This is a genomic window from Methyloversatilis discipulorum (assembly GCF_000385375.1).
Classification (GTDB): domain Bacteria; phylum Pseudomonadota; class Gammaproteobacteria; order Burkholderiales; family Rhodocyclaceae; genus Methyloversatilis; species Methyloversatilis discipulorum_A.
Genome location: NZ_ARVV01000001.1, coordinates 1169919 through 2073146 on the forward strand (window position 1 = coordinate 1169919; position 903228 = coordinate 2073146).

The following is a 903228-nucleotide window of genomic DNA, read 5'->3' on the forward strand; positions in this document are numbered from 1 at the left end:
CTGAGCGGCGCGGTCGCCGTACTGGTAGTAGCGCAGCCACTTCGGCTCGAACTCCGGGGCGGCTGCGCGCGCGGCCGTGACCAGCGCTGCAGGCGACTGCATCGGCGACGCCTCGCCCGATGCATCTGCACCGGTGGACACCCGCGTCGCACGCCGGATCTCGAGCGGCAGTTCGCCGCCGAACACCGGCACGTTCATCAGCGCGATCAGCACTGCCGACAGGCACAGCAGCGCACCGCTGATCGCGAACACGATATGGAAAGGCAGGCTGCAGACACCGATCGCGTTGTGCGCGTCCTGCCAGAAGCGCTTCAGGTTGCGGCCCGGACGCAGTGCGAACAGGTCGCGCAACAGCAGTGGCAGGTGGATGAGCACGCCCGACACCAGTGCCACGCCGTACATCATCGATACGATGCCCATCACGTAGATGCCGGCGACCGGCAGCCCGAGCGAGAAATGCAGGCTGTTGATCAGATCCGCCAGGCCCGAATGCGGCACTTCGTCTTCCAGTCCGGCGGCGACGCGCAGCGGCGCGTGCGTCCATTCGCCGTCCTCCTTCCAGTAGGCGACCGGCGACGGCGCGCTGGGCGACGGCAGTTGTACGAAGAAGTCGGCGGCCGCCTGCGGATGCTTGCGCACCATGCCGTCGATCAGGGCGGGCAATTCGTCCGTCGTGACCGCCTGCGCGGTATGGCGGTGCTCCGGACTCTGCCAGTGGTGCAGGTCCTCATGGAACACCGTGATGGCGCCGCAGTAGAAGGCGACGAACAGCGCGAAGCCGGCGATCAGGCCGGTCCACGTGTGCAGGGCGGAGAAATGGCGGAGGGTGGATGACTTCACAGCGCGCCTCCAAGTCGTACGATGGTCAGCAGACCTGCGGCCGCGATGTTCAGGGACAGCATGCGCAGCCAGGCACTGCGGGTGTCGGCGAACAGCACGGCGGCGCAGGCGATGGCGGTCCACAGCGGGAAGAACAGTTGCAGCGACGGCACCAGTACGTCCTGCCAACGCCCGGGCCAACCCCAGGCGATCAGCCCGGTCAGTGCGGCGGCGAGCGGAATGCCGAGCAGCGCGCCGGCGGCAAAACGACCCCACATCACGATGGCTCCCGTGCGGACTGTCCGGGCAGCAGCGCCCAGGGCAGCGTGGCGAGCATCAGCATCCAGGCGACCAGTCCGGCACAGGGGCCGGCGACCGGGCCGAGCGCCTCGGCCCATGCCCACAGCGACAGTGCACCGGGCACGATGCAGGCGGCAAGTCGCCAGGACAGAGGAGGGCGGCGGTGCAGCAGCACCTGCCGCGGGCTGCAGATGTAACAGGCGACGGCACACAGCGCGCACGTCAACATGGCGAGAATAATCATGATTGCGGACCAGCCACTCGATTGCTTGGCCCGGAATTAGACACCATGTAACTGCGTATGTGAACAGGAATGATTCGTATTAATAGCCTTGGCTGAAGAAGGGTGTTCGGCGCGCAGGCGTTCTCCGCGCGCGCTTACTCGTTCAGTCGGTCGCGATCATCGCCTCGAAGGCCAGCGCGGCCGGGCTGAGCGGGCGGCGCGGCAGGCGCAGGCGGTAGAGTTGGCGCGTCAGTTGCACACCGGGCAGCGTCAGTGTGGCGACCTTGCCGAGCGCGATCTGGTCGGCCGAGCTGACGCGCGGCACCATCGACACGCCGCCGCCGGCAGCGACGGTCTGGATGACCGCCTCGGTACTGCCGGCTTCTATCGTGCGAGCCGGCACGATGCCCAGCTTGTCCAGCCAGCGGTTCATCACTTCGCGGGTGCCGGAGCCGTGCTCGCGCACCACCCAGGTGACGGCGCTCAGGTCGGCGGCGCTGACCGTGCCGGCCTTGGCCAGCGCGCTGTCGGGCGGCGCGACGATGAGCAGGGTTTCGTCGCGCCAAGGGCGGGATTCGATCCGCTCGTCCTCGACCGGGCCCTCGACCAGCGCGATGTCGACTTCGCAGGCGAGCAGCCGGTCAGCCACCGTCTGCGTGTTGGCGCTGGTCAGGCTCAGCGTGATGCCCGGATGCGCCTGGGCGAAATCGGCGACGTAGCCGGGCAGCCAGTAACCGGCCACCGTCATGCTGGCGCCGATGCGCAGTCGACCGCGCTCCAGGTTGGAATAGGCCTGCAGCGCTTCGAGCGCGGCGCGCTCCATCGCGAAGATGCCGCCTGCGTACTCGAACAGCACCTGCCCCGCCTCGGTCAGCGACACGATGCGCGCGCCGCGCTCGATCAGCACCACGTCGAGCTGGTCTTCCAGTTCGCGCAGCGCCTTCGATACGGCGGGCTGGCTGATGCCAAGGTGCTCGGCGGCGCGCGAGAAGCTCGCGTGTTCGCCGACGGTATGGAAGATGCGGAGCAGGTGCAGGTTCATCGCGGTGTTCGGGTGCGGGGAGGCCGCATTGTTTCACATCGGGCCAAATGAAAAGGCCCGCGCGGGGCGGGCCTTGACGACGGGCAGGGCGGGGATCAGCCGGCCATCTGGACCGGAATGTGACCACGCTGGTTCACGATGTTGTTCTTGCCATCGACGTACACCAGCTTGGGCTCGTAGCGGGCCAGTTCCAGCTCGGTGTATTGGGCGTAGCAGGCGATGATGAGCAGGTCGCCAGCGGCAGCCTTGCGCGCGGCGGCGCCATTGACCGAAATGATGCCGGATCCGCGCTCGGCGCTGATCGCGTAGGTCGAGAATCGCTCGCCGTTGGTCACGTTGTAGATGTCGATCGCCTGATACTCGCGGATGTCCGCGGCGTCGAGCAGATTCTGGTCGATCGCACAGGAGCCCTCGTAGTGCAGCTCGGAATGCGTCGTCGTGACCCGGTGAAGCTTGGACTGAAGCATGGTGCGTTGCATATGGGCGCTCCTTCGATATCGCGCTGTTCAGACAACACGCGCACGCAAAGGCGTGCGCGACAGTGCGCTACTGGAACGCCACCGGCTTGAGCGCATCGTGGCGACCTACACTTCCAGATTGTCGATCAGGCGCGTCGTCCCGAGCAGGGCGGCGGCCACGATCACCAGACTGGATTCGTGAGCGGCCGGCGATTGTAAGTCGGCTTGTCGTCGCACCGCAATATATTGTGGAGACCAGCCACGGGCCTGGAGAAATGCCATGGCGTCGGCCTCGATCCGCGTGTAGTCACGGTTTCCGGCGCGCAATGCGTCGCGTGCGGCCACCAGAGCCTGATACAGCTGCACTGCCTGCGATCTTTCGGTCGCCGACAGGTAGCCGTTGCGCGAAGACAGCGCCAGACCGTCGTCGGCCCGCAGTGTTTCACCACCGACGATGGCGATTGGCAGTGCCATCTGCTGCACCAGCTGGCGGATCACCATCAGCTGCTGATAGTCCTTCTTGCCGAACAGGGCCACCTGCGGCTGCACGATGTTAAACAGCTTGGCCACCACGGTCGCCACGCCGGTGAAGAAACCGGGCCGGAAAGCGCCTTCGAGGATGTCGGCCAGCACCGGGTCCGGCACTACGCGCATCGTCTGTGGCTGCGGGTAGAGCTCGCTCTCCGACGGTGCGAACACGTGCGCCACCCCCGCCTCCTGCATGCGCGCGCAGTCGGCTTCCATCGTGCGCGGGTAGCGGTCGAAGTCCTCGTTCGGGCCGAACTGAAGCCGGTTTACGAACACGCTGGCCACCACCACGTCGGCGTGGTCGCGGCCCTGACGCATCAGCGAGGCGTGGCCCTCGTGCAGATTGCCCATGGTGGGCACGAAGGCGATACGCGTGCCACGTGCGCGTTCTGCATCGAGCGCGGCGCGCAGGCCGGCGATGGTCGGGTGAATCTGCATCGGGGAGGCTCGCTGGATCAGTAGCAGTGTTCGGGGCCGGGGAAGCTGCGGTCCTTTACCGCGGCGACGTAACGGCTCAGTGCGTCATGTACGTCGTCGGCACCCGGCATGAAGTTGCGCACGAAGCGCGGGCGGCGGCCCGGGAACAGGCCGAGCACGTCGTGCAGCACCAGTACCTGGCCGCTGCAGTCGACGCCGGCACCGATGCCTATCGTGATCAGCTGCGTGCTCGTGGTCACTTCGGCGGCAAGGCGGGCCGGCACCATTTCGAGCACCATCATCGTCGCGCCCGCCTGTTCCAGTTCCTTTGCGTCCTGCAGCAGCCGGGCGGCGGCGGTGTCGGTCACACCCTGGGCGCGGTAGCCACCGAGCTGATGCACCGACTGCGGCGTCAGGCCGAGGTGGGCGCATACCGGCACGCCACGCTCGACCAGGAAACGCACGGTGTCGGCCATGTGGGCGCCGCCTTCGAGCTTCACCATCTGCGCGCCGGCGGTCATCAGCTGCACCGACGAGCGCATCGCCTGTTCGCGCGTCTCCTGATAGCTGCCGAAGGGCAGGTCGGTGATCAGGAAAGCACGGCCACCGACGTTGGCGAGGCCACGGGCGACGCAGCCGGTGTGATAGGCCATGTCGTTCAGCGTGACCGGCAGCGTCGTGTCGTGACCCTGCAGCACGTTGCCGAGCGAGTCGCCGACCAGCAGCACTTCGGCGCCGGCGGCATCGCACACGGCGGCGAAGGTCGAGTCGTAGCAGGTGAGCATGGCGATCGGCTCGGCGTTCGCACGCATGCGCAGCAGGGTGTTCAGCGTGACCGGGCGGCGCGCCGGGTCGGTGTCGCGCATATAGGTCATGAGGCGTATCCGAAAAATTCGCGGAAGGAGCGCATCTGGCCGAGCCGCTCGACCAGCAGCGCGAAGTCGTCGTCGCTGTCGACCGGGTTCAGTTCCTCGGCGTTGACGATGAACAGCGGACTGGCGTCGTACTGATAGAAGAAGCGCGCGTAGCGCTCGACCACGCGGGCCAGATAGCTTTCGCTGATGCGCCGTTCCGCGTCGAGGCCACGCCTGCGCACGCGCTCGGCCAGCGTGTCGGCGTCGGCCTGCAGGTAGATGACCAGGTCGGGCGCCGGCGCCTGCAGCTTCAGCGAGGCGTAGATCTGCCGGTACAGCGCGTATTCGTCGTCGGTCAGGTTCATCGACGCGAACAGCGGGTCCTTGTCGATCAGGAAGTCGGCTACCAGACGGCCGGAGAACAGGTCGTCCTGCATCACCTCGCGCAGCTGTTCCATGCGCTGGAACAGGAAGAACAGCTGGGTCTGCAGCGCGTAGCGCTCCATGTTCTGGTAGAAGCGGCCGAGGAAGGGATTCTCTTCCGGCTTCTCGAACAGCGTCGGCGCCTGCAGGTGGTCCGCCAGCCGCCGGGCCAGCGAGGTCTTGCCCACACCTATGGGCCCTTCGACGACGATGTAGCGTGCCTTGTCCAGCATCGATGGGGAATTCCGGTCGGGGAAGCGGATCGGGAGATCAGCGGAAGATGAAATACACCGCGCCCAGCATACACAGCGCGGCCCACAGATAGTCAAGCTTGAGCGGTTCGTTCATGTAGAACACGGCGAAGGGCACGAACACGCTCAGCGTGATCACCTCCTGCATGATCTTGAGCTGGCCGAGTGACAGCTGCGTGTGGCCGATGCGGTTGGCCGGCACCTGCAGCAGGTACTCGAACAGTGCAATGCCCCAGGAGAACAGCGCGGCGTACCACCACGGGCGGTGGTTCAGGTCGCGCAGGTGGGCATACCAAGCGAAGGTCATGAACACGTTCGACGCGACGAGCAGGCCGGCCGCCTGCGTCCACGCCGGCAACTGCGGCAGCATCACTCGGCCGCGGCCGCGCCGGCCGTCGGTTTGCGCCGCGGGCGGCGGCGCTTCTTCGGCGCTTCTTCCGGGCGCAGCATCGATTCGCGCGTCGGGCCGTCGGCGGCGGCGAAGTCGGTCCACCAGTCGGCCAGTTCCTGTTCGACCTCTCCGCTGCCCGCCCGCAGCAGCAGGAAGTCGTAGGCGGCGCGGAAGCGCGGCAGTTCGAGCAGGCGGTAGGGGCGCTTGCCGGCCCGCTGTTCGAAGCGTGGCTGCAGCAGCCAGATGTCCTTGATGTCGGTGGCGATGCGCCGCGTGATGGCGAGCTTCTCCGCCTGCTGGTCGAGCACTGCGCTCATCGCCTCGAACATCGCCGGGATCGACGGTTCGCCCGCCTGCTTGCGCTTCTCCCAGTCGGCCAGCACTTCGTGCCAGAGCAGCGTCGCGAACAGGAAGCCCGGCGAAATCGATTTGCCTTCGCGGACGCGCTCGTCGGTGCGCTCCAGCGACAGCATGACGAAGCGCTCGCCCATCGGCTGTTCGAGGATGACGTCGAGCAGCGGCAGCAGGCCGTGGTGCAGGCCGTCCTCGCGCAGCTGGCGCACGCAGCGCACCGCGTGGCCGCTGGTCAGCAGCTTCAGCATTTCGTCGAACAGGCGGGCCGGCGGCACGTTTTCGAGCAGGCTGGCCATCGACCGTATCGGCTCGCGCGCGTCGGGGTCGATCACCAGACCGAGCTTGGCCGCCAGGCGCACCGCACGCAGCATGCGCACCGGGTCTTCGCGGTAGCGGCGCGGCGCGTCGCCGATCATGCGCAGCGTCTTCTGCTTCAGATCGGCCACGCCGTGGTGGAAGTCGACGACGGTTTCGGTCGCCGGGTCGTAGTACAGCGCGTTGACCGTGAAGTCGCGGCGCGCGGCATCCTCTTCCATCGTGCCGAACACGTTGTCGTGCAGGATGCGGCCATGTTCGTCGGTCACCGCGTCGGAGTCGCCGCGGAAGGTGGTCACCTCGATCGTGTCGCGGCCGAACATGACATGCACGATCTTGAAGCGGCGGCCGATCATGCGTGCGCGGCGGAACACCGCGGTCACCTGTTCCGGCGTGGCGCTGGTGGCGACGTCGAAGTCTTTCGGTTCGATGCCGGCGATCAGGTCGCGTACCGCGCCGCCGACCACATAGGCCTGGTAGCCCTCGGCCTGCAGCGAATCGCACACCTTGCGCGCCGCCGGCAGCAGCTGTTCGCGCGCGATGCCGTGCTGTGCGCGCGGAATATGGACAGGGCCGCTGCTCGCGGCCTGCGTGCGGGCGTTGTCTTCGGGGCGACGGAATATCCGGCGCAGCAACTTTCGGATCATCAGTAAGGGGACTTTCTGGCGTGACTCGGACCAGGGCGCGGCAGCGCCGGACGCGACATGTTAACGCATGCAGCGTGCGCCGGCCGCCTGTGTTGCACGGCAGGGCGCTCGCGGGCTACCATCCGCGCCCATGTCGCCCGCCCGCCCCCGTTTCCGCCTCGCCCTGATGCTCGCGCTGTTCGCTGTGTGCGCGCAGGCGCTGCTGCCCACGCTGATGCGCTGGCAGCAGTCGGCCGATCCGACCGGCATGGCGCAGATCTGTACCGCTTTCGGCATCGGATCGGCATCGGCCGCGGAACAGGGTGACGACGAAGGCGGCAAGGTCGGTCATTGCCCCTGGTGCGTCGCGCAATCGCTGCCGGTGCTGCCGACGCAAGCGGCGCATGCAGTGTTCGCGCTGCATGCCGAGCGGCAGGCGCCGCCGCCGGCGCTCTCTGCTGCCGTCACCGCCGCCACGCTGCTGGCGCCTTCCCCACGCGCTCCGCCTGCGCTCGCCTGATTCCCTCGCCTTCGTCCGCGTGACGGCCTGACCGCCGTCGCGCGTTCCGTGTCGCCGTCCTGCGCCCGCGCGCGGCGCGACGCACTCCATTCGAAAGTACCGTCATGTTTCCGTCGTCCCATGCGACCGCGCCTGCGCGCGCGCGTCTCAAACGCATTCCGCTCGCCCTCGCCCTCGCCGCGCTGGCGGCCGCACCGGCTGTCTTCGCCGACAGCGCGCTGCAGTTGCCCGCCGTGCGCGTCGAGGCACGACGCATCGACACCCCTACGCTGCCCGGCATCGACGAAGCGCGCGCCACGCTGGCGCTGACACCGGGCGGCGCCGCCGTGATCGACGCCGCCAGCTTCCGCGACGCCCGTGTATCCACATTGCAGGACGCGCTCGGCTACAGCGCCGGCGTATTCGTGCAGCCGCGCTTCGGCTCCGAGGAATCGCGGCTGTCGATCCGCGGTTCCGGACTGCAGCGCACCTTCCACCTGCGCGGCATCAAGCTGATGCAGGACGGCGTGCCGATCAATCTGGCCGACGGCGGTGGCGATTTCCAGGTGCTGGAGCCGCTGGCCACGCGCTACATCGAAGTGTGGCGCGGCGCCAATGCACTGCAGTACGGATCGAGCACGCTGGGCGGGGCGATCAACTACGTGTCGCCGACCGGCCACGATGCGCCGGCACTGACCCTGCGCGCCGAGACCGGCGCCTTCGGCTACCTGCGCAGCCAGCTGGCTGGTGGCTTCGCGGCCGGGCGCGTCGACGGCTATTTCAGCGCGACGAGCTTCGCCCAGGACGGCTTCCGCGATCACGCCAGGCAGGACACGCAGCGCCTGGTCGGCAATATCGGCGTGCTGCTCGCGCCGTCGCTGGAGACGCGCTTCTTCGTGCAGGCCGCGCAGAGCGACTCGGAACTGCCGGGCAACCTGACGCGCCAGCAACTGCGTGACAATCCGCGCCAGGCGGCCGCCGGCAATGTCACCGGCAACCAGAAGCGCGACATCGATCTGTGGCGCGTGTCCAATCGCACCGTCTGGCAGGCGGCCGACGGTCTGCGTTTCGAGCTGTCGGCCTACTACGCCGACAAGGACCTGTTCCACCCGATCTTCCAGGTGCTCGACCAGCGCAGCAAGGACTTCGGTGCCGAACTGCGCATGGTGTCCGACGGTACGCTGGCCGGCCGGCCGAACCGCCTGGTCGCCGGCGTGGCGAGTTCGCGCGGCGACACCGACGACGACCGCTGGACAAACATCGGCGGCACGCGCGGCGCCCGCACCAACAAGCTCGACACGTCGGCACGCAATGTCGAGGCCTATGTCGAGGATCAGTTCACCTTCGTTCCAGGCTGGACCGCGGTAGTCGGGACGCAGTACACCAATGCGCGGCGACGCAGCCGCGACCTGTGCTTCACCGGCGGCCCGCTGGTCTGTGGCGGTGCCGACGAGAGCTTCAGCCGCTCCTACGAAGGCTGGAGTCCGAAGTTCGGCATCCGTCACGATCTGTCGCCGGCGGTGCAGCTGTTCGGCAACGTGTCGCGCAGTTTCGAGCCGCCGTCCTTCGGCGAACTGACCGGCGGCGCCGCGGTGATCGAATCCTTGCGCGCGCAGCGTGCGACCACGTGGGAAGTGGGCGGCCGCGGCAGCTTCGGCTGGGGCGCGGTCGATCTGGCGCTCTACCGCGCCAAGGTGACCGACGAGCTGCTGGCCTACTCGCTGAACCTCGGTGGCACGCCGGTCAACACCACACTGAATGTGCCGCGCACGCTGCATCGTGGTATCGAGTTCGCCGCCAACGGCCAGTTCGGCGGCGGCTTCGAGTGGCGTCAGGCATTGCTCTACAACGACTTCCGCTTCGACGGCGACGCGCTGTTCGGCGACAACCGCCTGCCCGGCGTGCCGCGCACGCTGTTCCGCGGCGAACTGGGCTACCGCTTCTCGGCAGCGCCGGGCGGTCCGCTGAAGATCGCGGCCAGCGCCGAATGGTCGCCGCAGCGCTATGCGGTCGATATGGCGAATACCGAGTTCGCCGACGACTACGCCATCTTCGGCCTGCGCCTGCAGCAGCAGGTCGGCCGCCAGCTGTCGTGGTTCATCGAAGGACGCAACCTTGGTGACCGCCGCTACGCCGCCACCACGAATGTGGTGCGCGATTTCAGCGCGCTGGCCGCCGCCGCGCGCAACGTCTACCTGCCGGGGGACGGCCGTGCCGTCTATGCCGGCATCGAATGGAGGATGTAAGCATGAAGATCAGGATCTGCGCACTGGCGCTGCTGGCCGCACCCATCGTCGCCAGCGCACACGTCGTGCTCGAACAGCAGGTCGCGACGGCCGGCAGCTACTACAAGGGCGTGTTCCGCGTCGGCCACGGCTGCGAAGGTTCGGCCACCGTCGCGCTGACGGTGACGCTGCCCGAGCCGATGGCCAGCGTGAAACCGATGGTGAAACCGGGCTGGACGGTCAGCACGCGCAGCGAGAAGCTTGCGCAGCCGCTGATGAATCACGGCAAGCCGGTCACCGAGGCCGTGGTCGAAGTGAGCTGGCGCGGCGGCCCGCTGGCCGACGCACACTACGACGAGTTCGCGCTGATGATGAAGCTGCCCGACGCGGCGGGACGGCGCTGGTTCAAGGTGATGCAGGTGTGCGAACAGGGCGTGAACGACTGGTCGCAGATTCCCGCCGAGGGGCAGACCACGCGCGATCTGAAGATGCCGGCTGCGGCGCTCGACATCCAGCCCGCCGCCGGTCACGTCCATCACTGATGTGCAGGCGGAAGGGCCGACGCGCGGCCCTTCGCGTCAGGCCTTGACCGGGCGCTTCAGCAGCTTGCGCTGCAGCGTCCGGCGATGCATTTTCAATGCGCGTGCGGTGGCGGAAATGTTGCCGTCGTGTTCCTTCAGCACGCGCTGGATGTGCTCCCACTCCAGGCGTCCGACCGACAGCGGCTCGGCATCGAGCATGTCATCGGCAGGTGCGCTGACCACGCAGTCGAAGGCCGACAGGATGGCGTCGACCTCGACCGGCTTGGCCAGATACTGGAAGGCGCCCAGCTTGATCGCATCGACCGCGGTGGCGATGCTCGCGTAACCGGTGAGCACGACGATGCGCAGTTCGGGGAGTGCATCGAGCAGCGGCCGGACGAGGGACAGGCCGGACGTGCCGTTCAGGTTCAGGTCGAGCACGACGCGGGCGGGTTTCTGCCGCGCGGCCACGGAAAGCGCAGTGGCGGGGTCGGTGCACCCGTGGGCGTCCAGCCCGCGCCGGCGCAGTGCATTCACCAGCACGGCGTTGAAGGTTTCGTCATCGTCGATGACCAGTATCGATTCAGACATGTAGGCCTATGCGTGCGAGAGGCAGCCGGATCGTCGCCCGCGCGCCACCGGTCCAGGGGTTGTCCAGTTCGAGCTTGCCGCCCATCCGCTCCAGGCTGGCAGTGGTCAACAGCAAGCCGATGCCGCTGCCCTGGGCAGCGTCACCGAAGGGCTGGCGTCCGGCCTTGCGCAGCACGTCGTCGGAGAAGCCTGGACCGCTGTCGCGCACCTCGATGCGCACTTCTTCGGCATTCCAGTCGAGTGCCAGGTCGACCGGCGCGCCGGCGCGCAACGCGTTGTCGAGCACACTCACCACGCTTTGACCCAGTGTCGGCTCGACCACGATGAGCGGCGGCTCGCCGCTGCCGAGCAGCGTGAAGGTGGTGTCGCATCCACCGCGCAGGCTGCGCCATGCGGCGTGCAGACCTTCCAGCCAGGCGTCGCAGCGCATCGACTCGGCGCCTTCGCTGCGCTGGTCGCCAGCCTGCTCGGTCAGGCGCGTGATGATGCGCTTGCAGTAGGCGATCTGTTCGCGCATCAGTTTCAGGTCGGCCGCTGCGGTCGTCTCCGCCGGTGTGTCGCGTTCCATCTCGCCGACCAGTACGGCCAGCGTGGCCAGCGGCGAACCGAGCTCGTGTGCGGCGCCCGCCGCCAGCGCGCCGAGTGCCAGCACGCGTTCGTCGCGATAGGTCTGTTCGCGTGCGCGCGCCAGTTCCGCGTCACGTCGACGCAGTGCATCGGTCGTGCGCATCACGAACCAGGCCAGCATGGCGGCCGACACGACGAAGGTGAGCCACATGCCGGACAGGTGCAGCGCAGTCGCCCGCCGGGCGTCGCCCAGCTCGAGCGGGATGAACTGCACCATCAGTAGCGAGTAGAGCAGGATGGCCAGTGCGGCGATCGCCAGCACCGCGCCACGCGACAGCAGCAGCGCCGACAGCACCACCGGAAGCAGCAGCATGAACACCAGCGGATTGGTGGCGCCGCCGCTGAAATAGAGCAGCGAGGCGAAGGCGAGCAGGTCGATGCACAACTGCAGCAGACAGCCGGTTGCGTCCGGTGCACCGGCGCTTCGGTGCAACTGCCAGTGCATGAGGCCGTTCCACAGGCCCACCGCGGCGAGAATGGCCAGCATCGGCATCTGCGGCAGCGGCAGATCGAGCAGTCCGGGGGCGATGGCCAACAGTAACAGCAGCGCGCCCAGTGCCCACCAGCGTGCCCTGATCAAGCTCGGAAGCAGCCGGTCGAGTGATCGAGCAGGTGTTTTCGCGAGCAGCGGTGCGGATGGCAAGGCAGTGCTGTGCTGGTTGGGCATGCGTTCAGTCTAGGGATTCGATGCGGGCGCTTCAATCGATGCACGTGCCCGCGTTGACGGCGTCTGGTGCACACTCACCGCTTTCGACACGCCACGCTCCTGGATCGCGCACCGCATGAAGCCCGCCCTGATTCGACAGTCGTTGCCGCATGTGCTGATCGTGGCGCTGTTGATCGGCATCGTGATCGTCGGCAGCCGGCGCGATTTCGTGGATGCCGCCGCGCCGCGCGTGCTCGCGTCGCCGCCCTGCCGGCTGGATAGCGGCCCCTGCCGCGTGGCGCTCGACCGCGGAGGCTGGCTGGAGCTGACGGTGACGCCGCGTCCGGTCCCGGCCGGTACGCCCTTCGTCGCGTCGCTGGCGCTGAGTGATGTGGATGTCCGCCAGGCCGAGCTCGAGTTCGAGGGCGCGGACATGAATATGGGACTGTTCAGGCAGGTGCTGGCGCCACGACCGAGCGGCGGCTTCGAGGCGAGCGTCACCCTGCCCATCTGCGCCACCGGCGCGATGCGCTGGCGCACCCGCCTGGTGGTGCGTACAGCGGGCGAGACGCTGATCGCGCCCTTCGACCTCACCACCGGCGAGCCGTCGCGCGCCGGTGGTTGACGGGGCGTCTGGTCAGCATCCGCTGCGACGGCGGACGGCGAGGCCGAGCAGCCCGAGACCGGACAGCAGCAGCGCATAGGTTTCGGGTTCGGGTACGGCGGCGACCGCAAGCGTGGCCGTCATGCCGTAGGTCGGGCGCATCGCGTCCAGTTGCGACACGTAGTTCACGCCGCCGACGAAGATGCTGTAGTCGCCGGCACCCAGTTCGAAACTGCCGGTCACGAAGCCATCGAGATCGCTGTCGGCTGCATAGCCGCGGAAGGTAAACACCGACAGCGGGTCGCCGGCGTCATTGCCGATCTTCCAGTCGTTCAATGCGCGGAATGCGCCTTCCTTCGGGGCGCCATCGAGCGACGACAGATAGGCCACGGTGGCCGCCGCACCGTCGTGGTCCGCGCCTAACGGTGCCAGGTGGGCCAGTCCCTGGTAGATCGAGAAGCCGGGCAGCAGTCCGCCGACCGAGGTGGCGGTCGCGCCCGCGTTCGCGGCAACGCTGAAGGTGACGGTAGTGGTCGTGCTCAGCGAGAAGCGGAAGGCGCGCAGCCGGTGTGAGTCGCCGAAGTCGGCGTCGAGGCCGTCGGCCCAGCCGTAATTGCCGGACACGGTCTGATTGGCGATGGTGACGCTGCCTCCGGCGGCATCGAAGCTTCCGAAATCACGGCCTCCGTAGCCGATATGTGCCTCGGCGGCGAGTGGCAGTGCGAGGGTGAACGCGACGGCGAACGTCAGGGATTGCGGGCGGACCATGTCATGTCTCCTTTTTGTCATGAGCGCGGATGCGACTCGGTGGCGCGCATTAGAGCGAACTCGACACGCCGGCGGAATGCGGCAAATCGTCGCGCCGGCGTCCGCTGCGACTAGAAACTCAGGTTGAGCGCGACATTCAGCGATCGCGCCCGGCCGGGAACCGACATGCCCCAGGGGATGCCAGCGGTGGTCATCGAATTGCCCTGGCCGAGATAGGCGCCGCCCAGCGGCAGCAGGTAGAACTTGTTCAGCGCGTTCTCCAGCGCGAGGTCGAGGCGGCCGTTCTTCCACGCGAAGCTGCTGCGCAGATTGAGCAGCGTATAGCCAGGGGTCCGCACCTCGTTCCGGACGCGCGACACCTCGTCCTTGGCTGAAACCGAATGCACTTCGAAGGTGTTCGTCCACTGCTGCGAGCGATGCTCCAGCGCGATCTTCGCGTTCAGCGGCATGATGTGATAGAGCCTGTCGCCGGTGCTCAGGTTACGGCCGTCGACGTAGCTCGCCATGCCGTTCAGGTAGAGCTTGCCGATGTCTGCATGCCGTGCGATCAGCGTCGAACCGGACACGTCGACGCCTTGCAGCATCGCCCGCTGATTCACGTACTGCAGGATGACGTAGCGGTCGTCGGCGCTGCTGTTGAGCGCATTGCATTGCGCGCTGAGCGCACGCGGGCAGCGCTGCGCGTCGATGTAGTCGTCGACATAGGTGGCGTGACCGGACAGCTTGAGGTCCCAACGCTCCTTGCCTTCGTCGTGCCAGTACGCGCTCGCACTCGCGGTGTAGGCGACTTCGGGTTTCAGGCCGGGGTTGCCGAGGTAGGCGTTGCCGTCGCCGACGAAGTTGTTCATCAGGGCGGCCATCGGAAAGCTGGACCACGGGTAAAGCTCGTACAGGCTGGGCGAGCGCGTCTTGCGCGCGAGGCCTGCCTCGTAGTTCTGTCGTGCATCGGGCGTGTAACGCACAAGCGCGGTCAGGTCGAGATGGGTGTCGTTCCGGCTGCGATCGCGCTGGTTGAAGCGGGCGGCGTCGGCCGCATAGACATTGCTGTAGCCCTGCACGCTGTCTGCGTCCGCATGCACCAGACCGCCGCGGATGCCGAGCAAACTGAGCCAGGCAGCGTTCCATCCAGTTTCCAGTTCGGTGAATACACCGATGCGGTCGCGCTTGCCGTTGCGGATGTTCTGGAAATCGTCGCAGCACATCGCGCCCGGCGCGATGCCGATCGGCGGCCACCAGTCGTCGAGCCGATACCGCTGGAAGTCGGTGCCGACGCGCAGCAGATGTTCCGGGCTCAACGGAATGCTCGCCTTCAGCAGGCCACCCAGCGTGCTCGCGTCCGACTTCATCGGCATGAACATGCCGAAGAATCGGTCCTGGTTCAGATCCATGTGGTGCGCCACGGTCTGCCGGAACAGGCGCGCTTCGAGTTCGCCCCAGGCGTGCTGTCCGAGGTAGCGCAGGTTGAGGGTCCGGTTCGCGTTCGACGGCGTGTTCTCCGCAATGACGTAATTGCCCGGATTGGCTGGATCCGGCCGGCTGAAGATCATGTCCATGCGCTGATTCGGAAAGCCCTGGTAGTCGAGCTTCTGTTCGCTGTAGGTCAGGTGAAGGACACTGTTTGACGACCACGCGAGGCCCAGCCCGACCTCTTTGTTCTTCGATCCGCGATAGCCGCTCGATGCGACCTCGCGCTCCGCGACCGGGCGCTGACCGAGCTGCTTCCAGAAGCCTTCCTTCTTGAAATCACCCGCCGTCCGGTAGTTGTCGGACTCGCTGGCGGATTCGCTGTAGTGCACGCTCAGCTGTGTGCTGGCAATCGACAGGTCCACGCTGTGGCCGCGGGCGGTGCCGTTGCTGCGGAAGAAGGTGCCGACCTTCGCTTCGGTCAGTACATCGTTGTCGGACGCGGCGAATTTCGGCCGTGCGGACCTGATCTGTATCGCGCCGCCTATGCTGTCGCCGCCTTCGCTGACCGGCGTGATGCCGGCGTAGACGGCCACCGTCTCGACCTTGCTCGGGTCTATCAGCGACAGCGCCGGATTCATGTGGTTGGGGCAGGCGGACATCAAATCCATGCCATCGACGGTGATCTTCAGACGCTCGTCGGCCAGACCTCGAATCGACGGCAGGCTGGAAATGCCGCCCGCGCCGTAGGTCGACACGCCTGGAATGCCCTCCAGCAGCCGCGCCGTGTCGCTGCTGATCGCGCGCAGCGCATCCAGTGTGGAGGAGGGCAGCGTCGTCGCGCCGACCGGACGTTCGTCGCGCCCACCCTCGACCCGGATCGGGGCAAGCGGGGTCGGCGCCGACACGGTTTCGGACTGAGCGTAGGCGCTGATCGAGAGCAGGGCGGGGCCGGAGCCCAGGAACAGGATTGCGAGGCGCGAACGCGGTCGCGAACAGGAAGAGGTCATGTGCGGAGAAATGGCAGAAAGGCGGCGAGGTGGGCGCCTCGCCGCCTTCCGGGGGCCGGGTCGTCGGTCGACGACGTCGTCAGATCGTCCGGCGTCGACGCGCGGTGGCGCCGATCACTGTCAGGCCGGCCAGCATCAGGCCCCAGGTTTCGGGTTCCGGCACTGCGGCGGTAATGGTCTGCGAAAGCGGGTATCCGCTCATCGTGCCCTCTGCGCCGTATCCGGCCACGCTGGTGCCGGTCATGCACACGGCACCCATCATGCCGCCGGCGGCGCAGTCGGCGTAGGCCAGCTTGTCGATCTGCGCCTGGGTCAGTGCGGCGAGCGGATCATCGGGAATGAAGATGAGCGCGTAGGCATTGCCCGGATTGGTGCGGGTGGCGGGAAAGCCGTAGTGGACGCCGCCGGCCGCGATACCCGACGCCGGCGACCAACCGTTGCCACCGGCGCCGGTCCAGAAGGTGTTGGTGCTGGCGTTCCTGAACGCGGCGGCGAAGGTGCCGCCGAGCGCCGCGTCGTACCACGACACCAGCTGATGATCGAGCGCCAGCCAGGTCATTCCGCCGCCCATCATGCCGGTCATCGATTCGCTCAACTGACCTTGCAGATTCGTGACCGTGCGCGTCGCGGCGTCGTAGTCGAAGCTGCCGGTGAAAATGGTGTTGTTCGGCTGCGTGTCGGGTTCGTACCACGTGGTGACCACGTCGTAGCTGCTTGCGGCGTGGGCGACGGTCATGCCGGCCGACAGCGCGAGCGCGACGCCGAAATTCAGAAAGCGGTTCATGCTTCTCGTCCTCGTAGATGTCTGCAGTCGAAGCGAATGCAGGCGGATTTCAGGCGACGAGGGTCACTCAGGCATCGCAACGCGGACCTCGCGAGGTCACGCGCGTCGCCTCAGCTACGCAACGTCCGGGACGGGATTGTGCTGCATCGAAACCGCGGAATTTCAGGGTGCGACACTATGCCGCAGCGCTCCCGTCGCAACGGGACGGGGATGACTTCCGCATGAAATGAGAGGTGCGGAGATGCTCGACGGGCTGCGTAAGAAGTCCTTCGCAGCGACCATCGTCAATCTGTTGGGGAGGGCGCGCGAAGTGCGCTCAGCGCAGGCCTTCGAGCAGTTCGGCGACGCGTTCGAATTCGCTCGACTTGTCGAGGAAGTGATGAGCGCCCAACGCCAGACTGCGCGCGCGCATCGCCGCGGTGTTGCTGTTGGTCAGCACGATGGCGAGAAGGTCGGGGTGATTCAGCTTCAGGTGCTGCAGCACGCCGAAGCCGCTGCCTTCGCGCAACTGCAGGTCGACCACCACCGCGTCGAAGCGGCCGACACGCAAGGCGGTCAGCGCGTCGGCTTCGGTATCGACCTCGCCACAGACGACGACGCCCTCGCTGTCCTCGAGCAATGACACCAGGTGCTTGCGGATCAGCAGCGAGTCCTCGACCAGCAGCACGCGCAGCGGGCGTGAGCGGGCGAGCGGAGGAGTGGCGGACGACGGATGCGGTTGCACGGCTCTGTGCGCTTCGTAGTCGGTGGAGCGATAGGGATTGGATTGCGTGCCAAGTATCTCACCGCCTTGCGGCGCCGGATGTAGGTGCGAGCCGACAGACGTACTCATTCGATCAAACCATTCTTCAGCGCGTAGTAGGTCAGTTCCGCATTGCTCTTCAGGTTCAGCTTGGTGAGCAGACGGCTGCGGTAGGTGCTGACGCTCTTCACGCTGATGAACAGTTCGTCGGCAATTTCGGTGACCGACTTGCCGGTCGCCAGCTTGTGCAGCACCTGGAACTCGCGTTCCGACAGCTGCTGGTGGGCCGGAGCGTCGGCGTCGCCGCTCAGGCGCTGCGTCAGCAGGTCGGCGACAGTGTCGCTCACGTAGCGGCGGCCGCGCAGCACGGTGCGGATGGCGGTCAGGATGTCGTCGACGTCGGCATCCTTGCGGATGTAGCCGTTGGCGCCGGCGCGCAGCATGTTCAGCGCGTACTGTTCTTCGGCGTAGGCACTGATGATGAGCACCGGCAGATCGGCGCGGTGCGTGCGCAGCAGTCGCAGCGTGTCCATGCCGTCGCGGTCTGGCATCGAAATGTCGAGCAGCAGCACGTCGAAGTCCTGCTGGCGCAGCAGGGTGAGCGTTTCGGCACTGGTCGACGCTTCGGCGCCGACTTCGAGGTCGGCTTCGGCATTGATCAGCTGGCGCAGGCCGTTGCGCACGATCTGGTGGTCGTCAGCGAGAAGTACGCGTTTCTTTTGCATGATGGCGTGGTCGTCGTGGAAGCTGAGCGGATTATCCGCCTCAGCGCTTGAACAGTCCCACCACGAAGGAGGCGATTGTCAGCGCGAGGAAAACGAAGAACAGGATCTTGGCGATGCCGGCCGCGCTTGCGGCGAGGCCGCCGAAGCCGAACAATGCCGCGATCAGCGCAACGATGAAGAAGATAAGGGCATAGTGAAGCATGACAGCCTCCTTGATGAACAGGAACAGGGCCGGCACGGGCGGCGATGCCAGCGTGCGTGATCGAATCCTAGGCGGGGCGGCCAATGCGGGCTGTCGTCCGCGCCATGGCGGGGGCGTCGGACATGTCTGACGCGGAACGCTCGGTGAAGGCGGCGGCGCGGCATCGCGCCATCGTCGAAGGGTTGTCGCGCGCGGCGCGCAAAGCCGGTTCGGCGACCGACGGCGCGGAACGTCTGACCGACAGCGTGCTGATGCGGCTTGCGCGCTTCCGCTGGGGGGCGTTGCTGGTGGTGCTGATCGGAGTGGCTTTCGCCGCGGTGTCCGAAACCACCTTCCAGGGCATGCAGCGCGAACGCGAGGAAATCGACGCTTCGCGCCTGTCGCTGGCGGCGCTGAACAATCTGGTCTACGACAATGCGCAGGCGACGGCTACCGAGGCCCGTTACACCGAGGAGCCATCGCCCGATCATCTTGCGCAGCATCTGGCTACGGTGCAGCGTCTCGCCGAGGCGGGCACCCACGTGCTCGGCTGGGCGGCGCGCCGGGGCATAGACGAGGAGCGCGTCGCCGTCGTCAAGCGCCTGACCGCGGCGGAATCCGAGGAGCTGAAGCGGCTTCGGGCGCTGCCGCAGAACGCGAGCCCGGTCGAAGTGATGGACGCCTTCCTGCCGCCGGTGGTCGACCAGAACGAACTGCGCGAAGCGCTCGAACCGCTGGTGCGTACCGAGCGCGCCTATCTGGAGGAGCAGATGACGCTGCTGGGCGAGGAAATCGAACGCCAGCGCGCGGCGGCCATCGTCGTCATCGCCATCGGCGTGCTGATGCTCATCCTGCTGTTGCGTGCCTATGCGATGCGCAGCCAGGCCGAAGCGCAGATCGCCGACCGCCTGCGCGCGGCGCGCGACGAGCTCGACGCGCTGGTGCGGGTGCGTACCGAAGAGCTGTCGGAACTGGCCAGCCACCTGCAGACCGAAGCCGAGCGGCAGAAATCGGCGCTGGCGCGCGAACTGCACGACGAGCTCGGTTCGATATTGACCGCCAGCCGCATGGAGGCTTCGATGCTGCTGCGCCGGGCGCGCAAGCAGGACAGTCCGGACGTCGAGTCGCTGTCGCGCGTCTGCGAAATCCTGGAGCAGGGCGTGCAGATCAAGCGGCGTGTGATCGAAGGGCTGGTGCCGACCGTGCTGACCCATCTGGGTCTGTTGCCTGCGCTCGAATCGCTGGCCGAGGAGACGCGGGCGTCGGCGCCGTTCGCGGTCGACCTGGTACTGCCGGAGGCGCTGGAGCTCGATCGGGACAGGGCGATCGCGATCTACCGCGTCGCGCAGGAAGCGCTGACAAACATCCGGAAGCACGCGCAGGCGACCGAAGTGCGCATCGCATTGACGGTCGAGGGGCCGACCGTCAGGCTGGAAATCCGCGACAACGGTGTCGGCATCGCCGCCGGCGCGCGCGGCAAGACCGGTTCGCATGGCCTGCTCGGCATGAAGTATCGCGCCGATGCGCTGGGCGGCCGCTTTGCCATCGGTCCGGCACCGGAGCACGGCACCTTGCTGGAATTCGCGCTGCCGCTGGCGTGAAGCCGACGCACCCCTGCGGGTGCGTCAGGCGAGGACCATATTGTCGCGGTGTATCAGTTCCGGTTCGTCGACGTAACCGAGCAGTGCCTCGATGTCGGCAGACGGGCGACGCGCGATGCGCCGGGTTTCCGACGCCGAGTAGTTGATCAGGCCGCGCGCCAGTTCCTTGCCCGCACTGTCGCGGCAGGCGACGACCGCGCCGCGTTCGAACTGTCCCTGCACCTCGGTCACACCGATAGGCAGCAGGCTGCGACCCTCGCCGAGCGCCTTCACGGCACCTTCGTCGAGTATCAGCGTGCCGGCGAGCTGCAGGTGATCGGCCAGCCACTGCTTGCGCGCAGCCAGCGGCGTGTTGCCTGCTTTCAGGAAGGAGCCGAGTGCTTCGCCGCGCACCAGACGCAGCAGAACGTCGGGTTCGCGACCGCTGGCGATGACCGTGTCGGCACCGCTGCGCGCGGCGCGGCGGGCAGCGCGCACCTTGGTGATCATGCCGCCGCGAGAAATGCCGGTGCCGGCACCGCCGGCCATCGACTCGAAGCGCGGGTCGTCGGCTTCGCCTTCGCTGATCAGCGTGGCGGCCGGATCCTTGCGCGGGTCGGCGGTGTAGAGGCCGCTCTGGTCGGTCAGGATGACCAGGCAGTCCGCTTCGGTCAGGTTGGCGACCAGCGCACCCAGCGTGTCGTTGTCGCCGAACTTGATCTCTTCGTAGACGACGGTGTCGTTCTCGTTGATCACCGGCACCACGCCGAGCTCCATCAGCGTGGACAGCGTCGAGCGGGCATTCAGGTAACGGGTGCGATCGGCCAGGTCCTCGTGCGTCAGCAGGATCTGCGCGCTGGCCAGACCGTACTGCGAGAAGGCGCCTTCGTAGGCCTGAGCCAGACCCATCTGACCGACGGCGGCAGCGGCCTGCAGTTCGTGCATCGCGCTCGGCCGGGTGCTCCAGCCCAGGCGCTGCATGCCGGCCGCAATGGCACCCGACGACACCAGCAGCACTTCGCGCCCCTCGGCGCGCAATGCGGCGATCTGGCGCGCCCATTCCTGCAGCGCGCCGAGGTCCAGCCCGGCGCCGTTATTGGTGACCAGCGCGCTGCCGACCTTGACGATCAGCCGCTTCGCATTCTCAAGGCGCGTTCTCATCGTCCGCTCCATCGCCCGGTTCGCTGGCGTCCAGATTGCGCACGTCCGGCTCCGGCTCGGGCGGCGGACGGGTCGCTTCCACGTGATCCATGATGGCGTAGCACAGCGCATCGCAGCCCTGACGTGTCATCGCCGAAATGCTGAACGCACGTTCGGCGCCGAAGGCCTCGACGAAATCACGCACACGCTGTTCGCGCTCTTCCTCGGGAATCAGGTCGATCTTGTTCAGCACCAGCCAGCGCGGCTTCTGGTACAGCGATTCATCGTAGCGACGGAGCTCCTCGACGATGGCGCGCGCGTCGTGCAGCGGATCGGCTTCCGGATCGAAGGGGGCCAGATCGACCAGATGCAGCAGCAGACGGGTGCGCTGCAGGTGGCGCAGGAACTGGTGGCCGAGACCGGCACCTTCGGCCGCACCTTCGATCAGGCCCGGAATGTCGGCGATGACGAAGCTGCGCGAGTCGTCGACCCGCACGACGCCGAGGTTGGGCGCGAGCGTGGTGAAGGGGTAGTCGGCGACCTTGGGGCGCGCGGCGGACACGGCGCGGATGAAAGTGGACTTGCCGGCATTCGGCATGCCGAGCAGGCCGACGTCGGCCAGCACCTTCAGTTCGAGCTTCAGTTCGCGTCGCTCGCCGGCTTCGCCAGGCGTGGTCTGGCGCGGCGCGCGGTTGGTACTCGACTTGAAATGCAGGTTGCCCAAACCGCCGCGGCCGCCTCTGGCGATCAGCGCGCGGGCACCGTCGTGGTCGAGGTCGGCGATCACTTCGCCGGTTGCCAGATCGGTGATCGTGGTGCCGACCGGCATGCGCAGTTCGCGATCGTCGCCGCCCTTGCCGTAGCAATCGGCGCCGCGACCGTTCTCGCCGCTTGCGGCGCGGAACATGCGCGTATAGCGGAAATCGATCAGCGTATTCAGGTTGCGGTCGGCGACCGCCCAGATGCTGCCGCCGCGGCCGCCGTCACCACCGTCCGGACCGCCGAACGGAATGAATTTTTCGCGGCGGAACGAGGCCGAGCCATTGCCGCCATCGCCGGCGATGACCTCTATCTTCGCTTCGTCAAAGAATTTCATTTCGCTTCACGCGTGCCTGGAGTGACTGGAGTATCGAATACGAGCCGGATGCCGCCGTGTACGCAGGCGGCAGAAACGAAAAGCCCTGCCTCGCGGGCAGGGCTTCGGTTCAGGCGAGCCGGAATCAGGCTGCAGCCGGAACGATGGTGACCACGCGACGGCGGTTTGCACCCTTGACGACGAACTGCACAACGCCGTCAATCTTGGCGAACAGCGTGTGGTCCTTGCCCATGCCGACGTTGTCGCCGGGGTGGAACTCGGTGCCGCGCTGACGCACGATGATGCTGCCTGCCGAAATCAGCTGACCGCCATAGCTCTTGACGCCAAGGCGCTTCGATTCTGAGTCGCGGCCGTTACGCGTACTGCCGCCGCCTTTTTTGTGTGCCATTTGATGCTCTCCTGGATACGCTCAGCCCTGCTCAGCGCATTTTTCAACATTCTCAGCCGTTGATGGCTTCGATGCGCAGTTCGGTGTAGTTCTGACGATGACCTTGATGCTTCTGGTAGTGCTTGCGACGGCGCATCTTGAAAATCGTCACTTTCTTGTGGCGCCCTTGAGTGAGCACCGTTGCACGAACGCTGGCACCGGCAACCAGGGGCGCACCGATCTTGACCGATTCGCCCTCACCGACCATCAGAATCTGGTCGATCACGATTTCCGAGCCCACATCCGCAGGTATCTGTTCTACCTTGATTTTTTCGCCAGCGGCAACGCGATACTGCTTGCCACCGGTTTTTATGACCGCGTACATGTGTAACCCCAGTAAGGTTTAAGGGAATCCACAACTATATCCGAGAGGCTGGCTTTTTGTCAAAGGCTGCGAAACATCAACGGCTTGACGGGTTTTCGCGCGCTGCTACCATCCGCGTTTTTCCGCGTCCGGCAGCACTTCCTTGTCTTCAATGAACCGTCTTTACAGCCTGATTGCGGACGACATGCGCGCGCTGGATGGCGTCATCCGCGAGCGCCTGCACTCGGACGTCGTGCTGGTGCGCCAGGTGGCCGAGTACATCATCGGTGCCGGCGGCAAGCGGCTGCGTCCTGCGCTGGTGCTGCTGACCTCGGGCGCCTGCGGCTATTCGGGGGCACATCGCACCGAGCTGGCCGCCGTGGTCGAGTTCATCCATACCGCGACGCTGCTGCACGACGACGTGGTGGATGAATCGGAACTGCGCCGCGGCGCCAAGACCGCCAACGCGCTGTTCGGCAACGCGGCCTCGGTGCTGGTCGGCGACTTCCTCTACTCGCGCGCCTTCCAGATGATGGTGTCGGTCGGCAGCATGCGCGTGCAGGCCGTGCTGGCCGAGGCGACCAACATCATTGCCGAGGGCGAGGTGCTGCAGCTGCTGAACTGCCACGATGCGGATGTCGACGAAGACCGCTATCTGCAGGTCATCCGTTACAAGACCGCCAAGCTGTTCGAGGCGGCCAGCCGCCTCGGCGCCATGCTGGCCGGCGTCGATGCCGACGTCGAGGAGCGCTTCGCACGTTTCGGCATGCACCTGGGCACAGCCTTCCAGCTGGTCGACGACATCCTCGATTACTCGGGCGACGAAGGTTCGATCGGCAAGAACCTCGGCGACGACCTGGCCGAGGGCAAGCCGACGCTGCCGCTGATCCACGTGATGAAGAACGGTACGCCCGAGCAGGTTGCCGTCGTCCGGCATGCGATCGAGGAGGGCGGGCGCGACGACTGGGCTGACGTGCTGAAGGCGGTGGTGGACAGCGGCGCACTCGAGATCGCCCGCGTTCGCGCGCGCGAGGAAGCCGAGCTTGCCCGTGCGGAACTGGCCGGACTGCAGGCGAATGAATACCTGCAGAGCCTGCTCGATCTCGCAACGTTTGCAGTCGAGAGAAAGTTCTAGTAAAGTGCGCGCCTCGTTGCTTACGGCAACGGGCACGACGAGCTGCCTCGGTAGTTTGCTGTGAGGTTCGGGGAATAGCTCAGCCTGGTAGAGCACTGCGTTCGGGACGCAGGGGCCGGAGGTTCGAATCCTCTTTCCCCGACCAAGAATCCCGCAAAAAAGCCGCCCCTCGGGGTGGCTTTTTTGTTTTCCGGACCCGCGCGTGCGGCAAGCCTTCTGTGGCTAACGCCGGAGTGCCGCCATTCGGCGAAACTCGCGCGCGCAGGATCCCTTCCTCGAGGGGGAGGGCCGCGCGGTCGGGCATCATGCAATTCTCCGCGGTCGGGCCCTGTGCAATGCACGCTCACAGCTGTCGCTTTGTCGGACCCTTCTCGGGTCCAATGCGCCGCAACGCTCAGCCCAGGTCGAAAAACCGCCCTGTTCGATGTAGCCTTGGCGACCCGGAACCAAACAGCCCTGCTCACTGCAATGCCGCATCCCTATACCGATCTGCCGGACACCGCCTTCTGGTCGCGCACCGCTGGCGTTCCCGGGTTCGACATGAGGCAGGTTTCGGCCGGAAATGACGGCTTCGTGATTCACGCGACGGACAGGATCGTGTCGGCGGGCAGTTGCTTTGCGCAGCACCTGGCTCGCCTCCTGCCGACGCGGGGCTTCAACTATCTGGTGACTGAAACCGGACCGGCAGACCGCCAGTTCGGCGTCTACCCGGCACGTTTCGGCAACATCTATACCGTTCGGCAGCTGCTTCAGCTGTTCGAGCGCGCCTACGGACTGTTCGCGCCTCGCGAGCACGTCTGGCGCTGGTGTGATGCCTACGTCGATCCGTTCCGGCCCAATGTCGAGCCGAATGGCTTTGCCACGCTCGATGATCTGCTTGCGGACCGTGTATCGCACCTGGCGGCGGTACGCCGGATGTTCGAGCAGTGCAATGTGTTCGTGTTCACGCTGGGGATGACCGAAGCATGGATATCCGATGTCGATGGCGCCGTATTTCCACTGGCGCCCGGCGTGCACGGTGGGCCGGAAGGCGAATCGGACTGCCGCTTCCACAATTTTTCGGTACCGGAGATGGTGGATGACCTGCGGCGCCTGATCGGCAATCTGCGCCTGCTGAATCCATCGGTGAAACTGGTGCTGAGTGTGTCGCCGGTGTCCATTGCGGCCACCTACGAACCGCGTCATGTGCTGGTATCCAACAGCTACACCAAGGCGGCACTGCGCGTGGTGGCGGACATGGTGACGCGAGATGACGATCTGACTTCGTACTTTCCGTCCTACGAGTGCGTTGCCGGCCATCACACGATGGGGCGCTACTTTCAGGCAGACATGCGTCACGTGACCGCTGAGGGTGTGCGCGACGTGGTCGATTACTTCACCGGGCTTTACCTGGCCCAGGGCCCGGCCACCGAGATACCGGCGCGCGTATCGCCGGCCGCGCAGACCACCCGGTCGGAGCGTGACCAGTGGTACGAGGTGTGGTGTGACGAAGAGCAGCTGACTGCACCATGAGATTCGGCATCGTCGGCAATTGCCAGTCGCGCGGCCTGCTCGACTGCCTCGAGGCGCTTGCACCCGATCATCTGTTCGATGCGATACAGGTCGAGCAGCTAGAGGACGGTGACGAGGCGACGCTGGCGGCCGTGATGGCTCTGGCGAACGAGGTGGATGTGCTGTTCGCGCACCTGCCGGAGTATGCCGTTGCCAGCGCGGGGCCTCAGCAGGCCTTGCGGAACGCCTTGTCGCTGGCGCGTCCGCGTTCGGTGATCGCCATTCCCACGGTGGTGTTCGGCGGGTTTCATCCGGACAGCTGCGTGCTCCGCTGCAACGGCACCTATGTGCAGACTGTCGCTGCCCACTATCACTCGGCCATCATCGCCGGTGCCTACCTCTGCAAGCTGCCCGCAACGCGCGTGCCTGCACTGTTCAATCGCTTTGTCTACGCCGGCCTCGGTTATGTGAGCGACTTCGCGCACCACAGACAGGCCTTGCTGGATAGTTTCTCGAATCTGGGGTTCGACGCCCGCTACATTTTTGCTGCCCGCCGCACCTTCATGCACTGCCCGAACCACCCGGCCGTGTCCGTCCTGTTCGAACTGGCAAAGCAGATGCTGGCCCGGGTGAACGTCGAACCTCTGGCGGTGCCGCCGCCGGAGGACTGGCTGCTGAAGTACTCCCTGCTGTGGCCGGTCTATCCTGGCTTGCCCGGATCCACGCATGGCGAGTGTGACGAAGTGAGGCCCGCCGAAGCGCTGCGGCTTATCCATGGCGAGCGGGTGATCTCCTGGGGGGAGCTGATTGAAAGCAGCTACGCGTGCTACGCCGAAAATCGCCTGGAAAGTGCCGACTGGGTCTCCCCGGCCATCGAGCGGGCGGCACGATTCCTCAGTGAGCACGCCCGCCCGTGAACAATGCGCCGGCCACTGACCGATTGCGCCGGTGAGGGCAGGACCTCGATGCGCCCGCCCTCCGGATACTCGACGACACACGCATGAACATCTATCACGCGGACATCCAGATCGCCGCCGCCCGCTATCTGGGATGGATGCCGGATTACATCGCCGTCACGGACGACGACATCACGGTATCCGGATGGGCGCTGTCGATCTGGAACGAACCGGCGCAGCTGCGCTTCCTGATCAACGGTGCCGATTTCGATCAGGTCGATCGCGCGCTTGCATCGCCGGACCTGCTGGCACCGTTCGCGCACATCCCGCATGCGGTGAACTCGCGCTTCTTCTGCAGGCATCGCCGCGACGGCAGGCCGGACCTGTTTGCCGACGGCTTCATCCGCCTGAACGTGACCGGCCCGTTCGGCGAACACCGGCTGTCGTACCGCACCGCGTGGTATCTGGCCGACCCCGCGCGCGAGCCCGACATGCCGTCGCCAGCGCAGATTGAACGCGTCATCGGCACGGGCAACTTGCAGATATTCCGGCTGGGCGGCGCCACCATCGCCAAGCACGTCGAGCAACTGCTGCTTGAGCGTTTCGACCGCTCCATCGGCTCCTTCCAGGCCATCCTCGACTGGGGGTGTGGCGCGGGACGGCTGAGCCGCTACCTGTCGCTGCTGTCGCCGTCGGTGACCGGCATAGACATCGATGCCGACAACGTTGCATGCTGTGACCGCACGCTGCCCGGTGCCCGCTTCGTCCACATCGACCTGATGCCGCCCACGCCCTTTGCGGATGGCGCGTTCGATCTGGTGATCGGGCTGTCGGTGCTTACCCACCTCGACGAGCCGGTGCAGGACGCCTGGCTGGCGGAGCTGCGTCGCATCACGCGTCCCGGCGCGCTGCTCCTGCTGTCGGTCCAGGGGCTGGCGCAGATGGTGTTCTTCGATACGCCGCCCACGCTGAATCTCGAAGCGCATCGCAGAGGCATACTGGATACCGGTGCCAACGACCAGTTGCAGGCCGTGCTCGACCATCCTTCGTACTACCGCAACGTGATGCATTCGCCCGACTACATCATGACCCGGTGGTCGCGCTGGTTCGATGTGCTGGACATCATTCCCGCCATGGCCGGCACACAGGACCTCGTGCTGCTCCGGCGACGCGCGGACTGAAAGGAAAGTACATGCATCCGAGCGCGATGGAGAACGGCAGGCTGTTCTTTGAGACCTATGTCGACGCCAGCGCACCGGCGCTGGTACTCGACATCGGTTCGCAGGACGTCAACGGCTCGCTGCGACAGCTGGCGCCGCCCGGCGCACGCTATGTGGGGCTGGACTTCGCCGCCGGTCGCGGGGTGGACGTGGTACTCGACGACCCCTATCGGCTGCCGTTCGACGACGGCGTCGCAGACGTGGTGGTGAGCAGTTCGTGTTTCGAACATGTCGACATGTTCTGGCTCACTTTCAACGAAGTGCTGCGCGTGCTCAAACCGGATGGGCTGTTCTACCTGAACGCACCGTCGAACGGCGAATTCCACCGCTATCCGGTCGACTGTTGGCGCTTCTATCCGGATGCAGGCGACGCGCTCGTACGCTGGGGGACACGGTCAGGCTATCGACCGGCACTGCTGGAATCGTTCACCACCTATCAGCATCTCGATATCTGGAATGACTTCGTCGCCATCTTCGTCAAGGATGCTGACTGTGCGACGCATCATGCGGACCGCATGCTCGATCGCATCGAGCGCTACATGAATGGCCGCCGCTACGGCATCGAAGGCATCCTGAATCCCCAGGCGGCGACCGAAGACGGAGCCCGCCTGCACGCCCTCACCGGTCACGCCAAGCCGCAGCAGTGACGCTCAGCCCACCTTGCGCAGCCACAGGCTGGCGCCGGTGTTGCGCAGGCACAAGGGCATCCGGGTTTCGAAGAAGCTGCGGTGGAAGTGCGACATGAAGGTGTTCATCAGCAGCACCTGGAAACGGTCGTTGTGCTGCAGGAAGGCGCGCACCATGTAGGCCTCGTTCCAGGCAATGCCGTCGTAGATCCATTCCTTCGGATACTCGAAGGGATAGAAGATGTCGTGCAGATGGATCACGACACCCGGCGCCAGCGCCGGAAAGATTTCGAACAGCAGGCGATTGACGTCGCTGCCAACCTTGCCGACATGCGTCGAGTCGATGAACAGCACGTCGTTCTCTTCCAGCTGCCTGAACACGTCGATATCGACCTCCTGCAGCGGGCGGGCAATGATCGTGGAACGGGCCGCATCGTCGGGGCTGATCAGGGACTGCAGCAATTGCGGGAAGGGATCGATGAAGGTGGTGTGCAGCGTGCGACCCAGAAAGTACTGGTTCGTATCGAGCGTCACGCACGACGAGTAGCCGGAGCCGACTTCGATCAGCCGTCGCGGCGCCAGCGTGCGCAGCATGCAATGCAGCATGATCGCGTCGGAATGGCCGTAGGCGGGATTCAGGTAGTGATAGCGCAGTCCGGGCGTGGGCTGGTCGGCGAACGGGAGGGTGGAGTACAGCAGCGCGAAGCGCTCCAGCAGGGCCAGCTGCGCGGTCTCACGCATGTCGATGCCGGGCAGTTCGCGCGGCACGGTACCGAACAGGCGGTCCTCGTTGCGCCGCAGCTCCTGCGGATCGGGGTAGGGCGAATAGAAGTGCCCGGACGGAAACAACTCGGGGACGACAACGGGGGGCTGCTTCATCGCGTGATTTTCGACTTGAATGGACCGGTTGCGCCGCGCGGCCGTGTCAAACTCGCCCTTGGCCGGCATGCGTCCGCCCGCGTTGCTGCCGGATTATTGCATGCCGGTTTGCAACGGCATTTTCCGAACACTTCAGCCATAACCTCCCGTGTCGCAAAGCCCCTCCGTACCCGACATCGACCTTGAACTCGCCAGCCGCCTTGATGCGGCCTGGGGAGATCCCGCTGCCTGGGTCGCGCATGGCCTGCACTGGACCCACCTTCCGGCGGTCAAGGCGCGCCTGCACGAGCAGGTCACCGGCGACGCATCGGTCGAGCCGCTCGAGTGGTTCTTCAGCGTCGTCGCAGCCCATCAACCCCTGCCGCTCCGGCGGGTGCTCTTCCTCGGCTGCGGTCAGGGCAGGGACGAGCGCCTGGTTGCCCGATCAGCTTGGGCAGACGAGATCGTGGCTATCGACCTGTCCGCCAAGGCGCTGGATCTCGCGCGCGAACAGGCGAAAGCCGCCGGCGCGCGCATCCGTTACGTGCAGGCGGACATGAACAGCCTGCCAGTGGGGCAGAGCGGTTTCGAGCCCGGCAGCTTCGATGCCGTGCTGGGTATTTCCAGCGTGCACCATTGCGCCAATCTCGAAGACCTGTATGCGGGCGTGGCCCAGCTGCTGGCACCGGCAGGCTGGTTCTACCTCGACGAATACGTGGGCCCCGACCGCTTCCAGTGCGCGAACTCACAATTGCGTTTCATGAACCAGCTGGTCGATATGCTGCCGCACCACCTTCGCACGACGGGCGACGGACAGCTCAAAGGCAATCTGTGGCGGCCTTCGGTGGATGAGGTTGTTGCCGTGGATCCCACCGAAGCGGTCCGCTCGTCGGAAGTGCTGCCGCTGCTCGACCACCACTTCGACGTGTTCGAGCATCGACCTTATGGCGGCGCACTGATGCGCGTGGTGCTGGCCGCAATCGCGCAGAACTTCATGAGCGCCGAGGCCGAGCCCTGGCTGCATGCACTGTTGCGCGCCGAGGATGATCTTTTCCGGTCCGGGCGCGTGCAGCCGGACCTCGCGTGTGTCATCGCCCGCGTGCGGACTGCAACCACTGCGCCACCCAGTCCGTATCGTTGATGCCGAGCGAAAACACGGCGTGCGGCGTCGCCACCGCGTGCTCAGGCGGCAGCGCCGCGTAGGACTGACGGATCAGCGGCAGACGGTCGCTCAGCACGCGGTTTCCGGGGTCTAGCCCGGTGATCACCGTCAGGCCGGTCGGTGCGGTCGGCAGCGTAATGACGTGCAGGTCAGGACGCAGGCTCCGCAGACAGGGCACGATCTTCCAGCCGTCGCCGGTGTAGAACCCGGTCCGGCGCTCGCGCGCGGCGGTGAGCGCGTTGAGTGGCAGCGTGTCGTGCAGCAGCACGACCGCTCCGGGCGCGGCGTGGCGCTCGATGGCGATGAAGTCGTCCAGCACGGTTTCGAAGTGGTGATCGCCGTCGATGAAGGCGAGGTCGAAACCGTCGGGCACCAGCCCGCTGTCCGCCGGCACGGCGGCGAAGAAGTCGGCGCTGGTCTGGCGGTACAGGCGCGCATTCGCACGGCAGTGCTGCAGCGGGTCACCGAGCGGCGCGGGGTCCACGCCCACCACCCGCGTCGGTGGCTGGGCCAGCGCCAGCGATTCGCCCTTCTCGACGCCGATTTCCAGATACAGCCGCGGTGTCAGCTGTGCGTGGAACCAGGCCAGCCAGAAACGGTAGTCGGGCCCCGGCCAGCGCAGCCGCGCCAGCGCGACGTGCACGCCGGGCAGATTGGGCTCACGTACCAGTGCATCGAGCAGACAATCGCGCGCGGCGTCGGTCAGTCCGTGCGCCATCAGATGTCGGAAGCGCCGCAGCGTGGGCTCTTCCAGCGGATGACGGGCGCTCATCGCGGTGCCTCCGACAGCGCGTCGCGCAGGATGTGGCCGAAGCGCTCCGGGCTGTAGCGGGCATCGCACTGATCCCACGCAGCGCGTTGCTGCCGGGCCCACAGTTCATCGTCATGCAGCAGGCGTGCGATGCCGCGGGCAAAGGCGTCGGCATCGCGGGCGGACTGGATGTCGATGCCCGCGCTCCAGTCCAGCTGCCGCACCAGCACGGCGGAGGCCACGACCGGCAAACCGTTGGCGGCCGCCTCGATCACCTTGGCGGGCACGCCGCCGGCGAACCGTACCGGCGCGACGAACACGCGTGCGCGGTCGTACAGCGGCTCCAGGCTGTCCACCGGACCGATCAGCTGCACGTCGTCGCCGGCAAGATCGCTCACCCGATGCGAGCGGTTGATGCCGACGACGGACAGCACCGGCGCATGCGGCAGCAGGTCGCGCAGCCGCGGCATGACTTCGGTGATGAACCAGACCAGACCGTCCTCGTTCGGCGTGTCCGGATGCAGCGCGCCGACGAACAGCAGACCGCTGCGATGCTGCGGCCCCGGCGCCGCGCGGCGGGTCGATATCGCGTGACTCAGTATCCGGACCTGATGGCCGGCGGCGCGGAACAGGCGGGCATCGCGTTGCGACACCACCCACACCTGATCGGCCCCTCTGGCCAGCCCGATCTCGGCGGCCAGACGGGTCTTTGCCGCCGCCCGCGTCAGCGGGCGTCCCTTGACCGCCGCTTCCGGAATCTCGCGCAACGCGAACAGCGCTTCCGCGTCGTAGATCATGCGCATGCCGGCGAACAGTTCCGGCCTGCGCCGGAACAGCGGCGACAGCGCCTGAAGATTTGGCGGGCGGCTCACCACGAGCACGTCATAGATACCGCGACGCTGGTCGAGAAAGGTTTCGAGCCGGCCCATGCCGTGGCCGAGCGCCACTTCCGTAGTCGCGGGCAGCGACGCGTACACATCACGCCAGTCATCATCCTCCTGCCACAGCGGAAAGAAGGTGACCGGCCAGTCGCTCAATGCCTGCAGCATCAGGCGGGCGCGTGGCAGACCGCCGCCCTTCACCATGTGCGGCACCTCGTTGTCGAGGATGAGCACGCGCGGGCGGCGCGGGTGGTCCTCGGGCGAGCGCCAGCGATCGCCCGACAGCGGCTGTGGCGCGGGTGCCGGCTGGCCCTTCAGCCATTCGCCATGGCGGTCCACGAAGCGCTGCCGGTTCTCGCGCATCTGCCGGGGCGCTTCGTCGCCGGTGGCACTGCCCCATTCCAGGTGTTCGACCAGCACCGCCGGCTCATACACCACGCGGAAACCGGCGCGCCAGGCGCGCAGGCAGAAATCCGTGTCCTCGTAATAGGCCGGCGCGAAGCGCTCGTCGAAGCCGCCCAGCATCCGCCACAGAGGCGTGCGCACCGCCATGAACACGCCGGACACGTAATCGGTCGCCCGGCTCGCCATCGCCGCCGGGCAGAAGGGGTCTTCGCCGCGGCCGATGCCCAGCGACGAGCCGTCGCGGAAGATCGTGTTGCCCGCTTCCTGCAATCCGCCCGCCGTCAGCACGATGCGGCCGCCGAGCACCCCGATCGCCGGCTCGGCGTCGAGCCGGGTGAGCGCCGCTGCCAGCGCGCCCTGCTGCAGGATGGCGTCACTGTTCAGGAACACCAGATGACGTCCGCGTGCCAGCGCCGCTGCCTGATTGGCGGCACGCAGGAAACCGGCGTTCTCCGCGTTGCGCACGATGCACGCACCGCGCACGCGTTGCAGCAGCGAGTCCGTTTCATCGTCCGACGCGTTGTCCACGATGATGGTCTCGAACACCGCACCCCGCTGGTCGGCCAGCGCCTGCAGCGTCGTGCGTGTCAGTCCGGCCTGCTTGTAGAGGACCACGATCACCGACAGATCAGGCGTCGCGCTTGCCGGAAGCGCCGGCAGTTCGAGGGCCGTCGACTTGTCCAGCCAGACCTGGAGCGCACGACGCGCCCGGGCGCGGATCTGGGCCTTCGGGTCCTCTTCGGCGGCGTCTGCGGCAACGAGATCGAGCAGGCGCTCGCATGCCTGCTCGATCTGGCGTGCCACGCGGCGTCCATCGAGCAGAGGTGATTCGTACATGCGTCGGCGCAGCGTGGTGCGATGGTGTCGCAGCGTATCTACGTCGGCGGCCAGTGCGGTCGCGGTGTCGACATAGGTGGCCGCGCTGTCGGCCACCCAGGCGTCCAGTCCGAGCGAGGCGAGCACCGAAAGCCCCTGGCGCGCGCCGGCCCAGCCGCCCGCGCGGCTGATCACCGGCACGCCCATCCACAGCGGCTCGAACAGGCTCAGTCCACCGTTGCCCGGAAAGCTGTCGAGTACCAGATCGATCTGCTGCAGCCATTCGAACAGCCCGACGTGGCTGCGCGGCGGGTCGAACGCTACGCGTGCGCCGTCGATGCCGTGGGCGTCCAGCACGGCCAGGATGTGCGTGCGCTGCGGCCAGTCGCCGGCCACTTCACCGATGAAGCGGATGCGCGATCGCGGGGTTGCCGCGACCACCCGGGCCCATGTTTCGAGGCAGGTGCGGGTCATGCGCAGCCCGCGCGCGGTGACGCCGAAGGTGACGACGCCGTTGCGCAGCAGCGGCGGCGGCAACGGCTCCGGCGCGTGAACCGGCGGGTCCCAGCACCACTGGCCGCCGTCGATCCGCCACAGCGCCTCTTCGTGAAATGTCTCGTGCGCGACCGGCACGGCGTGAGCGTCGGTCAGCAGCACGTCGAACAGCCCTCCGGCCGTGACCGGGCAACCGAGCCAGCCCACCTGCAACGGCGCGACGCGGCGGGCGTAGGCTTCCAGCAGTTCGAACTGGCCCTCGAACGGATGCAGCCCGCCGGCATCGATCACCACGTCGATGCGGTTCGCCGCACACGATGCGGCCAGTCCGGCGGGCACGAGCGGCTCGCAGTGGATGTGCGGCGGCAGGTCCGGCAGTGGACGGTTGCTGAACAGGAATACGTCGGTCTGTTCGGCGTCGTGATTGGCGAGCACCCGGCGCAGCAGGCTCTGGTGCAGCTGCCCCGCGACGTAGGCGATGCGCAGGCGGGCGCCGTGCCGGCGCAGTGCGGGAGGGCGCGGCGTTCGATTCAGTCCTGCCCGCAGCTTGAGTGCCCGGTACAGGTCGCGCGCGGCCCGCGCGAGATCGGACGGCGTCGACGCGTCGGACAGCGTCGCGCCATACAGCGCCGCGCTGGCGATCCACGGATCGGGCGGACAGTCCTCTGCGGCAGCGGTGAGCAGACGGTCGAGACAGTCATGACCATGGCGCGCGCTGGCGACGGTCAGCGCGTCGCGCAGCGCGGCCCGCCGTTCCGGTAGCGCAGCCTGCTTCAGTGCTGCGCGCGCCCCCGGAGTGGCGAGGCCGACCAGACGTGCCAGCACGGCGGTCGCACCGGCCACGTTCTGGCGCTCGCTCGATAGCCGACGACACAGATCCAGCGCGCGCACCGAACCGTCCGGCTGCGGGTCGCCGCTCTCGGTCAGCAGGCGGGCCTTCATCAGCATGGCCTGGGCATGACGGGGTTGCCGGCCGAGTACGTCGTCGACCGCGTCCAGACCGCGGCTGAAATCGCCGCTGCGCAGACAGGCCTCGGCCAGCTCCAGCAGGGGCAGCACATCGTCCGGCTGCAGCGCGCGCAGCCGCAGGAAGGCCAGCTGCGCCTGGCCCGGGCGCTGGTCAGCGAGCAGTATCCAGCCCAGTTGCCGCAGGCTGTCGCCACGATCCGGCTGCAGCAGCAGGGCGGTTTCGATGGCGGTTTCGGCTTCGCTGAGCCGGTGCTGCCGCAGCCGCACTTCGGCCAACGCTCGCCAGGCATCGACCTGCTGCGGGTCGTGCGCGACCGCCGCCTGCGCGAGTTCCGCGGCCAGCGTCAGCTCGTCGCTGGCGGCGAACACGAAGGCGGCCTGTACCCTCGTGTCCTGATCGTCCGGGTGGAGCGCGAGCGCCCGCCGCACGGCGTCCTTCGCCACCGGCAGCTCGCCCTGCTCGAGCGCCAGCCAGCCCAGCACGCGCAGCGCGGCCGCGTTGTCCGCGTCGAGGCGCAGGGCACGCGCGAGCGCGCGTCGCGCAAGGCCACCGCGGCCGCGCTGGCAATGCACCGCAGCCAGCAGGCGCCAGAGCTCGCTTTCGCCCGGTGCTGCGCGCAGCAGTGGCCAGAGCTGACGGCGCGCTTCGGCGGTCCGCTTCAGGTCGAGCAGCGCCTGCACCTTCAGTGCCTGCGCCGGCAAGGACTGCGCTTGTTGCTGCAGCACGAGTTCCAGCAGCCACAGTGCCGCTTCGGCGCGACCCCAGCGTGACTGGATCTGCGCGCGACGCAGCAGCGCATCGGCGTTCGTCGGGTCGCGCTGCTGGACTTCGGCGTAGCAATGCTCAGCCGCTTCGAGATCATCCGAGCGGTGTTGCAGCACGCCAAGCAGGTACCAGGCGTCCGCCCGTTCCGGATGGGTGTCGGTCTGGCTGCGCGCCAGTGCGATCGCGTGTGCGCGCCGGCCCTGATCCCACTCGTGGCAGGCCTGTTCCGTCAGCAACTCGGCGTCGAAGGGCAGATGTTCGAGTCCGCGAGAAAGTGCCTGGCCGGCCAGATCGGGGCGGTGCAGGGCCGCATGGCATTGCGCGAGGTGGCGGTGCAGTGTGCGCTGCTCCGGCGCGCCATGAGGAAAAGCCGCGATGGCTTCCTCGTACAGCTCGATCGCCTCACGCAGCATTCCCTGCCGCTGCAGCAGCCATGCCGATTGCAGCAGGCGCTGCGGCTGACGGGAGGCCTGCAAGGCCTTCCCTGCCCAGAGCGCGGCCTCGGCGACCTGATCGACGTCCTGCAGCAGCCAGGCCAGCGTGAAGGCGGCTTCATCCAGACGGGCATCCAGCAGACAGGCACGGCGCAGGGCCTCGATCGCCGGCGCGACGTCGCCGCGGCGCTGGTGCAGCAGGCCGGCATACCAGTGCAACGGTGCGTAGTGGGAAGCGCGGGCCAGTGCTGGCAACAGGATGTCCGCGGCCGCATCCATCCGACCGGCATCGAGCAGGAAGTAGCCCAGCGCAGCGGCGACCGACGGCCCGCCATCGGTGGCATGTGCCTGCTGCGCGCAGTGCATGGCCGCTGCCTTGTCGCCGTCGGCGAAATGCCGCCAGGCCTGCCGGATTAGCTCCGTCGCATTCACGGCGCGTGCGTCGTCAAGGCAGCGCGCGGTCGCCGCTCGCTACCGGCCGCCGGGCCACGACCGTGAACATCGCCACCTCCCGGTTCTCGGCCGGCTGCCTCTGTTTGTGGATGCTGACCGTGCACTCGGTGAAACCCATTACGCCCAGCGCCGATACGAAGAACTGCGGCGTGAACTGCCACCAGGTGTGCACCTGGGGCACACCGGTGTGCGGCAGCAGCCAGCATGCAGGCGCGTCGCCCAGCGCCGGGTCGTATGCTTCGGTGACCACCATCGTGTGCCGGACACGTTCGGCGACGCTCTGCAGCAGGTCGAAGGGACGGCGGCAGTGCAGCAGCACCGACGCCAGAACGCCGATGTCGAAAGGGCCGAAGCCGGGCGGGAGCTCATAGGGATCACCTTCGAACACCCTGACCCGTGAGTCGTGCTGTCGATGCAGGTACCAGAATGAATTGCGCACCATCTCGATCTGTTCGCTGAAGGTTTCGCGCCAGCCCGGCGTGTCGAAGCCTTCGAGGGGCACGATGTCCCACAGATGCGACATCGGCGGCTCCACGCAGGTGACGGTCGCACCGGCCATCTCCATGCAGAAGGACAGAAAGCCGCTCGCCGGACCGATCTCCAGCACCGATTGACCGGTCACGCAGATGTCGCCCAGATAGCCGAACGGATCGGGTCGCAGATCCCATTCGCCGATCACCTCTTCGCCGTCTGCCAGATCGCAGGAATGATAGAAGCGGCAGTCTTCGCGCCGCGGTGAGCGTGGCGCGACCTCGCGCAGGGCAGCGGGGAGCGAACCGGGCGCAGCCGCGGTGACGCTGCTGTCGAGCGTCGGGCCTGTTCTGTCGCTGTCGTCGATCAGCGACTGACTGGCGTGCACGGCCAGCAGGCTCAGCAGTTCTCCGACGATGAGCGGCGTGGACACCACATGGGCCGCGGCCTGACGCAGCGCCGCTTCTCTGTGTCGGGCGCTGAGCACCGGATCGTAAAGCTGTCGCAGCGCCTGCGCCCAGTCGTCGATCGCCGCTTCGGGGGCGAGCACGAAACCGCCGTCGCCGACCAGATCGGGCAGCGCGCCGCGCGTGCTGGCCAGCACCGGCAGGCCATTGATCTGGGCCTCGATCACGGTGCGGCCAAAGGATTCCTCCCATACCGAGGGCATCAGCAGCACCCGCGTGCGGGCGAACACCTCGCGCATGTCGCGCGTCGGGCCACACCATTCGATATTGCCCAGCCGTGCCGCCCGGTCGAGGCAGTAGGCGCGCCAGTGCGGGTCGATGTGCCAGCTTTCCACCACGAGGAAGGGCAGTTCCGGGCAGGCCGCGGCCAGCGAGAACATGATTTCGACGCCCTTGATCGGCGTCGGATTGACGAACAGCACCTTGTCGCCGGTCTGCCCGCTCGCATAGGACTCGGCCGCTACGACCGGCGGGATCACCGCACAGTCGATGCCGTACAGCGTGCGCCAGCGCTGTGCGGTGAACGCCGAATTGGCGAGGAACAGCAGCGACGGATGCGGTGCAAGATGACCGGCGAGCTGGTGCGTCTCCACGTTGTGCAGATAGACCGCCGTCGGGCGTCCGGTCGTCAGACTGGCCAGCACCATCGGTGCCAGCGCCAAACCATTCTGCACGACGATGACATCGGCGCCCCAGGCGGCAGCGGCCATCGGCAGCGCCTTTTCCGGCGCATCGGCGCGCAGCACGAGGTAACCCAGGCTCTCGTCACCGCTCGCCGGCTGTTCGGCGGCAGAAGGGTCAGTCCGCAGACGACCGCACAGAACCGCCGCATCGGCGCCCATCGCCTTGATGGCCAGGCAGAGGTCGTGCGTGGTGGTCTGCAGCCCGCCGGTGAGGTCGGGCAGATGGGCATAGTTGGAAACAAACAGGACGCGCATGGCCTACCCGTGTTGTGAAGGCGGCGGGAGCGTCTGTCGCAGGGCGACCCGGATCGGTCACCCGCCCCGCTCCCGCAAGGCGCGTGCTCAGGAAGCGTTGTTGAGCTGGCCGACCGAAAGGAGGTTGCGCAAGGTCTGCGACGGGTTGCTTCCGACAGTGTTGTCGACGACGCTCTTCAGTCTGTCGTTGGCCAACGTACCACCCGGGTTGTTGGCGCCGCCAGGCGTATTTCCGGTGCTGATCAGCTGGCCGGCGGGGGCAGGCGAAGGATTGGGGTTGCCCTGGTTGATGCTGTTCGGCCGGGTTTCCAGCTGCTGCAACAGCGAGGTGAGCTGTTGCGGTTGGGTGCGTGACGGTGGCGAAACGCCCTGGGAACCGATGGTGCTGCCAAAGCCCGGACGCGTAATGGTCTGGGTGTTGCCGTTGTTGTCAGTCGCCCGCATCTGCTGGCCGAAAAGGAAGGTGGCGCTCGTGCCATTCGGGCGGGACTCGATGACGGAGATGCCGCCGCGGATCTCCACCTTGCCCTGCGATGTGGCGATTTCGGTCGCAGTGGTCTTGCTGATGTGTCCGCCGACCACGCGCAGCAGACCCTGGTTCAGGCGCAGCCGGATCTGGCCCTGCCGGGTGGCCGGGTCGTAGTTGAAGGTGTCGATGACCAGCTCGGAATCGGCGCCCAGCGTGACGGCCGACTGGTCAAGGAAAAGAACGTGCAGTTGTCCGTCCGGTCCGGTGCGCAGCGTTTCGCCGGGCACGACGTTGTCGCCGACCACCACGGTCTTCTGGTTTGAGGAAGAGGGCGCGCTGGCGGTGATCGCGGACACGACGCCCGCGCGGGGCGTCGGTGCAGTCTGCGCAAAGGCGGTCGGCAGTGCGGCGCTGGTCAGGGCAGCGGCAATCCACCAGTCCTTGGAAATCGGCGGGGTCATTGCGTGTTCCTCGTGCAATCGTGGCGGTTCAATGTCAGGTGCATGGCTGTGCGCGCGTCAGAAGCGATAGGCCGCTGCACCGAACAAGGAAGAATTCTTGTTGCGGAAGTTGGGCAGGTTGGCGTCGGTGTCCATGTGCTCGACCTGGATCAGCAACGACCAGGCGGTCGACAGTGCCACGGTGTTGCCGATACCGATGCGCCACTCGGTATCCCGGCGCTTCCTGGTCGGATCGACGGACGGATCGGCGGCCTGGTAGTGGCGCTGATGCACGCCGCCCCAGATCGACGTCGTCCAGGCACCGCCATTGGCGACGAACGGGTTGGCGTAGCTGAACGCATAGGTCAGCCGCCCTTCGTAGCCGTCGTAGTCGTAATAATCGCGGTCGGTGCGATGGAAGCGGGCGCGCAGTTCGCCGCTCAGCGCTGTGCCCGGGCTCAGTTCCCGGGTCAGACGCACGCGGAACAGGTTGTCCGGGCCACCGAGCAGGTTGGCGTTCGGCACGTCGATGCGCGAGGCGTAGTCGAAATTGCGGTACTCGTAACCGGCGTCGATCACCGTGCGCTCGTTGATGAGATAGCCCGCGTCGAGGCCGACGCCGTAGCTGTCGAGGTATTTGTGTCCCTGTGCGCTCAGCGTGCCGACGATGAGGTGCGGACGCAGGGTCAGGCCGGGCGCGCCGGTGGCGGAAGGCTTGAAGCGTATGCCGCTGGTCACCTCGACCAGCGCGAGGTTGTACGGATCCGCCTGACTGGCCGACAGCCGTGAGCCGGAGGACGAGCTGTATTTGATCACCTGGGCCACCAGCGAACTGACGACGGCCGCCTCGTTCTGGGTGCCGAGGTCATAGCGGTGGTCCAGACGCAGCGTCGCCTGCAGGTCGGTGTCCGACTTCGGTTTGAACGGTGCGGCAACCGCCAGCGGCAGGCCACCGGACAGAACCGTGTCGCGGTCGGAGCGTGCTGCGGGGTTGGTCTGCGCCCGCACACCGAACACCAGCACACCGTCAAACTGCGACACCTGATTGCGTTTGCTGACGTCGCGCAGCAGATTTTCCGCAGCGGTCCTTTGCTCACCCGTCAGGCGGTTGTCGTCTAGCGCCTGCCGCAGCAGGGCTTCCGACATGCTGTAGGACGCCAGGCGGTAGTACAGCACGGCCAGTTCCACGCGCACGGCCGGGTGAGCGGCCGGATCGAGCAGCAGGCGTTCCATGGCGGCGATCCCGCCCTCGTAATTGCCGTCCTGCACGAGCAGGCGGGCATAGTTCAAGCCGGCTTCCATGTCGGCCGGCGCGCGCATGACCTGCTGGAAAGCCTCGTCGACCTGACGGTCGAGCGGCCAGTTTCCCGGGGTCTGTGCATTTGCCGAGGCACACAGAAATGCACCTGCGGAAATGATCGCGAACGGCAGCGGCCGGAAAACTCGATGGTCAGTCAGACGCCTCAATTGGGGTTCCTCGGCTTTGGACAGTCGTACATATACGGCCGGAATGTAACAGAACTGTACGCCCGAGACCTCTGATAATCGCCCGCCGTGTCTGTGGACGCGCGCACCCCGGACGCAGGCGCCGGAGCTTCGAATCATTGCGTCGAATCCTGGCTCAGTATCGTCTCTCCCCGACCAGGAATCCCGCGAAAAAGCCCGCTTCCGAGGTGGCTCTCCTGTTTTCTGCGCCGGCTGCCCGGCCAAGCTGGTACGCTGCCTTTCCTCCGCATTCCGCCCGCTGTCGCCCGAGATGTCCCGCATCCTGTTTTTTGTGCTCCTGGCCTTCCTGGCCTGGCTGTGGTTCTTCAAGAAGCCTGCGCGCTCGAAGTCCGACAAGAGCAAGCCTGCCGAGCCGGTGGCCGAGCGCATCGTGCAGTGTGCCGAGTGCGGTCTGCGCATTCCCGAGGGCGAGGCCGTGTTCACCGATGCGCAGTACTTCTGCTGCCCCGAGCATCGCGATGCTCACAACGGCCGGGTCTGACGGCGCTGCCGCCGCGCTGCCGGTGGCGCGGGTGAGTTCGCTGCGCTACTTCAATCTGTATCGCCTGCTGATCGCCTCAGTGCTGGTCGCGCTGGTATTCGGCGTGCCGGGCGAAATCAGCTTTGCCGATTACCGCGGCGCGCTGTTCGCCAGCGCTGCGCGCGGTTACTGGGTGTTCGCCGTCTGCGTCATGCTCGGCGCCGACCGCCTGCTGCGGACCGACGACGCGCGACTGACCGCAGGCGTGCTCGCCGACATCTTCTTCCTCACGCTGCTCACCTACGCCGGCGGCGGGCTCAGCACCGGTCTGCCCTTCATGCACGTGGTCGTGCTGGCCTTCGCCGCGCTGGTCGGGCAGGGCCGGCTGGCGGTGTTCTACGCGGCGGTGGCCAGCCTGGCCATGCTGTTCCAGCAGGCGATGCAGTGGGTCACGCTGGGTTCCGACGCCGGTGGCTTCGTGCATGTCGGTTCGATCAGCATCGGTTTCTTCGCCACCGCGATCGCGGTACGCCTGCTGGCGCGGCGCGTCATCGCCAACGAGTCGCTGGCGCGCGAGCGTGGCCGCGACCTGGCCGAGCAGGTGCGGGTGAACGAGCGGGTGATCCGCGACATGGACGACGGCGTGCTGGTCGTCGACACGCTCGGCCACGTGCGGCAGGCCAACCCGCAGGCGCGTCGCCTGCTCGATCCGCTGATGCCGCGCCCGGTCATGCTGGCCGACTATTCGCCGGCGCTTGCCGCGGCGATGGCGGCGCAGGCCGACCCCGAGCGCGAGCGCGTGTTCGTGCTCGACCTGCCGTCGCGCCCCGCTGCGCTGCGCGTGCGCTGCGTGCCGGCCGGCGGCGCTGGCGGGCATCTGGTGTTCATCGAGGATCTGGCGCGGCTGCGCGAGCAGGCGCGGCAGATCAAGCTCGCTGCGCTCGGCCGGCTGACCGCCAGCATGGCGCATGAGATACGCAATCCGCTGGCGGCCATCAGCCAGGCGGCCGAACTGCTGCAGGAAGAGCGGCGTGCCGAAACCCAGGCACGGCTTACCCGCATCATCGGCGACAACGCGCAGCGGCTGGACCGCATGGTCAGCGACGTGCTGGAACTGGGGCGTCGTGATCGCGCCGAGCCGGAACTGCTCGAACTGGGCAGCTATGTGCGCACCTTCGTCGACGAATTCGCGATGCGCGAGCCCGGCGTGCGAGCGCGCGTGCACATCGAAACCGGGGCGCCGGCGCGCATCTGGTTCGATCGCGGCCATCTGCATCAGGTGCTGTGGAACCTGCTCGGCAATGCACTGCGCTTCGCCGGCCCGGACGACGGCGCGGTGCGCCTGACGGTCAGCGCGACCGAAGACGCGACGCTGCTCGACATCGTCGACAACGGCCCCGGCGTTTCCGACAGCGCCCGCGCGCACCTGTTCGAACCTTTCTTCACCACGCACAGCCGCGGCACCGGGCTGGGCCTCTACATCGCGCGCGAACTCAGCGACGCCAACGGGGCCGCGCTCGACTTCGTGGATAATTCGCCAGGTGCGCACTTTCGCCTGCGCGGCCTGAACAGGAGCTTGGACGAATCATGGAACGGCGGCGGACTGAGCGGGAGCTGAAGGTGCTGGTCGTCGACGACGAAGACGACCTGCGCGAACTGCTCGACATGTCGCTGGCGCGCATGGGCCTGCACGCGTCGCTCGCCGGTTCGGTCGGCGAAGCGCGCGAACTGCTGGGCAAGGAACGCTTCGCGCTGTGCCTGACCGATATGCGCCTGCCCGACGGCGAGGGCATGGAACTGGTGCGCCACATCGCCGAACACCACCGCGACCTGCCGGTGGCCGTCATCACCGCCTTCGGCAGCATGGACAACGCGGTCGCCGCACTGAAGGCGGGCGCCTTCGACTACCTCGCCAAGCCGGTATCGATCGAGCAGCTGCGCGCGCTGGTGCGTTCGGCGCTCGACCTGCCGACGCGCGGCGGCGAGGTGCGGCCGGCCGGCACCGACGCGCTGGTCGGCGACGCGCCGGCCATGACGCAGGTGCGCGAAACAATCGCCAAGCTCGCGCGCAGTGGCGCGCCGGTGCATATCCACGGCGAATCCGGCAGCGGCAAGGAACGTGCGGCGCGGCTCATCCACGAGCTGGGTGCGCGGCGCGAAGGGCCCTTCGTCGCAGTCAATTGCGGTGCCATTCCGGAGAACCTGGTCGAGTCCGAATTCTTCGGTTATGCAAAAGGCGCTTTCACCGGCGCCGACACCGACCGCGAAGGCTATTTCCAGGCGGCCCGCGGCGGCACGCTTTTCCTCGACGAAGTGGGCGACCTGCCGCTGGCGATGCAGGTGAAGCTGCTGCGCGCGATACAGGAAAAGTCGGTGCGCCGCGTCGGTGCGCGCACCGAAGAGGCGACCGACGTGCGCCTGATCAGCGCCACCCACCGCAACCTGCGGCAGATGGTGGAGGAGGGCCGTTTCCGGCAGGACCTTTTCTACCGGCTCAACGTGCTCGAACTGCGCATGCCCAGCCTGCGCGAGTGCCGCGAATCGATTCCGCAACTGGCGCAGACCCTGCTCGAACGCATCGCCGCAGCCGACGGCAAGAAGCCCGAACTGACGCGCGCGGCGGTCGATGCGCTGTGCGCCTATCCCTTCCCGGGCAATGTGCGCGAACTGGAGAACGTGCTCGAGCGCGCCTACGCGCTCAGTTCGGGCGAGCGCATCGACGCAGTCGACCTCGGCCTGATGCCGGTCGACGACGAGGTGCCCGACATGCCGGCCGGCGAACTGCCGCTGCAGGACTATCTCGACCGCATGGAGCGCGCGGCCATCGAGGACGCGCTGCGCAAGACGCGCTACAACCGCACCGCCGCCGCACGCCTGCTCGGCGTCACCTTCCGCTCGCTGCGCTACCGCCTGCAGCGGCTGGGCATCAATGACTGAGTGCGTACGTCGGGAGGCTGACCGCCTGTACGCGCAGTGCCTGTGCACGGGAGCGCGCGGTGTCGCCTGATCTCCACATCGACGCTGACGGCTGGTGCACCGCCGCCCGCCGCATCGAATCGCCCAATTCCGACCCGCGCCCCGAGGGCGAGCCGGTGTCGCTGGTAGTCATGCACTGCATCAGCCTGCCGCCGGGCGAGTTTGGCGGCCTCTATATAGAAGAGCTGTTCCTGAACCGGCTCGACCCGGCGGCCCACCCGTATTTCGTCGACGTCGCGCCGCTGCGCGTGTCGGCGCATTTCGTGGTGCGGCGCAACGGCGAACTGCTGCAGTTCGTGCCGACCACGCGCCGGGCGTGGCACGCCGGGCGTTCGAGCTGGGGCGGGCGGGAAGGCTGCAACGACTTCTCGGTCGGCATAGAGCTTGAAGGCTGCAACGTGCTGCCCTTCGAGGACGCACAGTACCGGTGCGCCGCAGCGCTGATTGATGCGCTGCGCAAACGGCATCCGGTGGCGGACGTCGTAGGTCATTCGGATATCGCACCGGGAAGAAAGATTGATCCCGGTGCCTGCTTCGACTGGAAACGCTTGCCCGGCGTCACTCGGCCGGACTGATTCCCGCCGTACCGGCGTTTGCGCCGGATTCCACCTCGCCAGCCCTTGCCCGGTGCCAATCCCCTGCGCGACGTAGGGTAATTTTCGGGCCGCCGGGACGCTGCCTAGCAGAAAAATCGCGCTTGCGGGTGCCGGAAGGGGTCACTAGAATTAGTAGCTCATCGAGCTTCAACCACTACCTATAGTGGTCAGTTAGCGAAATCCCATCAAAAACCGCTCTCCGTCGCGCTCGCGACGGCCTCACAGGGAGACGTCCGCATGCAATTGACCGCCGAACACACGAGCCCCCGTACGCAGTCCCCCAGCCCCGACCAGATCAGCATCGACGAGCTGCCGAACACGGCCGCCCTGCACGCTGACTACAAGGTGATCCGCCGCAACGGTGCGGTGGTGAACTTCGAGCCGGCCAAGATTTCGATCGCGGTGACCAAGGCTTTCCTGGCGGTGAATGGCGGGCAGGGTGCCGCGTCGGCGCGCGTGCGCGAACAGGTGGGTGGCATCACCACCCAGGTGGTGCAGGCACTGGTGCGCCGCCAGCCGCACGGCGGCACCTTCCACATCGAAGACATCCAGGACCAGGTCGAACTGGCGCTGATGCGCTCGGCCGAGCACGACGTGGCCCGCGCCTATGTGCTGTACCGCGAGAAGCGCGCCGCCGAGCGTGCGCAGAAGCAGCACGCGGTCGAGGCCGCGGCTGACCAGCCGGTGCTGCACGTGGTCGACGGTAACCGTCGCATGCCGCTGGACCACGCCGCGCTGCGTGGTCTGATCGAAGCCTCGTGCGAGGCGCTGGGCGACGTGGTGTCGGTCGACGCCATCCTGAACGCCACGCTGTCCAATCTGTACGACGGCGTACCGGTCGAGGAAGTGCGCAAGTCCGCCATCATGGCCGCCCGCTCGCTGCTGGAGCAGGACCCGGCCTACGGCTACGTCACCGCCCGCCTGCTGCTGCACACCATCCGCAACGAAGTGCTGGGCGAGGAGACGTCGCAGGCCGCCATGGCCACCGCCTACGCCGAGTACTTCCCGCGCTACATCAAGCTGGGCATCGAAGCCGAACTGCTCGATTCCAAGCTGGCCCAGTTCGACCTCGCCAAGCTGGGCGCCGCACTGGACCACCGCAACGACTTGCGCTTCAACTACCTCGGCCTGCAGACGCTGTACGACCGCTACTTCCTGCACATCCGCGACCGCCGCATCGAACTGCCGCAGGTGTTCTTCATGCGCGTCGCCATGGGTCTGGCGCTGAACGAAATCAACCGCGAAGAGCGCGCGATCGAGTTCTACAAGCTGCTGTCCAGCTTCGACTTCATGAGCTCGACGCCGACGCTGTTCAACAGCGGCACGCTGCGCCCGCAGCTGTCGTCCTGCTACCTCACCACGGTGGCCGACGATCTCGATGGCATTTTCGAGGCGATCAAGGAAAACGCGCTGCTGGCCAAGTTCGCCGGCGGTCTGGGCAACGACTGGACGCCGGTGCGTGCGCTGGGCTCGCACATCAAGGGCACCAACGGCAAGTCGCAGGGCGTGGTCCCCTTCCTGAAGGTGGTCAATGACACCGCGGTCGCGGTGAACCAGGGTGGCAAGCGCAAGGGCGCCGTCTGCGCCTACCTGGAAAGCTGGCACCTCGACATCGAGGAATTCCTCGACCTGCGCAAGAACACTGGCGACGACCGCCGCCGCACGCACGACATGAACACGGCCAACTGGATTCCCGACCTGTTCATGCGCCGCGTGATGGAGAACGGCGAATGGACGCTGTTCTCGCCGGCCGACTGCCCGGACCTGCACGACCTCTACGGCAGCGCCTTCGAGCAGGCCTACACCCGCTACGAAGAGAAGGCCGCGCGCGGTGAGATCCGTCTGTTCAAGAAGACGCAGGCGGTCGCGCTGTGGCGCAAGATGCTGTCGATGCTGTTCGAAACCGGCCACCCGTGGATCACCTTCAAGGATCCGTGCAACCTGCGTTCGCCGCAGCAGCATGTCGGTGTCGTTCATTCCAGCAACCTGTGCACCGAAATCACGCTGAACACCTCGGACACCGAAATCGCCGTGTGCAATCTCGGGTCGGTAAATCTGGTCGCCCACCTGAAGGACGACGGCAACGGCGGCAAGGCGCTCGACCACGACAAGCTGCGCAAGACCATCCGCACTGCGATGCGCATGCTCGACAACGTGATCGACATCAACTACTACTCGGTCGGCAAGGCGCGCAACGCCAACCTGAAGCACCGCCCGGTCGGCATGGGCCTGATGGGCTTCCAGGAAGCGCTGCACGAACTGCGCACGCCGTACGCCTCCGACGCGGCGGTCGAGTTCGCCGACCGTTCGATGGAAGCGGTGGCCTACTACGCCTACTGGGCCTCGACCGAACTGGCCGAAGAGCGCGGCCGCTATTCCAGCTACAAGGGCAGCCTGTGGGACCGCGGCATCCTGCCGCACGACTCGCTGGACATCCTGGCCGAGCAGCGCGGCGGCTACCTCGAAGTCGACCGTTCGGTCACGATGGACTGGGACGCGCTGCGCAACCGCATCGCCAACTACGGCATGCGCAATTCGAACTGCCTGGCGATCGCACCGACCGCCACCATTTCGAACATCATCGGCGTCGATGCCAGCATCGAGCCGACCTACCAGAACCTGTTCGTCAAATCGAACCTGTCGGGCGAATTCACCGTGGTGAACGAGCACCTGGTGCGCGACCTGAAGAAGCTGGGTCTGTGGGACGAAGTGATGGTCGCCGACCTGAAGTATTTCGACGGCTCGCTGTCGCGCATCGACCGCATCCCGGCCGACATCCGCGCGCTCTACGCGACCGCCTTCGAGGTCGAGCCGAAGTGGCTGGTCGAAGCCGCGTCGCGCCGCCAGAAGTGGATCGACCAGGCGCAGAGCCTGAACATCTACATGGCTGGCGCCTCGGGCAAGAAGCTGGACGAAACCTACAAGCTGGCCTGGCTGCGCGGCCTGAAGACCACGTACTACCTGCGCGCCATGGGCGCCACCCACGCCGAGAAATCCACCGGCCGCGGCGGCGAACTGAACGCGGTGCCCAGCCAGTCCGAAGAGCCGGCGCCCAAGTTCTGCGCCATCGACGACCCGACCTGCGAAGCCTGCCAGTGAGGACTTTCCACCCTTGTCTGCTTCTGCAGGCAAGGGTGGGGGCTAGAGGCTGGGGGCCAGGGGCGAGCGGAGCGTGCTCCGCGCATCGCCCCACCTGACTAAAGCAATACCCGGCGCGCCGCGCGCGCCGACTGAAGGAGAGAACAACAATGCTGAGTTTCGAAGACGACCTGCCGATGACCGCAACGCAACCCGGCCTGGCGCTGCGCACTCCGATGCCTGACTCGCGCGAACTGCCGATGTCGCCGCCGGCCACGCCGGCCGCCCAGGGTGACGCGCGCATGCGCCGCATCCGCGCCGAAGACAAGCGCGTCATCAACGGCGGCACCGACGTGAACCAGCTCGTGCCCTTCAAGTACAAGTGGGCCTGGGAAAAGTACCTCGCCGGCTGCGCCAACCACTGGATGCCGCAGGAAGTGAACATGCAGCGCGACATCGAACTGTGGAAGTCGCCGAACGGCCTGACCGACGACGAACGCCGTCTGGTCAAGCGCAACCTCGGCTTCTTCGTCACCGCCGATTCGCTGGCCGCCAACAACATCGTGCTCGGCACCTACCGCCACATCACCGCGCCCGAGTGCCGCCAGTACCTGCTGCGCCAAGCCTTCGAAGAGGCCATCCACACCCACGCCTACCAGTACATCGTCGAGTCGCTGGGCCTGGACGAAGGCGAGGTGTTCAACGCCTATCACGAAGTGCAGTCCATCCGTGACAAGGACGAGTTCCTCATCCCCTTCATCGACGTGCTGACCGACCCGGCCTTCAAGACCGGCACGCCCGAAGCCGACCAGCAACTGCTGAAGAGCCTCATCGTGTTTGCCTGCCTGATGGAAGGCCTGTTCTTCTACGTCGGCTTCGTGCAGATCCTCGCCCTCGGTCGCCAGAACAAGATGACCGGCGCCGCCGAGCAGTACCAGTACATCCTGCGCGACGAGTCCATGCACTGCAATTTCGGCATCGACCTGATCAACCAGATCAAGCTCGAAAACCCGCACCTCTGGACCCCGGAATTCCGCGAAGAGTTGAAGGCGCTGTTCCGCAAGGCCGTCGAGCTGGAATACCGCTACGCCGAAGACACCATGCCGCGCGGCGTGCTCGGCCTGAACTCCAACATGTTCAAGGAATACCTGCGCTTCATCGCCAACCGCCGCGCCCAGCAGATCGGTCTGGATGTGCTGTACCCGGGCGCCGAGAACCCCTTCCCGTGGATGAGCGAAATGATCGACCTGAAGAAGGAACGCAACTTCTTCGAAACCCGGGTGATCGAGTATCAGACGGGTGGGGCGTTGAGTTGGGATTGATGGATGGTCGTAGATTCTCATTAGAGACGATAACGTCTCATTCGCGACAGTAACGCACGCCTCAGGGCGCCCTCGGGCGCCCTTTTTCTTGTTCATGTTGGATTGGAGAGCGGTCTGGTGCGCGCGAGTGTTGCGTGCTCTCGGCCCCAAAAGACCTTGCTGTCCTCTCTCTTACGCATCCGAGACAAACAATCTCTCGTTAGAGAGGAGAGTAGTAGGTCTCTCCCGGCCTGCACGACTTGTGATCTCGACTATATGCAGCCCATTGAAACTGACTTTACCCTGGGCCGCTTAATGATTGGGACAGGAGTGGGGTCAAATTAATGACAAGAGTGGCGGTGCACGAGGTTGTCCAGCGGGTAGAGATGAGCGATGCCGCGCAGAAGTGCATACGTCGCCTCGGCGCATGAACTTGGGGCTTCGCGCTCTCGGAGGAGAATGCGTGTTTGGCACTGTTCACTACCATCCGGTACTGGGCCGCTTCGTTAGCCGGGATCTGTAGCCCTTGATCGAGGGGTCAAGCTCAAGAAGCAGGCACATGTCTGCTGCAAGCCGGCCCCCAACAGGGATCACTCGCTGGTTCTTCTCGGAGGGGAACTGGACGATGTGGGCGCCAGGCAGGCCACGGCCAATCTTTCGGGACGGAGTGGTCGACGTTGACTTGTGCGCGGCGTTCGAGAGCCTGTCTGAATTAGCAGGATGAGAATTATGCCTTTCCAATATTAAGGAAACGCATTGACGACCTTGAGCGCCCGTCGTTTGAGGCATCCGCTCGAAGGAGACTGTCCAATTCGGGGCTGTTCAGCTGGCTACTACTCTTGTCGGAAGCGTTTGCCCGCCACGCCTCTGTCCGAGTTACCTGGCGTCAGAGGCTTGGACTTGCCCCGACAACCGTGCGATCAACAATATCTGTTTCGCCCTTCTTGCCGTCTCGAAACACCTGAGTGCATCGCTGCTTACTTTGGACTGATCCGATAGACGCAACGGTGGCCGCCTGCTTGAAGGTGCTCAATGCGCCGAATGAATGCTGACGGTCCAAGTACCTCCTGAAAGACTTGTAACTCCGAACTGCAAAACCCCTGACAGGCACTTGCGGCGGCGCAAATGGGGCAATGGTCTTCGATAAGCAGAAGATCTTGGCCGTCAGTCTCTACTCTGGCCATATACCCTTCAGCTGTTCGAGCCTCTGCGAGCCGGTGCAGGCGCGTTTTGGTGTCCGTAGCTTCACCGCAGGCGCGCCTGTACTCACGCAGACTTTCCTCGTCGCGACGTGCCAAGAGCAGCTCTAGGCCATCGTCACCGAAGGCCACTCGAACACTGGAGAGTAGTTGCACAGCTAGTTGCGAGTGGGCGTCAGGAAAACGGCTGAAGCCGGCGGCAGTTAGCGCCCAAACTTGCCTAGGACGGCCGGCTGAAGCCCTGCACTCTGGCCGACCATCAATTAAACCTTCTGAAACAAGCTTTTGGACCTGCTGGCGGGCCGCTTCTGGCGTGATCCCAAGTTGTCTCGCGAGCGAGGCCGTGGAGGCCGGCCCCTTCGTCTTGATCATGAAAAGTATGCGGTCACCCGCCTTTGAAGAAGAAATATCCAAGTAAATCCTTGCTAAATTAAACGGCGCTGCTAATATGCAAGAAATAACTTGCTTATCGTACAGGAAGCCGAACAAGTGACCTCACGCAATCCGACGACGCCAGCAAGTGCAACATGGCGTGGACTCTTCTGTAAGGGATCTGCATCGAAGACCATCGTTCTTGCTGCTGGCGTGGCTCTGCATGCAGTCAATGTTTATATTGTTACAACGATCCTTCCATCGGTCGTCAAGGACATCGGGGGCCTCCCATACTACGCTTGGAACACGACGCTATTCGTTGTTGCAGCGATCATTGGATCGGCAATAGCGGCTGAACTTGAGCTGCGATCCGGACCTAAGGCGTCTTACTGGCTTGCGCTCGGCGCCTTCTCCGTGGGGTCGGCGATCTGCGCGCTCGCTCCGCTCATGGCCTGGCTGCTGATCGGACGCTTCATCCAGGGCCTCGGTGGCGGCCTCCTGTTCGCTCTGAGCTACTCGCTGATTCGCACGTTGTTTCCACCTTCACTATGGACGCGCGCTATGGCGCTTGTATCGGGAATGTGGGGCGGTGCGACATTGTGCGGTCCTGCCATTGGAGGAGTCCTGGCGCAGGTCGGAAGTTGGCGGCACGCGTTTTGGGTGCTTCTGCCTGCCTGCGCTCTTCTTGCGATCTTAGCGGGCAATTGCTTACCGAAAGGAGCGGCTGAAGTGCGTAGGAAACAAGGGTTTCCGCTTGTTCAGTTAATGACATTAGTCACGTCTGTCGGACTCATAAGTGTCGCAGGTGTCATTGAACAAACATCTTGGAAAATTCCAATTCTCGTGTGTGGCATGTTGCTTATCGTACCGTTGCCGAAAATGGATAAACGCCCGGCGCAAAGACTGCTACCAGAGGGCGCTTATACGATGAACCGTGCGCTTGGTCAGATATATATGTGCATAGCTCTGCTCATGATCGCGCTGAGCGCCGAAATCTTCGTTCCTTACTTTCTGCAATCCATCCAAGGGCACTCGGCCTTATTGTCAGGTTATCTGACAGCAAGCATGGCGGCAGGCTGGACAATCGCTTCATTAATCAGCTCTTCCGCAAACGAAATATGGGCCAAGCGAGCTGTGCGAACAGGGCCTCTCATTGTTACAGCTGCTTCAATCTCTCTCGCCGTTCTACTGCCGAAGGAGTCGGCTGCGTTTGGTTACGACTTCTGGATCACATGCCTTGCGTTGCTCGCCACAGGATTTGGAGTGGGAATGGGATGGCCTCATCTTCTTGCGCGAATCCTTGACGAAGCACCGGCCGGACAAGAAAATCTCGCTGCTGCGTCAATTACAACAGTGCAGCTATACGCGACTGCTTTAGGCGCGGCGATTGCTGGATTAATTGCGAACGCTGCCGGTTTGGCTGACCCTGGCGGTAAGGAGGGCGCAACGTTGGCCGCCTTCTGGCTGTTTCTATTGCTTTCGTTGCCCGCACTTGTTGCGGGGTGGATAGCGAATAAACTGTCTCGCCGGCCTATTCACATTGAGGCGGCGATGAAGGAACACGGCGCTTAACTCGTCGAGGAAGAGAAGCGCGAGCGTATGGGGCGTCACACTCCCTGCTGTAGAGAAGTAAGTTGAGGGGACGCCTTAGGCAAGGAGCGGGGACTAAATTTCTGTTTGGTTAATAAACAACCTTTCCCGATCCAATGAATCGGGAAAGGTTGAAAAGACTTTAGCAGGTACTAGAGGTTCAATTGGAGCATTAACTGCGGATGGCTTTCGTCGGTGGTTGTACCGTATTTGTTGCGATAGTACTGGTACTCAATCCCGCCATAGAGGGATCTTGGTGCGGCGCCGACAAACCGAGAAATATCAAGCAATAGACGCGGCTGTGTCAAGAATTGAGTTTTTGAGCCTTCGAAAGCGGGGCCAATTGCTTTCCAGTACCCCTCGAGTTTTCCTTCAATTCCGCCGAAGGTGAAAGGAATTAGAAAGCAATGTGCGATACGATACGTGTCGCGCGATTGAACTTCGCCGAAGGCATTGCGACTATCATCGAAGTAGCCGGAGAAGGAAATGTTCTGATAGCCTCCTGCGGGAGACGGAAGGGTGAATTCAATTCCAGTCACCCAAGCGCGCGTGTCTGGTCTAAACTCACTGGTCTTTGAGCCCGCCGAGATTCCCGCTAGCCAGCCCACATCCCGAATCCATCCGACTTGCATTGGACGCTTAAGAACTTTGCTCAGACTGAGAGTGTGATACCACTCGCCAAAGAAGTCTGTGGGACCTTCTTTTTGTCCCGATATGGCGCCGATTTCCTCCTTTTCTGATCGTGCAATATCAATATATGCATAATTGCTCCCCAAAGAATAAGCGTTGGCGTACTCAATTGTTACAGTCTGTTTGGCGATTCGTTCGTTGTTGAACGGCTCCTTGTATCTGCTGCTGTACAGATACTGGATATTTAGGTTTGACCACTCCGCTGTATAAGCAAGGCTCGGTGAAGTGATCGTGATGGCAGCTAACGTCAGTTGGTGTAATTTTTTCATTTTCTCCTCCTTGGGGCGAGTTTATCCCTCGCCGATAACCAGCGATTGAAGAAAAACAGAAAGGGATTAAGGGTTTCGCCGGTGGCGATTTGGTGGTGGTAGGCCGGCCAGCTTAAACGCTCGACTCATCGCACCATGGCCTGAAAATCCGGTCATTTCTGCAATGGCGTCGAGCGGCTGGGTGCTCTCCGTAATTAGCGTTCGTGCTTTTGCAATTCGTTGTTGGACAAGGTATTGGTGTGGCGGAATTCCGAATGACTCCTTGAAGGCGCGGACAAAGTAATGTTGGCTAAGACCGGCAAGTCTCGCCATCATTTCTACGGTAATCCGCTTCTCCAAATTGAAGTGTAAGAATTCGATTATTCTTCTCTTGTTTCCAGGCGACAAACCGCCTCGTGATTTTCTAGAAAGGCGTACAGAGCAGCTTGCCATCTCTGCCACTATCATCGGCGCGGCCGCACCGAGATAGTGGTAGGGGTCAACATAGCCGGAAAGCATCCCGTACCAAAGCTGTGTCAACATCGATGCGAGGAACGGATCGCTTAGCTTGTGTTCATGCAGTGTCCCAAAGTCAAGTTCAGGGTAACCAAAGGCCGATGAGAGTTGCAAGATCTCCTCGGTCATAGGCAGACTAACGAGAAGAAAACGATGTGTATGATCGAACTGATAAAATGAGGAGACATTCGGCTTTCGTACGAGTATGTCACCGGGTTCGATCATTGCGGAACGCGGTCCGGAACCCAAGTCAAAAACTGCATTTCCTCGCCCCGAGACTTGCAGCCCTACCCATAACTCAGGCGTTGCTTCGTGCGGATATACACCAGCGGGTTGTGCTGCGAGAACAAGACTTGGCTCGGATTTTCCGTACTCCCTAAAATCCTCTACGAATTTGCAGTAGGCGCTATCGGAGTAGATTCGTATAGCATTCGACTGTGCCCTAGTTCGCGATTCGTGCATCGTCTTCTCCCTCGCTCAAGAACTTCTAGTTTTTTACCCGGGGGTTTGCCAACTCTTCAATATAGCCAACAAGAGCCGACCGTACCTCTCGGTCCTCGAGGGTGACGACCATTGTGGTACCCGGGACGAGTGCTGGGGGGTTCATTAGATAGGCATCCAGACTCTTGCTGTCCCATATAATCCCTGATTCCCGCAGAGCCGCGGAGCCTGTAGGTGAGCCCGCTTTTCTTCCAATCAGGCCAGCCAAACTCGGTCCAACTTTTGTTACGTTGGGCTCGATAGAGTGGCAGCCCATACAGATGGCCTTGTACGCTCGTTGTCCCAAAGTGCCTGTGGATGGTGTTGCCTGCGCATAGGCGTTACTCTCAACGCCTAATGCAACGATCAACGAGGCAAATGCGCCAGCTACACGTATTGTCTTCACTTGTAGTACCTCGCGTAGGGGGTCTTTGAGCAATCATCACCTTTTAGGTAGTTGTTGTATTCAGCGGGATCAAGATCACCTGCTTTGGGAATCATAATGAAGCGGAAGCCGTCAGGATCCTTAAAGCTTATGCTGCAGTAGCTGTCCCACCATGGGTTATGGGCCTTTACGGGCTTGTATCCGAGTTTAATGAGTCTGTCGGAGATCTTCTCGATCTCCTTCCAGTTGGGTGCGTAAAAGACGAAGTTCGTGTCGTCGTTTCCTACTTGGCCGGGGCTTCCCTTTGTCTCGGTAGTAAACTCAAGGTTCAAAGCCTCGGGGTGCAGTCCAAGCGCCTCTCCAACACCGAGAATGACACCGGAGAACCCTTCGTGTTCTTCAAATGACTGAATCACGGGGAAGCCAACGCCTTCGCTGTAGAATCGAGTGTTCTCCTTTAACTTGTCGGTAGGACGCCCTATTCGAATTACGGAGACTCCCCATTTGTACATTACCGGATTCGCAGTGTTTACACCTTTCGGCTTTTCTACGGCATGCGCTTGCGTCATCGCTGCACACGAGATTGCAATTGCGGCGGCAATACTCAGTTGTTTCACTTTTATCTCCTCGTTATCTTCACGTCCCGTGGGTCAGGGACACCTTGAGCTTAGCCATTGCGAGTGCATGTAGCGAGGCGTAGGTCGAGGTGTCGTGTGGGCGAAGCCGTCATTTATGATCAATTTATGATCACTAGGGCAACTTTTGCTATATCGATGTTCGCATAGGTAGGCATTATCACAACGCAGGTCGATATGGCTTCCTTAAGCCTGCGTTGAGCACTTCCAAGACTTTTCGTATTGCCGCTCCGTTCGTTGCTTTGGAAAGGTTCTAGTCGAGGGGTGAATGCGCTTCTTTGGGGTGATGCTACTGGCGTTTAGTGCATGGAAATGAGAGTGAGTTGAATGATGGATCTCGATCGGTTGCGCGACCTTTTTGTCGCAGTAAATTTATTTGGGTATGCGCTATGGATGTCGGTGGCGTCGCTTAACAATGTAATTGGTTGGAGTGGCTCGTTAGATGCGATACGTCGATTGTTTTCTATGGAGGCCTTGTTTGAGCGGCCTTCGGTCTTGACGCCGCTTTTATCGAGGCGGCAGTTGCATCCTCGCGTGCATATCTTTGTCCTTGTTTATACCTTCACGTTGCAGTTCTCTGGCGCGACGCTTCTTTGGATTTCCTTCTTTGCTCGGTTGTTCGTTAATGGGGAGGGGCAATGGGAGGGGTTTGCACTTGTGGGGTTGTTAGTTTGCGCTATTTGCTGGGTCTCTATGCTGGTCGGCGGTTTGTGGTTTGCGTACTGGATTCGTCAAGAGGGTCTTCAGATTGCGCAACTTTGTCTGTTGATTTGGACGATTGTGTTGTTCCTCTGCTTAGGGTGTGCTAGACAGACACAGAATGTCATGGTTGGTCCCTTTCATGAGTGTCCTGCGGAAAGTCAGATCTACTCGTAATGATGAAGGTTGCCTTAATGGGTTACTCCTTGCGGAGCCTGCCGTACGATATCGATGCTCTTTCACCATTTATGACCGCGCGAGCGATTTCAATTCATTATGCTCGGCATCGTCATTCTTAGATAAACGGGGGCAGCCCGTTCCTAGTGCCACAAGGATTTCAAGAACGTATTTGGTCCTGATGCTGGCGCTTATTAGCAACAGGCACGCGAAATGCGCCTCGTGTTGCACTGCGGGCGTCGGGACGGTCTGGCCGGTGCTACCATGGTGCTACCCATATTCAGGAGGCTGCGATGACCGCTACGACCACGCTGAAACTTCCGGACGAACTGAAGGCGCGCATCGCTGCGGTGGCGCAGCAGTCCGGCAAAAGTGCGCACGCTTTCATGGTCGAGGCGCTGGAACTGCAGACCGAACTGGCCGAACGTCGCACAGCCTTCGTGACCGATGCGCTGCTGGCGCGCGAAGAGGTTGCGCGTTACGGATTGGTGGTGGATGCCGACGAGGTGTTCGATTACCTGAAGGCGCGCGCCGAAGGAAGAGGCGCCCGCAAGCCCGATCCGTCGTCGATCTAAGCAGCGGGCCTCATTGTGACTACCCGTGTAGTGCTGGCGCCGCGCGCGCTGGCAGATCTGGAACGTCTGACCGATTTCCTGCTGCAGGCAGATGCGCCTGCAACTGCTGCCGAGACGCTGCCCATCCTGCAATCCGGCTTCGCGGTGCTGCGCGAGCATCCTTTGATCGGACGCAAGGTCGAGCACGACCTCCGGGAGTTGGTCATTTCACGCGGCCGAACCGGTTACGTGGCCCTGTATGACTACGACGCCGGTCGCGATGTCGTCATCGTGCTTGCCGTACGGCATCAGCGGGAGGGTGGGTACGGCGCTTGAACCCTGCGCGGTGACCTCCAATGGCGACGCTTGCAGTCCCGACCCCCTCAGGATCACCATGTTGGCGGGTTGAATACGTTCCCGGATCTGCTTGACCATTGGAGGCTCACGACAATGAAAGGCACCAGACTTCGTATTTCCGCGCCGGCATTTCTTTTCGCTGTTTCACTCCCGACGCTGGCGGCCACCAGCACCTTCGACACGGATGCCGAAGGCTGGAGCGCCCAGGGTGACATCGAGGGGCCGCTGACCTGGAGTGCCACCGGCGGCAATCCAGGCGGCAATGTGTTCATCGACGACCTGACCACCGGCGGCGTCACCTACTTCGTCGCGCCCTCGCTGTTCCTCGGCAACTTCGCCGGCGCCTTCGGCTCGCAGCTGACCTTTGACCTGATGCAGCGCTATCCGGGCGGGCCGAATCAGTTCGACGCGGAGGACGTGATCCTGTCGGGCGGCGGCCTCACCGTCGTGTATGACACGGCGAACAATCCGGTCAACAACGGCTGGACGTCGTATTCGGTTCCGCTGTCGGCGGCCGGCTGGCGACTGAACACCCTGTCGGGCATCGCGCCGACGGAGGAGCAGTTTCTTGCCGTACTGTCGAACCTGAGTTCGCTGAGAATTCGGGCGGAATATCAGACGGGGGCCGACGTCGGTTATCTGGACAACGTCGCCCTCGTGCCAGAGCCGACCACCGTCTTGATGCTGCTGTCCGGCATCGGCTGCGTCGCGTTCGCTGCACGCCGGAAGCGGCGCGCGGTGGATTGAGGCGAGGACGCGTTTCGAGCCTTCATGCGACGTGGGCGGAACTGTCCCCCGCCGATCCTTCGGCGCGGGCGGCCGGTTATGAAATGCGTGCTCGCAGTGCCCGTTCGTCGGCCTGGATCGCCGCCTTGCGCGGTTACGCCGCAGTCGATGAATGCCGTTGCAGGAAGGGTCTGGCTCGGGACCTGCTCATTTTTCTGCGAAGGCTGTGGGCGCGGTGTTGACGGGCAGGCACAGCGCCGCGGTCAGCAGTGCAAGGCTCATGTGGCATAGATAGACAGCATCGAAATCGCCACGATGCAGCGTTGCACCGCCCAGCAGCAGCACGGTGAGGGCGACACCCATGACCGAGCCGATTTGCCGTATCGCCTGGTTGACCGCGCTGCCGACGGCGTAGTGGGCGGGCGGCAGACGGCTGACCGCGGCGCCTGACAGTGAAGGCAGGACCATGCCCACGCCAGTACCGCTCAACAACATGCCCGGCAGCCAATGCGTCAGATATGCGGGCTCGATACCGGGCACCAGCAGGAACCACAGCGCGCTGGCCGCGTAGATCAGACAACCCGCGATCAGCACGGGGCGGTGACCGTGCCGACCGGCCAGGCGACCCGACAGCGCCGCCACCGGAACCACCAGCAGCGGCCCGGGTGCCATCGCCAGGCCGGCCAGTGGGAGCGGATAGCGCCAGATCGAATTCATGTAGAAGAAGAATGCGAAGAACATCATCGAGAACGCGGTGCCGAAGCTCAGCGTTGCGAGATTGACGTAGCGGTATGTGGGGTTGCGAAACAGCTTGAGGTCCACCAGCGGCGCCTCCGCAAACCGCGCCCAGGCGACGAATCCGAGGATGCTCGCCATGCCGGCGCCGGCCGTCGCCAGCAGTTCATGACGTGACCAGGCAGGCGAGTCGGCCTGCACGATGGACAGCGCCAGCGCGCCGATGCCGACGACCAGCACGCTCATTCCCACCAGATCGAGCGGACGTCCCCGTGTCGGCTGCTTTGCTTCGGTCAGCAGCGTTGCACCACGCCAGATGGCCAGGATGCCCAAAGGCACGTTCAGGTAGAAAGCCCATTGCCAGCCGAACGAAGCCACCACGAACGCCCCCAGGCTGGGGCCCACCGCCGCGGCCAGTCCGCCGACCGCGCCCCACAGACTGACGGCCACAGCGCGCTTGTCTGTCGGGAACGCTGCCAGTACGAGCGAGAGCGAGGCCGGCGTCAGCATCGCAGCACCGAGAGCCTGCAGCACTCTTGCCGCGACCAGCCACTCCACGCTGACCGCCAGGCCACAGGCGGCGGATGCCGCCAGAAACAGCGCAACACCGACGAGAAACACCCGCTTGCGCCCGTGTCGGTCTGCCAATCCGCCGGACGGGATCAGCATTGCGGCATAGACCACCGTGTAGGCATTGAGCACCCACGAAAGGTCTGCCGCAGTGGCGTCGGGAAAGCCGGCCCGCAAGGCGCTGAAGGCCGCGAACAGCATGGTGCCGTCCATGGAGACAAGAAACACCGCCAGGCTGGCCACCCAGAACACCGGCCATGGAGAGGCGGTGTTGGGGGGCGAGCCGGGGAGTGCCGCTGCCGCGATGGCAGGCGACGGTGTGATCGTCGGGCTTTTCGGGACCGTCATGGGGCGCTCTCAGTCATGTGGCGATCCCCGATGGCCGTGCGTCTGCAGTTCTTGCACGGGCCGGAAGATCGGGGCCGATTCAGGCGAGCCCGAACGTCTTGCGCAGGCCCTTCTCGACCGGGCCAGCGGGCATGAAGCGGCGCAGCTTGGCCAGCAGCGAGGCTTCGCCTTTCGGGGTGTGGCGCATCTTCCATGCCCCCAGCGCGGCGTCGACGATCACCGCCGCGACCCCGTCGGGCTGGGGCGCCTTCTGGACATTTCTCCGGATGGCCTGCGAAACGGTGCCGAGTTCCTTTTCGTAGTCGGGAATCCTGGACGCTGCCTGCGGCGCGTTGAGATCCAGATTGGTCCGGGTAAAGGAGGGTTCGACAAGCGCCACACGGATGCCGAACTGGCGGACCTCGTGATCCAGCGTTTCGGACAGGCCTTCGACGGCATGCTTGGATGCCGCATAGAGCGCCATGTAAGGCGCCGGCAGGAAGCCCAGCACCGAACTGACATTGACGATGCGACCGGACCCCTGTTTGCGCATGTGGGGCAGCACGGCCTTGATCGTACGCAGCAGGCCGAAGAGGTTGGTGTCGAACAGTGTCTGGGCTTCGGAGATCGACGTCTCCTCCGCTGCGCCCAGCAGGGTCACGCCGGCACTGTTGACCAGCACGTCGATGCGTGCGGCCTGCGTGATGACGGTCCGGATTCCGCGCTCGATCGACGCTTGGTCACGGACGTCCATCTCGATGAGTGAAACGCCGGGTATCGGCGCTGCCTGCGCGGCGTTGCGCACGGTACCGAACACCCGGCAACCCAGCGCGGCCAGCCTGATGGCGGCGGCGCGTCCGATGCCCGATGACACGCCGGTGACGATGACGACTTCGGAGTGCGACATGGCAGTTCCTTTCTCTTTCTATATGAGGCGAGTGGGGTGATGACTGATCAGCTTTGCGCCGGCGCTGGCCTGATCCTGAACCAGATGGAATACATGGCCGGCAGGAACACCAGTGTCAGCACCGTGCCGGCGAAGGTGCCGCCGATCAGGGTGTAGGCGAGCGTTCCCCAGAACACCGACTGGGTGAGCGGAATGAAGGCCAGGATGGCGGCGAGGGCGGTCAGGATGACCGGACGCGCGCGCTGCACGGTGGCTTCCACCACCGCATCGAAGGGGCCCAGCCCCGCCTTCTCGTTGTCGTGGATCTGGCCGATCAGGATGAGCGTGTTGCGCATCAGGATGCCCGCCAGCGCAATCAGGCCGACCAGCGCGTTGATGCCGAAGGGCTGGTTGAACAGCAGCAGGGTGGGCACGACACCGATCAGGCCCAGCGGCGCAGTGGCGAACACCATCGTCATCGCCGAGATCGAGCGGACCTGGAAGATGATGGTGATCAGCGTCAGCGCGATCATGATGGGGAAGACCGGCAGCAAGGCGCTGTTGGCCTTGGCGGATTCCTCGATCGAGCCGGCCAGTTCGATTCGGTAGCCGGCCGGCAGCTTGGCGATGATGGGCTGAAGATCCTGCCAGACGGCGGTGGACACATCCGGCGGCTGCAGGCCCTCGGCGATGTCGCCGCGTACGGTGATGGTCGGCGTGCGGTCGCGGCGACGCAGGATCGGGTCTTCCATCTGGACCTCCACGGCGCCCACCTGCGACAGCGGAATCCGTTCGCCGGTCGCGCCGACCAGCGTGAAATCGCCGATCCGGGCCGGATCGAGCCGGGTGTGCCCGGCCGAACGGGCAGCGACCTGCACCGAACGGATGTCTTCGCGCACCTCGGTAATGGGGATGCCGCTCAACAGGAACTGAAGCTGCTGCGCCACGTCGCTGGAGGTGAGGCCGAGGCTCTGCAGCCGGTCCTGGTCGAGCGAGAAGCGCAGCGTGGGCACGCGCTCTCCCCAGTCGGTATTGACCGTGCGCATCTGCGGCGAAGCCTGCATTACGGCACGCACCTCTGCAGCGATCTCGCGCAGCGTGTCGGCATCCGGCCCCATTACGCGGAAGGCCACCGGGAAGGGCGAGGGCGGGCCGAACACCAGTTGGGTCGCCCGCACGCGCGCCTCCGGCACCAGACCGTCGGCCACCGCCTGCCGCAGCTTCAGCTTGAGTGCTTCGCGCGCAGCCTGGTCGTCGGTCAGGACGACGATCTTCGAGAAGGACGGATCGGGCATCTCCGGCGACATCGCCAGGTAGAAGCGCGGTGCCCCCTGGCCGATGTAGGCGGTCACGATCTTCGCTTCCGGCTGCGCGGCCAGCCACGCCTCGACCTTGGCGACCGCCGCACTCGTCTGCTGGATCGCGGTGCCATAGGGCATCTGTACTTCGATCAGCACCTCGGGCCGGTCCGAAGTCGGAAAGAACTGCTTGTTGACCACGCCCATGCCCAGCACGGCGATGGCGAAGGTGCCGATCACGCTCGCCGCCACCAGCCATTTGCGCTGGATCACCGATCCCAGCAGGCGGCGGAAGCGCTGGTAGTTCGGCGTCGCGTAGATCGCACCGTGCCCGCCCTCGCGCGGCGTGTAATCGGGCAGCAGCTTGACCCCGAGGTAGGGCGTGAACACCACGGCGACGATCCAGGATGCGATCAGGGCAATGCCGACCACCCAGAACATATTGCTGGTGTATTCGCCAGCCGTCGATTTGGCGAAGCCGTTCGGCATGAAGCCGATCGCCGTCACCAGTGTCCCGGACAGCATGGGCGCCGCGGTGTGGCTCCACGCGTAGGCGGCTGCGCGGATGCGGTCGTAGCCTTCCTCCATCTTCACCACCATCATCTCGATGGCGATGATCGCGTCGTCGACCAGAAGACCCAGGGCCAGAATCAGGGAACCCAGGGTGATGCGGTCAAAGTTCTTGCCGGTGGCGGCCATGACGACGAAGACTGCGGCCAGGGTCAGCGGCACTGCGGCCGAGACCACGATGCCGGCACGCCAGCCCATGCTGAGGAAGCCCACCAGCATCACCACGCCGAGCGCGGCAATGAACTTGAGCATGAACTCGTCGACCGCCGAACTGATGTTGACCGACTGGTCCGTGACCTTGGAGAGGCTTATGCCCAGCGGGAGCTCGGCGTTGATCGCAGCGGCTTCCGCCTCCAGCGCGCGGCCAAGATCGAGGCCGTTCCAGCCCTCGCGCATCACGACCTCGAGCAGCAGGGCCGGCTCGCCGTTGTTGCGGATGAGGAAGCTCGCCGGGTCTTCGTAGCCGCGCTTCACTTCGGCGACGTCGCCGAGCTTGAGCGTACGTCCGCGCGCGGCGACGGGCGTGTTGCGGATCGCTTCCAGATCGTCGATCGCTCCGTCCAGCCGGATGAACACCTGCGGTCCCTTGGCTTCGATCGAGCCGGCGGGCGTCATGACGTTGCGCCCGTTCAGCGCCGCGAAGAGGGCTTGCGGGGAGACGCCGAGGGTCGCGAGGCGGTCATGGGAGAACTCGACGAAGATCCGTTCGGCCTGCTCGCCGATGATGTTTACCTTGTTGACGCCGGGTACGTGCAGCAGGCGCTGACGCAGGGTCTCGGCGTCGCGGATCAGGTGCCGGTGCGCAGCCCCGTGCGCCTTCAAGGCGTAGAGCGCGAAGGTCACGTCGGCGTATTCGTCGTTGACCATCGGGCCGATGACGCCACGCGGCAGCGTGAGTGCCTCGTCGCTGAGCTTCTTGCGCGCCTGATAGAACTCTTCGGGTACTTCAGCTGGCGGCGCGCTGTCGAGCAGGTTCAGCGTGGTGAAGGCCAGGCCCGGTCGCGTATAGGTCTCCGCCCGGTCATACCAGCGCAGTTCCTGCAGGCGCTTTTCCAGCGGCTCGGCCACGAGCTCTTCCATTTCCTTCGCGGTGGCCCCGGGCCACGCGGTGACCACGGTCATCTGCTTGATCGTGAAGGCCGGGTCTTCCGCCCGGCCCAGCGTCATGAATGCCACCGCACCAGCAATGAAGATCACGATCATCAAGAACAGGGTGACCGACCGCTCACGTACGGCAAGGGCCGACAGGTTGAAGGCGCTCGTCGAATCAACCGCCTCATGGCGGGAGGGGCGTGCGCCTTCGGTCGAGTGCGTCGGAGCGCTCATTGCCGCTCTCCGCCGGACGTCGCCACACGTGCCGGGTTATTGCTGTCGGCCACGCGCACCTGCTCGCCTTCCTGCAACAGGTGGGCACCGAGCACGACGATGCGATCGCCCGCGGAGACGCCACCGATGACCGCAGCGGTTTCCTCACCGAGGCCGGTCACCTGCACCGCGCGCCAGGTGACCCGGGTTCCTTGTTCTTGGCTTCCCCCTTGGTCCTGGTGTCCGTCTTCCTCGATCACCCATACGCCGGGCCCTTTGCCCGGGTCGAAGATCGCACCGATCGGTACCTGCAGCGTGGGGTCAGAGCGGTTGCGGGAGATCTGGATCGAGACGGTCGAGCCCAGAGGCGCTTCGGCCAGGCGACCCTCCAGCACGTAGCGGGCCTCGAAGGTGCGCGTGAGGGGATTGGCTGCATCCGACAGCTGGCGCAGGCGAGCCGGGCCGGTGAGCCCGCCGCCATAAAGGGTCGCGATTCCTGCGGAACCGACTGCCGGGCGCAAGGTTTCGGGGAGATCGACGACCGCTTCCCGGCGGCCGACATGGGCCACGCGGACGACCACCTGCCCGGCGCCGACCACCTGGCCCGGCTCGACCAGGGTGTCGACCACGACGCCATCCGCGTCGGCGAGCAGAACTGCGTAGCCGGTTTCGTTGCGGGCCATGTCGGCCTGGGCTTTGGCCGCTTCCAGTTCCGCCCGCGCCGCGTCGGCGGCGGACTTGATCTGGTCGTAGGCAGAGGCGGACACCGCCCCCGTCGCGACGAGATCGCGGTATCGCGCTTCGTCGTCCGCGGTCTGGCGCGCCCGCGCCGTGGCAGCGGTAACCGCCTCGTCACGTGCGCGCGTGGCAAGCCGCAAATCGGTGGGGTCGATGCGCATGAGCGGCTGGCCGCGTTTGACGGTCTGGCCGGTGTCGACCAGGCGCTCCACGATCTTGCCCGGAACGCGGAAACCCAGATCGCTCTGCACCCGCGCCGCAACGACACCGGTGAAGGACCGGTCAGCCTGTGTGGCGACCTCGATTGCCCCGACCCGTACCAGGGGAATCTGGGTGCGCGGGTCGATCGAAGACGTGGCTTCGCCGCACGCGGCCAGAGCCAAAGGCAGCAGACCGACGACGGCGAGGAAGGAAATAGTGCGGCGCTGAACCATGGCGACCTCCGGGAACGAAGGCCTCCATCTTCATTCGAGTGACTAATATTGTCAATAGTCACTCATCGCATTTGTTCAGCGCTCTACGGTGCCAAGCTGCGCAGCACCAGATTGGAAAGCTGCGTCGGTGCCTCGTCGGCCACATCCAGGTTGTACTGGAGCAACAGCGGATTGACGTAGGGCTGCATGACCAGATCGATCGCCTGCACCGTCTCGTCGAGCGGGGTCTTGCGCTCGAACTCGCCGCTCTCCCGACCTTCGCGGACGATCTCCGTCAGGATCTGCCGGATGCGCTCGCAGTAGGCGCGTGCAGAAGGCCAGCCCTCGCCGGCGGAATGCGCGGCGATGTCATACAGCTTGCGGTCGTTGAAGAACAGGCCCACGCCCGTCGACACCAAGGCCTTGAACATTCTGCGGAATTTCTCCGTAGGCGTGGGCGCGCTGGCCACCGCTTCCTCGACCGCAAGAATGATGGCGCTCAGAGACTGGGCGCAGATGGCCTCGCCGATCGCCTGCTTGGAGTCGAAGAACTTGTAGATGTAGGCCTTGGAAAAGCCGATTGCCTTGGCCAGATCCGAAACCGTGGTCTTTTCGTAGCCGTAGTGGCTGAAGTGTTCTCCGGCCGCCGCCACGATCTGCTCTCGAACGCTGTGGTCGACGGGGCCGCGCGAGTGGGGTGTAGAAGTGTCGATTTCGCTCATGGAAAAACAATACCGCGTCGATGATGGCTTGACAATGAGTGACCACTACGGATTATAGTCACCGCGTGGACTCAACTTTCCGGGAGACTTTAATGTTCGCCTATCCCCGCTCTCTCGTCCTACTTCTGAGCGCCGGTGTCTTGACGGGCTGCGCCGTGGGTCCTGAGTATCGGCAGCCTGAGATCGCGCTTTCGCCGGTATTCATCGGTCAGGAAGCTGTCGAGCGCCGACAGGTACGGCAGCAGGCGGACCTCACGATCTGGTGGGCCGCCTTCAATGATCCGCAGCTTGAGCGCTTCGTGGCCCTGGCGCAGGAGCAGAACCTGGACATCGCGCAAGCGGCGGCCCGTGTCGCCCAGTCGCGCGCCGGCCTTGGCGCGGCCAACGCCGCACTGCTGCCCTCGGGCCATGTCGCCGCTGAAGCGGCGAGGGCGTACCACTCCGTCGAGACCCCCTTGGGGCAGGTCCTCAACTCTGCGCCCGGTTTCGACCGTTACGGCCGTGCCTACGAGACCAATGTCGCCGCGAGCTGGGAGCTGGACGTGTTCGGTGGTCTGCGCCGCGGACGGGAGGCGGCATGGGCCGAATACCAGGCTTCGGAAGCGGGCGCGGTCGCGACGCGTCTGGCGGTAACGGCACAGACAGCCGACATCTACATCACCATCCGCGGATTGCAGGCCCGTCTGGACGTCGCTCGCCGACAGGTCAGGACGCAGCAGGACCTGCTCGCAACCATCAAACTTTTGCATGGAAAGGGGCTCGCTGCCGAACTTCAAGTGAGGCAGGCCGAGGGTGCGCTTGCCCAGGCTCAGGCCTCGGTGCCGGTGCTTGAGGCGGGTCTGGACGCCGCCATGAATGCTCTGGACGTGATGCTGGGTTCTCCGCCGGGCACGCATCGGGCAGAATTGGCCGCCCCCCGTGATATTCCGGCAGCCCCGCAGATCGCGGCCATGGGGGCGCCGGCCGAACTGCTTCGCCGGCGGCCGGATCTGATCGCGGCCGAACGTCGCCTCGCCGCATCCAGCGCGCGTATTGGCGGCGCTATCGCCGAGTACTACCCGAAACTCTCTCTGAGCGGACTGATAGGCAGCGCGACATCGGTCGCGAGCGGCAATCTGTTCACCAGCGGTGCCGGTCAGGCCGCAGGCGTGCTCGGCCTGCGCTGGCGTCTGTTCGACTTTGGCCGCATCGACGCGCAGATCGATCTGGCGAAGGGGCAGGAAGCGGAACTGCTCTCTGCATATCGGCTTGCTGCCTTACGGGCAACCGAAGACGTCGAGAACGCGTTGTCGTCGTTAGTCAGACGCGAAGAGCAGGCCGCTGTGCTGACTCAAGGCGTGGACTCCTTCGGTCGCGCACGTGACGCCTCGTTTGCGGCGTATCAAAAGGGTGTCGTCAGCCTGATTGAAGTCCTGCAGGCCGACGAGAACCTGTTGCGTGCCTCCGACGCGCGCGTTCAGGCACAAACTGAATCCGTACGCGCAGCAGTCGCTGCCTTCAAGGCGCTGGGTGGCGGTTGGCACGCACGCGAACCGGACGCGCTGGCAGTCAGGTAGTCGCCGGGAGGCTCGCCGCGCCCGGGTCTTCGCTCGTTGTGTCTGCTGACGCGCACAAGCGCGTCACGAAGTGCATCGCCGTCACTCTGACAGGTTGCGTGCATCACCCCGGGTTTTGCGGACGCTCGTCTCCACTGCCCGCCGCACGTGACCGCGACCGCACGCCCCGCGCCGTCACCCCGCGCTCGCGGCGCAGCAGTTTGCGCAGCATCGACGGGTCGGCGTAGCCGACCTGGGCGGCCACCGATTCCAGCGAGGCGTGGCCGGTTTCGAGCAACTGGGTGGCACGCTCGACGCGCAGTTTCTGCACGTACTGGATGGGCGACATGCCGACCGCCGACGCGAAGTGCCGGCTCAGCGTGCGCGGCGTCATGTGCAGCGCGTCGGCCAGCATGGCGAGCGTGACGGGTTCGCCGAGGCGGGTCTGCAGCCAGCGGTCGGCGCGCTGCAGCGTCGGTGTCTGCCGTGCCAGATGCGAGGCGATGGCGTACTGACTTTGCGATACGCGGTGGTCCAGCATCAGGAAGCGCGCGCAACTGCGCGCCAGTTCCTCCGAGCCGTGGCGCGCCACCAGCGCGAGCATCAGGTCGGCCTGGGCCAGCGCGGCGCCGGCGGTGCTGATCGGGCCGTCGCTGACCACCATGCGCGTCATGTCGAGATCGACCTGCGGATAGCGTTCGCGGAACAAGGGCGCCAGCCACCAGCTGGTGGTGGCGACGCGCCGGTCGAGCAGGCCGGCCTGCGCCAGCGCGAAGGTGCTGACGCAGGATGCGGCGACGACGGCGCCCCCTTCCAGCCAGTGGCCCACACGCGCCATCGCCTTCACCACGTCGCGCGTCGCCAGCCATTCTTCCAGCGCTTCGCGATGGGCGCGATTGGCGCCCGGCAGCAGCACCAGATCGGGCGGCGGCAGATCAGCCATGCGCGCGAGCGGGCCGACTTCGAGCCCGGAACCGCTGCGCTCGCGCCGCCGCCCGGTGCCGGCCAGCGTCACCTCGAACAGCGGCGGTCGCTCGGCCTGGAGACACAGGCGGTTGGCGGTGTTCATCACGTCCAGCGTGATGCCCAGGCTGATGTCGAGCACGCCGGGCAGGACCAGTACGATGGTTTTCATGATGTCCATATTAGCCCGATTGATGTCGATCCAGACACTCGATCGGAAGGCTCCTCGACCGCAGCATGGATACCCGGACATCCAAGGCCCCACCTCAACAGTGGCGGCGGGTGTCCGCCCGACGATCACCGAGGAGCCTCACGTGAATACCCCTTACGAACGCTTCCTGCGTGCCGGCACTTCCCGGCTGGCGCACACCACCGGCGGACTGGACTACCTGCACGACAGCGCGGGCGCGCCGTTCAACTACATGTACCCGCCGCCCGACGGCGAGCCGTGGGAGAACTGCAGCTACCGTACGCACGTGGTCGACATCGTCGACGCCCGCCCGGGCGCGCAGCACTTCCTGCTCCATCGTCACGGCTTCGAACTGCGCGAGGCGCCGAGCTGCCTCGATGATGTCGACGACGACGCGCAGATCCGCGCCCGCTACTACCCGGAGGTCGAGGCCATCGCCTGCGAGGCCGCCGGCGGCAGGCGCGCGCTGTGCTTCGATCACCAGATCCGCCGGCGCAGCCGCGACGAACAGCACCTCACCTTCGGCCGGCAGAACGCCCAGGCCTCGGCGGTGGGGCGCGTTCACAACGACTATTCGGAGGCGAGCGGTCTGGCGCGGCTCGGCCTGGTGTTACGCGACGATGGGGCGCAAGCGCGCGTCCGTCGTTATGCCGTGGTGAACGTGTGGCGTCCGCTGATCGAGCCGGTGATTGACGCGCCGCTGGCGCTGTGCGACGCGCGCTCGGTGATGGCGCAGGACCTGGTTGCGGCGGAAATCCGCTATCCCGGCCGCAGCGGCGAAATCTACGTGCTGAAGCACTCGCCGCTGCACCGCTGGCACTACTTCCCGCACATGACGAAGCGCGAGGTGCTGGTGTTCAAGCAGTACGACGCGCAGGCGAGCGGGGTGTCGCGCTTCACGCCGCACGCGGCCTTTCTCGACCCGGCCGCACCGGCCGACGCGCCGCTGCGCGCCAGCATCGAGGCGCGCTGCCTCGTGCTGTTCGACTGAGGCGCGCCATGAACGACCCGGTCATCGAATACTGGTTCGACTTCGCCAGCCCCTACAGTTATCTGAGCACGGCGCACATCGACACGCTGGCCCGGCTGCGCGGCGTGCGCGTGCTGTGGCGCCCGCTGCTGCTCGGCCCGATCTTCCGCGCCGCCGGCTGGCAGGCTTCACCCTTCCTGCAGCAGCCGGCCAAGTTCGCCTGGATGTGGACCGACCTCGCGCGCCAGTGCGCGCGGCACGCGCTGCCCTGGCGCAAGCCGTCGCAGTTTCCGCGCAATGGCGTGCTGCCCGCGCGCGTCGCGCTCGCGCACGCGGACGCGCCGTGGATCGCCACCTTCTGCACCCGCGTGTTCGAACTGAACTTCGTTGATGACGCGGACATCGACGACGTCGATGCGATGCGTCGCCTGCTCGCCGAGCTGGGCCAGCCGGCCGATGCCGTGATCGCGCAGGCACAGTCGCCGGAGGTGAAGCAGGCGCTGCGCGCGCAGACAGAGCAGGCCGCGCAGCGCGGGCTGTTCGGCGCGCCGAGCTTCTTCGTCGGCGATGCGCTGTACTGGGGCAACGAACAGCTGGAGGACGCGCTCGATGCTGCCGCCCAAAGTCGATGAGCACAGCGCCGCACCGGAGGGCTTCATGCCGCGCGTGCTGCGCGGCCCCTTCTTCGGCGGTCGCACGGTGTTCACCGGCGGTGTCCTCACGGATCTGTTCGCGGCACGCATCACAGGCGACGACTGCAACGGGCTTGGCATCACGCACGGCGGTGTCATCGCCACGCTGTCCGACATCTTCCTGGTCGGCTTCGTCGCCGCGCAGTTGCCGGCGCACGCGCGGCTGGTGACCGCCAGTCTGTCGGTCGACTACCTCGGTTCGAGTCGCGCGGGTGACTGGCTGCTTGGCCGCATTCATGCGCACCGCATCGGTCGGCGTCAGTGTGTCGCGTCCGGCGAGTTCCGCGTCGGCGAGCGCACGGTTGCGCTGATCAAGGCGAGCTGCGCCATCCTTGCTGATAGCGGAACGCCGCAATGAGGAATCCCTGCTTTGCCGATACCCCCGAACCGCCTTACTACGTGGTGATCTTCTCGGCGCAGCGCACGCCGGGCGACAACGGCTATGCCGATATGGCCGAGCGCATGGTCGAGCTGGCCGCGCGGCAACCGGGCTTTCTCGGCATCGAGCGCGCCCGCAACCCGGATGGCTTCGGCCTCAATGTGTCCTACTGGGTCAGCGAGGAGGCGATCGCAGCGTGGCGCAATCACGCCGAGCACGCACTCGCGCGACAGACCGGCCGCGAGCGCTGGTACACGCAGTTCTCGCTGCGCGTGGCACGGGTCGAGCGCGCGTACGGGGCGACGCTGCGGAAATGACGTCGCCCATCGTTGTTTCGCCGTTCACGTCACAGGAGTCCGCCATGTCGATACCCCCGCGCCCGATTGCCGTGTGCGCCGCGGACGTAGCCCCGCGCGACCGTCCGTCCGCCTACCCGGAACCGTTCGCGTCGCGCATGCGCGGTCGTACCAAGCACGTGCTGGGTGACCTGTTCGGCCTGCAGAATTTCGGCGTGAACCTGACGCGGCTCGAACCCGGCGCAGTGTCTGCGCTGCGCCACGCGCACAGCCGGCAGGACGAATTCATCTACGTGCTGGAGGGCGAGCCGGCGCTGCACACCGACGAAGGACTGACGCGTCTTTCGCCCGGCATGTGCGCCGGCTTTGCGGCGGGCCGCGACAACGCCCATCGTCTGGTCAATGACACGACCGATGTCGTGGTCTATCTGGAGATCGGCGACCGCAGCAGCGGTGACGAAGCGAGCTACCCGGACGACGACCTGCGGGCGGAACTGATCGACGGGCACTGGGTGTTCAGCCATAAGGACGGGCGACCGTACTGAGGGGGCGACGGGTCGGCACACGGTGCGGTGGGCCTGGGATGGAACGGAATGAACGGGCCGGTATTCGCCATCGGCGTGGCCTGAAGGGGCGCCAGGCTGCCGCCCCTTCATCCGTCACGCCTGCATCAGCCGGCGACCGCTTCCGCCGCTCGACGCAGGGCGGCCTCTTCCTGCTCGATCCACTGCTTCAGCTTTTCGACGTGTTCCGCTTCTTCGCGCACGAACTCCTTCGCCACCTTGCGGATGTTCGCGTCGCGCGTGGTGTTGGCAATCGCGTAGTAGAACTCGTAGCCACGGCGTTCGCCCTGCAGCGCGGCCTTGAGCGCACCGAGACGCGTCAGGGCGGGATCGCCTGCCCACAGTGCGGTCTTCTCCGGGGTGGTGTTGTCGGGCCAGGCCGAGCTGGCCGGCAGGCTTTCCACCACTTCATACTTCACGCACCTGGCCTTGGCTTCTTGCAGATGCAGGCGCGAATAGCTGCCGAGCTGCGCGAACAGCGCAGCCACGTCGCTGTTGCCGCACGCGTTCATGCGCTCCGCAAGTTCTTCGAAGTGCACGGCAGCGTCTTCTTCGACCTTGACCGCATAGTTCAGGAACTGGTCGAGCGTCTGGATGCCGACACCGCCCTTGTAGATCGCGGCGGCGATCGATAGCGCCGGTCCCTTCACCGGCTTGGTCACATCGCCTTCGAACACGACGGCGATATCTTCGTCGCGAACGAAGCACTGGCAGGCCAGCCGGTGACGCGGCGGCATGTCATTCACTTCGGCGTCCATGATTTCCTGCTTGGTGATCTTGCCGAGCTGACGCAGGATCTCCTTTTCCTTTTCAGTCAGGGCGATGCCATAGCGCACGGTCGGGCTGTAGTGCACGACCTCCACCAGGCATGAGCCGCATTCACCGTCCTGACAGTCGAACGGAATCGGGATGTTGTTGGCTTTGGCGAGGGCGAGCAGAGTGCCGCGTTCACCGGCCACCGCATAGACCGTGAGATCGCGCGGCATCAACGGAGAAGAGAAGGTTACGTTAGCCATTTCGGGGCTCCAGGTTGTGTCCGGATCGGACCCGGTCTGACTGCAAGTTGCATGCCGCGTGAATGGCGCCTCCGTGTAACCTTCATGACATGAGTGCATGTCAGTACGTCATTGATCCACATCATGAAGTCGCGGTTTATCCGGCTTTCAAGAAGGTGGATGAACGACGGGTTTGATCTGCTTCAAGGCGGTCTGGAAGTGCTGTGCTAGCGCCTGCGCTGCAGGGGCGTGGCGCCTTGTGGACAGACCTGTCGGCTACGCAGTGTTTGCGACACGGACTGCATCGCCGAATACCGCGTGCAGTTCAACTTCCGTCCTGGCCGTCGTCCTTCAGGCCGGCGACGATGGCGTCGAACACCAGGCGCACCCGCGCCGGCACCGGGCCGCGCTGCGGGCGATACACGATGACGTCCCACGGCGGCGGTGCGTCCTTTTCCAGCACCTCGACCAGTCGCCCAGCGCGCACGTGCGTGCGCGCGAGATAGTCGGGCAGCTGCGCAAACGCGATGCCGGCAAGCACGGCTTCGCATTCGGCCGCCGGGTCGTCGGTGAAGAAGGCGGGCTGCTGCGGCAGCAGCGTACGTTCGCGGCTGAAGAACCAGTGCCACGGACGGTTGGTGTTGCGGTTGATCAGCGCGCTGGTGGGCAGCGCGTGCAGCGCATCGACCGACGGCGGCACGCCGACGCGCTCGATCAGCGCCGGGCTCGCATGCACGCCGAAAGCCACCTTGCCGACACGGCGCATCACGGAGCGCGCGTGGCTCAGCACGCCCATGCGCACGCCGATGTCGATCTGTTCGTCCACGGCGTCGCTCAGTTCGTCCGACAGCCGGATGTCGATGGCAATGCCGGGGTGCTCAACCGCGAGCCGGGTCAGCACGGGCAGTACGAGCAGACGACCAAGCGCGCGTGGCGCCGTGATGCGCACGCGCCCGGCCATCGCCGCGGCCGCCCGCTTCTCGGCGGGCCGCAGCACCTCGTCGAGCTGCGACAGCGTCGCTGCGGCTTCGGCCGCCTTGGCGGTGCCGAACTCGGTGATGCGGGTCTGCCGCGTCGTGCGGTGGAACAGCGTTTCGCCGAAGTGATCTTCGAGACGGCGGATGGCCCGGGTGACAGCCTGCGGCGACAGGCCCAGCCGGGTGGCGGCCTCGCGGAAGTTCTTCGCGTCGGCGGCGGCGACGAAGATGCGCAGCGCGTCCTGCAGTGAATTCATGGTCTGCCTGAAAGTGGAATACTGAAATCCAGATCATTCCATTTATTTCCACTCTCCGCATCCCGATACTGGCTACATCACCCATTCAACAGAGGATGCAGTCATGAAAGCCCTTCACACTTCCATCGTCGCTTCTTTCGCAGTGCTGGCCGGTCTGGCCGCCACGCCGGCCTTCGCTTCGCCGCAGGGCGCGGACAGCAAGGCGGTCGCCGCCGAGTGCGCGGCACTGCCCGGCCATGCCGAACTGCGCGATGCGCTCACCCGCGCCCGGCGCGCCGACAACGGCGGCTTCGATCTCGACATGTGGGGCACCGTCGTGAGCCGCAGCGGCACGGTGTGCGCGGTCGCCTTCACCGGCGAAAGCAACGCCAGCCAGTGGCCGGGCAGCCGGGCCATTTCGGCGCAGAAGGCGAACACCGCCAATGCCTTCAGCCTGCCCACGCTGGCACTGGCCACCGCCAATCTGTACAGCGCCACGCAGCCGGGCGGCAGCCTGTTCGGTCTGCAGGAAAGCAATCCGGTCAATGCCGCGCTGGCGTATGCCGGACCTGCAACGGCCTGGGGGCAGGCGAACGATCCGCTGGTGGGCCAGCGCATGGGCGGCGTCAATGTGTTTGGCGGCGGGCTGGCGCTGTACAGCGCACAGGGCGAACTGCTGGGCGCGCTCGGCGTGTCGGGCGACAGCTCCTGCGCCGATCACGCCATCGCCTGGCGTACGCGCAACCTGCTGCGGCTCGACTACGTGCCGGCGGGCGTCGGCCCGGATGGCGTCGATCAGATCAGCTTCGACGGCGACTGGAAGCAGCCGCACTGCGTCAATGCCGCGACCGAAGATGCGGTGGTGAAGGCCCTGCCGCCCACCCGCCGCCGCGACGGTCTGGCTGCGACGACGCAGGACTGAGCGGCAATGAGGGCGCCCCTGGTGGCGCCCTCTGTCCGCACCGGGTCGGCAGCGGAGCGATCTATCCTCGACGGCTCATCGCCAGCAGCCCGCTGGTCTGGTCGGTGATCGCCATCACCACGTCGCGCTGCAGTCGGCTCAGCCAGCGCTGCGGCAGAGCGCGCGCGCCGCAGCGGGCGCCGGCCAGCATGCCGACCAGGGCGCCGGTGGTGTCGGCGTCGTCGCCCATGTTCACGGTGGCGACCAGCGCCGTTTCGAAATCGGCGTGGCTGACGAAGTGGTACAGCACGGTCTGCACGGTATCGACGACATAGGCAGTGGCGCGGCCGGGGTAGGGCTGGAAGGCGAAGGCCGGGTGGGTTTGCACCCAATCCGCCACCCAGGCTGCGCCATCGTCGTGCGATGCGCCAGACAGCAGACGGGCGAGCAGCTGCGCGAAGCCCACCGTGGCGGCATCGGACAGCGGGTGGTGGTGGGTGATGCGCGCCTGCGCCAGACTCACGCGCTCCAGCGCGGCGGTGTCGTGCCACAGCGCCAGCACCGTGGGCAGGTTGCGCATCAGCGCGCCATTGCCGCCATCGCGCTCGTTCTGCGGGCCGCTCAGGCTGCCGTCGGCGAGGTAGCGCTGCAGGCCGCGGCGGCAGGTGTTGCCACAATCCACTGGCTTGCTGCGCAGCCAGCCGACGAAGGCGTCGGCAATCGTGCGCGTCGCCGCCGTCATGTGCTCGTCGCCGGTGAGGCGCGCGCCGCCCACCTCCAGCAGCGCATCGCCCAGCGCCAGGCACATCGTCGTGTCGTCGGTCACCTGTCCGCGCGCCAGCCTGAGCCAGCCGCCGCCGACGATGTCGCGATGCTCGCCGTACTGCGCGCGGATTTCGCGCGGGCGCATGAATTCGACCGTGGCGCCCAGTGCGTCGCCGATGGCCAGCCCGAGGTAGGCGCCGAGGGCGCGGTCGTACAGCGTGTCGAAGTCGTCAGTCATATGCGGTTCAGAAAACGGATTCATTGGCAGCTTGCCTGTGCCGGGTAGTCGCCGCCCAGGGCAAGCACTTCCTGTTCGCCGTGCAGCACCGGGCCGGGCAGCAGACCGGGCCACACCAGCAGCTTGCAGCGCGGCACCTGCAGTTCGAACACCCAGTCGCCGAAGCAGCCCGCTTCGTCACGCGACAGCGAGAACGACGCGATGCTGTTCAGGCGCACCGTGCATTGGCGGTCCTGCAGCCGGCCGGCGACCAGCTGCTCTTCGGCGCGCGTGCTGCCGCGCCACAGGCGCACATGACTGCCCGGCGGCTGCTGCGGCAGGCCGAAACGGTCGAGCGCCCACTGGCTGAATTCGTACAGCAGGTCGAGCTGCTGGTGGATGCAGTTGCCGTGGTAGCGGCTGGCGGCCTTCTCTTCGAGATAGCTCACCCAGGCGGGTGACGGGAAGCGCTCCAGCCGTGCCTTGTGGAACATGGGCACCAGACCGAAGCGACTTTCGACCCAGCCTTTCAGAACGGCGCCGGCCGGGCCGTTGGCGTCGCCTCCCCAGCCCTGCAGCAGCCGGCGCCAGCTGCAGCGCCAGCGTCTCGCCTCGGCGCTGTCGCGCGGCGCGTCGGCCGGTTGCAGGCCGAAGGCGATGGCGACGTAGTGCTCGAACACGTCGCGCGCTTCGGGCAGATCGGCGCAGCGATCGAGCAACGCGAACAGGCCGCGGTGCGCCTCGCGCGTGCCAGCAATGTGCAGCGGCAAGGGGTGTTCGTTGAACAGCCGGCTGGCCAGCACCGGCGCCGGCACGCCGACCAGATTGGTGCTGTACCAGCGGTGCGGCTGAGCGTCCGCAGTCCCGCCCGTGTCAGGCGAGACGGCGGACGCATCCGGCGCGCGAGCGGGCGACGACAGGACTCCGGGACGCGCGCGTTTTGGCCCGGTGCCATGAGGAAGGGCGGATTCGATCGGCATCCGGCCAGTATTCGAGGCCTTTTCACCGCCCGTCAAGCACGGTGGTCAAGGATGATGCAGATCGCTGCCGGGGGGGGCCGGACGCGCCTCAGGGCGCGCTCTGCTGGCTTTCCGGATAGGCGGTGTCAGTGCTGTCGTGCGTGCGTTCCCAGTCGCCGACCGGGTCGGCCGGTGTCTTCCTGCGGTGGGCGAACGCATATCCGAGTGCAAGGGCGAGTGAGGCGGCAATCAGCTTGATCATCGATGTTTCCTCCAGGTGCGGGGTCGCCGGGCGCGGCGACCTGTCCGTTCAGTGTGGGCCGGGGCGGCAGCGCTCGCTGTAGGCCAGCGACACCGCTGCCCGTAGGACGGGCGCTGCGCCATTCCGGGCCGGTGGTTTGCGCAACGCGGCGCCGATGCTCACCATCCGCACCGGCCCGCCCACCGCTGCAGCGATGTTCAGCGTCGCAGCAAACCGCGCGCCCGCCGTCGATGGCCGGCCATCAGGCCTCGTGTATCGTCTGCCCCGACCACGCGCTGCCCGCACGTCGCACCGCGCCCGACCCTTCCTGCGCAACCGGAGACCGAGCCCTCATGCCGAAATTCGTCGATACCTCGCCGCCCGGCGTCTGCATCTTCTGTCGCATCGTCGCTGGCGAACTGCCCGCCGCGCGCGTGTTCGAGGACGATCTGACGCTGGCATTCATGGACCTCGGCCAGGTCAATCCGGGTCACGTGCTGGTCGCGACCAAGCGGCACGCCGCGACGCTGTTCGACATCACGCCGGAGGAGGGCGCCGCGGTGATGAACACCGCGCAGCGCGTGGCCGCCGCCATCCGCGAAACCTTCGACCCGCCGGGGCTGAATCTGCTGCAGGCCAACGGCAAGGAAGGCGAACAGACGGTGTTCCACTTCCACATGCACGTGCTGCCGCGCCACGCGAACGACGGCGTCGGCCTGATCTGGCCGCGCAAGGAACCGGGTGCGGAGGTGCTGCGCGGGTACGCGGCGCAGCTTGCGGATGTGCTGACGCGCGACTGAGGCAGGCTCGCCGGGCAAACCACAGCCCGGCGGCGATCAGCGCATCTCGAACAGTTCCTGATGGAAACGGTCGGGCGGCAGGCCGTGGGCGACGAAGTCCGCGCGCAGCGCCTCACCGAAGCGCGGCGGGCCGCAGAACCAGATGCTGGCAGACGCCCAGTCGGGCACCGCGGCGCGGATGCGTTCGCCATTCAGGCGTCCGTCCCGGGCGTCGACCAGCAGGTGCAGTCGCACGCCGGCCGCTTCGGCATCCGCGGTGAGATGGTCGATGGCGCTCTGATCGAACTCGGCCGTCGGATGAAAGAGATCGATCGCCCGCGCGTCGGGTGTGGCGGCGCGCTGCTTCATGCGGGCGATGAAGGGCGTGATGCCGATGCCGGCCCCGACCCAGATCTGCCGTGACTGCGCATCCTCGAAGTCGAAATAGCCGTAGGGCCCCTCCACCGTCACCGGCATGCCGATATTCAATGTCTCGCGCAGGCGGCGGGTGTGGTCGCCCAGTGCCTTGGCGATGAATACGAGCCGGCGGTCAGCCGCATTCCACGCCGACGCGATCGTGTAAGGGTGAGCGCCTTCGCGCGTGTCCGACGTGACGAAGGCGAACTGCCCCGGCGCGTGTCCGCGCCAGCCATCCTCCAGCTGTATGGCCGCTTCGAGGACTTGCACGCCGGGGTATTCGGTCAGCGCCGCGATGTGGCCCTGCACCTTGTGACCGGCCCCGATCCGCCCGCCCAGGCTCAGCAGCGCGGCCAAGCAGCCGCCGATCAGCAAGGCCGCCACCAGCCAGCCGACCGGCTGCGACCAGTACGCGAACTTGGTGAGCACCACCGTGTGATAGGCCAGCGCGAGGTAGGCGAGCGCAATCCATCTGTGCGTCCTGGCGAACCAGTGGTAGGGAAAGCGCTTCACCAGCGCCAGCACGATCAGCACCACCGCCGCATAGAACGCCCACTCGCCGACGGCTTCGGCCATCCCCCGCTGGCTGCGCAGCCAGCCCTCGACCGCACCCAGCGTTTCGCCGGCCACCGGCTTGCGTGCCGGCCGCACCAGCCAGCCCCAGCCCACCATCCACTTGGTGCCGGTCGCCCACCACCAGTGAAGGACGCCCACCACCAGCGCCGCGACGCCCAGCCACTTGTGCAGCCGATACATTCTGTCCAGCCCGCCCAGCAGCGACTCCAGCCATTTCGAACGCAAGGCCAGCAGCATCGCCACGCTCATCACGGCGATCGCGATCACCCCGCTGTACTGCATGAACACCGAGCGGAACGAGAAATAGGTGAACGGCTCGGGCAGCAGCGTGTCGGCGGCGAACCAGAGCAGGGTTGGCAGCAGCAGCGTTGCGAGGAAGGCGAGGCGGAGGCGTTTCATTGAGTGGCTTGGACAATCTTGAGTGTCGCCTCAGCGTTTGAGCTCAGCTCGGGCTGAGGGCTCGCGGCTGCATTGAGAGGCCAGGCACCAAAGTGACCGCGGGCCTCGTTTGTACTCGTCGAAGTGCATCGCACCAGATTTCGCCAGAAACTGGGAACACCTGAGTGCGTCGGTTACTGAATGGCAAACGATTCCCTTCAGGATGACGTGGCACGCTGCGCCGATGTTGTTCCAAGACAAAAACTGAGCTCTGTTCGGGAGAGAAGGATGTCGGGTGGACAGCAACCCACTTGCGTGGTCATGGGAATACCTCACCCTCGAGTGGCCTGGCGCTGACGTCGATGCTTCCCGCTGCCGCCCTCGGCGCCCGGACGGGCGAGTCAAACATCGTCAAATCAACTCGAACCTTCATCGCTTCCTGCCGACGCAAGCGCTTCGAGAGCTTGGATGTGAGGCCACACACGAGGATGCTCCTGCACCCATTGCTTGCCCAGAAACTCAGAGACGGAACCGGACGCCACGACGCATGCGATCGATCCACCCTTCGCTGCTCGGAGCAAGGCGTGCGCTGAGTGCATGACCTCTTCGCTGATGACAGCCGATGGTTCTCCGGTCTCTGCGCCCCACTCGTGCTGGATCGCAGAGATGAGCTGGCCGGCGGCAGCTTCGAGCGGTGTGCGGTGGTGTGACATGCGATGCCTGACGTCCGAATTCACCAGCCTGTTAGGCGTCACTTCGCGGCGGCTCGCGGTTTAAAGTGAGTCAAGCCAATCTTTCAGACCTGAAACCGCATTCCACCAACCTTCGACTGTTGCCTGACCTGCTATTTGCAGATTGCCGCTGTCATCCCTGTACTCAAGCATGCCGCGATGTGCGATCTTGTTGCGGCACCGGAATAGCAGGTCGATCATTTGGTAGTTTCCCGAGTGCTCCCTCTTGAAGCTTCGACCAAATGCCTCGGTCGCGACAACATCCAGCAGTTCAAGTACTCGCACCGACACCTTTGCCTTGTCTTCCAGGTAGTCGAACGCCGCGCCAGCTGGTGACGAAGCGGCGAAGAACTTCCGCTTGACCATCACCTCGCAGCAAATCGCCAGCTCAAGCACGGATCGGCGCAAGTTCCGCTCGTGCCACGCTGTCTTGGCGTCGGCCAGAAGCGTGAGTGCAAGCGTGGGTTCCGCGGGAGAAGCCAGGAACGCCTCCAGATCAGGCAGATCGGACGGCTTGAACCGCTTGGTGCCCAACTCGCCGCGCGCTCCGGGGACAGGATGCGCGACGGCTGTTCGTGTCCCACCACGAAGTTCTTTACCTTCGCTGTCAAACCACGTGGGGTTGTGGAGACTGTGCTCCCATCTCGGCACCAACTGAACTTGCGGCGTGCCAAGGTGGTAACGGAAGAACAGCAAAAATCGGTTGGTGACCGTGTAGGCAATCTCCTGGAATGCCGGCAGACGCTCACGCAGGTAGGCCCCTTGAAAGGTCAGATCAGTCATTCCGTCCGGAGTTTGGACTGGAGGCGGGGGGTGATCGGCTTCCTCCCGCGTGACCACGACAGTCAGCGAGTCCACAGATGTGGTCTCGTCGGTCTCGTCTGCGCCCCGGGTACTCCAGCCCTCGGATGGGTGAACCGTCACCCGAACGTCGAAGCTTGCGATCTTGGCATTCAGGCGGGCCGCTTGTCCGCGTGGCCAAGTGATGAGGCAAGGTGAGTAGGTCTCTACTCGGAACATTGCGGAGAGGTGGGGCATGTGACGCCTAACGACGCTGTAGAAATACCCCATCTCGGGGCAAGCGCTTGCACCCGGCCTTCGCCGGATCGAAGTCGTTCATCCTCATTTCAGCCTTCCAACCTTCGCTTCATCGCCGTCCCCTGACGTGTGCCGTGGCTGATGCCGGACGCCCGTGCAGCGGGCGCCATTCGGCCCGCTAGCTTACCTAATTCGCGTATCCGTGGCGCCCGAGCTTTTCGATGTTGTGCACCTCGCAATACAGCTTCCACTGTCCATCGACCTTCTCGCGCCCGCGCAGCGTGAAGCGGGCGAGCCGCTTGTTGTGCCGCGGGTTGCCGAACACCGGCTCGACGGTGGCGAAGCGCGCGGCGATCGTCCGTTTGCCCTCAGTGGAACCGCTGCGCCGCTTCATCCGCTCGGTGTGTGATTCGGTGTGGCCTTGCTTGCCGCGGAACACGAGACAGGTCGCCCTTCATGGCCAACCGGGTCACCCCCACGTGGACGAATGCCGATAACCCTTCCGGCAGCAGCACGTGTGCCGCTTGTATCGATTGGCGCTCCCCGCGCAGATTCCATGTCAGCACGGGTCACTCTGAACCCGAAACAGATGCCGGATATACGACTGCAAGTGATCTGTCCGGGAAAACCAGACCATCAGTCAGTCTTGATTTTGGGGGAAGTCCATATACGAATGGTCAGCCGCCTACGCGCCATTCTTTCTATATGTGATCACCTTACCGACAATGCCGATAAAGGCATCAATGTGCTCATGTGGAGCCTTATCGTTGCAGAGAGGGCATCCATCGTGCTGCGTGAGGTCTAGGCCAACGCCACAAGGATCCGTGGTCTTCTCAATAGTTAGTATTCGTTTCGATTTTTCTTTTGATGTCTCCGTTATGCGCAGGCGCTGCCAGTAACTTTCAAGCTCGTCATCCTTTAGGATCTCAAGATCGGTCATCACCCTCGAGCACTTCTTCGCACATACGTCCTTTAGCTCCGACTGGAGATATCCAGCGACAGGTTCTAGAATGATTTTTCGCATTTCCGGCGTGTATGATCTGCCATCAACGTCGTCCCATACAGAGGCAAGCAAATTACCTACCGCTTCTTCGCCAAAGCGGTCCAATGAGGCAAGCAGGAGATAAGAGATCGCGCGGATAATTGGCTCTTGCCGGTACCCTCTCTCACTTGCCCTGAGAACCAAATAGAAGAAGTTAATCAAGCCATTGCATAGAGCTGCGGCCAGTACGTTGTCCGGAACGATTGCCGCCCACGCTCGGGAATTTAGATCACCATTCGCAAGTTCTGATGCTGCCAGTGCAAACAGGGCCTGCTCATCAACCTCTATTGAACTTCTCTCGCGCCAAAGCCTTTCAAGTGCCGGCTCATCAGTGAATGTTGCGTAGTCCCACAGTCTTGACTTAGCAACCTCAAGGCGACCCTGGGGGCTCAAGGCCTTTGAATACAGGCGCACTACCGCCAGAGGATTCTTTGAGCACAGGTTTTCCAACTCCGTGCGTTCCCAAAGCTTTACGACGGGTCTCCTGTTGGTCCGTTGCCACTCTTTAACCCAATCTCTAGTCGGATTGGAGAAGTTCGAATTCGTCGCGACTACCAATACTTCTACGTCTGCCTTCCCCGCAGCGTTTAGAACTGCGTCCCGCACAGCTGACGGTTCGACTGTTCCAGATCGCCCCTTTGCCTCAACCCACCACACCTGTTTTGATAGCGTGCCATCGGGCGATGGCGTAAAGAAGACAAGTTCTAGATCTCTCCCCTGATCTGAAGTGCCCGCTCCCTTTCCGCCAATACGCCACTCCAATTCCTTTGCGCCCATCGATTCAAAGAGCCAATACAAGAGCTCTTCAAGGCTGGAACCCTTAATGTCTGCCCACGGTATTTCCGAGGGCAGGATTAGTGGATGTGCCATAACTCTTCCTTAGGCGGCTAATTTCTGAATTCACCGGCCTGCGCGGCATTTTGCGAAGGTCCGGTGGAGTGATAGGTTAGGGATATGTCCGACATCGAATTTCAGGTGGCTAGATGAGCGATCGAAGCGCCTTGTACTCACGGCGGATCAGCCGATGAATAATCAGTCGTGTGGGTTTTGGGCGCGAAAGACGTTCTGAGCGAACGGGGTCACTGTATAGATGATCGATCTCATTCTGACATCCATTCTGTTTGAAGTAATCTCTAGTGTTGATTGAGGAAATTGGAGCGAATGCTCCCGATTCTTTATTGAACATCACACCCTTTACAGGATAGTGTTCCAACAGTTCCCGCAAACCAGCGTCAAAGGTAAGAAACATGGGAATGAAGTATCTTCCTTCCCCGCCAGCAACGATAAGCTTCTCCATGAACCTCGGAGCCGCCATGTCCCAGGCAATGTTGTCTAGCTTCTTCAGAAGTCCCTTTTTCCCACATCCTTTCTTGATTTTCTCCAGGGTGGCCATGGTGTTGCGGTTGTTGAAGTATTTATGGGCGATTATGGCTTCGCGGTCGAAATAGGCGCCGACGACCTCATGAATGAATTTGAAGTATTCGCCCATTTTGTATCTCGCGCTTTTGCCGGATGACAGTTGTATCCGCACCATGCCAATTAGCTGTAGAAGAATCATCTTTTGTACAAGCACAAAATTGAGGATGTGGTCTCTCCCAATCTCGGATGCATAGAAGTCATAGGTAAAGTCAATTGCGTGGCGAGCCGCCTGCCGGTAAGTGAACTGGGGGCGCGGGTTGGAAGTCCTTCTGTACTCCTTACAGTCAATGCTTCTGAATACCTGCAAACTGACCAGATTTTGTCGGAAGCCCTTTGCTAAAGATCTCCAGAATGCTCTCTTTGATGTAGCGTTCCGCTCAATCTGCGGAAAAACGTTTTTTACGTTTTCGGCCATGTAGAAGAGGTGATCGAAATTGAGATCGTCGTGCAGGATGTTATCGACGAGCGCTACTAGTCTGGGCTGAATATTGCCGAGTGGTTCTCCGCGCACAAGTTTGTTTACATACGTTGCAATGTTCGTATCAAACATCAATGTGTAATCAATGCGGAACTTGAAATCCTCGCCGGACGAAAACATCTCGAAAAGAAGCTCATCATCCAAAAAGTACATCTTCTCGGTCGAGAAATATGGCACCAGAAAATTGTTTGGTTTAGCGCTGTATTTCTTTAGCCACGGAGGCAATACGACCTTATCGTAGTTACTTAGCGAAACCATCGCAGAAAGGCGAGGATGCTTCCTTTGCAAGAGAGTCCAAGCCGAGACCGCCGCGGACGGATCGTCAGCCTTTGAAAGCATGTACATACATGCTTTAACTTCCTCTTGATCAAATTCATTCATTGGCTAGTCCTACGAGCAGCGCCCGCAATATCCCCAACTTTGTTTTCCGGCGCAGTTTTGCCCCATAACTACGGATGCTGCCGGGTTAACATGCCGCGATGATCGTTCTGAAACGCGCTCCAATTTGGCGTTTCGGTCCGTCATTCTGTATGTCCATACAGCATTAAACAACGACAAGAAGCTCCACCTCTTGCTTGCCGTCTTTGAACCCCATCCGCCCGCCTGATTGCGGGCGCAAAAGTACGTCATGTGCATCACACCATATGAATGGGATCTCTCCGTGGCGACGGGGCGGGCGGGTGGATCGGGCGCGTGCGCCGCGTCCTGCGTCGGTCGCAACGCGGGCGGGGAGAAGTTTGCGTTTCTTGCGCAGGGGCGAGGGGCGAGAACGGCATGTCCGTGCCCCGCGGATCACGCGATGCGATCGGGTACAGGGCTGCGCGCAGCCCTGCCTCCTCACCCCTGCCGCAATTCCTGACTCAGCTGATACACCGCCATCGCATAGAAGTACGAGCGGTTGTAGCGGGTGATCGCGTAGAAGTTGCGGAAGCCGAGCCAGTATTCGGTCTGGGCGTCGGGGGTGACGAGGTCGACCAGGGTGGCGGGTTTGGCGATCAGGTCGCCGCCGCGCAGCGGGCGGGCGCCGGCGGTGTCGAGGGTGGCGGTGTCGATCGATGGTTCGACGCCGGCGGCGACGAGCGGGGCGGCGGCTTCGTCGGTGATGCGGATGCGCTGGGCCACCGGTTCGCCGCTTTCCCAGCCGTGCGCGGCGAGGTAGGCGGCGACGCTGCCGATGGCATCCACCGGGCTGTTCATCAGGTCGGTGCGGCCGTCGCCGTCGAAGTCGACGGCGTAGCGGCGCCAGCTGCTGGGCAGGAACTGCGGGTAGCCGAGTGCGCCGGCGTAGGAGCCGCGGAAGTCGGTGACGTCGCGGCCCTGCTCACGGGCGAGCAGGAACAGTTCGCCCAGTTCGCGGCGGAACAGTTCGGCGCGCGGCGGGTAGGTGAAGCCCAGCGTCGACAGCGCGCTCAGCAGTTCGAAGTCGCCGGTCTGGCGGCCATAGATGGTTTCGACGCCGATGATGGCGGCGACCACTTCGCGCGGCACGCCGAAGGTCTGTTCGGCGCGCTCGAAGGTGGCGGCGTGTTCGGCCAGGAAGTCGCGGCCGGCGCGGATGCGCAGCGGTTCGACGAAGCGGCTGCGGTAGCGCGTCCACGATTTCACTGCCGGGCTCGACGGCGGACGGATGAGCTGGATCACGCGCGGCAGCAGCCGTGCTTCGGCGAAGCGCGCCAGCAGCTGCGCTTCGTCGAAGCCGTGCGCGGCGGCCAGTTCGGCGCAGAAGGCGCGCACGTCGTCGCGCTCGGCGAAGTTGTCCGGCGTGGTGCTGATCTGTGCCGGCAGCTGCGGCGACAGCAGCAGGGCGCCGGCACCGGTCAGGAAGTGACGGCGGGATGCGGAGTGAGCAGTGAAGCGGGCGGTCATGTTCGGGGCGGTGTGCGGTGGCGGCGCAGCGCGCGGGCGTGCGTCCGGAGTGCGCGCACGGCCGGCGCATGGGCGGCGCGGCCGTAGCGGGCGTCTGCGTAAAGTGTACACGCTGTGCGCAATTCTGCTGCCAGATCGGGGCGCAGCGCGGCGATGCGGTCGGCGTAATCGAGTGGCCCTTCCCACGCGTCGCGGCCCAGGCCGGCCGGACGCAGCGCGCGGTCGATGCCGGCCCAGGCGCGCGCCAGCGCGTCGGCGGCGATCTGGCGGCGCAGCGCCCACAGCGTCAGCGCGATGGCGATGACGGCGCACAGCGAGGCCATCCAAGCGGTCATCGTGCGCCAGTCCGGCTGCGCCATGCCGAGGCGCGCCAGCAGTTCGCGCTGCTTCTGCTGGTCGTAGGACAGCACCCACTGGTTCCACGCATTGTTGGCGGCTTCCCAGCGGTGGCGCAGATCGCGCAGCCAGCCGAGGTCGGCACGGGCGACGAAGGGCACCGGCTCGCCGGCCGGCAGGTCAGCCAGACCGCGTTCGACGCGCGACGGCAGGATGGCAGCGGTCGGGTCGACCCGGCGCCAGCCTTCGCCGTCCAGCCACACTTCGGCCCAGGCGTGCGCGTCGGACTGGCGCACGACGACGAAGCCATCGACCTCGTTGCGCTCGCCGCCCTGGTAGCCGGTCACGACGCGCGCCGGCAGGCCGGCGGCGCGCATCAGGAATACGAAGGCGCCGGCGTAGTGCTCGCAGAAGCCGCGCCGGCTGTCGAACAGGAACTGGTCTATGCCGTCCTCGCCGAGCAGCGGCGGCGTCAGCGTGTAGACGAAGGCTTCGCGGCGGAACAGGCGCAGCGCGGCGTCCACCGTTTCGGCGTCGCTGCCGGCGTCGAGATGCATCTGGCGGGCCAGCGCACGGGCGCGCGGGTTGCCGCCCGGCGGCAGGCGGCGCGCGGCGTCGAGATAGGCGCTCCATTCCTCGCGGCCGGGGCGCGCCGTCGGCACCGACTCGAAACGGTCGCGTCGGCGCGCGCGCACGACTTCGCTGCCGAGCACCTGCCAGTCATCGGAGACGCGCGCGCCGAGTGGCAGGCCGGCCACCGTTTCGAGCGCGAACAGCCAGTTCTTGCCGTGCGGTTCAAGCGTCACTTCGTAGCTGGTGCGCGGGCCGACGACTGCGTGCGGCGTGCTGTCGTTGAGACGGCGCGCGGCTTCGCCCTGACGCCAGGTGCGGCCGTCGAAGGTGCTCAGCACCGGGCCGCGCCAGTACAGCTCGCGCGACGGCGGTGGTGCGTCGTCGAAGCGGGCGCGGAACGCGATTTCGCCGGACAGGCTCAGTTGCGAAATGTCGCCCGGCGACATGCTGTCGGACAGCCCGGAGCGCGCGCCGAAGGCATCCAGCGGCAGCCCCCACAGCGGACCGGGTACGCGTGGGAACAGCACGAACAGCACCAGCATGAAGGGCAGAGCCTGGGCCAGCATCCACGCCGACTGGCGCAGCAGTGCGCGCACCGGCGCCGGCGGGCCGGTCAGCGCGATCAGCGCGGCGGTGATCACCACCATCGAGCCGAACAGCACGGCCGCCACGGCCGGCGTCTGCGAATAGAGAAAGGCGGCCAGCAGCATGAAGTAGCCGAGCAGCACGACGGTGTGGCCGTCGCGCACGCTCTTCAGCTCGTGCAGCTTGAGCACCAGCAGCAGCGTGAGCAGCGCGACGCCGGGCTCGCGGCCGAACAGGCGGCCGAAGGTAAGCGTGACGCCAGCGCAGCAGGCGATCACCACCAGCGCCTTGACCACACTGCTGGCGCCGGCCCAGCCCAGCTTCCACTGCGCCAGCCGCCAGGTGAACAGCAGCAGCGCCACCGCGTTGAGCCAGGCCGGCAGGTGGTCGGCGTGCGGCAGCAGCGCGCAGGCGGCGACCGCCATCAGCCAGCCGATGCGGGTGTTGGTCAGCGGTGCGGCCGGCATGGCGGGCGCCGGAGGGGAGCGCTTGCGACGGAACATCATGCGGGCAATCCGTGCAGGGCCAGCGCGCGCAGCACGCGCTCGCGGTGGCCCGGGCCGTTGCCCGGTGCGATGCGCGCGTCGGGCAGCGCCAGGCCGTAGCGCAGACCGGCCGCGTCGGCGTCGAGCGCCCAGCCGGTCAGCCGCGCGAGTCGGGCTTCGAGCGACAGGGCGGCCGGCAGTTGCGCAAGATCCAGCCACAGTTCGCCGCCGTCCTGGCCGTCGAACTGCTTGGTCAGCAGCGGCAGGTCGGGCGCGCGTGCCCAGGCTTTCCAGGCGACGTGGCGCGGCGAGTCGGCGGCGCGGTGGTCGCGCAGGCTGGCGAATTCCTCGGTGCCGTCGCCCTGCGGCCGCAGGCCGGCGCGGCCCGCGTCGCTGGCCGGCAGTGGCGGGCGGCCGGCTTCGGGCTGCACGTAGACGAGGCAGCGCTGCTGTGGTTGCGCGTAGCTCCAGGCGCGGATCAGGCCCAGCGGGTAACGGGTGCTCAGCGTGACCCGGCCCGGCGTCAGCCAGCCGCGGCGGGTGGTCGGCAGTGACAGCGTCACCGCGCAGCGGCCGTTTGCGTCGACCGCGGCGTCCGCCGGTTCGGCGCCCGCCATCGCCAGCTGCAGCGCCGGGCGCGGGCGCGGTGCTTCATTGTCCAGCCACAGCGTGAAGCGCGCCGGCTGGCCGGCGAACACCGGCGTCGGGGGCGTTTCGCGAAGATGCAGCGCGAGCAGGTTGCGGAAGGTGTGCAGCAGCGCGACCTGACCCAGACCGGCCAGCATGAATACCAGCGCGAAGCCCAGGCTCAGCGTGTAGTTGATCGCGGTCAGCAGCATGGCGATCAGCGCCACGCCCCATACCAGCCCGACGCGGGTCGGCAGCACGAAGATGCGCCGGCGGTCCAGCGTCAGCGGCAGCGCGGGCGAACCACCGAGCGTGGCCAGCCAGCGGCGGAGTGCGTCGCGCATCAGGCCGGCAGCGCCACCGCCTGCAGCAGCGCGCGCGCCGCGTCGTCCGGACTGCCCTGTTCGAGCGCCGGCAGGCGGTGCAGCGCGACGGAGGGCAGCACCGCCTGCACGTCTTCCGGCAGCACGTGGGCGCGGTCGAACACCCGCGCGTGGGCGCGGGCGGCGGCCAGCAGCGCGAGACCGGCGCGCGGGCTCAGGCCGAGCCGCCAGGCGCCGCTGCTGCGGGTGTGCGCGATCAGCGCCTGCACATAGTCGATCAGCGCGTCGGCCACGTGCAGCGACTCGGCTTCGGCGCGCCATTGCGTCAGCGTCGCGGCGTCGGCCACCGGCGCCAGATCGGCCAGCAGGCTGCGCCGGTCGCGGCCGGTCAGCAGCGCGCGTTCGGCCGCCGGGTCGGGGTAGCCCATGGTGATGCGCATCATGAAGCGGTCGAGCTGCGATTCGGGCAGCGGGTAGGTGCCGATCTGGCTGGCCGGGTTCTGCGTCGCGATGACGAAGAAGGGCTCGGGCAGGCGGCGGGTTTCGCCCTCGACGCTGACCTGGTGCTCTTCCATCGCCTCCAGCAGCGCGCTCTGCGTGCGCGGCGTGGCGCGGTTCACCTCGTCGGCCAGCAGCACCTGCGTGAACACCGGCCCCGGGTGGAAGCGGAAAGCGCCGGTTTCGCGCTCGAACACCGATACGCCGAGGATGTCGGCTGGCAGCAGATCGCTGGTGAATTGCACGCGGCGAAAGTCGAGGCCGAACAGCTGGGCCATCACGTGCGCCAGCGTGGTCTTGCCGGTGCCCGGCACGTCCTCGATCAGCAGGTGGCCGCCGGCGATCAGGCAGGTCAGCGCCAGTTCGAGCCGGCTGCGCTTGCCGAGAATGAGGGTGGAGGCGGCTTCGACGACGGCGCGGGGAGCGAGGGTGGGCATGGCTTGAGCTACGTTAAGTTGTGGCGGGATGATCGGCGCGATACTGTAGAAACATGACGGCAGTACATGCCCGGCCCTGAAGCCGCGCGGTCCTGCCTGTGACACAGAGCCGGAACGGCCGGTTGCATCGATAACTGCAGGAATCCGGAGGAGAGGCGGTGACGACCGCATACATTACACACCGCGACTGTGCCCTGCATGACATGGGGCCGCACCATCCTGAATGCCCCGACCGCTTGGCCGCGATACAGGACCGCCTGATCGCCAGCGGTCTCGACGCCTACCTGCAGCACCACGACGCGCCGGCGGCCGACATCGACATGCTGGCGCGCGCGCACTCGCCGGAGTATCTGCGGCAGATCTTCGACGCGGTGCCGGGCAGCGGCATTGTCCATCTCGACCCGGATACCGCGATGTGCCCGAATTCGCTGCGCGCCGCACTGCGCGCGGCCGGCGCCGGCGTTCATGCGACCGATCTGGTGATGTCGGGCGCCGCGGTGAATGCCTTCTGCGCGGTGCGCCCGCCCGGCCATCACGCCGAATACGCCCGCGCGATGGGTTTCTGCTTCTTCAACAACGTCGTGGTCGCGGCGCGCCACGCGCTGGAAAAGCACGGGCTTGAGCGCGTTGCCATCATCGATTTCGACGTGCACCACGGCAATGGCACCGAAAACATCGTCGCCCACGACAATCGCATCCTGATGGTGAGCATTTTCCAGCACCCCTTCTACCCGTACTCGGGTGCGGAGCCGCTGGCCGACAACCTGTGCAACGTGCCGCTGCCGGCCGGCACCCGCGGCGACGGCTTCCGCGAGGCGGTGACGACGAAGTGGCTGCCGCGACTCGACGCCTTCGCGCCGCAGATGATTTTCATCTCGGCCGGTTTCGACGCGCACTACGAGGACGACATGGCGTCGCTCGGGCTGGTCGAGGCCGATTACGCGTGGGTCAGCACCGAGCTGATGAAGATCGCGAAGAAGCACGGCAAGGGTCGCATCGTGTCGATGCTTGAAGGCGGCTACGCGCTGTCGGCGCTGGGGCGCAGCGCGGTCGAGCACATCCGGGCGCTGGCCGAGCTGTGAGTGACCGGGAGCTGTTACAGACTGATCCAGTTGCCACTGTTGGGCTTGCACCCGCGCTCCGGTAGAATGGCGCGTTTCCTGCCGAAGCCACTGTTTCGCACATGATTACCGGATCGCTCGTCGCCATCGTCACTCCCATGAACGAGGATGGCAGTCTCGACTACGCCAGCCTGCGTCGCCTGATTGATTTCCACGTCGCCGAAGGTACCGACGGCATCGTCATCGTCGGCACCACCGGCGAGTCGCCCACCGTCGATTTCGACGAGCACTGCGAACTGATCCGTTTCACGGTCGAGCACACCGCCGGCCGTATCCCGGTCATCGCCGGCACCGGCGCCAACTCGACGCGCGAGGCGATCGAACTGGCGCAGCATGCGAAGTCGGTCGGCGTCGATGCCTGCCTGACCGTCGTGCCGTACTACAACAAGCCGACGCAGGAAGGCCTGTACCGTCACTTCCGCGCCCAGGCCGAAGCGGTCGATGTGCCCTTCATCCTGTACAACGTGCCCGGCCGCACGGTGGCCGATCTGGCCAACGACACGACCATCCGCCTGTCGGAAATTCCGAACATCGTCGGCATCAAGGACGCCACCGGCAATCTCGACCGCGCTGGCGAACTGATCAACCGCGCACCCGAGGGCTTCGCTCTGTACAGCGGCGACGACGCCTCGACCGCCGCCTTCATCCTGATGGGCGGCCACGGCTCGATCTCGGTCACCGCCAACGTCGCACCGCGCCTGATGCACGAAATGAACGCCGCCGCGCTGGCCGCCGACGCGGTCAAGGCGCGCGCGATCAACGCGAAGCTGATCGGCCTGCACCGTCAGCTTTTCTGTGAAGCCAACCCGATTCCGGTCAAGTGGGCCGTGCAGCAGATGGGCCTGTGCGGCCCGACGCTGCGTCTGCCGCTGACCGAATTGCAGCCGCAATTCCACGAGCAGGTCCGCGCCGCGATGAAGCAGGCCGGCGTGCTTGCCTGATCGTCCTCTGGTATCCCGTTCGATGAATCTGCTGAAGTTTTCCGCGCTGTGCGTGGCACTGGTGAGCGCGCTCACCGGCTGCTCGATGTTCGACAAGGTCATGGATTCAGGCAAGGTCGATTACAAGGCCCAGGCCAAGCGCACGCCGCGCCTCGACCTGCCGCCCGACCTGACGCTGCCGCAGCAGACCGACCGCTTCGCGGTGCCGGATTCCGGCGGCAAGGGTACGGCGACCATGTCGGCCTACAACGCCGACCGCACGAACACCGGCGGTGTGGTGCAGCCGCAGTCGTCGGGCGTGCTGCCGCAGGTCGACAAGATGCGCATCGAGCGCGCCGGCAGCCAGCGCTGGCTGGTGGTCAATGCCAGCCCTGACGATCTGTGGCCGCAGGTGAAGGAGTTCTGGCAGGAAACCGGTTTCCTGATCGACATCGAACAGCCGGAAGCCGGCGTGATGGAAACGGACTGGAACGAGAACCGCGCCAAGCTCCCGAACGACATCATCCGCAACACCATCGGGCGCCTGATCGACCAGCTCTACTCGACGCCCGAGCGCGACAAGTTCCGCACCCGCCTGGAGCCGGGCGCCGAGCCGGGCACCACCGAAATCTACGTCAGCCACCGCGGCGTGGTCGAGGTCTATACCAACGAGCGCAGCGACAACACCGTCTGGCAGCCGCGTCCGGCCGACCCCGAGCTGGAAGCCGAAATGCTGCGTCGCCTGATGGTGCGTCTGGGCGCCGACAACGAGCGCGCCAAGGTGCTGCTGGCCGCACAACCGGTGGCCGAGCGCGCGCAACTGGTGTCGGCCGACAAGGGCAGCACGCTGCAGGTGTACGAAGGTTTCGACCGCGCCTGGCGCCGCGTCGGCCTGGCGCTGGACCGCGTCGGCTTCACCGTCGAGGACCGCGACCGTTCGCAGGGTGTGTACTTCGTGCGCTACGTCGACCCGGAAGTCGACGCCACCGGCAAGAAGGATGGCGGCATCCTGTCCAAGCTGCTGTTCTTCATGCCGGACGACAAGCCGGACCCGAAGGCCGGCCAGAGCCAGTACCGCATCCTGGTCAAGGGCGAGGGCAAGCAAAGTTCGGTTCAGGTGCTCACCCGCGAAGGCGGCCTCGACGACACCCGCACCGCGAAGCGCATCCTGTCGCTGCTGCACGAGCAGCTGAAGTAAGCAGCGCGGCAATGCTCTGCCCCGTGCAGGAACAAAAGGCGCCCTCGGCGCCTTTTGTTTTTGTGCTCACCGTAACGGCCGCGTCGCGGCCAAGGCCGCTTCCACAGGGGGCCTTCACCCGAGCCTGCGCCGAAAACTGTGGGAGCGAGCTTGCTCGCGATTGCGACCTTGATCGAGGTCAGCGGCCAGCAACAGCCGCGTCGCGGCCAAGGCCGCTCCCACAGGGATAGAGCCCGATCCGCGGCCGCGGTCGGAGCGGGGTTCTGTGGGAGGGGTCTTCTGACCCCGACAGCAGCGGTGGGCAGTGCGCGGCGCCGCGTCAAGGACCGGTCGGCAGCGTTCAGGCCCGCATCGACAGCGCTTCAGCCTGTTCCGCGACTTCGGCCAGATTGACCACTTCGCCGATCACGACGATGGCCGGGCTGCCCAGCTTTGCGTCGGCGACGGCCTGCGGCAGGTCGCGCAGCGTGGAGACGACGGCACGCTGGCTGTCGCGGGTGCCGTTCTGGATCGCACAGGCCGGGGTGTCGGCGGCGAGACCGCCGACGTGCAGCGCCTCGGCGATGGACGCCAGCTTGCGCATGCCCATGTAGATGACCAGTGTCGTGCCGCAGCGGGCCAGTGCCGCCCAGTCGGGCTCGCGGCCCGGCTGGCCGTCTTCGCGTGCGTGGCCGGTGACGAAGGTGACGCCGCAGGCCATGTCGCGGTGGGTGACCGGCACGCCCAGCGTGGCCGGTACCGCGATGCCGGCCGACAGGCCGCTGACCACCTCGCATTCGATGCCGGCCCGGCGCAGCGTCTGCATTTCCTCGCCGCCGCGGCCGAACACGAAGGGGTCGCCGCCCTTGACCCGGCCGACCGTGAAGCCGGCGCGCGCATAGCGCAGCATCAGGCGTTCGATGAAGGCCTGCGGCGTGCTGCGACAGCCGCCACGCTTGCCGACGCGCACGATGCGGGCGTCGCTGCGCGCGTGTTCGAGCACGGCGGTGTCGGCCAGGTCGTCGACCAGCAGCACGTCGCAGCGGCCGAGCGCGCGCACGGCCTTCAGCGTCAGCAGTTCGGGGTCGCCGGGGCCGGCGCCTATCAGGTAGACCTTTCCGGTCCGGGGTGCGTAAGTCGTCATGACGAGTACCTTGCAAGTCCGGTGCCAGCCCCGGATACGTCGCGCCGACGCCGCGATTTCACCCGTCGCGGGCGTTGCGGCCGTCTGCCATGCCCGCGACGGGTGCATAGGCGCACCGTCGCTGTGCGGCCGGTGCTACAGTCAGACTGTGTCCCAGCAAATGACGCGCCGTGCCGAACGAAACCCTGAAATCCGACCGAACTGCCGAGGCGCGCACGCGCGGCGATGCCAAGGAACGCATTTTCGCGGCGGCCGAGAAGCTATTTACCGAGCAGGGCTACGCGGCGACCTCGATGCGCATGATCGCGTCGGCGGCCGGCGTCCCGCTGGCGTCGATCAATTACCACTTCGGGTCCAAGCGCGACCTGATGGAGAGCGTGTATCAGCGCGTGCTCGGGGCGGACGGCACACGCTCGGGCTACCTCGCCAAGCTCGAACGCGAGGCGGTCGAGGCGCCGTTGAGCGTCACCCGCATCGTCGAAACCTTCGTCGAGTCGACGCTGCGCCTGTCGCGCAAGGACACGGTGTCCGGCGCCGTGTTCAAGCAGCTGATCGGCCGCGCCTACTTCGAACCGGGCGACGATTTCATCCCCGAAGAGTACGTCCGCATCATGGACTGGTACCGCAAGGCGCTGATGCGCGCGCTGCCGGCGCTGCCCGAGGACGAACTGCTGCGCCGGATGTACTTCTTCGTCGGCATCGTGGCCTACGTGATGGCCGGGCGCGACGTGATGCACCTGCTCGGCCGCTGTTCACCGGCCTCCCGCAACGACCCTGAAAGCCTGCTGCGTGCGCTGGTGCCTTTCATCGTCGGAGGTCTCGAAGCGCCGCCGTCGGCGTGAGGCGGCCGATGCTTGGCGCGCGAATTGCTCGTGTCGTGTCATGAGCACACGCCTGTCCGTCCTATTCACCCGGGATCGCCCGCCTTGCTGAGTGTGCCCCTCGTCATGGTGCTGCTGGCGCTGGCCATCGCGCTGGCGCTGGTGTTCATGCGCCCGGAGCGCGTCAGCGACAGCTCGCCGGGGGGCGACGCGCAGCGCGCCTTCGGCGATTGCGAGCGGCTGCTGCAACTTGTCCATTCGCTGCAGCAGCACCGCGGCATGAGTACCGCCTGGCTGGCCGGCGACGCCCTGTTCGAATCGCCGATGCGCGCCCGGCGGCGCGCCGTGCAGCATGACATCGAAGCGCTGGAGACGACCGCACGCGCCGAGATGGCGCTGGAGGGGCCGTGCATCACGCGGTACGAACTGGCGCTGCTCGACGCGCAGTGGAAGGAACTGTGTGCCGCGCTGGACGGCAGCCCGGCAGCGATCGGCGCCGACGACAATCTGACGCGGCACAGCCTGCTGGTGTCGCACGTGCTGGGCTGGCTGGCGGCCGTCGGCAATCGCCGGATTGCGCCGGTCGCCGCATCGTCAGGCAGCGGCCTGCTGCGCACCTGGATCAGCACGCTGCCGGCGCTGGGCGAGCAGCTGGGGCAGGCGAGGGCGGTCGGCAGTGCGGCCGCCGCACGCGGGGTCTGTACGGCGGCCGAGCGCATGCGTCTGATGTATCTGGCGTCGCGCGCAGAGTCGCTGATGCATCAGGCGATCGCCGACACACCCCGTCTGCCGGGCGCCCTGCCGGCCACCGAGCGCATCGTCCGTCTGCTTGGCCTGCTGCGCAGCGACCTGCTCGGGGCGACCGACCGGATGACGGCGGAACTGTATTTCGCCGAAGCCACCGCGGCGATCGACGCCATTTACGCCTGGATGACCAGCTGCGAAGACGCGCTGCGCGGCGTGCTCGCGCAGCAGGTCGCGTCAGCCGGCTGAACTTTCCGCGACGCGCCGGCTGATGTGGGCCAGCGCCTCTTCGACCTGATCGATCAGGATCAGACACAGGTCGCCGCTTTGCAGCCGTTCCAGCGCGTGGTCGATGGCGACGAATTCGCCATTGATGTCGCACACCTCGCGCGTGCGGCTCGCGCCCTCCAGACCTTCACGCAGCAGCGCGATCACCTCGCCGTCCTTGCGCCCGCGCTGGCACTGGTCCTGGTAGAGCACCACGCTGTCGAAGGCGGCACCCAGGATCTGCGTCTGCTTGCGGATGTCCTCGTCGCGCCGGTCGCCGGCACCGCTGATGACCACGCTGCGGCGTTTCGCCGGCAGCGCGTCGATGGCCTGCACCAGCGCGCTGATGGCGTCCGGGTTGTGGCCGTAGTCGGCGATCAGCGTCGCGCCCTTGTAGTCGAACACATTGAAGCGGCCGGGCGCGGTCGCCGCGTCGGATACGAAGCTGGCAAGTGCTGCGCGGATGGACGACCAGTCGAAGCCGAGCGCCCAGGCGGCGCCGAGCGCTGCCATCGCGTTCTCGACCTGGAAACCCAGCTTGCCGCCACGGGTCAGCGGCACCTGCGACAGCGGAATGCGCACCGCGCTGCTGCCTTCGGCGGCCACCAGCGCGCCGTCGTCGACGTAGATGACGCGGCGGCCGCGGGCGCGGTGGGTGGCGATGACCGGGTGGGTACGGTCCTGCGCGAAGAAGGTGATCGAGCCGGGGCAGTGTTCGGCCATCGCCGCCACCACCGGGTCGGCGGCGTTCAGCACCGCCATGCCCTTGGGCGCGACGTTCTGCACGATCACCCGCTTCACCACCGCCAGGTCCTCGACGGTATTTATATAGGCGAGGCCGAGGTGGTCGCCGCTGCCGATATTGGTGACCACCGCCACCTGGCAGCGGTCGAAGCCCAGACCTTCACGCAGCACGCCGCCGCGCGCGGTTTCGAGCACCGCGCCGTCGACGTCCGGGTGGGCCAGCACGTTGCGCGCGCTCTTCGGGCCGCTGCAGTCGCCGGTATCGATGCATTCGTTGCCGACGAACACGCCGTCGGTCGTGGTCATGCCGACGCGCAGGCCGGTCTGTGCCATCAGGTGGGCGATCAGCCGCACCGTCGTCGTCTTGCCGTTGGTGCCGGCGACGGCGACCAGCGGAATGCGTGCGTCGTCACCGGGGCCGAACATGGTCGACACGATGGCTTCGCCGACCGCGCGTCCCTTGCCGAATGAGGGCGTCAGGTGCATGCGCAGGCCGGGTGCGGCGTTGACTTCGACGATGCCGCCGCCCTGTTCCTCCAGCGGCTTGAGCACGGTGCGGCAGACGATGTCGACACCGGCGATGTCCAGCCCTATGGTGCGCGCCGCCTCCACTGCGCGCGCCGCCAGTTCCGGGTGTACGTCGTCGGTCACGTCGGTGGCGCTGCCGCCGGTCGACAGGTTGGCGTTGTTGCGCAGCACGACGCGTTCGCCCAGCGCCGGCACGCTGTCCGGTGAGTGGCCCTGGACGGCCAGGCGAGCGAGCGCGATGTCGTCGATGCGCATCTTGGTCAGCGAAGTGGCGTGGCCGTCGCCGCGGCGCGGATCGGCGTTCACCTCATCGACCAGTTCGCGCACGGTGCGGCTGCCGTCGCCGATCACCTGCGGCGGTTCGCGGCGGGCGGCGGCGATGACGCGGTCACCGACCACCAGGAAGCGGTAGTCGGCGCCCGGAATGAAGCGCTCGACCATCACATCGCGGCTGATTTCGTAGGCCGCGTTGAACGCGATGCCCATGTGTTCGCGGCTGACGATGTTTACCGTCACGCCCTTGCCCTGGTTGCCGTCGCGCGGCTTGACCACCACCGGCAGACCGACTTCGAGCGCGGCGGCCCACGCCTCGTCGACGTCGCTCACCGTGCGGCCGCGCGGCACCGGCACGCCGGCGGCGTGCAGCAGCGCCTTGGTCAGTTCCTTGTCCTGGGCGATCGATTCGGCGACCGCGCTGGTGCGGTCGGTTTCGGCCGCCTGGATGCGACGCTGCCGGCTGCCCCAGCCGAGCTGCACCAGCGAGCCGTCGGTGAGCCGGCGGAACGGGATGCCGCGCGCGACGGCGGCTTCGACGATGGCGCCGGTGCTCGGGCCGAGGCGGATGTCCTCGTCCAGTTCGCGCAGCTGCTGCAGCGCCGCGGCGAGGTCGAAGCTGCCGCCTCCGGCGGCGGCGCGACAGAGCTGTTCGGCCAGTTCGAAGGCGAGGCGGCCGACCGCCTCTTCGGTGTATTCGACGACGACCTGATAGACGCCGGCGTCCACGGTCTGCATCGTGCAGCTGAAGGTAACCGGACAGCCGGCGCTGGCCTGCAGGCCGAGCGCGGCGAGTTCCAGCGCGTCGGCCATGGCCAGCGGCCCGCTGCGTGCGGTCGGGCGCAGCGGCCGGATGCCGGGGAAGAGGGCGCGCAGACGCTCGGCGAAACCGGGCATCGCGTCCAGCGAACAGTGTTCGCCGGTGCACGACACGATGGCTTCGATACAGGTGTGGCGGCTCCACAGATTGGGGCCGCGGAGGGCGCGCAGGCGGGTGATGTCCATGAAAGCGTTCAGGCGGTGTTTCAGGCCGGTACCGCGACGGGCACCGGGGGATCGAAGGTTTCGGCGCCGGTGCGCAACGCCGCCGGCGACAGGCCGAGCGACCAGGCGGCCGCCAGCGCGGCGAGCAGGTTCTCGGTCGCGTGCAGCGGTTCGCCGTCGGTCAGCGGCAGGCTGGCGAGCGGGCACAGCACTTCGGTGCGCTCGGCTTCGAGCAGACGGATCTGGCCGTCGCGCACGATGACTGCGCGGCCGCCGGACTGCACGTGGCTGCCGACGATGCCGTTGTCGGCGTGCGTGCTGTACCAGATCACCTCGCCGTCGCACAGCTCGGCCATCTCGGCCTGCAGCGGATCGTCGGCGTTCAGCACGCCGGTGCCACGGCGCAGTACCACGTCGATCTGGCTGCGCAGCACGTTGAACACGCGGTCGGACGAGTCGATGTAGTAGTCGCCGAAATGCGCTTCCGGATCGATGCGCGTGAGCACGCCGACCTGGCAGCGGTCGTAGGCCAGGCCTTCCTTCAGTATCGTTTCGAAGCTGTTCTCGATCACCGCCACTTCGGCGCCGGGATTCATCAGCACGCGCTGCGACGGCTCGAAGCGGGCGGCGTCGCCGTCTTCGAGGCGGCGGCTGTCGAGGTAGAGGCCGTCGCTGCAGGCGAGGCCGACGCGCTGGCCGGAAAAGCGCATCAGGTGCGCGATCAGCCGGGCGACCGTGGTCTTGCCGCGGGTGCCGCTGACGCCGATGACCGGAATGCGGCCGTCGTCGGCGGTCGCGAACAGGTGGTCGACGATGGCGCGACCAACCGGACGCGGCGTGCCGATGGCCGGCTTCAGATGCATCAGCAGGCCGGGGCCGGCGTTCACTTCGACGATGGCGCCGCCCTGTTCGCGCAGCGGGCGGCGGATGTCCTCGACCACCAGATCGATGCCGGCGATGTCGAGGCCGACCACGCGGGCGGCCAGCGCCACCAGGCGGGCGGTGTCCGGATGGACCTGGTCGGTCACGTCGTAGGCGATGTTGCCGTTGCGCTGCACCAGCACGCGGGCGCTTTCGGCCGGCACCGAGTCGGCGCTGTAGCCCTGGCGCTCCAGTTCGAAGCGCAGCTTGGCGTCGCGTTCGGGAATCAGCAGGTCGAGCGGGAATTCCTGCTCCGGTCCGCGGCGCGGATCGATATTGATCTGGCTGTCGAGCAGCTGGCGGACGGTGGATCGCCCGTCGCCGGTGATCCAGACGGTTTCGCCGGCAACCGCCGCGACCATCTGCTTGCCGACCACCAGCAGGCGGTGCTCGTTGCCCGGGATGAAGCGCTCGACCAGCACGTACTTGCTGTAGCGGCGCGCCAGTTCGTAGGCGGTGGCGACTTCTTCGCGCTTGGTCAGTTCGGCCGACACGCCGCGGCCGTGATTGGCGTTGGCCGGCTTGACGACCACTGGCACGCCGATGTCCTCGGCCGCAGCCCAGGCGTCGTCGGCGTCGCTGACTTCGCGGCCTTCCGGCACCGGCACGCCGCAGCCGGCGAGCAGGCGCTTGGTCAGGTCCTTGTCGCGCGAAATGCCTTCGGCGATCGCGGCGGTGCGGTCGGTTTCGGCGGTCCAGATGCGGCGCAGCTTGCGGCCGTAGCCCAGCTGCACCAGATTGCCGTCGTTCAGGCGGATGGACGGGATGCGACGGTCCTGTGCCGCCTCGACGATGCAGCCGGTGCTCGGACCCAGGCAGTGTTCGTCGACCAGGTCGCGCAGTTCCGAAACGGCTGCCTTGACGTCGAACGCGCGGTCGTCCATCGCCGACAGCACCAGTTCGCGTGCGGCGAGTATCGCGGCACGGCTGACGATGTGATTGCCGGAGATGACCACCACCTTGTAGACACCACGCTCGGACGTTTCGCGCGCCTTGCCGAAGTTGCCCTTCATGCCGGCCTGGTTCTGCAGTTCCAGCGTCACGTGTTCGAGTATGTGGCCGGGCCAGGTGCCTTCGCGCAGCCGGCGCACGAAACCGCCGCGCTCTTCGTAGCTGCACGTGTGTTCGTGCAGGGCGGGCAGCCAGTCGATCAGCCGATCGACGAAGCCGGGAATGGTGTTCGAGGGGGAGTCTTCGAGTTCGCCGATGTCTATCCAGACTTCGAGCGCTGGAACATAGGTCCAGATATTGGGGCCGCGCAGTTCGAGGGTGCGCAGGATTTCGATCGAGCGTTTACTCATCGTGCGGGGTCGGTGGTGGTCCGGAGCCCCGAGGTTGTTGAAAACATCGGCTTAACGGCGTCTTTGCGCTTTGGTTGACAGCTTTTTCATCTATTTTTGAACCTGCGTCGGGGACGTGTTCCGGCCCTGTCGCCGGCGCTATACTCCGCCGCCTCGCCGGGCTCCGTGTCGTCGAGCGCGTGCTCGTCGCCGGCCCCGCTTCATGCGTACCTTTCCGCACTCTTGCCGCCCGAAACCGCCCCGATGACCCGCGCCACCGAAGACCGCCTGCTCCCCGACGACCTGCCGCAGGCGTGGCGCAGCGGGCTGGCGGCGCAATTGCAGCCGGGCGAGGCGGTTCAGGTCTGGCTGCAGACCGATCTCGACGACACGCTTCATTTCGCAACGAATCTGCTGGTGCTGACCGACCGCCGGCTGCTGGCCTGTGCCGGTGAGCAGTGGCGCAACTGGCCGCTGGCCGCCGGCCAGCACTTCCAGCACCACGACCACGCCGGCGTCGGCACGCTGGCGCTGCACGACAGCGAACGCCGCCTCGCCGGCTGGCGCTACACGCTGGCGCTGAACACCGAAGCACTGCGGCTGGCCGACCAGCACACGCGACAGATCGAGCGGCTGACCCATCCCGACCACGTGGTCGAGGACGAGGACGGCCTGTGCCCGCGCTGCAAGGCGCCGCTGCCGCCGGACGACGACGAGTGCCCGCTGTGCGAACGCAGCACGACGCGCCCACCGTCCACCTGGGCGCTGCTGCGGCTGTGGCGTTTCGCCCGGCCATACCGCGGGCGTCTGTTCGCCGGCTTTCTGCTGACGCTGGCGTCGACCGCGGCCAATCTGGTGCCGCCCTACCTGACCATCCCGCTGATGGACAAGGTGCTCATTCCGCACCAGACCGGTACGCCGATCACGGTGGCGGCAGTGTGGCCCTATCTGGCCGGTCTGCTCGGCGCCGCACTGCTGGGCTGGGCGCTGGGCTGGGCGCGCACATATATATTGGCGCGCGTGTCGGAGCGCATCGGCGCCGACCTGCGCACCACCACCTTCGACCACCTGATGGGCCAGTCGCTGGAGTATTTCGGCGGCAAGCGCACCGGCGACCTGATGGCGCGCATCGGCGCCGAGACCGACCGCATCAACGTGTTCCTGTCGCTGCACCTGCTCGATTTCGCGACCGACGTGCTGATGCTGTTCATGACCGCGGTGGTGCTGTTCTCGATCAACCCGTGGCTGGCGCTGGTGACCCTGCTGCCGCTGCCGGTGATCGCCTGGATGATCCACACGGTGCGCGACCGGCTGCGCACCGGCTTCGAGAAGGTGGACCGCATCTGGGGCGAGGTGACCAATGTGCTGGCCGACACCATTCCGGGCATCCGCGTGGTGAAGGCTTTCGCGCAGGAGAAGCGCGAGTCGGCCCGCTTCGCTGCCGCCAATCGCCGCAACCTCGAAACCAACGATCGGGTGAACCGCGTGTGGTCGTTGTTTGGCCCGACGGTGACGCTGCTGACCGAGGTCGGCCTGCTGTTCGTCTGGGGCTTCGGCATCTGGCAGGTCGGCCGCGACCACATCACGGTGGGCGTGCTGACCGCCTTCATCGCCTACATCAGCCGCTTCTACCTGCGCCTGGATTCGATGAGCCGCATCGTGTCGGTGACGCAGAAGGCGGCAGCCGGTGCCAAGCGCATCTTCGACATCCTGGACCACGGTTCCAGCGTGCCGGAGCCGGCGCGGCCGGTGCATCTGGCGCGGGTCGAAGGCCGCATCGAACTGCGCGGCGTGGCTTTCCGCTACGGCAACCGCGCGGTGCTGCGCGGCGTCGATCTCGACATCGCGCCGGGTGAATTCATCGGCCTGGTCGGCCACAGCGGCTCCGGCAAGAGCACGCTGGTGAACCTGATCAACCGCTTCTACGACGTGTCCGGCGGCAGCATACGGATAGACGGCACCGACATCCGCGCGCTGCCGGTGGCCGAGTACCGGCGCCACATCGGCCTGGTGCTGCAGGAGCCTTTCCTGTTCTTCGGCACCATCGCCGACAACATCGCCTACGGCAAGCCTGAGGCCACGCGTGCCGAGATCATCGCGGCGGCGCGGGCAGCGCACGCGCATGAATTCATCCTGCGTCTGCCGCACGGCTACGACTCGATGGTGGGTGAGCGTGGCCAGACCCTGTCGGGCGGCGAGCGCCAGCGCATCTCGATCGCCCGTGCGCTGCTGATCGATCCGCGCATCCTGATACTCGACGAGGCGACCTCATCGGTCGATACCGCGACCGAGAAGGAAATCCAGCGCGCGCTCGACAACCTGGTCGAGGGCCGTACCACGCTGGCCATCGCCCACCGCCTGAGTACCTTGCGCAAGGCCGACCGGCTGGTCGTGCTCGACCGCGGCCAGATCGTCGAGGTCGGCCCGCACGACGAACTGATGGCGCGCGAAGGTCACTATTACCGGCTCTACATGGCGCAGCAGCGGCTGGCCGAAGCCGATGCCGCCGAAGGAGCGCTGGCATGACGATTTCGCTCGAACGCGACGCGCACGGCCTGCTGGTTTTCGTCGACGCCGCAGGCGAGCGCCACGCCGGCGTGCAGCCGGTGCGCGCCTTCCCGCTGTCGGCGCCGGGCGAGGGCGTGGCGCTGATGTCGGCCGACGGCCACGAACTGGCCTGGTTCGACGCCCCGGACGCGCTCGACGCCGCCAGCCGCGCATTGCTCGACGAGGAACTGTCGCGCCGCGAATTCATGCCGCGCATCCGCAGTATCGCCGGCGTATCGAGCTTTTCCACGCCCTGCGACTGGGACATCGTGACCGACCGCGGCGCCACCCGCTTCACGCTGCGCAGCGAAGACGACATCCGCCGCCTCGGCGGCGCACGGCTGCTGATCACCGACAGCCACGGCATCCACTACGAAGTCGCCGACATGAAGGCGCTCGACCGGCCCAGCAGGCGCATCCTCGACCGCTTCCTGTGATCGATCCGCGGGCATCGCCGCGGGTGCCCCGCAAGCGCAGAATCGCCTTTCCTCCCATTCGCATGTCGTGACGCGAGGCCGTCGTTCGTCGAGAGCGTAATGAAAGTTTTTTTCATTGGAGTGGTTTAAACATACACGAATGTATGTTTATAATCGGCCCGGTATCTGCGTGGTCGGTCCACGCATCGATCATTGCCAAGCGCGGCGCCGACTGCGCGTTACTCCGGGATAAGCGATGAAAAAGGAAACGGATTTCTTTCGGGCCGTGGGCCTGCTGGGTGCAGGTCTGCTGGCGCTTGCGCTGGCCGGCTGCGGTCAGGACAAGGGTGGCGAGCACGCCAATGGCGGCATGCCGCCGGCTGCGGTGAAGGTGCTCACCGTGACGCCGCAGGAAGTGCCGGTGCATTACGACTACGTCGGCCAGGTGGCCGGTTCGCGCGAGATCGAGGTGCGGGCGCGGGTGACCGGCATCGTCGAGAAGCGGCTGTACGAGGAAGGCCAGCGCATCAAGGAAGGGCAGGTGATGTTCCGGCTCGACGCCGCGCCATATCGTGCGCGCGTCGCTGCAGCAGATGCCCAGCTCGATCAGGCGAAGGCGCAGCTGGCGCAGGCCGAGCGCGAGTACGCGCGGGTGAAGCCGCTGGCGGATGCCGAGGCGGCCAGCCGCAAGGAAGCCGACGACGCGCAATCGACGCGCGATCTGGCGCGTGCTGCGGTCAAGGCGGCCGAGGCGCAACTGCAGCAGGCGCAGATCGATCTGGGCTACACCGACGTGCGCGCGCCGCTGGGCGGCGTCGCCGGTCGCGCGCTGAAGGTCGAGGGCAGTCTCGCCGTGGCCGGGGGCGACAGCCTGCTGACCACGCTGGCGCAGACCGACCCTGCTTATGTGAACTTCGGCGTCGGCGAAGTGGAATACCTGCGCACCCGCGACGAAGTCGCGCGCGGCGCGCTGAAGCTCGATCCGCAAGGCTTCCTGGTCAAGCTCAAGGGCTCGGATGGCGCCGAATTCCCGCGTAGCGGCCGGCTCGGCTTCCAGGACTACAAGGCGGATACCAGCACCGGTGCCTTCGCGCTGCGTGCCACCTTCGAAAACAAGGACGGCAAGCTGTCGCCGGGCCAGTTCGTGCGCGTGCTGCTGTCCGGCGCCACCCGCCCGGACGCGATCGCGGTGCCACAGCGCGCCGTGCTCGACAGCCCGAACGGCAAGTTCGTGTACGTGATCGCCGAAGCCGACGGCAAGACGCTGGCGCAGCCGCGTCCGGTCAAGCTCGGCGAATGGGCGCAGCTCGGCGGCGAACTGGGCAATGCCTGGGTGATTCGCGAGGGCCTGAAGGCGGGCGAGCGCGTCATCGTCGATGGCATGGCGCGCATCTTCGTGCCTGGCTCGCCGGTGCGCATTGACGACGGCTCCGCGCCGGCACAGCCGCCGGCAGGTGCTGCGGCACCGGCCGCGCAGTAAGGAGCCGCCATGTTTTCGCGCTTCTTCATAGACAGGCCGATCTTCGCCTTCGTCATTTCGATATTGCTGGTGCTGGCGGGTCTTGCCGCCATGCGCACGCTGCCGATCGCGCAGTACCCGGAAATCGCGCCGCCCGAAGTGATGGTGCGCGCGGTCTATCCGGGCGCTTCCGCCGAAACCATCGCGCAGACCGTGGCCGCACCGCTGGAAAGCGTCATCACCGGCGTCGAAGGCATGATGTACATGCGCTCGACCTCGACCTCGAATGGCGTGGTCGAAATCTACGCCACCTTCGAAATCGGCACCGACCCCGACAAGGCGGCGGTGAACGTGAATAACCGGGTCAAGCAGGCCGACGCCCGTCTGCCCGAAGAGGTTCGCCGGCAGGGCGTGGTGGTCGAGAAGGGCTCGTCCGCCTTCCTGGCGGTGATGGCTTTCTACTCGCCGGATGGCACGCACGAACAGCTCTACACGTCGAACTACGTGACGCTGAACGTGCTGGACAACATCAAGAAGATTCCGGGCACGACCAACGTGCAGATCTTCGGTGCCAAGGACTACGCCATGCGCATCTGGGTACGCCCGGACCGCATGACGCAGCTCGGCGTCACCGTGCCCGAGATCGCCGCTGCGCTGCGCGAGCAGAACGCGCAGTTCGCCGCCGGCAAGATCGGCCAGTCGCCGACCGGCGGCGACCAGGACATGGTCTACACCATCACCACCAAGGGCCGGCTGTCCACGGTCGAGGAATTCGAGAACATCATCCTGCGCTCGAATGCCGATGGCACGAAGCTGCGCCTGCGCGACGTCGCGCGCGTCGAACTGGGTTCCAAGGACAACGACTTCAACGGCACCTACAACGGCAAGCCGGCGGTGCTGATGGGCGTGTTCCTGCAGCCGGGCGCCAACGCGCTGGACGTGGCCAAGGAAGTGAAGGGTGCGGTGGCCGAGATGGCGACCCGCTTCCCGCCGGGCATGACCTATGCCATTCCGTACGACACCACGCGCTTCGTCGAGGTGTCGATCAAGGAAGTGGTGAAGACGCTGGGCGAGGCGATGATCCTGGTGTTCATCGTCGTGTTCGTGTTCCTGCAGAACATCCGCGCCACGCTGATCCCGGTGCTGGCGGTGCCGGTGTCGCTGCTCGGCACCTTCGCCGGCCTGCACGTGCTCGGCTACTCGATCAACACACTGACGCTGTTCGGCATGGTGCTGGCCATCGGCATCGTGGTCGATGACGCCATCGTGGTGCTGGAGAACGTCGAGCGCATCATGCACGAGCAGAGGCTGAGCGCTCGCGAGGCTGCGCTGAAGGCGATGCACGAGGTGACCGGACCGGTCATCGCCATCGTGCTCGTGCTGACCGCGGTGTTCGTGCCGATCGCCTTCCTTGGCGGCCTGACCGGCGAGCTGTATCGCCAGTTCGCGGTGACGATCTCGATCGCCGTCGTGCTGTCCGGCCTGGTCGCGCTGACGATGACGCCGGCGCTGTGCGTGGCGCTGCTGAAGAACGAGCACAAGAGCACGGCGCGCATCTTCGTCTGGTTCAACGACTGGTTCGCCCGCGTCACCCACCGCTACACCGGTGCCGTGACCTGGATGATCCGTCGCTCGGCGGTCGGCGTCGTGCTGTTCATCGGCATGGTGGTGATCACCGCCGGTCTGTGGAGCAAGACACCGGGTTCGCTGGTGCCGGACGAGGACCAGGGCTATTACATCGCCGCCATCTTCCTGCCGGACGGCGCCACGCTGGAGCGCACCGACAAGGTGGTGGACGAGGTGATGAAGGCGATCCAGTCCAACCCGGCCAACGAGCACGTGATGGCCTTCGCCGGCATGGACTTCATCGGCGGTGGCTTCAAGAACAGCGCGGCCACCATCTTCGTCAGCCAGAAGCACTGGGACGAGCGGACGATGAGCACGCAGCAGCTGGTGGGCGAACTGTTCGGCAAGACCGCGGGCATCAAGGAGGCGCTGGTGCTGGCCTTCAACCCGCCGGCCATCTTCGGTCTGGGCAACACCGGCGGCTTCGAGTTCTATCTGCAGAACCGCGGCGACGGCGGCACCAAGCGCCTGGTCGAGAACATGGGCGCGCTGGTTGGCGCCTCGCACCAGAGCACGGTGCTGGCCGGCGGCCTGCAGACCCTGTGGCGGCCGAACGCACCGCAGCTCTATGTCGACGTCGACCGCGAACGCGCGAAGTCGCTGGGCATTCCGCTCGACGACGCGTTCACCACGCTGGCCGGCACGCTGGGTACCTTCTACGTGAACGACTTCAACAAGTTCGGTCGCGTCTGGCAGGTGCTGATGTCGGCCGAGAGTCAGTACCGCCGCACGCCGGAGGACATTGGCCGCCTGTACGTGAAGAACACGGCCGGCGACATGGTGCCGGTGTCGGCCTTCGCCAAGGTCGAGTACAGCTCGGGCCCGGACACGGTGGACCGCTACAACAACCTGCCGGCGGTGAAGCTGATGGGCCAGGCCGCACCGGGCTATTCGTCCGGCCAGGCCATCGCCGAGGTCGAGCGGCTGGTGAAGGATCTGCCGGGCGACATGAGCTACGAATGGACCGGCGCCGCCTTCCAGGAAAAGCGCGTGTCGAGTGCGGCCGCGCTGGCGCTGATCATGGCGGCGGTGATGGTGTTCCTGATTCTCGCCGCCCAGTACGAGAAGTGGTCGCTGCCGTTCTCGGTGCTGCTGGCCATGCCCTTCGGCATCTTCGGTGCGCTGGCGGCGGTGTGGCTGCGCGGCATGACCAATGACGTGTATTTCCAGATCGGTCTGGTGACGCTGCTCGGCCTGTCGGCCAAGAACGCCATCCTGATCGTCGAGTACGCGGTGCTGAAGCATCACGAAGGCTATCCGGTCGCCGCCGCGGCGATCGAGGCGGCGCGCCTGCGCCTGCGCCCCATCGTGATGACCTCGCTCGCCTTCATCCTCGGCGTGCTGCCGCTGGCCATCTCGACCGGCGCCGGCGCCGGCGCGCGGGTGTCGGTGGGTACCGGCGTCATCGGCGGCATGCTGGCCGCGACCTTCCTTGCCATCTTTTTCGTGCCGCTCTTCTACAAGCTCATCGTCGATCGCCGCCTGGCGACGCCGGAAGAAGAGCTGAAGGTGCACAAGCCGGAGACGCCCCATGTCCACGCACATCATTGATCCGGCGCGCCGCACGCTGCTGTCGGCCGCCGTGGCCGCGGCCCTGCTGTCGGCCTGCGCACTGAACCCGAAGCCGACGCCGGAACTCGACCTGCCGGCGGTGACCGCGACCACGCCGGTCGAGATCGACCGCTGGTGGGAAAGCTTCCGCGACCCGGTGCTGGACGGCCTGATCGCCGAGGCGCTCGAACGCAACGACGATGTCGTGATCGCGGTGCAGCGCGTGCAGTCGTCGCGCGCCGCGCTCGACCTGGTGCGCATCAACCGCCTGCCGGACGCCAGCCTGTCGCTGTCGGGCTCGCGTCAGCAGTACAGCAACGAGCGGCCGATCCCGGGCCGCTCGCGCCAGTACAACACGGTGATCGGCGGCATTTCGGCGTCCTACGAGCTGGATCTGTTCGGTCGCCTGTCCGGTCAGCGCGACGTCGCGCGCCAGCAGCTCGCGGCCAGCCGCTACGCGCTCGAAGGCCTGCGCGCGTCGGTCACCGCTCAGGTGGCGCGCGCCTATTTCAGCCTGCGTGCGCTCGACGCCGACGAGGCGCTGCTGTCGCAGACGCTGGCCACGCGCGACGCCGCACTGGCGCTGCGCGAAAAGCAGTTTGCCGGCGGCACCATCGGCCGCTACGACCTGGAAATTTCGCGCTCGGAACGCGCCAGCGTGGCGGCAGCACTCGCCACCACGCGCAGCGGTCGCGAACAGGCGGAAACCGCACTGGCCGTGCTGCTCGGCCGCTCGCCGCGCGAGCTGGTCGAGCGCATTCCGGACCGCGGTCTGGCGCTGTCGACGCTGGCAGTGCAGCCGGAAATCCCGGCCGGTCTCAGTTCCGACCTGCTGGCGCGACGCGCCGACGTGCGCGCGGCAGAGGCCAATCTGGCCGCGGCCAGTCTGAGCGTCGAAGTGGCGCGCACGCAGTGGTTCCCGACCATATCGCTGACTGCCGGCCTGGGCGGCGAAAGTGCGGCACTGGGCAGCCTGCTGTCGTCGTCGGCCCGCACCTGGAACATCGGTGCGGCGATCGCGCAGCCGCTGGTCGGCCTGCTCAGCACGCGCGCCATCGTCGCGCAGTCGGAAGCCGAACGTGCGCAGATCGCACAGACCTACCAGCAGGCCGCCCGCCAGGCCTACGCCGACGCGCTGAGCGCACTGTCCGCCGCCCGCGGTGCGCGCGAGGCGATGGAAGAAACCGCCACGCTGTTCGACGCCACCTCGAAGGCGCGCGATCTTGCCGAGAAGAGCTACGAAGCCGGGCGTGCCAGCCGCATCGTGCTGCTCGACGCCGAACGCGAAAAGCTGTCAGCCGAACGCCAGCTCATTTCCACCCGCCTCGATCGCGTGACCGCACTGGTGAACACCTACCAGGCGCTGGGCGGCGGCTGGTCGGGTCGCATCGAGACCGGTGGCGACGACGAAAAGCTGGAGAACGCGCCGACCGCGTCACGCTGAAGATTTCCTTTCCTCCTCCAAGGAACTTGAGCGCGGGCTTGTCCCGCGCTTTTTTTTTCGCCGCTCAGGTTGAGAGCGTTTCAGGCTGCCATCACCGTCTGCACCGGTGGTTCGCTGACCGATTCCACCGCCGCCAGAAATTCCGCACCCCAGCGCACGATGTCGTTGTGCTGGACGATGGCGAACAGTTCGCGCAATCGTGACTCGGCTTCGGCGCGGTGGATGTTCAGCGCGTACAGGCATTTGTCGCGCAGGTCGTTGCGGTCGTGCGGGTTGGTCAGCACCGCGCCGTGCAGCTCGGCCGCCGCGCCAGCGAACTCCGACAGCACCAGCACGCCACCGCCCTGCATCAGCCCCTGGGTGGCGACATACTCCTTGGACACGAGATTGAGCCCGTCGCGCAGCGGCGTGATCCACATGACGTCGGCGATGGCGTAGTAGGCCACCAGTTCGGCGAACGGGATGGGGCGGAAGAAGAACTGCACCGGCGTCCAGCCGACGCGCGAGAAGCGGCCGTTGATGCGGCCGACCGCCTGTTCGATCTGCGTCTGCAGCGTGTCGTAGATGGTCATTTCGCTCGCTGCGGGCACGCATACGGCGATCAGCGTCACTTTCTGCCGCAGCTCCTCGTTCTGTTCGAGCAGCTGTTCGAAGGCGAGCAGCTTTTCCAGCGTGCCCTTGGTGTAGTCCAGCCGCTCGACCGACAGGATGACGCGTTGCCCCGTCATTTCGCGTCGTAGCCGGTCCATCAGACGGGCGCTCTGCGTGTCGGCGAGAATGCGGCCGATGCGGCCGACATCGAGCCCGACCGGGTGAGCGCCGATGCCGATGCGCCGGCCATGCACCTCGATCCCCGTCGTCATCTCGTCCAGCCCGACCGCGCAGCCGTAGGTGAGGAAGCGTGGTGCGCAGTTCCTCGTTTCGAGCACGCGCAGCGGCGCCACGCCGCGCGCGACGTCGACGAAGTTCTCGGCCTGGCGCGGAATGTGGAAACCGATGTAGTCGCACTGCAGCAGGCTGCCGACGATGTCGCGCCGCCACGGCATCACGTTGAACACGTCGGCCGACGGGAAATAGGTGTGGTGGAAGAAGGCGATCTTCAGATCGGGTCGCAGCTCGCGCAGCGCTGCCGGCACCATCCACAGGTTGTAGTCGTGCAGCCATACCGTGGCGCCGTGCGCCGCCTCGGCGGCGGTGCGTTCGGCGAACAGCCGGTTCACCTTCAGGAACACCTGCCAGTCGTCCTCGCGGAACTGCGCGCGCTCCCAGAAAGTGTGCAAGGTCGGCCAGAACGCCTCCTTCGAGAAGCGCTTGTAGAAGATGTCCACGTCCTGCGTCGTCAGCTCGACGCGGGCACAGCGCAGGCCGGGGTACTGCTCGCGGTCGACCGTGGTGTGCGTTTCGAAGCGGGCGTCGCCGGCGTGCGCGCTCGACCAGGCGATCCACGAACCTTTGCGCCCATCGGCGAAGAAGCTCAGCAGGGTCGGGATGATGCCGTTCGGCGAGCGGTGCGGCCGGCGCAGGATGGTGCCGTCGTCGTCGATCGCTTCCTCGTAGGGCAGGCGGTGATAGACGATGACCAGTTCCGACTTGCCGCAGGGCGCCATGGTTTCGCTGCCGGGCGGCAGCAGCAGCGTGCGGTCGATGAAGCGGAAGAAGTCGAGTGCTTCGAGGATGCCGGCACAGCCGACGCGGCGCGAATGCAGCACGCGCGTGCGGTCGGCGGTGGCGGCCAGCAACGCTGCTTCCGATTCGCCGACGCAGACGCCGCGGAAGCCCTGCTCGAACATCGACAGGTCGTTCAGCGTATCGCCCGCCACCAGTACGTGGTTCATGTCGATACCGAGGTCATGCACCAGCCGGCGCAGCGTGCTGCCCTTGTTCACGCCGCGCGGCAGGAAATCGAGATAGCGGTCGGCCGAGTACAGCAGGTCGCAGTTCTGTTCGTTGGCGATGCGGTATAGCTCGTCGGTCACCGCGTCGCTGTCGCAGAAATAGGAGCAGCGTCGCTGTTGCGGCACCTCCTGTCGCTGCAGGCCGGGAATGCCCTGCAGCGCCTCGCTCACTGCGCGCTCGCCCGGCCACAGCGCATCGATGTCGGCCTGCAGCGGCTGCACAGCCTGTCGGGTGCGTCCATCGACCACGGTGGCACCGACGTCGGCGATGACGTAGTGCGGCACCGGGATGGCTGCATCGGACAGGATGGGCAGCACGGCTTCGAGGCCGCGGCCGGTCACGAACACCAGCGTGATGTCCGGATCGTTGCTGATCAGTTGATAGAGCTGCTGGCGTGCGTCGGTGTCGCCGGCGAGAAAGGTGCCGTCCAGATCGGGGGCGATGAGCATGTCGTACTCCCTGTGGAAAGGTTGGCGGTCGGGGTGAAGGTCAGCGGGTCTCCGTGGTGGATGTGTCGGGATCGGGGCGGGCGGTGCCAGCCAGTTCGAAGGCGGTCGAGGTGGTGCGCACCATGGGCAGGAAGCGCGTCTGCAGCGCGACCTGCGCCGGCATGCGGCGCAGCAGCGAGGAGGCAAGCAGCGCCAGCACGCCCTGGGTCAGCGCGAACCACATTGGCAGCGCGTCGGGCCCCAGCGCGGCCATCGCGAGGCCGGCGGCCAGCGGGCCGAGTGCGGCGCCTATGCCGTGCACCAGCAGCAGTCCGCTGCTGCCGGCCAGCACTTCGTGCGGGTCGAGCCGGTCTATCAGGCGCGCCATCGCCATCGGGTAGAGCGCGAACGCGAAGCCGCCGTAGAGCAGCCCGGCGGTCGCCGTCGCGTCGGCGCCGAAGGGCAGCGCGAACATCGGCAGCAGCGCCAGCAGCGCGGCGGCAAAAGCCACCAGCGTGATGACGCGGCCGCGGTCGTGACGGTCGGACAGCATGCCCAGCGGCCACTGGAACAGCGCGCCGCCGACGATGGTTGCGCTCATGAATGCGGCCACGCCCGAGCTGCCCAGTCCGCTGCGGTCGGCCCACACCGCGCCCAGACCCCAGAAGGCGCCCATCGCGAGGCCGGAGGCGAAGGCCGCATCGAAGGCGATCGGTGCCTTTCGGTACAGGCTGCGCAGCGCCGGTGCCGCGGCATTGTCGATCTGCGGCTGGCTCAGTCGCGTCGCCGCCACCGGCATCACCGCTGCGCACACCAGCAGCGCGGCCAGCACGAACAGCGTGTGCGTGCCGGCGTCGCCGACCTGCAGCAGCTGCTGGGCCAGCGCCAGTGCGCCGAGATTCACGCCCATATAGGTCGCGAACACGCGGGCCCGTTGCGCCGGCGCGGCCTGGCTGTTGAGCCAGCTTTCGACGATGGCGTACAGCCCGACCATCGCGATGCCGGTGATCAGGCGCACCGGCGCCCACACCCAGGGCGACACCCACATTTCGTGCAGCAGCACGCTGCAGGCCACGGCCGAGGTGAAGAAGGCGAACGCGCGCACGTGGCCGACGCGGCGGATCAGCGTCGGCGCGACCCGGGTGCCGATCAGGAAGCCGGCGAAGAACAGCGAGCCGAGCAGACCCATGAAAGGGCTGCCATATCCTTCGATGCCGCCGCGCACGGCGAGCAGCGTGGTGAGCAGGCCGCTGCCGAGCAGCAGCAGGGCGACGCCGCCGAGCAGGGCGGCGAGCGGTGCAAGATGGACGAACAAGGCTTCGACTCCGCTTGATTGGAGGGGAAGCGACCGGACGCTGGGTGATGCGGGGCGACGGGCGTGAGGCCCGCCTGTCACGAAAGGCCGCGCTGAAGAAGTACTGGCACTGGCTGCTTGGGAGCCCACGAGGATAGCCGCGGGGCGATCGCAGGTCTGTAGGAACTCGCCGACCCGTCGCACGCTCCACTGACCCGCAGTCGCAGCTTTGCCGTCGCCGTTTACACTGCATTCACCTGCCGGCGGCTCAGGCAGCGTTTCGATTAACAGGCACCCACAATAATGATCGGGTCTCGACCGTCGGTCGCACCCAACAACGCCCTTCCATCCAGATGACCACACACGGACACGATGCCGCTCCGGCCACGCGCAAACCGCGCTGGCCCTGGATCATGATGCTGCTTCTGCTGGCCGGCCTGACCGCCGGCTGGTTCTACGCCAACGAACGCACCAAGCCGGCCGACGGTGAGGGCGGACCACCCGGGATGAGGGCCGGCGGCCCGCCGGGCGGTCCTCCGGGTGGCGCACGCCGCTTCGGCGGCGATACGCGAGTCGGCAGTGCGGTCGCGCAGCGCACCGACCTGCCGGTGCATCTGGCGGCGCTGGGTACGGTGACGCCGATCGAGAGCGTGGTGGTGCGCAGCCGGGTCGAGGGCGAACTGCAGTCGCTGCATTTCACCGAAGGTCAGCGGGTGAAGAAGGGCGACCTGCTGGCGCAGATCGATCCGCGCGCGTTCCAGGTCGAACTGGCGCAGGGCGAAGCGGCGAAGGCGCGCAATGCGGCGCTGCTGGCCAACGCGAAGGAGGACCTGACGCGTTACGAAACGCTGCTGGCGCAGGATTCGATCGCCGCGCAGCAGGTGACCAACCAGCGCTCGCTGGTGCGCCAGTACGAAGCCGCAGTGCTGGCCGACGACGCCACCATCGCCAGCGCTCGGCTGTCGCTGCAGTACGCCCGCATCACGGCGCCGATCAGCGGCCGCGTCGGCCTGCGCCTGGCCACGCCCGGCAATATCGTGCGCAGCTCGGACGCCGACGGCCTGCTCACCATCACGCAGGATGCGCCGATCTCGGTCGTGTTCGCGCTGCCCGAGCCGCAACTGGTCGCGGTGCGCAGTGCCATTGCGCGCGGCGGCCTGCCGGTCGAGGCGCGTGACCGCGATAACCGCACCGTGCTGGCGACCGGCACGCTGCGCATCCTGGACAACCAGATCGACGTCGCCACCGGCACCGTGAAAGCCAAGGCCATGTTCGATAACCGCGACGGCGCGCTGTTTCCGAACCAGTTCGTCAACGTGAAGCTGCGCGTCGACACCATCGCCGACGCCATCGTCGTGCCGGTGTCGGCGATACAGCGCGGCGCCAGCGGACCTTTCGTATACGTGGTCGGCGACGACCTGACCGCTGTCATGCGGCCGGTGAAGACCGGTGTGCTCGAAGGCGAACTGCAGCAGGTGACCGAAGGCCTGCAGCCGGGCGAGCGCGTCGTGACCGACGGTGTGGACCGCCTGCGCGAAGGCGACAAGGTGAAGCTCGACGACACTCCATCCGCGCCGCGTGTCGGCAATGGCAGCGCGCCGGGTCGTCGTGGCCCGCCGCCGGCGCAGTGAAGCGGCAGCGATGAATCCGTCCCGCCTGTTCATCCTGCGGCCGGTGGCCACCTCGCTGCTGATGGTGGCGCTGCTGGTCGCCGGCTTTCTCGCCTACCGTCTGCTGCCGGTATCGGCGCTGCCCCAGGTCGACTATCCGACCATGCAGGTGGTCACCTTCTATCCGGGCGCCAGTCCGGAACTGACCACCTCGCTGATCACAGCGCCGCTTGAGCGCCAGTTCGGCCAGATGCCCGGCCTGGTGCAGATGAATTCGCTCAGTTCGGCCGGCGCTTCGGTGGTGACGCTGCGCTTCGGTCTCGACATATCGCTCGACACCGCGCAGCAGGAAGTGCAGGCGGCGATCAATGCCGCGAGCACGCTGCTGCCCAACGAACTGCCGGCGCCGCCGATCTACAGCAAGGTCAATCCGGCCGACGCGCCGGTCATGACGCTGGCGGTCAGTTCGAAGGCGGTGCCGCTGCACCTGCTCGAAGAGGCGGTGAGCAGCCGGCTGGCGCAGAAGATTTCGCAGCAGTCCGGCGTCGGTCTGGTCAGCATTTCCGGCGGCCAGCGCCGTGCCGTGCGGGTGCGCGTGAATCCGTCGGCGGTCGCCGCCTACGGTCTGAGCCTCGAACAGCTGCGCGCCGCGGTGGTCGCCACCAGTTCCAACCAGGCCAAGGGCAGTTTCGACGGCCCGACGCGCGCCACCACACTGGACGCCAACGACCAGCTGCGCTCGGCCGACGAGTACCGGCGCAGCGTGATCGCCTGGAAGAACGGTGCGCCGATCCGGCTGCAGGACGTTGCCGAAGTCGTGGACGGCCCGGAGAACCGGCTGCTCGCTGCCTGGGCCAACGAGACGCCGTCGCTCATCCTGAACATCCAGCGCCAGCCTGGCGCCAACGTGATCGACGTGGTCAGCCGGATCAATGCACTGCTGCCCGAACTGCAGGCCTCGTTGCCGGACGCGGTCGACGTGCAGGTGCTGACCGACCGCACCGAGTCGATCCGCACCTCGGTGCGCGACGTGCAGATCGAACTGGTGATGGCGGTGCTGCTGGTCGTCGCCGTCATCTTCGTGTTCCTGCGCAACGCGCGCGCCACCGTCATTCCGGCGATCGCGGTGCCGCTGTCGCTGATCGGCAGCTTCGCCATCATGTATCTGGCCGGCTTCTCGGTGAACAACCTGACGTTGATGGCGATGGTGATCGCCGCCGGTTTCGTCGTCGATGACGCCATCGTGATGACCGAGAACATCGCCCGTCACCTGGAGATGGGCAAGGGCGCGATGCAGGCCGCGCTCGACGGCGCGAAGGAGATCGGCTTCACCATCATTTCGCTGACCGTGTCTCTGGTGGCGGTGCTGATTCCGCTGCTGTTCATGCAGGACGTGGTCGGCCGGCTGTTCCGCGAATTCGCGCTGACGCTCACCATCGCCATCCTGCTGTCGGCGGTGGTGTCGCTGACGCTGACGCCGATGATGGCCGGGCGGCTGCTGAAGGCCGAGGGCGAGCACGCGCACGAGGGCTGGTACGCCCGCCTGCTGGCCGGCTACGCGCGCACGCTGCGCTGGGTGCTGGATCACCAGCCGCTCACGCTGGTCGCGGCAGTCGCCACCTTCGTGCTGACCGCGCTGCTCTATCTGGCGGTGCCCAAGGGCTTCTTCCCGGTGCAGGACACCGGGCTGATACAGGGCATGTCGGAAGCGGAACCGACCATTTCCTTCTCGGCGATGAGCGCGCGCCAGCAGGCGCTGGCCGAGGTCATCCTGCGTGACCCGGACGTCGACAGCGTCAGTTCATTCATCGGCGTCGATGGCCAGAATCCGACACTGAACACCGGCCGCATGCAGATCAGGCTGAAGCCGCTGGCCGAACGCAGCGACCGCGCGCCGGAGATCGCACGCCGGCTCGAAGCGGCGGCGCGCGAGGTGCCGGGCGTCGCGCTCTATCTGCAGCCGGTGCAGGACCTGACCATCGAGGACCGCGTCAGCCGCGCCCAGTACCCCTTCGTCGTGCAGGCCACCAACCACGAAGATCTGCTGGAATGGGTGCCCCGGCTCGCAGCCGCGCTGCAGCAGTCGGACCGGCTCACCCAGGTCACGACCGATCTGGCCACCGGCGGCCTGCAGGCCTATGTGGACATCGACCGGGCGGCGGCGGCCCGCGTCGGCGTCACCGTCGCCGACATCGACGCGGCGCTGTACAACGCCTTCGGCCAGCGGCTGATCTCGACCATCTTCACCCAGTCCAGCCAGTACCGCGTCGTGCTCGACGTGCAGTCGCAGTTCCAGATCGGCCCGGAGGCGATCGCGCAACTGCACGTGATGTCGGCCGATGGCCTGCAGGTGCCGCTGGGCACGCTGGTGCGCGTCGAAGAACGTCCGGCACGGCTGGCCATGGGCCGCCAGGGCCAGTTTCCGTCGGCCACGCTGTCCTTCAACCTGCCGGACGGCGTATCGCTCGGCGAAGCGGTGGACGCGGTCGAGTCGGTGCGCGCGCAGCTGGGCATGCCGGCGACGATGACGCTGAAGTGGGAAGGCGCGGCCGAGGCCTTCCGCGCCTCGCTGAGCGACACGCTGTGGCTCATCCTGGCCGCGGTGGTGACCATGTACATCGTGCTCGGCGTGCTGTACGAAAGCTACGTGCATCCGCTGACCATACTGAGCACGCTGCCGTCGGCCGCCATCGGCGCGCTGCTGGCGCTGCTGCTGGCCGGTCACGCGCTCGACATGATTGCGGTGATCGGCATCATCCTGCTGATCGGCATCGTCAAGAAGAACGCCATCATGATGATCGACTTCGCGCTCGAAGCCGAACGCAACGAGGGCATGGCGCCGCGCGATGCGATCTTCCAGGCCTGCCAGCTCAGGCTGCGACCCATCCTGATGACCACTGCCGCGGCGCTGCTCGGCGCGCTGCCGCTGGTGTTCGGCGGCGGCATGGGCTCGGAGCTGCGTTTCCCGCTCGGCCTCACGATGGTGGGCGGCCTGCTGGTGAGTCAGGTGCTGACGCTGTACACGACGCCGGTGATCTATCTGGCTTTCGGGCGGCTGTTCAAGCTGCGCCACGCGGCCATCGACGCGACGGAGGGCGGTCGCGCATGAGTGCCTGGGCGATGCCCATCCGCCGTCCGGTCGGCACCGCGCTGCTGACCGCGGCGATCGCGCTGGCCGGTGCGCTGGCGTTCCGGCTGCTGCCGGTGTCGGCGCTGCCGCAGGTCGATTTCCCGACCATATCGGTCAGCGCCGCGCTGCCCGGCGCCAGCCCCGAGGTGATGGCGGCGACCGTGGCGACGCCGCTGGAGCGCACGCTGGGCCGCATCGCCGGCGTCACCGAAATGACGTCGAGCAGTTCGCAGGGCAATACGCGGGTGACGCTGCAGTTCGACCTCGACCGTGACGTCGAGGGCGCGGCGCGCGACGTGCAGGCGGCGATCAACGCCGCGCGCGCCAGCCTGCCAACCAGCCTGCCGTCCAACCCGAGCTACCGCAAGGTGAATCCGGCCGACGCGCCCATCATGATCCTGGCGATCACGTCGGAAACGGTGCCCATTCCGCGGCTGTACGACGTGGCCTCGACCGTGCTGGCGCAGAAGCTGGCGCAGATTCCGGGCGTCGGTGAAGTGACCGTCGGCGGCGGTGCGCTGCCGGCCATCCGCGTGCAGGTCAATCCGGAAGCGCTGCACCAGAGCGGCCTGACGCTGGCCGACGTGCGCAACCGCATCACCGAGTCGAACGTGAACCGGCCCAAGGGCTTCGTCGAGGACGGCGAGCGCTACTGGCAGATCGAGGCGAACGACCAGGCGCGCCGCGCCGGGGACTACGTGCCGCTCATCCTGCGCCACACCTCGGGTGCCGTGCTGCGCCTGGGCGACGTGGCGCGGGTCGAGGATTCGGTGCAGGACGTGCGCAACCTCGGCCTGACCAACGGCAAGCCGACGGTGCTGCTGGTGCTGACCAAGCGACCGGGCAGCAACGTGATCGAGACCGTCGAGCGGGTGCGCGAACTGCTGCCGGAGCTGGGCGCCAGCCTGCCGGCGGCGGCGCGCATGGAAGTGGCGATGGACAGTTCGGTCACCATACGCAGCGCGCTGCACGAGGTGGAGATCGCGCTGGTCATATCGATCGCGCTGGTCATCCTGGTGGTGTTCCTGTTCCTGCGCAACGCACGGGCGACGCTGATTCCGGCGGTCGTGGTGCCGGTGTCACTGGCCGGCAGCTTTGCCGTCATGTACCTGCTCGGCTTCAGCCTGAACAATCTGTCGCTGATGGCGCTCACCATCGCCACCGGCTTCGTCGTCGACGACGCGGTGGTGGTGATCGAGAACATCGCCCGCCACATCGAGCGCGGACTCAAGCCCTTCGAGGCAGCGGTGGCCGGCGTGCGCGAGGTCGGCTTCACGGTGGTGGCGATCAGCCTGTCGCTGGTCGCGGTATTCATCCCCATCCTGCTGATGGGTGGCGTGGTCGGCCGCCTGTTCCGCGAATTCGCGCTGACCATGTCGGTGGCGGTGCTGGTGTCCATGGTGGTATCGCTGACCGCGGCGCCTATGCTCGCAGCGCGCCTGCTGCGACACAGCCCGGTCGAGCAGGAGGCGCGCTGGCAGCGTGCCCTCGGCCGCGTGTTCGACGACCTGCAGATCGCCTACGCGCACAGCCTGGACTGGGCGTTGCGCCACACGCGCATCGTCATGCTCATCTTTCTCGGCGCCATCGCGCTGAATTTCTGGCTGTTTTCCATCGTGCCCAAGGGCTTCTTCCCGAATCAGGACACCGGCCGCCTGTTCGGCAGCCTGCGCGCCGATCAGAGCACCTCCTACCAGGCGATGACGAAGAAGATGGAGCAGGCGGTGGAGGCGATCCGCAGCGACCCGGCGGTCGACAACGTGAGCGCCTTCACCGGCGGCGGTCGCGGCGGTGGCGCCAACAACGCGAGCTTCTTCGTCAATCTGAAGCCGCTGAAGGAACGCGGCGTGTCGGCCGAGCAGGTGATCGGCCGGCTGCGCGGCAAGCTGGCGCGCATCGAAGGCGTGCAGCTCTTCCTGGTGGCGGCGCAGGACCTGCGCGTCGGCGGCCTGCGCTCGTCCTCGCAGTACCAGTTCACGCTGACTGCCGACAGCCTGCGCGCGTTGCGCGAATGGGTGCCCAAGGTGCGCGACGCGATGCGCGACCTGCCGCAGCTGGTCGATGTCGGCACCGATCAGGAAGACCGCGCTTCGCAGACGCGGCTGGTCTATGACCGCGACACGCTGGCCCGTCTCGGCCTGACGCCCGGCACCGTCAATCAGGAGCTTTACGACGGCTTCGGCCAGCGTCAGGTGAGCACGCTGTACGAGCCACTGAACCAGTACAAGGTGGTGCTCGAAGTGGCGCCCGAGCGCGCGCAGGACCTGTCGGCGCTGGATTCGGTGCGCATCGCCACCGCCGACGGCGGGCTGGCGCCGCTGGACAGTTTCGCGCGGGTGGAGCAGGGCGTCATGCCGCTGTCGATCGCCCACCTCGACGGTCGCGTGTCGACCACCGTGTCCTTCGGCACCGCCGAGGGCGTCACGCTGGCCCAGGCGATGGACGCGGTGCGCGCGGCGATGGCCGACATCGGCGTGCCAGCCAGCATCAACGCCGGCTTCCAGGGCTCGGCGCGCGCCTTCCAGCAGTCGCTGGACAACCAGCCGCTGCTGATACTGGGCGCCATCATCGCGGTCTATCTGGTGCTCGGCATCCTGTACGAGAGCCTGATCCACCCGCTGACCATCCTGTCCACGCTGCCGTCGGCCGGCATCGGCGCCATCCTCGCGCTGATGGCCTTCAACATCGAGTTCGGTCTGATCGCGGTGATCGGCGTGCTGCTGCTGATCGGCATCGTCAAGAAGAACGCCATCATGATGATCGACTTCGCGCTCGACGCCGAACGCACGCGCGGCCTGGAGCCGCGGGCGGCGATCCGCGAAGCCTGCCTGCTGCGCCTGCGTCCCATCCTGATGACCACGCTGGCCGCCATGGTCGGCGCGCTGCCGCTGGCCATCGGCTTCGGTGAAGGTTCGGAACTGCGCCAGCCGCTGGGCATCGCGGTGGTGGGCGGTCTGGTGGTGAGCCAGCTGCTGACGCTGTACACGACGCCGGTCACCTATCTTTACCTCGAACGCTTCAGCCGCTTCTGCGGCCGCCTCATCGCGCGCACGCCGCGCCCGGTCTCGCCATGAACAAGATACTGCCGCTCCTTTTCGCCGCGCTGTTCGCCGGCTGCACCACGATAGGCCCGGACCACCAGCGGCCGGCCTTCGACCTGCCGCAGGACTACCGTGCCGCCGACGGCTGGAAGCCGGCCGAGCCGGCCGATCACCTGCCGCGCGGCGACTGGTGGCGGGCTTACGGCGACCCTGTGCTCGACGATCTGATCGCCCGCGCCGACAGCGCCAACCAGGATCTGCGCGTGGCGCTCGGCAATTACCGTCAGGCACGCGCCGCGGCGCAGCAGGCGCGCGCTGGTTTCCTGCCTGAGGTCGGGCTCAGCGCCTCCGCGCAGCGCAGCCGCAGCGCGGCGATCCAGGGGCGCTCGGCCAATCAGTCGAACACCACTCAGCTTGGCCTCGACGCCAGCTGGGAAGCCGACCTGTGGGGCCGCATCGGCCGCGAGGTCGAAGCGGCCGGTGCCGAACTGCAGGGCAGCGCCGCCGATCTCGCGTCGGTACGTCTGTCGCTGCAGGCCGAACTGGTGCAGAACTACTTCCAGCTGCGTGCCGCCGACAGCCAGCGCGCGCTTTATGCGCGCACGGTCGCCGCCTACGAGAAGGCGCTGGAGGTGGCGCGCAATCGGGTCGCCGCCGGCGTCGCCACGCGCGGCGACGAGGCGAGCGCACTGGCCCAGCTTCGCGCAGCGCAGGCGCAGGCGGTCGATCTCGACCTGACGCGAACCCAGCTTGCCAACGCGATCGCCGTGCTGGTCGGCGAGCCGGCTTCCAGCTTCTCGCTGGCCGAGGCTGACTGGCAGGGCGCGCCGCCGGCAACCCCGGTCGGCCTGCCGTCGACACTGCTCGAACGCCGCCCCGATATCGCCGCCGCCGAGCGCCGCGTCGCCGCGGCCAATGCGCGCATCGGCGTCGCCCAGGCGGCGTGGTTTCCGTCGCTGACGCTGAACGCCTCGACCGGCTACGCCGGCAACAACTTCGCGCAGTGGTTCAACGCGTCGAACCTGGTGTGGTCCTTCGGCCTGTCGCTGGCGCAGGCGGTATACGACGGCGGCCGGCGCGACGCGCAGATCGAATCCGCCCGCGGCGCGCACGACGTGACCGTGGCCCAGTACCGGCAGACCGTGCTCGGTGCGCTGCAGGAGGTCGAGGACAACCTGAGCGCCTTGCGTCTGCTCGCCGACGAGGCCGCACTGCGTGAACAGGCCCTCGCCGCTGCGCGCGAAGCCGAGACGCTGGCGCTGAACCGCTACCGCGCCGGCACCGCGAGCTACACCGAAGTGGTCACCGCGCAGACCGCTGCGCTCGACAACGAACGCAGCCTGATGCAGCTGCGCGGCCGCCAGTTCTCGGCCAGTGCGCTGCTGAACAAGGCGGTGGGTGGCGGGTGGGACCCTTCTGCCGTCGCCGGCACCGCCGGCGGCCCGTCGGCCGAAAACACTCGCTGAGCTCGGTCACCGGCTGCCTTTCGCGACAGCCGAAACAGGTGCATGCTGGTGCGCATGTTCCGGCGGCCACCGGAACAGGTTCACGCGGCGCTGCAGTTGAAAGTGAAATGCATAGCGTGTGAGCATAGAATCCTGAAATTGCCTTTCGGGAGAATGCGTTGCTGCCTCACCCTCTCGCCTTTTCCGTGCGCCGTGCGCTCCTTTCGGGTGTCGTATTGCTTTGCGGCACGCCGGCGCTGGCCGCGGATTTCGCCTACGAGGTGCGTCCTGGCGACAATCCCTGGAATCTGACCCAGCGCTACCTGAAGGACATTTCCTACTGGCCGCGTATCCAGCAGTACAACCGGATCAGCGAACCGCGCCGGATGGTGCCGGGCAGCCGGCTGCTGATTCCCGAACAGTGGCTGCGCCTGCAGACGCGCGAGGTGCGCATCGATGCGGTGCGCGGCGATGTGACCATTGCGGTTGCCGACGGCTCCTCCCGTCCTGCTCAGGCCGGCGACAGGCTGGAGCCGGGTTCGCGGCTGGTGACCGGCGAGGCGGGCAGCGCCGCGCTGGCCTTTGCCGACGGCAGCCGCGTCCAGCTGCGCCCGCGCAGCGAACTGGGCGTGCAGCAGTCGGCCGATTTCGCCGCTGGAGCGGGGTCCTGGGTCAGGCTTGAACTGCTGCGCGGCTCGGTCGACAGTCTGGTGGCGCCGCGCAGCGGGCCGGCTGGTCGCTTCGAAATCCAGACGCCGGCCGCGGTGGCGGCGGTGCGCGGCACGCAGTTCCGCGTCCATGCCGACGAACGCAGCGCGCGCAGTGAAGTGCTCGAAGGCCGCGTTGCCTTCGGCAATGAGGCGGGCAGTCAGGCGCTCGACGCAGGGCAGGGGGCGTCGGCGCAGGCGGGTGGCGGGGTGACGCCGCCGCGCGCCCTGTTGCCGGCGCCGGTGGCGCAGCCGTTGTTCGCCGACCGCCTGCCGGTCAATCTGCCGTTCCCGCCGCTCGACGGCGCCCGCGCCTACCGTGTGCAGGTGACGGCCGACGGCCGTTTCGACACCGTCGTGTCCGACCGCACCGGCGATCGCCCGGCCGTCGTCGCGGCCGATCTCCCGGACGGTGACTACCATGTGCGCGTGCGCGGCATCGACGCCGACGGCTTCGAAGGACGCGACGGCGAATGGGCGCTCAAAGTGGATGCGCGGCCCGAGCCGCCGGTACTGGTCGAACCGGCGCCCGCGGCGCGCGTAAGCGACGAACGGCCGCAGCTGCGATGGAGCCGCGCCCGCCCCGATGAAAGCTGGCGTCTGCAGATCGCCGACAATCCGAAGTTCGACGCGCCGCGCATTGATCGCAGCGATCTGAGCGAACCGGCCTTTCGCCCGGACGACGCGCTGCCGCCAGGCGTCTATCACTGGCGCATCGCCAGCCGCAATCCGGACGAGGGCGTCGGTCCGTTCAGCGACGCGCAGACCTTCCGCCGGCCGCCGCCGGGCCCGGCGATGGAGCCGCCGCAGGCCGGACCCGAGGGGCTGGCCCTGCGCTGGCGCGATGCCGGCGAGGGCATGCGCTACCAGATCCAGATCGCCCGCAGCGAGGATTTCGCCGCGCCCGCCGTCGATGCGCAGACCGATAGCCCGTCCTGGCTCTTGCGTGACGCGCAGCCCGGCACCTGGTACCTGCGCGTGCGCAGCCTCGCGGCCGACGGATTCGAGGGCGACTGGGCGCCGACCCAGGCGATCACGGTGCCGGAGCCCGAGCCGGCCTTCCGTGTCTGGTGGCTGCTGCCTTTGCTGCTGCTGATCTGAGCGCGCCGACCATGACCGGGCCCTTCGTCGTTTTGACACCTTTGACGGACGCCCGGGCATGAGCACCGGACAACGTCTTCTCAACGCGCTGGGCGACCGCTACCGGCTGCCCTGGCTGTTTGCGCTGCTGGTGATCGCGGCGCTGTACGTGAAGACGCCGCTGTCGGTAGCCCGGTTCGACCTGCTGCTGCACGACCTGTTTAGCGTCGAATTGCTGGCCGGGCCGCCGAACGGCGGCAGCGTCGACACCCAGGCGCCGCTGGTGATCGCCATCGACGACGCCAGTCTGGCGGCGCGCGGTCCCTGGCCCTGGCCGCGCGAACGCCATGCCGAACTGGTGGACCGGCTGTCGAGCGCCGGTGTGTCGGGCATCGGCTACGCGATCATGTTTGCCGAGCCGTCTGCCGACGATCAGGGCGATGCGGCGCTGATCGACGCGGTGAGGCGTGCCGGCAACGTCGTGCTGCCGGTGGCGCCAGTGGCGTCGGCCGGTGGCGGCGTCGGCACGCTGCAGCCCTGGCCGGCGCTGGCCGATGCGGCAGCACGGCTGGCGCACGTCGATGTCGAGGTCGATGCCGATGCGCTGTCGCGCCGGCTCTTTCTGGAAGCGGGTGCCGGCAGTCCGCAGTGGCCGGCGCTGGCCTGGGCGCTGATCGACGTGTCGCGCAAGTCGCGGCCGCTGTCCGGCATAGGCGGTCGGCGCGGAGCGGCGGAACCGGCGGCGGGGTCGTGGGTGCGCGATCACGAGGTCATCGTGCTGCCCGGCGGCGCCTGGCCGGTCGCTCATCTGTCGGCCACCGACGTGCTGGCCGGCGCGATATCGCCCAATCTGCTGCGCGGACGCAGCGTGCTGGTCGGCGTCACCTACACCGGCTCGGGCAACTCGCTGGCCACGCCGGCCTCGGCCTTGGCGGCGCCGATGCCGGCTGTCGATTTTCATGCGCGCGCCTACTCGGCGCTGCGCAGCGACCGCTACTCGACGCAGCTGGCACCGGTGTGGAGCCTGCCGGCGGCGCTGGGCGTACTCGCCTTGCTGTGGCTGCGTCGCCCGCATGCGCGGCTGCGCGACATGGTGCTGGTGGCCGGTGCGCTGACCGTGCCACTGCTCATCAGCGTCGTGCTGCTTGCGCTTGCACGGCTGTGGCTGGCGCCGGCCGCGGTGATGATCGGCCTGTCGGTTGGTGCGCTGATGTGGGTGTCGATCCGCACCATCGATCTGGCGCAGCGCCTGAAGCAGGCCAACGCGCGGGCGCACGCGACGCTGTATGCGATTTCCGATGCCGTGCTGCAGTTCGACGGCGCGTTGCGGCTGCGCTACCTGAATCGCAAGGCGGAAGAGCTGTGCGCCTGTCGGCTCGCCGAGGTGCGCGATCGGGGCATGGAGGGGCTGCCCGCCATCGAGGGCGCGTTGCGCGACCTGCTGCAGGATCTACTGTGCCGCTGCCGTGACGAGGCACGAGCGCAGATGATGCCCGGGCACGTGCTGATGCCTGCCGGCCGCTTTGGCCCGGCCCGCGCCTTGCGCCCGAGTGCCAGTCCGCTGTTCGGCGTGACGGGGCGGGTTGATGGCGTGGTGCTGGTGCTCAACGATGTCAGCGATACGGTGGCGGCGGCCGACAAGCTGGCGCATCAGGCCACGCACGACGCGCTGACCGGCCTGCCGAACCGCGTGCTGCTGCGCGACCGCCTGCGACAGGCGCTGGCGCAGCGCGACGCCGGCATGGTTGCCGTGCTGTTCGTAGACCTCGACCGCTTCAAGCGCATCAATGACAGCCTCGGCCACCAGCAGGGCGACAAGGTGCTCACCACGCTGGCCAGCCGGCTGCGCACCGTGTGCCGGGTCGGCGACACGGTGGCGCGCTGGGGCGGCGACGAATTCATGATCATCCTGCAGGGGCTGGCCGACCGCGACGCAGTAGCGCGGGTCGCGGCCAAGGTGATGCAGGCGGTCGGTCAGATCATCACGCTGGACGACGTCGATTTCCGCTTCTCGTGCAGCATAGGCATCGCCATCGCGCACGAGGACAGCGACGACGCCGACGTGCTGTTCGCGATGGCCGATACCGCGATGTATCGCAGCAAGTCGCAGTCGGGCGCGGCCATCCACTTCTACGCGCACGACATGAGCGCCGGCACGCGCGACTGGATCGAGCTGGAATCAGACCTGCGCCACGGCCTCGACGAGGGGCGCTTCGAAGTGCACTACCAGCCGCAGTACGAACTGGCGAGCGGCAAGCTGGCTGCCTTCGAGGCGCTGCTGCGTTTCCGTCGCCGCGACGGCCAGCTGCTGTCGCCCGGCGACTTCATCGCGGTGGCCGAAGAGTCGGGTCTGATCGAGGGCATAGGCGAATGGGTGCTGCTGCAGGTGACGCAGCAGATCGCCGACTGGTCGAAGCAGGGGCTGGCGGTGGTGCCGGTGGCGGTCAATGTGTCGGCACGCCAGTGCCTCGGGCGCTCGCTGGTGCGGCGGGTCGAGAACGCGTTGCGCCAGTCGCGCATCGCGCCGTCGCTGCTGCGGCTGGAACTGACCGAAAGCACCGCGATGGGTGACGTCGACCACGTCGCCACGCTGCTGGCCGACATCCGCGCGCTGGGCGTGCACCTGTCGGTGGACGACTTCGGCACCGGCTATTCGTCTCTGTCTTATCTGAAGCGCTTCCCGATCGACGAACTGAAGGTGGACCGCTCCTTCGTGCGCGATCTGGTGGGGGATGCCGACGACGCGGCCATCGTGCGCGCGACGATCGCGCTGGCGCACGGGCTGGGCATGCGTGTGGTGGCCGAAGGCGTCGAGAACGTCGAACAGCTCAACATGCTGGCCGCCCAGCAGTGCGATCTGGTGCAGGGCTACCTGTTCTCGCAGCCGGTGCCCGCCGAGCTGGTGGTCAGCGAGGGGCTGCTCGGCGCGCCCGAGGGGCAGGGACGCACGCTGCGGCTGATCCGCTCATGAGGCGCTGATCAGCCGCAGCGGCGGGCATCAGGCCGACGGCTTCTTGCTGCGCGAGGTTGCCGGCTTGGCAGCGGATTTTGCGGCCGGCTTGGCGGCTGGTTTTGCCGCCGTTTTCGAAGCCGCTTTCGGTGCCGCTGCCTTCGGGGCGCTCGCCGGCTTCGCGGCCGGAGCCGCTGCCGCTGCGGCCGCAGCCGGTGCCTTGGCGGCCTGGCTGGCAGCGGTGCCAAACTGCTGGAAGGCGGTGCGCGCGACAGTGCTGATCTGTTCGAAGGCCTGACGCGCCTTGTCCATCGCGTCCTGCATGGTGCCCATCGACTGCTGGCTGCTGATCGGCATGCCGGCCAGCATCTTGCGCAGGCTGTCCATCAGGTCCGAGCCACCGCTGTTCAGCTGTTCCCCGACCAGGCGGCCGAACTCGGCCTGGGTTTCGGCGGTGATTTCGGCGATCTGGCGCGCGCAGCCGAGCATTTTCTCGGTGGTGTTGCGCGCCAGCCGGGCGCGCAGCTCGACCTGTGCCGCCGGCTCACGCGTTTCCGTCACGGCGCGGGCGTTGTTGACGCTTTCCTCGAACAGAGCGCGGGCGGTATCCACCTGCAGCTGCATGATGCGCTGCGAGTTGTCCATCGAAAGCTGCGCCAGACGCATGGCCGCCTCGATGTTCTTCTTCTGCAGTTCCGACATCTGTTCAGTTTTGTTCATCGCGAGACTCCTCGGTGGGGGAAACAGGATTGTGCCGCCACAGCCCGGACAGTGCCATGACACGGTCGGCAAAAATGGCAGGGTGCATGGTGCGCAGCGCCGGTGACACCTGCGGCGTGAAGTCCATGTGGGCGAGCACGTCGCGCGCCGGGTCGATGCCAGGTGCGACCTCGATCAGTTCGATGCCGTCGTCGGCCAGCCTGAACACAGCGCGTTCGGTCACGTAGAGCACCTGCTGTCCGCGTCGCCGCGCCTCGCGGCCGCTGAAGGTGCGGTGCTCGACCGCCTGCACGAACTTGCGGCTGTTGCCTTCGGCATCGATCACCAGGGCGCCGTCGCGTACCGCGATGTCGGCGGCGCCGGCGGTGAAGCTGCCGACGAAAACGAGCCGGCGCGCGTTCTGCGAAATGTTGATGAAGCCACCGGCGCCGGCCAGCCGGTGACCGAAGCGCGACACGTTCACATTGCCTTCGGCGTCGGTCTGCGCCATGCCGAGGAAGGCGACGTCCAGCCCGCCGCCGTCGTAGAAGTCGAACTGGTAGGGCTGGTCGATGACCGCCTGGGTGTTCACCGCCGCGCCGAAGTCGAGGCCGCCGGCCGGTATGCCGCCGATCACGCCGGGCTCGGCGGTCAGCGTGACGGCGTCGATCAGGCCTTCTTCGGCCACCACCGACGCGACGCCTTCCGGCATGCCTATGCCCAGATTGACCACATTGCCCGGCTGCAGCTCGAAGGCGGCGCGGCGGGCGATCACCTTGCGGATGTCCAGCGCCATCGCCGGCAGCGCGTCGGCGGCCAGCCGCGACTCGCCGGAATAGGCCGGGCTGTAGGCGGTGGCGAAGGTCTGGTGGTGGTGTTCGGGTGGCGATACGACGACGCAATCGACCAGCACGCCCGGCACCTTGACCTGGCGTGGGTTCAGTTCGCCGCGTTCGACGGTGCGTTCGACCTGCACGATGACCAGGCCGCCCGAGTTGTGCGCCGCCATCGCGACCGCCAGCGCTTCCTGCGTCAGCGCCTCGCGTTCCATCGTCACGTTGCCATCCGGGTCGGCGGTGGTGCCGCGCACGAGGGCGACATGGATCGGGAACGCCTTGTAATAGAGGAAGTCCTCGCCGTCGATCTGCATGCGGCGCACCAGATCGGTGGTGGTGGCCGCATTGATCTTGCCGCCGCCGTGCAGCGGATCGACGAAGGTGTCCAGTCCGACCCGCGTGAGCTGGCCCGGACGGTGCGCGGCGATGTCGCGGAACAGCTGCGAAATGACGCCCTGCGGCAGGTTCCAGGCTTCGATCTGATTGCTCACCGCCAGCGCCTGCAGCCGCGGCACCAGGCCCCAGTGGCCGCCGATCACGCGTCTTACCAGGCCGGCGTGACCGAAGTGGTTCAGACCGCGGTGCCGTCCGTCGCCCTGGCCAGCGGCGTAGACCAGGGTGAGGTCGCGCGGCGCGCCGCTGTCGAGGAAGCGCTGTTCGACCGCGATGGCGAGGTGCTCGGCGAAGCCGATACCGACGAAGCCGGTGGTGGCCAGCGTGGCGCCGTCCGCGATGCGCGCCACGGCGTCGGCTGCGCTCATGATCTTGCTGCGGGTGTGCGGCATGTGGGACGACTCGGGCATCGGAAGCTTGTGGCGTGCGATGACGTCACTTTACCGGACGTGGAGGCCGTATTTGACCCGCATCAAGCGTTTGCCGGTTGAAAAGCGGATCGTTCGCCCCAGATAGCGTCCAGACAAAGTTCACGGAGGCGTTCATGCGTTTCGACAAGCTCACCACCAAATTCCAGCAAGCGCTGGCCGATGCCCAGAGTCTGGCGGTCGGTCGCGACCATCAGTACATCGAGCCGGCCCACCTGATGCTGGCGCTGCTCAACCAGGACGACGGCGCCACTGCGTCGCTGTTGCAACGCGCCGGCGTCAATGTCGCGCCGCTGAAGAAGGCGGTCGAGGACGCGCTGTCGCGCATCGCGACGGTCGAGGGACACGGTGGCGAGGTGCAGATCGGCCGCGATCTGACCAATCTGCTCAACGTCGCGGACCGCGAGGCGCAGAAGCGCGGCGACCAGTTCATCGCCTCCGAAATGTTCCTGCTCGCAGCCACCGCCGACAAGGGCGACCTGGGCCGCCTGCTGAAGCAGGCCGGGCTGGAGCGTGCCGCGCTGGAAAAGGCGGTCGAACAGGTGCGCGGCGGCTCGTCGGTGGGTTCGGCCGAAGCCGAAGGATCGCGTGAGGCGCTGAAGAAGTACTGCATAGACCTGACCGAACGGGCCGCTGCCGGCAAGCTCGATCCGGTGATCGGCCGCGACGACGAAATCCGCCGCGCCATCCAGATCCTCCAGCGGCGCACCAAGAACAATCCGGTGCTGATCGGCGAGCCGGGTGTGGGCAAGACCGCCATCGTCGAGGGGCTGGCGCAGCGCATCGTCAATGAGGAAGTGCCGGAAACGCTGAAGGGCAAGCGCGTGCTGGTGCTGGACATGGCCGGCCTGCTGGCCGGTGCCAAGTACCGCGGTGAATTCGAGGAGCGTCTGAAGAGCGTGCTCAATGAGGTGGCCAAGGACGAAGGCCGCATCATCCTGTTCATCGACGAAATCCACACCATGGTGGGCGCCGGCAAGGCCGAGGGCGCGATCGATGCCGGCAACATGCTGAAGCCGGCGCTGGCGCGCGGCGAACTGCACTGCATCGGCGCCACCACGCTGGACGAGTACCGCAAGTACATCGAGAAGGACGCCGCGCTGGAGCGCCGCTTCCAGAAGGTGCTGGTGGACGAGCCGACGGTGGAGGCGACCATCGCCATCCTGCGCGGCCTGCAGGAGAAGTACGAACTGCACCACGGCGTCGACATCACCGACCCGGCCATCGTCGCCGCGGCCGAGTTGAGCCACCGCTACATCACTGACCGCTTCCTGCCGGACAAGGCGATCGACCTGATCGACGAGGCCGCTGCGCGCATCAAGATGGAGATCGATTCCAAGCCGGAGTCGATGGACAGGCTCGAACGCCGCATGATCCAGCTGAAGATCGAGCGCGAGGCGGTGAAGAAGGAGAAGGACGAGGCGTCCATCCGCCGGCTCGGCCTGATCGAGGACGAACTGGTCAAGCTGCAGCGCGAATTCAACGACCTTGAAGAGATCTGGAAGGCCGAAAAGGCCCAGGTCATGGGCAGCGCCCACATCAAGGAAGAGATCGAGAAGGTGCGCGTGCAGATGGCCGACCTGCAGCGCAAGGGCCAGTTCGACAAGCTGGCCGAACTGCAGTACGGCACGCTGCCGCAGCTCGAGGCGCAACTGAAGCAGGCCGAGAAGGGGGGCGAAGCCAAGCTGCCCAACAAGCTGCTGCGCACCGAAGTCGGCGCCGAGGAAATCGCCGAGGTGGTGTCACGCGCGACCGGCATTCCGGTCAGCAAGATGATGCAGGGCGAGCGCGAAAAGCTGCTGAAGATGGAAGACCGTCTGCACCAGCGCGTGATCGGTCAGGACGAGGCGGTACGCCTCGTGTCGGACGCGATCCGCCGTTCGCGCGCAGGCCTCAGCGATGAGAACCGCCCGTATGGCAGCTTCCTCTTCCTCGGCCCGACTGGCGTCGGCAAGACCGAACTGTGCAAGACGCTGGCCGAATTCCTGTTCGATTCGGAAGACCACCTGATCCGCATCGACATGAGCGAGTTCATGGAGAAGCATTCGGTGAGCCGGCTGATCGGCGCGCCGCCGGGCTATGTCGGCTACGACGAGGGCGGTTATCTGACCGAGGCGGTGCGGCGCAAGCCCTACAGCGTCATCCTGTTCGACGAGGTCGAGAAGGCGCATCCGGACGTGTTCAACGTGCTGCTGCAGGTACTGGACGACGGTCGCATGACCGACGGTCAGGGCCGCACGGTGGATTTCAAGAACACGGTCATCGTGATGACCAGCAACCTCGGCAGCCAGATGATCCAGCAGATGGCGGGCTCCGATTACGGCGTGGTGAAGCTGGCGGTGATGAGCGAGGTGAAAACCTTCTTCCGGCCGGAATTCATCAACCGGATCGACGAGGTGGTGGTGTTCCACGCGCTGGACGAACGCAATATCCAGAGCATTGCGAAGATACAGCTCGCCTACCTGGAAAAGCGCCTGGCCAAGCTGGACATGGGCCTGCAGGTGTCGGACGCGGCGCTGGCCGAGATCGGCAAGGCCGGCTTCGACCCGGTGTTCGGTGCGCGGCCGCTGAAGCGTGCGATCCAGGAGCACATCGAGAACCCGCTGTCGAAGAAGATCCTCGATGGCAGCTTCGGGCCGAAGGACGTGATCGTGGTCGATGCCGACGCGGCAGGTCACTTCAGCTTCCACAAACCGAGCTGATTCTTACGTTGTTCGGGACGGGGGCAGGTCGCAAGGCCTGCCCCCGTCTGCGTTCACGCCCTCAGTTTCAGTATCCGCAGCGCACCACTGGCCACCAGCAGAGCGATCGCAGTGCCGATCGCGAGATCGGGCCAGCGGGTGCCGGTGGCCGCCACCAGTCCGCCGGCAATGATGACGCCGACGTTGGCCAGCGCATCGTTGGTCGAGAAGATCCAGCTCGCCTTCATGTGCGCGCCGCCGTCACGGTGACGCGCCATCAGCAGCAGGCAGGCGAGGTTGGCCGCCAGCGCCAGCAGTGCGACGCCGCTCATCCACAGCGGCTCCGGCTCGCTGCCGGATACGGCGCGCCGCACCACCTCGGCCAGTGCGCCGCCGGCCAGCAGCAGCTGCAACCAGCCCGACAGGTGGGCCACGCGCAGCTTGCCGGCCGCGCTGCGCCCCACCGCGTACAGGCCCAGGCCGTAGACCGACGCATCGGCCAGCATGTCCAGCGCGTCGGCGATCAGGCCGGTCGACTGCGCCCACAGACCGCTTGTCAGCTCGAACACGAACATCGCCGCGTTGATCGCCAGCAGCGTGCGCAGCACGCCGGCTTCGTCGCGGTCGGTAGCCGAGTCCGGCGGTGCGGCGCCCGATTCCGTGACAAGCAGTTCGGCGCCGAAGCCGAGCGCCGCGAGCTTCGTCTGCAGTGGCGCCAGCGGGCCGACGTGGTGCAGCGTCACGGTGCGCGCGGCGAAATCGATGCCGATGCCGTGCAGTCCGTCGGCGCCATCGAGTGCCATGCGGATCAGCCGCTCTTCCGACGGGCAATCCATGCCCGGTACGCGGAAGGTACTTCGTCGCCCGCCCGCTGCAGCTTCGTCGGGAAGAAGTGGCGACGGCGCGGCGGCGCAATGGCCGCTGCAGGCGCAGCCGCCGGAGCTGTCTGCTGAGGTATTCAAGGTGTGCCCGTTCAAGTGCGGGATAATCCCGCTTCGTTTTTCATCGTCGCATCCAATGTCCCCTGACGACCCGGCCCGCGTCAATACGCCGGCGCCCGCCATGCCCCGCCTGCTGCTCGCGCCGATGGAAGGTCTGCTCGACGCACGTCTGCGCGCAGTGGTGACGCAGGCGGCGCACTACGACTGGTGCGTCACCGAATTCGTGCGCGTGACCGACAGCGTGCTGCCGCCGCGCAGTTACCAGCGCGTGGCGCCCGAACTGAAAACCAGCTCGCGTACCGCCAGCGGGGTGCCGGTTCGCGTGCAACTGCTCGGCTCGGATCCGGCGCGGCTGGCCGACAACGCCGATCAGCTGGCGCGGCTGAATCCGGCCGGCATCGACCTCAACTTCGGTTGTCCGGCGCCGACCGTGAATCGCCATCGCGGCGGTGCGGTATTGCTGGACGAGCCTGAACTGCTGCACGACATCGTCAGCGCCGTGGGCCGTGCGGTGGCCGGGCGCGTGCCCTTCACCGCGAAGATGCGCCTGGGCGTGCGCGACACCTCGCGCGCCATCGAGGCGGCGCAGGCACTGGCCGAGGGCGGCGCGGAAATGATCGTCGTGCATGCGCGCACCAAGGCGGACGGCTACAAACCGCCGGCGCACTGGCCGTGGATCGCCCGCATCGCCGAAGCGGTGCGCGTGCCGGTGGTCGCCAATGGCGAAATCTGGTCGGTGGATGACTACCTGCGCTGCCGCAGCGAAAGCGGGCTGGCCGACGTGATGATGGGCCGCGGTGCGGTGGCCGATCCGCTGCTGGTCGAGCGCATCCGTGCGCGGCTGCGCGGCGATGACGCCATCGACCCGGCGCTGGACTGGCCGCGTATCGCACCGCTGCTCGGTGACTACTGGCAGCTCGTGCTCGGACATGTCGAGGCGCGTCACGCGGCGGGGCGGCTCAAGCAGTGGTTGAACCTGCTGCGCCGCGTCTACCCGCAGGCCGAACTGCTGTACCAGGCGATGCGCCCGGTGCGCGACAACGCACGTATCGGTGAACTGCTGGCGGCGGCGCTGCCGCGTCAGGCGGTTGCTGCGCTCTCCTGCACGCTCGGCGCAGCGGCCTGAACCCGCGCCAGATACTCCGACAGCACCCGCTGTTCGATACGCAGCCGCTCCTCGACCCGGCACGGAAAGGCCGCCACCAGCTGCGCGCCCTTGTCGCTCGCCAGATCGATGAACACGCGCGGGCGGGCCGAGGGCAGGCGGCTCCAGTGCGCGGCTTCGAGGTCGAGCAGGCCGCGCTCGGCTTCCTCGATCCATGGTTCGCATACCTCCAGCGCCGCCGCTTCGAGCAGCGCGCGTCTGTCCAGACAGGCGACCGGGTCGCCGACGAATACGCGCAGCGTCGTCAGCATGAAGTGTTCGTGCGGCGTGACGCGCAGTGTGCTGGTGATGACCGCGCTGTGCTGCAGCAGCACGCGGCTGCCATTGATCAGGTCAGCGTCGCCGCTGGCGTCGAGCAGGGTGCTGAGAAAGCGGATGTCAGCGACGCGCCCGCGCACGCTGCCAACCTCGATGAAATCGCCGACCTGGTAGGTCCGCGTCAGGAACAGTACGGTGCCGCCCATCGCTGAAATCAGGATGTCCTTGGACACGATGAGCGAGGCGCCGGCGACGGCCGCCAGCGGCAGCGAGGACTGGTCGCCGCCCAGTGTCCAGGTCAGACCGAGCAGCGCCAGGCAGATCAGCAGCGCGATATTGCGTATGGTGACCCAGGCCTGCTTGCGCTGTGACGGATCGTCAAAGCGCGCCGCGGCCACGCGGCGGGCGGTGCGGGTGATCAGCACGGCCAGCGCGACGATGACCAGCGAAACCAGCAGTTTGGTGAGCAGCGAGGGGTCGTACATCAGCGGAATCCGGACAGACAGGCCCGCCATTATCGCCGCCGGGCGCGGGAGGCGCTCAGTGCGACCGCATCAGGTGGTCGACCATGTTGATGATGGTGCGCATCTGCGGCGCTTCCCGCGTCGCGTAGCCGTACAGATCGCCCGGCGTGGTGTAACCCCACCAGTCCCAGCAGCCCATCGGGTTGCCGACGCTGTCCCAAAGCCCGCGCTCGAATGGTTCGATCGCGCCGACACGCGGGAACAGCAGCACCAGCTTCAACGGACCGGCCCAGCGGACGTAACCGGCGCCGTCGGTGAAGGCGCGGTAGGAGGCGTCACTCATCCCTTGCTTGCAGCCGTGCAGTGCGACGTGGATCTGGCAGCTTTCGCTGCCGCAGCGCTGGGGCACATAGACGCGCGCTTCCTCTGCGAGGCCCAGCGCGCGACGCCGGGTCTGCGCATCGCCGGGGCCGGCCGGCACGAATTCGGCCTGCTTGAGCACGTACCAGCGACCGTTACCCGCATTCGGGCGCGCGTCGGGCCGACGGCGCAGATGACGCAGCAGTTCGCCGGCGGCATCGAAGTCACAGCCGCTGACGTAGTCCTCGTCACGGGTATCGCAACTGCCCTGGGCAGGATCGCTGGTCGGCATGGTGTGCGGCGTCGACCGCGGCTCGCCCCGTTTTGGCACGGCGCCGAAGGCGCGGAAGTAGGCGTGCTGGGCGGCTGATGCCTTGGCGCCGACCACACGATCATCCTGTCCGCGGTATTCCCAGATCTGCTGCGAAGCGAGGCCGTCGACCGGATCGATCCGCCGCTGTCGCGCCAGCTTGTGTGTATCGCTCACCAGATCGTCCACGTCGATGTCGCGTTCGCCGGAACTGAACAGGGACAGCCCGAACAAGGGCCCGAACAGCTCGCGCAGGCGGTCGCGGCCGAGCACAAGGCAGTCGTTGGTGGCCCGCGTCACGAAGCCCTGTGCGCACAGATAGGGCGGCCCCGACACGATGCCGATCCCGCGCACCCGCGACGAATGTGCGACGCCCAGCTGGACCGCCATGGCGGCGCCGGACGACAGGCCGGACACGGTGAAGTCCGTGCGTTCGATCCGGTCGAGCACCGGTGGCGCTTCGGCCATCGCGGTGCGGATGGAGAATGTGGCAAGGAGCAGGGCAGCGAAAACGGCGTGGAGAGGACCGCGCAGGCGCATGAGGGTCGTCCGGGAGTATCGATGACGATTCAGTATGCGCAGCTGAATGCTGCATTGCAACAGTGTGGCGTGGACGCGGAGCCGCGTCAGGACGAACGGTAACGGCGATACTGTCCGCGGCCGGCGCGCTTCGCGTCGTACATCGCCTCGTCTGCGCAGTCGATCAGGCCGGCCGCGTTGTCGGCGTCGTCGGGATAGAGCGCGATGCCTATGCTGGCACCGATGTGCAGCGTGTGGCCGCTCACCTCGAACGCGGTGCCGAGCGCTCCGACGATGCGCGCCGCAAGCTGGGTGCAGGGCTGGGACTCGTTATCCAGCAAAGGCATCAGCACGACGAACTCGTCGCCGCCAAGCCGCGCGACGGTGTCCTCGCTGCGCAGCTCACATTGCATCCGATCGGCGACCTCCTTCAGCAGCAGATCGCCCACTGCGTGCCCGTGCTCGTCGTTCACCTCCTTGAAACGGTCGAGATCGACGAACAGCAGGCCGACCCGCGCCGTGCGCCGCTGCGCCTGCTTGAGCGCCTGTGCCAGGCGTTCCAGCAGCAGGGCGCGGTTGGGCAGGCCGGTCAGGGTGTCGTGACTGGCGCGCCGCATCAGCGCCTCGTCGGCGAGCCGCTTCTCCGTCACGTCGACAAAGAAGCCCGCCAGACAGCGGCGGCCATCGATTTCGATCAGGTTGTGCGTGATGTCGGCATGGAAGAGCACGCCATCCTTGCGACGCATCAACGCGCCCTCGAGGCGGCCGCTCTCGATACCGGCGCAGCGCGCGAACTGTTCCACGTTGGCGGGATACAGTTCGGGCGGCTGCAGGTCGCGCCACTCGAGTGCGCGCATCTCGTCGCGCGAGTAGCCCAGCATGGCGCACAGCGCCGGATTGGCGTCGACACAACGACGGCTCGCCACGTCGACGATCAGGATGCCCTCTGCCGACGTGGCAAACAGGATTTCCGAGCGGCGCAGCGATTCGCGCAGCTGGCGCGCAGCCTCAGCAGCGCGCAGCACGAAGCGGATGCGATGTGGCAGCAGGGTCCAGCTGATCGGTTTGGTCAGGAAGTCGCTCGCGCCGACGGCAAAGGCACGTTGCACCGATGCGGCATCGTCGCTCGCCGTCATGATGATGATGGGGCAGGTATCTTCGCCGCCCAGTTCACGCATGCGGGCGCAGGTTTCGTAACCGTCGGCACCCGGCATGTGCACGTCCAGCAGCGCCAGATCGGGCGGTGCCTGGCGGAATGCCTCGATTGCGGCGAGGCCGTCGGCCACGGCGTGCATTCTCATGCCGCGTGTCGACAGCACCTTGCTCACCATCAGCGGGATGATGGGATCGTCGTCGGCAACAAGGATGAGCGGCGACTCGTCGTCCGTCTTTTCGCGGTCAATGTCGGGGTTGTGTTGCTCGCCGTGCATTCCGGGCGCTCTCCGCATATCGGTTCCAGGGTCTGGAAGAAGCCCGCACGCTGACCGGGCTGCACGTGCGGGCGGCGCGTCACCGGCAGGCTTCATCGCCGGCGGCATATTCCGCTCCAGGGTGGATATTCGGCCGGAAGGCCGGGCGGCGCAACCGTGCGAGGACTCCGGATGATGCGAAGTGCACATCGGAAGAGCTTCCGGGCGGCGGTCCCGGACGGTGCAGCAAGCAAGGGCGTCGGGCGCCGCTCGCGGAGACGAACGCCGTCGGCGCGACCCGATCACGATGCGATCAGGCAGGAAAAAGGGCCCGTGTGCCGTTACCCGAAAAGTGACCTGCGGCTAAAACATAACCTGTCCGTTTTCAAGCGGTTACGCGTTCGGTCACCTACACGGATAATGCATATTCTGTCCAATCGGCAGAAAATAAGGCATAACCTTTCCGAACAGAATTCCCTTTATAAACAAAGGTTAGGTTTGTTTTGATGATGGGTGTGGACCTACCAGTAGCCCGGTGGCCGCTTTGGTTCAGGTGCGTCCAGGATGGGGTCGGAGACGAGCACGAGCGGATCCAGCCAGTCGGCCTTTGCGCGCGCCCAAGCGAGCCAAGCCTCAACTTCCCCGCTGATTGGTGCTTGCGCTTTTTCCCGCTGCTCCACGAGGTCGGCGTAGGCGCGTAACCTTGCCGCTCGCTCCCAGTTGGATACCTCTGCCTCAAGTTGCTCAAAACGCCGTATTTCATCTGCACGACGCTTCGTCAGAAACTCGTACTGGGCTACCGCACGACGGTGCGCTTCCTTCCGACGCGCTTCTTCCTGCTCCCTGGCGTGGGTTTCCTGTGCCAGCTTCACGATGCCGCCGGCTACCTCACCCAAGCGTAGTTCAAGCTGCGTTTTGGGCGTGTCTTTCCATGATCTGGACGGCCAGCGGCCAACTTGGATGGTCAAGATCCCGGTCGGTCTGAAGTCATACTGCGGGATTTTTGGATAGCTGATCGAGCTGTCCAGCCGCGATCGATTCCAGTATCGCTTCTGCGCCCGCTCCTCGGCGGGCGTCAATACATGCTGAGCCCTCGGCACGTATTCAGTGAGTGAAAACGCCATCGTCGTGCCTGTTTCAAGCGACTTGATCAGGGTTAGACCGTTCTCCGCATCGATTTCAAACGCGAATCCGTGTTTGATCAGCACTTTGACAAGCGAATCTGCAATGGCAAGTGCCCGGTCTAGCGTCCCTATGGTCACCGACAGGTGCAGCACTTCCTTCGGGGCGGAACGCAGCGGAGGGTCTTCTGGCCAGCCATCGCGTCTGCGCAGGCGCCTGGATGCGGCGAGCACGAGAGGATGTGGGGCCGATGCGTCCTCCGGCAGAGACAAGGACGCAGTGTCTTTACGCACCCGTGCGGCGGTCTTGCTGGCTGCCTCGCGTCCAGTCAGTTGTTCCATCGGCAGCTTGACCAGACCTGTCGGCACAGACCCTGAGCTTTTCAGCTCGGGAAGCGGCACCCGCCGCATGATTCGTCCGGCTTTGACTTTGGCCCAGTAGCCCCGGCTGGGAATGGGAATAGCCAGTGACCTGCAGATTTTCGCCAGTCCGACATCAGAGAGACCATAGCGAGGCGCAACCACCACCATAGGCTCGGTCCAGACTTCGTTGTAGAGCGTTTCCCGGTCAACCGGCTTCTCGGTCTCTGACATTACCGTTTCCAGCCTGCCTGACCTGCTCCCGACTTTTCGGACCGTTTGAAACTTGAGAGGATGGCTTCCAGAGAGCCGTCCGGGCTTTCGCGGAGACTCGTGCGGTTAAGTCAGGCGGCCACCACGGAAACCTGGCAGATAAGTTACGGACAATAGTTCGCCTCGGACCCTGCGAGCGGAATGTAGTCGGTAGGTTCCTGCAGGCAGAGGGGGAGTCGCGTTTGTCGCCGGAATTAGGCATATGCGCCCGTGACGTTGTGAGAGAGCAATTCGGACAAGAGCTGCAGTCCTGTGGACGTGTGGAGAAACTCCAATGCCAGCCTGCCGCCGAGCGCAGGCTGAGGTGCCATTAGCCAGTTGCCTGTCCACGCTGCTGCATCAAAGTTCGAAGGATCACCACACTCTTCCACCATCTTTTGTACCTGGCCAACTATGCGCTGCAGGCCCAGCACACGTTCGCCCTGATCCGCGGGCAGAGCGTCCCCGTTCTTAGCTTTGCGGCGGATCGTTGTGGGAGGCACGCCCAGCGCACGTGACAGGTTAACAATAGGCAAGCCGAGCAAGGCAGCCAGTTCTTCGAGTTCCATGGCCGGAACCCCCTGGCGAATGGCGGCTTCACGCTCTCCCAAACTCACCGAATTCAACTCGTGAAAACGCCGGATCGCTTGCTCCTTGTCCCCAGTACTCAACACATTGCGCGTCATCGCGTCCTCTCCCAACACAACACTCGTCGCTGCAGCCCTGCTGACTCCTCCAGCCTACGAGCCCGCCACTTAGCAAAGCCCTCTGCGGGCTCTGCGGCGATGCTACGCATCGTCGATCTCAGCGACATAGAAGTGCGAGCTTATCTCGCAACTCAACCTGTGCCGATGCTGCGCCGAGTCCAAGTAGCGAGTCTGTAAGGACCAAGTTTGAGCGGTGCTCATCCGACCAACCAATACCGTCATCGTCAACCGCTAGCCAACGCTCGTGACGGTGCCTAGCAACGTTCCGCTGAATCTGCTCGTACCTAGTCAGTTTCTCCCACCCGCGCGGCACCGTCTCATGCCAAGTCGCGCCGACCACACGGCGCTGTAATGAATCGGGCAAGTACGCTCGGGCGACATCGAATCCAAGCTGCCGTACCCAGCTCGTCGCGAGGACAATCTGCAGCGCTGGATAGGGCTCCAACAGCTCGTCGAGGACTTCCGACCACTCAAACAAACTGAAACCGTCCATACGCAGAACGATCCGCTCGCCGACTCGATAGACTTCGTCGGGGTGTAGTACTCCGTCAAAGTCAAGAAACAGCGTAGGGAGCTTTGGCTCTCGCTGCCTGATACCGGTGACCACTGTTATGCACTCCCCATTCGCCAGTTCGGTGGAGAGTATGCGTCAGGGCCAAGGCCGCGTGGCGGACGGTGGGGGATTGCGGCTTTATGGAGTGCCGGTGCAGCGCGCGTCTGTTGGGGCCGACCAAATGGAGGCTACCGGCCGAAATCGTCGTCCGAGGGAGCACAGCAGGTCGGCGAGCTCGGTCGGCTGAATCCAATTCACCCTGCAACGCCGGCGTCGAGTGACATTACATACCTGATCACGTCGTCAACACGTCCTTTCGCCACAAGACGCTCAGCAGTCTCGTGACCGAATGGCACCAAAGGCTCATTGCGGAACCAGACGACCGTCCGCTCAATGTCGCCGTTCAGATCGCTGGCAGCGTGCAGAACACGCAGGGTGGCGCGTATGAAGCACTGCACGCGCTCCCAAGCTAGACGCGGATCTATGCGAATGCGTGATTAGCCGTATGGTCCATCGTCGTTCTCCTGAGCCGGAATGCGATATTTTCAGAAGTGCCAGCGGGGTGCGAAAGCTGCTCTCGAAAATCCAGACGATTCGCTCTCTCTCCACGCTAGATCTTGAGCCACTCGCTCCGGCGCAAGACGCTATTGCCCGGCTCGCAGCCCAGAAACTCTTTCAACAGATCGAGCAGAATGCACCCCGACATCATTGAGCAGTTCATGGCCGGTAGGCAGCCACGGCGGCTGACACTGATGTGGTTCCAGCGAAACCGACTGATGGTTGACTGGCAGGCACAGCGCCAGCTCATGGCCAGTTTTGAGGAGGGCGTATGAGCAAGAAACATCGTGGCCACGCCAAGGGTGACCCAGTGATGTATCAGACGCCGCTGCCCGCTGGCGGTGTGCAGATGGTGACATTCCTACCCTGGACGCTGGTGCGCCGGGGCCTGAAAAAGCAGGTCATCACGCCATTGGACGCGCCGCAGGAATTCCTGGACGAGGCTCAACGTGAGCGGCAGGTGCGTGAGATGGCGCAGGACACCCCTTTGCTGCGGGCGCTCGGCCTCGCACACCACTGGCAGCGCCTGTTGGACGAAGGACGGTTCAGTTCGATGACCGAGATCGCGGCGGCCGAGGGTATCGACCTCGGCCAAGCCAGCAAGATGAGCCGACTGGCGCAATTGGCACCCGACCTGATCGAAGCTATGGCCCTTGGACACCTCGAGGTGGGCATCAGCCAGTTGCTTCGCGGCAAGTTGTCGGCTTCCTGGCTGGCGCAACGTGAGGCCTTGGTGGCAGGCTCGCGCTGACATCTGTGCCACAGCGACACGCCGCCGCAAGGCGGTTTTTTTGTGCCTTTCGCTGTCTCGGTCGCGCGCTCTCGAGCAAGCGAAGATGCAAACTGACGCCCTGCAAACCCGCGCCAGTCCACGACTTCGGGCCTTGAATGCTCAAGAGGGCAGCAGAGAACGGAGAGAGAAAAACGGCGGAATGCACGCCGAAAAAGGCAACTTCGGGAGGGGCGTGCTCAAGAGGCCAAGGCCGGAAACCGCGCCAACACTGGCGTTTCGGGCAAAAAAATCCCAACCGATAAGGGTTGGGATTTTGGGTAGTGGTGGTGGGCCTTTAACCCGCGCCAAACCTAGATAACTCAGCGCCCTACAGCCGGTGCAAACCGCTGCGGAACGGTGCGGATCAGCCCCTTTTCCGTGCTGAATCGTAGCAGCTTGACCCGATCTCTGCCGCGATGCCCGCCGCCAGGATCGCCGCCAGTTCGATTCCGTGTTTCTCAATCGAACCCGCGTCCGCAAAGGGCGCTTATTCAGCTTTCTGCAATGAATCAAAACAACGCTTCGCGTTTCCACCAAACACTGCGGCCGGATCCAAACCGTCAGGAAGCGCCGCCAAGATATCGTACGGGTAACGGTCCCAGCGGCGCTCTTGCGAGAGCATCAGCCAGTCGCTTCCATACATCACCCGTTCTGCAACGACCGGGTACTCCTTCACGGCTTTGGCAAGTTTCTGTCGGGCAGAACAGCTCGCCAAGCCTTTCCGGCAACGCATCTCATCCCAATACCCGAGGTCCCCATACAGCCCAGTCCCCTGGGGGGTTGCCATCATGCCTGCGAGAGCGGCATTCCAATCGTCGTGCGATGAGTCGCCGCCGAAGTGACCGAGGTTGACTTTGGCCGGATGGGCCGATCCTCTCGCTGTGATCAAAGCTTGCCATCCGATGGGGCCCGCAGCTTCGTTGTGTGCGTCATCACTCCCCATGCTGTTTCCAGTGTGGGCCATCACAGGGACGTTTCGCTTGCTGCACTCTTCCCATAATCGAAGCAGTACCCGATCCAGGTCAGCTGCTGAGGGCATACCCGGCGTTGTGGGGATGCCGGGGGGATGGGCGTTCCCAAAAGGCCTGAATCCGTTGGGCGGATAGATCTTTACGCCCACGAACCCACGCCGGTCAAGGGCGTCGAGCACACGGGCCAAGGTCTTTCCGTTGTCCAGCACGTCGCTCCATGGGTTGTAGGCGACCAGCGGCCGCATGTAGCCGCCAGACAGTTGCGAAAGCAACTGGTGCAGCTTGATCTGGTCTTCATGCGCCGTGCGAGGAAGTGGCGTGAGCCAATGGTCAAAATCAACGAGAGCGCCAAGGACTTGGTCCACGCCAAACGCCGAGTCGCCGGTGCTGTAGGCGCGTTGGTAGGCCACCAAATTCATCCAGCGATAGCTCAGCATGTATCCGACAAAGGCCAATACGCCGTCGGCGTAAGGTGGTGGCTCTTCCGCTCCGTACAGCTCCACATCGGGCGCTTGCGACTGAAGATCGCGTTGCATTGCGTTGAGCAATGAATTCTCGTTCAACGATGGCGCATCCACCCCTTGAATCCGAAAACGGGAACGTGCTACGCCCTGAGCTTCGTTGTAGATGCGAACGAAATCAGGAACCACTTTCAATTGTTCATACAATCGGCCAGAAAGCTCCCGCAAATATTTCTCGCGCCTTTGATCAAGGATGCGAAATCTGTCATCTTCACTCATCACAGTGAAAGATGAGCCACCGGCAAGCGTCAACAGTTCATTGAATTCGTCAGAGGCGCGCGGTGCCGTGTTGCCTATCCACTCAGCGATGGGTGCAAGTGCTTTCAATAGTTCGCCAACAACTCCACCCTTCGAATGTGCCACAGGGCCTGCAAGATAACCTCGAATGGGAACGTCTCTGGCATTGAAGAAATGTGCGTGTACGTCGATGACATGCGTAGGAGCACCAACTGCTCTTCTAATCTTTGAGGGTTGAAAAACTGCATTCAATCCTGGTGGCAGCTCCGTCAATACCTCCTGCTTACTGCACGGCCAAAACGAAGCGCAACCGTGAAAGCCGAGCACAGGGACAGTCGCAATTAATCGCAGCAAAGATCTGCGACTAAACTCTTTTACGTGGGAAATCATCATTAATCTTCCACAATAATCAGAATTGCAATCAACGGCAGCGCTGAAGCTCTGTTCCGCACCTCGAGTGAATCTCATATCCGGCCGCTGGCGCGGCAGCCGGGACCGCAAAATACGTGGCAGGAACAATTAACGCGGCGTTCGCTGCACCATCAACTGCAGCACGTGCTCCCGAAAAGCTTTCCGCAAAACCATTTGGTAGAGTGCTTCGTGAAATGTACTCACGCATCCAATCGTGCGGGCCAGCATATGCCTCAATCATAGTATCCGAGAATGATCCCGCAGAATAAGGAGTCGCCCAGTCACCAGATAAAACCTGTCCAGGACCTGCTTGCCATCCACCAAACGCACAACTTGCACCGCAAGGCTGAGTAGGGTCAATATTTATTTCATAGCGTCCACCACCCAGCTTTACACCGTCCCCCATAAATCCTTTGCTATATCCTGGCTCTCCGATGTTATCAACTTGCTTGCCTCCAGCAATCTTCCCAACCCCTTTAGACTTCTCGATTTGATCATCCCGCATTGCGCGGTTTGCCCAGCTTAGGGCCGAAACAATCGCAGCAAACTTGAAACCATCTTCAAACTTCTGCCCCCTCAGAACAGAACCCAGCCCGCCATTTGCGCCCTCGTAAAAAACGCGCTGAAATGAATAAGATGCACCAAACTTATTCGCGATGCCGCCTGTAATAGCCCCAGTAATCGCACCGATCGCAGCACCTTTTAGCACATCATCTATACTGCCTCCATACAGAATTGGGCCCAAGGCACCAACTGCAGCGCCAGATATCACCCCCCCCATTATGAGCCCATATGCCGACACCGCCATAGGTCCGAGCACGACGGCCGCAGCAATGATTGCAACGGTCCTCCAATTTTGTTGGAGCCAATTGCCCACTTTATGAAGTTGATCGCCAATCCAACTAAGTGGCTTTCCAACTACAGCGTCAAGTACGTCCCCAACAGCTCCGCCAATAGCATTAAAGGCTCCCCCAACAGCATTACCAAGGTCTCTTAAAGCCCCCCCAAGAGACCAATATCCAGTTGGGTCAATTAAGCTCAGCGGATTGTTCAACACATAGCTATAGCGGTTGTGAGACTGTGAATATCCAGCGAATTGAATGAATGGATCAGGGCTGACAAATCTGGCAAGTGAAGGGCTGTAGACTCGCCCCCCCATGTGCACCAGATCCAGGTTGTCCAGATGCTCGTGCCCTGTGAATCCTTGGCGTACTGAGAAATAGGCACCTTGGTCTACTTGCCGGCGCTTTCCCCAAGGGTCGTAGTCAAACCGTTCAAGCACATCGCCGCGGTCGTTGAGCGTCGCCCGCAGCGAGCCCAATTGATCCTTGACGAAGTAGGTCATCCCAGTGCTGACCTCACTCGAGCGTAGCGGGTTATCCATGACCAGCATGCTGTACATGGGCGCGGCATGCCGGAAGGGAAAATGCCAATACGTGGTTTCGAAGAATCCCAGTGTTCCGGTCGGTGCAGAGATGAAGTGCCGCACACGGGTGCGCTCAGGCGTTGGGTTGAACGGAGGGGCATAGGCCTCTCTCACGATTTCGGTGTCCCCGAGGTAGGTCACCTCAAACCGTGTCTCCCCAGAGCGAGACTGCTGCGTAATCAACTCTCCATCTGCGCCGTAGCGGAAACTCGACTGATTGCGCTGCCCGTTAGAGATGCTGGTAACCCGTCCCTCAGCATCGTAGGCAAGCTTCTTGTCGCCAAGCTGAACCATGTTCCCGGAGGCATCATAAGAAAACGCCGACTGGGCACCGTTTGAGTCCCGCAAGCCGCATAGCGTTCTGGTTCTCTCGCTGTCGCAGTACTGGTAGGTACCGGTGTTTGACTTTTGAAGGATGTTTCCAAGCGGGTCGTAGCTGACCATGACGCGCTCACCGCCCAGGACGTGCGCAGCACTTGTGATGCGGTTCAGCGTGTCGTACTCGAAGCGCTCCGTCTTTTTGTTCGCGCGGTCTGCACGCTGCAAGACATTGCCCACCAGGTCGTAATCCAGCGTGAAGTCCTGAATGGCGGTTCCGGTCGGGCTGCGTGCAACCGATGCCGTCAAACGTCCTGAGTCAACATCAAACGTCTGCGTATTGACGACGCCGTTGCCCAAGCGCTCCTCGGTGACTCTGCCAAGTGCATCCACATTGAGAGACTCCCATGCGGTCTTCGCTTGGGCCGACCCGGAAATGAGCACGCGGCGCCAGAATCCGCCATTGTCATAGGCGTTCGCCACGATCAAGCCAGACGAATATTTGCGCTCTAGCGGTCGGCTTAGATCGTCATAGCTTTGCTCGATGCGCGAACGGTCCGTCCCCACTTGGAGATCAACAGAGCCCACTCGCCCATAGCGATCGTAATTGATGGCCCGCGTCGCTCCCTGTGAGGATTTGACTGCCACCAGGCGACCGATGGCGCTCGGGCCTTGGTCGAATTCGTAGTTGGCGACGTCTGTCTTGGAGCGACGTTCAACCAAACGTCCGAGCCCGTCGTACTTGAGATTGACCACTTCCCCACGGGCATCGGTTTGTTCAACGAGCTCCCCAAAGCCGTTGTACTTGTAGATCCATCGGCCGAGAGTCGGATCATCCAGCGCGATGCGTTGACCAGCGAGGTTGTATTCCGCTGTCGAAACGTGGCCAAGGGCATTGACGATGCGCGTCGCTTTGCCTGAAGCATCGAATTCGAACTGGGTGCGCCCCTTCAATGGGTCGACCGTGAGCGCGGTTCTCCCTCGCGCATCCTTCTCGATCACGGTCTCACGCTTGAGCGGATCGATAGCGATGGTCTTCAGTCCCTCATAGCGCGTGGACAAGATGACGCCATCCGGTCGACGCTCTTCGATCTGACGATCCAGCTCGTCATACCGCCGCACTGTTGATCGCGCTTGGTCCCCTTTAAATCTTGGGATGGTCGAACGGACAAGGCGACCCAAGGCGTCATAGCCGAACTCTACGATCACCGCCTTGCCTTCGAAGCCAGTTGAGGACTGCCAGCGCGGGCGCCCAGCCGCATCATGGGCGGATACGGTGGGAGGAAGCGTTCCGACCTGCTTGGTTACTGTGAATGCCAATTCACCGGAGCTGGAGAAATCAGTCTGCGTTGCCGTTACGACGCCGGTTGCATCTATCTCCTGACGGACACGCTGCAGCGAGTCGTAGCGAACGATTTGGTAAAGTCCGTTCGGATCAATCCTCTTGGTGATCGCGCCTGAAACCTCATCAAACTCCGCTCGGGATGTGTGGCCTAGGTTATTCGTGGTGGAAATAGGGAAGCGCCCCAGTGTGTCGTATTTCACTCGGGACGTACGCGCTGCTTCGCCAGTCTTGACGGAGGTGCGAGACGCCACCTTGTTGCCGAAGACATCGCGCTCGTACTCGATGACTGACTCTGATGGCGAACCTACGAGAGACACCTCTTTTACCAGTTGGCCAGTCTTGAGCGAGTACGAGAACGCGGCGCGCCTGGTCTGAGAGGGCTTGCCTGGCGAAAATTGTGTGACAGACGAACCAGTGAGTCTGGCCAGATGCCAGTCCACCAAGTTGTCGTCATACCGGTTAGTGGTTTCAGACCCTGACCCATCGGCGAATGTCGTCTTGATCTTGGTTGGGTTGCCGTTGTCGTCGTATGTGAATTCATCGACCTGACTGCTCAGCCCCATGCCCTTCAAATCAGCGTTGACACTCTCAGTGCGATCAAGCTTGACGCGTAGGATTTCGGGCGAAAAGCCGTCATCGATAGGCGCGCCATTCCTGCGAGAAAGCGAGAAAGCGGATACCGACCGCGATATCTCGACCTCTTTGCCACCTCGCAATCCCTGCACCACTCGCGTGGAGGCGATGTTGCCAACAAGACCGTCTTTCTGAACGAACTCGATAACCGTCCTTCGATTGCGCTCCTGGTCAGTTATCTCCTGGGTCGAGAACCCGTAAGATTTGCCCGTGCTCGTATCGACGCGATAGCCTTTGTACTTATAGGACGACGTGCGCTGAGGAATCCCGGGACCCACCACCTTCAAATCTGTAGCGACGTATCCAGGCATCGGCGGATCGAGAACAGGATACTCTGGACTCCTCTCGTCTTTCTGGCCTTCCCTTGTTCCCAAATACGCCTTGGGCGCCGCGCCTTCTTGATCAAACGCTATCCCGATGTAGGAGCGGTAGGTCAAAATGGATTGACGTCCGAGGCCATCTACTACCTCCGCTAGGAGATCGGTCTTGTAGGGGCGACTATCAGGTGCAGCGAATGGCTCGTTGATCCAGATGGCGGATGTGGTTTCAGACGCGCTTCGCTTGTAGATCTGCACTAGGTCAACGATGCCATCTCCGTTCAGATCCAGTGGACGTACACCGAGGTCCCCCCGGCCTTCTTCAGCGAAGGGCAGAGGTGGGGCATAGGCATCGAGATCTGCGTCCGGCTGACTGGGTTTGCTGATCCAGCCAACACCAGAGTTCAAGTAGACACCTTTCTCGTGCACCCCGTTGGCCAATACGCGGTGGTACACGACATCAACCAAACCATCTGCGTTGACATCTAGCAGCCTGTAGCCTTGGTCGCCCTTGGTATTCTTCATCAAGGCATCAACCGGCAGATCGTAGGCTTTCTCGTATTCCCAACCGGCCCCTGTGTTCAGGTAAGTCATATTGACCGCCTGGGAGCAAGAGCCTTCACAACGCTCTGCGTAAATCAGATCAGGAAGTCCGTCACCGTTAACGTCCTGGAAACTAACTTGGGGCGCCGATATTGCACTAGAAGCCGCATCGCTATCGTCAGAGTCGATGCGATGTAAAGGGGTATAGGTCGGTGAGAAAATCCACTTCCCATTTCGATTCAAATATGCGCCTTGAATCCACTTCTCCTCAAAAGGAAGTGGGCGGCCATCCGCGATCCTTTGCTGCCTTTCTTCATCCGTCTCGCTCTTCGGAACCGCCGAGCGGAATCGATAGACGAAATCCGGAAGACGATCTCCGTCAAGATCAATCAGTTCAACACGATTGTCCCTAACAGATGAAAGGGGACTTCCGGACTCACCGAGATCTTTCCGATACGGACGAACAAAGGGAACGGGAGGCAAGACATCGGCTCCCTTCGATTCAACCCATCTACCGACCCGTTGACCGGACGCAGTAGTCTCGATGCTATTTAGGAAGAGTTTTTGAACAAGGTGTGGAATTCCCTGCGCATCATCCTCCTCCCTTGATACGACGAGATCAGTTAATCCATCTCCGTTGATATCGACCGCTCGCACTCCCAACGACCCGACGCCCTCTTTAGCAAACGGCACTGGTGGAACATAGCCAGCGTAGCGTCCTTTGAAAATTGGATCAGTGACACTCTTCCAATAGCCCCCCTCCTGATCAACTGGAACGCTGCTCTTGCATTCCCGCATTAAGCTGCAATTTACATAAGCCTCAAGTACAGGCGGTTTGGATAAATCTGCAGGTTGATACGCATACAACAGATCAGTTAATCCATCCCCATTGATATCGACAAGAAAGACACCCGTATCTTTTAGATCTTCGGAGAATGTTGGCCGCGGAATTTTGTATCGAACGTCCGGCTTCCACGGATCCTGCTCTCCTGGCCGAAAAAGGTATGCAACTTTGATCAGCTTCCCATCCGCAGTCTTCTTTGTATATGCGATGTCAGCAAACCCATCGCCATTGAGATCCGGGAATCGAACACCGAGATCGGCCTTGTCAAATTGAGCGATCGTTTCTGGCGGGGTCAGCTGTGCATCAAGGCGCCAGCGCCCACCAGAATAAGAGTAGATGCTTGGGCGACCTTGATCCTTGAAGAATGCAAGCTGAGTCTTGCCCTTACCGAGAAGCTGAACTGCAGCAAAAGAAGATTGTCTGCCCGCAACGCTGTTGGGCAAAGGCTCCGGGGGAATATACGAATTCTCGGAGACCCATTCGTTCGAGGCAATTCTGTAAGCACCTGATTTCTGACCAGAAGACGTTCGGCCTTCACGCCAAAATATAAATTGAACTCCGTCCCCCCGAAGATCACCCATCTCAGCAAGCAGTTGCCCCGCACTTGAGCCGGTCTTGCTATAAAAGTAGGTATCGGGGAGAGGACGCGGGTCGAGTTGAAAGCCCTTGCTGGTCGCAAGCCATGCCTGCTGAACAGACCGACTGCCGACCTTGTAGGCAATGACGACGTCTTTGCATGTGTCGCCATTGAGGTCTGCCAGCTTTAGCGCTGCGTTATGCGGCACGGGGTCAAACGGCACCAACGTTTGGATGTCTTTGAGCGGTTCCCAACCTTTCTGTGTTGACCGGAACGCACTCCGAACAGCCGTACCGTCGACCTTTAGAAAGTTGTAAACGAGCTCGAGGCCCCCGTCGCAGTCCACGTCTAGCGCATAAACACCATTCAGTTGACCATCGGCATCAGTTGAGAACGGCAGTGGAGGCGCGAACTCTGGAAGCTGAACCCATTGGTTCCCAACTAGGCGGGCTGCACCGGACTTCGGGGCCTGATTCGGCGATGACCAAAGTAGAACGGGCTGCTTCTTAGCTTGAAGGTCGATCCACGTGCGCAAATAGCGGCCATCACGAGAAATCTTGAAACCCAACCCCGCGTTCGTGATCTTCTGCCAGCCCTTTGCCTGATCGGATATGTAGGTGAAGTCGTCCGTCAAGATGTCGTCAAAGCCATCACCGTCGAGATCAGCGACCAGATATGATTTACCAACCAAGTCAACGGGCGGATTCCACTTCACGTCGAGCTTTGACGGATGCCCGCTGGTCTCGTACTCGAAAGCGCCACTGACACTCTGGCCAGCTGCAGTAAAGCGATAGAACAGCTCAAGACCGTTCTTGCCCTGGATGTTGGCGAATTCAAAATTCTGCTTGCCAGTGACGTTCACAACGTCATCTGGAAGAGTTTTCTCGATTGCTTTCCATCCTCCCGTAGCACTGGCGTACACAAATTGAAGTGGCCGATACGAGAGCCCATCAGAACCGGACTCGGTCAGCGATATCAACTTTTGCGCTGGCCGGAATTTATCGATCGCTTCGAAGGTCGGTTTGTATTCCCGAAGTACCTTGCCTCGATATGAACTCACGATACGCTTCAGCAGTGTCTTTTGTGTCACCCTGCTTCCCAGCACGTACCTGAGATCGTACGGGTTTATTGGGGAGTATTCAAAAACCACCTTTGCGTAAGGTTGTAGTTTTGCTTGATCGTTGCCTGTATACGAGACCTCCAGGAGCCTATGATCGAGTCCATCGATAACATAGGAGAAGGTCATGTAGTTTCCAACACTGTCTTCGATTCGGTCGCATAGCCACGTCAATACCGGCCCGTTTGGATCCTGACTCACTCTCGAAGAGCTTGCACTGCCGAAGAAGAGCTTGAGGCCAGCCCTCGTGTTAACCACGATCCTTTGTGGACCTCGATCATTCCAGTCATAGGCACGGATTCGCGAATAGTTGTCGACTCTTGTTCGAAACTCTCGCGATCCATCTGTGTTCACCGAGACCTGCACCAACTTCTCGCCGTCCAGATAAAGGGCGTCTCGTTGTTCGAGGTACACGCCACGAACAGTTCCGTCCTCAGGGATGTTCCGCGGGCCTCGCTGAACGGAGGAAATACCCCCTACCGCCCAACCGAACCCATACGCCGATGGACCACCCCTGCTGTTGTAGGCGAGGACGAGTTTGGGCTCAATTCCGGCAGTGCCTGGCGGGACCCGAATGGGGATTGAATAACCTACGCTACCGTCAGGACCCACGTTTACCTGACCATCTGTTGTGCCTGGTGTGACGCCAACTGATGCCGCTCCAACGGAGAAGCAGAAAGACAGGCTGAACGCGAATATCACAAGTCTTAGTACCTGGAGCACCTTGGATATTTGATCCAGACGTGAATGAGTGGGACGTATATCCATCAGCGGAACTCCCAGACATAATTTATGCCGACAGTTGCCCCGCTCGGCCTACTTTGCAGGGTGCCCTGGCTTAGGCTTGATTCGATATACCCCACGTGGTAGTGCAAGCTTCGATTCGCATCGAGCTGCGAACGCCCCATCAGGCGCATTGACCACCCGTCCGTCTTTAGAACGTCCGTTCTCCAGCTATTGGCACTTGCACGGAGATCAATCTGATAAATGCCCCTCTGCCACAGCACTTGTGACGCGCCAATCGAGACCAACCGGCATGTTCCAGAAAGGTCGTTTTGGACTGTTAAATCGAGCTTTGTGGAAGAAAGACTATTTGAACTTGCGGTTAGGCTCGCGGCAGTGCAACCGCTGGAGTAACTCCCATCAATTCGAGCATGCACAATTCCTATATGCAGGTCCGCGTAAGGCAGCTTGTGGCTGTAAGTCGCCAGCAACTCGTAGGCGCGAGGTTCCGAAGATTGAGCGGACTGATTCAGCGCACCTGACAGTGACCAACCTCGATAAGTTGCCGTGCCTGCCAAGCGTGCAGATACTGACTTCTGCAGGATGAGGTCTCTGAATTCAGTCGTTGAACCAAAACCGGGCGCGACAACAAAGTGCGGTCCGAGGTCCTGATAGTCGTGAGGAGGAGCATCAGCCTGGGCCTCAGCCTGAGATGACCCGAGCAGGAAAAGCGCAAGCGCGAGACGCGGGGGCCACCACAGCGAGCCGGCACCTGGCGCCCCGTCCGTGTAGCGTCGTAAGTGCGTCTTCTGCTTCAATGACTCGCGCGCTGCGACGGCCATGCGTCTCCCCCTTCAGATCGTTGTTACATTTCTGATTTGCTCTTCTGATACTTGTTCCGCTTCGTGAAATTGTAAACAGGAAGTGATCCTTGTTCCTTGATCTTGAGCCACTCGCTCCGGTGCAAGACGCTATTGCCCGGTTCGCAGCCCAGAAACTGTTTCAACAGATCGAGCAGAACGCAGGGCAACTCAGCTGGCTTTGCGCCACGACCGTTTGCCCCTTTGGTAGCCGAATCCGGAATCGAATCCGCATGGCGGTTCAAACGGAGGGCTCGGCGGCTGCGTCATTTTCGGCGGCGGGGTCGGTGAGCCTGCGAATCGTCAGTGCGCAGCGTTGTTCAATCAAGGTATTGATTTGCTCAACCACGGCATTGCCAGCAAAGCTGTGTCCGGGGTCAGACTGGAGCTTTCGCGCCGTGGCTGGCAGTAACTTTGCCAATTCCAGAATTCGCCGTTTGGCCTGAGCCTTGGTAAAGCCTACGCCTTGGGCGAACTGCTCCCAGTGATGCGCCTGGACTTCGCTGAACTTGTACTTGCTGCCGATTTTCATCGCCATCTTCTGCGTCAGTGTTGGATACACCGCCGTCGAGAGCGTGTCGTAAAGCGGTGCCAGAACGGGAGCTTTGCCTGAGTAAAGCAGCGAGAAATTCTTGGCGTGCGCATCATGATTGCCAATCAGCGCATTGAAGATCACATAGTCGAGCAGTCGCAGGACCTGCGGCGCACTGGGGCGCGTCGCACTGCGCACTAGATCAAAACACTGCGCCAGGTCCGGACCACCTTCATTCTGGTACTTCATTTCGGGCACCACGCCCAGTGCCTGGCAAAAGTCCTCTTGATGAAGCCGTTGCCGGTGCCCCTGGGCATCGATCAGTCGGTCGTAGCGCTCAACCAGCAGAAACGAGCGATCCAACACCCAGTGAACTTTTGATTTTGCTGGCTTGAGCTGCATGGCCTCAGCCAGTGCCATGCAAAATCCTTCGTTGATCACGCTGTCGTCGACGGCGTGGATGGCCGGTTTCAGGATGTGCGAGCTCGGCGTGCCGTTGAGGGGCAGCCCGATGCGCGCACCATCGAAAACCACTGGCAACTTGTCTTGGGCGCCGGCCAAGGAAAGCCGCAAGCCGTCTTTGCCTGCGAGCATGGGACGACGCGGCAGTTCATCCAGGATGGCCACGACTTCCTCATCGCTCAGCCATTGAACGTCATCGCGGCGGTTCGGCACAGGCAAAGCCTGACCCGGCTCAAGGAACGTCACTGCTCCGGCACATTCGCCGCCGATGTGGTCCAGCAGCGCAAAGTCGTTCTGGCCAGACACCTGAAACTGCTGCGCAATCAGGCGGCGCATCTGCCCTTCGGGCAGTAGACCCGCAAAGAACGGGCGCGTTTTGCGATCGTCAAATGGCTCCGCTTGCAGAGGGAGCGAGGTGGACAAGGCAACGGTATCTTTGTGTGACAGCCAACCGGGTGCGTAGCAAAAGTTTAGCCGCCCATCGATCAGCGCCAACGTGCCGACACGATCTGCGAAAAGCCAGACTTCCAGCTCATGAGCCATGGCCGTCATCCTCTCGTTGATCGTCGGAGGCAACTGACGGCAATCCGCTCAAATGGATTTCACCGCCCAGGGCATCAATGACCCGCAACACGTTTTCCAGTCGCAAGGTGGGCTTGCCTGCTTCAAGGTCGACAATGAAGCGCACACCCACCCCAGCCGCCAGCGCCAGCTGGGGCTGGGTCAGCCCCAGCTGCTTGCGAGCGGCACGTAGTGCATCGCCGAGTTGTTGAGGTGATCGAATGGATGTCATGGCTTGCTAAGTTTCCCGTTCGGGAAATTATCAGCCACAACCGAACTAAGTGCAAGCGACATTTCCCGATCGGGAATGTTCTGTGGGGTTGGGCATGACCCGGCTTCTTATTTCCCGATCGGGAAACAAAAAGCTGCTCTCAATTCCAAATTGACACCCATTCACATCAAATGTGGCGATATTTTCAGAAGTGTCCTCAGTCCGGAAGTAACGTTCCTCCCACATGGTCTTCGTCGAAGACCTACCTGGTGGCACTAAGGCAACTGCGGACCAAACTACCCAAATCCGTGGAGAGCCTTGCCTCCAGAGCCTGTTCGTTCTACGCGTGGTAAAGAGCTATCGACATACGTTTGTGTATTTACATACAAACATGATATGCTTGCAAACATGATGACGAGTGCCTTTACTTATGTTCTTCCGGCGATCCGTGGGGTGCAGGCGGGGCGCGAATACTACGTCTCGATGTGCCCGTTACAGTTACTGCGTAGATTCTTCATTTTTGACGACGAAGAGCTCATGCCAGAGCTTCGCGCACAGCGAACACTGAATAAGGCACGCGTTCCTGAAATTGCGCGCTACATCGTTGAGAATCTCGATAGCTACACCTTCTCTGCGATAACAGTATCAGTAGATGGTGAAGTGAAGTTTGATCCAATTGGTGAGGACGGGCCGGCCAGTTTTCGTATGGGATCACTTACCGTCTCGATGCACGCTAAGTTCGTCGTTAATGACGGCCAACATCGTCGCGCTGCAATTCTGCAGGCACTCGATGCGGCTCCCGAACTTGGAGAAGAGACCATCGCCGTGGTGTTTTTCGTCGATCGGGGACTTGAGCGCTGCCAACAGATGTTTGCTGATCTCAATCGCCACGCCGTGAAGCCGTCCGCGTCTCTCGGTATCTTGTACGACCATCGTAGCGCTGCGGCCAATCTCGCGCGACACCTAAGTTTGACTTCAAACGTTTTCAAGGGATTGATTGAGGCCGAGCGCTCTTCGCTATCGCCGAGGTCGAGAAGTTTGTTCACCTTGAGCGCCGTGCATTTTGCGACAACCGAATTCCTCTCGGAGAAGGAACTGGAAGATTTCCAGTCAGCTAGTCAAAGGTGTTTGGAGTTTTGGGAGATGGTCGGCGAGCAAATTCCTGAATGGACTTATGTGCGCGAATCAAAAATGACGTCCGGTGATGTACGTAGAGATTTCATTCATTCACATGCCATCGTGCTTCAAGCGCTTGGACGAGCGGGGCGTGCGCTGTATCAACTGCCTGCACTAGAGCGGGCTGAACGTGTTAAGCGCCTTCGCACGGTGGACTGGTCTCGCAAGAATGCCAAGACTTGGGAAGGTCGCGCCATGGTCGGAGGTGCTATGGCGAAGTCCGGACAGAACATTACCCTCACTTGTAACGAGATCAAGCGCGTGCTTGGCCTGAAACTCACACCCGAAGAAGGAAGCGCCGAGGCGGCCTGGGCCGCGTCACGTATGCCGCAAGGGCGGGCTGCGAGAAGGAGAAAGAAGTGAGCATCGACGTTGATCAGATCATCCAAGAGATTCAGGAGATCTACTGTTCTGATCCTATGCCTTGGATCGTTGGCTATAGCGGAGGCAAGGACTCTACCGCATGTTTGCAGTTGATTTGGATGGCGATCGTACGTTTGCCTGCCGAGCAGCGAACTAAGCCCATTCATGTCATTAGTACCGATACTCTGGTGGAAAATCCAGTGATTGCCGCTTGGGTAGAGGCTTCGCTTCTCCGAATTGGCATCTCTGCTCGGCAGCAAGGGCTCGAGATTTATCCGCATCGTTTGACACCCGCGATGGAGAACCGTTTCTGGGTCAACTTGATTGGAAAAGGGTACCCAGCACCGCGACCAAAATTCCGCTGGTGCACCGACCGCCTAAAGATCAGCGCCTCAACCAAATTTATCCAAGAACTTTCCGAGTCGAATGGTGAGGCGATTTTGGTGCTTGGACAGCGGCGAGGCGAGAGCCAAGCGCGCGATAGGGTCATGGAGAACTACAAGGGCAGTACCCGTGATCGTTTGAGCAAGAACAAGGACCCCCGCTTGTCGCGAGTTTGGGTCTATCCCCCAATCGAAAGCTGGACGAGCGACACGGTCTGGGAATTTCTGATTACCAATCCCAACCCGTGGGGCATCGATAATCAAGAGCTGTTCGGAATCTATAGGGGGGCAACGCCGGACGCCGAGTGCCCGATTGTTGTGGATACCTCGACGCCTAGTTGCGGTGATAGTCGTTTCGGTTGTTACGTGTGCACCATGGTCTCGCAGGACAAATCCATGCAAGCCATGATTCAGAACGACGAACAGAAACAATGGATGCAACCAATCCTGGATTTTCGCGACAAGCATCTGGCTGTAGAAGATCGGTCAAATCGTGATTTTCGACGCATGAATGGTCGTCTAACGGTGTTCCGTGATGAGCTCGTTCACGGCCCTTACACCCAAGCGCATCGTGCGAAGTTACTTAAGGAGCTTCTCACAACCCAGCGAATGGTCCGAAACGCAGATCAGAAGCAAGGTACTCAACTGATCGAGTTGATCTCGATCGACGAGTTGGACGAGATTCGACGTATATGGGTCGAGGGCAAGGGAGAGATTGAAGACCTTGTGCCCCAGATCTACACGGAGGTCTTCGAGACTGCGTATCCAGGCCGAGAGCTCGAGCAGGTGCCGCTAGACCGTTCCGATCTGGAAATGCTGGAGAATGTGGCATCCGAGGTGGATCCAGAACCCGAAGCCGCGCGTGAGCTATACAAGCTGACTCGCAGCCTTTTGGCAGTGCAATTCCAATCGATTGAGGCCCATAAGCGATCCAAACATTTGGATCGGCTGGAAGGAGTGCTCAGGCACTATGCCTTCCGTAATGAAAACGAAGCACTTGAGTTTGCATTGTCCAGCCCCACTGATGAATCGGATGGGGAGGCATCGGACGCAGCCTCATTGATAGTTTAACCCATGGCAAAGATAACAATTACAAACGTTTCCATCGAGAACCTTGGGCCATTTCGCGAACGACAAACGATTGACTTAGGCGTTGGCTCTGGCAGGCCCGTTATTCTCGTGAAAGCGCTTAACGGCAGCGGAAAAACGACGCTGCTAACTGCTTTACAGATCGGACTCTACGGCCAGAAGGCGTTACCGGGGCTAAGACGATCTGAGTACGAGCAATTGCTGCTTGGCCTGCAGCGCCGTGACGCACAAGGTCATAGTATTGTAGAAATTGGTGTCTTGATCGAGGTCAGTGGTGCTCGTCGCCAGTTGAATGTAAGGCGAGAGTGGCCTGCTAAGGCCGACGGATTGCACGAGAGCATTTCCGTATTCGAGGATGGCAGCCTCGATATTGACTTCTCTCAGACTTGGGATGAATTTATCGGGTCCATCTTGCCCGCTGAACTCGTGCAACTGTTCTTGTTCGATGGCGAGAAGATCGAGGCGCTGGCCAATCCCGAACGCCTACCTGATCTGCTCAAACGAGCCACTGAGGTGTTTCTTGGCATCGGCGGAATCGAAGCGCTCGGTAACGATCTGAAGGCATTTGAGCGACGTGCGACCTTAAAGAACAAGAATGCCTCAGAGGTATTTGAAGCGGCTCGCGCCAATGTGACCACCTGGCACAGTCAGGCGAAGGAGCTGGAAGCCCGTATTCAGCGTCTGACTCAGGAGCTGGCCTCTGCTCGAAACGCTGCAGACCAGGCTCAAAATGCGTTGGATCGCTATACGGTTGAGGCGCAGCGCAAGGGGCTCGTGGCATATGAGCAAGCCGCGGCAATTCGGAACTCCGTCGAGGTGGCCCGCAAGGCTGTCAGCGTAGCGCGTTCCGATCTGGCTGACGCAATGTCAGATCCGATATTGCCGCTTGCTTGGCTGACATCTCTCTGGCCAAGCTACGTTGATGCTTGGGGGCGGGATCAGCATGCACGACACTCAAAGTTGCTTGGGCAGGAGTTCAAGAAGCGAGATGAGCGGGTGCTGTCGGCATTGCCGGCCAATCTGTCCAAATCTGCTATCGACGCACTTAGGAATGCTCTGGCGCAGGACCTCAAGGCATACTCGGCGAATCGTGACAAGGGCGCGGTGCGTTTGCACGATGCGCCCCCCAAAGACGTTGAACGTCAGTTGACGTCGAGTCGAAGCCAGGTTCGGCGTGAGTTGGACGCGCTGAATGCTGCGCAGGCCCAATTGGACAGGGCCGAGCAGCGTATTGGGGAGATTCCGGCGGAGGAGCAAATTAGCGACATCCTGTCTGCACTCAGCGAGCGAAGCAAAGTGACTGCGGCAGCAGAGGCTCAACTTACCGCATTGACTCAGCAGTTGGAGGAGGCACAGAGCAACCTCGCCCATGTTCGTACGCGGCTGAATGCTGCCCAGGCACGCTTGGGAACCGAGTTCCGCGATCGATCCATGGAGGCGAAAAGCTTGGAAGCGTCGTCCAGGACTCGCAAGGTGCTAACCATCTTCAAAGATCGACTGTTGGCATCGAAGGCCCAGTGGCTTTCCGACGTGATTACCGGTGAGTTTCGGAATCTGATGCGGAAAAAGAATCTGATCGCGAGCGTTGTAGTCGACCCCACGAGTTATCAAGTGTCAATCAAGGACAGCAAGCAACAAGAGCTGCCCATGGATCGCTTGTCGGCCGGAGAGCGGCAGCTATTGGCGATCTCGGTCCTCAGCGCATTGATCAAGGAACGCAAAGGACGCTTCCCGGTGGTAGTGGATACACCGCTGGCCCGGTTGGATCAGCAACACCGCTCGGCAATGATCAAGCGATTCTTTGCAACCGTCTCGCACCAGGTCGTTGTGCTATCGACGGACCAAGAGGTTGAAGGTTCCGCCTACGATGCCCTCAAACCTTTCACCAATGCCGAGTACTCGCTGGACTTCGACGATGGCGAGGGGCGCACAACAGTGAATTTCCTGGCCAAGGAGGTGTGTTGATGGAACGCGTCAAACTTACCTCTGCCGCACGTAACCAGCTCGCTACGATAAAGCGCCGCACTGGTATCGAGCACAACAATGCGATCTGCAGGCACGCGCTGTGCATTTCGTTGGCAAACCCATCCGTGCCACCGAACGAAAATTTTTCATTTTCTGGTGGACTGGAGATCGACTGGCGCACGCTGACGGGGGGGCTGGAAGATCTCTACACCAATCTGCTAATCGTTCGATTGCTCAACGAAGGAAAACGAGTTTCCGAAGAATCAATCAGGCAGACTTTCCTTCTGCATGTTCATCGCGGTTTGTCGTATCTCGTTAGTCGCCGAGAAGATGACTTGCTTGCCGAGCTTGCCGCTTCCATTAGTGAGCAACTGGCCTTGAGCAACGACTGATTAGAGAACAGTCGTTTGCTCGATTCTGTAAATTAGTTTCTTCCTATTTGGTGACGCCTCTATTTCCGGGGGGGGCGTCGCACTATCCGTTTTGTTTGGGCAGGTGTTCTGGTTGGGGGCGTTTCAGTGTCGTCGTTGAGAAGCAGCGCATATCTAGCGGTCAGCTTCTTAACGCGAGCAGGTTCTTGAACGCGGCCAAGAAAATAAAGAAGAAGTTCGCGAGTCAGAGCGCGATTCTTGATGTTCATTGTAGCGGTCGCTGAATCCCAGAGAATCCCAACATACGGCGGTGCTGACAACTCAGTAGGCAGCACACTAAGTTCGGCGACGCTTTCTTCTAGGCTTAGAGAATCGGTTCGCATCAATGTGGCGGCTATTTCGGTGTAAAGCAGAAGCCCAATAGGGCGAAATAGTATGTGTCCGCCTTTGTCATGCCGGTGCTTTTCGATTTCATTCTTAGGTTCATCTGATGTGAAGCATTGCTTGAGCTCAGGAGATATTTCGTCCAAAAGAGTGAAATACTTGCTTGCGAGCTTGAAGTAGCCATCCAATTCCACATCGGATGGCCTACGACGCTTGAGGTCAACAGGCTTGGTGGTTTTCCGACCTTTGACGAAAAGAATCTCAAGTATGTCATACAGGTTAATCAGAGTGATTAAGTGTTCCCTGTCAGACTTGGGTAGACTCGGCTGCTTTCTCTTGATGTGGACAAGCTTATCGCTAAACCGTGGATCATTTTCTACTAGGTGCCGCGCAGTGATTGCCATTGCATCCGCTTCATCCAAAGCAATGATTTCACTCTTAGAAACTGGTTTCGCTGTCTTGTTCAGCGTCGTGAATAGCTTTCGCGTACGCTTCTGCCCATTAATGTCTGTGTGATGTGCAACAATAATGACCGAAAGCTCATCCTCGCCGATATCACTATTTTGAGCTAGAGCGCTGCGGATACCCGCCAAACGGTGTTGACCATCGAGGGCAAAAAGCTTTTCCGTTCCAGAAAGGCTTAAGTACCCAACGCTATATCGACTGTTGTAGTCGATATCGTCAAGTTTAATGTCACCACTTACCGGCTTGAGGTTCTGGAATTCATGCCATTCTGGATCGCCGTCGTAAACGGCAACAACCAGTGAGTTGAAAAATCGGTCTTCGTTCGTCAGAAGATAATTACCAATCTCGCCAGCTCGGCTCTTGTCATCCAATTCGCGTTGAATTAAATCGGACAGCTTGGCACTACTATGAATCTCTTTTGCATAGTTCACCTTGCTTGCAATTTGGTTGAGAGTCATTAGTACTGAATAAAAGGCCCAATCGCCGACTCGGCCGCGGAGCGCAGGGAAATATTCTCGCTTATTCATTCGATAGCCTTTACAAGTTGTCGAATCTCCGCAGTAAAGTCTTTTACAACCACGGGTGGAATGATTGCATCATTAAGGTCAAGTTCAAGTGCTTCGAGATTAAACGTCGGATCAGGGAAGGCGGCGTAAGCGAACTGGAGATCGTCTGTATATTTGTTGAGCATATAGTGGATCTTTGGCCGCTTATGCTTTTTCTGCTCCATTAAATAATCGCCATAGCGATTTCTGAGTGTCCGCCCGTTACCGTTCTGGCCTGTGATCCCGATGTACATGATGAACCCGTGATCGGGGAAGTGATTGTTTGAGTGGCGAACGATGAAGGCATAGACACCAGCTTCCTCTGGTACGAGGTTTCTGTTGGTGTCCGTGAATGTTATATATGTCCAATTAATTGGCGTTGTTACGCGACTGGTTCTCCAGCGTTGCGGGCTAAGTATGAATCGCCTAATATCTGCGCGCATTGCATCGACTTTTGTAACGAAATCATGGGCCATGGAAAGCTCTAAACTAATGATAGGTACGTAGCGCAGCTATTATGCAACAGACTACTCGCTCACGGCTTTCATCATCTTCTGATACCGCGCGACCTGATGCGCGATGCGATCAAGAATGGGGGTGAGATGTTCCTGTTGCGAGAGTAGGGTATCTACCTTTAAGTCTTGAAGAGCCTTCAGCAACGAAGTGAGGGCATCAATCGGTGTTCTCTGTGTCTTGTGCTGGAGGAATTCAGCCTCGATCACTCCGATGGGCCTCGCTTCGTCGGGCGAGTTGACATCGAGCTGCTTGGCGAAGTTTGTGCCGCACTTGCCATCGTAGGTTGCCATCTGGTTCCAGAGGCGCACGCTTTCGGCCTTGTAGAAGATGTTCTCGTTGTCCTCTTCCTTGCCGGAGCGTGGCTTCGAAAACGCCCACTGAAATAGGACCTCTTCCGATTCTTTTGGGAGACGCAGGGAGTCCTTGTTCACGTTGAACTGTTCCTTCGGGTATGCGTTCTGAAGAATCAGCTCAAAGAAGTAGTGGTCTTCATCGGACAACGCTTCGCCCTCAGGCAACCGATCTTCATAGTCGCGTTTGAAGTGAGTGAACGCAGAGGCGGCTTGAATGTTCCGCCGGGCCCTGGTGCCACCAAGTGACACCATGGATGCGACCTCGTTTACCAAATCGTCTTCAAGGCGCAAAGCAACCTTGTCTCCATGCCGGGCGCGGAACAGGCGTTCGTACAAGGACAGGATGTAGAGGTTCGTTGCATAGGGTTTCCATTCGCGAGCATGGCTGATGTGTCGTACGCCGAGCAAACGAGGCAGAATTGCTTGGAGTTCATCGACGGATTTTGCGGCTACAGGGAAGACGCGTAGCTGGTCGGTTTGGCTGGCAATGTTCTCGAGTCGATCAACCAGGTCCTGCTGAACGCGCAATTCCTCTTCGAAGCGGCTTGGAGCTTTCTTCAGCTTCTCTAGCTTCTTCCGCTCACGTTCCAGGCGGCTACCACGCAGTGTGCGTAGTGCCACTGTCCGTGTGTTCCCTTCAACTACGATGTAATGCCCTGGGCGATGCGAATGCTCCCATACGATGATCGAGTCTATGGGAACCCAGCCATGCGCAAGGATTGAGTCCTCCAGATTCGCAACGTCGTAGACTGCGCGAACTCGCTCTTCCAGCGACTGCTGAAGATCCTCGGCGAACAGGGCGTTATCATCAAGATAGCCGGGTGGGCTCTCAGGAGCGATGCGTGGATTGTTGGGATCCAGGTGAATCTTATCGAAAGGAACCAACTTGGCATCTTGCAAGTCGTTGATGGGGGTGCGATGGTTATTCATTGTTGTGTTCCTTTGCAGAGTCGAGATTAGGGGTTTCGGTGAGTGCCAAGACGCGCGCTGCTCGCGCTGTCGGGTCGACCAAAAATTCGCTTCGGTGCAGCAATCGCGCCGGGATTTGCAGTTGGCTTGAGCTGGCCAGGTATGAAGCAAGTGCGCCGAACTGTTCTGCCGGAGCGGCTTGGGCAAGTTGTTGCCTGAGGTTGTTTAGCCCGACAGTCAGTTCGCTCGTCGCGCTCGCGTTGAGCAGAAATGCTTCCGATCCTGCCAAGGGCAACGGTACCTTGACCGCTGTTGCATATTGCAGCGGCGTTTCGAGATAGATGGCCTCGATTTGTGCGGCGTTGTGGCAATCGCGAAGGAACTCACTGAGGGCGGGAGGAACGGCAGGTCGGAAGGTAAAGGAAACATACCTAAGCCAGGTTGTTGCTCCATGGGGCTTGAAGGGCCGGCTTCCCATGGTCTCGATCGGAGAGGGGCCGTGTACTTCGCGCTTGGCAAAGTACGATGCGGTCAGCAACCCAGTGAGTTCCAACCAGCGACTGCCGGCACTAAGGTCTTTTGCTAGACCGTAAGCGGTGCCGTCTCGTAGAAGGAAATCAGAGGGGTCTGACAGATCTGCGCCCAGCGAACAGAAAGCGTTGAATACGCCGCGCAGCATCGCCGATGTATCTGAGGTTTCCAGAGAAACGCCCCAACTCGATTCCGTCTCAAACTGATCGGCGGAGCCGAAGTAGGGGAGTCCATAAAGGAAGAGCCGGCAGGTTTCGCCTGGCATCAATGTCTTGATGCGGGCGAGCGAACGCTGTGCTTGCTTTTCCTCGACGCGGTGCTGCTCTAGCAAGAGCTTTGCCTTCTCATAAAGATCGCCGTGACTCACATACTCAATATCGACGAGTTGTGGCCGCAAGAAATCGTCGATCTCCTGATAAAGCCACCTCTGGTCGAAGTGATAGGCGATCGAGTCGTTTCTGGCTTGAACCACATAGGCCGCCCGCTTGTCGGGAGCATATCGCACGCATCTGCCTGCGGCTTGCATCAAGCGGATGACACTGGTTGACGGATAGGTGAGTACGACCGCGTTGATGCTCGGATCGTCAAAACCCTCCAGTAGCAACTGAGCCGAGATCAGTACAGCGCGTGGCTTGTTGCCGAAGCGGGCGAGGAAGTCCTCGTTGTCGATGCCAAGAGAGTTGGCTGCCCCGTGGATAAAACCGATATCTTCGACCTCTAGCGGGTGATCGTCAGGCAACCGGTCAAGCAGCGCCATGTAAAACTCTTCGACCCGATCGATACGGGGCGCGAGCACCAATACCTTGGTGAAATCCGTTGAGGTTCGATCGACGATGTAGTCCGCTAAATCGTCTATGGCCTCGGGGGACCAGTCGAAATTCTCGACAGGGAAGTCCAGGAACTTCGGCGTGAGAACGGCTCGACGTTCAGCAAGCTCACGGTACGTGATCGTGAAGGCGATCTCATCGATGCCGATAGGCAGACGGTCGCTTCGGTTAGGTGTGGCGGTGAGCAGCAGCACCGGGGCGGCCCAGGGGTTAGCGAAAACGGGCTGGTATGAAGGTGCGGCAGCGTGGTGCGCTTCATCGACGATGATCAGCGCCGGTCGGGTTGCAGCGCCTTCGAGCAGCGGTGTTAGGTCGCCGACCATGACGAACTTGATCCGGCGCGCGAGTTCAGACAGTCTCTCCCCGTCCCGGAAACGCTCTTGCGCGGCGATGAGCCGTTGCAGTTCTCGGTAAGCCTGCTCACGAAGATTGCGTCGATGCGTGACCCAATAGGCTGGTGCTTCGATGTCGAGATTCTTTTCAAGCATCGTCAAGACTATGCGTAACGCCGTACGAGTCTTGCCCGCGCCGGTCGGCAGTACAAGACCGACACGGCCAGCGGGACGTCGACTAAATGCGTCCACACATCTCGCCACAGCCGTATCTTGGTAGCTCCAGTCTGGAGGCTCATGCTGAAGAGGGGTTGTCCCCGCCGAGCCACGAGCTCCAAACGCCTTTGCGCCGGCTAAGCTAGGGGCTTCATCAAGCAGTCGAGCGGCAAGCGCCGGAGGAATGGATAGTCGTTCTGCGACCTCGTCCAACGAGCTGGCAGAGAACGCACGCAGCTCTCGGGCGTCCGCCTGTAAAGACTTGAACGCGATTGCAGCCTGTTCGGCGATCGTTCGGTCACTCTCAAGTGCTGCGCGAGCTGCTTGCTCGATCATGCCGACTGTCGCTTCGTTAAGCGATCTGGTCGCGTCGTTCGATAGCAATGTGTGCAATCGATTGGGGTGCAACCTGCTCTGAGTCCCTGTGTTTAGCAGCTTTTCATTGAGCAGTTTGGTAAGCGCTCCGACAGTCCCTGTAGCCAACAGCAAGGGCAGGACTTGAGTGTCCACCAAGTGTTTGACCTGTTCGCTTTGAATGCTTAATCGTGCCACGTTGGTTGCTCCGCGTTTTCTTAACCATAGTCTCTTATAATGGAATTTGAAAGAAAAGTTCCAAAATAATGAAATTATGCTAAAGGGGTAAGCGGGCGGCGGTGGAGCGTCTATGATTGCCATAGTCCGACGACTGAAGTAACGTTCTAAACAAGCATTGCTGCGCGATGCGTCATTGCAGCCATTTGAAATGGCTTGCAGGCTGACTTAGATGGTGCATTGCGGTTTGTGTCCGCTGGCGAGAGGCAGGGCGGTCTCCATTTTGTGAACGAACAAACTGGAGAAAGTCTTGCGAAACAGCGGGTTTGCTGCAAATTCCCTACTGCAGGCGAATAGCAATCTTCCAGAGAGTCGCTTTTCACTTCGGCTTCATGTCGGCCGCTCTTGGCAGGATCAAGACGCCTTTTTCCATCGCCACCAGACATGCGAGCAGGAAGGCGGCCGAAAAACGCCTCCGGTTCACCTTGCGGTTGAGCTGGTCCGGCAATTCATCCAGTCCGAGTGCTTCCAGCCTCCGGGACAACTCCTTGTAGTTGATCTTCTTCTCGCGCATCTCACTCTTCAGGAGATCGAAGGCGAGTTTTTCCCAGCGTGCGTGCGGGTTATCGCTCACGGCTACGCGGGCGGGCTTCTGCGGCATCAAAGGTTTCCCAGGCGGTTACGAAAAAGGGCAGACGCGACGACTGAACGCGCTCCATGCGCTGAAATCGGTCGTATACGACTGAATCGTCATTCTCGGCCAAATCAGGTTCCTAGACGTGGACATCTGGAACTGATTTGACGACGCGATGCTGGATACCACACACCTCACAGAACTGTTCGACCGTCTCGGCACGCCCGATGCGGGGCGAAAACTTGTCCTCAAAGCGCGCATTGAGGCACCGGTACGACCGGTCAAGTCCCGGGGCGGCAACGTCATCACCGTGCTTGCAAGCCGCAAAATGGGTTGCGAGATCAGCACGGAGAGCCGGCACGTCGAGTTTGCCGCAGCCGTGGACCATGAATTCGATCCGCGGGTCCTCGAGTACTACGCTCAGCCCTGCGAACTGCGTCTTGAACTGTTCGATCCGGCCTCAGGAGACCTCCGCACTATCCGGCATTACCCGGACTTCCTTGTGCTCCGCGAAGACGGAATCACGCTTGAAGAGTGGAAGTCGGTCCAGAAACTGACCCGCCTTGCGGAAAAGCACCCATATCGGTACGAGCGAGACGCCGACGGACGCTGGTTGGCCCCTCAGATCGAGCGCGCATTGGCGGAGTTGGGGATCATTTACCGGATCTACAGTGAAGAGGCCATTCCCCGCCGGCGCGTCGAGAATCTTCTTCATCTTTCGGATTACTACCACCCGGCCGCAGAGCCCTGTTTGCAGAGCGATGTTGAGCGGCTGACCGCCGTCCTTGCTGAGCACGGCAGCTGTACGCTCGACTTTCTGATGGCGGCCCCCCAGGCGTTTTCGGCCGATGTGCTGCTCAAGGCGATTGCTGATCACCTGGTTGTCGCTGATCTGGATAGGGACTTGCTGTCGGACACGCGGCGTGCGCGCCTTTACCGCGATGAAACGCTGCGCGATTTCATGGCGGGTGAGACGCATGTTGGTGCCGTGCCAGGACAGGAGCGCTTTGTCTTTGACATCGCCGAGGGGGTGCGTTTCTCCTACGAGTCGCAGGAACTGACCATCTCGCTGATGGGCGAAAGGGACGTCGTCTGCACCCGGAGAAACGGCGAGACGGTCAATCTGAGCAGGGCCTGGATCGAGGATGCCCTTGAGCGCGGTTTGATTACCGGCGTGGCCGGTACAAGCCCGCTCGTGCTGGATCTCGCACGCCATACCAAAGCGGATCTCGATATCGCCTTGCAGCGCAAAGCGATCCTCGAATCGGATACCCCTGTTAAGGGCGTCAGCGATCGCACGAAGAGACGCTTGCGTGCGCGTCAGAAGGCCGCTCAGGCGAACGGAGCTCACGGAGTACTGGCGCTGGTGCCGCGTACAAGCGCCCGTGGCAACCGTTCCTCCCGGCTGACCGATCGGCAGGAAGAGATCCTGCAGAAGATCACTACCACCAAATGGCGAAGCCACGAGGCGATCAACTTCAAAGCCTGCTATCGCTGGCTTGTCCTTGCATGTGACGAGGCCGGGGTGACGGCGCCGTCCTACCCGACCTTGATTGCGCGGCTGAAGAATGCGGAGACCGCCAACGAAGTGCGTCTTCGCCACGGCAAGCGCATGGCCTATCAGCAAGGTGAGTTTGTCGAGGTGCTTTATGCCGACACACCGGCGCACGGCAGTCGACCTTTCCAGTATGTACATATCGACCACACTCAACTCGATATCGAACTGGTCTCGAGCCGATCAGGCAAACCGTTGGGACGTCCTTGGCTGTCCCTGGCAGTCGATGCGTGGTCGCGTCGGGTTGTTGCGCTGCATTTGACCTTTGATCCTCCGTCGTACCACTCGGTCATGATGGTGATGCGCGACATGGTGCGACGCTTCGGGCGCTTGCCGGAATTCGTCGTTGTCGACAACGGGCGGGATTTCATGTCTGACGCCTTCGAGAGCTTTCTGCAGGTGATGGGCGTGCATCTGCGTTTTCGGCCCGCAGGGCAGCCCAGACACGGCGCAGTACTTGAGCGGCTGTTCGGACGTGCGCACAGCGAATACATCCACAACCTGTCGGGGAACACGAAGGCGACCAAGAATGTGCGGATGGTCACCGGCAAGCATCTGCCCGTGAATTTTGCCGAATGGACGCTGGAGGCCATGTACTTCGGCCTTGAGTACTGGGCAACCGAGTATTACGACCAGGAGCGACACGGTGCGCTCGACTGCAGCCCGCGCGAAGCGTTTCAGCGGGGTCTGCGGGAAAGCGGCGCCCGTCCGCAGCGGCTGATTCAGTTCAATCGGGATTTTCTGATTGCCACATGTCCACCGGTCGACCGCGAGGGCGTTCGCCTCGTGAATCCCCAGCGTGGCGTCAAGGTGTCCGAACTGTTCTACTGGAACTCCGACTTCCGGGATTCCCGCATCGCCGGTCAGCGCCTCCCCGTGCGTTATGACCCGTGGGATGCATCCTCGGTGTATGTCCGCGTCAAGGACCGTTGGCTACAGGCCACCTGCCGCAACCTGATGGGTTTGGGGCAATTGACGGAAATTGAGCGGCGGTCACTTACAGAGGAATACACCCGCAGGACAGGCACCGCTCCTAATGATGAGCGCAGCGCGCAGCGTCTTCGCGAATTCATGCAGGTCTTTTCGCCCGATGGGGCACTAGCCGTTGCCCGCGATCGCCAGCAAGAGAACAAAAGCCTCCATAACAGGCTGCAGCTGGGCTGCATCACCCCGGTTGCTCCCGCTCAGCAGCACCGCCTCTCTCAGGACATCTCACAGGCTGCCGCGCCCTCGGCAGGTATCAGGCCATCAAACGCTACCCCGTCCGCTCGCCCGCCGGAGGCCGATGCGCCGGACGACCTTCCCGACTTCGATACCTTCTGAGGCGCACCATGAACGAACAATCAAACACTTCCGTAAGTGCCGTACCTGTCTCCGCACAAAGCCTGCGTTCGCTGCGCATCAAGCACACCCGAATCGCACAGGTCATGAGCGAGCTTGACACACTGATCTATCCGGGTAGCCAGGACAGCATTCTTCTGGTCTGTGGGCCCACAGGCGTTGGCAAGAGCACGCTTGCGCTTCAACTTGTCCAGATGGCGCTGGCAGGGGCCTCGGCACAGATGGAAGCCAATGCAGGCTTGATCCCTGCCGTGTATGTGCAGGCCCCCGCGTCGGGCGAGAACGACTTCTCATGGACTTCGTTTTACCAGCGCATCCTCGACCAGCTTTCGGGTGACCTCGATCTGCCCAAGGTGGCCTATGGGGTCGATGCGAATACTGGGCGCGCGGTATGGCCCAAGGGTGCGTCTCGCAACACACTGGCAGCGCTGCGCACGGCAGTGGAACGGGGTCTGCGGGAGCGAGGTACGCGCTTCCTCGTCATCGACGAGGCCGCCCACATCATTCGCCAGACCCGCCGCAACCGTCTGGAGATCCAACTCGACACGCTGAAATCACTCGCAAACGAGTGTGGGACGCAGATGGTGCTGATCGGCTCATATGACCTGTACCAACTGGTTTCGCTTTCTGGGCAACTGGCCCGGCGCACACACGTGCTGCACTTCGAGCGCTACCGTCAGGATCAGGACGCCGACCTGCGTGCATTCCGCGCCTGCGTGTTGAAGTTTCAAGCTGCGTTGCCTGAGCTATGGGGCGATCAGTTGCTGCCGCACGCTGAGGTTCTTCAGGAGAACACTTTGGGTTGCGTAGGTACCCTGAGCTCGGTGCTGATGCGCGCGGCCATGCTGGCACAACAGACCGGGGGCTGGTCGGTGGATGCATTGCAGCGGGCGCTACTCACGGATGCCCAGCGGCAGCGGATTCTTGAGGAGATCCTGGAAGGGGAGGCGGCGATCAATGCAGGTCTGACGCGTCACATACTCAAGGTGCCGGCCTCGCGTTCGCGGGTGCAGAAGCGGGGGATCGCATGAATCACGTCGTGCGCAATCCGCGTTCCGTCCTGCATGCGCTCGATCCGCGTGGCTGGAATACGCCGGACGTCGAGAGCCTGCTCAGCTACTTCTGCCGATTGGCGTTGTCCCATAGCGTCTCGGTGACGTCGCTTTCTCGTATCGTGGTCAGAGAGATGGGGAGCGAGTTGCGAGAAGGGTTCGACTGGCATGAGCGCAACCTCAGCGGCCTCGGTGAAGCGGCAGAGGCGTGGGCGGGGGCATTGGCGGCCCTCACGAGCGTCGGCCATCTTGACCGTTTGACATTGCTGCCATGGCGACAGGTCATTGCCCAGCGCGGATTGGCAGCGAAAGGTGGGCGGTGGTGTCCGGAGTGCCTCGAGGAGGATAGGAGCAGCGGCGCCTCTCCGTACTTCCGTTTGTCCTGGGACATTGCAGCGGTGACAACCTGCCACAAGCACCACGCTTCACTCGTGGATGTCTGTCCGGATTGCGGGCGGCCTGGCGCCCGTCATCGGGCGACGTATGTGGTGCCGGGTTGGTGCACCCATTGCGGAGGCTTTCTCGGCCGCAGAGCATCCCAGCCGCAAGCAACAGTGTCGCCCGAAGCGATGTGGACGGCTCGCCAGGTTGGACTGCTGCTGAGCGCCCAGTGCGACTCAACGATAGAGCCGACCCGGGAAGGGCTGCGTAGCGCAATCGGCGAACTGGTCGCCCGTCTCGATCAGGGCAAGAGCGCCTCTTTCGCTCGTCGCGTCGGGCTAGGGAAAGGCACGGTGCATCACTGGGTAAAGGTTGGAGGTGTCCCAACGCTGGACGCGAGTCTCCGCATCGCGCTTCACGCTGGCTTGCCCTTACCGAAGCTGCTGGCAGGAGACCTTGGCGAGTGGTCGGTACCTTCGGCGATTGCTCAAAGAGAACTCGACTTGGGCTCAGTCGGGGTCAGAAGAGCACCCCGGGATTTGGACTGGGAGAGCATGCGGGCAGAACTGGCCCGACTTGCTGCCTTACCCGTGCCGATCAGCGTCGCACAGGCCGCGCAGCGCTTGAGCGTGGATCGGCGTCACCTCTACCTGCAGGCGAACAAGGAGGCGCGGATACTGGGCGAACGCTGGAAACGCTATGTGCGCAGCCGCGGGGCAGAGGTGAGGGCTCGGGCACGCCCATACATCGACGCGGCGTGCCGAGCGTTGATCCAGGAGGGTAGGGCGATTACCCTGCGGGAACTGGAGGCGCGCGTACCGCACGACATCCTGTCCTCAGTCGAACATCCGTTCGATATGCTCCAGAACATCAAACAGGAACTCGACGCGAACTGACGCGAAAGTCTCGAATGAGAAAAGCCGGCCATGAGCCGGCTTTTCTTCGTCCAGACATAAGCCCACGTTTCGGCCGGGCTGGTTCTCGTTCGGATGCCTAATCGCCTACCACAAAAAGACGAAAAAGCAAAATGTGGCCTATCGGGAAATTAAGCATAAAGTGACCAGGTGGCCACTTTATGCTTAACGGCACAGCCCGGAACGAGATCCGAGCCCTGATATGGTGGTGGAGGCGGCGGGAATCGAACCCGCGTCCGCAAGCCCTACACAGACAGTTCTACATACTTAGCCTGGCCATTTGATTTAGCCCGTCACCCGCCGACCCGGCAGGCTGATGAAAGGCGATCCGCTTGATTTTCGTGATGCACCACGCGGCGGAGTGCATCCTTACTTTAGCTGTTAATGGCGCTGCGACCGGTTGCCCGGCCCGACCCGCTAATCAGTCGGTGCAGCGTCCGGCCTTAGGCGGCCAGAGCGTAAGATTCGTCGTTGGCGACTATCTAATTTTCGGTTGGATTTACGAGGTACTCCGACCCTCGGTATGCCCTGCGCTGCTTCGCGACCCACGTCGAGACCAGGTCGCCCCCAGTGAGCGATAGATGGTACCACCTCGACCGATTACAAGAGGGGCAGAAGTTCGAGCGGGTGGTGGATGGTGTGGTCGGCGCCCCATTCGCTGTGGTGGCGGGCGCAGCCCAGATAGCCGAAGGCCGCGGTGACCGAGCGCATGCCAGCGGCGCGCGCCGCCTGGATGTCGCGTTCGTCGTCGCCGACGTAGATGCAGTCCCCGACCTCGACGCCCAGTTCGCTCGCTGCCAGGCGCAAACCTGCCGGATCGGGTTTGGGCACCGGCACGCTGTCGCCGCTGACGATGCTCGCGGCACGCTCGTGCAGGCCGAGTTCGCGCATCAGCGGCACGGTGAAGCGAGCGGCCTTGTTGGTCACCACGCCCCACGGGATGGCGGCCTGCTCTAACCGGGTCAGCACTTCGCCCATGCCGTCGAACAGCCGGGTATGGACGCAGATCGCGGCCGCGTAGAGCGTCAGGAATCGGTCCGCCAGTTCTGTGTAGCCAGCATCTTCCGGCGTCACGCCGAAACCTGCGCCGATCAGGCCGCGGGCACCCGCCGAGGTATGCGGGCGCAGGGTGTCGGCAGGAAGCTCGGGCAGGCCCCGTTCGATGCGCAGGCGGTTCAGCGCGCCGCCGAGATCGGGCGCGGTATCGGCCAGCGTGCCGTCCAGATCGAACAGCACGCCGCGTGCGCGCGGCTCATTCATCGCGTACGCACCGCATCAGGTAATTGACCGCGGTGTCCTTGCCGAGCGAGTAGACCTTGGTGAACGGGTTGTAGCTCATGCCCATCAGTTCAGCTTCGCGCAGGCCGGCGTCGCGCGCGTCGCGCGCCAGTTCCGACGGCTTGATCATCTTTTCGTATTCATGGGTGCCGCGCGGCAGCAGGCGCAGCACGTACTCGGCGCCGATAACCGCGAACAGCCACGATTTGGGATTGCGGTTCAGCGTCGAGAAGAACACGGTGCCGCCGGGCCGAACGAGGGTCGCGCAGGCGCGCACGATGCTGGCAGGATCGGGCACGTGTTCGAGCATTTCCATGCAGGTCACCACGTCGTACTGGCCGGCGCGCGCCCGGGCGTGGTCCTCGGCGGATTCGAGCAGGTACTCGACGCGGTTTCCGCTTTCCAGCAGGTGCAGGCGTGCGACCGACAGTGCCTTCTCGCCGAGGTCGATGCCGGTCACGCTGGCGCCGCGCACCGCCATGCTCTCGGCGAGGATGCCGCCACCGCAGCCGACGTCAAGCACACGCTTGCCGGTCAGGCCGACGCAGCGGTCTATCCAGTCCAGACGCAAGGGATTGATGTCGTGCAGTGGCTTGAACTCGGATTCCGGATCCCACCAGCGATGGGCGAGTTCGGAAAATTTCTCCAGTTCGAGCGGGTCGGCATTCTGATGTGTCGTCATGAGCGAAAGGACAGTCTGGCGTGCGCGAGGTTTCACGACCGGGGTAGCGATAGTAATGCCGCGATCCGGTTGGCGACGGGCGAAAAAAAGCCCTGCACGAATGCAGGGCTTTTGACGAGATCGGGAACCCGATTACTTCTGGGTACCGATGATCTCGATTTCAACGCGACGATCCGGCTGCAGGCAGTCCACCAGCTTCTTGTTGCTGCGGTGTTCCTTGCCCATCTTCATGCAGCTGTCGCCGGTCACCGGCTGGGCTTCGCCCTTGCCTTCGGTGTAGACGCGGTTGGCTTCAACGCCCTTGCTCACCAGGTAGTCCTTGACGGCAGCAGCGCGCTTTTCCGACAGGGTCTGGTTGTACTTTTCCTTGCCGATGCGGTCGGCGTGACCAACGGCGATGATGACTTCCAGGTCGATCGAGCTCAGCTTGCTGACGGCGTCGTCGATCTTGGCCTTGCCTTCCGGACGCAGCGTGGCCTTGTCGAAATCGAACAGGGCGTCAGCCGACAGGGTGACCTTCTGGGCAGCGGGCTTCGGAGCCGGAGCGGGGGCCGGAGCCGGCTCGGCAGCCTTCGGCGCCGGTGCGGCGACAGGAGCCGGCTTCTCGCAGACGTCCTTCGGCAGCAGATCCTTGTCGCAGGCGCAGCCGACTTCCGGGATCGAGGCAGCGTAGGCCGGCGTCCAGTAGCCGGTTCTCCAGCACAGGCCGTTGGCGCTGCGGGCGACGACGCCACGGGCGTCGATCACGTAGGGAATGTGGGCCTTCATTGCCGGGTCGACCTTGATGTCTTCCATGGCCGACACGTTGGAGGCGAAACCGGCCGTGGCGGCCAGCAGGGCGATGAGCAGCGGTTTTTGCGTCAGTTGTTTGAGCATGATCCCCTCTTATAAAACTTGAAGCGGTTGTCAACCGGCCTGCCCGCCTGTCTTGGACCTGACAGGCAAAACTGGCGGCAAACCCACGTACAACTGTGGTGTTGCCGGGCAGCGATGCATGAAAACAAGGCCGCAAGCCGTTATAGAGCCACCTGATTTTGCCACAGGCGCGCGCGTGCCTTCAAATCGTTGTTGTGCAGGTGCAACAAGCTTCCATTCTCCACGCGCGCTTCCCCTGCGACCCATACATCGGTCACGTGTTCCCGGCCCGCAGCATAGACAAGATGCGACACGGGTGAATAGCACGGGCGCGTCGCCGCATCGTCGAGACTAACTGCACACAGGTCTGCACTCTTGCCGGTGGCGATGGAACCCGTTTCTGCATCGAGGCCCAGCGCGCGCGCGCCGCCAAGTGTTGCCATGTGCAACAGGTGGCCGGCGGCAAGGGCGGCGGCGTCGCCAGAGCTTAGCTTCGCCAGCAGGCCGGCGTGGCGCATCTCCTGGAACATGTCCAGCCGGTTGTTGCTGGCGGCGCCGTCGGTGCCCAGCCCGATATTGACACCGGCCACAGCAAGCGCGGCGGTCGGGCTTGCGCCGCTGGCCAGCTTCATGTTCGACGTCGGGCAGTGCGCCACGCTGGCGCCTTCGCGGGCGAGCAGGGCGATGTCGTCGTCGGTCAGGTGTACGGAATGGACGGCGATCAGGTTGGGGCCGACGAGGCCGAGCCGGCGCAGCCGCTCGAGCGGACGCACGCCGTGTTGCGCAATGCCCTGTTCGATCTCGTCAGCAGTTTCGTGGATGTGCATATGGACCGGCAGATCCAGTTGCTCGGCCAGTGTGCGGACGCGTTCGAAAGTAGCGTCTGAAACCGTGTAGGGCGCGTGCGGCGCCAGCGTGAAGTGGAGCAGCGCCTCGTGCTTGAAGCGATCGCGCACGGCGAGGCCCTTGCTGAGGTACTGGTCTGCATCGGCCGCCCAGGCGCTGGGGAATTCCAGTACGACGATGCCCAGCGCCGCGCGCATGCCAGCCTCGAGCACTGCTTCGGCCGCAGCATCCGGGAAGAAATACATGTCGCTGAAGGTGGTGACGCCGCCGCGGAGCATTTCGGCGCAGGCGAGCAGGGTGCCGTCGCGCACGAATTCGTGGCTCACATGCTTCTGTTCGGCCGGCCAGATGTGCTCGGTCAGCCAGCGCATCAGTGGCTGGTCGTCGGCGTAGCCACGCAGCAGGTTCATCGCGGCGTGAGCGTGCAGGTTGATCAGACCGGGGATGAGCACGTGATCACCCAAGGTGCGCAGCGTGCGCGGACGGTAGCGGCGGCGCGCTTCGTCCGACGGCAGCAGATCGGCGATACGCCCGTCCTGCACCGCAACGGCGTGATGTTCGAGTACCACGCCGGCCGGCTCGACCGGGATGACCCAGCGGGCCTCGATGAGCAGGTCGATATCGGTCTGGGCTTCGTGGCTCTGCATGGCGGACGGATTCGGCTGTCTGGATTCAGGTGGCGCAGTGTAGTCCGGCGGCTGCCCGCTGCGGGGCCCTGAGGTCAATGCAAGCGCATGTTAAACTTGCGGTTTGGCTGAACAAACTGGCGGTTTTAAACGCGCCGGGTTCATTTCAACAAGCAGCCGACGTCCGCCCGATCCCCCGATGACCACATCTTTTGCCAAGGAAACGCTGCCCATTTCGCTCGAAGACGAAATGCGGCACTCCTATCTCGATTACGCGATGAGCGTGATCGTCGGCCGCGCGCTGCCCGATGTGCGCGACGGCCTGAAACCCGTGCATCGACGCGTGCTGTTCGCGATGCACGAAGCGAACATCACGCACAGCCGCCCGTATGTGAAGTGCGCGCGCGTGGTTGGTGACGTGATGGGTAAATATCACCCGCACGGCGATTCGGCGATCTACGACACGCTGGTCCGTATGGCGCAGGACTTCTCGCTGCGCTACACGCTGATCGACGGTCAGGGTAACTTCGGTTCGGTCGATGGCGACAACGCGGCGGCCATGCGTTACACCGAGTGCCGTCTCGACAAGATCGCGGCCGAACTGCTGGCTGACATCGACAAGGAAACCGTCGATTTCGGGCCGAACTACGATGGCAAGGAGCAGGAGCCGCTGGTTCTGCCCAGCCGCATCCCCAATCTGCTGATCAACGGCAGTGCCGGCATCGCCGTCGGCATGGCGACCAACATCCCGCCGCACAACCTTGGCGAGGTGCTCGATGCCTGCCAGTTGCTGCTGAAAGAGCCGGAAACGACGATCGAACAGCTGATCGACATCGTGCAGGCGCCCGATTTCCCGACCAGCGGCCTGATTTACGGGCTGTCGGGCGTGCGCGAGGGCTATCTGACCGGTCGCGGCCGTGTCGTGATGCGCGCACGCACCCACTTCGAGGACATCGACCGGGGCAACCGTCAGGCCATCATCGTCGACGAGCTGCCGTACCAGGTGAACAAGAAGACCCTGCTCGAGCGCATCGCCGAGCTGGTGAACGAAAAGAAGGTCGAAGGCATTTCCGACATCCGCGACGAGTCGGACAAGTCCGGCATGCGCGTGGTGATCGAGCTGAAGCGCGGCGAGGTGCCGGAAGTCATCCTGAACAACCTGTACAAGCTGACCCAGCTGCAGGACACCTTCGGCATGAATATGGTGGCGCTGGTCGATGGTCGCCCGCGCCTGCTGAACCTGCGCGACATGCTGGACTGCTTCCTGTCGCACCGGCGCGAGGTGATCACCCGCCGCACCGTGTTCGAGCTGCGCAAAGCGCGCGAACGCGGCCACGTGCTGGAAGGTCTGGCCGTTGCGCTGTCCAACATCGACGAAATCATCGCGCTGATCAAGGCCTCGGCTTCGCGCGCCGAAGCGCAGGTGGCGCTGATGGAGCGTGCCTGGAAGTCGCCGCTGGTCGACGAAATGCTGGCCCGCGCCGGCGCTGAATCCTTCCGTCCGGACGGGCTGGATGCCGCATTCGGCTCCTTCGCCGACGGCTACCGCATGTCGGACGCGCAGGCCAAGGCCATTCTCGACATGCAGCTGGCTCGCCTGACCGGGCTGGAGCAGGAAAAGATCATGTCGGAGTACAAGGAGGTGATCGAACAGATCATCGACCTGCTCGACATACTGGCCCGCCCGGAGCGGATCAACTGGATCATTTCCGACGAAATGCGCCAGATCCGCGAACAGTTCGCGGACGGTCGCAAGTCGGAAATCATCGTGCACACGCAGGATCTCGGCATCGAGGACCTGATCGCGCAGCAGGACATGGTGGTCACGCTGTCGCATGGCGGCTACTTCAAGCGCCAGCCGCTGGCCGATTACCGTTCGCAGAAGCGTGGCGGGCGCGGCAAGCAGGCGGCGGCGGTGAAGGAAGACGATTTCGTCGACCAGCTCTTCGTCGCCAACACGCACGACTACATCCTGTGTTTCTCGAACCGGGGCCGTGTCTATTGGCTGAAGGTGTACGAGGTGCCGGAGGGCTCGCGCAATTCGCGCGGCAAGCCCATCGTGAACCTGTTCCCGCTGTTCGAGGGCGAGAAGATCACCGCGGTACTGCCGGTCAAGGAGTTCGACGAAGATCACTACATCTTCATGGCCACCGGTCGCGGTACCGTGAAGAAGACGCCGCTCGCCGACTTCGGCAACCCGCGCAAGGCGGGCATCATCGCCGTCGACCTCGACGAGGGCGACGCGCTGATCGGCGTGGCGATTACCGATGGTTCGGACGACATCATGCTGTTCTCCGATGCCGGCAAGGCGGTGCGCTTCGCCGAAGCCGACGTGCGCCCGATGGGGCGTACCGCGCGCGGCGTGCGCGGCATGATGCTCGAGGACGGTCAGAGCGTGATCTGCATGTTGGTGTCGAAGAACGACGAACTGAGCGTGCTGACCGCGACCGAGAACGGCTACGGCAAGCGCACCCGCGTCACCGAATATCCCAAGCATGGCCGCGGCACCAAGGGCGTCATCGCGATCCAGACCAGCGAGCGCAATGGCGGCGTGGTCGGTGCGGTGCTGGTCGAGCCGACCGACGAAATAATGCTGATCTCGACCGGTGGCGTGCTCATCCGCACCAAGGTGGTGGACATCCGTGAAATGGGACGCTCGACCCAGGGCGTCACGCTGATCAATCTCGACGACGGCACCCTGCTGGCCGGTCTGGAGAAGGTGATCGAGAGCGACAGCGAGCAGGACGCCGAAGCGGATGCCGACGCCGATAACGACGCTGACGCCGCAGCCGGCGAGGGCGAGGAATAGGAAGGGCGATGCGTGCGCGCGCGTACAACTTCGGAGCCGGTCCGGCCATGATGCCGGACGCGGTGATCGAACGTATCGCGCGCGAGTGGCAGAACTTCCGCGGCGAGGGCTACTCCGCGATGGAGCTGGGTCATCGCAGCGAGCACTTCGCCGACATTCACGCCCGCGCCAAGGCCGATCTGCGTGCGTTGCTCGGAGTGCCGGAGTCGCACCACATCCTGTTCCTGCACGGCGGTGCCACACCGCATTTCGCGATGGTGCCGCTGAACCTTGCCCAACCGGGTCAGAGCGCGGATTACATCCACACAGGTTATTGGTCGGACAAGGCGATGGCCGAGGCGACCTCGCTGGTGAATGTGCGCATCGCGGCGAGTGCCGCGGCCAGCGAATTCGATCGCGTGCCTGAGCGCGCCGGCTGGCAGCTCGACCCGGCGGCTGCCTATGTGCACATCTGCGCCAATGAAACGATAGGCGGCGTCGAGTTCGCCGACTATCCGGACACCGGCGGCGTGCCGCTGGTGGCCGACATGTCGTCCAACATCCTGTCGCAGCCGCTCGACGTCGCGCGTTTCGGCCTGATCTACGCGGGCGCGCAGAAGAACATCGGCCCGGCGGGTCTCGCCATCGTCATCATCCGCGACGACCTGCTCGGTCGCGTGCGCAGTGGCGTACCGTCGGTGATGAACTACGCGCGTCACGTCGAATGGGATTCGATGTACAACACGCCCGCTGCCTTTGCCATCTGGGTCGCTGGGCTGGTGTTCGAATACGTGAAGAAGGAGGGCGGCGTGGTCGAGATGGCGCGCCGCAGCGCAGCCAAGGCGAAGTGCATCTACGATGTGCTGAATGCCTCGCAGTTGTATACGAACCGTATACAGCCGGCTTCGCGCTCGCGCATGAACGTGCCCTTCTTCCTGCGCGAGCCGCGGCTGGAGACACGTTTTCTCGATGGCGCGCGTCGACGCGGACTGCTGAATTTGAAGGGCCACCGCGCGACCGGCGGCATCCGCGCCTCGCTCTATAACGCGATGCCGCTCGAGGGCGCGCACGAGCTGGCCGAATACATGACTGAATTTGAACGCAGACACGGTTGAATGATGGCCTCCGATCCGAGCTCGAACGACGAACTACTTAAACTGCGCGACGCCATCGATGCGATCGATACCCAGGTGCTGCAGCTCATTTCCGAGCGCGCACGACACGCGCACCGCATCGGCGAGATCAAGCACGGCAACATCTACCGTCCGGAGCGCGAGGCGCAGGTGCTGCGCCGGCTGGCCGACGACAACCCGGGCCCCTTGCCGCCGCAGGCGGTGAAGACGGTATTCCGCGAAATCATGTCGGTCTGTCTGGCGCTGGAACAGCCGCTGACCGTCGCCTTTCTCGGACCGGTCGGCACCTTCTCGGAGAGCGCGGCGCGCCGGCACTTCGGTTCCGCGCCGACCTTCCTGCCGCTCGCCACGATCGATGACGTGTTCCGCGCGGTCGAGTCGGGCAACGCGTCCTACGGTGTCGTGCCGGTCGAGAACTCGACCGAGGGCGCGGTCGGTCGCACGCTGGACATGCTGCTCAGCACGACGCAGATGGTGTGCGGCGAGGTGATGCTGCGTGTCGAGCAGAACCTGATGACCCGCGACACGCCGCTGAAGGACATCCGCTGCGTCTATTCGCACGCGCAGTCGCTGGCGCAGTGCCACGAGTGGCTGAACCGCAACCTGCCGGGCGTACCGGTCATCGCGGTGGCCAGCAACGCCGAGGCTGCGATCCGTGCGTCAGAGGAAGAGCGTGCCGCGGCGATCGCCGGTGAAGCGGCTGCGGCTGCATATGGCCTGAAGATACTGGCGGCGAACATCGAGGACGATCCCGCCAATACGACCCGCTTCCTGGTGATCGGCGAACACGATGCCGGCCCGTCGGGTCGTGACAAGACCTCGATGATCTTCACCGTGCAGAACAAGTCGGGCGCGGTCGTGCGCCTGCTGCAACCGCTGGCCGAGCAGGGCGTCAGCATGACCAAGCTGCAGTCGCGCCCGGTGCGGGGCTTCGGCAACGGCGGCTGGCAGTACGTCTTCTATGTCGATATCGAAGGTCACCAGAGCGAACCTGCGGTGAGCGAAGCACTCTCACGCATCCGTGCCGAGGCCGGATCGTTGAAGGTACTCGGTTCCTACCCCGTTTCCGTGAGCAGTTCATGAGCGTCTTCGACCGCGCTGCGGCGCACATCCGTTCGATTTCCCCTTACCAGCCGGGCAAGCCGATTTCCGAACTGGCCCGCGAAATGGGGCTGGACGAGGCAGGCATCGTCAAGCTGGCGTCCAACGAGAATCCGCTGGGCATGAGCGACAAGGCTCGGGCGGCCGCGCTGGCGGCGATTGCCGACGTGCCGCGCTACCCGGACGGCAACGGTTTCGACCTGAAGCAGGCGGTTTCCCGGCATCACGATGTCGCGATGAACCAGATCGTGCTTGGCAACGGTTCGAACGACATTCTGGAAATGGTCGCCCGCGCGGTGCTCGGCCCAGGCAGCAGCGCCGTCTATTCGAAGCACGCCTTTGCCGTCTATCCGCTGGCGACGCTGGCGGCGGGCGCCATTGGCATCGAGGTGCCGGCGCTCGACTATGGTTGTGACCTCGACGCAATGCGCGCGGCAATCCGCGACGACACGCGCGTCGTGTTCATCGCCAACCCGAACAATCCGACCGGCACCTTCATCGAGGCCGGTGCGCTGGAGCGTTTCGTCGCCGCCGTACCGCGCGACGTGCTGGTCGTGCTGGACGAGGCCTACAGTGAGTACCTGCCCTCACATCTCGCCTACGACAGCGCGCGCTGGCTGGAGCGATATCCGAACCTGCTGGTGTCGCGCACCTTCTCCAAGGCCTATGGCCTGGCGGGTCTGCGCGTCGGCTATGGCATCGGTCAGCCGGACGTGATCGATCTGCTCAATCGCGTGCGTCAGCCGTTCAACGTCACCAATGTCGGTCTGGCGGCAGCCGTCGCCGCATTGGCAGACCAGGACTTCGTCCGCCGTTCGGCCGAGCTGAACGCGGCCGGCCTGAAGCAGATGGAAACCTTCTTCGATGGGGCTGGGATCGGCTACATCCGTTCCTACGGCAACTTCATCGCCTTCCGCGCCGGTGACGGTGCGGCAGTCAATCGTCGGTTGCTCGAGCAGGGCGTCATCGTGCGGCCGATTGCCGGCTACGCGATGCCCGAGTGGCTGCGCGTCTCGATCGGCCTGGAAACCGAGAACGCACGCTTCATCGACGCGCTGAAGAAGGCGCTGGCGTGAGCGCACCGCTGATCGGACGTCTGGTCGTCGTCGGTGTCGGCCTGATCGGCGGCTCCTTCGCCGCCGCGCTGCGTCGTGCCGGTCAGGTGGGCGAGATTGTCGGCGTCGGCCGCAGTGCAGACAGCAAGCGCGAAGCACTCGAACTCGGGCTGATCGATCGTGCTGAATCCGACTGGGCCGCTGCGCTCGCGGGCGCCGACCTGGTACTGCTGGCGATGCCGGTCGGCCAGATGGAGGCCGTCATGTCGGCGATGCTGCCCCACCTGCCGGCGCATACCGTAGTGACCGACGCCGGAAGCACCAAGGGCGACGTCGTGGCGGCGGCCCGTAGCTGCTTTGGCGAGCGCGTGGGGCAGTTCGTACCGGGGCATCCGATCGCCGGTGCCGAGAAGAGCGGACCGCAGGCGGCGCGCGCCGATCTGTACGAAAGACGCCGCGTGGTGCTGACACCGCTCGCCGAGAATGGCGGCGCGGCCATCGAACTGGTGCGCCAGGCCTGGCTGGCCTGCGGCGCGCTGCTGACGGTCACCACGCCCGAGCACCACGATCGCTGGCTGGCGTCGGTCAGCCATCTGCCGCACCTGCTGTCCTTCGCGCTGGTTTCGGAACTGGCGGCGCGTCCGAATGCCGAGGAGATCTTCAATCTGGCCGGCGGCGGTTTCCGCGATTTCACGCGCATCGCGGCCAGTCATCCGGAGATGTGGCGCGACATCTTCTTTGCCAATCGTGAGGCGCTGCTGACCGAACTGAGCGCCTACGAAACCGAACTTGCACGCTATCGCGCGCTGATCGAATCCGGCGACGCGGCCCGACTCGAGGCGCTGATCGGTACCGCGCGCGAAGCACGCACCGCCTGGGCGCAACGCCAGGGCTGAACACAACATGAGGCGCCCCGGCGCCGTTCGAACACGATGAAGACCGAATTCCTTGATCTCCCCCCCGCATCGTCCGCCCGCGGCACGCTGCGGCTTCCGGGCTCCAAGAGCATTTCCAACCGCGCTTTGTTGCTGGCCGCGCTGGCCGAGGGCGATACGCTGCTGCACGACCTGCTGTCGTCGGACGATGTCGACCGCATGCTCGACGCGCTGCGCACGCTGGCCGTCGACTGGCGCCACGCCGGTGGCGACGACTACGTCATCAGCGGCACCGGTGGGCGCTTCCCGGTCAAGAAGGCAGACCTTTTCCTCGGCAATGCCGGTACCGCCTTCCGTCCGCTCACCGCCGTGCTGGCGCTGATGGGCGGCGAGTACCGCCTGCATGGCGTGCCGCGCATGCACGAGCGGCCGATCGGCGATCTGGTCGACGCGCTGCGCCAGGTCGGTGCGCGCATCGACTACGAGGGCAACGACGGCTTTCCGCCCTTGCGCATCCATCCGGCGCAGATCAACGAAGTGCCGGTGGTGCGCGTGCGCGGCGACGTGTCCAGCCAGTTCCTGACCGGACTGCTGATGGCTTTGCCGCTGACCGGGCGCGCACTGCGCATCGAGGTCGAGGGCGAGCTGATTTCCAAGCCCTACGTCGACATCACGCTGGCGTTGATGCGCCAGTTCGGCGTCAACGCCGAACGCGAAGGCTGGGCGGCGATCAATCTGCCGGCTGATGCGCGCTACGTGTCGCCCGGCGAGTGCTTCGTCGAGGGTGACGCGTCGTCGGCGTCCTATTTCCTGGCCGCAGGCGCCATCGGCGGTGGGCCGGTGCGGGTTGAAGGCGTCGGCCGCGACTCGGTGCAGGGCGATGTCGCCTTCGCGCAGGCGCTCGAACAGCTGGGCGCCGTGGTGGCGATGGGACCGAACTGGATCGAGGCGCGCGCGCCCGAGGGCGGGCGACTGCGCGCATTCGACCTCGACCTGAACCACATTCCGGATGCCGCGATGACGCTGGCCATCTGCGCGCTGTTCGCCGATGGCCCGAGCCGGCTGCGCAATATCGCCAGCTGGCGGGTCAAGGAAACCGACCGCATTTCCGCGATGGCGATCGAACTGCGCAAGCTCGGCGCCACGGTCGAGGAGGGCGCCGATTATCTTGCCATCACGCCGCCTTCGACCCTGACGCCGGGTGCTGCCATCGACACCTACGATGATCACCGGATGGCGATGTGCTTCTCGCTTGCCACGCTGGGCGGCGTACCGGTGCGCATCATGGATCCCGGCTGCGTGGCCAAGACCTTCCCCGAGTACTTCAGACGCTGGTCGGAGGTGGCGGCATGAACGACGTTCCAGTCATTGCAATAGACGGCCCGTCGGCCTCCGGCAAAGGTACGGTCGCCGCGCGTGTGGCGGCGGCTTTGGGCTTTCACCTGCTCGACAGCGGCGCCCTCTATCGCCTCACCGCGGTGGCGGCGATGCGTGCTGGCGTTGCGCTCGACGATGAGCCGGCGCTCGGAAAGCTCGCTGCAGCGCTCGATGTACGCTTCGCCGACGGCTCGACCTGGCTGGCCGGGGACGAGGTGTCGGACGCCATGCGCAGCGAGGCGGCCTCGGTCGGCGCGTCGAAAGTGGCGGTCCACGGTGCGGTGCGTGCGGCGCTGCTTGAGCGTCAGCGCGCCTTCCGGCAGGCGCCCGGGCTGGTCGGCGACGGCCGCGATATGGGTTCGGTGGTGTTTCCGGACGCGCGCCTGAAGGTGTTCCTGACCGCCAGCGTCGAGATTCGCGCCGAACGCCGATATAAGCAGTTGATCGAAAAAGGTGTTTCTGCTAGTCTGGAAAGTCTTTCGCAAGATTTGCGGGAACGGGACGAGCGGGATCGCAACCGGACACATGCGCCACTGGTGCAATTGCCGGACGCCATTCTGCTCGATACCAGTTCAATGACCGCAGATGCCGCCGTCCAGTTCGTGCTGGATGCGTGGGAAAAAGTGAAAGCGGGCTGAATGGCGTGTTCGCTTCCGGATGGTTCCGGATGCACGTCGGCAGCCCAAGGCGCACGGGGCGAGCAAGTCGCTCCCTGCTTTGTTCATACCTAACCCGTTGCCGCGCAAGCGGCTTTTGCCAATGTCCCAAGTTGCCCAGTCGTCCGACTCCATGGAAAGTTTTGCCGCGCTGTTCGAGGAAAGCCTCACGCGCCAGGAAATGCGCGCCGGTGAAGTCATCACCGCCGAAGTCATGCGCGTGGATCAGAATTTCGTCGTCGTCAATGCCGGCCTGAAGTCGGAAAGCTATATCTCGATCGACGAATTCCGCACCGATCGCGGTGAACTGACGGTCGCCCCCGGCGATTACGTCAGCGTTGCAATCGAAATGCTCGAGGACGGCTACGGTGAAACCCGCCTGTCCCGCGACAAGGCCAAGCGCATCGCCGCATGGAACGAACTGGAAAAGGCACTGGGCGATGGCTCCATCGTCAAGGGTCTGGTGTCGGGCAAGGTCAAGGGTGGCCTGACCGTCATGACCAACGGCATCCGCGCCTTCCTGCCGGGTTCGCTGGTCGACCTGCGTCCGGTCAAGGACACCACGCCGTACGAAAACAAGGAATTCGAATTCAAGGTCATCAAGCTCGACCGCAAGCGCAACAACGTCGTTGTGTCGCGTCGCGCCGTGCTCGAACTGACCGCCGGTGAAGAGCGCGAAAAGCTGCTCGAGAACCTCAAGGAAGGCACCGTCGTCAAGGGTATCGTCAAGAACATCACCGACTACGGCGCGTTCGTCGACCTCGGTGGCATCGACGGCCTGCTGCACATCACCGATCTGGCCTGGCGCCGCGTGCGTCACCCGTCGGAAGTTCTGGCGGTCGGTGACGAAGTCGAAGCCAAGGTGCTCAAGTTCGACGCCGAGAAGAACCGCGTGTCGCTGGGCCTCAAGCAGCTGGGCGAAGACCCGTGGGTCGGCATCTCGCGCCGCTACCCGCAGGGCACCCGCCTGTTCGGCAAGGTGACCAACCTGACCGATTACGGCGCATTCGTCGAAATCGAGCAGGGCATCGAAGGTCTGGTCCACGTGTCCGAAATGGACTGGACCAACAAGAACATCCACCCGACCAAGGTTGTCCAGCTGGGCGACGAGGTCGAAGTGATGATTCTGGAAATCGACGAAGACCGTCGCCGGATTTCGCTGGGCATGAAGCAGTGCATGCCGAATCCGTGGGAAGACTTCTCGATGAACCACAAGAAGGGCGACAAGGTCCGTGGCCAGATCAAGTCGATCACCGACTTTGGCGTGTTCATCGGTCTGACCGGCGCCATCGATGGCCTGGTTCACCTGTCCGACCTGTCGTGGTCGCTGCCCGGCGAAGAAGCCGTGCGCAACTACAAGAAGGGTGACGAAGTCGAGGCCGTCGTGCTGTCGATCGATGTCGAGCGCGAGCGCATCTCGCTCGGCGTCAAGCAGATGGATGGAGACCCCTTCACCAACTTCATCGCCACCCACGACAAGAACAGCGTCGTGCGCGGCACCGTGAAGACGGTGGATGCCAAGGGCGCCGTGATCGCGCTGAACGAAGATGTCGAGGGCTACCTGCGTGCTTCGGAAGCTTCGCGTGACCGCGTCGAAGACCTGACGACCATCCTCAACGTCGGCGACGAAGTCGAGGCGATGATCGTCAATCTGGACCGCAAGACCCGTTCGATCACGCTGTCGGTGCGTGCGAAGGATCAGGCTGAACAGAACGACGCCATCCAGAAGATCCAGGCTGAAGGCACCTCCGCCAGCAGCGGTACGACCAATCTGGGCGCGCTGCTGAAGGCAAAGCTGAAGAACTCCTGATCGTTTCGCACGATCGGTGTTCAAGTGACAACGCCGCCTGCGGGCGGCGTTGTCTTGTCATCACCCGGCAAGGTTGAAATCGCTCATCTGATACGTCATGACCAAATCCGAACTGATCACCCGGTTGGCCACCCGCTTCCCGCAACTGGTCGCCAAGGACGCCGATTACGCCGTGAAGATGATCCTCGATGAAATGACTGCGGCGCTGGTCCGCGGTGATCGCATCGAAATCCGCGGTTTCGGCAGCTTTTCGCTGAACCATCGTCCGCCGCGCGTGGGCCGTAACCCGAAGTCGGGCGAGAAGGTCATGGTGCCCGAGAAGCGGGTACCGCATTTCAAGGCGGGCAAGGAACTGCGCGAGCGCGTCGACAACGCGCTGAACACTGCAGGCCTCGTGGCCTGACATCCGCCGCAATGGCGATACTTAACTGGCTGCTGCGCATCGTCGTTTTCCTGTTGCTGCTCGGCCTCGCGGCCCGCAACAGTGATCCGGTGACGGTGCGCTTCTTCTTCGGACACGAGTGGCGCGTAGAGTTGTCCCTCGTACTGCTCGCTCTGTTCTTCTTCGGCGCTCTGCTGGGCGCATTGGCCGGGTGGTCGCTGGCGCGCAGTCGCGCCGCGCACGACGGACAATCGCCGACCGCCGACTGACCCCCCTTCCCACATGGAAATCGAACTCTGGTGGCTCCTGGCCCTGCCGCTCTTCTTCGGGCTGGGCTGGCTTGCCGCGCGCATCGACATCCGGCATCTGGTGCGCGAGTCGCGCGCGCTGCCGCGCTCCTACTTCGCCGGCCTGAATTTTCTGCTGAACGAACAGCCGGACCGCGCGATCGACTCCTTCATCGAGGCGACAAGCAAGGATCCGCAGACGGTGGAGCTCCAGTTTGCGCTGGGCAATCTGTTCCGTCGTCGCGGTGAAACCGATCGCGCGATCCAGATCCATCAGGCGCTCGCCGCCCGTGAGGACGTGCGTGCCGAACAGCGGCTGAATGCGCGCCTCGAACTGGGTCTCGACTTCCTCAAGGCCGGCCTGCTCGATCGTGCAGAGGAGACATTCGTCGGCCTGCGTGGCAGTGCGGTCGATATCGAGGCGCTGCATCACCTGCTGGATATCTACCAGCAGGAAAAGGAATGGCACAAGGCGATAGACATCGCCCGCGCACTGCCGGAAAACGAATCGCACCGCGCGCAGAAGGATATCGCGCAGTTCCTGTGCGAACTCGCCACACAGGCGCTAGCGCAGTCCCGCATGGGCGACGCGAGAAGCCTGCTCGGCGAGGCACTGGCCACGCATCGCAAGTGCGTGCGCGCATTGATGCTGCTCGGTGACGCCGCCGCCGCCGAGCAGAAGTGGGAAGAGGCAATCGAGCACTGGCAGCGCATCGAGCAGCAGAATCCGGTCTATCTGGCGCTGGTGGCCTCGCGCATGGCCGATGCCTACCGCAAGCTCGGACGCGAACGTCAGGGCATCACGCTGCTGAAGAGCTATCTCGAACGGCACGCCTCGCTCGATCTGCTCGACGTCGTGTTCAAGGAGGAGCTCGACACCGAAGGCCCCACGGGCGCGCTGACACTGGTACGTGAGGAGCTGCGCCGCAATCCGACCCTGCTCGGTCTGGACAAGCTGCTGGAGGCGCAGATGCAGACGCTGCCGCCCGAGGCGCGCACCGATTCCGATCTGATGAAGAACATCATTCACGCGCACACGCGGCGCGTCGCGCGCTACCGTTGCGACAGCTGCGGCTTCAAGGCGCGCCAGTTCCACTGGCGCTGCCCGGCCTGCGGCGGCTGGGAAACCTATCCGCCGAAGCGCACCGAAGAATTCGACCTGACACCCTGATCAACGCACCGAGCACCGCATGAGCCTGACGCTTCCCGATACCCGCAACGCGCGCATCCTGGTCGCCGGCGACGTGATGCTGGACCGCTACTGGTTCGGCGACGTGCAGCGCATCTCTCCCGAAGCGCCGGTGCCGGTGGTCAAGATCGACCGCGTCGAGGAAAGACCGGGCGGCGCCGCCAACGTGGCGCGCAACTGCGCGGCCCTCGGTGCAAAGGTAAGCCTGCTGTCAGTGGTCGGCGCCGACGACGCCGGTCGCACCTTGCGCGCGCAGATGAAGGCCGCCCACATCGCTGCCAGCCTGCACGAAGACCCGCAGCTCGACACCACGATCAAACTGCGCGTGATCGGCCGCCAGCAGCAATTGCTGCGCATCGATTTCGAGAGCGCTCCGGCGCGCGAGGTGCTGTGTGCCAAACTCGACGAGTTCGCGCGCCGCGTGAAGGACGTCGACGTGGTCATCCTGTCCGACTACGGCAAGGGCGCGCTGGCGGACATCCGCGACATGATGGACATCGCGCGTGCGGCCGGAAAGCCGGTGCTGGTCGATCCCAAGGGCGACGACTACACCCGTTACGCTGGTGCCACGCTGCTCAAGCCCAACCGCAGCGAGCTGCGTGAAGTGGTCGGCAGCTGGACCGACGACGACGATCTGGCGCGCCGCGCCACCGCATTGCGCGACGAACTGGGGCTGGGTGCGCTGCTGCTCACCCGCTCGGACGCAGGCATGAGCCTCTACGCATCCGATGGCGTGACGCACGAGCGCGCGCTGGCGCGCGAGGTGTACGACGTCAGCGGTGCCGGCGACACCGTGATTGCCGCCATGGCGGTCATGATGGCCAGCGGCTGTTCGCAGGTCGATGCAATGCGACTGGCCAATCGCGCCGCCGGCATTGTGGTCGGCAAGCTGGGCACCGCCGTGTGCGCGCTCGACGAACTCGCCGCCGACCTGCGCCACGGTGCCGCCTGAGCGGTATCCTTCCACGGTCATCCTTCCGGGAGTCGTCATGCGTCGCCTGTTCTGCATGCTGCTGTGCCTGCTTGCTGCGCCCGCCTTCGCAGTACTCGACCTGAACAGTGCCACGGAAGCCGAACTCGACGCATTGCCCGGCGTCGGGCCGAGCCGCGCGCAGGCCATCATCGAACACCGGACGAAGAACGGGCCTTTCACCTCGGTTGACGAACTGCGCAGCGTGAAGGGTATCGGTGACAAGACCTTTGCCGAACTGAAGCCGCTGCTGGTCGTCGGCGCGGGCGCGCCGGCATCCGTCGCGCCGCGGGCCGACTTGCCCGCAGCTCCGGAAGCCGCGCCGGCGTCGTCCGGCGGTTTCCCTTGGTGGATCGTGGCAGTCGTTGCCGTCGGCGCAGCGATCGCTTTCGTACTGATGCGTCGGCGCGGCACGGCGCAGGCGCCCGCGCAAGCCCCGGTGCCGGTACCCGAAGCACCTGTGCCGCCCGCCAGGCCTGCTGCCGCCAGCGCACCGAAACCCGCAGCGTCCTCGCCGCCGCCGCGTCCGGCAGGCGGCGCAGCGCACGCTACATCGGGTGCCGCATCCGCACCGCCGGCACGACCGGCGGGCGCGCCGCCCCGGCCGGCGGGCAGCAGTGCGCCCGCCCAGTCGTCTGCCGCACCGGCCGATACTGCAGCCGACGCTCCATCGTCCGCGCCGCCAAAGCCGGCGGGCGCGCCTCCGAAACCGGCCGGCTCGCGCTGAGACGGCTTCACCGAACCCAAGGCAGCCATGCAATACAAGACTCTCGAAGATTTCGTCGGCAACACGCCGCTGGTCCGTCTGCAGCGTATTCCGGGGGCCGACAACGACCGCCGTGGCAACGTCATCCTGGCCAAGCTGGAAGGCAACAACCCGGCCGGTTCGGTCAAGGACAGACCTGCACTGTCCATGATCAAGCGCGCTGAAGAGCGCGGCGACATCAAGCCGGGCGACACGCTGATCGAGGCGACCAGCGGCAACACCGGTATCGCGCTGGCGATGGTGGCGGCCATGCGCGGCTACAAGATGATTCTGGTGATGCCCGAGAACCAGAGCATCGAGCGCCGGCAGAGCATGGCCGCCTACGGCGCGGAACTGGTGCTGACCGCGAAGGAAGGCAGCATGGAACTGGCGCGCGATACGGCCGAGAAACTGCGCGACGAAGGCCGCGGCGTCATCCTCGACCAGTTCGGCAACAGTGACAATCCGCGCGCCCATATCGAAGGAACAGGGCCGGAGATCTGGCGCGACACCGACGGGCGTGTCACCCACTTCGTCAGTTCGATGGGCACCACGGGCACCATCATGGGCACCTCGACCTATCTGAAGTCGCAGAATCCGGCGATCCAGATCATCGGCTGCCAGCCGGAAGAGGGTGCGCAGATTCCGGGCATCCGCAAGTGGCCCGAGGCCTATCTGCCGAAGATCTACGACCGTAGCCGTGTCGATCGGCTGGAGTACGTCGGCCAGCACGACGCCGAGGAAATGACCCGCCGCCTGGCGCGCGAGGAGGGTATCTGCGCCGGCATCAGCTCGGGCGGCGCGCTGGTCGTCGCGCTGCGCATCGCGGCCGAGGTCGAGAACGCGACCATCGTCAGCATCGTGTGCGACCGCGGCGACCGCTACCTCTCCACGGGTGTTTTCCCTTCCTGATCGCCTGCGGGGCTTCCTTCTTGCGCTGACGCTGGCGGCGATGCCGCTCGCCGCCGATGCCGCGTTCGAGCTTCGCTTCGACCGACTGTCGGCGTCGGCCATCACGCTGGATGACGTGCACGTCGAGGCCACGGCGCTGGGCGGTGGCCGTGCCCGCGTCCGTGCGGCGCGTGCGTTGATTGCCGGGCACACGCTGCAGCAGGTGCAGCTCGACTGCGCGGATTTTTCCGCCTTGCCCGAACAGCGCTGTCGCGGTGGGGTGCTGCGCGCGCGCGGCTACGGACCGTGGCCGCTCGAGTTTTCGGTGCGCGGTGCGCAGCGGGTGCTCGACGCGAATGTCCGGTTCTTGCCGGACCTGCGTGTCACTGTCGGCGGCACGCTGGCTGGCGCGCGCCCGCATCTGGCGCTGCAGGCCAAGGCGGTCGACATCGCCCGCCTGCTCGCGCTCGAGCCCGCGCTGCAGTCCTTGCTGAAGGACTACGCGCCTGCAGGGCGCGCCGACGTCGAAGCCGTGCTGAAGGATTTCGGCGCCGCCCGATCGCCGTATGTCGAGGCGCGACTGCTGCTGACCGATGCACGATTCGCGTCGGCTGACGGTCTGCGTGCCGCCGAGGGTATTTCGCTCGCGCTCGCCCTCGATGCCACCCGGCAGGGCGAAGACTGGCTGGGCCGTGCCTCGGTGGACTGGAAGACCGGCGAACTGCTGTGGGACAGCATCTATTTGAAGGGCGGCGGGACGACGCTGGCGAGCGATTTTGTGCTGACTGCCGGCGGCCTTGAACTGCGCGCCGGCACGCTGGATCTGGCCGATGTGGGGCGGCTGAACCTGGAGGCGCGCTTCGCGCGGTCGCCGGCAACGCTGACGCGCGCGCGCGTCGAGGGTCGTTCGTTCGATCTCGACGCGCTGAACACGCGCTTCGTCGAACCGCTGTTCGCTGCGCGCGGCTGGCCGACCTTCGCATTGTCCGGCCGCGCCGATCTTGTCGCCGAGTTCGACGCACAGGGAGCGACGGCCGCGACGCTGCATCTGGCCAATGCAGCGGTCGCCGACAAGTCGGGGCGCTGGTCGCTCGACGGCGTAAGCGCGGTTCTTCCGTGGCAGCGCGATGCGCAGACCGAGCCGCACGCAGCGATCACCTCAGCGCACTTCGACCGCTTGCCCTTCGGCGCGTTCGAACTGAAAGCAAGCCTGGCGGCCGACCGGGTGTCGCTCGAACCGGTGCGCATACCGGTGCTCGATGCCGGGCTGCGACTCAATCTGCTCGATTTCCGAAGGGCCGACGGCCGCTGGCGCGGCGATCTGTCCTTTGATCTGGAACCGGTGTCGATGCCGGAACTGAGCGAAGCGCTGGGCCTGCCGCGCATGGCCGGCAGCCTGGGTGCCAGCGTGCCGCACGTCAGCTGGCGTGACGGCGTGCTCTCACTGGATGGTCAGTTGCTGATCCGCGTGTTCGACGGCTATGTTGCCGCCACCGGGCTGCGCGTCATTGAACCCCTCGGAACGACGCCGCGTGTTCTTGCCGACCTCCAGATGCGTTACATCGATCTGGAGGCGCTGACCGACACCGTCAAGTTTGGCCGCATCACCGGTCGACTCGATGGTGACGTGAAGGGGCTGGAACTGCTGCGCTGGCGGCCTGTGGCCTTCGACGCGCACATACGGTCGAGTGAGGGTGACTATCCGCGCGTGATCAGCCAGCGCGCGGTGCAGAACATCACCGCGCTCGGCGGACCGGGTGCGGCGGCGGCGATACAGCGCAGCTTCCTCGGTTTCTTCGAGCGCTTCGGTTATCGCCGCATCGGCCTGTCCTGCGTGCTGCGTGGCGACGTATGCGCAATGGACGGTCTGGCGAGCAAGGGCGGCGGATTCGTGTTGATCGAAGGCGGTGGCGTCCCGGCGCTCAGCGTGGTTGGCTACAATCGACGCGTCGATTGGCCGGAGCTGATCGAGCGACTGCGGCGGGGTGACTGACGCGAAGCCGGTCGTCAAATGAATGGAGACACGATGACGAATGCGATGACCAGGACGATCTGCCTGATGCTGACGGGTGCTGCGCTGTCGGCAGCGTGCGTCACCATCAATATCTATTTCCCCGCCGCTGCCGCAGAGAAGGCAGCCGACCGCATCATCGACGAGGTGTGGCAGCTGAAGAAGGAACAGGACAGCAAGGCCCAGCCGGAAGGAAGCCAGCAATGAACACACTGAAACGCATGGTCCTGCTCGGTGCGATGTGGGCGACGATGGCATGGGCGCAGGGCAATATCGAGATCAACACGCCGGCGATCAGCCAGATCAAGTCAAGCATGCAGGCAAGGCACACGCAGCTTGCACCGCATTACGCCTCCGGTGCAGTCGGTCTGGGGGCCGACGGCAACGTCGTGCTGCGCGATGCCAATGCAGTGCCGTTGGCGCAACGACAGGCGGTACAGGGCCTTGTCGCGCAGGAGAACACGGATCGCGCCGCGCTCTACCGCGAGATCGCCCGCGCCAACGGTCACCCGGAATGGGAGGCGGACATCCGCTCGACGTTTGCCCAGCGCTGGATCGAACGCGCGCAGTCGGGCTGGTACATCCAGTCCGGCGCTCAGTGGTCGCGCAAGTAAGCAAATTCGAACAACAACACAAAGTCATCACGGGATTTTCATGGCCGCCGTACTCGTATTCGATATCGAAAGCATTCCGGACATCGCCGGCATCCGCACGCTCAACAACCTGCCGGATGAGCTGTCCGACGCCGAGGTGGCGGAGTTCGCCTTCCAGCAGCGTCGTGCCGCGGTCGGTCACGACTTCCTGCCGCTGCACCTGCAGCGCGTGGTGGTGATCTCGTGTGCGCTGCGCGACGCGAAATCGTTGAAGGTGTGGTCGCTGTCCGAGCCGGAGAACGGCGAGGGCCAGATCATCCAGCGCTTCTACGAGGGCATCGAGAAGCTGACGCCGCAGATCGTGTCGTGGAACGGCGCCGGCTTCGACCTGCCGGTGCTGCACTACCGCGGCCTGATCCACGGCGTGACCGCACCGCGCTATTGGGAAATGGGCGAGGGCGACGGTCCGGACGCGCGCGAGTTCAAGTGGAACAACTACATCAGCCGCTATCACTCGCGCCATCTGGACCTGATGGATCTGCTCGCGCTGTATCAGGGCCGCGGCAATGCGCCGCTCGACGATCTGGCGAAGCTGATCGGTTTCCCAGGCAAGCTGGGCATGGATGGCTCGGCTGTATGGGGCGCCTGGCAGCGCGGCGAGATCGCTGGCATCCGCGATTACTGCGAAACGGACGTACTGAATACCTTCCTCGTGTTCCAGCGTTTCCAGCTGATGCGCGGCGTACTTGACCGCGCGCAGTACGACGCCGAGATCGCCTTCGTGCGCGAGTGGCTGGCGACCCAGCCGGGTGATCACTGGAAGGAATATCTGGCGGCGTGGAAAGCAGCCTGACTCGACTGGCGTGAAAAAATGTCTTGAACGGGGGCGAGATTTCGCTATACTTGCGCCCTCTCTTCAGGCGCGTAGCTCAGCTGGTTAGAGCACCACCTTGACATGGTGGGGGTCGTTGGTTCGAGTCCAATCGCGCCTACCAACACACACTGCAGGGCTTGAAAGGCAGCGTTATGACACCGCGAACTCGTTTCACCCCGGTATCGATCACTGCCTGAGGCCTGCAGCCAAAGACGCACGTTCTGACGTGCGCAGACAGAAAAGTGCGGCCCAGGCCGCACTTTTTTTTCGTCTGCAGATTCCATTACATCCCCGTTACCGATTTCCGGAGCAAGACCATGGTCAACATCACCCTGCCTGATGGTTCGGTCCGCAGTTTCGAATCCGCCGTGACCGTGCGCGACGTCGCCGCGTCCATCGGCGCAGGTCTTGCAAAGGCGGCTCTGGCCGGCCGCGTGGACGGCAAGCTCGTCGATACCTCCTTTGTCATCGAGAACGACGCGCAGCTGGCCATCGTGACCGACAAGGACGCCGACGGACTCGACATGATCCGCCACTCAACTGCTCACCTGCTGGCGTATGCGGTGAAGGAGCTGTTCCCGGACGCGCAAGTGACCATCGGCCCGGTGATCGACAACGGCTTCTATTACGACTTCTCGTACAAGCGCCCGTTCACGCCGGAAGATCTGGTGGCGATCGAGCAGCGCATGGCCGAACTGGCGAAGAAGGACATTCCGGTGTCGCGCGAGGTTTGGCAGCGTGACAAGGCGGTCGAGTTCTTCAAGTCCATCGGCGAGCACTACAAGGCGGAAATCATCGCGTCGATTCCGGCCGACCAGGACGTGTCGCTGTACCGCGAAGGCGATTTCATCGACCTGTGCCGCGGCCCGCACGTACCGTCCACTGGCAAGCTCAAGGTGTTCAAGCTGATGAAGGTGGCCGGCGCCTACTGGCGCGGTGACGCGAAGAACGAAATGCTCCAGCGCATCTACGGCACGGCCTGGGCGAAGAAGGATGAGCAGGACGCCTATCTGAACATGCTGGAAGAGGCGGAAAAGCGCGATCACCGTCGTCTGGCCAAGCAGCTCGACCTCTTCCACATGCAGGAAGAGGCGCCGGGCATGGTGTTCTGGCACCCGAAGGGCTGGGTGGTGTGGCAGCAGATCGAGCAGTACATGCGCCATGCGCTCGACCGCGCTGGCTACCGCGAAGTGAAGACGCCGCTGATGATGGACCGTGTGCTGTGGGAGAAGTCCGGCCACTGGGAGAACTACCGCGAGAACATGTTCACCACCGAGTCGGAGAAGCGTGACTACGCGGTGAAGCCGATGAACTGCCCGGGTCACGTGCAGATCTTCAACAACTCGCTGCATTCCTACCGCGACCTGCCGCTGCGCATCGCCGAATTCGGTTCCTGCCACCGCAACGAGCCGTCCGGCGCGCTGCATGGCCTGATGCGCGTGCGCGGTTTTGTGCAGGACGACGCGCACATCTTCTGTACCGAGGGCCAGATCACGTCGGAGGTGATCGCCTTCAACGAACTTCTGCAGACCGTGTATCGCGATTTCGGTTTCACCGACGTCGCGGTCAAGCTGTCGCTGCGTCCGCCGAAGCGGGCCGGTTCCGACGACGTGTGGGATCGCGCCGAAGCTGGCTTGCGCGACGCGCTGTCGGCGTCCGGCATGCAGTGGGAAGAACTGCCGGGCGAGGGCGCCTTCTATGGTCCGAAGATCGAGTACCACATCAAGGACGCGATCGGTCGCTCGTGGCAGTGCGGCACGCTGCAGCTCGATTTCGTGCTGCCTGAGCGTCTGTACGCCGAGTATGTGGCCGAGGACAACTCGCGTCAGCGTCCGGTCATGCTGCACCGCGCCGTGCTCGGTTCGCTCGAGCGTTTCATCGGCATCCTGATCGAAAACCACGCCGGAAACTTCCCTTTGTGGCTCGCGCCGGTGCAGGCGGTCGTGATGAGCATCACCGAAGCTCAGGCCGATTACGCTCAAACCGTTGCAAATGCGCTACGCGACGCCGGTCTGCGCGTCGAATGCGATTTGCGCGGAGAGAAAATAAACTATAAAATCCGCGAACATAGCTTGCAAAAGCTGCCTTACCAGATTGTCGTAGGCGACAAGGAGAAGGCAGCGAACGTGGTGGCCGTGCGTGCCCGCGGAAATATCGATCTCGGGCAGATGCCTTTGAGCGACCTGATTCAGCGTTTCGCTGATGAAATCGCTTCCCGGGGCATCGATCGCACGGCTTGATTTTTTTCGTCTCGGGAGTACGAGCATCAGTCAGCAAAAATCGCAGCGCACCAATTCGGAGATCAACGCCCCTGAAATCCGCCTCGTAGGCGACGAGGGCGAACAGCTTGGAATCATGTCTTCACGCCAGGCATTGGCCATGGCGGAAGAGGCTGGCCTTGATCTGGTCGAAATTGCGCCGCTTGCCAAGCCGCCGGTCTGTCGTCTGATGGACTTCGGCAAGTTCAAGTACCAGGAAGCCAAGCGCGCTGCCGAGGCGAAAGCCAAGCAGAAGCAGATCCAGGTCAAGGAAGTCAAGTTCCGTCCGGGTACGGACGAGGGTGACTACCAGATCAAGCTGCGCAACCTGACGCGCTTCCTTCAGGACGGCGACAAGGCGAAGGTCACCCTTCGTTTCCGCGGTCGTGAAATGGCGCACCAGGAGTTCGGTATCCGCCTGCTTGAGCGCGTGAAGACGGATCTCGAAGCACTGGCTGTGGTCGAGCAGTTTCCGAAGCTTGAAGGGCGACAGTTGATCATGGTGCTGGCTCCCCAGAAGAAGAAGGTCTGACCGACGCTTCTCAGGAATCTGCCGGGGTGATACCCGGCGATGCGCGAGGCAAAAGCCTCGCGTCGCCGACACATCAGTGTCGGCAAAACAAGTATTCACGGGTCTGAAAGTGCAGCGAGGGGTTCGCGGCCACCTGTGAAGATGACATAAATGGAGTTTTTGTCATGCCCAAGATGAAGACCAAGAAGGGCGCTGCAAAGCGCTTCAAGGTCCGGGCGAGCGGCAGCATCAAGCGTTCGCAGGCGTTCAAGCGCCACATCCTCACCAAGAAGACCACCAAGTCGAAGCGTCAGCTTCGCGGTACGACGGCGGTGCACGCCACGGACGACGCACGCGTCCGCAACATGTTGCCCTACGCATAAGGAGGCCGAACCATGCCGAGAGTGAAACGTGGCGTGACGGCACGTGCCCGTCATAAGAAAGTTCTTGACCAGGCCAAGGGTTACCGCGGCCGTCGCAACAGTGTCTACCGGATCGCCAAAGAAGCGGTGATGAAGGCGGGGCAGTATGCCTACCGCGACCGTCGTCAACGCAAGCGTCAGTTCCGTTCGCTGTGGATCGTGCGTATCAACGCCGCCGCACGTGAGCTGGGCATGACCTACTCCACGCTGATCAACGGCCTGAACAAGGCGTCGATCCAGGTGGACCGCAAGGTGCTGGCTGACCTCGCCGTGTTCGACAAGGCTGCGTTTGCCGCCATTGCGAACCAGGCCAAGGCCAAGCTCGCCGCCTGAGCGTCCCGTACGCAAAAAAAGGAGGCCAGGCCTCCTTTTTTTGTCCCTGAAATACCCGGGTAGAAGTCGATGAGTGATCTGGAAGCCCTTGTTTCTCAAGCTGAATCCGATTTTTCTGCCGCGGCCGACGCGGTCGTGCTCGAGCAGGTCAAGGCGCGCTACCTCGGCAAGTCGGGCAGCCTGACCGAACTGCTCAAGGGGCTGGGCAAGCTCGATCCCGAAGCGCGCAAGGAAGCGGGTGCGGCGATCAACGTCGCCAAGCAGAAGGTCGAGGCGGCACTGGAGGCGCGTCGCGACGCGCTGCGCCGTGCCGCACTGGAAGCGCGGCTCGCGGAAGAAGCGCTGGACGTCACGCTGCCCGGCCGTGGCCGCAGTCGCGGCGGTCTGCATCCGGTATCGCGCACGCTGGAGCGCATCGAAACGCTGTTCCGCGGCATCGGCTTCGACGTCGCGGATGGCCCGGAGATCGAAACCGACTTCCATAACTTCACCGCGTTGAACACGCCGGAAAATCACCCCGCGCGTTCGATGCACGACACCTTCTATCTGGAAGGTGCCAGCGACGTCATGCTGCGCACCCATACGAGCCCGATCCAGGTGCGCTACATGCAGGCGCACGTGGCGCGTCATGCGGGCGCCGACGTGATGCCGGAAATCCGCATCATCGCGCCGGGCCGTGTCTATCGCGTCGATTCCGATGCCACGCATTCGCCGATGTTCCATCAGGTCGAAGGCCTGTGGGTCGGTGAATCGGTCAGCTTCGCCGACCTGAAGGGTGTGGTGAGCGACTTCCTGCACCGCTTCTTCGAAACCGATCAGCTGGACGTGCGCTTCCGTCCGTCCTTTTTCCCGTTTACCGAGCCGTCGGCGGAAATCGATGTCGCCTTCATGAGCGGGCCGCTGGCCGGGCGCTGGCTGGAGATCGCCGGCTGCGGCATGGTGCATCCGAACGTGCTCGGCCACTGCGGCATCGACGCCGAACGCTACACCGGTTTCGCCTTTGGCTTCGGCCCGGATCGCCTGACCATGCTGCGTTATGGCATCAATGACCTGCGCCTGTTCTATGACGGTGACGTGCGCTTCCTGAGCCAGTTCCGCTGAGGTTTCACTGACATGCAATTTTCCGAAAAGTGGTTGCGCAGCTTTGTCGATCCAGAGATCGACACCGCCGCGCTGTCTCACCTGCTGACGATGGCCGGCCTCGAAGTCGAGGAACTGGATCCGGCAGCGGCGGCCTTCACCAGCGTCGTGGTTGCGGAAGTGCTGTCGGTGGCACCGCACCCGGACGCGGATCGCCTGCGCGTCTGCCAGGTCAATGCCGGCGGCGAGCCGTTGCAGATCGTCTGTGGCGCGCCGAACGTCGCCGCAGGCATGAAGGTGCCCTGCGCCATCGTGGGTGCGAAATTGCCGGGCATCGACATCAAGCGCGCCAAGCTGCGCGGTGTCGAAAGCAGCGGCATGCTGTGTTCGGCACGGGAACTGGGCATCTCGGAAGAGGCCTCCGGTCTGCTCGCGCTGCCGGCCGATGCGCCGGTGGGCACCAGCATCCGTGAATACCTCGATCTCGATGACAATGTGTTCGTCATCAAGCTCACGCCCAACCGGGCGGACTGCTTCGGCATGACCGGCATCGCCCGCGAGGTCGCAGCGCTGACCGGTGCGCCGCTGAGCCTGCCGACAGTTGCCTCCGCACCGGTGAGCATCGCCGACGTGCTGCCGGTGAAGGTCGAGCACGCCGATCTGTGTGGTCGCTTTTCAGGCCGCGTCATCCGAGGCGTCAACGCCCGTGCGGCGACGCCGGATTGGATGAAGCGCCGCCTGGAGCGTGCCGGCATGCGCTCGATTTCGGTGCTGGTCGACATTTCCAATTACGTCATGCTGGAAATGAACCGCCCGAACCACGTGTTCGATCTTGATCGCGTGCAGGGCGGCCTGCATGTGCGCTGGGCGAAGGCGGGCGAAAAGCTGGTGCTGCTGAATGAACAGACCATCGAACTCACCACCGATTGCGGCGTGATCGCCGACGACGCCGGTGTCGAAAGCTTTGCCGGCATCATGGGCGGCGCGTCGACCTCGTGCACCGACGACACGCGCAATGTCTATGTCGAGGCCGCCTTCTGGCTGCCCGATGCGATCCAGGGCCGTGCCCGTCGTTACGCCTTCTCCAGCGAAGCGGCACACCGCTTCGAGCGTGGCGTCGACTTCGCCGACACGGTGGCCGGCGTCGAGCGCGTCAGTCAGCTCATCCTTGAGTTGTGTGGCGGCCAGGCTGGTCCGGTCGATGACCAGATCACCGCACTGCCGTCGCGCGATCCGGTGCGCCTGCGTCCGGCCCGCGCGGCGCGTGTGCTTGGCATCCGTTTCAGCGAGGACCAGATCGCTGCGCTGCTCGGCCGCCTCGGCCTTGCATTCACGCGCGACGGTGCTGATTTCATCGTGCAGCCGCCGAGCTGGCGCTTCGATCTGCGCATCGAGGAAGACCTGATCGAGGAACTGGCGCGTCTGCACGGCTACGACAACATTCCGACCGTGCCGCCGGTGGGTCGCCTGGCGATGCCGGTGCTGCCGGAAGCGCAACGCGGCGCGTTTGCGCTGCGTCACCTGCTGGCTGACCGCGATTACCAGGAGGTGATCAATTTCGCCTTCGTCGAACGTCGCTGGGAAAGCGACTTCGCAGGCAACGATGCGCCGGTCGTGCTCGCCAATCCGATCGCCAGCCAGATGTCGGTCATGCGCTCGACGCTGATTGGTGGGTTGGTCGACAACGTCGCCACCAACCGCCGTCGTCAGACCGAGCGCGTGCGGGTGTTCGAGATCGGCCGCTGTTTCGCGAAGGATGCCGGTGCCCAGCCGGTTGCCGGCTATGCACAGACGCTGCGTATCGCGGCGCTGGCCTGGGGCGGTGACAGTGCCGAACAGTGGGGCGTCGCTACGCGCGCGGTCGACTTCTTCGACGTGAAGGCCGATGTCGAAGCGCTGCTGTGGCCGCGTCAGGCGACCTTCGCGGTGGCGCGACATCCGGCGTTGCATCCGGGGCGATCTGCGTCGGTCAGCCTCGACGGACAGGTCATCGGCTGCATCGGAGAGCTGCACCCGGAACTGGTCCAGCGTTACGAGCTGGGTTCGGCGCCGGTGCTGTTCGAACTCGATCTCGAACCGCTGCTCGAAGTGCCGATGCCGGCACATCGCACGCTGTCGCGTCAGCCCTCGGTGCGTCGCGATATCGCGCTGCTGCTGCCGCGGACGACCGCCGCATCGGCTGTGCTCGACGGTCTGCGCAGCGTCGCGCCAGGCATCGTGCAGGAGATCGCACTGTTCGACCTGTATCAGGGCAAAGGCATTGCAGATACGGAAAAAAGCTTTGCTTTCCGTATACTTATGCAAGATACTGAACGTACTTTGGCGGACGCGGAAGTCGACGCGGCCGTGCAGGAACTGGTGAGCTATGCACAGCGTGAGTTCGGGGCAAGGCTGCGCGCCTGAGGCGGCAGGGCGACAGGAGTTGAAGGGAGCCGCATGACCACACTGACCAAGGCCGAACTGGCGGAGATGCTGTTCGAACAAGTAGGGCTGAACAAGCGCGAAGCCAAAGATATGGTCGAAGCATTTTTTGACGAGATCCGCGACGCGCTTGAAAGCGGCGACGGCGTGAAGCTGTCGGGCTTCGGCAATTTCCAGCTGCGCGACAAGCCGCAGCGGCCCGGCCGCAACCCGAAAACCGGCGAAGAGATTCCGATTACGGCGCGGCGCGTCGTCACCTTTCATGCCAGTCAGAAACTGAAGTCGGCAGTCGAGGGCATCGCCTACGATGGAAACGACGAATAAGGAATCGCAGGCGCTGCCTGCAATTCCTGCCAAGCGCTATTTCACGATCGGCGAGGTCAGCGAACTGTGCGGCGTGAAGCCGCACGTGCTGCGCTACTGGGAACAGGAATTCACCCAGCTCAAGCCGGTGAAGCGGCGCGGCAACCGGCGCTACTACCAGCACCACGAAGTGCTGCTGGTGCGCCGTATCCGCCAGTTGCTGTACGAGGAAGGCTTCACCATCAGCGGTGCGCGCAACCGGCTCGACGATTCCGATCCCCGCGCGGCGGCAGCCGACGCTGCATCGACCGGCGGAATCGACGTCGCGGCGCTGCGCAGCGAACTCGAAGCGCTGCGCGATCTGTTGAGCTGAACGTATTCATTTTTAGTGCATCGCGGCCCCGCAAGCGGCAGTCCGCTGTTATACTTGCAGGCTGAGTCGGGGCGTAGCGCAGCCTGGTAGCGCACTTGCATGGGGTGCAAGGGGTCGCGAGTTCGAATCCCGCCGCCCCGACCATTTGTTTGTTTCCGGCAGTGCTGATGCGCTGGCCGATCTGCTCAAGCCGTTCCGTTCAGGAACGGCTTTTTGCTTTCTGGCGGTCACTGCGGCAGAGCGTTGTCGGCCACGCCGTCGTACCGCTCGGCACGGAGGAAGTCCATGCGCATGTCCGCGCAGATGACCGGCGGCGTTGTGGGGACGTTGATCGCGCTGGCGGTCTATGTCCTGGGTCCGGCCGGTGACACGCTGCGCGCCGGTCTGGCCATCTTCGTGTTCATCGGCGCACTGTGGCTGACCCAGGCGCTGCCGCTGACTCTCACCGCACTGCTTGTGCCGGTGTGCGCTGTGCTGTCGGGCCTGATGAGTGTGCAGCAGGCGCTCGCGCCCTTTGCCCATCCCATCATTTTCCTGTTCCTCGGTGGCTTCGCGCTCGCCGCCGCATTGTCGCGGCATGGCCTCGATCGACTGCTCGCACGTCGCGTAATGGCGCTCGCCGGCGGACGTCGTCTGCGCGCGCATTTGCTGCTGTTCGGGCTCGTTGCTGCGCTGTCGATGTGGATCAGCAACACGGCGGCGGCCGTCATGGCGCTGCCGCTCGCGCTCGGACTGCTGCCCGCCACGGCGGATGCGCGCGAGCGCACCTTCGTGCTTCTCGGGGTCGCCTACAGCGCCAGCATAGGCGGCATCGGCACCCTGGTAGGCAGCCCGCCGAACGCCATCGCGGCGGCGCAGGCCGGAATCGGCTTCGCCGAGTGGATGCGCTTCGGCATTCCCGCGGTGTTGCTGCTGATGCCGCTGATGGTCGGTGTGCTGTGGTTGCTGTTGCGGCCACCTGTCGACGGCGACGCGCCCTTGCTAACAGAGGAGCATTACGCGTGGACACCGGGCGCGCTTCTGACGCTCGTCGTGTTTGCCTGCGCGGTGCTGGCCTGGGTGTTCGGCGCACCGCTGGGTCGCCTGCTCGGCGTGGCCGGCGACATCGATGCGCTGATCGCGTTGATCGTGCTGAGTGCACTCGTGGCGGGCCGGGCGGTCGAGTGGAAGGACGTCGAGCGGCAGACCGAGTGGGGCGTGCTGCTGCTGTTCGGCGGCGGGCTTGCACTTGGTGCCGTGCTCGGAAGCAGCGGTGCAAGCAGCTATCTGTCCGACCGTCTGCTGAGCGTGATGGCCGACGCGCCGGGCTGGCTGATCGTGCTCGGCGTGGTGGCCTTCGTGGTCATGTTGACGGAGCTGGTGAGCAATACCGCTACTGCGGCGCTGCTGGTGCCCTTGCTCGTTGCGCTGGCACCCGATGTCGGCCTCGATCCGCGGGGACTGGCGGTGGCCGCGGCGATTTCGGCGTCCTGTGCCTTCATGCTGCCGGTCGCAACGCCGCCGAACGCTCTGGTGTTCGGCACCGGCGCCGTCGCGGCGCGCGACATGATGCGGTGCGGGCTGCTGCTCAACCTGGTCTGCATCCTGGTGATCTCCGCTCTCGTCGGCGTACTCTGAACGCGTCCGGACGGCTGTGCGCGGCGCCGTGCTATAGTCCGCGGCTGATTTCGCGGGGCTCCGGCAGGGCGTGCGGCGGTGTGCCGGCAAGCCCGACGGCAAGGCCTCGCGCCGTTTTCCCATGTGCGTCGCCGACATCCGGACCGCAATCCGGCCGCAGCTCCGGCGCACTCGACCGGCACCCAGGCGTCCGGTCGCAACCTTCGTTCCGCAGCCTTTCATGCGCATCCTGTTGTCCAACGACGACGGCTACTTTGCCCCCGGCCTCGAGGCGCTTGCCCGTGCGCTGACAGAGGTCGGTGATGTGACCGTCGTGGCCCCCGAGGCCGACCGCAGCGGCGCCAGCAATTCCCTTACGCTGGACCGCCCCCTCATCCTGCGCCGCGCGCGCAACGGTTTCTATTATGTCAATGGCACGCCGTCGGACTGCGTGCATCTGGCCGTGACCGGCATGCTCGACCATCTGCCGGACATCGTCGTGTCCGGCATCAACGACGGCGCGAACATGGGCGACGACACGATCTACTCGGGCACCGTCGCCGCCGCCACCGAGGGCTTTCTGCTGGGCGTGCCGGCCATCGCGATGTCGATGACACGCAAGGGCAGTGCGCACTACGAAACCGCTGCCCGCATCGCCTGCGACCTGGTGCGCCGCCTGACCGAGCGACCCTTTGCGGCGCCGGTGCTGCTCAATGTGAACGTGCCCGACCTGTCGACCGAGGAACTGAAGGGGATACAGATCACCCGCCTGGGTCGGCGCCACAAGGCGGAACCGGTGGTGCGCACGATCAACCCGCGCAACGAGACTGTTTACTGGGTCGGCGCCGCAGGTGCCGCGCAGGACGCTGGCGACGGCACCGACTTCCACGCAACGGCGAACGGCTTTGCGTCGATCACGCCGCTGCAGATCGACCTCACGCACGTGGCCCAGATGGGGCAGGTCCGGGACTGGCTGGGCGCATGACGTCGAAGGACGAGAGCCTCGCGCTGACGCGCGCACGGGCGCGCATGGTCGATCGACTGCGTGCGTCAGGCATCCGCGACGAGGGCGTGCTGGCGGCAATGCAGGCCATTCCGCGCCATCAGTTCGTCGAAGAGGCGCTGCGCAGCCGTGCCTACGAAGATACAGCGCTGCCGCTCGGTTATCAGCAGACCATTTCGCAGCCCTTCATCGTCGCGCGCATGATTGAACTTCTGCGCGTCGGCGGACGTCCTCTCGGCAAGACGCTGGAGGTCGGTGCGGGTTGCGGCTATCAGGCCGCCGTATTGTCGAAGCTGGCAAAGGACGTCTACGCGGTCGAGCGCATCGCGCCGCTGCTCGAACTGGCCAAGCGCAATCTGCGTCCGCTGCGTCTGCCCAATGTGCGCTTGAAACATGCGGATGGCACGGTCGGTCTGGCCGCCGAAGCGCCCTTCGATACAATCATCGTCGCCGCGGCGGCCACCACCGTTCCGATGCCGCTGCTCGAGCAGCTGGCCGAAGGCGGCCGCCTCATCCTGCCGGTGGGCGCCGGCGACCAGACGCTGCGCATGATCGAGCATCAGCCGCAGCATCGCTTTGTCGAATCGAAACTGGATGCGGTGCGCTTCGTACCGCTCCTACCGGGGGTTGAATGAATAGAAGGCTGTGTGCGCTGTCCGTCGTGAGCCTGCTGCTGGCCGCGTGCGCCGGCACGCGTCCGGCTCCGGTGGAGGACCGCACTTCGGCGCCGGCAGCCGCACCGACGGCTGCGCCTGCGGTGACCGCAGCGCCGGCCACACGTGCCGGCTTCCACATCGTGTCCAAGGGCGAGACGCTCTACAGCATTGCGCTGGAGCATGGTCAGGACTGGCGTGATCTGGTCATCTGGAACCGCATCGAGAATCCCAATCTGATCCGCGTCGGACAGGAACTGCGCGTTGCGCCGCCTGAGGGCGCGGTCGAAATACGTCCCATCGTGACGCCGGGAGCGGTCGAGTCCCGACCGCTCGAGCCGGCGCCGCAGCAAGCGGCGGCAACTGCTGCAGCGACCGCGGAACCGGCCAACAGCACCGTGCTGAAGCGTGAGCCGCGCGGTGGCGTCGAAGCCTATTCGGAAGAGGCGCTGGCGCGCATGAAGGGGGCGCCACTGGCAGCCGCCACCGTGGCACCGACACCGGCTGCTGCAGCGGCCGCGACGACGCCGGCAACGCCCGTCGTCGCGCCCGAGTCGTCCCGCTCGGAGGACGGTATCGAATGGAGCTGGCCGGCACAGGGCCGCATCATCGGCCGCTTCGGGGAAGGATCGAGCAAGGGCGTGGACGTCAGCGGCAAGCTTGGTGATCCGGTGCTCGCCGCGGCCGGCGGACGTGTCGTGTATGCGGGCGAGGCGATGCGCGGTTATGGCAAACTGGTCATCATCAAGCATGACAACACCTATCTGTCCGCGTACGCGCACAACAGCAGAATCCTGGTTCAGGAACGCGATACGGTGAAACGCGGACAAAGGATAGCCGAGCTCGGTGACACCGATACCGAAGCCGGCAAGCCCCGGCTGCACTTCGAAATACGGCGCCAGGGCAAGCCCGTCGATCCGCTGAAGTATCTGCCACCGAGATAGCCGCCATGTCCGATCTGTCGCTGCCTGATGATGCCGAACCCGTCGAGCCCATCGAGGACGACGCGGCGATCAGCGACATCGATACACCGGAAGCGGTGGTCGAGGCGGTCGAGCCCGCCGAGGCGGAGTTCTTCGGCGACGCGACCCAGCTCTACCTGAACGAGATCGGCGCCAACCCGCTGCTGACGCCGGAAGAGGAGCTGTCGCTGTCGCGCCGCGTGCGCCTCGGCGACTTCGAGGCGCGGCAGATCATGATCGAGCGCAACCTGCGCCTGGTCGTCAATATCGCCAAGCATTACCTGAACCGCGGCATGCCGCTGCTCGATCTGGTCGAGGAGGGCAATCTCGGCCTGATCCACGCTCTGGAGAAATTCGATCCCGAGCGCGGTTTCCGCTTCTCGACCTACGCCACCTGGTGGATACGGCAGAACATCGAGCGCGCGATCATGAACCAGTCGCGCACGATACGGCTGCCGGTACATGTGGTGAAGGAGCTGAACCAGGTGCTGCGCGCAATGCGCAGCCTGGAGTCGCGCAGCGGCGGCGACTGCTGCGCCGAGGACATCGCTCAGCTGCTGGCCAAGCCGGTCGAGGACGTCCGGCACATCCTGTCGTTGAACGAACACACCGCCTCGCTCGACGCGCCGCTGGACATCGACCCTTCGCTGTCCATCGGCGAATCGCTGGCCGATGACGAGCAGGACGGGCCGGACGTGCAGATCCAGAACGCGGAAATCGGCTCACTCGTACACACCTGGATTTCGCAGCTCGGTGACAAGCAGCGCACGGTGATCGAGTACCGCTACGGCATCAATGGCTGCGAGATCGCGACGCTGGAAGAGCTGGCCGAACGGCTGGGGCTGACGCGGGAGCGGGTGCGCCAGATCCAGCTCGAAGCGCTGGCGCAGCTGCGCAAGATATTGCGGCGGGCGGGGGTGTCGAGGGACGTGTTGTTGTAGATTCCTGAGTGGCTCTCCCGCGCTTGCGGGCGCTTCGTGCTCAGTGATGCGACGGCGTCTCTTCTGACCGCGACGCGGCGGGTGATGCCGCATCGTGTCGGGTTCAAGCGACACCCGCGTTGAGTCGGCAAGGATGGCGCGCGAAGCCCCATTTGAAGGAGTGCCGGCCTTGCATGGCCGGCCCGTTCAGCGGGCGCGATCACGGGGATGCCTTCTGATGATGTCCGCGCCGATCAACCAACCCAGGGCCGGCTTTGCACAGCCGGCCCGTTCGTCAGGCGCGATCACGGGCATGCCTTCTGCGTATGCCCGCGCTGATCGACGACCCCAGGGCTGGCCCTGCATGGCCAGCCCGTTCAGCGGGCGCGGCGCAGTGCGCCGCGAAACCCCCGCTTCACCCCATCGCCAATTGCGCTACGGTGCGCAGGCCGTAGTCGAACAGTTGCTGTAGCGCCGGGGCGAAGAAGGGCATCGACAGCAGCAGCATGACGAAGCCGGCGATCAGCGTGACCGGGAAGCCGATCGCGAACAGGTTCAGCGTCGGTGCAGCGCGGGTCAGCACGGCCAGTGCGATGTTCACCACCAGCAGCGCCGCGATCACCGGCAGTGCGAGCATCACGCCGGCCGAGAAGATGGTGCTTCCCCAGCGTGCGATCGCCATCCAGCCGTTGGCCGGGAACAGGTCGGCGCCGACCGGCCACCACTCGAAGCTGTTGCCGATCACCGCCAGCAACATCAGGTGGCCGTTGATCGACAGGAAGATGAGCATCGCGAGCAGGCCGAGAAACTCCGAAATCACCGGCGACTGCGCGGCGTTGTCCGGGTCGTAGAACATCGCGAAGCCCAGACCCATCTGCAGACCGATCAGTTCGCCTGCCAGATCGATCGCGGTAAACACGACGCGCATCGAGAAGCCGAGCGCGATGCCGATCAGCATCTGCTGCAGCAATGCGAGCAGACCCGGCCACGAGCCGACGATCAGTCCCGAGGGCGGCAGCGCCGGGATCAGCGCCAGCGTCATCGCCGCGCCGAAACCCATGCGGATGCGTGCCGGAATCGCGCGGTTGCTCAGGATGGGGGCGGTCGCGATCAGCCCCAGGATGCGGGCCAGCGGAAACAGGAAGCCCGCCATCCACAGGTCGAGCTGGGCGGCGGACAGATTGATCACGTCAGCCGATCAGCGACGGAATGGACGTGTAGAGCCGGCGGATATAGTCGGTCATCAGCGTGATCATCCACGGACCGGCCAGCACGATGACCAGGAACACCGCGATCAGCTTCGGGATGAAGGAAAGCGTCATTTCGTTTACCTGGGTCGCCGCCTGGAAGATGCTGACGAGCAGGCCGGTCACCAGCGCGGCGCCCAGCATCGGCGCAGAGATGATGAGCAGGATTTCGACCGCGTGGCGGCCGATGTCGACGACGGTGGTCGGGGTCATGGGATGAGCTCCTTCAGATCTGGCCGAAGCTGGACACCAGCGTGCCGAGTATCAGATTCCAGCCATCGACCAGCACGAACAGCATCAGCTTGAACGGCAGCGACACGATGACCGGCGACATCATCATCATGCCCATCGACATCAGCACCGACGCGACCACCATGTCGATGATGATGAACGGGATGAATACGATGAAGCCGATCTGGAACGCGGTCTTCAGCTCCGACGTGACGTAGGCGGGCACGACGACGCGCATCGGCAGTTCTTCCTGGCTGGCCACCTTGGGCGTGTTCGACAAACGCATGAACAGCTCGACATCGGGCTCGCGCACCTGCTTCAGCATGAAGGCCTTCAGCGGCTTCGAGCCGATGTCCAGCGCCTGTTCGAAGGTGATGCGGTTCTCCGACAGCGGCTGGTAGGCATTGGCATAGATCTGCTCGCCGACCGGCGCCATGATGAAGAAGGTGAGGAACATCGCCAGCCCGATCAGCACCTGGTTGGGCGGGCTGCTCTGCGTGCCGATGGCCTGGCGCATCAGCGACAGCACGATGATGATGCGGGTGAAGCTGGTCATCATCAGCAGCACCGCCGGCAGGAAGGACAGACTGGTCAGCAGCAGCAGCGTCTGTATCGACAGCGACCAGTTGGTACCGCCGCCGGGCGCCGGCGTGCTGGTCAGCGCCGGCATCGACTGCGCCAGCGCCTCCGGGGCGAGCGCGGCGGCAATCACGCCGACGCCAAACAGCGGATGCAGGCGGCGCGTCATGAGCGGGGCGCCTTCAGCCGGGCGAGCAGCGCGCCAAAATCCGGGGCGGCCGGCTGTGCGCTGTCCTGCTGCAATTCACCGCGCGGCAGCGTGGCGATGCCGGTGACCGAACCCGGGGCGACGCCGACCACCAGCCAGTGCTCGCCGATTTCGAGCAGCAGCACGCGCTCGCGCGAGCCGACCGCGATGCCGCCGACCGTGCGTATCGGTGCTGGCCCGGCCAGCTTGCCGCCGGAAATGCGGCGCAGCAGCCACAGCACCGCGAACAGCGCCGCCAGCACGAGGCCGAGCGCGCCCAGCATCTGGATCACCGCGCCGGCGCCACTTGGCGGCGTCGCGGGGGCAGCCGCGTCGGCGGCGTGCAATGCGCCACTCGATGCGAGCAACAGGAAAGCCATGCGTATCTTCATGGCCGCAGGTTAACGCGCGGGCCGCCATGGTCAGACCGGGAATAGACCCGGTTTCGGGCGGCAATTTCTGCCGCCATGGCGCGAGGGCACGGACGCGCCTGTGGTACTTGAATCCGCTGCGCTCAGCCCTCGGCCGCCAGCGCCGTCAGTGCTTCGCGCTCGCGTACCTCGATGCGTCCGCGCGTCATCGCGATCCAGTTGCGCCGCTCCCACTGCTTCAGGATGCGGCCTACCGGTTCGCGCGTGCTGCCGAGGTCGGTGGCGATGCGGCTCTGCGTGTCTTCGAGCGCTGCGCCGTCGGTCGTGCGCGCGAGCAGCAGGTCGGCCAGGCGGGCGTCGAGGCGGCGGAATTTCAGTTCGTCGAGCAGGGCGATCATGTCCGACAGCAGCCGGCCGTAGTGTTCGAACACGAACTGGCGGAACACGTCCGAGGTGTTCAGCAGCTTGCGGAAGGTGGCGCCGGCGATCGCCACCTCGCGCAGGTCGGTTTCCGCCGTGCTGGCCGCCGGGTAGCGCGCCACGCCGAGCAGGCAGGAGGTGGTGAGCACGCAGGAGTCACCCGGACCGACGCGGTACAGCAGCACTTCGCGGCCATTGGCCGACAGCCGCTGTATGCGTGACCAGCCTTCGATGCGCAGGATGAAGTTGTTGCAGGCGTCGCCCTCGCGGTAGCCGGTCTCGCCCGCCGACAGCCGCACCTCTAAGCTGTTGGCGAGCAGTTCCTCGCGTGCCGCCGGTTCGAGGTCGGCGAGCCGCGGGAAGTGCGTAATCCAGTCGCGCCACTGGCCGGGCGCGCCGACGTATCGGCTCATGACTCCTCCGTCCATCTTTGTTGTTGTCGAGGGATGCTATCCCGTCGGTGCGCAGCGAATGTGACTAAGTCGCAGATCGCCGGCACGGCGGCGCGTTCAATCGCAGGCAAACGACAACGGAGGAGACCGCCATGTCCCTGAATTCCTTGCGCGCACTGTTGTGCGCCTGCGCAGCGCTGTGGCTGCTGCCGGCCGGTGCGGCCGACGAGCCTTCGTCCGATACCGAAGTCTGGCAGGGCGTGCGGGCCACGGTGTTTGCCGGGCGCGAAATCGTCGAATCGAACGAGGTGATCGAGATCGAGGCGCCCTTCCGTGCCGAGGACGCCGCGGTGGTGCCGGTGGCGCTGCGTGCGCGGATCGACCAGACGCCCGAGCGGCACATCCGCAAGCTGTGGCTCATCATCGACGGCAACCCGACGCCGGTGGCCGCAGCGATCACGCTGAGCCCGGAGGCGGGGCGCGCCGACATCGAAACCCGCGTCCGCGTCGAGCAATACACCTGGATGCGCGCGGTGGCCGAAACCAGCGACGGCAAGCTGCACGCGTCGAGCAAGTTCGTGCGCGCCTCCGGCGGCTGTTCGGCGCCGGCCGGCAAGGACTTCGAGGAAGCGATGGCGCGGCTGGGCAGGATGAAGCTCAAGGTCGAGAACGACGCCGGAAGTGCCGCGGCCGCGACGCTGATGGTGAGCCATCCCAACCTGAATGGCATGCAGATGGACCAGGTCACCCGCCACTTCACGCCGGCTCACTTCGTGCGCCGCATCGAAGTGAGCTACGCCGGCCGCACGCTGCTGACCGCCGACGTCGACTTCGCCTTGAGCGAGAACCCGCAGCTGCGCTTCCAGTTCAAGCCACAGGAAGGTGGCGAACTGCAGGCGAGGGTGATCGATTCGAAGGACCTCACCTTCACCCAGACCGTCGCCGTGAAGGGCAGCGCGCTCGCCAGTTCGAAGTAAGTCGGGCGCTCAGCGCCGGCTGAGCGCTTCCTCGATCTTCTTCTCGGTCTTGTACTGGCTCAGCGCATAGACCGCCCACAGCGCGGCCGGAATCCAGCCCAGCAGCGTGAGCTGCAGGATGAGACAGATGATGCCGGCCACCGGGCGGCCGATGGTGAAGAACACCATGAAGGGCAGGAAGATTGCGAGCAGCAGTCGCATGACGGACTCCCGGTTGAGCGAAGTGCGCTCAACGGTACAAGATTAAGCGGTCGAGTTGAAGCCCGCGTAAGCGCCCGGAACTGGCGATGCTGCTCCGCCGCAAGCGGCCTGTCAGCTAATCCGGGATAATCGCGGCATGGTATCCGTCGTTCATTCCCTCTCCAGCGCCGACGCGGCGCGCACCACACTCGAATTGCTGACCGACGGTCTGGGCGACGCCGAAGCGGACACGCTGCGCCGCGCCCACGACATGGTGACGCCGCTGTATGCCGAGCGCTGGCTCGGCACCGGCGAGCCGATGCACGAGCACGTGGTCGGCCAGGCGCTGATCTGCGCCTCGCTGCGGCTCGACCTCGAAACCCGGCTGGCGGCCTTGCTGTTTCCGCTGCACGAGGTGCAGGACGACGCCGGCGAACACATCGCGGCACATTACGGCCCGGCGGTCGCCGAACTGGTCGCCGGCCTGCAGCGTCTCGACAACCTGCGCCTGATCACCCGCGCCCACGCTTCGCAGAGCGTGACCGGCAACGACGCCGGCGGCGATCAGGCCGAGGTGCTGCGCAAGATGGTGCTGGCCATGGTGGCCGACGTGCGCGTGGTCATGCTGCGCCTCGCTTCGCGCGTGCAGAGCCTGCGCTGGCTCACCGCGCACCCGAACGACGACCGCCTCGACATGGCGCGCGAATCGCTCGACATCTATGCGCCGCTGGCCAACCGGCTGGGCGTCTGGCAGCTCAAGTGGGAACTGGAAGACCTGTCCTTCCGCTTCCTCGAACCCGACACCTACAAGCGCATCGCCAAGCAGCTCGACGAGAAGCGGGTCGAGCGCGAGGCCTTCATCGCCGACGCCATGGTGAAGCTGAAGGCCGAGCTGGAAGCGGCCGGCATCAAGGCCGAAATCCAGGGGCGGCCGAAGCACATCTACAGCATCTGGAACAAGATGCGGGCGAAGAAGCTGGAGTTTTCCGAGGTGTACGACGTGCGCGCGCTGCGCGTGCTGGTCGATTCGGTGCGCGACTGCTACGGCGCGCTCGGCATCGTGCACCAGCTCTGGCATCCGCTGCCGCGCGAATTCGACGATTACATCGCGCAGCCCAAGGGCAACAACTACCAGTCGCTGCACACCGCGGTGATCGCGCCGGATGGCCGTTCGCTCGAAGTGCAGATCCGCACCTGGGACATGCACCGCCACGCCGAGATGGGCGTGGCCGCGCACTGGCGCTACAAGGAAGGGTCAGGCCAGGACAAGGACTACGACGACAAGATCGCCTGGCTGCGGCAGCTGCTGTCCTGGCGCGACGAAATCGCCGATCACTCCGAGTGGGTGGAGCAGTTCAAGCGCGCCGCGCTCGACGACACCATCTACGTGCTGACGCCGCAGGGCAAGGTGATCGACCTGCCGCAGGGCGCGACCCCGGTCGACTTCGCCTACCGCCTGCACACCGACCTCGGCCACCGCTGCCGCGGTGCCCGCGTGAACGGCCAGCTGGTGCCACTGAACACGCCGCTCGACAACGGTCAGCGGGTCGAGATCATCGCCGCCAAGCAGGGCGGGCCGTCGCGCGACTGGCTGGTGCCGCAGCAGGGCTACATCACCACGCACAACGCGCGGGTGAAGGTGCGCCGCTGGTTCGCCCAGATCGAGGAAGGCGAAACGCTGGCCCAGGGCCGCGCATGGCTGGCGCGCGAACTGGCGCGCGAGGGCGCGTCGCAGACCAGCCTGGAAGAGCTGTCGAACAAGCTGGGCTACAACAGCGTCGATGCGATGCACATCGCCTGCGCGCACGGCGAGGTCGGTCCGCGCGCCATCCATGTCGCGCTGAAGGGCGAGGAGCCGCCGCCGGACGAGCCGGAAATCAAGCCGCGCGCGCCGCGCGCCACCGGCGAACGCGGTGTGCTGGTCGAGGGCGTCGGCAAGCTGCTGACCCAGCTCGGCCGCTGCTGCAAGCCGGCGCCGCCGGACCCGATCTCCGGCTTCGTCACCCGCGGCCGCGGCGTGGCCATCCACCGCAGCGACTGCCCGAACTACATCAATATGGTGGCGCGCAACCCGGAGCGGGTGATCGACGCGCAATGGGGCGAAGTGGCCGGCCGCGATCCGGACGCGCGCTTCGCCGCCGACATCCACGTCGAGGCGCACGACCGTCAGGGCCTGCTGCGCGACATTTCCGAAGTGCTGTCGCGCGAGAAGATCAACGTCACTGCGGTCAGCACGCAGTCCAAGGCGGGCATGGCGCGCATGAGCTTCACCGTCGAGATCGCCGGCGTCGGACAGATCCAGAAGGTGCTCGGACTGATCCGCGACGTCGACGGCGTGGTCGAGACGCGGCGCGGCTGATCGCCGGCGCGCCGACGACCCGTGCCCTAGAACAGTTCGACCTCGCCGGTGCTCATCGTGCCGCGCGGCCCGGATTGCAGGGTCATCGACCGCGCGGCCTCGCGCGCATCGGCCAGCAGGCGTGACAGCACCTCGTTGCGTTTCTCGACCCGGGCGATGCCGTCGCGCTGTTCGCGGTCGCGGTGCGCATCGAACACGCCATTCACGTAACGCGCCATCAGTTCGGTCTGCTCGCCGACCTTTGCCAGCAGCTGGCTCACCATGTCCTCAAACTGCATAGACACCATGCCCTGCATGACGGCCTCGTGGATCGCGGCCGACAGGCGGTTGATGCGGTCCGCCTGCTCTGCCGCGTGGCGGTTGATGTCCGACATCTGCTGCCACAGCTGGGCCGCGTGTGCTTCGGATTCGCGTGCCGCGCCGATGTCCGTGCTTGCCGACGCCGACACCGCGGCACCTGCTTCGCTGATTGCCTCGTGCACATCACTCAGCAGAGTGCTGATTTCCTCGCTGAACTGTTCGGTCCGCTGAGCGAGCTTACGCACCTCGTCGGCGACGACGGCGAACCCCCGTCCTGCTTCGCCGGCCCGGGCGGCTTCGATCGCCGCGTTCAGCGCCAGCAGTTCGGTCTGGCGGTTGATCTGGTTGACCTGGCCGATCAGGCCACGCACTTCGTCGAGCTTGCCGCGCACGCCATCGAAACGCGCCGAGATCGCGGCGCTGCCTGCGCTGAGCGCCTCGACCGTCTGTACGAATCCGGACAGCGCCTCCTGCGTCTGCGCGGCGAACCGTCCGATCTCCTCGCGCCGGCTTGCCTGTTCCTCGTCCGTCGCGAGGAGGCGCAGTTCCTCGACCATGTCCCGAAGTTTCGAGCGGCCGTTGGTTTCCCGCAGGTTGGCCGCTGCACCGGCCACCACGTCCTGCGAGCGCGCCAGGGCCTCTCGCAGTCGCTCGAACTGCTCCTGGCTGCCGCCGGCGAGGGCCGCGCACAGGTCGTCGTACTGACTCACATTCCTGTCGATCTCCGCCATGCGCGCGCGCTGGTTTGCCGCAAAGCGCGCCCGCGCTCTGCTGCTCATCACCCGTGATGCGGCCAGGCTGGCAATCACCACGCCGATCAGTGCCGGGATCGTCCAGCCGGGGGGCTGGCTGAAGCTCAGGGCGGCGCAGCCCGCGCTGGCTGCGATCGCAATCCATGTCGCGATGTCGTCACCTCTCACACCCGTGTTCCTGCTCATTTCGCGCTTCCTTTCCGCATGATTTCTTGTTGTCCGATCTACGACCAAAGTGATATCGGAAAAGCCCCTCTGGCCTTTACGGTCTTTGTGTGAATTTTTCCCGGGAATGGTTCGGTACGGAGACCGGGAAGGAAAGCGTCGAGGGGAGCGAAAGGAGGGCGGGTCTTGCGGAGCGGGAGGAGGGCTGGCGGCCCCAACAGGAATCGAACCTGTACCTACCCCTTAGGAGGGGGTTGTTGTATCCATTCAACTATGGAGCCGCAGGGGCGCGATTGTAACCGCGCGCCGCGTCAGCGGACGAGGGTGTAGCGGTATTCGATCGGCGGGTGGCCGGGGTGGGCGTGGCGATAGCGCAGGCGGAGCAGGGCATAGTCGCCCGTGCCGGCGCGGTCGAACATCGCACGGCCCGCTTCGCCGCGGCCGATCAGCAAGTGCGCCCCCGGCTGCACCTGCGGCGCGGGTGCGTCGTCCTTCCAGACGACGACCTGCGCCTGCGGAAAGCGCACGCGCAGCACGCCGCCGAGCACCGGGTCGTGGGTGACGATGGGCGCGCGGCCGTCGTAGCTGGCGGTGCGCAGCGCAAGCGCCAGTTCGGCCGCGGGTTCGTTCAGTTCGTCCGGCCGGTTGCGCCAGCCGTCGAATACCGGCCGCATGCTGGCCATGAAGAGGTAGAGCAGCGCGAACACGATGAGCGTGCCGCGCAGCCAGTAAAGCCGCGAGTGCGTGCTCAGCTGCGGTCGGCAGCAGAAGAAGGCCAGCGGCGCCATGAACAGCAGCGGCTGCAGCCAGCGACCCTTGAAATGGGTGGCGCCGCCGACCACCACCAGCGCCAGCATCAGCAGTGCCAGCAGACCCAGGTAGCGGCCCCACAGGCGGCAGTGTGGCGATGCGGCGGTGGGCGCCCACGCGGCGCGGCCGAAGATCGCGGCGAAGGCAAGAGCGAGTGCGGCCAGTGTGGCCAGCGTGGCGCCGAGCAGGCTGCTCAGGCCGCGCACGACGCCGCCCGCCACGCCGCCCGCCACGCCGGGCACGGCGTCCAGCTTTTCCAGCGTGCGGGCGCTGGCCAGCTGCCAGTTGTCGAGCAGCCACAGCGCGTGCGGCGCGAGCACGACGAGCGCCAGCAGCGCCGCCGCGATCAGCCACGGGCTGCGCAGCATGGGCCGCGTGTCGCGCGACAGCAGTACCGCCAAGCCGAGTGCGGCCAGATAGACCGCGAAACTGTACTTGGACAGCAGGCCGAGCGCCGCGCACAGGCCGAGCGCGAGGTAGAGCAGCGGGCGCGGCTTCTCGATCAGTCGCACGACGACATAGAGCGTGGCGGCGGCGACGGCGGTGGCCAGCACCGAATGCGTCAGGTCGCGCTGCGATTCCCAGCCGATCTGCGGAATCAGCAGCATGGACGCCGCGGCGAGCAGCGCCAGCGGCGGCGCCATCAGCCGGCGCGCGGCCAGCCAGACGAAGGCGTAGGTCGATGCGAGCAGCGTGTTCTTCAGCAGCGACAGCGACAGCACCGACACGCCCGCCACCTGGAACACCGCCCACTGCAGCCATGTGTAGAGCGGCGGCTGCGTGCCATAGCCGGCGGCCAGCTGCTGGGTCCACAGCGCCTGCTCGGCCTCGTCCAGTTCGAGCGCGTCCGACACCAGCGTGCGAGCCACGATGTGGGCGCCGAAATAGAGCAGGAGCAGCAGCCACGGGGCGCGGTGCGACGGGGTGGAAGCAGGGGCGTTCATGGCGTCGCAGTGTCGCCGCACATCTTTAATTTGGCGTTAACCGCGGCGCTGCACGATGACGGCTCTTCATGCCGGATCGTCCGCCCATGCCCCAGGTTCTCGAATTCGCCCAGCCGGAGTTGCCGGCGCGCGCCACCGCCGAGGCGCCGGAGGTGTCCGTCGTCGTGCCGGTGTTCAACGAATTCGACAACCTCGGCGATCTGGTCGATCGCATCCACGCCGCACTCGCCCCGACCGGCCGCCGCTTCGAGCTGATCGTCGTCGACGACGGCTCGCGCGACGGCAGCGGCGCGCTGCTGACGCGGCTGGTGGCCGAACGCCCGTGGCTGCGGCCGGTGCTTCTGGTGCGCAACTACGGTCAGTCGAGCGCGCTGCAGGCCGGCTTCGACCGTGTGCGCGGTCGCTACGTCGTCACGCTCGACGGCGATCTGCAGAACGACCCGCTCGACATTCCGGCGATGCTCGACCGCCTCGACACGGATCCCGACGTCGACATGATTTCCGGCTGGCGCCAGCAGCGGCAGGACAAGGCGCTGTCGCGCCGCCTGCCGTCGCTCATCGCCAACAAGCTCATTTCCGCCTCGACCGGCGTGCATCTGCACGACTACGGCTGTGCGCTGAAGGCCTACCGGCGGGACATCATCGACCGCATCCGGCTGTACGGCGAACTGCACCGCTTCATCCCGTCGCTGGCGCGCGACGCCGGTGCGCGCATCGCCGAAGTGCCGGTGCGTCACCACGCGCGCACGCGCGGCGTGTCGAAGTACGGCATCGACCGCACCTTCCGCGTCATCCTCGACCTGGTGCTGATCGTCTTTTTCATGCGCTACCGCCAGCGTCCGCTGCACGCATTTGGGGCGCTCGGCCTGTGGCTCGCCATACCCGGTGCCGCCGTCCTCGGCTGGATGGGGCTGCTCAAGCTGTTCGGCCACGACATCGCCGGCCGGCCGCTGCTGATGGCCGGCGTTATGCTGCTGCTGATGGGCGTGCAGCTCATCGTTGCCGGCCTGATCGGCGAACTGCTCATCCGCATCTATCACGAAGGCCGCGGCCGGCCGCAGTACCACGCGCAGGAGCCGGAGGCGCGATGACGCGCGGCGCCGCGCTGCGCCTCGCCGCAGCCGGCGCGCTGCTGGCTGCGGTCATCCACGTGGCGGAACCCGCTGCGCTGATCGCGACGCTGCGGCAAACCGACCGCGACTGGCTGCTGCTCGGCCTGGTCGCGGCGCTGCTGTCGAACGTCGCCTCCGCGCTGCGCTGGCGTGCGCTCACGGCCTGGCTCGGTGCGGCCGTCAGCCCCTCGTTCGCGCTGCTCGCCTACTTCCGTGCAATGGCGCTGAACGCACTGCTGCCGGGGGCCGTCGTCGGCGGCGATCTGTATCGCGCGCTGGCGCTGCGTCAGGCCGGTCTGCCGACACTCGACGCCGGCCTGTCGGTGCTGCTGGACCGCGGCAGCGGCCTGTGGGTGCTGCTCGCACTCGGTGCCGGCGCATTGCCGTTCGCTGCATCCTCCATCGCACTCCCATTGCCGCTGCCGGCTGTCTGGATCGACCTGTCGTGCGCGGTGGCGGCCGTGCTGCTGCTGACTGCGCCACTGCTGCTGATCGCGCTGCCGATCAACGACGGTCGCACATTTGCCGTGCTGGCGCGCGTGCAGTCGCGATTGCGGCGTCCGCGGGTGCTGCCGCAGTACGCGCTGCAGATGGGCGCTTCGCTCGTCGTGCAGGCGCTGTCCATCGCGGCGCTCGCCTGCGGCGGCCGGGCGCTCGGGCTCGACCTGTCGCCGGCCGTGTGGGCGACGGTGGCGGCGCCGATCTTCCTGATGGCGGCGTTGCCGGTCAGCGTCGGCGGCTGGGGTACGCGCGAAGCGGCGGCGGCGGCGGTGCTCGCGGCCTTCGGCGTGCCGGCCGCGCAGGCGGTCGCCGTGGCGCTGATCTACGGCGTGTTCGGTCTGCTGCAGGCGGCACTCGGTGGCCTGCTGTTCGCCTGCCGGCCGCAAGCGGTGGCGCGCGCCGGCTGAGTCGCCGCCAGGGCAGGGCGTATACTGCGCGCCCGCCTCCGAACCGCCCCGCACGCCGCCCACCATGCCGCTGATCACCCTCGACAATGCCTGCCTCGCCTTCGGCGACCTGCCGCTGCTGGACCACACCGCGCTGGTGGTCGAACCGGGCGAGCGGCTGGCGCTGATCGGTCGCAACGGCACCGGCAAGTCCAGCCTGCTCAAGATTCTCGCTGGCGACGCGGCGCTGGACGACGGCACGGTCTGGCGCCAGCCCGGCACGAAGATCGCCTACGTCGCGCAGGAGCCCCAGTTCGCTGCCGGCGCCCGCGTGTTCGACGCGATCGCGCAGGGTCTGGGCGAACTGTCACAACTGCTGATCGATTACCACGACGTGGCCGAAGCGGTCGCCCACGGCGACGAGAGCAAGCTCGACCGCATGGCCGAACTGCAGGACGCGCTGGAACATCACCAGGCCTGGCGTTTCGAGCAGCGCATCGAACAGGCGCTGGTCCGGCTCAACCTGCCGGGCGACGCCACCGTCGAATCGCTGTCGGGCGGCATGCTCAAACGGGTGGCGCTGGCGCGCGCACTGGTCGCAGAGCCGGACATGCTGCTGCTGGACGAACCGACCAACCATCTCGACCTCGACGGCATCGCGTGGCTGGAAGCGTTGCTCAACGACTTCCGCGGCGCCAGCCTGGTCATCACCCACGACCGCCGCTTCCTCGACAGCTTCGCCACCCGCATCATCGAACTGGACCGCGGCCTGCTGCGCAGCTACCCCGGCCGCTACGCGCAGTACGTGGCGCGCAAGGCCGACGAACTGGCGGCCGAGGCGCTGGAATCGGCGCGCGCCGACAAGCTGCTGGCGCAGGAGGAGGTGTGGATACGCAAGGGCGTCGAGGCGCGGCGTACGCGCGCGCAGTTCCGTGTAAAGCGGCTCGACGAACTGCGCGCCCGGCGCGAGGCGCGGCGTGAGCAGATGGGCCGCGCCCGGATCGGACTGGACCGCGGCGAAGCGTCCGGTGAACTGGTGGCGGAACTGGAGGGCGTCAGCAAGCGCTTCGGCGACCGCCCCATCGTGCGCGACTTCTCGACCCGCATCGTGCGCGGCGACAAGGTGGGCCTGATCGGCCCCAATGGCGCCGGCAAGACCACGCTGCTCAAGCTCATCCTCGGCCAGCTGGAGCCGGACGAAGGCCGCGTGCGTACCGGCAGCCGCATCCAGGTCGCCTACTTCGACCAGTTCCGCACCCAGCTCGACGAGTCGGCCACGCTGGCCGAGGTGATCAGTCCGGGTTCGGACTTCGTCGAGATCGGTGGCAAGCGCACGCACGTGATCGGCTATCTCGGCGACTTCCTGTTCCCGCCGCAGCGCGCGCGCGCAAAGGTCGAGTCGCTGTCGGGCGGCGAGCGCAACCGGCTGCTGCTGGCCCGTCTGTTCGCGCGCCCGGCCAACGTGCTGGTGCTGGACGAACCGACCAACGACCTCGACATGGAAACGCTGGACCTGCTCGAACAGCTGCTGCAGGACTACGACGGCACCGTGCTGCTGGTGTCGCACGACCGCGCCTTCCTCGATGCGGTGGTGACGCAGACCATCGCCTACGAAGGCGATGGCCGCTGGCGCGAATACGTTGGCGGCTACAGCGACTGGATCGCCCAGCGTCCGGCCGCTCCGGCGTCGCCGGCGGCTGCGCCGGCGAAATCAGCTCCGGTTGCTCCGGCGGCTGCGCCGGTCAAGGCCGACAGGCCGGCCGCCGCGCCGAAGAGCAAGCTCAGCTTCAAGGAGCAGAAGGAACTGGACAGCCTGCCCGACCGCATCGCTGCGCTGGAGGACGAACAGAGCACACTGACTGCAAGGCTGTCGAGCGGCGCGCTGGCTGGCCCCGAAGCGGCGGCCGTGTCGACCCGCCTGGGCGCTCTGGCGGCCGAAATCGACGCCGCCATGCTGCGCTGGGAAGAACTGGAATCGCGGCGCTGAGCCCGAATTCTGTCGGATTTATTTACAGCGCCAGGGCCGGCGAACGGTGCTATCCGGGATAGGTAAAAAACCTCATATATTTCAGTTTTGTGTAACCCCCTGTTTTTCTGGAATGTGACTTGCTACACGGCGGATGACAACTCGGGAAGATTTCCCTTGTGTCGTGACAAGAACCCAGGAGACAGATCATGGCTACCCCCTTCTGCAAGAAGGTTCGTCGCGCCGCACTTGCTGCGGTCCTTGCCGGCATGAGTGCCGCACACGCTGCTCCCACCGTCGATCTCGAGAACGTCGGTTGGGTCACCTACGGCGATGCCCGTTCATATTCGCTGCCGATTTCCGGTCTTGAAGTGATGGCCGGGCCGGGCCAGATCGACATCTTTACCAAGCTCGGTCTGGGCGCCAACGGCCAGACAAGCAATGGTACGCCCGGTGTCGACGACGCCTTCGATACCCCGCAGGCGAACACCACCGAAGGCTTTCGCACCACGGTCGCAAACGAACCCAACAGCCTGGCAGGTGTGCTCGACGGCAGCTGGGACCGTTCCGGCTGGTGGGATGCCAGCCTGTCGGCGCTCAATGCCGAACTGAACTTCGACGAGAACTCGATCGTGTTCTTCTTCGCCAACAACGAAATCGGCTCCGGCGAGGATCGCGCCAGTCTGGCGGCGTGGATGCGCGTCGAGGTGTCGCAGATCAGCACCGGCACCATCCTCGGTCGCTTCGACCTGAGCAATGACTTCGACCAGGACGGCGTGTCGGTCTACGGCGGTCTGCCCACCTTCGACGGCTCGGGTGGCTCCGGCATCATTCTCGGCGGCTCAGATCTGTACACCGCGCCCGGCGCGCTGACCGAAGCAGGTCGTGTCGAACCGGTGCTCGCCGATTTCGTGCGCTCCGGCGGTCCGGTCTGTCTGGCAACGGTGCCGGGCGGTGAAGTCATCGTCGATTGCGCCGGCCCCTACGACCGCAAGGTCGAGCACAACCTGGGCGGTGATCGCGCTGCCTACGCCATCGTGATGACCGAGCTCGACGCACTGATCGCCAGCCTGCTCGGCGGCGACCTGAGCGACTACGCGATCCATGTCGACTATCGCCTCGGCTGTGGCAGCGAGGACGGCTTCGGTACCGTGCGGGAAGCGCCGCGTCAGAACCAGGACGTCGGCAACTGTTTCGACCGGTACGCGCTGAACGGCGGTGACGAGAAGCTGTTCATCGGCACCCAGGCGCGTACGGACATCAATGTGCCCGAGCCCGGTTCGCTGGCGCTGATCGCCACGGCGCTGGCCGGGGTCGGCGCGCTGCGCCGCCGTCGCGGCTGATCGCGGCTTCTGCGGCACGCCGCACGTGAACGACAAAGGCCACCCGCGGGTGGCCTTTGTCGTTGTGGAGGCTTCAGGCGGGGCGTCAGTCTGCGTCCGGCGCGGCGTGATCGGGGAGCGTCGGCGGCGGCGAGCCGTCCATCGGCAGACCCAGGCGGCCGAGCAGCGTTTCGTGGCTGATCCGCAACAGCTCCTCGATGTCCTTGAAATCGTCCGGCAACGCCGGGTCGTCCCAGCCCTTGGCGCTGTGACGGGCCAGATTGACCGCGTACTGCACGTTGCGCACGCGCGGCGACGGGTGGGCGGAACCACCCATCAGTTCGACCAGCAGGGCGGGCAGTCGCCAGCTCTTGGCCAGCGCCACTTGCAGATCGTGCGAAGTGACGTTGAACACCACCTTCTGCGCGGCCGCCGTACGCATCGTCGGATTGGCGCGCAGCAGGTCGCGCAGCTTCAGCGACAGCTTCGGCGCGAACACCCAGCAGAGGATTTCCGCCACGTCGTGCAGCAGCGTGGCGACGGTGATCTCGTCGACGTCGATGTCGTGGCGCATCAGTGCCCACTCGCGCGCCCAGCCCGACGCCTTGCGCGCCCGCGCGATCACGCGCATGACGCCGAGCAGTGCCTGCTGATGATCGCGCAGGTGCTCTTCCAGCGTGGGCATCGACTCGAAATGATTGAAGAAGGGTGTGATGCCTATCATCATCAGTGCCCGCTCAATGGTCGTGATGTCGGTATGCTGGCTGCGGCCGCGCTTCGCTTCGATGAAGGCGAGCACGCGCAGCGTCATCAGCGGGTCATGCAGGATGACCTGGGCGATGGTGCGGGCACTGACCGTGTTTTCGGCCTCCCGCAACAGAGCCAGTTCGCGGGTGGTGCGGGCAAGTACCGGCAGGGGCTTGTCGCTCATGAAAGCGACCCAGCCCTCCAGGGTGGCGTTCGACGCGTCGCGCATGTGTCAGGTCCTGTGGACGATGACCTGTTAACGGCTCCGCACGCCGCCTACTGAAGAGGTGGCGCCATGAAGCTTGTGTCTGTCTGCAAGCTGCGCAGAGCGCTCATCGGCGAGCCTCAGCTCCCGTCGTCGTCCTCGTCGCCGTCGGCGTCCTGCCAGCTGTCGTTGTCGGCGTCACCATCGGCCTCGGCCACCATCGTCATCGCGTTGATCTGCGCGATTTGGTCAAGCAGGCTCGGCATGGCCGGAATGCGCTCGTCGGACTTCAGCGGACGGCGATGATGGCGAAAACCCAGTGTTTCGGACGTCGGGCGCGGCATGGACATGACGGGACTCCTGATACTGTTTGACGGTGGTTGATCGCTGCTGCTCTGCTGATTACGACGTTTGACTCGCGGACTTGAAGGCATGTCGCACCCTCTTTGTGAAGATTCCTCAACGATGCAGCACCTGCCACGCCCGGATTGCGATCTGTTCTGCCGCGTCGTCGACAACTTCGGCGATGCCGGCGTGTGCTGGCGCCTCGCTCGCACGCTGGCGCGCGAGCACGGCTGGACGGTAAGGCTTTGGATGGACGCGCCACAGGCGCTGGCGCGGATCAAGCCGCAGGGCGCCGACGAGCCGGGCGTCGAGGTGAGGCACTGGACCGATGAGCTGCCCGACTGCGAACCCGCACATTGCGTCATCGAAGCCTTCGCCTGCCATCTGCCGCCGGCCTTTGTCGCGGCGATGGCGGCGTTGGCGGCGCCGCCGCGCTGGATCAATCTCGAATACCTGACCGCCGAGGAATGGGCGGACGGCTGTCACGGCCTCGCCTCGCAGGACCCGGCGACCGGCCTGACCAAGCACTTTTTCTTCCCCGGTTTCAGCGCGCGCACCGGCGGCCTGTTGCGCGAGCGCGACCTGTTCGCCCGACGCGACGCGTGGCGCGCGGATGCCGCGCTGCAGCAGGCGACCTGGGCGCGTGTCGGCATGCGGCCACAGCCCGGAGCGCTTCAGGTGTCGCTGTTCAGCTATGAAAGCCCGTCGATGTCGCCCCTGGTCGACGCGCTGGCTGCACGCGCTCAGCCGACCCAGCTCTGGGTGCCTGAGGGCAGGGCGCTGATCGCGCTGGCCGGCGTGCTGGCGCGGCCGCTGGTCGCTGGCGACGAAGTGCGACGCGGCGCGCTGCGGATCTGCGCGCTGCCTTTCATGGACCAGGACGACTACGACGCACTGCTCTGGCACTGCGATCTGAACATCGTGCGCGGCGAGGATTCATTCGTCCGCGCGCAGTGGGCGGCCCGTCCGCTGCTGTGGCACATCTATCCGCAGGACGAGGGGGCGCATCTGACCAAGCTCGATGCCTTTCTCGACCGCTATTCGGCCGGCCTCGACCCGGCGCCGGCAGCACGCTTGCGCGCGCTGCATCACGGCTGGAGCGGCGGGGCGGTGATCGCACCGGCAGACTGGCTGGCGGCGCTTGCCGACCTGCCGCTGCTGACCGCGCACGCACGGGACTGGGCGACCCGGCTAGCGGCCGCAAGCGACCTCGCAACCCAGCTTGTGTTGTTTAATCAGACACCTATATAATGCCGGGTTTGCCGCGACGGGCGTTGCAACAGGGGTTGCAAAGGTTCGACTGGCGGCCTCAACCCCACAGGAACACTGCATGAAAACCGCTCAGGAACTGCGCGCCGGCAACGTCGTGAAAATTGGCAACGACGCCATGGTCGTACTCAAGGCCGAATACAACAAGTCGGGCCGCAACGCCGCCGTCGTCAAGATGAAGATGAAGAACCTGCTGACCGGCTCCGGTCAGGAGACGGTCTACAAGGCCGACGACAAGTTCGACGTGGTCATCCTGGAGCGTCGCGAAGTCACCTACTCGTACTTCGCCGATCCGCTCTACACCTTCATGGATGCCGACTACAACCAGTACGAAGTCGAAGCCGAGAACATGGGCGACGCGCTGAACTACATCGAAGACGGCATGGCCTGCGAAGTCGTGTTCTACGAAGGTCGCGCCATTTCGGTCGAACTGCCGAACTCGGTCGTGCGTGAAATCATTTACACCGAGCCGGGCGTCAAGGGCGACACCTCGGGCAAGGTGCTCAAGCCGGCCAAGATCAACACCGGCTACGAAGTGGCGGTGCCGCTGTTCTGCGATATCGGCGACAAGATCGAAATCGACACCCGCACCGGCGAGTACAAGAACCGCGTGAAGTAAGCAGCCCGATCCGACCGCGCGCTCGGGCGGTCGGCGGACGAAAGAGGCCCTGCCATCGTGCAGGGCTTTTTTTTTGCCCGGCGTCGCTGTCTTGCATGAGCGGGTCGGCGACCGCGACAGCGGCCTGACTTCAAGCCCGCAGGCCGCAGCCGCCGCGGCCGGGCTTTTGTGGGAGCGAGCTTGCTCGCGATGGCGGCCTGAAGCGAAGCCCGCGGACAGCAGAGGCCGCGTCGCGGCCAAGGCCGCTCCCACAGGGGGCGCGTGCGACCTGCGGGCGGAACCGGGTTCTGTGGGAGGGGTCTTCTGACCCCGACAGCTGCCTTGATCGAAGCCTGCGGACCGCAGCGGCCGCGTCGCGGCCAAGGCCGCGCCCCACAGGGAGCGCCCCGGATCTGCAGCCGGCAGCGCGCAGTCCCGGGACCGGTTCCCGCAATCGACGTTTTCGTTGCACTGCGACAGGAAATCCTCGCGTCGACTTCCTAGACTGAAATCTTTCCGTCAAGCAGCCGTGTCATGCTGCCTGCATTGTTGGAGTTCAGACATCCACAACGAGGGGGATGGTCCATGTCACATATCGCCGATCTGCCGTTTCTGCCGAACGCGCTCGAATCCGAATTCATTCCGCCGCTCGAACTGATCGAGCACGGGCAGTTCTACCTCATCTCGTGGGAAACGCAGCTCGCCGCGGCCGTCGCCTGGCAGGCGGCCGGCGGCAATGCGGACAACGATGGTGCGACGCTGCAGGCGGTGCCGCCGCGCGTCGAGCGGCGTCGGCGGGCCGAGGTGATTGCCTTCCCCGACCGCCGCGCCGCCTGAGTCAGACCTCGACCGGCTGCGCCGGGTCTTCGTCTACCTCGGCGTCCACCTCGGCACCGAGGAAACCGCCGCTCTGGTGTGCCCACAGCCGGGCGTACAGCCCGCCGTACGCGAGCAGGCTGCGGTGGTCGCCTTCTTCGACGACGCGACCGCGGTCCATCACGATCAGCCTGTCCATCGCCGCGATGGTCGACAGCCGGTGGGCGATCGCCACCACGGTCTTGCCTTCCATCAGCCGGTAAAGACTGGTCTGGATGGCCGCCTCGACCTCGGAGTCGAGCGCGCTGGTCGCTTCGTCGAGCAGCAGGATGGGCGCGTCCTTCAGCATCACGCGGGCGATGGCGATGCGCTGCCGCTGACCGCCGGACAGCTTGACGCCGCGTTCGCCGACGTGGGCGTCGTAACCGCGGCGGCCCTTCGGGTCGACCAGACCCATGATGAAGTCGTGCGCCTCGGCGCGCCTGGCGGCCGCGATCATGTCGGCGTCGGTCGCGTCCGGCCGGCCGTACAGGATGTTGTCGCGCACTGAGCGGTGCAGCAGCGAAGTGTCCTGGGTCACCATGCCGATCTGCGCGCGCAGGCTGTCCTGGGTGGCGTTCGCGATGTCCTGCCCGTCGATCAGGATGCGGCCGGACGGCAGGTCGTGGAAGCGCAGCAGCAGGTTGATCAGCGTGGTCTTGCCGGCACCCGAGCGGCCGACCACGCCTATCTTTTCGCCCGGGCGGATGTGCAGCGTGAGCCGGTCGATGACCGCGCCGCCGTCCTGGCCGCGCGGCTTTTCGTAGTTGAAGGTGACGTCCTCGATGCGGATGTCGCCGCGCGTCACGTGCAGCGGCTGCGCGTCGTGCCGGTCCACCACCGACTGCGCGCGCGACAGCGTATTGATGCCGTCGCGCACGGTGCCCACCTGTTCGAACAGCGACGCCAGTTCCCACATCACCCAGTGCGAAATGCCGTTCAGCCGCAGCGCCATCGCGGTCGCGGCCGCCACCGCGCCGACGCCGACCTGACCCTGCATCCACAGCCACAGGGTCATGCCGGCGGTCGATGCGATCAGCGCCATGCTCAGGATGTGATTCACCACCTCGAAACCGGTGACCAGCCTGAACTGCGCATTGACCGGGCGCATGAATTCGCGCATCGCCTCGCGTGCGTAATCCGACTCGCGGTCGGTATGCGAGAACAGCTTCACCGTCGCGATATTGGTGTAGGCGTCGGTGATGCGACCGGTCATCAGCGAGCGCGCGTCGGCCTGCGACTGCGCCACCTTGCCCAGACGCGGCACGAAATACACCATCGCGCCCACATACAGCGCGAGCCAGCCGCCGAAAGGCAGCAGCAGCGTGAGGTCGAAGCCGCCCACCACGGTCACCATGGTGACGAAGTAGATGATGATGAACACCAGGATGTCGGCCACGATCATCCAGGTGTCGCGCACCGCCAGCGCGGTCTGCATCACCTTGGCGGCGACGCGGCCGGCGAATTCGTCCTGGTAGAAGCTCATGCTCTGGCCGAGCATGTGGCGGTGGAAATTCCAGCGCAGCCGCATCGGGAAACTGCCGGCCAGCGCCTGGTGCTTGATCAGGGTCTGCAGCGCAATCACCAGCGGGCTGGCGATCAGGATGCCGGCGAGCAGCAGCAGCGTGTCGCCCTCCTGCGCCCACAGCCGGGCCGGTTCCGTTTTGCCCAGCCAGTCGACGATGTCGCCCAGCATGGCGAACAGCATTGCTTCGAACACGCCGATCAGCGCAGTGCACACCGTCATCGCCGCGATATAGCCGCGCATGCCCTGCGTGCATGACCAGAGGAAGGCGAACAGGTCGTGCGGTGGCGTCGGCGGCTGGCCGGCGGGGTAGGGATCGATCCGTGTTTCGAAAAACTTCAGCAAGACGCTCTCCGCGTTGGGGCCCCGTGACAGCGGCCCCGGACCTTACAGGACAAGAACGCGGTCCGGCAGTTCGTTCTTCTTTGCGCCCGTGCCCGGAAAGTGCTGCGCCAGCGTCGTGGTGATCGCCTGCACGCAGTGCAGTGCGCCGTCGTGGAATTCGCCGCGGCGGAAACGCGTCTCCAGTTCGGAGCACAAGGCCGTCCAGTGCGCGTCCGGCACGCGGGCGCGCACGCCGCGATCGACCACGATTTCGATGTCGTGATCGGCCATCAACAGATAGATGAGCACGCCGCTGTTGTGTTCGGTGTCCCAGACGCGCAGTGCCGAGAACACCTCGATCGCGCGCTCGCGCCCGCTCTGGCCACGCAGCACCGCGAGCGGGTGCAGTGCGTTCTCGACGACGAAGCGCAGTTCACCGGCATGGCGCGCTTCGCTTGCCTCGATCGCCAGCTCTATCGCCTCCAGCGTACGCGCCGGCAAGGCGCGGCGCAGCGCCCAGGGGAGGGCGAACAGATGTCTGAAGAAACGTCCGATCATGTCACCACCGTCCCGAGGCGCCGCCGCCTCCGAATCCACCACCTCCGCCGCCGAAGCCGCCTCCGCCGCCGTGACCGAAACCACCGCCGCCACCGAAGCCGCCGATGCCGCGACCGCCGCCGAACAGCGTGATCAGCAGCGCGGCGATGCCGGCGACGATGGCGATCGGCAGCAGCCCGACCACGATCCAGGCGATGAAGCCGACCACACCGCCGGTCGCCAGTGCGCCCGGCAGCCGACCCAGCATGGCGCGCAGGACGCCGCCAAGGCCTAGGGCGACGATGAAAAGCATGGGCGCGTACTGTTCGATCCCGCCGTCCCCGCCCGCCGCGGCGCGCGACGGTTCGGGCAACGGCTCACCGTCGATGACGCCTATCATGCGATCCACGCCGGCGCGGATGCCGCCGGCGAAATCGCCCTGGCGGAAGTGGGGCACGATCACATCGGACACGATGCGCTTGGCCGCGATGTCGGTCAGCGCGCCCTCCAGCCCGTAGCCGACCTCGATGCGCAGTGCCCGGTCGTCCTTGGCCACCAGCAGCAGGGCGCCGTCATCGACGCCCTTGCGCCCGAGCTTCCACGTCTCGGCCACGCGCAGCGCGTACTGCTCGACCGTCTCCGGCGCCGTGCTCGGCACGACCAGCACGGCGATCTGGCTGCCCTTGCGCTGTTCGAAGTCCTGCAGCGTGCGCTCCAGCGCGGCGATGTCGGCACCGCTCAGCGTCGCCGTCTGGTCGCTCACGCGGGCGACCGGCGGCACCGCGAGCTGCGCGAAAGCGCTGGTGGCGACGAGGAACAGCGCGCCGAGGCCGGCGCGCAGGGCACGCATCCAGTTCATCTATTTATTGCGCCGGCTTCGGTGCGGCGCCGCCGAAATCGACCGTGGGCGGACGCGATATCGCGGCCTCGTTCTCGACCGTGAAACCCGGCTTCACCTGATGACCGAACATCATCGCGGTCAGGTTGCTCGGGAAGGAGCGCACCGTCACGTTGTACTCCTGCACCGCCTTGATGTAGCGGTTGCGGGCGACCGCGATGCGGTTCTCGGTGCCTTCGAGCTGCGCCTGCAGATCGCGGAAATTGGCGTCGGACTTCAGATCCGGGTAGTTCTCGGTCACCACCAGCAGGCGCGACAGCGCGCCCGACAATTCGCCCTGGGCGGCCTGGAATCTTTCGAAGGCCTGCGGATCGTTCAGCAGTTCGGGGGTCGCCTGGATGGCGCCGACGCGCGAGCGCGCCTCGGTCACGCGGGTGAGCACTTCCTTCTCCTGCTCGGCGAAACCCTTGACCGTATTGACCAGATTGGGAATCAGGTCGGCACGGCGCTGGTACTGGTTTAGCACCTCGGCCCAGGCGGCCTTGACCTGTTCGTCACCCGACTGCAGCGTGTTGTAGCCGCAGCCGGACAGCAGCGTGACGGTGATAACGGCGAGCAACGACATCCACACCTTGCGCATTTCCTGCCTCCATTGACCGATGACCGGTTCGACCCGGTCGAACATGGGGGCGGTCGCCCCCGGATGCAAGAAGGATACAGGCGGGATGTGACGCTGCGGCCGTCCGGCCGCAGCGAGCGGATCAATCCACCGCGGTCAGTGCGGTCTGGCTGAAGCCGGCGTCTACATATGTGATTTCGCCGGTCACGCCGCTGGCGAGGTCGGACAGCAGGAAGGCGGCTACGTTGCCCACTTCCTGGATGGTCACGTTGCGGCGCAGCGGCGCGTTCTTTTCGTTATAGGCCAGCAGCTTGCCGAAGTTGCCGATGCCGGAGGCGGCCAGCGTCTTGATCGGACCCGCCGACACCGCGTTGGCACGGATGCCCTGCGGGCCGAGGCTGGCCGCGAGGTAGCGCACCGACGCCTCCAGGCTGGCCTTGGCCAGACCCATCACGTTGTAGTTGGGCAGTGCGCGCACCGCGCCCAGGTAGGACAGCGTCAGCACCGAGCCATTGCGGCCCTGCATCATCGGGCGCGCGGCCTTGGCCAGCGCCGGGAAGCTGTAGGCGCTCACTTCGTGCGCGGTGCGGAAGGCTTCGCGCGACAGACCGTCGAGGAAGTCGCCGTCCAGCGCTTCGCCCGGTGCGAAAGCGATCGAGTGCACGAGGCCGTCCAGCCCGTCCCACTTCTTCGCCAGTTCGTCGAACAGGCCGGTGATCTGCGCGTCGTCACTGACGTCACAGGGCAGCACGATGTCGGAACCGAACTCCGCGGCCATCTTGGCCACGCGGTCGACGAAGCGGTCGCTCACGTAGGTGAAGGCCAGTTCAGCGCCTTCACGGTGACAGGCCTGGGCGATGCCGTAGGCGATCGAACGGTTGGACAGCAGTCCGGTGATCAGAATTTTCTTGCCGGCGAGAAAGCCCATGTGCGTCTCCAGAATTCCGGCATCCGGCCGGTTGGGGGAGGGCGGATTATAGGGGAAGCCGGCCCGGTCGCCACGCAGCTGCATGGACCTGCGCCGCACGTGGCAACATCGGGCTTTGCACTGCCCCGCCACACCGTGTCCTCACCCCCCGATCCGCACGCCGGACAAGCCGATGCCGACCTCTGGCAACTGTGGTTCGACGGCTGCGCGCTGCCGAATCCGGGCCGCCTCGGCCTGGGTGCGCTCATCATCGCGCCCGACGGCCGGCGGATCGAACTGTCCCGACCCGGCAGCCGCCACGGCTGCAGCAACGAAGCCGAACTCGAGGCGCTGCGCGTGGCGCTCGACCGCGCCCACGCCGAAGGCGCCCGCCGGCTGCTCGTCACTGGCGACAGCGACTTCGTCGTGCGCCACCTGAAAGGCGAGAAACAGACGGCGGTCGATGTCCTGCGTGACCGGCTCCAGGGTGTCGACGCCGTGCTGGCGAGCTTCGACGCGGTCGAACTCAGATGGGTGCCGCGCCACCGCAATCGCGACGCGGACCGACTGTCGCGTGCGGCACTCGGCCTGCCGGACAAGCCGGCGCCCGTGCCCGGTCGCGGGCGTCGGCGCTGAGCCGCGCCGCTCCCTTACGGCGCACTCTCCTGCACGCCAAGTTGTGCGGAGACGTGGTCGATGAAGGCGCGCAGCCGCGTCAGATGACGCAGGTCACGGTGATAGCCGATGAAGACGTCACGGCCCGGTGGAGTTTCGCCCAGATCGATGCGACGCAGGTGGGCTACGCGATCGCCGAGCAGGCAGGGCAGCACCGCGATACCGGCGCCCGCAGCGCACTGCGTGGCCTGCGCTTCCCTGCTGTTGCTGGCAAAACCGATGCGGGCGCGGGGCAGCTGCCGGCGCAGCCACAGCGCGTCAGGAATGTCGGCGAAGGCGCTGTCCATCGTGATCAGCACGCAGCCGGAACCATCGCCGGCCACCGGCACCGGCACCTGCGGCGCGGCATAGACCGCGTAGTCGAGGCGCATCAGCCGGCGCTGGACGATGTCGGGCTCGTCGAACGGCGTGATGCGGAACACCAGATCGGCTTCCCGTCGGGCGAGGCTGAACAGGCGGCTGTCGGTGACCAGTTCGACCGAAACGCCCGGATGCGTCTGACGGAAGCTCGCAATGAGCGGACTCAGCACATGCGCGCCGAACCAGTCCGACGACGAAATCCGCAGCAGACCTTCCAGCACGCCGGCGCTACCGGCCAGCGCACGCTCCAGTGCGAGCATGTCCTCTTCCACCCGGACCGCATGACTCAGCACCGTTGACCCGGCATCGGTGAGCACCAGGCCGTCGCTGGTGCGCTGGAACAGCGTGTGGCCGACAGCGGTTTCGAACGCCCGCAGGCGCCGGCCCATCGTCGGCTGCGTCTGCCCGGTCAGGCGCGCGGCGCCGCCGAGCGTTCCGGCCCGGGCGATGGCGAGGAATATCTTCAGGTCGCTCCACTCCATGTCGGCTACTGCCCATGCAATTCTGAATGGAAGATGTTCATTTTATTGAATGTACATGCGTCGGTGCATGGAAAAGAATGGGCCACTTTCAACGACCGCGGAGCGAACGCCATGTACGCCCACACCCCCACCATGCAGGTTCTCACGGTCGAAGCCATCGATGGCCCCTTCGTTCGTCGCCAGCAGCTACGGCCGCAGCTGGCGCCCGGCGAGGTGCTGGTGAAGATCGCCGCCAGCGGCGTCAATCCGCTCGACACCAAGATACGTGCCGGCAAGGCGGCGCACGCGCGACATCCGCTGCCGGCCGTTCTGGGCATGGACATGGCCGGCACCGTGCTGGCCGTGGGTGAGGGCGTGACGCGCTTCCGCCCGGGCGATGCGGTGTTCGGCATGACCGGCGGTGTCGGCGGCGTGCCCGGCACGCTGGCCGAGTATCAGGCCGTCGACGCCGATCTGCTGGCGCTCAAGCCGGCGGCGCTGTCGATGGCGGATGCGGCGGCGCTGCCGCTGGTCTTCATCACCGCGTGGGAGGGGCTGGTTGACCGCGCCCGGGTGAAGCGGGATGACCGCGTGCTGATTCATGGCGGTGCGGGCGGCGTCGGTCACGTGGCGGTGCAGATCGCCGTTGCGCGCGGCGCGCGCGTCCATGCAACGGTGTCGGCACGCGACATGGAAGCGACGCGGCGCCTGGGTGCCGTGCCCATCGACTACCGCCACAGTGCGGTCGCCGACTATGTGGGCGAACACACGGCAGGCGAAGGGTTCGACGTCGTGTACGACACGGTTGGCGGCGCGACGCTGGATGCCTCGTTCGCGGCAGTGCGCACCTATGGCGGACACGTGGTGAGCTGCCTGGGCTGGGGCACGCACGCGCTGGCGCCACTTTCCTTCCGCGCGGCCACCTATTCGGGCGTGTTCACGCTGCTGCCGCTGCTGACCGGCAAAGGGCGCGCCCACCATGGCGCCATCCTCGCCGAGGCGGCGCGCATGGCCGCTGCCGGCGAACTGCGTGTGCGGCGTGACGACCGCCGCTTCACGCTGGGCGACGTCGAGGCCGCGCATGCGCGGCTGCGTTCGGGCGAGGCGCGCGGCAAGATCGTGATCGAACTCGAATGAGACGGCGCCGCTGCGCGCTTACGCCGCAGCCCGCGTGCCGCGCCGCACGGCCGCCGGCGGCACGCCGAAACCGCGCATGAAGGCTTCGCGCATGTGGCGGCGGTCGCGGAAACCGGTTTCGCGCGCAATCACGTCCAGCGGGTGGCGGCTCTGTTCGATCATCAGGCGCGCTGCCTCCAGCCGCAGTCCTTCGACCGCCTTCGCCGGCGACTGACCGGTTTCGGCCGTGAATACGCGGCTGAACTGGCGCGGGCTCAGGTGCACTGCCTCGGCCAGTTCCTCGACCGAAAGAGGGCGGCTCAGGTTGCGGCGCGCGTAGTCGAGCGCGCTCTGGATGCGGTCGGACTTGGGCGCCAGATCGAGCATTTCCGAGTGCTGGGTCTGGCCGCCCGAACGGCGCTGATGCATCACCAGCTTGTGCGCAACCGAGCGCGCCACCTCTTCGCCGAGGTCCTTCTCGACCATGGCCAGCGCCAGATCGAGGCCGGCGGTCATGCCGGCCGAGGTCCATACCGGACCGTCGATGACGAAGATGCGGTCGTCCTCCATCCGGATGTCGGGGAAGCGCTTCTGCATCTCGCGCGCGAAGGCCCAGTGCGTGGTGGCGCGCCGGCCGTCGAGCAGGCCGGCCTCGGCCAGCACGAAGGCGCCGGTGCACACGCCGGCGACGCGCCGTGCGTGACGGCCGGCGCCGCGCACGAAGTCGCGCAGCGCTGCCGGCACAGGCTGGTCGAGCGGGTTGATGACGCCCGACAGCATCCAGGTGTCGGCGCGGCTGTCCGCATCGAGCGCGCGGGTCGCCACCTGCAGTCCGCCGGACGAACGCACGTTGCCGCCGGTGACCGAGTAGTTCTCCAGCGCGTAGAAGGGCTCGCCGGTCACGATGTTGGCGAACTCGAACACGGTCTGGGTGGCCAGCGACATGAGCTGGAAGCCTTCGGTCAGCACGAATCCGATCTGGTGCATGGCGGTTTTCCGACGGTGTCTTAAAAACTAACCATAATCGTCATTTGAGACATACGCAAGCGGCCCTAGCATGACCTCACCTTCACACCACACAGGAGAACCGTCATGTCCCGCATCCATCAAGGCACTGCTCTCGTCACCGGCGCTTCGTCCGGCATCGGCGCCCTCTATGCCGACCGCCTCGCCCGTCGTGGCTACGACCTCATCCTGGTCGCCCGCAATCGCGAGCGGCTCAACGCGCTGGCCGGCCGCATTACCCGCGAAACGCAGCGCGTGGTCGAAGTGATCGTCGCCGATCTGAACGACCGCACCGGCCTGCGCGAGGTCGAACAGACGCTGCGCCAGGACGCAAGCATCACGCTACTGGTGAACAATGCCGGCGTCGGCACCCACACGCCGCTGCTGGAAAGCAATGTCGACGACATGGAGCGCCTGATCGATCTCAACGTGACCGCGCTCACCCGCCTCACCTATGCCGCCGTACCCGGCTTCGTCGCCCGCGCCCGCGGCGCCATCATCAATATTTCGTCCGTCGTCGGCATCGCGCCGGAGACGCTGAACGGCGTGTATGGCGCGAGCAAGGCCTATGTGACCGCACTGACCCAGTCCTTGCACCACGAGCTGGCCGACACGGGCGTCCGCGTGCAGGCGGTGCTGCCGGGTGCGACCGCGACCGATTTCTGGGCCACCGGCGGTCTGCCGGTCGAGCACCTGCCGAGCGAAATCGTCATGCGTGCGGATGATCTGGTCGATGCCGCGCTGGTGGGCTTCGACCGCGGTGAGCTGATCACCATTCCGCCGCTGCACGCACTCGATCTGTGGGAGCGCTACGAGTCGGCGCGCCAGGCGATGAGGCCGCAGCTGTCGACCAATGTGCCGGCTGCACGTTACCGCGTCACGGCCTGAGGTCGGTGCCCGGTCCGCGGTGCTGCAGGTGCCGCTCGGTCCGGGTGTGTTCAGTGCGTCGGCGCTGGGCGGCCTTGAGTACTCGGCCGCGAGGCGCTGGCGCCGGTTGGGCGAGGTGCCTATCCGATGAAGAACAGCGCGATGCAGCAGCCCAGTCCGAGCACCCACAGCAGCGAACGCAGGTTCGCGCGATCGGCAAGATAGGCACCGATATAGGCGACCCGCGCGGCGATGAAGGCCATCGCCAGGCCGTCTATCGTGCCCTGCGCGGCCTGCATGCGCTCGGCGACCAGCACGCCGGCGATGAAAATGGGCAGCGCCTCGAAGCTGTTCATCTGCGCCGCATGCGCCCGCGCCGGCAAGCCCTGCAGGTTGGCCAGCCACTGCCGCGGGTTGTGGTTGTCGAATCCGCCCTCGCGGCGCGGTTTGCCGAAGCCCTTCTGCTTGGCGATCCAGGCGCAGACGATGGGCAGCAGGCAGGCGATCAGGATGCAGAGTTCCGCGATGGTCATGGTGGGTTCTTGGTCCAGGGCAGGGGTGCAGTTCAGGGGCGGGCGGCAAGGCGGGCGGCATTGTCGCGCAGTCGTGCCGAGGCCGCGATAGCGGGCGTTTCCTGGCCGCTGCGGCGCCGCTGTAGGCGATTTCCGACAGCGCTTACGACACGGGAACCCGATTGGGGGTGTCCGGCTCTACAAAACGCTTCGTGCGCTCACGAAGTCGCGCCCGGTCTTCGACGCTGACGGTCGGGTGTGCAGGGAGGATAGACAACAACACCGGCACCGCCGGAATTCAATCCATCTATCCACAGGAGCGTCAGTCCCATGATGAAGAAGCTTGCAGTCTCCGCCGCGCTCGCGGCACTCGCCGCAGCACCGCTGTCCGCATCCGCCAACACTCCGATCTCGCCTGTCGGTCCCACCGTCACCGTACTGACCGCGACCCCCACGCTGGTCGGCGCCGGTGTCGGCGTCAGCGCGCTGGGCACCGGTTCGCTCAGTTTCGACGCCTCGGGCAATGCGGTCGGACTGTTCCCGATCACCGGCGGTTTCCTCGACCCGGATCTGTCCAACGCCAAGATCGAGCATGTCGGCAGCGGTCTGCGTCTGTCGCGCAGCGGCGTCGATGTCGATCTCGAGAACTTCCTGATCGACACCACGCTGGCGCAGGACACCATCTTCGGACAGGTGACGGTGGGCAGCACCGTGCTGAACGACGTTCCGCTGTTCACGCTGAGCGGCCTCAACCTGTTCCTGTCGGACACCGCCGGTGCCGCGCTGAACAGTTTCCTCGGCATTCCCAATCTCGCCGGTGCCCAGCTCGGCTTCGCGCTGACCAGCCCGGTCGCGGCCGTGCCCGAGCCCGAGACCTACGCGATGATGATCGCCGGCCTGGGCGCCATCGCGGTGATGGCGCGTCGCCGGCAGCAGGCACTGAAGGTCTGACGCACGCATGCTGAACTCGGGAAGGGCTGCGCAACGCGGCCCTTCCCGGCAAAGCAGTCCCCTGCAACCCCTGAAGTTTCGCGGCCTGCAACAGCGGCCGCGCAAATCGGCACGAAACGCCCGTCGACGGTCCGCGCGCGCGGTCCGGTACGTGCCGCCGGCCGGCAAAACCCTGTGCCGGCACACTGTGCCGATCTTCAGATGCACACAGTTGTCGCCATGGTGCGCGCCGCATTCGTCCTGAGCGACGCAAGGCGCCGCTGCGCAGTTCCGCCGCCCGACGCGGATTTCAGCTGCCCCTCACCTAATCCGCAGGCATATCGATGAGCCGATCGGCCTAGCCATCGCACGCCATGGAGTCATTGCACAGTCATCCGTGCTTTTGAGAATCGTTTAGCGGCATAGCCGACGCCAACCGCATTCCCCAAAAACAGATTCCTGGAGCACTCATGTCAACGTTGAAACTCACCGTGTCCGCGCTCGTCTCGGCCGGCCTGCTGACGCTGGGCGGGCCGGCCCATGCGCTGTCCAGCTTCGGCCTCGCCGTCCTGCCCGACACCCAGTTCTATTCCCGCTACGCGACACCCGCCGAGGGCAGCCAGTTCTCGAACCGCTACGGCAGCGAACCCTATATGGCGCAGACGCAATGGCTGGCGCAGCACGCGCGTGCGCTGGGCATTCCGTTCGTCGTGCATCTGGGCGACGTGGTTGACCAGCAGGACAAGCCGGCACAGTGGGGCGTGGCCGACAACGCGATGAAGGTGCTGGAGCAGGCCGGTCTGCCGTATTCCATCTTGGCCGGCAACCACGACGTGACCAATGGCTGCGGCTACAACGGCAGCCAGAGCGACTGCACCGACGCCCAGCGCAACCTGGCGAACGAGCCCTATCTGCGCTGGTTCCCGACCACCCGCGCGCAGCAGAACGCCACCTTCGGCGGTCGCGACGCGAGCGGCTTTCACGAGTACCACGTGTTCGAGGCGCAAGGTCAGCGCTTCATGGTGCTGGCGCTGTCGTGGCGCGTATCGGACGCCGGTTTCGCCTGGGCGCGCGAAGTGATGCGCGCCAACCCGACGTTGCCGGTCATCGTCACCACGCACGATGCGCTCGCCATCGAGAGCGACGGCAAGACCGCGAAGCAGACGCCCTACAGCGAACTGCTGTGGGAACGCCTGATCCGCGACAACGACCAGATCTTCATGGTGATCAACGGCCACAACCACGGCGCGGCCCGCACCACGCGCGTGAATGACTTCGGCAACAAGGTCGAGCAGTTCGTCGTCGATTACCAGATGGCCTATCAGGGCGGCAATGGCTACATGCGCGTGTACGAATTGGACCTCGGCGCCAACCAGATCAGGGCGCTGTCCTTCTCGCCCTGGGTACCGCAGAAGCCGCAGAACACGCTGAACCAGTTCGACGTCGCGGTGCTGACCGACGAGAACAACGAGTTCTCGATTCCGATGAATTTCGCCGAGCGCTTCCGCCGCTTCAACCCGCAGTTCGCGGCCGGTCAGGACAACCGCGAGGAGCCGTTGGTCGAGACCGTGCGCGAACTGATCCTGGCCGAGTACGACGACATCGAGCCGACCGTGCCGGTCGAGCCCTTCGACGCCGACGACTATGCCCGCGCCCAGAACACGCTGGCCCACTGGCGCTTCACCGGCACGCCGGGTACGCCGGTCGCGGACGGAGGCCGGGTCGAGGATCTGACCGGTCGTAACCCGCTGGTGCGTGTGCCGCTCGAACGCGGCGCGCTGCTGGCTGACGCGAAGTGGTCGGACGACCACCACGCGCTGTCTGCCGCCAAGGGCAGCGTGTGCTTCGACGCCAACTCGAACCAGGGCGTGCGCCAGAGCTTCTTCCAGACGCTGCAGGGCGCGCCGCTGAACGACGACATGCTGCGCAAGGGCTATACCGTCGAAGCCATCGTCAAGTTCTCGAAGGACTGGACCGCCGCCAATAACCAGTGGATGACCGTGATGTCGCGCTTCGGTACGCGCGGCGACCTGCAGGGTTTCCTCGGCGGCTGGAAGGGCTCGTCCACGCTGCAGTTCGCGGTGTCCAACCTGCGCGAATTCCAGTGGGAGCCCACCATCTTCACCGGCGGCGCCGCATGGGTGAGCTGCGCCAGCGAAAACCAGACCTGCTCCTTCCCGGGCACGGCGCAGGTGCGCTACGGCGCCAACGGCCGCTTCAACACCCGCACCGCCACCGGCAGCATCCAGTGCAGCAACGCGGTGTTCGGCGATCCGATCTCCGGCACCGCCAAGTCGTGCGCCTACCTGACCGAGAACACCTACAACTCGAAGACCAACTGGTCCGGCGAAATCATGCTGGATACCTGGCAGCACGTCGCCATCGTCAATGACCCGGTCAGCCGTGACACCACGATGTACGTGGCCGGTGCGCCGGTGCTGCGCAACGTGCAGGCGGCCGACGGTGTGGCGGGCTTTGCCGGCACGCCCTGGCTGATCGGCGGTCACGCCACGGCCGGCGGCAGCGCCAACGGCTTCCTCGGCTGCATCAACGAAGTGCGCATCACCGAAGGCGCGCTGACGCCGGAGCAGTGGCTCACCGCGCGCAAGACCCGCGTCAGCGGCACCGGCGGCCGCCAGGCCATCACTGGCACTGACGGCGACGACCTCATCGTCGGCAACGCCGCGGCTGACACCATCACCGGCAAGGGCGGCGCCGACACCTTCGTCTATCGCTCGCTGCGCGACGGCATGGACACCATCACCGACTTCGTGCCGGGCGAGGACAGGCTGAACCTGCGCGGCGTGCTCGCTTCGGTCGGCTACGCCGGTGCCGACGCGCTGGCCGATGGCCGGGTGCGCGTGATCGACAGCGCCGCTGGCGCGGTCGTGCAGGTCGACGCCGGAGCGGGCGCCTTCCGCAACCTGGTCGTGCTGCGCGGCATCAGTGCCGCCCAGGCCGCCGCGGCCGCGAACTTCGCCTACTGAGTGACCCGCGCACGAAACGCACTGCACTGAGCTGAAAGAGGGCGGGCCACCCGGGTGCCACCGCGGGCCCGCCCGACAAACCGACTGACCAAGGACCGAATCATGAAACTGAAAGCACTGATCCCCGCGCTCGCACTGTCATTTGCAGCGCCGTTTGCCTCCGCCGCCACCTTCAGCGACACCTTCGACACCGGCCTGTCCGGCTGGACGGCGCTGGGCGATGTCGCCCTCGTCAATGGCACGGTCGCACTGACCACCGCCAGCGCGACCTTCGAAGACGACATCGGTCTCGCGCTGAACCTGTCGGGCCACGATCCGCTGGCCGTCGGCATGCCCGATGGCCTGGAACAGGGCCTGAGCCTGCCGCTTGGCGCACTCGACGGCGACGCGCTGTCGCAGGCCACCGAAGGTTCGGCGCTGGTGCGCACCTTCAGCGTGACCGCCGGCGATCGCCTGCGCTTCGACTGGATGCTGTCGACCGTCGATACCGCCGAAACGGGTTTCGGTCTGGACTACGCCTTCGTCGTGATCGACGGCCAGCGCATCGATCTGGGCACCGCCGCCTTGGCCACCCAGTCCGGTAACACGCCGTACGCCGCCCATACCGGCTGGTCGACCTTCGAATACGTGTTCACCGGCAGCGGCTCGGTCACGCTGGGCGTCGGCGTGGTCGACGTGCTCGACTACACGGCCAGCAGCCAGCTGCAGCTCGACAACTTCTCGATCGCCGCCGTGCCCGAACCCGAAACCTACGCGATGCTCATCGCCGGCCTCGGCCTGATCGGTGCCATCGCCCGTCGTCGCGCACGTGTCTGATTCCGGGGATGTGACGCAGTGAAGAAGGGCTGGCGGAGCGTGTGTTCCGCCAGCCTTTATTCCGGGAGCCGGAACCGTGCGTCGGACGAGGAAGGGCTCGCCCGGTCGCGGCGTGCGGCCCGAATGCTGCTCAGGAACTTCCGGCCGCTCGCGGCACGTAGCAGTCCCTCACTCGAATCGGCATTGCCGGAGCTGATCGTCATATGCACCGCCAGCATCCAGGCACCGGTCCATGTCGGCCGCTTCAGAAAATTCTCCCCAAGCTGCCCACGCGGCCGTCACCAGCGTTATCCAGAACAGGATGCTGACAACCGCTACGCGCATGCCGTCCGGATCGACGTCCTTGCTGAACAGCCGGCAGATGAGATAGCCCGGCCCTTTGACGATGACTTCCGCGACGAGGTCGATCAGAACCTGTCCAACGAAGCGGAAGGCGCTGCTGAGGACTTCGCTGGCGATTTCTCCGAGGGGCATGGGGAACTGATCGCGAGAGGATGAGAAAACGGGGCCCGTCTCCTATGACGTTCGCAGGATAGGCCTACAGAGCAATGCGGGCAGGATCCCTTAATGTTGCGCGTCGGCCTTTCAGCTCGTAGGGGTTAGTCGTCATCGTCATACTTCTCTCTGAGACTTTGAATGTGTTCCACGTCGGTCTTGCGAGTGACCGCAAGGCGCTCAGTCTCAAGCCGACCCACACAGAACTGCACCCGATTGATCGACATCACTTCATCGGAGTGCCCACGCACGTACCCGATAAACTCGGGAATTCGAAATACTCCGCGGGGGATTGCAGTCTTGAACTGGGCATCGCCGGCGAAGACAACAGCCGACTTGATGGCGTCGGGAGGCAAGAAATTAAGTAGCTGTTGCACCGCCAAGACGTGCCAGCGATTCTGAACTATCGGGTTCTGAAACCTAAACCTCCAATGGAACAGTACCTGGGTCCACTTTGCCTGATCTTCATTGGCGAAAAGCCATCCCTTGTAATCCTTCGTCTCGATAACGAAGACGCCAAACTTGGAGACAAGGGTGTGATCAATCTGAGTGGTTCTGCCATTCACCCGGAGAGTGATGTGATTCATCAGATGGTAATCGGGTGGAGAAAAGTTCGATAGCGCAAAGCGGGACAGCAGTACTTCGCCACGATTCTGAAATGAAGGTGTGGCCGATCCTCGATTGCTTCTTATTCGGCCGATGGCGAATCCGACGAGAAGTGCGAGGAAGACATAGATCAGCGTCCTCTGGTCTAGCTTCCAATCAAGCAGAAGCTGCGAAAGCCGTCGGACTATTTCGTTCAGTGACAAAGCCAAGTCCTATGCGCGAGGGGATGGGCTAGATATCTGTCGCTGCGTGTCCGCGTCGAAGACTTCTTGGGCCGTGGCATAAATGAGGTCTGTCCCCTATAACACTAAAAAGTGTGCAGCGGGTCAAACGTCGATTGCAGCCTGTTGTTAGTTCTCGAATTACAAGAGTTCAGACTCATATTTTCTTATCAGGTTGTCACGATATTCAGAGCTCCATTGCTCTGACTTGTACGCCCTGGCCGCGCCATGCTTGTTAATGGAAGCATCCTCCACCGCCTGCAGCTCGTGCTCAAGATGTGGGCGAAGCGGATCAAGCCCTCCTGCAAGCTGACAGGCCACAGCCAGCTCGATCGTTAGCCGCAGGCCGGCATCTGCGGAAAGCATCATGGTCTCCGAGCGCTCTTCCTTGTTAACCCAAGATTTCATATACCGATCTATGTAGTAAAGGTCCCAAGTCATGTTACGGAGCATGGACAGCTTCTCCGCTCGCAGCATTTGGGGCTTGTACTTCATCATCTTCTTGGCAGGGAACTTTCCGAACAGAGCTGCTGCGTACACAAGCGCAGATAGGGAGATTCGAAATTCTGAAATACACCAGTTAACAAATTTTAGAGTTTTCTTTGACCTCGGTACGGAGGGGTCGGTTGCCACATTGGTTATTGCAAGTATGCATAGGTACAGCGAATCCCAATCGGTTAACCTTCGATACTGTAGCAACCGTTTACGCAAGCTTTCCCGGTTATCTGAAATGACCGGTCTAACGCTGAGTTGATGTTCGTAACCCAGGGCATACGCTGCTAACTCCTCTAGCGAGTGGTTATCTATCCCTCGAAACAGCTCAAGATTTGAAATCGCTTCGTCCGCACGATCATCCGAGTAGTTTATTTTTTCGTAAATTGCGTACGTTGGATCAAGCTCAATATCGGCTATCTGAAAAAACGTGAGGTATGCCGCTGTAACCCTTGATAGTTCGTGTGCCTTCGGTCTTCGTACTATGTTCAGAAGGTATTGTAGGCAATTCATATCAACTATCACTCTATAGTTGATGCCTTCCACGTGGTGATTGTGCTGATAATCAACGGCGTTGTAGATATCGACAGCTTCGCCGCTGAAATTGTGAATCAGCCAATTGGCCTTGCGCACAATGCTGACAACCTCGGGGTAATATTGAGGAACCCACATTGACGTTTGCACAGAGCTTTCCACGAGACCTAATGTTCGAATTTACCGGCCGCCGGAGGCGGTCCGATGCAATGATTGGTTGGGCAGCATGTGTGCTACGCAATGAGCAACTTCATGTCAGTGAAGAACGCATCGGCGTTCTTCCATCCTAGTAGCCCGATGATCTCAAATGCTAAGCTTCTAACTTTGAACTCCCCAAATATTGGGTCGACGTTTGTGGCTAATTTTTCAAAGCACTTGGTCGTTGGCTCGTGAAAAGAACCATCCTCCCAATGGAGAGCTTGGTTGCGAGCCTGCCAGATGATTTCATTTAACGGAATGCCAGCAACAATCCGTCCGTCTGGGCATCCGGTGCGCTTCTTTCCGTAGTGAAGTGAAATGCCCTGCTTGCCGTACTGGAGGAGACTACCGCTAAGAGCGGCAACGGAGAATTGGCGCGCAGCAACTCGCTGGGCAACATCCTCGTATTCAGCCTTCTTGTAATAGCGATCCTTATCGACGCCGAAGTAGGTGTCCCAATGGATTGCAGTTCCAAGCCCGTCGTCATCGAGATCGGGGTTCATCGCCAAAAACTCTGAGCGACGATATCCGTCAGCAGTTGCGGCGGTCAACGCCGCAAGTTCGGCGCGAGTCTTGATCAAGGCATCTTGCTCGCGATAGATCTCTTCGACCACTGTTTCTACCGCGTGGTGAATTTCGATCAGGTAGTCGGGAATCTTCATAGTTCGATGCTCTTGGATGATGCGGTCCGACTTTGATTTCTGGCGCAGTCTTGCACCATAAAACTATGGACGGTGCCGGATAAACCGGCAGCTTTGACCGGTCTGAAACGCTTGTGGCGGGCTTCGTTCTGGGAGTTTTTACTGTTCATTTATGCACTATTAAATGAATGAGAAAAACCTCACCCCTTGATGCCATCTGATCTTTGATCACTGTACCGGAACATGCATCCGCCATCTATGCGGTCTTCGGCTTCACGTACCGGGGACCGACCGGGCTCGTCGCGCGATTGGCGAGATCGTCCCGTCCGGTCCTCGGAGCCGGCCGGATCAGAGGTAAATGCCGCCCGCTACCTCGATCCGCTGACCGTTGATCCAGCGCCCGCCGTCCGACAGCAGGGCGGCGACGGCGGCGCCGATGTCGTCCGGCAGGCCGACGCGGCCGAGGGCGGTCTGGTCGGCGATGGCGCTGTTCATCTGCGGGGTGTCGCGCACCATGCCACCGGCGAAGTCGGTTTCGATGGCACCCGGTGCCAGCGTGTTGACCGTGATGCGGCGCTCGCCCAGTTCGCGCGCCATGAAGCGCGTCAGCACCTCGACGCCGCCCTTCATCGCGGCGTAGGCGGCGAAGCCGGGGAGGCTGAAGCGGGCCAGGCCTGAGGACACATTCAGGATGCGGCCGCCGTCGGCGATCAGCGGCAGCAGCGCCTGGGTCAGGAAGAAGGGCGCTTTCAGGTGGATGCGGAACAGTTCGTCGAACTGCGCTTCGGTGGTGTCGGCGAACGCGGCATGGATGCCGATGCCGGCGTTGTTCACCAGATAGTCGAAACGTTCGCGTTGCCACTGCTGGCCGAGCGCCGACTTCAGCGCGTCGGCAAAGCCGGCGAAGCCCGCGCTGTCGGCGACGTCCAGCTGCAGCACGAGGGCGCGTGCGCCTTCGGCGATCACTTCGGCGGCAGCGGCTTCCGCCTCGTCGCGATGGCTGCGGTAGGTGATGACGACATCCACGCCCTGGCGGGCGAGGTGCAGCGCCATATTGCGGCCGAGGCCACGGCTGCTGCCGGTGATGAGGGCGATCTTGCGGTCTGCGTTCGTGCTCATGGATATCTCCTGGTATCGAGGTCGGAAGGTGTGCGACGGGTAGGTCGCCAGCACGGATGCAGTCTATTGATCAGGTTTGTTGAGATAAACTCAGCTGGCTTTGTTACTCTGTCCATAATATTTGGACAATAAGGCTGCTCATGGACCAGATCGAAGCGATGCGCATCTATTCCCGAGTCGCCGAACTGGGCAGTTTCACCGCCACCGCAGAGAACCTGGGACTGCTCAAATCGACGGTATCGAATGCGGTGCAGCAGCTGGAGAGCGCGCTCGGTACGAGACTGTTTCACCGCACCACGCGCAAGGTGCAGCTCACCCAGGACGGCCAGGCCTATTACGAGCGCTGTCGCGACCTGATTGCCGACTTCGACGAACTGAATGCGCTGTTTGCCGCCGGCGGACAGGCGGATCTGCGGGGCCGGCTGCGCGTCGATCTGCCGCTCGCGTTCGCGCGCGATCTGGTCATTCCACGCCTGCCGGAATTCCTGGCGCGTCACCCGCAGCTGGAAATCGAGGTGAGCAGCACCGACCGCCGGGTCGATCTGGTGCGCGAGGGTTTCGACTGCGTGCTGCGCGTCGGCGCGGTCGGCGACCACAGCCTGATCGCGGTGCCGCTCGGGCGCTTCGAACAGTTCAACTGCGCCAGCCGCGCCTACCTTGAACAGCATGGCACGCCGCGCACGCTGGCCGACCTGTCGATGCACAGGCTGGTCCATTACGCGCAGACGCTGGGCGCGCGTCCGTCCGGCTTCGAATATGTGTCGCCGGACAGTGGCGAGGTGGTGAGCGTGCCGATGCAGGGCGTCATCACGGTCAACAACTCCGACGCCTACCGCGAAGCCTGCCGCGCCGGACTCGGGATCATCCAGGCGCCGCGCGTCGGCCGCTATCTGAACGACGACACGCTGGTTGAAATCCTGCCCGACTACCGTGCCCCTTCCTTGCCGATCAGCCTGGTCTATGCCAACCGCCGCCATCTGCCGCTGCGGGTGAAGGCCTTCATCGAGTGGATGAAGGCAGTGATGTCCGAAAGGATGTGAGGCCGGCCGCACGGATGTCGGCTGCAATCGCGAGCAAGCTCGCTTCCACAGTTATCCGCAAAGGAACGAGCGAGGGACCGCTGTGGGAAGCAGCCGATGTTGCCGACTGGGCTCTGACCCGGCGGCGCGCACTGCCCACTGCCGCTGTCGGGGTCAGAAGACCCCTCTCACAGAATCCCTGCTCCGGCCTCGGGTCGGGTGTGCCCCTTGTGTGAGCGGCCTTTGCCGTCCACAGGCTTCGATACAGGCCGCTGTCGGGGTCAGAAGACCCCTCCCACAGAACCGCAGCTCCGGGCTGGGCCGCAGGCCACAGGCGCAACCTCTGTGGGAGCGGTCTTCTGACCGCGACACGGCTGTTGCTCGCCGCCGGCTTCGATCCCCGCAGCAATCGCGAGCAAGCTCGCTCCCACAATCTTCGCTGCAGGCCTGAGCGGGGGCTCTGTGGGAGGCGGCCTTTGCTGCTGATTCGGCAATGACCCGGCGCCGGGCACTGCCCGCCGCAGTCGGGGTCACGACCCCTCCCACAGAAACCCCGCGCCGGCCTCGGATCGGGCGCGCCCCTTGTGGGAGCGGCCTTGGCCGCGATGCGGCCGGTGCACACCGCTGGCGTCCGTTGCGGAACGCCAGCGGGACACGCTTTCAGTAGGCGGTCTCGACCGCTCGCAGGTCGAACACCAGCACTTCGGCGTCCTTGCCCGCAGCGAGCGTGACCGCCTCGGCGTGGCGCAGCTTGAGGCCATCACCGGCGCCGAGTGTCAGGCCATTGACCACGATCTCGCCGCGGGCGACATGCACATAGGCGTGTCGATCTCCGCGCAGCGGCAGCGTGGCCTCCTCGTCGCCATCGAACAGGCCGGCATAGACCCGAGCGTCCTGACGGATGCGGATGCTGCCCTCGGCGCCGTCCGGTGTGACGATGGGGCGCAGACGGCCGCGCTTCTCTTCGGCGGCGAAGTGGATCTGCTGGTAGCCCGGCGGCGTGCCGTGCTCGTCCGGCAGGATCCAGATCTGCAGGAACTTCACCTGCTCGGTCTGCGAGCCATTGAATTCGCTGTGCGCGATGCCGCGGCCGGCGCTGATCATCTGCACGTCGCCCGGGCGGATCTGCGAGCCGTTGCCCACGGTGTCCTTGTGCTCCAGCACGCCGTCGAGCACGTAGGAAAAGATTTCCATGTCGCGGTGCGGGTGCATGCCGAAGCCGGCGCCGGGGGCGACGGTGTCGTCGTTGATCACCAGCAGGTCGGAAAAGCCGCGCTGCTTCGGGTCGTCGTAGTGGGCGAACGAGAAGGTGTGGCGCGAACTGAGCCAGCCGTGTTCGGCGACGCCGCGCTGGTCGGCGGGGCGGATTTCGATGCTCGGGCGGGCGCTGAGGATGGGGGTGTTCATGGCGATCTCCGTCGTAGCGGGGTGCCGCGCGGCGGCACCCCTGCGTTCATGTGGGACTCGGGTTCAGGCGTTGCGGCGGGCGTCGAGCGACAGGGCGCCGCCACCGAAGGCGACGATCTGCAGCAGGCCGCCGGCGATGGCGACGTTCTTGAAGAAGTGGATGAACTGGTTCTGGTCGGCCAGGTTGAAGTGGAAGCCGAAGGCGGTGACCAGGCTGAAGGCGGCGATCGCGGCGGCGACCCAGCGGGTGCGGTAGCCGACGACGAGGGCTGCGGCCAGACCGATTTCGACGAACAGCGCGCCGGCGTAGGCCAGTTCCGGGAAGGGCAGGCCGACCGAGGCGATGTAGCCGATTGTGCCTTCCGCCTGCGTGAGCTTGCTGAAGCCGGCGAGCAGGAAGAGGGCGGCCAGCAGTACGCGGCCGGCAGCGGCGGCGATCTGTTGGACGTCGATGCTGCGAGCGGCCTGTTGGGCGTAGGAGGCCTGGATCGTCGAGGTGTTCATGGTCTGTCCTTTCGAGGGTGTCTGGGGTTGTCTGCCGGTGCGCTGTCCTGCTGCCGCAACCGATGGCTGAACTGTACTGTCGCGAATTCGATTGATAAATTGGCTCTGTGTGGAAACACTGTCGCAATTGAGTTGACAGTAGGTGTAGAGGCAACGATGAGCCAGCTTGAGGACATGCAGATTTTCGTCAGCACGGTGGATGCGCAGAGCTTCACCGCCGCGGCCGACCGGCTCGGGCTGTCGAAGCAGCTGATCAGCCGCCGCATCATGGCGCTCGAAGAGCGGCTGGGCGCACGCCTGCTCGTGCGCACCACACGCCGGCTCAGCATCACCGACACCGGACGCGGCTTCTACGAGCGCGCGGTGAAAATCCTGCAGGACGTCGATGAGGCGGAACAGCTCGTTGCCAATCAGAACGCGGCGCCGCGCGGCACGCTGCGGCTGTCGGCGCCGATGTCCTTCGGCACGCTGCACCTGGGGCCGGCGATCGCGCGCTTCATGGCGACCTGGCCGGAAGTGACGATGGAACTCGATCTGAGCGACCGCTTCGTCGACGTCGTGGGCGAGGGCTACGACATGGCGGTGCGCATCGGCCAGCTCGACGATTCTTCGCTGATCGCCCGCGCCATCGCACCGACCCAGCTGGTGGCCTGCGCCAGCCCGGCCTATCTCGAACAGCACGGCCGGCCGCAGACGCCGGCCGAGCTGAAGGACCACCAGTGCCTGCTGTACGGACATTCGCGCAGCGTCGAATGGCCCTTTCTCGACAAGGGCCGGCCGTTCGCACTGCCGGTCAGCGGCCGGCTGCGTGCGAACAACGGTGAACTGGCATGCGATGCGGCCATCGCAGGTCTGGGCATTGCGCTGCTGCCCACCTTCATCGTCGGCGAGGCGCTGCGCGCCGGCAGTCTAATCAGCGTGCTCGACGAATACGCGCCGGCGCCGCTGACCATCTATGCGGTGTATCCGCAGCACCGCCAGCAGTCGCGCACGGTCAAGGTGTTCACCGAGTTCCTGCGCAACACCTTCGGCAAGACCAGCTTTTCCTGAGCAGCCGACGGTTTCCGGGCGATCAGCGCGGGCGCTTCGAAATTTTCCTTGAAAAAAGCACGACCGTTCGTATTATTGTCGTATGGGCAAGGGAGAACACACACGCACGGTCATTCTCGAAGCGGCGCTGGCGCAGGCCAGCGAGAGCGGTTTCGAGTCGCTGACCATAGGTTCGCTGGCCGAACGCACCGGGCTGTCGAAAAGCGGGCTGTTCGCGCATTTCGGCTCGCGCGAGGACCTGCAATGCGCGGCCATCGATGCGGCGGCGCAGCTGTTTGCCGACACGGTGATGAAGCCGGCCTTCGCCGCACCGCGCGGGGTGCCGCGGCTGTGGGCGATGTTCGACGGCTGGCTGGGCTGGACGCGGCGCGGCGGTCTGGCGCATGGCTGTCCTATCCACGCCGCGTCGGTCGAGTACGACGACCGGCCGGGGCCGATGCGCGACCGGCTGGTCGGCCACTACCGCGCGCTGCAGCAGGCGCTGGACAAGGCGGTGCGCATCGCCATCGACGCCGGTCACCTGCGCGCCGATCTCGACATCGAGCAGTTTGCCTTCGACATGTTCGCCATCGTGCTCGGCTACTACCACGCCGCCCGACTGATGGACGACGCACGCGCCGGCGAGCGCGCGCGCGCCGCCTTTGCCCGCCTGCTCGCCGATTTCGCCGTTCCGGGAGCACTGCCATGAGTTCGATCGCCCTCCATCCGCCCCTGCGTGCGCGCCGCACGACCGGTTCGTCGCTGGCGCCGGTGCTGCGCCACTACTTCCGCTTCGCCAGCCGCGTGGCCCCCGAACTGGCGCGCCGGCAGGCCGAGCGCCTGTTCACGACGCCGCCGCGGCCGCGCAGCGTGGCGCCTGCCGCATCACCCGCCCGGCGCGAAACGGTGAGCGCCGGCCGGCACGACCTGGCGGTATGGAGCGCCGGTCCGGCCGGCGCACCGGCGGTGTTGCTGGCCCACGGCTGGGGCGGGCGCGGCGCGCAGATGGGCGCTCTGGCGACCTCGCTGCTGGCGGCCGGGCGGCGCGTCGTGTGGTTCGACCAGCCGGGCCATGGCGACAGCGGCCGCGCCCGCGTCGGCCTGCCGGATTTCGTGCAGGCGCTGCACGCGCTGACCGCCACGCATGGCCCTTTCGATACGGCGGTCGGCCACTCGCTGGGCGGCGCGGCCATCGGTCTGGCACTGCGCGAGCGGGCCGATTTCGGGCGCGCGGTGTTCATCGGCGCGCCGGCTTCGATGCGCGAGCACACGCTGCGCTTTTCGGCGCTGATCGGCATTTCGCCGCGCGTGCGTGAGGCGATGCGCCGCCGCATCGAGCACCGCTACAACGTCCGTTTCGACGACATCGACCGCATCGACGCGCTGGGCGAGGTGAGCGTGCCAGCGCTGTTCGTGCACGACGTCGACGACGCGCAGGTGCCGTTCGAGCACGCGCTGCGCCTGTCGGCCGCGATGCCGCAGGCGCGGCTGCTGCGCACCTGGGGCCTGGGTCACAACCGGGTGCTGAAGGACGCCGCCACCGTGGCCGCGATCACTCATTTCATCTGCGGCGACGCGGCGCTGCCCGAGGTGCTGCCGGCCCTGCCGCAGCCTGCACCGATCTACTGAACAGGCGACGTTTCCGCGGTGCGTCTCTTTATGTGAATCAAAGTTGTATCATGTGAAACTTGTGCCCGCGTGCTTGCCGCACCGGGCGCTTTCACACAGCACAACCAAGGAGACACAACATGTCGGAACGCATCGTCTTTCGCAGCGGTGAAGCACTGGTCGCGGGCGGCCCCCCGGGCACCGCGGCCGAGCCCGAAGTCATCATCGGCGAACTGGACGGCCCGGTCGGTACCGCGCTGGCAACGCTGACCGGTGACCAGGTGAAGGGCCACACCCGCGTGTTCGCCATCCTGAACACCGACATCCAGGTGCGTCCGCTGACGCTGATGGTGAGCAAGGTGACGGTCAAGGACGAGCGCTACACCAACATCCTGATGGGCACGGTGCAGGCCGCCATCGCCAACGGCGTGCTCGACGCCGTGCGCGCCGGCGACATCCCGAAGGAAAAGGCCAACGACCTGGGCATCATCGTGTCGGTGTGGCTGAACCCGATGGTGTCGACCGCCAAGGATCTCGACCACAAGATCCTGTTCGACATCCACCGCCAGGCCATGGCCAAGGCGATCAAGAAGGCGATGAACAATCAGCCGGACATCGACTGGCTGCTCGAGAACCAGGACAAGATCACCCACAAGTACTACCAGATGGGTCTGGACGGGAAGATCTGATCCGTATCGGGCGGCGCCTCTGAGGGTGCCGCGCCGGTTTCCGTCTCACGTGGCGACCGTCTTGTCCTTGAAGCGGCAGATATCGACGATGCCGCACTGGCCGCACAGCGGCTTGCGTGCGGTGCAGGTGTAACGGCCGTGCAGGATGAGCCAGTGGTGGGCGTGCTGCATGAACTCCGCCGGCACCACCTTGAGCAGCGCGTGTTCGACCGCCAGCACGTCCTTGCCGGGCGCCAGCCCGATGCGGTTCGAAATGCGGAAGATGTGGGTGTCGACCGCCATGGTCGGCGCGCCGAATACGATGTTCAGCACCACGTTGGCGGTCTTGCGGCCGACGCCGGGCAGCGCTTCGAGTGCGGCGCGGTCGTTCGGCACTTCGCCGCCGTGCTTCTCCAGCAACTGGTGCGACAGCGCCACCACGTTCTTCGCCTTGGCGCGGAACAGGCCGATGGTCTTGATGTAGTCCTCGACGCCTTCGACACCGAGGCTGACCATGGCTTCCGGCGTCGGTGCCACCGGAAACAGCTTGCGCGTCGCTACGTTCACGCCCTTGTCGGTCGCCTGCGCCGACAGCACGACCGCGACCAGCAGCTGGAAGGGCGAGCCGTACTCGAGGTCGCTCTTCGGGTACGGATTCGCGGCGCGCCAGCGCTCGAACATGGTCTGGATTTCGGCCCGCGAGAGCCGGCTTGCGCGGCCCGCCATCAGGCCGACGCAGCTTCCACCGGCGTGTGCGGCGCGGCAGCGCGCGCCTGCACCCGCGCCACCCAGGCGTTGCGCGCGGCGATCAGCAGACCGAGGAAGATGAAGGCGCCGGGCGGCAGGATGGCCATCAGCAGGCCGCGGTACTCGTCGCCGAACACGCGGATCTCGTGGGCGCCCGGGACGATCATGTCGATGCCGGAGAACAGCGTGCCAGCACCGATCAGTTCACGCGCGCCGCCGAGCAGCGCCAGCACCCACAGCAGGCCCACGCCCATCGCCGCCCCGTCCCAGGCGGCGGCCAGCGGCGAGTTCTTGGCGGCGAAGGCTTCGACCCGCGCCAGCACGATGCAGTTGGTGACGATGAGCGGAATGAAGATGCCCAGCACCAGGTAGAGGTCGTGCAGCCAGGCGTTGAAAGCCAGATCGAGGCAGGTGACCAGCGCGGCGATGATCAGGATGAACACCGGAATGCGGATTTCGTGCGGGATCAGCGTGCGCAGCGCGGCTACCGCGCCGCTGGCCAGCGCCATCACCAGCACGGTCGCCAGCGACAGGCTCACTGCATTGACCAGCGTACTGCTGACCGCCAGCAGCGGACACAGGCCGAGCAGCTGCACCAGCGCGGTGTTGTTCTCCCACAGGCCCTTGCGGCCGATGTCGCCAAAAACGGCGCGTTCTTCAGCGTTCATGCCGGTATCCCCGATGTGTTGGCCGCGCCGAGACGGTGGCGGCGATGTCCGGTCGCGTGCGGCTTCGATGCAGGCCGGCATCGCGAGCAAGCTCGCTCCCACAAGGGCGGGCAGGCGCCGAAGGTGTGGGAGCGACCTGCGGTCGCGATGTGGCGCCCGATCATTCGAACACCTTATCTGCCGAGGCGCCGGCCGGCAGTGCGAACAGCGCGTCGCGTGCCGGTGCAATGACGGCGGCGGCGCGGCCGGCGGCGCGGACGACGGCGCGCGGCGAAATGGTGGCGCCTGTCATGTAGGTGAAGTCGCCACCGTCCTTGCGCACCGTCCAGCTGGCCGCCTGCGCGGTGTCGCGGCCGGCGAACTGGCTGATCCATTTCGGCGACGCGCGGTCCTTGGCCGGATCGATGTAGTCGCCCAGCCCCGGTGTTTCCTTGTGCGCGACCACGCGCACGCCGCCCAGCGTGCCGTCGGCGCGCACCGCCATCAGCAGCCGGATGGCGCCGCTGTAACCGTCCGGCGCCTGCGCCTCGAACACCAGGGCGACTGGCTCGTTGCCGCGACGTGCGCGATGCAGCGTCACCGGGCCGTCGATGCCGAGTGCGGGCAGGGCGGACAGCTGCACGGTGTCTTCGAGCAGCGCGTTGTCGTAGTCGGCGCGCGGCAGCACCTGGGCGATCAGCTCCAGCCGGCGCGCCTCGACCGACGCCTGTATAGGCGCCTCGGTGGCGTCGTGGGTCAGCGCCATCAGTGCGGTGAAGGCGAGCGTGAATACGGCCAGCAGTGCGGCCGAGCGCATCGCGCTGCCGGCCGCGGTCGGTGCCGGCGGTTCCGGCGCCAGTTCGGCGGCGGCCAGCGCCTCGTCGACCACCGGCGTCTGCGCCTCGTCGCTCATGGCGCGCCTCCGTTCTTGTGGCCGAACACCGGCGGCTGCGTCTTCATGTCGATCAGCGGCACGCAGATGTTCATCAGCAGCACGGCGAAGGCGATGCCGTCCGGGTAGGCGCCGAAGGCGCGGATGAGCCAGGCGATCAGCGCGATGCCGGCGGCGAAGATGAGCTTGCCGCGCGGCGTGGTCGCGCCCGACACTGGGTCGGTGGCGATGAAGAAGGCGCCCATCATCGTGCCGCCGGCCAGCAGGTGGAAGGCCGGGCTGGCGTAGTGCGCCGGATCGATCAGCGAGGCGATACCCGATACCAGCGAAATCACCGCCAGGAAGGCGACCGGTACGTGCCAGGTGATGATGCGCAGCGCCAGCAGCAGCAGGCCGCCAGCGCCCCAGGCCAGCGCCACCCACTCCCAGCCGGCGCCGGCGACGTGACCGAAGGCGGTCGAGCGCATCACGGCGGCGGTGTCGCCGCCGGTCATCAGACCGGTGCGCAGTGCGTCCATCGGCGTCGCGCCGGTGACGCCGTCGAGCGCGCGGGCGCCGCCGAACACCCAGTCCATCTGCGTCGCGAAGTCGCCGACATTGAGGCCTGGCCACTGCGACATCAGCGCCGGGAAACTGACGATCAGCAGCGCGTAGGCCAGCATGGCCGGGTTGAACGGGTTCTGCCCGAGGCCGCCGTACAGGTGCTTGCCGATGATGAGCGCGAAGGCGGTACCGAGCACGGTGGTCCACCAGGGCAGCAGCGGCGGCAGGCAGACGGCGATCAGCCAGGCGGTGACCAGTGCGCTCATGTCGGTCAGTGCCGGCGCCACCGGGCGGCCGCGCAGCGCCAGCATCAGGGCTTCACAGGCGAGCGCGGTGGCGCTGGCCAGCGCGATCTGCACCAGCAGCGCGGCGCCGAACAGCCAGCTCTGCACCGCGATCGCCGGCAGCATGGCGACCAGCACCGTGGTCATCACGCGGCGCACGCTGGTGTTCTGGCGGAGGTAGGGTGAGTTGTACATCGTGTTCCGTCGTGATGAAGCGCGCGACAGGCGCGCCCCGGTGTCATTCCGTCGGCTTGTCGGCCGTCGCGGTTTCGCTCGTCGTTTCGCCGCTGCCGGTGGCCACCATGTCGGCGGCCAGCTTGCGCCGCGCCTCTGCGGCCTCGACCTGTGCCTGCTGGGCCGGCGTCAGCGTGTCGGTGTTCTTCGCTGCAACGGCTTCCTTCTGCGCCTTGGCACGTGCCATCGCCGCTTCGATCAGGGCCTTCTTCGGGTCCTCGGCGGGCGTGGCGGCTGCTTCACCCTCGGCCGGCGACTTGTCGGTGGCGGCGGGCTTCGCCGCCGGCTTGGCTGCGCTGCGTGCCGCCAGCTTGGCCGCCTTCTCTTCCTTCTCGCGTTCGGCGCGCCAGTTGCGGAACTCGAAGCGTTCGCGCGCCGAATCGGCGGCGTCCTTGTCGCGCTCGCGCGCCCAGATCTCGCTCTTCGCGTAGCGGTAGTAGTCGACCAGCGGAATGTGCGACGGGCAGACGTAGGCGCAGCAGCCGCACTCGATGCAGTCGAACAGGTGGTATTCCTGCGCGCGGCCGAAGTTGCGCGCGCGCGAGTGCCAGTACAGCTCGAACGGCTGCAGATCGGCCGGGCAGGCGCGCGCGCATTCGCCGCAGCGGATGCAGGGCAGTTCCGGCTCGGGCGGCGGGAACAGCACCGGCGACGAGGCGAGCAGACAGTTGGTGGCCTTCACCACCGGCGCTTCGACGCCCGGCAGCGGGATGCCCATCATCGGGCCGCCCATGATGAGCTTGTCGGTGTCCGGCTTCAGGCCGGCATGCTCGAACACGAAGCCGATCGGTGTGCCGATGGCGACGTCGAAATTGCGTGGACGGTCCACATTGCCGGCGACGGTGACGATGCGGCGGGTCAGCGGTTCGCCATGTTCGAGCGCGTTCCAGACGGCGAGCGCGGTCGCCACGTTGAAGCACTGCACGCCGAAGTCGGTCGAGCGGCTGCCGTGCGGTACCTCGATGCCGGTCAGCACGCGGATCAGCTGCTTGGCGCCGCCGGCCGGGTAGCGCGTCGGCACGACGACGACGTCGAGCGAGGCGTGACCGAGCGCCGCGGCGGCGGCCTTCAGTGCGGCGGCGGCCTCAGGCTTGTTGTCCTCGACGCCGACCAACACCTGCTTCGCCGCCAGCATCTTCTGCATCACCAGCGCGCCGCGCAGGATGTCCTCGGCCTCGCTGCGCATCAGCATGTCGTCGCAGGTGATGAAGGGTTCGCACTCGGCGCCGTTCAGCACCAGCGTGTCGGTGCCGCCGGCCTTGCCCGGAGACAGTTTCAGATGGCTGGGGAACACCGCGCCACCGAGCCCGACCACGCCGGCGTCGCGCAGGTAGTCGCGTACCTCGCCCGGTGTCGCCGCGTGCCAGTCGAAGGGCTCGCGCTCGATACGCTGGTCCTGCCCGTCAGGTTCGATCACCACGGCCATCGAAGACAGGCCCGAGGCGTGCGGCATCAGCCGCGGCTCGATCGCCACCACCGTGCCCGAGGTCGGCGCGTGCACCGCACTCGACACATTGCCGTCGGCGGCACCGATGCGCTGGCCGTGCAGCACCCGGTCGCCCACCTTGACCAGCGGACGCGGCGTGCCGCCGATGTGCTGGTGCAGCGGAATGATCAGCTGCGGCGGCAGCGGCAGTCGGGCGATCGGTTCGCGCGTCGATGCGCCCTTGTTCGGGTCCGGCTTGACGCCGCCGTTGAACGAAAACAGCTTGCGCAGCATCAGGCGGCTTCCTTTGCTGCGGTTTCGGTCGATACCGGCTTCAGGTCGAACACCGGGTAGCGCCATTTCCAGGTTTCCACCGTTTCGGCCACCGGCACCATGTCGATGCAGTCGGCCGGGCAGGGCGGTACGCACAGTTCGCAGCCGGTACAGAGGTCGGTGACGATGGTGTGCATCTGCTTGGCAGCGCCGACGATGGCGTCCACCGGACACGCCTGTATGCACAGCGTGCAGCCGATGCAGGTCGCTTCGTCGATCACCGCCACCGACTTCGGCTTCTCGACGCCGTGCTCGGCATTCAGCGGCTTGTATTCGCGGCCCAGTAGGTCGGCCAGCTTGCGCACGCCTTCGTCGCCGCCGGGCGGGCACTGGTTGATGTCCGCCTCACCGCCGGCGATTGCGGTGGCGTAGGGCTTGCAGCCGGGGTAGCCGCACTGGCCGCACTGCGTCTGCGGCAGGATGGCGTCGATCTTGTCGACCAGCGGGTCGCCCTGGGTCTTGAACAGCACCGACGCGGCGCCGAGCGCGGCACCGAGCGCCAGCGCAAGACCGGTCATCACGAGCAGTGCGGAAATCATGAGTCGAGTCCGGCGAAGCCCATGAAGGCCAGGCTCATCAGGCCGGCGGTGATCATGGCGATGGCGTTGCCGCGGAAGGGCGCGGGGATGTCGGCGCCGTCCAGCCGCTCGCGGATGCTGGCGAACAGCACCAGCGCCAGCACGAAGCCGGCGGCCGAGCCGAAGCCGAACAGCAGCGACTGCAGCAGGTTGTGGCGCGCCGCCTGGTTCAGCAGCGGTACGCCCAGCACGGCGCAGTTGGTGGTGATCAGCGGCAGGTAGATGCCCAGCACCTGGTGCAGCAGCGGGCTGGTCTTCTGGATCACCAGTTCGGTCAGCTGCACGATGGCGGCGATGACCACGATGAAGCTCAGCGTCGACAGATAGCCCAGGCCGAAGGGCTTGAGCAGGAAGGTGTCGATCAGATAGCTGGAGCCGCAGGCCAGCGTCAGCACGAACATGGTCGCCAGACCCATGCCGATCGCGGTTTCGAGCTTTTTCGACACGCCCATGAAGGGGCACAGGCCGAGGATGCGCACGAACACCACGTTATTGACCAGCGCGGTGCCAAGCAGGATGAACAGGTAACTCGTCATGACGGGGCGAGGGTTCGCCGGATGTTTTCCGCAGGCCGCGGCGCAGGATGCACCGCGTAACCGGCGGATTATCCGGCACTGCAGCGCAGCACTCAAGCTGCCGCAGGCGTCGGCGGCCGGTTATGTGCACAGAACCGCGGCCGGGGCGGCCGTCCGGCCGCGCTCAGACCAGTGCCGGCGCGGCGGCGATGCTGTCCGGCAGCTGTTCCACCGGCAGCGGTCTGCTCAGCAGATAGCCCTGGAAGGCGTCGCAGCCGTGCGCCGACAGGAAGGCCATCTGGGCCTCGGTTTCGACGCCCTCGGCCACCACGTTGAGCCCGAGATTGCCGGCCAGCGACAGGATGGTGCGCACGATGGCGGCCGAGTGCGGGTCGCTCAGCACCTCGTCGACGAAGCTCTTGTCTATCTTGAGCTGGTCCAGCGGCAGCTTCTTCAGGTAGGCGAGCGAGGAGTAGCCGGTGCCGAAGTCGTCCAGCGCGAAGCGCACGCCGCGCTGCTGCAGCGTGCGCATCGTCGCCAGCGTCATGTCGAGGTCGCGGTGCAGCATGCTTTCGGTCAATTCGAGGCGCAGCCGGCGCGGATCGGCGCCGCTGTCGGCCAGTGCCTGCTCGACCCGCCCGACGAAGCCGGATTCGTGGAACTGCCGCTCGCTCACGTTCACCGCGATCGTCCACTGCGCCCGCAGCGGGTCGTCGGCCCAGGCGCGCAGCTGGGCACAGGCGGTGTCCAGCACCCACTGGCCGATCGGCAGGATGTGGTTGCTCTGTTCGGCCAGCGGGATGAAGGCCGCCGGCGACACCATGCCGCGCACCGGGTGTTCCCAGCGCACCAGCGCCTCGACGCCGGTGATGCGCCGCTCGACGTCGGTCACCGGCTGGTAGTGCAGCCGCAGTTCGCCGCGCTCGAGAGCGCCGCGCAGGTCACGCAGCAGCCTGGCGCGGGCGGTGGTGTTCTCCTGCAGCGCCGGGTCGAAAAAGCTGAGCCGGTTGCGACCGCTTTCCTTCGCCTTGTACAGCGCCATATCGGCCTGCTTCAGCAGTTCGTCGGCGCGGTCTTCGGCGCAGTTGAACAGCACGGCGCCAATGCTGGCGGTGGAGCTGACCATCTGCCCGCCGAGGTCGCATTCGGCCGCCAGTGCTTCGCGCAGCTTGTCGCCGATCTCGCCGACGCGCAGCGAGGCAGTCTGCAGATCGATGCCCAGATTGCCCAGGATGACGACGAACTCGTCGCCGCCCAGTCTCGCCACGGTGTCGGTGTCGCGCACACAGCTGCGCAGTCGCGCCGACATCTGCTGCAGCAGCGCGTCACCCTGGGCGTGGCCCAGCGTGTCGTTGATTTCCTTGAAGTTGTCCAGATCCATCAGCAGCAGCGCGCCGTGCTGCCCGTCGCGCACGGCACCGGCGATGGCCTGGTCGAGCCGGCTGTTCATCAGACGGCGGTTGGGCAGGCCGGTCAGTTCGTCGTGAAAGGCCAGCCGTTGCGCCTCCTGCTCGGCCTTCTTGCGCGTCGTGATGTCGGCGCGTATCGCGATGTAGCGCTGCGGCACGCCATCGGCGTCGACCAGCGGCACGATGGTGGTGTGCACCCAGTACAGCGAGCCGTCCTTGGCCCGGTTGCAGATGTCGCCGTGCCACACCAGCCCTCTTGAAATGGTCTTCCACATGTCGGCGAAGAACCCGGGCGCGTGCGTGCCCGAGTTGACGACGCGGTGACTGCGGCCGACCAGTTCTTCACGCGCGTACTGCGAAATCTCGCAGAACTTGTCGTTCACGCGGGTGATGACGCCGCGAGCATCGGTTTCCGCGACGATGGCGTGCGCGTCCAGCGCCGCCTTCAGCTCGCCAACCTCGCGCAGCGAGTCGAGCACGCGGCGCTGCGCACGCTCGCGCTCGGTGGTGTCGTTGAGGATCAGCACCACGCTGTCGATGCCGCCGTCGGCGCTGCGTTCCGGCACCAAGGTCGATGACAGGTGGACGGCGTTGCCGTCGTTTCCCGTGAAATGGCAGTCGAACTCCACGCGCCGCCCCTGCAGGGCCTCGGCCAGCCGTGGCCGCATCTGTCCGGCCAGCTGCGGCGGCATCACCTCGTCCACCGTGCGGCCGACGATGTCGCTGGCGGTCCGGCCCAGGTGCAGCTCGTGCATCGGGTTCACGTAGCGGAAACGCAGGTCGCGGTCGATGCGCGCGATGTCGGCCGGCACGTTGGACAGTATCGTGTCCAGCTCGCGCTCGCGCTCGCGCAGCGACTGTTCCGAGCGCTGCAGCAGTTCGTAGGGCTCGCGCAGGCCGATGACGAAGGTCGCGCGATAGACGAAGGCGTAGGCGGCAATCTTGTACAGATGGCCGAACATGTTCATGAAATCCGACGCCGTCGTGTAATTGGTGAACGCCAGTTCGCCGATGCCCATCACGAAACAGGCGCAGGCAAGGTAGCGGGTGCGCTGGTCGGGCGTGACCCGGTTCTGCCAGAACAGCCAGCCGGCCACCGCCAGATTGCCGATGCACAGCACGTACTCGAAGCCAGCCTTGAACGCCGTCACGCCGACGCCGGGCACGAAAGTCATCGGAAAGAGGTCGAGAAACCAGGTGCCAGCGACGAACAGCGCACCGGTGCCAAGCAGGCCGAGTGTCAGCCAGCTGCCACGTGACCCGGGCAGCGCGATGCGTGCCGCCACCAGCGCGACAGTCAGCAGTTCGAACGAGCGGCCGGCCAGCCAGAAGAAGATGGCTTTCGCGGTGCTGCTCTCGGTCAGCAGGGCCGGCATGCCGGCGTAACTCAGTGCGTGGATCAGGTCGCTGCCGGCAACCACCGAAAAACCGAAGATGAGCGTGTTGGAGGCGTAGTCGCCGGACTGGTCGAAACGGTGCCAGGCCATGATGACGACCAGCGCCGACACCACGACCGAGAAGGTTTCGAGCAGAAGATGAAAGGCTAGCATCGCGCCATGCCGGCCCTCGAACAGCGGAATCGGCGGCAGCAGCGCCGCAACCAACATCAGCAGCAGGGCGATCAGGCAGACGACAGCCGGCGAACGCAGGCCGGCGGCACCGTCGACGGGTTCGGCATTTCGTGTGGGCATGTCGGTGACCGGGCCGGCTTCGCGTTGATCCAGGGTAAACGGCCGCCGCAGGCGGGGCCTTAAGCACGGATCGCACGCTATTGCTTATGTTGCAGCCGGTCAAGCTGCCCGGCCACCCCGGCAGATCATGCTGGCGGGGTGGCAGTCGAACGGGGGGCGAGCCTTAGAAATCGACCGTGGCGCTGAGCATGGCGGTACGCGGCGCGCCCTGCACCAGATAGCTGGAGCCGGGGTAGCCGCCGGCCGCCGCCCAGTAGGCGCGGTCGCTCACGTTGTCGACGCGGGCGCGGAAGGTGACGTCCTTGCCGGCGACTCGCGTGATGTAGCGCGCGCCGAGGTCGAAGCGCGTCCAGCTCGGGATGGACGCGGCGTTTTGCGCATCGAAGTACTGTGACGCGGTGTAGATGGTGCGTGCGTCCAGGCTCAGGCCGCGCAGCAGCGGCACATCCCACTCGACACCGAAAGTGTATTGGGCGGACGGTACGCCGATCGCACGGTTGCCGTCGTTGCTGCCGCCGGCCGTGCGCTCCAGTTCGGCGTCGATCCAGGTGGCGCCACCGAGCAGGCGCAGGCCCTGCAGCGGTTCGCCGTACAGCGTCAGCTCAATGCCGGTGTTCTGCTGCTCGCCGCTGGCGCGGAACACGTTGTCGGCGCCGACGAAAGCACTCGGCAACTCGATCGAGAACACCGCCAGACCGGCGCCGAAGCGCTTGTCCTCGTACTTCACGCCGGCTTCCGTCTGCTTCGACACGAAGGGCGACAGGCGCTCGTTGGCATTGACCGCGGTGTTCGGCGCGGTGCCGCCACGGGTCAGTGCCTCGGCGTAGTTGGCGTACAACGACATTTCCTGCGTGAGCTTATATACCGCACCGACCGCCGGTGTGAGCTTGGTCTTGTCATAGGAGGTGCCGAATACCGCGTAGTCGTTGTAGGGAACGTCGATGATCTTCTGCAGCCGCGCGCCGAGTGTGAGCAGCAGTCGGTCGTTGGCAAAGGCCATCGTGTCGGCGAGGGCCAGACTGAAGCTGCGGGTCTTCTGCTGTGTCTGCGGCGAGTTCAGCTCGGGATTGGCGGCACCGCCCGGTCGTGCAACCGGTTGCGGGTCGTAGAGGTTATCGACGAAGGCGGCGCCGAACTCGTTCTCGTTCTTCTCGGTGCGCCAGTGGCCGGCTATCGACGCCGTCAGGCGGTGCTGGACCGCTCCTGTCGTCACCTGGGTACGGATACCGGCCTCGCCCGTTACCACCGTCTCGTCGCGATAGTTGTCGAAGCGGCTGGAGTTGATCGTGCCGTTCGAGTCCAGGAAGTGGAAGGGCAGTGAGTTGCGTTCCTTGCCACGGCGCGCGCCCACCGCCACCCAGGTGGTGGTGACGTCGCTCAGATCGAACTCTGCACGCACCGTGCCGAACACGGTCTGGTCGCCGGAGTAGATCCACGGCTGCGAATAGTTCGACGACGCGCTCGGCGGACGCGGGACGAATGTGAGACCGCCGCCGCGCAAGAGGCTTGGACGGCCCTCGATCAGGTTCTGGTCCTGCATGCCGACGTCCGCCGACAGCCGGAAGTCGCGGCCGCGGTAATCCGCGCCCAGCGAGAACATTTCGAAGTCCTTGCGTTCGTTGTCGATGCCGGTGCCGCCGACGCGTCGGGCTGCGTTCACGCGCAGGCCCAGTTCCTTGTTTTCGCCGAAGCGGCGCGCCACATCGGCTGCGAGGTAGTCCTGACCGCCGGTCTGCAGACCGTAGGTCAGGCGTGTCAGGTCCTCGTTCGGTGCGCGCTTGGGCACCAGATTGATCGAGCCGCCGATGCCGCTGCCTGCTGTGCCGCCCGGTGCGGCGCCGTTGACGAAGGTGTTGGCGCCGCGCAGCACCTCGACGCGTTCGAGGAACTCGGTTGCCACGTACTGCCGTGGCAGCACGCCATACAGGCCGTTGTAGGCCATGTCGTCGGAGAACAGCGGGAAGCCGCGGATGACGTACAGCTCCTGGAAGTTGCCGAAGCCGCGCGAAATGCGCACGGTCGGGTCATTGCGCAGCACTTCGGCGACGCCCGAGGCCTGCTGGTCCTCGATCAGCTGACTCGTATAGGCGGTAGTGCTGAACGGGGTGTCCAGCGTGCTCTGGTTGCCGAGTATGCCGATACGCGCCCCCTTCGCCACCTGTCCGCCGGCGAAGGCGGGCGGCAGGCCGGCGGCCGACGCGTCGGCGCTGGCTTCGACCACCACCGGTGCGAGCGTGATCGGCGCCGACGGATCTTCGGTCTGCTGGGCGTGAGCAACGGTGCTGGCGAGCGCCGCCATGATGGCGAGCGCAAGGGGAGGGCGCGGGAAAGAAGGGGCGTTCTTCATTGCAGGGGAGGGCACGGGGGTGAGGTAGAATCGTGAGTAACGAATCGTATTACGAATCGTTCTTGTTTTTGTATTGTTTGCGACTTTTTGCACACCGTCGCGGCGTGCTGTCGTATCCCTGCTACCCCGAGTCCGGCCCCGTCCATCGATGAAATCCGCTACGCCCGACACCGCCACGGCTTCCTGTACGTCCGCCGTACGCCCCCGCGCCACCTCGCTGCAGCGATGGGTGTGGGTGCACAAATGGTCCAGTCTGGTGTGCACGCTGTTCATGCTGCTGCTGTGTCTGACCGGTCTGCCGCTGGTTTTCTATCATGAGATCGACCACGCTCTCGGCAAGCACATCGAGGCGCCGGAAATGGCTGTCGGCACCGCGCATCTGCCGGTCGACCGCATCGTCGAGTCGGCGCGCCTCCACCATCCCGATCTGGTGCCGCTCTACCTGTTCAAGGAAGAGGACGAGCCGGACATGTGGGTGGTCAAGATGGACACCCGGCCCGACACCGACGAGACGCAGGCGAAGTTTTCGGTGGTCGACGCGCGCACCGGCGACGTCCTTGGCGAGCCCCGTTTCGACGAAGGTTTCATGCACCTGATGTACCGGCTGCATGTCGATCTGTTCGCCGGTCTGGCCGGCCGGCTGTTCCTCGGCTTCATGGGCCTGTTGCTGGTGGTCGCGCTGGTCAGTGGCGTCGTGCTGTACGCCCCTTTCATGCGCAAGCTTGATTTCGGCGAGGTGCGTCGCAGCCGCTCGACCAAGCTGTGGTGGCTGGACATGCACAACATGCTGGGCATCGTCACCGTCACCTGGGCGCTGGTCGTGGGTGGAACCGGCGTCATCAACACCTGGGCAGACCTGATCCTGAAGGCCTGGCAGGCGGAACAGGTTGCCGCGCTGAAGACCGCCGGAGCCGGTGCCGCGCAGGGCGGCAGCGCGGCGCCGCTGCAGTCGCTGGTCGACGCTGCACTGGCCGCCGAGCCGGGCATGGCCGTTGCCACCGTCGCCTTTCCCGGCACGCTGCTATCGACGCCGTCGCACTACGCCGTCTTCCTGCACGGCGACACGCCGCTCACTGCCAAGCTGTTGAAGGCCACGCTGGTGGACCCGGTCAGTGCGGCGGTGATCGAAACGAAACCGCGCCCCTGGTACGCCACCGCGCTGCTGCTGTCGCAGCCGCTGCACTTCGGCGACTACGGCGGCCTGCCGCTCAAAATCCTGTGGGCGCTGCTCGACCTGGTCACCCTCGTCGTGCTGTGGAGCGGGCTCGTGCTGTGGTGGCGCAAGCACAGGCATGCCGCTGCGGCTCCCGTCAGCGTCGGGCATGGCACGACCACCGCGCGAGGTGGCGCATGAAGGGCGCGAAATCGAATGTCGCCATCTTCCGCTGGCCGCTGCTGATCGCCGTACTCACCGCCGCCGGCCTGCTGTCGGCCCTGGTCGGCGACGAAGCCTGGGACGCCTTGTCGTGGGCGCTGCTCGCGGTGCCGGTGGGGCTGTGCGGGTATTTCAGTTTCGCCAGGCGATGAGCTGACGGCGTTGCGGGGGATGGCGGCGGATGCGGCGCCTCACTCGTCTATACGGCGCACTGTCAGCGTGAGGCCCTGCGTCTCGCAGTACGCACCAGATTGACTAAGGCGATCAGCAGGCAACCCAGCGCCGGCAGGCACCACACGAAGGCCGCGTCGGTGTGCACTGTCTGCGTCGCCGCGTCGTAGTGGCGGCCAAGTTCATTGAAGTCGATCCTGAGGTAACGCGAGTACCAGAGCCAGAAGAACGGCAGCGATGCCACGAGCGGCAGAACGACCCCGGGGGAGGGAATCCGCCTCGACAGCGGTCGGTACTTACGCGTCATGCTTGATCCGAGCGGTGCATCGATAAGATGTGCGTGGCCGTGCTCATTCCTGGCGCAGTTCGGATCGCATCAGCGACCTCGGGCAGGCCGCACGGCAGGACATCTTATCGGTCCTGTCAGATGCGATCTGTATTGCGTCGGCCGAGCGCTTCGCCTTCGGGGTGTCGGACATTTACGAGATTGGTCCGCGGGGGGGGGCGATTCAACCCCATGATTGTTGACGCAAACAACGATGACGGTTGCGCCCAAGTGGAACCTCGGGCGCAATCGTTTGGAACGCCACTTCGGCGCGGGGGCTGGCTCAGATGTCCTGCCGCGGACCTCTGCGGGCGGAGAGCAGCGACAACACGCCAAGTCCGATCATGAACATTGCGTATGTCGACGGTTCGGGTACCGGCGCTAAAGCGAGCGAAAAACGGACTTCAGCTTGCCCTGTGCTGAAAATGATGGCGCCGGGATCGGGAATCCCTGCATGAAGGTTGAGCGGCATCAGAGAAAGGTAAGAGAAGGATCCATGATCAAAACTAGCGGCATAACTGTAATAGCCCGTACGCAACGCGTCGGTCGCGTAAGTGACCGTCTTGTTCATCGAACCGAAGATCATCCCCGCCGGTGCGCCAAGCCCATCAATCAGTACTTCGCCTGTCAGGGTCGGGGACGTCCAGGCACCGGCTTCGACGAAAGGCAGGTTTCCGACAAATACCGATACTTCCCCGGTGAATCTGAAACCTTCGTTCGCAAAAACACTGAAGCTGACCAAGCCGAACTCTTGATTGGAGCCCGAACTGTCGGCGACAAAATCGGGAGGGATGTTCCAACCGAATTCAATGTGATCTTCGTCCGAGAAGGTGAAATCGAGACCATTGCCCAGCGCGACATCTGAGTAGGCGAGAGTGAATTTCTCAAAGCTCACCGTTTGCCACGCCGCGACAGCATTGGGAGTTGAGGAGAGGGCCAGAGAAAAGAGAAGAGCAGCTGATGCGCGAATTTTCATCAATGAAACCTTCAGGATTGACTCAGTTTGCCCCTCTTAGCAAGAACTGATCCAATGCTGATTACGCGTACGTCTTGAGGTTCCTGGGTCCCAGAGCATCGCATGGGTTGTAAGGATTTCTGACACGCGTAGAGGAATCGACTCTGCGTCGCAACGCACTGGCGAACACCGGGAGTTTTCTGTTGTGTGCATCAGCCGCGATCATCGCGTGCGTCCAGTCTGCTGACCAGCGGACTCGCTCTGCGATCAAATCACGGTGATCAGACCCGATGTCTCCGCGGCTATCGTATTGCTCGTGCCATCCGCGCGGCATGAGGCGCGCTGAGCTCACATGTGGCGTCTGATACAGGCGCCGCACGCATTGGGTGCCTTACGACTTCAGCAATCCACCCAGCACCCCCATCGCCGCCTGCAGCGCATCTCCTTCGGGCGCCTTGCCGTCGGGCGACAGCTTGTCGATCAGCTGCGGCAGCAGGCCGGCGAGACCGGAGGATACTTCCTGCGAGGACATGCCGACCTGCTGGGCGACACCGCCGATCTGTTCGGCGCCGAATACGGCCTTGATCTGGTCGCCGGAGATCGGCAGGTTGGGGCCGGAACCCAGCCACGAGGCGATGACGTCGCCCAGGCCGCCCTGCTGGAACTTCGCGATCAGCCCCTGCAGGCCACCGATCTGCGGACTGTTGATCAGGCTCATCGCGGCCTGGATCAGTGCGGCGTTGCCGCCGGCGCCGGATTGTCCGCCGAGCGCGCCGGCAACCTGTCCGGCGATCGAGTCGAAAAGTCCCATGACGTTCTCCTTCAGTGAATGAAAGGGCAGATTACGCCAGCCGCGTGACGAGTGGGAGGCAAGGCTTTCAGCCTATGAGTGGCCGCGTGTGCAGCCGGGTGTTCAGCGTATCAACCGTTTCCGCCCAGTCGGCGTCCTGGGCCACGGCGTCGCGCAGGAAGGCGGCCTGGGCGGGATTCCAGAAGCGGGCTTCGTGCAGCGGGACGCCATTGTCGAGATGGCCACAAGTGGCGATGAAGCGCTCGATCGACCGCGCGTCGTTCGGCAGACCGAGCTGGGCGAACAGGGTTTCCATCGAATGCGGGCTGATGTCCATGACGTTCTCCTGACTGAGTGGGTACTTCAGGTACGAATGCGTGATGCGTGCGAAGTTCATTGCGTGCCCGACGCGCGTTCGCCCACCATTGCGCTGGGCGTCACCCACAGGTCGAACTGCTCGCCGCTCACGTCGCCCGAGGCAAGCGCCGCCTCGCGCAAGGTCAGGCCTTCGCGGTGGGCGCGGGCGGCGATCTTCGCTGCGCGGTCGTAGCCGATGTGCGGCACCAGCGCGGTCACCAGCATCAACGACTGCTGCATCAGCGTGGCGATGCGATCGCGCCGCGCTTCGATGCCGGCGACGCAGTGGGCGTCGAAGCTGCGCATGCCGTCGGCGAGCAGGCGGATGCTCTGCAGCACGGCGCCGGCGATCAGCGGCTTGTAGACGTTCAGTTCAAAGTTGCCGGAGGCGCCGCCCATCGTGACGGCGACGTCGTTGCCGATGACCTGGGCGCACAGCATCGTGAGCGCTTCGCACTGGGTCGGGTTCACCTTGCCCGGCATGATGGAACTGCCGGGCTCGTTCTCCGGCAGCGCCAGTTCGCCCAGACCACTGCGTGGGCCGGAGGCGAGCCAGCGGATGTCGTTGGCGATCTTGCTCAGCGCGACGGCCAGCGTTTTCAGCGCACCATGCAGCGCAACCAACGGCTCGTGCCCGGCCAGCGCGGCGAACGGGTTGTCGGCGCAGACGAAGGGCAGGCCGGTGCCGTCGGCCAGCTTGTTCGCCACCCGGGTGCCGAATTCCGGATGGGTGTTCAGGCCGGTGCCAACCGCGGTGCCGCCGATCGCCAGCGCATGTACTGCCGGCAGTGCTGCAACGATGGCCGAGCGGGCCAGCGCGAGCTGGGCGGCGTAGCCGGAGAATTCCTGGCCCAGCGTCAGCGGTGTGGCGTCCTGCAGATGGGTGCGGCCGATCTTGACGATGTCGGCAAAGGCGACCGCCTTGTCGGCCAGCTGCGCGTGCAGCGCGTCGAGTGCCGGCATCAGCGCGCGCCGGACGGCGTAGGCGGCGGCCACGTGCATGGCCGTCGGGAACACGTCGTTCGACGACTGGCCCATGTTCACGTCGTCGTTCGGGTGCAGCGTGCGCGCCTCGCCGCAGTCGCCGCCCATCAGCTGCGAGCCGCGGTTGGCCAGCACCTCGTTCATATTCATATTGGTCTGCGTGCCGGAGCCGGTCTGCCACAGCGACAGCGGAAACTCGTCGTCATGCTGGCCAGCGAGCACCTCGTCAGCGGCAGCGACGATAGCGGTCATGCGCTCGGCCGGCAGTTTGCCCAGCCGGCCATTGGCCAGCGCCGCCGCGCGCTTGACCGCGGCCAGCGCGTGTATCAGTTCGCGCGGCATGCGCTCGGTCGAGATCGCGAAGTGCTGCAGCGAGCGCTGCGTCTGCGCGCCCCACAGGCGGTCTGCCGGCACCTCGATCGGGCCGAAGGAATCGTGTTCGGTGCGGGTGACGTTGGGCGGCTGCGTGGCGGTATCCATGGCGGTCTCTCTTCGAAGCCAGTTTTCAGGATAGGACATGACGACGCCACGGTCCGGCCGCCGGTGTGATGACGACGGTGCTGCGGTACACTCCGGGCCGGTTTCAGCCGTCTTCCGCACTTCATCCCTCTCCGTGTCCGACATTCCCGCCACCTTTGCACCCGACGGCCCGCTGGCCCGCGCCATCCCCGGTTTTACGCCGCGCACGCAGCAGACCGAAATGGCCGAACGCGTGGCCCAGGCCATCGCCGACCGCAGCGTGCTGGTGGTCGAGGCAGGCACCGGCACCGGCAAGACTTACGCCTATCTGGTGCCGGCGCTGCTGTCCGGCGCCAAGGTGATCGTGTCTACCGGCACCAAGACGCTGCAGGACCAGCTCTACGGCCGCGATCTGCCGACCGTGCGCGGTGCGCTCGGCGTGCCGGTCAGCATCGCGCTGCTCAAGGGACGCGCCAACTACCTGTGCCATTACCACCTCGAACGTTCGCTGCAGGAGGGCCGTTTCGGCTCGCGTGAAGACGCCTCTCACCTGCAGGCCATTGCCCGCTGGGCCAAGGTGACCAGCACCGGCGACAAGGCGCAGTGCAGCGAGGTGCCGGAAGAGTCGGGTGCCTGGTCGCATGCGACCTCTACGCGCGACAACTGCCTCGGCCAGGACTGTCCGAACGCCAAGGAATGCTTCGTCACCGCCGCGCGCCGCGAGGCGATGGAGGCTGACGTGGTGGTGGTGAACCATCATCTGTTCTTCGCCGACCTGATGCTGCGCGACGAGGGCGTGGCCGAACTGCTGCCGGCCTGCAACGCCGTCGTGTTCGACGAAGCGCACCAGCTCGCCGAGACCGCCAGCCTGTTTTTCGGCGAATCGGTATCGACCTCGCAGATGCTCGAGCTGGCGCGCGACACGCGGGCCGAGGCGCTGGTCGGCGCCAAGGACTTCAAGCAGCTGCCGGAATCGGCCGAGCGCATGGTGAAGGCGGTGCGCGACCTGCGGCTGGTATTCCGCGAGGAGAACGTGCGGCTGTCGGCGGCACAGATCGACGAGCGCCCGGCGTTCGCACCGGCGCTGGCCACCGTGCTGGAGGCGCTGAACGAACTGGCCGGTCTGCTGGAAACGCAGGCGGCGCGCAGCGAGGGGCTGGAGAAGTGCTGGCAGCGCGCGCTCGACCTGATCGCCCGCGTCGAGCGCTGGCAGGCGGGCGAGAAAGCGGGCGAGCAGTCGGACCGCGTGCGCTGGGCCGAGGTCTATACGCAGGCGCTGGCGCTCAACGCCACGCCGCTGTCGGTGGCCGACATCTTCCGCCGGCAGATGGAAGACAACCCGCGTGCCTGGATCTTCACCTCGGCCACGTTGTCGGTGGGCAACGATTTCGGCCACTACTGCGGCGAACTGGGGCTGCACAACGCCGAAACCGCGCAGTGGGGCAGCCCCTTCGCCTACGAACAGCAGGCGCTGCTGTACGCCCCGGAAAACATGCCGGAGCCGTCGGCGCCGACCTATGCCGAAGCCGTGGCGCGTGCCGCCTGGCCGCTGATCAAGGCCTGCCGCGGCGGCGTATTCGTGCTGTGCACATCGCTGCGCGCGATGAAGCGCATCCACGAGCTGATCGAGGACAAGCTGTCGGCTTACGATCCGGAGCGGCCGCTGCTGATGCAGGGCCAGGCCACGCGCAGCGAACTGCTGGACCGCCACCGCGCCGCCGGCAACGCCGTGCTGGTCGCCAGCCAGAGCTTCTGGGAAGGCGTGGATGTGCGCGGCGACGCGCTGCAGCTGGTCATCATCGACAAGCTGCCGTTTGCGCCGCCGGACGACCCGGTGCTGTCGGCGCGCATCGAACACCTGAAGAAACAGGGGCGCAACGCCTTTTCCGAATACCAGCTGCCGCACGCGGTGATCAGCATGAAGCAGGGCGCCGGCCGCCTCATCCGCGACGAGCGCGACCACGGCGTGCTGATGGTGTGCGACCCGCGGCTGGTCGAGAAGCACTACGGCAAGGTGATCTGGCGCAGTCTGCCGCCGATGCGCCGCACCCGCAGCGCCGACGTCGCTGTGCAGTTTCTTGAAAGTCTTGCCGGCTGAAAGCTGGCGGGAGTCGAAGCCGGCGGTCCGCGGCGGCCGCGTCGCGGCCAAGGCCGCTCCCACGGGGTCGGCGCCTGAACGGCGGCTGGAGCTCGGGATCGGGGCTCTGTGGGAGGGGGCTTCGGACCCCGACGGCAGCTTGCGTCGAAGCTGGCGGTCCGCAGCGGCCGTGTCGCGGCCAAGGCCGCTCCCACGGGTCGGCGCCCGAACGGCGGCTGGAGCCCGGGAGCGGGGTCTGTGGGAGGGGTCTTCTGACCCCGACAGCGGCCTGAACCGAAGCCCGCGGCTGCTGCTTACTGCCGGTACCGCTCCGGCGATGCCGGGCGCTTGCTTCACGTCATGAACGCAGGCGTCTTGGCGTGCCACACTGCGCGGCGTGTGATCGGGAGGCGGTGTGTTCGCAATCGAAATCTGTCTGCTGCTGCTGGCGCTCGGCGTCAGCGCACTCATGCGGCCCTGGCGCATGTTGGCCGGGCCGCTCGGGGCGCCGTGGGCGGCTTCGCTGGTGGTGCTGTCGCTGCTGTGGGTGCTGCCGCAGATGCTGCCCAGCGGCATCTCGATCCAGCTTTCGGGCGCCTGCCTGCTGGTGCTCATGTTCGGCTGGCCGCTGGCGGTGATCGAACTGGTGCTGGTCGCGCTGGCGGTGTGGCTGCTCGGCGATCTCGGTTTCGCCGCGGTGCTGTCGCAGCTGGTGTGGATAGGTCTGGTGCCGGCCACGCTGGCACTGGCGCTGGGCGAAGCCTTGCGCCGCGGCCTGCCGGCGCATCCCTTCATCTATGTGCTGGGTCGCGGCTTCATCGGTACCGCGATGAGCATTTTTGCGGCCGGTGCGGCCTACGAGTTCATCCACCACCTGCTTGGCGGCGTCGCCGTCGAGCACGCACTGGTCGCGCGCTGGCTGATGGCCTGGGGCGACGCCTTCCTGACCGGCATGCTGGTGGCGGTCTTCGTCGCCTTCGTGCCCGAGTGGCTGGCCACCTGGTCGGACCAGCGCTACCTCGGGTCGCCGCCCCCGCCGCCACCTTCGTCCTGAGCGCGCTCAGGCACTGCGCACGCGCGGCGCGTCCGGCTCCGGTTTCGCGAAGGCGCGCTCGGCGCGCAGGGCTTCGGCCAGCGCACGCTGACCGTCGCGTTGCGCCGCCTCGATCAGCGTCAGATCGATGATGTCGCGCTGCGCGTGGCTGCCGCCGAAGCGGTGCGACACGTGGCGGATCGGCCGCAGCAGGCGCACGGTGCTCGCGTAGTCGCCCTCGCCAAAGGCGGCGATGCCGCGCGTGGCGGCACGGCCGACTTCGGCGATGAAGCCGGCGTTGTCGCCTTCGCCTGCCAGCGCCATTTCCTGTGCGTCGATCAGGCTGCGCATCTGCGCGGTGCGGCCGGTGGCAGCGAACGCCATCATCGCGTGCATGTCGCTGAAGGCGTAGAGGCTGCGCGCGGCCATCGGTGCCCAGCGATCGGCCACGGCCTGCCAGCGTTCGCCGACATCGATGCCGCGCAGATGCAGCCGCCACAGCAGCGCCGACATGTCGATGAAGTCGAATACGAGGCCCGGTGCGCGGCCGAATACGGCCTCGTCGAACAGCGCGAGCACTTCGTCGATTTCGCCGACGCCGAGATGGAACAGCGCCAGATGCCAGTGGTTGTGCACGGCGAGGAAGCTGTCCTGTGCCCATGCCTGAGGTGCGGCGCGCATCCAGGCGATGCCGTCACGGCGACGGCCCTGCATTTCCATCACGTGCGCGACCGCGTGCTGCGCCCAGCCGTCACGCGGCTGGATCTCGACCGCCTGCCGGCCGTAGCGCTCTGCACGCAGGTAGTCGCCGGTCTCTTCCAGTCCGAAAGCCAGCATGCCGGCCACCGCGTGCCAGGCCGGCATGTCCATGCTCCAGGCTGGAAGGGCGCGGGCGATGCGGTCGCGCAGCATGCGCGAGTCGCCGAGCAGGAAGTCGCATTGCTGGCCGGCCTGCAGCGCCAGCACGTCGAGCGGGTGATCGATCGCGATGTCTTCGAGCACGCGCGCAGCGGCTCGCCAGCGGCCCGCGGTCATCAGCGCGACCGCACGCAGGTGGCGGCTTTCGCGTTCGTTCGCCGGCAGCTTCGCCGCCGTGGCGTGGGCGGCGGCGGCGACCGGAATGCCGGCCGGCTCGGTGCCGAGCAGGTGCAGATAGGCACGCAGCACGTGGCCCATCACCATGTCCGGCGCCTCGGTGAGCGCGCGGTCGACGGTGGCGACCGGGTCGCCGATGAAACAGCGCAGTTCGTGCTCGGCCTGTTCCAGCAGTTCGATGCTGCGGGCGGTCGCACCGGTGAGCGCGAGGCCGGCGGGGTTGTTCAGGGACATCGTTTCACTCCTGTGGTGGTTGAACACAGGCGTATCTACGTACTCCGCTGCGGACTGGAGACAGGCGGGGCGTGACCGGTGTCACGCCCGGTCTTCATTGTTGATAGGCCAGTTCGAGGTCGGTGTCGAGTTCGATCACGCAGTCGAGCACGCGGCTGGTCAGGGTCTCGTCGTCGTCGGTCCACATCGAATCGGGTTCGTCGTCGCGGGTGGACAGCGGTGCGATGTCGAAATCGACGAACTGGTCGCCGATCTTCAGCACCGTCATGCCGGAAGCGTGGTCGGCCAGGGTCCAGTCGTCCGGCACCTGCAGCTCGGCGGTCACGCGTACGGTCAGTGTCTTCATTGCAGTCTCCTATGGAAGTGCAGCACTGTACCGCGCATGCGTCCGCTCACACAGCGTTGTCGACACGCGCCCGGCTGAGCATCTGAAGTGCCTGCAGTACGGCCTTGACCTTGAACGGGCGCAGCAACACATGATCGATGCCCAGATCGCGCAGGCGTTGTACGTCCTCCACGCCACAACTGCTCATCGTTACCGCCAGCGGCGTACGTGCGCTGCATAGCGTCCTGCCACTCCGCAACTGCTCGATCAGGGCGTAACCCCGGTCGTCGATACAGACCAGAACGCCATCGTAGGAAGCAGTGGCGAGCAGCGATGCTGCGGCGTCGCTGCCACTCGTTTCGTGGACGTCGGCGATGTCGAGGTCGCGGGCCACCAGTGCGATGGTGCGCCGGACCATGAAATCCGGCTCGATCACGAGCAGCAGCGGGCGTCGTGTGCGGTGCGCGCTTCTCTCCACGTCAGGCGCCTCCTGCGCCGCGCGGACGCGCGGTCAGTTCCTCGACGACCAGCGCACGCAGGCTGCCCAGTATGCCCAGATCCATTTCATCGAGCCTGCGAGGTGCTTGGTCTATCAGACACAGCGTGCCGACGACCAGGCCGGACGCCAGACGCAACTGGGCGCCGGCGTAGAAGCGTATGTGCGGTGGGCCGGTTACCAGCGGGTTGTCGGCGAAGCGCTCGTCGAGCAGCGCATCCTCGATCACCAATGGCACATCCATGCTCAGCGCATGGCCGCAGAAGGACACTTCGCGCGATGTTTCGCAGGCGTCCAGACCGACGCGGGACTTGAACCACTGACGGTTCTCGTCGACCAGAGAGATGAGCGCGATCGGCACGTCGAACTCGCGCGCCGCGAACTGCACGATGCGGTCGAAGCGCTCTTCCGGCGGTGTGTCGAGCAGAAGCAGCGCGCGCAGCGCGCCAAGTCGTTCGCTTTCGTTCTCGGGGATCGGGGGCTGCTTCATGGTCAACTCGACTGGACAGACAGTTGAGGGGCGGAAGGAGGCGCCTTCCGGTTGCACATCCGTCGGCCGCACCGTACCGTGTCGCCCGGACTTTTCGCAAGGCCTCGTGGGAATGACCGTCAATCTGATCGAACTCGAAAGCGGCGATGCGCCGATCGCCACCGTCATCGTGCTGCACGGTCTTGGCGCCGACGGCAACGACTTCGTGCCGGTGTGCCGGCGGCTGGATCTCGATGCCGTCGGCCCGGTGCGCTTCGTGCTGCCGGACGCACCGGAACGCCCGGTCACGCGCAACGGCGGCTACATCATGCGCGCCTGGTTCGACCTCTACGCGCCAGGCGCCGGGCAGGAAGCCGAGGCCGACGTGCGCGCGTCGCAGGCGCTGGTCGATGCGCTGATCGCACGCGAGGTCGAACGTGGCGTGCCGGCGTCGCGCATCGTGCTGATGGGGTTCTCGCAGGGCTGCGCGATGGCGCTGTTCGCCGGGCTGCGGCACGCCGAGCGGCTGGCCGGCATCGTCGGGCTTTCCGGCTATCTGCCGCTGGCGGCCGCGACCGCCGATGAGCGCAGCGAAGCGAACGCCGACGTGCCGGTCTTCCTGGCGCACGGCACGCAGGACGGCGTGGTCACGATCGACCGCGCGCTGGCCACGCGCGAGGTGCTCGACGCGCTGGCCGTGCCCTACGAGTGGCACGACTACGACATCGACCACGAAGTGAGCATCGAGGAAATCCGCGACATCAACCGCTGGCTGCTGCGCGTGCTGGCCTGACGGCGTTGCCTTCCGCGCAGGCGCCTCTGCGAACGCGATGCTCGCATCGTTGAGGTGCTTGACCCGGGGCGGTGTCCGATCAGGGGCACTGTCGCGGTCGGAAGATCGCTCCTGCAGCGGCTGGGCTCTTCAGTTCAGTCCACCCAGCCTATCCGCCCCTGTCCGGCGTCGTTGAGGCGGGCGATGAACGATGCCGCGTCGGGCTCCGGCAGGCTGATCGTCATCGTGACCACCGAGTCGTGGGTGACGTCGACCAGCGTGGCGCGAGCGGCGTCGATCTCTCGCCGCACCGTACCTTCGAGCGCATAGGGCAGGGTGCAGCGGAGCATGCGCAGCTTGGTCAGTGGCACCTTGACCGCACCGGTCAGCGCCGACGCGACCGCGTCGGTGTAGGCACGCACCAGACCTCCAGCGCCGAGATTGATGCCGCCGTAGTAGCGCACGACGGTGGCCAGCACGCCCTCCAGATCCTGATGGCGCAGCACTTCCAGCATCGGCCGGCCGGCCGTGCCGCTGGGCTCGCCGTCATCGACCGCCGCCGACTGACCGCCGGCCAGCAGCGCCCAGCACACGTGGGTCGCACCCGGGTGCTGGCGCCACAGTTCGAGCACGCGCGCCTGCGCCGAAGCGCGGTCGCGCATCGGCTCGACGCAGCCGATGAAGCGGCTCTTCTTGATCGTGAGGTCGCTGTGGACCGCGCTGGCGAGGGTGTTCGGCATGGGGCGGCAAGCTTAGCGCAGTGCGCCCCCGGCCGGGTTTCAATGCGTCAGAGCATGGCCTCCTGCTCGCCCCTCTCGTCGTGTTCCAGCATCCAGTGCGCCAGCTCAAGCCGTTCCGGCGGCAGCCCGGCGTCGAGCCGCGGCATCGCCGCCTGCAGCGCGATCGCGATGCCATCTGGTTCGCAGGCGATGCGCCGCCGCGGCTGTACGGGGCGAACGCCCTTGCGTATGCTCCGCGCGTGGCCAACGCGCGGTTGGCGATGCTCCGGGGGAGAGCGGAATGCGTGGCATGTTCGTATTGATGGCGGTCTGCGGCGCGCTGAGTGGCGCGGCGCAGGCGCAGACTGACTGGCTGTCGGGCATGCCGACGGTGAAGCAGGTTGAGTCGGCGGTGCAGGGACGCAGCGAGCGCGACACTGCGGCGCAGACCAGTGCCGTGCTGCAGATCATGGACGGCGTGGTGCAGAGCCTGTCGCCCAAGCCCTTCGATGCGGACCGGCTGGCGCCGGACGTGAAGCGCCGCCTCGGCGAATACCGCGCTGCACGCGAGCGCATCGACGCACGCGAGACGGCGAAGTTCTCCGGCAGCAGCTGCGAGGGCGATCACTGCGAGAAATATCTTTATCCGCGTTGCCAGCAGAAGTACGTGTTCTCGGCCGAGTTCTACCGCGTGGTCATGGATCGTCACTTCGCGCCCGAATGGCAGCGCAGCTGGGTGCCCAAGGTGCATGGCACCTTGTGGCAGCGGGCGCTGAAGCTGCCCGCCGGCACGCCGCTGCCGGCCGGCTTCGGTGATGGCCCGCCATGCTCCGGTCGGGTGGCCGGCGCCGACTACAGCGAACCCGGCATACTCGATTACGCCACCGCCGGTACCGACATCGGCCTCGACCTCGTTGCCAGTCTGCTGGTGGGCGACGTGCGCACCTACCGCAAGCCACGCGAGCTGCTCGACGACGTGATGCCCGGGCTGCTGCTGGCCGCTGGCGCTGCGATGATGCTCATCGTGCTGGCGCTGCGCCAGACCTTGCGCGACGTGTCGCTGGACCGCGGCAATGCGCGCAAGCTGGTGTCGTCGGCGCCTTACGAACTGGATATGTTCGCCGGCGACATCCAGGGTTACAGCCGCGGCATCGAGACGATCACCACGGTCAGTGGCGGACAGAACAACACGCCGGTCACCAGTTCGTCGCGCAGCGTACTGCACGAGCGCTTCTTCCTGGTCGGGCCGGTCGGCGGTGAGGTCGAAGTGAAACTGACCGACGCCGACTCGGGTGCGCGCGACGGCCACCGGATGACCGCAGCGTGGATACAGAAGCCGGGTAAGACCGGCGGACCGTGGCTGTTCATGCGCAACCACACGATGCGCACCACGATGTGGTTCGGCAACAACGCGAAGAAGCCTTACGGACTGCGCAGTTGGCCGGTGTGGGCGCTGGCCGCGCTGTTCGTCGGCACCTGCATCTGGATCGGCGTGCGCGCCGATGCACTGCGCGTCGTCAAGGACGGCTGGGACGTGACCGGCCATCTGCTCGTATGGTTCGGTCTGCCGGCGCTGCTGGTGGTCGCCTCGCTCTTCATGTGGATCTACGCGGTGCGCGGCCGCAGGCTTTCGCGCTTCCGCCGCGAGGTGGACGAACGACTGATACCTGAACTCGATCGCGCTGCCGGCCTCTGAGCTGCCGCAGTCGCCCGCCTTTTTTTGCTTACTGGACCTTTTCGATGTCTGCCGATGCCCGCCGTTTTCTTTTCTTCGCAGCGCTGACCGGCGCACTCGCCGTGATGCTCGGCGCCTTCGGCGCGCACGCGCTGAAGGCGCGGCTGGACGAGAACATGCTTGCGGTGTGGCAGACCGCGGTGCAGTACCACTTCTGGCACGCGCTGGCGCTCGGGCTGGTCGGCCTGCTGGCCATTCACCTGCGTGATTCAGGGGCGCTGCGCGTTGCCGGCTGGTTGATGCTGCTGGGCATCGTCGTGTTCAGCGGCAGTCTTTACGCGATGGCCTTGAGCGGTGTGCGCGCACTTGGGATGGTGACGCCGCTGGGCGGACTTGCCTTCATCGCCGGCTGGCTGGTGCTGGCAATCGCCGTCAGGCGCTGAGACGGCGAGGGCACCACCTCCCGCCCGGCCGAGAGACGACCGCTTCCGGAAGGGGCCGCGCCGTGCGCTCAGTGCAGTTCGGGCCGGTGCACCGCGCAGAAGCGCTCGACCGCTGCCTTGGTGCGTGCCCGCTGCTCCATGTCGAGGCGCTGCGAGGCCTGCTTTTCCGCGTCCTGCAGGATGCGCAGCATCAGGTCGGCGCCGCCGTCGCTCTGCAGCATGGCGCCCGCCAGCGTGGCGGCCAGCATGGTCGGCAGGCCGGTGTAGTCGGCGAGCACGTCGACTTCCAGTTCGCTCAGATTGCTGTGATCGAGACAGTCGCGCAGTGACAACATGACGTTCGCGTGAAAGGTGTGGGGCCTGGGCACTATACCGCCCCGGACGGCGGTCGCTGTTAGAATTTTGCGTTGCAATGTGACGACGGCTGCCGGATGCGGGGCCGCTCACATCCGTTCCATCAGCCACAGGTTTCCTTTCATGCTAGACGCCCAACTGCTGCGCAGCCAGCTTGCTTTCGTTCAGGAACGACTCGCCCTGCGTGGCTACACGCTCGACGTCGCCCGCTTCCAGTCGCTGGAGGAAGAGCGCAAGCGCATCCAGACCGACACCCAGGACCTGCAGGCAAAGCGCAACGCCGCATCGAAGCAGATCGGTCAGCTCAAGGCCAAGAGCGAGGACACGTCGGCGGTGATGGCCGAGGTGGCCGGGCTGGGCGACGCGCTGAAGGCCGGTGAAGAGCGCCTCGCCGCGCTGCTGGCCGACATCCAGGCCTTCGTCGCCTCGCTGCCCAATCTGCCGCACGAGTCGGTGCCGGTGGGCAAGTCCGAGGCGGACAACGTCGAGGTGCTGCGCTGGGGCACGCCGCGCAGCTTCGATTTCGAGGTGAAGGACCACGTGGACGTCGGCACTGCACTCGGCGGCCTCGACTTCGAAACCGCGACCAAGATCAGCGGCGCGCGCTTCACGCTGCTGCGCGCCGGCATCGCCCGCATGCACCGCGCGCTCGCCCAGTTCATGCTCGATACGCACACCACCGAACACGGCTACACCGAGCTGTACGCGCCCTATATGGTCAACGCCGACAGCATGTTCGGGACCGGCCAGCTGCCGAAGTTCGAGCAGGACCTGTTCAAGATCCCGTTCGGCCTCGAAGACCCCCCGGCTCAGGAGTTGAGGGATGTTGAGGCGTCAGGTAGATCGGACTCCATCGGGCGTCCGAAGGACCGTTTTTTCTACTTGATACCAACGGCCGAGGTGCCAGTTACAAATATTGTCAGAGATACCATCCAGAAGGCGAATGATCTGCCACTGAAGTTCGTCTGCCACACGCCGTGCTTTCGTTCGGAAGCGGGTTCCTACGGCCGCGACACGCGCGGCATGATCCGCCAGCACCAGTTCGACAAGGTCGAACTGGTGCAGATCGTGACGCCGGACCGCTCGTGGGACGCGCTGGAGGAACTGACCGGCCACGCCGAAACCATCCTGCGCCGGCTCGAACTGCCTTACCGCAAGGTGGCGCTCTGCACCGGCGACATGGGTTTCGGCGCCGCCAAGACCTACGACCTCGAAGTGTGGCTGCCGGCGCAGAACACCTACCGCGAAATCTCGTCCTGCTCGAACTTCGAAACCTTCCAGGCCCGCCGCATGCAGGCGCGCTTCAAGAACGAACAGGGTAAGAACGAAATCCTGCACACGCTGAACGGCTCCGGCCTCGCGGTCGGTCGCACGCTGGTGGCGATCCTGGAGAACTACCAGCAGGCCGACGGTTCGGTCGTCGTGCCGGAAGCGCTGCGCCCGTGGATGGGCGGCGTCGAGCGCCTCGGCGCCTGACACGCAAAAATCGCGCCGACGCTTTCCGCCGGCGCGACCCCTGTGCTACACTGCGCGCCGCTTCGCGACCACGAAGTTCGCAGTAACCCGGAGAGGTGGCAGAGTGGTCGAATGTACCTGACTCGAAATCAGGCGTAGGCGCAAGTCTACCGTGGGTTCGAATCCCACCCTCTCCGCCAGACACCACACAAAAAAGCGCCTCTCGGGGCGCTTTTTTGTTGCCCTCTCGGCACGTTGTCCGGCAGCCGCAACGCGGAGTCGTTGCTCACTGCGCGACGGCCGAAAGCAGTTCTTCCTTGCGCTGTTTCATCTGCTCGCCCAGTTCCGAAAGGTCGAGATCGGTGTCCTTCACCTTCGGGAACATTTCGTTCTGTTCTTCTTTCACGTGATGCTTCACGTACTCGGAGAGCACTTTCACCTTTGCGTCGTACATTTCGCCGTCCGGTTCGACGTCCTTGATCTGCGCGATCAGGTCTTTCAATGACGCGTGCTCGACGGTCGCCTCGGGTACCAGTTCCTTGTCCTTCAGTGCAGCTTTTACAGCCGGATAGAAGATTTCTTCTTCAATCTGGGCGTGCACGTCGAGCTCCGTACAGATTTCATGCACGAGTTTCTTCTTCTGAGCGCTTGTGCGGGCGGCCTCGTACTGCTCGAACAGTTCGCTGACGTGCTTGTGGTCGGCGCGAAGAAGGGTCAGCGCCTCCTGCGATTTGCGCGGGGATGAGTTTGACGAATCGGCCTTCATGTCGGGAATCTCCGGTCAGTAGATGGGATGTGTGCGAGGAGCCTTGGCGGCGCCCGCCGGCACTCGCTAGCAAAGCGGGTGCCCTGCGGGCCGCGTGCGGGTCACATCCCCTTGATCGGGCGCGGGGCCGGTCGTACGCGCCTAGGTCGCGTCGTTGCACGGCCCGGGGGCGTACTCGACCCGGTTGCGGCCGCCGCTCTTGGCGCGATAGAGCGCTTCGTCGGCCTTGCGCAGCAGGGCCGAAAAATCGAGGCAGTCGGGCATCAGTTCGCCGATGCCTATGCTCAGCGTGTAGTGCGCCGGCTGGCCGTCGAATTCGGGCGGGTTTTCGGCGACACGCTCCATCAGGCGCTCGGCGAAGGCGCGCGCGCCGTCCAGTGCGGTGTGCGGAAGCAATACGGCAAATTCCTCGCCGCCGAGACGACCTGCGCTGTCCGAATCGCGCAGCAGGCTGGACAGGATGATGGCGAAACTGCACAGCACGGCGTCGCCGCCCGCGTGGCCGAAATGGTCGTTGATGCGCTTGAAGTGGTCGAGGTCGGCCATCAGCACGGTGAGCGGCGTTCCATAGCGGCGGGCGCGCACGAACTCCTCCTCGGCGACTTCGAAGAAATGGCGGCGGTTGGCGAGGCCGGTCAGTGCGTCGGTGTTGGCCAGGATGCGTACCGCCTCTTCGGCCAGCTTGATGCGCGTGATGTTCTCGTGGCTGAGCAGCACGCGTTCGCGCGCCGCGTCCATCGGCGTCACCTTCAGGCTGAACCACTGCCGCTCGTGCGGCGCGTGGCAGGCGTACTCCATCTGGAACAGCGCCGACCGGCCGAGCATGACCGACAGGATGCCTTCGCACGCGGCCTCTGCATGGGGGGCTTCGTCGCGGTCGCAGCGGGCGAGGGCGTCGAGGTAGTTCACGCCGACGAAGGTCATGTTGCCGGTGTAGCCGCCGCGCTCGGCAAAGGCGCGCCAGCTGGAATTCGTCTCGACGATGACGCCGCGCTTGTCGAGCACGGCGACGTGGGCGGTGATGGCGTTCAGCGCTGCGGTCTTGAGCTGACGGTCGGCATCGCGCTCGGCCTCGAGCCGGCTGCGGTCGGTGATGTCGACGAACATGACGACGATGTGTCGCAGACGATGCTGGGTGTCGAACTCGGGGTAGGCGTGGACCAGCACCCACAGCGTATCCGCGTCGTCGTGACGGACGCCGACCACGACGTCGTTCATTTCCTGGCCCGACACGAGCACGCGGCGCACCAGATCGCGTTCCGGTGCCAGCGCCTCGCCGCTCTGGTCGATGAAGCGGCAGCCAAGCTGGGCGATCGTCCGGCCGGCGAGCAGCGCCGAATCCATGCGCAGGATGCGGCAGGCTTCCGGATTGCCGTACAGGATGCGGGCGTCGGGCGCGCAGACCAGCACGGCCGCGTGCAGGTTGTGCATCAGCAGGCGGTGGCGCAGTTCGCTGTCGGCCAGCGCGGTCTGCGCCAGATGGCGGTCGTGGACGTCCTCGATCACGGCGATGAAGTGCGAGGGGGCGCCCATCTCATCGAGCAGCAGAGAGATCGTCAGGCGCGCCCAGGTGGCGGTACCGCTCTTGTGCAGCAGGCGCTTCTCGATCGAGTAGGTGGTCTGTTCGCCACTGCGCACGCAGCGCAGCGGGTGAATGTCCAGCGAGATGTCTTCCGGATGGGTGATGGCCTCCATCGTCAGCGTGCGCAGTTCGCTGGCGCGAAAGCCGAGGATGTCGCACAGCTTCGGGTTGACGCGCAGGAAGCGGCCTTCGAGGTCCATCAGTGCAATGCCGACGGCGGCCTGGTCGAAGGTGCCGCGGAAGCGCTGTTCGCTCTCGCGCAATGCGTGTTCGGCGAGCTTGCGGCCCGACATGTCGCGCACGATGCCGAGCACGCAGCGCTGGCCGTCGAACACGACGCGGCTCGCGTTCAGTTCGATCGGCAGTTCGCGCCGGCCGCCCTTCATGCGGAAGCGCAGTTCGTAGCGCCCGGGCGGTTCTTCGCCGTCGCCGGTCCGTTGCCGGAAGCGCTGCACCCACAGTTCGAGGAAGTCCGGCGCCACCACCGCGTCGAAACCCAGTCCGACGAAGTCGTCGTGCTCGTAACCGAGCATGCGCGGCAGCGCGGCGTTGGCAAAGATGAAGCGGTAGTCGCGGGCGATGAACACGCCGTCGGTCATGCGGTCGAGCAGGGTGCGGAAAACCGCACCGTCGGCACCGGTACCCTGACCGATGACGGTTTCCGTGCCCGTAATGTTCAGCCCCGGATTGCTGTCCACGCCGTCCGCACCTCCATCCGCAGCATGCAGCGCCTCAGGGCGCCGACCCGCCGGCCGCCTATGGTGCGCTTGTCATGCGCGCCATGACAAGCGCTCGGTCCCGCTCACGCGGACTTGCTCTGCGCCAGCTCCTGCAGCGCATACGCATACGCCTCGGGAAAATCGATCAGCGCTGGCGACGAGCCGGTCTGAATAGAGCGGTAGAGACCGAACTGCGTCTTGTATTTCAGGCTGCCGATGGCCAGCGGGCCGATGCTGAGGAAGCGGGCCGGGCCGACTTCGACCGGAATCGCACGATCGTTCACGCCTATGCCTTCGATGCCGGACGGCGGCACGGCGTTGGTGTCGGCACAGGCGATCAGCTTGCCGCCGGCCTCCAGCACTTCGGCATCGAGGATGCGGATGCCGGCCTTGGCGGCGCTGACGGCGATTTCGCTGTCAGCGATCACATTGACCTTGTCGCGGTGGGTTTCAGCGGACACCCATTCGACCTTGGCGTTGTAGCGCTCGCAGAAGCGCAGCGCCGCCTTGGAGTCGTCGTCGGCCGTGAGCTGGCACAGCCGCGCCTTCGCGCCCTGTCGTGCGGCAAGGATGGCGGTGCACAGGCCGACCGGGCCGGTGCCGAACACCGATACCGTGCGCCCGGCCAGACCGGAGCCGGTGCTCGCATTGACCGCCTTCTCGACCAGCGCGACCACGGCGGCCGAGGTGGTGTAGGCGCCGTTCGGGTCGGCGAACACGCCGACCTGGAAGTCGCCGACCATGGCGCTCTTGGCGGACTGGAACATGTCGGTCGCCATATGTACGTCACGGCCACCGATGAAAATGCCGGTGTCGTTGAAGCGATTGGGCGGGCGACAGAAGATGGCGTCCTGTACCAGCGCGGTCACGTTCTCCGGGCGGATGCCGGTGAGCGGTATCACCTGATCGAAGCCCGCATCGGCGGCGATGGTCACGTCGAAGGGGCTGATATTGCTGCCCGGCACCAGGAAATAGAGTATGCGTTGGGTCATCTAGTTGTCTCCTCGCTCCACCATGGCGTGTGGCTGTCGCCGTACCGCGCGGGATGCTGCGGCGCACGGCGTACAGACCAGTCATATCGACGGTGGGGGACGACAACTTGAATCGGCAGGCCTTCAGTCCGCCGGCGCCCGGCAGGCGGCCTGCGGCGCGTCGCTGACGCCAAAGTCGCTGATTGCCCAGGCCAGCCGCGTGCCGTGGCTGCGGTTGAAGGCGTCCATCCAGGTCTCGACCGCGTCGCTCAGCGCGCGGGCGCCCGCGCTGTCGGGGCGCAGGAAGTCGGCGTGCGGCACCGCGCGGGTCAGCTGCGTCACCTGTTCGGTAATACCCTGCATGAAGGCGTCGACCGGCAGTCCGGCCGGGGCGGCTTCGCCCCGTGCCACCTCGACGCCCGGTCTGGCGAGCAGGCTCAGCGTGTGGCCGTCCTGCGTACAGGCGCGGATCAGCCGGTCGGTGCCGGCGCGCACATAAGCGCGTTCGGGCGGCTCTCCCGCCTGTGCGCCGGTCGTCGCCGCGGCCAGAAGAATGAGTGCAAGTAACTGTTTCATCGATTCATTGCGCTTCGCCGGTCGGCAGGAAGCGGGCGTCGACCACTGTCCAGCGCTGGGCGCCGGAACGGGTTTCGGAACAGCCGAGCTGGCGGACGCTGCCGTCCGGCGGCAGGTCGTGGCGGCTGCGGTCGGCGGTCAGTACGTCGAGGTACCAGCGCTCGACCCACACCCGCAGCGTGCGGCTGCGGTCGCGATTGCGCAGGCCGGTCATCGTGCCGCCCAGCTGCACGCACTGAGCTTCGGGCTCGGCCACCCATTCGAGCGCGGCGTGCGCTGCATGATCGACGTCGCTGGCTGCGGCCGTGGCCGAGCACAGCGCCAGCAGTGACCAGGCTGCCCTCACTTCACCACCGCGCGCGCCTGCAGTTCCTTCACGTAGCTGCGCCATTTCTGCTCGATCAGCGACTCGACGATGCGCGGCTTCACGTCCTCGAAACGCGGCGGCTGCGCCGGACGCACGTCCTCCAGCCGGATCAGGTGCCAGCCGGCGCCGCTGCGCACCGGGGCGTCGCCCACCTTGCCGCGCGTCATCTGCGGCAGCGCGGCAGCGAATTCGGGCGAGAACTGCCCCTCCGGCGTCCATTCGAGCAGGCCGCCGGCCGGCGCGCTGTCGCTGTCCTTCGAGTGGGCCTTCGCCAGATCCTCGAAGCGCGCCCCCTTGCCCAGCTGGTCCTGCAGCGATTTTGCCTGTGCTTCGTCGGCGACCAGGATGTGGCGCACCCGGTATTCGCGCTCGCCGGCGCGACTCGACAACGTGTCGTAGACCTTGCGCACCTCGGCGTCGGCCGGCTGCGTGTTCAGGAAGAAGTCCTCGCGCAGCGCGTTCAGCAGCGCCTGCTGGCGCATGAATTCGATGCGCGTCTTCAGCGCTTCGCTGCGGCCGAGCTTGCGTTCCGCCTCCTGCGCCAGCACTTCGCGCCCGATCAGTTCCTCGCGCGCCTGGCGCGACAGATCGGGCGAGGCCGGACGGCCCTGGCGGATCTGCTCCTTGATGATGAAATCGAGCTGGGCGCGCGGTACCGGCCGGCCATTGACCGTGACAACGGTGTCGGTGGCGGCGACGGCCGGCAGGGCGACGAGTGTGGCAAGAGCGGTGGCTAGGGCGGTGGCGAGCAGGCGGCTGCGATGCATGGCTTCGATGTGCGGACGTGACGGAAAAGGAAAGCACTATCCGCGACTGCGGACGTCGCTGCAGGCGGTGTCTGCCCCGGATTCCGGTGAGGATGTCCCGACTGCCCCTGACCCTCTTTCGCTGCGGGGGCTTGTTGCGGCGCACGAAAGGATTACGCTGTCGGTTCTCGTAAACACCCGCTGCTCACGAGGCGGCGGCACAGGGAGAACCCTCATGTCCAAGCACCAGAAAACCTTCCAGCTCACGATCCGCCACATCGACCTGATCGAAGACGCGCTGCGCGACAAGATCGGCTGTCTGGCGCAGGTCGCGGTCGCCAGCGGCGACGTGGCCGCGAGTGCCGGCAACGATGCGCTGATCCACGAACTGAACGAGCTGCTCGGCAGCCTGCACAACCAGAAGATCTTCTACAGCCAGGTCAACCGGACCGGCGTGCCGGCGGGCTGAGTCCGGCCGGCGGGCGGCTTCAGTCGCCGCGCGGCAGCGGACGCAGCCGTGCCAGCGCCGTCGTGCTGGCGGCGACGGCCTCGTCCAGCCCCTCGCTGCGCGCCCAGGCGGCGATGCGCGTCAGTTCGATCTCGCTGTCGCGCGCGCCGTCGAGCGCCTGCTGCAGGCACTGCGACATGCGCGCCGGCCGCGCCAGTGCGCGCGCCGCGCGGGCGCACATCAGCGCGGCGGCCGGCGCGTGCGGCTCCGCCTCCATCCACTCGTCGGCCATCTGCGCCACCGTCGGCCAGTCCTTGCGCGACAACGGTTCGAGCAGGCGCATGAACCAGGGCTGATGTGCTGGCAACTGCGCCCACAGCGCCGAACCGGGCAGTGGCTTCGGCGCCTCTTCGGCGCGTTCGCGCAGGCGGTCGGTCCAGTCGGCAGGCATCGCGAAGTACTCGGTGCGGCCGGCGCTGGTCAGGAAGGTGGTGATGCCGATCAGTCGGCCTTCCTCGTCGAACAGTCCGCCGCCGCTCGCACCCTGCAGGAAGCCGGCCGAGGTCTGGATGACGTGGCTGCCGCCTGCTGAATGCAGATCGACGATGAGGCCGCGCGCAAAATGCGCTTCCATGCCGCCCGAGTAACCGTGGGCGAGCACGCGTTCGCCCAGCGCCAGGGTGCGAGTCGGGCGCAGCTCGACCGCCGGGTAGGGCAGCGGCTCGGCGGTGCGCAGCAGGCAGAGGTCGCGCGACACGTCGGCGCGCTGGCCGACCACCGCGTGTCGCGCCAGCCCGCGCGACAGCACGATGATGCGGGCGTGGCGCGTGACGTGGCAGTTGGTCAGTGCGCTGTCCGGCCCGATCACGACGGCCGAGCCGACCGACAGATTGTCGTCGTCGCCCAGTGCCGACACCTTCAGCACGGCGCGCGACATCTTCATCATGGCTTCGGCTGATGGCGCGGCGCCAGTCGCGGTCGAGGCGCCGATACAGGCGGCGACGATCAGCAGCCGGCGCTTCACGGCGTGGCGGTGTCCGGCGGAAAGCGTGCGTTGAAGTGGCGTTCGCGGCTGTCGTCGACCTGCACGTCGAGGTGGCGCGCATCGGCGGCGATGCCAAAGCGCAGATAGGGATTGCGGCTGATCGAAATGTCGAGCTCTGCGTCGAGCAGCGGGCGACCGTCCTGCAGCAGGCGCAGTGCGCGCACGTAGTCGGCGGCGACGTAGCCGCGCGTGTCCAGATCGACCTCGAGGCCGGAGTGGTTCGGGTGGCGGATGCGCAGTTCGACCTCGCTGCGCCCGCCTGCCGTGTCGAAGCGGCGCATCGACATGCGGCCGATCGCCGCCTCGCCGTCGTCTGCCGGACCCATCGGCGCCGAACAGCCGCCGGCGGCGCGCACGAAGTGCTCGGCCATGTAGAGCCGGCCGTCGTCGGTTTCGCCGATCGCGCGCACCATGGTGTAGCGCTCGACGCGCAGCCGCGTCTCGATGCTGCCGACCACCGCGTCGTGCAGCGTGAAGCGCGCGGCGAGCGGCGACGGGTTCTCGTCGACCAGCAGCCACAGCGTGCGCAGTGCGCCGCCCGCCGGGCCCACGTGCAGCGCAACCGGCACCATCGAAGCGTCTTCGGCGCGGTCCGGCGCTTCGAGCGCCAGCACGGCGCTGTCGGTGTGCAAGCTGCGCTCGCCGAACAGCGCGCTGCGCACTTTCGGCCAGGCCGCATCGGCCGACGCCGGCGGCAGCGCGCCGACGAACAGCGACACCGCCAGCAGCCAGCGCGCCGGCGAGGTCGCCGCCCGCAGTGTCGGCAGCGCGTTCATCAGGGTTTGGCGGACGCTTCGATCTGCGTGCGCACCGCGTCGAGGCCGGGGCGCATCAGCGCGCGCAGCGCCTTCACCGCGCTCTCGTCGTCCATGCCGGCGGCCGGATCGTTGCCGGTGTCGGCGCGGTAGCCGCGCGCCTGCCACACCAGCTTGCTGCCGCTGCCTTCGGCCTTGACGGTGAGCCGGCCGGAGTAGGAACTGACCGGCAGCACGGCCGGGTCGGCGTTGCCGGAGCGGTAGTTCATGCTCATCGCGGCCGCGTCGTAGTCGTCGAGCTGTTCGGTCACGGTGCCGGTCGGCAGCGTCAGCGTGCGGGTCGAACCGGCTTCGTTGCCGCGGTCGGCCGACGAGGCCTTGATCGCCGGATTCCACTTCGCGATGCCGGCGAAGTCGCCGACCACCGCCCAAACGGCGGCCGGCGGCGCGGCGATGACGACCGACTCGTCGATCTTCTGCGGCGTCGGTCCGTGCGCCACGGCGAGCGGTGCGAACAGTGCGAAGGTGAGAACGGACAGCGGGGCTTTCATGGATCAGGCACTCCTGAAGGTGAACAATCGTTGGGCGCGGCGGCGGACCGCCGACGGCGCCGGTGCGAGGCTGGCGAGCAATGCCGCGAGGCCGGCCAGCGCGAACAGCGGGCGCAGCGCGAACCGGGTGTCGGCGACGCGGCCGCCCGGCAGTGCACGCAACTGCGCAGCGATCTGCTCCGGCGAGCGTGCGACCGCGACGCCGAGACCGGTGCGCTGGGCCAGGTCTTCGAGCACGTCGTCGCGGCGCAGCGACAGGTGGTCGTTGTCGGAGCCGGGCGCGCGCTGCGGCGCGTTGCGGATGTCGCCGCCCAGCTTCTCCATGTCGAGTACCGACAGCGTCGGCGCGCCGGCGCTGGCGAAGCCGGCGGTGTCCTCGGCGGTCCAGTAGCCCTCGATGCGGCCCTTCTCGCCGAGCTTGGGTACCGGCTCCGGCTGTTCGCCGCCGACCCCGAACAGCAAACCCGGTACCTCGCCTGCCTCGCCGTCCCAGGCCGGTATGCGGCCGGGGTGCAGGGCCGGCGCCTGGTGGCCGTCGGTGAAGAAGGCGAGGGCGGCGCCCGGCGTCATCCGGCGGATGTCGTCGAGTGCGGAGTAGGTGCCGTAGTACAGATGGCTGTCGGCCGCCCACGCCATGCGCCAGTCGATGTGGCCGATGGCGTCGCTCAGTGCGGCGCGGTCGATGCAGACGTCGACCGGCATCAGCAGCGGCTGCGTGCGCCGCTCGACGAAGATGGACACGCCCACCTGCGTGCCGCAGGGCAGACGATCGAGTGCGGCGATGGCCAGCTGTTTCGCGTGGTCGAGCCGGCCGATGCGGGCGTCGGCCGGGCCGACGTCGCGGGTGTTCATGCTCTGCGTGATGTCGAACACCATCATGTAGGTGCCGACGCGCCGTTCGATCTGCACCGCCGGGGCGAACAGCGCCACGCCAAGACAGGCACTGGCCGCGGCGAGCAGCCAGAAGCGCGCACCGCGCCCGCGCAGGGTGTCGGTGAACTTCAATGCATGCCCCGCGGCGCGCCGACCATTTCTGTCCACGCCGCCTTGTCGGGCAGCGCGTCGTCATCGACCTTGGTTTCCTTGCCGTCCTTGCGCCAGTTGCGCACTTCGTAGTCGGGCACCAGCACCTGCGCCAGTTCGAAGTTGTAGCGCGCGCCCCAGTCCTCAGGCTGTTCGCGCAGTGCGCGGCGGTAGCCGGTCTTGGCCAGTTCGACGAGGGTGATGGCGCGCGCCGCCGCACCTTCGCCGGTGGCGACCTCGATCGCCCGCCGCAGGTAGATGTTGGCGGCATTGACCCGGGCGGCCCGTGCCAGCACCGGGTCGCCGCGCAGTTCGGCCTGCGCCTCGGCTTCGCTGTAGGCGGCCAGCGCCGCGTCGTTGTCGCGCTTGCGGTCGAGTGATACCGCACGGGCGAACAGCACCATCGGTGGTGCGCCGGCGTCGGCCACGCCGTCGCGCATCTGCCGGTTGGCGTCGTGCGCGCGCCAGCCCTGCCACAGCGCATGCAGGCTGGCGGCCGCGGCGAGTGCGGCCAGCAGGTAGAGCAGTGCGGCCGAGCGGCGGCGCAGCAGGTGAAGGAGTGCGGACGGCGACATCAGCGTGACCATGCGGGAACCTCGAAAGTGCGGGCGGCCAGCAGCAGCAGGCTGCAGGCGAAGGCGATGCCGATGAACAGCCCGCCGAGGTCCTGCCGCGGCGGTGTTTCGCGGTAGCGCAGCGGCTGGTTCTGCAGGCGGGCGACGTCGGCGATGGCGCGGGCGAGCGCGTCCGGCGTGTCGGCTTCGTACAGCCGGTAGGGCACGCCGAGGTCGCGGAAGTACTCGTTCAGGAAGTACTCCGGCGCCGGGTCGAAGCCGGCTTCCGGGTCCGGCGGGTCGGACGGACCGCGGCCGCCGGCGGTGCGCAGGAAGATCCAGTACAGCGCGCTGCGGTTCTCCGCGAACAGGCGGCGGATCTGGTTCTGCTTGCGCACATCGATCTGAGCGGCGCCGTCCGACACCAGCAGCACCACGCGCGAGCCGGTCACCGGCTTGTCGCGGAACTGTTCCAGCGACATCGTCAGGCCAGCGGCGATATTGGTCAGCCCGACGCCGGGCGCGGCCGACGCGCGTATCGCGGCGCGCACCGCGTCGTGGTCGGCGGTCAGTTCGAGGCCATGCACCGGCGCCGTACTGAAGGACACGACGCCGAACAGGTCGCGCGGGCGCTCGCGCACGAAGTCTTCGAGCAGGCGGGCGGCGGCGCGGCCTTTGGCTTCGTCGCCCTGCTGCGCGTCACGGCCGGCGAAGCCGTCGCTCATGCTGGCGCTGCGGTCCAGCGTGATGACGACGTGGGCGCCGGTGCCGATCCGTTCGACGTCCTCGCCCTGGCGGTGCGGACCGGCCAGCGCGATCACGCTGCCGAGCACCGCCAGCGCACCGAGCAGGCGCAGTGCGACGGCCAGCGCGCGCGAGGCCGGATCGGCCGGCACGCCAGGCAGCCAGCCGTGCGGCAGCGTGCGCTGGCCGTGCCACAGCAGCGGCAGCAGCGCGAGCAGTGCAGCCCACAGCCAGTGCGGATGATCGAAGGACATCATGTCGCGCTCACGCCGCTTCGACGACGGAGGACGGGGTGACCGAACGCCGCCGCGCGCCGAGCCGCTCGCGGTCGCGCAGTGCCGCCAGCAGCGGCAGCAGCGCGTCGGGCTGCGTGTAGCGCGGGTCGGGCGGCAGGCCGTAGAAGCAGGCTCGCGAGGCAGCGAAGGCTGCTTCCAGCGCTGGCGCCTGATCGGCAAAGGCCGGGTGGGCGGCGATGAAGTCCGGCAGCGTGGAGGCGAAGATGGTCTGCCCGGCGCTTTCATTGCACGCGTGGTGCAGCGCGCGGAAGGCCTGTTCGAGCGCTTCCGCGTCGTCGCGGCCGCGCAGCGCGCGCACGCTGCGCCAGGCGCGGGCGAACGGACGCGCGCGCTGCGCGCCCAGCCGGCCGGCCACCCACAGCGCAGCCAGCAGCAGTGCCGCCGCGGCGCCGGCCCAGCCCAGCGCACGCGCGAGCGGCGCGCTGCTGTCGAAGGCGGTGGCGCGGTAGCCCGGATGCACGCTGCTGACGATGTCCTTCTTCGACGCCCAGTGCAGCAGCGGCGCCGTGCTCAGATCGAAGGCCGGCACCTTGATCTCCGCCACTGCGTTGTCCTTGCGGAAGCGCAGCACGGTGGGCGACAGGCGCAGCGTCTGCGGTGCGCGCACGCTCTTCATCAGCTGCCATTCCAGCGTGTAGAGGCGGCAGTCGGCACAGCGCCCGGGCGCGTCGGCGACGGCGAGGCTGCGCAGTTCGAACTGGCGGTCGCCCTGGCCCGGCTCCGGCAGGCCGTCGCGGTCGGGCGTCCAGCCGGGTGCCACTTCGAGTGTCAGTCGCACCGGCACGGTGTCGCCGATGCGGTAGCCGAAGTTGCGCGGCCACTCGATCTGCTTCAGCGTGACCGTCGCCATCGCCGGCACGGTGAACAGGCAGAGCAGCAAGGAAAGAAGTGCAGGGACGGAGGACCGTTTCATGTCTGCAGGAAGTAGCGGTTGAACTGCACCGGATCGATGCGATCGTCGATGAACAGCGGCGGGCGTCCATGGCGCAGCGCGATGTGGCGCAGCCGTTCGCGGCGGGCCGTCCGTGCCTCGTCGAAGGCGCGGGCGAGCGCCGGGCGCTGCAGCAGCAGACGCTCGGCGCCGCTTTCCAGGTCGCGCAGGCGGGCGATGCCCCAGCGCGAAGAGGCGTGCTGCTCCCGGCTGTCGCCGAGTACCACGGTGACCACGTCGTGTCGGGCGAGACTGCCGAGCACGCGGTTCAGGCGCTCGTCCGGCATATGGCCGTCGGTGAGCAGGAACACCAGCGAACGCCGGCGCGGCAGCAGCGGGGCGGCTTTGAGCAGTGCGCTGTTGTCGTCGCCATCCGGCACGTGGGCGCGCAGCCGGGCGAGCGCGGCGCGCGCACCGGCCGCGCTGCGGCAGGGCGGCAGTGTCAGTTCCGCACGTATGCGGTGGTCGCAGGCGATCAGTGCGAACGGATCGCCGATGCGCCACGCGGCGTGCGCGATCGCCTCCGCGAGTTCGGCGGCCAGCGCATGCCGGTGCGTCGCGCCGTGGTAGTCCATCGAGCGCGACACGTCGACCAGCACCACCACCGGCACCACGGCCTGTTGCCGGAACAGCCGCACCCATACGCGCTCCGACGGATCGCGCAGCGTCGCCCGCAGGTCGAGCCGGCGCGCGTCGCGGTTGCCGGTCAGCGGCACGCTGCGTTCGAAGTCGTGCCCCGGGCCGGACAGCGTGCCGCGGTGCGCCCCCGCCGTGACCGCGCGACTGCGCCAGCGCAGCGCGTAGGCGAGCGCGGACGGTGTCATGGCGAGGCGACCTGGCGCAGCACCTCGGCGACGAAGGGACGGGCGTAGAGCGGGCGCTGCGTCTCGTACACCGGGTTCAGGCACAGGCGATGCGCGATCGCCTCGAAGAACACCGCGTGCAGGTCTTCCGGCACCAGGCGGTCGCGGCCTTCGAGCCAGGCCTGCACCCGGGCGGCGCGCGCCAGCATGGCCACACCGCGCGGGCTGGCGCCGGACAGGATGAACTGGTCGATGTCGACGTCGGACAGCTGCACGCCGTAAAGCGCGGGCTGGCGCGTCGCCAGCCAGAGGTCGACGCCGTAGTCGTCGAGTGCCGGGCTGGACTGCACGGTGTCCTGGATGGACTGCGCGACGTCGTTCAGGCGCGTGTGGTCCAGCATGCCGGGCTCGACGCTGGAGATCAGCGCGTCGGCGTCGTGGAAGCGGGTGTCGAACATCAGGCCGCGCAGCTGGTCGCGTGCGTCCGGCGCCTCGACCGACACTTCGAGCAGGAAGCGGTCGCGGGCGGCGGAGGGCAGTTCGAAGGTTTCCTCGCGCTCGACCCGGTTGCGGTCGGCGAACACCTGCATCCACGGCAGCGTGTACTCGCGGTTGAATGCACTGACCGTGCGTTCGGCCATCAGGCGCAGCAGCAGCGCATGCACCTGTGGCCGCGCGCGGTTGATCTCGTTGAAGAAGAACACCGCCAGTTCGCTGCCCTGCGCGATCAGCGGGCCGGGTTCGACGCGCGGCCGGCCGTCGTCGCCGACATAGGTGTGATAGACGAGGTCGCCCGGCATCAGGTCCACGGTGCCTTCGATGCGCTGGTAGGCACCGCCGATGCCGCGTGCCACCGCCTTCAGCAGCGTGGTCTTGCCGACGCCGACATCGCCTTCGAGCAGCACGTGGCCGCGGGCGAACACGGCGATGGTCATCAGTCGCACGGTGCGCGGCATGCCGACCAGCACCGCGTTGAGCTGGCGCTCGAAGTCGAGCGCACGGACCCGCCATGCCGACAGGTCAACAGGTTCGGAGTGCATCCGGGATTCCAGATCGGGTTGGCCGCGAGGGCGCGGCTGGGAAGGCGTGACGGAAGGCGCGCAGCGCGCCGCGTTCCGCGTGGCCTTCGGGAACCCGGCCGGGCGAGAGGGGAGCTCGCCCGGCCGGGTGTATGCGACGATCAGTTCACGTCGTACTTGAAGGTGCCGGTGGCGTTGAGCTGCTCGACGCGCTTGGCATTGCGCGCTTCCATCTGCTTGATGGAGTCGCCCTGCTTGGCCAGTTCCTTGGCGTCGTGCTTCGGGTCGTACTTGGAGCCGGCGACCTTGGCCGGATAGCCCGGCTTCGGCTCCCAGCAGTCGCCGGCTGCCTTGCACTTGGTGCCGTCGTAGGCGTGGGCGCCGCCGGCCAGCAGCAGGAGAGCGGAAGTGGCTGCGAGGCGGGCTGCAGTGCGGATCTTCATTGTCATTCCTCCATGGTTGTGATGTGGGTGCTGCACATGACGGCCCGGATGGGCCGGGTCGAAAACTTCGCCTTCGTCAGTTCGCCTGCTTCCACAGTGCCTTGGCCGGATCGCCCTTGTAGACCGAGCGGATCCAGCTCATGATCACCAGGATTTCGTCCTGCGACAGGTGCCCGCTCTGCGGTCCCATCATTCCCTGCAGACCGCCGTAGATGCTGGAGAACAGCCCCGGATCGGTGGCGTTGGCCGGGTAGGTCCAGTAGTCGTCGGCCAGGCCGGGGCCGAGCTTGCCTTCGGCGTGGTGACCGTGACAGCCCGAGCAGGCGGTCGAGTACAGCGACTCGCCTTCGGCGATCTTGGCGGCGTCGGTGTTGTAGGGGTTGATGCCCGTCTGTTTGAAGGACTTCACCGCCGGACTTTCCTCCTTGCCGGAGAAATCGAGCGGCGAACCTTCGATGATGTTGTAGAAGCGCGGCGGGCTGCCGGCGGCGATCGCCGTGGCGATGGCGCCACCCATCAGGGTTGCCGCGACCAGTTTGCTGACTTGAAACTTCATCCCTTGCTGTCCTTGTTTCCTTCTGCCACCGGGTGCGGCGGCAGAATCTGTATGCCTTCGGCGCGCAACACGCCCTCGATGTCGTCGCGACTGCGCGCGAGCGCGGCTTCGATGCGGGCGAGCAGTGCGTGATCGTCCTTGCGCACGGCGATCGCGGTATCGAAGTGGAAATGCACCGGCTCGCCGTTCGACTTGCTGGCCTGGGCCGGTACCTGCGTGACCTTCAGCGGCGTTGCTGCGCTCTTGATGTAGCGGGCGACCGACGGTGCCCAGGCCACGGCGACGTCGATCTCGCCGGCGGCAAGGTCGCGGATCAGCTTTTCGCTGTCGTAGCGCACGTAGCGGTTGCGCGGCGCCTTGTTGCCGCCGAGCGACATCATGTAGCGGAAGCTGTCGGCATATCGGCCGAGCTGTACCAGCATCACCTCTGCCGGCGTGCCGGGTATGACGCCGATGTGCGCGGTCTGCAGAGCCGGGCTGTCCCAGCCGGTCACCTCCTGGCCGAAATCGGCGCGGGTGACGAACACATAGCTCGAACGGTAGTAGGCGCGGGTCGTGGCGACGCGGGGATCGCCCGCATCGACGCCGAGCATGACGTCGCACTTGCCTTTGTCGAGCAGGTCGCGCACCACGTAGCGCGGATCGCTGAAGCCGACGCGCTCCAGTTTCATGTCCATGGCCGCCGCCAGCTTTTCGGCGATGCGGTCCTCGAATCCTTCGCCCCGCTCGTTGGCGTAGGGCATTTCGTTGTCGGCCGCGCACACCTTGAGCGTGCCGGCGGCGTGCGCGACGCCGCCGAGCGCGCACAGCAGCGCTGCAATGAGGGTCTGTTTCATCGTGGATCTCCTGCCTGAAACGGGCATGGCGCCATGCGCCATGCCCGGTACGTCTTACAGCGAGAACACCATCACGCCGCCGCCCATCTTGGTGTACTGCTGGAGCTCCTTGAAGGCGCCCACTGCACCGAGACCTGCGGTCGGGTCGGTCAGGTCGAACACGAGGCCGACACCGGGCCAGCCGCCGACGCCGTAGTAGATGGCGACGTACTGCTTGCCCTTGTGCTCGTAGGTGACCGGGTGGCCGATGACGCCGGACGGGAGCTTGAATTCCCACAGCGTCTTGCCGTTGTCGGCGTCGACCGCCTTGATCATGCCGTCCAGCGTGCCGTAGAAGACGAGGTCACCCGCGGTGCTGGTCGTGCCGCCCCAGACCGAGAACTTCTCGTCCTTGACCCACTTGAACTTCGACGTCTTGACGTCGTAGGCCTTGACCTGACCCATGTTGCCGTTGTTGCCCGGGGTGGCGTACATGTTCAGCGTGGCGCCGACGAAGAACTGACCCGCGCGGTAGGGCAGCATGAACGGCTCCCAGTCCATGCAGATCATGTTGGTGCCGAGCATGACCAGTTCGCGCTTCTTGTCGATCGAGTCGTGACCCTGGTTGTGATAGCCCATGGCGGACGGGCAGATGCCCTTGGCCAGGTGGTCCATGCGGGTCGAGTACTCGGGGTCGCGGATGGGCACGCCCTTCTTCATGTCGTAGCCCTTGAACACGTTCACCGACGGGTCGATCTTGTCGGCGCGAACGAGGTTGCCGTTCTCGCGGTTCAGGGTGTAGACGATGCCGTTGCGGTCCGGGTGGGTCAGCAGCTTCTGCTTCTTGCCGTCGACCACCTGGTCGGACAGGCCGATCCAGTTCACGCCGGCGTAGTCCCACTCGTCATGCGGCGTCTTCTGGAAGGCGAACTTGGCCTTGCCGGTCTTCACGTCGCGACCCCAGATGGCCATCGTCCACTTGTTGTCGCCCGGGCGCATGGTTTCGTTCCACGGCGCCGGGTTGCCCGAGCCGTAGTACATCAGCTTCAGTTCCGGGTCGTAGGCGTACCAGCCCCAGTTGGTGCCGCCGCCGATCTTCCATGCGTCGCCTTCCCAGGTCGAGGTGCCGAGGCCCTTCTGACCGTAGTGCGGGTTGGCCATGTTGAAGTCGTCGGCCAGCAGGATGTCCTCGTCCGGGCCGGTGGCGTAGGCGCGCCATACCTGCTTGCCGTCCTTGATGCGGTAGGCGGTGACGTAGCCGCGCACGCCCAGTTCCGCACCCGACGAACCGACGATGACCATGTCCTCGACCACCATCGGCGCCTGCGTCAGCGTGGAGCCGACCTTGGGGTCGGAGTTCTCCATCTTCCACAGTTCCTTGCCGGTCTTGGCGTCCAGCGCGACGATGTGGCCGTCGAGCTGGGTCTTGAAGATCTTGCCGTCACCGTAGGCCAGGCCGCGGTTCACGACGTCGCAGCACGCGACTGCACGGACCGAGGCGTCCTGCTTGGGCTTGTGTTCCCACAGGATCTTGTTCGGGTTGTCGAGATCGATCGCGTAGGTGATGTTCGGGAAGGGCGTGTGGATGTACATGATGCCGTTCACCACCAGCGGACCGCCTTCGTGGCCGTGCAGCACGCCGGTCGAGAAGGTCCACGCGGCCTTCAGGTTCTTCACGTTGCTGCGGTTGATCTGCTTCAGACCGCTGTAGTGGCTGTGGTCGTAGTCCTTGCCCTGCATGACCCACTGACGGTCGTCCTGCGACAGCTTGATCAGCTCGGCGTTGGCGAGCGCGGCACCCGATGCGGACGCCAGCGCGAAACCGGCGATCGCGGTGGCGACGGCGCGGCTCAGACGTTTCTTGTGCAGACCGGTCCGGCCGGTTGCTCTTTTCAGTGACATAGCGGTTTTCTCCTCCTTGGGTGGGGCGCGTGGGGATACGCGCATTCGCTTTCATGCGATCCGGGAGCCGGACCAGAACAGACCTGTGGGCCCGGAGATCGCAACCGCGGACGCTGCCGTCGACAGTCGGCCAGCGCTGCGGTCGAGCGAACTATAGGAATGTGCAGTGCAGCGATTGCGGTGTGCTGCGCATTGCAACGAGGGGATTTTGTCCCTCGGCTCCGGCGCTACCATCGACGGCACCGGTACCCCTGAAGCCGGATGTCCCGCCGCACTTCCATCGTCTCCGAATGACACTGAAGAACCGCCTGCTGCTGATCGTGCTCGTGCTCATGTGCCTGCTGCTGCTGACGCACGGCTTCCTGCACTACAAGGCGTGGCGCAGCGACTCGGTCGAGGAGATCGAGTCGGGCACACGGCTGGTGCTGCTGCTGCTGCCGGAGGACATGCCGCTGAACGCCGGCGACGGTCGCTCACCCATGCTCGATTCGCTGCTCGAACGCGTGCAGCGCATGAAGGACATCCGCCACGTGCGCATCGACGTGCTCGACCTTGCCGGTCGTGTGCTCGCCTCGTCCGACACCCGAGGTGCCAGCGGCTGGCCGGCGCCGGACGAGGCGCCGGTGCAGGCCGACGGCACGGTGCGCATGAAGCCGTGGCGGCTCAATGGCGAGATCGCCGGCTTCTATCGCGTGTCGCCGATGCCGTCCGACGAGATGCGCGAGAAGTGGGAGGGCTTCAAGCGGCTGAGCTATCTCACCGTGGCCTACAGCGTGCTGCTCGGGCTGCTGCTGTACTGGGCCATCTGTCGCGCGCTGGAGCCGGTGCATGCGCTGCGCACCGCGCTGCGCGACATCGAGTCGGGCCGTCTCGACGCGCGCCTGCCGGCCTTCCGCCTGCCCGATCTGGCGGAACTGTCGGCCTCGTTCAACCGGATGGCCAATTCGCTGGCCGAGGTGAGCCGCGAGCGCTCGGCGCTGCTGCGCAAGATCATGGTGATGGAAGAGCAGACGCGGCGCGCCATCGCGCGCGACCTGCACGACGAAATGAGCACCTATATGGTGGCGATGCAGCCGCACGTCGCGGTGCTGTCGGCCGCCTGCCGGCGTGAGCCGGCGCTGGCCCGCTACAGCGGCAGCGCCGAGGCGCTGGGCGGCCACCTGGCGCAGCTGCTGGGCCGCGTGCGTGTGCAGCTGGAATCGCTGCACCCGGTGGAGATCGACGCGCTCGGTCTCTATAACGCGCTGCGCCAGCTGGTCGAGCAGCGCAGCGCGCAGGCGCCGCGGCCGCTCGAACTGGTGCTCAACCTCGAAGGCGAATCGGCCGACGCCGGACCGACGGTCGAGGCCAGTGCCTATCGCATCGTGCAGGAGGCGGTCACCAATGCCTTCAAGCATTCCGACTGCTCGCGCCTGCTGATAGGCGTGAGTACCGAGCAGGGCAGCGACGGCCGCGTGCTCAAGCTCGACATCTGGGACAACGGCAGCGCGCACGGCATACCGACCGGCGTCGCCGGGCTGGGCATGCTGGGCATGCGCGAACGCGCGCTCGCGCTGGGCGGCGTCTGCAGCGCCGGCCCGGCTACCGGGGGCGGCTGGCGCGTCACCGTGCGACTGCCCTTCGCACGCAATGAACAGGAGATCACCGCATGAACAACCGACAGACCCGCATCCTTCTGGTCGATGACCACGCGGTCGTGCGCACCGGTTACCGCGCGCTGCTGGAGATGAACGAGTCGCTGCTGGTGGCGGCCGAGGCCGGCACCGCCGACGAGGCCTACGCCGCCTACCGCAAACACGCGCCCGACGTGGTGGTGATGGACATCATGCTGCCCGGCTCCAGCGGCATCGAAGCCACGCGGCGCATCGTCGCCTTCGACGAACAGGCGAAGGTGCTCATGTTCACGATGTGCTCGCACCCGACCGTGGTGCAGCAGGCGCTGGATGCCGGCGCGCTCGGCGTGCTGACCAAGGACAGCCCGGCCGAGCAGCTGGTCGACGCGGTGCAGTCGGTGGCGCGCGGCAAGCGCGTGCTGAGCCGGCAGGTGGCGGAAAGCGTGGCCTTCTCGCACTACCTGCCGGAATCCAAGCTGTTCGGTTACCTGACGCCGCGCGAATTCGAAATGTGCCGGCTGCTGGTGTCCGGCCATTCGATCGACGCCATCGCCGAACAGCTCAACCTGAGCCCGAAGACGGTGGCCAACAAGCTCAGCACGGCGCGGCGCAAGCTCGACGTCAGTTCCGACATCGAGCTGGTGAAGCTCGCGTCAGAAGTCGGTCTGGTGCCCTGGGTGACCGAGCGCCGGCTGGGCCTGACCGACGCGCCGCCGGCGTCGCGCTAGGTTTGCTGCGCCGGCTCGTCGTCGGCGTCGGCAAGCGCCCACGGGTCGAAGGGATCGGGCAGCGTGCGCCAGGTGGACGAGCCGGCGGCCATTTCGGCGTCGGTCAGCAGACATGCGTCGAGCTGCTGGCGTATCCACGCCTCGTCCATGTCCATGCCGATGAATACCAGTTCCTGGCGACGGTCGCCGAAGGGCGCCAGCCAGCGCGCCTCGATCTGCTTCAGGTAGTCGCGGTCGGTCGGCCAGTCGGCGCGGTCCACCGCCGCCCACCACAGGCCGGCCGGGCGGTTGCGACAGATGCCGCCAGCCTGTGCCCATTCGCCGGCGAAATCCATGCGGCTGGCCAGCCAGAAGAAGCCCTTGCTGCGGATGACGCCCGGCCATTCGTCGTGGATCAGGTTCCAGAAGCGCTGCGGATGGAAGGGCCGGCGCTCGCTCCATGAAAAGCTGCGGATGCCGTAGGTGTCGGATTCCGGCACGTGGGTGCCGCGCATTTCCTGCAGCCAGCCCGGCGCTTCGGCGGCGGCGTCGAAGTCGAAGCGGCCGGTGTCGAGGATGCGGTCCAGCGGTACGCGTCCTTCGGTCGACTCGACCACGTCGGCGCGCGGGTTCAGCGCGCGCAGTATCGCGTGCAGGCGGTCGCGTTCGTCGGCACTGACCAGGTCGCACTTGTTCAGCACGATCACGTCGGCGAACTCGATCTGGTCGACCAGCAGGTCGACCACGGTGCGCTGGTCTTCGTCGCCGAGCGATTCGCCGCGTTCGGCGATCATGTCCTGGCTCGAGTAGTCGCGCAGGAAGTTGTATGCATCGACCACAGTCACCATGGTGTCCAGCCGCGACACCGATGACAGGCTGCTGCCGTCCTCGTCTTCGAAGGTGAAGGTTTCGGCCACCGGCAGCGGTTCGGAAATGCCGGTCGATTCGATCAGCAGATAATCGAAGCGGCCTTCGCGCGCCAGCCGCGATACCTCGATCAGCAGGTCTTCGCGCAAGGTGCAGCAGATGCATCCGTTCGACATTTCGACCATGCGGGCGTCGGTGCGCGACAGCTGCGCGCCGTTGGCGACGAGCTGGGCGTCGATGTTCACTTCCGACATGTCGTTCACGATGACCGCCACGCGGCGGCCTTCGCTGTTGGACAGCACGTGGTTGAGCAGGCTGGTCTTGCCGGCGCCGAGAAAGCCCGACAGCACGGTGACCGGAAGTCGTTCGTTCATGATGGTGTGGTTTCCGTTGTCAGAACACCGCATCGAAGGCGGCGACGATGCGCAGCCGGTGCGGGGCGTCGAGTTGGGGTGAGCGGTGGATGACGCCGCGGCCGGCGTTGTCCGGCCACAGTTCGCCCTTGAGCAGCACGATGTCGCCGGCGGTGGCGCGATCGATGCCGGCGGCGTCGGTCATCACGGCGTCGCTGCCGAGGTGGCTGCGGTCGGCGCAACGGTCGTCCAGCCATTCGGTGGCCGGACCGATCCAGGTACAGAGCAGGCGCAGGGCGACGCGGTCGACGTGCCAGCGCGGGCACATGGCGCGGTCCAGCACCTCGATGCGCACGCCGACCCGCGTACAGCCGGTGAGGTCGGCCAGCAGTCCGGACAGCAGTTGCACGTCGGCATCGACGGTGTCGCGCCCGGGCAGTTCGGGCAGGGTGCCGATGGGCAGCGGGCTGCCGGCGTCGATCACCGCGCGCCGCCCGCTGCCAAGTGCGCCGCTGGCATGAGCCGCGTGCAGACAGTCGGCCAGACCGGGCGGCAGAGGGCGCTGCAGACGCACCAGATTGACGGCCGGATCGAAGACCTGCGCGAGGTCGGCCAACGTGACGGCGTCGACGGCACGGGAACAGGATGTCGCGGGAGCAGGGGGCTGAAATCGGATGTTCATGGTGCGTGCAGGCGGGGTGTGCCCGCCTGCCTCGTCCTCAGCGCGCGCGTCGCGCGGCGACCGTGCCCAGCATCAGCAGACCGCCGAGCAGCATGGCCCAGCTCGCCGGTTCAGGCACCGGCGGCGCGACCGCGAAGTCGATGTAGAAGGTGCCACCGTCGCGCACGGCGGTATTGCTGCCCAGGTTCACCAGCGAGAACTGCGCGGTGTAGGTGCCGACCGCGGCGGCCGCGTCGGTGTAGAAGGTCGGCACGAAGTCGAAGCCATTGCCGTCGCCAAGCAGATAGAGGTTGCCGCTGTCGAACAGGTCCATGTCGCCATTGGCGGCGACCTTCAGACCCGGCGTGATGTACTCCAGCTTCAGCGCGACCTGCACGCCGTCGAGCTGTGCGTTCCAGCGGTTGGCGCTGCTTGCGTACAGCACCGCCTCGGCGCTGCCGGCGGCGCCGTCGGCCAGCGACTGGATGGACGACGCGCCGAGGTAGCTGTAATCGTGATGAGCGACGCTGTCATCGAGCACGCCGCTGACCAGCTTGCCGGCGAATGCTCCGCTGCCTGCGCGCAGCGCGAGCGTGCCGGGCAGCGGTGAAATGCGTGCCGACAGTTCCGGAATGCGGTTGTTGGCGTTGCTGCCGTTGATGACCGGCGCTGCGGCGCTGCCGGTATAGCTGTAGGCGCCGATGCCGTGGAAGTGGTTGCCGTGCTCCATCAGATAGGTGAGGCGGCCGTAGTTCGGATTGGCCAGGCCAGCAAAGGTGCCGCTGGCAATCGTCGCCAGGCTGTCGATCCCGATGTAGAAGCCGATGCCTTCATCGGCGCGCAGCGGCTCGCTGGCGTGTGCGAAGCCGGACATGAGGCCGGCAATGACGAGCAGGGCGCGGACTTTCAAGATGCTCTCCTTTGTTGATAATCGAATATCAAAAGATACGGGGCGTAGTCTTTTTTGTAAAGGAGATTGCATTATCATTAGAGGCTGATCATCCGGAGACCTCTCATGCGCGTGCCCATCCGCTTCATGCACCTTGCTGCAGCACTGCTGTCCTTCCACGTTGCCGCGGCACATGCCATCCACTTCGACGTCACCATCGGGCTCGACCAGGGACCGGTGGCCGGCAGCAGGATTACGGTCGGTGCCTATGGCGACCTGCCGTTCGAGCAGTTGCCGATCGATGTCCACACCGGATACATGGTGTTCCCGGGCGACTTCGGCGACTTCGAGGGCGGGCCGAAAAGCACCGACGATCCGGGTTTCCAGGCTTTCCCGGGCAGCCTGTCCGGCGCCAGCGGTGCCCGAGATTTCATCGGTTTCAAGGCGGTCGGCACGCTGTTGCAGTGGGATGCCGCCAGCGGCACATGGTCGGCCGCCGATGACGGCGTCGGCATTCGCCTGTACGGCGCGGTGCCACCGGCGGTGGCCAACGCCTACATCCAATCGCTGATCAATCCGCGCCTGGCACCGCCCGGTGCAGCGGCGAATTTCGAGTTCTATTCGCAGGGAACGCTGTTTACCGGCGCCGGCATCGAAGGCCCGGTCGCGGCGACGATAGACGACGCGAACGCCAACGGCGGCTTCCATGCGCACCTGGACTGGTTCATCGAAGGCGCGGCACCGTCCAGCGCCTATATGGTGACGCTGCAACTGACCGACGCGACGTCGATAGGTGGCCGCGGACGCTACGTCGATTCCGACCCTTTCCACGTGGTGTTCAACTACGGCCTCAGCGCCGAACAGTACGAAACTGCCTTCATGTCACGCGTCAGCCTGCCGGTGCCCGAGCCGTCGAGCTGGGTATTGATGGTGGTCGGTCTCGTGCTGACGACTTCGCTCGCGCGTCGGGTCAGAAGCTGACGCTGAGGCCGGCTTCGACGCTGCGCCCCGGTTCCGGCGAGAAGCTGCGCAGGAAGGACACCGGGTTGCGCGCTTCGGCATTGAGCAGATTGCGCGCCTTCAGGTACAGCGTCAGCGTGCGGCCGCCGTCGAGCGGACGCACGTGGTTCAGGTTGGCGCTGACCAGGGTGTAGCCGTCGCTGGCGGTTTCGTTGGCGCCCGGCCTGTCCTGCGCCGCCTGTCGCGTCACGCGCACCCGCCCGGACCACGCCTCCTTGCTTATCGCCAGCTGCGTGCCGAAGCGCAGCGGCGGCATGCGCGGCACGTCTTCGTCGAGCGCCGGCAGCCGGGCGCGCACGGCGTCGGCGAAGACCGACCACTCGACGTCGCCGAAGCGGCTGGCCGCCCACTTCAATGCCAGTTCCGCTTCGAATCCCCTCAGCTTGGCGCGGCTCTGCGCGTATTGAACCACCTGCAGACACTCTTCCAGGCGGACGCAGGCGAAACGGAACTGCTCTTCGGCAGTGTCGTAGAAGAAGGCTTCGCTGAGCTGGAAGATGTAGTTGCTGACGTCGTTGGCGTACACGCTGACCGCAGCGCGCAATCGCGCATCCTCGTACAGCGCCGACAGGTCGATCGAGCGCGCGCCCTCCGTGTTCAGCCCGGGGTCGCCCAGATCGTAGGTGCGGGTCGCCAGGTGGGCGCCCAGCGAATAGAGCTCGTGGATCTCGGGCGCGCGTTCGGCATGCGCGGCGCTGACCGTGAAACTCAGTGCATCGGCCGCCTGCCAGCGCAGCGACGCGGAAGTGCTCTGTGCGTTGATGTGGCGCCGCGGAAAGCTCACCGCGAAGCCGCCGGCAAGTTCGCGATCGCCGGCTTCCATGCGCGTCATTTCGCCGCGCCAGCCCAGTTCGAAGCGCAGGCTGGAGATGTCGACATGCTGCGTTGCGTAGAGGGCGGAACTGCGCATCGAGGTCTGCGGAATGAAAGCTTCGACGCCGAGCGCCGAGAAGTCGCGCCGTGTGTGGTGCACACCGACCGTGCCACCGAGGTGTTCGCCGAGGGTGTGCTCCAGTTCGATCCGCTGTTCGATCGCCTTGTTGCGGAAGGTGGTGGCGACGGCGCCCTGATCGACTTCGTCGTGCCGGTAATCGACGTGCGCCCCGGTATAGCGCAGCGACTGCAGCCAGCCTTCGCCCAGCCATTCGGCGCGGGTGTCGACGCGGCGGTTGTCCATCACGATGCGCACCCGGTCGTCGCCGCCATGCGAGTGGCCGGGGGCGGGCGGAATGCCGTAGTCGTTCGACGCGTTGTTCACGGCGGCGCCCAGCAGCGCGTTGCCGATGAACAGGCTGCCGCCCAGCGTGCCGGCGGCGGCGCGTGCATCGCTGTTGTACAGGCGCCCGCAGCTGTTGCGCGTGTTGATCAGGCCGAACTGCTGCTGCACGGCGTCGTCGTCGACGGCGCAGCCGGCGATGCGGGCGTCACCGCGATCGCGGCTGCTGGCCGAGGCGTGCAGCGCGAACGGGCCGCGGCCGCCGTCGAGCCGCAGTGAACTGATCCGTTCCGACGCGTTGGTGTTGTAGCCGAGGTCGACCGCGCCGCTGAGTGCCTTCTGCGGCAGTCGCGTCGGAATGCGTTCGTCGGCCACGTCGACCACGCCGCCGATGGCGCCGCCGCCGTAGCGGATGGTGGCCGGGCCGCGCACGATGCGCACCGAATCCGCCACCGCCGTATCGGCAGTCGATGCGTGATCGGGGCTGAAGGTGGTGGCGTCGTGCGTGCCGCCACCGTTGCTCAGTACTTTCACCCGCGCACCGCTGAGGCCGCGGATGACCGGCAGGCCGACGCCGGTGCCGAAGGAGGCGTTGTGCACGCCCGCTTCGTCGCCCACCGTTTCGCCCAGCGTCGCGCCCTTGCGGTCGCGCAGCGCTTCGCCGCGCAGTCTGGATGCGCCCGCTTCGTTCGCCCCGTCCGGCGTTCGGCTGTCCTCGACGCGGATGGCAGGCAGTTCGATGGCGTCGGGGCTGTCGGCGACGTCCTGCGCGATCGCGCTGCGGCAGCAGGCGGTGAGCAGGAGGAGAGACAGGCTTCCGGCGATACCAGGGCGCCGGATCGCCCCGGGGTGGGGACGGACGAATCGAGAGGACATGCCGCAGCGGAAGGTGCGATGATTGCTATTGCTAATAGTATCGCGTTATCGTTAACGGCGATGTTCACTTCCTTTCCGTCCTCACCAAGGAGCAAGCGATGAAATATTCCGGACCCGGTTCTTTACTGCGTGCGCTCGGCATGACCGCATTTCTTTCAACACAGCTCTTCGTGGCGGCGCAGGCGGCCGATCACGCGGGCGATATCGAGGTCGGCATGGCGGCGGGCTCGCTGGTGGTCGATCCCGAGGGGCTGGCGCAGATTGCCGCCAATGGTTACCGCCTGTTCGAAGCGGACTTCCGTGATTTCAGTGGTGGCCTGTTCAAGACCGACGACCCGGGCTTCGTCGCGGAAGAGGGCGCGCTCGATGTCGGGCTGGTCGTCGGCTACCGCGGCCTTGGCGTGCTGCAGTCGTGGAACGGTTCGATGTGGACCAGCAGCGGTCCTTCGGTCTTCGTGTCGATCGAGGACGTGCTGGGCACGATCACTTCATTCGGCTACGGCGCGGTCACCGATCCTGCCGGCGCGATCGCCCAAGTGTCCGGTGCCGGCGACATCCACTCGCACCTGGATTTCTCGATCGGCGGCGCGGACCGCGCGCTGGCCGGTGCCTACCTGATCACGCTGCAGCTCGAAGCGAACGGCGTGCTGGCGTCGTCGCCGTTCTACATCGCGTTCAACAACGGTCTGGAAGAAGCGGCATTCGAAGGTGCGGTCGGCGCGCTGATGGCGCCGGTGCCGGAACCGGCAACGTGGGCGATGCTGATCGCCGGCGTCGGTCTGGTGGGCGCGCTCGGCCGTCGCCGTCAGTGCGTGTGATCGTGGTCGTGCGGATGCGTGTGCCCGGCTGAGGGCGCTCCGTCCGCGTCTCCTTTTCCGCTGCACGCGCTGCAGCGGCCGAACAGCGTCACGTCGTGCGCCTCGACCGAAAAACCGGCGGGCGCCAGTGCGTTCCAGTCGGTCTGGCATTCGGCGATGTCGAACACGCGGTCGCACTGCAGGCACTTGAAGTGATGGTGGTGACCGAGGTGAGCCACTTCGTAGCGCGGTGCCTCGCCCGGCAGACTGACTTCGCGGATGCGGCCTTCTTCGAGCAGCAGCTTGATGTTGCGATACACGGTCGCGAGCCCGAGCGCCGGCGCCTCGCTGCGTGCCAGCGCGTGCAGTTCGGCCGGCGACAGCGGCCGGCCGGCCGCTTCGATGGCGCCGAGTATCGCGGTGCGCTGACGCGTATTGCGCTCCATGAGTGCGCTCAGACCTCGTCCGGCACGGCGGTGCCGGTGTGCAGATGCATGATCTGCCAGCCGTGTGCACGCGCGTGCGCGTCCAGCGTCGGGTCCGGATCGACCGCCACCGGATTGGTCACCCGGGTGAGCAGCGGCAGATCGTTCAGCGAGTCGCTGTAGAAGGTGGTGCGGCGGAAGCTGCCGAAATACAGCCCCAGTTCTTCCAGCCAGCGTTCGACGCGTTCGATCTTTCCTTCGCGGAAGGCCGGCGTGCCGCGCGGCTTGCCGGTGAATTCGCCGTCCTGCTGCGCGGGGATGGTGGCGACCAGATGCGGCACGTCAAGCTCGCGCGCGATCGGACCCGTGATGAAGCTGTTGGTGGCGGTGACGATGGCGCACAGGGCACCGCTTTCCAGGTGACCGTTCACCAGGCCGCGCGCACCGTCGGTGAGGCGCGGGCGGATCTGCTGCACCATGAACTCGGCATGCCAGGCGTCCAGCTCGGCACGCTTGTGGCGCGACAGCGGCGCCAGCTGGAAGTCGAGGAATTCGTGGATGTCCAGCGTGCCGGCCTTGTACTGCGCGTAGAAGGTCGCGTTGCGCGCCTCGTACAGCTCGCGGTCGAGCACGCCCTTGGAGATCAGGAATTGCGCCCACTCGAAGTCCGAGTCACCGGCGAGCAGGGTGTTGTCGAGGTCGAAAAGTACCAGTTCCATGGCGGTATCCGTATCAGATCAGTCTGGTCTGCATGACCTCGCGCAGCAGCGGCAGTGTCACCGGGCGCTGGCGGGTCAGCGAATGTTCGTCGAGCAGGTCGAGTATGCCGAGCAGCGAGCGGATGTCGCGCCGGCCGTGGCGCAGCAGGTAATCGAACACCTCCTGTTCGACCTTCATGCCGCGCGCGGCCGCGTGTGCCTGCAGCAGTTCGATGCGCTCGTCGTCGTGCAGCGGCTGGATGCAGAAGGGCAGCATCTGGCCGATGCGGGTGCGCAGATCCTCGCGCAGCGGCAGCATGCGCGGCGCGCTGTTGCCGGCGGCGACCACAGTGATGCCGCGCGCCTGGGCCAGATTGATCGCGCGGAACAGCGCGCCCTGCGCCTCTGGCTCCAGCAGATGGATGTCGTCGAACAGCCAGAGTTTCGCGTGCGTCGCTTCGAGGGCGCCGATCAGCGTATCCGGCAGCGTGAAGTTGATCTGGTCGACTTCGAGGTAAAGCCCGCGCGCCTTCGATTCGGCGGCCAGCGCGCGCAGCAGGTGGGTGCGACCGCTGCCGCTGTCGCCCCACAGATAGACCGATGCACCCGGCTCGTCGCCGGTCATGCCGCGCAGATGGGCAAGCAGGTCGCGATTGGCGCCGGCCACGAAATTGCTGAGGCTGGGAGCGGCGATCGGACGGATGTCGAGCAGCAGCTGACGCATCATTCGATGATCTTGGGCGCGTCGCCCTGGTAGAAATGGCTGGCCAGATAGTGCCGCCTGACTTCACGCAGGCCGACCAGCAAGGCAGCAGATGCGGGCAGCGCGATCAGCACGCCGACGAAGCCGAACAGCTGGCCGAAAGCCATCAGCGCGAAAATGACCGCCAGCGGGTGCAGGCCGATGCGTTCACCCACCAGCCAGGGCGTGAGCAGGAAGCTCTCCAGCAACTGGCCCAGGCTGTAGACGATGGCCACGCCGATCACCGGCGGCCAGCCCTGGAACTGCAGGGTGGCCACCAGCAGCGACAGCAGCAGGCCGGTCGAGAAGCCGACATAGGGGATGAAGCCGAGCAGGCCGGACAGCAGGCCCAGCGGCAATGCGTAATCGACGCCGGCGATCCACAGCCCGACGCTGTAGAACAGCGCCAGCGCCGCCATCACCGACAGCTGTCCGCGCAGGAATTCGGCCAGCACCGCGTCGATCTCGTCGACCAGCGACAGCGTGCGGTTCAGCCACGGGCGCGGCACCAGCTTGGCAACGCGATGGCGCAGTTCGCGCCAGTCACGCATCAGGTAGAACATGACGACCGGCGTCAGCAGCACGTTGGCCACGACGCCGACGATGACCGCGCCCTGGCTGCTGACGTATTCCAGCGCCACCATCAGATAGTCCTGCGCGCTGCTCCAGTTCTTCGTGATGAAGCGCTTCAGGCTATCCACGTCGAGTTGCAGCGTGATGCCGAAATGCTGCTGCAGCCAGGGCACCAGCTGTTCGTGCGCCGCCGTCAGATAGGCGGGCAGGCGCGCGATCAGCGTGCGCACCTCCTGCTGGATCACCGGCACCAGGATGAGGATGAGTCCGACCACCAGACTGATCACGAACAGGATGACCAGCACCACGGCAAGCGTACGCGGCACGCGCCGCCTGCACAGTCGTTCGACCAGCGGCTCGAAGATGTAGGCCAGCACCAGGCCCAGCATGAAGGGCGACAGCGTCGGTCCGAGCAGCCACAACAGGCCGACGATGGCCGCGCCAACGCCTGCCCAGAGCAGGGTTTGTTTGCGGTTGATGCCGGGAGGGGTCATGGCGGGGTGCGGGCCGGGGTAGAATGCGCACCCTTGGGGCGGAATGCGCGAATGCGGTGCAAAAACGCCCCGCAGTTTAGCAAGATTCCGCTGCACTCCCGTTCATTCATCCTGTTTTCCCGGCGCCCTGCGCCTCATACGTCATGACTTCATCCAAGGATTCCCGCGCTCCCCTCAGTTACGCCGCTGCCGGTGTGGATATCGATGCCGGCGACGCACTGGTCGAGCGCATCAAGCCGCTGGCCAAGCGCACGATGCGCCCGGAGGTGATCGGCGGCATCGGCGGTTTCGGTGCGCTGTTCGAGGTGTCGAAGAACTACCGCGAACCGGTGCTGGTGTCCGGCACCGATGGTGTGGGCACCAAGCTGAAGCTCGCCTTCCAGCTCGACGGTCACGACACGGTGGGCCAGGATCTGGTGGCGATGAGCGTCAATGACATTCTGGTACAGGGCGCTGAACCGGTGTTCTTCCTCGACTACTTTGCCTGCGGCAAGCTCGACGTCGATACCGCGGCACGGGTGGTCGGCGGCATTGCCCGTGGCTGCGAACTGGCGGGCTGTGCGCTGATCGGCGGTGAAACCGCCGAGATGCCCGGCATGTACCCGGCCGGTGAGTACGACCTCGCCGGCTTTGCGGTCGGCATTGCCGAGAAGAGCCAGCTCATCAGTGGCGAAACCATCGCCGAAGGTGACGTCGTGCTCGGCCTGGCCTCCAGTGGCGCGCATTCGAACGGCTACTCGCTGCTGCGCAAAATCCTCGAACGCGACGCACCGGACCTGAATGCCGATTTCCATGGCCGCACGCTGCGCGAAACCGTGCTCGAACCGACCCGCATCTACGTGAAGCCGCTGCTGGCGCTGATGAAGGAAGCACCCGGGCTGGTGAAGGGCATGGCCCACATCACCGGCGGCGGTCTGCTCGACAACGTGCCGCGCGTGCTGCCGGCCGGCCTGTCGGCGCACATCGACGCGTCCTCGTGGACACTGCCGCCGCTGTTCGCCTGGCTGCGCGAGGCTGGAAACGTGGCCGCTCAGGAAATGTACCGCGTGTTCAATTGCGGTATCGGCATGGTGGTGATCGTGTCGGCGGCCGATGCCGACCGCGCGACGCAGTCGCTGACCGCGGCTGGCGAGACCGTCTATCGCATCGGCCGCATCGAGCGCTGCGGCGAGGGCGAGGCGCAGACGGTCGTCCGCTGATCCAGAAGTGCGGAGCGCCGTACGGCGCTCCATGCGCTGCCTGCCTTCCAAGCGGGCAATAAAAAACCCGCCATTGGCGGGTTTTTTATTGCGGCCCCGGCATTACGCCAGGCGGCTAGGAAGCCTCACTTGAGCTTGGTTTCCTTGTACATCACGTGCTTGCGAGCCTTGGGATCGAACTTCATGATCTCCATCTTTTCAGGCTTGGTGCGCTTGTTCTTCGTGGTCGTGTAGAAATGACCGGTGCCGGCAGTGGATTCCAGCTTGATCTTGTCGCGTCCGCCCTTGGCCATGACGTCTTTCCTTCCTGTCTATGCCGGCTGAGCCGGATTGCATTGTTCCGGCGTGGCCGGAAATCTCAGATCTTTTCGCCGCGTGCGCGAATTTCGGCGAGCACGGTTTCGATGCCCTTCTTGTCGATCGTGCGCAGACCCTTAGTGCTGACGCGCAGGCTGACAAAACGGCCTTCGGACTCCAGCCAGAAACGGCGTTGCTGGAGATTGGGCAGGAAGCGGCGCTTGGTCTTGTTGTTAGCGTGGGAAACGTTGTTACCCACCATCGGCGACTTCCCGGTAACTTGGCAAACGCGGGACATGTTTCGAGCTCCAGAATCGGAAAAGCTCGCGATTATAGAGTACGGATCCGGTTTTGTTCAAGTTCTTCAAAGAATTCCGCGCTCGGCAAACGAGCAGGTCGCGCCGCTGCCGACGATGACATGGTCGAGTACGCGTACATCGATCAGTGCCAGCGACTGCTTCAGTGACTGTGTCAGGAGGTCGTCCGCGCGGGACGGCTCCGCCACGCCGGACGGGTGATTGTGGGCGAGGATGACGGCCGCCGCATTGTGCGCCAGTGCCAGTTTCACCACTTCGCGCGGATAGACGCTGGTCTGCGTCAGCGTGCCGCGGAACAGTTCGACCGCCTGCAGCAGCCGGTTCTGCGCATCGAGCAGCAGCACCATGAATACCTCGTGCGCCAGTCCGCTCAGTCGCAGCTTGAGCCAGTCGCGCACCGCTTGCGGTGAGCTCAGTGCGTCGCGCTCCTTCAACTGTTCGCCCAGGGCACGCCGTGCCAGTTCGAATGTGGCCTTCAACTGTACTGCCTTTGCCGTTCCCATTCCCTTGACCCGGCACAGATCGGCGATGCTGGCGCTGCCCATGCTGGTCACGCTGTCGTCGAAATGCGCCAGCAGGTCGCGCGCAAGATCGACCGCCGATTTCCCGCTGACGCCGACGCGCAGGAAGATGGCCAGCAGTTCGGCCGATGACAGCGCCTCGGCGCCTTGCAGCAGCAGTCGCTCACGCGGCCGCTGGTCCGCGCTCCAGTCCTTGATCGCCATCGCGTTACAATCCGTCGTCGACTCGGCGCAGGATACTACATTGTCATGAATTCCAAGGCGGAGCTGTCCGGGCGCACCATCGTGCTGGCCGTCACCGGTGGCGTGGCGGCCTACAAGTCGGCGGAACTGGCGCGCTTGCTGATCAAGCAGGGCGCGCGCGTACGCGTCGTGATGACCGAGGCGGCGAGTCACTTCATCGGCGCGGCTACCTTTCAGGCCATCACCGGTGAGCCGGTGTGGTCTGACCTGTGGGATGCGCGCATGCCGAACGGCATGGCGCACATCGATCTCACGCGCGACGCGCAGTTGCTGCTGATCGCGCCCGCCACCGCCGATTGCATCGCGAAGCTCGTGCAAGGTCGTGCCGACGATCTGCTGAGCACGCTCTGTCTGGCGCGTGACGCAGCGTGCGCGCTGATGGTGGCGCCGGCGATGAACCGGCAGATGTGGGAACACCCGGCGACAGTCCGCAATATGAATACGCTGCGCGGCGATGGCGCCATTGTCGTCGGGCCGGCGGCGGGCGAGCAGGCCTGCGGCGAGGTCGGCCTCGGCCGCATGGTGGAGCCGGCCGAACTGCTGGAGGCAGTGCTTGCGCATTTCACGCCGAAGACGATGGCTGGCCGGCGCGTGCTGATCACGGCCGGACCGACCGCCGAAGCCATCGATCCGGTGCGCGTCGTCACCAATCTGAGCTCGGGGCGCATGGGCTACGCGCTGGCGTGCGCGGCGGCAAGGGCAGGCGCCGAAGTGACGCTGATAAGCGGACCGACCGGGCTGGCAAAGCCCTTCGGTGTCGAGCGCGTCGATGTGAGCAGCGCGCAGTCGATGCACGATGCGGTGCTGTCACGCTACGCCGCCTGCGATGTATTCATTTCGGTCGCTGCGGTCGCAGACTACCGGCCAGCGGCGCCCAGCGACCGCAAGATAAAGAAGAGCACCGACACGCTGTCGATCGACATGGTGCGCAATCCGGATATCCTCGCCGACATTGCGGCGCGCGCCGATGCGCCGTTCTGCGTCGGCTTCGCGGCCGAGAGCCATGACCTCGACACCTATGCACAAGGCAAGCGGGTGGCCAAGAAGCTGCCGCTGGTCGTCGGCAATCTGGTGGCCGACGGCCTGGGTGGTGAGGACAATGCGGTCGTGCTGTACGACGCTGACGGACGCCATCCGCTTGCGCGAGCGTCCAAGCCGGACATCGCGCGCGCCATCCTCGAACACATTTCCCGATTGCTGAAAGACTGAAGATGTCCACTCTCGACTACAAGATTCTCGACGAGCGGTTGCGCGAATTGCCGCCGTCCTATGCAACGCCCGGTTCAGCCGGTCTGGACCTGCGCGCCTGCATAGACACGACGACCGTGTTGCGTCCGGGCGAGACGCTGCTGGTGCCCAGCGGCATCGCAATCCACCTCGAAGATCCCGGACTGGCTGCGATGGTGCTGCCGCGCTCCGGTCTCGGCCACAAGCACGGCATCGTGCTCGGCAATCTGGTCGGGCTGATCGACTCCGACTACCAGGGGCAAATTTTTGTATCGCTGTGGAACCGTGGCGCGAGCGAATTTGTCCTCCAACCATTGGAGCGGATCGCTCAACTCGTCGTCGTGCCCGTTGTACAGGTGGCTTTGCGCGAAGTGTTTGATTTTGCTGCATCGCAACGAGGCGACGGCGGTTTCGGATCGACGGGCGGACGCTGACAAGTTCAGGGGCGACAACCCTTTTTTTAATGGAAGTGCCGCGGTAAGCTTACGAGTTCAGGAAAGCGCCAGCCATAAGCCGACACTTATTCCCGGTCCAACGCAGGTCATGTAATCCTTTTGACCGGAAGATCGTTTTTTTCCACTGCAACACCCACCAATCAATTGAGGAGAGCTGATTGTGATTCGCAAACATCTGGCAACCGTCGTGCTGGCCGCGCTGGCTTCGACCGCGATGGCGCAGGAAGCACCGTACAAGGTTGCCGAGGGCAACAAGGTGGACGCCAAGACCCTGCTGGGTTGGAAGACGTGGCGTTCGGCCGCCTGTGAGCGTTGCCATGGCGCGAACCAGGAAGGCATGGTTGGTCCTTCGCTGATCGAAGGTCTGAAGAAGTACACGAAGGAAGAGTTCGTCGGCATCGTCGTCGATGGCACTCACGCAGACCGCGGCATGCCCCCGCACCCCTTCCTGAAGGGTGAGAAGATCGATGGTCTGTACGCCTACCTGAAGGGTCGCTCGGACGGCAAGATCGCCCCGGGCAAGGTCACCCCGATGGAGTAATCCCGGTCCGGACGATCAACGATCGTCCTGCCCGATGAGAGCCCGCCGCAGAGCGGGCTTTTTTTCGCCCGTCGCGCCGTGCCGCAACGGGCGAGGCGATGCGACGACGGTCCTCCACAACGAAAAACGGCGCCCTTTTGGGGCGCCGTCCGTGATGCTGCAGGGGTAGGCTTACTCCATGCGTTCGTAAGCCGGCAGCGTCAGAAAGTCTTCCAGTTCGGTCGCCACGCACATATCGCCGAACAGCTTGGCGGCACTGGCGTAGGTTTCGGTGTAGGCGTCGCCGAGCAGGGCGCGGATCTTGTCCAGTTCCTGCGTGATCAGGCTGCGCACCATGTCGGCGGTCACCTTGCGGCCGTCGTCGAGGATGCCCTTCGGACTGCGGATCCACGACCACACCTGGGCGCGGCTGATTTCGGCGGTCGCCGCATCTTCCATCAGGCCGTGGATGGGCACGCAACCGTTGCCGTCCATCCATGCACCCAGATACTGGATGCCGACATTGATGTTGGTGCGCAGACCGGTTTCGCTGATCGGGCCTTCCGGACGGAAGTCGAGCAGATCGGCGGCGCCGTAGTTCACGTCGAGCTGCTTCTCGATCTGGTTCGGCTTGTCGCCGAGCACCGACACGAACTCTTCCATCGCTGCCTGCACCAGACCCGGGTGAGCCACCCAGCCGCCGTCGTAACCGTCATTGGCGTCGCGGCGCTTGTCCGAACGGATGCCGGCCATCGCCTTTTCGTTGGCGTCCGGATCGTTCTTGTTCGGAATCAGCGCGCTCATGCCGCCGATCGCCGGGGCGCCGCGCTTGTGGCAGGTCTTGATCAGCGACAGCGCGTAGGCGCGCATGAAGGGCACGGTCATCGTGATCTTGCTGCGATCGGCCAGGCAGAAATCGCGATCGTTACGGAACACCTTGATGCACGAGAAGATGTAGTCCCAGCGGCCTGCGTTCAGGCCGGCGCTGTGATCGCGCAGTTCGTACAGGATTTCTTCCATCTCGAACGCGGCGTGCAGCGTTTCCACCAGCACGGTGGCCTTGATCGTGCCGCGCGGGAGGCCCAGCATTTCCTGGGCGGCGACGAACACGTCGTTCCACAGGCGGGCTTCGCGGTGGCTCTGCAGCTTGGGCAGATAGAAGTAGGGGCCGGCACCGCGGGCGAGCAGTTCCTTGGCGTTGTGATAGAAGTACAGCCAGAAGTCGAACAGGCCGCCCGACACGCGCTGACCGTCAATGGTCACGTGCTTCTCGTCGAGGTGCCAGCCACGCGGGCGCACCTGCAGCACGGCGACCTTGTCGTTCAGCTTGTAGGTCTTGCCCTTGTATTCGACGCTGATCGTGCCGCGCACGGCGTCACGCAGGTTGATCTGGCCTTGTACCTGGTTGTCCCAGGTCGGCGAATTCGAGTCCTCGAAATCGCTCATATAGCTGTCGGCACCGGCGTTCAGCGCATTGATGATCATCTTGCGCTCGGTCGGGCCGGTGATTTCGATGCGGCGGCACTCCAGTGCTTTCGGCAGCGGCGCGATCTTCCAGTCGCCTTCGCGCACGTGCAACGTGTCGGCCAGGAAATCGACCGGCTTGCCAGCGTCGATCTCGGCGGCGCGGGTCACGCGCGCGGCGAGCAGTTCGCGGCGACGCGGTTCGAACTGGCGGTGCAGCTGGGCGAGCAGCGACAGCGCTTCGAAGGTCAGGATGGTCTGGTATTCGGCGCTGACCGGAGCGGCGATGCTCACACCGGCGGGCAGATCCATGGCCCGGTTCAGCTTGTCTGCAGATTCAGCGATAGTCATGTGCGTGCGCTCCGATAACGGTTCGAGAGCCGGTATGACGTGAGCGTTCTTGCTCCGTGCTCCGGACAGGTTGGCCGTCCCTCACACCCGATCGGCGGCGGTGGTGCCGTCGTCGGGCGGGTGTGCCGCAGCGGGCGGGTTGCGCACGGTGCGGGCGGGAGGACCGGGGTCTAACGTCCGATGCATCAGACCAGGTTGTGCCCGGCATGAATTGCTGCATCTGCACAAATACTAGACTTTCCTTATGCATCCGTTAAGCTTTCCTTAAGTACATTTATCTTTTACTTTTAGTACAAAATGGATCGCTTCAAGGAGATAGAGTCCTTCGTTTCGGTTGCGGCGCACGGCAGTCTTTCGGCGGTTGCGAAACTCGAAGGCGTGCAGCCGGCCGTGATCGGTCGGCGCATGGATGCGCTGGAAGAGAGGCTAGGCGTCAAATTGATGCTGCGCACTACGCGCAAGCTGACGCTGACGCATGAGGGCAGTGCCTATCTGGAGGATTGCCAGCGCATTCTCAACGAGCTGGCGAGTGCGGATGCTGCAGTGACCGCTGGCGGCGCCAGGGCCACCGGCCTGCTGCGCGTCAGCGCGCCGGCCGGCTTTGGCCGGCGCCACGTGGCGCCGCTGGTGAAGCGCTTCATGGCGCTGAATCCCGAGGTCAAGATTTCGCTCGATCTGACCGACCGCATGGTCGATCTGGTGAACGAAAACGTGGACTGTGCGGTGCGCATCGGCAGCCTGCCCGATTCCAGCATGATCAGTATCAAATTGGGCGAGACGCGACGCGTCGTCGTCGCGAGCCCGGACTACCTCGCCCGCTTCGGCAAACCCGGGCACCCGTATGACCTCCTCCAGCATCGTTGTCTCGGCCTCGGGCCGAACCGCTCGCAGGCGCGTGGCTGGAGTTTCATGGCCCACGGCGAGCCGATCACGCTGCGCATCACCCATCTGGTCGAATGCAACGACGGTGCCGTGTTGCGTGACTGGGCACTGAGCGGGCTCGGGCTGGCCTGGCGTTCGTACTGGGAAGTGCGCGAGGATCTGGCGAACGGAGCGCTGGTCGAGGTTCTCGGCGATTTTGCGGCGCCGCCCATGGGCATCTATGCGCTGTTTCCGCAGCGTCGTCATCTGCCCTTGCGGGTGCGGCTCTTCGTCGATCTGCTGAAGCTCACCTACGGCGACCTGGCTTACTGGGAATCCGGCGGTACATTCATTCCCGATCTGCCGCAGCCGATAGAGGACTAAGGAAGGGGAAACAAAAAAGCCGCCCGGCGAGAGCCGGGCGGCTTTTTCAATTCAGCAGACCCGCTGTTGCGGGTCCGGTCCATCTCAGTGGAACTGCTCTTCTTCGGTCGAACCGGTCAGCGCGGTCACCGACGAAGTGCCACCCTGGATGGTGGTGGTCACGTCGTCGAAGTAGCCGGTGCCGACTTCCTGCTGGTGCGACACGAAGGTGTAGCCGCGGTCGCGGGCCGCGAATTCCGGCTCCTGAACCTTTTCCACGTAGGCGGACATGCCGCGGGCCACGTAGTCCTGAGCCAGATCGAACATGTGGTACCACATGTTGTGGATGCCGGCGAGGGTGATGAACTGGTACTTGTAACCCATCGCGCCCAGCTCGCGCTGGAACTTGGCGATGGTCGCGTCGTCGAGGTTCTTCTTCCAGTTGAACGACGGCGAGCAGTTGTAGGCCAGCATCTTGCCCGGGAACTTGGCGTGGATCGCGTCAGCGAAGGCCTTGGCGAAAGCCAGGTCAGGCGTGCCGGTTTCGCACCAGATCAGGTCGGCGTACGGGGCGTAGGCCAGACCGCGCGAGATGGCTTGTTCCAGACCCTTCTTGGTCTTGTAGAAGCCTTCGGCGGTGCGCTCGCCGGTGACGAAGGGCTTGTCGATCGGATCGCAATCGCTGGTCAGCAGGTCGGCGGCTTCTGCGTCGGTACGGGCCAGGATCAGGGTCGGGACGCCGTAGACGTCAGCGGCCAGACGGGCGGCGATCAGCTTCTGCACGGCTTCCTGGGTCGGCACGAGCACCTTGCCACCCATGTGACCGCACTTCTTCACGGAGGCCAGCTGGTCCTCGAAGTGCACGCCGGCGGCGCCAGCGCGGATCATTGCCTTCATCAGTTCGTGGGCGTTCAGCACGCCGCCGAAACCGGCTTCTGCGTCGGCCACGATCGGGGCGAAGTAGTCGATGTAACCCTTGTCGCCAGCGTAGACGCCCTTGGCGTGCTGGATTTCGTCAGCGCGCTTGAAGCTGTTGTTGATGCGGCTCACGACGGTCGGAACCGAGTCAACCGGGTACAGCGACTGGTCCGGGTACATCGCTTCGTACGAGTTGTTGTCGGCAGCGACTTGCCAGCCCGACAGGTAGATCGCCTTGACGCCGGCCTTCACCTGCTGCATGGCCTGACCACCGGTCAGCGCGCCCAGGCAGTTGATGAACGGCTCGTTGTTGACCAGATCCCACAGCTTTTCCGCACCGCGGCGGGCCAGCGTGTACTCGACCGGGAAGGAGCCGCGCAGGCGATAGACATCCTCGGCGGTGTAGCCGCGCTTGATGCCCTTCCAGCGGGGGTTCTCGTCCCAATCCTTCTGAATCTTGGCGATTTCCTGTTCTTTCGTGCTCATTGCATGTCCTCGAAGAAAAAAACAACCCGAACAGGCAGCCTGCGCCACCCGTAAGCCCTGACTTTGAAATGCTTCCTGAAACGGTGCTGACACCCATGCCGGACCGTGCGGTCCGGGCATCCTTCGGCCGATGAACCGATGCGGGCCGATCCACGAAACCCGCGTGGGCCTGTCGCAGCGGTTGGCAGCAAGCAGACCGGGCGCCCGGGAAGCCGACCGATGAATGGAACCGGACGGCTATCGTGACGGGCTCAAGTATAAAGAGGCTTTGGCAAAGCAACAAGAGGTCTTGTATAAGACATAAGAAGTCGTGTTTTCAAATAAAACAAAGACTTGTCTTGTTGGCTCTGTTGGGTGTGTGAAAAAGTGCAGAAAAATCTGCAGAAACTTGTGCGCTGCGAAAGGCGCCGTCGACACCGGGCCGCGAACGCCGGTCGCGCGCACGCTCAGATCAGCGACCGTGGGCAGACGATGACGCCGTCGGCATCGGCATAAAGGTAATGGCCGGGGACGAAGTCGATGCCGCCGAAGCTGACGGTGAGGTCGACCTGGCCTTCATTGCGTTTGACCGTCTTCAGCGGATGCGTGCCGAGCGCGCAGACACCGATGTCCATCTCGCCGATCGCCGCCGAGTCGCGGATGCAGCCGTATACGACGATGCCGGCCCAGCCGTTCTTCACCGCCAGGGCTGCGATCTGGTCGCCAACCAGCGCGCGGCGCATCGAACCGCCGCCATCCACCACCAGCACGCGGCCGTTGCCCGGCGCTTCAAGTGCTTTGCGAACCAGACCGTTGTCCTCGAACAGCTTCAGCGTCGTGATCTGGCCACCGAAGGCAGCACGGCCGCCGTAGCTGCGGAACATCGGTGCACAGATGCGCAGTTCGCTTTCGAATTGGTCACACAGGTCTGCGGTGTGGATGTCCATGAGTCGTCCTTTCTGTTCGGGAGGCGTGGCAGACAAAAAAAGAGGCGGCCATTATGGCCGCCTCGGTTGCCGGTGTGGGCGCCTATCAGGCGGGCGTCGCGAGTTCTTCCTCGTCGAACACCAGTTTCACCTTCTTGTCGCCGTCGAGGTCGATGGTCACCTTGCCGCCGCTGGTCAGGCGACCGAACAGCAGTTCGTCCGCCAGCGCGGAGCGGATGGTGTCCTGGATCAGGCGCGCCATCGGACGCGCCCCCATCAGCGGATCGAAGCCCGCCTCGGCCAGCCAGCTGCGCAGTTCTTCCGAGAACTGCACGTCGACCTTCTTCTCCTGCAGCTGACCCTCGAGCTGCATCAGGAACTTGTCGACCACGCGCAGGATGATTTCGCGGTCCAGCGGCTTGAACGAAATGATGGCGTCCAGGCGGTTGCGGAACTCTGGCGTGAACAGGCGCTTGATGTCGGCCATCTCGTCGCCCGGCTGACGCTCGGTCGTGAAACCGATGACCGACTTCTGCAGTGTCTCCTGGCCGGCGTTGGTCGTCATGATGATGACCACGTTGCGGAAATCGGCCTGACGACCGTTGTTGTCGGTCAGCGTGCCGTGGTCCATGACCTGCAGCAGGATGTTGAAGATGTCCGGGTGTGCCTTCTCGATTTCGTCCAGCAGCAGCACGGAGTGCGGCTTCTTGGTCACTGCTTCGGTCAGCAGACCGCCCTGATCGAAGCCGACATAACCCGGAGGTGCGCCGATCAGGCGACTGACCGCGTGACGCTCCATGTACTCGGACATGTCGAAGCGGATCAGTTCGATGCCCATGCAGTAGGCAAGCTGACGGGCGACTTCGGTCTTGCCGACGCCGGTCGGGCCGCTGAACAGGAAGGAGCCGATCGGCTTGTTCGGATTGCCGAGACCGGAGCGCGACATCTTGATCGCGGTGGCCAGTGCATCGATCGCGTTGTCCTGACCGAACACCATGTTCTTCAGGTCGCGGTCGAGGTTGCGCAGTGCCGAGCGGTCGTCGTTCGACACATGCTGCGACGGCACGCGCGCGATCTTGGCAACGATTTCCTCGATCTCGGTCTTGCCGATCACCTTCTTCTGCTTCGACTTCGGCAGTACGCGCTGCGCCGCACCGGCTTCGTCGATCACGTCAATCGCCTTGTCCGGCAAGTGACGGTCATTGATGTAGCGCGCCGACAGTTCCGCGGCCGACGAAAGCGCCGTCGACGAGTACTTCACGCCGTGATGCTGTTCGAAGCGCGACTTGAGGCCCTTCAGAATGGACACGGTCTCTTCGACGCTGGGCTCGGTCACGTCGATCTTCTGGAAGCGGCGTGACAGCGCATGGTCCTTCTCGAAGACGCCGCGATATTCGGTGTAGGTGGTCGCGCCGATGCACTTCAGCTGGCCCGACGACAGCGCCGGCTTCAGCAGGTTGGAGGCGTCCAGCGTACCGCCCGAGGCGGCGCCTGCGCCGATCAGCGTGTGGATCTCGTCGATGAACAGGATGGCGTTCGGGTTGTCGAGCAGCTGCTTCAGCACCGACTTCAGGCGCTGTTCGAAATCGCCGCGGTACTTGGTGCCGGCGAGCAGGGCGCCCATGTCCAGCGCGTAGATGGTTGCGTCGGCGAGGATGTCGGGCACCCGTCCTTCGATGATCCTGCGCGCGAGCCCTTCGGCAATGGCGGTCTTGCCGACGCCGGCTTCGCCGACCAGCAGCGGGTTGTTCTTGCGACGGCGGCACAGCGTCTGGATCACGCGCTCGAGTTCGTGGTCGCGACCGATCAGCGGATCGATCTTGCCCATCAACGCCTGTGCGTTCAGGTTCTGCGTGAAGCTGTCGAGCGCGCCGCCTGCCTGACCGCCTTCCTGTTCCTGCTCGCCCTGTTCCGACTCGGGCTTCGCCGCGGCGGCCGGCTGGGCCGCCTTGGTAATGCCGTGCGAAATGAAGTTCACGATGTCGAGGCGGGTCACGCCCTGACGCTGCAGGAAATAGACGGCGTGCGAATCCTTCTCGCCGAAGATGGCGACCAGCACGTTGGCACCGGTCACTTCCTTCTTGCCCGAGGACTGCACGTGCAGGATGGCGCGCTGGATCACGCGCTGGAAACCGAGCGTCGGCTGGGTGTCGATCTCTTCGCTGCCATCGACCACCGGCGTGTGCTCGTTGATGAAGGCCGACAGTTCCTTGCGCAGCTCATCGATGTTTACTGCGCAGGCACGGAGCACTTCCGCTGCCGAAGGATTGTCGAGCAGGGCGAGCAGCAGGTGCTCGACCGTGATGAATTCATGGCGCTTCTGTCTCGCTTCGACAAAAGCCATGTGAAGGCTGACTTCCAACTCCTGCGCGATCATTTCAATTTTCCTCCATCACGCACGCCAGCGGATGCTGATGCTGGCGCGCAAAGGTACACACCTGTTCCACTTTCGATGCTGCAACGTCCTTGGGGTAGATGCCGCAAACGCCGGCCCCCTCCGTATGTACCTTGAGCATGACGCGCGTGGCCTGTTCCCGGTTCATGCCGAAAAACTTCTGGAGGACTCCAACCACGAAGTCCATCGGGGTGTAATCGTCATTCAGCACCATGACCTTGAACAGAGGTGGGGGCTTGACCCGTGTCTTTTCAAGCTCGAGGAGTGAATCGTCCTGCCTGCGTGTAACCATGGTCCCATTCTAATCACAAACATCGGGTGTGCAACACGAGAAGCTGTGTCGCTTTTCCGCTGTTTCGCGACATCGCGCACCACCTGTTCAAGTCTTTGGACAACGCGTTCCGGCAAGCGTGCGCCGACAGCTTTCGGCGCTTCGATGAACGCTGTCCAAGATGGCCGGAAAATCGTCGCAAAAGTCTGCCGTGGTGCAGCATGGAAACGTGTTGACCGCCTGCTTCATCTGGGCTAAAAGCCGTTCTGTGTTTGGTTCAAGCTCTCGAGTGGTCGTAGTCCTAGACCGTTGTCGAGTTCCGGCGCGGTCGGTAGTTCCCGGGGTCAGAACATCAGAACTTGAAGTACAAACATGTACGGGAGCTTCGGCTCATTTGAGAGGTTGAGAGGATAAGATCAATGGCAACTGGTACTGTTAAGTGGTTCAACGATTCCAAGGGTTACGGCTTCATCACGCCGGATGATGGCAGCGAAGATCTGTTCGCTCATTTCTCGGCGATCCAGATGGGTGGTTTCAAGACCCTGAAGGAAGGCCAGAAGGTGACGTTCGACGTGACCCAGGGACCCAAGGGCAAGCAGGCCGCGAACATCCAGGCTGCTTGATCCGGTCCTGAGGATTCGGAAAACAAAAAACCCGGCGCAAGCCGGGTTTTTTGTTTATACAGCCGGGCGTCCTGCGACGCCCGCTGTCCCGATTACATGCGAGCGATCATCGCGCGCCCGAACTCCGAGCACGACACTTCGTTCGCACCGTCCATCAGGCGGGCAAAGTCGTAGGTGACCTGCTTGTCGCCGATGGCGCGTTCCATCGACGCGATGATGAGGTCGGCCGCTTCCAGCCAGCCCATGTGACGCAGCATCATTTCGGCCGACAGGATGAGCGATCCCGGATTCACCTTGTCGAGGCCGGCGTACTTCGGTGCCGTGCCGTGGGTCGCCTCGAACACCGCATAGGCGTCGGAAATGTTGGCGCCCGGGGCGATGCCGATGCCGCCGACCTGGGCCGCCAGCGCGTCGGAGATGTAGTCGCCGTTCAGGTTCAGCGTGGCGATCACGTCGTAGTCGGCCGGACGCAGCAGGATCTGCTGCAGGAAGGCGTCGGCGATGGCGTCCTTGACGATGATGTCGCGGCCGGTCTTCGGGTTCTTGAACTTGCACCACGGTCCGCCGTCGATCGGCTCGGCGCCGAACTCGTTCTGCGCCAGCGCGTAGCCGAAGTCGCGGAAGCCGCCTTCGGTGAACTTCATGATGTTGCCCTTGTGCACCAGCGTGACCGACTTGCGGTCATTGTCGACGGCGTACTGCAGGGCCTTGCGGATCAGGCGCTCCGAGCCTTCGCGCGACACCGGCTTGATGCCGATGGCCGAGGTCCCCGGGAAGCGGATCTTCTTGACGCCCATTTCGTCGCGCAGGAACTTGATCACCTTGCGGGCGTTGTCCGATTCCGCCTGCCATTCGATGCCGGCGTAGATGTCTTCCGTGTTCTCGCGGAAGATGACCATGTCGATCAGGTCCGGCTGCTTGACCGGGCTGGGCACACCCTTGAAGTAGCGCACCGGGCGCAGGCAGACGTACAGATCAAGTTCCTGGCGCAGCGCGACGTTCAGCGAGCGGATGCCGCCACCGACCGGCGTCGTCATCGGGCCCTTGATCGAAACGACGTATTCCTTCAGCGCGGCCAGCGTGTCTTCCGGCAGCCAGACGTCCGGGCCGTACATGCGCGTGGCCTTCTCGCCGGCGTAGACCTCCATCCAGGTGATCTTGCGCTTGCCGCCGTAGGCCTTGGCCACGGCTGCATCGACGACGTCCTTCATCACCGGCGTGATGTCCACGCCAATGCCATCGCCTTCGATGAACGGAATGATGGGATTGTCCGGCATCGGCTGGCCGGCAACGATTTTTGTCCCCTCGGCGGGAATCTTGATGTGAGTGGTACTCATGCCATCCAGCTCCTTGGTGTGTTGTCTGGTTATTGGCCCTGTGACGGTGTTGCCGCCGGCGGGCTCCCGCGATTATCCCCCAATCGTGAAATGATGCGACATTCGTGTCGGCGGCGTGTTCCGCACCGCGGCGCGCGCGCGCCCATTAGAATCCCGCGCTTGACGATACGAGCGGACTTGCCATGAACCTTCCTGCCGGGCAGAACCAGGTTGCGCTGGCCATCGCGCAGGCGCTGATTGACGGCTTCGACAAGCATTACACGCTGTTCCGTGCTGTCAGCGGTACGGCCAAGCAACGGTTCGAACAGGCGGACTGGCCGGGGCAGCAGCGCTGCATCCGCGAGCGCATCCAGTACTACGACGACCGAGTGCGCGAGTGCGTGGACCGGCTGCACAACGAGTTCCACGCCGACTCGCTGGACGACAACACCTGGCAGCAGGTGAAGCTGCTCTACATCGGCCTGCTGGTGAACCACCGGCAACCGGAGCTGGCCGAGACCTTCTTCAATTCGGTCACGACGAAAATCCTGCATCGCAAGTACTTCCACAACGACTTCATCTTCGTGCGCCCGGCGATCTCGACCGAACTGATCGAGAGCTCTCCGCCGACCTGGCGCAGCTACTACCCGAACCAGACCGGTCTGCGCGCCGCGGTGAAGCAGATCTTCGTCGACTTCGACTGGCAGCGGCACTTCACCGACCTGGACCGCGACGTCGACTACATCATGCGTGCCGCGCTCGAACATGTCGGCGGTGACTGGCCCGCGCGCGAGGCCAATCTGCAGATCCAGGTGCTGAATTCCGCCTACTACCGCAACAAGGCAGCCTACGTGATCGGCAAGGCGATCAACGGTCATCTCGAATATCCGTTCATGGTCACCGTGCTGCACGACCGCAAGGGCGGGCTCTTCCTCGACACCATCCTGCTGGAGCCATGGCGCGTCAGCGTGATGTTCTCGCTGTCACGCGCCTACTTCATGGCCGACATGCAGGTGCCTTCGGCGAACGTGCATTTCCTGCGCACACTGATGCCGAAGAAGCCGCGCTCGGAGCTCTACACGATGCTCGGGCTGGGCAAGCAGGGGAAGACGATGTTCTTCCGCGACCTGATCAACCATCTGCGTCACTCGAACGACAACTTCGTCGAGGCGCCAGGCATCCGCGGTCTGGTCATGCTGGTGTTCATGCTTCCGTCCTATCCGTATGTATTCAAGATCATCAAGGACAAGTTCGGCAGTTCGAAGGACACCGACCGGGCAACGGTGAAGAGGAAGTTTCTGATGGTGAAGCAGGTGGACCGTGTCGGCCGCATGGCCGACACCATCGAGTACTCGGACATCGCGCTGCCGGCCCACCGTTTCTCGCCCGAACTGCTGGAACAGCTGGACCAGCTGGCGCCGTCGATGATTGAGCGCGATGGCGACACGCTGGTCATCCGCCACTGCTACATCGAACGACGGATGATTCCGCTCAACATCTTCCTGGAAACGGCGAACGAGGAGCAGATCGACCACGCCGTGTACGAGTACGGCAACGCGATCCGCGAACTGGCGGTCGCCAACATCTTCCCGGGCGATCTGCTGTGGAAGAACTTCGGCGTCACCCGCTACGGTCGCGTGGTGTTCTACGACTACGACGAGATCGAATTCCTGACCGACTGCAACTTCCGCCGCATTCCGCCGGCGCCCAGCCCGGAGTACGAAATGTCCGGCGAGGTGTGGTACTCGGTGCAGCGCAACGACATCTTCCCCGAGGAGTTCGCCACCTTCCTGCTGTCGACGCCCAAGGTGCGTGCGGCCTTCCTGAAGTATCACCGCGATCTGCTGGACGTGAAGTTCTGGCAGGAGACGCAGCAGCGCATCCGCGAAGGCTACATCCAGGACTTCTTCCCCTACCCGGAGGAACTGCGTTTCGCGCGCCGCTTCGGTCACCTGCAGGGGCAGCCGGTGGCCAGTGCGTGAGCCGTCTGATCCTGCTGAACAAGCCCTATGGCGTGATCTGCCAGTTTTCGCCGGATGGCATGCATGCGACGCTGGCCGACCACGTTGACGTGCCCGGGGTGTATCCGGCGGGACGTCTCGATACCGACAGCGAAGGTCTGCTGCTGCTGACCGACGACGGCGTGCTGCAGCACCGGATCACCGATCCGAAGCACAAGCTGGTCAAGCGTTATCGGGTGCAGGTCGAGCGCGAGCCGGACGAGGCGGCACTGGAACGGATGCGCGGCGGGCTGCAGTTGAAGGACGGTCCGACCCGGCCGTGCTCGGTCGAGCGCATCGCCGAGCCGGCCGATCTGTGGCCGCGCGATCCACCGGTGCGCCATCGGCTGTCGGTGCCGACCTGCTGGCTGGAGATCGGCATCAGCGAGGGACGCAACCGGCAGGTGCGCCGGATGACGGCGGCCATCGGCCACCCGACGCTGCGCTTGATACGTGTCGCCATCGGTCCGTGGCAACTCGGTTCGCTGCAGCCCGGTCAATGGCGGGACGCCGAGGCCGGGCTTCTCGCCGGACGGCGCGCGCGCGCATGAGGGCCCGTTCAGGGCATCCGCCGGGGGCTGACATCGATCAAGAAGTCGTTGGCGCGCATCATTCATCATTCACCATCGGGGTGTTCTGCCTGTCATGAAGAAATCGCTACTCTGCAGCCTGCTTGCGCTGAGCGCACTGAGTGCCTGCGCCGACATGCCCACGCTCGAACTCGGTGTGGGCATGTACCGTATCAAGGCTGAAGTCGCGCACACCAACGCGGCGCGCATGACCGGGCTGATGCACCGGACCGAGATGCCGTCCGATGCCGGCATGCTCTTCGTGTTCACCCGGGCGGCCAAGCACTGCATGTGGATGCGCAACACCCTGATTCCGCTCAGCGTCGCCTTCATCGATGACAAGGGCCACATCATCAACATCGCGGACATGCAGCCGCAGACCGAAACATCGCATTGCGCCGAGCGTCCGGCGCGTTATGCGCTGGAAACCAATATCGGCTGGTTTGCCGCGCGCAAGCTCCAGGCCGGCACGCGCATCGCGGGAATCGAACGCGCGCCCGCGCCGGAATGAGAAAAGGAGACTCCATGGACCCGATACATCACCGCATCGACTACACCAGCGGTTCGCTCGACGAGACCGAAGCGGCCGACAATCCACTCGACCAGTTCCGCTTCTGGTTTGCCGAAGCCGGCCGCGTGGTCGAGCGCGATCCGAACGCGATGACGCTGGCCACGGTCGGAGCGGACGGGCGGCCCAGTGCGCGCATCGTGCTGCTGCGCGGCTATGGCGAGGACGGCTTCGTGTTCTTCACCAATTACGACAGTCGCAAGGGCGCCGAGCTGGAGGCCAATCCGCACGCCAGCCTGCTGCTGTTCTGGGCTGCGCTGGAGCGGCAGATCCGGATCGAGGGCACGGTGAGCAAGGTGAGTGCGGAAGAGTCTGACGCCTACTATTCGCTGCGCCCGGTGGGCAACAGGCTGGGAGCCTGGGCGTCGCCGCAGAGTCGGGAAATTCCCAGTCGCGAATCGCTGGTCAGGCGGGTGCGCGAATTCGAAGAGCGCTTCGGTTCGACGCCGCCGCGCCCGGAAAACTGGGGCGGCTACCGGCTGCATCCGGATGCGATCGAATTCTGGCAGGGACGCAGCGACCGCCTGCACGACCGACTGCTCTACCGCCGCCAGGGAGCGGACTGGACACGTGTCCGACTGGCGCCCTGAACCAGCGCCTCAGTCGGACAAGCCCATTTCCTTCTCCAGCCTGCGGGCGGTGCGGGGGTCGTACTGGCCGATGCGGCGATATTCGGCGAGCAGGCCTTCCTCGTCGCCGACGGCCTGGCAGGCTCGACACAGCGCGTAACTCGCGCTGCCGTTGAAGGGTTGCAGTTCGACCGCCCGTCTTAACGCGACCAGCGCCTCCTGCGGTCGGCCCAGTTCGCTCAGCAGCAGTCCGCAGCCGTACCAGGCCTGATCGAGCGCCGGACGCAGTTGCACGGCTGCCGTCATCTGCGCCAGCGCATGCTCGAGTTCGCCTTGGCGATGCAGCAGGAAGCCGAAGTTGTAGCGGCTGATGGCGTCGTCCGGAGCGAGTTCCACCGCCCGTTCGAAGGCGAGCAGGGCCTCGTCGTGCCGTCGCTCATCCTGCTGACAGAGAAAGCCGATCATGCGCCAGGCGGCCACATGCGCCGGGTCGACCGCTGTGCAGCGGCGAAAGGCGGCAATGGCCCGTTCGTTCCGCCGCAGAAGTGCCCACAGCTGACCGGCGGCATAGTTGATCGCCGGCCCCAGCGCTGCGCTCATGCGCCCGGGTGGTCAAGTGCCTCGAACAGGCCGCGGGTCGACGCGTCGGCATCCGGCGGCAGTCGGCCCGACGCCAGCGCGCGCGCCATCTGCTTTCCGTACTCGACACCGTACTGATCGAAGCTGTTGATGCCGAGCAGCCAGCCCTGCACGAACACCTTGTGCTCGTACAGCGCAATCAGCTGGCCCAGCGTGCGGGGCGTCAGTTCCGGCATCAGCAGCGTGGTGCTCGGCTGGTTGCCGGGGCAGGCGACGTGCGGCGCGAGCCGCGTGGCCTCCTGCTCCGACAGACCGCTGCGCTTCAGTTCGTCCATCGCCTCGTCGCGCGTCTTGCCGCGCATCAGCGCGGCGCTCTGCGCCAGCGCATTGAGCTGCACCATGCGGCTGCGCTCGTCGCGCGCCACGCGCGGCACGATGAAGTGCATCGGCATCATCCGCGTGCCCTGGTAGAGCTGCTGGTGGTAGGCGTGCTGGCCGACGATGCCGGAGCCACCCCACACCACCGGCGAGGTGGGCGCCCGGCTCAGTTCGCCGGTCGAGGTGCAGCGCTTGCCATTGCTCTCCATTTCGAGCTGCTGCAGGTAGGACGGCAGACTGCGCAGCAGGTGGCTGTAGGGCAGCACCGCAAGCGTTTCCAGACCCATGCCGCTGGCGTTCCAGAAGTCGATCAGGCCGAAAAGCACCGGCAGGTTTGCGTTCATCGGCGCGCGCATGAAGTGCTCGTCCATGTCGCGCGCGCCGTCGAGCATTTCGCCGAAGGCCTGCATGCCGATGGCGCAGGCCAGCGGCAGCGAGATCGAGGACCAGACGGAATAGCGTCCGCCGACCCATTCCGGCAGGAAGAGGCAGCGCTGCGCCGGCACGCCCAGTTCCTGGGCGGCCGCCGGGCGGTTGGTGACGGCGAACAGGTGTTGGCCGACGCCGGCCGTGCCCAGGCCATCGGCGAGCCATTTCATCGCGACCTGCGCATTGGCCAGCGTTTCCTGCGTGGTGAAGCTCTTCGACGAAATGACGAAGGCGGTGTGCGCCGGTTTGCAGTCGCGCAGTGCGAGGTCGAGGGCGGCCGGATCGAGATTGGCGACGAACTTGACCACCGGACCGTTGATCTGCGGCTCCAGCGCTTCCATCGCCAGGCGCGGCCCGAGGTCGGAGCCGCCGATGCCCAGATTGACGATGTGCGTGATGGTCTGGCCGGTTGCGCCGAGCAGTTCGCGGTTGCGGATCAGCCGCACCCAGTGTTCGAGCGAAGCGCGGCAGTCACGTACGACGTCGGCGTGCGCGCCGTCGCGGGCGCGCAGCGCCATGTGCAGCGCGGCGCGACGCTCGGTGAAGTTGATCTGGTCGCCGGCCGCCAATGCGCGGATGCCGCGCGGCAGGTCGAGCGCACTGACCAGATCCATCAGCATCGCCATCGTTTCGCCATCGACGCGCTGCTTCGAGTAGTCGAGCAGCCAGCCGTCGTAACGCAGCGAGAAGCGCGTGAAACGGTCGGAGTCCTGCTCGAAGAAGTTGCGCAGGTGCACGCGCGACAGCTGGATCGCCTTTGATCGCAATGCGGGCCAGGCGGAGGTCTGCATCAACAGGTTCATGTCATCCGGCGCCTCGTGTCACCCTTCGTTTCAGTGTCTTGCGTACAGCAGGAAGCGCTCGTGCCGGTCGCCGGGCCGGCGGCCTTCCCACTTCAGTGTCCAGCTTCCGTCCAGCGACGGCGGCTTGCCGCCCCGGCCGTGGTAGGCCAGCAGCAGGTCGCATTGCTGCCCCGATCGGCCCGCGATGTTCAACGGCTTCAGATCGAGGAAGTAATAGAACGCCGCGCGCTGGCTTTCCTGCAGGCCGGTGAAGGCGACGCAGCCATGCTGCGCCGGCAGGTGCTCGCCGATCATCCGCGCCACGTCGCGATAGCTGCGACCGTAATCTATCCACGGCAGCCACAGGCTGCTGACGAGAAACCATATCAATACCATGCCGCAGCCCCAGCTGACGGCCCCACGTGTCGGCGTTCGTGGCGAACGCCACAGCAGCCATATCCATGCGGCACTCATGATGACGGCGGCTGCCAGTGCCAGCAAGGATATCGACATCTCGAAGCCCGGTTCCAGCCGCGCGAAGGTGCGCGCCAGCCTTTCCGGCCAGCCTGTCGTCATGGCTATCCAGCCGAGCCATATGATGACGCCCAGTAGTGAAAAGGTCATGACACCGAACCAGTCGAGTGCGTTCGCGGCGCCCCGGCGCAGCCGGGGCAGACCGGCGCTGCCCAGCACGACCAGCGGTGCCAGCAAGGGAAGTGCCCGCTGGTTGCGGGCCGCACCTTCACCGGCGAGTTGGATGAACAGCAGCAGGAGCACGATCAGCGGCAGCGTCAGCACCGGCGAGCGCCACTGTTCGCGGCGCTGCCACAGGGCCCAGCCGGCGACAGGCAGTGCCGGCCAGGCGTACCAGGCGAGCACCTTGGCCCAGCTGCCTGCACCGCCAGCAAGGTGTTCGGCATCCGGCAGCAGTCGCTGCAGGTCGTCGGCCCAGACGCGGGCGGCCAGCTCTGGTCGTTCCAGCTGCAGGGCGATCAGCCAGCTGGCGGCGAGCAATGTACCGACCGCCATCGCCAGAGGCAGGGCGCTCATGCGCAGTGCAGAAGTTGCGACCGTGCGCCATACCGGCAGCAGCGGCATGGCGGCGGCGGTCAGCAGCAGCACTGCGGTCAGCCACAGGCCGGTGCCGAGGCCGGAGATGGCCAGCGCCACGATCAGCACGAGCGCGCCCTGGAGCGGTCGTCGCGCGATCAGTGCGAGCGACCACATGCCCAGCCCGAGTGCGGCCAGCAGCGTGGTCGACGATTGCGCGTCATGCAGGTGGGTGACGGCGCCGATGCTGGCGATGCCGATCAGCGGTGCGATGCGTGCCGCTGGCGCGCCGTAAAGTTCGCGCGCGGCGCCGGCACTGCCGAGCAGCCACAGGGCAAGAAAGAAGGCGCTGGCAAGGCGCGCGCCGTCTGCGAAACTGATGCCAACCCATCCCGCCGCCTGACCCGTCAGCGAAGCCAGCCAATGGAACAGCGGCGGGCTGTCCAGCCACAGCTGGCCGGCCAGTTGCGGGATCAGCCATCCCCCCTCGCGGGCGAAGCCCAGTGCCACGCCGATGTTCAGCGCGTCGTCGCCCTTCCACGGATCGCGGCCGAACAGACCGGTCAGCAGGTAGACCAGGCACAGCGCGATAACGAATCCGGTTTCGGGTGGGTCGCCGATCAGCGGACGGCGGGCCGGGTAGGACTGCGAAGGAAGTGACATCGACGACGATCAGTGAACAGTGGCCCGGATTTTATGGGGACTCCGCCGCGCGTGGGGCGGGCGACGGTCGATCCGGCAAGTGCAGAAACAAAAAAGGCAGCCATTGGCTGCCTTTTTGCTGCTGCGCTGGGCTGGAATCAGCTGCGCGGCACGTTTGCGTACTTCTGACGGAAGCGCTCGACGCGACCGGCGGTGTCGACGATCTTCTGCTTGCCGGTATAGAACGGGTGGCACGAGGCACACACTTCGATGTGCAGCGGCTTGCCCATCGTCGAACGGGTTTCGAAGCTGTTGCCGCAGGAGCAGGTCACTGCGACGACTTCGTAGCTGGGGTGAATGCCTTCTTTCATGCTGGTTTCTTTCTCAAGCGCGCGAAGGCGGGCAGCCTCGTGCGGATCATCGAACCCCGGGTCGGCTGAGCCTGACGGCTGTGCAGACGGTACCCGCGGAGGAAAAACGCGGATTATGGACGGATTTTCATTCCGGTTCAAGGGGCTGCATGGTGTCAGCGCAGGTGCAGGCGGGCCGTGCATCGTCCTCCGGCATCACGGTGACACGGACCTCGACCACGTGCTCGCCGCCGCCGAGGATGACGCCGCGCATCGGCGTGACGTCGCTGAAGTCGCGTCCCCAGGCGACCGTGATGTGCTGGTCGTCGGGCTGCACGCAGTTGGTCGGGTCGAAATCGAGCCAGCCGGCGCCCGGACAGAACACCGACACCCAGGCGTGCGACGCGTCGGCGCCGATCAGGCGCGGCTGGCCGGGCGGTGGCTGTGTCAGCAGATAGCCGCTGACATAGCGCGCCGGCAGACCGAGCGAGCGCAGGCAACCGATCATGAAGTGGGCGAAATCCTGACAGACGCCGCGTCGCTGCTTGAGCAGCGTTTCCAGCGGCGTGCTCACGGTGGTGGCTTCGGGGTCGAATTCGAAATCGCGGTGGATGCGCCGCATCAGCGCACAGGCGGCGTCGAACAGCGGCCGATCGCGGTGGAAGTCGAGCCGCGCATAGCGCGCCAGTGCGGCCAGCGGTTCGATGTGCGGGCTGGCATACAGGTACTGACAGGGCTCGAGCAGCGGCGCCGGCCCGACCTGGTGAAGGCGGTCGCGCACGTGTTCCCAGGCGGGCGACTGCGGCCTCGGCGCGTCGCCGATGCGCCTCACGTCGACCGTCGAGGTGGCCAGCACCGCCAGTTCCTCATGCGCGGCGCCGACCGAAATGTGCTCGACCCGATTGCCGAAGTAGTCCGTCCGGCGCTCGCGCTCGGCCGGCACCGGCGTGATGTCGACCCGGTGCGCGAGCGTCGTCTGACGCGGCGTCTCGCGTGGCGTCAGATGCAGCAGCTGGCGCGACATCGACACCGGCCAGGCGTAGCGGTAATGCGTTTCGTGCAGCACGTGATAGCGGACCTGCGTCATCGGCGCTCCTCGGTGCCCGTCCACACGCCGCCCGAGTGACTGAAGAAGCGCAGCCCGAGCTGTTCCGACAGCGCGTAGGCGGCGCTGCCCAGTCGTTCGAGCAGGGTATCGAGCCGGGTCGAGCCGGTGTGCAGGTCGGCCTCCGGCCGCAGCGACAGCAGTTCGGCCACCGCGTCGGACAGTGCGGCCGGCTCCAGCGCGCCGAACTGGGCGGCGAGCCGCGCCAGATAATCGGTCAGGCCAAGCGCCTGGTAGGCGACCGAGCGCGGATTCGTCTCGTCGCACACCAGCAGATCCAGTACCGGCAGCCACTGCGGCCGCGTCATGTAGCGCGAGCGGTAGGTGATGGTGCTGTCGGCCAGTTCGAGCAGCCAGTCCGGCGCGTCGCCGGCCGCTGCCAGCGCGTGGCGCAGCACGGCGCACATGAACTGCAGCCGCTCGATGCGACGGCCCATCGACAGGAAGCGCCAGCCCTGGTCGCGCGTCATGCCGTCGAGCGCGAAGCCGGACAGCGTCATCATCGCCTGCACGCAGCGGTCCAGCCGCTCCAGCACTTCGCCCGGCTCGCTCGGCTGGGCGGTGCTCAACTCGTCGGTCAGCCGGCTGATCACCCGCCAGTTGTCGAGCGACATCCGCTCGCGCAGATTGAACGCAACGGTCGACAGCTGGTGCAGACCGCCGGCCAGCGACCCCGGTGCCTCCGGATCGAGCGCGGCGGCGCGCAGCGCCGCGCCGATGTCGTCACCCGGCTCGGTGGGCAGCAGGCCGTTGTGCTGGCACAGTGCGGTCAGCGCGTGGTCGCGAATGTCGTCCAGCTCGATGTGCTGGGCGATGGTTGCGCGCAGCAGTCGCGCGCCGTTGTCGCAGCGTTCGCAATAGCGGCCGAACCAGAACAGGTTCTCCACCACGCGGCTGGACAGATTGCTGCCAGCACGCACCAGCTCGGCCGGCGACACCGAGCGACGCAGCAGGCTGAAGGTGTTGACGGTGCCGTGCGTCAGCACCCAGGTGTCCTTGCTCGAACCGCCGCGCTGCATCGCGATCACCCGCGCGTCGCGGTCGGACGCCACGCGGGCGAGTCCGCCCGGCATCACGGCATAGCCTTCGGGCGAAGCACAGGCGAACACGCGCAGGCCGACCGCGCGCGCCGCGAGCCGGCGCGGGTGCTGGGTGTCCCACACCGGCGCCTGCGACAGCTGCACCAGTTCCTGGGCGACGTAGTGGTGCGGTCGCGCGCGCATCTTCGCGATCAGTGCGGCGCGCGACTTGCGGTCGAGGTCGGCGCCGAACACCGAATCGATGCGCAGCTGCGGGAAGGCCGGCTTGATCACCAGCGTGTCGAGGCGGGCGATGGCGTCTTCCAGCGCCGCCTCCTCGCCGCACCACCAGGTGGCGAGCGAGGGCATGGCCAGCGGCTCGCCGAGCAGACGCTCGCACAGCCGGGGCAGGAAGCCGAGCAGGGCGCCGGTCTCCAGCAGGTTGGAGCCGAGCGCGTTGGCGATCAGCACATTGCCGCGTCGCGCCGCGTCGACCAGACCGGGCACGCCGAGTGCGGAGTCGGCACGCAGTTCGAGCGGGTCGCAGAAGTCATCGTCGAGGCGGCGCAGTACGGCATGCACGCGCCGCAGGCCGGACAGGTGCTTGAGCCACACCTTGCCGTCGCGCACCAGCAGATCCGAACCCTCGACCAGCGGAAAGCCGAGGTAGCGCGCCAGATAGGCGTGCTCGAAATACGTTTCGTTGTAGGGGCCGGGCGTCAGCAGCACGGTCAGCGGCGGACCGTCGCCCTCCGGGGCATGCTGCGCCAGCGTGTCGCGCAGCGTGGCGAAGAAGCTTGCAAGGTGCTCGACGTGCAGATCGCGGAACTGCTCCGAGAACACGCGCGAGATGACCAGCCGGTTCTCCAGCGAGTAGCCGGCGCCCGACGGCGCCTGCGTGCGGTCGGCGAGCACCCACCAGCGGCCGTCGGGCGAACGCGCGAGATCGGCCGCGTACAGGTGGAGGTGGATGTCGCCCGGCACCTTCAGCCCGTGACAGGGTCTGAGGAAACCGGCGTGACCATAGACCAGCGCAGGCGGCAGCAGGCCTTCGGCCAGCATCTGCTGCGGCCCGTACACGTCCTGCAGGATGAGGTTGAGCAGCTTCGCACGCTGTGCGATCGCGGCAGAAATCTGCGTCCACTCGTCGGGCGGGATGACGAGCGGCAGTACGTCCAGTTCCCACGGGCGCTCGACGCCGCGTGGATCGGCGTAGACGTTGTAGGTGACGCCGTTCTCGCGGATCTGCCGGCGCACCGACGCCAGCCTCTCCTGCATCTGTTCCGGGCGCGCACGCACCAGGGTGTCGAACAGCGCGCGCCAGTGCGGGCGCAGTGTCCACGGAGCGGACAGCAGTTCGTCGTAGCGTGGTCCGGTTTGCGGGTAGTGCTCGAGCAGTTGGCGGGGCATCGGTGTTGCTGTCTTGGTGCGGGACTCGTGGTCGTGTGCGCACTGCGTTGCGCCAGCCGTGCGCGTAGCGCACGAATCAGATGAGAGCAGACCCTAGCACAGACCTTGCATGATCCGCTTCGCACACGGAGGTGATGCACTGATAAATAGAGGGACAGCAACAATGCACAACATTGCGGTAATCGGGGCGGGCATGGCGGGATGCACGCTCGCGCGGCGCCTGATCGACGCCGGGCGCTCGGTGCAGGTGTTCGACAAGGGCCGTGCAGCTGGCGGTCGCATGGCCACGCGCGCGGCCGGTCGGCTGCGCTTCGATCACGGCGCGCAGTTCATGTCGGTGCGCGGCGAGGCCTTGCAGGGGCGCCTCGCCGACTGGCAGCGCGCCGGCGTCATCGCGCAGTGGCCTGCCGCCGCGATCGACGGCGATCCGCGCTGGGTCGGCGTGCCCGGGATGAATGCGCTGGCGCCGCGCCTGCTGTGGGGCGCCGAGATACGTTCGCAGATCGCCATCACCGGCATGGGGGCGGACCGCCTCGGCTGGTGGCTGGCTGGCGAGGCCGGCATGCTGGCTGACTGTTTCGATGCGGTGTTGGTCACCTTGCCGGCGCCGCAGGCGGCGGGCCTGTTCGAGCGCTGTGCCGGCATGGACATCAAGCCTTTCATCGACGCCATGCAGGACATCCGCTACGCGCCGTGCTGGACGCTGATGCTGTCGTTCGCCGAGCGCATCGAGGCTGAAGACTGCCTGCGCTTCGACGCCGGCGGTGCGCTGAACTGGGCGGCACGTGACAGCAGCAAACCGCAGCGCGACCCCGCGCAGGAGTGCTGGGTGGTGCATGCCGACGCGCAGTGGTCGCAGGACAATCTCGAGCGCTCACCGGAGGAGATCGAAGCCCTGCTGTTCGAGGCCTTCGCTGCGGCCACCGGGTGCACTGCGACGCCACTTCATCGCTGCGCCCATCGCTGGCGCTACGCCCGCGTGATCCGGCCGCTCGGCCGACCCTGTCTGTGGGACGCCGACAGCAAGCTTGGCTACGCCTCCGATGGCTGTCTGGGCGAGCGCATCGAGGACGCCTTCGACAGCGCCAACGCGCTGGCCGACCGCGTACTGGGCCTGATCGATTGAAATGCCCGCGGCAGCTGTCGTGCTGCCCCGCACCATGTCCGACTTCGTTAAACCCATGTGTTCATTGAAGAAAAAGTGTCCAGAGATTGAACACGCCTGGAAAATTTTCGTTTCTCAGCCATAAAGTCGAGTGGGCCGCTCCCGTTGGTAAATGCTGATCGACGCGCCACCGCATTGCCGATCGGGAATTCAGGGAGAGAGAGATGAAACTATTCGGACGCCAGTCACAGAACGGGCGCGCAGGCATCGAAACGCTGCAGACGCGATCGGGTGAGCTGGAATCGCGCCTCGCCGCGGTACGCGCCACGCCCTCGTTCATCAGCGGATATGTCGCACCGGACGTCGACATCGACCGCGTCGCACAGGCCATCAAGGCCCGCTTTCCGGGTGTTGCGCTGACCCTGAGCACCACCGCCGGCGAACTGTGCAGCGCCGCCGGTTCATCGCTGTACTGTGCCGCGTCGGACGGACGCGATCGCGTCGTGCTGCAACTGTTCGACCGCAGCGTGATCGCTCAGGCGCAGGTGGTGGCGATACCGCTGGCCAGCGAGGATCTGCGGCAGAACGGTCGCGTGATGGACTACCGCGAGCGTATCGAGCGTCTGGTGCGCAGCATCCAGGGTGCGCAGGTGGCGATGGACATCGATCACCGCGACACCTTCGCCTATGTGCTGTTCGACGGCCTGTCGAACTCCGAGTCCTTCTTCATGGAAGCGCTCTACGAAGCCGGCCGCTTTCCCTGTCTGTTCGTCGGCGGCTCGGCCGGCGGCAAGCTCGACTTCAAGGACACCTGGCTGCACGACGGCAGCCGCCGGCTCAACAACCACGTGCTGGTGACCTTCCTGAAGATGGCGCCGCAAGTGCGCTTCGGCGTGTTCAAGAGCCAGAACTTCGAAGCCACGCAGACCCGCTTCCAGATCTTCAGCGCCTCGGTCGAACGTCGCCAGGTGAATCTGGTGATCGACGAGGACGGCCGCGCGGTGTCGCTGATCGACGCGCTGTGCAGGACTTTCGGCTGCGAGCGCAGTCAGCTGTCGGCCAAGCTCGACAGTCACTCCTTCGCGATACGCGTCAATGGCGAACTGTTCGTGCGCTCGGTCGCGACGCTCGACTTTGATCACGACCGCGTCGACTTCTACTGCGACGTGGCGCCGGGCGAAGAACTGGTGCTGGTGCGACGCACGCCGTTCGCCGCCACCACCGAACGCGATTTCCGCGCCTTCATGTCGAACAAGCCGGGTCAGCCGCTGGCCGGCATGTTCAACGACTGCGTGCTGCGCCGCCTCTACAACGGCGCCGAACTGAGCGGGCTGGACCGCGTGTTCGGCGGCATCGACGTCGCCGGTTTCTCGACCTTCGGCGAAATCCTCGGCCTGAACCTGAACCAGACGCTGACTGCCGTGTTCTTCTTCCGGCTGCAGCAGGGCGAGGTGTTCCGCGACGAATACGTCGACAACTTCGTCGCCCATTACGGCGAGTTCAAGGCCTTCTTCCTGCGCCGGCAGAACGCCAAGCTGGCCGGCATGTCGCGTGTCATGGTGCAGCAGATCAGCGATTACCGTGCCGGCAATTTCGGCAGCCGGCTTGATCCGGGCAACGTCGATCCGAGCATGGTGCCGGTGGTGCGTGACCTGAACCACCTCGGCGAAATCATGCTTGACGCCCAGCGCACGCGTGAGGCGACCGCGAGCCAGCTCGAAGCCTGTGCCAACGACCTATATGGCTCGGTGGGAGAGCTCACGACGCGCTTGAGCGACCAGCAGGGCGTGATCCAGACCGCGGTGCGCACCGTCGATACGCTGGCCGGGCAGGCGAACGAAGTAGGCAGCAGTGCGCGCGACCTGTCGCACGCCAGCGACCGCATACAGCGCGTGGTGGAAATGATCCAGCAGATCGCCGATCAGACCAATCTGCTGGCGCTGAATGCGGCCATCGAGGCGGCGCGTGCCGGCGAGGCCGGTCGCGGTTTCGCCGTGGTGGCCGACGAGGTCCGCATGCTGGCCGAGAAGTCGCGCAACAGCGCCGGCGTCATCGGCAAGGACATTTCCGCGCTGGCGGCGGAAATCGTGCGCGTGGCGCAGATGATAGAAGCGCAATCGACTGGCGTTTCAGGTCTGACCCAGGTGCTCGAAACCATCGATACCTACAGCAGCGAAACCGCCGGCGTGGCCGGGCACACGCGTGGCGTGGCCGACGTGCTGAAGGGGCTGACCGGCGCAACCCATGCTGTGCGCGCCTGAGAGGGCCGTGCGGTCGACGTGAAAAGGCGACAGCTCCGCTGTGGGCGGGCGCTGTCGCCAAGGGGGAAGTGGGTCGGAAGTGCGCGCGATCGCGGAAGCCGCCGAGCCTGATCGGCACGGCGGCGGTCCGTATCAGTGCAGCGCCTGTTCCAGATGTTTCACCAGTTCGCGCAGTTCGCTCGACGTCGAATGCAGGCGGTTTGCCGCCTCGCCGACAGACTGCACGCTCGAGTTGGTCTGTTCCACCGTGCTCGATATGCGCTCCATGCTGCACGCCACCTCGTGCGAGGCCAGCGACTGCTGACGCAGCATCTGGGTGATTTCCTCGGAGTAGTTGGCGGCTTCGCGGCTGGCATCCCAGATGCCCTGGAGGCCGGCGCTGCTGGCCTCGATTTCGCTCGTCGACCGGGCCACTTCACCTGCCGTCGCGCTCATCGTGTCGACCGCCGAACCTGCCAGCTGGATGATGTCGGTCACCGCCGAGCCGATGTCCTTGGTGCTGGTGCGGGTACGCTCGGCCAGCTTGCGCACCTCGTCGGCCACCACGGCGAAGCCGCGACCCTGTTCCCCTGCGCGCGCCGCCTCGATGGCCGCGTTCAGCGCCAGCAGATTGGTCTGTTCGGCGATGTCATTGATCACCTGCGATACCTCGCGGATCTTCTCGACCGACGCGTTCACCTCGGCGATCCGCTCCTGCGACTGCGTCACCACGCCGACCACGCGATGGCTGCTGGCGATGCCCGCTTCCATCGTCTTCATCGCGTCCTGCGCGCTGTGCTCGGTGCGCTTGACCGCTTCCAGGCCGCGGTCGGTATTGCTCGATACCTCGTTGATCGACACGCTCATTTCTTCCATCGCCGCGGCGACCTGCATCACGTTCTCGCCCTGGGCGCCGGTGGCCTTGATCAGCGCGCGCATCGCGTCGTTCAGTTCCTTGGAACGGTCGTCGACTTCGCGCGCGTTCACCAGTACGTCGGCGAACATCGCGCGCAGGTGGATGCGCATCACTTCCATCGCGACGAACAGCGGGCGCAGCGGCCCCGGCGGCGCCTCGATCTGCTTGGCCAGCTTGCCTTCGTCCAGTTCCAGCATGGTGCGGTGCAGCGTGTCGAGGCGGCCGGCAACCGTGCTGTTCTGCCAGGCGGCGGTGCCCAGTGCCACAGCGGCGGCGACGCCGGACAGGCCCAGGCCCCACACCCCGCCGACTGCGCCGCCGGCCAGAGCCAGCGCCGACGTCACGCCGGCACCGAGCCAGACGCGGCCGGCCAGGCCGAGCCTGGGTTTGCTGATCTGCGTGCGGGGGAATTTCGCGGTCTTGTCGCGGACCGCGCGGTAGAGCGTTTCGGCGGCGGCGACTTCGTCGCGCTTGGGCGCGTTGCGCACCGACTGGTAGCCGACCGTACGGCCATCGACCATGATTGGCGTGACGAAGGCTTCGACCCAGTAATGGTCGCCGTTCTTCGAGCGATTCTTGACCAGGCCGCGCCACGGCTGACCGGCCTTGATGGTGAGCCACAGGTCCTCGAAGGCTTCGGGCGGCATGTCCGGGTGCCGCACGACGTTGTGGTTGTGGCCGACCAGTTCCTCGCGGCTGAAGCCGCTGATGCTGACGAAGGACTCGTTGGCGTAGGTAATGGCGCCCTTCAGGTCAGTCTTGGTGACGATGGGTTTCCCGGGCTCAAGGAAGACTTCTTTCTGCGTGACGGGCAGATTTATTTTCACGGCGACTCTCCAGGTGGCGTGATCCCTCCCGGAAAGGACTGTCGGGCTTCATGCAAGCAAGGCGAACGGTCACGCAATTCCGGAGGCATGAGCCATTAACGGCTTCCATCCGGAAAGCTTCACTGAGATGTGAAATTTTTCCCGCAAGGGTTGATTTCGGTCAATTGTCCGGCGAGAAGCGCGCCGGGCTCAGCGCCAGTGCCAGATCCCGTTCGAGCGGCAAAGGATCGCCGCAAAGCCTTGCTGCGAGCAGTTCGGCGCCGAGCGCGTTCCACACCAAGCCGCGCGCACCGAGGCCGGTCAGCAGGTGCAGGCCGCCCGTTTCGCCGATCAGCGGCAGACGGTCGGGTGTTGCAGTCCGAAACGAGGTGCGGCCAGGCAGTGTTGCAGCTTGCGGCGGCGTGCAGGCCTCCGGCAGCAGGCGTTCGAGGCGGGCCAGATTGCCGGCGTGACTGTCCTCGCGCACCGCAGTATCGGCGTCGCCGATATCGAAACTGGCGCCGAGATTGAGGTCACCGTCCGGCGTCGGGCAGATGTAGCCCTCGCGGCACACGGTCACATGCAGATTGGGCAGCAGGCTGCGCGGCAGCCGCGTCACCTGGCCACGTACGCGGGTCAGCGGCAGCGGGTGCGGCAGCAGGGCACAGGCGTCTGCCGCGTTGGCCAGCACCACCGCGTCGGCGTCGATCAGCGTGCCGGCGGCGGTGCTTACCGACCAGCGGTCGGCGTCACGGGTCAGCGACAGCGCCTCAGTGGACATCAGCCGGCTGACCGCGGCGCCGGCGCGCTCTAGATTGGCGTCGCACAGGCTGGCCGGATTCACCCAGGCGCCGCGCGGGAACCACCAGCCGCCGAGTGCGACCGGATAGCCGATGCGCCGCGTCATTTCCCAGTCCGACAGGTAGCGCACCAGCGCCTGCGGCAGCGCGCCGGTTTCGCATACCTCGCGCTGCAGGTGCTCGTGTTCCGCGTCGTGGGCGATCTGCATCACCCCGGTCGGCCCCCACTTCAGCGGCCGACCTTCGCCAGCCAGCCGCCTCATGTGGGCGGATGCGTGCAGGAAGGCGGCACGGGAAAAACGCGCGATCACGCTGTCGTCGCGGGCGATCATCGGTCGCAGCACGCCCGCCGCATTGCCCGACGCCTCCTGCGCCGGGGCTGCGTGGCGCTCGATCAGCAGCACTTCGGTGCCGCGCGCGGCCAGTCGCTCGGCGACGGTGCAGCCGGCGAGGCCGGCGCCGATCACTGCCACCCGCTTCGGCGCCGTCGGCTCGGGCCGGTGGCGCAGTGCAGCGGCCTGCGCGCCCGGGTGCAGGTGGCCGGTCAGCATGTGGCGCTTCGGTCCGAAGCCGGCCTGCTTCTCGCTGACGAAGCCGGCGCCGGCAAGCGCGTCGCGCACGCCGGAGGCGACGCTCCAGGTCGCCAGCGTGGCGTCCGCGGCTGCGAGGCGCGACAGCTGTTTACATATGTAGGGCGACCACAGTTCAGGATTCTTCGCCGGCGAGAAACCGTCGAGAAAGATCGCGTTGGCGCGCAGCGTCAACTGCGGCAGCAGGTGCTCGGCGTCGCCCAGGCCCAGGGTCAGGATGACGCGGCCGCCGTCGAACTCGATGCGATGCAGTCCGCGCACCGCCAGCGGCCAGCGCTCGACCAGCTTCTGCGCCATGTCGGCCATGTCCGGCGGCAGCAGGCGCTGGTAGGCGATGGCCAGGTCGTACTGCGCGAACGGGTGCTTCTCGACCGACACGAAGTGCAGTCGTGCGCAACGGTCCGGGCTGTCGCGCCAGGCGCGCCAGGTGGCGAGGAAATTCAGGCCGAGGCCGAAACCGGTCTCCAGCACGACGAAGCGTTCGCGGCCGGCCCAGCGTTCGGGCAGGCCATTGCCGGCGAGGAACACGTGCTGCGCCTGCGCCAGCGCGCCCTCCGACGAGTGATAGACGTCGCCGTAAGCGGCCGAGCGCGGCGTGCCGTCGTCGGCGAATTCGAGCGGGGCCGGAACCAGAGGCTGAAGAGGTCGGGACATGGTGCAGTCAATGAAAAGCAGAACGCCGATCAGGACCGGCGCTGCGGGCATCGGTTCGATCGGCGTTCATCGGGGGCCGTGTCGGGGCCGGGGCGCTTACTCGCGACGCATCTGCGGGAACAGGATGACGTCGCGGATGTTGGCCGAATCGGTCAGCAGCATGACCAGGCGGTCGATGCCGATGCCGCAGCCGCCGGTCGGCGGCAGGCCGTGTTCGAGCGCGCGGATGTAGTCGGCGTCGAAATACATCGCTTCCTCGTCGCCGGCGTCCTTGGCTTTGGCCTGTTCCAGGAAGCGGGCCGCCTGGTCTTCCGGGTCGTTCAGCTCGGAGAAGCCATTCGCGATCTCGCGGCCGACGATGAACAGCTCGAAGCGCTCGGTGATCTCCGGCTGCGCGTCCGAACGGCGCGCCAGCGGGCTCACCTCCGCCGGGTAATCGATGATGAAGGTCGGTTCCCACAGCTGTGCTTCGGCGCAGGCTTCGAACAGCTGCAGCTGCAGCGAGCCGAGGCCGCCCGGCTTCACCTTCTCGCCGTGGGTCACGATGGCCTGCTTCACGAAAGTCTCGTCGGCCAGCTGTTCTTCGGAATACTGCGGGTTGTACTTGCGGATGGCCTCGACGATGGTCAGCCGGTGGAAGGGCTGGCCCAGGTCCAGTTCGCGGCCCTGATACATGAACTTGGTCGTGCCCAGCGCCTGTTCGGCGCAGTGGCGCAGCAGGTATTCGGTGTAGTCCATCAGCTGCCGGTAGTCGGCGTAGGCCTGATAGAACTCCATCATCGTGAATTCGGGGTTGTGGCGCGGGCTGATGCCTTCGTTGCGGAAGTTGCGGTTCACCTCGAACACCTTCTCGAAGCCGCCGACCACCAGCCGCTTCAGGTAAAGCTCGGGCGCGATGCGCAGGAACAGCTCCATGTCGAGCGCATTGTGGTGGGTCTTGAAGGGCTTGGCCGCGGCGCCGCCGGGGATGGGGTGCATCATCGGCGTCTCGACTTCGAGGAAGCCCTGGCGCGTCATTTCGGCGCGGATGGCGCTCATCATGCGGCTGCGCGCGACGAAGGTGGCGCGCGAGTCGTCGTTGGTGATCAGGTCGAGGTAGCGGTAGCGGTACTTCGCTTCCTGGTCGGACAGGCCGTGGAATTTCTCCGGCAGCGGGCGCAGCGCCTTGGACAGCAGGCGGATGGCGTCGCACTTCACGGTCAGTTCGCCGGTGCGGGTGCGGAACAGCGTGCCGGAACAGCCGACGATGTCGCCCAGGTCCCAGTGCTTGAAGGCGCCGTGCACCTCTTCGCCGACGCCGTCGTTGGTCACGTAGAGCTGGATGCGGCCCGACATGTCCAGGATGGTGGCGAAGCTGGCCTTGCCCATCACGCGCTTCAGCATGACGCGGCCGGCCAGCTGCACGCGCTCGGGATGCGCTTCCAGCGACTCGGCGGTGGCCGTTGCGTGCTGGGCGGTGATTTCGCCGGCGTAGTGCGTGCGCTGGAAGTCGTTCGGGTAGGCGCCGCCGGCTTCACGCCACTGGCGCAGTTTCTCGCGCCGCTCCGCGATGATGTGGTTGTCGTCGTCGGCGGGCAGTGCGGCGTGGTCGGTCATGATGGGCTCGAAAGGTGGACCGCGCACGCAAGTGTGCGCAGCAAAAGCGAAAGCCCGCGATTTTCGCCGATAGCGGGCAGCCGGCACAAGTGCGCGGCTGCCGCGCTGGCCCGGCTGATCAGGCCGAAGTCAGCTTGAGGCCGAGAATGCCGGCGACGATGAGGCCGACACAGACCAGTCGCGCCGCGTTGGCCGGCTCGCTGAACAGCACGATGCCGAGGATGACGGTGCCGACCGCGCCGATGCCGGTCCAGACGGCGTAGGCGGTGCCCACCGGCAGGTTGCGCATGGCGATGCCGAGCAGCACGACGCTGATGATCATCGTCACCACGGTGAAGGCCGAAGGCCAGAAACGGCTGAAACCGTCGGTGTATTTGAGGCCGATCGCCCAGGCGCATTCGAACAGGCCGGCGATCACGAGGATGGTCCACGACATGAGCTCAACTCCGGATATCGGGGCCGTCCCCGTCGCAAGAAACGCCGCGCGGGTCGTCCCGCCGGCGGCGTGCGTGTTGCACACAGGGAATATTCGTTTCTTTTGATGCACGGGTCAAGGTGCGGCGCGTCAGCGCAGGCCGAGCCGTTTCGCCAGCCGCTGCAGGTTGGCGCGGTCCAGCCCCAGTTCGCGCGCGGCAGCGGCCCAGTTGTGACCGGTGCGCGCCAGTGCGGCAGCGATCGCTTCGCGCTGCAGGCGGTCGACCGCGCTGCGCAGGTCGCCGACCGGGCCCGCCGGATCATTGACCGGCGCCGGTGTCTCGGGCGGTGCCGGCGGCGACAGTTCGAGGTGGGCGGCGTCCAGCGTGACGATGCGCGGGCGCTCGTGGGTGCCGGCCAGCGCCTTCAGCGCGGCACGGCTGATCAGGTGCTCCAGTTCGCGCACATTGCCGGGCCAGTCGTGGGCGAGCAGGGCGGCCTGCGCGTCCGGGGCGAGGCGCAGGCCGCGCAGACCGAGGCGCGCACGGTTCTGTTCGAGGAAGCGGCCGGCCAGCAGCAGCACGTCGCGGCCGCGTTCGCGCAGCGGCGGCACGTGCAGCGGATAGACGCCGAGCCGGTGGTAGAGGTCGGCCCGGAAGCGGCCGGCGCGCACTTCCTCGGCCAGATCGCGATTGGTGGCGGCGATCACGCGCACGTCCACATGGACTTCCTGCTCGGCACCGATGCGCTGCAGCTGGCCTCCCTGCAGCACGCGCAGCAGCTTGGCCTGGGCCGCCAGCGGCAGTTCGCCGATCTCGTCGAGGAAGAGCGTGCCGCCGTCGGCCAGCGCGAACTTGCCGCGGCGCTCGGTCAGCGCGCCGGAAAAGGCGCCGCGCACGTGACCGAACAGTTCGCTTTCGACCAGGTTGTCGGGCAGGGCGGCGCAGTTCAGGCTGACCAGCGGCCGCGCCGCGCGAGCCGAGGCGGCGTGCAGCGCGCGGGCCACCAGTTCCTTGCCGACGCCGGTTTCGCCGTGGATCAGCACGGTGAGCTCGCTGCCGCCTACCAGTTCGATTTCCTTCAGCAGTCGCCGGTGCGCGGCGCTGTGGCCGACCATGTCGCCACTGCCTGCCGGGCTGGCGCCGGCCGCCTCGCGGTAGGCCTCGGCGCGCAGTTCCTCGTTCTCGGCCCGGCGCGCCAGCGTGTCGATGCGCTGCGCGGCCTTGACGGTGGCCGCGGCCAGACTGGCGAAGCCGGCCAGCATGTCGAGGTCGGCGCCGGCGAAGCGCGCCGGGTCGAGCGCGTCCAGCGTCAGCACGCCCCAGGGCTGTTCGTCCAGATAGAGCGGGCAGCCCAGGCAGTCATGTACTTCCAGATGTGCGCCGTGACCCTGTATCAGTCCGTCATAGGGGTCGGGCAGCGGACAGTCGGCGGCGAAGCGGGTCGGTTCGCTGCGTTCGAGCAGTGCCGCCAGGCGCGGGTGCTCGGCGATCAGGAAGTGACGGCCCAGCGTGTCCGGGCTCAGGCCGTCTATCGCCAGCGGTACCAGACGATCGCCGTCCAGCCGCAGCAGCGCGGTGGCGTCGCAGGGCAGCAGTTCGCGCAGCGCCTGCAGAAGTCGTCGATAGCGCTCCTGCGCCGGCAGGTCGCGCGACAGGTCGTCGACCAGCGGAATCAGCGCGGACAGCAGTGGGTGTGTGGTCATTGTGACTCGGTGTTGTCGAAGTGACTCGGGTGCAGTGTAGTCGTTTCAACTCGATGGTGATGTAAGTGACTGATCTGCAAGAGGTCGCTTTATGGCACGGCGCTTGATAGGGAGTGTGCGCCCGCGCGTCACGGGACTTTCGCGCCGGCGTTTCATTCACTGTCAGGAGAAAACCATGCTGAGCCCGGAACACCGAGCCGTCATCAAGGCCACCGTGCCGCTGCTGGAAAGCGGCGGCGAAGCGCTGACCACGCACTTCTACCGCATCATGCTGAGCGAACACCCGGAGGTGCGCCCGCTGTTCAATCAGGCGCATCAGGCCAGCGGCGATCAGCCGCGCGCGCTGGCCAATGGCGTGCTGATGTACGCGAAGAACATCGACCGTCTGGAAGCGCTCGGTCCGCTGGTCGGTCAGATCGTGCAGAAGCACGTGTCGCTGCAGGTGCTGCCCGAGCATTACCCCATCGTCGGCGGCTGCCTGCTACGCGCCATCCGTGAGGTACTGGGCGCCGAGATCGCGACCGACGCGGTGATCGAAGCCTGGGCCGCGGCCTACGGTCAGTTGGCCGATCTGCTGATCGGCGCCGAGGAGTCGGTCTATGCCGACCACGCGCAGGCCGACGGCGGCTGGCGCGGTGCGCGCGCTTTCCGCGTCGCGCGCAAGGTGCGCGAGAGCGACGAAATCACCTCTTTCCATCTCGAACCGGTGGACGGCCAGCCAGTGCTGCGCCACGCGCCGGGCGAATACATCGGCCTGCGGGTGAACATCGACGGCCAGGAAATGCGCCGCAACTATTCGCTGTCGGCCGCCGCCAACGGGCGCGACTACCGCATCAGCGTCAAGCGCGAGGCGGGCGGCCGGGTGTCCGGCCACCTGCACGACGCGGTGAATGAGGGCGACGTGCTCGATCTGTTTCCGCCGGCCGGCGATTTCACGCTGCGTGCATCCGACCGCCCGGTGGCGCTGATCACCGCCGGCGTCGGCATCACGCCGGCGCTGCCGATGATGGAAGCGGCGCTGGCCGAGGGCCGCGAGGTGCACTTCATCCACTGCGCGCGTCACGGCGGCGTGCACGCCTTCCGCGACCACGTCGAAGCACTGGCGCAGCGGCATCCGAAGCTGAAGCGCTTCTATGTTTACAGCGAGCCGCGCGACGGCGACCAGGCGCACGCGGAAGGCTTCATCGAGCGCCTGCATCTCGAACGCTGGCTGCCGCAACCGTCGGCGCTGGACGCCTACTTCCTCGGCCCCAAGCCTTTCATGGCGCGGGTAAAGAAGCAGCTGTTGGAACTGGGCGTGCCGGCGGCACAGACCCATTACGAGTTCTTCGGACCGGCGGCTGCACTCGACGGCTGACAGAGGAGGCGGTCGTGGCAGTGTGGTCTTCGGCCCGCTAACGCCGCATCGCGACCAGAGGTCGCTCCCACAACACCGTGCCCGCGCATTCGCAGGAGCCGGACTTTCCTTGTGGGAGCGAGCTTGCTCGCGATTGCGGCGGGGATCGAAGCCGGTGGCCAGCAACGGCCCCGTCGCGGCCAAGGCCGCTCCCACAGGGGGGGGCCGATCCGCGGCAGGAGCGGGGGTTCTGTGGGAGGGGTCTTCTGATCCCGACAGCGGCGGTGGGCAGTCCATAGACCGCGTCAGCAGCAATGGCTACCGACCCTCTGACACGCTCAGGCCTCGGCCGTCTCTTCCTCCACGGCCAGTGCCGTGCGCGGTCCTGCGGCGCGCAGTTCCTGCCCCCAGTCGACGATGGCGAAGCGGCCGTCGGCGTGTTCGACGATGGCGGTGCAGCTGTCCACCCAGTCGCCGCAGTTCATATAGGTCAGGCCCTGCACCTCGCGCAGCGACACCGCGTGGATGTGGCCGCAGATCACGCCATCGACGCCGCGCGTGCGCGCCTCGTGCATGACCGAATCCTCGAAGTCGTAGATGAAGCTGACTGCGCTCTTCACCTTGCGCTTGGCGTAGCCGGCCAGCGACCAGTAGCCGGCGATGCCAAGCGTGCGGCGCAGCCAGGACAGCCGCGAATTGATGCTGACCAGCAGGTTGTACGCGACGTCGCCGAGCAGGGCGACCCAGCGGTGGTGGCGCGTGACCTGGTCAAAGTCGTCGCCATGCACCAGCCAGTAGCGGCGGCCATCGGCAGCCTGATGGATGTACTCGCGCTGCAGTTCGATGTCGCCGAACACGGTGCCGGTGTATTCGCGCAGCGCCTCGTCGTGATTGCCCGGGATGAAGACGACCTGGGTGCCCTTGCGCGCGCGGCGCAGGATCTTCTGCACGACGGTGTTCTGTGATGGCGTCCAGTGTATGGAGCGGCTCATCGCCCAGAAGTCGATGATGTCGCCGACCAGGTAGAGGTAGTCGGATTCGTGGTGACGCAGGAAATCGAGCAGCGCCTCGGCCTGGCATCCACGCGTACCGAGGTGGATGTCCGACAGGAAGATGGCACGCACGCGCCGCACGAGAGGATCGGGAGCATTCACGCCGCCGATTCAAGCCCATCCGTGTGACAGGGCGGTGACGCGGCGCATCGTTGCAGCCCGCAGCGGTGACCTGTGTTGCATGGACGCAAAAAAGGGCACGCCGCAGCGTGCCCTGGAATCGACCGGCCCGGCGCCCTGCGCGCCGTTGGGTCGAGGTGGATCAGTACATCAGCTGCACGCCGAGCACGAACTTGTCGGTGTCGGTACCGGCGGCGTTTTCCATGTCGGAGTACACCGCGGTGATGCGTGCGTTGTGACCGGCCATCACATAGGTCAGGCCGAAGTCCCACTGCTTGGTGTCACCGCCGACGTCGGCGTTGAACTTCTGGTAGCGGGTGTAGGGCTGGAACTGGCCGATGCCGATCTTGGTCGGGATCAGGTAGGCGGCGGTCAGCAGCCAGGCGTCACCTGCCTGTGCGCCGCCGCAGTTGTTGACGTTGGCGCAGGCGACGGCCGGCGCGTCGGTCACGCCGTCGGTGTCGTAGTCGTACCAGGCGCCTTCCAGCGTCACCACGCCGCCACCGGCGAGCTTGGTTTCATACAGCGCGTCGATGTTCCAGGCGCGGTAGTCGCCACGGGCGAGTGCGGTGCCGACACCGTTCTTCTGCGTCTGGTAGGCCATGCCGACGGTGAAGATTTCCTTGCTGCCGAAATAGCTGTTGGTGCCGTAGTAGCCCAGTTCCGGATCGAGGAAGCTGTAGGCGATACGGGTGGCGTACAGCGGATCGTCCGAGTCGTTCGACAGGCCGGTGCCGCGGTTCTTGCCCTGGTAGGCACCGACCGAGTACAGCAGCTTGCCGCCGAGCACGTTACCCCACAGCAGCGCGCCGTCGTCGCGGCCGGTGAAGGCGTTCGGGTACTGCGACACCATCGGGTATTCCCACACGTTGGCGAAGTAGGGGCCGGCCATGTTGGCGCGGTCGGTCGGCGGCAGCATGCGGCCGAACCAGAAGTTCACGCCTTCGGTCAGTTCGAACTGGGCGACCGCGTCGAGGATACGCATCGACTCGTCGGACTGGCGCTCGAAGTTGATCATGCCGCCGATGTTCTTGGTGATCTTGCCGCTGGTGATGATACGGACCGAGTCCACCGAGAAGTCGTTCGAACGCGAGGTGCCGTTCGGTGCCGCGTCTTCGGCGTTGGTGTAGGAGGTGCGCGCCCACAGGCTGAGCGTCAGATAGCTTTCGCCGGGACCGGCAACGGTGACGCCCGCGTTCGCGCTGCCGCAGGCGGCGAGGGCGACGGCAAGAGCACTGGCTTTGCGCAGACGGTTCTTGGTGATGTTTTTCATGGTGCTGGACTCCCGGTTGTTGAGGTTCAAGGTGCGAGGTTCAAAGAGCGGACTGCATTGACGGACTGCAAATGGGGCGGACCGGGTGATCAGTGACTGATCATCCAGGGGCGTTTCGTCGGGAAGGCCTTGGAGCCGTCGCGCGCGACGGCCGTGGTCTTGCTTGTCTTGCCGCTGCAGCACGAGCAGCCGGGGCCGTGCGTGCGGCTGGCCAGCTTGGGCTCGTGACGTGCGCGTTCGTTGGTGGCGTGCGCGCTGCGCAGCTGGCCCGGCATGTCGGCGAAAGCCGGTGCCGAAATCAGCTGGCGTGCGGCCGGCTGGCCGCAGGCCGGGCACAGGCAGGGCGCGTCCCGCTGCGCGATGCTGCGCATGGCGGAAAAGCTGCCATGCGCCTCGCAGTGAAAGTCGTAGGTCGGCATGGCAGCGTCCTCAGACGTCTTCCGAGATCGGCATCTGCACGCTGCCGTCGAGGAATTTCTGCGGACCGGCTTCGGTCGGCATGATGTCGAAATCGAAGATGTCGGTCGGCAGCCACAGCGTCGCGCAGGCATTCGGAATGTCGACCACGCCGCTGATGTGGCCCTGCACCGGTGCGGTGCCGAGAATCGAGTAGGCCTGGGCGCCCGAGTAGCCGAATTTCTTCAGGTACTCGATCGCGTTCAGGCAGGCCTGACGGTAGGCGACATGCACGTCGAGGTAATGCTGCTTGCCCTGCTCGTCGACAGAGATGCCTTCGAAGATGAGGTAGTCGTCGTACTTGGGCGTGATCGGGCTGGGCTTGAAGATCGGGTTCTTGACCGCGTACTTCTTCATGCCGTCCTTGATGATGTTCACCCGCAGGTGCAGCCAGCCGGCCATTTCGATGGCGCCGCAGAAGGTGATTTCACCGTCGCCCTGCGAGAAGTGCAGGTCGCCCATCGACAGGCCGCCGCCCTTCACATAGACCGGGAAGTAGATGCGCGAGCCACGCGACAGGTCCTTGATGTCGCAGTTGCCGCCGTGTTCGCGCGGCGGCACGGTACGCGCGCCTTCCATCGCCGCCTTGTCGCGCGCCTCGCCCTTCAGGCGACCCATGTGCGCGGTCGGTGCGCACGGCGGGCAGCCCAGCGGCGGCACGCGCTCGGGGTCGGTGTTGATGAAGTCGATCTCGCGCTTGTTCCACTCTTCGAGCAGCTTGGGATCGGGCAGGCAGCCGATCAGGCCCGGGTGGATCAGGCCGGCGTACTTGACGCCCGGCACGTGGCGCGATTCGGTGAACATGCCCTTGATGTCCCAGATCGACTTCTGCGCCAGCGGGAAGTGGTCGGTCAGGAAGCCGCCGCCGTTCTTCTTCGAGAAGAAGCCGTTGAAGCCCCACAGGCTGTCTTCCTTGGCGCCGATGTCGAGGATGTCGACCACCAGCAGGTCGCCCGGCTCGCAGCCTTCGACGCCGATCGGGCCGGACAGGAAGTGCACCGTGGTCAGGTCGACGTCGCGCACGTCGTCGGCGCTGTCGTTGTTCTGGATGTAGCCGCCGGTCCAGTCGTAGGTTTCGATCTTGAAGTCGTCGCCCGGCTTCACCCACGCGACGATGGGGATGTCCGGATGCCAGCGGTTGTGCACCATGTCGTTCTCATACGGCGACTGCTTCAGGTCTACCTTGATCAGGGTCTCTGCCATGTTGATCTCCTTGGGTGGAAGGGGCGGTTGGGCGGTGTGTGCGGCGGTGGGCGGGGTCAGACGGACAGGAACTGCTTGATGTGCGCGGTATCGGTTTCCGCGCGGGTGCTCTCATGCACCAGGCGGCCGCCCTCGATGACGAACAGGCGGTCGGCCACGTCCATCGCGAAGCTGAGCACCTGCTCGGACACGACGATCGTGATCTGGCGCAACTTGCGGATTTCGTTCAGCGCGCGCGCGATGTCCTTGATGATCGAGGGCTGTATGCCTTCGGTCGGCTCGTCGAGCAGCAGCACCTTGGGATCGGTCACCAGCGCGCGGGCAATGGCCAGCTGTTGCTGCTGGCCACCCGACAGGTTGCCGCCCTTGCGGCGGCGCATCTCCCACAGCACCGGGAAGAGGGCGTAGATCTCGTCCGGCACCTTCTTGACCTTGGCATTCTCCAGGCCGGTGTGGATGTTCTCCTCGACGGTGAGCGTCGGGAAAATCATCCGGCCCTGCGGCACGTAGGCGATGCCCTTGGCGACGCGCTTGTAGCTTTCGTCCTTCGACACTTCGTTGCCGGCGACTTCGATCTGACCGCTCTTCAGCGGCAGGATGCCGATCAGCGACTTGAACAGCGTGGTCTTGCCCATGCCGTTGCGGCCCATGATGGCGACCGTTTCGTTGGCGTTGGCTTCGAACGAGATGCCGTGCAGTGCCTCGCTCTGCCCGTAGGCGACATGTACGTCCTTGACGTTGAGCATGGTGGTGTCCTTTTGCGATGACTGGCGCGTGGGCGGGGCCGCTGACTCAGTGGCCCAGATAAACGTCGATGACCTTGGGATCGTTCTGCACCTTGTCCATCGATCCTTCGGCGAGGATCTTTCCCTGGTGCATGACGGTGACCTTGTGGGCGATGCGCTTGACGAAATCCATGTCGTGCTCGATCACGATCACCGAGCGGCCCTTGCAGATGCGCTGCAGCAGTTCGGCGGTCAGTTCGCGTTCGCGCACGCTCATGCCGGCGATCGGCTCGTCGAGCATCAGCAGCTCCGGCTCCTGCATCAGCAACATGCCGATTTCCAGCCACTGCTTCTGGCCGTGGCTGAGCAGGCCGGCTTCGGTGTCGAGCGCGTCGCCGAGGCCGATCTCGTCGGCCACCGACTGCACGCGCGCCTTCACCTCGTCGGTGCAGCGGAAGCCGAGCGCGCCGAGCACGCTGCGGCCGCGCGGGAAGGACACTTCCAGGTTCTTGAACACCGAAAGGTTTTCGTAGATCGACGGCGTCTGGAACTTGCGGCCGATGCCGGCGCGCACGATTTTGTGTTCCTGCAGCTTGGTCATCTCCACGTTCTTGAACTTGATGCTGCCGCCGCTGGCCTTGGTCTTGCCGCAGATCAGGTCGAGCAGCGTGGTCTTGCCGGCGCCGTTCGGGCCGATGATCACGCGCAGCTCGCCGCGATCGACGTAGAGGGTCAGCGCGTCGATCGCCTTGAAGCCGTCGAAGGACACGGTGAGGTCCTCGATCGCCAGTACGAAGTCGGTATTGCTCATGTCGGTCTCCTGTCAGGTCGGGCGCGGGTCAGGCCGACTGGCCCTGGACGCCGCCGGGCAGTGCGGCGGGCGGTGCGGACTTGTGGGTGGGGGCCGAGGGCGGTGCCGGCGGTTCGCCCGCGGACGCAGCCGGCTTGGCGACGGACTTGCGACGCGAGAACCAGGGCTTCACGTGGCTTTCGTACAGACCGGCCAGACCGTTGGGGAAGGCGAGCACGACGCCGATGAACAGCGCGGCCATCAGGAACAGCCAGAGGTCGGGCGCGCTCTCCGAGAAGTAGGTCTTGCCGGCATTGACCAGCAGCGCGCCATACACCGCGCCGACCAGCGACATGCGACCGCCCACCGCGGCGAAGATGACCATTTCGATCGACGGCACGATGCCGACGAAGGACGGCGACATGAAGCCGACCTGCAGCGTGAACATCGCGCCGCCGATGGCCGATATGCCGGCCGCCAGCACGAACACGAACACCTTGAACATCGCCACGTCGTAGCCGGAGAAGCGGACGCGGTCTTCCTTGTCGCGCATCGCCAGCAGCAGGGTGCCGAGCTTGGACATCTGTATCCAGCGGCAGAGCAGGATGACGCCGATCAGCAGCGCGGCATTGACGAAGTACAGGACGTACTTCGACGAGTCGTCGCGGATGTCCCAGCCGAGCAGGGTCTTCAGGTCGGTGATGCCGTTGACGCCGCCGGTGTAGCCCTGCTGGCCGATGATGAGCACGGTCAGGATGAGTGCCACCGCCTGCGTGATGATGGCGAAATACACGCCACCGACCCGGCGCTTGAACATGGCGAAGCTGATGATGAAGGCCAGCAGCATCGGCACCAGCACCACCGCGATCAGCGCCAGCGGCAGGTGGTTGAACGGCTCCCACCAGAACGGCAGTTCGGTGATCTGGTTCCAGTCCATGAAGTCCGGAATGCCCGGCGTGCTCTGGATCTTGGTCGATTCCGGATCGGAGGCCTCGAGCTTCAGGAACATCGCCATCATGTAGCCGCCGAGGCCGAAGAACACGCCCTGGCCCAGGCTCAGGATGCCGCCGTAGCCCCACAGCATGACGAGGCCGACGGCGACGAAGGCGTAGGTGAGGTACTTGCCGACGAGGTTCAGACGGAAGATGTCCATCGTCAGCGGGAACACGACCATGATGACGAGCGCGAGGATGAGCACGCTCCCCATGCCGGTTCGTGCAACCCAGTTCTTGAATGCGTCCATGTGAATCTCCTGGAAGGTGCGAAGTCGGTGCGGATCGCGTTCAGCGGCGGATCTTCGAGGCGAAGAGGCCCTGCGGACGGATCATCAGGATGGTCACGATGAGCAGCAGCGTGAGTACCTTGGCCATCGAGCCGGTCAGGAAGAACTCGGCGATCGACTGCGTCTGGGCGATGCCGAAGGCCGACGCCACGGTGCCGAGCAGCGAGGCGGCGCCGCCGAAGGTCACCACCAGGAAGGCATCGACGATGTAGAGCGAACCGGAAGTCGGGCCGGTCGAACCGATGGTGGTGAAGGCCGCGCCGGCCACACCGGCGATGCCGCAGCCGATGGCGAAAGTGAGGCGGTCGGTGCGCTTGGTGTTGATGCCGGTGGCATTGGCCATCGCGCGGTTGGCGACGGTGGCGCGCACGCGCAGACCCCAGCGCGACTTGTACAGCGCAAGCAGCACGCCGCCGGTCACGACTGCAGTGAGGCCGAGCACGAACAGGCCGTTGATCGGGATGTCCAGCCCTTCGGACGGCGCCCACGAACCCATCAGCCACTCGGGCAGGGTCGGGCTCACTTCCTTCGGACCGAAGGTCGAGCGGAACACCTGCTGCATGCCCAGCGACAGGCCCCAGGTGGCGAGCAGCGTATCCAGCGGACGTTTGTACAGATGCCGTATCAGCGCCCACTCGGTCAGCCAGCCGAAGGCGAAGGCGATGAAGAAGGCGGCGATGATGGCGATCGGAAAATAGGCTTGCACCAGCCCGGGCGCGTAGGTTTCCGTCAGGCTGGAGAACATGAAGATGGTGTAGGCGCCGATGGTCATGAATTCGCCATGCGCCATGTTGATCACGCCCATCTGGCCGAAGATGATGGCGAGGCCGAGGCCCATCAGCAGCAGGACCGAGAACAGGCTCAGCCCGGCGAAGCCCTGCATCAGGGCGATGTTGTAGATTTCGTCGAACGACATGACGGACCTCCGGACGGTTGGCCGGGCACTGCCCGGCCGTGCAGGGAAAGGAGGCGCGCCGCCCGGTCTGCGCCGGGGCGGCGCGCCGGGGTATTACTGGTAGCCCTTCGGGAACGGATTCGGCTCGATCAGCTCAGCCGATTCGGCGACCACCTTGAAAGTGCCGTCCGGCTGGCCTTGGGCAATGCGTGCCTTCGACCACAGGTGGTGGTTCTCATGCAGCTTCACGTAGCCTTCCGGTGCGGTCTTCAGTTCGATGCCGGGCGAGGCGGCGACCACCTTGTCGACATCGAAGCTGCCGGCCTTCTCGACCGCGGCCTTCCACAGCCAGGGGCCGAGATAGCCCGCCTGCGTGACGTCGCCGATGACCGACTTCGGGCCGTAGGCCTTCTTGAACGCTTCGACGAAAGCCTTGTTGTTCGGGTTGTCGAGCGACTGGAAGTACTTCATCGAGGAGTAGAAGCCGGCGAAGTTTTCACCGCCCACGCCCAGCATTTCGTCCTCGGTCACCGACAGCGTCAGCAGGAACTGCTTGACGCCGGTGATGCCTGCCGCCTTCAGCTGCTTGTAGAAGGCCACGTTGGAGCCGCCGACCACGGCTGCGAAGATGCAGTCCGGCTTGGCGACCTTGATCTTGTTGATCAGCGAGTTGAAGTTGGTGTGGCCGAGCGGGTAGTACTCCTCGCCGACCACCTTGCCCAGCTTGCCGACCGACTCGATGTGCTTGCGCGCGATCTTCATCGACGTGCGCGGCCAGATGTAGTCCGAGCCGACCAGGAAGTAGGTCTTGGCCTTCTTTTCCTTCGACGCCCAGTCGAGACCCCAGATGATCTGCTGGGTGGCTTCCTGACCGGTGTAGATGACGTTCTTCGACTGCTCCAGACCTTCGTAGAAGGTCGGGTAGTACAGCAGGCCGTTCTCCTTCTCGAACACCGGCAGCACCGCCTTGCGCGAGGCCGAGGTCCAGCAGCCGAACACGCAGGCCACCTTGTCGTTCACCAGCAGCTTCTTCGACTTCTCGGCGAAGGTCGGCCAGTCGGAGGCGCCGTCTTCCTTGATCACCTTGATCTTGCGACCGAGGATGCCGCCCATCGCGTTGATCTGGTCGATCGCCAGCTGTTCGGCCTGGATCGAGCCGGTTTCCGAGATCGCCATCGTGCCGGTGGCGGAGTGCAGCTGACCCACGATGACTTCGGTGTCGGTGACCGCGAGCTTGGTCGTATTGACCTTGGCTGTCGGGAACTGCGCATTGCCGAAGCTGACGCCGGGCACCATCAGCGCCGGTGCAGCCGCCATGCCGAGCAGAACCTTGCGACGCTGTTCGTCGGTGAGCGGTGCCGGAATCGTGTCTTTCTTGTCAGCCATATCGTTTCTCCTGAGCGGAAGGGGTTGGGGAGCTTCAGGCGATCCGGTTGCGGCCGTTGAATCGTTTTGTGCACTGCACCGCAATCGCTCGCTGCGGTGCGAAAAGTAGTGTTCGGGGGTGCGTAGCCGGAATACGTCGATTGACGTATGTGCGTACTCGGCGCAACACCCGCGATCGGGGTGGGCCGGTGCTAAGGTGGAATCCTGCGCTGTCGCACTGCACCAGGATGTTGCCGAGGGCACCGTCGGGGTGCGCGGCGTGGAGGGAAGCTGCACTTGGGCTCCGGGCAGCGCGCGGTTCCGCTGCCCGGAGCATTTCTTGCATGGTGTGGCCTCGATCGCGTCAGCGCCTGCCCCGATGTCCGAAGCCACCCACCAGATATTCAAGATCCGCCGCGACTACAACACCTGGGTCGCCAACGAGACGCTCGAGGACTACGCGCTGCGCTACACGCCGCGCAGCTTCCGCAAGTGGTCGGAGTGGCGGGTCGCCAACACCGCCTTCGGCGCGGTGTCCTTCCTGGCGCTGGAGGCGATCGGCGGCGCCATCGCGCTGAACTACGGCTTCACCAATGCGCTGTATGCCATCCTGCTGGTCGGGCTGATCACCTTCCTGACCGGCCTGCCGATCAGCTACTGCGCCGCCAAGTACGGCGTGGACATGGACCTGCTCACGCGCGGTGCCGGCTTCGGCTACCTCGGCTCGACCATCACCTCGCTGGTCTATGCGAGCTTCACCTTCATCTTCTTCGCCATCGAGGCGGCCATCATGGCGCTCGCCTTCGAGATGTACTTCGGCCTGCCGCTGGCGTGGAGCTATCTGCTCTGCTCGGTGGTGGTGATTCCGCTGGTGATCCACGGTGTCACGCTGATCAGCCGCATACAGCTGTGGACGCAGCCGCTGTGGATCGTGCTGCTGGTGCTGCCCTACCTCGCGGTGTGGTGGCAGGCGCCGCACCTGTATTCGGAATTCACCGGCCTCAGTGGCCGCAGTTCGGGCAGCAGCGAATTCGACTGGATCATGTTCGGTGCGGCGTCGACGGTGGCGATCTCGCTGGTAGTGCAGATCGGCGAACAGGTCGACTACCTGCGCTTCCTGCCGGAGAAGACGCGCGAGAACCGGGTGCGCTGGTGGGCGTCGGTGCTGATCGCCGGCCCCGGATGGGTGGTGCCGGGCATGGTGAAGATGCTGGGCGGCGCCTTTCTCGCCTTCCTTGCGCTGCAGGCCATGGTGCCGGTGGACCGCGCGGTCGAACCCACGCAGATGTATCTCGCCGGCTTTGCCTACGTGTTCGATTCGCCGGCGGTGGTGCTGGCGGTGACCGCGCTGTTCGTCATCGTGTCGCAGCTGAAGATCAACGTGACCAATGCCTACGCCGGCTCGCTCGCCTGGTCGAACTTCTTCGCCCGCCTCACGCACAGCCACCCTGGCCGCGTCGTGTGGCTGGTGTTCAACGTCGTGATCGCGCTGCTGCTGATGCTGCTCGGCGTGTTCGAGGCGCTGGAGCACGTGCTCGGCCTCTACGCCAATCTCGCCATCGCCTGGGTCGGCGCGCTGGTAGCCGACCTGGTCGTGAACAAGCCGCTCGGTCTGTCGCCGTCGCACATCGAGTTCAAGCGCGCCCATCTGTACGAGATCAACCCGGTCGGCCTCGGCTCGATGCTGATCGCCACCGTCGTATCCGTGCTTGCCTACACCGGCTGGATGGGCGACATGGCGCAGGCCTTTTCGCCCTTCATCTCGCTGGCCACCGCCTTCGTCACCGCGCCGCTGATCGCGCTCGCCACGCGCGGCCGCTACTACCTCGCGCGGCGCAGTGCCACGCAGTGGCGGCCGGGCCAGACGGTGACCTGCCACGTCTGCGAAAACAGCTTCGAATCGGAGGACATGGCGTACTGCCCGGCCTACGGTCAGCCCATCTGTTCGCTGTGCTGCACGCTCGAATCGCGCTGCCACGACCGCTGCAAGACCGACGCCAGCGCCGCTGACCAGCTGCACGCCTTCCTGAACGCCATCCTGCCGATGCAACTGGCGCGGCGCGTGAACTTCCGCGTCGGCCATTTCCTGGTCGTGTTCCTGTCGCTCACCGTGCTGCTGGCGGTCATCTTCGGCGTCGTGTTCTACCAGGAGGCCATCGTCAGCGGCCTCTACCCGGCGGCGCGCGACAGCCTGCAGCTCACGCTGTCGAAAACCTTCGCGCTGCTGGTGCTGCTGTGTGCCGTGTGCGCCTGGTGGATCGTGCTCGGCTCGGAAAGCCGGCGGCTGGCGCAGGACGAATCGAACCGGCAGAACCAGCTGCTGATGCGCGAAATCGACGCGCACCGCAAGACCGACCTCGCGCTGCAGAAGGCCAAGGATGCCGCCGAGTCGGCCAACCTTGCCAAGACGCGCTACGTGACCGGCATCAGCCACGAACTGCGCACGCCGCTGAACAGCATTCTCGGCTACGCGCAGATCCTGCTGCGCGAAACGGGCGGCAGCGGCAGCACCGGCAAGGGCGGCGGCGACGACACGCAGAAGCGCGCGCTGGGCACCATCCTGCGCAGCGGCGAACATCTGCTGGGCCTGATCGACGGCCTGCTCGACCTGGCGCGCATCGAGGCCGGCAAGCTCAGGCTGGACCCGGCACCGATGCCGCTGCGCGAACTGCTGGATGATCTGGCCAAGATGTTCGAGCCGCAGGCGGCGCGCAAGGGCCTGCAGTTCCGCATCGAAACGACCGGCCGGCTGCCGGACTACGTACGTGTCGACGCCAAGCGGCTGCGCCAGGTGCTGATCAATCTGCTGGCGAATGCGGTCAAGTTCACCGAGCAGGGCGAAGTGGTGCTGCGCATCGATTACCGGATGGAGGTGGCGCGCTTCGAAATCGCCGACACCGGCCCCGGCATCGCGGCGGACGACCATGCGCGCATCTTCATGCCCTTCGAGCGCAGCGCCAGCGGCCGCGTCATCGCCGAGCCGGGCACCGGCCTGGGCCTGAGCATCACCCGCATGCTCACCTCGCTGATGGGCGGCGAACTGACGCTGGACAGCGAGCTCGGCCGCGGCTCCACTTTCCGTCTGCGGCTCTACCTGCCCGAATACCTGTCGGTGCCGACGCAGACGCGGTCGATGCGCACCGTCATCGGCTACGAAGGCCCGCGCATGCGCGTGCTGCTGGTCGATGACGACGCCACCCAGCGCCACATGCTGACCGGCATGCTGGCGCCGCTCGGTTTCGACGTCGACGAGGCGGCCAGCGGCCGCGAGGCGCTGGACTGCGTCGCCCGCGTGCGCCCGGACGTGGTGCTGCTGGACATCAATATGGACGGCATGGACGGTTGGGAAACCGCGCGCCGGCTGCGCGAGTTCGACGGCGCGCCGATACCGGTGCTGATGGTGTCGGCCAATGTGTTCGAGAACCGCAGCGAACTGCTGCGTACCGCCGGCTGCGCCGGCTTCGTGCCCAAACCGGTCATGGAGTCCGAACTGCTGGACCAGTTGCGCGAGGCGCTGGACCTGACCTGGCATGTCGACGAACCGGCCGACGCCGCACCGCCGAAGGCCGAGCCGGCCGCCGACGCGCCGCTTGCCGCGCTCGACGACGAAGAGCGCGCCGCGCTGCTGCGCCTGTCGCGGCTGGGCCACGTCAATGGCATCGCCACGCTGCTGGACGCGATTTCCGAACGGTCCGAGGCCGCACGCGAAGACTGCCGTCGCCTGCGCGCGCTGGTCGACGGCTTCGACCTCATACGCTTCACACAACTATTACAACGCGACGCCCATGCTCTCTGAATTCCATCAACCGGTCGTGCTCGTCGTCGACGACGCACCCGATTCGCTCGGCTTCCTGTGCGACGCGCTGTCGCAGGCCGGCTACACCGTGCTGATCGCGCACGACGGCGCGTCGGCGCTGGCCCGTCTCGAATGGGTGGTGCCCGACGCCATCCTGCTCGACGCGGTGATGCCCGGCCTGTCCGGCTTCGAAACCTGCCGCCGCATCCGCGAAGAGCCGGGGCTGACCCACGTGCCCATCATCTTCATGACCGGGCTGTCGGGCACCGCAGAGGTGGTCGAGGGCTTTACCGCCGGCGGCACCGACTACGTGGTCAAGCCCCTGCGTGTCGAAGAGGTGCTGGCGCGGCTCACCGCCCACGTGCGCAACGCGCGCGCGGTGCGCATCGCACGGCAGGCGGTGGACGTGGCCGGCCTCGGCGTGCTGGTGGTCGATGCACTCGGCCGCGTCGCCTGGCGCTCGCCGCGTGCCGGCGAGTGCCTGGGTCAGTTCGGTATCGACCCGGCGGCCGCGACCGCCGACTGGCTGGGCGACCCGGCCGGCCTGACGGCAGACCCTGCCGCCGAGGCGCGCCTGCTGCGCGAGCAGGGCGACCAGGCGCTGTACGCGCGCAGCCTGGGTGCGGTGGGCCTGGGCGAACACATGCTGCTGCTCGACGTCAGGAAGCGCGGCGAATCGAGCACCCGCATCGCTGGCGCCCAGCTGACGCCGCGCGAGGCCGAGGTGCTGTCCTGGCTGGCCAAGGGCAAGACCAACCGCGATATCGGCGACATCCTCGGCATGAGTCCGCGCACTGTTAACAAGCACCTGGAGCACATCTACGAAAAGCTCGGCGTCGAAACCCGCGCCGCCGCCGCCGCGCTGGCGATGCGCGCGTCCAGCGACTGAGGCAGACGCAAGGTCGGCGCCGATCGGGAACACGTCCTAGTAGAGCAATTGCAGGCCGAGCACCAAGCGGTCGAGCGAGGGCGCGCCCTCGCTCTTCGCGCTCGAATACACCGCGGTGAGCCGCGCCTTGTGTCCGGAGATGACGTAATTGGCGCCGACGTCCCACTGTTCGGCGCGCGCGCCGGCGTCCGGATCCAGGCGCTGGAAGCGCACGTAAGGCTGGATGCGACCGGGGCCGAACGCGTGCGGCATCAGGTAGCCGACGGTGAGCAGCGCGGCATCTGCCTGCAGCGCGCCCCCGCAGTTGCTCACCCGCGAACACAGCGGGTCGCCGGGCGCCACATCGGCCACGTCGTCGGTGTCGTAGTCGTACCAGGCGGCCTCGACGGTCAGCACACCGCCGGAGCGCAGGCGGGTTTCGTACAGCGCATCCAGGTTCCAGGCGCGATAGTCACCACGGGCGCCGGCCACACCGACGCCGTCCTTCTGGCTCATCAGCGCGGTGCCCAGCGTGAACACTTCCTTGTCGCCGTAATAGGTGCTGGTGCCGTAGTAGCCGGGTTCCGGGTCGAGGAAGCTCCAGGCGAAGCGGGCCGCGAACAGCGGCTCGTTGGAGGCATTCGACAGACCGCCGCCACGGTTCTTGCCCTCGAACACGCCGACGCTGTAGAGCAGCCGGTCGGCGTACAGATTGCCCCACAGCAGCACGCCGTCGTCGCGGCCGGTGAAGGCGTTCGGGTAGAGCGACACGAAGGGATAGCCCCATACGTTGGCGAACTGGTTGCCCGCCATGTTCGAGCGGTCGGTCGGCGGCACGAGCCGGCCGGCCCACAGGTTCAGACCCTCTGCCAGTTCGAACTGCAGTATGGCGTCGAGCAACTGCATGTCCTTGGCCGGCGGGCGTTCGAAGGTGAGCGTGGCGCCGAAACTGCGGGTGAATTTCGCCGACGACAGCAGGCGGACCGAATCCATCGTGAAGCCGCTGTCGTGTGCGCTGCCGCCGGCCGGGCGCGCCTCTTCGGCATTGACGTAGGAGGCGCGCAGCCACAGACCGAGCGTCAGCGAGCTGTCGCCCGGGCCCTGCAATGTCATCTGGGCGTCAGCGGTGCTGGCGCAGAGCAGGGCGGCGCTGGTGAGCAGCGCGTGGCGGGAAGGCAGCGTCCATCGCAGACGCGTGAAGCGGCGGAAAATCATGGTGATGGTCCTGAACGGGGGCGCAGGGCTGGCGGCAGCCGGATGCGCGGGTGGCATCGGGAGTCCGGTATCCGGAGTGCGGCGTCCGGAATCCGGTCGTGTCGTCGGGCTGCGATCGCACGGTGGGGCGTTGCGGCTGCGCCAACGGGGCAAGGGTGTTTGCCGCGTCGGCAAGCCGTTTCCGCACCGATGTGGTGCATTCAGGCGGCGAATTTCTCCGCCATCGGGCGTGCAGCGACCCCTTGCGGGGTGCAAGGCCAGTGCCAGGCGGGCATGGCTGATGCATGCAGAACCGCGCGACGGTCGCCTTTCAGCCTGATCGTCCCCCCATACCGGAGTCAGCCATGACAGAACGCCTATGGACTTTCGCCGCCGGTGCCGACGGCCCCTGGCGCATTACCGAGGTACGCGCCGTCATCGGCGAAGCGCTGGCCGAAGCGCCGCGCCTCGACCGCATCGCCGGCGATGCGGCGGGCAGCGGCCTGTGGTCGCTGCGCGGCATCACCAGCAACGAGCGCTACGTCACCCGTGACGAGAAACAGACGCTGACCGCCGCGTCGCCGCCGCTCGGTCGCAGCAGCGCGGCCTGTGCGGTGCTGATCCCGATCCGCAAGTCGGCAGCCTGGTGGGCGCTGGCGCAGGACGAGCGGCGCGCCATCATCGAAGAACAATCTCACCACATCGCGCACGGTCTGCGCGTATTGCCGGCGGTGGCGCGCCGGCTGCATCACTGCCGCGACCTGTCGGGCGACGAGCCTTTCGATTTCCTGACCTGGTTCGAATTCGCACCGGAACACGAAGCGGCGTTCGACGCACTGCTGGACGTGCTGCGGGCGTCACCCGAGTGGGCCTATGTCGAGCGCGAATTCGAAGTGCGGGCGCGGGTGGACATGGGGCCGGAGAACTGAGTCCGCCAGCCCGCTGCCCGCGGTACTACCAGACGGCGAGGTCGCTGCCGTTCGCGCCGATGCGGATGTCGCCGAACTGGGCGCGCCCTTCGCCGCGTCCGAACACGCTGTTGGCGATCAGCCACACGCGCACGATGCGTTGCGGCGGCGGTCCGCCGACCGCCTTCGCGTAGTCCTGCAGCACATTGCGCGACTCGTTCAGCCAGCGTCCGAGGTCGGTGTTGCCCGAACGCGCCACGACATGGGTTTCACGATCCTTCCAGCCGGGCAATGGGCAGCGGAAGATTTCGTCGACCGGCAGCGTGCTGCTCCACATATAGGTCAGGTCCTGCCCGTTGTCGAACTCGACCGCGATGCTGATGTAGTCGTGCGTGATCACGCTGTTTTCGGCCTGTTTGCCCGGCAGCTGGTCCACCCGCCACGACCACTTGAGCTCGGTGTCCGGCGTCAGTGCGACTTCGGCCGGTTTCTGCAGGATGGCGACGTCGTTGCGCGTGTGCGTGTGCATGCGGCGCCTCGGGCCACCGTCGTCGTCAGCGTGGACCTCGCGGAAGATTTCCGCCGGGCCCAGTTCCCACAGGTACTGCCAGCCCGCGGGCGCGACAGGCGGCGACTGCAGACGGGCCAGGGCCGGCGCCGCCCAGTCGGGTGCAGCCGGCTGCAGGGCCAGTGCCGCGAGCGTGGCGGCGACGTCGGCGTCCGGCGCCCAGCGGATCAGCGCCACGCTGACGCCGCCGCCGGTGTCGGGGCTGGCGGGCGGAGCGTCACCCTGGTAGCGGCCCTTCGCGTCGAGCCAGCGGGTGGGCAGGTTCTTCAACTGCACGGTGCCGCTCTCCGCGGCGGTGAAGGTGTCGGTGGCGTCGAGGCCGCGCGAGATCGCTCCGTTCTCGCCGATGCGACGCCACAGCTGGAGGGGCGCTTCGAGCGAAATGTCGTAGTGACGCGACAGCCAAACGCGCCCCTGCAGCAGTACGGTCACCCGGTCGCCGGCTTCTACCGGAAAGCCGCTGTCCAGCCATGGGCTGTGCTCCGCGCCAAGGTAGAGCACCTTGATGCCGGTGACCGTGCGGTCGCCCAGCGGCGCAACGGCCGTCCTGACCGCCTCTTCGAAGCGTTCATGGGCGGACTGCGCGCCCGCACTGCCGGTGGCGGCGACCGTCAGGCCCAGCACAAGGCTGCACCACAGATGTTTCATCGTCATTCCGTCTCCTTCCTCATTTGCCGTGCAATGCCGCACGCATGAAGGGTGGCAGCAATTGCGCGCTGAAGGCAGGGCTGTGCAGAGGGCGGGGCGCCGTTCCCGGCGATGCGGATGGAAGATGCCTGCTTCGCGGCCAGCGCAGGCTTGGGGTGGTGCGGACATCACGTCCACCTGCTCAAACAAGTAACATCACGCCTTCGCAAATTTCCCACATCGCCTTCCGGCATGTCCGTTTCCGGCTCCGTCGCCCTCTATTTCGTCGCTTCGCCGTTGCAGTACCTCGCCGCCCGGCGCATTGCGCAGGCGTTCGAGCCCGGCGCGCGGCAGGTGCTGGTCTGGTACAAGCCGGGCATGAAGTCGGCCGTCGATCCGGCCGAGTGGGACGCATGTACCTATATGCCGTGGCCGCGCTGGGAGCCACTGCCCGGCGCTTTTGGCCGGCATCGGCGACTGCGCGCCAACGTCGGTCTGGTGAGCGGGCTGGTCGGGCCGTGCGAGCGTCTGATCGTCCACAGCGCGGTGTTCGATACCGAGGCGATCAATTACTTTCTGCACGCCTTGCCGCGCGCGGTCGGCGCGCGCGAAATGCGTGCGCGCATCCTGCCCGACGGCCTGATCTCGATCCGCCGTTATCCGCTGAGTTTCACGAAAAGACTGGCGCAGCGCGTGCGGCTGCTGCGCAGCCTGTTCGCACCCGAACTGCGCTATACCTGTTTTTCCGGCGACCGCATCGGCTCGGATGCGCCGTTCTGTGATCGCATCTACGTGTTGCCCGGGCTGCCGCACGAATACCCGGCCGACAAGGTGGTGGTACTGCCGCCGCTGGTCGATGCGCCAGCGCCGGCTGCGGACGACACGGTGCGTCGCGCGCTGGTGGTGGGGCAGCCGCTGACCGGCTTCGCGCTGATGAGCGCCGCCGACGTGGCGGCGACCACGGTACGCATACGCGACTGGCTGGCGGCGCAGGGAATCACCGATATCGACTACAAGGCGCACCCGAAGGATGCGGGACACGAACTGCGTCATCCCGACTACCGGCTGATCGAGCCGGACTGCGCACTGGAGGTTCATATGGCGCGCACCCCTTACGCCGCGGTGGTCGGTGTGCGCTCGACAGCGCTGCTGATCGCGCGGCAGATCTACGCACCCGAAGTGCGCGTGCGCGCTTTCGGCTGGCCAGCGGTGAACTTCAAGACACCGGATGAACGGAAGGACATGAGGACGACTTTCGAGCAGTGCGGCGTGGAGATCGAATGACTTTCGCCGATTTCCGTGCGCGCATACCCGCGATCAATTCATGGCTGCTGGCGGGCGTGTTCTTCATGATTCCGGTGACGGTTGCGCCGGCGTACTGGCTCACCGTGCTGATTCTGGTTCTCTGGCTGATCGAGGGGCGCCTCGGGCAGAAACTGCGCGCCCTGGCTGCCGAGCCGCTGGTGTGGGCCTTCGTTGCCTACTTCGCCGTGTTCGCCCTCTCGCTGCTGTGGTCGGACGATCTGGCGTGGGGGCGGCGGCTTCTTGGCCGGCAGTACCTGTTCCTGCTGTTTCCGCTGTATCTGAGCGTCGCACAGCGTGGGCACTTCGCCCGCTACGTCAGCGCCTTCCTTCTGTCAGTGACGATGTGCGAGCTGCTGACGTTCTACAACTGGGCTCAGTTGCACGTGTGGCCCGAGTTGCCGGACGGCATACGTGTCGACAAGGGGGCCGACGACACGGCGCCGTTCGTCGATCGCATTCTGTATACGCCGGCGCTGGCGCTGGCCGGCTATCTTTCGGCGCACCGCCTGCTGTTCGAGATGACTTCGCTGCGTGCCCGGCTGGCCTACGTGGCGCTGTTCGCAGCCACCGTTTTCAACCTTCTGATTTCGGGTGGCCGGGCCGGTCTGGTCGGTTTCCTTGCATTGCTCACGATGCTTGCGTTCCAGCGCCTCGTCCGCCGGCCCATGCTGGCGGCGGGCGTGGCGGCCGCGCTGGTCGGCGGCATCGTGTTCGGCGGGTACTATGGCAACGATTACTTTCGTTTGAGAGTGGACCGGGCCTTCGACGAAGTTGTCCGTTACGAGGAGTTGCCGAAAGCGTCGGTCAGCCAGCGCATCGTTTATGCCGCGAACGCGTGGCGCGTGTTCGCCGAGCACCCGCTGATCGGCGTCGGCCTCGGCGATACGCGCGAGGCGTATCGGGAGATGAATGCCCGCTACACGCCGAACTGGAAGCCTGCCTGGAATCCGCACAATCACTATCTTTACGTTCTCACGGCCGCCGGTACGCTGGGTGCCATTGCGCTGGCTGCAGTGCTGCTGCTGCCTTGGTTTCTCGGTGCGCCGGCAGATGGGCGGGAGCGCGTGCGAAAGGCGTTGCCGCTGCTGCTCATCGTCATCTGTCTGTTCGAGTCCTACCTGATGCGATCCAACACCACCCTCATGTTCGTTCTGTTCACTGCGGCGTCGTGGTGCGGCGCGCGGGAGCGACCGGCTTGAAGCGCATCCTCATCGTCCGCACCTCGGCCATCGGCGACGTGGTGTTCGCGTCGCCGCTCGCGGCGGCGATCCGGCGGACGCATCCGGACGCCTTCGTCGCCTGGCTGGTCGAGCCCGGCATCGATGCGCTGATCGCGCACGATCCGAACGTCGACGCCCGCATTCTTTGGCCGAAGGCGGAGTGGACGCGGCTGTGGCGCGAACGCCGCTACGGTGAGTTGTGGCGGCGGGTGAGGGCACTGCGCGCCGAACTGCTCAGCCATCGCTTCGACACCGTGCTCGATCTGCAGGGGCTGCTGAAGAGTGGCTTTCTCGCCTGGCTGGCCGGTGCGCGCACGCGCATCGGCCTCGGTTCGCGCGAGGGGAGCCAGTGGCTGATGACGCGGGTGGTGCCGCGCGGCGGCGACATCGCGCGCATTTCGTCCGAGTACCTGCACCTGGCCGAACAGCTCGAACTGGACACCGGCGACTTCCTGCCGACGCTGCATGTGTCGGCTGACGCGGATGCGCGCGCGCACGCACTGCTGGCGGAGCACGGGCTCACACCCGGCCGTTACGCGGTGTTCGCCGCCTTCACGACGCGGCCGCAGAAGCACTGGTTCGAGGACGCCTGGCAGGCGCTGGCGCCGGCACTCGCCGCCCGGACCGGTCTGACGCCGGTGCTGCTCGGCGGACCGGCCGACGCCGAGGCCGCCGCGCGCATCGCCGCCAGCGCGCCGGGGCTGGTCAATCTGGTCGGCCGCACGAAGCTGCCGGAGGCGGCCGCGCTGGTGCGTGGCGCCGGCCTGCTGGTCGGCGTCGACACCGGACTCACGCACATGGGCATCGCCTTCGCGACGCCCACCGTGGCGATCTTCGGTTCGACCTGTCCCTATACGAATACCGGTCGCGCCAATGCGCGGGTGATCTGGCTGGGCCTGCACTGTTCGCCGTGCAAGCGCCGGCCGACCTGCGGCGGCGCCTACACCTGCCTGCGCGACATCACGCCGGAACGGGTGCTGGACGAGGCGGTAAAGGCGCTCGCGGCATGAAGGTGCTGCACGTCGAAGCCGGCAAGCATTACTACGGTGGTGCGCGTCAGGTCGCCTACATCGTCGAAGGACTGGCGCGGCGCGGTGTTTCCAATGTACTGGCCTGCCCGCCCGGCGCTGGTATCGCCGCCGCCTGTGCCGGCCACGCGCAGGTGGTCGAGATGAGGATGGGCGGGGACGCCGACGTCGGCGTGGCGCTGCGTCTGGCTCGCCTGATCCGCGCCGAGCGGCCGGACATCGTGCATCTGCACAGCCGGCGCGGCGCCGACCTGTGGGGCGGCATCGCCGCAAAGCTGACCGGCACCCGGTGCGTGCTGTCGCGCCGCGTCGACAACCCCGAGCCGCGCTGGCTGGTCGCGCTGAAGTACCGGCTGTACGACCACGTGATCACCATTTCCGAAGGCATACGCGAGGTGCTGCTGTCGGAGGGGCTGGCCCCGCAGCGTGTGAGCTGCGTGCGCAGCGCGGTCGATGCCACACCCTATCTGCAGCCGGTGGACGCCGCCGCCTTTCGCCGCGAATTCGAGCTGCCGGAGAACGCGCGCGTGATCGGCGTGGTGGCTCAGCTGATCGCCCGCAAGGGGCATCGCTATGTGATCGAAGCGATGACGGCGCTGCGGGCAAGTCACCCCGACGTGCGGGTGATCTTCTTCGGGCAGGGGCCGTTGCGCGAGGAACTGGAAAGCGAGGTGGCGGAGCGCGGATTGACGGAGGTCATCCGCTTCGCCGGCTTCCGCACCGACCTGCCGCGCTGCCTCGGCGGGCTCGACATCCTCGCGCATCCGGCCGACATGGAAGGGCTGGGCGTGTCGCTGCTGCAGGCTTCGGCGGCCGCGGTGCCCATCGTCACCTCACGCGCCGGCGGACTGCCGGAGGCGGTGGCCGACGGCGTCAGCGGACTGCTGATTCCGCCGGGCGACGTGGCCGCGCTGACCGCGGCGCTGGCACGTCTGCTCGACGACGCCGGATTGCGCCGCCGTTTGGGCGAGGCGGGCAGGGCACGCATACTGGCGGAGTTTTCGGTGGATGCGATGGTCGAGGGCAATCTCGCCGTCTATCGCCGGCTGCTTTCACACAACTGAATACGGATACGACATGACGACGACTGACCGCCGCATCGTGTGGCTGCTGATCGCCTACACGCTGATGCTCGCACTGCTCCCGCTGGTGCTGAACGAGCAGGCCTTTCAATGGACCTTCTCCGAGGTGGGCCCCTTCGAGCAGCTGTCCATCGCCGGCTGGCTGGGTACGGCCGTCATCGTGCTGTTGCGCATCCGCCCGCTGCGCGCGCGCGCCTGGGCCTTCGCCTTGTTGTGCCTGGCGTTTGCCGCGCGCGAGGCCGACTGGCACAAGCTGTTCACCGGCGAAAGCTTCCTGAAGAACAGCTTCTACCGTGACGCGGCGCGTCCCTTCGAGGAAAAGCTGATCTGCGGTGCGATCGCCCTCTTCCTGGTGGCACTGGTGCTCTACGCCGGTCTGGTGATCGCGCGCTTCCTGTTCCTGCAGGGTGGCTGGCGTTCGCGGTCCGGCGCCTGGCTGATGGCCGGCACCGCGCTGGTCGTGGTCGGCAAGCTGATCGACCGTCTGCCTGCCGTGCTGTCGGTGGATTACGGCATCGAACTGGGCCCGCTGACCAAGCACTACTCGGCGGCCTTCGAGGAAGGGCTGGAAATGGCGCATCCATTGATACTGGCGTGGTCGGTGTGGATCAGCCAGACCGGGCGGCGCTACCTGTCGTGAGTGATCTGCGCGGCCGCTCGCGCGTGCCGGCGAGCGCGCAGACCGGGCCGCACGAACAGCTCGCGGCGCTGATCGAACGCCGCCGCGGGCAGGTTTTCCGCAAGCCGGTCGCCCCCTACAGTGCAGAGGCGTTCGCGCGATTCGCGGCCGTCTGTCCGCCGGGCGCGCCGCTCATCGTCGACAGCTGCTGCGGTGTCGGCGAAAGCACCTTGCATCTGGCCGAACGCTTTCCCGGTCATTTCGTGCTCGGCGTGGACCAGTCGGCCGACCGCCTGTCGCGCGCCCCGGCTCTGCCGTCCAATGCGCTGCTGCTGCGTGCGGACATGGCGGACATCTGGCGTCTGCTGCATGAAGCTGCTTATCGGCCGGTGCGCCAGTACATGCTGTATCCGAATCCGTGGCCCAAGATCGGGCAGCTGGCGCGGCGCTGGCCGGCGCATCCGGTCTTTCCGCTGGTGCTCGCGCTGGGCGGCAGCATCGAATGCCGCAGCAACTGGCGCGTGTACGTCGAAGAGTTCGCTCTGGCAGTCAAACTGATCAAGGGGATCGATGCCTGCGTCGACGAATATGTCCCGTCGATGCCGATCACGCCGTTCGAACGGAAGTATCTGGCGAGCGGGCACGCGCTGTACCGCTGCGGTGTGCATGCAGGTTGACGACGACGGGCGGATCGCCGATGGCGATCCGCCCGTGCGCAACCGCATCTGGCGCGGTCACGGCTGCATCATCAGTTCACGTTGAAAGGCACGAAGTCCGGATCAGCCGGCGCCGCGGGTGCGATCGGGCTCGGGCGCTGGGTGATTTCGGCCCACGCCTGTTCCGGATTGCCGCCGCGCGCCTGCTGCGCCTCCGCGGCGCGGTGCCAGCCGGTGTCGTTCGGATAGTCGTCGCTGCGGTACAGCGGGTCCGCCGCGGCGGCGGGTGCAACCGGCGTCGGGCGGGCGGTCACCGCATTGCGCGCGTCGACCGCGTCGCTCGTCATCGCGCCCTGACTGCCAGCGGGCAGGGATTCGACCGTGTCGTTCATGTGCTCGGTCGGGTAGGTGGTTTCGGCCATCGCGCCGGCGGACGTGATTACGAAGGCGGCGGTAACGAAGGTCTTGAGGACGGTCATTGCAGTCTCCTTGGATAGCGTGGATCGCGGATACCGGGATCGGCATCCATGGACTGCAGTGTCGACGCTGGCGGCCCGGCCGGCTGTCGGCGGGAGGGCAGCCGCTGTAGGCGCCATGCCTGTGCGTGTAGGAAGCTGGGAGGGTCCTGGTCACCGATGATGTGCCGGCGACCTCGGCGCGATCGCACTGCCGGGGCTGCATACGCCGCGCCCTGTCGTCGGCGGACGCGCTGTCGGACAATGTCGGAACATCGGATCGGCGCGAGGTGCGCGATCCACACCTATCCGGAGCTTCATGGACTACAACTGTGTCGAATGCGGCGCCTGCTGCGCCAGCTTCCGTGTCGATTTCCATCCGTCGGACGGCGAGGCGCAGGGCGGGCGTGTGCCCGAGGGTCTTTACGACGAACTGAACGTATCGATCGCCCGCATGCGCGGCACCGACGACGCCCAGCCGCGTTGTCGCGCGCTGCGCGGGCGGATCGGCGAGCAGGTGAGCTGTTTCATCTACGAGGAGCGGCCCGATCCCTGTCGCGAGTTCGAGGCAGGTTCGGAGGCCTGCCTGCGTGCGCGGCGCCGGCATGGGCTGGCGGAGGTGGCCTGACGCAAACGCCTGCCGGTGGAGCGCCTTGCGTGGTTCTTGTGGGAGCTTGCTCGCGCTAGCGGCGTGGGCGGACGTTCAGCCGACGATCAGCGGCTCGGGCTCGATGTCGACCCCGAAGCGCTCACGCACGCTGGCCTGGATGTCCGCGGCCAGCTTCAGCAGCTGATCGGCGGTCGCCTGACCGTGATTCACCAGCACCAGCGCCTGCCTGTCATGTACACCGGCGTCGCCGCGCCGCGTCCCCTTCCAGCCGCAACGGTCGATGAACCAGGCCGCGGCGAATTTCACCGCGCCGTCGGTCGCCGGGTAGTGCGGCGCGTCCGGGTGCGCGGCGAGCAGGCGCGCGGCTTCGTCGGCGGGCAGTAAAGGATTGCGGAAGAAGCTGCCGGCGTTGCCGATCACGGCTGGGTCCGGCAGTTTGGCGCGGCGCACCGCGCACACGGCGTCGAACACGTCGCGCGGGGTGGGGCTGGTGACGCCGCGGGCTGCGAGTTCGCGCTGCAGATCGGCGTAATCCGCACGCACCTCGGGTCGCGTGCTCAGCCGGAACACGACGCGGGTGATGATGGCGCGGCCGGCCAGGCGACGCTTGAACACGCTGTCGCGGTAGCTCATCGCGCAGTCGGCAACCGTCAGCTCAATCCAGCGCCGGTCTTGCATGTCCCAGGCTTCGACGCGCTCCAGCCGGTCGACCAGTTCGACACCGTAGGCGCCGATGTTCTGGACCGGTGCTGCACCGACGGTGCCGGGAATGAGAGCAAGGTTCTCCAGGCCGTACCAGCCCTGGTCGAGCGCGTGACTGACCCAGTCGTGCCAGTTTTCGCCGGCGGCGACGGCGACACGGACCGTGCAGCCGTCGTGCGCCAGCAGTTCGATGCCGCGCGTGCGGATCTGCAGCACGGTGCCCGGAAAGTCGGCCGCGAACACGATGTTGCTGCCGCCGCCGAGGACCAGGATGCGTTCGCCACGCTGCAGCAGCGCCTCGGTCAGCGACGGCAGATCGGTCGCGTCGTCCACCGGCTGCAGACGCGCCGCATGGGCGGGCAGATGCAGCGTGTTCAGATCGCGCAGGTCGGCGTCGGGAAGGGCAGGGGCAATCATGACGAGCCGTGAGTCGGGTCGTGAAGCGCTGGAGCTGGGGCGCGCAGTATAGCCAGCGGGCTGCGCTGCGGCATGGTGGGCGGCTTGGCTTGAAAACGAATAAAAGATATCATATATAAGACTTGAACCGCCTTCGCGCGCAGCGGATTTTGCGCTGCGCCATGCAAGGTTGCGGTCGTCGGCAAGGTGCAGATTCAAAAGCACTTCTTCGAGGCTGCTTCGGTGCAAGCCGCGGCTTTTCAGTCCGCGTCTTCGTGCGACGCACCATCAAGACGGTGTGTCGTTCTATGATGCGGTATACCCGTCTACCGGAGGACTCACCGTGCTTGAAGCTTACCGTGCCCATGCCGCCGAACGCGCTGCGCTCGGCATCCCGCCGCTCGCCCTCGATGCGAAGCAGACTGCTGAACTGATCGAGCTGATCAAGAACCCGCCTGCCGGCGAGGAAGCCTTCCTGCTCGACCTGCTGACCCATCGCGTGCCGCCGGGCGTGGACGACGCCGCCAAGGTGAAGGCCTCCTTCCTGGCCGCCGTGGCGCACGGTGACGTCAAGGTCGCACTGATTTCCAAGGCCAAGGCTACCGAACTGCTGGGCACCATGGTGGGCGGCTACAACGTGAAGCCGCTGATCGACCTGCTGGACGACGCAGAAGTCGCCGCGGTTGCCGCCGAGGGCCTGAAGAAGACCCTGCTGATGTTCGACTACTTCCACGATGTCGCCGAGAAGGCGAAGGCCGGCAACGCCAAGGCCAAGGAAGTGGTGCAGTCCTGGGCCGACGGCGAGTGGTTCACCAGCCGTCCGGAAGTGCCGAAGTCGATCACCGTCACCGTGTTCAAGGTGCCGGGCGAAACCAATACCGACGATCTGTCGCCGGCGCCGGACGCGACCACCCGCCCGGACATCCCGATGCACTACCTGGCGATGCTGAAGAACACCCGCCCGGATGCGGCCTTCAAGCCGGAGAAGGACGGCGTGCGCGGCCCGATGCAGTTCATCGACGACCTGAAGAAGAAGGGCCACCTGGTCGCCTACGTCGGCGACGTGGTCGGTACCGGCTCGTCGCGCAAGTCGGCGACCAACTCGGTCATCTGGGCCACCGGCCAGGACATCCCCTTCGTACCGAACAAGCGCTTCGGCGGCGTTACGCTGGGCGGCAAGATTGCCCCCATCTTCTTCAATACGCAGGAAGACTCCGGCTCGCTGCCGATCGAAGTCGACGTGTCGAAGCTGGAAATGGGCGACGTGATCGACGTGCTGCCGTACGACGGCAAGATCACGAAGAACGGCGAAACCGTCGCCGAGTTCGCGCTGAAGAGCGAAGTGCTGCTGGACGAAGTGCGCGCCGGTGGCCGCATCAACCTCATCATCGGCCGTTCGCTGACCGCCAAGGCGCGTGATTTCCTCGGTCTGGGCGCATCGACGCTGTTCCGCCTGCCGAAGGCGCCGGTCGACACCGGCAAGGGCTACACGCTGGCGCAGAAGATGGTCGGTCGCGCCTGTGGCCTGCCGGAAGGCAAGGGCATCCGTCCGGGCACCTACTGCGAACCGAAGATGACCACGGTCGGCTCGCAGGACACCACCGGCCCGATGACCCGCGACGAACTGAAGGATCTGGCCTGCCTCGGCTTCTCGGCCGACCTCGTCATGCAGTCCTTCTGCCACACCGCCGCGTATCCGAAGCCGGTGGACGTGAAGATGCACCGCGAACTGCCGGCCTTCATCTCGAACCGCGGTGGCGTTGCGCTGCGTCCGGGTGACGGCGTGATCCACTCCTGGCTGAACCGCCTGCTGCTGCCGGATACCGTCGGCACCGGTGGTGACTCGCACACCCGTTTCCCGATCGGCATTTCCTTCCCGGCCGGTTCCGGCCTGGTCGCCTTCGGTGCGGCCACCGGCGTGATGCCGCTGGACATGCCGGAATCGGTGCTGGTGCGCTTCAAGGGCACGATGCAGCCGGGCGTCACGCTGCGCGATCTGGTGCATGCGATTCCGCTGTACGCGATCAAGGCCGGTCTGCTGACCGTGGCCAAGCAGGGCAAGAAGAACGTGTTCTCCGGCCGCATCCTCGAAATCGAAGGTCTGCCGGACCTGAAGGTCGAACAGGCCTTCGAACTGTCGGACGCCTCGGCCGAGCGTTCGGCCGCCGGCTGCACGATCAAGCTGAACAAGGAGCCGGTGCAGGAATACCTGCGTTCGAACATCGTTCTGATGAAGAACATGATCGCCAACGGCTACCAGGACGCCCGCACGCTGGAGCGCCGCATCAAGTCGGTCGAAGCCTGGCTGGCCGATCCGCAGCTGCTGGAAGCCGACAAGGACGCCGAATACGCGGCCGTGATCGAGATCGACCTGAACGACATCAAGGAACCCATCGTCTGCTGCCCGAACGATCCGGACGACGCCAAGTTCATGTCCGAGGTTGCCGGCACGAAGATCGACGAAGTGTTCATCGGCTCCTGCATGACCAACATCGGCCACTTCCGTGCCGCCGGCAAGCTGCTGGAAGGCAAGAAGGACATTCCGGTGCGCCTGTGGATCGCCCCGCCGACCAAGATGGACGCCTCCGAACTGACCAAGGAAGGTTATTACGCCACCCTGGGCGGCGCCGGTGCGCGCATGGAAATGCCGGGCTGCTCGCTGTGCATGGGCAACCAGGCGCAGATCAAGGAAGGCAGTACCGCGATGTCGACCTCGACCCGCAACTTCCCGAACCGTCTGGGCAAGAACACCAATGTGTTCCTCGGCTCGGCCGAACTGTCGGCGATCTGCTCGAAGCTGGGCCGCATCCCGACCCGCGAGGAGTACCTGGCGGAAATCGGCGTCGTCACCAAGGACGCCGACAAGGTCTACAAGTACATGAACTTCGACCAGATCGAAGAGTACGCAGAGACCGCGAAAGAAGTGACGGTCTGACCGTTGCCGCAGCACGCAGTGAAGACGGCCCGCAACCGCGGGCCGTTTTTTTTGCCTGTCGCACCGCGATTCCGGCGCCACGGCGGCGGCCGGACGGGCGTCTCGCGGCGAAATGCCGTGGCGAAGCGCATCGGCGGGAGGCGTGCGTCACGAAGTGTCGCTCATGTTGCAGCGCGATGGTGCCGTCAAGAACAGGACCGAATCCTGCGGGCCCCGCCCATGACGCCTGACCTGTTCAATCTCGACGTGCTGCTGGTCGAACCCTCCTCGACGCAGACACGCATCATCCGCGAGCGCGCGGCGGCGGTCGGCATCATGAAGATCCGCGAGGCCGATGGCGTGCAGTCTGCACTGGCGGCGATGTCCGCCAAGGTGCCGGATCTGGTGATCAGTGCGCTCTACCTGCCGGACGGTGACGGCACCGAACTGGTCCAGGCGATGCGCAATACGGTCGAACTGCAGCAGGTGGCCTTCGTACTGGTGTCCAGCGAAACCCGGCCGCAGGCGCTCGATGCGGTGCGCCAGTCCGGCGTCTGCGGCATCCTGCCCAAGCCCTTCACCAGCGCGCAGCTGCAGCGGGTGCTGTCGGCAACCCTGGACTTCCTCGCCGACGACACGTCGCCGGACGAAGACATCGACTACGACGCGCTGCGCGTACTGCTGGTCGATGACAGCGGCAATGCGCGCCGCTTCATGCGCCGCGTGCTGGAGAACATGGGGCTCAGCGACATCGTCGAGGCCAGCGATGGCAGCGAAGCCGTGAAGCTGCTGGACCAGACCCTGTTCGACCTCGTCGTGACCGACTACAACATGCCGGAGATGGACGGACAGGCGCTGGTCGAATACGTGCGCCAGCAGAGCTGGCAGGCCTCGGTGCCCATCCTGATGGTGACCAGCGAATCCGACATGGGGCGTCTGGCAGCGGTCGAGCAGGCGGGCGTGTCGGGCATCTGCGACAAGCCCTTCGAGCCGGCCACCATACGCGCACTGCTGAAGAGCGCGCTGCGGCACACCGCCTGAGCAGGCCTCAGCCGGCAGCCATCCGGCGCTTCAGCGCCGGACCGGCGGTGGCGGCCAGGTCGCGCAGCATGCGCTCGGTGGTCGCCCAGTCCACACAGCCATCGGTGACCGAACAGCCGTAGCGCAGTTGCGACAGGTCCTTCGGAATCGGCTGGTTGCCCGCTTCGAGGTGGCTTTCGATCATGACGCCGACGATGGAGCGGTTGCCGTCGCGGATCTGTCCCGCCACGTCGGCCAGCACCAGCGGCTGCATTTCCGGCTTCTTGAACGAGTTTGCGTGCGAACAATCGACCACGATATTGGGCGGCAGACCGGCCTTGATCAGCGCCTGTTCGGCCAGCGCGATGCTGACCGAATCGTAGTTCGGCCGACCCGCTCCACCGCGCAGCACCAGATGACCGTGCGGATTGCCGCGCGTGCGGATGATGCTGGAGCGGCCATAACGGTTGATGCCGAGAAAGCTGTGCGGGCGCGAGGCGGAAATGATGCCGTTGATCGCCGCGTCGAGGTCGCCGTCGGTGGCGTTCTTGAAGCCCACCGGCGTCGACAGCCCGCTGGACATTTCGCGGTGCGTCTGCGATTCCGAAGTGCGCGCGCCGATCGCCGTCCATGAGATCAGATCGCCCAGATACTGCGGCGAGATCGGGTCCAGCGCCTCGGTCGCCGCCGGCAGGCCCAGTTCGGCCACGTCGAGCAGGAAGCGGCGCGCCAGGCGCATGCCTTCCTCGATCTGGAAGCTGTCGTCCATGAAAGGGTCGTTGATATAGCCCTTCCAGCCGACCGCGGTGCGCGGCTTCTCGAAATACACGCGCATCACCAGCAGCAGCGCGGGCGACAGTTCGTCCGACAGGGCGCGCAGCCGGCGTGCGTAGTCCATGCAGGCCTGCGGGTCGTGCATCGAGCAGGGGCCGACCACGACGAACAGGCGCGGATCGGTCCGCTCCAGGATGGCGCGCACCGCCTCGCGGCCGGCCCGCACGGCCGCTTTCGCCGCTTCGCTGAGCGGCGCTTCGCTCTTGATGTCGCCCGGTGCCGGCATCACCGAAAAGCTCTCGATGCGGCTGTCTTCGAGTGTGGTGTCGGTGTTCATGATCAGTCTCCCCGTTTGTCATGCCAGTCAACGCCGACCGGCGCGTGCTGTCAATCGCGCCGGTCAAGGAAAGCGTGAATGGCGGGCGGAGACCGCGTCAGTGCATGGCGTGCCGGGTGCCGTTCCAGCGCACGCGGTAGATCGCGTCCGCGGCGTCGTCGGACACCAGCAGGGAACCGTCGGGCAGTACCAGCACGTCGGCCGGCCGGCCGGACACCGCGCCGTTGCGGCCGAGGAAGCCTTCGACGAAGGGGGTGTAGCTGGTGACCGTATCGCCGTCGAGCCGCGCCACCATGACGCGGTAGCCGTCGCGCACGCTGCGGTTCCACGAACCGTGTTCGGCGATGAACACCGCGCCGCGATACTCGTCCGGGAACTGCGATCCGGTGTAGAAGCGCATGCCCAGCGGCGCCACGTGGGCGCCGAGCCGCAGCACCGGCGGCGTGTAGTCGGCGCAGGACCGGCCCTTGCCGAATTCCGGATCGGCGATGTTGCCGCCGTGACAGTAGGGGTAACCGAAGTGCTGGCCGGCCTTGCTGACGCGGTTCAGCTCGCAGGGCGGCGTGTCGTCGCCCATCCAGTCGCGGCCGTTGTCGGTGAACCACAGCTCGCCGGTCTTCGGATGCCAGTCGAAACCTACGGTGTTGCGCACGCCGCGCGCGTAGATTTCCAGTCCGCTGCCATCCGCATTCATGCGCATGATGTTGGCAAAGCCGTCCTTGTCGCGGTCGCAGATGTTGCACGGTGCGCCGACCGGCACGTAGAGCCTGCCGTCCGGACCGAAGGCGATGAACTTCCAGCCGTGCGCGCTTTCCTTCGGGAAGCGGTCGCTGACCAGCACCGGCTTGGGCGGCGCGGCCAGCTTGTCGTCGATGGCCGGCAGTTTGACGATGCGGTCCAGCGAGGATACGTACAGGTCACCCTTGTGCCAGGCGACGCCGACCGGCATGTTCAGCTGGCTGGCAATCCTGACCGCCTTGCCGGCCTTCATCGTCGCCGGGTCGAAAGCGACGGCGCTGACATGGCCGGCGCGCGAGCCGACGTACAGCCGGCCGGGCGCGCCCAGCGTCATCGCACGCGGATTGTCGACCTGTGCCCACAGCTCTATCGTGAATCCGGGCGGCACGCGCAGCTTTTCCAGCGCGGTTTCGGCGTGGGCGAGGGCGGAGCCGAGCGAAAGCGCGCCGGCGAGCAGGAGGCTTCGTATCATGGTGGTCATCCCGTCATCAGATGCGGAATCGACCGGCCTGCGGCGCCGGTGTTCCGCAGTGGAGCGAACATGAAGCTGGTCAGCTGGAACATCCAGTGGGCGCGCGGCTGCGACGGCCGCGTCAGCACCGGGCGTATCGCCGACATCGTGCGTGCCTGGGGCGACGCCGACGTGATCTGCCTGCAGGAGGTGGCGGTCGGTTTCGACACCTTGCCCGGAATGCAGGGCGAGGACCAGGTGAAGCAGTTCCGCGCGCTGTTTCCGGACTTTACCGCGGTCTTTGCGCCGGGCAGCGACCGCCTCGGCGACGATGGCCGGCGCCTGCAGTTCGGCAACCTGACGCTGTCGCGCCTGCCGGTGCTCGCTGTCTGGCGCCGTCTGCTGCCGTGGCCGGCCGACGACAGCGTACCCGGCATGCAGCGCGCGGTGGCGGAAGTGACCGTCGCGACCCCGAGCGGACCGCTGCGCGTGCTGAACACGCATCTTGAGTACTACTCGGCAATCCAGCGCATGGCGCAGGTGGAGGCCCTGCGTGCACTGTCCGCCGAGGCGCTGGCCCACCTGCGCGCGCCACCGCGGAGCAAGGACACGAACCCGGCTTTCCTGCCGCCGCCGCGGCCCGCGGCGGCGCTGCTGTGCGGTGATTTCAACTGCGAGCCGCACTGTGCGGAACACGCGCGGCTGACTGCGCCGGCCGACGAAGCGGGCGCCGACTGGATCGATCTGTGGACGCACTGCCATGGCAACCGGCCGCACGCGCACACCGTCGGCCTGCATGGTGCCGACTGGCCCGATCATCCTTACTGCTGCGATTTCGCTCTGGCGACGCCGGCATTGCTGCCGCGCGTGATCGGCATCGATGTGAACGCCTGCACGGACGCCTCGGATCATCAGCCCCTGCGGGTGGAACTGCGCGACTGAAGCGCAGTCATCAGATCAGGACAGTTGCGGAAGGATCGTCAAGGCGTGCGGCTGCGGTCAGGCGATGTCGTCGGGATCGAGCAGACGCTCTATCGTGGCGATGCGATCGCGCAACAATAGTTTTCGTTTCTTCAGCCGTCGCAGCAGCAGTTCGTCGCGCGACTGCACGTCATGCAGGTCGGCGATGGCCTGATCAAGGTCACGGTGTTCGGCGCGAAGCGCGTCCAGCGTGGCGCGCAGTTCCTGTTCTTCCATGCCTGGCGCACTGCCGGGCGGCGGCGCCTACTCCGTTTCGGGGACAGGCCCGGATGTTAGGTGTCACACAGCGGGGGCGCAAGCGCCCTTCAGCAAAGCAGTACCCGGCCGTTAGTTCACTTGAAAGGCGGCGGGTGTGCCCCATCTGTACTGCAGGGACGCGGTGCAGGAAGCTGCGGCGGGCATTCTGCCGTTGCGTGTTGTACAGCCGCACCAGCCAAGGAGAACCATCATGCACATCATGTTCAACAATCCGCTGGTCTATGTGGTCGAGTACGCAGGTCTGGAAGCCGTCGAGGTGATCGACAAGCGCATCGGTCGTGGCGCCCTGATCCGCGACGACGCAGCACGCCGTTTCCGTGAGGAACTGAAGGAACTGGTCGATCACGACGAAGAGGTCGGGCCGGAAGAGTTCGATGCCTTCATGGGGCCGTGGGAGGCGCTGCTGACGCAGCCGGCGATCTACCACTGACGCAACCACCGGCCGCCCGCGGTGTTTCGCCGCAGGCGGCCGCTTCGGTAAGATGCGTGTCCGCAGAACCTGCACGCAGCATCCGCATTCCGATGAGCAAGGCCTTCACCAAGGAAACCGACACCGAAGAGGACGATCCCGAATCGGTCAGTGCGCTGCCACCGGGCAGCAAGAACTACATGACGCTCGCCGGCTACGGCCGTCTGCGGGCCGAACTCGACGAACTGGTGCGCAGCGAGCGCCCACGCATCGTCGAAACTGTCGCCTGGGCCGCCTCTAACGGCGACCGCTCCGAGAACGGCGACTACATCTACGGCAAGAAGCGGCTGCGCGAGATCGATCGCCGCATCCGTTTCCTGATCAAGCGGCTCGAGTCGGCCACCGTGGTCGACCCCAGGGAACAGCAGAACCCGGAACAGGTGTTCTTCGGCGCCACCGTCGATTACGAGGACGAGGACGGCCCGCACACCGTGCAGATCGTCGGCGTCGACGAAGCCAATGCATCCGACGGTCGCATTTCGTGGATATCGCCGCTCGCCCGCGCGCTGCTCAAGGCGCGCGAGGGCGACACCGTGCGCTTCCAGAGCCCGGCCGGACTGCGCGAGATCGAGGTGACCGAGGTGCGCTACGAGTGAGTGCAGTTCCGCACGTCCGGCTCGTTGCGCGCCTGTTGCTGGCGGCATTGCTTGCGCTGCCGGCGGCGCCGGTGCTGGCGCAACTGCTTGCGCGCAGCGCAGGTGTGGCGCTGGCCGCCGATGTCTGCAGCGTTGCCCGCCCGGGCGACGACGGAGTGCCGGCGCCGCTCCAGCACGCAGGCGCGCATTGCCATTGGTGCTGCCCGCTTGGCGATGCCCTGCCGGTCATCCGCTTTGCGACGCCGACTGTGGCGTTCGCGGACGGGCAGGCGAATCCGCCTCCGGCGGGGGAGCGCCGCAGCGATGCCTGCGGCATGCGGCCGGAGCCGAGGGCGCCGCCCGGGTGTCTGGCCCAGCGGGCCTGATCCGCACATCGAATCCTCGTGACGCGTCAGCCGGTCATTCCGGTGCCTCTCGCGTCATCGTTCCGCCTTTTCCGGAGTACAGAAATGAAATCCATCCTGACCGCCTCCCTGCTTTCCATCGCCTGCAGTGCCGCCCTGGCCGGCGTCACCGTCAAGGACGCGTGGGTACGAGCGACCGTGGCCGAACAGAAGGCCACCGGCGCCTTCATGCACATCACCGCGCCGAAAGCGGCGCGCCTCGTCGGCGTCCGCTCGCCGGTGGCCGGCGTTGCCGAAATCCACGAAATGTCGATGAACAACAACGTGATGCGCATGCGCGCCATTCCTGCGATCGATCTGCCGGCCGGTAAAGCGGTCGAACTCAAGCCGGGCGGTTTCCACCTGATGCTGATGGACCTGCGTGCGCCGCTGGTGGACGGGCAGACCGTGCCGCTGAGCCTGACCGTCGAAACGGCCGACGGTCAGCGTGAGACCGTGGAAATCAGCGCCCCGGTGCGTCCGCTCGGCGCCGCCGCCTCGCACGATCACCACTGAGCAAGCCCCCTCCGCACTCGCTGCCGGCGCCATCAGGGCGCCGGCAGTCCCGCCTCAGCTGTCCTCCGTTCTCGCCGCTGCACCCCCTCGTCTCCGGGATTTCCTCCCGCATCTGCGTCTGTTCAACTGTACAGATAAAGTTAATTAACCGTACGCCTAAAGTTTTGTCCTCAGGGTTCGTAATCCTTCGCAGCAGGTGGACGCTGACAGCCTTGTCGGGCCGGACTTTCGCAATACAACTCACACAAAACTGTCATGAATTCGAATTCCAGAATGGGCGATCCGGCGGTTTCCAGGGTGCTGGACGTGAGCACACTCGGCCGGCCGGTGCATCGACTGGATGCCTTCGCCGACCGGCTGACCAAGGATCTGGCCGAAGCGCTCCGTAGCGGCATCAACCGTCGCTACCGCGCCGGCTTCGATCTGCGTGCGCTGAGCTTCGATCAGGCCGCACAGCCGGGAAAGCCGATCCGCTGGGCCGCCTATGCAGGCCCGGCCGGCCGCATCCTTTTCGCCGCCGAGCGACCGCTGGTGCTGACCTTGCTGGGCTATCGCTTCGGTCTGTTCGGACGCGATGGCGCGTCGGCGCCCGCAATCCCCGAGGTCGCGGGTCGCGAGACGGCGACCGAGGAACGCGTCGCCGCTGGCCTTGGCGAGGAACTGATCACCGTGGTGGCTGCGCGCATCGCGGCCGGCGATCCGGAACGAGCGCTCGATGTCGTCGCACCGCCGGCATTTGTCGTGACGCCCGCCGCACCGCCCGCACCGGGCGCATGGACCTTGACCTGCACGGTTGCCGATCCCTTGCTCGGCGAGGACTGCCACATGTGGTTCGTGCTCGACGACGCCTGCATGGACAGCTTGCTGCGCGGTCTCGCGCCGCCTGCCGACAGGAAGGACGCGACGCGCGCCGACACGCCCTTCGCCAACCGTCTCCAGATGACGCTCACCGGTCGCCTGCTGAGCAAGGAAATCCAGCTCGGCGAACTGTTCGACCTGCGTGTGGGCGACGTCATTCCGGTCTTCGTCGGCGAAGCCGACGTACTGGTCGACGACTCGCGCCTCTTTACGGCAGCTGTCGCCGAGCACAAGGGCAAGCTCTGCCTCACCTCATTCAACGATATGGACTGATGCCATGGACAACACTTCCGGAATCGACGCACTGCTGGACGGACTGGACGAGGCAGGCGACGACCTCGCGCTGCTCGGCAACGAAGCGCCGGTCACACCGGCTGCGCCGCGACGGAACATTCCGCAGATGATGCGGCGCATACCGGTCACGCTGACGCTGGAAGTCGGTTCCGCGCGCGTATCGCTGCAGGACCTGATGGACATCGAACCGTCGAGCGTGCTCGAACTGGACTCGCTGGCCGGCCAGCCGCTGGTGATCAAGGTCAATGGCACGCCCATCGGTCACGCCGAGGTGGTGCTGGTCGGCGACAACCACGGCCTGCGCGTGGTCGACCTCGACGGTCTCGATCTGGACAGCCTGGCGCAATGACCTACCGATCGTCGTGCGGAGGGCCGTGGGCGCGCCGCGCAGGCAGGCTGCTGCCGGCCGTGGCCGCGGTCGTCGTCTGTGCGTCGGCCGGCGCGGCCGAGATACCGCTGCTCGAATCGACCACCCGCGGCGCCACCACCGAGTTTTCGGTGAAGACGCAGATACTCATCATCATGACCATGCTCGGGTTGCTGCCCGTCATGGTGATGATGATGACCAGCTTCACCCGCTTCGTCATCGTGCTGTCGCTGCTTCGCCAGGCGCTGGGACTGCAGCAGGGCCTGCCCAACCGCATCGTCACCGGCATCGCGCTCATCCTGACGCTGCTGGTGATGCGCCCGATCGGCGAACAGATATGGGCCGAGGCCTTCGTGCCCTACGACCGCGACAGCATCAGTCTCGAACAGGCGCTGAAGATCGCCGAGGCGCCGGTGTCGCGTTTCATGATGGCGCAGACCGGAAAGGCCGCGCTCGAACAGATCGCCCGCCTGTCCGGCTCCGGGCCGGTCGCGCAGCCGATGGACCATCCCTTCCTGGTGCGTCTGGCCGCCTTCGTGCTGAGCGAGCTGAAGACCGCCTTCCAGATCGGCTGCATGCTGTTCATCCCCTTCCTGGTGATAGACCTCGTCGTGTCCTCGGTGCTGATGGCCATGGGCATGATGATGCTGTCGCCGCTGGTGATTTCGCTGCCACTGAAGCTGCTGCTGTTCGTGCTGGTCGACGGCTGGACGCTCACCGTCAACACGCTGGTCACCAGCATCCAGGTCTGACGCGATGCTGACGCCCGACATCGCCGTCGATCTGGTCAGCGAGAGCCTGCACATCACCATGGTGCTGGTGCTGCTGCTGGTCGGCCCCGGCCTCGTGATGGGCCTCATCGTCGCGCTGTTCCAGGCGGCAACGCAGATCAACGAACAGACGCTGAGCTTCCTGCCCCGACTGCTGGTCACGCTGCTTGCCATCATCTTCGCCGGACGCTGGATGACCGGCTACCTGATGGACTTCTGCGTGTCGGTGTTCCAGCGGGCATCGGCGCTGGTCGGCTGAACGGGCGGGGACCAGGTGGAGCCGCTGTTCAACCAGATGCTGCCGCTGCTGCACTCGCTGTGGTGGCCGTTCTGCCGCATCCTCGCGATGTTCAGCGCGGCGCCGCTGATCGGCGAGACCACGCTGCCGATGCCGGTGCGCATCCTGCTGTCGCTGGTGCTGGCGGTGGTCATGCTGCCGCTGGTGCAGGACGGCGCGCAGATCGACCCGTTCTCGCTGAACGGCGTCGTCACCACGGTGCAGGAGGTGCTGATCGGCTTCGTGATGGGGCTGGCTTTCCACCTCGCGATGGCCGTCATCATGGTGCTCGGTTTCCTGGTGTCGTCGCAGATCGGCCTGTCGATGGCGCTGATGAACGATCCGCTCAACGGCGCTTCGTCCGACGTCGTATCGAGCCTGCTGGCGACCCTGTGCGCGCTGGTGTTCTTCGCCGTCGACGGCCACCTGCTGCTGGCCGGCGTCATCGGCGCCAGCTTCGGTGCCTGGCCTGTGGGCGGCGGCATTCCGCTGTCCACACTGCAGGCGATCGCGCTCAACGTGGCCTGGGTGTTCTCGGCGGCGCTGCTGCTCGCGGTGCCCATGGTGTTCGCGACCATGGTGGTGCAGATCGGCTTCGGCTTCCTGAACCGCGTGGCGCCGTCGCTGAACCTGTTCTCGCTCGGCTTCTCTCTGGTGACCGTATTCGGGCTGTTCATGCTGGGCCATGTCGCGCGCGTGGTGCCGCAGCACTATCTGCGCATGTGCGGGCAGGTGCTCGACATGCTGCAGCAGCAGATGAGGGCGGCGTCGCATGGCTGACGAATCCGGCAGCGGCGACAAGTCCGAAAAGCCCTCGCAGCAGAAGCTCAGGAAGACGCGCGAGAAGGGGCAGGTCGTCCGCTCGCGCGATCTGGCGACGGCGGTTGGCATCCTGGTGAGCCTCAAGCTCATCGTGCTGATGATGCCGTCGCTGCTCGACGACTTCCGCGCGCTGTTCGCACTCGGCTTCGTGCCGCTGGACGGCGACGGCGCGCTGGACAACGCATGGTCGGCGCGCTTCGCCGCCGCCTCGACGCTGCTGCTGAAGATGCTGCTGCCGCTGTGTGCGGTACCGCTGGCCATCCTGGTCGCGTCGATGCTGCCCGGTGGCTGGGTGCTCAACGTCGAGCACTGGCAGCCCAAGCTGGAACGCCTGAGCCCGATCAAGAATCTGGGTCGCCTGGTGTCGCCCAAGCACCTGTTCGAGGTGGCGACCTCGATGCTGAAGGCGACCGCGCTGTGCTGCGTGCTGTGGTACGTCTGCAGCCGCGGCGTCACCGACTTCCTGATGCTGCAGTCGCTGCCGCTGGACCGCGCGCTGGTTGCCGGCGCCGGCCTGATGCTGGACAGCATCATGGCGCTGTGCGCCGTGTTCGTCGTGTTCGCGCTGGTCGACGTGCCGGCCCAGGCCTTCTTCTTCCTGCGCAATCTGCGCATGACCAAGCAGGAGGTGAAGGAGGAGCACAAGTCGAGCGAAGGGCGACCCGAGGTGAAACAGCGCATCAGGCAGTTGCAGCGCCAGATGGCGCGGCGCGGCGTGCGCAAGGCGGTGCCGGGGGCCGACGTCGTCATCGTCAACCCGGAGCATTACGCGGTCGCGCTGAAGTATGACGAGCGCCGTGCGCAGGCACCTTTCGTCATCGCCAAGGGCGTGGACGAAATGGCGCTCTACATCCGCGCCATCGCCGCCGAACACAGCGTCGAGACGGTCGAACTGCCGCCGCTTGCACGCGCGATCTACAACACCAGCCAGGTCAACCAGCAGATTCCGCTGCCGCTGTATCGCGCGGTGGCGCAGGTGCTCACCTACGTGCTGCAGCTCAAGGCCTTCCGCCGCGGGCAGCGTCGGGGCGAGCCGCGCCTGCCGACCGACCTGGTCATTCCGAAACATCTGAGCGAGGTGATGCCCGCATGAACTTCCTGAACCGCCTGGTCGACGAAATGCGCCGGCACCGCGTCGCCACACCGGTGTTCCTGCTGCTGATACTGGCGATGGTGATACTGCCGCTGCCGCCGGTGCTGCTCGACGTGCTGTTCACGTTCAACATCGTGCTGGCGCTGATCGTCATCCTGGTCAGCGTGTCGGCCAGACGGCCGCTCGATTTCTCGGTCTTTCCGACCATCATCCTCGCCACCACGCTGATGCGGCTGACGCTGAACGTCGCGTCCACGCGGGTGGTGCTGCTGCACGGCCACGAAGGCACGCACGCCGCCGGCCAGGTGATCGAGTCCTTCGGCAACGTGGTGATCGGCGGCAACTTCGTGGTCGGTCTGGTGGTGTTCGTCATCCTGATGATCATCAACTTCGTCGTCGTGACCAAGGGTGCGGAGCGCATTTCCGAGGTGTCGGCCCGCTTCACGCTGGATGCGCTGCCGGGCAAGCAGATGGCCATCGACGCCGATCTGAACGCCGGCCTGATCAACCAGGAGAAGGCCCAGGCACGCCGTCGCGACGTAGCGATGGAGGCCGACTTCTACGGCGCCATGGACGGCGCGTCGAAGTTCGTGCGCGGCGACGCCATCGCCAGCATCCTCATCCTGCTGATCAATATGGTGGGCGGCGTCATCATCGGCGCGCTGATGTACGACCTGAGCCTTGGCGACGCCTTCCGCCAGTACGCGCTGCTCACCATCGGTGACGGTCTGGTGGCGCAGATCCCGGCGCTGCTGCTGTCGGCCGCGGCCGCCATCATCGTCACCCGCATCAGCGATTCCGGCGACTTCGAACAGCAGATCAGTGCCCAGCTGCTGACCTCGCCGACGGTCATGTACGGCGCGGCGGCGATGATGGCGGTGCTGGCCGCCATTCCGGGCATGCCGACGCTGATGTTCGCGCTGTTCGCCAGCGTGCTCGGCTTCGTCGGCTGGCGCCTGTCGGGGATGGCCGAGCGACCGGCGCAGAGCGATCTGGGTGAGGTCGAGAGTGCACTGATCAACAGCCGTGCGCCCGAACTCGACTGGAGCGATCTGCCCGTGGTCGAGCCGGTCACCATCATGCTTGGCTACAAGCTGGTCGGCTTGATCGACGCAGCGCAGGGCGCGCCGCTGACACGGCGCATCAAGGGCGTGCGCCAGAGCCTGAGCGAAACCATGGGCTTCCTGCTGCCGCCGATCGGCGTGCGCGACGATCTTTCGCTGAAGCCTTCGCAGTATTCGGTGCTGCTCAGCGGCGCGGTGATCGCCCAGGCGGAAGTATTCGCCGACCGGCTGATGGCCATTCCGTCGCCGAAAACCTACGGCACGCTGGACGGCATTCCGGGCATAGAGCCGGCCTATGGCATGCCGGTTACGTGGATCGCGCCGGAGGACAAGGCGCACGCGCTCGGCCTCGGCTATCAAGTGGTCGAGTGCGCGTCGGTCATTACCACCCACCTGTCCAAGCTGGCGCGCGAGCATCTGGCGGAACTGTTCGGTCACGAGGACGTGCCGGCGCTGCTGGAACGCCTCAGCGCGCTGACGCCCAAGCTGTCGGCGGCGCTGGACAAGGCGATGACGCACACCCAGCTGCTGCGCGTGTTCCGTGTGCTGCTGGCCGAGAACGTGTCGCTGAAGGACATCGTGCCTATCGCTACCACGCTGGTCGAGAACGCCGAAGTGACGAAGGACCCCATCCTGCTGGCGGCCGAGGTGCGCTGCGCGCTGCGTCGCCAGATTGTCGGTACGCTGGTCGGACCGCTGAACGAGATGAAGGTGTTCAATCTGGGCAGCGAACTGGAGAACATGCTGCTGGGTTCGCTGAATCAGGCGCGTCAGAGCGGCAAGGCGGCGCTGGACAACTATCCGATCGACCCCAACCTGCTGGCGCAGCTGCAGACCCACATGCCGCTGGCGCGCGACCAGATGAAACAGCAGGGCGGCACGCCGCTGCTGCTGGTGATGCCGCAGATCCGTCCGCTGCTCGCGCGCTACGCGAGGCTGTTCGCGCCGGGACTGCAGGTACTGTCGTACAACGAAGTGCCGGAACAGCGCGACGTCAGCGTCGTCGGCACACTGGGCTGAGCGAGGCGCTCAGCAGAGCCTGCCGCCGCGCGCGTGCAGGAAGGCGTGGGTGAGCCAGGCGATGCGGCAGACTGTGAGTTCGGTCGCCACGATGCGCTGTCGCGCCAGGATGGGCAGTATGTAGTCGATGCAGCGCACGCCACCGTTGGCGTCGCGCGTCGCTCGGCACAGCAGGCCGGTGCGCCGCAGATCGTCGTCGGACACGACCTCGCAGGGCGACAGGCGGTCGTGCCCGTTCTCGATCAGGAACTGCAGCGCCACCACGAAGGCGGCACGCGCAATGCGGATGTCCTGCGGCACGATGCGCACGTATGGACGGTCCGTCTCGTGCAGGATTTCGAAATCGATGTCGGACACGCCGTGCGTGGCGTAGCGCTGGCCATCGCCGATGAGGTGCCAGATCGCATCTATCGTTGCTTCGGCGTGTGAATCGCAGATCGCGGATTCGCAGCGGTTCCTCATATGGTTCATCCTTCCGGTTGGGTAGTGCGCTGCCGGCGCCACGGCGAACGCCCGCGCCGGTGAGACCGGGGCGGGCGGACGCGGAACGGGAGTTGCCGGACGCCGGAGCGTTGGCAGTCGCGGTGTTACTGCATCAGCGACATGACGAGCTGAGACATGCTGGAGCTCTGCTTGAGCATGGAGGTGCCCGCTTGCATGAGCATCTGCTTCGAGGTCATGTTGGCGGTTTCGGATGCGTAGTCTACATCCATGATGCGACCGCGCGCCTGTTCGGTATTGGTCTTCATGTTGGCCAGGTTGTTGTAGACGTGGTCGAGGCGGTTCGACGCGGCGCCGATCTGCGAGCGCAGCGTGCCGACCGCGGTGATCGTCGTCTCGGCCAGCGTGATCGCGGCGTTGGCGGCGGTCGAAATGTCACCGGCGTTGAGTGCGGTGACCGCGGTGGTCAGCGTCGTGAAGTTGGCCGAGGTGTCGACCACCATGGTTTCCGCGGCGTCGGCGCCGATCTGGAAGGTCACGCCGCCGGCCGTGGCCAGCGTGCCGCCGGTCAGCAGGGCCTGGCCGCCGAACTTCGTGTTGGTCATGATGTTGGTCAGTTCGAGACCGAGCTGGTCGTATTCCGCCTTCATCGCCGTCTTGTCGCTGGCGTTCGATGCACCGTTCGACGCTTCGGTCGCCAGGTCCTTCATACGCAGCACGATGTTGGTGATTTCGGTGAATGCGCCTTCGGCGGTCTGCATCATCGAGATGCCGTTCTGGGTGTTGCGCTGGGCCACCGCCATGCCGCGCGTCTGCGCACTCAGGCGGGTGGCGATCTGCAGGCCGGCGGCGTCGTCCATCGCGGAATTGACGCGGAAGCCGGTGCCCAGGCGGGTCATCGAGGTTGACAGGGCTTTCTGGGTGCCGCCCACCGAGTTCTGTGCGGTCAAGGCTGCGGCGTTGGTATGAAGGCTGAGCATGAATGGTCTCCGGGTCGAGGGGCGGGGATCGGCCACCGGTACCGGCATGTTCGCCGCCTCGTTGGCCTCATCAGGAAAAGGCGACGCGGAAGGCGGATAACTTAAATGGCTGCCATGTCCGTTTCACGACACGCTGGCGACATGCAAAAAAAAAGAGCCAGCCACACCGACAGGCGCGACTGGCTTAGCCTGCTGCACACGGCCCCCGGAGGGCGCGTGCCGCGGGGGGGAGGGTTACTGCATCAGCGACATGACGAGCTGAGACATGCTGGAGCTCTGCTTGAGCATCGAGGTGCCGGCCTGCATGAGCATCTGCTTGGAGGTCATGTTGGCGGTCTCGGAGGCGTAGTCGACATCCATGATGCGACCGCGTGCCTGTTCGGTATTGGTCTTCATGTTGGACAGGTTGTTGTAGACGTGGTCGAGGCGGTTCGACGCCGCACCGAGGTCGGCGCGCACCGAGCCCACTTCGTTGATGCGCGACTCGAGCTGACCGATCGCGGCCGTCGCGTTGGCCGAGGTCAGGATTTCACCGAGCGAGGTGGCGGTGGCGTTGCCGGCGCCGGTGGCGAAGGCGGCGTCCAGGTTGGTCAGCTTGGTCACCACGTCCACCGTCATCGTTTCCGCGGCGGCAGCGCCGATCTGGAAGGTGGTGGTGGCGGCGCCCAGCGAACCTGCGCCCTTGAGCAGCGCCTGACCGCCGAACTTGGTATTCGTCATGATGTTGCCGATTTCCGCCGCGAGCTGCTGGTACTCGGCGTTCATCGCGGTCTTGTCGTTGGTGTTCGACGCGCCGTTGGCCGCTTCGGTCGCCAGGTCCTTCATGCGCAGCAGGATGTTGGTGACTTCGGTGAACGCGCCTTCGGCGGTCTGCATCATCGAAATGCCGTTCTGCGTGTTGCGCTGGGCCACCGCCATGCCGCGCGTCTGCGCGTTCAGGCGGGTGGCGATCTGCAGGCCGGCGGCGTCGTCCATCGCGGAATTGACGCGGAAACCGGTACCCAGACGGGTCATCGACGTCGACAGGGCTTTCTGGGTACCGCCCACCGAATTCTGTGCGGTCAGGGCGGCGGCGTTGGTGTGCAGGCTCAGCATGGGAATCTCCGGATAGGGGTTCTGGCTTCAGGGCATCGACGCCACGGCGTGCGCGTTTTCGATGTCCTCATCCGGAGAGGGCGACGCCGACGCGGCCAACCTTAAATCGGTGACATCCATTTTGTTACCGCGACACTGCTGCGGTCCCTCTGCGGCGTGGTCAGCGCGAGCAGTACTTCGGCGGCGACGCGGAACAGCGGCAGCGGCAGGTGCGCATGCAGTGCCGATGGCCGGGAGATGTCGAGGGCCCGGAGATGCAGCCGCCCCGAGGCGGCGTGCAGCAAACGGCACGATGCGAGACGGGTACCGGCGAGCACCAGCGCGGCTGCCAGTGCGGGCAGAATTTCGCGTACATGCGCGGCCGCCGTGTCGCCATCGATGCGGAACTGCAGATGGACACCGGCCGCGATCTGCAGCCGCACCTGCACCAGGCCCTTGCCCGGCAGTTCGATCTCGATCAGCAGAACGGCCGACGCGGCTGCAGTGGCGGCATGCTTCGCGTCCTCGTCGTCGCCGATGAACAGTCTGGCCGGCGGGCCGTCGCTCAGATGCACAGGGAAGATCCAGCGCTCCGCGCCGGGCAGCGGGAGCAGCGGCGGGGGGGCGCTGACGCGGCCCGGCTCGACTTGCAGCGGGGGCGTGCTCGCGGCGGACGCGTCCGCACGCATCAGTTCGGTCGTGATCTGCCGGAACGCGCGGGTGCGCAGTGCGGCGGCGAGATCCAGCGCTCCGGGCGCGCGCCAGCGCAGATGGCGCAGCAGCAGCTGATCGGGTTGCATCGCCGCCGACAGTTCATCGGCCGGCGCCGACGGCCGGGCGGGAACACCGGGGGTCTCGGCTTCGACCTGAAGTTCGACCGCCGGCGAGGTGGACAGCACCCGGACAGCGAGTCGCTCGCCTGCCACCAGCGGCCGACCCAGCAGGGCCAAGCCCTGCAGGCGGGACGCCACCACGTCGTCTGCGGTGTCGACGGCGGCACCGGCGTCAGCCGGTGACGGCAGACGCTCGGGAGGGCGCCGCAACGGCAGTGTCAGTGCGAGACGCGGAATCCTCTCTATCGTCATGGCGAATGCTCCGGATATGAAAGAGCCAACCGTCCGGCTGGCACGGTTGGCTCGTCCTGCGGTGCGCGGACCTCGGGGCCGCGCGGGCCATCAGGCTTACTGCATCAGCGACATGACGAGCTGGGACATGCTGGAGCTCTGCTTGAGCATCGAGGTGCCGGCCTGCATGAGCATCTGCTTGGAGGTCATGTTGGCGGTCTCGGAGGCGTAGTCGACATCCATGATGCGACCGCGTGCCTGCTCGGTATTGGTCTTCATGTTGGCCAGGTTGTTGTAGACGTGGTCGAGGCGGTTCGACGCGGCGCCGAGCTGGGCACGCACGCCGCCGACATCATTGATCCAGCCCTCGATGTCGCCGATGGCGGTGGCGGCGGTGGCGGCGGTCGTGATGTCGCCGAGCGTGGCGGCCGTGGTCAGGTCGGTCACCAGCGCGGCCAGATCGGTCGACACGTCCACCGACATCGTTTCCGCGGCAGCGGCGCCGATCTGGTAGGTGATGGCGCCGGCCTGCAGCGAGCCCGCGCCATTGAGCAGGGCCTGGCCGCCGAACTTGGTGTTGTTCAGGATGTTGCCCAGTTCGGAACCCAGTTCCTGGTATTCGGCGTCCATCGCCGTCTTGTCGTCGGTGTTCGACGCGCCGTTACGCGCTTCGGTCGCCAGATCCTTCATGCGCAGCAGGATGTTGGTGATTTCGGTGAATGCGCCTTCGGCGGTCTGCATCATCGAAATGCCGTTCTGCGCATTGCGCTGGGCGACGGCCATGCCACGGGTCTGGGCGCTCAGGCGGGTGGCGATCTGCAGGCCGGCGGCGTCGTCCATCGCGGAATTGACGCGGAAACCGGTACCCAGGCGGGTCATCGAGGTGGACAGGGCTTTCTGGGTACCACCCACCGAATTCTGTGCGGTCAGGGCGGCGGCGTTGGTGTGCAGGCTCAGCATGGAAGGTCTCCTGGTCTGGTTCGGCGGTGAGGATCGGGCGTCTTGCGCCGTCTCCAGACACAGGCGACCGCTGACCCGCCGGTCTTAAATCCGGATTCATCTTCCGGGCCCCTCACGCGCCCCGGCGTGACCCATGACAGACGTCTTTGTCTGTCGGGAGTTTTTCCCTTCTCGTAGAAACATCATGTTTTTCATATACATAGGGTAAATATGAAGTTTGTATTTACACGTAAAGTTTTGTCGCTGAGCGTCGATACATACACGTACGGTTAAGCAGCCGAAGCTGCGCCACATAGAACCAATCTGCCGGCCTCTGCCACCGGCAAGACAAAAAGGTGATGCACGTATGGGATATGAATTCGCCAGCGCGATCGGTGCCAGCAAGGCGTTGATCGAGGCCGATGCCACCAACATTGCGGCGAGCGCCGCCATGCCGCTCCAGCCGGCTTCCCGCTTCGGCGGTGCAGAGGGCGCCGGTTTCGCGAGTGCGATGCAGGACGCCGTGCAGCGTGTCGATGCCATGCAGCACGAGGCGTCGCAGCGCATGGAGGCGGTCGACAGCGGCCAGAGCGACGACCTGGTCGGCGCCATGCTGGCCAGCCAGGAGGCCAGCCTGTCCTTCTCGATGCTGATGCAGGTGCGCAACAAGGTGGTGGGGGCCGTCGAGGACCTCATCAAGCTGCCTCTCTGACACTGACCTGGAACAGCCCACGTGATCGCAACCGTACGCGGCGGCCTGCAACGCCTGCGCGCCGGCTCCGGGGCCATGCCCTCGCTGCCGCCCGCCTTCCTCAAAAGTCTGGTTCCGCTGATGGTGATCGCCGTCGCGATCACCGCGCTCGTCCTCATGTATCTGTGGCAGGACCAGGCCAGCTACAAACCGGTGTTCGGCGCCCGCCAGAAGGTGGCGACGGCCGACATGATGTCGGTACTCGATGCCGAAGGCATTCCCTACCGCCTGCATCCGGAAAGTGGACAGGTGCTGGTGCCGGACGCCCAGCTTGGTCGCGTGCGCATGCTGCTCGCGGCCAAGGGCGTAGCGGCGCAACTGCCTGCCGGCCTCGAACTGATGGACCAGAACGATCCGCTCGGCGTCAGTCAGTTCGTACAGGACGTGCGTTACCGGCGCGGCCTGGAAGGTGAGCTGGCGCAGAGCATCCTGACGCTGGACGCCGTCGATTCGGTGCGTGTACACCTGTCCATCGCACGTTCCACCTCCTTCGTCGCCACCGACGGCGAGAAGAGCACCGCGTCGGTGGTGCTCGGCCTCAAGCCCGGACGCACGCTGAGCCCGGAACAGATCGCCGCCATCATCAATCTGGTCGCCGGCAGCGTGTCGACGCTGGACCCGCAGCGCGTCAGCCTGGTCGATCAGGCCGGCAACTACCTGTCGGCGCGCGTCGATCTGAGCGACGGCTTCGAGACGCACGGCGGCAACGAGGCGGCACACCGCTTCCAGAACGAGGCGCGCGGCAATGTGCGCGACCTGCTGTCGCCGGTGCTGGGCGAGCACAACTACCGCGTCAGCGTGACCGCCGAGGTCGACAACGACCGCGTCGAGGAGACGCACGAGAAGTACGGCGAGGCGCCGCGTGTCACCAGCGAGGCCACGCGCGAGGAGCAGGACCGCAACCGCGTCGCGCTCGGCGTACCCGGTTCGCTCAGCAACCGTCCGGTCGCTGCACCGGCCGCGCAGGCGCCGGCGCAGCCGGCTGCGGCCGGCGAACAAGCCGCCGCGCCCGCACCTGACGCCGCTGGCGCGCGCAAGAACGCGTCGACCCGCCAGTACGCCTACGACCGCAGCATCACGCAGATCAAGCGCAGCCGCGGCCGCCTGCAGAAGCTCAACGTCGCCGTCGTGCTCAACAACGCGGCGGCGGCCGATCCGGCGAAGGGCTGGAGCGAGGCCGAGATCAGGAATATCGAACGCATTCTCGCCAATGGCCTGGGCATCAACGCCGAGCGCGGCGACCAGCTGGTCGTGTCGTCGCTGACTTTCCCGGCGCAGCCTGAAGCACCGGCCTGGTGGGCGCAGCGCGACAACATCGTCGATATGGGGTCGTGGCTGCTGTATGCCGCGGGCGGGCTGCTGGCGCTGCTGTTCGTCGTGCGCCCGCTGGTGCGCTCGGCACAGCAGCGCATCGCCCCGACGCCTCCGCGTGACGAGGACATACCGGTGCGCGATGCCACGCCGGACACGCAGGCACCAGTCGCCGCAGCCGCCCCCGCGCTGGCGCTCGACGGTGGATCGGCCGCCGGCGGCAGCCCGGTGGTGTCGCTGCTCGAGAACTACGACCTGCCGCCGCCGGGCTCCCCGGTCGACGTGCTGGTCGAACATCTGAAGGTCCTGGCCGGCAAGGAGCCGGAGCGGGTCGCCGAAGTCGTCAAGCAATGGGTGCAGAAGAATGGCCGATCCGAACAACCCGCTGAGTAATCCCATCATCCCGTCGGGCAGCAATCTGAGTCCGCTCGAACAGGCGGCCATCGTGCTGCTGAGCATGGGCGAGGAGCCGGCAGCCGGCGTGCTGCGCTGTCTGTCGCGCGAGGAACTGCTCGAAGTGACCGGCGTCATGTCGCGTCTGAGCGGCATCAAGGTCGAGAGCGTGCGCACCGCGATCCAGCGCTTCTTCGACGAATACCGCGAACAGAGCGGCGTGCATGGCGCCTCGCGCTCCTATCTGAAGCGCTCGCTGGATCTGGCACTGGGCGGCGAGATCGCCAGCAGCGTGCTGAACAGCATCTACGGCGACGCCATACGCCCGCTGATGGCACGCCTGCAGTGGGCGTCGCCGAAATGGCTGGCCGACTTCATCGCCGACGAGCACGTGCGCATGCAGGCGGTGTTCCTCGCCTTCCTGCCGCCTGCGCTGGCCGGCGCCGTGATCGACGCACTGCCCGAGGACGGACGCGACCTGCTGCTGCTGAACGTCGCGCGGCTGAAGGAGATCGACCACGAACTGCTTGTCGAGCTGGAGGAGCTGGTGAACCGCTGCCTCGCCAGCCTCGGCTCGCAGAGCGCCAGTGTCGAGGGCACGCGCCAGGCGGCGGAAATCCTGAACCGCCTGTCCGGCAACAAGCAGCAGATGGTCGAACAGCTGCGCGCGCGCGACCCGAAGGTGGTGTCCGAAATCGAAATGAGCATGTACGACTTCTACATCCTGTCGCGCCAGTCCGACACCGTGCTGCAGCGCCTGCTCGAGGACGTGCCGCTGGAACAGTGGGCGATCGCGCTCAAGGGCGCCGAGCCCGAAGTGCGCGACGCCATCATGCAGACCATGCCGCGTCGCCAGGCGCAGAGCTTCGAGGACACCATGCGCCGCACCGGCCCGGTGCCGCTGAGCCGCATCGAACAGACGCGCCGCGAAATCATGGCCCAGGTGAAGACGCTGGTCGACGCCGGCGAAATCGAGGTGCAGCTGTTCGCCGAGGCCGTCGTCGAATGAGCGGCGTACGCCCACACCGCTTTCCGCCGCTGGCACAGATCGCCGCCGGCCGCGCGGACGGGCAGTCCGCCGCGCAGTACCAGCAGTCGCTGGCCGACGGATTCCGTCAGGGCATGGACGAGGGCTACCGCGTCGGCCATGAATCCGGCCTCGCCGACGGCCTGGCCGAAGGCCGCGAGAGCGGACGCCAGGAGGGCCTGCAGGCCGGGCGCGATGAGGCGCTGCGACAGACGCTGGCTTCGTTCGAACAACTGGCGCGTCCGCTCGACGCCATGCTCGAACGCCTGCAGGGCCTGCAGGCGGACTACCAGACCGCGCTGCGCAAGGAAGTGGTCGATCTCGTCGCGCGGGTTGCCCGTCAGGTGATCCGCTGCGAACTGGCGCTGCAGCCGGCGCAGCTGCTGTCGCTGGTCGACGAGACGCTGGCGGCGATGCCGCCGACCCGGCAGGGCATCGAGGTGCACCTGAATCCGGAAGACCTGAAGCGCATATCCGACATCGATGCGCCGCGCGCCGCGCGCTGGCATCTGGTCGCCGATCCGCGTCTGGAACTGGGCGAATGCCTGGTGAAGGCGGGCGATCACGAAGCCGACGCCGGCTGCGCGCAGCGCTTGGCCGCCTGCGTCGAGCAGGTGCGTGCCCAGTTGCTCGACGGTGGCGATGCATCGCCGCCGGCGATCGACGTACCCTACACCGCGGAGGCCGCATGATCACCGACGTGCTGCGCCGCCTCGAAATCGGCGACGTGCCGGTGGCGACGCCCACTGGCCGCCTGGTCGGCGCCTCCGGCCTGCTGCTCGAAAGCGCCGGCTGCCCGCTCTATACCGGCCAGCGTTGCCAGATCGAAACGATGGACGGCGGCTGGCTCGATGCCCAGGTGGTGGGCTTCCGCGACAAGCTGTCCTTCCTGATGCCGTTCAAGAAGCCGGTCGGCCTGACCACCGGCGCCCGCGTGCTGCCGGTGCAGGACAAGCTCGATCTGATGATCGGCCCGTCCTGGCTGGGGCGCATGGTCAACGGTCTCGGTGAGCCGATAGACGGCCTCGGCCGCCTCGGTGGCGAACATCCGCTCGACCCGCATCCGCCGCGGGTGCATCCGCTGAAGAAGAAGCGCGTATCCGAGCCGCTCGACGTCGGCGTGCGCGCGATCAACGGCATGCTCACGCTGGGCAAGGGCCAGCGCGTCGGCCTGATGGCGGGCAGCGGCGTCGGCAAGAGCGTGCTGCTGGGCACCATCACCCGCCAGACAGCGGTTGATGTCGTCGTCGTCGGCCTGATCGGCGAGCGCGGCCGCGAGGTGCGCGAATTCGTCGAACTGTCGCTCGGCGAGGAGGGGCTGAAGAAGGCGGTCGTCGTCATCGCGCCGGCCGACGAATCGCCGCTGATGCGACTGATGGCGACCGAACTGTGTCATTCCATCGCCGCCCATTTCCGCGACCAGGGCAAGGACGTGCTACTGCTGGTCGATTCGCTGACCCGCTACGCGATGGCACGGCGCGAAGTGGCGCTGGCACTGGGCGAGCCGCCGGCCACGCGCGGCTACCCGCCGTCGGTGTTCTCGCTGCTGCCGCAGCTGGTCGAGAGCGCAGGCAATGGCGAGAACCCGGAAGGCAGCATGAGCGCGATCTACACCGTACTGGCCGAGGGCGACGACCAGCAGGACCCGGTGGTCGACACTGCCCGCGCCATCCTCGACGGTCACATCGTACTGACGCGCGAACTGGCCGAACGTGGTCACTACCCGGCCATCGACATCGCCGCGTCGATCAGTCGCTGCATGGCGCTGGTGGTCGACAAGGCGCATCTCAATGCCGCGCGCACGGTGAAGGAGATGGCGTCGCGTCATGCCCAGGTACGTGACCTGATCCCGCTCGGTGCCTATGTTGCCGGTGCCGATCCGCAGACCGATCACGCGGTGTCGCTCTATCCGGACATCGAGGCCTATCTGCGCCAGGGCGTAGCCGAAGCCGCGCCGATGGCGCAGTGCGTCGCGCGCATGCTGGAGCTGGCGGCATGACGACGAAGACATCCATCCGCGCGCTGGCGCGACTGGTCGACGTGCGCGAGCGCGAGGTAGACCGCCTGCAGGCAGACATGGCCGGCAAGGTGGCGCTGCGCCAGCGCTACCTCGGCAACATCGAACGGCTGCAGTCGCTGTGCGACGGCGTGCCGCAGACCGGCTCGCTGCAGCCTCTGCTGTCGATGAACAGCGCCGGCTACAAGCAGTCGGTGGCCGAAATGGTGGCGACGCACCGGCAGGAACTGGCGGCCCACGAGATCGAGATCGACCTCGCGCGGCGCGAACTGGCGCTGGTTTCACGACGCTGCGAAGTGCTCGACCAGGTGCTGCTGCGCCAGCGCAGCATCGTCGCGCACGGTGCGCGCGTCAGCGAACAGAAGCGGCAGGACGACATCGCCGTCCAGGTATGGGGGCGTGCGCCGTGAGCGCCCGTTACGCATCGATTTCAGTTTTTGTGCACTCCGGTCGCCTTGAACGGTGGACGCGTCCGCTAACCGTTCACAGGAGCCAGACATGAGCACTTTCGATCCCGTCACCACCGCTTCGCAGCTTGCGACCGCCTACATCAGCGCGTCACAGACCCAGGTCGACACGCAGAGCAAGAAGGCGCAGACGACGACGTCGGCGCTGACCAAGCTGCAGAGTGCGCTGCAGGCTTTCGACAGCGCGCTGTCCACGCTGTCGTCGAAGAAGGGCGTCACGCAGAACACGGCCACGCTGAGCAGTACCGGCGTCGGCACGGCGAGCGCGTCGCCGGGCGCGGTGGCGGGCGAGTACCCGCTGTTCGTCGAACAGGTCGCCAGCGCCCATCAGGTGGTGTTCACCGATCTGCCGGCGGTGCCGGTGCCGATGAGCGGCATGCTCAGCATCAATCTCGCCGGTGGCGCGACGATAGGCGTCGATTTCTCCGGCGCCGACATGGACGCCGACGGCACGCTGTCGCAGACCGAGATGGCGCGCGCCATCAACCAGGCCAGCGGTAACCAGGGCAAGGTCACGGCGATGGTGATGACCGCCGGCGGCCAGACGCAGCTGGTGCTGTCGTCGGCCGAAACCGGCGCCGACGGCCAGATCACGCTGGACACCAGCGGCCTGCCGGCCGGCGCGTTCAAGGACGCGCTCGACAACGGCAGCGAACTTACGGCGGCGCGCGACGCCGTCGTGTGGCTCGGTGCGCAGGGCTCCGGCGTGCGTCTGCAGCAGGCGTCGAACACGTTCACCGCCATCCAGGGCGTGACGATGACCGTCAGCCGCGCGATGACGGCGGGCGAGGCGCCGCTGACGCTGAAGGTGGCGGGCGACAGCAGCGGCACCGCCGCCAATGTGCAGAGCTTCATCGACGCCTTCAACAACCTGAAGAAGGGGCTGGACGAACTGACCAGCACCGGCGACGCCGAGAGCGGCGTGGCCGCCGCGGCCTTCGCTTCCGACGCCGGCATACGGTCCCTGCGCAACCGCCTCGACAGCATCGTCCGTCAGGACATCGGCGGCCTGCGCCTGATGGATTTCGGTGTCAGTGCCGACCGCAGCGGCAGGCTGTCGCTCGATGCGACCAAGCTTGACAAGGCGATCGCCGCCAATCCGGACGCCATCGACAGCCTGTTCGGCAGCGCCAGCACGAGCTCGGGCAGCGGCCTGCTCGGCAGCTTCGCCAGCTACATGGACGTCTGGCTCGACTCGGCCGGCGGCCAGATACAGCGCCGCAAGGACACCGTGCAGAGCCAGCAGAAGGCGCTCGCCACGCGCCAGACCCGTATCAACCTGCAATACGACAACGCCTACCAGCGTTACCTCGTGCAATTCACGCAACTGCAGTCGCTGCAGTCGCAGATGGGGCAGACCACCAGCATGTTCGACGCGCTGTTCGCGAGCTCGTCGGCCAGCTGAGGACTGCCTGTCCGCCAACGAAACCGGAAATCCATGCCTTGAACTACGACGCCTACCAGAGCTACCACGCCGTCAATCTGAATGCGCAGACGGCGCGCGCGACCCCGGTGCAGCTCGTGCTGATCCTGATGGACGGCCTGCTCGAGGAGATCGCGCGCGCGCGCGCCCACATCGAAGCGGGGCGCTACGAACAGAAGGCGCTCAGCCTCGACCGCTGCGTCGACATGCTGAACGGTCTGGCCAGTTCGCTCGACCCGGACAGCGGCGGCGACGTCGTGGCCAATCTGGATTGGCTGTACGACTACTGCGCGTGGCGTCTGAGCGAAGGCGGCATCAAGCTCGATACCGCACCGCTGGACGAGGTGAGCGGCCTGCTCGGCACCTTGCGCCGCGGCTGGGTCGGACTGGCGGACGCATATGACTGACCGCCACACCTTCGCCCGCATCGCCCGTCGGCTCGAAGTGGCCGCGCTCGGCGACGACTGGTCCACGCTGGCTGCCGCCGACCGTGAACTGGCCGCCGTGCTGCAGGGCGTCGCCGCCCGACGTGACCTGTCCGCGGCCGATCGCGACGCGCTGCTTGCGTTGCGCAAGGCACACGACGGCGCGCTTGCGCGCTGCGTCGAAGCGAGCGAACGCATCGCCGAGCGGCTGTCCGAACTGGGCGCCGGACGTGACGGCTGGATGGCCTACGCATACGACCTCGAACTTTCCGGTAGCCACTCATGACGCAAAACATCCTCACCCTGGGCAGTGCAGCGCCGGCTGCGCTGCCGCCGTCGGCATCGGCGCTGCCGGCACCGTCGGCCGGCCTTCTGCCAGCCTCGGCCACGGTTGCACCGCAGGCCTTCGTGGATCTGTTCCGCGCGCTCGGTCTGGCGTCGCCGGATGTCGTCGTCGGCGAAGCATCGACGCAGCGGACGGACGCCGATACGCCGGCCGCGGACAGCACTGCCTTCGATGCCCGCCTTGCGTCGCAGTCGCCGCTGCCGGCCGCGCTGCACGCAAGCGGTGGCGTCGCCGAGCGCGAGGAGGGCGCAGACGAAGTCCAGTCCGGCGAAGCCCCGGCATTGCCGGCCTCTGCACTGACCTTGCCGCTTCCGTCTCCGTCGCAGCCGCAGCAGACCGCTCCGGCCGCCGCGGCGGGCCGTGCGCTCGCGCCGGTGGCGGCTGCCGGCGGTGCCGCCACTGTGCCGCCGGCGCTGCCGACGGATGGTCCGGGCGCCGATGTCGTCGAGGCAGCCCAGCCTGCGTCGCTGCCGGCACCGGGTACTCCGCCGCTTGCCCCGCAGGCTGCGCCGGCCGCGACCGAAACCGTACTGAAGCTCGTCCCGGCTTCGCCGCAGAGCTGGCAGCAGCCGCTGACCGATGCGCTGGGCGAGCGTCTGCAACTGCAGACCGTACAGCAAGGCGAGCGGGCGGTGATCCGTCTCGACCCGCCGACGCTCGGCCGTATCGAAATCGTCGTGCAGCAGGACGCGGGCGGTGCGCTGCAAGTGCATCTGAGCGCCAGCAACGGCGAGGTGCTGCGCCAGCTGCACGCCATCGGCGACAGCCTGCGCGCCGATCTTGGCCAGCGGCACGCGCAGGGCGACGTCACCGTGGTCGTCGCCGAATCCGGTCGCGATGCCAACGGCCGCGACGCCGATGGCCGTTCGCGCTCCGGACAACAACAGCAGGGCAGGGACGACGAGACGCCGGGTGAGGCGCTGGCCGAGGCACAGACCGGCGCACGCCAGGCACGCTTCGCGCTGTCGGGCCAGGAGAGCTGAAGCGATGAAGAAGGCGATCATTTTCGCGGTGGCCGGCGTCGTTCTTGCGGCGGCCGGTGGCGGTGCGGTCTGGTGGTTCGGCATGAGGGACACCGGCGGCGCCGAAGCGCAGGCGGCCGTGCCGAAGGAGGCCGTGCCGCAGAAGTACGTCAGTCTCGACAAGGTGGTCGTCATGCTGCGACGCGCGCCGGAGGAGAACGTGACGCGCTACATGTCGATGGACCTGGTGTTCACCACGGCGATCGAGAAGGAGAAGGACACCAAGGAACATCTGCCTCTGCTGCGCAGCATCGCGGTGCGCGCGCTGGCGTCGATGACCGCGCAGCAGGTGAGCGCGATGACGATCGACGAGCTGGCGGCCGAGGTCAATCGCGCCTTCGCCGAGGATTACGACAAGGCGCATCGCAGCAAGCCCTTCGTCGAGGCGATGGTCGGCAAGCTGATCGTCGAATGACATGGATATGCATTCGGACTACGCCGAGGTGAGCAGCACGGCGGCGCGTACGCTGGACGCCGCCGAGGAACAGCGCTGGCTGGTGGAGTACGCACCGCTGGTCAAGCGCATCGTCCGCCAGCTGCTGTCCCAGGTCTCCGGAGCGATGGACCGTGAGGACATGGAGCAGATCGGCCTGCTCGGGCTGCTCGAATCGTTGCGCCGCTACGGCACACCCGATCCCGGTTTCGGTGGCTACGCGGCGCTGCGCGTGCGCGGCGCCATCCTCGACGAACTGCGACGGCAGGACTGGCGGCCGCGCACAGTACGCCAGGACAGTCATCGCACCCGTGACGCGGTGCGCGCACTGACCCGTCAGCTTGGCCGCGAACCGACCGAAGCCGAGGCATGCGCTGCGCTCGGCATCGAGGCCGACGCCTTCCAGGCCCACCTGCTGGCCGAGAACGCCGAAACCATCGCCAGCTTCGACGAACTGGTTGGCGAAATGCACGAGATGGCGGCTGCAGGCCAGTCGCCGGAAGAACAGCTGATGACCCGGCGCAGTCTTGCGCAGGCCCTGACGCAGCTGGACGAGCGCGAACAGCGCGTGATCCAGCTCTATTACGAATTCGAACTCAGCTACCGCGAGATCGCGGCGGTGCTGGACCTGACCGAAGCGCGCATCTGCCAGATCAACAAGGGCGCGCTCAGGAAAATGAAGGCCTTCCTCGGCTGACCGCCGGGGCGAACGAAGAGGAAACGAATCATGCAGTCCATCGTAGGCGTCGCCATCATCCTGATCAGCGTGTTCGGCGGCTTCATGCTGCATGGCGGGAAGCTCGCAGTGATCTGGGAACCGATCGAACTGATCATCATCGTCGGCGCCGCGGCCGGCGCCATCGTGCTCGGCAACCCAGGACACGTGCTGAAGGAGATGTGGCTGCAGCTGCGCAAGGTGATGCTGCGGCGCAAGCAGGGCGAGGAATTCCAGCGCCAGCTGCTGCTGCTGATGTACGAACTGCTGCAGACCGCGGCCGGCGGCCTGAAGGCGCTGGACGCCCACGTCGAGGCGCCGCAGGAGAGCGAAATGTTCCGCCGCTATCCGCTGATACTCGAAGAGCCGAAGCTGCTGCACTTCATCGTCGACAACTTCCGGCTGATGGCGATGGGCAAGATCAACGCGCACGAGCTCGAAGGCGTGCTCGAACAGGAAATCGAGGCCATCCACGAAGAAATGTCGCAGCCGGCGCGTTCGCTCGGCAAGATCGGCGAGGCGATGCCGGGCTTCGGCATCCTGGCCGCGGTGCTGGGCATCGTGATGACGATGAACGTCGTGGCCGACGGTGCAGGCACCGGCGAGATCGCGGTGCGCGTCGGCTCGGCCATGGTCGGCACCTTCATCGGCATCTTCTTCTGCTACGGCGTGCTCGATCCGATCAGCAACATGATGAAGCAGCTGGTGGGCGAGGAGCTTCAGGCCCTGGAGTCGGTGAAGGTGGTGCTGGTCACCCATGTATCCGGCAAGCCACCGCTGCTGGCGATCGACGCCGGTCGTCGCCTGGTGCAGCTGAACATCAAGCCGAGCTTCGCCCGACTCGAAAGCTGGATCAACGCGATGCAGGGCGCCGGCGATCCGGATGCCACGCCGCGCCGCCGCGCCGGAGACAAACGTGTCGAAGCCTGACGCGCATGGCGCAACCGTCGTCAAGCGCGTGTCCGGAAAGGGACACGAGGAGTCGCACGGCGGTTCGTGGAAGGTGGCTTTCGCCGACTTCTGCCTGGCGTTGCTCTGCCTCTTTCTGGTGTTGTGGCTGCTCGCCTCGCGCGAACAGGAATCGCTGGAGCAGGTGCTGCGCGCGTCCGACAGCAGCCGCATCGACGAAGGCAGCGGCCTGATGGCGCAGTCGCTCGGCGGTCCGCGCGGCAGCCTGATCGAGCGCGAGCCGATGCCGCCGCGCGAAGGCATGTCGGCGCCCGGCGAAAGTGCCGCGCGTGGCGAGACCGCGCCGGCGGACGGCCCGCGCACGGCGCGCGTGCGTTACGAATCCGCCGCCGATATGGAGGCGCTGGCCCGCGTGATGAAGAAGATGAGCGCGGACGCCGGTCTCGAAGGCAATCTGCAGTCGGTGGTTACGCCTTATGGCCTGCGCGTGATGCTGCACGACACCGACCAGCAGGGCATGTTCGACCGCGGCAGCTCCTTCGCCACCGAGCGCTTCCGCAAGCTGCTGCGTTCGCTGGGGCCGCTGTTCGCGCAGATGGAGAACCAGATGCTCATCGTTGGTCACACCGATTCGGTGCAGTATGCGAATCGTGATCACGCGGCGTTCTCGAACTGGACGCTGTCGAGCAATCGCGCGCTGACCGCCCGCTCGCAGCTGCTGGCCGGCGGCATGCCGACCGGCAGCGTGCTGCAGGTGGTCGGCATGGCGGACCGGGCGCCGCTGAATACCGAAGATGCGACGGCCGGCGTGAACCGGCGCATCGAACTGTTGATACTGACCAGCAGGCAGGCTGAGCTGGTGGCGGCGATGTATGGTTTGCCGAACGAGCGGCTGCCTTTCGCCGAAGGCGCGCACGCAGCGATGCCGGACCGGGATGCGCTGGAGCAGCTGCGAACGCAGCTGGTGGCGCCGCCGGCCGGCACCGGCCGCTGAATCGCGTGGACAGGTGAGCTTGCATGCGAACACGATCGAGAGGACATCAGATGAGAATCACAAGCAGTGGTGCAGCCGGCGTCAGCGCGCCGGGTGCGGTCAGCGGTAACGGCCCGGTGGAGGCGCCGCAGGCCGTCGCACCGGCTTCGCCTGCGAAGTTGCAGTCGTCGACGCTGCAGCCGGCGATGGAGGCGATGCGCGCACTGCCGGAGATCGATCAGGCGCGCGTCGATGCGCTGCGCGAGGCGCTGGCGCGCGGCGAGGTGCCCTTCGACGCCGACAAGCTGGCCGGTCTGATCGAACGCTTTCACGGCAGCAAGGGATGAAGCGCGGCGAGGCCATCGCCCGCCTGCTGCGCGACGTGCTCAGCGACGTGGCGGATTACGGTGCACTGCGCCTGTTGCTCGACAGCCAGTTTCACGCGGCGCTTCGCCACGACGCGACGGTGTTGCGCGCGCTGGCGGCACGCATCACCGAGGCGGTGCAGGTGCTCGACGGGCGACGTCTGCTGCGCGCCCGCGTGGTGAACAGCCTGTACGGCGTCAGTGGCCGCATGGACAGCGTGTTCGACGAATTGCCGGACGACAGCCGCGAACGCTGTCGGGCGATGTGGACCCGGCTGGAGGCGCTGGTCGCCGAATGCAAGCGGCTCAATGCACGCAACTGCCTGCTGATGACCGACCAGTACGAAATCATGCAGCGTGTGCTGCACGGCGAGGACCAGACCTATGCTCCGGCCTGAACCGGCGCGGGCGCTGATGCCCAATGTCGAACCGACCCGTCCGGCGGCAGCGACCGGCGCCGGCGGGCAGTTCGCTCCGCTGTTCGGTGAAGTGTCGGCCGAAGTCGGCCGCTTCATCCGGCAGGGATCGACTGCTGGCGCTGACCTCGTCGGCAGCACCGCAGCGCTCAGTCCGGAAGCGCAGCTGCTGCGCAACGCGACGCGCGGCGTTGACGGCGTCAATGCGTCGGGCGCCGACGAGCCCGGACGACGCGACTTCGTCGCCGGCATCCGTCCCTGGGCGAGCGAAGCGGCGCGCCAGCTGGGCGTGAGTACCGACGCCGTCATTGCACATGCGGCACTCGAATCCGGCTGGGGGCGCAGGCCGCTGCGCGCGGCCGACGGCAGCGACAGTCACAACCTGTTCGGCATCAAGGCCGGTGGCGCGTGGCGCGGCGCAACGGTGGAGGCACGCACGACGGAATACCTGGATGGCGCTGCCGCGCAGGTCAGCGCCGCCTTCCGCAGCTATGTCGATGGCGCCTCGGCGTTCCGCGACTACGCGCGACTGCTGCTCGACAACCCGCGCTACGCCGGCGCCCTGAACGCTGGCGCGGACGTGCAGGCATTCGCCGCCGGTCTGGTGCAGGGCGGTTACGCGACCGACCCGGACTACGCCAGCAAGCTGGTGCGCGTGGCCGGGCAGATCCGCGCGCAGGGTTACTGAGCGGTGCGGCTGACCGGTTCGACCTCGCCGGCGCCGGTCACCCGCGCACGCAGCACGGTCCCGGAGGACAGATTGCGCACGCGGACCAGATCGCCCATGCCACCTGAGTCGAGCGTCTCGCCGGATACCTGCACCTCGATGCCCTGGTTGCGCGCGACGATGTGCACCTCGTCGCCACGTTTCACCAGCACTGCGGTGGCCAGCAGACGCTTGCGCAGCAGGTCGCCGGCCTTCAGCGGGCGGCGTCCGGTCATGCCGATCACGTCGGCCGGATCGGCGAAGAAATCGGCGACCGCGGTCACGTCGCGGGCGTCGACTTCGATGTCGGCGTCGCCGATCGGATGTCCGGCGGCAATGTCGGTGGCCGCGACCACGACGTCGGCGACGATGCGCGCGCGCGCCTGCATCTTGCGCGTCCATCCGCCGTCGTCGGTGCAGCGCACGGTGTAGCGCAGGTGAGACGGTGATTTCATCTCCTGCGCCTCGATCTCGATGCGTCCTGCGCAGGGCGGCAGAGGTCTGCTCGGCGGCTGCACGGTGAGTGTGATGCGCGGGTCGACCAGGCCCATGCGTTCGGCCTGCTGTTCAAGCTGCTGGCGGGCCGCAGCATCCACCTGGCGGACGATCTGTACCGTCGTGTCCGCCTGCGCGGCGGCAGGCAGACAGAGCAGCACAGCGAGCAGGCCGGTGACGTTGTTCATGCTGAAGGAATGGCTCTTTCGGTGCATCGGAATCTCCTGAGGCCGGTGACGATAGCAGCAATGCGAACGTGAGAAATATCCGCATCGGCGGCCTCAAGTTCGCCGGCGGATTGTCGATGGTGTCCCTGAACTATACGCATACGCTTAATTCAGGCCGACAGAATGAACGCATGCTTTCGCATCGTCGCGAGCGCGTTCGGTCTGTCGCCCATCCAGACAGGAGCCGACATGGGTATCGATTTCGGGAAGGCGCTCGGTGTGCACGGCCAGGCCCTGCAACTGCGTGCCGAGCGCACGCGGGTGATCGCCGAGAACATCGCCAACCAGAACACGCCGGGCTATCAGGCGCGCGACGTCGATTTCTCGTCCAGCCTGCGGCAGGCGATGGCGGGTGAGGCCGGCGGCCTGTCGCTCGACAGCGAAGGCGGCGAAACGCTCTATCGCGTGCCCTACCACGCGGCGCAGGACGGCAACACGGTGGAGCTCGGCGTCGAGCAGGCCGCCTTCTCGCAGAGCACCTCCGATTTCCAGATCAGCCTCACCTTCGCCAACATGAAACTCAAGGGGCTGGCGAAAGCCATCGCCGGACAATAGCCATGTCATTCCGCGACATCACCCAGATCGCCGGCTCGGCCATGGCCGCCCAGACCGTGCGGCTCAACACCATTTCCAGCAACCTCGCCAACGCGCATTCGGCGTCCGGATCGGAAGAGGCGGCCTATCGCGCGCGCAAGCCGGTGTTCGCCACGCTGCTCGGCGGCGAGGACATCGACGGTGCGCCGGCGGTGGCCGGCCGCGTGCAGGTGCTCGACGTGGTCGAGAGCACCGAGCCGCTGCGTTCGGTGTACGAGCCGGACAACCCGCTGGCCGACGAGGACGGCATGGTTTTCTACACCAATGTGAATTCGGTGGCCGAGATGACCGACATGATGTCGGCGTCGCGCGCCTTTGAAACCAATGTGGAGGTGCTCGGTCGCGTCAAGTCGATGCAGCAGGCCCTTCTGAAACTTGGAGAAGGGTGAGGCATGCAGACCAGTCAGGTAGTAGGCGGCAGCCAGGGCAGCGCGTCCGACGCGGTGCAGGCGGCGAACGGCGAACAGGGCTCGCCGACCGAACTGTTCACCAGACTGCTGGTGGCGCAGATCCGCAACCAGAACCCGCTGGAGCCGACCGACCCGAGCGACTTCGTCAATCAGCTCACGCAGCTGAGTCAGGTCGAGTCGCTGCAGGCGCTGGCCCAGCAGACTGGCGCCAATGCGTCGGTGCTGTCCAGCCTGCAGGTGCTGGCGCTCGGCGCCCAGGTCGGTTCGGAAATCATGGTGAATACGGACACCGTCGAGGTCGGCAGCGAGCCGGTCAGCGGCGCGTTCACGCTGGCGTCGTCGAGCGCACGCACGACACTCGTGCTGAGCGGCCCTGACGGCGTCGAGCGCCGCATCGAACTCGGCACCCGCGCGGCCGGCGAAGTGCCGTTCGAACTCGATCCCGCCGCGCTCGGCCTGCCGGCCGGCGCGCATACGCTGCGTGTCGAGACCGAAACCGGCGAGACGCCGGCCACCGAGATCGCCGGCCGGCTGCTCAGCGTGCGCATGGCCGGCAGCGGCAATGTGGCGCTCAACGTCGCCGGCCTGGGCGAGGTGTCGCCGGCCTACATCACACGTTTCAACGGCCGTCCGGCCACGTCGGTCAACTGAGAGAGAGGATACGGTCCATGAGTTATGAAATCGCGCTGTCCGGCATCAATGCGATCAACACCCAGCTCGAAACCATCAGCAACAACATCGCCAACACCGGCACTTATGGCTTCAAGTCCAGCCGCGCCAACTTCGCGGCGATGTATGCCGGCACCCAGCCGACCGGCGTCGAGGTGGCTTCGCTGACGCAGAGCATAGACATCGGCGGCGGCGTGCTCACTACCGGTCGCGGACTCGATGCGGCGATCCAGGGCCGCGGCTTCTTCGTGACGCGCGATACCGCCGGCGCCTCGCTGTTCAGCCGTGTCGGCATCTTCTCGACCGACAAGGACGGCTACGTCGTCGACACCTTCGGCCGCCGGCTGCAGGGTTATGAAATGCAGTCCGGCAGCAGCACGCTGGGCGCCATGGGCGACCTCAAGGTGCCCGCCGGCCAGGTGCCGGCCAAGCCGAGCGACACGCTGCAGTACGTCGGCAACATGTCGGCCGACTGGGCTGCACCGACGGCCGCGCCTTTCGATCCGGCCAATCCGCTCACCTTCAACAGCTCCCAGGTCGCCGTCGTGTATGACTCGCTCGGCGGCAAGCACAGCGTCGGCCAGTACTTCGTCAAGACCGGCACCAACCAGATCACCGCCCACTACACCTTCGACGGCGCGGCGCTGCCGACGACGACGGTGATGGACTTCAATACCAGCGGCGCACTGGTCACGCCGGCCGCACCGGTCGCGCTGGCGCTCGGCACGCCGGCGGGCGCGGCCGCGCTGAGCGTGGACATCGACTACACCGGCACCACGCAGTTCGGCGGCGACGCCACGGTGCGGGTCAATGCGGCCAACGGCTACGCGTCCGGCACGATGATAGGCGTGCAGATTGCCGAGGACGGTTCGGTCATCGCGCAGTACAGCAACAACGTGAAGGAACCGGTCGGCCGCATCGCGCTGGCGGTGTTCCCGGACGAGGCTTCGCTGACCCCGGTCAGCGACACCAGCTGGACCAGTTCGTCGCTGTCCGGCGATCCGCTCTATTTCACGCCGGGCACCGGCATGGCCGGCTCGCTGACCGGCGGCGCGCTGGAGCAGTCGAACGTCGATATGACGTCGGAACTGGTGAGCCTGATGTCGGCGCAGCGCAATTACCAGGCCAACAGCAAGGTGATCTCGACGCAGACCGAAATGATGCAGTCGCTGATGCAGGCCCTGTAAATGAGAGGCCCGCACGCTCACTTCGTTCGCTGCACCCCGCAGGGGCTGCGCTCGTCCTTGGGGCGGCCCGGCGGACGGCGCGGTGCCTTGTGCATGCGCCTTGGATTGCGCAACCCGCAGTGGAGAGACTGAGATGGATGCGCTGATCTATACCGCGATGAGCGGCGCCGAGCGGGCGCTGCACGCGCAGCAGGTGCGTGCCAACAACCTCGCCAACGCGGATACGCCGGGCTTTCGCGCCGATCTCGAAATGTCGGTCAGCGAGGCGGTGCAGGGTTACGGCTACGACGCGCGCCACCTCGGCCGGCTGCGCGCGGACTCGGTGTCAAACCGCCAGGGCACGCTGAAGCAGACGGACCGCGAGCTCGACGTCGCCATTTCCGGCGACGGCTATCTCGCCGTGCAGTGGGGCGACGGCGAGGCCTATACCCGGGCCGGTGCGCTCACCGTCGATGCCGAAGGCACGCTGACGGTGAACGGCCGCGCGGTGATGGGCGAGGGTGGACCCATCGTGCTGCCGCCGTATTCACAGCTGGCGATCGGCGAGGACGGCACGATTTCCATCCGTCCGCCCGGCCAGCTGCTGATGCAGCCGCTGGAACGCCTGAAGCTGGTGCGTCCGGATCCCGCATCGATGGTGAAGAACGAAGCCGGCCTGCTGGTGAGCCGTGGTCAGGACGAGCTGCCGGCCGACCCGACGGTGCGTGTGCGCGCCGGCTTTCTCGAAGGCAGCAACGTGTCCGCCGTCGAGGAAATGGTGGCGACGATGACGCTGAACCGCGAATTCGAACTGCAGATGAAGCTGTATAAGGCCGCCGACTCGATGGCCGAAACGGGCAACCGCCTGATCCGCGAATGACGACCGGCAGCACTGCCGACACAGGAGAAACGACATGAATCCCGCAATGTGGATCAGCAAGACCGGCGTGCAGGCGCAGGACGCGAAGCTGCAGGCCATCGCCAACAACCTGGCCAACGTGAACACGGTGGGCTTCAAGCGCGACCGCGTGCTGTTCGAGGACCTGTTCTATCAGATCGAACGCGAACCGGGCGCGCAGCGCGACGACAACACGGTGAGCCCGGGCGGCGTGCAGCTCGGCACCGGCACCCGTCTGGTCGCCACGCAGAAGGTGTTTACCACCGGCAACCTGCAGACCACCGGCCAGTCGCTCGACGTCGCCATCTCCGGCATCGGCTTCCTGCAGGTGCAGCGCCCGAACGGCGACATCGCCTACACCCGTGCCGGCCAGCTGCAGAAGAACGCCGAAGGCCTGCTGGTGACCGCGCAGGGCCTGCCCATCATTCCCGAGATCAACATTCCGCAGAACGCGACCGCGATCACGATAGGCGAGAACGGCATGGTGTCGGTCACGGTGCCGGGTCAGGCCGCGCCGCAGGAAGTCGGCCAGCTCACGCTGGTGAGCTTCGTCAATCCGGCCGGCCTGCTGGCGATGGGCGACAACCTCTACCAGGAGACCGCGGCCAGCGGCGTGCCGACCGAAGGCAACCCGGGCGAAGAAGGCCTGGGCAAGCTCAAGCAGGGCGCGCTCGAAGGTTCGAACGTGCAGGTGGTCGAGGAAATGGTGGACATGATCGCCGCCCAGCGCACCTATGAAATGAATACCAAGGTGCTGTCGGCGGCCGACAACATGATGCAGTACCTCGCCCAGGCCGTGCGCTGATGCGCCACCCGGCCCGCGTCCTCGCGCTGCTCGCGTCGCTGTGCCTGGCGGCCTGCGCGAACCTGGAACACAAGGCGCCGCCGCTGGCCGAGGCCGACCGGCTGCCGCCGCCGGTGCAGCCGCCGGTGGCCGGTGCTGCGGGCGGCGTGTTCCAGCCCGCCTCGGCCTGGTCGCTCACCTCGGACAGCCGCGCCTTCCGCACCGGCGACGTGGTCACCGTGGTGCTGCAGGAAACGACACAGGCGAGCAAGGCGGCCGGCACCACCTTCGGCAAGGAAAGCGGCGTTGCGATGCAGCCGACGGTGATTGCCGGCAAGCGCTTCAAGACCGACGTCAGCGTCGATGCGCAGACCGACTTCAAGGGCAACTCGACCAGTTCACAGCAGAACCGGCTGCAGGGCTCGATCACCGTCATCGTGCACGAGGTGCTGCCCAACGGCCTGCTGCGCGTCAGCGGCGAGAAAACGCTGTACCTGAACCAGGGCGACGAGACCGTGCGCCTGCAGGGCTATGTGCGTGCGTCCGACATCAGTTCGGACAACACCGTGTCCTCGCAGCGCGTGGCCAATGCCCGCATTTCCTATTCCGGCGAAGGCGTGCTGGCGGACGCCAACAGCCCGGGCTGGCTGCTGCGCTTCTTTGTCGGCGCGCTGATGCCCTTCTGAGGATGAAACGATGATGTTCCGCCGGACGCTTGCCATCCTGTGCTGCCTCGTGGCCGGCGCTGCATTCGCTGCACCGAAGGCCGCGACGAATGCCCGTGCTGCGGCAGTACCCGCTGCGCCCGCAACCCAGCCGCTGCGCAATCTGGTCAGTGTCGAAGGCGTGCGCGAGAACCAGCTGATCGGCTTCGGTCTGGTCGTCGGCCTGCACGGCACCGGCGACAGTACGCAGGTCAAGTCGGCCGGACAGTCGGTGTCCAACATGCTCAAGCAGTTCGGCCTGAAGCTGCCGGAGGGCACGCAGAGCCGCAGCAAGAACGTGGCGACCGTCATGGTCAGCGCGGTGTTCCCGCCGGGCTACCGCAAGGGGCAGAGCATCGACGTCACGGTGTCCTCGCTCGGCGACTCGAAGAGCCTGCGTGGCGGCACGCTGCTGCTGACCCAGTTGCGCGCGGCCGACGGCGAAATCTATGCGCTGGCCCAGGGCAACCTGGTGGTCGGCGGTCTCAGCGCGAGCGGCCGCAGCGGATCCAGCGTGACCGTCAATACGCCGACCTCCGGACGCATTCCGAATGGGGCGACGGTGGAACGGGAAATCATGACCGATTTCGACGTGCGACCGACCGTGCTGCTGAGCCTGAAGCGCCCGCATTTCCAGACGGCGACCAATATCGTCGGTGCGATCAACGGCCGTTTCGGCGACGTGGCGTCGACGCGTGACGCCACCGCCATCGAAGTGGTGGCGCCGGCCGATCCGACACAGCGGGTGGCCTTCGTCGCCCAGCTCGAAGCGCTGCCCGTCGTGGTCGGCGAGACGACGCCGCGCGTGGTGTTCAACTCGCGCACCGGCACCGTGGTCATCGCCGAGGGCGTGACCGTGCGTCCGGCCGCGGTGTCGCACGGTTCGCTGAAGGTGATCATTTCCGAGAGCTCCAACGTGAGCCAGCCGGCACCGCTGAGCCGCGGCGAGACGGCGGTCACGCCGCGTTCCAAGGTCGAGGTGGAGCAGGGCGACGGCCGCATGTTCAACTGGCCGGCCGGTGCCAAGCTGCAGACCATCATCGACACCGTGAACAGCATAGGGGCCACGCCGGACGACATCATGGCCATCCTGCAGGCGCTTGATCAGGCCGGTGCAATCGATGGCGAACTGATCGTGATCTGAGCATGAATATCCACGACATCGCATCGTCCGCAGCGCCCGTCGGGACCGATACGCAGCCCGCGCCGGTCGCACCGCAGGTCGACCCCGCCCTGTTGAAGAAGGCGACCGAGGCGGCCATCCGGTTCGAGAGCTTCTTCATCAGCGAAACCCTGCGTCAGATGCGCCGCAGCACGCGCGAGATGGCGGGCGAGGACAGCATTTTCAAGGACCGCGTGAACGAGGACATGCTGGACCTCGCCGACGGTCTGGTCGCCGACGCGATGGCATCGCAGCGCGCTTTCGGCATTGCCGACATGCTGCTGCGCCAGTTGCTGCCGCAGCCGGCGCCGGTCGCATTTAATGCGGGCGCGCCCATGGTCGCCTCCAATACACGGGAGCAGGCGGAAAGCGCTCCCGGCCACGCAACGACCCGGGACAAACCATGAGCCTGATCAACAACGCATTGACCGGAACCCTGGCGGCGCAGGCCGCACTCAGCGCCACCGGCCAGAACATCGCCAACGTGATGACGCCCGGCTACACCCGGCAGGCCGCGGTGCTGGCGTCGGTGCAGCCGATGCAGAGCGGTGCGCTGTCCGCCGGCAGCGGCGTGGCGGTGTCGTCGCTGCAGCGGTTCAGTGACGACTACAAGAACCTGCAGATGTGGCAGGCGGCGTCGGAGCTGTCGAACCGCTCGACCCGGCAGCCCTATCTCGACCAGCTCGAACAGGTGATGGGGGACGACGCGTCCGGCATCAACAACGGTCTGGACGCCTTCTTCAGCGCACTGAATGCGGCCAGCGTGGAGCCGAGCTCGGTGCCGCTGCGCGCCCAGGTGATCACCGCGGCGGATGCGCTGGCCCAGCGCTTCAACAACCTGACCACGGTGCTCGCCAACCAGCGCGCCTCGATCGCGCAGCAGCGCACGACGCTGGTGTCGCAGATCAATTCGAGCACCGCGCTGATCGCCGACCTGAACAAGCGCATCTCGCTCGCCGAGGCGGCCGGCGTCAATGCTTCCGGCCTGATGGACGCGCGTGACCAGGCGATAGACGGGCTGGCCGGCATGGTGTCCATCCAGGTCGTGAATCATCCGGACGGCTCGCGCAACGTGTCGCTGAAGAGCGGACAGCCGCTGGTGGTGGGCACCACGGCGTCGCGTCTCGAAGTGCAGGACACACCGGCCGGCACCCAGGCGCTGACGCTGAAGTTCGCCAGCGAAGTGTTTGCCGTGCGCGACGAAGGTCTGGGCGGGCAGCTCGGCGGTCTGGCCGATTTCGAATACGGCACGCTGATTCCGCTGCGCCAGTCGATCGGCGACATCGCCTCGGAAATCGCCACACTGATGAACACCCAGCTCGGCGCCGGCTACACCTTGGGCGGAGCCGCGGGCGGCCCGCTGTTCGTCTATGACGCGTCGAGCTCCACCTCGATGCTGTCGGTCGCGGCCGGCGTGCTGCCACAGGATCTGGGCTTCTCGTCCGACCCGACCAAGCCCGGCAACAGTGACAACCTGCTGGCCATGATCGCGTTGCGCAACCAGCCCATCACCGTGACCTCGCTCGGCACGGTACGGGTCGGCGACGCCAATACGCAGCTGATCGGCAAGCTGGGCATGGACAGCCAGCAGAACCAGGCTTCGCTGACCACGGCGACCACGGTGCGCAACCAGGCCGAAGAGAGCTGGAAGTCCACCAGTGGTGTGAGCAACGACGAAGAGGCGGTGAACCTGATCCAGTTCCAGCAGATGTATCAGGCCAATATGAAAGTGATCACCGTCGCCAACGAGCTGTTCGACAGCACGCTGGCGATGATGGGCTGAGGAGGCGGACATGCGGGTGGCAAGCACACAGTTTCACGCGACGATGAACACGGCGCTGCAGGACGCGAATTCCCGGCTGGAAGGCATCCTGCAGCAGATGTCGAACGGCCTGCGCGTGCAGAAACCGTCGGACGACCCGATCGCCAGCGTGCGCATCGCCCGGCTGACGCGCGAGGAGGCGGCGCTCGACCAGTACCTGGAGAACATCGGCGCGCTGCGCAGCCGGCTGGGGCAGAACGAGGAACTGCTGGACGGCATGAGCCGCGATGTCATGCAGGCACGCGACCTGATGGTATGGGCGGCCGACGGCAGCAATACCACGCAGGACCTGCAGGCGATGAGCACGTCGCTGGTCGCGCTGCGCGACAGCCTGATGTACTCGGCCAACAGCATCGACCAGGAAGGGCGCTACCTGTTTTCAGGCACGGCAACCGCCACAGCGCCCATGGCCTTCAACGGTGCCGCGGCCGTGGGCGCGCGCTACAGCTTTGCCGGCAACACCGATCCGCAGCGCGTGGTGGTCGGCAACGGTGTCACGCAGGACGCGAACGTGCATCTGCAGGAGATGGCCGATGTGCTGAACCGGCTCGATCTGGCGATCGACGCGCTGCAGACGCCGGGTGCGACGGCCAACGATCCGGCGGTGCGCACGGTGCTGGTTGCGACGCTGAACGGACTCGATACCGGGCTGGACGCGGTGAGCGCGAAGATCGCTCGACTGGGCGGCGCGCAGACGACGCTGGAAACGCTGGAAACCAATCACGCCAACGTGAGCCTGTCGAACAAGCAGGCGATGATCACGCTCGGTCAGCTCGATTACGGCGACGCGGCGGTCAAGCTCAATGGCTACACCACGGCGGTGCAGGCGACGCAGAAGGCCTACGCCAAGGTCAGCGCGCTGTCGCTTTTCGACACGATCTGATCTTCCGCACGCACTGAATGCAGATCGGTCCTCACCTTTCGTCCGCGCGTCCGGTCGACGCGATCCGCAAGGAAGCGGCGCAAGCCGCCGGTGGCGCGGCGCCAGCGTCCGCTGCGTCTGCATCGCGCGAGGCGTCACGGACGCGCAGTGACAACCGGTCGCCGTCCGCGTCGCTCGGGTTGATGACATGGAGTCCGCGCTTCAATGAGCAGGTCGGCAAGGCGCAGATCGCGGCCGACTATCTCGATCGCGGCATCGGCCAGCTGAAGTCGGTGCGCAGCCTGCTCGGCCAGCAGATTGCAGCCGGTGAAGGCGATGTCGTGCTAAAGCGCCGGGTCGATCAGTTCGCGGCGCTGTGGCAGTCGCGTCCGACGCAGACGGCAGGCAGCCTGGACCCGGCACTGACTTTCGATGCGGTCAATCCGCCGCTGCGTCAGTTCACCGTACGCGGACTGGATCTGGCTTCGCTGCGCAAGGGCGACAGCGAGAACCTGAGCTTCTCGCTGGCGGGAGCCGGTCGGCGCACACCATCGGTCGCACTCGAAGCGGGTCTTGCCGATGTCGACATCGTGCGTCGCTTCGATCAGGCGCTGGCGTCGACCGGAGTGCGCGCGACCGCCGACGACCAGGGCAGGCTCGTCTTCAGCGTGGCCGAGCAGGCCTGGCCCGCCGTTCGTGACACGCTCATGTTGCGCGGCGGCGGCATCCGCTGGCCGACCGGCCAGTTCAGCCGTGTGCAGGCGGAAGCACAGCCCGACGGTATCGATCCCGCGCGCTGGTCGGTCGATGACGCCGACGCGATGCGCGCGACGCTGGCCCAGGCAACTCGCGCGCTGGACGCCTTCACGCTGGCGCGCCGGCGGGTCGATGAGGTGCTGCTCGGCGCCGCTCAAAGTGCCGATGCCGTCCTCGCGCAGAACGCTGCCGAGCGCGCGGCGGGGTTTGCAGACGCCTTTGCCGCGCTCGGCGAATCGCGCAGCTATCGCGCCCTGAACGAGTTCTCCGGCGCCCTCGCGGGTATCCGGCGGGAGCGCGTGCAAGCCCTTCTTGCCGCCAGGTAGAACATCGTTGGCGACTGATGGCTAGGTAATAATTCCGGAACTGATGGGTTCGGAAACGATTGTCGACAAACTGTACTGGTGTAAATCTGGGCAATTTCATTACACTTTCCCGGTACGTGCTGTCTGACCAATGTTGTTCAGCCCATGCCAAACAATTCAAAACTCGCGACCCCGGAAAAACGCTCGCGGATACGTGGCCAGGAAGGCAAGGCTAGGTTTCGCGAACAACTCCTTGCCGAAGCCAAGGACATCTACAGTCGACAAGGCTATGAAGCCGTGTCGGTACGCGCCGTTACCAAGGCCGTCGGTATCTCGCCGATGGCGTTCTACGGCTATTTCGTCAGCAAGCAGGATCTCGTCAAGCACATCTGGCTCGACTTCTTCTGCGAGCTGTTCGAGTGCCTGAAGCAGGCGAGCAACGTAAGCCAGCCGCCGGTCGAGCGGCTGAAGGCCCATGTCGATGTGTATCTGGACTACTGGGAAAGACATCCGGAGCGCTATCGCATGGTGTATCTGTCAACCAGCGTCGACGACGAGCGCGAGCGCATCGTGTTCGACGAGGAGGACGTCGTCGCGCAGCAGCTGCTCAGCCTGACCAGAGAGCGGGTGAGCGACTGCGCGTGTGGCCGTCCGATCGCCGCGGAGCAGATTCATCTGCATAGCGACCTTGTCTTCCTGAAGGCGCTAGGTTACCTGCACGGCGTGCTCACTGTCGGGCGTTACCCCTTCGCGAACCTCAAGCGGATGCGTGGCTGCCTGATAGACGACATTGTCGATGGCGTGGTCCGCGCAACGGCCGCATAGAGCAGCATTCCGGCCACTGGTAGTCGATGCCACTTCAGCAGTTGGCATCGGGTGCATTTCGACACCCCGCCTGCGGGCTGACGGGTGGCTGAAGGCGCTGTGGTCCCTGACCGGGTGAGCGGTTTTTCGTAGAAGTGCCGCAACTCAATGCAGGCCCGCACATCTGTGCTTGGTCATCTCGCGTCCGTTCTGCCACGGCACGGACCGTATCGTCCGGTTCGTCGGCGATAGGATACCGGCGCGCGCCGAAGGCATCTCTCAACGAATCTGCAGCGTGTAGGCGCAGACCCGGCTCAAGCGCGGCCCTGCCGCAGCGTCTTCAAGGATGTTCCGGAGCCGGCACCCGGATGGCCTTCCGCCAGAACACGGTGCACATCACCTCCAGGCATGAGTCAAGCGGATACGGATAAACATCCCCGCTCCGGTGGATGATGATCTGTGCTGCTGACCGACGGGTGGCTCGGAACTCGATTCGTGCTCACTCTGTACCGAACGATCGGTCTGGGTTATAACCCGAGTCATCAGGGATGCGTGACGCGGGTCTGACAGCTCGGTTCAGATCTTGCTTTTACGTGTTCCAGGCACGTGCGCAGACTGCGCAGCCCGACCGCGCCGCGAGGTGTCCCTACATCTCACTGCAATCGGGACGACAAGCCGATTCATTTGATCCGGGCCCTCTCCGATGGCCCAGAACGGATGTCTGGACAAGGAGGAAACGATGATTCAAAGAGCTGACGTCCTCGCAGTCGCCTTCGACTCAGTCGCGTCACGATCCGATGATCCGGCGGGCCCGCACGCGCTCATGACGTCCTGTCTACTCAGGCACTGAGCCCTCATTCCCGCCACCAGGGCGGGACGACCGCACGGCACTACGACCCCGACCTTCCGTCGGGGACCGCCTGCTGCCGTCGATGCCATGCGCAAACGGTTCCAATGATGAAGATGCCGATGGATAACGCTCGGATGGATCTGTGTCACGCGGAGTTGCTGCATGCCTTCCCGTGGCCGACGATCATGCTTGACCCGGATGGATTCGTTGTGGCGGTGAGCCGTCCACTTCCGGGTCTGGGAATCACCGTTATTGCGGGTGAACAGCATCTGCGCGAGCTGCTCCCGGCGTACTGGGATGCGTTGTGCGAAGCCGGGCCCGGCCCTTGCGAGCGCTTCCGCGACGTGGCCCGCGCGATCGACGGACGGTGGCTGCACGAGCGTGTATGGATGAGCGCAGTGCGCGATGGAATGCTGCTGTTCATCGAGGACCGCAGCGAGCAGATGACGACCTCGCAGGCGGAACTGCAGCGTGACCGGCTGGCGTCACTGGGTTTCATGGTGGCGGGCGTCTGCCACGAGATCAGCAACCCGCTGACCGCGGTACAGTCGATGATGCAGATGCTGCTGGGTCGCTCCGACGTCAGTGCCGAGGCGCTGCAGAAGGGCTTGCGGATCGTCTCGGACAATGTGCGTCGCGTGATGGACATATCGCGGCGCATGGTCGATTTCTCGCGCGTGGGCGATGAGCCGCGGGTGCCGTTCGAGATCGACGCCTCCATCATCGAAGCCATCGTGCTGCTGCGCCAGGGGCTGTGCAAGGAAACCGTGTCGGTCGAACACTTTCCGGAGCTTGGTGCGCTGGTGCTCGGCAACGCCGGTCAGTTGCAGGAAGTGATCTACAACATCCTGATCAATGCCGCACATGCGGTCGGTGACGCGGGGCGGATTTTCGTCACCACCGCGATGACGGCAGACAGACGGGTGCTGGTCCGCATTTCCGACACCGGTCCCGGAATCCCGGAAGAGGTGCTGCCGCGCATTTTCGAGCCCTTCTTCACGACGCGTTCCTCCGGACAGGGCACCGGTCTCGGACTGGCCATCGCCTACGAATTCGTGCGCGAGCACGGCGGCGAACTGCGCGCCTACAACAATCCCAATGGCGGAGCGACGTTCGAGATCGACCTGCCTGCTCATTCAGCGAGGACACAGCATGAGCGCCAAAGCGAACAAGCATGATCTGATGCGCCCGGAGCGGATACTGGTCATCGAGGACGACCCCGGCATCGCCGTCTGCGTGGAAATGCTGCTCAGCAGCCGCGGCTACGCCTGCGCGGTGTTCAATGACGGTGCTTCCGGACTGGCCCATCTCGCCGCCGAACAGGTGGATCTGCTGATCACCGACCTGCGCCTGCCCGATACGTCGGGACTCGATATCCTGGCCGCCAGCAAGGCTGAAAGACCGGACCTGCCGGTCATCCTGATGACCAGCTACTCGTCGCTGGAGAACGCGATAGACGCCCTGCGAAAGGGCGCGGTCGACTATCTGATCAAGCCTTTCGACAACGACGAGTTCCTGTTCGCGGTCGAGCGTGTGCTCGCCGAACAGCGGACGCGCCGCGAGAACCGATCGCTCAGGCGCAGCCTGCGTCGTGCCTACGGCGAGCGCACCATCATCGGCGAAAGCGATGGCGTCAAGCGCATGCTGGCGATGATTTCCCGTGTCGCATCGACCGACACCAATGTGCTGATCCAGGGAGAGAGCGGCACCGGCAAGGAACTGGTCGCCCAGGCCATACACTTCGGTGGCGAGCGGGCGGAGCGGCCCTTCGTCGCGATCAACTGCGGCGCGATTCCGTCCGATCTGATCGAGTCCGAACTGTTCGGCCACGTGAAGGGGGCCTTCACCGGCGCGGTCAGCACGAGCGAGGGCCTGATACGCGAGGCGAGCGGCGGCACGCTGTTCCTGGATGAAATATCCGAACTGCCGCTGAATGTTCAGGTGAAGCTGCTGCGCGTCATACAGGAGCGCCAGGTCAGACCGGTCGGCGCCACCCAGACCTATCACACCGATACCCGCTTCGTTGCTGCGACCAACCGCGATCTGCGCGCGGAGACCGAGAGCAACACCTTCCGCGCCGACCTGTTCTACCGTCTGAACGTGATCACCATCCAGGTGCCGCCCTTGCGAGAACGGGGCGACGATATCGAACTGCTTGCACGCTATTTCCTCGAACGCCACTGCAAGCGGCTGGGCATGCGGATCCGCGGCATGTCCGACGAGTTCGTCGCTTTCCTTCGGGAGTACCCCTGGCCGGGCAACATCCGCGAACTGGAAAACGTGATGGAGCGAGCCATCATCATGGCCGAAGGCGACACCTTGTCTCTGGACGAACAGTTCGACACGCTGCCGCAGGCCACGCTGTCGCGGCCGAGCGCGTCGTCCGCGGCCGGTGATGCGCTGGGGCCCATGTCGATCGAGGATTACATCCGCCACAGCATTCTTCGCTACCAGGACAGCTACTGCGACCGCGATCTTGCCGCCTTGCTCGGCATCGGCCGCAAGGCGCTGTGGATGCGTCGCCGTCGCTGGGGACTGATGAAGGACCGGGGGCGCGCCGAGGACATGCAACTGGACCATCAGATGTCTTGAGCGCACAGGCGTCGTGTTTCGTTTTGAACCTCATCTGTGTTTCTCCTGGAAACACGCGATGCATTTCGACGTTCGATAGCGCGTCCTGAGGGCCGTCCGGACATGGTATGGATAGTGCATAGCACTGTACGGACAGGTTGAATGAGAGGTTGGCATGACCGGGGTTTCGAGTCCGCTGCATACGCCTTTCAGTGTTCTCAGGCAGGCGCCGTTCTTCACCGGGCTGAGTGATGCGCAGTTGCACGCCATCACGCTCATCGCGCGCCCCGAGGACTGGGCGCAGCACAGCCGGATCTACAACATCGGCGATCCGGTGAAGTCGCTCTACGTGCTGCTCGATGGCAAGGTCAGGTTCGCCATTGGCGTAGGCGGCAGAAACACCTCGGCGGGTGATGTGCTCGAGCGCGGACAGGTCTTCGGCTGGGCAGCGCTGGTACCGGAGGCGCAGGGGCGCATCGCCACTGCCTCCTGCGTGACCGACTGTCGCGTACTGGCGATAGACGGCACGCGCCTTCTGATGCTGATGGATGCGGACCACACGATGGGCTACCGCATCATGAAACAACTCAATCTCCTGATCACGGGCACTTTCACTTCGTTCGCCGCGGGCTGAACGCCCGCGCGGCGCAAGGCTCGCATCGGGAGATGCATCATGGCATTGCTGATGCTGATCGCACTCGCGGTCGGTACGCTGATTGGCGCGGTGGGTGTGGGCGGCATTCTGCTCATTCCGGCGCTCAACCTGATCGGCGGATTGAGCATACAGTCGGCGATGGCCACCGCGCTGTTCACCTTCGTATTCACCGGCATCGTCGGCACCATCGCCTTCATGCGCCATGGCAGCATCGACCTGCGCATCACGGTGCCGGTATGTGCGGGCGCACTGATCAGCGGCTTCGCGGGCGCCTGGGTTAACGCGCTGCTCGACGCATCGCTGTTGATGGTTCTGCTCGCGCTGGTGGTCTGTCTGGCCGGCGTCTACACACTGGCTTCGCGCGGCCGGCCACGGCGCCCCGCGCTGCACGGTCACCCCGGTCTGCAGCGCGCCATGCTGTTCGGTCTGGGTGGTGTGGCCGGATTCGGCTCGGGGCTGACCGGTGTCGGTGGGCCGGCATTGTCAGTACCGATGATGGTGCTCGCAGGCTTCGCCCCCTTGACGACGATAGGCACCAGTCAGGTGATACAGATCCTGGCGGGTGCGTCAGGCACGCTTGGCAATCTGCGCTTCGGCGTCATCGATTTCGGCCTCGCGGGCGCGCTGGTGCTGTTCGAACTGGCGGGTGTGCTGATAGGCGCGCGCATCGTGCACGCCATCAACGCGCAGCGTCTGCGCTTCTGGGTTGGCGTGCTTTGCCTGGCGGTCGGTAGCGGGCTGCTGGTCAAGGCTGTCGGCGGATACTAGAACGCGTGAGCGCGTCGCGCTCCTCCCACTCGGCACCGGACTCGGTGCAGGCAATCGCGATTCGTGTTGCGCCCTCGTGGCGGCGCTGCGCGTGCTGGCGAGTGACGGCGCGCTGCGGCAACTGCGGTGGCCGTATGTGCTGCAGGACGGTGAGTGATGACTGGCGGCAATGCGCGCTGTCGTTGCGCGGCGCCGAACAGCCTTGACTTGGAATGCCTGCGGGCGGTCGACTGCGCTGCGATGAGAGGGCAGAACCGGACACCGCCGGTTGCGGGCCGCAGCCCGCAACCACGGGTCAGGAGATGGTCTGGTAGTAAAGGTTCTGCGGGTGGTTGGCCTGTGCGAAGAAATACCAGCGTTCGGCCAGCAGACCGACGTACTGGACCGCGAAGGCCAGCCAAAGTAGGGGGGGCGAAGCGGTCGCAGCACCTGCGCTGAGCAGCAGAACAGGCAGCACGAAGGCCAGCAGCAGGAAGGTCCACTTTACCGAGCGGAGGAAGTGCAGCGTCTTGTGATGGAAGAATTCGCGGGTGTTGAAGGAGCCACCCATCAAACCCTGGGAACGTTGTGCGATGCGCGGATGATGGATGCCGATCGCGGTCTGCAGCGACGAGCGCGGCCGCAGTCGTGCGTTGCGCAGCAGGGATGCGCTGCGCGTGGCCAGACCGGTCAGGGTCAGCGCGATGGCCAGCGAGCTCATCACGAGCATCAGTTCCGCTTCGCTGAGCGCCGCGTAGGCGCTGGCCAGCGTCAGACCGGAGGCGCAGCCCAGTACCAGATAGTTGATCACGGTGAGCGGGCTGGCCCATTCCTGAAGGAACTTCAGGCATGCGTAGATCATTCCCGTACAGACGAAGAGGGCCAGCGCGAGCACCGCGCCGATCGCGCCCGTCGCCAGGGTAAGTGGCCAGTCCATGGCGTGGCTGAGTCCATACAGCGCCGTCGTAGCCATGAAGGCCGGCAGCACGATGACCTCGCGCGAAAGCCAGGAGGTGCGCCACATCGCCGCACTGCGCCAGGCACGCTCGGGCCGCCCCAGGTGGAAGAACGACGCGATCAGCCCGGCGCCCGACAGCGCAAGACTGATGAGTGCGCCAACGACGTAGAAATCGTGCCCCGGCATCGGGGCGGACAGGTTCAGCGCATGCGCGAGCTCACACCCGAAAAGTGCCAGGAAGAGGCCCTGAGCGGCCCCCGTGAGCGTCGTGAGCAGAATGACGGAGAAGGCGGGATTCATCGTGTCGTCCTGTTGAATGAGGGAGTGGATTACCAGCTTGCGGCGTCGTCCAGCGCCGGTGTGCTGGCGTCAGGCATCGGCTTCAGGCCATCCACTTTCAGCGGGTTGTCGGTGCGCACGATCTGATCGGGCCGTATGGTCATTTCTGTCTTGCGGCGCGGCAGATAGTGGTTGGACGGTTCGGTGCCCCATTCGGGCATCAGCTGGTAGCCGCCGCGCTCGCGTATCGCCTTCGACGCCGACGAATCGGGATCGTGCACGTCGCCGAAGATGCGTGCGCTGGTCGGGCAGGCCAGCACGCACGCCGGCTTGCGGTCACGCTCGGGCAGCGCCTCGTTGTAGATGCGGTCCACGCACAGCGTGCACTTGGTCATTTCCTTGCGCTCCGGATCGAGCTCGCGGACACCGTAGGGACAGGCCCAGGAGCAGTACTTGCATCCGATGCACTTGTCGTAGTCGACGAGCACGATGCCGTCCTGGGCCCGCTTGTAGCTGGCGCCGGTCGGGCAGACCGGAACACACGGCGGGTCCTCGCAGTGCAGACACGACTTCGGAAAGTGCACTGTTTCGGTGTTCGGGTAGCTGCCGACCTCGAAGGTCTGCACCCGGTTGAAGAAGGTGCCCGTCGGGTCTTCATCGTAGGGACTGAGGTCGGCCAGTGACCCAGCCGTGCCCGATGTGTTCCACGACTTGCAGCTCGTCACGCAGGCCTGGCAGCCCACGCAGACGTTGAGATCGATCACGAGTGCCAGCTGGGTCATTGCATGTCTCCTGCGCACAGTCCGCGTTCGCGGGCGAAGGTATGGGTCGGGGGGCTCATGAGCGCTTCTTCCAGTTGCCGACGAAGTAGGTCAGAACACCCGGGCGTGCCTTCGTGACGCCCGGCAGGGTCTTCATCGGTTCGAACTGCGGCCAGCTTTCCTTCGGTTCGTCGTCGCCGGCGCGATAGATGCGCACGCGCACGTCGTACCAGGCCGCCTGCCCGGTCACCGGGTCCGAGTTCGACGTTCGCCGCGAACTGCCCTGCATCGGAAGTTCTTCCGATATCAGGTGGTTCAGCAGGAAGCCCTTGCGCGCCTCGTTGGCCATGGGCCCGAGGTTCCACGCGTTGCTTGCCTTGCCGATCGCGTTCCACGTCCAGACGGTGCCGGCCTCGACCGCCTCGCTGTAGCGGCACATGCAGCGCACCTTGCCCCAGGGCGATTCCACCCACATCCAGTCACCGTCGCTGATGCCGGCGGCACGCGCAGTGGCCGGATTCACATGGAGGTAGTTGTGCGCATGGATCTGCCGCAGCCATGCGTTCTGCGAATCCCACGAGTGGTACATCGCCATCGGCCGCTGCGTCACGGCGTTCAGCGGGTAGCGCGTGGTGTCGGTGCTCTGTGATTCCAGCGGCGGGTAGTAGAAGGGCAGCGGGTCAAAGTACTTCTCGACGCGCTCGCGCAGCTCGGGCGGCGGCCGGCGGCCCGGCCGCTTTCCTTGCGCGGCCAGCCGGAAGCGCTGCATCACGTCGGAGTACAGGTGGATCAGGATCGGATCCGCGTCACGGCGCATGCGTACCCGCTGCGCCCACTCCATATAGCCCTTGTTCCAGTTGCGCATGTACTGGTAGGACGCGGGCAGCACGTAGTGAAAGACACAGTTGTTCTTTGCGTACATTTCCCACTGCTTCGGATTGGGCTCACCGCGTATGGCCTTCTGACCGTCCACGCCGCGCCAGCCGGCAAGGAAGCCGATGCCCGATCCCGGTTCGGTTTCGTAGTTCACGATGAAGTCCGGGTAGTCGCGGAACTTGCGCGAGCCATCCGGCCGCACGAATGCCGGCAGGCCGAGCCGGCTGCCAAGCTCGATCAGTACTTCCTGGAAGGGCTTGCACTGGCCCTTGGGCTCCACCACCGGAATGCGTACCGAGTCGACCGGACCATCGAACTCGGAGATCGGCCGGTCGAGTATCGACATCACGTCGTGGCGTTCCAGGTAGGTGGTATCGGGCAGGATGAGGTCGGCGAAGCCTGTCATCTCCGACTGGAAGGCGTCGCAGACCACGATGAACGGAATGCGGTATTCGCCGTCCTCGCCCTTGTCGTTCAGCATCTGGCGCACTTCGCTGGTGTTCATGGTCGAGTTCCATGCCATGTTCGCCATGAAGATGAGCAGGGTGTCGATCGGGTACGGATCGCCGCGCCAGGCGTTGGTGATCACGTTGTGCATCAGGCCGTGCGCCGACAGCGGGTATTCCCACGAGAAGCCCTTGTCGATGCGTACCGGTCGCCCATCGTCATCGACGCAGAGGTCTGCCGGGTCAGCCGGGAAGCCCAGGGGCATGCCGTCCAGCGGACTGTTGGGCTTGACCGCCTGCGGCCCGCGCGGAGGCTTGGCGATCGGTGGTATGGCGCGCGGAAAGGGCGCCTTGTGCCGGAAGCCACCCGGGCGATCGATGGTGCCCAGCAGCGACATCAGGATGGCCAGCGCACGTATCGTGTGGAATCCGTTCGAATGTGCGGCCAGTCCGCGCATCGCGTGGAAGGACACCGGGTTACCGGTCACGTGGTCGTGCTCGACGCCCCAGGAGTCGGTCCACGAGATCGGCAGGTGGATCTTCTGGTCACGGGCCGTCACGCCCATTTCGTGCGCCAGCCGGCGGATGGTGTCCGCCGGAACGCCGCAGATGCTTTCCGCCCATTCCGGCGTGTAGCTCTTGAGGCGGTCGAGCAGCAGCTGGAACGCCGGCTTCACCGGCGTGCCGTCGGGCAGTGCGTAGCAGCCGCGCAGGCGCGGGTCGGCGCCAGGCGTGTGGGTCGGGACCAGCTTGTCGGTCAGGCGGTCCCACCAGTACTTGTTGTGCGGGTAGTCTGGGTTCACCGGATCGCCCTCCGGGTCCATCGCGAACAGCCCGAAATCGTCGGCGTCGGGGTTCTGCATCACCAGCTGGCCGGCGTTGGTGTAGCGGGCCAGGAATTCCCGGTCGTACAGCCCCTTGGCGATGATCTCGTGACAGAGCGCCAGCAGCAGGGCGCCGTCGGTGCCCGGCTTGATCGGCACCCACTCGTCTGCGATTGCCGAATAGCCCGTGCGTACCGGATTGATGGACACGAAGCGGCCGCCATTGCGCTTGAACTTCGACAGCGCCACCTTCATCGGATTGGAGTGGTGGTCCTCCGCCGTGCCGATCATGATGAACAGCTTCGAGCGTTCGAGGTCGGGGCCGCCGAATTCCCAGAAGGAGCCGCCTATCGTGTAGATCATGCCGGCCGCCATGTTGACCGAGCAGAAGCCGCCGTGCGCTGCATAGTTCGGCGTGCCGAACTGCTTGGCGAACATGCCGGTGAGCGCCTGCATCTGATCGCGGCCGGTGAACAGCGCGAATTTCTTCGGATCGGTTTCGCGCAGTTTCTTGAGGCGCTCGGCGAGCAGTGCGAAAACTTCTTCCCAGCTGATCTCGTCGAACTCTCCGGCACCACGCTCGGTGCCGGGTCTGCGGATCAGGGGCTGGGTCAACCGGGCCGGCGACTGCTGTTTCATGATGCCTGACGCACCCTTGGCACAGATGACGCCCTGGTTCAGCGGGTGGTCCGGATTGCCGTCGATGTAGCGGACTTCGCCGTTGCGCAGATGCACGCGGATGCCGCAGCGGCAGGCGCACATGTAACAGGTGGTCTTCTTGACATCCAGTTCCTCCACCGGCTCGGCGTGCGGGTTCGACAGACGGACTGTGCTCATCGATGACTCCATGGTGAGATTGACGTTTGTGGCGCCTGCCGGCGGTCAGCGGGGGCTGCCATCGGGTAGCCATTCCTTGCATTGCCGGAAGATGCGGTACCGGCAGTTCGCGCAGATCCGAGGGTCGAAGTGCGGGTAAAGCGTGCCGATCACGTCGTCGCCGATCGCGAAGAGCCTGTCCCGTCCGATGTCGTCGAGCTGGCCGCCGCGCTCGAGCGTGCTGCGCGCCTGCTCGTTCAGCCGATGAAAGTAGAGCCCTCCACCACGCGCGCGCCGTCGCCGTGCCTCTTCCGCAAGCAGGTCCGCACCGGATGCATCTATGAAGTTGATGCCGGGCGCCAGGACGAGCAGATGTTTCTGCTCCGGATGAACTTCCTCGAGCTGGTGCAGGTGACGCTTCACGTGGTCGATTGCGCCGAAATACAGTTCGCCGTCGATGAACTCCATCTTCAGCTGAGGACAATCCGGCTCGTCGCGTTGCGGAACGAAGTGGTACTGGCCTTCGCCGGGTGCGGGCACGGCGGCGCGTATGCCCGGTCGCGCGGTGCGTTCGAGGTAGAGCACCAGTGAAAGAATGACGCCGGCGTAGATCGCGAATTCGAGCTGGAACACGAGCGTGGAGGCCAGCGTCGCGAACAGCACCGCGGACTCGCGCCGGCTGGTGCGCATGACGGCGCGGATGTGCTTCACGTCGATCAGCGCGTAGGCGACCATGAACAGGATGGCGGCCATCGACGCGATCGGCAGGTAGCGCGCGAGCGGCACGAAAAACAGCAGGGTCAGAACCAGGAAGCCGGCGGAGAAGACCGACGACAACGGTGTTACCGCTCCTGCTTCGTAGTTGATTCCACTGCGCGTGAACGATCCACTCGACACATAGCCCGAGAAGAAGCTCCCGGCCAGATTGGCCAGGCCCTGACCGAAGAACTCCTGGTTGCCGTCGATGTGCTGGCCGGATTTCGCCCCTACGGCGCGCGCGATGGACAGCGCTTCGGTCAGCGACAGCAGGGTGACGGCGAGCGCGATTGCGCCGAGCTGGTGCAGCACCTCCATTGACAGCATCGGTGCAGAAAGCGGCGGCAGGCTGCGCGGAATTTCCGACACCGTCTCGATGCCCGCATCGTGGCCGAGCATCGCTTTCACACCCAGCGCATAGAGGCTGCCGACCACCATGGCCACGATCATGTAGGGCACGCGTGGCAGGTGGCGTTTGGTGAGTATCCCGGCCGCGAGCGTTACCGCACCCACCCCTGCCACCTGCCAGTTGATGTCACCGGCTGCTGCCGCAAAGCGGGACAGCGTGCCGAAGAACTCTCCGCCGGAGCCGTAGTGCAGGCCGAAGAAGTTCTTCAGCTGACTCACTGCGATCAGTATGGCCGCGCCGGCGGTAAAGCCTATGACGACGCTGTGCGAGATGAAATTCACCAGCATGCCCATGCGCGCGAACGCGAGCGCAAGCTGCATCAGGCCGACCATGAAGGTGAGCGTCAGGACGTAGGCGATGTAGGTCGCGCTGCCCGGCTCGGCCAGCGGACTGATGGTCGAGAAAACCACGATGGAGAGCGCCGCGGTCGGGCCGGATACCAGATGTCGCGACGAGCCGAACAATGCTGCAAAGATGACCGGAATGATCGCGGCGTAGAGACCGTACTCCGGTGGCATTCCGGCGATGTGGGCGTAGGCCACCGCCTGGGGCAGCAGGATGATGGTTCCGCTCAGGCCAGCAACGGCGTCGCTGCGTAGCGATGCCCGGTTGACCATCGACCACCAGCGTCGCATCGGCAGCAATGACAGACCGGTTCTGTGGGCGCGGTTGGAGAGTGGATTCAAGCGTCGGGCTTCCGGGTTGGAGGTGTGCATCGACGGCGGGCTGAGGCTGTGGCGTGCGATGAATAGAGGGAGCGCATGACCGACCCCCTACGCAAGTTCAGTGCCACGGCTCATGCGCCTATGCAGCGCAAAGGCGTAACGGGCGAGGCATCAAGGCCGTACAGAGAGGATTGCGGAGCTGGCTTCCGGCCTGCGATGGGGGTGGCACCGTGCGCTGCCGACAGTTGCCGAGGTGATGGTGTTTCCTCAGGAAACGCTGCGGTGTTTCACGAGGAAACCGCACGCCCGGTCGCGGCGGAGAGAGCGTCGCGGTGAAGTCGTCGAGGCGGGCCGACGCGTAGCGCGCAGAAGGCCGCGCAGCAAAGGTTCTGACGTATTGACGCAGTCAGTTTTCTGCTGCCGGCACGCCTTCTGCTAAGTCGGGTTATCGGCGCATCACCGTCGATCCGAGCAGCAGTACGACATCACCTCGCTACGTACCGGAAAGGACCTCACATGTCTCGCAACGCAGTGGAGTGGAAGCAGACGCCGAGCTTCCCCGAATCTCACTATGTCGACACGCGCATCTATACCGAAGAGGACATCTTTCTCGACGAGCAGCGCAAGATCTTCAACAAGTGCTGGATCATTGCCTGCCACGAGTCGGAGATTCCGAACGCCTACGACTACCGCACGTTCAGCCATCCTGGCGGGCCGCCGCTCATCGTGATCCGCGGTGAGGACATGAAGGTGCGGACCTTCTACAACATCTGCCCGCATCGCGGCAACACGCTTCTTTACGAACCGGTCGGAAACGCCAAGCGCATCACCTGCATCTTCCACGCATGGTCGTTCAACGCGACCGGCGACTGCATCGACATTTCCCGCGGCAAGGAGGGTTATCAGGACCGCTTCGGCTGCAAGGATGCAGGACTGCGCGAGGTGAAGACCGAACTCGGGTTCGGTGGCTTCGTGTGGGTTAACGTCGATGACGAGAGCTGCACGCTGAAGGAATACATCGGCGAGGCGATGGGCATGCTCGATGAGCATCTCGAACAGCCGCTCGAGGTGTTCCACTACCACAAGGCGGTCGTGAATACGAACTACAAGCTGTGGCACGACACGAACAGCGAGTTCTATCACGACTACATGCATTACTTCAATCGCATCACCGGCATGATCCAGCCGGGCTACTTCGATCGGAAGTACACCGGGTATCCCAACGGACACGCTTCGGTCGGCTCGATGGCGATCAAGTACGACGCCTACGAGGGCAGCAAGGCACGCGGTGTGGGCTGGCCTGGTCTGGCTCCTGGCGGCTGGGTGCTCATCGATATCTTCCCCGGCATGACCTACAACCTGCGCACCTCGGTGCTGCGCATGGACACGGCGATTCCGCTCGGTCCGAACAAGCTGCTGATCGAGTTCCGCGGACTCGGGCTCAAGAGCGATACGCCTGAGCAACGCGCTGAGCGCATCCGCGACCACAACATGATCTGGGGGCCGTTCGGCCGCAACCTGCACGAGGACCTGCTTGGCGTCCACGGCCAGGGACTTGCGATGCGCGAGCGCACCGACAGTCGGTGGGTGATTCATGGGCGCGAAGAGAACATGACCATCCATGACGAGGGCGGGATGCGTCACTTCTATGCCGAATGGAGCCGCCGCATGGGACGCAAGGCCTACGACCCGTACGGCGAACAGGCTGCTGTGGCGAAGTGACTCCTGATCAACCGAACCGATACGAGAGGGCAAGCGTGGATACCAGAACCGCCATTACCGAACTCATCCACAGATCCGGTCTGATCATGGACGAGCGCGATTTCAAGGGCTATCTCGACCTGTGTGCGCCGGATTACCAATACCGGATCACTACATACAGCCCGGAGATCCGCAAGGACATGACGTGGCTCGAGCATGACAAGGCAGGCATGAAGTCGCTGTTCGACAACCTGCATCGGCACAACAGCGACAAGTCGCCGATCAGCCGTCACATCAATGTCTGCCTGGTCGACATTGATGAAGCGGCCGAAGAGGCCAGCGTCACCAGCACGATAGAGGTGTTCCGCACCACGCTGGATGGTGGCGAAACCGAGCTGTTCGCGGTGGGCAAGCTTTACGACACGGTGACGCTGGGCCATGACGGCCCGGCCTTGCGCAGTCGGAATGTGCGCCTCGATACGCGGCTGCTCGGCTACGGCTATCACATTCCGTTCTGACCTCGGCCGGGGACACGACATGAAGATCCAGGTCAACGCACGAAACCGTACACATCTGTTCGAAGCCTCACCGGGCGAGAAGATCCTGCACGGTGGTCTGGCGCGGGGCATCGCGCTTCCCTATGAATGTGCAAGTGGAACCTGTGGGACCTGCAAGGCGAAGCGGGTGTCGGGCGACATCGATGACGCCTGGCCTGACGCACCCGGACGCAAGAGCCTGAAGTCGGCAGATGAGTTCCTGATGTGTCAATGCGTGGCCCGGACCGATGTCGTGGCCGAGGTGCCAGCCTTCGTGCAGATGATGGATACCGGCTCCTGCGTGCCCTGCGCAGGTGCCGGGCGCATCGCCTCGACCGGGATGCTCACGCACGACGTGATGCTGATCGATGTCGAAACCGACGCACCGGTGGAATTCGACGCCGGCCAGTTCGTGCTGCTCGGTGTCGATGAGGTGGAAGGCATGCGCGGGTGGTCGATGGTCAATTTCGATCGCCATGCGCGCACCTTGCGCTTCGTCGTCCGCCGCAAGCCGGGCGGTGTGCTCTCGGACTGGTTGTTCGGCGCCGCATCGCGTGTCGGGACACGTGTGTCGCTGTTCGGGCCGCTGGGGCACGCAACCTTCTACCCCAGCCTCGGACGCGACCTGCTGTGCATCGCTGGCGGCAGCGGCATCGCTGGCGTCATGTCCATCCTTTCGCGTGCCGAGCAGGACGAGTACTTCGGCCGCCATTCGGGCGATGTGTTCTTCGGAGTCCGTACCTCGCGCGATGTGTACTTTCTCGACGAGTTCACCCGCTTGCGTCGTGTCTGTGGCGAGGGGCTCGCCGTCACCGTCGCGTTGAGCGACGAGGACCCCCCGTCCTCGCTGGTGAACGATTACCCGCTGATCCGCTTCGATCGTGGCTTCGTTCACGAGGTGGCCAAGCGGCACATGGTGGGACGCCTGGGCAACGTCATTGCCTACCTTGCAGGGCCGCCACCGGCGGTCGATGCCTCGATCCGGATGCTGCTGCTGTCGCGCGTCACCGCAGACAACATCCGGTACGACAAATTCAGCTAGGACTGCGGGCATGCAAAAACAGCGAATCTGCAGCGCGTCGGACGTCCCGGACAACGGGATGAAGAGCTACGACATCGAAGGCATGAAGATCCTCGTCGTGAACGCTGGCGAGTGCTTCCATGCATATCAGGGGCTGTGTCCGCACCAGGACGTGTGCCTCGACGAAGGTTACTTCGACGGCCAGTTGCTCACCTGTCATCAGCATCTGTGGCAGTGGGACATCCGGACCGGTGAGGCGGTCGGCCTGGCCGAGGCGCCGCTCGAGAAGTACGAGGTGGAGGTCAGCGATGGCGAAATCTTCGTGCTGCAGTCGAGTGCGCTCAAGGCGGTGGACATGTTGAAGGACGTCTCGGCGGCGTCGCTCGAGCGGCTGGAGGGACTGGCCCGACGGGAGCAGCTCTTGGCGGGCACGGTGATCTACGAGGTCGACGATCCAGCCGACGACCTCTACGTGCTCGAGTCCGGCCGCGTGGAATTCACGATAGGGCGCGATGACCGCACGAAGCTCGCGGGCTTCATGTTGCGCAAGGGCGAAGTGTTCGGCTGGGCAGCTTTGCTGGAACAGCACCCTCGACGCATCGCCCGCGCCGTCTGCCATGAGGACTCGGTGCTGTTGCGGCTGAACGGCGAAGCCATGCTCGATGCGCTGGAGGCCGATCCGACCTCGGGGCTGATGGTGATGCGACGGCTGGCGACGCTGGTCGCACGCCACACGACAGGACCCCAGAACAGTTAGTACCGGACCGGACAGACGGTCCCGAAGTATCCGGAAGGAACGGAGGAGAAGGTATGCAGATGCAGTGATGTGGCAGTGCGGAGACTTCGGTGTCCATACCAACAATCAGGAGGAGAGTTTGCCATGGGTAATCTCAGGAATCGGGTATGCAGGATGGTGTCGACGCTGCTTGCAGCGGCGGCGTGTGCGCTGGCAGGTGGCGTCGCGCAGGCCGGCGACATCAACTTCGGCAAGGTGGGGGAACCGGTGAAGCTCGTGGTGGGCTATCAGCCCTACTACACGGAGTCGTGGTCGGGCGTCGTCATGCGCGGCAAGAAGTTCTACGAGAAGTATCTGCCCAAGGGCTCCAAGGTCGACTTCGCGGTGGGCCTCCAGGGTGCGGTCGTCGTCAATGCGATGCTCGCAGGCAAGCAGCACATCGGCTACGTCGGCGACATGCCGGGCATCGTATCGACGACCAAGCAGCAGGTCGCCGACATCCGCATCGTCGCCGCGCTCGGCCTGGGCAAGGACCAGTGCAACATCTTTCTCGCCCGCAAGGACGCGCCCAACTTCGCATCGCCGAAGGAGGCACTGAAGTGGCTCAACGGCAAGAACGTGGCGGTGCCCAAGGGCAGTTGCACCGACCGCTTCGCGCAGGAGACCTTCAAGAAGGAGAGCATCACCCCGGGCGCCTATCTAAACCAGAACATCGAAGTCATCACCAGCGGCTTCCGCGCCGGCAAGCTGGACGCCGCGGTGGTCTGGGAGCCGACGGCGTCACGCCTGGTGCAGGAAGGTTTGGCGAAGCGCGTCGCGTCCGGAACGGCGGTCGACGAAAGCGACGGCGGCTTTCTCACCATGCGTGAGGACCTGATCCGCACCCGTCCGGATGTCGTGAAGGCTTGGCTGAACGCGGAGCTCGATGCCCAGCTCTTCCTCGCTGACCCTGCCAATGCGCAGGAAATCGCCCGCATGGCGATGGAACAGACCACCGGTTTCACCGAGCGTGCGCTCTGGTCTTCCATGTTCCTGCGCTATCCGGACAGCGCCGGCGGCGTCGATCAGCGCCTGCTGCTTCCCTTCACGATCACGCCCGAAGTTCAGGCACTCATTACCGATGCCACCGCCTTCCTGTTCGCCATCAAGAGCATCAACGTCGACAAGCTTCGCCCGGAAGCCGTGATGCCCGAGTTCACCCAGGCTGTCCTCAAGGAGCGCGGACTGACTTCGCCGATCGGTGCCGTCAAGGCGCTGCCGGAGTCCGCCTACAAGGGTAACTGAGCGCGTCCGCACGGGGCGGACGCGTCACACGTTGAATGCGAGGGAACATGGAACAAGTCGAACGCTTGCTTAAGCGGACCTTGCCCTTCCAGGTCGTGTCGCCGGAAACGCTGGACGGCATTGCCGAGATCTCGAGACATGAGGTCTTCAAGGCGGGTGAGGTCATCTACGGGGCTGGTCAGCCAGCCGAAGAGGTCTACGTACTGGTTTCGGGCCGGGTAGCGCATCGGATAGATCCGGAAATCAAGGCGCGTGTGCATGAGAAGGAGCTGCAGGTCGGCGACGTCTTCGGCTGGGCCGCGATACTCGAGGGCGAGAAGGTGCGGCTTGCCGACGTCGCCTGTATCGAGGCGGCCGAAGTCCTGAAGATCGACGGCGCACGCCTGCTCGACCTTCTGCGCAAGGACGTCAATTTCGGCGAGGCGGCGCTGAAGAGCTTTTCCCAGCTCATCAGCCAGCAGTACTACCTGCCGCCGTCGGTGTCCGAGCGCGTGCCGACCACGCTGTCCAAGGTGGGTGACACACATGCCCCCGCCTCGAACGAGGCCGAGCCCCAGACGGCTTCAGCGTGGACACTGACCATGTACCGGGCAGGCGAATGGCTGAGGAGCCCCGACCCCTACCTGATGATGGTGGGCTTCGCACTGATGCTGGGCTTCTGGTACCTGACGGTGGAGGTGCTCAAGCTGCCGCGTTTCGAGGATCTGCCGGGCCTGACTACGGTGGTGAAGGAGTGGTTCGCCGAGGATCCGGTCTATGGCATGTCGATCTACACGGCTGAGTACTACCAGCACATATGGGTGAGCATACGACGCGTAGCCATCGCCTTCCTGCTGGCGACCGTGCTCGGGGTGCCGCTGGGGCTGTTCCTGGGATGGTCGCGCAGCTTCCGCGAGTACGTATTCCCGGTGTTCGAGCTGCTTCGCCCTATCCCCATCCTCGCATGGGTGCCGCTGGCCATCATCATGTTCTCCGGCAGCGAGACGCCGGTCATCTTCCTCACCTTCCTCGCCTCCTTCTTTGCGACCGCACTCAACACGATGCTCGGTGTGGAGTCGATCGACGAGTCCTACACGCGTGCCGCCTGCTGTCTCGGGGCGAATCGCTGGCAGGTGTTCAAGGAGGTGATTGTTCCGGGATCCATGCCCTACGTATTCACGGGGCTACAGATCTCGGTCGGTGTCGCGTGGTTCTCGCTGGTGGCTGGTGAGATGGTGTCCGGACAGTACGGACTGGGCTACGTGATCAACACGTCCTACACGATGGTCAGATACCCCACCATCATCATCGGCATGGTGACTCTCGGCATCGTCGGTTACACGACGAGCGCGATGGTCCGGGTGGCCGGCAACTACATGATGCAGTGGCGTCTGCGTGAAATGGCTCTGGGAGGTCGGTGATGAGTGCTGTGCTTGAGAAGGTACGTACGCAGGGCAACGAGGCGCGCTACGGGGCGATCCGGATCGACGACGTGGTCAAGATCTACGATCCGGAAGGTGCCGCCGTAATGGCTGTCGATCACTGCACGCTGGACATCAAGGCGGGCGAGATCTGCATGATCGTCGGGCCGTCCGGCTGCGGGAAGACGTCGTTGCTGAACGCGATCGCAGGTTTCCACGACATCACTTCGGGCGCCATCTACATGGATGGCGAGATGCTCTGCGGCCCTGGCAAGCCGAAGGCAGACCCGGGCGCCGACCGCATCGTGGTGTTCCAGAACGGCGCGCTGTTCCCGTGGAAGACGAATCTCGAGAACGTCGCCTTCGGCCCGATGATGCAGGGCAAGCTGAGCAAGAAGGAAATCATCGAGAAGGCGCGCAGCATGATGGCGGATGCCGGCCTCAGCGGCACCGAGCACAACTATCCGGGCGAGGTGTCGTCGGGCCTGCGGCGGCGGGTCGAGATCGTGCGCGCACTGATGAACGACCCCAAGGTGCTGCTGTTCGACGAGCCCTACCGGGCGCTCGATTCGCTGACCCGGTCGGTGATGCACGAGTCGCTGCTCGACATCTACTACAAGAACAAGGTGACCATCTTCTTCATCACCCACGACCTGGAAGAGGCGATCTTCCTCGGCCACAAGCTGGTGATCATGACGACGCGTCCCTGCCGCCCGAAGAAGGTGCTCGAGGTCGACATCCCGCATCCGCGGGACTACAGCGTGCTGACCAGCCCGCGTTTCCGCGAACTGCTAGAGGAAACCGCCTCGGTCGTGCATGAAGAGGCGCGCAAGTCCTTCGCCTCCGGCGAGAAGGAGGGTTGAGCGATGAACATGAAGAAGATACGGCGTTCGCTGTTCAGCCGCACCACGCTGCGCGCCATCGTGTCGATCACCGTCTTCCTGATTCTCTGGGAGGCGGGATCGAGGTCGAAGGAATGGGCGGGCTTCACCATGCCCTGGATCGGACTGGTACCACCGCCGACCAGCGTTCTGGCGGTGTGGTGGGACCTTCTGGGTGATACCGGCTACTGGCAGAGCTGGTATCTGAGTCTGATGCGCGTACTGAGCGGCTTCGTCGCGGCGATGGTGATAGGCATTCCGCTTGGCCTGCTGATGGCGGTCAGTCGAACTTTCAATTCGATCACCTTCCCGTCATTCGAGATCCTGCGACCGATACCGCCGCTTGCCTGGGTGCCGGTCGCCATCATCTTCTGGCCGACCGAAGAGCTGTCGATTGCGTTCGTCACCTTCCTCGGCGCCTTCTTCACGGTGGTGATCAACGTGCTGGGTGGTGCGCGCTCGATCGACATGCGCTTCTACCAGTCGGCGCAGGCGATGGGCTCGTCGCAGTGGGACATCTTCAAGCGCATCGTGCTGCCGGCGACCGTGCCGTCCATCGTCGTGGGCTCATCGGTGGGCATGGGCATCACCTGGAACGTGGTGGTGGCCGCAGAGATGATTTCCGGCGGCGGTGGCGGCGGGGGGTCGGGCGGCGGACTCGGGTTCTTCATCTGGAACTCCTATGTCGGCGGCTCCTATGAGCAGATCGTCATCGGAATGATCAGCATCGGCATCGCCGGCTATGCGTGCAGCGAGCTTCTGCGCGGCATCGGCGGCTTCTTCACGCCCTGGCTCAGAACACGGTAAGGAGGCGAATCATGGCAAGTGCACAACACGGTGCGATGGCGCCGATCACCAGCAAGATCGCGATCAGTGCCGGGGAGATGATCGTCAGCAATGTCTGCAAGTCCTACGGCACGGGGCTGTTCGAGAAGAAGGTGGTGAAGGACTGTTCGTTCAATGTCGAGCGCGGCAAGCTCACCGTGATGATCGGTCCCTCCGGTTGCGGCAAGAGCACCCTGATCAAGTTGCTCGCGGGTTTCGAGAAGCCTACGAGCGGCAACATCCTGCTGAATGGCAAGCCGGTCACCGGGCCAGGTCGGGATCGACTGGTGGTGTTCCAGGAGTCGGCGCTCTTTCCGTGGATGACGTCCTACGACAACATCATGTACGGACCGATTGCGCGAGGTGAGGACGACAAGAAGGCGCGCGATCTCGCCGAGTTCCTGCTCGACAAGGTAGGCTTGCGCGACTTCCGCAGCAAGTATCCGATGCAGCTGTCGGGCGGCATGCAGCGCCGGGCGGAGCTGGCGCGCGCGATGATCAACAACCCAGAGGTGATGATCCTCGACGAGCCCTTCCGCGGACTGGACGCGATGTCGAAGGAGCTGATGTGGGAGTACTACTCGGCGCTGTACGAGGAGTCCCGCCGCACCACCTTCTTCGTCACCACCGACATCGATGAGGCGCTGTTCCTGGCCGACCGCCTGATCATCATGAGCAACATCCCGACCCGGGTGAGAGCCACCATCGAGGTGGACATTCCGCGGCCGCGCAAGCTGGCCGACTTCTTCCTTGGCGACCGCGCCAACGAGGTGAAGATGACCGCACTGTCACTGCTGCACGAGGAGGCGATGAGGTCCTTCGCCGGCGGCAGCAAGGCGGCGGCCGACTTCGTCGAATCCTATGCAAGGAGATCACAGAGGGCGTGACACGTCGCGCCGCATGGCGCGTGCGTCGACACCCGGACGGGCGTGCCTGACGGTGCGCCCGCAGGGAGCGCTCGCGCCAGAAAAACGTGGAGTCGCTTCACCGCGCCTCCGCGCAACAGCCGGACGGGGCAAAGAAAGCCCCACTCTTAACTATTCAAGACAGGCGGACACCATGACCCAGAACGTGATCGACATGCGCAGCAGACCTTCCTACCTGCATGATTTCTATGGCGCAACGCCCGACACCCCCTCGTTCGAGGTGGTGAAGTGGCTGAACCGCCGGACCGGATCCCAGGACGAGCTGCATTTCACCCGCTCGAAGAACGCCAGTTCCTTCGTCAAGGAGATCCGGGCGGCCGGGATTGCGCAGGCGGTGGTGGTTGGCCGGGACACGCCGGGGATCAAGCATTCGAACGATGAGATCATGAAGATGGTGTCGGAGCACAAGGAGCTCGTCGGCATCGGCTCGGTCGATCCGCACGCCAGCGGCATCAAGGCGGCGACCGACGAGATTGAACGTGCGGTCAGGAAGCTCGGCCTCAAGGGCATCAACATCGAGCCCGGCTTCTGCAACCCGCAGGTCGCCGCGGACGATGCACAGCTCTATCCGGTCTATGAGGCCTGCCAGGCGCTCGGCGTGCCGGTGACCATCATGTCGGGTCCGACCACGCCGCGCTTCGAGCTGACGGATCCGGCGTCCATTGGACGTGTGGCCAAGAATTTCCCGCAGCTCAAGATCGTCTGCTATCACGGCTTCTGGCCCTACGTGAACGAGATGATCGGCATCGCCTTCCGCTGGGACAACGTGTTCGTCGTGGCGGACATGTACATCTTCCTGCCCGGTGGTTCGCTGTATGTTGAGGCCGCCAACGGCTTCATGCAGGACCAGCTGCTGTTCGGCAGTTCCTATCCGTTCCGTGCGATGGGTCAGTCCGTCGAGGACTACCGTACCCTCGGCTTCAAGGAATCGGTCATCGACAAGGTGATGGGCGGCAACGCGAAACAGGTTCTGGGGCTTTGAGCGACGGGCGGGGAGGCGGCGATGAACTCGATGGGGCAAGCCATATCGATACGACGGGCAGACGATGATGACGTCGACTGGCTGCTCGACATGTACACATCGCTCGACTTCTCGCCCGAGCCATCGTTGCCGCTGGCCGATGCCCGTGCGCGCTTCCAGCGGATCGAGGGATACCCGGACTACCGGGTGTACGTCGCCGAATGCAACGGCGAACGGGTGGGAACGTTCGCCCTCATCATCATCGACGGGCTTGCACATGGCGGGCGTCCGCACGCGATCGTCGAGGACGTCGTGGTCGCACCGGGGCGTCGCAGCAGTGGAGTAGGTCAGGCAATGATGCGCTTCGCCATGGAGGGCTGTGCGCAGGCGGGCTGCTACAAGCTCGCGCTGTCGAGTCACCTGAGGCGAGAAAAGGCGCACCGCTTCTATGAAATGCTCGGGTTCGAGCGGCATGGCTACAGCTTCATGATCGAGTTCTGAACCATGTCGACGACGAAGTCGATGGCCTGCATCGTCACGCTTCAAGGATCAAAGGTAGGCAGCGACGTACCGCTTGCTCCGCGCCGGAAGCGCGCCGGTGTCTCGAGCGACGTACGAATCGGCGGAGGGTCAGTCAAGCGCCAGCATGCGGAGCGCCATCTCATTGAAGCGCTCGGAGATCGTCTCGGCGCCGAGGGAACCGTCCGGTCGCATCCAGAGGTAGCTGTAGAAATACATGCCCAGTACGCCTTTCAGCACCACGGGGTCGTATGGCCTGAAGAGACCCTGTTCGGCGCCGGCGATGAAGGCGTCCTTCCAGACACGTTCGTAGCGCGTGTGCAGCGCCAGCACTTCCGCACGGCGCGTATCGGTCAGCGACTGGACTTCCCGAAAGCACACCGTCAGCTCCGCCTGATGGGACGCGATCATCGAGATCAGGTGGTGACCCAGTATGCAGATGCGCCTTCTCGGGTCCGCTTCCTGTTCGGCGGTCACGGCAAGTTCGTTCAGATCGGTGATGTACTCGCGGGCAATGTCGTAGAGAAGGTCGTCCTTGCTGCGGATGTGGTGGTAGAGCGCCCCGCGGCCAAGCTGGACTGCGTTCTGCAGCTCCGTCATTCCCACAGCGTGATAGCCGCGCTCGGCAAAAAGGCGGGCGGCCGCCTTGACGATGCGTGCCCGCTGCGAACGGTCGTCCTTCGTGTCGACGCTCATGAGGTCGGCCCCGGAGGGGCCAGAGTCCAAAGATCTGCAGATCATAAATTACCCACTGTGCCTTGCGTTCAAAGCATCGTGCCCAAAGCGATGTGTTGAGCGACACCCACACGGTGGGGATGTCACGGAGCGAGTTTCGTCCGCCGCCCGAATGAATTGATTGATCCGTCCAGTCCGCCGACGTAGTATACCGACCGATCGGTACAGTCCCGGTCATCGGATGTTCCCAACCACCTGGAGGTCATCGTGGATCAGAAGATTGACGGAGTACGTTTGGTCAAGGCCGCTCGGGCCGAACTCGAGGCGCACAGTTCGATTACGCACAATCCGTCGCGACGGGCGATGCTCGCGAAGACGGCCGCTGCCGCGGTAACCGGGTTGGCTGGTGTCGGTGTCGCGCGCGCGGAGCCGCTCGCGGTGCCGGAATCGAACAAGGCGCTCGGACGCCCCTTGCCGCCGGAAGAATATGGAATGCCGTCGAAATACGAGTCGCACGTAAAACGACGGCGAACCGATGTTCTCGTTAACAGGCAGAACTACTCGGACTGGAGCTTCACGCCGCTGCATCAGCAACTGGGTACCGTCACGCCGAACGGGCTGATCTACGAAAGGCACCACAACGGGGTACCGGACATCAACCCCGATCAGCATCGCTTCGCCATTCACGGCATGGTCCGCCAGCCGCTGGTCTTTTCGATGTCCGACCTGATGAAGTACCCGTCGGTATCACGCTTCCACTTCATGGAGTGCTCGGGCAATGGCCTCACCGACTGGCTGAAGCCGGCGGCCCGCACCGTGCAGCAGACGCATGGACTGCTGTCGTGCGCCCAGTGGACCGGCATTCCGGTATCGACGCTGCTCGACGAGGCGGGCGTCTCGCCGTCCGCCACCTGGGCACTGGCCGAGGGCGCGGACGGTGCAGCTCACGCACGCAGCATTCCGATGAAGAAGCTGCTGGAGGATGCGCTCATCGTCTACGCGTCGAACGGCGAAATGCTCAGACCGGAAAACGGTTACCCGCTCCGTCTGTTCATTCCAGGCTGGGAGGGAAATGTCAGCATCAAGTGGTTGCGCCGGCTCAAGCTGGGCGACCAGCCCTGGCATCTGCGCAGCGAGACCGCGCGCTACACCGATCCGATGCCCGACGGGAAGTGGCGCCAGTTCAGTTTCGAGATGGAGGCGAAGTCGGTGATCACCTCCCCGTCGGGCAGTATGAAGATCCGCCCGGGTCCGATCGAGATCGTCGGCTTCGCATGGTCCGGCAATGGGAGCATACGCGCCGTGGACGTCACGCTCGACGGCGGCCGTACCTGGCGCCAGGCTAAGCTGGAAGGGCCGGTGATGGACAAGTGCCTGACGCGATTCCGGCTGCAGTGGAACTGGAACGGTGGTCCGACAACGATCGCCAGCCGCTGTGTCGACTCGACCGGCTACGTCCAGCCGACGGTCGAGGACATCCAGAAGGTGCGCGCGATCACCGGCTTCGTGCAGCACCACAATGGTGTGTTTCCGTGGTCCATCAACGAAGCAGGGGAGGTGAAGAATGCGATCGCTTGAAACAGTGACGATGGCCCTGGCGACTTCCATGGCGCTCATGGGCTGCGCCGGAAATGCGGTGAATTCGGCGACGGCATCGCCTCACGCTCGATCGATGGCGCTCGGCACCCCTGTCGTCGAAGCGGATCTTGCCGCCTGGAATATCGATGTCCGCGGTCCGGACGGGCAGGGCCTGCCCTCGGGATCGGGCAACGCACGGACGGGGAAGGCCGTGTTCGACGCAAAGTGCGCGTCCTGCCATGGCGCCGCGGCCGCAGGCGGACCGATGTTCGGAACCATGGTCGGCGGTATCGGCTCGTTCAAGACCGACAAGCGTCTGCTCACGCCGGGCAGCATGTATCCGTATGCGCCGGCACTGTTCGATTACATCCGCCGCGCAATGCCGCTGACCGAACCGCAGTCGCTCAGCAACGACGAAACCTATGCGGTGACTGCTTATCTGCTGCATCTCAACGGGTTGGTGGAGCAGGATGCCGAGATGAACTCGACCAGCCTGGCGGCGATCCGCATGCCGAATCGGGACGGCTTCATCGTCGACGACCGGCCGGATACGAGCGCTGCCCGGTGCATGCAGGACTGCAAGCCGCTGCGCACGAGCGTTGCAGCGCCGTAGAAGCTGTCGGCGTAGGATGCGTCCGCTTTGTCTGCGCAAGCCTTGGGCTGGACGAGCAACTCGGATGCCGACGGGGCGCAGCGGTTCGGACGTTGCCGTCCGAACCGCTGTCTTCCGCACAGTGTGTTGCTGACCGTCAGCTTGTGGCATCCAGAGTGGCACGCACCTCGCTGAGCGCGTACTTCCTGAGCAGGTCGCCGTTTTCCCACACGGTCACCATCGCATCTTCGAAGCGGGCGGTGTCGTGCCACACGCCATCCTCGATCAAGGCCGTTCTCAGCTCACCCGTTTCGCGGTTGCGCAGCACGGTCATCCGGCCCCGCTTCGACGCCTTGCCCGGATCGGTCACCGGGTTCTTCCAGACGTCACGCCATTCGCCGTTGACGCGGATCGCCGAGCACTTCATCGCGAACTTGAGCGTGTCCCGGTTCACCTGCTGGAGCAGGCCACCTCCCATGCCGAAGGCGATGTTGTCCGCGCTGTAGCCGTTCAACTTCAACGTGGCGAGGATGTCGCGCACGGTGCGGTCGTTGATGCCGTCACCCTGGATGAGTCGCACATTGCGCAGGACTTTGTAGCCCTTGCCGTTCATATCGGCGCCGAACCGCTTTTCGAGCAGGCGCGCACAGCGCAGAACCACCTCGATCGGGTCGCCGGAATCCGGTCTGACGACGAGCATTGCTCCGGAGTCGATCACTTCCTGACGCAAGGCTTCGCCCCAGAGATGGTCGACCGCGTTGTAAATGTCGGTGGAGTCGGACACGCAGGCGAAGATCGCACCTGGCTTGCCGAACTGACGGATCATGTTGCGATAGGCCTCGACTTCGGCTTCCGGTCCCCAGCTCGTGATCGTGGAGTGCTCGGCCGCGGGAATTGAGTAGCCCGCCATCGGTTCGTCGTAGTAGACGCGTCCAGCGAGCACGGCTGCGAGCGTGTCGGTACCGCGGAAGGCAACGAGGTGGGCGAGGCCACCGCGTGCCGCGGTCTGCGGACTCGATACGCCCCGATAACCGAAATCGTGCAGCTTAAAGGGCAACTGGCTTGCCGCGTCGTCGGACGTCTCGTCAAGAAAACTCGCGATGACCTTGCGCACCGACCACGAGAGCGTTGCGACCGTCACCGGATACCAGAGCTGAAGCATCAGCGTCTCCACATAGGACACTGCCCACGCGAGTTCCGGATCAGTCGACTCGACCGTCACCATGGGCACGCTGGCGGGCACCACGGTACCCTCGGGCAGCGCACGGATGCGCAGCGGCCAGTAGCCATCGTGCGTGTCGACGATGCGCAGGAAGCCCGCTTCATTGAAAGGCTCACCATGCGCCGCGGCGATCTCCTTCGCGATTGCCACGTCCTCGCGGGTGATCCGCCGTGCAAAGAAGTCGAGCAGGATCATCTGCAGGCCGAACATGACCGAGCGATCGAACTTGCCGCCCCGCGATTCGATGTAGGAAAACATGCCATCCGTGCCCGCCGGGTACTGAACCCAGTGCGACAGCTTGTAGCTGTCGGTGCCCAGGATGGGGTTGTCGAGGATGCTGCGGGTGCTGTCGTTGTAGAACATGGTTTGAGACTCCCTCAAACGTTGGCTGAAGCAGAGCGTCTGTCGCTCCGCGGCGGGGTGGAGAGATCGGTCAGACCCCTCCGATGAAATAGTTGATGATGTCGAAGTGGTCCTCGAACAGCATGGAGCGCATGCCTTCCAGCTGAGCCAGCGGAAACCACTGCGCCTTGTCCGCGTCGTCGCCGCCTTTGACGCGCGGCAGCTCGCCGGCCGGGAAATCGAAGTGAAATGCATGCGTGACGGTGCGTCCGCGCAGACTGCGGCTCGGGTGATCGAACACATGTGAGGCGGTGATCGATCCGCGCAGCACCTTCTCAGGCAACTTGAGTCCGGTCTCCTCGACCAGCTCGCGAATGGCCGCATCCTGCAGCCGCTCGTCCTGACCCACAAACCCACCCGGCAGCGCCCACAGGCCTTTGCCTGGCGCAGCGCGCCGCCGGATGAGCAGGATATGGCCGGAGTGCACGACCACCGCATCGGTGGTGACGAAGGTGGGCGGGTAGGGCGCTGCGCTCCACGCCGCGCGGTAGTCGCGGATGAACCGCCACTCTCCCGCCAGTCGCTCGTACTCGGCGGAGGCGCGGAAGGTCTTCAGCCAGGCGATGACCGGCTCCGGTACCGAAGCCTCGAGTTTCATCCACGGACCGCGGTCGGCGCTGTCGTCGCCGCTCAGGCCGAAGTAGATGTCGCGCAGCTCGGTGGCGGACAGACCATCAACGAAACCGACCGAGACACGCGACCACTGGGGGAACATGTCCAGATAGAACGAGGACGCGTCCTTGCTGAGGCCAATCAGGCCGATGGCCGTGGCAGCCGGATCCGCACCCGTCTCGGTGACCGCAGCGCTCACCGTGCGCTGCACGTCGAGCAGCCACTGCGCGTCGTTGTACATGCGGTCAGCAACCGAGGCGACGATGACGCGCGCAGCGGCGTCCTTCGACAGGCTGTGACGGATCATTACCTTCCGTTCGTTCACCGTCCACGGATCCTTGATCGATCGAGGCCGATCGGCAGAGCCGAGCACAACGATGACCTTGTCCGCGAGTTCGAGCGCACGCTCGATACTGGCGATGTGACCCACATGAGGCGGCGTCAGACGGCCGATGTAAACAATGAAATCGAATCGTGCACGCGAGGTGCCGGGTACTGACTTGGACATCTTGGACTCCCCAAGAGGTGTTGATCGGATCCGTCTGTCGGATCGTGTCCGGACGATAGCCGTTGCGCTCGGCAGTGACAAGTGACTTTTTTGTCACAGGGCCGGAAACGACGAGTGCCTTGCGGTCCGGCGGTCTCAGTGCCAACTGCGAACGAATGGGATAGGAGCTGGGCATCGGCACTCCCGGAGGAAGAGGGGCGCACCCGTGTCGACGCGCCAGAAGGGCGCAGATTTGACCGCCCGTAAGGCGACAGCTACGCATGACCTGTCACCTGTCGGCGCGTAAACGGAAAAAGGCCCGCATCGCTGCGGGCCTTTTGGTGTCTTGGCTCCCCGACCTGGGCTCGAACCAGGGACCTACGGATTAACAGTCCGGCGCTCTACCGACTGAGCTATCGGGGAAGAAAGAGGCCGCAACTATAGACAGCCTTCCGACAATCGTCAAGCGATTGATGGGATATTTTCTTCGGGCTGAATGTGCGGTCACTCGGCACCCGAGTCGATTTATGATCGCGTCACCGCTGCCTGCAAGACTGTCTGGCAGCCACAACCGCATGACTTCATCTCTTCAGCGTCGGTGATCCAGCCGGCGCGGCAAGGCGGCCAGCGCGCATCCATGAACGAAAATGCTGTTTACGTAAAGACCGAGGCCGGCGAAGAGGCGGTGAGCAAGCGCACCATCGTCCAGCGCAACCTGCGCTCCATCCTGATCATGATCGACGGGCGCACGCCTGTCGGCAATCTGGCTCAGCAGTTTGGCGATCCGCTCATCGTCGAAGGTCTGGTCGGCGAACTGGAGCACCGCGGACTGGTGCGCCGGATCGACGCGCCCACGCAGGGCGAGGAGGCGGACCGCGCCGAGCTGTCGTCCATGCTGGTCGATATCGAGGATCTGGTCAGCCAGCCGATCACGCCGGTGTCGGACGACATCCGGCGGGCGCACGAGAAAGCGTCCGCGAAGGAATCGCCGGTGCTCGACGAGTTCGCAATGGCCTTGCCCGAGCTGGCGGCGCCGGCACCGGCGAATGCCCCGGCACCGGCTGCAGCACTGTCTGCGGCCGACGATGTACGGGGTGCCATCCGTCGGGCGATGATGTCCGCCTCGCCGGATGCCGCAGCGTCGTCGGCGGAGCGCAGCGGCGGTGGCCTGCAGCGACTGTTCGATCTGTTTGCCGGACGTGTCGGCGACCGCAAGGGCCCCCCGGGTTCGCTCGGCAAGAAGATCGTCCTTTCCGCGGCGGCGCTGCTGGTGCTGCTGGTCGGCCTTTTCTTCCTTTATCCCTATCAGCGCCATCTGCCGCACTTCGAGTCCCTGGCGACCGAATTGCTGGGGCAGCCGGTGCGCATCGCTTCGGTTTCGCCCAGCCTGTTTCCCGAGCCGTCCATCGCACTCGAAGGGGTGACGGTGGGTGGGCCGGGGCAACTCGAAATCGGCGCGGTGAAGTTGCTGCCGCGTGTGTCCACGCTGCTGTCGGAACGCACCGTTCTGCGCGACGTGCGCATCGAGCGTGCGGCGCTGAATCTGTCTTTCCTGCCTGCGCTGTCGCGCCGCCAGGACATCAACTGGGCTTCGCGCTGGGTCACGGTCGAGCACGTCAGCATGGTCGACGCCAGCATCGTGCTGCTCGATGGTGCGATCGGCGCGCTCGGCGGCGATCTGGCGCTGGACGAGAACGGCGTGCTGACGCGTCTGTCGCTCGCCTCTGCCGACGGCGGGCTCAAGCTCCAGGGCAACAACGCTGGCGGTGTCTGGAGCGTGTCGATGACGGCGCTGGGCTGGCAGACCCCGGGCAAGCCTTCGCTGCTGTTCGACGTGCTGGAGGCACAGGGCACGCTGAACAGCCGCCGCCTGCAGTTCGACAAGCTGGATGTGAAGCTCTACGACGGTTACGCGACGGGCAGTGTGGCGCTGGACTTTGCCGACGTCGCAAGGTTCGAAGGGCAGTTGCAGACCTCCCGTCTGAGCCTCGGCGGCCTGCTGAAGGTGTTCGCGCCGACGCTGTTGCTGACCGGTGATCTGTCCTTGTCCCTGTCGCTGACCGGCGAGGGTCGGAACTACGAGGAATTGCAGAAGAACCTCCGTGGCACCGGCACGATGGGGGTGCAGCGCGGACAGATCGAGCGCGTCGATCTTGTGCAGGCGGTGCGCATCCCCCGGCCGGGTGGCGTGCGCGGCGGTAGTACGCGCTTCGATCGCCTGGACGCCAATGCGGTGGTCGACGCCAGCGGCGTGAGCCTGAGCCAGGTGGTGATGGAATCGGGCCTGGTCGGCGCCAACGGTACGCTGCGTCTTGCCGACGACACCCTGCGCGGGCGCCTCGATGTGACCTTGCAGGGCTCGGCAACGACGGTGCGCGCGCCGGTGAGCATAGAGGGGCCGTACGCGGATCCAGTGGTGAAGCTGCTGCGCTGAGCCGGAACATCCTGTTGCATCGCAGCGTGCAGCTTTTACTACGCGCTGTCATGCCTGCCGGTTAAAGTGACGGCTCCCCGAATCGCACAGGCGTTTGCATCATGACCATCCTGGTAACCGGCGGTGCCGGCTTCATCGGCAGCAACTTCGTTCTCGACTGGCTGGCTGGCAGCGATGAGCCGGTCGTCAACCTCGACGCGCTGACCTACGCGGGCAACCGCGCCAACCTGGCTTCGCTCGATGGCGACGGGCGGCATATCTTTGTGCACGGCGACATCTGCGACCGTGATCTGATCGACCGCCTGCTCGCGCAGCACCGTCCGCGCGCCATCGTGCATTTCGCCGCCGAATCGCACGTCGACCGCTCGATCCACGGCCCGGGCGAGTTCATGCGCACCAACGTCACCGGCACCTTTACGCTCCTCGAAGCGGCCCGTGGTTATTGGGGCGCACTCGAAGGCGACGACAAGGCCGCCTTCCGCTTCCACCACGTGAGCACCGACGAGGTCTATGGCTCGCTCAAGCCGACCGACCCGCCGTTTGCCGAAACCAATGCCTACGAACCGAACAGCCCCTACTCGGCGAGCAAGGCGGCGAGCGACCATCTGGTGCGCGCCTGGCACCACACCTACGGCCTGCCGGTGGTGACCACCAACTGTTCGAACAACTACGGCCCCTACCACTTTCCAGAGAAGCTGATCCCGCTCATCATCGTCAATGCGCTGGCCGGCAAGCCGCTGCCCGTGTATGGCGACGGCCAGCAGGTGCGCGACTGGCTGTACGTGAAGGACCACTGCGCGGCCATCCGCGAAGTGCTGGCGCGCGGGCGTCTGGGCGAGACCTACAACATCGGTGGCTGGAACGAGAAGCCGAACATCGACATCGTGCGCACCGTGTGCGCGCTGCTCGACGAAATGAAGCCGGATGCCGCCGGCCCCTACGAGCGGCTGATCACCTACGTGAAGGACCGCCCGGGCCACGACCGGCGCTACGCGATCGACGCGCGCAAGATCGAGCGCGAACTGGGCTGGAAGCCGGCGGAAACCTTCGACACCGGCATCCGCAAGACGGTGCGCTGGTATCTGGACAACCAGCCCTGGGTGCAGGACGTGCTCAGCGGCGGCTACCGCGACTGGGTGAGCAAGCAGTACGGCGGAGCGTCGGCATGAAGATCCTGCTGTTCGGCAAGGGCGGACAGGTTGGCTGGGAATTGCAGCGCGCGCTCGCGCCGCTGGGCGAGTTGATTGCGCTGGACTTCGATACCGCCGGCGATCTTTCCGGCGACTTCAGTCAGCCGGAGGCCGTGGCGGCGACCGTGCGCCGTGTGGCGCCGGATCTCATCGTCAATGCGGCTGCGCACACCGCGGTCGACAAGGCCGAGAGCGAGGCCGATCTGGCGCGCCTGATCAACGCCAGCACGCCTGGCCGCATCGCGCAGGAAGCGAAGGCACTCGGCGCCCACCTTATTCACTATTCGACGGATTACGTGTTCGACGGCAGTGGTGACGCGCCGCGCGACGAGACTGCGGCGACCGGGCCGCTCAGCGTCTATGGCCGTACCAAGCTGGAGGGAGAGCAGCTGATCGCAGCGTCCGGCGCCACTCACCTCATCCTGCGCACCAGCTGGGTCTATGCCGCGCGCGGCGGCAACTTCGCGAAGACCATGCTGAAGCTGGCGAAGGAGCGCGAACGGCTCACCGTGATCGCCGACCAGTTCGGCGCGCCGACCGGCGCCGAACTGCTGGCCGACGTCAGCGCACACGCTGCGCGCATGCTGCGCGCCCGGCCCGAACTGAGCGGGCTCTACCACTGCGTCGCCGCCGGCGAAACATCTTGGTACGGCTACGCCACACACGTGATCGAGCGCGCGCGCGCGGCCGGTCACGCGATCAAGGTTGCTCCGGACGCCATCCTGCCCATCCCGACCAGCGACTACCCGACGCCGGCCACGCGTCCGCTCAATTCACGGCTCGATACCCGTCGCCTGCGCGAGGTCTTCGGTCTCGTGCTGCCGCCCTGGCAGCAGGGCGTGGACCGGATGCTGGCCGAAATCCTCTGAACAGAATCAGGAGCACCCACATGACACGCAAGGGCATCGTACTGGCCGGTGGATCCGGCACGCGCCTGCACCCGGTGACGATCGCGGTATCGAAGCAGCTGATGCCGGTCTACGACAAGCCGATGATCTACTACCCGCTGTCGACGCTGATGCTCGCGGGCATACGCGAAGTGCTGGTGATTTCGACGCCGCAGGACACGCCGCGCTTCCAGTCCCTGCTGGGCGACGGTTCGGCCTGGGGCATGAAGATCGAATACGCGGTGCAGCCCAGCCCGGACGGCCTGGCGCAGGCCTTCATCATCGGCGAGGACTTCATCGGCGGCGGGCCGTCGGCGCTCGTGCTCGGCGACAACCTTTTCTACGGCCACGAATTCGCGCATGACCTGAAGTCGGCCAGCGCACGGGAGGCAGGGGCTACGGTATTCGCCTACGGCGTCACCGACCCGGAGCGCTACGGCGTGGTCGAGTTCGACGGCAACGGACGCGCGATCAGTCTGGAAGAGAAGCCGGCCAAGCCGCGCAGCCGCTACGCGGTGACCGGGCTGTACTTCTACGACGGTCAGGCGAGCGCGATTGCCCGTGGCTTGAAGCCGTCGCCGCGTGGCGAACTCGAAATCACCGACCTGAATCGCGTGTATCTGGAGCGCGGCGAACTGGAAGTGCAGGTGATGGGCCGCGGTCACGCCTGGCTGGACACCGGCACGCACGACTCGCTGATCGAGGCGGCGCAGTTCATCCAGACACTGGAGAAGCGTCAGGGCCTGAAGATATCGTGCCCGGAAGAGATCGCCTGGCGCCAGGGCTGGATCGATTCCGAGCAGCTGAACAAGATCGCCACCCCGCTGGCCAAGAGCGGTTACGGCCAGTACCTGCTGCGCATCATTGACGAACAGGTGTTCTGATGAAGGTGATCGAAACCGGCATCGAAGGGTTGCTCGTGCTCGAACCGAAAGTGTTCGGCGACGCCCGCGGCTTCTTCATGGAAAGCTTCAACGCGCGCACCTTCGCCGAAGTGACCGGGCTGAAGCTGGACTTCGTGCAGGACAACCACTCGCGCAGCGGACGCGGCGTGCTGCGCGGACTGCACTACCAGGTGCGGCAACCGCAGGGCAAGCTGGTGCGCGTGTCGCAGGGGAGTGTGTTCGATGTCGCGGTCGACCTGCGCCGGTCATCGCCCACCTTCGGCCGCTGGTACGGCGTGGAACTGAGTGGCGAGAACCACCGCCAGTTCTGGGTGCCGGCCGGCTTCGCGCATGGTTTCTACGTGCTGAGCGAGTCGGCGGACTTCCTGTACAAGACAACCGACTACTACGCCCCGGAACACGAGCGCAGCCTTGCGTGGAACGACCCGACGGTCGGTGTGCAGTGGCCGCTGGCGGGCGAGCCGTTGCTGTCGGCCAAGGATGTCGCGGGCAAGCCGCTCGGTCAGTGCGAGGTGTTCGAAACGCTCTGAGACGAGACCGGCGTCGCGCCGGCGCTGTCGGGTTCGATGCTGTCTGCGGGATGGACGTTATTTAATGCGCCGGGTAATGCCCCGTTAACTCCCGGGATCGCGCTTAGTGGGACCCTCTTCCTCGTTCTCCACACGGGAGGGTTCCCATGACTGACCTCAAGAGCAGGCTGGCGCATGTCGCGCTTGCAGCCGGACTTGCTGCTTCCGCATTGAGCGCGGGTGCGGCAGTCGAAGACGACCGGCTGCTGGCGTCCCAGTGCCTGGGCTGCCACGCGGCGGACGCGTCCGGCAAGGGCGGTTTCGACCGCTTGAACGGCGAGACCGCCGCCGAAATCGCAGAAGAGCTGGCCGAAATGCGCGATTCGAGCAAGGAGCTCGACATCATGCACATGCAGGCGCGTGGCTATACCGATGATCAGATTCGACGCATTGCGGGCTGGTTCGCCGCTTATGCGCCTGGCTCAGGCACATCTCCCCGCTCGGAGGACAGCGACGACAGCGATACCCGGCAAAAGAGCAAGAGCTCGAAGAGCGTGCGCGTAAAGACGGTGTCCGCGACGAAGCCGCTGGCCAGAAGATCCGTCACGACGAAGCTTGTGACGAAGAAGCCGACCGTGCGGAAATCGAGTTGAGGGGCGCTGACATGAAATTCGAGACGATGTTCGAACAGCCGCTGAATCGACGCGGCTTCCTGGGAGCGCTGGGCAGCGCCGCGGTACTGGCGTCGGCGGGCCTGCCGAGGCCTGCTCGCGCGGCTGCAGCACGCATCGTGGTGGTGGGCGGCGGATTCGGCGGTGCGACGGCGGCGAAGTACATCGCGCTGTGGGGCGGCGCCGGTGTGTCGGTGACGTTGGTCGAGCCGAATGCACGGCATGTCTCGTGCATTCTGAGCAATCTGGTACTGAACGATCGGGTCAAGCTGGCTGGTCTGGGTTTCGGCTACGACCTCCTGAAACAGCGCTACGGCATCGAGGTCGTGGCAGACCGCGCGATGGCCGCTGATGCGGTGGCAGGAAAGCTGGATCTTGCGAGCGGGATTGCACTGGACTTCGACCGGCTGGTCATCGCGCCCGGCATCGGCTTTGATCCGGTGCCAGGTCTGGATACGCCGGAACAGAAAAATCTTGTGCCGCACGCGTGGGTGGCGGGACCACAGACCCAGGCGCTGCGCGACCAGTTGAATGCGATCCGCGACGGCGGCACGGTGGTGATGAGCATTCCGAAAGCGCCGTACCGCTGTCCGCCCGGGCCCTACGAGCGTGCCTGCGTGATCGCCGATTTCCTGAAGCGCCGCAAGCCCAGATCGAAGCTGGTCGTGCTGGACGCAAATGCAGATGTTCAGGCCGAGCCGATCATGTTCCACCGGGCTTTCGCCACGCTGTACCCAGGGCGGCTCGAATATGTACCGAACGCTGAAGTCAGGCGCGTGAGTTTCGAAGCGGGGCGAAAGCTGGCCTGGGTCAGTGATGGCATCGGTGGCGAGACCTCGTGGGCTGCCGACGTGCTGAATGTCATTCCGCGCAATACGGCGGCCCGGCTTGCGCACGATACAGGGGTGGTGAACCTGAATGGCCGCTGGGCCGGCGTGGATCCGCTGACCTACGAGTCGACCGCGGTGCCGCGCATACATGTGATCGGCGATGCCCAGGGTACCGGCATGCCGAAGGCCGGACACATTGCCAACTCGGAAGCGAAGATCTGCGCCGACGCCGTTGTGCGAATGATCAACGGCTGGCCCGTGGATGACGCTGTCCGCATGCAGAGCGTGGTGGCGAATTCCGCCTGTTTCAGCCCGATCACCTACGACACTGCGTCGTGGTTGAATGCCGTGTTTGCCTACGATCCGGCAACACGCCTGATGAAGCGGGTCGATGCGTCTTTCGGTGAGGCACCGGCGCGCAGCAAGGAGAACTACGAACAGATGATGAAGTGGGCTGCCCGCCTGTTTGACGACACCTTCGCCTGAGCCGCCGGGCATCGCATTGCGCCGCACAGGCTGCGCGTCTGCTGCGCGGATCGAATGACGACGGGCCCCGTGACGCCCTTGCCGCCGCGTGACGAGATGGCAAGGGCGTCGTCAGTTGACCGGTGATCCGGCGTGCGTTCGAGGTCAGGCTTCGTCGCGTTGTTCAGCAGCGGCCGCCTTGGCCGCCTTGTCCTCGGCCAGCATCTGCGCCCTTGTCTCCGGCGTTTCCAGGCTCACACGTCCGATCAGCCCGTCGCGGTAGTCCTGCAGCAGCGTGAACGCGGCTTTTTCCAGATCCGGTGCACCGCCCTTGATGCGGTAGCCGCGGCGCGCGGCGATGTGTTCGATCACTGCCACGCCGTCCATGTCCGGCGTGCAGCCGTAGCGGGCGGTCAGCATCTGCGGGTAACGCGCCTGCAGCAGGTTGCCGAGGAAGGTGGCGACCTCCTCGTCGATGATGGCGTTGCGGCCGATGGCGTGGCTGGCGGCCAGCATCAGGCCGTCGCTCTCGTGCTCGATCTTCGGCCACATCAGGCCAGGCGTGTCGTACAGCGTGAGCCGCGGATTCAGGTGGATGCGCTGGATGCTCTTGGTGATCGCCGGTTCGTCGCCGGTGGCGGCCACCTTCTTCTTCACCAGCGCATTCATCAGCGTCGATTTGCCGACGTTCGGAATGCCCATGATGATGACGCGCAGCGGCTTCAGATTGTCGTCGCGGTGCGGCGCGAGCGACTGCGCCAGCGACTGGATGCGGCCGGCGTCGCCCGGCTTGCGCGCCGAAATGGCGACCGCCTTGGTGTTCGGCTGGCTGTTGAAGAACTTGAGCCAGGCCGCGGTCACGTCGGGGTCGGCCAGGTCCGCCTTGTTCAGCAGCTTCAGGCAGGGCCGGTTCCGGTGCGTGCGGATGGCGTGGATCAGCGGATTGCTGCTTGCCTCCGGCAGGCGCGCGTCGAGCACCTCGACCACGACGTCGATCGATTTCATCGCGTCGGTCGCATGCTTGCGCGCGGCGGTCATGTGACCGGGGAACCACTGGATGGACATGTGAGGCGGGCGGGACAGCGGGAAAGGTCGTCATTCTACCGGTCGACGCGGTGCCTCGCCCTGAAACACCGGGACGCCTGATGCGGTCGAAGCGGACACTTCACAGGAGACCGCCATGCTCGTCCGCCTCATCTACGCCAGCAAGGTCCGCGATGGCCTCGCACCCGGCGACATCGACCACATCCTTGCCCGCTCGCAGGTGAACAACGCGCGCGTCGGCGTCACCGGGGCACTGTGCTACACCGGCGGCGTCTTCCTGCAGTGTCTGGAAGGCGGGCGGAGGGAGGTGAACGAGGTCTATCACCGCATCGTCGGCGACACGCGTCATCGCGATCCGGCCATTCTCGGCTTCACCGAGGTCACGGCGCGCGACTTCGCCGACTGGGCCATGGGATACGTCGGCTACACGGCCGATAACCGCGCGCTGTTCCTGAAGTACTGCCCACGTCCCGAATTCGACCCTTACACGATGAGCACGGCCTCGGTCGAGGCGCTGCTGCACGAACTGCTCGGCGTGGCGCGCTGGAAGACGGCGCGCACGGAACGCCCGAGCCCCTGAGTCGCGCCAACTGCCGACAGAACAGGTTCAACGCCTGCGGCGACCGATCCCGTCCGGCGTTGGCCTGTCAGCGGATCCGGCGGCGACACATCCGCCCGACCACCGCGAGGCCGGCCAACATCGACAGCCAGGTCGACGGTTCGGGCACAGGCGCCGCCATCAGGTTGGCGGCTGCCATCTGCGCGCCGATGTAACGGCCGACTTCGCCGGCACCGACCGGATCCGCCTCGTCGAAGGGCTGCGCCTCATTGTCCTCCGGATTGTAGGCACCCAGATACTCGTAGAACTCGTAGCGACGGATGACCGACTTCTTGTCGTCGAAATCAGCGGCAAGGGGCTTTTCGAGCAGCAGTTCGTCACCCTCGCCGTTGTCCTTGTCCGCCGGCTTGGCCTGGAACAGCACCCACTCGATTTCGGTTTCCGATTGTTCGCGCGGCACGACCGCGTTGTCGCTCAGCAGTTCTTCAAGTTCGACTTCGCGCTCGATCTCGGTCGTATAGACCTTGACCCACTGCGCCACGCCGTATTGTTCGCGGTCTTCCGCAGGTTCCGGTGCGATCACCGCCTGTACGACAGGCGGAGCTGCTGGCAGGCCGGGGTCGGCGGGGGCGGGATCGACGACCTGCCATGCCGGCGCGGCGATCAGGACGTTGCTGCCGACCGCGCTGATCTGGCCGGTGGCCGCGTCGCCCTTGAGCCAGCGGTACTGGGTACTGGTCGCGTTCTTGTTCAGACCGAGACCGAAGTGCTCGCAACCGCTGCCGGCGTAACCGGCACCGCCACCTGACCAGCAGCTGTGACCGTCGGTCGGCGAGAAACTGCTCGGCACCGGTGTTGCGGCCAGGAACAGTCCGCGGGCGCTGTCGTAGGCGGCGAGGTAGCGGACGAAGATGCCATCGGCGAAGCTGTCGATGCGCGGACTGCCGTAGCGGTTGTAATCGCCGCCGAAGGTGTAGCTGACGTCCGCCGCCGACACGCCGTGCAACTCGATCTCGAAGCCGTGCGTTTCAGAACCGGTGTCGTTATAAACGTCGAAATTGCTCAGGCTGCCGTACAAGGTCGGGCTGGCCAGTGTGGCGCCGGTGCCTCCGGCCAGAAGCGCGGCGACGATCCAGCGCGCGGTGTTCGATGATGTTCTGTGCATGGCGCTCTCCTCGTACCGAAGTGTGGGGGCAGCGTTTTCCGCGGACTGGTGACCCATCCGGGCAGGCGCTGCGCCTGTCGCGGAGCGAGTCAGCAACGAGCGACGCGCGCTGTCCGGCCGGACAATGCGCGTCGTCGTCCGGTGACGCGACCACGATCTGCCGCCATCGTCCTGCACGGACAATAACCATGCATTAAGTAGGGGTTAACGCTCTACCGGACTCCATCCGGCCCGCCGACGCCGGGGTTCGCCGGATCGCCAAGCCTTCGGGTCGGCAGCGGGCGCCGTGCGCCGGGGCGCTCAGGCGCTCAGGCGTATTCGACCGAACCATCCGATCGCGGGTCCGCCGCGCCTTCGGCCCGACCATCCGGATAACGCACGATCAGCCCGGCGTGTCCGGCGCTGTCGTCGAAATCGCTCAGCGATTCGATCGCGTGGCCGCGCGCGGCCAGCTGCTCGAACACCTCGGGGGCGAAGCGCGACTCGAGCTTCAGCGTTTCGCTGGCCGAACCCCAGGTGCGGCCGAGCAGCCAGCGCGGTGCCGACACGGCGTCCTGAACGCTGTCGCCGAAGACGAGATGGCGGGTGAACACGGTGGCCTGGAACTGCGGCTGGCCGTCGCCACCCATGCTGCCGTACACAACAGTGCGCCCGTCCTTCAGTTGCGCCATCGGCGGATTCAGCGTGTGGAAGGGCTTGCGGCAGGGGTCGAGCGCATTCAGCGCGCCCGCCTGCAGCGAAAAGCTGACGCCGCGGTTCTGCCACAGCACGCCGGTGTCGCCGGCCACGACGCCGCTGCCGAACTCGTGATAGATGCTCTGGATGAAACTTACCGCACGGCCTTCGCCATCGACGACGCCGAGCCAGACGGTATCGCCGGGCGCGGTGTTGACGCGGCCGCCGGCGCGCTCGGGGTCGATGCTGTCGGCAAGTGTGTCGAGGCATTCCGATGACAGCAGCGATTGCGCGTCGACACGCATGCGCGCCGGATCGGTCAGATAGCGGTCGCGGATGCGGAAGGCCTGACGGGTCGCCTCGACCACGCTGTGGATGTAGTCCACCGACTGTCCGTGCAGCCCCTTCAGTCCGAGTCGGTCGAGTTGCCCCAGTATCAGCAGCGACAGCAGGCCCTGGGTCGGTGGCGGCATGTTGTAGATGCGACCCAGGCTGTGCTCCAGCTCCAGCGGCGTGCGCCACTGCGCGCGGTGGGCCGCGAAGTCGGACAGCCGCAGCGGACTGCCGGCACGCTCCAGCGCCGACGCCATGCGCCGGGCCAGTTCGCCGGTATAGAAATCGGACAGACCTTCGCGCACGAGCTGCGACAGCGTGTCGGCCAGCCGCAGCTGGTAGAGCGTGCTGCCGGCCGCGGGCAAGTCGCCGTCGGGCATGAAGTTCAGCGCGAAACCGGGCTGCGGGCCGACCTCGGGTTCCTTCACGCGCAGACTGCGTGCCAGGTTCTCGGTCACCGTGACGCCGTTGCGCGCGTGATGTTCGGCGTCGCGCAGCAGGCGCGACAGCGGCAGTCGGCCACCGGCTTCGGCCGCTGCCTGCAGCGCGAGCTGCCAGCCGGAAACGGTGCCGGCCACGGTCAGTGCGGCCAGCGGGCCGCGGTTCGGGATGCGATCGCGCACGTCCTGGTCGGCGTACCAGGCGCGGCTCGCGAGTGCGGCAGAGGCGCCGCAGGCGTCGATCGCGCGCGGTGCCTCGCCCGGTTCGGCGATCAGCCAGAAGCCGTCGCCGCCGAGCGCGTTCATGTGCGGGTAGACGACGGCGATGGTGGCCGCTGCAGCGATCATTGCCTCGATGGCGTTGCCACCTTCGCGCATGACGTCGCGCGCAGATTCTGCGGCGAGGTGGTGGGGGGCGACGGCGATGCCGCCCGTGCTTGAAGTCATGTTTGGCTCCTGTTTCGGGTGGGCGCGAAGAAACGCCGTGCGCCGCTATGGTGCATCAGTCGCGTCCGCCGTGCATCTGCGGCGCGTCAAAAGGGCATAACGCCCGGGCGCAAGGGGCAGAATGGCGCGGCACGCATCTTGCGTCGCTTGGCCGAACTTGCTGCCCACCTCCGACAACGACGTCCGACATGGCCGATCAGAAAACATTGCGTGCCCGGCTGACTGCCGCCTGGCTGCGCCTGAAGAATCCCATCCTGCGCCGGCGTCATTACGCCTATCTGAAGGTCTGGCTCGGGCGCCTCGTGCTGTGGGGCGGCGCGGTCGGCGTCGGTTTGCTGGCGGTCGGCTTTGCGCAGCTTTCGGACCACGCGGTGCACCTGTTCCGTGACACCGCGGCGAGCCACCCGTGGTGGCCCTTTCTGCTGACGCCGCTGGGCGGTGCGCTGTGCGTATGGATCACGCGCCGCTGGTTCGCCGGTGCAGAGGGCAGCGGCATTCCGCAGACCATCGCCGAAATGTCCCGACCGGAAACGGCTGGCTGGCGACCGCTGCTGACGCTGCGCATCATCGTCGGCAAAGTGTTCATCGGCGTGGCGGCGGTCGGCAGCGGCTTCTCGCTTGGCCGCGAAGGCCCGACGGTGCAGGTCGGTGCTTCGCTGATGCATGTGCTGCATCGCTGGCTGCCCGGCGCGCTGCACATTCCGCGCACGCACATGCTGGTGGCCGGCGGTGCGGCCGGCATCGCCGCCGCCTTCAACACGCCGCTGGCCGGCATCGCCTTCGCGATCGAGGAGCTGACGCGCAGCGTCGAGGCACGCATGAGCGGTCTCATCATCACCGCCATCGTGCTGGCCGGCATCGTGTCGCAGACCTTTCTCGGCAAGGCCAGCTATTTCGGGCAGATCGCCATCGCCGGCAGCGACCGCGACATGGCACTGGCCGTCGCGGTGACCGCGCTGGTGTGCGGCGTGGCCGGCGGGCTGTTCTCGCGCATGCTCATCATCGGGTCGACGTCGTGGCGCGGTCCGCTGGCCGATCTGCGCGCCCGGCGCCCGGTCGTGTTCGCCGCCGCCTGTGGCCTGCTGGTGGCGGCGCTCGGCTTCGTCAGTGGCGGCGTCAGCTTCGGCAGCGGCTACGCCGAAACGCGTGCGCTGCTCGAAGGCGACACGCAGCTCGCGTGGTACTACGGCCCGGTCAAGTTCATCGCCACGCTGATCGCCTACCTGAGCGGTATGCCGGGCGGCATATTCGCGCCCAGTCTGGCCATCGGTGCCGGCATCGGGCACGACCTGGCACCGCTGCTCGGCCAGCAGGAGGCGCAGGGCCTGCTGCTGGTGCTGTGCATGGCCGGCTTTCTCGCCGCCGTGACACAGGCGCCGATCACCTCCTTCATCATCGTCATGGAAATGGTCGACGGCTATTCGGTCATCATCGGCCTGATGGCGGTGTCGCTGCTGTCCGCCGGGGTGTCGCGCTTCTTCAGTCAGCCGCTCTATCACACGGTGGCGCGGCACATGATTGCCCGCAATGCCGCGCCTCCCGGTTGATCAGCCGCGCGGGAAGGACATCCAGACGTGGCGACGGTAGTCGTACATCTGGCAGTCGTTCAGCACGGTCAGGAATTCCTTCAGCGTCAGCTTCACCTTCTTCACGTTGCCACTGAAGGTCTGTTCCAGTGAAGCCTGGGTCTTCACCAGCCGGTAGAGCGGAATCTTCTTGTCGACGTGGTGGGCGGTGTGCTGGAACACGCGGGCGAAGGAGAAATCCAGCCAGGCCGGCACTTCGGTATGGATGGACCCTTCGACCTGGGCGCGGAAGTAGTTCCACTCGTCGCGGTTGTCGTACCAGCGGATGGTCGGGTAGGTGTGGTTCTGGATGGTCACGAAGGTCATCACGTAGTTCCACACCAGGAAGGGCAGCCCGACGCACAGTACGAGGTTCCACGCGAAGCCGGCCGCGTCTGCGGCAAACAGGTAGGCCATGAACACCTCGAAGGCGAGGAAGCCGAACACCGCGACGAAATCGGCCAGCGCGACGGCCGGCGGAATCTCCTTGCCGTTTTCCGAGCGACGCAGGATGAGCACCTTCCACCAGATGTCGAACAGGTAGTAGCAGCCGAAGCCCCAGATGCTGCGGTAGAAGCGATGCACGCGCTTCTGCCACGGTGACAGCGCCGCGAACTCGTCCGGCGACATCGGCGGATAGACCGGGTCCATGCCTTTCAGATTGGTCCAGCCGTGGTGCATCTTGTTGTGCTCGATCTTCCACGTGCATACCGGATGCAGCGAAGGCATGAAGGCCAGCGTCGCGTAAAGCCGGTCGAAGAAGGGCCGGTTGGTCAGCGAGCCGTGCGCGGCGTCATGGCCGATCACGAACATGATGCCGATGGCCTGGCCGCTCATGACGCCGAACAGCGCCTTGAGGGCCAGATTGTCCATCGACAGCGACAGCGTCCACAGCCCGGCGAACAGGCTGGCCACGGTCAGGAAGAGCAGGCTGCCCAGCGGCAGGCTGTAGGCGTAGGCGATGTCGGGCAGCGTGGAACGGACATCGAGCGGGGTCGGGCAGCGTTCGGTCACGGGAGGGCTCCTGAGATGGGTTGAAGGCATCAGGCGGCGACCGCGCCGGCGTCGGCCGGCTGGGTCTGCATGTCGAGGCGCAGCGTGCTGAGGCCGCGGAAACCGAAGTTCGCCAGCCATTCGGGCCGGGTGTCGACGGCGGCGATGTGCGGGCAGCGGGCGAGCAGCGCGTCGAAGGCGATCTCGGCTTCGAGCAGCGCGAGACGTGTGCCGATGCACACGTGCGGGCCGTGACCGAAGGCGAAATGGGCGGTGTCGGCGCGGCCGATGTCGAAGCGGTCTGCGTCGGCATGACGCGTCTCGTCGCGGTTGCCGGAGGCGATCAGCGGCACCACCATCTGCCCGCGCCGGATCTGCGCCCCGGCGTACTCGAAGTCCTCGGCGGCGATGCGGGTGAGGTACTGCACCGGGCTGTCGTAGCGCAGCATTTCACGCACCGCGTTCGGAATGCGCGAGCGGTCGTCGCGCAGCGCCTGCATCTGGTCGGGGTGGCGCAGCAGCGCGAGCATGCCGTTGCCGAGCAGGTTGCGCGTCGTTTCGTGGCCGCCGAACATCAGCATCGAACACTGCGAAGCCACCTGTTCGCCGTTCAGCGCTTCCTCGTCCTCCTCGATGCGGATAAGCAGGCTGATCAGATCGTCACCGGGCGCGTGCCGGCGCTGCTCGACCACCGCCTCGAAGTAGCGCGTCATCGCCAGCAGGCTGTCACGCCCGCGGTAGGCGACTTCGAGCGAACTGGCCGGGTTGCCGAAGAAGCGGGCGATGGCGTCGGACCATTCGATGAATTCGGCCTGGTCGCGGGCATCGACGCCCATCAGTTCGCAGATGACCAGCGCCGGAAACGGGTGGGCGAAGCTGCCCATGTAGTCGACCGTGCCGTGCGCGGGCAGGCGGTCGATCAGCGTGTGCGCGGTACGCGTGATCGCGTCACGCCACAGGTCCGTCACCTGCGGTGCGAAGCCCTTGTTCATCAGCTTGCGCAGCAGCGTGTGCTCCGGTGCGTCCTGGAACAGCAGCCACATGCCGAACACGCGGTTGAACTCCGCGAACGCCGGCTGCACCGGCTCCGGCAGCAGCGCGCTGTAGCAGTGACTGCGCTGTGCGCTGAGCCGGGCGTCCCGCAGCACCGGGGCAATGTCGGCGTGGCGGGGCAGCAGCCAGGCGCCGCCGAGGAAGTCGCCATTCCAGTGCGCGGAGCCGGCTTCGCGCAGCGCACGGTAGGTCGGGTAGGGGTTCTCGATGAAGTTCTGGTCGAACATGGTCGGCATCTCCGGCAGGCCGATCGCGGTCCGCGGCTGCGGATGCATATCGGAAGTGAAAGGGGGCGACGAAGGGAGGGCGGTGCCGGCCGCGAGGCCGGGTGCCCGTCGGTACATTCCTTGCGGTGCTTCCGGTGGTCAGGACCTCATCGCTGTCCGGATGCGACGGCGACGAAGCAGGAGCAGCACACCGCCTGCGGCCAGCATGGTTGAGGCGGACGGTTCAGGGACCGGCGCGGCCGCGACGCCGGCAAGTTCGCCGGCCAGCATCGAGTACGCGGCGGTGGTGAGGTGGATCGAGTCCCAGAAGAAGTACTCGTCCGGCGTTCCGCAGGCGGCGAAGGCGCTGCCGTTGAAGTCGAAACAGGCGGACGCTGCGTTGGTCAGTCCACCCGGTGCATTGCCGGCGAGTACGGCGGCTATCGTGTCCTCGTACCAGTCCTGCGCGTCGAAGCGCATCAGGTTCAGCGCCGGCCGGCTGCTGTCCAGCGTGTCGAGCAGGCTGTCGAGCCGGATGTTCATGGTGTCGACGCCCTCGTGCAGCAGGGCGCGCAGGTCGGGATCGGCGGCAAAGGCGCTCGCCCAGAAAGGCTCGTGTTCGAGCGCGATGCTGTTGAGCACGAGGATGTTGCGGGCGCCGGCCTCGACCAGCGCATCCACGTTTGCAGCGATGTCCTGCGCCGCCGTCAGGCCCGCCTGCTGGAGGGCTGCGCGGCGCGTTTCGTCGCCGAGGGATGCGGGCAGGGCCTGACCCAGGCCCCAGAAGTCGTTGTGTCCGCCCCAGACGAAGTACAGCGCGTCCGGATCGGCGCTGCCGGTAAGCGCGAGGTGAGTGTCGACCTGATCGCGCAGCCCGGTGGCTCCGAAGGCGGTGTTGACGAAGGGCAGCACGTTGCCGTGGCCGCTGAGCGCACCGGTCCATGCGTAGTTGGTCAGGCCGATGCCCAGCGTGCCGGCGAGGTGCTCGACCGCCGACAGGCCGTTGGTGGGGCGCCCCTGGAAGAAGCCGTCGGCATAGCCAGGGATCGCGAACGGCGGCCACCAGGCGAGTACGTCCTCGACCGGCCGCGTGGCCAGCGCACCGACCAGGTTGCCGGTATCCGAGAAGCTGTCTCCGAACGCATACATCGCCGAGTACGGCGACGCCGCACAGACGGAGGACGCCCCCCCGGCCATCGCGGCCGTGATGGCCAGCCGGCACATGAACCTTCTCATCAGATATGTCCTTCCATGGGTGAGGATCGATCGTTCGCCGGCGGCGCAGATGACCGGACTACTGTGTGTGCGCCGCACAAATAAAGATGTCCGTCCGGTCGCGGCTGCAGCGTGAGCAATACGCATGCCAGAGGCATCGGCAGGACAGTTCGGGGAGAGTTGGATGGAGAGGACGGTGCCGGTGCCGAGCCGGCGGACACCGCCCTGATCAGCGCTTCGGCGCGCCGGATCGAAGCGGGGAAAGGCTGCGGGAAGCGATCGCGTGCAATGGGCGAGGGACGGCGATTCGTGACCGCGCTCGCGTGAATCATTCGCCTACGAATGTCAATGAGATATCAAATAAGAATTTATTGGACGATGGTCTTAGGCTAAAAGTAGTACATGTGTCGCAATGCTGGACAGATTGTGTCCAACTGCAAACTCCGATGCGGAGGTCATTTTGTACCGTGTCCGTCGTGAATCACCTGTCATGACATCTTGTTTCACTTTGACTGGTCGTTATGCGATTTCCTTGCGCAGCCGATGTTTCGGGTCCGTAAATCCGGCCCGACGGAGAGGCGGTCGGACAGCACTTCCGTGCGTCATTTCACATGTTGCAGCGAAGCAGAAAAACCCTGGCACGGTAATGGCTATTGAGCACCCCGGCGCCGTGCCTTCCGCACGGACGAAAGTCATGAACCGGGGCGGTCATCGGCGTGGAAATGCAGAACGAAACTTTGCTGGCGTGGGTCATCGAGCGCTTCGCTGATGTCATGGGGCACGATGCGGCGCGCATCGAGGCGCACAGCGCGCTCGAGGACATCGGGCTCGAGTCGATGGCGGTTGTGGCCATGGGACGTCTGCTCGAAGCGCACTTTCCGCTATTGCCCCGTACCTTCCTGTACGACTGCCGGACCGTGGGCGATGTACATCAGTACCTGCTGTCGAACTTTCCCGACGAAGCGGCGCGGCTGTCCGCCTCGCTGCGGCCCGTTTCCCCGCGCGAAGAGGCGCACGCTTCGGCGAGGCCGCACTTCAGCGACGAGTGGGAGGTGCTCGATGACGACCTGACGGACGCTGGCGGCGTAAACGCGGACGATGCGATCGCCATCGTCGGCATCGCCGGCCGCTACCCCGGGGCGCCCGATCTCGAATCGTTCGCCGCATTGCTTGACGCCGGTGTCGATGCCGTCGGCGAAGTGCCGGCCGAGCGCTGGTCGGCCGACGGGTTGTTCAGCGGCGATCCGGTCGCGCGTGCGCAATGGGCCAGCACGTCGAAGTGGGGCGGCTTCCTGCGCGACGTCGATGCCTTCGATTCGGCCTTCTTCGGCGTGTCTGCAGTCGACGCCGACGTGATGGATCCGCAGGAGCGCCTGTTCATCGAGTGCGCGTGGCACGCGCTGGAACACGCGGCGCTCGGCCCCGAACGGTTGCCGCGTGCGCAGCCTGGCGGCGCGGCACGCGTCGGCGTGTTCGCCGGTATCACCACGCTGTCCTATCCCCTGCTCGGCGAGGTGCACTGGCGCAGCGGCGGCGGTCAGGTGCCGACGGCGATGCCGTGGTCGGTGGCCAACCGGCTGTCGTGGCTGCTCGATTTCGACGGACCCAGCATTGCGCTCGACACTGCCTGCTCGTCATCGCTGACCGCTCTGCATCTCGCCTGCGAAAGCCTGCGCCGCGACGAATGCGCGGTGGCGCTGGCGGGCGGCGTCAATCTTTACCTGCATCCGTCCAAGTATGTGCAGCTGAGTCAGCAGCGCATGCTGTCGCCGACCGGTCGCTGTCACGCCTTTGGCGACGCGGCGGACGGCTTCGTGCCGGGCGAGGGCGTGGGCGTCGTCGTGCTGCGTCGACTGACCGATGCACGCGCGGCTGGTGACCGCATCCTCGGCGTGATCCGCGCCACCGGCGTCGCGCACGGCGGTCGCACGACCGGCTACACGGTGCCCAGTTCGCGCAGCCAGGGCGTGCTCATCCGCGACACGCTTGCGCGCGCCGGCCTCGGCGCTTCCCGCATCGGCTACGTCGAGGCGCACGGCACCGGCACCGGTCTGGGCGACCCGGTCGAGGTCGAGGGCCTGCTTGCGGGCTGGGCGGCCGACCGGCCGCGGAGCTGCGCACTCGGTTCGGTCAAGGCGAACATCGGACACCTCGAAGCGGCCGCCGGCATTGCCGGGCTGACCCGGCTGCTGTTGCAGTTCCGCTCGCACCGCCTGTTCGCTTCGCTGCATTCGGAGCGCATCAATCCGGCCATCGATCTGGCCCGTACGCCCTTCCGCATTCCTCAGCGTACGGAGCCGTGGCCCGACGACGGTCAGGCGCGCTGCGCCGCCCTCAGCTCCTTCGGCGCCGGCGGCGCCAACGCGCACGTAATCGTCGAGGAATGGCGCGAGGTGCCCGCGGACATCGCTGCCGGCACTATCGCCACGGTATTTCCGTTCTCGGCCAGCGATGAAGAGCAGCTGGACGCCGTCATCGCGCGCTTCCGCGACTGGCTCGCGCCGCGTGTGGCAGAACTCGATACGCCGGACGGACGTGCGCGCATCGCCGCGACGCTGCAGCTGGGGCGCACGCCGCTGCGTGCGCGGGCGCTGGTCGTCGCCGGCTCGCTGGCCGATCTGCTGCAGGCGCTGTCGGCTGACCGCGTGCAGCGCGGGGCGACCGACGGCCGGAAGGCGGCCGCCACCGAGGGCGCCGATCCGCTCGTGCTGGCGACAGGCTGGCTCGCCGGCGCGTCGGTACGGTGGTCCACGCTGTGGCCTGAATCGGGGAAGACCCTGCCGCAGCCGGTCGATCTGCCCGCCTATCCCTTCCGTCGCACCCGCCACTGGATAGGTGGCGCACAGACGCCGGCACCGGTGCGCTTCGACGGTGTGCCGGCCGCGGCAGCAAGGGACGGCGTACTGCACATCAACCCGGACGACTGGCGCGCGCGCAATCACGTGGTCGACGGGCAGGCGGTTTTTCCCGCCGCCGGCTACCTGCAGCTGCTCGCAGCGCGCCTGCCCGGCGACGGGGCGATCGAGTTTCGTGACCTGATGTGGGGACGCGCGCTGGTGCTCGCCACGTCGGCTGACGTGACGGTGGATGTCGATGCTGCCGGCCGTTGCGCGGTGCGCAGCGGAACGGCCGACGACGGTCCGGCCCATCTGCGGGGCGCCTTGCATGCTCTGGCGGCCGGCGCGGCGTCGACGGCCGCCGTCGCGCGTCCGACCGGACCCTTCGACCGCGATGCGTTCTACGCGGGCTTCGAGCGCATGGGTCTGTGCTACGGCCCCGAGTTCCGGCCGGTGCGCGCGCTTGAGCGCGCAGGCGATCACGCCGTTGCCGAACTGTCCGTTCCGCCGCGCGACGACGTCGGCCGCATCAATCCGGCGCTGCTCGACGGCGTGTTCCAGTGCGCGGTCGCGCTGGCACCGGCGGCGGTGCTGGCGGCCGGCCGTGCCTTCGTGCCCTTCTCGATGCGCCGCCTCACGCTGCACGCGCCGTTGCGCGAGCACGCCGTCGTGCGCGTCGACTATCGCGGCACGCCGGCACCCGGCCTGCACGCCTATGACTTCCGGGTCTGCGCGCACGATGGCGCGCCGCTTGCCGACATCGAAGGCTTCTGCTTCCGCGCCTGGGACGGTGTGCGCGCTGCGCCGCTGCACCTGCTGCAGCGACACTGGGTCGTGGCCGACGGCCGATCGCCTGCCGGTCTGGCCGCCTCGCCCATGTTGCTCGCAGGCGCTGCCGGAGTCGGGCTGGGCGGACTCGCCGCCCGGCTGCGTCGCCTGTATCCCGCGCAACCGCTGTGGAGCGTCGAGACGGCATCGCGCTTCCGCTTCCACGACGGGCACTGCGTGGATATGGACGCGGCCGACGCCGCCCATCGGCGCACCCTGCTCGAACTGCTGCAGCACGGTGACGCCTTCCCGGCCACCGTAGTCTGGATGAGCGGCAACGCGCGCGGCTCCACGGAAGCCGACGCGCGGCGCTTCGTAGCGCTGGCGCAGTTGCTGGTCGGCGCGCTCGGCGCACGCGCACTGCGGCTGGTTTATGTGGGCATACCGTCGTCCGACGACGGGCGCTGCTTCCACGCCGCGATGGGCGGGCTTTTGAAAAGCCTGCACCTGGAAGCGCCCCGGGTATCGGCCGCCCTGCTCGAACTGGATGCAGCCACCGCCGATGATCCGGTGCGCCGCGCCGACGCCGTCGCTGCCGCCTTGGCCCGCCCACTGTCGCCCGGTCGCGTGCCGCGCCTGCGCGTGCGTGACGGCTGCATCGAGGAAGAGCGCTTCGCCTGGCTGGACGCGCCGCAGGACAGCTGGTTGCCCACGCGTGGCGCGACCTATCTGATCACCGGCGGCATGGGCGCGCTCGGTCGCACCTTCGCGCGCTGGCTGGCTGGCTGCGGCGTGCATGTCGCGCTGGTCGGGCGCAGTCCGCTCGACGATGAGGGGGCACGTGCAGTCGCTTCGCTCGGTGGCGAGGGCGCGTCTGTCGTCTATGTACAGGGCGACGTGACCGACGCCGCATCGCTGGCTGGTGTGCTGCAGCAGGTACGGGCGACGCTGGGTCCGGTGCGCGGCGTCATCCACGCGGCCGGCGTGCTGCGCGACGCCTTCTTCGTCAAGCACGGGGACGACGACTGGCAGGCCGTGCTGGCACCCAAGATCACCGCAGCCCGCCTGCTCGACGAGGCCACGCGTGACGATGCGCTCGAAGCCTTCGTGCTGTTCTCGTCGCTCGCTGGCGCGCACGGCAATGTAGGCCAGAGCGTCTACGCCTATGCCAATGCCTGGCTCGACGATTTCGCCGGACTGCGGGCGCAGGCGGTAGCCAGCGGCCGCCGCCGTGGCCGCACGCTGGCGCTGGCCTGGCCGCTCTGGCGCAGTGAAAACGGCATGCAGGCGCCACCGCCGGTCATGCAGTGGATGGCCGAGCGCGGCCTTGAACTGCTCGACGCGGAGCAGGGCGTACAGGCTTTGCGCAGCGCGATGGCGAGCGGGGCGGCTGGCGTGGTCGTCTGCAGCGGCCGGCGCGAAGGCGTGGCCCGACTGCTGGAGGTCGGGCCAGCCGCGGTCGAGCGGCAGGCGCCTGCAACCGCGCCTGTGCGCGCAGTCGCGGCGGCCGATACGACGGGGGCACTGTGCAATCGGCTCGGCGACATGCTGGCCCGCGCCTGCGGCATTGCGCGCGCCCGCGTCGCGCCAGCGACCCCGCTGCAGTCGCTCGGACTGGATTCCATCATGGTGATGGACCTGAACGGCGAACTGGACAAACACTTCTCGTCGCTGCCGAAGACGCTGCTGTACGAAGCCGACACCGTGCAGGAACTCGCTGCGCGCATCGTGTCGGCCGAGCCGGAGGCTGCGGCCCGCTTCGCAGGCGACGAGGCGGCGAACGCGCCTGCGATGCCCGCTGCCGAAGCGGCCGCGCCGGCCGTTCCGCCGGCGCCCGATCCGGTCGCGCCCGGCCCCGTTGCAAGCGCGGACGACGACACGCGTGGCCTGGCCATCGCCATCGTCGGCCTCGCCGGCCGCTACCCGCGCGCCGAGAACCCGGACGTCTTCTGGGACAACCTGTTGCAGGGCATGGACTGCGTCGCCGAGCTTTCGCAGCGCTGGCCGGACGACCCGTCCTTCGCCCGGCGCGAGGGCGAGGCGGCGAAGACAGGCGCGTACGCGCGCTGGGCCGCGCTGATCGATCAGCACGACTGTTTCGATCCGCTGTTCTTCGGCATCGCGCCGCGCGACGCCGAACGGATGGACCCGCAGGAGCGGCTGTTCCTCGAAGCGTCCTGGCTGGCCATCGAGAACGCCGGCTACACGCCGCAGACCCTGCAGTCGCCGCCGTCGCGCGACGGCGCACGGGCACGCGTCGGCGTGCTGGCCGGCGTCATGTACGGCGAGTACCAGTATTACGGCGCCGGCGGTTCGGCCACGCTGACCAACTCGTCCTACGCGGCCATCGCCAACCGGGTGTCCTACACGCTGGGTTTCAACGGCGCCTCATTCGCGCTGGACAGCATGTGCTCGTCCTCGCTGACCGCGCTGCACACCGCCTGCCTGCTGCTGCGCGCCGGCGAATGCGACGCGGTGCTGGCGGGCGGCGTCAACGTGTCGGCACACCCCTACCGCTACCGCATGCTGAGCGAACTGCAGTTCGCCGCCAGCGACGGCCGCTGCCGCAGCTTCGGCGCTGGCGGCGACGGCTATGTGCCGGGCGAGGGCGTCGGCGTCGTGGTGCTCAAGCGGCTGGCCGACGCGGTCCGCGACGGCGACCACATCCACGGCGTCATCCGCGGTTCGGCCCTCGGTCACGGCGGGCGCACTTCGGGCTTCACCGTGCCGACACCGGTCGGGCAGAGCGAAGTGATCGCCGACGCCTTCGCCAGCGCTGGTGTGCCGGCATCGCGGCTGGGCTATATCGAGGCGCACGGCACCGGCACCGGTCTGGGCGACCCGATCGAACTGCGCGGACTCGCAATGGCGCTCGAAGGTGCGCTGGGCGACCACGTGGTGCCCATAGGCTCGGTGAAGTCGCAGATCGGCCACCTTGAATCGGCCGCCGGCATCGCCGCCCTGACCAAGGTGCTGCTGCAGATGCGGCACGGCCGGCTGGTGCCGTCGATACACAGCGAGCCGGCGAATCCCAATATCGATTTTTCGAAGCTGCCTTTCCGCGTGCAGGCCGAAGCGGCCGACTGGCCGGCGCCGCGCGACGCGGTAGGACGCCTGCAGCCGCGGCTGGCGGCCGTCAGTTCCTTCGGCGCCGGCGGTTCCAACGCGCACCTGGTGGTCGAGGAATGGCCGGGCATGCCGGGCACCGACTTGCCCGGTCCGCACATCGTCGTGCTGTCGGCGCGCACGCCGGACACGCTGCGCGCGATGACGCAGTCGCTGGCACGCCATGTCGAGCGTGCGCTGGAACGCGGCGAGGCGCTGTCGCTGGCCGATCTGGCGGCGACGCTGCGTGTCGCGCGCATCGCCCAGCCCAACCGGCTCGCCGTGATCGCCGATGACCTGAGGACGCTGGCGGCGCAGCTGCGCGCCAGTCTGGAAGGCGAGTTCTGGCAGCTCGACGCCTCCACGCTGCCGGCCGGCGTGTTCAAGGGCGTGGCCGACGCCGAGGGCGCGGCCGCAGATGCGGGCAGCGAGCCGGACGCGCTGGCGCGCGCCTGGGTCAGTGGCGCCTTCGACGACTGGAGCGCACAGCCGGTGCCGCCGCTGCGTCGACGCGTGCCGCTGCCCGGTACTGCCTTCCAGCGCCGGCGCTTCTGGGCGCAGCCGGTCGCGGCCGCCCAGGCCCCGCAGATCGCCCAGCCCGTCGCGGCCTATGTCGCGACAGCCGCTGCAGCGCCCGCGCCCGACATCGCGCAGCCGCTGTCGCCGCGCGACATCCTCGAACGCGTCAGGACAGGCCGCATGACGCCTGACGAAGCCAAGCGCCTGCTCGCCGGCATGCGTGCCACCGCAGACCAGTGAGCGCCGACCACCACGCGCAGACAACAGGGACAGACATGACGGACTTTGATCGGACGGTGGGCATCATCGGCGGCGGCGCATCGGGAATCGGTGTCGCCAAGGCGCTGACCGAGGCGGGGCTCGATTACGAAGTGCTGGAGGCCAGTAGCGGCCTGGGTGGCAACTGGCAGCCGGACGGGCCGGCGTCGAAGATGTACGCGTCGGTGCACCTGATCAGCTCGCGTCGCAACACGCAGTTCTCCGACCTGCCGATGCCCGACAGCTATCCGCACTATCCGCGGCACAGCCAGATGTACGCCTACCTGATGTCGGTGGCGGCGCGCTACACGGTCGAGGCGCACACGCGCTTCCATACCCGGGTCGTCCGCGCGCGGCCGGATGGCGGGGGCTGGCGCTGCGAGCTGGCCGACGGCAGCGTGCGCCGCTATGCCCACCTGGTGGTGGCCAACGGCCTGCTGCGCATTCCGCTGGTGCCAAAGTTCGACGGCCATTTCGACGGCGAAAGCGTGCATTCCGGCGACTACCGTTCGGCCGACCAGTTCCGCGGCAAGCGGGTGCTCGTGGTGGGCGGCGGCAATTCGGGCTGCGACATCGCGGTGGACGCCGCACTCAATGCCGACGCCGCTTTCCATTCGACCCGACGCGGCTATCACTACATGCCGAAGTTCGTTGATGGCAAGCCGACGCAGGAATGGCTGATGGACATCGCGCCGAAGTTCACTGATGCCCAGGCCTACTGGGACCATGTCGGCGCAGTGTTCAAGCTGGCCGGTTTCGACGGCACCGATTTCGGCCTGCCGGCGCCGGACCACCGCATCGACGCGGCGCACCCGATCATGAATTCGCAGGTGCTCTACCACATCGGTCACGGCGATCTGGCGCCCAAGCCGGACATCCGCCGCATCGACGGCCGCACCGTCGAATTCACCGACGGCAGCCGCGAACAGATCGACCTCATCCTGTGGGCGACCGGCTTCCGCACCGACCTGTCCTTCTTCGACCCGGCAGATTTCGACGCGCGCGTCGATCTGGACCGGCTGTTCCTGCGCATGGTGCCGCAGCGTCACGACAACCTGCTGTTCGTCGGTTATCTCAATACGCCGTCCGGCCTGGGCAACGTGCTCAACATCACCGCGCGCTTCGTCGCCGCCTGCCTGTCGGCGCGCATTGCCGGCAGCGAAAACTTCCGCCGGCTGCAGCAGATGAAGCAGCAGCCCGAGCGGCTCGATCTCGGCCAGGGCCGCTTCATGGACACCGACCGCCACCGCTACGAGGTCGATCTGTGGAAGTACATCCGCGCGGTCAATTTCGTCACCGGAAAGCTGCTCGACGGCGCAACTCAAGCCGCGCCGGCCGAGGCGCTGACCGCATGAGCACCGTTTTCACCACGCATACCGGGGATTCCGCATGGACATGAGCATTGCCGACGAACTGTCGCCGGAAGAGGCGCTGGCACTGATCGAAGGGCTGGAGATGGACGCGGCACCGTCGGTCGCACCGACCGTCGCTCCGCCGCGACCGCCCGCATCACCGGCCACCCGCCCAGCCCTGGAGGTGGCACTGGAACAGGATCTGGGCGCGCTGGTGATGGACGTGCTCAAGCTCGATGCCGCCGATTTCTCGCCGACGCGCTCGCTGATGGACTACGGCATGGATTCGATCTCGTCTACCGAGATCGGCAACCGTTTCACTGCGCGCTTCGGCATCGTCATTCCGCCTACCGTGTTCTTCGAGTTCCAGGATCTGCGTGGTCTCACCCGTTATCTGCTGAAGAATCACAGCACCGACGTGAAGCGTGTTCTGGGTGAACTCGAAGGTTCGGTCGCCGTCGCACCCGCTGCCGTCGCTCTCCGCGCACCCGAATCTGTCCGGACGACGCCGGTCCCGGCTCCGCGCCCGTCGCCCGTTGTCGTGATGGAGGCCGTGCAGACGGTGGCCGTAACGGCCGATGCGCCGCTGTCGATCGAGGCACTGTGGGCGGAACAGGGCGCGGCCACTGCGCCGGCGCCCGTCGTCCCGCCTGCACCCGTTGCGGCGCCCCTACCCGCAGCGGTCGTCGGGCGGCAGGACATCGCCGCCCCGGAAGTCGGCGTCCGTCAGCCCTCGCGCGAACACCTCGATGCACAGCAGGCCTTCGTTGACCAGGCGCGTTCGGTCAGCGTGCAAGGGCGCTCCGGCCGCATCATCGAGGCAGCGGTGTACGGCCTGGGGCGGCCAGTGCTGCTGCTCGGCGGCCTCGTCATGCATACCTCGGTCATGTGGCGGCTGCAGCTGCGCGAACTGGGTGCGCATTACCGGCTGATCGCCTATCACATGCCGGGCTGCGGCCGCACCGACTTCTACAGTCCGCTGACGCTGTCGTCGATGGCGGACGACGTGGCCGAACTGCTGGACGGACTGGGCATCACCGATGCGCTGCCGGTCATCGGCTATTCCTTCGGCGGCGTGCTGGCACAGCGCTTCTGCGTTGCCCACCCGCAGCGCGTGTCGGCGCTGGTGGCGACGGTCACCTCGCCGTTCGCGCAGGGCGCGAACGACTTCGCGACGCTGATGCGCGAGCTGCAGATGAGCGAGCGCTTCATGGAGCTGAACCGCGGCTGGAACATTCCGTCGTTGCCGGCCTATCAGGCCGTCGTCGGCGCCTTCGACCACCGTGAGGCGCTGTCTGCGCTGCGCTGCCCGGCGCTGGTGATCAGCGGGCGCGACGACCGCTACATGCAGCCGGCCTATGGTCGCGCGCTGGCCGACGCGCTGCCGGGCGCGCGCTACGTCTGCTTCCCGGGTGCCGGTCACCTGCTGGGCTTCACCCACTTCGAGGCCTACAACCGTCTGCTGCTGCGCTTCCTCGATGAAGTGGCGCCGCTGCGCGACGACGCCGCTCGCGGGCTCGCGCGTTCGCCGGTCAGCGCTTTCGTGCCGGCCGACGGCACCACGCTGCAGGTGCTGGAAGACTATGTGCGCCGTGGCGATCAGGGGCATTGCGCCATCCTGTCGCCGCAGTCGGCGCAGCTTGCGCTGCTGCTCAACCGCATACAGTCACGGAACAAGACCGGAGACGAGGACTACCGCTGCCTGTTCCTGACCTCGCAGCACGAGGCGCTCGACGCCGCGATGCGCCTGGCCCGGCATCGCGCCCGCAACCGCGACGCCGACAGCAGCGGCGAACTGCTGCTGATCGATGCGGGAGAAGGCTGGCGCCGCTACTTCGATCCGCTGGACGCAGGTCCGGACGACGCACTTGTCCCGGGCGTGCTGTTCGTGTCCACCGTGCTCGAGGCGATCGAGCGGCTGGAAGGCGGCGCCTCGCCGGTGGCGGCCGTACTGGTGTGCGATGCCTTCACGCCGGCCGAGGACGCCGACCGCCTGATCGCCGCCTGCGCCGCGCGCGAGGTGCTCAGCGTGCTGGTGGACAACAACGACCCGGACGCGACGGCCGCCGACTGGATCGCGCCGGCCTGCCGCGAACGCGCGGACATGATCGTGCTCGGCGAATCGATGGCGGGCAGTCAGGTGCCGGTCGCCGCCTGCATGGTACGTGCGCCGGTACACCAGACCTGGAGCATGACGCCCAGCGAAAGCTATGTGCGCAACGTCATGACCAGTTTCGGTTTTCCGCTGGCGGTGGCGCGCGAAGCGCTGCTGGCGCGTTTCGCCGACCTGATCGACGGCGACACGCACAGGTTGATGCGGCGCATCGACGCCGATGTCGACGCCTGCTTCGATGCCCACCTGCGCTGGGGCAATTCCGGCTACGCCCGGGTGGCGCGCCTGCACGGTTTCGACGCCCGCTTCGAGGCGGCACGCGGCATGAAGTCACTGCTGCGCGACCGCGACGGTACCGCGCGCACGGTGCTCGACTGCTTCGTGAACGTCGGCACCAGCCCGCGCGGCCTGAACCCGCTGGATGTCATTCCCGACGTGGCGCGTGCGCACGACGCGAACACCGATTACTGGAGCGAACTGGCTGCGCTGCTGAGCGAGCGCACCGGCCTGCCGCACGCCTTCCCGGCGTCGAGCAATGTCACGGCGGTGGAAGTCGCGCTGACGCTGGCGGCACTCGCCGCACCGGCGAAGCGCCGCATGCTCTTCTTCTCCGGCGGCCTGGGCTTCTCGATGCTCAGCGCGGTGGCGTCGCACGACGCGGTGTTCGACATCTTCCGCAAGCCCTTCGAGCCGCTGTACCGGCACAGCGTGTTCATCGACGCGCATGCGCCGGACGCCGCGCAGAAGCTCGAAGCCGAACTGCTGTCCGGCGACATCGGGCTGGTGTGGTTCGAAACCATACAGGTGGACGCCAACGCCACGCGCCCGCTGCCGCAGCAGCTGGTCGAACTGATCGTGCGTCACCGCGATGCCGGCGGCTATCTGGTCGGTGTGGACGAAACCCAGACCAATCTGATGACCGGCCGTCTGCTGCACAGCGCGGCTCAGGTGTCGTCGCCCGACCTGGTCGCGCTGGGCACCGCGCTGTGCGATTCGCTGGTGCCGACCGGCGTCGTGCTGTGCAGCGACGCGGTGCGGCAACGTGCGCAGCAGCGCTCGCCGGCGCGCCTGCAGGAACTGGCCGGCCGTCAGCGCTGCCCGCTGTCGGCACACATATCGCTGCACGCGCTGCGCAAGGTGTTCGAGCAGGGACTGGACGAACGTGCGCGCCTCACCGGTGCATCGTTCCGCGCCAAGCTGACCGCCCTGCAGCGCGAGGTGCCGATGATTACCGCCGTGCGCGGCGAAGGCCTGCTGCTCACCATCGATCTCGACCTCACGGGCGCCGATCCCTTCCTGCAGCGCAGCTTCGGCTACCTGCTGTGGGGCGCCATGCTGCGTGACCCGGTGCAGGGCGTGGCGGTCGCGGTCTGCCCCATCCACAACAACAGCCTGCGTTTCCTGCCGCCGCTGGACATCGCCGACGACGAGGTGAAGCTCATCGTCGACAGCCTGCGCCGCCATCTGTCGGACGGCATCGCGCCCGTGGTGCTCGACTGCGCGGCGCATTCGGCGCGCATCGGCGAAGCGCGCACCGCCGAATTCCTGAAGTCCCTCGTCCCCACCGAAAACAAGGAGGTCCGTCGCATGAGTGCTCCCCGTTCACTGTCCGCGCCGCCGGTCGCACGCGAATTCACCCGCGCCTTCGTCGAACGCATTCCGGGCGGCGCACGCATGCTCGAACGCTTGCGCGGCAAGGGCCGCTCGCCGCGCCAGCTGCCGCGCGTGTGCGTGGTCGGTGCCGGCGTCGGCGGCATTTCGATGGGCAAGGCACTGACCGAATACGGCATCCCGTTCGACTGCTTCGACGGTCGTGACCGCATTGGCGGCATCTGGGCCTTCGATCCCGACCGGAAGTTCACCTCGGTGTGGCACGCGATGAACCAGAACACGCCGCGCGGCCTGTACCAGTACACCGATTTTCCGATGCCTGACGACTACCCGGATTTCCCGTCGCACCAGCAGGTGCACGCCTATCTCGAAAGCTATGTCGACCATTTCGGTTTCCGCGACCGGATACAGCTGAATACCCAGGTCAAGCGCGCCGAGCGCTTCGGCGACAAGGGCTGGCGCGTCACGCTGGACAGCGGCGAGGTGCGCCACTACGACGCGCTCATCGTTGCCAACGGTCACCACAACGAGCCGAACTTCCCTGATTACTACTACCGCGACGTGTTCGACGGCGAGTCCATCCACTCGCAGCACTACCGCTACCGCGAGGACTACCGCGACAAGGACGTGCTGGTGGTGGGCGTGGGCAACAGCGGTTCGCAGGTGGCGGTGGACATCAGCCACGCGGCGAAGTCGACCTGCATTTCGCTGCGCCGCGGCGTCTATGTGCTGCCCCACTACCTGCTGGGCCTGCGCATGGACCGCGCGATGGCCTTCCTGAACGACTGGTGGTTCAAGAAGATCCTGCCTTACCCGCTGTTCAACCTGGTGCACACCGGGCTGTACAAGGCGCTGATCCAGCGTCACTCCAGCATGGGCATGCCGAAGCCGGACCACCTGATGATGTCCAGCCTGCCGACGCTGTCCGAGAACTTCGCCAACCGCATTGGCGACGGCAAGCTGAAGATCGTGCCCGAGGTGAAGCACATCAAGGGCCGCAAGGTGTTCTTCGCCGACGGCAGCGTGCGCGAGTTCGATGCCATCGTCTATTCGACCGGCTTCAAGACCACCTTCCCCTTCCTCGACAAGCAGTTCCTGAATGCCGACGACAACAGGGTGCCGATGTTCAAGCGCATCTTCGTGCCCGGCGTGGACAACCTCGCCTTCATCGGCCTGTTCCAGGCGGTCACCTGGGGCTTCCTCGACATGATGGAAGCGCAGTCGAAACTGGTGGCCGAACACTTCGCCGGCTTCTACCGCCAGCCCGACGTCGCCGCGCAGAAGCGCGACATCGAGCGCGAACAGAAGATCATCCGTCGCGAGTACCTGGCGACGCTGCGCAACAACTACGAAATGCACGGCCCGACCTATATGCACGAGCTGGCGAAGGAGCACGCTCGCGGCCGCACCCGCGCGCGGAAGGCCGGACTGCCGATGCCGTGCGCGGCCAGCGGCGTGCCGGTGACCGATGAAGGCGTGCTGCAGGACGCGCCGGCGCTGGCCGGAGCGAGCGTGTGATGGACAGGGCCGCCGCCATCGCCATCGTCGGCATCGCGGCGCGTCTGCCGGGCGCGCCGGATGTCGCCGGCTTCTGGCAGACCCTGCTCGGCGATGAGACCGCCATCGGCGAGGTGCCTCCGTCGCGCTGGGACTGGCGCGCGCACTACGCGCCGCCGGGCGGGGCGGCGAACACCGCCTACTCGAACGTGGGCGGTTTCATCGACGACGCCGACTGCTTCGACCTGCGCCACTTCGGCATCGCGCCGCGCGAGGCGGAGGCGATGGACCCGATGCAGCGGCTCTTTCTGCAGTCCGCATGGACCGCGCTGGAGGATGCCGGCATCGCGCCGCGCAGTCTGTCGGGCCGGCGCGTAGGCGTGTTCGCCGGCGTCGGCAATGCGGAGTACACCGCGCTGATGCGTGCCGCGCAGTGCGACAACGACGCCTACCGCGCGACCGGCATGGCGCTGACGCTGGTCGCCAACCGGCTGTCCTATGTGCTGAACCTGCGCGGACCCAGCCAGGTGGTTGATACCGCCTGCTCGGGCTCGCTGGTGGCGGTGCATCGCGCCGTCGAACAGCTGCGCCTCGGCCAGTGCGAACTGGCGCTGGCCGGCGGCGTGAGCCTGATGCTGAGTCCCGAACTGCACGTCGCCTTCAGTCAGGCCGGCATGCTGAGCACGTCGGGCCGCTGCCGTCCTTTCGACGCCGAAGCCGACGGCTATGTGCGCGGCGAGGGCGTCGGCGTCGTGGTGCTGAAGCGGCTGGACGACGCGCTGCGCGACGGCGACTTCATCCACGCCTGCATCCTTGCCTCGGCGGAGAATCACGGCGGTCGCGCGCACAGCCTGACCGCGCCCAGCTTCAAGGGGCAGGCCGAGGTGGTCGCTGCCGCCTGGCAGGCGGCCGGGCCGGCAGTGCGCCATCTGTCCCATGTCGAAACCCACGGCACCGGCACGCCGCTCGGCGACCCGATAGAGATCGCCGGGCTGAACGAAGCACTGCGCCAGAGCCGAGCGGCCGATCCGGACCGCACACCGGCGGGCGACATCCGGCTCGGTGCGCTGAAGGCGCGCGTCGGTCACCTCGAAGCGGCGGCCGGCATCGCCGGTCTGATCAAGACGGTACTCGCGCTGCGACACGGGCTGATTCCCGGTCATCCGGCTTTCGGCCAGGCCAATCCACAACTCGAGCTGAGCGGCTCGCCGCTGCGCATCGCAGACGGGCCGCAAGCCTGGGGCGAGGGGCCGCGGGTGGCCGGCGTCAGCTCCTTCGGCTTCGGCGGTGTCAATGCCCACGTCGTGCTGCAGGCGCAGCCGGCACCGGTGTGGACCGACGCCGACGCGCAGGCCGAGGTCGTGCTGCTGTCGGCACGCGACGCCGATACGCTGCGCGCGCGCGCGGCGCAGCTGTTCGACTACCTGTGTCCGGATGTGCAGCCGCGCGTGCTGCTCGCGCTGCAGCAGGCCAGCGGCGCACTCGACTTCGACGCGCAGTGGCCGGCACTCGGCGTCGATGCGGACACGATGGAGCGCGCCGCGCAGTCGGCAGCGCAGCGCCTGGGCATAGACGCCGCCGGATTCGATCTGCGCGACTGCATGTGCTGGGGCGAAGTCGCCGCCGCATTGAGCGAAGCGTTGCCCGCCGTTGCGGTGGCGGATCGCCTGCACGCCCGCGCCAGCCTGCCGCGGGCCGCGCTGGCGCCGACGCTGCGTGCGCTGGCCAGTTCGCTGTTCGTCGGCCGCGATCTGCAATCGCATCGGCTTGCCGTCGCGGCGCAGGACTTCGGTGGGCTCGCGCTGCAACTGGCCGCGTGGCTGTGCGACGCACCGGCCCCTTTGGCCGTCACCGCGCAGAGCGCGAAGGACAGCGGCGGCGAGCGGCCGCTGCCCGACTGGCGGAGCGCATCAGGGCTGGCCGACTGGCTGCGTGCGGAACTTGCATTCCCTGCGCTGAGCGAACAGCTGTCCGCGCGCTACGCCGCCGATCGCGTGACGCGCGTACCGCTGCCTACACTGCCTTTCCGTCGTGATCGCGTGTGGTTCAAGGCGGCGGCACCGGTTGCGCCGCAGCCCGCCGCCGATATGTCGCCCGCCGTTGTGCCGCACGCCCATTTGCCGCCCCCCCTTGTGCCGCACGACATCGACGCACTGCTCGGCCCGTGGACCGGCTTCCTCGGCCGCAGGCCCGGCTGCCTGCCGACTCTGCTGCCGTGGCCGGGCCATGCGGCGACGGGCGGCGGCGTCAGTTTCATCGACGTCGCCTGGGCCGCTGCGTCGCCGCAGCACCGGCGCGTAATGCCCACCCTTGCGGACGGCGGCCTGCGCTACCGTGCGCTGGCGGACGAGGGCGCGCGGACGCTGCTCCGCGTCGAGCGCATCGTCACCGGCGAGGGGCCCGAGGCGACGGCGGGTGTTCCGCCTGCCGTCGCGATTGACGTCGCCCCGCCGTCGTCGCACGACCCGCGCGCGCTGTGGATGCACTGGACGGTCGCCGTCGTCCGGGCCTTGCAGTCCATGTTCCGCGACGCTACCACGGCGCCGCTGCTGCCCTACCGCGCGCTGCGGGTGAGCTGGGCCGAAGTGCCGACAGTCGGACCGCAGCGACTGCTGCTGACTGCGGACGCCGACAGCGGACGCGTCGGCGTGCGTGGCGAGATCGACGGGCGCACGCTGCTGCAGATCGACGGCCTGGAACTGCGCGAGGCGCGCTGGCTGGTGCAGGCAGCGCCGGCGGAAGCGGAGGTGCTGTCGTGAAGGCCGTCGTCTTTCCGGGCCAGGGTGCGCAGCGCAAGGGCATGGGCGTCGAACTGTTCGAGCGCTACCCGCGCCTGGTCGAACAGGCCGACGCCGTGCTCGGCTACAGCCTGCACGATCTGTGCACCGACGGTGCGGACCGCCTGATCGACACCCGCTACACGCAACCGGCGCTGTTCGTCACCGGCTATCTCGGCTATCTGGATCACGAGCACCGGCACGGCGCGCCGGCCATGCTGGCCGGCCACAGCATCGGCGAGTTCGTCGCGCTGGCCGCGGCCGGAGCACTCGACTTCATCGACGCGCTGCGCCTGGTCGACCGCCGCGCCCGCATCATGGCCGCCATCCGCGACGGTGCGATGGCGGCGGTGATCGGGCCGGGGCGCGACGAGGTGGATGCGCTGATCGCGCGTCTGGGTGTCGATGGACTGGAGATCGCCAACGAGAACAGTCCCACGCAGACCATCGTCGCCGGCCTGTCGGGCGAGATCGACGCCTTCGTCGAGCGCTGCCGCGACGCGGGTACACGGGCGGTGCGCCTGCGCGTCAGCGGTGCCTTCCATTCGCGCCACATGCGGCCGGCCGCCGCCGAGTTCGCGCAGGCGCTGCGCGAGACGCCTTTCCAGCCCCCGCGCATTCCGGTGATCGCCAACGTGACGGCACGGCCGCACGACGCGCAGATCGCCGAGGTGATGGCCGCCCATCTTTACAGCCCGGTGCGCTGGATGCAGTCGGTGCACACCATGCTCGACGCCGGCGTCAGCGAATTCGTCGAGATCGGCCCGGCGCCGGTGCTCGGCCCGATGATCGACGAGATCCGCGCCGGCTGGCGCCCGCCGTCACGGGCCGCGGCAGGCTGGCCCGAGTTCGCGGCGCCGCCAGTCGGCGGTGAGCACGCCGCGCTGGTCGCCGCGTTGCACGCGCTGTACGGCAGTGCGTCGCCGGCCGCGGCCGACTGGGCCGCGTTGTGGCCGCGCGGGGTGGACGTCGCCGGCTGGCCGCCGCTTGAACTGGCGGCCACACCGCGCGCGCTGCGCCGGCAGATTCGACGCGCCCTCGAAACCCTGATTCCGGCCGCGGCGTCAGCGCAGCGTGCCGACCCGTCTTTACACCTGCACGGACGACATCCATGAGCACCGAACACGATATCGCGGACTTCATCACCACTTTCATCGCCGACCGCACCGGCGTACCGGCGCAGGACATCGAGCCGGAGGAGAACCTCGGCAGCTACGGACTGGGTTCGATGCAGGCGGTCGATCTGGTCGGCTCGCTGGAAGACCGCTACGGCGTGTCGCTGCCGCCGGCGCTGGTGTTCCAGTACCCGACCGTGCGCGAACTGTCGGTCGCCGTCGCGCAGCGCGCCGCAGCCCCGGCCGGAGCCTGAACATGTACGCGCGCACAGAAACCGATGATCTTGCGGCCGGGCTGTACGACGAGGTGTCCACGCTGTCGGTCACCGACATCCTGCGCTTGCGGGCGGAACGTCATCCGCAGCGGGTACTGTTCCGCTTCCTCGACGAACACGGCCGCGAGGAGGACCTGCTCACCTACGGCGACGCCTGGCGGCGCAGCACGGCGATCGCAGCCGTGCTGGCGGCGCACGGCGGGCCGGGCGACCGCGTTGCGTTGTTCTATCCGGCCGGGCTGGACTTCATCGTCGCCTTCTTCGGCTGCCTGCTGGCGGGGCGCGTTGCCGTGCCGCTCAACCTGCCGAGCCGGCGGCGCGTCGATCGCTGCCTGCGCATCCTGCGCGACTGCGGCTGCCGGCGCGCGCTCACCGTGTCCTCGCTGGAGGCGGGGCTGCGCGACATCCTGTCGGTCGACGCCGATCTGCCGCTGGCCTGGCTCGCCACCGACGCGCTGCGCAACGAAGCCGCCGCGGCCGGCATCGTGCCGCCACCGGCCGACGAGCGCATCGCCTTCCTGCAGTACACCTCCGGCTCGACTTCGCACCCCAAGGGTGTCATGGTGAGCCAGGGCAACATCACCACCAACCTGCGCATGATGCGCACGGCCTGGGAGCTGGATCACACGTCGAACACCGTGTTCTGGCAGCCGCACCACCACGACATGGGCCTCATCCTCGGCCAGCTGCTGCCGGTCATGCTGGGCAACGAAACGGTGCTGATGGGGCCGAACACCTTCGTGCGTCAGCCCCTGATCTGGCTCGATGCGATCTCGCGCCACCGTGCGGTGCTGGCGGGCGGCCCGAACTTCGCCTACGAGCTGGCGGCGCAGCGCTGGCAGCCCGGGCGGCTCGAAGGCTGCGACCTGTCGAGCTGGCGCATCGCGCTGAATGGCGCCGACGTCGTGCGCGCCGCAACGCTGGAGCGCTTCGCCGCCACCTTCGGCCCGCTCGGCTACCGACCCACCACCATGCTGCCGTGCTATGGCCTGGCCGAGGCGACGCTGTTCGTGTCCGGCGGGCCGGTGGGCGAAATGCCGCGTGTGCGCAGCATCGACGCGCACGCGGCCGAGACCGAGGGCCGCGTGCGCGAGGATCTGGGTGCCAGCGGACGCACCGTCGTCGGCTGCGGCCTGCCGTCGGACGAAATCGAGGTCGCCATCGTCGATCCGGCGAATGGCGCGCGGCTCGGCTGCGATCGCCTGGGCGAGGTATGGGTGTCGGGCGACACCAATGCGCTGGGCTACTGGCAGCTGCCGGAGCAGAGCGCGGCCACCTTCGGTGCCGAGATCGCCGGCGAGCCGGGGCGCCGCTACATGCGCACCGGCGACATCGGCTTCATCGGTGCCGACGACGGCCAGATCTATCTGTGCGGGCGGATGAAGGACCTGCTCATCGTCGATGGCCGCAACCTGCATCCGGAAGACGTTGAATACACCATCGTCGAATCGCACCCGCTGATCAAGCCGCAGAGCTGCGCCGTGTTCGAGGACGACCGCGGTGAGCAGCGCCGGCTGGTCGCGGTGATAGAAGCCGACCGCGAACTGAAGCGCGCACTGCCTGAGATCGCCAAGGCGCTGCGCATGCAGGTGCGGCGCGCGGTGTCGGAAGAGCACGGCGTGGCCATCGCCGACATCGTGTTCATCGCGCCCGCGACCTTGCGCAAGACCACCAGCGGCAAGGTGCAGCGCAGCCTGATGAAGCAGCTGCACCAGCAGGCCGCGCTCGACGTGATCGACGTGACGGTGGCGCTCGATGCTGCCTGAGTCCGCCGCCGGGCAGCTGGTGCGCATCTGCGACGCCGGCGTCGGTGCGCCGGTGGTGCTGGCCGTGCCTTACGCTGGCGGCAGCGCACAGTCCTTCTTCGCCTGGAAGCCGCTGCTCGACGGGCAGCTCACGCTGCTGGCGCTCGAGCTGCCGGGGCGCGGTCGCTGCTACGGCCGGCCGATGCCGCCTTCACTGCTGGCGCTGGCCGACGGGCTGGCGCAGACGCTGGCGGCCGACGGCGTGCAGCCCGACCTGCTGTTCGGTCACAGCCTGGGTGCGCTGATCGCCTTCGAGCTGCTGCGCGCGCTGCGCCGGCGTGGCCGCGCGCTGCCGGCGGCGGCGCTGATGTCGGGGCGCATCGCGCCTTCGCACCCGCGCACGTTCGGCCTGCCGCGCTTCGGGCGCGAGGATCTGGTCGAGTACCTGCGCGACCTCGGCGGCACGCCGGACAGCGTGCTGAACAACGACGCGGTGATCGACATGATGCTGCCGGTGCTGCAGCAGGACCTCGAACTGATCGCCGGCTACGACTACGCAAGAGCGGCGCCGTTCGATATCGACCTCACCGTTGCCGGCGGTTTCGACGACGGCCGCGTGCCGCTGTCCGGTCTGCTTGGCTGGCGGGAGGAGTGCGCCGGGCGCTTTGCGCTGCACATGCATCCGGGCGGTCATTTCTTCGTTGAAACCGAGCGCGCCGCGGTGGCTTCACTGTTGTGCGAGCTGGCAGCGCGCGGACCGCGCGCCAAGGCGGCCTGACGGTGCACAGGCTTCCCTCGGGCACCGTGCGGGTGTTCGTATCGCCGATGGCGGCCTACGATGCCGTCAGCCTGCGCCAGCTCGAACGCACGGTGCTGGTGCCCGAGGAACAGCGCCGTTCGCGCGCCATCCTGCGCCCGCCCAGCCGCGAGGCCTTCATTGCAGCGCACGCGCTGAAGCGTCTCGTGATGCGTGCACTGCTCGGGCACGCCCCCAGTTTCGCCTGTGAGGCGGGCGGCAAGCCGGTGCTTGCGGGCCATGCGCTGCATTTCAACATCAGCCACTGTGACAGCCACGTCGCGCTGGCGCTGTACAGCAGCGCGCCGGTCGGTGTAGACGTCGAGTCGGTGCCGATGCGGGTGTCGATGCCGCAGGTCATGCAGGCTGCGCTGACGGCGAGCGAACGCTCGCGCGTGATGGCGGAGAGCGACCCCGAGCGCTCCTTCCTGATCCACTGGACGGCCAAGGAGGCCTACGTGAAGGCGACCGGCGAAGGCCTGGCGCGCGGCTTCGACACGCTCACGCTGGGTGCGGGCGCAGGACCGCTTCATCTGCTCGGTGAACGGGTCGCCGCGCACAGTCTGCACTGCCGCTCAGCCCGCGAGCACGTGCTGTCGGTCTGCGCCCTGGGCGGAAGGGGAGACGCGGTGCAGGAGGTGCGGATCGAGTCTGTCATCTGTTCGCTGCGCGGTGTCGAGGTCCTGCGCTCGCGGTAGCGCGGCCCGCTGCCGCCGATCAAAAAAGGATAGGAATGATTCGCACTCCTGTTTGACTGGACTGTGGGATACTTTTGCGCACCCGAATCCGGTCGCTCCAATGACAGACCCCTCCAGCTCTGCCGTCCTGACATCGACGCTGCGCGCCGTGCTGCGCCCCGTGGTGCGCTTGATGCTGGCGCGCGGGGTCACCTTGCCGCTGGCGGTCGAGTTGCTGAAGCGCGTCTATGTGCAGGTTGCGATCGAGAATGCCGGGCGTGACGGACCGGTCACCGACAGCCGGGTGAGCCTGCAGACCGGCGTGCATCGCAAGGACGTCAAGCGGCTGCGCAGTCTGCCCAGCGCGCACGCCGATCTGCCGCGCAATGTGTCGCTGGGTGCGCAACTGATCAGCCGCTGGGTGGGGCAGGCGCCGTGGCGTGATGCGACCGGTGGCGCGCGGCCATTGCCGCGGCTGGCCAGCGCGGGCGGCGATGAGTCTTTCGAGGCGCTGGTTGCGTCGGTGAGCAAGGACATCCGTGCGCGACCCGTGCTGGACGAGTGGCTGCGACTGGGTATTGCCCACCTGAATACGCGCGACGAGGTCGTGCTGAATACCGGCGCTTTCGCGCCGCAGGACGGCGCCGACGAACAGCTCGCGCGTTTCGCGCTGCACGTCGGTGACCACGCGATGGCGGCAGTCGACAATCTGCTCGGTCAGGGCGATTCGTGGTTCGAGCGCGGCGCGCACTATCGCGGGCTGTCGGCGGCGGCGGCGTCGGCGCTGCATGCACGGGCTTCGGAACTGGGTGCAAAGGCCCTGCAATCGCTGGAGCGCGACGCAGGCGCCGGCGCCCGGTCAGCCGACGATGCAGGTCGGCGACTCACGGTCGGCGTCTACGTCTACGCGGAGCACGACAGGCAGCGCTGAGCCTGACGTTTCATTACGCAGTCAGCACGCCCAGATGTTCGACCTGTCCCGCCAATGCGGCGCCGAGCAGTGCGTGCTGGTCGGCGTCCAGATGCACGCCGTCGTGCGGGCTGGTGCTGATCACACGCCCGGCGTCGAAGAAGGCGCAGCCCAGTTCTGCGCACACCGTCCGCAGCGCATCGGCCAGACCGACGCATTTCGTATCCCCGCCAACGAATTTCTGCGCGATCGGGCCTTTCGGCGAACCGATAGGCGGTGGCGCGACGACCAGAACCGGAGGCACCGGCATTCCGGGTTCGATCGGTGCTTCGCGGATCGCGCGCACCAGCGTTGCCGTGCCCTGGGCCGAGTGCCAGGCGGTGTGTGGATGCATGGACTGGAAGTCGTTGGTGCCCAGCATCAGCACCACCAGCGACAGCGGTGAGTGGATTTCGATGCGCTGCGCCAGTCCCGTCAGTCCGTTGCGGCCCGGCTTGAACGGATCGTCCCACACGGTGCGGCGGCCGTTCAGGCAGTCCTCGATCACGCGCACCCGGCGCCGGTCGCCGTTGAGCGCGTTTTCCATCACACCCGGCCAGCGGCGATCGAAGTCCAGCCGCTGCCGCGTGGTCGGCACGATGCCCCAGGACAGCGAATCGGCATAGACGAGTATCTGCTGCATCAATGCCTCCATCAAAAAATTAAATGAATGCGCGGGCAGTGTGACACGTCGCCGATGCTGCGATGCGCAAATGCCGGTCGCGTGCGCCGCGCCTGCGCCATCTCGCGGGCGATCGGTCCTGCCGCGGCGCCGGAGGCGTGATCCCGCATGTTCATGGAATGGCGGGTTCGGGGCAGGGGAGCAGGGTCTGACAATGTTCCATGTCACTGATTCGGTGGCAGTTCCGGGCGCTCAAGGCGATAGGGAGGACGCCGTAAAGTCGGTCGTTGCCTGCACTGGAGGAGAACCGGCGGGCAGCGACTTCCGCCCATCACCGCTGGAGAGATAACGATGACAACGCGCTCGACGAACTTGCCCGACAGCCTGGCCGAGCAGGCCGCCCCACCGGCGCAGCGCGTGGACCTGCGCCGGTCGAATCATCTGCGCATGGGCAGTTTCGGCTTCTGTGCGCTGTTCTTCGCGCTGTTCGGGCTGGCCGCCGCCTTCGAGCTGGTGAACCCGCGAGCCGCCGCGCTGCTCGCCTGTGCCGCCGGCGCGATGATCGCCTTCGCCGATGCGCTCTATATCCGTCAGATGGACCACACGATCGCGCTGATGGCCGACGCGCTGGCCGACAGCGGACGCGATGTGAACGATCTGTCGAGCGAATTCGTGCTGCCGGAAAGTTCGCCGGTGAAGGCGATCAGCAAGCTCATCGCCGAGCGCGACGGACGCGTGCGCGACATGGTGTTCCGCGTGCGCCGTGGCACCTTGGGAGCAGCCTGCCATACCGCCCATCTGACGCGCTCGCTGCGCGATACCGCGGGTCTCGCGCAGTCGCAGCGGGCGCTGGCCGAGCAGGTATTCGCCGCCAGCGAAACCTCGCGCAGCGCGGTCGACAGCGCACGTCAGCACGCCAATGATCTGGACGAGGCGACCACGCGCCACCTGCAGGCGGCGCGCGTGTCGCTGGAGGAACTGCAGTCAGCGGCCGCCCGCGTCGACGAGTTCGAGGCGCGCGTGCAGGCCTTCAACCGTACGGTGCAGCAGCTGCAGAACCAGTCGGCGGAAATCAGCCAGGTGGTGCAGATCATCAGCAGCATTTCCGACCAGACCAATCTGCTGGCGCTGAACGCGTCGATCGAGGCGTCGCGTGCCGGCGAGAACGGCCGCAGCTTCGCCGTCGTCGCCGACGAGGTGCGTTCGCTGGCCGAGCAGGTCAAGGCGGCGACCGAAGGCGTGAGCCAGAACATCGACCGGATGAATCGCCTGGTCGCCGGCACGCGCAGCGAAACCGACGACATCCGCGACCACATCCTGGCGACCGGCGAGGCGGTGCGCCGCGCCTCCGGTCGTTTCGGCAGCATGGTCGGCGAGTACGAGGTGATGGGTGAGCGTATCGCGCGCACCGGCGACGCGATACGCAGCCTGAGCGACACCAACGACCGCATCCATACGCTGGTCAGCGACATCCACACCGGCTGTGACCAGGTGGCGAGCCTGATGCTCGACGGCGAACAGAACCTGACCAAGGTGAGCCGCTCGACCGAACGCATCCAGGATCTGGCCGCCTCGTTCCGCGTCGGCTCCGACCAGCTCGAATCCATCGTCGGCGCGCTCGGCCGTTACCGCGACCAGTGCAGCGCCGCGGTCGCCGGTGCGGCGACCGTGCTGGTCGACGACGACGGCGAGGAGGTCGCGCCGCGCGCCGGTCGCGTTGCCGCGCTGCCCGAGGTCACGCGTGCGCTTGGCGCACTGCGCGGCGAGGTGAGCGCCGTGCGCTACGCGCTGGTGACCAATCCGTCGGGGCAGGTGCTGGGCAGCGCCGGCAGCTGTCCGGCGCCGGCCGACATCGCCCGGCGGGCGGCAAAGAGCGAGCGCGCACTGCTGATGCAGCCCTTCGCGGCCGACGACGGCACGCTGTATTTCGACATTGCCCTGCCTATCCGTCGCGGCAACCGCAACTGGGGCACGCTGCGCGCCGGCGTGCCGGCCGAACTGATGCTGGCCGCGTAAGCGGCCACGACCACCGAGATCGGGAGAACAGCATGCTTTCGCACGAACAGATGCGGCAGGTGGAGCAGGGCGGCCGCACGCAGCACGCGGTCTATGTCTATGAAGCGCCGGTGCGGCTGTGGCACTGGATCACCGTGCTGGCGATGACGGTGCTGATGGCGACCGGCTACTTCATCGGCACGCCCTTCCTGATGCTGCCGGGCGACGACGCAGGCATGTATCTGATGGGCTATGTGCGCTTCGCCCACTTCGCCGCCGGCTACGTCCTCGCCATCGGCTTTGCCGGTCGCATCTACTGGGCGCTGGTCGGTAACGAGCACGCGCGGCAGATCTTCATGCCGCCGCTGTTCAAGCTCGCGTGGTGGAGCGAGGTGATGTTCGAACTGCGCTGGTATTTCTTCCTCGAGGACAGACCGAAGAAGTACGTCGGCCACAACCCGCTGGCCGCGGTAATGATGTTCTTCCTGTTCGTGCTCGGCACGCTGTTCATGATCTTCACCGGCTTCGCGCTGTACAGCGAAGGTGCCGGCCACGGTCACTGGAGCGGCGTCGTGTTCGGCTGGGTGCTATGGCTGATCGGCGACAGCCAGACGGTGCACAGCCTGCATCGCCTGGGCCTGTGGCTGCTGCTCAGCTTCATCCTCGTCCATGTGTATGCGGCGCTGCGCGAGGACATCATGAGCCGGCAGAGCATCATCTCGACGATGATCAGCGGCTGGCGCTCCTTCCGCGATTGACGCGCGCTGCACGCAGGCGGCTCAGCGCGACGCAGGCCGCAAACCCAAATGAAAATTCCGTGCCGCATTTGGCTGCCGGACGGGCGCTGCCAACCCCGTAGACATGCGCCCGCCGGCTGCGCGCAGGATCAGGCGCCGTCCGGCCGCACCTTCGGAACGCTGCCGTCGGAGCGCCCCTTCAGGTAGGCGTACAGGTCGTCGAACTTGTCGGCGAGGTAGGGGTGACCCGGCATGCCGCGTTCGAGCCGGCCGTCGATCACCGCGTGCCGCACTTCGTCCTTCGACAGCTTCTTCAGCGACTCGATCAGCGACGGCCCGACCATGCCCTCCTGCGCCGGACCGTGGCAGCGCTCACAGGCGGCCGAGCGCCAGGTCTTCCAGCCTTTCACGATATCGCCACCGGCGACCGCCGTGCCGTCTGCCGGCGCGGTGCCCGAGGACGGTGCAGGAGCGGGCTGACCGGATGGAATGGGACGTGCGTTTTCCGTGGTGTCGGGCGGGGTCTTGCCGTTCGGCGTGGTCGGTGCGTTCTGCATCGTATCGGCCGGGGTGGGGGGCGTTGCGCCCGGGCCGGGCGCATCGGGCAGCGCTGCCGCGGCAGGAGGCGAGGGCAGTGCCGGCGCGGCGGTATCAGCCGCGGGCGCTGCGGCCTCGGCCGCCGGCGCGGTGACGGGTTTCGGCGGGTCCTGCGGTTTGTCGCAGGCGGCGAGCAGCAGGGCGAAGCTTGCGACGGCGAGATGCGTGGTTTTCATGACGATCCTCCAGTCTGTTGTGGGTGGGAATCGGGTGCTGTAGACGATGGTAGGCCGGATGAGACCGGATCGTGTGCGTTGTAGTCCTGTGCCGACGGTGCGCATGCTTCGTGGCATGCTGCGCCTTCCACAAGAACAGCCGGAGGAGACGCATCCGTGAGCAGACTGTACGACCCGCAGCACCGCAGCTTCCAGGACGAGTTCGGCACCCGCGCGATGGCCGACCGCATCGAGGAACTGGCCTGCCGCACCGAATTCGACGATGACAGCCGGGGCTTCATCGAGGCGATGGACATGTTCTTCCTGTCCACCGTCGATGCGCGTGGTCGCCCCACCGTGTCGTACAAGGGTGGCGACCCCGGCTTCGTGCGCGTGGTCGACGAGAAGACGCTGGTATTCCCCAGCTACGACGGCAACGGCATGTTCTATTCGGTTGGCAACATCGCGCAGAACGCCGAGGTCGGCCTGCTCTTCATCTCGTTCGAGAAGCCGCACCGCATCCGCGTGCAGGGCAGGGCGACCGTGTCGCGTGACGACCCGATGATGGCCTTCTACAACGAAGCCGATTTCATCGTCCGCGTCGAACTGTCGGAACTTTGGCAGAACTGTCCGCGCTACATCCACCGCTATCAGCGCGTCGACCGCTCGCGCTACGTACCGCGCGCCGATTGCGAAACGCCGCTGGCCGAGTGGAAGCGCATCGACCTGGTGCAGGACGTGCTGCCGCCCGCCGACGCGGCGCGCGCGCAGGCGGCCGGCACGCTGGCGATCGAAGAGTGGATGGAAAAGGTGAAGACCGGCCATCCCGAAGCCTGACGAGCACGGCACTCGGCATCGCCGGGTCCGGCGGGATGCCTACAGGCGGAAGCGCCCGGTCAGTTCATCGAGGCGGGATGCCAGGGACTGCAGGTGAGTGACCGAGCTGGCGAGCGTGTCGACGGCCGACTGGTTCTGTCCGGACATATTGGCGATGTGCTCGACGTTGCCGGCGATGTCGCTGGCGGCGCGACTCTGCTGTTCCAGTGCCTGATTGATGGCGCGCACCTCGTCGGCAGCGACAGATACCGCGTGGTGCGCGACGGTGATGACGCCTGCCGCCGAATCGCTCGACGATTCGGCGACGCCGACGGCATTGCGTCCCTGCGTCAACGCATCCGACAGGCCGGCGGCCCGTTCCGACAGCGAGCGGGTGATGGTGTCGATCGCCGCCGCCGAATTGCCCGATTTCTCGGCCAGCTTGCGCACCTCGTCGGCCACCACGGCGAAGCCGCGGCCCTGTTCGCCGGCGCGTGCCGCCTCGATCGCGGCATTCAGCGCGAGTAGATTGGTCTGGTCGGCGATCTCGCGCACTTCGCGCGTCATTTCGGTGATCTGGCGGGCGTTCTCGACGAAGGCGTCGGCCGCGCCCGACACCTCGTTCATCACGCTGGCGGTGCGGCCGATCGAGCCGCGCAGTTCGGTCAGGTGGGTCTGCGCCCGGGTCGACTGGTCGAGCGATTCGTCGGCCTGCCGCGCCGCGTTGCCGGCGTTGTCCGCCACCATGCGGATGGCGGCGGTCACGTCCTCGATCGACGACGCGGTCGAACTGGCCGCCTGGGTCTGCGCGCTCGACGCGGCGGCCACCCGCTGCGATTCGCCGCCGACCACACCTGAAGCTTCGACCAGCGACTGCGCCGACTGCTTGAGCTGCAGCACCAGCGCGCCCAGATCCTTGCGGATGCGCTCGGCGCTCTGCGCGATCGCGCCCAGTTCGTCGCGTGTCGTGCAGGCGACCGGCTGATGGAATTCGCCGCTGGCCAGCCGTTCGAGATCGGACGACAGCGTCTTCGCCGGGCCGATGATGGTGCGCTGCAGTGCCCACAGGAAGAGGCCGAAGGCGGCGATGACGACAACCGCGAAGGCGGCGCCGGTTAGCATGAGCTTGTTCAGCGTGGCGGCGCGGATCGCCAGCGCCTCGGCGCGCGTGATGTCGCCGGTCAGCGTGTCGATGGCCGACCACTCGACGCCGAGGCCGACCACCGCGGCGACCAGCAGCGCTGCCGTGCCGCCGCCGCAGATGACCAGAAGCTTGTTGCGGATGCTGCGAGAGATGAAGTCCATGAGCGTTCCCGGCGGAAGATTGGTGTGCGGATCAACCCCCGGTTTAACGACCTGTTTCGCGCAAACTTGTGTCGAGCGGACGGCGTTTCTGCGGACATTTGACCTATATCAGTCCGGCGTGCGGTGCCGGCGCCGGCCGTCCGGGCGAACCGGCGGCTGTACATGCGGTCTGTCCCGCGTCGCGGCGCGTTCCAGTCGCCGCAGTCTGGGGAGTCATTCATGTATTGGCGCATCCTGCTCATGCTGGCCGCCGCCACAGCCACGCCCTTGAGGGCCGAGGACAGGCCGGCGCAGGCCGGAGATTTCATCGAGGTGTTTCAGGGCCTGTTCGGCGAGCACAGGGGCGAGCGCAAGGGCCACGCCAAGGGTGTCTGTGCGGTCGGCAGCTTCACCGGCAGCGCCGAAGCCGCCCGGATGTTCAGTGCGCCGCTGTTCTCGGGTACGCGCTGGCCGGCGCAGATCCGCTTCTCGATGGCCGGCGGCGACCCGGCGGTCGCCGACAACGCACGTTCGCCACGCGGGCTGGCCGCGCAGTTCGAGCTCGGCGACGGCCGCGTGCACAACATCGCCACGCTGAGCACACCAGTGTTCGGCGCGGCCACGCCGGAGAGTTTCCTCGGCCTGCTGCGTGCCTCGCTGCCCGGCCCGGACGGCCGGCCCGATCCCGACAGAGTGGCTGCCTACCGCGCGGCACATCCGGACACGCTGCCGCAGTTCCGCTGGCTGCAGCAGAACCCGCCTCCGTGGAGCTACGCCAGCGCGCAGTACTTCGGACTGCATACCTTTCATTTCGCGACGGCAGAGGGCGAGCGCGCGGTGCGCTGGCGCCTTCAGCCGCGCGACGGCGTGCGCGGCCTCACCGATGACGAGCGCGGCGCCGCCCCGCGCGACTTCCTCGCCGCCCGGCTGGGCGAGCGGGTGGCTCGCGGTCCGGTCCTGTTCGACTGGATCGTCACGCTCGGTCAACCGGGCGACAGCGAGTCCGACCCCTCACTTGCCTGGCCGGAGGGGCGCACCGAACTGGTGGCGGGCACGCTGTCGGTTACGGCTGTCGGGGGCGACGCGTGCACCGGTCTCAACTTCGATCCGAACGTGCTGAGCGAAGGCATTCGTCCCGGCGATGATCCGATCCTGAAGATGCGCTCGCCAGCCTACGCCATCTCCTTCGGCAAGCGTCTCGGCGGGCGCTGAACCGGCAGCTTCCGCACGTTCATTCAGTAGACAGGCGAGGTTTGCAGCGCACCTCGGTCAGCACCGAGTTGGCGATGAAGCACTGTTCGTGCGCCGCGTGGTGCAGCGCCGTCAGTTCGGCCGCCGTCGGTGCACCTTCTCCGCCGAAGCGCACCGACGGCCGCAGCGTCACCCGCGCGATATACATCCTGCCGTCGGCGCTGCGCGCCAGTTCGCCCTCGGCCGCGTCCTCGTAGCGATCCACGACCAGCCGTTTCAGTGCCGCCAGTTGCAGGAAGGTAAGCATGTGGCAGGCCGCCAGCGCGGCGACGAACGCCTCTTCCGGATCGACCGCGTCCGCGGCGGAATAAGGCAGCGGCACCACATGCGGCGACGACGAACCGGCCACCTCGATGCCACCGTCGAAACGGATCAGGTGGCGGCGACTGTAGCGCTTGTCGATGAAGGGCTGGTCCCCGCGGGTCCAGAGGATTTCGGCGGTGTGAAGTGACATGGCGGCGGTAGTCAGAAGCCGCACAACTGTTCTTCGCAGGGAATGCCATCACCGTCGCCGTCCATCTTGGGATCGGGACAGTTCTGCAAGAAGTATCGTGCCTCCGCGCAGGACGTCATCTGGCTGCAGTGCTGACGGCCGTCACAGCGAAAGCTCTCGCTCGAGAGTCGAACGGGAGTCGCGTCGACCACCTTCGCATTACGCAAAGGAAATCGCTGCGCGTACTCGTGGTAGATCACCCAGCCGAAACCGGCGATCAATGCGATCGACGTGAGCGTGCCAAGCAGCCCTGATCCGCCTCGTGTGGACTGTCGGGGGCTGTCGCGTCGTGTCGCCGCCACACGAACCGGGCGCTCGACCGCCGTTGCCCGCTTGCGTCCGCGTTCGTCGGTTTCAATGTCGAACAGCAAGGTTTCACCGACAGCCGGTCGTCGTCCATCGCGCGGAAAAGCGGAAACATGCACGAAGACAGGGTCGCCGCCGGAACGCGGTTCAATGAAGCCGAAGCCCCGGTCGTCCTGCCATTTCGTCAGTCTGCCTTCGATGCGATTCATGGTGGCTCTCGGGAGGGGCGCTTGCAGATGAAAGCATCATTATGAGCGGGGCGCACAGCGCCGGGAAGTGACGTCCTGCCGGCTTGCGCGATGCCGGGTCGGCAAGATGGCCGCATGATTTCATCGCCAGCGGCAGCCGCGCTCGTAGATCAACGGCTCGTCGACCAGCTCACCCTTGGCAACTGGATGCTGCCGCGTCGTGTCGATCAGCAGCGGGCGCTGCGTCGCGTCATCCATCCGCAGCAGGTAGCGGGCGCCGGCCGCGAGGTCGGCGCGCAGCACGTAGCACCTCAGGCGCTGCGGAAGAAAGGGGAAACCATAGGGTGCGTCACTGAGCCACAGCACCCGCTCGCCGGGATGCAGCACATAGCTGAAGGCGCGGGCGTGGCTGGACACCTGCACGCCCGGCAGCAGTTTGCCGCCGACCGCGCGCAGCAGCACCGGGTGGTCGGTATCGATGTCCAGGCGCACTGCTCCGGTGTCCGCCGGGTCGGCGCCGTCGACCGGCACGATCCCGCGGGTCAGTGCGACGCAACCGTGCAGCGCGAGGGTCAGTGTCAGCAGAACGAAGCGACGGAATCGCATCGCCGGATGTGCTCAGCCGCCGCGCTGACCAAGCAGCCGCAGCGTTTCGCCGTCCGGCCGGCCGTCGTAGAAGGCCGCCAGCGCGGCGCGGAAGCAGGGCTGGTCCGGCGCCACGTCGGCGAACAGGGTCAGGCAGGAGCGGAACTTCAGCGCGTCGACCTCGCCGAGGATGTCTTCCGGGCGTCGCCCGGCGTGGGCGAGGACGGCGTCGACGCATTCGACCAGTCGTACGCCCAGCAGCGGGTGCGCGATGTAGGCGGCCGCTTCGCTGCGGTCGGCGATGCCGTACTCGCGCGCCATCTGGCTGCGTCCGAGGTCGCGCAGCTGCGGCAGCACGTACCAGATCCAGTGCGTGCGCTTGCGGCCGTCACGCAGTTCCTGCAGCGCCTGCGCGTAGTCGCGCGCCTGGGCCTGGACGAAACGGTCGAGTGGATCGGTCGGGGCGGACGGCATGTCGGCAATATCGCAGTGCTCGGGACGGACAGCATGACACGAGCGGCGGCGACAGACGACCGCCCGCTGACGTGCGCGACTCCAGAAAATCCCTAGCGGGCGGAGGGTGATTTGCACTGGCTGGCCGGTGTCGGGCGGCCCTACGCTGCAGGCCTGTTCTTCCCGGATGTCCCGTCATGTTCCGTATCGCCCCTGTTGCGCTGGCATTCGCCGGCGCGTTGTTCAGTGCGGTCACGATCGCCGCCTCGCCCTGGGCTGGCAATCTGACCCCGATTGCCGCCGCCGACTGGAACCGCGCCCGCGCCGCCCATCTGCTCGAACGGGCGGGCTTCGGTGGTACGCCGGAAGAGATCGATGCGCTGGCCCGGCTGACCCCGGCCCAGGCGGTGCGCCGCATGGTCTATTTCGAAGGTGCTCCGGCGGCGGACTTGCCGCCGTTCGATCATTCGGGTGTGTTCGAGGCGGGGCTGGACCCGTTTCCCGCCAGCCGTCCTGCCACCACCGACCTCGCGCGCGACAGCGGCGAGGCGCTTGGCGTAACGGTCAAGGCAGGCGGCAACCGGCGCATGCAGCCGGTGGTGAACAAGTTCTTCTACTGGCTGCGCGCCAGCAAGCTCGAAACCGATCGCGTCGCCTACTGGTGGGCGAACCGCATGCTCACGTCGCCACGCCCGCTGCAGGAAAAGATGGCGCTGTTCTGGCACGGCCACTTCGCCACCAACGAAGACAAGGTGCGCGACTACCGCAAGATGCTGAACCAGCTGGAACTGTTCCAGAACCAGGGCCTGGGCAAATTCCGCACGCTGATGATAGGCGTCGCGCAGGACCCGGCCATGCTCTCCTTCCTCGACGCCGCCGTGAACGTGAAGGGCGCGCCGAACGAGAACTTCGCGCGGGAGATCATGGAGCTGTTCACGATGGGCGTCGGCCACTACAGCGAACACGACATTCGCGAGGCGGCGCGCGCCTTCACCGGCTGGAACTACCAGGGCGTCGCCTTCCACATCGATGCCGCGAAGCATGACGGCGGACCGAAGGCCGTGCTGGGCCGGCGCGGCAACTACGACGGCGTACAGGTGATCGACATCATCCTCGACCAGCCGGTCACGCCGCGCTATCTCGCCAGCAAGCTGTACCGCCACTTCGTGCGCGAGGACATCGACCCGGCGCTGGCCGAAGAACTTGGCCGGCGGCTGAAGGCGGTCGATTACGACATCGCCGCCTTCCTCGAAATGCTGTTCATGTCGCGCGACTTCCACGCGCCCGAATCGGTGGCGACGCGCATCAAGGGGCCGGTCGAACTGGTGGTGTCCACCTACCGCAAGCTGGGTCTGACCGAAGTGCCGGGTGTTCCCGATTTCAACGAAACCACCACGGCGCTGGGCCAGCGCCTGATGCATCCGCCCACCGTGGCCGGCTGGGCCCAGGGTCGCAGCTGGATCACGCCGGGGCTGCTGCTCGAGCGCGGCAATTTCGCGCTCGACGTCGCGCTGCCCGACATCAACTACATCCCGGGCGACCGCTACCCCGGCGCGCAGGCCGGCTACGAAATCCGCAACATCCACGAGCGCGTCCGCAGCGGCCTCGACCTGAGCACCGCCACCAAGCCCGGCGGCGCGGATGGCGGCGTCGACATGATGGCGACGTCGAGCATGAACGGCGACCGTGACGAGGACTTCAACACGCGCTACGGCAGCTACCGCGGCTGGCAGATGGCGGTCGAGCGGGTCAAACCGATCCCGCGCACGGTGGCCCGGCTGGACCTGACCGGCATGGTGCTGAAGGCGGGCTGCAGCACGCCGGAACAGGTCGTCTCCTATATGGAGGGCCGCTTCCTGTCGGTGCAGCTGGATGTCGCCACGCGGGCCAAGCTCGCGGCCTTCCTCGAAAAGGAACTGGGCACGCGCAACGTGCCGGCTGCGGCCAGCTACGCCGAAGATCCGCTGCGCCTGCTGCTGCACGTGCTGCTGAGCCGTCCGGAATATCAACTGGGTTGAGGCGAGGGCAGGACGGGTGTCCTGCCGCTTCGCCGGAGAACGTACATGAACATCGATCACAAGCGCCGCAGCATCCTGAAGGCCTCCGCCGGGCTCATGATTCCCGGCGTGTTCGGCACCATCGCGCGCGCGGCCGCGGCCGCCGAAGCGCAGGACCGCATCCTCGTCGTCTTCGAAATGTCCGGCGGCAACGACGGTCTGAACACCGTCGTGCCCTACGCCGATGACCGCTACTACCGGCTGCGGCCCAACATCGGCATCCGCCCGGACAAGCTGCGCAAGCTCGACGACCGCTTCGGCCTGAACCCGGGCATGGCCGGCTTCGAGCGGCTGTGGAAGGACGGCCAGCTGGCCATCGTGCACGGCTGTGGCTACGACAACCCGTCGTTCTCGCACTTCACGTCGATGGCCTACCTCCACACCGCCGCACCGAACAGCGGCGACGACTACGGCTGGGTCGGCCGGCTGGCCGACACCATGTCGCCCGCGCCGGTACCGAACTACCTGCTCAACATCGACGCCACGCAGTCGCTCGCGGTGCGCAGCCGCGTCCACACGCCGGTGGTGTTCGACGAGCCGGAGCGTTTCATGCGCAGCGCGCTGCACCCGACGCGCGCACTGCTCGACGACGTGAGTGTGGCGAGCACCGCCAACCCGTCACGCCGCTTTCTCGAACAGGTGGCGGTGAGCGCGCGCGAATCGTCGCTGGCGGTGCGCGAGGCGTGGTCGAACTACAAGACCAACCAGGATTACGGCATCGCCCCGCTGGGTCTGCCCAAGGTGGCGGCCTGCATCGCCGCCGGCCTGCCGACACGTCTGTACTACGTCGGCTATCGCAACAACGCCTTCGACACCCACGTGCAGCAGGCCGACCTGCACCAGCGCCTGCTCACCTACACCTCGGACGCGATCAGCGGCTTCCTGCGCGACATGGAACGCCTGGGTCAGGCCGACCGCGTGAGCCTGCTCGTCTTTTCCGAATTCGGCCGCCGGGTGCCGGAGAACACCAGCCTGGGCACCGACCACGGCACCGCCAACGTCATGTTCTTCGCCGGCAAACAGGTGAAGGGCGGCCACTACGGCACGCCGTCCGACCTCGGCGCGCTGGACGCCGGCGACAACCTCGTCCACACCACCGACTTCCGCTCCGTGTACGCCAGCGCCATCGACGGCTGGCTGAAACTGGGCGCGGCGGACAAGGTGCTGAAGGGGCGCTTCGCGCCGGTGCCGGCCTTCGGCTGAGCCGGCCCGGTCTTCCGGTGCGCTGCTCTCAGCGCGGCAGGTCGGTAGTGCTTCGCCGCCGGGTCGCCCACAGGCCCGCCGCGCCGGCGCTTGCCAGCAACGCGGCAGCCGACGGTTCCGGCACCTCGTTGGGCGGCCGGAAGTCGAAGGTCGCCGAGAAGGCGAGGTCCTGGCCAGCCGTGAATCGCCACTGACCGGAGAGCAGCTCGTCGAGATCGCTTTCGGCATCCCAAGGAATGTTGTAAGCGCCGCCGCCCAGATCCGTATTCGCGGTCGCGAGGCGCAGGCGCGAATCGTCCGGGATGCGCAGTTCGAAGTTGGTCGCGAACAGGAACATCATGTAGGTGCTGCCGGCCGTCACCTTGGCGTCGATGTCGAAGGTGTAGGTGTCGAAGTCCATGCCCGCTGTCAGCGGCACCGTGACCGGCGCGCTCGAATAGAGCAGCGGGCCGACGACATAGCGCGTGAAAGGGTTGTACTGCACCAGATGCGCCGTGAAGGTCACCGGAACGGGGTTGGTGTTGCTGCCCTTGAGCGCGTCACTGAGCAGGAAGGTGAAGTCGAGCAGACGGTTGCTGCCGGTCGGCGCCACCAGAAATTGCCCCCAGCCGGAAAAGCCGGACGAACCGAAGTCGCCGATGCTGCTGCCGCCGTCCCACGACGACAGCGTACTTACCACGATGGGCGCCGCCAGCGCCGGTGTGCCGGCCGCGACGCCGAGCAGCGCAGTGGTGATCAAGACGGTTTTTTTCATGCAGCAATCTCCCGGTCAGAACTGTCCGCGACCCGCTGTCGCCCGCAGGCGCAGCGCAGTCTGGCCGGAGGCTGTACCAACGATCACGCGGGTGCGGCCTCCGGAATGCGGCGCTCATTCTTGTCGGGTGGCTCGCTTCGACGCAATACGCATATGCGCGTAGTGCGCGCCGGGTGGGGCGGCGAAGAAGCAGAGGCGATCAGCGCGCCTCAGGATCGCTCCGGTTCGACGTCATGTAGGCAATCAGCGCCATTCGCATGGCCTCTTCGACCGACATGTCGACCTTGGTCACCCAGGCGCGCGGCACGAACACCGTGTAACCGCCGATCATGTAGCCCATGGGCAGATACACCGCGATCTGGTCCTCCAGTTCGGACAGCCCGGCGGGCAGATCGGCCATCGACTGCCGCGTCACCAGGCCGACGATGCCCATCGCGTTGCCCGGCATGCGCAGCAGTACCACCTGCTGAGCCGATTCGCCGGTGTGTGGTGCGAAGTAGTCGGCGAAGTTCTTCAGCGACGAATAGATGCTCTTCACCACCGGCAGATTGGTGAAGGGCAGTTCCACCAGCGACAGCAGGCGCCCGGCTTCCGGGCGCGATACCAGCACGCCCAGGCCCACGATGAGCAGGGCGCTCAGCGCGATGCCGAGACCGGGCAGATAGAAGTCGCCGATGATCGGCCGCACCATCATCATCGCCAGACTTTCCGTCCAGGTGACGAACAGCACCAGCACATAGACGGTCAGTGCCAACGGCAGAAAAGTGATCAGGCCGCGGAAGAAATACTGGTAGAGGCGATGCTTGTTCATTGCAGGTGATTCGGGATGGAGGCGCCCTGAGCATACCGTGTGCCGCAGGCGCATGCCGGTCCGGCCGCGGATCGGGCGCAAACCCTGTGGGCGCTGCCTTGGCCGCGACAGGGCCTCTGCTGTCCGCAGGCTTCGATTCAGGCCGCAGTCGGCGTCAGAAGACCACTCCCGCCGAACCTCGGCTCCAGCCGCGCATCGGGCGCAATCCCCGTGGGAGCGGCCTTGGCCGCGACAGGGCCACCGCAGTCTGCCGGCTTCGATTCAGGCCGCAGTCGGGGTCAGAAGACCCCTCCCACAGAACCCCGGCTCCAGCCGCGGATCAAGCGCAATCCCTGTAGGAGCGGCCTTGGCCGCGACAGGGCCGGCGCAGTCCGCCGGCTTCGATTCAGGCCGCAGTCGGGGTCAGAGGACCTCTCCCACAGAACCCCGGCCCCAGCCGCGGATCAAGCGCAATCCCTGTAGGAGCGGCCTTGGCCGCGACAGGGCGGTTGCATTCCACCGGCTTCGGTACAGGCCGCGGTCGGAAGACCGCTCCTACAAGATACGGATCCGGTTGCGGCACTGTCTCCCGTGCGCCTTCCTTTCATTGCGCCACGTCACACCCGGGTAATGACCACCTCCAGGTATTCGCTCGGCACCACCAGCGCATCCGCACCGCCGACATTGAGTTCATCCAGCAGGGCGAGGATGTCGCGCTCCAGTGCCGGGCGGACGTCCGGCGCCACGGCGCCGAAGGCCTTGTGGATCGGGCCGTAGAAGGCGCGGAACACCTCCAGCCAGTGGGCGGCCGAGCGGTAGCGGAAGACGAAATGCCGACGCTCGCAGCGCAGCTGTGCGGCACGGGTACCGAACAGCTCGATGATGTGCGGCTCGGTGCCCCACAGCGAGGGCGATTTCACACCTTGCGGCGGCGGCACGTAGGCGCCGATGATCTTGAACAGACGGCCGATGAAGCCGCCGGGCGTCCAGCTGGCGAGCGCGATGCGGCCGCCGGGGCGCACCACGCGCAGCATTTCGCTGGCGGCTGTGGCGTGGTCGGGCGTGAACATGACGCCGAAGGTCGACATCACCACGTCGAAGCGCGCGTCATCGAAGGGCAGCCGCTCCGCGTCCGCCACCTGGAACTGCGCCGTCAGGCCGTCCGCCGCGGCACGCACGCGGGCCTTGTCGAGCAGCGCCTCGACATAGTCGGTGGAGGTGACATCGGCAAAGCGGCGCGCGGCGGCGAGGGTCGCGTTGCCGTTGCCGGCAGCGACGTCGAGTACCTGTTCGCCGGCGCGCACGTCGGCGGCCTCGGCGAGGGTTTCGCCGACGATTTGCAGCGTGGTGCCGATGACGGCATAGTCACCGCTTGCCCAGGTGGCCTGCTGCCGTTGCTTGATGGCGTTGAAATCGGGCGCGGTGACTTGGGTTTCGAGTACGGCTGACATGGTGATCTCCTCAGGATGTTGTGGGGTGCGCCGCACCTGCCACGGCCCGAGGGGCGTGTGCATATTTCTATGCGTGTGGCGGCGTGCGACGACGGGACCATTCTTCCTGCAGGGGCCGGTGGGCGATTCACCGCATGTCGTTGAAACTTGCTCGCGGCTCCGCGATTGCGCGATCACTTGACCGGGTGTCCGCGCCGATTGATCGCGACGCCGCCGGGGAGGGGCCATGCAAGGCGATCCGTTGTCCGATGTGCTCACGAGTGTGCGTCTGCGCGGCGCGATCTTCTATTACGTGAGCTGCGACGATCACTGGGTGGCCGACACGCCACCGTCGCCGGAACTGGCCGACGCGCTCAGCCCCGGCGCCGAGCACGTGATCGCCTATCACATGATCCTGCGAGGAAACGGTTGGGTCGGCATGGAGGGTCAGGCGCCGGCCAGGCTGCAGGCGGGCGACATCGTCATGTTCCCGCGCGGCGATGCCCACGTGCTGTCCAGTGCGCCCGGCATGCGCGCGGCCGGCGGCGATCAGTCCTGGCGCGCAACGACGCGCGACCACCCCCAACCGGTCCTGATTGCCCTGCATGACGGCGTGTGTGAGCTCGATGCCGAAGTGCCCTCCAGCCGCGCCAGCATCACGATGGTCTGCGGCTTCATCAGTTGCGATCTGAAGCCCTTCAACCCCTTGATCCAGGCCCTGCCGCCGATGCTGCACCTGCCGTCGAGCGGGGTCGGCGCCTGGGTGGCGCCCATGCTCGAACAGGCAGTGGTCGAGTCACGCCACCGGCGCGCGGGCAGCGCGGCGGTGCTCGAACGCGTCAGCGAAATGGTGTTCGTCGATGCGGCGCGCCGCTGTCTCGAAGCCCTGCCGGAAGAGGGCGGCAGCGGCTGGCTCGCCGCGCTGCGTGATCGCTATATCGGTAAGGCGATCACGCTGATGCACGCGCGCCCGGCGGAGGACTGGACGGTGGACGAACTGGGCCGACAGGTCGGCCTCTCCCGCTCCGCCCTGCACGAGCGTTTCGTCGACTGCGTCGGCATGCCGCCGATGCAGTACCTGACCCACTGGCGCATGCAGCTCGGCGCCAATCTGATGCGCGAAGGCCAGGCATCGGTCGCCACCATCGCGCAGGAGATCGGCTATGAATCCGAAGCGGCGTTCTCGCGGGCCTTCAAGCGACTGACGGGCCAGCCGCCGGCGACATGGCGGCGGGCGCAGCGCGGGGCGGGGTAGGGGAACGCTCCTCACAACGTCGCCACGTGAGACTCGACAACGCAGTGCTCGCGGAGGAGTCAATCGTTCTGGTCATCGCGGCTCAGAAGTACGCTGAGCATGCGTTCAGGATTGGCGAGGAAATTGCGCGTGACGAGGTAATGCTCCGTGTCCTCGTATGCGACCTCCTCGATGCCGTCTGCGGTGAGCTGGAGGATGCGCGCATCGGGGTAGGCCATAAGGATCGGCGAATGCGTGGCCATGATGAACTGCGCGCCTTCGGCTATCAGGTCATGAATCCGGGAGAGCACCGCCAACTGGCGCTGGGGAGAGAGCGCCGCCTCGGGTTCGTCGAGGATGTACAGACCCTCGCCGCGGAAGCGTTGAGTCATCAGGGTGAGAAACGATTCGCCATGCGACTGTTCGTGCAACGAGCGCCCGCCGAATCCATCGATGACGCGCGCGCCAGCCATTGGCTCAGCGTCGAGATTCTCGATCTCCGTCGCCACATTGAAGAAGCTCTCCGCACGAAGGAAGAAACCGTCCTTCGGGCGCCGGACGCCTCGGGCGATACGCAGGAAGGCGTGAAGTTCCGAGTGCGACGCGCGCGTGCCGAAGTTGAAGTTGCGGCTGCCGCCCTCGGCATTGAACCCGAGCGCGACCGCGATCGCCTCAAGCAGCGTCGACTTCCCCGAGCCGTTCTCGCCCACCAGGATAGTCATCTTCGGATGAAGATCGATCTGTTCGAGCGCCCGGATGGCCGGCAGCGCAAACGGATAGCGATCAAAGGAATCGACCTTGTCGCGCTGAAGGGAAATCCGCGAGACGAACTGACTTGTGATCATGGCGTCGAGGTTTGCCGGTGGGGGAGGTGGCTGGAGTTTGGCATGCGAAGGAAAACTTCCGGGCTGCTCTCTTGTTACCCGACAGCCCAGGATGCATGCGTGACGCTCTTGGTGCCTGCGCGCGGGAGAGCGTTCGGGCAACGCCCGCGTGGAGATCGGGAAATGTTGCTCCGTCCCCCGCTGTAACTGTTGTTACGCGTGCCTGGCCGCAGCATCGTGATCTATCATGACGCATCAAGATGAATCCTGACGGAGGCGACATGTCCGCCCAGACTCGCGAAAAGTTCTCATCTCAGGCCTCGCCCGAAGTGCTCGCCGCGCTGAGGCAGATTGCCGAATCCGAAGGCCGGCAGTTCCAGGTGGTGCTGGACGAAGCCCTGCGCGACTATATCGAGCGCAAGGCACAGGGCCGGCCGCGCAGACATGTCATGGAAGCGTTCGCGGACAGCCTCGGCGAATTCGACAGCCTGTACCGCGAACTTGCCAAGTGAGTGCCAAGTGAGGGCACGGGATTACCTGACCCTTGCCGACGTGCTCGCGCTGCATGCCGTGCTGATTCAGCGATATGGCGGCAGCCCGGGCCTGCGTGATGCCGGAGCACTCGAATCCGCACTGTTCCGCCCGCAGTCCGGCTACTACGAAGACGTCGTGGCCGAAGCTGCGGCGCTGTTCGAAAGCTTCGCCATCAACCACCCTTTCATCGACGGCAACAAGCGTATCGCCTTCGCCGCGACCGACGTCTTCCTGCGCGTCAATGGCTGCCGTCTGAATCAGTCACCGGACGCCGTGTTTGCCCGGATGATGGACATGTTCGACGCCGGCACCTTTGACATCGCCCATCTGGAGCCGTGGTTGCGCGGCATCATCGCCCGGCCGGAATAGCGCGTGGCGGAAACGCTCATGGGGTCGCGATGAGGCGTGAGCGGCATTCCTTCCCGGCAGGAGAAATCCGTCGCGTCAGGGGCAAGCTTCAGTGGGAAGGTGACCTCGACGCGATGAGGACCCACGCTTGATCCGGGGCGATCCCAGCGTCTGGATCGACTATTTTCGGGGCACCGCCACCCCGCAGGCCGAAAGGCTGGACGCACTGCCGGGCAGCGAACCGCTGCTCATCGGCGACCTCACCCTGACCGAAGTGCTGCAGGGCTTTGGCAGCCAGCGGGATTTCGATCAGGCGTGGACGCTGCTGACAGGGCTGGACGCTGTCGACATCGGCGGTCAGGACATTGCAATACAGGCGGCGCGCAATGATCGCACTGCTCTACAGCGACCGCGACTTCGACCCATTTGTCACACATCTCGGGCTGAGTTCGGCGATGAGCTGAACCGGGCAGAGGTGGAAGAGGGTGGAGAAAACAGGGGAAATGTTGCTGCGTCCCCTATTGTTCCGCATGCTCGAACAGGCGGTGGCCGAGTCACGCCACCGGCGGGCGGGCAGCGCGGCGGTGCTGGAGCGCGTCAGCGAAATGGTGTTCGTCGATGCGGCGCGCCGCTGTCTCGAAGCCCTGCCGGAAGAGGGTGGCAGCGGCTGGCTCGCTGCGCTGCGCGATCGCTACATCGGCAAGGCGATCGCGCTGATGCACGCGCGCCCGGCGGAGGACTGGACGGTGGACGAACTGGGCCGACAGGTCGGCCTCTCCCGCTCCGCTCTGCACGAGCGTTTCGTCGACTGCGTCGGCATGCCGCCGATGCAGTACCTCACCCACTGGCGCATGCAGCTGGGCGCCAATCTGATGCGCGAAGGGCACGCCTCAGTTGCGACGATCGCGCAGGAAATCGGGTATGAATCCGAAGCGGCGTTCTCGCGGGCGTTCAAGCGGCTGACCGGTCAGCCGCCGGCGACATGGCGGCGGGCGCAGCGCGGGGCGGCGTAGCAGGGGAAACCTCAAGGTCGGGCCGCTGTGGCTCTCGGTTCCATCGCCGTCCGGACGCGGGACGGAGGCACGCCCGAGAGCGTTCGCTACGCTTCGTGGCTGGCGAAAAAATTCGCCAGATCATCCACCAGGTGGAAGATCTCCGACTTCTCCGCATCGGACAGGCCTTTCAGCCGCACCGTCCAGGCGCTGTCGCCATCGGCCTCGGAAAAGCCCGTTGAATCCATGAAGCCTTCGAGCTTGAAGATCCGCGACCGGATGGTTGAATCCAGCTTGGAACGGTTCATCCGGTGCAGGCCGACACGGCACTCGATGAGCGCCATTTCCAGCGCCACATGCTGACCCCCCGGGTGCAGCTGCATCAATGCATCGCGGGCGACGGAGAATTTTTCGGCCGGGAAGCTGTAGCTCATCGACAACTCCTGCTCTGAGGCGCCCGAACGCGTCATTCGGACCCCGATGTCTGGTACGAAGGGTGCGCAAGAAGCGCCGCCGTTCAGGTTTTTCTCGATGGAAGGTTCGGGCATCGGCTGAACGACGCGGTGATGACCCCGCAACCGGGCGGATCATAGGTTGGAATGCGAGATCCGACAAAACTATCTTTTGGGAACCCGGAGATCGGTGGAGAATGTGGTACGTCTTCTATGTTCTCTATTGCTGCAAATTTTCGTCTATTTATTTTCTTTATTAATTTCGCGCTGAAGTCGAGTCCATAGTGGGCGTAATTGCCTTCTTATCGCTTTTGAATTCATCAAATGCGCGGCGCTGTACCCGTAACGGAGAAAATTTCGCTTGCCTAAGTGAGAGTATCGCGTGAAGAGTTTTTTGCAGTAGAGTGGTCGTTCTTGTGCACCATTTGTGAGGCGTAATTTATCCCTCTTATTTTTGGTTAGCTTTGCTAGCGACACCCCTTTTTTCATGCGATTAGAAAATTTTGCAAATGCTGCTGGTCGAATTGTAATGCGTTGGCCGTCGAAGAGAAATCCAAGGTATTGAAGAGGGCGGTCTGCGTTCTGTAGTCCGTCTGTTACTGTGAAATTTCGTGCTTCTGTTTTGTCGGGGTTGATGCTTATTTCTAATTTTTTTAGTTCTTCTGAGAGAAAGTCCTCTGTTATCTTTTTCTTTTCTAGTGGTATCAAAAAAAGTATGTCATCGCAGTAGCGCATGTATGTGCCGCCGTTCCTCTGAACGAAGTCCGATGCCATGCTATCGAATTCGAGCATGTAGATGTTTGAGAGAAGAGCACTGATTGCAGTTCCTTGCGGAATTCCTACTCCCTTGGGGTTGGTCTTAATAAGGTTGGCGCCGCGGATGAGGTCCCGATATTGGCTTGGAGAGCAGAGGCGTCGCTTGCCACCCGTACGCGGGTTGTGCACCGAGATTTTGAGGGCGGCAAACGCGCTGTTCCGATCAACGAAAGAAAATCTAGTAACAGCCTTAAAAACCGCATAGTGATCAGGAGGTAGTTGTGGCGCCTTCAGAAGCTCTTTCCACTGTTGTTTTAAGATGCGGTGTGAAAGGGTGTCAAAAAATTTCGTTATATCAAATGCAAGTGCAGTGCAATCGCCCATTGTTTTGATGGTGTCGAAGGCTTGTTTTGCAAAGTCGATATTGCTTTTTCCAAGCGATCTAAAGGCGAGTACAGAGTTGGAGAGTTCGCGCGTTAAAATCTCAGATTCGTAGGCTTCGGATAGAAGTTGGCAATAGTAGCTAAATATCTGAGAGTCCGAATGTGCTGCGTAGGAGATTGGCCGCTTCTTTATTTTTGTCGAGATTTTTCCAGTGGCTTTGTTTTTTCGGATCTTTGCTGACTCAATCTCAAACTGAATGAGCGGCCAGAACGAGTGCCGAGCTACGGCGGTCGTATCTGTTACAAGCAATTCTGCCTTTTTGAGACCAAGCGGATTGTCGAAATGCAAATACCGGCGTAGCCGGTACCAAGGAGGGGGGGCTTCCTTTTTAATCATTTGATAGCAAAACCGGAGAGGGATGAGACCGTGGCAATCTCTTACACCCTCCCCGGCTTAACCAAGTGATAACTCATCACTATCTTGCGATGCACAAGGCACAGCGTCGCCACGCGTGTTAGCAATGTCGTACAGTACTCTGGAGATCGCCATGCGGCTAAATATCCAATTGCAGCTGCCAAGCTGTTCCGGCTGGGCCGGGTGGCTTGACATCCTGTGACATACCCCTGACTCCATTTAGCCAAGGCCTGCGCATCGTAGCATGCGCTATAAATAAATGACCAGCGCCTGCGGCGCCGGTCAAGCACTTCGCATCAGCAGCTTCAGTACGTCTTGTACGGCAGGAACTTCCCGCTCATCGTGATGCTGACGCGGTCGCCAGCGGGATTGGCTTCCCGCGCCAGATCCATCTTGAAGTCGATGGCGCTCATGATGCCGTCGCCGAATTCTTCGTGGATGAGTGCCTTGAAGGTGGTGCCGTACACATTGATCAGTTCGTAGAAGCGGTAGATCAGCGGGTCGGTGGGCACCGAGGTGGGCAGCGAGCCCTTGTAGGGCACGACCTGGAGCTGGGTGACGGCTTCGGCCGGCAGGTCGAGCATTTCGCCGATGGTCTTGGCCTGTTCGGCGGTGAAGGTCATCTGGCCGAGCAGGCCGGCGGTGACCCATTCCTTGCTGAGGCCGATGGCCTTGGCGAGGTCGGCCCACTTGAGGCCCTTGGCAACCTTGCGTTCGACGATGAGATCGGTGACGTCTTCGCGTTTCATGTGAGTCTCCTTTGAGGTGGTGTTCAGGCGGGTTGGCTGGATTGGCCGGGGTGGACGAGAGGCGGGTTCTTCGCATCCCAGCCGGGGCCGGGCTGGAATTCGCGCGAGCGTTTCACGAGGAAGTCGACCAGGTGATTGCGCAGCGTGTAGAAGGCGGGCTGCTGGTGCAGGGTTTCGCGCACGCGCGGCCGGGCCAGCGGATTGACGACGATCTCGGCGATCTTGGCGCGCGGGCCGTTGGTCATCAGCACGATGCGGTCGGCCAGCAGGATGGCCTCGTCGACGTCGTGGGTGATCATGAACACGGTCTGCTGCGTGGCTTCGACGATGCCGATCAGTTCGTCCTGGATGCTGCCGCGGGTGAGCGCGTCGAGCGCGCCGAAGGGCTCGTCCAGCAGCAGCATCTTCGGTTCGATCGAGAAGGCGCGGGCGATGCCGACGCGCTGTTTCATGCCGCCGGACAGCTCGGCCGGCTTCTTGTCCAGCGCGTGGCCGAGGTGCACCAGTTCGAGGTATTTCACCGCGTGTTCGCGCACCTGCTTGGCCGACCAGTCGGGGTGACGGCTGCGCACGGCGAACTCGACGTTCTTCAGCGCGCTGAGCCAGGGCATCAGCGCGTGGCCCTGGAAAACGACCCCGCGGTCGAGCGAGGGGCCGCGCACTTCGCGGCCGTCCATGATGACGTGGCCGGCGGTGGCTTCGTCGAGCCCGGCCAGGATGTTCAGGATGGTGGTCTTGCCGCAGCCGGAGTGGCCGAGTACGCACACGAACTGGCCGCGCTCGATGCCGAAATGCACGTCTTCGAATACCGGCGCGGGGTCGGGGTTGCCCGGCTGCGGAAACTGCCGCTTCAGGCCCTCGACCTTGAGGAAGGGTTGGGTGCTCATTGTGATGGGGCCTTTTTTGTCTGCGGACGACCCGGCCGAGGGTGGCGGCGCGGCCTCCACCGGGTCGCGGGTCTGCGTCTTCAGCGGTACGACGGGGGCGAGGGCTGCGCTCATGTTCATTCCCTCCATGAGATGGCGCGCGCCACCCAGGCCAGCAGGTGATCGAGCAGCATGCCCACCAGGCCGATCAGCAGGATGGCGGTGATGATGTTGGTGATCGAGAGGTTGTTCCACTCGTTCCAGACGAAGTAGCCGATGCCGGTGCCGCCCACCAGCATTTCGGCGGCAACGATGACCAGCCAGGCGATGCCGATGGAAATGCGCATGCCGGTCAGGATGGTCGGCGCGGCGGCCGGCAGGATGACCAGGAAGGCCTTGCGCAGCGGACTCACTTCGAGCGTCCGCGCCACGTTCAGCCATTCGCGCCGCACCGATGCCACGCCGAAGGCGGTGTTCACCAGCATCGGCCACAGCGAGCAGATGAAGATGACGAAGATGGCGGAAATGCCCGAGTCCTTGATCGTGTAGAGCGCGAGCGGCATCCAGGCCAGCGGCGAGATCGGCTTCAGGATCTGGATGAAGGGGTCGAGCGCCTTGTACACCAGCGGCGACATGCCGATCACGAAACCCAGCGGGATCGCCACCAGTGCCGCCAGCAGATAGCCGGCGAGCACGCGGGCGATCGAGTAGGCGATCTGTATGCCCAGCCCCTTGTCATTGGTGCCGCGGTCGTAGAAGGGGTCGCTGACGTGTTCCCAGATCTTGGCCGCCACCTCGCCCGGGCCGGGCATGGCCGACTGGCCGCCGGCCTGCGCCTGGGCACCCATCAGCGCGGCGTACTCCGGGTCCATCGCCGGCGCGGCGCCGCCGCCGCCCGACGAGGCCGTGGTCGCCAGATACCAGGCGCCGACGAAGAGCGCGAAGAACAGCGCCGACAGCAGCGGCGCCAGCCAGGGTTTCCTCGTCATGCCGTCACCTTCCGGATCTTGAAGCTGTTGAGGTATTCCTCCGGCTTGGCCGGGTCGAATTCCTTCTTCATGACCGAGAACTTCTTGGTCGTCGTGCTCGGCACCGGCAGGCCGACTTCCTTCATCAGCGCTGCGGCGTCGGTGGCGAGGAACACCTCCTTGGCGATCTTCTGGTAGTCGATGTCGCCCTTGATCTGGCCCCAGCGCTTCATCTGGGTCAGGATCCACACGGCGAAGGACTCCCACGGGAAGGGCTCGAAGCCGATGCGGCCCGGCACCTTCTGCACGCCGCCGAGACCGTCGGCGTAGGTGCCGGTGAGCACCTGTTCGACCACTGTGACCGGCTGGTTCAGGTAGTTGGCCGGTGCGATCGCCTCGGCGATCTGCTTGCGGTTGGCCGGGTTGCTGGCGGTCGCAGTGGCCGTGATGATGGCGCGCAGCAGGGCCTTGTAGGTGTTCGGCATCGTCGTGACGAACTCCTTGCTCGCGGCGAAGGCGCAGCAGGGGTGGCCTTCCCAGATGTCCTTGGTCAGCGTGTGGATGAAGCCCACGCCGTCATACACCGCACGCTGGTTCACCGGGTCCGGCGCGAGGAAGCCGTCGATGTTGCCGGCGCGCAGGTTGGCCACCATTTCCGGCGGCGGCACCGAGCGGATCTGCACGTCGGTATCGGGGTCGATGCCGTGCTCCGCGAGGTAGTAGCGCAGCAGGTAGTTGTGCATCGAGTAGTCGAAGGGCACCGCGAACTTGAAGCCCTTCCAGGTTTTCGGGTCGCGCTTGTCCTTGTGCTTCACCGACAGCGTGATCGCCTGGCCGTTGATGTTCTCGACCGCCGGCATGGTCCAGGGGATGGGATTGGAGCCGGCACCGACCGAGATGGCCAGCGGCATCGGCGAAAGCATGTGGGCGGCGTCGTATTCCTTGGCCAGCGACTTGTCGCGGATGACCGCCCAGCCGGCGGTCTTCACCACTTCGACGTCGAGGCCCTGCTTCGAGTAGTAGCCCAGCGGGTGCGCCATGATGATGGGCGTGGCGCAGGTGATGGGGATGAAGCCCACCTTGAGCTTGGTCTTTTCCAGCGGGCCGGGCGAGGCGAAGGCGTCCTTCACGGTGCCCAGCGGCAGGAAGGTCGAGATCGCCGCCATCGCGGTGCTGGCGCCGACCGCGCGGATGAAGTTGCGCCGCGTTTCGTCGTGCGGGAACAGCGCGCGCATCACCGCGCCTTCGACCACGCGGTCCAGCATCGCCTCTTCGGACAGCGCTTCGGCCTGGTCGTGTTCAGCCTGGCTGTGATGGCGGCCGCAGGAGCAGCCATTCAGTTTCACGTTGGGGTCGAAGGGGTTGCGGAAGGTGCTCATTGCGGGACTCTCCTTGTTCTGGAAACTTCAGTGGGCGAAGCAGGGGACCGGGTTTGGTGCGTACTCGATGTCGTGCGCGTAGGTGTCGTAGGCGGCGCTGTATTCCATGCAGCGTGCGACCTCGCGAATGAAGCCTTCGTCGTAGCCGGCACGGCGCAGCAGGTGGAAACCCAGTTCCATGCCGGAGGCGATGCCGCCAGCGGTGACAATGCGACCGGCATCTACGACGCGGGCGTGCGAGATGCGGCAGGCGGGTGCGATTTCGGCGAGGCGATCGATCGGCAGCTTGCCCAGGTGCGAGGCCTCGACGCGGTCCGGTTCCTTGCGATTCGTGGCCGGTATGCCGTCGAGCAGGCCCATGCGGCCGTAGATCCACGAGCCGGTGCACACGCTGGTGAGCAGGCAGCTCGCGGGTAGTGCGTCGATGAATTCGTGCAGCCGGCCGTTCCAGGTTTCCTGCCGCGTGCCGGCGCCGCCGGGAATGAGAAAGGCATCCATCGCCGGGCGGTCGGCAAAGCTGTAGTTGGGCAGCACGGTAAAGCCGGCCTGCGCCTGCACCGGCCGCTGCGCGTCGGCGATCAGGAACACCTCCAGCTCCGGGTCGAAACGCCGCGCCACCGAAAACACCCCGTGCGGCGCCGTGAAGTCGACGATCTCGGCGTCCTTGAAGACGTAGATGCCGAGCCTGAAGCCGCGCTTGCGCTGCGATCCCACCGTGTAGATCTCCCGTGCGTTCATGGGACGAATGCTAGGGAGCGGGGCAGGGGGCCGGTATCACTACGGATGTGATTGTCGTGTAGTGCGGGCACTACACGACCGGCCGGACACCTGCGCGCTTGCGGGTCGACTGTCGTGATGCTTTACACCCGGCCGGTGGTCGTTGATGAAAACGCTTTGTGCTCAAACCTTTGGCATGCGAGGGCCGAATCTTGCTTGGGTCGCCGCCGTATCGATCCAACAGGAGTGTTTGATGGGCTTTCACCGTATTCCGACCGTTCTCGCCACGCTGGGCCTGACCGCGCTGCTGGCGTCCGCGCCTGCTGCCGCGACCGACGTGCTGCTCGATTTCTCCGGCAACATCTGCGGCGACGCCACCAATGCGGCCTGCACGAACGGCGCCGGCATCGGCCAGGGCTACGGCGACGTCGCCGGGCTGCTCGACGTGTCGCATCGTGCCTTCGTGACCGCGACCGGCACCACCGTCAACAGCAGCCTGTTCTACTGGTCGACGGCGTACTCCGACCTCGAAGGCGTGGCCTGGGGCGGCAGCAATCCGGACACCCACAGCGCCGAGTTCGTCTTCACGCCCGGCGCCGGTTACGCGGTCACGCTGAATTCGATGGATTTCGGCGATTACCTGAACCGCAACGACGGCTCGTCAGCCCTCGTGCTCGATCTGCTCACCGGCCAGACCCTGTGGAGCTCGGGCGCCTTCGACGCCGGCACCACGCGTCTGTCATTCATGCCCGGCGTGTCGAGCGTCAACGGCCTGGTGCTGCGCTTCGGTCCGGACAGCTACAACACCGGCATCGACAACGTTTCGCTGACCGTCACCGCGGTACCCGAGCCCGGCACCTGGGCCATGCTCGCTGCCGGTCTCGGCGCGATCGGCGCGCTGCGTCGCCGGCGGAAGGCGGACTGACCTGACGGCGGTTCCGCGAGATATCCCTGTGAGGGGCCTTCGGACGCCGACGGCGAACTGTATCGAGGTGGGCGGCATGTGACAGCCGCGTCGCGGCCAAGGCCGCTCCCACAGGGATCGTGCCGAATCCGGGGCCAAGGCCAGTCCCGGGGTTGTATGGGAGGGGTCTTCTGACCCCGACAGTGGTGGCGGGCTGGGCGCAGTCCTGTGCCGAAGCCTGTGGAAGCGAGCTTGCTCGCGACTGCTGCCTGAATTGTAGCCGGCGGTCTTCAGCGGCCGCGTCGCGGCCAAGGCCGCTCCCACAGGGGGCATGCCCGATCCGGGGCCGGGGTTGTGTGGGAGGGGTCTTCTGACCCCGACGGCGGGCGGAATCAATACCTGCCGCGCTTACAGCAGACGGGCAGCGAAACGCGCGAAGTCGTCTTCGATGGCCGCGGGGCGGATGTCCGGGTTGTGCTCATCCGCGGCCGAGTACTTGCCGGTGCGCACCAGTACGCCAGCGATGCCGGCCGCCTGCGCGCCGCCGATGTCGTCGCGCAGGTCGTCGCCGATCATGATGGCCTCGTCGGCGCGCACGCCGGCGGTGTCGAGCGCGGCCTGGAAGAACGGGGCGGCGGGCTTGCCGGCGATTTCGGCCTGAACGCCGGTGCTGTATTCCAGCCCGGCGACAAAGGCGCCCATGTCGAGCGACAGGCCGTCCTCTTCCTTGAAGTGGCGGTTGCGCGCCATTGCGATGAAGGGCAGGCCGCGCATGATCAGTCGGAAGGCGGTGTTGAGCTGGGCGTAGTCGAAGCAGTGGCCGGCGTCGCCGAGCACGACGGCGTCCGGTTCGGCGGCATCGGGCCCGACTTCGTCGCGCAGGTCCGGATGCACGATCCAGTGCGGATGCAGGCCTCGGCAGCGCACGAGATTCATCGTGGCGCCCGGCGCCGTCAGCAGTTCCTGGTCGCGCACGTCCAGGCCCAGGGCCTGCATCTTCGCCACCAGCGTGTGCCGCGGCGTGCGCGTGGTGTTGGTCAGGAACACGAGCCTGAAGCCGGCGGCGCGCAGTCGCGCAAGCGCCTCGATGGAACCGGGAATCAGCTGGTCGCCAACGTGCAGCACGCCGGCCAGATCGATCAGCAGGGCTCTCGGGTTTGCGGGCAGAGACATGGCGTTCTCCTTCGTTCGATGCGGCGCGCAGAGCCTCGTAGGAGCGGTCTTCTGACCGCGACAGAGCCTGTGATCGCGCGCCGACTCCTTGACCTTCGCTGTGGTCGCGGTCAGAAGACCGCTCCTACAGCGCCACCAGCTGATGCCGCGCGGCGAAGCTCACCAGTTCGACCGGGTTCTTGATGTCGAGTTTTTCGAACAGTCGCGCGCGATATGTGCTGATGGTATTCGCCGACAGCGACAGTTCCCGTGCGATATCACCGACCGTCTGACCACTGGCGAGCAGCTTCAGCACCTGCATCTCGCGGTTCGACAGGCTGTCGAGCGGGCTGGCGGGCGTGTCGGCGCGCACGCCGAAGGCGAGGCGTTCGGCCAGTTCCGGGGTGACGAACAGATGGCCGGCGGCGACGCGGGCGATGGCGTCGAACAGCTGGTCCGGCGAGCAGCCCTTGTTCAGGTAGCCGGCGGCGCCACTCTTCAGTGCGCGCACGCCGAACTGCGATTCCGGGTAGGTCGACAGCATCAGCACGGCGACCTTCGGAAACTCGGCGCGCAACTGCTTCAGCACGTCGAAGCCGTCGCGGTCGTTCAGTGCGATGTCGAGCAGCACGACGTCGGCGCCGTCGTCGCGCAGCAGGCGCATCAGATCGGGCCCGCCTGCCGCTTCGCCGACCACGGAGATGGCCGGGTTCTCGCCGAGGATCTGCGCGATGCCCCGGCGCAGCATCAGGTGGTCGTCGACGATGATCACGCGCACCGGCTTCATCGCGTCGACTCCGGTACCCGCAGGTGCACGGTGGTGCCGGCGCCCGGCGTGCTGTCGATGCGCAGTTCGCCGCCGAGTGCGCGGGCGCGTTCGTACATGCCGAGCAGGCCGAAGGAGGTCGGTTGCGCCGGCACTTGCATGCCGCGGCCGTTGTCGCGGATGCACAGTTCGATCGCGCTGGCCTGGCCGGTCACCTCGACATTCACCTCGCTCGCCTCGGCGTGCCGGGCGACGTTGGTGAGCACTTCCTGAACGATGCGATAGACGGCGATTTCGGCGCTGCGGCCGAGGCGTCGTTCGGGCTCAGCGTCGTTCAGCGTCAACGTGCAGCGCAGGCCGCGGCGCGACTGCATTTCCTGCAACTGCCATTCGATCGCGGCCCACAGGCCGAGGTGGTCGAGAACGCCGGGGCGCAGGTCGGTCAGTATCCGCCGCACCGCGCCCAGCGCCTGCTGGGTGACCGACATCATGTCGTCGAGCTTGTTCTCCAGCGCATCGTCGTGCGCGAGGCGCGGGCGCAGCCAGTTCAGGTCGAACTGCAGCGCGGTCAGCGAGGCGCCCAGTTCGTCGTGTACCTCGCGCGCGATGTGCGTGCGCTCGTCTTCGCGCACCTGCTGCAGGTGGGCGGACAGCCGTTGCAATGCGCTGTGCGACTGCTGCAGTCGCGCGTTGGCGTCCTGCAGTGCGGCGGTGCGCTCGGACACGCGGCGCTCCAGTTCAACCTGGTTGGCACGCAGCACCGCCTCGGCGCGCTTGCGTTCGGTGATGTCGGCGAAGGTGACGACGGCACCGACGATCTGGCCGGCGTCGCGTATCGGGTAGCTGGTGTATTCGGCCGGGAAGGCGCTGCCGTCGCGTCGCCACAGCACCTCGGATTCGATGCGCACGCCCTGGCCTTCCTGGAAGGCGCGGAAGATCGGGCACTCATGGACGTCGTAGTTGCGACCGTCGGAATGCGCGTGGTGGATCAGGTAGTGCATGTTGCGGCCGAGGACCTCGTCCGGCTCGAAGCCGATCAGCTCGGCGCCGGCGCGGTTGATGAAGATGCAGCGGCCGTTCTGGTCCACGCCATAGATGCCTTCGCCAGCGGACTCGAGCAGCATTTCGAGCTGGTGGCGCCAGGCGGCGTGGTGCGACAGGTGGTGGAGGTTGGCGAACACGTCGTTGCGTCGGCACAGGGGTGCCGCAGCCTTGCATCAAGCGTGCCACGCGGTTCGCCGCGCGGACAGCACCGCGTGGCGCGGGTTTGCGCGGAGCGCGGCCGGCTGTTGCCGAGCGTGTGCCCCGTTGTGGTGCGCTCAGGCCGGTACGTCGCGCACGCGCAGTGCGCCGTCGGCCTCGTCCGCTTCGATCAGGCCCTGTTCTTCATAGCGGCGCAGCTTGCGCCACAGCGACACGCGGTCGATGCCGAGCAGGCGGGCGGCCAGCGCGCGGTTGCCGCCGACACCGGCCAATACGTCGAGGATGTGGTTGCGCTCGACCGCCTCCAGTGTGCGCACCTCGTTGCCGCCGCGACCGGCGGCGTGGCCGGCCGGGGTGCCGAGGCCGGGCGGCAGATCTTCTTCGGCCAGCATCGTGCCGCCGGCCAGCGCGACGCCGCGCTCGATGATGTTCTCCAGCTCGCGCACATTGCCCGGGTAATCGTAGGCGCACAGCTTCTGCATTGCCGGCGGCGCGATGGCGGTGACTTTCTTGCCCATGGCCTGTGCTGCGCGGCGCACGAACTGCTGGGCCAGCAGCGGAATGTCGTCGCGCCGGTCGCGCAGCGGCGGCAACTGCAGCGTCACGACGTTGAGGCGGAAGTAGATGTCCTGCCGGAACTGGCCAGCCTCGACCGCGGCGCGCGGTTCGCGGTTGGTGGCTGCGAGGAAGCGGACGTCGGCGCGCACGGGTTCGGTACCGCCGACGCGCAGGTATTCGCGCTCCTGCAGCAGGCGCAGCAGCTTCACCTGCATCGCCGCCGACATCTCCGTCACTTCGTCGAGAAACAGTGTCCCGCCCTGAGCCGCCTCGACCAGACCGCCGCGCGACTGCTGGGCGCCGGTGTAGGCCCCCTTTTCATGACCGAACAGTTCGTTGGCCAGCAGTTCCTCGTTCAGCGCGCCGCAGTTGATCGCGACGAAGGGCCCGCTGGCACGGCGGCTGTGCGCATGCACGTGGCGGGCCAGCAGTTCCTTGCCGGTGCCGGTTTCGCCGACGATGAGCACGTTGCAGTCAGTGGGCGCCACGCCGCGCGCGATGTCGAGGATGGCGCGCATGCCTTCGTCGCGCGTGATGATGCGTTCGTCGGCGGCGTGCTCGACCAGCTGGCGCAGGCGCTGGTTCTCGGCGCGCAACTGCGCCTTGTCGGCCGCTTCGCGCACCAGCTTGCGCACTTCGCCGAGGCGGAAGGGCTTGGATACGTAATAGAAGGCGCCGGTGCGCATCGCCTCGACCGCCGATTCGGTGGTGGCGAAGCCGGTCACCACCAGCACCTCCATCGCGGGCCAGGCCTCTCGCGCGCGACGCAGCAGTTCCAGCCCGTCCATGCCGGGCATCTTGACGTCGGTCAGCAGCACCTCGTAATCGTTCTGGCGCAGCAGCGCCAGCGCGGCGTCGCCGTTGTCGGCGGTGGTGACGTCGAGACCGTCGCGGCGCAGCGCGGTGGCCAGACCCTCGCGCGCGACCGCTTCGTCGTCGACCAGCAGGACATGTGCAGTACTCATGCTTTCTCCTCCGCCGGTATCCAGAGCGTGACGCAGGTCCCGCCGTCCGGTTCGTTGTGTATGCCTGCCTTGCCGCCGTGTTCGGCGGCGATTTCATGCACCACGAAAAGCCCGAGCCCCGAGCCCTTGCCGACCGGTTTCGTGGTGAAGAAGGGGTCGAACACGCGCGGCAGGTTGCGTGGTTCGATGCCGGGGCCGTTGTCGCACACCGAAATTTCGGTGCCGCCGTCACGCGCGCTGCCGCGCACCGTGATGTGCGGCGCAATGCCTGCCTCGACGCAGGCTTCGAGCGCGTTGCGGATCAGGTTCAGCAGCGCCTGCTGAATGCGCTGGCCGTCAGCGTGGATGTGCAGCTCGGGCGCGATCTGCAGCGTCACGGCGTCGGCGGCGTCGGGCCGCTCGGCGCGCAGCAGTGCGACGGTTTCCTCGACCAGCGGCCGCAGCGGCTGGCGCACCAGCGCGAAGCGGCTGTCGCGCGCGAAGTCGAGCAGGGTGCGCACGATGCGTTGCGCGCGTTGCACCTGGTCGTCGATCTGCTCGACGAAGCCATTGATCTGCGCCGGGTCGCACACGTCGCGCTCTTCCAGCAGCAGCTGCGCGTTCAGCGAAATGTTGGAAAGCGGATTGTTCAGCTCGTGCGCGACGCCGGACAGCATGGTGCCGAGCGAGGCCAGCCGTGCCGTGCGCAGTACCGCGAGCTGGCGCTCCTCGAGGTCGCCGAGCGCGCGGTTGAAGGCGGCGACCAGCGCGGCGATCTCGTCGTCGCGGTCGCGCGGCGTCAGGCGTGCGAGATTGCCGGTGCCGATGCGCGCCAGATCGCTTTCGACCTCGCGCAGCGGTGCCACGACGCGCCGCGTCACCAGCTGGCCTATCACCAGCACCAGCGCGACGGCGGCGATCATGATCGTGTACAGCTGCGATTCCTGGCCGGACAGCGCGCGCCGCATCGCCTCGCGCGCCTGGTCGGACAGGCGCTCGCTTTCTTCGAACGCCTGCTTGCCGACCTCGGTCATGCGCTCTTCAAGCGGTGAGATCGGATCGGTCGGGCGGATGCGGCGCTGCAGCCTGTCGTCGAGCAGGTCGCGCCAGTCGTGCAGCGACTGTTCCAGGTCCTCCAGCGAGAAACCGGGCGCAGCGCGCTGCATCAGCGCGCGGTCGCGTGCGATCAGCGTGAGCGCCTCTTCCGCCTTGCCGACCGCCGACTTGAGTTCGGACGGCTTGCGGAACAGCAGGTAGTTCTTTTCCAGCCGCCGCGCTTCGCGCACCACGTCGTGCATGCGCGTGACGTGGTGTTCGTCGTCAACGCGCGACAGCAGCAGGCGCACCTGTTCCAGCGCGGCGAACACCAGCAGCACGAACAGCGCGCCGAGCACGATGTAGCCGAGCAGGATCTTGCCGTGCAGGGAACGGGGCAGCAGTTTCATGAATTGCATGCTGCAACGTCGCGTTGCGAATTTCAACAGCGACCACATGCGCGCAAGCGCCTGTTTCATGCGGACTTTCGCCGGGCGTTCATACGGGCGCACGGGCGCGCGCTGCAAGTTGCAACGATCGTCCGCGGTCCATACGAGGGTTGGGCTATAAAGCATAAATAAATCAATGCTTTGCGTTTTTCGCTAGAGGTGGCACAGCGCCTGCTAGGAAATCCGTGCCAGTCTCGCAGCGACGATTTTGAAGGCTCCTCGGGTCGTTGCTGTGGCGAGGCTTGCAATGGGGAGGCCGGTCGACCTAGCGGACAGCACCGGTTCTTTTGGCGGCTCGCGAGCAATCGCGAGCCGTTTTTCTTTGCGCCGCACGCCGCCTGGCGGATTCGGCGATAATTCGCCGCCTTTCACCGCCCCGCACCCCGCCTCCCGCGCATGGCCGATCCCGCTGTTCCGCTGATTTCTACGCACGCACTGGCCTGCACGCGCGGCTCGGCACGCCTGTTCGCCGGGCTGGATCTGGCGGTGGGCGAGGGTGAGTTGCTGCACGTGGCTGGCGCCAACGGCAGCGGAAAGACCAGTCTGCTGCGCATCCTGTGCGGGCTGTCGGAAGCCGAATCCGGCGAGCTGCGCTGGTGCGGCCAGCCGGCGCGCAAGGTGAAGGACGACTGGCGCGCCGGCCTGCTCTATCTCGGTCACCGCAACGCGGTGAAGGACGATTTCACGCCGCTGGAGAACCTGCGTGCCAGCGCGGCCATCGCCGGTGAGGCCATGGAAGAGGAGACGGCGCTGCGCGCGCTGGTCGACATCGGCCTCGGCGCCCGCCTCGACGTGCCGGCGCGCAGCCTGTCGCAGGGGCAGCGCCGTCGCGTCGCGCTGGCCCGTCTGCTGTGCGGCACTCGCGCCCGGCTGTGGATACTGGACGAGCCTTTCACTGCACTTGACGTGCGCGCGGTGGCGCAGCTGGCCGAGGCGATGGCCGCGCACATCCGTCGCGGCGGCGCCGTCATCTACACCACGCACCAGCCGGTGGATATCGACGTGCCGCGCCGCGCGCTGCTCAATCTGGACGACTACTCATGCTGAGCGTGTTCGCCGCCGTGCTGCGTCGCGACCTGCTGCTGGCCTGGCGCCGCCGTTCCGACGTGCTGACCGCGCTCGGCTTCTTCCTGCTGGTGACCAGCCTGTTTCCGCTCGGCGTCGGGCCGGAACCGGACCAGCTGGCGCAGATCGCGGCCGGCGTCATGTGGGTGGCGGCGCTGCTTGCCACGCTGCTGTCGGTCAGCCGGCTGTTCGAAGCGGATGAGGCGGACGGAACCCTTGAGCAGATGCTGCTGTCCGTGGAGCCGCTGGCAGTGATCGTGCTGGCCAAGGTGTGCGCCTACTGGTTGCTGACCGGATTGCCGCTGGTGCTGATCGCGCCGCTGATCGCGCTGCAGTTCAGCCTGACGCCGGACGAGACGCTCATCGTCTGCGCGACGCTGCTGATCGGCACGCCGACGCTGTCTTTGCTCGGCGCCGTCGGCGCGTCGCTGACGCTGGGCCTGCGCGGCGGTGGCGCGCTGATCGCGCTGCTGGTGCTGCCGCTGTACGTGCCGGTGCTCATCTTCGGTGCGGGGGCGATCGACGCCTGGCGCGCCGGCCTGGGCATCGCGCCGCACCTGGCCTTGCTCGGTGCCTGCCTGCTGGTGGCACTGGCGGTGGCACCGCTGGCGAGCGCGGCGGCGTTGCGCATCGCCCAAGATTGATAGGGGGCCAAACCGCACTCGGTTAAACTTGCGGTTTTGCCGTCGGCCCCCGCCGAGACACGCGCGTTGTATCTGCGCACACCGAGTAATCAGAACCTGGGCTAGCCGCTTCGTTGATGTCCCAATCACAGTCTTCCGCCGCGCGCGCGCCGTCGTCCGGCTTCAGCTTCTTCCACTACGCCAGCCCGCAGACCTTCTTCCCGCTCGCCGGCAAGCTGCTGTGGCCGAGCTGGATTGCCGCCATCGTGCTGACGCTGGCCGGCCTCTACATCGGCTTCTTCGTCGCGCCGACCGACGCGACGCAGGGCGACAGCTACCGCATCATCTTCATCCACGTGCCGGCGGCCTGGATGTCCATGGTGGTCTATCTGGCGATGGCCTTCTGGTGTGCGGTCGGGCTGGTGTTCAACACGCGTCTGTCCTTCATGATGTCGACCGCACTCGCGCCAACCGGCGCGATGTGGGCCTTCGTCGCGCTGTGGACCGGCGCGCTGTGGGGCAAGCCGACCTGGGGTACCTACTGGGTGTGGGACGCGCGGCTCACGTCCGAACTGATCCTGTTCTTCCTCTACTGCGGCTACATGGCCCTGCAGGCAGCCATCGACGACCCGCGCCGGGCCGATCGCGCCGGTGCTCTGATCGCCATCGTCGGCGCGGTGAACGTGCCCATCATCTATTTTTCGGTGAAGTGGTGGAACACGCTGCATCAGGGCGCGTCTGTAAGCCTGACGGCGGCACCGACCATGGCCACCACCATGCTGACCGGCATGCTGGTGATGGCGCTGGCCGCCTGGGCCTACACGATAGGCGCGGCATTGGTGCGCGTGCGCGCCATCATGATCGAACGCGAGCGGAACACCGACTGGGTGCGCCAGCTCGCCAGCAACGGAGACAGCAAGACATGAACTGGGAAAGCGCCAGCCATTTCTGGGCGATGGGCGGCTACGGCTTCTTCGTCTGGGGTTCCTACGGCGTGACCGCCGCGGTCATTGCAGCCGAGCTGTTCGCGCTGTCGCGCCGCATGAAGAAGGCCCGCGCACAGGCCCGGCGCGATGTTGCGCTGGAGCGCATCGACGCCGACAAGCGGGGCCGCGCATGAAACCCCGCCACAAACGTTTCGCGCTGGTCGCCGCCGGCGTCGCGCTGCTGGTCGGCGCGGTCACGCTGGTGCTGAACACCTTCAGCGACAACATGGTGTTCTTCTTCAGCCCGACCCAGGTCGCCGCGAAGGAAGCGCCGCAGGGCCGCACCTTCCGCATCGGCGGCATGGTGCAGGATGGCAGTCTGGAGCGCGGTGCCGACGGCACCTCGGTCCGCTTCGTCGTCACCGATACCGCCAACACCATTACCGTCACCTACAAGGGCGCGCTGCCGGACCTGTTCAAGGAAGGCAAGGGCGTGGTCGCCCAGGGCAAGCTCGGCGAGGACGGCGTGTTCGCCGCCAGCGAGGTGCTGGCCAAGCACGACGAGAACTACATGCCGCCTGAAGCCGCGCACGCGCTGGAACAGGCGAAGAAGGCGCAGAGCACGGTCGTTCAGTAAGCCGCATTCACTCTGCTCCGGCGCCTCGGGCCGGAGCACCACGTTTCACGGGCAGGAGCCATCATGTTTCCCGAACTGGGCAATTTTTCGCTGTCGATCGCGCTGGCGCTGTCGGTGCTGCTGGGCGTGGTTCCGCTGGTCGGCGCGCAGCGCGGCGACGCGCGGCTGATGGCGGTCGCGCGACCGCTGACGCAGGGCGTGTTCGTGTTCGTCGCCTTCGCCCTGTTCTGTCAGATCCAGTCCTTCGTGCTGAACGACTTCTCGGTGCTGAACGTCGCCACCAATTCGAATTCGACGCTGCCGCTCGAATACCGTGTCGCGGCCGCCTGGGGCAGTCACGAAGGTTCGCTGCTGCTGTGGACCTTCATGCTGGCGCTGTGGGCGCTGGCCGTCAGCGTGTTTTCGCGCCGCCTGCCGCCGGACATGGTGGCACGCGTGCTGGCCGTGCTGGGCTGGGTCGGCGTGGGTTTCCTCGCCTTCATGCTGGCCAGTTCCAATCCCTTCGACCGCCTGCTGCCGGCCGCTGCCGATGGCCGCGACCTGAATCCGCTGCTGCAGGACCCAGGCATGATCTTCCACCCGCCCATGCTCTACATGGGCTACGTTGGCTTCTCGGTCGCTTTCGCCTTCGCCATTGCGGCGCTGATCGGTGGCCGGCTCGACGCCGCCTGGGCGCGCTGGTCGCGCCCGTGGACCACGGTGGCCTGGATGTTCCTGACGCTGGGCATCGCGCTCGGCAGCTACTGGGCCTACTACGAACTGGGCTGGGGCGGCTGGTGGTTCTGGGACCCGGTCGAGAACGCATCCTTCATGCCCTGGCTGGTCGGCACCGCGCTCATACATTCGCTGGCGGTGACCGAGAAGCGTGGCGCGTTCAAGAGCTGGACCGTGCTGCTGGCCATCGCCGCCTTCTCGCTGTCGCTGCTCGGCACCTTCCTCGTGCGTTCGGGCGTGCTGACCTCGGTGCACGCCTTCGCCACCGATCCGGAACGCGGCGTGTTCATTCTGGCGCTGCTGGTGTTCGTGATCGGCGGCTCGCTGCTGCTGTTCGCGATCCGCGCGCCGTCGGTCGGGCTCGGCGGCGGCTTCGCGCTGCTGTCGCGCGAAACCTCGCTGCTCGCCAACAACGTGCTGCTGGCGGTCGCGACGTCGGCGGTGCTGCTCGGCACGCTGTACCCGCTTTTCCTCGACGCGCTGGGCATGGGCAAGATTTCGGTCGGCGCGCCTTACTTCGATGCCGTCTTCGTGCCGCTGATGACGCCGGTGCTGTTCCTGATGGCCATCGGGCCCTTCGTGCGCTGGAAGAAGGACGAAGCGCCGGGGCTGGTGCTGCGCCTGCGCTGGGCGTTCGCGGTCAGCGTCGCCGCCACGCTGGTGATGATGGTGGCGACCGGGCACTACACGCCTATGCTGGGCCTGGGCGCCTTCACCGTCGTGTGGATCGCTGCCACCAGCGTGCAGCATCTGGTCGAACGTCTGCGCGGCCGCAACGGCGACGGCAGCTGGATGGCTCGCGCCCGCGCGCTGCCCGGTGGCTGGTGGGGCATGTGGCTGGCCCATCTGGGCGTGGCCGTGAGCATCGTCGGCATCACGCTGGTCAAGGGCTTCGAACAGAACGCCGACCTCAAGATGGCGCCCGGCCAGACGGCGACGCTGGCCGGCTACACCTTCAAGTTCCACGGCGCATTCGAGCACTCGGGTCCGAACTACGACGCCGCCCGCGGCCGCATCGAAGTGACGCGCGACGGCAGGCCGGTGGCGATGATGCACCCGGAGAAGCGCATGTACCGCGTATCGCAGATGCCGATGACCGAGGCGGCCATCGATTCCGGTTTCACCCGCGACGTCTATGTGTCGATGGGCGAGCCGCTGCCCGACGGCAACGCCTGGATCGTCCGCATCTTCTACAAGCCCTTCGTGAACTGGATCTGGGTGGGTGCCCTCATCATGGCACTGGGCGGCGTCATCGCCGCCGCCGATCGCCGTTACCGCAAGCTCGCCCAGCGCGACGCGAAACAGGGCGCGCGCGACGGTGTGGCGCCGCCGGTCCGGGAGCAGCACGCATGAAACGCTATCTGTGGCCGCTGGGCCTTTTCCTGGTGCTGGCGGGTTTCCTGTTCGCCGGCCTCTACCTTAACCCGCGCGAGGTGCCGAGTCCGCTGATCGGCAAGGCTGTGCCAGCCTTCTCCATCCCCCAGCTGGCGGCGCCCGACAAGACCTTCTCGCCGGCCGACATGAAGGGCAAGGTGTGGCTGGTGAACGTGTGGGCGTCGTGGTGCGTGTCCTGTCGCCAGGAGCATCCGCTGCTGGTCGAGCTGGCGAAGACCGGGCTGGTGCCGATGGTCGGCCTGCACTACAAGGACGAGCGCGACGCCGGCATGAAGTGGCTGGCCGAGCACGGCGACCCCTACCTGCTGTCTGCGCACGACCGCGACGGCCGTGTGGCCATCGATTTCGGCGTCTATGGCACGCCGGAAACCTTCATCGTCGACAAGACCGGCGTCATTCGCTACAAGCACACCGGCCCGCTGACGCCGCAACTGCTGCGCGACGACATCCTGCCGCGCGTCAAGCAGCTCGAGGCATCCTGACATGCGACGTTTGATGGTGTTGCTGGCAGCATTGATGCTGCCGTTTTCCGTGCTGCACGCCGAAGAGGCAAAACCGCTGGCCGACGACCCGGCGGTCGAGGCGCGGGTTCAGAAGCTGGGCGAGGAACTGCGCTGCCTGGTCTGTCAGAACCAGAACATCGCCGACTCGCACGCGGATCTGGCGATGGATCTGAAGAAGCAGTTGCGCGAGCAGATCGCCGCCGGCCGCAGCGACGGCGAGATCAAGGACTTCATGGTCGAGCGCTACGGCGATTTCGTGCTCTACCGCCCGCCGCTGAAGGCCACCACCGTGCTGCTGTGGGCCGGCCCCTTCGCGCTGCTGCTGATCGTCATCGTGTTGCTGCTGCGCCGCCTGCGCAGTCGCGCCGAACGTGCGGCCGTCGCCAACACACTGAGCGCCGATGAACACGAGCGCGCCCGCGCGCTGCTCGCCGGCGAGGAGAACAAGGTTTGACCACATTCATGATGGGCGCGGCGGCGATGCTTGCCGTCGCGCTGGCTTTTGTCGTCCTGCCGCTGCTGCGCGGCCGCAGCACTCAACCGGCGGACGCGCAACGCGCGCTGACGCTCGCCATCCACCGCGATGCGCTGGCGGAACTGGACCGTGATCTGGCGGCCGGCCTGATCGATGACGCGCAATACCGCATTTCCTGCGCCGAACTGGAGCGCCGGGTGCTCGACGAGGCCGGCGTTGCGCCGTCGGCCCCAGCGAAGGGCAGCGGCCGCTGGGTGGCCGTCGTGTCAGCGCTGATGGTGCCGGTGATCGCTGTTCCGGTGTATCTGGCGCTCGGTCACCCGCAGGCCATCGATGCACCGCGCAGCAGTCCGCCGCAGGCCGAGGGCGAGGTGACGCCAGAACAGATACAGGCCATGGTCGCGCGACTTGCCGAGCGGATGAAGGCGGAGCCGGACAACGCCGAGGGCTGGTCGATGCTGGCGCGTTCGTACTTTGCGATGGGGCGCTTCGACGAAGCTGCCGACGCCTATTCCAGACTGGTGAAGATCGTCGACGGCGACGCCCAGGTGTGGACCGATTACGCCGACGCGGTCGCCATGAAGCAGGGACGCAATCTGGCCGGCGAACCCGAGCAGATGCTGAAGAGGGCGCTCGAACTGGACCCGGACAACGTGAAGGCGCTGGCACTGGCCGGTAGTGCAGCGATGCAGCGGGGTGACGCTGCCGCCGCGCGTGTGCATTGGGAGCGTCTGCTGAAACTGCTGCCGGCGGATTCGCCGTTGATCCAGCCCATCAAGGAAAGCATGGGAGAGGCTGCAGCGGGCTCTGCGGCGAAGTAGGTGCGCGGGTAGCGCTTGCCGCGGCGGGCGAACGCTGCGGCGATGCGGAAAGGTCTTGCGATCAGGGAAGCACAAAAGAAAAAAGCCGGCTTGCGCCGGCTTTTTTCATGCTCGCGGAAGAAGGATTACTTCTTCTCTTCAGCCGGGGCAGCCGGAGCAGCAGCGTCAGCCGGAGCGGCCGGAGCAGCGTCAGCCGGAGCAGCCGGGGCAGCGTCAGCCGGAGCGGCCGGAGCAGCATCAGCCGGAGCAGCCGGGGCAGCGTCAGCCGGAGCGGCCGGGGCAGCAGCCGGAGCGGGTTCGGCGGCCGGAGCCGGAGCTTCTTCCGGCTTCGAGCAAGCGGCCAGGGCAGCGGCGAGGATGGCGGCGAGGAGGAGGGACTTTTGCATTTTGATTTCCTTGGCTGTTGGCTACAACGTGAATTCGGTACAACACCCGATCGAGCTAGCGACCTCGATCAGCCCAAAATAGTAGCACGAGCGTCACGGATCAAGTTGCAGCGCTGGAAACAAGGTTTTACAAGCCAAGCTTTGTTGTGCTTATGCAACATGAACAACTGTCCCAGATCTCGGCGAATCGACCGCTGTAGCCGGCGATCTCGGCAGCATCGGCGCGCACGTGCTTGCCGCGCCAGTGCGCATGATGAGTCCGGATCACCGCGTCAGCCGAGCCGTTCAGCATGAAGGTTTCGCTCAGATGCCGCAGCGTACGCGGCAACTGACGGATGTGCAGACGGTGCGATTGTGCGGCGCACAGCGCCCACAGGCGAGGCATGTGGTGCTGCAGCGGTCCGGCGTCGTGCAGCACGATGCGCACCGCGGCGCGCGGCGACTGTGCCAATGCCCGGGTCAGGGCGTCGACCGCGAGGCGCGAATCGAGTGCGGTGGCGCGCAGATCGGTGTCAAAGATGTCGAGCGATCGATCGATTTGCGCGATCAATGCGCCGATCGCCGCCTGATAGCCGGCGCGATCGTCGAAACGGAAGACACCCGTTGCCTCAGTCAATGGCGGCTCCGGTGTGCAGGAAGCCGTCGCAATACCAGTCGTAGAGCAGGTCAAGCGTGCCTTCGTGGTCGGCGATTCGGGCGACGCTGCGGGCGCTCGCCAGCTCGCGCAGGGTGTCGGTGCTGCCCGCCGGCAGTTCCACCGGTTCGCCGTTGATCCAGAACTGGCGGCCACTGCGCAGCAGCAGCGTCCGGCCGTCCAGTCGCACGCCGTGCTTCGACACCTGCTGCGCAAAACGCTTCGGTGACAGCGGGTCGTCCGGCGGATCAAAGAACACGTGCGGCTTCGGTTCGCTCAGATAGCCGCCAAGGAAGGCCTCGACGTCCTTGCGCGACCATTTGATGGTGTTCAGCACCGCCTCGACCCTGTCTATCATCGCCGCCGGCAGCTGGGCCGGATCGGCCTGCAGTGCGAGGTCGGGGTCGGCATACATGCCGGGCATGCAGATCTCGTCGCGCAGGTAGTCGAGGAAGCCGGTCGCCAGTTCCTGCATCGACGGCGTGCGGAAGCCGATCGAGTAGGTGGTGCATTCGCCCTCGGCAATGCCGTTGTGCGCGCACTTGGGCGGCAGGTAGAGCATGTCGCCCGGTTCCAGCACCCATTCGTGTTCCGGCACGAAGTTCTTCAGGATGCGCAGCGGTGCGTCCTCGATCAGCGTCAGGTCGGTCTGTTCGCTGATTTGCCAGCGGCGGCGGCCGGTGCCCTGCAGCAGGAAGACGTCGTAGGAATCGAAGTGCGGACCGACGCCGCCGCCGTCGGTGGCGTAACTCACCATCACGTCGTCCAGCCGGGCATAGGGCACGAAGCTGAAACGGCGCATCAGTGCGTCGGCTTCCGGCAGCAGCATGTTCAGGCCCTGCACCAGCACGGTCCACGGCTTTGTTCTCGGGCGTCGGATCAGCGAGGCCGGCAGCGGGCCGCGCTCCATTTCCCAGTTGCGGCCGTCGTGCGCGATGAAACGCGATTCGACGTCTTCGTCGCGCGCGAGATCGAGCAATTGTTCGCGCGGCAGCAGGCCGTTGAAGCCGGGAATGGCGCCGCGGATGAGCAGCGGTTTCTTCTGCCAGTAGTCGCGCAGGAAGGTACGCGGGCTCAGCCCGCCGAGCAGTGTCTTGTCCATGGGTGCGGATTATCCGCGATGGCGCGGCCGCGGCGCACGCAGCAGGTAAAATCGCGCCCTTTCGCTCTCGCAGGACACGTCATGCCCGTCGCCCGCATCGAATCGCTGGACCACGAAGGTCGCGGCGTCACCCATTACGAAGGCAAGGTCATCTTCGTCGATGGCGCCTTGCCGGGCGAAACCATCGATTTCTCTCCCTACCGCAAGAAGGCGTCCTACGAACTTGCGCAGATCAGCCGCATCGTGAAACCGAGTGCGCAGCGCGTGACGCCGCGCTGCCGTCATTTCGGCAATTGCGGCGGCTGCAGCATGCAGCATCTCGATGTCGCCGCGCAGGCGTCCGCCAAGCAGCGTGTGCTCGAGGACGCGCTGTGGCACGTCGGCCGGGTGAAGCCCGAAACCGTGTTCGCGCCGCTGGTCGGGCCGGGCTGGGGCTATCGTTACCGCGCGCGGCTGTCGGTGCGCTACGTGCCACGCAAGGGCGGCGTGCTGGTGGGCTTCCGCGAGAAGAAATCCAGCTACGTGGCCGACATGGATTCCTGTGAGGTGCTGCCGCCGCACGTGTCGGCCCTGCTGCTGCCATTGCGTGCGCTGATCGATGGTTTCTCGCTGCGCGACCGCCTGCCACAGATCGAGATCGCCATCGGCGGCGAGCGCGAGGAACAGATGACGGTGCTGGTGTTCCGCATCCTCGAGAAGATGACCGCCGACGACGAGGCTGCACTGCGCGCCTTTGCCGACGCGCACCGGCTGCACATCTACGTGCAGCCGGGCGGCCCGGACACGGTGCTGCCGTTCTGGCCGATTCCGATGCCCGAACTGGCCTACTCGCTGCCGGATTTCGGCGTGAAGCTGGCGTTCGCGCCGACCGAATTCACGCAAGTGAACCACGGCATCAACCGCTCGTTGCTGCGGCGTGCGATGTCGCTGCTGGCGCCGCAAAAGGGCGAGCGCATCGCCGACATGTTCTGTGGTCTCGGCAATTTCTCGCTGCCGATCGCCTCGCTGGGCGCCGACGTGGTCGGCATCGAAGGTGCCGATGCGCTGGTCAAGCGCGCAGCGTGCAACGCCGCGGCCAACGGGCTGGCCGAGCGGTCGAGCTTCGCGGTCGCCAATCTGTTCGAAATCACGCCGGAGTCCTACGCCGCGCTCGGCCGCTTCGACAAGATGCTGATCGATCCGCCGCGCGAGGGCGCGATGGAACTGGTGAAGTCGCTGCCGCACTCGGCCGACGAGGCCGCGCCGTCGCGCATCGTCTACGTGTCGTGCAACCCGGCCACGCTGGCGCGCGACCTCGAAGTGCTCATCGTGCAGAAGGGTTACCGCCTGCGCGGCGCTGGCATCGCCAACATGTTTCCGCAGACCTCGCACGTCGAGTCGATCGCGCTGATCGAACGCGCCTGACTCCGCCGCCGCCTGGCACGCCGCAAACAAAAAGGCCCCGCAGGGCTCGCGCCCGCGGGGCCTTGCTGCCGGAACGTGCTGCGCTTACTCGCGCTGGCCGGTCAGCGCCATCAGCAGGTTCAGCAGGCTGACGAACATGTTGTACAGGTTCAGATACACCGACAGCGACGCCGACACGTAGTTGGTCTCACCGCCGCGCACGATGCGCTGGATGTCGTACAGCATCCAGGCGGCCGAGATCAGCACGATGGCGGCGGAGATCGCCAGGTGCAGGCCCGGCATCTGCAGGAAGATGTTGGCGACGATGGCCAGCAGGATGACGATCATGCCGATCATCAGGAAGCTGCCCATGTTCGAGAAGTCGCGCTTGGTCGTCGCGGCGACCGACGACAGCACCAGGAAGGTGACCGCGGTACCGCCGGCCGCCATCGCGATGATGGAGCCGCCATTGGAGAAGCCCAGCGCCACCTGCAGGATGCGGCTCAGCATCAGCCCCATGAAGAAGGTGAAACCGAGCAGCAGGGCGACGCCGAGGCCGCTGTTCTTGTTCTTCTCGATCGCCCACATGAAGCCCCAGGCGATGCCGAGGAAGAGTACGAAGGAAATGAGCGGGCTGCCGGAGAAGAAGCTGAAGCGCATCTGTATGCCAACCAGGGCGCCAAGCAGCGTCGGCACCATCGACACCGCCAGCATCATGTAGGTGTTGCGCAGCACGCGGTTCTGGCCGGCGGACAGCGAACCGGTGGTCTGCATGCTCTGGAATTGCGGTTGCATCAAGGTCTCCCGAAGGATGATTAGTGTTCTAAAGACTATCGCACAGGGTGCGAAGTTTCAACGCCGCTCATCATGCTAGACTGCGCGCCTCATCCGTAACCCTTGTCTGGCGCCATTGTGCGCATGACAGGCGGCATCCAGGAAGCGTGGCAGAGTGGTTGAATGCACCGGTCTTGAAAACCGGCAACGTCGCAAGGCGTTCGTGAGTTCGAATCTCACCGCTTCCGCCAGCACCATAGAAAACGGCGCCATCGGCGCCGTTTTTGTTTCATTCCTCGTCAGCGTTTCCCGCTGCCGCCGAGCAGTGCGGCGACCTGACGCTTGCCGCTGCGCTTGGCTGGCGTCGGTGCCGATGTGCCGTCGCCACCGTCAGCGGGGGCGTCAGGCGTCGACGATTCGTAGGGCTTGCTGAAGTCGAAGCCGTCGGCAGCGACCGTCGATGCACTGGCGCGGGGCGCACGCGGGGTGCGTGGCGCGTCGCTGGCTGACGGGCGGCTGCGGCGTTCGCCGCGTTCGCTGCGCGCTGCACGCTCCGGACGCTCTGAACGCGTTTCGCGTGCTCGCGCACGCGCCGGGTCGAAACCTTCGGGCACGACGATCTCGATCGGCTTGCGGATCAGCTTTTCGATGTCTGCAACGCGCCCTTTCTCTTCCGGAGCGGCCAGCGAGATGGCTTCACCGGAGCGGCCGGCACGGCCAGTACGGCCGATGCGGTGCACGTAGTCTTCGGCGTTGTGCGGCAGTTCGAAGTTGATCACGAAGGGCAGGTCTTCGATGTCGAGACCGCGGGCGGCGACGTCGGTCGCCACCAGCACGCGCACGCTGCCGTTCTTGAACGCTTCCAGTGCTTCGGTGCGTTGCTGCTGGCTCTTGTCGCCATGGATGGCGTCGGCGGCCACGCCCTGGCGTACCAGGTGGTGGGCGAGCCGGCTGGCGCCGAACTTGGTGTTCACGAACACCAGCGCCTGGCGGTCAGCGTAGCTGTCCTGCGTCAGCAGATGGGTCAGCAGCGCGCGCTTGTCGTCGGTGCCGCAGGCGTGCACGCGGTGGGTGATGGTTTCCGCGGTGGCGTTGCGGCGTGCGACCTCGATCAGCTGCGGGTCGCGCAGCATGGCCTGGGCGAGTTTCTTGATCTCTTCCGAGAAGGTGGCCGAGAACAGCAGGCTCTGGCGTTGCGCCGGCAGCAGCGCGAGGATGCGCTTGATGTCCGGGATGAAGCCCATGTCCAGCATGCGGTCAGCTTCGTCCAGCACCAGCATCTGCACCTGGCTCAGGCTGATGGTCTTGCCTTCGACGTGGTCGAGCAGGCGGCCCGGCGTGGCGACGACGATCTCACGGCCCTGGCGCAGTTCGGCGACTTGCGCCTTCATGTCCACGCCGCCGTAGATGCAGACCGAGCGCAGCGGCAGGTGCTTCGAATAGGTCTTGACGCTCTCGTGCACCTGCATCGCCAGTTCGCGCGTCGGGCAAACGATGAGTGCGCGCACCGGGTGGCGGGCGGGCGAGGGCGAGCTGCTGGCGTGCGGCGCGAGGCGCTGCAGCAGCGGCAGCGTGAAGCTGGCGGTCTTGCCGGTACCGGTCTGGGCGCCGCCCATCACGTCACGGCCGGCGAGCACGATGGGTATGGCCTGCGCCTGGATGGGGGTGGGCGTGGTGTAGCCGGTATCGGCCACGGCACGCAGCAGTTCGGGAATCAACCCGAGTTCTTCAAACGACATGGATGCGAAGCTCTCTTGTGCAGAAGCGCGCGCCGGGCACATTGCCGCGGTACGTGTTGCTTCTGTGGACTTCCGCCTGGCATGCCGGTTCAGGCTGGGGAAATCGGTTCCGGAAAACCCGGCGCGAGGCGCGCGGCGAGGGTGCCTGCGCGAATGTCGTGCCCGGGGGCGCAGGCGCCAGGGCGGGGGAAGTGGGGATCGGCCGTGGATTCATGGCCGGATCGGAAACTCCGGGCCGCGCCATAACCGGCGAGGCGACTGCGCGCGCATTATCGCACAGCCGGGGCGGGCGCTTGTGGCTGATCTTGCGGCGGGGCGGCTGCCCGGCCGCAGAGCGGCTCAGCGCTTGCGCTTGCGGCCGCCGCCTGCCTTGCCCGGCACGCCGAGGTAGCAGGTCACTTCCTCGCGGTCGTGGTAGAGCTGGCGGCAGCGCAGTTCGTGCTTCTTGTCGACCGAGGCCAGCGCTTCGCCGATCAGGTCGGTACAGAGCTGCAACTCGTCATAGCGCCGCTTCATCGGCAGCTTGAGGTTGAAAATGGCGTGCTGGCACAGGCCCTGGGCAATCCAGCGCGCCACCAGCGCAGCGACGCGGCGCGGCTGTTCGACCATGTCGCAGACCAGCCAGTCGACCGGCTTGCGCGGCACGAAGCGGAAGCCGTCTTCGCGTTTGTGGATCACCAAGCCCGATTCCAGCAGTTCCGGATTCATGCGGCCGTTGTCGACAGCGGTCACGTGGATGTGGCGCGACACCAGCTGCCAGGTCCAGCCGCCGGGGGCCGCACCGAGGTCGACGGCGGTCATGCCCGGTTTGAGCAGGCGCTCCTGTTCGTCCTCGCTGAGCAGGGTGTGGAAGGCTTCGGCCAGCTTCAGCGTCGAGCGCGACGGCGCTTCGCGCGGCATGCGCAGGCGCGGGATGCCGTTCAGCCATTCGCTGCGGCGATTCGGCCAGCTCAGCGCGACGGTGGCCCGGTCGGCCGCGGTGAACAGCACGTGCAGGCGCGGCGCCGACGGATCGTCGGTGAAGGCGCCCGCCTGTTCCAGCGCCTCGCCCATGTGCGGCTCCAGCTTCTTGGTCATCGACGACAGCGACTTCGCGCCGTCGGTGTCCGGCGTTTCGATCAGGAAGTCGCTGTAGCCGTCGCACAGCGCGCGCGCCGCCTCGACGACCGGCGTCACGCGGTCGCCCGGGCTCATGCCCTCGACCGTGCGGCCGGACCACAGCAGCTGGCGGGCAAAACAGAGATCCTGCCAGCGCAGCACGCGGGTCAGCGCCCACAGCGCGCCGCCTTCGGCACGCGCTTCGACCCAGCCACTGTTGGCTTCTGCCTGCACCTCGACCAGATGGCCGGCCTCGCCGCAGCGGTCGGCGATTTCCTGTGCGCATTCGCGCTCGAAGCCGGGGCGGCAGTACAGCAGCAGGCCGTGAAGATTAGTTTTCAAGGTATTTCCGATCAGCGGGAATCGACGCCGCGGGCCGTGGTCTGTGGTACATGTCTGGCCTTCGCCGGACGACACAGCGTTTCACGACACGCAACGAAATGAATAGCAAGGATATCGCGCGACGCCAGCTCGGGCGCTCCGCGCTCAGGGTGCCGGCCGTCGGCCTGGGCACCATGACCTTCGGCCAGCAGGTCGACGAACGCAGCGCACACGCGCTGATGGACGAAGCCTTCGAAGCGGGCATCGATCTGCTCGACGCGGCCGAAATGTACCCGGTCCCGGCGCGCGCCGAAACCTCCGGCGCCACCGAACGCATCGTCGGCAGCTGGCTGGCGAAGAAGCCGCGTGACAAGGTGATCATCGCCACCAAGGTGGCCGGACCTGCGCGCGGCATGCCGTGGATACGCGGCGGTCCGCTGGCGCTGGACGCGGCGAACATCCGCGAGGCGGTGGAAGGATCGTTGCGCCGGCTGGGCACCGACTACATCGACCTCTATCAGATCCACTGGCCGGCGCGCAACGTGCCGATGTTCGGCCAGTACGAGTACGACCCGTCGGCCGAGCGCGAGGCGTCGCCCCTGCGCAGCCAGCTGGAAGCGCTGGCTGCGCTGATCGACGAAGGCAAGGTGCGCCACGTCGGCGTGTCGAACGAAACCCCGTGGGGCCTGATGAGCTGCCTGCGGCTGGCCGACGAAGGCCTGCCACGCGTGGTCAGCATCCAGAACGCCTACCACCTGATGAACCGCACCTTCGACATGGGTCTGTCCGAAGTGTGCGAGCGCGAACAGGTGTCGTTGCTGGCCTATTCGCCGCTCGGCTTCGGTCATCTCAGCGGCAAGTACATCGATGACGCCGACGCCGCCGGGCGCATCACCGCCTTTCCGCAGTTCGGTCAGCGCTACTTCAAGGAGAATGTTGCGCCGGCTTCACGTGCGTACGCCGAACTGGCGCGCGCGCACGGTCTGACACCGGCGCAGCTCGCGCTGGCCTTCTGCTACCGCCGGCGCACCGTCGCCTGCACGTTGATCGGCGTGACGTCGGCGACGCAGTTGCGCGAAAATATAGGTGCGTGGACAGTGGCGCTGACCGATGACGTCATCGCCGCCATCGACGCCATTCATCTTCGCTACACCAACCCGGCACCCTGACCGGGCCCAGCAGCCGTGTCGCACGGCTGCGAACAGGAGAACAACTGATGCTCAAGAAGTCGTTTGCCGCGCTGCTCGCGGCCAGCGTCGTGTCGTGGCCACTGGCGGCCGCGGCAGCTACCGAAGTGAAGAAGCCGGCGGCCAAGTCGACCAAGTCGGCGACCAAGCCCGCCGCCAAGTCGACGGCAAAATCGGCCGCGAAGCCGGCAGCGCCGCAGGAACCGGCCGAGATCGAACTGGCGCACGGACTGGACGAAGCCGGCGCCTCCGCGCTGCAGACGCTGGTCGATGAATTCAACGCCAGTGGCAAGGGCAAGCAGAAGATTGTGCTGGCGCCGCTGGGCGGCACCGGCGAGAAGCCGCCAGCGATGCAGGTACTCGACGATGAGGCGCGCCAGCTCTTCCTCGAAGGCAAGCCGCGCTATACGCCGCTGCACGAGGTGATGACCAAGGCGAAGGAGAAGTTCGCCGCCGTGCCGATTCCGGCGCCGATGCCGCCTTACCTCGCCGGCACCAAGGGCCGTCTGAATGCACTGCCTATCGGTCTCACCACGCCGGTCATGTTCTACAACAAGGACGCCTTCGCCCGCGTCGGCCTCGACCCGGCCGCGCCGCCGGACCACTGGTTCACGCTGCAGGCCGCACTCGGCCAGCTGCGCGATGGCGGTTACGCCTGCCCCTACACCAGCGCACGGCCGACGCAGATCCACGTCGACAACATCAGCGCCTGGCACAACGAGCCCTTTGCCCGCAAGAACGGCAAGAAGGGCGAAGCGCTGGCGATCAACGGCCTGGTGCAGGTGAAGCATCTGGCGCTGATGTCGTCCTGGTACAAGAGCCGCTACCTGCACATCTTTGGCCGTGGCGACGAGGCGGTGCCGATGTTCTCCGGCGGCCAGTGCCAGGTGCTCACCGCGCGCTCGTCGGCCTGGCCGCAGATCAAGCGCGACGCCAAGTTCGAGGTCGGTGTCGCTGCGCTGCCCTACCACGACGACATCCGTCAGGCGCCGCGTCACACGCTGGCCGACGGCGCCAGCCTGTGGGTGAGCGCCGGCCGCAGCGCCAGCGAGACGCAGACCATCGCGCGCTTCGTCACCTTCGTGCTCGACCCGGACCGTCAGGCCCAGTGGGCGCGCGCCACCGGCTTCATTCCGCTGAACCGTGCCGGCATGGTGGCGATCAGCCCGGTCGACGCGCCGACGATAGACGGCGTTGCGCGCGTGGCACTGCGCCAGCTCGCCAGCAAGCCGGGCACCGCCGAGTCGCACCAGAGTCCGGTGGCCGACAACCCGAAGGTGCGCGCCGTGCTCGACGAGGAACTGGAAGAGCTGTGGGCCGACCGCAAGCCGGCCAAGGCCGTTCTCGATACCGCAGTGCAGAGGGTGGGCCCATGTGCGGCAGCGACCAGCTTGTCCTGCTGATCCGCGCAGCGCGCGAGGACGCGTCGGTGCGCGAGCCGCTGCTCAAGCTGCTCGCGCTGGATGACGCCGCCCGCGTGCGGGCGATCGAGAAGTGGGTGAAGGAGGGCGTGGCCGCCGGGCAGTCGATCGAACTGCTGTCGGCCATCGCCTGGCTGACCGACGACGACGTGGCGCGCGAGGCGCGCGACGTACTGGCGCAGTCGTGAGCGCCTGGCCCCGGCCGCTGTGGATCGCCCACCGCGGCGGCGGGGCCGCCGCACCCGAGAATACGCTGGCCGCCATCCGCGCCGGCGCGGCGGCGGGCTTCCGCATGGTCGAGTTCGACGTGATGCTCAGCCGCGACGGCGTGCCGCTGCTGATCCACGACGAGACGCTTGAGCGGACGACCGATGGCCACGGTCTGGTGTGCGAGCACGATTTTGCAGCGCTGCAGCGACTCGATGCGGGCCGCTGGCATGGTCCCGCCTTCGCCGGCGAACGCCTGCCCGCACTCGAACAGGCACTCGACCTGTTGCTGGCGCTGGATCTGGACGCCAATATCGAAATCAAGCCTGCCCGTGGTTTCGAGCAGGCGACCGGCGAAACGGCAGCGCGACTGATCGCAGCGCGCTGGCCCGCAGACCGCCGTCCACCCCTGCTGTCCTCCTTCGACTTTCCGGCGCTCGACGCCGCCCGTCGCGTCGCACCGCAGTTGCCGCGCGGCCTGCTGTTCGAGGAAGTGCCCGCGGACTGGCGTGCGCCGATGCAGGCGCACGAGGCGGTGTCGCTGCACTGCGACCACAGCCGGCTGAGCCCAGAGCGCATGCGCGACATCGTGTCGGCCGGTGTGCCCTTGCTCTGCTACACCGTCAATGACGCCGCACGTGCGGCGGCGCTGGTTGCGGCCGGCGTCAGCGGGCTGTTTACCGACCGCCTCGATCTGCTGACCTGACGCTTACAGCGGCGGCATGCGCGTGACAGCGTGCTGCTTGAAGATGCGGTCCAGCGTGCCGTCGCGCTCCATGTCCGCGAGCGCCGACTGCAGCGCCTGCGCGAGCGCCTCGTCACTGGCGCCGACCGCCAGCCCGAGCGCCCATCCGGCCTGCGGCAGGCCGGGCAGCGCCGGCGGCATGCTCATCGTGAAGCGCTTGCCGGTCGCAGCCATCATCGGCTCGATCTGGCTGCGCATGCCGAGAAAGCCGGCGATGCGCCCTTCTTCCAGCGCACGGCGCGCGTCGTCCATCGAGTGGAAATGCTGCACCTGACTGCGCAGCCGCCCGCCATCCGACGACAGCAGCGCCATCGACATGATGGATTCGCTCTCGGCCCCCAGTGCCTGTCCGTCGATGTCGGCCACCTTGTCGAGCTTGGGCAGCAGCTCTGTCGAGCGGATGGCCGCCAGGGTTTCGCGGTGATAGGCGCCGAAGATCTTCACCTGCGGATTGCGTGCACTCATCGTTGCATCGACCGGCACGTGCATCATCACGTCGGACACGCCAGGACCGAGGACGGTGCCTTTCCAGACGATGTTGCGCAGGTCGTCGTTCATGTTCTCGTCAGCGTCGTAGCTGCGCACGTCAGGCTTCACGCCCAGCCGCTCGGCCAATGCGCGGCCGAGGTCGACGTCGATGCCGCGGCCGGCGTCGGCGTAGGGCGAGAAATCCTTGTAGACGCCGATGCGCAATGTGCCGCTTGAGCGGACTTCAGCGAGGTCGCGCGCCTCGGCGCTAGCGCTGGTGAAGGCGCAGGCGGCGACGATCAGGGCGGTGGCGAGGGGCAGGGCAGACATCGGCAGACTCCAGTGGTGAGGTAGCGCGAGCTTATGGGCCCGCCCGCCCGCCGGCACCGGCGTTCTGCAGTGCGCCAGCCAGTCAATTTGCCCGCAGTGCGTTCGGAGCGTCCGGCCTATCATTGCCGTCGCTGCCGCCCTGTGCGCCGACAGCGTGCCCCGGTCACCCTCTCGATTGTCCCTGCCGATGAAACGCGTCGACCTCAAGCGCATCCTGCTGATGCGCATCACGCTGTTCGCGCTCGTGCTGCTGTTCTGCGCCATCGCGGTCACGCTGAAACAGACCCGAGATCGCCTGCATGCGGATATCCCGCGTACCGGCGGCACGATGAAGCAGCTGATCGAAACCGAGATCGCGCGCGCGACGCCGCCCTTCGTGCGCGATCTGCACGGCATCGAACTGACAGGGCTGGAAGGCATAGGCCGGCTCGTGCACTTCTGTGCTGCGGTGACCGATATCTACAGCCGGCCGGTGGTGCAGCGCTGCTTTGGCGACGCCGAGGCGCCGCGCTGGCTGCCGGCCTCGCTGATGCGCAGCGTGGTCGGCGAGGAGGCGCGCTATATCGGCCCGGTCGGCAAGTATCCGGGCATCAAGGTGGGTGAGCTGACGGTGACGCCGAATTTCGCCAGCGTCGCCCAGTCCGTGTGGTCGGACATCCGCAACCTGCTGATCATCACCGCCGGTGTGCTGCTGCTCAACGTGCTGGTCTATCTGCCGGTGCGTCGCGTGCTGCGGCCGACCGACGACATCCTGCGCGGACTCGGGCGGATGGAGGCGGGCGACCTGTCGGTGCGGTTGCCGTCCTTCGAGCTGATCGAACTGCAGCGCATCAGCGATGTGTTCAACCACCTCGCCGAGCGGCTGGAGAACACGATGGGCGAACAGCGCGAACTGGCGCGCCGGCTGCTCGAAGTGCGCGAGGAGGAGCGGCGCCGGCTGGCGCGCGAACTGCACGACGAGCTGGGGCAGTGCCTCACCTCGATACAGGCCGAAGCCGCCTATGCGCGCGAACTGGCGCACGACCAGCTTCCGGCGCTGACGCCCAGCGCCGAGGCCATCTCGCGCATCACCGCGCACATGATGGAGGTGCTGCAGCTCATCCTGCGCGAACTGCGGCCGGTCGGGCTGGAGGCCTTCGGCCTGGCGGCCAGCCTGGAACAGCTGGTCGACAGCCGCAACCGCAGCAGCCACGGCCGCTGCCTGCACACGCTGAAAATCGACGGCGACGTCGGCGGTCTGGCCGACAATCTGAACGTGAGCCTCTACCGCATCGTCCAGGAAAGCCTGACCAACGCGCAGAAGCACGCCGACGCGCGCCACATCGCGGTGACGCTGCGCTGCGACGGCAACGAACTGCGGCTGTATGTCGACGACGACGGCCGCTCTGAACCCGGTTCGACCTTCGATGGCGGGCTCGGCGTACTCGGCATGCGCGAGCGCGTGCAGGCGCTGGGCGGACGGCTGACGCTGACGCTGCGCGACGAGGGCGGGCTGCGCGTCGAAGTCGTGGTGCCGGCCGATGCCGGGCGGCCGAGTCCGGCCGCGAACGTACAGGAGATGCACGCATGATCCGTCTGTTGCTGGTCGATGACCACGCCGTGGTGCGCGAGGGTTACCGGCGCCTGCTCGAACGTCGGGCCGACCTGCGCATCGAGGCCGAGGCGGCCAGCGCGAACGAGGCGCTGACCGCCTTCCGCGCGGTGCAGCCCGATGTCGTCGTTCTCGATCTGGGCCTGCCCGACATGGGCGGCGTCGAACTGGTGCGCCGGCTCGTGCAGCGCGACGCGCGTGCGCGCATCCTGGTGTTCAGCATGCACCGCGATCCACTGTTCGCCTCGCAGGCGCTGCGCGCCGGTGCACTCGGCTACGTTACCAAGAGCTGCGCGCCCGACGTGCTGATCGATGCTGTCTATCAGGTCGCGGCGCGCCGCCGTGTGCTCAGCCCGGACATCGCGCCGGAACTGGCGCTGGCATTGCTGAACGATGCCGACAATCCGCTCGACGCGCTGTCGCCGCGCGAATTCGAGGTGCTGCGCATGCTGCTCGACGGGCGTTCGGCCGACGAGATCGGCCAGGCACTGCACATCAGCCCGAAAACCGCGCAGAACACGCACTACCAGATCAAGGCCAAGCTCGGCACCCGCACCGACATCGACCTAGTGCGGCTGGCGATGAAGTGGGGCCTGGTCGCGAACGAAGGGCAGACCGACGCGTAAGTGCGGGTCAGGCGGTGGCGTGCGCGTAGCTGAGCGTGGCGGCGATCGCGGCCTGCCAGCGCGGCGCCAGGCGGGCGTGAAGATCATGCTGTTGCGCGTCGAAGGCGCGGCCGTCGCCCTCTGGTAACGACATGTCGACACCGCAACCGCGCGCCGCCAGCAGCGCGGCGCCGAGCGCCGTCGTTTCCTGGGTCGGTGCCACGCGCACCGTGCAGCCGAGCAGGTCGGCCTGCATCTGCATCAGCAATGCGTTGGCGGTGCCGCCGCCATCGACCCGCAGTTCGCGCAGCGCTGCGCCGGCGTCGGCTTCCATCGCCCGCATCACGTCCAGCGTCTGCAGCGCGATCGATTCGAGCGCGGCGCGCGCGATGTGCCCCCGCGTCGTGCCGCGGCTGAGGCCGAACATCGTGCCGCGCGCAGCGGCCGACCAGTGCGGTGCGCCCAGCCCGGTGAAGGCCGGCACCACGGTGACGCCACCGCTGTCCGGAACGCTGGCCGCCAGCGCCTCGACGTCGCACGAGCGCGCAATCAGGCCGAGCCCGTCACGCAGCCACTGCACCAGCGCGCCGGTCACGAACACGCTGCCTTCGAGCGCGTACTCGATGCCGTCGGCGGTCTGCGCGGCGCAGGTGGTCAGCAGGCCGTGCCGCGACACGATGGCGTGGCGGCCCGTATGCATCAGCATGAAACAGCCGGTGCCGTAGGTGTTCTTGGCGAGGCCGGGCGTGCTGCAGCCCTGGCCGTACAGCGCCGCCTGCTGGTCGCCGGCGATGCCGCTCACCGGCAGCGCGCGGCCGAACAGCGTGGGCTCGGTTTCGGCCAGCATGCCGCTGGACGGCACGATCTCCGGCAGCAGTGCGCGCGGCACGCGGAACAGCGTCAGCAGGTCGTCGTCCCAGCGGCCGCTGCGGATGTCCAGCAACTGTGTGCGGCTGGCGTTGGTGAGGTCGGTCAGATGACGGCGGCCGGCGGTGAGCTGCCACGCCAGCCAGCTGTCCATCGTGCCGCAGGCCAGTTCGCCGCGTTCCGCCCGTTCGCGCGCGCCCGGTACGTGGTCGAGCAGCCAGGCGATCTTGCTGGCCGAGAAATAGGGGTCGAGCACCAGACCGGTCCGATAGCGCACGAAGTCCTCGTGGCCGTCGGCGCGCAGGCGGTCACAGATATCAGCGGTGCGGCGGTCCTGCCAGACGATGGCCGGCGCCAGCGGGGTGCCGGTCGCGCGCTCCCACAGCAGCACGGTTTCGCGCTGGTTGGTGATGCCGATGGCGGCGATTCCGTCGGCCTTCACCGCCGCGCGCAGCAGGGCTTCGTGCGCGCAGGCCAGCGTGTCGGTCCAGATGCGCAGCGCGTCGTGCTCGACCCAGCCCGGCTGCGGATAGCTCTGCGGCAGTTCGCGCTGCGCCATCGCGACCACGCGGCCGGCGGCGTCGAACACCAGGGCGCGCGAACTGGTCGTACCCTGGTCGAGCGCAAGGATGAAGCGCGGTTCAGTGACAATGTCCGGCGAGGCGGTCACGGCAGAAATCCTCCATCCGTGGGGGGATGTGACGGGGGGCGGCGGTGTGCGTGCTGACGACAGCCTCCGACGATACCGGCCCGGCCCGCGCTTGCAAACGTCCGCGTCGCCCCGATATGCAGTGTCATGCCGTCATGCCGCCCCGGCAGGTCGCCGCGCGCCATTCCCATTCTCGTCGCACCATATTCAAGCTGGAGTTCCGATGTCCGAACCGTTCAACATTCCGCTGTCCATGCTCGACCTGGTGCCGGTCCGCCACGGCGGCAGCGTGGCCGATGCGCTGCAGGAATCCGTCGCACTGGCGCGCCACGTCGAGCAACTCGGCTTCCGGCGATACTGGCTGGCCGAGCACCACAATATGGACGGCATCGCCAGCGCAGCGACCGCGGTGCTGATCGGTCATGTCGCGGGCCAGACCTCGCGCATCCGTGTCGGCTCGGGCGGCGTCATGCTGCCCAACCACGCGCCGCTGGTGGTGGCGGAAAACTTCGGCACGCTGGCGACGCTGTACCCGGGGCGCATCGACCTGGGGCTCGGCCGTGCACCGGGTGCCGACCGCGCGACCATGCGCGCACTGCGCCGCGATCTGTCGGGCAACGGCGACGATTTCCCGGAACAGGTGGCGGAACTGCGGGCCCTGCTGGCACCGGCGCAGCCCGGTCAGGCGGTGCGCGCGATGCCGGGCGAAGGCACCGAAGTGCCGGTGTGGCTGCTCGGGTCCAGCCTGTTCAGTGCCCAGCTGGCGGCCCAGCTGGGCCTGCCCTATGCCTTCGCCGCCCATTTCGCGCCGCGCATGATGCTGGAGGCTGCCCGCCTGTACCGCGGACTGTTCCAACCGTCGGCCGTGCTCGACCGCCCGCATCTGATGCTGGGCGTGCCGGTGGTGGCTGCCGACAGCGACGACGAGGCGCGCTGGCTTGCCACCTCGACGCAGCAGCGCGTGCTGGCGCTGCTGCGTGGCGAGTCGCTGCGACTGCGGCCGCCGGTGGCCGACATGACGCCGCTGTGGGCCGGGCACGAGAAGGCGTCGGTCGATGCTTTCCTCGCCGAAGCGGTGGTCGGCGGTCCGGACACCGTACGCCGGGGGCTCGCATCGCTGGTCGAGCGCACCGGGGCGGACGAGCTGATGGTGGTCACCGACATCCACGATTTCTCGCTGCGCCTGCGTTCCTGCCGCATCGTCGCCGAGGTGGCCGGCGTGAGCGCTGAGCCCGCTGTCGCATGAACGCTGCGGCGGGCCGGCGGCAGCGTGAATGCTAGAATCCGCGACTGTTTTCGCGCCGCAGCGCGCGCCCTGAAATCCTGATTGCCGACCATGAACAGCGCCGATATCCGCTCCGCCTTCCTGAATTTCTTCGCTTCCAAGGGCCACCAGATCGTGGCTTCCAGCTCGCTGGTGCCGCACGAGGACCCGACGCTGCTGTTCACCAATGCCGGCATGAACCAGTTCAAGGACGTGTTCCTCGGCTTCGACAAGCGCAGCTACAACCGCGCCACCACCTCGCAGAAATGCGTGCGTGCCGGCGGCAAGCACAACGACCTGGAAAACGTCGGCTACACCGCGCGCCACCACACCTTCTTCGAAATGCTGGGCAACTTCAGCTTCGGCGACTACTTCAAGCGCGACGCCATCGCGTTTGCGTGGGAACTGCTGACCGAAGTGTTCAAGCTGCCGAAAGACAAGCTCACGATCACCGTCTATGCCGAGGACGACGAAGCCTTCGACATCTGGACGAAGGACATCGGCGTGCCGGCCGAGCGCGTCATCCGCATCGGCGACAACAAGGGCGCGCGCTACGCTTCCGACAACTTCTGGATGATGGGCGACACCGGTCCCTGCGGCCCGTGTACCGAAATCTTCTACGATCACGGCGCCGACATTCCGGGCGGCCCGCCGGGTTCGCCTGACGAGGATGGCGACCGTTTCATCGAGATCTGGAACAACGTGTTCATGCAGTACAACCGCGACGAAGCGGGCGTGCTGCATCCGCTGCCCAAGCCCAGCGTGGACACCGGCATGGGTCTGGAGCGCATCGCCGCCGTGCTGCAGGGCGTGCACAGCAATTACGAGATCGACCTGTTCGTCGCACTGATCGCGGCGGCCGCGCGTGAAACGAACACCACCGACCTCGACACGCCGTCGCTGAAGGTGCTGGCCGACCACATCCGCGCCTGTTCCTTCCTGATCGCCGACGGCGTCATTCCGGGCAACGAAGGCCGCGGCTACGTGCTCCGCCGCATCATCCGCCGCGCCATCCGCCACGGTTACAAGCTGGGCGCGCGCGCCGCCTTCTTCCACCGCATGGTGCCGGACCTGGTGGCGCAGATGGGTGCCGCCTACCCGGATCTGGCGGCGGCGCAGCAGAAGGTGATGGACGTGCTGCGGCAGGAGGAGGAGCGCTTCTTCGCCACCATCGCCAACGGCATGGACATCCTCGAATCGGCGCTGGCCGCGCTGGCGCAGGGCGCCGCGCTGGATGGCGAAACCGCGTTCAAGCTGCATGACACCTACGGCTTCCCGCTCGACCTGACCGCCGACATCTGCCGCGAGCGCGGCGTGACGGTGGATACCGAAGGCTTCGACGCCGCGATGGCGCGGCAGAGGGAACAGGCGCGCGCCGCCGGCAAGTTCAAGATGGCGACCGCGCTGGAGTACGACGGCGTTCAGACCACCTTCCGTGGCTACGACACGCTGGAAGCGGCGGGCAAGGTGGTCGCGCTGTACCGCGACGGCGCGCCGGTGAATGAGCTGCACGAAGGCGAACTGGGCGTTGTAGTGCTCGACGAAACGCCGTTCTACGCCGAATCCGGCGGTCAGGTCGGCGACCGCGGCGAACTGCGCGCGGCACAGGGCATCTTCAAGGTCGAGGACACGCTGAAGATACAGGCGGCGGTGTTCGGCCACCACGGCGTGGTGGGCACCGGCCGCATCGCGGTCGGCGACAGCGTCAGCGCGCGCGTCGATGTGCGCGCCCGCGCAGCGACCGCACGCAATCACTCGGTCACCCACCTGATGCACAAGGCGCTGCGCGAGGTGCTCGGCGATCACGTGCAGCAGAAGGGCTCGCTGGTCGATGCCGACAAGACCCGCTTCGACTTCGTGCATAACGCGCCGATGAGCGACGACGAGATCAGCCGCGTCGAACGCATCGTCAATGCCGAAATCCTCGCCAACGCGGCCACCCAGGCGCGCGTGATGGGCATCGAGGACGCGCAGAAGTCGGGCGCCATGATGCTGTTCGGCGAGAAGTACGGCGACGAGGTGCGTGTGCTCGACATCGGTTCGTCGCGCGAACTGTGCGGCGGCACCCACGTCGCGCGCACCGGCGACATCGGCCTGTTCAAGATCACGGTCGAAGCCGGTGTGGCCGCCGGCGTCCGCCGCGTCGAGGCGATCACCGGCGAGAACGCGGTGGCTTTCGTGCAGCGTCAGGACAGGCTGGTGTCGGAAGCGGCCGCCGCGTTCAAGGCGCCGGCCAACGAACTGCCGGCCAAGATCGCCCAGGTGATCGACAACGTGCGCGCGCTGGAAAAGGAGATCGCCCGCCTGAAGAGCAAGCTCGCCGCCAGCCAGGGCGACGAACTGGCCGCGCAGGCGGTGGCGATCGGCGGCGCGAAGGTGCTGGCCGCGGTGATGGAAGGTGCCGACGTGCCGGCGCTGCGCGAAACGCTGGACAAGCTGCGCGACAAGCTCGGCTCGGCCGCCATCGTGCTGGCCGCCGTGAACGACGGCAAGGTGAGCCTGATCGCTGGCGTCACGCCGGATCTGACGGCGAAGGTGAAGGCCGGCGAGCTGGTCAATTTCGTCGCGGCCCAGGTCGGCGGCAAGGGTGGCGGCAAGCCGGACATGGCGCAGGCCGGCGGCACCCAGCCGGAAAACCTGCCGGCAGCGCTGGCCGGCGTCGGCAAATGGGTGGAAGGAAAGCTCGGATGAGAATCGCTGCAGTGTTGCTGATGGTGCTGGCTTCGGCCGGCGCGCTGGCCGGCGAGGGCGCGGTGATCGAGGCGACCACGGCCAGTGGCGACAAGGTCGAACTGATGCCGGACGGCCGCTGGCGTTTCGTCGATCAGGCGAAGCAGGCCGAGGCGAAGAAGGTGGCCGATACCTACCCGCAGAATCACCTGCGGCCGGAAGGTGCGCAGGGCGGCTGGTTCGGCACGCGCACCATCCTGCCTGGCGACAAGGACTACAACCGCGGCACGCTGAACCCGAAGATGCGCTGAACGCCGTAACGAAAATGCCGCCCTCGGGCGGCATTTTTCATTGCGCGGCAGGCGGGGCGTCCTCAGTCCGCCTGTTCGTCACCGTCTGCGCGCTCGGCGCAGCTGCGAATGTCCTGCAGGATGCCGGCGGCGTCGAGCCCGCACATATCGGTCACCGTATTGTCGAGCCGTTGCACGATGTCCTCGGGTGCGGTCTGTTGTTCGAGTTCGAACGCACACTGCGCGGCCACGTGGGCCAGACGGGCCAGCAGGCTGGCGTCCGGATTGCGCGGCTGGCAGTAGTACTCGAGCGCGGTGGAAATATCGTCCGGGAAGTTCCAGCGCATCGCCAGTTCGGCACCGACTTCGCAGTGATGGGTGTTCAGCTTGTGCTGTTCCACCGTTGCACGCTCGCTCATGCCCAGCCCCTGGCATTCGCTCATGATTTCGTCGGCGACGCGCGGAAAGGCGATGTGGATCATCAGCTGGCCGACGCGCAGCATCAGGCCGGCACTGTAGGCGCGTTCGCCATTCTCGCCGGCGCGTCGCGCCAGCTGCGATGCGATCGATGCGGTCAGCAGCGCGTGGCGCCAGAACGACTGCAGGTCGACGCCCGGCACTTTGGGGAAACTGCTGCTGACGCCGGCCGAGATCACCAGCGTGCGCATCGCGCGGGTGCCGATCAGCGACACCGCCTCGTCGATCGATCCCACCGCGCGGCGGCTGCCGTAGTAGCCCGAGTTCGCAAGTTTCAGCACGCGCGCGGAAATGGTCGGGTCGGTGCGGATTTCGCCGATCAGCGGCAGCAGATCGGCGTCTTCGTCGCGCAGTGTCTCTATCATCTTCTGCACGACGCGCGGAATGCTCGGCAACTGGCCGGCGGCGGCGAACAGGCGTTCGATGGCATGTGTTCGGGAAATCATTGCTGCGTCTTTCCGGCAGTCATTGTCCGAGGCCGGCGGCCCAGCCCATGGCTTCGGACACGGCAACGGTGAAATCTTCGCCACTCAGCGGCGGCAGAGCGGCCAGCGTGGCGGCGAAGTCGGTCATGGCGTCTTCCTCCCAGCAGCGCAGCAGCCGGAGCAGTGTGCCCAGCGTGCCGGAGCCGTCGGTCAACGCGCTGTGGATGCTGCGATCGACAGCCAGTGTCTTCAGCACTTCGTCCATCGACACGCCGAGCAGCGCGGGCAGCAGCGACAGAATGCCGGTCAGGAAAGCACTGTCGGGGTCGCCGTCGCGCATGTCGCAGCGCTCGGCGAGCAGTTCCATCGTGCGCGCGCGGGTGGCCACCATGTTCAGCAGCGGCGTGTGCGCCTTGCCGCTGCCGTGCGTACAGAACAGCAGCAGTTGCAGCCAGCGCTGCAGCTGACGGCGGCCGAGCAGCGTGATCGCCTCGCGCGCGGTCGATATCTGGCGCTTGCTGCCGCTGCCGATCGAATTGGTGATGCGCATCAGGTTCACCAGCAGCGCCGGTTCCTGCTTGATCAGCGGTTCCATCGCCGACGTGTCGGCGTCGCCGATCACCATGCCGAGCAGGCGCAGCAGGGTCGTTTCGCCTGCGCTCAGCGTACGCGTGCTCAGCACGCTCGGGCGGGCGAAGAAATAGCCCTGGAAATAGGCGAAGCCGAGTTCGTGGCAGCGCCGGGCCTGTTCGGCGGTGTCAACCTTCTCGGCCAGCAGCTTGGCCGGGTAGGGCCGGAAGCGTTCGACCAGATCGGGCAGCGCGGCGGGGGCGATGCCCAGCAGGTCGATCTTGATGAAGGACGCGATCTCGATCAGCGGCTTGTAGTCCTCTTCCAGATCGAGCACATCGTCGAGCGCCAGCCGGAAGCCTTTGCGCACCAGCTCGCGCGCCCGCGCGATGACTGCAGGCTTGGGCGGAACGGTTTCGAGCAGTTCGATGACGATCTTGTCCGCCGGCAGCAGTTCGAGCGCCTCGGACATCAGCATGTCTTCGCTGACGTTGATGAAACCGAAGGCGTCGCCCAGCGCCTGTTCGAGACCGAGTTCGTTGAACACCGACGTGATCACCCGCGCAGTGGCGCTGACGTCGCAGTGAAATTCGGCCTGTTCGACGTTTCCTGAGCGGAACAGCAACTCGTAGGCGTACAGCGCCTGGCTCCGGTCCAGTATGGGCTGGCGGCCTACGTAGATGTTGTTTGTAGCGGCAGTGAGCATGCTTCTGTTGTCGGCATGCCGGCCGCCACATTTAGGGTGCGGGTGGGGTTTATTTCACGCCGATGACGGCGTCGCCCGTGCGCCCGAAACCGGCGCCCGAACGGGCGCCGGGCGGGGCCTCAGAAGGGCAGGGCGAGGTCCGGGCGGGCGCTGCCGAGCACGCGACGGAAATCCGCCTGGATGCGTTCGAGCGCGGCGGCGTTGTCCGCCTCGAAGCGCAGCACGACCACCGGCGTCGTGTTCGACGCCCGCATCAGACCGAAGCCGTCGGCGTATTCGACGCGCAGGCCATCGATCTTGATGATGTCGCGCGCGCCGTCGAATACCGCCGACTTTTGCATCTCGGCGATCAGCGCGTGCGGCTCGCCCTCGTTCATCTTCAGGTTCAGCTCGGGCGTCGAGGTGGCGGTCGGCAGCGCCTTCAGCACGGCGTTGCCGTCCGGCGAGGCGGACAGGATTTCGAGCAGGCGGGCGCCGGCGTACAGGCCGTCGTCGAAGCCGAACCAGCGCTCCTTGAAGAACATGTGGCCGCTCATCTCGCCGGCCAGCGCGGCGCCGCTCTGCTTCAGCTTGGCCTTGATCAGTGCGTGCCCGGTGTTCCACATGACCGGCTCGCCGCCATGTTCGCGGATCCACGGCGCCAGCAGGCGGGTGCATTTGACGTCATAGACGATCTGCGCGCCCGGTTGGCGCGACAGCACGTCGGCGGCGAACAGCATGAGCTGGCGGTCCGGATAGATGATTTCGCCGTCGCGCGTGACCACGCCCAGGCGGTCGCCGTCGCCGTCGAAAGCGAGACCGATCTCGGCGTCGCCGGCGGCCAGCACGCGGATCACGTCTTCCAGGTTTTCCGGCTTGGACGGGTCCGGATGGTGGTTGGGGAAATTGCCATCCACTTCGCAGAACAGCGGCACTACTTCGCAGCCCAGCGCTTCGAACAGGCGCGGCGCGATGTCGCCGGCGACGCCGTTGCCGCAGTCGATCACCACCTTCATCCGGCGCTTGAGCTTCACGTCGCCGGTGACGCGGCTGATGTAGGTGTCGCGCACGTCGGCGTGGCGGGTGGTGCCCTGGCCGTGTACCAGATCGTTGTCGACGATGCGGCGGCGCAGGTCCTGGATCATGTCGCCGTACAGCGTCTGGCCGCCCAGCACCATCTTCAGGCCGTTGTAGTCGGGCGGGTTGTGGCTGCCGGTCACGCTGACCGCGCTGTCGGTGCCGAGGTCGAAGGCGGCGAAGTAGGACAGCGGCGTCGGCACGCAGCCGATGTCCAGCACATCGACGCCGGCGGCATTGATGCCTGCGGCCAGCGCACCGGCCAGTTCAGGGCCGGACAGGCGGCCGTCGCGGCCGACGGCGATGGTGCGCTGGCCGCGCTTCACCGCCTCGGAGCCCAGTGCGTGGCCGATGGCGCGCACCGCGTCTGCGGTCAGCGTCTTGTCCACGATGCCGCGGATGTCGTAGGCCTTGAAGATTTCGGGTGCCGGGAAGGACATCGGTTTTCCTTTCTGCGTTCTGTTCTGTTGTAGGCCCGCACGGATGCGGCATTGCATCAATTATCCCGTGCGAACGATGACGGCCGCGCGGCATTGTTTTGCAAAATATCAACGGCCCGTGATCAGGTTGGCGATGAACTGGCGTGCGGCCGCCGGTCTCGCCGTGTCACGCGGCACATCCATCATGCCCAGGCCGAACACATAGGCATACAGCAGCAGACTGCGATTGGTCGCTTCGTCGGCGTCGCAGCCGGCAGCGCGGAACAGCGCGGCAGCGCATTCCAGCCGCACGCTGTCCACCTCGTCGACGGCGGCGCGCGCCGCTTCGTCGTGGCGTGCCCAGTCGCGCAGCGCCAGTTCGACCTGCATGCCGCGGCGGTTGCGCGCCAGGCTGTAGGTGTCGATCACATGCTGCAGTTGCGCGATTTCGTCGCCGGGCGCAGATTGCGTGCGGTTGCGGATGTCGTCGATGCGGCCGTCGCGCCAGTGCTCCAGCACGGCGTCGAGCAGGGCGCGGCGGTCCTTGAAGTGCCAGTAGAAACTGCCCTTGGTCAGGCCGAGACCGCGCGCCAGCGTCTCCACCCGGACGCCGTCGACACCACTGTCGGCCAGGGTCTGGGTGGCCGCCCGCACCCAGGTGTCGCGGTCGGTTTGCGGGCGGGCGTCGGCGTCGGGCATGGTGGTATTCCTGCGGCGTGGTTGACCTCTAACGGAAGCATACGGTAGCGTATGGCCTGAACATACGCATCCGTATGGGTGCGTGCAACCGTGCAGCGGCACACAGGAGACACAGGCATGAAGATTGTGGTCCCGGTCAAGCGGGTGATCGATTACAACGTGAAGATCCGCGTTGCCGCCGATGGCAGCGGCGTCGAAACAGCGAACGTGAAGATGTCGATGAATCCGTTCGACGAGATCGCGGTGGAAGAGGCGGTGCGGCTTAAGGAGGCGGGTGTGGCGACCGAGGTGGTCGCGGTGTCCTGCGGCGTAGCCGGCTGCGTCGATACGCTGCGCACGGCGCTGGCACTGGGTGCCGACCGCGCGATCCATGTGAATACCGATGTCGAACTGCAACCGCTGGCGGTGGCCAAGCTGCTCAAGGCGGTGGCCGGTCGCGAGCAGCCGCAGCTGGTGATCTGCGGCAAGCAGGCGATCGACGACGACGCCAACCAGACCGGCCAGATGCTGGCTGCGCTGCTCGGCTGGGGTCAGGCCACCTTCGCGTCCAAGGTCGGCGTCGCCGACGGTCGCGCGACCGTGACGCGCGAGATCGATGGCGGGCTGGAAACGGTCAGCGTGGCGCTGCCGGCGGTGGTCACCACCGACCTGCGGCTGAACGAACCCCGCTTCGCCAGCCTGCCCAACATCATGAAGGCGAAGAAGAAGCCGCTCGACACGGTGACGCCGGACGAACTGGGCGTCGATGTCGCGCCGCGCCTGAAGGTGCTGAAGGTGGCCGAGCCACCGAAGCGTCAGGCCGGCGTCAAGGTGGCCTCGGTGGCCGAACTGGTCGCCAAGTTGCGCGACGAAGCCAAAGTGCTGCGCTGAGGAGCCGTCATGAGCATTCTGGTCATTGCAGAACACGACAACGCCGGCCTGCGCCCGGCGACGCTGAACACGCTGGCTGCCGCGGCGAAGATCGGCGGTGACATCACCGTGCTGGTCGCCGGCAGCGGCTGCGCTGGCGCAGCTGCCGCCGCTGCCGCGGTACCGGGCGTTGCCCGGGTGTTGAGCGCCGATGCCGCCCACCTGGCGCACCCGACCGCGGAAGACCTCGCCGCAGTGGTGCTGGCGGTCGCCGCCGGCCACCGCCACGTGCTGGCTCCGGCCGGCAGCTTCGGCAAGAACTTCATGCCGCGCGTCGCGGCGACACTCGACGTGGCGCAGATTTCCGACATCGTCGAGGTGGTGTCGGCCGACACTTTCGTGCGCCCGATCTACGCCGGCAATGCGCTGGCCACGGTGCAGAGCGGCGATACGGTCAGGGTGATCACGGTGCGCGCGACCGCCTTCGACCCGCTGCCGGCGAGCGGCGGTGCGGCGCCGGTCGAGGCGGTGACGCCGCCGGCGGCGACCGGCTTGTCCGCCCACGTGTCGCAGGAACTGTCGCAGTCGGCCCGCCCGGAACTGGGTGCCGCGCGCGTCGTCGTGTCCGGCGGACGCGGGCTGGGCAGTGCCGAGGCCTATCACCGCGTGCTCGAACCGCTGGCCGACCGGCTCGGCGCCGCACTTGGCGCCAGCCGCGCTGCGGTCGATTCCGGTTACGCACCGAACGATTACCAGGTCGGCCAGACGGGCAAGATCGTCGCGCCCGACATCTATATTGCAGTCGGGCTGTCGGGTGCCATCCAGCACCTGGCCGGCATGAAGGATTCGAAGGTGATTGTCGCGATCAACAAGGATCCGGACGCGCCCATCTTCCAGGTGGCCGACTACGGTCTGGTTGGCGACCTGTTCGAACTGGTACCGCAGTTGGTGCAGGCACTGGACTGATCGACAGCGGGCGGCACTCGCCCGCTGCCGTCATCGATCAATTTCGAGGGCCGTCAGAGCCCGATGGAGGAGAGGCTCATGAGCGAATACGTCGCGCCGCTGCAGGACATGCGTTTTGCGCTGGAACTGGCTGGCCTGAACGAAGTGGTGACCTTGCCCGGCTACGAGGACGCGAGCCCGGACGTCGTTGACGCGGTGCTCGAAGAGGCCGCCCGATTCACCGGCGAGGTGCTGTCGCCACTGAATCGGGTGGGGGATCGCGTCGGCGCGAAGCTCGGAGACGACGGTCGCGTAGCCATGCCGGACGGATTCGCGGAGGCTTATCGCGCCTATGCCGACAACGGCTGGAACGGCATGGGCTGCGATCCGGCGCACGGCGGCGCCGGCATGCCGCACCTCGTGGTGGCGCAGATCCAGGAGATGGTGATGGGCGCCAATATGGCGTTCTCGCTGTGTCCGCTGCTGACCGCCGGCGCCATCGAGGCGCTGGCGCTGTGCGGCTCCGACGAGCAGAAGGCGCTGTACCTCGAACGTATGGTGAGCGGCGAATGGACCGGCACCATGAATCTGACCGAGCCGCAGGCCGGTTCCGATCTGGCCGCCGTGCGCAGCCGCGCCGAACCGCAGCCTGACGGCAGTTACCGCGTCTTCGGGCAGAAGATATTCATCACCTTCGGCGAGCACGAACTGGCGTCCAACATCGTGCATCTGGTGCTGGCGCGCACGCCGGGTGCGCCCGACGGCGTGAAGGGCATTTCGCTGTTCATCGTGCCCAAGTTCATTCCCGACGCCGACGGCAATCCGGGTGCGCGCAACGACGTGCGCTGCGTGTCGCTCGAACACAAGCTGGGCATCCATGCCAGCCCGACCTGCGTGATGGCCTTCGGCGATGCCGGCGGCGCCACCGGCTGGCTGTGCGGCGAAGAGAACCGCGGCATCGAGTACATGTTCATCATGATGAACGCCGCGCGCTACGCGGTTGGCCTGCAGGGCATCGCGGTGGCCGAGCGCGCATTTCAGCAGGCGCGCGAGTACGCCAACGAGCGGCGTCAGGGCGGCGAGGCGGGCGTGAAGGGCGGCGGCAGCGTGGCCATCGTGCGCCACCCGGACGTGCGCCGCATGCTGCTGCGCATGAAGTCGCAGGTCGAGGCGATGCGCGCGCTGGCCGCGGTCACCGCAGCGGCACGCGACCGCGCGGCGCGCCACGCGTACCAGGACGAACGGACGCGCGCCCAGGCTTTCGTCGAGCTGATGATTCCGCTGGTGAAAGGCTGGAGCACCGAAACCGCGAACGAGATCGCCTCGCTCGGCGTGCAGGTGCACGGCGGCATGGGCTATGTCGAGGAAACCGGCGCGGCCCAGTACCTGCGTGATGCGCGCATCACCAATATCTACGAGGGCACGACCGGCATACAGGCCAATGACCTGGTCGGCCGCAAGATCGCGCGCGACGGCGGCGCCGCCGCGCGGGCGGTGATCGCCGACATGCGCGATGTCGTCGCGGCGCTCGACGCGGCGCGGCTGCAGGCGTTGTCCGCGCCGCTGGGCGAGGCGGCGTCGGCGCTCGAACGCAGCGTCGATTTCGTCGTCGCGCACTGGCGCAGCGATGTGCGCGCCGCGCTGGCCGGCGCAGTGCCCCTGTTGATGCTGTTCGGCCGCGTGGCGGGTGGCTGGCAGCTTGCGCGAGGTGCCCTGCTGGCGCAGCAGCGTCTGACCGCCGGTGACGGCGATGCCGACTTCCTGCGCGCCAAGATCGTCACCGCGCGCTTCTATGCCGATCACGTGCTGAGCGAGTGCGGCGGTCTGGCGCACATGGTGTGCTGCGGCGCCGCGGCCACGCTGGACGACGCAGCAGGTCTGTAGTCTGGTCGCCATCCCGGAACCGGGATGCCGTGGGGGGCTGATCACCCCGATAGCGGCGGTGGGCTGGGCGCGGGGCCTCGCACTGGCCTGAAGCGAAGAGTGTGGGAGCGAGCTTGCTCGCGATGGCGGCCTCGATCGAAGCCAGTGGCCCGCGACGGCCGTGTCGCGGCCAAGGCCGCTCCCACAGGGGTAGTGCCCGCTCCGCCGCCCGAGCATGAACCGGAATTCTGTGGGAGGGGTCTTCCGACCCCGACAGCAGCGGTGAATGTGCGCGGCGCTACTTCCTCGCCGCCAGTACCTGCGCCAGTTCCACCGCAGACCGCACGCCCATCTTCTCGAAGATGCGCGCGCGATGGACCTCGACTGTGCGCATGGTGACGCCGAGGTCGCTGGCGATCACCTTGTTCATCTGGCCGGCCAGCACGCGCTCCATCACTTCGATCTCGCGCTGCGTGAGCTGGGCGACGCGCTCATCGATGGCCTGTGCGGCGGCGCGCTTCGACAATTGCTGCTGATGCATGGCCAGCGCGGCCAGCGCACGGTCCACCAGTTCATTGTCGTTGAACGGCTTCTCGACGAAATCGAAGGCGCCCTGCTTGATCGCGCCCACCGCCATTGGCACGTCGCCGTGGCCGGTCAGGAAGATCACTGGCATGTCGTGGCCGTGCTCGTGCAGCCAGCCGAAAAGTTCGAGCCCACTCATGCCGTCCATGCGGATGTCCAGCAGCAGACAGCCGCAGTGCGCGATCTCGCTGCTGGCGATCAGCGCTTCGGCCGAGGGCCAGGTGCGCACCGCGTGGCCGCGCGAGCGGAACAGCCAGCCCAGCGCGTCGCGGATGGCTTCGTCGTCGTCGACGATGAAGATCTGGCTCATCGGCTCACTCCCCGGCTGGCAGCTTCAGGATGAACACGGTACCGCCGCCGTCGGCGGATTCGAACCATAGCCGGCCGCGGTGCAGTTCGACGATCGAGCGGCAGATGTTGAGGCCCATGCCCATGCCGTCCGGTTTGGTGGTGAAGAAGGGCGCGAACAGCTTGTCCGCCACCTCGGGCGGGATGCCGCTGCCGCTGTCGCGCACCGACACCTGCACGCCCTCGGCGTCGGCGCTGGTCTGGATCAGCAGGCGCCGCCGCTCGGGCGGGCAGGCGGCCATCGCGTCCATGCCGTTGCGGATCAGGTTCAGGAGCACCTGTTCGATCATGACGCGATCGGCGCTGACCGCGGGCAGGGCGCCGGCCAGTGAGCTGGAGATGCGGATGTCGCGCTTGCGTGCGTCGGCCTCGATCAGGCCCAGCGCTTCCTCGACCACGTCGTTCAGCGAACAGGCGACGCGCTTCGGCTCGGAGCGGCGGACGAATTCGTGCACGCGGCGGATGATGGTGCCGGCGCGGCGCGCCTGCGCGTTCATCTTTGCCAGCGGTTCCTTCAGGTCGGCCAGCGTGCCGCTGCCGTTATCGACCATGTTCAGACAGGCGGTGCTGTAGCTGGCGATGGCCGACAGCGGCTGGTTCAGTTCGTGCGCCAGCGTCGATGCCATTTCGCCCATGGTGATCAGACGGCCGGTGAACTGCAGCTTCTCCTGCTGCTGCCGGTACAGCTCCTCCGCCTGCTTGCGTTCGGTGATGTCGAGCACCGAACTCATCCAGCCGACGTGACGGCCGTCGGCGTCGACCAGCGGCGCCTCCGAAATGAGCACGTCGAAGCGCTCGCCATTGCGGCGGATGAACTTCAGTTCCAGCGCTTCGTGCGAGGTCGCGCCGCCGGCCAGGATGCCGTCGTGCAGCGCACGGATGTGTTCGGCCTCTTCCGGCGCCCAGTAGGGCATGGGCGGGCTCATCGCCATAAGTTCCTCGGCGCTCCAGCCGACCATGCGGCAGAAGGCCGGGTTCACGTGTGTGATGCGGCCGCTCAGATCGCGCGCGCGCAGACCGATGCTGAGCGAATTTTCCATCGCCGAACGGAACGTGTGTTCCTCGCGCAGCGCCTGTTCAGCCTCCAGCCGGCGCACCAGGTGACGGCGCAGCGCCCACAGGCTCCAAAGCATCGTGAATGCCAGACCGACGATGGTGACCACGAGCAGCGCCGGCAGCAGTCGGGTGTCGCTGCGGTAGGCGGTGACACGCAGCCGCAGGCCGTGGCCGGGCGGGTCGAACACCAGCGCGTAGTTCATTTCGTCGTGTTCGGCCGCCACCTTGGACTTGCTGGCCAGCACCGTTTCGGTGTTGTCGATCACGTCCAGCTTGTAGCGCTCGGCGAACCACCAGGGCACCGACTGCGACAGCATCTGCTCGATCGAGTAGGTCCCGCGCATCCAGCCCTGGCCGCCGCCCAGCGGCACCAGAACGTCGAAATGCACGTCGCCGTCGGCGGTCGCGTAAGGCGGCAGATAGGCCGCGCGGCCCAGTTGTTCGGCCAGCCGCGCCGGGCCCGACATATCCGGGTCGTCGGCGTTGATGTGCGCGATGGTATCGACGCGCAGCAGGCCGTGCCCGTTGGCGATCATGTTGCGCTGGCGTGCCTCGATCACCCGCGCATCGAGCCGGCCGTCGGCCGCCTCGCGCCCGATCTGCGCCATCTGCTCGGCGTTGCGGTCGAGATGGAAGCGCAGGTCCTGCTCCATCCACAGCACGTCGTTGATCATGGTCGCGCGCTGCTCGTCCAGATCGTTGCGGTGCAGCCACCACACCAGCGTGCCGATGGCCAGCAGGAAGAGCGCGATGGCGACGCGCGGCACCATCCAGTACCAGCCCGGGCCGGCGTGGTGAGAAGCCGCGTGCAGCGGTGAGGAATGGGGAAGGGTGTTCATGGTGACCGTGCGAGCGATGGGCACATCATAAGTGCGCACGTGGCGCCGGGGACTTCGGTTTTCCACAGCGGCGGCGCGGTTGCGGATATCCACAATGGCCGCAGCCATCCCCGCCGACCACAATCCGGGCATCACATTGGCCGTTCGCGCCGTGTGGCCTTCATACACAAGAGGAGACACCATGAAACTTCATTCCATGCTTTTCGGCCTGCTCACGCTCGGCCTGACTCCGTTTGCGCTGGCGCAGCAGCCCATCGTGATCAAGTTCAGCCACGTCGTGGCGACCGAAACTCCGAAGGGCAAGGCGGCCGATTTCTTCAAGAAGCGCGCCGAGGAACTGACCGGCGGCAAGGTGAAGGTCGAGGTGTATCCGAACAGCCAGCTGTATAAGGACAAGGAAGAGATGGAGGCGCTGCAGTTGGGCGCCGTGCAGATGCTGGCGCCGTCGCTGGCCAAGTTCGGCCCGCTGGGCGTCAAGGAATTCGAGGTGTTCGACCTGCCTTTCATCTTCGACGGCTACGCCGACCTGCACAAGGTGACGCAGGGCCCGATCGGTGTGTCCATCCTGAAGAAGCTGGAGCCGAAGGGCATCGTCGGCCTGGGCTTCTGGGACAACGGCTTCAAGTCCTTCTCGGCCAACACGCCGATCAAGACGCCGGCCGACCTGAAGGGCAAGAAGCTGCGCATCCAGTCGTCCAAGGTGCTGGAAGAGCAGATCCGTTCGCTCGGCGCGCTGCCGCAGGTGATGGCTTTCTCCGAGGTCTATCAGGCGCTGCAGACTGGCGTGGTCGACGGCACCGAGAACCCGCATTCCAACCTCTACACGCAGAAGATGCATGAGGTGCAGAAGCACATGGCGGTGACCGACCACGGCTATCTGGGTTACGCCGTCATCGTGAACAAGAAGTTCTGGGACGGCCTGCCGGCCGACGTGCGCGGTCAGCTCGACACTGCGATGAAGGAAGCCACCAGCTACGCCAACAAGATCGCCAAGGAAGAGAACGACGCTGCGCTCGAAGGCGTGCGCAAGAGCGGCCGGACCCAGGTCTATGTGCCGACGGCGGAAGAGCGTCTGGCGTTCAAGCGTGCGCTGGTGCCGGTGCACAAGAAGATGGAAAGCCGGATGGGCGCCGACCTGATCCAGGCCATCTACAAGGAAACCCAGTTCGATCCGTCGAAGCTGTAATCCGCCCCGCACACGTGCGGCGTCCGCCGCACGTGTCGCATCCCTGCGCGCAGGCGCGCACACTGCATCACTCTCACCTCATCGGGAGACCACCGTGCTCCGAATACTCGACCATATCGAGGAGTGGCTCATTACGCTTTTGATAGCCGTGGCCACCATCATCATTTTCGTGTCCGTCGTACATCGCTACGCCGCCGGTTTCGACGTGCCCGGCCTGCAGGACTGGCTGCTGTCGCTGAATCTCGGCTGGGCACAGGAGCTGTGCATCATCCTGTTCGTCTGGATGGCCAAGTTCGGCGCCGCCTACGGCGTGCGCACCGGCATCCACGTCGGCGTCGATGTGCTGATCAACCAGTTGCAGCCGGCACTGCGCAACAAGTTCGTCGTGTTCGGTCTGGCGGCCGGCGCGCTGTTCACTGGCGTCATTTGTGCGCTGGGCAGCCACTTCGTGTGGGAGAACGGCGCCGCCTATGCGGTGCTGAGCGCCCTCGGCCAGGACACCGGCGACCTGTTCGAGGGGCCGACCACGCCCGACCTCGAATGGCCGACCTGGATCGTATACATGGCCATACCACTGGGTTCCGGCCTGATGTGCTTCCGCTTCCTGCAGGTGATGACGGCCTTCATCCGCACCGGTGAGCTGCCGCACCACGATCATGCGCACGTCGAGGGCATGGAGGACGTCAAGCCGGTGCTGATCGGCGAGGCGGTCGAAGAAGCCGAAGAGCGCGAACACGCCAAGGGAGGCCGCCAATGAGCGCCGCCATCATCTTTGCCCTGCTGCTGGTGCTGATGCTCACCGGCATGCCGGTGTCCATCTCGCTGGGTCTGACCGTACTGACCTTCCTGTTCACGATGACCGATGTGCCGGTCGAGTCGGTGGCGCTGAAGCTGTTCACCGGTATCGAGAAGTTCGAAATCATGGCGATTCCGTTCTTCATCCTGGCCGGCAACTTCCTCACCCACGGCGGTGTGGCGAAGCGGATGATCAACTTCGCCACCTCGCTGGTCGGCCATTTCCACGGCGGCCTGGGCATGGGCGGCGTGGTGGCCTGCGGTCTGTTCGCTGCGGTGTCGGGCTCCAGCCCGGCGACGGTGGCGGCGATCGGCGCCATCCTGCTGCCGGCGATGGTCAAGCAGGGCTTCCCGATGAAGTTCGGCGCCGGCATCGTCGCCAGCTCGGGCGCGCTGGGCATCCTGATTCCGCCGTCCATCGTGATGGTGATGTATGCGGTGTCGACGAACTCGTCGATCGGCGCGCTGTTCATGGCCGGCATCATCCCGGGCGCTGTGCTGCTGTTCATGCTGGGCTTCACCACCTGGTGGCGCGCCAAGAGCAACAACTACCCGCGCATGCCAAAGGCACCGATGGTCGATCGCATCAAGGCCTTTCGCGAATCCTTCTGGGGGCTGATGCTCATCGTCGTCGTGATGGGCGGCATCTATACCGGCATCTTCACGCCGACCGAAGCGGCCGCGATGAGTGCGGTGTACGCCTTCATCGTCGCGGTATTCGTCTATCGCGACCTGCCGCTGAAGCGCATCCCCAAGGTGCTGCTCGATTCGGCAAACATGAGCGCGATGCTGCTCTACATCATCACCAACGCCATCCTGTTCTCCTTCCTGCTGACTTCGGAACAGATTCCACAGGCGGTGGCGGCCTGGCTGGTGGACAGCGGCATGGGGGCGCTGGGCTTCCTGCTGGTGGTGAACATTCTGCTGCTGCTGGCCGGCAACATCATGGAGCCGTCGTCCATCATCCTGATCACCGCGCCCATCCTGTTCCCGGTGGCGATGGCGCTGGGCATCGACCCGGTGCACTTCGGTATCATCATCACGGTGAACATGGAAATCGGCATGATCACGCCGCCGGTGGGCCTGAACCTGTATGTCGGAAGCGGCATCGCCAGGCTGGGCATGACGGACATGACCAAGGCAGTGTCGCCGTGGCTGGTCACGATGCTCATCTTCCTGGTCATCGTCACCTACTGGCCCGCTCTGTCGCTGTGGCTGCCGCGGACGCTTGGCATGATCAGCTGATGCGTACCTGACACCACTGCCACCCGCAGTTCTGACGCCGCGTGAAGTTATGCGCGGCGTTTTTCTTTTTTGCAAAGCCCTTGCTCAAGTCCGCGGTGCCGACAGTCGTAAATGGTCCTACGAGGAGATCGACGGTGCGCTTCCGTATAACTAAAGTCCTATAAGCACCTGTCGATATTGGCCATGTAGTGAATCGAAAACAGGGAACAGACACATGAAGAACATGCTGAGCATCCGCAAAGCCTTCCTTTTTCACTCGATCTTTGCGTCGGCCATGTGCACGGCCATTTTCGGCGTGCAGGAGTTTCTGTTTCCGGGTTGGACCGGCCTTATCGTATCGTCTGTCCTGAGTTCCGTCTTCATCATGGGTGTCGGCATCTGGTTCGGCACCGGCTTCGGTCAGCGCGCCGAACTGTTGGTCAACGCCATGCACAGCCTTGCCGAAGGCAAGCTCAATCACAAGCTCAGCCTGTCCGGCAAGGACGACTTTGCCTGGCTGGGCTATGAGTACAACCAGGCCTGCAAGTCTTTCCGCAAGCTGATCGAGAAGATGACGACCCTGTCGTCGACGCTCACCAGTTCGGCCGAAGAACTGTCCAAGCTGACCATCGCCGCGAACGAGACCGGCTCGCGCCAGGCCGACCGTATCCGTACCGTCGCCGAGGCGATGGAGCAGATGACCGCTTCGGCCCGCCAAGTGGCCGACCTGTCGGCCGACATGGACAGCATCGTGCGCGCCGCCGGCGACAGCACGCGCAGCGGCAAGACCGATCTCGAAGTGTCGATGGAGGGCGTCAGCCGCATCGCCAAGGAGATGGAAGAGTCGCTGCAGGTGATCGAGCGTCTGGTCAAGGATTCGGAAGAGATCGCCAAGATCAACGACGTGGTGAAAGACATTTCCGACCAGACCAATCTGCTGGCGCTCAACGCCGCGATCGAGGCCGCACGTGCCGGCGAGCAGGGTCGCGGTTTTGCGGTGGTGGCCGACGAGGTGCGCAAGCTGGCGCAGCGCACTCAGGGTTCCACCGCGGACATCGAGCAGATCGTCGCCAAGATCCGCCACGACGCCCAGGAAACGGTCGAGCGTGTCGGTCAGGCCAGCGAACGCGTCAGCGGCGCGGTGACCACCTCGCGCGGTGCGGTGGAGACTTTCGAATCCATCCTGCACCGCATGGAAGAACTGGTGAACAAGTCGGGTGAAGTGGCGACCAGCATGCGCGAACAGGACACCACGGCGCACGCCATCCTGCGCAACGCGGGCGAACTGTCGGCGCTGTCCGAGGACAACGCACGCGGCGTTGCGCAGACCGCGTCGCAGGGCGAATCGGTCGCCGGTTCGGCGCGCGAGCTCGAAGCCAGCCTGCGCACCTTCCAGATCTGAAACGCGTCGATCCCGAACAAGAAAAAGCCGGCGCATCGCGCCGGCTTTTTTCTTGTGCGAGGGTCAGCGCGCCGCGGTCTTTCCCTGTGCCTTGATCCGCGCATCCTCGTCGATGCGCGCTTCGATGAAGGTCTTGATCGCCCACACCGCCTCCTGCGTCAGCACCTTGTCCCACGGCGGCATGTGCTGCACGTCGAGCACGCGCTTGCCCTTGCGTACCGTCTTGACGAAGTAGTGATCGACGTCGCTGAGGCAGCGAAGCTGCAGGTCGGGTTCGGTCACCTTGCGACAGCCGCGGTGCAGGCGCAGCAGGTTGGGGCCGACCTGGTTCTTGTGATTGACATCGGTACCGTGGCAGACGGCGCACGACTCGTTGTAGAGCGCGCGACCGGTGTCGACGACGGCGGCGTTGCCGCGGTAGGGATTGCTGTCCTTCCATGCGTCGCCGACCGGCGGCAGCGCCGAGATATCGGTCTTCGGCGGATGCGCTTCCATCGCCGGATCGCCAGCGTGTGCGCTGCCGAGCAGCGCAGCCAGCAGCAGCGGTGCGGCCAGTGTCCTGATCATGTGCGGTATCTCCATTGCGGCGGGGCGGTGCTTACCAGCCCACCGGACAACCTTTGCAGTCGTCGAAATTGGCATCGAGGAAAACGGTGTAGCGCGTTACGCAGCCTTCCATGATGGCGTTGCGGAAATCGGCGCTGCCGAACTTGGTTTCCTGCAGGTTGGCGTTGACCAGCCGGGCGTAGTGGAAGCGCGCGAACATCGGGCGAGCCGCTTCCAGGTTGGCGGCCGTCAGGTCGGCGTAGCTGAAGTCGACACGGAACATGCGCGCGAACTCCATGTCCGCACCGACCAGCCGTGCGCCGCGCAGGCTGGCGGCGGGAATGTTGGCCTTCTGCAGGCGGGCCGAGCTGAGATCGGCGCGGTCCAGTATCGCGCCGGCAAGATTGGCGGCACGCAGGTCGGCGCGCACCATGTTCGCGCCGGTGAAGTCGGCGCCAGCGAGGTCCTTTGCCGACAGGTCGGCGTGGCGCAGGTCGGCACCCGGGCAACGGGTGTAGGGCCAGATCGGGCAGCCATTGACGACCAGTGTTTCGCTGGCCGAGGCGTCTTCGGCGACGGCAGGCGTGCTCAGGCCGAGCAGTGCGAGCAGTACTGCGGGGAAAAGTCTTCGCATCGAGGACTCCGGACAGAAAGAACCTGGCAACCGCGCATCTTGGGCCGACGCTGATGCGGCGGCACCGGAAATCGTTTCGCAGTTGCCAGGTAAAGGCCGGCCACGCAGGGCCGGCAGGAGGAGTGGCCGGCCCCCGCCGGGCGGCGGGGGCGCGCCGTCAATCAGCGCTTCGGCAGCTTGAAGGCCCAGAACGAGCCGCCCTGGCTGACCTGCTTGGTCAGCTCGGCCATGTCGCCGCCCCACAGCGGCACCGCGCCGCCGTAGCCGGAAGAGATGCCGATGTACTGTTCGCCATCCTGTTCCCAGGTGATGGGCACCGACACCACGCCGGAACCGGTCTGGAATTTCCAGACTTCCTTGCCGGTCTTGGCGTCGAAGGCCTTCACGTAGCCATCGGAGGTGCCGGTGAACACCAGGCCGCCGGCGGTGGTCAGCGTGCCGGCCCACAGCGGGAACTGCTCCTTGTGTTCCCAGGCGATCTTGCCGGTCTTCGGGTCGATCGCGCGCAGGACGCCGACGTGGTCGTCGAACAGCTTCTTGATCCGGAAGCCCTGGCCGAGGTAGGCGGCACCCGGCTTGTAGGTGACGTTCTCGGTCCAGTAGTCCATCGCCCAGTGGTTGGCCGGGATGTAGAACAGCTCGGTGTCCGGGCTGTACGACATCGGCATCCAGTTGGTGCCGCCGAGGAAGGGCGGTGACACGAAGATGGATTCGCCCTTGTCCGCACCGGCCTTGGGCTTCGGCGGATACTGGCTCTCGACCACGTTGGGCAGGCCGGTCTTCGGATCGAAGCCCTTGGACCAGGTGATGCCGTCGACGAAGGGCCAGGCACCGATCAGCGCGGTCTGCTTCCACGGGTAGCCGGCGCCGGTGGCCAGCTTTTCGCGGTCGGTCACGAAGAAGTAGCCGTTGCGGTCGGCGTGCGCCGATGCCTTCACCAGCTTGCCGGTCTTCGGATCCTTGTACTCGAACAGCAGCACAGAGTTGTTGCCGGAGAAGTCCCAGGCGTCGTTCGGCGTGTGCGAGAAGAAGCCCTTCAGTTCGCCGGTCGACGCATCGACATAGGCCTGACCGGAGGTGAACAGGCTGGGCCACTTGGTCGGGCTGTCGCCTTCCTTGGTCCGTTTCCAGGTGTTCCACGGGGCCGGGTTGCCGGTGCCGATCACGACCATGTTCTGTTCGACGTCGAACGAGGCGGTTTGCCACGGGGCACCGCCACCGTGACTCCAGGCTTCGACCTTGCCGGTTTCGCGGCTGGGATCATCCGGCCACGACGGCGCCTTGGCGTCGCCGGTCGTCGTGCTGTCCTTGCCGTTCAGGCGACCCATGTGGCCCTCAACCATCGGGCGCGCCCAGATCTCCTCGCCGGTATCGACGTCGCGCGCAAACAGGTAGCCGATAACGCCGAATTCGTCACCGGACGAACCGTGCACCAGCATCACGCGGCCGGACTTCTTGTCCTTGACGATGAAGGGGGCGCCCGACATCGTGTAGCCGACCTTGTGGTCGCCCCACTTCTTCGACCAGACGACCTTGCCGGTGTCCTTGTTCAAGGCCACCATGCCGGCGTCCAGCGTGCCGAAGTACACCTTGTCGCCGTAGATCGCCGCACCGCGGTTCACCACGTCGCAGCACGGACGGATGTCGTCCGGCAGCCGATGTTCGTACGCCCACAGACGCTTGCCGGTCTTGGCGTCGATGGCGTACATGCGGGAGTAGGAGCCGGTGATGTAGATGACGCCGTCGTGCACCAGCGCCTGGCCTTCCTGGCCACGCTGCTTCTCGCCGCCGAAGGAGTAGGACCACGCGGGGCTCAGCGATGCGACGGTCTGCGTGTTGATCTGCTTGAGCGGGCTGTGACGCTGGGCTTTCATGCCCAGACCGTAGGTCAGCACGTCCTTGGTCGTCTTGTCGTCGTTGACGATATCTTCCCAGCTCACCGTCTTGGCGGCGTGCACCGGGCCTGCTGCAAGGATGCCCAGCGCGATCAGCAGTGCCGGGTTCCTGAGGGCAAACGTTTTCATCCTGACTCCTCTTTCAGTGTTGATCTGTCGTGTCGTCATCGCGGCCCCGCTTGTTTCGCGGACACAGGGTCGTGATGCGCACTGCAGGTTAGGCAGCACCTGGAGGTGTCGAAGGTTCAAAGCTCCCGCAGAATCAGGGAGTCGATCCCGTTTTTCCGGACTGTTTCAGGGATGGACACTTAGTTGTCGAGGTCTGTAACAGACGGTGGTTCGGCAAGCTTTATGCCGGATGCGAGGCGGTCTGCCGGTTCCGTGCGACGATGGTCCTCGTCTTGCTTGCCTTGCTGCGCGGCGCCCGATTTCTGGCGCCGTCAACATATAGAAGATGCAATGGAGGAGTTTGTCCCGATGAAGAAGGTAATGGCGGCCCTCGGGTTCGCGCTTGCGTTGGCTGGCGCTGTGCACGCGGCCGATGCCGATCCGCTGAATTCCTCGCGCTGGCCGGATCTGCAGCGCGAATATCTGAACGATGCGCCGGTCGCTTTCGATCCGCGCATCGAAGTGCTGGCGCCCAAGGTGGCCGAGGATTCGATGAACGTGCCGGTGACCGTCAGGCTGAAGGGCTTGCCTGACGTCAAGCGCGTGCTGGTGATTGCCGACTTCAATCCCATCGTCAAGGTGCTCGACTTCCAGCCGCTGCTGGCGCAGCCCGGCCTGTCCTTCCGCATCAAGCTGCAGCAGGCGAGCCCGATCCGTGCGCTGGTGCAGACCGGCGACGGCAACTGGCTGGCCGGCGGGGTCTGGGTGGATGCGGCAGGCGGCGGCTGTACCGCACCGAGCACCGGTCGCAGCGCGCCGGACTGGGCGCAGAAGCTGAACCAGGTGCAGGGCAGGGTGTGGCGTGACGGACAGAACCAGCGGGTCCGTCTGCGCATCATGCATCCGATGGACACCGGTCTGGCACCCGGCATTCCGGCCTTCTTCATCGAACAGCTCGCCATCGTCGACGACAAGGGCGACGCCATGCTCAAGCTCGAGACCTTCGAGCCGCTGAGCGAGAACCCGGTGTTCTCGTTCGATCTGCCGGACACCGGCGCGGTGGCGCTGCGTGTCGTGGGCCGCGACAACAACGGCAATCGCATCGACGCCAAGGTGCAGCCATGATGGCCCGCCTCCTTGCTGCACTGGTCGCCCTCGCGCTGAGCTTCGCTGCACACGCGGCCACACCTTTCGACTATCGCCTGAAGCCGGAGAAGATCGCCGACGACACCTGGGTGCTGATCGGCAGCACCGAGGACATCACGCGCGCCAACGGCGGCAATATCGTCAACACCGCCTTCGTCGTCACCAAGGAGGGCGTGGTCGTGATCGACAGCGGCCCGTCGCGCCGTTATGGCGAACAGATGAGGGCGGCCATCGCCCGCGTCACCGACAAGCCGGTCGTGCGCGTGTTCAACACACACCATCACCCCGATCACTTCCTCGGAAATCAGGCGTTCGCGGATGTTCCGATCGCCGCATTGCCCGCCACGCGGGCCGGTGAGCGTGACGACGGCGGCGCCTTCGCCGACAACATGTACCGGATGGCGGGCGACTGGGCATCTGGCACCGAGCCCCAGATTGCGCAGCAGGACGCGCAGCCGGGACGGCTGACGGTGGGCGGACACGAGTTCGAGCTGATCGCGCTCGAAGGACACACCGCCGGCGATCTGGCCATTCTCGATCACCGGACCGGCGTGCTGTTCGCCGGCGATCTGGTGTTCCTCGATCGCGCCCCGACCACGCCGCACGCGTCGGTGCAGCGCTGGCTGAAGTCGCTCGACGCGCTCGCTGCGCTGGGCGCAAAGAAGACGCTGCCCGGTCACGGTCCCGTGCATGCGGGTAGCGCCGGCATCGAGCAGACGCGCGACTGGCTCAAGTGGCTTGATCAGACCCTGATGCAGTCAGCGGCAAACGGTCTCGACATGGCCGAGGTGATGCGCCTGCCGCTGCCCGAGCGCTTCGAGCGGATGCCGCTGGCGCGCAGCGAGTTCGAGCGTTCGGTCACCCACCTTTACGGTGCCTACGAGTTGCGCGCGCTGGACAGTGTTGCACTGCCTGTGTTGCAACAAAAATGAACACCTGACCCGTTTCGCATCGCAGGAGTGCGGTGCGAACGGGATTTTCTCCTTGTTTTGGGCTGGCCCGGTTTTTGCGGTCGGTCTCCTGCCGAAAAAGGGAACCATTCCCTTCGTGCAAGAGAGAAATTCACCAACGAGGAGGAAGTATGAAAGGCTTGCGTAATTCCACGCTGTCCAGCCTGCTGGTTGCGGCGTTCGCCGCGATGGCAGCACCGCAGGTCATGGCCGGTGTGACCGACCGTGACATCGAAAACGACGCGAAGACGACCGGCGATGTGCTGTCCTGGGGCATGGGCACGGAAGGCCAGCGCTACAGCCCGCTCGACAAGATCAACGTCGGCAACGTCAAGAATCTGGTTCCGGTGTGGTCGTTCTCGTTCGGCGGCGAAAAGCAGCGCGGTCAGGAATCGCAGCCGCTCGTCGTCAATGGCAAGATGTTCGTTACGGGTTCCTACTCCCGCCTGTACGCACTCGATGCCAAGACCGGCGCCAAGCTGTGGCAATACGAGCACCGCCTGCCGGACGGCATCATGCCGTGCTGCGACGTGGTGAACCGCGGCGCCGCCGTGTATGACAACCTGGTCATCTTCAGCACGCTGGACGCACAACTGGTCGCTCTCGACCAGAACACCGGCAAGGTCGTCTGGAAGGAAAAGATCGACGACTACCAGGCTGGTTACTCCAACACCGCAGCCCCGATCATCGCCAAGGGCCTGATCCTGACCGGCGTGTCCGGTGGTGAGTTCGGCATCGTCGGCCGCGTCGAGGCGCGTGATGCCAAGACGGGCAAGATGGTGTGGAGCCGTCCGACCGTCGAAGGTCACATGGGTTACAAGTACGATGCCGCCGGCAACAAGACGGAGAATGGCATCAGCGGCACCACCAACGCCACCTGGCAGGGCGACCTGTGGAAGACCGGCGGCGCGGCCACCTGGCTCGGCGGCTCCTACGACGCCAAGACCGGTCTGGCCTATTTCGGCACCGGCAACCCGGCTCCGTGGAACAGCCACCTGCGTCCCGGCGACAACCTGTACTCGTGCGCGACCGTTGCCATCGACGTCGCCACCGGCCAGATCAAGTGGCACTTCCAGGGCACGCCGAACGACGGCTGGGACTATGACGGCGTGAACGAATTCGTCACGTTCGACATGAACGGCAAGCGCATGGGCGGCAAGGCCGACCGCAACGGCTTCTTCTACGTGCTGGACGCCAACACCGGCAAGTTCGAGCGCGGCTTCCCCTTCGTCAAGAAGATCACCTGGGCCAAGGGCCTGGATGCCAACGGCAAGCCGATCTTCGATCCGGCCAACCGTCCTGGCGACCCGTCCAAGGGCGCCGACGGCAAGAAGGGTGAAGTGGTGTTCTCCGCTCCGTCCTTCCTCGGCGGCAAGAACCAGATGCCGATGGCTTACAGCCCGGACACCGGCCTGTTCTACGTGCCGGCCAACGAGTGGGGCATGGAAATCTGGAACGAGCCGATCACCTACAAGAAGGGTGCTGCATATCTGGGTGCCGGCTTCACCATCAAGACCATCGACGACAAGTACATCGGCGCGCTGCGCGCCGTCGATCCGAAGACCGGCAAGATCGTCTGGGAAGTCACCAACAACGCTCCGCTGTGGGGTGGTGTGATGACGACCAAGGGTGGCCTGGTGTTCTGGGGTACGCCTGAAGGTTTCCTGAAGGCCGCCGACGCGAAGACCGGCAAGGAAGTGTGGTCCTTCCAGACCGGTACCGGCGTCGTGGCGCCCCCGATCACCTGGGAACAGGACGGCGAGCAGTACATCGGCGTCGCTGCCGGCTGGGGTGGCGCTGTGCCGCTGTGGGGTGGGGACGTGGCCAAGAAGGTCAACTACCTGAACCAGGGTGGTTCGATGTGGGTGTTCAAGCTGCACAAGTAAAGTCACAGACGACCTGTGCTGGCATAGCGCTTGCATAAGTCGTGTATCCCGGCGCCTGTGGGCGTCGGGATGAAGGAAACAAGCGGGCAGGTCGCGGCGGACTGGAGCGACGTACTGGAACTTCAGGCCGAGCCCGCTTCCGGTGGTGTGATCCATCCCCGGTTTCGCGGCCGTATCCGTTCCGTTACAGGCAGTTTCGGGGTGGTGTTGTTCTCTTCAGTTAGACATGGCTCTTTGGCCGGCTTACCCAAGCCGGCCATTTTTTTGCCTGTCCGAAACGGGTGCCAAGGGATGCGCGGGAGCGATTCCCGCCCGCTGTACAGGTGGAACGTTACTGTACGAAGTGTTCAGTTCCGTGGCTGCCGCCCTGGCAGTGCGGCGGCCGGAGCCTGATCAGCCTTCCTTCAGCTTGCGATAGAGCGTGGTCCGGCTGATGCCCAGCTCGCGCGCCGTGGCGGCCACGTTTCCTTCGTTGCGCGACAGCGACTCGCGTATTGCGCGCAGCGTGAGGCTGTCCAGGTCGCACGGTGCCTGGGTGGTGACTGCACGGAACTCGGGTTCGCTCGGGGCGAACGTCGGCGCTCCGCCCAGCTCATCGATGAAGTCGTCCGGGAGGTGAGTCTTGCGGATGCAGCCATCGTCAGCGGCCATCACGCCGGCGGTGCGCAACAGATTCGCCAGCTGGCGCATATTGCCCGGCCAGGGATGGCGTTCGAACAGCGCGACCACTTCGTCGTCAATGCGCAGCCCCTGCGGAATGGATTCCTCGCTGGCGAGAATGCGATGCACCAGAGCGCGCAGATCGCTGCGCTCGCGCAGCGGCGGCAGCATCACGGTCAGACCGTTGAGCCGGTAGTAGAGGTCGGCGCGGAAGCTCCCTTGGGCGACCAGGTCGCGCAGCTTGCGGTGGGTTGCACAGATGATGGACAGATCGACCGGGGTTGCGCGGCCGCTGCCCAGCGGCACCACGGTACGTTCCTGCAGCACACGCAGCAGGCGCGCCTGCAGTGCCAGCGGCATGTCGCCGATCTCGTCGAGGAACAGAGTGCCGCCGTCCGCCTGCATGATGCGGCCGGGGTAGCCCTTGCGACGCGCTCCGGTGAATGCGCCCTCCTCGTAGCCGAACAGCTCCGACTCGATCAGGCCGTCGGGGATGGCGGCGCAGTTCACAGCGACGAAGGTCTGGTCGCGACGCGGCCCTTCGTCGTGAATGGCGCGTGCCAGCAGTTCCTTGCCGGTGCCGGTCTCGCCCTGGATCAGTACCGGGATGTCCCGCCCGAGCACGCGGCGAACCTTTTCGACCACTGCATCCATCTGCGCATCGCCGGTGCTGAGCCGAGCCAGTCCGCGGTCCTTGGCGATCTGCACCCGACTGACCGACTGACCGGATTCCGGACGCTGCACGTCCATGCTGATCACACGGGCCGGCGGACGGCTTTGATTGCCCGCTTGCGGGCGACCGAACAGCGTGCGGCCGCCGAACAGACGCAGTTCGAGCATGTCGGTGCCGCGCAGCAGCGGGTCGTACAGCGCACCCAGCGGCTTGTCGAACATCGAACTGAAGGTGTGCGTCAGCAGCTCGGCGTGGCTGCGGCCAATCAGCCGACAGGCGCTGCGGTTGGCGGACAGTACGCGACCATCCTGGTCGAAGGCGAGCAGCGCCTCGAACACCGTGCCTATCAGCTCCTGCTGGACATGACAGTGCAGCAGGAAACCGTCCGGGAAGGCGTGCGCGAACATCTGGTTCTCGATGGTCTGCACCGCCAGATTGATCAGCGCCAGGCTGTGATGCGACGGATTGCGCGAGTCACCGGTGACGTCAAGCACGCCGAGCATGCGGCTGCACGGGTCGAAGATGGGCGAGGCCGAACAGGTGAGGAAGTGGTTGGCCGAGAAGAAGTGCTGCGAGCCGTGCACCGACACTGGCACCTTTTCCACCAGCGCGGTACCGATGGCGTTGGTGCCCTTGCTTTCCTCCGACCATTCGACGCCGGGCGAAAGCGCGACCTTGGATGCGCGGTCGAGGAAGGTCTGGTCGCCAACCGAATGGATGATGAAACCCGAGGCATTGGTCAGCACGATCATGCTGCCCGAGCGGGCGATCTGCGCGTACAGGCCGTTCATCACCGGCGCCGCGTGCTTGAGCAGCGACTCGTTGCGCTCGCGTTCGGTCAGCAGCAGGTCGCGGCGGGCTCTTTCGACTTCGCGACTGTTCTTGTCGGCGTCGAGGCCGTGGCTGATGCAGCGGCTCCACGATGTTTCGATCAGTGCTGGCAGGACGCCTGCCGGCACTTCGCCGGCGCTGCGCATGATTTCGTGTGCCTGTTCGCTGCGCGCGATGTCGGCGGGGCTTGATTCCATGGTCTCCTCCGAGCCCGTTTCCGGGATGCACGGCCGGTTGTACCGGCTCTCGCCTCCGGCGGGTTGGCGGCAGCTCGTGCCTGCGCCATCGTCCCACCGGACTGTCGAAGCTTTATAGCGTGATTCGCTTCGCTGCGCTACACCTGTCTCAAAGTGAAGCCGAACTTGGCACGATTCGTGCAAACGGGCACACCCGCAAGCTGACTTGCAGCATGTGAACATCTACGGAGGAGTTATGAAAGCAGGAGCCGCAACTTTGAAGACGACGGCCATCGTCACCGCGCTGATCGCACTGGGCAGCATGACCACGATGCGTGTCGAAGCTCACGGCGACGTCGTACCGCAGGCCGTCGATGTCAGCACGCTGAAGGCGCTGGGCGCCGAGTGGCGCAAAGAGAACCCCTACCGCGGCGACAAGGAAGCGATCCGCATCGGCAGTTCCGCCTACAACCAGAACTGTGCGCGCTGCCACGGTCTGGAAGCAGTCAGTGGCGGTATCGCCCCGGATCTGCGCATGCTCCCGATCGATGCCGAAACCGACGACTATTTCCTCAACACCGTGCGCCGCGGCCGCGTGCGCAACGGCGCCGTCTACATGCCGCCGTTCGAGGAAGCGCTGTCGCAGGAAGCCATGTGGGCCATCCGTGCCTACATCGAAACCCGTCATGAAGACTGATATTGGGGCTCAGCGCCGCCGCCTGCTGCTCGCCGGCGCCGGCCTGGCATTGACCGGGCTGCCCGCGTGGGCGGAGGGCGACGAGGTCTGGGCCGGCGTGAAGAAGTCCGGTCTGCTGCGCGTTGCCTTTTACAAGGACTTCGCGCCGTTCTCGAATGAGGGCAAGGGTTCCGACGTCGATATCGCCGCCGCGCTGGCGGCACGCATGGGACTGAAGATGTCGCCGATGTTCTTCGACGCCGACGAGAACATGGGCGACGACCTGCGCAACATGGTCTGGAAGGGCCACTACATGGGCTACGGCCCGGCCGACATGATGATGCACGCGCCGGTCGACCGCGAGTACATGGCCCGTCAGGACAAGGTGGAATTCCTCGCGCCGTATCACCGTGAGCGCTATGCCATCGCCTACGACAGGCGCCGCGTCGACAACCTCGAAACGATGGCGCCGTTCGAAAAGCTGCCCTGTGGCGTGGTGGTCGATACGCTGCCCGATTCGCTGATGCTGTCGGCCGACGGCGGGCGTTATCGCAGTCAGCTCAAGCATTACAAGACGCTGACTGAGGCGATGGCTGCGCTGCGCTCCGGCGAGGTTGCCGGGGTGATGGCGCTGCAGGGCGAGCTTGAAGGGGCGGTCGCCGGTGACGCGAATTTCCCGGTCGGCCCGGCACCGATCGCACTGCTCAATACCCGCCAGTGGCCTGTCGGCATCGCCATCCGCAAGGGCGAACAGCAGCTTGGTCGGGCCATCATGGAGGCGATGAATGCGCTGGTCGCCGACGGCGAAATCGAGCGCATCATGGCGCGACACAATATCAAGTGGCGTGCACCCTGAGTGTTCAGGTGTCCAGTTTATGGACACCTGGACACCTGTCTCGCAAATAAGGATTTATTGAGACGGCGGAAGCGCACAGGCGCCAAATTCCGAGCGCTAAAATGTGAAGTGTTTTTCATAGCGGGGCGGCTTTCCCGCCAAAATCACCCTGCGAACCGTGTCACGCCCAGAACGTGGAGGAGCGAATCAATATGCAGAAGTCCCTACACATCGATCCCTCGAAATGCACCAGCTGCCTGCAATGCGAAATGGCCTGTTCGTTCGAGAACTACGGTGTATTCAACAACTCGCTGTCGCGCATCAAGGTGTTCGACTTCCACCATACGGGCGCCAAGGTTCCCTATACCTGTACGCAGTGCGATGAAGCCTGGTGCATGCACGCCTGTCCGGTCGAGGCGATCAAGCTCGACAAGACCAACGGCGCCAAGGTCGTGTTCGAAGACGTGTGCGTGGGCTGCAAGGTGTGCACGATCGCCTGTCCGTTCGGCACCGTGAATTACGTGGCCGAGACCGGCAAGGTGCAGAAGTGCGATCTGTGCGGCGGCAACCCGGCCTGTGCGGAAGCCTGTCCGACCGGTGCCATCACCTATGTGGACGCCAACTGGACCGGTCTGGACCGCATGCGCCAGTGGGCCGACAAGCTCGGCAACCAGCCCGCCTGATTTTCGGAGGAACACAAAATGGCATGGACCCGCAAAATCCTGCGCGTTAACCTGACCGACCGCACCTGCAAGAGCGAGCCCCTGAACATGCAGTGGGCTCAGGACTATCTCGGCCAGCGTGGTCTGGCAACGAAGTATCTGGTGTCGGAGATCGATCCCAAGGTCGATCCGCTGTCGCCGGACAACAAGATCATCTGGGCGACCGGTCCGCTGACCGGCACCATGGCCTCGACCGGCGGCCGCTACTCGGTCGTCACCAAGGGCCCGCTGACGGGCGCCATCGCCTGTTCGAATTCCGGCGGTTACTTCGGCGCCGAGCTGAAGTTCGCCGGCTGGGACATGGTCATCATCGAAGGCCGCGCTTCGAGCCCGGTCTACCTGTCGATCGAGAACGACAAGGTCGAAATCCGCGACGCGTCCCATCTGTGGGGCAAGACCGTCTGGGAAACCGAAGAGACGATCAAGGCCGCTCACCAGGATCCGCAGGTACGCGTTTCCTGTATTGGCCGCACCGGCGAAGCCGGCGTGCTGTACGCCGCCATCGTCAATGACCTGCACCGCGCAGCCGGCCGTTCCGGCGTCGGCGCGGTCGCCGGTTCGAAGAACCTGAAGGCACTCGTGGTGCGTGGCACCCTCGGCGTCGGCAATCTTGCCAACCCGAAGGAGTTCATGAAGGTCACCTACGAGAAGAAGAAGATCCTCAAGGAGAATGCGGTCACCGGTCAGGGCCTGCCGACCTATGGCACCCAGGTGCTGATGAACGTGATCAACGAGATCGGCGCCATGCCGACGCGCAACCACAAGGACGTGCAGTTCGAGGGTGCGCGCAAGATTTCCGCTGAGGCGATGCACGAGCCGCGCGAGTCCGACGGCAAGGCGCAACTGGTGAACAACCAGGGTTGCTTCGGCTGCACCATCGCTTGCGGCCGCATTTCGAAGATCGACCAGACCCACTACACCGTGGTGAACAGCCCGAAGTACTGGGGCGCCTCCGGCGGTCTGGAGTACGAAGCGGCGTGGTCGCTCGGCTGTGCCAACGGTGTCGATGACATCGAGGCGCTGCAGTACGCCAACATGCTGTGCAATGAAGACGGCTTCGATCCGATTTCCTTCGGCGCCACCATCGGTGCGGTGATGGAACTGTACGAAATGGGTGTGCTGACCAAGGAGGAGATCGGCATCGAGGCGCCGTTCGGCTCGGCCCGCGCGCTTACCTTCCTGGCCGAACAGACGGCCCGTGGTGAAGGTTTCGGCAAGATCGTCGGTCTCGGCTCGAAGCGCCTGTGTGAAAAGTACGGTCATCCCGAACTGTCGATGTCGGTCAAGGGCCAGGAATTCCCGGCCTACGACGCGCGTGGCGTGCAGGGCATGGGCCTGACCTACGCGACCTCGAACCGCGGTGCCTGCCACCTGCGTTCGTACACCATCTCGTCGGAAGTGCTGGGCATCCCGGTCAAGACCGATCCGCACACCACCGAAGGCAAGCCGGCACTGGTCAAGGCCTTCCAGGACGCCACCGCAGTGGTCGATTCGTCCGGCCTGTGCGTGTTCACGACCTTCGCCTGGGCGCTGTCGGACATCCAGCCGCAACTGCAGGCTGCCTGCGAAGGCGACTGGTCGATGGAAAAGCTGGACCTGATGGGCGAGCGCATCTGGAATATGGAGCGTCAGTTCAACAACGCAGCCGGCTTCACCCGCAAGGACGACGATCTGCCGCCGCGCCTGAAGAACGAAGCCGCCAAGGTCGGTCCGGCCAAGGGCCTGGTGTCGGGCATCGACAAGATGATTCCCGAGTACTACGAACTGCGCGGCTGGGACACCGAAGGCCGCCCGACGGCGGAGACGGTTGCCCGCCTGGGTCTCTGATCGAAGTCGTCGCATGAACACAGCGCGCCCTCCGGGGCGCGCTGCATTTCAGGAGCATCACTCATGAAGCACGTCATCATCGGCAACGGTCCGGCCGGCGTGGTCGCCGCCGAAGCGATCCGCCGTGCGGATCGCAATGCCGACATCGTCATGATCGGAGACGAACCCGAGCCGCCGTATTCGCGCATGGCCATTCCCTACCTGCTGGTTGGCAACATCCAGGAAAAGGGCACATGGCTGCGCAAGACCGATGGCCATTTCGCGTCGTTGAATATCAAGGAAGTGCTCGGGCGCGCGAAGGCGGTGGACACCGCCGGTCGCGTCGTTCATATGGAGGACGGCAGCTCCTTCGCCTACGACCGCCTGCTCATCTGTACCGGTTCGCATCCGCTCAAGCTGCCGGTGCCGGGCATTGACTCACCGAACGTTCACAGCTGCTGGACGCTGGACGACGCGCGCCACATTGCGGCCAAGGCGAAGAAGGGCGCTCGGGTGCTGCAGATCGGCGCCGGTTTCATCGGCTGCATCATCATGGAAGCGCTCGCGTCGCGCGGCGTGAAGCTGGACATCGTCGAAATGGGCGACCGCATGGTGCCGCGCATGATGACGTCCAAGGCGGGCGGCATGATCGCGCGCTGGGTCAAGCAGAAGGGCGTCAATGTGCACACCAGCGCGCGCGTCACTTCGATCCGCCAGAACGGCGACGAGCTGATTGCCACGCTGGGTGACGGCACCGAAGTGGTGGCCGACCTCATCATCGCGTCGGCTGGCGTGAAGCCTAACGTGGCCTTCCTGCAGGGCAGCGGCATCGCCTGCGCGACCGGCATCCTGATCGACGAACGCTGCGAAACCAACATCCCGGGCGTATTTGCCGCCGGCGACGTGGCCGAGGCGGTTGATTTCTCGACTGGCGAGCGTCTGGTCAATGCGATCCAGCCGAATGCGGTCGACCAGGGCCGAGTCGCGGCGATGAACATGGTGGGACGCAACACGCGCTCGCAAGGCACGATGGCGATCAACGTGCTCGACACGCTGGGCCTGATCTCGGCTTCGTTCGGACAGTGGTGGGGTGCCGAGGGCGGCGATTCGGTCGAGCTGATCGACGAAGAGCGCTTCCGTTACATCAGTCTGCAGTTCAAGGACGACGTGCTGGTCGGCGCGACCTCGATCGGCCTCACCGACCACGTCGGCGTGCTGCGCGGCCTGATCCAGACCCGAACGCCGCTGGGCAGCTGGAAGCAGCGCCTGATGCACGACCCGCTGCGCGTGATGGAGGCCTATCTGTCGATGGCCCAGGCGCAGAGCGCGCCGCCGCTGGCCGAAGCGCTGCACTGAAGATGCGGGTAACGCTGAAGTTGTACGCCTCGCTGTCCGATTTCCTGCCGGACGAGGCGAAGCGCACCAACGAGTGGCCGATGGACGTGCCCGAAGGAACGACGGTTGGCGATATGATCGCGCGCCATCAGCTTCCTGCACGGCTCGTCCATCTGGTTCTCGTGAACGGTCATTTCATTCCTCCCGCCAGCCGCGATGCGCGCGCGCTGGTCGATAACGACATACTTGCCATCTGGCCGCCGGTGGCGGGCGGATGAGCGCCGCCTTTCCACTGAAACCGGAAGAGATCGCCGCCGGCCAGGTCGTGCGCGTGATGAGCATAGGGCGCGAAGAGTTCTTCCAGATGCTGCCCGGCGCGGTCGAACTGCCCATCGTCCATCGCGGTGACAGCGTGAGCGGCCGTGGCTGGACGGTATCCGCCGAGGTGCTGCCGGCGCTTCACATCGCGCTGCTGAGCCTGCCTCGCCTGCGGGTGCAGATCGACTTCACGGTTCGCGATGTCGATTTCATGGCCGCCTTCATGGCGCGCTTCGACCGGCATTTCCAGCGCGGCGGCGGCTGAGTCCGGCCAGAATTTCAGGTCGGGCTGGTCGAGAGGGGGCCTCCCGGGTTAATATTCGGCGTGGCGGGTCTCCCCGCATCGTGGCGCGGTGAACCTGGTCAGGTCCGGAAGGAAGCAGCCATAGCTGCTCACCACGAGTGCCGGGGGTCAGGCTCGCCACCCCTCCCTTTTCTGCAGTCCGCACAGCCGTCCTCTTACGCCAGCGTCCAGATGACTTATCAGGTTCTTGCGCGCAAGTGGCGTCCCCGCAGTTTCGAAACCCTGGTCGGTCAGGATCACGTCGTGCGCGCGCTGACGCACGCGCTCGAACAGCAACGCCTGCATCACGCCTACCTGTTCACCGGCACCCGCGGCGTCGGCAAGACGACGATCTCGCGCATCCTGGCCAAGAGCCTGAACTGCGAAACCGGGATTACGGCAAAGCCCTGCGGCACCTGCGCCGCCTGCACCGAAATCGATGCCGGCCGTTTCGTCGACTACGTTGAAATGGATGCCGCGTCGAATCGCAGCGTAGACGACATGGCCGCGCTGCTCGAAAAGGCGGCCTACGCACCGGCGCGCGGGCGTTACAAGGTCTACATGATCGACGAAGTCCACATGCTGACCGGCCACGCCTTCAACGCGATGCTGAAGACGCTCGAAGAGCCGCCGGAGCACGTGAAGTTCATCCTCGCGACCACCGATCCGCAGAAGATTCCGGTGACCGTGCTGAGCCGCTGCCTGCAGTTCAACCTGAAGCAGATGCCGCCCGACGCCATCGTGCGTCATCTGTCGGGCGTGCTCGACGCCGAAGGTGTCGAATACGAACCGGCCGCACTGCGGCCGATCGCCAAGGGCGCCGCCGGTTCGATGCGCGACGCGCTGTCGCTGCTCGATCAGGCCATTGCGCACGGTGCCGGCCGACTGGTCGAGCAGGACGTGCTCGACATGCTGGGCACGGTGGGCGACGAACACCTCTACCTCATTCTCGACGCGCTGCTCGCCGGGGACGGTGCCGCGCTGATGACGCTGACTGCCCAGATGCGCGCGCGCAGCGTCGATTTTGACCAGGCGCTGCGCGAACTGGCCGTGCTGCTGCACCGTGTGGCAGTGGCGCAGAAAGTGCCGGACGCGATCACTGATGAAGGTGAGAAGGCGCGGCTCGAACCCTACGCTGCGGCGATGGACGCCGAATCGGTGCAGCTGGCCTACCAGATCGTCGTCCAGGGCTGCAACGATCTGGCGCTGGCGCCGGACGAAGTCACCGGGTTCTCGATGACCCTGCTGCGCCTGCTGGCCTTCCGTCCGGAGACGCCGCCGGCGCTGGGCATCACGCCGCGCGGCCAGAGCGCCGCGCTGCAGGCGCCCAACCGTGTCGCGCGCACCAGCGCGCCGGTGCCGCCCCCCGCTGCCGAGGCACCGGTCGCCGCGCCGTTGCCGCGAGAAACGCCGTCGCCCGCCGTGCCGGCGCCGCTGGCCGACGCGAATCCGGCACCGCCGCCTTGGGAGGAGGACGAGCCGGTCAATGTCGCGCCGCCCGCCGCGGCCGCAGCAGCGATGCCGCGCACCAACGCTGACTGGCATGCGCTGGTCGATACGCTGGACGTTGCCGCGCTGAGCAAGCAGCTGGCGCACCAGAGCGAATGGCTGGCCAGCGAAGGCGAGGCGATCCGCCTGCGCCTTTCGCGCGACATGGCGCACCTGATCACTTCCGGCCAGGACAAGTTGCGCGCCGCGCTGCAGACCCGCCTCGGCGTCAATGTCCGGCTGCATTTCGAACAGGGTGACCCGGTCGGACAGACCGTTGCCCAGCGACTGAACGCAGAACAGCGCGCGCGCCATGAACAGGCGTGCGCGTCGATGAAGAATGACCCCTTCGTGCAGCAGGTGATTGAACAGTTCGGCGCCCGGCTGATCGAAGACTCGATCAAACCCCTTTGAGGACAGCACCATGATGAAAGGTGGCATCGGTGGCCTGATGAAGCAGGCCCAGCAGATGCAGGAAAACATGAAGAAGATGCAGGAGCAGCTGGCCAGCGTCGAAGTCGAGGGCCAGTCGGGTGCCGGCATGGTCAAGGTGATCATGACCTGCAAGCACGACGTGCGTCGCGTTTCCATCGACCCGTCGGTGATGGACGACCGCGAAATGCTGGAAGACCTGCTCGCGGCCGCCGTCAACGACGCGGTACGCCGCGTCGAGGCGACCACCCAGGAAAAGATGGCCGGCTTCACGTCCGGCCTGAACCTGCCGCCGGGCTTCAAGCTGCCGTTCTGAGTCCGGTCCTGCGCCCGTCATGAGTACAGGTGTGCTGGACGAGCTGGTCAGCGCGCTGCGCTGCCTGCCTTCGGTCGGCCCGAAAAGCGCGCAGCGCATGGCCTTCCATCTGCTGCAGCGTGACCGCGGTGGCGCCGAGAAGCTGGCGCGCGCGCTCGGCAATGCGCTGACGCGGCTGCACAACTGCGCGCGCTGCAATACCTTCACCGAACTCGAGGTGTGCGAGCGTTGCAGTTCGCCGCGCCGCGATGCCAGTCTTCTGTGCGTGGTCGAAACTCCGGCCGACATGCTGATGATGGAGCAGACGCACAGCTATGCCGGGCTCTATTTCTGCCTGATGGGGCGCATCGCGCCACTCGAAGGCGTCGGTCCGAAGGAGCTGCGGCTGGATCGCCTGCTCGAACGCGCTGCCGACCCGGCCGTGCGTGAGGTCATCCTGGCGACCAATTTCACCAATGAGGGCGAAGCGACGGCGCATTACCTCGGCGAGATGCTGCGCGCGCGCGGCCTCGCTGTCAGCCGCATCGCCCGTGGTCTGCCGGTCGGTGGCGAGCTGGAACACACCGATATCGGCACCATCGCCCAGGCGCTGTCGGAAAGGCGGCCGGCGTGAGCACGCAGGCCCGCCCGCTTGATGGCCTGAAAGTGGTCGAACTGGGCACGCTGATCGCCGGCCCGTTCGCCGCGCGCATCCTGGCCGAGTTCGGCGCCGAGGTGATCAAGGTCGAGTCGCCAGACGGTGGCGACCCGCTGCGCAAGTGGCGCCTGCTGTACGAAGGCACTTCGTTGTGGTGGTTCGTGCAGGCGCGCAACAAGAAGTCGGTCACGCTGAACCTGAAGCATCCGGACGCGATCGCGGTGCTGAAGAAGCTGCTGGCGGACGCCGACGTGCTGGTCGAAAACTTCCGCCCGGGCGTGCTCGAAAAGCTCGGTCTGCCGGAAGCGGTGCTGAAGGACATCAATCCGTCGCTGGTCATCGTGCGCCTGTCGGGCTTCGGGCAGACCGGACCGATGGCGCAGCAGCCGGGTTTCGGGGCCATCGGCGAATCGATGGGCGGGCTGCGCTACATCACCGGCTTTCCCGATCGCCCGCCGGTCAAGGTGGGCATTTCGATCGGCGATTCGATCGCCGCGCTGTGGGGGGTGATCGGCGCGCTGATGGCGCTGCGCCATCGCGACGCCACCGGCGGGCGCGGGGCAGGGCAGGGTCAGACCGTCGATGTCGCGCTGTACGAAGCGGTGTTCGCGATGATGGAAAGCATGCTGCCGGAGTTCGACGTGTTCGGTTTCATCCGCGGCCGCACTGGCAACATCATGCCCGGCATCACGCCGTCGAACACGCATACCGCCTGCGACGGCCGTCACATCATCATCGGCGGCAATGGCGACGCCATCTTCCGGCGGCTGATGATAGCGATCGGGCGGCCCGATCTGGCCGACGATCCCGCTCTGGCCGACAACGCCGGGCGCGACGCGCGTCGCGACGAAATCTACGGCCTGATCGACGCCTGGGTTGCCGCGCGCGACGGCGACGAAGTACTGCGCCTGCTGGGCGATGCCGACGTGCCGGTCAGCCGTGTCTATTCGATCGAGGACATTGCGTCCGATCCGCAGTATCTGGCGCGCGCCGTGTTTGAAACCGCGCGCCTGCCGGATGGCCGCGAATTCAAGGCACCGGCGCCGATGCCGCGCCTGTCGGAAACACCCGGCCGCACCGACTGGATCGGTCCGGCGCTGGGTGAGCATACGGATGAAGTGCTCGGCGGGCTCGGATACTGCGCCGGTGACATCGCCGCGCTGCGCGCCCGTGGCGCGCTTTGAAATCATCGGAAATCGGCTTCTCTCGCCGCTTCCGCGTTGTTTGCAGTGCAGCAGGGCTTTAAACGGGGCACCGCTTGAGGGTATAATCGCAGGTTGTGCAGAATCAATTGTCTAGACGGGATAAAGCATGAGTGGCAATGAACGGAAAGCGGATTGCGGCCGGCGCAATCTGCTCGTGGCAACAGCCTGTGCTGGCGGTGTGGCCGGGCTCGCGGTGGCAGTGCCTTTTCTCACCAGTCTTTCCCCTTCGGAGCGCGCGAAAGCGGCCGGCGCTCCGGTCGAGGTGGACATTTCCAAACTCGGTCCCGGTGAAATGACCACCGTCGAGTGGCAAGGCAAGCCGGTGTGGATCATGCGCCGCACGCCGACCCAGCTCGAAGCGCTGGCCAAGATCGAGGACAAGCTGGCCGACCCGAAGTCGGAGCGCAATCCTTCCGAGTTCACTCCCGAATACGCACGCAACGTGCAGCGCTCGCGTGAAGACCACGCTGACGTGCTGGTCGTTGTCGCCATCTGTACCCACCTCGGCTGTTCGCCGTCGGGCCCCTTCGAGTCGGGCTCCAACGCGCAGCTCGGCGACGTCGCCGGCTTCGTGTGTCCGTGCCACGGTTCGACCTTCGACCTGTCCGGTCGCGTGTTCAAGGCCATGCCGGCCCCGGACAACCTGAAGGTTCCGCCGTACATGTTCCTGTCTGACTCGCGCATCCTGGTCGGCCAGGATTCCAAGGAGGGTTGATCGAATGGCTGGCGAAAAGGTAGTGACCACCACCGGCCTGCTCGGCTGGATCGACGAGCGCTTCCCGCTCACATCGCTCTGGAAGGAACACCTTTCGGAGTACTACGCACCGAAGAACTTCAACTTCTGGTACTTCTTCGGCTCGCTGGCACTGCTGGTGCTGGTGATCCAGATCGTGACCGGCATCTTCCTGGTCATGCACTTCAAGCCGGACGCGTCGCTGAACGCCTCGGGCGTGCCGGTGGCCTTCGCCAGCGTCGAGTACATCATGCGCGACGTGCCGTGGGGCTGGCTCATCCGCTACATGCACTCGACCGGCGCCTCGGCGTTCTTCGTCGTCGTATACCTGCACATGTTCCGCGGCCTGCTTTACGGTTCCTACCGCAAGCCGCGCGAGCTGGTGTGGATCTTCGGCTGCCTGATCTTCCTGTGCCTGATGGCGGAAGCCTTCATGGGCTACCTGCTGCCGTGGGGCCAGATGTCGTACTGGGGCGCCCAGGTCATCATCAACCTGTTTTCGGCCATCCCGCTGATCGGCAATGATCTGTCGACCTGGCTGCGTGGTGACTTCGTGATCGGTGATGCGACGCTGAACCGCTTCTTCTCCTTCCACGTCATCGCCGTGCCGCTGGTGCTGATCGGCCTCGTCGCCGCCCACATCATCGCGCTGCACGAAGTCGGGTCGAACAACCCGGACGGCGTCGAGATCAAGAAGAACAAGGATCCGAAGACTGGCATCCCGCTGGACGGCATTCCCTTCCACCCTTACTACACGGTGAAGGACATCGTCGGTGTCGTCGTCTTCCTGATCTGCTTCTCGGCCGTGGTGTTCTTCGGTCCGGAGTTCGGCGGCTACTTCCTGGAGTACAACAACTTCATCCCGGCTGACCCGATGAAGACGCCGCCGCACATCGCGCCGGTGTGGTACTTCACGCCGTTCTACTCGATCCTGCGTGCCAACACGATCAACTTCTTCTGGGTCGATGCGAAGCTGTGGGGCGTCATCTTCATGGGCCTGTCGGTCATGGTCTTCTTCGCGCTGCCGTGGCTGGACCGCTCGCCGGTCAAGTCGATCCGCTACAAGGGCCCGATCTTCAAGTCGGCTCTGGTGGTGTTCGTGATCGCCTTCCTGATCCTGGGCTACCTCGGCATGCAGGCGCCGACGCCGATGGGCACGCTGGTTTCGCAGATCTGCACGGTCATCTACTTCCTGTTCTTCGCGCTGATGCCTTGGTACACCGCGATCGACAAGTGCAAGCCCGAACCCGCGCGCGTGACCGGTCACTGAGAGCCAGAGAACCATGAAACAACTCAAAAAACTGTTTCTCGGCGCGCTGTGCGCGCCCCTGCTGGCGATTGCCAGTTCCGAACCGGTGCACCTCGATCGTGCGCCGACGGAGAAATTCCGCGACGCCATCGCCATCCAGCGCGGCGCCCAGGTTTTCGTCAATTACTGCCTGAACTGCCACTCGGCGTCCTACATGCGCTACAACCGCCTGAAGGATGTCGGCCTGACCGACGAGCAGATCAAGGACAACCTGATGTTCACCGCCGACAAGGTCGGTGAAACGATGAAGGTGGCCCTGACCCGCGACGACGGCAAGGCGTGGTTCGGTGCAGCGCCGCCCGACCTGACCGTGATCGCGCGTTCGCGTGCCTCGGCCGATGGCAGTGGCGCAGACTGGCTCTACACCTATCTGCGCAACTTCTATCGTGACGAGAACCGTCCGACCGGCTGGAACAACACCACCTTCGCCAATGTCGGCATGCCGCACGTCCTGTACGAACTGCAGGGCGAGCAGACGGCCAAGCACGTCAAGGTGGCTGACGGTCACGGCGGCGAAAAGGAAGTCATTCAGCTCGAGCTCACCAAGCCGGGCAAGATGAGCAAGTCCGAATACGACTCGATGGTCGGCGATCTCGTCGCCTATCTGGTCTACATGGGCGAACCGGGCGCTGAAAAGCGCCGTCAGACCGGTCTTCTGGTCATCATCGGTCTTTCCGTTCTTCTCGTTCTGAGCTACCTGCTCAAGCGCGAATTCTGGAAAGACGTTCACTAATCAATACGCCCGAAAGTCATGCAAGCTCTCGGTCATCGCGAAGCGACCTCATCACGCGTCAGACGCGTGGTGAGGGATGCCGAGTACTCCTGGGGTGTTAACACCATGATGAATCTGTACTCGGGGACTACCGATCCCTTTTCCCATCGTTGCCGGATCGTGCTCTACGAAAAGGGCATGGATTTCCAGGTCATCGATGTCGACCTCTACAACAAGCCGGAAGACATCGCGGTCATCAATCCCTACAACCGCGTGCCGGTTCTGGTCGATCGCGATCTCATCCTGTATGACTCGAACATCATCAACGAGTACATCGACGAGCGCTTTCCGCATCCGCAGCTGATGCCGCCGGATCCGATCATGCGCGCGCGGGCACGCCAGCTGCTGCATACGGTCGAAAACGAGCTGTTCTCGCACATCGAGGCACTCGAGAAGAACGCACGCACGGCCGACAAGTCGCGCACTCACCTGCGCGACCGCCTGACCGAGCTGACCGCGATCTTCGCCAAGCAGAAGTACATGCTGGGCGAGGAATTTTCCATGCTCGACGTGGCCATCGCTCCGTTACTATGGCGCCTTGACCACTACGGTATCGAGCTGCCGAAGTCGGCCGCACCGCTGATGAAGTACGCTGAGCGCATCTTCTCCCGTCAGGGATTCATCGATGCGCTCACGCCGTCCGAAAAGGTGATGCGTCGCTGACCCGCGTCGGCTCTGCGCGAAAGTCTTCATGGACGTCATGAGTTCCGTTTCCACCAAGCCCTACCTGTTGCGCGCACTGTTCGACTGGTGCGCCGACCAGGGGCTGACGCCGTACATCGCGGTCGTTGTCGACGACCGCGCCGGCGTGCCGCGCCAGTATGTGAAGGATGGCCAGATCATCCTGAACATCGGCCGCGAGGCGGTGCACCAGCTGGTGATGGGCAACGAGCTCATCACCTGTTCCGCCCGCTTCGGCGGCGTGGCGCAGGAACTGACGATTCCGGTCGAGTGCGTCGCCGCGATCTATGCGCGCGAAAACGGCCACGGCATGGCGTTCGAAGTGACGCCGGGCCAGCCGGTGCGTGCCGATCTGGCGCCCAACCCGGTCACCGACCGGGTCGAGCATCCGGTGCTGACGACACCGGAAAAGCCTGCGGCGCGACCGCATCTGCGACGAATCAAGTAGGAAAAAAACCGGCGAAAGCCGGTTTTTTATTTCCATATCATTGATTTTTAAACGCAATCTATTTGCTGCGCCCGCTTGTACGCGGCACGAGCCGTCGCGCCCTCGACGCGCTAGAATTGCGCACCTTTGTTTGTGGTCAGCCTGATGAAAACAACCTTTCTCGATTTCGAACAGCCGATCGCCGAGCTCGAAGCCAAGATCGAAGAGCTCCGCTTTGTCCAGGATGACTCCGCTGTCGATATATCCGAGGAAATCACGCGACTCGAAGGCAAGAGCCAGGCGCTGACCAAGGACATCTACGCCAAGCTCACGCCGTGGCAGATCGCCCAGGTGGCGCGTCACCCGCAGCGCCCCTACACGCTCGATTACCTGCGTCTGATGTTCTCCGACTTTCAGGAGCTGCATGGCGATCGCGCCTTCGCCGACGACCACGCCATCGTTGGCGGTATCGCCCGCTTCAATGGCCAGTCTTGCATGGTGATCGGTCATCAGAAGGGCCGTGACACCAAGGAAAAGATCCTCCGCAATTTCGGCATGCCGCGCCCCGAGGGCTATCGCAAGGCGCTGCGCCTGATGAAGCTGGCCGAGAAGTTCGGCATTCCGGTGTTCACCTTCGTCGATACGCCGGGCGCCTATCCGGGCATCGATGCCGAGGAACGCGGCCAGTCCGAGGCGATCGGTCACAATCTTTACGCGATGGCCGAACTGCGCGTGCCCATCGTGTCCACCATCATCGGCGAGGGCGGCTCCGGCGGCGCGCTGGCGATCGCCGTGGCCGACACGCTGATGATGCTGCAGTACTCCACCTACTCGGTCATCTCGCCCGAAGGCTGTGCTTCCATCCTGTGGAAGAGCGCCGACAAGGCGGCCGATGCGGCCGAGATCATGGGCATCACCGCGTCGCGACTGAAGACGCTGGGCCTGATCGACAAGGTCGTGAACGAGCCGGCAGGCGGCGCCCACCGCGACCACGCGGCCGTAGCGGCATCGCTGAAGCGCGCACTGGCCGAATCGCTGCGTCAGCTGGCCGACCTGACCCCCACCCAGCTGGTCGAGCGCCGTTTCGAGCGCGTGATGTCCTATGGAAAGTTCAAGGAGCAGGCGGTCGCCTGATCTTTACGCCCGCATCGCCGCCAGCACGGCGGCGCATCTGGCCGACGGCTCACAGCTGCTGATCGGCCTCAGCGGCGGGCTCGATTCAACCGTACTGCTGCACGCACTGGCAGCCGCCCGCGATGAACGTCGCTGGCGGCTTGCGTGCGCGCATGTCCATCACGGCCTGAGCCCGAACGCCGATGCCTGGGCCCATCATTGCGCCGCGCAGGCCGCTGCGCTCGGCATTCCGTTCTCGCTGCATCGCGTGCAGGTGGACACGGCCAGCCCGGACGGACTTGAATGCGCCGCCCGCGACGCCCGTTACCGGGCGCTCAACGCGCAGGCGCAGGCCCTCGGTGCCGACGCGCTGCTGACCGCACACCACGCCGACGACCAGGCGGAAACGCTGCTGCACAACATGGTGCGCGGCGCCGGGCTGCTCGGCTTGGCCGGCATGCCGGTCTGGCGTCCAGCGACTCCTGCGCGCCCGGCCCAGTTGCGGCCGCTGCTCGGTCTGGCGCGTTCAGCGCTCGAAGCATGCGCGATCGAACATGGCCTCGTCTGGATGGACGACGAATCGAACGCGGATACCCGCTACGCGCGCAACTACCTGCGGCGCGAGGTGATGCCGCGACTGAGCGCGCGATGGCCGCGTGCCGCCGAAACCATGTCCGGCGTCGCGCGCCGGCTGGCCGAAGCGCAGACCCTGCTCGACGGTCTGGCCGATGCTGACGCGGCGGCGCTGACAACGGCGACCGAATGGGGCACGGCCTGGTCGATCGACGGCCTGCGCGCGCTCGACGACGCGCGCAGCCGCAACCTGCTGCGTCGCCTGCTGCGCGTACACGGCGCCCGCACTGCACCAACCGAAGCGTGGCTGGACGAATGGCTGCGCCAGATCCGCGCCTGGCAGCCGGGCGCCGAATGCCCGGTGACACACGCCGGCGTCGCCGGCTTCTGTCATCGTGGCCTGCTGTGGCTGATGCCCGAGCAGCCACCGCCCGCAGCCGTCGTCTGGCAGGGCGAACCGGCCATCGTCTGGGGTACAGGCTGCCTGCGGTTCGACGCCGTCGTCGGACGCGGGTTTGCGTCATCCGCATTGCCCGTCGGTCAGCTCACGATACGTGCCCGTCAGCCCAAGGACCGCGTCTGCCGCGGTCCCGGACGACCGCGTGCCGGCGTCAAGCAGATCGCGCAGGAATGCGGCCTGCCGCCCTGGTTGCGCGATCGCGCCCCCATTCTTGCAGTCGGTCGCGAGGCGCTGTGGATGCCCGGCTGCGAACCGGCGCCACCCTGGCAGGCCGCGCCGGGCGAACCGGGATGGCTACCCGTGTGGGCGCCGGTCGTGGCGCAGTCGACACCCGGGTGACGTTGTAACGGTTGGTGACATTTCCATGTTGCATGGCGGCCGTATGATCCAGCCATTCCGGACCTTCCCGCCACGGCCCTGATGAGCCCGACCACCGCAGCATCCAGGCGTGCAGTGCTCGCACGCGTCATTCCGTTCGCCCTGTACATCGTCTTCCTCGTCATCTCCGCGCCGCTGGCCGAGCTGGCTGGCGTCGACGTGCGCTGGATGTATGCAGTGCAGATCGCGTGCGTCATCGTCGCTCTGCTGTACTTCCAGCGCGACTACGTGGAGCTGCGCGAAGCTCCGCCGCCCGGGCCGCTGTCCGGTGCCGCCGGCTGGGTCGCGGCGCTGCTGTCCGGCGCACTCGTCTGGGCGATCTGGATATGGCTCGACTTCTCGCCCTTCGCCTTCGCGCCGGGCAAGGGCTACCAGCCCCTGGACGAGGCCGGCGCGCTCATCCTGCCGATGGTCGTCATACGCATCTTCGGCGCCGCTGTCGTCGTGCCTGTCATGGAAGAGCTGTTCTGGCGTTCCTTCGTCCAGCGCTGGCTCGATTCCCCGAATTTCCTTGCCGTGGCCGCGCGCTCGGTCACGCTGCGCAGCATGCTGTTCTGCTCGATCGCCTTCGGCTTCGAGCATGGCCAGTGGGCGGCCGGCATCGTTGCCGGCCTGGCCTACGGCCAGTTGTACCGGGCGAGCGGGCGCCTGTGGTTGCCCATCGTTTCGCACGCGCTGACCAATCTGCTGCTGGGCCTGTGGGTGGTGCACACGGCACAATGGCAGTTCTGGTAACCCCGCTCCGCATCAAGGGGGAGCAGGGTACGACCGTTAAAGGAGAACTGTCCTTTGCCCCGTCGCCATGCCACCGTTGCCCGCCCTGACTGTCGTGTTCTCCCGTCCGCGCCTGATCGCCTGCCTGTTGCTGGTGTTCATGGCGGCGCAGGCGACCGCGTTCACCTACCAGGGCTATCTGCTCACCGTGCGCACTGAGCTGCAGCAGAAAATGACGGCGCGTTTCGGCGACAAGGCCGGGCCGCGCATGGCCGAACTGGCCGAGGCGCTGAATGCCGCCGGCCGCATCGCCGACGAGGCGGTGCGCGTCGAACGGATCAACCAGATCGCCAACCGCGCGCGCTACATGACCGACGCACAGCTCTGGCAGTCGGAGGACTACTGGGCGACGCCGGTGGAATTCGCCGCGCTGGCCGCCGGCGACTGCGAGGACTACTCGCTGGCCAAGTACTTCGCGCTGCGCGAACTGGGCATGCCGGCCGACAAGCTGCGCATCACCTATGTGCGCCTGCTGCGCCAGGGACACCTGGAGAACCACATGGTGCTCGCCTACTACCCGGAACCCGGCGCCGAGCCCTGGGTGCTCGACAATCTCGAAAAGCGTTTCATGCTGGCGCGCGACCGGCCCGACCTGACGCCGGTCTACAGCTTCAATGACGACCGCGTGTGGAAGGTGCAGAGCGGCGGCGACCGCGAGCTGGGCTCGCCGCAGCAGTTGCGCAAGTGGCGCGAACTGCTCGATCGGGTCGAGGCCGAGGTGCGCGGATGAACAGCCTGCGCCTGCGTCTGCTCGCCGCGCTGCTCGGCGTCGGTGTCGTCGCCTTCGCGGCGGCGCTGGCCACCGCGCTGTGGGTGTCGCGCGACCGGGTCGAGGCGCAGATGGCCAGCCAGGCGCAGTCGATCGCGCTGTCGCTGACGGTGGCGCTGACCGCGGGCGGCGAACCGGCGCTGCAGAATGCAGAAAGCCTGGTCGAGCCGGTGTTCGACCAGAGCTACCTTCGCCGCATAGAGGTGCGCGATGCCAAGGGTGCGGTGATCGCCGCGCGGCAGGCCCCGGCCCGGCTGGCCGGTGGCGCGCCGCAATGGTTCAGCGAGCTGCTGCCGCTGGCGGCTGGCGCGCAGAGTGCCGACATCATGCATGGCTGGCGCATTGCCGGCAGCGTCGTCGTCGAGCCGCATCCGCACTGGGCGCAGCTGCAGCTCTGGGCCGTCGCCGAAACGCTGGCGCTGTGGATGGGCGGCGGTCTCGCGGTGGCCAGTGTGCTCGGCCTGATGGCATTGCGCTGGGGTCTGCGTCCGCTGCGCCGCGTGCAGCGCTCGGCGGTCGCTGCTGCCTCGCGCAAGTTCGTGCCCATCGACGAGACGCGCATGCCGGTCGAACTGCAGCCGCTGGTCGGCGCCTTCAACCGCATGCTCACCGCCATGGCTGGCGCGCTCGAAAGCGAGGCCGGGCGTGCCGCGCAGTTCCGCGACCAGGCGCTGGTGGACGAACTGACCGGGCTGCCGAACCGTCGCGGCTTCCGCGCCGCGCTCGAGGCACGCATCGAAGCGGGTACGCGCAGCGGCTGGCTGGCCTTGTTGCGCGTCGAGGGGCTGGAGGACCTGAACCATCTGTATGGTCGGGAGGCGGTCGATGACCTGCTGACCGAATCGGCCGGCTTCATGGCGGCCATCGATGCGGTCGAACTGTGCGGCCGTGTCGAGGGCGCCTGCTTCGCGCTGCTGTTCGATGCCGACGAATACACGACGCACGACGCGTTGAAAGCGTTGCTGGCGCGCCTCAACAGCCTCGCTGCCGCTGCGGGCGCGGGTCAGGCCTATGCCTGGCGGGCAGGCGCGGCCGACTGCGCTGGCGACGGCGACGCTGCGCACTGGCTGGCGGCGGCCGATCGCGCGCTGCATCAGTGGCGCATCGAGAGCGGCGCGGCGCCGGTGCTGGCGCACGCACGTGCCGGCGAAGCCGGCGGCGGCAGCCTGCGCACTCAGGTGCGCGAACTGATAGGCGCCGGGCGCATCGCCTTTGCCGAACAGACCACGCGGGCCCTCGATGGCGATCACATCGGTGCGCCGCTGCACGTTGAACTGCGCGCCGCGCTGGACGACGGCCAGCGCTTGATCCGCGCCGCCGAGTACATCGCCTACGCCAGCGAAACCCGCGTGTCTGCGGCGCTCGACGGCGCCTGCCTGATGCGCGCGCTGGAACACGCGAAGGCGCGTCGCGACGGCATCGCCACCGTGGTCAATGTCGGCGCGGCGACGCTGACCGACCCCGACATCCAGCGCTGGCTGCGCGGCTACCGTCACGACCCGCGTGTCGGCACGCTGGTGCTCGAATTCCCCGAGTCGGCTCTGCTCGGCGACCCGGACGCCGCCGAGGCCTTTGCCCATCAGGCGCAGGCCAACGGTCTGGCGCTGGGCATCAAGCATTTCGGCCTGCATGCGAACGCGCTGACGCTGCTGCGCCGGCTGCGTCCGGCGCACGTGAAGTTCTCGGTCACGCTGACGCGCGAAGCGTTGCTGAACCCGGATTCCGGTGCCTACGTGAGCTCGCTGGCGGGCATTGCGTCGGCGCTGTCGATCACGCCGATGGCGGTGGCGGTCGAGCACGCGGAGACGCTGACCGGGCTGTACGCACTGGGCATCCGTGCAGTGCAGGGCGAGGCGGTGTCGGCCGAAAAGGTGCCGGCCTCGGGCAGCAGCGTCCGCTGAGCGGCGGCGAACGGTCCCATTCAGTGCAGCGGGGTTCGCGGGTCGTGCGCGAGGCAGGCCGGCGGCACGACCATGTCCAGATGCAGCAGGCGGGCGGGCGCGCCTACGCGTTCGCAGGTGCGTTCCGGTCCGCACTCGCGGAAACCGAATTCGCGCCGGTAGTAGCGCGCGTGGCGCGGGTTGACCTCGATCACGCAGTCGGTGGCGCCGAGCGCGACATGCCCCAGCAGCAGCGCGCGGCGCATCAGTTGCGGTGCGAGATCGTCTGGCAGTGCACGCTCGCGGTCGATGGCGAAACGCGTGTATTCGACCAGACGGCGCCCCTGCCGGCGCAGCTCGCCCACGTGTTCGGCATAGCCCGCTTCCGCCTGCAGACGAAGCCGCGTGCCGCAGCGCACGGTCAGCGTGCCGACCACGTCGCCATCCAGCCGTGCCAGCAAGGTCGTTTCACCCTGCCGTGCGGCGCGCTGCTCGACGCCATAGCCACGCCAGCCATAGCAGCGCACGACCAGCGCCTCGGCCGCCGCGAGGTCTGCCGCATCGGCGGCAATCGTGAATTCGATGGCGACCGGCAGCGCAGCCGCATGTTGCAGCGCCGGCGGAGCGACCGCGCGCAGCCGCGGTCGCGGGCGCAGCAGCGGGAAGGGCCGGAAGAGTGCGTCGTTCGCGGCGTCGTGCAGAGTGCGGGGAGACATGGGGAGGCGCCTCGTGTATCGGTGACCGGTATGCAAACTTCAGCAAAGAGATCCTGTGCCGTGATCTGCTTCCTTGCCGAGTGCGCAGCCTGATCTTGGACGGTTTCAGCGTGTTGATGCGGACTTGACGTTTTCATGTCGCCGACAGATGGTCCGGCGATGATCCGCAGCGCCGGAGCGAGCCTGCGACTGGCTTTGTGGGAGGGCTCTTCTGACCCCGGACCGGCGTCTTCGGACTGCTTACGCCGCGTCGCGGCCAAGGCCGCTCCCACAAGTGGCCGCGGCGGGCTATGTCGGAAGGCGCTTTGACCGCGAAAGCGGGCGGCGTCGAAGGCCGCGGATTGCAGCGGCCAGGCGTTTTCTGCAGAGACCCTGGCGCGCCGCGTCAACGATCAGTGCAGCGTGCCCATGCGCGCCAACGCGGCGGCGGTGGCTTCGGCCGACGCGTCGGCCACGTCCATCCAGACCGCACCGTCCTCGCCCAGGCGCGCAGTAAGGCCCATTGCGCCGAGCACGGCGACCACCCGGGTGCGCAGCATGTCCAGCTGCAGCGTGCGCGCTTCGCCTTCGCTGGCGGTGGCGCCGGCCAGCAGCGCGGCGATGCGCGGCCATTCGCGGCCGAGCAGAGAGGCGTCGATGCCGTCCTTCAGTTCGGGGGCGATGTCGGCCACGGTGCGGCCGAGACCGGCCAGGTAGCCGAGGCTGAAGGCCGTGGTCTGCATCAGCAGCGCCAGCCGCGCCATCGAAATGCCGGCCAGCGCGTCGAGATTGCCGTCGAGCCGGTAGTCGGCGAGCGCCCGCTCGCAGGCGGCCGGCAGTTCTTCCAGCAGGCCGAGCAGATGCGGCAGCAGCAGGTCGGCCGTGGCCGGCAGCGACCACGCGCTGGCGCGGTTGGCGCGGTATTCGTCGAACATGCGGGTGACGATGGGCGCGAACTGCGCCGCCAGCGCGTCGGCCGGTGCGGCGGCGACAGGGTCGAGCGTCAGCTGGCCGCGCCACAGTTCGCGGTGCAGCAGATGCACCAGCTGCAACAACTGGTCGGTGTCGCCGCCCAGCGCCTGTTCGACATAGGGCGCAGCCAGCGTGATCGTGCAGCCGTCCGCGACGTCCTCGCGCGTCAGCGGTGGTGCTTCGGCCTGGCCCTGCGCCGGCACGGCGACGTCGTCGGTTACCACCAGCGCCTTCAGGCGCGACGCATCGAGCGCGCTGTCGCGCGCGTACAGGCGGTCGAGCAGGTCGGCGAGCGTGCTGCGCAGCGTGGCCGCGCCGGCGAGGCGGTCGCCGCGGAGTTCTATCGTGGGCATGGCGGTAAGGCGTTGATTCGTCAGGCCGCGCAGCATAGCGGCGAGCACCGGGCGCGTCCACGCATGGACTCACGCACGTCGGCCGTCATCGCCGGATGAGCGGCTGGCGCTTCGGTCCGGACTGCGATCGCGAGCAAGCCTGCTCCCGTCCAGAAAAGCCCCCTCGATGGCTTGCTCGCGATCGTGGCTGTGGTTCGGGGAAGGTCGGCGCCGTCGCAGTGTGTAGAACGACGCCGACCCGGTGCATTCGTCCGCCATTACACCCCGGCAGCGAGGATAATCCGTCGCGTCATGACATACGGGCGGTCCGCGATGGCGAACGGGAAGGTGGTCGGATGGTTGGCGGCAGCGGTCGTGGTAGCTGCTTCGGCCGGCGCGTGGTGGCAGTTCGGGCGCGCGCCCGAGACAGGTGTGGCGGCAATCGGCGACGATCCGGATACGCCCTTCGCCGTGATGAGCTGCAGTGCGCGCAGCCGCGACGAGGGCCCGGTGCTTGCAGTGACCTTCAGCCGGCCGCTCGCCGCACGGCAGACGCTGAACGACCTGATGAAGGTGACCGACCTCGGCGAAGCGGACGCCGGGCGTGATGCCGCCGACAAGGTCGCCGGCCACTGGCGCGTCGGTGACAATCCGCGCGTCGCCTTCTTTACCGGCGTGCTGCCGAAGCGTCGCTACCGCATCGACATCGCCACCGGCGTAGCGGCGCGCTCCGGCGATCAGCTGGCCGGCGCCCACCAGTGCGAAACGCTGGTCGAGGACATGCCGCCGGCGCACTTCTTCGCCAGCCGCGGCACCGTGCTGCCGGCCGGCCAGAACGGCGGCCTGCCGGTCGTCACCGTCAATACGCCGGAGGTCGACGTACAGTTCCTGCGCGTCGAGCCGGCCCAGCTGCCCGCTTTCCTCGACAAGGTGTATGGCATCCGCCGCAACGAGGCGGCGGAAGAGGGTGAGCCCAGCTATTACGACGACGAGTACTACGACGGCGGAACGGTCGATCTTCGCGGCCGCACCTCGGGCTGGTATCTCGACCGGCTGAAGGATCTGTCGACCAGCGTCTATCTCGGCCGCTTCCTGACCGACGACAAGAAGGACCGCCGGCACGTGAGCTTCCTGCCGGTCGAGAACATCAAGGAACTGAAGGAGCCCGGCGTCTACATCGCCGTGATGAGCGCGCCCGGCAGTTTTGCGGGCGACTACCAGACCACCTATTTCTACGTCAGCGACATCGGCCTGCATCTGCACCGCAACGGCGGCCGCATCGACGCCTTTGCCACGTCGCTCAAATCGGGTTCCGCCCTCGACGGCGTCGAATTCGAACTGCTCGACGGTGACGGCAAGCGCGTCGCGACGGTGAAGGGAGATGGCGACGGTCGCGCCAGCTTTGATGCGGCACCGGCCGATGCGCGGCTGGTGATCGCGCGGCGCGGACGCGAACTGTCGGTCGTATCGCTGGCCGAGGCGGCGCTGGACCTGTCGGAGTTCGACACCTCGGGCCTGCTGCCCACCAGCACCAGGCTTTTCGCGTACAGCGGTCGCGACCTCTACCGGCCGGGCGAAACCTTCGACGTGTCGGTGCTGGCGCGCGACGCCGACGGCCGCGCGATCGAGCCGCTGCCGCTCACCGCGGTGCTGAAGCGGCCGGACGGCCGCACCGTGAGCCAGCGCGTCTGGAAAAGTTCGGGCGAACAGCCCGGTTACTACCGCCAGCCGCTGGCCATACCGGCCGACGCGCAGACCGGCGCCTGGACGCTGGAACTGCGCGCCGATCCGGCGGCGAAGCGACCGGACGCCGTCATGCGTTTCAAGGTCGAGGAATTCCTGCCCGAACGGATGAAGCTCGCGCTGAAGAGCGACGAGCGCGTGCTGACCGAAGGCGCGCCTTTCGACATCGGCGTGCAGGGCGACTACCTGTTCGGCGCACCGGCCTCAGGCAACCGCCTGCTCGGCGCGCTCGCCACCGAGCGCCAGCGTTTCGCGCTGGCGCAGAAGAAGCCCGGTTTCATCTTCGGCGACTTCGCCGACGACGCGCTGAAGGGCCGCCGTGAGCTGGAGGAAACTGCGCTCGACGACCGCGGCGCCGCGACCGTCGAAGTGCCCTACGACCCGGGCACCGCGCGCTCGCCGCTGCAACTGCGCGTTAGCCTGAGCCTGCTCGAATCGGCCGGCCGCCCGGTCGTGCGTTCGATCGAGCGCGCGTGGTGGCCGGCGCCGGCGCTGATCGCCGTGCGTCCGCTGTTCGACGGCGACGTCGCGCGCGAATCGGCGCTGGCCGAATTCGAGGTCGGCCGCTTCCTGCCCGACGCCGCCTTCGCGCCTGTCGACAAGGCCAATGTGCGGCTGTTCAGGGAAGAGCGTCAGTACTACTGGCGCTTTGATGACCAGCGCGGCTGGCATTCCGGCTTCAGCGAGAACGACGAACTGGTCGACAGTCGCAGCGTCGCGCTGAAGGCGCAGACCAAGCTCGGCTTTCCGGTCACCTGGGGCCGCTACCGGCTGGAGATCGACGACCCGCAGACCAAGCTCACGATGCGCTACCGCTTCTACGCCGGCTGGGGTGCGCAGGACAATGAGGCGCTCGGCAACCGGCCGGACCGCGTGCAGGTGCGGCTCGAAGGCGCGCCCTACAGGGCGGGCGACACGGTGAAGGCGCACCTGACGCCGCCGCATGACGGCGAGGCGCTGGTGCTGATAGAGGGCGACCGCGTGCTGTGGGCGAAGCGGGTCAAGGTGAGCGCGGCCGGCACCGCCATCGACCTGCCGCTGGACAAGAGCTGGAACCGGCACGACCTCTACGTGTCGGTGCTGGCCTTCCGGCCAGGCAGCGAGGGCAGCCGCGTCACGCCGGCGCGCGCGCTCGGATTGGCGCACATCCCGCTCGCGCGTGAGGACCGCCGGCTCAAGGTGGCGCTGGACGCGCCGGCCAAGGTCGAGCCGGAAACGAAAACCACGGTGAAGGTGAAGGTCGATGGCGCGACCGGGCAGGCCGCCTGGGTGACGCTGTCGGCGGTGGACCAGGGCATCCTGAACATCACGAAGTTCGTCACCCCCGACCCGCACGGCTACTTCTTCGGCAAGCAGCGTTATGCGCCCGACCTGCTCGACATCTACGGCCGGCTGATCGAGAAGATGGACGGCTCGCGCGGCAAGCTCAAGTGGGGCGGTGATGCCGGCATGCGCGACTCGCAGAGCATGCCGAAGAAGGTGAAGCTGGTCGATCTGTTCTCCGGCCCGGTGAAGCTCGACGACAAGGGCGAGGCGGCGATCACGCTGACGCTGCCCGACTTCAACGGCAGCCTGCGCCTGATGGCGGTCGCCTCGACGCCCGAGCGCTACGGCCACGGCGAGCGCGAACTGACGGTGGCCGCACCCGTCGTCGCCGAGCTGTCGACGCCGCGCTTCATCGCGCCGGGCGACAGCGCGAAGGTGGCGCTGGAGGTGACCAATCTGACCGAGTCACCGCAGCAGGTCCGGCTCACGCTGTCGGCCGAGTCGCCGGCGCGCATCGCCGACGGCACGCGCACGCTGACGCTGGCGCCGAAGCAGCGCGAAACGCTGCGTTTCGACGCCGAGGCGGTCGAGGCGGAAGGGCTGGCGCGACTGAAGCTGGTGCTGGATGCCAGCGGCGGCGCAAAGCCCATCCACATCGAGCGCGAAGCGGCGCTGCAGGTGACGCCGCCGGTCGCGCTCGAACGCAGCGTGCTGCGCCTGAAGGTCGAGCCGGGCGCGCGTCAGGCCATCGACGCCGCGCTGCTGGAAAAATTCTGGCCAGCCTCGGCGACGCTGAACGTCAGCGCCTCGTCCAGTCCGCCGCTGAACATCCGCGAAAGCGTGCGCGGCCTGCTGCGCTACCCCTACGGCTGCGCCGAGCAGACGGTCAGCTCCGCCTGGCCGCATGTCATCATCGACGACGCCTACGCGAAGGAACTGGGCCTGAAACAGTACAGCCGGGCGGAGCGCACGGCCATGGTCGAGGGCGCCATCGGCCGGCTGGCTGGCATGCAGGGCGCGTCCGGCGGCATGACCATGTGGGGCGGCGGCGAGTACGAGCACTGGATCAGTGCCTATGTCGCCGGTTTCCTGATCGACGCCAAGGCGGGCGGTTTCACCGTTCCCGAGGCCTTCCAGAAGAAGCTGGGCGACTGGATGCTGAAGGAGTTCCAGCTTGCGCCGTCGCAGATGCCGCGGCTGCCGGTACAAGCGGGCAACCAGCCCGGGCAGATGGACCTCGTGCGTGGCGCCCATCTGCGCTTCGCCAATGCGACCCATCTCGGCTACGTGCTGGCGCGCGAGCAGCGCGCGCCGCTGGCCACGCTGCGCCTGCTGCACGACGAGCACCGGCAGCTGGCCAAGTCGCCGCTGGCGCTTGCCCACCTCGGCCTGGCGCTGAAGCTGATGGGCGACGAGGCGCGTTCGCGCGTCGCGCTCGACGAGGCGCTGGCCAAGCCCTACGGACTGCGCGGCAACGACAGCGAATACGAATGGCTGGGCGATTACGGCAGTCCGCTGCGCGACCGCGCCACGCTGTACGCGCTGCTCGCCCGTCACGAGGTCAAGCTCGACCGCGCCGCCAACCTGCTGTTCGAGCTGTCGAATGACACGGCGAAGCGGCGCTGGCTGTCGACGCAGGAACAGATCTCGCTGGTGATGGCCGGCCGCGCGGCCGGTCTGGGCGCCGGCAAGCCATGGTCGGCCGCGCTGGAAGGCGGAGGGGACTTCAAGGGCGACAAGCCTGCGCTGCTGCCGGTCGATGCTGCCGCGGCGCGCAAGGGCGCGACGATCAGCAACACCGGCGACGCGCCGCTCTATGTCGAGATCGAGGGCGCCGGTTATCCGAAGCTCGCGCCGCCGGTGGATAACGGTCTGGGTACGGCGCAGCGCACGCTGTTCGAGGCCGACGGGCGTCCGTGGGGCGGGCGCGCGCTGAAAGTGGGCGAACTGATGCTGGTGCGGGTCGAGGTCAGGCCGACCCGGCGCGCCGACGACGCGCTGGTCGTCGACCGCCTGCCGGCAGGTCTGGAAATCGAGAACCAGAACCTGTCGCAGGGACCTCAGGCGACCGAATTCACGCTGCAGTTGCCGGGCGGCCAGTCGCTGCGCGTGATGGACACGCTGATGGACAACCGGGTGAAACACCGCGAGTACCGCGACGACCGCTTCGTCGCCGCGGTGAAGCTGGATTCGGCGCCACTGAATCTCGTCTATATGGTGCGCGTCGTCACGCCCGGCCACTACACCGTGCCCGGCACCTTCGTCGAGGACATGTACCGGCCGGAACTGCGCATCGTCGGTGAACGCGGCGCGATGCTGGACGTTGTAGACGGCGGACCGGCCCGCAAGTGAGCGCGGCAGGCAACGGGAGGAAGGCATCATGATGCGAAAGCGGTCGGTACATCAGGTGGCCGTGGCAGCCCTGATCGGCATGCTGGTCGGTGCATCGCCGGTGCGGGCGGACAGCCGTGCAGACTTCGACGCCTGGTCGGCGGCGGCGCGCAAGCAGTGCGATGCAGACGCCCGTAAGGGCGGACGACTGGACGGCGTGCTGTTCCATCGCTGCATGGTCGACGCGCACGAAGGTGGCGGCTGGGTCTCGCAGGAACGCATCGAGCGCTGTCGCGAAAAGTCCGGTGCCTTCTGGGGTAACCGCGAGGGCGAGAGCGACGAATCGCTGTGGAATTGCCTGGCCCGAGAAGGCAAGCGGCACGCGGAAAGTGGAGGCGTGGCCGCAGCCAGCGGCAACGCGGCGCTGCAGCGTCACGATTCGCCGGAGCGCGCCACGGCGCGCCGGCCTGCCTGCGAGGACTGGGCGCGCGACAATCTGGAACCCGGCGCTTCGCATCTCGACTACATCGCACGCTGCATGTACTCGACCGCATCGCCTGCCGCGGTGGGCGCGACGATGAGACGTGGCGGCACGAATGACACGATGGGTCAGGATGCTCCCGCGCTGTCGGGTACCGCCGTCGGCGACAACCCGGTGCGAGCGAAGAACCGTGCCTGGTGCGCCGAGCACAACGCGGGCGGTGATCGCACCGGCCTGCTGCGCTATGACTGCAGTTGCGTCGACAGCAGCACGGCGATGCAGCAGCGGACGAAAAAGCTGGACGATGCGGCGATTGTCGCCCGCAGGTTCGACCTGAGCACCTGCGTCGATCGCAGCGCGACCGCCGAGCGCGTGGTGGCTGACATGGGCGGGCGCACCCTTGGCAGCCTGTTCGACAGTGACGACGACATTCGCGCGCGAGAGGCCTGCTATCGCCGCGCGATCGGCAAGGACATCAAGGCGGTCGATCTGGCCGACGACGCGCGCCTGCGCAGCGCACTTAACCGGATCTGCAGATAGCCTGCTCGCGAGGATCGCTCGCAGACAGGCAAGCCGAGCCCCGTGCAGGAGCGGCCCTCTGACCGCGGCGCGGCGGGGATCCCGCTCCGCCTCCGCTTCACCCGCAGTTTCGTTGCGCCGCAACGTGCAGCGGCGACCGGGACGGCGTTCAATTGCAGCAGAGCGGCATCCGTTCATTTTCATGACGGGAGCGACCGATGAAGGCCTCGTTTGTCAGAACGTATCTGGTTGCCACCGCTCTTGCCTGGGGAGCGTGCCCTCCACTGCCCGCCGCTGCGGCGTCGGAGGGGGCGAAGGCGTATCTCGAATGGTCGGATGGCGTGCGCAGACAGTGCGACAGGGCGGGAGGCGATGCGCAGCGCTATCGCTGCATGGCGGACGCTCATATCTCGGATGGGCGCGTGCCACCGGACAAGATCGAATTTTGCCGCAGCAGGGCGGCGCAACTGCGGGAGAGCCGGCCGGGCGATCGCGATCAGTCGCTGTGGATGTGCCTGTCACGCGAGGGCAAGCGTCATGCCGAGCGCGGCGCGGCGTCCTCCGGCGCGCCGTCGCCGCGCGAGCGGGTGGCGGCGCAGCGGGCCGATTCGGCGGCTGGCACGGCGATCGATCCACGGCAGGACAGGATGGCGCGGCAGCCCGCCTGCGAGGCATGGGCAGCCGACAATATTGGTGACCCCGGCCTGCGAAAGTCCTATATGGCGCGCTGCCTGCACGGGCAGGGAACGCCGGAATCCCTTGGAGCCGGCTACAGCAAGAGGCCCATGCCTCTCGCTGCCGCAGCGCCGACGGGTGACGCCGGTGCGGTGCGCGCGAAGAATCGCGACTGGTGCGCGAAACAGAACGCCGGTCGCGGCGGCTCCGGGTATCTGCGCTACGACTGCGATTGCGTCGATCGCGAAACTGCTCGTCATCAGGCCGAGGGCCGGCTGGGCGAGCGGATGATCGCGCAGCAGCAATTCGACCTGAACCCCTGCGTGAACCGGGCGGCGACCGCCGACCAGGTGGTCGCCGGCATGCTCGATCCGGGCATGCGCAGGATGTATGGCGGCGAGGCGCGTGCGAATGCGATCGAGGCCTGTTACCGGCGCGCGGTGGAGCGCGACATGGACGTGTCGGAGCTGGCTGATTACGGTCGCCTGCGTGGTCAGTTGTCGCAGCGATGCAACAAGGCGGGCTTGTAGGCGGGGGCGCCAGCCACGCGGCGCTCTGTTCAGGTGCCGCTGCCGAAGTAGTGGCGAAAGGCCTCGTCCGAGGTCTGGGTGTTCAGTTCATCGACCTGCATCGGCATCATTACGCTGCCGCTCGACCACAGATAGTGCTTGCGGAACCACTCGCGCAGTTCGGGTGAGCATTTTTCCATCGGGCCGTCACGGCCTGCTTCGATCAGGTAGTGCAGCACGCGGTCGGCGCCCGGCGTGTCGCGGGTGACCATGCGGTGCTTTTCCAGCGGGTGGAACAGCCGGCCGACGTCGTAGGCGGTGACCGTTGCCGGCAACTCGGTCAGGCGCCGGTCCAGTCGATCCAGCGCGCTTTCCCATGCCGGGTCGAGACGGAAGCGCTGCTTCAGGCTGGCCACCCAGGCGCGCAGCAGGCGCACGTAGTCGTGTTCTGTCGCTCGTTCACCGTTCATTGATGTTGTCCTTCGTCGGCATACGGAACTGTTGTGCTATCGGCATCGGCCCGGCCGGCTTGAGAATGCGCATGTGCTGCCGTTACCGGATGAACGAGCGCCAACCACTGTCCACCCACTGAAATCCATGCCCGAATTCCTGAACGACGTCGTCGCCGCCCAGCCGCCGCTTGCGCGCGCGCTGTGGGCCGTCGTTTCGCTGGCATTGCTGGTCGCCGCCCTTGTCGTGCTGCGGCTGGAGCGGCGCATGTTCGTGGCACGCGGCAAGGGGGCGTCGTGGTGGGTGGTGCGGCTGGCTTCGCTGCCGGCGCTGGCCGTCGTCGTGGCGGCGGTGTTCGGCCCGGCGCGTGCGGTGTCGGGCATGGAAGGGTTGGCGGTGTTCTACCTGCTGCTGCTCGGCGTGGCGCCGCTGCTGTGGTTCGGCGTGCACCTGCTGGCCGGCTGGCTTGCCTCGCCGCGCTTGTCGCGCGGCGAATCCGCATGGATCGCCGGCAGCGGCCTGATGCTGCTGCTGTGTCCGCCAGCGGTGTTCACCGCGCTGCAGACGCCAGTGTTCATGATCTCGCGCCAGTTCGACGCCGTCGCCCGCGCCTCGCGTCCCGAAACGCCGTTGCCGCATCGCGCCGACGCGGCCCAGCGCTTTCGTCTCGGCGACGCCGGCGTGCTCGTTGCACAGTCGCTGATCGCGCCGCCGGGCGTGCAGATCGAGCGCGTCGAAGCGCTGCAGGGCGGGCTGTGGGCCGACACCGCCACGCAGATGCATCCCTGGCTGTGCCGCAACGGCGAAGACCTGCATCTGGCCTGGGCCGACGGCAGCGAACCGCCGCCGCTGCGCATCTACTGGCGCGACACGGCGGGCCAGGCGTGGCAGAGCGGCATCGAGGTCGCACCTGCCGCCGTGTCCGAGCAGGACTTCGTCGTCGGCTGGCGCGACGACGGCTTCGACCTGCCGGTACCGTTGTCGCGCGATCGCGTGCAGCCGGGCTGGCTGGCCGACGGACGACTGCACTACCGCAGCCTGAATGGCGTGCTGCAGCCGGGTGAAAGCGCGCGCGACGACTGCGTCATGCGCGGATACCGGCGTGTAGCCGCGGAGACGGAGGGGCAGGTGGCCGCCGTTCTGCTGCGCATCGAGCGCCCGGCGCAGGGCGGCACCCTGACCTACCTGCTCGATCGCCCCTGAGTCTTCGCCCCGCCGCGCGGGGAAGCTGCCACCGGTAGATGCGGCAAATTGCCTGTACGGCGCGAGCTGCAGCGGCCCTACCATCCCGTCGGCATCGACGACGGAGCGGGGCGAATGAGTAGGGATCACGGAATGTGCAGGCTGGCCGGCCGCCTGCTGTGTGCGCTGGCACTGACGACCGCCGCTGCGGCGCATGGCGATGGTGGCAGTGGCGACTGGCCGCTGCACGGCAATGACGCCGGCGGTCAGCGGCACGCGCGGCTGGACCAGATCAACCGCGACAACGTCGCGCAGCTCGAACCGGCCTGGACCTGGCGCAGTGGCGTCAAGGCCACCTTCCAGGCGACGCCCATCGTGGTCGGCGACAGGATGTACCTGTCCTTGCCCTTCAGCCACGTTGCCGCGCTCGACGCGCGCAGCGGTCGCGAGCTGTGGCGTTACGAACATCCGCGCCCCGCGGGTCGGCTGTGCTGCGGGCCTGCCAATCGAGGCGTGGCGGTGCGCGACGGCCGCGTCTTCGTCGGCACCGTCGATGCCCGTCTGATCGCGCTCGACGCGCGCACCGGCCAGCCGCTGTGGAATGTGGCGGTGGCCGACGCCGCGCCTGCGACCGAGCAGGCGGCGCAACTGCCGGACAGCGACCCGCTGAGCCGGCGCGAAACCCAGGGCTCGACCGGCGTCGGCATCGCGATGGCGCCGCAGGTGGCCGGCGACCTGGTCATCGTCGGCATCACCGGCGTCGGCTACGGCCTGCACCCGGAGAACGCGGTGGTCGGCTTGCCGGGGCAGTACGGGCGGCCCGGCGTGCTGGCCGCCTTCGACGCCGCCAGCGGCCGGCGCGTGTGGCAGTTCGACGTGACCGGCCCCGGCTGGGAGGGCGCGTTCGCGGCCCGCACCGCCGATGGCCTGGATCTCGGCCGCGACCTGCCGGCCGAACGCGCGGCGCTCGCCCGCGAGGGCGGGGCGTGGCGCCATGGGGGCGGCTCGCTGTGGGCGACGCCGGCCATTGATGCCGAACGCGGACTGATCTTCTTCGGCACCGGCAACCCCTCGCCGCAGATGGCCGACGGTTCGCGTCCCGGCGACAACCTGTACACCGCCTCGCTGGTCGCGCTGGACCTGCGTACCGGCCGCCTTGTGTGGCATTACCAGCAGGTGCCGCACGATCGCTGGGGCTACGACGTCGCCAGCCCGCCGGTGCTGTTCGAGCTGCAGCAGGGTGGCGAGCGCATCCCGGCGCTGGCGCAGCCGAGCAAGCTGGGCTGGGTCTATGTGCATGACCGGCGCGACGGTCGCCTGCTGTTTCGCTCCGAGGCCTTCGTGCCGCAACAGAACCTGTTCGCCGCGCCCAGTGCCGAGGGCGTCGTGATCGCGCCGGGCATCGCTGGCGGCGCCAGCTGGTCGCCCTCGGCGCTCGATCCGCAGCAGGCGCTGCTGTTCGTGCCCGGCATCCACCTGCCGACCCGCTACACGGTGCGCGAAGCCGAGCGTGCCGATGGCAGCCGCTTCCACTACGTGGTCAGCGAACCGGAAGGTCCGCGTGGCGGCGTGCTGGCGGCCGTCGACCTCGCCCACGAAGGGCGGCTGCGCTGGCAGGTGAAGCTCGACCAGCCCATGGTCGGCGGCGTGCTGTCGACGGCCGGCGGGCTGCTGTTCACCGGCATCGGCGAGCGCAGCTTCGCCGCCTTCGACAGCGGCAGCGGCATGCGGCTGTGGTCGTGGCAGGTCGACGCCGGCGTCAATGCGCCGCCCGTCAGCTACGCGATCGACGGCCGCCAGTACGTCGCGGTCGCCGCCGGCGGCAACGCATTGTTCGGCTTCCCGCAGGGTGACGGCCTGCACGTGTTCGCGCTGCCGGCGCCGGCCGTCGCGGCGACGACCGGCGCACGCTGAGCGACCGGCACCGATATCGGTTAGATTGCGGGCCTCGACCGCCGGCGCATCGCCGCGCCGGCATCCGATCGCTCGCCATGAAAACCCTCGCCACCATCGCCAACGGACTCGACGCCCGCATGCTGCGCGACGTGCTCGCGCTCGAAGGCCTGCACGTCAAGCTCACGGCCAGCTCTGCCGACGCGCGGCAGGGCGGGGCGGTCACGCTGCTGATCGAGGATGCCGAGTTCGAGCGGGGTCAGGCGCTGCTCGCGCGCTGGATGGCGGAACACCCGGCGCCCGGGGCCGATCCGGTTCCTCCCCCACCCGCTGAATGAAGTCGGTCAGCGCGGCATGGCGGCGGCGCATCGTCGCCGGCATCCTGCTGTTGCTGGTCGCGCTGTGGCTGCTCGACCGCCTCTTTCCTCCTCCGCTGCCGTCCGGCAACGACGGCTTCATCGTGCTGGCGCGCGACGGCAGCCCACTGCGCGCCTGGCCGGGCAGCGACGGCGCCTGGCGCTACCCGGTCACGCCGGCCGAGGTGTCGCCGCGCTACATCGACGCGCTGCTCGGTTATGAAGACCGCTGGTTCCGCTGGCATCCGGGCGTCAATCCGGCTTCGCTCGCGCGCGCCGCCTGGCAGTGGGCCACCACCGGCCGCATCGTGTCCGGAGGCTCCACACTCACCATGCAGGTGGCGCGCATCCTCGAACCGGTGCCGCGCACGCCGCGCGGCAAGCTGCGCCAGATCGTACGTGCGCTGCAGCTGGAATGGCGGCTGTCGAAGGACGACATCCTGACGCTCTACCTGAATCACGCGCCGATGGGCGGCATCGTCGAAGGCGTCGAAATGGCGAGCCGTGCCTATCTCGGCAAGCCTTCGCGCGATCTCAGTCACGCCGAAGCGGCGCTGCTCGCCACACTGCCACGCGCGCCCAGTCGTCTGCGTCCGGATCGCGCGCCGCAGGCGGCCCAGATCGCGCGCGACCGCGTGCTGGCGCGGCTCGAAAGCTTCGACATCTGGTCGTCCGAAGTGGTGGCCGATGCGCGCATCGAGCCGGTGATCGCGCAGAAGCTGCAGGGCGCCTGGCTCGCGCCACTGGCCGCCGAGCGCCTGCGCAGTCGCGCGCGCAAGGCCGGCGCCGCCGGCCTTACCCTGGTCGCCAGCACGCTGGACCGCGAACTGCAGGCCACGGTCGAGCGCCTGCTGGCCGACCGCGCCAGCGTGCTGCCGCCGCGGGTGTCCATCGCCGCGCTGGTGGTCGACGCCGCCACGCTGGAGGTGCGTGCCTACGCCGGCTCGGCCGACTTCAGCGACAACGCGCGTGGCGCCCACGTCGACATGGTGCGCGGCGTGCGTTCGCCCGGCTCCGCACTCAAGCCCTTCCTGTACGCGATGGCGCTGGACGACGGCCTGATCCACTCCGAAAGCTTGCTGATCGATGCGCCGCAGGCCTTCGGCGGCTACCAGCCCGGCAATTTCCAGGCGGACTTCTCCGGGCCGGTCAGCGTGTCCGAGGCGCTGCAGAGATCGCTCAACGTGCCGGCCGTCGACCTGCTGGACCAGATCGGCCCGGCGCGTTTCGCCGCGCGGCTGGCTCAGGCCGGCATCAAGCCGCGCATCGCTACCGGCGAACAGCCCAATCTCAGCCTCATCCTTGGCGGCGCCGGCGTCACGCTGGAGGAACTGGTCGGCGGCTACCGCGCGCTCGCCGTCGGCGGTTTGGCCGGCAAACCGCGTCTGACGCCGGAGGCCCCGGTCGAGGAAACGCGGCTGATGAGTGAGGGTGCCGCGTGGATCGTGCGCGACATCCTGGAAGGCGGTGGTCACCCGGACCGGCCCTTCATCGAGGGCGGCGGCGCCGCGCCGCTGGCATGGAAGACTGGCACCAGCTTTGGCTTCCGCGACGCCTGGGCGGTCGGCGTGTCCGGCCGCTACGCGCTGGGCGTGTGGCTGGGTCGGCCGGACGGCACGCCCAACCCCGGCTTTTTCGGCGCCAATGTCGCTGCACCCCTGCTGAAGGACATCGCCGCCGCACTGCCGCGCGAGCTCATCCCGCCGCGCGAGCGGCCGGCCTCGGTGCAGCCGGTCGACATCTGCTGGCCCTTGGGCACGGCCGCTGCTGACACCCCCGCGCCACTGTGCCACCGCCGCCGCGCCGCCTGGTCACTGGCTGGCGCCGTGCCGCCCACCCGGCCCGACCGCATCGACGGCAGCAGCCTGCGCCAGACCCTCTGGATAGACCCGGCCAGCGGTCTGCGCACGGTGCCCGGCTGCGGCCACGGTGAGCCGCGCGACACCGCCCGCTGGCCCACCTTGCTGCAACCCTGGCTCGACGGCTGGCTACCCGCCGATCAGCGTATCCCCGACTGGCAACCCGGCTGCGCCCCGACCGGCGGCACCCCCGCCGCCACGCTGCGCATCGTCGGCCTCAGCGAAGGCAGCCGCCTGCGCCCGGCACCGCAGCACCACCACGTGTCGCTGCAACTCGCCGTGCGCGGCGCGCAGGGGCCCGTGTACTGGCTGCTGGACGGGCAGAGGGTGATGCCGGACGCCGGTGGCAAACTGCTGCTGAACGAGGCGGGTACGCACCGCCTGACCGTGATGGACGAAGCGGGGAGGCATCACAGTGTCCGTTTCACGGTGGATGCGCCGCCCGGGATCTAGCCGGTGCGAACTGGCACCCTTTCCGGTCGTTCAGCCTGCGGCACGGTGTGACGGGGCTGTTCCGGGTTCAGTCGCGAGCAGACCTCGCTCCGGCAGTGTTCCGTTCCTGACATTCCGATTCGCGAAAACCGGCGGCACCGAAACGATGTGGTCCGATTCGGCGATGCCGCGCCGCCTTGCCTTGACCCGTGGGCCGGCCGCCGTGAGCATGCAAGCCTCGGTAACGGTCACGCTGTGGAGGACCGTCCATCGCTTTTCTCGCCGTCAGGCGGCACCGCCTTTCGTTTCAACCTCCCATCCAATCAAGGAATAGCCATGACTCAAATCGTCGTCGATCACAACCCGACCGAAGAGAAGCTGAAGGAGCTGGGCGTGTCCAGCTGGTCGATCTGGGAAAAGGAAGTGTCGAAGTTCCCGCTCGACTTCTCGATGACCGAAAGCGCCTACCTGCTCGAAGGCGAAATCCACGTGACGCCGCAGGGCGGTGACAAGGTGGTGATCAAGGCAGGCGACTTCGTCGTGTTCCCGAAGGGCATGAAGTCGATGTGGGAAGTCGTGAAACCGCTGCGCAAGCACTACAAGCACAGCTGAGCGCACCCGCTTGCACGACGAAAGGGCCTTGATGTTTCAAGGCCCTTTTTGTTTGCGTGGACGGTGATCGGCTCCCGAGCGACGGCGAAGTGCCACATAGTTGTCAGGTGCCGTGGATTGTTCAGGCGGATGATGCACGCAGTCCTGAACGCGGATGGCGGCTCTCCGGGTGCATCCGCTTGCGTCGCCCGCGTGTAGAGGATGGAACGAGGCCGGTTGCTGTTCCGGTCAGCCCGCAGGCCCGGCCTGTGCCGTCGTCCGCCAGGGAGAACGGATTGAATCCATCGTTCAGCGCCACGATGCCCTCCGTCGCCACGCGCGACTTCGCGCCGATGCTTTCGCCTGCTGACGACAGCGTCCGCGCCTTCGACCTGCTTGCCGACCTCGCGCGCGATTTGCGACCGGGGGTGATCTTTCCGATCTGTTTCGACGCACTGCTGTGCGTGCGGCAGACCTTGCGCGCGCCCGAGGTGACGACGCCCCATCTGGCAGGCGCGGCGCGGGTCGATCCGCTGCTGTGTGCGCGGCTGCTCAGGCGCGCGAACCGCGGTCGGCGTGCCGAGCCGGTGACCGGCGTGCGCGATGCGCTGGCCAGGCTGGGCGCGGACCGGGCGCAGCGCGTGGCGCGTGCGGTGTCCTGTGGCCAGATCGGCTGTGCGCGGCAGCTTTCGCACGTCGACGAACTGTCGCGTCGGCTGTGGCTGCACACGCTGCGTACGGCGGCCGGCGCCTTCGTGCTGGCGCGCCGGCTCACGTCACTCGATCCGGACGAGGCGATGACGGCAGGGCTGCTGCACGACATCGGTGCCTTCTACCTGCTGGACCGCCTGGCGCGGCGCCCGTCGGCGGCGTTCGACGCGCAGGACATCAATGCGCTCATCCTCGAATGGCACGAAAGCGTGGGCGAATCGCTGCTGCAGTCGTTGGGCGTGCCCGAGGTGCTGATCGATGCGATGCGCGATCACGAACAGCCGCGCGCAAGCACCGGCATGCCGCGCTCGCTGTCGGATCTGGTGTTCACCGCCAGCGTGCTGGCCGGTGGCGCGACCGAGTTGTACGACGATCCGGTATGCCATGTCAGCCAGCGCCCGGCGCCGACGCGTGAGCGATTCGCCGGGCTGCTGCCGGAGATCGAACAGGTGTACGGCGTGCTGCGGCGCGGGGCGATGCAGGGGTAAGGCGCTTCTCCCCGGTTTGAGCAGCTTCGGTCGCGATGCGTTCGCTGTAGTCCTCGGGCTTCGATTCAGGTCGCTGTCGGGGTCAAGACCCCTCCCACAGAACTCCCGCCGGGGCTTCGGCCGCGGGTCTGGCTCAGTCCCCGTGGGAGCAGCCTCGGTCGCGACGCGTTCGCTGTAGTCCACGGGCTTCGATTCAGGTTGCTGTCGGGGTCAAGACCCCTCCCACAGAACTTCCGCCAGGGCTTCGGCCGCGGGTCTGGCTCAGTCCCCGTGGGAGCGGCCTTGGCCGCGACAGGGCCGCAGCACAGCGCGGACTTCGGTGCAGATCAAGAAAAAGCCCGCCCCGCGGATGCGGAGGCGGGCTTTGTCATTCCGGCCGGCGACTTCAGACGAGGTCGAAGCGGTCGGCGTTCATCACCTTGGTCCAGGCGGCGACGAAGTCGCGGACGAACTTTTCCTTGTTGTCGTCCTGTGCATAGACCTCGGCGTAGGCGCGCAGGATGGAGTTCGAACCGAACACCAGATCGACGCGGGTTGCCGTCCATTTCACCTGACCGGTCTTGCGGTCGACGATTTCGTACAGATTGCTGCCGGCCGGCTTCCAGCGGTAGGCCATGTCGGTCAGATTGACGAAGAAGTCGTTCGTCAGCGCGCCGACGCGGTCGGTGAATACGCCGTGCGGGCTGCCGCCGTGATTGGTGCCGAGCACGCGCAGGCCGCCGATCAGCGCGGTCATTTCCGGGGCGGTGAGGCCGAGGAGCTGGGTGCGGTCGAGCAGCAGTTCTTCCGGCTTCACCACGTAGTCGCGCGGTTGCCAGTTGCGGTAGCCGTCGGCGGCCGGCTCGAGCACTTCGAACGATTCGACGTCGGTCTGCGCCTGGCTGGCGTCGCCACGGCCGGGTGCGAACGGCACGGTGACATTGAAGCCGGCCGCCTTGATCGCCTGTTCGACACCGACATTGCCGGCCAGCACGATCACGTCGGCCACGCTGGCGCCGGTCTCCGCAGCGATGCGTTCGTACACCGGCAGCACTTCCGCCAGACGTGCCGGTTCGTTGGCTTCCCAGTCCTTCTGCGGCGCGAGGCGGATGCGTGCGCCGTTGGCGCCGCCGCGCATGTCGGAGCTGCGGAAGGTGCGGGCGCTGTCCCAGGCGGTGGCGACCATGTCGCCGATGCTCAGACCAGCAGCGGCGATCTTTGCCTTGACGGCGGCAAGGTCGTAGTCGGTGCGACCGGCGGGCACCGGGTCCTGCCAGATCAGGTCTTCGCCCGGCACGTCCGGACCGATGTAGCGGGTTTTCGGACCCATGTCGCGGTGGGTGAGCTTGAACCAGGCGCGGGCGAACACTTCGCTGAAGTAGGCCGGGTCGGCGTGGAAGCGCTCGGAAATCTTCCGGTAGGCAGGGTCCATCTTCATCGCCATGTCGGCGTCGGTCATGATGGGGTTGTGGCGGACCGAGGGGTTTTCCGCGTCGACCGGCTTGTCCTCTTCGCGGATGCCTATCGGTTCCCACTGCCAGGCGCCGGCCGGGCTCTTCGTCAGTGCCCACTCGTAGCCGAGCAGCAGCTTGAAGTAACCGTCGTCCCAGCAGGTCGGGTTCGTGGTCCAGGCACCTTCGAGGCCGCTGGTGACCGCCTGGTTGCCGACGCCGCGCGTGCTGTGATTCATCCAGCCGAAGCCCTGTTCCTCGATCGGCGCGCCTTCGGGTGAGGGGCCGAGCAGGGCGGCGTCACCGTTGCCGTGTGCCTTGCCGACGGTGTGGCCACCGGCAGTGAGCGCCACCGTTTCCTCGTCGTCCATCGCCATGCGAGCAAAGGTGACGCGCACGTCGTGGGCGGTCTTCAGCGGGTCGGGCTGGCCGTCCACGCCTTCCGGGTTCACGTAGATCAGGCCCATCATCACCGCGGCCAGCGGATTGTCGAGGTCGCGTTCGCCCGAGTAGCGGCTGTGCGGGTTGTCGGACTTGGCCAGCCATTCCTTCTCCGAGCCCCAGTAAATGTCCTTTTCCGGGTGCCAGATGTCTTCGCGGCCGAAGGCGAAGCCGTAGGTTTTCAGGCCCATGGACTCGTACGCGACGGTGCCGGCGTACAGGATGAGGTCGGCCCAGGACAGCTTGTTGCCGTATTTCTTCTTGATCGGCCACAGCAGGCGGCGGGCCTTGTCGAGGTTGCCGTTGTCGGGCCAGGAGTTCAGCGGGGCGAAGCGCTGGTTGCCGGTGCCGCCGCCGCCGCGGCCGTCGGCCACGCGGTAGGTGCCGGCGGCATGCCAGGCCATCCGTATCATCAGGCCGCCGTAGTGGCCCCAGTCGGCCGGCCACCAGTCCTGGCTATCGGTCATCAGCGCGGTCACGTCCTTCCTGAGTGCGGCGAAGTCGAGCTTCTTCACCTCTTCCCGATAGTTGAAGCCTTCACCCATAGGATTGGTCTTGCGGTCGTGCTGGTGCAGGATGTCCAGATTCAGCCCCTCAGGCCACCACTCCATCACGTTGATGCTGCCGGTGGTCGCGCCGCCGTGCATGACCGGGCATTTGCCGATCGTGTTCTGATCTCTCGTGTTCACATCGCTCTCCTTGTTTTTCGGGACTCCGGCGCGATGCTTCCGGCCGGTGTCAGGTAAGCGCCCGGAACAACTTTCGCGGGCAGTTCGGGGTGCAACCAAGGTGCGGGGGGAGCAACGCCCCGCCTTCAGCCCTGCATGCTCTGTTTTTCTGGGTGCTCGATCGTCGTGCCGCGTCGACCGTGCGGAACACATTCTGCGTCGCCGCCCGCGATGCCGAGATCGCTATTTTCTTTATATTTAGATCAAGTCTAAAAGATCATCCAAGGTGCAGTGCGGCATGGAGATCGCCTGATCTCGGACCGTTCGAATTCGCAGCAGTCATGCATGCGGCACGTGCGCGATCGAATCGTTCCCGCAAGCGCCTTGATCGACGCCAGCGGCCAGCGCCGGCCGCGTCGCGGCCAAGGGGTCACGCCCGATCCGGGAGCCCGACCCTGGGCCGGGGTTCTGTGGGAGGGGTCTTCTGAACCCGACCGTCGCGCCAAACTAGAACGGCGAGTCGGCGTGGGCGAGGCGAACCTCGATGTTCGCCCGGGTCGCGATCTGCGGCAGATGCGGGTCGACGATGCCCTGTGTAGCAAGTGCCGCGAGATCACCGTCCGGCAGGGCGCAGGACTTCACCAGCAGGACGCGCGGGCTGCCGATGCGGGCAGCGAGCCAGACGGCGATGCTGTCGGAGGTCACCGTCCAGTCGCGCGGGAGGTCGGTACTGAGGTCGAGATGACGGGAGGGCAGCCACACCGGCGTGCGGCCGGCAGCGCAGTGGTCGGCCAGTGCGTCGATGTCATCGCAGGCGAGCAGCGCCGGAAACAGGTCGCACAGCATCAGCCCGCACTGGTCCATCGCGCGCAGCGCCATGCGGTGCGCTGCGTCTTCGGAAAAGCGCCAGTGCGTCTGGGCGTCGCGTACGGCGTCGGCATACGCCCCGCCGCCGGGCACGATGACGGCGCTGCCTGACGCCTCGCCGGCAAGCCGTTCGCACCAGCGCTGAAGTCGTCCGTCATGCGGGTCGGACAGCAGGCTGCCGCCGAGCTTGATCACCACAGGTGCGCGGGTCACGGCTTGTGGTCGCGGTCGATGCGGCGGTCCAGCACCTGGCCGAGCAGGCGCAGCGCCAGCAGATAGACGATGGCCAACGCGAGCATCTGAGCACCGCCGCCGGTCAGCGTCTTGAACGGCACGTAAAACAGGCCGAAGGCGACGACGCCGATCAGATGGATGATGGCGGACGGTTTCATCGCTTCCCCTCGGCCAGCAAGCCCACGGCAACCGCCGGTGCGCAGGTGGTGGCTTCGTCCGCGCAGTCGGGCGCGAGATCGGCCAGCAGCTCACCGAGCGTGACGGCCGGGCGACCGAGCGCGCGGGCGAGACGGGCGGCGACGAAGCGGCCGGCCCCCGCGCAGACCACCGGTGCCTCGGGCGCGAGCGCGGCGATGCCGGGCAGGGCAGAGCAGGCGTCGATCAGGGCGCCCAGCTGTGCATCGGCGAAAGCGGACGCGAGTGCGCGCCAGTCTTCCATCGAGCCTTCGGCGAGATCGCGACCTATCATGCGCGCCAGCCGGCGGGCGCTGGCCTCCGCCGTCTTGGCGCCGCCGTCGGCCGCCGGATACTGGTCTGCGTGCTCCGGCAGCTCACCGAGCAGGCGCCACACGTCGGCCGAGGTGGCGAAGTACTCGGCCATCAGCCGGTGGCGCTGGCCCTTGAAGTCGACCGCCGGCGCGAGCGCCATCAGCGGCGTGCGCACGACGCCGGCATAGACCAGTTCGCCGCTGATCAGCCGGTCGGCGTCGGAGCGGCTGGTCGTGGCGACGCCGCCATCGATGACGATGAGGTCGCTGGTGGTGCTGCCGACATCGGCCAGCAGCGCCTGCGGCAGACGGGTGGCGATCCACGCCGCAGTAGCGAGCCAGTTGGCCGAGGCGATGTCGTCGGCGCGGGCGCGCGCGTCATCGACCTCCGCCCAGCCCGCGCGACCGGCGTACAGCGTGATTTCGCCCGCCAATGCGGTGCGCATGCGCTGTGCGATGCCGGCCACGCCGTCGGCGCGGGCATCGAACAGGTCGGTCATTTCGCCGGTCATCGTGACTGCGTGGCGCGGCGCCGCACCCAGTGCGGCCAGCGCTTCGGCCACGGCGGTGTCGAGCTTGTCCAGCCCCTGCCACAGCGGGCAGGCGACCTGCAACACGCCGCTCACCCGCCCGCCGTCGATGCGCGCGGCCTTGACGTGCGCGCCGCCGATGTCCCAGCCGATCAGCGTTGCATCAGACGGCTTCTTCATGGGCGTCGAGGGTAAGGGTGTGCGGACGCGGAGCGTCGGTCGACGGCAGGCTGCCGTCGCGTGCCGCGCTCAGTGTGGCGGCGACCAGGTTGAGGCCGGTCGCTGCGCGCAGCGCGCAGGCCGAGGTGCTCATGCGCGGATTGATCTCGACCACGACCGGGCCGTCCGCGGTTTCGATGAAATCGACGCCGACCGGTCCGAGCAGACCGGGCAGGGCGGCGGCGATGCGCTGCGCGAGCGCGGCGTGTTGCGGCGTGGCGTCGACCGCGCCGACGGCGAGCGCGGCAAGACGCACGCGTTCGCCATGGTGCTCGAGCACTTGCCGGTTCACCGACAGCAGCGCGGCGCGGCCACGCGCGCACAGCAGGTTCATGCTGCGCGCCTCGCCGTCCAGCCACGGCTGGGCGATGTGATCCGGCCCGGCCGCGCGCAGTACGCGAGCGGCGGCTGCGCGGTCGCCCAGACGCTGCAGACCCTCGCAACCGGCGCCGTCGTCCGGCTTCACCGCCCATGCGCCAAGGACGTCGGGCAGTGCGTCGGCGTCGCTGTAGTGTGGCAGCACGGCGACGCCGGCCTCTGCCAGCACGCGCGCGGTGCGTGACTTCGACGCGGCGACGCGGCAGCTTGCGGCGTCGCAGCCGAGCAGGCGGCTGCCGCTCGCTTCGACACGGGCGGCCAGCGTGGCCAGCAGATCGCCAGTTTCCGGCGCGACGATGAGCGCCGCGTCGGCACCGGCCAGTGCGGCATCGAAGGCGGCGTCGAACGCGCCGGTCTCGGCTACCGCGATCGAGCCGGGCAGCGCCGCTCCGAGCCGGGCGTCGTGCAGCGTCACCAGTTCGGCGCCAGCGATGTCGGCGGCGTCGCGCAGCAGCGCATCGCGCATCAGGCGGCCTTCGCGCACGAGCGAGGCCGGCAGTGGCTGGCCGGCCAGACCGCCGCCGGTGATAAACTCGAACACGAAAATTCGTTGATTCATATAAGGTTTTTTGTGCCTGAACTGATACCCGTCATCGACCTGATGCAAGGTCGGGTCGTGCACGCGCGTCGTGGCGACCGGCAAGCTTACCAGCCGCTGCGCTCGCGTCTGGTCGAGGGTTGCGTGCCGGCCGACGTGGTCGACGCACTGCTCGCGGCGACCACCGCCCGCCATATCTATATTGCCGATCTCGACGCCATCCGCCGATTGGGCGGTGACCACACAAAGGTGATCGCTGCTCTGGCCGAGCGTCATCCGCAGGTCGAGTTCTGGGTGGACGGCGGTTTTGCCGATGCCGATGCCGCGCTGGCGCTGCACCACGCGACCGGCGCGATCCCCGTGCTGGGCAGCGAAAGCCTGACCGATCCCGATGCGTTGGCGAAACTGTCGGCAGCGGGCGTGCCGGCGCTGCTGTCGCTCGACTATCGCAGCGGCGTTCCGCTCGGCGCCGCATGGGCGCACGCGCCCGAATTCTGGCCGGCACGGGTGATCGCGATGGAACTGGCGCGGGTCGGCTCGGAGGCCGGGCCCGAGCTGGCACTGATTGCCCGCTTGCGCGCTCAGCGCCCTGACGTTGCGGTGATCGCCGCCGGTGGTGTGCGTGACGCGGTAGACCTTGCCGCGCTGGACGAGGCCGGTGTGCCGGCGGTGCTGGTGGCGAGCGCGCTGCACGATGGCCGGCTGGCCGTCCCTCAATGATTCATGCTGCGGCGCACGAATTCCCCGCGTTTGAAACGCCACGATTTTTTACCGTGGAATCAATTGCAGGGAGTAGTTTACATTTTGATACGGCGCTTCCGGTTACGGGCAGATCGGGTCTGGCGTGAACTGAGCTCAGGGAATGAATGCCCGCCGAGTGGCGGCCCGCATTCGATGAATGGATACGGAATAACGAACTGGCAAGAAAATGCCATACGTATCGACAGACGACAGCCCGGAATTGCTTTCGACGCACGCGGCCGGTCCACGCGAACGTCGGTTGGTCAGTCTCGTCGTCATATTTTCGCTGCTGCTTTTTGCAGTCAGCGTGCCCTACGCGAAAATGCCATTGCCGCATATTCCGGCATTTGTCGCGGTCTACGATTCCGCATTGTTCGTCGTCTATCTGGTCACCGCCGTGCTGCTTTACGGGCATGGCGTGACGCTGCGCTCAAGCGCGATGTTCCTGCTGGCGGATGGCTTTCTCTACGCCTCGGCGATGATTGCGCCGCATCTGCTCACCTATCCCGAGGTTTTCTCCGCCGAAGGATTGCTCGGTGCGAATATTCAGACCACCGCGTGGATATTCCAGTTCTGGCATGTGGGATTTCCGCTGTGCGTGATCGGCTATTCACTGATGATGCCGAGAGAATGCAGCAGGGGTCCCGGAATACGCTCGATATTCGGCAGTGCGGGGCGGCATGTTTCGTGCACGTTGCTGATGGCCGTATTGTCCGCGCTGCTGGCGATACATGGCGCCAATATATTGCCGGACATCATGAAAGGTACGTTCGGATATACCCATCGAATGTTCTGGATCGTGTCCGCGATATGGATTCTGAATGGCTTTGCGCTGTATGTGCTATGGCGGAAGAAACCGCGCGCCGCGCTCGATCTGTGGCTCATCGTGACCATGGTGGCCTGGCTGCTGGAAGTGGCGCTGGTGGCGGTGTTCAACGCCGGGCGCTATGACCTCGGCTTCTACGTCGGGCGCGTCCACGGGCTGCTCGCGGCCAGCATGGTGCTGGTCGCGCTGGTGATCGAGAACGGGCGCCTGTACGCCCATCTGGGCCGTGCGCATGAGCGGGTGAGGCTGAAGGCCTCGGAACTCGAACGCCTGAATGCGACCGACGCGCTCACCGGCATCGCCAATCGCCGGGTGTTCGGCGAAACGCTGGGACGCGAATGGCATCGCAGCCTGCGCAGCGGCCGGCCGCTGTCGCTGCTGATGCTGGATGTCGATCATTTCAAGCCCTACAACGACACGCACGGTCACCTTGGCGGCGACGACTGCCTGCGCAGCGTGGCGCAGGCGCTGGCGTCCTGTACGCGGCGCGCCTCCGATCTGGTGGCGCGCTATGGCGGCGAGGAATTCGCCATCCTGCTGCCGGATACCGGCGAGTCGGACGCCTCGGCGGTGGCGCAGTCGGCCTGTCGCGCCGTGCTGTCGCTCGGCATTCCGCACGGCAAGTCGTCGGTGCACGATTGCGTGACGGTGAGCATCGGCGTCGCCACCTTCGTGCCGCCGCCCGCCTTCGTCGGCAAGCTGGCCGGCAAGCCGTCGTCGCTGATCGACGCCGCCGACCAGGCGCTGTACGAAGCCAAGCAGCAGGGCCGCAACCGCGTGGTGGTGCAGGTGCAGCCGGTGAGCTACCACACCAGCGGATTCACCCGGTAGTAGGACGACAGTTCGGCGTAGGCCTCGGGCAGCGCTGCCGCAAGATGCTGCGGCCGCTCGAAGAAGCTTTCGGTGGCGACGGCGAAGAACTCGGCCGGGCTGTAGGCGCCGTAGGGGTCGAGCACCGGCGGCTCGTGCGCCGCGACCTGCTGGTGCAGCATCGCGTATGCCGCCCCCATCACCGCCGCCCAGCGCGCCACGCGCGCCGCACCGCGCAGCGGCGGCGCGCCGTTTGCCTCGCCGTTCTCCTGGTCCAGCTGATGCGCGAACTCGTGGATGACCACGTTGTGCCCGTCGGCCGCGTCGGCGGCGCCAGCGAGCACCGCGTCCCAGGCCAGCACGACCTGGCCGCGCGACGACGATTCGCCCAGATGTACGCGGCGCCAGGCGTGCTGCACGCCAGCGGCGTCGGTTTCGGTTCGGGTGACGGCAAAGGCACCCGGATAGACCAGGATTTCGCGCAGCCCGGCGAAGTAGTCGGTCGGCCGGTTCAGGATGAGCAGGCAGGCCTGGGCGGCGATCAGCACCCGCACCTCGTCGGTGATCACCATGCCGTCGCAGCCGATGAAGCGCTTCTCGGCAACGAACACCTGGATGCGACGGCGCAGCTGCTGCTGCAGATCAGGCGGCAGTGCTCGCCAGGCCGGCATGTTCCGCTGCAGCAGACGGCGCCACTCGGCGGGGAAAGGACGCGCCCGGATGCGGCGCCGGCGCAGTGCGGTACGCAGCGGATCGGCGAACAGCCACAGCGCGGCAGACAGCAGTATTGCGATCAGCGCGGCCAGTGCGAGAGTGGAGGTGAGCGGAGTCATCAATCGCAGATCGGGGCAGCGGCGGTGGTTTCAAGCCGGGCAGATATCCTGCCTCTGTGCGCTGTCTTGCGGTTTGAACTTGAGGTCTTCCGACCACGACCGCTCGTCCTTGCACACGCCCGACGGCATGCTACGGTGACTGACCGTCATCGCCCCGGGGTCACGATGTATTCCGATTGGAACGCCTGTCACGTCGCGCAACTCGCCTGTACCGGCGCGCATTTCTCCCACGCCAAGGATTTCGTGTTCCGCAAGTGGTGCGAGCTGGCGGTCGAGCGCAATGTGGTGATGCCGGTCGATCTGTCCGGTTCCTGCCGCTATGGCTCGCTGTTCATGAATCGCGTGTTCGGCGGTTCGCTGCGCGGCCATTTCCAGCACCAGTACAACTACATCGATCACCGCGTCGTCGATCTGAGTCACGACGCGGCTGACGTGGGTGCGATGACCCACCCCTATCTGCACGAACCGGATTACTTCGAACTCGATTCATTGCAGGACTCGCTGGCCGGCTGCCTGCCGCGCGTCGACCGCTGGGTGCTCGAATTCCTGGCCGAGGTTGACGCGCGACAGCAGTGCCCGGCCGACCCGGACCCGGCAGCGGTCGTGCTCAGAGCCTGACCGGCGTCGGCGGCGTGCCGCCGGTCAGCGCGGCGATCAGGTTGTCGGCGGCGAGGTCGGCCATGGCCTTGCGGGTGGCGCCGGTGGCGCTGGCGATGTGCGGTGTCAGCACGACGTTGGGCACTTCGAGCAGGCCGGGATTCAGCTTCGGTTCGCCCTCATAGACGTCGAGCGCGGCGGCACCGATGCGGCCGCTGCGCAGCGCCTCGACCAGCGCCGCGTCGTCGACCACGCCGCCGCGCGCGATATTGGTCAGCGTGGCGGTCGGCTTCATCAGCGCCAGCTCATCAGCACCGATGGCGTGATGCACGGCGGGCGAATAGGGCACGACCAGTACGAGGTGATCGGCTTCGCGCAGCAGTGTGTCCTTGTCCACCCAGCGCGCACCGAGCGGCGTTTCGATGGCGGCCGGGAGCGGGCTGCGGTTGTGGTAGATCACCTTCATGCCGAAGCCGAACGCGCCGCGGCGGGCGATCGCCTGGCCGATGCGGCCCATGCCGAAGATGCCCAGTGTCTTACCGTACACGTCGACGCCATTCATCAGCGAGTAGGTCCAGTGCGTCCATCGGCCGTCGCGCAGGAAGCGCTCGCTTTCGGTGACGCGACGGGCGGCCGCCATCATCAGCGCGAAGCCGAAGTCGGCGGTCGATTCGGTCAGCACGTCCGGCGTGTTGCTGACCAGGATGCCGCGGGCGGTGCAGGCGGCGACGTCGATATTGTTGTAGCCGACCGCCATCGTGCACACCGCGCGCAGGCCGGGGCAGGCGTCGAGCAGTGCGGCGTCGATCTTCTCGTTGGCGGTGATGAAGGCGCCGGCCTTGCCCTGCAGCCGCGCGATCAGCTCCGGCTGTGTGAACACGCGATCTTCCTGGTTGGCATCGACGTCGAAATGCTGCGACAGACGGTCTATCAGTTCAGGCAGGACGTAGCGGGCGACGAGAATCGAGGGGCGGCTCAAGACAGGCTCCGGTGATGTGCAGGAGCGCCGAATCTAGCGCGCGGCCCGCCGCCAGGCGAGCCGCAGCGCACAAGTGTTACGCGGCGTACGGCAGCACAGTTGCCGCCGCGCAGCCTGCACTTACCAGGGCAGTGCCTCGCCCATGTGGAAGAAGCCGCCGGTCGGGCCGTCGGCCGGCAGGGTCGCCAGCTGCACGCTGGTCTTGCCGCCGTCGGCGATGTCCATCGGTGCGTTCGGGCCGCCCATGTCGGTCTTCACCCAGCCCGGATGGGCGGAGTTCACCTTGATCGGCGTGTCGGCCAGTTCGGCCGCCAGGTGCACGGTGTAGGCGTTCAGCGCGGTCTTCGACGCGTTGTAGGCGACTTCCTTGGCCGGTGCGATCGGCGAGTCCGGCGCGCAGTGCGTGCCGAGCGAACCGAGGATGGACGACAGGTTCACGATGCGGCCGGCCGGAGCCTGACGGATCAGCGGCAGCAGGATCTGCGTCAGTTCGATCACGGCGAAGAAATTCACGTCGAAGGTGCGTCGCAGGACGTCCTGCGACACCGTGCTGGCGTTCGGCGCGAAGAATTCGCCGAGCGCGATGCCGGCGTTGTTCACCAGGATGTCGAGCCGGCCGTACTGGCTGGCGAAGTGGTCGTATACCGCCTGGAAGGTCGACGGCTTGGTCGCGTCGAAGCCGATGGCCGAAGCGTGAATGCCTTCGTTGCGCAGCGCGGCGACGGCTTCCTCGCCCTTGTCCGGATCGCGCACGCCGATCACCACTTCGATTCCGAGGCGGCCGAGGCCGCGTGCGGTTTCAAGGCCGAGACCACGGTTGCCACCGGTGATGAAGGCGACTTTCTGTTGCGTGTTCATGCTCTAGCTCCTCAGGGATTGCGGGCGTGCAGGGGCTGGTCCGGCCCTGCGTCGGAAATGTCTGCGGGTGCCTGGCCGTCCCAGCCGCCACCCAATGCACGGATGAGACCGACCGCGGCGCGCGCGCGTTCGCCTTCGAGCTGCGAGGCGATGCGCCGCTGCAGCAGCACGCTGCGGTCGGCATCGATCACGTCGAGCTGGCTGACCGAACCTTCGCGGTACTGGATCTGCGACAGCTGCGCGGCGCGCGCGGCGGCGCGTACCGCTTCGTCCTGCGTGCGCGTCTGTTCCGCCAGGATGCGCAGGCCGGCCAGGTTGTCCTCGACCTCGCGGAAGGCGCCGAGCACGGTCTGGCGGTAGGCGGCGACCTCTTCGTCGTAGACGGCGCGGGCGCGTTCCAGCCCGGCTTCGCGCGCGCCGCCGTCGAAGAGGGGCAGCGTCAGCGCGGTGCCGACCAGCGGTCCGAGCACGAAGCTGCGCGTGCTCCACTGGAACAGATTGCCCAGTTCGGACGATTCGTAACCCAGTGCGCCGGTCAGGTTCAGGCGCGGAAACCAGGCCGCCTGCGCGATGCCGACACGGGCGTTGGCAGCCGCCATCGCGCGCTCTGCGGCGGCGATGTCGGGTCGACGTTCGAGCAGTGCCGAAGGCAGGCCCGGCGGGATGTCGAGCGTGACCCGCTCGAGCGGCTGCGGCTCGAGCGCGAAGTCCGCCGGTGCGCGGCCGAGCAGCAGTGCCAGAGCGTGTTCCGCGTTGGCGCGGCGGCGCGACACGCCGAAGGACTCGGACTGCGCCGACGCCAGCTCGGTCTTTGCGCGCGCCAGTTCCAGCTCGCTCACGTCGCCTTCGTCGAAGCGCCGCTGCACCAGGCGCAGCGTTTCAGTGCGCAGCTGCACGGTGCCGGTGTAGAGCGCCTGTTCGGCATCGAGCTCACGGATCAGGAAATAGGTCTGTGCGACGTCGGCCTGCAGCGCGAGCTGCAGCGAGCGGAACAGCGCTTCGCGCTGCTGCGCGGTGGCGCTGGCCGCATCGACGCCGGCGGCCACGCGGCCGAACAGGTCGACCTCGTAGGCGACGGTGGCCTGCGCACGCCACAGCGTCAGCGCGTTGCCGTCCGCGCTGTCGTCCAGCCCGCGCGCCGCCGGCGACTGCCGCTGCCGGGTCGGGCCGAAGCCGGCGCCGACCTGCGGTGACTGCTGCGAGCGGGCGTCGCGCACCAGGGCGCGGGACTGGGCGAGGCGTGCGGCGGCGGCCTTCAGGTCCTGGTTGGCGTCCATCGCCTGCGCGACCAGCGTGTTCAGGCGACCGTCGCCGAACACCGTCCACCATTCGCCGCGCGCCAGCTCTTCCGACGGCCGCGCCGGCTTCCAGTCCTTGTTGCCGGCGGGCGCTTCCTTGAAGGCCTGCGGCGTATCGACCGCCGGACGCTCGTAGGTCTGCATCACCGAGCAGCCGGCCAGCACCAGCAGGCTGGACAGCAGCACGGCACCGGTCCGCAGCGAGCGGTAGGCCTCTGCAGGAGCGAGCGTGCTCGCCGTGTTCAACGATGTGTTCATGTCAATGCTCCGGATCAGTGGGCGACGGCTGCGACGTCAGGCAGCGGCGTATGGCCGGCGTGGGTGAGGCGCTTGCCCGAGGCCTTGCGCAGCAGCACGTAGAACACCGGGGTCAGGAAGAGACCGAAGAAGGTGACGCCCAGCATGCCGGAGAACACCGCCACGCCCATGGCATGACGCATTTCCGCGCCGGCGCCGCTCGACGTGACCAGCGGCACCACGCCCATGATGAAAGCGATCGATGTCATCAGGATGGGGCGCAGCCGCAGCCGGCTGGCTTCGATCGCCGCCTCGACGATGCCGCGTCCGCGCAGTTCCAGCTCGCGGGCGAATTCGACGATCAGGATGGCGTTCTTCGCCGACAGCCCGACCAGCACCATCAGACCGATCTGCGTGAAGATGTTGTTGTCGCCGGCAGTGAGCCAGACGCCGGTCAGCGCGGCCAGGATGCTCATCGGCACGATGAGGATGACGGCCAGCGGCAGCGTGAGGCTTTCGTACTGCGCGGCGAGCACCAGGAACACCAGCAGCACGCTGATCGGGAACACCCAGACACCGGCGTTGCCGGCCAGGATCTTCTGGTAGATCAGGTCCGTCCATTCGTACTTGACACCGCGCGGCAGCACTTCGTCGGCGATGCGCTCGGCCGCGGCCTGCGCCTGGTCGGACGAATAGCCGGGCGCGGGGCCGCCGTTGATGTCGGCCGAGGTGTAGCCGTTGTAGCGCACCACCATTTCCGGGCCGAAGCTCTGCTTCACCTTGACCAGCGAGGACAGCGGCACCATGTCGCCATTCGTGTTGCGCGTCTTCAGCGCCAGGATGTCGGCGGCCTCGGCGCGGAAGGGCGCGTCAGCCTGGGCACGCACCTGATAGACGCGGCCGAAGCGGTTGAAGTCATTCACGTAGAGCGAACCGAGGTAGATCTGCATGGTGTCGAACACGTCGGTGATCGGCACGCCGAGCTGCTTGGCCTTCACCCGGTCCAGGTCGACGTCGAGCTGCGGCACGTTGATCTGGTAACTGGAGAAGGTCGGACCCAGTTCCGGCGCCTTCGCCGCGGCGGCGATGAAGGCTTCCTTGGCCGCTTCCAGTTCGGCGTAGCCGAGCGCGCCGCGGTCCTGCAGCTGCAGCTTGAAGCCGCCCAGCGTGCCCAGACCCATTACCGGCGGCGGCGGAAACACCGCGATGTAGGCGTCCTTGATGTCGGCGAACTTGGCGTTCAGCGACGCGGCGATCGCGCCGGCCGACAGCTCCGGGCTCTTGCGCTCGTCGAAGGGCTTGAGCGTCGCGAACACGATGCCGGCACTCGAACTGTTGGTGAAGCCGTTGATCGACAGCCCGGGGAAGGCGACCGCGTTCTCGACGCCCGGCTGGGCCAGCGCGATCTCGCCCATGCGGCGGATCACGTCTTCGGTACGGTCGATCGAGGCGCCGGCCGGCAGCTGGGTGAAGCTGATCAGGTACTGCTTGTCCTGCGCCGGCACGAAGCCGCCAGGCACCAGGTAGGACAGGCCGACCGTCGCGCCGAGCAGCACGGCATAGACGCCCATGGCCGTGCCCTTTCGCTGGATCATGCCGCTGACGCCGCGTCCGTAGTTTTCCGAACTGCGGTTGAAGAAGCGGTTGAAGCGCGCGAAGAAGCCGCCGAACACGGCATTCATCGCCCGCGTCAGCGCGTCCGGCTTGGCGTCGTGGCCCTTCAGCAGCATGGCCGCCAGTGCCGGCGACAGCGTCAGCGAGTTGAAGGCGGAGATGACGGTCGAGATGGCGATCGTCATCGCGAACTGTTTGTAGAACTGGCCGGTCAGGCCGGTCATGAAGGCCAGCGGCACGAACACGGCGACCAGCGTAAGCGCGATGGCGATGATGGGGCCGCTCACTTCCTGCATCGCGCGGTAGGTCGCTTCGCGTGCCGACAGGCCCTCGGCGATGTTGCGCTCGACGTTCTCGACCACCACGATGGCGTCATCGACCACGATGCCGATGGCCAGCACCATGCCGAACAGCGACAGCGCGTTGATCGAGTAGCCAAAGCCCAGCATCAGCGAGAAGGTGCCGACGATGGACACCGGCACCGCCAGCAGCGGAATGATGGAGGCGCGCCAGGTCTGCAGGAACACGATGACCACCAGCACGACCAGCGCGATCGCTTCGAGCAGCGTCACGATGACCGCCTTGATCGACGCGCGCACGAACTGCGTCGGGTCATAGACGATGCGGTACTCGACCGAGGGCGGGAAATCCTTGGCCAGTTCGGCCATGGTTTCGCGCACCGCGGCCGACACGTCGAGCGCATTCGCGCCCGGTGCCTGGCGGATAGGCAGCGCCACCGCCGGCTTGTTGTCGAGCAGCGAGCGCAGGCCGTATTCCGAGGCGGCGAGTTCGACCCGCGCGACGTCGGCAAGCCGCGTGATGCTGCCGTCGGGCGAGGACTTCAGGATGATGTCCGAGAACTCCTCGACCGTCTGCAGCCGGCCCTGCGCGTTGACCGACAGCTGCAGCGGCACGTCGGCCGCGTTCGGCGAGGCGCCGATGACGCCGGCCGCGACCTGCACGTTCTGTTCGCGGATCGCGCGCACCACGTCGCTGGCCGTCATGTTGCGCTGGGCCACCTTCTGCGGGTCCAGCCACACGCGCATCGCGTAGTTGCCGGAGCCGAACAGGCCGACTTCACCGACGCCCTTGATGCGCGCCAGGCGGTCCTTCACGTTGATGACAGCGTAGTTGCGCAGATAGGTCGTGTCGTAGCGGTTGTCCGGCGAGATCAGGTGCACCACCATGGTCAGCGTGGGCGAACTCTTCAGCGTGGTCACGCCCAGCCGCTGCACGTCTTCCGGCAGCCGCGGCATCGCCTGCGATACCCGGTTCTGCACCAGCTGCTGCGCCTTGTCCGGGTCCATGCCGAGGTTGAAGTAGACAGTCAGCGTCAGGTTGCCGTCGCTGTTGGCCTGCGACTGCATGTACAGCATGTCCTCGACGCCGTTGATCGCCTCTTCCAGTGGCGAGGCCACGGTTTCGGCGATCACCTTGGGGTTGGCGCCCGGGAACTGGGCGCGCACGACGACCGACGGCGGCACCACTTCCGGGTACTCGGAAATCGGCAGCTGGAACAGCGACAGCGCGCCGGCCAGCAGTATGAGCACCGACAGCACACCGGCGAAGATGGGTCGGTCGATGAAGAATCTGGAAATGTTCATGGCATCAGGCCTTCACGTTCGGAGCACGCCGGGCCGGCTGCGCGGGCGCACCGACCAGGCTTTCGCGGTTCATCGGCACGCTCTTCGGTGCCACGGTGTCGCCCGGGCGGGTGCGCTGCAGGCCGCTGACGACGATGCGCTCGCCGGCGTTGAGACCGTTCTCGACGATGCGCAGGCCGCTCTGGCGCGCACCGAGCCGCACTTCGCGATAGGCGGTGCGGTTGGTTTCGTCGACCACCAGCACGAAGCGCTTGTCCTGGTCGGTGCCGATGGCGCGTTCGTCGATCAGCACCGCTTCGCGCGGCGCGCCGCCGCCGAGCCGGATGCGCGCGTAGAGGCCGGGCAGCAGCAGGCCGTCGGCGTTGTCGAAAACGGCGCGCACGCGGATGGTGCCGGACGAGGTGTCGAGGCGGTTGTCGACCGAGGCGACGGTGCCGCGGCGCGAGTGGCCTTCTTCGTCGGCCAGGCCGAGGAAGACCGGCACCGGCTCGCCGCCGGCGGCACGGGCCGGATTCACGTACTTCAGGAAGCTCTGTTCGTCCACGTCGAAGGCGGCGTAGATCCTGTCCATCGACACCAGCGTGGTCAGCGGCGTGGTGCCGGCGCCGGCGGCGACGATATTGCCCACGGTCACTTCGGCGCGCGAAATGCGGCCGGACACCGGCGCGGTGATGCGCGTGTATTCGAGGTTGAGTTTCGCCGCGGTCAGCGCGGCCTGCGCTGCCTGCACCTGGGCGGCGGCTTCGCGCGCGGCGTTCTGCTTCTCGTCGAGATCGCGCTTCGCGATCGCGTTGTCGGCCGCCAGCCGCTGGCCGCGCGCCAGTTCGGTCGCGGTGTAGCCGGCACGCGTTTCGGCGGCGGCGAGCTGCGCCTGCGCGCGCTCGACTTCAGCGGCATAAGGGCGCGGGTCGATGGTGAACAGCACGTCGCCCTTCTTCACGCGGGCGCCGTCGCGGAAATGCACGGCGGTCAGCGTGCCGGACACCAGCGGCCGTATTTCGACGCGATCCACCGCCTCCAGCCGGCCTGAGTAATCCTGCCAGTCGATGATGGTCTGGCGGCTGACCTCGGCCACTTCGACCGGGGTGGCGGCCGGCGCGGCCGCGGCGGCGGGCGGCGTGTCGGCTTGCGCGCGCATGACGGCAAAGCCGCCGGTGGCGACCAGTGCGGTGATGACGAGGGCGAGGGCGGTGCGCGTGTGCGGGATGGACATGGCGGCTTCCTTGCTGGAGGGTTGGATGGAATGAAGGGGTATCGGGTCGGTGTTCAGACGGCGTGCTGTGCGTCGTTGTGACGGGCGTCCGCGCGGCCGAGCCGGCAGCGCAGGAACTGGACGACGCCATCGAGCAGCGGCGGATGGGCGGGCAGGGCGGCGTGCGTGATGCCGGCGAAGCGTTCGACCTGGGTGTGTACGCCGGCGGTGATCAGCGCCGCGGCATATTTCTCGGCTTCGCAATGCAGCAGGTCGCGGCCCGCGGTGGCGATATAGGCCGCCGGCAGACCGGCCTGGCGGCACGATTCCAGCGGTGCGGCGTAGGGGTGCAGGCGCTGCGACAGCTGCGGCAGATACTGGCGGTAGCAGTCGGCGCAGTCCTCGGCGCGCAGGTCGGACTGCAGACGCGCGGCGTCGCCGGTGCGCGTCATGCTCGGGTCCAGCATCGGGCCGATCAGCACCTGCACCGCGATGTGCACGTCCTGCCGGTCGCGCGCGATCATTGCCAGGCTGGCGGCGAGGTTGCCGCCGGCATCGTCGCCGGCGACCGCGATACGCTGCGCGTCGGCGCCGAGCGTGGCCGCGTTGTCGGCGGCCCACAGCGTCGCCGCGTAGGCGTCCTCAGGCGCGGCCGGGAACGGGTGTGCCGGCGCCAGCGCGTAATCGACCGATACCACGACGGCAGGCAGCGTCGCCGCGATGTAGTGCGCCGGCAGGTCGGCGTCGTCCAGCGATCCGCCGACGAAGCCGCCGCCGTGCAGATAGATCACCAGCGGCAGCAGGGTTTCCGAGCGCGGCCGATAGATGCGCAGCGGCAGGCGGCCGTGCGGGCCGGCAATGTCGATGTTGCGCACGTGCGGTGCAGCGGTGCCGTGCGCGTCCGGGTACAGCAGAGTCATGCGGTCAGTCCTGCCGGCCATGCCGGGGTCAAGGTGTGACCGGATTCTGTATGTTGGCCCGTCGTGGATAAACTGGTCTAATCTGGTAACACTGTTCGTTGAGTGCGAATAATCGGACGAGGGTCCGGTGCGCGCTCGCTTGCCCACCCTTGTCCGGAGTTGCGCCATGGATCGTTTCCAGGCCATGCAGGTGTTCACCCGCGTCGTCGATTCCAACAGCTTCACGCGTGCCGCCGACAGCCTCGGGCTGCCGCGTGCCACCGTCACCACCGCGGTGCAGAACCTGGAGAACCTGCTGCAGGTGCGCCTGCTCAACCGCACGACCCGGCGCATCAGCCTGACGCCGGACGGTGCGGCCTACTACGAGCGCTGCGCGCGCATCCTGGCCGACCTCGAGGAGGCCGAATCGTCCTTCCGCGAGGTCGCCCGCGGGCCCAAGGGTCGCCTGCGCATCGACGTGCCGGCGCCGGTGGGGCGGCTGGTGTTGATTCCGCGCATGTGCGAATTCCACAGCCGCTATCCGGACATCGAACTGGCCATCGGCATGGGCGACCGTCCGGTCGATCTGGTGCGCGAAAGCGTCGACTGCGTCATCCGCATCGGCGAACTGCAGGACTCGACGCTGGTCGCGCGACGCATCGGCACGATGGAAACCGTCACCTGCGCGTCGCCCGATTACATCGAACGTCACGGCGAGCCGGTCGCGCTGGCCGATCTGCAGCAGCATCGCGCGGTGCATTACTTCTCCAGTCGCACCGGTCGTATCTACGACCTCGATTTCGTCGTCGAGGGCGAGGTGACCGAAGTCAAGGTGCCGGGCAAGGTGTCGGTGAACGACGCTGACGCCTACGTCACCTGCGGTCTGCAGGGTTTCGGCATCATCCAGCCGCCGCGCTTCATGGTGCAGGCTCATCTGCAGTCGGGCGCCTTGCGCGAAGTGCTGCCGCAGTGGCAGCCGTCACCGATGCCGATATCGGTGGTCTATCTGCAGAACCGTCACCTGTCGCCCAAGGTGCGCGCCTTCGTCGACTGGGCGGCCGAACTGTTCGGGCGCTGCCCGATACTGGGCGGCTGCGACCAGGCCTGCAGCAAGGCCGAGCCGAAGGACGGCGACATGCGTCAGGCGATACTGGGCCTGCAGGCGGTCGAGGCCGGCAGCTACTGATCGCGGCATGGACATTGTCGGTCGCAGGCTCCGATCCAGGCCGCTGCCGGGGCCGGAAATTCATCTGCCTCGCCGCGGCGGGAAGTACCACCATGCCGCCGCCACCAGCAGTGCGAACAGCGAATAGGCGAGCGTGAACACCCAGGACGGCGCTTCGTAATAGAGCAGCCGCTGCACCCAGTGCTCGATGAAACTCGCACCGTAGGTCGCTTCGCCCGCCTGCCGGCGCAGCCACATTTCGAGCGTGGTCAGCGGACAGGCCTGACCAAGCCAGGCCTGCGCGACGACGATGCCGATGGCGGCCAGATGGGCCAGCCGGAAAGACAGCGCGTTGACCCGGCGCCAGTTCAGCCTGTTGCCCACGATCACCAGCAGCAGTCCGCCGACGACGAACAGCACGACGGCGAAGTGCAGCAGCAGCACCAGATCGGCGAGCAGCGGGTAGGCGGACGGGAAATTCATCCGGACTCCTGTTCCAGAATGGTGGGCGGTCCTGCAATCACCAGTCTCGCAGAACTTCTTCGCCCGGACATGGCGCTCCGCCATCGCGCGCGGATAATCGTGCCGCACGACAACAGACCGGAGGACGCATGAAGGACGTGAAGGCGGTGGTGTTCGACGTGTTCGGCACGCTGGTGGACTGGCGCACTTCGATCGCGCGCGAACTGCAGGCGGTGTTCGGCGACCGCGCCGATGCCTGGGCGCTTGCCGATGCCTGGCGGGCCGAGTACCAGCCGGCGATGGAGGAGGTGCGCGCCGGGCGTATTCCGTTCTGCAAGCTCGACCGCTTGCATCGGCGCAACCTCGACATCGTGCTCGCCCGCGCCGGTCTGGACGACTGCGACGAGGCGACGCGCGTCGCGCTCAACCTCGCCTGGCACCGCCTCGATGCCTGGCCGGACGTGGCGGCCGGTCTGCAGATGCTGCGTCGTGATTACCGGATCGCGCCATGTTCGAACGGACATATCGCGCTGATGGTGAATCTGGCGCGGCGCAACGGCTTCGTCTGGGACGCGGTGCTGGGCGCCGAAGTGGCACGCGACTACAAGCCGCGACCGGTGGTGTATCTGGCGGCGGCCGACGCTTTCGATCTGGCACCGGCGCAGACGCTGATGGTTGCCGCGCATTCGTCCGATCTGGCTGCGGCGGCGGCAGCCGGTCTGCGTACAGCCTTTCTTGCGCGGCCGGACGAGTTCGGCGCGGGGCGGGGCGAATCAGCGGCGGCGGTTCCGGTCGACCTTGCTGTCGCCAGCGTGCCCGAACTGGCGCAGGCGCTGGCCGCACTGCGCTGAGTGATCAGCGCGCGTCGGCTCCGGCGGCGGTTTTCGCCGGTGCGCGCAGGATGCGTGCGACGAGCAGACTGGCGCCCGCCACCAGCACCGCGCCGCAGGCGGCGGTGAACTGCAGCGCGTCGGTGAACGCGACGTGTGCGGCCGAGAGCAGCGCGGCGCCGGCTGGCGCGGGCAACTGTGCGGCGGCAGCGACCGCACCGCCTATCGTTGACAGGGCTCCGGTCGACAACGCCGCCGGCAAGTCAGCTGGCATGCTTCCGGTCAGCAGGTGACGGTAGATCAGCGTGCCCAGGCTGCCGAACAGCGCGATGCCCAGCGCGCCGCTGAACTCGGCGCTGGTTTCCGACAGCGCAGCGGCCGCGCCAGCGCGTTCCGGCGGCGCCGAACTGACGATGATGTCATTGCCTATCGTGAATACCGGCGCCATGCCCAGACTCATCACGACAGTGGCGGCGACCAGCACGGCGAGGCCGTGCGGGCCATCGATCAGCGTCAGCAGTGCGAAGCCGACGGCGGTGATCGCCATGCCCCACACCAGTATCGACACCGCCGACACGTGCCGCGCCAGTCGCGGCGACAGCAGCGAACCGAACACGAAGCCGAGTGACCACGGCAGGATGGCGACGCCCGCTTCCAGCGGCGACAGGCCGAGCACCAGTTGCAGGTGCTGGGCGATGAAGATGTAGACGCCGAACATCGCCAGGCAGGACAGCGCGTAGGCGGCCACCGTGGCGCTGAAGGCAGGGCGGCGGAACAGTGCGACGTCGAGCAGCGGGTAGGCGATGCTCCGCTGACGCCGCACGAACAGCACGCCCAGGCTCACGCCCGCCAGCAAGGCGACCAGCGCCGGCGCATCGGGCCCGAGCGTCGCCGCGTGCTTCAGACCGTAGATCGTGCTCAGCACAGCGGACAGCGACAGTGCCACGCTGGGCAGGTCGATGCGGCCCGCGTGCTCGTCGCGATACTCCGGCAGCAGCGAGGGGCCGAGCAGCAGGAGCAGTGCCATCACCGGCACCGCCAGCAGGAAGGTCGAGCCCCACCAGAAGTACTGCAGCATGACGCCGCCGATCAGCGGACCGAGTGCACTGCCGACCGAGAAGGCGGTGATCCAGATGCCGATCGCGAACTGCCGCTCGTGCTCGTCATGGAACATGTTGCGGATCAGCGAAAGCGTGGACGGCGCCAGCGTCGCTCCGGCCACGCCGAGCAGGGCGCGTGCCGCGATCAGCGTGCCGGGGCTGCTGGCGAAGGCGGCCAGCACAGAGGTCAGCGCAAAGGCGGCCGCACCGGCCAGCAGCAGGCGCCGGCGGCCGATGCGGTCGCCCAGCGTGCCCATCGTGATCAGCAGGCCGGCCACCATGAAGCCGTAGATGTCGATGATCCACAGCATCTGCGCCGCACTGGGTGCGAGGTCGGTGCTGATCGCCGGCAGCGCGAGATTGAGCACCGTCAGGTCCATCGCATAGACCAGACAGGGCAGGGCGATCACGGCCAGGCCTGTCCATTCTCGGCGGCCGGCTTTCGGGGCGGGTTGAACTGGAGTCATCGTGGATAAGGTCGTCTGCGCCGGTCGACGACGCGGCAGGTATCGCGATATCGACAGTGGCGGACGCTGCAAAAGAAAACGCCCCCGGCCTTGCGGCCGGAGGCGTTCGTGCTAACCGAGCGGTGAAGCTTAGTTGGCGGCGAACGGGTGAGCAGCGGAACCCTTCTTGGCAACCACTTCAGCAGCGGTCGGGGTGCCGGCAACTGCACGGGCGATCGATTCCTTGACAGCGCGGTAGTTGAAGTCCTGGATCTTCGCGTCGTCGTCGGCCAGCCAGTGGATGAACACGCCAACGCAGATGAACAGGTTGTCGGCTTCGTCAGCCGGGATCGTGCCGTCAGCAACGCTGTCAGCCACGGCCATTGCAACGCCGCGCTGTGCCGGGCCAAACATCTGGACGGCTTGCTTGGCGCCCTTGATGGTGACCTTGTTGAACATGACGGTGGCCGGCTTGCAGACCAGGTTCGGAGCGACAACGGCCAGCAGGGACGTGAAGCCGTCCTTGTTGTTGACCAGTGCGTTTGCGAACGCGGCTTCGGCGGCGCTGCCACGCGGGCCCATGATCAGATCGATGTGAGCAACTTCGTTGCCGTCACCAACCAGGGATTCGCCAACACACAGACCGTTAATCTTCGCCATATTGAATCTCCTCATTTACAAGGCAGTTATAGGGGGTAGATCCCCCCCGGGGTGGTAACCCATGTTCCGGGGTGCGAAACACAGGATCAAAACTTCTTCTTCTGCTGCTCTTCGCGCCGCCCTTCGATCCAGTCGAGCACGTCGGCCAGGAAGGCCGTCACGACGGTCAGGTCGGCGCTTGTACCGGGGTTGATTCCGACTGATTTGAGCTCTGCGTCCCATGCCATCAGCGCGTCTTGCATCATAACCGGATCACGACATTGTTCAAGCCGAACGTACATCTGGACGCCCTTTTCGCGTATCGAGCGCGCCGTTTCCGCACCATGTTTGCGCGCGATGTGGGTGTCGGGAATCAATGCGAGACAGAACATGAACACTGTGGTCGCTGCCCATGCTTCACTGCACCATCGACGACGCGCTGCAACATACTTTGGCAGCAGGTGATCGAACACAAGAGCATGACCGCTTGCGTAAAGCGAGGCGATGCTGTCCCGGTGCGCCGCCAGCTGCATCGCTTCGAGCAGCGTGATCACCGGAGCTTCGGCAACGTCGTGCTCGGCGCGTTCCCCGATGCCTGCCGGATGCGCCAGGCGGATTGCCGCATACGCGTGTGACGCGTCGATGACCGTCAGCCCGGCCAGTGTGCGCTGCAGCGATGCGCGCAGCGTTTCGTCGCTGTTTCGATGCAGTGCGGCATGGGCGATCGGCGCACAACCGAGCACGATGCCCAGATTGGTGTTGCAGCCGACCGCCTGCCAGGTGGCGCGCATCGCGTCCTCGATGCGCTCGCCGACTGTGGCGTCGGGGCGACACAGTGGTGCGGCCGCGGCCTGCGCGCTGGCGATGAAATCATCGACCTGCATGCGGTGACCGTCGCCGTGCAGGCCGACGTTGCCCGGCTTGAGCGCTTCGACGTCGAGCCGGCAGGCGCGCTCGAACAGGGTGGCGAGCTGCGCGGCCGCCGGTGTGCTCAGCATGCGATCACGCCAGCGCCCGGAATGCGGCGCAGCAGGTCGTCGGCCAGCAGTTGCGCGATGTTCAGCGGAGTCACGCCCTGCAGGCCCTTCCAGGCCGGAATGCTGTTGACCTCGAGCACGGTGAGCTCGCCGTGGTCGTCGCGCAGGATGTCGATGCCGGCGTAGTCCATGCTGCAGGCGCAGGTGGCGTCGACGGCCAGGCGCATCAGCGCGTCGTCCGGCGACACCGGTATCGCCTCGCAGACGCCGCCCTGGGCGACGTTGTTGAGCCAGCTCTTTCCGCGGCGCAGCATGGCGGCGACCGGCCTGCCGTCGATCACCATGACGCGCCAGTCCGACCACTCGCCGACGCTGTCGCGCGAGCGCGCGCTGTAGCGCTGCATGTACCAGACATTGCCCAGCGTTTCCGCCGCCGGCAGCAGGTCGCCGGCCTTCAGCCGAACGATGCCTTCACCCTGCGAGCCGAACAGCGGCTTCACCAGCACGTCGTGCCCGGCGGCGAATTCGCGCATCAGCACCGCGCGCGCCTCGGCTTCCTGTTCGGTCACCCAGGTCGGCGGCGTCGGGATGCCGGCGCGGTGCAGCAGCACGCTGGTCATCGCCTTGTCCACGCTCTTCTCGATCGCGCGCGCGTGGTTGTAGACCGGGATGCCCAGCTCGCCCAGGTAGTGCAGGAAATCCATGCGCAGCACGACCTGCTGCAGCGAACCGCCGGCCACGCCGCGCACGAACACCGCCTGCGGCAGCTTCTGTTCGAAGCCCGGCATGACGACGCCGGAAATGCCGCGCTGAAGGTCGATGTGGCATTCACCGAGGCTGACGTAGCGCGCGAGCAGGCCGCGTGCGCGGAAGGCCTCGCGCAGCCGGGCGCCATGCCAGCCCGGCTCGTCGGTGACGATGGCGATGTCCGCCTGCTGCACGTTCATGCCGATTACTTGCCCTCGCCGAAGGACTTGGCCAGCAGTTCGGTATTGATCTGGCCGGCGCGGAAGCTCTTGCCGGTGCGCAGATTGCTCACCACCACGCGGGCCGGTGCGAACAGCATCGGGTCGATCTTGTAGAAGTCGTACTTCACTTCCTTGAACACTTCGGCGAACGGACGGCCGTAGTCGCGCGAGGCCGACGACGGCAGCTTCTGCGCCAGATCGGCCGCCGCGTCGTCTTCGCAATCGACGTAGAGCTGGGCGACGCCGCCGAACAGGATGGCGTCGTTGGTGCGGCCCATCGCGTTCAGGAAGTCGGGCGCCGGCGGTGCGATCGGTGCGCTGGCCGAGCCGTCGACGATGTGCTGCAGCGGGAAGCCGAGCGCGTGCACCTTGTGCAGCGCCACTTCGAGCACGCGGCCGACCACCTGCACCGTGCCGGCGAGACTGCGTGTCGGTGTCAGGATGAGCGTCACGCCATCGTCCGGCACATTGCAGTCACGGCGGATCTTGGCCAGTACCTCGGCCGGCGGCTGGCGGTCGACTTCGAGCACCAGCACGGCGTGCTTCGCGTCGTCCTTGTAGCCCAGTTCCTTGTACAGCGGTTCCTTCACCGCCAGCGCACGGCCCGGACCGGAACCCAGTGCGTGGAAGGCCTCCTTGCCTTCGCCGTGCGACAGGCTCCAGCCGGCGTACTGGCTGGCCAGACAGGCGACGACCGGGTGCGTGGAGTGCACGTTGATGATGAGCGGCCAGTGCGCTTCGCGCGTGTTGAAGGTGGCGGTGCCGAGACCACCCATGCAGATTTCGGTGATGCGGCGGCCGGCTTCGATGCCGCCCGGCACGTTGATGCCGGCGTCGATGACGCGGCCGCCACCGGGCAGCGGCTCGACCTTGATGCGCAGCGCGTCGGCGTCGCGCACCAGACCCTCGACCAGGGCCATCACATGCTTGCCCACGCTGGGCTGTGCGCCGGTCAGCACCGGGCCGTGTTCAGGGTTGCTCATCTTCAGTTCTCCTCAGGAAAGGGCTGTTGTCGTCATCTGTCCGGCGAAAAGGCCGGGCGTGTCCAGAAGTTGTCGTTCGCGCTGCCGCAGCAGCCGGCTCACGTCGGCGCCGTCGCGACCGGTGGCAAGCACCGTGCAGAGCGGCATCGCGCGCGCCGTCGTGTTGCCGGCCGGCGGCCGGTCGGCACTCCATGCCGGCCAGGCAGCATCGTCGCCGATCCGCAGCGTGTCTGGCGCATACACCACGCGCAGTCCGTGCACCTCGTCGCCGGCCAGCAGTCCGACCTCGTCGAGCCGGCCTTCGCAGGCCGCTACGTGGGCGGCGAACAGGCCGCCAGCCACGCGTTGTTCGTACAGCATCATCGTTGCGGTAGGCCGTGGATTGATCTCTATCAGCACCGCGTGCTCGCCTTCGAATACCAGATCTGCGCCATTCAGACCGCGCAGACCGAACTGCTGCGTTAGCGCAGCGACATCGCGCGCCAGCCGCGCCTGCTGCGCGGCACTCAGCGGCAGGTCGCTGACTGCTTCGCACCAGGCGTAGGGACCGGCCACGCTGCCCGGATACTGGCGTGTGACGCCGACGATGCGTGCGTCGTGACCATCGGCGAGAAACAGCACCGAGGCTGGCACGCCGTCGATGCGGCGCTGTGCGAACCAGCCCTCGGCGATCGCCTCGCCGGCCCGCGCGGCACGCACGCCGATTCCGCCACAGCCGCCTATCGGCTTCATCAGCCAGTCGTCGCCGGCCACCGGGCCCGAGATGTCGACCTCTGCGCAGCGAACACCGGCCCGGTGCGCCGTCTCCGCGAGATTCATCGGCGCCTTGCAGCGGGCGACCGTGGTGGCGTCGTTGCCGAATACCGGTGCGATCGAATCCAGCTCGTCGAGCATTGACGGGACGGCTTCGAAACCCGAACCGGCGACGATGCCGCACCAGCCGCCGGCCATCGAGCGGACCAGTGGCGGCAGCCGCTGATCGAAGTGATCGCCTGACAGCGCGCCGCGTTCCAGCCGATGCGCCAAGCGGGCGGTGTCGCAGTCGGCGAATGGATCGATCACGTCGCAGCGCCAGCCGGCGTCAACGCAGGATCGTGCGAGCGCACGCGCGCTGCCAGCGACGATGAGCCAGTGCGACACCGGCCCGCGCTCCGTCGGCGATTCCGCCTCAGGCGACCAGGTCGCGCGCGGTGGCGAAGGCGTCGCGGAAGTCGAGATAGACCGGCTTGTCGGTGTTGATCATGCGCTGGAACAGACCGCGCTGGCACAGGTACTTCACGTTGCCGATGGCCAGCGCGCCGATGCCGACGGCCTTGCCCGATCCGGCGCCCAGCGGCTTGCCGTCGTCCATCACGCCCAGCCCTTCGATGCCGGCCGGCGGAACGGCGTTCACGTCGGCGGCGACCAGCAGCGAGCGCGCGTTCTGGAGCTGGGCCTTGCTCAGCACCTGGATGCCGGCCTTGGCCGTGCACAGGATGACGTTGGCCTGGGGCATCAGGCTTTCCTTCTGTTCGTTCGAACCCGCTTCGACCGGCTCGACCGACGAACCGTAGCGGGTATTCACGACTTCCGAGGCGACGCGGGCGCGCATCGCGCTCGAATGGCTGCCGACCAGCACCTTGGCGCCGGCGCTGGAAGCCAGCACCGCGGCAGCGGTGCCGACCGGGCCGGTACCACCGAGCACCAGCACCGTCTTGCCTTCGAGTTCGGTGTTGTGCGCCTTGCGCAGCTGGCGCTCGACGCAGGCGACGAGGGCGGCGGCGGTGGTGAAGGCGCCGGACGGGTCGGCGAACACCGACACTTCGAACGGCGGCACCATGGCGCCGCGGCAGGCGTCGAGCATGTCGGCCGCCAGACCGATGTCACGGCCGCCGATGAAGATGCCGGTGCGCTTCACGCCATTGGGGCCGCGCGAGAAGATGGCGTCCTGGGTGAGGCCGTAGATCTGGTCCAGCCCGACGCCGGAGTAGGGCATCAGCACCTGGAAGCCGGCGTCGCACGCCATGTTCACATCGAAGGGGCTGATGTTGTTGGTGGGGCTGAACATGTGCAGGATGTACGGGTTTTCCATGATCTCTCTCGCTCTTTCCGCCCGAAGGCTGGCTGCTCTCTTACGTCGTTATGGGGTGCGGTGACGCACCTCTCCTCTAATTCCCGGTCTGCACCTGCGGCATCAGCCCGGCAGTTCCGTCCACTGCGCGCCTTCGTTGCGCGCAGCGCACACCATCAATTCCAGTCCTTCCGCCTGCGCGAACCGTGTGCGCGCGGCAGCCACCATGGCGTTCGCGTCGGCCTCCGACGCTGCCAGTGCAAAGCCGGTCGGCCCCCAGGAGCTCTGGCCGATGCAGGCTGCGCCGAGCCCGGCCAGGTGTTCCGCGACGCTGCTCACCAGTGCGCTGGTGTAGCGCCCACCCTGTGCCGGCGCGAAATAGTCGCCGACACATTGCTGCAGTTCGTTGATCGCGGCACCGAACATGTCGATGTCGCGTTCGGCCAGCGCCGGCAGTGCGCGCATCAGCACCAGCCGGCTCAAGCGGTCCGCCAGCCCCGCCTTGTAGGGCGGAAGCACACGGAATGCCTCCTTCTCGGCCGCCCCGTGCAGGCCGCGACAGGCGTGATCGAAGATCAGCACCATGCGCCACTCCGCCGGGAACGGCATTTGCACGACGATGGGCGGCGGGGTGTCCAGTGCACCGCGACCGCCATCGACGATGAATCCGCCGCCATCGAAACTGCCGATGCCAATGCCCGAACGCGCACCACGATCGAGCAGACCGGCGACGTCGCGCGAACTGAGCTTCAGCCCGTGCAGACGCGCGAGCGCCATGCCGACCGCGAGAGCAAGTTGTGTGCCGGAGCCCAGCCCGGAATGCGACGGAATGGCGCCGGTGATGTCGATGCGGGCAGGGGGGAGATTGAAGCGTTCGCAGATCGCCGCCGCGTAGCGGCGTGCACGCTCGGCGTCGTGGCCGCTGACTTCGAGCTTCGCGGCCGGTCGGATCTGCAAGGTGGTGTTCAGACCTTCCAGCGTGAGGCCCACGCTGCCGAAGCGTCGCCCGAGGCTGCCATCAAGGTCGACGAACCCCATATGCAGGCGAGCGGGAGCCCGGACTTGCAGGGCGGCGGCGGTCGCGTGCGGAGCGTTCATCCGATGGGTCTGTCGTTGCGAAGGCGCGGATTATCCCAAATTCGGCGGCCTCACTGGCAAAGGCTTTTGCGACGGTGTCGGAAGCCGTTCAAGACAGTCGGGTGACGGTCGTTTACGGATCGCGCTGTTACGCATGTGAAACAGGTTGACCGCAGTGCGGTCCGTCCTGCCGGATGCTGCAGTGCGGCGCGCGAAGGCGCGCCCGTCGTCGGTTTGCGCTTGTTGTATCGTTGCGGGCTGCGGGTTCTATCAACCTGATGAAACGGATGACTCATGACGAATGAAGCGACTTCGACCGTCGTCACCGAAGTGGCCTGTCCGCTGTGCGGGCACGCCTGTGACGACCTGAGCGTCGATACCGCGGGCAACGGCCTGACGGTCGTGGCCAACGGCTGCGACAGGGCGCGCGACGGTTTTGCTCGACTCGGAGGTGTTCCGACGAACGCTTCCGCCCGCATCGACGGCAAGCCGGCGTCGTTGGACGAGGCCTGTGCGGAAGCTGCGCGCATCCTCGCGGGCGCGCAGCAGCCGGTGTTCGGCGGCATGGCGCTGGACCTGAACGGTGCGCGCGGCGCGATGGAACTGGTCGATCTGGCGGGCGGCATCGTCGAACACATCAACAACGAATTCGGCTGGCGCGCGAGCCGCGCCGTGCAGGACGGCGGCGGCATCAACACGACGCTGGCCGAGGTGAAGAACCGCGCCGACCTGATCGTGCTGTTCGGTACCGACGCGGTGTCGCGTCAGCCGCGTTTCTTCGAGCGCACGGTGTGGGTGAAGGAGTCGATGTTCGACTTCGATACCACCCGCCGCCACATCGTCTATCTAGGCGCCGGCCTGAACACCGCGCCGGGCGTGTCGCCGGACGGCCGCCAGCCCGACGTGTTCGAATTCGACAAGAAACGCATGCCCGAGGCGCTGTCGGTGCTCAATGCGCTGCTGGCAAAGCAGCCGGTTGCCGGTGAGGCGCCGCTGGGCATCACGCTTGCTCGCTGGCAGGCGCTGGCGGACGCATTGCTGGCGGCGAAATACAGCGTGCTGGTGTGGACGGCATCCGCATTCGACACGCCGCAGGTCGACATGAACGTCGGCGCCATCGCGGCGATCGCGCGCAAGCTCAATGTGACGACGCGCTGCAACGCGCTGCCGCTTGCCGGCAACGACGGCGATTCGACGATGGGTGCGGTGCATCTGTGGCAGACCGGCTTCCCGATGCGCACCAGCTACGCCAGCGGTACGCCGAAGTTCGACCCGCTGCACAACGGCCTGTCGCGCCTGGTCGCCAATGGCGAAACCGACGCGCTGGTGTGGTTGTCCAGTCTGAACGATACGGTTGCACCGCCGTCGACCGGCCTGCCCACGGTGGTGATCGCGCCGCCGACGCAGAAGCTCGATGCGGAGCCGCATGTGTTCATTCCGGTGGCCACGCCCGGCATGCACCTGACCGGGCATTTCGTGCGCACCGACAAGGTGGTGTCACTGCCGTTGCGGGCGCTGAAGAAGTCGTCGCTGCCCGCGGCGGAGCAGGTGACGGCCGCCATCGTGGCCAAGATGAAGGAGGTGGGAGCGTGAGTCTGATCAAACTGACCGGTGGCCGCGTGATCGATCCGGCCAACGGCGTGAACGACCAGGTGCGCGACATCTACGTGCGCGACGGTCGCATCGTCGCCGGACCGAACGAGCACGAGAAGATCACCGCCGAGTACAACATCGCCGGCCGCATCGTCATGTCGGGTGCGATCGACATGCACAGCCATATCGGTGGCGGCAAGGTGAATATCGCGCGCGAAATGCTGCCGGAAGATCATCGCGGCGATCCGCTGGAGCGCACCGAACTGACCCGTTCGAGCTGCGGTCACGCTGCACCCGGCACGCTGGCGGCCGGTTATCGCTACGCCGAAATGGGCTACACGGCCGCCTTCGAGCCGGCCATCCTGCCGATCAACGCGCGCCAGGCACACATGGAAATGGGCGATACGCCCATTCTCGATACCGGCGGCTACGCCATGCTGGGCAGCGACGATTTCTTCCTGCGCATGATGGCGGCCAAGGAAGACCAGAAGGCGATCAACGACTACGTCGCCTGGACGCTGAACGCGACCCAGACGGTGGGCATCAAGATCGTGAACCCGGGCGGCATCTCCGCCTTCAAGTTCAACCAGCGCAAGCTCGACCTCGACGAACAGAACGCCTACTACGGCATCACGCCGCGGGAGATCGTCAAGGTGCTGTCGCGTGCGGTGCATGATCTCGGCGTGCCGAAGCCGCTGCACGTGCATGCCAGCAACCTCGGTGTGCCGGGCAACGTCGATACCACGCTGGGCACGATGGACGCGGCCGAAGGCCTGCCCATCCACTTGACGCACATCCAGTTCCACAGCTACGGCACCGAGGGCGACCGCAAGTTTTCGAGTGCAGCGGCGCGCATTGCCGAGGCGATCAACCAGAAGAAGAACGTGACGGCCGACGTCGGCCAGATCCTGTTCGGCCAGACGGTGACCGCCTCCGGCGACAATATGGTGCAGTACCGCAACGCCGACCACGGCTCGCCGAAGAAGTCCGTCATCATGGACATCGAGTGCGACGCCGGCTGCGGCGTCGTGCCCTTCAAGTACAAGGACCAGAACTTCGTCAATGCGCTGCAGTGGGCGATCGGCCTGGAAATCTTCCTGATGGTCGATGATCCGTGGCGTGTGTTCCTGACCACCGATCATCCGAACGGTGCGCCGTTCACGACCTATCCGCACCTGATCAAGCTGCTGATGGACCGCAGCTTCCGCAACGCGATGCTGGACACCATCAATCCGGACGCACGCGCGATGAGCAATCTGGCCGGTCTCGACCGCGAGTACTCGCTGTACGAGATCGCCATCATGACGCGCGCCGCGCCGGCGAAGCTGATCGGTCTGGCCGACCGCGGCCATCTGGCCCCGGGTGCCGCCGCCGACATCGTCGTCTACAAGGAGGACGCCGATCGCGAACGCATGTTCGAAAAGCCGGAACTGGTTTTCAAGGACGGCGAACTGGTGGTGCGCGACGGCAGGATCGTCAAGGTGGTGCGCGGCAACACGCACGCGGTGAAGCCGGAATTCGATCGCAGCATCGAGAAGAAGATCGAACCCTACTTCCAGCGTTACCACTCGGTGCGCATGAACAATTTCAAGATCAGCGACGACGAACTGTGCGAGTGCGGCGGTGGCAGCAAGCTGATTGCCCATGCATGCAAGAAGCGGGGTTGAGCAGATGATCATCAACGGTGTAGCGATCGACGACACTTTCGCCGAAGCATTCGGCATGCGGGGCATCCGCCTCATCATCACCGCGTACAACGAAACCTGGGCGCTCAACTCGGCCAACGCGATGACCGGTTTCGCGACCTCGGTCATCGCCTGTGGCGCCGAAGCGGGCATCGAGCGCGTGCTGTCGCCGGAGGAGACGCCTGACGGTCGTCCGGGCGTGTCGGTGCTGGTGTTCGCGGTGTCGAGCAAGGAACTGATCAAGCAGATCGAGCGGCGCGTCGGCCAGTGCGTGCTGACCAGCCCGACCAGTGCCATCTTCGCCGGTCTGGACGAAGGCGATCCGGTGCCGCTGGGCAAGACGCTGCGCTATTTCGGCGACGGCTTCCAGACCTCGAAGCAGATCGGCGGCAAGCGCTACTGGCGCGTGCCGGTGATGGACGGCGAATTCCTCGTGCAGGACACCGCGCGCATGGTGAAGGCGGTCGGCGGCGGCAACTTCCTGGTGCTGGCCGACACCCAGGTGCAGGCGCTCGAAGCCTGCGAGGCGGCCATCCGAGAAATGCGCAAGCTGCCGGAAGTGGTGATGCCCTTCCCGGGCGGCGTCGTGCGTTCCGGTTCCAAGGTCGGTTCGAAATACAAGGCGCTGTCGGCTTCGACCAACGACGCCTTCTGCCCGACGCTGCGCGGCGCGACCAAGTCCGAACTGGACGAGCGCATCGGCGCCGTGCTCGAAATCGTCATCGACGGCCTGACCGACGCCTCGGTCAAGAAGGCGATGGAAGTCGGCATGCGCGAAGTCTGCAAGATCGGCGCGGCCGGCGGCATCCGCCGCCTGTCGGCCGGCAACTACGGCGGCAAGCTTGGCCAGTTCCAGTACCACCTGCGGGAGATCCTGTCATGACGAGGCCCCCACGCTCACTTCGTTGGCGGAGGGCCGGCCATGCAAAGCCACCCCGTTCGGCTGGCGCAGCACATGTGCTGCGAAACCCCTGCCTCACCCCCGCCGAGGGGGCTGCGCTCGCCCTTGGGGCGGCCCGGCGGGCGGCGCGGCGCTCGTTTCATGCATTGCGAAATGCGCAACCCGTTCTGGAGATCCTGTCATGAGTGCATTGGTACTCACCCTGCGCAACGCACCGGCCCAGCGCGTCGACGCCGGCGCCCTGAACCCGACCGCGCTGGCCGGCCTCTCGGTCGCCGACATCGCGGCGCTCACGCTGCAGATCGGCAAGCGCACGGTACGCGTCGACGAGGTGTTCTCGCTTGAGGGCGACGATACGGCGGACGTCGTGTTCCGTGGCGACTGCGGCAAGTTCGAGCGCATCGGTGCCGGCATGAAGTCGGGCCGGGTGACGGTCGAGGGCCATGCCGGTGCCTATGTCGGTCAGGGCATGCTCGGCGGCACCATCGTCATCGGCGGCAACGCGGGCGCCTTCTGTGCGACCGGCATGAAGGGCGGTCGCATCGAGGTGGCGGGCGACGTCGCTGAATTTGCCGGCGGCGCGATTCCAGGTGAAATGAAGGGCATGGCCGGTGGTCTGCTGCTGGTCGGCGGCAACGCCGGCGAGCGCCTCGGCGACCGCATGCGCCGCGGCCAGATCCTCGTCAGCGGCAACGCGGGCGACTACTGCGGCGCGCGCATGATCGCCGGCACCATCGCGGTGGCCGGCACGGTCGGCGCCTACCCGGGCTACCTGATGAAGCGCGGCACGCTGATCGTGAACAGCCTGCCGGCGCAGATGCTGCCGGGCATGGTCGATTGCGGTCCGCACCGCCTCGGCTTCCTGAGCCTGCTGTACGCGAGCTGGAAGGGACTGCCGGGCGCCTTTGGCGCGCTCGATGCCAGCGCCTGCACGGTCCGCCGCTACATGGGCGACATGGGCGTGGTCGGCCGCGGCGAACTGCTGGTCCGCGCTTGACGACGCATCGCTGGTGGCCGGAATCGCTGCATCCGCTGGTCGGACGCAACGCGGCCGGCCGCCTGCTGGTGACCGAGGCGCTGCTGCGCAGCTGGATGACGCGCCCCGAACTGGCGCTGGTCGACGACAGCTGCGTCGCGGAACGCGCGCTGGTGGCGTCGCTGGATGCTGCGCCTGCGCGCATCGTCGAGCACGGTGAGATCGCCGCCATCAAGGACGAGGACGCGCGCGACAACTGGTTCGCCTACGTCGCCTTCCGCGACCGCGTGCTGGCGCAGCCGGACATCGAGTCGGCCTGGCTGGAGCTTTTTCTCGACGGCCTGTCCGGCATCGCGCCGCTGTTCGTGCCGCAGCTCACCGAAATCATCCTGCATGCGCTGCTGGAGGACTGCGACGACCCGCTGATGTGGCGGGCCGCCGAGCTGTTCTTTCGCAGTCAGCGCGCGACGCCTCAGTCCGGACGCGTACTGATGGCGGACGCCGAAGTGCTCGGCGACTACGCCGAAACCGGCGGCTTCGGCAATATCGGTCGCCTCATCCTGCAGGCCGGTGCCGCGCCGCGGGCGGCGAATCTCGACGTGCTCGATCCGGCCAACGCAGCTGATCTGTACGCGCGGGTCGGGCGCCGTGCCGTGCTGCCGCTGAATGTCGGCCAGCCCGGGCTGGATGCGCTGTGCCGGGTGATGGAGCGCTGGATCGCGCATTTCTACGGCTGCGCGGTCCGCATCGCACCGCAGAAGGACATCCACGACGATCGCTGGGCCTGGCACATCGGCCTTGATCGCGAAGCGATGGACCTGCTGAACACGCTGTACGAAGGCGGCGAACTGGCGCCCGACCGCATGGCCCGCATCGTTGCGCTGTTCCGCCTCGATTTCGTCGACCCGCAGGAAATGCGCGCCGAACTGCGCCGTGACGGCGAAGCGCGGCCGGTGTGGATGGCGCTGGCGATGGACGAAGCAGGCCTGGTGCAGATGAAGCCGCAGAACCTGCTGCTGAACCTGCCGCTCGCCGCGGCGAACTGAACGGCACAGACGAAGGGGGCAGCCGCCCCCTTGCTGCGCCGCAATGCGGTGGCGGGCTATACTCGCCCGCTTTCCCTGCATCCCCCGTATTGCGCCATGACTGTCGCCAAGCCCGAAATCCGACCCGCCCGCCCGTATTTTTCGTCCGGCCCCTGCGTCAAGCGTCCGGGCTGGACGCTGGACGTGCTCAAGGACGCCTTCATCAGCCGTTCGCACCGCGCCAAGGACGGCCTGGCCAAGCTGAAGGAGGTCATCGTCCGCAGCCGCGAAGTGCTGGGCATACCGGACGACTACCGCATCGCCATCGTGCCGGGTTCGGATACCGGTGCGGTGGAAATGGCGCTGTGGACGCTGCTCGGTGAGCGCGAGGTCGATTGCCTCGCGTGGGAAGCCTTCGGCGCCAACTGGGTTACCGACGTCGGCCCGGTGCTGAAGCTTGCCAACGCACGCCTCGTGGTGGCGCCTTACGGCAGCCTGCCGGATCTGTCGGCGGTGAGCTGGGAGCGTGACGTCGTGTTCACGTGGAACGGCACCTCGGGCGGCGTGCGCGTGCCGGATGGCGACTGGATCGCCGACGATCGCGCCGGCCTGTCGATCTGCGACGCCACGTCGGCTGCCTTCGCGATGGAACTGCCGTGGCACAAGCTGGATGTGACCACCTGGTCCTGGCAGAAGGTGCTGGGCGGTGAAGCGGCGCACGGCATGATCGTGCTGAGCCCGCGCGCGGTCGAGCGGCTGTACCGCCACACGCCGGCTTGGCCCATCCCGAAGGTGTTCCGCCTGATGAACAAGGGCAAGCTCACCGAAGACCTGTTCGAGGGCAATACGATCAATACGCCGTCCATGCTGTGCGTCGAGGACCAGATCGACGTGCTGCGCTGGGCGCAGGATCTTGGTGGTCTGCCAGCGCTGATCGCGCGCAGCAAGGCCAGTTTCGCGGTGCTCGAAAGCTGGGTGGCGAAGACCGGCTGGGTGAACTTCCTGGCCGACCGTCCGGACGTGCGTTCGCACACCTCGGTCTGCCTGAAGATCACCGATCCGTGGTTCGAGGCGCAGTCGCTGGAGGCGCGCTGGGCCATCGTGCAGCGGCTGTGCGCGCTGCTGGAGGCCGAAGACGCGGCCTACGACATTTCCGCTTACCGCGACGCACCGCCGGGCCTGCGCATCTGGTGCGGCGCGACCGTGGACACCGCCGATGTGGCCGCGCTGACGCCGTGGCTGGACTGGGGCTACGCTACCGTGAAGCAGGAGATGAGCCGGTGATGCGCGCCATCCTGTTCGACTGCGACAGCACGCTGTCGACCATCGAAGGCATCGACGTGCTGGCCGAACAGGCCGGCGTGGTCGATCAGGTGGTGCCGCTGACCAACGCCGCGATGGAAGGGCGACTGAAGCTGGAAGAGGCCTATGCCGCGCGGCTGGACCTGATCAAGCCCGACGCGTCGACCATCGACGCGGTCGGGCGTCAGTACATCGAGACGCGTGTCGACGGCGCTGCCGAGGCGATCGCCGCGCTCGGCGCGCTGGGCTGGCAGGTGCACGTGGTGAGCGGCGGCATCCGCCAGGCGGTGCTGGCGATCGCGCGCTTTCTCGGTGTGCCGGACGAGCGCGTACATGCCGTCGACCTGAGGTTCGACGCGAATGGTCACTACGCCGGCTTCGACCCGGAATCCCCGCTGGCGCGCAGTGGTGGCAAGGCGGAAATCGTGCGCCGGGTTGGCGCCGGTGCCGAACGCGTGGTGATGGTCGGTGATGGCATCACCGATCTCGAGGCGGCTGAAGCCGGTGCGCTGGTGATCGGTTTCGGCGGCGTCGTGCGCCGCGAAATCGTCGCCAGCCGCGCGCCGCATTTCATCGATCAGGCCGATCTGCGCGAGGTCGTGCGCCTGCTGGCGACGCCGGAAGAACTGGCGCGCGTCGAGTCGCTGCTGCGCTGAGCGGCGTCGGTCAGCGCGTCGCGACGATGCGCCGGCCGTCGCCGGTGACCATGATCAGCGTGCGCTCGTCCGGTCTGTCCTGGCGCACCACCTTGTCCAGCATTTCGAACAGCCGGTTCTCGATGTCCATCGCCGCGCCGGCGCAGGCCATGCGTGTGGCGGCGATACGGCCGAAGCGCAGGTCGTGGCCCTGGCGGGCCCAGCTTCCGGTGTAGCGGTTGCAGCCGGCGCGCCCAGCGAGCCGGCCCTCGGGCAGGAACTCGATGTGTGCGTCGACGTCGTCCGGCACTGTCGTCGTGCCGACCTCGCGGATCTGCCAGCGCCCATCGGGCGGTCCGCCGCCGCCGTAGGTGGTGCAGGCCGCAAGCAGCAGAACACCCAGCAGCGATGCGAGGCGCGTACTCATGTCAGAAGCGGGGCAGAGCCTGCCGGTAGAGCGGGCCGAAGCACTGCGTCACGTCCGGGCGGTAGCACACGAGGTGACTGTCCTCGCCCTGGCGGAAATGCACGAATACCCGGTAGGTTTCACCCGAGTCGTCGGCGTTCTGCCCGAGACAGTCCTTGCCGCCGGAGTTGTGCCGGATGGTCACGTTCAGTTCGAAGAAGTCGTCGGCGACCGGCACGCTGGAAAACACATAGCTCACGTCGGTCTGCTCGTTGCCGCTGCTGACGCGGCCGGTGCCGTCGCTGCGATACTCGTAGCTTTCGACGCACTGCGACTCGTCGGTCCAGCTCCACAGCCCGACGATCTGCGGTGCGGCAAGCGGGCCCGCGGTCTCGACGCGCGCTGCCTGCGTGGCCGACGCCGCGAGCAACGCCGCGCCGACCAGCAGCGAGTTGCAGGCCTGCCTGAATCGATGGATGTTCATGACGGCCTCCGCAGAGCACGACATGTTTCGATTGTAGGCCGCTGTGTCAGATTCCGTTCGCTGCCTTGCGGCGCAGCGGACCGAAACAGTGCTTCAGTTCCGGTTCCATGCAGACGATGTGCTGGTCGCCGTCGGGGTGGAATTTCAGATAGACCGTGTAGCGCTCGTTGGTGTCGTCGCTGGCAGCACCGGCGCAGTCGCGCCCGCCGTTGTCCTTGGTGATGGTCGCCTGCAGCCGGTAGAAGCCGTCCTTCAATGGGACCGGGTCGAAGATGTAGGCCATTTCGGCGCGTTCGTCGCCGCTGCTGACACGGCCGCTGCCGTCGGCGGCGTACTCGTAGGTCTCGCTGCACTGCTGCGGATCGGTCCAGCTCCAGCTGCCGGCGAGACGCGGCGACGCCGCACTCACGCCGGGCTGGGCGGAATCGGCCGGCACGGCGAATGCACTGCCGCAGGCGAGCAGGGTGGTGACGATCAGGCAGGTGGGAAGGCGCGCTGCAATGGACATGACGGGCTCCGGTCGGACGGCTTGCGGGGATGTTGCGGCCGGCGCATTCTGGCACCGGGCCCGCGGTGGGACACGGGCAGCGTGCCCGAGTTCTGCGCAGACCTGTGCGGAAATTTCTGGCGCCTGCGGTGTCGAAGCCCCGACCACACCGCATCGCGCAAGGGAGCGCCCCCATGGCCGACACCGTCCTGCTGTCCTATCTGTTCAGCGTCGCCGCTGCGCTGTCGGGCTACCCCGAACTGCCGCTGTCCGACCTGCCGACGCTGCGCATGATGGCGCCGGCTGCGCTGATCGAGGAAGCGTGCCCGGACGATCCGCGCGAGTGCGACAAGCTGGTTGCGCTGTACGACCACGACCGTGAGCAGATACTGATACGCGCCGATCTCGACCTGCAGGACCCGACCGACAATTCCTTCCTGGTGCACGAGTTCGTGCACGTGCTCGAAGCGCGGCAGAAAGGTGCGCTGTACCAGCACGACTGCAATTCGACGCTGCGCTCGGAGCGCGACGCCTACCGCGTGCAGAACCGCTATCTGCAGCAGGAAGGGCGCAGCGAGCGCTTCGGCACCCAGCTGGCGACCGTGGTCTGCGCGCGCGACCAGCGCTCGGCCGGCAACGGCACGATGCGCCTCGAAGTCGCTCCCGGTGTGGCGAACGAGGAGCGCGTACTGGAGAACTTCATGCAGGAACTGCGCGACGGCGCGGCCGCGGCGCAACGCCGCTGACCGCGCCACCGCGACGCTTCAGAGCAGCACGCGTTCGATGCCGCCGGCGTTGGCCTGCTCGACGTAGCGGGCGGCCCAGTCCTCGCCGAGCAGGTGGCGCGCCATCTCGACCACGATGTAGTCGGCCTGGGTGCTGCTGTCGTTGTCGTAGCGCGACAGGCCCTGCAGGCAGGACGGGCAGGAGGTCAGGATCTTCACGTCGCCGGCAAAACCGTCGGCACGCAGCACGTCCGCCCCCTTGCGCATTTCCTCTTCCTTGCGGAAGCGCACCTGGGTGGAAATGTCGGGCCGGCTTACCGCCAGTGTGCCGCTCTCGCCGCAGCAGCGATCGTTCAGCGCCACCTTCGTGCCGTCGGCCGTGCCGACCAGCTGATTCACCACCTTCAGCGGCGCGTGCGTCTTCATCGGCGTGTGGCAGGGATCGTGATACATGTAGCGCACGCCCTGCACGCCTTCGAGCTTGACGCCCTTTTCCATCAGATACTCGTGGATGTCGAGCAGCCTGCAGCCGGGGAAGATCTTGTCGAATTCGTACTGCTGCAGCTGGTCCATGCAGGTACCGCAGGACACGATCACCGTCTTGATGTCGAGATAGTTCAGCGTGTTGGCGACACGGTGGAACAGCACGCGGTTCGAGGTACTGATCTGCTGTCCCTTCTCCGCGTTGCCGCCCGCGGTCTGCGGATAGCCACAGCACAAGTAGCCCGGCGGCAGCACGGTCTGCGCGCCGACGTGGTAGAGCATGGCCTGGGTGGCCAGACCGACCTGCGAAAACAGCCGCTCGGAACCGCAGCCGGGGAAGTAGAACACCGCTTCCTGGTCTTCGGACGCGCGCTTCGGGTCGCGGATGACCGGCACGATGGCGGCGTCCTCGATGTCCAGCATGGCGCGCGAGGTGCGCTTCGGCAGATTGCCCGGCATCGGCTTGTTGATGAAGTGGATCACCTGCGCCTTGACCGGCGGCTTGCCCAGCGTCGGCGGCGGCGCCTTGGTCTGGCGCTCGACCAGACCGAGCGCCTTGCCGACCCGGTGCGCCATCCGCTGCGCCTTGTAGCCCACGCCCATCATGGCCACGCGCAGCGTCTTGATGGTGGCCGGATCGGTCGCGTTCAGGAAGGCCATCGACGCGGCCGTGCCCGGGTTGAACTTGCGCTTGCCCTGCTTGCGCAGCGCATTGCGCATGGCAATCGACACGTCGCCGAAGTCGATGTCCACCGGACAGGGCTTCTCGCAGCGATGGCACACCGTGCAGTGGTCGGCCACGTCGCTGAACTCGTCGAAGTGGCGCAGCGATACGCCGCGTCGCGTCTGTTCCTCGTACAGGAAGGCTTCGATCAGCAGCGAGGTGGCGAGGATCTTGTTGCGCGGCGAGTAGAGCAGGTTGGCGCGCGGTACATGGGTCGAGCACACCGGCTTGCACTTGCCGCAGCGCAGGCAGTCCTTGATCGAGGTCGCGATCTGGCCGATGTCGCTCATTTCCATGATCAGCGACTCGGTGCCGAGCAGCGAGAAGGACGGCGTGTAGGCGCGCGCCAGATCGCCGCCGGGCAGCAGCTTGCCGGCGTTGAAGTGTCCGTCCGGATCGACCCGCTGCTTGTAGGCGATGAAAGGCGCCAGCTCTTCCGGCGTCAGGAATTCGAGCTTGGTGATGCCGATGCCGTGCTCGCCGGAAATGACGCCGCCAAGCGAACGCGCCAGCGCCATGATGCGGGCCACCGCGGCATTGGCTTCCTGCAGCATGCCGTAGTTGTCGGAGTTCACCGGAATGTTGGTATGCACATTGCCGTCGCCGGCGTGCATGTGCAGCGCGACGAATACGCGGCCGCGCAGCACTTCCTTGCGGATGATCTCGACACGGTCGAGCACCGGCCGGTACATCGCGCCGTCGAAGATTTCGTCGAGCAGCGGTTTGAGCTCGCGCTTCCACGACACGCGGACCGAATAGTCCTGCAGCCGATGGAAGAGCGTGGGCCGGTCGGCGCGGTTGAGCAGCGGACCCATTTCCACGCCGATCGACATCAGCAGGGGTTCGGCGCGTGCCAACGGCATGTCGAGATTGTCCAGCAGCCACTGCCAGCGACCGCGTACCGCCGCCACCTGCTGCAGCGCCTGGGTGCGGCGGTCACCGATCAGTTCGTCGGCGTCGACATTGGCGTCACCGGCATGCAGCGGCAGTTCGCCGCGCAGGAACTCGACCAGCGCGTCGCACAGGCGCAGCTTGCTGGCGATCGACAGTTCGATGTTGATGCGTTCGATGCCGTCGCAGTAGTCGCCCATGCGCGGCAGCGGAATGACCACGTCCTCGTTGATCTTGAATGCGTTGGTGTGGCGGGCGATGGCGGCGGTGCGGGCGCGGTCCAGCCAGAAGGTCTTGCGCGACTCGGCCGACACGGCGATGAAGCCTTCGGCGCCGCGCTGATTGCACAGGCGCACGACTTCGGACGCAGCGGCCATCACCGTCGTTTCGTCGTCGCCGACGATGTCGCCGATCAGCACCATCTTCGGCCGGCCGTGGCGGCGCGCCTTGGTGGCGTAGCCGACCGCGCGCACGTAACGTTCGTCGAGATGTTCGAGACCGGCCAGCAGCACGCGTGCATTGCCCGACTTCGGCAGACCGTCCAGGTAGTCCTTGATCTCGACGATGGCCGGCACCGCCTCGCGTACCTGGCCGAAGAATTCGAGGCAGACCGTGCGGGTGACCGGCGGCAGCTTGTGCAGGATCCAGCGCGCGCTGGTGATCAGGCCGTCGCAGCCTTCCTTCTGCACGCCGGGCAGGCCGGCGAGGAATTTGTCGGTGACGTCCTTGCCCAGACCTTCCTTGCGGAAGCGCGCACCCGCCACTTCGAGGATGTCGGCCTCGCCCCGTGGCGTGCGGCCGTCAGTTTCGAAACGCTGGATGGCAAAGCGCACGACGGGCGCGTCGTGGATCTTGCCGAGGTTGTGGTCCAGCCGCGTGATTTCCATCGGCCAGCCGTCGGCGTCCACCATGCGCCAGCTCGCCAGATTGTCGAGCGCCGTGCCCCACAGCACGGCCTTCTTGCCGCCGGCGTTGGTGGCGATGTTGCCGCCGACACAGGAGGCGTCGGCCGAGGTCGGGTCGCAGGCGAACACCAGACCGGCGTTCTCGGCGGCATCCATGACGCGGCGGGTGACCACGCCGGCGCCGGTGCGTATGGTCGCGTAGGGCTCGGACAGACCCGGCAGCACCATGGGCTCGACGGCGCCCAGATCGATCAGCTTTTCGGTGTTGATGACCGCCGATTTCGCCGACAGCGGCACGGCGGAACCGGTGTAGCCTGTGCCGCCGCCGCGCGGCACGATGGTCAGGCCGAGCTCGATGCAGCCGCGCACCAGCGGCGCGATCTCGTCCTCGGTGTCCGGGTAGAGCACGACCAGCGGATATTCGACGCGCCAGTCGGTAGCGTCGGTCACGTGCGATACACGGGCCAGACCGTCGAAGGCGATATTGGCTTCGCGCGTGTGGCGGCCGAGTACCTTGCGGATACGACTGCGCAGCTTGCGGGTTTCACCGAAGCCGGCGGCGAAGGCATCGACCGCGTTGCGCGCGGCAGCCAGCAGTTCGCCCACCTTGCGATCACGCTCCTGCGATGCGGCGTCACCGCCCGGCTGGCGGCGCTGTTCGATCTCGCGCAGTCGATGGTGCATCGCACCGACCAGCGCGTCCTGGCGCTTCGGGTTGTCGAGCAGATCGTCTTCGAGATAGGGATTGCGCTGAACGACCCAGATGTCGCCCAGCACTTCGTAGAGCATGCGTGCCGAACGGCCGGTCATGCGCTCGTCGCGCAGGCTGGACAGCGTGTCCCACATGCGTGCGCCCAGCAACCGGATGACGATTTCGCGGTCGGAGAGCGAGGTGTAGTTGTACGGGATTTCGCGCAGTCGGGTAGGGTCGCGCGAAGCTTGCAAATCGATGAGCGCGGTAGCGGATTCCATCAACAAGCCATGAAGCGAATCGGAGCGGCATTATACGCCTGCTTCTTGTGCACTGCGCCACAATCGGCGCGAAGTGCGCCGGGGTGTTGTCCTTGCGACGCATCCGAGCTGTACCTGAACGGAAAAATCGATTGGATACCCTGACTCACGCACTGTCCGGCGCGCTGCTCGGCCGCTTCATGGCACGCGCGCCCAGCGACGAACGCCAGCCCAAGGTCTGGCAGATGGTGCTCGCGGGCGGTCTGGCCGCCACCTTTCCGGACCTCGACTTCGTGCTCGGCTACGTGTCCGAGCTCACCTATCTGCGTGGCCACCGCGGTGTCACGCATTCCTTCATCCTGCTGCCTGTGTGGGCGTTTCTGCTGGCGTGGCTGATGCCGCGTCTGCTGCGCGCGCGCAGCGTTGGCTGGCGGCGTTTCTACGCGGTGGCGTGCGCCGGTATTGCGATCCACATCCTGGGTGATCTGATCACGCAGTTCGGCACGATGATCCTGGCGCCGTTCTCGGATCGCCGTTTCGGCTGGGGCACGACCTTCATCATCGACCTGCCGCTGACCGGGCTGCTGATTGCCGGCCTCGCGGCGAGCGCACTGTGGCGGCGCAGCCGGCTGCCGGCGGCGCTCGGCCTGGCCGCGGTATGCGCCTGGATCGGCGTGGGCGCGGTCGGCAAGTCGGAAGCCATCGAGGCCGCGCGGCGGCATGCGGTGGAGCAGGGCATCGCCTTCGTCTCGATCGACGCGATTCCGCGGCCGGCTTCGCCCTTCAACTGGACCGCGGTGATCGACGACGGTGAGCGTTACCACATCGCGCACATCAATACGCGACGTACCGGACTGCTGACGGCGGAGCCCGACGACAACCTGATCCGCCGCTTCTCGGCGCACTACCGACCGGTCGCGCTGGCGCAGTGGGAAGTACGCGAACGCTTCGGCAACGGCGACCTCGGTGCGGTGCGGGAACAGGTGCGCGCTGTGTGGTCGGCACCGGATTTCGCCTTCTTCCGCTGGTTCGCGATGTTTCCGGTACTCGACAGTGTTGGCAGCGCGGGTGGCGGCGGGTGCGTCAGCTTCCGCGACCTGCGTTTCGAAACGCCGGGGCGCGACACGCTGCCGTTCCGCTACGGGCTGTGCGAGAACGGTGGGGGATGGGCGCTGGTCGAGCGGACGATGGCGGGCTGGCGTGCGCTGAGCGGGCGCTGAAAGAGAAAAGCCGGGCCGGCAGTCCGCGGACCACCGACCCGGCTCTTCTTGCTGCGGCGGAGATCAGTACTTCACTGCTACCGTCAGCTGGAAGGCACGCTCGGTGCCGGGAACGGCGAAGCCGCCGTTCTCGTAAAGCGCTTCGTAATAGCGCTTGTTGAACACGTTCAGCACGTTCAGGCGGACGTCGTAGCGCGGCTGTTCATAGGCCAGCATCAGGTCGGTACGCACGAAGCTGGGGGCACGGCCTTGGGCGATCGGAGCGCAGGCGTTATAGGTCCAGAGACCGCTGTTGGCGTTCTGCGTTGCGCTGTCACATTGACCGATGCCATAGGCCAGGCGCGAACCCTTGCCCTCGACACCGACGCCAGCACGCCAGTTGGGCATAAAGCGATAGGTTGTCCACAGATTGAAGGTGAAGTCCGGGGTGTTGCGCGGTGTCGCGCCAACGCTGTAAGGGTTGTACTTGCCGCGATACACCAGGCGGTTGGCGTTTGCAGCCTGGCCTGCGGCGTATGCTCCCCCGGAGACTTGGGCAAAGGTGCCGAGCAGCTCGCCATCAAACTGGTCGTCGATCTCTGCGCGCATCAGAGCGATACCGCCGAACACGTCCCACTGCGGAGTGATGCGGCCGGCCGCTTCGATCTCGAAGCCGTCGGTGTGACGTTCCTTCGACAGCACGGCCGAGTTCGCCTGTTCGAGATCAGTGTTTCGCTCGTTGAACTTGGTCGCGCGATACAGCGCGGTACGCAGAGACAGCGCGCCGTCGAACAGTTCCCATTTGGTGCCCAGTTCGACCGTACGGCTGCGTTCGGCGTCATAGCGGATATTGTTGTTGAGCTGGTACAGGTCTGCCGTCGGATTGAAAGAGTCGCTCCAGGCCAGATAGTAGGTCGACAGGTCGGTAGGCTGGTACAGCAGGCCGCTGCGATAGCTCCATTCGTTGTACTTGAGGTTGAAATCTGTTGCTACGCCGCTGGTCGAGTTCAGGGTTTTGTAGTCGGCGTCCATGCGATCGTGACGAAGGCCGAGCAGCAGCTTCCATTTCGGAATGAACTCGATCTGATCCTGCGCGTAGAGACTGTACGAATCGCCTTCATAACCTGCGGGACTGAAGCGGGCACGGTTGCCGTAGGCCGCAGGAACAGCGACGTCCGGATCGGGGTTGCCGACAGTGGTCGTCGGGGCGGTTACGGCGATCGACGTGTAGCTCCAGCGATCCGCCTTCTCGCGCAGCAGTTCGACGCCAAAAAGCGCCTCGTGCTTCATGCCGGCCAGTTCGAACTTGGTCGTCAGGTCGCTCTGCAGTGTCACTGTGTGCTCACGGCCACCACGAGCCTGACGGCCGCGGGTGATTACGGTGGCGTCGGTAACGGTGGAGCTGTTCACGTTGGCCGGCAGTCGCGGCGCGACTGCCCACAGGTCGCGCTTGTAGTCGGCGAAGCGGGCGACCGTGCGCAGTTCGGTGTCCTGCGAGAAGCGGTGGGTCCAGATTCCGGTGCTTATATTGGTGTCGTTCTGTTCGTAGTCCGAAGAAGTACCGTAGAAGGCGCTGGCGGATACGTCCAGCGGACGGCGAGTGACCTGGGTGCGTGTGATTGGCGTGGCGAGCGCGCGGCTGATGAAGGGCACACCGTAGTCCGGCACGTTCTTCGTCGTGTAGTACAGATGACCGATCGAGAACTCGTCGGCCGTTCCGATGCCCCAGCGCAGCGTCGGCGCGATGCCCTCGCGCTCCGATTCAACGCCGCGACGCGAACTGCCGGCGTCGGTCTTCATCGCGCTTATGCGCAGTGCCGCGTTCTCGCCGACCACCTTGTTCACGTCGGCGGTGACGCGACCGTAATCATAGCTGCCCACGGTGGCCGACACTTCGGTGCGGTCGACCAGGCCCGGCTGCTTGCTCACGCGGTTGATCACGCCACCCGCCTGACCGCGCCCGAACAGCATGGCGGCCGAGCCGCGCAGCACGTCGATCTGTTCGACATGGAAGGTTTCGCGGTTGTACTGAGCCACGTCGCGGATGCCGTCCAGATACAGATCACCGAAGGAATAGAAGCCGCGCAGCATGATGTTGTCGCCGATGCGACCGCCTTCACCGGAGTTGAAGGTGAGGCCTGCAACGTGGCGCAGCGCGTTCTTCATCGTGTCCGAGTTGCTGTCCAGCATGAGCTGCTCGGTCACCGTGGTGATCGCCTGCGGAATGTCCTTGGCCAGCTGCTTGGTCTTGGCCGACGTAACGATGCCGGTCTGGTAGCCGCGGTTCGGCGAGTTCGGGCGGTCGTACTCGTCGCGCACCTTCACTTCCGGCAGGACCGGAACATTGGAGTCGGTGGCGGGCTTCTGTTCTTCGGCGCCAGCGGTGGATGACAGGGCCATCAGCATGGCCGCGGCCAGCGTCAGCGGCTGCTGCGGGATCGAGCGTTTCATCAGTGCAAGTCCAGTAGGTTGATATCGGGGGCTGGACTGGCTTGCTGCGACGCAAAGAGGCTGGCTGGTCCGCTGCCCGGCGCGTGCGAGGAACACGACAATGGGCAAGTGCGGCGCAGTGTAAATGAGAACGGTTATTGGAAACTTAATGTTGCGGCATCGCAACAATCGATTCGTGTGCAATCAAAATTCCGCGCGGGTAGAGGCATTGCGCGGACTGCCCCTAGGGCCTGTTGCCATTGAATTGCAAACCCGAAGGGCGCGAGTCCCGATGCGCCCAGCTCCGCGTTGGGCCTCCTGGCCTGACGGCCAGTCAGCCGGCGTCGGCCCGTCTTGATCCGGACGCATCGGGATTCGCGCGCGGCCCGCAATTCAATGGCAACAGGCCCTGGGCGCGGTGTCAGGTAGAATGAAAACTGTTCTCAACATCTGAATCAGCGGATATCGCAATGCCGACGCCTCCCCCCGTGGAATCCCCGACGCCCGTTCCGACCGCCGGTTTCGCTCTCAGCGGCGCCACCGTTGGCGTCCCGATGACTGTGGTCGAGGTGCGCGCCGATGCGCGGGCGCCGGAATGGGCCAGCCGGCTGCGCGAACTGGGGTTCATCGCCGGCGAGCCGGTACGTGTGCTGCGTCGCGGTCAGCCGGGCGGCGAACCGCTGGCGGTGCGGGTCGGTGTGTCGACGTTTGCACTGCGCCGCGCCGAGGCTGACTGCGTACTGGTGCGAGCGGCCGATGGAGCTGCAGCGTGACGCAGACTGTGGTCGATAGCAGCCGGCTCGGTCCGGCGCTGCTGGCGCTGGTGGGCAATCCGAATTGTGGCAAGACTGCGCTGTTCAACCTGCTCACCGGCAGCCGGCAAAAGGTGGCGAACTACGCCGGCGTGACCGTCGAGCGAAAGGAGGGCGTGCTGCGTACGCCGTCCGGTCGCCGACTGGCGGTACTCGACCTGCCCGGAACCTACAGCCTGACGCCGCATTCGCCGGACGAGCAGGTCACGTGTGATGTGCTGGCCGGGCGTCTGGCGGGCGAGCGCCGGCCCGATCTGATCCTGGCGGTGGTCGACGCCACGCATCTGCCGCGCCAGCTCAGACTGGTGCTCGGTCTGATGCGCCAGGGGCTGCCGGTGGTGGTCGCGCTGAACATGACCGATCTGGCACGGGCGCGTGGCATTCACGTCGATGCCGAGGCGCTGTCGAGAGCGCTCGGCGTGCCGGTGGTCACCACGGTGGCGGTGAAGTCGGGCGGTGCCGACGCGCTGCTCGAACTGCTCGAGGATGTGCGCCCGGGTACCGCGCTGCCGGCGGCGGAGGCGGGCGACGTCGCCGACGATCATCGGCGCGTGCGCGACATCCTGGCTTCGCTCGGGCTCGATACGGTGCAGGCGCACGCCTTCAGCGATCGCGCCGACCGCGTGCTGCTGCATCCGCTGGTCGGTCCGCTGCTGCTGTGCGCGCTGCTGTTCCTGATCTTCCAGGCGGTGTTCGCCTGGGCCGAGGCACCGATGGGCTGGATAGAGGCGGCGACCGCCGCGCTCGGCGAAGCGGTCGGAGCGGCGCTGCCGGACGGCCTGCTGCGCAGTCTGCTGGTCGACGGCATCGTCGCCGGGCTGGGCGGCGTGCTGGTCTTCCTGCCGCAGATCGTCATCCTGTTCTTCTTCATCCTGCTGCTCGAGGAATCGGGCTACCTGCCGCGCGCCGCCTTCCTGCTCGACCGGCTGATGGGCGGTGTCGGGCTGTCCGGCCGTTCCTTCATTCCGCTGCTGTCGAGCTTCGCCTGCGCGATCCCGGGCATCATGGCCACGCGGACGATCCAGAACCCGCGCGACCGCTGGGTCACCATCATGATCGCGCCGCTGATGACCTGTTCGGCGCGGCTGCCGGTGTACGCGCTGCTGATCGGCGCCTTCATTCCGCCGCGCACCGTTGCCGGCGGGCTGGAACTGCAGGGTCTGGTGCTGTTCGCGCTCTACGTGGCGGGCATCGTGTCGGCCATCGCCATCGCCTGGCTGCTCAAGCGCTTCGGTGCGCGCGACCTGACGCAGGCGCTGATGATGGAGCTGCCCGATTATCACTGGCCGTCGGTGCGCAATATCGCGATCGGCCTGTGGCAGCGGGTGCTCATCTTCCTGCGCCGGGTCGGCGGCATCATCCTCGCGCTGACGGTGCTGCTGTGGTTCCTCGCCACCTTCCCGGCACCGCCGCCCGGCGCGACCGGACCGGCGATCGAGTACAGCTTCGCCGGCACGCTGGGTCGCTTCCTGCTGCCGCTGTTCGAACCGGTGGGCTTCAACTGGCAGATCGCGGTCGCGCTGGTGCCCGGCATGGCGGCGCGCGAGGTGGCGGTCAGCGCGCTGGGTACCGTGTATGCGCTGTCGGCCACCGCCGACGACACGGCACAGGCGCTGGCACCCCTGATTTCGGCCAGCTGGGGGCTGCCGACGGCGTTGTCGCTGCTTGCCTGGTTCGTGTTCGCGCCGCAATGTCTGTCGACGCTGGCGACCGTGCGGCGGGAAACCGGTGGCTGGCGGGCGCCGCTGCTGATGGCGGGCTATCTGTTCGGACTGGCCTGGCTGGCGGCCTTCCTGACCTACCGCATCGCGTCCGGAGTGAGTGGATGATCGTACTGACCGATTTCGTTGCGCTGTGTGCCGTAGCGCTGGCCGCCCTGGCGGCTGGTCGGGCACTGCGTCAGTGGTGGCGCGCCCTGCGTGCGCCGTCAGCCGGTTGCGGAGGATGCAACGGCTGCCGCCGGACTTCCGGGCTTCAGACGCGCCCGGACGGCGAGTCGAGCAGGTGCTGATAGACGTAGCTGCGCAGCATTATCCAGCTCTGATTGTCCAGCTCGGCGAACTCGACGCCGCAGGCGACACCGCCTTCCGGCAGTGAATGGGCGTTGCGCACCGTGCCTTCGCACTGCACTTCGATGTCGACGAAGTGCAGCTTGAGCGGCAGCGTGAAACTCAGCGTTTCCCCGACTTCGCCCGCGGCGGCGCTGCCGCGCAGTTCGGCGCCGGTCGCGCTCAGATTGGTGACGCGCACGGCGCGTGCGTCGGCGCCCTTGAGCTGTACCGCGATGTCGGTCCGCACGCGCTCGGCGCGGCGGATGCGACGGCTCGATACGGCGGACGGAAACTCCAGGTGCAGGTATTCGTAGGGGCTGACCGCGCGCCTGAGCACGCGGGTGTTGAAACTGAAGGCCTTGCGTCCGGAGAAGGTACGTATCAGCACGGTGTCGCCTTCGATCAGCGAGCCGCTCCAGTTCTTTTCGTCGGGCATGCTGACCAGCAGCGAACGGTCTTCGGTATAGCCGACCAGCCTGACGACGCGCGCGCCGCCGGTGATCTTGGCTGGCGGATCGAGCTGCATGCGGTCGCCGACCTTCAGGCCCATGCCGAGGAAGGTCGAGGTGCTGGATTCGATCGGATTGCTTGCCATCGGAGGATCTCTGCCGTGTCGGGTGCCGGTGATGCCACGCGCACTCGTGGTGGGCGTGGCACCGAGGTCTACGGCGCGTGCACGGTCTTCTAAACCCCCGTCCACGCTTTTTTACCGATCATGCGGGCTCGGCGATCAGTACGGCCTGTCCGTCGTGCGCGTCGTGCAGCAGCCGGCAGCGCAGGCCGAAGGCCTGTGCAAGTTCGGGTGAGGCCAGCACGGCGGCGGGTGCGGCATCGGCGCGGATGCGGCCGTCGGCCAGCAGCACCATGCGGTCCGCGTAGCGCGCGGCCAGATTCAGGTCATGCACGATGGCCAGCACCGCGCAGCCTCGACGCAGGGCGAATTCGCGTGCGCAGGCCAGTGTGCGGTGTTGCCAGGCGATGTCGAGTGCTGCCACCGGCTCGTCGAGCAGCAGCGCGTGCGCGCCTTCGGGCGCGGTCCAGATCTGCGCCAGTGCGCGCGCCAGGTGTACGCGCGCCTGTTCGCCGCCGGACAGCGTGGCGCAGACGCGTGTCGCCATGCCGTCGACGCCGGTCAGCGCCATCGCGGCGCGTGCGATCTGCCGGTCTTCGGCGCCGGGGCGTCCGTGATGGTGCGGGAAGCGGCCGAGCTCGACCACCTGGGCGGCGGTGTATTCGAGGTCGGTGCGCTGGTGCTGGGCATGCACGGCGCGTATCTGCGCCAGCGCAAGCGGTGCGATGTCCTGCAGCGCGGCGCCGGCGCACAGCACGCTGCCGTGTGCGACATCGATGTCGCCGGCCAGCGCGCGCAACAGCGTGGTCTTGCCGGCGCCATTCGGGCCGACCAGCGCCAGCAGCTCGCCTGGCTTGAGCGCCACGGTCAGGTCGTCAAGCAGCACGCGACGGCCGGCGCGAACGGTCAGGTTGCGGGCGGCGAGCATGTCAGGTGCTTTCGTGTGGCGCGCGACGGCGCAACAGGGCGATGAAGAAGGGGGCGCCGAACAGTGCCGTCAGCACGCCTATCGGCAGTTCGGCCGGTGCCACCCAGGTCCGGGCTGCACTGTCGGCCAGCACGACCAGCGCAGCGCCGGTCAGCGCGCTGGCCGGCAGCAGCCGGGCGTGCGCCGGACCGACCAGACGGCGTGCGAGGTGAGGGGCGATCAACCCGATGAAGCCCAGCGTGCCGGTCAGCGCGGTGGTCGCACCGACCGACAGCGCGATCAGCAGCACGCAGCTGCGGTTCAGGCGCGCGGTGGCAACGCCGAGGTGAGCCGCCTGCGACTCGCCCAGCGCCAGCGCGTCGAGCGGTCCGGCGCGGCGCAGCAGTGCGCACAGGGCCAGCGCGACCGCCAGCGTCGCTGCCACCACGCCAGGCCAGGTCGCGCCGGCGAGACTGCCCAGCGTCCAGAAGGTGAACTGGCGCACCTGCGCATCGCTGCCGATGAACATGAGCAGACCGATGCCGGACATCGCCAGCGCGTTGATGGCGATGCCCGACAGCAGCATCAGCGTGACCGAACTGCGGCCATTGCGGCGCGAGGCCGCGTACACGATGGCGGTGGTCAGTGCGGCGCCGGCAAAGGCGGCCAGCGGCAGCGCCGAACTGGCCAGCCAGCCGCCTGCGCTCATCGCCCGTTCGCCGAGCACGACGACGCAGGCGGCAGCCAGTGCCGCGCCGCTGCTGACGCCGACCAGTCCCGGGTCGGCCAGCGGATTGCGCATCAGGCCCTGCATCGCCGCACCGGCGATACCCAGGCCGGCGCCGGCGATCACGCCGAGCAGCACGCGCGGCAGGCGCAGCGTGCGCACCACCAGTTCGGCTTCGCTGCCGACGTCGGCTCCGAACAGCGCGCCGAGCACCGCCGTTGGCGACAGGCTGACCGCGCCGCTGCCCAGTGCGAGCACGACCACGCAGAACAGCGCCAGCGCAAGCGCCGGCAGTGCCAGCGACGCAGGCGCGCCCCCGGAAAGAGTCAGTGCGCGCGTGTTCACGGCGCGCGCATCCGGCGCGCCAGCTCGCTCACCGCCTGTGGCAGGCGCGGACTGAAGCCCAGCATGCGTAGTGCGTCGAGACTGACCAGCCGACCGGCCCGCGCGGCCGGCAGCGCCGACAGGCCGGGGCGGGCGAGGAAGGCCCTGGTGCCGCCGGCGGCGGCGATGGCCTCGTCGGTCGTCACGATCACGTCGGGCGCCGCGGCCAACGCGGCTTCGAGCGTCAGCGGCCGGTAACCGCGGAAGCGTCCGGCCATCACGTTGACGGCGCCGGCGTAGCCCAGCATCGCGTCGGCCGCCGTGTCGTCGCCGGCCACCATCGGACTGCTGCCGCCGTGGTCGAGGATGAACAGCGCGCGCGGCCGGCCGGGCAGGGCGCCGACCTCGCGTTGCGCGATCTTCCAGTCGTGATCGAAGCGCTCGGCCAGCGTGCGGCCGGCGTCTTCCATCGCCAGCGCGCTGGCCACCATGCGGATCGCGTTGCCGACCTGCGCCGCGCTGTGTTCCGGCGGCAGCTGGATCACCTGCACGCCGGCGCCGCGCAACTGGGTCAGTGCGACCGGCGGGCCGGCGTCGGCGGTGGCTATCAGGTGGGTGGGCCGCATCGACAGCACGCCCTCGGCCGCGAGCGCGCGCTGATAACCGACCTTGGGCAGCGCCTGCGCGGACGCCGGCCAGGTGCTGGTGGTGTCGGTGGCGACGATGCGGTCGGCTGCGCCCAGCGCGTGGACGATTTCGGTCACCGCACCGCCCACCGTGACCAGCCGCTGCGCCGGTGCGGCGGCTGCCGCACCGACGGCGCACAGCAGCGCCGCCAGCGCGCTGCAGAGCAGTCGGCGGCTCATGCCGCCAGGCTGTCGGCGGTGCCGAGCTGGGCCACCAGTGCACGCCAGTCCTCGCGCTCCGGCTTGCCCGGTTTGCGCTCGCCGAAGAACAGCGCGATGGTTTCGCCGGCTGCGTCGAGCAGTTCGACCGAGGTGACGACGCCATCGGCGGTCGGCTTGCGCACGATCCAGGTCTGGTCGACCAGGTCCTGCCGCAGGTGCAGGTTGAAGCCGGGGTCGAGCACGTTGAGCCAGGGGCCCATCACTTCGATCCGGTGCACCGGCCCGGTGTGGATCTGGATCATGCCCGGGTTGCCGACAAAGCACATGACCGATACCCCGTCGGCGGCCGCGACTTCGAGCAGCGAACGCGTCAGTTCGTTGCCGATCCGGTTGGCGTGGCCCTCGGGGGCGATCTGCATGGCCTGGCGACGTGACACCTTGTGCCGGCGCAGCAGCGGGAAGAAGTCGTGCGTGTCCTGCATGCCCAGCCAGTCGCGGCGGAAGGCGACGGCGTCGATGGCGTCGAGCGGCGTTTCGTCGCCGGTGGGCGCGCTGCGCGGGGCGACCTTCTCGCCGGCGCCCTGATCGGTGGCGGCGAACGCTGCGACCAGCCGGTCCCAGGCCGCCAGATCTGTGCCGGCGCGTGAGAACACCTTGTGCACGGCGTCGCCATGCGCGTCATAGAACTGCAGGCTGCGCGACTCGCCGTTCGGACCCTGTTCGGTCACTGCATAACCGTATGCCCAGCGACCGTAGAAGATGCGCAGGTCGATGGCGCTGCCCAGCGCCAGACCGACCTTGGCGTCGCCGGACATCTGCTCGAAGCAGCCGGTCTTTTCATGGACGGCGGCTTCGTTGCGCGTCAGCGCCATCACTTCGCCCAGTTCGGGCATGCGGCGGAACAGTGCGTCGAAGGGCGCGCTCAGGCGCACGGCGTCGCGGCCGACGCCGCTGGCAATCGCCTCGCCCTCGCTGATGCCGAGGGCCGCGGCGGCGTCGCGATTGCGCAGGCGGCGCTCGGCCTTCAGCGCGTGGAAGGTGTGATAGAGGCTTTCCGGATCGGTGTGCGGAGTCATCGCGGTCTCCCGGTATCAGGCGCGACGACGCGACAGGGCGCCGAGCAGGCCGAGACCGGCAGCGAGCGACATCCAGGTCGCCGGTTCCGGCACCGGCTGGGCGAGTACGGCGAGCTGGTCGAGGCTGAGGTGCGCTTCCGAGCTGGTGAAGCTGAACTGCAGCGACAGCGGATCGGTGACCACCCAGGTCCAGTAAGCCTCTTCTTCGCTGCCGCCAAAGCCGCCGAGCGCGGCGCTGTAGCTGACCACCTTGTTCGCGGCGATGCCATTGAGCGTGGCGACAGTGTCGGCCGCCGTGCCCTGGGTCGCGATGCGCAGCCACACATTCCAGGTGCCGCTCTGCGCGACATCGAGATCGACCAGGAAGGAGGCCGCGCCGGCGGCGCTGTACAGGTTGCCGCTGCCGGTCAGGAAGCTGCCGGCGCCCGGGTTGAGCTGACTGACGCTGCCACTGCCAGCAATGTCGGGCGTGGCGTCGGTGCTGAAGCTGTCGAACACATTCCACTCGGCATAGACGCTGCCGCTGGCCCACGGCGTGGCGGCGGAACTGCCGTTGCCGTCATGACCGGCAAGCGGGGTATCCCAGCTGGCGCTGGTGGCGAAGGCGGCGGTGGAGGACAGTGCGCACAGGGCGCCAGCGGACAGCAGAAGGCGGAAAGACATGATGGACCTCGTTCTGAGCCATCCATCCCTTCCCCGCGAAGGCGATCGATCAGGCGGTTTCTGTGAGTTGAAAACCTGCTCCGCGGCCCCGCGCCGCCGGAGTGTGCTGCGTCGCGCTGGCGTCAGCCGGGCGCGAAATCGATGACGTAGCGATACTGCTTGCCGCAGTCGATGATGACTTCCTTCTGGCCGCGCTTGAGCAGGCGGACCTCGACGCTCAGCGAGCCGAAGCCGTCGTGCCGGATCAGATCATCCAGCAGGGCGGACAGGCGCACCTTCAATGCTTCGGTCGGTTCGTTGCCGGAGACGGACATGGATGCTTGCGGTCTGGCCGCGGACGGTCGATTTCTTTAAATGATAATGATTCGCAGTATGCTGTCAAGCCTCAGGCATGACGACCGCGCTGCGCGGCGCAGCGGCGTTGTCGAGCAAGGGAGACGAGATGGACGCAACGGCATGGAGGCCGCCGCCGGTGGAGAGCGGGGCGGCCTTGCGCCGCCCCGTCGCAGATCAGTTGCCGACCTTGCGCAGAACGAAGCGGCTGGCCAGCCCGGTTGCGTCACCGCGCGCTTCCAGCACGTCGAGCAACAGAGCGCCTGAGCCGAGCTGATCGAGCGCCGACGGTGATATCCAGTACTCGCACCCGGCCACCTCGCCCAGCTTGACGTCCTGATCGTCGACCGGCAGCGAGCCGACCGGGCGGCAGCGCGGCTGCAGCACGTCGCCGGTCGCGTCGTGCAGGAACATCAGCGGCCCGTAGCGAGCCGACAGCCGGATGATGAGCATGACGGCATCGACACTGGCCGCCAGCGCGGGAAGTTCGGACGGGTCGGGCATGAGACCGAGGCAGTAGGGGTCGGATGGGTGTGGCATGGTGCGGTCATTCAATGGAGGTGGCGGCCCGTCCGCGGCTGTGCGTCGGCGCGCAGCGCCGCGTTCCGGGCGCGGCGTGCCGGTGCGCAGTCATCGACAGCTGTAGAACGGCCATGCTGGCAGACATCGGGCGTGACTCCTGTGCGGAAAGACAGGATGGGCGGGGCGCCCCTCGCCGGGGCGTCGCGGAAACAGCCCGTCCCAGCAAGAGCCGAGCCAAGTGCGGTGAACGGCGCTGGAGCATGATTAGGAATGGTTTTTTCCCGCGGGGCTAACATTCAAACGCAGTGATGTGTCCAGTTACGGTGCATGGCGGTGTTCATGCGTGCAACGCGTGTTTCATTTGCATGTCATTGATTGGGCGCGGAAATCCAGCACAGAAGCGCATTCTTGCAGCCTCGCACGGTTCCCGACATATGAAATATTGTTCAGAACCTCATCGTCACCGACAGCTTCGCCGTCCGCCCCGGCGCCTGTATGCCGACCGCACCGGCGAAGCCATCCTGCAGGCAGTAGGTTTCGTTGGTCAGGTTGTCGAGATTGAAGCGCAGTTGTGTGTCACGCGTCATCTGCCAGCTGGCGAACAGGTCGTACAGGCGCACGCCGTATTGCGTGCCTATCGTGCCGACGCCCGGTACGACCAGCGTGCCGGGACGCGAGCACACGGTCTCAACCGTGCTGGCAGCCGCCCGGCGGTCAGCGATGTCGCGTATCCGCACGCCGGCTTCGACCCGTCCGTCGAAACCGCGCACGCCGGCACTGACGCTCAGCGTGTCGCCGGGCACGCCATAGAGTGCGTAGTCGGTGCCGGCGACCGCGTTGGTGATGCGGCCGTCGATCTGTGACCAGGACAGCGACGAGAACGCATGCAGTCCGTCGTAACTGATCTCGAGTTCGGTGCCCTTGCGCCGCTCCTTGCCCGGCTGACCGACTTCGCCACCGATGTTACTCAGGGACGTCAGCAGGTGGCGCGTGTGAATGTCGTAGTAGGTGACCCGCGCCTGCCAGCGCCCGTCGCGCGGCGAGGAGGGTTGCGGCATCCAGGCCAGCGTCAGCTCGTGGTTCGACGATTCCTGCGGCCGGTACAGCGCGCCGCAGATCTCGTTGTCGGGGGCGAGGTCGAGTGCAGGATCGTAGGTCTGACCGTAGCCTGAGGGATCGTACAGCGGTTCCGGGTAGAGCACTGGATTGCCGGGCAAGGCCCAACCAGCGCTTTTCGCACAGCGACTGGCGAAACTGCCGCGGGCGAAGTACTCATCGACCAGCGGCGGGCGGAACGCTTCGTGATAGCGCACGGTCGCCGACCAGTCGCTGCGCGGGATGCGCCAGGTGAGCGCCGCCGCCGGCGACAGCTTGACGAAGCGGATGTCGGGCGACTGTCCGGCGGCGATCATGTTGGTGCGTGTCTGACCCTGGGCGCTGACGTGGTAGCGGTCCAGCCGCGCGCCCGGCGTGAAGGTGAAGGCGCCGAGCGTGAAGGCGTTCTCGACGATGATGGCGTCCGACACCTTGTCGCCTGGTGGTTGTGCCTCGTTGAAGCCGTTGGGATACACCTGCTGGTTGGTCAGCGCACGCGAGGTGACGCGCGAAATGTCGCGGCTGTTGCGTATGCCCTGGTAGCCAACGCTGAGCACGCCCTGCAGTTCGCCGATGGCGTAACGCGTGTCATTGAACACTTCGGCGGTCCAGATCGCATAGCGCCAGGCGTCATCGCAGCGGTCGATGCGGAAAGCCGCCGGAAAGGCGGTCGATGGCGATACGCAGATGCGGCTCTGGGTGATGCGATGCACGTCATCCAGGTCGGTCGTTTCATAGGCGAGGGTGCCGCGCAGCGCGATCCATGAATCGGCCGGCGTGTAGTTCATGCGCAGATTGGTGGTGATGTCCTCGATGCTGCGTTCGACCACGCCGAACTGGCCCGCGCTGCCGGCAGTCGCGTCATAGGGTGCGCGCTCGGGGCCGCCGGTGTAGTGGGTCTGACTCAATTCCAGCGTCAGGTCGTCGCTGGCATAGAAGGTGGCCTTGGCGAAACGGCTTTCCGAGTGGACCGCGGTCAGGTCGAGCCGGCTGCGGTCGGGCAGGCGGATATCGTCGGAGTCGCGCCGGGCGATCGAGGCGACCAGATCGAGATAGCCGTTCGGCCGACCATATACCGTCACCATGCGCAGCCGCTCGTTGCTGTTCGCGTTGTAGCCGTACTTGATCTGGCCGCCGAAGCGCTCTCCTGGCCGCAGGTAGTCGGCGGCGGATTTGGTGGTGGCCGAGATGGTGCCGCCGAGCGCACCGGAGCCGGATTTCAGCGACGGCCCGCGCTCGATCTCGATGGCCTTCAGCAGTTCGGGTTCGATGAATACGCCGCTGCCGAAGCGGTACTTCTCGAAGCCTTTCACCGCGCCGTCGATCTTGAACAGCACGTCCTCGTTGTCGGAGAAGCCGCGCAGATTGAATTTCATGCCGCTCGCGCGCGGACCGCCGTCAACGGCGACACCCGGTACGTCCTTCAGCAGGTCGAATATCGTGCCGGCCTGGCGGCGTTCGATCGCTTCCGGGCCTATCGTCGTGACCGGCCGATCGGGGCTCAGTTCGACGGCGGGCGGACGGATGTCCTCGCGTGAGTCGCGCACCTCGACTTCCGGCAGCGTAACGACGTCCTCCTCGGACAGCGCATCGTCCTGCGCCGTGCACGCGAGCGGCCACATCAGCGCCAGCAGCAGCTGCGGACGCAGGGGAATTCGGTGTTTCAAGATGTCGAGACAGTCTGGATGGGCGAACGCAAGCGGGCGGCACCCCCGAGGGCACCGCCCGCATGCGGCGAAACGGACTCAGTGCTGACGCGTACGCCGGCGGGCGACCAGCGTGATCACCGCCATGCCGCCGAGCAGCAATGCGGCGGTCTGCGGTTCCGGCACCGGTGCGGCCACCAGCTGGTCTACCTGGAAGGCGAGCGACTGCGCGTGGTTGTCGGTGGCGAAGGTGATGCGGAAGCTGTCTACCGGCACGGTGACGCCGAGGCTGGCCAGGTTCCAGGTGAAGGTGAGGTGGTTCGGATTGTTCGGGTCGGAGGCGACGAATTCACCGGTGAAGAAGTCGGTGTAGCCCAGGTTCTCGCTCGCCTGCGAGCTGGAGAGCAGGAACTGCTCGCCGCCGTTGAAGCTGAGGCGCGGCAGGTTGTTCGCCGCCAGCACGCCGTAGATGCCGTTGCTGCCAGTGCTCACGTTGATATAGGTCTGGAACACGATGCTGGTCAGGCCGTCGACCGCATCGCCGACCACCATTTCGAAGGTCGAGCCGTTGCCGGCGAACTGGTACAGGCCGGAGGAGGCCGGATAGGCGCCGCCGGAGGTGCGCCGGAGGATGGCGCCGCCTTCTGTCTCGCTGTTCGACGCGATGCCGGCGGCCAGCTGCGTGGCGGTGATGCGGGCTGCGGTCAGGTTATTGAAGCCGTCGGTAGCGACCGAATCCTCGATGTCGTCGAAGGCGCTGTGGGTCGTGCTGGCGTAGGCGGAACCGGCGAGTGCGAAGCAGGCGGCCGCGAGCAGCGGCGTCGCGAACGGACGCAGGCGATGATGGATCATGGGTGACCTCTCTCGATGAACGGACGATGGGGTGCGCGGCCTGAAAACAGGCCTCGCGTACAGGACGCCACATCGCGAGAGGGGCGCCGGGGGATATGCGGGCAGGTCATGAATGCTCCGTGCGTTGCATGACTGGCTGGCCGCGACCGCCGGCTGGCTGGCAGTTGTGCCGGCCCGAAGGCCGGCAGGGAATCCGCGCGTCAGACGCGCAGGGCGTAGAACTCGACCACCTTCTGTGCTTCGAACGCGAAAGGCGTGGCGTCACCCGGAGGCAGGTGGGCCAGACGCAGGCTCAGCGCCGATTCGTCGAAGGCGATCCATTCGGCACGTTCCAGCGCCGGCGTCTGCAGCGCATCGACCACGCTCTGCACCTTGCGGCCCTTGTCGGTCAGCGTGATGGTGTCGCCGACGCGCACACGGATCGACGGGATGTTCACGCGCCGGCCGTTGAGCAGCACGTGACGGTGGCGGACCAGCTGGCGCGCCGCCGGAATGGTTGGCGCCAGACCGCCGCGGAACACGATGTTGTCGAGCCGGCGTTCCAGCAGTTCGACCAGCTTCTCGCCGGTCGGTAGCTTGGAGCGCTCGGCCTCCTTGAACACGGCGCGCAACTGGGTTTCGGTCAGGCCATAGTTGTAGCGCAGCTTCTGCTTTTCCATCAGCTGGGCGCCGAACTCCGACTTGCGGCGGTTCGGGCGATTGCCGTGCTGGCCCGGAGGCGCAGTGCGGTTTTCGGCCGTCTTGCGGGTGAGGCCGGGGAGGTCGGTGCCGAGTGCGCGCAGCACGCGCAGGCGGGGGCCGGTGTAGCGGGACATGGATGCTCCGGGGCAGGGGTTTCAGTGCGCGGCACGCACGGCCAGGTCACCGACCGTGTGCAGCGTCCAGCGGTTGATCAGGGCGCCGCAGACCTCGCGCATCAGCGGGTCGGCACGTTCGTCGTCGGCCACCACTTCGAGATGGCGGATCACCATCTGCGCCACTTCCGGGCAGGGCCGTTCGGCGAAGCGGGTCATCACGAACAGCGTGGCGGCGGCGAGCGTGCTCGGGCTGGCTTCGCCGGCGTGCTGGTGTTCCGGGGTCATGTTGCATCCTCCGTCTGGGCGGCGCCTGGGCTGCTTGGCGCGGGTGCCGCGGGTGCTGTCGGGGAAGCTGGCGGTGTCTGCGGGGACCTGCTGTGCAGACGGTGGCTGGCGCGCGTTCTCTTTTTGGATGAGAACGATTCGCATTACATCATCGGCGCGGAAGGCTGTCAAGCATCGTCCACGGACAGATGCAAAGAAAAACGGCCACCCCGCAGGGTGGCCGTTTCGTCGTGCGGACGCCGCCGATCTACTTTGCCGCCGACGGATCGGTGACGAAACCGATGCGGGTGAGGCCGAGGCGGGCAGCCTCGCTCATCACGTGCGCCACCGAACGGTAGGGCACGTTCTGGTCGGCGCGCAGCTGGATCTCGGCGTTCTTGTCCTTCGCTGCTGCCTCCTGCAGCTTGGCTTTCAGCGTATCGGTGTCGATCTTCTCGCCGGCCCAGTACAGCTGTTCGTCGGGGCCGATGGCGATCTGGATGTTTTCCGGCGGCAGCGTGTTGGCGCTGGTCGATTCCTTGGGCAGGTCGACCTTGACCGCATGCGTCAGCAGCGGGGCCGTCACCATGAAGATGATGAGCAGCACCAGCATGACGTCGATCAGCGGAATCATGTTGATTTCCGCCATCGGCCCGTCGTCGTCCTGCTCGAAACTTGCAAATGCCATGTCCGGGCTCCCGATCAGTGCGCGTTGCGCGCGGCTTCGCGGCCGCGTTCGACCAGCGACAGCACGCGGTCACCGGTGGCCTTCGGGTCGTTCGAGCCGCTGTCCTTGACGCCGGTCGACAGCATCACGAACACGTCGTGCGCGAAGCTGTTCAGCTCGGCCATCACGTTGCGCGTCGAACGGGCAAAGAAGTTGAACGCAAGTGCTGCCGGGATGGCGGTTGCCAGACCGATGGCGGTCATGATCAGCGCCTCGCCGACCGGGCCCGCCACCTTGTCCAGCGTGCCCTGACCCGACATGCCGATGGCCAGCAGTGCGTGGTAGATGCCCCAGACGGTGCCGAGCAGACCGATGAACGGGGCGCTGGAGGCAACCGAGGCGAGGAAGGTCTGGCCGTATTCCATGCGGCTGCGATCGCGTTCGATCGAGCGCTTCAGCGCGCGGGTCAGGAACTCGTCGGCGCTGCCGGTGGCGATCAGGCCGCGCGTGCCGGCGTTGCCGCTGCGCAGGGTTTCGACCGCGCTGAAACCTTCGTGCACCAGGTGCGAGAACGGGTCGGTCACGCCATGCGAACGCATGTCGCGCGCCACGTCTTCCAGCGACGAGGCGTTCCAGAAGCGGTCGAGGAAGGTGCCGCTGGCGCGGCGCTGGCGGAAGGCCACGATGCCCTTGAGCACGATGAGGAACCAGGTACCGATGGAGGCCAGCACCATCAGCACGAGGATGGTGGTTGCGACACCGTCTGCATTCGACAGAAAGTGCGCAAAGCCGAGGGACTCATTCATTCAAATTTCTCCTGATGGAAGCCTGATGCAAAAGTTGGCCGCCGCGCAGTGTACGCCTGACGCGGACGGGAACAAATCACGAGTTGAGACCGAAGTCGATCGGTACAAATGCCTGGCCGCCGCTGATTGCCTCGTCACCACGGCGAGCCGGAACGAATTTCCATTTGCGCACGGCTTCGAGTGCGGCGTCATCCAGCCGCGAAAACCCACTGGACTTGGAGATTTCGACACTGGTCGGCAGACCATTCGCATCGACCGTCACGCGCAGCATCACACGGCCGGCTTCACCGAGGCGCTTGGACATCGCCGGATAGGCCGGGCGCGGGTTCTGCAGATAGGCAACGTTGAACTTCGGCGGCGTGACCGGCGGCGGCGCGACCACCGGAGCCGCGGTGACCGGCGCCGGTGACGGCTCGCTGACCGGCGGCGCGTCGATGGCGACCGGTTCCGGCGGGGCCGGCGGTTGCGGTGCAACGGTGGCGGTGGTCGGTGCGTCGGCGGCGGCCGCGATCTGCGGCAGCGGCTGTTCCTTGCGCACCGGTTTGACCGGTTTCACTACCGGCTTCGGTTGTTCAGGCTCGACCCGCTTCACCTCCTGCGGAGGTTCCGGCGGCGCCATCGGCAGCGGTTCCGGCGCGATCAGCGTGGCCTGCATGATCATCGGCGGCGCCTCCAGCGCCGTCGGGTTGTGCACGATCCACAGCAGGGCGGCGGCGTGCAGCAGCACCGCGCCGGCGAGCGACATGCCACGCAGCGGAAGACCCGCCGACGGCGTGCCTGAGACAGTCTCGCGGCGCAGTACGCGGCTGGCGGGGCGCGCCAGACCGGCACTCTGGGACTGCACGAAGGAAGCTTCGGATGGAACGAATGCGGCGCTGCTCATCGGGCCGCTCCGACGGAGAGTTGGGGCGTGAAGTCGTACATCGATCGTCGGCGTTCTGTGAGTTCAGGAATGCGGTGTGCCCGCCTGCGCGGGCGCAGGCCGGGCGGATGCTGCGGAGGCGGCCGTGAGCTGGTCGAACAGGCGGGTCGCCGGGAAGGCGGTCAGCAGCCACAGCGCGGCGACACTGAGCAGTGCCGACAGTGCGCTGCGCAGCAGTGGTGTGCGCGGCGTTGCGGGTTCGGCGTGGCGGCTGTTCATGGCGGTTGTACGGACTGCGCCGGGGCGGAACCGACCCGTCGCGGACGGGCCGGCATGGCAGTTCCGTCGGGAAACCGCCGCGTGCGTCAGCTGCCGAGTTCTCCCATTGCGGACTGCGTGTAGTTCTGCAGCCCCATCTTGTCTATCAGGTCCAGCTGGGTTTCCAGCCAGTCGATGTGTTCCTCGGTGTCGGCGAGGATCTTGCGGAACAGGTCGCGCGAAACGTAATCGCCCGCGCTCTCGCTACAGGAGATCGCGTCCTTCAGCGTCGCGTGCGACTGCTGTTCGATCTTCAGATCGGCGCCGAGCATTTCCGGCACGTTCTCGCCGATCAGCAACTTGTGCAGGTCCTGCAGATTGGGCAGGCCTTCCAGCAGCAGGATGCGTTCGATCAGCATGTCCGCATGCTTCATTTCCTCGATCGACTCGTGATACTCGTGGTCGCCGAGCTTGGTCAGGCCCCAGTTCCGGTACATGCGCGCATGCAGGAAGTACTGGTTGATCGCGGTCAGTTCATTGACCAGCTGCTTGTTCAGGTACTGCAGAACCTTCTTGTCGCCTTTCATGAGACTTCTCCTGGTCAGGCGGTGCCACAACGGTGACGCCTGACCGAATTCTAGGCCGTCGCAAGGCGAGTGCGGCGACCTGTTTATGCGAGGTATCAGGCTGCGGCGGCTTCTGCGTGCGCCCGGTGAAGGCGGATCGGCTGCAGTTCGGCGCGGGCGGCGTCAATCACTTCCTTGGCGGCACGCACGCAGCGCCCGCAGTCGCGGCAGCAGCCGAGCTGGCCTGCGATGTCGCGCACGGTGCGGCATCCGGTATGCACTGCGGCCTTGATGTCCCGGTCGGTCACTGGTTCGCACAAGCAGATGTACATGGCTCTATTTGGTCAGGATGAGTTTTCCGTTGCGCGTCAGCCGCAGCGAGTACAGCTCGCCGCCGTGGTTGATCGCGACCTGTTTGCGCCCGCCCAGCAACTGGCTCGAATCGAGCGCAGGCGGCGTCGGAGCCGCGGCGCTCTGCGGTGCCGGTTGCGGTGCCTGCGACGGAGGAGCTGATTGAGTCATTCGCCAATGGGCATAGAAATGAGAATGGTTCGTATTAGTACAGAAGCGAGGGGCGGTGTCAAGCACGGCATGCGCGCTTTCTGCACGTCGAAGTGCAACGATCGGTGACACCCGCACCTACAATCGCGGAATGGACAGAAACGCCCCTGATCACATGCCGGCCGACGCGCCGTTTTGCCCGGTTCATAGCCACGACTTCATCACGCACCCGGAACTGGCCGAACAGGCGGTCGGCCGCGTGCTGTGGCTCAGTGCGCTGGCCATGGTTGCCGAGATCGTCACCGGCTATCTGTCGGGCTCGATGGCCCTGCTGGCCGACGGCTGGCATATGGGAACCCATGTGGCCGCGATGGCGATCAGTGCATTCGCCTACACCTATATGCGCGCTCACCGGGGCAGCGCCCTGTACAGCTTCGGCCCGGGCAAGGTGTCCTACCTCGCCGGCTACTCGTCCAGCCTGCTGCTGGCCGGTGCGGCGCTGTTCATGATCGTCGAGTCGGCTGCGCGACTGCGCGCGCCGCACGCGATCCACTACGACGAAGCGCTGCTGGTGGCGCTGGTCGGTCTCGCGGTCAACCTGATCAGCGCCTGGCTGCTGCACGACAAGGGCGGGCATGCGCACCACGGCCATGCCCACGGTCACGACCACCACGACGATCACGCCCATCATCACGGCGAGCACGACGACCACAATCTGCGCGCCGCCTACCTGCACGTGCTGGCCGATGCGCTCACCTCCATCGCGGCGATCGCCGCGCTGGTGGCCGGCAAGTGGGCCGGCATGGACTGGCTCGATCCGCTGGTTGCAGCGCTGGGTGGACTGCTCATCCTGCGCTGGGCCTGGCATCTGGCGCGGGACAGCGCCACCGTGCTGCTGGACCGCCAGGTCGAGGGCAGCGTGTTCGACGCCGTACTCGCTCATGTCGATGACTGGGGCGGCCGGCCGCTCGACGTCCATCTGTGGCTGCTGGCGCCCGGGCGGCACGCGCTGGCGCTGACCGTGGCCGCCTCGCCGCTGCTCGACGCCGAGGCGCTGCGCGCTCGTCTTGCCGGCGAGAAGACGCTGGCGCACGTGACGCTTGACCTCAGGGTGATCGACGACGCTTCTGGTGCGGCGCAACAATCGCTATAATCGCGGGCTTTTCACAAGGAGCGAGACATGGGTCTGGAACGAGTTCCGTCGGGCAAGGATCTGCCCAACGATTTCAACGTTGTGATCGAAATCCCGATGCATTCGGACCCGGTCAAGTACGAAGTGGACAAGGAGTCGGGCGCCGTCTTCGTCGATCGCTTCATGTCGACCGCCATGCACTACCCGTGCAACTACGGCTACATCCCGCACACCATCGCCGGCGACGGCGACCCGGTCGATGTGCTGGTGATGACCCAGTTTGCGCTGCCGCCGGGCGTGGTCGTGCGTTGCCGTCCGATCGGCATGCTGAAGATGGTTGACGAGGCTGGCGAGGATGCGAAGCTGCTGGCCGTGCCGGTGGACAAGCTGACCCCGATGTACCGCTCGGTGCAGAGCCCGCGCGACCTGCCGCAGATCCTGCTGGACCAGATTTCGCACTTCTTCGAGCACTACAAGGATCTCGAGCCGGGCAAGTTCGTCAAGGTGCAGGGCTGGGCCGACATCGAGGAAGCCAAGAAGGAAATCATGGCCGGCGTCGATCGCTATCAGCAGGCCGAAGACAAGCCGAACTACTGAGTGCTGTCCGTCGCCCCGCCGCGTGTGCGGTAGGGCGTGCGTTCCTCCAGTTCGTCTATGTGCAGTGCGATGCCGGCGCGCTCCCGTTCGAGGTAGCGCGCCACCGCATCGGCAAAGTCCTCGTCGCGCAGCCAGTGCGCCGACCAGGTGCGTACCGGCGTGAAGCCGCGCGCCATCTTGTGCTCGCCCTGGGCACCCCCCTCGAAAGCCTGCAGGCCGCGTTCGATCGCGTATTCGATGCCCTGGTGGTAACAGGCTTCGAAATGCAGGCAGGGCACGTATTCCATCTCCCCCCAGTAGCGCCCGTACAGCCGCTTGTCGTCGCGCAGGTTCAGCGCGCAAGCGATGTCCTGTCCGTCACGTGAAGCGATCACCAGCATCAGTGAGTGCGGCGTGCGTTCGCGCAGCAGTTCGAAGAAGCGGGCGTTCAGATAGGGGCGCTGGCCGCGTACGCGGTAGGTGTTGCGATAGCAGGCGACGAACAGGGCCAGTTCCGCGTCGCTGATGTCGGCGCCGTCGATACGCCGCAGCGTGACGCCGGCGTCGCGCACGCGTCGACGCTCCTGACGGATCTTCTTGCGCTTGTCGGCACTCAGCGTGGCAAGGAATTCTTCATGGCTGCCATAGCCGGCGTTGTGCCAGTGAAACTGTACCGACTCGCGCAGCAGCAGCCCCGACGTGTCGATCGCCGCCAGTGACGCGGCGTCCGGAAACAGCAGGTGCGCCGACGACACACCGAGCGCGCGCGCGTGCGCGAGCCAGACGTCGAGCAGCACCGCGCGTGCCGCGGCGTCGCGCGCCAGCAGTCGCGGACCGGGAACCGGGGTGAAGGGTACGGCGCACAGCAGCTTGGGGTAGTACTCGCGTCCGCTGCGCTCCAGCGCCTCGGCCCAGGCCCAGTCGAATACGTACTCGCCGTAGCTGTGCGACTTCAGGTAGCCGGGCAGGGCGGCGACCAGGCGCTCACCGTCGTACAGCGCGAGATGATCCGGCCGCCAGCCGCTCTCGGGCGACACGCAGCCGGACGTCTCGAAAGCGTCGAGCAGCGCGTGCGAAAGCGTGGCGTGACCGCCGGTGAGCGCGTCCCATTGCGCCGCGTCGATGGCTGTCATCGACGCATGCCGTTCGACGCGCAGGCTGTCGCGCTTCATGCCTGCGCTCAGTCGTACTTGATGTACTTGAAGCGCGGATCGTCCGGGGTGCCGGCCAGCGCGCTGCCTTCTTCCGCGCCCGGTTGCCACATGATCACGTCCTCGATCTTCTTCGCCAGCTGGAAGTCGCGCTCGGTCACGCCCTTGGCTTCGTGGTTCATCAGCTTGACGATCACGAAGGCGTAGGACACGGCGAGGTCCGGGTGATGGAAGGCCGCCTCGGCCAGGTGACCGACGGTGTTCACCACCATCAGCGTGCCCTTCCAGCCGCTGGTCTTGTACTTGCGACGGATCCAGCCGTCCTCGTAGTACCACTTCGGCAGTTCTGCCTTCAGGCGGGCCTCGATTTCCTCCGGCGTGAAGGCTTCATTCGGGCCTGACTTTCTCCACTGCGACATATCTGTCTCCTTGAGTAACGCCACTCCGACCACTGCAAGTTGCATGCGTTGCGCAGACCGGAATGAAAAACGCGCTGCATGCACCAGACGAGCCGGGCCGTGCAGCGCGCGCGGGATTCGGCCGGACCCGAGAGCCCGGCCGGTCGCTCAGGACGCGAAGTTCGCGGCGGCGAAGTCCCAGTTCGCCAGGCTGGCGAGGAAGGTGTCGACGAAGTCCGGGCGACGGTTGCGGTAGTCGATGTAGTAGGCGTGTTCCCAGACGTCGATGGTCAGAAGCGGCTTGGCGTCGGAGGTCAGCGGGGTGCCGGCGCCGCTGGTGTTGACGATGTCCAGCGTACCGTCGGTCTTCTTGACCAGCCAGGTCCAGCCGGAACCGAAATTGCCGACGGCCGAGGTCTTGAAGGCCTTCTTGAACTCGTCGAAGCTGCCCCATTTGGCGTCGATGGCAGCCGCCAGTGCGCCACTCGGTGCGCCGCCGCCGGCGGGCTTCATGCTGTTCCAGAAGAAGGTGTGGTTCCACACCTGGGCCGAGTTGTTGAATACGCCGCCGGCCGGGGCCTTCTTGACGATGGCTTCGAGGTCGAGGTTCTCGAACTCGGTGCCCTTGATGAGGTTGTTCAGGTTGGTGGCGTAGGCCTGATGGTGCTTGCCGTAGTGAAACTCCAGCGTTTCACGCGAAATGTGCGGTGCCAGTGCGTCGAGCGCGTAGGGCAGCGGAGGCAGGGTGTGTTCCATGTTTTTTCTCCCAGTCGGTCGGTTCAAAGCCAAGTCCATGAGTGTATGGCCGGCCATCGGTCAGCACAAGGCGAGTCAGTCGGCGGCGTCGGAATCCGGGTATGAATGGCTGACTTCGACGTCCGCGTGGCCGCGAGCGAAGTCTATGCGCAGTGGCTGCCTGTGCATCAGCGCGGCGGCGTCGCGCACGATGCGGCCCTCGGTGTCGCGCACGATGGAAAAACCGCGCGCCAGCACTGCGGTCGGATCGAGCTGAGCCAGTTGCGTCGCGCCGAGGTGCGCGCGCTGGCGGGCGTGATCCAGGCGGGCGTGCATGGCGTGGCGCAGTTGCTCTGCCAGCCGCGACAGGGTTGCCTGCCGCATCGCCTGCGCCGGACGTGCGAGCCGCAGGCGCATCGCCAGTGCCTCGGCCCGCCGCTGCGCCTGGGTCAGCTGTGTCGCGTGGGCGCGACGCAATCTGTCGTGGAGGCCACGCAGCCTGTCGTGTGCAATGTCCATCTGCCTTGCAGGCGGCCGCAGTCGGCCGGCGAGGTCGTCGAGCTTCTGCCCGTGCGCGTCGAGCCGGCTGCGCAGCGCCCGGACAAGGCGGGCACTCAGCGCGCGCAAACGGACCGCCGCCTCGACGTGGCCGGCGCTGACCAGTTCGGCGGCTGCAGTCGGCGTCGCTGCGCGTACGTCGGCGACGAAGTCGGCAATCGAGAAGTCGGTTTCATGGCCGACGCCGCTGACCACCGGTACCGGACAGGCGGCGATGGCGCGCGCCACACGCTCGTCGTTGAAGGCGGCCAGATCTTCGGCGGAGCCGCCGCCGCGCACCAGCAGCACGACCTCCGCTTCGACCGCGCGTGCCTGTGCGATCGCGGTGGCGATCTGCCGCGGGGCGTCGACGCCCTGCACCAGACAGGGCAGCAATACGATTTCGAGATGCGGAGCACGCCGTGCCAGCGCCGCCAGCACGTCGCGCAGTGCCGCCGCCCCTGGTGAGGTGACGATGGCCAGCCGGGCGGGCAGGGCAGGCAGCGGCCGCTTGCGCGCCGCGTCGAACAGGCCTTCGGCCGCGAGCTGCGCCTTCAGCCGGAGGAAGGCTTCGTACAGATCGCCGACACCGGCGCGACGCATCGCATCGACCGTCAGCTGGAAGTCGCCGCGCGCCTCGTACAGGGAGACCTGGGCGCGCACCTCGACCCGCAGTCCAGCCTTAGGTTCGAAGGGCAGCAGCTGGCTGCGGCTGCGGAACATGACGCAACGCACCTGCGCCGCGTCGTCCTTCAGCGAGAAGTAAAGATGGCCTGACGCGGCCCGTGTCACACCGGACAGCTCGCCGCTGACCCAGAGCACCGGAAACTGGCGTTCCAGCGCGAGACGCGCACGTCGCGCGAGCTCCGACACGGCGATGGCGGCAGAGCCGTTGCTGTCTTCATTGACTGTATTCATGAATCGATTTTCGCGACGGTCGGCGACACCGACGCGGCTGTCATGGAAGCTTAATTTTTGATCGGCGTAAGGAAAACGCTTACCGCGAGGCGAGTTAGCAAAGCCGCTCAGACAAAACCCACACAGTTATCCACAATTTCTGTGGATAACCTCGTCGGCAGCATCGCCAGCGATGTCGCAGGGTTGCCGCCCCACGTCCTGCAAGCTACAGTTCGCCGCTTGTTCACGAAGGGGCTCTACGTGTTTGAGATCATCCGCGCGGCCGGCTGGCCGATCTGGCCGCTGATAGCCGCCTCCGTCATCGCCGTCGCGCTGATCATCGAACGTCTGGCCAGCCTGCGTCGAAGCAAGGTCGTGCCGCCGGGCCTGCTCGAATCCATCGCCACCGACCTGAAGGGCGGTCAGCCGAACGCCGACATGATACGCCGCGTTGCCGCTCACTCGCCGCTGGGCCGCGTGCTCGCCGCCGGCCTGCGCAATGTGCGCAGCTCGCGTGAAGTGATGAAGGAGGCGATCGAAGAGGAGGGGCGCGCGGTCACCCATGACCTCGAACGTTATCTGACGACGCTCGGCACGATCGCTGCGGCGGCGCCGCTGATGGGCCTGTTCGGCACGGTGGTCGGCATGATCGAAATCTTCGGTTCGCAGACCGCCACCGGCAGCAATCCTCAGCAGCTCGCCAGCGGCATCTCCATCGCGCTGTACAACACCGGCTTCGGTCTGCTGGTGGCAATTCCGGCGCTGATTTTCCACCGCTACTTCCGCGGTCGCGTCGACGACTTCATCGTCGATATGGAGCAACAGGCGATCAAGCTGGTCGAGGTGGTGCACGGCGAGCGCGCCGCGAAGTAAGGACGCCTGATGAATTTCCGACGCGGCCGCGGGCGTGAAGAGCTCGAAATCAATCTGATCCCGCTGATCGACGTGCTGCTGGTCATCCTCATCTTCCTGATGGTGACGACGACCTACTCGAAAACGGCCGGCCTCGAAATCACGCTGCCAAGTGCCGAGGCGCCCGAGGCGGAGCAGAGCGACCGCGAGATCAATGTGCTCATCACCGCGCGCGGCGACATCCTGATCAACCGCCTGCAGGTCGCGGCCGGCAACGCCGACGCGCTGGCCGAGGCGCTGGCGAAGGCGGCGTCGGGCAAGCAGGAGCCGGTGGTCATCATCTCGTCGGACAAGGACGCGCGGCTGCAGTCGTCGATCGACGTGATGCAGGCGGCGCAGCGCGCCGGCATCGCCGGCATTTCCTTCGCCACCCAGTCCGACGCGTCCGGCGGCCGATGAGCACCGCGCCCGCGCTGTGGCGCAGCCGCGGCGTCGCGGCCTGGCTGCTGTGGCCGCTGTCGCTGCTGTTCCGTCTCGTGTCGACGCTGCGTCGCGCCGCTTTCCGTGCGGGACTGCTGCGCGCCGACCGTCTGCCGGTGCCGGTGATCGTCGTCGGCAACATCATCGCCGGCGGCGCCGGCAAGACACCGCTCACGCTGTATCTGGCGCGAGCGCTGGCCGAGCGCGGCTGGCGCCCGCTCATCGTTACGCGCGGCTACGGCGGTCGCGCCGATGCCGTGCATGAGGTCGGCACCCAGGCAGATTTCGCCGAGTCGGGCGACGAGCCTGTGCTGCTGGCGCGATGCAGCGGTCTGCCGGTGTGGGTCGGTCGCCGTCGTGCCGACGCCGCGCGCGCCGGGCTGACGGCGCACCCGGAGTGCGACCTCGTACTGTGTGACGACGGTATGCAGCACTACGCGCTGGCGCGAGACATCGAAGTCGCGGTGCTCGACCGGCGCGGTGTCATGAATGGTTTCCACCTGCCGGCCGGGCCCTTGCGCGAACCGATCGCACGACTGCGCACGGTCGACGCCGTGGTGCTCAACGGCCTGCCGGCGGCGCCGGGCGATGTGCGCGCAACCTTCCGGATGCGCCTGCTCGGTGAACGTTTCCATCAGCTCGATGCGCCCGAACGGAAGGCGGTGGCGGCCGATCTGCGCGGCCTGCGCCTGCATGCGGTCGCCGGCATCGGTGAGCCGGCGCGCTTCTTCGATCACCTGCGCGCGCTCGGACTCGAGTTCGTCGCGCATCCTTTTCCCGATCACCACGCCTACACGGCGCAGGACCTTGTTTTCGCAGACTGCGACGCACTGCTGCTGACGGAGAAGGACGCGGTAAAATGTCACGGATTGTCGGACACCCCGATGTGGGTATTGCCGGTCGAGGCACACCTCGACCCTGATCTGGCGGGTTACATCGCGACTCGTCTAGCGGAGTTGAAGCATGGATCCACGTCTTCTTGAAATTCTCGTCTGCCCGGTCACCAAGGCACCGCTGGTGCTCGACCGCGCACGAAACGAGCTGCAGTGCAAGGCCAGCCGCCTCGCGTATCCGATCCGCGACGGCATTCCGGTCATGCTGGAGGACGAAGCCCGCGAAATGAGCGAGGAAGAAGTCGCCGCGCTGCGCGAGCCGGCTGGCCGCAACGGCTGAGCGACGGGGAGGTCATCATGTTCAAGGTCGTCATTCCCGCCCGCCACGCATCGACCCGGCTGCCGGGCAAGCCGCTGCTCGACATCGGCGGTCTGCCGATGGTGGTGCGCGTGGCGCAGCGCGCCGCGCAGAGCGGTGCCGAGGCGCTGGTGATCGCCACCGACCACGAAGGCATCGCCGATGCGGTGCGCGCGCACGGCTACGAGGCGGTGATGACGCGCAGCGATCACGCCACCGGTACCGACCGCATCGCCGAAGTGGCGGAAAAGCTCGGTTGGTCGCCGGCGACGGTCGTGGTGAACGTGCAGGGCGACGAGCCGCTGATCGATTCCGACCTGATCCGCAAGGTTGCGCTCGCGCTCGACCAGGATCCGGAGTCGTCGATCGCCACCGCGAGCAGCGCCATCACCGGGGCGGCCGACTTCTTCAATCCGGCGGTGGTCAAGGTGATCTGCGACATCCACGGCCGCGCGATGTACTTCTCGCGCGCGCCGATTCCATGGGCGCGCGACGATTTCGCCACCTCGCGCGACACGTTGCCGGCCGCACTCGGTGCGCAGCGCCACATCGGCATCTACGCCTACCGCGTGCGCTTCCTGCAGCGCAACGCGCGCCTCGATCCGGCGCCGATGGAGCAGGTCGAAGCACTCGAACAACTGCGCGCGCTGTGGCACGGCTACCGCATCCGCGTGGTCGCCGACGTACCGATGCCGCATGCCGGCGTCGACACGCCGGACGATCTGGAGCGCGTGCGCGCGCTGTTTGCCACCGGCACGGTCTGACGCATTGCCGTTTGACCGCGCTTCCCGTTGGCGGTAACGTCGCGCCCGCTGGCATTGCGTTTGCCGCGGCGCGCGCACTGTTCCACCAGAATCCAAAAAACAGACTCACATCAGGAGAGGACATGCGTCTCATACTTCTGGGCCCGCCGGGCGCAGGCAAGGGCACTCAGGCGACCTTCATCAAGGAACGCTTCAACATTCCGCAGATTTCCACCGGTGACATGCTGCGCGCCGCCGTCAAGGCCGGCACGCCGCTGGGCATCGAGGCGAAGAAGGTGATGGACGCCGGCGGCCTCGTGTCGGACGACCTCATCATCAATCTGGTCAAGGACCGCCTGAAGGAAGACGATTGCAAGGCCGGCTACATGTTCGACGGCTTCCCGCGCACGATTCCGCAGGCCGACGCGATGAAGGCGGCCGGCGTGCCGATCGACTTCGTGCTCGAAATCCAGGTGCCGGACCAGGACATCATCACCCGCATGAGCGGCCGCCGTGCCCACATCGCGTCGGGCCGCACCTATCACGTGGTGTTCAACCCGCCGAAGGTCGAGGGCCAGGACGACGTGACCGGCGAACCGCTGGTGCAGCGTGACGACGACCGCGAGGAAGTGGTGCGCAAGCGTCTCGACGTGTACCACTCGCAAACGCGTCCGCTGGTCGAGTACTACTCGGGTTGGGCGCAGCGCGGCGAGCCCGGCGCACCGAAGTACCGCGCCATCTCCGGCGTCGGTCCGGTCGACGAAGTGAAACAGCGCGCCTTCGACGCGCTGGCCTGATCTGCATGGCTGCAAACCTGTTCTACGCGCAGTCCGGTGGCGTCACGGCGGTCATCAACACGACTGCCTGCGGCGTCATCCAGGCGGCGCGTGAGCACGGCGACGTGATCGGCAAGGTGTTCGCCGGGCGCAACGGCATCCTCGGTGCGCTGCACGAAGACCTGATCGATACTTCGCTCGAAAGCGACGCGGCCATCGCCGCCCTGCGTCACACGCCGGGCGGCGCCTTCGGTTCCTGCCGCTACAAGCTGAAAGGCCTCGACGAAAGCCGCGCGCAGTACGAGCGGCTGATCGAGGTGTTCCGCGCGCACGACATCCGTTACTTCCTCTACAACGGCGGCAACGATTCGATGGACACCGCGTGGAAGGTGTCGCAGATCGCCGAGAAGCTGCACTACCCGCTCACCTGCGTCGGCATTCCGAAGACGGTGGACAACGATCTGGTCGAGACCGACAACTGCCCGGGCTTCGGTTCGGTGGCGAAGTATGTCGCGGTGTCGATGATGGAAGCCGGTCTGGACGTCGCCTCGATGGCACGCACGTCCACAAAGATCTTCGTGATGGAAGTGATGGGCCGCCATGCCGGCTGGATCACGGCCGCTGCGGGTCTGGCCGCGCGCACGCCGGCCGAGGCGCCGCACATCCTGCTGTTCCCCGAGATTCCGTTCGACGAGGCGGCCTTCCTGGCGCGCGTCGACGCCTGCGTGCGCGAGCACGACTTCTGCGCCATCGCAGTGTCCGAGGGCCTGCGTGGCGCCGACGGCAAGCTGCTGGCCGAGTCCGGCACGCGCGACGCCTTCGGCCACGCCCAGCTGGGCGGGGTCGGCCAGCAGGTCGCCGAGCTGATCAAGGCGAAGCTCGGCCACAAGTATCACTGGGCGCTGCCGGACTACCTGCAGCGCAGCGGTCGCCACATCGCCTCCGGCACCGACGCGCAGCAGGCCTACGCGCTCGGCCGTTGCGCGGTCGAACTGGCGATCGAGGGCCGCAATGCGGTCATGCCCGCCATCGTGCGCGTGTCCGACGCGCCCTATGCATGGAAGATTGACGTGGCGCAACTGCAGGACGTTGCGAACCGCGAGAAGATGATGCCCAGGCATTTCATTTCCGACGACGGCTTCGGCATCACCGACGCCTGCCGGAAGTACCTGCAGCCCCTGATCGAAGGCGAGGACTATCCGCCCTACGTGAATGGACTGCCGGCCTATGTCAGTCTGAAGAACGAGAGCGTGCCGCGCACGCTGCCGCCGTTCGCCGGCTGACCGGGTCGAAGACGCACCGCTTGTAGCCGCACGCTCCCCGGCGTGCGGATGACATACCAGGACATGCGCCGCAGGGGCGCCTGTCCGGCAACCCACAAGGTTGCTCGCTGCTTCCGGGGCGGGGTCACGGCGCCGCCCTTTCGTTGCACGCAGTCAAAACAAGAGGAGGGGTGATGTCGTCGTTCGGTCTGTGGTTCGCACTCGTGTGCGCAGTGGTGGCCATCGTTTATGGCGCCGTATCCAGCAAGTGGATCCTTGCCCAACCTTCCGGCAACCCCCGAATGCGGGAAATTGCCGACGCCGTGCAGGAAGGGGCAAAGGCCTATCTCAACCGTCAGTACCGCACGATCGCGATCGTCGGTGTCATCCTGACCATCCTCCTCGCCGTCACGCTCGGCATGTCGACCGCCGCCGGTTTCGTCATCGGTGCGGTGCTGTCCGGTGCAGCCGGCTATATCGGCATGAACGTGTCGGTCCGCGCCAACGTGCGCACGGCGGAAGCCGCGCGCAAGGGCATTTCGGAAGCGTTCGACGTCGCCTTCCGCGGCGGTGCCATCACCGGCATGCTGGTGGTCGGTCTGGGCCTGCTGGGGGTGGCAGGCTACTACGCGATCCTGAAAGGCTCGGCGGCGCATGACGCGGCGATCGACCAGATCATCCATCCGCTGATCGGTCTCGGTTTCGGCTCCTCGCTCATTTCGATCTTCGCGCGACTGGGTGGCGGCATCTTCACCAAGGGTGCCGACGTCGGCGCCGACCTGGTGGGCAAGGTCGAGGCCGGCATTCCGGAAGACGACCCGCGTAATCCGGCGGTGATCGCCGACAACGTCGGTGACAACGTCGGCGACTGCGCCGGCATGGCAGCCGACCTGTTCGAAACCTACGCGGTGACGACGGTGGCGACCATGCTGCTCGGCGCGCTGATGCTGAAGTCGAATGCCGAGGCGGCAGTGATCTACCCGCTGGCGCTGGGCGGCTTCTCCATCATCGCGTCCATCATCGGCTGCATGTTCGTCAAGACCAAGCCGGGCCAGAAGATCATGAACGGCCTCTACCGCGGCCTCATCGTCGCTGGCGTGCTGGCGCTGATCGCCTTCTACCCGCTGACTACGATGCTGATGCCGGACGACGCGCTGAACGCCTCGATGGGCATCTACGACGGCGCACAGATGCGGCTCTATGGCGCGGCGGTGGTCGGTCTCGTGCTGACCGGCCTGATGGTGGTGATCACCGAGTACTACACCGGCACCGATTTCAAGCCGGTGAAGCACATCGCGGAGGCCTCGACCACCGGTCACGGCACCAACATCATCGCTGGCCTTGGCGTGTCGATGAAGTCCTGCGCCTGGCCGGTGCTGGCCGTATGCGCGGCGATCTGGGCGGCCTACACGCTGGGCGGCCTGTACGGCATCGCGATTGCGGCCACCTCGATGCTCAGCATGTCCGGCATCATCGTCGCACTCGACGCCTACGGCCCGATCACCGACAACGCCGGCGGCATCGCCGAAATGGCGGAACTGCCGGATTCGGTGCGCGCGGTGACCGACCCGCTGGACGCGGTGGGCAACACCACCAAGGCAGTGACCAAGGGTTACGCCATCGGTTCGGCGGGTCTGGCGGCGCTGGTGCTGTTTGCCGACTACACGCACGCACTGGAAGCGGTCGGCCACAGCGTGGCCTTCGATCTGGCCAATCCGGCGGTCATCATCGGCCTGTTCATCGGCGGCCTGATTCCCTACCTGTTCGGCGCGATGGCGATGGAAGCGGTCGGCCGTTCGGCCGGCGCGGTCGTGGTCGAGGTGCGTCGCCAGTTCAAAGAGATCGCCGGCATCATGGAAGGCACGGCCAAGCCCGATTACTCGCGCGCGGTCGACATGCTGACCGTCGCGGCGATCAAGGAAATGATGGTGCCTTCGCTGCTGCCGGTGCTGGTGCCGGTCGTCGTCGCCTTCGGCATTGCCTTCCTGATGGGTCCCGAAGCCGGCGTGCAGGCCTTGGGCGGTGTGCTGATGGGTACCATCGTGACCGGCCTGTTCGTCGCCATTTCGATGACCACCGGCGGCGGCGCCTGGGACAACGCGAAGAAGTACATCGAGGACGGTCACTTCGGCGGCAAGGGCTCCGAGGCGCACAAGGCGGCAGTCACCGGCGACACCGTGGGCGATCCGTACAAGGACACGGCCGGCCCGGCGGTGAACCCGCTGATCAAGATCATCAACATCGTGGCCTTGCTCATCGTGCCGCTGCTGCCGTCGGCCACCGGCGCGACGCACGCCGCCGCGCCGGTACAACCGACCGCTCAGGCGATACAGGTGGAGCAGGTGGTGCAGCTGTCTCAGTCGCAAGCTCAGTTGCAACAACTGACGCAGACCAGATAAGCGCCAGTGTCTGGACGAAAAAAAGCCGGCCCCGCGGGGCCGGCTTTTTTGTGCCGATCGTTCAGCGCAGCGGCGGCAGCTGGCTGGCGCGCACCGCGGCCTTGATCGCGGCGCTGTTGTTCGGTTCGGCTTCCACCCATTCCTTCGCCACCGCCTGCAGGCGGCCCCAGTCACCATCGTTCTCGTGCTGGATGGCGCGCAGGAAGTAGGGCTTGTCCTCGTCCGCGGCGGCCCAGAAGGGCGGCGTGGCGTCACGGATCGGCAGTTCGGCCACCGTGCTGCCGCTGTGCACCCATTCCACCGGCACCGCGAAGTGACGCTTCATGCCCGGAATGAAGAAGGTGAGCACGCCGACCAGACGACCATCGGTGTCGAACAGCGCGCCGCCGGATGCGCCCTGCTGGAAGGATGCGTCGGTTTCGATCACCAGCGCGCCATCCATCTCGTGCAGCGCGGTTACCTGGCCGTCGCTCATCGACAGCGCCTTGCCGCCGGAGAAGCCGACCGCATGCACCGTGTCGCCGACCTTCAGCGTGCGCGAGGTGGCCATGTCCACCGGCCGGCCCATTGCGTGCGGCGTGGTCATCACGCACAGGTCGTGGCGCGGGTCGACCGAACTGGCCTGCGCCGGTACGCCGCTGCTGCCGCGGGCCACGATCACGTTGGTCGCGATGCCGACCACGTGACAGTTGGTGATCACGTGGGTGTCGTCGATCTGCACGCCGGTGCCGGTGTTGATGCGTCCGTCGGCGTTCGCGGCAAGTACCTTAACCACGTGCATCGACAACTGGATGTATCGCTCGGCACTGGCGTGTGAAGCCTGAGCGACGGTGAGCAAGAGCAGCAATCCAAGGGCACGCATGACGATCTCCTTGCCGGCTTACGGGCCTTGGCAGGGCCCGGTGGCGATGAGTGACTAACGGAACATGGCTGTGTATCTGAGTGGTTGTAGGTGTGTCAGCTGACGAGCGGTACCAGCGAGAAGCGTGCCAGTCACTCGGCGGAACGGCGTTTCATGCGTCGCCAGGCGAGCAGGTGACGGTCATGCTGCGGGCAGGACGGGGCGCAAACCCGCATCGGGAAAGCTTCCCGATGCTGCGATGCAACAAAAGACTGTGGCCCCTATGCGGGTGATCGTCGCGGGTCGGGCGTACGACGACGCGACGTCCGTATGGCCGGAATGTGGAAGGTCGTGACCGAAAATGAAGCACCGCTGCGACATGCATCGCACTGGAGTGGTGCGATGCATCTGTTGCAGATCGTGATCAGGCCTCGATCAGGCCGTTGCGAAGTGCAATCAGCGTCAGTTCGGCCTGGTTGGACGCGCCGAGTTTCTGCTTGACGTTGTAAAGATGGGTACCGACGGTGGAGGTCGACAGATGCAGCGTTTCGGCAATCTGGTTCACCGACTGCCCGCGCGCGAGGTGGATGAACACCTCGAACTCTCGCTCCGACAGCGCCTCGACCGGGTTCTGCGTGCCGGTCACGTCCTGCATCGCCAGCTTCTGCGCGATTTCGGCGTCCAGATACATGCGACCGGCGGCCACCGTGCGCACCGCATCGATCAGCGCTTCCGGTGCGCCGCGCTTCGACAGGTAACCGGTGGCACCCGCCTTCAGCACCCGCTTCGGATGCGCCGTGTCCTCGTGCGCCGACAGTGCCAGGATGCGCACGCCCTTGTCGCGCGCGGTCAGTCGCCGCACCGCCTCGATACCGCCCATGCCGGGCATCGACAGGTCCATCACGATCACGTCCGGCTTCAGTTCCGTGTAGCGCTGGTAAGCCACCTCGCCGCTGTCCGCCTCGCCGATCACCTCGATGTCCTCGCAGGCGGCGAGCAGCAGCTTGAATCCCATGCGGACGACCGCGTGGTCGTCCACCAGCATGACCTTGATCGGTCCCATTGTTGTTCTCCCCCTCAATCCATCGGCAGTCGCGCGAACACCCGGGTACCCCCACCGTCGCGCGACTGCAGTTCAAGTTCGCCGCCGAGGGCCTGTGCGCGTTCGCGCATGCCGCGTACGCCGTGGTGTCCACGCTTCTGTGCCCAGCCCTGTTCCAGACCAGCGCCATCGTCCTCGACCGACAGCTCCAGCGACCGTTCCGAGCCATGCAGTGAAATCATGATTTTCCGGGCGTGCGCGTGCTTGAGTGCATTGGTCACCGCCTCCTGCACGATGCGGTAGGCCGCCAGCTTGAAGGAGTCACCGGGCGCCTCCGGCAGGTCGTGCATCTGCAGTTCGAACTGCATGTCCGGATGGTGGCGCCGCCACTCCGACACCAGATCTTCGAGCGCATCTTCCAGCCCGAGATTGTCCAGCGCCAGCGGTCGCAGTTTCGGGATGATGCTGTGCATCACGTCGTACAGGTGATTGGCCGTCTCGACGATCAGGTTGGCGGCCTCGGCACTGCGCGGATCGGACTGCGCGTCACGCCGCGCGATCGACAGGCCCATGCTCTTGATCGCGGTGACCGCCTGGCCCATTTCGTCGTGCAGCTCGCGCGCGATGTCGCGTCGCTCCTCCTCGATGCGGCTCTGGATGAACTGTGTCAGTTCGCGGTTCTCTTCCAGGTTGCTGCGCGCCTCCAGCGCTTCCTGCCGGGCGTTCATGTTGTCCTCGATCGCCTGCGCCATCCGGTTGAAGGCCAGGGCCATCGATCGGGCTTCCTTGCCGGGCAGGGGTGGCAGCCGCGTGTGATAGTCGCCGGCACGCATGTGTTCGAGCCCGCGCACGATGGTGTTGAACGGCCGGGTTTCTCGGCCGACCAGCCAGAACACGATGCCGTTGCCGAGCAGCAGCGCGATCGAACCGGCGATCAGCAGTTGCACCGCCTCGTCCCAGCCGTCGAGTATGGCGCGCGAAGCGTCGGCCTCGACCACCAGCCGCGCGCCGTCGTTCAGCGTGATCTCCTGACGCGGCCGCTTCGGCAGTATCGCGTTCGAATACCACTCGGGCGCGTCGCGGCCGGCCTTGTAAGGCGAGGGCGGCGAGGTGTAGAGCTTCACGCCGTTGCTGTCGACCAGATGGATTTCGGTGGCGCGCACGCGACCGAGCCGGTACAGGAAATCGACCAGCGCCGGCGAACCCATGTTGGCGTAGACCAGCGCCACGCGAGACAGCAGCTGGGTGGCCACCCGGTTCGCCGCCTCGATTTCCTCGCCGACGGCGCGCCGTGTGCCCATCAGTTCCATCGTCAGCATGGTGCTGGTGAAGGTCAGGATGACGGCGGCGATCAGCAGGTTCAGTTTCAGTCTGAGGCTCACGACGGTTCTCCCGGCCAGGCGTCGAAATGTCCGTCACGCGCGTGCGCGGCCAGCGCCGACCCGAGCAGCTTGAGGCTGGCCGGATGGAAGGGGTCGTGGCCGGCTCCCTGTGCCCAGGCCAGCCGGCTGCCCGCCAGCGTGCGGTGCGCGCGCCAGGCGTTCTGCGGCCGGCAGATCAGGTCGTTGGTGCCGTGCACGAAGGCGACCGGCAGCCCGTGCAGGCGGGCGATCGAGTCCATCACCTTTGCTTCGCCGATGAAACAGCGGTGGGCCAGATAGTGCGACTGCACGCGATAGCGGGCGCGCAGCAGCGGCCATTCGTCGGCCGTCGGATCGGCCGGCACGGTCCGTTCCGGCCACACGCCGAGCGCGTGTTCCCAGGCGCGCCAGGCCAGTACTGCGCGGTCGATGCGCGCGCTGTCGCCGGACGAGAACACGCGGTCGAGCCAGACGACGACACGGTTGCGCCAACGCGCCGGGATCGCCTGCATGAAGGCCTCGTGCGCTTCCGGTGCCAGCGCGGCAGCGCCGTGGAAGAACCCGTCGATGTCCGTGCGCCCGCCAAGAAAGAGGCCGCGCAGCAGCACGCCGCTGCACGCGTCGCGGTAGCGCGCGGCATAGGTCGCGGCCAGTGTCGCACCCCAGGAGCCGCCGAACACCAGCCAGCGCTCGATGCCCAGGTGGCGGCGCAGCGCCTCGATGTCGGCGATCAGCGCATCGCTGTGGTTGTGCGCGGTATCGCCCAGCGGGGTGCTGCGGCCGCAGCCGCGCTGGTCGAACAGCACGGCGCGCCACACCGCCGGATCGAAGAAGCGGCGCTGGCGTGGCGAGCAGCCCGAGCCGGGGCCGCCGTGCAGATACAGCGCAGGTTTTCCCCGCGGATTGCCGCACTGTTCGTAATAGACGCGATGGCCCTGGCCGACGTCGAGCCAGCCGTGATCGAAGGGTTCCATCGGTGCATGCAGCATGGGGTGGGGTAGGGTGTGGGGGCGGGGCGCTGATGGTAGCCCATGCGTGGGCGGCAGACATGCTGCGCCGGCACATGGGAGCCATGGGACAATGGCGCCATGAACGAAAGGAACCACCGGGTCGAGATCCTGGGACAGGTCTTCACCCGCGACGATGTCGTCGAACGCATGCTGGCGCTGCGCCGCAACCACGGCCGCACGCTTGAACCGTCTGCCGGCGACGGCGCATTCGCGTCGCGCATTCCGGGCTGCGTGGCCATCGAAATCGACCCGACGGTCGCGCCGGCGGGCGCCCAGGTGATGGATTTCTTCGCCTATCCGGTCGACGAGCAGTTCGATACCGTGATCGGCAATCCGCCCTATGTGCGGCACCAGGACATCCAGGCGGACACGCGGGCGCAGCTGCGCAGCGATCTGTTCGACCGTCGCAGCAATCTCTACCTCTTCTTCATCGAGAAGTGCGTGCGTCATCTGAAACCGGGTGGCGAGCTCATTTTCATCGTGCCGCGCGACTTCATCAAGCTGACCGCCGCGCGCCGGCTGAACGACTGGCTGTTCGCCCAGGGCAGCATCACCGACTTCATCGAAACCGGCGACAGCCGCGTGTTCGGCCCTTACGTGCCGAACTGCGCGGTATTCCGTTTCGAGAAGGGGCGCATGGACCGGCGCATGAGCGACGGCCGGCGCTTCCACTGCGAACGCGGCCAGCTCATGTTCCTACGCGGCGACTACGGCGTGCCGCTCGCGTCGCTGTTCGATGTGCGCGTCGGTGCCGTGTCGGGGGCGGATGACATCTTCGTGCACCCGCAGGGCAATGTGGAGTTCGTCTGTTCCAGCACGGTCGATACAGGCCGCACGCGGCGCGCCTTCTTCGATGTGCGCAACGACTGGCTGGAACAGCACAAGCCACGCCTGCTGGCGCGCCGGGTGCGCGAGTTCGGCGAGCACAACTGGTGGCAGTGGGGGCGCCTGCACCACCGCTCGGGCGGCCCGCGCATCTACGTGAATGGCAAGACGCGCAAGCCGCGACCGTTCTTCCTGCACGACTGCACGCACTACGACGGCTCGGTGCTGGCGCTGTTCGCCCGCCCCGAAGTGGCGGATCTGGCACGCGCCGCCGAGCTGCTCAACGACGCGGTCGACTGGCAGGAACTGGGTTTCGTCTGCGACGGCCGCTTCCTGTTCTCGCAGCGCAGCCTGCAGACCTGCATGCTGCCCGACGTATTCGAAACGCTGCGCTCAAGAAAATCCTGAGTCGTCTTTCCAGAGTGGCACGAGGTGGGCGGTGCCGGACCGGCGCAGTATTCGATCCATGCACTGCACGTCGCAGTGAGCCAACGAACCACCATCAGGAGACTGCCATGAACTGGGAAACCCCGAAGGCCACCGACCTGCGTTTCGGCTTCGAAATCACCATGTACGTCGCCAACCGCTGATCCTCAGCGCTTGAGCAAACAGAAAAGCGGGCATTGCCCGCTTTTTTGTTTGGTGGCGCCGGAAATCGAATTCATCCGGCTGGGCGTGTCGCCCGCCAGCACAGCAACGATCCGGCCGTCACCAGCGCCGCGCCCTGCCAGAATGGCGGCGTGAGCGGCGCTCCCAGCCACGCGGCGGCAAATGCGGTCGACAGCAGCGGCCCGGCGTAGGACGCGGTCGTGAGCAGCGGCATGTCGCCGCCCAGCATGCCGACATTCCACAGCGCGTAACCCGCGCCCAGGGCCGCTCCGGCAGCGGCCACCTCAAACCAGATCCGCGCCGACGGCACCGCCAGAGGCTCTCCGCCCAGCACCGCCAGCCCCCACAGCGCGGCCGCCGTTGCCGAGAAGAATACGGTGACGCCGTTGTAGCCATCCGCCAGCCGACGGGTCACATTGCAGTAGAGCGCCCACAGCAGCGCGCCGGCGAAGGCCAGCGCATAGACCGCCGGATTCGACGCTACGCCAGTCGACAGCGAGGACAGCGACCACTCGCTCCCCCCGCCCACCACCCGGATGACTCCGCCCAGGCACAGCGCCAGTCCCGGCGCTATCCACGGGCGCAGGCGCTGCCCGTTCATGACGACCGCGAGCAGGATGGTGAAGCAGGGCCAAAGATAATTGACGATGCCCAACTCCATCGCCTGTGCGTCGTCGAGAGCGAGGCCGAGCGACAGCGACAGGCACAGTTCGTAGGCGACGAACAGGGCGCCGCCCAGCAGCAGATAGACCGGACGCGCGCCGCGCGGTGAGGCAGGGCGGAACAGCAGCCAGAGGAAGATCGCACCGGCCGTATAGATCGCTGCTGCGCCGACCACCGGTCCGAGCGCGCTGCTGATGGCGCGCACCATGCCGATCATCGTGCTCCACAGCAGGATGGCGGCAAGACCGCAGAGCGTGGCCGCAGGAGAGACGGGACGGACGGACATGGAGGCGACGACGGGACGATGCGGCCGAATGCTAGCAGAGGAAACAAAGTTTCTTCTTCTGAAACTTTAGCGTGCACCTGACCGGCTGCTCTCCTGCGCCGTCAGCCGCCCTGAGCGTTACGCCACTGCCGCGGCGACAGCCCCGTCTGCGCCTTGAACGCGCGCGACAGCGCCGCCTCGCCGCCGTAACCGACGTCGTCGGCGATCAGTTTCAGCGCGCGGCCCTGACGCAGCGCACGCTGCGCGATGCCGATACGCCAGCGCTGCAGGTAGGCGCCGGGCGTGCAGCCCACGGTGTCGCGGAACACGTTGGCGAACACGCTGCGCGACATGCTGGCGCGCTCGGCCAGCGTGTCGAGGGTCCATTCCTGCGCCGGGTTCTCGTGCATGGCCACCAGTGCCAGACGCAGCCGCGGGTGCGACAGCCCCGCCAGCATGCCGGCACCGGTCTCGCCGCCTTCCATCAGGTGCCGCAGCACCTGCACCAGCACCACCTCGAACAATCGATCCAGCACCGCCTGCCGGCCGCAGTAGGTGTGCGAGGCCTCGTCGAACAGCAGGTCGAGTACCGGCTTCGCGCCGAGGATGTCCTCCAGCGCCAGACAGCTGAAGTCGGGCAGCGCGGAGGCGATCGGATTGGCGGCTCCGCCGGAGAAGTGCAGCCGCGCGCAGGCGAAGTCGGCGCCGCGCTCCGGGTCGGTGACGAAACGGTAGGGCGTCGGTCGTGGAAAAAGCAGCAGGCTGGGCCGGGTCACGTGTTCGATGCCGGCGGGATGGTGGATGTCCACCTCGCCGGCGCGCACCAGGTGCATGCGGCCGCTGTCGCCGGCGTCCAGTTCGGTGATGCCGCACAGCGCGCCGGTGTTGAACACGCGGGCGCTGACCGAGAAGTGCTCCAGCAGGGCTTCGAGGCGGTCGACCATGGGTTAAGTACTCAAAGGTAAGTTTTCAGGATTATACGTTGCGTATGGTCTCGCCGATCGGCGCAAAGTTCGTCCTGCCAACAGGCACTGCCGCAAACCCCTCTCACTACACAGGAGTTCATCATGTCGATCGAAAAGGTTCTCTACACCGCCCAGGCCACTGCAACCGGTGGTCGCGAAGGTCGCGCCGCGTCGTCCGACGGCGTGCTCGATGTCCAGCTGTCGACGCCGAAGGAACTGGGCGGCGCCGGCGGCCCCGGCACCAATCCCGAACAGCTGTTCGCCGCCGGCTACTCGGCCTGCTTCCTCGGCGCGCTGAAGTTCGTCGCCGGCCAGAACAAGGTCGCGCTGCCGGCCGACACGCAGATCACCGGCCGCGTCGGCATCGGCGCCATCCCGACCGGCTTCGGCATCGAGGTCGAACTGACCATTGCCGTCCCGGGCCTGCCGCGCGAACAGGTCGAGTCGCTGGTCGAGAAGGCGCACATCGTGTGCCCGTACTCGAACGCCACCCGCGGAAACATCGACGTCACCCTGGTCATCGCCTGAGTCATCGGCCTGACGGATAGCCACCGTCCCCAACCCGTTACCTGAAAGGAATCCATCATGAATGCAGTCCGCCGCACCCTCGCCCTGTCCGTACTTGCCGCCGCGCTTGCCGTACCGACCTTCGCCGCAGAAGCCGCCAAGCCCGCCGCGCGCACATCCGTCGCGGTCAAGAAGACCGAAAACTACGTCACCACGCGTGACGGCGTGCAGATCTACTACAAGGACTGGGGCCCGAAGAACGGCCAGGTCGTCGTGTTCAGCCACGGCTGGCCGCTCAGTTCCGACAGCTGGGAAGCGCAGATGCTCTTCCTCGCGTCGCAGGGCTACCGTGTGGTGGCGCACGACCGGCGCGGCCACGGCCGCTCGTCGCAGCCGTGGGACGGCAACGACATGGACCACTACGCCGACGATCTGGCCGCGGTGATCCAGGCGCTCGACCTGAAGGGTGCGACGCTGGTCGGCTTCTCGACCGGCGGCGGCGAAGTGGCGCGCTACATCGGCCGTCACGGCACCAGCCGGGTGAAGAAGGCGGTGCTCGTGAGTGCGGTGCCGCCGCTGATGCTGCAGACTGCCGACAATCCGGGGGGCCTGCCGATCGAGGTGTTCGACGGCATCCGCAAGGCGTCGATCGACAACCGTTCGCAGCTGTATCTCGACATCGCGTCGGGTCCGTTCTACGGCTACAACCGTCCCGGCGCCAAGCCGTCGCAGGGGCTGATCCAGTCCTTCTGGGCGCAGGGCATGCAGGCGGGGCACAAGAACACCTACGACTCGATCGCGGCGTTCTCGGCCACCGACTTCCGCGCCGACCTGAAGAAGTTCGACGTGCCGACGCTGGTGATCCACGGCGACGACGACCAGATCGTGCCGCTCGACCTGTCCGGCAAGGCCTCGGCTGCGCTGGTCCGCAACGCCGAACTGATCGTCTATCCGGGTGCGCCGCACGGCATCACCGACACGCACAAGGACAGGCTCAATCAGGATCTGCTGGACTTCCTGCGCAAGTAAGGCAGCACGAAACCCGGTCCCGCACAGCGGGCCGGGTTTTGTCCTTCAGTGACGGACGAACAGCAGCAGTGACAGATAGATCAGATAGGCGCTGACGAAAAGTCCGCCTTCAGTGCGCGACACCCGGCGCTCGCTGCGGAACACCGGCAGGCACACGATGGCCACCAGTGCGGCCAGCGGCAGGTCGATGCGCAGCACGTCGCTGCCGACCTCGATGCCATGCGGCGCGATGGTCATGGTCAGGCCGAGGATGACCAGGATGTTGTAGATGCTGCTGCCGATCAGGTTGCCGATCGCCACGTCGCGGTCGTTCTTCAGCGTCGACAGCACGGTGGTGGCCAGTTCCGGCGCCGACGTACCGATGGCGACGATGGTGAGCCCGATGAAGGCGTCCGACACACCATAGGCGCGCGCGATGCTCGATGCGCCATTCACCAGCAGGTCGGCTCCGAACAGCGTGAGCGCCATGCCGGCCAGCAGCAGTGCCGAATTCCACGCCATGAACAGCCGCGCCGAACGCAGCGTGGCGGGCATCACATCGGCCACCTCGCGCGCGAACTCGCGTTGCATCGCCGCGCTTTCCTCGCGGCTGAGGCGCACCAGCGCCACCGTGTACAGCACGGCGCCGATCAGCAGCAGCACGCCCTCGCTGCGGTCTAGCCGCCCGTCCCACGCCATCGCGATCAGCGCCAGCGCGGCGGCGATCATGACCGGCACGTCGAGCCGCACGCTGAGCATGCGCGTCGGCAGCGGTCGCATCAGCGCGCTCAGGCCGAGGATGAACAGGATGTTCAGGATGTTGGTGCCGGCGATATTGCCGACCGCCAGCGGCCCCTTGTCCTCGGCGACTGCGGTGATGCCGACTGCCAGTTCGGGCACGCTGGTGCCGACGGACACCACGGTGAGCCCGATCAGTATCGGCGGTACGCGCAGCCGCGCCGCCACGCGCGAGGCGCCGCGCAGCACCATTTCGGCACCGGCCAGCACGATCACCAGCCCGGCCACGAAAACGAGGGCCGGGTGCAGCGTCAGCCCGGCGGTCAGACGAAGTCCTCGCCCGGCATCGCCGGAATCTCGGTCGGCCCGCGGCGGTCGATCACCACCAGCACGTCGCAATCGGCCTCCGACAGCACGTGCTTGGTCACGCTGCCCAGCAGCAGTTCTTCGGTCACGTGCGTACCGTGCTTGCCCATCGCGATCAGGTCGCAGTTGCGCTGCGCCTGGCAGTCCAGGATGTGGCGCGACGCGTTGCCGTGCTCGACCATCACCGTGTACAGGCTGCGCTCCAGCCCGGCGCGCTCGGCCAGATCGTGCAGCAGGCGCAGCGAGCGCTCGCGTGCTTCCGCCCGGTAGCCGTTGATCAGGTCCTGAGAAATGCCAGCGTACTGCAGCATGCCTTCGAACGGCACGTCGAAACTGTGCAGCAGCAGCAGATCGGCCTCGGGCGCGACACGGCGTGCCATGCGGATAGCCTCCAGCGAACCCGGCGAGAAGTCGACCGGCACCAGCACGCGCCGGTAAGGCCCAGGGCACGGCTTCTTCACCACCAGCACCGGACTGCTGCTCTTGCGCAGCAGGCGCGACGCGGTCGAACCGACCAGCAGCCGGCTCAGCACGCTTTCGCCCCGCGCGCCGACCAGAATCAGATCGGCCTGAACCGATGCCGCATAGGCCGGCAGGAACTGCGTCGCCAGCCCGGCTTCGACCTTCAGTTCCGCGACCACGCCGCGATTGTGCGTGGCATCGCCGGCGATCGCGGCGAGCGCGTCGTACTGGTGCTGCACGGCCTTCTCGGAAACGATTTCAGCCTGATCGCCGAGCAGGTTGCGCAGCGGACCGAGTGCATCGAGGCCCAGCGCATGCACCAGCGTGTAGTGCGCGCCGCTGCGGCTGGCCAGTTCGAAGCCGCGATCGACGGCGTCGAGCGACAAGGGCGACAGATCGGTCGCGGCGATGATGCGTTGAAGCTGAGGCATGCTGGGTCTCCCCGAAAAATGCGTGCCGGCTTACAGCCGGGCCACGCGGAAGTGGCGAAGGACCGCCTTCTCGATCTCGACCGCCAGAAACACGGCGGCGCCGAGGCCGAGAATCACCGTCCATGAAGACAGGTCGAGCGCGGCGCTCCTGAACAGCTGCTGCATCGGTGCGGCATAGGTGAACAGCAGTTGCAGCACGATCAGGATGGCGCTGACCAGCAGCACCACGCGGTTGCCGGTCAGTGTTTCCAGGCTGAAGGCGTGGCGGGTGAAGTGGCGCACGTTGAACAGGTAGAACAGTTCGCACACGACGATCATGTTCACCGCGGCGGTGCGCGCCAGTTCGATGCTGCTGCCGCGCGCCAGCTCCCAGTTGAACACGGTGAAGGTGGTCGCCACCATCAGCGCAATGACGAACAGGATGCGCAGGCCCAGCGCGCGGGTGACGATGGCCTCCTGTGGCGGGCGCGGCGCGTGCGACATCACGTTCTGCTCGGCCGGCTCGAAGGCGAGCGACAGCGCCAGCGTGACCGAAGTGACCGTATTCACCCACAGGATCTGGCCTGCGGTCACCGGCAGTGGCAGGCCGGCGAAGATGGCCAGCAGGATGACGCCGGCCTCGCCGCCATTGGTCGGCAGCATGTGCATCAGCGATTTCTTGATGTTGTCGAACACGACGCGGCCTTCGCGCACCGCGCGCGCGATAGTGGCGAAGTTGTCGTCGGTGAGCACCAGGTCCGATGCTTCGCGCGCCGCGTCCGTGCCCTTGCCGCCCATCGCCACGCCAATGTCCGCCGACTTCAGCGCCGGCGCGTCGTTCACGCCGTCGCCGGTCATCGCCACCAGATGGCCTTCGGCCTGCAGTGCCTCGATCAGCCGCAGCTTGTGTTCCGGGCTGGCGCGCGCGATCACGTCGGTGTCGAGTGCGCGCTCACGCAGTGCGGCAGCGTCCAGCGTGCCGATGACGTCGCCGTTCAGCGTACGTTCGGCCTCCAGACCCAGCTGGCGGCCGATCGCCGCAGCGGTGACCGCGTGGTCGCCGGTGATCATCTTGACCCGTATGCCCGCTTCGCGGCACTGCGCCACCGCGGCGATCGCCTCTTCGCGCGGCGGGTCGATGATGCCAACCAGGCCGATCAGTTCGAAGCGGGCGTCGATGTCCTGCAGTTCGACCGCGTTGCGCGAGCCAGGGAAGGGCGCCTGCGCCAGGGCAAGCACGCGTTCGCCTGCACCGCCGGCGCGCGCGATCGCCGCCGTCCAGTACGCATGGTCGAGCGGCGCACCGCCGTACTGGGTGGCGCACAGCGCCAGCACGCGCTCCGGGGCGCCCTTGAGCAGCAGGAAGGCGTGGCCCGTGTGGTCGCGGTGCAGCGTGCACATGAACTGGCGTTCCGACTCGAACGGAATGGCGTCGACGCGCGGGAAATTCTTCGTCTCGTCCTGCGGGTCGAGGCCGGCCTTGCGGGCGAAGGCGACCAGCGCGCCTTCGGTCGGATCGCCGATCAGCGTCCAGCCGGCGTCGCCGTCGTGGCGGATCTGCGCGTCGTTGCACAGCAGCGCGCAGCGGGCCGCGGCAGCCAGTCCGGGCACGTCGCCGGGCGCGACCGGCTGACCGTCGCCGTGGAAGCCGCCTTCCGGCGCGTAGCCGCTGCCGCTGACAGCGATCTCGCGGTCAGCGAGCAGCAGTCGCACCACCGTCATTTCGTTTCGGGTCAGCGTGCCGGTCTTGTCGGTGCAGATGACGGTGACCGAACCCAGCGTCTCGACCGCCGGCAGCCGCCGCACGATGGCCTTCTTGCGCGCCATCGTGCGGGTGCCGATGGCCAGCACGATGGTGACCACCGCCGGCATGCCCTCGGGGATGGCCGCGACGGCGAGGCCGACCACCGCGAGGAAGAGGTCGAACATCGGCATCTGCGCGACGAAGTGGCCGTACAGCACGGTCAGCGTGGCGACGATCAGGATGAAGCCGGTGATCTGGCGGGCGAACTGGTCGAGCCGCCGGGTCAGCGGCGTGGCCAGCGTCGCCACTTCGCCGACCAGCGTGCCGATGCGGCCGATTTCGGTGCCGACGCCGGTCGCCACGACAACGCCGCGTGCCTGGCCGAGCGCGACCAGCGTGCCGCAGTAGCACATCGAACGGCGGTCGCCGATGGCCGCCGCTTCCGCCACGGCGGCGCTGTCCTTGTCGACCGGCGCCGATTCGCCGGTCAGCGCGGCTTCGGTCACACGCAGGTTCTTCGTGCGCAGCAGGCGCAGGTCGGCCGGCACCTTGTCGCCCGATTCCAGCAGCAAGATGTCGCCCGGCACCAGGTCGGCAGCGTCGACCTGATGGCGTTCGCCGTCGCGCAGCACGGTGGCGCGCGCGGCGAGCATGCCGCGCACAGCGTCGAGCGCGCGCTCGGCCTTGCCTTCCTGGATGTGGCCGATCAGCGCGTTGATCAGCACCACGCCGAAGATGACGGCCGAATCGACGTGGCCGCCCAGCGCCAGCGTCACCGCCCCGGCCACCAGCAGCACATAGATCAGCGGGTTGTGGAACTGCTGCAGTAAACGCAGCCAGGGCGGGCGCTTCGGTGCGTCAGGCAGGCGGTTCGGGCCATGCTTCACCAGGCGCGCTGCCGCTTCGGCGCGGCTCAGGCCCGACTGCGCCTGCACATCGAACAGCGCTGGCAGGTCGTCTGCGGGCAATGCGTGCCAGGCCTCGGCGCCGGCGGTGGGGTCGGTGTGTGGAGTAGTCATCAGGGACGTCAGTGATGCGGCCAGCTGGCGCCGCCGGGCGCGCCGCGCCCGAAATGCCGCACGACGTGTTCCGCCATGCCGCGCGCAAGTTCGTTTTCGCCAAGGAACACCGTGCCGAGGCTCTCGCGCTCAAGCAGTTCGGCTTCTTCCTCGTTGTGGGTGCGCAGCACCACGGCGATCTCAGGGTTCAGCGTGCGTGCGATCTCGACCATCTTGCGCACATTCACCGTTTCCGGAATCGCGATCACCAGCATCGCGGCCTTGGCGATGTGCGCCTGGATCAGCACCTCCGGCGTCTGTGCGTCGCCGAACACCGCCGGCACGCCTTCGCGCCGCAGCTGGTCGACGCGCTCACGGTTCTGTTCGGCGACCACGCAGGGAATGTGCTGTTCGCGCAGCGCGTCGGCGATGCGCCGGCCGACGCGGCCGTAGCCGACCAGCACCACCTGTTCGTTCAGCAGGCGCGCGTCGGTGGTCATCGGCAGCGCCGCCAGCGGGTCGTCGCGCTGTTCCAGCCGGCGGGCCAGCGACGAGCGCGCGATGGCCCAGGCGCGGAAGGGTTCGATGGCGGAGAACAGTGCCGCGTTGGCGGCGATCGATATCAGCGCGCCGGCCAGCACCAGACTTTGCCCCTCGGCCGGCATCAGCCCGAGGTTCACGCCCAGCCCGGCGAGGATGAACGAGAACTCGCCGATCTGCGCCAGGCTGGCGCCCACCGTCAGCGCGGTATTCAGCGGGTAGCGGAAGGCGAGCACCAGCAGCACCGCGGCGATGGTCTTGCCCACCATGATGATGGCCACCACCAGCAGCAGCTTCAGCGGCTGCGTCCAGATCACGGCCGGGTCGAACAGCATGCCGACCGACACGAAGAACAGCACGGCGAAGGCGTCGCGCAGTGGCAGCGACTCGTCGGCGGCGCGGTGGCTGAACTCCGACTCGCGCATCATCATGCCGGCGAAGAAGGCGCCCAGCGCGAAGGACACGTCGAACAGCGCCGCCGCTCCGAAGGCCACGCCGACGGCGATGGCCACCACGCTCAGCGTGAACAGTTCCTGCGATCCGCTGCGCGCCACCCACCACAGCAGGCGCGGCAGCACCCGGCGGCCGACCACCAGCATGAGCACGATGAAGGCGATCACCTTGGCCAGCGTGATCGCCATTGCGAGGCCAAGGTCGCGGCCCGATGCGGCGGCGTCATTGCCCGACAGCACGCCGGCCAGCGCCGGCAGCAGCACCAGCACCAGCACCATCACCAGATCCTCGACCACCAGCCAGCCGACCGCGATCTGGCCGTTGATCGACTTCAGCAGTCCCTTGGCTTCGAGCGCGCGCAGCAGCACCACGGTGCTGGCCACCGACAGGCAAAGGCCGAACACGATGGCCGCACCGATGTCCCAGCCCCACATCGTGGAGACCGCCATGCCGAGCAGCGTGGCGACCGCGATCTGCACCACAGCGCCCGGCACCGCGATGCGCTTGACCGCCATCAGGTCGTCGAGCGAGAAATGCAGGCCGACGCCGAACATCAGCAGCATCACGCCGATCTCGGCCAGCTGGCTGGCCAGTCCGATGTCGGCGACGAAGCCCGGCGTGGTCGGACTGATCACGATGCCCGCCATCAGATAGCCGACCAGCGGCGGCATGCGCAGGCGTACCGCGATCAGGCCGAAGATCATGGCGAGGCCGAAACCGGCCGCGATGGTGGCGATGAGGGTGATGTCGTGTGGCATGGCGCGTTCTGGTTATCGTTGGGGCGTATGCATGCACCACGCATTGTGCGCGCGCACGATCGTCCCCCGGCGGCGCGGGTTGCGTGAAGCTGAAGACCTGCGTCCCGGGCGTCTGTTCGGCCACCGGCAGTGTGGCCATCGCTTTCTTAGTGTGCTTCGTATTAGATCAAACTTTTTCGCATCGGCCGTGACTGCGCATGCCGCGGCGATGGCGACGGCACAGTGTGCGACGCGCTGCGCCGGGCCGTTCCGCCGCGAGGTGCCGGGAAGCTGGCCTCTCAAATTCTGTCGATGAAACAGCCCTTAATGAAATTCTTTAGACTCGGTTCAGATCAGCTGCGAGGCGCCCAGGTGCGCCGCTGACGATACTGGCAGTGCAGGTCAGGCAACACGATCACCGGGATGCAGGGCCTGCGGAAGAGCCATCCATCAAAACTGAGGAGATAGACATGAGCTGGGAAACCCCGAAGGCCACCGACCTGCGTTTCGGCTTCGAAATCACCATGTACGTCGCCAACCGCTAAGTTCTGCGGTGGCAAGAAAAACGGCGGGCCTTGTGCCCGCCGTTCTTTTCTTCTGTTTGCAGTGGGTTGCCGGTGCTGGTCGCTGCGTTGGTCGCCTCACTCTTAGGTGAGTTGGCGTCTACAAGACCCGCGGCGATTCCACATCAATCTCCGGCGGATGAAACGAGAGCACACTGAGACAGCCATCTGGCCCGGTAACCAGAAACTCCCGTACACCCTCTCTGTTCGCAGTTGAGATAAACCCGCTCCGCTGTCCTTCTTGCTGAAGCCAGCCGCCATCATGTATCTCGAATAGCCCGCCGCACTTGGCCGAACACGAAGGCCAGAACTCGAGCAGGTCTCCTTCGTCGAGAAATCTGAAGCCGATGACCGCTTTAAACCTCAGCGTTGGACCGACACCCGTCCTTACAACGAGTGTCTTCAAGTCGTACGTAACGCTCTGGACCTCCGCGCCGCGCGGGAACTCATTCAGTGTGGACGCAAGCATCTAGGCGCTCCTGATACGCAGTAGAAATATCCCGTTCCGGGGCAAGCGTATGTGTCCCGTCTTCGTCAGGTCGAAGTCGTTCATCCTCGTTTCAGATCCGGCGACCTTCATCCCATATGGGAATAAATGAGATCTAGACTCCGTTTGTTCCGTGCTTGCGCCGGCCTTGCCGCACATAGACGAGCGAGCCGACGGGCAGACCGGCTTTGCCGATGCATACCTCAATCTGCCGGCGGGTCGGCGTGGTCGCCGTCATCAGAGCGCTCCCGACGTACCGGCCTTGCTGCGCACGCGCTTGGGCAGGTTCTCGTCCATCAGGGTCAGACCGATGTCGTCCTTCGCCGTGTCCAGCAGGTCTTCCAGCGCCTGAATCTCTCCGAAGACGTGAAGCGCGCGGGCGAAGAAGTGAATGGGAACCCGCAGGTCGCCTTTTTCCATGCGCCGCACGGTCGACAGCGACGCACCCATGCGCTCGGCGAGCGAGGCCTGCGAAATGTGCCGCCGACGGCGGGCGAGGGAGATGTCGCTGCCAAGCTTGCGGATCGCCCGCTCGACTCGCAGAGGAACTGGAGCTTCCATATTAAGTGTCCCTATAGGGATGCTTATATTCTATTAATGTTTCTATCGGAATGATTATAGTCGACCGGCGCAGTGCGGGAGAACTGCGCTTCTTGTGGGCGTCTTCACGACACAGAGAGGAGGGTTCGGTCCGGCGAGGACGCTCCGTCCGCGCTGCAAGCGACACCTGCGAACACGCCGCCGGGCTGGCAGTGAGAGCGCTCGACTGTCGCGAATGATGCCGGGGCACGGATAACGTCGCCAGGGTTCGTCGCGAAAAGACCGACGCGTGATCGGGATGGCGGTTGCGGTACCGGGAAATGAATGGGGTCTGAACGCAATGCCGCTATTTCGCCCATTACGAGAGAGAAGCCGCTTGAGTCAGCTTCTTTAGAGCAAAGCTCCCCTTCTCCGCGACTGATGGGTGCGGATCCGACGCAAGCGCTGTAGCCAATTGAACGGCAGTAGGACCAATGATTTCATGATTCCGGATGAGTATGTCCGCTGCGACACGTCGCACAAGAGAAGACCGATCTAGCGATGCCGCTCTCATCGTCATCTCAAGTGGAATGCTTACGGATAGAGGGCGCTCACCGAACACGGGCTTGAAATGGCCCTTGCAGTATCGTATGTCTGTCCACTCCCATTTTCTTTCCGCTAACCAGACGACTTTTCCCTCTAGCAAGAATTTATATGCTTTTGCTCTTACTGACGGTTGGATGGCACTCCTTGCAATTTCAGGTAGATGTGCATCCAGCCCCGAGGACTGACCAACTTGGCAGAAAATTGAAGCTAGTGGGCCGGTTGTGCCAGCTAGAAGAATTGACTTTAAGGAGAGGGCTACCGCCTCAATAGAAGAAATCTCCAGGAGGGCTTGTTTAGTTTCAGTTTCCATTCGTCCCCACGAAACCCAATGAGGGAGAACGGAGCATAGAACGTCGACAACGTACTCTGGCTTTGTGGCGAGAGCCATTGAAGGCAATTGTTCACGGGCCGCTACACGAACTTGAGGCACCCAATCGTTGAGGCGACGAACAGCCACTGCAAAAAAGAAGCTGTTCGGGGCTGCGCCTGATAGGGTGCGCAGCGCTCGTTCGCGCAAAAAGCCATCACCGCTGCAGAGGTCGATCCAAGTTGGAAGCGGTGTCGCCCGGCGCCAAAATTTCCATCGTGAAGGTCTATGGTTCGCAGTGGCCTGATATATCCCCCAGCGAATTAGGCGTTCCCAATTGTCCAGGTTAGCCAAAGACAAGCGTGATGTTACTTCCACCACTGGCGACATGTCGGCAACTACATTCCCACCTGGGTTGAGGGAAGCGTAATACGCGCTAACCGCCGCAAGAACTTGTTCTTGCTGTGAGGATACGTAAGAGGTGCCTCCTAACGACACTGTGGATTTACCCCATGCGCGGGCAATCGGATGTGTCCGCCCTTTGCCATCTCGAAGTTATTTATCATCGCATCAGTTCTGAAATAAATAAAACCTGACCCCACCAAAAATACCGATCTTTATCTCAGCTTCGTCTAGCCACTACCCGAAAACGTGGTCTGTCCCCTATTGTTTTGCGAGACGGTCTCTAAGTTCTTTCATGGCGCCAACGTCTGAATTCACCGGCCTGCGCGGCTTTTCGCGCAGTTCCGGTGGAATGATGTGTTAGCACGCTACCCACCGATTGCTTCCCTTAACTTGCGCAATATTTTGATTCCATACGCGCCGGGAACCTGCGCGACGAGACCATATGTCAGCGAGGCAGCAGCAATAACCCAAGGGTCGGAAACTTGCCACACTAAGGCAAATATCGCTGCAACACCGATCACTACACCCGCGAGGGCAGCACGTGGTTGGGGAACACCAAGAATCTGATTTTGCGGAACCCTAAACTTTAAACGCACACCCTTTTGCATTACCGCCAGCCAGATCGTCGGTGGATTCGTGGTGTTTGGCGAATTCAAGTAGGTGAGTTTGATTGCTTGCCCCCTATTCATGATCGGCACAATGTATTCGCGCTGTCCGTTGTAGATTGCCCATTGGTTTTCAGATGGCGACGCCCCTGCTTCTACATGCAATTGCTTCTTGTAATCTTCCGACCACTGCAGAATGTTCGGTGTACCCACCACCTGGGTTTGTTCGGTCAGTAGCCGAGTGTTGTCTGTGTAAGCGCGAACAACCACATTTTCGTAGTCGTTCATGCTTTCGTTTTTTAACTCGATGGTTGAAAGATAGAGGTTGGAAACTGGATTGTTATTCCAAGAGACTGCGACCGTACCGAAGATCACATCTTCCGTGGACATGCCTACCCGTTGGTGATTTACAAAATAGGTAAATGTTCCTCGCTTGTTAAGAACTCTCTGCGTGAGCCAAGCAGTGATAACACCGCCAATACCGCCTGCGATTGCGGAGACGTATTCGCTTTGAATGATCTGTAGGAGGTTCATAGTGGCGCGCTACGCCCAAGGTAAGCGGCACCGGAGCACCGAAGGTGCGGAGGGTGCCAACACAGGCCATGAGAATGGCGAAGCCATGGCCTGTGTTGGTGTCCGCTTGACCGCCCAGTTAGGCCGCACTTTCTTTGCGAAGAATTCATAGGCTAGCCTGCGATTAGTTCCAGATTGGCCCAGGCAACTTCGGGTGCCAGGAAAGAACTGCCCGGTACTTTATTCCAGACGGCGGAGCTCTCTGGTTCGTTCACACGGTGAGGAGCCCAGCCCTCTTTCGTGAGGGACGTGATTGATTGGAAGCTTGCTGCACTCGCTGGCTGGAGATTGAACGTGAACTCGAACTGCGCTTCGTTCTTCCAGTATGGTCGAGCCAAAGAAGCGGGGCTGGGATGCCATGCACTCAACGCTTGACGCAGCCGAGCATCAATAGCGGCAGCCTCTTCAGGTCCACCGCAGTTAGCGAACAAACGTAGGAATAGCTTCATTCGTGCGGCCTAACTTTGTTTTCTGGCGCAGTTTTGCGCCATAATTATGGGCGGTGGTGGATAAATACGAAAAGTTTTCATCGGGAACTTCCTTTTTTTCAGTCGGTTGGCGCGCTGTGTGCCGGATAACTAGCGATTAAACGAACACAAAAAACCTCACCTTTGCGTTTCCGGCAAGTGGAGCATAGCCACGGGGTCTGTTCCATCAGTCATTTATCCGAGCGGAGGCGCTCTGGGCGGCACCTTGAAGTAGCTGCCTGGTCGGGCGGTTTCTCCCTTTTGTAGCCGTGCGGCCGCGGTAACCTTGCTTGCCTGAGGCGGATCTGCGGCAATCACGGGCGTCGGAGGTATTGGAGCTGAACCTTGACGCATGCCCGGGCACGGCATCCCGGCAGCGGATAGATTGCGGCCTTTCCCGCTTCTTCCCGGCATCGCCGCCCCCGCCCATGAACACCTCCCACCCCTCACCCCTCCACACCGAATGGGCCACGCTGCAGCACGACCACGAGCGCCATGAGCGTTGCGCGGTCGGGATCAAGATTGCTGCGGTGGCGCTGACCGCCGGCGCTGCGCTGTTCGGTTTTCCGTTCGAGCTGGCGGCGCCGCTGACCGTGATCGTGTGGGTGATCGAGGCGATGCTGCGCACGGTGCAGGGGCGCCTGGGTCAGCGCTTGCTGAAGGTGGAAACGCTGATCGCCGACGGGGCGTCGGAGTACGCGGCCTGTCAGTTGCACACCGAGTGGCAGGCGACGCGGCCGGGCGCGGTCGGGTTGTTGATTGAGTACGCGACGAGTGCGCTGAAGCCGACGGTGGCCTTTCCGCACGCGCTGCTTCTGCTGCTGCAGGCGGCACTCGCGATTGCTGGCTGAGTCGTTTGCTGCATTGCGAAACATCAAGGCGCTGAAACGCGGGCCGGGGCACAATCGGGGCGACTCCCGCATTGCAACGGACTGAACCATGACTGCATCGCGTCGCCGCCTCGTTCTGGGGCTGTTCGTGCTCGCCGCCGCAGCGGCCGGCTATTACGGCTGGAAGCAGTACGCCGCACCGCCGGTGAGCGAGGCTTTCGCTTCCGGCAACGGGCGCATCGAGGCGACCGAGATCGATGTCGCCAGCAAGACCGGCGGCCGGCTGGAGAGCGTGGCGGTGCGCGAGGGTGACGACGTGAGCGCCGGCCAGGTCGTCGCGCTGATGGACGTGCGTGCGCAGCAAGCCGAACTGAAGATCAGCGACGCGCAGATCGAGCAGGCGAAGGCCACGCGCGCCGCGGCGGTCGCCGCGGTGGCGCAGCGGCAGAGCGATGTCGCAACGGCTGGCGCGGTGGTGTCGCAGCGGCAGAGCCAGCTGGCGCTGGCGGAGAAGGACATCGAGCGCACGCAGCGGCTGGTCGACAAGGGTTTCATCTCCACGCAGAAGCTGGACGTCGACCGCACCAGCAAGCAGTCGGCGCTGGACGCGCAGAAGGCGGCGTCCGCGCAGTTGCAGGGAGCGCGCTCGTCGATCGAGGCGGCGCGCGCCGCGGTGAAGCAGGCGGAGGCGGCGATCGAGGCGGCCGAGGCGCGCAGCGCGCGCATCCGCGTCGACCTGCAGGACGCGCAGCTGGTCGCGCCGGCCGACGGCCGCGTGCTGTACCGGCTGGCCGAACCGGGCGAGGTGCTGGCGGCGGGCGGCAAGGTGCTCACGCTGCTCGACATCACCGACGTCTACATGACCATCTTCCTGCCCACCTCGCAGGCCGGCCGCGTCGCCATCGGCACCGAGGCGCGCATCGTGCTTGACGTGCGGCCGGATATTTCGATTCCCGCCAGCGTGAGCTTCGTGTCGCCGCAGGCGCAGTTCACGCCGAAGTCGGTCGAGACGCGCACCGAGCGCGAAAAGCTGATGTTCCGCGTGCGGGTCAAGATTCCGCCCGAGCTGCTGAAGGCGCACGCCAAACAGGTGAAGACCGGTCTGCCGGGCGTCGCCTGGGTGCGGCTCGATCCCGAAGCACCGTGGCCGGCGACGCTGCCGCCGCTGGTCGGTACGCCGAAGCCGTCAACGACGCCATGACGGACACGGTCGCCCGGCTCGCCGGTGTCGGCCTGCGCTACGGCGACACGGTGGCGCTCGACGACATCACGCTCGACATCCCGGCCGGCTGCATGGCCGGGCTGATCGGGCCGGACGGCGTCGGCAAGTCCAGCCTGCTGGCGCTGGTGGCCGGCGTGCGCGTGATCCAGCAGGGCGAGGTGGCTGTGCTGGGCGGCGACATGCGCGACCGCCACCACCGCGCCGCGGTGTGCCCGCGCATCGCCTACATGCCGCAGGGGCTGGGGCGGAATCTGTACATGACGCTGTCGGTGTTCGAGAACGTCGACTTCTTCGGCCGGCTGTTCGGCCACGCCACCCGCGAGCGCGAGGCGCGCATCGCCGAACTGCTGGACAGCACAGGGCTCGCCGCCTTCCGCGACCGCCCGGCCGGCAAGCTGTCGGGCGGCATGAAACAGAAGCTCGGCCTGTGCTGCGCGCTGATCCACGACCCCGACTTGCTGATACTGGACGAGCCCACCACCGGCGTCGATCCGCTGTCGCGTCGCCAGTTCTGGCAGTTGATCGAGCGCATCCGCGCGCGCCGGCCCGGCATGAGCGTGCTGGTGTCCAGCGCCTACATGGGCGAGGCGGCCGGTTTCGACTGGCTGGCGGCGATGGACGACGGCTGCGTGCTCGCCACCGGCACGCCGGCCGAACTGCTGGCGCGCACCGGCGCCAAGGATCTCGACGCCGCCTTCATCGAGCTGCTGCCGCTGGCCAAACGCCAGGGGCATGAGGCGCTGGTGGTGCCGCCGCGCGTGGCGCAGGCGGATGGTCCGGCCATCGTCGCCGAAGGGCTCACGATGCGCTTTGGCGATTTCACCGCGGTCGACCACGTCGATTTCGAGATCGGCCGCGGCGAAATCTTCGGCTTCCTCGGCTCGAACGGCTGCGGTAAGACGACGACCATGAAAATGCTCACCGGCCTGCTGCCGCCGAGCGAGGGCAGGGCGCTGCTGTTCGGCCACGTGGTCGATGGCGGCGACATGGACACGCGCAAGCGCGTCGGCTTCATGACGCAGGCCTTTTCGCTGTACGGCGAACTGAGCGTGCGGCAGAACCTGGTATTGCACGCCCAGCTCTTTCACCTGCCGGCGGCCAGCATCGCGGCGCGCGTCGCCGAGATGGTCGAGCGCTTCGGTCTGGCCGAATACCTCGACACGCAGGCCGCCGGTCTGCCGCTGGGCATACGGCAGCGGCTGTCGCTGGCGGTGGCGGTGATCCACAAGCCGGACATGCTCATCCTCGACGAGCCGACCTCGGGCGTCGATCCGGTGGCGCGCGACGGCTTCTGGCGACTGCTGGTCGAACTGTCGCGCCAGGACGGCGTGACCATCTTCGTGTCCACCCACTTCATGAACGAGGGTGAGCGCTGCGACCGCATATCGCTGATGCACGCCGGCCGCGTGCTGGCCAGCGACACGCCGGCGGCGCTGATCGAGCGGCGCGGCGCCGCCTCGCTGGAAGAGGCCTTCGTCGCCTACCTCGAAGAGGCGACTGGCGACGGCGCGCAGGCAGTGGCCACCGAGGCGCCCGTCGCGGCGCCACCCGCTCAGCCCGCCGCGCCGCCCGCGCCTTTCAGCCGGCGCCGGCTGCTCGCCTACGCGCGGCGCGAGTGGCTGGAAGTGCTGCGCGACCCGGTGCGGCTTACCTTCGCGCTGCTCGGCTCGGTCATCATGGTGCTCATCCTCGGCTATGGCATTTCGATGGACGTCGAGGACCTGAAGTTCGCCGTGCTCGACCGCGACGACACGCCGGAAAGCCGCGCCTACATCGAGAACATGGCGGGCTCGCGTTACTTCATCGAACAGCCGCCGCTGGCCGGCAGCGACGAACTGGACCGCCGCATGCGTGCCGGCGAACTGAGCGTGGCGCTGGAAATACCGCCGGAATTCGGGCGCCGGCTGCGCAGCGGTCACGCGGTCGAGATCGGCGTCTGGGTCGATGGCGCCATGCCTTTCCGCGCCGAAACGACGCTGGGCTACGTGCAGGGCCTGCACGCCGACTTCCTGCAGCAGGCGGCGGTACGCGAGGGGCTGCCGGCGACGGCGTATCCGGCGAAGCTGGACATGCGCTACCGCTACAACCAGGACTTCCGCAGCGTGTTCGCGATGGTGCCGGCGGTTATTCCGCTGCTGCTCACCTTCATCCCGGCCATCCTGATGGCGGTCGGCGTGGTGCGCGAGAAGGAACTGGGTTCGATCACCAATCTGTACGCGACGCCGGTCACCCGTCTGGAATTCCTGATCGGCAAGCAGCTGCCTTACATCGCCGTCAGCATGGTGAGCTTCTACGGGCTGGTGCTGCTCGCGGTGTTCGTGTTCGAGGTGCCGCTGAAAGGCAGCCTGCTGTCGCTGAGCCTCGGCGCGCTCATCTTCGTCACCGCCACCACCGGCCTCGGCCTGCTGATGTCCTCGTTCGCGCGCACGCAGATCGCGGCACTCGCGGCGACAGCGGTGGTGACCATGCTGGCGACGGTCACCTTCTCCGGGCTCACGCATCCGGTGTCTTCGCTCGAAGGCGTCGGCCGCACGATAGGCACCTTCTTCCCGGCGACCTATTTCCTGAACATCAGCCGCGGCCTGTTCACCAAGGCGCTCGAAATGCGCGACCTGTACGCCGACTTCCTCGCGCTGGCCGCCTTCGTGCCGGTGCTTACCGTGCTCAGCGTGTGGCTGCTGAAGAAGCAGGAGCGATGATGAGGAGGCGCTTTCTCAACGCCTGGCGGCTCGGGCTCAAGGAACTGATGAGCCTGTGGAACGACAAGGTGCTGCTCATCATGATCGTGTGGGCCTTCTCCGGCGGCATCTACAGCGCGTCGACGGCGACCTCGCAGGAGCTGCACAACGCGCCCATCGGCATCGTGGACGAGGACCGCTCGGTACTGAGCGAGCGCATCGCCGGCGCCTTCTACGGCCCGTACTTCCGGCCGCCGGAAATGATCACGGAGGGGCAGGGCGACGCCGGGCTGGACGCCGGCCTGTACACCTTCGTCATGGTCATTCCGCCCGATTTCGAGCGCGACGTGCTGGCCGGCGCGCAACCGTCGATACAGGTGAACATCGACGCGATGCGGGTGAGCCAGGCTTTCATTGGCGCCAACTACATCCAGAACATCGTGCTCGGCGAGGCGGTCGAGTTCGTGCAGCACCGGCGCAGCGAGACGGTGGCGCCGATCTCGCTCGCGCCCACCATCCTGTTCAATCCCAACCTGACCAGCGCCTGGTTCGGCAGCGTGATGGAAATCATCAACAACGTGACCATGCTGTCGGTCATCCTGACTGGTGCTGCGCTGATCCGCGAGCGCGAGCACGGCACGCTGGAACACCTGCTGGTGATGCCGCTCGGCGCCTTCGAAATCATGCTGGCCAAGGTGTGGTCGATGGCGCTGGTGGTGTGGGTGGCGGTGCTGCTGTCGCTGTACTTCGTGGTCGAGCGCGCGCTGGCGGTGCCGATCGCCGGCTCGATTCCGCTGTTCATGGCCGGCACGCTGGTGCAGCTGCTGGCCACCACTTCGCTCGGCATCTTCATCGGCACGCTGTCGCGCAACATGCCGCAGCTTGGGTTGATGATGATCCTCGTTATCCTGCCCCTGGAGCTGCTGTCCGGCGGCATGACGCCGCGCGAGAGCATGCCGCAGGCGGTACAGGCCATCATGCAGTTCGCGCCCACCACCCACTTCGTCAGCCTCGCCCAGGCGGTGCTCTACCGCGGCGCCGGCCTCGACGTGGTCTGGCCCAGCCTGCTCGCGATCGCCGCCATCGCGGCGGCCTTCTTCACCGCCTCGCTGCTGATGTTCAGGCGCAGCATCGCAGCGCAGGGCTGAGGTTTGAGCGCTGCAGTCGGGGTCAGAAGACCCCTCCCACAGAACCCCGGCTCCGACCACGGGTCGGGCGCGATCCCGGTGGGAGCGGCCTTGGCCGCGACACGGCTACGGGATCTCGGGTCTGGCTCCCGCAGCCGGTCTGGCGCACGCCTTTGTAGGAGCGGTCTTCCGCCCGCGACAGGGCCTCTGCTGTCCGCAGGCTTCGATGCAAGCTGCGGTCGGGGTCAGAAGACCCCTCCCACAGAACCCCGGCTCCGACCACGGATCGGGCGCGATCCCGGTGGGAGCGGCCTTGGCCGCGACGCGGCCACAGGATATCGGGTCTGGCTCCCGCAGCCGGTCTGGCGCACGCCCCTGTAGGAGCGGTCTTCCGACCGCGACAGGGCCTCTGCTGTCCGCAGGCTTCGATGCAGGCCGCAGTCGGGGTCAGAAGACCCCTCCCACAGAACCCCGGCTCCGACCGCGAATCGGGCGCATCTCCGGTAGGAGCGGCCTTGGCCGCGACGGGGCCTCTGCTGTCCGCAGGCTTCGATGCAGGCTGCGGTCGAGGTCAGAGGACCCCTCCTACAGCACCCCGGCTCCGACCGCGAATCGGGCGCGATCCCTGTGGGAGCGGCCTTGGCCGCGACAGGGCCTCTGTTGTCGGCAGGCTTAGATGCAGGCCGCAGTCGGGGTCAGAAGACCCCTCCTATTGAACCCGGTTTGATCTCCGCGCTGGCGTCAGCGCCGTGCAAGCGCCTGTTCAAGCCGCACCAGCGCGTCGCGGATGACCGCGCGCGACGAGGCGAGGTTGAGGCGCATGTGGCCGCTGCCGCCGGTGCCGAAGGTCTTGCCCGGGTTCAGGCCGAGGCCGGCGCCGATGAAGAAGTCGCGCAGCGCGTCGTCGTCGAGACCGAGGCCGCGGCAGTCCAGCCACAGCAGGTACGTGCCTTCCGGTGCGACAGGGTGTATGCCGCGCAGGCGGTGGGTGACGGTGTCGATCACCTCGTCGCGCGTGGTTTCGAGATAGTCCATCAGCGCGTCCAGCCACGGCCCGCCGTCGCGGTAGGCGGCTTCGAAGGCGGCGACGCTGAACGGATTGGAGGCACTCACATGCAGCGTGCCGAACACGCGCTCGACCGCGCGTCGCTCGGCGTCGTCGGCGATCAGCGCGGACAGGCCCAGACCGGGCACGTTGAAGGTCTTGCTCGGCGCCACCGTGGTCAGCACGCGGTCGCCGGGGCGCGCCAGCGTGGCCAGCGGCAGGTGGCGCACGCCGGGGTAGGTGAGGTCGGCGTGGATTTCATCGGACAGCACGACCAGTTCGTGGCGGCGGGCAATCGCCAGCAAGGTGTCCAGTTCCTCGTGCGACCACACGCGGCCCACCGGGTTGTGCGGCGAGCAGAGCAGCAGCAGTTTCGATCCGGCGCGCGCGGCGCAGCCTTCGAGCTGGTCGAAATCCATGGTCCAGCGGCCGTCGCGCTCGATCAGCGGGTTTTCGACGACGCGCCGGCCGGTGTCACGGATGGCCGAGAAGAAGGGCGGATAGACCGGCGGCTGCACGATCACGTTGTCGCCAGGCTTGGTGAAGGCCTGCACCGCGGCATACAGCGTCGGCACGACGCCCGGGCAGAAATGGATGTGCTCGCGCGCGACGTTCCAGCCGTGGCGCGCGGCCAGCCAGCGCTCCAGCGCTTCGAAGGCGCCGTCCGGGTACAGCGTGTAGCCATAGACCGGGTGACGCGCCCGCTCGGCCAGTGCGGCGACCACGGCCGGTGGCGCGGCGAAGTCCATGTCGGCCACCCACAGCGGGGTGACCTGCTCGGTGCCGAACACCGCGGCGCGGCCGTCGTGCTTGACGCTGGCCGTGCCGTCGCGCGAGATCGGCTGATCGAAATCGAAGGAAGTGCTCAGCGTACGCGCTCCCACAGCGTCACTTCGGCCAGCGTGTGCTGGTGCTTGCGACGGGTTTCGCGGATGACGAAGGGCACGTCGCGCGGCGCGCCGACCATGCGGAAGCGCTCGCCCAGTACGGCCTTCAGGCCGTCCAGCGTGGTCCAGCTCTCGCCATCCTTCTTGAAGCCGCCCAGCCAGTCCTCGCGTTTCGTGTGTTCCTCCAGCCAGGTGTAGGGCGAGGTGATCATCAGCAGGCCGCCGACGTTCAGCCGCTCGTGCACCGCCGACAGGAAGGCCTTCGGGTCGTACAGCCGGTCGATCAGGTTGGCGGCGACGATGAGGTCGTAGCCGGTCAGTACGCTCTTCAGATTGCAGGCGTCGCCCTGCATGAACTCGACCCGGCCGCGCACCGACTCCAGCCCCATGTCGGCCAGGCGGCGCGTCTTGTAAGACACCAGCTCGCCCTCGTCGACCAGCGTGTAGCGCAGTTCGCCCTGTTCGGCCAGGTGCACGCCGGCGTTGATGAAGCGGGCCGAGAAGTCGACGCCGGTCACGTGTTCGAAGCGACGGGCCAGTTCGAAGCTGGCGCGACCGGTGGCGCAGCCGAGGTCGAGCGCGCGCCGCGCAGGCCGGTCACCCATTGCCTCGATGGCGATGGTCGCCAGCGCCTTCGGGAAGTTGGGCACGCCGAAGTACTCGTCGCCGTAGTGGAATTCGGCGTACTCGGACAGCTGCCGGTCGCTTTCGTAATAGACGTTCGGCGCGCTGGCCGGTGCATCGCTGATCACGTATCGGAACCCCGCATGCTGGAAGAAGTGGCGGCGGAAGGCGTAGCGCGATTCGCGCGTTGCCTCGTTGCCACAGGAAACCCACGCGCCGCCCTTCATCAGGGTGTGACGCGCGTCGAAGGTGGGCGTCGAGAAATCGTCGTAGATCGGGTGCACGTCGAAGCCGGCGAAGGGGTAGATCGGCGTCTCCGTCCATTGCCAGACATTGCCGACCACGTCGAAGAAGTCGCCGTGGGCGAAACGATCGACTGGGCAGGACGACGCCCAGTGGTCGAGGTGCAGGTTGGCGGGCGCCTTGGTATTCACAGGCACTTCGGCGACGCCGGCGACGTCGTACAGGCGGTACCACTCGTCCTCGGTCGGCAGCCGTACCGGGCGACCGGTCTTCGCCGCCTTCCACTTGCAGAAGGCGCGCGCCTCGTGACAGTTGGTTTCGACCGGCCAGTTCCACGGCATCGGCACTTCTTCGAGCATCAGTCGCAGCTGCCAGCCCTCAGGCTTGCGCCGCCAGAACTCCGGGTGATCGACGCCGGCCTGCAGCCGGAAATCGCGCCAGCCCCTGCCTTCGTCGTCCCACCAGGCGTCGTTGCGGTAGCCGCCGTCGTCGATGAATTCGAGGAATTCGCGGTTGCTGACGATATGCCGGCTCGCTTCGAACGCCGCCACCGCGACTTCGCGCGTTTCGTATTCGTTGTCCCAGCCGTAGATCGGGTCGTCGCGGCGCCGGCCCATGCGCGCAAGGCCGGCCGTCACCGGAACAGTCGTATTCTCCGGCGCTTCGCCGCTGTCGCGACAGGGCGCCCAGGCCGGATGAGTGCGCACGAATTCGAGCCGGCTCTGGCGGATCAGCACCGACGATGTTTCGAGGTGGATGCGCTCGTGTTCGATGCCCATGATGATGCTCCACCACGGGTTGCTCCAATTCACCGGCAGCGTGAGCGGCGCCTCGTTGATGACCCGGTCCACCAGACGCCGGACTTCGTTGCGGTAGTCGCGCACCGCCTGCACGCTCGGCCAGTCGTAGTTCGCCTCGTTGAGGTCGTCCCAGCTCATTTCATCGACGCCGACCGCGAACATCGATTCGAAGCGCGGATTGATGCGCTCATGGATCAGCCCGGCCAGCAGCAGCTTGTTCACGAAGAAGGTCGCGGTGTGGCCGAGATAGAAGATGAGCGGGTGGCGCAGCGCGATCGGCTTGCGGTAGTAGGCCTCGTCGCAGGTGAGCACTTCGAACAGCTGTTCGTAGCGGCTGAAGGTCGCGTGGAAGTAGTCGCGCAGCGTGCTGCGCATGGCGGCGGGATCGGTCGCGTCGAGTCGCGGCGTGCGCAGGAAGAGGACGTCCTGGTGGGCTTGCATGCTCTTGTTGTACTCCGGCGGATGCGGGTGTTGGAGGGGCGGCCGGTGGCTTGGGATCATGGCGCGATCATCCCGGTGAACGGACGTTTCCGGCTGCCGTCGCGCGTGAGACGCGGTGCGGCGCCGGTAAGTTCAGACATTGTGCCGCGACCGGCGCGGCGTGCGCGTGTCACGCCGGCTCCGGCGCGAAGGCGGCACTGTCACTGCCCAGTTCGCGCTTCAGCCAGTCGACCAGCAGCCGGGTGCGGCCAGGCAGCAGGCGGGCGTGCGGATAGATGACGTTCACCGGCCGCGGCGGCGGTTCGAAATCGCGCAGCACGATGCGCAGTTCGCCGCGCTCGAGCTGCGGCCGCACCTGATAGCAAAGGAAGAGCCCGAAGCCGGCGCCGGCCGTGCAGGCGTCCACCGCCGGAGCGATGTGGTTGAACTCGAGATTGCCGGTGACCGGCACCTGCAGCGCGCGGCCGTTCGTCCTGAAGGTCCATGCAAAGCTGGAAGCGCCGGTAAAGCGCACGCAGGGGGCGTGACGCAGCGCGTCCGGATGCGTCGGTTCGCCGCGCTCGGCGAGCAGGGCCGGGCTGGCGACGACGACGCGGCGTATCGAACCCAGCGGCTGGGCCACCAGGCCGGAGTCGTCGAGCGCGCCGATGCGCACGCCGACGTCGATGCCTTCCTCAAGCAGATTGACCACGCGGTCGTGCAGCAGCACGCGCAGTTTCACGCGCGGATGGCGCAGCGCGAAACGGGTGACCGCGGGCGCGACATACATCTGGCCGAACTGCACCGGCGCGGTCAGCGTGATCGGCCCCGACGGCTCGGACGCGCCTTCCTTCAGTGCGTCCTCGGCGTCCTGTACCGCCGACAGCACCTGACGGCAGCTTTCGAGATAGCTGCGCCCTTCGTCGGTCAGCGCGATCCGTCGCGTCGTCCGGTTCATCAGGCGTGCGCCCAGATGTGCCTCCAGCGCCGCCAGCGTGCGCACGACGGCCGGCAGCGAACTGTCGAGTGTCCGTGCGGCCGCAGTGAGGCTGCCCTGTTCGGCGATTTCGACGAAGGTGCGCATGGCCCTGAGTGTGTCCATGCCGCGATATTACTGCGCCAGGTGGATGAGTGTTATCCGGTTTCGCTCATTTATTGCTCCATGCGGATTTCGGATACTCCATTCCGTCGCCACACGGCGCCGCAAAATCAACCCGAGGAGCCTGCAATGTCCCTGATCGCCACGCACCAACCGGATGCCCCCATCGTGCTGAACGGCTTCAAGCTGTCCGGCCACAGTCATCGGGTCGAACTGTTCCTCGAACTGCTCGGCCTGCCCTACGAATTCCGCCAGGTCGATCTGGCCGGCGGCGAACACAAGAAACCGGCCTTCCTGGCGAAGAACTGCTTCGGTCAGGTGCCGGTGATCGAGGACGGCGCCACCGTCATCGCCGATTCGAACGCCATCCTGGTCTATCTGGCACAGCGCTACGCCCCCGGCCGCTGGCTGCCGCAGGACCCGGCAGGCCAGGCCGAGGTGCAGCGCTGGCTCACCGTCGCGGCCGGCCTGGTCGTCTTCGGCCCGGCCGCCGCAAGGCTGGTGACGCTGTTCCGCGCCCAGTTCGACACGCAGGAGGTGATCGCCCGCGCGCATCGGCTGCTCGCCGTGATGGACGGCGAACTGGCTGGCCGCGACTGGCTGGTCGGCAGCGCGCCGACGCTGGCGGACGTCGCGGTGTACACCTACGTGGCACACGCGCCGGAAGGCAATGTGTCGCTCGACGACTATCCGAACGTGCGCGCCTGGCTCGCCCGTGTCGAAGCGCTGCCCGGCTTCGTCGCGATGCCGGTGAGCAAGGTCGGCCTGCGCGCCTGATCGCCATGGAAACCGGACGCAATCCCTTCCACGATGGCGAGCGCGCGATGCAGGCGCGTGCAGGCATGCAGCAGCGTATGGCCGAAATCGGCGTGCGCGTCATCCGCGACCACATGCCGGAGCAGCACCGCGACTTCTTCGCGCTGCTGCCCTTCCTGATCGCTGGCAGCGTCGACGCCGATGGCCAGCCCTGGGCGTCGGTGCTGCACGGGCCGCCGGGTTTCGTGCGGTCGCCCGATCCGCGCACCTTGCACGTCGATGCCCGGCCGCCGGCCGGCAGTCCGCTGGCCGCGCATCTGCGCGACGGTGCAGCGCTCGGGCTGCTCGGCATCCAGCCGCACACGCGCCGGCGCAACCGGATGAACGGGCGCGTCGCTCGTATGAGCGAGACCGGCTTCGACGTCGAGGTGGAGCAGAGCTTCGGCAACTGTCCGCAGTACATCCGCACGCGTGAAGCGTTCTACTTCGAAGAGGGCGCGCCCGGTGCGCCGCAGCCGCTCGCGGCTCTCGACGACGCGGCGCGCGCACTGATCGCGTCCGCCGACACGCTGTTCATCGCCAGCGCGCATGCCGATGGCGTCGATGTGTCGCACCGCGGCGGTGAGCCGGGTTTCGTATCGGTCGACCGCAGCGACGTGCTGACGCTGCCCGACTACGCCGGCAACTTCTTCTTCAACACGCTGGGCAACCTGCTGCTCGACCCGCGCGCCGGTCTGCTGTTCATCGACTTCGACAGCGGCGACCTGCTGCACGTGAGCGCCCGTGCCGAAATCGTGTGGGACGGTGACGAAGTCGCCGCCCACCCGGGCGCGCAGCGGCTGCTCCGTCTGACCGTAACCGGTGCACTGCGCGTGCCACGTGGGTTGCCGCTGGAATGGTCGGCGAGCGCTGACTAGGTGCGCTCGACCCGTGGTCGGTGCCGAGGTTCTGTGGGAGGGGTCTTCTGACCCCGACAGCGGCCGGTATCGAAGCCGGCGGACTGCGGAGGCAGCGTCGCGGCCAAGGCCGCTCCCACAAGGGATCGCGCCCGATCCGGGTCGGAGTCCGGGTTCTGTGCAGAGGTCTCCTGACCCCGACAGCGGCCGGTATCGAAGCCGGCGGACTGCAGAGGTCGCGTCGCGGCCAAGGCCGCTCCCAACGGGATCCGCCCGACCAGGGCTCGGAGCCGGGGTTCTGTGGGAGGGGTCTTCTGACCCCGACGGCGGCGGACGCACGGCGCCGGTCGTGTCAGGTGGCGACTCCCAGCGTCCGGGCGGCGGTCACGACTGCCTGTGCATCGGTGCGCGCAGCGTCGAGGCGGCGCGACAGGGGATCGGGTGACGGTGTTGACGGCACACTCGTCACGTCACTGCCGAGCAGGGCGCCCAGTTCGCGGCGCGCGGCGGTGAGCCGCTCTTCGACGTTCGATGCATCCGGCCGCGCGCTCAGCCGGCGCGCCGCGGCGATGTGGGCGAGCAGCAGATAGCCGCGCGTGGTGAGTACGTTCAAGGTCGCCAGCGGCTGCTGCTGCGAAGCCGGTTCGTCGCGCATGCGGACGACCGCGTCGGACAGCGTGCCGAGCGCTTCCTGCACGTGGCGGCGAGCGAGCCGGTAGTGCATGTCGCGCGTGTCGGGCGTCAGCGCCAGTTCGACGTATTCGCGCAGCGCGCCGAGCAGGCGGGCGGCCAGTGCGGTGACGCTGTCGCGCTCCCAGCTCGGCAGCACGCGGCTGAACAGCCAGGCGACGGCGACGCCGACGACGGTGTCGAAGAAGCGTTCGGAAATGTGGAAGCTGCCGGGCGCGATCAGGTGCAGCTGCAGCAGCGCCATCACGCAGGCGGCGGTGACGGTGACGCGGTAGCGCACGGTGATGAAGGCGTGCGCGATGCCGATGCAGACGAACACGATGCCCAGCAGCACCGCCGGTGCCGACACCAGATGCAGGATCACGGCGACGAACAGACAGCCGAGTGCATTGCCTATCATGCGGTCGGTCTGGCGCTGGCGGGTCTGGCTGAAGCTGGCGCGCATGACCAGCGATACCGTCAGCAGTATCCAGTAGCCATGGCCGGCCCAGGGCAGCCACCGCGACAGCGCGAAGGCGGCGGCCATCGCCAGCGTGAGCCGCAGCGCGTAGCGCAGTACCGGCGAATCAAGCCTGAACTCGTCGCGCAGCGCACGCGGCGTGAAGCTTGAGCGCGACAGGAAGCGGCTCATGTCCTCGTCGTCGACCTGCGCCGGCTCGCGCAGCGCGCGATCGACGCGACGCAGGCCGTCGATGGCGCCGAGCAGCTTGCGTCGCCCGGCTTCGAGTACCGCGATGGCGGCGCTGTGGTCCAGCGCCGGATCGGCCGACAGCGCGGCGACCTCCCGCTCCAGCGCAGGGCGCGTGTTGCGATAGGGCGTGTCGTCGAGCACCGGACGGCTGCCCGACAGGCCACCGTGAGCGAGACGCAGCACGTCGTCGGCCGCGGCGTGCGTCATCGCCGCCAGCAGGCGCATGACGCGGTGATCGCCGAAGGCCTCGCGCAGCGGTGCGTAGTCGCCCTGGCTGGCCAGCACCGCTTCGTGGGCGTCGATCAGCGCCAGCAGGCCGTTGGTCAGCGCCTGCTGTTCTGGCGAGCAGCGGTCGACGAACACGAAATCGCGCGCCGTCTGCAGCCGCTCGGCGAACGCGGCCTGCCGGCGCACCAGTTCGGCATACACCGCATCGAGGTCGTTGGCCGGGTTGAACAGTGCCGCCTTGCCGCGGACGTAGTCGGCGAAGGCGTACAGCGCGTCGACGACGGCGCGGCGGCGCATCGCGGTGTCGGTCAGGCGTGCCATCAGCAGTGCATACAGTAGATAGCAAAGGCCGCCGGCGAACTGCAGCGCCAGATGCGCCGCCTGTTCGCGTGGCGGCAGATCCGGCTGGGCCATCGTGAACGCCATCGTCATCATCATGCCGTAGCCCAGCGGCAGGCCGGGCTTGCCCCAGGCAGTGGCCATGCCCGAGGCGAAGGCGATCAGCAGGATCGCCGCGGTGAACAAGGGCAGCGTTTCGTGGGTGGCCAGCACCAGCAGCGCGACCACCGGCATCTGGACCAGGTTGGCGAGCAGCAGCGGCAGCTTGTTGCGGCGTGGAGCCGGAATGTCGGTCAGGCTCACCACCAGCGCGCCGGCCGCCATGGCGATGGCCGCCCGCGTGTCGGCCACCGCCCAGGCGAGCAGCGCGACCAGCGCGACGCCGAGCGAGCAGCCGAAGCCGCTCAGTGCGTGATGGTTGCGCAGCTGGCGCGCCAGCAGCGGGTTGCGGGTGATGCGGTGGGCGAAGCGACGCAGCATGAGTCGGAGGGCAGGGTGGTCGGCGTTCAGCCGCGCTCGCGGCGGCGCTCCATCGCGAACTTCATCAGCGCGGCGCTGCTGTCCAGTTCGAATTTGCGCTTGATGTTGATGCGGTGGCTTTCGACCGTGCGGACGGACAGGTCGAGCCGGGTGGCGATTTCCTTGTTGCCGAGGCCGTCGGCGATCAGGTCCAGCACGTCGCGCTCGCGCGGCGTCAGTTCGGGTTCGGGCAGGCTGGCGCTGACCAGCGCGTCGGCGACGCGGGCGCTGAACCAGCGCTGGCCGGCACAGACCGCGTCGATCGCCGCAACGATCTCGGCCGACGGGCTGTCCTTCAGCACATAGCCGCGCGCGCCGGCGCGGAAGGCCTCGATCACGTACTGCGGCTCGTCGTGCATGGTGAGCATGATCACCTTCAGGTCGGGCACGCTCCGGTGCAGCCGGCGCGTCAGCTCGATGCCGTGGATGTCGCGCATCGAAATGTCCATCAGCACGCAGTCCGGCGCATGCAGGCGCACCGCGTCGAGCGCTTCGGCCGCGTTGCCGGCTTCGGCGACGACGGCGAAGCGGTCCACGGTTTCCAGCCGCGCGCGCAGGCCGTCGCGCACCAGCGGGTGATCGTCTACAAGCAGCAGGCGGAGCGGTGCGGTCATCGTGCGGATCGGGTCAGACTACGGGCAGGCGGGCCGACAGCAGGGTACCGGAGCCGCCGGAAGAAAGGTCGAAGCGGCCACCGAGCGCCTCCACACGTTCGCGCATGCTGCTCAGCCCGAGCCCGCGTTGCGGCGATGCCGACACCGCCTCGACGTCGAAGCCGCGGCCGTCGTCGCGGATGCTCAGCACGATGGCGCCCGGCTCGCGGCCAAGCCGCAGTTCGACCCGGCTGGCGCGCGCGTGACGCTCGATATTGTTCAGCGCCTCCTGCAGCAGCCGGAACAGCGCGGTGCCGGCGTCACCGGGGGCGACGATGTCGGCGTCGGCCTGCATGTCGACCACGACGCCGCTGCGCTGCGCGAACTCGTCCACCACCTGCTTCATCGCCGGCACCAGTCCGAGCGTGTCCAGCATGGTCGGGCGCAGCCCGTGCGAGATGCGCCGGACGTCGCCCAGCACTTCCTCGACGCCGGCCACGCCGCGGGCGAGGGTGCGGCGGGCCGAGTCGAGCGCGTCGGCGGCCGGCTGTTCGAGCCGCGCCTGTGCCGATTCGAGCAGGAACTTGACCGACACCAGGCTCTGGCTGACACCGTCGTGCAGTTCGCCGGCCACGCGCGCCCGCTCGTTCTCCTGCGAACGCACGACCTGGCGGGCGAGTTCGCGCATTTTCAGTTCGGCGTCACGGCGGTCGGACACGTTCAGCGCCAGCCCGGCCAGTGCGACCAGCAGCGTCGCCACCACCGCAATGCCGGCGATCACGCCCATCGTATTGCGTATGGCGACGCGCGCCTGGCGGTCGATCCGCTCGCGCGCGGCGACGATGTCGTCCGTGTAAAGACCGGTGCCGACCATCCAGCCCCACTGCGGCACGGTGGCGACATAGCCCAGCTTGTTCTCGATGCGACCGGTGGATGGTCGCTGCCAGATGAAATCGACGAAGCCGCCGCCGTCGCGCGCGCGGGAGAGCAGGTTCTGTATGGTCGGCCGGCCCTGCGGATCGCGCAGTTCCCACAGGTTCTGCCCGACCAGATCGGGCTGGCGCGGATGCATCAGCACCCGGCCCGACAGGTCATAGACGAAGAAGTAGCCGTCGTTGCCGAACTCCAGCTGACGCAGCACGCGCAGCGCCTCGTCGCGTGCCGCCGGTTCGTCGCGCGCCGTCAGGTGGGCAATGCTGGCCAGCGCCAGCGTCACGTAGTTCTGCAGTTCGTGCCGACGCGAATCCATCAGTGCCGGTTCGACGATGGCGTGCTCGGCATCGGTCAGCGCCTGCGACTGCAGCTTCACCACCGCCGCCACCGCCGCGATGGCGAGCAGCAGCGGCACGATGGCCAGCAGCACGAATTTGAGCCGTAGTTGCATGGGGCAGGGCGGATGGCGGAAGCGGAATGATAAGGCCTGCGCCGCGCCTGAAATGAGCGGTCCGCTGATTGCGGTGGTGCCGGAGAGGGGGGCGACGGTATCTCCGATCACCGCCGCTGTCGGGGTCAGAAGACCCCTCCCAAGAATCCCGGCTCCGGTCACAGGTCGGGTGCGATCGCTGTGGCAGCGGCCTTGGCCGCGACGCGGCTGCTGCGTTCCGCGGGCTTCGATCCAAGCCACTGTCGGGGTCAGAAGACCCCTCCCACAGAACCCGGGCTCCGGCCGCGGGTCGGGCGCGATCCCTGTGGGAGCGGCCTTGGCCGCGACGCGGCTGCTGCAGTCCGAATGCCTCGATACGGGCCGCTGTCGGGGTCAAGACCCTCCCACAGCCCCCCGGCTCCCACAACAGAACCACCCGCACAACAGACCCGCCCCCGGGTTTTCCCCTACGTGTTTGCACGGATCTCGCCTGCGTAGTGCCCCCGATGCGGCAGGTCTTGTATGAAAACCATACTCCGGGCAGGCCGCAAAGAGGCGGTCGGCAGGCCGGGTTCACCGGTCGCACCCGAGAGGAGACACATGAACAACCTTCTTCCCAAACTGGGCTGGGCGGCGCTCTCGCTGCTTGGCGCCGCGTCACTCGGCGTGGTCGCACTGTCGCGCGGTGAAACGATCAGCGCGTTGTGGATCGTGCTGGCGGCGATTTCGGTCTATTTCATCGCCTACCGCTTCTACGCCCGCTTCATCGCCTACCGCGTGCTCGAAGTCGACGGCAAGCGCATCACCCCGGCCTGGGCCAAGAACGATGGCCTCGACTACGTGCCGACCAACCGCAACATCCTGTTCGGCCACCACTTCGCCGCGATCGCTGGCGCCGGACCGCTGGTCGGGCCGGTGCTCGCGGCGCAGATGGGCTATCTGCCGGGCATGCTGTGGATTCTCGCCGGCGTCGTGTTCGCCGGCGCGGTGCAGGACTTCATCGTGCTGTTCATCTCGACCCGCCGCGACGGCCGCTCGCTGGGCGACCTGATCAAGTCGGAACTGGGCGAGGTGCCGGGCGTGATCGCGCTGTTCGGCGCCTTCATGATCATGGTCATCATTCTCGCGGTGCTGGCACTCATCGTCGTCAAGGCGCTGGCGCACTCGCCGTGGGGCACCTTCACGGTGGCTGCGACCATCCCGATCGCCATCCTGATGGGCGTGTACATGCGCTACATCCGTCCGGGCAGGATCGGCGAGATCTCGATTGTCGGCTTCCTGCTGCTGATGGCGGCCATCGTGGTTGGCGGCTGGGTCGCGGCCGATCCGATATGGGGTCCGATGTTCACCTTCGACGGCACCGAACTGACCTGGATGCTGATCGGTTACGGCTTCGTCGCCTCGGTGCTGCCGGTGTGGCTGCTGCTGGCGCCGCGCGACTACCTGTCCACCTTCCTGAAGATCGGCACCATCGTCGGTCTGGCACTGGGCATCTTCATCGTTGCACCGCAACTGCAGATGCCGGCGATCACCAAGTTCATCGACGGCAGCGGTCCAGTGTGGTCGGGCAACCTGTTCCCCTTCCTCTTCATCACCATCGCCTGCGGCGCGGTGTCGGGCTTCCACGCGCTGATTTCGTCGGGCACCACGCCCAAGCTGCTGGACCGCGAAACCGACGCACCGCTGATCGGTTACGGCGGCATGCTGATGGAGTCCTTCGTCGCCATCATGGCGCTGGTCGCTGCCTCGGTCATCGATCCGGGCGTCTATTTCGCGATGAACAGCCCGGCAGCGCTGATCGGCAAGACCGCGCAGGAAGCGGCCACCGTGATTTCGCAATGGGGCTTCGTGGTGACGCCGGAAGTGCTGACGCAGACCGCGGCCGACGTCGGCGAATCGACCATCATTTCGCGCGCCGGTGGTGCACCGACGCTGGCCGTCGGCATGGCCCACATCCTGCACCAGGTGATAGGCGGGCAGGGCATGATGGCCTTCTGGTACCACTTCGCCATCCTGTTCGAAGCGCTGTTCATCCTGACCGCGGTCGACGCGGGTACGCGCGCCGGCCGCTTCATGCTGCAGGACCTGATGGGCACCTTCGTACCGGCCTTCAAGCGCACCGAGGCGCTGATTCCCAACCTGGTCGCCACCGGCCTGTGCGTCGCCGCCTGGGGCTACTTCCTGTACCAGGGCGTGGTCGATCCGCTGGGCGGCATCAACACGCTGTGGCCGCTGTTCGGCGTCGCCAACCAGATGCTGGCGGCCGTGGCGCTGGTGCTGGCTACCGTCGTGCTGGTGAAGATGAAGAAGCAGCGCTACATGTGGGTGACCGTGCTGCCGACCGTGTGGCTGCTCGCCTGCACGCTGACCGCCGGCTGGCAGAAGGTGTTCAGCGACAACCCGAAGATCGGCTTCCTCGCTCACGCCGCCAAGTTCAGCGCCGCCGCCGAGAACGGCGAAGTGTTGGCGCCGGCCAAGAGCATCGAGCAGATGCAGCAGGTCATCTTCAACGATTACGTCGATGCCGCGCTCGCGTCGATGTTCGTGCTGGTCGTGCTGTCGATCACCTTCTTCGGCATCCGCAAGGTGTTGCAGGCGCTGCGCCACGAGCACCCGACGGTGCGCGAGACGCATCACGGCGTGCATGGCGAGACCGTCAAGGCCTGAAATGAGACCCCCACGCTCACTGCATTCGCTCGGGAGGACCGGCTTTGCACAGCCGGTCCGTTCGGTCGGCACGGCGCGGTGCGCCGCGCAATCCCGGCCTCACCCCCCCAAGAGAGCCGCGGTGAACCTGCGGGTGGCGCGGTGCTTCGTTTCCGTGATGCGTATGAACATGTCCTCCGGTCGATGGTCTGCCCCACAAGGGCGGGTCGTCGTGTCTGCCGCATACCTGCCCATCCTGCAGGCGTGCGGCGGGCAGGGCATGCTCTGAGGGCACCGCCATGTTCAAGGACCTCGCACGCATGGGCGAATACCTCGGGCAAGCTGCCCGCCTCATGGTCGGGCTGCCGGACTACGATACCTATGTCCAGCACATGCGCATGAAGCACCCGGACCAGGCGCCCATGACGTATGAGGAATTTTTCCGTGAACGCCAGGAGGCGCGCTTCGGCGGCGCCTCCGGCAAATGTTGCTAGGCCGGCGTCGATGACGACGACGGCTTTCACCGATGTACCACCCTCCTCCTATTGGCCGGGGTCGGCGCAAGCCTTCCCCGGCATCTTTTTTGGAGAGAGTCTCGATGACCCCTCATGAATCCATCCCGGTCACCCTGCTGACCGGTTTCCTCGGCGCCGGCAAGACGACGCTGCTCAATCGCCTGCTGGCCGCCAATCACGGCCAGCGCATCGCCGTGGTCGAGAACGAGTTCGGCGCCGCCGGCATCGACGGCGCGCTGCTCGACCGTGCCGCGGTGTCGGTGGTCGAGCTTTCGAACGGCTGCATCTGCTGCACCGTGCAGGGCGAGCTGGGGGACGCACTGGCCGGCCTGCTGGCCCGGCGTGACACGGGCGAGCTGGCGTTCGACCGGCTCATCGTCGAAACCACCGGTCTGGCCGACCCGGCGCCCGTGGTGCAGACCTTTTTCAATGACGCGCGGCTGCGCGAGCGCTACCGGCTGGACGGCGTCGTCACCGTCGTCGACGCGGTGCATTTCGACGGCCAGTTCCGGCGCGAGCGCGTCGCCGCCTCGCAGGTCGCCTTCGCCGACCGGCTGCTCATCTCGCACGCCGATCTGGTGACGCCGGAAGCGCTGTACGAGCTCTGTACGCGGCTGCAGCGCGTCAATGCGCGCGCGCCGCTCATCGTCGCCGGCAGCGCGGACGAGAGCTGGCGCGATCTCTTTTCGATCAAGGGTTTCTCGCTGGACGAACGCGGGCTGCCGGTGCGCGGCTGGCACCCGGTGTCGCCGCGCGCGATTTCCGGCATCGCCGGCATGGCGCGCAAGTCCTGGGACGACGCGGTCGGCTCGCTGCTGCTCGAATGCGAAGCGCCGCTCGACCTGGAGCGCGTGTCCGCCTTCGTCGATGCGCTGATCAACGAGCACTCGGTCGATCTGCTGCGCTACAAGGGCATCCTGTCGATCGCGGGCGAAAACCGCCGTCTCATCTTCCAGGGCGTGCACCGCATTGCCGGCTTCGACTACGGCCGGCCGTGGGAAGCGGGTGACGCGCGCATGAGTCGCGTCGTGCTGATCGGCCGCCATCTGCCTGCAGAGGCATTGCGCGCCCGCTTTCTCGCCACCGTCGCCGCACCGGCGGCCGAAGCGGCCTGACGTGCCTGGCGCCCGCCAAGCGGGCGCCAGTGCGGCTCATCGCGCGAAATCGCCAGCCCTTTCGGGCTGGTACACCACCTTGTCTATGCGCACGCGCAGCGTGCCGCCGGCCGGGCCCGGCCAGTCGATCTCGTCGCCTTCGCTGAGCCCGAGCAGCGCGCTGCCGACCGGTGCCAGCACCGACACCGTGCCATTGCCGTCGCCCACTTCGCGCGGAAACACCAGCGTCAGGCTCTGCGTTTCGTTGGCCGGCGCGATGCTGAAGCGCACGGTCGAGTGCATGGTCACCACGTCCGGCGGCACTTCACGCGACGGCACGATGTCGGCGCGCAGTAGTTCGGCGGCCAGTGCGTCGCGTCCGGGCATGTTGCGCGCGGGCAGGGTGGACAGCAGCGCGTCCAGGCGGTCGGCGTCCAGTTCGGTCAGCGTGATGTTGGGCTTGATGTTCTGCTTGTTGCTCATGTGTTCGGTCCTCCTGCAAAGCCCGCCGCAAGGACGAGCAGCCGCGTGACGCATCAGTGCGCAGCGCGGCGGAAATTCGGGAAAGTGGCCGGAAGTGGCCGGAGTCGGGCACGCGCGCCCGTCAGGCGGCGACGGTCTGGTGCAGCTTCAGGTGCAGACGGTCGCCGGGTCAGCCTCGCAGGCGCTCACCTCATGCAGTCGGTGCGCGAGCGCCGCGCACGACAGACGAGTGCCGGCGCGCAGCAGGGCTGCGGTCGGATTCGGCTGGACAGAGGTGCGCAATGCGTTCACGGGAGCGGGCCAGGGGTGGGATCATGCGAAGGGACGGACCGTAGCATCGAAGCGTGCTGCCTGCAAGCCGCACACCTCACTCGACCAGCGGCGTCGGTTTCTGCGACGACACGAAGATGACGGCGTCGCTCAACGCCACCACGTCGTGCTCCTCGCCGGCGTCCGTGTGCAGGTAGTCGCCAGCGTCCAGATCGACGCCGCCGATGCTTACCCGGCCGGCGATCACCACCACCTCCTCGCCACCCTGATGCGTGTGCCGCGGAAAGCGGCTGCCGGCCGCCAGCCGCACGAAGGAAGCCCGGCCGCCGTGCTCGGTGTTGCGGAACAGGCTGCGTTCGATGCCCGGAAAATCGGTGGCGGCCCAGCTGCGGGTTGCGGCCTTGTTGATGAGCATGACGGATATCCGCGGAAGGTGTTCCGCAAGTGTGCCGCGTTTCGTTGTCGTCGGCGCGACCGGGCGCGCCGACCGTCGCCGTGGACTTTGCCCGTCATTCCGGATTGATATTGCGCACGACCCCGAGCGTCGCGAAGCCTAGATTCTGTCCCGGTCCGTTCCGGGAGTCTCTGTATGCATGCATCACCCAGGCAGCGCAGATGCAGTCGCCTGCTGCCCGTCTTCGTCGCTTTCTGTGCGCAGCTTGCCGTACCACCGCTGAGTGCCGACGAGGGCAACCGTTTCTGCGGTGGCGCGGCGCAGCCGGCCTCACCCGATGACCTCGACAACGCGGTCGGCGAACTGTCGCTGCAGTACGTGGCGTCGCAGCCGGCCGGGCCGGTCAGCTGCGCGGCCGGCTATCTGCTGTCGAAATGCGGTGACCACGCGACGGCGAACAAGGTGTTCGACAAGTGCATCGCCGCCGGCTACACCGGCGCGCTGATCTGGAAAGCGCTGATGTACGAGAACGGGCAGGGCGTGCCGCAGGACCCGGTCAAGGCCACCGAAATGCTGCTGCGTGCGGCGAACAGCGGCGATCCCTACTACGGGCCGCTGGGCAAGATGCATTACGCCACCGCGCTGTACCAGGGGCGCGGCGTCGAGCGCAACGTCGAAGAGGCGATGCGCTGGTTCCGCGAGGCGGCGGCCGAGGGCGACGAATCGGCGCAGGAATTCCTGCGCACCGGGCACCACACCGCGGTACGCGACGGCAGCGGGCACGGCGTCGGCGAGGCGCCGGAGCCGCCGATGACCGCCGACGCCAGCGCCGACCTGGCCGCCGCCGACTTCCAGCTGTCCGTGGCCCGGGTCGATGAAGCCGCGCCGGCGCCGGTCCGTGCACGACGCCTGGGAGGCACCGATACCGTGGCGCCGGAATCGGCGGCAGCACCCTCTGCGCCGGCGCAGCCGGATCCGGCCCCCACCGCCGGTCGCCGACTGGTCGAGGTGACGACGCAGCCGATTTCGCCACCCTTGCCGGACAGTCTGTGGCTGTTGCCCTTGCTGGCCGCTTTCTTCGCCGGTGCGCTCGCCCGACTGCGGCAGCGTCCGCGGCCGGCACCCGCCGCGGTCCCACAGCTGCGGCCGCAGCCCTTGCGCCGCGCCGCCTGAATCCCTTGTGCATATATATATGGAGCGGACATGACCTCATCGATCGAAAGCGGGCTGTACGGCGTCAGCCAGTTCTTCCTGACGCCGGTGCTGCTCGCCATCGCCGCGCTGTTCCTGTACGCCTTCTTCGCGCTCGGCGCCTTCGTCGTGCAGGCGTTGCAGCGGCGCGGCGGTCACCCGGGCGGTTTCGAACTGCGCCAGGTAGTGCGCGCTGATCCGCGCATCGGCAGCGGCGAACTCGAGGTGATCGCGGCACAGCGGCTGGAATGCGTGCGCATCGCCACCCGGGTGGCGCCGCTGCTGGGCCTGGTCGCCACGATGATTCCGATGGGTCCGGCGCTGGCCGCGCTTGGCGACGGCGATCTGGCGTCGGTATCGAGCGGGCTGGGTGTTGCGTTCTCGGCGGTCATCCTGGCGCTGATCGCCTCGGCCATCACCTACGCCGTGGCTCAGGTGCGTCGCCGCTGGTATGCCGCCGACCTGCTGCGCATCGAGCGTGAGCGCGCCGGCGACGCGGTGGCCGAGCACCGTGTGCCGATGCTGCAGGCGGAGGCGGCACGATGAGAACGCGCCTGCTCGACGATACCGAGGACGACGACCCCATCCTGTCGGTGGTCAATCTGATCGACGTGTTCCTGGTCATCATCGCGGCGCTGCTGATCGCCGTGGCGCGTCATCCGCTGAATCCGTTCGCCGCCGGCGACCTGACCGTCATCCGCAACGCCGGCCAGCCGAACATGGAAATCGTCGTCAGGAAGGGCGACCAGCTGAGCCGCTTCCGCGGCGAAGGCGAGGCGGGCGCCGGCCGCGGCGTGAAGGCCGGCACCGCCTACCGGATGGAAGACGGCTCGCTCGTCTACGTCCCGGAGTAGTCCCCACACATCTCCCGCCCGCGTCGGACCGTTCCGACAGCGCATGGGCATGCGCCTACAAGGCGCTGCCCGATCACCTATACGCTTCCAGGCGCCGCTCGCCCATGATTCAGTCATACCGCGGCGGCGCCAATGCTTCCGCTCCGGTACCGACTGTCCTCACCCAAGGAGAACGTCATGCTGAAGTGGGCACTCATTTTCGCGATCGTATCCATCGTCGCCGGCCTGTTCGGTTTCACCGGCATCGCCGCCGGCGCGGCTGGCATCGCGAAGATCCTGTTCTTCGTGTTCGTCGCGGTATTCATCGTGCTGCTGGTGCTCGGTCTGCTCGGCCTGAAGGCCATCGACTGAGCGCGGCGCACCGAACCGGAAAGGAGATCTTCATGAACCTCGCAAGCCTTCCGTCGTCCGGCCGGCCGGATACCGCCGGTCCGCTCGAACTGGACCACGCGGCACTGCAGCGTGTGCACCAGCACCTCGATGATGGCGCGGTCACACCCGCCATCGGTCCCTGGGCGGCCGACATCGTGCGCCTGCTCAACGGCGCACTGGCCACCGAGCTGGTCTGTGTGCTGCGCTACAAGCGTCATCACTTCACTGCGACCGGTCTCAACGCGCCGGCGGTGGCCGCTGAATTCATGGTGCACGCGAACGAGGAGGCGGCGCACGCCGACCGTCTGGCCGCGCGCATCGTGCAGCTCGGTGGCGAGCCCGATTTCAGCCCCGAGGGGCTGCTCGACCGCAGCCACGCAGGCTACGACGCGGCGCTCGATCTGAAGTCCATGCTGCGCGCCAATCTGCTGGCCGAGCGGGTGGCGGTAGAGGCCTACCGCCAGATGATCGCGCTCGTGGCCGACAAGGACCCGACGACCCGGCGTCTGCTCGAAGACATCCTGCTCGACGAGGAAGAGCACGCCGATGAACTGGCCGGTCTGCTCGAACAGTGACCGACCCAACCCGTCCGCGGGCACGCAGGTCGTGTCTGCCGGAACTTCCATCCATCCATGAAAGGAATCGCCATGAATACCGATCGTATCGAAGGCAACTGGAAGCAGATCAAGGGCAAGGTGCAGGAGCAGTGGGGCAAGCTCACCGACGACGACTTTGATGTCATCGCCGGCCGCCGCGAACAGCTCGCCGGAAAGATCCAGGAGCGCTACGGCATCGCCAAGGACGAAGCCGAACGACAGGTTCGCGAGTGGGAAAAGCGCCTCTGACCGGTCGGGCCGGCGTCGCTTCGGCGACGCCGGCCGGCTCGGGTGGCGCCAACAGTGTTTGATCCAGGTCGTTGCAGGCGCGTCCGACCGGGCTACACTGGGCGCCCTTCCGGGTACCCGTAGCGGTGCCCGGCACCCGATCCCCGTTTTCCGACAAGCACAACAAGAACAGACCTGATACCCCGCGCCATGCCTTGCGTGCGCGGGGTTTTCCTTCCCGAATGCGCCTCCACCGTCTTTTCTGGCTGGTCAGCCTCCTGCTCGCCGGTGCCGTCCTCGGCCTGTCGCTGCGCATCGTCGTGGTCGAGTGGTCGCGCGCCGCGCAGGCGCGCAGCGGCCTGGAGGCGATGGAACACCTCGGGCATCTGCTGCGCGCGGCCGAGATGGCGTCGCGCGAGCGCGGTCCGGCCAACGGCGTGCTGGGCGACGATCTGCCGGGTGACCCGGCGAAGCACGAGCGTCTGGCCCAGGCGCGGGCGCGTACCGACGACGCCTTCGCCGTGCTGGAGCGCACCGTGGGTACGCCTTCGGCGCCGCGCAACGAGGTGCGCGCACTGATTGCGCGCGCCGCGCTGCAGCTCGCCCACGCGCGCGAAGCGATAGACCGCACCGCCGCGCTGCCGCGAGCGCGTCGCAGCCCGGCCGACATCAGCGAGGCGATCGGCAAGATGTTCGCCGTGATCGACGATCTGTCGCCGGCCCTGATACGGCTGACCAACGAGGCGGTCGCCGCCTACCCGCGCGCCGCCGATGCGCTGATCGGCGCCCGCATCGCTGCCGACCTGCGCGAGTACGCCGGCCAGCTCGGCTCGCAGTTCACGGTCGCGCTGACGTCGCGCCAGCCGCTGCGCGACGCCGAACATGTCGAGATCGAACGGCTGCGTGGCCGGGTCGAGCAACTGCGCAAGCTGCTGGTACAGCGCACCGAAGCGGCACCCGACCGCGTGCCGGTACAGACCGCCACCGCGACGATGCAGCTGCGCTACTTCGAATCTGCCATCCCCTTCGTCGAGGCACTGACCGCCCACGGTCTGGACGACGCGCAGTACGGCATGGACGCCGCCGGCTTCGCCGCGCGCTACGTGCCGGACATGGATTCCATCGTCGCGCTGCGCGACGTGCTGATGGACGAAGCGCTCGACCAGGCGCGCAGCGGTCACGCCGAGGCGCGCACTGCGCTGGTCTGGATCGGCGCCGGCGGTCTGCTCACGCTGGGCCTGCTCGGCCTCACGCTGTGGGTGGTGCATCACCGCGTGGTGCGCCCGCTCGAAGAAACCGCCGATCTGCTCGTGGCGATCGCTCAGGGCAATCTGCAGCGCACGGTGCCCAGTCCGCGCTATCGCGACGAAGTGGCCGACGTGCTGCAGGCGATCAGCGTGCTGCGCGCCAACAGCATCGCGCGCGTCGCGCTGGAGGACGAACGCCAGCGTCTGGTCGAGCAGCTGCGCGATCAGTCCAACACCGACTTCCTGACCGGGCTGCCGAACCGGCGTGGCTTCTTCACGCTGGCCGAGCGCCACATTCCGAACCAGCAGCGCCATGGCTATCCGGTGGCGGTCGCGCTGTTCGACATCGATCACTTCAAGCAGGTGAACGACGGCTACGGCCACGTCGTGGGCGACGCGGTACTGGTCGAGGTGGCGCGGCTGTGCGGCGAACAGAGCCGGCGCGGCGACGTGGCGGCGCGCTACGGCGGCGAGGAATTCGTCGTGCTGATGCCGCACACCGACGTCGCCAGCGCCATCCAGCACGCCGAGCGTCTGCGCAGCGCGATCGAGGCGCTGCGCATTCCGCTCGATGACGGCGGCGAACTGCGCATCACCGCCAGTTTCGGTGTTGCCGCCTGCCGGCCGGACGACGATTCGCTCGACGCCGCGATCGCCGGTGCCGATGAGTGCCTGTACCGGGCCAAGCGGCAGGGGCGCAATCGCGTGGTGTGCGCCACCGCCTGAGCGTGACCGCTCGCTCGTTGCCGCGTCAGCGGCGGTGCACGGCACGCAGTGTTTCGACGTCCTCGCTGGCCACCTGCACCACGCGATTGCGGCCGGCGCGCTTGGCCTCGTACAGCGCCTGATCGGCCAGCCGCACCAGCTGGTCCGGCGTGTCGTCGTCGGTCGGCACCATGACGGCCACGCCGATGCTGGCCGTCAGCACGCCGAAGGGCGAGCGCACGTGCGGCTGGCCGCGTGCCTGCAGCGCGGCGCAGACGGCGTGCGCCGTGGCGAGCGCGCCGTCGGCATCGACACCGGGAATGATGAAGGCGAATTCCTCGCCGCCGTAGCGCGCCACCAGATCGCTGGCGCGGCGCACGTGCGCGTTGATCACCTCGGCGACCAGGCGCAGGCAGTCGTCGCCCGCGAGGTGGCCGTAGTGGTCGTTGTAGGGCTTGAACAGGTCGACGTCGAGCAGGCACAGCGCGAGTGGCTCGCCGCTGCGGCGCGCGCGTGCCCACTCGGCTTCCATCGTTTCGTCGAAGCGGCGGCGGTTGGCGATGCCGGTCAGGCTGTCGGTGGCGCTCAACTCGGCCAGACGGCGGTTCGACGCTTCGAGCTCGACCGTGCGCTCGCGCACCTTGTCCTCGAGGTCCTGCGCCAGCGCGCGCTGTTCGCGCAGCAGGATGGACAGCCCCATGCCGATGATGCTCAGCGTCAGGATGTACTCCTGCGCGCGCAGTATCGTGTCGTGCGGCGAGGCCGCGCCGAAGGGCTGGTGTCCGGTGGTGACCGACCATGCGGCCCCGAGCGCGATCAGCGCCACCGTCAGCGCGGTGCAGCGCGTGCCGCAGCGCACCGCCACCCACAGCAGCGGCAGCAGCAGAAGGTGTGGCGTCAGCGCGACGTGGAAAGCGGCGCCGGCATTGACCGGCTGGGTGAACAGCAGGGCGGCGAAGGCCAGCGTCAGCCCCACCATCGCGATGCCTGCCGGGCCACCGCGCGCGCCTTCCGGGTCGGGGCGCAGGAAGGCCAGCAGCAAGGGCGTGTAGATGAGCAGCCCGAGTGCGTCGCCGAACCACCACAGCAGCGTCAGGGTCGAGTAGGGCGCGCTGACCCGGTCCAGCGTCAGCAGCACGACACCGGCCAGCAGCGAGGCGCCGAGCGAGCCGAGCAGCGGCCCGGCCAGCAGGAAGCGGCCGAAATCGTGGATGCGTTCCAGCCCCGGTGAAACGCCGAGCCGGCGCATCAGCAGATAGGTGAAGGCCACCTCGGACAGATTGCACAGGCTGACCAGCGTCGCCTGCAAGGGCGGGAAGGCCGGGATGTTCGCGTAGATGTCGGAAGCCAGCACAAGCGCCGCCATCCAGCCACCGCGCGCGCCCTGCCAGTGCAGCAGTGCGGCCAGCAGCACCGCGTTCGGCAGCCACACCACGACCTCGTTCTCCGGCGACAACGCGAGCGACATCGTCAGCTTCACGCTGGCGAAGTGCAGCAGCGGCAGCAGCAGGAATACGCGCCAGTCGGGGCGCGACGAAACCGCAGCGGAAGGCGGAGCAATGAGGGCCACAGCGTCTCGGGGGCGTCGGTTGCTCAAGGCGCGCCAGCATGCCCGAACACCCGGCTGATGGCGAGACATGCGACGAAAAGTCACTGTCAGGATGCGGGGGGCGAGGCGGTGATGAATGGGGGGAGCACCAGCGAGCGGTTCTGGCTTCGCCGCCAAGTCATTGAATTATCGTGAATTGGCTGGTGCGAAGGAGGGCCTGCGGTCCATGCCAAGGCGCGGCTGGCGGGCGGTCTGCCACATCCCGAAAAGCTTTAGCCGGATATTCATCGCCGCGTGTCTGTCCATCCTGCTGGACCGCAACCGGGGAGTAGACCGACATGAAGAAATCAACGGCGGCAGTTTCGGCAGTGGTGCTGGCCGTGGCGGGCGTGGGCGGCTATCTGTACTGGCTGCAGCAACGGGCGGAGCCGGCCGACGCGCCGGCCCCGATCGAGGCGCCCGTCGTAACGGCACCCGAACCTCAGGCGCCTGCGCCCGAGCCGGCGCCGCACTACCCGATCGCCGCGCCGGAGGTCGCCGACGCCGCAGGCGCCGAGGTGGACCCGGACGCGAAACTGCTGGCCGCGCTGCGCGCGCTGTTCGGCGCCTCGGTCGACACCCTGTTCAACAGCACCGACATCGTGCGGCGCATCGTCGTCACCGTGGACAACCTGCCGCGCGAGAAAGTGGCGCGCCGCCTGATGCCGGTGAAACCGGTGCCCGGCCCCACGGCCACCGCCGGCAGCGGCGACACCCTGGTGCTGGACGAATCCAACGCCGCCCGTTACCGCACATATATTCATCTGGTCGACACCGTACCGACCGCCGCCGTCGTCGACGCCTATGTGCGCAACTACCCTGCGTTCCAGCAGCGTTACGTCGAACTGGGCTACCCGGACGGCTATTTCAACAATCGCCTGGTCGAGGTGATCGACCACCTGCTGGCTGCGCCCGAACTTGCCGGCCCCCTGCGCCTCGCCCAGCCCAAGGTGCTCTACACCTTCGCCGACCCCGAGCTTGAGAAGCTGTCGGAAGGGCAGAAGATCATGCTGCGCATGGGTTCGGACAACGCGGCGCGGGTGAAGGCGAAGCTGAGGGAGATACGGGCGGCGGTGACGAAGCAGGCGCCGGGTGGGTAGCCGAGCGGATGCGTTTCGAGCAGGAGCGGTTTTCTGACCGGGATGGAGGTCTGCAACGGCCCCGTCGCGGCCAAGGCCGCTCCCACAGGGGTTGAGTCCGGGCCACGGCTGGAGCCTGTGGCTGGGGTTCTGTGGGAGGGGGCTTCTGACCCCGACAGCGGCCTGTGCCGACGCCAGCGGCATGCATCGGCCGAGTCGCGGCCAAGGCCGCTCTCACAGGGGTTCAGTCCGGGCCACGGCCGGAGCCCGTGGCTGGGGTTCTGTGGGAGGGGTCTTCTGACCCCGACAGCGGCCTGTGCCGACGCCAGCGGCATGCAACGGCCGAGTCGCGGCCACGGCCGCTCTCACAGGGGTTGCGCCTGATCCGCGGTCGGGCGTCTCTGGTCAGGCGCAGCGGGCGAGCAGGGCGACGACTTCGGCCTGGCGGTGCGTGCCGGTCTTCGCGAGGATGCGCTTGAGGTGGGAACGGACGGTCGCCAGGCCGATGCCCAGCCCCGACGCGATGCCTTCCAGCGAGCGCCCCTGTGCCAGCGCGGCGGCGACTGCGGCTTCGGTCCGCGTGAGGTCGAACAGTGCGCGCAGTCTGTCCAGATCGGCCGGCGCTTCCGGGTCGCGGATGAACACCAGCGCCGCCGGCCCCTGATCGCCGAACACCGAGGTCGTCGGCCGCAGTGGCGCGATCTCGAGCACGAGCGGCAGCCGTCCTGCACGCGGCACGCACAGCGCGGCCCCGGCATCGCCCGGCTCGCCCTGCGCGACGTTGACCGCCGCGCGCACCTGCGCCGACAGCGCATCGCGCAGCGCCGGTTGCTGCAGCACGAGGCATCCGCCATGCACGGCCAGTTCGGTGTTCCCGCGCAACAGCGCGTCCGCCATCGCGCTGGACAGCACGACGCGGCAGCGCTCATCGACCACGATCACGCCGGCATCTACGCGGTCGAGCGCCTGCAGCGCGGCGGCGTGCGCCTGCGACAGAGCCGACAGGCGCCGGCCCAGGCGCAGCGCGCGTTGCAGGTGCGGCAGCAGCAGCGCGACCTTGCTGCGCTCGACTTCGGAATACGCACCGGCTTCGCGCGTGCGATGGATACCCAGCACGCCGATGACGCCGTCGGCCGCCTGGAACACCGCGCCCAGCATGTGGTGGATGTCGAGATGACGCAGCCATTCCTGGTAGAAACCGCTGCGTGCCTGTTCCTCGGGCGTCACCAGATCCTCGTCGGTGATGACGCGCGACAGACCGTGGGCGACCGAGCGTTCCACCCACAGGTCGCGGCGATGCCAGTCCTCGGCCCAGGCCCGATCGCGCTCCGCGACCACCAGATTGTCGGTGCATTCGAGCAGATCCACCTGCGCGCCGCCGCCGTGCAGCTTGATGACGGTGCTGGTGGAATCGAGCGCCTGTGCGGTACGCTTTGCCGTGCCCGGCCACAGGCTGCTGTCCAGCGCAGCGTCGTAGTAGTGCGCGATCAGCGCCGACAGGCGGGCGTCGGCAAGTTCCGGTGAGGACATGGGTGACGCCTCCGTGAGCGGGTTTCTCCCCTGTTTGGGGGGCGCAAGCGCCCCGTGCGGATTTCTACCATAGCGTACGGGCGGCATACGACGGGAAACCTCACGCCCCACGCGCGGCAGCCGGGACTGCACCGGCGGCGACGCGCCCACCGACAATGTATGACAGGAGCTTTTCCATGCAGACAGGAACCGTTCTTTCCCGCCTCGCACTGGCCGGCGCGCTGATCGTCGGCGCCTTACCCGCACTGGCGCAGAACGCCACCACCCCCGCCGCAAAACTCGACATCGCCGGCGTGCGCATCGGCATGACCGAAGCCGAAGCCGTCAAAGCCGTACAGGCCTTCGACGCCAGCGCGAAGCTGAAGCGCAACCTTGCCACCTTCCCCTATTTCGACGGCGTGAATTCACTGGAGTCGCCGGAATTCCTCGACCAGATCGGCGTCACGATGGCCGGTTCCGGCATCGGCATCTGGTTCGCCAGCCCGCCAGCCGAGCCGCGCGTCATCGCGGTCATGCGGCGCGGTTCGGCGCCCCAGCCGCCGGGCAGCGAGCAGATGATGTCGTCGCTGGTCGCGCGCTACGGTCCTTACGCCGCGCGCACGCCGCCGGTTGCCGGCGGTCGCGCCGTCGTGCACTGGAGCGAGGAGGGCAAACCCCAGTGCAGCGTGGACAAGGATCGCAAGGGCCAGCGCATCCCTTGGAATAACGCCATGGGCACGCTGCTGCAGCCGGGTGCGGTCAAGGTGCTGGAACAGTACGCACGGCAGCGCGTGCCGCATCTGGTCGACGCCCTTGGCCCCACGCCGGACGTCGCACGCTGCGGCATCGTGCTGCGCTACGAATGGAACAGCGAACCGGTGCAGAACTTCGAAGCCTGGCTGGTCGATCAGGGCGGCATGGTCGCCAGCAACCGCAGATCGGCCGAGTGGGTGGAACAGCTCAAGGCCGAGGCGGTGCGGAAGCTGAAGGGGCAGGGGACGGCGCCGAAGTTCTGACGGACGCGGTGTGTGCCGCTGTATCGAGTGGCGCGCCCGCGCAGATGCCACGTCGGCAGGAGTCACTCAAAACCCACTACCGATGCCGGATATGCGACTGCAAGAGCACGATCCGGAGAAACCAGACTATCGCTCCGTCTTGATTATCGGGGAGTCAATATATGCAGTTAGAGACCCTCACCAGACTGCCTCTTCGAAGTCTTTTGGTCGTCCGATGCACTGCGACGCTCCTCAAGCGACACGAAGCGGCGCCAGACGCTCGCAACAGTCAACACAACAGCACTGGCGACCCAAAGGTAGAAACCCCACGAGTACTCATAGATGCGCTGACATCCGCCCCCCTCTTTGTTAGCCGGAATACAGAGAGCGTTGAAGCGAAAGGTATCTAGCATGAGGATGAGTGAGCCAACTGACCACCACGGCGAAGAAGCTACCTTCTCCAGCGTGAGTGAGATCCACGCAACGATGATCGCTAAATTTGCCAGCCAGGCCGCGCACAGAAAATACACTCCCAGCCATCCGATCCCGAGGAATTCCAGTCCGGATACCACCGTACGTCTGACCTCGAAAGGGTACGCCCCCGTCACTGCCGCGGGCAAACTCAAACTCGCCAAGTACAGCATCACGCTCACAGCCACGGCACCGTATGTCGTGCGTCGCACTACGTCTTCTTTGGACATGTGAGGCCTAGCGATGCGCGAGAAATACCCCGTTGCAGGGCGGATGGTTGCTGCCGGCCTTCGGCGGTAAGAAGTTGTTCATCATCGTTTCAGTTCCGCGATCGCCGTTTGATAGTCGCTCCCTGAGGGCCATCCCCGTCGCTGCCGGGCGTTCTCGAAAAACCAAACCGGGGGTAGATCACGGTTTTCTAAGTCAGTGTTCGAAAAGTTCTTGAATGAAAACGTGGCACGTCTTCTCATGTGGAATGACCGGCCACACGGCGTCGGCTGGAGGGGTGCTGCCATTACTTTCCGAACCAACCCTTTGCTTTGGCAACGTTTGCCCGCTTCGTATCAAGGACAAACCCGATTCCCCGCTTCTCAAACCGCTCTTCCAGCGTGTCGGCCCCCTTCTTGAGCTTGAGGTCCATTTCCTCCTTGTACAGCGGCGTCAGCACGTAGAACGAAATCGTGTCCCCGGACTTTGTCCGGAACTGGAAGAAGTCTTTGGGCAGTGAATACGGTGGCGTGAGCATCGCGCCGACAAAACCCGTATTTGCAATGGGTTCCGGCGGGTCGCCATTGGGAATCGAATGCCCCCACCCGATCCACGTCTTGTACTCATGGGGCAGGCGCCCGATCGTCTTCAGCCACCTTACCGGCCAGTAGTTCGCTTCGTTCTTGAGCGATTCCTGGTCGAGAGGCCAGTCACGCGGCAGAGCGATAAGAAGCTCGACCCGACGGAATTTCTGCATCCCCTCAGGAACATTCATCGGTTCGTCGCTTACACCGCTGGTCACCAGCACGTGATAAGGACGTTCCGCCGTAGCAGGAACGATCAGCACATCAAGATGGACCAGATCGGACAGAACTTCGTGGTAGACGGACTCAACCTTCCCGATGTACTTCTCGACGTGAGCTTCCACCTCTTCCAGATTTTTTCCGGAGTGCCTTGGAGCGGTCCATTCCGGGCTGCGTGGCTTGTGGCGATAGATGGGACTGCCGGATTCGGATCTCTCTTCTACGTGCGACATGGACCCCTTCCTGTCGGCGGAATGGACAGATGGCGCCGCGGCGAGCGTGGCCACAAACAAGAACACAACGGTGAGGTATTTCATGATGGCTGGCGTGGAAGTGGGCGGCCTGCGCTGCTTTTCGCTCAGGTCCGCACGACTGCAGGGTCGGCCCCTTCGGGCCAGAATTCCATACGCATGGTAAGGGGCCTCGGAGACAACCAATTTCTCTGGAATGGGTTCGGTGTTTCCGTTCAGATGCACGTCGAGCCCATCGAAATCTCCGTTTGCATCCGCATAGACAATGAACTCAAGGGACGCACCGGGCGGCTGCTTTGTCGGGAACTCAGCAAGAAAGACAGCGTGACCTCTCCCGGAAGGCGGGACGATTGGAGCGGTTTGCCTTCCCTCCTCAAGCACCATGTTGAAACTGTTACAACCACACTCACAAAGGCGTGTGATCTTCCCGGCGTTGAATTGTGCGAGAGGCGCTTCGCCAGCGACGAACTCAGGACATTCTGCAATGAACTTTGCCCAGTGAGCGGCGGCTTCGGCGCTGTTCGTCATGAGAGGGCTAACGCCGAAAATCGGGATATATGCGATTCGAATAGTGGTCGGGCTACGATTATGTCGCCCCACCAGAGATTGAGATTGCGGAAAATGTGGTCGGTCCCCTATTTTTCGATACGGGCTCATGCATATGACGCGACCTGCTGGCTCAGAAGATCGACGCGAAGGACTCTTGGACCGTCGATCACGTAGCCATTGAGTTTCCACTCGATGACGACGGCCCACTTGGTCCATGTCTTTCTGTGTTTTGAATCAGAAGCCATTTCGTCCGGAGATGCGTCTATCACTTGCCAAGACCAGCCCGCTTTCTGCTCTTGGCCTTTGAGAAAGGACTCGGCAAGCGCCATGGCTTGCTGTCTCGCCTGATCGTTGCTTATGCGCATTCAATGCGAGCCCAACGTCAGAGTTCAGGCGCGGCCGTAGGCCGTCGCCTGGAACGACCAGTTAGGCCCCACGGCGCACGGAACAGCACGAGTTGCAGCGTCATTTCTCGGTGAGCCTCCACTGATCGCCGATGACGTTCTCCCCTTCCTCCAGATCGGCTCTTGCTTTTTCTTCCTCTTGAAGTTCCCTTGCGCGTCTGACCGAAGCCGCCTTTCTCCGAAACTCGTCGTATGGCCCAGGCCTGGAAAGAGCGCTAGAGAAAAGCATCCATGCAAACGACGCCAATGCCATGCCGAGCCCGATCTGAATTCCAAGCAGATCGTTTCCATGGCGCATGGCGGCAATGTCGCTGTAGGAGCAGACCGCGCTCTGGCCAGCGTGGATCCCGAAGACACGGTGATACTGCCCCGCCACAAGCGGTCTGCTGGCGGCAACATCGTACTGAACAGTTAGGCGTTGCCCCCGCAGATTCAGTAGCTGCTCCCGCACCTTCCCACATCGTCGTCCAAAAGAAAGATACCCCAGACGCACGTCAACGCCTTCAAGATTGAGTATCAAAAGTGAGCCCTGCGTGCCCACCGAAACCAGCGTCGCCGAAACATCGTTGAGCTATGGTTTGTCAGACTCCAGCTTCCACCAAGCACACGAGGCAACGAGGCATCCCACCACCATCAAAGCGATCAGGTGCCAGTATTTGCGGATCACTCGCATGGTGTCTAACGTAGAGCTGACCGGCGCTGCGCGGCTTTATCGCGCAGCGTCCAGCGACCAAAGGGAGCCAGGTTGAGCGCCATGTTAGGGATCGATTTCACTCCAGCGACGCGCGGTAAATAGTCCCGTCCTTACCACCAACTAGAGCAAACGCCCCCGTCCGAGATACTGCTATCGACGCGATTTCCGTTGGCATGGGCTGCTCCTTGATTAGTTTTCCTGTAGCCGCGTCCCATGTAAGCAGCCTTTTGTCTTGCCCGCCAGATATAACGCGTCGCCCATCTGGAGAAAGCCGTATTGCTCTGACGTCCATGGTATGCCCAGTCATTCGCCTAAGTTCAAGACCGGTAGTAAGGTCCCACATCACAAGTGTTTTCCGATCAATTCCGTAGGAAACCGCAAGATTGCCACCCATCCCCAAAGCAAGTGGACCGCCTTTGTATGCTTTGTTTTGGATTACCGACAACTGCTTACATGTAGACAAATCCCACGTTCGGATGCTTTGGTCTTGGCTAGCGGAGATGGCATTCTTTCCGTCATTGAGGAAGGCCACACTGTTCAACGCGTACATGCGCTCATGCCCAATCAATTGGCATATAGATTTCCCTGTGGCGCGATTCCAAAGAATCAACGCACCGCCTGGACCCGCAGAAAGAATGGTATCGCCCCGTGCAGATACCGAAACAGCATTGATTCCCCACGGATGCTCAACGAGCCGACGTTCGCTATTTAGTGTCTTCAAATTCCAAATCTCAACGGCCTTATCGAGGCCGCCTGAAACAGCAAAGGCTCCATCGGGGGTAAATTTCACATCGAAAGTCGCGTAGAGGTTAGCAATGTGATGTGCATTGAAGTGCGCCAGTTCCTTCTTGGTAAGGATGTCCCAGAATCGGATTCCATCGCTTTCGCTACCAGATAGGACTTTCGTTTCATCCGGCGCGAGCGCGATTGCCCTGACCCAAGAGGCATGACCACGCAAGAATGGGACTACATCGTCTGCCGCAAACGACGATTGTGTAAGAGCGACCAACGCCACGACGAGCAGCGAAGTACGAACGTGTGCTCCGAAGATGCGGATGGCAGTCATATCGAGATCCCTAACGTTTAAGCTCAGCCGACCGCATAGGCGGACGAAGCCCGCTGTAGCGGTTCGGCTGGAGCGCAGGGTTGGGCATCACTTTGGGCATACCAATTTGGCTTCTAACTCAACTTTGCGGCTCTTTGCTGCCTTAACTTCTTCTGCAGAGGATAGCTTTTCGACATGAGACACACCGCTGGCTGCATCGTCATTGTTGGGCGCGGCTATGTACACCCACGCTAGTGCCTCTGCTTTATTGGACGAGCCAGCTTCTCCCGAGTAGAGGAGGTGTGCGAGCTGGTTCTGAGCAGTGGCATCACATGAATATGAGGCTTTACTAAAATATTCCTTGGCACGACCAATATCAGGCGATACACCTTCACCTTTCAGGTACATCAGACCAAGCATCGTGTCTGCTCCTGTTTCCCCTTTCTCGGAACTACTCTCGAAGAGTGACTTTGCCTTTGCGTAGTCTTTAACTACACCCTCTCCAAAGTAGTAATAAGTTCCCAAGGCAAAAATAGATTTTGGGTCACCCTTCTCCGCTCCTTGCTCAAAGAAAACTATGGCCATCTTGATGTCACCCCTCTCGTGTTGCGCGACACCAGCTTCGTAATCCGACTTAATACGAAGTCGAAATTCGGCAAGAGCCACTTGGCATGAGATAGCAAAAACAATTGCAATTAGGGCTTTGAGACAAGACTTCATACTAAGCTCCGACCATTAAAATGATTTTTGATGCCCAACGTCGTAGTTGTGCGGACGCCGGAGCGGCGCAGCCGCGCAGGGAACCCAAAGCGCAGCTTTGGGCGGTCCGCTCGAACGCAGTGTTGGACGGCACCGAGACCGTCAGCGAAGGCACGTTGCGCATGACGAAGCCCTTGCCCCTCACAATTGATTTGAACTGAACCAGGCAAGCGGCGCCCGCTACGGCCTGCTGCCCTCAATGCCCCGAAACACTAGCACAAGGGCATGGCGCAACAAGGGGCGACCTCACTCATGCCCGGAGTGCTTACCCTGCAAATCGCACTGTTCGGCGCAGGTACCTGCGCGGGCGCAGGACGTCGACTTGGACCGCCCGCCAGAAACCTAAAGAACCGGTGACGTTCAACGTGAAGGTGAGCGGACGCCGCAGGCGGTCCGCTCGACTGAAATGTTAAGCCTCACGGCTTGGGGCTGGATGTTCATACTCGTCGAAGAAGAGACCTCCTCGGTCTGCCAGGAATGCCGCGCAATCCTTCGCGTCCGAAACTGAGTTGCACACGATCCCATAAAGCATGACAAAGAACTGCCCTTCAACTTCTCTGACGCTCATTACGAGACTTTGCTCTGGGGTGAAGTACGAAGGCCTTTCGGCTGACCAACCGGCAGGCCATGGAAAGGCTCTCTGTGCCTTTGGCACTTCCAAGACCTCGATGTGCCCAGTGGCATTGCCAAAGGCGCTCGTCGGTGACGAGAAGACGGAGACGTCGATCCGGATACGCACTAGTGGGGTTTAACGACGAAGGTCAGCGGTAGGCGGACAGCGCAGCTGGCCGACTGTCCGCTGGACCGGATGGTTAGGATGGACAGCCAACTTGCGCCTTTTTATCAACAGGTGCATAGCCGAATGAAGTCTTGTACGCATGCAAAAATGCGGTTGTCTCTGGCACAGACCAGACCATCATTTCCGTTATCTGCTGCTTCTCGAACTGCGTGTGGTAGATCAATCGCACCTCATTGGGAAAACAGGACGTTGCTACCAGCGTGGAGGATAAGTATTTTCCGAGCAGCGTTTGAGCTGACTCCTCAGCTGCAATGAACTGCTCTTGCGTGATGGAGCTCTTCATCGCAGGGGACGCGAGTTTATACATGCCGGTGAAATTCTGTTGGGCGTACAGCCGTCGAAATTCCTGTACTCCTGAAAGGGCACTTGCTCGATCCTTGGCAAAACTCCCGGCCTTAACCTGAGCGTCACAAGCAGCCACCGGACCCAAAAGCAACAGAAGAAAAATGCGCCACCAGTTCTTATGCATGCCGAATCCTAACGTGGAGGTAAGCGGACGCCGAGCAGAGCGAGGGAACCCAAAGCGCAGCCTTGGGCGGTCCGCTTGACCGCAGGGTTGGGCGTCCGGGAGCGAACTGGGTAAAGATGCTTACATTTGGTAGACAAGCCGCGCCTCGCCCGAAAAAAAGACAATGACTCGAACATCCGGCGGATCAACTACAGCGACCTGCGGATCAAGTGCTTCGGGAACCAGGAACACTACTTCCATTGCATCTTCCCCGGATGGTTCAACTTTTGCGGGCATGCAAAACGAAATCCCTCGATCTCTCAGGAAAGTCGCTGCGATGCTAATCGCAGAGTCTTTGTTCATGACGCCCAACGTCGTAGTTGTGCGGACGCCGGAGCGGCGCAGCCGCGCAGGGCACCCAAAGCGCAGCTTTGGGCGGTCCGCTCGAACGCAGTGTTGGACGGAACCGAGACCGTTAGCGAAGGCACGTTGTGCATACCGAAGCCCTAGCCCCTCACAGTTGATTTGAACTGAATCAGCCCAGCGGCGCCCGCTACGGCCTGCCGCCCTCAATGCCCCGAAACACTAGCACAAGGGCATGGCGCAACAAGGGGCGACCTCACTCATGCCCGGAGTGCTTACCCTGCAAATCGCACTGTTCGGCGCAGGTACCTGCGCGGGCGCAGGACGTCGACTTGGACCGCCCGCCAGAAACCTAAAGAACCGGTGACGTTCAACGTCGTAGGTGAGAGGCCGCCGGAGCGGCGTAGCCGCGCAGGGCACCCAAAGCGCAGCTTTGGGCGGTCCTCTCGACCGTAGTGTTGGACGGCACCGACACCGTCAGCGAAGGCAGGTTGTGCATGACGAAGCCGTTGCCCCTCAAAGGTGATCCGAACTGAACCAGGCCAGCGGCGCCCGCAACGGCCCGCCGCCCTCAATGCCCCGAAACACTAGCACATGGGCATGGCGCAACAAGGGGCCACCTCACGCGTGCTCGGAGTGTGCGGCGATCATTCTCGCTGACCGTTGCAGTCGCCTGCTCGGGCGCTGCACGCCGACTCGGACCGCCCGCCAGAAACACGAAGAACCGGTGACGTTCAACGTGAAAGCTCAGCGGCGCCAAAAAGGCGGTAGTCTTTTTGGCGTCCGATGGAGCGCCTTGTTGGGCGCTTTTCGTTTACCAAGGACAAGCCCGCCAAGCGCACCCACGGCAACCAGCAGAGATGAAGCGGCGGCCGAGAAAAAGTACACCATGCCTTGCTCGTTCAATATTGCCGTTCTCATGTAGGGCTCCTGCCACAGGTCCCAAGTACCCCACAGCATGATTGCCCCTAAGCCCATGCCGAGTAAGGCTAGCCACCAGCGGAACCCAGCCAACGCCAAGGCGGCAGCGCCGAATAAGATGCCTTGCAGCAGAAGAAAACCAATGGTCGGAATCTTGTCCGACACCTCTGCGGCTGCAAGTGTCGGTATAAGCAACCCGAAGAGCAGAACTGTGATTCTCATGACGCCCAACGTGGAGCTAACCGGCCGCCGGAGGCCGAAGGCCGGAGGGTACCCAACAGGCGCGCGCAGCGCGGTTGTTGGGCGGTCCGGTTGAGCGTAGTGTTATGTTTCGGATTAGTTTCTCGAGCTTCGATGACGCTATGCCAAGCAATACTGAAAATGCAGAGCTCCCGAATAGCTTGAGCATTACGAAGCGTTTCCGACTGGCAAATTCGTCGATCAAATTTGCGTCGCCCTTGTTTAACTTCAAATAAGACAAGACGGGGTACCCGTCGATAACTTCCTCAAAAAGCGAACCGATTGCTCCCATTAGGGGAACTAGAATGAGAGCGCCTCCTGCGTATACGACGAAGAAGCGCGCCCATGTTTCCGGTGAGGTTGTTGATGAAAAGAAAGCCGGAACTGACTGGAGTGCAAACCAAGAAATTATGAGGCCAACAGCCAGTTTCGCTAGCCCAGGCGCTAGATGCGACCAGCGGCGCAAGGGGTTAAGCCAGGCGACGGGCGCTTCCTTCTTGCAGCCGCGAATCCACTCCTCGAAGGCCTCGAGAAATCCTCTGGCTATCACATAGTCGGCGTAGTCGACTGTCACCTCGGCTGTGTTTAGAGCGACGAATCCAGCGAGGTGGCCTCGAACAAACGGCGGTGCTTCGTCCTCGATTTGCTGAAGCATTGCGATACGCGATGTAAGGCGAATTGACACAACATATTCTTGCGGCCTTTCTAAGCCTGCGGGCACTATCGAGAAGTTATATTTGAGGACGAGGCTGACAGTTGGACTCGCGGCATTGGCGTTATACGCGCGAAATCGTTCAAAGGAAGTGAACTGTTCTTTGCGTTCTTTGTCATGAAATACAGAAATTACTTCATTACATGCGACCACTTTGTGTACATCGCATAACTGTTGCACCTTGAAATGCAACTGTTCAATTTCCGGGAACTCTACGAGCAAGTTATCGGAATAGCGCTTTCGGATTTGCTCGGTTCGTCCAGTAACTTGGTGATATATGTCTTGATACACCTTGAGCGATACACGAGAACCGCCGTCCCCTACGCGAACGACCTCGATGTTTCCGTCTCCATTTTCCGAGTGTTCGATTAAGTCTCCCATCTAGAGTCTCCCTTGGTGAAGGACTGAAACATAACGCTGGAGCTAAGCGGCCACATCAATCGCGAAGCGATTGATTGGTCCGCTTGAGCGAAATGTTAGGCCTCACGCCCCGCCCTCACAACGGCGGCTAGATCAGGGCGGCGAAGACCTACGTAGTGATTGACTGCTGCTTTTGCTGCGACATAAGCCGCATCTCTCGCCGAACCAAATGAATCGTCGTTGTCCAGCGAGTCAGTGAAAACAGTTTTCGGGGAATTTAGTTCATCGCGAATACGACGCACCAAATCCTCGCAGCGCGATGGCTGAGTTGTTTGTAGCAGCCTGGCGTAATGAGCCGCTGCACTTATGACTCTTGAGTCGGAAGTCGCAGCTGCCAGCTTGCGCAACGCGTCAATCAGGTGGGACAGCACGGTGTCGGTTTCAGTTGCGACCATGGTCTGTGTGAGGCCTAACGCCCAAGGTAAGCGGCACCGGAGCACCGAAGGTGCGGAGGGTGCCAACACAGGCCATGAGAATGGCGAAGCCATGGCCTGTGTTGGTGTCCGCTTGACCGCCCAGTTAGGCCGCACTTTCTTTGCGAAGAATTCATAGGCTAGCCTGCGATTAGTTGCAGATTGGCCCAGGCAACTTCGGGTGCCAGGAAAGAACTGCCCGGTACTTTATTCCAGACGGCGGAGCTCTCTGGTTCGTTCACACGGTGAGGAGCCCAGCCCTCTTTCGTGAGGGACGTGATTGATTGGAAGCTTGCTGCACTCGCTGGCTGGAGATTGAACGTGAACTCGAACTGCGCTTCGTTCTTCCAGTATGGTCGAGCCAAAGAAGCGGGGCTGGGATGCCATGCACTCAACGCTTGACGCAGCCGAGCATCAATAGCGGCAGCCTCTTGAGGTCCACCGCAGTTAGCGAACAAACGTAGGAATAGCTTCATTCGTGCGGCCTAACGTGGAAGTAAGCGGACGGCGAGCAAAGCGAGCGAACCCAAAGCGCAGCTTTGGGCGGTCCGCTTGACTGCAGGGTTAGACCTGTTGACCACTGACGATTTGGTCCCTGTATGCACGCCACTTCTCCAAGCCCGAGGCAGGATCGGCTGCTTGATCAAGAAATGTGCTGTAGCTGAGGTCAACTGCTTGGCACTGTAGCTTGTTGCACAGATCAAAAATGCCTCCGAGAACGGCGTCGCTTGCGCGTACATGAAGCGCAAGACAGACAACAGGTTCTTCCTTCCCGACGTTGAACTCAACCGAACCAAACTCAGCCTCGAAAATGCCCCAGATGGGGTCGGCCCAGCTGGTGCCAGGGAATGCGGCAGAGACAGCTAGCTGTATCTCCTTCAGTGACCCCAATGCGAATGGCTGTTCATCTTCTGGAATCTCATCAAGAGACTGATAGCGCTGGCTGAACCTGTACAGCGAAACATCCCAACTCATGCGTACTCCTTCGATGACGAGACGGATAGGTCTAACGTAGAGCTAACCGGCGCTGCGCGGCTTTATCGCGCAGCGTCCAGCGACCGAAGGGAGCGAGGTTGAGCGCCGGGTTAGGCCGCTGATGCGAGCTGAAGTTGTGCATTTTTTCACTTTGCACTTGCGAAAACAGACTTGGCGTCGCCTTCCGACGCCAAGAGGTGAAGCAAGTTGGCCGCTTTGTTGCAAGCGGACGAGAACAGCTTGTCGGTCTCTGCGGACTCAACCGCCATACTTCCAAGTTCTTGAATAAGAGACTTTCGAGCACTCGGCGCAAGCTGTACCCAGTCATCTAGTGCGGCCTCTAGTTCTACCTCCCTACGTCCGAGCGACATGCGAGTTAACCTCTCCGATATGGCTAGCGGGCTAAGTCTTCGGCCGATGCTGACTTGCAGCGGGAGCCGTGATGGGTGTTACGAACTGATACGACTCCACGGTGAACGCACATGATGGATGCCTAACGTGATGTATACATCATGACTGCGTGATATATCGGAAGCCTGCGTGATATTCCAGCGGACCCCGCAGACGATTCATTCGTGAAATCAAGGCCTTGCGGACGGCATCCATTTATTCAGGCCTCTTATCTGCGGTGTTACACGACTATCTATCTTTTGCGCGAACCACTGCCCCCTCGGTCCGCGAAGAGGGGCTGCTTGCCTGTGTCGCGTCCTCATACCTGCCTTACTGTCCGCCATCTGAACCGCGTTTCCCGCTCCATCGCGTTTCGTTCTCGATGAAATAGACTGGTCTACTCCATTTACTCCCCGGGCAGAAATCTCATGGTAGGTGGCGCATGATGATGCCATCCTCGTACGTCGGCCTTTTTGCTGAAGGGGCGCCGCGCGCCCGAACGGCAGCGGTCGTTTGATTTTAGAAAATATTCATCCGGGACCCGCAAGCTCGGAAATCGCGATAGCATGAATTTATTTTTCCTTCCCTCCTGAGTACCACGCATTGACTTCATCAGGAGAAAAATTCCATCCCCTAATTAGTTTGATGGCGGAAACGAACATAAATACAGAAAGAGTTCCTATAACAATCCATACCATTGTCTGCTCTGACCGGAATAGGCCATAAGCAGACAAGAAGATGACCGCCGTTGAGAGAAATAAAGCGGCAGTCGCCAGTACTCTAATCGCGAGCCAAAAAAACAACCACCGAACTCGCTCAAATGCCGTGGGTCTTGTCACTGCATTTCCCCATGAAATCGTATGTACAGTTGATGCGGATTTGTCACGAGTGGCTGTCAAAAAATAGTCATTACGATTTTTATGGGGACGCAGGGCGCGGTACGTACAAAAACCCGAAACCGGACGCGCTGCCTGCAGGAGTCTCACGGAAGTTAGCTCATGATGCCGTCGTCCTTCCACGCATCAGACTTTTGGCCGATAGGATGACGAGAATCCTGCGCCGTGAAGGTGGGTTCGAGCGCCGCCCGACACGCAAAGAAAAAGGGCCTGTCTTCCGACAGGCCCTTTCCGTTTCAGCGCTGCGCCCTCGCGGACGCAGGCGTCAGCCGCAACTCCCCACCGCCCCGCAGGCCGTGCAGAAATCGCAACCGTCCTTCCGTATCACCGACTGGTTGCCGCACTCGTTGCACAGCGCGCCCTGCATGAGCTTGGGTTCGTCGTCGCCGCGCGGGGCTTCGAGGATGCCCATTTCGCGGGTGGGGTAGCCGTCCTCGTCGAGGATGCCCAGCATCGCGTAGCGGTGGATGATGAGGCGGGCGACGTAGGCGACGGTCGAGGGCCAGTTCTGCTGGCGGCGGGTGCCGGGCACGAAGGCCATGAAGTCGCCGAGCGGTTCCGGGTAGCTGATGAGCTTGCGCAGCTTCATGCCTATCCAGGCCGGGTCCATCACGCGCATGTCGAGCGCGAGGATGCGGGTGAGGCCGTCGAGCGCGCGCGGGTAGTTGCCGGACAGCCACACCGAGTAGGGGCGGGTTTCGCCGCCGGGCAGTGTGATTTCCTTCAGGCCGAGCACGAAGTCTTCACCGGTTGCCGGATTGCTGATGTCCACTGTCCAGCTCAGCGTGCCGTCGGTACCGGTCTTCGGCTCCTGCACGGCGAACAGGGTGTCGAGCACCGGCGTCGGCGCTTCGCGGTCAAGCGCGCCGAGCTTGTCACAGCGGTAGCGGATGACGTTCGCGAAGGCGGCGACCACCCCCGGCATGCGGCGGTGTTCGCCGGTCGGCGGGAAGGGCAGGTCGAAGCTGGCGTCGCCGACGGTCTTGGCCAGCACGTCGAGCTTGAGCTTGAGCCAGCCCGGATCGTTGGCACGCATGTCCATCGACAGCGTCTTGGCGACGGCACCGAGGCCGCGCGGCTGGTTGGCGCCATTGACCCAAACTTCGAAAGGCAGCGGCTGGATGCGGCCGTCCGGGCCTTCGTTCTCGGTATGGCCGACGAAGAGCGCGAATTCGCCGCCCGGTGTCTTCAGCATATAGGTCCAGCTCGGGTTGCCGTCGCTCATGTCCGGCCGGCCGGGCCAGCGCAGGCTGGACAGCACCGGCGCCGGCAGCGCGCCGATGGACAGGCGCTGATTGGCGCCGCCGGTGACCAGTTCGACGTCGTGCGGCTGCTTCTTCTCTTCCGTCTTCGGCGTGTCGACCGACAGCACGCTGCCGAGCACGCTGTTCGGGCGGTAGGTGGCCAGGCCCTTGAGGCCGGCCTTCCACGCGGCGAGGTAGAGGTCCTCGAAGTCGGCGTAGGGGTAGTCGGCCGGCACGTTCACCGTCTTCGAAATCGAGGTGTCGATGTAGGGCGCAACCGCGGCCACCATGTCCTTGTGCGCGGCGGCGGAAATTTCCAGCGCGGTGACGAACCAGGGCGGCAGTTTTTCCATGTCGCCGCCGAGGTGCTTGAACAGGCGCCAGGCGTAGTCCTCGACCGCGTATTCCTTGAAGGTGCCGTCGGCCATGCGCTTCTTGCGCGTGTAGGTCCAGGAGAAGGGCGGTTCGATGCCGTTGCTGGCGTTGTCGGCGAAGGCCAGCGAAATGGTGCCGGTGGGCGCGATCGACAGCAGGTGCGAATTGCGCAGGCCGTGCTTGCGGATCTGCTCCTTCACCTCGGCCGGCAGGCGCGACGCGAAGTTACCGCCCGACAGATACATGTCGGCGTTGAACAGCGGGAAGCTGCCGCGCTCCTTGGCCAGCTCGACCGAGGCAAGGTAGGCGGCGTCGCGCATCACTTCGGAAATGCGCGAGGCCATCAGCCGCGCTTCCTGTGAGTCATAGCGCTGGCGCAGCATGATGAGGGTGTCGCCCAGGCCGGTGAAGCCGAGGCCGACGCGGCGCTTGGCCATCGCTTCGTCATGCTGCTGTTGCAGCGGCCAGTGCGTCACGTCGAGCACGTTGTCCAGCATGCGGATGGCGACCGCCACCACTTCGCGGAAACCGTCGAAGTCGAATTCGGCCGCTTCGGAGAAGGGCCGCTTGACGAAGCGCACCAGATTGATCGAGCCGAGGTCGCAGCAGCCATAGGGCGGCAGCGGCTGTTCGGCGCAGGGGTTGGTCGCCTCGATGCGCTCGCAGTAGTAGAGGTTGTTGTCGCGGTTGATGCGGTCGAGGAACAGGATGCCCGGCTCGGCGTGGTCGTAGGTCGAGCGCATGATCTGGTCCCACAGATCACGGGCGCGCGGCTTCGCATAGACCCACAGGCCGTCCTCGCGCTGGTAGGCGCCGGCTGCCTTCAGGTCGGGTGCCGGCTCGGCCTTGTGCACCAGGTCGACCGTGGTGTCGGCTTCGACCGCCTTCATGAACACGTCGGTCACGCCGACCGACACGTTGAAATTGGTCAGGTCGCCACCGTCCTTGGCGTGGATGAACTGTTCGATGTCCGGGTGATCGCAGCGCAGCACGCCCATCTGCGCGCCGCGGCGGCTGCCGGCGGATTCCACGGTTTCGCACGAGCGGTCGAACACGCGCATGTAGCTCACCGGGCCGGAGGCGCGCGATTGCGTGCCGCGCACGCGGGCGCCCACCGGACGGATGCTGGAGAAGTCGTAGCCGACGCCGCCACCGCGGCGCATCGTTTCAGCGGCCTGTGCCAGCGCGGTGTAGATGCCGGGGCGTTCGTCTTCGATCTCGGTGATCGAGTCGCCGACCGGCTGCACGAAGCAGTTGATCAGCGTCGCGGTGAGATTGGTGCCGGCGGCAGAGCTGATGCGGCCGGCGGGTACGAAGCCGCGGTCCTGCGCTTCGAGGAATTTCGCTTCCCAGTGTGCGCGGCGGTCTTCCGCCTCGGCCTGGGCCAGTGCCTTCGCTACGCGGCGGCGCACTTCGGCGACGGTGGTTTCGCCGCCCTTGGCGTACTTTTCGATCAGCACTTCGCCTGAAATTTCCTGCTCCGGCAGGCAGGCGATTTTTTCCTCTTCGGTCAGTGGGACAAGATCGATCTGTTGCATGTGTGGGCTCCTCCCTGACGTGAATCTTTCGATTCTAGGCCGCTGATACGAGGTCGGACAGCCTTGACAGGGGCGTGTTCCGGCGGTCGTCCGCGTCCCTGCTGGCATTGGCTGCGATGTCCACGGCCCGGCGGGCGATTGCGGTGCACCATGACAGTGCGAGGGCGCGGGGGTGGGGAAAGGCCCGGCGGCAATTACCTCTGGTCACGGGCGGCATTCCTTGTGAGAGCAGCCTTGGCCGCGATGCGGCCGCTGCTGTCCGCAGGCTGCGATGCAGGCCGCTGTCGGGGTCAGAAGACCCCTCCCACAGAACCCCGGCTCTGGCTCCGTCGGCGGAGCAGGCGCACACCCTTGTGGGAGCGGCCTTGGCCGCGACACGGCCTGTGCTGTCCGCCGGCTTCGATGCAGGTTGCTGTCGGGGTCAGAAGACCCCTCCCACAGGACCCCGGCTCTGGCTCCGACGGCGGAGCGGGCGAACACCCCTGTGGGAGCGGTCTTCTGACCGCGACTCGGCGGTTGCGGTCCGCTGGCTTCGATTCAGGCTGCTATCGCGAGCAAGCTCGCTACCACCGGCTCAGTGTCAGCCGTGCAGCACGCGCTGGCTGCGCTGGGCGAAATAGAACCACTCGTTGCCCGGCGTGGCGGCGGGATTGGGGAAGACGATGAAGCCGTCGCGTCGGGCGCGTACTTCGCTGCCGTCCTCGCGCGTGCCGATCAGGTCGCCGGCGGACACCGGGTCGAAGCTGGCCCACGGGCGCGCGAACGTGTCACCGGCATGCAGACGGTCGATCACTTCGACCAGCTTCAGCAGTTCGCAGTCGGAGCGCGCAGGCGGCCGTGTTTCGTCGGTCAGGCCGAGGTGGGCCAGCGTGTTGCGGATCGCCCGCCAGGCGAAATCGGGCGCGGCCGGGTCTTCGTGCTGGCCGCATTCGAGCGTGATCGCGTAGCCGCCCATGCGGCGCATGTATTCGGTGGTGCCGACGCCGTAGTCGGGGTCGGTGCTGAGCAGTTGCGCACGCTCGGTCGGCGCGGTGCGCGCGAGCCGGGTGCGCACGCCGGCGGCGTAGGTGTCGAGCCAGCCTTCGACCAGGCGACGTGCACCGAGGCGCAGCGCCATCGCCTCTTCGGCTGCGGCGTGGGCGAAGGGTTCGAGCGGGCCGGTGTTGTCCTGCGGGCCGAGCATGGCGAAGGGCTCGCCGCCGGTGTGGAAGGAATGCAGGTCGAGCAGCACCTCGTGCGCCGCCAGCAGCGGGCACAGTGCGTTGGCGATGCGGTCCTCGTAGTCCTGCGGTGCGTCCTTCAGGCCGAGATTGCGGTTCAGGTTGCGGTCGCCCGCCCGCTGACCGCGCAGATAGGCGAGCGGGTTGGCGACCGGCACGAAGGTGACCGAGCCGCGCAGGATGCGCAGTTCGCCACGGTCGAGTTCGCCGAGGACGCGGGCGATGCCCTGGGTGCCGCAGGTCTCGTTGCCGTGCACGGCGCCGAGCACGATCAGTTTCGGGCCGGCTTCGAGGCCGTGGTAGCAGTGGGTGCGCAGGCTGGTCAGGTTCATGAGCTGCAGGACAGTGCGGAACAGCCGGGCTTGTTGCGCGCCCATTCCGGGCGGCGGCCGGCGAGGTCGTCGAACTCCGGCTGTTCGTCGTAGGGGCGCTGCATCATCTTCAGCAGGCGCTCGATCATGCCGGTGTCACCGGCGGTGGCATCGTCGATCGCGCGCTGGGCGAGCCAGTTGCGGACGATGTACTTCGGATTGGTCGCGTTCATGCGGGCGATGCGCGCGGCATCCGGCTCGGCGCCTGCGTTGATGCGCTGCGCCCACTGCTGCAGCCAGCCGAGCAGCTCGCGGCCATGCTCGGGCGACGGTCCGTCGCCGCTGTAGAAGGCCTCATGCAGCGGCGCGAGTGCTGCCGCGTCGCCCGCCGCGGCGGCGGCGAGCGGCACGTCGGCCAGGCGGCGGAAGAAGATCGTGAAGTCGCACTCTTCGTGCTGCAGCAACTGGAACAGACGGCTGCGCATGTCCTGGTCGGCGTCGTCGCCGGGCGCGGGCAGCGGCAGGCCGAGCTTGTTGGCCAGCATCGCGGTCCAGCCGTCGGCGAAGGTCTGTTCGTAGCGTTCGAGCGCGGCGTCGATGGCGTCGCGGTCGTCGATCAGTGGCGCCAGCGCTGCGGCCAGACGGGTGAGGTTCCAGTAGCCGATCTGCGGCTGGCGGCCATAGCAGTAGCGGCGGCCCTGGGCGTCCGTGGTGTTCGGCGTCCACATCATGTCGACGCCTTCGAGCCAGCCGTAGGGGCCGTAGTCTATGGTCAGGCCGAGGATGGACATGTTGTCGGTGTTCATGACGCCATGCACGAAGCCGACGCGCATCCACTCGACCATCAGCGTCGCGGTGCGGCGGCAGATTTCGGAGAACCATTCGGCGTAGGAGCCGATGCCCGGGTAGTGATGCGTCATCACCCAGTCGGCGAGCTGGCGCAGCAGCGGCAGTTCCTGCTCCGAAGTCAGGATTTCGAAGTGGCCGAAGCGCACGAAGCTCGGTGCGACGCGGCAGACGATGGCACCAGGCTCGTACTCCGGACGCCCGTCGTAGAACATGTCGCGCACCACCTGGTCGCCGGTGGCGACCAGACTCAGCGCGCGCGTGGTCGGAATGCCGAGGTGGAACATCGCTTCGCTGCACAGGAATTCGCGCACCGACGAACGCAGTACTGCGCGGCCATCGGCGCGGCGCGAGTAGGGGGTCGGTCCGGCGCCCTTCAGTTGCAGTTCCTGCCGCTGACCGTGGATGTCGAACATTTCGCCCAGCGTGATGGCGCGGCCGTCGCCGAGCTGGCCGGCCCAGTTGCCGAACTGGTGGCCGCCGTAGCGCGCGGAGTAGGGCTGCATGCCGGGCAGCACGCGGTTGCCGGCCAGCGCCTCGACCGCCGCGTCGACCCGCGCCGGGCGGGCGAGCCCGAGCTGGGTGCCGAGCACGTCGGACCAGGCCAGCAGTTCGGGCGCGGCCACCGGCGTCGGCGGCGTGAAGGTATACGACGCGTTGCGCACCTGGCGGGAGCGGATCAGGTCCGATGGATCCGCCGGCAGGCTGCGGACGAACAGGTTGTCGAACTCGATCTCGTCGAGTCGTTTGTGTGCGGCTGACATGGATGCGGTGGTACGTGCGGAAGACTGCATTGTGAGCGAAGCGACGGCGCGCGGGTTCAATCGTGATGAAGCGCGGACAGCCAGGCCTGCAGACGGGTGTCGGCTATGCCCTGGGTGATGCACACGACGGTCGAGCCGCGCGCGGCGTCTGGCCAGGCGGGCAGGAGTGTCGGCGGGTAGAGCGCGTGCTGTACGCCCTGCACGACCAGCGGGCGCGACTCGCCGGCGACGTCGAACAGGGCCTTCATGCGCAACAGGCCGGGGCCGGCGATGTCCGGCCAGGCGGCGAGCCAGGCGTCGATCTGCGCGCGCTGCAGCGGCTGTTCGATCAGGGTGCTGTCTGCCCGCACGGCATGCGGCGCGGCGATGGTCGGCGGTGCGGCGCGGTAGCGCATGACGGCGGGCGGGTCGAACAGCGCAGGCCCGAGGCTGGCGGTCTGCAGGTCGAGCTGCGGCGCGAACGGGTTCAGCGCGGCCAGCGTCTGCCGCAGCGTGGCGACCGCGTCGGCGTCGGCGAGATCGGTCTTGCTCATCAGCAGGCGGTCGGCCGCGGCGACCTGGCGCACCGCTTCCGGGCGCATGGCCAGCGTCGCCGCCGCGTGCGTGGCATCGACGACGGTGAGCGTGCAATTCAGCCGGTAGCGCTCGACCACGCGCGCATCGGCGGCCAGCGTGCGCAGCACCGGCGCTGGATCGGCCAGGCCGGTGGTTTCGATGACGATGCGCTCGAACTGGCGGCGGCCGGCGCGGGCGAAGCGCCAGTGCGCGTCGCGCAAGGTCTGTGCGAGGTCGCCGCGCAGCGTGCAGCAGACGCAGCCGCTGGCCAGTTCGACCACGGTCTGGTCGGCGGTGTGCGTGACCAGCCGGTGATCGAGCGAGGCTTCGCCGAACTCGTTCACGATGACCAGCGTGTCGGCCATGTCGGCACGCGCAAGCAGGCGGTTCAGCAGCGTGGTCTTACCGGCGCCGAGAAAGCCGGTCAGCAGCACCACCGGCAGGCGTTGCGCGCTCATGCCGGCACGCCTTCGAGCAGGGCCCGGCGGGTGCGCGGGCTGGCCAGTTGCTGCAGCCACCAGTCGAGTGCGCGGCCGCGCTGGCCGGCGCTGCGCCAGGCGATGGCGAAGCGGGCGACCTTGTCCTCGCCAGTCGCTTTCGCCACCAGTCGTCCCGCTTCGATGTGGGCGCGCACGCGCGCCTCGGGCAGGAAACCGCAGCCGAGGCCGCGCAGCTGCGCGTCTATCTTCATGTCCAGCGTCGGCACCGTGAGCACGTCCTGACCGGGCAGCAGATTGCGCGACACCGGCGACAGCTTCATCGCGCTGTCGGCGATGGCGACCGCGCGGTGCATGCGGATCATCGCCGGATCCAGCGGCTCGGCGACGCGCGCCAGCGGGTGGTGCGGCGCCACGACGAATACGAAGGGGATGTCACCGAGCGCCTCGACCTGCACGCCGCTGACCCGCGAGTCGTCGGCATCGACGCCGATGGCCAGATCCGCCGCGCCCGACAGCAGCGCCTCCCAGGTGCCGGACAGCACTTCCTGACGCAAACGGATGCGCGTCGGCGGCGGCAGGCGCGCGGTGTCGCGCTGGGCGTAGAAGGCGTCGACCAGATCGAGCAGCGTGTGCGGGCACATCAGCGCGTTGGCGGCGATGGCCAGCTGGCCTTCCCAGCCGCTGGCGACACGCTTGACGCGGCTGGCGACGGCGTCCATCTCCAGCAGCAGGCGCCGGCCTTCGATCAGCAGCTCGCGACCGGCCGGCGTCAGCACGGCGGTACGGCTGGCGCGGTCGAACAGCAGCACGTCGAGCGCATCTTCGAGCTGGCGCACGCTGTAGCTCAGCGCCGACGGCACCTTGCCGAGCACGCGCGCTGCGGCGGCGAAGCTGCCGGCTTCGTCGATGGTGGCGATCAGACGGATCGCTTCGGGTGTCAGAGGATGGTCGCGTTCGGACACGGCGGTTGAAATGTGGTCGTTCAAATAATTTGAATGATGATATCAGCGACATGCCGACATCGGCGATCGGCCCGTCTCCACAATGCACTTATCGACCAACACATCAAGGAGATGAGCAATGATCAGTCTGCGCAAATCTTCCGAACGCGGCTTCGACGACCACGGCTGGGGCCAGTCGCATTTCAGTTTCTCCTTCGCCGACTACTACGACCCGGCACACATGGGTTTCGGCACGCTGCGCGCGCTGATGGAAGACACGATAGAGCCGTCAGGCGGTTTCGGCACCCATCCGCACCGCGACATGGAAATCGTCACCGTGGTGCTGGCGGGCGAACTGACGCACCGCGATTCACTCGGCAATACCGGCGTGCTGCGCGCCGGCGACGTGCAGCGCATGAGCGCCGGCACTGGCGTCAAGCACAGCGAGTTCAACCACGCCGCGACGACACCGGTACGCATGCTGCAGATCTGGCTGCTGCCGCAATCGCGCGGCATCGCCCCCGGCTACGCACAGCAGCACTTCGCCGACAGCGCGCGGCAGGGTCGTCTGCTGCCGCTGGTGAATGCAGAGGGACGCGACGGCGCACTCACCATCCACGCCGACGTTGCGATGTACGCGAGCCGCCTCGACAGCGGTCACGCGCCGCTCACCCACCCTCTCGCCGCCGGCCGCAAGGCCTATGTGCACCTGATCGACGGCGAACTGACGGTGAACGGGCAGCGCCTCGAAACTGGCGATGCGCTGCGCATCGAGCACGAGGACGAAGTTGTACTTGAACAGGGGCGTGCTGCACATGCGCTGCTGTTCGATCTGGGCAGTCATTCCACTACTGAAGGGAGATCAGCATGACGCAAGTTGCCATCGTTTATCACAGCGGCTACGGCCACACCCGCCGCATGGCGCAGGCAGTTGCCGACGGCGCGGCCGAAAGTGCGCAGGTGCAGCAGATCGAAATCGACGCCGAGGGCAATGTTCCGGAGTCGGCCTGGGCGACGCTGCTGGCGGCAGACGCCATCGTGTTCGGCAGCCCGACCTATATGGGCACCGTGTCGTGGCAGTTCAAGAAATTCGCCGACGCGACCTCGAAGCCGTGGTTCACGCAGCAGTGGAAGGACAAGCTGGCTGCCGGCTTCACCAACTCGGCGTCGATGAACGGCGACAAGCACTCGACGTTGCATTACTTCATGACGCTGGCGATGCAGCACAGCATGCTGTGGGTCGGCACCGGCCTGATGCCGAGCAACAGCAAGGCGGCGACGCGCGAGGACATCAACTACGTGGCGTCCTTCGCCGGTGCGATGGCGGCTACGCCGTCGGATGCGTCGGTCGATGAAATGGTCGAAGGCGATCTGAAGACCGCGCGACTGTTCGGCGCACGCGTTGCGCAGCAGGCGGCGCGACTGGCCGCACGCTGAGCGGGCAGGGCCTGGGAAGGCAGGATGTTTCCCCGAGGGTCAGTACAGCTCGGGGAAGCGCTCCAGCCAGGTCCACGCCACGGCGAGAACGATGGCGACGATGCCGGTCCAGGTGCCGGTGACGAAGCAGCAGGCGGCTGGAATCACCAGGCCGGCAAACTCGTCGAACATCATGCCGAAGGCGAACCAGAAGGCGGTGAACAGCAGCCACTTCACGATGAAGCCGGGCAGGTGGCGCCGCATCGAGCGGTTGTGACGGTAGCTCTGCACGCGCTCCATCCAGGAGCCGCGCGTGCAATCGCGGAAGTAGAGGAAGGGCCAGATGTAGCGCCACCACAGGCGCAGCATCGACTCCGGCTCGTGCGCCGGTTCCAGGCCCTGCTCGGGTGCGTGCTGTCCCATGTCGCGTCCTTCCTTCCTCGGTCCATCCGACCGGATTTACGGCCGGGTGGACGCGGGGTTGAGGCGACGCGCCGTGAGGCGGGCGGCGCCGGGTGATTACTTGATCGCGGCCTTCTGACGCAGTTCGTTCACGTGGGCGGCGATGGTCTGCTGCTCCAGACGCTGGGCGATCTGCGGCTTTGCTTCATCATAGGACGGCAGCTTCAGGTCGCGCACGTCTTCCAGCTTGATGATGTGATAGCCGAAGTCGCTGCGCACCGGTTGCGGCGTGAACTTGCCCTTCTCGAGCTTGACCAGCGCTTCCGAGAAGGGTTTCACGTACTGCGCCGGCGCGCTCCAGCCGAGGTCGCCGCCGCGGTCCTTCGAACCCGGATCTTCGGAATCCTTGGCCAGGTCCTCGAACTTCTCGCCGGCCTGCAGCTTGCCGATGATTTCCTTTGCCTTGTCCTCGGTCTTCACCAGGATGTGGCGCGCCTTGTATTCCTTGTTGCCCAGACCGGTCTTGATCTTCTCGTACTCGGCCTTGATCGTGTCTTCGGTGACCGGGTGGCTGCGCACGTAATCCTGCAGATAGGCCTGGATCAGCACTGCCTGCTTGGCCAGTTCGGCCTGGTGCATCAGCGCGGCGTTCTTGTCCATGCCCTTGGCGGCAGCGGCCTGGGTCAGCACTTCGCGGCGGATCAGTTCCTCGCGCACTGCGTTGCGCAGCTGGTCGCCGTCCTGCTGGCCCTGGGCTACCTGGTTGCGGATCATGATGTCGGCGCGGCCCTGCGGGATCGCCTTGCCATTGACCGTAGCGAGCACGCCTTCAGCCGGCGCGGCGGCGGGCGCTGCAGCCTTCTCCTTGGCCTTCTGCGCCATGGCGGGTGCGGCGAATGCGGTCATCACGGCGAGGGTCAGGACGGAAAGCGTGTGTTTCATCGATTTACCTTTCGGGTGGAATCCGGTTGCGGATTGCGTTGTGCCTGTCCGTCACTGCGCGGCGTTTTCGCCGGGTGCGCGTGCGACGATGGACAGGGCGTGGATGTCGCGCTGCATCAGGTCGCCCAGTGCAGCGTAGATGATGCGGTGACGTTCCATCGTGCGCCGACCGTCGAACTGCTCGGACACGATGGACAGACGATAGTGCCGGCCGCCCGAACGTGCGCCGGCGTGACCGGCGTGCAGGTGCGACTCGTCGATCAGTTCGAGCGCCGATGGCGCAAGCGTTGCGAGGCGCTCGCGTATCGTCGCTTCGAGTGCAGCGGCGTCGCTCACGCCGGGAACACCTTGCGGAAGGGCTTGACGGTCATCCGGGCGAACACGCCCTCGACCGTGTAGGGGTCTTCTTCCGCCCACTCCTGCGCTGCTTCCAGCGATTCGAACTCGGCGACGATGAGGCTGCCGGTGTAGCCCGCAGCACCCGGATCGACGGCGTCGACGGCGGGCAGCGGGCCGGCGATCAGCAGCCGGCCTTCGTCCTGCAGTGCCTGCAGACGGGCCAGGTGGCCGGGTCGGGCGGCCATCCGTTTTTCAAGACTGTTGGGGACGTCTTCGCCCATCAATGCGTAGTACATGCAGTCCTCTATTGGATCAGGAATTCTTTTCTTCGATGTGACGCGACAGCATGAAACCCTGCGCGAGCACGAACAGGAACATCAGACCCATGCCGCCGTACAGCTTGAAGTTTACCCACGCCTCCTCGCTGTAGCTGTAGGCCACGTAGAGGTTGAGCACACCCATCACGGTGAAGAAGGCGATCCACGACGCGTTGAGCCGCGACCATACGGGTTCGGGCAGTTCCACCTGTTCCTGCATCAGTGCGCGGATCAGGTTGCGCTTGAGGAAGAGAACAGAAACCGTCAGCGTCAGCGCGAACAGCCAGTAGAGCACGGTCGGCTTCCACTTGATGAAGGTCGCGTCGTGGAAGAACAGCGTGGCGCCGCCGAACACGACGATGATGGCCAGACTCACCCACAGCATGGTATCGACCTTGCGGCCGCGCGCCATCAGCCACAGCACCTGACCTATGGTCGCGACGATGGCCACACCGGTGGCGATCAGTATGGGGGCCTGGCTGGCGACGATGCCCTGGCCCAGCAGCTGGGTCGCCAGCGCATGCGAGGCCTCGGGCGACGCACCAGCGAACTTGTAGGCTGCGAAGAAGAGCAGGACCGGCAGCAGGTCGAACAGGAATTTCATGGTCGCGGATTATGCCCGGTCGTTCGCAACAGTGTCCAACACACACATCCGGTAACACCGAAATCCGGCATGGAACTGGCTTGGCGATGAAAATGTTGCGGGAGGGCGCGAGAATTCATGAAGAAAGTCCTCATACCCGCTTGTGAAGCGCGCCCGGCCTCACTATCATCCCGTCAGGTTTTCCCGCGCGCCCTTGCGTACAACCAAGTAGGAGACTTAGATGAACAAAGCAGAACTGATCGAAGCACTCGCCAAGAAAGCCGATGTTTCCAAGGCCGCCGCCGGCCGCATGCTCGATGGTTTCCTCGAGTCCGTCACCACCGAACTGAAGAAGGGCGGCAAGGTCACGCTCGTGGGCTTCGGTACCTTCGCAACCGGCAAGCGCGCTGCCCGTACCGGCCGCAACCCGCGCACCGGCGCAACGATCAAGATTCCGGCCGCCAAGACTGCCAAGTTCACTGCAGGCGCAGCGCTGAAGAAGTCGATCAACAAGAAGTAAGCAACGGATTCGTTCCGCAGGCATCCTCATCGGGCCTGCGGATGGCGTACCGGCGGTTCGCGCCGACGGGGCGGCCAGGGAAAGCGGGAGTGTCGAGTGACGACACTCCCGTTTTCTTTTTGCGCGTCCGCAAGCTGCTGCGCAGCGTCGTCGGCTCACGTTACCATCCGCGCACCACGTCTCATCGCCTGCCAAGTCAGCCCCATGATCATCGTCCTGTCGCCCGCCAAGTCACTCGACTACGAATCGCCGCTCGCCACGACAAAGTCCACCCGTCCGGACTTCCTCGACCATTCCGCAGAACTGATAGACATCCTGCGCCGCAAGAGCCCGGCGGACATCGCGTCGCTGATGTCGATCTCCGACCCGCTGGCGGCGCTCAACGTCGCTCGCTACGCCGACTGGACGCGCGACTACTCGGCGCCGCAGGGACGTCAGGCGGTGCTCGCCTTCAACGGCGACGTCTACGAGGGGCTCGATGCACCGACCCTGCCACCGCCGGCACTCGACTGGCTGCAGCAGCATGTGCGCATCCTGTCCGGCCTGTATGGCGTGCTGCGTCCGCTCGACCTGATGCTGCCTTACCGGCTCGAAATGGGCACCCGGCTGCCGAACGCGCGGGGCAAGGATCTGTATGCATTCTGGGGTGACCTGCCCGCGCAGGCGCTCAATGCGCTGTTCGAGAACGATGCGCACCCGGTGCTGGTCAACCTCGCCAGCGATGAGTACTTCAAGTCCGTGCGACGCAAGGTACTGAAGGCGCAGGTGATCCAGCCCGTGTTCCAGGACTGGAAGGGCGGCAACTACAAGGTGATCAGTTTCTTCGCCAAACGCGCGCGCGGCCTGATGGCACGCTACGCGGCGGAGAAGCGGATCGACGATGCCGACGCGCTGCGCGATTTCGCGGTCGAGGGCTATGCGCTCGACGCCGCGGCGTCGACGGCCACCGAGTGGATATTCAGAAGACGTCTCGACTGAGACACATAACTACACCGAGGAGAAGCAAGCCATGAAGCAGTTCCGCATCGTCCGTGGCGCGCTTGCGCTGGCCGTCGCACTGGCCTGTGCAGGAGGCGCGCAGGCACAGGAGAACGAGTCGGACCGCCTGTTCCGCGAGTGCCTGGCCGCCAGGGCCGACAACAATATCGGCCTCGCCGACGAGCTGTGCTACAAGGCGCTGGTCCATCCGGGTTTCAAGAACGTGCCGGCCGAGGCGCGCTCGCAGCGCATATATAACTACGCGCAACTCAAGCGCATGCTCGGCAACTGGGAAGGCGCCGAGGAACTGCTGCGCGAGACGCTGGCACTGGAAGAACAGCGCGCCGGCAGTACGCCGGACCTGCCGCTGGCGCGTCGTCTGGCCGAACTGTCGATCGCGCTGGCCGCGCAGGGCAAGTGGCCGGAAGGCATCCAGGCGATCGAGCGACTGATGCCGATGGCCGACAAGTTCCAGGGTGGCGAGCGCGCCGCGGTTGCCGAGCTGTTCCGCAATTACGTGCCGCAGGCAGCCGCTGCCGGACGCGTCGAACTGGCGCGCCAGCTCGACGCCTACGCACACGATGCGCCGGCGCCCGAACCGCGCTTCATCGAACGCTGAACTCTCGAAAGCTGAACCCTTTCCGAACCGCAAGAGGAGTGCCGACGTGACCCAGCCCGACAATCCCCACCGACGTGATTTCCTGCTTGGAGCTGGCGCAGCCGGCTTTGCCATGGCAGTGCAACCGGTCATTGCACAGCAGGTGATCACGACGCCGGACAGCGGTCTGGTGACCGGCATGTCCTCGACGCGCGCCAGCGACGGCCGCACGCTGCCGCTGTTCAGCGCCCGGCCGGACACGCCGGGCAAGCCGCCGGTGGTGCTGGTGGTGTCGGAAATCTTCGGTGTGCACGAACACATCCGCGACGTCTGCCGTCGCTTCGCGCACGAAGGCTATCTGGCCGTCGCGCCAGAAATGTTCTTCCGTCACGGCGATCCGGCGGCGCTTGGCAGCGTGCAGGAAATCCTCGAGCGCGTCGTGTCCAAGGTGGCCGACGCTCAGGTGATGGCCGACCTGGATGCCTGCGTCGACTGGGCGCGCGAGCAGGGCGGTGACGTGAAGCGCCTGCACGCGACCGGCTTCTGCTGGGGCGGTCGCGTCACCTGGCTCTATGCCTCGCATCAGCCGGCGCTGCGCTCCGGCGTCGCCTGGTACGGTCGCCTCGACGGTGTGCCGAGCGAACTGACGCCGCTGCATCCGCTCGACGTGGTCGATAGCATTCACGCGCCGGTGCTGGGTCTCTACGGTGGTCAGGACCAGGGCATTCCGAACAGCGATGTCGACGCCATGCGCGCGGCGCTGAAGAAGTCGTCGTCAGCGGCAGCGCGCAAGTCGGACATCGTGCTCTACCCGGATGCGCCGCACGCCTTCCACGCCGATTACCGCCCGAGCTATCGGGCCGGTGACGCGGCAGACGCCTGGAAGCGCTGTCTCGCCTGGATGGCGGCCAACGGTCAGTAAGCGTTCGCGCCCATGCAGGGCGCGTGCTTCCGCTCGTGCAGACCTCAGTGCGCGGTGTGTGCGAGGCCGAGCGATACGGTGGCCTTGGCGTGCGTCAGATCGCGCGCTGCGCCGCTGCCGAACAGGCAGGCGGCAAGCTGGTTCAGCAGGGGCTGCGGGATCGCGCGATGACCTTCGAGCATGTCCCGTATGCAGTCGGCGGTGCCATCAATGTCCTCGCCCGGCGGCAGCGGATTGGTCAGCGGCAGCGCGCCGCTTTCCGCCTCGAACAGCATGCGCGCGCTGCCGCGTTCGAACAGTTCGATGCGCGGCCGGCGCAGCGGATCGGCGAATGAATCGTCGTCGGGCGCGCGCATCAGCAGCGCCCTTTCGGGCGTACGCAGGAACATGTCGTGCAGACGTGACAGCAGCTGAGCATCGGCGACGCAGATGACGCGCAGGCTGTGCAGTGGCGCCGGATCGAGCAGCTTGGCGACGACGTGCGCGGTATTGCGGTGGCCCATGCGCTCGCGCAGCCGGATCAAGCTGTCCAGCGACGGGTTCAGCACTTCGGTCGGCAGGATGGCACAGTGCCCGGCGTGCAGCGTGTTCAGCGCCTCGGCCACGGTGCTGCACGGCAGGTGGCCGAGCCGCTCCAGCACGTCGAGACTGCCCGGCCGCGCGTTGCCGCCGCTCAGGCCGTGCACCAGCACCGGCACGTCCAGCCGCGCCAGCATCAGCGCCAGCAGCGGCATCAGGTTGGGCGCACGGCCGGCCCGGGCGTAGCTCGGAATGACCACCATGCGCGGCAGATGCGGCGGCAGTTCCAGCGTCGGGACGCGCTCATTCAGTGCGCGAGCGAAGCCCGCCAGCTCGTCCGCCGACTCGTGCTTCCAGCGCAGGCTGGCCAGCACCGCCCCCAGTTCGAGCGCCGGAATGCGGCCGTCCAGCATGTCGGCGAACAGACCGTGTGCCTCTGTTTCGGCAAGATCGCGCGCATCGTCGCCGCGTCCGATCGCGGACAGCATTTCGGTCAGGCTCTGTGGGCTCAGCATCGCGTACGTCGCTCCATCCAGTTCAGTTTCTTGTCATGCCGCCTGCCGTCGGGCGTCGAGCATGCGTTTCAGTTCGGGTACGCAGGAGCCGCAGGAGGTGCCGCAACGCAGCGTCGCCTGCAGTGTGTCGAGGTCTGCTCCGCCTGCGATCGCTTCGACGATGTCAGGTTCCGCAACATCGAGGCAGTTGCAGACGATGCGGCCACGGCTCTTCGCGGCGACCGGCGGCGTAGCCAGCGGTGCGAACAGCCAGCGGCGCAATTCCGCCGTTGGCTGACGCTCGACCATCACCTCGCGCAGCCAGGCGGCGGCCGCGGTTTCGCCGGTCAGGCGGATGCCGGTCAGCAGCCCGTCCTCGATCAGCGCGCGTTTGGTGATGTCGCGCCGCGCGTCGCGGTAGGCCAGACAGGCCGGGTGGTCGAGACCGCACAGGCGGTCGAGTTCGGCCAGCCAGTCTTCGGGAATCGGCTGGTCGTGCGCGATGCGCAGCACCAGCGCCGGGCGGTCGCGTCCGGCCATGGACAGCGAGGCGTAGGCGAAGCGGGCGAGCAGCGGTGCGAGCGCTTCCATCCGCGTCAGCGTGAGCTGCTGAGCCGCGTCGTCGCTGGTTTCGGTGCGCAGCAGCAGCGCCTGGAAGGGCAGGTCGGCGCGACTCATCTGCACGGCGGCATGCTTCAGTTCGGGCTGCTTTGAATACGGGTCGACGCGGCCGGCGGTGAGCGCATTGGCACCGCTGTTCGACAGCGCGTTGCGACCCCAGTGCATGGCGACGAAGGTGCTGCCCGGGCGCTGGGCGTTGCTCGCGTACGCACGCAGCACGATTTCGCCTCGGCGGCTCTTGATGCGCACCAGATCGCCATCCTTCAGTCCGCGACGGGCGAGGTCGTCGGCGTGCACCTCGACCCGCGGTTCGTCGACGTGGCTGTACAGGCGAGCCACCTGGCCGGTGCGGCTCATGCAGTGCCACTGGTCGCGCAGACGGCCGGTATTCAGATGCAGCGGATAGCGGGCGTCGATCTTCTCCGCGGTGGTCGCGGCCGACGGTACGACGAAGCGGGCGCGACCGTTTGCCGTCGCGAAGCGGCGATCGGTGTAAAGGGTGGCAGTACCGCTTTCGGCGCCGGTCGGGAAGGGCCATTGCTGCGGACCCAGTCGGTCGAGCAGCGCGTAGCTCAGGCCCGTGATGTCGAGGTCGCGACCGCGCGTGCTTTCGACGTGTTCGGCAAATACCTGCTCGACCGTCTCGTAGGGGAAGAGCGCGTCGGCGTTTCGGCCTAGGCGGGCGCCAAGCGCACGCGCGAAGTCGCGTGCGATCACCCAGTCGGCGCGCGACTCGCCGGCGGCAGGCAGCGCGGCATTGACGTGCGTGATGCGCCGCTCGGAATTGGTGACCGTGCCTTCCTTCTCGCCCCAGGTGGTGGCCGGCAGCAGCAGGTCGGCGAAGGCGGCACTTTCGGTGCCGCGGTAGGCGTCCTGCACGACGACGAATTCGGCCGCCTGCAGTGCTTCGACGATGCGCGCCTGATCCGGCATCGAGTGCGCCGGGTTGGTACAGGCGATCCACACCGCCTTCACCTTGCCGTCGCGCACCGCGTCGAACAGTTCGACCGCGGTCAGCCCGGGCTGCGCCGGCACGTCCGGCAGCCCCCACAGCGCGGCGACTTCGGCCCGGTGTTCGGCGTTGGCCATGTCACGGTGGGCCGACAGCAGATTGGCCATGCCGCCCACTTCGCGACCGCCCATCGCATTGGGCTGGCCGGTCAGTGAGAACGGGCCGGCGCCCGGGCGACCGATCTGGCCGGTCGCCAGGTGCAGCGCGATCAGCGCGGTTCCGTTGTGCGTGCCGTGATGCGACTGGTTCAGGCCCTGGCACCACATCGACATCGCAGCCTTCGATTCGCCGAACCACTTGGCGGCAGTGACGATGTCCTCGGCGCGCAGGCCGCACACCTCGGCGGCGACCGCCGGCGTGATGTCGCGCACGTGCTTGCGCAACTCGGCGAAGCCTTCGGTATGCGCGGCGATGAACGTGTCGTCGGCGTGACCTTCCCACAGCAGCACGTGCAGCATCGCGTTGTACAGCCAGATGTCGGTGCCCGGCAGCAGCGGCAGGTGCAGGTCGGCGTCGGAGGCGGTGTCGGTGCGGCGCGGGTCGACCACGATCATCTTCATCGCCGGGTTGGCGCGACGCGCGTCCTCGATGCGGCGATAGACGATGGGGTGAGCGTAGGCCGGGTTGCCGCCGGCGATCAGCAGGCAGTCGGTGTGGTCGATGTCCTCGTAGCTGCAGGGCGGGGCGTCGGCCCCCAGCGTCTGCTTGTAGGCCGACACCGCCGAACTCATGCACAGCCGCGAATTGGTGTCGACGTTATTGGTGCCGATCAGCCCTTTGGCGAGCTTGTTGAAGACGTAGTAGTCCTCGGTGAGCAGCTGGCCGGAAATGTAGAAGGCGACCGCGTCCGGACCGTGTTCGTCGATGATGGCGGCGAAGCGGTCGGCGGCGTGCGCCAGCGCGGCGTCCCAGCTCACGCGGCTGCGCGGCAGGTCGCGCGCGGTGCGCAGCTCCGGGTGCAGCGCGCGCGTGTCCGGGCGGGCGCTCAGATGCAGGGTCGAACCCTTGGTGCACAGACGGCCGAAGTTGGCCGGGTGGTCGGGGTCGCCCTTCACGCCGGTGATGCGGCTGCCGTCGTGTTCGATGATCACGCCGCACCCGACACCGCAGTAGCAGCAGGTCGAGCGGGTTTCGTGTTGGCTCTGGGTCATGTTCTTTGTCTCCGCGAGACTTTTAGCAAGGGGTATGCCACGTTACTGAGGGGCGATTCGCGTGCGAACCGGTGCGGTTCGGGCTGTCGGCGCTCCGCGCCGGGGCGCAATGACCTGTGAATGCATGCGACTGGTGCGCTGCCGGTGTCGGGTGTCCTCAGCGCAGCAGCACGCCCAGCAGCAGGATGTTGATCAGCAGGGACACCACCAGCAGCACGCGCAGCAGACGCATCGACATGCGCTCGACCAGCGGCGCGCGGCGCGGCAGCGCGAGCGGGCGGTGGGCGCCACGTTCGAGTGCGAGCAGGAATTCCTCGGCGGTTTCGAAGCGCGCATCGGGGCTGCGGGCGATGGCTTTCAGCAGCACCGCTTCAAGCCACTCGGGCACGTCCGGGCGATAGCGCGTGGGCGGTACCGGTTCGCCGAAGCGCGGACGCTGAAAGGGCTCGATCTCGCCCCACGGGTAGTGGCGGGTCAGCAGCTGGTAGAGCGTGACGCCGAGCGCGAACAGGTCGCTCGATTCGCTGGCGCTCTGGCCGGCAAACAGTTCCGGCGCCATGTAGCTGGGCGTGCCCGGGTTGTTGATCTCCTTGAAGTCCTCGCCGTCGGACGCCGCGACGCCAAGATCGAGCACGCGCAGCGTGCCCTGGCTGTCGAGGTGCAGGTTGTCCGGCTTGATGTCGCGGTGGACGATGCCCAGACGGTGCAGCGTGCCGAGCGCGCGCAGTACGCTGCAGCCCAGCTTGACCACCTGTTCGGTGCTGAAGTGGTGACCGGCATCGAGGCGCGCGCGCAGGCTGGCGCCGTCGTGCCAGCTCATCAGGTAATAGAGGCGGCTGCGCGGGTGGCCGATCACCTGCGGGAACTGCGGCGACACGACGCGACGCGCCAGCCACTCTTCGTGCACCAGTGCGGCAATGGCGTCCGGGTCGGCGTCCTCGCGCAGCGTTTTCAGTACGCGTGCCTCGCCGCTGGCCAGATCGGTGACGCGGTAGAGCAGGGTGACGCGCGACTCGTGCAGCACCGCATCGACGCGCAGGCCATCCATTTCGTCGCCAACGCTGAGCCGGTGCGGCAGCGACAGACCGGCCGCCTCGGCCAGCCGGTCGCGCAGCGCGGCCTGCGGCAGCGCGTCGACGCGGGCGACCAGTGCGGTGCAGTTGTCGTTGGCGCCGCGCGCTTCGGCCTGCAGTACCAGCGTCGACGCCAGCGACTCGGCGTCGCCGCCACGCGCCAGCACGGCGGTGATGCCGTCGTCGCGCAGCGTGTTCCAGACACCGTCGCTCACCAACACGAAGGTGTCGCCGATCTCCAGTTCGCCGTCGGCGTGGTCGACCGAAAGGCGCGCATCGAGGCCGACCGCACGGTGCAGCACGTTGGACAGTTCCGGGTGGGCCCAGGTGTGGTCCTCGGTGAGCTGCGTCAGGCTGCCGTCGCGATAGAGGTAGATGCGCGAATCACCGACGTGGGCCAGGTGCCAGCGGGTGCCGCGCAGCACCAGCGCCGACAGCGTGGTGGCCATGCCGGCGGATTCGCGGGTGCGCGCGGCATGTGCGACCAGCCAGCGGTTCAGCGCGCCCAGCACCTGATCGATCGCCTGCGCGATGCGCCAGGTGTCCGGCGTCGCGTAGTAGTCGTTGAGCAGGCCGCGCACCGTGAACTCGGCCGCTTCGCGTCCTTTGGCATGGCCGCCGACACCGTCGGCGACCGCCAGCAGCACGCCCTTGGCGTCCAGCGTTTCGCCGGTCGGCGTGACCGCGCCGACGAAGTCCTCGTTGCGCGGTCGCGGCCCGGTGATCGAGCACTGGCCGATGGACACTGCGAGCGTCATGATGCCGCCCGGCTCAGATGCGCGCCGACGTCAGGTGTGCCGCGCCCCAGGTGGTGCGCCAGCGGGTCTTCACGCGGGTCAGACCGACCAGCGCGGCGACCGCCAGCAGCGCGAATACGACGAAGCCGGTCTGGTAGCTGCCGGTGACTTCGCGCGAGTAGCCGAGCGAGGAGGCGAGGTAGAAGCCGCCGATGCCACCGGCCATGCCGACCAGACCGGTCATCACGCCGATCTCGCGGCGGAAGCGCTGCGGCACCAGCTGGAACACCGCGCCGTTGCCCATGCCCAGCGCCAGCATGGCGCCGACGAACACGACCACCGCCATCCAGGCCTGCGGCAGGCCGAAGCTCACGCCGAACAGGAAGGCGGCGGCGATCACGTACATCGTGCTCAGCGTGCGGATGCCGCCGATGCGGTCGGCCAGATTGCCGCCGATCGGACGCACCAGCGAACCGGCGAACACGCAGGCGGCAGTGAAGTAACCGGCCATCTTCGCGTCCAGCCCGTACTGGGTATTGAAGTAGATGGTGAGCGACGAAGCGAGACCGACGAAGCCGCCGAAGGTGACGCTGTAGAAGAACATGAACCACCAGGCGTCGCGGTCCTTCAGCACCTTCAGGTATTCGGCCAGCGTCTTCGGCGGCGGGCATTCCGGCGCGTCCTTCGCGACCAGCAGGTAGAAGATGAACACTGCGACCAGCGGGATCAGTGCCAGGCCGAACACGTTGATCCAGCCGAAGGCCGCGGCCAGCCCCGGCGCGAACAGCGCGGCCAGTGCGGTGCCCGAATTTCCGGCGCCGGCGATGCCGAGCGCCGTGCCCTGGTGTTCCGGCGGATACCAGCGCGACGCCAGCGGCAGCGCGACAGCGAAGGCGGCGCCGGCGAAGCCGAGGAAGCAGCCGAGCAGCAGCGCCTGTTCATAGCTGTGGATGCCGAACTGCCAGGCGACGAACATCGCCGCGATGACGATGACCTGACCGATGGCGCCGGCCTTCTTCGGTTGCAGGTGATCGACCAGCACGCCCATCAGCATGCGCAGCAGCGCGCCGGCCAGCACCGGAACAGCGACCATGAAACCCTTCTGCGCGTGCGTGAGCTGCAGGTCCTGGGCGATCTGCACACCGAGCGGGCCGAGCAGCACCCACACCATGAAGGCGAGATCGAAGTAGAGAAAGGCGGCGAACAGCGTGGGCGTGTGGCCGGCCTTGAGAAAAGCTTTCCTGTCCATCGGCGGATGACCTCCCCGTCATCAATCCGGTCTGCGCGCATCCTTGCGGGCAGCCGTACTCGGGATAGTGGTGATTCGGATTGCTGCGACGGCGTTCGCCGTCGCAGGTATTGCGGGCTTCAGCGGACCTCTGCGGACCTCAGGCCTTCAGCAGCACCTGGCCGTTCTCGACCTTGACGTCGAAGCCACGCGTGCAGCCGACATCGGGTGCGACCGCCTCGCCCGACTCCAGCTTGATCTTCCAGCTGTGCAGCGGACAGGTGACCGTGTCGCCATGCACGATGCCCTGCGACAGCGGGCCGCCCTTGTGCGGGCACTTGTCATGCACAGCGAACACGCGGTCACCATCGGTGCGGAAGATCGCGATGTCGCCGGATTCGGCCGCGACGACGCGCGAGCCGAGCAGCGGGATGTCTTCGAGCGCGCAGACGTGCGCCCAGGTGGAGGTTTCGGTGCTCATGAGGATTCCTGTATGTGTGTCTGGAGGGGCTGGGGGCCAGGGGCCAGGAGCTAGGGGCCAGGGGCTAGGGAACAGGCGCGGCTTTGCCGCGCGAGGTGGGCTTGTCGCCAGCCCCTGACCCCTAGCCCCTCATCCCAAGATCAGGCCTTCATCGCCTGCTTGATGGCGATGGTGCGGAACTCGCGGCCGAGCTCGGATTTCGCGTCGGCTTCGGCGCGCTCCAGCCACGGGTCCTTGTAGTCCTGCAGCGCGAACAGCAGGCGTTCGTACAGCGCCTTGCGGTTCTCGGCGTCATCGACCACCTTGCCCTTCACGTAGTCGAGACCGACGCGCTCGATGTAGTGCACCGTGCGTTCGAGGTACCAGCCTTCTTCGCGGTAGAGCTGCAGGAAGGCGCCGGAGTACTCCATCACCTCGTCGTCGCTGGCCACCTTGCAGAAGAACTGCGCGACTTCGGTCTTGATGCCGCCGTTGCCGGCGACATAGATTTCATAGCCGGATTCGACGCCGATCACGCCCACGTCCTTGATGCCGGCTTCGGCGCAGTTGCGCGGGCAGCCGGACACGGCGAGCTTCACCTTGTGCGGGCTGTACATGCCGAACAGCATCTTTTCCAGCTTCACGCCCAGACCCATGGACAGCTGGGTGCCGAAGCGGCAGTGCTCGGCGCCGACGCAGGTCTTCACGGTGCGCAGGCTCTTGCCGTAGGCGTGGCCGGACACCATGCCGGCCTTGGCGAAGTCGGCCCACATCGCCGGCAGGTCGTCCTTCTTCACGCCCAAGAGGTCGATGCGCTGGCCGCCGGTCACCTTCACCGTCGGCACCTTGTACTTCTCGGCCGCGTCGGCGATGGCGCGCAGTTCGCCCGGCGTGGTCAGGCCGCCCCACATGCGCGGCACCACCGAATAGGTGCCGTCCTTCTGGATGTTGGCGTGCGCACGCTCGTTGATGAAGCGGCTCTGCGCGTCGTCCTTCGCCTCGTGCGGCCAGGTCGAGATCAGGTAGTAGTTCAGGGCCGGGCGGCAGGAAGCGCAGCCGTTGGGCGTTTTCCACTTCAGCTCGCGCATCACGGTCGGGATGTCGATCAGGTGGCGGTCGCGGATCGCCGCACGCACGTCGCCGTGGTTCATGTCGGTGCAGCCGCACATCGGCTTCGAGCTCGAATCGGCCGGCGTGTAGGCGCCGCCGACGCAGGAGGCGAGAATCTGTTCGACCAGGCCGGTGCAGGAGCCGCAGGAGCTGGAGGCCTTGGTGTGCTTGCGCACGTCGTCCAGCGAGAACAGCCCCTTCTCCTTGATCGCCTTGACGATGGTGCCCTTGCAAACGCCGTTGCAGCCGCAGACTTCGGCGGTATCGGGCATCGATGCCGCCTGGGTCTGGCCCTTGTGGCCGACGTCGCCCAGGTGGTTCTGACCGAACATCAGGTGGTCGCGCACGGCGTGGATGTCCTGACCGTCCTTGATCAGCTGGAAGTACCAGCTGCCGTCGGCGGTGTCGCCGTACAGACAGGCGCCGACCAGGCGCTCACCTTCGAGCACCAGGCGCTTGTAAACGCCGCCCGCCGGGTCGTGCAGCACGATGTCGTCGCAGCCCGGTCCGCCCATGAAGTTGCCGGCCGAGAACACGTCGATGCCGGTGACCTTCAGCTTGGTCGAGGTGACGGAGCCTTTGTAGGTGCCGATGCCGTACTGGGCGAGGTGGTTGGCGCATACCTTGGCCTGTTCGAACAGCGGTGCGACCAGGCCGTAGGCGATGCCGCGGTGGTTCACGCATTCGCCGACCGCGTAGATCTTCGGATCGTAGGTCTGCAGCGTGTCATTGACGACGATGCCGCGGTTGCAGTGGATGCCGGCCGATTCGGCAAGTTGGGTGTTCGGGCGGATGCCGGCGGCCATCACGACGAGGTCGGCCGGAATGGTTTCGCCGCTCTTGAAGCGCACCGCGGACACGCGGCCGTCGCTGCCTGCGATCAGCGATTCGGTCTGCTTCTCCAGCAGGAAGGCGAGGCCCTTCTTTTCCAGCGAGGCCTGCAGCATGTCGGCCGAGGGTTTGTCGAGCTGGCGCTCCATGATCCACGGCGCCAGATGCACCACGGTCACCTGCATGCCGCGCAGTGCCAGACCGTTGGCCGCTTCCAGTCCGAGCAGACCGGCGCCGATGACGACCGCGTGCTTGCGCGTGGCGGCGGCTTCGATCATCGCGTCGGTGTCGGCGATGTCGCGGTAGGCGATCACGCCCGGCAGGTCCTTGCCCGGCACCGGCAGGATGAAGGGGTTGGAACCGGTGGCCAGCAGCAGGCGGTCGTACTCCGCCTCGGTACCGTCGTCGGCGAACACCTTGCGCGCCTTGCGGTCGATCTTGACGATCTTCTTGCCGGTGTGCAGCGTGATGTTGTTGTCGCGGTACCAGTCCCAGTCGTTCAGGATGATGTCCTGCACCGTCATTTCACCGGCCAGCACCGGCGACAGCAGGATGCGGTTGTAATTCGGATGCGGCTCCGCACCGAACACGGTGATGTCGTACATCTCCGGTGCGATCTTGAGCAGCTCTTCCAGCGTGCGACAGCCCGCCATCCCGTTGCCGACCATGACCAGACGCTTCTTTTCCATGACCCGTTCCCTCTACCGATTGCTGCAATAACAGACCGCACCAGGTGCAGCCGACAACCCTTACCCGGCTGTGTCGCCCGGACCGGTAACGGTTCGCAGGGACGAGCACAGACCTGCGCCTGCAGCATCGCTGGCGCCTGTAGGGCAAAACCTTTCGTGACCGGATCGTGCCGGTCGGCAAATGACGCGCTTGGTCGGTCGTGTCCCGCCATTGGGAGACGAAGCCGGTAAAACCGGGCTGCGCGGCGCAGTCGATGCGTCCCGCAGCGTTGACGACAGCCGATCCATCCTGGATGCGGTGCCGGTGTGTCGCAGGCTTGCGCCCGCTTTGTGTCGTCGACCTGCTTCAGTGACCGGGCAACCAGCCGGGGCACGACGCATCGTTGCGTCGTGTGTGCCCGGGCCTTTCTATCCAAGTCCGCCGCGCCGTCTGTGCCGGGGGCCGAACTTCGATGGTGCCGATGTGAACCAAGCCTGGTGCAGGGATGCCCGCACGCGCGGCCAACCCTCTCACGATCATGGACAAAGCAAAAGTTTTGCCAGGTCTGTTTCACCTTCCCGATGCCCTCACTCAGAGTGGGTCAAGCTGCTGATTCATATGGCTTGTTGTTCGGCTTTCGAGGTCTTTCTCGGGCGCATGATCATCACAGATGCGGCTGTTCTCGCACGGATGTGGTGCAGCCGCTCTTCACGCCGGTGCGCTCCAGTAAGTCCTGGCGAGGCCGTTAAACAGGTCATGAACGATCGAGGCCCTGACCACTCCAACCGCCGCACCGGAACAGGCCGGACCACGTTGGCCTGGTGCCTGCTCGCGAGCTGGCTCGTCGCCAGCGGCGGCGTGCTGCTTGCGCACATGAAAAACAACCCGGTCGATGTCTGCGTGACCCGCGACTGACCGGACAAGAACATCCTCAGGAGACCTTCTCGATGAACGACCACGCGCTTCACGCCTATTACGTCAGCGCCGACCGGGTCATGCTCGGCACCGCGGCCCTTCTGTCCGCGGTGTGCATCGTTCTTGCCGCCATTTCAGGCGGTCTGACCACCGCCCTGCTGGTCGGCGTGCCGGCCTGTCTGGTGCCTTACGCGCTGTTCCGGATGGCACCGGGCTCGCTGGTGTCGCGTATCGGCTTCGCGAGTGCCTTCATGGTGCTGGCCGCGCTGCTGATCCAGCTCACCGGTGGCCTGATCGAGGCGCACTTCAGCATCTTCGTGCTGCTCGCCTTCCTGCTCTATTACCGCGACTGGCGGCCGGTGCTGGTGGCCGCCGGACTGATCGCGGTGCATCACCTGGCGTTCAATGCCATGCAGGCGGCCGGCCTCGGCGTGTTCATCTTCAATGGCGGCGCCAACTTCAACATGGTGCTGGTGCACGCCGCCTTCGTCGTGGCCGAGGCCGGACTGCTGTGCTACATGGCGCTGGGCCTGTCGCGCGAGGCGCTGCAGGCGGCACGCGTCGGCGAAGCGGCCGAGCGCATTGGCGCCGGCGATCTCGCGTCGGCGATTCCGCAGCAGGCGGGCATGCCGCTGCTCGCCGCTATGGAGCAGATGCGGGCGCGGCTGGCGCGCACCGTGAGCCTGCTGGTGACCGAGTCCGCCAGCGCGCAGCGCGTGGCCGACACGATGGTGGCCAATGCCGAGCAGGTGACCGCCTCGACCGGTCAGCAGAGCGAAGCAACCCAGCGCATGGCCTCGGCCGTGCAGCAGCTGACGGCGTCCATCCAGCAGATTGCGCAGAACGCCGAGGAGGCCAGCCAGCGCGTGCGCCGCGGTGGCGCGTCGGCGGACGAGGGGGTGGCGGTGATGCAAACGCTGGCCGACGAGATCCGCCATACCGGCGCGTCCATCCACGAGGTCGAGAACGGCATGCAGCGGATCGGCGCGCAGTTTGAAAGCGTGAAATCCATCGTCGCGCTGATCAAGGAGATCGCCGACCAGACCAATCTGCTGGCCCTGAACGCGGCCATCGAAGCCGCTCGTGCGGGCGAGCATGGGCGCGGCTTTGCGGTCGTGGCGGACGAGGTGCGCAAGCTCGCCGAACGCACCCGCAACGCGACCGAGGACATCGCCCGCACCGTCGAGGCCATGCAGGCGAGCAAGGACGAGGCGCTGCACAGCGTCGCCAGCACGGTCGCCACCGCGCAGCGCGGCGTCGATCGTGTCGGCGAAGTCAGTCAGTCCATCGCCGCGGTGTCGGCGGACATCGAGGCGATGATGGCCATCATCGTCGGCATATCGGAGTCGATGAAGGAACAGTCGCAGGCGGCGACCGAGATCGCAACCGGGGTCGAGCAGGTCGCGGCGCTGGCCGACAGCACGGCCGCGATGGCGGCCGAGGACCGCGCGACGGCGGCGCAGCTGAATGCGATGGCGCAGTCGCTGGTCGACGCAGGCAGCCAGTTCAGAGTGAGCTGAAGCGGGCGACATGCTGCCGCACCGCGCTCAGTTGCAGGCGAGCTGCCGGCAGGCGTCGAGGTGGGCGAGCAGCGGGGCGGGCACGGCGCTGCGTCCTTCCAGCATGTCGCGTATCAGACGGGCGTTCGCTTCCGCCTCGATGCCAGGCTCGGGCTGGGTCAGCGCGCTGCCTTCCTCCGCTTCGCACAGCACCGATTCGACGCCATCGACGAAGCCGATGATCTGCGGTCGGCGCGCCGGATTGGCGTAGGCCTCGCCCTCGGTGCCGCGCATCAGCATCGAGCGGCCACCATCGAGGCGCAGGAACTGCGTCATCTTCTCCAGGTATTCCGGATGCGTCACCGGTACCACGCGTACGCTGCGTCCGGGCATCGGATCGATCATCTTGGTCATCGAGTGGCCCGAATTGCGCACGCCCAGTTGCGGGCGCAGCGACAGCAGGGCATCCAGGCCAGGCAGCAGCTTGTCGACGCCGATGCAGGCGATGCGCTGCGCCGCCAGCAGTTCGCCGGCGTGCGCCGGGCTGTCCGCCATCGGCAGGTCGAGCGCACGCAGCAGCGCGAACGGGTCGGCGCGGGTGTCGAAATCGAAGCGGCCGTGGATCAGCACCGGAGTGCCCTCACGTACCAGCAGCATCGCCAGCAGCGGCATCAGGTTGGGGCGGCGACGGGCGCCGTTGTAGGTCGGCAGTACCACGGTGCGCGCGCCGGCAGGTGCAGCAACATGGGCGATGCGCGTATCGATCGCTGCCTTGAAGCCCAGCAGCTCCTCCAGCGACTCGCTCTTGATCCGCATCGCCAGCACGATGGCGCCCAGCTGCAGCGGCGGCACGCGCCCGTCCAGCATGTCGGCAAACAGTGCCTGCGCGTCCTCGCGCGACAGCGAGCGTGAGCCCTTGGCGCCGCGGCCGATTTCCTTGATCTGTTTCGTGTAGTTCATGGGTACAGGATTATGCCCGCGCCGGAACCCTGTGCCGGCCTGCGTTATATTCGGATTCGTCGCGCCGGAACACCGGCGCCTGCCGCGGGGTCAGAGCCGCTCCGCGCACAGCGACGCATACATATAAGGAGACGGACATGAAAGTAGGTTTCATCGGACTCGGATTGATGGGCCGCCCGATGGCGGGTCATCTGGCCAAGGGCGGTCACAGCCTTCACCTGTGGGCGCGTCGCCCAGAATCGCTCGAACCCTTCCGCGACAGCGGTGCGACCTTTCACTCGACCATTGCCGACGTCGCGCGCGAAGCCGATGTCGTGTTCTCGATGGTGGCCGACGCGCCGGACGTCGAGCAGGTGGCACTCGGCCCGCAGGGTATCGCCGAAGGCGCGGCCGGTCGCACCGACCTGGTCTTCGTCGACATGAGCACCATCGCGCCGGATTCGGCACGCACCATCGCCGCCCAGCTGGCTGCCAAGGGTGTGTCGATGATCGATGCGCCGGTATCCGGCGGTGAGGTTGGCGCCATCAACGCAGCACTCACCATCATGGCCGGTGGCACGCAGGAGGCGTTCGATCGCGTGCTGCCGCTGTTCCAGCTGATGGGCAAGAACGTCACCCGCGTCGGCGACAGCGGCGCCGGCCAGGTGGCCAAGGCCTGCAACCAGATACTGACCGGCGTCGGCGTGCTGGCGCTGGCCGAAGCGTTCGCCTTCGCCGAGAAGAGCGGCGTCGATTCGGCCCGCGTGCGCGAGGCGCTGCTCGGCGGCTTCGCCTACAGCCGCATCCTGGAAAACCACGGTCAGCGCATGCTGGACCGCAATTTCAAGCCGGGCTTCAAGTCGTGGATGCACCAGAAGGATCTGCGCATCGTCATGAACGAAGCGCACCGCATGGGCCTGGCGCTGCCGTCGGCCGCGGCGGCGGCGCAGATGCTTAACGCGATGGTCGGCCAGGGACTGGGCGAGGAGGATTCGATCGCCGTGCTGAAGGTGCTCGAAGGTCTCGGCGGCGTCGAGCGCTGAGGGGCTCGCGATGAAGATCGGCTTCATCGGTCTGGGCGCGATGGGCCGCGCGATGGCGGCCAATCTGCTGCGCGCCGGGCACGAGGTGACCGTGTGGGCGCGTCGCGCCGAATCGATGCAGCCCTTGCTCGACCAGGGCGCGCGACCGTCGGCTTCGCCGGCGGACTGCGCGCGCGGCATGGACGCGGTCTGCTGCATCGTCACCACCGGCGCCGACGTGCGCGAAGTGGCGCTGGGGCCGCGGGGCGTCATCGAGGGCGCTGCACCCGGCTGCGTCTTCATCGATCACAGCACCATTCCGCCGTCGGTGGCGCGCGACATCGCCACGGCACTCAGGGCGCGCGGCATCGACATGCTGGACGCGCCGGTGTCGGGCGGCGAGCGCGGCGCTATCGACGCGACGCTGGCCATCATGGTTGGCGGCGAGGCGGCGGTGTTCGAGCGCATGAAACCGTTGTTTGCGGCCGTCGGTCGCACTCAGGTGCATGTCGGCCCGAACGGGGCGGGGCAGGTGACCAAGGCCTGCAATCAGCTCATCCTGTGCGCCTTCATCGAGGCGGCAGCGGAGGCGGCGCGGCTGGCTGCTGCCAGCGGCGTCGATTTCGGCAAGGTGCGTGAGGCCATGCTGCACGGCTCGGCTTCGTCGCGTGCGCTCGAGCTGTTCGGCGGCAAGATGGCGACGCGCGATTTTTCGGCTGGCGTGCAGTCGCGCCTGCATCACAAGGACATGGGCATCGTGCTCGGCGAGGCGGTCGAACTGGGGTTGGCGATGCCGCTGTCAGCCGCGGTCTGGCAGCAGCTGAACGCGCTGATGGCGCAGGGCGGCGGCACGCTGGATACCTCGGCCCTGCTCACCGTGCTCGAAGGGTCCGGCGCCGCCTGATCAGTGCCGCCTGCCGGTCAGGCAGGGGAAATCGAAAGCCGGATCCTGACCGTCCATCAGTCTGGAAAGCAGCCTGGCCGAACCGCAGGCCAGGGTCCAGCCGAGTGAGCCGTGGCCGGTGTTGTACCAGAGGCCGTTGATCCGGCTGCGGCCGATCAGCGGCACATTGCCCGGCGTACACGGACGCAGGCCGGCCCAGGCCTCGGCCGCGTCGAAATCGCCGGCGTCCGGGCACAGTTCGCGCGCCAGCCGGGTCAGCAACTGCACGCGCTCCGGTTCTATCGTCACCGTCAGTCCGCCCAGTTCGGCCATGCCGGCCACGCGCACGCGGTCGCCGAGGCGCGACAGCACGATGCGGTGTTCCTCGTCGGTCAGGCTGGTGCGTGGCGCATCCGGTCCGGCCGGGAAGGTGATCGAATAACCCTTGATCGGATACAGAGCAGGCCGCGGGCCGTGCTGCTCGACCAGCTGGCGCGTGTGCGTGCCGAGCGCGCACACCACCTGTTCGCCACGCAGCAGACCGCGCACGCCGCGTGCGTCGCGCACGGCAACACCGCGTACCGTGTTTTCGTGGATGTCCAGCGCCTCGACCGTGATTTCGTAGTGGAAGGTGACACCGGCGTCGGCGCAGGCGGTGGCGAGCGCCCGCGTGAAGCGGTGCGCGTCACCGGTTTCGTCGTTCGGTGCGTGCAGGCCACCCACCAGCGTGCGCTGGCTGTTTGCCAGAGCCGGTTCGATGGCGATGCAGCGCGCGGCGTCGCAGCTGTCGACGCGGATGCCGTGCGGCGCCAGCCACTCGGCCCGCGCGCGGGCACGCTCGAATTCACGGCGTTCGGAAAACACGTGCAGGATGCCGCAGGCGGACTGGTCGTACTCCAGCTTCAGTGAATGGCGCAGTGCCTGCAGTTCGGCCTGGCTGCTGACGGCCAGTCGCGCCAGCGCATCGGTGTTGCGACGCATGCGGCCCGGCAGGCATTCGTACAGGAAGGCGCCCATCCATCGCCACTGCCGGTGGTTGGCGGTCGGCGAAAAGCGCACCGGGGCATTCGAATCGAGCAGTCCGCGCAGCCCTATCATCGGCGCCTGCGGTGAGGCCCAGGGCGCGGCGTGACTGACCGAAATCTGCCCGCCGTTGGCGAAACTGGTTTCCATTGCGGGATCAGCCTGCCGGTCGATGACCGACACGGTGTGACCGGCCTGGCGCAGATACCAGGCGGTGGTGATGCCGACGACGCCGGCACCCAGAACGAGGATGTGCATGCGGTTCTAGTTATGGACGACGCTGTGGATGACCGGGGGCGACCGCTGCCGGTTCCGTGCGCAGGGCGCGCTGCCGGCTTTCAAATCGGTCGGACGTGAAATCGTGCGACCCGGATCATGGTGCTGTGCACGATAATGCATTTCCTGCCATTCCGGAGTCGCGACACATGTCCCGCATCACCCTGAGCCAGTTCCTGATCCAGCAACAGCGCGACGGCGAGCGCATCTGCGCCGAGCTGCGCTTCCTGGTCGAAGTCGTCGCCCGCGCGGTCAAGGCGATCGGCAACGCAGTCGGCAAGGGCGGTCTGACCAATTCGCTCGGCGAGGCCGGCGGCGAGAACGTACAGGGCGAGGTGCAGAAGAAGCTGGACGTGATCGCCAACGAAATCCTGCTCGAAGCGAACGAGTGGGGCGGTCATCTGGCCGCGATGGCGTCGGAGGAGATGGATCTGCCGCACCAGATCCCTAACCGTTACCCGAAGGGCGAATTCCTGCTGCTGTTCGATCCGCTGGATGGCTCGTCGAACATCGACGTGAACATATCGGTCGGCACCATCTTTTCGGTGCTGCGCTGCCCTGAGCTGAATGGCAGCGTCGAGCCGGTCGATGAGAAGGCCTTCCTGCAACCCGGCACCCAGCAGCTGGTGGCCGGCTACGCGGTGTACGGTGCGGCCACCCAGCTGGTGCTGACCGTGGGCAACGGCGTCCACGCGTTCACGCTGGACCGCGAGACCGGCAGTTTCGTCATGACCACCGAAAACATGCGTGTGCCGGAAGACACCAAGGAGTACGCAATCAACGCGTCGAACGCGCGCTGGTGGGAAGCGCCGGTCAAGCGCTACATCGACGAGCTGATCGCCGGCAAGAGCGGTCCGCGCGGCAAGGATTTCAACATGCGCTGGGTCGGTTCGATGGTGGCCGACGTGCACCGCATCCTGACCCGCGGCGGCATCTTCATGTATCCGAAGGACACCAAGGATCCGACCAAGCCCGGCAAGCTGCGTCTGATGTACGAGGCCAATCCGATGGCGATGCTGATCGAGCAGGCGGGCGGCGCGGCCACCACCGGTTACCAGCGCATCCTCGACGTGCAGCCGGAAAAGCTGCACCAGCGTGTGCCGGTCATTCTGGGGTCGAAGAACGAAGTGGAGCGCGTGACCGGCTATCACGCCGTCTGAAGCATGCGCGCGATGCCGGCGGCGGCGACGCGGCCGCTGGCCATGCTGGCGGTGAGCAGGTAGCCGCCGGTCGGCGCTTCCCAGTCCAGCATTTCGCCGGCGCAGAACACGCCAGGCAGCGCCTTCAGCATCAGTCCGTCATCCAGCGCCTCCAGCCGCACGCCACCGGCCGTGCTGATGGCCTCGGCCACCGGCCGGGCGCGCAGCATGCGCAACGGCAGCGCCCTCAGCGTCGCCGCAAGGCGCGCCGGGTCGGCCATCGCCGCCTTGTCCAGCACTTCGTGCACCAGCCCCAGCTTGACGCCGGCCAGACCGAGCCGGCTGGCGAGGTGCGAACTGAGCGAGCGTGAGCCGCGCGGGCGGCGGATTTCGTCGAGCACGCGTGCCGCGTCGTGCGCCGGCAGCAGGTCGAGCGCGATGTCGCAGTGGCCGTCGCGCTCGATCCGTTCGCGCAGGGCGGCGGACAGCGCATAGATCAGGCTGCCTTCGAGGCCGTGCGCGCTGACCAGGCACTCGCCGCGTCGTTCGATCGGCGTCCCGTCCATTCCGTCGAAGCGGATGGCGACGTTCTTCAGCGGTGCGCCGGCGTGGCGCTCGGCAAAGTGCGTGCTCCAGTCGATGTCGAAGCCGCAGTTGGCGGAACGCAATGGCGAGAGGGCGACGCCGCGCGCGTCGAGCAGCGGCATCCAGGCCCCGTCGGAGCCAAGCTGCGGCCAGCTGGCGCCGCCGAGGGCGAGCAGCGTCGCGCGCGCGCCGACCAGCCGCTCGCCGTCCGGCGTGTCGAAGGTCAGCATCCCGGCCTCGTTCCATCCGGTCCAGCGGTGGCGCATGTGAAAGCGCACGTCGGCCGCGCGCAGCCGCGCCAGCCATGCGCGCAGCAGTGGCGCCGCCTTCATGTCGGTCGGAAATACCCGCCCGGAACTGCCGACGAAGGTGGCGATGCCGAGACCCGCGCACCAGTCACGCAGCGCGGCCGCATCGAATTCGGCCAGCCAGTTGCTGACTTCGGCGCTGCGTTCGCGGTAACGCGTAACGAACAGATCGGCGGCTTCGCCGTGCGTCAGATTGAGGCCGCCCTTGCCGGCGAGCAGGAACTTGCGTCCGACCGAGGCCTTGGCGTCGTAAAGATCGACCGCGATGCCACGCGCCGACAGCACCTCGGCCGCCATCAGCCCGGCCGGTCCGCCGCCGACGATGGCGACCTGAACGGCGCTGTGAGGCGGGGGCATCAGTCCGGTGTCTGCACCAGCCGCAGCGCGCTGTCGTCGCTGCGCAGGCGGTAGGGGCTGGGTGGAAGCGGCGGCTCGGGTACTTCGGCGCGCTTCTTCAGCGCCTCGTAGCGGCCGGCGACCTTGGGCACGTAGGCGCGGGTCTCCGCGTACGGCGGCACGCCTCTGTACTTTCTGACCGCGCCGGCGCCGGCGTTGTAGGCGGACAGTACCAGTTCGATGTCGCCGAAATCGTCCAGCAGGTCGCGCAGGTGGCGTGCGCTGGCGCGCAGATTGTCAGCGGGCTTCAACGCATCGGACACGCCGTACATGCGGGCGGTGGAGGGCATCAGCTGGGCCAGACCGAGCGCACCCTTGGGTGAAACGGCGTGCGGGTTGTAGGCCGATTCGGCGTGGACGACGGCGTGCAGCAGTTCGGGTTCGATGCCGCCAGCCTCGGCCGCCGCCTCGATCTGTGCCGAGAAAGGCAGCTTTCCCAGCGCTTCGCGGCGTGCCTGCTTGCGTTCGGCCTCGGAAATTCGCGGCGATTCGGGTTGATGGAGGCGGTAGTCGGCGCCGCCCGGCAGCCGCAGCTGATAGTCCGCGGAATCGCCGGCGTGGGCAACGGGCATCAGCAGTGTCGCGAGCAGCATGACGGGCGTGCGCATCAGCCTTCCTTCGGAGTCAGTCGGGTGGCGAACCAGACCGCCAGCACGATGCCGACGGTGTTGGCGAGCAGATCGTAAAGATCGGCTTCACGCCCCGGCAACATGAGTTGCCGCCACTCATCGTAACAAGCCAGCGCCAGCGCCAGTCCGGCGCACGCATACAGCCAGCGCCGGCCGGTGGCCAGCCACAGTGACAGCGCGATCGCACCGAAGGTGCCGGCGTGCGCGAGCTTGTCCCAGGGCGACGGAATCAGACCGACCGCCAGCGAGGTTTCGCCGAGGCGGATCAGGCTGGCGATCATCGTCAGCGCGAACAGGCCGGCCGCCCACTGCAGATAGGGCTGCAGCCGCACTGCCTCAGTACGCATTGCGGTCGCTGAACACGACGGCAACCGTCTTGACGATGATCCAGAGGTCCAGCCCGAGCGACCAGGTGCGCAGGTATTCGAGGTCGTACTCGATGCGCTTCTGCATCTTGTCCACGGTTTCGGTTTCGCCGCGATAGCCATTCACCTGCGCCCAGCCAGTGATACCCGGCTTGACCTTGTGACGCACCATGTAACCCTTGATCAGCTTGCGGTAGGTTTCGTTGTGCGACACTGCGTGCGGCCGCGGGCCGACGATGCTCATGCGCCCCTGCAGCACGTTGATGAACTGCGGCAGTTCGTCGAGCGAGGTGCGGCGCAGGAAGCCGCCGAAGCGGGTGATGCGCTGGTCGTTGCGGGTGGCCTGCTTCACGACGCCGCCATCCTCCTGCACGGTCATCGAGCGGAACTTGTAGACGACGATTTCCTTGCCATCGAGGCCGTAGCGGCGTTGGCGGAACAGTGCCGGGCCGGGCGAACTCATCTTCACGCCTATCGCGATCGCCAGCAGCAGCGGCGATATCAGCAGCAGGATGATGATGGACAGCACGATGTCGCTGGTGCGCTTGACCAGACCGTTGATGCCGGTGAATGGCGTGTCGCAGACGGCCACCACCGGTACGCCCGCCACATAGTCCATGCGCCCCTGGATCAGGTCGGTCAGGAAAATGTCCGGTGCGAAGAAGATGCTCACCGTCGTATCTTTGAGGTCGTCCAGCAGTGACAGGATGCGCGGCTGGCTGGCCATCGGCAGCGCGAGGTAGATCTGGTCGATGCGGTTCGCCTTCACGTAGGCGGCGAGGTCGCGCAGACGACCGAGCAGCGGCAGGCCGTTCAGCTGGGTGATGCGCTCGGGGGCGCGGTCGTCGAAGTAGCCGACGCAGCGCACGCCAAGGTAAGGATTGGTTTCGAACTGTTCGGCCAGCGACACACCGATGTCGTTGCAGCCGACGATGATGACGCGGGTCTGGTTCGCTTCCTGCGCGGCCGCCCGCTGCAGATAGCCGCGGGCAACGAAGTGGGCGACCAGCTGGGTCAGCGGTGCGGCGACCAGCCAGGACACCACGACCTCGTAGGGGAAGTTCTCGATGTACTGGCTCGCGTAGCCGAAGAACAGCAGGATGAAGGCGATCAGCAGCCAGCTGATCACGGTCTGCCGGATCACCCGACGCGGCCGCATGCTGAGCAGCGACGAGCCGGGGAAGGACAGGGAAAAGACGACGAGCGACAGCACGACGTAGCGCGCATCGACGGTATCGCCGTAATAGAGCGCGCAGGCGATCAGGGACAGGATGAGCGACAGCGGGTCGAGGAACATTTCGACCATGCCGGAAAGGCTCAACGGTGCCCGCAATACGGAAGTGTTACGCTCAAACTTGGCGAGCATCGGGAATGAAACCGGTGAATTCAATGGACTTGGAGATCTGCAGACGACGTGCCGGCTAGAATACCGGAAGCGATTTTGCGCATTTTCACGATTTGCGCGCCGGAAAGAAAAGCGTCACGGCCTGCATTCATACTCTCTTCGATGAACAATAACATTTCAAAATGTTGGCCCGCTGTGCTGTTGTTGCTGACCTTGGTGAGCACGGACAGCGTCCAGGCCGACGAGGACGACGCCTTTTCTCTCGTGACCTCGGCTTCGTGGCAGTATCAGGACAACGTGCTCTATCTGCCGGACGGCCAGCGTCCTCCCGCCGTCTTCGGGTTGAATGCGCCGCGGGGCGATCAGAGCTACGTCGCCTCGGTCGGGCTGAACTTCAACAAGCGTATTGGTCGGCAGCAACTTTCTGCGAGTGCATCGCAGATCATGACGCGGTACAACGATCTCAAAACGTTGGACAACGACGGCCACAACCTCCTTGCCTCCTGGAAGTGGGAACTAGGCAACGATCTGTCCGGACAGTTGCGGTACTCGAACCGGCGTTACATGCAGGGCTTCAACGATTTTCGGTCCCTGACACCCGTCAAGAATCTGGTCGATCTGGAGAACTGGCGCTTCGACGCAACATATAAGCTGGATGCGTTCTGGGCCTTGATCGGCGGAGTTTCAAGGGACAGCTTGCGTAATGGTGTGCCGTCGAGACTGGGCAGTGATTACGACATCGATCGCTACGAACTCGGGGCGCGCTACACAACGCGCGGCGGCACGTCTTTCGAGCTGGTGGGTATCGACACGCAGGGCGACTATCCGAACCGCTTGCCGACCTCAAACGTCACCAACTCCTACTCGCAGAAGAATCTAGAAGCGAGGATACGTTGGCAACCGGTAGGGCATTCGCGCCTCTCGGCGTCAATCGGGCAGGCTAATCGCAAGCACGACAATCTGCCAGAGCGCGACTATGAAGATGTGTACGGCAGAGTGGGGTGGGAGTGGACACCAACCGGCAAATTCGGCGTCAGCTTCCTCGCCGAACGCCAGATCAGTGCGCTTGACGACATCGTGTCGAGTTACTTTCGCACGACGACTTACTCGATCGCGCCCATGTGGCAGGCAACGGGCAAGTTGCGGTTCGACGGGCGTGTCCAGTGGGTTTCCCGAGATGCTTCTGGCGACAGCTTCTTCTCGACGCTCTCTCCAGCGGAGCAGGCGTTCTATCGGGTGTTCTTTGGAATTGATGGCACGGCGCGTCAGGAAGACATCACGACCTACAGTCTTGGCGCCACCTGGGCCATCCAGCGCAATCTGACGGCGAACGCCGAGCTGCGCCACGATTCGCGCGATTCGAACGTTCAGTTCTACCAGTACCGCGTGCGCAGCCTGTCGATGTCGCTGCAATACCTTTTCTGAGTCAGTACCGCAACAGCGCGTGGCTGCCCCAGCCGCGCGCGGCGAGCAGGGCCGAGCCGCCGAGTGCCGGCAGGTCGATCAGGAAGCGGAAGCCGATGAGCTGCCCACCGGCGCGTTCGACCAGTTCGCCGCAGGCCACCGCGGTGCCGCCAGTGGCGATCAGATCGTCCAGCACCAGCACTCGCGCTCCGGTGGCGAAAGCGCCGACGTGCATTTCCAGCCGGTCGCTGCCGTATTCGAGCGCGTAGTCGACGCCCAGTGTCGGACCCGGCAGCTTGCCGGGCTTGCGTACCGGTACCACGCCGGCGCCCAGTCGCTGCGCCAGCGCGCCCGCGAGCAGGAAGCCGCGTGCCTCGATGGCGGCGACGATGTCGACGCTGGCGGGCTCGATGCTGCGTTCAAGTGCGTCCAGTGCCTGCGTCAGGCCGCGCGCGTCGGCCAGCAGCGGTGTGATGTCGCGGAACTGTATGCCCGGCTCGGGAAAATCGGGAATGGTGCGGATCAGCGAGCGCAGCGGAGCGAGGTCGGACGGATGTGTCATGGCGTTTCCTGGAAGGTGGGCAGGCCGAGCCGGGCGCGTCGTTCGTCGCGCGGCAGTGCAGCCAGCTCGCGCATGGTTGCCCATACGGCGGGCATGTCGGGTGAGGCGGCAATCAGTCGCGTGAAGGCCGGTCTGGCTGCAGTGTAGAGGCCGATCGACGCCAGCGTCGCGTTGTTGATGTCCTGTGCGAACCAGCGATCGTAGCCGCGGAAGCCGGCCCAGCGCGTGTCGCGCAGAGCACGATAATCCGCGCCCAGCTCTTCGAGCAGGCGCGCCTTGCCGGCGTGTTTTTCGGAATCCGCCAGATCGCTGCGGTAGAGCGCATCCAGTGCGTCGCGATAGCGGATCACCAGCGCGGCGAAATCGCTGCGCAGCAGCTGCGCCCGTTCGAACCCTTCGCGCAGCCCTTCCTTGCCGGAACGCGCCAGCCAGCGGCGCACGCCTTCCTCTTCCACCGCGCTGGCGAAGGACTCATTGAATTCGGTGTCGTCGCGTACGTAGACGATCTGGTGCGCCAGTTCATGCACGATGAGACGCACCAGCTCGGTCTCCGGATAGTGGATGAAGGTGTTCAGCAGCGGATCGTCGAACCAGCCCAGCGTCGAGTAGGCCGGCACACCGCTCACATGCACATCCAGCCCCTCGCGCGCCAGTGCGTCGGCGTGACGGCGCGCATCGGCTTCGGCGAAGAAGCCGCGATAGCTGACGCAGCCGGCGATCGGGAAGCAGGACTGGCGTGGCTTGACCGACAGGGGCTCGGTGGCGAACACGTTCCAGACGACGAAAGGGCGCCCGAGGTCGGCGTAACGACGGTAGCTGCCGTTGTCGGGCAGGGCCATCTCGCGGCTGGCCCAGTCGCGAATCTCTGCCGCCAGTGCGAGCTTGTCGCGCAGCGCCTGTGGGCTTGCCCCGTCGGCATCGACCTCGGCCAGCGGACGCGCCAGCCGCCACAGCTCGAACTGGCCGTGTGCCGCCTGCCAGTAGTAGCGTGGCGAGAAGCTGCCGTTGCAGCCGCCTAGCAGCAGCGCCAGACCGACGACGAGGCAGCGGTGCCGGAGCCGCTCAGCCCGCCTCGCGGTGTCCGGCATAGGGGTCGGCGTAGGCGGGAACGACGGCGGGGGCCGTGTCCAGCGGCGCGTTGTCGATGGTGACCGGTATCCAGCCGCGTACGCTGTTGATGAACCAGACGGCTTGGGCGCGGCCGAGGTCCTCACAGGTGAGCACGCGTTCCATCAGTTCGCCGCGCTCCACCAGTTCGCGCCTGAGCGTGCCATCTAGCAGGCCGCTGGATACCGGCGGCGTGTAACGGCTGCCATCGATGTCCAGCACCAGATTGCCGCGCGTGAATTCGGTCAGTTCGCCGGCGTCGTTCCACAGCAGCACGTCGAAGGCGCTACCGGCGACCTGCGACAGGTGGGCGTCGTAAATGCCCCGGCGTGTGGTCTTGTGGTAGAGCAGCGGCTCGGCGCGGGACACCGGTGCCGACGCCAGCCTGACCTTGCGCGGGCTGTTGTCGGGCTCGCCGGCAGCGGCGCTCTCGATGCGCAAGCCACCGTCCGCTGCGCACAGCAGGCGCACGCGCAGTCGGCCCTGCGGGTGTGCTGCCGCATGCGCGGCAAGTACCGACGCCGGATCCTGCGGGGAGGCAAAGCCGAAATGGCGCGCCGACGCGGCGAGCCGTGCGAGGTGGCGGTCGAGCAGTTCGTAGCGGCCATCGACCAGCAACAGCGTCTCGAACAGTTCGAAGCCATTGCTGGCGCGTGTCAGGAAGCGGCTCTTGGTCTGCACTTCGGCGTACTCGTCGGCGGCGACCGAATCCCAGGTGATGCCGCCACCCAGACCGCATTCCATTCGCTCGTTCGCCACGTCTAGCGTGACCGTGCGGATGGCGACGTTGAAGCGTGCAGCGCCGCCCGGCGCCACATGGCCGATCGCGCCACAGTAGACCGCGCGCGGCGACTTCTCGAGCTCGGCGATGATGTCCATCGACTTCAGCTTGGGTGCCCCGGTGATCGAGCCGCAGGGGAAGAGCGCCGCGAACACGTCGTCGAGCGTCACCTCGGGGCGCGTCCGTGCGGTGATGGTCGAGGTCATCTGCAACACGGTCGGGTAGTTTTCGATCGAGAACAGGTGCGGCACCTGCACGCCGCCCGGCATCGAAAGCCGCGACAGGTCGTTGCGCAGCAGATCGACAATCATCAGGTTCTCGGCGCGGTTCTTCTCCGAATCGCGCAGCCAGCGCGCCAGTTCGGCGTCCTCTTCCGGCAGCTGACCGCGCCGTGCCGTGCCCTTCATTGGCCGTGTCGTCAGCACGCCGTCCTGCCACGAGAAGAACAGCTCCGGCGAGGCCGACAGGATGCGGTGGGTGCCGATGTCCGCGTAGGCGCAGAACTCGGCCTGCTGCGCCTGCCGCAACTGCTCGTAGTAGGACTGCGCGTCGCCGGAAAAGCGCGCGTGGGCGCGCACCGTGTAGTTCATCTGGTAGGCGTCGCCGCGGCGGATGGCGGCATGGATCGCGTCGATCGCATGCCCATATTCGTCGCGCCCGGTGTCCAGTTCCCACGCCGGCACTTCGAACGGGGCCGGTGCGTCGGGGCCGCAATCGACCGGCGCGTGGTGCAGGCCGAACCACACCAGCGGCACGCCGCATCCGCTGCGCACGCGCGCCGCACGATCGAAGGCGGGCGCCGCCTCATAGGCAACGTAGCCGACCGCATGCAGCCCGCCCTGCGTGGCTTCGGCCACGCGACGGAGGGCAGGGCGGACGGCGTCCACGCTGTCGGCGCGAACCACTTCCAGCGGTTCTCCGAACACGAGGCGGCGTGGCAGTCTGTCCGGGGTCGAGAAGTCGAGTATGAATTTCATGGTGTTACCGGCCGCGGGCCGGTGCAGGCTTGAGCAGTGTTCAGACGACGTGCGGCGCGATGTAGAGCGCGATCACGCGTCGGCCGAGCAGCGTGACAGAGCCGTGGCGGCGGTTGTTCCCGGTGTCGCTGTATTCGAAGGCGTAGGTCCGCTTGATGCGCATCTGTCCCTCCTCGTCGCGGGCGAGCGAGGTCGAGCGGATGGCTACGGTATCATCGAGCAGCTGGGTGCCTTCCGCATTGCAGGCGGCACGGCTGGCTTCCATGCCCGCTTCGCGCGCATTCAGGCTGTCGAGCCAGAACCAGATCAGGCCGCCGATCAGCAGCAGCGACACGAGTTCGAAGGTCGGCATGTCAGTGCTCCGGTTGCGCCATCGGCTGGCGTGCGACGTAACGCGCCAGCTTGCCGTCGATGCGCTCGGCCAGCTGGGTCGCCAGCTGTGCGGGGCTGCGCTCGGGATACAGGCGGGACAGCACCAGCAGCAGACAGAGCAACACGTCGGCGGCTTCGTCGATCGACGCGTCGGCGGGCAGCGTCTTGTGCGGTTTGTAGCCGCGCCGGACCAGCACCGCCTCGGCCAGTTCGCCGGATTCTTCGGTCAGCTTGCACAGCAGCATCAGCGGATCCATCCGCTCGTGGGTAGCGAAAACGGACAGGGCCTCGGCAAAGGCGTCGGGAGAGAAAGACATATGTAAGACGATATGAACCGGGAAGCGTGCCCGATTCTATCGTGTGCAAGAGGGTTGATCGGGGGTAGGTCGGCGCGGCCCGCTTTGTCGGCCGCCGGCCGCGGAGCAAGACGTGGCAAGCCGCCATCGCCGCGTGGCGGGCATGCTGCATTACGGAAACATTTCACGCAACGGCGCTGTAACACGCGCCCGATACTGTTCAGCCTTGGTCAGTTGGGCTATCTTGGCCGACGGCCACATGTCACAAATCAGCAATAATCATTCGGGGAAAACATGCCACATCACGCACGCCGTTCCATCGCCTTGACCGTCATCGCTGCAGCCATCCTGACTGCCTGCGGCGGCGAGGGCGGCGAAAAGAAGACGGCGACCCAGGTTGCCGCAAAGGTTAACGGCGGTGAAGTTTCGGTGCATCAGATCAATCAGGTCATGCAGCGTACCAATGTGGCGAATCCAGAGCAGGCCAAGGCGGCCAGCCGCCAGGTTCTCGAGCGCCTGATCGACCAGGAGCTGCTGGTGCAGCAGGCGGTCGACAAGAAGCTGGACCGCGATCCGAAGACGCTGCAGGCGATCGAGGCTGCGCGTCGCGAAGTGCTTGCCCGCGCCTACCTCGAGCAGGTGTCCAGCGCTGCGGTCAAGCCGACTGACAGTGAAATCAAGGACTACTACAGTCAGCACCCGGAGCTGTTTTCGGAGCGCCGCATCTTCAATCTGCGCGAGCTGGCCATCGCCGCCGGCCCCGACTTCACGCCCAAGCTCGAACAGTTCATGTCGCAGCCGCGCAATCTGCAGCAGATCGCCGAGTGGCTGCGCAGCGAGAACGTGCGCTTCACCGCCAACGCAGTGACCAAGCCGGCGGAGCAGCTGCCACTCGAGATGGTGAAGCGGGTGCACCAGATCAAGGACGGCCAGATCGGCGTGCTCGGCACCTCGAACGGCATTCTGGTGATCGAGGTGGCTGCTTCGCGCAGCGTGCCGGTCGACGAGAACGCCGCACGGCCGGTGATCGAGCAGTTCCTGCTGAACCAGCGCAAGGGCGAACTGGCACAGTCGGAAGTGAAGAAGCTGCGTGAGAGCGGCAAGATCGAGTACATGGGCGAATTCACTGCGCCTGCGCCGGGTGCTGCTGCACCGGCCGCTGCATCTGCCGCACCGGCTGCTGCGCCTGCCGCCGCTACCGAATCGGCGGTGGACAAGGGACTTTCGGGGCTCAAGTAAGCCTCTCTCGGGACGGCGCCGCGCCGACGCACGGCACCGTCCTTTCGGACTGATCAACTGGAAACCCCTCGATATGACGAAGTTCGTACGTCTGCTGCTAGGCCTTTGTTTCGGGATGCTGCTGCTGCCGGCCGCCAGTGCCGCCGATGCACGTGAGTACGTGCTCGGTTCGGGCGACATCATCCGCGTCACCGTGTTCCAGAACCCGGACCTGACTGTCGAGACGCGGGTGACCGAGAACGGCAGCATCACCTATCCGCTGATCGGCGGCGTGACGGTCGGCGGCCTGACGCTGCCGGCGACCGAGAAGCTGATCGCCGACAAGCTGCGCGACGGTGGTTTCGTGCTGAAGCCGCAGGTGAACGTGCTGTTGCTGCAGATCCGCGGCAACCAGGTCTCGGTGCTGGGCATGGTGAATCGCCCGGGCCGTTATCCGATCGAGATCGCCAACACCCGTGTCACCGACATGCTGGCCACTGCCGGTGGTGCGTCGGTCAGCGGCGCCGACATCGTGACGCTGGTCGGCACGCGCAACGACAAGCCCTTCCGCGCGGAGATCGACATTCCGGCCCTGTTCCAGCCGGAAGGCATCAATGCGGACATCCCTGTCATGGGCGGCGACATCCTCTACATCCACCGTGCGCCGGTGTTCTACATCTACGGTGAAGTGAATCGTCCGGGCTCCTACCGCCTCGAGCGCGGCATGACCGTGATGCAGGCACTGGCCCAGGGTGGTGGCATCACGCTGCGCGGCACCGACAAACGCCTCAAGCTGCATCGCCGCAATGCGGCCGGTGTGGTGGAGGCGATCGAGCCTGACATGTCGATGACGCTGCAGAGCGACGATGTCGTCTACGTGCGCGAAAGCCTTTTCTGATCGGATGATTCCATGACGTTTCAGCAATTCCTGCTCATTCTGCGTGCGCGCTGGCTGGTCGGCCTGGCCGTGCTTCTGGTCGTCGTCGCCACCACGGTGGTGGTCAGTCTGGTGCTGCCCAAGCAATACACCTCAGCCACCTCGGTGCTGATCGACGTGAAGTCGCCCGATCCCATCCTTGGCGTCACGCTGCCGGCGCTGGTGACGCCAGGCTACATGGCGACCCAGGTGGATATCGTCACCTCGGACCGCGTCGCCCAGCGCGTAGTGCGCATGCTGGGTTTCGAGAAGAGTGCGCAGGCGGTCGAACAGTGGCGCGAAGCGACCGACGGACAGGGCTCGATGGACGCCTACTTCGCCGATCTGTTGAAGAAGAAGCTCGACGTCAAGCCGTCGCGCGACTCGAATGTGCTGTCGATCGCATTCAGTGGCCAGGATCCGGCGTTTTCCGCGGCTGTCGCGAACGCCTTCGCACAGGCATACATCGACACCAACCTCGAACTGAAGATCGAACCGGCCAAGCAGTACGCGAACTGGTTCGCCGGCCAGTCCAAGGCGCTGCGCGAAAACCTCGAACAGGCACAGAGCAAGCTGTCGGCCTTCCAGCAGGAGACCGGTATCGTCAACACCGACGAGCGTCTCGACATCGAGAGCGCGCGCCTGGCCGAGCTCTCCAGCCAGTACACCGCGATCCAGGCGCAGCGCAGCGACAGCTCGTCGCGCCAGGCGCAGGTCAGCCAGTCGCAGATCGAAACGCTGCCCGAAGTGCAGCAGAACTCGCTCATCATCGGTCTTAAGTCGGAACTGGCGCGCGGCGAGTCGAGGCTCAATGAAATGAGCCAGCGCTTCGGTCGCAACCACCCGGAGTACCAGCGCGCCCAGGGCGAAGTCGATACCCTGCGCAGCAAGCTCGACGCCGAAATGAAGAAGGTGGCCAGCACGCTCAGCACCAGCAACCGCGTGAACGTGCAGCGCGAGGCCGAAGTACGGGCAGCACTGGCGGCACAGAAGAATCGAGTGCTCGAACTGAAGAAGCAGCGTGACGACCTGGCCGTCCTGCAGCGCGAGGTCGAGAGCGCACAGCGTGCCTACGACGCCGTGGCCCAGCGTTTCACCCAGACCAGCCTCGAAAGCCAGACCACGCAGACCAATATCGTCGTGCTGACGCCGGCGATCGCACCGGTCGAGCACTCCAGCCCCAACCTGCTGCTGAACACGCTGGTCGCCATCTTCCTCGGCGTGCTGCTGGCGGTCGGTACCGTATTGCTGCTCGAACTGCTGGATCAGCGCGTGCGCGGTGACGACGATCTGCAGCAACTGCTCGGTGTGCCGGTGCTCGGCCTGATCTCGACCGTCAAGTTCAACAAGGGCGCCAAACGCGCCCGTGCGGCCACCGCCTGAAGGACATCACCATGAACGCACCCACTTCCATCGATACCGGGTCCGGGCGGGCCATCGGCGCCATCCTGATCGACGCTGGCCGCTTGAGCCCGGACGGCGCCGAACGCATCCTGCGTGCGCAGCGCGAGCGCGGCCTGCGCTTCGGCGACGCGGCGATCTCGCTCGGCCTGCTCAAGGAATCCGACATCCAGTTCGCGCTGTCGCGCCAGTTTGACTACCCCTTCCTGCAGGCCGGCGAAAGCGCGGTCAGCGACGAGGTGATTGCGGCCTATCGCCCCTTCACCCACCAGGTGGAAGAACTGCGCGCACTGCGCAGTCAGCTCATGCTGCGCTGGTTCGACGCCGAAGCCGAGCGCAAGACGCTGGCCATCGTCAGTCCGGAGCGGGGCGAGGGGCGCAGCTTCATCGCTGCCAATCTGGCCGTCGTGTTTTCGCAGTTGGGCGAGCGCACGCTGCTGATCGACGCCGACATGCGCAATCCGCGGCAGCACACGCTGTTCTCGGTCAGCAACCGGGTCGGTCTGTCGGAGACGCTGGCCGGGCGCGGTGGTCCTGACGCGGTGCAGCGCGTGCCGGCGCTGCTCGACCTGTGCGTGATGCCGGCCGGTGCAGTGCCGCCGAACCCGCAGGAACTGCTGTCGCGGCCCGTGTTCAGCCAGTTGCTGGGGCAGCTGTCGAAGGACTTCGACGTCATCCTGATCGACACGCCCGCCGGAGCCGAGTACGCCGACGCGCAGACCATCGCCGTACGTGCGAGCGGTGCGCTGATGGTGGCGCGCAAGAACGTGAGCCGCGCCTCGCGCCTGCGCCGCCTGGCCGACGAACTGATCACCGCCAGCGCGACCGTCGTCGGCTCGGTGATGAACGAGCCCTGATCGGGCCGGTCAGAACGGAAACGATCATTCGGTGAGCGCCTCCAGCATGTCTTCTCCGCACTCCATGCGTCTCGGCGCCCACGCGCTGTCATTCGGCTGGGCGCCGTTCTGGATTGTGCTGGCCGGTATGGCCGCGATGTACGGCCCCAGCTTTCATGATCTGTTCAACGGCATCTGGAGCACCGACGAGAACGCGCACGGCCCCATCGTGCTCGCCGTTGCGTTGTGGCTGCTCTACACGAAGTGGAACGGCATAGCCGACGAAATCCAACCTGCGCCTGCGCCTGTGCTGGGCTGGCCGCTGGTGGTTGCATCGCTGCTGTTCTATATCCTTGGCCGCTCGCAAGACATCCTGATCTTCGAGATCGGTTCCCTGATCCCGATGATCGCCGGTCTGATACTGGTGTTCTTCGGGCGGGCGACCCTGCTGCGTCTGTGGTTCCCGCTGTTCTTCATGCTGTTCATGATTCCGCTGCCCGGCATCCTGGTCGACGCGGTGACGCAGCCGATGAAGATGGGGGTGTCGTGGGCAGCCGAGCATCTGCTGTACGCGCTGGGCTATCCGATCGCACGCACTGGCGTCATCCTGGTTATCGGCCAGTACCAGTTGCTGGTGGCAGATGCCTGCGCCGGCCTGCACTCGCTGTTCACGCTTGAGGCGCTGGGCCTGCTCTACCTGAATCTGGTCCGTCACGACTCGTTTGCACGCAATGTGACGCTGGCCATCCTGATCGTGCCGATTTCCTTCTGCGCCAACGTGATTCGCGTGATCGTACTGACGCTGATCACCTACCATTTCGGTGACGAGGCGGGGCAGGGCTTCCTGCATGGCTTCGCCGGCATGGTGCTGTTCATCAGTGCGCTCATCCTCATCATCGGTGTCGATTCGATGCTGCGCTTCGGCGTGCGCAAGGCCGATGCGGCCTGAGGGCCGTTCATGAGCAGCGACGCCGATCTGCTCTTCATGAACGAGGCGCTGGCGCTCGCGCGTGAGGCGGGATCGCTCGGCGAGGTACCGGTGGGCGCCGTCGTCGTCAGCAACGGCGAGATCGTCGGTCGCGGCTTCAATCGTCCCATCATGGCGAACGACCCGACCGCCCATGCCGAAGTGATGGCCTTGCGCGCGGCGGGCCAGGCACTGGCCAACTACCGCATGCCCGGCTGCACCCTGTACGTGACGCTGGAGCCGTGCGCGATGTGCAGCGGTGCGATCCAGCATGCGCGCATCGCGCGCGTCGTGTTCGGCGCGCGCGACCCGAAGACCGGATGCTGCGGCAGCGTGACCGACCTGTTCGCCGAGCCCAGGCTCAATCACCATGCCGAAGTCGAGTCCGGCGTGCTGGCGGAGGAATGCGGTCGCCTGCTCAGCGACTTCTTCGCCGCCCGCCGCCGGCGCATCGAAACCGCCTGATGCATATCGACATCGACATCCGCTCGCAGTGGCTGCGCCTGTACGACGATGCCGGCGTGCTGATCCGTCGCTATCGGGTGTCGACCGCCAAGAACGGAGCCGGCGAGCAGCGCGGCAGCTTCCGCACGCCGCGCGGGCGGCACGTTATCCGCGCCCGCATCGGCGCCGGCGCGCCAGCGAACACGGTGTTCGTGCGCCGGCGTCCGACCGGCGAACTGTGGTCGCCGGAACTGGCGGCCGCACATCCCGGCCGCGACTGGATACTGACGCGCATACTGTGGCTGTCTGGCTGCGAGCGGGGCCTGAACCGGCTGGGTGAGGTCGATACGATGCGTCGCTACATCTATCTGCATGGCAGCCCGGATACGGCGGAGATGGGCGTACCCGGCTCGATCGGCTGCGTGCGCATGCGCAATCGCGACATCATCGAACTGTTCGACCTGGTGCCGGCGGGCACCCCGGTCCACATCACGGATTGAGCGTGCTGAACGTCGAACTGGGTGACTGGGCGTCGATGGCGCCGGCACTCGAGGCGATACGGCGCGAAGTGTTCATCGTCGAACAGCAGGTTCCGGAAGAGATGGAGTGGGACGCCGAAGACGCCACCAGCGTGCATGCGCTGGCGCTGCTCGACGGCCACCCGGTCGGTTGTGGGCGCCTGTTGCCGGACGGCCACATCGGCCGCATGGCCGTGCGCGCGCCGCACCGCTCAAGAGGGATCGGCCGGGCGCTGCTGCAGGCTTTGCTCGCTGAGGCGCAGCGGCGCGGCGTGCGCGAGGTGGTGCTGCACGCGCAGACGCACGCGCTGCGCTTCTACGAGGGGCAGGGTTTCGTTGCCGACGGGCCGGTATTCGACGAGGCCGGTATCGCTCACCGCCGGATGTCGAGGGCCCTGGTCAGCTGAGACAGGAAGTCGTCCCCCAGCGGCTTGACGATGAAGTCGGTCACGCGCGGGAAGGTGAAGGCGCGGTCGCGGTCGGCTTCCAGCGGTGACGAACTGAGCATGCAGACGCGGGCATCCGCCTGTTGCGCCGTGGGCAGCCGGTGGAACTGTTCGAGAAACTCGAAGCCGTTCATGCGCGGCATGTTGATGTCGAGCAGGATGAGGTCGACCGCGTGTCCCGGGTGCGCCTGAAACCACTCCAATGCCTTTTCCGCCCACTCGAACACCAGCAGCTCAGTCGCCAGACCGGAGCGCTCGATCATCATGCCGTGAAAGAAATTGTCGGCGTCGTTGTCGTCGATCAGCATCACGGTGCGCAGCGCTGCAGTCGTCATCGTGCAAACCCCGGTTGATCGGCGCCGCGCATACAGTGTCGAGGCGCGCGCGCAGATGCGGCGACGGGCCGCGGGGTGGCGTCAGTTTCGATGGAAGGGGCTGTCATCGGCATGGCGAGCGTCCGATCAGGCATATGTGCATCACGCTATCTCCGTCCGCTGCATCGCGTGCGAGGTGATACCGATGCGGCAGCTCGCGGGCAATGCCAGCACGAAGCGGCTGCCAGCGCCGGGCTGCGACTCGACGAAGATGCGGCCGTGGTGCATGTCGGCGATGCGTCGGCTCAGCGCAAGTCCGAGGCCGGTGCCCTCGTACTCCGCCTGCGCGTGCAGCCGCTGGAAGGCCTCGAAGATGCGTTCCTGGAACTCCGGCGCGATGCCTATGCCCTTGTCGCGCACCGACACATGCAGTTCGTCGTCGACCACGGCGTAAGCGATATCGACTTCCGGCGGCTCGCCGGGTGCGTGAAACTTCAGCGCGTTGTCGATCACGTTCTGCAGCAGCAGGCCCAGCAGGCTGCGGTCGCCGCGAATGACCGGCAGCGGTGTGACGCGTATCGTCGCGCCGCTGCGAGCGATCGCGGCGGCCAGCGACTGGCGCGTGTCCTCGACCAGTTCGGCCAGATTGACCGCGTCCATCCGCGCCTCGGTCGCATCGAGCCGGACGAAGGCGAGCAGGTCGTCCACCAGCGCCCGCAGCCGTTCGCCGCCGCGCACGATGAAGTCCACGTAGCGCTCGCGTCGCGTGGCATCTGCCTCGTTGGCGTCACGCCGGAGCAGCTTGGCGAAGTTCAGGATGGAGTTGATCGGTTCGCGCAGATCGTGCGAAGCGACATGCACGAACTGCTGCAGCGCGATATTGCTGCGTTCGAGTTCGGCGAGCGTGCGCTGCAGATGTTCCTCCGCCTGCAGCCGCGCCGTGATGTCCTCACCAACGCCGAGCAGGCCGGTGGTCACGCCCTGTTCGTCGTGCAGCCGCGTGGTGTGCCAGGACACGACGCGCAACTGACCGTCGGCCGTCAGCACGTGGCCGCGGAAGCGGCGCGCCGCGTCGCGTTCGCCACTGACCAGCTGAGCGAAGAAGGCGCGCGCATCGGCACGCTCGTTTTCCGGGAAGCACAGCTCGAACCAGTCGCGTCCGGGCAGGCTGCTGCCGGGGCGGCCAAGTACCTCGGCCGCCATCCGGTTGGCGCGCACGATGCGGCCGTCGTTGTCCGCAACCACCATCATGTTGCCGGCGATGTCGAAGTACAGCTCGGCGCGGTCTCGCTCCGCCTTCAGTTCGACGGTGCGATGGTCGACCAGCGCCTTCATTTCAGCGTTGAAACGCTGCAACTGCCGTTCGAACAGGTTCTGCCGCTCGTGTGCAGCCTGCAGTTCGCTCACGTGCAGGCGCAGTTCGATCTGCGCGACCACCTGCCGTGCCAGCGCGGCCAGCGCTTCGCGCTGCGCGGCGCCGAGCTCGTGTGCCACGGTGTCGATGACGCACAGCGTGCCGATGCGCCGGCCATCGGCGACTTCGAGCGGCGCGCCGGCGTAGAAGCGGATGCCCGGCCCGCCAGTGACCAGCGGGTTGTCGCGAAAACGCGCGTCCATCGTCGCGTCCGGCACCACCAGCACCTCGTGCTGCAGGATGGCGTGTGCGCAGAAGGCCTGTTCACGCGGTGTTTCGGTGGCGTCGAGGCCGATGCGCGACTTGAACCATTGGCGGTCCTGGTCGACCAGGCTGACCAGCGCGATCGGGGTGCCGCAGAGCTGCGAGGCGATGCGCGCGAGATCGTCGAACGCCGGTTCGGGCGGCGTGTCGAGCAGCCGGCAGGCCTGCAGCGCCTGCAGGCGTTCGTGTTCGTCGGGCGGTAGTGGGGCTGCGATCGTGGAAGTCATGCTGCACGTGTCCGTAGCGGAGTGCTGCCAATCATCATTTCACCCGCCGCTGCTGCAGGGTTGGAGGGGGTGGAGGCGACGGCGGGCAGTGTCGGCCTGTTGTCGGCATTCTGCCTTCAAACTTGACTGACCGCCGGTGTCCGCGAGCGTTCAGCGATCGATGGCGATGCGGCGTCTGTCGTCCGCGCGTCCGCCCGGGCCGTAGCAGCGCTCCTCGACGTCGATACGGCTGCGGCACATTGTCAGCACGGTGCTCGACCGGGTGCCGTAGTCCTCGCCGGCAATGAAGACCGGTGACAGGCGGCGCTCCCATTCAAGACCGACACCGGTGTCCGGCAGGTCGGCGTCAGGGGCCGGCGTGTCGTCACGCAGCGTGTCGAAAAGTGCCTCCTGACGCGCTTCGGCGTCCTCCTGCGCAAGTGCCCGCGCAAAGCCGTCGCGGGCGCGCAGCAGCTTGGGCCAGGGCGTGCCCGGAAGGTGGTTGGACAGCGCATGGATGCCGTCGTCGAGCACGCGCCACTGCGCTTCGTCACCGTGGCGGTGGCCGACCCACACCAGCGTGTCGCCGTCGCACAGCAGCAGATTGAAGCCGTTGTAGGCGCCTGCTTCGCTGCAGGTCTGGCGGGCGTAGTCGTTGGCGGTCTGCCGGCCAGTCAGGAACCTGGCAACCAGTTCGCCGCGCGAGCGGGTATCTGCGCGCTGCGTCGACGGATCGCGGTAGTTGGTCAGGGCAGCGAAGCGGCCAGAGCGGCTCACGCCCATCCAGCTGCCGCCCGACTGCAGGTCGCGCCCGGCCAGCACCTGTGGCGCATCCGGCCAGAAGTCGAGCGCGGCCGTCGGACGACGGTGGAACTCGTCGCGATTGGCGGCCACGATCAGAGGGCAGTCCGGCTGCTGCTTCCAGCCGAGCACGATGAGACACATGGGCTGCGGCGTCCGTCAGGCGGCGCGGAAGCGTTCGAGATGACGCACGCTGTCCGGCGCCAGGAAGTCGTGCAGGCCGTGGCTCTGCACGTGGCAGCCCAGTTCCAGCTCGAACAGCCTTTGATTGTTCACGCCTTCATACACTTCCATCCAGGTCTGCGCATCGTCCAGCCGGCGGCGCACGCGGCCGGCGATGCCGGTGGCCGCCTGCAGCGAGGTCTGCATGGCGCTCAATGCGGCCAGCAGGGCCGCCTCCCGGGTGGTGTCGATGCGGTAGTAGATGTAGTAGTCGATGCGCACCGTCATTCGCCGAGCGCGTAGGGCAGGGCGGTGAAGCGCAGCACCGGCCCGTCCAGACCGCCGATGCGCACCTCGCCGGCCTCTGTGCTCGACATCTGGACCACGGCGAGCAGATCGCAGCCGCCGTCCGGCAGCGCGACCGCATCGACCACCACGCCGCAAGCCTGTCCGTTCGTGTCCACGCCGTGTACCGGCGTGCCGGCTGCCGGTGGCGGACAGTCGGCGCTCGCGCGGTACATGCGGCGCTTCAGCTTGCCGAGGTATTGCGTGCGGGCGACGATCTCCTGCCCGGGGTAGCAGCCTTTCTTGAAACTGACGCCGCCGGTCAGTTCGAAATTGACCATCTGCGGCACGAATTCTTCCTGCGTACCCGGCCATACGCTGACCAGACCGTCGCGGATGTCGAACCAGCGCCAGGTCGGTGTGCCGGCAGGTGTGGCGCGGCTGGACAGCACACTCCAGACCGCGTCGAGGCGGTCGGCCGGCAGCACGATCTCGAAGCGGTCGTTTGCCAGGCGCAGCACCCGCACGCCATCGGCCGCCGCCTGTGTCATCGGTGCCGCCGGAACCGGCAGGCCGGCCGCCTGCAGTGCGGCTTCGGCGTCGCAGCCGGCCAGTCCGAGCGCGGGCGTCGCCCCGGTTGCGTCGGTCAGCGTGGCCTTGGAGCGCAGGATGTACATCGACAGCTTCTTGCGCATCGCCTCTGCCAACGCACGCGGCAACTGCAGCACCGTCGCGTCGCCGTCGCGCCACATCGTGAAGGTGGCGAGCAGACGCCCCTTGGCGGTGCAGAAACCGGCGCTGCGCACGCCGTCGACCGGCAGGCCCTTGACGTCGTTGGTCATCAGGTTGTGCAGGAAGGTGGCGGCGTCCTCGCCGTCGGCGCGCAGCCGGGCGAGATGGGTCAGCGGCACCAGCACCGTGCCCTGCTGCGCGGCGCGCATTTCGGCGGCGGCGTCCTGCATGGCGGGGAACTGGCCGTCGTCGGCTGCAGTGCCGGAGGGGATGAGGTCGTCAAGCATCATGATGTTGCGAAATCCGTAGGCAGGAGAGATTGCCGAAAAGGTTAACATACGGGGCCGCGCGTGCTGCCTGCGCGTTCCCCCCTCTTTCGCATGACCCGTCTGCTTGTCCGTCTGTTCCTTCTTCTGGCTGTAGTCGCCGCGTTGATCGGTGCCGCACTGGTCTGGTACGCGCAGCGCCCGCTGCACTGGAGCGGCGATGCCGTCGAATACACGCTGCGCCCGGGTACCGCGCTGCGCCAGGCGGCGCGCCAGATCGAGGCGGCGGGCGTTCCGGTCGATGGCCGCCTGCTCGGCCTGATCGGCCGCGTCGCGGTCGATGGCACCCGGCTGCAGGCCGGCAGCTATGCCTTCAACAGCGGCGTCACGCCGCTCGAACTGTTGGGCATGATGACGCGCGGCGATGTGAGCATGCGCGAGGTACGCTTCATCGAGGGCTGGACCCTGAAGCAGATCCGCACTGCGCTGGCCGCCAGTCCCGACCTGAAGCAGGACGTCGCCGCGCTGTCCGACGCCGAACTGCTGGCCCAGCTCGGCAGCGACGCCACTTTCGTCGAGGGCTGGTTCTTTCCGGACACCTATCTGTTTGCCGCCGGCGACAGTGACCTGTCGATACTGAAGCGCGCCCATCATGCGATGCGCGCGCAACTGGAACAGGCCTGGGCAGCGCGCGCGCCCGATCTGCCCTACGCCTCGCTGCAGGACGCGCTGATCATGGCGTCCATCGTCGAGAAGGAAACCGGCGCCGCGGCCGATCGCGACAAGGTGGCGTCGGTATTCGTGAACCGGCTGCGTGCCGGCATGCCGCTGCAGACCGACCCCACCGTGATCTACGGGCTGGGCGAGCGCTTCGACGGCAATCTGACGCGCGCGCACTTGCAGACCGACGGCCCCTACAACACCTATCTGCGGCGCGGCCTGCCGCCGACGCCGATTGCCGCGCCCGGGCGCGCATCGATCGAAGCGGCGTTGAATCCGGCGCCCACCCGTTACTATTACTTCGTCGCGCGCGGCGACGGCAGCAGCGTGTTCTCGAAGACGCTGGCCGAGCACAACAGCGCGGTCGATCGCTACCAGCGGCGGCCGGCGCGCGCTGCACGCAACTGAAGCCGGCTGTCACCCATCATTCCCATTCATCCGAACCCGATGCACAACACCCGCTTCATCACCTTCGAAGGCATGGACGGTGCAGGCAAGAGCACGCAGATCGCCCGCACCGCCGACTGGCTGCGCGCACGCGGTCATGCGGTGCTGCTGACCCGCGAACCGGGCGGTACTCCGCTGGGCGAGTCGCTGCGCGCGCTGCTGCTGCACCAGGCCATGCACCCGGATACCGAAGCCCTGCTGATGTTTGCCGCCCGCCGCGAACACCTTGCGCAGGTGATCGAACCCGCGCTGGCGCGCGGGGAATGGGTGCTGTGCGACCGCTTCACCGACGCCAGCTTCGCCTACCAGGGCGGCGGTCGCGGGCTGGACACGGCGCGGCTCGAAGCGCTCGAAACCTGGGTACAGCGCGGTCTGCAGCCCGGACTCACGCTGCTTTTCGATCTGCCCTGCGAGGTGGCGGCGCAAAGACTGGCGGCCAGCGGTGGCGACCCGGACCGCTTCGAGCGCGAACAGTCGGATTTCTTCAACCGGGTGCGTGCCGCCTACCTCGCGCGCGCCAAGGCCGACCCGCGACGCGTGCAGGTGCTCGACGCCGCGCGGACCCCGGAAGAAGTTTCCATTCAACTTGAAGAAATTCTTTCAAGGTACTGTTCCTGAATGATTTACGACTGGTGCAAACCGCAGTGGTCGCAGTTGATGGCGCTGGCCGAACGGATGCCGCACGCGCTGCTGCTGGCCGGGCCGGCCGGCCTGGGCAAGCGCGAATTCGCCGAGGCGCTGGCGGCGCGCATGCTGTGCGAGCGGGCGCGCGGCGAACAGGCAGCCTGCGGCGAATGCGCGTCCTGCCGGTTGATCGCCACCGACAACCACCCGGACTGGCTGGTCGTGCGGCCGGAGGCGCTCGACGACGAGGCCGAAGAGGGTGACGACGCGGCGTCCGACGACGGCGACGGCAAGGCGAAATCGAAACTGATCCGCATTGCCCAGGTGCGGGCGGTGACCGATCGTCTGGGCGTTGGCTCGCACCAGGGCGGCTATCGCGTAGTGCTGCTGTATCCGGCCGAAGCGATGAACGTCGACGCCGCGAACGCTCTTCTCAAATCACTTGAAGAGCCGCCACCCAAGACTTTGTTTTTACTTATAACTGACCATCCTCGAAAACTGCTGCCGACGATACGCAGCCGCACCCGCGTGCTGTCCTTCCAGCAGCCGCCCATCGAACAGTCGCTGGCCTGGCTTGCAGCCCAGGGCGTGCGCGATGCCGGGGATGCGCTGGCGCTGTGCGCAGGCTCGCCACTGCATGCGCGCGACCTCGCCAGTTCGAAGGATGCTCAAATCCAGGCCCAGTTTGTCGATGATGTATCGAAGCACGCGCTGAGCGCGCCGCTGGAAGTCGCCGCGCGCTGGGACGGCTGGCTCAAGGGGCGCAAGAAGGGCGAACCGGGCCTGACCGATCTGCCGACGCTGGTCACCTGGCTGCAGCGCTGGCTGGCCGACCTCGTGCTGCTGGCGCAGGCCGGCGAGCCGCGGGTATTCGTCGGCCGACGCGCCCAGCTCGGGCAGCTGGCGGAACGCAGCGACGTGGGCACTGTCCTGCGTGGGTACAATGAATTGCTGAAGGTGCGGGCACTGGCGCATCACCCGCTGAATGCGCGCCTGTTCCTCGAAGACATGCTCATCCGTTACGCCCGTCTGTTCCGGTCGCAACGTTGAGCGCACGAAAAGGGAGGCTGTCATGAGCGATCCGCATATCCAGTCGGGTAACCGGCGCAGCGTGCTGTCGCTGGCGGTGACGTCGAAATCGGTGCTCTATGCGGCCTACATGCCTTTCCTGAAGGGCGGCGGCATCTTCCTGCCGACCAACCGCGCCTACCGTCTGGGCGACGAAGTGTTCCTGCTGCTGCAGCTGATGGAAGATCCGGCCAAGCTGCCCATCCAGGGCACGGTCGCCTGGGTGACGCCGGCCGACGCGCAGGGCGGCAAGCAGCAGGGCATAGGCCTGCGCTTCGGCGAGGACGAAAGCAGCAAGTCGGCGCGGGCCAAGATCGAACAGGTGGTCGGCGGCTACCTCGGTTCGTCGCGACAGACCCACACGCTCTGATTCAGTATTGATCCACAACGTTTTTTATGTTCATCGACTCACACTGCCACATCGATTTCCCCGACCTCGCCGCGCGCGAGGACGAAGTGCTCGCCAATATGCTGGCGCAGCAGGTCAGCCACGCACTGTGCGTGTCGGTCAATATCGAACAGTGGCCGCGCGTCACCGGCATGGCCGAGCGACACGCCAACGTGTTCGCCTCGCTCGGCGTGCACCCCGATTACGAGGACGTGACCGAGCCGGACGTGGCGCAGCTGGTCGACATGTCCGTCCATCCGCGCGTGGTCGCCATCGGTGAAACCGGGCTCGACTACTTCCGCCTGACCGGCGACCTCGAATGGCAGCGCAAGCGCTTTCGCACGCACATCCGCGCCGCGCGCGAATGCGGCAAGCCGCTCATCATCCACACCCGTTCGTCGGCCGAGGACACGCTGGCCATCATGCGCGAGGAACGCGCGCACGAGGCAGGCGGCGTCATGCACTGCTTCACCGAAACGCTCGAAGTGGCCGAAGCGGCGATCGACATGGGCTTCTGCATTTCCTTCTCTGGCATCGTCACCTTCAAGAACGCACAGCAGTTGCGCGACGTAGCCAAGGCCATCCCGCTGGCGTCGATGCTGATCGAGACCGATTCGCCCTATCTGGCGCCGGTGCCCTACCGCGGCAAGATGAATGAGCCGGCCTATGTGCCGCACGTCGCCGCCGAACTGGCGAAGGTGCGTGGCATGACGGTGGAGGAGGTCGGTCGCGTCACCACCGACAACTTCTTCCGCCTGTTCCACGACGCCGCGCGTCTGGCCGGCCGCGAGGAGGTGGCCGCATGAAGGCGCTGCGCATCGCACTGCTTGGTTTCGTTCTCGGTCTGGCCGGCGCCAGTGGCGTGTCGGCAGCCGCGTACGACGACCTGATCAATGCCGCCAACCTTGGCGACACCGGCAAGGTGGCCAGTTTCATCGACCGTGGCCTGGACGTGAATTCGGTCGATCCGCGTGGCGAGACGCTGCTCATCATCGCTGCGCGCAACGGCTACACCGACCTCGTCAAGGCGCTGCTGGCACGCCGCGCCAAGGTCGAGGCGGTCAACGCGGTCGGCGAAACCGCGCTGGCGGTGGCCGCTTTCAACGGCCACGTTGCCGTGGTCGACCAGCTGCTCGAGGCTGGCGCCAATCCGGTCAATACCCAGGGCTGGTCGGCGCTGCACTACGCGGCGATGCAGGGACACACGGCGGTGCTGAAGGCGCTGATCGCGCGCGGTGCGCCGGTCGACGCGCCGGCGCCCAACGGCGCCACCGCGCTGATGCTGGCGGCCAAGGCCAATATCGAATCGGTGAAGGTGCTGCTGGCCGCACGCGCCGACGCGCGCATCCGCGGCCGCGACGGCGAGACCGCACTCGACTGGGCGATGAAGGCCGGCAACACCGACGCGGCCGCGCTGATACGCGCGGCGATGGGGCAGTGATGACGCACCCTGCGAGCGGATCCGGCCTCGGCCACGCGACGGACTATCCGGACAGTTACGACGCCGGCCTGCTGTTCCCGATGCCGCGCGAGGCGTCGCGCGCGGCGCTGGGCATCGCTTCGCAGACGCTGCCCTTCGGCGGCGTCGATCGCTGGCACGCCTGGGAGATTTCCTGGCTCAACCCGCAGGGCAAGCCTGAAGTCGCGATCGGCCGCTTCGACATTCCGGCCGACAGCAGCCACATCGTCGAGTCGAAGTCGCTCAAGCTCTACCTGAACGGCTACAACAACGAACGCATGAGTTCGCTGGAAGCGGTGCGCGCGCTGATCGAGACCGATCTGTCGGCCGCCTGCCAGTCCGGCGTGACGGTGCAGATGTATGCGCCGGACGGCGTGCCGCCGGTGCAGACGCAGATGGTGGGCGAGTCGATCGACGGCCTGGACATCGTCTGCGACCGCTACCAGCCGGACGCAGCGCTGCTGTCCGCCAGTGGCGACACGGTCGAGGAAACGCTGCGCTCCGACCTGCTGAAGTCCAACTGCCCGGTCACGCTGCAGCCGGACTGGGCGTCGCTGCAACTGCGCTACCGCGGACCGAAGATCGACCGCGCCGGGCTGTTGCGCTACATCGTGTCCTTCCGCAATCACGCCGATTTCCACGAGCACTGCGTCGAACGCATCTACATGGACGTGATGGCGCGCTGCCAGCCCGAACTGCTGACCGTGTGCGCCTGTTACACCCGTCGCGGCGGGCTCGACATCAACCCCTGGCGCAGCAATTTCGAGTCGCCGCCCGACAGTTTCGTCAAGCTGATCAGGCAGTAAGCCGGGCGCGCAGGTCGGCCACCGCGGCGCGGAACTCCGGCGCGCCGCCGTAGCTCGGATGCCGCGCCGGCAGCGCGTCGATGCCCATGTCGGCCAGGCTGTGCTGGCAGATGCGGCCGATGGCCAGCCGCGGCACGCCGGGGAAGAGGGCGAGGAACTGTTCCAGCAGCGGGCGCAGCGCGCGCCGCTCGCTCACGCTGGGCGCACGATTGGTCAGCGGCCGGCCGGTCTCGTGCGGGTGGTAGGCGACCGCGTTCCACAGCACGAAGTCGGTCGGTGCCCAGCCATTGCCGGCCATCGCGGCCCAGACGATGCTGGCGGTCCGCTCCAGCATGCCTTCGGTGTTCTTCAGCTGCGGCAGCACGCGGCTGGTGCGCTGGAAGCCGCCGTCGAAATAGTCGCTGCCGCGGCCGGCGGCGTGGGCCGCCAGCACGTCACGCTCGCTGGTCATCGCCATGCCGGAGAACTTGGCGCCGCTGTAGCTCGGCGCTTCGGCGATCAGCAGTACGCGGGCACGCCCGAGCCGGGCGGCCAGATAGCGCTGCAGGTGGTCGGCACGGATGCGCGGCGCGTCCGCATCGATGTCGTGCAACGGGTCGTGATCGCCCCACGGGTTGAACATCTTGGCGGGGTCGGGAATCCGTGCACCGGCCGCGACGGCGGAAACAAAACTGTCGAGATCGTTTTTCGACATCGGGTGTCCATACGGGCTGAAACGCAAGGCGCGCATTGTGCCCGACCTGGCTGTCGTATCGGGAGCGATCGACAGACGCCGGACAAGACAAGAAAGAGAATGAAGCGATGACCTCCGATCTGATTCTGGCTGCGCGCATGGCGCTGCGCGACTTCCGTGCCGGCGAGCTGCGCGTGCTCGGCCTGGCGCTGCTGCTGGCGGTGGCCGCACTCACCTCGGTGTCCTTCTTCACCGACCGCGTGTCGCGTTCGGTGGTCAGCGAGGCGAACCAGCTGCTCGGCGGCGATCTGCGCGTGGCCGGCGACAACCCGCTGCCCGACGCCTACATCGATGAAGCGCAGTCGCGCGGTCTGCGTGCGATCCGTAGCTGGAGCTTCACCAGCATGGCGTCGGCCGCCGACGGCGCCCAGCTGGTCGGCGTCAAGGCGGTGGCCGACGGCTACCCGCTGCGCGGCAAGCTGCGCATCGCGCCCGAACTGAATGCGCCGGACGCCGACACGCGGGCGATACCCGAGCCCGGCACCGTGTGGCTGGACGAGCGCGCAACCAGCGCGCTGCGCGTGCGCAGCGGCGACACGATCAGCGTCGGCCAGCTCAAGCTGCGCGTGGCCGCGGTGCTCACCTTCGAATCGGATCGCGGCGCGAGCTTCTTCGCCATCGTGCCGCGGCTGATGCTCAACGCGGCCGACCTGCCGGCCAGCGGGCTGATACAGGAAGGCAGCCGCATCAGCTACCGGTTGCACGTGGCCGGCGAGGATGCCGCGGTGCGCGCCTACGCCGCCTGGCTGAAGCCGCAGCTGGCGCGCGGCCAGCGCGTCGAGAACGTCGAAGAGGCGCAGCCCGAGGTGCGCGGCGCGCTCGACCGGGCGCAGAAATTCCTGCGTCTGGCGGCCATGCTGGCCGTCGTGTTCGCCGCGGTGGCGGTCGGCCTTGCGGCGCGCCGCTACATGCAGCGCCATCTCGACGGCTGCGCCGTGATGCGCTGCCTCGGCGCCACGCAGGCGAGGCTGACGCGGCTGTTCCTGATCGAATTCGTGCTGGTCGGCCTGCTCGCCTGCGCGCTCGGCTGCGTCGTCGGCTACGTCACGCAGTTCGGCGTCGAGGCGCTGCTGGCCGGTCTGTTCGCGACCACGCTGCCGCAGCCGGGACTGACGCCGGTGCTGTACGGCTTCGCCGTCGGCATGACCTTGATGCTGGGTTTCGTCTGGCCGCAGCTGCTGCGCCTGCGCAGGGTGTCGACGCTGCGCGTGTTGCGGCGCGAATGGGACGATGCCGACGTCGTGTCCTGGGGCGCCTACGGTTTCGGCCTGGCCTGCCTGTCGGCGCTGATCGTGCTGATGGCCGGCGACCTGACGCTGGGCGCCGTCGTGGTCGGTGGCTTCGCGGCCGCCTGCGGCATTTACGCGGCGGTCGCCTGGGGCGCGCTGGCGCTGGTGGCGCGGCTGCGCGGCGGCACTGCCGGCGGCTGGCGCTACGGTCTGGCCAGCCTGACCCGCCGGCGCGTCGCCTCGACGGTGCAGATCGCCGCGCTCGGTCTCGGCCTCACCGCCGTGCTGCTGCTGGTCATCGTGCGCGGCGATCTGCTCGATGCCTGGCGCAATCGGCTGCCGGTCGACGCACCGAACCGCTTCGTGCTGAACATCCAGCCCGACCAGCTCGACGCGGTGCGCGCGCAGTTCGCCGATGCCGGCCTGGCGCCGCCGCAGCTGCTGCCTATGTCGCGCGCTCGCCTGGTGGCGCTGAACGGCCGTGCGGTGTCGCCGGACGACTATGACGACGCGCGCGCCAAACGGCTGGTCGAGCGCGAATTCAACCTGTCCTGGGACGACCACGTACAGGTTGGCAACCGCATCGTCGCCGGCAACTGGGACGCCGCGAAGCCCGCCTTCTCGGTCGAGGCCGGACTGGCGCGCACATTGGGCATCGCGCCTGGTGACCGTTTGCGCTTCGATATCGCCGGCCGCCAGGTCGAGGCGGTGGTCGGCAGCCTGCGCGAGCTGGAGTGGGATTCGATGAACGTCAATTTCTTCGTCGTCGCGACCCCCGGCGTGCTGGAGGACTTTCCGGCCAGCTACATCACCTCCTTCCATCTGCCGGCAACGGCAGCCGGCTTCACCAACGAACTGGTGGCGCGCTTTCCCAATCTGACCGCGGTCGATGTCGATGCCGTGGTGCGCCAGTTCCGCGCGCTGATGGACCAGCTGTCGGCAGCAGTCAGCGTGGTGTTCGGTTTCGCGCTGCTGGCTGGCGTGGTCGTGCTGCTGGCAGCCATCGAGTCCACGCACGACGAGCGGCGTTTCGAGCTGGCGGTGCTGCGCACCCTCGGCGCACGCGACCGGCAATTGCGTGCCTCGTTGGCCGCGGAATTTGCGATACTCGGGGCTCTCGCTGGCGTGCTCGCCGCATTCGGCGCTCTCGTGCTGACCATGCTGCTGGCCCGCCAGGCCTTTCAGCTCCCGTATCTGCCCTCCGCCGGCCTGCCGCTGGCCGGCGTCGCATTCAGCGTGCTGGCCGTGCTTGCCGCCGGCATGCTGGGTCTGCGCGGAGCGCTGAAGGCACCCGCGCTGACCAGCCTGCGCGCGCTCTGATTTTTTCGTACGGCCGATGTGACGCGGCGCTGCCGCCGCGCACTCGTCCTGTTCGTCTGTCCGTTCCAAACGAGAACAAGAAGATGGTCATCCGATGCAACTGCCGCTGATCACCCTCGTCGCACTGCCTTTCGCCGGCAGCCTGATTGCAGCACTGCTGCCGACCAATGCGCGCAATGCCGAATCGACGCTGGCCGGCCTGATCGCGCTGCTCTGCACGGTGCAGGCGGCGCTGCTGTTTCCGGAGATCGCGGCCGGGCAGGTGATCCGTCAGGAAATTTCCTGGCTGCCGTCGCTCGGCCTGAACTTCGTGCTGCGCATGGACGGCTTCGCCTGGATGTTCTCGATGCTGGTGCTGGGCATCGGTGCACTGGTCGTGCTGTACGCGCGCTACTACATGTCGCCGGCCGACCCGGTGCCGCGCTTCTTCGCTTTCCTGCTCGCCTTCATGGGTGCGATGAGCGGCGTCGTGCTGTCCGGCAACCTGTTCCAGATGGTGCTGTTCTGGGAACTGACCAGCCTGTTCTCCTTCCTGCTGATCGGTTACTGGCACCACCGCAAGGACGCGCGCCGCGGCGCGCGCATGGCGCTGACCGTGACCGGCGCGGGCGGCCTCTGCCTGCTGGCCGGTGTGGTACTGCTCGGCCACATCGCCGGCAGCTACGACCTCGACGTGGTGCTGGCGGCCGGCGACACGGTGCGCGCGCATCCGCTGTACCGGCCGATGCTGGTGCTGGTGCTGCTCGGCGCCTTCACCAAGAGCGCTCAGTTCCCGTTCCAGTTCTGGCTGCCGAATGCGATGGCCGCACCGACACCGGTGTCGGCCTACCTGCATTCGGCCACCATGGTGAAGGCCGGCGTCTTCCTGCTGGCGCGGCTGTGGCCGGTGCTGGCCGGCACCGACGAATGGTTCTGGCTGGTCACCGGCGCCGGTCTGGCGACGCTGCTGGTCGGCGGTTTCGCCGCCATCTTCCAGAACGATCTGAAGGGCCTGCTGGCCTATTCGACCATTTCGCACCTTGGCCTGATCACCACGCTGCTCGGGCTGAACAGTCCGCTGGCCGCGGTGGCGGCGGTGTTCCACATCATTAACCACGCCACCTTCAAGGCCTCGCTGTTCATGGCGGTGGGCGTGATCGACCATGAGACCGGCACGCGCGATATCCGCCGCCTGAGCGGTCTGGCGCGCTACATGCCGATCACCGCGACGCTGGCGACGGTGGCGGCGGCGGCGATGGCTGGCGTGCCGCTGCTCAATGGCTTCATTTCGAAGGAAATGTTCTTCAGCGAAGCGGTGTTCCTGGCCGCCTCGCCCGGCATCGACCGCGCGCTGCCGGTGGTGGCCGTGGTCGCCGGCATGTTCAGCGTCGCCTATTCGCTGCGCTTCACGGTCGAGGTGTTCCTGGGCCGTGACAAGTGCGGCGCGCTGCCGCGCCAGCCGCACGAGCCGCCGCGCTGGATGCGGGCGCCGATCTCGGTGCTGGTGCTTGCCTGTCTGGTGGTCGGCACGCTGCCGCAGTGGTCCATCCAGCGCATCCTCGAAACTGCGGCGCAGCCGGTAGTCGGCACGCTGCCGGCTTTCGATCTGGCGGTGTGGCACGGCTTCAACCTGCCGCTGTGGATGAGCCTGCTGTCGCTGGTCGGCGGCATCGCGCTGTTCTTCGCGTTGCGCAGCCCGATGCGCCGCGGCCATATCGCGAAGGCGCCGCTGATCGGCCGGATCAACGGCAAGCGCGTGTTCCGCTCTCTGCTGGCCCGGCTCACGCTGGCCGGCCGCCACACTCGGCGGCTGTTCGGTACGCGCCGCCTGCAGATGCAGCTGATGCTGCTGGTGCTGGTGACGCTGGTGGCTGCCGCCGTGCCGCTGCGCAAGCTCGGCAGCGAGGCGCTGCTGGCCGGTGGTGACCGCGCCATGCTGGAGTTCTCGCCGATGTTCGCGCTGATGTGGCTGGTTGGCGCGGGCGCGGCGATCGGCGCCGTGTGGCAGGCGAAGTACCACCGGCTGACCGCGCTGGCGCTGATGAGCGTGTCCGGGCTGGTCACCGTCATCACCTTCGCCTGGTTCTCGGCGCCCGATCTCGCGCTGACCCAGCTGTCGGTCGAGGCGGTCACCACCGTGCTCATCATGCTCGGGCTGCGCTGGCTGCCGAAGCGGCTGGAAGACGTCGGGCGCAATCAGTCGCTGCGCGTCCGCGCGCGGGCACGCGTGCGGCGTGCGCGCGATCTTGCGATCGCGCTCGCTGCGGGCGCCGGGCTGGCGCTGCTTTCGTGGGCCATGATGACGCGCAGCTTTCCGCAGAGCATTTCGCCCTTCTTTCTCGAACGGGCGCTGCCCGAAGGCGGCGGCAGCAATGTGGTGAACGTGATGCTGGTCGATTTCCGCGGTTTCGACACGCTGGGCGAAATCACCGTGCTCGGCGTGGTGGCGCTGACCGTGTATGCGCTGCTGCGCCGCTTCCGTCCGGCGCCTGAAAGTGCGGAACTGCCGGCGCAGCAGCGGGCGCTGCCGGCCGACCTGGCGACCGATCTGGTGGACGCCCAGACGGCCGAGGACACCGCCCGCGGCTACCTGATGGTGCCGGCGGTGCTGGTGCGGCTGGTGCTGCCGCTGGCGGCGGTGATCGCGGTCTACCTGTTCATGCGCGGCCACAACGAACCGGGCGGCGGTTTCGTCGCCGGGCTGGTGCTGTCGACCGCCTTCATCGTGCAGTACATCGTGTCCGGTACGCAGTGGGTCGAAGCGCACATGGACCTGCGGCCGCAGCGCTGGATCGCCTTCGGCCTGCTGACGGCGACGGCCACCGGCCTCGGTTCCTTCGCGCTGGGCTATCCCTTCCTGACTACTCACACCGCCCACCTCAGCCTGCCGCTGATCGGCGACATCCACGTCGCCAGCGCGCTGTTCTACGACATCGGCGTGTTCCTGCTGGTGGTCGGGGCGACGCTGCTGATACTGACCGCGCTGGGCCACCAGTCGGTGCGTGGACGCCGTGTCCGTGACAGCGATGACGACGGTGACGGCGATCGCGGCGGCGACCAACAAAGAGAAGGAGCGCACTGATGGAAATCGTCCTCGCCTGCGCGATCGGCGTACTGACCGCCTGCGGCGTGTGGCTGCTGCTGCGACCGCGTACCTATCAGGTCATCATGGGGCTGTCGCTGCTCGGCTACGGCGTGAACCTGTTCATCTTCAGCATGGGCCGGCTGGCGCTGGACAGCGAGCCGGTGCTGGCGGCCGGCGTGCCGACCGACCTTGCGCACTACACCGACCCGATGCCGCAGGCGCTGGTGTTGACCGCCATCGTGATCGGCTTCGCGATGACCGCGCTCTTCCTGGTCGTGCTGCTGGCGCAGCGGGGCTTCTTCGGCAATGACCATGTCGATGGCCGGGAGGACGCCGAATGAGGGCATTTGCGCAGGCACTGATGCCGCACCTCACGATAGTGCCCATCCTGCTGCCGCTGCTGACCGCCTGCCTGCTGCTGTTGCTGGACGGTAGGCGCCACCGCATCCGCGGCATGATCGGTCTGGCGGCCGCGCTGGCCAATCTGGCGGTGGCGGTGTTGCTGCTGTTCTGGGTCGGCAGCGACCTGCCCGCCGCCTATGGCGTCTACCTGCCGTCGAACTGGGATGTGCCCTTCGGCATCGTGCTGGTCGCCGACCGCCTGTCGGTGCTGCTGCTGGTCACCGCCGCCGTCGTCGCGCTGATGGCGCTGTTGTTCGCCGTCGCACGCTGGCACAAGGCGGGTGCGCATTTCCATCCGCTGTTCCAGATCCAGATCATGGGCCTGAACGGCGCCTTCCTGACCGGGGACCTGTTCAACCTGTTCGTGTTCTTTGAGGTGATGCTGGCGGCGTCCTACGGTCTGCTGCTGCACGGCTCCGGCCCGTCGCGTGTGCGCACCGGCCTGCACTACGTGGCGATCAACCTGCTGGCGTCCTCGCTCTTCCTGATCGGCGCCGCGCTGATCTACGGCGTCACCGGCACGCTGAACATGGCCGACATCGCGGCCCGCATCCCGCAGGTGGCGGCCGGCGACCGCGCGCTGCTGCATGCCGCCTTCGCCGTGCTCGGCGTCGCCTTCCTGGCCAAGGCGGCGATGTGGCCGCTGAACTTCTGGCTGGTGCCGGCCTACGCCGCCGCCAGCGCGCCGGCAGCGGCAGTGTTCGCGCTGCTGACCAAGGTCGGCGTCTATGTGCTGTTGCGCTTCAGCACGCTGATGTTCTCGGATCAGGCGGGCGCTTCCGCCGGCTTCGGCAGCGACTGGCTGCTGTGGGGCGGCACGGCGACGCTGGCGGCCGGGGCCTTCGGCATGTTCTCGACGCAGCGGCCGGGCCGGCTGGCAGGCTTCGCCGTCATCGTGTCCTCGGGCACGCTGCTCGCCGTGCTCGGTCTGGCCCGCCCAGAACTGACCGCCGGCGCGCTGTACTACCTGCCCAGTTCGACGCTCGGCGTGGCCGCCTTCTTCCTGCTGGCCGAGCTGATGGAGCGATCGCGCAGTGCCGACGTCGCCGGCGCGCGCGCGCCGGAGGACGAGGAGGATTACCTGCCGTTCCCGCTGGCCGAACTGGAACTGGACAAGGACGTCAATCTGGACGAGGACGAGGAAATGCTGATCGGTCACGCCATTCCGGCCGCCACCGCGCTGCTCGGCCTGGCCTTCATCTGCTGCACGCTGCTGGTCGCCGGGCTGCCGCCGCTGTCGGGCTTCATCGGCAAGTTCGTGCTGCTGTCGGCGCTGGTGCCGGAGCTGAGTGCCGACACCGCCCACATCGACGCACTGCTGACCTGGGTGCTGCCGGTACTCATCGTGCTGTCCGGGCTGTGTGCGCTGGTGGCGCTGTCGCGCGTCGGCATCCGTTTCTTCTGGACACCGGTCGATCGCGAGGCACCGCTGCTGCGGGTGGTTGAATTCGTGCCGATCGCGGTACTGGTCGGGGTGTGCGTGTTCATTTCGGTGCGCGCCGAGCCGGTCATGCGCTACGCGGCGGCGACCGCCGAGGCGTTGTACAGCCCGGCCGGCTACATCGACGCGGTGCTGTCGGCACGGCCGCGACCGACACCGACCAATGCCGAACGCCTCCGCCTGCAAGGGCAGGAGTCCGCGCCATGATGCGCCGCCTGTTTCCCGCTCCGCTGCTGTCGCTGGCGCTGCTCGCGCTGTGGCTGCTGCTGAACAACGCGTCGCAGGGCCTCGGTCAGTGGCTGCTCGGTGCCTTCCTCGGTGTGCTGGTGCCGCTGCTGACGCAGTCGCTGCGGCCGACGCCGGTACGCTTCCGCCGGCCGTCGGTGGCGCTGCGGTTGTTCATGCAGGTCGGTTACGACGTGATCGTCTGGAACTGGCGCGTGCTGCGCGGCACGCTGGCTGCGGGCAAGCGCATGCCGCGCGGCGGTTTCGTCGTGGTGCCACTGGACATGCGCGACCCGAACGGGCTGGCGGTGCTGGCGGCCATCATGTGCGTGATCCCCGGCACCATCTGGTCGGAGCTGGCGCTGGACCGCAGCGCGCTGCTCGTCCACATGTTCGACATGGACGACGTCGAGGCCGAGATCGCACTGATCAAGGGCCGTTACGAACGCCCGCTGATGGAGATATTCGAATGAGTCCGCTGCTGTTTTCCGCCATCGTGTTCGCGATGGGCTGCTACATCACGGCGATGGCGCTGGCGCTGCTGCGCCTGGTCCGCGGCCCCTCCGCACAGGACCGCGTGCTGGCGATGGACCTGATCTGCACCATTGCGATGCTGATTCTGATGGTGCTGGCGATACGCTATCGCAGCGCGATGTATTTCGAGGCGGCGCTGCTCATTTCCATCTTCGGCTTCGTCAGTTCGGCCGCCATGGCGAAATTCCTGCTGCGCGGCGAGGTGATCGAATGAGCGCGCCTGTCATGTCGGGGGCGCTGCGATGATTCCACCGCTGCCCCTTTGGGTCGAAATTCCGGTGGCGCTGCTGCTGGCGCTGAGCGGCGTGTTCACGCTGGTGGCGGCGATCGGCGTGGTGCGCTTCCGCAGCTTCTTCCAGCGTATGCATCCGCCGGCGCTGGCCTTCAGCTTTTCCGCCTGGTGCGTGACGCTGGCCAGCATCCTGTACTTCTCGGTGCAGGATGGCGCGCTGTCGCTGCACGCCTGGCTCATCATCATCTTCCTGTCGTTGACGGTGCCGGTGACCACCATCCTGCTGTCGCGTACGGAGCTGTTCCGCCGGCGCAACAGCGGCGACCCCGACATGCCGCCGCCACTCAGCGCCTGCGTGGCGCCTTCGGCGGACGCCGACGTCTCTTCGCCCACGCGGCGCTGAGCTGCATCCGCTGCCAGGTCAGAGCAGCAGCGGCGCGACGAAGGCGAAGAAGCCGCCGATCAGGAAAAGCAGGACCGACACGGCATACACCGCCACCGATGTCCGCCGGGCACGGGCGCAGGCGCGCGCCGCGGCGGGGTCGGCCGGGCAGGGCAGCGAGCGGGCGCGCCACTGCGCAGCACCCGCCAGCGCCAGCAGGGCGGCGGCGACGCCGAACACCGCACCCTTGTGCTCGGACAGCCAGATCAGCTGCGGCAGCCGGCTGGTCAGCGAGACCAGCGTGGCGCCGGCGCCGAGTGCGACCAGCAGCGCGGGCAGCGCACAGCACACCAGAGTCGAACCGCTCGCCAGCAGCGACAGGCCGCTGGCGCTGAGCGACGCGCGCAGGCCGCGTTCGGGTGCGTCCATGTCAGCGTCCCTTGAGCGCGGCACGCAGGCTGTCCAGCGTGTCGGGCACGCGTTCGATCTTCTTCACCTGGTAACCGGCGTCGGTGATCTGCGTGCGCAGCGTGTCGTCGGCGATGTCCTGACCGTCCTTCAGGCTCAGCGCGACGATCTTGTGTTCGAGGCTGACCAGCACGTCGGCGGTGGCCGCGTTGCTGCGCAGCTTTTTCTCGATCGCCGAGCCGCAGAAGGCGCATACCAGACCTTCGACCTGCATCTTGATCGTACTGGCGGCCAGCACCGGCACCGCGGTCAGCGAAAGAGCGATGGTCATGATGTAAAACTTCATTTTATTCATTGCATTACCTTTCAATTCAAAACAGAAACATGAGGTTCACGAAAGCGTCGCCACGGTGCTCGCGATTGACGCTGACGCCGACATCGACCCACCAGCGGCGCTGGAACAGGCGCAGCAGTGGCGTGATCTGGGTGGCGTCGGTCAGGCCGCTGCGGCGCTCTGCCTGCAGGCCGATCCAGGTGGCGATGTCCTCGTAGTCGGCGGCGTACGGCGCCCACAGCCCCTGCGCCGTCGTGACCACCTGGGTGTGTCCGGCCGCGTGATAGGCGTGGGTGGACAGCCGTGCGTAGATGCGCCGCGTTTCGTGGTCGGCCCAGAAGCCGCCGTGCACGCCGCTGTGGGTGCCGGCGAATTCGCTGCCGCGGGCGGCCAGTGGTCCACCATATATATATGCGTTGGTGATGCCGTCGCTGCCGTAGGCGCGATGCACCAGCCAGTTCGCCTGCAGGGTGGTGTAGCGGCGTTCGGTCAGTCCGTCGTCCGACACGTAGCGCGACTGCCCGGCGGCGACCGACAGGTTTGCGCGCAGGCCGTGCGCCACTTCGGCCATCTGGCTGTCGGGCGAGGCGGTGAACATGAACATGGTGATGTCGCGCGGAATGAAGAAGCCGGCGACGGCCTGGGTCGACAGCGCGGCCAGCGGCAGCGCCGCGAGCCAGCCGCGTGGCGCGGCACAGCGCCTGCCGCGCGCGGGCGGCAGCTTGAAACGGAACATGACGGACTCCTGAACGATTCGGGGGCGGAACAGTGCGACGTTCAGGACGGTCTGGGTGGTTTCTCCAGCGGCGCGGGGATGTGCGAACGCTCGACGGCGTCGTGCTGAAGCGCCAGGACCGCCGAGCCGGCGGGTGCGGCTGGCGGCGGGGACTGCGTGAGGGCGATCGCCTGTGCGGCTGCGCACAGTGCCGCTTGCGCGCCCTGATCCTCGCAGCTGCCGCAGTCGTGGCCGGGCATGTCGATCTCCATCATCGCTCCGGCCAGCGCGCAGTGCGTGCTGCAATGAAGCGCGTAGGCGTGCAGCGGCAGCGCGCACAGCATCAGCAGTGCGATCAGGCGGCGCAACGGGAGGTAACGGGCGACGTGCATCATGCAATCGTGACAGTGATCCGTCACGCAGACAAGGACGCCACCGTCGAGTTCAGACCACCTGCGGCCAGTGCAGGTCACCGCACAGCACGCGCAACTGGTCGTCCCAGCCGCGGTATGCGATGGACACCGTCACGCACAGCAGGCCGGACGAGATGGACAGATAGGGGCGCGTCACCTGCACCTTGCCGACGTGCTCGATGGCGCGACGGAAGTAGGGGCGGCGCGACCAGCGCGCGTGGCGGTTGATCGACAGCGAGCGGTACTGGCTGTCGGCGGTGCCGAAAGGCTGTGAGGTGCGCACATTGCGGCCGACCTGGCGGCCGTCCGCGTCGAGCAGGAAGCAGCAGTCGGCGCGCTCCAGCTGCAGGAAGCCACGGCAGGCCTCCTCGATCGGGATGCCTTCTTCCAGCAGCACGGCGCAGCCGCCCATGGCGTGGATGTAAGGCGCGATCAGTTCACGGTAGCGCGCGGCACCGCTGCCGCGTGTCGTGTTGAAGCGTTCCCACAGGTCGTTCAGCACCGGGCTCACTTCGCGCGTGTCGACCGGGCGCGCCGCCGGCATCGCGAAGTAGAAGCCCTGGACGAAGTCGATGTCGGCGTCGAGCGCGGCCAGTGCCTGCGCCTCGGTTTCGACGCCTTCGAGCAGCACCAGCGAGCCGGCTTCGTGGATCAGACTGACGATCTGCGGCAGCAGGCGGCGCGCCGACGGATCCTCGACCGACTTGACGGCGAAGGAGCGGTCGAGCTTGACGATTTCCGGCTGCATGGTCCAGATGCGGTCGAAGTTCGAATGGCCGGCGCCGAAGTCGTCGAGCGCGATCATGCAGCCGAGGCCGCGCAGGTACTCGACCGTGCGGGCGAAACCGGCGTGTTCGGACACCGCCTGTTCCATCACTTCGATGACGATGCGGCGCGGATCGATGTCCGGGTGTTCCGACAGTTCGGGTAGGAAGTCGCTGAGGTCGCTGTCCGGACCGCTGCGGAACACTTCCGGGTGGATGTTCAGGAAGAGCCAGCCGTCATGCGTGTCCTGCGCGGCGTGGTTGTTCACGTGCAGGTAGCGGCACAGCTGGTCGAGGTAGCGCAGGTCGTCGTAACGCGTGGCGCCGGCGATGACGCGGGCCGGCGCGACCGGGTTCGCTTCCGCGTCGGCGGCGCGCAGCAGACCTTCGTGACCGATGGCGCGACAGTGCGAAACGCTGAAGATGGGCTGGAAGTGGCTGGTCAGCGTCAGGCCCTTGTAGCGGGCCAGCACGCCATTTGCGCTGTGGACGATGTCGGCGCCGGGTGCTTGCTCGGCTTCCGCGACGACGGATAACGATGCGTGGGCCATGAGGGCGCTCGGAAATGGATGATTGAGCTCTTTATCGGCAGTGCACCATCGACTCTTGAACCCAAGATGCACGCGCGGGATTTCTTCCCTTGTGACAGCCCGTTGTGGCCCGCCGGCTATACTTCGCAGTCGTCCGGCCTTCCCGGTGCGGGGCGTCCCTCAACCTTCGGCCAACTCACCTCGCGTGTCTGAATTTCCCCCGCTGCTCGTCCTGATCGGTCTGCTCCAGATACTGCTGCTCGGCGCAGTCGTCTGGCTCGTACTACGCGTGCGCGCGCTGGGCGGCGGGCTGGACGCCGCCACGCAGGAGGGCCAGCGGCAGACGCTGGCCGCGCTGCACGAGGGCCTGCAGCGGCAGACCGAGCGCACCGTGGGCATGCAGGCCGACGCCGACGAGCGGCTGCGCCGCGCCATTTCGCTCGAACTGGGCGCGGCACGCGACGCGGTCGGTGCGCTGCAGCGCGCCCAGCAGGTCGGGCTGGCCGAACTGTCGGCGGCGCTGAACAGCCGCCAGGAAACCCTGCGCACCGAACTGGTGGCGCAGACCGCAGCCACGCTGGCCGAACAGACGCGGGTGCAGCAGGAGGCGCTGCAGAACGGCCTGCAGAACGCCTCGGTGCAGCTGACGGCGTCGATCGAATCGCTGACCCGCACCGTGAACGAACGGCTCGAACTGCTCAGCGGCCGCGTGCACGAACGGCTGGAAGAGGGCTTCCGCAAGACCAACGAAACCTTCGCCAGCGTGATGGCGCGGCTGGCCACCATCGACGAGGCGCAGAAGAAGATCGAGGGGCTGTCGACCAGCGTGGTGAGCCTGAAGGAACTGCTGGGCGACAAGAAGGCGCGCGGCGCCTTCGGTGAGGTGCAGCTGGAGGCGCTGGTGCGCAACGCGCTGCCGCCAGACGCCTTCGAATTCCAGGCCACGCTGTCGAATGGCGCCCGGGTCGACTGCCTGCTGCGGCTGCCGGAGCCGACCGGCCGGGTGGCGGTCGATTCCAAGTTCCCGCTGGAAAACTATCACCGCATGTTCGCCGCCGATGCGGCCGAAGCCGACCGCAGGCAGGCGCAGGCGGCCTTCCGTGCCGACGTGCGCAAGCACGTCGACGACATCGCGGCCAAGTACATCATCGCCGACGAGACCTCGGACGGCGCGGTCATGTTCCTGCCGGCCGAGGCGGTGTTTGCCGAACTGCACGCCCACCACGCCGAGGTGATCGCCTACGCGCAGGCCAAGCGGGTGTGGATCGTGTCGCCGACCACGCTGATGGCGGTGCTGAACACCGCGCGCGCCGTGCTCAAGGACGTCGAGACGCGCAAGCAGATCCACCTGATCCGCGACGCGCTGGGCCGGCTGGCCAAGGACTTCACGCTGTTCGACAAACGCATGGAAAAACTCGCCACTCACATCCGTCAGGCGCACGACGACGTGCAGGAAGTCGCCATTTCCAGCCGCAAGATCAGCGGTCAGTTCGTGCGCATCGAGCGCGCCGAGGCCGACGCACTGAGGTCGCTGGACACGCCGGAGGACGGCGCATGAACGCCGCGCTCCAGCAGATCCTGCTCGCCGCGCCGCTGTTCGTTCTGGTGTTCGTCGGCTACGGCATCGTTCATTGGGGCGGCTGGCCGAAAGCGGCGGCCGACGCGCTGGCCAAGTTCGTGTTCACCATCGCGCTGCCCGCCATGCTGTTCCGGTTGATGAGCGGCTTCGCCAGCCTGCCGCCGGTGGACGTTCGGCTGCTGGCCGCCTTCTTCGGCGGCTGCCTCGTCGTGTTCCTGCTCGGCCGCCTGGTGTCGGCGAAACTGTTCCGGCTCGACGGCGTGTCGCAGTCGGTGTTCGCGCTGGGCGGCGTGTTCTCGAACAACGTGCTGCTCGGCCTGCCGCTCACCCGCATCCTGCTGGGTGAAGAGGCCATGCCGGCGGCCGCGCTGGTGGTCGTGTTCAACGCGCTGACGCTATGGACGCTGGTCACTGTGTCGGTCGAGTGGGCGAAGACCGGTGCGCTGACGCTGGCCGGTTTCGGCAAGACCGCACGCGGCGTGCTGACCAATCCGCTGGTCGCGTCGATCCTGGCAGGCACCGTGTTCAGTCTGACCGGTTTCCAGCTGCCGTCGCTGATCGACCAGCCGCTGAAGCTACTGGGCGACGCCGCGCTGCCGATGTCGCTGATCGCGCTCGGCATGGGGCTGGCGGAGTTCGGCGTACGCGAAGGCTGGCAGCAGAGCGTCAGCATCAGCGTGCTGAAGCTGCTCGCCCACCCGCTGGTGGTGTGGGGGCTGGCGGTGCTGCTCGGTCTGCCGCCGGTGGAGACGCAGGCGGTGGTACTGCTCGCCTCGCTGTCGGTCGGCGCCAACGTCTATCTGATGTCGCGCCAGTTCCACGTCATGCAGGGGCCGGTGGCCAGCAGCCTGCTGATGTCCACCGCGCTCGCCGCGCTGACCACGCCGCTGATGCTGGCGCTGGTTGCGGCGACTGTGTGAAGCCTTCCTTCGGCTGGCGAGGTGGAGCGCACGCAGGCGCGGGCTTCTGACTCAGAAAGCGCCCGTTCCAGCCCCGCGGACCGCAGCCGCCGCATCGCGACCGGAGGTCGCTCCCACATGGATCGCGCTCCGTGCGCCGTCGGAGCCTGGTTTGGTGGGAGCGAGCTTGCTCGCGATTGCAGCCTGAATCGAAGCCGGCGGTCTGCAACGGCCGCGTCGCGGCCAAGGCCGCTCCCACGGGGGCATGTGCGAGACCCGCGGCCGAAGCCCGGGCGGGGTTCTGTGGGAGGGGTCTTGACCCCGACCGCGCGCTGCATCGAAGCCCGCGGACCGCAGTGCCGACCTCAGTCTTCGGCGCTCGGTTTCAGCGCGGCCTTCACCGTCACCTCGTTCAGCGACGGTTCGCACAGTTCGATGAAGCGGTAGGCGTAGCTGCGCAGGTAGTGCTTGCGGCGCAGCGCGATCAGCGTGGTGTTTGCCTCGAACAGGTGTTCGCTGTCGAGCAGGCGCAGGCCGCTGTCGCGGACCGGGTCGAAGGCGACCGAGGCGATGATGCCGGCGCCCAGGCCCAGTTCGACATAGGTCTTGATCACGTCGGCATCGAGTGCGGACATGACGATGTCCGGCAGCAGACCGGCGCGGGCGAAGGTGGCGTCGATGCGCGCGCGGCCGGTGAAGCCTTCGTGATAGGTCACCACCGGGTGTTCGGCCAGCGCTTCGAGCGTCAGCGGTTTCACCGCTTCCAGCGGGTGCCCGGCCGGCACGATGGCCGCGTGATGCCAGGAATGGAAGGGGAAGGTCACCAGTTCCGGCGCCGCCGACAGCGTTTCGGTCGCGATGCCGATGTCCGCTTCGCCGTCGTTCAGCAGATCGACGATTTCGGTCGGGCTGGCCTGCAGCAGCACCAGGTGCACCTTGGGGAAGAGGCGCTTGAACTCGGTCACCACGCGCGGCAGTGCGTAGCGCGCCTGGGTGTGCGTGGTGGCGATGCGCAGCTGACCCTCGTCGCGACGGGCGAACTGTTCGGCCAGCCGCTTGATGTTGCCGGCATCGAGCAGCATGCGCTCGACGATCTCGACCAGTTCGCTGCCTGGCTCGGTCAGGCCGAGCAGACGCTTGCCCTTGCGGACGAAGAGCTCGACGCCCAGTTCGTCCTCCAGGTCCTTGATGTGCTTGCTCACGCCGGACTGCGACGTGAACAGCGCGTTGGCGACTTCGGTCAGGTTGAACTGGCGCCTGACGGTTTCGCGAATGATGCGGAGCTGCTGGAAATTCATGTCTTTTCTTTCGGTATCACGGCCTGCGGTCGGGCGCGTTCAGCGCGCGAACACGCGCAGCCGCGACGGCTGCAGGCGTACGGTCTGGCCTTCAGCCAGCGCCAGTGCGGCGACGCGCTCGCGTGTCAGTTCCACTTCGAAGTGCTGGCCGGTGGCGCCATTCAGTCCGTCCAGCTCGACCCGGGCGGTGACGCCGAAGGACAGCACGCGACTGATCCGCGCCGGCACGCCGTCGGTTGCGGCGGCGTCGGTCAGGATGTCCAGCTCGTGCGGCCGGGCGAAGGCGATCACCTTGTCGCCGTGCGCGAAGCCGTCGGCGACGTGCGGCAGCCGCTCGTCGCCGACGCGCAGCGCGTCACCGTCCACGTGAGCGTGGAAGGGGTTCACCGCGCCGAGGAAGCCATAGACGAAGGGCGTGGCCGGGTGACGGTATACCTCTTCCGGCGTGCCGATCTGCTCGACCTTGCCGTGGTCCATCAGCACCACGCGGTCGGCCACTTCGAGCGCCTCCTCCTGGTCGTGGGTGACGAAGATGGAGGTGATGTGCAGTTCGTCGTGCAGCCGGCGCAGCCAGCGGCGCAGTTCCTTGCGCACCTTGGCGTCGAGCGCGCCGAACGGTTCGTCGAGCAGCAGCACGCGCGGTTCGACCGCCAGCGCGCGGGCCAGCGCAATGCGCTGGCGCTGACCGCCCGACAGCTGAGCCGGGAAGCGGTCGGCCAGCCAGTCCAGCTGCACCAGCTTCAGCAGGTCGTGCACCTTGGTGCGGATGACCTTTTCCGACGGCCGCTGGCTGCGCGGCTTCATGCGCAGGCCGAAAGCCACGTTGTCGAACACGCTCATGTGGCGGAACAGCGCGTAGTGCTGGAACACGAAACCAACGTGGCGTTCGCGCACATGGGTGTCGGAGGCGTCCTCGCCGTCGAGCAGCACGCGGCCGCTGTCCGCCGATTCGAGTCCGGCGATGATGCGCAGCAGCGTGGTCTTGCCGCAGCCGGACGGGCCCAGCAGCGCGACCAGCTCGCCGGTCGGGAAGTCGAGTGACACGTCGCCCAGCGCGACGAAGTCGCCGAAGGCCTTGTGGATGTTCTGGACCTGGATGCTCATTCTTCTTCCTTCAAGAGGGGCTCGTGATTCGGGTTCGATGCGCGCGCGTGGTGGCTGGAGCGTTCCGGACAAGGCGGATCGACGCAGCCCGACTGGCTGTCAGGCAAGGAGATTCAACGCAGGCCGGGACGCTCCAGCTGCCACGCCCGAAGGGTTGCGCGCGCGCACGCACGTCGTTGCGTCGGGATCGACAGCTGGCGGCGCGCGTGCAACGCGCCCATCGAACCCGTGTCACGAGTCCCTCCTTGCCTGGTGTTCGATCCAGGTCTTGACGCCCAGGGTCACCAGCGCCAGCAGGGCGAGCAGCGACGCGACGGCGAAGGCGGCTGCGAACTGGTATTCGTTGTAGAGAATTTCGACATGCAGCGGCATCGTGTTGGTCAGGCCGCGGATGTGGCCGGACACCACCGACACGGCGCCGAACTCGCCCATCGCCCGCGCATTGGTCAGGATGACGCCGTACAGCAGGCCCCATTTGATATTGGGCAGGGTGACGTGCCAGAAGGTCTGCCAGCCGTTGGCGCCCAGCACCACCGCGGCTTCCTCCTCCTCCTTGCCCTGCGCCTGCATCAGCGGAATCAGCTCGCGGGCGATGAAGGGGAAGGTGACGAAGACGGTGGCCAGCACGATGCCCGGCACGGCGAAGATGATCTTCAGGTCATGTTCCTGCAGCCAGGGTCCGAACCAGCCCTGCGCGCCGAACACCAGCACGTAGATCAGGCCGGCGACCACCGGTGACACCGAGAAGGGCAGGTCGATCAGCGTGATCAGGAAATGCTTGCCGCGGAAGTTGAACTTGGTGATCGCCCACGCGGCCGACACGCCGAAGGTCAGATTCAGCGGCACCGCGATCACCGCGGCGATCAGCGTGAGCTTGATCGCCGACAGCGCGTCCGGCTCGACCAGCGCGGCCAGATAGGTGTCCCAGCCCTTGCGCAGCGCCTCGACGAACACCGCGATCAGCGGCATCAGCAGGAAGAGGACGAAGAAGGTGAGCGAGACGGCGATGATCGTCCATTTGACCCAGGCCGGCTCGCGCGTGGCGGCCCGGCCTTCGAAGCGCGCCGCGACGTCGCCGGCGGCGTGCAGTGTGGTGGCGGCTGCCATCAGCGGTTCCTCCCGGTGGCTTTTTCGGTCCAGGCCTGCAGGCCGTTGATGGCCAGCAGCAGCACGAATGAGAACAGCAGCATCACGACCGCGATTGCGGTGGCGCCGGCGTAGTCGTACTGCTCCAGCTTGGTGATGATCATCAGCGGGGTGATTTCCGACACCATCGGAATGTTGCCGGCGATGAAGATGACCGAGCCGTATTCGCCGACCGCCCGCGCGAAGGCCAGCGCAAAGCCGGTCAGCAGAGCCGGCAGCAGTATCGGCAGCGTCACGTAGCGGAAGGTCTGCCAGCGGCGCGCGCCCAGGCTGGCGGCGGCTTCCTCCAGTTCAGTGTCGAGGTCTTCCAGGATGGGCTGCACGGTGCGCACGACGAAGGGCAGACCGATGAACACCAGTGCCACCAGCACGCCCAGCGGGGTGAACGCGACCTTGATGCCGAGCGGCTCCAGCGCCGACCCGAGCCAGCCGTTCGGCGCGTACAGCGCGGTCAGCGCGATGCCGGCCACGGCGGTCGGCAGCGCGAAGGGCAGGTCGATCAGCGCATCGACCAGCTTCTTGCCCGGGAAGGAGTAGCGCACCAGCGCCCAGGCCAGCGCCAGCCCGAATACCGCATTGATGGCGGCGGCCAGCAGCGAGGCGCCAAAGGACAGCCGGTACGAGGCGAGCACGCGCGGCGTCGTCACCACGTCCCAGAACTGTGCCAGACCGAGGCTGGCCGTCTTGATGAACACCGCCGACAGCGGGATCAGCACGATGATGGACAGGTAGAACAGCGTGTAACCCAGCGTCAGGTTGAAACCGGGCAGCACCTGGAAGGAACGCCGGCTCATGCGAGTCGCTCCTGCAGTGACTGACGTGAAGGTGGTGACATGGATCGCCCCGGAAGAATGTTGTCGAGGCGAGAGCTTAGGGAGTGGATTAAATTACTGGAAATAATAAGAAGTGATTTGCTTAGCGTAGATCTGAATTAACGAGCGCGTCGCGGCACGCCCGTGGTGCAGCGCAGCGCACGGGCAAAGTGCATCGACGCCGCATGCAACTTTTTTTCATACAAAGTCTAAAGGCGGCGTGGCGCAGGCCGAGAAGGTGTTCATTCCCCTTCAAGAAGGAAGCTGCCCATGTTCGGTCTGAACCGCTCCCGCAAGGCCTTCGAATCGCTGTCCGCACTGATCGCAGCGTGTCGCGACAGCAACCGCGCACTGGCCAGTCCGCCGGCCGGTCTGCCGGAGCCTCTGGTCGCCACGCTGCGCGCGATGGCTGAACGAGAAGCCCGCCTGCAGACGGAGCTTGACGCACTGCGCGCCTTGCCCGGGCAGCTCGCGCAGATGCACGACGCACTCGCCGCGCAGGAAGCCCAGACCGGGCAGGCGCGCGCCGAGGCGGAGCGCGCAGCCCGCGACGCCGACGCTCTGCGCGACGAAGCCGCACAGGCGCGTGCACAGGCCGATGCGCTGAGAGCCGACATGGCGCAGCGCGATCTGGCGCAGTCGGCGCTGACCGAAGGCACCTGGACCTACGACATCGTCGATGGCGACCCCGACCACGCCGACAATCGCGTGCGCTGGTCCGACCAGCTGCGTGGCCTGCTCGGCGCCAGCCGCAGCGAATTTCCGGACACCTGGGACAGCTGGCTTGCCGTGCTGCACCCGGATGACAAGACGCGTGTGATCGACGCGTTCAACGCTCACCTGACCGACAGCAGCGGCCGCACGCCCTATGTATGCGAATACCGCCTGCGTCACCGCACGCGCGGCTACATCTGGTTCCGCGAGCGCGCCGCCACGGTACGCGACGCCCATGGTCGAGCGCTGCAGTCGGCTGGCGCGCTGCGCGACATTTCGGACGAGAAGCAGGCGCAGGAACTGCAGCGCGACCAGCGCGCGAAGATGGAGGACAGCATGCAGCAGATCCTGTCCATCTCCGGCGTCATCAACGAGATCTCGAAGCGCACCAATCTGCTGGCGCTCAATGCCAGCATCGAGGCGGCGCGAGCCGGCGAGGTGGGGCGCGGCTTCGCCGTGGTGGCGGAAGAGGTGGCCAAGCTGGCCCTGCAGACGTCGAACGCGACCAGCGAAATCGTCAAGATGGCGGAAACCCAGCGCGCGCTGAGCGGCGCCGAGAGCTGAAGCCGGACGACGTCAGGCCTGCATGGTGCCGGCGATCAGGCTGGCGCTCTGCTGCAGCCGGCGGAACAGTTCGAGTCCTTCCGGCCAGGCGCCGTGGCCGGATTCGGTGTTCACGTGGCCGGCGTTGCCCAGATCGACCAGCTGTGCGCCCCAGCGCTCCGCCCAGCTGGCGGCCGCCAGGAACTTCATCCACGGGTCGTTGCGACTGGCGGCGACAACGGCCGGGAAGGGGAAGGGCACGGCCGGAATGCGGGCCGTGATGCCGAACTTGTCCGGGCTGGCCGGCGCAACGAACAGCGCGCCGGCGATGCGCTCGCCGACGGACTGCGCAGCGACCGCCGAGGCGAGGCAGCCGAAGCTGTGGGCGACCAGCCAGACGCGGCCCGGCGCCTGCCGCACCGCGTCGGCGACGCGCGCCGACCACAGATCGATATCCGGCTGCGACCAGTCCGCCTGCTCGACGCGGGTGGCGCCGAGCAGCGGCTCGATCCAGCTCTGCCAGTGTTCGGGGCCGCTGCCGTTCAGGCCGGGCACCACCAGTACGCTGTCCATTCGGTAATCCGCTGCCTCTTTGAATATGCGCTCAGCGCGTTACTGCGACGCCGGCAGTGCGGCGCGCCAATTCGGTGTCGGTGCGCAGGATGTCGACCACGTCGCCCATGATGCGGGCCGCTTCGTCGAGCAGCACGTCGCGCGCGGCCTTGCGTGACTGTTCGGCCGCCAGTTCGGCGCCGAGCGCGCGCTCGCCGGCCTGCAGGCCGTCGTCGCGTATCGGTTCGGCGTCGGCGCCTTCGCGCGACTGCGTGCGTGCCTTCAGGCGCGCTTCCTGCGCTTCGCGCTCCTTCTTCCGCTCGGCCGCGTTCAGCGAAATTTCGGTGCGCTTGCGCAGCGCCTCGTTCTCGGCGAGGTCTTCCAGCAGTTCGCGATAGCCCTTGTCCTGGGACACGCGCGCCTGATGGCGGGCGGACAGCAGCGGCAGCAGTTCCTGCGGCTTGCCAGCCGGGCGGAAATCGGCCGGTGCGATCTGCGTCCACGGCAGCGGGTTGTCGTAGCTCGACTCGCCAATGCGCTCGTGGTCCATCGTCTGTGCCAGCGGGATGTCCGGCGTGACGCCGCGCAACTGCGTGGTGCCACCATTGACGCGGAAGAACTGGGCGACCGTCATTTTCAGTTCGCCGTAGGTCGGTTTTTCGCTCTTGGCCATTTCGTCCATGTCGAGCAGGGTCTGCACCGTGCCCTTGCCGAAGCTGGTTTCGCCGATCACGACGCCGCGGCCGTAATCCTGGATCGCGGCGGCGAAGATTTCCGAGGCCGAGGCCGAGGCGCGGTTGATCAGAACGCCGACCGGGCCGTCCCAGGCAACGCCGGCATCGTTGTCCTTCTCGACCCGGATCTGCCCCTTCGGATTGCGCTGCTGCACCACCGGGCCGCTGTCGATGAACAGGCCGGTCAGCCGGATCGCCTCGTCGAGCGAACCGCCGCCGTTGTTGCGCAGGTCGATCAGCACCGCGCCCACCTTTTCCGCCTTCAGTTCGGCCAGCAGCTTCGCCACGTCGCGGCTGGCGCTGCGGTAGTCGGCATCGGCGCGAGATTTGGCTTCGACGTCCTGGTAGAAGGTCGGCAGCGTGATGACGCCCACCTTCTGGCTGCCAGCGTCGATCACCGACTTGGCCGCCGCCTGCTTTTCCAGCTTGATGGTGTCGCGCACCAGCTTGATCCGGTTGGGCTTCACGTCCGGGCCGGCGTCGGCCGGCAGGATGTCGAGCACGACCGTGGTGTCCTTGGTGCCGCGGATCAGCGTGACCACGTCATCGACGCGCCAGCCGAGCACGTCGGCCATTGGCGTGGCCTCGTCCTTGGCGACGCCGACGATGCGGTCGCCGATCTTGATCTGTTCCGAGCGTGCAGCCGGTCCGCCGGCCACCAGTTCGCGGATGGTCACGTATTCGTCGCGTTCCTGCAGCACGGCGCCTATGCCGACCAGCGACAGCTTCATGTTGATCGCGAAATCCTCGGCCGCGCGCGGTCCGAGGTAGCTGGTATGCGGTTCGATCGACTCGGCGTAGGCGTTCATGAAGAGCTGGAACACGTCGTCGCTCTTTGCCCGGTTCAGATTGGTCAGCGCCAGGTCGTAACGCTTGCCCAGCGTTTCGCGGATCGCCGCGTCGTCCTTGCCGGCCAGTTTCAGGCGCAGCCAGTCGTTCTTGACCCGCTTGCGCCAGATGTCGCGCAGCTCGTCTTCCGACTTCGCCCACGGCACGTCGGTGCGCACATAGCGATAGCTCTCGTTCTGTTCGAAGTCGAAACCCTTGTCGAGCAGCGCGCGCGCTTCGGTCAGACGGTCGCGCAGGCGCTGCGAGTAGCGGGCGTAGATGGCGAACGGCGCGGCCAGGTTCTGCTGGCGGATGGCGTCGTCGAGCAGCAGGCGTACCGAGTTGAAGGTGTCGATGTCCGACTGCATGAAGTACACGCGGTCCGGGTCCAGCGTCTTCAGGTAGCGGTCGAGGATTCTCGACGACATGGCGTCGTCCAGCGGCACGTTCTGGTAATGGAAGCGCGACAGCAGTTCGGCGCTGGCCTGGGCCGCCAGTGCGTGCGCTTCGACCGGGCGCAGCAGCGGTGCGGGGGCTGCAGGTGTTGCAGCGTGCAACGTCGAACTGGTCGATACGACGATGCCGATCAACAGGCAGAGGGATTTCAGTTTCATCAGACGTGCTCCGGCGCGTGCGCAAACAAGGAAGTAAGTATGTGCCATCGACCTCGAACAGCGGCCTTTTGTTCGGCGACCGGTGTGAAAGTGTCCGGGTCGGGGCGCTTTTTCATCCTCGTCCGGCGCGCGCGGGGCGCTGGCGCCTCAGTGTTGGGCGCCAGTGCCGAAGCGGGCACGGCGGCCCGTCGCGGCCTGTCGCGGCCGGTACGGCTGCGAGTTGAAGCTGGATTTCATCGTGTGGCCTCCGTCTGCGTGCATGGACGGCGCCACTCTAGACAGGCGCCGTTGCGGCGCGAACCACGAAGATCTGCTGAGCTTATAGCTCTGCCGGTGAAATGCTTATCGACGCCGCAGCTCGTTCGCGCCGCCGCGACCGATGTCCGTCAGCCCCAGCCGCCAAGCGTGTGTGCGTGTTCGGCGTCGAGGCGCGCCTTCAGTGCGTCGCACAGATCGCGGATCTCGGCCGATACGCCGCGCCAGCCCTGCTTGCCGACCGAGGTGGCGAACACATCGGACACCACCGAGGCGTGGTACGGCCCGCCGAGAAAGCGGAACACCGAGCGGAAGCTGCGCTCCGGGTGCAGTACGGCGTCCTCGTACTGCAGCGCGATCACCCGCGGGTCGCGGTCCAGGCCGAGGTCAAAGAACACGCGGTTGCGCATGTACCAGTACAGGCAGCCACACTCCTCGTCGCTCAGCGATTCGCTGTACAGCCTGCGGATCAGTGCGACCGTGTCGTCGGCAATGCGCAGGCCGCGCGGCCCGAGGTGGGACAGCTTGCCCTGCGACACCAGTCGCATCATGTTCTTCTGGTGGCTGCCCCAGCTGCGGATCGACGAATTCACCGCGTCCTCGTAGCGGCGGTACACCCAGATCGCGCGCGAATTGTCGAAACGGTCGAGCAGGGCGTCGGTGAACTGCGAATCGAGAATGCTGCCGAAGCTCACGTAGGGCGCCGGCGCGAAGTCGATCAGCCGTTCGATTACCGCGTGCGAGCGCAGCGAATAGCGTTCGAAGGCGATCGAGAAATCTGCTTCCGGGTAGTCCCAGCCGTGCGGCGAGTTGCCGATCGCGCGGCACACCATCTGCGTGCCCGAGCGGTTCGAGCCACTGATGAACACCGGCCGCTTCGTGCGCACCGGATGCAGCGTGAGCGTGCGCGCAATGCGTTTGCCGGCCCGTTCCAGCTGGATGTTGCCGTGGCGCAGCAGGCGCTCGGGCGTGATGCGCGACAGGCGGCGCGCGAGACCCGAAACCAGCGTACGTGCGTCGTCACGGACGGGGGCGGTGTAGGCGCTGGAAGCGTCGCGGAGTGAAGGCATGGTCAGGATCCGGTCAATGCGTTGGCAGCCGATGCCGACGGAGTGGAGGCTTCGATCTCAGCCAGTGCGGTCAGCCGGGCGAAGCCCTGTTCGAGCGCTTCGTCGAAAAGGCTTTCCAGCACGGCGTGCACGCCGCGCAGAGAGCCGACCACTTCGCCCGCCCACAGCAGGTAACGCAGACGCCGTTCGAGCGACCAGTGAGCCGGCGGGTTGTGGGTGACATCTCGCACGTTGGCGATCTTGTCGGCCAGGCGTACGAGCCGTGCGCGCTCGCTGTAGTCGCGTGCAAGCAGGATCTGCAGAGCCTTGCGTTCGGGCTTGGGCAGCGTCATGTCGTCCGTCAGTTCGGCCACGACGGCGGCAACCTGTGCGCCGAACAGGCCTTCCAGCTCGCTGACAACGGTGTCGGTGTCCTCCAGCGTGTCGTGCAGCAGCGCGGCGACCAGCGTATCCGGGTCAGCGACGCCGCCTTCGCGCGCGAGGATGTCGGCCACCGAAATCGGATGGTTGATGTAGGGCGACATGTCGGCACTCTTGCGCAGCTGACCGCTGTGCTTGAGCGCGGCGAAGTTCAGCGCGGCGAACAGTCGGGGGAGCGGGGGCTGAAAGTCCATGGATGCGTGCCCTCAGATCGATTTGAACGCGACCAGCAGGCCCGAGCACAGCAGAAAGCCGTTGAAGGCTTTCGCGTAGCCCTGATTGCTGATCCGCTTGAAGATGAATTCGTTGGCGAACAGATACACCGCGACACCGGCGGCGGCGTAGATCAGGCTGTTGCCCAGCTGTGCGCGGGATTCGGGGCGCGTGATGGTCAGCGTCGCCAGCTGGAAGGCGGCGAACAGCACGTATGCGGCCGCGATGGTTGCGCGCGCCACCTCCTTGCCATGATTCATCTGCTGCACGCGCATGCTGAGCAGCGAGCCGCCCAGATTGGTGAGGCCATGCATCACGCCTATGCACACCAGCCAGGTGCGCTCGAAGCGTGCGGTGCGGTCGATCGCGACGCGCAGGGCAGGCCACTGGTTCTTCAGCGCGAACAGAAGAAGCAGACCGGCGATCAGCAGGCCGAAGCTCTGGCCGGCGCGCAGCGCGACGATGAGGAAGAGCACGATGCACGGTACGGTCCATAACAGGATGCCGCGGATGAAGTGCAGGTCGACGCTGCGCGCATCGCGCACGATCTGCGACAGGCTGATGCCGATCGAGATCGGCAACAGCGTGGCCAGCACCGTCGGGTAGTCATAGCCCATCACGATGAGGATGGGCGTGCCGAACAGCAGCACGCCCACGCCGAACACCGACTGCACCAGCGCGACGGCAACGATGGGGATGAACAGCAGTGGTTCGATCGTATTCATGCTGCCTTGTCCGCAGTAAAGGTTTCCGGATAGCCCATGTCGCGGGCAATGCTCCGCAGCGAGGGCAGCACGCGTTCGATGCGTTCGCGGTGCGCGTGCTGCCGCCATTTTTCGAGACGGATCTCGAACAGCGGGTCGTAGGGCTTGTCGAGCAGCGCTTTCGCGTGTCGCTCGATGCGTGCATCGAAGGGCAGTTCGAGCCGGTCGAATATTTCGAAGATGCCCTCGGTCGGCTCACGCACGATGTCCTCGTAGAACACCTCTATCCACTGGTCAGCCGGGATCTGCCTCTTTGCGTCGAGAATGGCGCGATGGATGGCTTCGTACTGGAAGGCGCATACCTCCTCGACCGGCGCCTTCAGGTAATTGCGCCAGCCGCGCGGCAGGTAGTGGCACCAGCGCGTGTAGCGGCCGTCGTCGACCGCGACCTTGGCCGGCAGATCGCGTGCCCAGCTGCCGAAGCGTTCCGGCATGCCCCAGCCCTCGATCATCGAGTTCAGCGTGTCACCCGGATTGCGCTTGATGTAGACGAAAGTGGCGTCCGGGAACAGCGCGTGCAGATAGGGCACGGCCAGACCATGCTGGTTGTTCTTGTCGACGAAGCGGGTGCGCCCGGTATGCGCATAGAAGTAGCGGGTGATCAGGTCGCGGTCGGCGTCCGTCGCATCGGCCGCCTCCAGCACGTGGCTTTCCCAGTTCCTGTCGGACGGGTGGTGAAGCGAGTCCCATACGGCATAGATTTCCCGGTGCCAGCGAGCCGATGGCCGACGATTCGGTCAGCGTCTTGTAAAGCATCTGCGTGCCGGAGCGGCTGCCGCTGACGACGAACACCGGCCGCTCGGCGCGCAGCCGGGTGCGGTCCCACCAGGCGCCGCGCAGGTCGGTCAGCGTCTTCTTCGCGTGATGGCGGACCGTCTTGTCCACCTTGAGCCAGAACTGTCCCATCGCGTCAGTTGCCCGCCTGCTCATGCGTGAAACAGCGGCTGGCCCGCTTTGAGTTCGGCGCTGATCATGTCCTGCACGATGCCGCGTACATACCAGTCCGGCAGCGGTTCGCCGCGCAGCAGCGAATCGCGCACGCGGGTTCCGCTGATCGAGTGGGCGTCGTCGGTCACGCCGCTTTCGTAGGCGCCGGTGGCCGGGTTGTAGCCGATGGCGTCGAAGAACACCGGCGTGACACCGGTGTCGCCCAGTTCGTCGAACAGTGCGCGATAGCTGCGGTCGTCGTAGAAGTCGCCGACGCCAGCGTGGTTGCGGCCGACGATGAAGTGGCTGCAGCCGATGTTCTTGCGGCACAGGGCATTGAACACTGCCTCGCGCGGGCCGGCATAGCGCGGGTAGGTGGCGAGTGCGCCGAGCAGCACCTTGCCGTTGGGGTAGATGCCGAAGTCGATCAGCATCTGGTAGCTGCGGATCAGCGGGCGCGGCAGGAAGTCGCCCGGCTTCTTCGGCCCGACCACCGGGTTGATGAACAGGCCGTCGGCATTGGTGCGCTCCAGCGCTTCCAGCTGCAGGTGTTCGTGCACGCGGTGGCTGATGTTGCGGCCGTGGAAGGCCACTACCTTGCTCCAGCCCTTGTGCGCAAAGATGAAGCGGCTTTGCCGCGGCGTCAGTTCGAATTCTCGCCAGGGCGACGGACGCTCCTCGATCAGCGTGATGTCGCCGCCGACGAACCAGTCGCCGTTGCGCAGCACGCGCGCCACACCCGGGTGGGCGGACGAGGTGGTGCCGAAGGCGAGTTGCGACAGTTCGGCGAGGTCGTAGCGGTAGATCTGCGTCACGTCGAGCACCGCGTGGGCGTCGCCCCGGTCGTCGGTGAGCACCACGCGCTGGCCCGGCGACAGCCGACGTGCCTGCGCCTCGTCGACCTGCAGGATGAGCGGCACCGTCCACGCCGTGCCGTCGGGCAGGCGGTTGCGATGCAGCACGCTGTGCAGCGTATCGCGGTCCATGAAGCCGGTCAGCGGCGAGAAGGTGCCGACGCCGATCTGCTGGCAGTCGAGCAGTTCGGTGTCGCGCACTGCCAGCCGCGGCAGCGCGGCAAGATCGTCGATGGCCGCCGCCGCACTGACGCGATTGACCAGCACGCCGCCGTGCGGCTCGATCAGCAGCGAGGTCGGATCGGTGGGCGTGTAGACCAGCGTGTCCTTGTGCGCCGCCGGCAGGCGCTCGTTCAGCACGCGGAATTCGCGGATGAGCTTGACGATCATCGCCACGCAGCCGACCGGGTCCTTGCCGATCGCGGTCTCCGCCGCCAGTACCAGTCCGTCGGCGCCGTCGAGCAAGGTGTTGACCACGTCGTTCACCTCGGCCCGCGTGGGCTTGGGGGCGGTGATCATCGATTCGAGCAGATTGGTGGCGACATACACCTTGCGCTTGCGCGCCTGACCGCGCGCGATGATGAGCTTCTGCAGCCGCGGAATGCGCTCGATCGGCTCCTGGCGCGACAGGTCGCCGCGGTCGATCAGCAGCGCGTTCGACTTTTCGGCGATCTCGTCCAGATTGATCAGGCCGTTGCGGCATTCGATCTTGGAAATGAGGAAGGTGTCGTCGCCGACCAGCGCCCGCACCTGGTCGACGTCCGAACCGCGATTGGCGAACGACAGCGCCACGTGGCGGATGCCGACCGAGCGGCCGTATTCGAGCGCCGCGATGTCCTTGGCCGTCAGCGTGTCGAGCGGGATGTCACGCTCGACGGTGACCGCCTTGTTCTGGCCGATCACGCCGCCGTGCAGCACGCGCATCGTCACCTTGGCGTCGTCGCGCGAGATCACCTGCACCAGCACCGAATTGAAGTCGATGCTGATGAAGTCGCCGACTTCCAGCTTGTCGATCACGTCTTCCGGGTAGAGGTTGAAGTTGAATGCGTCGCCGGGTACGCGCAGCTTGTGCGCATGCACGACGCTGTTCTCGCGTACAGCGATCTCGCCGTTCAGCATGTCCCCGGTGCGGATCTGCGCACCCTCGGTGTCGAGGCAGATCGGCACCGAGGTGCGGCTGCGGATGTAGTCGATCACGCGCGGCAGGTCCTGCAGCTTGGTGTGCGACAGGTTGATGCGGAACAGATTGACGCCCAGTTCTTCCAGCCGTGCGAGCACGCGGTCGTTCAGCGATGCCGGGCCGAGGGTGCAGAGGATTTCCTTGTCGGTGGTGCTCATGTCGATGTCCTGTCTCGTGCAGTGGCCGAAGATGCGGCCCTGACTGTTGAATAGCAGGAGCCGTGCCACACCATCGCGATGACGTTTTCGTGACGGATTTGCGTATTTGCGAAGATGTCCTGCACGCTTTTACGCCGCGGCTGTGCGGTTCCGCCCAGCGGTGCGGGTGCAGCTGGTGAAATCTCCACACTCGTGTCGCTCACGGTGCTGCCGGTGTCACGCAACGTCGATGCGGACGGCATTTCCGTGCCCGCGCGGACGCGGGCGACGGACGTGCAAACGCTCACACGGAGAATGCGGCCGTGCGTTCAGAACCGCTGAAGCAGCGGTTTCATCCTTCAGACCTGCCGGGACTGCGCTATCGACCGAAACGCCGCAGGCGCAGTGCGTTGCCTATTACGGAGGCTGAGCTCAGGCTCATTGCAAGGGCGGCGATAAGAGGGGAGAGAAGCCAGCCGGTGATCGGGTACAGCACGCCTGCGGCTACCGGAACACCCAGTGCGTTATAGAGGAAGGCAAAAAGCAGGTTCTGCTTCATGTTGCCCACGGTTGCCTCGGACAGGTCGCGGGCGACGGCTATTCCGCGAAGATCGCCTTTCACGAGCGTGAGCTGGGCGCTGTTCATCGCCACGTCAGTTCCGGTTCCCATGGCGATGCCCACGTTCGCCTTGGCGAGGGCTGGCGCGTCGTTGATGCCGTCGCCAGCCATGGCGACGACAGCGCCCTGCCGCTGCAGTGCATCCACAAGCTGCAGCTTGTCTTCGGGCTTGACCTCGCCATGAACCTCCTCGATGCCGAGACGTGCGCCGACTGCCCGTGCCGTGGTGAGGCCGTCGCCGGTCGCCATGACGATGCGGAGTCCGGCCGCCTTCAGCGAGGCCAGCGCCTCAGGCGTGCTTTCCTTGATCGGATCCGACACTGCGAGGAGGCCGGCCAGCCTGCCGTCGACAGCGCAGTGCATGACGCTTGCGCCCTCGGCTCTGAGGGCTTCGGCCTGATCCTTCAATGACTCGACTGCAACGCCGATCTGCTGCATCAGCGCGGTGTTGCCCAGGGCCAGTGCGCGGCCGGAAAGTACGCCGCGTACACCGATGCCCGAGCCGGATTCGAAGGTTTCCGGCTCTTCGAGAGCGAGACCCCGTTCGCGGGCTGCCCGTACGATCGCGTCGGCGAGCGGGTGCTCGCTTCCCTGGTCGAGGCTCGCGGCCAGACGAAGGACTTCTTCCTCCGAGAAGCCGGGCGCCGCAATCGCCCTGTCGAAGGCGGGCTTTCCCTGGGTGAGGGTGCCTGTCTTGTCGATGATCAGGGTGTCGACCTTCCGCAGATTCTCGATGGCAGCGGCGTCACGAAAGAGCACGCCCTGCGTCGCGCCCCTGCCGGTCGCCACCATGATGGACATCGGGGTTGCAAGACCGAGCGCGCACGGGCAGGCGATGATGAGCACGGACACCGCGTTGATCAGACCGAACACCCAGCTCGGCTCGGGTCCGAAGAGCCCCCAGGCGAACAGCGTCAGCAGTGCGATCGCAACGACCGTCACCACGAAATAGCCCGCCACGATGTCTGCCATCCGCTGCATGGGGGCTTTCGATCGCTGGGCCTGGGCCACCATCTGCACGATCTGGGAAAGCACGGTTGCCGCCCCCACGCGCTCCGATTTCATGACGAGAGCGCCGTGGGTATTCAGCGTGGCTCCGATCAGCTTGTCGCCGACCCTCTTCATGACCGGCACGGGCTCGCCGGTGATCATCGACTCGTCGACCGCGCTGCTGCCATCGAGGACCTCGCCGTCGACGGGCACTTTCTCGCCCGGACGGACGCGCAGCCGGTCCCCGACATGGACGTGGGTCAGCGGCACGTCCTCCTCGCCGCCGTCATCGGTGAGACGCCGGGCTGTCTTCGGCGCCAGACCGAGCAGGGATTTGATTGCCGCCGAGGTCTGGGAGCGTGCCCGTAGCTCGAGCAGCTGCCCGAGCAGGGTGAGCGAAATGATGACTGCGGCCGCCTCGAAATACACGCCAATACGCCCCATGGAGCGGAACGAAGCGGGAAAGGCGTCCGGCGCTACTGTCGCGACTACGCTATAGAGGAAGGCAGCGCCCGTACCCAGGCCGATAAGGGTCCACATGTTCGGGCTGCGGTTCAGCACGGACTGCGCGCCCCGGACGAAGAACGGTGCACCGCCCCACAGCACGATGGGCAGCGACAGCACCAGCTCCATCCAGGTACGGGTGCCTGCGTCGAGCCGGTCCACCAGGTGCCCGAACATGGCGAGGACGGTGACGACGACGGTCAGAGGCAATGTGAGCCAGAAGCGTCTGCTGAAATCCTTCAGTTCGGGGTTGTCGTCCTCGTCGAGTTCGGGAATCAGCGGTTCAAGCGTCATGCCGCATTTCGGGCAGGTCCCTGGGTGCTCCTGGCGGATCTCCGGGTGCATCGGGCAGGTGTAGATGGTGCCGGGCGGCGCCGACGGTGTGTGGAGATCCGACCGATCGCCCGGAGCGCTGTCCTTCGCGGAAAGATCACGAGCGGCCGTGTGCGACGCCACAGTCGACGGCCGCTGGTAGCGCGCGGGATGGGCTCTGAACTCGTTCAGGCACCGGGCACTGCAGAAGCGATAGGTCTGCCCTGCATGAACCAGGTGGTGAGCCGAACCCTCGATCACCTTCATTCCGCAAACGGGGTCTTCGAACGAGGCGGCGTCCGGGCGGGATTCTGTCGAGTGGTCATGCATGGTCAGATCAGGTCCAGTGTGATCGCGCAGCCGGGGGCGCGGAGTGGATGCGTGTGCCTGGATGAAGGCAGTGCTATCTGCAGCAACAACCTCCACCGGTCGGGCCAGGCTTCATATTCGTTGCGGCGTCTGGCGAACCCGGGGATTCGCCAGCTTGCGCCGCTGCGCCGGCGTAGCCTGCCGCTGCCAACGCGTGGAGCATCACGTCGAGCGCCGGCAGCGCTTCCCCGCGCACGCGTACGTGACCGGACGCCAGATCGACCTCGACGGCCTGCACGCCCTCGACATCGCTCAATGCCGTCCTGACATGCGAAACGCATGAGCCGCACGTCATGCCACCCACTTTCAGATCGATCGAATTCATTTCGGTCTCCAGGTCGTCAATCGCTCAATCGGGGAATGCCTGCGGCAGTCACCGCCGGGCGGTGTCGGCATTCCCCGCTCCGAAGCGGGGAATGAAACGCGGCGTCCGTGATGCGTAGTCGTCAAACTCCTGCCCGAACCGCTTCTGCATCTCGCCTTCTTCGGTGCGTGCGAGCCGTCCGTACATCAGCACCAGTACCGGGAACATGGCCAGCGTAAGCAATGTCGGCCACTGCAGCAGGAAGCCCAGCAGGATCATTACGAAGGCGACGTACTGCGGATGGCGGATGCGCGCGTAGGGCCCGGCGGTCGCGAGCGAACCGCGGCGCTGGGCGTGATAGAGAACATGCCACGCACTCGACAGCAGGTAGAAACCGTAGCCGATCAGCACGTAGCTGGCGATGTGCAGCGGACTGAAATGCGGATCACCTGTCTGTCCGAGCAGGGTGGACCACAGATGGCCGGCATCATGAGTCAGGATGTCCAGGCCCGGATAACGGGTCTGCAGCCAACCGGACAGCACGTAGACGGTGAGTGGAAATCCGTACATCTCGACGAAGAGGGCGACGATGAAGGCTGAGAAGGTGCCGAAGGTACGCCAGTCCCTCGCGGTCGCGGGCTTGAAGAAGCTGAAGGCGAACATGATGAAGATCGCCGAGTTCGCGATGACGAGTAACCAGAGGTTGTAGGCAGGTCCTGATTGCGCCATGGTTGATCTCCTATTGTCCTTCCTCGGGTCGCTCCGGTCCGCTCGACGCCGGCCGCCTGTTCCCGTGACCGTGACCGTGGCCGTGGCCGCGATGCATGAATATGTGCATGACCGGACAGACCAGCAGGAGCAGATAGGGCAGAGCTCCCAGGACGTGCGCAAGGTGCTCGGTGAGCAGGTAATACGCCGCGACCGCGCCGATCACGAGGAAACCGGCCGCGTGACGGGAGCGCCAGAATCCCGGCGGGCGCCCGTCATCGTTTGGATGCATGGAGGTCATCGCAGCGGCCTCTCTCAGCGGGGTGAATCGGCCGGAGGCATGCGGTCCATCATCATCTGCATCATGCCTTCCATCATGTCCATGCGCTTCTCCATCATCCGGTGGCGATCCTCCATGCTGCCGCCGTTCTTCATGCCGGCAGTCCCTTTGCCGTCATTGCCCATCCCCATCCCGCCGCGCATTCGCTTCATCATGGCCATGCCCTCGCGCATGAGCTTCATGTGCTCGCTCATCAGCGCCTGACGTTGCTCGGGCGTCTTCGCCGCCATCATCTTCTCGTGCATTGCCTGCATTTTCTGCATGTGGCGATCCATATCTCCCATTGCACTTCGTGCGGCAGGCTCGGGAGACCGGGCCGGGACGGAGGCGCTTCCCTCCGGATGGTGGCCCTCATGCTCGGCAGGCGACTGGGCCTGCGCCTGGACGTTCGAGGCAAGGCCGGCAATGAGCGCAAATCCCACGGACAGTGCAGCGGTGCGAAGCGTGTTCATGATCGATTCCTTTCTATCAGGTGTTTCGGGGACAGCAAGCACATCGACGGGAGGCCCGGGCGCGAGCGGGGACATCCCGGTCGGTATCAGCGATCACGCGGATGATGATGTTTGGTCATGTCGGTCGCCGGATCGGCTTTGTTCGAGTCCGTGACCGTCGGTGCCGTTGCGGGCATCGGAACCCCCGATTTGTCCGGCGAATGCGAGTGGGGGGTCACCTTTCTCTTGTCCTTCTCGATCTTCGCGTCGGACGGCGTGGCCGGACGGTCCGTCTCGGCGGCGTGCGCCGGGAACGCCAGCGTGAGAATGGTGGCAGCGGTGGTGGCAAGAGCGTTGAGCAGTTTCATGTCAGATCTCCTGAAGGGTCGGTAGAGGGCGTCCGGGCAGTGCTGCCTTGACGCTCCACAGTCTGTGTTCCGGCGCCCGTCTCCTCGATGACCCGGCGATTACATTTCTGTCAGGAAGCCGTTGCGTGACGCGCGCCGGCGGCGTCACGCGAGCGGGACAGCTGCCGCTGTTTGATCAAGGCGTAGAGCGCCGGGATGACGAGCAATGTGAGTAGCGTCGAGGAGACCATACCCCCCACCATGGGGGCGGCGATCCGACGCATCACCTCAGAGCCGGCGCCACTACCCCACATGATGGGCAGCAGGCCGGCCATGATCGCGACTACCGTCATCATCTTCGGCCGCACCCGCTCGACTGCACCTTCCATGATCGAGGCGTGGAGATTGGCGGCGGTGGGCGTCACCGCCGACGCTTCGCAGCGCTTCCTGGCGGCTTCCCACGCGTGGTCGAGGTAGATCAGCATCACCACCCCGGTTTCGGCCGCCACCCCGGCGAGCGCGATGAAGCCGACTGCGACCGCGACCGAGAGGTTGTAATCGAGCAACCACATCAGCCAGACGCCGCCAACCAGTGCGAAGGGTACGGACAGCATGACGATCAGCGTTTCGGTCAGGCGCCGGAAGTTCAGGTAGAGCAGCAGGAAGATGATGAGGAGCGTGAGCGGTACGACGACCTTCATCTTCCTGATCGCGCGCTCCATCGATTCAAACTGCCCGCTCCACGTCGCGTAGTAGCCGGGTGGAAACTTCACGCGCTCGTCTACCGCTGCGCGTGCTTCGGCAACATAACTTCCGATGTCGCGGTCCCGGATATCCACGAAGATGTACGCGGACAACAGGGCATTCTCCGTGCGGATCGCGGGGGCGCCCCGGGAAATCGAGACGTGCGCGAGCTGCCCGAGCGGAATCATCATGCCGTTCATCGTGGGTACCAGCACTTCGCGCGCGATCCGGTCCGGGTCGCTGCGCAGTTCCCGTGGATAGCGCACTGCAACCGCGTAGCGCTCACGCCCTTCCACCGTCGTCGTTACTCTTTCGCCGCCGAGCGCCGTGCCGATCACCTCCTGCAGATCGCCGACGGCCAGACCGTAGCGGGCGAGTTGGGCGCGATCCGGCTCGATGTCCAGATAGAAGCCGCCTGTAATGCGTTCCGCGAAGGCGGACGACGTTCCCGGAACCGCCTTCACGACAGTCTCTATCTCGCGTGCCACGCGTTCCATCTCGCGCAGGTCCTTGCCAAATACCTTGATTCCGATCGGAGTACGGATTCCGGTGGCCAGCATGTCTATCCTCGCCTTGATGGGCATGGTCCACGCGTTTGCTACACCGGGAAACTGCAGCGCCGCATCCATCTCGGCGATCAGCCTGTCCTGGGTCATGCCGGGCCGCCATTCCGATTCCGGTTTGAGGTTGATCACCGTCTCGAACATCTCGGTCGGCGCGGGGTCGGTGGCCGTGGCTGCACGTCCCGCCTTCCCGTAAACCGAAGCCACTTCCGGAAAGCTCTTGATGATCTTGTTCTGCGTCTGAAGGAGTTCGCCCGCCTTGGTGATCGACATGCCGGGCAGCGAGGCGGGCATGTAGAGCAGGGTGCCCTCGTTCAGGGCAGGCATGAATTCGGAGCCCAGCCTGCTTGCCGGGTAGATCGAGACCGCCATCGCCAGCACGGCGAGCAGGATGGTGAGCCCCTTCCAGCGCAGCACGCCTGAAATGACTGGGCGATAGAGCCAGATCAGCAGTCTGTTAACAGGGTTGCGAGCCTCGGGCAGGATGCGGCCACGGATGAACAGCATCATCAGCACCGGAACCAGCGTGACCGACAGCAGTGCGGCGCCTGCCATCGCGAAGGTCTTGGTGTAAGCCAGCGGCGAGAACAGCCGGCCTTCCTGCGATTCGAGCGTGAACACCGGCAGGAAGGAGACGGTGATGATGAGCAAGGAGAAGAACAGTGCCGGTCCGACCTCCTTGCACGCGAGGAGTATGGCCTCTGCCCGGGACTCCCCCTCGTCGAGACGCTCCAGATGCTTGTGCGCGTTCTCGATCATGACGATGGCGGCGTCGATCATTGCGCCGATGGCGATGGCAATGCCGCCCAGACTCATCAGGTTGGAGTTCATGCCCAGCAGATGCATGGCGATGAACGCGATCAGAACGCCCACCGGAAGCATCAGGATGGCAACCAGTGCGGAGCGCAGATGCAGCAGGAACACCATGCATACGAGGGCGACGATCAGGCTTTCCTCGATCAGCGTGTTGCGCAGCGTTTCAATGGCGCGATGTATCAGTTCAGAGCGGTCGTACACCGGCAGGATGCTCACGCCTGCGGGCAGTCCGGATGACACCTCGGCGAGCGTGTCCTTCAGGTTGTGGATGACTTCGAGTGCATTCTGGCCGTAGCGCGCCATCGCGATGCCCGACACGACCTCACCTTCTCCGTTCAGTTCGGCGATACCCCGGCGTTCGTCCGGAACGCGTTCCACCCGGGCGATGTCCCGAACGAGCACCGGGGTACCGCCATCGGCTTTCACGATGAGACTGGCGATGTCGTCGATGTCGCGGAGATATCCCCGGCCGCGCACCATGTACTCGGTCTCGGCCATCTCGACCACCCGCCCGCCGACGTCCCGGTTCGATTCGCGAACGACGCGCGTAACGGCGGACAGCGGAATGCCGTATGCACGGAGCCTGACCGGATCGACCGTGACCTGGTAGGTCTGCACGAATCCACCGATCGATGCGACCTCGGCAATGCCACCAGCCTTCGTCAGCGGATATCTCAGGTACCAGTCCTGGAGGGTGCGCAACTCCGCAAGGGTTCTGTCCTTGGCCAGTACGACGTACTGGAAGACCCAGCCGACACCGGTTGCATCAGGCCCCATCTGCGGCGTGACGCCCTCGGGCATGCGGCCGGCAGCCGCGCTGAGCGATTCAAGTACGCGCGAGCGGGCCCAGTAGATGTCGGTACCGTCGGCGAAGATCACGTAGACGAAGGATGCACCGAAGAACGAGAAGCCCCGCACCACCCGTGACTGCGGAACCGACAGCATCGCGGTGGTGAGCGGGTAGGTAACCTGGTCCTCCACCACCTGCGGTGCCTGACCGGGGTATTCGGTGTAGACGATCACCTGTGCGTCGGACAGATCGGGCAGCGCATCGAGCGGTATTCTCATTACCGCGAGTACGCCGGCGACGATGACTAAGAAGGTGGCGAGCAGTACGAGGAAGCGGTTACGACCGGACCAGTCGATGAGTCGGGCAAGCATCGGGATGCGTTCCTCTCGGCGATCAGTGACGGTCGTGCGAAGCGTGTTCCGGCGACGGCTGCGCCGGCGCGGAGGCAGTTCGCCTTTTCATCGAGGTCACCACCCATTCGCCCGCCGCGCGCTCGACGAATTCGAACGCGATCAGATCGCCGCTGCGCACATCTTTCGTCACAGCGGGGTTCGCGAGCTTGAAATCCATGCTCATTGCCGGCCAGCCCAGGCTGTCGACCGGACCATGGTTGATCGTGACCACCGCTGCCGAGCTGTCCATGCGCTCCAGTCTCCCCTGCGCCTGATGCCCGGACGTGCGGCGCGTGCCTGCTGCTTGCGCCTCCTCGTGGGGTGCCTGGCCGAAGCTGCCAAGGGCCGCCTTGAGGTTGCTCTCCGCGTCGATCAGGAAGTTTGCGGCCACGACGACCGGCTCCCCGTCGCGGAGGCCCCGGAGCACTTCAGTCCTGTCGCCGGCACGCGCGCCCAGAGTCACTTCCCGGGGTTCGAAGCGCCCGGGCGAACGTTCGACCAGAACCACACGTCGGGTGCCACTGTCCAGGATGGCGGACGACGGTACCGTCAGAACCGGGGCCCGACCGGCCACCGTGAGTGTGACGTCCGCGTACATGCCCGGTTTGAGCAGGCCCGAGCGATTGGGCAACTCGATCCTGACCGGGGTGGTGCGCGTGTCGGTGTTCACCGTCGGGTAGATGAAGGACACGGTGCCGCCGAACGTCTGCTCCGGATAGGCATTCGCCGTCACGCTGACATGCGCACCGGGTCTGACCAGGCCGATGTCCTGCTCGAAGAGATCCGCCATTACCCACACCGTGGACAGATCCGACACTTGGTACAGCGGGTCGCCGGGCATGAAACGCATGCCCTGCAGCGCTCTCTTCTCGGTGACTATGCCGGTGGCGGGAGAACGGAAGGTGAGCGTCCGGCGCACTGCGCCAGAGCCGGAGAGCGAACGGATCTGGTCGTCGGAGACATCCCAGTTGCGAAGACGTGCAAGGCTCGATTCCGCGAGCCGTCGCATGCCCGTCTGCGTTTCGGCGCTGCTTTCCTCGAGCGCACGTACTCCTTCGGCGGCGATGGCGTACTCGCTCTGTGCCGACAGCAGTTCCGGGCTGTAGGCCTCGAACAGCGCCTGCCCCTTGCGGACGGCCTGACCCACGGCATTCACGTGCAGACGCTCGATATAGCCTTCGAACTTCGGCGATATCGCGTACGTGCGGCGCTCGTCCGCTTCAATCCTCGCCGCCGCGCGAATCTGTCGCTCCAGCATGCGGCGGGAGACAGCCTCGGTCCGCACGCCCAGCATCTGCACCTTTTCGCTGCTCACGACGACTTCGCCCGTGACGCCATCCGCACTTTTCTCATCGTCGGCGAACACAGGGACGTAGTCCATTCCCATCGGATCCTTTTTGGGTACCGGAGAGGTATCGGGCAAGCCCATCGGATTGCGGTAGTAGAGCGGCGTGCGCTGCTTCGGCGTGGCGTCGGCGCTTGCGGCTTCCTTCGTGCTGTGGGGGGCTGTGCTGCCAAGCCAGTAGCCTGCGCCGGCCGCGACACCGACCAGCAGGATGGCGGGCAGCACCCTGCGCAGTGACAGCGTGCTCACAGTTCTTCTCCGATCATGCGTTCCACGTCCGCGAGCCGCGCCTGTCCCTCGGCCTGCGCGCGGATCAGGCTCTGTCGTGCCTGACGGATCTGCCGTAGCGCGTCGATCAGGGTCGAGAAGTCGACGCGGCCTGCTTCGTATCCGGCCAGTGCCGAACGGAACGTCAGTTCGGCCTGCGGCAACAGCGTGCCGCGCGTCAGCTCCTCCGTACGGCGGGCACTGTCCAGCGCTGCGGTGGCTTCCGCGATCTCGCCCATCAACAGGTTCTCGGCCGACAGCTGTCTTGCGCGTGCGGCGGAAACCATCGCTTCCGATTCGCGTTCCTGTGCCCGGCGCGTGTCCTGTTGAAGGGGAATGTTCAGTTCGACCATCACCTCCCACTCCTTCACCGCGTTGTCGTACTGAATGGGCGAGACGCCGAAGGTGAAATCCGGATAGCGATTGCGATAGGCCAGCTCCCGGCTTTTTTCCGCCGCCTGAAGACGGGCGATCTCCACGGAAAGCAGCGGGTTGGACCGGCGTGCCCGGCCTTCCAGAGCGCCCGCTTCGAGCCGCGAGGGGTCGGGCAGGGGGCGCAGGTGATCCGGGTCGGCGAGAGGCGCCCGGGCAGGACGCGCGGCAAGCGCGTTGATCCGGGCTTCCAGCTGCTGCTGCTCCGCAACCAGCACCCGTCTCTCGTTGTGCAGCCCTGTCTGTTCGATCTGCGCGCGGATGACGTCCTGCTGGGGTGCCAGACCATTCGCGTACCGGGTAAGTGCCAGATGTTCAAGGCGCTTCGCCAGTTCCAGGATCTCGTCGGTCAGGCGCGCATTCCGATGTACGAAATACCGTTGCGCAAAGCTCGTCTTGATGCGCGCGGCCACGTCGTTCCAGCTGACGAGTGCCCGTCCGCGCGCGCCCTCGGCCTCGAATTCTGCGACCTGCTTCTTCAGGTCGCGCTTGCCGAACCAGGGAACGTCCTGCATCACCAGATAGCGGGTGCTGCCGACCTGGCCGGGAATGAGGGTCGGACTCCGTTCACCCATGCGCGTGATGTCGCGAAATTCGGTTCTCAGCCTCGGGTCCGGCAGTGCGCCTGCGGGCGTCACCCGCTCCGCTGCGGCCTCCGCTTCATAAAGCATGGCGAGGTATTCGGGGTTCTGCTCGCGAGCAAGGCGCAGAAGGCTGTCAACGCTCGCGCCAGGTACGTCCGCGGCGGACGGGGCGGCCAGCAGCGATGTGCTGCACGCGATCATCAGTGCCGTAGAAAGCCTCCCGATCTGTCTGCGCCAGGTATTCATACGTTCTGTTCTCCGCAGCGTGCCGTCGCTCGGCAGCCATCAATGCCGATGGTCGTGCGTGCCATGGTCATGCTCTGGTGGCGCGACGGGTCCCGTCTCGAGCTCATGGGGTGACGTCGAGTGATTGATGCCGCGATGCGAATGCCCGTCGCTGGCAGCGACGGCGCGCCGATAACCGTCTGCCGACAGGCCGGGCAGCACGCGCAGGAACGCCACCAGGTCCCAGATCGCTGCATCCTCCATGCCGCCCTTTGACCAGGCCGGCATTCCGGATCCCTTGATGCCGTGTTTGATGATCCAGAAACTGCGTGCGTCCTCGTCTCGAACGCCCTCCCGAGGCTTGGAAAGATCCGGCGGGGCGGGATAGAGCCCGCGCCGCAGCTCGCCTTCCTCCTGCCCTGGAGACAGATGACAGCCGACGCACATGGCGTCGTAGTTACCGGCTGCGCGACGGGCCCGTTCCGGATCATCGAGGTCGGCGGGAGGGGCCACCCGGGCTGAGCGGACAGCCACGGAGCGCTCGCGCGCCCATGCGATGAGCTCGTAGGTGGTTTCGCCGTGCGGGCGGTCCGCGGCGAAATCGGGGAGACCGAGCTGTATGGCGGCCAGCGCGGAAAGTGCCATCAAAATGAGCACGATCAGCGCGCCGACAAGGATGTTCTTCATCTGCCCAGTCCGAGTTATCCGGTGGCGTGATTCTTCCCCGGCCGGGGTAACGGGACCCTGACTCTCCGATTACATTTCCGTAATCTCGCGGATACGTCGCCCTCAACTGTGCAGGATGACGGTTCAGGAAAATGATGAGAGCGCTGCCATGAAGATTCTCGTTGTCGAAGACGAACCCAAGACCGGTGACTATCTGCGGCAGGGCCTGGTGGAAGCGAGCTTTGTCGTGGATCTCGCGCGCGACGGCCTGGACGGCCTGCACCTTGCCCTGACCGAGAGCTACGATCTGGCCATACTGGACGTGATGCTTCCCGGGATTGACGGCTGGCAGATACTGCAGGGCATTCGCGGTGCAGGTAAGAACATGCCGGTCCTGTTCCTGACTGCGCGCGACGCCGTGGATGACCGGGTTAAGGGGCTGGAGGCGGGCGCCGACGACTATCTGGTGAAGCCCTTTGCGTTCTCCGAGCTGCTGGCCCGGGTCCGCACGCTGTTGCGCCGGGGCGGCGCGAGCATGGAGTCCGGCCAACTGCGCGCGGCCGACCTGGAGCTCGACCTGATGCGCCGCCGCGTGACCCGCTCCGGCGTCAGAATCGATCTCACGGCAAAAGAATTTGCGCTGCTCGAGCTGCTGCTTCGACGGCAAGGCGAGGTGCTGCCGCGCTCGCTCATCGCGTCACAGGTGTGGGACATGAACTTCGATAGCGATACCAACGTCATCGAAGTCGCGGTGCGCCGCTTGCGTGCAAAGGTGGACGAAGGATTCGATCGGAAGCTGATTCATACCGTGCGCGGCATGGGCTATGTGCTGGAGGTCGACGCGTGAGCGCATTGCTGCGGCGGTCGATGACCTTGCGTCTGACACTGCTTTTCGCGGTCCTGTCGACGTCGGTGCTGCTGGTCCTGGGACTGCTGATCGGGGTCCTGGTCGAGCGGCATTTCGAGGAGATCGACAGGGCGCTCATCGGTGGCAAGGTCGAACTCCTTACGCAGGCGCTGCGGAGAGTGCGCAACGAGGACGAACTGAAGGCTCTTCCGGAGCAGCTGGATCACGCCCTGGTCGGGCATCACGGACTGATCGTCATCGTCCGGGCTCCCGACGGCCAGACGATCTATCGATCGGCGGACGGGTCATTTCCATCCGAAGTACTTGCGGTGGGGCAGCGCCCGACAGACCCGTACCGCCTTTGGGAGGACGGTGCCGGGCGGCATTACCGGGGCCTGGCGGTCCAGGCGCCGACGGCGATCGAGGGGCTTGCCCCGGCCGTCCTCGGTATCGCGGTGGATATGACGCAGCACGAGCTGTTCATGCGTTCGTTCGAGTGGGCACTATGGTCCCTGGTCGGTCTTGCAGCCCTGATGTCCGGAGGACTGGGCTGGATCGCTGCCCGCCGCGGTCTGCATCCCCTTCGCGAGATCAGCCGGCGCGCCGCCAGCATCACTGCGGATCACCTGGATCAACGGCTTCCGGTGGCGTCCATTCCCGCCGAACTCGCCGATGTCGTCAGTAACCTGAACGACATGCTTGCCCGGCTGGAAGCATCCTTCCACCGGCTTGCCGATTTCTCTTCTGACCTCGCTCACGAGATACGCACTCCCGTCAGCAATGTGCTGACGCAGACCCAGGTGACACTGTCGCGCGCGCGCTCGATAGAGGAGTACCAGGATGTCCTTGCCTCGAACGCCGAGGAGTTCGAACGTCTGTCGCGAATGATCGCCGACATGCTCTTCCTCGCGAAGTCGGACAACCAGCTGCTTGTACCGCAGCGTGAAGACGTGGATCTGCGAGCCGAGATCGATAGCGTCATCGAGTTCTACGAACCGCTGATTGATGAGAAATCGATCGATCTCACTTTCACCGGTGCGGCCCGGGTATCCGGAGATCGGCTGATGCTGCGCCGTCTCGTTAACAACCTGCTCTCGAACGCGGTGCGGCATACGCAGGCTCATGGCCGGATCACGATCGACGTACGGCCGGCAGACGCGGACTGCGTCGAGCTCAGTGTGGAGAACACCGGTGACGCAATTCCTGAGGATGACCTGTCACGGATCTTCGAGCGCTTCTACCGCGTGGATGCGTCACGCAGGAGGTTCAGTGACGGCGCGGGTCTCGGTCTGGCGATATCGAAAGCCATCGTTCGTGCCCATGGAGGAGAGATCTCTGCCGTTTCAGGGCAGGATCACGTCACGCTCAAAGCCACTCTGCCAACGCACCGCCCCCAGCCCTGACGCCGGCGCACAGTTCAGGACGCCTGCGGGGCCGTAATGCCTTGGCGCGCAGTGTCGAGCAGGTCGTGTCGCTTGAGTTGGGTGCGCAATACATAGCGCGACACGGACAGGGCCTCTGCCGTATGGACCTGGTTTCTCCTGCAGGACTCGAAGGCGGTCGATACCAGAATCCGCTCCATCGTGTCGTGAAGTTCGGGTACGTGCAGTTCGATCAGGCGCCGCAGGTCGCCCGCGATGCGCTCGAACAGCTGTGCAGGGGTGTCGGCCGGCAGTGCGACCGGGGGCTGCGCAGCCGGTGCCAGCGAGGCGTTGGCGAGGCGCAGGTCGTCGATGTCGACACGGCCGTCGCGGCTGACGATGAGCGCGTAGTGGACGACGTTTTCCAGCTCTCGGATATTGCCGGGCCAGTCGTGTGCCACCAGCGCCTCGCGGGCGCGCGGGGTGAAGTTCACGTCGGCGATGTCCAGCCGGCGCGCGTACTGCGCAGCGAAGTGGTCTACCAGGGGCGGGATGTCTCCGCGCCGCTCGCGCAGCGGGGGCAACCTGATCGGCGCCACGTTAAGCCGGTAGTACAGGTCGGCGCGGAAGCGGCCGGCGTTCACCGCACGCCACAGGTCCACGTTGGTGGCGGCGATCAGCCGCACATCCACTGGTACCGGGGTGCGTGAACCGAGACGCACCACCTGCCGTTCCTGCAGCACGCGCAGCAGCTTCACCTGCAGCGCGGACGGCATGTCTCCGATCTCGTCGAGGAACAGGGTGCCGCCGTCTGCCGCCTCGAACCAGCCGGCCCGTGCATGCGTGGCGCCGGTGTAGGCACCGGCCTCGTGCCCGAACAGTTCGGCGTCGATCAGTGCTTCGCTCAGCGCGCCGCAGTTGACGGCGACGAAGGGACCGGCGCGACCGCTGACCGCGTGAATGTGTCGTGCCACCAGTTCCTTGCCGGTGCCGGTCTCGCCGATGATCATCGCCGTCACTTCGCGTGCCGCGATCAGCTCGATGTCGGACAGCAGCGCGGTCGACGCCGGGTCCTCGAACACCAGCGCGGTGGCACGTATGGACAGCGCCATCTCCTCCGGTCGAGCGAAGGTGAGGCGCTTTCCGTTCTGCAGTGCGGCGTTCTGGCTCATCGGGCAGGGCGTGGTCGGATTCAGCGGCGGGTGACGATCTGGTCGTAGATGCCGCCGTCGGCGAAGTGCGTCTTCTGCACCGCATCCCAGCCGCCCAGCTTCGCCTCGACCGTGAATGTGTTCACCGGCGGGAACCGCTTGGCGTACTTCTTCAGCGCCGCCTCGCTGCGCGGGCGGAAGTGGTGACGGGCAATGATGTCCTGGCCTTCGGCCGAGTACAGGTACTGCAGATAGGCCTCCGCCTGCCTGCGGGTGGCGCGCTTGTCGACCACCTTGTCGACCACGGCCACCGGGGCGGCCGCCTCGATTGACAGCGACGGATAGACGATGTCGAACTGGTCGCCGCCGAGTTCCTTGTCCAGCAGCACCGCCTCGTTCTCGAAGGTGACCAGAACGTCGCCGATGCCGCGCTGGGTGAAGGTGGTGGTGGCGCCGCGGCCACCGCCGTCGAGCACCGGCACGTTGGCGAACAGCTTGCTGACGAAGTCCTTCGCCGCCGCCTCGTCGTTCGCCTTGTTCAGTGCATAGCCCCAGGCGGCGAGGTAGGTGTAGCGGCCGTTGCCCGAGGTTTTCGGGTTGGGCACGATCACCTGCAGACCGGCGCGGGTGAGATCGGACCAGTCCTTGATCGCCTTCGGATTGCCCTTGCGCACCAGGAAAACGGTGGTGGTCGTGTAGGGCGTGGCGTCGTTCGGCAGGCGCTTGCGCCAGTCGGCCGACACCAGGCTGTTCTTCACCAGGATGTCGATGTCCGGCGACTGGTTCATCGTCACCACGTCGGCTTCCAGCCCGCCGATCACGGCGCCGGCCTGCTTGCTCGATCCGCCGTGCGACTGGTTCAGCGTCAGCGTTTCGCCCGACAGCGTTTTCCAGTGTGCGGCGAAGGCCGGGTTGATGTCCTTGTACAGTTCGCGCGACACGTCGTAGCTCACGTTGAGCAGCGTGGTCTGCGCCTGCGCCGGCAGTACGACGGCGGCGAGGGCGAGCAGGGCGGCGGAAATCAGGTGGGTGAGGCGGGTGTGCATGATGGCTCCGTTGGGATCGAAGGCACGCAGCCTAGGCAGTCGGGCCGGGCGCGTGAACCAACAAGAAACGATGTGCTTATCAGGGATTCGGGAATGCCGTCCTGCCGGTCGCTCGTCGCGCGGCCGGCGCGACGGGGTGGCCGAGCGCGTAGCCCTGGCCGAGGCGAACCCCGGCTGCGCGTACCCGGGCCAGTGCCGCCTCGCTGCCGATGCGCTGCACGATGAGTTCGATGCCATGACGGGCGCAGGTCTTCGCGTGCTGCGCCAGGTCGCGCAGCGTGTCGTCGCGGCCGGCGTCGAGCTTGACGAAGTCCGGCCGTACGTGACGCACCAGTTCGTCCAGCTGGCCTGCGTTCAGCAGGTTCACGCCGATGCGGTATCCGTTGTAGCGGTAGTTGAGCATCACGTAGGCCAGCATGGCGAAGTCACTGGTCATCGCGTCCGGTGATTCGATCACCACCTTGCGGCGCTCGATGTTCAGTGCCGACAGCACGCGTCCGAAGGCGCTGCCGTGGTCCTCGCCGACGGCCAGCATCAGGCGGCCATGGACGTTCAGGAAGAGACTTCCGGTCTCGTCGGCACGGCCGAAGTAGTTCAGCACGTGCAGCGTGCGGCACAGCCGGTCGAGTTCGATCAGCGCATCGTCGCCGGCGGCGTTGGCGAACAGGTTCCACGGCGACAGGTCGCCGCCGGTGGCGTCGAAGGAACGGATGAAGGCTTCGTGGCCGATCCGCGTGCCGTCGTCCAGCCTTTGTACCGGCTGGAAAACCGAAGACAGGCTGCTGTGCATGAAACGCCCGGCGACGTGACCGTCGGGCGTCGTCCACAAGGGGTGATGCCCGTCGGCATCGCGGGGTAGGGTATGCAGGTAGCGCTCGAGCGCCGAGCGGCTGGCGTCGACGGTGTTCATGTGTTTCTCCGTGAGGGGCGACAGGCGCGTCAGGCTCATTCGAGCAACAGCCAGGTGCGATAGAGCAGGGCGAGGCCGAAGGCGAACACGACCGCTGCCAGCAGCTTGTCGCCGAGCGGAAGCGGTTCGTGGCGGTCGGGGCGCTTTTCGGGCCGGCGCAGCCGGCGGGGTCCGGGGGCATTCATGGCGACCAATCTAGGGGGCGCGCCCGCCACATCCAACCAATTAATCCTGCAGAGCTTATGCGCGCCGCCTTAGCGGATTTCGCGCAAAGCATTCCCTGCATTCGATCTGAAATTCAATTGGTTTGTGGGTGCCCGGCCGGCCGATAGATTGGCGTCACCGGGAGCGACGCCCTTGCGTCGGCCCGGCGCCGGCCGATGCCGGGACCGCCTGGGAGGCGGCGCATCGCCGGTGTCGTCACGCCGAGGAGGAAATAATCATGACTGCTGCGACCGCGGACGCCCTTGCGTCCTCACCCCGTGCTGCTGTGCTCGACGCACCGCCGCTCTCGATTGCCCGCGAACGTGCGGAGCACGACGCGCTCCTGTACGCCGGCGGCATCACGCCGGACCAGGCCTGGGCGCTGGTATCGGCCGGCGACGCCGTACTGGTGGATGTCCGCACGGCGGAGGAACGCAAGTTCGTCGGCCACGTACCGGGCAGCGTCCACGTGGCGTGGGCGACCGGTACATCGATGACGCGCAATCCGCGCTTCGTGAAGGAACTGGAAGCCAAGGTCGGCAAAGACGCCGTCCTCCTTCTGTTGTGCCGCAGCGGCAAGCGTTCGGCCGCCGCCGCCGAGGCGGCAGCGAAAGCCGGCTTCCGTCATGTGTTCAACGTGCTCGAAGGTTTCGAGGGCGAACTGAGCACCGACGGCCAGCGGCGCAACAGCGGCGGCTGGGTGGTCAGCGGCCTGCCCTGGCAGCAGGACTGATGCGCGGCGGTCGCCGTCGCGGCCGCCTTCTTCATCCCCGCAACGGAGATCCCGAATGACTTTGAAGAAGGGCGGCCTCACGAGGGCCACGGAATCTGAAGGCGCGTGGCAGCTGGACCGCATCGTGTCCGAGCTGCGTGACATCCGCACACGCTGGCGCGGCGCGCAGCAGCGTACGACCGAATGCGGCGCGCGCGAATTTCCGTCGCGCGAGGCCTTGCGCGACATCGCCGAGGCGCTGTGCGGCGCGCTGTTCCCGATGCGGCTCGGCCCGTCCGATCTGCATCAGGAGAGCGAGGATTTCTACATCGGCTACACGCTGGACGCCGCGCTCAACGCCCTGCTGCACCAGGTGCGGCTGGAACTGCGCTACGACGCGCGCCGCGCGGCATCGCCGCAGGCTGACGTCGACCTGCTGGCGCGAGCCATCGTCGCCGAATTCGCACTGTCGCTGCCCGGCCTGCGCGCGCTGCTCGACACCGATGTGCTGGCCGCCTACCAGGGCGACCCGGCGGCGCGCAGTGTCGACGAGGTGCTGCTGTGCTACCCCGGCGTGCTCGCAGTCATCCATCACCGCATCGCGCACAAGCTGTACGCGCTGGGCGTGCCGCTGGTCGCACGCATCATTTCCGAGGCGGCGCACTCGAGCACCGGCATCGACATCCACCCGGGAGCGCAGATTGGCGCCGGCTTCTTCATCGATCACGGCACCGGTGTCGTGATCGGCGAAACCGCGGTAATCGGCGAGCGCGTGCGGCTCTACCAGGCGGTCACGCTGGGCGCCAAGCGCTTCCCGGCAGACGAGGTTGGCACGTTGCAGAAAGGGCTGCCGCGTCATCCGGTGGTCGAGGACGACGTGGTCATCTACGCCGGGGCCACGATACTGGGCCGCGTCACGATAGGACGCGGTTCCACGATAGGCGGCAATGTGTGGCTCACGCGCAGCGTGCCGCCCGGCAGCCAGGTCACGCAGGCCAATTCACAGAACGTGCCGGTCGCGGCGGAACTGGTCGAGCCATGACAGCCCGGCACGGAAGGCCGACGCCACCTCTGGCCGAGGCGCTGACGCGCCGCTTCGGCCGTGCGGTGCGGCGGACGCGCGAATTGCGCGGCTGGTCGCAGGAGGTACTGGCTGAGCGCGCCGAACTCAATCGCTCCTACCTCGGCGAGGTCGAGCGCGGCAGCGCGATGCCCTCGCTCGCCACGGTGGTCAAGCTCGCGCTGGCGCTCGAATTGCCGGCCGGCGATCTGCTCGACGGCTGCGAACGCATGGACGAGCTGCCAGCTGCCGTGCAGCACACGATCGCCTGAACGGACGGACGACGAACCGATTGGTGGCTATAGCCGGTTGAATGCCGCATAGAAGAAATAGATATTTGCTTAGCAGTTTTTCGCATAAACAACCTCCCCTTGCTAGGAGCCTTTCATGGCCGACACACCCGAACAGCTGGCGCTTGGCGACAACGCCGCCCGCCAGCTTGCCAACGCCACCAAGACCGTCCCGCAGCTATCGACCATCACGCCGCGTTGGCTGGTTCATCTGCTGCAGTGGCTGCCGGTCGAGGCGGGCATCTACCGCGTGAACCGTGTGAAGAACCCGCAGGACGTGCGTGTCGCGTGCTCGCAGCGCGACGAAGCGGAACTGCCGCAGATCTTCGTCGACTACGACGAACAGCCGCGCGAGTACTTCCTGAATGCGGTCACCACCGTGCTCGACGTGCACACCCGCGTGTCCGACCTCTACAGCAGCCCGCACGACCAGATCAAGGAGCAGCTGCGTCTGACCATCGAAACGATCAAGGAGCGGCAGGAAAGCGAACTGATCAACAATCCGGAATACGGTCTGCTGGCCAATGTGCATGACGACCAGCGCATTTCGACGCTGACCGGCGCGCCGACCCCGGACGATCTGGACGACCTGATCGGCAAGGTGTGGAAGGAGCCCGGCTTCTTCCTGACCCATCCGCTGGCGATCGCCGCTTTCGGCCGCGAATGCACCCGCCGCGGTGTGCCGCCGCCCACCGTGAGCCTGTTCGGTTCGCAGTTCCTGACCTGGCGCGGCCTGCCGCTGATTCCGTCGGACAAGGTGCCGGTCGAGGACGGCAAGACCAAGATCATCCTGCTGCGCACCGGCGAGAAGCGCCAGGGCGTGGTCGGCCTGTTCCAGCCGGGTCTGGCCGGTGAACAGAGCCCGGGCCTGTCGGTCCGTTTCATGGGCATCAACCGCAACGCGATCGCGTCCTACCTGATCTCGCTGTATTGCTCTCTGGCCGTGCTGACCGAAGACGCGCTGGCTGTGCTCGATGACGTGGAGATCGGCAAGTACCATGAGTATCCCGACACCTACAAGCAGTAACGTGAGCGGTCTGAGCTCTCCGCTGCCGCCCGGCGCGCCCGACGCGTCGGTGCTGTCGCGCCTGGCCAGCGAGCTGTTCGCTGCGCTGCCCGGGCAGACGCCGCCTTCGTTCGATGCACCGCTGGCAGTTGCGCCGGCGCCGACACCGCAATCGCCGGTGCCGCCGGTCCCGGCCAGCGCGCCGTCGAGCACGGCTGCGGCGGCCGCGCCGGTCGCACCGCAGCATGGTCTGTCGCTGGGCGCCTCGTCGCCCAAGCTGGTACCGCACGCGACCGCGCAGAATCATGTGCCCGACGTGGCAGCCGACGCCTACCCGGTCGGCTCGCCGCGCGCGGGCGTTGCACAGGGCGTGCCCGAGGCCTACGCGGCAGCGCTGCCGCCGCTCGGTGGCGCGTCCGCCTTCCCGCAGCCGGGCGGTGCTTCGGCACCCTCGTCGCCGTACTATTTCCTCGGCGAATCGAGTGCGCTGCAGTCGGCGCCTGCACATGTTGATGACCGCGTCAGTGCCCGTTCCTTCGGCCTGCCCGGCGACGACGCGCTGCGCGGGCTGCTGGCCGAGCCGTCACGCGAGGTGCATCCGGCCGCGCCGTCGGCGCCGGCCTACTACTTCGTCGACAGCCAGGCGGCGCCCACGGTCGGTCACGCCGGGCGGGTGCCGAATGCCAACGCCGGCCGTCATCCGCCTTTCGATGTCAATGTGGTACGGCGGGACTTTCCGATACTCGCCGAGCGGGTGAATGGCAGGCCGCTGGTGTGGTTCGACAACGCCGCGACAACGCAGAAGCCACAGGCGGTGATCGACCGGCTGGCGTACTTCTACGCGCACGAGAACTCGAACATCCACCGTGCGGCGCACGAACTGGCCGCCCGCGCGACGGATGCCTACGAGGCGGCGCGGCAGAAGGTGGCGCGCTTCATCGGCGCAGGTTCGGTAGAGGAAGTCATCTTCGTGCGCGGCGCGACCGAGGCGATCAATCTGGTGGCCAAGAGCTGGGGTGCGAAGAATATCGGCGCCGGCGACGAAATCATCGTGTCGCACCTGGAACACCACGCCAACATCGTGCCCTGGCAGCAGCTGGCGGCCGAGAAGGGGGCGAAGATCCGCGTGATCCCGGTCGACGACAGCGGTCAGGTACTGCTCGAGGAATACAAGCGCCTGTTGAACGAGCGTACCAAGCTGGTCGCGGTGACCCAGGTGTCGAATGCGCTGGGCACCGTCGTGCCGGTGCAGGAGATCGTCGAGCTGGCGCATCGTGCCGGTGCGAAGACGCTGGTGGATGGCGCGCAGTCGGTGTCGCACATGCGGGTGAACGTGCGTGCGCTGGACACCGACTTCTTCGTGTTCTCCGGCCACAAGATCTTCGGCCCCACCGGCATCGGCGTGGTGTACGGCAAGCGAGACGTGCTGGAAGACATGCCGCCCTGGCAGGGCGGCGGCAACATGATCCAGGACGTCACTTTCGAGCGCACCGTATTCCATCCGCCGCCGGCGCGTTTCGAGGCCGGTACCGGCAACATCGCCGACGCGGTGGGGCTGGGTGCGGCGCTGGATTATGTCGATCGCGTCGGCATCGAGAACATCGCGCGCTACGAGCATGACCTGCTGGTCTATGCCACGCACGCGATCCGCGACATACCGGGCGTTCGGCTGATCGGCACCGCGGCCGACAAGGCGAGCGTGCTGTCCTTCGTGCTGAAGGGCTACACCACCGACGAAGTCGGCCAGGCGCTGAACGAGGAAGGCATCGCGGTGCGAACCGGTCACCATTGCGCGCAGCCCATCCTGCGTCGCTTCGGCCTGGAAACCACGGTGCGTCCCTCGCTGGCCTTCTACAACACCTGCGAGGAAGTCGACCGCTTCGCCACCGTTGTCCGGCGGCTGGCGGGGCAACGCAGGCGGTGAACCCGGCGAATCGAACGCACCGGACGGTGGGTGCGTGAATTCACGCACCCACCCCAGTCAGACGGGTTATCGTCCCATGCATGCAGGTGCTTCCGGATCCCGGCTCGAGCGTCGTATCGTGCGCGTTTCCGTCCTGACGACCGGATGTAGCGATGAGCCTCACCGTTCTCTGTTTGTGCGCCGAGTGGTGCGGCACCTGCCGCGACTTTCAAGCGTCCTTTGACGAAATAAGCGCGAGGCGTGCCGCCGACAACTGCAGGTGGGTGGATATCGAGGTGCATGACGAGCTACTTGCCCGTCTGGATATCGAGATCGAGAGCCTGCCAACCCTGATCATTGTTGACGACGACGGTGAGGTCCGCTTTGCCGGACCGATCGCGCCCTTCCTCGACGTCGCGATGCGCCTTTGCCGGACCGCAGACGAAGGCGTTCTTCTTGCCGACCCGGGCGACGTACTTGTGTCACGGGCGCCTGCTCTTGTCTCAGCGCTCACGGATGGCTGACCCTTCCGTTCGCGATGCTAGGCATGTGTCGAGAATTCTGCGTGCCCATCTCTTGCAGTTCCCGATGATGCAAAGCTTTGCAGATTAAGTTGGTTGGTGTAGGGCGGTGTGACACTTAGATTCTGCGGATCGCAACAGCCTGCGTTCCGCAGAATCAACATGACCCGCCTCACCCTGCACACCGCCGATACCGCACCCGAAGGAAGCCGTGCTCTCGTCGAGCGCGTGATCGCCAACAACGGCTTCCTGCCCAATCTGATCGCCGCGCTGTCGAACGCGCCGGTCGCGCTCGAAACCTATCTGACGGTCGGCGAGATCAACGGGCGTGCCAGCCTTTCGCTGGCCGAACGCGAGGTGGTGCAGATCACGGCCGCCAGCACTCACGGCTGCGACTTCTGCGTGGCCGGCCACAGCGCCATTGCGCTGAAGAAGGCCGGCTTCGACAAGGCGGCGGTGGTCGCGTTGCAGCACGGGCGTCCGGTCGGCGATGGACGGCTCGATGCGCTGGCGGCGTTTGCGCGAGAGGTCATCGCCACTCGCGGCGCCGTCAGTGACAGCGCGCTGGCGGAGTTCACCGGTGCCGGTTTCCTGCCCGCGCAGGCGCTCGAAGTCATCCTCGGCATCAGCCTGGCGACGCTGTGCAACTTCGCCAACAATCTGGCGCAGAGCCCGGTCAATCCGCAGCTCGAACCCTTCCGTGCCGGTGTGCTGACGGCATGAACACGAACACTCACGAACGGCTGCCGGACGGCCTGCGCGACTGGCTGCAGCAACAGGCGCCGGCACTGAACGACGGCAGCTCCGACGACGAGGCGCTGCTGCCGGCGCTGGCCACCGCCGGACTGTTCGCCATCGGCGTGCCGCAGTCGATGGGCGGAACCGGAGGCAGCACCGGCGACGCGGTCGAGGCCATCGCCGCGGTGGCCGAGCATTCGCTGACGGCTGCCTTCGTGTTCTGGGGTCATCGCGCCTTCATCGAATATCTGCTCGCCAGCCCGAACGCGGCGCTGCGCGAACGCCGGCTGCCGGCCTTGCTGGCCGGCAAGCACGCCGGCGCGACTGGCCTGTCTAACGCGATGAAATTCCTTTGCGGCATTGAATCGCTGCAGATCGAGTCCAGCCGCACCGGCGAGGGCTGGCGTCTGGACGGCAAGCTGCCCTGGGTGACCAATCTGCGCAAGTCGGGCTTCGTGTTCGCGGCGGCGGTGTCGTCGCGCGAAGGCGAGCCGCCCTTCATCGTTGCGCTCGACGGTCGCCACGCCGGCGTATCGCGTACGGCCGATCTCGACCTGATCGCGATGCGCGGCAGCAATACCGCGGCGCTGAACATAGACGGTGCGCTGATCGACGCGTCCGACGTGATCGCGCCGGACGCGCGTGACTGGTTGCCGCGCGTGCGCCCCGGCTTTCTCGGCCTGCAGTGCGGCCTGTCCATCGGCCTGGCGCGCGCCGCACTGGCCGCCGCGCAGGCGCGCTGCAACAGCGCCCGCGCCACGCTGCAGGACGAACTCGACGCGGTTGGCGACGCGCTGGCCAAGCAGGTGGTGGCGCTGCTCGATGGACTGGCCGCACAGCGCTTCGTCAGCGACGCGGCGGCGCTGTTCCGGCTGCGCATCGCGCTGGCCGATACGGTGCAGCGCGCGGTGCAGCTCGAACTGCAGGCGAGCGGCGGTCGCGCCTACCTGGTCGATCCGCAGTTCGGTTTCGCGCGCCGCCTGCAGGAATCGGCCTTCGTGCCGGTCATCACGCCCAGCGTCACCCAACTGCAGGGCGAATTGCGGAAGCGCGCACAGGCGCAGGCGAGGGCGGCGTGAACGCAGCGGTGCCCAGGGCGCTGCTGCGCCCGGAACCGGCGGCGCTCGCCGCGCCTGTGTCCACGCTGCTGGCACGTGATCTGGCCTACGCCCATGACGGTGGCGGGCCGGTGTTCAGCGGCGTGTCGCTCGAGGTCCGGCCGCGCGAGATCGTCTGCCTGCTGGGTGGCAGCGGGTGCGGCAAGTCTTCTTTGCTGCGCGTGCTGGCACGGCTGGAGGCGCCCGCCTCGGGTGACATTCACTTCCTCGGCGAGCCGCTGCGGGCGCCGCATCCGCGCGCCGCACTCGTTTTCCAGCAGCCGGGGCTGCTGCCCTGGCTTGATGCGGCGGGCAATGTCGGTTTCGGTCTCGACTTCGAGCATCAACCTCGACTGGCGCGCAGCGAGCGCGCCGCGCGCGTCGAGCATGCGCTGTCCGCGGTGGGGCTGGCGGGACACGGACATCGCTATCCGGCACAGCTGTCCGGCGGCATGGCGCAGCGCGTGGCCCTTGCCCGCGCGCTGGCGCGCGAGCCGCAGCTGCTGTTTGCCGACGAACCGTTCTCCGCACTCGACGCCATCACGCGTGCCGAAATGCAGGCGCTGCTGGTGGAGCTGGTGCATCGCTGGCACACCGCGGCGCTGCTGGTTACGCACGACATCGACGAAGCCATCCTGGTGGCCGACCGCATCCTGCTGATGGGCGGCACGCCTGGCCGCATCGTCCGCGAATGGACAGTGGATATCGAGCGCCCGCGTGAGGCGCAGCCTGCGGCCGTGACCGCCTTGCGGCTGGACATCCTGAACGCGCTGCAGGTGCTGCGCGCGCATTGAAACCAAGACCATCAGAAGAGGACATGACATGAACAAGGATGGGAAGCTGCATATCTGCGCTTCGTCCGATTGCGGTTGCGGGCTGACGCGCCGCGACATGCTGAAGCTGGGCGCACTGACGTTGGCCGGCGTGGCGGCGCCGCTGCTGCGTGCGGGTGACGCGCGTGCGCAGGCCTTCAAGGGCGACGACCAGCCGGTGAAGATCGGCTACCTGCCGATTACCGATGCGACACCGCTGCTGGTGGCGCACGCGCGCAAGCTGTTCGAGGCGGAAGGCCTGAAGACCGAGTCGCCGCGGCTGTTCCGCAGCTGGGCGCAGATCGTCGAGGCCTTCGTTGCCGGGCAGGTGAACGTGATCCACCTGCTGACGCCCGCCGCGCTGTGGGTGCGCTACGGCTCGAAATTCCCGGCGAAGATCGTCGCCTGGAACCATGTGAACGGCTCAGCGCTGACCGTCGATCCGTCGATCTCGACCGTCGCCGACCTGGGCGGCCGCACGGTGGCCGTGCCCTTCTGGTACTCGATCCACAACATCCTGCTGCAGCAGGTGCTGCGCGCGAACGGTCTGACGGCGGTGACCAAGGCCAAGGAGGCGCAGCTGGCCGCGAACGAAGTGAACCTCATCGTGCTGCCGCCTGCCGAAATGGTGTCGGCACTGGCCGGCAAGTCCATTGCCGGCTACATCGTGGCCGACCCCTTCAACGCGTTGGCCGAAACCAAGGGCGTGGGCAAGGTGCTGCGCTTCTCGGGTGACGTGTGGCAGAACCACGCGTGCTGCGTCACCTTCCTGTCCGAGCGCGACACCAGCGAGCGGCCGGAGTGGGCGCAGCGCGTCACCAACGCCATCGTGCGTGCCCAGCTGTGGACGCGCAGCAACCAGCTGGATACCGCTAAGCTGCTGTCGGCGGCAGGCGAGGGCAAGTACACACCGCACGCGCTGCCGGTTCTTTCCAAGGTGCTGGCGGCGACCGACTACGCCAGCTACGAAGCTTCGGGCGTGGTGAAGAACAAGGGCTGGTACCAGCGCCGCATCGACTTCCAGCCCTATCCCTTCCCGTCCTACACCGAAGAGCTGGTGCGCGCGGTGAAGCAGACCCGGGTCGAGGGCGACACGAAGTTCCTCGATGCGCTCGATCCGGCCTTCGTCGCGCGCGACCTGGTCGATGACCGCTTCGTGCGCCGGGCCATCGACCTGGTCGGTGGGCCGTCGGTGTTCGGCCTGCCTGCCGACCTGCGGCGCAAGGAAGTCGTGCGGGTGTGATGGGCGCGCGTTTCATCCTCCCGCTGGCCGGCCTGCTGGGCGCGCTGCTGCTGTGGCTGGCCGGCTCGGCTTGGCTGGCGCATGGCATGCCGATCGCGGCCGATTTCGCGCCGGCGCCGTCGGCCGACGCGCTATGGCAGCTGCTCGGCAGCGGCGAGCTGTGGCCGCACGTGCTGGTGAGCCTGAGGCGGGTCGCGGTCGGCCTGCTGCTGGCCATTGCCATCGGTGTGCCGCTGGGTGTGCTGACCGGGCTGTCGCGCCGTTTCGCCCAGGGCACGACACCGCTGTTCCAGTTCCTGCGCATGGTGTCGCCGCTGTCCTGGATGCCGCTCGCGGTGATGGTGCTGGGCGTGGGCGACGCGCCGGTGTACTTCCTGCTCGCCTTCGCCGCGGTGTGGCCCATCCTGCTCAATACCGCGTCCGGCGTCGCGCAGCTCGATCCGAACTGGCTGCTGCTGGCACGCAGCCTGTCGGCCACCCGGCGCGAGACGGTGCTGCGCGTGGTGCTGCCCGGCATCACCGCGCACATCCTGACCGGCGTGCGACTGGCGATCGGCATCATCTGGATCGTGCTGGTGCCGGCCGAAATGCTGGGCGTGTCGGCCGGGCTCGGCTATTTCATCCTCGACACACGCGACCGCCTCGCCTACTCGGAGCTGATGGCCGTCATCGTGCTGGTCGGTGCGCTCGGTTACGCGCTCGATCACCTGGCGCGCAGCGCGCACGCCCGCTGGCTGCACCGCTGAGCACACGCGGTGCTGTGCCGTACACCTGCGGCCGCCCGGAGGGGCGGCCGTCTGTCATGATTGCGGCACGCCGCCGGCATCGATGAGCGGCCCGCCCGAAATCTTCCCCGAGCCCGCCATGCATCCGCTTTCCCGCCTGTTCTCGCACGCGCGCAACTACCGCCGCGACGTGCGCATCGCCTCGCTGTATTCCGTCCTCAACAAGTTCTTCGATGTGCTGCCGGAGGTGCTGATCGGCGTCGCGGTCGACGTGGTCGTGAACCAGAAAGCCAGCTTCCTCGCGCGCGTTGGCATCGTCGATCCGAAGGACCAACTGGTGCTGCTGGCGCTGATCACGGTCGTCGTGTGGGTCGGCGAATCGCTGTTCCAGTACCTGTACGACGTGCGCTGGCGCGACCTTGCGCAGAACCTGCAGCACGACCTGCGCATGGAGGCCTACCGCCACGTGCAGAAGCTGGACATGGCCTATTTCGAGCGCAACCGCAGCGGCAATCTGCTGGCGGTGCTGAACGAGGACATCAACCAGATGGAGCGCTTCCTGAATGGCGGCGCCAACGACCTGATCCAGGTGTTCGTCGGTTCGCTGATGGTGGGCGGCGTGTTCTTCGTACTGACGCACGAGCTGGCCTTCCTCGCGCTGGTGCCGGTGCCGCTCATCCTTTACGGCGCCTTCTGGTTCCAGCGCCGGCTGGCGCCGCGCTACGGCGCGGTGCGCGAGGCGGCCGGCGCGCTGGCGGCTCGGCTGAACAATAACATCCAGGGCATCGCCACGGTGAAGGCCTACGCCGCCGAGGAGTACGAGGCCGGCCACATCGAACAGGGGTCGGACGATTACCGCGTGCGCAACGGCGAGGCGATCCGGCTGTCGGCGGCGATCACGCCGGTCATCCGCATGGCCATCCTCGCGGGCTTCACGGTGACCCTGCTGTACGGCGGCTTCATGGCGCTGAACGGCGACATCGGCGTCGGCAGCTATTCGGTGCTGGTGTATCTGACCCAGCGCCTGCTCTGGCCGCTGACGCGGCTGGCCGACCTGACCGATCTGTATCAGCGCTCGATGTCGTCGATCGAGCGGGTGATGAACCTGCTGCAGACGCCGGTGAACATCGCCTACGAAGGGCGGGCGCTGCCGCGCGCCGAGGTGCGCGGCGAACTGGTTTTTGACGAGGTGTCCTTTGCCTACGACGGAACGACCCGGCCCGCGCTGGATCGCGTCGCCCTGCGCATCGACGCCGGCCGCAGCGCGGCCTTCGTCGGCAGCACCGGTGGCGGCAAGAGCACGCTGATCAAGCTGCTGCTGCGCTTCTACGAGCCGCAGCAGGGCAGGGTGCTGCTCGACGGCATGCCGATCGGTGAACTGAACCTGCAGGACCTGCGCCGCGCCATCGGCTATGTCGCGCAGGACACCTTCCTCGCCGACGCCTCGGTCGCACAGAACATCGCCTACGGCATGCCGGACGCCACACGCGAGGCGGTGATCGAGGCGGCGAAATCGGCCGAGGCGCACGACTTCATCGTTGCACTTCCGCAGGGTTACGACACGCCGGTCGGCGAACGCGGCCTGCGTCTGTCGGGCGGCCAGCGGCAGCGGCTGGCGCTGGCGCGCGCGATCCTGAAGGACCCGCCGATACTGGTTCTCGACGAGGCGACTTCGGCGGTGGACAACGAAACCGAGGCAGCCATCCAGCGCTCGCTGGAGCGTCTGGTGGTCGGCCGCACGACGCTCATCGTGGCGCACCGGCTGTCCACGGTGCGCCACGCCGACACCATCCACGTGATCGACGGCGGACGCATCGCCGAATCCGGTACGCACGACCAGCTGCTTGCGCTCGACGGCATCTACGCCTCGCTGTGGCGGCTGCAGACCGGCGAGCGGCGGGCCCGCCGGCTTCCTTGATCGAGGTCAGATCGCACCGGGCACGGCAGGCATAGAAAGACGACAGGTGGTGCGCTGATGCACCGCCCGTCACGGCCGCATGCGAGGCCGTGATCCGGTCCACTGTCGATGGAGCCTGTCATGACGTCCAAACACCCTGTCCCGTTCCGCATCCGTGCCAGCCTCGCTGCGCTGCTGGGTACCGCCTGTCTGAGCGGCGCTGCTCAGGCGGTCCCGAACGACACCTTCCGCAGCTGGAGCTATGTGAGCCTGCCCGGTGGCGGCCTGCTGTCCGATGGCCAGCCGTGGAACGGCGATACCGCCTTGTGGAGCGGCGCCAGCTCGGCCTGGCTCGACGCCGACAGCCACGCGCGTTCGCAGATCGGTTTCGAGAATGGCCAGCTCGCGGCGAAGATCGAGGTCAGTGCCCGGTCGCCGGTCAATGGCCACGTCTACTCAGAACTGTTCTATCGCGATCAGGGTTTCGTCTGCGATGCCGATGCGTGCGGAATGGCCGTGCCCTCCGCGGCGTCGTTCACCGTGAATCTGCACCAGGACGGGCAGTTCACCGCGGGCAGCGCCAATTTCAGCGTGTCCTACGCACTGTGGTCGGCAGGCGCCTTCCACAGTTTCCACTTCGCGGTGCAACAGGGTGAGGGGCCGCTGGCACCCTATGGCGCGTTCTCCACCGAAAATCTGGTGACCGGGCAGTCGACGCTGGAACCGCTGATGATTGCCGGGCCGTCCGGCCAGCCGGTGTTCAATCCCTTGTTCAACCTGGTGTGGGAGGACGACGATCAGGACGGCGTGTACAACTTCGCCTATGACCTCAGTTTCACGACCGCCACCCAGGGCGTGGACCTGAGGGAGGATCTGTTCATGTCCGCCTACGTCTACGGCACGCCCGACGGTCAGTTCTTCGATTCATTCAATTCCTTCCATTCCACCTGGACACCGGAGGCCGGTGCCGCGCTCTATGGCAGCGGCGGACGCGCGGTCGTCGGCCCGGTGCCGGAACCTGATGTCTGGACGCTGATGGCGGCGGGACTGGGAATGGTGGCAGCCCTCGGCCGCGTGCGCCGCCGCGAAGTCGACTGATCGATCGCGGCTGACGCTCAACCGCCAGCGGCGAGCAGGCTGTCCACTGCCACCGCGGCGTGCTTGCGCAACTCGGGGATCGCGGTGGCTTCCCAGAACTGGGCTCGCAGCAGCGGTCCGACGTAGTACAGCCCGTCCACGCTGCGGCCGCGCGCGTCGATGGCCCGGCAGCTGGCGTCGACCATCAGGCCGAGCTTGAGCGGGTCCTGCGTCATCAGACCGCTTTCCAGCAGACGGTGCAGCAACGGTGCGCGCTGGGCGTCGATGCGGTGACCCGGGCCGGTGCAGTTGACGACACGGTCGAACTGCTGTGCCTGCGGACCGCGGCGGGCGTCATCCCAGCGTACGGTCACTGCGCCCTCATCAGCTGCGGCCGCGCGCAGCCGTCCGGCGCCGACGGTGAGGCGACCGTCCTGCAGCAGCGCGTTCATCGCGTTGAAGGGCTCGGGAGCGGTGCGGTGGCGCAGCACCTCCCAGTGCGGCCGTACGTGGCGCACGAAGCGCAGCTTCTCGCGCTCGTCCAGGCTCTGCCACAGCGCCGGCGTCAGGGCACGCAGCGAGCCGATCACGTCGCGCCAGTCGACGCAGGCACGCTCGGCCTGGGCGACCGCGGCGCGCACCAGGCGAGTGAGCGCACGCGCACTGCGCGCCTGCAGCAGCGCTTCGCGGTCGAGCGGGATGGTGGCCGGAGGTGCGTCCTGCGCGCGGTGCGAGCGCGGCAGCAGGCCGCGGCGCGACAGCGCGGTGATCGGACCGCGATGGCCGCGCCGCGCGAGGTCGACCACCACATCGAGCATGGTCAGGCCGCTGCCGAGTATCAGCACGCGCTCGTCGGTGCCGATGTGCTCGACGGCGCCCGACCATGGGTCGTTGATGTAGGCGGCGCCCAGCGCATCCAGACCGGGCAGTGGCGCGACCGGACTCAGGTGCCCCATTGCGAGGATGACGGCATCGGCATCCAGCGTCGCGTCGCCGGACAGGTGAAGACGGAAGCCGCCGGCAAGGCGCCGCTCGATGGCATTGACCCGCGCCGTTCGGATGTCGAGGCGGCCCGGATGTGCGTCGGCCGCCTGGCGCAGGCGCTGTTCCAGATACTCGCCGTACAGCATGCGCGGCACGAAGGCGCTGGCGCGGTAGCGATGCCCCGTCTCGTCGAGGTAGCGGACGAAATCGCCTTCCTGCGCCGGGTCCATGCCGAGGCGGCCGGCCGGCACGTTGAGCAGGTGCAGCGGAGAACGGGTGCCGTAGGCCAGACCGCGGGCGACCGGACCGGAGGCGTTGATCAGGCTGACCTGCCAGCCATCGCCGCAGCGGGCGAGGAACTGACAGGCGCAGGCCGTGCCGCTGAAGCCGGCACCGATGATGACGAGCGTGCGCACGCGGAAACCTTTCACCAGGAGGGCCGAAGCAGATGGATGCTCCGGCGTACCCGGCGACTATAGCGTCCGCCGCCTTGCGTTTCCGTGACTCGGAACCGCGGCGCAGGCCGCGGCCGTGATGCAGTTCCCGACCGGGCTCAGGCCGCCAGCTGCGACAGTGCGTTGCGTATCTGCGAGCGGCTGCGCGCGCTGTAGACGACCGGCAGTCCGTGCTGGCTGGCAAGCCTGCGCACGCGCGCGGCCATGCCGTGATTGACGTGATCGATCAGCAGCACGATGCCGCGCAGGTCGCGCGGCAGCGGTTGATGGTGGTCGGCGGCGCGTCGGCCGCTCCAGTGATGCAGGCGGTCTATGCCGGCCTCGCGTGCCGAGTCAGCGAACTGGTTGGGGTGGTCACCGCCGACGACAAGGATGGCCATCTGATGTACTCCGGATTGCGATGGCTCGACCTTACGGACTGCCCGCAGCCGGGGGAACTGAATTGTTCTGCGCAGCTTCTTCTGCACAGCTTTGCCGGATGAAGCCTATGTGCAGCCCGACGGTGGACGAAAAAAAAGCCCGGCCGGAGCCGGGCGTTTCGATGCCGGCGTGGCCGTTTGTCTACTTCGGCTGCGGCGTCAGGCGCAGATAAGGCCGTACGGCCTTGTACCCGGCGGGGAAGCGGCGCGCGATCTCGTCCGGGTCCTGCAGCGAGGGCACGATGACCACGTCGTCGCCGTGCTTCCAGTTGCCCGGCGTAGCGACTGAGTGCTTGTCGGTAAGCTGCAGCGAATCGATCACGCGCAGCACCTCGTCGAAGTTGCGACCGGTGCTCGCCGGGTAGGTGATGATGAGGCGCACCTTCTTGTTCGGATCGATGATGAACAGCGAGCGCACGGTCAGCGTGGCATTCGCGTTCGGATGGATCATGTCGTACAGCTCGCTCACCTTGCGGTCGCCGTCGGCGATGATGGGGAAGTTCACCGTGGTGTTCTGCGTGTCGTTGATGTCGGCGATCCAGCGCGTGTGCGATTCCACCGGGTCGACCGACAGTGCGATGGCCTTGACGCCGCGCTTGTCGAATTCGCTCTTGAGCTTGGCGGTGAGGCCCAGTTCGGTGGTGCATACGGGCGTGAAGTCCGCCGGATGCGAGAACAGCACACCCCAGCTGTTGCCGAGCCATTCATGAAAACGAATGCGGCCCGCGCTGGAGTCCTGTTCGAAGTCGGGGGCGATGTCGCCCAGTCTGAGAGTCATGATGTGGTCCTTTCATTCAAGAAGTGCAGGGTCTGCTGGCGTCGGGAGTCTGTCGCGGTCGTCGGGGGACTGCGAGCATCAATGCTAGTCCGGATACTTCGGCGTGCAGCGGCATCAGAGCGTCGCCCGCGACTGGCGTCGAAGCTTTGCCAACCAGCCGTGCCGGCGCGGGGCCGGTTCGTTTCCTTCCGCGAAGCTGCCCAGCGGAAGGTCACGTTGTGCATGATGCATCAGTCGGAACAGGCGCAGGCATTGCGGCCAGGCGCCCTGATGAACGGTCGGGTCGATATTGCCCAGTGCGCTGGTCAGCAGCAGTCGGCTGCCCCACCTGTCGGCCCACTGGCTGGCGGTGACCAGACGCATGTCCGGATCGTCGGCGCTGGCGATCACCAACGAGGTGAAGCCCAATGTCGTCTGCGGCAGCAGTCCCGAGATCGACGGCTTGCGGGGTATCGTCTCTTCACCCTCGATCAGCGGACCGTCGGCACCGTAGCGTTCGGGGTCGACGGGCGTCACCAGCAGCGCGCCGGCGACGCGATCGGTCCGGTCGGAGGCGGCCATGATGGCGGCAAGGCAACCGAAGCCATGCGCGATGAGCCAGACCGGGCCGGCCGAGCGGGCGATTGCCTGCTTCACGCGCCCCGTTCGGTGTGCCAGCACCGGCGAACTCCACTCGTCGTGCGGTACGCGGCGCGCCTCCGGAAGTTCGCCTTCGAGCCATGACAGCCAGTGTCCCGGTGGCATGCCCTGAAGCCCGGGAATAATGAGGACGGTGGACGTCATGGCGATGCGCTGCTCGCGATCAGCTGCCGATGCGGGCGATCGACACTTCGGTGGATTTCACCAGCGCGACCACTTCGACGCCCGGCTTCAGGCCCAGCTCGTCGACCGAACGGGTGGTGATGACCGAGGTGACGATGCCGGCCGGCGTGTCGACATCGACTTCGCTGACCACGTCGCCGCGGACGATCTCCTTCACTTTGCCCTTGAACTGATTGCGTACATTGATTGCGGTGATGGCCATGGTGCTTCCTTTCAGATTGCGAACGAAATATGGGCGATGCCCGGTGTCCAGGCGTCGGTCGACGCCGCGGAGGATTCAATGGGCGGCGCACTGAGCACGCGCGACAGGATGCGCGCCTCGTAGGCAGAGAAGCCGTTGCTGGCGCGCTCGCGCGGGCGGGCGAGACGGACGTCAAGGTCGAGCGCGATGGCGCCGTCCTCGATCAGCAGCACGCGGTCGGCCAGCGCCACCGCCTCCTGCACGTCGTGCGTGACCAGGATGGCGGTGAAGCCTTGTTCCAGCCACAGCGACTCGATCAGTTGCTGCATTTCGATGCGAGTGAGCGCGTCGAGCGCGCCCAGCGGTTCATCGAGCAGCAGCAGGCGCGGCGAATGCACCAGTGCGCGGGACAGCGCGATACGCTGGCGCTGGCCGCCGGACAGCTGGGACGGCCAGTCGCGTTCGCGGTCGGCCAGGCCGACACGCGCCAGCACTTCGCGAGCACGGCGGCGGAAGGCTGGCGTGAGGCCCAGTGACACGTTGTCGAGCACGCGCTTCCACGGCAGCAGACGCGCTTCCTGGAACATGATGCGCACGTCGTCGGCGCCACCGTCTATCGACAGTTCGCCTTCGCTGGCCTGGTCGAGGCCGGCCAGCAGGCGCAGCAGCGTGCTCTTGCCGCAGCCGCTGCGGCCGACGATGGCGACGAATTCGCCCGGACGGATATCGAGGTCTATGTCGTGCAGCACCTGGCGGTCGCCGAAGGCCTTGCCGATGCCGCGCAGCGTGACGGCCGCGCCGTTGATCACGCGTTCGGCGGCGCTCACTTCGCTGTTCTCTTCCGGTGAGAAGTACATGGTCGGCCTCCTCAGCGCGTTTGGTAGTTCGGGTGCCAGGACAGCCATACGCGTTCCAGCGAGCGGGCCAGCAGGTCGGCGAGCTTGCCGAGCAGCGCGTACAGCAGGATGCCGACCAGCACCACGTCGGTCATCAGGAACTCGCGCGCATTCATCGTCATGTAGCCGATGCCTTCCTGCGCCGAAATGGTTTCCGCCACGATCAGGATGACCCACATGAATCCGAGCGAAAAACGCACGCCGACCAGGATGGACGGCAGCGCGCCCGGCAGGATGATGTCGCGGTAGAGCGCCCAGCCGCGCAGCCCGTAGGAACGGCCCATCTCGATCAGACCGGCGTCGACCGAACGGATGCCGTGGAAGGTGTTGATGTAGACCGGGAAGAACACGCCCAGTGACACCAGGAAGAGCTTGGCCGTCTCGTCGATGCCGAACCACAGGATGACCAGCGGGATCAGTGCCAGCGGCGGAATGTTGCGGATCATCTGCACCGTGGTGTCGAGCAGGGTTTCGACCCGTTTCCACGAACCGGTGGCCAGACCGAGCAGCAGGCCGAGGCCGCCACCGATGGCGAAGCCGCTCAGCGCGCGCTGCGCGCTCACCAGTACATGGCGCCACAGTTCGCCGCTGGCCGCCAGCGTCCAGAACGCCTTCAGCACGTCGAGCGGCGCCGGCAGCACGCGGCTGGACAGCCAGCCAGTCTGCGCAGCGATCTGCCACAGTACGACCAGCGCGAGCGGCAGGCTCCACGGCAGCAGTTTCTGCCGCAGATGCGACAGCGAGGTAGTTTTCCGGATACTCATGTCATGTCTTCAGGAATAGATGGAGGGCTCGGGCACGCGGTCGTCCAGCACCCAGCGGCCGATGTCCTGCAGCTTGTAGTCGAGGTTGTCGTGCAGCGTGTGCACGCGTACGTTGCGCCAGTAACGGTCGTGGCCGTAGCGGGCGGCGGTGGCGCGTGCGCCCATCAGCTCGAAGATGCGCGACGTCACGTCGAGTGCGGCGCGGCCGGCGGCGATCTTGGCCTGCCAGATCAGCAGCGCGACCTCGCCGCGTTCGCGCGCGGTCAGTGCGTCGCCACGTTCCCATGCCTGCTGCAGCGCCTGCTCCGCCTGGACGGCCAGCGCCAGCGCGCCGCGATAGGCGATCCACAGTTCAGCGAAGCGCACTTGGCCGTAGGGGTCGTCGGCGGCGCGGGCCACGCCGCTGGAGAACCAGGGGCGCGCTTCGTGCTGCACGTAGTTCCACGCGGCGCGCAGCGCACCCTGCGTGTTGCCGAGATAGATCTCGGTCAGGATGAGCTGCGACACCAGCGTGCGCAGCGTCGCCCGCGGCGTGCCGCGGGTGCCCGGCGGGCCGAGTATCTCGTCCGTCTCGACGCGCACGTTCTCGAAGGTGACGGTGCCGCTGTCGGTTTGGCGCTGGCCGAGGTTGTCCCAGTCGTCGTGCACCGTGATGCCGGCGCGGTCGGACGGCAGACTGATGAACACCCGGTCGGCCGGGTCATCGCCGCGCGGTGCGGTCACGTTCAGCATGTCGGCGCCGGTGGCACCGGAGCAGAAGGACTTCACGCCGTTGAGCACGAAGTGGTCGCCCTCCGGCGTGAGCCGGATGCGGGTGTCCAGACCGTTGGTGGCATTGCCCCAGAACCAGCCTTTCGCCACCGTGTCGCCGAGCAGACGCGCCTGCTGCGCCGGGTTGGCGAACAGCCGCACGCTGGCCACTTGCAGGTGCTGGAAGCCGAACAGGTGGGCGAGCGAACTGTCGGCTTCGGCAAAGCGGCGGATGATGGCGTAGATCTGCGGCCAGGGCAGTTCGGCGCCGCCGAATTCCGCCGGTACCGCGAGCGTGAGCAGGCCGCTGTCGCGCAGCAGCTGGCGTTCGGCCCACGCGGTACCGCCGGCGCGGTCTCGCTCGGCGGCGGTGGCTTCGAGCCCGCGTGCGGTGCGCTCGACCGCGTCGGTATGGTGGCCGAAGTCGCGGTCGAACAGGTGCGCGGCCTCGCGGCGTTCGAGCTGGCGTGTGGTGTCCGGAGCATTCATTGCGGTCGCCTTACAGAGACGGTTTCCAGACCGGCACCGCAGTGGCATTCACCTTGCGCGGCAGCAGGCCCTCGCGGGTGAAGGTGTCGGCGATGGCCTGCTGCTCCTGCAGCCGCTCCGGCTGCACCAGACGCACGTCGTAGCTGCGACGGCCGTTGGCCTGTTCGACCGTGGCTTCATCCAGACCCCACACCGGCGCCAGCAGGGCGGCAGCGTCCTTTGGGCTCTGCTTGACCCACTTGCCGGTTTCGGTGAGCGCGTCGTGAATCACCTTGATCACGTCCGGCCGCGCCTGCGCGAAGGGCGTGGAGGCGAGGTAGTAGCGCTGGTACTGCGCCAGATTCGTGCCGTCGGCCAGCACGCGCACCTTGGCCTGGCGCTGCACCGCGGACAGGAAGGGGTCCCACACCACCCAGGCGTCGACACTGTCGCGTTCGAAGGCGGCGCGGCCGTCGGCCGGCGCGAGATAGGCGGGCTGGATGTCCTTGAAGCTCAGTCCGTTCTTCTCCAGCGCGGCGATCAGCAGGTAGTGCACGCCGGCGGCCTTGGCGAAGGCGACGCGCTTGCCCTTCAGGTCGGCCACGCTCTTGATCGGCGAATCGGCCTTGACCACGATGGCCTGCGCGGTGGGCGAGGGCGCCTCCTGCGCGACATAGGTCAGGTTGGCACCGGCGGCCAGTGCAAACACCGGCACGGTGTCAGCGACGTCGGCCGACACGTCGACGCTGCCGACGTTCAGCGCTTCGAGCAGCGGAAGACCGCTGGCGAACTCGTGCCAGCTCACCTTCACGCCCAGCGGCGCAAGCTTCTGTTCCAGCGTGCTGCGGGTCTTCAGCACGGTGATCAGTGTCGATGACTTCTGGTAGCCGATGCGTACGGTAGTCGGCTTGTCCTGTGCGGCGGCACTGCCGAGTGCAAGCGCCGGTAGCAGGGCGATGAATGCCTTCAAGGCGTTACGGCGAAGAGTGAAACGTGTGCTCATGGCGAAGTCCTCTTTCTGTGTGTGGGGTGTGGCGCACGTCAGACGACGTGAGCGCCTTCGAGAATTTCGAGAATCGTGTTGCGGGCATCGGCCAGCGCCGGTGAGCGGCGGTGGCGCGGTCGTTGTTCCGTGATCGTCACTTCGTCCAGCGCGCGGCCGTTGCCCATCACCACGACACGGTCGGACAGCCAGGCTGCCTCGTCGACGTCGTGCGTCACCAGCAGCAGCGTGGTTCCGTGCTCGCGGGCGATGGCCAGCAGCAGCTCCTGCAGCTTCATCCGCGTGAAGGCATCGACCGCGCTGAAGGGCTCGTCGAGCAACAGCAGGCGCGGCCGGTTGAACAGACCGCGGGCGATCGCCACCCGCTGCGCCATGCCGCCGGACAGCGCCTTCGGCAGCGCGTCGGCCACCTGTGCAAGGCCTACTTCCTCCAGCAGCGTGAACACGTGCGGGTCACTGGCGCGCCGGGCGTCGGCGTCGAAACCGACGTTCTGCGCGACGGTGAGCCAGGGCAGCAGTCGCGGCTCCTGGAAGATGAAACCGATGTCGCGGTGGATGCCGTGCTGCGCCTGACCGTCGAGCCGCACCTGTCCATCGTGTTCGCGGTCCAGGCCGGCGACGATGCGCAGCAGCGTGCTCTTGCCGCAGCCGCTGGCGCCGACCAGGCTGACGATTTCGCCGGCCTCCAGTTCGAGCGAGAAGTTGTCCAGCACGAGCCGGTCGCCGAAGCGTTTGGCACGCACATGCACATCGAGCAATGCAGTCATCGTGCGCTCCTCAGGCCAGCCGGCTCTCTAGCGCGTCGCGCCAGGCCAGCGCGCGCCTCTCGAGTGATTTGAGGACGCTGTCCGACAGCTTGCCGAGTACGGCCAGCAGCAGGATGGCGGCGAGCACGATGTCCGGTCGTGAGGTTTCACGGCCGTCCGTCAGCAGGTAACCCAGGCCGCGGGTGGCGGCGATCAGTTCGGCGGCGACCAGGAACATCCAGGCCAGGCTCAGGCCGACGCGCAGGCCGGTGTAGAGGCTGGGCAGCGAAGCCGGCAGCAGGATGCGACGCACCAGCGCGGAGCGGCTCAGGCCATATACCTCGCCCAGTTCCACCAGCTTGCGGTCGACATTGCGCAGGCCCGACAGCAGATTCAGATAGACCGGAAAGAAGGCGCCGATCGCGATCAGCGTGATCTTGGGCGTTTCGTCTATGCCCAGCCACAGCAGCAGCAGCGGCACCCAGGCCAGACTGGGCACGGCGCGCAGTGCCTGGAAGGTCGGATCGAGCAGCGCTTCGGCGCGACGGTCCAGCCCGACCACGACGGCGGCAACCACCGCCAGCGAGGCGCCGATCGCGAAACCACCGGCGACGCGGGCAATGCTGACGCCGATATGCGATGCGAGGCCGCTGCCCAGGTCGAACAGCGTGCGCACGATCTCGCTCGGCGCAGGGAACAGGTGGGCGGCCAGCACGCCGCTGCGCACCAGCACCTCGAAGGCGAGCAGCGCGAGTGCGGGCAGGACCCAGCCCAGGGCCGGGTGGGGACGCCCGGCGCGACCGGCGGGGACGGCCGGCCGCGCGGACGACACCGTCGCCTGAAGGGAGGAGGTGCGGGCAGCGGTGTTCATGGCATCAGTCCTTGGCCGCGACCACGGCGGCGGCATGGGTCGGGTCGATCAGTTCGGTCACCACCTTGGCGACGTCGGTGCCTTTGCGCACCAGTTCCTCCTCGACCAGGATGGGTGCTGCGGCGCGCAGCGCGTCGTGGTGTTCGCGGCCGATGCGCGGGTTCGAAAAATCGGTGCGCTTCAGTTGCGCCTGGGCCACGGCCAGGTTCAGCTTTGCTTCCTCGGCCAGCAGCTTCGCGGCGTCGTCCGGATTGGCGATGACCCAGCGGCGGGCGCGCTCGTAGGCAGCGATCACCGTCTTCACCTGCTGCGGGTGTGCCTTCAGGAATTTCTCCGACACGTTCAGGAAGCCGTAGGTGTTGAAGTTCACATTGCGGTAGATGAGCTTCGAACCAGCCTCCAGTTCGCTCGCAGCGAGGTGCGGATCGAGGCCGGCCCAGGCGTCGACGCGCTTCTGTTCAAGCGCGACGCGGCCGTCCGGATGCTGCAGGTGGACGATCTCGACGTCGTTGCGCGACAGACCGGCCTCCTGCAGCGAGCGCAGCAGGAACAGATAGGGGTCGGTGCCCTTCGTGGCGGCGACGCGCTTGCCCTTCAGCTCGGCCACCGATCTGATGGTCGAATCCTTCGGTACTGCGAGTGCGGTCCACTCCGGTCGCGAATACACATAGACCGAACGGATCGGATTGCCGTTGGCGCGGCTCAGCACGGCGGCCAGGCCGGCGGTGCTGCCGAAGTCGATGGCGCCGCTGTTGAGGAATTCCAGTGCGCGATTGCTGCCCTGGCTCAGCGTCCATTTCACCTCGATGCCGGCCGGCTTTACGGCCTCTTCCAGCCAGCCGAAGCGCTTCAATACCAGGCTGGTCGGCGAGTAGTAGGCGTAGTCGAGGCGGATTTCCTTCGGCGCGTCGCCGGCGGCGAAGCCGGTCAGCGGCAGCGTGGCGGCGAGCAGACTGGTGACCAGCAGGCGGCGGTTGCGGGAATGCGTGGTGCTCATGGTTTTCCTTTTGTGCGGTCCGGAGGATGGTCGCGCTGTGTCGCGCGTCTGAAGGTCATCCTAGAGGTGGGGGATGCGCACTCAAACCAATTAAATCTGCGCTGCATTTGCGCAGGCGCGCTGCGGAGCTTTGCCGTTCGAGTGATAAGCGGATCGGCACCGGAGCAAAGAAAAAGGCCATCGCCCGTTAGGGGGCGATGGCCTTCAGGGTGCTGCGACGCAGGGTGTCAACTCGCGGATGCAGCGGGTACGTAATGGTTGGCGACGATCTCGCCGAAGGGCCCGGACAGGCTGAAGCCCGGCAGCCCCTCCTTCTGTACGCGCGGCAGGTGGGGAAACACCTGCTCGGCGAAGTTGTAAGCCTCTTCGAGATGCGGGTAACCGGACAGGATGAAGGTTTCGATGCCGAGCTCGGCGTATTCCTTCATCCGTTCGGCAATGGTCGGGCCGTCGCCGACCAGCGCCGTGCCGGCGCCACCGCGCACCAGGCCGACCCCCGCCCACAGGTTAGGGCTGACTTCCAGCTTGTCGCGACGACCACCGTGCAGTGCGGCCATGCGGCGTTGACCTTCGGAATCCATCTGCGCGAACTTCTTCTGCGCAGCGGCGATGGTGGCGTCATCGAGATGACGGATCAGGTCTTCCGCCGCCTGCCACGCCCGCTCCGTCGTTTCACGGGCGATCACGTGCAGGCGGATGCCGAAGCGCAGCGTGCGGCCGTGGGCGGCGGCGCGGCGGCGCATGTCGGCGATCTTCTCGGCCACGGCGGCCGGCGGTTCCCCCCAGGTCAGGTAGACATCGACCTGTTCGGCCGCCAGTTCGTGCGCGGCGGGTGAGGAGCCACCGAACCATAGCGGCGGATGCGGCCGCTGAACGGTGGGGTAGAGCTGCTTGCCGCCCTTGACCGACAGGTGCTTGCCGTCGAAGTCGATGGCCTCGCCTGTGTGTGCGCTCGCCAGGATGCCGCGCCAGATGCGCAGGAACTCGTCGGTGATCTCGTAGCGCTCGTCGTGCGTGTTGAAGATGCCGTCGCCGTCCAGCTCGGTCGGATCGCCGCCGGTCACCACATTGATCAGCAGGCGGCCGCCGGACAGGCGGTCGAAGGTGGCGGCCATGCGCGCGGCGGCCGACGGCGCCGTCAGGCCCGGGCGCAGCGCCACCAGGAATTTCAGGCGCTGGGTGAAGCCGATCAGCGCCGATGCGGTGACCCATGCGTCCTCGCAGGAGCGGCCGGTCGGCAGCAGCACGCCGTCGTAACCCAGCGTGTCGGCAGCGATCGCCACCTGCTTCATGTAGTCGAGGCTGACCTGGCGTCCGCCCTCGGCGGTGCCCAGATAGCGGCTGTCGCCGTGGGTGGGGATGAACCAGAACACATTCATGATGCGGACCTTCAGCGGGTGGCAAGTACCGAGGCCTGGCGGACCTCGATGCGTTTCGGAATCAGCTTCAGTTCGAAGAAGGTGTCGGCGAGTTTCTGCTGTTCGGCGAGGATGGCGTCGGTCACCGGCTTCGCATTGAACTGGTAGCGGCGCAATGCCAGTTCGACCACCTCGGGCGCCAGCCCCTGTTCCGGCGCGATGCGGGCGGCGGCCTCCTTGATGTTGGCCTTCAGCCAGACCGCGTTGCTGTTGATCTCGTCGAACAGTGCGTCAAGCACCTTGCCATTGGCTTTCGCATAGTCGCGGGCGGCGAGGTAGTAGAAGAAGTTGTTCACGACGCCACTGCCATCGGCCAGCACGCGGGCGCCGATCTGCTTCTCGGTGGCGGCGAGGAAGGGGTCCCAGATCGCCCACGCATCGACTGCGCCACGCTCGAATGCGGCGCGGGCATCGGCCGGCGGCAGGAACACCACCTGGATGTCGGTGTATTTCAGGCCGTGCTTTTCCAGCAGCTTCACCAGCAGGTAATGCACGTTCGAGCCCTTGTTCAGCGCGACGCGCTTGCCCTTCAGTTCGGCCACTGAGCGGATCGTCGAATCCTTCGGCACGACGATGGCTTCGGCCTCCGGCGAGGCCGGGTCGTAGCCCGCGTAGATGAAGTTGGCGCCGGCCGCCTGGGCGAAGATGGGCGGTGCCTCGCCGACCGCACCGACGTCGACCGCGCCGACATTGAGGCCTTCGAGCAGTTGCGGACCGGCCGGGAACTCGACCCATTTCACCTCGACACCGAGCGGCGCCAGGCGTTTTTCGAGCGATCCCTGGGCCTTGAGCAGCGTGAGCAGGCTGGCCGATTTCTGGTAGCCGATGCGCAGTGGCTGCGCTGCCCCGGCGTGCGGGGCGACGAGGGCGGCCGATGCGGCGAGCACGCCGCCGGTCAGCCAGGCGAGCGCCTTGCGGCGCGAAATGAACGACAGGGAGGAGGGCATCGATGGATTCCTTTGCGTGGTTCAGGCGGGGACTGGGCGGGGACTGGGCGGGCGGTGCGCCGGCTCAGACGCTGCAGCGGACCTGATCGAAGGGCACCGGATCGGCCGCGGGTTCCGGGCGGCGAGCCAGCAGTGCTCGATACTCATAAACAAGCCGGTCGGTCGCCTGGGCGAGCCGGTCGATGATTTCGGGCGACAGCAGGTAGTCGCCCTTGTCCGATTTGCCCACCGTGGCGTCGGTAGCATGCACACCGGGCAGCACAAGCGAAGGCGACATCGACTGCAGCACCGGGCGCAGCGCGTAATCGAGCGCCAGCGCGTGGTGCGGACTACCGGCGGTTGCCAGCGGCAGCACCACCTTGCCTTCGAGTCCGTTCTGCGGCAGCAGGTCGAGGAAGCTCTTGAGCAGTCCGCTGTAGGCCGCCTTATAGACGGGCGTCGCAATGACGATGGCGGTGGCGCCGGCTACGCGATCACTGGCGATGCGGATCTGCGGGTCGCCGAATTTCGCGTTAAGCAACGCCTGGGCCGGCAGGTCAGTGAGCTTCAGGCGACTGTTGTCGATGCCGCGGCGCTGGATCTCCGCCGCGACGAATCCCGACAACGCGGCCGAGCGCGAAGGCTCGACCGGGCTGCCCTGAATGAACAGGATGGACATTGAGGTTCCTGGCGGTGCTCAGCGCACGCTGATCTGGTCGAACACGCCGCCGTCGGCGAAGTGGGTCTTCTGCGCCTTGGTCCAGCCGCCGAATTCGTCGTCGATGGTGAACAGCTTTACCGGTGCGAAGGTCTTGGCGTACTTCGCGGCGACCTTGGGGTCGATAGGGCGGTAGTAGTTCTGTGCAGCGATTTCCTGGCCTTCCGGGCTGTACAGGTATTCAAGATAGGCGGTCGCCACGGCGCGGGTTCCGCGCTTGTCCACCACCTTGTCGACCACGCTGACCGGCGGTTCGGCCAGGATGGACAGCGAAGGCGTGACGATTTCGAACTTGTCCGGACCCAGTTCCTTTACTGCCAGATAGGCTTCGTTTTCCCAGGCGATCAGCACGTCGCCGATGCCGCGCTCGACGAAGGTGGTGGTCGAGCCGCGCGCACCGGAATCGAGCACCTTCACGTTGGCGAACAGTTTCTTGACGAAGTCCTTGGCGGTGGCGTCCGAGCCGCCCGGCTGCTTCAGCGCGTAGGCCCAGGCGGCCAGGTAGTTCCAGCGGGCACCGCCCGAGGTCTTCGGATTCGGCGTGATCACTTCGACGCCCGGCTTGACCAGGTCGCTCCAGTCCTTCAGGCCCTTGGGGTTGCCCTTGCGCACCAGGAACACGATGGTCGAGGTGTAGGGTGAGGCGTTGTGCTGCAGTCGCTTCTGCCAGTCGGCGGGGATGAGCTTGCCGTTCTGATGCAGTGCATCGACGTCGTAGGCCAGCGCCAGCGTCACCACGTCGGCTTCGAGGCCGTCGATGACCGAGCGCGCCTGCTTGCCGGAGCCGCCGTGCGACTGCTTGATGGTGACGTTGTCGCCGGTCTTGGCCTTCCAGTGCTTGGCGAAGGCGCTGTTGAAGTCCTGATAGAGCTCTCGCGTCGGGTCGTAGGACACGTTCAGCAGCGTGATGTCGGCGGCGAAGGAATTGGCGACAAGCGTGGTGCCGAGCAGCAGGCTGGCGGCGAGGGTGCGCAGGGTCGTTTTCATTTTGTGTGGCTCCGTGTTGGGAAACATGCGATGGAGCGCACTCTAGGCAGCGGGCCGTGCGAAGCGAACCAATTAAAACTGCGCTGCTTTGCAGCGGATTCCTGCAAAGCATTTGCAGCGGAGTGGGAAGCGACCGTGCGAACCCGCGCGGGATTTTTCCAGCGTGGCAGTGGTCTGTGGCACGAAAGGATGCTGCCGATGAACGACCTCTTCACCCCACTCGCGCGCGACGCGGCCGGCCACGATTTCGAACCGACACCGCGGGCCGCGCTGGCGCGTATCGACGCCATCCGCCCGGGCGTATATGCGCGTACGCGCAATCACCTCGACGGCGCGGTGACGCGGCTGTCGCCCTATCTGACGCACGGCTTCATCGATGTAGCGCAGGTGATCGAGCGGCTGTCGCAGCGCGTCGCACTGTCGGCGGACGACAAGATCGTGTTCGAACTGGCCTGGCGCGAGTACTTCCACCACCTGTGGCGCCACTGGGGCGAAGGCATTTTCGAGCCGCGCCGGCCGCCGCCGGCCTCGGGCTACGCCGCAACGGTGCCGGACGACGTGCGCGCGGCGCGCACCGGCGTGCCGGTTATCGACGGCGCGGTCCGCGCCCTGTACGACACCGGCTATCTGCACAATCACGCGCGCATGTGGCTGGCCAGCTATGTCGTACACCTGCGCAAGACGCACTGGCGCGCCGGCGCCGACTGGATGTACCGCCATCTGCTCGACGGCGATCTGGCGTCGAACACGCTGTCCTGGCAGTGGGTGGCCGGCACGCTGACCGGAAAGCCTTATCTGTTCAATGCGGAGAACGTCGCCCGCTACGCGCCCGATCTGGCCAGTCCGGATACGGTGATCGACGCCGGTTACGAGGTGCTCGACCGCATCGCACGGCAGTCGCCGGACTGTGGTCCGGAACCCGGGCGCGCATCGGGCGTGGTCGAACCGGCGCCGGGCGTGGTGCCCGACCCGGACATCTGGGGCCTGCGCGACGACCGTCGCGAGTGCTGGATCATGCATCCGTGGGCGCTGGGCGCGCCGCCGCAGGGCCGGGTGATCGGCTGGCTGGAGCCGTCATTCCACGCGCGCTTCCCATGGAGCGAAAAGCGCTGGAACTTCGTACTCACGCGCATGCGTGCCGCCTGTGACGGCATCGTGGTCGGCGATGCGCGCGCACTGCGCGAACGGCTGGGCGAGGTCCGGCTGGCGTCGATGCAGACGCTGAATCCGGGCTATGCCGAGGCGATGCACGCCGCCGGCGTGCTGTGCGAGCCGGTGGCACGGCAGTTCGACGACCCAGCGCAGCCCATGCCGTCCTTCACCCGCTTCTGGCAGACAGTGGCGCCGCAGGCGGCGACTACGCAGCCCTGGCATCGCTGAGGATTCCATGACACTGAACGTTGCCGCTCGCCATCCCGCCCGGCTGCTCGGGCTGGCCGGCCTGATTCCATTCGTCGGACTGACCGTCGCCATTCACGCCCTGGACGCGCAGCGCGCGTCGCTTGCGCACGCACAGCTCGCCTACGGCGCCACCATCGTCAGCTTCATCGGCGCGCTGCACTGGGGGCTGGCGATGCGCGACGCCGCGCTCGATGCGACGGCGCAGTGGCGCGCCCTCGGCTGGGGGGTGATGCCCTCGCTGGTCGCCTGGTGCGCCTTGCTGCTGCCGCTGCCGACCGGATTGTGGGTGCTGGCGGCGCTGGTGCCCGCCTGCTGGTGGATGGATGCGCGGCTGTCGCGTGCGCTGTCGCTGGAGCCGTGGTTCATGCAGCTGCGCACGCTGCTCAGTGCCATCGTGACGATCTGTCTGTTGCTGTCTGCGCTGGCAATGGCCTGAGCATGCAGGTGGTCTGGTTCAAGCGCGACCTGCGCGTCGCCGACCACGCGCCGCTGTGTGCCGCGGCGGTGGCGGGGCCGGTGCTGGCGCTTTACGTCTACGAGCCGCGACTGCTTGCCGAGCCGGACGTCGACGCGCGCCACGTCGGTTTCCTGAACGAGGCGCTGGACGATTTCGAGCGCCGGCTGCACGCGCTCGGCCTGCCGCTGCTGCGCCTGCACGGCGACATGCCGGCGCTGCTCGACCGGCTGCATGCGACGGTGCGGATCGACGGACTGTGGAGCCACGAGGAGACCGGCAATCTGGCCAGCTTCGAGCGCGACCGCGCGGTTGCCGCCTGGTGCCGGCAGCACGGCGTGGCCTGGCGCGAACTGCCGACGGGCGGCGTGGTGCGTCGGCTGAGCGACCGCGACACCTGGTCGGATCGCTGGATGCGCCGCATGACGCCCGCGCCGCTGCCCCCACCGCCGCGCATCACGGCGGCGCGCCTGCCGCTCGCTGGCCTGCAGCGCGCGCCGACTGCGGCCGAACTGGGCCTGCGCTCGACCGACATCGAAGCGCGACAGTCGGCAGGCAGGGCGCAGGCGCGGCAGATACTGGACGACTTCCTCGCGCACCGCGTGACGCGCTACCGGCGCGGCATGTCGAGCCCGCTCAGCGGCGCGCACGACTGTTCGCGCCTGTCGCCGCATCTCGCCTTCGGCACGCTGTCGCTGCGCGAGGTCGTGCATGCGGTGTGGCGCGAACGCGCCCGCTGGCTTGCGCAGCCGCCGGGCGCGCACGCGCAGGCGGTGCTCGCCGGCCTGAAGTCGTTCGAGAGCCGGCTGCACTGGCACTGCCACTTCATCCAGAAGCTGGAGTCGGAGCCGCAGATCGAACTGCGCGCGGTGAACCGACTGTACGACGGTCTGCGCGAAGCCGATTTCTCGATCGAGCGGCAGCGTGCATGGTGCCGCGGCGAAACAGGCTACCCCTTCATCGACGCCTGCATGCGGGCGCTGAACGCGACCGGCTGGATCAACTTCCGCATGCGCGCGATGCTGGTCGCCTTCTCGTCCTACCAGCTGTGGAACCACTGGCGCGAGCCCGGCCTGCATCTGGCAAGGATGTTCACCGACTTCGAACCGGGCATCCACTGGCCGCAGGTGCAGATGCAGTCGGGGGTGACCGGCATCAACACGCTGCGCATATACAACCCGGTGAAGCAGCAGCTGGACCAGGACCCGAAGGGCATTTTCGTGCGCCGCTGGCTGCCCGAACTGGCGCGCGTGCCGCTGTCGTTGCTGGCCGAGCCCTGGCTGATGAGCGTCGCACAGCAGCGCGAAGCGGGATGCCTGATCGGACGCGACTACCCGGCGCCGGTGGTCGATCACATCGTCGCCGCGCGCCACGCGCGCGACGCCGTGTGGGCGGTCAGGAAGAAGCCGGAGGCGGCGGCCGAGGCGCGACGCGTGCTGGTGCAGCACGGCAGCCGGAATCCGGACAGGGAAGGGCGGCGGCGCCCAGGGCGCAAGGTGAAGACGAAAGCTGACGACGGCGGCCAGATGGGCTTCGGCTTCTGACCCCTGACCCTCTAGTCCCCGAGTGCCTGCACCAGATCCGCGATCAGGTCATCCGCGTCCTCGATGCCGATCGACAGGCGCAGCATCGAATCGGGAATGCCGCGCCGCGCCCGTTCTTCCGGCGCGATGCCGTGGTGCGTGGTGGTGCAGGGCTGGGTGACCAGGCTTTCGACGCCGCCGAGGCTGGGTGCCAGCTTGATCAGGCGCAGCCGGTCGGCGACGCGGGTGGCGTCGGCGCCGTCGCCGCGCACGACGATGCTCAGCATGCCGCCGAAGCCATCCATCTGCGCCTTGGCCAGCGCGTGACCCGGTGCGTCCGGCAGCCCCGGATAGTGCACGCGCGCAATCTTCGGGTGGCGCGCCATCGCCTCGGCCACCGCCTGCGCATTGGCATTGTGCTGGCGCACGCGCACGACCAGCGTGCGCAGGCTGCGCGACAGCAGCGCGGCGGTTTCCGGTGACGGCACGGTGCCAAGGTTCTTGCGCCAGGCCTGGATCGGTTCGAGCAGCTCTTTGCTGGCCATCAAAGCACCGGCGGTCAGATCGCTGTGACCGCCCAGATACTTGGTCGCGCTGTGCATGACGATGTCGGCGCCCAGTTCGAGCGGGCGCTGGTTCACCGGCGAGGCGAATGTGTTGTCGATGGCCACCAGCGCGCCGTGCGCGTGCGCCCTTTCGGCGAGCGCGCGGATGTTGACGATGTCCAGTGTGGGATTGGTCGGTGTTTCGAAGAACACCATCCCGATGCCGTCAGCCAGCAGCGCGTCCAGCCTGTCGGACTCGCTGCCGAGAATGCAGTGCGTGCGCAGGCCGAGACCCGGCAGCTGCTGTTCAAGCAGTTCCAGCGTGCCGCCGTAGGCATCGCCGACGCAGACGATGCCTTTGCGGCCATGCGTCAGGAAAAGCGCACTGAGCGCCGCCATGCCGGACGAGAACACCCAGGCCGCCTCGGCCGACTCCAGACCGGCCAGCGTCTCCTCGACCGCCTGTATCGTCGGATTCAGACCGTAACGCGTGTACAGCCCGCCACGCCTGCGGCCGTCGATCACCTCGAGCAGATCGGCGGTCGAATCGAAACCGAAAGTGGTGGTGTTGTAGACCGGCGGGTAGGGGCTGCCATAGGCGTCACCGGTCGTGTGACCGTGAATTGCGCGAGTGGCGAGGCGTGTGTGCTTGGTGCTGGACATGGGCGGCCTTCCTTGCGGACTGAGTTCGCAAGAATACGCCGCCCACGTCATGGGCGTAGTCCGATCAGAACTCGGGCTGTACGCCGTTCGCCAGTTTCGACTCGAGCACGCCCTTGCGGCCATCCTCTTCTGTGGACAGGTGCAGGCGGGTGCGTGCATAGAGCACGCCCATCTTCACTTCCTGCCAGACGTAGTAAAGCTTGCCGGCGACCGTATCAATCGACAGGGTGTCCGTGTTCTCGGAAATCGAGGTCACCGTGTGCTTGCCGGCAGGGACTTCGACGAAGAAATAGGTCTTGGCGGCGGTCTGACCGATGTGCTTGCCATCGACCTGCAGGTCCATCTTCACCGCAGCGCCGATGTTCTCGTTACGGTAGATGTAGATGCCGGCTTTCTCGGCGCGCGGCGGCGAGAAGGTCTTCAATGCGCTATCGCGGGTGGCGTCGCCCATCGGAACCGACGCGCAGGCGCCCAGTGCGAGAGTGATTACGACTACTGCCAACGTGCCGAGTCTGTTCATCGCTTTTCCCTTTTCTTTCATATCAATAGGCCGCAGGCGAGTTCGCCGCGGCCGCGCCGGCCACATCCTGCTTCGTCGAATTCTTCTCGTCACGACGATCAATGGTGACCGATTCACCCATCAGTACGCGGAGGTCATTCGGGTAGTCGTAACCGGTACCCTTGTTGTGGTCGATGATGGCGCCGATGCCACCACCGAAGATGATGTTGCCCCACATGCTTCCGGCCGAACGCGAGATCGCGCGCAGGAAGCCGTCGCTCATGCCGTCCTTCTTGCATTCGACATTCAGGTCTTCCGCCGAGCGACGGATCATGACGTTGCCGGGCGCGGTAGCAGTCCAGCTGCCCTTGTCGTTCTTCAGCGTGCACTTAGTCTGGTCGACGGCATCGCCGCCCTGGGTCCGTGCGCTCAGCGTGACGGTCTGCATTTCGCTGGAGGTAATGGTCGAGCAGCCGCCGAACAGCGACGCGCTCAGGATCAGCAGGGGAACGGTGATCTTCAAGAGAGGGGCCTCATGGTGAAATGCCCCGCCGGTTATGGAGTACGACTTTAGTTATATGCAAAAAGAATCGAAATTTGCGGGGCGCGCGGACTATAGAGGGTGAATGGCCCTGTCATTCGTGAATGACAAAATTTTACGATTCGCGAGCGCGAATGTATGCGCCGCCAGGGTCGGTCGGCGAGCTCGAAGCAGCGATGTTCAGCCCAGGCAGAAGAACTCGACCACGTCACTCGCGGCGCTGCGCGGTGAGCCGAAGGCGAGCCAGCCGTGGCCGTCGATGACGACTTCCTCGCGCGTCAGTGCGAATTCGTGGCGGCCCTCGATGGTGACGAAGGTGCCGTTGCTGGAGCGGTCGGTCAGCACGAAGCGGTCGCGGCGGAATTCGAGGTCGCAGTGCTGGCGCGAGGCGCGGGCGTCCTTGACCAGGATGTCGACGCCGGCGTCGCGCCCCATGCGCAGGCGCGGATGTTCGGCGCCGAGCAGCCAGACGCGGCCACCGTGGTAGACGCGCATTTCCAGCTTGCCGCTGCTGAAGTTCAGTCCGCCGACATGGGTGACGTGTTCCGAGTGCTCGCAGCGCAGTTCGCACATTTCGACCGAGCGCGCGACGCCCTTGACGACGCGCGGCGGCATCGGCCGCACCATGTGCTGAAAGTGTTCACTGAGGCGCACCGCGGCCTCGGTCGACACGATGGCGCGGCCGTGGCTGCCCAGTTCGGACAGGCGGGCAGCGATGTTCACCGATTCGCCATAGATGTCGTCACCAGTCTCGATGACCGGACCGAAGTGGAAGCCGGTGCGAACGCCGAGCGAAAAATGCGTGGCCAGCGGCAGGCCACTGATGTCGCGGTGAATGGCCAGCGCGGTGTCGGCGGCGTGGTCGCAGGCGCGGAAGGTGGCGAGCAGGCCGTCACCTGTCATCTTGATCACGCGACCGGAACTGCCGATGACCGAGTCGCGCATGGTGCGCAGGCAGCGGTCGATCAGCGCGAAGGCGGCGGTGTCGCCCATGCGCTCATAGAGCTGCGTGCTGCCCACCAGATCGGCGAACAGCACGGCGCATTCCTTCGATACGGGCGGTACGCGGGCCATGATTCCTTATGCGAAGAAGCGGCTGCGCACGTCGTCGGGCAGGGCGACGCCGGTGGCGTGTGCGCGGGCGAGCAGTTCCCAATAGTAGCGATAGGAGGCGCGGTCGTGCAGCGTATCGTGGTGCCGCGTCGGGCCCCAGCTCGCGTCCTGTGCGCCGCAGAGGATGGCGATCGCGTCCTCGACTTCGCTGAAGTCCGGCCGCATCTCTTCGACGATGGGCAGGATCTGGTTCGGATGGATGCTCCACATGCGCATGAAACCGAACTGACGACGTGCCAGGCGGGCGTCGTTGCGGATGAAGTCGACGTCGCGGATTTCGGTAGTGACGTTGTGCGTCGGCACCACACCGCAGCCGTGCGCCGCGGCTGCGATTTCGCACTTGGTGCGCACGATGATCGGATGTTCGAACTGGGTCGGGCTCTTCATCGCGTCGCCCGGCAGCGCGCCGTGGTGGGCGCTGACGAAGTCCATCAGTCCGAGGTCGATCGATTCCACGCGTTCCATCGCGGCGATGTTCCACACCTCGCGCAGCGCACCGTGACTTTCGATCAGCACGTGCACCGGAATGCTGCGCTTCAGGCCGGCCATCGTTTCGCAGGTGCGCAGCCAGTCGAGCTGCACGCGCACGTCGTCGGCCGAGCGCGCCTTGGGTAGCGTGATGAAGGCAAGCTTGTCGCCGGCTTCGCCGACGATCACATCCATGTCGGCCTTCCAGTGCGCATGCGTCACGTCGTGGATGCGCACGCCGACGCGGTTGTAGCGGTTGTCCTCACCGGCGATTACGGACGCGCACAGCTTGCGGTGTTCGACCTCGTTGCCGGCGGCCGCGCCGTCCTCGCAATCGCAGGTGACGTCGAAGATCGGACCCAGTTCGGCCTGCAGCGCGAGCGCCTTGCGCATCAGCTTTTCCGAGCCGGCGTAATGGTCGACGGCGGGCAGGATGGGGAAGGGCTTGTCGCCCTTGTACAGCACCTCGCGCGGATGGACGGCAGCATTCATGCGGACAACTCCGGCATAAAAAAAGCGGCCACGTTACCGGGCCGCTTCTTTCGATTCAAGCCTGTGCGCCGCCGGACCGACCCGGCAGAGCGGGGTGATCCGTAACGGGCGCACATGACCGGCAGATCAGAGCAGGTCGGCGACGCCGGCGCGCTCCTCTTCCAGTTCGGCCAGCGTCTTGGCGACGTAGGGCTTCGAGAACTCGTCGATCTCCAGGCCCTTGACGATGGTGTATTCGCCATTGGCGCAGATGCAGGGGAAGCCGAACACCAGGCCTTCCGGGATGCCGTAGGAGCCGTCGGACGGCACGCCCATGGTCACCCAGTCACCGTTGGAGCCGAGGTGCCAGTCACGCATGTGGTCGATCGCAGCGTTGGCGGCCGAAGCTGCCGACGACAGGCCACGGGCCTCGATGATGGCGGCGCCACGCTTGCCGACGGTCGGCAGGAAGGTCTTGGCGTTCCACTCCTGGTCGTTCACCAGCTTGGCAACGCTGTCACCGTTCGAGGTGGCGAAGCGGTAGTCGGCGTACATCGTCGGGCTGTGGTTGCCCCACACGGTCATCGTCTTGAACGACGACACCGGGCGGCCGATCTTGGCCGACAGCTGCGACAGCGCGCGGTTGTGGTCCAGACGCAGCATGGCGGTGAAGTTCTTCGCCGGCACGCGGCCACCGGCCTTGGCGGCGGTCTTCATCGCGATGTAGGCGTTGGTGTTGCAGGGGTTGCCGACCACCAGGATCTTGCAGTTGGGGCTGGCGTTCTGGCCGATGGCCGCGCCCTGCACGGTGAAGATCTTGGCGTTTTCGGTCAGCAGGTCCTTGCGCTCCATGCCGGGGCCACGCGGACGGGCGCCGACCAGCAGCGCGAAGTCGGCGTCCTTGAACGCGACGTTCGGGTCATCGGTGGCGATCATGCCGGCGAGCAGCGGGAAGGCGCAGTCGTCCAGTTCCATCATCACACCGGTCAGCGCCTTCTGGGCCTGCGGCAGGTCGAGCAGTTGAAGAATGACCGGCTGGTCCTTGCCGAGCATTTCGCCGCTGGCGATACGGAACAGCAGGGCGTAGCCGATTTGACCGGCAGCGCCGGTCACCGCGACGCGAAGGGGCGTCTTTGACATGGTGGTCTCCTGTCTGAGGATGGGACGGGGCGTTATCAGTGCGTTGTGCGCGGGCCGAATTATGGTCGACCCGCGGCAGTTTTGACACACAGCACAAAAATCGGCGTTCTGAACCGGGGCTGGCCGGCTGGAAAGTGCGTTTTTGCACGGCATCAATTTATATCATATATAAGACATCAGACACGATGTAGACGTGACAGGATTTCTGTGCTGAAATTGTTGCATGGCACAGGAATCCCCCACCTTCAGCCCGCTGTATCGACAGATACGCGGCTTGCTCACGCAGGCATTGCAGAGTGGCGAATGGCGTCCGGGTGAGGCGATCCCGAGCGAAACCGAACTCGCCCAGCGCTTCAACGTGAGTCAGGGTACGGTGCGCAAGGCCATCGACGAGATGGCGGCGGACAACCTGCTGGTACGCAAACAGGGTAAGGGTACCTTTGTTGCGACGCATCACGATCCCCGCGCATTCTTCCGTTTTCTCCGTCTCGCGCCGATCAACGGCACGATCGAAACCTCGCAGAGCGTGCCGCTCGAATGCTGGCGCGCACGCGCCGGCCAGGAAGTGGCCCGCACGCTGGACGTCGAGGTCGGCTCGCAAATCATCATCGTGCGCCGCCTGCTGAAGTTCGCCGGCAAGCCGGTGGTGATCGACGAGATCTATCTGCGCGGCGACCTGTTCCCGGGGCTCAATCTCGACGTCCTCAAGGAGCAGCAGGGCTCGCTCTATTCCTTCTTCGAAACCCGTTTCGGCGTGCGCATGGTGCGCGCCGAGGAGCGTCTGCGCGCGGTCGCGGCGGATCGCCAGAGCGCCGATTACCTCGAGGTGCAGGAAGGCAGCCCTTTGCTGTCGGTCGAGCGTGTGGCGTACACCTATGACGACAAGCCGGTTGAATGGCGCCGCGGTCTGTGCTCGACCGCAGACCACTACTACCTGAACAACCTGAATTGACGGAACCGGCGACGACCGGCGTGTGACACGACTTTTTCCAGGAGAGCGAGCCAGATGGCCAATACAGCCAGCAAGACCAGACCGAAGCACCTCCAACTGACGGCGATACGCCTGCCGTTGCCGGGCATCGTGTCCATCCTCCACCGCATCAGCGGTGCCGGCCTTTTCCTCTGTCTGCCGCTGCTGCTGTGGCTGTTCGACGCCAGCCTGGGCTCGCCGGATACCTTCGAATCGTTCAGCGCGGTGGTCGGTCATCCGCTGGCCAAACTTCTGCTGCTCGGCCTGATGTGGGCCTACCTGCATCACTTCTGTGCCGGCGTCCGCTTCCTGCTGCTGGACATGCACAAGGGCCTCGAACTTGCCACCGCGCGCAAGAGTTCGGTCGCCGTGCTGGTCGTGAGCCTGACGCTTACCGTGATTCTGGGGGTGAAACTGTGGTGAATCGTGTCGTTGTCGGTGCCCACTACGGGCTGAAGGACTGGCTGGGCCAACGCATCACGGCGGTCGTGATGGCGGTCTACACGCTCATCTTCGCGGTCGGCGCGCTGTCGATGGGCGAATTGAACTACGAGAACTGGCACGGTCTGTTCGCAGGTGGGTTCATGCGCTTCGCGACCTTCCTGTTCTTCGCGTCGCTGATGTACCACGCCTGGGTTGGCGTGCGCGACATCTACATGGACTACATCAAGCCCACCGGCGTGCGCGTCGTGCTGCATGCGGTGACCTTGCTTGCCCTGATCGGCTATCTGGGCTGGGCAGCCCAAGTTCTCTGGAGACTGTAAGTGAGCGTACCTGTCCGCAAGTTTGATGCAGTCATCGTCGGCGCCGGTGGCGCCGGTCTGCGCGCCGCCATCCAGCTGTCCGAAGCCGGCCTGCGCACCGCAGTGATTTCCAAGGTGTTCCCGACCCGCTCGCACACCGTTGCGGCGCAGGGCGGCGTGGCCGCCTCGCTCGGCAACTCGGAAGAGGACCACTGGCACTGGCATATGTACGACACCGTCAAGGGCTCCGACTGGCTCGGCGACCAGGACGCGATCGAATTCATGTGCCGCAAGGCCAACGAGGTGGTGATCGAGCTCGAACACTACGGCATGCCTTTCGACCGCCTCGATAGCGGCAAGATCTACCAGCGCCCGTTCGGCGGCCACATGTCGAACTTCGGCGAAAAGCCGGTCCGTCGCTCCTGTGCCGCCGCCGACCGTACCGGTCACGCGATGCTGCACGCGATGTACCAGCGCAACGTCAAGGCCAACACCCAGTTCTTCATCGAGTGGATGGCGCTGGACCTGATCCGCGACGAAGCGGGCGACGTGGTCGGCGTGACCGCGATGGAGATGGAAACGGGCGAAGTGTTCGTGTTCCACGCCAAGGCCGTACTGTTCGCGACCGGCGGTGCCGGACGCATCTATTACAGCTCGACCAACGCCTTCATCAACACCGGTGACGGTGTGGGCATGGCGGCGCGTGCCGGCATCCCGCTGGAAGACATGGAGTTCTGGCAGTTCCATCCGACCGGCGTGGCCGGTGCAGGCGTGCTGATCACCGAAGGCGTGCGCGGCGAAGGCGGCATTCTGCGCAATGCTTCCGGCGAGCGCTTCATGGAACGCTACGCTCCGAACGCCAAGGACCTGGCTTCGCGTGACGTGGTGTCGCGCGCGATGGTGACCGAAATCAATGAAGGTCGCGGCTGCGGTCCGAACAAGGATCACGTGATGCTGGACATCACCCACCTCGACCCGGCCACCATCATGAAGCGCCTGCCGGGCATCCGCGAGATCGGCATCCAGTTCGCCGGCGTCGACGCGATCAAGGAACCGCTGCCGGTGGTGCCGACCTGCCATTACCAGATGGGCGGCATCCCGACCAATTACAACGGTGAAGTCGTGGTGCCGAAGGACGGCAACCCGAGCACGCCGGTACCCGGCTTCTACGCCGCCGGCGAATGTGCCTGTGCTTCGGTGCATGGCGCCAACCGCCTGGGCACCAACTCGCTGCTCGACCTGCTGGTGTTCGGCAAGTCGGCCGGCGAGTCGATGGTCGAGTACATCAAGGCCCAGCCGGCCGCGCACAAGCCGCTGCCCGCCAATGCTGCCGACTACTCGCTGTCGCGCATCAACCGTCTGGACACGCAGACCGGCGGCACCGCGGTCGGCGCCACCCGTCTGGCCATGCAGCGCACGATGCAGGCGCACTGCGGCGTGTTCCGCTTCAAGGACATGCTGGCCGAAGGCGTGAGCAAGATTCTCGACATCGAGAAGATGGTTGCCGCGACCGAAATCAAGGACAAGTCCAAGGTGTTCAACACCGCCCGCCTGGAGGCGCTGGAACTGGACAACCTGATCGAGGTGGCCAAGGCGACCATCGTGTCGGCCAATGCGCGCACCGAATCGCGCGGCGCCCACGTGCGCGACGACGCGACCGACACCCCCGAACGTCCTGACGGTCGTGACGATGTGAACTGGCTCAAGCACACGCTGTGGCACCGCGACGGCAACAAGCTCGAGTACAAGCCGGTGAACATGAAGCCGCTCACGGTTGACACCATCGCGCTGAAGAAGCGCGCCTACTGAGGATCACAGCATGACTGCCCGTACTGTCGAATTCAGTATCTACCGCTTCGACCCGGACCGCGACGAAAAGCCCTACATGCAGTCGATCTCGATCGAGCTCGACGGCACCGAACGCAAGCTGCTCGACGCGCTGGTCAAGCTGAAGGACAAGGACGACTCGCTGTCCTTCCGCCGCTCCTGCCGTGAGGGCGTGTGCGGTTCGGACGCGATGAACATCAATGGCAAGAACGGTCTGGCCTGTCTGACCGACATGAAGGACCTGCAGTCGCCGGTGGTGCTGCGTCCGCTGCCCGGCCTGCCGGTCGTGCGCGACCTCATCGTCGACATGACCCAGTTCTTCAAGCAGTACCACTCGATCAAGCCTTACCTGATCAACGAGGAGCATCCGCCCGAGCGCGAGCGCCTGCAGTCGCCGGAAGACCGCGAGGAACTGAACGGTCTGTACGAGTGCATTCTCTGTGCGTGCTGCTCGACCTCCTGCCCGTCGTTCTGGTGGAACCCGGACAAGTTCGTCGGCCCGGCCGGTCTGCTGGCCGCCTACCGCTTCATCGCCGATACGCGCGACCAGGCCACCAGCGAACGTCTGGACAACCTGGAAGACCCGTATCGCCTGTTCCGCTGCCACACCATCATGAACTGCGTCGATGTCTGCCCGAAGGGTCTGAACCCGACGCGCGCCATCGGCAAGATCAAGGACATGATGGTCCGCAGGGCAGTCTGATCATGGACGACGCGGCCAATGACCAGCAGGTCAATATGGGGCGTCTGCGCTGGCACTGCCGGCGCGGGCTGCTCGAACTCGACCTGGTCCTGCAGCGCGTCGTCGAGGGAGGGTTGCTGGAGGAGTTGAGTGAACAACAGAGAGCAGAGCTGTTCGAACTGCTCCATTACGACGACATCACCTTGTTGGCGATTGTCAGCGGGCGCGAAGAATGTGAGGAGCCGCGCCTGAAGGGGATGGTCGATCTGCTGCGCGCAGTCTGACGCGCACTGGTTTCGGCCCGGGCTTTTTTGAGGAAGTGAAGAGGTTAGACATGACAAATCAACGCACCGCCACGCTGACCATCGATGGACAGACCACCGAATTCCCGATCATGAGCGGGACGGTCGGACCTGACGTGGTTGATATCCGTACGATGTACGGCAAGACCGGCATGTTCACTTACGACACCGGTTACCTCTCCACCGCCAGCTGCAAGTCGTCGATCACCTACATCGATGGTGACAAGGGCGAGCTGTGGTATCGCGGTTACCCGATCGAGCAGCTCGCAGAGAACTGCGACTTCCTCGACGTGTGCTATCTGCTGAAGAACAGCGAACTGCCGAACGCTGCAGAAAAGGCCGAATACGTCAGCCAGATCAAGCGCCACACGCTGGTGCACGAGCAGCTGGCCCGCTTCTACGCCGGTTTCCGTCGCGACGCTCACCCGATGGCCATCATGGCCGGTGTGGTCGGCGCGCTGTCCGCCTTCTACCACGACGGCATGGATATTTCGGACCAGGCTCATCGCGACATCTCGATCAATCGCCTGATCGCCAAGATGCCGACCATCACGGCCATGGCCTACAAGTACTCGGTCGGCCAGCCCTTCATGTACCCGCGCAACGACCTGAGCTATGCCGGCAACTTCATGTACATGATGTTCGGCACGCCGTGCGAGGAATACAAGCCGAACCCGGTGCTGGAAAAGGCGCTCGACCGCATCCTGACGCTGCATGCCGATCACGAGCAGAACGCATCGACCTCGACCGTGCGTCTGGCCGGTTCGTCGGGCGCAAATCCGTACGCGGTCATCGCGGCCGGCATCGCCTGCCTGTGGGGTCCGGCGCACGGTGGCGCGAACGAAGCCTGCCTGCAGATGCTGGAAGAGATCGGTGACGTGTCGCGCGTGCCCGAGTACATCAAGCGCGCCAAGGACAAGAACGACAGCTTCAAGCTGATGGGCTTCGGTCACCGCGTCTACAAGAACTTCGATCCGCGCGCCAAGCTGATGCGCCAGACCTGCTACGAAGTGCTGACCGAACTGGGTCTGGAAAACGACCGCCTGTTCAAGCTGGCGATGGAACTGGAGCGCATCGCGCTGGAAGACGAGTACTTCATCGAGAAGAAGCTCTACCCCAACGTCGACTTCTATTCCGGCATCGTGCAAAAGGCGCTCGGCATCCCGACCTCGATGTTCACCTGCATTTTCGCGCTGGCGCGTACCATCGGCTGGATCACGCAGTGGAACGAGATGATTACCGATTCCGAGTACAAGATCGGCCGTCCGCGCCAGCTCTACATCGGCCCGAACCGCCGTGACGTGAAGCCCGTCGAACAGCGCTGATTCACCGCAGCAGAGAGCCCCGCGGCCTGGCGGACGCCGCGGGGTAAAAATCAATACCGCATGCAGCAGGCCTTCTCGAATTTCCGCGAGACGGAAGGGGGCGCGGCACGACTGGCGCCACGTTCCCCGACCGCGCGGAAAGACGCGACAACAAACCCGGGCATCCCCGGGCGGAGGAGCGAGTCATGATGCACATGTTGAGCCATTCCTACCTCTTCGGGGGCAACGCGCCCTTCGTCGAGGAACTGTACGAGTCCTATCTCGCCAACCCCGGTTCAGTGCCGGACGCGTGGCGTACCTATTTCGAATCCCTCCAGCATCTGCCCGGCGCCGCCAGTGACGTGGCGCACGCCCCGGTCGTCGCCTCGTTCGCCGAACTGGCCAAGCGCGGCCCGGTCCGCATCGCGGCCGCCAGTGGCGACGACAAGCGTCAGGTCGGCGTGCTGCAGATGATCAATGCCTACCGCTTCCTCGGTAACCGCTGGGCTCAGCTCGATCCGCTCAAGCGCGCAGAGCGGCCGGACATTTCCGAACTCGAGCCGTCGCACTACGGTTTCACCGAAGCCGACCTGAACGACAGCTTCAGCACCGGCTCCTTCCGCTTCCCGCCCGAAGACCGCGCCAGCCTGCGCGAAATCCTCGAAGCGGTCCGGCAGGTGTATTGCGGCAGCATCGGCGCCGAATACATGTACATGGCCGACATCGCCCAGAAGCGCTGGATCCAGTCGCGCCTGGAGCCGATGCGCGGCAACTACGGCTACAGCGCCGACGACCGCAAGCGCTTCCTCGAGCGCACCACCGCGGCGGAAACGCTGGAGCGCTACCTGCATACCAAGTACGTCGGCCAGAAGCGCTTCTCGCTCGAAGGCGGCGAATCGACCATCGTCGCGATGGACGAACTGGTGCGCGTAGCCGCAGGGCAGGGCGCGCAGGAAATCGTCATCGGCATGGCCCACCGCGGTCGCCTGAACGTGCTGGTGAACACGCTGGGCAAGGCGCCCTCGATGCTGTTCTCCGAGTTCGAAGGCAAGGCGGCATCCGACCTGTCGGCCGGCGACGTGAAGTACCACATGGGCTTCTCGTCCGACGTGAGCACGCCGGCCGGTCCGGTGCACCTGACCCTGGCCTTCAACCCGTCGCACCTGGAAATCGTGAATCCGGTGGTGGTCGGCTCGGTGTATGCGCGCCAGCGCCGCCGCGGCGACAAGACCGGTACCCAGGTCGTGCCGGTCATCCTGCACGGCGACGCGGCCGTCGCCGGTCAGGGCGTGAACCAGGAAATGCTGAACTTCTCGCAGACGCGCGGCTACGGCGTCGGCGGCACCGTTCACATCATCGTGAATAACCAGATCGGCTTCACCACCTCCGATCCGCGCGACTACCGCTCCTCGCTGTACTGCACCGACATCTTCAAGATGGTCGAGGCGCCGATCTTCCACGTGAATGGTGACGACCCGGAAGCCGTGGCTTTCGTCACCAAGATGGCGATGGAATTCCGCGCCGAGTTCAAGAAGGACGTGGTGATCGACATCATCTGCTACCGCAAGCTCGGCCACAACGAGCAGGACGAGCCGATGGTGACGCAGCCGCTGATGTACAAGAAGATCGCCGCCCACCCGGGCACGCGCAAGCTGTACGCCGACCGCCTGATTTCCGCCGGCATCATCGACGAAGCCGCCCCCGAGCGGATGATCGCCGACTACCGCGCCGCGCTGGACGAAGGTCGTCTGGCCAGCAACCCGGTGCTCACCAATCACCAGCGTCGTTTCGCGGTGGACTGGACGCCCTTCCTGAAGCAGCCCTATACCGACGACTGCGACACCCGCGTGCCGCGCGAGGAACTGGCGCGTCTAGGCGAGCGCCTCACGACGCTTCCGGAGGGCTTCTCGCTGCATTCGCGCGTGCAGAAGATCATCGACGACCGGCGCGGCATGGCCGCCGGTACGCAGCCGGTCGACTGGGGCATGGGTGAGAACCTGGCCTACGCGACGCTGCTGGTCGAAGGTTACGGCGTCCGCGTGTCCGGCGAGGACTGCGGCCGCGGCACCTTCTTCCACCGCCACGCCGTGCTGCACGACCAGAAGCGTGAGAAGTGGGACAGCGGCAATTACATGCCGCTGCAGCACCTGCAGGACAATCAGGCGCCGTGCGTCGTGATCGACTCGGTGCTGTCGGAAGAAGCGGTGCTGGCCTTCGAGTACGGCTACGCGACCACCGAGCCGAACGAACTGGTGGTGTGGGAAGCGCAGTTCGGCGATTTCGCCAACGGCGCCCAGGTCGTGTTCGACCAGTTCATTGCGTCCGGCGAAGCCAAGTGGGGTCGCCTGTGCGGTCTCACCATGATGCTGCCGCACGGCTACGAAGGGCAGGGCCCGGAGCACTCGTCGGCGCGCATCGAGCGCTACATGCAGCTGTCGGCCGAGAACAACTGGCAGGTCACCATTCCGACCACGCCGGCGCAGATCTTCCACCTGCTGCGCCGTCAGATGCTGCGCAAGGTGCGCAAGCCACTGGTCATCATCACGCCGAAGTCGCTGCTGCGTCACAAGGACGCCGTGTCCTCGCTGGACGAACTGTCCAACGGGCGCTTCCAGCCGGTGATCCCGGAGGTCGACGCGCTGCAGGAGAAGGACGTCGAACGCGTCATCCTGTGCAGCGGCAAGATCTACTACGAGCTGCTGGCTCATCGCCGTGCCCAGGACATCAAGAACGTCGCCATCCTGCGTCTCGAACAGGCCTACCCCTTCCCCGGGGCGGAGCTGTCGGCGCAACTGGTGCGCTATCCGAATGCCAAGGGCGTGACCTGGGTACAGGAAGAGCCGCGCAACCAGGGCATGTGGTACTGGCTGATCTCGCGTGCCTTCCTCGGCAAGGCACTGGGCGATCTGAAACTGGAACTGGTGTCGCGTCCGGCCTCGGCGTCGCCGGCGGTCGGCTACGCCGCCAAGCATCTGGCGCAACAGAAGGCGGTCATCGAAGCAGCGTTCGAAGGAGTGGGGCGCTGAGGCGCCTCCGACAGGGAGAAAGAATCAAATGCTTATCGAAGTGAAGGTTCCCCAGCTGTCCGAATCGGTGGCCGAAGCCACGCTCGTGCGCTGGCACAAGAAGGTCGGCGAGGCGGTGTCGCGAGATGAAAACCTGATCGACATCGAGACCGACAAGGTCGTACTCGAAACGCCGGCGCCGGATGCCGGCGTACTGGTGGCGATCATCAAGCAGGACGGCGCTTCGGTCACCAGCGGCGAGCTGATCGCCCAGATCGACACCGACGCCAAGGCTTCGGCGGCCGTCCCGGCCGCTGCGCCTGCTGCCGCACCGGCTGCGGCGCCGGCCGCCGTCGCCAGCGCGAGCACGTCGGCTGCGGTCTCCGGTCCGGCCAGTCCGGCGGCGCGCAAGATCATGGATGAGCGTGGCCTGTCGGCCAGCGATGTGCAGGGTACCGGCCGCGGTGGCCGCATCACCAAGCCGGACGCCGCAGGCGCACCGCAACCGGCGGCGCCCGCCCCGGCAGTGCCGTCGGCCGCCGTTGCGCGCCCGGCACCGACCGCCGCCCAGTCCGCCGCAGCGGCGCCTGCGCTGCCGCAGCCGCCGGTGCCGGTCCGTCTCGAAGAACTGCTGGCCGATCGCCCGCAGCAGCGCGTTCCGATGTCGCGCCTGCGTGCCCGCGTCGCCGAACGTCTGCTGCAGTCGCAGGCGCAGAACGCCATCCTGACCACGTTCAACGAAGTGAACATGGGCCCGCTGATGGAACTGCGCAAGAAGTACGCCGAGAAGTTCGAGAAGACGCACGGCGTCAAGCTCGGCTTCATGTCCTTCTTCGTCAAGGCGGCCCTGCAGGCGCTGCGCAAGTTCCCGGTGCTGAACGCGTCGGTCGACGGCAACGACATCGTCTATCACGGCTTCTTCGACATCGGCATCGCGGTCGGCAGCCCGCGCGGTCTGGTGGTGCCCATCCTGCGTGACGCTGACCAGATGAGCTTTGCCGACATCGAGCAGAAGATCGCCGAGTTCGGCCAGAAGGCCAAGGACGGCAAGCTGTCGATCGAGGAACTGACCGGCGGTACGTTCTCGATCTCCAACGGCGGCGTGTTCGGCTCGATGCTGTCGACGCCCATCATCAACCCGCCGCAGTCGGCCATCCTCGGCATCCACGCGACCAAGGATCGTCCGGTGGTCGAGAACGGCCAGATCGTGATCCGTCCGATCAACTATCTGGCGATGTCCTACGACCACCGCATCATCGACGGCCGCGAAGCGGTGCTCGGCCTGGTGACCATGAAGGAGGCGCTGGAAGATCCGGCCCGCCTGCTGTTCGACGTATAAACCCTCTCATTGCATGTTGACGTCTGCGCGCCGCCCGGAGAGAGGGCCGGGTGGCGCGCCGGACCAAGACTGCTTCTTTTTCCGGAGCAATTAAGATGTCCAAGGAATTTGATGTCGTTGTGATCGGTGCCGGCCCCGGCGGCTATGTCGCCGCCATCCGTGCCGCCCAGCTGGGTCTGAGCGCGGCCTGCATCGAGTACAACAGCTACGCCGACCCGAAGGGCGAAGTGCGCCTCGGCGGCACCTGCCTGAACGTCGGCTGCATCCCGTCGAAGGCGCTGCTGCAGTCGTCCGAACTGTTCGAACAGGCCAACCACAGCTTCGTCATGCACGGCATTTCGGTCGAGTCGCCGAAGATGGACGTGTCGGTGATGATGAAGCGCAAGGACAACATCGTCGGTCAGCTCACCACCGGCATCCGCGGCCTGTTCAAGAAGAACAACGTGACGCTGCTGTCCGGTCTGGGCAGCTTCGCCGGCCGCGAGAACGAGAAGTGGAAGGTCGCGGTCACCCGCAACGGCGCCACCGAACACGTGCTGGCCAAGCACGTGATCATCGCCACCGGTTCGCGTGCCCGTCATCTGCCGGGTATCGAGGTCGACAACAAGGTGATCTGCGACAACGAGGGCGCGCTCGCCTTCGACGGCGCACCGAAGAAGCTGGGCGTGATCGGCGCCGGCGTGATCGGCCTGGAACTGGGCAGCGTGTGGAAGCGCCTCGGCGCCGAAGTGACCATCCTCGAAGCCGCACCGGAATTCCTGTCGGCCGCCGATGCGGCGATCACCAAGGAAGCCTGGAAGACCTTCACCGCCAAGCAGAAACTGGGCATCAAGCTCGGTGCCAAGATCGGCAAGGTCGAACGCACCGACGCCGGCGTGCGCGTCGAGTACGAGCACAAGGACGAACAGCACGTGCTCGAATGCGAACGCCTCATCGTGTCGGTCGGTCGGGTGCCGAATACCGACGGTCTGGGCGGCGAATCGGTCGGCCTGAAGATCAGCGAGCGCGGTTTCATCGAGGTCGACGCACAGGGTCGTACCAACCTCGCCAATGTGTGGGCGGTCGGCGACGTCGTACCGGGCCCGATGCTGGCGCACAAGGGCATGGAAGAGGGCGTCATGGTGGCCGAGTGCATCGCCGGTCAGCACGGACACGTCAATCACGACACCGTGCCCTGGGTCATCTACACCCACCCGGAAATCGCCTGGGTCGGCAAGACCGAGGCCCAACTGAAGGCCGAGGGCATCGAGTACAAGGCCGGCCAGATCCCGTTCGCCGCCAACGGCCGCGCGCTGGGGCAGGGTGACACCACCGGTTTCGTGCGCATGTATGCCTGCGCCAAGACCGACCGCATCCTCGGCGTGCACGTGATCGGCAACAACGCGTCGGAACTGATTGCCGAGGCGGTCGTGGCGATGGAATTCGGTGCCTGCTCGGAAGACATCGCGCGCATCTGCCACGCACATCCGACGCTGTCGGAAGTGATGCACGAAGCCGCGCTGGCCTGCGACAAGCGTCCGCTGCACTTCTGACCCGGACCCGCGCACCATGCCTCCGCACAAGATACTGAACGTTCCCGAGCGGGGCATGCTGGACACCTTCGAGGCCCAGCTCAAGGTGCGCGGTTACACCGCCGACGCGTCGCAACGCGCTGCCGCCGAGCGGCTGCAGAAGCTGTACGGCGAGCTGCTCGATTTCAAGGCAGCCCGCCGCACCCAGCTGCGCAAGCTGCTGTCGCGTGCGCAGCCGCCGCGCGGTGTCTGGTTCTGGGGTGGTGTGGGGCGCGGCAA

Annotated in this window: 828 protein-coding genes, 7 tRNA genes, 2 other RNA genes and 2 pseudogenes (2 of these 839 running past the window's edge); 417 read left to right on the forward strand and 422 right to left on the reverse strand. The window is 66.1% G+C overall.

Annotated elements, in window-relative coordinates:
- The 10 genes from METRZ18153_RS0105675 to pcnB form a co-directional block, all read right to left on the reverse strand.
- Nucleotides 1–840 carry the 5' portion of a PepSY-associated TM helix domain-containing protein gene (locus METRZ18153_RS0105675; RefSeq protein ID WP_020163810.1) on the reverse strand. It extends 738 nt beyond the left edge of the window, so the window shows 840 of its 1578 coding nt (coding positions 1–840); its start codon is at nt 838–840; its stop codon lies beyond the left edge, outside the window.
- Nucleotides 837–1097, reverse strand: a complete 261-nt coding sequence (locus tag METRZ18153_RS0105680) for a hypothetical protein (protein WP_020163811.1) — start codon at nt 1095–1097, stop codon at nt 837–839. The genes METRZ18153_RS0105675 and METRZ18153_RS0105680 overlap by 4 nt, the downstream gene beginning before the upstream one ends.
- Entirely contained in the window at nt 1097–1363 is a 267-nt protein-coding gene (locus tag METRZ18153_RS0105685; RefSeq protein ID WP_043363778.1) for a hypothetical protein, read from the reverse strand. The genes METRZ18153_RS0105680 and METRZ18153_RS0105685 overlap by 1 nt, the downstream gene beginning before the upstream one ends.
- A 142-nt stretch (nt 1364–1505) precedes the next feature.
- The gene (locus tag METRZ18153_RS0105690; protein ID WP_019919248.1) at nt 1506–2384 is read right to left on the reverse strand and encodes a LysR family transcriptional regulator; all 879 of its coding nucleotides are present in this window, start codon (nt 2382–2384) and stop codon (nt 1506–1508) included.
- Nucleotides 2385–2479: 95 nt separating this feature from the next.
- Nucleotides 2480–2863: an aspartate 1-decarboxylase gene (panD, locus tag METRZ18153_RS0105695; protein ID WP_019919247.1), complete on the reverse strand. Its 384-nt coding sequence runs from the start codon at nt 2861–2863 to the stop codon at nt 2480–2482.
- A gap of 105 nt (nt 2864–2968) precedes the next feature.
- Nucleotides 2969–3808, reverse strand: coding sequence for a pantoate--beta-alanine ligase (gene panC, locus METRZ18153_RS0105700; protein ID WP_020163813.1), 840 nt, complete (start codon nt 3806–3808; stop codon nt 2969–2971).
- A 17-nt stretch (nt 3809–3825) separates the two neighbouring features.
- A complete protein-coding gene (gene panB / locus METRZ18153_RS0105705) occupies nt 3826–4662 on the reverse strand; it encodes a 3-methyl-2-oxobutanoate hydroxymethyltransferase (protein WP_020163814.1) in 837 nt (278 codons plus the stop codon).
- Nucleotides 4659–5297, reverse strand: coding sequence for a deoxynucleoside kinase (locus METRZ18153_RS0105710; protein ID WP_019919244.1), 639 nt, complete (start codon nt 5295–5297; stop codon nt 4659–4661). Before METRZ18153_RS0105710 ends, panB begins: the two co-directional genes overlap by 4 nt.
- 37 nt (nt 5298–5334) lie before the next feature.
- Nucleotides 5335–5685: a DMT family protein gene (locus METRZ18153_RS0105715; protein WP_019919243.1), complete on the reverse strand. Its 351-nt coding sequence runs from the start codon at nt 5683–5685 to the stop codon at nt 5335–5337.
- Nucleotides 5685–7022, reverse strand: coding sequence for a polynucleotide adenylyltransferase PcnB (pcnB, locus tag METRZ18153_RS0105720; protein WP_029143574.1), 1338 nt, complete (start codon nt 7020–7022; stop codon nt 5685–5687). The genes METRZ18153_RS0105715 and pcnB overlap by 1 nt, the downstream gene beginning before the upstream one ends.
- Nucleotides 7023–7152: 130 nt before the next feature.
- Between pcnB and METRZ18153_RS0105725 the strand changes: the two genes are divergently transcribed.
- The 3 genes from METRZ18153_RS0105725 to METRZ18153_RS0105735 all read left to right on the forward strand — a co-directional run bounded on the left by METRZ18153_RS0105725 (nt 7153) and on the right by METRZ18153_RS0105735 (nt 10267).
- The gene (locus METRZ18153_RS0105725; protein WP_020163816.1) at nt 7153–7521 is read left to right on the forward strand and encodes a DUF2946 family protein; all 369 of its coding nucleotides are present in this window, start codon (nt 7153–7155) and stop codon (nt 7519–7521) included.
- A gap of 104 nt (nt 7522–7625) precedes the next feature.
- On the forward strand, nt 7626–9746 hold the full coding sequence (locus METRZ18153_RS0105730) for a TonB-dependent receptor family protein (protein ID WP_020163817.1): 2121 nt from the start codon (nt 7626–7628) through the stop codon (nt 9744–9746).
- A 2-nt stretch (nt 9747–9748) separates the two neighbouring features.
- Entirely contained in the window at nt 9749–10267 is a 519-nt protein-coding gene (locus tag METRZ18153_RS0105735) for a YcnI family copper-binding membrane protein (protein ID WP_020163818.1), read from the forward strand.
- A gap of 36 nt (nt 10268–10303) precedes the next feature.
- Here the strand turns inward: METRZ18153_RS0105735 and METRZ18153_RS0105740 are convergent, their stop codons facing one another.
- Together METRZ18153_RS0105740 and METRZ18153_RS0105745 are read right to left on the reverse strand one after the other, a co-directional pair.
- Nucleotides 10304–10837 (reverse strand): response regulator transcription factor, encoded by a 534-nt coding sequence (locus METRZ18153_RS0105740; RefSeq protein WP_020163819.1) that lies wholly within the window; start codon nt 10835–10837, stop codon nt 10304–10306.
- Nucleotides 10830–12044 (reverse strand): sensor histidine kinase, encoded by a 1215-nt coding sequence (locus METRZ18153_RS0105745; RefSeq protein ID WP_020163820.1) that lies wholly within the window; start codon nt 12042–12044, stop codon nt 10830–10832. Before METRZ18153_RS0105745 ends, METRZ18153_RS0105740 begins: the two co-directional genes overlap by 8 nt.
- Nucleotides 12045–12246: 202 nt before the next feature.
- On the opposite strand from METRZ18153_RS0105745, the gene METRZ18153_RS0105750 reads away from it, so the two are divergent.
- Nucleotides 12247–12735, forward strand: a complete 489-nt coding sequence (locus METRZ18153_RS0105750) for a hypothetical protein (protein WP_020163821.1) — start codon at nt 12247–12249, stop codon at nt 12733–12735.
- A gap of 12 nt (nt 12736–12747) precedes the next feature.
- Here the strand turns inward: METRZ18153_RS0105750 and METRZ18153_RS0105755 are convergent, their stop codons facing one another.
- The 6 genes from METRZ18153_RS0105755 to METRZ18153_RS0105780 form a co-directional block, all read right to left on the reverse strand.
- Nucleotides 12748–13482: an FxDxF family PEP-CTERM protein gene (locus tag METRZ18153_RS0105755; RefSeq protein WP_020163822.1), complete on the reverse strand. Its 735-nt coding sequence runs from the start codon at nt 13480–13482 to the stop codon at nt 12748–12750.
- Between the two features lie 110 nt (nt 13483–13592).
- Nucleotides 13593–15896, reverse strand: a complete 2304-nt coding sequence (locus METRZ18153_RS0105760; protein ID WP_020163823.1) for a TonB-dependent receptor — start codon at nt 15894–15896, stop codon at nt 13593–13595.
- Nucleotides 15897–15975: 79 nt separating this feature from the next.
- Nucleotides 15976–16680: a PEP-CTERM sorting domain-containing protein gene (locus METRZ18153_RS0105765; RefSeq protein WP_020163824.1), complete on the reverse strand. Its 705-nt coding sequence runs from the start codon at nt 16678–16680 to the stop codon at nt 15976–15978.
- Nucleotides 16681–16996: 316 nt separating this feature from the next.
- Nucleotides 16997–17512: a response regulator gene (locus METRZ18153_RS0105770; RefSeq protein ID WP_232415974.1), complete on the reverse strand. Its 516-nt coding sequence runs from the start codon at nt 17510–17512 to the stop codon at nt 16997–16999.
- Complete coding sequence (locus tag METRZ18153_RS0105775; RefSeq protein ID WP_019919231.1) at nt 17509–18147, reverse strand: response regulator; 639 nt, start codon at nt 18145–18147, stop codon at nt 17509–17511. The genes METRZ18153_RS0105770 and METRZ18153_RS0105775 overlap by 4 nt, the downstream gene beginning before the upstream one ends.
- A gap of 40 nt (nt 18148–18187) precedes the next feature.
- Nucleotides 18188–18349, reverse strand: coding sequence for a DUF1328 domain-containing protein (locus METRZ18153_RS0105780; protein ID WP_024300587.1), 162 nt, complete (start codon nt 18347–18349; stop codon nt 18188–18190).
- 122 nt (nt 18350–18471) lie between these two features.
- Between METRZ18153_RS0105780 and METRZ18153_RS0105785 the strand changes: the two genes are divergently transcribed.
- Nucleotides 18472–19929 (forward strand): sensor histidine kinase, encoded by a 1458-nt coding sequence (locus tag METRZ18153_RS0105785; RefSeq protein WP_020163827.1) that lies wholly within the window; start codon nt 18472–18474, stop codon nt 19927–19929.
- A gap of 24 nt (nt 19930–19953) precedes the next feature.
- Here METRZ18153_RS0105785 and proB read toward each other — a convergent pair whose 3' ends face one another.
- The 4 genes from proB to rplU form a co-directional block, all read right to left on the reverse strand.
- Nucleotides 19954–21069, reverse strand: a complete 1116-nt coding sequence (gene proB, locus METRZ18153_RS0105790) for a glutamate 5-kinase (RefSeq protein ID WP_020163828.1) — start codon at nt 21067–21069, stop codon at nt 19954–19956.
- A complete protein-coding gene (cgtA, locus tag METRZ18153_RS0105795; RefSeq protein WP_020163829.1) occupies nt 21053–22144 on the reverse strand; it encodes an Obg family GTPase CgtA in 1092 nt (363 codons plus the stop codon). Before cgtA ends, proB begins: the two co-directional genes overlap by 17 nt.
- Nucleotides 22145–22268: 124 nt before the next feature.
- On the reverse strand, nt 22269–22532 hold the full coding sequence (rpmA, locus tag METRZ18153_RS0105800; RefSeq protein ID WP_008057943.1) for a 50S ribosomal protein L27: 264 nt from the start codon (nt 22530–22532) through the stop codon (nt 22269–22271).
- A 52-nt stretch (nt 22533–22584) separates the two neighbouring features.
- Nucleotides 22585–22896 carry a 50S ribosomal protein L21 gene (gene rplU / locus METRZ18153_RS0105805; RefSeq protein WP_019919226.1) on the reverse strand — a complete coding sequence of 104 codons (312 nt, stop codon included), beginning with the start codon at nt 22894–22896 and terminating at the stop codon, nt 22585–22587.
- A gap of 151 nt (nt 22897–23047) precedes the next feature.
- On the opposite strand from rplU, the gene METRZ18153_RS0105810 reads away from it, so the two are divergent.
- From METRZ18153_RS0105810 to METRZ18153_RS0105835, 6 genes are all read left to right on the forward strand, one after another.
- Entirely contained in the window at nt 23048–24010 is a 963-nt protein-coding gene (locus tag METRZ18153_RS0105810) for a polyprenyl synthetase family protein (RefSeq protein WP_020163830.1), read from the forward strand.
- Between the two features lie 68 nt (nt 24011–24078).
- A tRNA-Pro gene (locus METRZ18153_RS0105815) sits at nt 24079–24155 on the forward strand.
- Nucleotides 24156–24367: 212 nt separating this feature from the next.
- Nucleotides 24368–25522 (forward strand): GSCFA domain-containing protein, encoded by a 1155-nt coding sequence (locus METRZ18153_RS0105820; RefSeq protein WP_232415975.1) that lies wholly within the window; start codon nt 24368–24370, stop codon nt 25520–25522.
- Complete coding sequence (locus METRZ18153_RS0105825; protein WP_020163832.1) at nt 25519–26418, forward strand: WcbI family polysaccharide biosynthesis putative acetyltransferase; 900 nt, start codon at nt 25519–25521, stop codon at nt 26416–26418. Before METRZ18153_RS0105820 ends, METRZ18153_RS0105825 begins: the two co-directional genes overlap by 4 nt.
- Before the next feature lie 83 nt (nt 26419–26501).
- Nucleotides 26502–27578, forward strand: coding sequence for a class I SAM-dependent methyltransferase (locus METRZ18153_RS0105830; protein ID WP_020163833.1), 1077 nt, complete (start codon nt 26502–26504; stop codon nt 27576–27578).
- Nucleotides 27579–27589: 11 nt separating this feature from the next.
- Entirely contained in the window at nt 27590–28264 is a 675-nt protein-coding gene (locus METRZ18153_RS0105835) for a methyltransferase domain-containing protein (RefSeq protein ID WP_020163834.1), read from the forward strand.
- Nucleotides 28265–28267: 3 nt separating this feature from the next.
- On the opposite strand, the gene METRZ18153_RS0105840 is transcribed toward METRZ18153_RS0105835, so the two are convergent.
- Entirely contained in the window at nt 28268–29122 is an 855-nt protein-coding gene (locus METRZ18153_RS0105840; protein ID WP_029143577.1) for a class I SAM-dependent methyltransferase, read from the reverse strand.
- Nucleotides 29123–29270: 148 nt separating this feature from the next.
- On the opposite strand from METRZ18153_RS0105840, the gene METRZ18153_RS0105845 reads away from it, so the two are divergent.
- Nucleotides 29271–30242, forward strand: a complete 972-nt coding sequence (locus METRZ18153_RS0105845; protein WP_020163836.1) for a class I SAM-dependent methyltransferase — start codon at nt 29271–29273, stop codon at nt 30240–30242.
- Here METRZ18153_RS0105845 and METRZ18153_RS0105850 read toward each other — a convergent pair.
- The 5 genes from METRZ18153_RS0105850 to METRZ18153_RS0105870 all read right to left on the reverse strand — a co-directional run bounded on the left by METRZ18153_RS0105850 (nt 30190) and on the right by METRZ18153_RS0105870 (nt 40485).
- A complete protein-coding gene (locus tag METRZ18153_RS0105850) occupies nt 30190–31035 on the reverse strand; it encodes a class I SAM-dependent methyltransferase (protein WP_020163837.1) in 846 nt (281 codons plus the stop codon). The genes METRZ18153_RS0105845 and METRZ18153_RS0105850 overlap by 53 nt on opposite strands.
- Nucleotides 31032–36212, reverse strand: coding sequence for a glycosyltransferase (locus tag METRZ18153_RS0105855; RefSeq protein WP_020163838.1), 5181 nt, complete (start codon nt 36210–36212; stop codon nt 31032–31034). The genes METRZ18153_RS0105850 and METRZ18153_RS0105855 overlap by 4 nt, the downstream gene beginning before the upstream one ends.
- 13 nt (nt 36213–36225) lie before the next feature.
- Entirely contained in the window at nt 36226–38109 is a 1884-nt protein-coding gene (locus METRZ18153_RS0105860; RefSeq protein WP_020163839.1) for a glycosyltransferase, read from the reverse strand.
- Nucleotides 38110–38196: 87 nt separating this feature from the next.
- A complete protein-coding gene (locus METRZ18153_RS0105865; protein ID WP_020163840.1) occupies nt 38197–39039 on the reverse strand; it encodes a FecR family protein in 843 nt (280 codons plus the stop codon).
- Between the two features lie 57 nt (nt 39040–39096).
- Nucleotides 39097–40485, reverse strand: coding sequence for a tetratricopeptide repeat protein (locus tag METRZ18153_RS0105870; RefSeq protein WP_020163841.1), 1389 nt, complete (start codon nt 40483–40485; stop codon nt 39097–39099).
- Between the two features lie 289 nt (nt 40486–40774).
- Here METRZ18153_RS0105870 and METRZ18153_RS0105875 point away from each other — a divergent pair, with 289 nt between their 5' ends.
- The 6 genes from METRZ18153_RS0105875 to METRZ18153_RS0105900 all read left to right on the forward strand — a co-directional run bounded on the left by METRZ18153_RS0105875 (nt 40775) and on the right by METRZ18153_RS0105900 (nt 48956).
- On the forward strand, nt 40775–41005 hold the full coding sequence (locus tag METRZ18153_RS0105875) for a PP0621 family protein (RefSeq protein WP_020163842.1): 231 nt from the start codon (nt 40775–40777) through the stop codon (nt 41003–41005).
- A complete protein-coding gene (locus tag METRZ18153_RS0105880) occupies nt 40983–42602 on the forward strand; it encodes a sensor histidine kinase (protein WP_020163843.1) in 1620 nt (539 codons plus the stop codon). The genes METRZ18153_RS0105875 and METRZ18153_RS0105880 overlap by 23 nt, the downstream gene beginning before the upstream one ends.
- Nucleotides 42572–43921 (forward strand): sigma-54-dependent transcriptional regulator, encoded by a 1350-nt coding sequence (locus METRZ18153_RS0105885; RefSeq protein ID WP_020163844.1) that lies wholly within the window; start codon nt 42572–42574, stop codon nt 43919–43921. The genes METRZ18153_RS0105880 and METRZ18153_RS0105885 overlap by 31 nt, the downstream gene beginning before the upstream one ends.
- Before the next feature lie 59 nt (nt 43922–43980).
- Complete coding sequence (ampD, locus tag METRZ18153_RS0105890; RefSeq protein ID WP_020163845.1) at nt 43981–44535, forward strand: 1,6-anhydro-N-acetylmuramyl-L-alanine amidase AmpD; 555 nt, start codon at nt 43981–43983, stop codon at nt 44533–44535.
- A 258-nt stretch (nt 44536–44793) separates the two neighbouring features.
- Entirely contained in the window at nt 44794–47655 is a 2862-nt protein-coding gene (locus tag METRZ18153_RS0105895; protein WP_020163846.1) for a ribonucleoside-diphosphate reductase subunit alpha, read from the forward strand.
- Between the two features lie 149 nt (nt 47656–47804).
- Nucleotides 47805–48956, forward strand: a complete 1152-nt coding sequence (locus METRZ18153_RS0105900; RefSeq protein WP_020163847.1) for a ribonucleotide-diphosphate reductase subunit beta — start codon at nt 47805–47807, stop codon at nt 48954–48956.
- A 956-nt stretch (nt 48957–49912) separates the two neighbouring features.
- On the opposite strand, the gene METRZ18153_RS21210 is transcribed toward METRZ18153_RS0105900, so the two are convergent.
- Entirely contained in the window at nt 49913–50506 is a 594-nt protein-coding gene (locus METRZ18153_RS21210) for a helix-turn-helix transcriptional regulator (RefSeq protein ID WP_081629061.1), read from the reverse strand.
- 90 nt (nt 50507–50596) lie between these two features.
- On the opposite strand from METRZ18153_RS21210, the gene METRZ18153_RS19975 reads away from it, so the two are divergent.
- Nucleotides 50597–52078, forward strand: coding sequence for an MFS transporter (locus METRZ18153_RS19975; protein ID WP_232415976.1), 1482 nt, complete (start codon nt 50597–50599; stop codon nt 52076–52078).
- 170 nt (nt 52079–52248) lie between these two features.
- Here METRZ18153_RS19975 and METRZ18153_RS20810 read toward each other — a convergent pair whose 3' ends face one another.
- The 4 genes from METRZ18153_RS20810 to METRZ18153_RS19980 all read right to left on the reverse strand — a co-directional run bounded on the left by METRZ18153_RS20810 (nt 52249) and on the right by METRZ18153_RS19980 (nt 55032).
- The gene (locus METRZ18153_RS20810; protein WP_157257200.1) at nt 52249–53055 is read right to left on the reverse strand and encodes a hypothetical protein; all 807 of its coding nucleotides are present in this window, start codon (nt 53053–53055) and stop codon (nt 52249–52251) included.
- A gap of 66 nt (nt 53056–53121) precedes the next feature.
- Entirely contained in the window at nt 53122–53775 is a 654-nt protein-coding gene (locus METRZ18153_RS20495; protein WP_157257202.1) for an AraC family transcriptional regulator, read from the reverse strand.
- Nucleotides 53776–54037: 262 nt separating this feature from the next.
- Nucleotides 54038–54436 (reverse strand): c-type cytochrome, encoded by a 399-nt coding sequence (locus METRZ18153_RS21265; protein WP_157257203.1) that lies wholly within the window; start codon nt 54434–54436, stop codon nt 54038–54040.
- Nucleotides 54433–55032: a VOC family protein gene (locus METRZ18153_RS19980; protein WP_157257204.1), complete on the reverse strand. Its 600-nt coding sequence runs from the start codon at nt 55030–55032 to the stop codon at nt 54433–54435. Before METRZ18153_RS19980 ends, METRZ18153_RS21265 begins: the two co-directional genes overlap by 4 nt.
- 345 nt (nt 55033–55377) lie before the next feature.
- Between METRZ18153_RS19980 and METRZ18153_RS0105920 the strand changes: the two genes are divergently transcribed.
- From METRZ18153_RS0105920 to METRZ18153_RS0105935, 5 genes are all read left to right on the forward strand, one after another.
- Entirely contained in the window at nt 55378–55926 is a 549-nt protein-coding gene (locus METRZ18153_RS0105920) for a DUF2165 family protein (protein ID WP_020163851.1), read from the forward strand.
- Between the two features lie 17 nt (nt 55927–55943).
- Nucleotides 55944–56048 carry a hypothetical protein gene (locus METRZ18153_RS21270; RefSeq protein WP_415857701.1) on the forward strand — a complete coding sequence of 35 codons (105 nt, stop codon included), beginning with the start codon at nt 55944–55946 and terminating at the stop codon, nt 56046–56048.
- A 171-nt stretch (nt 56049–56219) separates the two neighbouring features.
- Nucleotides 56220–56501: a CopG family ribbon-helix-helix protein gene (locus METRZ18153_RS0105925; protein WP_020163852.1), complete on the forward strand. Its 282-nt coding sequence runs from the start codon at nt 56220–56222 to the stop codon at nt 56499–56501.
- 30 nt (nt 56502–56531) lie between these two features.
- Nucleotides 56532–56816, forward strand: a complete 285-nt coding sequence (locus METRZ18153_RS0105930; RefSeq protein ID WP_020163853.1) for a type II toxin-antitoxin system RelE/ParE family toxin — start codon at nt 56532–56534, stop codon at nt 56814–56816.
- Nucleotides 56817–56930: 114 nt separating this feature from the next.
- Complete coding sequence (locus tag METRZ18153_RS0105935; protein ID WP_020163854.1) at nt 56931–57584, forward strand: laminin B domain-containing protein; 654 nt, start codon at nt 56931–56933, stop codon at nt 57582–57584.
- 186 nt (nt 57585–57770) lie between these two features.
- Here METRZ18153_RS0105935 and METRZ18153_RS0105940 read toward each other — a convergent pair whose 3' ends face one another.
- From METRZ18153_RS0105940 to METRZ18153_RS0105960, 5 genes are all read right to left on the reverse strand, one after another.
- On the reverse strand, nt 57771–59216 hold the full coding sequence (locus tag METRZ18153_RS0105940; RefSeq protein WP_029143579.1) for an MFS transporter: 1446 nt from the start codon (nt 59214–59216) through the stop codon (nt 57771–57773).
- Between the two features lie 79 nt (nt 59217–59295).
- On the reverse strand, nt 59296–60102 hold the full coding sequence (locus METRZ18153_RS0105945) for an oxidoreductase (RefSeq protein ID WP_020163856.1): 807 nt from the start codon (nt 60100–60102) through the stop codon (nt 59296–59298).
- Nucleotides 60103–60149: 47 nt separating this feature from the next.
- Nucleotides 60150–63275: an efflux RND transporter permease subunit gene (locus METRZ18153_RS0105950; RefSeq protein ID WP_020163857.1), complete on the reverse strand. Its 3126-nt coding sequence runs from the start codon at nt 63273–63275 to the stop codon at nt 60150–60152.
- Entirely contained in the window at nt 63272–64426 is a 1155-nt protein-coding gene (locus tag METRZ18153_RS19985) for an efflux RND transporter periplasmic adaptor subunit (RefSeq protein ID WP_020163858.1), read from the reverse strand. Before METRZ18153_RS19985 ends, METRZ18153_RS0105950 begins: the two co-directional genes overlap by 4 nt.
- Before the next feature lie 83 nt (nt 64427–64509).
- Complete coding sequence (locus METRZ18153_RS0105960; RefSeq protein WP_029143581.1) at nt 64510–65127, reverse strand: TetR/AcrR family transcriptional regulator; 618 nt, start codon at nt 65125–65127, stop codon at nt 64510–64512.
- 92 nt (nt 65128–65219) lie between these two features.
- Between METRZ18153_RS0105960 and METRZ18153_RS0105965 the strand changes: the two genes are divergently transcribed.
- Nucleotides 65220–66683, forward strand: coding sequence for an efflux transporter outer membrane subunit (locus tag METRZ18153_RS0105965; RefSeq protein ID WP_029143582.1), 1464 nt, complete (start codon nt 65220–65222; stop codon nt 66681–66683).
- A 103-nt stretch (nt 66684–66786) separates the two neighbouring features.
- Here the strand turns inward: METRZ18153_RS0105965 and METRZ18153_RS0105970 are convergent, their stop codons facing one another.
- The gene (locus METRZ18153_RS0105970; protein ID WP_232415977.1) at nt 66787–67797 is read right to left on the reverse strand and encodes a GlxA family transcriptional regulator; all 1011 of its coding nucleotides are present in this window, start codon (nt 67795–67797) and stop codon (nt 66787–66789) included.
- Between the two features lie 142 nt (nt 67798–67939).
- Between METRZ18153_RS0105970 and METRZ18153_RS0105975 the strand changes: the two genes are divergently transcribed.
- From METRZ18153_RS0105975 to METRZ18153_RS0105995, 5 genes are read left to right on the forward strand one after another with little or no spacing between them, the layout of a single operon-like run.
- Nucleotides 67940–68806, forward strand: coding sequence for a CmcJ/NvfI family oxidoreductase (locus METRZ18153_RS0105975; protein WP_020163862.1), 867 nt, complete (start codon nt 67940–67942; stop codon nt 68804–68806).
- Between the two features lie 8 nt (nt 68807–68814).
- Nucleotides 68815–69417, forward strand: a complete 603-nt coding sequence (locus tag METRZ18153_RS0105980; protein ID WP_020163863.1) for a 2-hydroxychromene-2-carboxylate isomerase — start codon at nt 68815–68817, stop codon at nt 69415–69417.
- Complete coding sequence (locus METRZ18153_RS0105985) at nt 69395–69835, forward strand: PaaI family thioesterase (protein ID WP_020163864.1); 441 nt, start codon at nt 69395–69397, stop codon at nt 69833–69835. The genes METRZ18153_RS0105980 and METRZ18153_RS0105985 overlap by 23 nt, the downstream gene beginning before the upstream one ends.
- Entirely contained in the window at nt 69832–70173 is a 342-nt protein-coding gene (locus tag METRZ18153_RS0105990) for an antibiotic biosynthesis monooxygenase family protein (protein ID WP_020163865.1), read from the forward strand. The genes METRZ18153_RS0105985 and METRZ18153_RS0105990 overlap by 4 nt, the downstream gene beginning before the upstream one ends.
- Nucleotides 70174–70217: 44 nt before the next feature.
- Entirely contained in the window at nt 70218–70697 is a 480-nt protein-coding gene (locus METRZ18153_RS0105995; protein ID WP_020163866.1) for a cupin domain-containing protein, read from the forward strand.
- A gap of 125 nt (nt 70698–70822) precedes the next feature.
- Here METRZ18153_RS0105995 and METRZ18153_RS0106000 read toward each other — a convergent pair whose 3' ends face one another.
- Nucleotides 70823–71731: a 2Fe-2S iron-sulfur cluster-binding protein gene (locus tag METRZ18153_RS0106000; protein WP_029143583.1), complete on the reverse strand. Its 909-nt coding sequence runs from the start codon at nt 71729–71731 to the stop codon at nt 70823–70825.
- A gap of 304 nt (nt 71732–72035) precedes the next feature.
- Complete coding sequence (locus METRZ18153_RS0106005) at nt 72036–72944, reverse strand: LysR family transcriptional regulator (protein ID WP_020163868.1); 909 nt, start codon at nt 72942–72944, stop codon at nt 72036–72038.
- A 103-nt stretch (nt 72945–73047) separates the two neighbouring features.
- On the opposite strand from METRZ18153_RS0106005, the gene METRZ18153_RS0106010 reads away from it, so the two are divergent.
- Complete coding sequence (locus METRZ18153_RS0106010) at nt 73048–73845, forward strand: GlcG/HbpS family heme-binding protein (RefSeq protein ID WP_020163869.1); 798 nt, start codon at nt 73048–73050, stop codon at nt 73843–73845.
- A gap of 61 nt (nt 73846–73906) precedes the next feature.
- Here the strand turns inward: METRZ18153_RS0106010 and draG are convergent, their stop codons facing one another.
- The 3 genes from draG to METRZ18153_RS20965 form a co-directional block, all read right to left on the reverse strand.
- Nucleotides 73907–74827 carry an ADP-ribosyl-[dinitrogen reductase] hydrolase gene (gene draG / locus METRZ18153_RS0106015; protein WP_020163870.1) on the reverse strand — a complete coding sequence of 307 codons (921 nt, stop codon included), beginning with the start codon at nt 74825–74827 and terminating at the stop codon, nt 73907–73909.
- 20 nt (nt 74828–74847) lie between these two features.
- Entirely contained in the window at nt 74848–75786 is a 939-nt protein-coding gene (locus METRZ18153_RS0106020; RefSeq protein WP_029143584.1) for an NAD(+)--dinitrogen-reductase ADP-D-ribosyltransferase, read from the reverse strand.
- A gap of 88 nt (nt 75787–75874) precedes the next feature.
- The gene (locus METRZ18153_RS20965; RefSeq protein WP_020163872.1) at nt 75875–76027 is read right to left on the reverse strand and encodes a hypothetical protein; all 153 of its coding nucleotides are present in this window, start codon (nt 76025–76027) and stop codon (nt 75875–75877) included.
- Between the two features lie 332 nt (nt 76028–76359).
- On the opposite strand from METRZ18153_RS20965, the gene METRZ18153_RS0106030 reads away from it, so the two are divergent.
- Complete coding sequence (locus tag METRZ18153_RS0106030) at nt 76360–76806, forward strand: HIT family protein (protein WP_020163873.1); 447 nt, start codon at nt 76360–76362, stop codon at nt 76804–76806.
- 36 nt (nt 76807–76842) lie between these two features.
- On the opposite strand, the gene METRZ18153_RS0106035 is transcribed toward METRZ18153_RS0106030, so the two are convergent.
- From METRZ18153_RS0106035 to METRZ18153_RS0106070, 9 genes and pseudogenes are all read right to left on the reverse strand, one after another.
- A complete protein-coding gene (locus tag METRZ18153_RS0106035; RefSeq protein ID WP_020163874.1) occupies nt 76843–78177 on the reverse strand; it encodes a ferredoxin reductase family protein in 1335 nt (444 codons plus the stop codon).
- Between the two features lie 752 nt (nt 78178–78929).
- Nucleotides 78930–79670: a hypothetical protein gene (locus METRZ18153_RS0106040; RefSeq protein WP_157257206.1), complete on the reverse strand. Its 741-nt coding sequence runs from the start codon at nt 79668–79670 to the stop codon at nt 78930–78932.
- A 442-nt stretch (nt 79671–80112) separates the two neighbouring features.
- Nucleotides 80113–80361, reverse strand: a pseudogene (locus tag METRZ18153_RS0106045) (transposase); the annotation flags it as partial.
- Between the two features lie 249 nt (nt 80362–80610).
- Nucleotides 80611–81837, reverse strand: coding sequence for a restriction endonuclease (locus tag METRZ18153_RS20510; RefSeq protein ID WP_081629066.1), 1227 nt, complete (start codon nt 81835–81837; stop codon nt 80611–80613).
- A 109-nt stretch (nt 81838–81946) separates the two neighbouring features.
- A complete protein-coding gene (locus METRZ18153_RS0106050; protein WP_157257207.1) occupies nt 81947–83245 on the reverse strand; it encodes a hypothetical protein in 1299 nt (432 codons plus the stop codon).
- 456 nt (nt 83246–83701) lie between these two features.
- On the reverse strand, nt 83702–84730 hold the full coding sequence (gene mltB, locus METRZ18153_RS0106055) for a lytic murein transglycosylase B (RefSeq protein WP_020163878.1): 1029 nt from the start codon (nt 84728–84730) through the stop codon (nt 83702–83704).
- Nucleotides 84727–86730 carry a transglutaminase TgpA family protein gene (locus tag METRZ18153_RS0106060; protein ID WP_020163879.1) on the reverse strand — a complete coding sequence of 668 codons (2004 nt, stop codon included), beginning with the start codon at nt 86728–86730 and terminating at the stop codon, nt 84727–84729. The genes mltB and METRZ18153_RS0106060 overlap by 4 nt, the downstream gene beginning before the upstream one ends.
- A complete protein-coding gene (locus METRZ18153_RS0106065) occupies nt 86727–87680 on the reverse strand; it encodes a DUF58 domain-containing protein (RefSeq protein ID WP_020163880.1) in 954 nt (317 codons plus the stop codon). The genes METRZ18153_RS0106060 and METRZ18153_RS0106065 overlap by 4 nt, the downstream gene beginning before the upstream one ends.
- Nucleotides 87680–88594 carry an AAA family ATPase gene (locus METRZ18153_RS0106070; RefSeq protein WP_020163881.1) on the reverse strand — a complete coding sequence of 305 codons (915 nt, stop codon included), beginning with the start codon at nt 88592–88594 and terminating at the stop codon, nt 87680–87682. The genes METRZ18153_RS0106065 and METRZ18153_RS0106070 overlap by 1 nt, the downstream gene beginning before the upstream one ends.
- A 203-nt stretch (nt 88595–88797) precedes the next feature.
- Between METRZ18153_RS0106070 and METRZ18153_RS0106075 the strand changes: the two genes are divergently transcribed.
- The 3 genes from METRZ18153_RS0106075 (at nt 88798) to bamC (ending at nt 91833) form a co-directional block, all read left to right on the forward strand.
- Nucleotides 88798–89676, forward strand: coding sequence for a histone deacetylase family protein (locus METRZ18153_RS0106075; RefSeq protein WP_051091672.1), 879 nt, complete (start codon nt 88798–88800; stop codon nt 89674–89676).
- 101 nt (nt 89677–89777) lie between these two features.
- A complete protein-coding gene (dapA, locus tag METRZ18153_RS0106080; protein ID WP_029143586.1) occupies nt 89778–90656 on the forward strand; it encodes a 4-hydroxy-tetrahydrodipicolinate synthase in 879 nt (292 codons plus the stop codon).
- Between the two features lie 22 nt (nt 90657–90678).
- Nucleotides 90679–91833, forward strand: a complete 1155-nt coding sequence (bamC, locus tag METRZ18153_RS0106085) for an outer membrane protein assembly factor BamC (protein ID WP_020163884.1) — start codon at nt 90679–90681, stop codon at nt 91831–91833.
- A 340-nt stretch (nt 91834–92173) separates the two neighbouring features.
- Here the strand turns inward: bamC and cobA are convergent, their stop codons facing one another.
- Nucleotides 92174–92956, reverse strand: coding sequence for a uroporphyrinogen-III C-methyltransferase (gene cobA, locus METRZ18153_RS0106090; protein ID WP_020163885.1), 783 nt, complete (start codon nt 92954–92956; stop codon nt 92174–92176).
- 170 nt (nt 92957–93126) lie between these two features.
- Between cobA and METRZ18153_RS0106095 the strand changes: the two genes are divergently transcribed.
- Entirely contained in the window at nt 93127–93798 is a 672-nt protein-coding gene (locus METRZ18153_RS0106095) for a TetR/AcrR family transcriptional regulator (RefSeq protein WP_019919168.1), read from the forward strand.
- A 93-nt stretch (nt 93799–93891) separates the two neighbouring features.
- Complete coding sequence (locus METRZ18153_RS0106100; RefSeq protein WP_232416104.1) at nt 93892–94770, forward strand: nitrate- and nitrite sensing domain-containing protein; 879 nt, start codon at nt 93892–93894, stop codon at nt 94768–94770.
- Here METRZ18153_RS0106100 and cphA read toward each other — a convergent pair.
- Nucleotides 94759–97338 carry a cyanophycin synthetase gene (gene cphA, locus METRZ18153_RS0106105; protein ID WP_020163887.1) on the reverse strand — a complete coding sequence of 860 codons (2580 nt, stop codon included), beginning with the start codon at nt 97336–97338 and terminating at the stop codon, nt 94759–94761. The genes METRZ18153_RS0106100 and cphA overlap by 12 nt on opposite strands.
- 20 nt (nt 97339–97358) lie before the next feature.
- Entirely contained in the window at nt 97359–99539 is a 2181-nt protein-coding gene (locus tag METRZ18153_RS0106110) for a cyanophycin synthetase (protein WP_020163888.1), read from the reverse strand.
- A gap of 243 nt (nt 99540–99782) precedes the next feature.
- Here METRZ18153_RS0106110 and METRZ18153_RS0106115 point away from each other — a divergent pair, with 243 nt between their 5' ends.
- The 5 genes from METRZ18153_RS0106115 to METRZ18153_RS0106135 all read left to right on the forward strand — a co-directional run bounded on the left by METRZ18153_RS0106115 (nt 99783) and on the right by METRZ18153_RS0106135 (nt 108561).
- Nucleotides 99783–102044 (forward strand): cyanophycin metabolism-associated ABC transporter, encoded by a 2262-nt coding sequence (locus METRZ18153_RS0106115; protein WP_020163889.1) that lies wholly within the window; start codon nt 99783–99785, stop codon nt 102042–102044.
- On the forward strand, nt 102041–102502 hold the full coding sequence (locus METRZ18153_RS0106120; RefSeq protein ID WP_020163890.1) for a cyanophycin metabolism-associated DUF1854 family protein: 462 nt from the start codon (nt 102041–102043) through the stop codon (nt 102500–102502). Before METRZ18153_RS0106115 ends, METRZ18153_RS0106120 begins: the two co-directional genes overlap by 4 nt.
- 235 nt (nt 102503–102737) lie before the next feature.
- Entirely contained in the window at nt 102738–103961 is a 1224-nt protein-coding gene (locus METRZ18153_RS0106125; RefSeq protein ID WP_020163891.1) for an efflux RND transporter periplasmic adaptor subunit, read from the forward strand.
- Between the two features lie 9 nt (nt 103962–103970).
- Nucleotides 103971–107117, forward strand: a complete 3147-nt coding sequence (locus METRZ18153_RS0106130) for an efflux RND transporter permease subunit (RefSeq protein WP_020163892.1) — start codon at nt 103971–103973, stop codon at nt 107115–107117.
- Nucleotides 107098–108561 (forward strand): efflux transporter outer membrane subunit, encoded by a 1464-nt coding sequence (locus METRZ18153_RS0106135; protein ID WP_020163893.1) that lies wholly within the window; start codon nt 107098–107100, stop codon nt 108559–108561. Before METRZ18153_RS0106130 ends, METRZ18153_RS0106135 begins: the two co-directional genes overlap by 20 nt.
- Before the next feature lie 80 nt (nt 108562–108641).
- Here METRZ18153_RS0106135 and ggpS read toward each other — a convergent pair whose 3' ends face one another.
- Both ggpS and METRZ18153_RS0106145 read right to left on the reverse strand, forming a co-directional pair.
- Entirely contained in the window at nt 108642–110906 is a 2265-nt protein-coding gene (gene ggpS / locus METRZ18153_RS0106140; protein ID WP_020163894.1) for a glucosylglycerol-phosphate synthase, read from the reverse strand.
- Between the two features lie 40 nt (nt 110907–110946).
- Entirely contained in the window at nt 110947–112200 is a 1254-nt protein-coding gene (locus tag METRZ18153_RS0106145; protein ID WP_020163895.1) for an MFS transporter, read from the reverse strand.
- A gap of 392 nt (nt 112201–112592) precedes the next feature.
- Here METRZ18153_RS0106145 and METRZ18153_RS0106150 point away from each other — a divergent pair, with 392 nt between their 5' ends.
- The 6 genes from METRZ18153_RS0106150 to METRZ18153_RS0106175 all read left to right on the forward strand — a co-directional run bounded on the left by METRZ18153_RS0106150 (nt 112593) and on the right by METRZ18153_RS0106175 (nt 126163).
- Complete coding sequence (locus METRZ18153_RS0106150; RefSeq protein ID WP_232415979.1) at nt 112593–113810, forward strand: MdtA/MuxA family multidrug efflux RND transporter periplasmic adaptor subunit; 1218 nt, start codon at nt 112593–112595, stop codon at nt 113808–113810.
- A 10-nt stretch (nt 113811–113820) separates the two neighbouring features.
- Complete coding sequence (locus METRZ18153_RS0106155; protein WP_043364070.1) at nt 113821–116898, forward strand: multidrug efflux RND transporter permease subunit; 3078 nt, start codon at nt 113821–113823, stop codon at nt 116896–116898.
- Nucleotides 116895–119993, forward strand: coding sequence for a multidrug efflux RND transporter permease subunit (locus tag METRZ18153_RS0106160; protein WP_020163898.1), 3099 nt, complete (start codon nt 116895–116897; stop codon nt 119991–119993). Before METRZ18153_RS0106155 ends, METRZ18153_RS0106160 begins: the two co-directional genes overlap by 4 nt.
- The gene (locus METRZ18153_RS0106165) at nt 119990–121426 is read left to right on the forward strand and encodes an efflux transporter outer membrane subunit (RefSeq protein WP_020163899.1); all 1437 of its coding nucleotides are present in this window, start codon (nt 119990–119992) and stop codon (nt 121424–121426) included. Before METRZ18153_RS0106160 ends, METRZ18153_RS0106165 begins: the two co-directional genes overlap by 4 nt.
- 158 nt (nt 121427–121584) lie before the next feature.
- Nucleotides 121585–123213, forward strand: coding sequence for a FecR family protein (locus METRZ18153_RS0106170; RefSeq protein ID WP_232415980.1), 1629 nt, complete (start codon nt 121585–121587; stop codon nt 123211–123213).
- A gap of 58 nt (nt 123214–123271) precedes the next feature.
- Nucleotides 123272–126163 carry an EAL domain-containing protein gene (locus METRZ18153_RS0106175; protein WP_020163901.1) on the forward strand — a complete coding sequence of 964 codons (2892 nt, stop codon included), beginning with the start codon at nt 123272–123274 and terminating at the stop codon, nt 126161–126163.
- 27 nt (nt 126164–126190) lie between these two features.
- Here the strand turns inward: METRZ18153_RS0106175 and METRZ18153_RS0106180 are convergent, their stop codons facing one another.
- Complete coding sequence (locus METRZ18153_RS0106180; protein ID WP_020163902.1) at nt 126191–126862, reverse strand: phasin family protein; 672 nt, start codon at nt 126860–126862, stop codon at nt 126191–126193.
- Nucleotides 126849–128438: an acyl CoA:acetate/3-ketoacid CoA transferase gene (locus METRZ18153_RS0106185; protein ID WP_232415981.1), complete on the reverse strand. Its 1590-nt coding sequence runs from the start codon at nt 128436–128438 to the stop codon at nt 126849–126851. The genes METRZ18153_RS0106180 and METRZ18153_RS0106185 overlap by 14 nt, the downstream gene beginning before the upstream one ends.
- A gap of 176 nt (nt 128439–128614) precedes the next feature.
- On the opposite strand from METRZ18153_RS0106185, the gene clpB reads away from it, so the two are divergent.
- Entirely contained in the window at nt 128615–131200 is a 2586-nt protein-coding gene (clpB, locus tag METRZ18153_RS0106190; protein WP_020163904.1) for an ATP-dependent chaperone ClpB, read from the forward strand.
- A gap of 53 nt (nt 131201–131253) precedes the next feature.
- Here clpB and METRZ18153_RS0106195 read toward each other — a convergent pair whose 3' ends face one another.
- Nucleotides 131254–132141, reverse strand: coding sequence for a cation efflux transmembrane domain-containing protein (locus METRZ18153_RS0106195; protein WP_232415982.1), 888 nt, complete (start codon nt 132139–132141; stop codon nt 131254–131256).
- Between the two features lie 100 nt (nt 132142–132241).
- Between METRZ18153_RS0106195 and METRZ18153_RS0106200 the strand changes: the two genes are divergently transcribed.
- Nucleotides 132242–133246 (forward strand): tRNA dihydrouridine synthase, encoded by a 1005-nt coding sequence (locus METRZ18153_RS0106200; protein WP_020163906.1) that lies wholly within the window; start codon nt 132242–132244, stop codon nt 133244–133246.
- On the opposite strand, the gene METRZ18153_RS0106205 is transcribed toward METRZ18153_RS0106200, so the two are convergent.
- The 6 genes from METRZ18153_RS0106205 to METRZ18153_RS20970 form a co-directional block, all read right to left on the reverse strand.
- Entirely contained in the window at nt 133201–134028 is an 828-nt protein-coding gene (locus tag METRZ18153_RS0106205; protein WP_043363790.1) for a mechanosensitive ion channel domain-containing protein, read from the reverse strand. The two genes, METRZ18153_RS0106200 and METRZ18153_RS0106205, sit on opposite strands and share 46 nt — an antisense overlap.
- Nucleotides 134029–134083: 55 nt before the next feature.
- Nucleotides 134084–135217: an alpha/beta hydrolase family protein gene (locus METRZ18153_RS0106210; RefSeq protein ID WP_020163908.1), complete on the reverse strand. Its 1134-nt coding sequence runs from the start codon at nt 135215–135217 to the stop codon at nt 134084–134086.
- An 86-nt stretch (nt 135218–135303) separates the two neighbouring features.
- The gene (locus tag METRZ18153_RS0106215) at nt 135304–136626 is read right to left on the reverse strand and encodes a GGDEF domain-containing response regulator (protein ID WP_020163909.1); all 1323 of its coding nucleotides are present in this window, start codon (nt 136624–136626) and stop codon (nt 135304–135306) included.
- A 500-nt stretch (nt 136627–137126) separates the two neighbouring features.
- Nucleotides 137127–138320 (reverse strand): hypothetical protein, encoded by a 1194-nt coding sequence (locus tag METRZ18153_RS21075; protein WP_232415983.1) that lies wholly within the window; start codon nt 138318–138320, stop codon nt 137127–137129.
- 233 nt (nt 138321–138553) lie between these two features.
- Complete coding sequence (locus tag METRZ18153_RS0106225; RefSeq protein WP_029143589.1) at nt 138554–139024, reverse strand: antitoxin Xre-like helix-turn-helix domain-containing protein; 471 nt, start codon at nt 139022–139024, stop codon at nt 138554–138556.
- A 118-nt stretch (nt 139025–139142) separates the two neighbouring features.
- Nucleotides 139143–139652, reverse strand: coding sequence for an HAD domain-containing protein (locus METRZ18153_RS20970; RefSeq protein ID WP_020163912.1), 510 nt, complete (start codon nt 139650–139652; stop codon nt 139143–139145).
- Between the two features lie 775 nt (nt 139653–140427).
- On the opposite strand from METRZ18153_RS20970, the gene METRZ18153_RS0106245 reads away from it, so the two are divergent.
- The gene (locus METRZ18153_RS0106245) at nt 140428–140907 is read left to right on the forward strand and encodes a hypothetical protein (RefSeq protein ID WP_020163915.1); all 480 of its coding nucleotides are present in this window, start codon (nt 140428–140430) and stop codon (nt 140905–140907) included.
- Between the two features lie 508 nt (nt 140908–141415).
- Here METRZ18153_RS0106245 and METRZ18153_RS20520 read toward each other — a convergent pair.
- The 4 genes from METRZ18153_RS20520 to METRZ18153_RS20530 form a co-directional block, all read right to left on the reverse strand.
- Nucleotides 141416–143050 carry an amidohydrolase family protein gene (locus METRZ18153_RS20520; RefSeq protein ID WP_157257209.1) on the reverse strand — a complete coding sequence of 545 codons (1635 nt, stop codon included), beginning with the start codon at nt 143048–143050 and terminating at the stop codon, nt 141416–141418.
- 28 nt (nt 143051–143078) lie between these two features.
- Nucleotides 143079–150956: an RHS repeat-associated core domain-containing protein gene (locus METRZ18153_RS20525; RefSeq protein ID WP_081629069.1), complete on the reverse strand. Its 7878-nt coding sequence runs from the start codon at nt 150954–150956 to the stop codon at nt 143079–143081.
- Nucleotides 150957–152012: 1056 nt separating this feature from the next.
- Nucleotides 152013–153308, reverse strand: coding sequence for a type II toxin-antitoxin system HipA family toxin (locus METRZ18153_RS0106265; RefSeq protein ID WP_043363792.1), 1296 nt, complete (start codon nt 153306–153308; stop codon nt 152013–152015).
- Nucleotides 153298–153558 carry a helix-turn-helix transcriptional regulator gene (locus METRZ18153_RS20530; RefSeq protein WP_029143591.1) on the reverse strand — a complete coding sequence of 87 codons (261 nt, stop codon included), beginning with the start codon at nt 153556–153558 and terminating at the stop codon, nt 153298–153300. The genes METRZ18153_RS0106265 and METRZ18153_RS20530 overlap by 11 nt, the downstream gene beginning before the upstream one ends.
- 387 nt (nt 153559–153945) lie before the next feature.
- Between METRZ18153_RS20530 and dndB the strand changes: the two genes are divergently transcribed.
- From dndB to dndE, 4 genes are read left to right on the forward strand one after another with little or no spacing between them, the layout of a single operon-like run.
- The gene (gene dndB / locus METRZ18153_RS20535; protein ID WP_198291208.1) at nt 153946–155076 is read left to right on the forward strand and encodes a DNA sulfur modification protein DndB; all 1131 of its coding nucleotides are present in this window, start codon (nt 153946–153948) and stop codon (nt 155074–155076) included.
- Entirely contained in the window at nt 155073–156530 is a 1458-nt protein-coding gene (gene dndC / locus METRZ18153_RS0106280) for a DNA phosphorothioation system sulfurtransferase DndC (protein WP_020163922.1), read from the forward strand. Before dndB ends, dndC begins: the two co-directional genes overlap by 4 nt.
- A gap of 3 nt (nt 156531–156533) precedes the next feature.
- Complete coding sequence (gene dndD / locus METRZ18153_RS0106285) at nt 156534–158513, forward strand: DNA sulfur modification protein DndD (RefSeq protein WP_029143592.1); 1980 nt, start codon at nt 156534–156536, stop codon at nt 158511–158513.
- Nucleotides 158513–158905, forward strand: coding sequence for a DNA sulfur modification protein DndE (dndE, locus tag METRZ18153_RS20540; RefSeq protein ID WP_198291209.1), 393 nt, complete (start codon nt 158513–158515; stop codon nt 158903–158905). The genes dndD and dndE overlap by 1 nt, the downstream gene beginning before the upstream one ends.
- A 59-nt stretch (nt 158906–158964) precedes the next feature.
- Here dndE and METRZ18153_RS20545 read toward each other — a convergent pair whose 3' ends face one another.
- From METRZ18153_RS20545 to METRZ18153_RS0106300, 5 genes are all read right to left on the reverse strand, one after another.
- Nucleotides 158965–160260, reverse strand: coding sequence for a DNA sulfur modification protein DndB (locus tag METRZ18153_RS20545; RefSeq protein ID WP_081629071.1), 1296 nt, complete (start codon nt 160258–160260; stop codon nt 158965–158967).
- Nucleotides 160257–160754 carry a hypothetical protein gene (locus METRZ18153_RS20815; RefSeq protein ID WP_157257210.1) on the reverse strand — a complete coding sequence of 166 codons (498 nt, stop codon included), beginning with the start codon at nt 160752–160754 and terminating at the stop codon, nt 160257–160259. The genes METRZ18153_RS20545 and METRZ18153_RS20815 overlap by 4 nt, the downstream gene beginning before the upstream one ends.
- 51 nt (nt 160755–160805) lie before the next feature.
- Nucleotides 160806–162077, reverse strand: a complete 1272-nt coding sequence (locus tag METRZ18153_RS0106290; protein ID WP_020163925.1) for a hypothetical protein — start codon at nt 162075–162077, stop codon at nt 160806–160808.
- Nucleotides 162070–164514: a DEAD/DEAH box helicase gene (locus METRZ18153_RS0106295; protein WP_198291210.1), complete on the reverse strand. Its 2445-nt coding sequence runs from the start codon at nt 164512–164514 to the stop codon at nt 162070–162072. Before METRZ18153_RS0106295 ends, METRZ18153_RS0106290 begins: the two co-directional genes overlap by 8 nt.
- Before the next feature lie 358 nt (nt 164515–164872).
- A complete protein-coding gene (locus tag METRZ18153_RS0106300) occupies nt 164873–165154 on the reverse strand; it encodes a DUF6471 domain-containing protein (protein WP_029143593.1) in 282 nt (93 codons plus the stop codon).
- Nucleotides 165155–165302: 148 nt separating this feature from the next.
- On the opposite strand from METRZ18153_RS0106300, the gene METRZ18153_RS0106305 reads away from it, so the two are divergent.
- From METRZ18153_RS0106305 to METRZ18153_RS0106315, 3 genes are read left to right on the forward strand one after another with little or no spacing between them, the layout of a single operon-like run.
- Complete coding sequence (locus tag METRZ18153_RS0106305) at nt 165303–168005, forward strand: DDE-type integrase/transposase/recombinase (RefSeq protein WP_020163928.1); 2703 nt, start codon at nt 165303–165305, stop codon at nt 168003–168005.
- Between the two features lie 8 nt (nt 168006–168013).
- Nucleotides 168014–169054 (forward strand): AAA family ATPase, encoded by a 1041-nt coding sequence (locus tag METRZ18153_RS0106310; protein WP_029143594.1) that lies wholly within the window; start codon nt 168014–168016, stop codon nt 169052–169054.
- Nucleotides 169051–170352 carry a TniQ family protein gene (locus METRZ18153_RS0106315; protein ID WP_029143595.1) on the forward strand — a complete coding sequence of 434 codons (1302 nt, stop codon included), beginning with the start codon at nt 169051–169053 and terminating at the stop codon, nt 170350–170352. The genes METRZ18153_RS0106310 and METRZ18153_RS0106315 overlap by 4 nt, the downstream gene beginning before the upstream one ends.
- 224 nt (nt 170353–170576) lie before the next feature.
- Here the strand turns inward: METRZ18153_RS0106315 and ssrA are convergent.
- From ssrA to METRZ18153_RS0106335, 5 genes are all read right to left on the reverse strand, one after another.
- Nucleotides 170577–170939: a transfer-messenger RNA gene (ssrA, locus tag METRZ18153_RS20550) on the reverse strand.
- Between the two features lie 31 nt (nt 170940–170970).
- Nucleotides 170971–171630: an HAD-IA family hydrolase gene (locus METRZ18153_RS0106320; protein ID WP_020163931.1), complete on the reverse strand. Its 660-nt coding sequence runs from the start codon at nt 171628–171630 to the stop codon at nt 170971–170973.
- A complete protein-coding gene (gene ubiG / locus METRZ18153_RS0106325) occupies nt 171623–172330 on the reverse strand; it encodes a bifunctional 2-polyprenyl-6-hydroxyphenol methylase/3-demethylubiquinol 3-O-methyltransferase UbiG (protein WP_020163932.1) in 708 nt (235 codons plus the stop codon). Before ubiG ends, METRZ18153_RS0106320 begins: the two co-directional genes overlap by 8 nt.
- 132 nt (nt 172331–172462) lie before the next feature.
- Nucleotides 172463–173206 (reverse strand): OmpA family protein, encoded by a 744-nt coding sequence (locus METRZ18153_RS0106330; protein ID WP_020163933.1) that lies wholly within the window; start codon nt 173204–173206, stop codon nt 172463–172465.
- Nucleotides 173207–173346: 140 nt separating this feature from the next.
- Nucleotides 173347–174678, reverse strand: a complete 1332-nt coding sequence (locus tag METRZ18153_RS0106335; protein ID WP_020163934.1) for a TRZ/ATZ family hydrolase — start codon at nt 174676–174678, stop codon at nt 173347–173349.
- A 178-nt stretch (nt 174679–174856) separates the two neighbouring features.
- On the opposite strand from METRZ18153_RS0106335, the gene gyrA reads away from it, so the two are divergent.
- From gyrA to rpoS, 33 genes are all read left to right on the forward strand, one after another.
- On the forward strand, nt 174857–177466 hold the full coding sequence (gene gyrA / locus METRZ18153_RS0106340) for a DNA gyrase subunit A (RefSeq protein ID WP_020163935.1): 2610 nt from the start codon (nt 174857–174859) through the stop codon (nt 177464–177466).
- An 8-nt stretch (nt 177467–177474) separates the two neighbouring features.
- Nucleotides 177475–178560: a 3-phosphoserine/phosphohydroxythreonine transaminase gene (gene serC / locus METRZ18153_RS0106345; protein WP_020163936.1), complete on the forward strand. Its 1086-nt coding sequence runs from the start codon at nt 177475–177477 to the stop codon at nt 178558–178560.
- Complete coding sequence (gene pheA / locus METRZ18153_RS0106350) at nt 178561–179661, forward strand: prephenate dehydratase (protein ID WP_020163937.1); 1101 nt, start codon at nt 178561–178563, stop codon at nt 179659–179661.
- Nucleotides 179658–180755, forward strand: a complete 1098-nt coding sequence (hisC, locus tag METRZ18153_RS0106355) for a histidinol-phosphate transaminase (RefSeq protein ID WP_020163938.1) — start codon at nt 179658–179660, stop codon at nt 180753–180755. Before pheA ends, hisC begins: the two co-directional genes overlap by 4 nt.
- Nucleotides 180752–181630: a prephenate dehydrogenase gene (locus tag METRZ18153_RS0106360; protein ID WP_020163939.1), complete on the forward strand. Its 879-nt coding sequence runs from the start codon at nt 180752–180754 to the stop codon at nt 181628–181630. The genes hisC and METRZ18153_RS0106360 overlap by 4 nt, the downstream gene beginning before the upstream one ends.
- A 36-nt stretch (nt 181631–181666) precedes the next feature.
- On the forward strand, nt 181667–182962 hold the full coding sequence (aroA, locus tag METRZ18153_RS0106365) for a 3-phosphoshikimate 1-carboxyvinyltransferase (protein WP_020163940.1): 1296 nt from the start codon (nt 181667–181669) through the stop codon (nt 182960–182962).
- On the forward strand, nt 182959–183624 hold the full coding sequence (cmk, locus tag METRZ18153_RS0106370) for a (d)CMP kinase (protein ID WP_029143597.1): 666 nt from the start codon (nt 182959–182961) through the stop codon (nt 183622–183624). Before aroA ends, cmk begins: the two co-directional genes overlap by 4 nt.
- A gap of 121 nt (nt 183625–183745) precedes the next feature.
- A complete protein-coding gene (gene rpsA / locus METRZ18153_RS0106375) occupies nt 183746–185452 on the forward strand; it encodes a 30S ribosomal protein S1 (protein WP_024300568.1) in 1707 nt (568 codons plus the stop codon).
- A gap of 97 nt (nt 185453–185549) precedes the next feature.
- Entirely contained in the window at nt 185550–185855 is a 306-nt protein-coding gene (locus tag METRZ18153_RS0106380) for an integration host factor subunit beta (RefSeq protein WP_019919106.1), read from the forward strand.
- A gap of 11 nt (nt 185856–185866) precedes the next feature.
- Nucleotides 185867–186103 carry a LapA family protein gene (locus METRZ18153_RS0106385; RefSeq protein ID WP_020163942.1) on the forward strand — a complete coding sequence of 79 codons (237 nt, stop codon included), beginning with the start codon at nt 185867–185869 and terminating at the stop codon, nt 186101–186103.
- Between the two features lie 13 nt (nt 186104–186116).
- Complete coding sequence (gene lapB, locus METRZ18153_RS0106390; RefSeq protein ID WP_020163943.1) at nt 186117–187292, forward strand: lipopolysaccharide assembly protein LapB; 1176 nt, start codon at nt 186117–186119, stop codon at nt 187290–187292.
- Between the two features lie 19 nt (nt 187293–187311).
- Nucleotides 187312–188262, forward strand: a complete 951-nt coding sequence (gene rfaE1, locus METRZ18153_RS19995; protein ID WP_020163944.1) for a D-glycero-beta-D-manno-heptose-7-phosphate kinase — start codon at nt 187312–187314, stop codon at nt 188260–188262.
- A gap of 37 nt (nt 188263–188299) precedes the next feature.
- A complete protein-coding gene (locus METRZ18153_RS0106400) occupies nt 188300–189007 on the forward strand; it encodes a ComEA family DNA-binding protein (RefSeq protein WP_020163945.1) in 708 nt (235 codons plus the stop codon).
- Between the two features lie 27 nt (nt 189008–189034).
- A complete protein-coding gene (gene cysM, locus METRZ18153_RS0106405; RefSeq protein ID WP_020163946.1) occupies nt 189035–189937 on the forward strand; it encodes a cysteine synthase CysM in 903 nt (300 codons plus the stop codon).
- Complete coding sequence (locus METRZ18153_RS20000) at nt 189921–191909, forward strand: hypothetical protein (protein WP_232415984.1); 1989 nt, start codon at nt 189921–189923, stop codon at nt 191907–191909. Before cysM ends, METRZ18153_RS20000 begins: the two co-directional genes overlap by 17 nt.
- A gap of 45 nt (nt 191910–191954) precedes the next feature.
- On the forward strand, nt 191955–192134 hold the full coding sequence (locus METRZ18153_RS0106415; protein WP_051091699.1) for a hypothetical protein: 180 nt from the start codon (nt 191955–191957) through the stop codon (nt 192132–192134).
- Nucleotides 192131–192541 (forward strand): YdbL family probable chaperone protein, encoded by a 411-nt coding sequence (locus METRZ18153_RS0106420; RefSeq protein WP_020163949.1) that lies wholly within the window; start codon nt 192131–192133, stop codon nt 192539–192541. Before METRZ18153_RS0106415 ends, METRZ18153_RS0106420 begins: the two co-directional genes overlap by 4 nt.
- Nucleotides 192542–192581: 40 nt before the next feature.
- Complete coding sequence (locus METRZ18153_RS0106425; RefSeq protein WP_020163950.1) at nt 192582–193373, forward strand: 3'-5' exonuclease; 792 nt, start codon at nt 192582–192584, stop codon at nt 193371–193373.
- A 65-nt stretch (nt 193374–193438) separates the two neighbouring features.
- Nucleotides 193439–193515 (forward strand) — tRNA-Val (locus tag METRZ18153_RS0106430).
- 196 nt (nt 193516–193711) lie between these two features.
- A complete protein-coding gene (thrS, locus tag METRZ18153_RS0106435; RefSeq protein WP_020163951.1) occupies nt 193712–195634 on the forward strand; it encodes a threonine--tRNA ligase in 1923 nt (640 codons plus the stop codon).
- On the forward strand, nt 195597–196184 hold the full coding sequence (infC, locus tag METRZ18153_RS0106440; RefSeq protein ID WP_081629073.1) for a translation initiation factor IF-3: 588 nt from the start codon (nt 195597–195599) through the stop codon (nt 196182–196184). Before thrS ends, infC begins: the two co-directional genes overlap by 38 nt.
- 164 nt (nt 196185–196348) lie before the next feature.
- On the forward strand, nt 196349–196546 hold the full coding sequence (gene rpmI, locus METRZ18153_RS0106445; RefSeq protein WP_019919094.1) for a 50S ribosomal protein L35: 198 nt from the start codon (nt 196349–196351) through the stop codon (nt 196544–196546).
- Nucleotides 196547–196558: 12 nt separating this feature from the next.
- Nucleotides 196559–196918 carry a 50S ribosomal protein L20 gene (gene rplT / locus METRZ18153_RS0106450; RefSeq protein WP_024300567.1) on the forward strand — a complete coding sequence of 120 codons (360 nt, stop codon included), beginning with the start codon at nt 196559–196561 and terminating at the stop codon, nt 196916–196918.
- 69 nt (nt 196919–196987) lie between these two features.
- Complete coding sequence (gene pheS / locus METRZ18153_RS0106455; RefSeq protein WP_020163954.1) at nt 196988–198019, forward strand: phenylalanine--tRNA ligase subunit alpha; 1032 nt, start codon at nt 196988–196990, stop codon at nt 198017–198019.
- Between the two features lie 12 nt (nt 198020–198031).
- Nucleotides 198032–200401 (forward strand): phenylalanine--tRNA ligase subunit beta, encoded by a 2370-nt coding sequence (gene pheT, locus METRZ18153_RS0106460; protein WP_020163955.1) that lies wholly within the window; start codon nt 198032–198034, stop codon nt 200399–200401.
- 33 nt (nt 200402–200434) lie between these two features.
- On the forward strand, nt 200435–200743 hold the full coding sequence (locus METRZ18153_RS0106465) for an integration host factor subunit alpha (RefSeq protein ID WP_008062640.1): 309 nt from the start codon (nt 200435–200437) through the stop codon (nt 200741–200743).
- Nucleotides 200727–201095 (forward strand): MerR family transcriptional regulator, encoded by a 369-nt coding sequence (locus tag METRZ18153_RS0106470; protein WP_020163956.1) that lies wholly within the window; start codon nt 200727–200729, stop codon nt 201093–201095. Before METRZ18153_RS0106465 ends, METRZ18153_RS0106470 begins: the two co-directional genes overlap by 17 nt.
- Nucleotides 201096–201162: 67 nt before the next feature.
- A tRNA-Pro gene (locus METRZ18153_RS0106475) sits at nt 201163–201239 on the forward strand.
- A gap of 141 nt (nt 201240–201380) precedes the next feature.
- A complete protein-coding gene (locus METRZ18153_RS0106480) occupies nt 201381–202712 on the forward strand; it encodes an SLC13 family permease (RefSeq protein WP_020163957.1) in 1332 nt (443 codons plus the stop codon).
- Between the two features lie 220 nt (nt 202713–202932).
- On the forward strand, nt 202933–203676 hold the full coding sequence (surE, locus tag METRZ18153_RS0106485) for a 5'/3'-nucleotidase SurE (protein WP_020163958.1): 744 nt from the start codon (nt 202933–202935) through the stop codon (nt 203674–203676).
- Entirely contained in the window at nt 203673–204329 is a 657-nt protein-coding gene (locus tag METRZ18153_RS0106490; RefSeq protein ID WP_019919015.1) for a protein-L-isoaspartate(D-aspartate) O-methyltransferase, read from the forward strand. Before surE ends, METRZ18153_RS0106490 begins: the two co-directional genes overlap by 4 nt.
- Nucleotides 204326–205291, forward strand: a complete 966-nt coding sequence (locus tag METRZ18153_RS0106495; RefSeq protein ID WP_029143598.1) for a peptidoglycan DD-metalloendopeptidase family protein — start codon at nt 204326–204328, stop codon at nt 205289–205291. Before METRZ18153_RS0106490 ends, METRZ18153_RS0106495 begins: the two co-directional genes overlap by 4 nt.
- A 5-nt stretch (nt 205292–205296) precedes the next feature.
- Nucleotides 205297–206250, forward strand: a complete 954-nt coding sequence (gene rpoS / locus METRZ18153_RS0106500; protein WP_019919013.1) for an RNA polymerase sigma factor RpoS — start codon at nt 205297–205299, stop codon at nt 206248–206250.
- A 394-nt stretch (nt 206251–206644) separates the two neighbouring features.
- Here the strand turns inward: rpoS and fliR (METRZ18153_RS0106505) are convergent, their stop codons facing one another.
- The 5 genes from fliR (METRZ18153_RS0106505) to METRZ18153_RS0106525 form a co-directional block, all read right to left on the reverse strand.
- A complete protein-coding gene (fliR, locus tag METRZ18153_RS0106505; protein WP_019919012.1) occupies nt 206645–207418 on the reverse strand; it encodes a flagellar biosynthetic protein FliR in 774 nt (257 codons plus the stop codon).
- A gap of 1 nt (nt 207419) precedes the next feature.
- Entirely contained in the window at nt 207420–207689 is a 270-nt protein-coding gene (fliQ, locus tag METRZ18153_RS0106510) for a flagellar biosynthesis protein FliQ (RefSeq protein ID WP_019919011.1), read from the reverse strand.
- A 13-nt stretch (nt 207690–207702) separates the two neighbouring features.
- Nucleotides 207703–208455: a flagellar type III secretion system pore protein FliP gene (gene fliP / locus METRZ18153_RS0106515; RefSeq protein WP_020163960.1), complete on the reverse strand. Its 753-nt coding sequence runs from the start codon at nt 208453–208455 to the stop codon at nt 207703–207705.
- Nucleotides 208452–208853, reverse strand: a complete 402-nt coding sequence (fliO, locus tag METRZ18153_RS0106520) for a flagellar biosynthetic protein FliO (RefSeq protein ID WP_020163961.1) — start codon at nt 208851–208853, stop codon at nt 208452–208454. Before fliO ends, fliP (METRZ18153_RS0106515) begins: the two co-directional genes overlap by 4 nt.
- A gap of 134 nt (nt 208854–208987) precedes the next feature.
- Nucleotides 208988–209677, reverse strand: coding sequence for a Crp/Fnr family transcriptional regulator (locus METRZ18153_RS0106525; protein WP_020163962.1), 690 nt, complete (start codon nt 209675–209677; stop codon nt 208988–208990).
- A 131-nt stretch (nt 209678–209808) separates the two neighbouring features.
- Here METRZ18153_RS0106525 and METRZ18153_RS0106530 point away from each other — a divergent pair, with 131 nt between their 5' ends.
- The gene (locus METRZ18153_RS0106530; protein WP_020163963.1) at nt 209809–210633 is read left to right on the forward strand and encodes a quinoprotein dehydrogenase-associated SoxYZ-like carrier; all 825 of its coding nucleotides are present in this window, start codon (nt 209809–209811) and stop codon (nt 210631–210633) included.
- 9 nt (nt 210634–210642) lie between these two features.
- Here METRZ18153_RS0106530 and METRZ18153_RS0106535 read toward each other — a convergent pair whose 3' ends face one another.
- The gene (locus METRZ18153_RS0106535) at nt 210643–210834 is read right to left on the reverse strand and encodes a YqaE/Pmp3 family membrane protein (protein WP_020163964.1); all 192 of its coding nucleotides are present in this window, start codon (nt 210832–210834) and stop codon (nt 210643–210645) included.
- Between the two features lie 136 nt (nt 210835–210970).
- On the opposite strand from METRZ18153_RS0106535, the gene METRZ18153_RS0106540 reads away from it, so the two are divergent.
- Nucleotides 210971–213172 carry a RelA/SpoT family protein gene (locus METRZ18153_RS0106540; RefSeq protein WP_020163965.1) on the forward strand — a complete coding sequence of 734 codons (2202 nt, stop codon included), beginning with the start codon at nt 210971–210973 and terminating at the stop codon, nt 213170–213172.
- 26 nt (nt 213173–213198) lie between these two features.
- Here the strand turns inward: METRZ18153_RS0106540 and METRZ18153_RS20380 are convergent, their stop codons facing one another.
- The gene (locus tag METRZ18153_RS20380) at nt 213199–214182 is read right to left on the reverse strand and encodes a methyl-accepting chemotaxis protein (RefSeq protein WP_157257211.1); all 984 of its coding nucleotides are present in this window, start codon (nt 214180–214182) and stop codon (nt 213199–213201) included.
- A gap of 19 nt (nt 214183–214201) precedes the next feature.
- On the opposite strand from METRZ18153_RS20380, the gene METRZ18153_RS20820 reads away from it, so the two are divergent.
- Nucleotides 214202–214432, forward strand: a complete 231-nt coding sequence (locus tag METRZ18153_RS20820) for a hypothetical protein (protein ID WP_157257212.1) — start codon at nt 214202–214204, stop codon at nt 214430–214432.
- Between the two features lie 163 nt (nt 214433–214595).
- Here METRZ18153_RS20820 and METRZ18153_RS0106550 read toward each other — a convergent pair.
- Both METRZ18153_RS0106550 and METRZ18153_RS0106555 read right to left on the reverse strand, forming a co-directional pair.
- Nucleotides 214596–214670: transfer RNA gene (locus METRZ18153_RS0106550), tRNA-Arg, on the reverse strand.
- Nucleotides 214671–214700: 30 nt separating this feature from the next.
- Nucleotides 214701–216143: a glycosyltransferase family 39 protein gene (locus METRZ18153_RS0106555; protein ID WP_020163967.1), complete on the reverse strand. Its 1443-nt coding sequence runs from the start codon at nt 216141–216143 to the stop codon at nt 214701–214703.
- Between the two features lie 86 nt (nt 216144–216229).
- On the opposite strand from METRZ18153_RS0106555, the gene METRZ18153_RS0106560 reads away from it, so the two are divergent.
- The 4 genes from METRZ18153_RS0106560 (at nt 216230) to METRZ18153_RS0106575 (ending at nt 221451) form a co-directional block, all read left to right on the forward strand.
- Nucleotides 216230–217234 (forward strand): glycosyltransferase family 2 protein, encoded by a 1005-nt coding sequence (locus METRZ18153_RS0106560; RefSeq protein ID WP_020163968.1) that lies wholly within the window; start codon nt 216230–216232, stop codon nt 217232–217234.
- A complete protein-coding gene (locus tag METRZ18153_RS0106565) occupies nt 217231–218163 on the forward strand; it encodes a lysylphosphatidylglycerol synthase transmembrane domain-containing protein (RefSeq protein ID WP_020163969.1) in 933 nt (310 codons plus the stop codon). The genes METRZ18153_RS0106560 and METRZ18153_RS0106565 overlap by 4 nt, the downstream gene beginning before the upstream one ends.
- A 64-nt stretch (nt 218164–218227) precedes the next feature.
- Nucleotides 218228–220129: an ATP-binding cassette domain-containing protein gene (locus METRZ18153_RS0106570; RefSeq protein ID WP_029143600.1), complete on the forward strand. Its 1902-nt coding sequence runs from the start codon at nt 218228–218230 to the stop codon at nt 220127–220129.
- Between the two features lie 188 nt (nt 220130–220317).
- Entirely contained in the window at nt 220318–221451 is a 1134-nt protein-coding gene (locus tag METRZ18153_RS0106575; protein ID WP_020163971.1) for a PEP-CTERM sorting domain-containing protein, read from the forward strand.
- A gap of 85 nt (nt 221452–221536) precedes the next feature.
- Here METRZ18153_RS0106575 and METRZ18153_RS0106580 read toward each other — a convergent pair whose 3' ends face one another.
- Together METRZ18153_RS0106580 and METRZ18153_RS0106585 are read right to left on the reverse strand one after the other, a co-directional pair.
- On the reverse strand, nt 221537–222406 hold the full coding sequence (locus METRZ18153_RS0106580; RefSeq protein ID WP_020163972.1) for an HDOD domain-containing protein: 870 nt from the start codon (nt 222404–222406) through the stop codon (nt 221537–221539).
- A gap of 116 nt (nt 222407–222522) precedes the next feature.
- On the reverse strand, nt 222523–222732 hold the full coding sequence (locus tag METRZ18153_RS0106585) for a hypothetical protein (RefSeq protein ID WP_020163973.1): 210 nt from the start codon (nt 222730–222732) through the stop codon (nt 222523–222525).
- A 115-nt stretch (nt 222733–222847) separates the two neighbouring features.
- Between METRZ18153_RS0106585 and earP the strand changes: the two genes are divergently transcribed.
- The 3 genes from earP to METRZ18153_RS0106600 all read left to right on the forward strand — a co-directional run bounded on the left by earP (nt 222848) and on the right by METRZ18153_RS0106600 (nt 225431).
- Nucleotides 222848–223978 carry an elongation factor P maturation arginine rhamnosyltransferase EarP gene (gene earP / locus METRZ18153_RS0106590; protein ID WP_020163974.1) on the forward strand — a complete coding sequence of 377 codons (1131 nt, stop codon included), beginning with the start codon at nt 222848–222850 and terminating at the stop codon, nt 223976–223978.
- A 79-nt stretch (nt 223979–224057) separates the two neighbouring features.
- On the forward strand, nt 224058–224615 hold the full coding sequence (gene efp, locus METRZ18153_RS0106595) for an elongation factor P (RefSeq protein WP_019918995.1): 558 nt from the start codon (nt 224058–224060) through the stop codon (nt 224613–224615).
- A 564-nt stretch (nt 224616–225179) separates the two neighbouring features.
- Nucleotides 225180–225431 carry a hypothetical protein gene (locus tag METRZ18153_RS0106600; protein WP_020163975.1) on the forward strand — a complete coding sequence of 84 codons (252 nt, stop codon included), beginning with the start codon at nt 225180–225182 and terminating at the stop codon, nt 225429–225431.
- Between the two features lies 1 nt (nt 225432).
- Here METRZ18153_RS0106600 and METRZ18153_RS0106605 read toward each other — a convergent pair whose 3' ends face one another.
- The 5 genes from METRZ18153_RS0106605 to fabI form a co-directional block, all read right to left on the reverse strand.
- The gene (locus METRZ18153_RS0106605; protein WP_020163976.1) at nt 225433–227319 is read right to left on the reverse strand and encodes an ABC transporter ATP-binding protein; all 1887 of its coding nucleotides are present in this window, start codon (nt 227317–227319) and stop codon (nt 225433–225435) included.
- Between the two features lie 42 nt (nt 227320–227361).
- The gene (locus METRZ18153_RS0106610) at nt 227362–227856 is read right to left on the reverse strand and encodes a TPM domain-containing protein (protein WP_020163977.1); all 495 of its coding nucleotides are present in this window, start codon (nt 227854–227856) and stop codon (nt 227362–227364) included.
- A 1-nt stretch (nt 227857) separates the two neighbouring features.
- On the reverse strand, nt 227858–228694 hold the full coding sequence (locus METRZ18153_RS0106615) for a TPM domain-containing protein (RefSeq protein WP_020163978.1): 837 nt from the start codon (nt 228692–228694) through the stop codon (nt 227858–227860).
- A 4-nt stretch (nt 228695–228698) separates the two neighbouring features.
- Complete coding sequence (locus METRZ18153_RS0106620; protein WP_029143601.1) at nt 228699–229313, reverse strand: LemA family protein; 615 nt, start codon at nt 229311–229313, stop codon at nt 228699–228701.
- A 121-nt stretch (nt 229314–229434) separates the two neighbouring features.
- Complete coding sequence (fabI, locus tag METRZ18153_RS0106625) at nt 229435–230220, reverse strand: enoyl-ACP reductase FabI (protein WP_020163980.1); 786 nt, start codon at nt 230218–230220, stop codon at nt 229435–229437.
- A 135-nt stretch (nt 230221–230355) separates the two neighbouring features.
- On the opposite strand from fabI, the gene METRZ18153_RS0106630 reads away from it, so the two are divergent.
- On the forward strand, nt 230356–230835 hold the full coding sequence (locus METRZ18153_RS0106630; protein ID WP_051091702.1) for a ribonuclease HI family protein: 480 nt from the start codon (nt 230356–230358) through the stop codon (nt 230833–230835).
- A gap of 14 nt (nt 230836–230849) precedes the next feature.
- On the opposite strand, the gene METRZ18153_RS0106635 is transcribed toward METRZ18153_RS0106630, so the two are convergent.
- The gene (locus METRZ18153_RS0106635) at nt 230850–231716 is read right to left on the reverse strand and encodes a LysR family transcriptional regulator (protein ID WP_020163982.1); all 867 of its coding nucleotides are present in this window, start codon (nt 231714–231716) and stop codon (nt 230850–230852) included.
- A 111-nt stretch (nt 231717–231827) separates the two neighbouring features.
- Here METRZ18153_RS0106635 and METRZ18153_RS0106640 point away from each other — a divergent pair, with 111 nt between their 5' ends.
- Complete coding sequence (locus tag METRZ18153_RS0106640) at nt 231828–232832, forward strand: zinc-dependent alcohol dehydrogenase family protein (protein WP_020163983.1); 1005 nt, start codon at nt 231828–231830, stop codon at nt 232830–232832.
- An 18-nt stretch (nt 232833–232850) separates the two neighbouring features.
- On the opposite strand, the gene METRZ18153_RS0106645 is transcribed toward METRZ18153_RS0106640, so the two are convergent.
- Nucleotides 232851–233798, reverse strand: coding sequence for a GlxA family transcriptional regulator (locus METRZ18153_RS0106645; RefSeq protein WP_020163984.1), 948 nt, complete (start codon nt 233796–233798; stop codon nt 232851–232853).
- A gap of 105 nt (nt 233799–233903) precedes the next feature.
- Here METRZ18153_RS0106645 and METRZ18153_RS0106650 point away from each other — a divergent pair, with 105 nt between their 5' ends.
- On the forward strand, nt 233904–234704 hold the full coding sequence (locus METRZ18153_RS0106650) for an SDR family NAD(P)-dependent oxidoreductase (RefSeq protein ID WP_020163985.1): 801 nt from the start codon (nt 233904–233906) through the stop codon (nt 234702–234704).
- Between the two features lie 119 nt (nt 234705–234823).
- On the opposite strand, the gene METRZ18153_RS0106655 is transcribed toward METRZ18153_RS0106650, so the two are convergent.
- A complete protein-coding gene (locus tag METRZ18153_RS0106655) occupies nt 234824–235216 on the reverse strand; it encodes an MAPEG family protein (protein ID WP_020163986.1) in 393 nt (130 codons plus the stop codon).
- Between the two features lie 309 nt (nt 235217–235525).
- Here METRZ18153_RS0106655 and METRZ18153_RS0106660 point away from each other — a divergent pair, with 309 nt between their 5' ends.
- The 3 genes from METRZ18153_RS0106660 (at nt 235526) to METRZ18153_RS0106670 (ending at nt 239928) form a co-directional block, all read left to right on the forward strand.
- Nucleotides 235526–236146, forward strand: coding sequence for a PEP-CTERM sorting domain-containing protein (locus tag METRZ18153_RS0106660; RefSeq protein WP_020163987.1), 621 nt, complete (start codon nt 235526–235528; stop codon nt 236144–236146).
- 449 nt (nt 236147–236595) lie between these two features.
- Entirely contained in the window at nt 236596–239112 is a 2517-nt protein-coding gene (locus tag METRZ18153_RS0106665) for a LamG-like jellyroll fold domain-containing protein (protein WP_020163988.1), read from the forward strand.
- A gap of 102 nt (nt 239113–239214) precedes the next feature.
- Nucleotides 239215–239928, forward strand: coding sequence for an FxDxF family PEP-CTERM protein (locus METRZ18153_RS0106670; RefSeq protein ID WP_020163989.1), 714 nt, complete (start codon nt 239215–239217; stop codon nt 239926–239928).
- A gap of 168 nt (nt 239929–240096) precedes the next feature.
- On the opposite strand, the gene METRZ18153_RS20010 is transcribed toward METRZ18153_RS0106670, so the two are convergent.
- From METRZ18153_RS20010 to METRZ18153_RS0106695, 5 genes are all read right to left on the reverse strand, one after another.
- The gene (locus METRZ18153_RS20010) at nt 240097–240402 is read right to left on the reverse strand and encodes a hypothetical protein (protein ID WP_020163990.1); all 306 of its coding nucleotides are present in this window, start codon (nt 240400–240402) and stop codon (nt 240097–240099) included.
- A gap of 125 nt (nt 240403–240527) precedes the next feature.
- Nucleotides 240528–241232 (reverse strand): nuclease-related domain-containing protein, encoded by a 705-nt coding sequence (locus METRZ18153_RS20015; RefSeq protein WP_157257213.1) that lies wholly within the window; start codon nt 241230–241232, stop codon nt 240528–240530.
- A gap of 159 nt (nt 241233–241391) precedes the next feature.
- A complete protein-coding gene (locus METRZ18153_RS20825) occupies nt 241392–242414 on the reverse strand; it encodes a hypothetical protein (protein WP_157257214.1) in 1023 nt (340 codons plus the stop codon).
- A gap of 95 nt (nt 242415–242509) precedes the next feature.
- Nucleotides 242510–243136 carry a hypothetical protein gene (locus METRZ18153_RS0106690; protein WP_020163993.1) on the reverse strand — a complete coding sequence of 209 codons (627 nt, stop codon included), beginning with the start codon at nt 243134–243136 and terminating at the stop codon, nt 242510–242512.
- A gap of 327 nt (nt 243137–243463) precedes the next feature.
- The gene (locus METRZ18153_RS0106695) at nt 243464–244234 is read right to left on the reverse strand and encodes an SDR family NAD(P)-dependent oxidoreductase (RefSeq protein ID WP_020163994.1); all 771 of its coding nucleotides are present in this window, start codon (nt 244232–244234) and stop codon (nt 243464–243466) included.
- Nucleotides 244235–244374: 140 nt separating this feature from the next.
- On the opposite strand from METRZ18153_RS0106695, the gene METRZ18153_RS0106700 reads away from it, so the two are divergent.
- Nucleotides 244375–245274, forward strand: coding sequence for a LysR family transcriptional regulator (locus METRZ18153_RS0106700; RefSeq protein WP_020163995.1), 900 nt, complete (start codon nt 244375–244377; stop codon nt 245272–245274).
- Between the two features lie 639 nt (nt 245275–245913).
- Here METRZ18153_RS0106700 and METRZ18153_RS0106705 read toward each other — a convergent pair.
- Both METRZ18153_RS0106705 and METRZ18153_RS0106710 read right to left on the reverse strand, forming a co-directional pair.
- Nucleotides 245914–246660, reverse strand: coding sequence for a pirin family protein (locus METRZ18153_RS0106705; RefSeq protein ID WP_020163996.1), 747 nt, complete (start codon nt 246658–246660; stop codon nt 245914–245916).
- Nucleotides 246661–246723: 63 nt separating this feature from the next.
- Entirely contained in the window at nt 246724–247164 is a 441-nt protein-coding gene (locus METRZ18153_RS0106710; RefSeq protein WP_020163997.1) for a DoxX family protein, read from the reverse strand.
- Between the two features lie 156 nt (nt 247165–247320).
- Here METRZ18153_RS0106710 and METRZ18153_RS0106715 point away from each other — a divergent pair, with 156 nt between their 5' ends.
- The 4 genes from METRZ18153_RS0106715 (at nt 247321) to fae (METRZ18153_RS0106730) (ending at nt 250490) form a co-directional block, all read left to right on the forward strand.
- Complete coding sequence (locus METRZ18153_RS0106715) at nt 247321–248214, forward strand: LysR family transcriptional regulator (protein ID WP_020163998.1); 894 nt, start codon at nt 247321–247323, stop codon at nt 248212–248214.
- Nucleotides 248215–248296: 82 nt separating this feature from the next.
- Nucleotides 248297–248902, forward strand: a complete 606-nt coding sequence (locus METRZ18153_RS0106720) for a TetR/AcrR family transcriptional regulator (RefSeq protein WP_020163999.1) — start codon at nt 248297–248299, stop codon at nt 248900–248902.
- On the forward strand, nt 248899–249822 hold the full coding sequence (locus METRZ18153_RS0106725) for an alpha/beta fold hydrolase (RefSeq protein WP_020164000.1): 924 nt from the start codon (nt 248899–248901) through the stop codon (nt 249820–249822). The genes METRZ18153_RS0106720 and METRZ18153_RS0106725 overlap by 4 nt, the downstream gene beginning before the upstream one ends.
- 119 nt (nt 249823–249941) lie before the next feature.
- Nucleotides 249942–250490: a formaldehyde-activating enzyme gene (gene fae / locus METRZ18153_RS0106730; protein ID WP_018229895.1), complete on the forward strand. Its 549-nt coding sequence runs from the start codon at nt 249942–249944 to the stop codon at nt 250488–250490.
- 45 nt (nt 250491–250535) lie between these two features.
- Here fae (METRZ18153_RS0106730) and nth read toward each other — a convergent pair whose 3' ends face one another.
- The 9 genes from nth to METRZ18153_RS0106775 form a co-directional block, all read right to left on the reverse strand.
- Complete coding sequence (gene nth, locus METRZ18153_RS0106735; protein ID WP_020164001.1) at nt 250536–251195, reverse strand: endonuclease III; 660 nt, start codon at nt 251193–251195, stop codon at nt 250536–250538.
- Nucleotides 251195–251884, reverse strand: coding sequence for an electron transport complex subunit RsxE (rsxE, locus tag METRZ18153_RS0106740; RefSeq protein WP_020164002.1), 690 nt, complete (start codon nt 251882–251884; stop codon nt 251195–251197). The genes nth and rsxE overlap by 1 nt, the downstream gene beginning before the upstream one ends.
- A gap of 160 nt (nt 251885–252044) precedes the next feature.
- Nucleotides 252045–252776 carry an electron transport complex subunit RsxG gene (rsxG, locus tag METRZ18153_RS0106745; protein ID WP_020164003.1) on the reverse strand — a complete coding sequence of 244 codons (732 nt, stop codon included), beginning with the start codon at nt 252774–252776 and terminating at the stop codon, nt 252045–252047.
- On the reverse strand, nt 252773–253777 hold the full coding sequence (locus METRZ18153_RS0106750) for an RnfABCDGE type electron transport complex subunit D (RefSeq protein WP_020164004.1): 1005 nt from the start codon (nt 253775–253777) through the stop codon (nt 252773–252775). The genes rsxG and METRZ18153_RS0106750 overlap by 4 nt, the downstream gene beginning before the upstream one ends.
- A 43-nt stretch (nt 253778–253820) precedes the next feature.
- Nucleotides 253821–255536 (reverse strand): electron transport complex subunit RsxC, encoded by a 1716-nt coding sequence (rsxC, locus tag METRZ18153_RS0106755; protein WP_020164005.1) that lies wholly within the window; start codon nt 255534–255536, stop codon nt 253821–253823.
- Complete coding sequence (rsxB, locus tag METRZ18153_RS0106760; RefSeq protein ID WP_020164006.1) at nt 255536–256114, reverse strand: electron transport complex subunit RsxB; 579 nt, start codon at nt 256112–256114, stop codon at nt 255536–255538. The genes rsxC and rsxB overlap by 1 nt, the downstream gene beginning before the upstream one ends.
- Nucleotides 256111–256689 carry an electron transport complex subunit RsxA gene (gene rsxA, locus METRZ18153_RS0106765; protein WP_020164007.1) on the reverse strand — a complete coding sequence of 193 codons (579 nt, stop codon included), beginning with the start codon at nt 256687–256689 and terminating at the stop codon, nt 256111–256113. The genes rsxB and rsxA overlap by 4 nt, the downstream gene beginning before the upstream one ends.
- A 163-nt stretch (nt 256690–256852) precedes the next feature.
- Entirely contained in the window at nt 256853–259768 is a 2916-nt protein-coding gene (locus tag METRZ18153_RS20020) for a bifunctional diguanylate cyclase/phosphodiesterase (RefSeq protein ID WP_020164008.1), read from the reverse strand.
- A 163-nt stretch (nt 259769–259931) separates the two neighbouring features.
- Nucleotides 259932–262115 carry a TonB-dependent receptor gene (locus tag METRZ18153_RS0106775; protein WP_232415985.1) on the reverse strand — a complete coding sequence of 728 codons (2184 nt, stop codon included), beginning with the start codon at nt 262113–262115 and terminating at the stop codon, nt 259932–259934.
- A 148-nt stretch (nt 262116–262263) separates the two neighbouring features.
- On the opposite strand from METRZ18153_RS0106775, the gene METRZ18153_RS0106780 reads away from it, so the two are divergent.
- Nucleotides 262264–263469, forward strand: coding sequence for a PepSY-associated TM helix domain-containing protein (locus METRZ18153_RS0106780; protein WP_029143602.1), 1206 nt, complete (start codon nt 262264–262266; stop codon nt 263467–263469).
- Nucleotides 263466–263642: a hypothetical protein gene (locus tag METRZ18153_RS20975; protein WP_020164011.1), complete on the forward strand. Its 177-nt coding sequence runs from the start codon at nt 263466–263468 to the stop codon at nt 263640–263642. Before METRZ18153_RS0106780 ends, METRZ18153_RS20975 begins: the two co-directional genes overlap by 4 nt.
- A 62-nt stretch (nt 263643–263704) precedes the next feature.
- On the opposite strand, the gene METRZ18153_RS0106790 is transcribed toward METRZ18153_RS20975, so the two are convergent.
- The 5 genes from METRZ18153_RS0106790 to fumC all read right to left on the reverse strand — a co-directional run bounded on the left by METRZ18153_RS0106790 (nt 263705) and on the right by fumC (nt 267552).
- The gene (locus tag METRZ18153_RS0106790; protein WP_020164012.1) at nt 263705–263968 is read right to left on the reverse strand and encodes a hypothetical protein; all 264 of its coding nucleotides are present in this window, start codon (nt 263966–263968) and stop codon (nt 263705–263707) included.
- Nucleotides 263969–264269: 301 nt separating this feature from the next.
- Entirely contained in the window at nt 264270–264962 is a 693-nt protein-coding gene (locus METRZ18153_RS0106795; RefSeq protein WP_020164013.1) for a PEP-CTERM sorting domain-containing protein, read from the reverse strand.
- A gap of 370 nt (nt 264963–265332) precedes the next feature.
- On the reverse strand, nt 265333–265752 hold the full coding sequence (locus tag METRZ18153_RS0106800) for a YidB family protein (RefSeq protein WP_020164014.1): 420 nt from the start codon (nt 265750–265752) through the stop codon (nt 265333–265335).
- Between the two features lie 67 nt (nt 265753–265819).
- Nucleotides 265820–266068 carry a DUF2789 domain-containing protein gene (locus METRZ18153_RS0106805; RefSeq protein WP_029143603.1) on the reverse strand — a complete coding sequence of 83 codons (249 nt, stop codon included), beginning with the start codon at nt 266066–266068 and terminating at the stop codon, nt 265820–265822.
- 56 nt (nt 266069–266124) lie between these two features.
- Nucleotides 266125–267552, reverse strand: a complete 1428-nt coding sequence (fumC, locus tag METRZ18153_RS0106810; protein ID WP_020164016.1) for a class II fumarate hydratase — start codon at nt 267550–267552, stop codon at nt 266125–266127.
- Nucleotides 267553–267685: 133 nt separating this feature from the next.
- On the opposite strand from fumC, the gene METRZ18153_RS0106815 reads away from it, so the two are divergent.
- Both METRZ18153_RS0106815 and METRZ18153_RS0106820 read left to right on the forward strand, forming a co-directional pair.
- Nucleotides 267686–269629 carry an ATP-dependent DNA helicase gene (locus tag METRZ18153_RS0106815; RefSeq protein WP_020164017.1) on the forward strand — a complete coding sequence of 648 codons (1944 nt, stop codon included), beginning with the start codon at nt 267686–267688 and terminating at the stop codon, nt 269627–269629.
- A gap of 394 nt (nt 269630–270023) precedes the next feature.
- Nucleotides 270024–270662, forward strand: a complete 639-nt coding sequence (locus tag METRZ18153_RS0106820) for a hypothetical protein (RefSeq protein ID WP_020164018.1) — start codon at nt 270024–270026, stop codon at nt 270660–270662.
- 6 nt (nt 270663–270668) lie between these two features.
- Here METRZ18153_RS0106820 and METRZ18153_RS0106825 read toward each other — a convergent pair whose 3' ends face one another.
- The 4 genes from METRZ18153_RS0106825 to METRZ18153_RS20025 all read right to left on the reverse strand — a co-directional run bounded on the left by METRZ18153_RS0106825 (nt 270669) and on the right by METRZ18153_RS20025 (nt 273281).
- Nucleotides 270669–271970, reverse strand: coding sequence for a tetratricopeptide repeat protein (locus tag METRZ18153_RS0106825; RefSeq protein WP_020164019.1), 1302 nt, complete (start codon nt 271968–271970; stop codon nt 270669–270671).
- Between the two features lie 94 nt (nt 271971–272064).
- On the reverse strand, nt 272065–272316 hold the full coding sequence (locus METRZ18153_RS0106830) for a hypothetical protein (RefSeq protein WP_020164020.1): 252 nt from the start codon (nt 272314–272316) through the stop codon (nt 272065–272067).
- Nucleotides 272317–272362: 46 nt separating this feature from the next.
- Nucleotides 272363–272773 (reverse strand): response regulator, encoded by a 411-nt coding sequence (locus tag METRZ18153_RS0106835; protein WP_020164021.1) that lies wholly within the window; start codon nt 272771–272773, stop codon nt 272363–272365.
- Between the two features lies 1 nt (nt 272774).
- Nucleotides 272775–273281, reverse strand: a complete 507-nt coding sequence (locus tag METRZ18153_RS20025) for a GAF domain-containing protein (protein WP_020164022.1) — start codon at nt 273279–273281, stop codon at nt 272775–272777.
- A 112-nt stretch (nt 273282–273393) separates the two neighbouring features.
- On the opposite strand from METRZ18153_RS20025, the gene METRZ18153_RS0106845 reads away from it, so the two are divergent.
- Entirely contained in the window at nt 273394–274053 is a 660-nt protein-coding gene (locus METRZ18153_RS0106845) for an alpha/beta hydrolase (protein ID WP_020164023.1), read from the forward strand.
- Between the two features lie 134 nt (nt 274054–274187).
- Here the strand turns inward: METRZ18153_RS0106845 and METRZ18153_RS0106850 are convergent, their stop codons facing one another.
- Entirely contained in the window at nt 274188–274772 is a 585-nt protein-coding gene (locus METRZ18153_RS0106850; RefSeq protein ID WP_020164024.1) for an IMPACT family protein, read from the reverse strand.
- 280 nt (nt 274773–275052) lie between these two features.
- On the opposite strand from METRZ18153_RS0106850, the gene METRZ18153_RS0106860 reads away from it, so the two are divergent.
- A complete protein-coding gene (locus METRZ18153_RS0106860) occupies nt 275053–276447 on the forward strand; it encodes a hypothetical protein (RefSeq protein WP_029143604.1) in 1395 nt (464 codons plus the stop codon).
- 44 nt (nt 276448–276491) lie between these two features.
- Nucleotides 276492–276869 (forward strand): DUF423 domain-containing protein, encoded by a 378-nt coding sequence (locus tag METRZ18153_RS0106865; protein ID WP_020164027.1) that lies wholly within the window; start codon nt 276492–276494, stop codon nt 276867–276869.
- Nucleotides 276870–276937: 68 nt separating this feature from the next.
- Here the strand turns inward: METRZ18153_RS0106865 and METRZ18153_RS0106870 are convergent, their stop codons facing one another.
- On the reverse strand, nt 276938–277204 hold the full coding sequence (locus METRZ18153_RS0106870) for a hypothetical protein (protein WP_020164028.1): 267 nt from the start codon (nt 277202–277204) through the stop codon (nt 276938–276940).
- A 142-nt stretch (nt 277205–277346) separates the two neighbouring features.
- On the opposite strand from METRZ18153_RS0106870, the gene serS reads away from it, so the two are divergent.
- Together serS and METRZ18153_RS0106880 are read left to right on the forward strand one after the other, a co-directional pair.
- Nucleotides 277347–278699 (forward strand): serine--tRNA ligase, encoded by a 1353-nt coding sequence (serS, locus tag METRZ18153_RS0106875; RefSeq protein ID WP_020164029.1) that lies wholly within the window; start codon nt 277347–277349, stop codon nt 278697–278699.
- An 89-nt stretch (nt 278700–278788) separates the two neighbouring features.
- Nucleotides 278789–278878: transfer RNA gene (locus tag METRZ18153_RS0106880), tRNA-Ser, on the forward strand.
- Between the two features lie 86 nt (nt 278879–278964).
- Here the strand turns inward: METRZ18153_RS0106880 and METRZ18153_RS0106885 are convergent.
- The 6 genes from METRZ18153_RS0106885 to METRZ18153_RS0106910 form a co-directional block, all read right to left on the reverse strand.
- Complete coding sequence (locus METRZ18153_RS0106885) at nt 278965–279444, reverse strand: hemerythrin domain-containing protein (RefSeq protein ID WP_020164030.1); 480 nt, start codon at nt 279442–279444, stop codon at nt 278965–278967.
- 141 nt (nt 279445–279585) lie between these two features.
- The gene (locus METRZ18153_RS0106890; protein ID WP_020164031.1) at nt 279586–281724 is read right to left on the reverse strand and encodes a PAS domain S-box protein; all 2139 of its coding nucleotides are present in this window, start codon (nt 281722–281724) and stop codon (nt 279586–279588) included.
- 104 nt (nt 281725–281828) lie between these two features.
- Nucleotides 281829–282737, reverse strand: a complete 909-nt coding sequence (locus METRZ18153_RS0106895) for an NAD(P)-dependent methylenetetrahydromethanopterin dehydrogenase (protein ID WP_020164032.1) — start codon at nt 282735–282737, stop codon at nt 281829–281831.
- Nucleotides 282738–282860: 123 nt separating this feature from the next.
- Nucleotides 282861–283292 (reverse strand): hypothetical protein, encoded by a 432-nt coding sequence (locus tag METRZ18153_RS0106900; RefSeq protein ID WP_020164033.1) that lies wholly within the window; start codon nt 283290–283292, stop codon nt 282861–282863.
- A gap of 4 nt (nt 283293–283296) precedes the next feature.
- A complete protein-coding gene (locus METRZ18153_RS0106905) occupies nt 283297–283638 on the reverse strand; it encodes a hypothetical protein (protein WP_020164034.1) in 342 nt (113 codons plus the stop codon).
- Nucleotides 283635–284426 carry a peptidyl-prolyl cis-trans isomerase gene (locus METRZ18153_RS0106910; RefSeq protein ID WP_020164035.1) on the reverse strand — a complete coding sequence of 264 codons (792 nt, stop codon included), beginning with the start codon at nt 284424–284426 and terminating at the stop codon, nt 283635–283637. The genes METRZ18153_RS0106905 and METRZ18153_RS0106910 overlap by 4 nt, the downstream gene beginning before the upstream one ends.
- A gap of 214 nt (nt 284427–284640) precedes the next feature.
- On the opposite strand from METRZ18153_RS0106910, the gene METRZ18153_RS0106915 reads away from it, so the two are divergent.
- The gene (locus METRZ18153_RS0106915) at nt 284641–284874 is read left to right on the forward strand and encodes a hypothetical protein (RefSeq protein ID WP_020164036.1); all 234 of its coding nucleotides are present in this window, start codon (nt 284641–284643) and stop codon (nt 284872–284874) included.
- 19 nt (nt 284875–284893) lie between these two features.
- Here the strand turns inward: METRZ18153_RS0106915 and METRZ18153_RS0106920 are convergent, their stop codons facing one another.
- The 13 genes from METRZ18153_RS0106920 to METRZ18153_RS0106980 form a co-directional block, all read right to left on the reverse strand.
- On the reverse strand, nt 284894–285877 hold the full coding sequence (locus tag METRZ18153_RS0106920) for a S1 family peptidase (protein ID WP_020164037.1): 984 nt from the start codon (nt 285875–285877) through the stop codon (nt 284894–284896).
- A complete protein-coding gene (locus METRZ18153_RS0106925) occupies nt 285874–286674 on the reverse strand; it encodes a quinoprotein dehydrogenase-associated SoxYZ-like carrier (protein WP_020164038.1) in 801 nt (266 codons plus the stop codon). The genes METRZ18153_RS0106920 and METRZ18153_RS0106925 overlap by 4 nt, the downstream gene beginning before the upstream one ends.
- The gene (locus METRZ18153_RS0106930; RefSeq protein WP_020164039.1) at nt 286674–287204 is read right to left on the reverse strand and encodes an SRPBCC family protein; all 531 of its coding nucleotides are present in this window, start codon (nt 287202–287204) and stop codon (nt 286674–286676) included. Before METRZ18153_RS0106930 ends, METRZ18153_RS0106925 begins: the two co-directional genes overlap by 1 nt.
- Nucleotides 287205–287207: 3 nt before the next feature.
- The gene (locus tag METRZ18153_RS0106935) at nt 287208–288209 is read right to left on the reverse strand and encodes a vWA domain-containing protein (RefSeq protein WP_020164040.1); all 1002 of its coding nucleotides are present in this window, start codon (nt 288207–288209) and stop codon (nt 287208–287210) included.
- Nucleotides 288206–288814 carry a hypothetical protein gene (locus tag METRZ18153_RS0106940; protein ID WP_020164041.1) on the reverse strand — a complete coding sequence of 203 codons (609 nt, stop codon included), beginning with the start codon at nt 288812–288814 and terminating at the stop codon, nt 288206–288208. The genes METRZ18153_RS0106935 and METRZ18153_RS0106940 overlap by 4 nt, the downstream gene beginning before the upstream one ends.
- Entirely contained in the window at nt 288802–289782 is a 981-nt protein-coding gene (locus METRZ18153_RS0106945; RefSeq protein WP_020164042.1) for a vWA domain-containing protein, read from the reverse strand. The genes METRZ18153_RS0106940 and METRZ18153_RS0106945 overlap by 13 nt, the downstream gene beginning before the upstream one ends.
- Nucleotides 289783–289789: 7 nt before the next feature.
- Nucleotides 289790–290701 carry a hypothetical protein gene (locus METRZ18153_RS0106950; protein WP_020164043.1) on the reverse strand — a complete coding sequence of 304 codons (912 nt, stop codon included), beginning with the start codon at nt 290699–290701 and terminating at the stop codon, nt 289790–289792.
- Nucleotides 290702–290730: 29 nt separating this feature from the next.
- Nucleotides 290731–291576: a DUF58 domain-containing protein gene (locus METRZ18153_RS0106955; RefSeq protein ID WP_020164044.1), complete on the reverse strand. Its 846-nt coding sequence runs from the start codon at nt 291574–291576 to the stop codon at nt 290731–290733.
- Complete coding sequence (locus tag METRZ18153_RS0106960; RefSeq protein ID WP_020164045.1) at nt 291573–292595, reverse strand: AAA family ATPase; 1023 nt, start codon at nt 292593–292595, stop codon at nt 291573–291575. The genes METRZ18153_RS0106955 and METRZ18153_RS0106960 overlap by 4 nt, the downstream gene beginning before the upstream one ends.
- A gap of 140 nt (nt 292596–292735) precedes the next feature.
- Nucleotides 292736–293017 carry a hypothetical protein gene (locus tag METRZ18153_RS0106965; RefSeq protein ID WP_020164046.1) on the reverse strand — a complete coding sequence of 94 codons (282 nt, stop codon included), beginning with the start codon at nt 293015–293017 and terminating at the stop codon, nt 292736–292738.
- Nucleotides 293018–293093: 76 nt separating this feature from the next.
- The gene (gene moxG / locus METRZ18153_RS0106970; protein ID WP_020164047.1) at nt 293094–293573 is read right to left on the reverse strand and encodes a cytochrome c(L), periplasmic; all 480 of its coding nucleotides are present in this window, start codon (nt 293571–293573) and stop codon (nt 293094–293096) included.
- The gene (gene moxJ, locus METRZ18153_RS0106975) at nt 293570–294409 is read right to left on the reverse strand and encodes a methanol oxidation system protein MoxJ (protein WP_020164048.1); all 840 of its coding nucleotides are present in this window, start codon (nt 294407–294409) and stop codon (nt 293570–293572) included. Before moxJ ends, moxG begins: the two co-directional genes overlap by 4 nt.
- 54 nt (nt 294410–294463) lie before the next feature.
- A complete protein-coding gene (locus METRZ18153_RS0106980) occupies nt 294464–296290 on the reverse strand; it encodes a methanol/ethanol family PQQ-dependent dehydrogenase (RefSeq protein WP_020164049.1) in 1827 nt (608 codons plus the stop codon).
- A gap of 290 nt (nt 296291–296580) precedes the next feature.
- On the opposite strand from METRZ18153_RS0106980, the gene METRZ18153_RS0106985 reads away from it, so the two are divergent.
- Entirely contained in the window at nt 296581–297942 is a 1362-nt protein-coding gene (locus METRZ18153_RS0106985) for an ATP-binding protein (RefSeq protein WP_020164050.1), read from the forward strand.
- Nucleotides 297939–298631 carry a response regulator gene (locus METRZ18153_RS0106990; RefSeq protein ID WP_020164051.1) on the forward strand — a complete coding sequence of 231 codons (693 nt, stop codon included), beginning with the start codon at nt 297939–297941 and terminating at the stop codon, nt 298629–298631. The genes METRZ18153_RS0106985 and METRZ18153_RS0106990 overlap by 4 nt, the downstream gene beginning before the upstream one ends.
- Here METRZ18153_RS0106990 and zigA read toward each other — a convergent pair.
- From zigA to METRZ18153_RS0107005, 3 genes are read right to left on the reverse strand one after another with little or no spacing between them, the layout of a single operon-like run.
- On the reverse strand, nt 298628–299851 hold the full coding sequence (zigA, locus tag METRZ18153_RS0106995; protein ID WP_020164052.1) for a zinc metallochaperone GTPase ZigA: 1224 nt from the start codon (nt 299849–299851) through the stop codon (nt 298628–298630). The genes METRZ18153_RS0106990 and zigA overlap by 4 nt on opposite strands.
- Before the next feature lie 19 nt (nt 299852–299870).
- Nucleotides 299871–300512, reverse strand: a complete 642-nt coding sequence (locus tag METRZ18153_RS0107000) for a DUF1826 domain-containing protein (RefSeq protein ID WP_029143608.1) — start codon at nt 300510–300512, stop codon at nt 299871–299873.
- 37 nt (nt 300513–300549) lie between these two features.
- Nucleotides 300550–301401 (reverse strand): all3515 family Zur-repressed PEP-CTERM protein, encoded by an 852-nt coding sequence (locus METRZ18153_RS0107005; protein WP_020164054.1) that lies wholly within the window; start codon nt 301399–301401, stop codon nt 300550–300552.
- 105 nt (nt 301402–301506) lie between these two features.
- On the opposite strand from METRZ18153_RS0107005, the gene METRZ18153_RS0107010 reads away from it, so the two are divergent.
- Nucleotides 301507–302361 carry a PEP-CTERM sorting domain-containing protein gene (locus METRZ18153_RS0107010; RefSeq protein WP_020164055.1) on the forward strand — a complete coding sequence of 285 codons (855 nt, stop codon included), beginning with the start codon at nt 301507–301509 and terminating at the stop codon, nt 302359–302361.
- On the opposite strand, the gene METRZ18153_RS0107015 is transcribed toward METRZ18153_RS0107010, so the two are convergent.
- Nucleotides 302351–304492, reverse strand: coding sequence for a TonB-dependent receptor (locus METRZ18153_RS0107015; RefSeq protein ID WP_020164056.1), 2142 nt, complete (start codon nt 304490–304492; stop codon nt 302351–302353). The two genes, METRZ18153_RS0107010 and METRZ18153_RS0107015, sit on opposite strands and share 11 nt — an antisense overlap.
- A gap of 98 nt (nt 304493–304590) precedes the next feature.
- Between METRZ18153_RS0107015 and METRZ18153_RS0107020 the strand changes: the two genes are divergently transcribed.
- Nucleotides 304591–305310: a PEPxxWA-CTERM sorting domain-containing protein gene (locus METRZ18153_RS0107020; RefSeq protein ID WP_020164057.1), complete on the forward strand. Its 720-nt coding sequence runs from the start codon at nt 304591–304593 to the stop codon at nt 305308–305310.
- Here the strand turns inward: METRZ18153_RS0107020 and METRZ18153_RS0107025 are convergent.
- Genes METRZ18153_RS0107025 through METRZ18153_RS0107040 form a run of 4 tightly spaced genes read right to left on the reverse strand, consistent with a single transcriptional unit; the run spans nt 305298 to nt 308221 of the window.
- On the reverse strand, nt 305298–305735 hold the full coding sequence (locus METRZ18153_RS0107025) for a Fur family transcriptional regulator (protein WP_020164058.1): 438 nt from the start codon (nt 305733–305735) through the stop codon (nt 305298–305300). The two genes, METRZ18153_RS0107020 and METRZ18153_RS0107025, sit on opposite strands and share 13 nt — an antisense overlap.
- Nucleotides 305736–305743: 8 nt before the next feature.
- Nucleotides 305744–306433: a histidinol-phosphatase gene (locus METRZ18153_RS0107030; RefSeq protein WP_020164059.1), complete on the reverse strand. Its 690-nt coding sequence runs from the start codon at nt 306431–306433 to the stop codon at nt 305744–305746.
- A gap of 13 nt (nt 306434–306446) precedes the next feature.
- A complete protein-coding gene (gene hda, locus METRZ18153_RS0107035) occupies nt 306447–307139 on the reverse strand; it encodes a DnaA regulatory inactivator Hda (RefSeq protein WP_020164060.1) in 693 nt (230 codons plus the stop codon).
- Nucleotides 307136–308221, reverse strand: a complete 1086-nt coding sequence (locus tag METRZ18153_RS0107040) for an AI-2E family transporter (protein WP_020164061.1) — start codon at nt 308219–308221, stop codon at nt 307136–307138. Before METRZ18153_RS0107040 ends, hda begins: the two co-directional genes overlap by 4 nt.
- A gap of 143 nt (nt 308222–308364) precedes the next feature.
- On the opposite strand from METRZ18153_RS0107040, the gene purM reads away from it, so the two are divergent.
- Nucleotides 308365–309420: a phosphoribosylformylglycinamidine cyclo-ligase gene (gene purM / locus METRZ18153_RS0107045; RefSeq protein ID WP_029143609.1), complete on the forward strand. Its 1056-nt coding sequence runs from the start codon at nt 308365–308367 to the stop codon at nt 309418–309420.
- 125 nt (nt 309421–309545) lie between these two features.
- On the opposite strand, the gene rpmG is transcribed toward purM, so the two are convergent.
- The 3 genes from rpmG to radC form a co-directional block, all read right to left on the reverse strand.
- The gene (gene rpmG / locus METRZ18153_RS0107050) at nt 309546–309713 is read right to left on the reverse strand and encodes a 50S ribosomal protein L33 (RefSeq protein WP_019918910.1); all 168 of its coding nucleotides are present in this window, start codon (nt 309711–309713) and stop codon (nt 309546–309548) included.
- 65 nt (nt 309714–309778) lie between these two features.
- Nucleotides 309779–310015 carry a 50S ribosomal protein L28 gene (gene rpmB / locus METRZ18153_RS0107055; RefSeq protein WP_024300540.1) on the reverse strand — a complete coding sequence of 79 codons (237 nt, stop codon included), beginning with the start codon at nt 310013–310015 and terminating at the stop codon, nt 309779–309781.
- Nucleotides 310016–310081: 66 nt separating this feature from the next.
- On the reverse strand, nt 310082–310759 hold the full coding sequence (radC, locus tag METRZ18153_RS0107060) for a RadC family protein (RefSeq protein ID WP_020164063.1): 678 nt from the start codon (nt 310757–310759) through the stop codon (nt 310082–310084).
- Nucleotides 310760–310804: 45 nt separating this feature from the next.
- Between radC and coaBC the strand changes: the two genes are divergently transcribed.
- From coaBC to METRZ18153_RS0107075, 3 genes are all read left to right on the forward strand, one after another.
- The gene (gene coaBC, locus METRZ18153_RS0107065; protein ID WP_020164064.1) at nt 310805–312007 is read left to right on the forward strand and encodes a bifunctional phosphopantothenoylcysteine decarboxylase/phosphopantothenate--cysteine ligase CoaBC; all 1203 of its coding nucleotides are present in this window, start codon (nt 310805–310807) and stop codon (nt 312005–312007) included.
- A 2-nt stretch (nt 312008–312009) separates the two neighbouring features.
- Nucleotides 312010–312459, forward strand: a complete 450-nt coding sequence (gene dut / locus METRZ18153_RS0107070) for a dUTP diphosphatase (RefSeq protein ID WP_020164065.1) — start codon at nt 312010–312012, stop codon at nt 312457–312459.
- Between the two features lie 181 nt (nt 312460–312640).
- Nucleotides 312641–313021 carry a c-type cytochrome gene (locus METRZ18153_RS0107075; protein WP_020164066.1) on the forward strand — a complete coding sequence of 127 codons (381 nt, stop codon included), beginning with the start codon at nt 312641–312643 and terminating at the stop codon, nt 313019–313021.
- A 171-nt stretch (nt 313022–313192) separates the two neighbouring features.
- On the opposite strand, the gene aceB is transcribed toward METRZ18153_RS0107075, so the two are convergent.
- A complete protein-coding gene (gene aceB, locus METRZ18153_RS0107080; protein WP_051091674.1) occupies nt 313193–314815 on the reverse strand; it encodes a malate synthase A in 1623 nt (540 codons plus the stop codon).
- Between the two features lie 297 nt (nt 314816–315112).
- On the opposite strand from aceB, the gene METRZ18153_RS0107085 reads away from it, so the two are divergent.
- Nucleotides 315113–316060: a LysR family transcriptional regulator gene (locus METRZ18153_RS0107085; protein ID WP_020164068.1), complete on the forward strand. Its 948-nt coding sequence runs from the start codon at nt 315113–315115 to the stop codon at nt 316058–316060.
- Nucleotides 316061–316144: 84 nt separating this feature from the next.
- Here the strand turns inward: METRZ18153_RS0107085 and aceA are convergent, their stop codons facing one another.
- From aceA to clpS, 4 genes are all read right to left on the reverse strand, one after another.
- The gene (aceA, locus tag METRZ18153_RS0107090; RefSeq protein ID WP_019918902.1) at nt 316145–317443 is read right to left on the reverse strand and encodes an isocitrate lyase; all 1299 of its coding nucleotides are present in this window, start codon (nt 317441–317443) and stop codon (nt 316145–316147) included.
- Nucleotides 317444–317889: 446 nt separating this feature from the next.
- Nucleotides 317890–318369: a ribonuclease E activity regulator RraA gene (gene rraA / locus METRZ18153_RS0107095; RefSeq protein WP_020164069.1), complete on the reverse strand. Its 480-nt coding sequence runs from the start codon at nt 318367–318369 to the stop codon at nt 317890–317892.
- 85 nt (nt 318370–318454) lie between these two features.
- A complete protein-coding gene (clpA, locus tag METRZ18153_RS0107100; RefSeq protein ID WP_019918900.1) occupies nt 318455–320725 on the reverse strand; it encodes an ATP-dependent Clp protease ATP-binding subunit ClpA in 2271 nt (756 codons plus the stop codon).
- Between the two features lies 1 nt (nt 320726).
- Nucleotides 320727–321035: an ATP-dependent Clp protease adapter ClpS gene (clpS, locus tag METRZ18153_RS0107105; protein ID WP_008061043.1), complete on the reverse strand. Its 309-nt coding sequence runs from the start codon at nt 321033–321035 to the stop codon at nt 320727–320729.
- Nucleotides 321036–321433: 398 nt separating this feature from the next.
- Here clpS and METRZ18153_RS0107110 point away from each other — a divergent pair, with 398 nt between their 5' ends.
- Nucleotides 321434–321637: a cold-shock protein gene (locus METRZ18153_RS0107110; RefSeq protein ID WP_019918899.1), complete on the forward strand. Its 204-nt coding sequence runs from the start codon at nt 321434–321436 to the stop codon at nt 321635–321637.
- Nucleotides 321638–321729: 92 nt separating this feature from the next.
- On the opposite strand, the gene icd is transcribed toward METRZ18153_RS0107110, so the two are convergent.
- Nucleotides 321730–322974, reverse strand: a complete 1245-nt coding sequence (gene icd / locus METRZ18153_RS0107115) for an NADP-dependent isocitrate dehydrogenase (protein WP_020164070.1) — start codon at nt 322972–322974, stop codon at nt 321730–321732.
- 182 nt (nt 322975–323156) lie between these two features.
- Here icd and aceK point away from each other — a divergent pair, with 182 nt between their 5' ends.
- From aceK to pdxH, 4 genes are all read left to right on the forward strand, one after another.
- On the forward strand, nt 323157–324935 hold the full coding sequence (gene aceK, locus METRZ18153_RS0107120; protein WP_020164071.1) for a bifunctional isocitrate dehydrogenase kinase/phosphatase: 1779 nt from the start codon (nt 323157–323159) through the stop codon (nt 324933–324935).
- The gene (locus METRZ18153_RS0107125; RefSeq protein WP_020164072.1) at nt 324932–325504 is read left to right on the forward strand and encodes a pseudouridine synthase; all 573 of its coding nucleotides are present in this window, start codon (nt 324932–324934) and stop codon (nt 325502–325504) included. The genes aceK and METRZ18153_RS0107125 overlap by 4 nt, the downstream gene beginning before the upstream one ends.
- A gap of 94 nt (nt 325505–325598) precedes the next feature.
- A complete protein-coding gene (locus METRZ18153_RS0107130; RefSeq protein ID WP_020164073.1) occupies nt 325599–326033 on the forward strand; it encodes a DUF192 domain-containing protein in 435 nt (144 codons plus the stop codon).
- Nucleotides 326034–326047: 14 nt separating this feature from the next.
- Complete coding sequence (gene pdxH, locus METRZ18153_RS0107135) at nt 326048–326680, forward strand: pyridoxamine 5'-phosphate oxidase (protein WP_020164074.1); 633 nt, start codon at nt 326048–326050, stop codon at nt 326678–326680.
- A 9-nt stretch (nt 326681–326689) separates the two neighbouring features.
- On the opposite strand, the gene METRZ18153_RS0107140 is transcribed toward pdxH, so the two are convergent.
- The 6 genes from METRZ18153_RS0107140 to METRZ18153_RS0107165 form a co-directional block, all read right to left on the reverse strand.
- Nucleotides 326690–327259, reverse strand: coding sequence for a tetratricopeptide repeat protein (locus METRZ18153_RS0107140; RefSeq protein WP_020164075.1), 570 nt, complete (start codon nt 327257–327259; stop codon nt 326690–326692).
- Nucleotides 327256–328848 carry a glucose-6-phosphate isomerase gene (gene pgi, locus METRZ18153_RS0107145; RefSeq protein WP_020164076.1) on the reverse strand — a complete coding sequence of 531 codons (1593 nt, stop codon included), beginning with the start codon at nt 328846–328848 and terminating at the stop codon, nt 327256–327258. The genes METRZ18153_RS0107140 and pgi overlap by 4 nt, the downstream gene beginning before the upstream one ends.
- Before the next feature lie 30 nt (nt 328849–328878).
- Nucleotides 328879–330540 (reverse strand): ArnT family glycosyltransferase, encoded by a 1662-nt coding sequence (locus METRZ18153_RS0107150; protein ID WP_020164077.1) that lies wholly within the window; start codon nt 330538–330540, stop codon nt 328879–328881.
- A gap of 137 nt (nt 330541–330677) precedes the next feature.
- A complete protein-coding gene (gene rpmE / locus METRZ18153_RS0107155) occupies nt 330678–330890 on the reverse strand; it encodes a 50S ribosomal protein L31 (protein ID WP_020164078.1) in 213 nt (70 codons plus the stop codon).
- A gap of 127 nt (nt 330891–331017) precedes the next feature.
- Nucleotides 331018–331956 carry a transglutaminase family protein gene (locus METRZ18153_RS0107160; protein ID WP_020164079.1) on the reverse strand — a complete coding sequence of 313 codons (939 nt, stop codon included), beginning with the start codon at nt 331954–331956 and terminating at the stop codon, nt 331018–331020.
- The gene (locus METRZ18153_RS0107165) at nt 331953–334403 is read right to left on the reverse strand and encodes a circularly permuted type 2 ATP-grasp protein (protein WP_020164080.1); all 2451 of its coding nucleotides are present in this window, start codon (nt 334401–334403) and stop codon (nt 331953–331955) included. The genes METRZ18153_RS0107160 and METRZ18153_RS0107165 overlap by 4 nt, the downstream gene beginning before the upstream one ends.
- A gap of 163 nt (nt 334404–334566) precedes the next feature.
- On the opposite strand from METRZ18153_RS0107165, the gene METRZ18153_RS0107170 reads away from it, so the two are divergent.
- The 3 genes and pseudogenes from METRZ18153_RS0107170 (at nt 334567) to METRZ18153_RS21280 (ending at nt 337769) form a co-directional block, all read left to right on the forward strand.
- Nucleotides 334567–335529, forward strand: coding sequence for an NAD(P)/FAD-dependent oxidoreductase (locus tag METRZ18153_RS0107170; RefSeq protein WP_020164081.1), 963 nt, complete (start codon nt 334567–334569; stop codon nt 335527–335529).
- Between the two features lie 203 nt (nt 335530–335732).
- Nucleotides 335733–336884 (forward strand): annotated as a pseudogene (locus METRZ18153_RS21275) (FIST signal transduction protein); the annotation flags it as partial.
- Between the two features lie 297 nt (nt 336885–337181).
- Nucleotides 337182–337769, forward strand: a complete 588-nt coding sequence (locus tag METRZ18153_RS21280; protein ID WP_415857702.1) for a methyl-accepting chemotaxis protein — start codon at nt 337182–337184, stop codon at nt 337767–337769.
- A gap of 132 nt (nt 337770–337901) precedes the next feature.
- Here the strand turns inward: METRZ18153_RS21280 and METRZ18153_RS0107180 are convergent, their stop codons facing one another.
- From METRZ18153_RS0107180 to norR, 5 genes are all read right to left on the reverse strand, one after another.
- Nucleotides 337902–339491 carry a methyl-accepting chemotaxis protein gene (locus METRZ18153_RS0107180; RefSeq protein ID WP_020164083.1) on the reverse strand — a complete coding sequence of 530 codons (1590 nt, stop codon included), beginning with the start codon at nt 339489–339491 and terminating at the stop codon, nt 337902–337904.
- Between the two features lie 160 nt (nt 339492–339651).
- A complete protein-coding gene (gene mnmC, locus METRZ18153_RS0107185) occupies nt 339652–341514 on the reverse strand; it encodes a bifunctional tRNA (5-methylaminomethyl-2-thiouridine)(34)-methyltransferase MnmC2/FAD-dependent 5-carboxymethylaminomethyl-2-thiouridine(34) oxidoreductase MnmC1 (protein WP_029143611.1) in 1863 nt (620 codons plus the stop codon).
- Between the two features lie 96 nt (nt 341515–341610).
- Nucleotides 341611–343110, reverse strand: coding sequence for a lysine--tRNA ligase (lysS, locus tag METRZ18153_RS0107190; RefSeq protein WP_020164085.1), 1500 nt, complete (start codon nt 343108–343110; stop codon nt 341611–341613).
- Between the two features lie 118 nt (nt 343111–343228).
- Complete coding sequence (gene sugE, locus METRZ18153_RS0107195; RefSeq protein WP_019918882.1) at nt 343229–343546, reverse strand: quaternary ammonium compound efflux SMR transporter SugE; 318 nt, start codon at nt 343544–343546, stop codon at nt 343229–343231.
- A gap of 129 nt (nt 343547–343675) precedes the next feature.
- Nucleotides 343676–345229, reverse strand: coding sequence for a nitric oxide reductase transcriptional regulator NorR (gene norR, locus METRZ18153_RS0107200; RefSeq protein WP_020164086.1), 1554 nt, complete (start codon nt 345227–345229; stop codon nt 343676–343678).
- 175 nt (nt 345230–345404) lie between these two features.
- On the opposite strand from norR, the gene hmpA reads away from it, so the two are divergent.
- The gene (hmpA, locus tag METRZ18153_RS0107205) at nt 345405–346586 is read left to right on the forward strand and encodes an NO-inducible flavohemoprotein (protein WP_020164087.1); all 1182 of its coding nucleotides are present in this window, start codon (nt 345405–345407) and stop codon (nt 346584–346586) included.
- Between the two features lie 317 nt (nt 346587–346903).
- On the opposite strand, the gene METRZ18153_RS0107210 is transcribed toward hmpA, so the two are convergent.
- The 9 genes from METRZ18153_RS0107210 to urtA form a co-directional block, all read right to left on the reverse strand.
- A complete protein-coding gene (locus METRZ18153_RS0107210) occupies nt 346904–347719 on the reverse strand; it encodes a UDP-2,3-diacylglucosamine diphosphatase (RefSeq protein ID WP_029143612.1) in 816 nt (271 codons plus the stop codon).
- A 160-nt stretch (nt 347720–347879) separates the two neighbouring features.
- The gene (locus tag METRZ18153_RS0107215; protein ID WP_020164089.1) at nt 347880–349010 is read right to left on the reverse strand and encodes a hypothetical protein; all 1131 of its coding nucleotides are present in this window, start codon (nt 349008–349010) and stop codon (nt 347880–347882) included.
- Nucleotides 349011–349099: 89 nt separating this feature from the next.
- Nucleotides 349100–349429 (reverse strand): FmdB family zinc ribbon protein, encoded by a 330-nt coding sequence (locus METRZ18153_RS0107220; RefSeq protein ID WP_020164090.1) that lies wholly within the window; start codon nt 349427–349429, stop codon nt 349100–349102.
- Nucleotides 349430–349439: 10 nt separating this feature from the next.
- The gene (gene fmdA / locus METRZ18153_RS0107225) at nt 349440–350669 is read right to left on the reverse strand and encodes a formamidase (protein WP_019918876.1); all 1230 of its coding nucleotides are present in this window, start codon (nt 350667–350669) and stop codon (nt 349440–349442) included.
- A 56-nt stretch (nt 350670–350725) separates the two neighbouring features.
- Entirely contained in the window at nt 350726–351415 is a 690-nt protein-coding gene (urtE, locus tag METRZ18153_RS0107230; protein WP_020164091.1) for an urea ABC transporter ATP-binding subunit UrtE, read from the reverse strand.
- Nucleotides 351416–351461: 46 nt separating this feature from the next.
- On the reverse strand, nt 351462–352205 hold the full coding sequence (gene urtD, locus METRZ18153_RS0107235) for an urea ABC transporter ATP-binding protein UrtD (RefSeq protein WP_019918874.1): 744 nt from the start codon (nt 352203–352205) through the stop codon (nt 351462–351464).
- Between the two features lie 28 nt (nt 352206–352233).
- Nucleotides 352234–353427: an urea ABC transporter permease subunit UrtC gene (urtC, locus tag METRZ18153_RS0107240; RefSeq protein WP_020164092.1), complete on the reverse strand. Its 1194-nt coding sequence runs from the start codon at nt 353425–353427 to the stop codon at nt 352234–352236.
- Nucleotides 353428–353467: 40 nt separating this feature from the next.
- Entirely contained in the window at nt 353468–354382 is a 915-nt protein-coding gene (urtB, locus tag METRZ18153_RS0107245; protein ID WP_020164093.1) for an urea ABC transporter permease subunit UrtB, read from the reverse strand.
- 93 nt (nt 354383–354475) lie between these two features.
- Complete coding sequence (urtA, locus tag METRZ18153_RS0107250; protein WP_020164094.1) at nt 354476–355747, reverse strand: urea ABC transporter substrate-binding protein; 1272 nt, start codon at nt 355745–355747, stop codon at nt 354476–354478.
- A gap of 358 nt (nt 355748–356105) precedes the next feature.
- Here urtA and METRZ18153_RS0107255 point away from each other — a divergent pair, with 358 nt between their 5' ends.
- Nucleotides 356106–359522 (forward strand): ATP-binding protein, encoded by a 3417-nt coding sequence (locus tag METRZ18153_RS0107255; RefSeq protein WP_020164095.1) that lies wholly within the window; start codon nt 356106–356108, stop codon nt 359520–359522.
- Complete coding sequence (locus METRZ18153_RS0107260; RefSeq protein WP_020164096.1) at nt 359512–360411, forward strand: response regulator transcription factor; 900 nt, start codon at nt 359512–359514, stop codon at nt 360409–360411. Before METRZ18153_RS0107255 ends, METRZ18153_RS0107260 begins: the two co-directional genes overlap by 11 nt.
- A gap of 36 nt (nt 360412–360447) precedes the next feature.
- On the opposite strand, the gene METRZ18153_RS0107265 is transcribed toward METRZ18153_RS0107260, so the two are convergent.
- Nucleotides 360448–361605 carry a hypothetical protein gene (locus METRZ18153_RS0107265; RefSeq protein ID WP_020164097.1) on the reverse strand — a complete coding sequence of 386 codons (1158 nt, stop codon included), beginning with the start codon at nt 361603–361605 and terminating at the stop codon, nt 360448–360450.
- Nucleotides 361606–361949: 344 nt separating this feature from the next.
- On the opposite strand from METRZ18153_RS0107265, the gene METRZ18153_RS0107270 reads away from it, so the two are divergent.
- Complete coding sequence (locus METRZ18153_RS0107270) at nt 361950–362513, forward strand: hypothetical protein (protein ID WP_020164098.1); 564 nt, start codon at nt 361950–361952, stop codon at nt 362511–362513.
- A gap of 25 nt (nt 362514–362538) precedes the next feature.
- Here the strand turns inward: METRZ18153_RS0107270 and METRZ18153_RS0107275 are convergent, their stop codons facing one another.
- Complete coding sequence (locus METRZ18153_RS0107275) at nt 362539–363714, reverse strand: DUF3047 domain-containing protein (protein WP_020164099.1); 1176 nt, start codon at nt 363712–363714, stop codon at nt 362539–362541.
- 225 nt (nt 363715–363939) lie between these two features.
- On the opposite strand from METRZ18153_RS0107275, the gene METRZ18153_RS0107280 reads away from it, so the two are divergent.
- The 6 genes from METRZ18153_RS0107280 to trmB are packed head-to-tail and all read left to right on the forward strand — an operon-like array spanning nt 363940 to nt 369618.
- Nucleotides 363940–364971 carry a hypothetical protein gene (locus METRZ18153_RS0107280; RefSeq protein WP_020164100.1) on the forward strand — a complete coding sequence of 344 codons (1032 nt, stop codon included), beginning with the start codon at nt 363940–363942 and terminating at the stop codon, nt 364969–364971.
- Nucleotides 364968–366191, forward strand: coding sequence for an O-antigen ligase family protein (locus METRZ18153_RS0107285; RefSeq protein WP_020164101.1), 1224 nt, complete (start codon nt 364968–364970; stop codon nt 366189–366191). The genes METRZ18153_RS0107280 and METRZ18153_RS0107285 overlap by 4 nt, the downstream gene beginning before the upstream one ends.
- Entirely contained in the window at nt 366188–367222 is a 1035-nt protein-coding gene (locus tag METRZ18153_RS0107290) for a glycosyltransferase family 9 protein (RefSeq protein ID WP_232415986.1), read from the forward strand. The genes METRZ18153_RS0107285 and METRZ18153_RS0107290 overlap by 4 nt, the downstream gene beginning before the upstream one ends.
- A complete protein-coding gene (locus tag METRZ18153_RS0107295) occupies nt 367219–368304 on the forward strand; it encodes a glycosyltransferase (RefSeq protein ID WP_020164103.1) in 1086 nt (361 codons plus the stop codon). The genes METRZ18153_RS0107290 and METRZ18153_RS0107295 overlap by 4 nt, the downstream gene beginning before the upstream one ends.
- A 13-nt stretch (nt 368305–368317) precedes the next feature.
- Nucleotides 368318–368962, forward strand: a complete 645-nt coding sequence (locus tag METRZ18153_RS0107300; protein WP_020164104.1) for a hypothetical protein — start codon at nt 368318–368320, stop codon at nt 368960–368962.
- Complete coding sequence (gene trmB, locus METRZ18153_RS0107305; protein ID WP_020164105.1) at nt 368959–369618, forward strand: tRNA (guanine(46)-N(7))-methyltransferase TrmB; 660 nt, start codon at nt 368959–368961, stop codon at nt 369616–369618. Before METRZ18153_RS0107300 ends, trmB begins: the two co-directional genes overlap by 4 nt.
- Before the next feature lie 71 nt (nt 369619–369689).
- Here the strand turns inward: trmB and METRZ18153_RS0107315 are convergent, their stop codons facing one another.
- Nucleotides 369690–370076 (reverse strand): hypothetical protein, encoded by a 387-nt coding sequence (locus tag METRZ18153_RS0107315; protein ID WP_020164107.1) that lies wholly within the window; start codon nt 370074–370076, stop codon nt 369690–369692.
- Nucleotides 370077–370371: 295 nt separating this feature from the next.
- Between METRZ18153_RS0107315 and METRZ18153_RS0107320 the strand changes: the two genes are divergently transcribed.
- Complete coding sequence (locus METRZ18153_RS0107320) at nt 370372–370680, forward strand: YkgJ family cysteine cluster protein (RefSeq protein WP_020164108.1); 309 nt, start codon at nt 370372–370374, stop codon at nt 370678–370680.
- A gap of 75 nt (nt 370681–370755) precedes the next feature.
- On the opposite strand, the gene murB is transcribed toward METRZ18153_RS0107320, so the two are convergent.
- Complete coding sequence (gene murB / locus METRZ18153_RS0107325; protein WP_020164109.1) at nt 370756–371781, reverse strand: UDP-N-acetylmuramate dehydrogenase; 1026 nt, start codon at nt 371779–371781, stop codon at nt 370756–370758.
- 322 nt (nt 371782–372103) lie between these two features.
- Between murB and acnB the strand changes: the two genes are divergently transcribed.
- The gene (acnB, locus tag METRZ18153_RS0107330) at nt 372104–374695 is read left to right on the forward strand and encodes a bifunctional aconitate hydratase 2/2-methylisocitrate dehydratase (protein WP_020164110.1); all 2592 of its coding nucleotides are present in this window, start codon (nt 372104–372106) and stop codon (nt 374693–374695) included.
- 219 nt (nt 374696–374914) lie between these two features.
- Nucleotides 374915–375715: a response regulator transcription factor gene (locus METRZ18153_RS0107335; RefSeq protein WP_020164111.1), complete on the forward strand. Its 801-nt coding sequence runs from the start codon at nt 374915–374917 to the stop codon at nt 375713–375715.
- Between the two features lie 7 nt (nt 375716–375722).
- Here METRZ18153_RS0107335 and METRZ18153_RS0107340 read toward each other — a convergent pair whose 3' ends face one another.
- Both METRZ18153_RS0107340 and METRZ18153_RS0107345 read right to left on the reverse strand, forming a co-directional pair.
- Nucleotides 375723–376805, reverse strand: coding sequence for a 3-deoxy-7-phosphoheptulonate synthase (locus tag METRZ18153_RS0107340; RefSeq protein WP_020164112.1), 1083 nt, complete (start codon nt 376803–376805; stop codon nt 375723–375725).
- A 97-nt stretch (nt 376806–376902) separates the two neighbouring features.
- A complete protein-coding gene (locus tag METRZ18153_RS0107345; protein WP_020164113.1) occupies nt 376903–378024 on the reverse strand; it encodes a PQQ-dependent sugar dehydrogenase in 1122 nt (373 codons plus the stop codon).
- Nucleotides 378025–378084: 60 nt separating this feature from the next.
- Between METRZ18153_RS0107345 and METRZ18153_RS0107350 the strand changes: the two genes are divergently transcribed.
- The gene (locus METRZ18153_RS0107350; RefSeq protein WP_020164114.1) at nt 378085–378936 is read left to right on the forward strand and encodes an endonuclease/exonuclease/phosphatase family protein; all 852 of its coding nucleotides are present in this window, start codon (nt 378085–378087) and stop codon (nt 378934–378936) included.
- 57 nt (nt 378937–378993) lie between these two features.
- Here METRZ18153_RS0107350 and METRZ18153_RS0107355 read toward each other — a convergent pair whose 3' ends face one another.
- Nucleotides 378994–379191, reverse strand: a complete 198-nt coding sequence (locus tag METRZ18153_RS0107355) for a DUF465 domain-containing protein (protein ID WP_019918851.1) — start codon at nt 379189–379191, stop codon at nt 378994–378996.
- A gap of 232 nt (nt 379192–379423) precedes the next feature.
- Between METRZ18153_RS0107355 and METRZ18153_RS0107360 the strand changes: the two genes are divergently transcribed.
- The 11 genes from METRZ18153_RS0107360 to METRZ18153_RS0107410 all read left to right on the forward strand — a co-directional run bounded on the left by METRZ18153_RS0107360 (nt 379424) and on the right by METRZ18153_RS0107410 (nt 387762).
- A complete protein-coding gene (locus METRZ18153_RS0107360; RefSeq protein WP_020164115.1) occupies nt 379424–379663 on the forward strand; it encodes a DUF3567 family protein in 240 nt (79 codons plus the stop codon).
- 92 nt (nt 379664–379755) lie between these two features.
- Nucleotides 379756–380298: a transcription elongation factor GreB gene (greB, locus tag METRZ18153_RS0107365; RefSeq protein ID WP_020164116.1), complete on the forward strand. Its 543-nt coding sequence runs from the start codon at nt 379756–379758 to the stop codon at nt 380296–380298.
- On the forward strand, nt 380295–380663 hold the full coding sequence (locus tag METRZ18153_RS20830) for a DUF2946 family protein (RefSeq protein WP_157257215.1): 369 nt from the start codon (nt 380295–380297) through the stop codon (nt 380661–380663). The genes greB and METRZ18153_RS20830 overlap by 4 nt, the downstream gene beginning before the upstream one ends.
- 84 nt (nt 380664–380747) lie before the next feature.
- Nucleotides 380748–381197 (forward strand): copper chaperone PCu(A)C, encoded by a 450-nt coding sequence (locus METRZ18153_RS0107375; protein WP_020164118.1) that lies wholly within the window; start codon nt 380748–380750, stop codon nt 381195–381197.
- A 255-nt stretch (nt 381198–381452) separates the two neighbouring features.
- Nucleotides 381453–382328 (forward strand): FliM/FliN family flagellar motor C-terminal domain-containing protein, encoded by an 876-nt coding sequence (locus METRZ18153_RS0107380; RefSeq protein WP_232415987.1) that lies wholly within the window; start codon nt 381453–381455, stop codon nt 382326–382328.
- Between the two features lie 4 nt (nt 382329–382332).
- Nucleotides 382333–382698, forward strand: coding sequence for a FliM/FliN family flagellar motor switch protein (locus tag METRZ18153_RS0107385; RefSeq protein WP_020164120.1), 366 nt, complete (start codon nt 382333–382335; stop codon nt 382696–382698).
- Nucleotides 382695–383468 (forward strand): flagellar type III secretion system pore protein FliP, encoded by a 774-nt coding sequence (fliP, locus tag METRZ18153_RS0107390; protein ID WP_029143614.1) that lies wholly within the window; start codon nt 382695–382697, stop codon nt 383466–383468. Before METRZ18153_RS0107385 ends, fliP (METRZ18153_RS0107390) begins: the two co-directional genes overlap by 4 nt.
- A 4-nt stretch (nt 383469–383472) precedes the next feature.
- Nucleotides 383473–383745, forward strand: a complete 273-nt coding sequence (fliQ, locus tag METRZ18153_RS0107395; RefSeq protein ID WP_019918843.1) for a flagellar biosynthesis protein FliQ — start codon at nt 383473–383475, stop codon at nt 383743–383745.
- Between the two features lie 15 nt (nt 383746–383760).
- Nucleotides 383761–384543 carry a flagellar biosynthetic protein FliR gene (gene fliR / locus METRZ18153_RS0107400; RefSeq protein ID WP_020164122.1) on the forward strand — a complete coding sequence of 261 codons (783 nt, stop codon included), beginning with the start codon at nt 383761–383763 and terminating at the stop codon, nt 384541–384543.
- Nucleotides 384536–385678 (forward strand): flagellar type III secretion system protein FlhB, encoded by a 1143-nt coding sequence (gene flhB / locus METRZ18153_RS0107405; protein WP_020164123.1) that lies wholly within the window; start codon nt 384536–384538, stop codon nt 385676–385678. Before fliR (METRZ18153_RS0107400) ends, flhB begins: the two co-directional genes overlap by 8 nt.
- Complete coding sequence (locus METRZ18153_RS0107410) at nt 385675–387762, forward strand: flagellar biosynthesis protein FlhA (protein ID WP_020164124.1); 2088 nt, start codon at nt 385675–385677, stop codon at nt 387760–387762. The genes flhB and METRZ18153_RS0107410 overlap by 4 nt, the downstream gene beginning before the upstream one ends.
- A 9-nt stretch (nt 387763–387771) precedes the next feature.
- Here METRZ18153_RS0107410 and METRZ18153_RS0107415 read toward each other — a convergent pair whose 3' ends face one another.
- The 5 genes from METRZ18153_RS0107415 to METRZ18153_RS0107435 all read right to left on the reverse strand — a co-directional run bounded on the left by METRZ18153_RS0107415 (nt 387772) and on the right by METRZ18153_RS0107435 (nt 392281).
- Nucleotides 387772–388224, reverse strand: a complete 453-nt coding sequence (locus METRZ18153_RS0107415; protein WP_020164125.1) for a hypothetical protein — start codon at nt 388222–388224, stop codon at nt 387772–387774.
- 125 nt (nt 388225–388349) lie between these two features.
- Nucleotides 388350–389183 (reverse strand): flagellin N-terminal helical domain-containing protein, encoded by an 834-nt coding sequence (locus tag METRZ18153_RS0107420; protein ID WP_020164126.1) that lies wholly within the window; start codon nt 389181–389183, stop codon nt 388350–388352.
- A gap of 234 nt (nt 389184–389417) precedes the next feature.
- Nucleotides 389418–390278, reverse strand: a complete 861-nt coding sequence (locus METRZ18153_RS0107425) for a flagellin N-terminal helical domain-containing protein (RefSeq protein WP_020164127.1) — start codon at nt 390276–390278, stop codon at nt 389418–389420.
- A 101-nt stretch (nt 390279–390379) separates the two neighbouring features.
- Nucleotides 390380–391342 carry a hypothetical protein gene (locus METRZ18153_RS0107430; protein WP_020164128.1) on the reverse strand — a complete coding sequence of 321 codons (963 nt, stop codon included), beginning with the start codon at nt 391340–391342 and terminating at the stop codon, nt 390380–390382.
- 96 nt (nt 391343–391438) lie between these two features.
- Entirely contained in the window at nt 391439–392281 is an 843-nt protein-coding gene (locus METRZ18153_RS0107435; protein ID WP_020164129.1) for a flagellin N-terminal helical domain-containing protein, read from the reverse strand.
- Between the two features lie 346 nt (nt 392282–392627).
- Between METRZ18153_RS0107435 and METRZ18153_RS0107440 the strand changes: the two genes are divergently transcribed.
- From METRZ18153_RS0107440 to flgJ, 17 genes are all read left to right on the forward strand, one after another.
- Nucleotides 392628–392972, forward strand: coding sequence for a flagellar hook-basal body complex protein FliE (locus tag METRZ18153_RS0107440; RefSeq protein ID WP_020164130.1), 345 nt, complete (start codon nt 392628–392630; stop codon nt 392970–392972).
- Between the two features lie 21 nt (nt 392973–392993).
- Nucleotides 392994–394715 carry a flagellar basal-body MS-ring/collar protein FliF gene (fliF, locus tag METRZ18153_RS0107445; protein ID WP_020164131.1) on the forward strand — a complete coding sequence of 574 codons (1722 nt, stop codon included), beginning with the start codon at nt 392994–392996 and terminating at the stop codon, nt 394713–394715.
- Nucleotides 394687–395724 (forward strand): flagellar motor switch protein FliG, encoded by a 1038-nt coding sequence (locus METRZ18153_RS0107450; protein WP_020164132.1) that lies wholly within the window; start codon nt 394687–394689, stop codon nt 395722–395724. The genes fliF and METRZ18153_RS0107450 overlap by 29 nt, the downstream gene beginning before the upstream one ends.
- Nucleotides 395721–396434 carry a flagellar assembly protein FliH gene (fliH, locus tag METRZ18153_RS0107455; RefSeq protein WP_020164133.1) on the forward strand — a complete coding sequence of 238 codons (714 nt, stop codon included), beginning with the start codon at nt 395721–395723 and terminating at the stop codon, nt 396432–396434. Before METRZ18153_RS0107450 ends, fliH begins: the two co-directional genes overlap by 4 nt.
- On the forward strand, nt 396431–397741 hold the full coding sequence (gene fliI / locus METRZ18153_RS0107460; protein ID WP_020164134.1) for a flagellar protein export ATPase FliI: 1311 nt from the start codon (nt 396431–396433) through the stop codon (nt 397739–397741). Before fliH ends, fliI begins: the two co-directional genes overlap by 4 nt.
- A complete protein-coding gene (locus tag METRZ18153_RS0107465; protein ID WP_020164135.1) occupies nt 397738–398169 on the forward strand; it encodes a hypothetical protein in 432 nt (143 codons plus the stop codon). The genes fliI and METRZ18153_RS0107465 overlap by 4 nt, the downstream gene beginning before the upstream one ends.
- 88 nt (nt 398170–398257) lie before the next feature.
- On the forward strand, nt 398258–399631 hold the full coding sequence (gene fliD / locus METRZ18153_RS0107470) for a flagellar filament capping protein FliD (RefSeq protein ID WP_020164136.1): 1374 nt from the start codon (nt 398258–398260) through the stop codon (nt 399629–399631).
- Between the two features lie 38 nt (nt 399632–399669).
- Nucleotides 399670–400056: a flagellar export chaperone FliS gene (gene fliS, locus METRZ18153_RS0107475; RefSeq protein WP_020164137.1), complete on the forward strand. Its 387-nt coding sequence runs from the start codon at nt 399670–399672 to the stop codon at nt 400054–400056.
- Nucleotides 400049–400360: a hypothetical protein gene (locus METRZ18153_RS0107480; RefSeq protein WP_020164138.1), complete on the forward strand. Its 312-nt coding sequence runs from the start codon at nt 400049–400051 to the stop codon at nt 400358–400360. The genes fliS and METRZ18153_RS0107480 overlap by 8 nt, the downstream gene beginning before the upstream one ends.
- Nucleotides 400357–401403, forward strand: coding sequence for a flagellar hook-length control protein FliK (locus METRZ18153_RS0107485; RefSeq protein ID WP_020164139.1), 1047 nt, complete (start codon nt 400357–400359; stop codon nt 401401–401403). The genes METRZ18153_RS0107480 and METRZ18153_RS0107485 overlap by 4 nt, the downstream gene beginning before the upstream one ends.
- 4 nt (nt 401404–401407) lie before the next feature.
- Nucleotides 401408–401857 carry a flagellar basal body-associated FliL family protein gene (locus METRZ18153_RS0107490; protein ID WP_020164140.1) on the forward strand — a complete coding sequence of 150 codons (450 nt, stop codon included), beginning with the start codon at nt 401408–401410 and terminating at the stop codon, nt 401855–401857.
- Nucleotide 401858: 1 nt separating this feature from the next.
- Complete coding sequence (locus tag METRZ18153_RS0107495) at nt 401859–402572, forward strand: FliA/WhiG family RNA polymerase sigma factor (protein ID WP_029143615.1); 714 nt, start codon at nt 401859–401861, stop codon at nt 402570–402572.
- Between the two features lie 30 nt (nt 402573–402602).
- Nucleotides 402603–403520, forward strand: a complete 918-nt coding sequence (motA, locus tag METRZ18153_RS0107500; RefSeq protein WP_019918822.1) for a flagellar motor stator protein MotA — start codon at nt 402603–402605, stop codon at nt 403518–403520.
- A complete protein-coding gene (locus tag METRZ18153_RS0107505; protein WP_232415988.1) occupies nt 403507–404493 on the forward strand; it encodes a flagellar motor protein MotB in 987 nt (328 codons plus the stop codon). Before motA ends, METRZ18153_RS0107505 begins: the two co-directional genes overlap by 14 nt.
- 50 nt (nt 404494–404543) lie before the next feature.
- Nucleotides 404544–404819, forward strand: a complete 276-nt coding sequence (gene flgM / locus METRZ18153_RS0107510) for a flagellar biosynthesis anti-sigma factor FlgM (RefSeq protein ID WP_020164143.1) — start codon at nt 404544–404546, stop codon at nt 404817–404819.
- Nucleotides 404816–405235, forward strand: coding sequence for a flagellar export chaperone FlgN (gene flgN / locus METRZ18153_RS0107515; protein ID WP_020164144.1), 420 nt, complete (start codon nt 404816–404818; stop codon nt 405233–405235). Before flgM ends, flgN begins: the two co-directional genes overlap by 4 nt.
- Nucleotides 405222–405941 (forward strand): flagellar assembly peptidoglycan hydrolase FlgJ, encoded by a 720-nt coding sequence (flgJ, locus tag METRZ18153_RS0107520; protein WP_020164145.1) that lies wholly within the window; start codon nt 405222–405224, stop codon nt 405939–405941. The genes flgN and flgJ overlap by 14 nt, the downstream gene beginning before the upstream one ends.
- Here the strand turns inward: flgJ and flgA are convergent.
- Nucleotides 405935–406669: a flagellar basal body P-ring formation chaperone FlgA gene (gene flgA, locus METRZ18153_RS0107525; protein WP_020164146.1), complete on the reverse strand. Its 735-nt coding sequence runs from the start codon at nt 406667–406669 to the stop codon at nt 405935–405937. The genes flgJ and flgA overlap by 7 nt on opposite strands.
- Before the next feature lie 135 nt (nt 406670–406804).
- On the opposite strand from flgA, the gene flgB reads away from it, so the two are divergent.
- The 17 genes from flgB to METRZ18153_RS0107610 all read left to right on the forward strand — a co-directional run bounded on the left by flgB (nt 406805) and on the right by METRZ18153_RS0107610 (nt 422461).
- On the forward strand, nt 406805–407236 hold the full coding sequence (gene flgB, locus METRZ18153_RS0107530; protein WP_020164147.1) for a flagellar basal body rod protein FlgB: 432 nt from the start codon (nt 406805–406807) through the stop codon (nt 407234–407236).
- A gap of 2 nt (nt 407237–407238) precedes the next feature.
- Nucleotides 407239–407664 carry a flagellar basal body rod protein FlgC gene (gene flgC, locus METRZ18153_RS0107535; RefSeq protein WP_020164148.1) on the forward strand — a complete coding sequence of 142 codons (426 nt, stop codon included), beginning with the start codon at nt 407239–407241 and terminating at the stop codon, nt 407662–407664.
- A 3-nt stretch (nt 407665–407667) separates the two neighbouring features.
- Nucleotides 407668–408336, forward strand: coding sequence for a flagellar hook capping FlgD N-terminal domain-containing protein (locus tag METRZ18153_RS0107540; RefSeq protein WP_020164149.1), 669 nt, complete (start codon nt 407668–407670; stop codon nt 408334–408336).
- Between the two features lie 17 nt (nt 408337–408353).
- The gene (locus METRZ18153_RS0107545) at nt 408354–409541 is read left to right on the forward strand and encodes a flagellar hook protein FlgE (RefSeq protein WP_020164150.1); all 1188 of its coding nucleotides are present in this window, start codon (nt 408354–408356) and stop codon (nt 409539–409541) included.
- Between the two features lie 133 nt (nt 409542–409674).
- Nucleotides 409675–410400, forward strand: coding sequence for a flagellar basal body rod protein FlgF (locus METRZ18153_RS0107550; protein WP_020164151.1), 726 nt, complete (start codon nt 409675–409677; stop codon nt 410398–410400).
- Between the two features lie 46 nt (nt 410401–410446).
- Nucleotides 410447–411223 carry a flagellar basal-body rod protein FlgG gene (gene flgG / locus METRZ18153_RS0107555; protein WP_019918811.1) on the forward strand — a complete coding sequence of 259 codons (777 nt, stop codon included), beginning with the start codon at nt 410447–410449 and terminating at the stop codon, nt 411221–411223.
- Nucleotides 411223–411888 carry a flagellar basal body L-ring protein FlgH gene (gene flgH / locus METRZ18153_RS0107560; RefSeq protein ID WP_020164152.1) on the forward strand — a complete coding sequence of 222 codons (666 nt, stop codon included), beginning with the start codon at nt 411223–411225 and terminating at the stop codon, nt 411886–411888. Before flgG ends, flgH begins: the two co-directional genes overlap by 1 nt.
- A 10-nt stretch (nt 411889–411898) precedes the next feature.
- Nucleotides 411899–413050, forward strand: coding sequence for a flagellar basal body P-ring protein FlgI (locus METRZ18153_RS0107565; protein WP_020164153.1), 1152 nt, complete (start codon nt 411899–411901; stop codon nt 413048–413050).
- Nucleotides 413051–413052: 2 nt separating this feature from the next.
- Complete coding sequence (locus METRZ18153_RS0107570; protein WP_020164154.1) at nt 413053–413475, forward strand: rod-binding protein; 423 nt, start codon at nt 413053–413055, stop codon at nt 413473–413475.
- Complete coding sequence (gene flgK, locus METRZ18153_RS0107575; RefSeq protein ID WP_020164155.1) at nt 413472–414851, forward strand: flagellar hook-associated protein FlgK; 1380 nt, start codon at nt 413472–413474, stop codon at nt 414849–414851. The genes METRZ18153_RS0107570 and flgK overlap by 4 nt, the downstream gene beginning before the upstream one ends.
- Before the next feature lie 10 nt (nt 414852–414861).
- A complete protein-coding gene (gene flgL / locus METRZ18153_RS0107580; RefSeq protein ID WP_020164156.1) occupies nt 414862–415773 on the forward strand; it encodes a flagellar hook-associated protein FlgL in 912 nt (303 codons plus the stop codon).
- A 182-nt stretch (nt 415774–415955) separates the two neighbouring features.
- Nucleotides 415956–416834, forward strand: a complete 879-nt coding sequence (locus METRZ18153_RS0107585) for a hypothetical protein (RefSeq protein ID WP_232415989.1) — start codon at nt 415956–415958, stop codon at nt 416832–416834.
- A 144-nt stretch (nt 416835–416978) separates the two neighbouring features.
- The gene (locus METRZ18153_RS0107590; RefSeq protein ID WP_081629075.1) at nt 416979–417638 is read left to right on the forward strand and encodes a TetR/AcrR family transcriptional regulator; all 660 of its coding nucleotides are present in this window, start codon (nt 416979–416981) and stop codon (nt 417636–417638) included.
- Nucleotides 417639–418571: 933 nt separating this feature from the next.
- Nucleotides 418572–419645, forward strand: a complete 1074-nt coding sequence (locus METRZ18153_RS0107595; RefSeq protein WP_232415990.1) for a sensor histidine kinase — start codon at nt 418572–418574, stop codon at nt 419643–419645.
- Nucleotides 419620–421059 carry a sigma-54-dependent transcriptional regulator gene (locus METRZ18153_RS0107600; protein ID WP_020164160.1) on the forward strand — a complete coding sequence of 480 codons (1440 nt, stop codon included), beginning with the start codon at nt 419620–419622 and terminating at the stop codon, nt 421057–421059. The genes METRZ18153_RS0107595 and METRZ18153_RS0107600 overlap by 26 nt, the downstream gene beginning before the upstream one ends.
- 154 nt (nt 421060–421213) lie before the next feature.
- Nucleotides 421214–421672 carry a Crp/Fnr family transcriptional regulator gene (locus METRZ18153_RS0107605; protein ID WP_020164161.1) on the forward strand — a complete coding sequence of 153 codons (459 nt, stop codon included), beginning with the start codon at nt 421214–421216 and terminating at the stop codon, nt 421670–421672.
- A 39-nt stretch (nt 421673–421711) separates the two neighbouring features.
- Nucleotides 421712–422461, forward strand: a complete 750-nt coding sequence (locus tag METRZ18153_RS0107610; RefSeq protein WP_020164162.1) for a sulfite exporter TauE/SafE family protein — start codon at nt 421712–421714, stop codon at nt 422459–422461.
- 295 nt (nt 422462–422756) lie between these two features.
- Here the strand turns inward: METRZ18153_RS0107610 and METRZ18153_RS0107620 are convergent, their stop codons facing one another.
- The 4 genes from METRZ18153_RS0107620 to METRZ18153_RS0107635 are packed head-to-tail and all read right to left on the reverse strand — an operon-like array spanning nt 422757 to nt 429200.
- Nucleotides 422757–423698, reverse strand: a complete 942-nt coding sequence (locus METRZ18153_RS0107620) for a dimethyl sulfoxide reductase anchor subunit family protein (protein ID WP_020164163.1) — start codon at nt 423696–423698, stop codon at nt 422757–422759.
- A gap of 29 nt (nt 423699–423727) precedes the next feature.
- Nucleotides 423728–424459, reverse strand: a complete 732-nt coding sequence (locus METRZ18153_RS0107625; protein ID WP_020164164.1) for a 4Fe-4S dicluster domain-containing protein — start codon at nt 424457–424459, stop codon at nt 423728–423730.
- 55 nt (nt 424460–424514) lie between these two features.
- Entirely contained in the window at nt 424515–427421 is a 2907-nt protein-coding gene (locus METRZ18153_RS0107630) for a molybdopterin oxidoreductase family protein (RefSeq protein WP_020164165.1), read from the reverse strand.
- Between the two features lie 45 nt (nt 427422–427466).
- Nucleotides 427467–429200, reverse strand: coding sequence for a SulP family inorganic anion transporter (locus tag METRZ18153_RS0107635; protein ID WP_157257283.1), 1734 nt, complete (start codon nt 429198–429200; stop codon nt 427467–427469).
- A gap of 546 nt (nt 429201–429746) precedes the next feature.
- Here METRZ18153_RS0107635 and METRZ18153_RS0107640 point away from each other — a divergent pair.
- The 11 genes from METRZ18153_RS0107640 to METRZ18153_RS0107690 all read left to right on the forward strand — a co-directional run bounded on the left by METRZ18153_RS0107640 (nt 429747) and on the right by METRZ18153_RS0107690 (nt 440002).
- The gene (locus METRZ18153_RS0107640; RefSeq protein ID WP_020164167.1) at nt 429747–430952 is read left to right on the forward strand and encodes an aromatic ring-hydroxylating oxygenase subunit alpha; all 1206 of its coding nucleotides are present in this window, start codon (nt 429747–429749) and stop codon (nt 430950–430952) included.
- A gap of 35 nt (nt 430953–430987) precedes the next feature.
- A complete protein-coding gene (locus tag METRZ18153_RS0107645) occupies nt 430988–431449 on the forward strand; it encodes an aromatic-ring-hydroxylating dioxygenase subunit beta (protein WP_020164168.1) in 462 nt (153 codons plus the stop codon).
- Nucleotides 431397–432509: a 2Fe-2S iron-sulfur cluster-binding protein gene (locus tag METRZ18153_RS0107650; protein ID WP_232415992.1), complete on the forward strand. Its 1113-nt coding sequence runs from the start codon at nt 431397–431399 to the stop codon at nt 432507–432509. The genes METRZ18153_RS0107645 and METRZ18153_RS0107650 overlap by 53 nt, the downstream gene beginning before the upstream one ends.
- Nucleotides 432510–432519: 10 nt before the next feature.
- Nucleotides 432520–433245, forward strand: coding sequence for a cyclic nucleotide-binding domain-containing protein (locus METRZ18153_RS0107655; protein ID WP_081629076.1), 726 nt, complete (start codon nt 432520–432522; stop codon nt 433243–433245).
- 123 nt (nt 433246–433368) lie between these two features.
- The gene (locus METRZ18153_RS0107660; protein ID WP_232415993.1) at nt 433369–434508 is read left to right on the forward strand and encodes an ABC transporter substrate-binding protein; all 1140 of its coding nucleotides are present in this window, start codon (nt 433369–433371) and stop codon (nt 434506–434508) included.
- Between the two features lie 47 nt (nt 434509–434555).
- Nucleotides 434556–435908: an ABC transporter permease subunit gene (locus METRZ18153_RS0107665; protein ID WP_020164172.1), complete on the forward strand. Its 1353-nt coding sequence runs from the start codon at nt 434556–434558 to the stop codon at nt 435906–435908.
- Nucleotides 435908–436771: an ABC transporter ATP-binding protein gene (locus METRZ18153_RS0107670; RefSeq protein WP_020164173.1), complete on the forward strand. Its 864-nt coding sequence runs from the start codon at nt 435908–435910 to the stop codon at nt 436769–436771. Before METRZ18153_RS0107665 ends, METRZ18153_RS0107670 begins: the two co-directional genes overlap by 1 nt.
- Nucleotides 436772–436774: 3 nt before the next feature.
- Nucleotides 436775–437596, forward strand: coding sequence for an ABC transporter permease (locus METRZ18153_RS0107675; protein WP_008060904.1), 822 nt, complete (start codon nt 436775–436777; stop codon nt 437594–437596).
- 11 nt (nt 437597–437607) lie between these two features.
- Nucleotides 437608–438501: an ABC transporter ATP-binding protein gene (locus METRZ18153_RS0107680; protein WP_232415994.1), complete on the forward strand. Its 894-nt coding sequence runs from the start codon at nt 437608–437610 to the stop codon at nt 438499–438501.
- A 172-nt stretch (nt 438502–438673) separates the two neighbouring features.
- Nucleotides 438674–439522 carry an amidohydrolase family protein gene (locus tag METRZ18153_RS0107685; protein ID WP_020164175.1) on the forward strand — a complete coding sequence of 283 codons (849 nt, stop codon included), beginning with the start codon at nt 438674–438676 and terminating at the stop codon, nt 439520–439522.
- Between the two features lie 21 nt (nt 439523–439543).
- Nucleotides 439544–440002 carry a GNAT family N-acetyltransferase gene (locus METRZ18153_RS0107690; RefSeq protein ID WP_020164176.1) on the forward strand — a complete coding sequence of 153 codons (459 nt, stop codon included), beginning with the start codon at nt 439544–439546 and terminating at the stop codon, nt 440000–440002.
- Between the two features lie 129 nt (nt 440003–440131).
- On the opposite strand, the gene METRZ18153_RS0107695 is transcribed toward METRZ18153_RS0107690, so the two are convergent.
- Complete coding sequence (locus tag METRZ18153_RS0107695; protein ID WP_020164177.1) at nt 440132–440716, reverse strand: TetR/AcrR family transcriptional regulator; 585 nt, start codon at nt 440714–440716, stop codon at nt 440132–440134.
- A 246-nt stretch (nt 440717–440962) separates the two neighbouring features.
- On the opposite strand from METRZ18153_RS0107695, the gene soxC reads away from it, so the two are divergent.
- Nucleotides 440963–442273, forward strand: coding sequence for a sulfite dehydrogenase (soxC, locus tag METRZ18153_RS0107700; protein WP_232415995.1), 1311 nt, complete (start codon nt 440963–440965; stop codon nt 442271–442273).
- A complete protein-coding gene (locus tag METRZ18153_RS0107705; protein ID WP_029143619.1) occupies nt 442260–442886 on the forward strand; it encodes a c-type cytochrome in 627 nt (208 codons plus the stop codon). Before soxC ends, METRZ18153_RS0107705 begins: the two co-directional genes overlap by 14 nt.
- A gap of 136 nt (nt 442887–443022) precedes the next feature.
- Here the strand turns inward: METRZ18153_RS0107705 and METRZ18153_RS0107710 are convergent, their stop codons facing one another.
- From METRZ18153_RS0107710 to METRZ18153_RS0107720, 3 genes are all read right to left on the reverse strand, one after another.
- Nucleotides 443023–444450: a nicotinate phosphoribosyltransferase gene (locus METRZ18153_RS0107710; RefSeq protein ID WP_020164180.1), complete on the reverse strand. Its 1428-nt coding sequence runs from the start codon at nt 444448–444450 to the stop codon at nt 443023–443025.
- A gap of 70 nt (nt 444451–444520) precedes the next feature.
- On the reverse strand, nt 444521–445609 hold the full coding sequence (locus METRZ18153_RS0107715; protein ID WP_020164181.1) for a bifunctional nicotinamide-nucleotide adenylyltransferase/Nudix hydroxylase: 1089 nt from the start codon (nt 445607–445609) through the stop codon (nt 444521–444523).
- A gap of 326 nt (nt 445610–445935) precedes the next feature.
- A tRNA-Asn gene (locus tag METRZ18153_RS0107720) sits at nt 445936–446011 on the reverse strand.
- Nucleotides 446012–446225: 214 nt separating this feature from the next.
- Here METRZ18153_RS0107720 and METRZ18153_RS0107725 point away from each other — a divergent pair.
- From METRZ18153_RS0107725 to METRZ18153_RS0107755, 7 genes are all read left to right on the forward strand, one after another.
- Nucleotides 446226–448022, forward strand: coding sequence for an AsmA-like C-terminal region-containing protein (locus METRZ18153_RS0107725; RefSeq protein ID WP_020164182.1), 1797 nt, complete (start codon nt 446226–446228; stop codon nt 448020–448022).
- Nucleotides 448023–448123: 101 nt separating this feature from the next.
- The gene (gene rfbB / locus METRZ18153_RS0107730) at nt 448124–449191 is read left to right on the forward strand and encodes a dTDP-glucose 4,6-dehydratase (protein WP_020164183.1); all 1068 of its coding nucleotides are present in this window, start codon (nt 448124–448126) and stop codon (nt 449189–449191) included.
- The gene (rfbD, locus tag METRZ18153_RS0107735; RefSeq protein WP_020164184.1) at nt 449188–450081 is read left to right on the forward strand and encodes a dTDP-4-dehydrorhamnose reductase; all 894 of its coding nucleotides are present in this window, start codon (nt 449188–449190) and stop codon (nt 450079–450081) included. Before rfbB ends, rfbD begins: the two co-directional genes overlap by 4 nt.
- A gap of 20 nt (nt 450082–450101) precedes the next feature.
- Nucleotides 450102–450983 carry a glucose-1-phosphate thymidylyltransferase RfbA gene (gene rfbA, locus METRZ18153_RS0107740; RefSeq protein ID WP_020164185.1) on the forward strand — a complete coding sequence of 294 codons (882 nt, stop codon included), beginning with the start codon at nt 450102–450104 and terminating at the stop codon, nt 450981–450983.
- Nucleotides 450983–451534, forward strand: a complete 552-nt coding sequence (gene rfbC, locus METRZ18153_RS0107745) for a dTDP-4-dehydrorhamnose 3,5-epimerase (protein ID WP_020164186.1) — start codon at nt 450983–450985, stop codon at nt 451532–451534. The genes rfbA and rfbC overlap by 1 nt, the downstream gene beginning before the upstream one ends.
- 146 nt (nt 451535–451680) lie before the next feature.
- The gene (locus METRZ18153_RS20835; protein WP_043363812.1) at nt 451681–452166 is read left to right on the forward strand and encodes a c-type cytochrome; all 486 of its coding nucleotides are present in this window, start codon (nt 451681–451683) and stop codon (nt 452164–452166) included.
- A gap of 11 nt (nt 452167–452177) precedes the next feature.
- Nucleotides 452178–453500, forward strand: coding sequence for an FAD-dependent oxidoreductase (locus METRZ18153_RS0107755; protein ID WP_020164188.1), 1323 nt, complete (start codon nt 452178–452180; stop codon nt 453498–453500).
- Between the two features lie 144 nt (nt 453501–453644).
- Here METRZ18153_RS0107755 and ylqF read toward each other — a convergent pair whose 3' ends face one another.
- A complete protein-coding gene (gene ylqF, locus METRZ18153_RS0107760; protein ID WP_020164189.1) occupies nt 453645–454544 on the reverse strand; it encodes a ribosome biogenesis GTPase YlqF in 900 nt (299 codons plus the stop codon).
- A gap of 115 nt (nt 454545–454659) precedes the next feature.
- Here ylqF and METRZ18153_RS0107765 point away from each other — a divergent pair, with 115 nt between their 5' ends.
- Complete coding sequence (locus tag METRZ18153_RS0107765) at nt 454660–455103, forward strand: BLUF domain-containing protein (RefSeq protein ID WP_020164190.1); 444 nt, start codon at nt 454660–454662, stop codon at nt 455101–455103.
- Between the two features lie 67 nt (nt 455104–455170).
- Here the strand turns inward: METRZ18153_RS0107765 and METRZ18153_RS0107770 are convergent, their stop codons facing one another.
- Complete coding sequence (locus METRZ18153_RS0107770) at nt 455171–456247, reverse strand: PEP-CTERM sorting domain-containing protein (protein ID WP_020164191.1); 1077 nt, start codon at nt 456245–456247, stop codon at nt 455171–455173.
- Between the two features lie 308 nt (nt 456248–456555).
- On the reverse strand, nt 456556–458142 hold the full coding sequence (locus METRZ18153_RS0107775) for a gamma-glutamyltransferase family protein (protein WP_020164192.1): 1587 nt from the start codon (nt 458140–458142) through the stop codon (nt 456556–456558).
- A 188-nt stretch (nt 458143–458330) separates the two neighbouring features.
- Between METRZ18153_RS0107775 and METRZ18153_RS0107780 the strand changes: the two genes are divergently transcribed.
- Nucleotides 458331–459689 (forward strand): chloride channel protein, encoded by a 1359-nt coding sequence (locus tag METRZ18153_RS0107780; RefSeq protein WP_020164193.1) that lies wholly within the window; start codon nt 458331–458333, stop codon nt 459687–459689.
- On the opposite strand, the gene METRZ18153_RS0107785 is transcribed toward METRZ18153_RS0107780, so the two are convergent.
- From METRZ18153_RS0107785 to METRZ18153_RS0107795, 3 genes are all read right to left on the reverse strand, one after another.
- Nucleotides 459690–460721 carry a fatty acid desaturase gene (locus METRZ18153_RS0107785; protein WP_020164194.1) on the reverse strand — a complete coding sequence of 344 codons (1032 nt, stop codon included), beginning with the start codon at nt 460719–460721 and terminating at the stop codon, nt 459690–459692.
- A gap of 29 nt (nt 460722–460750) precedes the next feature.
- On the reverse strand, nt 460751–461980 hold the full coding sequence (locus METRZ18153_RS0107790) for a cytochrome P450 (protein WP_029143622.1): 1230 nt from the start codon (nt 461978–461980) through the stop codon (nt 460751–460753).
- A gap of 138 nt (nt 461981–462118) precedes the next feature.
- On the reverse strand, nt 462119–463195 hold the full coding sequence (locus METRZ18153_RS0107795; protein WP_232415996.1) for an SGNH/GDSL hydrolase family protein: 1077 nt from the start codon (nt 463193–463195) through the stop codon (nt 462119–462121).
- Between the two features lie 701 nt (nt 463196–463896).
- On the opposite strand from METRZ18153_RS0107795, the gene METRZ18153_RS0107800 reads away from it, so the two are divergent.
- The 10 genes from METRZ18153_RS0107800 to METRZ18153_RS0107845 all read left to right on the forward strand — a co-directional run bounded on the left by METRZ18153_RS0107800 (nt 463897) and on the right by METRZ18153_RS0107845 (nt 485550).
- A complete protein-coding gene (locus tag METRZ18153_RS0107800) occupies nt 463897–470643 on the forward strand; it encodes an SDR family NAD(P)-dependent oxidoreductase (RefSeq protein ID WP_020164197.1) in 6747 nt (2248 codons plus the stop codon).
- Nucleotides 470644–470678: 35 nt separating this feature from the next.
- Nucleotides 470679–472016 (forward strand): flavin-containing monooxygenase, encoded by a 1338-nt coding sequence (locus METRZ18153_RS0107805; RefSeq protein WP_020164198.1) that lies wholly within the window; start codon nt 470679–470681, stop codon nt 472014–472016.
- Nucleotides 472017–472050: 34 nt separating this feature from the next.
- The gene (locus METRZ18153_RS0107810; protein WP_020164199.1) at nt 472051–477255 is read left to right on the forward strand and encodes an alpha/beta fold hydrolase; all 5205 of its coding nucleotides are present in this window, start codon (nt 472051–472053) and stop codon (nt 477253–477255) included.
- Nucleotides 477255–479993, forward strand: coding sequence for a beta-ketoacyl [acyl carrier protein] synthase domain-containing protein (locus METRZ18153_RS0107815; protein WP_020665892.1), 2739 nt, complete (start codon nt 477255–477257; stop codon nt 479991–479993). The genes METRZ18153_RS0107810 and METRZ18153_RS0107815 overlap by 1 nt, the downstream gene beginning before the upstream one ends.
- Nucleotides 479990–481126 (forward strand): ACP S-malonyltransferase, encoded by a 1137-nt coding sequence (locus tag METRZ18153_RS0107820; protein WP_020164200.1) that lies wholly within the window; start codon nt 479990–479992, stop codon nt 481124–481126. Before METRZ18153_RS0107815 ends, METRZ18153_RS0107820 begins: the two co-directional genes overlap by 4 nt.
- Complete coding sequence (locus METRZ18153_RS0107825) at nt 481123–481380, forward strand: acyl carrier protein (RefSeq protein WP_020164201.1); 258 nt, start codon at nt 481123–481125, stop codon at nt 481378–481380. Before METRZ18153_RS0107820 ends, METRZ18153_RS0107825 begins: the two co-directional genes overlap by 4 nt.
- A 2-nt stretch (nt 481381–481382) precedes the next feature.
- Entirely contained in the window at nt 481383–483167 is a 1785-nt protein-coding gene (locus METRZ18153_RS0107830; RefSeq protein WP_020164202.1) for a fatty acyl-AMP ligase, read from the forward strand.
- Nucleotides 483157–483924 carry a thioesterase II family protein gene (locus METRZ18153_RS0107835; RefSeq protein ID WP_020164203.1) on the forward strand — a complete coding sequence of 256 codons (768 nt, stop codon included), beginning with the start codon at nt 483157–483159 and terminating at the stop codon, nt 483922–483924. The genes METRZ18153_RS0107830 and METRZ18153_RS0107835 overlap by 11 nt, the downstream gene beginning before the upstream one ends.
- Before the next feature lie 2 nt (nt 483925–483926).
- Entirely contained in the window at nt 483927–484640 is a 714-nt protein-coding gene (locus METRZ18153_RS0107840) for a 4'-phosphopantetheinyl transferase family protein (protein ID WP_232415997.1), read from the forward strand.
- 100 nt (nt 484641–484740) lie between these two features.
- Entirely contained in the window at nt 484741–485550 is an 810-nt protein-coding gene (locus METRZ18153_RS0107845) for a DUF6502 family protein (RefSeq protein ID WP_020164205.1), read from the forward strand.
- Nucleotides 485551–485563: 13 nt separating this feature from the next.
- Here METRZ18153_RS0107845 and METRZ18153_RS0107850 read toward each other — a convergent pair whose 3' ends face one another.
- Nucleotides 485564–486211 carry an SGNH/GDSL hydrolase family protein gene (locus METRZ18153_RS0107850; protein WP_020164206.1) on the reverse strand — a complete coding sequence of 216 codons (648 nt, stop codon included), beginning with the start codon at nt 486209–486211 and terminating at the stop codon, nt 485564–485566.
- A gap of 330 nt (nt 486212–486541) precedes the next feature.
- Between METRZ18153_RS0107850 and METRZ18153_RS0107855 the strand changes: the two genes are divergently transcribed.
- Nucleotides 486542–488206: a methyl-accepting chemotaxis protein gene (locus tag METRZ18153_RS0107855; protein WP_020164207.1), complete on the forward strand. Its 1665-nt coding sequence runs from the start codon at nt 486542–486544 to the stop codon at nt 488204–488206.
- A 32-nt stretch (nt 488207–488238) separates the two neighbouring features.
- Nucleotides 488239–488943 (forward strand): Ni/Fe-hydrogenase, b-type cytochrome subunit, encoded by a 705-nt coding sequence (gene cybH / locus METRZ18153_RS0107860; protein WP_020164208.1) that lies wholly within the window; start codon nt 488239–488241, stop codon nt 488941–488943.
- Nucleotides 488944–489071: 128 nt separating this feature from the next.
- Here cybH and METRZ18153_RS0107865 read toward each other — a convergent pair whose 3' ends face one another.
- Nucleotides 489072–489695 (reverse strand): c-type cytochrome, encoded by a 624-nt coding sequence (locus tag METRZ18153_RS0107865; protein WP_020164209.1) that lies wholly within the window; start codon nt 489693–489695, stop codon nt 489072–489074.
- A gap of 156 nt (nt 489696–489851) precedes the next feature.
- On the opposite strand from METRZ18153_RS0107865, the gene METRZ18153_RS0107870 reads away from it, so the two are divergent.
- Nucleotides 489852–490511 carry a pyridoxamine 5'-phosphate oxidase family protein gene (locus METRZ18153_RS0107870; protein WP_020164210.1) on the forward strand — a complete coding sequence of 220 codons (660 nt, stop codon included), beginning with the start codon at nt 489852–489854 and terminating at the stop codon, nt 490509–490511.
- 39 nt (nt 490512–490550) lie between these two features.
- Here METRZ18153_RS0107870 and METRZ18153_RS0107875 read toward each other — a convergent pair whose 3' ends face one another.
- Nucleotides 490551–491795, reverse strand: a complete 1245-nt coding sequence (locus tag METRZ18153_RS0107875) for a methyl-accepting chemotaxis protein (RefSeq protein WP_020164211.1) — start codon at nt 491793–491795, stop codon at nt 490551–490553.
- A gap of 219 nt (nt 491796–492014) precedes the next feature.
- On the opposite strand from METRZ18153_RS0107875, the gene METRZ18153_RS0107880 reads away from it, so the two are divergent.
- Complete coding sequence (locus tag METRZ18153_RS0107880; RefSeq protein WP_020164212.1) at nt 492015–492986, forward strand: catalase family peroxidase; 972 nt, start codon at nt 492015–492017, stop codon at nt 492984–492986.
- Nucleotides 492987–493005: 19 nt separating this feature from the next.
- On the opposite strand, the gene METRZ18153_RS0107885 is transcribed toward METRZ18153_RS0107880, so the two are convergent.
- From METRZ18153_RS0107885 to METRZ18153_RS0107900, 4 genes are all read right to left on the reverse strand, one after another.
- Nucleotides 493006–493479 (reverse strand): OsmC family protein, encoded by a 474-nt coding sequence (locus METRZ18153_RS0107885; protein ID WP_020164213.1) that lies wholly within the window; start codon nt 493477–493479, stop codon nt 493006–493008.
- An 11-nt stretch (nt 493480–493490) separates the two neighbouring features.
- Nucleotides 493491–494033 carry an excalibur calcium-binding domain-containing protein gene (locus METRZ18153_RS0107890; protein ID WP_020164214.1) on the reverse strand — a complete coding sequence of 181 codons (543 nt, stop codon included), beginning with the start codon at nt 494031–494033 and terminating at the stop codon, nt 493491–493493.
- Between the two features lie 120 nt (nt 494034–494153).
- Complete coding sequence (locus METRZ18153_RS0107895) at nt 494154–494618, reverse strand: hypothetical protein (protein WP_020164215.1); 465 nt, start codon at nt 494616–494618, stop codon at nt 494154–494156.
- A 12-nt stretch (nt 494619–494630) separates the two neighbouring features.
- Entirely contained in the window at nt 494631–495071 is a 441-nt protein-coding gene (locus tag METRZ18153_RS0107900) for a DUF1810 domain-containing protein (protein ID WP_020164216.1), read from the reverse strand.
- A 176-nt stretch (nt 495072–495247) separates the two neighbouring features.
- Here METRZ18153_RS0107900 and METRZ18153_RS0107905 point away from each other — a divergent pair, with 176 nt between their 5' ends.
- Complete coding sequence (locus tag METRZ18153_RS0107905) at nt 495248–497068, forward strand: DUF1800 domain-containing protein (protein WP_020164217.1); 1821 nt, start codon at nt 495248–495250, stop codon at nt 497066–497068.
- A gap of 45 nt (nt 497069–497113) precedes the next feature.
- On the forward strand, nt 497114–498310 hold the full coding sequence (locus METRZ18153_RS0107910) for a DUF1501 domain-containing protein (RefSeq protein ID WP_020164218.1): 1197 nt from the start codon (nt 497114–497116) through the stop codon (nt 498308–498310).
- 28 nt (nt 498311–498338) lie between these two features.
- Here the strand turns inward: METRZ18153_RS0107910 and METRZ18153_RS0107915 are convergent, their stop codons facing one another.
- The 3 genes from METRZ18153_RS0107915 to METRZ18153_RS0107925 all read right to left on the reverse strand — a co-directional run bounded on the left by METRZ18153_RS0107915 (nt 498339) and on the right by METRZ18153_RS0107925 (nt 501305).
- Entirely contained in the window at nt 498339–499064 is a 726-nt protein-coding gene (locus tag METRZ18153_RS0107915; protein WP_043363814.1) for a PEP-CTERM sorting domain-containing protein, read from the reverse strand.
- A 199-nt stretch (nt 499065–499263) separates the two neighbouring features.
- A complete protein-coding gene (locus tag METRZ18153_RS0107920; RefSeq protein ID WP_020164220.1) occupies nt 499264–499875 on the reverse strand; it encodes a DUF502 domain-containing protein in 612 nt (203 codons plus the stop codon).
- Nucleotides 499876–500471: 596 nt separating this feature from the next.
- A complete protein-coding gene (locus tag METRZ18153_RS0107925; protein ID WP_020164221.1) occupies nt 500472–501305 on the reverse strand; it encodes a class I SAM-dependent methyltransferase in 834 nt (277 codons plus the stop codon).
- A gap of 226 nt (nt 501306–501531) precedes the next feature.
- Here METRZ18153_RS0107925 and METRZ18153_RS0107930 point away from each other — a divergent pair, with 226 nt between their 5' ends.
- Nucleotides 501532–502539 (forward strand): AraC family transcriptional regulator, encoded by a 1008-nt coding sequence (locus METRZ18153_RS0107930; protein ID WP_020164222.1) that lies wholly within the window; start codon nt 501532–501534, stop codon nt 502537–502539.
- A 59-nt stretch (nt 502540–502598) separates the two neighbouring features.
- On the opposite strand, the gene METRZ18153_RS0107935 is transcribed toward METRZ18153_RS0107930, so the two are convergent.
- Nucleotides 502599–503363 carry an AAA family ATPase gene (locus METRZ18153_RS0107935; protein ID WP_020164223.1) on the reverse strand — a complete coding sequence of 255 codons (765 nt, stop codon included), beginning with the start codon at nt 503361–503363 and terminating at the stop codon, nt 502599–502601.
- 260 nt (nt 503364–503623) lie between these two features.
- On the opposite strand from METRZ18153_RS0107935, the gene METRZ18153_RS0107940 reads away from it, so the two are divergent.
- The 3 genes from METRZ18153_RS0107940 (at nt 503624) to METRZ18153_RS20035 (ending at nt 505237) form a co-directional block, all read left to right on the forward strand.
- Complete coding sequence (locus METRZ18153_RS0107940) at nt 503624–503854, forward strand: hypothetical protein (RefSeq protein WP_008060588.1); 231 nt, start codon at nt 503624–503626, stop codon at nt 503852–503854.
- 7 nt (nt 503855–503861) lie between these two features.
- Nucleotides 503862–504245, forward strand: a complete 384-nt coding sequence (locus tag METRZ18153_RS0107945; RefSeq protein ID WP_029143625.1) for a type II toxin-antitoxin system death-on-curing family toxin — start codon at nt 503862–503864, stop codon at nt 504243–504245.
- A 482-nt stretch (nt 504246–504727) separates the two neighbouring features.
- Nucleotides 504728–505237, forward strand: a complete 510-nt coding sequence (locus METRZ18153_RS20035) for a helix-turn-helix transcriptional regulator (RefSeq protein ID WP_081629077.1) — start codon at nt 504728–504730, stop codon at nt 505235–505237.
- An 86-nt stretch (nt 505238–505323) separates the two neighbouring features.
- Here the strand turns inward: METRZ18153_RS20035 and METRZ18153_RS0107955 are convergent, their stop codons facing one another.
- The 7 genes from METRZ18153_RS0107955 to METRZ18153_RS0107980 form a co-directional block, all read right to left on the reverse strand.
- Nucleotides 505324–505650 carry a hypothetical protein gene (locus METRZ18153_RS0107955; protein ID WP_020164226.1) on the reverse strand — a complete coding sequence of 109 codons (327 nt, stop codon included), beginning with the start codon at nt 505648–505650 and terminating at the stop codon, nt 505324–505326.
- Between the two features lie 258 nt (nt 505651–505908).
- Nucleotides 505909–507204, reverse strand: coding sequence for an antiviral reverse transcriptase Drt2 (drt2, locus tag METRZ18153_RS20560; RefSeq protein WP_081629078.1), 1296 nt, complete (start codon nt 507202–507204; stop codon nt 505909–505911).
- 323 nt (nt 507205–507527) lie between these two features.
- A complete protein-coding gene (gene cynS / locus METRZ18153_RS0107960) occupies nt 507528–507971 on the reverse strand; it encodes a cyanase (RefSeq protein WP_020164227.1) in 444 nt (147 codons plus the stop codon).
- A 23-nt stretch (nt 507972–507994) separates the two neighbouring features.
- Nucleotides 507995–508858 carry an ABC transporter ATP-binding protein gene (locus tag METRZ18153_RS0107965; RefSeq protein ID WP_020164228.1) on the reverse strand — a complete coding sequence of 288 codons (864 nt, stop codon included), beginning with the start codon at nt 508856–508858 and terminating at the stop codon, nt 507995–507997.
- Nucleotides 508859–508974: 116 nt separating this feature from the next.
- Nucleotides 508975–509826, reverse strand: coding sequence for a nitrate ABC transporter permease (gene ntrB / locus METRZ18153_RS0107970; protein ID WP_020164229.1), 852 nt, complete (start codon nt 509824–509826; stop codon nt 508975–508977).
- The gene (locus METRZ18153_RS0107975) at nt 509823–511184 is read right to left on the reverse strand and encodes a CmpA/NrtA family ABC transporter substrate-binding protein (protein ID WP_020164230.1); all 1362 of its coding nucleotides are present in this window, start codon (nt 511182–511184) and stop codon (nt 509823–509825) included. The genes ntrB and METRZ18153_RS0107975 overlap by 4 nt, the downstream gene beginning before the upstream one ends.
- 27 nt (nt 511185–511211) lie before the next feature.
- Entirely contained in the window at nt 511212–511922 is a 711-nt protein-coding gene (locus METRZ18153_RS0107980; protein ID WP_020164231.1) for a DJ-1/PfpI family protein, read from the reverse strand.
- A gap of 232 nt (nt 511923–512154) precedes the next feature.
- Here METRZ18153_RS0107980 and METRZ18153_RS0107985 point away from each other — a divergent pair, with 232 nt between their 5' ends.
- Nucleotides 512155–512826, forward strand: coding sequence for a PEP-CTERM sorting domain-containing protein (locus METRZ18153_RS0107985; RefSeq protein WP_020164232.1), 672 nt, complete (start codon nt 512155–512157; stop codon nt 512824–512826).
- Nucleotides 512827–513213: 387 nt separating this feature from the next.
- Here METRZ18153_RS0107985 and METRZ18153_RS0107990 read toward each other — a convergent pair whose 3' ends face one another.
- From METRZ18153_RS0107990 to METRZ18153_RS0108010, 5 genes are all read right to left on the reverse strand, one after another.
- The gene (locus METRZ18153_RS0107990) at nt 513214–513978 is read right to left on the reverse strand and encodes a TIGR01458 family HAD-type hydrolase (protein ID WP_020164233.1); all 765 of its coding nucleotides are present in this window, start codon (nt 513976–513978) and stop codon (nt 513214–513216) included.
- Nucleotides 513979–514102: 124 nt separating this feature from the next.
- Nucleotides 514103–514744 (reverse strand): response regulator, encoded by a 642-nt coding sequence (locus METRZ18153_RS0107995; protein WP_020164234.1) that lies wholly within the window; start codon nt 514742–514744, stop codon nt 514103–514105.
- Entirely contained in the window at nt 514741–515904 is a 1164-nt protein-coding gene (locus METRZ18153_RS0108000; protein ID WP_020164235.1) for a sensor histidine kinase, read from the reverse strand. The genes METRZ18153_RS0107995 and METRZ18153_RS0108000 overlap by 4 nt, the downstream gene beginning before the upstream one ends.
- Nucleotides 515905–516042: 138 nt before the next feature.
- Nucleotides 516043–517449 (reverse strand): sigma-54-dependent transcriptional regulator, encoded by a 1407-nt coding sequence (locus tag METRZ18153_RS0108005; RefSeq protein WP_020164236.1) that lies wholly within the window; start codon nt 517447–517449, stop codon nt 516043–516045.
- Nucleotides 517446–518873 (reverse strand): sensor histidine kinase, encoded by a 1428-nt coding sequence (locus METRZ18153_RS0108010; RefSeq protein ID WP_029143627.1) that lies wholly within the window; start codon nt 518871–518873, stop codon nt 517446–517448. Before METRZ18153_RS0108010 ends, METRZ18153_RS0108005 begins: the two co-directional genes overlap by 4 nt.
- 435 nt (nt 518874–519308) lie before the next feature.
- Between METRZ18153_RS0108010 and ccmA the strand changes: the two genes are divergently transcribed.
- The 9 genes from ccmA to ccmI all read left to right on the forward strand — a co-directional run bounded on the left by ccmA (nt 519309) and on the right by ccmI (nt 526071).
- Nucleotides 519309–519959, forward strand: a complete 651-nt coding sequence (ccmA, locus tag METRZ18153_RS0108015; protein WP_020164238.1) for a cytochrome c biogenesis heme-transporting ATPase CcmA — start codon at nt 519309–519311, stop codon at nt 519957–519959.
- Nucleotides 519953–520621 carry a heme exporter protein CcmB gene (ccmB, locus tag METRZ18153_RS0108020; protein ID WP_020164239.1) on the forward strand — a complete coding sequence of 223 codons (669 nt, stop codon included), beginning with the start codon at nt 519953–519955 and terminating at the stop codon, nt 520619–520621. Before ccmA ends, ccmB begins: the two co-directional genes overlap by 7 nt.
- A 116-nt stretch (nt 520622–520737) precedes the next feature.
- Complete coding sequence (gene ccmC, locus METRZ18153_RS0108025; protein WP_020164240.1) at nt 520738–521526, forward strand: heme ABC transporter permease CcmC; 789 nt, start codon at nt 520738–520740, stop codon at nt 521524–521526.
- Nucleotides 521523–521720, forward strand: coding sequence for a heme exporter protein CcmD (ccmD, locus tag METRZ18153_RS0108030; RefSeq protein ID WP_020164241.1), 198 nt, complete (start codon nt 521523–521525; stop codon nt 521718–521720). The genes ccmC and ccmD overlap by 4 nt, the downstream gene beginning before the upstream one ends.
- Nucleotides 521717–522163: a cytochrome c maturation protein CcmE gene (gene ccmE, locus METRZ18153_RS0108035; RefSeq protein WP_020164242.1), complete on the forward strand. Its 447-nt coding sequence runs from the start codon at nt 521717–521719 to the stop codon at nt 522161–522163. Before ccmD ends, ccmE begins: the two co-directional genes overlap by 4 nt.
- A gap of 63 nt (nt 522164–522226) precedes the next feature.
- The gene (locus tag METRZ18153_RS0108040; RefSeq protein WP_020164243.1) at nt 522227–524230 is read left to right on the forward strand and encodes a heme lyase CcmF/NrfE family subunit; all 2004 of its coding nucleotides are present in this window, start codon (nt 522227–522229) and stop codon (nt 524228–524230) included.
- Nucleotides 524227–524754, forward strand: coding sequence for a DsbE family thiol:disulfide interchange protein (locus METRZ18153_RS0108045; RefSeq protein WP_020164244.1), 528 nt, complete (start codon nt 524227–524229; stop codon nt 524752–524754). The genes METRZ18153_RS0108040 and METRZ18153_RS0108045 overlap by 4 nt, the downstream gene beginning before the upstream one ends.
- A 1-nt stretch (nt 524755) precedes the next feature.
- Nucleotides 524756–525229, forward strand: a complete 474-nt coding sequence (locus METRZ18153_RS0108050) for a cytochrome c-type biogenesis protein (protein WP_029143628.1) — start codon at nt 524756–524758, stop codon at nt 525227–525229.
- Nucleotides 525226–526071 (forward strand): c-type cytochrome biogenesis protein CcmI, encoded by an 846-nt coding sequence (gene ccmI, locus METRZ18153_RS0108055; RefSeq protein ID WP_029143629.1) that lies wholly within the window; start codon nt 525226–525228, stop codon nt 526069–526071. Before METRZ18153_RS0108050 ends, ccmI begins: the two co-directional genes overlap by 4 nt.
- A gap of 513 nt (nt 526072–526584) precedes the next feature.
- Here ccmI and METRZ18153_RS0108060 read toward each other — a convergent pair.
- On the reverse strand, nt 526585–527073 hold the full coding sequence (locus METRZ18153_RS0108060; protein ID WP_020164247.1) for a DUF7931 domain-containing protein: 489 nt from the start codon (nt 527071–527073) through the stop codon (nt 526585–526587).
- Nucleotides 527066–528193 carry a cupin domain-containing protein gene (locus METRZ18153_RS0108065; protein ID WP_020164248.1) on the reverse strand — a complete coding sequence of 376 codons (1128 nt, stop codon included), beginning with the start codon at nt 528191–528193 and terminating at the stop codon, nt 527066–527068. The genes METRZ18153_RS0108060 and METRZ18153_RS0108065 overlap by 8 nt, the downstream gene beginning before the upstream one ends.
- 81 nt (nt 528194–528274) lie before the next feature.
- Here METRZ18153_RS0108065 and rlmD point away from each other — a divergent pair, with 81 nt between their 5' ends.
- A complete protein-coding gene (rlmD, locus tag METRZ18153_RS0108070) occupies nt 528275–529597 on the forward strand; it encodes a 23S rRNA (uracil(1939)-C(5))-methyltransferase RlmD (RefSeq protein WP_020164249.1) in 1323 nt (440 codons plus the stop codon).
- An 84-nt stretch (nt 529598–529681) separates the two neighbouring features.
- On the opposite strand, the gene METRZ18153_RS0108075 is transcribed toward rlmD, so the two are convergent.
- Nucleotides 529682–530371, reverse strand: coding sequence for a Bax inhibitor-1/YccA family protein (locus METRZ18153_RS0108075; RefSeq protein ID WP_020164250.1), 690 nt, complete (start codon nt 530369–530371; stop codon nt 529682–529684).
- A 140-nt stretch (nt 530372–530511) separates the two neighbouring features.
- Between METRZ18153_RS0108075 and METRZ18153_RS0108080 the strand changes: the two genes are divergently transcribed.
- Nucleotides 530512–530601 (forward strand) — tRNA-Ser (locus METRZ18153_RS0108080).
- Nucleotides 530602–530649: 48 nt separating this feature from the next.
- Here METRZ18153_RS0108080 and METRZ18153_RS0108085 read toward each other — a convergent pair.
- Both METRZ18153_RS0108085 and rlmM read right to left on the reverse strand, forming a co-directional pair.
- The gene (locus METRZ18153_RS0108085; protein ID WP_020164251.1) at nt 530650–532089 is read right to left on the reverse strand and encodes a DEAD/DEAH box helicase; all 1440 of its coding nucleotides are present in this window, start codon (nt 532087–532089) and stop codon (nt 530650–530652) included.
- Nucleotides 532090–532428: 339 nt separating this feature from the next.
- Nucleotides 532429–533529: a 23S rRNA (cytidine(2498)-2'-O)-methyltransferase RlmM gene (rlmM, locus tag METRZ18153_RS0108090; protein WP_020164252.1), complete on the reverse strand. Its 1101-nt coding sequence runs from the start codon at nt 533527–533529 to the stop codon at nt 532429–532431.
- A gap of 98 nt (nt 533530–533627) precedes the next feature.
- Between rlmM and METRZ18153_RS0108095 the strand changes: the two genes are divergently transcribed.
- From METRZ18153_RS0108095 to ugpQ, 4 genes are read left to right on the forward strand one after another with little or no spacing between them, the layout of a single operon-like run.
- Nucleotides 533628–534677 (forward strand): aldo/keto reductase, encoded by a 1050-nt coding sequence (locus METRZ18153_RS0108095; RefSeq protein ID WP_020164253.1) that lies wholly within the window; start codon nt 533628–533630, stop codon nt 534675–534677.
- Nucleotides 534678–534724: 47 nt separating this feature from the next.
- Entirely contained in the window at nt 534725–536098 is a 1374-nt protein-coding gene (locus METRZ18153_RS0108100) for an extracellular solute-binding protein (protein WP_020164254.1), read from the forward strand.
- On the forward strand, nt 536068–536304 hold the full coding sequence (locus METRZ18153_RS0108105; RefSeq protein ID WP_020164255.1) for a hypothetical protein: 237 nt from the start codon (nt 536068–536070) through the stop codon (nt 536302–536304). Before METRZ18153_RS0108100 ends, METRZ18153_RS0108105 begins: the two co-directional genes overlap by 31 nt.
- A complete protein-coding gene (ugpQ, locus tag METRZ18153_RS0108110) occupies nt 536301–537029 on the forward strand; it encodes a glycerophosphodiester phosphodiesterase (protein ID WP_020164256.1) in 729 nt (242 codons plus the stop codon). The genes METRZ18153_RS0108105 and ugpQ overlap by 4 nt, the downstream gene beginning before the upstream one ends.
- Nucleotides 537030–537032: 3 nt before the next feature.
- On the opposite strand, the gene METRZ18153_RS0108115 is transcribed toward ugpQ, so the two are convergent.
- Complete coding sequence (locus tag METRZ18153_RS0108115; RefSeq protein WP_020164257.1) at nt 537033–537866, reverse strand: substrate-binding periplasmic protein; 834 nt, start codon at nt 537864–537866, stop codon at nt 537033–537035.
- 187 nt (nt 537867–538053) lie between these two features.
- Here METRZ18153_RS0108115 and METRZ18153_RS20050 point away from each other — a divergent pair, with 187 nt between their 5' ends.
- Both METRZ18153_RS20050 and METRZ18153_RS0108125 read left to right on the forward strand, forming a co-directional pair.
- Complete coding sequence (locus METRZ18153_RS20050) at nt 538054–539436, forward strand: HAMP domain-containing sensor histidine kinase (protein ID WP_020164258.1); 1383 nt, start codon at nt 538054–538056, stop codon at nt 539434–539436.
- The gene (locus METRZ18153_RS0108125; protein ID WP_020164259.1) at nt 539433–540083 is read left to right on the forward strand and encodes a response regulator; all 651 of its coding nucleotides are present in this window, start codon (nt 539433–539435) and stop codon (nt 540081–540083) included. The genes METRZ18153_RS20050 and METRZ18153_RS0108125 overlap by 4 nt, the downstream gene beginning before the upstream one ends.
- A 7-nt stretch (nt 540084–540090) precedes the next feature.
- On the opposite strand, the gene glpK is transcribed toward METRZ18153_RS0108125, so the two are convergent.
- The gene (glpK, locus tag METRZ18153_RS0108130; RefSeq protein ID WP_020164260.1) at nt 540091–541599 is read right to left on the reverse strand and encodes a glycerol kinase GlpK; all 1509 of its coding nucleotides are present in this window, start codon (nt 541597–541599) and stop codon (nt 540091–540093) included.
- A 202-nt stretch (nt 541600–541801) separates the two neighbouring features.
- Here glpK and METRZ18153_RS0108135 point away from each other — a divergent pair, with 202 nt between their 5' ends.
- From METRZ18153_RS0108135 to METRZ18153_RS0108145, 3 genes are all read left to right on the forward strand, one after another.
- A complete protein-coding gene (locus tag METRZ18153_RS0108135) occupies nt 541802–542824 on the forward strand; it encodes an LLM class flavin-dependent oxidoreductase (RefSeq protein WP_020164261.1) in 1023 nt (340 codons plus the stop codon).
- Between the two features lie 90 nt (nt 542825–542914).
- Nucleotides 542915–545533 (forward strand): alanine--tRNA ligase, encoded by a 2619-nt coding sequence (gene alaS, locus METRZ18153_RS0108140; protein ID WP_020164262.1) that lies wholly within the window; start codon nt 542915–542917, stop codon nt 545531–545533.
- Nucleotides 545530–545823 carry a hypothetical protein gene (locus tag METRZ18153_RS0108145; RefSeq protein ID WP_020164263.1) on the forward strand — a complete coding sequence of 98 codons (294 nt, stop codon included), beginning with the start codon at nt 545530–545532 and terminating at the stop codon, nt 545821–545823. The genes alaS and METRZ18153_RS0108145 overlap by 4 nt, the downstream gene beginning before the upstream one ends.
- A gap of 62 nt (nt 545824–545885) precedes the next feature.
- On the opposite strand, the gene METRZ18153_RS0108150 is transcribed toward METRZ18153_RS0108145, so the two are convergent.
- The 4 genes from METRZ18153_RS0108150 to METRZ18153_RS0108165 form a co-directional block, all read right to left on the reverse strand.
- Nucleotides 545886–546725, reverse strand: a complete 840-nt coding sequence (locus METRZ18153_RS0108150) for an HDOD domain-containing protein (RefSeq protein ID WP_020164264.1) — start codon at nt 546723–546725, stop codon at nt 545886–545888.
- Nucleotides 546726–546744: 19 nt separating this feature from the next.
- Nucleotides 546745–547980 (reverse strand): EAL and HDOD domain-containing protein, encoded by a 1236-nt coding sequence (locus METRZ18153_RS0108155; RefSeq protein ID WP_020164265.1) that lies wholly within the window; start codon nt 547978–547980, stop codon nt 546745–546747.
- A 119-nt stretch (nt 547981–548099) separates the two neighbouring features.
- Complete coding sequence (locus METRZ18153_RS0108160; protein WP_020164266.1) at nt 548100–549476, reverse strand: phosphomannomutase/phosphoglucomutase; 1377 nt, start codon at nt 549474–549476, stop codon at nt 548100–548102.
- A gap of 108 nt (nt 549477–549584) precedes the next feature.
- A complete protein-coding gene (locus METRZ18153_RS0108165; RefSeq protein ID WP_020164267.1) occupies nt 549585–550154 on the reverse strand; it encodes a TetR/AcrR family transcriptional regulator in 570 nt (189 codons plus the stop codon).
- Nucleotides 550155–550271: 117 nt separating this feature from the next.
- Here METRZ18153_RS0108165 and METRZ18153_RS0108170 point away from each other — a divergent pair, with 117 nt between their 5' ends.
- From METRZ18153_RS0108170 to METRZ18153_RS0108180, 3 genes are all read left to right on the forward strand, one after another.
- A complete protein-coding gene (locus tag METRZ18153_RS0108170) occupies nt 550272–551024 on the forward strand; it encodes an electron transfer flavoprotein subunit beta/FixA family protein (RefSeq protein ID WP_020164268.1) in 753 nt (250 codons plus the stop codon).
- 9 nt (nt 551025–551033) lie between these two features.
- Nucleotides 551034–551969: an FAD-binding protein gene (locus METRZ18153_RS0108175; protein WP_020164269.1), complete on the forward strand. Its 936-nt coding sequence runs from the start codon at nt 551034–551036 to the stop codon at nt 551967–551969.
- Between the two features lie 78 nt (nt 551970–552047).
- The gene (locus METRZ18153_RS0108180; RefSeq protein WP_020164270.1) at nt 552048–553832 is read left to right on the forward strand and encodes an acyl-CoA dehydrogenase; all 1785 of its coding nucleotides are present in this window, start codon (nt 552048–552050) and stop codon (nt 553830–553832) included.
- Between the two features lie 277 nt (nt 553833–554109).
- Here the strand turns inward: METRZ18153_RS0108180 and METRZ18153_RS0108185 are convergent, their stop codons facing one another.
- Both METRZ18153_RS0108185 and METRZ18153_RS0108190 read right to left on the reverse strand, forming a co-directional pair.
- On the reverse strand, nt 554110–554706 hold the full coding sequence (locus METRZ18153_RS0108185) for a response regulator transcription factor (protein WP_020164271.1): 597 nt from the start codon (nt 554704–554706) through the stop codon (nt 554110–554112).
- Nucleotides 554707–554710: 4 nt separating this feature from the next.
- Entirely contained in the window at nt 554711–556639 is a 1929-nt protein-coding gene (locus METRZ18153_RS0108190; RefSeq protein ID WP_232415998.1) for a sensor histidine kinase, read from the reverse strand.
- 181 nt (nt 556640–556820) lie between these two features.
- Here METRZ18153_RS0108190 and METRZ18153_RS0108195 point away from each other — a divergent pair, with 181 nt between their 5' ends.
- The 4 genes from METRZ18153_RS0108195 (at nt 556821) to METRZ18153_RS0108210 (ending at nt 561246) form a co-directional block, all read left to right on the forward strand.
- Nucleotides 556821–557825: a TRAP transporter substrate-binding protein gene (locus tag METRZ18153_RS0108195; protein WP_029143631.1), complete on the forward strand. Its 1005-nt coding sequence runs from the start codon at nt 556821–556823 to the stop codon at nt 557823–557825.
- Nucleotides 557826–557919: 94 nt separating this feature from the next.
- The gene (locus METRZ18153_RS0108200) at nt 557920–558582 is read left to right on the forward strand and encodes a TRAP transporter small permease (protein WP_029143632.1); all 663 of its coding nucleotides are present in this window, start codon (nt 557920–557922) and stop codon (nt 558580–558582) included.
- A complete protein-coding gene (locus METRZ18153_RS0108205; protein WP_020164275.1) occupies nt 558579–559865 on the forward strand; it encodes a TRAP transporter large permease in 1287 nt (428 codons plus the stop codon). Before METRZ18153_RS0108200 ends, METRZ18153_RS0108205 begins: the two co-directional genes overlap by 4 nt.
- Nucleotides 559866–560229: 364 nt before the next feature.
- The gene (locus METRZ18153_RS0108210) at nt 560230–561246 is read left to right on the forward strand and encodes a methyl-accepting chemotaxis protein (protein WP_232415999.1); all 1017 of its coding nucleotides are present in this window, start codon (nt 560230–560232) and stop codon (nt 561244–561246) included.
- Nucleotides 561247–561309: 63 nt separating this feature from the next.
- On the opposite strand, the gene METRZ18153_RS0108215 is transcribed toward METRZ18153_RS0108210, so the two are convergent.
- The 3 genes from METRZ18153_RS0108215 to METRZ18153_RS0108225 all read right to left on the reverse strand — a co-directional run bounded on the left by METRZ18153_RS0108215 (nt 561310) and on the right by METRZ18153_RS0108225 (nt 564450).
- Nucleotides 561310–561813 (reverse strand): c-type cytochrome, encoded by a 504-nt coding sequence (locus METRZ18153_RS0108215; protein ID WP_020164277.1) that lies wholly within the window; start codon nt 561811–561813, stop codon nt 561310–561312.
- Nucleotides 561814–561844: 31 nt separating this feature from the next.
- Nucleotides 561845–562426: a pentapeptide repeat-containing protein gene (locus METRZ18153_RS0108220; protein ID WP_020164278.1), complete on the reverse strand. Its 582-nt coding sequence runs from the start codon at nt 562424–562426 to the stop codon at nt 561845–561847.
- Nucleotides 562427–562587: 161 nt separating this feature from the next.
- Nucleotides 562588–564450, reverse strand: coding sequence for a methanol/ethanol family PQQ-dependent dehydrogenase (locus METRZ18153_RS0108225; protein WP_020164279.1), 1863 nt, complete (start codon nt 564448–564450; stop codon nt 562588–562590).
- A 348-nt stretch (nt 564451–564798) separates the two neighbouring features.
- Here METRZ18153_RS0108225 and METRZ18153_RS0108230 point away from each other — a divergent pair, with 348 nt between their 5' ends.
- From METRZ18153_RS0108230 to METRZ18153_RS0108240, 3 genes are all read left to right on the forward strand, one after another.
- Entirely contained in the window at nt 564799–565554 is a 756-nt protein-coding gene (locus METRZ18153_RS0108230) for a quinoprotein dehydrogenase-associated SoxYZ-like carrier (protein ID WP_020164280.1), read from the forward strand.
- Nucleotides 565551–566507, forward strand: a complete 957-nt coding sequence (locus METRZ18153_RS0108235) for a quinoprotein relay system zinc metallohydrolase 1 (RefSeq protein WP_029143634.1) — start codon at nt 565551–565553, stop codon at nt 566505–566507. The genes METRZ18153_RS0108230 and METRZ18153_RS0108235 overlap by 4 nt, the downstream gene beginning before the upstream one ends.
- Before the next feature lie 149 nt (nt 566508–566656).
- A complete protein-coding gene (locus METRZ18153_RS0108240) occupies nt 566657–568411 on the forward strand; it encodes a PQQ-dependent methanol/ethanol family dehydrogenase (RefSeq protein WP_020164282.1) in 1755 nt (584 codons plus the stop codon).
- A gap of 393 nt (nt 568412–568804) precedes the next feature.
- Here METRZ18153_RS0108240 and METRZ18153_RS0108245 read toward each other — a convergent pair whose 3' ends face one another.
- Nucleotides 568805–570772, reverse strand: a complete 1968-nt coding sequence (locus METRZ18153_RS0108245; RefSeq protein ID WP_020164283.1) for a sigma-54-dependent Fis family transcriptional regulator — start codon at nt 570770–570772, stop codon at nt 568805–568807.
- A 256-nt stretch (nt 570773–571028) separates the two neighbouring features.
- Here METRZ18153_RS0108245 and pedF point away from each other — a divergent pair, with 256 nt between their 5' ends.
- From pedF to METRZ18153_RS0108350, 22 genes are all read left to right on the forward strand, one after another.
- Nucleotides 571029–571448, forward strand: a complete 420-nt coding sequence (gene pedF / locus METRZ18153_RS0108250) for a cytochrome c-550 PedF (RefSeq protein WP_020164284.1) — start codon at nt 571029–571031, stop codon at nt 571446–571448.
- Complete coding sequence (locus METRZ18153_RS0108255; protein ID WP_020164285.1) at nt 571438–572283, forward strand: substrate-binding periplasmic protein; 846 nt, start codon at nt 571438–571440, stop codon at nt 572281–572283. The genes pedF and METRZ18153_RS0108255 overlap by 11 nt, the downstream gene beginning before the upstream one ends.
- A 191-nt stretch (nt 572284–572474) precedes the next feature.
- The gene (locus METRZ18153_RS0108260) at nt 572475–572945 is read left to right on the forward strand and encodes a 4Fe-4S dicluster domain-containing protein (RefSeq protein ID WP_019918660.1); all 471 of its coding nucleotides are present in this window, start codon (nt 572475–572477) and stop codon (nt 572943–572945) included.
- A gap of 18 nt (nt 572946–572963) precedes the next feature.
- Nucleotides 572964–574811, forward strand: coding sequence for an aldehyde ferredoxin oxidoreductase family protein (locus tag METRZ18153_RS0108265; protein WP_020164287.1), 1848 nt, complete (start codon nt 572964–572966; stop codon nt 574809–574811).
- A 63-nt stretch (nt 574812–574874) separates the two neighbouring features.
- The gene (locus METRZ18153_RS0108270; protein ID WP_020164288.1) at nt 574875–576146 is read left to right on the forward strand and encodes an NAD(P)/FAD-dependent oxidoreductase; all 1272 of its coding nucleotides are present in this window, start codon (nt 574875–574877) and stop codon (nt 576144–576146) included.
- Between the two features lie 2 nt (nt 576147–576148).
- Nucleotides 576149–576403, forward strand: coding sequence for a sulfur carrier protein ThiS (thiS, locus tag METRZ18153_RS0108275; protein WP_020164289.1), 255 nt, complete (start codon nt 576149–576151; stop codon nt 576401–576403).
- Complete coding sequence (locus METRZ18153_RS0108280) at nt 576400–576708, forward strand: hypothetical protein (RefSeq protein ID WP_020164290.1); 309 nt, start codon at nt 576400–576402, stop codon at nt 576706–576708. The genes thiS and METRZ18153_RS0108280 overlap by 4 nt, the downstream gene beginning before the upstream one ends.
- A 62-nt stretch (nt 576709–576770) precedes the next feature.
- An RNA gene (ffs, locus tag METRZ18153_RS20570) (signal recognition particle sRNA small type) lies at nt 576771–576869 on the forward strand.
- Between the two features lie 49 nt (nt 576870–576918).
- Nucleotides 576919–578628 (forward strand): DNA polymerase III subunit gamma/tau, encoded by a 1710-nt coding sequence (gene dnaX, locus METRZ18153_RS0108285; RefSeq protein WP_020164291.1) that lies wholly within the window; start codon nt 576919–576921, stop codon nt 578626–578628.
- A 10-nt stretch (nt 578629–578638) separates the two neighbouring features.
- Complete coding sequence (locus METRZ18153_RS0108290) at nt 578639–578962, forward strand: YbaB/EbfC family nucleoid-associated protein (RefSeq protein ID WP_020164292.1); 324 nt, start codon at nt 578639–578641, stop codon at nt 578960–578962.
- A gap of 19 nt (nt 578963–578981) precedes the next feature.
- Nucleotides 578982–579575, forward strand: a complete 594-nt coding sequence (gene recR, locus METRZ18153_RS0108295) for a recombination mediator RecR (protein ID WP_029143636.1) — start codon at nt 578982–578984, stop codon at nt 579573–579575.
- The gene (locus tag METRZ18153_RS0108300) at nt 579572–580783 is read left to right on the forward strand and encodes a CaiB/BaiF CoA transferase family protein (RefSeq protein ID WP_020164294.1); all 1212 of its coding nucleotides are present in this window, start codon (nt 579572–579574) and stop codon (nt 580781–580783) included. Before recR ends, METRZ18153_RS0108300 begins: the two co-directional genes overlap by 4 nt.
- Before the next feature lie 127 nt (nt 580784–580910).
- The gene (gene petA, locus METRZ18153_RS0108305; protein ID WP_029143637.1) at nt 580911–581519 is read left to right on the forward strand and encodes a ubiquinol-cytochrome c reductase iron-sulfur subunit; all 609 of its coding nucleotides are present in this window, start codon (nt 580911–580913) and stop codon (nt 581517–581519) included.
- Nucleotides 581520–581523: 4 nt separating this feature from the next.
- Nucleotides 581524–582807, forward strand: coding sequence for a cytochrome b (locus METRZ18153_RS0108310; RefSeq protein ID WP_020164296.1), 1284 nt, complete (start codon nt 581524–581526; stop codon nt 582805–582807).
- A 13-nt stretch (nt 582808–582820) separates the two neighbouring features.
- The gene (locus tag METRZ18153_RS0108315) at nt 582821–583579 is read left to right on the forward strand and encodes a cytochrome c1 (RefSeq protein WP_020164297.1); all 759 of its coding nucleotides are present in this window, start codon (nt 582821–582823) and stop codon (nt 583577–583579) included.
- 105 nt (nt 583580–583684) lie between these two features.
- Nucleotides 583685–584281, forward strand: a complete 597-nt coding sequence (locus tag METRZ18153_RS0108320; protein ID WP_024300503.1) for a glutathione S-transferase N-terminal domain-containing protein — start codon at nt 583685–583687, stop codon at nt 584279–584281.
- A gap of 28 nt (nt 584282–584309) precedes the next feature.
- Nucleotides 584310–584747: a ClpXP protease specificity-enhancing factor gene (locus METRZ18153_RS0108325; protein ID WP_020164299.1), complete on the forward strand. Its 438-nt coding sequence runs from the start codon at nt 584310–584312 to the stop codon at nt 584745–584747.
- 144 nt (nt 584748–584891) lie between these two features.
- A complete protein-coding gene (locus METRZ18153_RS0108330) occupies nt 584892–585860 on the forward strand; it encodes an acetyl-CoA carboxylase carboxyltransferase subunit alpha (RefSeq protein WP_019918646.1) in 969 nt (322 codons plus the stop codon).
- Complete coding sequence (gene tilS / locus METRZ18153_RS0108335; protein WP_020164301.1) at nt 585829–587211, forward strand: tRNA lysidine(34) synthetase TilS; 1383 nt, start codon at nt 585829–585831, stop codon at nt 587209–587211. Before METRZ18153_RS0108330 ends, tilS begins: the two co-directional genes overlap by 32 nt.
- An 81-nt stretch (nt 587212–587292) precedes the next feature.
- Nucleotides 587293–587985, forward strand: coding sequence for a CAAX prenyl protease-related protein (locus tag METRZ18153_RS0108340; RefSeq protein ID WP_043363816.1), 693 nt, complete (start codon nt 587293–587295; stop codon nt 587983–587985).
- A 67-nt stretch (nt 587986–588052) separates the two neighbouring features.
- On the forward strand, nt 588053–588754 hold the full coding sequence (locus METRZ18153_RS0108345) for a transglutaminase-like cysteine peptidase (protein WP_232416000.1): 702 nt from the start codon (nt 588053–588055) through the stop codon (nt 588752–588754).
- The gene (locus METRZ18153_RS0108350) at nt 588751–590694 is read left to right on the forward strand and encodes an EAL domain-containing protein (protein WP_020164304.1); all 1944 of its coding nucleotides are present in this window, start codon (nt 588751–588753) and stop codon (nt 590692–590694) included. The genes METRZ18153_RS0108345 and METRZ18153_RS0108350 overlap by 4 nt, the downstream gene beginning before the upstream one ends.
- A gap of 20 nt (nt 590695–590714) precedes the next feature.
- Here METRZ18153_RS0108350 and METRZ18153_RS0108355 read toward each other — a convergent pair whose 3' ends face one another.
- Nucleotides 590715–591389 (reverse strand): N-acyl amino acid synthase FeeM domain-containing protein, encoded by a 675-nt coding sequence (locus tag METRZ18153_RS0108355; protein ID WP_020164305.1) that lies wholly within the window; start codon nt 591387–591389, stop codon nt 590715–590717.
- A 392-nt stretch (nt 591390–591781) separates the two neighbouring features.
- A complete protein-coding gene (locus tag METRZ18153_RS0108360; protein WP_232416001.1) occupies nt 591782–592741 on the reverse strand; it encodes a hypothetical protein in 960 nt (319 codons plus the stop codon).
- A 306-nt stretch (nt 592742–593047) separates the two neighbouring features.
- On the opposite strand from METRZ18153_RS0108360, the gene METRZ18153_RS0108365 reads away from it, so the two are divergent.
- From METRZ18153_RS0108365 to METRZ18153_RS0108375, 3 genes are all read left to right on the forward strand, one after another.
- On the forward strand, nt 593048–598033 hold the full coding sequence (locus METRZ18153_RS0108365) for an alpha-2-macroglobulin family protein (protein WP_232416002.1): 4986 nt from the start codon (nt 593048–593050) through the stop codon (nt 598031–598033).
- A 28-nt stretch (nt 598034–598061) separates the two neighbouring features.
- Nucleotides 598062–599033 (forward strand): hypothetical protein, encoded by a 972-nt coding sequence (locus tag METRZ18153_RS0108370; protein ID WP_020164308.1) that lies wholly within the window; start codon nt 598062–598064, stop codon nt 599031–599033.
- A gap of 197 nt (nt 599034–599230) precedes the next feature.
- The gene (locus METRZ18153_RS0108375) at nt 599231–600217 is read left to right on the forward strand and encodes a hypothetical protein (protein WP_029143639.1); all 987 of its coding nucleotides are present in this window, start codon (nt 599231–599233) and stop codon (nt 600215–600217) included.
- Nucleotides 600218–600246: 29 nt separating this feature from the next.
- On the opposite strand, the gene METRZ18153_RS0108380 is transcribed toward METRZ18153_RS0108375, so the two are convergent.
- Nucleotides 600247–600666 carry a hypothetical protein gene (locus METRZ18153_RS0108380; protein ID WP_020164311.1) on the reverse strand — a complete coding sequence of 140 codons (420 nt, stop codon included), beginning with the start codon at nt 600664–600666 and terminating at the stop codon, nt 600247–600249.
- Between the two features lie 127 nt (nt 600667–600793).
- Between METRZ18153_RS0108380 and METRZ18153_RS0108385 the strand changes: the two genes are divergently transcribed.
- From METRZ18153_RS0108385 to METRZ18153_RS0108410, 6 genes are all read left to right on the forward strand, one after another.
- Nucleotides 600794–601849, forward strand: coding sequence for a hypothetical protein (locus METRZ18153_RS0108385; RefSeq protein WP_020164312.1), 1056 nt, complete (start codon nt 600794–600796; stop codon nt 601847–601849).
- A 114-nt stretch (nt 601850–601963) separates the two neighbouring features.
- Complete coding sequence (locus tag METRZ18153_RS0108390) at nt 601964–603742, forward strand: pyrroloquinoline quinone-dependent dehydrogenase (RefSeq protein ID WP_029143640.1); 1779 nt, start codon at nt 601964–601966, stop codon at nt 603740–603742.
- Nucleotides 603743–603819: 77 nt separating this feature from the next.
- Complete coding sequence (locus METRZ18153_RS0108395) at nt 603820–604059, forward strand: hypothetical protein (RefSeq protein WP_020164314.1); 240 nt, start codon at nt 603820–603822, stop codon at nt 604057–604059.
- Nucleotides 604056–606389, forward strand: coding sequence for a penicillin-binding protein 1C (gene pbpC, locus METRZ18153_RS0108400; protein ID WP_020164315.1), 2334 nt, complete (start codon nt 604056–604058; stop codon nt 606387–606389). Before METRZ18153_RS0108395 ends, pbpC begins: the two co-directional genes overlap by 4 nt.
- Nucleotides 606390–606704: 315 nt before the next feature.
- The gene (locus METRZ18153_RS0108405) at nt 606705–606980 is read left to right on the forward strand and encodes a cupin domain-containing protein (RefSeq protein WP_019918632.1); all 276 of its coding nucleotides are present in this window, start codon (nt 606705–606707) and stop codon (nt 606978–606980) included.
- A gap of 275 nt (nt 606981–607255) precedes the next feature.
- The gene (locus METRZ18153_RS0108410; RefSeq protein WP_232416003.1) at nt 607256–608158 is read left to right on the forward strand and encodes an HDOD domain-containing protein; all 903 of its coding nucleotides are present in this window, start codon (nt 607256–607258) and stop codon (nt 608156–608158) included.
- Between the two features lie 385 nt (nt 608159–608543).
- Here METRZ18153_RS0108410 and katG read toward each other — a convergent pair whose 3' ends face one another.
- The 5 genes from katG to METRZ18153_RS0108435 form a co-directional block, all read right to left on the reverse strand.
- Nucleotides 608544–610718, reverse strand: a complete 2175-nt coding sequence (gene katG, locus METRZ18153_RS0108415) for a catalase/peroxidase HPI (protein ID WP_020164317.1) — start codon at nt 610716–610718, stop codon at nt 608544–608546.
- A 486-nt stretch (nt 610719–611204) separates the two neighbouring features.
- On the reverse strand, nt 611205–611777 hold the full coding sequence (locus tag METRZ18153_RS0108420; RefSeq protein WP_020164318.1) for an amino acid kinase family protein: 573 nt from the start codon (nt 611775–611777) through the stop codon (nt 611205–611207).
- Nucleotides 611774–611956, reverse strand: a complete 183-nt coding sequence (locus METRZ18153_RS0108425) for a hypothetical protein (RefSeq protein WP_020164319.1) — start codon at nt 611954–611956, stop codon at nt 611774–611776. Before METRZ18153_RS0108425 ends, METRZ18153_RS0108420 begins: the two co-directional genes overlap by 4 nt.
- A complete protein-coding gene (locus tag METRZ18153_RS0108430) occupies nt 611953–612996 on the reverse strand; it encodes a hydantoinase/oxoprolinase family protein (protein ID WP_020164320.1) in 1044 nt (347 codons plus the stop codon). Before METRZ18153_RS0108430 ends, METRZ18153_RS0108425 begins: the two co-directional genes overlap by 4 nt.
- Nucleotides 612980–613954 carry an ATP-grasp domain-containing protein gene (locus METRZ18153_RS0108435; protein WP_232416004.1) on the reverse strand — a complete coding sequence of 325 codons (975 nt, stop codon included), beginning with the start codon at nt 613952–613954 and terminating at the stop codon, nt 612980–612982. The genes METRZ18153_RS0108430 and METRZ18153_RS0108435 overlap by 17 nt, the downstream gene beginning before the upstream one ends.
- Nucleotides 613955–613984: 30 nt before the next feature.
- Between METRZ18153_RS0108435 and METRZ18153_RS0108440 the strand changes: the two genes are divergently transcribed.
- Together METRZ18153_RS0108440 and METRZ18153_RS20055 are read left to right on the forward strand one after the other, a co-directional pair.
- Entirely contained in the window at nt 613985–614671 is a 687-nt protein-coding gene (locus METRZ18153_RS0108440; protein WP_020164322.1) for a HisA/HisF-related TIM barrel protein, read from the forward strand.
- Between the two features lie 328 nt (nt 614672–614999).
- The gene (locus METRZ18153_RS20055; protein WP_232416005.1) at nt 615000–616349 is read left to right on the forward strand and encodes a sensor domain-containing diguanylate cyclase; all 1350 of its coding nucleotides are present in this window, start codon (nt 615000–615002) and stop codon (nt 616347–616349) included.
- Here the strand turns inward: METRZ18153_RS20055 and METRZ18153_RS0108450 are convergent.
- Nucleotides 616322–617161, reverse strand: coding sequence for a M90 family metallopeptidase (locus tag METRZ18153_RS0108450; protein WP_020164324.1), 840 nt, complete (start codon nt 617159–617161; stop codon nt 616322–616324). The two genes, METRZ18153_RS20055 and METRZ18153_RS0108450, sit on opposite strands and share 28 nt — an antisense overlap.
- A 165-nt stretch (nt 617162–617326) precedes the next feature.
- Here METRZ18153_RS0108450 and METRZ18153_RS0108455 point away from each other — a divergent pair, with 165 nt between their 5' ends.
- A complete protein-coding gene (locus METRZ18153_RS0108455) occupies nt 617327–617779 on the forward strand; it encodes a hypothetical protein (RefSeq protein ID WP_020164325.1) in 453 nt (150 codons plus the stop codon).
- Here METRZ18153_RS0108455 and METRZ18153_RS0108460 read toward each other — a convergent pair.
- The 6 genes from METRZ18153_RS0108460 to METRZ18153_RS0108485 form a co-directional block, all read right to left on the reverse strand.
- Nucleotides 617769–618737 (reverse strand): 2-hydroxyacid dehydrogenase, encoded by a 969-nt coding sequence (locus METRZ18153_RS0108460; protein WP_020164326.1) that lies wholly within the window; start codon nt 618735–618737, stop codon nt 617769–617771. The genes METRZ18153_RS0108455 and METRZ18153_RS0108460 overlap by 11 nt on opposite strands.
- Before the next feature lie 120 nt (nt 618738–618857).
- Complete coding sequence (locus tag METRZ18153_RS0108465; protein ID WP_020164327.1) at nt 618858–619595, reverse strand: SDR family oxidoreductase; 738 nt, start codon at nt 619593–619595, stop codon at nt 618858–618860.
- 11 nt (nt 619596–619606) lie between these two features.
- Entirely contained in the window at nt 619607–621151 is a 1545-nt protein-coding gene (locus tag METRZ18153_RS0108470; RefSeq protein WP_020164328.1) for an efflux transporter outer membrane subunit, read from the reverse strand.
- Between the two features lie 14 nt (nt 621152–621165).
- On the reverse strand, nt 621166–624348 hold the full coding sequence (locus tag METRZ18153_RS0108475) for an efflux RND transporter permease subunit (protein ID WP_020164329.1): 3183 nt from the start codon (nt 624346–624348) through the stop codon (nt 621166–621168).
- Nucleotides 624349–624352: 4 nt separating this feature from the next.
- A complete protein-coding gene (locus METRZ18153_RS0108480; protein WP_020164330.1) occupies nt 624353–625561 on the reverse strand; it encodes an efflux RND transporter periplasmic adaptor subunit in 1209 nt (402 codons plus the stop codon).
- A gap of 53 nt (nt 625562–625614) precedes the next feature.
- Nucleotides 625615–626460 carry an alpha/beta hydrolase gene (locus METRZ18153_RS0108485; protein WP_020164331.1) on the reverse strand — a complete coding sequence of 282 codons (846 nt, stop codon included), beginning with the start codon at nt 626458–626460 and terminating at the stop codon, nt 625615–625617.
- A gap of 166 nt (nt 626461–626626) precedes the next feature.
- Here METRZ18153_RS0108485 and METRZ18153_RS0108490 point away from each other — a divergent pair, with 166 nt between their 5' ends.
- Nucleotides 626627–627625, forward strand: a complete 999-nt coding sequence (locus METRZ18153_RS0108490; RefSeq protein WP_020164332.1) for a LysR family transcriptional regulator — start codon at nt 626627–626629, stop codon at nt 627623–627625.
- Nucleotides 627626–627685: 60 nt separating this feature from the next.
- On the opposite strand, the gene METRZ18153_RS0108495 is transcribed toward METRZ18153_RS0108490, so the two are convergent.
- Nucleotides 627686–628087: a DUF2784 domain-containing protein gene (locus METRZ18153_RS0108495; protein ID WP_020164333.1), complete on the reverse strand. Its 402-nt coding sequence runs from the start codon at nt 628085–628087 to the stop codon at nt 627686–627688.
- Nucleotides 628088–628215: 128 nt separating this feature from the next.
- Here METRZ18153_RS0108495 and METRZ18153_RS0108500 point away from each other — a divergent pair, with 128 nt between their 5' ends.
- Nucleotides 628216–628917 carry a haloacid dehalogenase type II gene (locus METRZ18153_RS0108500; protein ID WP_020164334.1) on the forward strand — a complete coding sequence of 234 codons (702 nt, stop codon included), beginning with the start codon at nt 628216–628218 and terminating at the stop codon, nt 628915–628917.
- A 4-nt stretch (nt 628918–628921) separates the two neighbouring features.
- On the opposite strand, the gene METRZ18153_RS0108505 is transcribed toward METRZ18153_RS0108500, so the two are convergent.
- The 8 genes from METRZ18153_RS0108505 to METRZ18153_RS0108540 form a co-directional block, all read right to left on the reverse strand.
- Nucleotides 628922–630463: an MFS transporter gene (locus METRZ18153_RS0108505; RefSeq protein WP_088178717.1), complete on the reverse strand. Its 1542-nt coding sequence runs from the start codon at nt 630461–630463 to the stop codon at nt 628922–628924.
- A gap of 129 nt (nt 630464–630592) precedes the next feature.
- Nucleotides 630593–631102, reverse strand: a complete 510-nt coding sequence (gene fae, locus METRZ18153_RS0108510) for a formaldehyde-activating enzyme (protein WP_019918611.1) — start codon at nt 631100–631102, stop codon at nt 630593–630595.
- Nucleotides 631103–631188: 86 nt separating this feature from the next.
- Complete coding sequence (locus tag METRZ18153_RS0108515) at nt 631189–632079, reverse strand: triphosphoribosyl-dephospho-CoA synthase (RefSeq protein WP_020164336.1); 891 nt, start codon at nt 632077–632079, stop codon at nt 631189–631191.
- Nucleotides 632073–633005 carry an ATP-grasp domain-containing protein gene (locus METRZ18153_RS0108520; RefSeq protein WP_020164337.1) on the reverse strand — a complete coding sequence of 311 codons (933 nt, stop codon included), beginning with the start codon at nt 633003–633005 and terminating at the stop codon, nt 632073–632075. The genes METRZ18153_RS0108515 and METRZ18153_RS0108520 overlap by 7 nt, the downstream gene beginning before the upstream one ends.
- Before the next feature lie 5 nt (nt 633006–633010).
- Nucleotides 633011–634009, reverse strand: coding sequence for a methenyltetrahydromethanopterin cyclohydrolase (mch, locus tag METRZ18153_RS0108525; protein WP_020164338.1), 999 nt, complete (start codon nt 634007–634009; stop codon nt 633011–633013).
- Between the two features lie 12 nt (nt 634010–634021).
- Complete coding sequence (locus METRZ18153_RS0108530) at nt 634022–635149, reverse strand: ATP-grasp domain-containing protein (protein WP_020164339.1); 1128 nt, start codon at nt 635147–635149, stop codon at nt 634022–634024.
- Nucleotides 635150–635177: 28 nt separating this feature from the next.
- Nucleotides 635178–636080, reverse strand: coding sequence for an NAD(P)-dependent methylenetetrahydromethanopterin dehydrogenase (locus tag METRZ18153_RS0108535; protein ID WP_019918606.1), 903 nt, complete (start codon nt 636078–636080; stop codon nt 635178–635180).
- Between the two features lie 102 nt (nt 636081–636182).
- Nucleotides 636183–637157: a beta-ribofuranosylaminobenzene 5'-phosphate synthase family protein gene (locus tag METRZ18153_RS0108540; protein WP_029143642.1), complete on the reverse strand. Its 975-nt coding sequence runs from the start codon at nt 637155–637157 to the stop codon at nt 636183–636185.
- A 273-nt stretch (nt 637158–637430) separates the two neighbouring features.
- On the opposite strand from METRZ18153_RS0108540, the gene METRZ18153_RS0108545 reads away from it, so the two are divergent.
- The 7 genes from METRZ18153_RS0108545 to METRZ18153_RS0108575 all read left to right on the forward strand — a co-directional run bounded on the left by METRZ18153_RS0108545 (nt 637431) and on the right by METRZ18153_RS0108575 (nt 645274).
- The gene (locus tag METRZ18153_RS0108545) at nt 637431–638729 is read left to right on the forward strand and encodes a hypothetical protein (RefSeq protein WP_020164341.1); all 1299 of its coding nucleotides are present in this window, start codon (nt 637431–637433) and stop codon (nt 638727–638729) included.
- Nucleotides 638726–640396 (forward strand): formylmethanofuran dehydrogenase subunit A, encoded by a 1671-nt coding sequence (locus METRZ18153_RS0108550; protein WP_020164342.1) that lies wholly within the window; start codon nt 638726–638728, stop codon nt 640394–640396. Before METRZ18153_RS0108545 ends, METRZ18153_RS0108550 begins: the two co-directional genes overlap by 4 nt.
- 4 nt (nt 640397–640400) lie before the next feature.
- Nucleotides 640401–641297 carry a formylmethanofuran--tetrahydromethanopterin N-formyltransferase gene (fhcD, locus tag METRZ18153_RS0108555; protein ID WP_020164343.1) on the forward strand — a complete coding sequence of 299 codons (897 nt, stop codon included), beginning with the start codon at nt 640401–640403 and terminating at the stop codon, nt 641295–641297.
- Nucleotides 641298–641496: 199 nt separating this feature from the next.
- On the forward strand, nt 641497–642312 hold the full coding sequence (locus METRZ18153_RS0108560; protein WP_020164344.1) for a formylmethanofuran dehydrogenase subunit C: 816 nt from the start codon (nt 641497–641499) through the stop codon (nt 642310–642312).
- Entirely contained in the window at nt 642309–643337 is a 1029-nt protein-coding gene (locus METRZ18153_RS0108565; protein WP_020164345.1) for a DUF6352 family protein, read from the forward strand. The genes METRZ18153_RS0108560 and METRZ18153_RS0108565 overlap by 4 nt, the downstream gene beginning before the upstream one ends.
- Before the next feature lie 96 nt (nt 643338–643433).
- The gene (locus METRZ18153_RS0108570) at nt 643434–644600 is read left to right on the forward strand and encodes a phosphoserine transaminase (protein ID WP_020164346.1); all 1167 of its coding nucleotides are present in this window, start codon (nt 643434–643436) and stop codon (nt 644598–644600) included.
- Nucleotides 644600–645274 carry an HAD-IB family phosphatase gene (locus METRZ18153_RS0108575; RefSeq protein ID WP_020164347.1) on the forward strand — a complete coding sequence of 225 codons (675 nt, stop codon included), beginning with the start codon at nt 644600–644602 and terminating at the stop codon, nt 645272–645274. Before METRZ18153_RS0108570 ends, METRZ18153_RS0108575 begins: the two co-directional genes overlap by 1 nt.
- Nucleotides 645275–645284: 10 nt before the next feature.
- On the opposite strand, the gene METRZ18153_RS0108580 is transcribed toward METRZ18153_RS0108575, so the two are convergent.
- The 3 genes from METRZ18153_RS0108580 to METRZ18153_RS0108590 are packed head-to-tail and all read right to left on the reverse strand — an operon-like array spanning nt 645285 to nt 646651.
- Complete coding sequence (locus tag METRZ18153_RS0108580; RefSeq protein ID WP_020164348.1) at nt 645285–645680, reverse strand: META domain-containing protein; 396 nt, start codon at nt 645678–645680, stop codon at nt 645285–645287.
- 1 nt (nt 645681) lies between these two features.
- Entirely contained in the window at nt 645682–646143 is a 462-nt protein-coding gene (locus tag METRZ18153_RS0108585) for a hypothetical protein (protein ID WP_020164349.1), read from the reverse strand.
- 46 nt (nt 646144–646189) lie between these two features.
- On the reverse strand, nt 646190–646651 hold the full coding sequence (locus METRZ18153_RS0108590; RefSeq protein WP_020164350.1) for a hypothetical protein: 462 nt from the start codon (nt 646649–646651) through the stop codon (nt 646190–646192).
- 173 nt (nt 646652–646824) lie between these two features.
- Here METRZ18153_RS0108590 and METRZ18153_RS0108595 point away from each other — a divergent pair, with 173 nt between their 5' ends.
- The gene (locus tag METRZ18153_RS0108595; RefSeq protein ID WP_020164351.1) at nt 646825–647376 is read left to right on the forward strand and encodes a DUF6647 family protein; all 552 of its coding nucleotides are present in this window, start codon (nt 646825–646827) and stop codon (nt 647374–647376) included.
- 18 nt (nt 647377–647394) lie between these two features.
- Here the strand turns inward: METRZ18153_RS0108595 and METRZ18153_RS0108600 are convergent, their stop codons facing one another.
- Entirely contained in the window at nt 647395–651330 is a 3936-nt protein-coding gene (locus METRZ18153_RS0108600; protein WP_020164352.1) for a DUF3683 domain-containing protein, read from the reverse strand.
- A 131-nt stretch (nt 651331–651461) separates the two neighbouring features.
- Here METRZ18153_RS0108600 and METRZ18153_RS0108605 point away from each other — a divergent pair, with 131 nt between their 5' ends.
- Nucleotides 651462–652529 carry a metal-dependent hydrolase gene (locus METRZ18153_RS0108605; RefSeq protein WP_020164353.1) on the forward strand — a complete coding sequence of 356 codons (1068 nt, stop codon included), beginning with the start codon at nt 651462–651464 and terminating at the stop codon, nt 652527–652529.
- A gap of 63 nt (nt 652530–652592) precedes the next feature.
- Here METRZ18153_RS0108605 and METRZ18153_RS0108610 read toward each other — a convergent pair whose 3' ends face one another.
- Nucleotides 652593–654959 (reverse strand): TonB-dependent receptor, encoded by a 2367-nt coding sequence (locus METRZ18153_RS0108610; protein ID WP_020164354.1) that lies wholly within the window; start codon nt 654957–654959, stop codon nt 652593–652595.
- A 449-nt stretch (nt 654960–655408) separates the two neighbouring features.
- Between METRZ18153_RS0108610 and METRZ18153_RS20060 the strand changes: the two genes are divergently transcribed.
- Together METRZ18153_RS20060 and feoB are read left to right on the forward strand one after the other, a co-directional pair.
- The gene (locus tag METRZ18153_RS20060) at nt 655409–655711 is read left to right on the forward strand and encodes a FeoA family protein (RefSeq protein ID WP_081629080.1); all 303 of its coding nucleotides are present in this window, start codon (nt 655409–655411) and stop codon (nt 655709–655711) included.
- Entirely contained in the window at nt 655708–657579 is a 1872-nt protein-coding gene (gene feoB / locus METRZ18153_RS0108620; RefSeq protein ID WP_020164356.1) for a ferrous iron transporter B, read from the forward strand. The genes METRZ18153_RS20060 and feoB overlap by 4 nt, the downstream gene beginning before the upstream one ends.
- Nucleotides 657580–657724: 145 nt before the next feature.
- On the opposite strand, the gene METRZ18153_RS0108625 is transcribed toward feoB, so the two are convergent.
- The 19 genes from METRZ18153_RS0108625 to hemP form a co-directional block, all read right to left on the reverse strand.
- The gene (locus METRZ18153_RS0108625) at nt 657725–658396 is read right to left on the reverse strand and encodes a flagellar brake domain-containing protein (protein WP_020164357.1); all 672 of its coding nucleotides are present in this window, start codon (nt 658394–658396) and stop codon (nt 657725–657727) included.
- Between the two features lie 118 nt (nt 658397–658514).
- Nucleotides 658515–659300, reverse strand: a complete 786-nt coding sequence (locus METRZ18153_RS0108630) for a heme ABC transporter ATP-binding protein (RefSeq protein WP_020164358.1) — start codon at nt 659298–659300, stop codon at nt 658515–658517.
- 1 nt (nt 659301) lies between these two features.
- Nucleotides 659302–660351, reverse strand: a complete 1050-nt coding sequence (locus METRZ18153_RS0108635) for a FecCD family ABC transporter permease (RefSeq protein WP_020164359.1) — start codon at nt 660349–660351, stop codon at nt 659302–659304.
- A complete protein-coding gene (locus tag METRZ18153_RS0108640; RefSeq protein ID WP_020164360.1) occupies nt 660348–661196 on the reverse strand; it encodes a heme/hemin ABC transporter substrate-binding protein in 849 nt (282 codons plus the stop codon). The genes METRZ18153_RS0108635 and METRZ18153_RS0108640 overlap by 4 nt, the downstream gene beginning before the upstream one ends.
- A complete protein-coding gene (locus METRZ18153_RS0108645) occupies nt 661193–662254 on the reverse strand; it encodes a hemin-degrading factor (protein WP_020164361.1) in 1062 nt (353 codons plus the stop codon). Before METRZ18153_RS0108645 ends, METRZ18153_RS0108640 begins: the two co-directional genes overlap by 4 nt.
- 15 nt (nt 662255–662269) lie before the next feature.
- On the reverse strand, nt 662270–662917 hold the full coding sequence (locus METRZ18153_RS0108650) for a PEP-CTERM sorting domain-containing protein (protein ID WP_020164362.1): 648 nt from the start codon (nt 662915–662917) through the stop codon (nt 662270–662272).
- Nucleotides 662918–663039: 122 nt separating this feature from the next.
- Entirely contained in the window at nt 663040–663231 is a 192-nt protein-coding gene (locus METRZ18153_RS0108655; RefSeq protein ID WP_020164363.1) for a hypothetical protein, read from the reverse strand.
- A gap of 196 nt (nt 663232–663427) precedes the next feature.
- A complete protein-coding gene (locus METRZ18153_RS0108660; protein ID WP_232416006.1) occupies nt 663428–663790 on the reverse strand; it encodes a DUF779 domain-containing protein in 363 nt (120 codons plus the stop codon).
- A 428-nt stretch (nt 663791–664218) separates the two neighbouring features.
- The gene (locus tag METRZ18153_RS0108665) at nt 664219–666534 is read right to left on the reverse strand and encodes a TonB-dependent receptor domain-containing protein (RefSeq protein ID WP_020164365.1); all 2316 of its coding nucleotides are present in this window, start codon (nt 666532–666534) and stop codon (nt 664219–664221) included.
- A gap of 78 nt (nt 666535–666612) precedes the next feature.
- Nucleotides 666613–667365, reverse strand: coding sequence for a PEP-CTERM sorting domain-containing protein (locus METRZ18153_RS0108670; RefSeq protein WP_020164366.1), 753 nt, complete (start codon nt 667363–667365; stop codon nt 666613–666615).
- A gap of 200 nt (nt 667366–667565) precedes the next feature.
- The gene (gene rpsD, locus METRZ18153_RS0108675; RefSeq protein WP_019918578.1) at nt 667566–668180 is read right to left on the reverse strand and encodes a 30S ribosomal protein S4; all 615 of its coding nucleotides are present in this window, start codon (nt 668178–668180) and stop codon (nt 667566–667568) included.
- A 21-nt stretch (nt 668181–668201) separates the two neighbouring features.
- Entirely contained in the window at nt 668202–668447 is a 246-nt protein-coding gene (locus METRZ18153_RS0108680) for a hypothetical protein (protein ID WP_019918577.1), read from the reverse strand.
- 247 nt (nt 668448–668694) lie between these two features.
- On the reverse strand, nt 668695–669114 hold the full coding sequence (locus tag METRZ18153_RS0108685; RefSeq protein ID WP_019918576.1) for an ExbD/TolR family protein: 420 nt from the start codon (nt 669112–669114) through the stop codon (nt 668695–668697).
- Nucleotides 669115–669128: 14 nt separating this feature from the next.
- The gene (locus tag METRZ18153_RS0108690; RefSeq protein WP_020164367.1) at nt 669129–669899 is read right to left on the reverse strand and encodes a MotA/TolQ/ExbB proton channel family protein; all 771 of its coding nucleotides are present in this window, start codon (nt 669897–669899) and stop codon (nt 669129–669131) included.
- 76 nt (nt 669900–669975) lie between these two features.
- Nucleotides 669976–670782, reverse strand: coding sequence for an energy transducer TonB (locus METRZ18153_RS0108695; RefSeq protein WP_020164368.1), 807 nt, complete (start codon nt 670780–670782; stop codon nt 669976–669978).
- A 63-nt stretch (nt 670783–670845) separates the two neighbouring features.
- Nucleotides 670846–671040, reverse strand: a complete 195-nt coding sequence (locus METRZ18153_RS0108700) for a hypothetical protein (protein ID WP_020164369.1) — start codon at nt 671038–671040, stop codon at nt 670846–670848.
- An 86-nt stretch (nt 671041–671126) separates the two neighbouring features.
- Nucleotides 671127–671606, reverse strand: a complete 480-nt coding sequence (bfr, locus tag METRZ18153_RS0108705; RefSeq protein ID WP_019918572.1) for a bacterioferritin — start codon at nt 671604–671606, stop codon at nt 671127–671129.
- Nucleotides 671607–671701: 95 nt separating this feature from the next.
- A complete protein-coding gene (locus METRZ18153_RS0108710; RefSeq protein ID WP_020164370.1) occupies nt 671702–671917 on the reverse strand; it encodes a (2Fe-2S)-binding protein in 216 nt (71 codons plus the stop codon).
- A 4-nt stretch (nt 671918–671921) separates the two neighbouring features.
- A complete protein-coding gene (hemP, locus tag METRZ18153_RS20840) occupies nt 671922–672107 on the reverse strand; it encodes a hemin uptake protein HemP (RefSeq protein ID WP_157256670.1) in 186 nt (61 codons plus the stop codon).
- Nucleotides 672108–672237: 130 nt separating this feature from the next.
- On the opposite strand from hemP, the gene dmeF reads away from it, so the two are divergent.
- Nucleotides 672238–673239, forward strand: coding sequence for a CDF family Co(II)/Ni(II) efflux transporter DmeF (gene dmeF, locus METRZ18153_RS0108720; RefSeq protein WP_029143648.1), 1002 nt, complete (start codon nt 672238–672240; stop codon nt 673237–673239).
- Between the two features lie 27 nt (nt 673240–673266).
- Nucleotides 673267–673815 (forward strand): inorganic diphosphatase, encoded by a 549-nt coding sequence (gene ppa, locus METRZ18153_RS0108725; protein ID WP_020164372.1) that lies wholly within the window; start codon nt 673267–673269, stop codon nt 673813–673815.
- Here the strand turns inward: ppa and METRZ18153_RS0108730 are convergent.
- The 4 genes from METRZ18153_RS0108730 to xseA all read right to left on the reverse strand — a co-directional run bounded on the left by METRZ18153_RS0108730 (nt 673809) and on the right by xseA (nt 677533).
- On the reverse strand, nt 673809–674966 hold the full coding sequence (locus tag METRZ18153_RS0108730; RefSeq protein WP_020164373.1) for a GNAT family N-acetyltransferase: 1158 nt from the start codon (nt 674964–674966) through the stop codon (nt 673809–673811). The two genes, ppa and METRZ18153_RS0108730, sit on opposite strands and share 7 nt — an antisense overlap.
- An 8-nt stretch (nt 674967–674974) precedes the next feature.
- Complete coding sequence (locus METRZ18153_RS0108735; RefSeq protein WP_020164374.1) at nt 674975–675364, reverse strand: 4a-hydroxytetrahydrobiopterin dehydratase; 390 nt, start codon at nt 675362–675364, stop codon at nt 674975–674977.
- A gap of 147 nt (nt 675365–675511) precedes the next feature.
- On the reverse strand, nt 675512–676099 hold the full coding sequence (locus METRZ18153_RS0108740) for a superoxide dismutase (protein WP_020164375.1): 588 nt from the start codon (nt 676097–676099) through the stop codon (nt 675512–675514).
- Between the two features lie 75 nt (nt 676100–676174).
- On the reverse strand, nt 676175–677533 hold the full coding sequence (gene xseA, locus METRZ18153_RS0108745) for an exodeoxyribonuclease VII large subunit (RefSeq protein WP_020164376.1): 1359 nt from the start codon (nt 677531–677533) through the stop codon (nt 676175–676177).
- Nucleotides 677534–677773: 240 nt separating this feature from the next.
- Here xseA and METRZ18153_RS0108750 point away from each other — a divergent pair, with 240 nt between their 5' ends.
- From METRZ18153_RS0108750 to METRZ18153_RS0108785, 8 genes are all read left to right on the forward strand, one after another.
- Nucleotides 677774–678385, forward strand: a complete 612-nt coding sequence (locus METRZ18153_RS0108750) for a MotA/TolQ/ExbB proton channel family protein (RefSeq protein ID WP_024300488.1) — start codon at nt 677774–677776, stop codon at nt 678383–678385.
- 9 nt (nt 678386–678394) lie between these two features.
- Nucleotides 678395–678823 (forward strand): ExbD/TolR family protein, encoded by a 429-nt coding sequence (locus METRZ18153_RS0108755; RefSeq protein ID WP_020164377.1) that lies wholly within the window; start codon nt 678395–678397, stop codon nt 678821–678823.
- On the forward strand, nt 678820–679827 hold the full coding sequence (gene lpxK, locus METRZ18153_RS0108760; RefSeq protein WP_020164378.1) for a tetraacyldisaccharide 4'-kinase: 1008 nt from the start codon (nt 678820–678822) through the stop codon (nt 679825–679827). Before METRZ18153_RS0108755 ends, lpxK begins: the two co-directional genes overlap by 4 nt.
- Nucleotides 679808–680017: a Trm112 family protein gene (locus tag METRZ18153_RS0108765; RefSeq protein ID WP_020164379.1), complete on the forward strand. Its 210-nt coding sequence runs from the start codon at nt 679808–679810 to the stop codon at nt 680015–680017. Before lpxK ends, METRZ18153_RS0108765 begins: the two co-directional genes overlap by 20 nt.
- Nucleotides 680018–680034: 17 nt before the next feature.
- Nucleotides 680035–680799: a 3-deoxy-manno-octulosonate cytidylyltransferase gene (kdsB, locus tag METRZ18153_RS0108770; RefSeq protein ID WP_020164380.1), complete on the forward strand. Its 765-nt coding sequence runs from the start codon at nt 680035–680037 to the stop codon at nt 680797–680799.
- Between the two features lie 122 nt (nt 680800–680921).
- Nucleotides 680922–681575, forward strand: a complete 654-nt coding sequence (gene adk, locus METRZ18153_RS0108775) for an adenylate kinase (protein ID WP_020164381.1) — start codon at nt 680922–680924, stop codon at nt 681573–681575.
- Nucleotides 681576–681580: 5 nt separating this feature from the next.
- Nucleotides 681581–682837 carry a 6-phosphofructokinase gene (locus METRZ18153_RS0108780; RefSeq protein ID WP_020164382.1) on the forward strand — a complete coding sequence of 419 codons (1257 nt, stop codon included), beginning with the start codon at nt 681581–681583 and terminating at the stop codon, nt 682835–682837.
- Nucleotides 682838–683010: 173 nt separating this feature from the next.
- Entirely contained in the window at nt 683011–685215 is a 2205-nt protein-coding gene (locus METRZ18153_RS0108785) for a sodium-translocating pyrophosphatase (protein WP_020164383.1), read from the forward strand.
- Nucleotides 685216–685276: 61 nt separating this feature from the next.
- Here the strand turns inward: METRZ18153_RS0108785 and METRZ18153_RS0108790 are convergent, their stop codons facing one another.
- The 4 genes from METRZ18153_RS0108790 to pip form a co-directional block, all read right to left on the reverse strand.
- A complete protein-coding gene (locus METRZ18153_RS0108790; RefSeq protein WP_029143649.1) occupies nt 685277–686077 on the reverse strand; it encodes a S1 family peptidase in 801 nt (266 codons plus the stop codon).
- Nucleotides 686078–686480: 403 nt separating this feature from the next.
- A complete protein-coding gene (locus METRZ18153_RS0108795; protein ID WP_019918554.1) occupies nt 686481–687119 on the reverse strand; it encodes a response regulator in 639 nt (212 codons plus the stop codon).
- Nucleotides 687120–687133: 14 nt separating this feature from the next.
- Nucleotides 687134–688480, reverse strand: a complete 1347-nt coding sequence (locus tag METRZ18153_RS0108800) for an ATP-binding protein (protein WP_020164385.1) — start codon at nt 688478–688480, stop codon at nt 687134–687136.
- Nucleotides 688477–689433 carry a prolyl aminopeptidase gene (pip, locus tag METRZ18153_RS0108805; RefSeq protein ID WP_232416007.1) on the reverse strand — a complete coding sequence of 319 codons (957 nt, stop codon included), beginning with the start codon at nt 689431–689433 and terminating at the stop codon, nt 688477–688479. The genes METRZ18153_RS0108800 and pip overlap by 4 nt, the downstream gene beginning before the upstream one ends.
- A gap of 114 nt (nt 689434–689547) precedes the next feature.
- On the opposite strand from pip, the gene METRZ18153_RS0108810 reads away from it, so the two are divergent.
- Together METRZ18153_RS0108810 and pqqA (METRZ18153_RS20580) are read left to right on the forward strand one after the other, a co-directional pair.
- Nucleotides 689548–690702: an Eco57I restriction-modification methylase domain-containing protein gene (locus METRZ18153_RS0108810; RefSeq protein ID WP_020164387.1), complete on the forward strand. Its 1155-nt coding sequence runs from the start codon at nt 689548–689550 to the stop codon at nt 690700–690702.
- Nucleotides 690703–690809: 107 nt separating this feature from the next.
- Nucleotides 690810–690884: a pyrroloquinoline quinone precursor peptide PqqA gene (gene pqqA / locus METRZ18153_RS20580; RefSeq protein ID WP_008060153.1), complete on the forward strand. Its 75-nt coding sequence runs from the start codon at nt 690810–690812 to the stop codon at nt 690882–690884.
- Between the two features lie 71 nt (nt 690885–690955).
- Here the strand turns inward: pqqA (METRZ18153_RS20580) and yddG are convergent, their stop codons facing one another.
- Entirely contained in the window at nt 690956–691852 is an 897-nt protein-coding gene (gene yddG / locus METRZ18153_RS0108815; protein ID WP_029143650.1) for an aromatic amino acid DMT transporter YddG, read from the reverse strand.
- A 101-nt stretch (nt 691853–691953) separates the two neighbouring features.
- Entirely contained in the window at nt 691954–692775 is an 822-nt protein-coding gene (locus tag METRZ18153_RS0108820; RefSeq protein ID WP_020164389.1) for an AraC family transcriptional regulator, read from the reverse strand.
- Between the two features lie 123 nt (nt 692776–692898).
- Between METRZ18153_RS0108820 and METRZ18153_RS0108825 the strand changes: the two genes are divergently transcribed.
- Both METRZ18153_RS0108825 and METRZ18153_RS0108830 read left to right on the forward strand, forming a co-directional pair.
- A complete protein-coding gene (locus METRZ18153_RS0108825; RefSeq protein WP_020164390.1) occupies nt 692899–693324 on the forward strand; it encodes an organic hydroperoxide resistance protein in 426 nt (141 codons plus the stop codon).
- A 57-nt stretch (nt 693325–693381) separates the two neighbouring features.
- Nucleotides 693382–694332, forward strand: a complete 951-nt coding sequence (locus METRZ18153_RS0108830; RefSeq protein WP_020164391.1) for an alpha/beta fold hydrolase — start codon at nt 693382–693384, stop codon at nt 694330–694332.
- 45 nt (nt 694333–694377) lie between these two features.
- Here METRZ18153_RS0108830 and METRZ18153_RS0108835 read toward each other — a convergent pair whose 3' ends face one another.
- From METRZ18153_RS0108835 to METRZ18153_RS0108850, 4 genes are read right to left on the reverse strand one after another with little or no spacing between them, the layout of a single operon-like run.
- A complete protein-coding gene (locus METRZ18153_RS0108835) occupies nt 694378–695448 on the reverse strand; it encodes a calcium/sodium antiporter (RefSeq protein ID WP_269744943.1) in 1071 nt (356 codons plus the stop codon).
- Nucleotides 695373–696308 (reverse strand): universal stress protein, encoded by a 936-nt coding sequence (locus tag METRZ18153_RS0108840; protein WP_020164393.1) that lies wholly within the window; start codon nt 696306–696308, stop codon nt 695373–695375. The genes METRZ18153_RS0108835 and METRZ18153_RS0108840 overlap by 76 nt, the downstream gene beginning before the upstream one ends.
- 30 nt (nt 696309–696338) lie before the next feature.
- A complete protein-coding gene (locus tag METRZ18153_RS0108845; RefSeq protein ID WP_020164394.1) occupies nt 696339–699050 on the reverse strand; it encodes a cation-translocating P-type ATPase in 2712 nt (903 codons plus the stop codon).
- A gap of 8 nt (nt 699051–699058) precedes the next feature.
- A complete protein-coding gene (locus tag METRZ18153_RS0108850; protein WP_020164395.1) occupies nt 699059–700780 on the reverse strand; it encodes a cation:proton antiporter domain-containing protein in 1722 nt (573 codons plus the stop codon).
- 449 nt (nt 700781–701229) lie between these two features.
- Here METRZ18153_RS0108850 and pqqA (METRZ18153_RS20585) point away from each other — a divergent pair, with 449 nt between their 5' ends.
- A complete protein-coding gene (gene pqqA / locus METRZ18153_RS20585) occupies nt 701230–701304 on the forward strand; it encodes a pyrroloquinoline quinone precursor peptide PqqA (protein WP_008060142.1) in 75 nt (24 codons plus the stop codon).
- Between the two features lie 118 nt (nt 701305–701422).
- Here pqqA (METRZ18153_RS20585) and METRZ18153_RS20065 read toward each other — a convergent pair whose 3' ends face one another.
- The 3 genes from METRZ18153_RS20065 to METRZ18153_RS20845 form a co-directional block, all read right to left on the reverse strand.
- Nucleotides 701423–701791, reverse strand: a complete 369-nt coding sequence (locus METRZ18153_RS20065) for a hypothetical protein (RefSeq protein ID WP_020164397.1) — start codon at nt 701789–701791, stop codon at nt 701423–701425.
- A 255-nt stretch (nt 701792–702046) separates the two neighbouring features.
- Nucleotides 702047–702370 carry a helix-turn-helix domain-containing protein gene (locus tag METRZ18153_RS0108870; RefSeq protein ID WP_029143651.1) on the reverse strand — a complete coding sequence of 108 codons (324 nt, stop codon included), beginning with the start codon at nt 702368–702370 and terminating at the stop codon, nt 702047–702049.
- Nucleotides 702371–704011: 1641 nt separating this feature from the next.
- Complete coding sequence (locus tag METRZ18153_RS20845; RefSeq protein ID WP_157257216.1) at nt 704012–704785, reverse strand: hypothetical protein; 774 nt, start codon at nt 704783–704785, stop codon at nt 704012–704014.
- 934 nt (nt 704786–705719) lie between these two features.
- Between METRZ18153_RS20845 and METRZ18153_RS0108875 the strand changes: the two genes are divergently transcribed.
- From METRZ18153_RS0108875 to METRZ18153_RS0108890, 4 genes are all read left to right on the forward strand, one after another.
- Complete coding sequence (locus METRZ18153_RS0108875) at nt 705720–706142, forward strand: hypothetical protein (protein WP_020164400.1); 423 nt, start codon at nt 705720–705722, stop codon at nt 706140–706142.
- Nucleotides 706143–706230: 88 nt separating this feature from the next.
- Entirely contained in the window at nt 706231–707322 is a 1092-nt protein-coding gene (locus METRZ18153_RS0108880) for an HlyD family secretion protein (protein WP_020164401.1), read from the forward strand.
- Nucleotides 707319–710042 carry a ribosome-associated ATPase/putative transporter RbbA gene (gene rbbA / locus METRZ18153_RS0108885; protein WP_029143652.1) on the forward strand — a complete coding sequence of 908 codons (2724 nt, stop codon included), beginning with the start codon at nt 707319–707321 and terminating at the stop codon, nt 710040–710042. Before METRZ18153_RS0108880 ends, rbbA begins: the two co-directional genes overlap by 4 nt.
- Nucleotides 710042–711169 (forward strand): ABC transporter permease, encoded by a 1128-nt coding sequence (locus METRZ18153_RS0108890; RefSeq protein ID WP_020164403.1) that lies wholly within the window; start codon nt 710042–710044, stop codon nt 711167–711169. The genes rbbA and METRZ18153_RS0108890 overlap by 1 nt, the downstream gene beginning before the upstream one ends.
- 720 nt (nt 711170–711889) lie before the next feature.
- Here METRZ18153_RS0108890 and METRZ18153_RS0108895 read toward each other — a convergent pair.
- The 3 genes from METRZ18153_RS0108895 to METRZ18153_RS0108905 all read right to left on the reverse strand — a co-directional run bounded on the left by METRZ18153_RS0108895 (nt 711890) and on the right by METRZ18153_RS0108905 (nt 716269).
- Nucleotides 711890–713077, reverse strand: coding sequence for a MalY/PatB family protein (locus tag METRZ18153_RS0108895; protein WP_020164404.1), 1188 nt, complete (start codon nt 713075–713077; stop codon nt 711890–711892).
- Nucleotides 713059–715188, reverse strand: a complete 2130-nt coding sequence (ovoA, locus tag METRZ18153_RS0108900; RefSeq protein WP_020164405.1) for a 5-histidylcysteine sulfoxide synthase — start codon at nt 715186–715188, stop codon at nt 713059–713061. The genes METRZ18153_RS0108895 and ovoA overlap by 19 nt, the downstream gene beginning before the upstream one ends.
- A gap of 169 nt (nt 715189–715357) precedes the next feature.
- Nucleotides 715358–716269, reverse strand: coding sequence for a LysR family transcriptional regulator (locus tag METRZ18153_RS0108905; RefSeq protein ID WP_020164406.1), 912 nt, complete (start codon nt 716267–716269; stop codon nt 715358–715360).
- Nucleotides 716270–716395: 126 nt separating this feature from the next.
- On the opposite strand from METRZ18153_RS0108905, the gene METRZ18153_RS0108910 reads away from it, so the two are divergent.
- Nucleotides 716396–717043 (forward strand): glutathione S-transferase family protein, encoded by a 648-nt coding sequence (locus METRZ18153_RS0108910; protein WP_020164407.1) that lies wholly within the window; start codon nt 716396–716398, stop codon nt 717041–717043.
- 5 nt (nt 717044–717048) lie between these two features.
- Nucleotides 717049–717939, forward strand: coding sequence for a pyridoxamine 5'-phosphate oxidase family protein (locus METRZ18153_RS0108915; RefSeq protein ID WP_020164408.1), 891 nt, complete (start codon nt 717049–717051; stop codon nt 717937–717939).
- Nucleotides 717940–718270: 331 nt separating this feature from the next.
- Here METRZ18153_RS0108915 and METRZ18153_RS0108920 read toward each other — a convergent pair whose 3' ends face one another.
- Genes METRZ18153_RS0108920 through METRZ18153_RS0108930 form a run of 3 tightly spaced genes read right to left on the reverse strand, consistent with a single transcriptional unit; the run spans nt 718271 to nt 722362 of the window.
- A complete protein-coding gene (locus tag METRZ18153_RS0108920) occupies nt 718271–720346 on the reverse strand; it encodes an FUSC family protein (protein WP_020164409.1) in 2076 nt (691 codons plus the stop codon).
- 26 nt (nt 720347–720372) lie between these two features.
- Nucleotides 720373–720999, reverse strand: coding sequence for a response regulator (locus tag METRZ18153_RS0108925; protein WP_020164410.1), 627 nt, complete (start codon nt 720997–720999; stop codon nt 720373–720375).
- 13 nt (nt 721000–721012) lie between these two features.
- The gene (locus tag METRZ18153_RS0108930) at nt 721013–722362 is read right to left on the reverse strand and encodes a cache domain-containing protein (protein ID WP_029143653.1); all 1350 of its coding nucleotides are present in this window, start codon (nt 722360–722362) and stop codon (nt 721013–721015) included.
- Nucleotides 722363–722941: 579 nt separating this feature from the next.
- On the opposite strand from METRZ18153_RS0108930, the gene METRZ18153_RS0108935 reads away from it, so the two are divergent.
- The 3 genes from METRZ18153_RS0108935 (at nt 722942) to METRZ18153_RS0108945 (ending at nt 726617) form a co-directional block, all read left to right on the forward strand.
- Nucleotides 722942–725008, forward strand: coding sequence for a carbon starvation CstA family protein (locus METRZ18153_RS0108935; protein ID WP_020164412.1), 2067 nt, complete (start codon nt 722942–722944; stop codon nt 725006–725008).
- A gap of 278 nt (nt 725009–725286) precedes the next feature.
- Entirely contained in the window at nt 725287–725481 is a 195-nt protein-coding gene (locus tag METRZ18153_RS0108940; protein ID WP_008059558.1) for a YbdD/YjiX family protein, read from the forward strand.
- A 104-nt stretch (nt 725482–725585) separates the two neighbouring features.
- Complete coding sequence (locus METRZ18153_RS0108945) at nt 725586–726617, forward strand: CobW family GTP-binding protein (protein ID WP_020164413.1); 1032 nt, start codon at nt 725586–725588, stop codon at nt 726615–726617.
- 36 nt (nt 726618–726653) lie between these two features.
- Here METRZ18153_RS0108945 and rnk read toward each other — a convergent pair whose 3' ends face one another.
- Both rnk and METRZ18153_RS0108955 read right to left on the reverse strand, forming a co-directional pair.
- Nucleotides 726654–727079, reverse strand: a complete 426-nt coding sequence (gene rnk, locus METRZ18153_RS0108950) for a nucleoside diphosphate kinase regulator (protein WP_020164414.1) — start codon at nt 727077–727079, stop codon at nt 726654–726656.
- 367 nt (nt 727080–727446) lie between these two features.
- On the reverse strand, nt 727447–727764 hold the full coding sequence (locus tag METRZ18153_RS0108955) for a cupin domain-containing protein (RefSeq protein WP_020164415.1): 318 nt from the start codon (nt 727762–727764) through the stop codon (nt 727447–727449).
- A 174-nt stretch (nt 727765–727938) separates the two neighbouring features.
- Here METRZ18153_RS0108955 and METRZ18153_RS0108960 point away from each other — a divergent pair, with 174 nt between their 5' ends.
- The 7 genes from METRZ18153_RS0108960 to METRZ18153_RS0108990 all read left to right on the forward strand — a co-directional run bounded on the left by METRZ18153_RS0108960 (nt 727939) and on the right by METRZ18153_RS0108990 (nt 732957).
- The gene (locus tag METRZ18153_RS0108960; protein WP_020164416.1) at nt 727939–728916 is read left to right on the forward strand and encodes a tetratricopeptide repeat protein; all 978 of its coding nucleotides are present in this window, start codon (nt 727939–727941) and stop codon (nt 728914–728916) included.
- Between the two features lie 30 nt (nt 728917–728946).
- Entirely contained in the window at nt 728947–729480 is a 534-nt protein-coding gene (locus METRZ18153_RS0108965) for a MotA/TolQ/ExbB proton channel family protein (protein ID WP_020164417.1), read from the forward strand.
- Nucleotides 729477–729788: a DUF2149 domain-containing protein gene (locus tag METRZ18153_RS0108970; RefSeq protein ID WP_020164418.1), complete on the forward strand. Its 312-nt coding sequence runs from the start codon at nt 729477–729479 to the stop codon at nt 729786–729788. The genes METRZ18153_RS0108965 and METRZ18153_RS0108970 overlap by 4 nt, the downstream gene beginning before the upstream one ends.
- Before the next feature lie 177 nt (nt 729789–729965).
- Entirely contained in the window at nt 729966–730139 is a 174-nt protein-coding gene (locus METRZ18153_RS20595) for a DUF1328 family protein (RefSeq protein ID WP_020164419.1), read from the forward strand.
- Nucleotides 730140–730171: 32 nt separating this feature from the next.
- The gene (locus METRZ18153_RS0108980; RefSeq protein ID WP_020164420.1) at nt 730172–730735 is read left to right on the forward strand and encodes a ferritin-like domain-containing protein; all 564 of its coding nucleotides are present in this window, start codon (nt 730172–730174) and stop codon (nt 730733–730735) included.
- Nucleotides 730736–730807: 72 nt separating this feature from the next.
- Nucleotides 730808–731005 carry a CsbD family protein gene (locus tag METRZ18153_RS0108985; RefSeq protein WP_019918505.1) on the forward strand — a complete coding sequence of 66 codons (198 nt, stop codon included), beginning with the start codon at nt 730808–730810 and terminating at the stop codon, nt 731003–731005.
- 221 nt (nt 731006–731226) lie between these two features.
- Complete coding sequence (locus METRZ18153_RS0108990; RefSeq protein ID WP_020164421.1) at nt 731227–732957, forward strand: GGDEF domain-containing protein; 1731 nt, start codon at nt 731227–731229, stop codon at nt 732955–732957.
- Nucleotides 732958–732982: 25 nt separating this feature from the next.
- Here METRZ18153_RS0108990 and METRZ18153_RS20070 read toward each other — a convergent pair whose 3' ends face one another.
- Entirely contained in the window at nt 732983–734506 is a 1524-nt protein-coding gene (locus METRZ18153_RS20070) for a GGDEF domain-containing protein (protein WP_232416008.1), read from the reverse strand.
- Nucleotides 734507–734823: 317 nt separating this feature from the next.
- On the opposite strand from METRZ18153_RS20070, the gene METRZ18153_RS0109000 reads away from it, so the two are divergent.
- The gene (locus METRZ18153_RS0109000; protein WP_029143655.1) at nt 734824–735624 is read left to right on the forward strand and encodes a DUF3014 domain-containing protein; all 801 of its coding nucleotides are present in this window, start codon (nt 734824–734826) and stop codon (nt 735622–735624) included.
- A gap of 384 nt (nt 735625–736008) precedes the next feature.
- Here the strand turns inward: METRZ18153_RS0109000 and METRZ18153_RS0109005 are convergent, their stop codons facing one another.
- Nucleotides 736009–737133 (reverse strand): helix-turn-helix transcriptional regulator, encoded by a 1125-nt coding sequence (locus METRZ18153_RS0109005; protein WP_020164423.1) that lies wholly within the window; start codon nt 737131–737133, stop codon nt 736009–736011.
- Between the two features lie 176 nt (nt 737134–737309).
- Here METRZ18153_RS0109005 and METRZ18153_RS0109010 point away from each other — a divergent pair, with 176 nt between their 5' ends.
- Complete coding sequence (locus METRZ18153_RS0109010) at nt 737310–738128, forward strand: hypothetical protein (protein ID WP_020164424.1); 819 nt, start codon at nt 737310–737312, stop codon at nt 738126–738128.
- A gap of 167 nt (nt 738129–738295) precedes the next feature.
- On the opposite strand, the gene METRZ18153_RS21080 is transcribed toward METRZ18153_RS0109010, so the two are convergent.
- The 16 genes from METRZ18153_RS21080 to METRZ18153_RS0109070 all read right to left on the reverse strand — a co-directional run bounded on the left by METRZ18153_RS21080 (nt 738296) and on the right by METRZ18153_RS0109070 (nt 758122).
- On the reverse strand, nt 738296–738760 hold the full coding sequence (locus METRZ18153_RS21080; protein WP_232416009.1) for a hypothetical protein: 465 nt from the start codon (nt 738758–738760) through the stop codon (nt 738296–738298).
- A 332-nt stretch (nt 738761–739092) separates the two neighbouring features.
- Nucleotides 739093–740367, reverse strand: coding sequence for a suppressor of fused domain protein (locus tag METRZ18153_RS21085; protein WP_232416010.1), 1275 nt, complete (start codon nt 740365–740367; stop codon nt 739093–739095).
- A gap of 125 nt (nt 740368–740492) precedes the next feature.
- Entirely contained in the window at nt 740493–740753 is a 261-nt protein-coding gene (locus tag METRZ18153_RS0109025) for a hypothetical protein (protein ID WP_020164427.1), read from the reverse strand.
- 100 nt (nt 740754–740853) lie between these two features.
- Nucleotides 740854–741333, reverse strand: coding sequence for a hypothetical protein (locus tag METRZ18153_RS0109030; protein ID WP_157257217.1), 480 nt, complete (start codon nt 741331–741333; stop codon nt 740854–740856).
- Nucleotides 741334–741562: 229 nt separating this feature from the next.
- The gene (locus METRZ18153_RS20600; protein WP_081629083.1) at nt 741563–742552 is read right to left on the reverse strand and encodes a WD40 repeat domain-containing protein; all 990 of its coding nucleotides are present in this window, start codon (nt 742550–742552) and stop codon (nt 741563–741565) included.
- An 87-nt stretch (nt 742553–742639) separates the two neighbouring features.
- On the reverse strand, nt 742640–743251 hold the full coding sequence (locus tag METRZ18153_RS20605; protein ID WP_081629084.1) for a tetratricopeptide repeat protein: 612 nt from the start codon (nt 743249–743251) through the stop codon (nt 742640–742642).
- Between the two features lie 851 nt (nt 743252–744102).
- Nucleotides 744103–744558: a hypothetical protein gene (locus METRZ18153_RS20850; RefSeq protein WP_157257218.1), complete on the reverse strand. Its 456-nt coding sequence runs from the start codon at nt 744556–744558 to the stop codon at nt 744103–744105.
- A gap of 1089 nt (nt 744559–745647) precedes the next feature.
- Nucleotides 745648–746043, reverse strand: coding sequence for a hypothetical protein (locus METRZ18153_RS0109035; RefSeq protein WP_020163345.1), 396 nt, complete (start codon nt 746041–746043; stop codon nt 745648–745650).
- 16 nt (nt 746044–746059) lie between these two features.
- Nucleotides 746060–747154, reverse strand: a complete 1095-nt coding sequence (locus tag METRZ18153_RS20855) for a hypothetical protein (RefSeq protein ID WP_157257219.1) — start codon at nt 747152–747154, stop codon at nt 746060–746062.
- Between the two features lie 95 nt (nt 747155–747249).
- Nucleotides 747250–747588, reverse strand: a complete 339-nt coding sequence (locus METRZ18153_RS20860) for a hypothetical protein (RefSeq protein WP_157257220.1) — start codon at nt 747586–747588, stop codon at nt 747250–747252.
- Between the two features lie 582 nt (nt 747589–748170).
- Nucleotides 748171–748581: a hypothetical protein gene (locus tag METRZ18153_RS0109045; RefSeq protein ID WP_020164430.1), complete on the reverse strand. Its 411-nt coding sequence runs from the start codon at nt 748579–748581 to the stop codon at nt 748171–748173.
- A gap of 1551 nt (nt 748582–750132) precedes the next feature.
- Nucleotides 750133–753024, reverse strand: a complete 2892-nt coding sequence (locus tag METRZ18153_RS0109050) for an adenosylcobalamin-dependent ribonucleoside-diphosphate reductase (protein WP_020164431.1) — start codon at nt 753022–753024, stop codon at nt 750133–750135.
- A 580-nt stretch (nt 753025–753604) separates the two neighbouring features.
- Nucleotides 753605–754576 (reverse strand): M14 family metallopeptidase, encoded by a 972-nt coding sequence (locus METRZ18153_RS0109055; RefSeq protein ID WP_043364132.1) that lies wholly within the window; start codon nt 754574–754576, stop codon nt 753605–753607.
- A complete protein-coding gene (locus METRZ18153_RS0109060) occupies nt 754573–756165 on the reverse strand; it encodes a protein adenylyltransferase SelO (RefSeq protein ID WP_020164433.1) in 1593 nt (530 codons plus the stop codon). Before METRZ18153_RS0109060 ends, METRZ18153_RS0109055 begins: the two co-directional genes overlap by 4 nt.
- 56 nt (nt 756166–756221) lie before the next feature.
- A complete protein-coding gene (locus tag METRZ18153_RS0109065; protein ID WP_020164434.1) occupies nt 756222–757178 on the reverse strand; it encodes a CobW family GTP-binding protein in 957 nt (318 codons plus the stop codon).
- A complete protein-coding gene (locus METRZ18153_RS0109070; RefSeq protein WP_029143659.1) occupies nt 757175–758122 on the reverse strand; it encodes a LysR family transcriptional regulator in 948 nt (315 codons plus the stop codon). The genes METRZ18153_RS0109065 and METRZ18153_RS0109070 overlap by 4 nt, the downstream gene beginning before the upstream one ends.
- A 118-nt stretch (nt 758123–758240) precedes the next feature.
- Here METRZ18153_RS0109070 and METRZ18153_RS0109075 point away from each other — a divergent pair, with 118 nt between their 5' ends.
- Together METRZ18153_RS0109075 and METRZ18153_RS0109080 are read left to right on the forward strand one after the other, a co-directional pair.
- Nucleotides 758241–758972, forward strand: coding sequence for a pirin family protein (locus tag METRZ18153_RS0109075; protein ID WP_020164436.1), 732 nt, complete (start codon nt 758241–758243; stop codon nt 758970–758972).
- On the forward strand, nt 758969–759538 hold the full coding sequence (locus METRZ18153_RS0109080) for a flavodoxin family protein (RefSeq protein ID WP_020164437.1): 570 nt from the start codon (nt 758969–758971) through the stop codon (nt 759536–759538). Before METRZ18153_RS0109075 ends, METRZ18153_RS0109080 begins: the two co-directional genes overlap by 4 nt.
- Before the next feature lie 39 nt (nt 759539–759577).
- Here the strand turns inward: METRZ18153_RS0109080 and METRZ18153_RS0109085 are convergent, their stop codons facing one another.
- From METRZ18153_RS0109085 to METRZ18153_RS0109105, 5 genes are all read right to left on the reverse strand, one after another.
- Nucleotides 759578–759940 (reverse strand): hypothetical protein, encoded by a 363-nt coding sequence (locus METRZ18153_RS0109085; protein ID WP_020164438.1) that lies wholly within the window; start codon nt 759938–759940, stop codon nt 759578–759580.
- A 96-nt stretch (nt 759941–760036) separates the two neighbouring features.
- Nucleotides 760037–760861, reverse strand: coding sequence for a peptidylprolyl isomerase (locus tag METRZ18153_RS0109090; RefSeq protein WP_020164439.1), 825 nt, complete (start codon nt 760859–760861; stop codon nt 760037–760039).
- Between the two features lie 51 nt (nt 760862–760912).
- Nucleotides 760913–761197: a BolA family protein gene (locus tag METRZ18153_RS0109095; RefSeq protein ID WP_020164440.1), complete on the reverse strand. Its 285-nt coding sequence runs from the start codon at nt 761195–761197 to the stop codon at nt 760913–760915.
- Entirely contained in the window at nt 761194–761496 is a 303-nt protein-coding gene (locus METRZ18153_RS0109100) for a YciI family protein (RefSeq protein ID WP_029143660.1), read from the reverse strand. The genes METRZ18153_RS0109095 and METRZ18153_RS0109100 overlap by 4 nt, the downstream gene beginning before the upstream one ends.
- 16 nt (nt 761497–761512) lie before the next feature.
- Nucleotides 761513–762121, reverse strand: coding sequence for a septation protein A (locus METRZ18153_RS0109105; protein ID WP_020164442.1), 609 nt, complete (start codon nt 762119–762121; stop codon nt 761513–761515).
- A 220-nt stretch (nt 762122–762341) separates the two neighbouring features.
- Here METRZ18153_RS0109105 and METRZ18153_RS0109110 point away from each other — a divergent pair, with 220 nt between their 5' ends.
- The 4 genes from METRZ18153_RS0109110 (at nt 762342) to METRZ18153_RS0109125 (ending at nt 765118) form a co-directional block, all read left to right on the forward strand.
- Complete coding sequence (locus tag METRZ18153_RS0109110; RefSeq protein WP_019918484.1) at nt 762342–762620, forward strand: HU family DNA-binding protein; 279 nt, start codon at nt 762342–762344, stop codon at nt 762618–762620.
- A gap of 204 nt (nt 762621–762824) precedes the next feature.
- Entirely contained in the window at nt 762825–763598 is a 774-nt protein-coding gene (gene yaaA / locus METRZ18153_RS0109115) for a peroxide stress protein YaaA (RefSeq protein WP_020164443.1), read from the forward strand.
- A gap of 31 nt (nt 763599–763629) precedes the next feature.
- Entirely contained in the window at nt 763630–764217 is a 588-nt protein-coding gene (locus tag METRZ18153_RS0109120) for a hypothetical protein (protein WP_020164444.1), read from the forward strand.
- A gap of 112 nt (nt 764218–764329) precedes the next feature.
- Complete coding sequence (locus METRZ18153_RS0109125; RefSeq protein ID WP_020164445.1) at nt 764330–765118, forward strand: dienelactone hydrolase family protein; 789 nt, start codon at nt 764330–764332, stop codon at nt 765116–765118.
- Between the two features lie 44 nt (nt 765119–765162).
- Here the strand turns inward: METRZ18153_RS0109125 and ybiB (METRZ18153_RS0109130) are convergent, their stop codons facing one another.
- From ybiB (METRZ18153_RS0109130) to nirB, 6 genes are all read right to left on the reverse strand, one after another.
- Nucleotides 765163–766152 (reverse strand): DNA-binding protein YbiB, encoded by a 990-nt coding sequence (ybiB, locus tag METRZ18153_RS0109130; RefSeq protein WP_020164446.1) that lies wholly within the window; start codon nt 766150–766152, stop codon nt 765163–765165.
- A 33-nt stretch (nt 766153–766185) separates the two neighbouring features.
- Nucleotides 766186–768915, reverse strand: coding sequence for a nitrate reductase (locus METRZ18153_RS0109135; protein ID WP_020164447.1), 2730 nt, complete (start codon nt 768913–768915; stop codon nt 766186–766188).
- A 157-nt stretch (nt 768916–769072) separates the two neighbouring features.
- Nucleotides 769073–770746: a bifunctional protein-serine/threonine kinase/phosphatase gene (locus METRZ18153_RS0109140; RefSeq protein ID WP_020164448.1), complete on the reverse strand. Its 1674-nt coding sequence runs from the start codon at nt 770744–770746 to the stop codon at nt 769073–769075.
- A gap of 13 nt (nt 770747–770759) precedes the next feature.
- Nucleotides 770760–771974 (reverse strand): nitrate/nitrite transporter, encoded by a 1215-nt coding sequence (locus METRZ18153_RS0109145; RefSeq protein WP_020164449.1) that lies wholly within the window; start codon nt 771972–771974, stop codon nt 770760–770762.
- 139 nt (nt 771975–772113) lie between these two features.
- Entirely contained in the window at nt 772114–772434 is a 321-nt protein-coding gene (gene nirD, locus METRZ18153_RS0109150; protein WP_020164450.1) for a nitrite reductase small subunit NirD, read from the reverse strand.
- 140 nt (nt 772435–772574) lie between these two features.
- Nucleotides 772575–775043: a nitrite reductase large subunit NirB gene (gene nirB / locus METRZ18153_RS0109155; RefSeq protein ID WP_020164451.1), complete on the reverse strand. Its 2469-nt coding sequence runs from the start codon at nt 775041–775043 to the stop codon at nt 772575–772577.
- Between the two features lie 736 nt (nt 775044–775779).
- On the opposite strand from nirB, the gene METRZ18153_RS20865 reads away from it, so the two are divergent.
- Nucleotides 775780–775938 carry a hypothetical protein gene (locus tag METRZ18153_RS20865; protein WP_157257221.1) on the forward strand — a complete coding sequence of 53 codons (159 nt, stop codon included), beginning with the start codon at nt 775780–775782 and terminating at the stop codon, nt 775936–775938.
- Nucleotides 775939–775970: 32 nt separating this feature from the next.
- Nucleotides 775971–777458, forward strand: a complete 1488-nt coding sequence (locus METRZ18153_RS0109165; protein WP_020164453.1) for a methyl-accepting chemotaxis protein — start codon at nt 775971–775973, stop codon at nt 777456–777458.
- Nucleotides 777459–777485: 27 nt separating this feature from the next.
- Here the strand turns inward: METRZ18153_RS0109165 and ybiB (METRZ18153_RS0109170) are convergent, their stop codons facing one another.
- Nucleotides 777486–778397 (reverse strand): DNA-binding protein YbiB, encoded by a 912-nt coding sequence (ybiB, locus tag METRZ18153_RS0109170; protein ID WP_020164454.1) that lies wholly within the window; start codon nt 778395–778397, stop codon nt 777486–777488.
- 137 nt (nt 778398–778534) lie between these two features.
- Between ybiB (METRZ18153_RS0109170) and METRZ18153_RS0109175 the strand changes: the two genes are divergently transcribed.
- Nucleotides 778535–779419 carry an NAD(P)-dependent oxidoreductase gene (locus tag METRZ18153_RS0109175; protein WP_020164455.1) on the forward strand — a complete coding sequence of 295 codons (885 nt, stop codon included), beginning with the start codon at nt 778535–778537 and terminating at the stop codon, nt 779417–779419.
- Between the two features lie 10 nt (nt 779420–779429).
- Nucleotides 779430–780302: an NAD(P)-dependent oxidoreductase gene (locus tag METRZ18153_RS0109180; protein WP_020164456.1), complete on the forward strand. Its 873-nt coding sequence runs from the start codon at nt 779430–779432 to the stop codon at nt 780300–780302.
- On the opposite strand, the gene METRZ18153_RS0109185 is transcribed toward METRZ18153_RS0109180, so the two are convergent.
- Nucleotides 780303–781562, reverse strand: a complete 1260-nt coding sequence (locus tag METRZ18153_RS0109185; RefSeq protein WP_020164457.1) for a D-amino acid dehydrogenase — start codon at nt 781560–781562, stop codon at nt 780303–780305.
- Nucleotides 781563–781729: 167 nt separating this feature from the next.
- Here METRZ18153_RS0109185 and METRZ18153_RS0109190 point away from each other — a divergent pair, with 167 nt between their 5' ends.
- Complete coding sequence (locus METRZ18153_RS0109190) at nt 781730–782740, forward strand: class 1 fructose-bisphosphatase (RefSeq protein WP_019918468.1); 1011 nt, start codon at nt 781730–781732, stop codon at nt 782738–782740.
- Here METRZ18153_RS0109190 and METRZ18153_RS0109195 read toward each other — a convergent pair.
- The 5 genes from METRZ18153_RS0109195 to METRZ18153_RS20980 form a co-directional block, all read right to left on the reverse strand.
- A complete protein-coding gene (locus tag METRZ18153_RS0109195; protein WP_020164458.1) occupies nt 782728–783969 on the reverse strand; it encodes a TIGR03862 family flavoprotein in 1242 nt (413 codons plus the stop codon). The two genes, METRZ18153_RS0109190 and METRZ18153_RS0109195, sit on opposite strands and share 13 nt — an antisense overlap.
- A complete protein-coding gene (locus tag METRZ18153_RS0109200; RefSeq protein ID WP_020164459.1) occupies nt 783969–784616 on the reverse strand; it encodes a lytic transglycosylase domain-containing protein in 648 nt (215 codons plus the stop codon). Before METRZ18153_RS0109200 ends, METRZ18153_RS0109195 begins: the two co-directional genes overlap by 1 nt.
- Nucleotides 784616–784984 carry a VanZ family protein gene (locus tag METRZ18153_RS0109205; protein ID WP_029143662.1) on the reverse strand — a complete coding sequence of 123 codons (369 nt, stop codon included), beginning with the start codon at nt 784982–784984 and terminating at the stop codon, nt 784616–784618. The genes METRZ18153_RS0109200 and METRZ18153_RS0109205 overlap by 1 nt, the downstream gene beginning before the upstream one ends.
- Nucleotides 784974–786308 carry an undecaprenyl-phosphate glucose phosphotransferase gene (locus METRZ18153_RS0109210; RefSeq protein WP_020164461.1) on the reverse strand — a complete coding sequence of 445 codons (1335 nt, stop codon included), beginning with the start codon at nt 786306–786308 and terminating at the stop codon, nt 784974–784976. The genes METRZ18153_RS0109205 and METRZ18153_RS0109210 overlap by 11 nt, the downstream gene beginning before the upstream one ends.
- An 80-nt stretch (nt 786309–786388) precedes the next feature.
- Entirely contained in the window at nt 786389–786571 is a 183-nt protein-coding gene (locus METRZ18153_RS20980; RefSeq protein ID WP_198291267.1) for a hypothetical protein, read from the reverse strand.
- On the opposite strand from METRZ18153_RS20980, the gene epsL reads away from it, so the two are divergent.
- Entirely contained in the window at nt 786564–787772 is a 1209-nt protein-coding gene (epsL, locus tag METRZ18153_RS0109215) for an XrtB/PEP-CTERM-associated polysaccharide biosynthesis outer membrane protein EpsL (protein ID WP_232416011.1), read from the forward strand. The two genes, METRZ18153_RS20980 and epsL, sit on opposite strands and share 8 nt — an antisense overlap.
- Before the next feature lies 1 nt (nt 787773).
- Here the strand turns inward: epsL and METRZ18153_RS0109220 are convergent, their stop codons facing one another.
- Genes METRZ18153_RS0109220 through METRZ18153_RS0109240 form a run of 5 tightly spaced genes read right to left on the reverse strand, consistent with a single transcriptional unit; the run spans nt 787774 to nt 791807 of the window.
- On the reverse strand, nt 787774–788313 hold the full coding sequence (locus tag METRZ18153_RS0109220) for an adenine phosphoribosyltransferase (protein WP_020164463.1): 540 nt from the start codon (nt 788311–788313) through the stop codon (nt 787774–787776).
- Complete coding sequence (locus METRZ18153_RS0109225; protein ID WP_020164464.1) at nt 788310–789401, reverse strand: aminopeptidase; 1092 nt, start codon at nt 789399–789401, stop codon at nt 788310–788312. The genes METRZ18153_RS0109220 and METRZ18153_RS0109225 overlap by 4 nt, the downstream gene beginning before the upstream one ends.
- Nucleotides 789376–791178, reverse strand: coding sequence for an aminodeoxychorismate synthase component I (pabB, locus tag METRZ18153_RS0109230; RefSeq protein WP_020164465.1), 1803 nt, complete (start codon nt 791176–791178; stop codon nt 789376–789378). The genes METRZ18153_RS0109225 and pabB overlap by 26 nt, the downstream gene beginning before the upstream one ends.
- Nucleotides 791179–791218: 40 nt before the next feature.
- The gene (locus METRZ18153_RS0109235) at nt 791219–791530 is read right to left on the reverse strand and encodes a DUF3301 domain-containing protein (protein ID WP_020164466.1); all 312 of its coding nucleotides are present in this window, start codon (nt 791528–791530) and stop codon (nt 791219–791221) included.
- 1 nt (nt 791531) lies between these two features.
- Nucleotides 791532–791807, reverse strand: a complete 276-nt coding sequence (locus METRZ18153_RS0109240; RefSeq protein WP_020164467.1) for a hypothetical protein — start codon at nt 791805–791807, stop codon at nt 791532–791534.
- Between the two features lie 333 nt (nt 791808–792140).
- On the opposite strand from METRZ18153_RS0109240, the gene METRZ18153_RS0109245 reads away from it, so the two are divergent.
- The 8 genes from METRZ18153_RS0109245 to METRZ18153_RS0109280 all read left to right on the forward strand — a co-directional run bounded on the left by METRZ18153_RS0109245 (nt 792141) and on the right by METRZ18153_RS0109280 (nt 798553).
- Nucleotides 792141–793085, forward strand: a complete 945-nt coding sequence (locus METRZ18153_RS0109245; RefSeq protein ID WP_020164468.1) for an EpsD family peptidyl-prolyl cis-trans isomerase — start codon at nt 792141–792143, stop codon at nt 793083–793085.
- 73 nt (nt 793086–793158) lie between these two features.
- The gene (gene epsE / locus METRZ18153_RS0109250) at nt 793159–793962 is read left to right on the forward strand and encodes a polysaccharide export protein EpsE (RefSeq protein WP_020164469.1); all 804 of its coding nucleotides are present in this window, start codon (nt 793159–793161) and stop codon (nt 793960–793962) included.
- Nucleotides 793963–793974: 12 nt separating this feature from the next.
- Nucleotides 793975–795363, forward strand: a complete 1389-nt coding sequence (epsF, locus tag METRZ18153_RS0109255) for a chain length determinant protein EpsF (RefSeq protein WP_020164470.1) — start codon at nt 793975–793977, stop codon at nt 795361–795363.
- An 11-nt stretch (nt 795364–795374) separates the two neighbouring features.
- Nucleotides 795375–796238: a chain length determinant protein tyrosine kinase EpsG gene (gene epsG, locus METRZ18153_RS0109260; RefSeq protein ID WP_019918454.1), complete on the forward strand. Its 864-nt coding sequence runs from the start codon at nt 795375–795377 to the stop codon at nt 796236–796238.
- Between the two features lie 64 nt (nt 796239–796302).
- Nucleotides 796303–797166 carry an exosortase B gene (gene xrtB / locus METRZ18153_RS0109265; RefSeq protein WP_020164471.1) on the forward strand — a complete coding sequence of 288 codons (864 nt, stop codon included), beginning with the start codon at nt 796303–796305 and terminating at the stop codon, nt 797164–797166.
- Nucleotides 797167–797175: 9 nt separating this feature from the next.
- A complete protein-coding gene (tadA, locus tag METRZ18153_RS0109270; protein ID WP_020164472.1) occupies nt 797176–797649 on the forward strand; it encodes a tRNA adenosine(34) deaminase TadA in 474 nt (157 codons plus the stop codon).
- Nucleotides 797649–798128: a L,D-transpeptidase gene (locus METRZ18153_RS0109275; protein WP_020164473.1), complete on the forward strand. Its 480-nt coding sequence runs from the start codon at nt 797649–797651 to the stop codon at nt 798126–798128. The genes tadA and METRZ18153_RS0109275 overlap by 1 nt, the downstream gene beginning before the upstream one ends.
- Before the next feature lie 2 nt (nt 798129–798130).
- Nucleotides 798131–798553 (forward strand): GNAT family N-acetyltransferase, encoded by a 423-nt coding sequence (locus METRZ18153_RS0109280; RefSeq protein ID WP_020164474.1) that lies wholly within the window; start codon nt 798131–798133, stop codon nt 798551–798553.
- Here METRZ18153_RS0109280 and METRZ18153_RS0109285 read toward each other — a convergent pair.
- The 5 genes from METRZ18153_RS0109285 to ygfZ all read right to left on the reverse strand — a co-directional run bounded on the left by METRZ18153_RS0109285 (nt 798520) and on the right by ygfZ (nt 803060).
- Nucleotides 798520–798927 (reverse strand): response regulator, encoded by a 408-nt coding sequence (locus tag METRZ18153_RS0109285; protein WP_020164475.1) that lies wholly within the window; start codon nt 798925–798927, stop codon nt 798520–798522. The two genes, METRZ18153_RS0109280 and METRZ18153_RS0109285, sit on opposite strands and share 34 nt — an antisense overlap.
- Before the next feature lie 141 nt (nt 798928–799068).
- The gene (locus tag METRZ18153_RS0109290; RefSeq protein ID WP_020164476.1) at nt 799069–800811 is read right to left on the reverse strand and encodes a sensor histidine kinase; all 1743 of its coding nucleotides are present in this window, start codon (nt 800809–800811) and stop codon (nt 799069–799071) included.
- A gap of 150 nt (nt 800812–800961) precedes the next feature.
- Complete coding sequence (locus METRZ18153_RS0109295; protein ID WP_020164477.1) at nt 800962–801735, reverse strand: NRDE family protein; 774 nt, start codon at nt 801733–801735, stop codon at nt 800962–800964.
- A gap of 15 nt (nt 801736–801750) precedes the next feature.
- Nucleotides 801751–802041 (reverse strand): DUF4936 family protein, encoded by a 291-nt coding sequence (locus tag METRZ18153_RS0109300; RefSeq protein ID WP_020164478.1) that lies wholly within the window; start codon nt 802039–802041, stop codon nt 801751–801753.
- On the reverse strand, nt 802038–803060 hold the full coding sequence (gene ygfZ / locus METRZ18153_RS0109305; protein ID WP_020164479.1) for a CAF17-like 4Fe-4S cluster assembly/insertion protein YgfZ: 1023 nt from the start codon (nt 803058–803060) through the stop codon (nt 802038–802040). Before ygfZ ends, METRZ18153_RS0109300 begins: the two co-directional genes overlap by 4 nt.
- Before the next feature lie 90 nt (nt 803061–803150).
- Here ygfZ and mltG point away from each other — a divergent pair, with 90 nt between their 5' ends.
- The 7 genes from mltG to queF are packed head-to-tail and all read left to right on the forward strand — an operon-like array spanning nt 803151 to nt 808548.
- On the forward strand, nt 803151–804164 hold the full coding sequence (mltG, locus tag METRZ18153_RS0109310; RefSeq protein ID WP_020164480.1) for an endolytic transglycosylase MltG: 1014 nt from the start codon (nt 803151–803153) through the stop codon (nt 804162–804164).
- 39 nt (nt 804165–804203) lie between these two features.
- Entirely contained in the window at nt 804204–804821 is a 618-nt protein-coding gene (tmk, locus tag METRZ18153_RS0109315; RefSeq protein WP_020164481.1) for a dTMP kinase, read from the forward strand.
- Entirely contained in the window at nt 804822–805877 is a 1056-nt protein-coding gene (gene holB, locus METRZ18153_RS0109320; protein WP_020164482.1) for a DNA polymerase III subunit delta', read from the forward strand. It abuts the gene before it with no gap.
- Nucleotides 805878–805899: 22 nt separating this feature from the next.
- A complete protein-coding gene (locus tag METRZ18153_RS0109325; RefSeq protein ID WP_020164483.1) occupies nt 805900–806265 on the forward strand; it encodes a PilZ domain-containing protein in 366 nt (121 codons plus the stop codon).
- 26 nt (nt 806266–806291) lie between these two features.
- Nucleotides 806292–807089, forward strand: a complete 798-nt coding sequence (locus METRZ18153_RS0109330) for a TatD family hydrolase (protein WP_020164484.1) — start codon at nt 806292–806294, stop codon at nt 807087–807089.
- Nucleotides 807086–807724: an ankyrin repeat domain-containing protein gene (locus METRZ18153_RS0109335; protein ID WP_020164485.1), complete on the forward strand. Its 639-nt coding sequence runs from the start codon at nt 807086–807088 to the stop codon at nt 807722–807724. The genes METRZ18153_RS0109330 and METRZ18153_RS0109335 overlap by 4 nt, the downstream gene beginning before the upstream one ends.
- Nucleotides 807724–808548: an NADPH-dependent 7-cyano-7-deazaguanine reductase QueF gene (gene queF / locus METRZ18153_RS0109340; protein ID WP_020164486.1), complete on the forward strand. Its 825-nt coding sequence runs from the start codon at nt 807724–807726 to the stop codon at nt 808546–808548. Before METRZ18153_RS0109335 ends, queF begins: the two co-directional genes overlap by 1 nt.
- Here the strand turns inward: queF and METRZ18153_RS0109345 are convergent.
- On the reverse strand, nt 808538–809242 hold the full coding sequence (locus METRZ18153_RS0109345; protein WP_020164487.1) for a uracil-DNA glycosylase: 705 nt from the start codon (nt 809240–809242) through the stop codon (nt 808538–808540). The genes queF and METRZ18153_RS0109345 overlap by 11 nt on opposite strands.
- Before the next feature lie 107 nt (nt 809243–809349).
- Between METRZ18153_RS0109345 and METRZ18153_RS0109350 the strand changes: the two genes are divergently transcribed.
- The 7 genes from METRZ18153_RS0109350 (at nt 809350) to METRZ18153_RS0109380 (ending at nt 818131) form a co-directional block, all read left to right on the forward strand.
- Entirely contained in the window at nt 809350–811830 is a 2481-nt protein-coding gene (locus METRZ18153_RS0109350; protein ID WP_020164488.1) for an ABC transporter permease, read from the forward strand.
- A gap of 94 nt (nt 811831–811924) precedes the next feature.
- On the forward strand, nt 811925–814891 hold the full coding sequence (locus tag METRZ18153_RS0109355; RefSeq protein ID WP_020164489.1) for a monovalent cation/H+ antiporter subunit A: 2967 nt from the start codon (nt 811925–811927) through the stop codon (nt 814889–814891).
- On the forward strand, nt 814891–815235 hold the full coding sequence (locus tag METRZ18153_RS0109360) for a Na+/H+ antiporter subunit C (RefSeq protein ID WP_020164490.1): 345 nt from the start codon (nt 814891–814893) through the stop codon (nt 815233–815235). Before METRZ18153_RS0109355 ends, METRZ18153_RS0109360 begins: the two co-directional genes overlap by 1 nt.
- Complete coding sequence (locus METRZ18153_RS0109365; protein WP_029143664.1) at nt 815232–816944, forward strand: monovalent cation/H+ antiporter subunit D; 1713 nt, start codon at nt 815232–815234, stop codon at nt 816942–816944. The genes METRZ18153_RS0109360 and METRZ18153_RS0109365 overlap by 4 nt, the downstream gene beginning before the upstream one ends.
- Entirely contained in the window at nt 816941–817435 is a 495-nt protein-coding gene (locus tag METRZ18153_RS0109370) for a Na+/H+ antiporter subunit E (protein WP_020164492.1), read from the forward strand. Before METRZ18153_RS0109365 ends, METRZ18153_RS0109370 begins: the two co-directional genes overlap by 4 nt.
- On the forward strand, nt 817432–817710 hold the full coding sequence (locus METRZ18153_RS0109375) for a K+/H+ antiporter subunit F (protein WP_020164493.1): 279 nt from the start codon (nt 817432–817434) through the stop codon (nt 817708–817710). The genes METRZ18153_RS0109370 and METRZ18153_RS0109375 overlap by 4 nt, the downstream gene beginning before the upstream one ends.
- Nucleotides 817711–817738: 28 nt before the next feature.
- Nucleotides 817739–818131 carry a Na+/H+ antiporter subunit G gene (locus tag METRZ18153_RS0109380; RefSeq protein WP_020164494.1) on the forward strand — a complete coding sequence of 131 codons (393 nt, stop codon included), beginning with the start codon at nt 817739–817741 and terminating at the stop codon, nt 818129–818131.
- A gap of 18 nt (nt 818132–818149) precedes the next feature.
- Here METRZ18153_RS0109380 and METRZ18153_RS0109385 read toward each other — a convergent pair whose 3' ends face one another.
- From METRZ18153_RS0109385 to METRZ18153_RS0109405, 5 genes are read right to left on the reverse strand one after another with little or no spacing between them, the layout of a single operon-like run.
- On the reverse strand, nt 818150–818539 hold the full coding sequence (locus METRZ18153_RS0109385; RefSeq protein ID WP_020164495.1) for a hypothetical protein: 390 nt from the start codon (nt 818537–818539) through the stop codon (nt 818150–818152).
- 1 nt (nt 818540) lies between these two features.
- Nucleotides 818541–818849, reverse strand: coding sequence for a heavy-metal-associated domain-containing protein (locus METRZ18153_RS0109390; RefSeq protein ID WP_232416012.1), 309 nt, complete (start codon nt 818847–818849; stop codon nt 818541–818543).
- Between the two features lie 40 nt (nt 818850–818889).
- Nucleotides 818890–819588, reverse strand: coding sequence for a hypothetical protein (locus tag METRZ18153_RS0109395; RefSeq protein ID WP_020164497.1), 699 nt, complete (start codon nt 819586–819588; stop codon nt 818890–818892).
- Nucleotides 819589–819629: 41 nt separating this feature from the next.
- Nucleotides 819630–819962 carry a hypothetical protein gene (locus tag METRZ18153_RS0109400; RefSeq protein ID WP_020164498.1) on the reverse strand — a complete coding sequence of 111 codons (333 nt, stop codon included), beginning with the start codon at nt 819960–819962 and terminating at the stop codon, nt 819630–819632.
- A 49-nt stretch (nt 819963–820011) separates the two neighbouring features.
- Nucleotides 820012–821295: a sensor domain-containing phosphodiesterase gene (locus tag METRZ18153_RS0109405; protein ID WP_020164499.1), complete on the reverse strand. Its 1284-nt coding sequence runs from the start codon at nt 821293–821295 to the stop codon at nt 820012–820014.
- A gap of 184 nt (nt 821296–821479) precedes the next feature.
- Here METRZ18153_RS0109405 and METRZ18153_RS0109410 point away from each other — a divergent pair, with 184 nt between their 5' ends.
- Nucleotides 821480–822832: a DNA recombination protein RmuC gene (locus METRZ18153_RS0109410; RefSeq protein WP_020164500.1), complete on the forward strand. Its 1353-nt coding sequence runs from the start codon at nt 821480–821482 to the stop codon at nt 822830–822832.
- Nucleotides 822829–823773: an AEC family transporter gene (locus METRZ18153_RS0109415; RefSeq protein ID WP_020164501.1), complete on the forward strand. Its 945-nt coding sequence runs from the start codon at nt 822829–822831 to the stop codon at nt 823771–823773. The genes METRZ18153_RS0109410 and METRZ18153_RS0109415 overlap by 4 nt, the downstream gene beginning before the upstream one ends.
- Nucleotides 823774–824117: 344 nt before the next feature.
- Here METRZ18153_RS0109415 and METRZ18153_RS0109420 read toward each other — a convergent pair whose 3' ends face one another.
- The 4 genes from METRZ18153_RS0109420 to cysT all read right to left on the reverse strand — a co-directional run bounded on the left by METRZ18153_RS0109420 (nt 824118) and on the right by cysT (nt 828094).
- Nucleotides 824118–825050: a CysB family HTH-type transcriptional regulator gene (locus METRZ18153_RS0109420; RefSeq protein WP_020164502.1), complete on the reverse strand. Its 933-nt coding sequence runs from the start codon at nt 825048–825050 to the stop codon at nt 824118–824120.
- Between the two features lie 39 nt (nt 825051–825089).
- On the reverse strand, nt 825090–826154 hold the full coding sequence (locus tag METRZ18153_RS0109425; protein ID WP_020164503.1) for a sulfate/molybdate ABC transporter ATP-binding protein: 1065 nt from the start codon (nt 826152–826154) through the stop codon (nt 825090–825092).
- A gap of 231 nt (nt 826155–826385) precedes the next feature.
- Nucleotides 826386–827261 carry a sulfate ABC transporter permease subunit CysW gene (cysW, locus tag METRZ18153_RS0109430; RefSeq protein ID WP_020164504.1) on the reverse strand — a complete coding sequence of 292 codons (876 nt, stop codon included), beginning with the start codon at nt 827259–827261 and terminating at the stop codon, nt 826386–826388.
- Nucleotides 827261–828094 (reverse strand): sulfate ABC transporter permease subunit CysT, encoded by an 834-nt coding sequence (gene cysT, locus METRZ18153_RS0109435; protein WP_020164505.1) that lies wholly within the window; start codon nt 828092–828094, stop codon nt 827261–827263. The genes cysW and cysT overlap by 1 nt, the downstream gene beginning before the upstream one ends.
- A gap of 288 nt (nt 828095–828382) precedes the next feature.
- On the opposite strand from cysT, the gene METRZ18153_RS21215 reads away from it, so the two are divergent.
- Entirely contained in the window at nt 828383–829390 is a 1008-nt protein-coding gene (locus tag METRZ18153_RS21215) for a methyl-accepting chemotaxis protein (RefSeq protein ID WP_020164506.1), read from the forward strand.
- A 12-nt stretch (nt 829391–829402) separates the two neighbouring features.
- Here the strand turns inward: METRZ18153_RS21215 and METRZ18153_RS0109445 are convergent, their stop codons facing one another.
- From METRZ18153_RS0109445 to METRZ18153_RS0109520, 17 genes are all read right to left on the reverse strand, one after another.
- Entirely contained in the window at nt 829403–829942 is a 540-nt protein-coding gene (locus METRZ18153_RS0109445; protein ID WP_020164507.1) for an RBBP9/YdeN family alpha/beta hydrolase, read from the reverse strand.
- Between the two features lie 31 nt (nt 829943–829973).
- Entirely contained in the window at nt 829974–832097 is a 2124-nt protein-coding gene (locus METRZ18153_RS0109450; RefSeq protein ID WP_020164508.1) for a carboxy terminal-processing peptidase, read from the reverse strand.
- Nucleotides 832098–832483: 386 nt separating this feature from the next.
- On the reverse strand, nt 832484–833422 hold the full coding sequence (locus METRZ18153_RS0109455) for a sulfotransferase family protein (RefSeq protein WP_020164509.1): 939 nt from the start codon (nt 833420–833422) through the stop codon (nt 832484–832486).
- A 2-nt stretch (nt 833423–833424) separates the two neighbouring features.
- Nucleotides 833425–834036: an HD domain-containing protein gene (locus METRZ18153_RS0109460; RefSeq protein ID WP_020164510.1), complete on the reverse strand. Its 612-nt coding sequence runs from the start codon at nt 834034–834036 to the stop codon at nt 833425–833427.
- A gap of 12 nt (nt 834037–834048) precedes the next feature.
- A complete protein-coding gene (locus METRZ18153_RS0109465) occupies nt 834049–834780 on the reverse strand; it encodes a TSUP family transporter (RefSeq protein WP_020164511.1) in 732 nt (243 codons plus the stop codon).
- A complete protein-coding gene (locus METRZ18153_RS20080) occupies nt 834777–835463 on the reverse strand; it encodes a sulfotransferase family protein (RefSeq protein ID WP_020164512.1) in 687 nt (228 codons plus the stop codon). Before METRZ18153_RS20080 ends, METRZ18153_RS0109465 begins: the two co-directional genes overlap by 4 nt.
- A 282-nt stretch (nt 835464–835745) precedes the next feature.
- Complete coding sequence (locus tag METRZ18153_RS20385; protein ID WP_029143666.1) at nt 835746–837938, reverse strand: pyruvate kinase; 2193 nt, start codon at nt 837936–837938, stop codon at nt 835746–835748.
- 358 nt (nt 837939–838296) lie between these two features.
- Nucleotides 838297–840672, reverse strand: a complete 2376-nt coding sequence (locus METRZ18153_RS0109480; protein WP_081629085.1) for a heavy metal translocating P-type ATPase — start codon at nt 840670–840672, stop codon at nt 838297–838299.
- 73 nt (nt 840673–840745) lie between these two features.
- The gene (locus METRZ18153_RS20610) at nt 840746–841036 is read right to left on the reverse strand and encodes a heavy-metal-associated domain-containing protein (protein ID WP_081629086.1); all 291 of its coding nucleotides are present in this window, start codon (nt 841034–841036) and stop codon (nt 840746–840748) included.
- A 48-nt stretch (nt 841037–841084) separates the two neighbouring features.
- The gene (locus tag METRZ18153_RS0109485; protein ID WP_020164515.1) at nt 841085–841744 is read right to left on the reverse strand and encodes a methyltransferase family protein; all 660 of its coding nucleotides are present in this window, start codon (nt 841742–841744) and stop codon (nt 841085–841087) included.
- Nucleotides 841745–841754: 10 nt separating this feature from the next.
- Complete coding sequence (locus METRZ18153_RS0109490; RefSeq protein ID WP_020164516.1) at nt 841755–842024, reverse strand: DUF2933 domain-containing protein; 270 nt, start codon at nt 842022–842024, stop codon at nt 841755–841757.
- Between the two features lie 14 nt (nt 842025–842038).
- A complete protein-coding gene (locus tag METRZ18153_RS0109495; RefSeq protein ID WP_020164517.1) occupies nt 842039–842515 on the reverse strand; it encodes a hypothetical protein in 477 nt (158 codons plus the stop codon).
- Between the two features lie 86 nt (nt 842516–842601).
- Nucleotides 842602–842862, reverse strand: a complete 261-nt coding sequence (locus METRZ18153_RS0109500; RefSeq protein WP_020164518.1) for a hypothetical protein — start codon at nt 842860–842862, stop codon at nt 842602–842604.
- 110 nt (nt 842863–842972) lie between these two features.
- The gene (locus METRZ18153_RS0109505) at nt 842973–846125 is read right to left on the reverse strand and encodes an efflux RND transporter permease subunit (protein WP_020164519.1); all 3153 of its coding nucleotides are present in this window, start codon (nt 846123–846125) and stop codon (nt 842973–842975) included.
- A 22-nt stretch (nt 846126–846147) separates the two neighbouring features.
- Complete coding sequence (locus tag METRZ18153_RS0109510) at nt 846148–847740, reverse strand: efflux RND transporter periplasmic adaptor subunit (RefSeq protein WP_020164520.1); 1593 nt, start codon at nt 847738–847740, stop codon at nt 846148–846150.
- Nucleotides 847737–849020, reverse strand: a complete 1284-nt coding sequence (locus tag METRZ18153_RS0109515) for a TolC family protein (protein ID WP_043363837.1) — start codon at nt 849018–849020, stop codon at nt 847737–847739. Before METRZ18153_RS0109515 ends, METRZ18153_RS0109510 begins: the two co-directional genes overlap by 4 nt.
- Nucleotides 849021–849059: 39 nt before the next feature.
- Nucleotides 849060–849686 (reverse strand): c-type cytochrome, encoded by a 627-nt coding sequence (locus METRZ18153_RS0109520; protein ID WP_020164522.1) that lies wholly within the window; start codon nt 849684–849686, stop codon nt 849060–849062.
- Between the two features lie 148 nt (nt 849687–849834).
- Between METRZ18153_RS0109520 and METRZ18153_RS0109525 the strand changes: the two genes are divergently transcribed.
- Together METRZ18153_RS0109525 and METRZ18153_RS20090 are read left to right on the forward strand one after the other, a co-directional pair.
- The gene (locus METRZ18153_RS0109525) at nt 849835–850512 is read left to right on the forward strand and encodes a heavy metal response regulator transcription factor (protein WP_020164523.1); all 678 of its coding nucleotides are present in this window, start codon (nt 849835–849837) and stop codon (nt 850510–850512) included.
- The gene (locus METRZ18153_RS20090) at nt 850509–851915 is read left to right on the forward strand and encodes a heavy metal sensor histidine kinase (protein WP_020164524.1); all 1407 of its coding nucleotides are present in this window, start codon (nt 850509–850511) and stop codon (nt 851913–851915) included. Before METRZ18153_RS0109525 ends, METRZ18153_RS20090 begins: the two co-directional genes overlap by 4 nt.
- 14 nt (nt 851916–851929) lie before the next feature.
- On the opposite strand, the gene METRZ18153_RS0109535 is transcribed toward METRZ18153_RS20090, so the two are convergent.
- The 4 genes from METRZ18153_RS0109535 to METRZ18153_RS20985 form a co-directional block, all read right to left on the reverse strand.
- On the reverse strand, nt 851930–853045 hold the full coding sequence (locus METRZ18153_RS0109535) for a sigma-54 interaction domain-containing protein (RefSeq protein WP_020164525.1): 1116 nt from the start codon (nt 853043–853045) through the stop codon (nt 851930–851932).
- 20 nt (nt 853046–853065) lie between these two features.
- Nucleotides 853066–854070 carry a sulfate ABC transporter substrate-binding protein gene (locus METRZ18153_RS0109540; RefSeq protein WP_020164526.1) on the reverse strand — a complete coding sequence of 335 codons (1005 nt, stop codon included), beginning with the start codon at nt 854068–854070 and terminating at the stop codon, nt 853066–853068.
- Nucleotides 854071–854149: 79 nt separating this feature from the next.
- A complete protein-coding gene (locus METRZ18153_RS0109545; protein ID WP_020164527.1) occupies nt 854150–854980 on the reverse strand; it encodes an EAL domain-containing protein in 831 nt (276 codons plus the stop codon).
- Nucleotides 854981–855015: 35 nt separating this feature from the next.
- Entirely contained in the window at nt 855016–855165 is a 150-nt protein-coding gene (locus tag METRZ18153_RS20985) for a hypothetical protein (RefSeq protein WP_198291211.1), read from the reverse strand.
- A gap of 257 nt (nt 855166–855422) precedes the next feature.
- Between METRZ18153_RS20985 and METRZ18153_RS0109555 the strand changes: the two genes are divergently transcribed.
- From METRZ18153_RS0109555 to METRZ18153_RS0109615, 13 genes are all read left to right on the forward strand, one after another.
- A complete protein-coding gene (locus METRZ18153_RS0109555; protein ID WP_029143669.1) occupies nt 855423–855917 on the forward strand; it encodes a rhodanese-like domain-containing protein in 495 nt (164 codons plus the stop codon).
- Nucleotides 855918–855972: 55 nt separating this feature from the next.
- Entirely contained in the window at nt 855973–856938 is a 966-nt protein-coding gene (gene epsC / locus METRZ18153_RS0109560) for a serine O-acetyltransferase EpsC (protein WP_020164530.1), read from the forward strand.
- Nucleotides 856935–857228, forward strand: coding sequence for a helix-turn-helix domain-containing protein (locus tag METRZ18153_RS0109565; RefSeq protein ID WP_020164531.1), 294 nt, complete (start codon nt 856935–856937; stop codon nt 857226–857228). The genes epsC and METRZ18153_RS0109565 overlap by 4 nt, the downstream gene beginning before the upstream one ends.
- Before the next feature lie 115 nt (nt 857229–857343).
- Nucleotides 857344–858273 (forward strand): family 2A encapsulin nanocompartment shell protein, encoded by a 930-nt coding sequence (locus METRZ18153_RS0109570; protein ID WP_019918395.1) that lies wholly within the window; start codon nt 857344–857346, stop codon nt 858271–858273.
- Between the two features lies 1 nt (nt 858274).
- A complete protein-coding gene (locus METRZ18153_RS0109575; RefSeq protein ID WP_020164532.1) occupies nt 858275–860176 on the forward strand; it encodes a family 2A encapsulin nanocompartment cargo protein cysteine desulfurase in 1902 nt (633 codons plus the stop codon).
- 152 nt (nt 860177–860328) lie between these two features.
- Nucleotides 860329–860679, forward strand: coding sequence for a thioredoxin family protein (locus METRZ18153_RS0109580; RefSeq protein ID WP_020164533.1), 351 nt, complete (start codon nt 860329–860331; stop codon nt 860677–860679).
- Between the two features lie 159 nt (nt 860680–860838).
- Nucleotides 860839–861399, forward strand: a complete 561-nt coding sequence (locus METRZ18153_RS0109585; protein WP_020164534.1) for a carboxymuconolactone decarboxylase family protein — start codon at nt 860839–860841, stop codon at nt 861397–861399.
- Nucleotides 861396–862493 carry an acyl-CoA dehydrogenase family protein gene (locus METRZ18153_RS0109590; protein WP_020164535.1) on the forward strand — a complete coding sequence of 366 codons (1098 nt, stop codon included), beginning with the start codon at nt 861396–861398 and terminating at the stop codon, nt 862491–862493. Before METRZ18153_RS0109585 ends, METRZ18153_RS0109590 begins: the two co-directional genes overlap by 4 nt.
- Nucleotides 862490–863305, forward strand: coding sequence for an ABC transporter ATP-binding protein (locus METRZ18153_RS0109595; protein ID WP_020164536.1), 816 nt, complete (start codon nt 862490–862492; stop codon nt 863303–863305). Before METRZ18153_RS0109590 ends, METRZ18153_RS0109595 begins: the two co-directional genes overlap by 4 nt.
- A 28-nt stretch (nt 863306–863333) precedes the next feature.
- Complete coding sequence (locus tag METRZ18153_RS0109600) at nt 863334–864566, forward strand: ABC transporter substrate-binding protein (protein ID WP_020164537.1); 1233 nt, start codon at nt 863334–863336, stop codon at nt 864564–864566.
- Nucleotides 864566–865312: an ABC transporter permease gene (locus METRZ18153_RS0109605; RefSeq protein WP_020164538.1), complete on the forward strand. Its 747-nt coding sequence runs from the start codon at nt 864566–864568 to the stop codon at nt 865310–865312. The genes METRZ18153_RS0109600 and METRZ18153_RS0109605 overlap by 1 nt, the downstream gene beginning before the upstream one ends.
- 118 nt (nt 865313–865430) lie before the next feature.
- Nucleotides 865431–867209 (forward strand): ABC transporter ATP-binding protein, encoded by a 1779-nt coding sequence (locus METRZ18153_RS0109610; RefSeq protein ID WP_029143673.1) that lies wholly within the window; start codon nt 865431–865433, stop codon nt 867207–867209.
- 120 nt (nt 867210–867329) lie between these two features.
- Nucleotides 867330–868286, forward strand: coding sequence for a PEP-CTERM sorting domain-containing protein (locus tag METRZ18153_RS0109615; RefSeq protein WP_020164540.1), 957 nt, complete (start codon nt 867330–867332; stop codon nt 868284–868286).
- A gap of 17 nt (nt 868287–868303) precedes the next feature.
- Here METRZ18153_RS0109615 and METRZ18153_RS0109620 read toward each other — a convergent pair whose 3' ends face one another.
- The 16 genes from METRZ18153_RS0109620 to METRZ18153_RS0109695 form a co-directional block, all read right to left on the reverse strand.
- Nucleotides 868304–869665 (reverse strand): FAD/NAD(P)-binding protein, encoded by a 1362-nt coding sequence (locus tag METRZ18153_RS0109620; RefSeq protein WP_029143674.1) that lies wholly within the window; start codon nt 869663–869665, stop codon nt 868304–868306.
- A 137-nt stretch (nt 869666–869802) separates the two neighbouring features.
- On the reverse strand, nt 869803–870084 hold the full coding sequence (locus METRZ18153_RS0109625; protein WP_020164542.1) for a DUF2325 domain-containing protein: 282 nt from the start codon (nt 870082–870084) through the stop codon (nt 869803–869805).
- Nucleotides 870085–870265: 181 nt separating this feature from the next.
- Nucleotides 870266–870901, reverse strand: a complete 636-nt coding sequence (locus METRZ18153_RS0109630; protein WP_020164543.1) for a peroxiredoxin — start codon at nt 870899–870901, stop codon at nt 870266–870268.
- A 114-nt stretch (nt 870902–871015) separates the two neighbouring features.
- Entirely contained in the window at nt 871016–871684 is a 669-nt protein-coding gene (locus METRZ18153_RS0109635; protein ID WP_029143675.1) for an RBBP9/YdeN family alpha/beta hydrolase, read from the reverse strand.
- Between the two features lie 19 nt (nt 871685–871703).
- Nucleotides 871704–871925: a TOBE domain-containing protein gene (locus METRZ18153_RS0109640; RefSeq protein ID WP_019918379.1), complete on the reverse strand. Its 222-nt coding sequence runs from the start codon at nt 871923–871925 to the stop codon at nt 871704–871706.
- An 11-nt stretch (nt 871926–871936) separates the two neighbouring features.
- Nucleotides 871937–872761, reverse strand: coding sequence for an ATP-binding cassette domain-containing protein (locus METRZ18153_RS0109645; RefSeq protein ID WP_020164545.1), 825 nt, complete (start codon nt 872759–872761; stop codon nt 871937–871939).
- A gap of 11 nt (nt 872762–872772) precedes the next feature.
- On the reverse strand, nt 872773–873564 hold the full coding sequence (gene ssuC / locus METRZ18153_RS0109650) for an aliphatic sulfonate ABC transporter permease SsuC (protein ID WP_020164546.1): 792 nt from the start codon (nt 873562–873564) through the stop codon (nt 872773–872775).
- Nucleotides 873565–873573: 9 nt separating this feature from the next.
- Nucleotides 873574–874803: an acyl-CoA dehydrogenase family protein gene (locus METRZ18153_RS0109655; RefSeq protein ID WP_020164547.1), complete on the reverse strand. Its 1230-nt coding sequence runs from the start codon at nt 874801–874803 to the stop codon at nt 873574–873576.
- Between the two features lie 10 nt (nt 874804–874813).
- Nucleotides 874814–875785, reverse strand: coding sequence for an aliphatic sulfonate ABC transporter substrate-binding protein (locus METRZ18153_RS0109660; RefSeq protein WP_029143676.1), 972 nt, complete (start codon nt 875783–875785; stop codon nt 874814–874816).
- Nucleotides 875786–875823: 38 nt separating this feature from the next.
- Nucleotides 875824–876552 carry an ABC transporter ATP-binding protein gene (locus METRZ18153_RS0109665; RefSeq protein WP_020164549.1) on the reverse strand — a complete coding sequence of 243 codons (729 nt, stop codon included), beginning with the start codon at nt 876550–876552 and terminating at the stop codon, nt 875824–875826.
- Nucleotides 876553–876562: 10 nt separating this feature from the next.
- On the reverse strand, nt 876563–877402 hold the full coding sequence (locus tag METRZ18153_RS0109670; RefSeq protein WP_020164550.1) for an ABC transporter permease: 840 nt from the start codon (nt 877400–877402) through the stop codon (nt 876563–876565).
- A gap of 4 nt (nt 877403–877406) precedes the next feature.
- Nucleotides 877407–878399, reverse strand: a complete 993-nt coding sequence (locus tag METRZ18153_RS0109675; protein WP_020164551.1) for an aliphatic sulfonate ABC transporter substrate-binding protein — start codon at nt 878397–878399, stop codon at nt 877407–877409.
- A gap of 227 nt (nt 878400–878626) precedes the next feature.
- Nucleotides 878627–879778, reverse strand: a complete 1152-nt coding sequence (gene ssuD, locus METRZ18153_RS0109680) for an FMNH2-dependent alkanesulfonate monooxygenase (RefSeq protein ID WP_020164552.1) — start codon at nt 879776–879778, stop codon at nt 878627–878629.
- Between the two features lie 11 nt (nt 879779–879789).
- The gene (locus METRZ18153_RS0109685) at nt 879790–880764 is read right to left on the reverse strand and encodes a sulfonate ABC transporter substrate-binding protein (protein WP_020164553.1); all 975 of its coding nucleotides are present in this window, start codon (nt 880762–880764) and stop codon (nt 879790–879792) included.
- 64 nt (nt 880765–880828) lie between these two features.
- The gene (gene ssuE / locus METRZ18153_RS0109690) at nt 880829–881422 is read right to left on the reverse strand and encodes an NADPH-dependent FMN reductase (RefSeq protein ID WP_020164554.1); all 594 of its coding nucleotides are present in this window, start codon (nt 881420–881422) and stop codon (nt 880829–880831) included.
- Nucleotides 881423–881440: 18 nt separating this feature from the next.
- Nucleotides 881441–882448 (reverse strand): sulfate ABC transporter substrate-binding protein, encoded by a 1008-nt coding sequence (locus METRZ18153_RS0109695; protein ID WP_020164555.1) that lies wholly within the window; start codon nt 882446–882448, stop codon nt 881441–881443.
- A 198-nt stretch (nt 882449–882646) separates the two neighbouring features.
- Here METRZ18153_RS0109695 and METRZ18153_RS0109700 point away from each other — a divergent pair, with 198 nt between their 5' ends.
- Genes METRZ18153_RS0109700 through METRZ18153_RS0109710 form a run of 3 tightly spaced genes read left to right on the forward strand, consistent with a single transcriptional unit; the run spans nt 882647 to nt 885847 of the window.
- Nucleotides 882647–883828 (forward strand): FAD-binding domain-containing protein, encoded by a 1182-nt coding sequence (locus METRZ18153_RS0109700; RefSeq protein ID WP_020164556.1) that lies wholly within the window; start codon nt 882647–882649, stop codon nt 883826–883828.
- Nucleotides 883829–883835: 7 nt separating this feature from the next.
- Entirely contained in the window at nt 883836–884285 is a 450-nt protein-coding gene (locus tag METRZ18153_RS0109705) for a DUF3429 domain-containing protein (RefSeq protein ID WP_020164557.1), read from the forward strand.
- A gap of 2 nt (nt 884286–884287) precedes the next feature.
- Nucleotides 884288–885847: a cryptochrome/deoxyribodipyrimidine photo-lyase family protein gene (locus METRZ18153_RS0109710; RefSeq protein ID WP_020164558.1), complete on the forward strand. Its 1560-nt coding sequence runs from the start codon at nt 884288–884290 to the stop codon at nt 885845–885847.
- Nucleotides 885848–885858: 11 nt separating this feature from the next.
- On the opposite strand, the gene METRZ18153_RS0109715 is transcribed toward METRZ18153_RS0109710, so the two are convergent.
- The 6 genes from METRZ18153_RS0109715 to METRZ18153_RS0109740 form a co-directional block, all read right to left on the reverse strand.
- Entirely contained in the window at nt 885859–887034 is a 1176-nt protein-coding gene (locus tag METRZ18153_RS0109715) for a trans-sulfuration enzyme family protein (protein WP_020164559.1), read from the reverse strand.
- A 64-nt stretch (nt 887035–887098) separates the two neighbouring features.
- Nucleotides 887099–887554: a DUF2846 domain-containing protein gene (locus tag METRZ18153_RS0109720; RefSeq protein WP_029143677.1), complete on the reverse strand. Its 456-nt coding sequence runs from the start codon at nt 887552–887554 to the stop codon at nt 887099–887101.
- A 22-nt stretch (nt 887555–887576) separates the two neighbouring features.
- Complete coding sequence (locus METRZ18153_RS0109725; RefSeq protein ID WP_020164561.1) at nt 887577–888056, reverse strand: hypothetical protein; 480 nt, start codon at nt 888054–888056, stop codon at nt 887577–887579.
- Between the two features lie 198 nt (nt 888057–888254).
- On the reverse strand, nt 888255–889148 hold the full coding sequence (locus METRZ18153_RS0109730; RefSeq protein ID WP_020164562.1) for an adenylate/guanylate cyclase domain-containing protein: 894 nt from the start codon (nt 889146–889148) through the stop codon (nt 888255–888257).
- 6 nt (nt 889149–889154) lie between these two features.
- Entirely contained in the window at nt 889155–890147 is a 993-nt protein-coding gene (locus METRZ18153_RS0109735; protein ID WP_020164563.1) for an HpcH/HpaI aldolase/citrate lyase family protein, read from the reverse strand.
- A 126-nt stretch (nt 890148–890273) separates the two neighbouring features.
- Nucleotides 890274–891266, reverse strand: coding sequence for a malate dehydrogenase (locus METRZ18153_RS0109740; RefSeq protein ID WP_020164564.1), 993 nt, complete (start codon nt 891264–891266; stop codon nt 890274–890276).
- A gap of 223 nt (nt 891267–891489) precedes the next feature.
- Between METRZ18153_RS0109740 and METRZ18153_RS0109745 the strand changes: the two genes are divergently transcribed.
- From METRZ18153_RS0109745 to zapE, 11 genes are all read left to right on the forward strand, one after another.
- Nucleotides 891490–892218, forward strand: a complete 729-nt coding sequence (locus tag METRZ18153_RS0109745) for a GntR family transcriptional regulator (RefSeq protein ID WP_019918357.1) — start codon at nt 891490–891492, stop codon at nt 892216–892218.
- Between the two features lie 54 nt (nt 892219–892272).
- Nucleotides 892273–892659, forward strand: a complete 387-nt coding sequence (gene sdhC / locus METRZ18153_RS0109750; RefSeq protein WP_019918356.1) for a succinate dehydrogenase, cytochrome b556 subunit — start codon at nt 892273–892275, stop codon at nt 892657–892659.
- On the forward strand, nt 892653–893000 hold the full coding sequence (sdhD, locus tag METRZ18153_RS0109755) for a succinate dehydrogenase, hydrophobic membrane anchor protein (protein ID WP_020164565.1): 348 nt from the start codon (nt 892653–892655) through the stop codon (nt 892998–893000). Before sdhC ends, sdhD begins: the two co-directional genes overlap by 7 nt.
- Nucleotides 893001–894788 (forward strand): succinate dehydrogenase flavoprotein subunit, encoded by a 1788-nt coding sequence (sdhA, locus tag METRZ18153_RS0109760; RefSeq protein ID WP_020164566.1) that lies wholly within the window; start codon nt 893001–893003, stop codon nt 894786–894788.
- A 10-nt stretch (nt 894789–894798) separates the two neighbouring features.
- Complete coding sequence (locus tag METRZ18153_RS0109765) at nt 894799–895509, forward strand: succinate dehydrogenase iron-sulfur subunit (protein WP_020164567.1); 711 nt, start codon at nt 894799–894801, stop codon at nt 895507–895509.
- Nucleotides 895510–895511: 2 nt separating this feature from the next.
- On the forward strand, nt 895512–895772 hold the full coding sequence (locus METRZ18153_RS0109770) for an FAD assembly factor SdhE (RefSeq protein ID WP_019918352.1): 261 nt from the start codon (nt 895512–895514) through the stop codon (nt 895770–895772).
- 50 nt (nt 895773–895822) lie between these two features.
- Nucleotides 895823–897115, forward strand: coding sequence for a citrate synthase (gltA, locus tag METRZ18153_RS0109775; protein WP_020164568.1), 1293 nt, complete (start codon nt 895823–895825; stop codon nt 897113–897115).
- Between the two features lie 185 nt (nt 897116–897300).
- Nucleotides 897301–900120 carry a 2-oxoglutarate dehydrogenase E1 component gene (locus METRZ18153_RS0109780; RefSeq protein ID WP_020164569.1) on the forward strand — a complete coding sequence of 940 codons (2820 nt, stop codon included), beginning with the start codon at nt 897301–897303 and terminating at the stop codon, nt 900118–900120.
- Between the two features lie 28 nt (nt 900121–900148).
- On the forward strand, nt 900149–901438 hold the full coding sequence (gene odhB, locus METRZ18153_RS0109785; RefSeq protein ID WP_020164570.1) for a 2-oxoglutarate dehydrogenase complex dihydrolipoyllysine-residue succinyltransferase: 1290 nt from the start codon (nt 900149–900151) through the stop codon (nt 901436–901438).
- A 95-nt stretch (nt 901439–901533) separates the two neighbouring features.
- On the forward strand, nt 901534–902970 hold the full coding sequence (gene lpdA / locus METRZ18153_RS0109790; protein ID WP_020164571.1) for a dihydrolipoyl dehydrogenase: 1437 nt from the start codon (nt 901534–901536) through the stop codon (nt 902968–902970).
- Between the two features lie 16 nt (nt 902971–902986).
- Nucleotides 902987–903228 carry the 5' end (the start) of a cell division protein ZapE gene (gene zapE, locus METRZ18153_RS0109795; protein WP_029143678.1) on the forward strand. 904 nt of this gene lie beyond the right edge of the window, so only the first 242 of its 1146 coding nucleotides appear in the window; the start codon lies at nt 902987–902989; its stop codon lies beyond the right edge, outside the window.

Excerpts from the sequence above, each read along its gene's own strand:
- METRZ18153_RS0105680 (WP_020163811.1), bottom strand. The coding sequence starts at position 1,097 with ATGTGGGGTCGTTTTGCCGCCGGCGCGCTGCTCGGCATTCCGCTCGCC.
- METRZ18153_RS0105685 (WP_043363778.1), bottom strand. The coding sequence starts at position 1,363 with ATGATTATTCTCGCCATGTTGACGTGCGCGCTGTGTGCCGTCGCCTGT.
- METRZ18153_RS0105690 (WP_019919248.1), bottom strand. The coding sequence starts at position 2,384 with ATGAACCTGCACCTGCTCCGCATCTTCCATACCGTCGGCGAACACGCG.
- panD (WP_019919247.1), bottom strand. The coding sequence starts at position 2,863 with ATGCAACGCACCATGCTTCAGTCCAAGCTTCACCGGGTCACGACGACG.
- panC (WP_020163813.1), bottom strand. The coding sequence starts at position 3,808 with ATGCAGATTCACCCGACCATCGCCGGCCTGCGCGCCGCGCTCGATGCA.
- panB (WP_020163814.1), bottom strand. The coding sequence starts at position 4,662 with ATGACCTATATGCGCGACACCGACCCGGCGCGCCGCCCGGTCACGCTG.
- METRZ18153_RS0105710 (WP_019919244.1), bottom strand. The coding sequence starts at position 5,297 with ATGCTGGACAAGGCACGCTACATCGTCGTCGAAGGGCCCATAGGTGTG.
- METRZ18153_RS0105715 (WP_019919243.1), bottom strand. The coding sequence starts at position 5,685 with ATGCTGCCGCAGTTGCCGGCGTGGACGCAGGCGGCCGGCCTGCTCGTC.
- pcnB (WP_029143574.1), bottom strand. The coding sequence starts at position 7,022 with ATGATCCGAAAGTTGCTGCGCCGGATATTCCGTCGCCCCGAAGACAAC.
- METRZ18153_RS0105725 (WP_020163816.1), top strand. The coding sequence starts at position 7,153 with ATGTCGCCCGCCCGCCCCCGTTTCCGCCTCGCCCTGATGCTCGCGCTG.
- METRZ18153_RS0105730 (WP_020163817.1), top strand. The coding sequence starts at position 7,626 with ATGTTTCCGTCGTCCCATGCGACCGCGCCTGCGCGCGCGCGTCTCAAA.
- METRZ18153_RS0105735 (WP_020163818.1), top strand. The coding sequence starts at position 9,749 with ATGAAGATCAGGATCTGCGCACTGGCGCTGCTGGCCGCACCCATCGTC.
- METRZ18153_RS0105740 (WP_020163819.1), bottom strand. The coding sequence starts at position 10,837 with ATGTCTGAATCGATACTGGTCATCGACGATGACGAAACCTTCAACGCC.
- METRZ18153_RS0105750 (WP_020163821.1), top strand. The coding sequence starts at position 12,247 with ATGAAGCCCGCCCTGATTCGACAGTCGTTGCCGCATGTGCTGATCGTG.
- METRZ18153_RS0105755 (WP_020163822.1), bottom strand. The coding sequence starts at position 13,482 with ATGGTCCGCCCGCAATCCCTGACGTTCGCCGTCGCGTTCACCCTCGCA.
- METRZ18153_RS0105760 (WP_020163823.1), bottom strand. The coding sequence starts at position 15,896 with ATGACCTCTTCCTGTTCGCGACCGCGTTCGCGCCTCGCAATCCTGTTC.
- METRZ18153_RS0105765 (WP_020163824.1), bottom strand. The coding sequence starts at position 16,680 with ATGAACCGCTTTCTGAATTTCGGCGTCGCGCTCGCGCTGTCGGCCGGC.
- METRZ18153_RS0105770 (WP_232415974.1), bottom strand. The coding sequence starts at position 17,512 with ATGAGTACGTCTGTCGGCTCGCACCTACATCCGGCGCCGCAAGGCGGT.
- METRZ18153_RS0105775 (WP_019919231.1), bottom strand. The coding sequence starts at position 18,147 with ATGCAAAAGAAACGCGTACTTCTCGCTGACGACCACCAGATCGTGCGC.
- METRZ18153_RS0105780 (WP_024300587.1), bottom strand. The coding sequence starts at position 18,349 with ATGCTTCACTATGCCCTTATCTTCTTCATCGTTGCGCTGATCGCGGCA.
- METRZ18153_RS0105785 (WP_020163827.1), top strand. The coding sequence starts at position 18,472 with ATGTCTGACGCGGAACGCTCGGTGAAGGCGGCGGCGCGGCATCGCGCC.
- proB (WP_020163828.1), bottom strand. The coding sequence starts at position 21,069 with ATGAGAACGCGCCTTGAGAATGCGAAGCGGCTGATCGTCAAGGTCGGC.
- cgtA (WP_020163829.1), bottom strand. The coding sequence starts at position 22,144 with ATGAAATTCTTTGACGAAGCGAAGATAGAGGTCATCGCCGGCGATGGC.
- rpmA (WP_008057943.1), bottom strand. The coding sequence starts at position 22,532 with ATGGCACACAAAAAAGGCGGCGGCAGTACGCGTAACGGCCGCGACTCA.
- rplU (WP_019919226.1), bottom strand. The coding sequence starts at position 22,896 with ATGTACGCGGTCATAAAAACCGGTGGCAAGCAGTATCGCGTTGCCGCT.
- METRZ18153_RS0105810 (WP_020163830.1), top strand. The coding sequence starts at position 23,048 with ATGAACCGTCTTTACAGCCTGATTGCGGACGACATGCGCGCGCTGGAT.
- METRZ18153_RS0105825 (WP_020163832.1), top strand. The coding sequence starts at position 25,519 with ATGAGATTCGGCATCGTCGGCAATTGCCAGTCGCGCGGCCTGCTCGAC.
- METRZ18153_RS0105830 (WP_020163833.1), top strand. The coding sequence starts at position 26,502 with ATGAACATCTATCACGCGGACATCCAGATCGCCGCCGCCCGCTATCTG.
- METRZ18153_RS0105835 (WP_020163834.1), top strand. The coding sequence starts at position 27,590 with ATGCATCCGAGCGCGATGGAGAACGGCAGGCTGTTCTTTGAGACCTAT.
- METRZ18153_RS0105840 (WP_029143577.1), bottom strand. The coding sequence starts at position 29,122 with ATGAAGCAGCCCCCCGTTGTCGTCCCCGAGTTGTTTCCGTCCGGGCAC.
- METRZ18153_RS0105850 (WP_020163837.1), bottom strand. The coding sequence starts at position 31,035 with ATGAGCGCCCGTCATCCGCTGGAAGAGCCCACGCTGCGGCGCTTCCGA.
- METRZ18153_RS0105860 (WP_020163839.1), bottom strand. The coding sequence starts at position 38,109 with ATGCGCGTCCTGTTTGTTTCCAACTATGCCCATCTGCCCGACCTCACC.
- METRZ18153_RS0105865 (WP_020163840.1), bottom strand. The coding sequence starts at position 39,039 with ATGACCCCGCCGATTTCCAAGGACTGGTGGATTGCCGCTGCCCTGACC.
- METRZ18153_RS0105875 (WP_020163842.1), top strand. The coding sequence starts at position 40,775 with ATGTCCCGCATCCTGTTTTTTGTGCTCCTGGCCTTCCTGGCCTGGCTG.
- METRZ18153_RS0105880 (WP_020163843.1), top strand. The coding sequence starts at position 40,983 with ATGCTCACAACGGCCGGGTCTGACGGCGCTGCCGCCGCGCTGCCGGTG.
- METRZ18153_RS0105885 (WP_020163844.1), top strand. The coding sequence starts at position 42,572 with ATGGAACGGCGGCGGACTGAGCGGGAGCTGAAGGTGCTGGTCGTCGAC.
- METRZ18153_RS0105895 (WP_020163846.1), top strand. The coding sequence starts at position 44,794 with ATGCAATTGACCGCCGAACACACGAGCCCCCGTACGCAGTCCCCCAGC.
- METRZ18153_RS0105900 (WP_020163847.1), top strand. The coding sequence starts at position 47,805 with ATGCTGAGTTTCGAAGACGACCTGCCGATGACCGCAACGCAACCCGGC.
- METRZ18153_RS21210 (WP_081629061.1), bottom strand. The coding sequence starts at position 50,506 with ATGATCAAGACGAAGGGGCCGGCCTCCACGGCCTCGCTCGCGAGACAA.
- METRZ18153_RS20810 (WP_157257200.1), bottom strand. The coding sequence starts at position 53,055 with ATGAAAAAATTACACCAACTGACGTTAGCTGCCATCACGATCACTTCA.
- METRZ18153_RS20495 (WP_157257202.1), bottom strand. The coding sequence starts at position 53,775 with ATGATCGAACCCGGTGACATACTCGTACGAAAGCCGAATGTCTCCTCA.
- METRZ18153_RS0105920 (WP_020163851.1), top strand. The coding sequence starts at position 55,378 with ATGATGGATCTCGATCGGTTGCGCGACCTTTTTGTCGCAGTAAATTTA.
- METRZ18153_RS21270 (WP_415857701.1), top strand. The coding sequence starts at position 55,944 with ATGGGTTACTCCTTGCGGAGCCTGCCGTACGATATCGATGCTCTTTCA.
- METRZ18153_RS0105925 (WP_020163852.1), top strand. The coding sequence starts at position 56,220 with ATGACCGCTACGACCACGCTGAAACTTCCGGACGAACTGAAGGCGCGC.
- METRZ18153_RS0105935 (WP_020163854.1), top strand. The coding sequence starts at position 56,931 with ATGAAAGGCACCAGACTTCGTATTTCCGCGCCGGCATTTCTTTTCGCT.
- METRZ18153_RS0105940 (WP_029143579.1), bottom strand. The coding sequence starts at position 59,216 with ATGACGGTCCCGAAAAGCCCGACGATCACACCGTCGCCTGCCATCGCG.
- METRZ18153_RS0105945 (WP_020163856.1), bottom strand. The coding sequence starts at position 60,102 with ATGTCGCACTCCGAAGTCGTCATCGTCACCGGCGTGTCATCGGGCATC.
- METRZ18153_RS0105950 (WP_020163857.1), bottom strand. The coding sequence starts at position 63,275 with ATGAGCGCTCCGACGCACTCGACCGAAGGCGCACGCCCCTCCCGCCAT.
- METRZ18153_RS19985 (WP_020163858.1), bottom strand. The coding sequence starts at position 64,426 with ATGGTTCAGCGCCGCACTATTTCCTTCCTCGCCGTCGTCGGTCTGCTG.
- METRZ18153_RS0105960 (WP_029143581.1), bottom strand. The coding sequence starts at position 65,127 with ATGAGCGAAATCGACACTTCTACACCCCACTCGCGCGGCCCCGTCGAC.
- METRZ18153_RS0105965 (WP_029143582.1), top strand. The coding sequence starts at position 65,220 with ATGTTCGCCTATCCCCGCTCTCTCGTCCTACTTCTGAGCGCCGGTGTC.
- METRZ18153_RS0105970 (WP_232415977.1), bottom strand. The coding sequence starts at position 67,797 with ATGAAAACCATCGTACTGGTCCTGCCCGGCGTGCTCGACATCAGCCTG.
- METRZ18153_RS0105980 (WP_020163863.1), top strand. The coding sequence starts at position 68,815 with ATGAACGACCCGGTCATCGAATACTGGTTCGACTTCGCCAGCCCCTAC.
- METRZ18153_RS0105985 (WP_020163864.1), top strand. The coding sequence starts at position 69,395 with ATGCTGCCGCCCAAAGTCGATGAGCACAGCGCCGCACCGGAGGGCTTC.
- METRZ18153_RS0105990 (WP_020163865.1), top strand. The coding sequence starts at position 69,832 with ATGAGGAATCCCTGCTTTGCCGATACCCCCGAACCGCCTTACTACGTG.
- METRZ18153_RS0105995 (WP_020163866.1), top strand. The coding sequence starts at position 70,218 with ATGTCGATACCCCCGCGCCCGATTGCCGTGTGCGCCGCGGACGTAGCC.
- METRZ18153_RS0106000 (WP_029143583.1), bottom strand. The coding sequence starts at position 71,731 with ATGGCTAACGTAACCTTCTCTTCTCCGTTGATGCCGCGCGATCTCACG.
- METRZ18153_RS0106005 (WP_020163868.1), bottom strand. The coding sequence starts at position 72,944 with ATGAATTCACTGCAGGACGCGCTGCGCATCTTCGTCGCCGCCGCCGAC.
- METRZ18153_RS0106010 (WP_020163869.1), top strand. The coding sequence starts at position 73,048 with ATGAAAGCCCTTCACACTTCCATCGTCGCTTCTTTCGCAGTGCTGGCC.
- draG (WP_020163870.1), bottom strand. The coding sequence starts at position 74,827 with ATGACTGACGACTTCGACACGCTGTACGACCGCGCCCTCGGCGCCTAC.
- METRZ18153_RS0106020 (WP_029143584.1), bottom strand. The coding sequence starts at position 75,786 with ATGCCGATCGAATCCGCCCTTCCTCATGGCACCGGGCCAAAACGCGCG.
- METRZ18153_RS20965 (WP_020163872.1), bottom strand. The coding sequence starts at position 76,027 with ATGATCAAGCTGATTGCCGCCTCACTCGCCCTTGCACTCGGATATGCG.
- METRZ18153_RS0106030 (WP_020163873.1), top strand. The coding sequence starts at position 76,360 with ATGCCGAAATTCGTCGATACCTCGCCGCCCGGCGTCTGCATCTTCTGT.
- METRZ18153_RS0106035 (WP_020163874.1), bottom strand. The coding sequence starts at position 78,177 with ATGAAACGCCTCCGCCTCGCCTTCCTCGCAACGCTGCTGCTGCCAACC.
- METRZ18153_RS0106040 (WP_157257206.1), bottom strand. The coding sequence starts at position 79,670 with ATGACTGATCTGACCTTTCAAGGGGCCTACCTGCGTGAGCGTCTGCCG.
- METRZ18153_RS20510 (WP_081629066.1), bottom strand. The coding sequence starts at position 81,837 with ATGGCACATCCACTAATCCTGCCCTCGGAAATACCGTGGGCAGACATT.
- METRZ18153_RS0106050 (WP_157257207.1), bottom strand. The coding sequence starts at position 83,245 with ATGAATGAATTTGATCAAGAGGAAGTTAAAGCATGTATGTACATGCTT.
- mltB (WP_020163878.1), bottom strand. The coding sequence starts at position 84,730 with ATGACCGCCCGCTTCACTGCTCACTCCGCATCCCGCCGTCACTTCCTG.
- METRZ18153_RS0106060 (WP_020163879.1), bottom strand. The coding sequence starts at position 86,730 with ATGATGTTCCGTCGCAAGCGCTCCCCTCCGGCGCCCGCCATGCCGGCC.
- METRZ18153_RS0106065 (WP_020163880.1), bottom strand. The coding sequence starts at position 87,680 with ATGCGCGACGCACTCCGCCGCTGGCTGGCCACGCTCGGTGGTTCGCCC.
- METRZ18153_RS0106070 (WP_020163881.1), bottom strand. The coding sequence starts at position 88,594 with ATGCCCACCCTCGCTCCCCGCGCCGTCGTCGAAGCCGCCTCCACCCTC.
- METRZ18153_RS0106075 (WP_051091672.1), top strand. The coding sequence starts at position 88,798 with ATGGGGCCGCACCATCCTGAATGCCCCGACCGCTTGGCCGCGATACAG.
- dapA (WP_029143586.1), top strand. The coding sequence starts at position 89,778 with ATGATTACCGGATCGCTCGTCGCCATCGTCACTCCCATGAACGAGGAT.
- bamC (WP_020163884.1), top strand. The coding sequence starts at position 90,679 with ATGAATCTGCTGAAGTTTTCCGCGCTGTGCGTGGCACTGGTGAGCGCG.
- cobA (WP_020163885.1), bottom strand. The coding sequence starts at position 92,956 with ATGACGACTTACGCACCCCGGACCGGAAAGGTCTACCTGATAGGCGCC.
- cphA (WP_020163887.1), bottom strand. The coding sequence starts at position 97,338 with ATGGACATCACCCGCCTGCGCGCCCTCCGCGGCCCCAATCTGTGGAGC.
- METRZ18153_RS0106110 (WP_020163888.1), bottom strand. The coding sequence starts at position 99,539 with ATGAGTAAACGCTCGATCGAAATCCTGCGCACCCTCGAACTGCGCGGC.
- METRZ18153_RS0106115 (WP_020163889.1), top strand. The coding sequence starts at position 99,783 with ATGACCCGCGCCACCGAAGACCGCCTGCTCCCCGACGACCTGCCGCAG.
- METRZ18153_RS0106120 (WP_020163890.1), top strand. The coding sequence starts at position 102,041 with ATGACGATTTCGCTCGAACGCGACGCGCACGGCCTGCTGGTTTTCGTC.
- METRZ18153_RS0106125 (WP_020163891.1), top strand. The coding sequence starts at position 102,738 with ATGAAAAAGGAAACGGATTTCTTTCGGGCCGTGGGCCTGCTGGGTGCA.
- METRZ18153_RS0106130 (WP_020163892.1), top strand. The coding sequence starts at position 103,971 with ATGTTTTCGCGCTTCTTCATAGACAGGCCGATCTTCGCCTTCGTCATT.
- METRZ18153_RS0106135 (WP_020163893.1), top strand. The coding sequence starts at position 107,098 with ATGTCCACGCACATCATTGATCCGGCGCGCCGCACGCTGCTGTCGGCC.
- ggpS (WP_020163894.1), bottom strand. The coding sequence starts at position 110,906 with ATGCTCATCGCCCCCGATCTGGACGGCACCTTTCTCGCCGGCGACACC.
- METRZ18153_RS0106150 (WP_232415979.1), top strand. The coding sequence starts at position 112,593 with ATGATGCTGCTTCTGCTGGCCGGCCTGACCGCCGGCTGGTTCTACGCC.
- METRZ18153_RS0106155 (WP_043364070.1), top strand. The coding sequence starts at position 113,821 with ATGAATCCGTCCCGCCTGTTCATCCTGCGGCCGGTGGCCACCTCGCTG.
- METRZ18153_RS0106160 (WP_020163898.1), top strand. The coding sequence starts at position 116,895 with ATGAGTGCCTGGGCGATGCCCATCCGCCGTCCGGTCGGCACCGCGCTG.
- METRZ18153_RS0106165 (WP_020163899.1), top strand. The coding sequence starts at position 119,990 with ATGAACAAGATACTGCCGCTCCTTTTCGCCGCGCTGTTCGCCGGCTGC.
- METRZ18153_RS0106175 (WP_020163901.1), top strand. The coding sequence starts at position 123,272 with ATGAGCACCGGACAACGTCTTCTCAACGCGCTGGGCGACCGCTACCGG.
- METRZ18153_RS0106180 (WP_020163902.1), bottom strand. The coding sequence starts at position 126,862 with ATGAACAAAACTGAACAGATGTCGGAACTGCAGAAGAAGAACATCGAG.
- METRZ18153_RS0106185 (WP_232415981.1), bottom strand. The coding sequence starts at position 128,438 with ATGAGCGCAGCCGACGCCGTGGCGCGCATCGCGGACGGCGCCACGCTG.
- clpB (WP_020163904.1), top strand. The coding sequence starts at position 128,615 with ATGCGTTTCGACAAGCTCACCACCAAATTCCAGCAAGCGCTGGCCGAT.
- METRZ18153_RS0106200 (WP_020163906.1), top strand. The coding sequence starts at position 132,242 with ATGCCCCGCCTGCTGCTCGCGCCGATGGAAGGTCTGCTCGACGCACGT.
- METRZ18153_RS0106205 (WP_043363790.1), bottom strand. The coding sequence starts at position 134,028 with ATGTACGACCCCTCGCTGCTCACCAAACTGCTGGTTTCGCTGGTCATC.
- METRZ18153_RS0106210 (WP_020163908.1), bottom strand. The coding sequence starts at position 135,217 with ATGCGCCTGCGCGGTCCTCTCCACGCCGTTTTCGCTGCCCTGCTCCTT.
- METRZ18153_RS0106215 (WP_020163909.1), bottom strand. The coding sequence starts at position 136,626 with ATGCACGGCGAGCAACACAACCCCGACATTGACCGCGAAAAGACGGAC.
- METRZ18153_RS21075 (WP_232415983.1), bottom strand. The coding sequence starts at position 138,320 with ATGTCAGAGACCGAGAAGCCGGTTGACCGGGAAACGCTCTACAACGAA.
- METRZ18153_RS0106225 (WP_029143589.1), bottom strand. The coding sequence starts at position 139,024 with ATGACGCGCAATGTGTTGAGTACTGGGGACAAGGAGCAAGCGATCCGG.
- METRZ18153_RS0106245 (WP_020163915.1), top strand. The coding sequence starts at position 140,428 with ATGAGCAAGAAACATCGTGGCCACGCCAAGGGTGACCCAGTGATGTAT.
- METRZ18153_RS20520 (WP_157257209.1), bottom strand. The coding sequence starts at position 143,050 with ATGATGATTTCCCACGTAAAAGAGTTTAGTCGCAGATCTTTGCTGCGA.
- METRZ18153_RS20525 (WP_081629069.1), bottom strand. The coding sequence starts at position 150,956 with ATGGATATACGTCCCACTCATTCACGTCTGGATCAAATATCCAAGGTG.
- METRZ18153_RS0106265 (WP_043363792.1), bottom strand. The coding sequence starts at position 153,308 with ATGGCTCATGAGCTGGAAGTCTGGCTTTTCGCAGATCGTGTCGGCACG.
- METRZ18153_RS20530 (WP_029143591.1), bottom strand. The coding sequence starts at position 153,558 with ATGACATCCATTCGATCACCTCAACAACTCGGCGATGCACTACGTGCC.
- dndB (WP_198291208.1), top strand. The coding sequence starts at position 153,946 with ATGATGACGAGTGCCTTTACTTATGTTCTTCCGGCGATCCGTGGGGTG.
- dndD (WP_029143592.1), top strand. The coding sequence starts at position 156,534 with ATGGCAAAGATAACAATTACAAACGTTTCCATCGAGAACCTTGGGCCA.
- dndE (WP_198291209.1), top strand. The coding sequence starts at position 158,513 with ATGGAACGCGTCAAACTTACCTCTGCCGCACGTAACCAGCTCGCTACG.
- METRZ18153_RS20545 (WP_081629071.1), bottom strand. The coding sequence starts at position 160,260 with ATGAATAAGCGAGAATATTTCCCTGCGCTCCGCGGCCGAGTCGGCGAT.
- METRZ18153_RS20815 (WP_157257210.1), bottom strand. The coding sequence starts at position 160,754 with ATGGCCCATGATTTCGTTACAAAAGTCGATGCAATGCGCGCAGATATT.
- METRZ18153_RS0106290 (WP_020163925.1), bottom strand. The coding sequence starts at position 162,077 with ATGAATAACCATCGCACCCCCATCAACGACTTGCAAGATGCCAAGTTG.
- METRZ18153_RS0106300 (WP_029143593.1), bottom strand. The coding sequence starts at position 165,154 with ATGCCGCAGAAGCCCGCCCGCGTAGCCGTGAGCGATAACCCGCACGCA.
- METRZ18153_RS0106305 (WP_020163928.1), top strand. The coding sequence starts at position 165,303 with ATGCTGGATACCACACACCTCACAGAACTGTTCGACCGTCTCGGCACG.
- METRZ18153_RS0106310 (WP_029143594.1), top strand. The coding sequence starts at position 168,014 with ATGAACGAACAATCAAACACTTCCGTAAGTGCCGTACCTGTCTCCGCA.
- METRZ18153_RS0106315 (WP_029143595.1), top strand. The coding sequence starts at position 169,051 with ATGAATCACGTCGTGCGCAATCCGCGTTCCGTCCTGCATGCGCTCGAT.
- METRZ18153_RS0106320 (WP_020163931.1), bottom strand. The coding sequence starts at position 171,630 with ATGAATGAGCCGCGCGCACGCGGCGTGCTGTTCGATCTGGACGGCACG.
- ubiG (WP_020163932.1), bottom strand. The coding sequence starts at position 172,330 with ATGACGACACATCAGAATGCCGACCCGCTCGAACTGGAGAAATTTTCC.
- METRZ18153_RS0106330 (WP_020163933.1), bottom strand. The coding sequence starts at position 173,206 with ATGCTCAAACAACTGACGCAAAAACCGCTGCTCATCGCCCTGCTGGCC.
- METRZ18153_RS0106335 (WP_020163934.1), bottom strand. The coding sequence starts at position 174,678 with ATGCAGAGCCACGAAGCCCAGACCGATATCGACCTGCTCATCGAGGCC.
- gyrA (WP_020163935.1), top strand. The coding sequence starts at position 174,857 with ATGACCACATCTTTTGCCAAGGAAACGCTGCCCATTTCGCTCGAAGAC.
- serC (WP_020163936.1), top strand. The coding sequence starts at position 177,475 with ATGCGTGCGCGCGCGTACAACTTCGGAGCCGGTCCGGCCATGATGCCG.
- pheA (WP_020163937.1), top strand. The coding sequence starts at position 178,561 with ATGATGGCCTCCGATCCGAGCTCGAACGACGAACTACTTAAACTGCGC.
- hisC (WP_020163938.1), top strand. The coding sequence starts at position 179,658 with ATGAGCGTCTTCGACCGCGCTGCGGCGCACATCCGTTCGATTTCCCCT.
- aroA (WP_020163940.1), top strand. The coding sequence starts at position 181,667 with ATGAAGACCGAATTCCTTGATCTCCCCCCCGCATCGTCCGCCCGCGGC.
- cmk (WP_029143597.1), top strand. The coding sequence starts at position 182,959 with ATGAACGACGTTCCAGTCATTGCAATAGACGGCCCGTCGGCCTCCGGC.
- rpsA (WP_024300568.1), top strand. The coding sequence starts at position 183,746 with ATGTCCCAAGTTGCCCAGTCGTCCGACTCCATGGAAAGTTTTGCCGCG.
- METRZ18153_RS0106380 (WP_019919106.1), top strand. The coding sequence starts at position 185,550 with ATGACCAAATCCGAACTGATCACCCGGTTGGCCACCCGCTTCCCGCAA.
- METRZ18153_RS0106385 (WP_020163942.1), top strand. The coding sequence starts at position 185,867 with ATGGCGATACTTAACTGGCTGCTGCGCATCGTCGTTTTCCTGTTGCTG.
- lapB (WP_020163943.1), top strand. The coding sequence starts at position 186,117 with ATGGAAATCGAACTCTGGTGGCTCCTGGCCCTGCCGCTCTTCTTCGGG.
- rfaE1 (WP_020163944.1), top strand. The coding sequence starts at position 187,312 with ATGAGCCTGACGCTTCCCGATACCCGCAACGCGCGCATCCTGGTCGCC.
- METRZ18153_RS0106400 (WP_020163945.1), top strand. The coding sequence starts at position 188,300 with ATGCGTCGCCTGTTCTGCATGCTGCTGTGCCTGCTTGCTGCGCCCGCC.
- cysM (WP_020163946.1), top strand. The coding sequence starts at position 189,035 with ATGCAATACAAGACTCTCGAAGATTTCGTCGGCAACACGCCGCTGGTC.
- METRZ18153_RS0106415 (WP_051091699.1), top strand. The coding sequence starts at position 191,955 with ATGACCAGGACGATCTGCCTGATGCTGACGGGTGCTGCGCTGTCGGCA.
- METRZ18153_RS0106420 (WP_020163949.1), top strand. The coding sequence starts at position 192,131 with ATGAACACACTGAAACGCATGGTCCTGCTCGGTGCGATGTGGGCGACG.
- METRZ18153_RS0106425 (WP_020163950.1), top strand. The coding sequence starts at position 192,582 with ATGGCCGCCGTACTCGTATTCGATATCGAAAGCATTCCGGACATCGCC.
- thrS (WP_020163951.1), top strand. The coding sequence starts at position 193,712 with ATGGTCAACATCACCCTGCCTGATGGTTCGGTCCGCAGTTTCGAATCC.
- infC (WP_081629073.1), top strand. The coding sequence starts at position 195,597 with ATGAAATCGCTTCCCGGGGCATCGATCGCACGGCTTGATTTTTTTCGT.
- rpmI (WP_019919094.1), top strand. The coding sequence starts at position 196,349 with ATGCCCAAGATGAAGACCAAGAAGGGCGCTGCAAAGCGCTTCAAGGTC.
- rplT (WP_024300567.1), top strand. The coding sequence starts at position 196,559 with ATGCCGAGAGTGAAACGTGGCGTGACGGCACGTGCCCGTCATAAGAAA.
- pheS (WP_020163954.1), top strand. The coding sequence starts at position 196,988 with ATGAGTGATCTGGAAGCCCTTGTTTCTCAAGCTGAATCCGATTTTTCT.
- pheT (WP_020163955.1), top strand. The coding sequence starts at position 198,032 with ATGCAATTTTCCGAAAAGTGGTTGCGCAGCTTTGTCGATCCAGAGATC.
- METRZ18153_RS0106465 (WP_008062640.1), top strand. The coding sequence starts at position 200,435 with ATGACCACACTGACCAAGGCCGAACTGGCGGAGATGCTGTTCGAACAA.
- METRZ18153_RS0106470 (WP_020163956.1), top strand. The coding sequence starts at position 200,727 with ATGGAAACGACGAATAAGGAATCGCAGGCGCTGCCTGCAATTCCTGCC.
- METRZ18153_RS0106480 (WP_020163957.1), top strand. The coding sequence starts at position 201,381 with ATGCGCATGTCCGCGCAGATGACCGGCGGCGTTGTGGGGACGTTGATC.
- surE (WP_020163958.1), top strand. The coding sequence starts at position 202,933 with ATGCGCATCCTGTTGTCCAACGACGACGGCTACTTTGCCCCCGGCCTC.
- METRZ18153_RS0106490 (WP_019919015.1), top strand. The coding sequence starts at position 203,673 with ATGACGTCGAAGGACGAGAGCCTCGCGCTGACGCGCGCACGGGCGCGC.
- METRZ18153_RS0106495 (WP_029143598.1), top strand. The coding sequence starts at position 204,326 with ATGAATAGAAGGCTGTGTGCGCTGTCCGTCGTGAGCCTGCTGCTGGCC.
- rpoS (WP_019919013.1), top strand. The coding sequence starts at position 205,297 with ATGTCCGATCTGTCGCTGCCTGATGATGCCGAACCCGTCGAGCCCATC.
- fliQ (WP_019919011.1), bottom strand. The coding sequence starts at position 207,689 with ATGACCCCGACCACCGTCGTCGACATCGGCCGCCACGCGGTCGAAATC.
- fliP (WP_020163960.1), bottom strand. The coding sequence starts at position 208,455 with ATGACGCGCCGCCTGCATCCGCTGTTTGGCGTCGGCGTGATTGCCGCC.
- fliO (WP_020163961.1), bottom strand. The coding sequence starts at position 208,853 with ATGGCTTTCCTGTTGCTCGCATCGAGTGGCGCATTGCACGCCGCCGAC.
- METRZ18153_RS0106525 (WP_020163962.1), bottom strand. The coding sequence starts at position 209,677 with ATGAGCCGATACGTCGGCGCGCCCGGCCAGTGGCGCGACTGGATTACG.
- METRZ18153_RS0106530 (WP_020163963.1), top strand. The coding sequence starts at position 209,809 with ATGTCCCTGAATTCCTTGCGCGCACTGTTGTGCGCCTGCGCAGCGCTG.
- METRZ18153_RS0106535 (WP_020163964.1), bottom strand. The coding sequence starts at position 210,834 with ATGCGACTGCTGCTCGCAATCTTCCTGCCCTTCATGGTGTTCTTCACC.
- METRZ18153_RS0106540 (WP_020163965.1), top strand. The coding sequence starts at position 210,971 with ATGGTATCCGTCGTTCATTCCCTCTCCAGCGCCGACGCGGCGCGCACC.
- METRZ18153_RS20820 (WP_157257212.1), top strand. The coding sequence starts at position 214,202 with ATGCGCGCGCGCTGGTTTGCCGCAAAGCGCGCCCGCGCTCTGCTGCTC.
- METRZ18153_RS0106555 (WP_020163967.1), bottom strand. The coding sequence starts at position 216,143 with ATGAACGCCCCTGCTTCCACCCCGTCGCACCGCGCCCCGTGGCTGCTG.
- METRZ18153_RS0106560 (WP_020163968.1), top strand. The coding sequence starts at position 216,230 with ATGCCCCAGGTTCTCGAATTCGCCCAGCCGGAGTTGCCGGCGCGCGCC.
- METRZ18153_RS0106565 (WP_020163969.1), top strand. The coding sequence starts at position 217,231 with ATGACGCGCGGCGCCGCGCTGCGCCTCGCCGCAGCCGGCGCGCTGCTG.
- METRZ18153_RS0106570 (WP_029143600.1), top strand. The coding sequence starts at position 218,228 with ATGCCGCTGATCACCCTCGACAATGCCTGCCTCGCCTTCGGCGACCTG.
- METRZ18153_RS0106575 (WP_020163971.1), top strand. The coding sequence starts at position 220,318 with ATGGCTACCCCCTTCTGCAAGAAGGTTCGTCGCGCCGCACTTGCTGCG.
- METRZ18153_RS0106580 (WP_020163972.1), bottom strand. The coding sequence starts at position 222,406 with ATGCGCGACGCGTCGAACGCCACCCTGGAGGGCTGGGTCGCTTTCATG.
- METRZ18153_RS0106585 (WP_020163973.1), bottom strand. The coding sequence starts at position 222,732 with ATGTCCATGCCGCGCCCGACGTCCGAAACACTGGGTTTTCGCCATCAT.
- earP (WP_020163974.1), top strand. The coding sequence starts at position 222,848 with ATGCAGCACCTGCCACGCCCGGATTGCGATCTGTTCTGCCGCGTCGTC.
- efp (WP_019918995.1), top strand. The coding sequence starts at position 224,058 with ATGAAAACCGCTCAGGAACTGCGCGCCGGCAACGTCGTGAAAATTGGC.
- METRZ18153_RS0106600 (WP_020163975.1), top strand. The coding sequence starts at position 225,180 with ATGTCACATATCGCCGATCTGCCGTTTCTGCCGAACGCGCTCGAATCC.
- METRZ18153_RS0106610 (WP_020163977.1), bottom strand. The coding sequence starts at position 227,856 with ATGATCGGACGTTTCTTCAGACATCTGTTCGCCCTCCCCTGGGCGCTG.
- METRZ18153_RS0106615 (WP_020163978.1), bottom strand. The coding sequence starts at position 228,694 with ATGAACTGGATGCGTGCCCTGCGCGCCGGCCTCGGCGCGCTGTTCCTC.
- METRZ18153_RS0106620 (WP_029143601.1), bottom strand. The coding sequence starts at position 229,313 with ATGCGCAAGGTGTGGATGTCGTTGCTCGCCGTTATCACCGTCACGCTG.
- fabI (WP_020163980.1), bottom strand. The coding sequence starts at position 230,220 with ATGGGCTTTCTCGCCGGCAAGAAAATTCTGATCACCGGACTGCTGTCC.
- METRZ18153_RS0106635 (WP_020163982.1), bottom strand. The coding sequence starts at position 231,716 with ATGGAGTGGAGCGACCTGAAGATATTCCTCGCCATCGCCCGGGCCGGA.
- METRZ18153_RS0106640 (WP_020163983.1), top strand. The coding sequence starts at position 231,828 with ATGTACGCCCACACCCCCACCATGCAGGTTCTCACGGTCGAAGCCATC.
- METRZ18153_RS0106645 (WP_020163984.1), bottom strand. The coding sequence starts at position 233,798 with ATGCACCAGATCGGATTCGTGCTGACCGAAGGCTTCCAGCTCATGTCG.
- METRZ18153_RS0106650 (WP_020163985.1), top strand. The coding sequence starts at position 233,904 with ATGTCCCGCATCCATCAAGGCACTGCTCTCGTCACCGGCGCTTCGTCC.
- METRZ18153_RS0106655 (WP_020163986.1), bottom strand. The coding sequence starts at position 235,216 with ATGACCATCGCGGAACTCTGCATCCTGATCGCCTGCCTGCTGCCCATC.
- METRZ18153_RS0106660 (WP_020163987.1), top strand. The coding sequence starts at position 235,526 with ATGATGAAGAAGCTTGCAGTCTCCGCCGCGCTCGCGGCACTCGCCGCA.
- METRZ18153_RS0106665 (WP_020163988.1), top strand. The coding sequence starts at position 236,596 with ATGTCAACGTTGAAACTCACCGTGTCCGCGCTCGTCTCGGCCGGCCTG.
- METRZ18153_RS0106670 (WP_020163989.1), top strand. The coding sequence starts at position 239,215 with ATGAAACTGAAAGCACTGATCCCCGCGCTCGCACTGTCATTTGCAGCG.
- METRZ18153_RS20010 (WP_020163990.1), bottom strand. The coding sequence starts at position 240,402 with ATGCCCCTCGGAGAAATCGCCAGCGAAGTCCTCAGCAGCGCCTTCCGC.
- METRZ18153_RS20825 (WP_157257214.1), bottom strand. The coding sequence starts at position 242,414 with ATGTGGGTTCCTCAATATTACCCCGAGGTTGTCAGCATTGTGCGCAAG.
- METRZ18153_RS0106690 (WP_020163993.1), bottom strand. The coding sequence starts at position 243,136 with ATGAAGATTCCCGACTACCTGATCGAAATTCACCACGCGGTAGAAACA.
- METRZ18153_RS0106695 (WP_020163994.1), bottom strand. The coding sequence starts at position 244,234 with ATGAGCACGAACGCAGACCGCAAGATCGCCCTCATCACCGGCAGCAGC.
- METRZ18153_RS0106700 (WP_020163995.1), top strand. The coding sequence starts at position 244,375 with ATGGACCAGATCGAAGCGATGCGCATCTATTCCCGAGTCGCCGAACTG.
- METRZ18153_RS0106705 (WP_020163996.1), bottom strand. The coding sequence starts at position 246,660 with ATGAACACCCCCATCCTCAGCGCCCGCCCGAGCATCGAAATCCGCCCC.
- METRZ18153_RS0106710 (WP_020163997.1), bottom strand. The coding sequence starts at position 247,164 with ATGAACACCTCGACGATCCAGGCCTCCTACGCCCAACAGGCCGCTCGC.
- METRZ18153_RS0106715 (WP_020163998.1), top strand. The coding sequence starts at position 247,321 with ATGAGCCAGCTTGAGGACATGCAGATTTTCGTCAGCACGGTGGATGCG.
- METRZ18153_RS0106720 (WP_020163999.1), top strand. The coding sequence starts at position 248,297 with ATGGGCAAGGGAGAACACACACGCACGGTCATTCTCGAAGCGGCGCTG.
- METRZ18153_RS0106725 (WP_020164000.1), top strand. The coding sequence starts at position 248,899 with ATGAGTTCGATCGCCCTCCATCCGCCCCTGCGTGCGCGCCGCACGACC.
- fae (WP_018229895.1), top strand. The coding sequence starts at position 249,942 with ATGTCGGAACGCATCGTCTTTCGCAGCGGTGAAGCACTGGTCGCGGGC.
- nth (WP_020164001.1), bottom strand. The coding sequence starts at position 251,195 with ATGGCGGGCCGCGCAAGCCGGCTCTCGCGGGCCGAAATCCAGACCATG.
- rsxE (WP_020164002.1), bottom strand. The coding sequence starts at position 251,884 with ATGAACGCTGAAGAACGCGCCGTTTTTGGCGACATCGGCCGCAAGGGC.
- rsxG (WP_020164003.1), bottom strand. The coding sequence starts at position 252,776 with ATGAGCGACGAGGCGCAGACGCCGGTGGTCGACGAGGCGCTGGCCGCC.
- METRZ18153_RS0106750 (WP_020164004.1), bottom strand. The coding sequence starts at position 253,777 with ATGTACAACTCACCCTACCTCCGCCAGAACACCAGCGTGCGCCGCGTG.
- rsxC (WP_020164005.1), bottom strand. The coding sequence starts at position 255,536 with ATGCTGCGCAAGCTGTTTTCGTTCAACGGCGGCGTCAAGCCGGACCCG.
- rsxB (WP_020164006.1), bottom strand. The coding sequence starts at position 256,114 with ATGATTTCCGCACTGCTCGTGATGACCGGTCTTGCGCTGGCGCTCGGT.
- rsxA (WP_020164007.1), bottom strand. The coding sequence starts at position 256,689 with ATGACGAGTTACCTGTTCATCCTGCTTGGCACCGCGCTGGTCAATAAC.
- METRZ18153_RS20020 (WP_020164008.1), bottom strand. The coding sequence starts at position 259,768 with ATGCCCACACGAAATGCCGAACCCGTCGACGGTGCCGCCGGCCTGCGT.
- METRZ18153_RS0106775 (WP_232415985.1), bottom strand. The coding sequence starts at position 262,115 with ATGAAGAACGCCCCTTCTTTCCCGCGCCCTCCCCTTGCGCTCGCCATC.
- METRZ18153_RS0106780 (WP_029143602.1), top strand. The coding sequence starts at position 262,264 with ATGAAATCCGCTACGCCCGACACCGCCACGGCTTCCTGTACGTCCGCC.
- METRZ18153_RS20975 (WP_020164011.1), top strand. The coding sequence starts at position 263,466 with ATGAAGGGCGCGAAATCGAATGTCGCCATCTTCCGCTGGCCGCTGCTG.
- METRZ18153_RS0106790 (WP_020164012.1), bottom strand. The coding sequence starts at position 263,968 with ATGACGCGTAAGTACCGACCGCTGTCGAGGCGGATTCCCTCCCCCGGG.
- METRZ18153_RS0106795 (WP_020164013.1), bottom strand. The coding sequence starts at position 264,962 with ATGAAAATTCGCGCATCAGCTGCTCTTCTCTTTTCTCTGGCCCTCTCC.
- METRZ18153_RS0106800 (WP_020164014.1), bottom strand. The coding sequence starts at position 265,752 with ATGGGACTTTTCGACTCGATCGCCGGACAGGTTGCCGGCGCGCTCGGC.
- METRZ18153_RS0106805 (WP_029143603.1), bottom strand. The coding sequence starts at position 266,068 with ATGGACATCAGCCCGCATTCGATGGAAACCCTGTTCGCCCAGCTCGGT.
- fumC (WP_020164016.1), bottom strand. The coding sequence starts at position 267,552 with ATGGATACCGCCACGCAGCCGCCCAACGTCACCCGCACCGAACACGAT.
- METRZ18153_RS0106825 (WP_020164019.1), bottom strand. The coding sequence starts at position 271,970 with ATGTCCCTGAACAACCCCGCCGGCCTCGCGCTCACCGGTGCGACCGCC.
- METRZ18153_RS0106830 (WP_020164020.1), bottom strand. The coding sequence starts at position 272,316 with ATGAAGACACTGACCGTACGCGTGACCGCCGAGCTGCAGGTGCCGGAC.
- METRZ18153_RS20025 (WP_020164022.1), bottom strand. The coding sequence starts at position 273,281 with ATGAAGCAGCCCCCGATCCCCGAGAACGAAAGCGAACGACTTGGCGCG.
- METRZ18153_RS0106845 (WP_020164023.1), top strand. The coding sequence starts at position 273,394 with ATGACCGTCAATCTGATCGAACTCGAAAGCGGCGATGCGCCGATCGCC.
- METRZ18153_RS0106850 (WP_020164024.1), bottom strand. The coding sequence starts at position 274,772 with ATGCCGAACACCCTCGCCAGCGCGGTCCACAGCGACCTCACGATCAAG.
- METRZ18153_RS0106860 (WP_029143604.1), top strand. The coding sequence starts at position 275,053 with ATGCGTGGCATGTTCGTATTGATGGCGGTCTGCGGCGCGCTGAGTGGC.
- METRZ18153_RS0106865 (WP_020164027.1), top strand. The coding sequence starts at position 276,492 with ATGTCTGCCGATGCCCGCCGTTTTCTTTTCTTCGCAGCGCTGACCGGC.
- METRZ18153_RS0106870 (WP_020164028.1), bottom strand. The coding sequence starts at position 277,204 with ATGTTGTCACTGCGCGACTGTCTCGATCACAGCAATCTGAGCGAACTG.
- serS (WP_020164029.1), top strand. The coding sequence starts at position 277,347 with ATGCTAGACGCCCAACTGCTGCGCAGCCAGCTTGCTTTCGTTCAGGAA.
- METRZ18153_RS0106885 (WP_020164030.1), bottom strand. The coding sequence starts at position 279,444 with ATGAAGGCCGATTCGTCAAACTCATCCCCGCGCAAATCGCAGGAGGCG.
- METRZ18153_RS0106895 (WP_020164032.1), bottom strand. The coding sequence starts at position 282,737 with ATGACCCAACGCATACTCTATTTCCTGGTGCCGGGCAGCAATATCAGC.
- METRZ18153_RS0106900 (WP_020164033.1), bottom strand. The coding sequence starts at position 283,292 with ATGAAACAGTTACTTGCACTCATTCTTCTGGCCGCGGCGACGACCGGC.
- METRZ18153_RS0106910 (WP_020164035.1), bottom strand. The coding sequence starts at position 284,426 with ATGCATCGCAGCCGCCTGCTCGCCACCGCCCTAGCCACCGCTCTTGCC.
- METRZ18153_RS0106915 (WP_020164036.1), top strand. The coding sequence starts at position 284,641 with ATGTCCAAGCACCAGAAAACCTTCCAGCTCACGATCCGCCACATCGAC.
- METRZ18153_RS0106925 (WP_020164038.1), bottom strand. The coding sequence starts at position 286,674 with ATGAACGCGCTGCCGACACTGCGGGCGGCGACCTCGCCGGCGCGCTGG.
- METRZ18153_RS0106930 (WP_020164039.1), bottom strand. The coding sequence starts at position 287,204 with ATGAAAGCCCCGCTGTCCGTTCTCACCTTCGCACTGTTCGCACCGCTC.
- METRZ18153_RS0106940 (WP_020164041.1), bottom strand. The coding sequence starts at position 288,814 with ATGGTCACGCTGATGTCGCCGTCCGCACTCCTTCACCTGCTGCGCCGC.
- METRZ18153_RS0106945 (WP_020164042.1), bottom strand. The coding sequence starts at position 289,782 with ATGATGTCCTTCGATCATCCGCACTGGCTGTGGGCTGCACTGCTCGCG.
- METRZ18153_RS0106955 (WP_020164044.1), bottom strand. The coding sequence starts at position 291,576 with ATGACACCGTCCGCGCTCGCCTACGCGCTGCGCTGGCGCAGTCGCGCG.
- METRZ18153_RS0106960 (WP_020164045.1), bottom strand. The coding sequence starts at position 292,595 with ATGCACTCCGAACCTGTTGACCTGTCGGCATGGCGGGTCCGTGCGCTC.
- METRZ18153_RS0106965 (WP_020164046.1), bottom strand. The coding sequence starts at position 293,017 with ATGAAGATCCGCACTGCAGCCCGCCTCGCAGCCACTTCCGCTCTCCTG.
- moxG (WP_020164047.1), bottom strand. The coding sequence starts at position 293,573 with ATGAAGTTTCAAGTCAGCAAACTGGTCGCGGCAACCCTGATGGGTGGC.
- moxJ (WP_020164048.1), bottom strand. The coding sequence starts at position 294,409 with ATGAAACAGACCCTCATTGCAGCGCTGCTGTGCGCGCTCGGCGGCGTC.
- METRZ18153_RS0106980 (WP_020164049.1), bottom strand. The coding sequence starts at position 296,290 with ATGTCACTGAAAAGAGCAACCGGCCGGACCGGTCTGCACAAGAAACGT.
- METRZ18153_RS0106985 (WP_020164050.1), top strand. The coding sequence starts at position 296,581 with ATGACACTGAAGAACCGCCTGCTGCTGATCGTGCTCGTGCTCATGTGC.
- METRZ18153_RS0106990 (WP_020164051.1), top strand. The coding sequence starts at position 297,939 with ATGAACAACCGACAGACCCGCATCCTTCTGGTCGATGACCACGCGGTC.
- zigA (WP_020164052.1), bottom strand. The coding sequence starts at position 299,851 with ATGAACGAACGACTTCCGGTCACCGTGCTGTCGGGCTTTCTCGGCGCC.
- METRZ18153_RS0107000 (WP_029143608.1), bottom strand. The coding sequence starts at position 300,512 with ATGAACATCCGATTTCAGCCCCCTGCTCCCGCGACATCCTGTTCCCGT.
- METRZ18153_RS0107010 (WP_020164055.1), top strand. The coding sequence starts at position 301,507 with ATGCGCGTGCCCATCCGCTTCATGCACCTTGCTGCAGCACTGCTGTCC.
- METRZ18153_RS0107015 (WP_020164056.1), bottom strand. The coding sequence starts at position 304,492 with ATGTCCTCTCGATTCGTCCGTCCCCACCCCGGGGCGATCCGGCGCCCT.
- METRZ18153_RS0107020 (WP_020164057.1), top strand. The coding sequence starts at position 304,591 with ATGAAATATTCCGGACCCGGTTCTTTACTGCGTGCGCTCGGCATGACC.
- METRZ18153_RS0107025 (WP_020164058.1), bottom strand. The coding sequence starts at position 305,735 with ATGGAGCGCAATACGCGTCAGCGCACCGCGATACTCGGCGCCATCGAA.
- METRZ18153_RS0107030 (WP_020164059.1), bottom strand. The coding sequence starts at position 306,433 with ATGGAACTGGTACTTTTCGACCTCGACAACACCCTGCTCGCCGGTGAC.
- hda (WP_020164060.1), bottom strand. The coding sequence starts at position 307,139 with ATGATGCGTCAGCTGCTGCTCGACATCCGTCCGATCGCCGCTCCCAGC.
- METRZ18153_RS0107040 (WP_020164061.1), bottom strand. The coding sequence starts at position 308,221 with ATGACCCCTCCCGGCATCAACCGCAAACAAACCCTGCTCTGGGCAGGC.
- purM (WP_029143609.1), top strand. The coding sequence starts at position 308,365 with ATGACTTCATCCAAGGATTCCCGCGCTCCCCTCAGTTACGCCGCTGCC.
- rpmG (WP_019918910.1), bottom strand. The coding sequence starts at position 309,713 with ATGGCCAAGGGCGGACGCGACAAGATCAAGCTGGAATCCACTGCCGGC.
- rpmB (WP_024300540.1), bottom strand. The coding sequence starts at position 310,015 with ATGTCCCGCGTTTGCCAAGTTACCGGGAAGTCGCCGATGGTGGGTAAC.
- radC (WP_020164063.1), bottom strand. The coding sequence starts at position 310,759 with ATGGCGATCAAGGACTGGAGCGCGGACCAGCGGCCGCGTGAGCGACTG.
- coaBC (WP_020164064.1), top strand. The coding sequence starts at position 310,805 with ATGAATTCCAAGGCGGAGCTGTCCGGGCGCACCATCGTGCTGGCCGTC.
- dut (WP_020164065.1), top strand. The coding sequence starts at position 312,010 with ATGTCCACTCTCGACTACAAGATTCTCGACGAGCGGTTGCGCGAATTG.
- aceB (WP_051091674.1), bottom strand. The coding sequence starts at position 314,815 with ATGACTATCGCTGAATCTGCAGACAAGCTGAACCGGGCCATGGATCTG.
- METRZ18153_RS0107085 (WP_020164068.1), top strand. The coding sequence starts at position 315,113 with ATGGATCGCTTCAAGGAGATAGAGTCCTTCGTTTCGGTTGCGGCGCAC.
- aceA (WP_019918902.1), bottom strand. The coding sequence starts at position 317,443 with ATGAGCACGAAAGAACAGGAAATCGCCAAGATTCAGAAGGATTGGGAC.
- rraA (WP_020164069.1), bottom strand. The coding sequence starts at position 318,369 with ATGGACATCCACACCGCAGACCTGTGTGACCAATTCGAAAGCGAACTG.
- clpA (WP_019918900.1), bottom strand. The coding sequence starts at position 320,725 with ATGATCGCGCAGGAGTTGGAAGTCAGCCTTCACATGGCTTTTGTCGAA.
- clpS (WP_008061043.1), bottom strand. The coding sequence starts at position 321,035 with ATGGTTACACGCAGGCAGGACGATTCACTCCTCGAGCTTGAAAAGACA.
- METRZ18153_RS0107110 (WP_019918899.1), top strand. The coding sequence starts at position 321,434 with ATGGCAACTGGTACTGTTAAGTGGTTCAACGATTCCAAGGGTTACGGC.
- icd (WP_020164070.1), bottom strand. The coding sequence starts at position 322,974 with ATGAGTACCACTCACATCAAGATTCCCGCCGAGGGGACAAAAATCGTT.
- aceK (WP_020164071.1), top strand. The coding sequence starts at position 323,157 with ATGAACCTTCCTGCCGGGCAGAACCAGGTTGCGCTGGCCATCGCGCAG.
- METRZ18153_RS0107130 (WP_020164073.1), top strand. The coding sequence starts at position 325,599 with ATGAAGAAATCGCTACTCTGCAGCCTGCTTGCGCTGAGCGCACTGAGT.
- pdxH (WP_020164074.1), top strand. The coding sequence starts at position 326,048 with ATGGACCCGATACATCACCGCATCGACTACACCAGCGGTTCGCTCGAC.
- METRZ18153_RS0107140 (WP_020164075.1), bottom strand. The coding sequence starts at position 327,259 with ATGAGCGCAGCGCTGGGGCCGGCGATCAACTATGCCGCCGGTCAGCTG.
- pgi (WP_020164076.1), bottom strand. The coding sequence starts at position 328,848 with ATGAACCTGTTGATGCAGACCTCCGCCTGGCCCGCATTGCGATCAAAG.
- METRZ18153_RS0107150 (WP_020164077.1), bottom strand. The coding sequence starts at position 330,540 with ATGTCACTTCCTTCGCAGTCCTACCCGGCCCGCCGTCCGCTGATCGGC.
- rpmE (WP_020164078.1), bottom strand. The coding sequence starts at position 330,890 with ATGAAAGAAGGCATTCACCCCAGCTACGAAGTCGTCGCAGTGACCTGC.
- METRZ18153_RS0107160 (WP_020164079.1), bottom strand. The coding sequence starts at position 331,956 with ATGACGCAGGTCCGCTATCACGTGCTGCACGAAACGCATTACCGCTAC.
- METRZ18153_RS0107165 (WP_020164080.1), bottom strand. The coding sequence starts at position 334,403 with ATGCCCCGCCAACTGCTCGAGCACTACCCGCAAACCGGACCACGCTAC.
- METRZ18153_RS0107170 (WP_020164081.1), top strand. The coding sequence starts at position 334,567 with ATGCACAACATTGCGGTAATCGGGGCGGGCATGGCGGGATGCACGCTC.
- METRZ18153_RS21280 (WP_415857702.1), top strand. The coding sequence starts at position 337,182 with ATGCTTGACGCCCAGCGCACGCGTGAGGCGACCGCGAGCCAGCTCGAA.
- mnmC (WP_029143611.1), bottom strand. The coding sequence starts at position 341,514 with ATGTCCCGACCTCTTCAGCCTCTGGTTCCGGCCCCGCTCGAATTCGCC.
- lysS (WP_020164085.1), bottom strand. The coding sequence starts at position 343,110 with ATGACCGACCACGCCGCACTGCCCGCCGACGACGACAACCACATCATC.
- sugE (WP_019918882.1), bottom strand. The coding sequence starts at position 343,546 with ATGTCGTGGACCATCCTCGTGATCGCCGGCCTGTTCGAATGCGCCTGG.
- norR (WP_020164086.1), bottom strand. The coding sequence starts at position 345,229 with ATGACCACACACCCACTGCTGTCCGCGCTGATTCCGCTGGTCGACGAC.
- hmpA (WP_020164087.1), top strand. The coding sequence starts at position 345,405 with ATGCTGAGCCCGGAACACCGAGCCGTCATCAAGGCCACCGTGCCGCTG.
- METRZ18153_RS0107215 (WP_020164089.1), bottom strand. The coding sequence starts at position 349,010 with ATGAAAAACATCACCAAGAACCGTCTGCGCAAAGCCAGTGCTCTTGCC.
- METRZ18153_RS0107220 (WP_020164090.1), bottom strand. The coding sequence starts at position 349,429 with ATGCCGACCTACGACTTTCACTGCGAGGCGCATGGCAGCTTTTCCGCC.
- fmdA (WP_019918876.1), bottom strand. The coding sequence starts at position 350,669 with ATGGCAGAGACCCTGATCAAGGTAGACCTGAAGCAGTCGCCGTATGAG.
- urtE (WP_020164091.1), bottom strand. The coding sequence starts at position 351,415 with ATGCTCAACGTCAAGGACGTACATGTCGCCTACGGGCAGAGCGAGGCA.
- urtD (WP_019918874.1), bottom strand. The coding sequence starts at position 352,205 with ATGAGCAATACCGACTTCGTACTGGCGATCGAGGACCTCACCGTGTCC.
- urtC (WP_020164092.1), bottom strand. The coding sequence starts at position 353,427 with ATGGACGCATTCAAGAACTGGGTTGCACGAACCGGCATGGGGAGCGTG.
- urtB (WP_020164093.1), bottom strand. The coding sequence starts at position 354,382 with ATGTCGTTCGACGAAATCTACAACATCGCCCTGATGCAGGGCTTCGCC.
- urtA (WP_020164094.1), bottom strand. The coding sequence starts at position 355,747 with ATGGCTGACAAGAAAGACACGATTCCGGCACCGCTCACCGACGAACAG.
- METRZ18153_RS0107255 (WP_020164095.1), top strand. The coding sequence starts at position 356,106 with ATGTCCGAAGCCACCCACCAGATATTCAAGATCCGCCGCGACTACAAC.
- METRZ18153_RS0107260 (WP_020164096.1), top strand. The coding sequence starts at position 359,512 with ATGCTCTCTGAATTCCATCAACCGGTCGTGCTCGTCGTCGACGACGCA.
- METRZ18153_RS0107265 (WP_020164097.1), bottom strand. The coding sequence starts at position 361,605 with ATGATTTTCCGCCGCTTCACGCGTCTGCGATGGACGCTGCCTTCCCGC.
- METRZ18153_RS0107270 (WP_020164098.1), top strand. The coding sequence starts at position 361,950 with ATGACAGAACGCCTATGGACTTTCGCCGCCGGTGCCGACGGCCCCTGG.
- METRZ18153_RS0107275 (WP_020164099.1), bottom strand. The coding sequence starts at position 363,714 with ATGACGATGAAACATCTGTGGTGCAGCCTTGTGCTGGGCCTGACGGTC.
- METRZ18153_RS0107280 (WP_020164100.1), top strand. The coding sequence starts at position 363,940 with ATGTCCGTTTCCGGCTCCGTCGCCCTCTATTTCGTCGCTTCGCCGTTG.
- METRZ18153_RS0107285 (WP_020164101.1), top strand. The coding sequence starts at position 364,968 with ATGACTTTCGCCGATTTCCGTGCGCGCATACCCGCGATCAATTCATGG.
- METRZ18153_RS0107295 (WP_020164103.1), top strand. The coding sequence starts at position 367,219 with ATGAAGGTGCTGCACGTCGAAGCCGGCAAGCATTACTACGGTGGTGCG.
- METRZ18153_RS0107300 (WP_020164104.1), top strand. The coding sequence starts at position 368,318 with ATGACGACGACTGACCGCCGCATCGTGTGGCTGCTGATCGCCTACACG.
- METRZ18153_RS0107315 (WP_020164107.1), bottom strand. The coding sequence starts at position 370,076 with ATGACCGTCCTCAAGACCTTCGTTACCGCCGCCTTCGTAATCACGTCC.
- METRZ18153_RS0107320 (WP_020164108.1), top strand. The coding sequence starts at position 370,372 with ATGGACTACAACTGTGTCGAATGCGGCGCCTGCTGCGCCAGCTTCCGT.
- murB (WP_020164109.1), bottom strand. The coding sequence starts at position 371,781 with ATGATTGCCCCTGCCCTTCCCGACGCCGACCTGCGCGATCTGAACACG.
- METRZ18153_RS0107335 (WP_020164111.1), top strand. The coding sequence starts at position 374,915 with ATGACGCCTGACCTGTTCAATCTCGACGTGCTGCTGGTCGAACCCTCC.
- METRZ18153_RS0107340 (WP_020164112.1), bottom strand. The coding sequence starts at position 376,805 with ATGAACACCGACACCACACTCGAAGACAGCCGCATCGAGAGCTTTTCG.
- METRZ18153_RS0107345 (WP_020164113.1), bottom strand. The coding sequence starts at position 378,024 with ATGACCACCATGATACGAAGCCTCCTGCTCGCCGGCGCGCTTTCGCTC.
- METRZ18153_RS0107350 (WP_020164114.1), top strand. The coding sequence starts at position 378,085 with ATGAAGCTGGTCAGCTGGAACATCCAGTGGGCGCGCGGCTGCGACGGC.
- METRZ18153_RS0107355 (WP_019918851.1), bottom strand. The coding sequence starts at position 379,191 with ATGGAAGAACAGGAACTGCGCGCCACGCTGGACGCGCTTCGCGCCGAA.
- METRZ18153_RS0107360 (WP_020164115.1), top strand. The coding sequence starts at position 379,424 with ATGCACATCATGTTCAACAATCCGCTGGTCTATGTGGTCGAGTACGCA.
- greB (WP_020164116.1), top strand. The coding sequence starts at position 379,756 with ATGAGCAAGGCCTTCACCAAGGAAACCGACACCGAAGAGGACGATCCC.
- METRZ18153_RS0107375 (WP_020164118.1), top strand. The coding sequence starts at position 380,748 with ATGAAATCCATCCTGACCGCCTCCCTGCTTTCCATCGCCTGCAGTGCC.
- METRZ18153_RS0107380 (WP_232415987.1), top strand. The coding sequence starts at position 381,453 with ATGAATTCGAATTCCAGAATGGGCGATCCGGCGGTTTCCAGGGTGCTG.
- METRZ18153_RS0107385 (WP_020164120.1), top strand. The coding sequence starts at position 382,333 with ATGGACAACACTTCCGGAATCGACGCACTGCTGGACGGACTGGACGAG.
- fliP (WP_029143614.1), top strand. The coding sequence starts at position 382,695 with ATGACCTACCGATCGTCGTGCGGAGGGCCGTGGGCGCGCCGCGCAGGC.
- fliQ (WP_019918843.1), top strand. The coding sequence starts at position 383,473 with ATGCTGACGCCCGACATCGCCGTCGATCTGGTCAGCGAGAGCCTGCAC.
- flhB (WP_020164123.1), top strand. The coding sequence starts at position 384,536 with ATGGCTGACGAATCCGGCAGCGGCGACAAGTCCGAAAAGCCCTCGCAG.
- METRZ18153_RS0107410 (WP_020164124.1), top strand. The coding sequence starts at position 385,675 with ATGAACTTCCTGAACCGCCTGGTCGACGAAATGCGCCGGCACCGCGTC.
- METRZ18153_RS0107415 (WP_020164125.1), bottom strand. The coding sequence starts at position 388,224 with ATGAGGAACCGCTGCGAATCCGCGATCTGCGATTCACACGCCGAAGCA.
- METRZ18153_RS0107420 (WP_020164126.1), bottom strand. The coding sequence starts at position 389,183 with ATGCTCAGCCTTCATACCAACGCCGCAGCCTTGACCGCACAGAACTCG.
- METRZ18153_RS0107425 (WP_020164127.1), bottom strand. The coding sequence starts at position 390,278 with ATGCTGAGCCTGCACACCAACGCCGCCGCCCTGACCGCACAGAATTCG.
- METRZ18153_RS0107430 (WP_020164128.1), bottom strand. The coding sequence starts at position 391,342 with ATGACGATAGAGAGGATTCCGCGTCTCGCACTGACACTGCCGTTGCGG.
- METRZ18153_RS0107435 (WP_020164129.1), bottom strand. The coding sequence starts at position 392,281 with ATGCTGAGCCTGCACACCAACGCCGCCGCCCTGACCGCACAGAATTCG.
- METRZ18153_RS0107440 (WP_020164130.1), top strand. The coding sequence starts at position 392,628 with ATGGGATATGAATTCGCCAGCGCGATCGGTGCCAGCAAGGCGTTGATC.
- METRZ18153_RS0107450 (WP_020164132.1), top strand. The coding sequence starts at position 394,687 with ATGGCCGATCCGAACAACCCGCTGAGTAATCCCATCATCCCGTCGGGC.
- fliH (WP_020164133.1), top strand. The coding sequence starts at position 395,721 with ATGAGCGGCGTACGCCCACACCGCTTTCCGCCGCTGGCACAGATCGCC.
- fliI (WP_020164134.1), top strand. The coding sequence starts at position 396,431 with ATGATCACCGACGTGCTGCGCCGCCTCGAAATCGGCGACGTGCCGGTG.
- METRZ18153_RS0107465 (WP_020164135.1), top strand. The coding sequence starts at position 397,738 with ATGACGACGAAGACATCCATCCGCGCGCTGGCGCGACTGGTCGACGTG.
- fliD (WP_020164136.1), top strand. The coding sequence starts at position 398,258 with ATGAGCACTTTCGATCCCGTCACCACCGCTTCGCAGCTTGCGACCGCC.
- METRZ18153_RS0107480 (WP_020164138.1), top strand. The coding sequence starts at position 400,049 with ATGACTGACCGCCACACCTTCGCCCGCATCGCCCGTCGGCTCGAAGTG.
- METRZ18153_RS0107485 (WP_020164139.1), top strand. The coding sequence starts at position 400,357 with ATGACGCAAAACATCCTCACCCTGGGCAGTGCAGCGCCGGCTGCGCTG.
- METRZ18153_RS0107490 (WP_020164140.1), top strand. The coding sequence starts at position 401,408 with ATGAAGAAGGCGATCATTTTCGCGGTGGCCGGCGTCGTTCTTGCGGCG.
- METRZ18153_RS0107495 (WP_029143615.1), top strand. The coding sequence starts at position 401,859 with ATGGATATGCATTCGGACTACGCCGAGGTGAGCAGCACGGCGGCGCGT.
- motA (WP_019918822.1), top strand. The coding sequence starts at position 402,603 with ATGCAGTCCATCGTAGGCGTCGCCATCATCCTGATCAGCGTGTTCGGC.
- flgM (WP_020164143.1), top strand. The coding sequence starts at position 404,544 with ATGAGAATCACAAGCAGTGGTGCAGCCGGCGTCAGCGCGCCGGGTGCG.
- flgN (WP_020164144.1), top strand. The coding sequence starts at position 404,816 with ATGAAGCGCGGCGAGGCCATCGCCCGCCTGCTGCGCGACGTGCTCAGC.
- flgJ (WP_020164145.1), top strand. The coding sequence starts at position 405,222 with ATGCTCCGGCCTGAACCGGCGCGGGCGCTGATGCCCAATGTCGAACCG.
- flgA (WP_020164146.1), bottom strand. The coding sequence starts at position 406,669 with ATGCACCGAAAGAGCCATTCCTTCAGCATGAACAACGTCACCGGCCTG.
- flgB (WP_020164147.1), top strand. The coding sequence starts at position 406,805 with ATGAACGCATGCTTTCGCATCGTCGCGAGCGCGTTCGGTCTGTCGCCC.
- flgC (WP_020164148.1), top strand. The coding sequence starts at position 407,239 with ATGTCATTCCGCGACATCACCCAGATCGCCGGCTCGGCCATGGCCGCC.
- METRZ18153_RS0107540 (WP_020164149.1), top strand. The coding sequence starts at position 407,668 with ATGCAGACCAGTCAGGTAGTAGGCGGCAGCCAGGGCAGCGCGTCCGAC.
- METRZ18153_RS0107545 (WP_020164150.1), top strand. The coding sequence starts at position 408,354 with ATGAGTTATGAAATCGCGCTGTCCGGCATCAATGCGATCAACACCCAG.
- METRZ18153_RS0107550 (WP_020164151.1), top strand. The coding sequence starts at position 409,675 with ATGGATGCGCTGATCTATACCGCGATGAGCGGCGCCGAGCGGGCGCTG.
- flgG (WP_019918811.1), top strand. The coding sequence starts at position 410,447 with ATGTGGATCAGCAAGACCGGCGTGCAGGCGCAGGACGCGAAGCTGCAG.
- flgH (WP_020164152.1), top strand. The coding sequence starts at position 411,223 with ATGCGCCACCCGGCCCGCGTCCTCGCGCTGCTCGCGTCGCTGTGCCTG.
- METRZ18153_RS0107565 (WP_020164153.1), top strand. The coding sequence starts at position 411,899 with ATGATGTTCCGCCGGACGCTTGCCATCCTGTGCTGCCTCGTGGCCGGC.
- METRZ18153_RS0107570 (WP_020164154.1), top strand. The coding sequence starts at position 413,053 with ATGAATATCCACGACATCGCATCGTCCGCAGCGCCCGTCGGGACCGAT.
- flgK (WP_020164155.1), top strand. The coding sequence starts at position 413,472 with ATGAGCCTGATCAACAACGCATTGACCGGAACCCTGGCGGCGCAGGCC.
- flgL (WP_020164156.1), top strand. The coding sequence starts at position 414,862 with ATGCGGGTGGCAAGCACACAGTTTCACGCGACGATGAACACGGCGCTG.
- METRZ18153_RS0107585 (WP_232415989.1), top strand. The coding sequence starts at position 415,956 with ATGACATGGAGTCCGCGCTTCAATGAGCAGGTCGGCAAGGCGCAGATC.
- METRZ18153_RS0107590 (WP_081629075.1), top strand. The coding sequence starts at position 416,979 with ATGCCAAACAATTCAAAACTCGCGACCCCGGAAAAACGCTCGCGGATA.
- METRZ18153_RS0107595 (WP_232415990.1), top strand. The coding sequence starts at position 418,572 with ATGATGAAGATGCCGATGGATAACGCTCGGATGGATCTGTGTCACGCG.
- METRZ18153_RS0107600 (WP_020164160.1), top strand. The coding sequence starts at position 419,620 with ATGAGCGCCAAAGCGAACAAGCATGATCTGATGCGCCCGGAGCGGATA.
- METRZ18153_RS0107605 (WP_020164161.1), top strand. The coding sequence starts at position 421,214 with ATGACCGGGGTTTCGAGTCCGCTGCATACGCCTTTCAGTGTTCTCAGG.
- METRZ18153_RS0107610 (WP_020164162.1), top strand. The coding sequence starts at position 421,712 with ATGGCATTGCTGATGCTGATCGCACTCGCGGTCGGTACGCTGATTGGC.
- METRZ18153_RS0107620 (WP_020164163.1), bottom strand. The coding sequence starts at position 423,698 with ATGAATCCCGCCTTCTCCGTCATTCTGCTCACGACGCTCACGGGGGCC.
- METRZ18153_RS0107625 (WP_020164164.1), bottom strand. The coding sequence starts at position 424,459 with ATGACCCAGCTGGCACTCGTGATCGATCTCAACGTCTGCGTGGGCTGC.
- METRZ18153_RS0107630 (WP_020164165.1), bottom strand. The coding sequence starts at position 427,421 with ATGAGCACAGTCCGTCTGTCGAACCCGCACGCCGAGCCGGTGGAGGAA.
- METRZ18153_RS0107635 (WP_157257283.1), bottom strand. The coding sequence starts at position 429,200 with ATGCGACGCTGGTGGTCGATGGTCAACCGGGCATCGCTACGCAGCGAC.
- METRZ18153_RS0107640 (WP_020164167.1), top strand. The coding sequence starts at position 429,747 with ATGTCTCGCAACGCAGTGGAGTGGAAGCAGACGCCGAGCTTCCCCGAA.
- METRZ18153_RS0107650 (WP_232415992.1), top strand. The coding sequence starts at position 431,397 with ATGTGCGCCTCGATACGCGGCTGCTCGGCTACGGCTATCACATTCCGT.
- METRZ18153_RS0107655 (WP_081629076.1), top strand. The coding sequence starts at position 432,520 with ATGCAAAAACAGCGAATCTGCAGCGCGTCGGACGTCCCGGACAACGGG.
- METRZ18153_RS0107660 (WP_232415993.1), top strand. The coding sequence starts at position 433,369 with ATGGGTAATCTCAGGAATCGGGTATGCAGGATGGTGTCGACGCTGCTT.
- METRZ18153_RS0107665 (WP_020164172.1), top strand. The coding sequence starts at position 434,556 with ATGGAACAAGTCGAACGCTTGCTTAAGCGGACCTTGCCCTTCCAGGTC.
- METRZ18153_RS0107670 (WP_020164173.1), top strand. The coding sequence starts at position 435,908 with ATGAGTGCTGTGCTTGAGAAGGTACGTACGCAGGGCAACGAGGCGCGC.
- METRZ18153_RS0107675 (WP_008060904.1), top strand. The coding sequence starts at position 436,775 with ATGAACATGAAGAAGATACGGCGTTCGCTGTTCAGCCGCACCACGCTG.
- METRZ18153_RS0107680 (WP_232415994.1), top strand. The coding sequence starts at position 437,608 with ATGGCAAGTGCACAACACGGTGCGATGGCGCCGATCACCAGCAAGATC.
- METRZ18153_RS0107685 (WP_020164175.1), top strand. The coding sequence starts at position 438,674 with ATGACCCAGAACGTGATCGACATGCGCAGCAGACCTTCCTACCTGCAT.
- METRZ18153_RS0107690 (WP_020164176.1), top strand. The coding sequence starts at position 439,544 with ATGAACTCGATGGGGCAAGCCATATCGATACGACGGGCAGACGATGAT.
- METRZ18153_RS0107695 (WP_020164177.1), bottom strand. The coding sequence starts at position 440,716 with ATGAGCGTCGACACGAAGGACGACCGTTCGCAGCGGGCACGCATCGTC.
- METRZ18153_RS0107705 (WP_029143619.1), top strand. The coding sequence starts at position 442,260 with ATGCGATCGCTTGAAACAGTGACGATGGCCCTGGCGACTTCCATGGCG.
- METRZ18153_RS0107710 (WP_020164180.1), bottom strand. The coding sequence starts at position 444,450 with ATGTTCTACAACGACAGCACCCGCAGCATCCTCGACAACCCCATCCTG.
- METRZ18153_RS0107715 (WP_020164181.1), bottom strand. The coding sequence starts at position 445,609 with ATGTCCAAGTCAGTACCCGGCACCTCGCGTGCACGATTCGATTTCATT.
- METRZ18153_RS0107725 (WP_020164182.1), top strand. The coding sequence starts at position 446,226 with ATGAACGAAAATGCTGTTTACGTAAAGACCGAGGCCGGCGAAGAGGCG.
- rfbB (WP_020164183.1), top strand. The coding sequence starts at position 448,124 with ATGACCATCCTGGTAACCGGCGGTGCCGGCTTCATCGGCAGCAACTTC.
- rfbD (WP_020164184.1), top strand. The coding sequence starts at position 449,188 with ATGAAGATCCTGCTGTTCGGCAAGGGCGGACAGGTTGGCTGGGAATTG.
- rfbA (WP_020164185.1), top strand. The coding sequence starts at position 450,102 with ATGACACGCAAGGGCATCGTACTGGCCGGTGGATCCGGCACGCGCCTG.
- rfbC (WP_020164186.1), top strand. The coding sequence starts at position 450,983 with ATGAAGGTGATCGAAACCGGCATCGAAGGGTTGCTCGTGCTCGAACCG.
- METRZ18153_RS20835 (WP_043363812.1), top strand. The coding sequence starts at position 451,681 with ATGACTGACCTCAAGAGCAGGCTGGCGCATGTCGCGCTTGCAGCCGGA.
- METRZ18153_RS0107755 (WP_020164188.1), top strand. The coding sequence starts at position 452,178 with ATGAAATTCGAGACGATGTTCGAACAGCCGCTGAATCGACGCGGCTTC.
- ylqF (WP_020164189.1), bottom strand. The coding sequence starts at position 454,544 with ATGTCCATCCAGTGGTTCCCCGGTCACATGACCGCCGCGCGCAAGCAT.
- METRZ18153_RS0107765 (WP_020164190.1), top strand. The coding sequence starts at position 454,660 with ATGCTCGTCCGCCTCATCTACGCCAGCAAGGTCCGCGATGGCCTCGCA.
- METRZ18153_RS0107770 (WP_020164191.1), bottom strand. The coding sequence starts at position 456,247 with ATGCACAGAACATCATCGAACACCGCGCGCTGGATCGTCGCCGCGCTT.
- METRZ18153_RS0107775 (WP_020164192.1), bottom strand. The coding sequence starts at position 458,142 with ATGACTTCAAGCACGGGCGGCATCGCCGTCGCCCCCCACCACCTCGCC.
- METRZ18153_RS0107780 (WP_020164193.1), top strand. The coding sequence starts at position 458,331 with ATGGCCGATCAGAAAACATTGCGTGCCCGGCTGACTGCCGCCTGGCTG.
- METRZ18153_RS0107790 (WP_029143622.1), bottom strand. The coding sequence starts at position 461,980 with ATGTTCGACCAGAACTTCATCGAGAACCCCTACCCGACCTACCGTGCG.
- METRZ18153_RS0107795 (WP_232415996.1), bottom strand. The coding sequence starts at position 463,195 with ATGAGAAGGTTCATGTGCCGGCTGGCCATCACGGCCGCGATGGCCGGG.
- METRZ18153_RS0107800 (WP_020164197.1), top strand. The coding sequence starts at position 463,897 with ATGCAGAACGAAACTTTGCTGGCGTGGGTCATCGAGCGCTTCGCTGAT.
- METRZ18153_RS0107805 (WP_020164198.1), top strand. The coding sequence starts at position 470,679 with ATGACGGACTTTGATCGGACGGTGGGCATCATCGGCGGCGGCGCATCG.
- METRZ18153_RS0107810 (WP_020164199.1), top strand. The coding sequence starts at position 472,051 with ATGGACATGAGCATTGCCGACGAACTGTCGCCGGAAGAGGCGCTGGCA.
- METRZ18153_RS0107815 (WP_020665892.1), top strand. The coding sequence starts at position 477,255 with ATGGACAGGGCCGCCGCCATCGCCATCGTCGGCATCGCGGCGCGTCTG.
- METRZ18153_RS0107825 (WP_020164201.1), top strand. The coding sequence starts at position 481,123 with ATGAGCACCGAACACGATATCGCGGACTTCATCACCACTTTCATCGCC.
- METRZ18153_RS0107830 (WP_020164202.1), top strand. The coding sequence starts at position 481,383 with ATGTACGCGCGCACAGAAACCGATGATCTTGCGGCCGGGCTGTACGAC.
- METRZ18153_RS0107835 (WP_020164203.1), top strand. The coding sequence starts at position 483,157 with ATGCTGCCTGAGTCCGCCGCCGGGCAGCTGGTGCGCATCTGCGACGCC.
- METRZ18153_RS0107845 (WP_020164205.1), top strand. The coding sequence starts at position 484,741 with ATGACAGACCCCTCCAGCTCTGCCGTCCTGACATCGACGCTGCGCGCC.
- METRZ18153_RS0107850 (WP_020164206.1), bottom strand. The coding sequence starts at position 486,211 with ATGCAGCAGATACTCGTCTATGCCGATTCGCTGTCCTGGGGCATCGTG.
- METRZ18153_RS0107855 (WP_020164207.1), top strand. The coding sequence starts at position 486,542 with ATGACAACGCGCTCGACGAACTTGCCCGACAGCCTGGCCGAGCAGGCC.
- cybH (WP_020164208.1), top strand. The coding sequence starts at position 488,239 with ATGCTTTCGCACGAACAGATGCGGCAGGTGGAGCAGGGCGGCCGCACG.
- METRZ18153_RS0107865 (WP_020164209.1), bottom strand. The coding sequence starts at position 489,695 with ATGAAAACCACGCATCTCGCCGTCGCAAGCTTCGCCCTGCTGCTCGCC.
- METRZ18153_RS0107875 (WP_020164211.1), bottom strand. The coding sequence starts at position 491,795 with ATGGACTTCATCTCTCGCAGCATCCGCAACAAGCTTCTGGTCATCTGC.
- METRZ18153_RS0107880 (WP_020164212.1), top strand. The coding sequence starts at position 492,015 with ATGTATTGGCGCATCCTGCTCATGCTGGCCGCCGCCACAGCCACGCCC.
- METRZ18153_RS0107885 (WP_020164213.1), bottom strand. The coding sequence starts at position 493,479 with ATGTCACTTCACACCGCCGAAATCCTCTGGACCCGCGGGGACCAGCCC.
- METRZ18153_RS0107890 (WP_020164214.1), bottom strand. The coding sequence starts at position 494,033 with ATGAATCGCATCGAAGGCAGACTGACGAAATGGCAGGACGACCGGGGC.
- METRZ18153_RS0107895 (WP_020164215.1), bottom strand. The coding sequence starts at position 494,618 with ATGCGATTCCGTCGCTTCGTTCTGCTGACACTGACCCTCGCGCTGCAC.
- METRZ18153_RS0107900 (WP_020164216.1), bottom strand. The coding sequence starts at position 495,071 with ATGCCGTCCGCCCCGACCGATCCACTCGACCGTTTCGTCCAGGCCCAG.
- METRZ18153_RS0107905 (WP_020164217.1), top strand. The coding sequence starts at position 495,248 with ATGTTCCGTATCGCCCCTGTTGCGCTGGCATTCGCCGGCGCGTTGTTC.
- METRZ18153_RS0107910 (WP_020164218.1), top strand. The coding sequence starts at position 497,114 with ATGAACATCGATCACAAGCGCCGCAGCATCCTGAAGGCCTCCGCCGGG.
- METRZ18153_RS0107915 (WP_043363814.1), bottom strand. The coding sequence starts at position 499,064 with ATGAAAAAAACCGTCTTGATCACCACTGCGCTGCTCGGCGTCGCGGCC.
- METRZ18153_RS0107920 (WP_020164220.1), bottom strand. The coding sequence starts at position 499,875 with ATGAACAAGCATCGCCTCTACCAGTATTTCTTCCGCGGCCTGATCACT.
- METRZ18153_RS0107925 (WP_020164221.1), bottom strand. The coding sequence starts at position 501,305 with ATGTCAGCCGTACTCGAAACCCAAGTCACCGCGCCCGATTTCAACGCC.
- METRZ18153_RS0107930 (WP_020164222.1), top strand. The coding sequence starts at position 501,532 with ATGCAAGGCGATCCGTTGTCCGATGTGCTCACGAGTGTGCGTCTGCGC.
- METRZ18153_RS0107935 (WP_020164223.1), bottom strand. The coding sequence starts at position 503,363 with ATGATCACAAGTCAGTTCGTCTCGCGGATTTCCCTTCAGCGCGACAAG.
- METRZ18153_RS0107940 (WP_008060588.1), top strand. The coding sequence starts at position 503,624 with ATGTCCGCCCAGACTCGCGAAAAGTTCTCATCTCAGGCCTCGCCCGAA.
- METRZ18153_RS20035 (WP_081629077.1), top strand. The coding sequence starts at position 504,728 with ATGTTGCTGCGTCCCCTATTGTTCCGCATGCTCGAACAGGCGGTGGCC.
- METRZ18153_RS0107955 (WP_020164226.1), bottom strand. The coding sequence starts at position 505,650 with ATGAGCTACAGCTTCCCGGCCGAAAAATTCTCCGTCGCCCGCGATGCA.
- drt2 (WP_081629078.1), bottom strand. The coding sequence starts at position 507,204 with ATGATTAAAAAGGAAGCCCCCCCTCCTTGGTACCGGCTACGCCGGTAT.
- cynS (WP_020164227.1), bottom strand. The coding sequence starts at position 507,971 with ATGAAACGCGAAGACGTCACCGATCTCATCGTCGAACGCAAGGTTGCC.
- METRZ18153_RS0107965 (WP_020164228.1), bottom strand. The coding sequence starts at position 508,858 with ATGAGCACCCAACCCTTCCTCAAGGTCGAGGGCCTGAAGCGGCAGTTT.
- ntrB (WP_020164229.1), bottom strand. The coding sequence starts at position 509,826 with ATGACGAGGAAACCCTGGCTGGCGCCGCTGCTGTCGGCGCTGTTCTTC.
- METRZ18153_RS0107975 (WP_020164230.1), bottom strand. The coding sequence starts at position 511,184 with ATGAGCACCTTCCGCAACCCCTTCGACCCCAACGTGAAACTGAATGGC.
- METRZ18153_RS0107980 (WP_020164231.1), bottom strand. The coding sequence starts at position 511,922 with ATGAACGCACGGGAGATCTACACGGTGGGATCGCAGCGCAAGCGCGGC.
- METRZ18153_RS0107985 (WP_020164232.1), top strand. The coding sequence starts at position 512,155 with ATGGGCTTTCACCGTATTCCGACCGTTCTCGCCACGCTGGGCCTGACC.
- METRZ18153_RS0107990 (WP_020164233.1), bottom strand. The coding sequence starts at position 513,978 with ATGTCTCTGCCCGCAAACCCGAGAGCCCTGCTGATCGATCTGGCCGGC.
- METRZ18153_RS0107995 (WP_020164234.1), bottom strand. The coding sequence starts at position 514,744 with ATGAAGCCGGTGCGCGTGATCATCGTCGACGACCACCTGATGCTGCGC.
- METRZ18153_RS0108005 (WP_020164236.1), bottom strand. The coding sequence starts at position 517,449 with ATGAGTACTGCACATGTCCTGCTGGTCGACGACGAAGCGGTCGCGCGC.
- METRZ18153_RS0108010 (WP_029143627.1), bottom strand. The coding sequence starts at position 518,873 with ATGAAACTGCTGCCCCGTTCCCTGCACGGCAAGATCCTGCTCGGCTAC.
- ccmA (WP_020164238.1), top strand. The coding sequence starts at position 519,309 with ATGGCCGATCCCGCTGTTCCGCTGATTTCTACGCACGCACTGGCCTGC.
- ccmB (WP_020164239.1), top strand. The coding sequence starts at position 519,953 with ATGCTGAGCGTGTTCGCCGCCGTGCTGCGTCGCGACCTGCTGCTGGCC.
- ccmC (WP_020164240.1), top strand. The coding sequence starts at position 520,738 with ATGTCCCAATCACAGTCTTCCGCCGCGCGCGCGCCGTCGTCCGGCTTC.
- ccmD (WP_020164241.1), top strand. The coding sequence starts at position 521,523 with ATGAACTGGGAAAGCGCCAGCCATTTCTGGGCGATGGGCGGCTACGGC.
- ccmE (WP_020164242.1), top strand. The coding sequence starts at position 521,717 with ATGAAACCCCGCCACAAACGTTTCGCGCTGGTCGCCGCCGGCGTCGCG.
- METRZ18153_RS0108040 (WP_020164243.1), top strand. The coding sequence starts at position 522,227 with ATGTTTCCCGAACTGGGCAATTTTTCGCTGTCGATCGCGCTGGCGCTG.
- METRZ18153_RS0108045 (WP_020164244.1), top strand. The coding sequence starts at position 524,227 with ATGAAACGCTATCTGTGGCCGCTGGGCCTTTTCCTGGTGCTGGCGGGT.
- METRZ18153_RS0108050 (WP_029143628.1), top strand. The coding sequence starts at position 524,756 with ATGCGACGTTTGATGGTGTTGCTGGCAGCATTGATGCTGCCGTTTTCC.
- METRZ18153_RS0108065 (WP_020164248.1), bottom strand. The coding sequence starts at position 528,193 with ATGGACAAGACACTGCTCGGCGGGCTGAGCCCGCGTACCTTCCTGCGC.
- rlmD (WP_020164249.1), top strand. The coding sequence starts at position 528,275 with ATGCCCGTCGCCCGCATCGAATCGCTGGACCACGAAGGTCGCGGCGTC.
- METRZ18153_RS0108075 (WP_020164250.1), bottom strand. The coding sequence starts at position 530,371 with ATGCAACCGCAATTCCAGAGCATGCAGACCACCGGTTCGCTGTCCGCC.
- METRZ18153_RS0108085 (WP_020164251.1), bottom strand. The coding sequence starts at position 532,089 with ATGTCGTTTGAAGAACTCGGGTTGATTCCCGAACTGCTGCGTGCCGTG.
- METRZ18153_RS0108095 (WP_020164253.1), top strand. The coding sequence starts at position 533,628 with ATGAATAGCAAGGATATCGCGCGACGCCAGCTCGGGCGCTCCGCGCTC.
- METRZ18153_RS0108100 (WP_020164254.1), top strand. The coding sequence starts at position 534,725 with ATGCTCAAGAAGTCGTTTGCCGCGCTGCTCGCGGCCAGCGTCGTGTCG.
- METRZ18153_RS0108105 (WP_020164255.1), top strand. The coding sequence starts at position 536,068 with ATGTGCGGCAGCGACCAGCTTGTCCTGCTGATCCGCGCAGCGCGCGAG.
- METRZ18153_RS0108115 (WP_020164257.1), bottom strand. The coding sequence starts at position 537,866 with ATGTCTGCCCTGCCCCTCGCCACCGCCCTGATCGTCGCCGCCTGCGCC.
- METRZ18153_RS20050 (WP_020164258.1), top strand. The coding sequence starts at position 538,054 with ATGAAACGCGTCGACCTCAAGCGCATCCTGCTGATGCGCATCACGCTG.
- METRZ18153_RS0108125 (WP_020164259.1), top strand. The coding sequence starts at position 539,433 with ATGATCCGTCTGTTGCTGGTCGATGACCACGCCGTGGTGCGCGAGGGT.
- METRZ18153_RS0108135 (WP_020164261.1), top strand. The coding sequence starts at position 541,802 with ATGTCCGAACCGTTCAACATTCCGCTGTCCATGCTCGACCTGGTGCCG.
- alaS (WP_020164262.1), top strand. The coding sequence starts at position 542,915 with ATGAACAGCGCCGATATCCGCTCCGCCTTCCTGAATTTCTTCGCTTCC.
- METRZ18153_RS0108145 (WP_020164263.1), top strand. The coding sequence starts at position 545,530 with ATGAGAATCGCTGCAGTGTTGCTGATGGTGCTGGCTTCGGCCGGCGCG.
- METRZ18153_RS0108150 (WP_020164264.1), bottom strand. The coding sequence starts at position 546,725 with ATGATTTCCCGAACACATGCCATCGAACGCCTGTTCGCCGCCGCCGGC.
- METRZ18153_RS0108155 (WP_020164265.1), bottom strand. The coding sequence starts at position 547,980 with ATGCTCACTGCCGCTACAAACAACATCTACGTAGGCCGCCAGCCCATA.
- METRZ18153_RS0108160 (WP_020164266.1), bottom strand. The coding sequence starts at position 549,476 with ATGTCCTTCCCGGCACCCGAAATCTTCAAGGCCTACGACATCCGCGGC.
- METRZ18153_RS0108165 (WP_020164267.1), bottom strand. The coding sequence starts at position 550,154 with ATGCCCGACGCCGACGCCCGCCCGCAAACCGACCGCGACACCTGGGTG.
- METRZ18153_RS0108170 (WP_020164268.1), top strand. The coding sequence starts at position 550,272 with ATGAAGATTGTGGTCCCGGTCAAGCGGGTGATCGATTACAACGTGAAG.
- METRZ18153_RS0108175 (WP_020164269.1), top strand. The coding sequence starts at position 551,034 with ATGAGCATTCTGGTCATTGCAGAACACGACAACGCCGGCCTGCGCCCG.
- METRZ18153_RS0108180 (WP_020164270.1), top strand. The coding sequence starts at position 552,048 with ATGAGCGAATACGTCGCGCCGCTGCAGGACATGCGTTTTGCGCTGGAA.
- METRZ18153_RS0108185 (WP_020164271.1), bottom strand. The coding sequence starts at position 554,706 with ATGAGCCAGATCTTCATCGTCGACGACGACGAAGCCATCCGCGACGCG.
- METRZ18153_RS0108190 (WP_232415998.1), bottom strand. The coding sequence starts at position 556,639 with ATGAACACCCTTCCCCATTCCTCACCGCTGCACGCGGCTTCTCACCAC.
- METRZ18153_RS0108195 (WP_029143631.1), top strand. The coding sequence starts at position 556,821 with ATGAAACTTCATTCCATGCTTTTCGGCCTGCTCACGCTCGGCCTGACT.
- METRZ18153_RS0108205 (WP_020164275.1), top strand. The coding sequence starts at position 558,579 with ATGAGCGCCGCCATCATCTTTGCCCTGCTGCTGGTGCTGATGCTCACC.
- METRZ18153_RS0108210 (WP_232415999.1), top strand. The coding sequence starts at position 560,230 with ATGGGTGTCGGCATCTGGTTCGGCACCGGCTTCGGTCAGCGCGCCGAA.
- METRZ18153_RS0108215 (WP_020164277.1), bottom strand. The coding sequence starts at position 561,813 with ATGATCAGGACACTGGCCGCACCGCTGCTGCTGGCTGCGCTGCTCGGC.
- METRZ18153_RS0108220 (WP_020164278.1), bottom strand. The coding sequence starts at position 562,426 with ATGCGAAGACTTTTCCCCGCAGTACTGCTCGCACTGCTCGGCCTGAGC.
- METRZ18153_RS0108225 (WP_020164279.1), bottom strand. The coding sequence starts at position 564,450 with ATGAAAACGTTTGCCCTCAGGAACCCGGCACTGCTGATCGCGCTGGGC.
- METRZ18153_RS0108230 (WP_020164280.1), top strand. The coding sequence starts at position 564,799 with ATGAAGAAGGTAATGGCGGCCCTCGGGTTCGCGCTTGCGTTGGCTGGC.
- METRZ18153_RS0108235 (WP_029143634.1), top strand. The coding sequence starts at position 565,551 with ATGATGGCCCGCCTCCTTGCTGCACTGGTCGCCCTCGCGCTGAGCTTC.
- METRZ18153_RS0108240 (WP_020164282.1), top strand. The coding sequence starts at position 566,657 with ATGAAAGGCTTGCGTAATTCCACGCTGTCCAGCCTGCTGGTTGCGGCG.
- METRZ18153_RS0108245 (WP_020164283.1), bottom strand. The coding sequence starts at position 570,772 with ATGGAATCAAGCCCCGCCGACATCGCGCGCAGCGAACAGGCACACGAA.
- METRZ18153_RS0108255 (WP_020164285.1), top strand. The coding sequence starts at position 571,438 with ATGAAGACTGATATTGGGGCTCAGCGCCGCCGCCTGCTGCTCGCCGGC.
- METRZ18153_RS0108260 (WP_019918660.1), top strand. The coding sequence starts at position 572,475 with ATGCAGAAGTCCCTACACATCGATCCCTCGAAATGCACCAGCTGCCTG.
- METRZ18153_RS0108265 (WP_020164287.1), top strand. The coding sequence starts at position 572,964 with ATGGCATGGACCCGCAAAATCCTGCGCGTTAACCTGACCGACCGCACC.
- METRZ18153_RS0108270 (WP_020164288.1), top strand. The coding sequence starts at position 574,875 with ATGAAGCACGTCATCATCGGCAACGGTCCGGCCGGCGTGGTCGCCGCC.
- thiS (WP_020164289.1), top strand. The coding sequence starts at position 576,149 with ATGCGGGTAACGCTGAAGTTGTACGCCTCGCTGTCCGATTTCCTGCCG.
- METRZ18153_RS0108280 (WP_020164290.1), top strand. The coding sequence starts at position 576,400 with ATGAGCGCCGCCTTTCCACTGAAACCGGAAGAGATCGCCGCCGGCCAG.
- dnaX (WP_020164291.1), top strand. The coding sequence starts at position 576,919 with ATGACTTATCAGGTTCTTGCGCGCAAGTGGCGTCCCCGCAGTTTCGAA.
- METRZ18153_RS0108290 (WP_020164292.1), top strand. The coding sequence starts at position 578,639 with ATGATGAAAGGTGGCATCGGTGGCCTGATGAAGCAGGCCCAGCAGATG.
- recR (WP_029143636.1), top strand. The coding sequence starts at position 578,982 with ATGAGTACAGGTGTGCTGGACGAGCTGGTCAGCGCGCTGCGCTGCCTG.
- petA (WP_029143637.1), top strand. The coding sequence starts at position 580,911 with ATGAGTGGCAATGAACGGAAAGCGGATTGCGGCCGGCGCAATCTGCTC.
- METRZ18153_RS0108310 (WP_020164296.1), top strand. The coding sequence starts at position 581,524 with ATGGCTGGCGAAAAGGTAGTGACCACCACCGGCCTGCTCGGCTGGATC.
- METRZ18153_RS0108315 (WP_020164297.1), top strand. The coding sequence starts at position 582,821 with ATGAAACAACTCAAAAAACTGTTTCTCGGCGCGCTGTGCGCGCCCCTG.
- METRZ18153_RS0108320 (WP_024300503.1), top strand. The coding sequence starts at position 583,685 with ATGATGAATCTGTACTCGGGGACTACCGATCCCTTTTCCCATCGTTGC.
- METRZ18153_RS0108325 (WP_020164299.1), top strand. The coding sequence starts at position 584,310 with ATGGACGTCATGAGTTCCGTTTCCACCAAGCCCTACCTGTTGCGCGCA.
- METRZ18153_RS0108330 (WP_019918646.1), top strand. The coding sequence starts at position 584,892 with ATGAAAACAACCTTTCTCGATTTCGAACAGCCGATCGCCGAGCTCGAA.
- tilS (WP_020164301.1), top strand. The coding sequence starts at position 585,829 with ATGGAAAGTTCAAGGAGCAGGCGGTCGCCTGATCTTTACGCCCGCATC.
- METRZ18153_RS0108340 (WP_043363816.1), top strand. The coding sequence starts at position 587,293 with ATGAGCCCGACCACCGCAGCATCCAGGCGTGCAGTGCTCGCACGCGTC.
- METRZ18153_RS0108345 (WP_232416000.1), top strand. The coding sequence starts at position 588,053 with ATGCCACCGTTGCCCGCCCTGACTGTCGTGTTCTCCCGTCCGCGCCTG.
- METRZ18153_RS0108350 (WP_020164304.1), top strand. The coding sequence starts at position 588,751 with ATGAACAGCCTGCGCCTGCGTCTGCTCGCCGCGCTGCTCGGCGTCGGT.
- METRZ18153_RS0108355 (WP_020164305.1), bottom strand. The coding sequence starts at position 591,389 with ATGTCTCCCCGCACTCTGCACGACGCCGCGAACGACGCACTCTTCCGG.
- METRZ18153_RS0108370 (WP_020164308.1), top strand. The coding sequence starts at position 598,062 with ATGATGCGAAAGCGGTCGGTACATCAGGTGGCCGTGGCAGCCCTGATC.
- METRZ18153_RS0108375 (WP_029143639.1), top strand. The coding sequence starts at position 599,231 with ATGAAGGCCTCGTTTGTCAGAACGTATCTGGTTGCCACCGCTCTTGCC.
- METRZ18153_RS0108380 (WP_020164311.1), bottom strand. The coding sequence starts at position 600,666 with ATGAACGGTGAACGAGCGACAGAACACGACTACGTGCGCCTGCTGCGC.
- METRZ18153_RS0108385 (WP_020164312.1), top strand. The coding sequence starts at position 600,794 with ATGCCCGAATTCCTGAACGACGTCGTCGCCGCCCAGCCGCCGCTTGCG.
- METRZ18153_RS0108390 (WP_029143640.1), top strand. The coding sequence starts at position 601,964 with ATGAGTAGGGATCACGGAATGTGCAGGCTGGCCGGCCGCCTGCTGTGT.
- METRZ18153_RS0108395 (WP_020164314.1), top strand. The coding sequence starts at position 603,820 with ATGAAAACCCTCGCCACCATCGCCAACGGACTCGACGCCCGCATGCTG.
- pbpC (WP_020164315.1), top strand. The coding sequence starts at position 604,056 with ATGAAGTCGGTCAGCGCGGCATGGCGGCGGCGCATCGTCGCCGGCATC.
- METRZ18153_RS0108405 (WP_019918632.1), top strand. The coding sequence starts at position 606,705 with ATGACTCAAATCGTCGTCGATCACAACCCGACCGAAGAGAAGCTGAAG.
- METRZ18153_RS0108425 (WP_020164319.1), bottom strand. The coding sequence starts at position 611,956 with ATGAAACCGTCCGCCATCATCCATCTGATCGGCGTCGTCGCCTTCGGC.
- METRZ18153_RS0108430 (WP_020164320.1), bottom strand. The coding sequence starts at position 612,996 with ATGAAGAAGCCGTCTGATGCAACGCTGATCGGCTGGGACATCGGCGGC.
- METRZ18153_RS0108450 (WP_020164324.1), bottom strand. The coding sequence starts at position 617,161 with ATGACTCCGCTCACCTCCACTCTCGCACTGGCCGCGCTGATCGCAATA.
- METRZ18153_RS0108455 (WP_020164325.1), top strand. The coding sequence starts at position 617,327 with ATGTATTCCGATTGGAACGCCTGTCACGTCGCGCAACTCGCCTGTACC.
- METRZ18153_RS0108465 (WP_020164327.1), bottom strand. The coding sequence starts at position 619,595 with ATGAACACGCAACAGAAAGTCGCCTTCATCACCGGTGGCAACCGTGGT.
- METRZ18153_RS0108470 (WP_020164328.1), bottom strand. The coding sequence starts at position 621,151 with ATGAACACATCGTTGAACACGGCGAGCACGCTCGCTCCTGCAGAGGCC.
- METRZ18153_RS0108475 (WP_020164329.1), bottom strand. The coding sequence starts at position 624,348 with ATGAACATTTCCAGATTCTTCATCGACCGACCCATCTTCGCCGGTGTG.
- METRZ18153_RS0108480 (WP_020164330.1), bottom strand. The coding sequence starts at position 625,561 with ATGTCCATCCCGCACACGCGCACCGCCCTCGCCCTCGTCATCACCGCA.
- METRZ18153_RS0108485 (WP_020164331.1), bottom strand. The coding sequence starts at position 626,460 with ATGACTCTGCTGTACCCGGACGCGCACGGCACCGCTGCACCGCACGTG.
- METRZ18153_RS0108490 (WP_020164332.1), top strand. The coding sequence starts at position 626,627 with ATGGATCGTTTCCAGGCCATGCAGGTGTTCACCCGCGTCGTCGATTCC.
- METRZ18153_RS0108495 (WP_020164333.1), bottom strand. The coding sequence starts at position 628,087 with ATGAATTTCCCGTCCGCCTACCCGCTGCTCGCCGATCTGGTGCTGCTG.
- METRZ18153_RS0108500 (WP_020164334.1), top strand. The coding sequence starts at position 628,216 with ATGAAGGACGTGAAGGCGGTGGTGTTCGACGTGTTCGGCACGCTGGTG.
- METRZ18153_RS0108505 (WP_088178717.1), bottom strand. The coding sequence starts at position 630,463 with ATGACTCCAGTTCAACCCGCCCCGAAAGCCGGCCGCCGAGAATGGACA.
- fae (WP_019918611.1), bottom strand. The coding sequence starts at position 631,102 with ATGGCGAAGATTAACGGTCTGTGTGTTGGCGAATCCCTGGTTGGTGAC.
- METRZ18153_RS0108515 (WP_020164336.1), bottom strand. The coding sequence starts at position 632,079 with ATGCTGAGCACACCGGCGGCCGCGCAGCTCGCCACCCTGTTCGAGCGC.
- METRZ18153_RS0108520 (WP_020164337.1), bottom strand. The coding sequence starts at position 633,005 with ATGAACGTGCAGCAGGCGGACATCGCCATCGTCACCGACGAGCCGGGC.
- mch (WP_020164338.1), bottom strand. The coding sequence starts at position 634,009 with ATGAGCAACCCTGAACACGGCCCGGTGCTGACCGGCGCACAGCCCAGC.
- METRZ18153_RS0108535 (WP_019918606.1), bottom strand. The coding sequence starts at position 636,080 with ATGGAAAACCCGTACATCCTGCACATGTTCAGCCCCACCAACAACATC.
- METRZ18153_RS0108540 (WP_029143642.1), bottom strand. The coding sequence starts at position 637,157 with ATGAACGCTCCGCACGCGACCGCCGCCGCCCTGCAAGTCCGGGCTCCC.
- METRZ18153_RS0108545 (WP_020164341.1), top strand. The coding sequence starts at position 637,431 with ATGACGAATGAAGCGACTTCGACCGTCGTCACCGAAGTGGCCTGTCCG.
- fhcD (WP_020164343.1), top strand. The coding sequence starts at position 640,401 with ATGATCATCAACGGTGTAGCGATCGACGACACTTTCGCCGAAGCATTC.
- METRZ18153_RS0108560 (WP_020164344.1), top strand. The coding sequence starts at position 641,497 with ATGAGTGCATTGGTACTCACCCTGCGCAACGCACCGGCCCAGCGCGTC.
- METRZ18153_RS0108570 (WP_020164346.1), top strand. The coding sequence starts at position 643,434 with ATGACTGTCGCCAAGCCCGAAATCCGACCCGCCCGCCCGTATTTTTCG.
- METRZ18153_RS0108575 (WP_020164347.1), top strand. The coding sequence starts at position 644,600 with ATGCGCGCCATCCTGTTCGACTGCGACAGCACGCTGTCGACCATCGAA.
- METRZ18153_RS0108580 (WP_020164348.1), bottom strand. The coding sequence starts at position 645,680 with ATGAGTACGCGCCTCGCATCGCTGCTGGGTGTTCTGCTGCTTGCGGCC.
- METRZ18153_RS0108585 (WP_020164349.1), bottom strand. The coding sequence starts at position 646,143 with ATGAACATCCATCGATTCAGGCAGGCCTGCAACTCGCTGCTGGTCGGC.
- METRZ18153_RS0108590 (WP_020164350.1), bottom strand. The coding sequence starts at position 646,651 with ATGTCCATTGCAGCGCGCCTTCCCACCTGCCTGATCGTCACCACCCTG.
- METRZ18153_RS0108595 (WP_020164351.1), top strand. The coding sequence starts at position 646,825 with ATGGCCGACACCGTCCTGCTGTCCTATCTGTTCAGCGTCGCCGCTGCG.
- METRZ18153_RS0108600 (WP_020164352.1), bottom strand. The coding sequence starts at position 651,330 with ATGGAATCCGCTACCGCGCTCATCGATTTGCAAGCTTCGCGCGACCCT.
- METRZ18153_RS0108610 (WP_020164354.1), bottom strand. The coding sequence starts at position 654,959 with ATGAAACGCTCGATCCCGCAGCAGCCGCTGACGCTGGCCGCGGCCATG.
- METRZ18153_RS20060 (WP_081629080.1), top strand. The coding sequence starts at position 655,409 with ATGCCGACGCCTCCCCCCGTGGAATCCCCGACGCCCGTTCCGACCGCC.
- METRZ18153_RS0108625 (WP_020164357.1), bottom strand. The coding sequence starts at position 658,396 with ATGGCAAGCAATCCGATCGAATCCAGCACCTCGACCTTCCTCGGCATG.
- METRZ18153_RS0108630 (WP_020164358.1), bottom strand. The coding sequence starts at position 659,300 with ATGCTCGCCGCCCGCAACCTGACCGTTCGCGCCGGCCGTCGCGTGCTG.
- METRZ18153_RS0108640 (WP_020164360.1), bottom strand. The coding sequence starts at position 661,196 with ATGAGCCGCCGACTGCTCTGCAGCGCGCTGGCGGCGCTGCTGTGCGCC.
- METRZ18153_RS0108645 (WP_020164361.1), bottom strand. The coding sequence starts at position 662,254 with ATGACTCCGCACACCGATCCGGAAAGCCTCTATCACACCTTCCACGCG.
- METRZ18153_RS0108650 (WP_020164362.1), bottom strand. The coding sequence starts at position 662,917 with ATGTCTTTCCGCCTTCTGCTGTCCGCTGGCGCCCTGTGCGCACTGTCC.
- METRZ18153_RS0108655 (WP_020164363.1), bottom strand. The coding sequence starts at position 663,231 with ATGTCCGTCTCCGGCAACGAACCGACCGAAGCATTGAAGGTGCGCCTG.
- METRZ18153_RS0108660 (WP_232416006.1), bottom strand. The coding sequence starts at position 663,790 with ATGCCACACCCATCCGACCCCTACTGCCTCGGTCTCATGCCCGACCCG.
- METRZ18153_RS0108670 (WP_020164366.1), bottom strand. The coding sequence starts at position 667,365 with ATGATCCATCATCGCCTGCGTCCGTTCGCGACGCCGCTGCTCGCGGCC.
- rpsD (WP_019918578.1), bottom strand. The coding sequence starts at position 668,180 with ATGTCCCGCTACACCGGCCCCCGCCTGCGCGTGCTGCGCGCACTCGGC.
- METRZ18153_RS0108680 (WP_019918577.1), bottom strand. The coding sequence starts at position 668,447 with ATGACCCCGGAACACCAGCACGCCGGCGAAGCCAGCCCGAGCACGCTC.
- METRZ18153_RS0108685 (WP_019918576.1), bottom strand. The coding sequence starts at position 669,114 with ATGGCATTTGCAAGTTTCGAGCAGGACGACGACGGGCCGATGGCGGAA.
- METRZ18153_RS0108690 (WP_020164367.1), bottom strand. The coding sequence starts at position 669,899 with ATGAATGAGTCCCTCGGCTTTGCGCACTTTCTGTCGAATGCAGACGGT.
- METRZ18153_RS0108695 (WP_020164368.1), bottom strand. The coding sequence starts at position 670,782 with ATGAGCAGCGCCGCATTCGTTCCATCCGAAGCTTCCTTCGTGCAGTCC.
- METRZ18153_RS0108700 (WP_020164369.1), bottom strand. The coding sequence starts at position 671,040 with ATGAACAGCCGCCACGCCGAACCCGCAACGCCGCGCACACCACTGCTG.
- bfr (WP_019918572.1), bottom strand. The coding sequence starts at position 671,606 with ATGAAAGGCGACAAGAAGGTTCTGCAGTACCTGAACAAGCAGCTGGTC.
- METRZ18153_RS0108710 (WP_020164370.1), bottom strand. The coding sequence starts at position 671,917 with ATGTACATCTGCTTGTGCGAACCAGTGACCGACCGGGACATCAAGGCC.
- hemP (WP_157256670.1), bottom strand. The coding sequence starts at position 672,107 with ATGACTCAATCAGCTCCTCCGTCGCAGGCACCGCAACCGGCACCGCAG.
- dmeF (WP_029143648.1), top strand. The coding sequence starts at position 672,238 with ATGGACAGAAACGCCCCTGATCACATGCCGGCCGACGCGCCGTTTTGC.
- ppa (WP_020164372.1), top strand. The coding sequence starts at position 673,267 with ATGGGTCTGGAACGAGTTCCGTCGGGCAAGGATCTGCCCAACGATTTC.
- METRZ18153_RS0108730 (WP_020164373.1), bottom strand. The coding sequence starts at position 674,966 with ATGAAGCGCGACAGCCTGCGCGTCGAACGGCATGCGTCGATGACAGCC.
- METRZ18153_RS0108735 (WP_020164374.1), bottom strand. The coding sequence starts at position 675,364 with ATGTCGCAGTGGAGAAAGTCAGGCCCGAATGAAGCCTTCACGCCGGAG.
- METRZ18153_RS0108740 (WP_020164375.1), bottom strand. The coding sequence starts at position 676,099 with ATGGAACACACCCTGCCTCCGCTGCCCTACGCGCTCGACGCACTGGCA.
- xseA (WP_020164376.1), bottom strand. The coding sequence starts at position 677,533 with ATGAATACAGTCAATGAAGACAGCAACGGCTCTGCCGCCATCGCCGTG.
- METRZ18153_RS0108755 (WP_020164377.1), top strand. The coding sequence starts at position 678,395 with ATGAATTTCCGACGCGGCCGCGGGCGTGAAGAGCTCGAAATCAATCTG.
- lpxK (WP_020164378.1), top strand. The coding sequence starts at position 678,820 with ATGAGCACCGCGCCCGCGCTGTGGCGCAGCCGCGGCGTCGCGGCCTGG.
- METRZ18153_RS0108765 (WP_020164379.1), top strand. The coding sequence starts at position 679,808 with ATGGATCCACGTCTTCTTGAAATTCTCGTCTGCCCGGTCACCAAGGCA.
- kdsB (WP_020164380.1), top strand. The coding sequence starts at position 680,035 with ATGTTCAAGGTCGTCATTCCCGCCCGCCACGCATCGACCCGGCTGCCG.
- adk (WP_020164381.1), top strand. The coding sequence starts at position 680,922 with ATGCGTCTCATACTTCTGGGCCCGCCGGGCGCAGGCAAGGGCACTCAG.
- METRZ18153_RS0108780 (WP_020164382.1), top strand. The coding sequence starts at position 681,581 with ATGGCTGCAAACCTGTTCTACGCGCAGTCCGGTGGCGTCACGGCGGTC.
- METRZ18153_RS0108785 (WP_020164383.1), top strand. The coding sequence starts at position 683,011 with ATGTCGTCGTTCGGTCTGTGGTTCGCACTCGTGTGCGCAGTGGTGGCC.
- METRZ18153_RS0108790 (WP_029143649.1), bottom strand. The coding sequence starts at position 686,077 with ATGCGTGCCCTTGGATTGCTGCTCTTGCTCACCGTCGCTCAGGCTTCA.
- METRZ18153_RS0108795 (WP_019918554.1), bottom strand. The coding sequence starts at position 687,119 with ATGGGACCGATCAAGGTCATGCTGGTGGACGACCACGCGGTCGTCCGC.
- pip (WP_232416007.1), bottom strand. The coding sequence starts at position 689,433 with ATGGAACCCTTCGATCACGGCTGGCTCGACGTCGGCCAGGGCCATCGC.
- METRZ18153_RS0108810 (WP_020164387.1), top strand. The coding sequence starts at position 689,548 with ATGAACGAAAGGAACCACCGGGTCGAGATCCTGGGACAGGTCTTCACC.
- yddG (WP_029143650.1), bottom strand. The coding sequence starts at position 691,852 with ATGTCCGTCCGTCCCGTCTCTCCTGCGGCCACGCTCTGCGGTCTTGCC.
- METRZ18153_RS0108820 (WP_020164389.1), bottom strand. The coding sequence starts at position 692,775 with ATGGTCGACCGCCTCGAAGCCCTGCTGGAGCACTTCTCGGTCAGCGCC.
- METRZ18153_RS0108825 (WP_020164390.1), top strand. The coding sequence starts at position 692,899 with ATGTCGATCGAAAAGGTTCTCTACACCGCCCAGGCCACTGCAACCGGT.
- METRZ18153_RS0108830 (WP_020164391.1), top strand. The coding sequence starts at position 693,382 with ATGAATGCAGTCCGCCGCACCCTCGCCCTGTCCGTACTTGCCGCCGCG.
- METRZ18153_RS0108840 (WP_020164393.1), bottom strand. The coding sequence starts at position 696,308 with ATGCCTCAGCTTCAACGCATCATCGCCGCGACCGATCTGTCGCCCTTG.
- METRZ18153_RS0108845 (WP_020164394.1), bottom strand. The coding sequence starts at position 699,050 with ATGACTACTCCACACACCGACCCCACCGCCGGCGCCGAGGCCTGGCAC.
- METRZ18153_RS0108850 (WP_020164395.1), bottom strand. The coding sequence starts at position 700,780 with ATGCCACACGACATCACCCTCATCGCCACCATCGCGGCCGGTTTCGGC.
- METRZ18153_RS20065 (WP_020164397.1), bottom strand. The coding sequence starts at position 701,791 with ATGCTTGCGTCCACACTGAATGAGTTCCCGCGCGGCGCGGAGGTCCAG.
- METRZ18153_RS0108870 (WP_029143651.1), bottom strand. The coding sequence starts at position 702,370 with ATGGAAGCTCCAGTTCCTCTGCGAGTCGAGCGGGCGATCCGCAAGCTT.
- METRZ18153_RS20845 (WP_157257216.1), bottom strand. The coding sequence starts at position 704,785 with ATGAACCTCCTACAGATCATTCAAAGCGAATACGTCTCCGCAATCGCA.
- METRZ18153_RS0108875 (WP_020164400.1), top strand. The coding sequence starts at position 705,720 with ATGAACACCTCCCACCCCTCACCCCTCCACACCGAATGGGCCACGCTG.
- METRZ18153_RS0108880 (WP_020164401.1), top strand. The coding sequence starts at position 706,231 with ATGACTGCATCGCGTCGCCGCCTCGTTCTGGGGCTGTTCGTGCTCGCC.
- rbbA (WP_029143652.1), top strand. The coding sequence starts at position 707,319 with ATGACGGACACGGTCGCCCGGCTCGCCGGTGTCGGCCTGCGCTACGGC.
- METRZ18153_RS0108890 (WP_020164403.1), top strand. The coding sequence starts at position 710,042 with ATGAGGAGGCGCTTTCTCAACGCCTGGCGGCTCGGGCTCAAGGAACTG.
- ovoA (WP_020164405.1), bottom strand. The coding sequence starts at position 715,188 with ATGCAAGCCCACCAGGACGTCCTCTTCCTGCGCACGCCGCGACTCGAC.
- METRZ18153_RS0108905 (WP_020164406.1), bottom strand. The coding sequence starts at position 716,269 with ATGGACACACTCAGGGCCATGCGCACCTTCGTCGAAATCGCCGAACAG.
- METRZ18153_RS0108910 (WP_020164407.1), top strand. The coding sequence starts at position 716,396 with ATGTCCCTGATCGCCACGCACCAACCGGATGCCCCCATCGTGCTGAAC.
- METRZ18153_RS0108915 (WP_020164408.1), top strand. The coding sequence starts at position 717,049 with ATGGAAACCGGACGCAATCCCTTCCACGATGGCGAGCGCGCGATGCAG.
- METRZ18153_RS0108920 (WP_020164409.1), bottom strand. The coding sequence starts at position 720,346 with ATGCTGCGTCGCTTCGCCCACCGCATCACCCGCAACCCGCTGCTGGCG.
- METRZ18153_RS0108925 (WP_020164410.1), bottom strand. The coding sequence starts at position 720,999 with ATGACCGCACCGCTCCGCCTGCTGCTTGTAGACGATCACCCGCTGGTG.
- METRZ18153_RS0108930 (WP_029143653.1), bottom strand. The coding sequence starts at position 722,362 with ATGCAACTACGGCTCAAATTCGTGCTGCTGGCCATCGTGCCGCTGCTG.
- METRZ18153_RS0108935 (WP_020164412.1), top strand. The coding sequence starts at position 722,942 with ATGAACAACCTTCTTCCCAAACTGGGCTGGGCGGCGCTCTCGCTGCTT.
- METRZ18153_RS0108940 (WP_008059558.1), top strand. The coding sequence starts at position 725,287 with ATGTTCAAGGACCTCGCACGCATGGGCGAATACCTCGGGCAAGCTGCC.
- METRZ18153_RS0108945 (WP_020164413.1), top strand. The coding sequence starts at position 725,586 with ATGACCCCTCATGAATCCATCCCGGTCACCCTGCTGACCGGTTTCCTC.
- rnk (WP_020164414.1), bottom strand. The coding sequence starts at position 727,079 with ATGAGCAACAAGCAGAACATCAAGCCCAACATCACGCTGACCGAACTG.
- METRZ18153_RS0108955 (WP_020164415.1), bottom strand. The coding sequence starts at position 727,764 with ATGCTCATCAACAAGGCCGCAACCCGCAGCTGGGCCGCCACCGATTTT.
- METRZ18153_RS0108960 (WP_020164416.1), top strand. The coding sequence starts at position 727,939 with ATGCATGCATCACCCAGGCAGCGCAGATGCAGTCGCCTGCTGCCCGTC.
- METRZ18153_RS0108965 (WP_020164417.1), top strand. The coding sequence starts at position 728,947 with ATGACCTCATCGATCGAAAGCGGGCTGTACGGCGTCAGCCAGTTCTTC.
- METRZ18153_RS0108970 (WP_020164418.1), top strand. The coding sequence starts at position 729,477 with ATGAGAACGCGCCTGCTCGACGATACCGAGGACGACGACCCCATCCTG.
- METRZ18153_RS20595 (WP_020164419.1), top strand. The coding sequence starts at position 729,966 with ATGCTGAAGTGGGCACTCATTTTCGCGATCGTATCCATCGTCGCCGGC.
- METRZ18153_RS0108980 (WP_020164420.1), top strand. The coding sequence starts at position 730,172 with ATGAACCTCGCAAGCCTTCCGTCGTCCGGCCGGCCGGATACCGCCGGT.
- METRZ18153_RS0108985 (WP_019918505.1), top strand. The coding sequence starts at position 730,808 with ATGAATACCGATCGTATCGAAGGCAACTGGAAGCAGATCAAGGGCAAG.
- METRZ18153_RS0108990 (WP_020164421.1), top strand. The coding sequence starts at position 731,227 with ATGCGCCTCCACCGTCTTTTCTGGCTGGTCAGCCTCCTGCTCGCCGGT.
- METRZ18153_RS0109000 (WP_029143655.1), top strand. The coding sequence starts at position 734,824 with ATGAAGAAATCAACGGCGGCAGTTTCGGCAGTGGTGCTGGCCGTGGCG.
- METRZ18153_RS0109005 (WP_020164423.1), bottom strand. The coding sequence starts at position 737,133 with ATGTCCTCACCGGAACTTGCCGACGCCCGCCTGTCGGCGCTGATCGCG.
- METRZ18153_RS0109010 (WP_020164424.1), top strand. The coding sequence starts at position 737,310 with ATGCAGACAGGAACCGTTCTTTCCCGCCTCGCACTGGCCGGCGCGCTG.
- METRZ18153_RS21085 (WP_232416010.1), bottom strand. The coding sequence starts at position 740,367 with ATGACGAACAGCGCCGAAGCCGCCGCTCACTGGGCAAAGTTCATTGCA.
- METRZ18153_RS0109025 (WP_020164427.1), bottom strand. The coding sequence starts at position 740,753 with ATGCGCATAAGCAACGATCAGGCGAGACAGCAAGCCATGGCGCTTGCC.
- METRZ18153_RS20600 (WP_081629083.1), bottom strand. The coding sequence starts at position 742,552 with ATGACTGCCATCCGCATCTTCGGAGCACACGTTCGTACTTCGCTGCTC.
- METRZ18153_RS20605 (WP_081629084.1), bottom strand. The coding sequence starts at position 743,251 with ATGAAGTCTTGTCTCAAAGCCCTAATTGCAATTGTTTTTGCTATCTCA.
- METRZ18153_RS20850 (WP_157257218.1), bottom strand. The coding sequence starts at position 744,558 with ATGCATAAGAACTGGTGGCGCATTTTTCTTCTGTTGCTTTTGGGTCCG.
- METRZ18153_RS0109035 (WP_020163345.1), bottom strand. The coding sequence starts at position 746,043 with ATGAGAATCACAGTTCTGCTCTTCGGGTTGCTTATACCGACACTTGCA.
- METRZ18153_RS20855 (WP_157257219.1), bottom strand. The coding sequence starts at position 747,154 with ATGGGAGACTTAATCGAACACTCGGAAAATGGAGACGGAAACATCGAG.
- METRZ18153_RS20860 (WP_157257220.1), bottom strand. The coding sequence starts at position 747,588 with ATGGTCGCAACTGAAACCGACACCGTGCTGTCCCACCTGATTGACGCG.
- METRZ18153_RS0109045 (WP_020164430.1), bottom strand. The coding sequence starts at position 748,581 with ATGAGTTGGGATGTTTCGCTGTACAGGTTCAGCCAGCGCTATCAGTCT.
- METRZ18153_RS0109050 (WP_020164431.1), bottom strand. The coding sequence starts at position 753,024 with ATGCAACAGATCGATCTTGTCCCACTGACCGAAGAGGAAAAAATCGCC.
- METRZ18153_RS0109055 (WP_043364132.1), bottom strand. The coding sequence starts at position 754,576 with ATGAACCTGACCAGCCTGCGCACCCACTGCTACCACGGCCTCGAAGCC.
- METRZ18153_RS0109060 (WP_020164433.1), bottom strand. The coding sequence starts at position 756,165 with ATGTCAGCCGCACACAAACGACTCGACGAGATCGAGTTCGACAACCTG.
- METRZ18153_RS0109065 (WP_020164434.1), bottom strand. The coding sequence starts at position 757,178 with ATGAGCGCGCAACGCCTGCCGGTGGTGCTGCTGACCGGCTTTCTCGGC.
- METRZ18153_RS0109075 (WP_020164436.1), top strand. The coding sequence starts at position 758,241 with ATGATCAGTCTGCGCAAATCTTCCGAACGCGGCTTCGACGACCACGGC.
- METRZ18153_RS0109080 (WP_020164437.1), top strand. The coding sequence starts at position 758,969 with ATGACGCAAGTTGCCATCGTTTATCACAGCGGCTACGGCCACACCCGC.
- METRZ18153_RS0109085 (WP_020164438.1), bottom strand. The coding sequence starts at position 759,940 with ATGGGACAGCACGCACCCGAGCAGGGCCTGGAACCGGCGCACGAGCCG.
- METRZ18153_RS0109090 (WP_020164439.1), bottom strand. The coding sequence starts at position 760,861 with ATGAAACACACGCTTTCCGTCCTGACCCTCGCCGTGATGACCGCATTC.
- METRZ18153_RS0109100 (WP_029143660.1), bottom strand. The coding sequence starts at position 761,496 with ATGTACTACGCATTGATGGGCGAAGACGTCCCCAACAGTCTTGAAAAA.
- METRZ18153_RS0109105 (WP_020164442.1), bottom strand. The coding sequence starts at position 762,121 with ATGAAATTCCTGTTCGACCTGCTGCCGGTCCTGCTCTTCTTCGCAGCC.
- METRZ18153_RS0109110 (WP_019918484.1), top strand. The coding sequence starts at position 762,342 with ATGAACAAAGCAGAACTGATCGAAGCACTCGCCAAGAAAGCCGATGTT.
- yaaA (WP_020164443.1), top strand. The coding sequence starts at position 762,825 with ATGATCATCGTCCTGTCGCCCGCCAAGTCACTCGACTACGAATCGCCG.
- METRZ18153_RS0109120 (WP_020164444.1), top strand. The coding sequence starts at position 763,630 with ATGAAGCAGTTCCGCATCGTCCGTGGCGCGCTTGCGCTGGCCGTCGCA.
- METRZ18153_RS0109125 (WP_020164445.1), top strand. The coding sequence starts at position 764,330 with ATGGCAGTGCAACCGGTCATTGCACAGCAGGTGATCACGACGCCGGAC.
- ybiB (WP_020164446.1), bottom strand. The coding sequence starts at position 766,152 with ATGCTGAGCCCACAGAGCCTGACCGAAATGCTGTCCGCGATCGGACGC.
- METRZ18153_RS0109135 (WP_020164447.1), bottom strand. The coding sequence starts at position 768,915 with ATGACCCAGAGCCAACACGAAACCCGCTCGACCTGCTGCTACTGCGGT.
- METRZ18153_RS0109140 (WP_020164448.1), bottom strand. The coding sequence starts at position 770,746 with ATGACGCTCGCAGTGTCCATCGGCCAGTGCTCGATCACCGGGCCGCGA.
- METRZ18153_RS0109145 (WP_020164449.1), bottom strand. The coding sequence starts at position 771,974 with ATGGACAGGAAAGCTTTTCTCAAGGCCGGCCACACGCCCACGCTGTTC.
- nirD (WP_020164450.1), bottom strand. The coding sequence starts at position 772,434 with ATGAGCACCGAAACCTCCACCTGGGCGCACGTCTGCGCGCTCGAAGAC.
- nirB (WP_020164451.1), bottom strand. The coding sequence starts at position 775,043 with ATGGAAAAGAAGCGTCTGGTCATGGTCGGCAACGGGATGGCGGGCTGT.
- METRZ18153_RS20865 (WP_157257221.1), top strand. The coding sequence starts at position 775,780 with ATGAACGATCGAGGCCCTGACCACTCCAACCGCCGCACCGGAACAGGC.
- METRZ18153_RS0109165 (WP_020164453.1), top strand. The coding sequence starts at position 775,971 with ATGAACGACCACGCGCTTCACGCCTATTACGTCAGCGCCGACCGGGTC.
- ybiB (WP_020164454.1), bottom strand. The coding sequence starts at position 778,397 with ATGAACTACACGAAACAGATCAAGGAAATCGGCCGCGGCGCCAAGGGC.
- METRZ18153_RS0109175 (WP_020164455.1), top strand. The coding sequence starts at position 778,535 with ATGAAAGTAGGTTTCATCGGACTCGGATTGATGGGCCGCCCGATGGCG.
- METRZ18153_RS0109180 (WP_020164456.1), top strand. The coding sequence starts at position 779,430 with ATGAAGATCGGCTTCATCGGTCTGGGCGCGATGGGCCGCGCGATGGCG.
- METRZ18153_RS0109185 (WP_020164457.1), bottom strand. The coding sequence starts at position 781,562 with ATGCACATCCTCGTTCTGGGTGCCGGCGTCGTCGGCATCACCACCGCC.
- METRZ18153_RS0109190 (WP_019918468.1), top strand. The coding sequence starts at position 781,730 with ATGTCCCGCATCACCCTGAGCCAGTTCCTGATCCAGCAACAGCGCGAC.
- METRZ18153_RS0109195 (WP_020164458.1), bottom strand. The coding sequence starts at position 783,969 with ATGCCCCCGCCTCACAGCGCCGTTCAGGTCGCCATCGTCGGCGGCGGA.
- METRZ18153_RS0109200 (WP_020164459.1), bottom strand. The coding sequence starts at position 784,616 with ATGCGCACGCCCGTCATGCTGCTCGCGACACTGCTGATGCCCGTTGCC.
- METRZ18153_RS0109205 (WP_029143662.1), bottom strand. The coding sequence starts at position 784,984 with ATGCGTACTGAGGCAGTGCGGCTGCAGCCCTATCTGCAGTGGGCGGCC.
- METRZ18153_RS0109210 (WP_020164461.1), bottom strand. The coding sequence starts at position 786,308 with ATGGTCGAAATGTTCCTCGACCCGCTGTCGCTCATCCTGTCCCTGATC.
- METRZ18153_RS0109220 (WP_020164463.1), bottom strand. The coding sequence starts at position 788,313 with ATGACACATCCGTCCGACCTCGCTCCGCTGCGCTCGCTGATCCGCACC.
- METRZ18153_RS0109225 (WP_020164464.1), bottom strand. The coding sequence starts at position 789,401 with ATGCCGGACACCGCGAGGCGGGCTGAGCGGCTCCGGCACCGCTGCCTC.
- pabB (WP_020164465.1), bottom strand. The coding sequence starts at position 791,178 with ATGAAATTCATACTCGACTTCTCGACCCCGGACAGACTGCCACGCCGC.
- METRZ18153_RS0109235 (WP_020164466.1), bottom strand. The coding sequence starts at position 791,530 with ATGCCGACCTTCGAACTCGTGTCGCTGCTGCTGATCGGCGGCCTGATC.
- METRZ18153_RS0109240 (WP_020164467.1), bottom strand. The coding sequence starts at position 791,807 with ATGGATCCGCTGATGCTGCTGTGCAAGCTGACCGAAGAATCCGGCGAA.
- METRZ18153_RS0109245 (WP_020164468.1), top strand. The coding sequence starts at position 792,141 with ATGCCACATCACGCACGCCGTTCCATCGCCTTGACCGTCATCGCTGCA.
- epsE (WP_020164469.1), top strand. The coding sequence starts at position 793,159 with ATGACGAAGTTCGTACGTCTGCTGCTAGGCCTTTGTTTCGGGATGCTG.
- epsF (WP_020164470.1), top strand. The coding sequence starts at position 793,975 with ATGACGTTTCAGCAATTCCTGCTCATTCTGCGTGCGCGCTGGCTGGTC.
- epsG (WP_019918454.1), top strand. The coding sequence starts at position 795,375 with ATGAACGCACCCACTTCCATCGATACCGGGTCCGGGCGGGCCATCGGC.
- xrtB (WP_020164471.1), top strand. The coding sequence starts at position 796,303 with ATGCGTCTCGGCGCCCACGCGCTGTCATTCGGCTGGGCGCCGTTCTGG.
- tadA (WP_020164472.1), top strand. The coding sequence starts at position 797,176 with ATGAGCAGCGACGCCGATCTGCTCTTCATGAACGAGGCGCTGGCGCTC.
- METRZ18153_RS0109275 (WP_020164473.1), top strand. The coding sequence starts at position 797,649 with ATGCATATCGACATCGACATCCGCTCGCAGTGGCTGCGCCTGTACGAC.
- METRZ18153_RS0109285 (WP_020164475.1), bottom strand. The coding sequence starts at position 798,927 with ATGACGACTGCAGCGCTGCGCACCGTGATGCTGATCGACGACAACGAC.
- METRZ18153_RS0109290 (WP_020164476.1), bottom strand. The coding sequence starts at position 800,811 with ATGACTTCCACGATCGCAGCCCCACTACCGCCCGACGAACACGAACGC.
- METRZ18153_RS0109295 (WP_020164477.1), bottom strand. The coding sequence starts at position 801,735 with ATGTGTCTCATCGTGCTCGGCTGGAAGCAGCAGCCGGACTGCCCTCTG.
- METRZ18153_RS0109300 (WP_020164478.1), bottom strand. The coding sequence starts at position 802,041 with ATGACGGTGCGCATCGACTACTACATCTACTACCGCATCGACACCACC.
- ygfZ (WP_020164479.1), bottom strand. The coding sequence starts at position 803,060 with ATGATGCTTGACGACCTCATCCCCTCCGGCACTGCAGCCGACGACGGC.
- mltG (WP_020164480.1), top strand. The coding sequence starts at position 803,151 with ATGACCCGTCTGCTTGTCCGTCTGTTCCTTCTTCTGGCTGTAGTCGCC.
- tmk (WP_020164481.1), top strand. The coding sequence starts at position 804,204 with ATGCACAACACCCGCTTCATCACCTTCGAAGGCATGGACGGTGCAGGC.
- holB (WP_020164482.1), top strand. The coding sequence starts at position 804,822 with ATGATTTACGACTGGTGCAAACCGCAGTGGTCGCAGTTGATGGCGCTG.
- METRZ18153_RS0109325 (WP_020164483.1), top strand. The coding sequence starts at position 805,900 with ATGAGCGATCCGCATATCCAGTCGGGTAACCGGCGCAGCGTGCTGTCG.
- METRZ18153_RS0109330 (WP_020164484.1), top strand. The coding sequence starts at position 806,292 with ATGTTCATCGACTCACACTGCCACATCGATTTCCCCGACCTCGCCGCG.
- METRZ18153_RS0109335 (WP_020164485.1), top strand. The coding sequence starts at position 807,086 with ATGAAGGCGCTGCGCATCGCACTGCTTGGTTTCGTTCTCGGTCTGGCC.
- queF (WP_020164486.1), top strand. The coding sequence starts at position 807,724 with ATGACGCACCCTGCGAGCGGATCCGGCCTCGGCCACGCGACGGACTAT.
- METRZ18153_RS0109345 (WP_020164487.1), bottom strand. The coding sequence starts at position 809,242 with ATGTCGAAAAACGATCTCGACAGTTTTGTTTCCGCCGTCGCGGCCGGT.
- METRZ18153_RS0109350 (WP_020164488.1), top strand. The coding sequence starts at position 809,350 with ATGACCTCCGATCTGATTCTGGCTGCGCGCATGGCGCTGCGCGACTTC.
- METRZ18153_RS0109355 (WP_020164489.1), top strand. The coding sequence starts at position 811,925 with ATGCAACTGCCGCTGATCACCCTCGTCGCACTGCCTTTCGCCGGCAGC.
- METRZ18153_RS0109360 (WP_020164490.1), top strand. The coding sequence starts at position 814,891 with ATGGAAATCGTCCTCGCCTGCGCGATCGGCGTACTGACCGCCTGCGGC.
- METRZ18153_RS0109365 (WP_029143664.1), top strand. The coding sequence starts at position 815,232 with ATGAGGGCATTTGCGCAGGCACTGATGCCGCACCTCACGATAGTGCCC.
- METRZ18153_RS0109370 (WP_020164492.1), top strand. The coding sequence starts at position 816,941 with ATGATGCGCCGCCTGTTTCCCGCTCCGCTGCTGTCGCTGGCGCTGCTC.
- METRZ18153_RS0109375 (WP_020164493.1), top strand. The coding sequence starts at position 817,432 with ATGAGTCCGCTGCTGTTTTCCGCCATCGTGTTCGCGATGGGCTGCTAC.
- METRZ18153_RS0109380 (WP_020164494.1), top strand. The coding sequence starts at position 817,739 with ATGATTCCACCGCTGCCCCTTTGGGTCGAAATTCCGGTGGCGCTGCTG.
- METRZ18153_RS0109385 (WP_020164495.1), bottom strand. The coding sequence starts at position 818,539 with ATGGACGCACCCGAACGCGGCCTGCGCGCGTCGCTCAGCGCCAGCGGC.
- METRZ18153_RS0109390 (WP_232416012.1), bottom strand. The coding sequence starts at position 818,849 with ATGACCATCGCTCTTTCGCTGACCGCGGTGCCGGTGCTGGCCGCCAGT.
- METRZ18153_RS0109395 (WP_020164497.1), bottom strand. The coding sequence starts at position 819,588 with ATGTTCCGTTTCAAGCTGCCGCCCGCGCGCGGCAGGCGCTGTGCCGCG.
- METRZ18153_RS0109400 (WP_020164498.1), bottom strand. The coding sequence starts at position 819,962 with ATGATGCACGTCGCCCGTTACCTCCCGTTGCGCCGCCTGATCGCACTG.
- METRZ18153_RS0109405 (WP_020164499.1), bottom strand. The coding sequence starts at position 821,295 with ATGGCCCACGCATCGTTATCCGTCGTCGCGGAAGCCGAGCAAGCACCC.
- METRZ18153_RS0109415 (WP_020164501.1), top strand. The coding sequence starts at position 822,829 with ATGAACGCCGCGCTCCAGCAGATCCTGCTCGCCGCGCCGCTGTTCGTT.
- METRZ18153_RS0109420 (WP_020164502.1), bottom strand. The coding sequence starts at position 825,050 with ATGAATTTCCAGCAGCTCCGCATCATTCGCGAAACCGTCAGGCGCCAG.
- METRZ18153_RS0109425 (WP_020164503.1), bottom strand. The coding sequence starts at position 826,154 with ATGAGCATCCAGGTCCAGAACATCCACAAGGCCTTCGGCGACTTCGTC.
- cysW (WP_020164504.1), bottom strand. The coding sequence starts at position 827,261 with ATGGCAGCCGCCACCACACTGCACGCCGCCGGCGACGTCGCGGCGCGC.
- cysT (WP_020164505.1), bottom strand. The coding sequence starts at position 828,094 with ATGAGCCGGCGTTCCTTCCAGGTGCTGCCCGGTTTCAACCTGACGCTG.
- METRZ18153_RS21215 (WP_020164506.1), top strand. The coding sequence starts at position 828,383 with ATGTTCGGTCTGAACCGCTCCCGCAAGGCCTTCGAATCGCTGTCCGCA.
- METRZ18153_RS0109445 (WP_020164507.1), bottom strand. The coding sequence starts at position 829,942 with ATGGACAGCGTACTGGTGGTGCCCGGCCTGAACGGCAGCGGCCCCGAA.
- METRZ18153_RS0109450 (WP_020164508.1), bottom strand. The coding sequence starts at position 832,097 with ATGAAACTGAAATCCCTCTGCCTGTTGATCGGCATCGTCGTATCGACC.
- METRZ18153_RS0109455 (WP_020164509.1), bottom strand. The coding sequence starts at position 833,422 with ATGCCTTCACTCCGCGACGCTTCCAGCGCCTACACCGCCCCCGTCCGT.
- METRZ18153_RS0109460 (WP_020164510.1), bottom strand. The coding sequence starts at position 834,036 with ATGGACTTTCAGCCCCCGCTCCCCCGACTGTTCGCCGCGCTGAACTTC.
- METRZ18153_RS0109465 (WP_020164511.1), bottom strand. The coding sequence starts at position 834,780 with ATGAATACGATCGAACCACTGCTGTTCATCCCCATCGTTGCCGTCGCG.
- METRZ18153_RS20385 (WP_029143666.1), bottom strand. The coding sequence starts at position 837,938 with ATGAGCACCACCGACAAGGAAATCCTCTGCACCCTCGGCCCGGCATCG.
- METRZ18153_RS0109480 (WP_081629085.1), bottom strand. The coding sequence starts at position 840,672 with ATGCATGACCACTCGACAGAATCCCGCCCGGACGCCGCCTCGTTCGAA.
- METRZ18153_RS20610 (WP_081629086.1), bottom strand. The coding sequence starts at position 841,036 with ATGAATTCGATCGATCTGAAAGTGGGTGGCATGACGTGCGGCTCATGC.
- METRZ18153_RS0109485 (WP_020164515.1), bottom strand. The coding sequence starts at position 841,744 with ATGGCGCAATCAGGACCTGCCTACAACCTCTGGTTACTCGTCATCGCG.
- METRZ18153_RS0109490 (WP_020164516.1), bottom strand. The coding sequence starts at position 842,024 with ATGACCTCCATGCATCCAAACGATGACGGGCGCCCGCCGGGATTCTGG.
- METRZ18153_RS0109495 (WP_020164517.1), bottom strand. The coding sequence starts at position 842,515 with ATGAACACGCTTCGCACCGCTGCACTGTCCGTGGGATTTGCGCTCATT.
- METRZ18153_RS0109500 (WP_020164518.1), bottom strand. The coding sequence starts at position 842,862 with ATGAAACTGCTCAACGCTCTTGCCACCACCGCTGCCACCATTCTCACG.
- METRZ18153_RS0109505 (WP_020164519.1), bottom strand. The coding sequence starts at position 846,125 with ATGCTTGCCCGACTCATCGACTGGTCCGGTCGTAACCGCTTCCTCGTA.
- METRZ18153_RS0109515 (WP_043363837.1), bottom strand. The coding sequence starts at position 849,020 with ATGAATACCTGGCGCAGACAGATCGGGAGGCTTTCTACGGCACTGATG.
- METRZ18153_RS0109520 (WP_020164522.1), bottom strand. The coding sequence starts at position 849,686 with ATGAAGAACATCCTTGTCGGCGCGCTGATCGTGCTCATTTTGATGGCA.
- METRZ18153_RS0109525 (WP_020164523.1), top strand. The coding sequence starts at position 849,835 with ATGAAGATTCTCGTTGTCGAAGACGAACCCAAGACCGGTGACTATCTG.
- METRZ18153_RS0109535 (WP_020164525.1), bottom strand. The coding sequence starts at position 853,045 with ATGAGCCAGAACGCCGCACTGCAGAACGGAAAGCGCCTCACCTTCGCT.
- METRZ18153_RS0109540 (WP_020164526.1), bottom strand. The coding sequence starts at position 854,070 with ATGCACACCCGCCTCACCCACCTGATTTCCGCCGCCCTGCTCGCCCTC.
- METRZ18153_RS0109545 (WP_020164527.1), bottom strand. The coding sequence starts at position 854,980 with ATGAACACCGTCGACGCCAGCCGCTCGGCGCTCGAGCGCTACCTGCAT.
- METRZ18153_RS20985 (WP_198291211.1), bottom strand. The coding sequence starts at position 855,165 with ATGAATGCCCCCGGACCCCGCCGGCTGCGCCGGCCCGAAAAGCGCCCC.
- METRZ18153_RS0109555 (WP_029143669.1), top strand. The coding sequence starts at position 855,423 with ATGACTGCTGCGACCGCGGACGCCCTTGCGTCCTCACCCCGTGCTGCT.
- epsC (WP_020164530.1), top strand. The coding sequence starts at position 855,973 with ATGACTTTGAAGAAGGGCGGCCTCACGAGGGCCACGGAATCTGAAGGC.
- METRZ18153_RS0109565 (WP_020164531.1), top strand. The coding sequence starts at position 856,935 with ATGACAGCCCGGCACGGAAGGCCGACGCCACCTCTGGCCGAGGCGCTG.
- METRZ18153_RS0109570 (WP_019918395.1), top strand. The coding sequence starts at position 857,344 with ATGGCCGACACACCCGAACAGCTGGCGCTTGGCGACAACGCCGCCCGC.
- METRZ18153_RS0109580 (WP_020164533.1), top strand. The coding sequence starts at position 860,329 with ATGAGCCTCACCGTTCTCTGTTTGTGCGCCGAGTGGTGCGGCACCTGC.
- METRZ18153_RS0109585 (WP_020164534.1), top strand. The coding sequence starts at position 860,839 with ATGACCCGCCTCACCCTGCACACCGCCGATACCGCACCCGAAGGAAGC.
- METRZ18153_RS0109590 (WP_020164535.1), top strand. The coding sequence starts at position 861,396 with ATGAACACGAACACTCACGAACGGCTGCCGGACGGCCTGCGCGACTGG.
- METRZ18153_RS0109600 (WP_020164537.1), top strand. The coding sequence starts at position 863,334 with ATGAACAAGGATGGGAAGCTGCATATCTGCGCTTCGTCCGATTGCGGT.
- METRZ18153_RS0109605 (WP_020164538.1), top strand. The coding sequence starts at position 864,566 with ATGGGCGCGCGTTTCATCCTCCCGCTGGCCGGCCTGCTGGGCGCGCTG.
- METRZ18153_RS0109610 (WP_029143673.1), top strand. The coding sequence starts at position 865,431 with ATGCATCCGCTTTCCCGCCTGTTCTCGCACGCGCGCAACTACCGCCGC.
- METRZ18153_RS0109615 (WP_020164540.1), top strand. The coding sequence starts at position 867,330 with ATGACGTCCAAACACCCTGTCCCGTTCCGCATCCGTGCCAGCCTCGCT.
- METRZ18153_RS0109625 (WP_020164542.1), bottom strand. The coding sequence starts at position 870,084 with ATGGCCATCCTTGTCGTCGGCGGTGACCACCCCAACCAGTTCGCTGAC.
- METRZ18153_RS0109630 (WP_020164543.1), bottom strand. The coding sequence starts at position 870,901 with ATGACTCTCAGACTGGGCGACATCGCCCCCGACTTCGAACAGGACTCC.
- METRZ18153_RS0109635 (WP_029143675.1), bottom strand. The coding sequence starts at position 871,684 with ATGACGTCCACCGTCCTCATTATTCCCGGGCTTCAGGGCATGCCACCG.
- METRZ18153_RS0109640 (WP_019918379.1), bottom strand. The coding sequence starts at position 871,925 with ATGGCCATCACCGCAATCAATGTACGCAATCAGTTCAAGGGCAAAGTG.
- METRZ18153_RS0109645 (WP_020164545.1), bottom strand. The coding sequence starts at position 872,761 with ATGTACTTCTCACCGGAAGAGAACAGCGAAGTGAGCGCCGCCGAACGC.
- ssuC (WP_020164546.1), bottom strand. The coding sequence starts at position 873,564 with ATGAGTATCCGGAAAACTACCTCGCTGTCGCATCTGCGGCAGAAACTG.
- METRZ18153_RS0109655 (WP_020164547.1), bottom strand. The coding sequence starts at position 874,803 with ATGAATGCTCCGGACACCACACGCCAGCTCGAACGCCGCGAGGCCGCG.
- METRZ18153_RS0109660 (WP_029143676.1), bottom strand. The coding sequence starts at position 875,785 with ATGAGCACACGTTTCACTCTTCGCCGTAACGCCTTGAAGGCATTCATC.
- METRZ18153_RS0109665 (WP_020164549.1), bottom strand. The coding sequence starts at position 876,552 with ATGACTGCATTGCTCGATGTGCATGTGCGTGCCAAACGCTTCGGCGAC.
- METRZ18153_RS0109670 (WP_020164550.1), bottom strand. The coding sequence starts at position 877,402 with ATGAACACCGCTGCCCGCACCTCCTCCCTTCAGGCGACGGTGTCGTCC.
- METRZ18153_RS0109675 (WP_020164551.1), bottom strand. The coding sequence starts at position 878,399 with ATGAGCACCACGCATTCCCGCAACCGCCGCCTGCTGGTCACCAGTCTG.
- ssuD (WP_020164552.1), bottom strand. The coding sequence starts at position 879,778 with ATGAATGTGTTCTGGTTCATCCCCACCCACGGCGACAGCCGCTATCTG.
- METRZ18153_RS0109685 (WP_020164553.1), bottom strand. The coding sequence starts at position 880,764 with ATGCCCTCCTCCCTGTCGTTCATTTCGCGCCGCAAGGCGCTCGCCTGG.
- ssuE (WP_020164554.1), bottom strand. The coding sequence starts at position 881,422 with ATGTCCATCCTGTTCATTCAGGGCAGCCCGGTCGAGCCTTCGCGCTCG.
- METRZ18153_RS0109695 (WP_020164555.1), bottom strand. The coding sequence starts at position 882,448 with ATGAAAACGACCCTGCGCACCCTCGCCGCCAGCCTGCTGCTCGGCACC.
- METRZ18153_RS0109700 (WP_020164556.1), top strand. The coding sequence starts at position 882,647 with ATGAACGACCTCTTCACCCCACTCGCGCGCGACGCGGCCGGCCACGAT.
- METRZ18153_RS0109705 (WP_020164557.1), top strand. The coding sequence starts at position 883,836 with ATGACACTGAACGTTGCCGCTCGCCATCCCGCCCGGCTGCTCGGGCTG.
- METRZ18153_RS0109710 (WP_020164558.1), top strand. The coding sequence starts at position 884,288 with ATGCAGGTGGTCTGGTTCAAGCGCGACCTGCGCGTCGCCGACCACGCG.
- METRZ18153_RS0109715 (WP_020164559.1), bottom strand. The coding sequence starts at position 887,034 with ATGTCCAGCACCAAGCACACACGCCTCGCCACTCGCGCAATTCACGGT.
- METRZ18153_RS0109720 (WP_029143677.1), bottom strand. The coding sequence starts at position 887,554 with ATGAACAGACTCGGCACGTTGGCAGTAGTCGTAATCACTCTCGCACTG.
- METRZ18153_RS0109730 (WP_020164562.1), bottom strand. The coding sequence starts at position 889,148 with ATGGCCCGCGTACCGCCCGTATCGAAGGAATGCGCCGTGCTGTTCGCC.
- METRZ18153_RS0109735 (WP_020164563.1), bottom strand. The coding sequence starts at position 890,147 with ATGAATGCTGCCGTCCATCCGCGCGAGGTGCTGTACAAGGGCGACAAG.
- METRZ18153_RS0109740 (WP_020164564.1), bottom strand. The coding sequence starts at position 891,266 with ATGTCAAAGACGCCCCTTCGCGTCGCGGTGACCGGCGCTGCCGGTCAA.
- METRZ18153_RS0109745 (WP_019918357.1), top strand. The coding sequence starts at position 891,490 with ATGGCACAGGAATCCCCCACCTTCAGCCCGCTGTATCGACAGATACGC.
- sdhC (WP_019918356.1), top strand. The coding sequence starts at position 892,273 with ATGGCCAATACAGCCAGCAAGACCAGACCGAAGCACCTCCAACTGACG.
- METRZ18153_RS0109765 (WP_020164567.1), top strand. The coding sequence starts at position 894,799 with ATGACTGCCCGTACTGTCGAATTCAGTATCTACCGCTTCGACCCGGAC.
- METRZ18153_RS0109770 (WP_019918352.1), top strand. The coding sequence starts at position 895,512 with ATGGACGACGCGGCCAATGACCAGCAGGTCAATATGGGGCGTCTGCGC.
- gltA (WP_020164568.1), top strand. The coding sequence starts at position 895,823 with ATGACAAATCAACGCACCGCCACGCTGACCATCGATGGACAGACCACC.
- METRZ18153_RS0109780 (WP_020164569.1), top strand. The coding sequence starts at position 897,301 with ATGATGCACATGTTGAGCCATTCCTACCTCTTCGGGGGCAACGCGCCC.
- odhB (WP_020164570.1), top strand. The coding sequence starts at position 900,149 with ATGCTTATCGAAGTGAAGGTTCCCCAGCTGTCCGAATCGGTGGCCGAA.
- lpdA (WP_020164571.1), top strand. The coding sequence starts at position 901,534 with ATGTCCAAGGAATTTGATGTCGTTGTGATCGGTGCCGGCCCCGGCGGC.